The sequence below is a fragment of the Bradyrhizobium sp. 76 genome (assembly GCF_023073025.1).
Lineage (GTDB): Bacteria > Pseudomonadota > Alphaproteobacteria > Rhizobiales > Xanthobacteraceae > Bradyrhizobium.
The window spans coordinates 277282-973851 of the sequence record NZ_JADPIS010000015.1; the positions used below are offsets into that span (position 1 = coordinate 277282).

The window sequence follows — 696570 nt, forward strand, 5'->3', positions numbered from 1 at the left end:
GAGGGCGACGGCAGCGATCTCGCCGTGCACGCGCGGTCCGACATCGGCCGCATCGGCGCATTGTGCTGCTGGGAGCATCTCCAGCCGCTGTCGAAATACGCGATGTATGCCCAGAACGAGCAGGTCCATGTCGCGGCCTGGCCGAGCTTTTCGCTCTACGATCCCTTCGCGCCGGCGCTCGGCGCCGAGGTGAATAACGCCGCCTCGCGCGTCTATGCCGTGGAGGGCTCCTGCTTCGTGCTCGCCCCTTGCGCGACGGTCTCGCAAGCGATGATCGACGAGCTCTGTGATCGGCCGGACAAGCACGCGCTGCTGCATGCCGGCGGTGGCTTCGCTGCGATCTACGGCCCCGATGGCAGCCAGATCGGCGACAAGCTCGCGCCGGACCAGGAGGGCCTCTTGATTGCCGAGATCGATCTTGGCGCCATCGGTGTCGCCAAGAACGCCGCTGATCCAGCCGGGCACTATTCGCGCCCTGATGTGACGCGGCTCCTGCTCAACAAGAAGCGATACCAGCGCGTCGAGCAGTTTGCGCTGCCGGTCGACACCGTCGAGCCCACGGACATTGCCGCGGCGGCGAGCTGATCGCCGGAATCAAGGGGAGGCACGATCATGGAATCCGCAATTCCTCTGCATCTCGAGACCCCACGCACGCGCCACAAGCGCGTGCCGGACGATTACCAGCCGCCATACCCGTCCTTCGTGGCGCGCTATAAGCCTGGAGTGAACCGGGTCGTGATGGCCTATTTCGGCCTTCAGTATCGCGGCACGGCGTCGGCGGCTGCAACGGACGCGCTCGCCGACATCGCGGCGCGGTTTGCCGCGAAAGGCGGTCCTTCGCATTGGGACCGCGCGCAATATGTTGATCAGGCCGGCTACGAGAACGTCGTCTCGGTGGCCTATTGGGACGACATTGCGCGGTTCGACAAATGGTTTGCACCGGCGCGCGAGGCCTGGACCGGAACGCAGCGCGGGGGCATCGGCACTTTCATCGAGGTGCTGCGCCCCACGGTGGCGCGGCACGAGACGCTATTTTCCTCGCTCGGCCGGCCGGAGGGCGTCGCCGCTATTGCCGGCGGCATGAGCGGCGAGGTGCAGGAGCACGCCTATTGGGGCGGCATGCGCGACCGCATCCCGCTGTCGCAGACCGATCCAATGTTGCCGGGCGGCAATCCCGAATTGATCCGCGACGGCGCGCGGCTGCGCGTGCAGGCGCACGACAATCTGTGCCTGATCCGATCAGGCCAGGATTGGAGCGATACCGAGACCTCGGAGCGAAAGCTCTATCTCGACGACGTCGAACCGGTGTTGCGCGAGGGCATGGATTTCCTGCGCGATGACGGCCTCGGCATCGGCTGCTACGCCAATGGTTTACATGCGCGTGCTTGCAGCCGGCGGGGACGCGAGTGAAAAGTCCTATGGTCAAAGCTGGTGGAAGAGCCTGGCTGCGCTGGAGCGGTGGGCGGAATCGCATCCGACCCACGTCAGGATATTCGGCGCAGCGATGAAGTACCTCTCGACGCTCGGCCCCTCGGCAAAACTGCGGCTCTACCACGAGGTCACCGTGGCGGCTGCCGACGAGCAGTTCTTCGAATATCTGAACTGTCACCCCAGGACCGGCATGCTGGCGGCGGTGGAGACCGTCAGCGCTTGATCGATTAGATCACGCAGTGACCGAGCAGCTCGGGATGCGCGGCGCAGATGTGATGCGCGCCAGCGTCCCGCAGCTCAGCCTCGCTGCCGTAGCCATAGAGCACGCCGATCGCAGTCATGCCGTTGGTGCGGGCGCCGACCACGTCATGGCTGCGGTCGCCGATCATGATCGCGCTGGCGGGATCGACCTTCGCTTCGTCGAGCGCGTAGCGCAGCAGGTCACGTTTGTCGACGCGCGTGCCGTCGAGCTCGGAGCCGAACACGCGCTCGAAATACGGTTTCAGGCCAAAATGCTCGACGATACGGGTGGCGTAGACCGCGGGCTTGCTGGTCGCCACGAACATGCGCGGTGCCGTCGCGGCAAGCGTTGTCAGCGTGTCCACGATGCCGGCATAGGCTTCGTTCTCGAACAGGCCGACATCGCTGAAGCGCTCGCGATAGAGCAGCAGCGCCCGGTCCGCGAGTTCCGCGCTTCCCGTGAGCTTTTGCAGGCTGGCATGCAGCGGCGGGCCGATGCACCAGGTCAGCTCGTCCTCGCTCGGCACCGCGACGTTCAGTCGCTCCAGGGCGTACTGGATCGAGCGCGTGATCCCGGGCTTCGGGTCGGTCAGCGTGCCGTCGAGATCGAAATAGATTGTCACCATGTTGCCGCGCCTGTGTTGATACCGCCGTCCATGCCAGACCTAAACGAGGCCGCGGACCAAGGCAAACGCCCAACCATTGTCACGCCGAAATTCGCCTTCCCGATACCGCGTATCCCTTAAAGCTCGCTATTCACGGGAGGGAAGCGTAGAGTCGTGCCATCACCGCTCTTCCTTGGCATCAACCGGTGACTGAGGGTCACCAGCGCTCCCGCCGACTAAGCAGGAGCGTGCATGACTCGTATTCGTCTGGTTTACCGGATCCGCCGGAGAGCGCTTCTTGTCGCGTCGATGCTTGGCACATTGATACTTGGGACACTGCCGCAAGGCGCTGTCGCGGCAGGACCGGACTGCCGCGCGATCGAAAGCACGAGCGGACGTCTCGCCTGCTACGATGCTGCGTTTCCTCCGAAGGAAAAAAAGCCCGCTGCTGCGGAGAACGATGGATCGCGTGCTGCCTACAAGGACCCGTTCGTGGCGGAAGAGGCCAGAACCGCAGCGAAGCTGAAGAACATCTGTCGCGGCTGTTGAGAGGTGCTCGTTCGCCGCGTTCTCGTTGATCGGCGAACCCGGACGAGAGATCGAGACAATTTTCCAGGAGAGGCCGGATGAGCGAGCGACTTGAAACCCTGAAGAAGGCCCGTGATCGCATGATCGAGGACAGGGACGCGCATGCGAAAGTGCTGGCCGCTCCCTTTGTGCGCGACACGGCCGAGCGCGCGCGCAACAAGTTCATCGAGATCCAGGCGCTGATCGATGCCCTCGACCGCGCCATCCGGGGCGAAATCCCGGTTCCGGTCAAAAACTAAGGCAGTAGGCAGCGACACCAGCGGAGCGTTCATTGCTGATGCCGCTAGCGCTCCCTCATTGCTGTCTCGCCCATTCGACGATGGCGGTCGCCTCCGCGCCTGCCCGGGTTTCCCAGGCGCCGATGGCGTTCGTTGCTGCCTTCCGAAGCTCCGTGACAAGGAACGCAGGCGCCGGCTCGGCGATATGGACGCCATTGTCGCGCATGCGCGCATAGTTCTCGATGGTGCGGTGGGTCAGTAGCGCGAGCTGGCTCTGTTCTGTCTCGGCCGCCGCGGCCAGCACCTCGCGCTGCATCGGCTCGGAGAGTTCGGCAAAGGCGTCGCTGCGGACGAAGGCAATCGAGATTGGCATCGCGTAGTTGATGGCCGTGAAATGCGGCAGGAAATCCCACAATTTGCGCCCCGCGCCGCCGTCGCCGGAGGTGAGGAAGGCATTCAGCCGGTGTTCCCTCAGTCCGGCAAGCGCCGCGTCCATCGGCAGGAATTGCGCGTTCGCGCCGGCCGCGCGCATGACCTCGGTGGAGTTGGCATCGTAGGTTCGCAAGTTCAGTTTCGGCAAATCGTCGGCGCCTTCGAGCGGCCGCTCCGACCAGAGGCCCGTGGCCGGCCAAATCGTCACATACAGCAGCTTGAGGCCGCGCGCCGCGAGCGCCTTCTCATAGAGCGGGCGCGCCTGCAGATTGGTGGCGCGGGCAAGATCCACCGATTGCACCAGGAAGGGCAGGGTGGACAATCCGAGCACGGGATCGAGGCCCGAGAGCGCGCCCGCGAAGGCATCGCCGCCCGCGATCCGGCCGTCCAGCGCCGCGCGCGGCATCTCGCCCGAGTTGATCTTGAGCTGGTTGTCGAAGGCGTTGGTCACGGTCACGAAACCGTGGGTACGGTCGGAGACGCGGCTGGCGAAAGTCGAGAGTCCAATCCCGGAGATGTTATTCTCGGGGTATTCCGTGGTCATCCGCCAATTGACTTGAGACGCGTCCTGAGACGCCACCTGCGCGGCGGCTGGCGCGACGCTCAGGATGAGCGCGGCGAGGACAAGGATCGCGCGGATCCGTTTGGCGGGGTAACGCATTGGGAGAAGCAGGTCAGGCAGCATATATTGGCAACTCGTCGAACCATGGCACGATGCCACAACATGGCAGATCATACTGTCGCATGCCGCGCCGAGGTGCGCCACCGCCATGCCTGCACAGGATGGGTGCAGATGGCGATGTGCATCATCCCCGCGCTGCTCGTCTCGGCGACCCAGGCCGCGGCATGGGACAGTTCGCCCGCCAAGACCGATGTCGCCGTCCCCAGCGTCGAAGAGCTCGCGACGCCGCCGGCGAAGCCCGCGGATGCGCGCGAGAGCGACACGCGGGAATCGATCTGCCTGATCGTCGAGGCCGCAGCGCGCGATGCCAATCTGCCGCTGGAGTTCTTCGCCCGCGTGATCTGGCAGGAGAGCCGCTTCCAGGCCGATGCGGTGGGGCCCATGACGCGCAGCGGGGAACACGCGCAGGGGATCGCGCAGTTCATGCCGGGCACCGCGAGCGAGCGCGGGCTGCTCAATCCCTTCAATCCGGTGCAGGCGCTGCCGAAGTCGGCCGAATTCCTGAACGAGCTGCGCAACCAGTTCGGCAATCTCGGCCTGGCGGCGGCCGCCTACAATGCCGGGCCGCGCCGGGTGCAGGAATGGCTCGCCGGCACCGGCGGCATGCCGGAGCAGACCCGCAATTACGTTCTTGCCATCACTGGCACGAGCGTCGATGCCTGGGCCAAGGCAGGCGCGACCGGCAAGGGGCCGCCGAGCGCGCCGCCGACAAGCTGCCGCGATCTGATGGCGCTGTTGAAGCGCGCGCCGAATGCTTTCGTCGCCGAGCTCGAGCAGCATGTGGAGCTTGCGGCTGCAAAGATCTGGGGTGTGCAGCTCGCCGCGGGCTTCGACCGCAACCGGGCGTTGGCGATGTATTCCCGCGCGGTCACGCGGCTGGGCGCCGTGATCGGCGAACGTGATCCGAGCCTGCTGAGCTCAGTGATGCGCAGCCGTGGCACGCGCGCCTTCTACCAGGTGCGCATCGGCGCCGATACGCGGAGCGAGGCGGATGAACTCTGCGGCCGCATCCGCAAGGCTGGCGGGGCATGCTTCGTTCTGAAGAATCGCGGTGTGAGCGGATAGGGCATCTGTCCCAGCGTGCATGCCAGCCCCGCCGCGCGCTTCCTTGACGCGAGGCGCCGCATTGCCCGTTATGCAGGCACGATTCCTCACCCGGCCAAGACTCCCGTGGCGCTTCCTCCGCTCGATTCACCTCAATGGCAAAGTCCCTGGCGCGCCTTTGCGTGGGGACTGCGCTCGATCACGCAGACGATCCTCACCCTCGTCCTGTTCGCGACCTATCTCGGCATTGGCGCGCTCGCCCACGACACCCATTTTAGCCTGCTATGGGCGCTCTGCTCGACACTGTTCGTCTGGGCGGGGCCGGCGCAGATCATCCTGATCACCACGCTCGGCTCAGGCGCGACGATCATCCAGTCGGCGATCGCAGTCACGGTCAGCGCCGTCCGCCTGTTTCCGATGGTGGTCTCGGTGCTGCCGCTGATGCGCACGCCGACGACGAAGCGGCGCGAGCTGTTTTTCGCGGCGCATCTCACCGCGGTGACACTGTGGGTCGAATGCCATCGCTTCCTGCCGCAGGTGCCGCGTGAACGCCGGATCGCATTCGTCAACGGACTTGGCTTCGGACTTGTCTCGGTGTGTCTCACCGCCAACACGGTCGGCTATTTCCTTGCCGCGAATCTGACCCAGACGCTTGGGGCGGCGATCCTTTTGCTGACGCCGCTGTCCTTCCTGTTCTCGACCGCGCGCAACAGCCGCGAGGTCGCCGACGTCGTCGCGCTCGCGATGGGGGTTCTGCTCTATCCATTGGCCGCGAAGATGAATTCCGGCCTCGACATCCTCGTCAGCGGCCTCGTGGCGGGCACCATCGCCTATGGCGTGCATTGGTGGCGGGAGGTGCGCGCATGAGCTTTGCGCAGCTCATTGGCGACTGGCACGCGCTGGCGGTGCTGTTCGTGGCCGGCGTCGTTCCCAACCAGATATGGCGCATGCTGGGCCTGTGGTTCGGCGGCGGCATCGACGAGGGCTCCGAGCTTCTGGTCTGGGTACGGGCGGTCGCCACCGCGATCCTGGCCGGCGTCATCGCCCAGATCGTGGTCGAGCCGCCCGGGGCGCTTGCGAGCGTGCCGGATGCCTTGCGCTACGGTGCGGTCGGCGCCGGCCTCGTCGTCTTCCTATTGACCCGCCGCTCGATCTTCGCGGGCGTAGTCGCGGGCGAAGTCTTCATGCTGGCCGGCAAGTGGTGGTTGGGCTAAAACCGCCGGCGAACAGCAGGGAATTGGAAATATGGTTCGCGAAAACGAGCTGCGCGAGGGTGAAGTCTCCATCGAGCTGCCGCCGACGCAGGATGCCGGCCTCGTCTTCATCGGCCGCATCCGCACGCCCTGGAGCTCGCGGCTGGAGACCCCGCGACAGGGCCGGCATGACGGCCCGATATGCCGCCTCGAGATCTTCGAGCCGTTCGTGCCGGCGATCAAGGGCGTCGATTTCTACGGCAATCTCGAAGTGCTCTACTGGCTCGACAAGTCGCGCCGCGACATTGTCCTGCAAAGCCCGAAGAACAACGAGAAGACCCGCGGCACGTTTTCGCTGCGCTCGCCGGTGCGCCCCAATCCGATCGGCACCTCGATAGTGAAGCTCGTCGGTATCGAGGGCAACGCGATTCTGGTGCGCGGGCTCGATTGCCTCGACAACACGCCACTGATCGACATCAAGCCGGATCGTTGCGAGTTCACGCCGCTGGCCGCGCCGCAGCCGGGGGATTTCCAGACGGAGTGAAGTCTCTCCTCCGTCATTGCGAGGAGCTCTTGCGACGAAGCAATCCAGACCGCCACCACGGACACAGTCTGGATTGCTTCGCTGCGCTCGCAATGACGCGTGGAGAGCGTCAGCCCGCTTTCAACGCCGCGATCAACTTGGTCGCGTTCTCTTCCAGCACCTTGACGTCTTCCTTGCGGCTGGCGGGCGGAAGCATCGCCACGCCGTCGTGGCGCGGCATCACGTGCATGTGGAGATGAAACACCACCTGTCCGCCGGCCGCCTCGTTGAACTGCTGCACGGTGATGCCGTCGGCCTTGAATGCCGTCATCGCCGCGGCTGCGATCTTGTGCGCGCCGCGGGCGACATGCGCGTAGTCGTCCGGCTTGATGTCGAGGATGTTGCGGGCAGGGGCTTTTGGAATCACCAGGGTGTGGCCAGGTACCCGCGGCATGATATCGAGGAAGGCGAGCACGTGCTCATCCTCGTAGACCTTGTGGCAGGAGAATTCACCGCGCAGGATCTTTGCGAAGATATTGTTGGGGTCGTAGGCGGTCATGGCGGCGGCTCCCTGGAATTTTGCGATTACTGTCACCAGCCGCAGCGAACCGTCAAGGCACCTCGTCGGCGCCTTTGCGGAACGGGCCGAGCTCGGCCAGCTCACGTCCGGCTTCCGCGACATAGGCGCGCTCGCGCTTGAGGTAATCGTCGATGGCGCGGCGCAAGCCCGGATCGGCGATGAAGTGAGCGGAGTGGGTGGTCCGTGGCAGGTAGCCGCGTGCGATCTTGTGCTCGCCCTGCGCGCCCGCCTCGACATTCGCCAGGCTGCGTTTGATGGCGAAGTCGATCGCCTGATAGTAGCAGACCTCGAAATGCAGGAAGGGATGATGCTCTACCGCACCCCAGTTGCGGCCGAACAGCGTGTCCGATCCGATGAAGTTGATCGCGCCCGCGATCCAGCGATCGTTGCGGCGCGCCATCACCAGCAGCACGTCATCGCTCATGGTCTCGCCGATCAGCGAAAAGAATTCCCGCGTCAGATAAGGCCGGCCCCATTTGCGTGAGCCGGTCTCCATGTAGAATTGAAAGAAGGCGTCCCAGGCATCTTCGGTGATGTCCTTGCCCGTGAGGCAGTGGATGGTGATCCCGGCAGCCAGTGCATCGCGCCGCTCGCGCTTGATCGATTTGCGGTGACGGGAGTTCAGCGTCGCAAGGAAATCGTCGAAACTCGCAAAACCCTCGTTGTGCCAATGGAACTGCTGGTCGGTGCGCTGGAGGAAGCCGTGCTCGGCCAGCAGCTTCCACTCCGCCTCGCGGGCGAAGGTGACGTGGACCGAGGAAGCCTTGCTGACGCCGCACAGCGCCACCAGCCCGCTCGCCAGTGCCTCCGTGATACGCGCGTGGTCGACGCCGTCGCGGACCAGCAGCCGCGGTCCCGTGGCCGGCGTGAAGGGAACCGAAACCTGCAGCTTCGGATAGTAGCGCCCGCCGGCGCGCTCATAGGCATCGGCCCAGCCGCGGTCGAAGACATATTCGCCTTGCGAGTGCGATTTCAGGTAGCAGGGCACGACACCGGCGACGCGGCCGTCGATCTTAGCCACGAGATGCCGCGGTCCCCAGCCGGTGCGGATCGTGGCCGAACCCGATTTCTCAACGGCCGATAAAAACGCGTGGGAGACGAAGGGGTTATAAGCAGGCTTTGAGAGGCCGAGAGAATCGCCTGGAAGCCCGGATGAGGTTCCCTTGTCATGCCCGTTGCAAGACTTGCCGGGATTGGCGCAGGCATCCCAGTCGTCCGGCGATACTTCGCCAATGGAAGGTACGGCCTCAAGGGTGATTTCGGATGGTGCCATCGTGCCCAAGATCGTGCATTGCAGCAGCGACTTCAAGAGTGGGAAACATCAAGCCTACGGCACGAAGCCCTCGAAGATCATCTGGTCCGCATGTTGCGCGACCCGCGTCCGCTGCTCGGTCGTACGCACGGTCCACCCGAGCAGAGCGCAGCCGAACAAATTGCGGGCCATCCAGGGGGCCGGGGCGGGCAGGTCGTCGACCCTGAAGGCGACGAAGTGCGGCTGGGTCTGGAAGCCGTGGCGCAGGTACAGCATGCTATCGCGCTGCTCCTGGTTCAGGTAGGCCCAGTAGTCGTCCTGATAGCTCCGCTGCGCGACGATGCCGCGGGGACGGGAGGGCAGCAGCTCGCGCAGCGCCAGCACCTGGTCCGGGTCGAAGGACATTCCGACGGCGGGGCCGTCATAGGACGCCAGCACCTCGGCCATCCGCGTCACCAGCTTGCGGTCGCCGTCAAAATGGCTCTTGATCTCGATCACCAACGGCACGCGGCCGGCGACCAAGCCGCAGAGGTCGCTGAGCGACATCATCCGCTCGGCCGTGTCCTTGAACGTGAGCGCCTTCAGTTCAGTGGCGGTTTTCTCGACCAGCGGGCCGGTGGCCTCGGTAAGGCGGCCGAGCGCATGGTCGTGATGCACCATGGCCTCGCCGTCGGCGGAGAGCTGGATGTCGACCTCGATCGAGAAATTGCCCGCAATCGCAGCCTGCACCGCGCCCGGCATGTTCTCGACGATGCCGCGGGAAATGTCGTGCAGGCCGCGATGGGCGACCGGGCGGGCTTTCAGCCAATCAGGAGCGCGCATTCGCCTCAGGCGACCTCGAACACGCCTTCGACCTCGACCGCCGCATCCGCGGGCAGGGAGGCGACGCCGACGGTGGTGCGGGCATGACGGCCCTTGTCACCGAAGGCGGCGACCATCAGGTCGGAGGCGCCATTGAGGACCTTCGGCCCGTCCAGAAAGTCCGGCGCCGAGTTGATGAAGCCGCCGAGGCGCACCACGCGCACGACCTTGTCGAGGTCGCCGAGCGCCGCCTTGACCTGGGAAAGCAGGTTGACGGCGCAGCCGCGGGCGGCGGCGGCGCCGTCTTCGATGGTCACGCCGGCGCCGAGCTTGCCCTTGGCGATCAGCTTGCCGGCGGGATCGAAGCAGACCTGGCCCGAGACGAACAGCAGATTACCGGTGCGCACGAACGGCACGTAATTGGCCACGGGGGTGGGGGCCTCGTGCAGCTTGATGCCTTGTTCCGCCAGCTTCTGCTCGACCGTTCCCGCCATGTCCGACCTCGTTGTCCAAAAATCCATCAGCCCCGGCGCATCCGATGCAGCCCGGGGCGGGACCTGTTTCGCCCATCGTGCCGCCACATGCAAGCAACCCTCGGGGCGGGATTTTGTTGAGGCAGGGCAGGAGGTTCAACGCAAAGGCCGCAACTTTACGTGAAACGGCCTCAGTTGCGACGCAATGGAACGTTCATTAAAATGTCGAATCTGCGCTTTCCCCAAGGGACCAGACATGCTGCACCTTTTCCGGACTTCGCTCGGTGTGACGGCGCTCGCGGCGGCCGCTCTCGGCCCCGGAGGCGGGGCGCTGGCCGCGAACGGTCCGTTCCTCGCGCATCAGGCGCTCTATGATTTGAGCCTGGTGAAATCGCGCTCCAACTCGATCAACAGTGCGCGCGGCCGCATCCTCTACAATTTCACGGGAAGTTCGTGCGAGGGCTACACCTCCGAATTCCGCCAGGTCTCCGAGCTCGACAGCGGCGAGGGTAAGGTCACGCTCAGCGACCTCCGCTCCAATTCCTGGGAGGACGCTGGCGGTAAAAGCTACCGCTTCAAAATCGAGACGCGGATGAACGAGGCTGACGCCGGCCGGGTCGACGGTTCGGCGGAGCGCGACGGCGACCACATCAATGTCAAGCTGAAGCTGCCGGCACCGAAGAGCTTTACGCTCGACGGCAAGATCGTATTCCCGACCGAACAGATCCAGCGCATCATTGCCGCCGCGAAAGACGGCAAGTCGCTGCTCGAGCTCTCGGTCTATGACGGCTCCGACGATGGCCAGAAGGTCTACAACACGCTGACCGTGATCGGCCAGCCGATCCCGGCCGAACGCGAAGGTTCGCCCGATCCGTCGACGTCAGACGAGCACATGAAGTCGCTCAAGCGCTGGCCCGTCACCGTCAGCTATTTCGACCGCGAGGCCCAGCAGAAGGAAGGCGAGCAGACGCCGGTCTACGCGATGGCGTTCGAGCTCTACGAGAACGGCGTCTCGCGCCAGCTTGTGCTCGATTACAACGATTTTGTGATTTCGGGCGCGATGGGAAAGTTCGACGCGAAGGACAGCAAGCCCTGCAATTGAGGGCTGGCCTGCAACGCGGTCTCTGGCTACGCTCCTCCCAACCACAAACATCCGGGAGGCTCACCATGCCCAAGCTCGATCATCTCCGCCCCAGCGGCCTGCATCACAATCCCGCCTATTCGCATGTCGTCACCGCCACGGGGGTGCGGACGATCTACATCTCCGGCCAGGTGTCGGTGGACGAGGAGGGACGGATCGTCGGCGAGGGCGACATCGCCGCGCAGACCACACAGGTGATGCAGAATCTCGGGCACGCGCTGAAAGCAGCCGGCGCGAGCTACGCCAACATCGTGAAGATCACGACCTTCGTCGTGAACTACAAGCCGGAGCTGCGCCCGATCATCGGCAAGGCCCGCTCGGCCTTTTTCGAAGGCATGGAGCCGCCGGCGAGCACGCTGGTCGGCGTCTCGGCGCTCGCCGCGCCGGAATGGATGATCGAGATCGAGGCGGTGGCGGTCGCGGATTGAGATCTTTCCCGTAGCCCGGATGGAGCGAAGCGTAGTCCGGGCTACGAGCGCGTAGCCTTGGACATCTTTTGCAGAAGAACCATCGCGTCGTCCGCCCTGTCAGCCGGCACAAACAGATGATCGTGGTGGAACGCCGAAACGGCGTTCACGCTGATGCCGGCTGTGGCGAGGCGTGCTGTGATTGCGGCCAGAAAGCCCACCGCATCGAGTGCGGAGTGAACCGTCAGGGTGATCAGGCACGATGCAAACGCGTAGCGTAGTCCCGCCGCTTCGGCCTGTTCGCGAGTGATCACGAGCGTCGTTCCTTCCTGCTCGCGGAACGTCAGCAAAGGGCTGAGCGCCGCGGGGATCGACTGGTCTGTCGGGATCGTGCAGAACACGAAAATGCCCGGCCGCATCTCCGGCTTCATGTGTTTCAGCAGCGCGTCGAGATCGCGTTCGCCTGTCATCACTCCTGCGCCTTTTCCGGCCCCTCGTAGGCGATGCCGCGGATCACTGCGGCGCTGCCGAATTTCTTGCGCAAGCTGTCCACCGCGCGCTCGGCGTGGGCGGCACGGCGGTCGAGCATGTCGGTGTCGTCGGCAACCGAGCCGTCGCGCAGGGCGCTGACGCCGGCGCCCATCAGGCGAAAGGCGGTGCCGTCGATCTCTTTCGCCAGCATCTCGCGGCAGATCGAAAAGATCTTTGCGGCAAGCTGCGTCGGGGCCATGATCGACTGCGAGCGCGTGCGCTGGCGGAAATCGGCGGTCTTCAGCTTCAGCGTGACGGTCAAGCCGGCGAGCTCGCTGCTCTTGAGGCGAGACGACGTCTTCTCGCACAGCCGCCACAGGATCTTCTCCAGCGTCGCGAAGTCGCGGATGTCGGTCTCGAACGTCGTTTCGCTCGAAATCGTCTTGGCGTCCCGATCAGGCTCGACGCGGCGGTCGTCGATGCCGCGCGCGAGCCGCCACAGCCTGCGGCCGTCGCTCGGAAACTGCCGCATCATCTCGATCTCGTCGGCCTTCTGCAGGTCGGCGATGATGCGGAAGCCGCGCTGCACTAGACGCTCCTGCGTTGCGGGTCCAACGCCGAAAATGAAACCGACCGGCTTGTCGGCCAGCATCTCGCGCGCTTCCTCCTGGTCGAGCGCGGCAAACCCGCGCGGCTTGTCGAGGTCGGAGGCGATCTTCGCCAGGAACTTGTTGCAGGAGAGGCCGACCGAGACGCTGATGCCGATGTCGCGCTCGATGTTGCGTGCGAACCGCGCCAGCACCTTGGCCGGGATCATGCCGTGTACACGCTCGGTGCCGGAGAGGTCGAGGAAAGCCTCGTCGATCGAGAGCGGCTCGACCAGCGGCGTCAGCGCCTGCATGGCCTGGCGCACCTCGCGCCCAACCCGGACATATTTCGCCATGTCCGGCGGGATCACGGCGGCATGCGGGCAGGCTTCCAGCGCCTTGTACATCGGCATGGCCGAGCGCACGCCATAGGTGCGCGCGATGTAGCAGGCGGCCGACACCACGCCGCGCTTGCCCCCGCCGATGATGACGGGCTTGTCGGCGATGTCGGGATTGTCGCGCTTCTCGACGGTCGCGTAGAAGGCGTCGCAGTCGATATGGGCGATGGTCAGGCTTGCGAGCGCACGGTGGCGGGCGAGGCGGGGGGAACCGCACGCGGAACAGCGCCGCACCCCCATATCCAGATCGGCCGAACAATCCCGGCAGAAGCAGCGGGGTCCGGCCGTCTCCAGGGAGGTCACGGCACGTCGCGCTCCCAATTGAAGTCGCCGAGCGCATCGCCGAGAACCTGCCGCGCTGCGGCAACGTTGGTCGGATGCAGTTCCGCAGTGCTGGCAAAGGCCTTCACGGTGGCGTCGTCGCGCATCACGAAATCGAGCACGCTGAGCAGGAAATTGGGGTCCGAGGCGGCATTGCGCAGCATCTCCGGCCCGACCCCTGTCTCGGCCAGGAACAGGCCCAGCCGCTCCGGCTCGCCCGCGACGAAAGACAGCGCCTGAAGCGCAACGATTTCAGCGACTTCGCGCGGGTTGTGAACAGGCTTTTTCACGTGGCCGGTTTGCCTTTCCGTTAACTTTCGGTGTCTACTTTGGGGTCACCATGCCCGAGTCTCGTTCCCAAGTCTCTTGCCCAAGTCTTGCGACCCCCGACAAGCAACTGGAAACCACATCGCAGAAAGTCGGCCCTCGGGTTTAACGAAACTCAAGCGAATTCGAGGCTAGTTTGAATCCAGTTTTCGAAGCGCCGGCGACCGGCGCCTGAGGCGTCACATGCATCGGTCTGCGGACCAATCAGGAGGGCGGGATGGCTAAGACCGTCCTGATCGTGGAAGACAACGAGCTCAACATGAAGCTCTTCCGCGACCTGTTGGAGGCGCACGGCTACCAGACCACCGGCACCAGCAACGGCTACGAGGCGCTCGACCTCGTTCGCAAGATGCGGCCCGACCTCGTGCTGATGGATATCCAATTGCCGCAGGTCTCCGGCCTGGAGGTGACGCGCTGGATCAAGGACGATCCGGAGCTGCGCAGCATTCCCGTCGTCGCCGTCACGGCGTTCGCGATGAAGGGCGACGAAGAGCGCATCCGCGAGGGCGGCTGCGAGGCCTATTTGTCCAAGCCGATCTCGGTCGGCAAATTCATTGAGACGGTCCGACGTTTCATCGGATAGGAAGTGAGTTCACAGTGTCCGCGCGTATTCTCGTCGTCGACGACGTCCCTGCCAACGTCAAGCTGCTTGAAGCCCGCCTGTCCGCCGAATATTTCGACGTGATGACCGCCGCCAACGGCACCGAGGCGCTGGCGATCTGCGCCCGCGCCGAATGCGACATCATCCTGCTCGACGTCATGATGCCGGACATCGACGGTTTCGAGGTCTGCCGCCGCCTCAAGACCGATCCGGCCACGCATCACATTCCCGTCGTGATGGTCACCGCGCTCGACAGCCCGGCCGACCGCAACCGCGGGCTGGAGGCCGGCGCCGACGATTTCCTGACAAAACCCGTCTCCGATGTCGTGCTGATCGCGCGCGTGCGCTCGCTGACGCGGCTGAAGATGATGACGGACGAGCTGCGCATGCGCGCCATCACCTCGCTCGAGATCGGCATGCAGGCACCCGAGCGCAGTGCAATCTCCGACACCGGCAAGGGCGGCCGCATTCTGCTGGTCGACGACCGCCAGTCTTCCTATGAGCGGCTGGCGACGATCCTCGCCGCCGAGCACACCATCGATGTCGAGCCGAACCCGACGGAGGCGCTGTTCCACGCCGCCGAGGGCAATTACGATCTGCTGATCGTCTCGCTCGACCTCAACAATTTCGACGGGCTTCGGCTGTGCAGCCAGGCGCGCTCGCTGGAGCGCACGCGGCATGTGCCGATCCTGGCGATCGCCGACCCCGAGAACTCGACGCGGCTGCTGCGTGGGCTCGAGATCGGCGTCAACGACTACCTGCTGCGTCCCATCGACAAGATCGAGCTGCTGGCGCGGGCCCGCACCCAGATCCGGCGCCGCCGCTACACCGACCATCTGCGCGACAACGTGCAGAACTCGATCGAGATGGCGATCACGGACGCGCTCACCGGGCTGCACAATCGCCGCTACATGGAGAGCCATCTCGCGACGCTGGCCGAGCAGGCCGCAACCCGCGGCAAGCCGCTGGCGCTGATGATCCTGGACATCGACTACTTCAAGTCGATCAACGACAATTACGGCCACGACGCCGGCGACGACGTGCTGCGCGAATTTGCCGTGCGGGTCCGCAAGTCGATCCGCGGCATCGACCTTGCCTGTCGCTACGGCGGCGAGGAATTCGTCATCGTGATGCCGGAGACCGATCTCCACGTCGCCGGCATGGTCGCCGAGCGGCTGCGCCGCTCGATCGCCGGCGAGCCCTTTGCGATCCACAAGGGCACCAAGCGCATCGAGGTCACGATCTCGATCGGCCTGACCACGCTGGAGCAGAAGGGCGAGGCGGTTGGCGACGTCCTCAAACGCGCCGACACCGCGCTCTATCGCGCCAAGCACGACGGCCGCAATCGCGTGGTCTCGCACGCGGCGTGAGGCCGCTCGCACAGGCGGCGTAAAAAAAACGCGAAAACAACCCCATGCACAGTAGCCGACGCCAGTCGGATCAATGGCTTACGTCAGCTGCAAAACGGGTTGTTGCAGCCGCCAACGCCGTTTGACTCGTCGGGCAAAACAGGAGCATGCTGCTAACATCCCGAACGCCCCACGAACTCAGCCGTCATTCCCCGCCACCGGGTCTCGCCTTCGGCGAGCCCGATGACAGGCTCCGGCGGTGAATTCGGCACGCCGCGTCCGGACAAGCGGGCGTCCACCCTTCAAGTCAGGGAGGATACGGCTCCGACCATTCTGCCTTGGCCAGAGCCGCGCCCGTGCTGGACTTTGCGATGATCTCGTAAGTGTACAGGCCGGAATTGCAGGGGCCCCAGGTTCGTAAGCTCTCCGGCTTCACGATGTTATCTGAGGGGAATGGGATCTCCTGGCCGCCCATCTCGTAGTTCTTCTCTCTGCGAAACCTGACGACGATCGTGCGCGTTCCGGGGGGAACACTTTTCATCTTGATTTCGGGATTTGGAAAGACGGTGGTGCAGGGCCGGGGAGGTGCAAACGCGAATTGGATCTTCATCTCGTCAGCCGCGGCCGGACTACAGATGATCAGAAGTGAAAATGGCAGCAACGACGAAAATCTAATCATGGGCGCGCCCCAAAAAGAAACCAGTGTATCGGCAGGGGTGCTTGATGCCAAGTTTACCCCATGTCTCGCTCCCGCAGCCCTAGGCCTTCCACTCCCTTCGGGACGTCACAGAAAAGGCCCGCCGTAGCGGGCCCTGTGGAGATGGAGAAAGTCCGGGTTACTTCTGATCGACGTTGCTGGTCCCCGACCCGGGCGTGCCGATCGGCAAGCCGTTCGCCGCATGACCGACACCAACGCCCGGCGCACTGACGGCTCCTGGAGTTTGATCCTGTGGAAGCGTCTTGATCCCCGTCCTTGCTTGCTCCGCGGGGCTGATCTGAGCCTTGTTGTCGCTATTGGCACCGTTGGTTGCCGTGATGCCGGACCTGTCGGTCCCGTTTGGCGTGCCCGTCTGTGTCGACCCGGACGCGGTGCCACTCGTGCCCGAGCTGGCCGGTGCGGCCGGTGTGCTCGCGGTATTCCCGTTCGGCGTGGGGGGCTGAACGTTCGGGTTGGTTGGAGAGTTGTTGGTGTGAGCGCCGGTGGAAGTTCCGTTTGTGCCCATGCCGGATGGCGCCGAGGGGCCTCCGTTGGCGGCCCCAGACGTGCCAGTACCTGCGCCTGAGCTCGCGGATGATCCGGAGGCGCCGCCGCTCGCGGCCGCGCCACCCGCGCCACCCGCGCCTCCGCCACCACCACCTCCGCCGCCGCCTTGGGCGAAGACGGGAGCGGCAACAGCGAAGGACAGCGCGGCTGTAAGAAGAAGCGATTTTCGGTTCATGACCTTCTCCGGTGTAAAGAAGGTCAACGACGCCGAAATGACGATGGTTCCTTTCAGTCCACTCGCTTCAAGGGATCGAAGGTGAAGCACGGCAAACGGATGTTGCGGTGCGTGCTTTCCGATCCGGACTTCTTGCGACGGGCGGATCGGGTTCTGATCTTTCAGCTGCGTCAGGGATGCCGGGCCGGCCTCCTGCCTGGCTTCACAGCAGCCTCATCTCCCACATCCACCCCGGCATTCCGCAGCAACACTGTCGCCGCTTCCTTCGCGGCACGCGCCATTGCGGGGTCGTCGCGGACGAGGTCCTGCGCGATGGAGCCGTCGACCAGCAGCACGAGCTGGGTTGCGAGCGCCTCCGCGTTCGCAACCCCGAGCTCGTTGAGGCGGTCGCGAAACCAGACGCGACGGCTTTCCTTGAAGGCGATGGCGATCTTCTTCACGGCGCGATCCGCTGGGCCAAGTTCGGCGACCGCATTCACGAACGGGCAGCCGCGAAAGTCTTTTGCGGCGAAGCGGCGCTCCAGCGAATCGAAGGTGGCGAGGATCTGCTCGGCCGCGGGCTTGTCCGAGGGGCGGGGCTGCACGAAGCGGCGCTCCAGATAGGCCGCGATCAGCGCGTCCTTGGAGGGGAAGTGGTTGTAGAGCGTGCGTTTGGAGATGCCGATCTCGGCCGCGATGGTGTCGACGCCGATGGCGCGAATGCCCTGCAGATAGAACAGCTTGTCGGCGGTCGCGAGGATCCGCTCTTTCATCGTCTGTGGGGCCGGCGGGGGAGCCATGCGGCGGTGAATGTCCTGTTGGCTTGACAGCGCACGCTATCCATAGCCTAAGTACACAGGTCTGTGTAACCAAAATCAACCGATATTGCAGACGACGGCGCTCGCGCCGCGCCGGTGAGGGAGACGAAAATGCCCCTGTTGCAGGTCCTGCGCCCGACATTGCCCATCCTGATCGGCGCCTCGATCATGCTGACGCTGAGCATGGGGCTGCGGCAGAGCCTCGGCATCTTCATGCAGCCGCTGACCCACGACATCCATCTGTCGATCTCCGACTTCACGCTGGCGCTGGCCGTGCAAAACCTCGCCTGGGGCTTTCTCCAGCCGCTCGCCGGCGCGATGACCACGCGCTACGGCTTCCGTCCGATCATGATTGCAGGCTCGTTCATGTACATCGCGGGCCTGGTGCTGATGGCAACCGCGAACGGTCTCGTCGCCATCATGATCGGCGCCGGCGTGCTGATCGGCACTTCGCTCGCCTGCACCGCGGCGGCGATCGCGATGTCGGTGGCGGCGCGCGCGGTACCCGCGATGGTGCGTTCCACCGTGCTCGGCATCGTCTCCGGCGCGGGCTCGCTCGGCGCGTTGTTATCGGCGCCGCTCGGGCAGATGCTCAACGAGGGCTTTGGCTGGCGCGTCGGGCTCGCCGGCTTCGTCGTGATGTCGGTGCTGATGATCCCGGCGGCCTGGTATGCCGGGCGCGTTGACGCGGTCCCGCTGCCGAAGCCTGCGACTGACGAGATCGTCGATGCCACGGCCATGATCGCGGCGAAGACCGCCTTCGGCAATGCGTCCTTCGTGGTGATGACCTGCGCCTATCTCGTCTGCGGCATGCAGCTCGTGTTCCTCACCACGCACCTGCCGTCCTATCTCGCGATCTGCGGCCTCGATCCGATGCTGAGCGCGCAGACGCTCGGCATGATCGGCGGCTTCAACGTGCTCGGCTCGCTGTTCTTCGGCTGGGCTGGCCAGCGCTGGAACAAGCTCGCGCTTCTCGGCGGCATCTACGTCCTGCGCTCGCTGGCGCTGGCCTGGTATTTCATGCTGCCGGCAACGCCTGCCTCGACGCTGCTGTTCGGCGCGATCATGGGCTTCTTGTGGATGGGCGTGGGACCGCTGGTCGCGGGCGCGGTGGCCGAGATGTTCGGCCTGCGCTGGCAGGCGATGATCCAAGGCCTCGCCTTCATGAGCCACCAGATCGGCAGCTTCCTCGGCGCCTACGGAGGCGGGGTGCTCTACGACGCGCTCGGCTCCTACACCATGGCCTGGCGCATCGGCGTCGCGCTGGGGTTGGCCGGCGGCATCGTGCAGGTGGCGTTCGCGCTGATCCGGCCGTCGCAGCCGCCGGCGACGGTGTTGCGGACGGCGTAGGCTGGGCGTGTCCTCATGGGCGTCCGCTTTGAAGTTTACAGCGGACGCCGCGCTGCTTGGCCGCGATCGCCGGGCGGCTGCGTGCATCGATGGGCGCGCGTCTCTCAGGGACGAATGTGGATAATCGTGTTCCCCTTGCGTCGCTTGGTCGGATTTAATGCGGCGACGGCATCGTCGAGGGTCGAGACGTTGCCGATATTCGTCCGCAGTCGTCCGTCCCGCACCCGCTGGACGATCTCACTCAGTTGGGCACGATCGGACTCGACGACGAAGTCGACCGCCAGGCCATCGGAGGGCCGCGTCTCGGCCGGTCCCACGATCGTCACCAGTGTTCCTCCGGCTCGGATCAGTGCTGCGGATCGCTTCTGGATGTCACCGCCGATGACATCGAACACCAGATCGACTTTGCCCACGTCCTTCAGGGTGTCGTTGTCGAGGTCGACGAACTCCTTCGCGCCGAAGTCGAGCACTGTCTGACGGTCGGCGGCGCGTCCAGAGCCGATGACGTAGGCGCCGGCCTCTCGTGCGAGTTGCGTCACCATCGACCCGACTGCGCCGGCCGCGCCGTGTGCGAGGACGCTTTGCCCCGCCTGAAGACGGCCGTGTTGGAACAGCCCTTGCCAGGCCGTCAGGCCCGAGATCGGCAGACTCGCACCCACGGTAAAGTCGACGTCGCCCGGCAGCGGTGCAAGGTTGCGTGCCTCGATCGCCACATACTCGGCCAGTGTGCCGTCTCGATACCAGTCCGCGAGGCCGAACACCCGCTGTCCGACTGACAGCCCCGTCGTGCCATATCCGAGGGCGGAGACCACTCCGGCCAGCTCGTGCCCAAGGATCGACGGTGTTCGGTCACGTTCGAGGCGATCGGTCCAGGTCGACGGCCACGCCAGCTCAGTCGGTACGAATCCCGACGCATGAACCTGAACGACGACGTCGTTTATCGCTGCCTGCGGCTCGGGTCTGTCCATGAGCTTCATCCCGGCCGTTCCTGCGGCCTGGTCCGTTACGACGATCGCCTTCATGGGAATTATCTCCTCTGTCATTTGTCTCTTGGTCGAATAATGCAGAGAGCGTGGACGCACCGGCTATCCACAGAATGCCAGGCCGTGTGGAACTCCTGTCTCCGTGTCCGCAATCTCCGCTGTCCGCATTGACCGGGGCTCCCACTCATCCTGATGGATCGGGATCGCTCCGATCGCTGGTGTCAGCGAATAGATGCGTTGCGCCCGGCTATAAAACAGTACCAAGAATGTCGATTTTGGCTGTACCAAGCGCGACGGCCGCCTCCCGATGCAACTCGATTGTGCCAAACGGGCTCGATTGGCTGCCGAGATTTGCTCGGTAATCGAGAGCGCCTTGAGAGGGCGAGCAGGAATCCAGGTTGCGGACGGTTCAGTCTTTCGCGCGCAGCCCCGCTTCGATGCGCTGGATCAGTTGCTCCCGCAGCGCAGGCACCACGTTTCCGAGGACGACGAAGGTGCGGACGATAGGCAAATACGGCTCCATTGCCGCCGTCAGCTCCCCCAGAGACATGCCGGCCAGCCGCGCATATTCGGATTGCGCCGCCGCATTGGTCGCGCGCGGCCGCTCCGGATTGTCGGCTAGTTCCGGTGCGAGCTCGGACAGGATGACATGCAAGAACCCAAGATCGAGGGCGGCGGGCCCGCGCATCGCGAAGGTCCAGTCGACGAGCTTTGGGCCTTCCGCCGTCATGATCACGTTGCCGGGGCTAAGGTCGCAATGGCAAAGCCCGTCGCCGGTCGGCAGGCGATCGATCAGGGCGAGGATATCGGCGGCGATGTGCTTCGGGACCTTGCCGTCGTCGTGCCGCAACTCGCTCTCCATATACGCGCGCATGGAGAGGAGCTCCGGCGGCGCGGACGTCTTGTGAAGAGTCATGGCCAGAGCCGCGACGATCGCGCCCGCCTGTTCGAAAGTCACCGCGCCGGTCCGCGAGAGATGCCACAGGGTCGGTCCGTCGAGGCGCTCCAGCACGATGCCGAAGCGCCCGTCCAGCGTCACCTCGCCGAACACCGCCGGCACCGGGACGCCGGCGGCCCGCACGGCGCGGATCATGCGTACCTCATGCCGGCCGAGCAGATGAGAGACGCCGGCCTTGAATAGCTTCACGACCTGACCGGGCGCCCAGGCGTAGGCTTCGGAGAAGGCGCCTTCACCGATCTTTTCCCCCAGCGATCCCTGCATGCCCGTTCTCCACCGTGCAGATGAAACACCGGCGGCGAGAAAAAAGGAACCATCCTGTCGCGAGGGCAGCCGGACATTATGATCGCGTTTCGACCTGTAGATACCGTCGATCGCGTTCGCGCTGATCCGGCCGTTGCAGCCGCCGGCGCCAATGTTGCGGACGGCGTAGGGAAGCGGGTGCTCACGAGCGTCCGCGGCGCTTCAGACCCATAGCGGTCAGACGAAGTCGGGGATAAAACAGCGTTCAGGAAACGGGACATAAACCCATGGCGTTTTGGACAGCGGGCGCGGTTGGGTTGTTGATCGCCTATCTGCTCGGCTCGATCCCCACGGGGTATCTGGCGGGGAAACTGCTCAGGGGTATCGACATCCGAAGGCATGGCTCCAAGTCCACCGGGGCAACGAATGTCTTGCGCACTCTCGGCAAATGGCCTGCCTTGTTCGTGCTCGTCGGCGATGTGCTGAAGGGCGTGGGTGCCATCATTGTTGCGCGCTCGTTCTGTCCCTGGCTCTATGCAGAATTATCCTCGTCGCCGACAGCTTCTGATCTGCAGCTGTGGGTGCCATGGGCTGTTTGTCTGGCTGGAATTGCCGTGCTGTTGGGACATAGCCGATCGATCTGGCTGAACTTCACGGGCGGCAAGTCGGCTGCCGCCGGACTCGGTGTGTTGCTGGCGATGTCCTGGCCCGTTGGATTGGGGGCTGCAGCCGCCTTTGGCTTCGTGCTGGCTATCACCCGGATCGTTTCCTTGAGCTCGATGCTCGCGGCGTTGACGGCAATCGTTCTTGTCTGCGCGGTCGAGCACCCATTGCCGTACCGGTTGCTGGTGATCGGAGGCGGCCTCTACGTGATCATCCGCCATCGTGCGAACATCCAAAGACTTTTGGCGGGAACGGAGCCGCGCCTGATTCGAAATAGCCAGAGTGCGAAAGCGGAGGCGCAAGTTTAGCACGGGACTGGGCCACCTATTGAGGTGCCGCAACACTCGGTTGTCGAATAGACCTGAGCGATTTCAATTCACAATAGTGAACCCAACGGAGGGAACATGGCCTTCAGATCAGCGAGTTTTATCCTCTGCCTGCTGTTCGCCATTCCGCGCATGACGATTGCGGGAGAGACGCTTGACGCTGCCGCCATGGACGAGATGCACAAGCATTTTTCAGAAGCGTATAATCGCGGTGACCTCAACAGTATGGCCGCAACATTTACGGAGAACGCTGTGCGGGTGACACCCAGCGGTATCTTTCAGGGCAGGGATGACATTCGCCGGAGTTTCAGCGACGCCCTCAAGCTCGGACTGCATGACTATTCGGTTCAACGAACCGTCTCTCGCCCCGAGGGCGCCTTCGTCTTCAACGCCGGGACATGGGAGGCCAAGATGGGAGACCGTCCGTTTCACGGTTATTACTCATCCATACTCACCAGCGAAAATGGACAACTGAGGATCATCGAAGAAACGGTGGCGGTCGCAGCGCCCTGATCGCGGGTCGTGCTGTGTTGCTGTCTGCGTCCCAACTCTGCGCAGCAGCGTTTCACGCTGCAGCGCGTCCGTGATACGAGAGGGAACGTGCGGGACGCAGGCGCAGCCCTCGAGCGAATACCGGGCGCCTCGACGTCGGCTGTCTTTCCGGCAGCTTTCCGAAATGGGAAAGGGTTTGCATCAGCGCGGATCTGACGGCGGGCTCGATCTTCGCGCAAATGAGCCAGCAGACCAGAACAAGCAGGCCCAGTGCGATCCAAACGGCCGAGGTGGCATCCCAGCCGGCATCGACCAGGGCACGAATGATCGCGGTGCCGATGACGTTATGCGTGAGATAGAGCGGATAGGTGATCAGTCCGAGCGTTCTCAAATAGGCTGGTGTTTCGGGAGAAGCTTTGCCCGCAGAGCGCCTGCTCCGCTTCGCGGCGATGGCAATGAGGAGCACTGCAGCAGCCCAGACCATGATCGGCACGAGAGCCGATTGATCCGAGATGGCGGGGATGGACGTCAAGAAGAACGAGGCGAAGAAGTAGATTTCCGCCGCGCCTGATAGACACGTGATGGCAATTGCGACCTGTTCGAGCGCCGTCAATTGTCTGTTCGCGGAGATGAACAGCCAGATCCCCAGCGCAAAGAAGCAGCCATGCGTCAGCAGGAATGCCGCGCACGGCACCCGAAACATCAGAATGACGAGATAAGGCAAGTCGGATGGCGTCGTGCATGACAGCACGAGTAGCGCGACGGCATTGAAGATTGCGCTGTAGATGGTGAGACCCCAGGCGAGGTGCCGCAGGGTGACCTTCTTGGTGAGCATCGCGCAGAACACGAGACCATAAAATGCCGTCTCGGCTGCCAGGGTCCAGTAGACCTCGTCAAGCCACTGACCTGTGACTCCCTTGTGGACCATCAGCATGGCGTGGATGTAGGGCAGAATGAGTTCGGATGCCGGTCCGCTCCCGAAGAGGAGCAGAATGAGGAAGGTCGCGGTGGCACAAACCCAGACCGCCGGATAAATCCTGAGGGCGCGACCAAGAAGAAATCCGCCTGGCGACGACGTGCTCGCGGAATTCGCGATGACGAAACCGGAAATGACAAAGAAGATTTCGACCCCGACCCAGCCGAACCACGTGTAGGGCGCGGCGGACGGGTAGAGAACATCGGCGGCGACAGTGCGCTCGAAACCGGGGACGCCGATCGAGGTCCAGGCCCAGGACCAGAACATCTGGTGAAACATGGCGACGCCGAGGGCGGCGGCGAAGCGCAGCGGATCTAGCAACGGCAAATGGCTCTTCACGGGAATGGACCAGGTTCATGCAACGATCCCGCTGGAGATATCGGAGGTGGTGAAGGCGCTCTGCGAGGTGCGTCACACTTGGTCCGTCGTGGGCGAAATGAGCAGGATCTTTGGGTTAGTCACGTAACCCTGCTCTCATGCCCGGACGCAACGCCACGCGCTGCGTCCGGGTCTGGACACGAGTGAGCTGAAGCTCGATCGCAACAGAAGGCCTGCGGAGAGGATGGACTAACGCGTGCGTGCTGATCGCTTGAGATCGGCGACCTTAAACCTGTTGCCGGCGGCCAGGCTGCTGCACAACCAGTGGGCCTTGTTTCGGTTGTCGCCCAGGAACGTCCTGGTGTCGACGCAATCCAGGTAGGATTTGTGGGTAATGGTGTCGCGGCAGGTTGGCGAGAAAGGACCGTAGTCTATGTTGCCGCCTGACTCGCTGCATCCAACCCACGGATCCTTGCCGCTTGGGAAGCTTGATGCACAGCCTCCGTTGCAGCTGCTGGCGACTTTCTCCAGGCCGGCAATCCTCCCCATCACAGAACCCGGCGCATACATAGGCGTGCGCGCGGCTGACGTTTGAGCTGTTGAGGTAGTCCGACGAGGGGCAACTGTGTTTGCTCCTCGCTCCGACACGTGTGGCCTTGCCACCTGTTTCGGCGCGTCGACCGTGACGGGGGGAATCGTGGCGGCGGAGCCGGTTGGGATTTGCGACGCTGCCGGCGCGCACAGTAAGATTGTTGACAAGGCAGCGATGGTTGAAGGCACGACAAGGCTTGATGAGAATCTCATGACCATGTCCTTCCAAAGCCGGGATGGACATTCCGCCCGGTAAGTGCACGATAACATACATTTGTGGTTGAGCAACCGGAGGTTGAGGAAATATCCACCGGGACTCGCGGACATCACAAAGAGGTCTCACTCCGCGCCAAATGGCTGCGCTGGTGCTGGGTTTTAGACCAAGCCCTGTTTCTAGTCATTCACCCCGCCGATATTCCGGGGCTGCTGACGCGCAACCTTGCCGGGCTTCTGCCCGGTCTTGTTGGCGAGATTTGGCACGTCAAGCAATTCGGTGTCGAGCTGGCGTTGCGTGTAGGTGGCTTCGATGATCACGAGCACTGTGGCCGCAATGACGAGACCGAATCCGCCGAACGCCGTTCCCGCGCCGAACCACGCGAGCACCGGAATGTGAGGAATGATGACATCCAGCCCGCCCGCGATCATCGTCACCAGAAACAAAATGGCCGAGGCAAGACCGCTGAAGCAAGCATAGCCCATCAGCTCGCAGCGCCGCTTGTAGACAAGGATCTGCTCTTGCACGTTGTCACGCCTGTCCGGCGCATGTGTGGAACTGCGATAGTCGCTGATGGCGCCGCGATATCGCGAGATCGCAGCATCATAACGCTGCTGGAGAAAACCCATGAAGATCCAGGCCGCGAAGATGATGGACGCACTTGGGCCTATCGCTTTGAGGATGTCGGAGAGTTCGAAGGTCACCCGACCTGAACCGAAAGATCGGCAGGTTGTTCCTGGAGGGGCAATGCTCGATGCTCCATGGCGTTCGCGACAACACACCGGACTGCTTCCATCGTTGCCCGTCTTCGAGCCGAACGTGCTTGATCCAAATCGTGCTTGATCAAGTTCTTGTCCGATCCAGATTCCGGCTTGATCCAGGTTAATGCAAGTCAGAGTCGTAGGAACGGAGGGTTGCTGGGCGCTTTGACTGCGCGTGTTCTTCTCGCTCGGAGGTCAATAATGCGCGCAGTCAACATCATCTCTCTGCTTCTGGTTATCGTCGGCGGCTTGAATTGGGGTCTGGTCGGACTTTTCGACTTTGATCTCGTGAGTGCCATCTTTGGAAACGGCGCGGCAGAGACCGCGACCTCGTCGTCAGTATCCCGCGTCATCTATGTGGTCGTGGCACTCTCAGCGATCTGGCAAATTGGAACGCTGGCACGCACGGCCTCAGCGGATCGACAAGTCAGCTATCGCTAGACACTGGTCAATGGACCAGTTCGCAATTCTTGAGGGCAGGGTCCGGACAGGGCCGATCTACTTCCTGCCCTGGCGAACAGGGTCCGGGCTGGCGCAGATGGTCGGGCTGATTCCGAACTCCGCGTTCGCCGCGTGTTACCGGCTGCCCGACGATGTGGTCTGCCCGAATCCCCTGACTTGTGCGGCTCGCATCAGCGACATGGTGGACATCGCGGTTCGGCGTGCACGTTCGCACGACATGCCGCGTGCCGTCGTCGGCTACAGCATGGTGACAGTCCCCGCGACGCTTGTCGCCGCAGCGCTCGGTACACCGCTTTGGAGCTTCGCGTCGGCTGACAGGGGGGACCTCATGATATGGTCGAGCCCAGCCGCGCGTACGGTCCAGCGCGATGCGGAGCGCATGGGATTCTCGCGCAACGATTTCACCCTCGCGCTCAGGAATCTCAACCCGATCGATTCGATAGAGCGTGTTCACCGGGACAGCCGAATTGTGGTTGGGCGTTTTGATCGTCTCATCCCGCGAGCCCGTAGCCAGGCGTTAGCGGAGCGGGCGCGGCGATACCTGCCCACGGAACACGTCCTCGAACTGCCGCTCGGTCATCTCGGCGTGCTTGCGCTGAGTCCTTGGATGCAGCGCGGATGGATGGCCGGGTAACGCTCGATGAGTAGTAGGGTTGCACGCTGCCGCGCGTCCGGGACACGTCAGGTTCAGATGCAAAATAAAACGGGGCCCGCAAGGGCCCCGCAAAAGTCTTCAGCGTCCCGCGATCTTACTTGATCTTGGCTTCGCGGAATTCGACGTGCTTGCGCGCCACGGGATCGTACTTCTTCTTGACCAGCTTGTCGGTCATGGTGCGCGAATTCTTCTTGGCGACGTAGTAGAAGCCGGTGTCGGCCGAGGACACGAGCTTGACCTTGATGGTGACCGCTTTGGCCATGTTCAGAACCTCAGGAATGAAGGGAATCTGGAGCCGGCCAAATGGCCCGCGTTGGCCGGCAACCTAGCCAGAAACAGCCTGATGTCAAGATTTTAGGGGTCGAAAACCGCCCAAATCGGCCCGATTACGCCTCGAAGAACCGGTTTTTGGGCCGCGGCAGGCCCAGATTCTCTCTCAAAGTGGGCCCTTCATACTCTTTCCGGAAAATCCCGCGGCGCTGCAGCTCCGGCACCACCTTGTCGACGAAATCGTCAAGGCCGGCGGGCAAGAACGGGAACATGATGTTGAAGCCGTCGGAGCCGCGCCCGACCAGCCATTCCTCCATCTGATCGGCAATGGTTTTGGCCGTGCCGACGAAGGATAGCCCGCCATAGCCGCCAACGCGTTGAGCGAGCTGGCGCACCGTGAGCTTGTCGCGGGCGGCGAGGTCGACCATGCGCTGGCGACCGCTCTTGCTGGCATTGGTCTCGGGGATTTCGGGAAGCGGTCCATCCGGATCGAAACCGGAGGCATCCGTGCCGAGCACGACCGAGAGCGAGGCGATGGCGCTGTCGTAATGCACGCGGCTGTCGAGCAGCGCGCGCTTCTCCCTGGCTTCATCGACGCTGTCGCCGACCACGACAAAGGCGCCGGGGAGGATCTTGAGGTGTTCGGGATCGCGGCCGACCTTCTCCATGCGGCCCTTGATGTCGGCATAGAGTTTCTGGCTGTCGGCAAGGCTGCCGCCGCCGGTGAAGACGGCTTCGGCGGTCTCTGCCGCAAGCTGCCTGCCGTCGTCGGAGGCGCCGGCCTGTACGATCACCGGCCAGCCCTGGACCGGGCGGGCGATGTTGAGGGGACCGCGCACCTTCAGATATTTGCCCTGATGGTCGAGCACATGCATCTTGGCGGGATCGACGAACACGCCGCTTTCGACATCGCGCACGAAGGCGTCATCGGCAAAGGAATCCCACAGGCCCGTGACGACGTCGTAGAACTCGCGGGCGCGCTTGTAGCGCTCGGCGTGCTCCATGTGGTCGTCGAGGCCGAAATTCAGCGCTGCATCCGGGTTCGAGGTCGTGACGATGTTCCAGCCCGCACGGCCGCCGCTGAGATGGTCGAGCGAGGCGAAGCGCCGCGCGACGTGATAGGGCTCGTCGAACGTGGTCGAGCCCGTCGCGATCAGGCCGATCCGCTCGGTGACGGCCGACAGCGCCGACAACAGCGTGAACGGCTCGAACGAGGTGACCGTGTGGCTGCGCTTGAGCGCATTGACCGGCATGTTCAGCACGGCGAGGTGATCGGCCATGAAGAAGGCGTCGAACTTGCCGGCCTCGAGCTTCTGGATCAGCGTCTTGATGTGGCCGAAGTTGAAATTGGCGTCGGGCCAGGCCCCGGGATAGCGCCAGGCGCCGGTGTGGATGCTGATCGGGCGCATGAACGCGCCAAGCTTGAGTTGCCGTTGTGCCATCGCCCGGTATCCGTTTTTGGTGTCGTTCCGAAAGACATAGGCATGCCGCGGAACTCCGCCATCGGGGGAGGCGGGAAGATTATTTTGTTTTTCGATGTCAGCTCAGCACATTCGCGTCATCCCGGGCCACGCCCGGAACGACGGAGGAGTCCCATCGAACCGATCCACGGCTCACTCCGACCAAGCCATGACTTTCGCTCCCGAGGAGACTTTCGATGGCAGGTGCAATGACCGTGGACGGGCGCATCGTCCGCATCGACCGGCCCATGCCCTGGGTCGGACGGCTGCTGTCATTGCCGCTGCTGGCGGCGAGCTTCTATCTGCTGTGGAATGTCGCGCTCGGCCTGCGGCAGGATTTCTCCGGTTTTGGCCGGCTCGCCGATGATCTCATGCCGGTGCTGGTGTTCACGGGACTCGGGTTGCTCGTCGGCATCCCCGGAATCATCCTGCTCACCTTCCGCACCTTCGTCGTGCTGAACGAGACGCTGCGCCAGATCGTCATCACCAGGCAGTTCGGCCCGCTGAATCTTCGCAACCATCGCGATCTCGCCGATTATCATTTCATCAGCATTACCGACGAGGACGATCCGGCACTGACGACATACGATGTCAATCTCTGCGGCAACAAAGGGACCGAGCCGATCACGCTGATGAGCTTCACCAAGCGCGAGGAAGCCAGTCGGTTCGCCAGCGAGCTCGGGCGAGTGCTGAACGTTCCCGCGCGACTATGTCGGCACCGAGCCTGATGCGGACGATGCGGACGTCACAAACTGATCAGCTCAAAATGTCCTTCTGCATCTTGCCGCCGTAGAAATGGAAGAACGGCACCGGTGCATCATGGCGGAGCGGGCCGGTGGCGAGGCGCGCGTCGAGCTCGTTGAGCACGTTGCGCGTCATCGGATGCAGATCGGCGAGCGGCCTTGAGCCGAGCTCGACCCAGACCAGCTCGACAAGCTCGGCATCGGCATGGATCACGCCGTCGACGCGATGGGTGATCGCGGAGGCGTCCGCCGTGAAGAAGCGCGTGTCGAACCGCTTGACGCGGCCGGGCGGGGTAATCGCGCGCGCGATCAGGAACAGGCTGGAGGGGTCGGGCAACAGGCCCGCATCGGCGAACGGTTTCCAGGCGCCTTCGAGTTTGGCCTTGCCTTCGGCCTTGCGCCCGAGGCAGAGACCCGTTTCCTCGCAGGCCTCGCGGATCGCGGCAATCGCCAGCGACTTCGCGCGAGAGGCCGGCGTCTTCGGACTGCCCTTGGCGAGATTGGCTTCCAGCTCGGCCGTTACAGGCGCCGCGCACGGCACGCGATAATCGTCCTTGTCGACGCGGCCGCCGGGGAAGACGAACTTTCCGGGCATGAACACCACGTTGTCGTGGCGCTTGCCGACCAGGACTTTTGGAATGGCGCCGCTGCGATCGACCAGGATCAGTGTCGCCGCATCCCGCGGGCGGAAATAGGGATGATGGTCGGCTTCCTTGCCCTCGTGGATCTTGGCCTTGTCTGCTGCCTGCGACGTATCCGTCATGTCCTCACCCAAACTGCTTCTTGTTTATTTTGCCTACACCGGCGGAATACCATCCGTCGGGTTCTCGTCAAACCCGTGCATGCGCAGAGCCCATTGCAATCCGACCACGGCTCCCTTCACCGGCTGCAGCAGTGCGAGCGAGGCGACGAAGGTGAAGGGCAGATAGGCCGCGAAGCTGATCCAGACCGGCGTGGTGTAGTTGGTCTCGATCCAGAGGATGCTGGGCACCACGATATGGCCGACGATGACGATGACGAGATAGGCGGGCAGATCGTCGGCCCGATGCGGGGTGAAATCGAGGCCGCAGACCGCGCAATTGTCCGCGGTCTTCAGGAACGCGCGGAACAGTCTTCCGTCGCCGCAGCGGGGGCAGCGGCCGCGAAAGCCGCGCTTCATGGCAGCAAAGACGTCGCGCTTCTCGACGAGACCGGTCTCGCGGGTCCAGATCTTCGGGGTTGTGCTCACCATGCCTTACCCTTCTGACCCTTGCCTTTGCTTTTTCCCTTCGCCTTTTTGCCCTTGCCGGGCTTCGGCTTGTCCGGCTTGCGCTTCTTGTCGGGACTGCGCCCGGGATGCGCCTTGAACGAGGGGCGGCGTTGCGGACCAGATCCCCTGCGGCTCCGCGGCGCGGACTCACCGGACGATGACAGCAGCTCGAATCGTAGCGCGCCCGCGATCGGAGCTGCCTCGATCAGGCGGACGTCGACGACATCACCGAGCTGATGCATGGTGCCGCTGCGCGTGCCGACCAGGGCGTGCCGGCCCTCGTCATAGTTGAAATATTCCGTGCCGAGGGATCGGATCGGGATCAAGCCGTCGGCGCCGGTCTCAGCGAGCTTGACGAACAGGCCGGCGCGCGTGACGCCGGAGACGCGGCCCTGGAAGCTCGAACCGATGCGGTCGGCGAGGTGATGGGCGATCAGGCGGTCGACGGTCTCGCGCTCCGCCTTCATCGCCCGCCGCTCGGTCACCGAGATGTGGGCTGCGACCTCGCTCAACGTTTCCGGCGTCTCGGTGTCGGGCAGCGCGCCTTCGCCAAGCCCGAGCGCGCGAACCAGCGCGCGGTGCACGACGAGGTCGGCATAGCGGCGGATCGGCGAGGTGAAATGCGCATAGCGGCGCAGGTTCAGGCCGAAATGACCGTAATTCTCCGAGGAATATTCGGCCTGCGCCTGGGCGCGCAACACGACCTCGCTCACCAGCGGAAAGTGGTCGTGGCCTTCGAGCTGCGCCAGCACGCGGTTGAACAGAGCGGGGCGCAGCGCGCCGCCTTTCGCGAACGGAACGTCCAGCGTCACCAGGAATTCCGCGAGCGCGTGGACCTTTTCCAGGGTCGGCTCGTCATGCACGCGGTAGATCAGCGGCAGCGACTTCTTCTCGAGCATTTCGGCTGCCGCGACATTGGCGAGGATCATGAACTCCTCGATCAGCTTGTGCGCGTCGAGCCTGTCGGGCACGACGACGCGGTCGACCGTGCCGTCGCTCTTCAACAGGATCTTGCGCTCGGGCAGATCGAGATTGAGCGGATCGCGCTCGTCCCGCGCGCGCTTGACGCAAGCATAGGCCGCATAGAGCGGCCGCAGGATCGGATCGAGCAGGGGGCCGGTAGTGTCGTCCGGTCGGCCGTCGATCGCGGCCTGCGCCTGGGCGTAGTTCAGCTTGGCTGCGGAGCGCATCAGGATGCGATGGAAGCTGTGCGAGCGTTTGCGCCCGTCCGGGGCGATGATCATCCGCACCGCGAGCGCGCCACGCGGCTCGCCCGGCACCAGCGAGCACAGATTGTTGGAGATGCGCTCGGGCAGCATCGGCACGACGCGGTCGGGGAAATAGACCGAGTTGCCGCGATCGAGCGCGTCGCGGTCGAGCGCGGTGCCCGGCCGCACGTAGAAGCTCACGTCGGCGATGGCGACATCGACGATGAAGCCGCCTCTGTTGTTGGGATCAGGATCCGGCTGCGCGTGCACCGCGTCGTCGTGATCCTTGGCATCCGGCGGATCGATGGTGACCAGCGGGACGTCGCGCCAGTCCTCGCGCCCCTTCAGATTGGCCGGCTCCGCCGCTTCGGCTTCGCGCTCTGCCGCGGGACGGAATTGCAGCGGGATGTCGTGCGCGTAGATCGCGATCAGGCTGATCGCCTTCTCCGACTTGACCGAGTCGAGCTTCTCCTTGACGCGGCCTGACGCCAGCCCAAAGCCGCGCGAGCGGATAATGTCGACGCTGACGAGATCGCCGTCCTGCGCGCCGTGTGTCTCGGTCGGCGCGATGTTCAGCTCGCGGTCGGCGGACTTCTTGTCGACGGGGATGATCCGTCCGCCGCCCTCGGGCAGGCTGCGGAAGACGCCGAGGATGCGGCTCTTGGTCTTGTCGAAGACCTTGATGATGTGGCCGCGATAGGCCGGGCCTTCGGTCTCGTCGGAGCGCTCGACCCGCAGCAGCGCGCGATCGCCAACGCCGGCCGCGGTGCCGGGTTTTGGCCGGCGCGGCATCGTGATCAGGATCTTTGGCGGTTCGCCGCTTTCGACCTCGTCCCATTCGGTGGGGGAGGCGACCAGCTCGCCGTCGGCGTCGCGGCCGGTGATGTCGGCGACCAGCGTCGGCGGCAGGCTGTCCGGCTCTGAAATCGTATGGCGCTTTTTCTTGACGAGCCCGTCGTCGGCGAGCTCGCGCAGCATGCGCTTGAGCTCGATGCGGTCGGCGTTCTTCAGGCCGAACTCGCGCGCAATTTCGCGGGTTCCGACCTTTCCGGGATTTGCCTTGATGAAGGCGACGATGGCTGCCCTGTCGGGAAAGCCACGGTCATTCTTGCGTTTCACTTAGCCTCTATTTGGTGCCGGCACTTTTCTTGGCCGGAGCTTTGGCGCCAGCTGCCTTGGTCGGCGACGTCTTGATGGCCGAAGTCTTGGCCGTCGACGACACGGCGGCGCGCGCCTTGCTGGTGGATTCGGATTTGGGTTTGGCCGCCTTCTTCGCGGCCGGCTTTTTGGTTTTTGGCGCGGCGTCATCGCCGTCGGCGGCCTTGGCCGCAGCCTTCTTGGCCTTGGCGGGCTTCGCCGCCTTCTTCGGCTTCTTGCCGCCGCCCTTGGCCGCGCGCTCGTCGATCAGCGCGATCGCCTGCGGCAGCGTGATGGCGTCTTTCTCGATGTCGCTCGGGATCGTCGCGTTGACGCCGCCGGCGGTGACATAGGCGCCGTAGCGGCCGCCCTTCACCGTGACGGTGCCGAGGGTAGGATGGTCGCCGATCGCCTTGCCGGGATCGGCGCCGAAGCGGCGGCTCGGGCCCTTGGCGATTTTCTCCGCGATCAGCGTCACGGCCCGGTTGATGCCGATGTCGAACACTTCGTCGCCGGCCTCGAGGCTGGCATAGGTCTTCTCGTGCTTCACGAACGGCCCGAAGCGGCCGAGACCTGCGGTGATCGGTTCACCGGTTTCCGGGTGCTTGCCGATCTCGCGCGGCAGCGACAGCAGCTTGAGCGCAAGCTCGAGCTCGACATCTCCAGGAGAAGTCCCCTTCGGAATGCCTGCGCGCTTCGGCTTCTCGCCCTCCGCATAATCCTTCTGCTCGCCAAGCTGGATGTAGGGGCCGAACCGGCCGGCCTTGACCCAGACATCGCGACCCGTATCGGGGTCCTGGCCGAGCGAACGATCGGCGGTGGCCTCGCCGTCGGCGGCGAGCTGACGGGTGTAGCGGCATTCCGGATAGTTCGAGCAGCCGACGAAGGCGCCGAACTTGCCGGCCTTCAGATTGAGCCGGCCGTTGCCGCAGCTCGGGCATTGCCGGATGTCGCCGCCGTCGGTGCGGGGAGGATAGATGTGCTGCCCCAGCATGTCGTCGAGCACGTCGAGCACTTGGGCTACGCGCAGATCCTTGATCTCGTCGACCGCGCCGATGAAGCCGGTCCAGAAATCCTTCAGCACCTGCTGCCAGGAGATCTCGTTGTTGGAGATGCGGTCGAGCTGCTCTTCCAGATTGGCGGTGAAATCGTATTCGACGTATCGGGCAAAGAAGCTTTCGAGGAACGCGACCACGACCCGGCCCTTGTCCTCGCCGTGCAGGCGCTTCTTTTCGAGCTTGACGTAGCCGCGGTCTTTGAGGACCTGGAGGATCGAGGCATAGGTCGAGGGCCGGCCGATCCCAAGCTCTTCCATGCGCTTGACCAGCGAGGCTTCGGAGAAGCGCGGCGGCGGCTCGGTGAAATGCTGAGTGACGGCGAGCGACTGCCGCTTCAGCGCGTCATTCGGGCTCATCGCGGGCAGGCGGCGGGAGTCCTCGTCCTCCTCGTCGTCGCGGCCTTCCTGATAAAGTGCGAGGAAGCCGTCGAACTTGACGACCTGGCCGGTGGCGCGCAGGTCCAGCGTGCGGCCGCCAACCTTCGCCGTGATGTCGACCGTGGTGCGTTCCAGTTCGGCCGATTCCATCTGGCTTGCGATGGTGCGCTTCCAGATCAGTTCATAGAGCCTCGCCTGGTCCGACTCGAGCTTGCGGCTCATGCTGTCGGGACGGCGCGACATGTCGGTCGGCCGGATCGCCTCGTGGGCTTCCTGGGCGTTCTTGGCCTTGGCCTGGTACTGGCGCGGCGCGTCCGGAACGTAAGCGTTGCCGTAATCCTCGCCGATCACTTTGCGGGCCTGGGTGATCGCGGACGAATCGATCTGCACGCCGTCGGTACGCATATAAGTAATGAGTCCGGTGGTCTCGCCGCCGATGTCGATGCCCTCATAGAGCCGCTGCGCGATGCGCATGGTGTGCGCCGGCGCAAAGCCGTATTTGCGGCTGGCTTCCTGCTGCAGCGTCGAGGTGGTGAAGGGCGCCTGCGGATTGCGCCGGGCCGGCTTGGCGTCGACCGTGGTCACCGCGTAGGCGGCTGCTTCCAGCGCCTTCTTGAAGTCTTCGGCTTCCGCGCCGGTGCCGATGTCGAGGCGCTGGATCTTCTTGCCGTCGGCGCCGACCAGACGTGCCTCGAAGGCGTCGCCGCGCGGCGTCAGCAGGGTCGCGATCAGCGACCAGTATTCGCGGGCAACGAACTTTTCGATCTCGAGCTCGCGGTCGCAGACCAGCCGCAGCGCCACCGACTGCACGCGGCCCGCCGAGCGGGCGCCCGGCAGCTTGCGCCACAGCACGGGGGAGAGGGTGAAGCCGACCAGATAGTCCAGCGCGCGGCGCGCCATATAGGCGTCGACCAGCGCACCGTCGATCTGGCGGGGATGCTTCATGGCGTCCGTGACCGCCTGCTTGGTGATGGCGTTGAACACCACGCGCTCGATCTTGTGGTCCTTGATCGCGCGCTTCTCTTTCAAGACCTCCAGCACGTGCCAGGAGATGGCCTCGCCCTCGCGATCAGGGTCGGTGGCGAGAATCAGGCGGTCAGCGTTCTTGAGGGACTTGGCAATGTCGTTGAGCCGGCCGGCCGCCTTGGGGTCGATCTCCCAGATCATCTTGAAATTGGCGTCGGGATCGACGGAGCCGTTCTTCGCCGGCAAGTCGCGGACATGGCCAAACGAGGCCAGAACCTCGTAGGACGAGCCCAAATACTTGTTGATCGTCTTGGCTTTCGCCGGCGACTCCACAATGACGATATTCATGTAGTTCCAGTAACTTATGGGGAAATTTGGGGCCGAATTCGATGAGATTCGGGTCGGCCCTTTCGTCCCGAACATGGGTGGTGAGGCCGTCGCTGTCAAATCGAGGGGTGTTGAAAGCCATCCCGATGGGAAAAGTTTCATATCGAGAAAGTTGCAAAATACCACCTTTGAGTTGCGGCCGATGTCGGCGTAATGTTTCCGCGGGGCATGGATTCGGGTGGGGGCTGGTGACTAAGCCAGGAAAGAAACGGGCGGGCGCCGCATCGCGCGCGGCGGGAGGCTCGCGTCACGAGGAACCGGGGGAGGGCGGCGTCGAGGAGGCGGTTGCCTTTATCGCCGAGCAGGTCGGGGCACTGCGCAAGCTCGCCGAGCGGCACAAGCTCGACGTGCTGCATTATCTCCTGGGAATGACCAAGCTCGAGGCCGACGAGCATCTGCGGCTGCGGAGCAAGCGCAGGCTGTCGTGAGGGCACCCGGCGAGTATCAGACCCGTCATCCCCGCGCGAGCGCGTAGCGCTCGTCGCTGGAGGCGCGAGTGGCGCGATGCAAAGCATCGCGCCGGGAGCCTCGAAGGATGAGCGGCCGGGATGCAGCCGGGCTGTCGTCCTTCGAGGCTCGCCCTGCTTTGCAGGACGAGCACCTCAGGATGACGGCGAGAGATTGGAGCACGCTGCACCAAAGTCGTCATTGCGAGCGCAGCGAAGCAATCCAGAATCCCAACGCGGAAAGACTCTGGATTGCTTCGCTTCGCTCGCAATGACGGGTGAGGTTAGCCGTTGCGGCTTGCCATTCTGGCCAATCGCTGGCCGAGATATTCGGCCGTGCCGAGGTCGCTCTGAGGCAACGAGCCGTCAATCAAGTGTGTTGCCAAGCCAAGCTGGCTGCCTAAACGATTCCGACCGCTCGGGTCCTCGCCACCCGGAATATCCAGTCCGCACCAGAGCATGCCGTGTTGCGCGGCCAGAATGGAAAAGTAGGACAGTGTGTGGAGTTGGTCGCCGCCAGCGCAGGCGCCCGTCGTGAATCCTGCTGCGATCTTGTTGGCCCAGGCTTGCTTGCTCCATCTGTCGCTCGAAGCGTCTGCAAAAGCTTTGAATTGGGCGGCGGGTCCGCCCATGTAGGTGGGGCTGCCAAACGCAACGGCGCTAGCGCCGTCAATCGTCTCCAGTAAGCTCTCATTCTTAAACCGGCCTGATACGATGTCGCCGCCGGTGATGCGACAGAGCGTGACATCCGCCATGCCATCCGCACCGCGCGCGACCGCGTGCGCCAGCTTCTCGGTGGTGCCTGAGATGGAAAAATAGACGATGGCGAGGAGGGGCATCGTGGTGCCACTTGCTGTGTCTAGCCATCTTTGACGCCGTCGATGTTTTGTACAAGTCCCCCACGCAGTCATTGCGAGCGCGGCGAAGCAATCCAGAGTCTTTCCACGGTGGCAGTCTGCATTGCTTCGCTGCGCTCGCAATGACGGGGTGGTGGCAGTTCGACGTTACTAGGCCGACCGCCGTCGCGGCGCTGGCCGCGGCTTCAGCATGGTATCGGCTTGCGTCAGCAGCCGCCCGTCTTCGGCGCGTAGCTCGAGCTTCTTCACCGGGCGGCCTTTCTCGCGATCGACCAGGATGGTCGAGATCTCCGACGGCCGATCGTCGAATTCCTCGCTCCATTGCCGCAGGGCTACCAGGATCGGGAAAGTGCCGCGGCCCTTTTCCGTCAACACATATTCCTGGTAGGCGCTGCCGTCGGAGGCGGGGGCCGTGGTCAGGATGCCGTGGTCGACCAGCGTGCGCAGCCGGGCCGACAAGATGTTCTTGGCCATGCCGAGCTTGTTCTGAAACTCGCCGAAGCGGCGCAGGCCGAACAGCGCCTCACGGATGATCAGCAGCGACCACCAGTCGCCGATCGCCTCCAGCGAGCGTGCGATCGGGCAGGCATCCCCGTCGAAGCTCGTTCGTTTCACCATGGTCCGGTCCTTTCGCGATCGCACGGTCCAGTCGCTGTTCACGCGCTCGTGTGGTTGCATCTTAAAACCAGATAGCCTAGATGGCAATCATAGTTTTATGATGCAACCACTGGAGGCGAGCGTGAGACTGAAGAACAAGACGGCCCTGATCACCGGCGGCAATAGCGGCATTGGGCTGGCAACGGCAAAGCTGTTCGTGGCCGAGGGCGCCAAGGTGGTGATCACCGGGCGCAACAAGGAGACGCTCGAGGCGGCCGCGAAGGAGCTCGGGCCGAACGCGCTCGCGCTCGCTGCGGACGCCACCGACATTGCGGCGACCGAAGCTGCGATCAAGAAGGGCGCCGAAAAGTTCGGCAAGTTCGACATCGTGTTCGCCAATGCCGGCATCGCCGGCGGCACGCCGCTGGGATCGGCCCCGCTGGAGGTATTCGCGAAGGTCATCAGCACCAATCTGACCGGCGTGTTCTTCACCGTGCAGTCCGCGCTGCCTTATCTCAACGACAACGCTTCGATCATCCTCAGCGGCTCGGTGATCTCCGTGCTCGGCATTCCCGGCTATTCGGCGTATGGCGCCGCCAAGGCCGGCGTGCGCGCGATGGCGCGGATCATGGCATCAGAACTGTCGCCGCGCGGCATTCGCGTCAACGTGGTCGCGCCCGGTGCGATCCGCACGCCGATCTGGGGACCTGCGACCGCGACGCCCGAAGCCGAGAAGGCGTTCGAGAAGCGGATCGCGCTGACGACGCCGCTGGGGCGCATTGGTGAAACAGATCACGTCGCGAAGACGGTGCTGTTCCTCGCCTCCGACGATTCCGCGCATGTGCAGGGCCAGGAAATCTTCGTCGACGGCGGCGCAGTCGCCTCTCCGAGCGGCGCGCCGATCTATCGCGGCTGATCAATTGAAGTGAAAATTGAATCGGTCGGCGCACGCAAAACCGGTTGCGCCGACCGGTTCCCACGCCTCACGAGCTGTATTTTCTGAACCTTGCGTGAGGCGTTGAACCTTCGCTTGCGCTGCCAAGACACTTTTACGGGCGGGGGGTCACGAAGACTCATTTCAAGGGAGCCCGATATGCCAAAGGCAGCTCGTATTATTTCCCCGATTTCAGCACCGCGTATTTACACCGAAAACTCCACCATTCCCGCCAAGCGTTCCGACACCTCCGAATTCATCGGGGTCGCTCTTTTCTCCGGCATCGGCCTGTTCGTTTCGCTCGTCGCCGTCATCCTCGGCATTCAGGGCGCCTGGTTTTAGCTTCGCCGACCACGCACCGGTCGATCGGCCGCCGCAAGCGATGTTGCGGCGGCTGACGATGTGCGGGTTGCGTCAGGCCGCGCGGAGGCTGGTTGCCGCCTCAAGCGCGCTTGCGAGCGACTTCTCGCGATGCTCCGGCCCGACCTGGATGCCATCGGCGCTGATGAATTCGGGATGATGGATGCCCATGAAGCCGAACACGCCACGCAGATAGCTTTCGAGGTGCTCCAGCGACGCGGCGGGCGTGCCCGCGCCGTAATAGCCCCCGCGCGAGATCGCGAAGATCACGCGCTTGCCGCCGGCAAGGCCCTGCGGTCCGTTCGCGCCGTAGCTGAACGTCTTCCCCGCCACGAGGACCCGGTCGATCCAGGCCTTGAGCTGGCTCGGAATGGTGAAATTGTACATGGGCGCGCCGATCACGACGATGTCAGCGGCAAGGAACTCGTCCAGCGCGGCCTTGCTGGCGGCGAGGTCGGGGCCGAGATCCGCCGGCGCAGGCGCGCCTTGCGCGGCCGCCAGATGCGAACCGGAGAGATGGGCGAGCGGGCTCTGCGTCAGGTCGCGGTAGACGATGTCGAGCGACGGTGTCGCCTGCCTGAGACGGTCGACGATGGCGGCGGAGACCTGCCGGGAAACGGAGTGGGGGCCGAGCACGCTGGAGTCGATGTGGAGGAGTTTCATTCGGGATCACCCTGGTATATGTTTGTAACCAGAGCTACATGAGTGACTATCGAAATCCCCGCAAGAACGCACCTTTTTGAGCCATGGGCACATCCTTGAAACCTGCGCACATCGATTTGACCGCCCCGCCGATGCCGGATCGCGACCACGCGGACTGCCGCGGCGTCGCCTCGATCCTCGCGCGCGTCGGCGACAAATGGAGCGTGTTCGTGATCATGATGCTGAGCGACGGGCCCAAGCGCTTCAACGAGCTCAAGCGCATGATCAACGGCATTTCGCAGCGGATGCTGACCTTGACGCTGCGCGGGCTCGAGCGTGACGGCCTGGTCACCCGCACGATCTTCCCGACCATTCCGCCGCGCGTGGATTACGAGCTGACCGATCTCGGCCGCGGACTGCAGCAGCCGGTGAGGGCCCTCGGCGAATGGGCGATCACGCATCAGGAGCAGATCGCCTCGGCGCGCACGCGCTTCGACGAGCGGAACACTCCTTAAAGCAGCGAGACCAAGCCACCGCCGTGGCGTTCGAGCCGGCCGGCGAGCTCGAGCTCCAAGAGCACGGTGCGCACGATGGCCGGGGAGGCGCCGGACATCCGCACGAGATCGTCGATCGTGACAGGGGCGGGGCCGAGCAGGCTGGTGATCTGATCGCGGTCGTGTCCTTGCGGATCGCTTTCGAACGGCTCGCTGTCGGGCTCGTTCGCGGTGCGCATCAGCGGCCGCTCCATGATCGGTGCGACCGCGTTGACCACGTCGGCGGCTTCGGTGACGAGTGTCGCGCCCTGCTTGATCAGATCATTGGTGCCGGCAGCGCGCGGGTCGAGCGGCGAGCCCGGCACCGCGAACACTTCGCGGCCCTGTTCGGCGGCCATGCGCGCGGTGATCAGCGAGCCCGAACGGTGCGCCGCCTCCACCACGACGACGCCGAGCGCAGCGCCCGAGATCAGCCGGTTGCGGCGGGGAAAGTCGCGGGCGCGCGGCTCATGGCCGAGCGGCATCTCGGAGATCGCAGCACCCTTGCGATCGAGGATCGAGGCCAGCAGATCGCCATGCTCCGGCGGATAGATGCAATCATGGCCGCCGGCGAGCACGGCGATGGTGCCGCTCTCGACACTGGCGCGATGCGCGGCCTGATCGACGCCGCGGGCGAGGCCGGAGATGACGACAAAGCCGGCTTCGCCGAGCTCGCGGGCGAGCTGACCGGCGAATTTCAAGCCCGCACCGGAGGCGTTGCGCGAGCCGACGATCGCGATCATCGGCCGCATCAGCGTTGCATTGTCGCCGCGCACGGCGAGCAGCGGCGGCACATCGTCGAGCGTTGCCAGCCGCGCCGGATAACCGTCCTCGCCGGGCGCGAGCCAGGCAATTCCGAACTTGCGGCTCGCGGCAAGCTCGGCTTTCGCATCGTCAGCGCTGCAGATGCGCGCCGATCGCTGCGCACCGCCGCGACGTGCCAGATCCGGCAGCCGCTCCAGCGCCGCGCGCGCCGTGCCGAAATGATCGACCAGCGACCGGAACGTACGTGGCCCGACATTGTCGGACCGGATCAGCCGCAGGCGGTCAATCCTGTCGGCCTCGGTCAGCTCTACACTTGGATTGATGGCGTCCACGGCAGCTCCTTGCAGGCACAGCATGGAACAACCTGAGGGCGTGGGCAACAGCGGCGTGCGCTTGCGCGGCTTCGTCGCGATGCTAAAAGCGATCCCAATAAGAAGGGTATTGCCATGATCTCACTCGCCGACCTCCAGCGCCGCATCGAAGCGGGCGAGCTTTCGCCCGAGTCCGCCATAGCGCAATCGCATGCGGCGATCGAGGCGCGGGAGAAGGAGGTCCACGCCTTCGTCCGTCACGACACCTCCGCGAAGGCGCAAGGCGCCGGGCCGCTCCGCGGCATCGCGGTCGGGATCAAGGACATCATCGACACTGCCAATATGCCGACCGAGATGGGCTCGGAGATCTATCGCGGCTGGCAGCCGCGCGCGGACGCGCCTGTCGTGATGATGCTGAAGCGGGCGGGCGCCACCATCATCGGCAAGACCACGACCACGGCGTTCGCCTCACGCGATCCAACCCCGACGCTCAATCCGCATAACCTTGGCCATACGCCGGGCGGCTCGTCCTCGGGCTCGGCCGCGGCCGTCGGTGCCGGCATGATCCCGCTGGCTCTGGGCACCCAGACCGGCGGCTCGGTGATCCGCCCCGCTGCCTATTGCGGCACCGCCGCGATCAAGCCGTCGTTCCGGATGCTGCCGACGGTCGGCGTCAAATGCTATTCGTGGGCGCTCGACACGGTCGGCCTGTTCGGCGCGCGCGCGGAAGATCTCGCGCGCGGATTGCTGGCGATGACCGGCCGCACCGAATTCGCCGGCATCGTCCCGGCGAAGGCGCCGCGCATCGGCGTGGTCAGGCAGGAGTTTGCCGGTGCCGTGGAGCCGGCCGCCGAAGAGGGGCTGCAAGCCGCGATCAAGGCCGCCGAGAAGGCTGGCGCCAGCGTGAAGACTATCGATCTGCCGGAGGCGGTGCAGGAGGCTTGGCGCATCCATCCTGTGATCCAGGACTTCGAGGCGCATCGCGCGCTCGCCTGGGAATTTTCCGAACGCCACGACGAGATCGCGCCGATGCTGCGCGCCAGTCTCGATGCGACGGTCGGTCTCACACCCAAGGACTATGACGACGCACGCCGGATCAGCCGCCGCGGACGCCGCGAGATCGGCGAATTGTTCGAGGGGTTCGACGTGCTGCTGACCTATTCGGCGCCGGGCACTCCGCCGGCCAAGGAGCTCGCGAGCACCGGCGACCCCCGCTACAACAGGCTCTGGACACTGATGGGCAATCCTTGCGTCAACGTGCCCGTGCTCAAGGCCAATGGCCTGCCGATCGGCGTGCAGGTGATCGCACGCTTCGGCAACGACGCGCATGCGCTGGCGACGGCGTGGTTCCTGGAGCAGGCGCTGGCGAAATCAGGCTAGCGCAGGCTCGCGGGGAACGATGCGCTGGCCGGATGCGGCCGGCGCTGGACCGTGATCGGCACCTTGCTTGAGCCAGCGTCCGGCGGCCTCGCGGCCGCTCCGGTGCAGCGCACGAATGAAGCCGCGGCCGAGGTCGGTGGACGAGCGCTGCGCCAGGCCGTCGACGAAATCTTCCGCGGCGATCCTGGAGAGCCGCAGCGACGATGCGGCCTGCGATTGCGCCCATTCCATCGCTGCGATCTCGGCATTGAGGGCGGCGTTGGCCGCGATCTGATCCAGCCTGCGGTCGATCGCGGCGAGCGTGATCGGCACGTAGCTGTCGCGCGCCGGCGTGACCTGGACCAGCAGGATTTCGGTGCTCGTCGTGTCCTGCACGAGCCGCAGCAGGGGCGGGTTGCCGCCGAGGCCGCCGTCCCAATAAGCCTCGCCGTCGATCTCCACCGCGCAATGAACCAGCGGTGGACAGGTCGAGGCCAGCGCGACGTCGGCCGTGATCACGTCGTTGCGGAAGATCTGCTGCTGCCCGTCGCGGATCCGGGTCGCTGCGATCTGCAGCTTCGGGCAGCGCGGGTCGCGCAAGGCGGAAAAGTTGATGTCGCGCGACAGCGCCTGCCGCAGCGGATCGAGATCGAACGGATCGAACTGGCCGGAGCGCAGCGTCGGACCGAACGCGACCGAGCTTCCCGCCGGCGAGAAGCCGCCGATCAGCATCAGCGATCGGAACGAGGCTTCGTGCATCAGCCGGATCCAGAACCGGTTCAGCCGCGCACGCGCGCCTTCGCGGCCACCCTCGGCGAAACCGGAGGCGAGCAGCAGCGCGTTGATGGCGCCGGCGCTGGCGCCGCTGATGGTGTCGATTGCGATGGATGGCTCTTCCAGCAGCCGCTCCAGCACGCCCCAGGTGAACGCGGCGAAGGTGCCGCCGCCCTGAAGCGCCAGCGATAGCTTTTGCGGCGGCCATTGGTTGGCTAGGGGTTGCGCGGGTGCAACTGGTCCCGCGGCGATCACTGCCTCAACTGTTAGAGGAGCTTGCGCGATGCGAGCAGGCTGCGGCGCTGGTGGCGAAACGGGCACAGGCTTGGGAGCAGGAACCGGCGAGGGCGCACCGGACCAGATATCCGTGGTCGAGAGCATCCGGCTTGCCGCAGTGCCCTGCAAGCCACCTTCAACATGCGCGCTGACAATCTTCTCGCTCATTCTGAGCAACCGCGTAGAGCCATGTCCATGATCAGGGCCAAGGCCTGGAACCCGTTCGTCCATACAGCCGTGATTCGGCTGCAAGTTGCGAACACCATTTGCGATATAATGCAGAAGGGGTGCCGCGGTATCCGTGGATTCCCGGCTTATGCCTTCTCGCCGATCCGGCTTTCCTTGCCCGATTGCAGCCGCTTGATGTTCTCGCGATGAGCGTAGAACAACAGCAGCGTCAGCACCGCCGCCAGCGTCGCGAGTGCGGGCTGGCCGAACCACAACAGGAACAGCGGGGTGATGAACGAGGCGACCAGGGCCGAGAGCGAGGAATAGCGGGCGGTGAAGGCGGTCGCCAACCAGAGCAGGCAGAACACCACCGCAGCCGGCCAGAACAGCCCGAGCATAATGCCGATATAGACGGCGACACCCTTGCCGCCTTTGAACTTGAGCCAGACCGGGAAGAGATGGCCGAGGAAGGCGCCGAGCCCGGCCAGCATCGCGGCATTGGGACCGGCGATGTAGCCCGCGATCACCACCGCCACGGTGCCCTTGAGCGCGTCGAACAGCAGGGTTGCGGCGGCAAGGCCCTTGCGCCCCGTGCGCAGCACGTTGGTGGCGCCGATGCTGCCGGAGCCGATCGAGCGGATGTCCTGCGTGCCGCCGAGTTTCGTCAGGATCAGTCCGAACGGAATCGAGCCGAGCAGGTATCCGATGACAAAAGCCACCGGCAGGAACAATTCAAGCGCCATGTCTGCAAATTCCCTGGCTGCAGCTCCGCACGTCAGACATGCTCGTATACCGTCCGTCCGCCGACAATGGTGCGCACCACGCGACCTGTAAAGCGGGCCTCGTCGAATGGCGTGTTCTTGCAGGGCGATTTGAGGTCGGCGGGATCGACCACCCAGGGGACATCGGGGTCGATCACGATGACGTCGGCCGGGGCGCCCGTGCGCAGGGTTCCGCCAGGCAATCCCAAAATCTCGGCCGGCCGGGTCGACATCGCGCGGATCAGCGTCTTGAGGTCCAGCTCGTCATTGTGCACGAGGCGAAGGCCCGCCGGGAGCATGGTCTCCAGCCCAATGGCGCCGGGGGCTGCTTCCGCGAACGGCAGGCGCTTGACCTCGACGTCCTGCGGATTGTGGTCGGACATGATGACGTCGATCAGGCCGGAGGCCACGGCTGCGACCAGCGCGCGGCGGTCGTCCTCGGTGCGCAGCGGCGGCGACAGCTTCAGGAACGAACGGTAAGGGCCGATGTCGTTCTCGTTCAGCGCAAGGTGGTTGATCGAGGCCGAGGCGGTCACGGCAAGGCCGGCGTCGCGGGCGCGCTTGAGCACGTCGAGCGACTCGATGCAGGTCAGCGAGGCCGCGTGATAGCGCCCGCCGGTCAGCGCGACCAGGCGCATGTCGCGTTCCAGCATCACGGCCTCCGCCGCGTTCGGGATGCCCATCAGTCCGAGTCGCGAGGCGAATTCGCCCTCGTTCATAACGCCTTCGCCGACGAGATCGCGATCCTCGGTGTAGTGCACGATCAGGGCGTCGAAATCGCGCGCGTAGGTCAAGGCGCGGCGCATCACCTGCGCGTTGATCACGCTCTTGTCGCAGTCGCTGAAGGCGATCGCGCCGGCCGCCTTGAGCAGGCCGAACTCGGTCATCTCCTCGCCGTGCATGCCCTTGGTCAGCGCCGCCATCGGCTGGATGTTGACGATCGCGGTGTCGCGGGCGCGACGCATCACGAAGTCGACGGTCGCCGAGTTGTCGATCACCGGCAAGGTATCGGGCTGGCAGATGATGGTGGTGATGCCGCCGGTCGCAGCCGCCTGGCTCGCAGACGCAAAGGTCTCGCGATGGCTGAAGCCGGGCTCGCCGACGAAGGCGCGCATGTCGATCAGGCCGGGTGCGACGATCTTGCCCGCGCAGTTGACGACGTCGGTGCCCTCGGGGACGCCGGCAGCGCCAATGCCGCGGCGGGTCTCCCGGATGATGCCGTCGGCAATCAGGACATCGCCGGGACCATCGAAATCCCGGGAGGGGTCGACGACGCGGGCGTTGGCAAGCAGAATGGGTCGGCGGTCGGTCAACATGAGCATCACGCGTTCGGCAGGTTGCGGGCGAGCGCTTCCAGCACCGCCATGCGCACGGCCACGCCCATTTCCACCTGTTCGCGGATCAGGGACTGCGCGCCGTCAGCGACGGCCGTGTCGATCTCGACGCCGCGGTTCATGGGGCCGGGATGCATGACAAGGGCGTCTGGCTTGGCGTAGGCGAGCTTCTTCTGATCCAGCCCGAAATAATGGAAATACTCGGAGGTCGACGGCACGAAGGAGCCGTTCATGCGCTCGCGCTGGAGCCGCAACATCATGACGATATCGGCGCCGTTGAGCCCCTCGCGCATGTCGCGCGCGACCTCGACGCCCATCCGCTCGATGCCGGGCGGCAGCAGCGTGGAGGGGCCCACGACGCGGACGCGGGCGCCCATCGCGTTGAGCAGGATGATGTTGGAGCGGGCGACGCGCGAATGCAGCACGTCGCCACAGATCGCGACCACGAGGCCTTCGAGCCGGCCCTTGTTGCGGCGGATGGTCAGCGCGTCGAGCAGGGCTTGTGTCGGATGCTCATGCGCGCCGTCGCCGGCATTGATCACGGAACCGTCGACCTTGCGGGCCAGCAGTTCCACCGCGCCGGAGGCGTGATGGCGCACCACCAGGATATCCGGGTGCATGGCGTTGAGCGTCATGGCGGTGTCGACCAGCGTCTCGCCCTTTTTGATGGACGAGGAGGACACCGACATGTTCATGACGTCGGCGCCCAGCCGTTTGCCGGCGAGCTCGAACGAGGATTGGGTCCGGGTGGAAGCCTCGAAGAAGAGGTTTACCTGCGTCCGTCCACGCAGGACGGTGCGCTTCTTGTCAACCTGGCGGTTGAGCTCGACATATTCTTCGGACAGGTCGAGGAGGCCGTTGATGTCGGCCGCGGAAAGGCCCTCGATGCCCAGCAAATGCCGGTGGCCGAGGACGAAGGTCGATTTCGATGTCATTAAAGCGAGAGCTATAGGCGGGGATGGCCGGGGGGGCAAGGGCCAAAGCCCGGGCGGGGAGTTATCCCCCGATCTGTCGGTCTTATCGCTGTGGCGTGAGCTGTCTCCGTCTTCTTCGTCATGCCCGGGCTTGTCCCGGGCATCCACTTTCTTAAGGTGCTGTCGCAGAAAAGGCGTGGGTGGCCGGGACAAGCCCGGCCATGACGACTGGGATGCATTTCGTGAAATCAATTCTGGCAGCGCTCCTGGCGCTCATGACGATCAGCACCGCCCACGCCCAATCGCTTCCCGGCGGTTTCGTCTATTTGCGCGACATCGACCCCAGCATCATCCAGGACATCCGCTACGCCACCTCGAACAATTTCGTCGGCCGTCCGCTCGCCGGCTACGGCGTCGGCGAATGCGTGGTGAAGCGGGAGATTGGGCTGCGGTTGAAGGCGGTGCAGCAGGAACTGGTGGCGCAAAATCTCTCGCTGAAAATGTTCGACTGCTACCGGCCGGCGCGGGCCTCGCTCGACATGGTCAGGTGGTCGCAGAACGGCCAGGAGACGGTTGCCGAGCGGCGGTACAATCCCAAAATTCCCAAGACCGAGCTGTTCCGCCTCGGCTACATCGCAAGCCGCTCGCAGCATTCGACGGGCGCTGCGCTCGATCTCACGCTGGTCGATCTCAAAGCCGACAATTCAGGCAAATACGACCCGTCAAAGGCCTACGCCGACTGTACTGCGCCGGTCGAGGCGCGCCCGCCCGAGGGCAGTGTCGACATGGGCACAGGTTACGACTGTACCGACGTGAAAGGGCACACCGCCGCGCCAACGGTCAGTCCGGACCAGCGCGCCTGGCGCAAGCGGCTCGTGGCTGCGATTGCGAGGCAAGGCTTTGTGAACTATGCGAAGGAGTGGTGGCACTTTTCACTGCCGGGGGCGGGCGGGGCGGCCTATGATTTCCCGATTCCGCCGCGGATGAAGTAGATCGCAACCGACCCGCCCGGAATGCCTCCCAATGAAAGCGCTTTGATGGATTCGCTCAATCCCGATCGTCCGCCGCCGACCGTGACACCTGCGCACGAGGCGCCGCGCGTCTGGAAATTCTGGGGCACGGCGCTGTGGGGGATCGTTATCTTCGCTGCAATGTTCGTCGGGCAGATCGGCGCCATCGTTCTGCTGGCGGTGCAGCGTGGCCTGCCGATGGACCTCGCCTCGCTTCAGCTCGTCGGCGGCGAGCCGCAGGCGCTCGCGCTGTCGGTGATACTGGGCTTGCCGGCGACACTGGCTGCTGTGTGGCTTGCCATCCGCATCAAGAAGGCCTCCTTCGTCGACTATCTCGCGCTACGCTGGCCGTCCTGGAAGCAACTCCTGTTCGGCGCGGTCGGGCTTGTCCTGATCGTCGTGGCCTGGGAGACGATGTCGCGGAGCCTCGGCCGCGAGGCCACGCCGGGCTTCATGACCGATCTGTTGAAATCTGGTCGCGACAAGGGCGCAGCCTTCTTCCTGCTGTTCGCCTTCAGCGTGGCAGCGCCGATGTCGGAAGAGGTTTTGGCGCGCGGCTTCCTCTATCGCGGCTGGTCGGCGAGCTTCCTGCGCGTGCCCGGCGCGATCATCCTGTCGTCGCTGCTGTGGACGGTCGTGCACCTGCAATACGACCTGTACTTCCTCGCCGAGGTCTTCTCCATCGGCCTCTGGTTCGGCTATATGCGCTATCGCAGCAGCTCGCTCTGGCTCACGATCGTGCTGCACGCGCTGAACAATCTGACGGCGGTGGTGCTGACGATGTGGCTGGGGAGCTAGCCCGACGGTCGCCCACGTTCCGTCATTGCGAGCGAAGCGAAGCAATCCAGAATCTGTCCGCGGAGAGACTCTGGATTGCTTTAAGGGCTCCTCGCAATGATGAGAAGGAGAGCTGCGCTCGCAATGACGAGTTCTAGGCCACCAGCGCGATCACGATCGGCATCGTGATCGCCGCCAAAATCGTCTGCAGCGTGATGATCTGCGCCAGCAGCGGGGCATCGCCGCCCATCTGGCGGGCCAGCACATAGGCGCTGGTGGAAGTCGGCACCGCGGCGCAGATCGCGACGATGGCGAGGCTGTCGCCGGACAGTCCGAACCAGACGGCGAGCACCAGGGCGACCACGGGCATCAGCACCAGCTTGAACACCACGCCGATAGCGGCGCCTGCGCTGGGGCGGAGCAGGCCTTCAAGATGCAGGCCGGCGCCGGTGACGAGCAGGCCGATTGCGAGGGAGGAGCGGCCGAGTGCGTCTGCCACCTCATGCCAGATCCTGGGCAGCGGCAGGTGGATGACATTGATGACGAGACCGATCACGCAGGCCCAGATCAGGGGATTGCGGACAACCGTCATGACGATCGCGCGCGCGGATTGCTTCTCCGGAGCGGCGTAGTGCGCGAGCACCGCCACGCTGAGGACGTTGACCAGCGGAATGATCGCCACCATCGCGACGGAGGCGAGCGCCAGCCCGACCTCGCCGAACATATTGGCGGAGACGGACAGCGCCACATAGGTCTGCCAGCGGATCGCGCCCTGGAAGATCGAGGTGAAGGCGGGGCCGTCGATATCGAGACGCGACAGGGCCGGGCGGAGCGCGAGGCAGAGCAGCGACATCGCGAGCGCGGAGAGCAGCAGCGCGCCGCCGACGCCGGCGACCGGCACCCTGGACAGGTCGGCCTTCACCAGCGTCTGGATCAGCAGCATCGGAAACAGCACGAAATAGGTCAGCCGCTCCAGCCCGTTCCATTGCGTGTCGAGCCGCATCAGGGTGCGCTTCAGCACCACGCCGAGCACGATGAGGATAAAGACGGGAAGGAGCGCCGCGATCACGACGGCCATGGATCAGCCGGGCCCCGGGGCTGCGCGCAGATTGGCGAGGCGGTCGAGCGCGCCTTGCAGGATGAAGATCGCGGCGTGCTCGTCGATCACTTCGGCGCGCTTGGCGCGGCTGACGTCCATGCCGATCAGCTCGCGCTCGACCGCGGCGGTCGACAGACGCTCGTCCCAGAGGCCGATAGGCAGCGCGGTCAGGCCGGCGAGGTTGCGGGCAAACGCCCGGGTCGATTGCGCGCGCGGGCCTTCGCTGCCGTCCATGTTGATGGGCAGGCCGAGCACGAAGCCGACGGCCTTACGTTCACTGGCAATCGCGAGCAGCCGGGCGGCATCCTGCTTGAACGCCTTGCGCTGGATGGTCTCGACGCCGGTCGCTAACCGACGGTCCGGATTGGAGACGGCAACGCCGATGGTCTTGGTACCGAGATCAAGGCCGACCAACCCGCCGCGTTCGGGCCAGTGGGTTGCAGCATCGACGAGAGGCAGGATAAGAGCCGGCATGGGATCAGCGCATATCACGCGTCAGGCTGCGGAGTGAACCTGTAACTATGGATGTGCTGACATTATTCGGCTTGGTCGCCGTGACAGCGATGCTGGTCACTTACGCCCTGGAAGACCGCAGCCACTGGTTCGTGCTGCTGTTCGCGATGTCCTGCGTGCTCGGTTCGGCCTACGGCTTCCTGCAAGGGGCCTGGCCGTTCGGCGTGGTCGAGGCGATCTGGGCTTTGGTTGCGTTGCGGCGCTGGCATCTCAGGCCGCGATGACATCGTCGTCTTGCTTCAGGCAAGCGGCAAATCCGTTCAGCGCACTGGTTTGATGTCCGGCACGACGCTGGATGAAGAGCGTCTCGACGTGCGCGTGCGAATGGCTCAGCGCGTGGATCGATACGCTGCCGTTGATCGCACTGCGTTCGACCACGGCGCGCGGCAGCAGCGTCACGCCCATGTCGGCGGCGACACAGCCGATCATGCCGTCGAGCGTGCCGAGCTCGAAGCGTGCGGCCGACGGCCAGCCGAACTCGACAAAGATCTGTTCCAGCCGCTGCCGGTAGGTGCAGCCGGTGCGGAACGTCAGCGCGGTCGGGCCGGATTCCGGCGTCCCGGCGCGCAGCTCGGCGAGCGTGGCCCAGCGCCGCGCGCTCACCAGCACCAGCTCTTCGCGGAACGCGCTTGTCGTGGTGAGATCTGCATGCGCGATCGGACCTGCGACGAAGGCGCCGTCGAGCGTGCCTTCGAGCACGCAAGCGACGAGGTCGGCTGTGGGCGCGGTGCGCAGGCTCAGCCGCACGGCGGGAAAGCGGCGATGAAAATCAGCCAGCAGCGGCGGCAACCGCACGGCCGCGGTCGTTTCCATCGAGCCGATCGCGAGCGGTCCCTTGGGCTCGCCGTCGTCGCAGGCAGCGAGCACGGCCTCGCGCGCTAATGCGGACATCCGTTGCGCGTAGGGCAAAAGGCGCTTGCCCGCGCCGGTCAGGGTCATGCCGCGGCTATGCCGTTCGAACAGCGGCGTACCGATCTCCGCCTCCAGCGCCTTCACGCGCTGGGTGACGTTCGACTGCACCGTGTTGAGCTCTTCGGCCGCCCGGGTGATGCCCCCGGTGCGGGCGACGGCGGCGAAGGTCTGGATGTCGCTGAGTTCCATGGCATCGTTTCGCTTTTGAGATGGTAGCGTTCGTTAGAATTCAATTTTAGAGAATGGTATTCTGGACTAATGTTCGTGTCGAGAGCGGAGGAGCCATGCCGATCACCACGCCGCTGACCCAGCTCCTGGGGATCAAGCATCCGATCCTGCTGGCTCCGATGGACACGATCGCCGGCAGCCGGCTGACGCGGGCTGTCAGCGAGGCCGGCGGCTTCGGGATCCTGGGTGGTGGCTACGGCGATCAGGAGCGGCTCGAGGCCGAGACCAGGCAGCTGAGCGGCTTTGCGTCGTTCGGTATCGGCTTCATCACCTGGAGCCTGGCAAAACAACCAAAACTTCTCGACATCGCGCTCGCTGCCAATCCGCAAGCGATCATGCTGTCATTCGGCGATCCCGCACCATTTGCAGCGCGCATCAAGGCGTGCGGGGCGCGCTTGATCTGCCAGGTGCAGAGCGAGGACATGGCGAAGCAGGCGCTCGACGCCGGTGCGGACATCCTGATCGCGCAGGGGACCGAAGCCGGCGGCCATGGCGCATCGCGCACCACCGTCGATATCGTGCCTTCGATCGTCGATTTCGCGGCCGGCCGCGTGCCGGTGGTTGCCGCCGGCGGAATTGCCGATGGTCGCGGGCTCGCGGCGATGATGATGCTGGGCGCCTCCGGGGTGCTGATCGGCACGCGCTTCTATGCGAGCGTGGAGGCCAATGGTGCGGAGGAGGCGAAGCAGCGCATTCGCGACGCCGATCCCAATGACACGGCGCGCGGCGTCATCGTCGACTGGTCGCGCAGCCTGTTCTGGCCGGCGCCGTTCACCGCGCGAACGCTGGTCAACGATCATATCAGGCGTTGGACCGGCCGCGAGGTCGAGCTGCTGCAGCGCGCCGCCGAGGTGACCGTCGACTATGCCGCGGCAAGGGCAGCGGGCAATTTTGAGGTCGCCGCGGTCTTTGCCGGTGAGGCTGTCGGCCTGATCCATGATATTCCGTCGGCCGCCGAAATCGTCGAACGGATCGCGACCGAGGCCGAGCAACTACTAGCCGGCCGGCGTAATTCCAGCGTGTCCGCCTAAACTGCGAGAGAACAACCATGTGGCCGAACCGTCGACTGATTGACCTCTTCAAGACCGAATTCCCGATCGTGCTGGCGCCGATGGCTGGCGTGATGGACGCGGAGCTGGTGATCGCCGTTGCGCAAGGCGGGGGGCTCGGCTCGCTGCCGAGCGCGATGCTGTCGCCGGACAAGGCGCGCGAGCAGGTCAACATCATCCGGCAGCGCGTCTCCGCGCCGCTGAACATGAATTTCTTCTGCCACACACCGGTCGAGCTCACGGCCGAGGCGGAGGCGCGGTGGAAGCAGCGCCTCGCCGGCTACTACAGTGAGCATGGCCTCGATCCCGCCGCACCCATCAATGCCGCGAACCGCGCGCCGTTCGACGCCGGCTTCTGCGAGGTGGTGGAGGAGCTGAAGCCCGAGATAGTCAGCTTCCATTTCGGCCTGCCAGAGGCCGCGCTGCTCAAGCGGGTCAAGGCGGCAGGATGTCTCGTCATCTCCTCGGCGACCACTGTGAGGGAAGCGATCTGGCTCGAGCAGCACGGCGCTGACGCGGTGATCGCACAAGGTGCGGAGGCCGGCGGCCATCGCGGCATGTTCCTGACCGACAAGATCTCGGAACAGCCCGGCACCTTTGCGCTGGTGCCGCAGGTGGTCGATGCGGTGAAGGTCCCGGTGATTGCGGCTGGCGGCGTTGCGGATGGCCGCGGCATCGCGGCGGCGTTCGCGCTCGGCGCGGCAGGCGTGCAGATCGGAAGTGCCTATCTGCGCTGTCCGGAATCCAAGGTCAGTGCGGCGGCCCGCGCGGCGCTCGCCGAAGGGCGGGATGATTCCACCGTCATCACCAATGTCATGACGGGGCGCCCGGCGCGCGGCGTCCAGAACCGCCTGATGCGCGAGGCCGGCCCGATTTCGCCGGACGCACCGCCATTTCCTCATGCCGCAACGGCGCTGGGACCGCTGAAGGCGGCTGCCGAAAAGCAGGGCAGGGTGGATTTCACCAATCTCTGGGCCGGGCAGGCCATCGCCCTGGGCCGCGAGGTCCCGGCGGCTGAACTGACCCGCGATCTCGCCAAATCGGCCCTGGCCCGCCTGAAAGCTCTCGCCGGATAGATCCCGCCGCCGGTTGCGGCGCAAAAGCGGCCTCTGCTATACGGCACATAGGTTTTGCCGTGAGAGGCCTTATATAATGTCCGTCGACGCCGCTACCGTCCGCCGCATCGCGCATCTGGCGCGCATTGCGGTTTCCGAGGGCGAGGTTCCGCATCTGCAGGGCGAGCTCAACGCCATGCTCGCCTTTGTCGAGCAGCTCTCGGAGGTCAATGTCGAGGGTGTGGAGCCCATGACCTCGGTTACCCCGATGCAGATGAAGAAGCGGCAGGATTTGGTCAATGACGGCGAGATCGCCGACGATATCGTTGCCAACGCGCCCGCGACCGAAGGTCACTTCTTCCTGGTGCCGAAGGTTGTTGAGTAATTTACGTAGCGTTTTCGAGCGAAGTGGAAGCCGGTTCGCGTAAAGAAAACGCGTCAAAAGAGTCTCAGGACGAAGTCCGATGTGCATGCTTTGCGACGACGAGAAGGCCTATCAGGCCTACATGAACTATCTCGACAAAATGGAGCGGCAGGGCAAGGCTGCCGACCCCAACGTCGCCGTGAATGCCGTGCTCGACGAGATCGAAGCGGCTGCGAAAGCGGCCGCCAAGAAAGACGACCCGGCCAACGACAAGTCCCTGTCTCCGTTCTTCTGCAGCCCGATCAATAAATGACCGATTTGACATCGCTGACGCTCGCCGAGGCCCGCAAAGGCCTCGCGGCCAAAACTTTCACGTCCCTCGAGCTGACCGACGCGCATCTGAACGCGATTGAAGCCGCGCGCGTGCTCAATGCTTTCGTCACGGAGACCCCGGACCAGGCGCGGTCCATGGCGCGCGAAGCGGACGCCAGGATCGGGAAGGGCGATGCGGGGCCGCTCGCCGGCATTCCGCTCGGCATCAAGGACCTGTTCGCGACCAAGGGCGTGCGCACCACGGCGTGCTCGAAAATCCTCGGCAATTTCGTGCCGACATACGAGTCCACCATCACCTCGCAGCTCTGGCGCGACGGCGCGGTGATGCTGGGCAAGCTCAACAATGACGAGTTCGCGATGGGCTCGTCGAACGAGACCTCGTGCTTCGGCCCGGTCGGCAATCCCTGGCGGCGCGACGGGAGCAACACGACGCTGGTGCCGGGCGGCTCGTCCGGCGGCTCGGCCTCCGCCGTGGCGGCGCAGCTCTGCATGGGCGCGACCGCGACCGACACCGGTGGCTCGATCCGCCAGCCGGCGGCGTTCACCGCAACCGTCGGCATCAAGCCGACCTATGGCCGCTGCTCGCGTTGGGGCATCGTCGCCTTTGCGTCCTCGCTCGACCAGGCCGGTCCGATCGCGCGCAGCACGCGCGATGCCGCGATGCTGCTGCGCTCGATGGCCGGCCACGATCCGAAGGACACGACCTCGGTCGACATGGCCGTGCCGGACTACGAGGCTGCGATCGGCAAGTCCGTGAAGGGCATGAAGATCGGCATTCCCAGGGAATACCGTCTCGACGGCATGCCGGCCGAGATCGAAAAGCTTTGGGAAGCGGGTGCGGCCTGGCTGAAAGCGGCCGGCGCCGAACTCGTTGAAGTGTCACTGCCGCACACCAAATACGCCTTGCCGGCCTATTACATCGTTGCGCCGGCGGAGGCGTCCTCCAACCTCGCGCGCTACGACGGCGTGCGCTACGGCCTGCGCGAGCAGGGCCGGAACATCAACGAACTCTACGAGAACACCCGCGCCGAAGGGTTTGGCGCGGAGGTGAAGCGCCGCGTCATGATCGGCACCTACGTGCTCTCGGCCGGCTATTACGACGCCTATTATTTGCGCGCCCAGAAGGTGCGTACGCTGATCAAGAAGGACTTTGAGGACTGCTTCGCCAAGGGCGTCGACGCGATCCTGACGCCGGCGACGCCGTCGGCGGCCTTCGGCATCGGCGAAAAGGGTGGGGCGGACCCCGTCGAGATGTACCTCAACGACATCTTCACGGTGACCGTGAACATGGCGGGCCTGCCGGGCATCGCCGTGCCGGCCGGCAAGGACGCGCAGGGCCTGCCGCTCGGCTTGCAGTTGATCGGCCGACCTTTCGACGAGGAGACGCTGTTCTCGCTCGGCGAGGTGATCGAGCAGGCCGCCGGCCGCTTCACGCCGGCGAAATGGTGGTGAACATGGCGGCGTATATCGGCAGCCTCGACGGCGCCGCGCCGCCCCCGGATCTCAGCGCGCCGCTCGCCGCACTGTGGTGGGCCGCCAAGGGCGACTGGGATCAGGCGCACAGAATCGTTCAGGACGAGAGCAGCCGCGAGGCCGCCTGGGTGCACGCCTATCTGCACCGGGTCGAGGGCGACCTCGGCAATGCCGGCTATTGGTACCGCCAGGCTGGCCGGCCCGTGGCAACGGATTCGCTTGAAGCAGAATGGCAGCGCATCGTCGATGCGCTGGGTGGGAGTGCATCCACATGAGCGAGCCTGGTTTCACGAGTCCGAAAGCGAAGCCGGAGGATTTATTCGGCCGCTTTCGCGAGATCGTTTCCGATCCGCTCAACCTCCTGATCGAACGCGTCCCGATGGCAGGCCTCGTCGAAGGCGACCAAGTCTATCTGCATAACGGCCTGAAGGTTCCGGGCATCGGGCCCGGAGGCTATTATGGCCCCTTCAGCAGTGTGCTCATCATCAATCGTGGCGTCCACGAGCCGCTCGAAGAATATGTCTTCCAGGAATTGCTGAAGCGGCTCGGCGAGACTCCCTCGATGATCGAGCTCGGCGCCTATTGGGGCCACTATTCGATGTGGCTCAAGAAGGCGCGGCCCAAGGCGGAGGTCATCCTGGTCGAGCCGGATCCCGCATGTCTGAAGACCGGTCAGGATAATTTCGAGCGCAATGGTTTGCGAGCCGAGTTCGTCAAGGCCTTCGTCGGCAAGGGCAAATTCGAGGTCGATGCCTTCTTCAGGGACAGGAAGATCAAGCATCTCGACATATTGCATGCCGATATACAGGCGTTCGAGGTCGAGATGCTGCAGGACGCGGAGAGCGTGCTTGCCAAGCGCCGCGTCGATTATCTCTTCATCGCAACCCATTCGCAGGCCCTCCATTACGAAGTCGTCGATCGTCTCAAGGCGCACGGCTACCGCGTCGAGATCTCCAGCGATTTCGAGGAGCAGAGCACGTCGTTCGACGGCTTCGTGTTCGCCTCCTCGCCGGAAGTCGACGCGCTGTTCGGAGCGATCGAGGTGATGGGCCGCCGCGAGATCGCGCTGCGCCAGCCGGCCGAGGTGCTTCGGTCGCTCAACGGACTTCTCGAAGCCGGTGAAGCGCGCGCGGCCAAGGGACCAATGAAGGAACCAGTGAAGCCATGAACGCACCTGCCGCACCCCACAAGCTTCTCAAGGGCTCAACCGGTGACTGGGAGATGGTCATCGGCCTGGAGGTCCATGCTCAGGTGACGTCGAACGCGAAGCTGTTCTCCGGCGCCTCCACCGCGTTCGGCGGCGAACCGAATTCGCATGTGTCGCTGGTCGACGCGGCGATGCCGGGCATGCTGCCGGTCATCAACGAGGAATGCGTCAGACAGGCTGTCCGGACCGGGCTCGGGCTGAACGCGCAGATCAATCTGCGCTCGGTGTTCGACCGCAAGAACTATTTCTATCCGGACTCGCCGCAGGGCTACCAGATCAGCCAGTACAAGTCGCCGATCGTCGGCGAAGGCGAGGTCGTGGTCGAACTCGATGGCGGCAAGACCGCCACGATCGGCATCGAGCGGCTGCATCTGGAACAGGATGCCGGCAAATTGCTGCACGATCAGTCGCCGACCATGTCCTATGTCGACCTCAACCGCTGTGGCGTGGCGCTGATGGAGATCGTCTCCAAACCCGACATCCGCGATGCCGAGCAGGCCAAGGCCTATGTGACCAAGCTGCGCTCGATCCTGCGCTATCTCGGCACCTGCGACGGCGACATGGAGAAGGGATCCCTGCGCGCCGACGTCAACGTCTCCGTGCGCAAGCCGGGCGCGCCGCTCGGCACCCGCTGCGAGATCAAGAACATGAACTCGATCAATTTCATCGGCCAGGCGATCGAGTACGAGGCCAGGCGCCAGATCGAAATCCTCGAGGACGGCGGCGCGATCGACCAGGAGACCCGGCTCTATGACCCCAACAAGGGCGAGACGCGGTCGATGCGGTCCAAGGAGGAGGCGCACGACTATCGCTACTTCCCCGATCCCGACCTGCTGCCGCTGGAGTTCTCGCAAAGCTTCGTCGACGAGCTGAAGGCTGAGCTGCCCGAGTTGCCGGACCAGAAGAAGACGCGCTTCGTCGCGGATCTCGGCCTGTCGTCCTACGACGCCAGCGTGCTGGTCGCCGAGCGCGAGAGCGCGGTGTTCTACGAGACCGTGCTGGAAAAGCTCGCCAACCGCGCGCGCGACGGCAAGGTCGCCGCCAACTGGGTGATCAACGAGCTGTTCGGTCGTCTCAACAAGGAAGGCCGGGATATTACGGACTCTCCGGTCGATGCCGCACAGCTCTCAGGGATCATCGACCTGATCGGCGAGGGTACGATCTCCGGCAAGATCGCCAAGGATCTGTTCGAGATCGTCTGGCAGGAGGGCGGCGATCCCCGCGCGCTGGTCGAAAGCCGCGGCATGAAGCAGGTCACGGATCTTTCGGCGATCGAAAAGGTTGTCGACGACATCATCGCGGCCAATCCCGACAAGGCGGCGCAGGTCAAGGACAAGCCGCAGTCGCTCGGCTGGTTCGTCGGCCAGGTGATGAAGGCATCCGGCGGCAAGGCCAACCCGCAGAGCGTCAACGAGCTGCTCAAGTCCAAGCTCGGCATCTGACCTCGCACGTTCGAACGAGGTGACGGACAGGCGTCGTCACCTCGCTTTCGGTTCGCGATGCGACGCTCGCGCGCATCCTCGGCGACGAACTTCATCCCGATCGAACGCGATACGCCGACCGAATCGCCGTCACGCGATTCGCGCAAAACGGCGACTTGCACACGCTCCGACGAGCGCTCGCGCCGTTAATCATGAAAATATTTTCGTTGCCAAAAGTCGCGACTCAGAGTCCGCGAAGCGCCCTCGCGAGGCGCTCGCGCGATTGGCGCGATAGGTCATTACATCGATCGTGCGCGATGCGCGCGTGCAGAAAAATACTTGCTGCATAGTGTTTTTCTGCAGTCGCATCTTTTGCGAACGTCGATGCCGCGGGGACTCTCTGCGCTCGCATGCACACATCGTGCAGTCCGTTTGCATCGTGTTCGCCAGCGCAGGCGCGTTTCGCCGTCAACACTTCTTTAAGCGAGACGCTGTTTTTTTCGTTGTGTTGGTGTATTCGGGATGAGTGTGCACTCGATCCCCGACTGCATGCAGCGATTAAGCCATCTCACACATCGGAGGGCAACATGGCCAAGAAAGCTAAGAAGGCAAAGAAGGCGAAGAAGGCGAAGAGCGCAGTGAAGAAGACTGCGAAGAAGACCCGCAAGGTCGCCAAGAAGAAGTAACTTCGCTTTTTGAAGTTGCCGGCTCCTAGAGAGCCGGCACGTCATCAGCGCCTTCTCGAAGGTTCTGGTCGACGATAGAGGGTGTCGGCGAGACATCAGGTCAACGGTCGGATCGTTCTCTTTCGCGGGTTCGCTCGCCAAAGGCCGGTCCGGCAGAAGAAACAAGTTTTCTTCGTTCGTGCGGTTCTCCGTAAGGGGCTCCGCAATTTCACAAGTGGCCTTCGGGCCAACGTGGAAGCTGGTCCTGACGTGTTCGCCGACGCCCTCGTTCTCACGAGGCCGGGGTATTGCCGGCATTCCCATATCCCCACATTGTTGATCTGATCGCGGCGTGGCTGTGCTGCCCTTGAGCAGGCAGGGCTATCGCATATGAAGTCTCAGCGATGCCTGAGCGAGCGCCTCGTCCTTCGAGACGACTGGTTCGCGGACTCCTCGGGATGAGGCTCAGCTGCATCCATCTGCGTTGATGTTCCGCATACTCGTCCCTCATCCTGAGGGCCGCCGCAGGCGGGCGTCTCGAAAGATGGCCGCAGTCGAGCTTCCCGCCATATGTTTCTTCATAGGCGCGCCCTGCTTGAACAGGGATGCTGCGGCGCAATTGCACGCTGTTCGCGCGCCGCTTCTCATTCGCGGTGTCATCGCCCGGCTCCGACCGGGATCCAGTACGCCGCAGCTTCTCGTGGGACCATTGCTGTCTCTGGAATACCGGTGACGAGAGCGGAGGGGACACCACTGCACGCCCGTCACCGTGCGCGATGGTTATCGTTCTCCCAAAATCCCAAGGTAAACCGAATCTGACGAATTGCAGAAGTGCCTGCAAAACCGGGACTTCTTGCATTTGTCGTGCGCGCCTGGGGCGGGCGCGTTTACGTCTGCTTCATCGCGATACTTAAACTGCCATTCAAATTTGCCCGCCATCATTACCTCCAACAAGCCGGCAAACGGCACGGGCAACAAGCCTCGGGGATGAGTTGAACAGTTGATTGGACGGGAGCCGCGCTCGGGGGACGAGGCGGCATAAGAAAAAAGGGGATGCGTTATGTTTCAGGGTACTTTCGATCTGGAGACCGCGACGCCGATCGACGCAGGCGCGCTGTCGGACGTGCTGTTCGAGCGCGGCCTGTATTGGGCGAGCGGTCGCTCCGGTCTCGTCGATCTCGTCGCCGCACATAAATGGTTCAACCTCGCCGCGCTCAAGGGCCGCAAGGACGCCGTGACGCTGCGCCAGGAAGTCGCCGGGCAGATGTCGGACGCCGACATCTCGGCCGCGCAGCGCGAGGCGAGGGCGTGGGTCTCCGCCCACTGAGCGGAGAATCTCGTTCTTGGTTTCACAGGTGAAGCTGATTTGTGCTGAATCAGGTTCCCTCGTAGTCTGCCAACCGGATTCGGAGCGGCATGAGGGCACCGTCGCGTGTCAGGTGAGGGAACGCACAGATCTCGGATTCCGCCGCGGGGTGGCGGAGAGGGAGGGATTCGAACCCTCGATACAGCTTGAGACCGTATGACGCTTTAGCAAAGCGTTGCCTTCAGCCACTCGGCCACCTCTCCGGTGCGAGCCTTATGCATCTAATTACTTGGGCTGGTCAATTTGGAAGCGTGTGTTTTTGCTCGAATATTCCCAGCGAATTCCGAAACCAAGCGGTTTGCTCTCCGCGCGAGAACGTAACGCCGCGATAACGGACACAAAGCTGGAGGTTCTGGCGCCCGTATTTAGAGCGGTTCTGGCGCGGACAAAGGCTCCCTTCATCCACATAAACGATTGATTTTGCTTTTAAATTGGATCGGATGGCCCGCGCGTGGGACGATTGCCTTCGTCGCCGACCGCCTCTATCAAGTGATTCATTTGCAAGTGATTGATTTGATTGTCTCTCTCCGCCATTCGCCACAAGCTATGGAGCGACTGCGGGAAGGGCGCTCTTACTATTAGTCGGGATAACTCGCTCGCCGGCTGAGGAGCTACCCCGTCGCGCCGGAGGTCGCCGCAATCAAGGAGAGCCTGTCCTGGCGCGATTGCTCTTTCGGTTGGAACCGCGCCCTCGAGACCAAAGCGGGGAAGGGCTGCCGGGCTACGCCGCTACGTTCTCATGCCGCTACGGTCTCATCTTGCAATGTCGGGACCGATGGTATGATTGACCGACGTCCCGAGGGAGGAATGGACTTGGCGGGTGAACTGCAGACCAAATTTCGACGTGCTGTCGAAGCCTTTCACGCCCATGATTTGGTCAAAGCGGAAAGAATACTGCAGCAGATCGCAAAATCCGCCAGGAACATCTTCGAAGTCGAACATCTCCTGGGTGTGGTGAAGCTCGTGCAAGGCCGATTTGCGGACGCCGAGCAGGGCGGCCGTGGCCCTGAACGGAAGCAGCGACGAGGCCCTCAGCGCGCTCAAAGCGCTGAATCGGCCTCAGGAAGCCCTGGCCTATTTCACGCGCGCATTGGCGGTGAATCCGCGCAATCCCCTTTCATATCACGACAGAGGTACGATCCTTGCCGAGTTCGCGAGAAGCTATGGCGAAGCGATTGAGCAATTCGACAAGGCGACATTCTACAATCCGAACTTTGCCGATGCCTACGCAAGCAAGGGCGGCTGCCTTGAAAAGCTCAGACGTTTCGGGGACGCCCTCGTTGCCTACGACAAGGCGTTGTCGATCAGGCCTGACCTGGAGACTGCATGGCTTGGTCGAGGCAACGCACTCCGGAATCTCAGGCGGTACGACGACGCATTTGCCACGTATGACCAGGCGCTGTTGGCCAGGTCGGATGTCCCGAGTGCATGGGTTGGCCGAGGTGAAGTTCTCACCGATCTCAAGCGCCACGACGAGGCGCTGGCTGCGTACGACAAGGCGATCTCGATCAAGCCCGACCTCGAGAGCGCGTGGGTTGCCCGGGGGCATGTTTTCTGGAGCCTGAAGCGCTACGACGAAGCCTCGACAGCCTATGACAGGGCGCTCTCGATCAAGTCCGACCTGGAGAACGCGTGGCTTGGTCGGGGCAACGTGTCCTTCGATCTCAAGCGCCTTGACGAGGCGTTGGCTGCCTATGACAGGGCGTTGTCGATCCGCCCTGATCTGGCGGAAGCCTGGCTTGGCCGCGGCAATGTTCTCACCGAGCTCAAGCGCCGTGACGATGCACTCGCTGCGTACGACCGGGCGCTGTCGATCAAGCCTGATCTCGCCGAGGCGTGGCTTGGTCGCGGCAACGTGGGGTGGGGGCTGAAGCGCTACGAGGAGGCTCTTGCCGCGTATGACAGGGCGCTCGCGATCAAGGCCGACATCGAGGGGGCCTGGATTGGCCGTGGCAATGTCTTTACCGAGCTCGGGCGCTATGACGAAGCCTTCGTCGCCTTCGACAAGGCGGTGTCGATCAGGCCTGACCTCGAGGGTATCGAGGGTTTGCGTCTTCTTGCGAAGATGAACCTGTGCAATTGGGACAATCTGGACGAAGAGATCGGCCAGTTGACGGCAGCAATACGACTCGGAAGGCCAATAGTTCTCCTTTTGCTTTGCTGTCCCTGACGGATTCTCCCGATGATCAGCTCAGCTGCGCCAGGACTTGGGTGAGGGCAAAGCTCCCGCATGTCTCCAGAACGAGGTCAGGTGGTGAATCCGTCGCCACGACAAGATCCGGGTCGGATATGTTTCACCTGATTTTCGCAAGCATCCCGGTCGGGTACCTCACCGCCGAGATCTTCGAGAGTCACGATCCCGACCGCTTCGAGACGTACGCGTTTTCTATGGTCCTGACGACAACCGCGATCTGCGCAAGCGGCTCGAAAAGTCATTTTCATCGCTTTGTCGATTGCGAGCACAAGCTCGACGGTGAAGTCCTGAAAGCGATCGACGATGCGCAGATCGATATTCTTGTCGATCTTGCTGGCCACACGCACAATGCCAGGCTGTCGTTGTTCGCGGCCAGTCCGGCTCCGATCGTCGTCAACTATCTTGGGTTCGCGGGGACGTTGGGGAGCGGGGAGCTAGCCGACTACATCATTGCCGATCCGATCGTGCTGCCAGATCAAAACAGCGAATTCTTCGACGAGAAGGTCGTTCGTTTGCCCGGCAGCTTCATGCCGCGTGATAATCGCGTCGGGACAATCGACGATGCTGCGCCCGATCGGGCCGACCACGATTTGCGGCAGGAATGGACTGTGTTTTGCTGCTTCAACAACGCCTACAAGATCAATCCGGCTGTCTTTGGCTCCTGGATGAATATCTTGAAGAGCGTGGACCAGTCGGTCTTGTGGCTGTCCGACGTCGGCGAGATCGCAAAATCGAATCTGCGGAAGGAAGCCAAGGGCAGGGCGTCGACCCGGATCGCCTGGTGTTTGCAAGGCGCGTTGCGTCTTCATCCGAACATTTGGGGCGCCATCGCCTCGCCGACCTCTTCCTGGATACGCTGCCCTACAACGCACATACGACGGCCAGCGACGCGCTGTGGGCTGGTCTGCCGGTGGTGACCCACATCGGGAATAGTTTCGCCGGCCGCGTGGCGGCAAGCTTGCTGAGCGCTGTCGGCCTGCCTGAGCTGATCACGCGAACGCGTGCGGATTATGAAGCACTCGCGATCGAGCTGGCGCTTGATAAACAGAAGCTGGCGGATATTCGCGGACGGCTGCAAGGGAACCACCTGACCGCATCACTGTTTGATGCGGCGCTCTACGCAAGGCGGCTGGAGACAGCTTACGAGGCTATGTATCAACGACATCAGGCAGGCTTGCCGCCGGATCATATCGATGTTCAAGCGCGGGGATGATGAGGACGACGGTCGCAGCCACTTGATGGTTAGGCGAGCCAATTCCTAAGGAGTGGCGCGCTCCGAGTCCCTGGTTGATTCCACGATTCGGACGCCTCAGACCGACAGCAGAGCGTCTCCCCGGGTGTGAGGGGCCGGTGCCGGAACTTTTGACGGCAAATGAAACCCGCCGAAAAAATTCAACAAATTCAAAGTGTTACAAAGTCGCTCTGATCACATCTGCGTGTTATTTGTGCAACACCCGCCGGAAAACACGCTCCACCGGCTCGTTCTGAAGCGTTCTGTTGTTGTGTGTGCAAGGGCGTTCGGTAATTGTGACTGAGCGACGGAGGGGGGCATCCCGAGGTCGTCCCGTCTTAGGTGGTTCGCTTAAGTCCCTCGCGTTCAGCGGGTGTGTCCGAAGGCGCGAAGCGACTAAGCGGTGAATTTAAGGGACAAGGGAACCAACCTTAGGGTGTCTTCACCCAGCGGATCCGGAACCTTCCCTATGGCAAACTTGGAGGTTTAACATGAAGTTGGTTAAGAGCCTTTTGCTCGGTTCCGCAGCGGGTCTGATCGCTGTCGGCGGAGCGCAGGCAGCCGATCTCCCCGTGAAGGCCAAAGCGGTCGAATACGTGAAGATCTGCTCCCTGTACGGTGCGGGTTTCTACTACATCCCCGGCACGGACACCTGCATCAAGCTGGGTGGTTATCTGCGCGCTGAAGTCGCGCTGAACACCAACTCGGACTACAGCGGTCAGTTCACCGGCAATAACGGTTCCCGCAACCGTCTGACGAACTACTACACCATGCGCGCTCGTGAAGATCTCAACATCGACACGCGCACCGCGACCGAGTACGGCGTTGTCCGTACCTTCTTCGACGGCGTGTTCTCCTGGACGACCGGCAACTACAACGGCACCGGCAGCGCGACCGGCACGACCGCCTACAGCAGCACGCTGGCCCTCAACACCTCGGGTGCGGCCCCGGCTCTCGTCGGTTCCTCGATCAACGGAAACGACGGCGGCACCTCGGGCGGCTCGCTCGGCGTGTACTACGCCTTCATCCAGTTCGCTGGTTTCACGATGGGTAAGGCCGTGTCGCAGTTCGACGCGCCCTGGACCAACTACCCGGGCAACAACTACGACGGTCTCGTCGGCGGCAGCGGCACGGTCACTGGTGTCAACCAGTTCTCCTACACCGCTGACTTCGGTCAGGGCGTGACGGCAGCGTTCTCGGCTGAAGATAGGGCGGCCTACTATGACGCCGGCAACCTGAACATGACCGGCGCGTCTGCGGCTGGCATTCTTGGTGGCTCGTATGGCTCCAACGCCATCGGCGGCACGCGTTCGCCGAACCTCGTTGGTATGGTCCGCGTCGACCAGGCTTGGGGTCTCTTCCAGGCGTCGGTGGCTGCACATGACAACCACGTTGCCTACTACGGCGCGACCGAACCCACCGGTCATCCCGATGACAAGTGGGGTTGGGCGGTTCAGCTCGCTCTGTCGATCAAGAACATCCCGACCGGTGCGGGTGACGTGATCAACATCCAGGGCGTCTACACCGACGGTGCGACCCGCTACAACTTCCAGAACCTCGCGGGCAGCAGCTACTCGATGTTTGGCAGCTCCGGCGTTGCCTACCAGAGCGTCGGCTTCGCCAATGCTCCGGACACCGTGTTCGTCACGGGCAGCCAGCAGGAAACGGTCAAGACCTGGGGCTTCCGCGGTGCGTACACCCACAACTGGGACCCCTACTGGAACACCGCGATCTACGGTGCTTACGCCCAGGCCCAGTTCGGTTCCTTGGCCAAGACCACGATCTGCGGCGCCGGTGGTGCTGGTGGCGTGTTCGGCGGCATTGCCGGTGTGACGGGTTGTAACCCGGACTTCGCCGTCGGCTCGGTGGGTCTCATCACCCGCTGGACCCCGGTCAAGAACTTGACGTTCTCGGCTGACGTTGCCTGGACCCGTATCGACCAGAAGTATTCTGGTGTCATTGGCACCGTTACTCCGTCCGGTACGACGGGCAAGCCGCTTGCAGCCTACGAGCTGAAGGATCAGGACACCGTTACCCTGCTCCTCCGCGCTCAGCGCAACTGGTAAGTTCGGTCTAACGACCTGATAGAAAGCCCCGGCGGGAAACCGCCGGGGCTTTTCGTTTGCACAAGGCGAACTACCGATCTCCAATAGGTTCTGAAGAACGTCTGGATCGATGCGTCGCTTGGGCTTGGTTGGATGCGTAGCTTGGACTAGGTTGAAAGCTTGGCTCGGATAGCGCCATCGCGTCCGATTCAGCGGCGACGCGGCGAGAGGCGCGTCGCTGGCACTCCGACGAGGTCTGTGGCCGCTGCGGCGCTCGCCGTGATCTGCCCGATCTCGATTGCAACCGGCATGCCCCGACTTAAAACCCCATCATTCGCGAACTTTTCAACCCCGCCGTGCGCGTCGAGCAGCACGCGGCGAATCTCGCCGCGCTGCTCTCCGCGGAGTTCAGGCGTGGTTCGATAAGCGGAGAAGTGTGGGCCGGTAAGGCGGACAGGGATCGTCGTCCGCGTCATCCGGAATCACACAGGGGCCGAATTCCTGCCTGATCCGCTCGATCTCGGCGATGCGCTCATGCAGCCGCTGCAGATGCTCTGCCGATGTCGCCCGCCAGAACCGGAAGGTGTCGGCGGCGAGCGGCAGGAACGCCGTGCCGAACGGCGTCGGATCGGGAACGACGGTGCGTCCGAGCAGCAGGAACCTGTCGGCGCCGGAGACGACGAGGGTCGCATAGCCGCGGTTTCCGATTCGCCTGATACCGTTCAGCGACCATTCGGCGAGCTTGCTGAAATACGGCTCCTCGCGCCAGCGATCGGGGCAATGGTCATCGACGGTGACGTTGACCGCGTCCTGGCTGAAATGCACGATGATGCCCAACTTCGCCGGGAACCAGTCGTCGTCGAGATGGCCTTGCAGCCAGGCGCAGACAAACGAGCGGCACATCTGCGGACGGCGGTCGTAGATGCTGCATCCCGTGCCCGTCTGCCAGTGCGTGCAGAGCTGGTTCACCGGCTTGTCGACGGCGGCGACCTCCATGATATCGCAGCAGGCGTTGCACGATCCGCATTGCCGGGTCAGCGGCGCTGTCTTCGGCAAGCCGATCGCGCGAAAGCATTGGCCGTCGCGGACCAATAGCTTCTGCTTCTCCAGTGTGTTCAACGCGCGCTCGATCTTGAGGCGGGATAGTCCGGTGGCATCGATCACGCCCTTCATCGTCGTCGCGCCTGCCTCTACGGCACGGGCGACGCTTAACATTGCCTGACCCATTTTTTGTTGCTCTTATTCCTCTCTTATTACTGTGCGCCCGATCCGCCCTATACGATCTTCCCATTCAGCTTATCGTCGAGGTCGACCGTGCGGTTGCGAGCACTTCGGCCGGATGTCGATGGCCATGGCCCCAAACGCCAGGAGCTGATCGCGTCATGCCCTCGCGGGGATGCTTTGTCATCATCGCCGCAAGCGAATCATTAGACTAGAGGCACGCCTCTATTCCACGCTACCGGCGCCGCGGCGCAAATCGGCTTCGATCTGCAACCGCGTGCCACCGCCGAAGCGGGCGCGGTAGACCTGAAGGTTCTCCATGATCCGCTGCACGTAGTTGCGTGTCTCGGAGAACGGAATCAGCTCGACCCAGTCGACCGCGTCGACCTTGGGATCGCGCGGATCGCCGTAACGATCGACCCACTTCTTCACACTGCCGCGGCCGGCATTGTAGGCGGCGAAGGTCATGATGTAGGAGCCGCGATAGTCCTCGAGCAGCCCACCGAGCTCGGCCGAGCCGAGCGTGGCGTTGTAGGCCGAATCGTTCTTCAGGCGCCCCAGATCGTAGGTCCCGCCGTGGCGCTTGCAGACATAGCGCGCGGCGTCCGGCGTCACTTGCATTAGCCCATAGGCCTGCGCCGGCGAGACGACCGAGGGATTGAAGGCGCTCTCCTGCCGCGCGATGGCGTAGATGATGCTGCGCTCGACCTCGGGGCCGATCGGCGTGAATGGCGGAATGCCGTTGACGGGATAGGCAAAGAAATCGAATGGCAGCCCGCGATTGAGCGCGGCCTTGCCGAGCAGCAGCATGCCGCGCGCGTCGCTGTGGCGCTGGGTGAGCTCGCCAAGGCCGGCCAGCGCTTCGGGATCGCCGTTCTCGCCCATGTCGGCGAGCAACGGTATCGCCATCTCGCGCTCGTCGAGCTCGTAGAGCAGCTGCGCGGCGCGCACGATCTCCAGCCGTTCGGCACCGCGGCTGCGCGGCTGAGCGTTGAGCTCGATCTGCGGCAGGCCGAGCTTGGCGCGCGCGAGCTGGCCGTAATAGCTGGTGGATTGCTCGGCGGCCCGCGCATAGGCGTTGCGCGCCTCCTGCTGACGGCCTGCAGCTTCCGCGGCGCGACCTTGCCAATAGCCGGCGCGCGCCAGCGTGGTCGGATTGACGCTGCCGATCCCGATGCGAGCAAAATGCTGGGTGGCGGCCGCAGGATCGTTGAGGAAGCGCAGCGCGATCCAGCCGGCGGTGAACTCCTGCTCGGTCTTGTAGATGTCGCGCGAGGGCAGGGCGGCATCGCGCGCGATCAGATAGGCGCTGCGGAATTCCTCGGTGTCGATCATCTTGCGCGCCAGGAGGCGCCGCTCGATCCACCATTCGTCGAGATTGTAGAGCCGGCCCGGATCCTTCGGTGCCGACAGCATGAGCTGGGCGGCTTCCGCAAATTTCTCCTCGCGGCGCAGCAGCTGGATCTTGCTGAAGATGAAGCCGGGATCGCCGTGCAGCTCGCGCGGCACGGCTTCGAGCAGCGCACGCGCGTTCGGCGCCTTCTTGAGGGAGGCGATGCGGGCCTTAGCGAGCGCGACATAGCCGGCCCCGAGGCGCTTTGCAGCACGCAGTGCGGCCTCGTTCTCGCTGCCGTAGAGCAGCGTGTCCATCCGCGCCTTCTGATCGCCGGGCGTCAACAGCGCGCCGAACTGATCGAGTGCGTTGTTCTCGGTCTCTTCTGACATCGGGTCGCTGCGCCAGGCATCGCGCACCAGACGTTCGGCATTGGCGCGGTCGCCGCGCGCCAGCATCGCCTTGGCGAGCGTGAAGCGGCCCTTGGCGGACACGGGGGACTCGTTCTCGAACCACGACCACGCGACCTGGTCGTCGCGCCGGTCGTCCCACATCGCGGCCTCCAGGCGCCGGCGCAGGAAGGTCTGTGACGGCCAGCTCGGATTGGCGGAGAGGAAGGCGCGGTAGCGCTCCACAGTCGCGCCATTGTCCTCGCTGCGCAGGATGATCCATTCCGCAAGCTTTCGCGCGACGGGATCCGAGATCGCGGCCGCGGCATTGGTCGCGTCGCCCGACTTGCGCTTGCGCACGAGCTCGATCACGGTTTCCAGCGTGTCCTTGTCGGCTTGCGAGGTCGAGGAGGTCGCGGCAACCGCAGCCGGTGTGACCGGCTTGCGCGGGGCGGCATGTTGGCGGGTCGCAGGAGCCAGGACCGGAGCGGCGACGGGTTTGGCGGGGGCCGGGGCGGTCGGTCTGACGGTGGCTGTCGCAGCCGGCGCAGGTGCGGTCTTCGGGACCGAGCCGCCAGCGGTCGGCGTTGACTTTGGCGCGGCAGCGGTAGGCTTCAGCTTGTCCTTCGCAGGTTCCTTGCCTGCGTTCTTGCCAGCATCCTTGCCAGCATCCTTGGCAGGCTTCTTCGCGGCATCCTTGGCGGGGGCACTGGTCGCGCCCTTGCTTGCCCCCTTGGCGGCGTCCTTCGGAGTTTCCTTGCCGGTTCCCTTGGACGCATCCTTCGCAGTGCCCTTGGCGGCTGGCTTGGCTGCGGGTTTCGCGGTTTCCTTCGCGGTTTCCTTGGCCGTTTCCGCGGTTGTCTCATTGGATTTGGCCCAGGCGGCGCAGCCGGCCGACAGCCCTGCCATCAGGCACACGATCAGGCCGGTGGATCGCCATGCGGCGCGCGGAAATGAGATCACGGCGTTTCGTCGCCCCGAATCAGTCAATTGGCTCAAGACCTAGCTGTACAAGATCTGGCTGTATTTGATTGAATATGCGGACAAATTACCAACAGCCGCTTACCTTCGCCCGGTTTGCACCACCACCGCGGCAAAATCGCGGCCTAAACGGTGCGTCAGACGGGAGCGGGTCTTTTACCGGCGGGATAGACCCGATATGAATGCGGCCTGCGCTCAAGATTGCCGCGTACGGAGGAAGTCCATGGCAGCCAAGACAAAATTCCGGGGATCGTTCACCGCCTTGGTCACGCCGTTCAAGAACGGCTCGCTGGACGAGGCGGCGTTTCGCTCCCTGGTCAACTGGCAGATTTCAGAGGGTACCAACGGCCTGGTTCCCGTCGGCACCACAGGAGAGAGTCCGACGCTGAGCCATGACGAGCACAAGAAGGTCGTCGAATGGTGCATCGAGGAAGCGAAAGGCCGCGTGCCTGTCGTCGCCGGCGCCGGCTCCAACTCGACTAAGGAGGCGGTCGAGCTCGCCCAGCACGCCGAAAAGGCGGGCGCCAATGCGGTTCTGGTCGTGACGCCCTACTACAACAAGCCGACCCAGGAAGGCATGTACCAGCACTTCAAGGCGATCAACGACGCGATCGGGATTCCGATCATCATCTACAACATCCCGCCGCGCTCGGTGATCGACATGTCGGTCGACACCATGACGCGGCTGTGGGAGCTCAGGAACATCGCCGGCGTCAAGGACGCCACGGCCAGCATGGTCCGCGTCTCGCAGCAGCGCGCGGCAATGGGCGAGGACTTCAACCAGCTCTCGGGCGAGGATGCGACCATCCTCGGTTACATGGCGCACGGCGGCCATGGTTGTATCTCGGTGACCTCGAACGTCGCGCCGCGGCTGTGCTCCGAGTTCCAGGCCGCCTGGGCGAAGGGCGACCATGCCACCGCGTTGAAGCTGCATGACAAGCTGATGCCGCTGCACAACAACCTCTTCATCGAGAGCAATCCGGCGCCGATCAAGTACGCGCTGTCGCTGCTCGGCAAGCTCGACGAGACGCTGCGGCTGCCGATGGTGCCGGTCACCGAACCGACCCGCGTTGCCGTGCGCAGCGCGATGGTTCATGCTGGCCTCATCAACTGACGCTAGCCGAACGGGGAGCTTTTCATGGCGATCGAGGAAAGAGGCACGCGGATGCTCACGGAGTTCCGCGAGTTCGCCATGAAGGGCAACGTCGTCGACCTCGCGGTCGGCGTCATCATCGGCGCGGCCTTCGGCGCCATCGTCACGTCGCTGGTCGGCGACGTGATCATGCCGATCATCGGTGCGGCCACCGGCGGTCTCGACTTCTCGAACTACTTCACGCCGCTTTCGGGCAAGGTCACCGCCGCAAATCTGGCGGACGCGAAAAAGCAGGGTGCCGTCTTGGCTTGGGGCAACTTCCTCACGCTGACGATCAACTTCATCATCATTGCCTTCGTGCTGTTCCTGGTGATCCGTGCCATGAACAAGTTGAAGCGCAAGGACGAGGCGGAGCCTGCCGCTCCGCCGAAGCCGTCGGCCGAGGTCGAGCTGCTGACCGAGATCCGCGATCTCCTCAAGAAGTCTTGACGCGCGCGCTTCATCCAAACTGTTAGCGTCCTCGCGCATCTCGATCAGGTTTGTCTTCCATGGCCGACAAGAACGAACGTCCGATCAAGGTCATGGCGGAAAATCGCAAGGCCCGCTTCAACTATGCGATCGAGGATACGATCGAGGTCGGCATTGCGTTGACCGGCACCGAGGTCAAGTCGATCCGCAGCGGCAAAAGCACGATCGCGGAATCCTACGCCGATTCCAAGAACGGCGAGATCTGGCTGATCAACGCCACCATTCCGGAATATCTCCAGGGCAACCGCTTCAATCACGAGCCCAAGCGGCCGCGAAAACTGCTGCTGCATCGCAAGCAGATCAACAAGCTGATGGGGGCGGTCGACCGCGAAGGCATGACGCTGATCCCGCTCAAGCTTTACTTCAACGAGCGTGGTCGCGCGAAATTGCAGCTCGCGGTTGCAAAGGGCAAGAAGCTGCACGACAAGCGCGAGTCCGAGAAGAAGCGCGACTGGAGCCGGGAGAAGGGCCGCCTGATGCGTGCGAGGGGATAGCGGGATGACTCAGAGAAACCTGCTCGAGGTCGATTGGAGCCGGATTCCCGCACCCGCGGACGACGGTGGTGCCGCGCACCTGAAAGGCATGACATTGCCGCCGGTCAGCCTGCTCGCGACTGACGACACGTCGGTCGCGCTGTCGGCGCTGCGTGGCCGGACTGTGGTGTTCGCCTATCCGCGCACCGGCGAGCCCGGCAAGATCGCGCTGGTCGACGATTGGGACATGATCCCGGGCGCGCGCGGTTGCACGCCGCAGACCTGCGCATTTCGCGATCTGTTCGCCGAGCTGAAGGCCGCCGGTGCCGCGCAGGTGTTCGGCCTCTCGACCCAGAGCAACGCGTACCAGACCGAGATGGCCTCGCGGCTGCATCTGCCGTTCCCGGTGCTCTCGGACGACAAGCTGGCGCTTACGCGCGCCCTGAACTTGCCGACCATGGAGGTCGCGGGCCTCACACTGATCAAGCGCCTCGCGCTGATCGTTGACGACGCCAGGATCACGCATGTGTTCTATCCGGTGTTTCCGCCCGACCGAAACGCCGGCGATGTCCTGGACTGGCTGAAGGGCAATGCCGCCACGGGCTCGTCTAAGGACTAGTCGAGGTCGGCCTTCACCTTCGCGAACACGGAGCGGAACATGTCCGGCGTCAGCACGCGGGTGTTCGTGTTGTAGCGGGAGCAGTGATAGCTGTCGTAGAGCCTGAATGCGCCGGCCTGATGCACGGCGCCGTGGCCGAAGGGGGCCTGTGATCCCTTCAGGTTCAGCGGCTTGAGCACAGTGTCGTGCGCAATACGCCCGAGGGCGACGATCGCGCGCAGGTTCGGCATCGTTGCGAGATTCGCCGCGAGGAACTGCCGGCAGGTGTTGATCTCGACCGGCAGCGGCTTGTTCTGCGGCGGCACGCAATGCACCGCATTGGCGATCCGACAGTCGACCAGCTTCAGGCCGTCGTCGGGACGCGCCTGATATTTGCCCTTGGCGAAGCCGTATTCGAGCAGCGTCGCGTAGAGCAGGTCGCCGGCATAATCGCCGGTGAAGGGACGGCCGGTACGGTTGGCGCCCTGCATCCCCGGCGCGAGGCCGACGATCAGCAGGCGCGCCTTGATGTCGCCGAAAGGCGCAACCGGTGCATTGTGCCACAATGGCTCGCGCGCGCGGTTCGCCTCGCGAAAGGCGACCAGGCGCGGACAGAGCGGACAGTCACGGTCGGGGACGAGGCTGAGAGGCTGGCGGCTTGACCGGGCCGCCTCACTCCTCGAAGTCGTCATCGCCCCTCGCCGGCGCCATCGTGGTCGCGCGCTGGAGGAACTGCGGAGCGTGGTGGCGCGCCTCGCGGTCGCCGCGGTCACGCGGGGCGGGGCGCTCGGACGGGTCGCGACCGAGCTTGGACTGCAGCTCGACGAGGTCGGTGAAGACGTCGGCCTGCCGGCGCAGCTCGTCGGCGATCATCGGCGGCTGGCTCGCGATCGTGGAAATCACGGTGACCCGCACGCCACGGCGCTGAACGGCCTCGACCAGGGAGCGGAAGTCGCCGTCACCCGAGAATAGCACCATCTGGTCGATGTGCTCGGCGAGCTCCATCGCGTTCACGGCGAGCTCGATGTCCATGTTGCCCTTGACCTTGCGGCGGCCGGAGGCGTCGATGAACTCCTTGGTCGCCTTGGTGACGACGGTGTAGCCGTTGTAGTCGAGCCAGTCGATCAGCGGGCGGATCGAGGAGTACTCCTGATCCTCGATGATGGCGGTGTAGTAGAACGCCCTCAGCAGCGTCCCGCGACTCTGAAACTCCTTCAGCAGGCGCTTGTAATCGATGTCGAAGCCCAGAGTTTTCGCCGTCGCGTAGAGATTGGCTCCATCGATGAAGAGCGCGATCTTGTCGGAAGAGGAAGGTGACATTCAGTTTGCTCGCGTAGAGTTCGTGATTGATCGTTTATTGTTGGCGCGGCGACAGCAAGCCGCGCACTTCTAAAGTCCCGCCGAAACCCGTCGAAACCGCAAATCCGGAGAAGTCGGGGCAATCAAGGTATAGTTATGGCCAACTTGCACACTCCCGGCGCCGCCGTCGCCGGCAGCCCGGGAAACCACCCATCTCAGCCCCAATGTGGGGGTAGCAGAGCCGTTTGGCGAGGCCAAATCACAAATTGGCCTTGCGAAACCCTGCCGGCCCCTATAACTACCGCCATTCATCCACATATTTCGTCCCACCCACAACGGAGCGACAGTCGATGGCTCGCGTCACCGTAGAAGATTGTATCGACAAGGTCGACAACCGGTTTGACCTGGTCCTGCTGGCCGCCCACCGCGCCCGCATGATTTCGTCTGGTTCACAACTAACGGTTGATCGCGATAACGACAAGAACCCTGTTGTGTCTTTGCGCGAAATTGCTGAGACCACCATTTCGCCGGAGGACCTCCGCGAGGAGCTGGTGCACTCGCTGCAGAAGTTCGTCGAGGTCGACGAGCCCGAGCCGGACACCGTGCCGCTGATCGGTTCCGCCGGTGCAAGCGTGGATGCAGACGATACCGAAGTCGCCGTTGAGCGCATGACGGAAGAAGAGCTCCTGAAGGGTCTCGAAGGCCTGGCGCCGCCCGAGGAGCAGCCCGAGGAGGACGAGTAAATCGTCCCATCGCGCTCATCGACTTCTTTGTGATCTTATCAAAGGCCCGAACCATTGTTCGGGCCTTTGCTTTTGTTGGCGTTTTCGTGGTTACCATAGCGTGGTCGGTTCGCGCCTGTTCCTGTCACTGAATTGATCGGACACGCGCGCGATCGGAGCTAAGATGTATACAACGGGCTGTGTCGTGGTCCGTTTGAAGGCAGGACGGCATGGTATATCGACGCCGCACACCAACGCAGATGCAGGCCGCAACCGAATCGGTTGCCGTGGCCCCGACTGCGCCGGTGGCGCGCCCTGCGAAGCCTCGCGCGCGCATGATGCGTCAATATGACCTCGTCGAGCGCGTCAGGTCCTACAATCCCAACACCGACGAAGATTTGCTGAACCGCGCCTATGTCTACGCCATGAAGGCGCACGGCTCGCAGACCCGCGCCTCGGGTGACCCGTACTTCTCCCATCCGCTCGAAGTGGCGGCGATTCTGACCGACCTGAAGCTCGACGACGCCACCATCGTGGCTGCGCTGCTCCACGACACGATCGAGGACACCGAAGCGACGCGGGCCGAGATCGACCAGATCTTCGGGCCCGAGATCGGCGCGCTGGTCGAGGGCCTGACCAAGCTGAAGCGGCTGGAGCTGGTGTCGCGGGAGGCCAAGCAGGCCGAGAATCTGCGCAAATTGTTGCTGGCCATTGCCGACGACGTCCGCGTGCTCCTGGTGAAGCTCGCCGACCGCCTGCACAACATGCGCACGCTGGACTTCGTGCCGACGGAATCGCGACGGCGCATTGCCGAGGAGACGCTCGACATCTATGCGCCGCTGGCAGGGCGCATGGGCATGCAGGAAATGCGCGAGGAGCTGGAGGACCTGTCGTTCCGGACCCTCGACCCGGAAGCCTATTCGGTGGTGATGCAGCGGCTCGATGCGCTGGCCGAGCGCAACCGCAATCTGATCGGCGAAATCGAGGACCAGCTCTCCAACAATCTGCGGCACCGGGGCTTGGGGGCGCGGGTCTATGGCCGCCGCAAGAAGCCATTCTCGATCTGGACCAAGATGGAGCGCAAGTCGGTCGGCTTCGAGCAATTGTCCGACATCTTCGGTTTCCGCGTCGTCGTCAACGACATCGAGGCCTGCTACCGCGCGCTCGGCATCGTCCACACGAACTGGCCGGTCGTGCCCGGGCGGTTCAAGGACTACATCTCGACGCCGAAGCAGAACGACTACCGCTCGATCCACACCACCGTGATCGGCCCCGGCAATCAGCGCGTCGAGTTGCAGATCCGCACCGAGGCGATGGACCAGATCGCCGAGCGCGGCATCGCCGCGCACGTGTTCTACAAGGAAGGCGTGGGCTCGCCGACCGAATTTCTCAAGCGCGAGTCCAATGCGTTCGCCTGGTTGCGCCACACCATCGGCATCCTCTCGGAGAGCGCCAACCCCGAGGAATTCCTCGAGCACACCAAGCTCGAGCTGTTCCACGACCAGGTGTTCTGCTTCACTCCGAAGGGCAAGCTGATCGCGCTGCCGCGCCATGCCAACGTGATCGATTTCGCCTATGCCGTGCATACCGACGTCGGCAACAGCGCGGTGGGCTGCAAGATCAACGGCCAGTTTGCGCCGCTGTCCTCGGAGCTTCAGAACGGCGACGAAGTCGAGGTGTTGACCTCGGAAGCGCAAGCTGCGCCGCCGTCGGCCTGGGAAACGCTCGCGGTCACCGGCAAGGCGCGTGCCGCGATCCGCCGCGCGACCAGGACTGCAGTGCGCGATCAATATGTCGGTCTCGGCCGGCGCATCGTCGAGCGCCTGTTCGAGCGCGCCAAGATCGAATACGCCGACGACAAGCTCAAGGGCGCGCTGCCGCGACTGGCGCGGACCTCGATCGAGGACGTCATGGCGGCTGTGGGACGCGGCGAGATCAAGGCCTCCCACGTCGCGCGTGCGATGTATCCCGACTACAAGGAGGAGCGCATCGCGCGCTACGGCGTCAAGAAGGGGCTTGCCGGCAAGCTCAAGGAGAAGTCGTCCGAACCGCCGCGCAGCCCGGTCGCGATCCCGATCCGCGGCATCAATTCCGACCTGCCAGTGAAGTTCGCGCCGAACGGCGGCGCGGTGCCCGGTGACCGCATCATCGGTATCGTCACGCCGGGCGAGGGCATCACCATCTACCCGATCCAGGCCCCGGCCCTGAAGGATTTCGAGGAGGAGCCGGAGCGCTGGCTCGACGTGCGCTGGGACATCGAGGACTCCACGCCACAGCGCTTCCCGGCCCGCATCAAGGTCGAGAATGTCAATGAGCCCGGCGCGCTGGCGCAGATCGCGACCGTGATCGCCGAGCACGACGGCAACATCGACAACATCAGCATGCAGCGCCGCTCACCGGATTTCACGGAGACGACGATCGATCTCGAAGTCTACGATCTCAAGCATTTGAGCGCGATCCTGGCCCAGCTGCGCGCGAAGGCGGTCGTCGCCCGCGCCGAACGTGTTAATGGATAGACGCCTTCCGTCCTGGTCTATCCCTGTGATTCCGTGAGTCCTGAAATGCCTGCACCTCCGCTCCGCCTCGGCGTTAATGTCGACCATGTCGCGACCCTGCGTAACGCGCGCGGCGGCCGCAATCCGGATCCGGTGCGCGCGGCGCTGCTGGCGATCGAGGCCGGTGCCGACGGCATCACCGCCCATTTGCGCGAGGATCGCCGGCACATCCGCGACGAGGACATGGCGCGGCTGAAAGCCGAGATCTCCAAGCCGCTCAATTTCGAGATGGCGGCGACCGACGACATGATGCGCATTTCGCTCGCCACCAGGCCGCACGCGGTGTGCCTCGTGCCGGAGCGGCGCCAGGAGGTGACGACCGAAGGCGGGCTCGACGTCGTCGGCCAGCACAATGCGCTGGCGGCCTATATCGCGCGGCTGAACGATGCCGGCATCCGGGTGTCGCTGTTCATCGCGGCAGATCCCGCCCAGATCGAGATGGCGGCGCGGCTGCGCGCCCCCGTGATCGAGATCCACACCGGCGCCTGGTGCGACGCCGTCGTCGACGGTCACACTGATAAGGCCGAGGCCGAATGGCGGCGGATCGTGGCGGGGGCGAAGCTGGCGAAGGAAGCGGGGCTGGAGGTTCACGCCGGACACGGGCTGGACTACGCGACGGCGGAGACGATCGCAGGCTTGCCGGACATCATGGAGCTCAACATCGGTTACTACATGATCGGCGAAGCCCTGTTCGTGGGTCTCGCCGAGACGGTTCGCAGCATGCGCGCAGCGATGGACCGCGGCCGGAGCCGGGTATGATCATCGGCATCGGCTCCGATCTGATCGACATCACCCGTGTCGGCAAGGTGATCGACCGCCATGGCGAGCGCTTCCTCGACCGCATCTTCACCGCGGCCGAGCGGGCCAAGGCGGAGCGGCGCGCCAAGAACGAGAAGATGGTGGTCGCGACCTACGCCAAGCGCTTCGCCGCCAAGGAGGCTTGCTCCAAGGCCCTTGGCACCGGCATCAGGCGCGGCGTGTGGTGGCGCGACATGGGTGTGGTCAACCTGCCGGGAGGGCGGCCAACCATGCAATTGACGGGCGGGGCGCTGGCCCGGCTCCAGGCCCTGACGCCGGAGGGGTTCGCGGCGCAGATCGACCTGTCGATCACCGATGACTGGCCGTTGGCACAGGCCTTCGTCATCATTTCCGCCGTGCCGCTGGCCAAACCCTGACGGTACTCCGATCATTTTATAATTCGCATTCAAAATCAAACGCTTATGCAGTTTTGATGCGATCCTTGATTGCGTGGCCTCCGACAACCGTCTAAAAGTCCGCGGACGCAAATCAGGCTGGGCGAATTCGGCTTTACGCCGGAATTGGCCCTCATTATCAGAATCAGGACAATCTCCTTGGCCGCGAGCGATGGGCTGCTCGCGCGAGGAGGGCGCTCTGTGACCGCCGGCCGAATTGAGAGAGCAATGAGCGTGACTTCAGGAACGAAAACTGAGAGCGGCGTAGGCGAAACGATCCGGGTCGTGATCCACGCTCTCCTGATCGCGCTGGTGATCCGCACCTTCCTGTTCCAGCCGTTCAACATCCCATCCGGCTCGATGAAGGCGACACTGCTGGTCGGCGACTATCTGTTCGTCTCGAAATATTCCTACGGCTACAGTCACTATTCGATCCCGTTCTCGCCGCCGCTGTTCTCGGGGCGGATCTGGGGCTCGGACCCGAACCGCGGCGACATCGTCGTATTCCGCCTGCCGAAGGATGATTCCACCGACTACATCAAGCGCGTGATCGGCCTGCCCGGCGACCGCATCCAGATGCGGGACGGGCTGCTCTACATCAACGACACGCCGGTCGAGCGGCAGCGCATGAGCGAATTTGTCGGCGAGGACCCCTGCGGCGCCGAAGGCAGCGGCGTCTCCCGGGTGAAGCGCTGGAAGGAGACGCTGCCGAATGGCGTGTCCTACGAGACGCTGGACTGCGCCGACAACGGCTACGTCGACAACACAAACGTCTACACCGTGCCGACCGGCCACTTCTTCATGATGGGCGACAACCGCGACAACTCCACCGACAGCCGCTTCCTCGGCCAGGTCGGCTACGTCCCACAGGAGAATTTGATCGGGCGCGCCCAGATGATCTTCTTCTCGATCGCCGAGGGCGAGCATGCCTGGATGTTCTGGCGCTGGCCGTGGGCGGTGCGCTGGAATCGCTTCTTCAAAATCGTCCGATGAAAGACGAAGCCAAGGACATCGCGACCCTACCGACCGAGGCGCAAGCGGGCCCCGACGGCGAAGCTGCGACCAAGGCGCTTGAGAGCAAGACTCTTGAGAGCAAGGCGCTTGAGATCAAGGCGCCTGCAAAGAAGAAGCGGGTGCGGAGCAGCAAGGCCAGGAGCTCGGATGCGAATGCGGGGCTCGAGGCACGCATCGGCTACAGCTTTGCCGATCCGAATCTCTTGATGCAAGGCATCACGCATGTCTCCGCGCTGAAGTCCGGGCGCAAGCGCGGCGACAGCTATCAGCGGCTGGAATTCCTCGGCGACCACGTGCTCGGGCTCGTCGTCTCCGATATGCTCTATCATGCCTTCCCGAACGCCGATGAAGGCGAGATGTCCAAGCGACTTGCCGAACTGGTGCGCAAGGAGAGCTGCGCCGATGTCGCCAAGTCGCTCGGTCTGCTCGACGACATCAAGCTCGGCTCGGTCGGCCCCAGCGCCGACGCGCGCCTGCGCAAGAGCGTGCTCGGCGACATCTGCGAGGCCGTGATCGGCGCCGTCTTCCTCGACGGCGGCTACGCGGCGGCGGCCGAGTTCGTCAAGCGCAATTGGACCGAGCGCATGCACAAGCCGCGGCGTCCGTTGCGCGATCCCAAGACAGTTCTTCAGGAATGGGCGCAGGGCAAGGGATTGCCGACGCCCGTTTATCGCGAGGTCGAGCGCACCGGCCCGCATCATGATCCGCAATTCCGCGTGGCGGTCGATCTTCCGGGACTCGCTCCAGCGGAAGGCATCGGCGGCAGCAAGCGCGCGGCAGAGAAGGTAGCAGCTTCAGTGATGATCGAACGTGAAGGCGTTGGCGGCGGCAATGACGGTTGAAGCAAGCGGCGAGGCGCCCACTGCCACGCGCTGCGGCTTCGTCGCGCTGATCGGCGCGCCGAACGTCGGCAAATCCACGCTGGTCAATGCGCTGGTCGGGGCCAAGGTCACGATCGTCTCGCGCAAGGTGCAGACCACGCGCGCGCTGATCCGCGGCATCGTGATCGAGAACAACGCGCAGATCATCCTGGTCGATACGCCGGGCATCTTCCTGCCCAAGCGCCGGCTCGACCGCGCCATGGTCTCGACCGCCTGGAGCGGCGCGCATGATGCCGACCTCGTCTGCGTGCTGCTGGATGCCAAGGCCGGCATCGACGAGGAAGCCGAGGCGATCCTCACCAAGGTCGCCAGCGTCAAGCACGAGAAGATTTTGGTCATCAACAAGGTCGACCTGGTCCAGCGCGAGAAGCTGCTGGCGCTGGCGCAGGCCGCCAACGAGCGCATGGCCTTCGCAAAGACCTTCATGATCGCGGCGATCTCCGGCGACGGCGTCGACGACCTCAGGCATACACTGGCCGAGATTGTGCCGCCGGGGCCGTTCCTCTATCCCGAAGACCAGATGTCGGACGCGCCGATGCGGCAGCTTGCGGCCGAGATCACGCGCGAGAAGATCTTTCGCAAGCTGCACCAGGAATTGCCCTACCAGTCCACGGTCGAGACCGACAAGTGGGAGGAGCGCAAGGACAAATCGGTGCGCATTGAGCAGACGATTTTCGTCGAGCGCGAAAGCCAGCGCAAGATCGTGCTCGGCGCGGGCGGCGCCACCATCAAGTCGATCGGCGCGGACTCGCGCAAGGAGATCGGCGAGATCCTGGGCGTGCCGGTGCACCTGTTCCTGTTCGTCAAGGTGCGCGAGAACTGGAGCGACGATCCCGATCGCTACCGCGAGATGGGCCTGGAATTTCCCAAAGAATAACCAAGAAAATGATCGGTCAGCGATGAGCGTACCCAGCAACGTACGGCGCTTCGAAGCGTTGCTCTATGCATCGTTGATGCTGGATGCCTTGTCGGTGGCGGTGCAGGACCGCACGCCCAATGCCGAGATGACCGAGCAGATGATCACGACGTCGACGCTGCTTGCCGGCGGCATGATCCTGCTGCTGGTGTACTTCGTCAGGCTGGCCGCGCACGGGCGCAAGAACTGGCCGCGCTGGGTGCTGGCGGCGGCGCTCGTACTGTCGGTCATCTCGCTCGGCCAGATCATCGGCGAGAAAGGCATGGAACTCGACAGTGCCATCGAGATCGTCTCCTGCGTGCTGACGGCGATGGGATTGTATTTCTCGTTCCGCGGCGACGCGCAGGGCTGGTTCAATGCGTAAGGTGTCGGGCGGATTGGCGGCGCGCAATCCCGCCAATCCGCCCTACGATTGAAGACCGGAATCCGCTAGACTTCACCCATGGAATGGACCGACGAAGGCATCGTCCTGGGGGTGCGGCGGCATGGCGAGAGCAGCGCCATCGTCGAGCTGCTGACCCGTGCGCACGGCCGCCATCTCGGTCTCGTCCGCGGCGGCGCCGGCTCGCGGATGCGGCCCTTGCTGCAGCCCGGCAACAGCCTCGGCGTGGTATGGCGGGCGCGGCTCGACGAGCATCTCGGCACCTATGCCATCGAGGGCCTCAAGCTGCGGGCGGCGACGCTGCTGGGATCATCCCACGGCGTCTACGGCATCACCCATCTCGCCTCGATCGCGCGGTTGCTGCCGGAGCGCGATTCGCACGAAAACCTCATGGCGCTGCTCGAACATTCGCTGGATGATTTCGACGACATCGGCAGTGCCGCCGTACACGTGATCCATTTCGAGCTGGCGATGCTCACCGAGCTCGGCTTCGGGCTGGCGCTGGAAAACTGCGCGGTGACCGGAGAAACCAACGACCTGATCTATGTCTCGCCCAAATCCGGCGGCGCGGTGTCACGCGGAGCGGGCGAACCGTGGCGCGACCGCCTGTTGCGACTGCCGCCGTTCCTGCGCCAAGGCGAGGTGCAGGGCGACCTCACCGACGAGGATCTCCAGGATGGCTTTCGACTGACCGGCCTGTTCCTGTTGCGGCACGTGCTGGAGCCGCGCGGGCAGGGCCATTCCGACGCGCGGGCGGGCTTCATCAACGCGCTGACGCGACAGCAGGCAAAGGGCGCGATTCCCGCGCCATGAACCTGGCGCGGCTCTGCATTGCCCTGGTGGGACAACGCTTGCTGGAACAAAACGGGGTTCCCCGGACTTGCCGTTTTGGGTTCCAACCGGGGATAGCCTCATGCTGATCAAGGGACTTGTGATATCGGCAGCGCTGATCGCGCTGGCGCCGGACGCCCTCGCGGGTGAGCAGCCGGGCGTGTTTCGCCGTGCCTCCTGTACCGTCGTCAGATTCTATGTAGCCAAATATTCCGCTGCGGCCGCAGAGGCATGGGCAAGGTCCAAGGGCGCGACGGAGGCCGAGATCGAGACGGCGCGGCGGTGCCTGCCCAATGCCCCGGCCACCACGCAGGCCAAAAACGCCCAACCCACCCAGACCTTCACCGCAGGCTGGGCCGGCCAGTAGGCCGCGCACAGGAACCAATCGATCCTTGCCCGATTCGCTTCCACGGTTTAACCGGGCGGCATGGGAAAACGATTGATTCCGCCGGAGGAACCGGCCGAAATTCACGAGGTGCCGCTGCGTGAGGCGCTGGAAGAGCGCTATCTCGCGTACGCGCTCTCCACCATCATGCATCGCGCGCTGCCCGATGCGCGCGACGGCCTGAAGCCGGTGCACCGCCGGATCCTCTACGGCATGCGCCTGCTCCGGCTCGATCCGGGCACGGCATTCAAGAAGTCCGCCAAAATCGTCGGCGACGTGATGGGCTCGTTCCATCCGCATGGCGACCAGGCGATCTACGACGCCATGGTGCGTCTGGCGCAGGATTTCTCCTCGCGGTACCCGCTGGTCGACGGCCAGGGCAATTTCGGCAATATCGACGGCGATAATCCGGCCGCCTATCGCTACACCGAAGCGCGCATGACCGACGTCGCGCGGCTTCTGCTCGACGGCATCGACGAGGACGGGGTCGAATTCCGCCCCAATTACGATGGCCAGTCGAAAGAGCCGATCGTGCTGCCCGGCGGCTTCCCAAACCTGCTCGCCAACGGTGCGCAGGGTATCGCGGTCGGCATGGCGACCTCGATCCCGCCGCACAACGCGGCCGAGCTCTGCGACGCCGCGCTGCATCTGATCGAGAAGCCCGACGCGAAATCCAGGGCGCTGCTGAAATGGGTCAAGGGTCCGGATTTCCCCACCGGCGGCATCTGCGTCGATTCCAAGCAGGCGATCGCTGAAGCCTACACCACCGGCCGCGGCTCGTTTCGCGTCCGCTCCCGATGGGAGCAGGAAGAGGGCGCGCGCGGCACCTGGGTCGTCGTCGTCACCGAGATTCCCTTTCTGGTGCAGAAGTCGCGGCTGATCGAGAAGATCGCCGAGCTGCTGGACCAGAAGAAGCTGCCGCTGGTCGGCGATATCAGGGACGAATCGGCCGAAGACGTTCGCATCGTGATCGAGCCGAAGTCGAAGAACGTCGATCCCGCGCTGATGATGGAATCGCTGTTCCGGCTGACCGAGCTCGAAAACAAGATTCCGCTGAACCTCAACGTGCTGATCAAGGGCCGCGTCCCCAAAGTCGTGGGGCTCGCGGAATGCTTGCGCGAATGGCTCGACCATCTGCGTGACGTGCTGATCCGTCGCACCAACCATCGCAAGGCCGAGATCGAGCGCCGGCTGGAGATTCTCGGCGGCTTGCTGATTGCTTATCTGAACATCGACGAGGTGATCAGGATCATCCGCAATGAGGACGAGCCGAAGCCGGCGTTGATCAAGGCGTTCAAGCTCACCGAAGTGCAGGCCGAAGCCATCCTCAACATGCGGCTGCGAAGCCTGCGCAAGCTCGAGGAGATGGAGATCCGCAGCGAGGACAAGGATCTTCGCAAGGAGCTGAAGGGTATCGAGGGATTGCTGGCGTCCGAACCCGAGCAGTGGAAGAAGGTCGCCGAGCAGGTCGGCAAGGTCCGCGACATGTTCGGACCCAAGACCCCGCTCGGCAAGCGCCGTACCACCTTTGCGGACGCGCCCGAGCACGATCTGGCCGCGATCGAGGAGGCCCTGGTCGAGCGCGAGCCGGTGACGGTGGTCGTCTCCGACAAGGGCTGGATCCGCACCCTGAAGGGCCATGTCGAGGATCTCTCGGGGCTGGCTTTCAAGCAGGACGACAAGCTCGGGTTCGCGTTCTTCGCGGAAACGACCTCGAAGCTGCTGCTGTTCGCCACCAACGGAAAATTCTACTCGCTCGATGTCGCAAAACTTCCGGGCGGCCGCGGTCATGGCGAGCCGATCCGCCAGTTCATCGATCTCGAGCCGGAGGCCGCGCCGGTCACGCTGTTCGTCAACAAGGGCGGACGCAAATTCCTGGTCGCGAGCCACGAGGGCCAGGGCTTCGTCGTCAACGAAGACGACTGCGTCGGCACCACGAAGAAGGGCAAGCAGGTCCTCAATGTCGACATGCCGAACGAGGCGCGCACGGTCACCGAGGTGCTCGGCGATACCGTCGCGGTCATCGGCGAGAACCGCAAGATGCTGCTTTTCCCGCTCGACCAGGTGCAGGAGATGCCGCGTGGCCGCGGTGCGCGCCTGCAGAAATACAAGGATGGCGGTCTTTCCGACGTCGCCGTGTTCGACGCCAAGGCGGGCCTGACCTGGAAGGACTCCGCGGGGCGCGAATTCTCTGCGACCATGAAGGAACTCGCCGAGTGGCGCGGCAACCGCGGTGACGCCGGCCGCCTCGCGCCGAAGGGATTCCCGAAGTCGAACAAGTTCGGCAGGGTGATCGGGTAGTCCGCGGGCCGTCGCCATATCGACAGTGTCATGCCCCGCGTAGGCGGGGCATCCAGTACTCCGCGACCTCTCGGCTCAATCGTAGCTTTCTCTGGAATACTGGATCGCCCGGTCAAGCCGGGCGATGACAGCGAGGGTGTGGCGCGCAAACGCGCGGCAGATAGCCGTGAGCGCATACGTGTTTCGGCCCTCCGGGCATGAACATTGCTTTTTGTCTGGCGACTTTAACGTCTCCGTCAAAAGGCAAATCCATTCCATGTTCAAACTGAAGGCTTTCATTCCGGCGCTGTTCGCCTTGGCGCTGACCGCGCCGCCCGCGCATGCCGCAGGCAATCTCGTCGCGGTGCTCGAGGCGGAGATCGTCACGCTCGATCCGCATTTCTCGACGGCCTATATTTCGCGCACGTTTGGCTACATGGTGTTCGACACGCTGTTTGCGAAGGATTCCAAAGGCGAGATCAAGCCGCAGATGGTGCAGGACTGGAAAGTCTCGGCCGATGGCCTGACCTACAGTTTCACGCTGCGCGACGGTTTGAAGTGGCATGACGGCCAACCGGTCACGGCCGCCGATTGCGTCGCCTCGCTGCGCCGCTGGGGCACCCGCAGCGCGCTCGGCCGCCGCATCTTTGCGATCACGGCCTCGCTCGAACCGACCGACGCAAAAACCTTCGTGCTGACGCTGAAGGAGCCGTCCGGTCTCGTCATCGACGCGCTCGGCAATCCCGTCAGTCCGGTGGCCTTCATGATGCCCGAGCGCATCGCCAAAACGCCCGGCGACCAGCGCATCACCGAGATCGTCGGCTCCGGCCCGTTCGTCTACAGCAAGGCCGATCACCGCACCGGCGACCGCATGGTCCTGAAGAAATTCGCCGACTACGTGCCGCGGCCCGAGCCTGCCGACTTCCTCGCCGGCGGCAAGCGCGTCAACATCGACACGCTCGAGATCCGTGTCATCCCGGACGGCGCGACCGCAGCCTCCGCGCTGCAGGCCGGCGAAGTCGATTTCATGCAATACGCGCCGTTCGATCTGCTGCCGACCATGGAGAAGAACTCACGGGTCAAATTGGTCAATTTCACCGGCGGCAACATGTTCGCGGGCGCCTATCGCCTCAATGCCGCATCCAAGCCGTTCGACGATCCAGAAATTCGCCGCGTGCTGTGGAAGCTGGTCGATCAGCGCGAGGTGCTGGACGCACTCGGCCTGGACGCCAAATACGCCACGCCTTGCGCGACATACTTCACCTGCGGCACCACCTATGACAGCAAGGCCGGGACCGAAGCCGCCGCCAAGCCGTCGATCGAAGCGGCGAAGGCCGCACTGAAGGCGACGAAATACGCCGGCGAGCCTGTTGTCGTGATGGAGGCCAACGATCTCGAAGCCCCGCGTATTTCGGCGCAGGTGCTGGCCGAGCGGCTGAAGCAAGCCGGCTTCAATGTCGACCTCCAGGTGATGGACTGGGCGAGCGTGTTGGCGCGCCGCGCCAAGAAGGAGGGCTGGAGCGTCTATGGCGTTCACGCCGGCGGCTTCGACCTCGGTTCGCCGCTGACCAACGTCATGGTCGCCTTCAACTGCGCCGATTTCACCGGCTGGCAATGCGATGCGCGCATTACGCCGCTGATGGAAGCCTTTGCCAAGGCGCCCGCCGAGGAGGATCGCAAGAAGATCGCAGGCGAGATCCAGACCGTCATGTACGATCAGGCACCCGCAATACCGTGGGGCCAATTCGCCCAGCCCGCCGCCTCTCGCGCGACCTTGCGCGGTCTGATACCGTCCGCCATCCCGGTGTTCTGGAACGTTGAGAAGTAGCGCGATGTACGATGTCATTGTTGTCGGCGGCGGCTCCGCCGGCGCCGCTGTTGCGGCACGGCTCTCGGAAGATCCCGCACGGCGCGTCCTGCTGCTTGAGGCGGGCCTGGACTGGCGCGCCGAGGAGGCGCCGTGGGAGGTGATGACGCCGAATCCCATCCCGATCATCCACAAGCGCGAGTACCAGGAGAAATGGCAATGGCCGGATCTTCTGACGCGCCGCGTGGCCGGCCAGGAGCCGCGCTTCTACTGGCGCGGCAAGGGGCTCGGCGGCTCCTCGATGATGAACGGTCAGATCGCGATCCGGGGCGTTGCGGACGCGTTCGACGAATGGGCCGCCAATGGCTGCACCGGCTGGTCGGCCAAGGACGTGATGCCGTTGTTCTCGGTGATCGAGGATGATCTGGAATTCGGCGACGAGGCCTCCCACGGACTCGGCGGACCGCTGCCGGTCTATCGCGCGCCGCCGGAAAAGTGGGGACCGATCGATCGCGGCTTGCGCGACGCGGCGCTGGCGAGCGGCTATCCCTGGTGCGCCGACGTCAACGGCCCGGACGGCGAGGGGGTCGCCTGCTATCCCATCAACAGCCGCAACAGCCGCCGCATCACCACCAACGAGGGTTATCTGGAGCCCGCGCGGGGCCGCGCCAATCTGGAAATTCGCGGGCATGCGCTGGTCGACCGCGTGCTGATCAGTAATGGACGGGCGACCGGCCTTCGCGTTCACATCGAGGGGCAGGGCACCAGCGAGATCAGCGCGCGCCAGATCGTGCTGTGTGCCGGCGCCATCCACAGTCCGGCAATCCTGCTGCGCTCGGGCATTGGACCTGCGGATGAGCTGAAGGCGATGGGGATCGCGGTCGAGCGCGACCTGCCGGTCGGCAAGCACTTCTTCGATCACCCGCTGTTTCGCGCCACGATCCAGCTCCAAGAAATTCTGCGGCCCACAGATCCCGACACCCGCCACACCAATTGCTGCGTGACCTATTCGTCAGGCCTCGCCGACGGCGGCAAGCGCGACATGATCCTGATCGCCTTCAACCACCGCGGCATCGGCGTGCCGGGCGCGATCGGCGCCGGGCTGTTCAACGCGTATTCGCGTGGCACGCTCAAGCTGGCCTCGACCGACCCCGCGATCGATCCTGTTGTCGAGGAGAACATGCTGGCCGATCCCCGCGACATGCTACGCATGATGGATGCGGTGAGGCGGCTGGCCGTGATCACCGCCCAGCCGGCGCTATCGGGCATCACGGATTGGATCCGGCTCGCCGACACGGATTTGACGCTGCCGCAAGCTGCTGCTTTGCCCGATCACGAGCTCGAAGCGCTGCTGCGCCGTGAGACCGGCGACATCCAACACGCCGCCGGCAGTTGCCGCATGACCGGAGTTAACGACACCCAGGGCGTGGTCAACCCTGACGGCACGGTGAAGGGTATCGCGGGCCTGCGCGTCGCCGACGCCTCGATCATGCCGTCGGATTGCCGGGCCAACACCCACTTTACGACGGTGGTGATCGGCGAGGCGATCGCGCGGTTGATGATGCGTTAGAGGGCAGCATCGAGCGCCGGCGTGCGGACGAAGACCTACCGCTCGACGGCCAGGCCGAACAGCGGTCGGAGCTGTGTTCCCAGAATGTTGCCAACGAAAGCCGCGACCAGCCAGCACCAGCCATGCAGGCTGCCCGATGCGATCCCGCTGAAATAAGCGCCGATATTGCAGCCATAGGCGAGCCGGGCGCCATAGCCGAGAAGCAGGCCGCCGATGATGGCGGCGAGGAGCGAGGATGCGGAGATGCGCCATGTCGGATGGAATTTGCCGGCGAGGCCTGCCGCCAGCAAGGCTCCCAGGATGATGCCGAAATCCATGACGGAGGTGATGTCGGCGAAGATGCTTTGGTGCAGCGAGGCGGCGCGAGCACCCTGCCAATAGGGCCAAGACGCGACGTCGACGCCGAGGCTCATCAGGATCTTCGATCCCCAGAGCGCGAAAGCGGAGGTGATGCCCCAGGGACGTCCCGCGAGATACAGCGTGGCGAAATTTCCGATCGCGAGCAGGACCGCGCCCCACAGGAGCGGCCACGGCCCCTGCATGAAGCGGCGCGCGCCGCGCAGCTTCGTGCGCGCTCCCGGCTCAAGTTGGCCGTGGCGGCCGATCTCGGCCCTGACGGTGATGAGGTAGATCGCAGCCATGACGGCCCAGCAGAGCACGAGCGCCGGCAGCCAGCCGAGCCGTTCGATCAACGAGACCGCGCCGCTGTTCGGCAGCGCGCTCCACCACGGCAGGTGCAATGCACCGAGCGTCGATCCGGCGATGAAGGCCGCCAGTGTCACCAGCATGCGGGTGTTGCCGCCGCCGGCGGTATAAAGCGTTCCCGACGCGCAGCCGCCGCCAAGCTGCATTCCAAGGCCGAACAGAAACGCCCCGGTCAGCATGCCCACGCCCACCGCGCCGAGCTCGCCATGCACGGCAACGCCGAACAGCGTGCCTTGCGCCAAGGCCGGAAAGAAGAGGGCGGTTGCCAGCGCCAGCATGACCATTTGCGCACGGAGGCCGGCGCCTCGTCGCGCGACAATGAAGACGCGCCAGGCCGAGGTGAACCCGAACAGCGCATGGTAAAGCGTCAGGCCAAGTGCACCTCCGAGAAGAAACAACAATCCCTGCTGCCAGGAAATCGTGCCCGACAAGGCCGCGGCGCCCGCCAGAAGAATCGCCGCCGCGACAGCAACGACCGTGAGATTGGCGCCGTGCCGGTCATTGTCAGGGGCAAGCAGCCGCGCATCGATAGATAGATCGGTCATGGCTCATCCAAAAAAGCGGATTTCCTCGCAGTGAGAGCTAACCGGGGCGAATTCTCCCCGTTCCAATCTTTCCACCTTGGAACTGATGCGATAGCGCTAGGAAACGGCTGTCATGCCCCGGCTCGACCGGGGCATCCAGTACGCCGCGGCTTCTCTTCTCAATCACGATCGTCTCGGAGTACTGGGTCGCCCGGTCAAGCCGGGCGAGGACATCGAGGGTGAGGTTCACCCAGCCACCGCTCGGTTATACGTGTCGAACAGCGGACACGCCTTCGCGATCTCGCGGCGCGTTCTGCCCGAGTTTTGCGTCGTCGCATTGCCCTCGTTGAGACAAGGGCGCAGGGAAGGCCGGGCGCCGGCTGGCACCGCAGATCCGTGGGCGATAGAAATGCACACGGGGTGGATCACAGGTTCGCCGGATCGCCCGGCCTTCCCGGCGCAATGGTTTTAACGTGTCCTTCGTGCTCCCCCGGGGAGCGATGCACTATTGCCCCCGTCGCCTTGCAGATGACTGATGCGCGCGCCCGGTCGGGCCGCCACATCACCGCAGGACTTGACGCACAGACCCCGGGCGTCAGGACCACACGACTTGTTCGTCCGCGCACGTCCTCGCTGGGACTTCGAGTGCTGGCGTGTGCTCACACCCGAAGCATGCCAAGGCGCTGGCGGCATCGTGTCGTAGGCACGAAGGCATTGCTCACAGCCGAAGCGCCCTGCAATGCCTGTCATGCCCGACGCCGTCGCGTCCATCGCTGCCCAGCCCGCGGTCGTGACGATCGCGATCCGCCCCTTGTCTCGGGTCGGGGTGTGTCGTTGGTACGTCGAATCCGAATTTCGGTAAAGCAGAATGTTTTGCGAGGGCTTGAGAGGCGGTGTGGCATAGGCTTTTCAGCGCAACTTCGGCGACCCGGCACCTGATAGGACAAAGTTATGACCGAAAGCGAAAAGAAGCTCCTGATCCACTCGGCATGGATCGCGCGGCTCGTCTGGCGTCGGCTTACGCCAGTTGACGCACTAGCTTCAACCGAACTGGAACAATCTCGAAGCGATCTGATTGAAGTTTGTTACGGCTTAGCTGGGATAGACACGGAGTATTCCTGGAGAAGCGTGTTGTTTATCAGGGAAGGTGCTTCACATGGATGACAAACGAAAATCATCAAAAGCTGGGGAACGGGCCGCTGAAGGCTTGCGCGAGGCGACTGCTAAGGAAGAAGCGAAAAACGAGAGCAAGACGGGACACGTTAGCTAAGGGCGCTGATCGCTTCGAAGAACGTTCTGAAAGCTCCGATGGAAGAAGCGCAAAAGAGAAGCAAAAAGGGTGAATGTATGCGGCAGATCCGGCGCTGCGTTTCCGTGGATGACCTCAAGCGGGCGAACCGGGACCCCATAGCTAGCTGAGATGACCAACTGGCCCACTGGCTCGGGCGAGGATGTCTGAGGTTCGCCATGCAACCCTGACGGCTTAGTGACGCCTTCCATTGGCAAACCGGACGTGACGAACCAATTAGTCCATGTTCTAAATCACCCCCGCCAACCTTAGCGCCACGCCCGCCGCGCAACTGCCCGCGAGCACCGTGAGCATGCCGAGCTTGAACCGGAAGATCGCGGTTGCTGCCGCGATCGACAGCATGAGCGCGGGGATATCGACGCTCGTCAGGACCGGCATGTCGAAGTTCAGCGGAAACGCGTGCACCGGCACGGTGTCGCGGAACAGCGTGTGCAGCGCGAACCAGATCGAGAGGTTGAGGATCACGCCGACGACGGCAGCCGTGATCGCACTGAGCGCACCGCCGAGACCCTTGTTGCCGCGCAGCCGTTCGACGTAGGGGGCGCCGACGAAGATCCAGAGGAAGCAGGGTGTGAAGGTGACCCAGGTCGCGAGCAGTCCGCCGAGCGTGGCCGCGAGCATCGGCGACAGGCCGCTGGCGTCGCGGTAGGCGCCCATGAAGCCCACGAACTGGAGCACCATGATCAAAGGGCCGGGCGTGGTCTCGGCCATGCCAAGACCGTCGAGCATCTCGTGCGGCTTGAGCCAGTGATAGTGCTCGACCGCCTGCTGGGCGACATAGGCCAGCACAGCATAGGCGCCGCCGAAGGTGACCATCGCCATTTTCGAGAAGAACAGCGCGATGTGACTGAAGACATTGTCTTGTCCAACAGCGAGCAACAGCGCGATCACCGGCACCAGCCACAGCGCAAGCCACAACACGCCCACGCGAATCGTGCGGACGGTGTTGGGGCGGACATGCTCGGGCACGGCGTCGCCGAGCATGCTGTCGATCACGGCGCTGCTGCCGGCAGGGCCGTGACCGGCCGGCGCGAATTCCGGACGGCCCTGTTTGGCGCCGATATATCCGATGATTCCGCCGGCGATGATGATGACCGGGAAGGGGATCGCGAAGAAGAAAATCGCGACGAAGGCGATCGCGGCAAGCGCGATCATGATGCGGTTCTTCAATGCGCGCTTGCCGACGCGCACCACGGCCTCGACGACGATGGCGAGCACGGCGGCCTTCAAGCCGAAGAACAGAGCCTCGACGAAGCTGACATTGCCGTAGGCGGCGTAGACGTAACTCAGGCCCATGATGGCAATGATGCCGGGCAGAATGAACAGCCCGCCCGCCATCAGCCCGCCGGCGGTGCGATGCATCAGCCAGCCGACATAGGTCGCGAGCTGCTGCGCCTCCGGGCCCGGCAGCAGCATGCAGTAATTGAGCGCGTGGAGGAAACGGGCTTCCGAGATCCAGTTCTTCTCCTCGACCAGGATGCGGTGCATGACCGCGATCTGGCCCGCGGGCCCGCCAAAACTCAGGCAGGCGACGCGGAGCCAAACGCGAAAGGCTTCGCTGAAGCTGACGCCGTGACCGGCATCAGCTCCTGCTTCGATCGTACGGGTATCCATCAAGCCTTCGCCTTGTTGGTCGGCCAGTTGTGGGTCTCGGACGTGGCGTCACGGCACCAGCGATAGAAGGCGTCGTAGAGCAGCATGCCGGCCTCGAGCTGTTCGAGGTCGTCATCATACATCCGCGACAGCCCGAGCGAAGCTGCGAGCAGGCCGGGGGCCTCCGGCGCAAGGTCGGGCCGCCCGGTGTCGGCGCCGCGCACCAGCGTTGCGAGCCGGAGCAGCGCCGGCGCGGCAATCCCAAACTCCTCGATCATCACGTCGAAGGTGCAGAGCTCACCACGGTGGCTCCAGAACACGTTCTCGATGTCGAAGGGGGCTGCGTTGAAGCGTTGCCCCACGGCCACCACTTCCGAAGGTGCCACGAACAGAAACACCGCATTGGGATCGACGAAGCGTCGGATCAGCCAGGGGCAGGCAATGCGGTCGACCTTGGGCCGCGCCCGCGTCACCCAGACGGTGCGTCCCTTGGCGTCGCGCGGCGGCAGCTTGCGGGTATCGAGCAGCGGCAGCTTTGCGTCCTTCCAGCCCTCGAATCCGCCTTCCAGCGTCTCGGCCTGGACCCCAAGCTGCCTGAGCCAGGCCGCCGTGCCCTGAGCCAGCTTTGCGCCGCGCAGGCAGGAGACGATGGCGGTGCGGCCGGCGAATTCGGCACCCCATTCCGGAACATTGTCGTGGCTGAGCTTGATCGAGCCTGGGATCAGCCGCCGGTCGGCGGCAAAATCCTCGTCGGTGCGCACGTCGATCAGGGCAGGGGCGTTTGCCGTGCCGATCAACCGTGCCAGTTTGTCAGATGATATCGTCGTGTAGGAAGACATGATGCGCCCTCGTGAAAAACAACGGGACGCGATACTTGGGCATGTCGCCTCGTGGGGAGATCGCTCAAATCTCCATGACCTTCATTACACCGAAACGGCACCTACCTGTCAATCGGCTCATTCCGGGGATTTTGCCCAGAGGACTCGCAGGTCTATATTAGGGGTTAACGGCCCGGGCCTTTCGGAGACTTCGCGATGCATTCCCATTCCATCGAACAATGGACCCATGACCACGCCTTTCTGGGCGACAAGCACGACGAGAACGAGCGGCGTACCTGGCTCGTCGTCATCCTGACGCTGGTCATGATGGTCGGCGAGATCGTCGCGGGCACGCTGTTCGGCTCGATGGCGCTGCTCGCCGACGGCTGGCACATGGGAACGCATGCGGCGGCGCTGGGGATTGCCGCGTTCGCGTATCGCTTTGCGCGACGACATCTGGGGAGCTCGCATTTCAGCTTCGGGACCGGCAAGTTCGGCGATCTTGCCGCCTTCGCCAGCGCGATCATCCTCGGCCTGATCGCGGTCGAGATCGCCTATGAGAGCGTGCTGCGGCTGATCAATCCGGTGCCGATCGTCTATGGCGAGGCCATCGTAGTCGCTGCCCTCGGCCTGTGCGTCAATCTCGCCAGTGCCTGGCTGCTCCGCGATAACCATGGTCATCACCATCACGGCCATGCGCATGATGATCACGACGATCATGACCATGATCACCACCACCATCATCACGACAACAATCTCCGCGCGGCTTATGTCCACGTCATGGCGGACGCGGCGACCTCGGTGCTGGCGATCGCCGCGCTCGTGGTCGCCATGTATTCGGGATGGGCCTGGGCCGATCCGGCGGTCGGCCTGATCGGCAGTGCCGTGATCGCAAGCTGGGCGTTCGGCCTGATAAAGACATCAGGCGCGGTGCTGCTCGACGTCCGCGCCGACGAGAAGCTGGAGCGCGTGATCCGGGCGCGCATGGAGATCGGCGATGACCGCGTCACCGATCTGCATCTGTGGCAGGTCGGCCCCGGCCATTGCGCCGTGCTGGTCTCGGTGGTGTCGGACAAGCCGAAGCAGCCGGCGGTCTACAAAAAGCGGCTCGCCGGGTTGAAGGGGCTGAGCCACGTCACGGTCGAGGTCGAGACTTGCCCGCATTAAAGTGGTCTGCGGGAATTCTGCGAATTGGCCGGGGTTGACCCTCGGTCACAGCCGACAATGGCTGCAAGGGAGGAACGAATGACGTCAAGGATCACGCTCGCTCTCGCCGTCGCTGCGCTTGCCCTGTCCGGCCATGCGGCGCTGGCGCAATCGGAAAAGACCGGTGTCGAAAAGCTCTACGTGCTCAATTGCGGGGAGGGCACCGCCGGCGACATCTCGCGCTGGACGCCCGGCCTTAACGAGGGCAAGACGATGGACTTCGTCGACAGCTGCTATCTCGTCAAGCACGCCAAGGGCTGGTTCCTGTGGGACACCGGCATCGCCGACGCAGTCGCCGCGATGCCGAACGGCCTTACGCCCGCCGATCCCAAGGCCGTGACCTGGCGCCGGCCGAAGACGCTTGCCGCCCAGCTCGAACAGCTCGGCCTCAAGCCCGGTGACGTCAAGATGATGGCCGTCTCGCACACGCATCCCGACCACACCGGCAATGTCGAGCTATTCCCGCAGGCCACGCTCTACGTGCAGAAGGCCGAGTATGACTGGCCCGGCGCCAACAACGAGCCGCGATTCAAGCCCTCGCATCCGGTCGAGCTGCTTGCGGGCGACAAGGACGTGTTCGGCGACGGCAGCGTGACCATCCTGTCGACGCCCGGCCATACGCCGGGACATCAATCGCTGCTGGTGAAGCTGCCGAAGACCGGCGCCGTCGTACTGTCGGGCGACGCCGTGCATTTCAAGGACAATTGGGACAACCGCCGCGTGCCCAGCATGAACGCCAACAAGGACCAGAGCGCGGCCTCGATGCAGAAGATCGCCGACACGCTCAGTAAGGAGAAGGCGCAGCTCTGGATCAACCACGACAAGGTCCAGCGCGACAGCCAGAAGATGGCGCCTGAGTTTTACGACTAGCTTCCCGCGACGCCCCTGTTGCCACTACGGTGGCAGCAGGGGCGTGCTAGCGCCCTCAACAAGCTCCGCAACGGGAGACGATTGTGGGTGAGTGGGCCGGGGTTGCGATCGCGCTGGCGTCGAGCAGCCTTGGCGGCACGGCCGCGGCGATCACCCGCTATCTGGTCGGCGGCGCCGATCCGATCCTGCTCGCGATCCTGCGCTGGGGGATCGGCTTTCTCTGCCTCCTGCCGTGCGCGGTTCTGTTCGGCGTGCGCTGGCCGCAGCGGTCCGACTGGCCGGCCGTGGCGCTGCTCGGCATCTGCTTTTTCGGCCTGTTCTTCATCCTCTACAACATCGCGGTCTCCTACACGACCGCCGCGCGCGCCAGTCTCGCGCTTGCGACGCTGCCGCTCCACACCATGGTGGTCGGCGCCATGCTCGGCGTCGAGCGGCTGACGGCGCGCAAGATCATTGGTGTCGGCATCGCCGTGCTCGGCGTGGCGGCGGCGCTGGCGGCGGGCTTGGCGCAAAGCCCGCCGGGCGCCTGGCGCGGCGAGCTGATCATGAGCGGTGCCGTGTTCTGCATGGCGTTCTACAACGTGCTGTCGCGGCCGCTGATGCAGCGCTCCAGCCCGCTTGGTTTTCTCACGGTCGGCATGGGTGCGGGCGCCGCCGTGCTGGTGCTCGCGGGTTCCGTGAAGGGCAGCTTTGCAGCGCTTGATCATTTCACGATGGGGCAGTGGATTGCCGGCGTCTATCTCGGCATCGGCGGCGGTGCGCTCGCCTTCATCCTCTGGGTCATGGCGCTGGCGCGGGCAACGCCGACCCGGGTCGCCAATACGATGACGGTCAACCCGATCGCCGCCACCTTGCTGGCCGCGCTGCTGATCGGCGAGCCGATCACGCCCAACCTTCTGATCGGGCTGGTCGCTGTGTTCGCCGGCATCTGGATCGCGACCGGCGAAACGAAGCCGGCCTAGTTGCGCGGTGCGGTCACGGCGGGCGGGCTCGCTTCCGGCGCCTTCTTCGGCTTCAGCGAGCCGGCGTAGAAGGAGATCAGCCAGACCAGGATGATGGCGAGGAGATAGACACCCCAGGCCTGCGGCGGCGTGGTCGCCCAGCGCAGGAGGCCTTTGAATGTGCGGGGCGGGCGCGTGTCTTCGGTCATGCTTCGCTTGTGCGCGAAAGCTCCGGCCCGGTCAATCCGGCCGCGGTTGCGCGCGGATCATGAACAGCGCGGCCAGCGCCGAGAGGCTGAGCGCGGATGAGACGATCAGCACCTTGGCGCCCATGACGTCGATGAGCAGGCCAAAGGCCAGCGGCGCCACGGCTTGCGCCATCCGTGCCGGCGCGCCGATGATGCCGAGGCGATAGCCGAAATCCTTGGGGCCGAAGATCGACAGCGGCAGCGTGCCGCGCGCGATGGTCAGGATGCCGTTGCCGGAGCCGTGGAACAGCGCAAACGCACTGGCCGCGGCGCCGCCGAAGATCGCAACGACCACGGCGCCGATCGGGTGGGTGAGGCAGGCGAGCCGCGTCGACCACAGCGGATGAAAGCGGCTGAGGAAGCCTGCCTCCAGAACCCGCGCGGCCACTTGCGCCGGGCCGATCAGCGCACCGGCCGCGATCGCCTCGACCGGCGTCGCGCCGGTCGTCTCCAGGATGCGCGGGAAATGCGCGGCCATCGCGCCGGTGACGGTCCAGACTGCCGCAAAGATGAAGGCGAGCAGCACCATGGTGCGGTCGAGCGGCAGATGCGGCTTCTCTGCCGCCGCAGCCTGCCTGGCGCCCTTGATCGTCGGCAGCAAGAAGAAGTTGAGCGGCAGGCCGATCAGGATATTGGCAGTGGCCCAGGCGAAGCAGGTGTCGCGCCAGCCGATATGGGCGAGGCCCCAGGCGGTGAGCGGCCAGCCGACGGTCGATGCAAAGCCCGCCATCAGCGTGATGCCGGTGATCGGCCTGCGCGCCTCGGTGCCGTAGATGCGACCGAGCGCGGCGAAGGCGGCGTCGTAGAGCCCCATCGCCATGCCGATGCCGAGCACGAGCCAGGCCATTGCCATCACCGCCACCGATTGCGAGAGGCCGAGCAGAACGAGGCCGGCGGCGATCGTCAGGTTCGACACCGAGAGGACCTGCCGGCCGCCGACCAGATCGATCTGTCGCCCGATGCGCGGCCCGAGCAGCGCCGAGATCACCAGCGAGGCCGAGAACGCGCCAAAGACCCAGTTGGAGGAGATGCCGAGATCGCGCGCCATGGGATCGGCCAGCAGCGCCGGCAGATAGTAGCTCGAGGCCCAGGCCAGGGTCTGCGTGGTACCGAGCGCCAGAATGATCGGAAGCTGGCGCTGGCTCATATCCCCGTATTTCTGATCGGCGTCACCATTCGCATTTGCGGCCCGAGGCGGCAGCGCGTCAACAGCGTCCGCGACATATGCGACCTGCCGCGGGCGGGAGCCTGGCCGTGAGCGGGAGCCTTGGCGACGCAAGGTCCGCGCGCCGCCTTTCGCTCGTCACGAATGCACGGCATAATGGCGCATGCAATTGACCTCGCGCGTTGCGCTGATGAACTGGTTGGCCGGCCAGGGGCTCACCGGCCTGCCCGAACCCGAACTGCTGCGCGGCTTCTGCGAGCGCTGCCGCGCCGAGGGGCTGGAACTCTCGCGTGGGCTTGTCGTCATCGATACGCTGCACCCTATCTACGAGGGGCGCGCCTTCCGCTGGAGCGATACGCCGACCAACGAGAGCGACGTCGTCGAATACGGCTCGACGGCCGAGGGCGACGCGGCCAACAATTGGCGCCGGTCGGTGTTCTATCATTTGCTCGAGCATGGTCACGACGAGATGGTGATCGATCTCGCCGACGCGCCCACGCTCGATTTCTCGCAAATCGGCGAGCTCGCTGAAACGGGTCACCGCCATTTCCTGGCCTTTGTGCACCGCTTCGGGGAGACTGGAGCGCTCGGGCAGATGGACTGCCTCTACTCCTCCTGGACAACGCGACGTGACAGCGGCTTCGCCGAAGGCGAGCTCGCCGCGCTGCGCGACCTCGTGCCGGTGCTGGGGCTCGCGATCAAGTCGGCGCAGCAGGTCGACATCGCGCGCACGCTCGGCCGCGTCTATCTCGGACGCGATGCGTCAGAGCAGGTCTTGAGCGGACGTATCTCGCGCGGCGTCACCGAGCGCATCAACGCCGTGCTGTGGTATTCGGATCTGCGCGGCTCGACCGGAATCAGCGAGAGCATTGGCCCCGACGAGATCATCCCGTTCCTTAACGATTATGCGCAGGCCGTGATCGACGCGATCCACGATGCCGGTGGCGACGTCTTGAAGCTGATCGGCGACGGCGTGCTCGCGATGTTCACCGGCGAGGACATGGCGCATGCCCGGCGCGCGGCGCTGCGCGCCGAGCATTTATTCCGCAAGAACGTCGCTGCGCTGAACCTGAGGCGGGGGGCCGAGGGCCGTCCCACCACGTCCGCCTATATCGGCCTGCATGTCGGCGAGGTCTTCTACGGCAATATCGGCAGCGAGGACCGGCTCGACTTCACCGTGGTCGGTCCGACCGTGAACGAGGTCAGTCGCATCGCCTCGATGAGCCGTTCGGTCGATCGCGAGCTGCTGGCCTCGGCGGAATTCTACAAGGGCCTCGACGCCACCGGCCGCCGCTACCTCGTCTCCACCGGCCGCTATGCGCTGCGTGGCATTGGCCGCGCGCAGGATCTCTACACGCTCGATCCGGAGGTGGACGCGAGCGAGCCGGTGACGGGGAGCTACGAGCGGTATCTGGCGGGCTAGGCTGGCTGCTTCAACATACTCCGTCATTGCGAGGAGCTCTTGCGACGAAGCAATCCAGACTGTCTCCGCGGACGGATTCTGGATTGCTTCGCTTCGCTCGCAATGACGGTGCAGCTAACACCGCGCCGCCACCTCATCGCCCACCATGTCCGGCTGCCGGTCCAGCGCCACGGCGGGCGAGAGCCAGATCACCAGCGCCTGCACGCCGAATACGGCGGCGGCGAGATAGAGGCACGCTTCCGCGCTCCAGAGGCCGCCGACGACCGCACCCAGCGCCGAGCCGACCGGGCGGGCGCCGTAGCTCATGATGTTGATGGCGGAGACGCGGCCGAGCAGGCGCGGCGGCGTTACCGATTGACGCAACGTCGTGGTCGAGATCACCCACAGGATCGGCCCGACGCCGAGCAGGAAGAAGCTCAAGGCCGCAAGCCAGGGCGAGGGGACCAGCACCGTCAGCGCCATCACCACCGCCGCGACGAAGCCGGTGACGGGGCCGAGGCCGACGACCGTGCCGAACGCGATGCGCTTCATCACGCGCGTGGCGAACAGCGCGCCGATCACCATGCCGACACCGTACATCGTCAGCACGGTGCCGATGCCGGCAGCGGTCAGGCCGAGGTGACGTACGGCGTAGGGCACGAACACCGCGATCTGCAGAAACCATCCGGTGTTGAAGATGAACTGGGTGATGAACACCGGCCGGAGCAGCGGATGATGAAATACGAAGGCCGCGCCCTCGCGGATGTCCTGGAACGGATGCCGCCGTGGGGCCGGCGTGCGGTCGGGCTCGTAGATGCCGGAGAGCAGCACGACGGCGATCGCGGACAGCGCGGCCGCAAAGCCGAAGGCCGGGCTCGCGCCCCACCACCCGACCAGCACGCCGCCGAGCGCAGGGCCGCTGGCGAAGGCGATGGTGCGTGCGAGCTCAATCCGCGCATTGGCTGCCGGCAACAGGTCCGAACTCACCAGGGAGGGCACCAGCGCCGGCGCGGCCACGCTGTAGACGACGGTGCCGCACACGGCGGCAAAGCCGAGCAGCGCCAGCAGCGGCACATTGAGCGCGCCGAGTGCCAGCAGCAGCACGATCGCTGCAAGGGCCGCGGCCCGCAGCGCCTCGGCGCCCGCCATCAGCGAACGGCGGGAGATGCGGTCGGCCAGCAGGCCGGCCGGTATCGCGAACAGGACGAAGGGCAGGGTCAGCGCGGTCTGGAGCAGGCCGGTCTGGCCCTCGGCGACGCCGAGCGTCAGCACCGCGACGATGGGGGCCGCGGCCAGCGCGATCTGTTCGGCCGACTGTGCCGCCAGGTTCGACCAGGCGAGGCGGTTGAATGTCTCGGGGAGGCGCGGGGGATTTGACATGGCTCATTTCCTGCAAAGTCGGGTTGGCGCCAGTATCCGCCTCTGATGACGGCCAAACCCACCCGCTTCCCGACAGGGGCGACACATAGCGACCGCCACCGGAACGCACCCGCCTAGATGCAGTTGCAAATGAGTTGCAATAAGGCTCGACTTCGGTATTCTCGCCGCATGGATGCTCGCTCTCCCGATCTGACCCGAGATGCCGCCGGCTGGCGCAATGACGCGCCTGCGACCAAGAGCCTGGCCGAGGTGAATGCCTCGGTCGCCCTCCCCATCGCGGGGGTGTGGTGGCGGCGCCTGCTCGCCTTTGTCGGCCCGGGCTATCTGGTGTCGGTCGGCTACATGGACCCCGGCAATTGGGCGACCGACCTCGCCGGTGGATCGAAGTTCGGCTACACGCTGCTCTCGGTCATCCTGCTCTCGAATTTGATGGCGATCCTGCTGCAATCACTGGCGGCACGGCTCGGCATCGTCACCGACCGCGACCTCGCGCAGGCCTGCCGCGGGACCTATTCGCCGGCCGTGAATTTTCTGCTCTGGCTTGCCTGCGAGGCGGCGATCATCGCCTGCGATCTCGCCGAGGTCATCGGCACGGCGATCGCCCTGAAGCTGCTGTTCGGCATTCCCCTGATCGGCGGCGCGCTGATCGCCGCACTGGATGCCTTCTTGCTGCTCATCCTGATGAACCGTGGCTTCCGTTTCCTCGAAGCTTTCGTCATCGCACTGCTCGTTGTGATCGCGGTCTGCTTCACGGTCCAGCTTGCCGCGGCCGCACCACCGGTGGCCGAGATGCTGAGGGGATTTGTGCCGAAGACCGAGATCTTCACCAACCCGGAGATGCTCTACATCGCGATCGGCATCATCGGCGCCACCGTGATGCCGCATAATCTCTATCTGCATTCCTCGATCGTGCAGACGCGCGCCTATGAGCGCAACGACGAAGGCCGGCGCGAGGCGATCAAATGGGCGACGACGGATTCCACCATCGCCCTGATGCTGGCGCTGTTCATCAACGCCGCGATCCTCGTCGTCGCCGCGGCAACGTTCCACAAGAGCGGCCATTCGGATGTCGCCGAGATCGGCCAGGCGTTCGAGCTGCTGTCGCCGCTGCTCGGGCTCGGCATCGCCTCGACGCTGTTCGCGGTGGCGCTGCTCGCCTCGGGCCTGAATTCAACGGTGACGGCGACGCTTGCCGGCCAAATCGTGATGGAAGGCTTTCTCGATTTGCGCCTGCCGAGCTGGGCGCGCCGGTTGCTGACGCGCGGCATCGCGATCATTCCCGTGATCGTCGTCACCGCGATCTATGGCGAACGCGGCACGGCTGATCTGCTGGTATTCAGCCAGGTCGTGTTGTCGATGCAGCTGCCTTTCGCCGTGATCCCGCTGGTGCGGTTCGTCTCGGACCGCCGCAAGATGGGCAAGTTCGTAATCCCGGCGTGGGTCGCGGCGATCGCTTGGATCGTTGCCGGCATCATCGTGGTTTTGAACCTGAAGCTGCTCGCGGATACGCTGTTCGGGTGATCAATCAGGGCCGTGACGGCGTTTCGGCTTGTATGGGCTGAGCGGATTGACGTCGAGGTCGACCTCTTTCACGCATTGCTGACTTTCGCGATGACTCGAGCCGGCGTGCCACTTGCCTGAACGAAGCTCGACCTTCCTCATCTCGGCGATCTTTAGGCACTTCCAGTCGCCTGCGCGAGGAAGTCCTTTGCTGGAGCCGCCAGAGAATTGGAAGGCAAGTGTGTATTCCTCGCCGTTCGTATGGCCAAGCAACGCGGGACAAATGGCACGCGGGTGACCCTGATACGAGCAGTGCACCTGAAGTCGTTCGATAATGGCCTGTGCGATTAGATCGTAAGTCCGGGACAAGGATGCCTCCGTAGTCTCTTCTGCTTACGGCCCTTGCATATTGGTCGCCCGCAGGCGAACGGGTATGCCGATCAATCCTGCGGCTCGGACGTCGCATCGCCTTGCGCGTCAATGCGCAGCCAGCCTGACGGCGCGAGGCGCTGCTGGGGCAGGAAGCGGGCCTTGTAGTCCATCTTCTTGGAGCCCTCGATCCAGTAGCCGAGATAGACGTAAGGCAATCCCTGCCGGCGCGCCCGAGCGATGTGGTCGAGGATCATGAAGGTGCCCATCGAGCGGCTGACTTCGCCCGGCTCGAAGAACGAATAGACCATCGACAGGCCGTCGCTGAGCACGTCGGTCAGCGCGACCGCAATCAGCTCTTCGCCCCGGCCGGTGATGCCGCTGTCGGGACCGCGCTTGCGGTACTCGATGATACGGGTCTCGACGTGGCTGTCCTCGACCATCATGGCGTAGTCGAGCACGGTCATGTCGGCCATGCCGCCATGGCGGTGACGGGAATCGAGATAGGCGCGGAACACCGAATATTGCTCGGATGTCGGCACCGCGCTGCGCTGCTCGCCGATGATGTCGGCGTTGCGCGCGATCACCTTGCGGAAGTTGCGGGAGGGGCGGAACTCGTTGGCGATCACCCGGACCGAGACGCAGGCGCGACACTGGTCGCAGGCGGGACGGTAGGCGATCGACTGGCTGCGACGGAAGCCGCCGTGGGTCAGGAGGTCGTTGAGGTCACCGGCGCGCTCACCTACGAGGTGCGTAAACACCTTGCGCTCGTGCCGGCCCGGCAGATAGGGGCAGGGGGAGGGCGCCGTGAGGTAAAATTGTGGGGTGTCGCGCGAGTGCTGGGTCAAGGGACGTCGTGGGCCTCCAAAATGTGCATCAGCATCGCGCCACGAAAGCCCCCGGTCAATCGGTCTACTCGGCAGGTCAGATCGGACAGCATAGCGGGTCCAGGTTGATAGGTTCTTGATCCAGGTTGGTTGATCAGTAGGTCCTTGATCGAAAGGTCGCTGATCAGTAGGTCCTGGCGCCTTGAGGCACCGGCGCACGAACGGAATTGTTGATCACGACCGTTCCCAACACGAAATCCTGCAGCAAGCGCCTGCGGCCGTTGAAGAGGCCGACCAGGACGACGAAAGGCGACAGGAACGAGACGGTCACCCAGAACAGCACGGCGTGGGTGGCCCCGAGCACGAAATAGCCGGGCGCGCCGTACCAGGTGCGCAATTCAAGATCCATCACGCGCATGCCGATGGTCGCGGACGACGGACCGCCGATGCAGGCGCCGTAATAGACGATGGCCCAGATCACGGAGGCCGGCCAAGCCAGCCAGAAAAGCGCCCAGCCGATGCCGAGCGTGACCACGCCGAACACCGCAATGAAGAGGTAGCCGAGGATCACCGGCACCGAGATCACGACCATGTCGATCAGGAAGGCGAACACCCGCCGCGTCGCAACGCCGCGGAACAGTTCCGGGTGCAGATAGGGATCGTAGGCGTGCGGCTGCGCCCCACCGTCATTGCGCCAGGCATTGCCCGAGTCCGAATACGACATAACCGTTCTCCCGAGGGAAACTCCCGTGGCAGGACTCCCGTGGCAGGACATGGGAACAGGCCGTCCGCGTGCCAAGGGCGCCGGGATTAACAAGCCGAAATATTCCGGCGATTCGGGGGCGGCGGAAGTCGTGGTGGCACGCCCTCGGTGTCGTCCTGGCGAAAGCCAGGAGCCATTACCCCAAGGAGATGTTTGGCGAAGATTGATCGTCGGTACTGCGACCGATCGGAATCGAGAGATCACGCGGTGTGGGTCCTGGCTTTCGCCAGGACGACGATGAAGAGACACATGTGCCCGGCCTTCGCCGGGACGACCTTGGGGTCTACCCCTGTGCCCGCAGCTTCTCCGCCGCCTTCGGTGCGAAATAACTCAGCACACCGTCGGCGCCGGCGCGCTTGAAGGCGAGCAGGCTCTCCATCATGGCGCGGTCGCCGTCGAGCCAGCCGTTGTTGGCGGCGGCCGCGATCATCGCGTATTCGCCGGACACCTGGTAGGCGAAGGTCGGCATTGCGAACGTGTCCTTCACGCGGCGGACGACGTCGAGATAGGGCATGCCGGGCTTGACCATCACCATGTCGGCGCCCTCGGCGATGTCGAGCTCGACCTCGCGCAGCGCCTCGTCGGTGTTGGCGCTGTCCATCTGATAGGTGCGTTTGTCGCCAGTGAGCGTCTTGGCCGAGCCGATGGCGTCGCGGAACGGGCCGTAGAAGGCGGAGGCGTATTTTGCGGCATAGGCCATGATCTGCACGTCAAGCAGCCCGGTGCGATCCAGGCCCTCGCGGATCGCGGCGACGCGGCCGTCCATCATGTCGGAGGGCGCGATGATGTCGCAGCCGGCTTCGGCCTGCACCAGCGCCTGACGCACCAGCACGGCGACCGTCTCGTCGTTCAGGATCTTGCCGTCGGAGATCAGGCCGTCATGGCCGTGACTGGTGAAGGGATCGAGCGCGACGTCGCAGAGAATGCCGATCTCCGGAAACTCCTTCTTGATCGCGCGCACCGCCTGGCAGACCAGATTGTTCGGGTTGGTGGCTTCCGAGCCCTCCTCGTCGCGCAGGGACGGGTCGGTGTAGGGAAACAGCGCGAGACAGGGAATGGTGAGCTTCATCGCGCGTTCGGCGTCGCGCACGGCCTGGTCGACGCTGAGACGCTCGACGCCCGGCATCGAGGCGATCTGCTCGCGCTTGTTGTTGCCGTCGATCAGAAACAGCGGCCAGATCAGATCGTCCGTCGTGAGCACGTTCTCGCGCACCATGCGCCGTGCCCATTCGGCCTTGCGGTTGCGGCGCGGGCGCACGGTCAGATCGAGGGCAGGGGAGGCCCCAGTGCCATCCCGGCGCGAGACTTCGCGCAATTCGATCGGACGCCCGTATTTGATCGCCATCACTCTTCCTCCGGCTGGAATTATTCTTATACCAGCTCGCACGGTTCCCGTCACCGCGGGTTGACCTGTCGCAAAAGATGGCAGCCGATTGATTTTGCGGGGCAAAGCAGCCAGAAGGGGGCATGTCCGAGATCTCCACCCGCGATGTGGCCCGCGACAGTGCCAGGGACGCCGTCCGAGACAATGCCAGAGACAGCGCAATGTTGGTGGCGGCGATCTCGTCGGAGCGAGCTGAGTCCGACGACAATGTCTGGACGCGCCGGCTCGTGCTGTTCCTGCGGGTGATGGCGCTGCTCTCGATCCTCAAGGGCCTCTACCATTGGGCGCAGGTGACGGGCTTCGTCGGCGGTGAGGACGAGGCGTTCGAGAACCAGTCGATGGCCTGGCAGGCCTCGACCATCTACTTCGCCGTGATCGAACTCGTTGCCGCGGTCGGGCTGTGGCTGGCGACGCCCTGGGGCGCCGTGGTGTGGCTGACGACCGTGGTGTCGATGGCGGTGATCGAACTGATGTTCCCGGGCATCTACGGCGGCAGCCTGATTGTGGTCGGGGTCGAAGCCTTCATGCTGGCGGCCTATCTCGCACTCGCCTGGATGGCCGCCCGCGAACGGCCACCATAGCAAACTCTCGTGTCCCGGCTCTGCGCTCCGCTTCGCTGTGCTGGTCCGGGACAGGAGAATGTCGCGCTTGGTTGACGGTTGGTTGCGTAAAATTCGACGTAAGTTTTCGCTAACCAGCGTGTTCCGCCACAGCTCTTACGCGGCCGTTTCGAAACGGGGCGGGGCTGTTCTGGAATGCGACAATCGGGGCGGACGGAGGGTGAACAGGACCTTGCGAGAGTCAACAGAGAGTTGCGAAAAGTGCTTGTGGCACAGGCTTAATCCGCAATTCACTGTCTTAAATTCATGATCTCTTTATTCTCTTATTTAAGCCGATCTTCAAACGAGCCCCTTAAGTTGCACCTATCAGACGGGACACAAGTTTCGTCGAATGAGTGTCGATAAAAACGACAACAGGGGAAGTGTCATGATGAAAGCCGTCGCAACTGCGGCAGATACCGCAGAGCGCGTCTCCGGCCAGCAGGGTTCGGTGCAGACGCTCTATCTGGAAGCCTTGACTCTGGTGGAGCGGCTGCATCGCCGGCTGCTCGACGTGATCAAGGACGAGTTTGATCGCCGCGGCCGTGCGGACATCAACTCGGTGCAGGCGCTGCTGCTCTACAACATCGGCGACAAGGAGCTGACCGCGGGCGAACTGCGCACGCGCGGTTATTATCTCGGCTCCAACGTCTCCTACAATCTGAAGAAGCTCGTCGAGCTCGGCTTCCTCGATCATCAGCGCTCGCGCGTCGATCGCCGCTCGGTGCGCATCCGCCTGACGCCGCAGGGCCAGGAAGTCCGCCGCATCGTCGACTCGCTCTACCAGAAGCACGTCAAGACGGTGGAGCAGGTCGGTGGCATCTCGGGCGAGGAGTTCTCGACCCTCAACAAGTCGCTGCACCGCCTCGAACGGTTCTGGACCGACCAGATCCTGTATCGTCTCTGAGTTCTTTTCGACGGGACAAGGCCAGGCCGGCCCACAACAAGACCGGCAAGCCTCCCAACGTGCCTGAGCTTCCCCAAGCGCGCCGGCCCGGCTGTGTCCGGACCGGTGCGTTTTTCAATTTCGCGGTTGCGAAAAAAATCCCCGATTCCATGGAACGAGTTCCCGGTTCGGCACTTATCTCCTCCGGATCGGAGGCTGACGATGCTGGTCGAGCGTGGCGTGGGGGTGATGAACGTGGAACTCGTGAGCGAGGCCTATGCCATCGCCGCCAACTATCTTCGCCGCTCCGGCGCGATCCGCGACACCCTCGTCACCGACGAAAGCCTGCTCGAGATCGTCATCAAGCTGCTCCAGCACGGCGAATTCAACAAGATCAGGCTGGCCAACAAGGCCATCGTCAGCTTCGAGGCGCAGTCCGAGGCCAAAGCGGTTGCCTGATCTCAACCCCCAAACGCGGCAAGAACCAGAGGGTGCCATGGAAGCTGCCATCGACCGGATCATGCATACCTACGATTTGCTCGCCAACCGCACGTCTGCGGCGAGCGCGGAGGCGCGGGAAAAGGTGACTAACTACCTCAATACGTTGATGGAAGCCGGCGAGAAGGACACCCACAGGTTGACGGTTTGCGGCCTCACCTATCTGCGGCAGCTCGACGGCAGCGTGGATCCCGTGAAGGCGGGGTATACCGGGCTGTAGAGGCTGGCTCGCACCCGCGCGGCCTTTCAAGCCCAAAGCAGGCCTTTCAGGACACGGACGACCGGATACCGCCCCGTGGTCCAAATCCTCCAATCCCACCATATCTTGCATAAATCACCGGTCCGACCCGCAACTACTTGGCCTGTTGCGGGCGATGTGGTAGATCGCGCTCGCCGCTTCCGATCGCCACACCAGACCCGCCCGTAGCCCGCCAAAAGGCTGCGGCGGTGGAGATATTCGCAAGATGACCTTCGCCAAAACCGCCTCCGCGCCCGATTCGTTTTTCACCGCCTCGCTCGAGCAGGCTGACCCGGAAATCGCAGCCGCCATCAAGGGCGAGCTCGGCCGCCAGCGTCACGAGGTCGAGCTGATCGCCTCCGAGAACATCGTCAGCCGTGCCGTGCTGGAAGCGCAGGGTTCGGTGATGACCAACAAATATGCGGAAGGCTATCCGGGCGCGCGCTACTACGGCGGTTGTGAGTGGGTCGACGTCGCCGAGAACCTCGCGATCGATCGCGCCAAGAAGCTGTTCGGCGCCAACTTCGCCAACGTGCAGCCGAACTCCGGCAGCCAGATGAACCAGGCGGTGTTTCTGGCGCTGCTTCAGCCCGGCGACACCTTCATGGGCCTCGATCTTGCGGCCGGCGGCCATCTCACCCACGGCTCCCCCGTCAACATGAGCGGCAAGTGGTTCAAGGCCGCGCACTACACCGTGCGCCGCGAGGACCAGATCATCGACATGGACGCGGTCGCCAAGCAGGCCGAGGAGGTCAAGCCGAAGCTGATCGTGGCCGGCGGCTCGGCTTATTCGCGCGCCTGGGACTTCAAGCGCTTCCGCGAGATCGCGGACAGCGTCGGCGCGTATCTCCTGGTCGACATGGCGCACTTCGCCGGTCTCGTCGCCGGCGGCGTGCATGCCTCGCCGGTGCCGCATGCTCACATCACCACCACCACGACCCACAAATCGCTGCGCGGTCCGCGCGGCGGCCTGATGCTGTGGAATGACGAGGCGCTGACCAAGAAATTCAACTCGGCGATCTTCCCGGGCCTGCAGGGCGGCCCCCTGATGCATGTGATCGCGGCGAAGGCAGTCGCCTTTGCCGAGGCACTGCGGCCGGACTTCAAGGTCTATGCCAAGAACGTCGTCGAGAACGCCAAGGCGCTGGCCGAGGCGATGAAGGGCCACGGGTTCGATATTGTCTCCGGTGGCACCGATAACCATCTGATGCTGGTTGACCTCCGGCCGAAGGGCCTGAAGGGCAACGCCTCGGAGAAGGCGCTGGTTCGCGCTGCCATCACCTGCAACAAGAACGGTATTCCTTTCGACCCCGAGTCGCCGTTTGTCACCTCCGGTATTCGGCTGGGCACGCCTGCGGCATCCACCCGCGGCTTCGGAGTCGCTGAATTCCAGCAGGTCGCCGGTATGATCGCCGAAGTCCTCAACGCGATCGCGCAGTCCTCCGACGGCAAGGCGCCGCTGGTGGAAGCCGCGATCAAGGAGCGGGTCAAGGCGCTCACCGACCGTTTCCCGATCTATCAGTAAGGTCCAAGAAAACCGGTCAAGGTCAACGGATGCGCTGCCCGAACTGCAACAGTCTCGATACGCAGGTGAAGGACTCGCGTCCGACCGAGGACTCTTCCGTGATCCGCAGGCGACGCGTGTGCGTCGCCTGCAATTTCCGCTTCACCACCTTCGAGCGCGTGCAGCTGCGCGAGCTCACGGTGATCAAGCGCAACGGCCGCCGCGTGCCGTTCGACCGCGACAAGCTGATGCGCTCGGTGTCGATCAGCTTGCGCAAGCGGCAGGTCGAGCCGGAGCGGGTGGAGAAGATGGTCTCCACCATCGTGCGCGAGCTCGAGACCGGGGGCGAGGCTGAAATCTCCTCCGAAGTGATCGGCGAGACCGTGATGGAGCATCTGCGCACGCTCGACGATGTTGCCTATGTCCGCTTCGCCTCGGTCTACCGCAATTTCCGCGAGGCCAAGGATTTCGCCGACGTGCTCGGCGAGCTCTCCGGTGAGGAGGAAGCGCGGCTCGCCGCGATCCGCAAATGATCTTCCGCATCCTGGAGGATCAATTCGCGCAGAAGGCGCGCGAGTCCAGGGATGCCGACCGGCGCTTCATGGAGCTTGCGCTGGCGCTCGGCAGGCGCGGGCAGGGACGTACCTTGCCCAATCCCGCCGTCGGTGCCGTCATCGTCAAGGATGGCGTGATCGTCGGCCGCGGCTGGACCCAACCAGGCGGACGACCGCATGGCGAGCCTGAAGCGCTGCGGCGCGCAGGCGAGGCCGCGCGCGGCGCCACGCTCTACGTCACGCTGGAGCCGTGCTCGCATTTCGGCAAATCGCCACCGTGCGCCGACGCCGTGATTGCCGCCGGCATCAAGCGTGTGGTGGCCGCGATCGAAGATCCCAATCCGGAAGTCGCCGGTCAGGGTCATGCGCGCCTGCGCGCCGCCGGCATCGTGGTGGATGTGGGTCTGTGCGCGCGCGAAGCCGCCTTCGACCACGCCGGGCATTTCCGCCGCATCAGGGATCATCGCCCGCATGTGATCCTGAAGCTCGCGGTCTCGCCCGACGGCAAGATCGGCGCGGCCGGGGGCAAGCCGGTCGCGATTACCGGCGAGGCGGTGCGCGACCGGGTGCATCTCCTGCGCGCCTCGAGCGACGCCCTCCTGGTCGGCATCGGCACGGTGCTGGCGGACGATCCGCAGCTCGACTGCCGCTTGCCGGGCATGGCGGCGCGCTCGCCGGTGCGCGTGGTGCTCGATCAGAGCCTGCGCATTCCCGGCGCGAGCAGGCTCGTAGGCTCCGCGCGCGAGATTCCGCTGTGGGTGATGGGTTCTGAGCTCGCGGAGGCCGCGGCCGCCACGCGGCTCGGTGCTGCCGGCGCGCAGGTGATCCGCGTGCCGCCCGGCAACGCCTCGGGACTCGATCTTGCGGCAGTGCTGCATGCATTGGCCGGGAAGGGCATCACGCGGCTGATGGTCGAGGGCGGCAGCCGCGTTGCGGCGTCCTTCATCGCCGCTGACCTCGTTGACGAAATATGTCTGTTCCGCGGCGCGGATGCGGTGGGCGCTGACGGGGTGGATGCGCTCGCTGCATTGCCCCTGTCGAAAATCACGCAGTCGCAGGCCTATAAGGTTCATGCTAGCGAGACCTTCGACAAGGATACTCTCACCATCTACGAGCGCGCGTAATGTTCACCGGCATTGTCACCGATATCGGCGAGATCGTCGGCTTCACGCCGACAGCGCGGGGCCAGTTGCACCGGCTGCGCATCGCCTGCCGCTACGACCAGACCACCATTGCGGACGGCGCCTCGATCGCCTGCAATGGCGTCTGCCTGACGGTGGTTGCTTCTGGTGTCGAAGGCGGCAAGGACTCTGCTCAGAGGACCTGGTTCGACGTCGATGCCGCGGCCGAGACGCTGGCGCTAACGACCGCCAAGCACTGGAGGGTCGGCACCAGGCTCAATCTCGAGCGTGCGCTCAAGATCGGCGACGAGCTTGGCGGGCATATCGTCGCCGGCCATGCCGATGGCATCGCGACCCTCGTCGGCCGCGAGGACCTGCCCGAGATGGCGCGATTCGAGCTCTCCACGACGCGGGAGCTGGCGCGGTTCATCGCGACCAAGGGCTCGATCACGCTCGACGGCGTCTCGCTGACGGTTAATACGGTGAAGGACGTGACCTTTTCCGTGCTGATCATCCCGCACACCCTGACGGTCACGACGATCGGCGGCTGGAAAGCGGGGGATGAGGTCAATATCGAGGTTGATCTGATGGCCCGCTACGCGGCGCGGCTGACGGAAATGAAGTGACGGCGTCTTTGAACTTGGCTTACCCGCTGGTGGCGACTACATAGCGCCAACCCCTGTGGAACGGATTTGACGATGGCAGACGCGCGGCGCGCACCCCTGAAGGACCAGACCGACATTTCCGGCGCACGCGCGCTGATTGTCGAGGCACGGTTCTATGATGATCTCCAGGACGCGATGCTCGAAGGCGCGGTGGCCGAGCTGAAGGCGGCCGGTCTGACCCACGACGTCATCACGGTTCCCGGCGCACTGGAGATTCCTGCGGCGATCGCCATCGCGGTTGATGCCGCGGCCGCCAATGGCAAGCCCTACGACGCCGCGATCGCGCTCGGCTGCGTGATCCGTGGCGACACCATCCATTTCGAGATCGTTTCGCAGGAATCCTCCCGCGCACTGATGGACTTGGCGGTGGCGCGCAAGCTGCCGCTCGGCAACGGCATCCTCACCGTCAACACCGAGGCGCAGGCCTGGGCGCGGGCGCGTGCCAGCGAGTTGAACAAGGGCGGCGATGCCGCGCGGGCCGCGATTGCGATGCTGCGCATAAAGCGCCGGCTGGCGCGGGCTTGATCATGGCTGACAACAGCAAGAAGCCGCCGGCTGGCACGGAGAAGAAAGCGAACCGGCGCGGTGCGGCGCGGCTCGCAGCCGTGCAGGCGCTGTACCAGATGGATATCGGTGGTGCCGGCATCAACGACATTTTTGCGGAGTTCGAGAGCCACTGGCTCGGCAACGAGGTCGAGGGCGATACATATCTCCCGGCGGAAGCGGCGTTCTTCCGCGACGTCGTTTCCGGCGTCGTGCGCGACCAGAAGAAGCTCGATCCGCTGATCGACGAGGCGCTGTCGAAGGGCTGGCCGTTGAAGCGCATCGAAGCGATCCTGCGCGCGGTGCTGCGGGCAGGGGCCTACGAATTGGAACATCGCAAGGACGTGCCGGGCCGCGTCGTCGTGTCCGAATATGTCGACGTCGCCAACGCCTTCGTCGATCGCGAGGAGACCGGCATGGTCAACGCTGTGCTCGACCAGATCGGCCGCCAGTTTCGCGGTGACGAGTTCGGGCGGGGGTAGCCATGGGATCGTCATTGCGAGGAGCGTAGCGAGAAGCAATCCAGACTGTATCTCCGGAGGCAGTCTGGATTGCTTCGCTTGGCTCGCAATGACGGCGGGGAGATTACGGATCGAGCTAATGACCAGCCCGCACAATCCCTCCGCCGAAGACTCCCTCATTGCGCGCTATTTCAAGCCGCTGGCGACTGATCCCGGCGCGCTCGGGCTGGTGGACGATGCCGCCATCCTGCAGGCACTCGGCAGCGACATCGTCGTCACCACCGACGCGGTGGTCGAGGGTGTGCATTATCTTGCCAGCGATCCGCCCGATACCATCGCGCGCAAGGCGCTGCGGGTGAACCTGTCCGATCTCGCTGCCAAGGGCGCCGTGCCGGCCGGCTTCGTGCTGACACTGGCGCTGCGCAGCAGGGAAGACGCCTGGCTCAGGCCGTTTGCGGACGCGCTCGGCGAGGATGCGAAAACCTTCGCTTGTCCACTGCTCGGCGGCGATACGGTGTCGACGCCGGGGCCGCAGATGATCTCGATCACCGCCTTTGGCCGCGTGCCGCAGGGGCGGATGGTCGGCCGCGCCGGCGCCCAGCCGGGCGACCGTATTCTGGTGACGGGGACGATCGGCGACGCCGCGCTTGGCCTCGATGTGCTGAAGGGCGGCGCGGTGGCGAATGCGCTGGCCTCCGATCCGCACGCGCGCGAGACGCTGATCTCGCGCTATCGCGTGCCGCAGCCGCGCAATGCTCTCGCGCACGGCGTGCGTGACCATGCAACGGCTGCGATGGATGTCTCCGACGGGCTTGCAGGAGACCTGACCAAGCTCTGTGCGGCGTCAGGCGTCTCGGCCACGATCGAGGTGACCAGCGTGCCGCTCTCGGCCGCTGCCGCCGGCCTGATCGCAGGCAAGGTCGTTTCCGTTGAGACGCTGCTGGCCGGGGGGGACGATTACGAGGTGCTGTGCACCGTTCCGCCGGCGCAAGGCGACGCACTGATTGCCTTGGGGCGGGCGGCCGGCCTTGCCGTCACGGCCATCGGCACGATCGTCGCGGGCCATGAGCGGCCGCGCTTCCTGGACGGGCAGGGCCAGGAGCTGGTCTTGAAGCGACTGTCCTACAGCCACTTCTAGGAATTGCGCCAAACCGGCGTCCGGGCTGCCAAGACCGGCTAAATACCTGCCGAGATCGGCTTTTCGGGCTTATCTGGCGTTGCACCCTCAATTTGATTTTGGCAAGGTCGTGACCGACTAGGGCCGCGCCTTCGGGCAAGGAGCGGCCTTGTTCAAAATCAAGGCGCCGCACCGCACGACGGAAAAACAAAAGGCGCCGGGGGTACGTTCATCAAGGATCTGAGGCAAAAAATCACATGACAGCATTATGGTTGATTGTGCTCTGCGGAGTGCTTTCCGTCGTCTACGCGATCTGGGCGACGTCTTCGGTTTTGAGTGCGGATGCGGGGTCTCCGCGCATGCAGGAAATCGCGGCTGCGGTGGCCGAGGGCGCGCAGGCCTATCTCAAGCGACAGTACATGACGATCGGCATGGTTGGCGTCGTGATTTTCGCCCTGCTGGCCTACTTCCTCGGCATGCTGGTTGCGATCGGCTTCCTGATCGGTGCGGTGTTGTCGGGCGCGGCGGGCTTCATCGGTATGAACGTCTCGGTTCGCGCCAATGTGCGCACCGCGCAGGCGGCGACGACATCGCTTGCCGGCGGCCTCGAGCTCGCCTTCAAGGCGGGCGCCATCACCGGCATGCTAGTCGCGGGTCTCGCACTGCTCGGCGTTACCATCTATTTCGCCTATCTCACGCACGGCATGGGGCTGAAGGCCAACGACCGTGTCGTCGTCGATGCGCTGGTGGCGCTCGGCTTCGGCGCCTCGCTGATCTCGATCTTCGCCCGTCTCGGCGGCGGCATCTTCACCAAGGGTGCTGACGTCGGCGGCGATCTCGTCGGAAAGGTCGAGGCCGGCATTCCTGAGGACGATCCGCGCAACCCGGCGACCATCGCCGACAACGTCGGTGACAATGTCGGTGACTGCGCCGGCATGGCGGCCGACCTGTTTGAGACCTATGCGGTGACTGCGGTCGCCACCATGGTGCTCGCCGCGATCTTCTTCGCGACCTCGCCGCTGCTGGTGAACATGATGACCCTGCCGCTCGCCATTGGCGGCGTCTGCATCATCACCTCGATCATCGGCACCTTCTTCGTCAAGCTCGGCGCCAGCCAGTCGATCATGGGTGCGCTCTACAAGGGCCTGATCGCGACCGGCGTGCTGTCGATCGTGGGCGTTGCCGGCGTCATCTACTGGCTGATCGGTTTCGGCCCGCTGGAAGGCGTGAAGTATACCGGCATGGCGCTGTTCGAGTGCGGCGTCGTCGGCCTCGTCGTTACCGGGCTGATCATCGTGATCACCGAATACTATACCGGCACCGATTATCGCCCGGTCAAGTCGATCGCGGCGTCGTCGGTTACCGGTCACGGCACCAACGTGATCCAGGGCCTGGCGATCTCGATGGAATCCACCGCTGGTCCGGCGCTGGTGATCATCGCCGGCATTCTCGTCACTTACAGCCTTGCCGGCTTGTTCGGCATTGCGATTGCGACCGCCACCATGCTGGCGCTGGCTGGCATGGTCGTGGCGCTCGACGCTTTCGGCCCGGTCACCGACAATGCCGGCGGCATAGCCGAAATGGCCGGTCTTCCGAAGGAAGTCCGCAAGTCCACCGACGCGCTCGACGCGGTCGGCAACACCACCAAGGCGGTCACCAAGGGCTATGCGATCGGCTCCGCCGGTCTCGGCGCCCTGGTGCTGTTCGCGGCTTACAATGAAGACCTCAAATTCTTCATCGCCAACGCCGCGAAGTATCCGTACTTCCAGGGCGTACTGCCCGACTTCTCGCTCAACAATCCTTACGTCGTCGTCGGCCTCTTGTTCGGCGGCCTGCTGCCGTATCTGTTCGGCGCGATGGGCATGACCGCCGTGGGCCGTGCGGCCAGCGCGATCGTCGAGGAAGTGCGGCGCCAGTTCCGCGAGAAGCCCGGCATCATGCAGGGCACGGACAAGCCGGACTACGGCAGGGCCGTCGACCTGCTGACCAAGGCGGCGATCAAAGAAATGATCATTCCGTCGCTGCTGCCGGTGCTGTCGCCGATCTTCGTCTATTTCGTGATCTACGCGATCGCAGGTGGCGGTGCCGTCGGCAAGTCGGCCGCGTTCTCCGCCGTCGGCGCCATGCTGCTCGGCGTGATTGTGACGGGCCTTTTCGTCGCAATCTCCATGACCTCGGGCGGCGGTGCCTGGGACAACGCCAAGAAGTACATCGAGGACGGCCATTACGGCGGCAAGGGCAGTGATGCCCACAAGGCGGCCGTGACCGGTGACACCGTCGGCGATCCCTACAAGGACACGGCAGGTCCCGCGGTGAACCCGATGATCAAGATCACGAACATCGTGGCGCTGCTGCTGCTGGCGATCCTCGCGCACTGAACCAGAGGCAGCTTTCCTGCGACAAACCCGCGGTGCAAACCGCGGGTTTTGTTATCCGCTTTGCGGGAGCGTCGCCATGAAGTTCGAGACGACCAGATGTATCCGGTGCGGCTGCGACATGTTGGCGGCCGACAGTGTTTGTCCAACTTGCGGCAAGACGCAAAGGGGCTCCGGGCAATCCGGGCCTCGCACAATGTTGGCAGTCGCGCTGGCGGCGGCCGTCCTCTTAGCATTCAACTGGTTCAAATCCCCAGCGCCACAAGCGGGGCCTACTGCACGTCCATCTGCAGCCCTTCCTTCTGGATGATGCCGGCGAACTTCTTGGTCTCGGCGTCCACGAAGGCGGCAAACTGGTCGGGCGTGCCGTAGTCGGCGCGGGCGCCCATGGCCACGATGTTCTTCTTGATGTCGTCGCGCTCGAGCATCGCCTTCACTTGAAGGTTGAGCGCTTCGACAACGGCGGGCTGCACACCCTTCGGCAGGAACACCGAGAACCACGACGAGACGTCGAAAGCCGCAAGCTCCGGCGCGCTCTCGCGCATGGTCGGCAGGTTCGGCGCAAGGTCGCTACGCTCGGTCGTGGTGACGCAGAGGCCGGTCAGGGTGCCGTTCTGCACCTGCGGCAGGCTCGGATAGAGATTGTCGAACAGGATCTGGATGTCGCCGGCGAGCGCCGCCTGGAGCGCGGGACCGGCGCCGCGGAACGGGATGTGCGTCATCTTCAGGCCGGTGAGCTGCAGGAACCAGGCGCCGGTGAGGTGAGGGCTCTGGCCGACGCCGGAGGAGGCGTAGCTGAGTTTGTCCGGATTGGCCTTGAGATAGGCGACCAGCTCGGCGATCGACTTGATGCCGGTCTTGGGATGAGCCGAGACGATGTTCGGGATCCGGATCATGTTGGAGACCGGCTGGAGCTGGTCCGGCTTGTAGGTGAGATTCTTGAAGATGCTGTAGGCGATCGCGTTCGGGCCGGGATTGCCGATCAGGATGGTGTGGCCGTCCGGCTTGGCGCGGACCACCTCGGCCGTGCCGATCGTGCCGCCGCCGCCGGAGCGATTTTCCACCACGGCCGATTGGCCCCAGGCGGTTTGCAGGTGCGCGGCCAGAAGCCGCCCCATCACGTCGGTCGAACCGCCGGCGGCAGCCGGCACGACGAGGCGGACGTTCTCGGTGGGCTTCCAGTCCGCCAGGCTCGATCGCGGCAGGATCGCTGCGGCCGAGAGGGCGGCAGCACCGGTGAGCACGCGACGGCGGGACAACAATTGTTTGGGCACGAATCCACTCCCTGCATCTTGTTTTGCATGGAGCGTATGGAACAGGACGCGCAACGGCAAGCCGCACGAAGCCGCAGGCTGAAGGCTCAGTTAAAGCTGAGCAGCTTGAAGATCGGCGTGAGGTAGCTCATCTCCTGGCCCGACGTCGGCGTGGTGCGGCTGATGAAGTCGAAGATCTTGCCGTCCTGCAGGCCGTAATTCGCAAGCCGGCGCACGCGCCGGTTCTTGTCGAAATAGACCGCGATGACGCGCTGATCGACCACCTTCTGATTCATGAAGGCGACCATGCGCTCCGAGCGCTGCGAGATGTAATAGAACACCTCGCCGTCGAGGGTTGCGACGGTGGAGGGGGTGCCCATCACGATCAGCACCTGGTCCTGGCTCGCGCCAATCGGGATCTGCTCCAGCGCGTTGGGCGGCAGGATGTAACCCTTCTGGAACTGCTCGCCGGTGCAGCCCGCAAGCGCAGCCCCAACCAGGGCCGCGGCCGCGAACAGGCGCAAGCCGCGCCAACGTGCTTGAAGGCCGCGCCGCTTGTCTGCACGCAGGCTGGTCTGGTTCGTTATCGTCATAGCGGAACTGATTCCGTCCCCTTGCGTCGCGCGAGGCGCTGAAGTACCGGGCGGAGGCTCTGAATGCAACACGCGCGCGCCCGCTTGCGGAAACCACAATGCTTTGGCCGTTCAATCACTTCAGGAAACCCCGCCTAGCCTCGCCGGGCACCATTGAAGCCATCTATGGCATGATCGTGACGCAGGCGCGAGAACCCATATTTTACCGAGACTTGGGCGTGCCGGATACCGTTAACGGGCGTTTCGATCTGTTGCTGCTGCACCTCTGGCTGCTGCTGCGCCGTCTGCGCACGGTTCAGGGCGCCACCGAGCTGTCGCAGGCGCTGTTCGACCGCTTCTGCGAGGATATGGACGACAATCTGCGCGAGATGGGGATAGGCGACCAGACCGTGCCGAAGCGGATGCGGGCCTTCGGCGAGGCGTTTTACGGCCGGGTCCAGGCCTACGATCAGGCCATGGAAAGCGGCGGCGAGGCGCTGGCGTCGGCGATCTGCAAGAATATCTTGAATGGGGCCGGCATGGACCAGGCGCAGCGGCTCGCGGCCTATGCCAGGGCTGCCGAGGCCGACCTCGCCCGGACCGGCGAGGCCGCATTGTTGGCCGCGTCTTTCAAGTTTCCCCCAGCGCTCCCTGAGGATGTCACGCCATGAGCCGACCGATTACCGCATCCGGGCCCGATCCCTGGCAGGTGCCCGTCATCGTTGCACAGATCCCGGACACCGGCCTGCATCGCAAGCTCGAGGCCTCGGCCGCCGAGCGGCAGGCCATGGCTGAGACGGCAGGCTTGCGCGAGGTTGTTTCGGTCCGGGCGGATTTCGATGTCGTGCCGAAAAGCGGCAACCAGATCCAGGTCACGGGGCACGTCCGCGCCCGGATCGGCCAGACCTGTGTGGTCACGCTTGACCCGATGGAGAGCGAGATCGACGAGGAGGTGGACCTGATATTTGCCCCCGAGGCCGAAGTCCGCCGCCTGGCCGAGCTGATGGAGGAGGTGCACGACGATCGGGAGCAGGTCGCCGACCCCCCGGAGGCGATCGTCAATGGCATCATCGACCTCGGCCGGCTCGCCACCGACGCCCTATTCCTGGCGGTGGATCCCTATCCGCGGAAGCCGGGGGTGGTGTTTGAGCCCGAGGTCACCGCCCCCGATCCGGCGGATCATCCCTTTGCGGTGCTGAAGGCGCTCCAGGACAAGAAGAAAGACCAATAGGCGCCGTCTTTCCCAGAGGACCGCTTTGCTACGGGGTGCGAGGTGTTTGCGATCGTGGTTTGAAAGGTCGAATTATCTGTTTGATTTTGATGTACTTCTTGTGAATTAGGCCGTCTGCGGCCGGATCGTCCCGAATGCAAAAGGCTGGGGGCAAGAGGTTGTTTCGGGATAACAAAACGCTATTGTCGCGCCCCGGTCCGGGTGCAGCGTGGCGCTTGACCGACCGCCATGTTCGTGGCGAACCCATTTGCGGCCCCGCTCGTTCAAGACCGCACCAGACCAGGTTTCCAGGACTTTTATGCCAAGCAAGGTTCGCATCGCGCTTGACGCCATGGGGGGCGACGCCGGCGCCGCGGTGGTCATCCCAGGCGCCGCCATCTCGCTTCACAGGCATCGCGAGATCGAATTCCTGCTGATCGGGGACCGCGCCAAGATCGAGCCCGAGCTCGATCGCCACCCCGCGCTGAAGGCCGCCTCGAAGATCATCCATACCGATGTCGCGGTCAGCGGCGAGGAAAAGCCGAGCCAGGCGCTCCGGCGCGGCCGCAGGACCTCCTCGATGTGGCTTGCCATCGATGCTGTGAAAAAGGGCGAGGCGGATGTCGCGGTCTCCGCCGGGAATACCGGCGCGCTGATGGCGATGTCGCGCTTCCACCTGCGCACGCTGCCGGGCGTCGATCGTCCGGCCATCGCCGGCATGTGGCCGACCAGGCGCGGCGATTCCGTGGTCCTCGACCTCGGCGCCAGCATCGGCGGCGATACCCACCATCTGGTGTCGCTCGCCATCATGGGCGCGGCGATGGCCAGCGTGTTGTTCAACAAGAAGCGTCCCACGGTCGGCCTGCTCAATATCGGGGTCGAGGAGATCAAGGGGCACGAGGAGATTCGCGAGGCCGGCGAAATCCTGCGCGCCAGGAACCTGCCCGAGCTCGACTATCTCGGCTTCGTCGAGGGCGACGGCATCGGCAAGGGAGTGGCGGACGTCATCGTCACCGAAGGCTACAGCGGCAACATCGCGCTGAAGGCCGCGGAGGGAACCGCACGGCAGATGGCGGAATTGCTCCGGGACGAGATGAAACGGGGCTGGCTGTCAAAGCTCGGCTATCTCTTTGCGCGCAACGCCTTCCAGGCCCTGCGGAACAAGATGGACCCGAACAAATCCAACGGCGGGGTGTTGCTGGGGTTGAACGGGATCGTGGTCAAGAGCCATGGCGGAATCGCTGCCGAAGGCTTTGCCTATGCGATTGATGTTGGCTATGAGATGGTCAAATTCGATCTCCTCAACAAGATCAATCAGATGCTCAACCGCGAAGGTGGTGCACTCAATTCCGTGCAAGCCGCGCAGGAGGCTGTTTCGTGACTCAAATTCGTTCGGTCGTGCTGGGCTGCGGCTCTTATTTGCCGGAGCAGGTGGTGACCAACGCCCAATTGGCGGCGCGCATTGACACGTCCGACGAGTGGATCGTGCAGCGCACCGGCATTCGCGAGCGGCACATCGCGGCCGAGGGCGAGTTCACCTCGCATCTGGCGCTCAAGGCGGCGCAGGCCGCGCTCGCCGATGCCGGCGTGGACGCGCAGTCGATCGACCTGATCGTGCTCGCGACCTCGACCCCTGACAACACTTTCCCCGCCAGCGCGGTCGCCGTGCAGCATGGGCTCGGCATCAACCATGGCGCGGCCTTCGACCTTCAGGCGGTGTGCTCGGGCTTCGTGTTCGGGCTCGCCACCGCCGATAATTTCCTGCGCACGGGCGCCTTCAAGCGCGCGCTGGTGATCGGCGCGGAAACCTTCTCGCGCATTCTCGACTGGACCGATCGCGGCACCTGCGTGCTGTTCGGCGACGGCGCCGGCGCGGTGGTGCTGGAGGCGCAGGAGCAGCCGGGCAATGCCGCGACCGACCGGGGGATCGTGACCACGCATTTGCGCTCCGACGGCCGCCACAAGGCGAAGCTGTTCGTCGACGGCGGCCCGTCCTCGACCCAGACTGTCGGCCATCTGCGCATGGAGGGCCGCGAGGTCTTCAAGCACGCGGTCGGCATGATCACCGACGTGATCGTCGACGCCTTCAAGGCGACCGGGCTCAATGCCGACAGCATCGACTGGTTCGTGCCGCACCAGGCCAACAAGCGAATCATCGACGCGTCCGCGCACAAGCTCCACATCGCGCCGGAGAAGGTGGTGCTGACGGTGGACCTTCACGGCAACACCTCGGCTGCCTCGATCCCGCTGGCGCTGTCGGTGGCGCGCAAGGACGGCCGCATCAAGCGCGGCGACCTGGTTCTGCTCGAAGCCATGGGCGGCGGCTTCACCTGGGGCTCCGCGCTGGTGCGCTGGTAAGCCACAGTCGATAAAATTTGCCCGAATCAGATCGGATTATCGATGCGCCTGCATTGATGAGCGCTGTTGACCGCCGTATCGTAAGCTCATAATTTCAGACAACAATTGTTCGCCGTGATGTGGGGCAGGGCGATGACCGATCAAAGTAAAACCGTAACGCGTGTCGATCTGTGCGAAGCCGTCTACCAGAAGGTGGGGCTGTCGCGCACGGAATCGTCTGCCTTCGTGGAACTCGTGCTGAAGGAGATCACCGATTGCCTTGAGAAAGGCGAGACGGTGAAGCTGTCCTCGTTCGGCTCCTTCATGGTCCGCAAGAAGGGTCAGCGCATCGGTCGCAACCCGAAGACCGGCACCGAGGTGCCGATCTCGCCGCGCCGGGTCATGGTGTTCAAGCCGTCCGCAATCCTGAAGCAGCGGATCAACGCCCAGCACCGCACCAATGGCGACGCCAGCAAGGCGCAACCCGAGGCGTAATCCGCCTTCCGGATAAGGATTTGGCATTTGGACAAGGCGCCGGATGCGTTCCGAACCATCAGCGAAGTAGCGCAGGAACTCGACATTCCGCAGCACGTGCTGCGGTTCTGGGAGACGCGTTTCTCCCAGATCAAGCCGATGAAGCGCAGCGGCGGCCGCCGCTATTACCGCCCCGACGACGTCGACCTGCTCAAGGGTATCCGCCGTCTCCTCTACGGCGAGGGCTACACCATCCGCGGCGTGCAGCGGATCCTCAAGGAGCACGGCGTCAAATCGGTGCAGGGCCTCGCCGACAGCGCGGCCGCGGTCTCGTTCGGGGCTATCGAGGACGCCGTCGGCGCCAGCCTGATGGAGCCCGAGGAGGAGACCGGCGTCCGCGGCGCCCGCGATAGTGACGACGACGATTACCAGGGCGAGGAGGAGGAGGGCATCGACTTCCGCTTCTCCGAGACCGACGACGAGGAAATCCTCACCACCTTCCGCAAGGGCGGCACCCCCGCCGCGCCCGCAGGCCCCAGCGCCATCGACCGGGAGCGCCTCGGACGGGTGCTCGCCGAACTCATCGCCTGCCGCGAAATGCTGGATCAGGCGCTCAAGGACGCCTGACGCCGGATCTCCTCGGCTTTGGGGGCAGTTCCGGTGCCTTTCGGCAGAGGCACCAAAATCCAAAATGGTGTGACCTCGCCTTGCGCAAACCGGCGATCCTAGCTAATGGAACGACGTTCGGAGCGTGGCGCAGCCCGGTTAGCGCACTAGTCTGGGAGACTAGGGGTCGGAGGTTCAAATCCTCTCGCTCCGACCATTTTTCTAAATTGCATCAAGGTCAGTTCGGCGCCGTCGACCTACGGCGCATCGCCTGTTTACAGCCGGTTTACAAATTCCGTTCAGCAAGCGTTCTGGGCACTCGGCAGGGAATATTGCACCTACCGTACCCAGCCACGATCTGTTAAGGCGAGTCAGCGCCACACCGCAATTGCTGATGGTGGAAGCGCTGGGGGGCTACGGCTGCAATGGCAGCGCACAAGTTCGATCACCCGCCGCTACTGGCGCCGGGGCGTCACTTTATGACGCTCCGTGAAATCGAGTCCCTTGCGTTCATCGATTTCATGGCCAAGCAAGGCAGAGAAGAGAAAAGCTCTTCTATGCCTTGGAAGAGCTTGCCCAGGAGCTGCTTCGCGTAAAGCTTTCCTGCATAGCGTTCGTTGACGGCAGTTTTCTTTCAGAAAAACCAGATCCCGGAGACGTGGATGTTCTTGTAAATATTGACGACGATGTGATGCAGAACTTGCTCCCAGAGAAAAGAATACTTATCGATGCTTTGAATTTAGAACACCATATTGCATTCGTAGACGATCGCAAAACAGGTGCCGGCAAGGACTCCCTAGATCAAATAGCTTCTTGGGACGAGCGTCGGCGTAAGTGCCGCCGCGAAGAACAATGATCCCAACGCCAATCCGACGCCTGATAGAGATACCGCGTACCGCCAGACAATCTGCGCGAGACTTTTGACGATGTTCATTCCGCCACTCTCTCCGATGCTGGCTTTTCGGGAAGCCCACGGCGGCAATGAACCTGCGCAGACGTGAATTGCGTGCGAGCAAGACCGGCAGCGCGCGAAGCATCCCGCCCAGGGATCATTTCGGACGAATGTCCTTGTAGATGATGCCGTCCTTCATGATCACGACGAATTTGTTCTCCGGGTCGGCGATGAGGCGAATGTCCTCCAAGGGATTGCCGTCGACAAGCAGGAGATCCGCCAACGCGCCTTCTTCGACCACTCCGAGCTTGCCGGGATAGGGATTGCGCGCACCGGAGAGGGCAAGCAACTCTCCGTTTGCTGAAGTCGCCATTGCCAATGCTTCCGCCGGGGTGAACCAACGCGTGAGATCCACGATACCCTGACCCTGATGCTCGGCCAACGCCTTGGAGAAGAGAATATCAGTCCCGAACGCCGTCTTGATCTTGTATTTTTTGACAAACCCGTACGTGGTGTCGGTGCCCGCAACCACCTGGCGCATCTGCGCTTGTTGCACGGGAGGAAGCATGGCTGCGCCGCCAAGGTCTACGAATGGCTGTGTGCTCAGCCAGATCTTCTCCTCCGCGAGGAGACGTGCGGTCGGCTCATCCATCAAATGACCATGCTCAATCACCTTGACGCCTGCAGCAACAGAGCGTCGGATGGCGTTTGGCGTATAGGCGTGGGTCGCCACATAGGTTCCCCAATCGGTAGCTGCTTCGACCGCCGCCCGCAATTCAGCCTCACTGAAGGTGGTCACATCCAGTGGGCTGAAAGGCGAAGCGACGCCGCCGCCTGCGGTCAGCTTGATTTGCGATGCGCCCTGCATGAGCTGTTCGCGCGTTCGCTTGCGAACCTCGTCGGGGCTGTCGGCGATCATGCTTCCACCGAGCTGCTCGACGCGGCTCGTTCCGCCAAGACTTTGCGGCAGCTCCCAGAGCTCACGGAAGTCGCCATGCCCTCCCGTGACTGTGATGACGGCACCCGACGGATAGATGCGAGGGCCTACCACGATCCCCTCATCGATGGCGCGCTTCAGCGCGAAGGCAGGGCCGCCCATGTCCCTTACGGTGGTGAACCCGCGCATCAGCGTAGCAGTGGCTTCCGCGCCCGCGAGCAGCATCGTGTAACCCAAGTCGCTCGAAAGCATTTGAGCAGGGGTCGGACGAACCATCGTCGCATGCCAATGCATGTCGCTGAGCCCGGGCATCAGCACGCGTCCACCGCTTGCTATAGTGCGGGTGTCCGGGGATCGATCGACCGGATTGGAAGCGATCGCAATACGCTCGATGGTGTTGCCCCGGATGAGGACATTCGACGGAGCGGAGAGCGCCTGACTCTTCCCATCGAAAATGCGCACATTCTCGAAAACTGTCAGGGCAGAGCGCTCCTGCGCCAGCCCAGGACTGAGAGCGGCGCATGACCAAAGAATGGTCGCCGCACACGCGGCTTTTTGCATCCGCACAACGACTTCGGAGAGCATGTCGTTACCTCCTGCTTTGTGGGCCTAACGGTCACTCTGGCCTCGAATTCAGCCTTATTGATCGCTCAACGGACAGCGGCTGGGAGCGAGCTATCCGCCAGTCGCGATTACAAGCGGCACGTGGCCTAGGATGAAGGCAACCGAGGTCATCATCACCGCGCGGAAACGCAAATGTGCGCCGTGGATGGCCGCCTGCTCGAGTGTGGCCTCAAGCTGGGCCACCTATGCCTGTTTCGACGCGAGATCCGCTTCGAAGGGACCACGCTCAAGCCGATAGAGCTCATCGCCTTTGCTGATTTCGGCGCCTTCCTCGATCAGGCGCCGTTCTAGTAATGCATGACGCGGGCAACAAGGTTGACCCGATTGATCGCCTCGATCCGCCCGAGAAATTCACTGCTCTCGGTGATCGGCCGCTTGACCGCCTCCACGATGCCGACCTCGGGTGGCGTGGCCGGAGTCGACTCGGCTTGGGCCGCTCCGCCGGCGACGACCATCAGGAGAGTTGCCCCAGGAGCCTGATCGAGACGCCAGCAAGGATCATCATCCGCTCCTTGCACCGGACGTGGGGCCGGGTCAGTGCTTCCCCGGTGCCTCGCTACTCCCGCCGCATGCGATTGCTGTGTGCGGGTTCGTCGTAGCCCTTGCGGCGGCTGTAGAACATGAGCGCGATCAGGCCGCAGCCGGTCACCAGCATCAGGATTGCAGCGCCTCCCAGGATGACGTTGCGGTAAAGCGGCATGGATGGCGTTGCCTGCCATACGGCCACGCAGTACCAGATTGCCGCGACGAGAAGAGCTGCCAGAAGGGTCCCAACGACCCATCGATTCGTGATGCGCAAAGCTGCCTCCTTCGTCTGATTAGGACTGGCGCGGGCTTCGTGACAAATCTGCTGTCGGCGGATTGCGCGCGTTGCGATCCTAGTGCCATCGCCATCCGCAGCGGCGACGACCGCGATGCCACCAGCAAACCCAGCGGCGCCGGCGCGGCCGGCCCCATCCCCGACGACGAGACGGTGGTCCCCATTGTGTTTGCGTCGGGAGGTCTGGTTGCTCGCTCGGCCGGCCGAGATCGTGAGCGATCGGCATCGCTTCCGCGGCCTCAATGAAACGAACCCCGACGGCGCCGATCGCCACGGCAGCAACGGCATTCTTAGCAAAGCCAAGAAAAGCCCGACGGCTCGGTGTGTCCATCATCTTTCGTCTCCTTTGTCAGGCGGTTCGCCGCGCTGTCTGAAGGGCGTAGAGCAGCCAAGCCACTCCGTGCGAAATCAAATCGACTCCCAGCAGGAATCCGAGCGCCCAGACGCTGATGGCCGGGAAGCCGAACACGATTAGGAAGCCGGCGACCAGCCCGATGACGCCGGAAACCAGCATCAGCCAGCCACCCTGTTGCCAATGTGCAAAGCTGAGCACGCACCGGATGATCCCCGATGCCAGCAGAACCGCCCCAAGCAGCGAGGTCAGGATGAGGGCACCGGCCGCCGGCTGCATAAGCAGCAGCAACCCGAACGCAAGATAAAGTATGCCGAGCAGGATCTGCCAAAGGAATCCGCCCCATCCCTTTGTCCAAAACGCGTGGATGATCTCGAACGCGCCGACAAGAATTGCGGCAAGCCCGATCAGCTTGACGCTGATGATCGTCGCGAACACGATGTCGCCCAGCGCCAAGACGCCGGCCGCGATCATCACGACACCAAGGAGCGCGCATGTCCACCGGGAGCGAGGACCAAAGGTTCTAACGTGGGGGCTGCTGTCGTATGTGGCCACGCCATCCTCCCGCATTCCGGCGACTAATCCAGTTAGCGCCACGGAACGCTAGTCGCGGTCGCGCAATGCTAACATCCGATGAAACCCTGAATGTGTCAGGAGGAATATTCGCGGTGTCCCGAAGCCTGCCAGAAGTGCTTCCCTGTCGCCGCAGATACGGGTCCAGGTGGTTCGCGCCGGAACAGATCGTGTGGGAAGGGAGCGCTCGAGGCGGAGGTCGGATGGGCGACTCTGCGAGCAAGCGCTGCGTCGCTCGGCTCTGAGTAGAGAGAGCCCGTTGCATGAATGACCACGAAGGTAATCCACAAAAACCCTCAGATTTGAATGGCAATGTGCGGATTTATCCGTTGACCGCCCGGTGATATGCCATGCGCTGCGATCAGCAAATAAAGCGCACACTTGCACCGGCGCTTGATAAATGAAAGGGCCTGCGAGATGCGGAAGCTTTCGCTATTGGTGATTCTCCTTTCACTTGCAGGAATGCTCCCTTCGAGTGAATCCTTTGGCCAGAGCGCAATTCGGGGTGCCGTTATTGGCGGTGCCGTCGGCGGTCGTCGCGGCGCTGCCATAGGAGCTACGGCCGGAGCGATAGCCGGTGCCCACCGGCGACATCAACATTGGCATCGCTATTATTGGCGAAACGGCAGCTGCTGGTATCGCTCGCATAGTGGAAGGTCGCACCGCGTGTCGAGTCGATACTGCCGCTAGGTGAAGCGGCTCCGCATTATGCTTTCGGCCCGTCGAGCCGCTCGAACAACAGGGAGGATAATCATGATCATTTCGAAAATGGCGCCCGTTCTGGCCTTCACCTTCATTTTGTGTAGCGTCGGCTCTGCGAACGCCAAAACCTGTTGTGCTCACTGCATCGGCGGCGCGGAGCGCCTTGCCGCTGACGGGCGCTCGCAGAGATCAATGTCTTGAATCGCGCCGAGCCTGAGAGGCTTTCGTTGCCTGTGAGATACTGCCAATTCGCTTTCCGGACATCCTAGTCATGCGGCGTCGGCTGGGCTGAGGATTCATCCCATGATTCGCCGCGTCGCCTGCCGCCGGGTAAAATGTAAAGTTGGCGTTGCGCCGCATCGCGAGAGCGCGACGAGCGGCATCAATATTCGCCGAACGCGCTTCCAGTTTCCGGACGCGACTTATCTCCTTGTTCAGGCGTTTGAGCGCGCCCGCGAAGACCTGCATCCGCTGCAGTCGGAGCTCGGTGGTTTCCGGAAAGCTTGAGCCGCGTGGTCCGGCCTTGCCTCTCCGTTCACGTTGCTTCTGTCTCACCAGAGTCTGCTCCTTGTCGCGCATCTGCCGCAGGCGGATACGGAGCTTCTCCAGACCTGGCGGATCGAGAGCGTAGATATCCGGATGATGGGAAGCCCGGATCGCACCGTACTCTTCGTGGCTCACCAAACTTCGCTCGAATTTGCATGATATAGCCATGGAGGTCTCCTTCGTCGGCTGCGATCTATCGGCGCCCGCGCGGGCCGAGTGTCAGATTGGTGATCCCCGCTGCAAGGTTCAATCCGATCGACCGCTCGATGGACAGGGGCTGCAGCATGATTGAGCGGCGAGAGCCTCCGATGAGCACATTTGCTCCGAGGCCGGGACCCATCGCGACGTTGCCGCTCGCGCCGATATAATTTCCCCGCAAGGTGCCCGGTCCGACCCGCGAATTTCGTGCTAGGACGGTCCAGGACAGAGATCCTGCGCTGGTAACGCCCAGGTCGAGACCGACGCGCCTGATCCGGCCCTCATAGATGTACTGCTGGCGTGGCCGCGTCGCGGTGAACACGCAACGAAGCTCCTGCGTCGAGCCCAGGACGAGCCCCACACGCGGTGAACTGACGCAGATGAGTCTGCCCACCCTGAACGGCTCAGCTACGGCGGGCGTGGCAAGCACGTACATGACAGCGGATCCGCAGATGGCCGCGGCAAGCGAGCTAATTCGCATTCAACCCTCCGTTGCCGTGTTCGTGTTGATGGGGGACCCGCTTGTGTCTTGATCCTGGCGGCGAAGCCAAAAGGTGATGCCGAGGCCGATTAGCAAAACGGCGCCCAGCAGGAAGAAGATCACGGATTGCTGAAGCCAGGAGATTGCTGGGACCGTGATGCCCATGGCGACGCCGAGAAAGGCTATTTGCATCGACATCAGACTGACGCCCGCGAGGAATGTCCCGAGGGCAAGCAATGTGAGGAGAACGAGGCTTGTCGCGGGCGTTGGCAGCAACTGCTGAACACCGGACACTAGCATGATGTTCATCGCGACGAGAACGGCGACCCAGTGCAGGGCCTGAGTCCAGATTAGCCGCCAGCGCTCCTCCCTGCCACCGAGGTCGGGCCATTTGTCGATGACACACACCACGCCGATCGCAAGCGCGAGGAACTCCCAATAGCCGACCAGGGGCTGGTGCGACGCATTGGTGTAGGCGACACCCGCAACAGCCAGAACTAGTGCGACGACGTAAGGAAGCTGCTGCCATAAAAAGCGCGTCATCCCCGACGGTGTTGACGGCGTGATCGTTCCGGCGATACGTTCAGCCTCAAGCTTGATCATGCGTCACCTCGAGATTGCGCTGGTCGACCATCCGCCGGGGGGCGTCCCCGAGGTAATCCTCGACGTAGAACCTGATGATCGCCACCCGGCCGACAGCGACTAGCGGCATGGCGAGCGCGATGCCCATCACGCCAAACATGGCACCCAGCAGCACGATTGCCACCAATGTCCAAGCGGGAGGGATTTCGACGGCCTGGCGCTGGATCAGCGGGCCGACTACGTAGCCCTCGATTGACTGGATGATGGTATAGACGGCGACGGCCCAGATCAGCAGCGATGCGCCGAGCGGCATCGCGACGAGCGCGATCGGAATTGCGGCAAGGATCGGTCCGAGATACGGAACGAAGTTCGAGAAGCCCGCCTGCAAGCCAAGCACGAAAGGGCCAGGCAGGCCGATTAAATAGAGCGCTGCCCAGACGCACAGGGTCATTAGGACAACGCGGATCAGTTGCCCCACGAACCACAGTCGCAGGACACTACCCATCTGGTCCATCACTTCGCGCGTCCGAGCGCGACACGATGGCTTCGCGAGCAGAACGATGCTCTCGCGGTGGCTGGTAGGATCGAAAGCAAAGAGAATGCCGAGGAACAGGATCACGAGTGCGCCAGCCAGAAAGCTGGATGCTCCGCCAAGGACGCGCTGGGCGTGGCTGAAGAAGCGGCCTTGATCAGAGACCAACCATTGCGCAAAATCGCGGCCCCACTCCGGACCGAGCAGATCGACGCCGTAGGTCAAGAGATGCTGCTGCAGCACGTCTAACTGGGTGTCCATGACCTTCAGCAGAATGCGCGTTTGTTCCGGAAGTTTTCCTGCCCCCCAGACCAGCGCGAGTCCGACCGCTGCCGTGAGCAGCAGCAGCACGACGGTCAGCCGCCAAATGCGATTGAGTCGAACGACAGGAGCCGTGGCCCTCGCGGCCGCATCCAGGAGAGCCGCGAAGAGGACGCCTGCGAAAATGACGAGGAGGCTGGAGACGGTTTTCCAGGTCAGGAAGAGAGCCACGCAGGTCCCGAGCAGGGCCAGGCCGGTAGCGAGAAGACTGCGCTGCCCGTGTGCCACGACTGCAGCCTCGCGCGGTGCGTTGTCGCGTAGTTGGTCCGGTTCAATCCTCAGCTCGCTCATGGGGTAACTCGCGGGTCGCGAAGCGGTCGGTGTGCAGAGCCTAAGTACGGATACGGCGACTGCCATAATGGGGATGAGAGCCGCCGCGATGCCGCCAGTAGCGATGCTTTGTCGGGTTGGTGTTGGTGTTTGGGGTCGCCGCGCCGGGCCCAGGTGTCGCAGCGGCAGGCTTGGGCGCGGATATGGCGGGGGCGGTCGTTTCTGCCCGGGCGAGGGTCAGCTGCGCGGTAGCAACCGACGCGGCCAGGGCCAAAGCGCCGTAGACGGCTCGGACATTCATGTTCGCCTCCACTTGACCAAGACTTCAGATCGAGATGGCTCCGGTCGCCAGTGCATAGACGCCGGTACAAGCGGCGAGCGCGAGCGCAGTAAAGATGATCGCCTCGAAAGGCTTGAAGACGGCCTCCTTGCGTTCGCGCCTGGCCAGAAAAAACAAAAGCGTTCCCGGGACGTACAATATCGAGGACAGCAGGAGGAACGTGGCGCCGCCCGCGTATATCATGCCCATGGCGTAGACCGTTGCGACGGCCGAGCGGATCCCGTCGACGGCACGGGCGCGCTCCCCTGCATGGTAGGACTGGCCAAGACACGATAGCTTGAGGCCGTATGCTGCGACCAAGAAATACGGGATCAGCGTCATCGCGCTGGTCATCTTCAAGGCGAGGGTGAATGCATATTCGGCGAACCAGGTGACCAGAACGAAGGTCTGGATGACGCAATTGGTGAGCCACAGCGCGCCGGCAGGAACCTCGTGCTCGTTCACGCGCGCCAGAAACAGGGGCATCGTACGATTGATGGCCGCGGAATGCAGCACCTCCGCCGCGAGCAGCGACCAGGATAAATAGTTGCCAAGGATCGAGATGAGTAGGGCCACGCTGATGAAGATCGCACCCCAGCGCCCGACCATCGCTTCCATCACGCCGGCCATCGACGGTGTCGACAGGTCCGCGAGTTCCTGCCGCGGAAGCACCCCGTAGGACAGCAGCGTCACCATTACGAGAAGGCAGAGAACGGAAAGAAAGCCAGTGACCGTCGCAAACCCGATATCGGAGCGATCACGGGCGTAGCGCGAGTACACGCTGGCGCCCTCAATTCCCACGAAGGCGAACACAGTGAGCAGCATCGTGCTTCGAACCTGTGAGGAAATCGCGGCCACGCCCGGCTGTTCGGTCCCCCAAAAATTCCGGGAAATCAGATCGGGATCGAGAACGATGAACGCCACGCCGATGAAAAGCAGGATCGGGATGATCTTGGCATAGGTCGCAACCGTATTCAGTGTGGCCGCTTCCCTGATGCCTCGCAGCACCAGGAAATGGACGCACCACAGCAGGAGGGATGCTGATGCGATGGCCACCGGCGTCGTTCCGTCGCCGAAGATCGGGAAGAATTGTCCGATTGTCGCCTTGATCAGAATGAGACAGGCGACGTCCGCGATGCAGCATCCGATCCAGTAGCCGGCCGCCGAAGCGAAGCCAATATACTCTCCGAATCCCGCCTTGGCGTATGCATAGATGCCTGCGTCCAGGTCCGGCCTTCGGCGAGACAGCGCCTGAAAAACAAAAGCGAGCATCAGCATGCCAGTGCCCGCGATGCCCCAGGCGATTAACGTTCCGAGGACGCCCGTGGCATGTCCGAATGATGCGGGCAGCGCGAATATCCCGGAGCCAACCATCGATCCGACCACAAGTGCGACGAGCGCACTTCGCGAAAGCTTGGTGTCGACTTGTTTCGATGAAGGAGCCATGACGAGAATGGCTTTCCGCCGGAGATGGAGTGACGCGCCGTCGGAATCGAGCGGGATAGGCGGCCACCCTTTGTCCGGACCTTAGAGCCGACGCTCGCCTCCGGACATCCGGGATTCTCTGTAGAAGAGAAAGCATGGAATCTGCGGACGAGCGTACCGCCGCGTTGAGGTCACTTTGGAATTACCGCGTCCGCTGCCCCCGGAGCGGCAGCGACCAGTATCAGGCCTTCACGGAAAAACTCGCCAGCCTTAGCGAGTTCTGCCGCAATACACCTGGCATGCAGAACGGCTGCGTCCTGGTCCGAGTGCTCATGTCCTGTCCCGTCCGGAGAGAGGCCGTATTTGTCGACGATGTGAAAGAAGTAGCGCATTCCAGACCGAGTAGGCTGGCGCAGCGCCTGCTTCCAGTGACAAACGTGTAAGAATCTAGACAAAAGGGATGAGGAACGCCGGATGGGCGCTTCCCGTTTCGACAAAGCTGCGGGCCGGCGGCCCGCGAGATAGGTAGTGTATCCCCCGGCAGTAGGGTGATCATCCGATGTTCCCGACAGTGCCGGACCAGTAGCTTGGCTTGTTCCTGCGATCAGACGCGAGGAGGAAGCCATGTCAAACTATGATCCTAATGCGACCATATCGGAAGCCGTTGGCAGCTCGCTCGCGATGGACGCTGGATTGCGCACATACATGCTGCGCATCTACAACTATATGGCCGCAGGTGTAGGTCTCACGGCCCTTGCGGCATGGTTGACCTATCAGCTCACGAGCCCGGCATTGCTTCAGAGCCCGCTGATGTGGGTTTTCATCCTGGCGCCGCTCGGGTTGGTGTTTTTCATCGGAGCCCGCATCAATACACTGTCGGCGGAAACGGCACGGCTGCTGTTCTTCGTGTATGCCGCTTTGGTTGGCGTCTCGCTCTCAACGCTCCTGCACGTTTACACCAGCGCTTCGATCACGCGCGTCTTCTTCATCGCAGCCGCAATGTTTGCGGCACTTAGCGTCTTCGGCTATACCACCAGGCGCGATCTGTCCGGGATGGGCAGCTTCCTGTTCATGGGCCTGATCGGCGTCGTCATCGCCAGCGTCGTCAACCTCTTCATGAGATCGACAGGCCTCGAATGGTTGATTTCGATCGTCGGCGTCGGAGTGTTTGCGGGACTGACGGCCTACGATACTCAACGGATCAAGGCGATGTACGACAATAGGGACGACGAGACAGCGACAGGCCGCAAGTCGGTGGTCGCGGCGCTGTCGCTCTATCTGAACTTCATTAATCTATTCATGATGCTCTTGCGGCTGATGGGCGGGCGACGCTAGGCGGCTCAGGCCGCCGGTCGCTCCGCTGTGCTGGCGAGCGCGTCTCGCAGGATCTTCTCCTTGGTCTCGTCCAGAGACGTTTTCAGCACGACCCCGCCAGCGTCCTTGATCTCGTTGAGCACCTTGTCGGCTGTCATGTTCTTGATCAGGACGAAGAGGGCGGCGTTGCCGGGAGAGAGCGAAGCCGAGAGCTCCTTCACGAACGAGTCGTTGATGCCGAAATCCGACAAAGCACCTCCCAGCGCGCCTGAGGCTGCACCCAGTGCCACGCCGATGATCGGATTGAGAAAAAGTACTCCGATCAGGAGCCCCCAAAAACTTCCGGAGATCGCGCCAGTCGCGGTTGTGTTGACGAGCTGGTTGAGCTTCACGGTCCCGGAATCGGTCTTCACGGCAATGACAGCGTCGCTGATGCTGATCAGATACTCTTTTTGCAATTTGAGCAGCCGTTGCCGGACGTCTTCAGCCTTTGCTTCGTTCGGGTACACGATGGCGACCAGATCAGACATGGAGACCTCCTGAGAGTTTCAACCGGGACAGCCTCCGGCGGGAAGGCCGATGCCCACCGCACGGTGCGGGGTCGAGAATAAGCGGCGAGCTGCCGCCGCGGCATCCGAGAAAACCCTCAGGCGCGGGGAGAATGTCCCGGACCTGCCTCGGCTTAATCATGCCGCTTGACCCGGCCTTGGTCTAATTGGCGCCAAACATCAACGCGGCGAGCAGCAATGTGGAAAGCAGGAGGGATATGCCGGCGCTCGACCATTGACGGAGAACGTCGTCGCCCCATTCAACGAGACTGCCAAATCCAAGACAGACGCGCCGGAACGGACCGATGATGCTCATCAGCGTCTTCCAGCCCGCCGAAAGGCCGCCGGGACGGGGCCATGGACTGAGCAGGATGACGAGCGCCCCACCTCCCAGCATCGTTACGCCCAGTTTGACGAGCCCGCCGAATCCGGACAGTTTCGATGCCGCACCAGCTGGGATCGGCAGAAAGGTATCCCAAGGCACGAGTCCAAGCAGAAGCGAACAGAGCGCCAAGGCAAGCGCCGCCAGACCGCTGCTGCGGTGTGGAGTGCGGACAAGGACGATGGATTGATCTGGACGCGCAAGCGCATGCGAGAGGACGACCAGAACATACGCGGTCGTAAACATTCCGCCAGTGTGGAGCACGACGGCCCACCACCACTGTCCCGTCCTCGCCGTTTCCTCAAGCAAGAGCTCCTTCGCAAGCGACGCTCCGCTCGGCTGAATGCCCATCAGTGCGATGCCGCCTAATCCGAAGGCCGTGACGCTCAAGGGCAGGGCTCGGGCGACGCCCCGTATCCCGGTGATGCGGTCATGACCCAGCCCGACATAGATCGAACCGACTGCCAGGAACATGGCCGCCTTGGCTGTGGCGTGGGAGGCCGCCTGAAGCACCCCGCCTGCTAGGGCCTGTCCGCTCTCGAGCCGGCCCGAGCTGTCGAGGGCGAGCGGAAACATCAGGAAGAGATATCCGATTTGAGCCAGTGTCGAATATGCCACGAGGAGCTTGAGGCGCTCCTGCCGCAAGGCCACGATGCTTCCGACCAGAATCGCGCCGGCTCCCAACGCTGCGAGAAATTGTGCGGCGGCAAACCCGGGCAGGCCCGGCAGAACGTTGAACCAAAGCCGGAGGAGGATGAAGAACGAACCCTTCACGACCAGGCCGGACAGGATCGCGCTCGCTGCGGCCGGCGCGCCAGCGTGAGCGGGTGGTAGCCAGAGATGCAGCGGAAAGAGCGCGGTCTTGGCGAGAAGGCCGGTCGTCATCAATGCCGCCGCGAGGAGCGTGACGACCCCTCCAGAAAGGCGCCGAGACAGCAGTTCGATATCCAGCGTGCCGTACACGCCATAGAGCAGGGCCGTACCCATCAGGTAGAGGATCGAACCGAGCAATGCGAAGAGAAGATAGCGCAACGCAGCCTGAAGCGTTTCTGCCCCGCCCCTGAGGGAGACCAGCGGCACGGCGGCGAATGTTAGCAATTCCAGCGCCACATAGAGCGTAAAGAGATCACCGCCCACGAAGATCGTGTTCAGCGCCGCCCAGATCGCCAGCAACAGAACCCAGAATGCGAAGGGCGCGCGCGCGTCCGCTGCCGAAGGACGAAATTCTGTCGCAGCAAAGAGGGCAACTGCGCAGATCACGATTGCCGTCGTGGCGAGCATCACGACCGAGAAACCGTCCGCGCGCAGCGCCACGCCCAGGGGGGGTGGCCATGCGCCGAGCAGATAGACGAGGACGCCGTCGCCTGCCGGCAAGGCCAGGCCGACTGCTACGACGATTGCCGACCCGATCGGTACGACGGCAAAGGCGACTTGCCGGACGCGGCGGTCGCCGAGAGCGAACGCAAGCAGCACGGCCGCGACGGGTACGACGATTGACAGCACCAGCAAGAAGCCAGACGCGGTCGTTGCCGGTGCGGGGGCAGAGGGCAGCATCAGTCACCGGGTGAATCGGAGTGCAGGCTCGTCGGTGCGGGATTGCCGAGCGTGGTGGAGCCCGCGGTGTCGAACAACCGGAGCAACAAGGCGATCGCCAGGGCAGTTGCGGAAAAGGCGACCACGACGCCCGTGATCACCAGTGCCTGTGGCACCGGGTCGTTGCCAACGCTCGCCCCAGCGCCCCTGCGTCCGACGATGCCGAACAGAAGAAACACGCCGCTGCCGATCAGGTTGAATGCGAGGATCTTGCGGAGCGGTTGCGGGTTCGTAATCAGGCCGTACAGCCCAAGCCCAACCAACGCGGCGGCACACATTCCAAACACTGTTGCGCTGCTCATCATCGTGGACTCCTTTCCGGTGGGCCTGCGAGCAACAGGGCGAGAGTCGCCGCGATTGTCGAAATCATCGCGATCTCGATGCCGAGTATCAGGGGCTTTGCGAACTCATCCGGAAAGGCCAGGAACGCCGACGCGAAAAACAATCCCCCAAGGCCGACGAGAAGAAACAGGCCGGGCCCGGCCGTCAGGACAACCCGCAGCCCTCGGCTGCTCACTGGTGGTGTGTCCGTCAATCCGGCTATGATCGCCAGCAGCCACATCGACGCGAGAACAGCGCCGCCCTGGAATGCTCCGCCGGGGTGATCGGCCCCTGTCCACAACATGTAGACGCCAACGACAATGCCCGCGGGGGGCAGCAGTCGGGCGAGGAAGGCGAGCACGCCATCTGGATCGGCTTCGTGCCGGGGTCCCGGACGGCCACCCCAAGCCCCGTCCGACGCAAGCGACCAGACGCCAACGATGGCCAGCAGGAGCACGACCTTCTCGAGCATGGTGTCCATCCCGCGGAACGCCATGAGCACGTTGGTGACAGGGTTAGCCAGTCCGGTTGCGCCGGCATTCGAGACGACGGCCGGCGCAAGGGAGGGGGCCGGATCAGGCAGAAGCAGGATTGCGATGCCTAGCGCCGCCGCTGTCAAGGAACACAATATGGCCGCGCTCAGACGAACGACCTGGCCGGGTCGTTCAGACGCAACCGCCTCGGCATCCCGCAATCGGGCAGCCGCCCCCAACAGAACGACTCCGCCCAGACCTCCGCCGATCGCGGCCTCGGTCAGTGCGACATCGACCGCGTCGAGGCGAACCCAGATCAGCGCAACCAGGAGTCCGTAGGCGACAAATCCCACCGTTGCAGGATAGGTCTCGCGGACAGCGATGGTCCATGTGGCGAGACCCAGCACCACGGCGGCGAGGACGATCTCGAAGGCCGTTGCGATGCTCATCTGGCACCGCTCCGGCGTACCGTACGTGCGATCAATTGCGACACCGTGGCGCCAGCAAGAAGCGCGAACACCCAGATGCTGATCAACTTCAACCCTTCCCGCAGGTTTCCTGCTTGGGGAAGCAGCCCGAGCACGACGAAGCCCAGGCCGAGATTGTCGGCCTTGGTCAGGGCGTGCAGCCGGGTCAGAGTGTCGGGAAACCGAAGGAGGCCGACCGTGCCAGCCAAGAAAAAGAACGCGCCCGCCGACACGCACGCAATCGTCACGATGTCTCGTACGAGGTTCAATTGTCCTCCGTTGAAACGGCCCCGTCGCTGTTGAGGCGGGACAGCCCCTTCTTGACGAATGCGATGGACGCGAAAGTGGCGAGCAGCGCCAGAATCAATGCCACGTCGACCGACGCGGGAACGCCCGTCACAGTGCCGAGCAGCAGCAGCACGGCAATGCCCCCGGTGCCGATCAATTGCGCGGCCATCATGCGTTCCGCGTCCGTGGGGCCGCGCAAGATCGACACCAGGCCGAGCGCCAGCAGCGCCAGGATCAGGCCGACTGCTGCGGTCAGGAACTCAGTCATTGTAGAGCGCCCGGACCAGCGCCGCTTCCTCGGCGGCGAGATCGGCGAGGACCGGCTGAGTGATGTCGAGACAGTGATAGATGATATGGCCGCTCTCCTCTCCGGCTGGCACCGTCCCGGGCAACAGGCTCGTGAGCGTCGTGAACACGTTCTGCCGTACGCCACGGGATAGCTGGGTCGGATAGGCTAGAAAGCCCGGATGAAGCGGCAAACGCGGATTCAGCGCGCGGCCGGCAACGTCCAGCCCGGCTACGACCGAGCGATACAGGAAAAGCAGAACCAGGCGGGCAACGGCGGGAAGAGAACGCCTCGCGCTGCTCGGCTCCAGAAAGTGAAGACTTGTCCAGGTCGCTGCGATAACTGCGGCTGCTGCCGCGGGAATGTCTCCGACCTGAGCGCCCGCGAGCACCAGCCAGAGGCAGCCGAACCCGGCCGCTCGCAAAGCCGCGCTCGACCATCGGCCCCTGGAGGCGTTTCGCGCCGGCTCGTCTGGTCTTCCCGAGTATTCGCTCATGCTCGAAGGCCTCGATCGGCGTCGCATGGCATTGCCGAGCTTCGGGGCGTCCGGAGGGACCGGCTCGGCCTGTTTGATGAGGACGGACCCAGACGGCAGCGTCGCATTGGGGATCTGCAGTTTGAGATCCATCTTCGGCCTTCGGCGTGACCGCGAGTAGCGGTACATCGTCATCCAGAATGGTTCAGAAGGTGCCGCCGAGTCGTTCGTCCGGCGCCACCTTCTTGGATGAGATTTCGCAATCGTGCCGCTCAGCCCGCGCAAGACTAGCGTGACGCCTGGCGCCGGAAGCAGCTTCCGCCTCGTCCGCTCCTGGATGCCCGGCATTGCTCCTCAGTTGAGTAACCACAGTGCGTCATGCCCTGTTTCTTCGAACACCATGATCCAGCCGCGTTGGCCGGAGTAGCCGTTGGCAGAATCGCCAACGTTCCCAGAATTGCGGCTGTGGCTAGGATAAACATTCGCATTTGAATTCTCCTGATCCGGCGGTTTGAGGCACGTTCAAGCGTCATCGTTCAAGTCGGTTTCGCGTCAGCCCGGCTACTTGCCGGTCATGCGAAGTACGAGTAGCGGACGGCTCTATTGCAGGGGGCTACTGCTTCACCTGACAATCCCATCATGTGTCGCCAGTCGAACAGGCGATATCGGGTGATTGCCTGACCGGGTTGTCGGGAATCTCCCAAGGCACGAATGTTCGCGCACATGATTACATCCGGATGAACAGGTAGATTTCCCGATGTTTGCGGCGGACCCCTTAGCCGAAAATGCCGGCGGCGAGACCGTGATACCGCGACCTCGGGAAGGCCGATCTACTTGGCGACACTCACTTCCGGAACGAAGAGCTCATGTCCACGCGTGGCAGCCATTCCACACCTCGACACGTCATTACTTTCGCGTTCGTGGCGGCGCTCTCGCCTGTGCTGGCAGGCTGCGGAAGAGAGACCGCAGCGGATGACCCGCCGGCGCCACGAATTGTGCGCACAGCGACCGTTGAAAAGCGCAAGATCACCACACCCCTGACCTTCTCCGGGCGGATCGAAGCAGAAGATGAAGTGAATGTTGCGTTCCGGATATCCGGGCGGCTTTTGAGCAATGACAGCAAGGTCGGCGACCGGGTCAAGGCCGGCCAGGTTCTAGCGCGATTGGAGTCCCAGAACGAGCTGAATGCGCTGCGCCAGGCGCAGGCGGCTCTCGCCGCGGCCCAGGGACAAATGACGCAGGCGCGCAATCACTTTGATCGTCAGGAGACGTTGCTGGCGCAGGGTTGGACCACACGTGTCAATTACGATGCCGCGACCCAAGCGCAGCAAACGGCCCGATCGCAGGTCGATGCCGCCGAAGCGGCACTCAGTTCCGCGCATGACTTGGTCGGGTTCACGGAACTGAAGGCCGACGCGCCCGGGGTGATTACTGCGACCGGCCCGGGAGCTGGCGAAGTGGTGCAGGCGGGACAGATGATCGCGAGAATCGCGCGCCAAGATGGTCGCGATGCTGTCTTCGACGTGCCTTCCCAGTTGGTCCGGTCAGCTTCAGCCGAGCCGGAGGTCGATGTCAGCCTTGCGGATGATCCGGCGATTAACGCCAAGGGGCGCGTGCGCGAGGTTGCGGCGCAAGCCAGTGCCGTGACTCGGACCTTCGAGGTCAAGGTCGGCCTGACCGATCCTCCGGCGGCGATGCGCCTTGGGGCGACGGTCGTGGGGCGGGTGAGCACGAGCGCAGGGCCGATGATCGATATACCGGCCTCCGCCCTGACGAGGATGAACCAACGTCCCGCGGTGTGGATCGTCGACCCCACCCTCGGTACGGTCTCGGTGCGCAATGTGGACGTTCTGCGGTTCGATGAAGCCCAAGCGGTGATTGCGCAAGGACTGGATACCGGCGAGGTCATTGTCACCGCCGGGGTGCAGGCACTTCATCCTGGCCAGAAGGTCCGGGTTCTCGGATCAGAGCAATGAGTGGGGTCAATCTCTCCGATTGGGCGCTGAAACACCGCTCGCTCGTCGTCTACATGATGATCATTGCGGTGGTCGCGGGCGGTCTGTTCTATTTCCGCCTGGGTCGGAACGAAGATCCGGCCTTCATCATCAAGACGATGGTCGTTCAAGCCGCTTGGCCGGGGGCCTCCGTAGAGGAGACGATGAAGCAGGTGACGGAGCGCCTCGAACGTCGCCTGCAGGAAACACCGCATCTCGACTTCCTTCGCAGCTTCACGAGGGCAGGTGTCTCGACCGTATTCGTAAATCTAAAAGGTAGTGCCAGCGCGAGAGAGGTCACGGACACTTGGTACCACGTGCGCAAGTCGATCGGTGACATGCGCCATACGCTGCCCGCCGGAGTCATCGGTCCGGGGTTCAACGACGAATTCGGCGATACTTTCGGGATCATCTACGGCTTCACGAGCGACGGTTTTACCCAGCGCGAGCTGCGTGACCAAGTCGAGGAGATCCGCTCAAAGTTGCTGATGGTTCCCGACGTGTCGAAAATCGAGCTCCTTGGCGAGCAGGACGAAGCGATCTTCGTCGAGTTCTCCACTAAGGAGCTCGCGGCACTCGGGGTCGATCGGTCCGCCCTTATTGCGGCCCTTCAGTCGCAAAACATCGTCCGCCCGGCCGGAACGGTACAGACGAGCGCCGAGAGTATCTCGCTACGAGTGTCCGGCGGCTTTCAGTCCGAGCAGGACATCGCCGGCATCAATTTTTCCGCGGGCGGGCACATGCTCCGCCTGAGCGACATCGCGCGGGTGCGTCGCGGTTACACAGACCCGCCCCACCCGATGTTTCGAGTCAATGGAAAGCCGGCCATAGGACTCGCAATCGCCATGAGAGATGGCGGGGATATTCTTGCGCTGGGTGCGAACATCACCAAGGCGATGGCGCAGATTACCGCGGGACTCCCGATAGGCATCGAGCCCAGCCTGGTCGCGGACCAGCCCGTCGTGGTCAACCACGCAATTCGAGAATTCATGGTTTCGCTGCTGCAGGCCGTCGCCATCATCATGGTCGTCAGTTTCATCAGCCTGGGCGTGCGTCCGGGCCTGATCATCGCGCTGGCGATACCGTTGACGCTGGCTATCGTTATGCCGATCATGGGACTGCTCAGCATCGATATGCAGCGTATATCGCTCGGTGCCCTGATCATAGCGCTCGCGCTGCTGGTCGACGATGCCATGACCACGACGGACGCGACCCTGACCAAATTGGCGGAAGGTGCGAGCAAGATCGAGGCGGCTACTTTCGCCTACCGGACCCATGCGATGGCGATGCTCGCTGGCACGCTGGTGACCATCGCGGGCTTCATTCCTGTCGGCTTTGCGGCGAGCTCCGCTGGAGAATACACGTTCTCGCTCTTCGCGGTCGTCACCATCGCGCTGCTGGTGTCCTGGATGGTCGCGGTCATTTTCACGCCGCTATTGGGCGCCGCCATCCTTGTCCCGCCCAAGCGGGGCAAGTCGGCGGACCCGGGCAGGATTTTCCGGATATACCGGCATTTTCTGACCTTGGCGATGCGCGCGAAATGGCTCACGATCGCAATTTCCCTGGCACTCTTCGTCGCGTCGGTCCTTGCAATGCCGCTGATCCCGCGGCAGTTTTTTCCGTCATCGGATCGTCCGGAGCTGCTGGTCGATATCAGCCTGCCGCAGAACGCTTCGATCTACGCGAGCGAAGCAGCGGCGAAGCGCCTGGATGCGGCGCTTGCGACCGACCCCGACGTGGCTCGGTGGAGCACTTATGTCGGACGGGGCGCCATCCGCTTCTACTTGCCCCTCAACGTCCAGCTCCCGAACGATTTCTTCACGCAGATCGTGGTGATCGCGAAGGACGTCGCCGCTCGGGATCGCCTGCATGTGAAGCTAGAAAAAACGCTGGCCGAAGAATTCCCCAAGGCGGTCGCGTTCGTCTCGCCGCTCGAGCTCGGGCCGCCGGTCGGTTGGCCGATTCAGTACCGGGTCAGCGGGCCAGACGTCGAACGGGTGCGCGAGATCGCGCTTCAGGTCGGGCAGATCGTCGCGTCCAGTCCGGACACTAAGCAAACGAATTTCGATTGGATGGAGCCCGACCGGCAGGTCCGTATTCGCGTGGACCAGAACGAGGCGCGGCAACTCGGTCTGAGCTCACAGGCGATTGCGACCGTTTTGAACGCCGTCATCACGGGCACGCCTGTCACTCAGGTTCGCGATGATATCTATCTCGTCAACGTGGTGGCGCGCGCGACTGACGAGCAGAGGGTCTCGCTGGACAGTCTGCGCAACCTGCAAGTAGCGCTGGGCGGCGGACAGACCGTTCCTCTCAGTCAATTTGCTTCCTTCGAATATGACCAGGAATTCCCGCTCGTCTGGCGTCGGGACCGCGTTCCGACTTTGACGGTCCAGGCTGCCATCGACGGTGACAAATTGCCGGAAGGCGTTGTCGCCTCGCTGTTGCCGGCCATCGAGAAGTTCCAGAAGACCCTTCCGCCATCGTACAGAGTGGTCGTCGGCGGCACGGTAGAGGAGAGCCAAAAGTCGCAGGCATCCGTGCTGGCGGTCGTTCCAGTGATGCTGTTCGTCATGTTTACGGTCCTCATGGTCCAGCTCCAGAGCTTCCCGAGGCTGTTCATGGTCCTCAGCGTGGCGCCGCTCGGACTGATCGGGGTCGTCGCCGCGTTGATGCTTTCCGGGAGGCCGCTCGGCTTCGTTGCCATCCTGGGTGTCCTTGCGCTCTTGGGTATGATCAGCAAGAACGCGGTCATTCTGATCGGTCAGATCGACGCGGAGCGCGCGATCGGCAAGTCGCCTTGGGAAGCCGCGGTAGACGCTAGCAGCTCCCGGTTCCGGCCGATCATGTTGACAGCGATATCGACTGTCCTTGGGATGATTCCGATTGCGCCGACAGTGTTTTGGGGACCGATGGCATTCGCCATCATGGGTGGCTTGCTGGTTGCGACGGTTCTCACCCTCGTCTTCTTGCCGACGATTTATGTTGCCTGGTTCGGCGCGACCGACTCGGCAATCGACCCGGCGCTGAGCAAGACTCCGGAATCGGGAAAGCAAAGCCGGATAGGGGAATCCTCACCTTCGGCTAGGTAGTCAACCTGATGTGCCGGCCGTCGTGCGTCTGTGATGATCGGAGAAGCTATTCCAGTCGCCGTTCGCACCGACCGCCTGGTGGTTGCCATGTGCGACGCAGAAATCGTGTCCCGTCGGGCGTCGCGCGTCGTTCGTCGTGGATAAATGCATAGGATTGGGACGCCTCCATGAGCACAAAAACGGACGTCCAGAGGCTGCCGCTGCGGACCCTGACCGCCATGGTGGTGGGCGGCATGGTCGGCGCCGGCGTGTTCTCGATACCGCGCAACTTCGCGCAGGCGACCGGCATCTACGGGGCGCTCATCGCTTGGGCCATCGCCGGAGCGGGGATGCTCATGCTGTGTTTCGTCTTCCAGACCTTGGCCAACCGCAAGCCCGATCTGGATGCCGGTGTCTACGCATACGCGCGGGCGGGGTTTGGGCCCTACGTCGGCTTCTTTTCCGCGTTCGGCTATTGGGCCAGCGCCTGCGTCGGCAACGTCTCGTATTGGATCCTGATCAAGTCGACGCTCGGCGCGTTCTTTCCGGTTCTGGGGCAGGGCAATACGTTGCCCGCAGTGCTCATCTCCTCGGTCGGTATATGGGCGTTCCATTTTCTGGTGCTGCGCGGCGTGAAGGAAGCAGCCGGAATCAACGCGATCGTCACGGTGGCCAAGATCATCCCGCTGTTGTTGTTCGTGGTGTTATCAATCTTCTTCCTCAAGCCATCGGTGTTCGCAGACAACCTGTGGGGCGGCACCGCGGGTGACTACGGCAACCTGTTCGAGCAGGTCAAGGCGACGATGCTGGTGACCGTCTTCGTATTCTTAGGGATCGAGGGGGCCAGCAACTATTCGCGGTTCGCGGAGAAGCGCGAAGACGTGGGTGTCGCCACCGTCACGGGATTCCTTGGAGTGCTGGCGCTGTTCGCATCGGTGTCGATACTCGCTTACGGCGTCCTGCCACGCGCGGAGATCGCGCAGCTTCGCCAGCCCTCCGTCGGTGGCGTGCTCGAGGCTGCGGTCGGGCAATGGGGTGCGGTTTTCATTGGTGCCGGCGTAATTGTCTCGGTTCTTGGAGCCTATCTGGCGTGGACGATGATGGCTGCCGAGGTGCTTTCCGTTGCAGCGAAGAAGCGGGATATGCCCACCTTCCTGGCGCGAGAGAACGTCAATCAAGTGCCATCGGCGGCCCTGCTGATGACCACGCTGCTGATTCAGGCGGTGCTCGTCGCGACGCTGTTCTCCGACGACGCCTTCACGTTCGCGCTGTCGCTATGTAGTCATCTTTCGTTGATTCCCTATTTCTTGTCCGCTGCGTTCGCGTTGATGCTGGTCTATCGCAGGGAAACCTACGAGAAGGATTCACGCGACCTCCGCAAGGATACCATCATCGCGGTTTTGGCGACGATCTACACGATATTCCTGTTGTTCGCCGGCGGGACCAAATTCCTGCTGCTCGGCTTCATCATCTACGCACCCGGCACCATCCTGTACTACATCACGCGGAATGAGCAGGGCAAACAACTGTTCACGCCGGCCGAGTGGGTCTTGTTCGCGGTAGCGGTGATCGGATGCGTCGTCGGTATCCATGGCCTCGCCACCGGCTACATCAGCATCTAGCCCCGGTACGAAAGGATCCAGCAATGGCGAATTCCCCAGCTTTCGGCGTTCATTCGGAAGTCGGTCAGCTCCGCAAGGTGATGGTCTGCGCGCCCGGTCGCGCGCATCAGCGGCTCACACCGTCGAACTGCGATCAGCTGCTGTTCGACGATGTTCTCTGGGTGGAGAACGCCAAGCGTGACCATTTCGACTTCGTCACCAAGATGCGCGACCGAGGCGTCGATGTGGTTGAAATGCACAACTTGCTGGCCGAAACGATGTCGGTACCCGAAGGCAAGAAGTGGATTCTCGACAACCAGGTTGTGCCGGATCAGGTCGGGCTCGGCTTCATCGACGAACTGAGAAGCTACCTTGCAGGCTTGGACAATCGCAAGCTGGCGGAAACGTTGATCGGTGGCTTGTCCATCCATGACTTTCCCGAGGAGCATGGCGGCCAGGCGATCAAGATGGTCAAGGAGGCGGCTGGCGCGACCGAGTACCTGCTGCCGCCACTGCCGAATACGCTCTACACGCGCGACACCACCTGCTGGATCTACGGCGGCGTGACGCTCAATTCGCTTTTTTGGCCGGCAAGGCACGAGGAAACGATCCTCGCGACGGCGATCTACAAGTTCCACCCCGACTTTGCTGGCAAGGTCAATGTGTGGTGGGGCGACCCCACGCACGATCATGGGCTAGCTACGCTGGAGGGTGGTGACGTGATGCCGATCGGCAAAGGAGTTGTGCTGATCGGGATGAGCGAACGCACGTCTCGCCAGGCGATCAGCCAACTCGCGGCGACGCTGTTTCAGAAGAAGGCGGCGGAACGCGTGATCGTCGCGGCGATGCCCAAGATCCGCGCCGCCATGCATCTCGACACCGTATTCACGTTCGCGGACCGCGATTGCGTCCTGACCGCGCCCGACTTCATCAACCAGACGCGCACCTATTCCTATCGCCCGAGCGATCACCCGAGCGGGCTTGAGTTGCACGCCGAGAACAAGCCATTTGTCAGCGTCGTCGAGGAAGCGCTCGGCCTCAAGAAACTTCGCGTAGTCGAGGCTGGTGGAAGCGACTATCAGCGCGAGCGCACACAATGGGACAGCGGCGCCAACCTTGTCTGTGCGTCGCCGGGCGTGGTGTATGCCTACGACCGCAACACCTACACAAACACCCTGCTGCGCAAGGAAGGTATCGAAGTTATCACCATCGTGGGGGCGGAGCTGGGCCGGGGTCGAGGCGGTGGTCACTGCATGACCTGCCCGATAATCCGCGACGCCGTGGACTACTAGCAAGGCAGGGGTAGGGGACTGCTCTGGTGCGACGACAAGCTTCGCGGACCTAGAACTCCGGGGCAGCCGCCTCCTCGGCGACTGCCGGAAGTGACACACATGCAAGTGCACGCTTTGAGCAACGCAGGTCTCGGCAGGATCGTCATCAAACTTTCCAATCCGCTGCAACTGTTCAACACACTTGATCCGGCGCCATTTCGCGAGAAGGAGCTCGCAACCGAGGCAGAGCGATACATCGCCGACCAGGCTGAAGATATCGCGAAAGCCGCTCCCATCCAAATCGTGATTCATCTAGCCTGGGCGGGCTCCTTGGATGCGATCGTGCCGGATTTGGCTCCGGCCGTGGCGCAGCATTTCCTGCTGCGCGCTCACGAAAAATCGAGAGAGCTGCAAGTTCTATTCAAGTCAGGGCGCCGCTCGCTGATCGTAGGCGTTGCGATCCTCTCCAGCTGTCTTGCGGTTGGATGGCTGGCGGGCCTGGTCCTTGGAGATGGACCTCTCCCGGACATTCTGAGAGAAAGCTTCTTGATTCTGGGCTGGGTGGCGATCTGGAAGCCGTCAGAAATTTTTCTCTACGGTTGGCCCGCGATCGTGGAGCAGCGGCGGCTTTTCGAACGGCTCTCGGCTGCCGTAGTTGTCGTGGCTGCCGTTTCGGAGCCCGCTTAGTGACGCGGCACGCCGATCAAGGAAGCACCGCTATGAGGACTGCCTGTCGATCTTTTCTGCGTGCCCTTGAGCAATTGCGCACCCATTCGCGTGCTCTCTCTGTCACAGGCGGCCGCAATCTCTGCGAGCATTGTTTGTGCGGATTGACAATCGATAGGCCAAGCCTATCGTGCTCGCTTGTTGGGGCAGGGCCGACAATCTCGAGGATTCGGATGCGTGTATCTGGATTTCTTTTGCAGATGATTGGACTCTTGGGTTCGACTGCCGCGCTTGCAGCTGACGTGGATCTGAGGGACTTCAAGGCGGATCCGCCGCCGCTCGCTCCGCCTTCTTGGAGTATCGTTGGCTCGGTCTCGCCAACCTTTACTGACAACGCCCAGTTCAGCCGCAACAATCGCAGATCAGATGCCTATTATGAGCCCGATATCAGCGCCAGGCTGGACGGCTATTTGACAGCAGACCTGTCGTATAGACTCTATGCGCGTGCGCAATACGAAGCTTACGCGACGGAGAAGGACAGCAATTTTGGGATCGCGCGCTTGGGTGGGCGGTTGACCGAAAATTGGAACGGCTGGAGATTCTCCGCGATCTACGAGAACCGCTACGACTTCGACGGCGTCTATCGCGACCTCGCGTTCACCTCGCATGACGTGATGGGTTCCGTGGCTCGTGACTTCCAGGTTGCGAATGTAACGCTGTCGCCATTGTGGCTGCTGACTTACCGCTTTTCTGATTTGGCCGAGGCCCGCCGCTGGCGCTTTGATGCCGTTCTTGGCATTGAGGTCAAACTCGATCCGAAATGGTCGATTGTGAGCGCGCCTTTGTTCGAAGCCTACTGGTTCACCGATGGATTGAATTCCGGGCGGCGGGACCAGCTCTATTCGGCCGACATAGGGTTGAAGTATAATTTTGCCAGCAATCTGTCGCTCACCACCACCGTGCTCTACGAATCGCGGACGTCCAACGTTCTGCTGCGGAACTACAGAGATCTGCGGGTCGGGCCGCGGCTCGATTTTGCCTTTTGAGAGGGTATCTGAGAATGCTTGCGAGACGCCTGTCCGTCCTGCTGGGAATGAGTTTCGGGATCATGGCGGCGAGCGCCGCAGCGGCGGATCCTCGTGACTCCGTCGACCGAAGCCAGCGTATGGACACCGACGCACTGAGGGATGACCTTGGGGAAAACCGACTTCGGGTGCCAGCGCATCCCCTGGTGATTGCGCCGCCGCCACAGAATCCTCCGATCTCTCGGCCGAAGAAGAAGTCCGGTCCTGCCGCCGGTAGTGGTGGATAATCCTTGTTGCGCTGCAGGTCGGCAGCTGTGCGACCTGATGCCGGCTGCCTTTCCTCATCTCTCGTCCCGTCGTTTGCAGCTTGAGCCAGTATGCGACGTTGTTCGCATGTCCGAACGACGAATGATCTCGTCATCATTGTCTCTTCTTTTAACAATAACTCGAAAACAAGCGGGACAAACTGGTACGCCGTTAGCTCATGCCAGTCATGCGCAGGTTTCGAAGTATTCGGAATTAACCCCTTGGTTGTATGAAAAACGAGGAGCATGATGCAGATCATCCCTTAGGGATGTTGTGTAGGTCGCGTCGTCTTGGGAGCGCTGAGTTGGTGATTAGCTAGGTCGATCATCACTCGCCCAAAGTTGGCTTTCAAGGCAGGCCAAAAAAGGGTGCCTGGAATGAAGCCGTACAGCCCGCGTGCGAGCTTGTTGAATTCACATGGCGCTCCGCAGCGCCTGCCTTTTGGGGAAGCCCGCAATCGCCCTGATCGGGGCCCTTGGAAAGATCTTCTTTTTGTAGTGCGCCCCGTGCGGGGGGGTAAATTCGCATACGATGGGATGGATCGTGCCTGCGCGTCGCTTCTGCGACTGCCGTCGGGCAAAGTGTTTGGGCTCGCTATCTCTCAATGTTGGTCGAGCGAAGATTCTGAAAGCATTTGCGAGGTGTTGCGGACGTGCCTGGAAGAGAAGGTTGAGGTTCGAACTCATCACCGCCTTGCGCTTGGCGGGCTTCGACGCCAGGTCGAAACGACCGTGTTCCCCGTTGTTGAATCCGAGGGAGTGATCGCTCTGCTCGTTGGTCGACATCGCATTCTTCCTGAGGAATCCGATGAATGCGATTCAGATGAACCGGCCGGGCTGGGTGACGATTTGGCTGCCATTCGGGAGGATATACAGCAGCGGATAGCCTCCGAGCTTCACGATTCGACATGCCAGCATCTTGTCGCCGCGAGTCTTGGGCTGGTGCGTATTCGCACCTGCGTCGGCCCGGCAAATGGTGTGGACAGACTTTGCGAGCTTGTCGATGCATCGATTGACCGTGCTCTGAGAGAGATCCGCTCCCTGACGTATTTAATGCATCCCCAGGACGTGGTGGCAGAGGGATTGAAGGCGACCATCGAGTGCTACACCTGCGGCTTTGCGGCGCGGACGGCGTTGCGTGTCCAGACTGACGTCGACGCCGGCGTGGATCGGTTGTCATACGAGATACAAAGGTCGTTGCTGCGGGTCATTCAAGAAGGGCTCTCGAACATATTCAGGCACGCAAAGGCGACAGAGGTCAAACTGCTCGCCAAAGTGACAGGCGAGCAGTTTCAGCTGACAATAAGCGACAATGGAAGCGGCTTTCCGGCTCACCGTGCCAATCGGTTCGGAACGACCATGATGGGTGTCGGCATTCCCGCCATGAGATCAAGGCTTGCGCATCTTGGCGGCAGTCTCGAGATCCGATCCAATCCTGAAAGCTCCGGGACGATGTTGTACGCGGTATTCCCGCTGCCGAGTGAGGCAAAGCGGCGCAGGCGGCGCTTGCCCTTGCAATGATATAAACCAAGGCAAGCGCTCGAACAGGTTTATGGACGATCGTCGCCCTCAGATGCGACCTTCGGGTCTGGCACTCGATACGGCGGCGTTCGAAGCAGGAGCGCGTGCTATGAAGCGAATCTTGATCGCGGATGATCATGAGGCCGTCCGTTCCGGTATCCGCGCGGTGCTTGCGCAACGTGCTGATTGGGAGGTTGTGGCGGAGGCGAGCGACGGCAAAAAGGCGATTGCTGCCGCGATCGAGAGCAAGCCGCACGTCGCTATCCTCGATTTCTCCATGCCGCGCATGACCGGAGTGGAGGTAACCCGGCGGATCAAGGAATTCTCGCTTCCCATCGAGGTTCTGATATTTACCGTTCACAACTCTGGCCTGTTGGCGCAGCAGGCCTATCTGGCCGGCGCCCGCGCGTTCTTGTCGAAGTCGGATGCGAGCAAGCTGCTGGTTGCTGCTGTCGATTCTCTCCTGGTCCACAAATCATTCGGTATCGGGAGCGGGTTGGACGTTCTCGATAGCGTACCAGTTGGCGGAACTAGGCTGACCCCCCGCGAGCGGCTGGTCGTCAAGCTGGTTGCGGATGGTTATAGCAACAAGGGCATCAGCGCTATCCTGAACCTCAGCGTGAAGACAACAGAGGCTCACCGCGCCGCCGCGATGCGTAAGCTCGGCGTGAATTCGACCGCCGGCCTTGTTCGCTACGCGGTTCGCGCCAAGCTGGTTGCCGACTGATCGACCATCAGGCGGTAGAAACATCCGCGACCCAGTTTCAGGGTTTTGTCGGATAACTTTCCGAAAGATGGCCGATACAGTCGACCGACTTGGCTGCCGGTCATCTCCGTTGATTGCCCGATAGGATCTGGGTCAACATGCGGGAGCGCCGCCGTGAAGCGCATCGTAATTGCGGATGATCATGAGGTTGTACGGTCGGGCCTGCGCGCGATCGTCCAACTGCGCTCTGATTGGATCGTTTGCGGCGAGGCGTGTGACGGGGAGCAGGCACTAGCTATGGCGGTTGAGACGCGTCCGGACATCCTGATCGCCGACTACTCTATGCCCGTCATGAATGGGCTAGAAGTCAGCCGCCGCCTGGGTGCAATGCACATGCGCGTCGAAGTGTTAATTCTGACGATGCATGAGAGCGAGGAGCTGTTGACGGAGGCTATTCTGGCTGGCGTGCGTGGCTTTCTGTTCAAATCCGACGCGAAGGAGCACCTGTTGTCCGCCATCGACGCTTTGCTCGAACGCAGGCCTTACTTCACGGGCGTGTTGCTTGAGAAACTTCTACGCAACTATCAGATCAACAAGCAAAATAGATCGAGCGTACTGCTCACATCGCGGGAACAGAGTGTGGTCCAGCTCATCGCGGAGGGACATACGAACAAATCGATCGGTTGCATCTTGAAGCTGAGCGTAAAGACCGTCGAGACGCACCGTGCTGCGGCGATGCGCAAGCTTGGGATGTCCTCTACGGCGGAACTTGTTCGCTACGCGATCCGCAAGAAACTAGTCGAGCCATGAGTGTCGAGGGAGTCGTCTTGTTCGTCATCGACAACCGACGCGCATCTCGTCGTTTGAAACTAGCTTTCAGGCGCGACGTCCGAACAGTGAAGCAGGACCTGACGCGGGGGGATAAATTGGCAGGGCTGTATTCGATACGACAGGCTTGCCCCGAGTGCGGCAGGCCGATGAGGGTTTTGCCCGACGAACCGGCGAGGGGGCCGCTGCGCTACACCTGCGCAAAATGCGACGACGACCCGTTGCGCGACCCTACGGCGCGCAACTGGGCGGACGGGCCGCTGCGCCCACCGGAGAAGTGAGCACGGCCAGCATTTCGATCTGACGTACGAGGTTATCCAGGCCTGATTGACCGCGCAGGCGCCGAGCCGCGAGACCATCTCGTCGGAACGGTTCATCCTCGGCGGCAGACACCATCGGGGGCAAAGTTTGTTTGATCGCAACCTCAGAATCGGATTCAGAACGTCGATCAGCGCGATCTTCGTTGGAACCGTACTGTTCGTCGGACTGTCATTGGTCTACCTCAGTTTCGACCGGATCGATGCCATCACCCGGGCGGCTGCCGCATCCTTCTTGGACACCGTCGCGCAGTTATCGGCCGACAGGATCGATGCTCAGTTCATGGCGGTCCGCAACGGCCTGGACATCCTGCATGATCTGCCTTCGGTCCGATCGGCCGCTGTCCGCGACAACCCCAGGCTCTACGCGCTGCTCGCTTCGATGCTCCGGAATAACCTTCACCTTTACAGTCTGTACGCCGGCTACGACGACGGCAGATTTGTGCAGATGGACTACCTCGAGCGGGGAGGAGAGGCCGCGCGCCTGCGGAGCGAGGCGCCAGAAGGGGCAAAATTCCGCCTGGTCGTGATCTCGGGTCCGGACGGCGCAGACTCGACCATCGATTTCCTGCGGGAGGATTTGACGACGATGTCACAGCGGCCAGGCCCTACCGACTACGATCCCCGCCAGCGGCCCTGGTACGCCGGAGCGTTCGAGAAGGACCTGCGGCCGCTGACGGAGCCCTACATCTTTTTCGCTATCGGCCAGCCTGGCTACACGCTTCGGATGCCGATTGCGGGCTCGCCGCGCGGCGTAGTCGCCGGCGACGTCCTGACAGGCGAGGCCGAAGCGCTGCTCCGGAGACAGCAACTGGGGCAATCCGGCACGGTCATCCTGTTCGATGACGAGAACCGCGTGCTGGCCCACCCGCAGATCTCGGAACTCATAGGGCGCACTGGCGGGACGGCCGGTGCGCTCTTGCTGCCGCATCTCGCGGACATCGATGGGATCGGGATCGCGAAAGCGGTAGATGTTTGGAGGATGACGGGCAGCACCCAACAGATATTCCAGGATTCAGGTGGGCGGGCTCATGCCGCCGCATTCCGCACCATCGCTTCGGCCGGGGCGGCCAATCTTCGACTTGCGGTGTCCGCGCCGATCGACGAATTCTACTCGGAGATCGAAGGCGAACGGCGGCGCCTGTTCGTGGCGGCGCTCGGCTTCGTCTTGGCGGTTTTGCCGATGGTGCTCTGGATGGGCGCGATGATGTCGAAGCGGATGAGGGCGCTTGCCATCGAAACCGATCGCATTCGGCACTTTGACGTCGCAGAGAGTCCGCGCATCCGATCGGTGGTGCGCGAGATCGACGATCTCGGCCACTCTGTTGCCGCCATGAAGAATTTGGTCCGCACATTCTCGAGTTTCATTCCGAAGCGCCTGGTCCGCCAACTGGTCGAAAGCGAAGTTCCCATCGAGCTCGGCGGCGAACGCCGGGAACTGACCGTAATGTTCACGGACGTCGAGAACTTCACGGGTCTCACGGAAACGGCCGAGCCCACCAGCGTGATGCGGACGACCTCGCGCTACTTCTCCGTGCTCTCCGAGGAAATCATGGCAAGACAAGGCACCGTCGACAAGTTCATCGGCGATGCCGTCATGGCCTTCTGGAACGCGCCGACTGACGACGAGCGGCACGTCTCCAACGCATGTCACGCGGCGCTTGCCTGCGTCAAAGCTAACGGCCGGCTGAATGCCGAATTCGCGGCCGAAGGTCTGCCTCCGTTTCGGACCCGGTTCGGTCTGCACGTCGGCGACGTTGTAGTCGGCAACATCGGCTCGCGCGACCGCATGAACTACACAGCTGTAGGTGCTTCCGTGAACCTCGCTGCGCGCCTGGAAGGGTTGAACAGGGACTACGGGACCACGATACTGGTTAGCGAGACCATCAAAGCGCGGGTAGAGGAAGAGTTTCTCTTCCGCAGCATCGATCGGATCAGCCCCAAGGGATTTTCCGCGAATTTTCAGGTGTACGAGCTCTTATGTGCAAGAACGGACGTGACGGACCAGCAACTGGCGTTGGTCGCGGATTGGGAGCGCGCATACGCGTCATCGGCTGGTATGAGGAAGCGAAACGATAAAGAGTGGCTGGAAGCCTTCTCGATAGCTCAGTCGACAACGCCCCGCTCGACATCATTCCAGCTGAATGGTTGGCAAAATGATTGTCGAGAGACTGAAAGACACGAATGAACATCCACGCTGTGATAACTGCACGCTCTACGATGCCGAGCAGACCGCGTATCAAGCCGATGATGTGCGCTCGTGTCCCATCTAGCGGAGAAGTCTTGCGGATCAATGGATCGAGCCGCTCGCGCAATTCGCGCGCCGTCGTCTCGGTGTAACCGGTACGCACCTTGCCGGCGTAGAGCAGCTTGCCGTTCTGGCGCCGGCCGACGTAGAGGGAGGCGACCTTGCGCGGGCGGGCCCCAAGCTTCTCCACGAAGGCGACGATTGAGAAGGTCTCGCTCTTCTTGCACTTGAGCTTGATCCAGCTCTCCTGCCGACCCGAGCGGTACCGTTCGCCCAGCCGTTTGGCGACCAGACCTTCGAGACCCAGTTTGCACCTCTTGTCGAAGATCACGTTGCCATTGGCCGCAAGGGCTTCGACATACGTGAATGTCTCAGGAGCGTTCTTCAGGAGCCGGTGCAGCAACTGCTTGCGATCTTCATAGGCAGCGCCGCGCAAATCGTAGCCATCGAGGTAAAGGAGATCGAACGCGTGCGCGAGAATAGACTGTGACCTCGCCATCTTCCAGGTGCAGCTGCGCGCGGTAGCTGTCCGCCTTGATCTCGTATACCCAACCGTCGCCTCGGGGCGGACTGTTGCGTAGCGTGGGGTCACAGGGTTCGATGTAACCTGGAAGCGCAGCTCTGCGGGCGCCGACGACGCGCGATACTTCAAAACGAGACTAACGCAACGCCACCGCACACATGCCGATTCAACGCGAAGCCGTTGAAGCGTTCCGTCGAGGACGCAGTAACGGGCGCTCCTGTCGTGGATTGAACGAACGCTTTGGAGCACGGGTCCTTGAACCCCCCGCCTTCCGTGCGCTTCCTAGAGCTCCACACGATGCAAGCGGGCTGGGCTACCCGCTTTATCACGATCCTAGGGGGAGGGGACGCCGAACGAAATGACGCTCCAGTATATCATTCAAAGATCTCGATGACTCGAGCGCTAGTTCTCTGGGGCAAGGCGGTCGATCATGCTTGGCGAAGCTGGAACCTAATTTCTACCTGCGCCCCGAGTTCGAGTGGAACCTAATCGTCTAACGTGCATCAGATAGTCGCAGCTGACTTCCGCAGTGTGCGGTTTCGCTACAGCAAGGTTCGAGAAAGTTCGAGAGAGGAGGGCTAGGTTTCGCGCGGCAGGTGGGTTCCGACGCTCACGGGCCAGGGCGAACAGCGCGCACCGGGCGAAATGGCCGATCCAGACAAATAATCTCAGCGCCCGGGGCGAAGAGCAAGCGGGTCCTAGACATCGATACCCTAGCGCACAGGCGAGGCGAAATCGCGAAGCGGGCCGTCAAGAAACCCTGCTGCAGTTCGCTAACCGGGTCGTGAAGACAGCCGCGAGATCAGCCAAAGAGGAACCAAGCTGCGGCAGCGATCACCGGAACCACTGCGACAGCGATGAGAAGAACAGGAGCTGGTTCATTCCCCTCGCGCGAATCGTTTGACATGCGTGCACCTGCTACTCGAGACGGTCAGGCCTGAAGACCCTTGCCGGCAAGAGCGCTCGTCCGGCTGGAAAGAAACGGAGGGTGGGGCAACGACGGTCTCGAAGGTTCACATCGGCAACCCGGCACGGCCAGGAACGATCGGTCGGCGTACTGCTTTTCTGTTTGCGGACGGCCCAGAATTCGAAGCCACCGGGCAGTCGCAACGCGCCGCAGAAGGTTTGGCGCCGTCGGAACTGCGGAGTCATGAGGCGGGCAAAGCCCAGCACGAGCGGATGAACGGGCGCGGGCATGTCGCCACTCTCTTTCTTAGCCGTGCTGTTGTGCCTCGCGTCAGTGTTCGGGCTTCTGAACCGGCGTTTTCTACGCTTGCCCGGCACGATCGGATTGACGGTCGTTGCGCTTGTTGCCTCGCTTTTCGCGATCGGCTTAGGTGATCTATTTCCTTGGTTGAACCTACGCCTCGCCCTGCAGGACATTCTGGGGATTCGAGAGCTACCGGACACGCTTTTGAACGGCGTGCTGTGCTTCCTGCTTTTTGCGGGCACTTTGCAGGTCGACGTTTCCGCGCTGTGGTCCCGCAAGATCACCGTGTTCCTTCTAGCGACCGCCGCCGTAGTGATTGCGACGGTGCTGTTCGGATTAGGAATCTACGCCGCTTTCGCCCTGGCCGGGGTGGGGATGCCATTCTCCTGGGCACTGGTGCTCGGGGCCATCCTTGCGCCAACCGATCCTGTTGCCGTCAGTGCCATCCTCGCACGCGTCGGATTGTCCAAGCAGTTGCAGGCCATCATGGCGGGAGAGAGCCTCTTCAACGACGGTGTGGCGGTGGTCCTGTTTCAGGCCGCACTGGCCTACGCGACTGGGAAGCAACCCACATTCGGCTCTATTGGCCTCGATTTCCTGCGTGAGATGGGCGGCGGCGTCATCGTCGGCGCCGCGAGCGGCTGGATCGCTTATCTGGCAATGAAGCGGATCGATGAATACCCGCTCGAAATCACGATCTCCCTGGCTCTGGCGAGTGGTTCTTATGCGCTTGCCAATGCGCTCGGCGCCTCGGGGCCGATCGCCGTGGTCCTTGCCGGCCTTCTGATCGGCAGTCGCGGACGGCGCAAAGCCATGAGCGAAGAAACGCGCCGCAACCTTGCCCTGTTCTGGTCGGTTATCGACGAGATCCTGAACTCTCTGCTGTTCCTGCTGATCGGTTTCGAAATGCTCGGGCTGGCCCGTCTTGGAAGCTCGACCTTGTTGGTCATGGCATTCGCTATTCCCCTCAGCCTTGCCGTTCGCGCTGCAAGCATCGTCGGCACTGCGCTTTGGCTTCATGCCCGGAATCCGAACCGCTGGCCCGCAATTGCCATCCTGACCTGGGGCGGGCTGCGGGGAGGCGTGTCGGTGGCGTTGGCCCTGAGTACTGGCTCGAGCGAATGGAAGAGCGAGCTTCTGGCGATCTGCTACGCGGTTGTCGTGTTCTCGATTGTTGTACAGGGCCTGACGTTGCAGCGGGTGGTCGGGCTGACGCATTTCAAGGACCAGGTTCGGTGAAGCTTCCCGCTCGATGGCGATTGGGTCGAGCTCCCGCCGAGCCGAGCCATTGCAGGGACGCCGCCGCCCCTGCGCGTCGCGCAAATAGCAACCTTGTTTTCGGAGCGTCGTTGGGTTGGCACACACCACCAAGGAGGTTTGAATGAGGAAGACGGCTTTTGCTTTGGCCACGATTGGCGCTTTGGCTCTCGGATCACTGGCGGCGCCAAGTCCGGCAGAGGCGCGGGGCGGCTTCGGTCCGGCGATCGGAGGTTTTGCAGCCGGTGCAGTCATCGGGGGACTTGCAACCGCCGCATATGGCGCGGGTCCCTATGGTTACTACGGCGGTTATGGGCCGTACGCCGCAGTCGGTTACGCGCCGGCGTATGGCGGCTGGGGCTACGATGACGGCTTTGCCCCTGGCTATGGATACACGACCGTCGGCTACGGCTACGGACCTGCCTACTATGGGTACCGTCGTGCGTTCCGTCCTGGCTATGCCTACTACGGCCGGCCGTGGGGTCATCGACACTGGCATCACCATTGGTGAGCGCGTTAAGTGCCCTGGCTTCGACGAGGCCAGGGCACGGCGCTAAAGATGAAGTGCGTTATTTCCGTTCATTCCAACTCGGAGGACGTCATGAAAGCCAAGTTAGCCATCGCTTTTCTGTTGTTCGCGTTTGTCCAGGTCCCGCCGGCCAATGCCAAGGGATGCATCAAGGGCGCCATCGCGGGCGGTGTTGCGGGCCATATGGCGGGGCACGGCAAACTCGGCGCCGCCGCGGGATGCGCGATCGGACACCATGAAGCGAACAAACAGAACTCCAACAACACGAATCCCAACAACTCGAACGCTCAAGCCCCGTCGGGCCAGAAGTAGCAAGCGTGGGCAATCAAGGCGGTGCAGGTCGAGCCGCGGTCGGCTTGGCCTAGCGTCGCAGGAAGCGGCCCCGACTGAGCGCCAGCGCCACGTTCCTGTATCGCTCCGGCAAGTCGCGACAGCGTTTTCCGATCCGGTGTATTCGATCATACGATCGGGAAAACGTCTGGGGTGCAGCCCGGCAAGATGATCTCGACAACGCAAGCCGGAGTATACGCAATGCGCTTCCTTCCGACGGTAATGCACGGTGTTGCCGACTACGTGGTCGCGCTCGTCGTGCTCGGGTTGCCATACATCTATGGCATGCATGGCACGTCCAAGGCGTTCCTTCTGGTACTTGGGGCGGCGGCGCTGTTTTACAGTCTGCTGACCGAGTACGAGCTCGGCCTCCTGCCTGTCATTCCGTTTCGAATCCACCTCGCTCTCGACAAGCTGTTCGCGGCCCTCATGCTTGTTGGCAGTGTGCTCATCCCTTTTCCACAGAATAGTCGGCTTGTGGTCGGCGGCCTCGGTGTGCTCTCCTTCCTGGTCGTCGTCTCGACCAGACGAGATCGAACCGAACCAGCCCCGACAAACTCGACCTGATGCAGGAGGACGGAGGGCATCCCGCCCGAGAAGGCTCCCGGATCTTTGCCTCGGCAATATCCAGCCGCTAAAAGACCTGCCGAATCCGACCTGCTCAGCGAAGCCGCCAATAACATCCGCGCCGCCCAAGCTGTTGTTTTGGGTGCCAGGAGTGATTGTCGTCGGCGAGCGGCCGGTTAGGCGCACCGTAACGGCCGCTAGGGCTTGCTATTCTGCTCCAGATTGGAGGGCTTCGGTTCATCTGCTCTGGCATTCCCGGTTGCGCGATCGTTTGTGCTTCCGCCTCCCGTTCCGATAGCGCCTTGGGTGACACCGGGTCCGATTGGCGGGCGCCGTACCTCCCGGCTGCAGCACGAGCTAATGCCCGACGAGCCTGTAGGCTCGGTTCCCGTGTTTTTCATGCTGCGGCTCCGTTGGAATCCATTGAGTGGGTGTGCTCGCCAGTGCCCTTGCGCACGCGACCGGCGCGATTAACAAAAATCTTCGCGGCGCATGGTCGTTCCTTTCGGACATCACGTGCATGGCACGCTGACAGCGGTCTTCAACTTAAGTTAGGGTTTTGCTTTGGAGCGGTTAGCGGTCGGAGCTTCTGTCGGTCCGGACGTGTTCGCGAATTGAACCTTCGTGACTAATTCGCGTTGGCACGGGAACCGCGCTCCTTAGAAGAAGCTCACGAGAATATCTGCAGGGCGATCGCGGATTGGTTCGCCCCGGCTGATCAAGTCTGACAGCTGCCAACCGTTGAGGACCACATGTTGGTTCAACCCGAGTTCAGAGCGTGGGCCCTCGGCTTCGCAATCGCTGTTCTTGCTCCGCCTGCATGTGCACAGAGCCCGGCGCCCGGTCCCGTTGCGGTCGGCGTCGTCCAAGCCACGCGACGCCCGATGACGGAGACTGAACAATTTCTGGGCAGGGTCGAAGCGGTTCGCCACGTTGACGTCGTCGCCCGCGTAACAGCCTTCCTCCAAAAGCGGCTGTTTACGGAGGGCGACGAGGTCAAGAGCGGTGACAAGCTGTATGAACTGGAGAAAGGGCCGTTTCAGGCAGACCTTGCTTCGAAGCAAGCGGCAGTCGCGCAGCTGCAAGCGACATTGGAGAATGCGAAGCTCACCACCGAACGGGCCCGCACCTTGCTCAGCGGCCCCGCTGGCTTGCAGTCCAACTATGACGCAGCGATTGCAAACCAGCGCAGCCTGGAAGCCCAGGTGCAAGCGGCACAGGCACAAGTGGAGGCGTCCCAGATCAATCTCGGCTATACGGATATCAGCTCGCCGATCGAGGGAAAGATCGGGCGCAGCGCGGTGACTGAAGGAAATGTGGTGAGCCCTTCGTCCGGCGTGCTCACGACCATCGTCAGCCAAGACCCCATGTACGTCACCTTTCCGGTGTCGGTGCGGGAAGCGCTGATCCTCCGAGACCGCTATGCGCCGCGAGGCGGCTTCAATGCCGTCGTCATTCGCTTGCAATTGCCGAACGGGCGGATGTACGGCGCCACCGGTCAGCTCAATTTCGCCAACAACACAGTCACAGCCAATACCGACACGATTGTCCTGCGGGGTGAGATCGCCAATCCGCCGAACCAGGAGGTCAAGGGCAGCGGAACGCCCATCCGCGAGCTGTTCGATGGCGAGTTCGTCACGGTTCTGCTCGAAGGCGTGCAGCCGATCGAGGTGCTCGCGGTGCCGCGCGCAGCTGTGCTATCCGACCAACAAGGCAGCTACGTTTTTGTTGTCGGCAAAGACGACGCGGCAGAGCAGCGCCGAATCCAGCTCGGCCAGTCCACCCCGACGCTGGCCGGCGTCATCACCGGTCTGCAGCAAGGCGACAGCGTCATCGTCGAAGGCTTGCAGCGCGTTCGGGCGGGAGCGAAAGTGGCGCCAGGAGCGCCCAGCGCGCAGCTTCAGGCTCTGATGAAAGGAACTGAACCGGCGGCAGTCGAGGGCAGTAGCGCAGCTAGCGGGAACTCGCCGGGAGCCGGACCTGCTGTAGGAAGTTCGACGACGGTCGGCACTGCGGCCAACCCGGCGCAAAAGGACAGCGCCGGTCCATCGCGCAATCCGGATGGCGGACGCTGACATGATCTCCGCCGTCTTCATCGACCGCCCGCGACTTGCCATCGTGATTGCGTTCGGCATCACGATTGCCGGGGCGTTGGCCCTCTCGCGCATTCCGGTTGCACAATTCCCCGACATCGTGCCGCCGCAGGTGACCGTATCCGGCGTCTTTCCCGGTGCTTCCGCCGCGGTAGTCGAGTCGAGCGTTGCTCAGCCGCTCGAAGCCCAGATCGTCGGGGTCGACCAGATGCTCTATATGAGGTCGACCAGCGGCAGCGACGGCAGCTACAGCCTTACGGTATCGTTCGCACTGGGAACCGACCCGAACATCGACACCGTAAATGTCAACAATCGCGTGCAGACGGCGCTGTCCCAGCTGCCCTCCGAGGTGCAGGCGCAGGGATTGACGGTTCAGAAGCGCTCATCCGCGGTTCTGCAGTTCATGGTCCTTTACAGCGAGAACGGCCAGCAGGACCCGCTGTTCATCACCAATTACGCGATCATCAACCTGCTCGATGCCATTTCAAGAACGCCGGGCGTCGGCCAGGCCAATCTGTTCGCTCGCATGAATTATTCGATGCGGATCTGGTTCGACACCCAACGGCTGACCAGCCTGAACCTCGCGCCGAGCGATGTGATCAGTGCCATACGCGCACAAAGCGTGCAAGCGCCGGTGGGGCGTATCGGCGCACGTCCCATCAGCGACCAGCAGCAATTCCAGTTCAACGTTCAAACGCAGGGACGTCTCGCTTCCGCCGAGCAATTCGGCGATATCGTGCTGCGGGCCAATCCAGACGGTTCGGTGCTGCGGATACGGGACGTCGCGCGCGTCGAGATAGGTGCGCAGAATCTCGACAGCGAGGCCAGGATCGATGGCAAGCCCGGTGTGCCGATCGGGATTTATCTGGCGCCTGGAGCCAACGCTGTTACGACTGCGAATGCGGTGCAGGCTACCCTGGACCGGCTGTCAGCCCGGTTCCCTGAAGGGCTGAGATATCAGGTGGTGCACGATTCGACGACCTTCGTTCGCGACACGATTGGTGAAGTGCTGCGGACGTTGGCGGAGGCTTTCGTTCTGGTCGTCATTGTTGTCTTCCTGTTTCTCGGCAATCTCCGTGCGACCATCATTCCGGCCGTCGCGGTACCCGTCAGTCTGATCGGTGCTTTTGCCGTTCTTCTCGTTCTCGGTTACTCGGCAAACACAGTGTCGCTGCTTGCACTTGTGCTAGCGATCGGGATCGTCGTCGATGATGCGATCGTCGTCGTCGAAAACGTCGAGCGCGTGATGGCGGACGAGCCGGAGCTTTCGCCGGCCGAGGCAACGAAGAAAGCTATGGACCAGATCACCGCGCCCATCATCGCGATCAGTCTGGTACTCCTTTCGGTCTTCGTGCCCATCGCATTCATTCCCGGTATTTCAGGGACGCTATTCCGCCAATTCGCGGTGACGATCAGCGCTGCGATGACCATCTCCGCGATCAATGCCCTGACGTTGTCTCCGGCACTCTGCGCGCTGTTTCTGCGCCATACCGGGCCACGCCGCGGGATTATGGGGCGCGTGCTCAGCAGAATTGATTGGGTGAGGGACCGATACGCGGGTGGAGTGCGGTGGCTCCTGCGTATGGCCATTGTCTCTGTCCTCCTTGTCGCACTCGGCGGCGCGGGCGTATTCGGTCTCTCGCTGGTCACGCCGACAGGCTTTCTGCCCGAGGAGGACCAGGGAGCGTTCTTCGTGATGGTGCAGCTGCCGGATGGCGCCTCAGTGCCCCGGACCAGCGAGGTCACGGGCGAAGTCGAGAACAAGCTGCGCCAGCTCGAAGGAGTCGATCATGTCCTGTCGATCATCGGCTTCTCCCTGCTTGATGGCGGCGCGGAGCCGAACGCTGCGCTGCTCGTGGTGCGCCTGAAGCCGTTTGCGGAGAGGGAAGGCGTCGCCCAATCTGCACAAGCGCTGATCGCGAAGACCTTTGCGGCAGGCAGCCAGATACGGCAGGCCAACGTGCTCGCCTTCAATCTGCCGCCGATCATCGGACTATCGACCAGTGGCGGCTTCGAATACCAGCTGCAAGCGCTGGAGGGCCAGGATCCCACGGCCATGAACGGCGTCATGAACGGTCTGATTGCCGCAGCGAACCAGGACCCGCGCCTGACCCATGTGTTCTCGACCTTTTCGGCGAATAATCCCTCGATCTATCTCGAGATCGACCGCGCCAAGGCCGAGGTCCTCGGGCTTAGCATGAGCGACATATTTACCGCTCTGCAGGCGACGCTCGGAGGGGTCTATGTGAATAACTTCAACCTGTTCGGCCGGACTTGGCAGGTGAACGTGCAAGGCGAGGCGAAGGACCGGGCCGACATTTCCGCGCTCTGGCAGATCTACATCCGCAATGCACGCAACGAGATGGTCCCGCTGCGCTCGATCGCGAGTGCCAAGATCGTACAGGGGCCGCAGGTTATCAGCCGCTACAACAACTATCGTTCGATCACGATCAACGGTTCTCCCGCGGGAGGCGTCTCGACCGGCACAGCGATTACGGCGATGCAGGATATATCGAGCAGGACCTTGCCCGCGGGCTATTCTTACGAATGGACCGGCACGGCGTTCCAGGAGCAGCAGGCGTCTGGGCAGACCGGCGTTGTCCTGAGCTTGGCCGTCCTGTTCGCTTATCTCTTCCTGGTGGCGCTTTACGAAAGTTGGACGATCCCGGTGCCAGTGCTGCTGTCGGTCGTGGTGGGCGTGCTCGGATCCTATGTGGCCCTCATCGTGGCACGGCTCAATGTCGACCTTTATGCCCAAATCGGCCTTGTGGTCCTGATTGCGCTGGCAGCCAAGAACGGCATCCTGATTGTCGAATTCGCCAAGGAGCAACGCGAGGCTGGCGTATCGGTCGTGGACGCGGCTGTTCTCGGCGCGCGCATGCGCTTCCGCGCAGTCATGATGACTTCGATCGCCTTCATTCTCGGGCTGGTTCCACTTGTCTTTGCGACGGGGGCTGCCGAGCTAAGCCGCCGCGCCGTGGGAACGGCGGTGTTCGGTGGGATGCTGGCCGCGAGTTCGATTGGCATCTTCCTGATCCCAATGCTTTACGTGTCCTTTCAGCACATGCGGGAGTGGGCAAAGGCCCGGCTGAGCGGGAACCGGAGTAGGCCGCAGGCAGCCGAATAGGCGGAGATCCGCGTGACCACCTTGTTGGTCGCGCAGTTTCATCATGCACCAGGTGCAACAGCGAGAGTGCAGCGAGCCAGGAAGATCGTCAGTCTGGAACTCGGCTCCCGACCCGGCGCGGTGAGCGGCCCCCAGCAGAGATTGCCCCCCGAGGCCTCCAAGTGCTGGGGCCGTTTCTTTTCAGGAGAGCACCCCGCCGCTGGCTGATAGAGGCGGCGTTCTCGTCTGAACTGGTGCTTCATTCGGCCACCCGCAGACCTTGCTGAGTGGGCTCGTAGCGCTGGCCATGCTGTTCGAGCCAGCCGCCTTCGACCATCTTCCGCGCCAGCGACATCGTGCATACCGGCTGACTGCCGCCTGGGTGATACAGGCCGTCGCTGCGCTGGATCAGATAGCCGTAGACCCGCGCTAAACGCAGCGGCTTGATCATGCCAGGAAAGAGAATGATGGAGCTGTCCGACATCGCTTTGCCCCAAGCGGCGGCACGCATTATCGTTCCGAGTTCTTGGCTACCAACCAGTCCAGGACGCGATCAAGGATCGTCGGACCTCATATGTGAATGTGCGACTCGACGGAGTGTAACAGGCTGGCAACCGGTTGGAGGCCGCTGGGGCAATGGATCAGTCGCGTTACCCGCTTGTGAGACGGTGGACGCCGCAAGAGCACGCACGCCTCCTGGAACTGGCGGCAGCGGGGAGCCGACCGGACGAAATCGCCCGCGCGCTGGGCAGGACCCGAGTCCGCGCACATCTGCATAACATTCCACTGCGGCTAGTGACCCAGAAGCGGCGCAGCTAAGGCGAGCAGTCGGCGGTGTCCTGGCGCAGCAGTCAGGCTGGGCTTACTCTTGCGCTCGCCTCTCCGACCGCCTGCGATCCAGTGCCGCGTGGGTCTCGAACAGGGCGATAATCGATCCGAACATCGTCAGGCCGATGGCCGCCATGAGGATCATCCCAAGCACGACTCGCTCCGCGGACAATCGATCTAGAGGCCGAATGGGCCGATCGTATGCTCCGCGAGGTGGAGGCGGCTCCCTGCAACGGCCTCACTCCACGGGTGAGAGAAACGCTACACGGCGGGCGCGATCCCACAGTTCAACCGCCACGCCGTCCACGTATCGTTGCGCCTCGGCAATGGCGGCTTGGTCATCGTCGCCCAGGATTACCTCGGGCGGTCCCAGAACGTGTCCCTCTTTGTCCACCCGATAAAGGCGATATTCAGCCATAGCCCCCGTATCCGACCTGTCACTCGGGGTCGCTTATCACCTTACCGTTTCTGACCCCGCAATCTCATTTGAGACTCCAGACGAAATAAATATCTCAGATGCAACCAGCACCAATTGAGCTGGCCTTACTATTGATCCTCCGGGTGCAGTTCGAGCTTTTGCGCTTGGTGCTCCTGCACCAATTGGGTGATCGCCTCCATGGTCGCCTGGTCGGTGACCCATTCCGAGAGCGCCTGGAGGTGTTCGATCTTGCCGTCCAGCTCAATGCACTTGTCGCACATGGCTGCCCCTCCTGCTGCACCATCAAGTGACACAGGTTCATTTCGGTTCCGGCGTAGGGAACAACCCTGCGATGCGCGAGAACGGCACCCCGCATCTTCATGCGGGCAGGACGACAGCCACTATGGTGGGCTCGCTGCCTGGCCTGACGTCGGCACCACGCTTTCCACACGCCTTGCAGACGAAGCGGGGTTCGAGATCGGAGAACCTGACCTCATCTGCCCACTGGTCGACGACGTCGCGGCCGAGGATCACGTTGTGGCTGGCGTTGTGCAGGCAGAAGGCGATGAGACCACGAACGCCGGCCGCGCGCATCTCGCCCAGCGCGATCTTGACGGGGCGGCCGTCAGGCAAGTTGCGGTACCGGCATCTGACGAGAAGGGCCGCACACGACCGCGACTCGGATAAGTAACTTGGTGATGGTGCCCGCCGACCGCCAATAACATCAGTTACGAACTCCCGCCGGCTCCCAGGTCGGCGGGCCTATTTTTGAGCGCTTTATGCAAGGCAGGAAACAATAGCCAGCACGACATCCGCGCCGAGGTCGCCAGAATACATTGAGAACAGAAATCCTGCACCGAGAGCGACTGCAACCAATTTAAGTATGATCATTTTGAAATCCACATCTTCAAACACGAGGCAATGTACGCTCGGTCTGTTTCTGGCGTGCTTCGCGCAATCAACAGATGGTTTCGTTCACCGGCCCGTTTCCAAGCGGCGGCGTAGAGGCTCCGCTGGTCCAAGAGGGCGCAAACTTTAGTCGCAGTCCCAGTGATCCTGAAGGTCTGATTGGTCGTTTCAGTTCTGGCGGGTCCGTGGCGTGACACCTAAGAGCCTCCTCCTTAGCCTCATGCCATCCATCCGCACGGCCCCTGTCTGAACCGACAGGGGCCGTTTAGTTTCCCAAGAACTTAGCCCCAGGACGTCTGGCCGCTGTCTCTCGATAACGGGCGAGCTCCGCTCTTGCGAACGCGCGCGCCTGCTCAAGTGCTTCAGCGCAGGTCAGCCGGTCAGGCCCGAGCCGCCGTCCGGCGACGTCGTCCCAGTAAAAATAAACGCTCGGCCGGCCCTCGTCGAAATAGACTTCGTAGCTGCCGGTTTGGGGCACAGCTTCGTGTTTGCGGATGCGGACCGAGACCATGCCGGCATCAAAGCGCCGCGAGGCACCGCTGGCAAATGACCGATTGGTAGGAGGTCGGAACGGTGTCGAGCTACTGCGTGTGGTGGGTGTGGATAAGGGCCGTGAACGGAGGCGGTCTCAATCGAGAGCGACAACATCGACCCGCCGACATGGGAAACACCTGTAGGCATAGACGGCGGGTAGGTTCACAATCTCTGGCAGCAAGGCAAGGTAATCCATCGGTCGTCTGCACTTCATGCAGATCAAGATGGGGTGGCTGTCCTTGTCGGGTCCGCGTCTCATTCCCAAGCCGGTTGGATCGCAGCGACATAGCTTTGGCGGTTCCGGGGCGCATCTCCGGCGGACTACCGAGAACTATCGGAATTTGACGCCGGTTGGTGAACTGAGAGAGGCCGCCGACTGAGGCGGCGTTACACGGGAGCGCCAGCATTGAAAAAAGCTTCGATCAATTGGTCGTCTGCCTCTTGGGAGCAATTCTTCCGTCAGAAGGCAGCTTTGCCCAGCCAGCGTGCGGTCCGGGTTTCGTTATCCGCGTGGTTCGGTCTCCGGACGGCAGAGCATCCACGACATCGTGCGTTAAGCTGCCAAACTCACACCCCGGCGCTGGCGGGCCTCGGGATACAAAACAAACTAGGTCACTCCCAAAATCAAACTAAGCCACCGAGGATGGAAACAGGCCAGCCCCCGACTTATGAGAACAGAACCCCACTTGGGCACGAAGGGTTGCGAGAGGCCGGCGTGGTGGGCAGTGACGGGCTCGAACCCGGCGACATCTCAACTGCTCCAGAGACCCCGGTAGACGTCCGAGTTGTTCGGGTGGCCGCGATTGGAGCCTAAGGCAGGTGTAAGGGGCAGCACCGGGCCGCATGCACATTTCCACAAGTACCGGTCGGCCGGATTGCGGAACAGCAGTTGCCAAAGGATATGAAAAACACTGCGATCTCAACGGGGGGTAAATCAGGCCGTTTGCAAAAATAGCTTGTGAAATCAATTTTCTACCTTAGTCTGGGAGACTAGGGGTCGGAGGTTCAAATCCTCTCGCTCCGACCATTTGTTCGTAGACTTGGCTGAGCACACGCGCGAAAAGCAGCGCGATGCGCGCTTTGTCTGTCCGCGACAAGGCTCCCGCCGCGCGCCCGGCGACAATGAGAGCATCAGAAGTGCCCGAAGAGCCGATGACCCTCAAGTTCCGCTGTCCGCCGGGTCTTGAAGACAAATTGCCACCACCGGTCCCTGCGAGTTTAGGCCTGCCTGCCTGGCTGAAGGCGATGCCGACGCAGGCCTTCAACGCGATCAATCAGCGCGAGGAGGATACGGTCAAGCGGTGTCCTCCGGTCGTCGATGCCATGACGAGCGGCTTCCTGATCCCATTAATGTGCGATGTCAGGTTTGAGAACGGGGAAATTTCTTGGGACAATGACCTGCCAGCCGGTGGTGAGCTCGATTTCCCGCGCTCTCCCGTGGGATTTCACGACTCGAGTCAGGTCACGGGATCGCCGTTGTTCGAGCCGGACCGGCTTCTCATCAAGTTTCGTAACCCATGGCTGATCGAAGCGCCGGAAGGCTATTCGGTTCTGTTCATGCATCCGATCAATCGGTTCGATCTGCCCTTCACGACGCTGACCGGCCTCGTCGATTGCGATCGATATCGTGACAGTTGGATCCATTTCCCGGTGCACTGGCACGACGTGAATTTCAACGGCGTGCTGCAGAAGGGGACACCGATTGCGCAATGCATGGCGGTGAAGCGGGAAACCTGGGTCGCTCAGACTGCACCACTGACTGCAGAGGAGATGCGGCGGGTGTTCGAGGTGACGAAGTCGGTTGCGCAGGAGCCTGGCGCCTATCGACGGCAGTTCCGTGCGTGAGCCGCATCACGGCACCTCGCCTTGCAGAAACTTCTTGAGCGCGCTTGGGCGGAAGAAGAAGCGGCCGTGCGATGAATGGGCAAGCGTGTAGGCGGCTTGTGCCAGCATTCGCGGGCGGCCTTGTAAGGCCGAACGAAGGCTCGCCTCGCCCGCTTCGCGCTCACCCAACTCGAACAGGCAAGCCGCGAGGTTGGCCCGTGCCATGGCATCGTCAGGGCGCAGCGCCAGCGCGAGCCGGTACATCTCTGCGGCTGCGGCATAATCACCGTCCTGGCGCAGCACGCGTGCAAGTAGGGTCGAGATATCAGGACGCCCAGGCGCGGCCTCGTGGGCCTTCACGAGAATCGCGCGCGCCTCACCGCGCGTATTGCGCTCGAGATACAGGCGCGCAAGATCCAGTTGTAAGTCGATGCTTTCCGGCGCGAGCGCGAGAGCGTTGCCGATCACCGCGATAGACTCATCAAGGCGCCGATCCTTGGCAAGCTGGCCGGCGAGTTCCTGGAACGCCGGCAGGAAAGGCGGGCGACGCGCCGCGGTCCGGCGCAATTGTTCCACGGCTTCCGTGCGACGTCCGGCTTCGCCCAAGGCCGCGCCAAGCAGAGTTTCAATACCCGGATCGCTCGTGCGGCGCGCCGCCTTGTCCAAGGGCAGGATGGCCTCCGCTGCGCGGTTCTGAGCGAGCAAGGCGCGGCCAAGAACCCATGCCGCGACGATATCGTTCCGGCTCGTCTTCAAGACTTCGGCTGCAAGCCGCTCCGCCTCGGCGAAATTCTGCATCCGCAGCGCGAGCGTGGCGCGCTCGCGCAAATCGGCTTGATGAGGTCCGCGGCTGAGGGGAAGAACAGGGCGCTTCAACACCGGGCTCGCAATCAACGACAATCGAGGCGCCAAGTATGGCGTCGGCTCCGGCCTCGGGCAACCGCTATTCGCCTTCGGTTTGGCGCGTTCTTGGCGAAGGCCTCATTGCTTTTTTGTTCGGCCCTAATCTCAATATGCCACACCATCTGCATCTGCATCTGCATCTTGCTCCGCGACCAGCCGCACAATTATGCGCTGATGCCGACGCCGGAAGGGCGGCGCGCGCGTGCGATCATTCTGCGTCCGGTGGCTTAAAACGAAGGTGTGATCGTTGTCACAAAGCGCGCCGCCGCAATGGGGTCTGGCGCTGCCGATGCCCGGACGGAAAGACCAGTCGGCCTCCGGGGCGTTTCCTCGTTTTAGTCTTGGTCCGTCGTCTTGGTATCAGTAGTTTTGCGGGACCCTAGGCGTGGCCCTTGATCTCGTAGTGACCCGGAACGCATTTGTAGCGATCGAGCCGCCAGTTGGCGTGGTAGATCGGATGCTCGCCCATCCATTTCGCCAGGGGGGCCTGTGCGCCGATCGCACACTGCATCATCGACATCTCGGGCGTCATGTTGCTGTCGGTCACGATTTCCTCGATGCAACTGCCTGAGCTGGCTGCACTCAGCCGGCAGAGCACGGCAACGACGGTCACGAACATTCCAGTCACCTCATCGGTAGTTTCTGACCACGAAGAGGATGCAAGCGGAGTGCCAGAGCCTGTGACGCAAACAACACGCTGGCCTGGCCGACTCGACCCAGCGTCCGGACTCCATTTAGCGATTCGGATTGTAAAAAAATTGCCCCTAAACCGAAGCCGGGCAAATACGGGGAACCGGCAGGGCTGAGTCGCAGGGATGATCGATTGTGGGGGCAGCGCCGCGCCGGTGGCGCTTCACAGGCCGCGCGCAGCCGGTAGGCTCGGAGGGACCGTGGCCACCCGCCAAAAGAGCGGGGCCGCCACAAGGGATATGGAAACGCGAGGCAGACCATGAAGGCACGACCGACCGGCGTGATTCCGCCGATGACGACGCCGTTCCGGAAGGATGGCGAGATCGACTACACTCTTGTGGCGCCCCAGGTCGACTGGATGATCGGCGCCGGCGCGCACGGCGTCGCAGCCGGCGGCTCGACCGGCGAGGGGCACACGCTCGATCACGAGGAATATCGCGACCTGATGGAAGCGACGGTCGCTGCGGTGAAGGGACGCATTCCCGTGATCGCCGGCATCATCGTCGATTCCACGCGCGATGCGATCCGCCGCGGCAAGCTGGTGCGTGACATGAATGTCGCCGCGCTCCAGGTCACGCCGGTGCATTACCTGTTCAAGCCGGACGACGAGGCGATGGTGGCGCATTTCCGCGCCATGGCTGATGAGACCGGCATGCCCATCATCATTTACAACGTGGTGCCGTGGTCGTATCTGTCGCCGGCGCTGCTGACGCGGATCATGACCGAGGTGCCGCTGGTGGTCGGCGTCAAGCAGAGCGCGGGCGACCTGAAGCTGTTCGCGGACCTCATGATGATGGCACCGGACAAGCTGATCTACAGCGCGGTCGATGCGCTGATGTATCCATCCTACATATTGGGGGCGCATGGTTCGATCGCCGCGATCCTGACCGCGGCGCCGCATGCCTCCGTCGCGCTGTGGGATGCGGTGAAGGCGGGTGACCATCCGCGCGCGCTCGACCTGCACAAGAAGCTGCTGACGCTGTGGAACGCTGTGATCGCCGACAATCTGCCGGCCTGCACGCGCTATGCGCAGACGCTGCAGGGCCTGCCCAAGACTCATCCGCGCGCGCCGATGCCGGAGGCATCGCCCGTGCAGCAGGCGGCGATCCGCAAGGCGCTGGACGGGCTCGGCGCGTTGAACGGGCGGCGCGTCGAGGCGGCCGAATAGTCCGCGCGCCGAAATTCCTGATGAACATGGCAGCGCCGATCCGCTTTTACCTGCGGATGCGGCGCTGCTACATTTGGTGCGCGCTCCGATACGCGCGGCACTAGCTGTGAAGAAACATACCGACAAGGGGAGGGGCCGAAAGTCCCATGAAGGATTTTGCAGGAAAGATCGCCGTCATCACCGGCGGTGGCACGGGAATGGGACGCGAGCTCGCGCGGCAGCTCCTCGCCGAGGGCTGCAATGTCGCGATGTGCGACGTCTCGGAAGCCGCGATGGCCGAGACCAAGCGGCTGTGCGAGGTCGAGAAGCTGCCGCAGGGCCTGCGCGTCACGACCCATGTCGCCGACGTCTCGATCGAGAATCATCTCAAGCGATTCCGCGACGAGCTTGCCGAGCAGCAGAAGACCGACCGGATCCATCTTCTGTTCAACAACGCCGGCATCGGTGGCGGCGGCGGCCTGTTCACCAACACCCGCGAGCAGTGGGAGCGCACCTTCAACATCTGCTGGGGCGGGGTCTATCTCGGCGTCCGCACCTTCCTGCCGATGCTGGTCGCAGCGGACGAGGCCCACATCGTCAACACCGCGAGCGTCAACGGCTTCTGGGCCTCGATCGGCATGAACCAGTCGCACACCGCCTACAGCTCGGCGAAGTTCGCCGTGAAGGGGTTTACCGAAGCGCTGATCAACGACCTCCGCCTGCACGCGCCGCATGTCAAATGCTCGGTGGTGATGCCCGGCCATATCGGCACATCGATCGTCTCCAATTCGCGCAAGGTGCAGAGCGCCGACGGTTCGGAGCGGCTCAATGCAGACGAGGTCGCGCTGACCCGCAAGCGCATGGTCGCGGCCGGTGTGCCGGATGCCGACAAGATGTCGGATGAGGACATCCAGGCGGTGTTCACCGAGCGCGCCCGCAGCTTCCTCGAGGATGCGCCGACGACGGCGGCGCAGGCCGCCGGGATCATCCTCGACGGGGTCAAGGCGGAGCAATGGCGCATTCTCGTGGGCGAGGATGCAAGGCGCCTTGACGAGCGCGTGCGCGCCACACCGGAGCAGGCCTACGACCGCGGCTTCTACGAAAGTTTTACGCAGGAGGTCGGTTGGCGGCTCGGCTGAAGCGGGCGCCGAGCGCGCGCGGATATAGGTATGATGCTCATCATGGCAAGAGGCGCGCAGGCAATTTCGCGTGCCACCTCTTGCCAGCCTTCTTGCAGGTGTTCGGTCGCTCATGACGAACAGGAATGTCACGCATGCGACACGTCCCTGCGTTCAAGCGATGGTGATCTCCAACGGCTCTCATTCGGCGCACGGCAGCTTGGTCAGGGAACCAAAATAGTTTAGTCAGTCATGTGTAAGGCGATGACCAGAGCGTAGCTCCCGATGATACCCGCATGCCTCTCCGACGACTGGACCCTTTGCCCGGAGCGAGAGGATATCTCCGCTGAGTTCACGCGGCTCCTCACCGCGGCCCAGGAGGGCGGCGCCACGATCGCCGAATGCCTGATGATCGCGCGGCAGCTGAAGCGGGGCGAAGACCAGTCCTGGCATCGCGAGTGGAAGAATCTGGCGCAGGCCAATCGGCTTCGTGCCGAGGCCGCGTTCGCGGAAGGTCACAGGGCGACCGCGCAGCGCAACTGGCTCCGCGCCATGAATTACTACAGCGCGGCCGCGATGCCGCTCGATCAAGCGGACGAGCGCCGCTGGGTCGCGGTCCTCGCGATGCAGGATTGCGCCCGCCGCTTCCTTGCCGCGCGCGATCCGGCCGGCGAAGTCATGACGATACCCTGGCTCGACGGCCATTCGTTGCAGGGCTATTTCCTGCCCGCGCCGTCGGGACGCGTGCGAGCTCCGACCGTGATCTGCATCGGCGAACCCGGCCACCGCAAGGAGGAATTTCTGTTCAAACTCGCGCCCCATGCGCGCGAGCGCGGCTTCTCGCTGCTGGCGCTGGACCTGTTCGGCGACCAGCGCGACGATCATCTCGACGCGCTGTTGCGGCGCCGCGATCTCGAGAGCGCGATTCCGTGCGTGATGGACTATCTGGAGACGTGCAGCGAGGTCGATTTCGCGCGTGTCGCGATCGTCGCCGATGGCTGGGGCTCTTCCTTCGTGGCGCGCGCGGTGTTGCAGGAGCCGCGGCTTGCCGCCGCCGTCTGCGATGGCGGCCTGTGGGACCTGCACGAGCGGGCGTTCTTTGCCAGCCGATTCGCGATGAGCGACGTCAGCATCGTTCCGGTGCCGCATGCGCCGCTGATGGCCTCCAGCGCCGACTGTCCCGTGCTGATCACGCTCGGCGAGGACGGCTGGCTCAAGGCCGATCGGGCGCGTCAGATCGTCCAGACGTCCCGGCTCGGCAGTTCGGATGTCATGTTGAAGGTATTCACCGCGGCCGAAACCGGCGCGGCGCAGGCCCATGCGGACAATCCGAGCCTTGCCAATGAATACATCTTCGATTGGCTCGAATCGCGGCTCGGCGCCGCGGGGCGCATCTGAGGAGGTCGCCTCAGAAGTCGAGGGTCAGGCGGACGCAGGCCTTTTCGAGACGGGTCTTCAGCATTGCGAGTTTGGTGGTGAATTCCGTCAGCTCTTTCTCGTCGAACTCCTGGAAGACGAATTCCTTGATCGTCTTGTACTGCTCGTTGAGGCTCGCCAGGTGCTTCTGCGTCTTCTCGGTCAGGGACAGCCGGACCACCCTTGCGTCGGTCGGCGACGGGCGACGGCGCAACAGGCCCTTCTTCTCGAGCAGCTTGGACTGGGTGGTGACGAACGACGGATCGACGTGGAGGAGTTTCGAGACGACGTTGACCGGAATGCCGTCGTCCTTGTCGAGGTCGGAGATCGCCATCAGGATCAGCCATTGCGGGCCGCTGATGCCGAGCGTTCTCGCCCAGAACTGACGCAGCTCCTCCAGATACATGTTGATCGACGATATCTCCCAGGTGAAGCGCCTGATGATATCCAGATTGCCGATGGAGCGGAGGCGCGCCCCTTCTTTCCTCGTCGCTGACACAGCGTCACTCCCGTGATCTGATTTGTATGCGGCCGGTGTCGTGCAAGCCATAGTCCACGCAAGCCTGCTCTGACGCAAGTGCAGAGCAGGGTAATTTTGTCAGTAAAACTACAAAGATGATCAGCTCACGGAATCGCTCAGCAATGGTGTTGCGAACGGGGCACAGGTTTAGCGAAACCACAAAGCTTACCAAATAAGGTATTTTGATTAGTGAACGGCGCAGGCATATTGCTTGTGACGGTGGGGGTACTCGATCGTCCCGTTGCAGGTGGTTTGCTCACGTCCCTCGCATCGAAAGAGGGTGTGTCCGAAGCGCAAAGCGGCCGAGCGGATTTGAAAGACGGGGATCTGGGGGGCCTCACGGTCCGGTCTTCGTAACATGAGCAACTTGGAGGTTTTAATATGAAAGTGGTGAAGAGCCTTTTGCTCGGCACGGCGGCGGGTCTGATCGCCGTCGGTGGAGCTCAGGCGGCTGATCTTCCGGTCAAGGCCAAGGCGGTCGAGTACGTGAAGGTCTGCTCGCTCTACGGTGCGGGTTTCTATTACATCCCGGGCAGCGACACCTGCATCAAGCTGGGCGGCTATCTGCGTGCCGAAGTGGCGCTCAATGCCGGCGGCAATTACAGCGCCCAGTACAACAACGTTTTCGCGGCCAACAACCGCCTGACGAACTATTATTCGATGCGCGCTCGTGAAGATCTCAACATCGACACGCGCACCGCAACCGAGTACGGCGTTGTCCGCACCTATTTCGATGCGGTCTTCACCTGGACGACCGGCAATTATGTCGGTGCCGGCTCAGGAACGGGTGCCACCCAGTACAGCAGCACGCTCGGCCTCAATGCCGCGGGCACTGGCCTGATCGGGTCCAGCGGCGGCGCCATCAACGGCACCGACGGCGGCATTTCGGGCGGCGCGCTCGGCGTCTACTACGCATTCATCCAGTTCGCTGGCTTCACCATGGGTAAGGCCGTGTCGCAGTTCGACGCGCCCTGGATCAATTATCCCGGCAACAACTTCGACCAGCTCGTGGGCGGCAGCGGCACCACCAACGGTGTTGCCCAGTTCACCTACACCGCCGATCTCGGCCAGGGCGTGACGGCGATCGTCTCGGCCCAGGACCAGACGCAGGTGTTCCAGACCGCGCTCTGGAATACGGCCGGCATGTCCACCACCGGCGTCCTCGGCGGTGCCTACGGCTCCAACGATCTCGGCGGCACCCGCGCCCCCGATCTCGTCGGCACGCTCCGCGTTGACCAGGCCTGGGGCCTGTTCCAGGCCTCGGTCGCCGCGCACGACAACCACGTCGGCTATTACGGCGCCAGCGAAACTACCGGTCATCCTGAAGACAAGTGGGGCTGGGCGGTCCAGCTGGCTCTGTCAATCAAGAACATCCCGACCGGTGCCGGCGACCTGATCAACATCTCGGGCGTCTACACCGACGGCGCAAGCCGGTACAACTTCCAGGAGCTGGCGGCGACGAACTACTCAATGTTCGGCGGGTCGGGCGGCGCGTATCAGAGCATCGGCTTCGCCGGCGTGTCTGACGCGGTGTTCGCACCCGGCAGCGGCCTCGAGCTGACCAAGACCTACGGCTTCCGCGGTGCCTACACCCACAACTGGAGCCCGTACTGGAACTCGGCGCTCTATGGTGCGTGGGCTGCCGTTAATTACAGCGGCACGGCCAAGGGCATGATCTGCGGCAGCGCCGCGTTCGCGACCCTGACCGGCACCTGCAACCCGGACTTCAACATCGGCCAGATCGGTGTCATCACCCGCTGGACTCCGGTCAAGAACCTGACCTTCTCGGCTGACTTCACCTACAGCCACCTTGACCAGAAGTACTCGGGCGTGATCACGACGCCGGCGCTCACGAGCGTTGCCAAGCCTGCCGCAACCTATGAGCTGAAGGACCAGGACACCTACAGCCTGCTCGTTCGCGCCCAGCGCAACTGGTAAGCCTTGATCTTCGGACTTGGTCTTCGGACTGGGTCTTCGGATATGACGCAGCCCCGGCGGGACACCGCCGGGGCTTTTTACGAGCGCGGCCTTTTGCGAGATGGGCTTTCGGAAAATCCGGCGGCCCGTGCGGGCGACGAAGACGAGCCATGCGATTCGGTCGGCCCAAATTTTATTTACTTACCTGAGTTACTAAGCTATATAGTTCTCAGCCGATGACGAAAGTTGCGGCTCTGACTTGATGCTAAACCTCCAGAAACCTCCGGCAATGCCCTGCCGGAGGTTTTTCGTTTTGGTCCATGGCTCCAGGACTTGGCTCCAGGACTTGGCTCTAAGACTTGGCTCTAGCCGCGCATGACGCGCGCGCGGGAATTCGGCCGGTAGGCGAGGCGGCTGTGGCCGGCGCAATAGGACTGGCCGTCGGGTGCGGAGTTGCCGCAGAAGCAGAAATCGTCGGCGCCGGGCGTCGAGATCGGCCAGCGGCAGCGGTTCTCGGCAAGCTCCAGCAGCGAGCAGCGATTGGCGTCGTCGATCGGACCGGCGACCATCGGCACACCGGTTTCCCCATAGATCGTGGCGAGCATCTCGTATTGCAGCCGCGGGACGGTCCGCGGCGCGCGCGCCGGCGCCAGGCCCCTGTCGTGAACCTTGCGATCGTCGACGGTCCGGCCGCGCGTCAGATTGAGGCGGGACAGCTTGCCGATCACGGCATTGCGACTGACGCCGATGTCGGCGGCGATCTCGCGGCAGGAGAGGCCAGCCTCGAAATGCTGCTTCAAAAGTTCAATTCGTTCGTCGGTCCAGGTGGGTGAGAGAACAGGCATTGATGCGGTCCCAGGTTGCAGATGTCGGCCATCCGCCTCTCGAGATCCGTCCGCCTCACGTTCGGCGCGCGCTCACGTTCTGCCATTGTCGCGAATCGACAAAAGCCCGTCCTTGATGGCGAGACGGATGCCTTCCTCGATCAAGGTACGTGCGACGCCGGGAACGCTGGTGCCGTGGGTGCCCTGTCTCACCAGCTTCTCCAGATAGGTGATGGTCGAGAGCGCCAAGGTTACGGGAATGCGGTCAGTCTCGGCTTTTTCGGTGGCCATGCCTAAACGCTAGCCTCATACGCGGGTACATAAAAGTTACGATTAAGACTCTATTTAGGTTTGCCAGCGGAAGTCAAATGCAGGCTGCGACGCTCGGTCAGCTCGTTGGAATCGCGAGGGAAATCAGGCATGGCAGGACACGCCGCGCGAGAAGGCAGGCGGCGAGAGGTCAGGAGAGGGCGGGTCGGCTCAGCCGTGCACGATCGCCTTTTCGATCATGCAATGGATGCCCTTGGAGCCGTTGACGGTCTGGGTCACCCGCAGATCGGCCGCCAGGCTGCACAGCGTATAGGCGTCCTCGCGGGACAAATTGCGCCTCTCGCCCAGCAGCACGATCATGTCGCGCAACGCCCGCACCACGCACTGGTGGAGGTCGGGGTCCATCGCCATGGTCATGTAATGCGTCGCCGTCTCGCCACGGGGATAATCGAGCCTGAGGTCCTTGCGCAGCGTCAGACGGAAGCGGCCCTGGAGTGCGGTCTCGATCGCGGTGACGCAGACCTCGCCGTCGCCCTGCACGCCGTGGCCGTCACCGCAGGAGAACAGCGCGCCCGGGACGAACACGGGCAGGTACAGCGTCGCACCAGCGCCAAGCTCCTTGTTGTCGAGATTGCCGCCCATGGCGCGAGGAACGAGCGAGGAGATGCGGCCCCAGGCCGGAGGCGGCGAAACGCCCATCACGCCGAAGAACGGCTTGAGCGGCAGGTCGAGCCCCCACGGCATGCGGGCGACCATCCGCGACCGGTCGAGCGGGATGTTCAGGATGCGCGTCTCGTGGAAATCGTCGGGCAGGGTGCCGGACAGCGGCTTGATCATGTTCCAGCCCCAATCCTGCCGGAGCTGGACGTCGAGGATCTCGACCGCGAGCACGTCGCCGGGCTCGGCCCCCTCGACCGCGATCGGGCCGGTGAGGATGTGGCCAGGCAGCATGCGCTCGTTTTCGGCGTGAACCTTGTGCATCTCGGGTGGAATGTGAAACTTGCTGGGGTCGGGCAGCATGTCCGGACCGCCGCTGATGGTGTCGACCGTGACCTCGTCGCCGCTCGCGATGGTGAGGACGGGCTTGAGCGTGGCTTCGAAGAAGCCCCAATGACAGGTCTCGGGGCTGGAATGCAGGTGGTGATGCGTCATGTGGTATCCGTCCATTTCACAGGCCCGGGCTTGACCAGGCAATCGATCCTCTTCCAAGAAGCTTTCTGAAGATCGACGGGCGGGTCAAGCCCGCGCGCACCAGGCACGATCATTCCAGCGAGGCTCCCCCTGCTTTTTGTCCTGTCCAAGACCCTCGGCGCCGCGGTGCTGCCGATCAACTTCATGATCGAGCTTGGGATCGTCTCGGTCGTGCTAATGGCGACGCGCTTTGCCGCATTCGGCCGCAAGCTCGCCGCGGCCACGCTGATCCTACTGGCGCTCGCCGCGTTTTCGCCGCTCGGCAACCTTTTGCTCTATCCGCTGGAGTCGCGTTTGCCGCCGTGGGATCCGTCGCGCGGCGCGCCCGACGGCATCATCGTGCTCGGCGGCTCGATCGACACCGATCTTTCGGCGGCGCACCGCACGCCGGTCGTCGCGCACGCGGCCGATCGCCTGTTTGCGCCGGCCGAGCTCGCGCGCCGCTATCCGAACACGCGCGTTATTTTCACCGGGGGCACCGCGAACCTGGTTTCGACGGACGCCCGGGAGGCCGACTACTCCGCGCCGATCCTGGAGAATTTGGGCATCGCGAAGCAGCGCCTGATGCTCGAGCGGGACTCTCGCAACACCTACGAGAATGCCATCTTCACCAAACAATTGGTGGCGCCCAAGCCGGGCGAGCGCTGGCTCCTGGTCACGTCGGCCTTTCACATGCCGCGTTCGATGGGGATCTTTCGCAAGGCGGGATTTGACGTCGAAGCCTATCCCGTGGACTGGCGAATGGGCGGGCGTGACGATCTCTTCTCTTTCACCAATGTCGGCACGGACGGGCTCGGCCGAACCGAGGTCGCCGTGCGGGAATGGATCGGGCTCGTCGCCTACCGCCTGATGGGCCGGACTGACGAGTTGCTCCCGGGACCGGCGAAGGACTAGAACCGTTCGAGAAGCAATAACAGCGCCGGTGCGCGAACGCCCGGCCGGGAGGACATCATGCAACAGCAGAGTGCAGACAGCATCGATCTTGCCGGCCTCGTCGCCGATCTCAACAGCCTGCTGCGGCTGAAGACCACGGTGATCGGCATGAAGCTGTTCGCGCGGACCGCGGACATGGAGGCAATCCCGAAAATCCGGCGGCCAAACGCGGTCCACACCACCGACCAGATCGTCAGCATGGCGGCGCGTCTGGGCTGGACCGTCGGCATCACCGCCGACGATCTCGTCGGCGCACAGTGCCGCGCGGTGATCGGCCTTGCACCGCAGGACGAGAAATGGCTCGCCGGCGAAAACTATGTCGGGGTCTGGCACGGCACGGCCGAGGACGCACGCAAGCGCCAGGAGGCGCTGGATGTGGTTCCGTTCGGGCAATATCAGGCGCTCGCAGTCAGCCCGCTGTCGAGCGGCCGGCTCGATCCGCCGGACATCTGTCTCGTCTATGCGACGCCGGGGCAGATGATCATCCTGATCAACGGGCTGCAATATACCGGCTACAAGAAGTTCGAATGGGGCGTGGTCGGCGAGACCGCTTGCGCCGATTCCTGGGGCAGGGCGCTCAAGAGCGGTGAGCCCAGCCTGTCCTTGCCATGCTATGCCGAACGGCGCTATGGCGGCGTGCCGGACGAGGAGATGCTGATGGCCCTGAAGCCGGAACATCTCGCCAAGGCGGTTGTGGGCATGAAGGCGCTGGCGAAGAACGGCCTGCGTTATCCGATCCCGCCCTATGGTATTCAAAGCGATGTCCGTGCCGGCATGGGCGTGAGCTACGCGAAGAAGTAAAGTAAAGGCCGACCATGAGCTCTGCGAAGTTTGACATCGTCGTCTATGGCGCGACCGGTTTTACCGGCCAGCTCGTCGCCGAATACCTGACCCAGCGTTACAAGAGCGACCATTCGCTCAAATGGGCGATGGCAGGCCGCAGCCTCGGCAAGCTGAAATCGGTGCGCGATGCGATCGGCGCACCCGGGAATACGGAGCTTATTGTCGCGGATGCGTCGGACCCGGCCTCGCTGAAGGCGATGGCGGAACGGACGATGTCGGTGATCACCACCGTCGGTCCGTATCAGCTCTATGGTGAGGAACTGCTCGCCGCCTGCGTCGCCACCGGCACGGATTATTTCGATCTCTGCGGCGAGCCGATCTGGATGCGCCAGATGATCGACAAGTACGAGGCGGCCGCGAAAGAGAGCGGCGCGCGGATCGTGTTTTCGTGCGGCTACGATTCCGTGCCGTTCGAGCTGGGCACGTTCTTCGTCCAGGAAGAGGCCAAACGTGTCTTCGGCGCGCCGGCCCCGCGGGTGAAAGGGCGTGTGCGCGACATGCGGGGCACGCTCTCGGGCGGCACTGCCGCGAGCGCGAAGGCGACCTTCGATGCGGTGGCCAAGGATCTCAGCCTTGTCGCCATTCTCAACGATCATTTTGCGCTGACGCCCGGCTTCACCGGCCCGAAGCAGCCGAAAGGCAACAGGCTGGCCTTCGAGGAGGATCTGCAATCTTGGGCGGCGCCGTTCACGATGGCGCTGATCAACACGCGCAACGTTCACCGCTCCAACATGCTGATGGGATTCCCCTACGGCCAGGACTTCGTCTACGACGAGATGGTCCTGACCGGTCCCGGCGAAAAGGGCGAGGCCAACGCCAAGCTCGTGATGGCTGCCAATGCGGGCAAGACCGGCCCCGACGCACCGAAGCCGGGCGAGGGGCCGTCGAAGGAAGAGCGCGAAAACGGTCTGTTCGATCTGCTCTATATCGCGATCGCACCCGATGGCCGCATGGTTCGCGCCGGTGTCACCGGCGACCGCGATCCCGGCTACGGCTCGACCTCGAAGATGATCTCCGAATGCGCCATCTGCATGCTGCGTGACACGACCGACGTCGCAGCCGGCTTCTGGACGCCGGGCGCGGCGATGCAGCACAAGCTGATCAAGCGGCTGGTCGAGAACGCGGGGCTGACGTTCGAGGTCGAAGCCCCGGCCTAGCTTCCGTAGGGTGGGCAAAGCGAAGCGTGCCCACCACGTCTATCGCGATTGCGGAGAGATGGTGGGTACGGCGCTTTGTGCCTTTGCCCATCCTACGGCCCTTCGCGCGCATGACAGCGTTCGCCACTACACGGCCCGCGCGTCGTAGGCGTACATGAAATCCATGCCTTTCGCGCCCAGTGGCAGCAGCCATTTCATCATCTGATTGCGGATCCACGCGCCGGTGGCGCTGAACTCGCGCTTGCTGTTGCCGTTGCGGCGGGCCATGGCGACAATTTTTTCCGTGCGCGGGCGCCGTTCGGCCTCGAAGGCCTGGAAGGTGGCGCCGAGCTCCTGGCCTTGCTGCATCAACCGGGCGAGGCGCATCGCATCCTCCAGCGCAAGCGAGGCGCCCTGGCCGGCATGGGGGCTGGTCGCATGGGCGGCATCGCCGATCAGCAGCGAGCGCTTGCGCGACCAGGTCGGCAGGGTGGCGACGTCGAGCGTGTCGGTGACCACGATGTTCTCGGCTGCCTCGATGATGCCAGGAATCGGATGGTGCCAGCCGCGGTGGAAGCCGCGCAGGTGCTGCTTCAGCGTTGCACGGTCGAGCGCGCGAAACATCGCCGCGTCCATGCCGTGCGCCGGCTGCGTGCTCCACCACATCACGCCGTCGTTCGGGTCGGGACTGCAATAGCCGTAGCCGAAGAAGCCGCTTTGCCCGAACGTGGTCTCGACGTGCCGGCCGATCGGCCGGCCGTCGAGGACGGCGTGCGGCACGAAGCCGCCGAAGCCGATCAGTCCGGTGTCGAACGGTTGCGGCCCGTCCGGCACCACCTGGCGCCGCGTCACCGAGTGCACGCCGTCGGCGCCAATCAGGAAATCGCCTTCGGCCGTGGTGCCGTCGGCGAAGTAGGCGATGATCGGCTGGTCGCCGCGATCCTCGATCTTGATCAGGCGCTTCTCGAAAAAGAGTGAAACGCACGCGCACCAGGCCTTGTCGATCAGCATTTCGTTCAGCGTGGCGCGGCAGACATTGACCGCGGGCTGGCCGAAACGCCGCGCCATGTCGCGATTGATCGAGCCGAGCCTCTTCCCGCCTTGCGAATAGAAGTCGAACGATTCCGCGACCGAGCCGCGGCTGATCAGCTCGTTCGAAAGGCCGATCTCGTCCATGACCTGCATGCCGTTCGGTGCGATCTGAAGGCCGCCGCCGATGCCTTTCGAATAGGGCCAGGCCTCGTAGATCGCGGACTCGATGCCGGCGCGGCGCAGCAGGATCGCCGTCACGGGGCCGGCGATGCCGGCGCCGATGATGAGGGCCTTTCGGGGACGATAGGACATGGCTTGCTCCCGACGTTTCGGCGGTGCTATGAGAATTACGGTTGCTAAATCTCTTAGTTACTAAGATATCTACCCACTAAGATACGAGGTCTGCCTTGTCAAGGACGAAGGCGCGCGCCGCGCTGCTGCAGGAGCTCGAGGAGGCGATGCGCAGGTCGTCCGCGCAGGGCGTGCTTTATGGCCAGACCGTTGCGAACGTTGCCGGAATTGCCAATTCCGACCTCGAATGCATGGACCTCCTGTATCTCGAAGGCCGTGTCACCGCCGGCCGGCTCGCCGAAGTCACGGGGCTCACGACCGGCGCCATCACCGGCGTGGTCGACCGGCTCGAAAAGGCGGGCCTGGTGCGTCGTGAGCGCGACGATGCCGATCGTCGCAAGGTCTTCATTGTCGTCGTGCCGGAGGCGATAGAAAGGCTCGGCCAGTTCTACGTGCCGATGCAGCAGGCGATGGAGAAGGTTTTTGGCGGCTATTCCGACCAGGAATTGCGCCTGCTGCTGCGCTTCGCCAATGAGGGCTACAAGGGCGTGCTCGCGGCGACCGCGGCGCTGAAGGGCCCGCTCGACACGCCGCCGGAGAAACGCCCCGATCTCAAGCTGAAGAAGCTTCGTCGCCAGCCCTAGCCTTGTAGATCTGCGCAGCCGCGATCATGCCCCACATCGCGCCCAGCATCATCCAGAAGTGCCGCCAGTGGTCGGTGTCGATCACGAAGCTTTCGCCGACGGTGCCGACGAAGGCGGAGAACACCGCCAGATAAGCGCGCTGCCACGGCACCGGCACGAAGATGTGCCTGATACCCATGATGACGGTCGTGAAGACCAGCGCGGGATAGCAGATGCCGGACAGCCAGCCGCCGGACATGAAGGCGTTGAGATAGGAGTTGTGGGTGTCCTCGGGGAAGAAGCGGTGGAATTGCAGAGGGCCGATGCCGAACGGCAGGTCGAGCGCCATCTCCGCTCCCAGAATGTGCCGGCCGAACCGGCCGAACCTGCCTTCGTCATAGCTCTGGTCGAAGCTCGCGCGCTGCTTGAACATCTCGGCGGTGGAATCGAACGACATCAACACCGCGATCAGTGCAAGGCCCAGCACCGCGGCCAGGATCGCCATGACGATGATACGCGAGCGTTGCGCGTTGGTGCGGCTGGTCAGCACCATCAGCGCCAGCATGAAGGCGGATGTCAGCACCAGCCCACCCCAGGCGGCGCGGGAGAACGCGAGCAGGATCGCCAGCGACATGATGCCGAAGGCGATGACGTTGCGAAACGCCTTGCCGAACTTGTCGGAGACGACGCTCTGCAGGGAGAACAGTGCCGGCAGGATCAGGAAGGCGCCGAGCACGTTCGGGTCCTTGAAGGTGCCGCGCGCGCGTCCGTACAGTGTGAGGAGGTCGTCGCCGCCGGGAACCAGGTGGAAGTAGCCGGCGACCGCCAATAGCGAGGCGACCATCGCGCCGACCACGAGCCCGCGGCGGAGCATGTCGAGCCGGGCCGCGGTGTCCTCCGACGTGACCATGGCGAAGAACACGACTGTCACCGCCATGTACCAGGAGGTCGCAATCCAGCTGACCACCTCCGACTGTTCGAACAGCGGGATTGCGCTGATCGTGTAGCCGATATTGAGCAGGACCAGCATCAGCACCAGTGGCATCAAAGCGAGCCGCAGACGCAGGCCGGTAGCGAAGAAGGTGACGGTGGCCAGCAGCGTCACGATCTCGTAGGGGCTCGGCTCGATGAAGACGATCGCGCCGGAGGCGCCGACCAGCCATACCAGCGCGCGCTGGAGGGCCAGCACGCCGGGCGCAGCGCGAGCCGCTGCATTCATCTCCCCGGCTGTTGCCGCATACGCCATCACACGCTCATACGTTTACGCAACTCATACGCCGACAAACACCGCTAGGTGCCCGCCTTCGCGGTGCACGACGGAAGACCACAACTCAATACGCGTTTTCGTTCTTGGTCAGCAGCGAGATCGGCGTCTTCAGCAGAATCACGAGATCGAACAGCACCGACCAGTTCTCGATGTAATAGAGGTCAAATTCGACGCGTTTCTGGATCTTCTCTTCGTTGTCGATCTCGCCGCGCCAGCCGTTGATCTGGGCCCAGCCGGTGATGCCGGGCTTGACCCGGTGGCGGGCGAAATAGCCGTCGACGGCTTCGTCGAACAGGCGGCTCTGCAGCTTGCCCTGCACCGCATGCGGACGCGGGCCGACCAAAGAGAGATCGCCGGAGAAGACCACGTTGAAGAGCTGCGGCAGCTCGTCGAGGCTGGTCTTGCGGATGAAGCGGCCGACCCGGGTGACGCGCGAGTCGTTCTTGGTCACGACCTTCGAGGCCGTCGGATCAGCCTGATGATGATACATCGAGCGGAACTTGTAGACGTCGATGCGCTCGTTGTTGAAGCCGAAGCGCTTTTGGCGGAATAGCACGGGGCCGGGGCTGTCGAGCTTCACTGCCAGCGCCACCAATCCCATCACCGGCAAGGCCACGAGCAGCGCGAGGGTGCCGACGACGCGGTCGAACAGCCATTTCATCACCAGGTCCCAGTCGGTGATCGGCGCCTCGAACACGTCCAGCGTGGGCACCTCGCCGATATAGGAATAGGAGCGGGGGCGGAAGCGCAGCTTGTTGGTGTGCGCGGAGAGGCGGATGTCCACCGGCAGCACCCAAAGCTTCTTCAGCATCTCCAGGATGCGCGTCTCGGCGGAGATCGGCAGAGCAAACAGCACGAGATCGACGCGGGTGCGGCGGGCGAACTCGACGATGTCGTCGACCTTGCCGAGCTTGCGCGCGCCGGCACAGGTGTCGAGCGCGCGGCTGTCGTTGCGGTCGTCGAACACGCCGAGCACGTGGATGTCGGAATCCTCCTGCGCTTTCAGCGCCTCGACCAATTGTTCGCCGTTGCGGTCGGAGCCGACGATGATGGTGCGGCGGTCGAGCCGGCCCTCGCGCCCCCAGGCGCGCACCAGCGAGCGCAGCACCAGACGCTCGCAGAGCAGCGCGGCGAGCCCGAGGACGTAAAAGGCGGCAAGCCACAGCCGCGATATTTCGCTGCCGAACTTGGCGAAAAAGGAGATGCCGATGAACAGCAGGAAGACGAACGACCAGGACGAGATCATCCGCGTCATCTGCCGGAGCTGGCCGCGGAACAGCTGCACCTGATAGATGTCGGCAGCCTGGAAGCAGACCACGGCGGAAACCGCGACGGCGATGACCTGCGCGGGATAGATCCAGCTGAAGGAGCCGGCGTGCGGCATGACATAGCCGAGATAGAGGACGATGCCGACGAGGCTCAGCAGCGCGAAATCGGCGAGGCGTACGAAGCCGGTGATCACGATCGGTGAATAGGCGCGGGCGACTTTCTGGTTAACGACGTCGAGCGCGGCGGGCGAGAGCCGTTGACGCCGCTCCACAAAGGGCCGGTCAGCCGGCTTCGCCGCGGCGCTGGTCGCGGCATCGAGCATCGAGCGTGCGTTGAGCGGTTCCACGGGCGTCCACGTCCATTCCAAAAACCCGCGGGGCCGCGTCCTTGCGCCCCGGGCGAGCATCCCCTGGCGCTTGGATTATCGGACAAATCGGAAGATTCTCTAAAGCGGTCTTAAGGATGGTTAATGATTGGCAAATGCGTTGCGATAGCCCGCGAGCACGCCGTCGACCATCGCCTGCTGGGAGAAATGCGCGGAGATGCGCTCGCGAAGAGACGAGGCGCGCTGCGCTGTTCCCTGCGGATTGTCGAGCGCGGCCGCAATCGCTTCCGCCATGGCCTCCGCGTTGCTCGGCGCAAACAGCGCCGGGTTCTCCGCGCCGAAAATCTCGGGGATGCCGCCGATCTTGGACGCGATCATCGGAATGCCGGCGGCGCCGGCCTCGATCACGACATAGGGCATGGAATCGCCACGCGACGGGACGACCAGCAGCCGCCCCTTGGAGAAGCCGTAGCGTGCCTTGACGTGACCGATGAAGCGGATGGCACCGGAGAGGCCAAGCCTCTCGACTTGCGCTTTCAGCGCCGCGGTCTCCTCGCCGTCGCCGCCGAGCGTCAGTGTGACCTTCTTGCCGCCCTCGTGCAGGCGCGCCACCGCGTCGACCAGCAGATCGGCGCCCTTGATGTGCCTGAACTCACCGACATAAGCGAGGTCGGTGGCGTCGTCGGCCATGACGACAGGTTCGAATTCCTCCGGCGTCACGCCGTTGAAGACGCAATGCACGACGCCCTTCGGCTTGCCGACGATGCGCTGATAGGTGTCGCGGGCAAACGCGCTTTCGAACAGGAACAGGTCGGTCGCGTCCATCAGCGCACGCTCGAGCCGCGCGTAAAATTCGCCCTTGAGGGTGTTGAGGGGATAATGCAACGAGCCACCATGCGGGGTGTAGATGCGGATGGTGTCGTCGGATCGCCGCCGCATGCGGATGAAAGCGCCGGCCTTGGCGCCGTGGCCGTGCATCACGTCGGGCTTGAGCGTGGCGATCAGGCGCCGCAAGCGGAACCAGACCAGGACATCGTCGGGCGAGGGTTCGCGGCGGATCGCCATCCGGTGCACGCCAAGCTTCAGCCGCGGTGCTAGCTCGGCAAGGGCCTTGTCGGCGCGCTCACCGCCGGTGAGGCTGTCGGCGAGGAGGCCGACATGATGGCCACGATCGACCTGGCCGTTGGCCACGTCGAGGATGTGGCGGAAGATGCCGCCGACCGGAGCGCGCACGGCGTGCAGGATGCGAAGCGGCTGGTCGGGAGAGGGGGGCATGATCAAAACCAGCGCTCGACGGCGAATGCTCGAACAATCTCACGAAATTCGAGACGGATTAAGAGCCCTCGTGGTTAACAAACGGTGACGGACGTGTACGCGCGAGCTGCCGCACGCCACGATTAACCCAGCGGCAACCTTAATGGAGTGTAATCGCCCCGGTTGAGGTAGGTTCGTGGCGTTGCGCCTGCGGGAGTGTTCGATGCGTTTAGCGTTCTGGCGTGCCGGCAAGGACAAGGCGGTGGTCGAGCGGGCTGTCTCGAAGGTCGCAGCCAAGCGGGCCGAACTCGAGCCCAGCATTGAAGCGAAGCCTGCGTCCGTTGCTCCTCGGCCGGCGCCAGTCGAATCCGGCGACATCGACCTGCACGCGCTCGGTGCGGCATTGGCGCGCAAGCGCGGCTGGATCATCGTGCCGACGGTGCTGGCGCTGGTCGCATCAGTCGCGATCGTCAATCTCATCACGCCGCGCTACAAGTCCGAATCCCGCATCCTGATCGACGGCCGCGAGAACGTGTTTCTGCGCCCCAACAGTGATCGCGCCGAGGAACGGCAGGCGCTCGACGCCGAAGCCGTCACCAGCCAGGTGCAGCTCGTGCTGTCGCGCGATCTCGCGCGCGAGATCATCAAGAAGAACAAGCTTGCGGAACGGCCCGAGTTCGATCCGGTGCTGCAAGGCATCTCGCCGCTGAAGTCGCTCGCGGCGCTGATCGGCATCGGCCGCGATCCGTTCTCGATGACGCCGGAAGAACGCGTGCTGGACGCTTATTACGAGCGCCTCCAGGCCTACGCCGTCGATAAGTCACGCGTGATCGTGATCGAATTCCAGTCTGCCGATCCCGATCTCGCCGTGCGCGTCGCCAATTCGATCGCCGACGGCTATCTCGTGCTCCAGCAGGATGCGCGCCAGGATCAGGCCCGAAACGCCAGTCAGTGGTATGCCGGCAGGATCGACGAGCTGCGACGGAATGTCTCCGAGGCCGAAGCGAAGGCCGAGGACTTCCGCTCCAAGTCGAGCCTGTTCGTCGGCACCAACAACACGACGCTGTCGAACCAGCAGATGGGCGAGGTCAACACCCAGCTCAACAATGCGCGCGCACTCAAGGCCGACGCCGAGTCCAAGGCGCGCCTGATCCGCGAGATGATCCAGAGCGGCAAACCGATCGAATCGTCCGAAGTGCTGAACTCGGAATCGATGCGCACGCCCTCCCAGCAGCGAGTGGCGTTGCGGGCGCAGCTAGCCGAGCAATCGTCGACGTTGCTCGGCAACCATCCACGCATCAAGGAATTGAAGGCACAGCTCGCCGACCTCGACACCCAGATCCGCGACGAGGCCGCCAAGCTCGCCCGCACGCTCGAAAACGATGCGCGCGCCGCCAGCGGCCGCGTTCAGGAATTGTCCGCAAGCCTCGAGCAGCTCAAGAAGCAGGCGACGGCCACCAACGGCCAGGACGTGCAGCTCCGCGCCCTCGAGCGTGAGGCCAAGGCCCAGCGCGACCTGCTCGAAACCTATCTCGCGAAGTACCGTGAAGCCAACACCCGCGAGACCATCGACACCGCGCCGACGGATGGCCGCATCATCTCGCGCGCCGTCGTCTCGAACACGCCGGCCTATCCGAAGAAGCTGCCGATCGTGCTGATCGCGACGGTCGCGACACTGCTGCTCTCGTCCGGCGTCGTCGTCACCGGAGAATTGTTGCGCCAGACCGCGCCCCGGGCGGTAGCGGTGTTCGCGCCGGCGCTCGCGCGGGCGTCGGCTCGCCAGGAACAGATCGTCCAACCGGTGGTGGTCGAGCCCTTCGTCGATCCAGTCATGGCAGAACCCGCGCCGCTTCAGCCGGAGATGACGGCCGACGCCGATGTCACCGAATTCGCGGAGATCGAACAGCTGGCCGACAGCCTGCGCGCCGCCGGGGCCATGGCGAAGAAAGTCACGGTGCTCGGCACCGCGAGCGGCGAAGCCATCACGCTGTCGGCGCTGACATTGGCCCGGCACCTGGCGCGCGACGCGCGGGTCGTCGTGGTCGATCTCGCCGCGTCCTCGCCGACCATGGCCGCCGTGTCCGTCGATGCCTCGGCCCCCGGCCTTGCCGAGCTCATGCAGGGCGAGGCATCGTTCGCGCAGATCATCACCCGGGACAAGGTCTCGCGGCTGCATCTGGTCATGGCCGGCCGCCCCGGCTTCGATCGCAGCCTGTTGCAGTCGCCGCGCGTGACGCTCGCGATCGACGCGCTGCTGCGCGCCTACGACCACGTGCTGCTCGATGCCGGCAGTGCCTCCGACCTTCCGGCCGAGCTCCTGACGGCGAATGCCCGCGCCGTCGTGGTGCCTGAGGTGTCGATGACGCCGGATGCGCGCGCGCTGATGTGCGAGCAGCTCGGCGCCGTCGGCTTCAGCGAAGTGACGATGCTGAGCAGGTCGGTGCAGCCGTCGGATGCGAGGGACGCGCCACGCGTCGTGGCGGCGTAGGCGTTTCTTACCCTCTCCCCCTGTGGGAGAGGGTGGCTCGCCGCGATAGCGGCGAGACGGGTGAGGGGTCTCTCTCCGCGCGTGCCTCTCGCATTTTGATTTGCTGATACAACCCCTCATCCGGCGCTTCGCGCCACCTTCTCCCACAAGGGGAGAAGGAGGGCAGTCGTGCAATGCGAGAGCTACCCGAACGCTCGCCGTAGCCGCTGCGCCAGGTCGAACAACATCTGGTTCTGTTTCACCAGCCGCTTGCCGTGGCTCAGCGAGGACATCGCCATGGCCGCGAGTTTTCCGCGTGACGTCAGCGGAACAAAACTGTCGAAGATGTCCTGATCGTCCTTGCAGAACATCCGCTTGTACTCGTCCGAGCCGATGCCGAGGTCGAGCGAGCGATAGCCGCGCTCGGCGCAGCGGTCGATGATGTAACGCATCAGGATCAGCCCGGGGCTGTAGCGGGCGTGCTCGGACATCGTGTAGGTGTTGAACATCATCGAGAAGCGCTGGCCGTCGGCGACGCCGGCGAAGATCGCGATCACCTCGTCGTCGCATTCGAGCGCATGGATGTCGATGGCGCGACCTTCACCGCGTGGCGCAAGGCAGGCGCTGCGGACGAATGGCTCGACGCCGGGCTCGGCGAAGACGTTGGGAAGCTTCTGTTCGGCCATCCGCGCCGGCTTGACGCGGAAGAACCAGTCGAGCAGGCGGGTGATGTCCGCATCGGTGGTCGCCAAATGATAGCGATAGCCGGCGAGCGCCTGGAGCTTCTTCTCCTTGCTCTTGAGGCGGCGGCGGAAGGAGTTGGTGATCCGCGATGCCGGCGGACCGCCCGGTTCCATCGTGAGCAGCGGGCAGCCGTTGATCGCGCTCTGGCGCGGCAAATGCGCGAACGGGTTCTGCTGGTCGTTCCAGTGCAGCGGCTGCTGCGTCAGTGCGAGAACGTCGGCATGCTCGCCGAGCGGCGCAAGCAGCGCGTCGAGATCGCCGATGGTGACCTGCGCTGCAAATTCGGCGTTCCACAGGCCCATGTTGAAGGTCGTATGCTTGCCGCCCATGAAGCAGGCCGTGCGGACGCCGTGGTTTTGGCGCAGCGAGAGCGGCAGCAGCAGCAGTGGCTGATGCTCGGCGTCGCGGGCCACGACGATGAAAGGGCGGGCGCGTTCGTGCTCCCCGACCAGACGCTGCCAGGGACTGAGCAGATCAAATCGCTGATAGGGCGTGAAGAGCTGGCCGGGCTGCTCGAAGGCGCGCCAGGCGGCCTCGGCCGCGCCGAGATCGGTGACGATATCGACATGCGCGATGCGGCCCGCTTTCGACCGCGCTGGCAATTCTGCCGTCCGGCTTTGCATCGCCGCAGCCATGGTCATTCGCGAACCTGTCGAGAAGTCAAGAATATGCGTAATTCGGCCTGTGGCCGACCTTTGCAAAGAAGTGTCAACAAAGAGTAATGACTATAAGAGGGGGAACGGCCGCCGACAGGCGCGAGGTGGGACATTGGCATCCGACGACAGATGGCTGGAACGGCTGCGCCTTGAGCTGACCTGGTTCACAGGCCACGCTGCGCTGCGCAGTCGTGGTGCCGGCGCCATCCTGCGCTTTATGCATGTACGGCCGCGGCGGCGCGGCGGGTTTCAGCCGCTGCGCGAGAACGAGATCACGCCGCATTTCCTCGATCGCGCCATTCGCGCCCTGAAGCGGTGGAAGTATGATTTTCTCGGCATGGACGAGGTCTGCCGGCGCGCGGTGACGCTGTCGGAACAGCGGCGCTTCGTGGCACTCACCTTCGACGGCGCCGGCAAGGACCTTATCGACTTTGCCTATCCGGTGCTGGCGCGCCACGCCGTGCCCTTCACGATCTATGTGCCCACGGCATTTCCCGACGGCGTCGGTGAGGCCTGGTGGCTCGGACTCGAACAGGTGATCGCGCGCGAGAGCCGTGTCAGCCTGATGATGGGCGAGAAGGAGCAGCGCTTTACTGTGACTGACAACGCCGAGAAGCAGGCGCTGTTTTCGTTCGTCGAGGCCTGGCTGCGCTCGCTGCCGCCGGCGGATGTGTCGGTCGCGATCGCAGACCTCTGCGCGCGCTACCGGGTCGACCTTGCCGCGCTCTCACGCAAGGCATCGATGAATTGGGAGGATCTGGCGAGGCTTGCGGCCGACCCGCTGGTGACGATCGGCAGTGCGACCGTGAACTATCCCGTTCTCGCCAACATGAAGGATGCCGCCGCGCTGCGCGAGATGACGATGGGCAAGGCGGTGGCGGAAGTGGCCTTCGATCGCGACATCCGCCATCTCGCCTTTCCGGTCGGCGATCGCGCCTCGTTCCGGCGCAGCCATGTCATCATGGCGGAGGAGGCCGGCTTTGTCAGCGCGGTGACGACGATCCCGGGCGTCGTGGACGCGGAGGGACGCACCAATCTGCGCGCGTTGCCGCGCATTTCCTGGGATGGCCGGGTGCGCTCGCTGCGCATCATGCGGGTGCTGGTGTCGGGGGTTGCTTTTGCGCCGGTGAAGCCAACCGGCACTGCTGCGACCTAAAAGCGCTACGAACTCGACTTGACCCGGTCGGGCCGCTGCATCCAGCTCACGATCGGCATCGCCGGCAGCACCCAGCCCATGCCGACCACCACATAATAGATTGCCTGCCGCCAGCCGGATTCGGCGATCCAGGGCATCTGCGCCAGCGCCATGCCGAGCAGGGCCCAGACGGTTGCGAGCACCAGGAGCAGGATGGTGCCGAGGAACTTGCGGGTGCGGATCGTCATGACGGAATATCGCGGCTTTCGCGTAACTTGCGCTGCGGAAGCGGGGGACTATAAGGGGCACGCAGTCCGGTTCAAGCTCTGGTTTTGCCTCGAATGACGACGATTTCCGCCCCCACCGAGCCGCATCGCGCCGTGCGCTGGTGGCTGATCTCAGTCGCTGCGCTGATCGCGCTGATGGTGTTGGTCGGGGGCGCGACGCGGCTGACGGAATCCGGACTCTCGATCGTCGAATGGAAGCCGGTCACGGGCAGCGTTCCGCCACTCTCGGAAGCGCAGTGGACGGCGGCCTTCGAGGCCTACAAGACGATCCCGCAATATCGCGAGCTCAACGCCGGCATGAGCCTGTCCGAGTTCAAGGAGATCTTCTGGTGGGAATGGAGCCACCGGCTGCTCGGCCGTTTCATCGGCGTCGCCTATCTGCTGCCGTTCCTGTTTTTCCTCTGGCGCGGCGGCCTGTCCGGCGAGTTGAAGCGGTGGTTGTGGCTGTTGTTCGGGCTCGGCGGGCTCCAGGGCGCGGTAGGGTGGTGGATGGTGGCCTCGGGGCTGTCTGAACGCGTCGAGGTGTCGCAATATCGGCTGGCAACGCATCTTGTGCTCGCGCTCGTGATCTTCGCCGGCATCGTCTGGACGGTGCGGCGGCTTGCCGAGCGTCCGCCGATCGCAGCACCCTCGCGGCTGCGCTTCACGAGCGCCTTGCTCCTGGTCGTGACCTTCATCCAGATCTATTTCGGTGCGCTGGTTGCGGGCTTGCGCGCCGGCCGCGCCTACAACACCTGGCCGCAGATCGACGGCGCGTTCATTCCGTCAGGGGAGCGGCTGTGGTTCGAGACGCCGTGGTGGCGCAATATGTTCGACAATGTGCTGACGGTGCAGTTCGAGCACCGCATGACGGCCTATGCGCTGTTCGCGCTGGCGGCGTTGCACGCGTTCGATGCGGTGCGTTCACGCGCGGGGTCTGCGGCGAGCGGCGCGCTTTTGCTGCTGGGCGCGGTCAGCCTGCAAGGCGTGCTCGGCATCCTCACGCTGCTCAACCAGGTGCCGATTGATCTCGCGCTCGCGCATCAGGCGGTCGCGATCCTGGTGCTGACGCTTGCGGTGATGCAGACCGAACGGCTCGCGACGCGTGGCGCAACCGACGCGCAGCCGCGCGCCGTTCCCGTCGGTCAGGCCAGCTGATCGGATCTGCTCTTCAGCAATAGCCGTAGATGCCGCACGAATAGGGCAGGCGCCAGAAATAATCGACCTGCTTCCCGCCGTAATACGCGCCCTGGTAATCGTAGTCCCAGGGGCGGCCGTAATAGCCCGGCAGCGTATGCGAGCCCGGCAGTAGTGGCGTACCCGGCAAATTGCGAATGTAGCTGCCGATGCCATAGGCCGGCGAGATCAGCGCATCCGGATCGGTTTCGACATAGACCTGCGGCGGCTCCTGTGGCGGAGCGGCCGCCCGCCGCCTCGGCGTGGCCGGCAAATCGGCCGCAACCGCAGCTGAGACCGTCAGCATCGCCGCAAGGGCAGGCACCATCCAGCGCAGCATCGTCGGCTCCGAATCAAAAGGGGTGATCCAGGGACGATGTATGCGGCAGATATGGTTAATGACTGTTAACTGGAGCCATATTCCGGGGCGCACTCAAGCGCCCCGGAATGACCAGGACAGCTACGCGCCCAGCGCCTGCTCCAGATCGGCGATCAAATCTTCCTTGTCCTCGATGCCGATCGAGAGCCGCACCACGTCGGGGCCGGCGCCGGACTTGACCTTGGCGGCGTCGTCGAGCTGGCTGTGCGTGGTCGAGGCTGGATGGATGACGAGCGAGCGGGTGTCGCCGACATTGGCCAGATGCGAGAACAGCTGCAACTTCGACACCAGGCTGACGCCAGCATCGTAGCCGCCCTTCAGGCTGAAAGTGAACACGGCGCCGGCACCCTTCGGCGCGTATTTGCGCGCGAGCTGGTTGTACTTGTCGCTTGCAAGGCCCGCATAGTTCACCGCGGCCACCGCCGGATGGCCGGCGAGGAATTCGGCGACCGCTTTCGCATTGTCGCAGTGCTTCTGCATGCGCAGCGGCAATGTCTCGATGCCGGTGAGGATCATGAAGGCGTTGAACGGCGACAGCGCGGGTCCGAGGTCGCGCAGGCCGAGTACGCGGCAGGCGATCGCGAAGGCGAAATTGCCGAACGTCTCCTGCAGCCGGATGCCGTGATATTCGGGCCGTGGCTCGGAGAGCATCGGATATTTGCCGCCGGTCGACCAGTCGAAGGTGCCGGCATCGACGATGATGCCGCCGATCGAGTTGCCGTGGCCGCCGAGAAACTTCGTCAGCGAGTGCACGACGATGTCGGCACCGTGGTCGATAGGACGGATCAGATAGGGCGAGGCCAGCGTGTTGTCGACGATCAGCGGGACGCCCGCCTTGCGCGCCACCGTCGAGATCGCCTCGATGTCGGTGATGCTGCCGGCGGGATTGGCGATGGACTCGATGAAGATCGCTTTCGTGCGCGGCGTGACCGCGCGTTCGAAGCTCGCGATGTCGTCGGGATCGGCCCACACCACGTTCCAGCCGAAGCTCTTGAACGCGTGCGTGAACTGGTTGATCGAGCCGCCATAGAGCTTTCGCGCGGCGATGAACTCGTCGCCGGGCTGGAGCAATTGCTGCAGCACCACGACCTGCGCGGCATGGCCCGAGGCCACCGCAAGCGCGGCCGTGCCGCCTTCGAGCGCCGCGACGCGCTCTTCCAGCACCGCATTGGTGGGATTGCCGATGCGGGTATAGATGTTACCGAACGCCTGCAGGCCGAACAGCGAGGCGGCGTGGTCGGCGTCGTTGAAGACGAACGATGTCGTTTGATAGATCGGAGTCGCGCGCGCACCGGTGGTGGGATCGGGCTGTGCACCGGCATGCACGGCGAGGGTCGAAAATCCCGGAAGGCGATCGCTCATTGAGGGCGTCCTGTTCTCGTGGTCTGAAATCGCGCGGCATGCTGATTGGCGCCGCGGCTGCCGTCAAGGCGCGGCTTCACATCGGAACGATCGTGCTACGCATTGTCGCGTTCGCGAAATGAAACCTTCGCAATTGCGTCAGCTTTGCTCGCTCTTGTTCTTGGCGGCGCGGTCCGATGCCGCGGTGTCGCCGCCGCCGACACTCATCCGATTGAGGGATAAGCGCATGCCCTGCGTCGGCACCGGGGCGCGTTTGGAGCTCAGCGTGCGTGAATTGACGCCCATCCAGGAGATCTCCGACGACAGGCGGCCATATTCGATCTTGGGACAGCGGTTCATCACCACCTTGATACCGACCGATTCCGCCTTCAGCGCCGCCGCATCGTCCCGCGCCCCCAGCTGCATCCAGATCACCATCGGCAGCGGATCGAGGGTGAGGGCTTCCTCGACCACCGGCATGATGTGGCTGGAGTTGCGGAAAATGTCGATCATGTCGACGGGACGACCGATGTCGGACAGCGAGGCGACGAAGGGTTTTCCGAGCAGCTCCTTGCCGACATGGCCGGGGTTGACCGGAATCATGTCGTAGCCGCGCTGGGCCAGATATTTGAACGCGAAATAGCTTGGCCGCACGTTGACAGGCGAAGCGCCGACCATCGCGATCGACTTCACGTTGTTGAGGATGCCCCGGATGTAATTGTCGGGATAGGCGTCGTGGTTCATTGGCTTATCTTTTCGGGCTCATCTTTTCGCCGTCATTGCGAGGAGCGAAGCGACGAAGCAATCCAGTCTGTCTCCGCGGAGGGATTCTGGATTGCTTCGCTCCGCTCGCAATGACGAATTACTCATCCCGCCATATCGGAGTGCGCTTCTCGATGAAAGCGCCGATGCCTTCCTCGGCGTCTCGCGCCATCATGTTGTCGGTCATCACCTCTGCCGCATAGCGATAGGCGTCTGCAAGGCTCATCTCGGCCTGGCGATAGAACGCCTCCTTGCCGAGCTTGACGGTGTGGGCGGATTTCAGCGCGACCTGTTCGGCGAGCGCAATGGCGGCAGCGCGCTCAGTGCCGGCGGCGACGACACGATTGACGAGGCCGATCTCGCGGGCGCGCGCGGCCGGGATCGGCTCGCCCGTCAGCAGCATCTCCATCGCCTGCTTGCGCGGCACGTTGCGCGACAGCGCCACCATCGGCGTCGAGCAGAACAGGCCGATGTCGACGCCGGGCGTGGCGAAGTGTGCTGCTTCCGAGGCGATGGCGAGATCGCAGCTTGCCACGAGCTGGCAGCCCGCCGCGGTCGCAATGCCCTGGACCGATGCGACCACAGGCTTGGGCAGGTGCACGATCGCCTGCATCATCGCGCTGCAGGCGGTCATCATCTCGGCGAAGAAGGCACGGCCACGGTCCGGGTCGGTGCGGCGCGCGGTCAGCTCCTTCATGTCGTGGCCGGCGGAGAAGGCGGGACCGTTGGCCGCGATCACGACCCCGCGGACGGACTTGTCGTCCCGGATCTCGTTGAGCTCGGCATGCAGGCTTGCGATCAGCGTCGCCGACAGGCTGTTGCGGGCGGCCGGGCGGTTGAGGGTCAGGACCGCGATGGGGCCCACGGTCTCGCGCAGCAGGATCGGTGGTTGCGGGGAGGGGACGCGGGCGGCCTGGACGGACATCAAAGCGTTTCCGGTTGGATTATTGCGATTGGATGACGCAGATAACTTAATGTAACAGGGGACGTGAAGCGAGGGTGAGGGGTAGCATGGCGTTAGCGAAAATGAGCGTGGCGGAGCTCGAGCAGTTCCTCCGCAACGAGTTTCCCCAGGCCTTCAGCGGCGACGACATCACGATCGAGAGCGCGGACGGTCAGGCCTGCCTTTTGCGTCAGCGCTATAGCGAAAAGATGCTGCGGCCGGGCGGAACCGTGTCCGGCCCGACCCTGATGGCACTCGCCGATTTCGCGATGTACGTGGTGCTGTTGTCCGCGATCGGGCCGATCGGGCTCGCCGTCACCACCAATCTCAACATCAACTTCCTGCGCAAGGGGCAACCCGGGCAGGACGTGCTGGCGGAGGCGCGGCTGCTCAAGCTCGGCAAGCGCCTCGCGGTCGGTGAGGTGAAGCTGTTGTCCGGTACCTCGCCCGACCCGATTGCGCATGTCACCTCGACCTATTCCATTCCAAACATTTGAGCTTTTTGCGGGTATTTTAATACCATATTTCTAAGCAATTGATATTGCACATGTAAATTACGCCTTTGGGCATTGACCGCGGCGCCCCCGTTCTCTAGAAAACCGCCCAGTCCGGTGCGGTGTTCGCACCGATGCTCCCCGTCCACGGAAACTCTGACATGAAAACCTTTTCGGCAAAGCCGGCTGAGGTGACGAAGAAGTGGGTATTGATCGACGCCAAGGGTCTGGTCGTCGGCCGTCTCGCCACCATCGTCGCCATGCGCCTGCGCGGCAAGCACCTCCCGACCTACACCCCGCACGTTGATTGCGGCGACAACATCATCATCATCAACGCGCAGTATGCGGTTCTCACCGGCCGCAAGCGCGAGCAGAAGACCTATTACAAGCACACTGGTTACGTCGGCCACATCAAGGAGCGCACCGCGCGCCAGATCCTCGAGGGCAAGCATCCCGAGCGCGTGCTCGAGAAGGCCGTCGAGCGCATGATCCCGCGTGGTCCGCTCGGTCGCGTCCAGATGGGCAATCTCCGCGTCTATGGCGGCGCCGATCATCCGCACGAGGCCCAGACGCCCGAGAAGATCGACATCGCCAAGTTGAACCGCAAGAACACGAGGGCCGCATAACATGGCCGAATCCATCCAGTCGCTCGACCAGCTCTCGCAGCTCAAGACGGCGGCCGCGCCCGACGCGCCCAAGCACGAGAAGAAGGTCGACAAGTTCAACCGCGCCTATGCCACCGGCAAGCGCAAGGACGCGGTCGCTCGCGTCTGGATCAAGCCGGGCGCCGGCAAGGTCACGGTCAACGCGCGCGAGGTCGAGGTCTATTTCGCCCGTCCGGTGCTGCGTATGATGATCGAGCAGCCGTTCTCCGTGGCCGCGCGCTCGGGCCAGTATGACGTGATCTGCACCGTTGCCGGCGGCGGTCTGTCCGGCCAGGCCGGTGCCGTCCGTCACGGCATCTCGAAGGCGCTGACCTATTTCGAGCCGGAGCTGCGCACCGTGCTCAAGAAGGGCGGCTTCCTCACCCGCGACTCCCGCGTGGTCGAGCGCAAGAAGTACGGCAAGGCCAAGGCCCGCCGGTCCTTCCAGTTCTCGAAGCGTTAATCGCTTCGGTCGCATTCGCCGCGAAAGCGGCTTCAATGAGATGCAAAAGGGCGCTGATTTCAGCGCCCTTTTTGCTGTTCGTTTGTATGCAAATTGATGGCGTGTTTCCTGAAAACTTGGGCTCGCATGAAAACCTGAATGGAACCCGCGAGACATAGCGTCGCATTTGGAAGGGCGCGCAAATCGGTGGAGCCGATCGCGTAACTGCTATGTCTAGAAGGGGGCCGACATGATGTCGCTCGATAGCATCACGCTCTATTTGGTCGCCACCATGGTCGCCGCACTGCTCGGCGCCATGATGGTATTTTTCGGAAGGCAGGAGAACAGCCCTGCGTTGAAATGGTGGGGCACCGCCTATCTCCTCGGCGCCGCATCGGTCGCGCTCTGGACGGCGGCCGGCGACAAGCTGGGCCCGCATCTTTACCTTGCGCTGAACGCAGTCGGCTTCGTCGCCTGCGGCATGGTGTGGAATGCGGCGCGCGTCTTTCATGGCCGCAAGCCGAACTGGCCGGGTCTCCTGGTCGGCGCGCTCGCCTGGACCGCTGCCGCCACGCTGCTCGATCCCGCGGCGTCCATGCTGCGCATGATCGTCGGCGCCGGCATCGTCTCGGTCTATGCGGCGCTGACGGCGAGCGAGCTCTGGGTCGAGCGGCGCAAGAGCCTGCAACGGCGCTGGCCGGCCTTCGTGGTCCCGGTGATGCACGGCTGCGTCCTGATGCTGCCGATCCTGCTCGGCAGTTTCCTGCGCCCGAACGATGCCGGCTTCTCCAACAGCATCTGGGTCACCGTGTTCGCGGTCGAGCTCGTGCTCTATGCCGTCGGCACCGTGTTCGTGATCTTCATGCTGGTGTCCGAGCGCACGGTCACTGCGCACCGGACCGCCGCGTCCACCGATCCGCTGACCGGCATGCTCAACCGCCGCGGCTTCTCGGAAGCCTGCGGACGCGTGATCGAGCGCGAGGCCAAGGCCGGCCGTCCCGTGACCGTGATGATCTTCGACATCGATCATTTCAAGTCGATCAACGACCGCTTCGGCCATCCCGCCGGCGACGAGATGCTGAAACTGTTCTCGACCGTCGTCGTCAGCAACCTGCGCATCAGCGACATGTCGGGTCGCATCGGCGGCGAGGAGTTCGCCGCCCTCCTGCCGTGTTCGCTGGAGGAGGGCGTGCTGGTGGCCGAGCGCGTGCGCGAAGCCTTCGAGACCTCCGGGGTCGTCGTCGATGAGGGCCCGGTCGACACCACCGTCAGCATCGGCGTCGCGGGCGGTCCGGCCGGCACCGAGCTCGAAGTGCTGCTGGCCTCGGCTGACACCGCGCTTTACCAGGCCAAGCGCGGCGGCCGTAACCGCGTCGAGGCGGCGGAGGAGCTGCCATTGTCGCTGGAGAACTGGCGCCGCCAGAGCGCCGCACGGATAGGCGTCTCCAACACGCAGTCCAAGGCGCAGACGGCGACAGCTTAGGCCGGAGGCCTTGCGGTAATCCCCTGTTTACCATTCGATCCCTACCATTGCGGTCATGGAATCGATCCGTCGACAGAACCCGCAGACCGCCCTGATGTCGCTCGAAGCCGCGGCGACTTCGGCACGCGGCGGCTTCGCCTGCCTGTTCTCGACCGCGGACGAATATGAGAGCGCGCTGATCACCGAGCGCCGCGCCCAGGGGCATTACACGCAAGGCCGCAATTACTGGCCGCTTGCGCTGTTCGCCGGTTGTGCGCTGATCGTGGCGGGCACCGCTCTGCTGCTCGCCTGAGTGATCTGCATTTTCGGACCGGGCAGGGCGCCGTTTCGGCGCCTTTTTCTTTGTCGCGGGCTGCGGTAGACACTCCCATCGAACAAAAATGGGTGGAAACAGATGATCACCGAGATCGCGCAAATCGACGTCAAGCCGGGCAGCGAGAAGGACTTTGAGGCCGCCGTCGCCAAGGCCAAGGCCGCTTTCGGCCGCTCCAAGGGTTTCCATGGTTTCGAGCTGCACAAGTCGATCGAGAAGCCGCAGCGCTATCGTCTGATGGTGAAGTGGGAAACGCTCGAGAACCATACCGTCGATTTCCGCGGCTCCGAGAATTTCACCGAATGGCGCGGCCTCGTCGGCCAGTATTTTGCGGCACCCCCCGAGGTCGAGCATACCGAAACCGTGCTCACCACCTGAGGCGGCTCAGGCCGCCTCCGCCAGAGGCGGCGCTTCATACGTCTTGAAGTGGTCGATCACGACCTTGGCGATGGCGACCAGAGGCAGCGCCAGCGCCAGGCCCCAGATTCCGAACACGACGCCGAGCAGGATCTGGAACGCGAACAACGTAGCCGGCGGGATGTCCAGTGCCTGCCGCTGCAGCAGGGGCGTCAGCACGTAGCTCTCCATGGCGTGGACGCCCATGAAGAGGAGAAAGGCCGACAGCGCCGGAATCCATCCTGAGGCGAGGCTCGCCAGCACGACCACAACGCCGGCAATGATGGCGCCGACGGTCGGAATGAAGCCGAGCAGTCCCGCCTGAATCCCGAGGATGAAGGAGCCCGGGATGCCGATGATGAGAAGCCCGATCCAGGTTACCGCGCCGACCGCGAGCATGACGATCATCTGTGCGATCAGCCATCGTTCAAGTGTCTCGCTGACGCGGTCGATGATGACGGCCGCGCGCGCGCGATGTTTTGCAGGCGCGATGAACAGCAATCCCTCGCGATAGAGGCTGGGTTGGGCGGCGAAGGCGACTCCCAGAAACAGTACGATGAAGATGTTTCCCACGCCGTGGATGGTGCCAAGCAGCAGCTTGAACGTCTGGCTCACGATCGCCCCGCCGCTGGAGGCAAGGGCGCCTGCGCCGGGTATTGCCCCGCGCGACGTCGTGCCGGCCGACGGCGTCGGCTCCGGTTGCGCGTCGGGAGACGAATCGGGTCCGGAGCTCCCGAAATCGAAGAAGCTGGTGTCGATGCCGTGATTGTCCAGGAATGATTTGACGTTGCCGATCTGGGATTTGATGGTTTTGCTGAGTCCCGCTGCCTGATCGGCGATGGTGGCGCCGCCGAGATATGCGATGCCCGCGAGCATGAGCGCGAGGGCCAAGCAGACGATTGCGAGCCGCAGCGCATGCGGCAGACGCGCATGCCGGCCAAGCGCGTTGGTCAGCGCGTTGAGCCCAAGGCCCAGCAGCACCCCGGCGAAGATCAGGAGCAGGGTGGTCGCGAAGTACCAGGAGAACGCGAGCAGCACGGCGAACAGCACCACGCCGATGCCGCCGACCGAAATGCCCCAAGCCAGATCAAAGCGGGTCGGGGGTCGTTCATCCGGGAATGTGATCACGCAATGTCCTTTAGGTGGACCGGGGGGCAGTCTTTCGACAAACACGCTTTTGATCAAGACCGCGTCAACGCGCTGGTTTGACGCTGCCGTATGAACGGTGCAGACCGACGAGGAGAGAACAGGTGGGGCGCGCTTGAGTTTCATCAGCAAATGGGTGGGTCTGCTCGGGCTTTTGGCCGTGCTCGTGATTGGCGACCAGATCCGGATCAACCGGCCCGGCCACAAATATCGCCTCACGGTCGAGGTGACGACGCCCGAAGGCGTCAAGTCCGGCTCCGGTATTCTGGCCGTCGTGCCCGATCGCGGCTATAGCCGGGGCGGCCGCACCACGATGCGCGGCGAGGCTGTGTTCGTCGACCTCGGCCGGGGAAAGAATGTGGTGGCATTGCTGGCGCATCAGCAGGGCGCGAAGCTCGATCTCGACGACATCAACTATGTCGCGCTCCGCGCTTATGGCGCCGCGCGAGGCAACCGTGTCTCGTTCAACGAGCTCAACCGGCAGACCGGCGTCGTCGCGGTGCAGGGGGACCTACTGCCCGTGCTGGTGAGCTTTGGCGATCCCATGGACCCTGCGACGGCGCGCCTTGTCGCCGGCGACCATGCGGAGGCGGTCCTGGGCGACGGCTATGCACTCCGTGGCCTTACCGCCGAAATGGTGCCCAACGGGCTTTGGCCGATCGATTTCGGTGGCGCGCTCGGGGAGTCCGTGACGCGCGGAATCGAAACGAAACTGCCCTGGTTGGCTGCGCCGGGCGACCCGGCGGCGACCGCACTGAAGACCGCCGGCCTGCCCCTTGGCGGCGCGATCGTGGCCCGGGAGGCATTTGCGCGAAAATAGCATTGCCGTCCCGCGTACCCTTCTGTTGAATTTGTTCCACCCCGGGGGCATGTTTGGAGAATCTTCTTCGGCGGGGAGGTCTGAGCGGGAGATGAGAAAGCCGGTCGTCGGCGTGATCGGGAATGCCCATCGCGTTGAAAATCGATTTCAGGTCCAGATGGTCGGCGAGCGTAATCTGCGCGCCGTGGCCGAGGTTTCAGGCGGCCTGCCGGTGATGTTCGCGGGCTCGCCTGACATCACCGATATCGGCGCGCTGCTCGATACGGTCGACGGCATCGTGCTGACTGGCGCCCGGGCCAACGTCCACCCGACCCGTTTCAACGTCGATCCGTGTGAGGCGCACGAGCCCTACGACATCCACCGCGACGAGGTGGCGCTGGCGCTTTCGGTCGCCTGCGTTGCCCGCGGTATCCCGCTGTTCGGCATCTGCCGGGGGCTCCAGGAGATGAATGTCGCCTTCGGCGGCTCGCTGCATCCCGAGATCCGCGAGATCCCGGGCCGCATGAACCATCGCATGCCGAGGCTCGAGAACGGTGAGATCCATCCCGATCCGACAGTGGTGTTCGCCGATCGCCACGACGTCGATCTGACGCCGGGCGGCGCGTTCGCAGAATTGCTCGGCTGTGACAAGATCAGGGTCAATTCGCTGCACGGCCAGGGCATCCTCGATCCCGGCAAGCGCGTGCTGATCGAGGGCATTGCCGAGGACGGCACCATCGAGGCAATCCGCATCGCGGAAGCCAGGGCTTTTGCGCTCGGGGTGCAATGGCACGCCGAATACGACCCGCAGCACAATCCGATCAACCGAAAACTGTTCGAGGCGTTCGGTCAGGCCATGGTGGCGAAGCAGCGCGCGGCGGCGTAGCTGCGGGGTTGCGCCGAGGCCGATAAGGCTCTCGATCGTTGCGACCGGCGGCGGAGGATTGGCGATTTTCGCAAACAGGCACGAGAACTAGTCTCCAGGATGGATTTCGCGGCGCTGAACGCATCCTGCGATTACCAACAGCGCTCGCGATCTCGGGCGCAATAAACCAGATATCAAGAATTGATGCGTGCCAGTTTTCTCGATTCCGATTCGTTCTTTGAGAACGAAGTGGAGTCAGACGCAGAACAAAACTCGAGGACCACAAAAAAAGGCGCCCCGAGGGGCGCCTTTCGTGCGTCGTAGTCGTTCCGGCGGCTTAGCCCGAATAGTACATCTCGAACTCGACCGGGTGCGGGGTCATTTCGAAGCGGGCGACTTCGGTCATCTTCAGCTCGATATAAGCGTCGATGAAGTCGTCGTCGAACACGCCGCCGTTCTTCAGGAAGCCGCGATCCTTGTCGAGGTTTTCCAGCGCCTCGCGCAAGCTGCCGCACACCGTCGGGATCTGCTTCAGCTCTTCCTTCGGCAGATCGTAGAGGTCCTTGTCCATCGCCGGACCCGGATCGATCTTGTTCTTGATGCCGTCGAGGCCCGCCATCAGCATCGCGGCGAAGCCGAGATAGGGATTGGCGAGCGGATCGGGGAAGCGCACCTCGACGCGCTTCGCCTTCGGCGAAGCGGTGTAGGGGATGCGGCAGGACGCCGAGCGGTTGCGGGCGGAATAGGCGAGCAGCACGGGAGCCTCATAGCCCGGGACCAGACGCTTGTAGGAGTTGGTCGACGGGTTGGTGAAGGCGTTGATCGCCTTGGCGTGCTTGATGATGCCGCCGATGTAGTGGAGGCAGGTCTCCGACAGGTCGGCGTATTTGTTGCCGGCGAACACCGGCTTGCCGTCCTTCCAGATCGACTGGTGCACGTGCATGCCCGAGCCGTTGTCGCCGAAGACCGGCTTCGGCATGAAGGTGGCGGTCTTGCCGTAGATGTGCGCGACCTGGTGGATGCAGTATTTGTAGATCTGCATGTGGTCGGCCATCAAGGTCAGCGTGTCGAACTTCATGCCGAGCTCGTGCTGGGCGGAAGCGACCTCGTGATGGTGCTTCTCGACCTTCACGCCCATCTTGGCCATGGCGCCGAGCATCTCCGAGCGCATGTCCTGCACGGAGTCCTGCGGCGGCACCGGGAAGTAGCCGCCCTTGGTACGGACACGATGGCCGAGATTGCCGCCTTCATATTCGGTGTCGGAGTTGGTCGGCAGCTCGGAAGAGTCGAGGCGGAAGCCGGTGCTGTAGGGGTTGGCGGAGAAGCGCACGTCGTCGAACACGAAGAACTCGGCTTCGGGGCCGACGAACACGGTGTCGCCAACGCCCATCGACTTGACCATCGCCTCGGCCTTCTTGGCGATGCCGCGGGGATCGCGGTTGTAGGGCTCGCCGGTGGTCGGCTCGAGCACGTCGCAGGTGATGACCATGGTGGTCTCGGCGAAGAACGGATCGATCGTCGCGGTCACCGGATCGGGCATCAGGCACATGTCGGACTCGTTGATCGCCTTCCAGCCGGCGATCGAGGAGCCGTCAAACATCGTCCCTTCGGCGAAAATGTCCTCATCGATCATGCTGATGTCGAAGGTGACGTGCTGCCACTTGCCGCGCGGATCGGTGAAGCGCAGGTCGACGTATTTGACGTCGTTGTCCTTGATCGATTTCAGGACGTCTTTGGCGGTCTTCATGCATACCCCTTATGGCTCTGCGGGTCGGTTTCCAAGCTTCAAGCGACCGTGTTCACGCTTCTTGAGGCGCGCGAGGCACAAACAAAATGAGGCCGCCGAAGCAGCCTATTTCTTGTCAGAATGTCGCAAAATGCGGGATAGCACCCGGCTCAGATAGCGTCCAGCCCGGATTCGCCGGTTCGGATGCGGATCGCCTCTTCGATATTGGAGACGAAGATCTTGCCGTCGCCGATGCGCCCGGTTTGCGCGGCGCGGCGGATTGCGTCGATGGCGCGCTCGACCAGATCGTCGCCGATCACGATCTCGATCTTCACCTTGGGCAGGAAGTCGACGATGTATTCAGCGCCGCGGTACAGCTCGGCGTGACCCTTCTGCCGGCCGAAGCCCTTGGCTTCAGTGACGGTGATGCCCTGAAGGCCGACTTCCTGAAGCGCTTCCTTCACCTCGTCGAGCTTGAATGGCTTGATGATGGCTTCGATTTTCTTCACTGCGCGCCTCCCGGCCTTTCGAACAAATAGCAACGTCTTCGTCAGGATGCGCTTTTCTTAACGCACGATCTTGTCTTCGCTATGCCGGGATCCCTGACCAGTCCGGCAACAACGGCCGGCCACACCCTGATAAATGCCAGTGAGCACGACGAACCGAAGCGACTTCCGCGAAAGCAGGGTCTATGCCAAGTTGTAAATGCCCTGATTATTGGAGCGTTATCAGCCTTTTAACGTGCAGCTCTGATAGGTGGCGCCGACCCGCACAAAATACCGCAGACTACGAAATAGGCAAACGGTTCAATATCTGTGCAGATCGGCATTCCGTTGGATGGCCTGGTGCGGAACGTGCCTCTTGAAACGGCTTTTGGACAGGGAAGTGGCATGGAAGTTCTGACCAACGCCGAAATGCAGCGCGCCGACCAGCTCAGCATTGCGGCAGGCACCCCCGGCTTCAAGCTGATGCTCAGCGCCGGTCAGGCGGTCGCCGAGGCCGCCCACGCGCTGGTGGAGGAGGGGCCGATCCTGATCGTGGCCGGCCCGGGCAACAACGGCGGGGACGGTTTTGTCGCAGCCGCCGAGCTCGCCGCGCAAGGCCGCGAGGTCTCGGTGATCCTGATGTGCGAGCGGGACCAGCTCCAGGGCGATGCGGCCTCGGCCGCGCGGGGCTGGAAGCACCCGGTGCTCCCGTTCAACCCGCAGGCGATCGGGCGACCGGCGCTGATCATCGATGCGCTGTTCGGCGCGGGCCTCAGCCGTCCCGCCGAGGGCGAGGCGCGTGCGATGATCGAGGCGATCAACGCCAACGGTGCGCCGGTGCTCGCGGTCGACCTGCCGAGCGGCATCAACGGCACCAGCGCAGCCGTGCTGGGCGTGGCGGTGAACGCCACCGAGACCCTTACCTTCTTCCGGAAGAAGCCGGCGCATCTGCTGCTGCCGGGGCGGATGCATTGCGGCCACGTGCGTGTCGCCGACATCGGTATCGACGCGCAGGTGCTGGACGAGATCGCGCCGCAAATATTCGAAAACGATCCGGACTTCTGGGGCGCGGCCTTTCCGGTGCCGCGCATCGACGGCCACAAATACGCGCGCGGCCATGTGCTGGCGGTCTCGGGCGATGCGGCGGCGACCGGTGCCGCGCGGCTCGCCGCGCGCGGGGCGCTGCGGGCAGGTGCGGGCCTGGTGACTCTGGCCACGCCGCGTGATGCGCTCGCGATCAATGCGGCTGCGCTCACCGCGGTCATGGTTCGCCCCGTCGATACCGCCATCGAGTTCGGCGAGCTGCTCGGCGACAAGCGTTACAACACCTGCATCATCGGCCCCGGCGCGGGTGTCGGCGAGCGCACCTGCGATCTCGTCCACACGGCGCTTACCGCCCAGCGGCATCTGGTGCTCGACGCGGATGCGCTGACGAGCTTTGCCGCCAATCCCGAGCGCCTGTTCGAATCGATCAAGACGTCGCAGGACAAGGCGGTGGTGCTGACGCCGCACGAGGGCGAGTTCCCACGGCTGTTCTCCGACCTCAGCAATAAATATCCGGGCCGCTCGAAGATCGAGCGCGTGCGCGCTGCCGCCGAGCGCTCCGGCGCGGTCGTGCTGCTGAAGGGCGCGGACACCACGATTGCCGCGCCCGACGGCCGGGCCACCATCGCCGCCAACGCACCACCCTGGCTCGCCACCGCGGGCGCCGGCGACGTTCTCACCGGCATCATCGCAGGCCTGCTGGCGCAAGGCGTGCCGGCATTCGAAGCCGCCAGCATCGCCGTCTGGATGCATGGCGAAGCGGGGAGCGAGGCGGGCCCCGGCCTGATCGCGGAGGATCTCACCGAGACGCTGCCGGCCGTGCATCGGCGGATCTATGGTGCGCTGGGGGTGGAATACTGAGCGCTCACTCCACCGCGTACCAGCGCACCAGCCGCGGTGCGGCCCAGTCGGTTGCGACGGATTCGATCAGCCACCGCCCGGGGGAGGCCGCAGCGAATGCGATGCGCTGGGTCTGGCCGGGTTCGATCGCGAGCGTGTCGAGCCAATAGGGCTTCCAGCCGTCGTCGAGCTTGTCGAGCAGGCGGAACGGGTGGCCATGGAGATGGAAGACGGTGGCGACGGGGGCGGGGTTCTTGAGAGCCAGCACGACGGTGCGGCCGGCCTTGGTGCGAAAGGTAGGGGCGGAGGACGTCGAGAAATTTGCGGGCCGTACCCACCCGACGTCGGCTGCCCCGAGCGTGACATCGAATCGCAGGGCGCCTCTCAGATCGAGGCGGTCGGGCAGGTCATTTGGAGGGAGCGGCTGCGGCGGCAACAGCGGCACGCGCCGGTCAAGCTTGCCGGAGACCGTCAGGCGGCCGACCTGGCGCGCCTCCTTGCCGTCATGCAGCAGGAATGGGGCCGATGTGGCCGCATCCACGAAGGCGTCGGCGCGTGCGCCGGGAGCCAGCACCAGCGCGCCGTTGCGAGCCGGGAACGGCTCGGCCGGCTGTCCGTCCAGGGCCAGCACCTGGACTTCGTGACTTTCCAATTTGATCGCCAGAACAGAACGTTGCGAGCCGTTGATAAAGCGCAGCCGCAGCCGCTCATTCGCCGCAGCTGAGAGTTCGAATGAAGTCGTTCCGTTGATTGTATAGAGCGGGGATGTGTCCGTCGGGTCCCGGCCCGGGGGAAGTGCGGTTCCATCTGGCCGTAGCCGCCATTCCTCGATCAAGAGAACCACGTCGCGATCGGCGGCGACCGGGTTTGTCTCGGCGGCAATGATCGGAAGCGGGCGCGCGGGCTGCTTCAGGCCGTCCTCGGACAGCCGGAAGTTGGCCAACAGGGTTCCCGCGTTTAGCACTGAAATAACTGATGTTTCCGTCGCGTCCGGGGCCGTTGGGGCGCGTCCTCGAAGCGGGTCGGCCGCGGCCGGGCCGCCAAGGCCGTACCAGACTGGTGCAAGCGGCACAGGCAGGTCGTTGCGGAAGACCACCTCGCAGCGGTCGCCACGTTTGAGACGGACATCCCCGAGGTGGCTGACGGCGGCCAGCTCCCAGATGGGTGTAGGCGCCTGATCCCGCCTCAGAGCCAGCGTCGCCGGCCTTGCCTGAAGCGCGAGCTGGGCGGTCACGGCCGGGACTGCGCCGCCCGCCATCAGCCCGGCCACAGAGGCGCCAAGTCCGGTTCCAAGTCCGGCCAAAACCTCGCGCCTCGTCGGGTCGAAGATCCGCGTTTTCATGGCCGATCCGGACCACGCCGTGCTGGATAAGTCCAGCCGTCGTGCCTAGGTGAAGCCTGCCTCGATCGGGCCATTTTTTTGCTGCGAACAGGCGGGCACATGCTATAAGCCCGCCGCCCGCGGCATCGCGGCCGGTCTTGATGCAAATTTACGCGGGCGTGGCGGAACTGGTAGACGCGCTGGATTTAGGTTCCAGTGACGAAAGTTGTGGGGGTTCGAGTCCCTCCGCCCGCACCAAGCGCTTCCAGCGTTTGCACGGATTACGCGATCTGCTCCCGCGCGGATGTTTGTCCGCCGGAAGCCGGTCCGATGAACCACCGGCGTTGAGGCGTTCGCCTCGCGCCGGATCGATTAATGACAGCGTCCCGACGCATGCGCGCCGGGACCGAACGAGAAGAAGATTGGACACCATGCAGGTCACAGAAACCCTCTCGGAAGGTTTGAAGCGCGAGTTCAAGATCAGCGTTCCCGCGTCTGATCTCGACGCCAAGGCCGGTGCCAAGCTCGTCGATCTCAAGGACAAGGTCCGCATCAACGGCTTCCGTCCCGGCAAGGTGCCGGTCACGCACCTCAAGAAGGTTTATGGCCGCTCGGTGATGGCCGAGACCATCGACCAGACCATCCGCGACACCAACACGCAGCTGTTCTCCGAGCGCGGCTTCCGCCTGGCGACCGAACCGAAGATCACCATGCCGACCGAGCAGGCCGAGGTCGAGGAGCTGCTCAATGGCAAAACCGATCTGACCTACACGGTTGCGATCGAGGTGGTGCCGTCGATCGCGCTCGCCGACTTCAAGACCTTCGAGGTCGAGAAGCCCGTCGCCGAAGTCACCGACGCCGACGTCGACGAGGCGATCAAGCGCATCGCCGATTCGAACCGCGGCTATGCCGCGAAGGGCGAGGGCGCCAAGGCCGAGTCGGGTGATCGCGTCACCGTCGCCTTCAAGGGCACCATCAACGGCGAGGCCTTCGAGGGCGGCGCCGGCGAGGGCATCCAGGTCGTGATCGGATCCAACACCTTCATCCCCGGCTTCGAAGAGCAGCTCACCGGCATCGCCACCGACGAGACCCGCACGCTAAAGGTGGCGTTCCCCAAGAACTACATGAACGACAAGCTCGCTGGCCAGCCGGCCGAATTCGAGACCACCGCGACGCTGATTGAGGCGCCGCAGGATCTCGCGATCGACGACGAGTTCGCCAAGACCCTCGGCCTCGAATCGCTGGACAAGCTGAAGGAAGCGGCGCGCGAACGGCTGGTCGCCGAGTTCGCGACCGCGACGCGCCAGCGCGTCAAGCGCGCGCTGCTCGACCGCCTCGACGAGGCCCATCGCTTCGAGGCTCCGCCCTCGCTGGTCGACGAGGAGTTCAATCTGATGTGGAACTCGGTGAAGGCCGAGATGGACTCCGCCGGCAAGACCTTCGCCGACGAGGACACCACTGAAGAGGCCGCCAAGGAAGAGTACCGCAAGATCGCCGATCGCCGCGTGCGGCTCGGCCTCGTGCTTTCCGAGATCGGCGAGAAGAACAAGATCTCCGTGACCGACGACGAGGTCGGCCGCGCCGTGATCGAGCGGGCGCGCTCGATGCCGGGCCGCGAGAAGGAGGTCTGGGACTATTACCGCAGCAACGCCCAAGCGTTGGCCCAGCTTCGTGCACCGATCTATGAGGACAAGGTCGTCGACTTCATCCTCGAGCTCGCCAACGTGACCGAAAAGAAGGTTTCGCGTGACGATCTCTACAAGGACGACGAGGCGGAAAAGACCGCCGCCTGAGGGCTCCAGAAGAGCCTTTAGGATAGCCTTGCATTAAGGATGATCAGCAAAGAGGTCGAGCTAGCCAGGTGGCCGGCTGGGCCTCTTTGTACGAATCAGCTTCAACTGCCTCACGGATTAAGCCTTAATTCGCTCCGCACTTGTCAGGCGCGAATTGGGCTATATCTGTCGCTACGCCTTCCGCTTCTACCAAGTTCGTATCAAGTTCCTGCATCACGGGACGTCCATCGGCCCTCCGGCAGATCCAGCCCCGACTGGCAGCCGGGCCTGGCGATGTCCGCCTCTTCAAAACCCTAGGTGACTCATGCGCGATCCGGTTGAAACCTACATGAACCTCGTGCCCATGGTGGTCGAGCAGACCAACCGTGGCGAGCGCGCCTACGACATTTTCTCGCGCCTTCTGAAAGAGCGCATCATCTTCCTGACCGGGCCGGTCGAGGACGGCATGTCGACGCTGATTGTCGCGCAGCTGTTGTTCCTTGAGGCGGAAAATCCGAAGAAGGAAATCTCGATGTACATCAACTCGCCGGGCGGCGTGGTGACGTCGGGCCTCGCGATCTACGACACCATGCAGTTCATTCGCCCGCCGGTCTCGACGCTGTGCACGGGCCAGGCCGCCTCGATGGGCTCGCTGCTGCTCTGCGCCGGCGAGAAGGACATGCGCTTCTCGCTGCCGAACGCTCGCATCATGGTGCATCAGCCCTCCGGCGGCTTCCAGGGCCAGGCCACCGACATCATGCTGCACGCCCAGGAAATCCTGAACCTGAAGAAGCGGCTGAACGAGATCTACGTGAAGCACACCGGTCAGACCTACAAGGCGATCGAGGACGCGCTGGAACGCGACAAGTTCCTGACCGCGAGCGACGCCAAGGAGTTCGGCCTGGTCGACAGGGTCATCGACAAGCGCGCCGAGGAAACCGCGGCGCCGAAGACCCCGTAGCACTACTGCGGCGGCGAACCCTGCGGGCTCGCCGGCGCCATTAGGGAACGTTCACGTTAAGGACACGTGCGCGCGTCGCAAAACGCAGTTTTGCGCCCTGCGACAGGCAGAAAGTTCCGCTTCGTGCTTGTTTTTCGTGGCAATCCAGCAACGCCGGGGTGATTTCGATCACTTCGCCCGTGCCAAGACCGGAAATCACGGTATTGTCACGGGTAGCCGGCGACCCCCGATTAGCGAATTCTTGATAGTCGGGTGACAGCATGGTTCGCTACGACTGATCGGCTATGATCGCGGGGAATCGAGTGACCGTGATTCGCACGGCATGTAACGCGTAGGGTCTTTTTTGGTACGGAATTTGCTCTATTTGAAGGACTGTACCGGCTGTCGTGCCGGAATAGGGCGATCGAGCGGACGGGATCGAACCGCGGACGGAGACATGAATGAGTAAGGTCGGCACGAGCGACTCCAAGAACACGCTGTATTGCTCGTTCTGCGGCAAGAGCCAGCACGAAGTTCGCAAACTGATCGCGGGTCCCACGGTCTTCATTTGCGACGAGTGCGTCGAGCTCTGCATGGACATCATTCGCGAGGAGAACAAATCCTCGCTGGTGAAGTCGCGCGACGGGATTCCGACGCCGAAGGAAATCTGCAAGGTGCTGGACGATTACGTGATCGGCCAGAACCATGCGAAGAAGGTCCTCTCGGTCGCGGTGCACAATCACTACAAGCGCCTCAACCACCAGACCAAGCACAACGACGTCGAGCTTGCGAAGTCGAACATCCTGCTGATCGGTCCGACTGGCTCGGGCAAGACGCTGCTCGCGCAGACGCTCGCCCGCATCCTGGACGTGCCGTTCACGATGGCGGATGCGACGACGCTGACGGAAGCCGGCTACGTCGGCGAGGACGTCGAGAACATCATCCTGAAGCTGCTCCAGGCCGCCGACTACAATGTCGAGCGTGCCCAGCGCGGCATCGTCTATATCGACGAAATCGACAAGATCAGCCGCAAGTCCGACAATCCTTCGATCACGCGCGACGTGTCGGGTGAGGGCGTGCAGCAGGCACTGCTCAAGATCATGGAAGGCACGGTGGCTTCGGTCCCGCCGCAGGGCGGCCGCAAGCATCCGCAGCAGGAATTCCTGCAGGTGGACACCACCAACATCCTGTTCATCTGCGGTGGTGCGTTCTCGGGCCTTGAGAAGATCATTTCGGCACGCGGACGTTCGACCTCGATCGGTTTCGCCGCCCAGGTGCTCGCGCCGGAAGACCGCCGCACCGGCGAAATCTTCCGTCACGTCGAGCCGGAGGATCTTCTGAAGTACGGCCTGATCCCGGAATTCGTCGGCCGTCTGCCCGTCGTTGCGACGCTGGAGGATCTGGACGAGGCTTCGCTCAAGAAGATCCTGGTCGAGCCGAAGAACGCTCTGGTGAAGCAGTACCAGCGGCTGTTCGAGATGGAGAACATCGAGCTGACCTTCGCCGACGAGGCGCTTGGCGCGGTTGCCCGCAGGGCGATCGAGCGCAAGACAGGTGCGCGCGGACTGCGCTCGATCCTCGAGGCGATCCTGCTCGAGACCATGTTCGACCTGCCGGGCCTCGAAGGTGTGGAAGAAGTCGTGATTTCCCGCGAAGTCGTGGAAGGAACGGCGCGTCCGCTCTACATTTACGCCGATCGGTCCGATCGCGCCGTCGAGAACGCCAGCGCCTGATTTGCGGCGCTGGAACGCTCCAATCGTCTCCTCAAGCAAGGGCTGCGGAAAGTATCTCCGCAGCCGGTGTTGCGTCGCTTATTTGCGTGCGTAAGCGCCTGATGGCGCGCGTCTTCAATGACTTGACACCCCCCGGGTCGATAGCCACCTAATGTCGGCGGCGAGCAAAAATTCTCTTTAAGATTCGCCTCAGTTCCGATCCGGCAGGCCGGTCCAATCTCAAAAGGACCGACCGGTTTTGTGGATCACCTCGGCACCTTGTGGCGGTTGCGCATGAGCATGGCGGGCTGCGTGCAAGGGGGCAAAGCAAAAGGAAAAGGCCATGACCAATCCAAAACCCAGGCCAACCATCGTCCATGGCGAAACGCACGCCTATCCCGTGTTGCCCCTGCGCGACATCGTCGTCTTCCCGCACATGATCGTTCCGCTCTTCGTCGGCCGCGAGAAGTCGATCCGCGCGCTCGAAGAGGTGATGAAGAACGACGCGCTGATCATGCTCGCGACCCAGAAGAACGCGTCCGACGATGATCCGGCACCCGATTCCATTTACGAGACCGGTACGCTTGCCAGCGTGCTCCAGCTCTTGAAGCTTCCCGACGGCACCGTGAAGGTGCTGGTCGAAGGGCTCGAGCGTGCGCGCGTGCAGAAGTACACCGATCGCGCCGACTATTACGAAGCGACTGCGATTGCGCTCGCCGACACCGATGCGAAGTCGGTCGAGGCCGAGGCCATGGCGCGCTCGGTCGTGTCCGACTTCGAGAGCTACGTGAAGCTCAACAAGAAGATCTCGGCCGAGGTCGTCGGCGTCGTGCAGGCGATCACCGATTTCGCCAAGCTCGCCGACACCGTCGCCTCGCATCTCGCCGTCAAGATCGCGGATCGCCAGGGCATCCTGGAGACGCTGTCGGTCACGCAGCGCCTGGAGAAGGTGCTGGGCCTGATGGAGAGCGAGATCTCGGTGCTTCAGGTCGAGAAGCGCATCCGCTCGCGCGTCAAGCGCCAGATGGAGAAGACCCAGCGCGAGTACTATCTCAACGAGCAGATGAAGGCGATCCAGAAGGAGCTCGGCGACGACGACGGTCGCGACGAACTCGCCGATCTCGAAGAGAAGATCTCCAAGACCAAGCTCTCCAAGGAAGCGCGCGAGAAGGCGCAGCATGAATTGAAGAAGCTGCGCCAGATGTCGCCGATGTCCGCGGAAGCGACCGTCGTGCGCAACTATCTGGATTGGCTGCTGTCGATCCCGTGGAACAAGAAGTCCAAGGTGAAGAAGGATCTGGAGGCCGCGCAGGCGGTTCTGGATGCCGATCACTACGGGCTGGAGAAGGTCAAGGACCGCATCGTCGAGTATCTCGCCGTGCAGTCGCGCGCCAACAAGCTGACCGGCCCGATCCTGTGCCTCGTCGGCCCTCCCGGTGTCGGCAAGACCTCGCTCGGCAAGTCGATCGCGAAGGCGACCGGCCGTGAGTTCGTGCGCGTGTCGCTCGGCGGCGTGCGTGACGAGGCCGAGATCCGAGGTCACCGCCGCACCTATATCGGCTCGATGCCCGGCAAGATCATCCAGTCGATGCGGAAGGCGAAGTCGTCCAATCCGCTGTTCCTGCTGGACGAGATCGACAAGATGGGCGCCGATTTCCGCGGCGATCCGTCCTCGGCTTTGCTCGAGGTTCTCGACCCCGAGCAGAACGCGACCTTCAACGACCACTATCTCGAGGTCGACTACGATCTCTCCAACGTGATGTTCATCACGACCGCGAATACGCTCAATATTCCCGGCCCCCTGATGGACCGCATGGAGATCATCCGGATCGCGGGCTACACCGAGAACGAGAAGGTCGAGATCGCGCGCAAGCACCTGATCCCGAATGCGGTGTCCAAGCACGGCCTGGACTCCAAGGAGTTCTCGATCGACGACGACGCGCTGCTGCTTCTGATCCGCCGCTATACCCGCGAAGCGGGCGTGCGCAATTTGGAGCGTGAGCTCTCCACACTCGCCCGCAAGGCGGTGAAGGAGCTGATGATCTCCAAGAAGAAGTCGGTCAAGGTCACCGAGAAGACTCTGGAAGAGCTGCTCGGCGTGCCGAAGTACCGCTACGGCGAGATCGAGAGCGAGCCGCAGGTCGGCATCGTCACCGGCCTTGCCTGGACCGATGTCGGCGGCGAGTTGCTGACGATCGAAGGCGTCATGATGCCCGGCAAGGGCAAGATGACGGTCACAGGCAATCTGCGCGACGTGATGAAGGAGTCGATCTCGGCGGCGGCGTCCTACGTCCGCTCGCGGGCGATCGTCTACGGCATCGAGCCGCCGCTGTTCGACCGGCGCGACATCCACGTGCACGTGCCGGAAGGCGCGACGCCGAAGGACGGTCCGTCGGCGGGCGTTGCGATGGCCACCGCGATCATCTCGGTGATGACCGGCATCCCGGTCCGCCACGATGTCGCGATGACCGGCGAGATCACGCTGCGCGGCCGCGTGCTGCCGATCGGCGGCCTGAAGGAGAAGCTGCTGGCTGCTGCCCGCGGCGGCATCAAGACGGTGCTGATCCCCGAGGACAACGCCAAGGATCTCACGGAGATTTCCGATGCGATCAAGGGCGGCATGGAGATCATCCCGGTCTCCCGCCTCGACGACGTCGTCGCCAAGGCGCTGGTCAAGAAGCCGGTGCCGATCGTCTGGGAAGAGGACACCAAGGTGACGGTGAAGCCGGACGGCGACGAAGCCGCCGGTGGCCTGACCGCTCACTGAGATCGCAGCTCGAAAAGATGATAAAACGGCGCCTTCGGGCGCCGTTTTTGTTGTGGGGGCATTTTGTTTTTGGGCAGTGGATGACGACAATGCACATCGACGGGCAATGCCATTGCGGCGCGATCACCTTTGAAGCCGAGATCGATCCCGAGACGGTGTCGGTCTGCCACTGCCGGGACTGCCAGACCCTAACGGGATCGCCGTTCCGGGTGACGGCGATCTGCACCAAGGCCGACGTTAAGCTGACCAGCGGAACGCCCAGGATCTACGGCAAGCGCGGCGACAACGGTCGGATGCGCTTCCAGCACTTCTGCGCCGAGTGCGGTTCCCCGCTGTTCACCAGCGGCGAGGGCGACCAGGAGGACGATTGGGGCATCCGCTGGGGCAGCATCCGCCAGCGCGACAAATTGCGGCCCGTCAGGCAGATCTGGTGCCAGTCGGCGGCGGTGTGGATCGACGCGGTGCCACTGCTGCCGGGCCGGCCACAGGATTGAGGACCAGGAATTGGCGTTCCGCGCTTGCCCGTTCGGGGCAGGTGGGGATAAAGAAGCGGGCGAGGGGCGGTTAGCTCAGCTGGTTAGAGCATCTCGTTTACACCGAGAGGGTCGGGAGTTCGAATCTCTCACCGCCCACCAGCCTTTGCTCGCTTCGCGAGCTTCGGCTCGGCGAGCCAGCCTCTGAGCATCATTGCCCCAAAGGGTGGCTCGGTGGTGCGGCAGGCGCCGGCATCCAGTCGCCTTCGGCTGGAACTACCGGACCGGCGAATTCTGGCGAGAGACCTCTGCACTGCGATCGGTGGTCTGATAGCGAACCCCCTCCGTCTGCCATCGACGGAACCAGTCGAGCGGATTGGCCAGAAAGGCTGTCAGCGGCTTGATCGTTGGCTTCTCGACAAGGACGTAGACCAACCAAGCGATACAGGCGAGGAAGGTCGGCAGGACGAAAGCTCGAATGAGCAGGTCGGTCGTGGACTCACTGCCCACATGCGCCCATTGCAGGATCATCATCCCGACGTCCTGATGGATCAGGTAGAGCGGATAGCTGATGACGCCGATGAAAGCGAACGCTCGGAAGGCGCGCGGCAGAAGAAAGTCGTACCGCGCGGTGACATAGACCAGCGCCGTGCCCGTCCACAGCAGTAGCGATCGATACATCTCGATCGGAACCGACGGCTGTTTGACGTGGAATTTCAGATGATAGAGCTCAACCGAAAACGCTACCACGATCCCCGCGATGCCTTCGCCCGTGCGCCCTCTGATGAGCGCCGCCACGCTCATCCCGGCAATGAAGAAAGGGAAAAAATCGTTGGTGGTGTAGTAGTCCGTGCTGGTGGTGACGGTGCGAAAGACGACGAACGCGCAGAGCAGCGCGATCAAGCGCTGCCGCAGGCCCAGCGCCATCATCAGGAAGCAGAAGACGTAAAATTGAAACTCCACCACCAGCGACCAATAGGCGCCGTCCGGCAGCACGTAGTTTTTCTGGAAAACATTAAGCGTGGCAAGCCCGAATGGCATGTAGAAATAAGACAGCCAGTTCATTCCGCGTCCGGCCTCGACGAGGTCAGGTGCGAAATATTTGAACAGCGTCGTCAGCAATCCGCAGACGACCAGGCCTGGCACCAGGCGCCCGAGCCGCTTTGCGTAGAAGTGCCAGGCCGTTTGCGACGTCTCGACGCTGAACGCGATGCAATAGCCACTGATGATGAAGAACAGCAGGACGCCGAAAGTGCCGCGGTTGAAGACCTGCAACGGGACAAAATGATAAAGCAGGACCCAAATGATGGCGATTGCACGGAGGCAATCGATTCCAACTGATCTTTCGGATTTCAAATGGTTTTCCCCCCGCTTGCCGCGAGTTAAAACAGCGCCCTTGGTTGTGTCAACCGTGCCCCGTATTTCGGGATAGCCACACCGTCGTTCTTCACCCGGAGGGCTGCTGTCGCGCGCCGTGCCCTGCGTTGTGAGAAACGGGCTCGTCCGCGTCTGCCGTGGACGAACACGGGAGGCGACCAGGACCTTGGTGATCGCAGCGCACAGGCCATCGCGATCGCGAATGCGGACCAGCCTGTCGACGGTCGCCGTTGCATCGCTCACATGCGTGAGGCCGCCGGCGCAGACGCGCCGGTAGAGTTCGGTGCCGTCGATGTCAAAGTGCTCGCTATACGCGATCTGCTTTGTGGCGATCGCCGCTTCAGGACGGCCTCGAGCAGCGGCGCGCGGCGCAGATCGCGGCTGTCGAGGTAGAGCGCCGGATAGATGTGCCGTGTCATCAGGTGCGGTTTGTCAGAGTGGCGACGGGTGCGGCGGGCATGCGAACTCATTTAGGTTGAACGGTCTGTCGCACTCTCCCTCACCGGCAAACCAATCGCAGGTCCCGTTTCGTTCCGGTTCCGCTTCGGCTGCTTTCGGAAAGTTGAGCGGAAATCGTTGCCTTCCAAGGGGCCAGCGGCGCGGGCGATCGTTTACACCGAGAGGTCCGCGTTCGAATCCGTGGAGGAGAGCGAAGGCCGGGCAGAACAGCGCGGCGTTCGGTCCGCCGGCCGACAATCAGCCCGATTTGGACGGCATCTTGTCCTTGCGGCCGGTCTCCGCGTCGGGCATATCGGCCTGAATCGGGAGGCGTAGAGCGGCTGCCCCACCAAGCATCATCATCTGGATCCGACGCCGGCCACATGCCGTCCAAGCTGCCTTACCGACCGGAGATCGATGGCCTGCGAGCCATTGCCGTCCTGCCGGTGATTCTGTATCACGCCGGCATTCCCGGATTTTCGGGCGGCTTCGTCGGGGTCGACGTCTTCTTCGTGATCAGCGGCTACCTGATCACGTCGATCATTCTCGACGAGTATGAAAACGGCGGCTTCAGCTTCGTCGGATTCTACGAGCGGCGCGCCCGGCGCATTCTGCCGCCCTTGTTCCTGGTCTCCTTGGCCTGCATCCCGTTCGCCATCTATTGGCTGAGCCCGCACGATCTCGACGAGTTCGCCAAGAGCCTGCTCTCGGTCTGCGGCTTCGTTTCGAACGTTTTCTTCTGGTCGCAGAGCGGATATTTCGACGGGCCAACGGAGCTCAAGCCGCTCGTTCATACCTGGAGCCTGGCAGTCGAGGAGCAGTTCTATCTGATCTTTCCGATCGCGCTGTTCTGGTTGCTCAAGCTTGGTCGACGCCGCGCCATCGCGTTGTTCGTTGCAACCGCCGTGCTCAGCTTCGCGCTCGCTGTTTGGGGATCGCGCCACGCGACGGGCGCGACCTTCTACCTTCTGCCGGCAAGATATTGGGAGCTCTTAATCGGTGCGCTGCTGCCGCTGTGCCGCATCGAGGCCGAGGCGCGGCGCTTGCCACGTCCGCTCGCGGAGGCGCTTGCGCTGCTCGGTCTTGCATTGATCGCGATCCCGATTTTCACCTACCACAACATTCCCTATCCCGGCGTCTACACGCTGCCACCGACGCTCGGCACCGCGCTGGCCATCGTATTCCTGCGACCCGATACGGCGTCGGGCCGGATCGTTGCCACGCGCGGTCTGGTCGGTGTCGGCCTGATCAGCTACAGCGCCTATCTCTGGCATCAGCCCCTGTTCGCGTTTGCGAGGCTCGGCGCGATCTACGAAGCCAATATCCCGGTCTTTATCGGCCTCTCGGCGGTTGCACTGCTACTGGCCTACCTGACCTATGTGCTGGTCGAACGCCCGGCGCGTGATCGCAAGCGGTTCACGCGGAATGAGGTGTTCGCCTGGTGCGGGGTCGCGTCAGCCGGACTGGCTGCGCTCGGTCTGGTCGGCATCTTCACCGGCGGTCTCGAAAGCAGTTATCTCGCCCGCAATGACATGGCAACCCAGCGAGCCTATGCGCTGATCAAGCAGTACGGGTTGCGCGACCTCAAGGCCCGACTTGTCGACCGTGGCTGCCAATTCTGGTCCTCCCGTCCGGACGAGGCATTCGAAGCGCGGTTCAAATCCTGTGCCGAAAAGCATGGACCGGCCACCATGGTTGTCGGCGACTCCCATGGCGAGAACGTCTACAACGCGGTGGCCAAGGCCAAGCCCGGCGAGTTCGTCGCCGGCCTCGTCAACGAAGGCTGCCGGGCGTGGAACGATAGCGACGCTTGCCCATATTCCAAGCTCAAGGGCTTCCTGGAGCGCAACGGCGCTTCGGTGCGCGGCATCGTTTTCAACGTGTCCGGAGCCCATCTTCTGACCGACTTGAATGGCGACTCGGAAAACCACCATCTGTTCGAGTGGAAGACCGGATACCTCATCAACTTCGAGAAGGTCGCTTTCACGATCAGCTATCTCAGGACGATCGCGCCGCTGGCGAAGATCGTGTGGCTCGGTCCTTTTGTCGAAGCGCGGGTTAATTTCCGCGATCCGCCGTCGATCGCCAGGGACGCGTTCAGGATGAACCCCGTGTCGCTCCACCTTTTCAAGGCGTTGGACGCCGAGATTGCCAAGGAAGTCGCCGAGGGGCCGCAGACCTTCAAATATCTGCCGTTCACCGACGTGCTCAAGGTCGATCAATATTTTCTGCTGACCGGCGATTGTCTGACCTTCAGCGATCCCGACCACCTGAGCTCATGCGGCGAGGAGTTGCTCGGCGAGAAACTCAAGGCCCATCTGCCCTGGCCGAATTCCTAGCGCTTGGAGGCCCGGCAGGCACGATGGTCCGGCCGCCTTCGGTTTGAAGTAACGGATCGGCGAAAGCACACAATCGTTGCTATAGCGAAAGAGGTCATATGGAACAGCCTGGCGAACACGAATCCAACGCCGATCAGATCGCCTACTGGAACGGTCCCAGCGGGCAGCGCTGGGCCGATCGCCATGCGGCGCAGGAGAGCCTGCTCGGACCCATTGCCGATGTGCTGATCGACCGCGCCAAGCCGAAGCCGGGGGAGCGCGTCCTCGACGTCGGCTGCGGCTCCGGCGCGACGACGTTCGCGTTCGCGAAGGTTGTCGCGCCTGATGGCTTCGCGCTCGGGCTCGACGTCTCCGAGCCGATGCTGTCGCAGGCGCGCGCGTTTGCGCCAAAGGGCCTGCCGCTCGATTTCGTGCTGGCGGATGCGACGGTGCATCGGTTCGAGCCGGCCGGTTTTGACCTGCTGGCCTCGCGGTTCGGCGTGATGTTCTTCGCTGACCCGATCGTGTCTTTCACCAACCTCCGCCGCGCATTGAAGCCGACGGGGCGGCTGGCGTTTGCCTGCTGGCGCGAGCCGAAGGAAAATCCCTGGATGATGGCGCCGCTGATGGCGGTCTACAAACACGTGCCCAAGATGCCGCCGGTCGGGCCGGACGAGCCGGGCCCGTTCGCCTTTGCCTCCGAAGAGCGCGTGACGCGCATCCTGAAAGGCGCGGGCTTCGTCGACGTCGCGATGGAACCGCACAATCTCGCGATGGATGTCGCGATCGGCGGCGGGCTCGATGCCGCGGTCGAGGGCTCGCTCCAGATCGGCCCCGCCAGCCGCGCGCTGCAAGGCCATCCGCCCGAGACGTATGCCGCGGCAAAAGCCTCGATCCGCGAGATGCTGGCGCCGTTTCTCAAAGGACAGTCGGTGGCGTTGCAGGGCGCGATCTGGATCGTGACGGCGAAGGTGGCGTAGGCGCGCCTCCTCTTCGCACCGTCATTGCGAGGAGCTCTTGCGACGAAGCAATCCAGACTGTGGCCGCGGAGGCAGTCTGGATTGCTTCGCTGCGCTCGCAATGACGGGTGTGGAAACAGAATGCCCTCACACCACGTCATCCGGCGCCAGCGCGCAGCCGTTGTCCGGATGGGTCTCGACCTGAAGGGTGGTGTGACCGATGCGGTGGGAGCGCTTCAGCATCTGCGCCGTCTCCATCAGGAATGCATCGCCGGCGCCGGTGGGCATGACGAGATGGCAAGTCAGCGCCGTCTCAGTGGTCGAGATCGGCCAGACGTGGAGATCGTGGATCGCAGTGACGCCGGGCCGCTCCAGCAGTAGGATCTTGATTGCGGCAATGTCGGTGCCCCTGGGCGCGGCCGCCATCGACATGTCGATGGAGCCGCGGAGCAGGCTGGTGGTGCTCCAGAGAATGGTGGCGCAGATGACGAGGCTGGTGACGGGATCGAGCCAGAGCCAGCCGGTCCAGATGATCAGCGCCGCCGAGACCACGACGCCGAGCGAGACCGCGGCGTCGGCCGCCATGTGCAGATAGGCGCCTTCGATGTTGATGTCGTCCTTGCGCCCGCGCGCGAACAGCATGGCCGTAAAACCGTTGATGAGGATGCCGATGCCGGCGACCACCATTACGGTGATGCCAGCGACGGGCTCCGGTTCACGCAGGCGCAAATACGCTTCCCAGCCTATCGCACCGGTCGCGACCAGCAGGAACACCGCGTTCGCCAGCGCCGCCAGGATGGTGGAGGCGCGCAGGCCATAGGTGAAGCGGCCGCTGGGCGCGCGCCGCGCCGCGATCGACGCGCACCAGGCCACGACCAGGCCGAGCACGTCGCTAAGGTTATGGCCGGCGTCCGCAAGCAGGGCGGTGGAGTTGCCGATATAGCCGTAGACGGCCTCGGCCAGGACCAGCGCGGTATTGAGCGTGATGCCGATCGCGAACGCCGCGCCGAAGCTGGCGGGCGCATGGGCATGGGCGTGGCCACCATGATCGTGATCATGGCCGTGGCTATGATCGTCGTGATGATGGCCGTGATGGTCGTGGCTGCCCACCTCTAGCGCTCCCTGGACGCTGCCAAATCAGGCGCCATTGTAGGCGTTTCGGCAGCCCCGTCACGGCGGAACAGCACGTAGAGCGCCGGCAGCACCAGCAGCGTCAGCACGGTTGAGGAGATGATGCCGCCGATCACCACGGTCGCGAGCGGCCGCTGCACCTCAGCGCCGGCCCCGGTGGCAAGGGCCATCGGCACGAAGCCGAGGGACGCGACCAGCGCCGTCATCAGCACCGGACGCAGGCGTGTCAGCGCGCCCTCGCGCACCGCGTCGGCAACGGGGTGGCCCTCGCTGCGCAGCCGCTCGATGAAGGCGATGATGACGAGCCCATTGAGGACGGCGACGCCCGACAGCGCGATGAAGCCGACGCCGGCGCTGATGGACAGCGGGATGCCGCGCAGCAGCAGCGCCATGACGCCGCCGGTCAGCGCCAGCGGCACGCCGGAGAACACGAGGGCCGCGTCCGCCGCCGATCCCATGCCCATGAACAGCAGCAGGAACACCAGCAGCAGCGCCACCGGCACCACGAGCGTCAGCCGCTTGGTGGCGGACACCAGTTGCTCGAACTGTCCGCCCCAGCCGATCCAGTATCCCGGTGGCAGCTTGACCTTCTCCGCGACGGCGTTCTGGGCCTCGGCGACAAAGGAGCGCAGATCGCGCCCGCGAACGTTGGCCATAACCACCACGCGACGCTTGCCGTTCTCGCGGCTGATCTGGTTGGGTCCCGGTGCGATCTCGATCGCCGCGACGGAGGACAGCGGGACGTAGCGCAACGCCGCGTTTCCGCCCGGCCATGCGGTTTTGGTGACGGCCGGTACATCCTCGCCCGGCGGCAGCGGGATCGGCAGCGACTTGATCGTGTCAGGGTCGGCACGCAGGCTTTCCGGCAGCCGCACCACGATGTCGAAGCGGCGATCGCCCTCGAACAGCTTTCCGACCGGCTTGCCGCCGATCGCGATCTCGACCACGTTCTGCACCTCGCTGAGGCTGAGGCCGTAGCGTGACAGCGCCTGGCGGTCGAGCCTGACGGTGAGGATCGGCAGGCCCGCAATCTGCTCGGTCTTGACGTCGGCCGCGCCCTCGATGGCGTGGACGACGCCGTTGACCTGCTGGGCGATGCCGGCAAGCACGTCGAGATCGTCGCCGAAGATCTTCACGCCGACGTCGCTGCGGATGCCGGCAATGAGCTCGTTGAAGCGCATCTGGATCGGCTGGGTCATGCCATAGGCCGTGCCGGGCAGGGTGTTGGCGGTGCGTTCGAGCTCGGCGATCACCTCGTCCTTGGGCTTGTCCGGGTCGGGCCATTCGTCGCGTGGCTTGAGCGTGACATAGGTGTCGGTCATATTCGGCGGCATCGGATCGTTGGCGATCTCGGCGGTACCGATCTTGGAGAAGATGGTCGCGACCTCCGGTACCTGCTTGATCGCCATTTCCAGCCGCAGCTGCATGCCGACGCTCTGGGTCAGGCTGGTGCCGGGAATCCGGATGGTTTCGATGGTAATGTCGCCTTCGTCGAGGCTCGGGATGAATTCGCCTCCCATGCGCGTCGCGGCGAAGACGCTGCCGGCAACGATCAGCATGGCGCCAAACGCGACCATGCCGCGGTAGCGGATGGCGCGGTCGAGCAGCGGCACATAGAACCGCTTGGCCGCTCTCATGAAGATGTTCTCCTTCTCCGAGACCTTGCCGGTGACGAAGATCGCAACCGCGGCCGGGACGAAGGTGATCGACAACAGGGCCGCGCCGGCGAGGGCCATCAGCACGGTCAGCGCCATCGGCGTGAACATCTTGCCCTCGGTCCCCGTCAGGGTCAGGACCGGCAGGTAGACCACGGCGATGATCAGCGTGCCGAACAGGCTCGGCTTGATGACCTCGCTGCTGCCGGCGCGGATTGTCTCCATCCTCTCCTCGAGCGACAGCAGCCGGCCGCGCCTGTGCTGCTCGGCAGCGAGCAACCGCAGACAGTTCTCCACGATGATGACCGCGCCGTCGACGATGATGCCGAAGTCGATCGCGCCGAGGCTCATCAGATTCGCGCTGACCTTGCTCTCGACCATGCCTGTGATCGTGAACAGCATGGAAAGGGGAATGACACAGGCGGTGATCAGCGCGGCGCGGATGTTGCCGAGGATCAGGAAAAGCACAGCGATCACCAGCGCCGCGCCCTCGACGAGATTCTTCTCGACGGTCTGGATGGTGGCTTCCACCAGATGCGTGCGGTCATAGACGGCGCGCGCGATCACGCCGTCAGGGAGCGATTTCGCGATCTCCGTGAGCCGGGCCTTCACGCGCTGGGCCACCGTGCGGCTGTTCTCGCCGATCAGCAGCATGGCGGTGCCGAGCACGGTTTCGCTGCCGTTTGCGGTTGCTGCGCCCGAACGCAGGTCCTGGCCTTCCTGGACGTCGGCGACGTCGCGGATACGCACCGGGACGCCGCCGCGCGAACCGATCACGATGTCGCGGATCTCCGCGATATTGGCGACTTGGCCCGGGGCGCGGACGAGATATTGCTCGCCGTTGCGCTCGATATAGCCGGCACCGACGTTGGCGTTATTGGCGGCCAGCGCCGTCATGATGTCGCGAAAGCCGAGTTTGTAGGCCATCAGCCGGCCGGGGATCGGCAGCACGTGGAACTGCCGCTCATAACCGCCGATCGAGTTGACCTCGATCACGCCGGGAATGGTGCGCAGTTGCGGCTTGATGATCCAGTCCTGGATGGTGCGCAGCTCCGTCGGCGTGAACTCGGCACCGGTCTGTGACTTCGCGCCGGCCTTGGCTTCGACGGAGTAGACATAGATCTCGCCAAGGCCGGTCGAGATCGGGCCCATCGCGACCTCGGTTCCGGCCGGAAGCTGGTCCTTCGCCTGCTGGATACGCTCGTTGACGAGCTGCCGCGCGAAGTAGATGTCGGTGCCGTCCTGGAATACGACGGTGACCTGACTCAGGCCATAGCGTGAGATCGACCGGGTGTATTCGAGCTTGGGCAGCCCGCCCATCACGGTCTCGATCGGGAAGGTGATGCGCTGCTCGGATTCGAGCGGCGAGAGGCCCGGGGCACGGGTGTTGATCTGGACCTGCACGTTGGTGACGTCGGGGACCGCGTCGATCGGCAGGCGGGTGAAGTTCCAGGCGCCGAAGCCGCCGGCCGCGAGCGCGAACAGCAGGACCAGCCAGCGCTGCTGCAGCGAGACCGCGATGAGACGCTCAATCATGTTCGGCCTCGCCCTTGCCCATCTCCGCTTTCACGGCGAAGCTGTTTTCCGCGACGTAATGCTCGCCGGCCGATAGACCGGCCTTGATCTCGACATGGCGGGGATCGGAATCGCCAAGCTCCACCGGACGCGCCTCGATCTTGTCGCCATCCTCGCGGACGAACACGATGGTCCGGTTCTCCAGGGTCTGGATCGCGCTTCGGCGCACGGCGACCGCGACGTTGCGTGCGGCGAGGATCAGCCGTGCCGTGACGAACAGGCCGGGACGCAAGCGTCCGTCCGGATTTGCCAGCACCACGCGCGCCAGCGCGGTCTGGGTCTCGCTCGAGCCGATCGGGGCCATGTAGGAGATGGTGCCCTTGATCTCGCCGCGGCCGTCGTCGGGATCGATCAGCACCTCGTCGCTGAGCCGGACACGCCGCAGGTCCTGGCGGTAGATCGACAGGTCGACCCAGATGGTGGAGAGATCGGCGACCACGAAGGCCGGCTTCTGCTCGGAGGCGTATTCGCCGAGCGAGATCTGCCGCTCGATGATGGTGCCGGCAATCGGCGCCTTGAGCTCGTAGACGGTGAGGCTCTGGTTGCTCTCGATCGCGGCGAGCAGATCGTCCTTGCCGACCTTGTCGCCGATGCGCTTCTGGATCGATTTGGCGACGCCGGGAAAACGCGGCGTCACCTGCACCACGGCTTCCTGGTTGGCGCGCAGGATGCCGTTGAAGGCGAGCGTGTCGGTCAGCGTGACGCTCGCGGCTTCCGCCAGCGTCACGCCTGCGGCTGCAAGCTTGACGTCGGAGATGCGGATCCGGTCGGCGCCGTGCTCGTCCTGTTCGACATGGTCGTTCGGCTTCTCCGGCCTCTTGTCCGCGGCGTGTTCGGCATGCTCGACCCTTGTTGGGGCCAGCAGGGAATAGCAGTAAGCGCCAAGTGCGGCGGCAAACAATGCGACGAGGATGGTGGAGGACGTCTTCATCGTGCGCTCTCCCGCGCCAGCGTGAAGGGATTGCCGACGAGGCCTTCGATGGTCGCCACCCCCGCGTGGAAATTCTGCAGCGCCTCCTGCTCGCGCAGCCGCGCCTGGGTGACGCTGGCCTGCGCATCGAGCACTTCGAGCAGGCTGAAGCGGCCCTGGCCGTAGCCTTGCGCGATGGCGTCCGACGCTTCGGTAGCCTTGGGAATGGCGCTCTCGCGCAGCACCGCGAGCTCGCGCAGCGAGCCCTGCAGCGAGTCGTAGGCGCGGCCCGCGACCACAATCAGCGTGTTGCGGTTGGCCTCGCGCTCGGCCTTGGTCTTGGCAAGGCTTTCCTGCGCCGAGAGGATATTGCCCTGGTTCTGGTCGAACACGGGGATCGGCACCGAGACGGTGAGGCGCGCCGCGTCGTCATTGGTCTCGTTGAAATGGCGCCAGCCGGCGGCGATCCGCACGTCAGGATAGGGCCGCAGCCGCGCCAGCAACAGCTCGGCGTTGCGCTGGGCATAGATCGCGGTCCAGCGCACCAGCTGCGGATTGGCATCGATCGCGGCGACGACCGACTGGAATGTCGGCGGCCGTCCCATGGTGTCGAGCCGTCCGGAGACCTCGCCGAATTTCGGTGCCGCGTCGCCCATCAGGACCGCAAGCTCGCGCCGGGCGCTGGCCAGCGTCGCCTTGAAGCGCTCGCGGTCGGCCTTCACCAGGGCGGATGCCACTTCCGCACGGCCGGTCTCGGCCGGCGAGGAGGCGCCGGCCTCGACGCGTCGGCGCAAAAGCGGCGTCAGCCGGTCAATGGCGGTGATCTGCTCGTCGAGGATCTGGATGCGCCGCTGTGCGCCGAGCACGCTGAGGAAGGCGATCGCGGTCTCCGACAGCACCTCCAGCCTGACGGCCTTGCGCTGAATCGCGGCGACCTCGATGCCGGCGACACCCGCGGCGATCCGCGCGTCGCGCTTGCCGAACAGCTCGAAGGCCTGGCTGATCTGCAGCGTGGTCTCGGCCGATCGCGTGCCGCGATAGATGCCGGACCCGAACGAATTGTCCTGTTCGTAGGTCAGTTCCGGATTGAGAAGCGCACCTGCCTGGATGCGCTGGCCCGTGGCGATTCCGACATCGCGCTCCGCCGCGGTCAGCCGCGGGCTCGTGGCCAGCGCGCGCGAGAGCGCGCTCCGCATCGTCAGAGTCTGGGCGTGAGACGGCGCAAGCGCCAATCCGACAATCAGACACGCTGCCGCGCACGCCAGGCGCGCGGCCATTCCCCTGTAAAACATGAAACCGACCTGTGAAGGATGAACCTCATGGGCGCGGAGCGCCCGACCAATCCGTTCAGGCCATCTGTTTGGGAGGCGGGGAGTCGGTATCGGGAATAATGCCGGCGAGCCGGGGTGCGCGTTGCGGGCGCGATGCGGACACGAGCCCGATCGATGCGGCCGGTGGCGCCGGCTGCGCCACCGTCACCGAGAAGCAGCCATGGCAATGATGACCGCCGATGGCCTTGTGGTCGTTGTGATCTCCCGGGCCGTCAAGGACGGCGCTGATCTCCGAGCCGCCACCGGGCGTGGTGACGTCGATGTCGTGCAGGCCATGCAGCGCTCCCGCGAGCAGGTAGACAACCGCGATCAGCACAGACAGCAGCCCGCGCCAGTGGCGCGGCGGGCATGATCCTGAGGGCTGGCGGTTTGCGAGCACGATTTCACTCTGGTTGCGGTCGGTGTCCGGCCTAGCATGGGGGCGGGAACAGTGTCGACCCGCAACATTGTTACGTCCCCTGGAACAATTGCCGCAGCGATTGCGAAGTCGACAGCGCTTCTTATTGGCGCGTGATCAAGCTCAACTGAGCATCGGCTGACGTTCCGCTTGCTGCGTTCGGCACATCGCCGGCTTCGACCGTCACGACGGCGCGACAGCCGGCTTCCATGGCCCGTTCCAGCCATTTGATGGCTTCATCAATCCACTGGTCGTGGTGCTCGGGATCGGCGATCGCCTTTTCCCGGAATGCATCTGCCTGATGAAGGCACGCGGTTCTGCGATCCACGCCGCTCTCCCGATCCGGAGGTTCCGCCCCGATCGCATCCTTGATGATCGGAGAGCCGACGTCGTTAACATAGGACAGGAACCGCCGCCCAAAAAGAAAGCCCCAGGCGGGACTGACCGGCTGGGGCTTTCGTGCTCACAAACTTCATCCTCGGGACTTGGACAGCTAATCCGCATCGCGCCGGTTCGTTCCCGCGGCTCGGTCCAGTTTGGAACGTTCTTTCTTCGTCGTGATTAGCGACGAGGAGAAATCGAGGAGGACGGACCATGGACGGATTGATTTATCTCATCGGCTTGATCGTCGTCGTCATGGCGATCTTGTCGTTCTTCGGCCTGCGCTGAGAGAGCGGCGATGACGATGGAAACTCTCATACGGGAAGACATCATGGAAGGCGGCGGCGTCGCTGCCGATGACCGGAGCACCATTCAGTGGAGCTCGGTGATCGCAGGCGCGTTGGCCGCTGGCGCAATGTCGTTCATCCTGGTCGGCTTTGGTGTCGCCGTCGGACTGGGCGTCAGTTCAGCCTCGCCGACATGGCGCGATGCATCGGCGGCGCTGGCTTTGCTGTCGGGGCTGTATCTGATCATCCAGGCGATTATCAGCTTCGGCTTCGGCGGCTATGTCGCCGGCCGGACAACGCGACCAGCCCCGACGATCACAACGATCGAAGACGACGGCGAACGGCGGGACGGGCTGCATGGCCTGATGTCCTGGGCGCTTGCCGTGCTGCTTGGTGCCGCTCTGCTCGCGATACTCGGCGCAGCTGCGATTGATCGTTCGCCGATGCGCAGTTCGGCGAGCAATACCTCCGCCGCCGAGCCTCTGTTGAGCTACGAGCTGGACAAGCTGTTTCGCGCGCCGCGGCGGCCCCCTAACACCGACCTCAGGGAAGCCCGCGCCGAAGCAGGACGCATCTTGATGACGTCATCGAGCCACAGCGGCATCAGCACCGATGATCGGACCTATCTGGTGCAGCAGGTGGCCGCGCTGACGGGACTCGCCGCTCCCGACTCGGAACGACGGGTCGACGCGCTGATCGCGGATTCAAGGACGGCGATCAATCGGGCGCGGCGTAATTCCATCATCGTCGCCTTCTCCGTTGCCGCAGCAACCCTGATCGGCGCTGCCGTGGCCTGGGCTGCGGCGGTGGCCGGCGGGCGGCACCGCGATGGAGAGCCGTTGCCGAACTGGATGGCAAGCTCGAACCGCCTCCATCGCTCTCCGCGCGCGATGCCGGTGCCCTGACGTGCAGGACGATGGCCGGGAGCGATCCCGGCCATCGTCTTTTGACGAGAGGCGCTAGGCCTTCTCCTCCCAGATCATGGCGAGGTGCACGATCGTCTGCACCGCCTTCTCCATGTCCTGCCGGCTGACCCATTCGAGCCGGGAGTGAAATGCGTGCTCGCCGGCGAAGATGTTGGGGCAGGGCAGGCCCATGAAGGAGAGGCGCGAGCCATCGGTGCCGCCGCGGATCGCGGTGCGCATCGGGCGCAGGCCGGCGCGGCGGATCGCTTCGATGGCGTATTCGAGAATGTGCGGGTGACGATCGATTACCTGCTTCATGTTGCGGTACTGCTCCCGCACCTCGAATGTGTAGGTCGAGCGCGGAAAATCCTTCATCACGTCCTTGACGATGTTCGCGAGCAGGATCTCCTTCTCCTTCAGCCCTTCCTCGGTGAAGTCGCGCACGATGAAGGAGAGCGTCGCCTGCTCCAGCGCGCCCTCGATGCCGATCGGATGCAGAAAGCCCTGCTTGCCTGATGTCGTCTCGGGCGAGCAGCCTTCGCGGGGCAGGCGCTCGACGATGGCGGCGGCGATCTTGATCGCATGCTCCATCTTGCCCTTGGCATAGCCGGGATGGGCGCTGACGCCGTTGATGGTGATGGTGGCGCCGTCCGCCGAGAAGGTCTCGTCCTCCACGCTGCCCGCGCTCTCGCCGTCCATGGTGTAGCCGAACTCGGCGCCGAGCTTCTTGATGTCGACATTGTCGACACCGCGGCCGATCTCCTCGTCGGGCGTGAACAGGATCTTGATGGTGCCGTGCTTCACGTCCGGGTTGTTGATGAAGAAATGCGCGGCATCCATGATCTCGGCCACGCCCGCCTTGTTGTCGGCGCCGAGCAGGGTGGTGCCGTCGGTGGTGATGATGTCGTTGCCGATCTGGTCCTTCAGCGCCGGATGCTCGGCGAAGCGGATCACCTGGCTGGTGTCGCCCGGCAGCGTGATGTCGCCGCCGCGATAGTTCTTCACGACCTGCGGCTTGACGTTCTTGCCGGTAACGTCGGGCGAAGTGTCCATGTGCGAGCAGAAGCAGATCACCGGCACCTTCTTCGTCGTGTTCACCGGGATCGTTCCATAGACGTAGCCGTAATCGTCGAGATGCGCGTCCTCGACGCCCATCTGCCTGAGCTCGGCGGCGAGCACACGGCCGAGATCTTTCTGCTTCTCGGTCGAGGGCGAGCTCGGGGATTCCGGATCGGACTGGGTGTCGATGGTGACGTAGCGCAGGAAGCGCTCGGTTACGGTATGCGAAAAGGTGAGGGAGGACATTTCTGGTCAAACCGCCGGGTCAGGGGAGAGGGGCGGTATACCAGAAAAGCAGGGCGCGGTGAGGCCGGAGGACGCTGATCAGGCTTAACGAAACGTGAGGGGTCAGATCGCCTCTTTCAGTTCCTTGACCGGGCGGAAGGCGACCTTCTTGCTGGCCTTGATGTGGATGGGCTCGCCGGTGGCGGGATTGCGGCCGGTGCGGGCGGCGCGCTTGCGAACCTGGAGGATTCCAAGCCCGACGATCCGGACACGGTCGCCCTTCTTCAGGTGCTTGGTGATCAGGTCGACCATGTCGGTCAGAACGGCCTCAGCGCGCTTCTTCGACAGGTCCTGGCTCTCCGCAATGTCGGCAGCGAGGTGCTTGAGCGTGATGGTGGCGGGAGCGGCAGCCTTCTTCGCCATATCTGGCCTCCTCGATGCTTGCCGGTGGTCGGGTGACGATCCCTGAACCGCCAAGTTCCGGAGGCGTAGACGATTCGGGACCGGACTGACTACGCCGCGGCATGAGCGCGGGTCACGTCCGTGCGCGCCCTCGACGGAAATCCGCCCCGTTCAGGCTGTGGACGCAACATCCTTGACTTCAACAGGTCCGGCCTTTAAGTCCCCCCTCGTTCCGCAGACATTTGCGTGTCACGCGGGAGTAGCTCAGTTGGTTAGAGCGCCGGCCTGTCACGCCGGAGGTCGCGGGTTCGAGCCCCGTCTCTCGCGCCATTTTTGGCAATCCTTTCATACCCTTACCTTCAAATCCTCATCCCGCTTCGATCCCGGGTCGTGCGCGCCCCCGACTTCCGCATGCTTTGTTGTCTTCGACCCGCGCAAAATTCCCTCGCCCGCGCGCGACGGTCGCCAGACGCTCGAGTTGATCGCGCCGTTGATCACATGGTACCGCTCAATCCGGGATTGTTCGGATCGAGTTGATGCAGGCAGCCGATTTCAGCGCGACGTTGCAAAATTTGTTCGCGAAGGGCGTGCGCTACGGGACCGTGATTGATCTGGGCTGCGCCGACGGGCACTTCGTGCTCAACCATCAGTCGTGCCTCAGCGGCGCGGTGCCACTGAACGTCGACGCTAACAGGATCTACGAGGACTCCCTCAAGGCGATCAAGGAGGTGCTTGGCGGGCACTATCGCATTTGCGCCATCACCGACCACGAGGGCGAGATCGAGATCACGGAATCCGTGCATCCTTACTGGTCATCGCTGCGTCCCGCGGGCGACGTCTACTGGTCGCGGGTCAACGACCTCACCACCAGCAAGGTGAAAGTACCGGCGACGACGCTTGATGCGCTGGTCGAAGAGCTGTCGCTCAAGCCGCCGTTCCTGCTCAAACTCGATGTGCAGGGCGCGGAACAGGCCGCGCTGAAGGGCGCGCGTGACGTGCTCGAGAATTGCAGCGTCGTCGTCTGCGAGACCGACGTTGACGACTTCCAGCACATCAACGCGATGCTGCTGGCCGCAGGTTTCTTCCTCTACGATTTGACGACGCTGCAGCGCCTGCGCGACGGAACGCTCGGCTGGTTCTACCCGGTCTTTGTCAGCGGCAAGCTCGCCCATCTGAAGCCGCAGGCGTTCTGGGACGCCGGCGACAATGCTGCCGTGATCGGCGTGCAGGAGACGCGTCGCAAGATGATCCTGGAGCAGAACAGGAAGGCCCTGAACCGGCTGCGTTATGGGCAGAGCGGTGTCGGCCGCAATGATCCTTGTCCCTGCGGTTCAGGCGAGAAATTCAAGCACTGCTGCGGCAGCTATTGACCCGCTTCATGTTGGCTCACTCGCTCGTCGCCTGAATCAGAAAGGCCGCCCGAAGGCGGCCATTTGGTATCAAACCGGACCTTTTTCGTCCTCAGCGGATCTCTGACGTCCCGGCGCTGGTCACGACGACCGGCTTGCCGGCCTTGATCACGTGGGCGGACTGGGCGGTCTGGCTGTAATCGGCATTGGTGCGAGCTGCGATCCCGAAGCCGGCCACCGTGATTCCGGCTACCAGCGCCACCACCACGATCTTGAGGTGGGTCGCACGATCAGCAGAGTGAATGGAGTGGTTCATCTGAGCCTCCCGACGGGCTTTGCCGCCGTCTATGGCTCTTCTTGTAAGGACCGTCTGTTTCCGGATGGTTTCGCGGGTTCCGCAAAATGGTTTCATCTCCCCGCGAGCGGGTTTCGCCCGGGAGGCGTCCGGGGCCGGCGTCAGGCTGCGGCCCGGCCGATATCGTTCCGGATCGTGCGGGCCGCCCAGACGAACAGGAGCGCCCCCAGCGTGGTCGTGACCGCCGCCGAGAGCAGGGAATAGCGCACGGCGTCGGCGCCGGAAGTGCCCTTCAGGGCGTCGTTGACCATGCCCACGGCGAGCGGGCCGACGCCCTGGCCGAAGCAGGTGGCGGTGAGCGCGATCAGGGCAGAGGCCAGCGCCCGCATGCTCGGCTTCGCCACCGTCTGCGCGATCGCGAAGATCGGCCCGAGATGGAAGCCGACCAGGAACGAGGTCAGCGCCAGCATGGCCACCATCATCGCAAAGTCCTGCGTCAGCATGCACAGCGCGAACACCGGGCCGGCAAGGCCCGAGGTGATGGCGGGCGCCCACAGCTTCCAACGGTCGTCGCGGCGGCTGATCTGCGCCACCACGAAGCCGCCGAGCAGGGTGCCGGCCATGCCGGCGAGCCCCTTGAAGGTGCCGGCGTAGGTGCCGATCTCGGCGCTCGACAGATGGTGCACGCGCGCCAGGAACGGCGGGATCCAGGCCGCGGTCGCGTAGTTCGTGTAAGTGGTGAGACAGAAGCCGATCAGCACGATGATGAAGCTCTGCTGCGAGGCCAGGAAGCGCAGCGTCGGCCCGAGCGGCTCGGGCACGAAATTCTCCTGCATGGCGCCGCGCTTCGGCTCGGAGATCGTCAGCCACAGGATAATAGCGAGCAGGATGCCGGGCAGGCCCGCGACGTAGAACGCCATCCGCCAGCCATAGTGCTGGTTGACGTAGCCGCCGACGAAATAACCAAGGAAGACGCCGAGATAGGTACCGACGGCGTAGATGCCGAGCGCGCGCGGACGCTCGTTCTTGGCGAAAAGATCGGCGACGATCGATTGCGAGGCGGGCGAGCCTGCGGATTCGCCGATGCCGACGCCGATCCTTGCCACCGCCAGCGACGTGACGCTCGAAGCAGCGCCGCACAACGCCGTCATCGCGCTCCAGAACGCAAAGGCGACGGCGACGATGTTGCGCCGGTTGAGCCGGTCGGCGACGCGCGCGATGGGAATGCCGAGCAGGGAATAGAACAGGGCGAAGCCGAAGCCCGCGAGCAGGCCCATCATGGTGTCGCTGAGCTGGAACTCCTTCTTGATCGGCTCGATCAGCACGTTGAAGATCGTGCGGTCGAGGAAGTTCAGCGCGTAGATGATCGTGAGCAGGCCCAGCACGTAATAGCGCCGCGCCGAGGGTTTTGCCGTGGCGGCCGTTTGCACCGACATTTGTGACGTCACATCGACCATCGCTTCCCCCAATTAGTCTTTGTTATCGTTGTCGGTCCAGCTTTGATTGGAGCTGGCTGCTTCACGCGTCGCGGATGTAATTCCCCGCTTCGAATTCGACCCGAGGCGCGCTCACATCGAACGAGATTCCGATCGGATCGCGGCCTGCTTCCATCGCCTCGAGCTGCTCGCTCAGCATGCGCCGGATCAAGAGGATGCCGCGGTCGCTCTGGCCGAAATGCTCCTCGGAATGGATGGTCTGCGGGCCCTGGCCGACCTGGGCTTCATAGTCGCCGGGAAATTGCTGGTGCTCTTCCTCGGTCATGTCCCACCAGAATTTGCCGTTGAATTTCGAGCGCATGCGCCCGATGTCGCCGGGGTTCTTGACGCGGCCGGCGACGTAGATGCGGAACGAGGTGTCGTCGATCGGCAGCGTCCAGCCGATCGACTCGACACGGGCGAACTGCGCCACGCGCGGGTTTGGCACGACGCGCAAGGTGGGGAGCGCCGCCTCGGTGACGCGGTAAAACACCTTGCCGTCATCCTGCTTGCGGATCGAGCGCACGGCGATCCCGCGCGGCGTCTTGTCGAACGTCACCTCCGGCATCGACGCCATCATGTTGGTGAATTGCGGACCCGAGAAGGAGCCGTGCAGCACCGGCACGTGGTAGGGATCGACCACGTTCTCGAAATGCTGGAGCCAGTTGCAGGGGATGATCGCCGGACCACCGCCGCCGATCGAGGAATCGTCCGCCTCCACGAACTCGCCGTCGTCCATGGTCTCCAGGCAATCATAGGCCGGCAGCACCGGGCGTTTCTCGGCCGGGCCCATATAGGCGAAGATCAGCCCGTAGCGCTCCTCGACCGGATACCAGGGCTGGCGCACCTTGTCCTTGAACTGGCCGCCGTCGGGCTCGCAGGGCTGCTCCAGACAGTGACCTTCGGCGTCGAACTTCCAGCCGTGATAGCAGCAGCGGATGCCGTCCTCCTCGACCTTGCCGTAATAGAGCGTGGTGCCGCGGTGGCAGCAGCGGGCGTGGAGCAGTCCGGCGCGGCCGTGCTTGTCGCGGAACAGCACCAGATCCTCGCCGAGCGCGCGAACCTTTTTCGGGGTGTCGGTGGCATCGCTGATGAGCCCGACCGGATGCCAGTAGCGTCGCAGCAGTTCGCCCATCGGCGTGCCGCGCACGACCGAGGTGAGCTCGGTGCGCGTGTGCGCCGGCTTCATCGCATAGGCCGTGCCGAGATCGCGATCTCGCTGGGTGATGGTCATGCTGATCCTCCCGCTGTCGGCCTTGCTGGCTCGGCTTGTGACGCCCTGAACACCAGTGAAGGGCTGATCGATGACAATGTCAACGATTTTCCAAATGCCTCTTAGTCGCATTCGGATCAGGCTGGGGAGGTTGCGCTACCAAGACTTGGCACGCCGCGGCTTTCTTGGCAGAGGTGGATCATGAGCCAGACATCAAGCAGGGCCGGGCGCGCATCGTCCGATGCGGACGAAAGTCAGTCGCCGGCGCCGATCACTGTGATGCTGTCGTCGCGGCTGATGGTGCTGGCCAATTTGCTCAAGCGCGGCGCCATCCTGCGCTACAAGCGTCTCGCCGGATTGTCCTCGGTCGAGTTTGGCCTGGTCGCCTCGCTCGGACGGCGGCCGCCGATGAGCGTGGCGCGGCTTGCGGAAGCTGTCGGCCAGGACAAGGGGCAGATCAGCCGCGCGCTTGCGGAACTCGTCTCGCGCAAGCTGATCGCGAAATCAGCGAACCCGAAAGACAGCCGCGAGGTTCTGGTCTCGCTGACCGCAACCGGCCTTGCGGCGCATGATGCGATCGTCGCCGGTGCGCAGGAGCGCAATCGGCGCTTGCGCAAACATCTGAGCGAAGCCGAGTTCGAGGCGCTGCTGCAGCAGGTCGATCAATTGACGACGATCGCTGCCGAGATGCTCGAGAGCGAGAAGACTTCGCGCTGACGTTTCGGCAATCCGGGACATGTTGGATCGCTTCCAAGAATCTTTCCAAGAACCCTTCCAAGACTCTTTCTAAGAGGCTTTCAATTAGGGAATTCGCGCGCGCTCCCCTAAGCGTCACCGCAAGCGCATGCCGTCATGGGACTGACGGCATGGGCAAATCAAAACATGCAGTTTTGGGGTTGCGCGTTGAACAGTCTTGGAATGCTGCGGTCGGCCGTATTGGCGACCGCATCCGCTTGGGTTTTGGTGCCGCAGGCATCGCTTGCACAATCTCCTGCGCAGAGTGGCGCGCAGAACATTCCGTCGGTCACCGTCACCGCGCCGGAAGCGCGCCGCCGGGCGGCGCCCTCCGTCCAGCGCCGCGCGCCGCGATCATCCCAGCAGACCGCCAACCGAAGCAAGCCGCAGCCGCAGGGCAATGTCGGTTCCGTGGAGACCCCGCTCGGCCCGGTGCACGGCTACGTCGCCGGCCGCAGCTCGTCCGGCACCAAGACCAACACGCCGATCATGGAGACGCCGCAGGCGGTGTCGGTGATTGGCGCGGAGCAGATCCGCGACCAGAAGGCAAACAAGCTCGACGAAGTCCTGCGCTATACCGCCGGCGTCCGCGCCGGGACGTTCGGCGCGGACACGCGCAACGACTGGTGGCTGATCCGCGGCTTCAAGTCCGACGACCTCGGACTGTTTCTCGACGGCATGCAGCTGTTCTACACGTCCTATGCGAGCTGGAAGCTAGAGACGCCCAACATGGAGCGCGTCGAGGTGCTGCGCGGTCCGTCGGCCGTGCTCTATGGCGGATCGAGCCCGAGCGGCATCGTCAACGTCATCAGCAAGATGCCGCCCGCGGACCCCGTCCGCTTCATCGAGACCGGCGTCAACAATTTCGGCAACGCTTATGTCGGCTTTGATGTCGGCGGTCCGGTCGCGACCCAGCCCGAAAACGGCAAGTTGTTCTACCGCGTCGTCGGCCAGGTCCAGAACGGCCCTACGCAGGTCAATTTCACCCCGGACAACAACTACTTTATCGCGCCGTCGGTGACCTGGAAGCCGGACGCCGACACGACGTTCACGGTGCTGGCTTCAGCTTCCCGGCAGGAAACCCGTGGCATCAACTTCCTGCCCTATGAGGGCACGGTGACCAACGCTCGGTTCGGCAAGATCCCGACCAGCTTTTTCGCCGGCGATCCCAGCGTCGACAAGTTCACGCGCGAGCAGGAGATGCTGGGCTATCAGTTCGAGCGCAATCTCACCGACGATTTGACGTTCCGGCAGAATGCGCGGTTTGCCCACGTCGATGTGACCTATCGCGGCTACGTCGGCAATAATTGGGCTGACATCAACACGGGCAGTCTCGGTCGCTATAATTGGTATGCAAAGAACACCGCCAACCAGGCCAATCTCGACAACCAGCTGGAGTACCGCTTCAACACCGGCGCGGTGCGGCATACGCTGCTGTTCGGGGTCGATTTGAAGGGCTACCAGATCGACGATTATCAGGCTTTCAACTTCGGTACCGTTCCTTCGATCAATGTCTTCAATCCCTCCTATGGATTTGACATTCCGTTGACGGGCGCACCGTTCCGCAACTTCCAGATCACGCAGAAGCAGGCCGGCACCTATCTTCAGGACCAGATGAAGCTCGGCAACTTCACGCTGGTGCTGAGCGGCCGCAACGATTGGGTCGAGACGACGCAGGCTGGCCGTGATACCGGCGCCACGCTCGCCAGCCGCGACGACAGCAAGTTCAGCGGGCGCGCCGGGCTGATCTATAATTTCGACAATGGCATCGCGCCCTATGTGTCTTACGCCACGAGCTACAATCCGATCATCGGCCTCAACGCGCAAAACCAGCTGTTCCTGCCGGAGACCGGCCAGCAGGCGGAAATCGGCGTGAAGGTCGCGCCGCGGGGATTTGACGGCTACTTCACCGCTTCGCTGTTCGACCTGAAGCGCCAGAACGTGGCAACAACTGATCCTGTCGTCACGACCTTGCAGAACCAGACCGGCGAGGTGACATCGCGCGGCATCGAGCTCGAAGCGGTGGCGAACGCCACGCGCGAGCTGAAGCTGATCGGCTCGTTCACGGCCTACCATTTGTTCAACAGCAGGGATCTGGACCCGGCGCTAGTCGGGAAGACCCCGACCAACACGCCTGAGCTCCTGGTGTCGGGCTGGGCGGACTACACCTTCAAGGACGGGCCGCTCGCGGGGTTCGGCTTCGGCGGCGGTGTCCGCTATGTCGGTTCGTCGTGGGCGGATACCGCCAATACCCTCGAGGTTCCCGCGGTCGTGCTCGGCGATCTCGCGCTCCACTACGAATGGCAGAACTGGCGCACCGCGCTGAACGTGGTCAATCTGACCGACAAGATCTACGTCGCGAGCTGCGCGGCGGCGTCCTCCTGCTTCTACGGCGACCGCCGGCGCGTCACCGCCAGCGTTTCCTACAAATGGTGAGGCAAATGACGAGAACAGGCGAGGGAAGTCCATCGTGAGAGCCTGACCGGCTCGTCAGCGGCTTCCGCAACGAGATCGATGAGCTCGCGGGCCATGCCCCCCGGCCCGAAGCTCATGCGAGCGCGGCGCGCGACGACCCAGCCACGTCGCCGCCGCGCTCGCCATTGATTTTCCGCGGCGGCGGAAGCGGGCGCCGCCCGCCCGACGCATTCGCCAGACGAGCCCGGGTCCGATCGTGATGCATGGCTCCCGGATCGCTCGCCCGATGGTGGGCGCGCCTGTCCTCGTTGTAATCTGGACATTGCTGCGTCGCGGCCTAGATAAAGTGAGCCTTCTCAACAACGGACGTCACGGCCCAGCGGGTGTGGACTGATCGGGGCGCTCTTGCTGGGGCTGTCGATCTGCTCCATACCAGCCGCGGGGTGATTCCGGGATTTCCACCGTTCTGAGGGCGACGAAGGGCCTAAAAAGAGCGTGTCTTGCGCCCATTGGTGCACTGCGCTAAGGCTCAGAACAATTCCAAACTGGACGAATCCGTGGCTGTCCCGAGGCTGCGGGAAAAAGGGCTCGTCAATGAGCGGCATTCTGCAGAACTATCTTCCACTCGTCGTCTTCATAGGGGTAGCGGGCCTCATTGGCCTGGTGTTGCTGATCGCGCCGTTCATCGTGGCGTTCCAGCAGCCGGACCCGGAAAAGCTGTCGGCGTATGAGTGCGGTTTCAACGCCTTCGACGATGCCCGCATGAAGTTCGACGTCCGCTTCTATCTCGTCGCCATCCTCTTCATCATCTTCGACCTCGAGGTGGCGTTCCTGTTTCCCTGGGCGGTGGCGTTCGGCAAGCTTGGCGCGACCGGCTTCTGGTCCATGGTGGTGTTCCTTGGCGTGCTGACGGTCGGGTTCGCCTATGAATGGAAGAAAGGCGCACTGGAATGGGATTGAACCCTGTGTCATCCGCCGGTCCGCTTCTCGCGCCGGCCCCCAAGGGCATCCTGGACCCGTCGACTGGCAAGCCGGTCGGGGCCAATGATCCGTTCTTCCTCGAGGTCAATTCGGAACTGTCCGACAAGGGCTTCTTCGTGGCCGCGACCGACGACCTCATCACCTGGGCGCGCACCGGCTCGCTGATGTGGATGACCTTCGGTCTCGCCTGCTGCGCGGTCGAGATGATGCAGGTGTCGATGCCGCGCTACGACGTCGAGCGCTTCGGCTTCGCGCCGCGCGCCTCGCCGCGTCAGTCGGACGTGATGATCGTCGCGGGGACCCTGACCAACAAGATGGCGCCCGCGCTGCGCAAGGTCTACGACCAGATGCCCGAGCCGCGTTACGTCATCTCGATGGGCTCCTGCGCCAACGGCGGCGGCTATTATCACTATTCCTACTCGGTCGTGCGCGGTTGCGACCGCATCGTGCCGATCGACATCTACGTGCCGGGCTGCCCGCCCACGGCGGAAGCGCTGCTCTACGGCGTGCTGCTGCTGCAGAAGAAGATCCGCCGCACCGGCACCATCGAACGCTAAGGTTTTACGTCATGGACGACGCCAAGCTCGACGCCCTGGGGCAGACGATCGTTAGCGCGCTTCCGGGCGCCGCCATCGGTCATTCGGTGGCCTTCAACCAGCTCACGGTGGATGTCGAGGTCAGCAAGATCGTCGAGGTGGTCAAGTACCTCCGCGACGACCCGAACTGCCGCTTCATCAACTTCACCGACATCACGGCCGCGGATTATCCGTCGCGCGAAAAACGCTTCGACGTGATCTATCATTTCCTGTCACCGACCTTGAACGCGCGGGTCCGGCTCAAGGCCCAGGCCGACGAGACCACGCAGGTGCCGTCGCTGATCGAGGTGTTTCCCGGCGCCGACTGGTTCGAGCGCGAAGCCTACGACCTCTATGGCGTGATCTTCGTCGGTCATCCCGACATGCGCCGCCTCCTGACCGATTACGGCTTCGAGGGTCATCCGCTGCGCAAGGATTTCCCGACCACCGGCTTCCTCGAGGTCCGCTATGACGACCAGGAGAAGCGGGTGGTGTACGAGCCGGTCAAGCTCAACCAGGAATTCCGCAAGTTCGACTTTTTGTCCCCGTGGGAGGGCGCCGACTATCCGGTCCTTCCGGGCGATGAAAAAGCGGGGCCGAAGGTCTGATCATGAACGAGCAACCCGAACAGCTTCGCAACTTTACGATCAACTTCGGACCGCAGCATCCGGCTGCGCACGGTGTTCTTCGTCTTGTGCTTGAATTGGATGGTGAGGTCGTCGCCCGCGTCGATCCCCATATCGGCCTGCTCCACCGCGGCACCGAAAAGCTGATCGAGCAGAAGACCTATCTGCAGGCGATCCCGTATTTCGACCGCCTCGACTACGTCGCGCCGATGAACCAGGAGCACGCCTTCTGCATGGCTGCAGAAAAGCTGCTCGGCATCGAGGTGCCACGCCGCGCGCAGCTGATCCGCGTGCTCTATTGCGAGATCGGCCGCATCCTGTCGCATTTGCTCAACGTCACCACGCAGGCGATGGACGTCGGCGCGCTGACCCCGCCGCTGTGGGGTTTCGAAGAGCGCGAAAAGCTGATGGTGTTCTACGAGCGCGCCTCCGGCAGCCGCATGCACGCAGCCTACTTCCGCGTCGGCGGCGTGCATCAGGACCTGCCGCAGAAGCTGGTCGACGACATCGACGCCTGGTGCGATCCGTTCCTGAAAGTGGTCGAAGATCTCGACCGGCTGCTCACCGCGAACCGCATCTTCAAGCAGCGCAACGTCGACATCGGCGTCGTATCGCTGAAGGAAGCCTGGGAGTGGGGCTTCTCCGGCGTTATGGTGCGCGGTTCGGGCGCGGCCTGGGATCTGCGCAAGTCGCAGCCCTATGAATGCTACGCCGAGTTGGATTTCGACATCCCGATCGGCAAGAACGGCGACTGCTACGACCGCTATCTGATCCGCATGGAAGAAATGCGCCAGTCCGTGCGCATCATGAAGCAGTGCATCCAGAAGCTGAACGCAGCCGAAGGGAAGGGCCCCGTCGTCGTCGAAGACAACAAGGTCGCGCCGCCGCGCCGTGGCGAGATGAAGCGCTCGATGGAAGCGCTGATCCATCACTTCAAGCTCTATACCGAAGGGGTCCACGTGCCGGCCGGCGAGGTCTACGCCGCGGTCGAGGCGCCGAAGGGCGAGTTCGGCGTCTTTCTGATCTCGGACGGCACCAACAAGCCTTATAAATGCAAGATCCGCGCGCCCGGCTTTGCGCATCTGCAGGCCATGGACCACATCTGCCGCGGTCATCTGCTCGCCGACGTGTCGGCGATCCTCGGCTCGCTCGACATCGTGTTCGGAGAGGTCGATCGGTGATGGCGCAGGCGCCGATCCAGTTTGACCGCGCCTCGGGGGCCCTTGAAGGGGCCAACCTGTGGGAGCGGACGGCTGCCTTGGCGCTGGTGACGGGATCGAAGATCTCCTCGCACTTCTCGCATATGGGCTACATCGCCTGCGCCAATCTGCTGCGGAAGACGCTGCCCGAGCGCAACATCGCGATCAAGCTCAACCCCGACGCCGTGTTCGAATTTCCCTACGGCGACGGCTATTGGAGCAAGCTGCTCAACCGCTCCTACAATTACGAGGACGAGTTGGAGCTGTTGTTCGCCGACTCCATCGACGTCGACTACACCCTGCTCGATTGCGGCGCCAATTACGGCTATTGGTCGGTGCTGGTGTCGAGCAAGCCGTTCGGTTCGCACAAGGCGATCGCGATCGAGCCGTCGGGGCAGAACCATCCGAAGCTCGCCAACAACGCCCGCATCAACGGCAGCCGCTTCGAGACCATGAAATGCGCGATCGGCGCGGCCCGTGGCACCGCGCGTCTGTCAGGCACCAAGCACGAGGCCTTCAGCATCGCCGGCGATGCGTCGGCGGGCGGCGAGGACGTGCCGGTCATCGCGCTCGACAATCTGATCGACGACGGCAAGGTCGCTAGCACCGGCAAGTACCTGATCAAGCTCGACGTCGAGGGCGTCGAGATCGAGGCGATCAAGGGCGGCGCCCGGCTGCTCCAGGCCGACAGCGTCATCATGTGCGAGGAGCACGGCAGCGACCGCTCGCATGCGGTCTCGCGCTACATCCTCGAACACACCCCGCTGAAGCTGATCGTCTACGATCCCAGCACAAGGCGTATGGAGACGGTGACCGAGCTGTCGATCCTCGACCGCATCAAGGTCTCGACCCATGTCGGCTACAATGTTTTCGGCACCGCAAGCGCATTCTGGCAGGACAGGATCAATGCCCTGAATGCGAAAACCGCGCGCCGCATGCAGTGAGAGATTGAAGAGATGTCCGTTCGCCGATTAGCACCGAAGGAAGTCCAGCCCGCGAGCTTTGCGTTCACGGAGGAGAACCTCGCGTTCGCCAAACAGCAGATCGCGAAATATCCGGCCGGGCGCCAGGCTTCGGCCGTCATCGCCATTCTCTGGCGCGTACAGGAACAGCACGACGGCTGGGTCTCGGAGGCCGCGATCCGCGCTGTCGCCGACATGCTCGACATGCCCTATATCCGCGTGCTCGAGGTCGCGACCTTCTACACGATGTTCCAGCTGGCCCCGGTCGGCAGGAAAGCCCACGTTCAGGTCTGCGGCACCACGCCGTGCCGCCTGCGCGGCGCCGAGGATCTGATCCACGTCTGCGAGCACCGTATCCATCACGAGCCCTTCCATCTCTCCAAGGACGGCAATTTCAGCTGGGAAGAGGTGGAGTGCCTCGGTGCCTGCGTGAACGCGCCGATGGTGCTGATCGGCAAGGATACCTATGAGGATCTGACCAAGGAAAGCTTCGGCAAGGTGCTCGATGGCTTTGCCTCGGGCAATCCGCCCAAGCCCGGTCCGCAGAACGGCCGCCAGTTCTCGGCGCCGACCGGTGGGCCGACCACGCTGAAGGAGATCACCTGATGCGTGATCTCTCGCCGCCAGTTGAAGGGAGCAGTGTTGTGAAGAAGTGGGGCTTCGTCGCAATGCATTCCGCCGTGGCGGCCACGTTCATTTTCCTGCTTCAGCGCTTCGCCCTGAACGCGTCGCTGGAATCCAGTCTGCTCTGGGCGCTGACCTTCGCCGTCTGCGCCGCCGGGCTTGCCTACAAGCAAGCCAACCGTTGATCGGAAAGCACTGACATGCTCGAGGACAAGGACCGCATCTTCAAGAACCTCTACGGCCTCCACGATTGGGGGCTCGAGGGCGCGCGGCGCCGCGGCGCCTGGGATGGCACGAAGAACATCATCGACAAGGGCCGTGACTGGATCATCAACGAGATGAAGGCGTCGGGGCTGCGCGGCCGCGGTGGCGCCGGCTTCCCGACCGGCCTGAAATGGTCGTTCATGCCGAAGGAATCGACCGACGGCCGGCCGAGCTATCTCGTCGTCAACGCCGACGAATCCGAGCCCGGGACCTGCAAGGATCGCGAGATCATGCGGCACGATCCGCATCTCCTGATCGAGGGCTGCCTGATCGCGAGCTGCGCGATGAACGCGCATGCCTGCTACATCTATGTCCGCGGTGAGTTCATCCGCGAGCGCGAGCATCTCCAGGCGGCGATCGACCAGGCCTATGAGGCCAAGCTGGTCGGCAAGGACAATGTCAACGGCTGGCCGTTCGACATCTACGTCGCCCACGGCGCCGGCGCCTATATCTGCGGCGAGGAAACCGCGCTGCTCGAGAGCCTCGAAGGCAAGAAGGGCCAGCCGCGGCTGAAGCCGCCGTTCCCGGCCAATGTCGGCCTGTACGGCTGCCCGACCACCGTCAACAATGTCGAGTCGATCGCGGTTGCGCCGGACATTCTGCGCCGTGGCGCGGCGTGGTTTGCCGGCATTGGCCGTCCCAACAATGTCGGCACCAAGCTGTTCTGCATCTCCGGCCATGTCGAGCGGCCCTGCAACGTCGAAGAAGCCATGGGCATTCCGTTCCGTGAGCTGATCGAGAAGCATTGCGGCGGCATCCGCGGCGGCTGGGACAACCTCAAGGCCGTGATCCCCGGCGGCTCCTCGGTGCGCATGGTGCCGGCCGAGCAGATCATCGACACGCCCATGGATTTCGACTCGTTGAGCAAGCTGCGCTCGGGCCTCGGCACCGCGGCCGTAATCGTGATGGACAAGTCGACCGACTTGATCCGCGCCATCGCCCGCATCTCCTATTTCTACAAGCACGAGAGCTGCGGCCAGTGCACGCCGTGCCGCGAGGGCACGGGCTGGATGTGGCGCGTCTTGACCCGCATGGCCGACGGTCGCGCCCACAAGCGCGAAATCGACATGCTGCTGGAAGTCACCAAACAGGTCGAAGGCCATACCATCTGCGCGCTCGGCGACGCGGCGGCGTGGCCGATCCAGGGCCTGATCGCGCATTTCCGTCATGAGATCGAAGCGCGCATCGACCAATATTCGCACAAGGCCGACATCGACGATGCCGGCGTCCGCGATCCCGTGAACATGGTCGCGGCGGAGTAGAGACAATGACCAAGCTCATCATCGACGGTAAAGAGATCGACGTCCCCGCCGAATACACGCTGCTTCAGGCGTGCGAGGCGGCTGGCGCCGAGATTCCGCGCTTCTGCTATCACGAGCGGCTGTCGATCGCCGGCAATTGCCGGATGTGCCTCGTCGAGGTGAAGGGCGGCCCGAAGCCGGTCGCGAGCTGCGCCTGGGGCGTGCGCGATTGCCGCCCGGGTCCCAAGGGCGAGCCGCCGGAAATCTCCACCCGTTCGCCGATGGTGAAGAAGGCGCGCGAAGGCGTGATGGAATTCCTTCTCATCAACCATCCGCTGGATTGCCCGATCTGCGATCAGGGCGGCGAGTGCGACCTTCAGGACCAGGCGATGGGCTACGGTGTCGACACCAGCCGCTTCGCTGAGAACAAGCGCGCGGTCGAGGACAAATATCTCGGCGCGCTGGTCAAGACCTCGATGAACCGTTGCATCCAGTGCACCCGTTGCGTCCGCTTCTCGGCGGAAGTCGCCGGCGCCCCCGAAATGGGCGCGACCGGCCGCGGCGAGGACATGGAGATCACGACCTATCTCGAGCACGCGCTGACGTCTGAGCTTCAGGGCAATCTCGTCGATATCTGCCCGGTCGGCGCGCTGACCTCGAAGCCTTATGCCTTCGCCGCGCGCCCGTGGGAGCTCGGCAAGACCCAGTCGATCGACGTGATGGACGGCGTGGGCTCTGCGATCCGCGTCGACACCCGCGGCCGCGAAGTGATGCGTATCCTGCCGCGCATCAACGAGGCCGTGAACGAGGAGTGGATCTCCGACAAGACCCGTCACGTCGTCGACGGCCTGCGCACCCAGCGCCTCGACCGGCCCTATATCCGCGAAGCCGGCAAGCTGCGCGCGGCGAGCTGGCCCGAGGCCTTTGCCGCGATCGCCTCCAAGGCGGCGCGCACCGACGGCAAGCGGATCGGCGCGATCGCGGGCGACCTCGCCGGCGTCGAAGAGATGTTCGCGCTGAAGGATCTGCTGGCCAAATACGGCTCGGCCAATCTGGCGGTGCAGGGCGGCGACGCCTTCGATCCCGCGCTTGGCCGCGGCTCCTACATCTTCAATCCGACGCTCGCCGGCGTCGAGCAGGCCGATGCGCTGCTCATCATCGGCGCCAATCCGCGCAAGGAAGCGGCGGTGTTCAACGCCCGCATCCGCAAGCGCTGGCGCGCCGGCGGCTTCAAGGTCGGCGTGATCGGCGCCAAGCCCGACCTCACGTACGACTATGATCACCTCGGCGCGGGCACCGACACGCTCGGTGAGCTCGCGGCCGGCAAGCACTCCTTCATGGACGTGCTGAAGAACGCCAAGAACCCCATCATCCTGGTCGGCGCGGGCGCGGCCTCGCGTCACGACGGCGCCGCCATTCTCGCAGCCGCGGCCAAGCTCGCGCTCGACGTCGGCGCGCTCAAGGACGGCTGGAACGGCTTCGGCGTCCTGCACGAGAGCGCCTCGCGCGTCGGCGCGCTCGATATCGGCTTTGTCGCCGGTCAGGGCGGGCTGAATGCGGCGCAGATGACGACGTTCGGGACGCTCGATCTGCTGTTCCTGCTCGGCGCCGACGAGATCAAGCCGTCGGACGGCACTTTCGTCGTCTATATCGGCACCCACGGCGACCGCGGCGCCCATCGCGCCGACGTGATCCTGCCGGCAGCCGCCTATACCGAGAAGTCCGCGATCTACGTTAACACCGAAGGCCGCGTGCAAATGACCGGACGGGCCGCATTCCCGCCGGGTGAAGCCCGCGAGGACTGGGCGATTGTCCGCGCGCTGTCGGAGGCGCTCGGCAAGAAGCTCGGCTATGACTCGCTCTCGGCCCTGCGCCAGGCGATCTTCAAGGCTGTGCCGCATCTGATCCGTCTCGACCAGATCGAGGCCGGCGCGGCCGACCAGATCAAGAAGCTCGCGGGGAAGGGCGGCACGACGGAGAAGGCTCCGTTCAAGCCGCTCGTCGAGGACTTCTATTTGACCAACCCAATCGCGCGTGCGTCCGCCGTGATGGCGGAGTGTTCGCGGCTTGCCTCCGGGCAGATGCTGACCGCAGCGGAGTGAGCTGATGGAATTCTTCGAAAGCGCCTTCTGGACCGGGTTCCTCTGGCCGCTGATCATCATGATCGCGGAGAGCGTCCTGGTGCTGGTCGTCCTGCTGGTGGCGATCGCCTACATCCTGCTCGCCGACCGCAAGATCTGGGCGGCGGTGCAGATCCGCCGCGGCCCGAACGTGGTTGGTCCCTGGGGCCTGCTGCAATCCTTCGCCGACCTCCTGAAGTTCGTGCTGAAGGAGCCGATCATCCCGTCCGGCGCCAACAAGGGCGTGTTTCTCCTTGCTCCCTTGGTCTCATGCGTGCTCGCGCTCGCCGCCTGGGCGGTGATCCCGACCAATCTCGGCTGGGTGATCTCCGACATCAATGTCGGCGTTCTCTTCATCTTCGCGATTTCGTCGCTGTCGATCTACGGCATCATCATGGCCGGCTGGTCGTCAAACTCGAAATATCCGTTCCTGGCGGCACTGCGCTCCGCGGCGCAGATGGTGTCCTACGAGGTCTCGATCGGCTTCGTCATCATCACGGTGCTGCTCTGCGCCGGCACGCTGAACCTCTCGGCCGTGGTCGAGGCGCAGCATGTCCGCGGCCTCGCCAGCCTGATCGGGTTGCCGCAGCTCACGATCCTGAACTGGTACGTCTGGCCGCTGTTCCCGATGTTCGTGATCTTCTACGTCTCGGCGCTGGCGGAAACCAATCGCCCGCCGTTCGACCTCGTCGAAGCGGAATCCGAGCTCGTCGCCGGCTTCATGGTCGAGTACGGCTCGACGCCGTATCTTCTGTTCATGCTCGGCGAGTATGTCGCGATCGCCACGATGTGCGCGATGGCGACGATCCTGTTCCTCGGAGGTTGGCTGCCGCCGGTGGACCTGCCGCCCTTCAACTGGGTGCCGGGCATCATCTGGTTCTCGCTAAAGCTGTTCTTCATGTTCTTCCTGTTCGCGATGGCCAAGGCGATCGTGCCGCGCTACCGCTACGATCAACTGATGCGTCTCGGCTGGAAGGTGTTCCTGCCGTTGTCGCTGGCGATGGTGATCGTGGTGGCCGGTGTGCTGCACTTTGCCGGCATCGCGCCGAAGTGAGGGCCGTCATGGGTATCAACATCAACGCCACTGCACGCTCGCTCCTGTTGTCGGAATTCGTCTCGGCGTTCTTCCTCGCGATGCGCTATTTCTTCCAGCCGAAGCCGACGCTGAACTATCCGTTCGAGAAGGGCCCGATCTCGCCGCGCTTCCGCGGCGAGCATGCGCTGCGCCGCTATCCGAACGGCGAGGAACGCTGTATCGCCTGCAAGCTGTGCGAAGCGGTTTGCCCGGCGCAGGCCATCACCATCGAGGCCGGCCCGCGCCGCAACGACGGCACCCGCCGCACCGTGCGCTACGACATCGACATGGTGAAGTGCATCTATTGCGGCCTCTGCCAGGAAGCCTGTCCGGTCGATGCCATCGTCGAAGGTCCGAACTTCGAGTTCGCGACCGAGACCCGCGAGGAACTGTTCTATGACAAGGCCAAGCTGCTCGCCAACGGCGACCGCTGGGAACGCGAAATCGCGAAAGCGATCGAACTCGACGCGCCGTACCGGTGAGATGAGAGCATGATCCTTCCCGCGCTGTTCTTCTATCTGTTCGCCGGCGTCTGTGTCGCCTCGGCGGTGATGGTGATTGTCTCGCGCAATCCCGTGCACTCCGTGCTGTACCTGATCCTGGCCTTCGTCAACGCCTCCGGCCTGTTCGTGCTGATGGGCGCCGAGTTCCTGGCGATGATCCTGATCGTCGTCTATGTCGGCGCGGTCGCGGTGCTGTTCCTGTTCGTGATCATGATGCTCGACGTCGACTTCCTCGAGCTGCGCGAGGGCTTCATCGAGTACCTCCCGGTCGGCCTCGTGATCGGCGGCATCTTCCTGTTCGAGCTGCTGCTTACGGTCGGCTTCTGGGTCATCAACCCCGGCGTCGCCAAGACGATCACGGCGGCGATCCCGGCCAACGTCTCCAATACCGAGGCGCTGGGCCTGGTGCTCTATACCAAGTACATCCACTACTTCCAGCTCTCGGGCATGGTGCTGCTGGTCGCGATGATCGGCGCCATCGTGCTGACGCTGCGGCACAAGGCCAGTGTCAAGCGGCAGGACATCAACGTTCAGAACGCGCGCACGCCCGAAATAGCGATGGCGATCCGCAAGGTGGCGCCGGGGCAGGGGCTCCAGGATTCGGACGCGGCGGAGTGGGTGAAATGACGATCGGGCTCGGACACTATCTGGCGGTCGGCGCGATCCTGTTCACGCTCGGGATCCTCGGCATCTTCCTGAACCGCAAGAACATCATCGTCATCCTGATGTCGATCGAGCTGATCCTGCTCGCGGTCAACGTCAACCTCGTGGCGTTCTCGACCTTCCTCGGCGACATCGTCGGGCAGGTCTTCGCGCTCCTGGTGCTCACCGTCGCGGCCGCTGAAGCCGCAATCGGTCTCGCCATCCTGGTGGTCTATTTCCGCAACCGCGGCTCGATCGCGGTTGAGGACGTCAATCTGATGAAGGGCTGATCGCATGATCCGGAAAAGTGGACACCGGTTTTCCGACCAGATCATGCGGAAAGATTAAATCATGGTCCAGGCAATCGTCTTTCTGCCTCTGCTGGGCGCCATTCTGGCCGGCCTCATCGCGCTGTTCGGCGCGCATGCCCGCAACCCCTCGGGCGACACGGTCGAGCATCACGATGATCACGGTCATGGCGCGCACGCCCATGCGTCCGATACGATCAACGAGGATGCGTCGGTCATCCACGAAACTCACCACGAACCCAGCGACGGCCACGACGACCACCACGTCTCCGAGCCGCCCGCGGCGGGCTCGCGCGGCGCCGAGCTGATCACCACGGCATTGCTGTTCGTGTCGGCTGCGCTGTCCTGGATGACGCTGGTCGATGTCGGCTTCATGCACCACGACATCCGCATTCCGCTGCTGCCGTGGATCCTCTCCGGCGATCTCCAGGTCTACTGGACGCTGCGGGTCGACACGCTCACCGCCGTGATGCTGGTGGTCGTGACCACCGTGTCCTCGCTCGTGCACCTCTATTCCATCGGCTACATGGACGAGGATCCGAACCGGCCGCGCTTTTTCGGCTATCTCTCGCTGTTCACCTTCGCCATGCTGATGCTGGTGACCGCCGACAACCTCGTGCAGCTGTTCTTCGGCTGGGAAGGCGTGGGTCTGGCGAGCTACCTCCTGATCGGCTTCTGGTACCAGAAGCCCTCGGCGAACGCCGCCGCCATCAAGGCCTTCGTGGTCAACCGCGTCGGCGATTTCGGCTTCGCGCTCGGCATCTTCGCGATCTTCCTGCTGGCCGGCTCGACCGATTTCGAGACCATCTTCCACGCTGCGCCCGGCTTGACCGGCAAGACCATCGACTTCCTCGGCTGGCACGCCGACGCGCTGACCCTGACCTGCCTGCTGCTGTTCATGGGCGCGATGGGCAAATCGGCGCAGTTCCTGCTGCACACCTGGTTGCCGGACGCGATGGAAGGCCCGACCCCGGTGTCGGCCCTGATCCATGCCGCGACCATGGTCACCGCCGGCGTGTTCATGGTGGCGCGTCTGTCGCCGCTGTTCGAGCTCGCGCCGAACGCGCAGGCCGTCGTGATGTTCTTCGGCGCCACCACGGCGTTCTTCGCGGCGACCATTGGCCTCGTCCAGAACGACATCAAGCGCATCGTCGCTTACTCGACCTGTTCGCAGCTCGGCTACATGTTCGTGGCGATGGGGGCGGGGGCCTATTCGGTCGGCATGTTCCATTTGTTCACGCACGCCTTCTTCAAGGCGCTGTTGTTCTTGGGCTCCGGCTCGGTGATCTACGCGATGCACCACGAGCAGGACATCCGCAACATGGGCGGCCTGTGGCGCAAGATCCCCTACACCTACGCAGTGATGGTGGTCGGCACGCTCGCGCTCACCGGCTTCCCGCTCACCGCCGGCTATTTCTCCAAGGACGCGATCATCGAGTCGGCCTACGCCTCGCACAATCCGTTCGCGATGTACGGCTTCCTGATGACGGTCGTCGCGGCCGGCCTGACCTCGTTCTACTCGTGGCGCCTGATCTTCAAGACCTTCCACGGCGAGCCGCATGACGATCATCACTACGAGGCTGCGCATGAAGCGCCGATCTGGATGCTGATCCCGATCGGTGTGCTCGCGGTCGGCTCCATCCTGGCCGGATTCCCGTTCAAGGAGCTGTTCGCCGGGCACGGCATCGAGGAGTTCTTCCGCGAATCCGTGAAGATGAACCCGCACATCATCGAGGAGATGCACCACATCCCCGAGACCATCGCTTTCCTGCCGACGGTGATGATGGTGCTGGGCTTCCTGGTGTCGTACCTGTTCTACATCCGCCGGCCCTATCTGCCGGTCGAGCTCGCGAACACGCAGCCGATGCTGTACAAGTTCCTGCTCAACAAATGGTACTTCGACGAGCTCTACGACATCATCTTCGTCCGTCCGGCGAAGTGGATTGGCTACCAGCTCTGGAAGAAGGGCGACGGCTTCATCATCGACGGCCTCGGTCCCGACGGCGTCTCTGCCCGGGTGTTGGATGTCACCCGCAACGTCGTGAAAATCCAGACCGGCTATCTCTACCACTACGCGTTCGCCATGCTGATCGGTGCCGCCGGCCTGATCACCTGGTTCATGTTCGGCTTTGGGGGCCAGTAAAATGACGACCTGGCCAATTCTATCCGTCACGACGTTCCTGCCGCTGGTCGGCGCGCTGATCGTCTATCTCAGCCGCGGCGATGACGAGGCGGCCCGGCGCAACTCGCGCTGGATCGCGCTGTGGACCACGCTGATCACCTTCGCGGTGTCGGTGATCCTGGTCATGCGGTTCGATGCGTCGAGCGCCGACTTCCAGTTCGTCGAGAAGGCGAACTGGCTCGCCACCGGCATCACCTATCACATGGGTGTGGACGGCATTTCGTTGCCGCTGGTGATCCTGACCACCGCCATCATGCCGTTCTGCATCATCGCGAGCTGGAAGGCGATCACCAACCGCGTCCGCGAATACATGATGGCGTTCCTGATTCTGGAAACGCTGATGATCGGCACCTTCTCGGCGCTGGATCTCGTGCTGTTCTACCTGTTCTTCGAAGGCGGCCTGATCCCGATGTTCCTGATCATCGGCGTCTGGGGCGGTCCGCGCCGGGTCTATGCGTCTTTCAAGTTCTTCCTCTACACGCTGCTCGGCTCGGTGCTGATGCTGCTTGCCATCATGGCGCTGTACTGGAACGGCGGCACCACCGACATCCCGACCCTGATGCACACCGCCGTGCCGCGCTCGCTGCAGACCTGGGCGTGGCTTGCCTTCTTCGCCTCGTTCGCGGTGAAGATGCCGATGTGGCCGGTGCACACCTGGCTTCCCGACGCCCACGTCGAGGCGCCGACCGCAGGCTCGGTGGTCCTGGCTGCGATCATGCTGAAGATGGGCGGCTACGGCTTCCTGCGTTTCTCGCTGCCGATGTTCCCGCTCGCTTCGCATGACTTCGCGCCGCTGATGTTCACGCTCTCGGCCATCGCCATCATCTACACCTCGCTGGTGGCGCTGATGCAGGAGGACATGAAGAAGCTGATCGCGTACTCCTCGGTGGCGCATATGGGCTTCGTCACCATGGGCATCTTTGCCGGCACCATGCAGGGCGTCGCTGGCGGCGTGTTCCAGATGATCTCGCACGGCATCGTCTCCGGCGCGCTGTTCCTCTGCGTCGGCATCGTCTATGACCGCATGCACACCCGCGAGATCGCGGCCTATGGCGGCCTCGTCAACCGGATGCCGCTCTACGCGCTGACCTTCATGGTCTTCACCATGGCCAATGTCGGCCTGCCCGGCACCTCCGGCTTCGTCGGCGAGTTCATGACGCTGCTCGGCACCTTCAAGGTCTCGATCCCGACCGCGTTCTTCGCCACCTTCGGCGTGATCCTCTCGGCCTGCTATGCGCTGTGGCTCTACCGCAAGGTCGTGTTCGGGGCGCTGGTCAAGCCGTCGCTGGCGAGCATGAAGGATCTCACCTTCCGGGAGGGCCTGACGCTCTTCCCGCTGATCGCGCTGACGATCCTGTTCGGCATCTATCCGAAGCCGGTGCTCGACATGTCGGCGGCCTCGGTCCAGCAACTCGTCAACAATTACAACACCGCTGTGACGGCCGTGAAGGCCGCCGCACTGCTCCAGTGAGCGGGCAGGTCAGGATATCGCCATGAGCTTTGAGACTGCAGGTTATCAACTGGCGCCGGTGCTGCCCGAGCTCGTGCTCGCGGTCGGGGCGATGGCACTCCTGATGCTCGGCGCCTATCGCGGGCAGGAGACCACCAAGACGGTCACAACGCTCGCGGTGCTGCTCCTGATCGTGGTCGGCGCGCTCGAATACATGTTGCCCGCGGGCAAGCACGTGACCTTCGGCGGCAGCTTCATCGTCGATGATTTTGCCCGCTTCATGAAGATCCTGGCCCTGATCGGCTCGGCGGTGACGCTGGTGCTGTCGACCGAGTTCCTGTCGGATCCGTCGCGCCGCATCTTCGAATACGCGATCCTGGTGCTGCTCTCGACGCTCGGCATGATGGTGCTGATCTCGGCCGGCGATCTGATCTCGCTCTATCTCGGCCTCGAATTGATGTCGCTGGCACTCTACGTCGTGGCGGCCTCCAACCGCGACAACGCCAAGTCGACCGAAGCCGGCCTGAAGTACTTCGTGCTCGGCGCGTTGTCCTCGGGCATGCTGCTCTACGGCTCCTCGCTGATCTACGGCTTCACCGGCACGGTGGCCTTCACCGGCATCGCGGCGGCCGCGACGATCTCGAATGTCGGCCTGGTGTTTGGGCTCGTTTTCCTGCTCGCCGGCCTCTGCTTCAAGGTTTCGGCGGTGCCGTTCCACATGTGGACGCCCGACGTCTACGAGGGCGCGCCGACGCCCGTGACAGCCTTCTTCGCCTCGGCGCCGAAGGTGGCCGCGCTCGCGGTCTTCACCCGGGTTACGCTGACCGCATTCCCGGGCATCGTCTCGCAGTGGCAGCAGATCCTGGTGTTCGTGGCGATCGCCTCGATGGCGCTGGGCTCGTTCGCCGCGATCGGGCAGAGCAACATCAAGCGCCTGATGGCCTATTCCTCGATCGGCCACATGGGCTTTGCCCTGGTCGGCCTCGCCGCAGGCACGGTCGAGGGCGCGCAGGGCGTTCTGATGTACATCGTGATCTATGTCGCGATGACGCTGGGCTCCTTCGCCATCATCCTGGCCATGAAGCGCAACGGCCAGCCGGTCGAGCAGATCAGCGATTTCGCGGGTCTCTCGCGAACCAATCCGCTGCTCGCCTTCATGTTCGCGATGCTGCTGTTCTCGCTCGCCGGCATTCCGCCGCTCGCCGGCTTCTTCGCCAAATGGTACGTCTTCGTCGCCGCCATCAAGGCGAATTTGTTCACGCTCGCCGTCATCGGCGTGCTGACCAGCGTGGTCGGCGCCTACTACTATCTCAGCATCGTCAAGACGATGTATTTCGACGAGCCGGCCGGACAGGTCGATCCGGTGCGCGTCGAAGTCAAGACGGTGCTGGCGGTCGCGGGCCTGTTCAACATTCTGTTCGCCCTGTTCGCAGGTCCCGTGGTGAGCGTGGCCTCCGCCGCGGCAAAGTCGCTGTTCTAGGATGGCATTCGCGCTAGGTCCTCGTGCGGCGTCGGCGGGCTACAAGCTCGCAGCTTTCGAACGGACCGGCTCGACCAATACCGAGGCGATCGAGCACGCAAGGGGCGGCGAACGCGGCCCGATGTGGTTCGTGACGTCGGAGCAGACCGCCGGCCGTGGCCGCCGTCAGCGCCCCTGGATCGCACCCAAAGGCAACCTTGCCGCCAGCGTCCTCGAAGTCCTCGATGTCGCCCCTTCCGTCGCCGCGACGATCGGCTTTGCGGCCGGGCTGGCCGAGGAGGCCGCCCTGGAGAAGGTCAGCCTGGAGGCGGCACTGCGCCTCGGCGAGGGCCGTCCCCGCTACACCCTGAAATGGCCTAACGACGTGCTGGCCGGCGGCAAGAAGCTGGTCGGCATCGGCCTGGAGGCCGAAGCCATCGGCGAGCGTCTCGCCATCGTTGTCGGCATAGGCACCAACGTCGTCGCCGCGCCCGAGGGCACGCCCACACCGGCGGTGTCACTGGCCGCGCTCGGCGTCCAGATCAGCGCGGAGGAGTTGTTCTCGGCGCTCTCGGACGCGTGGGTGGAATTCCGTGGTATCTGGGACGATGGTCGCGGCTTTGCCGAAATTCGCAAATTGTGGCTGGAGCGCGCCGCCGGCCTCGGCGAGCGGGTCGCGATCCACACGGGAGTGATGACGCTGGAAGGCATTTTTGACACGATCGACGACACCGGCTGCCTGATCGTCCGCACCGCGGAGGGCCGGCGCGTGCCGGTGGCCGCGGGCGAGGTGTTCTTCGGCACGGTCGCCTCCGTGGGAGCTGCGTGATGGCGAAGCCTGAAGAACTGGTATTTGCACCGCTCGGCGGGGTCGGCGAGATCGGCATGAATTTGTCGATCTACGGCCTCGGCAACCGCCAGCAGCGGGCCTGGCTGGCGATCGATCTCGGCGTCTCCTTCGGCGACGAGGAGCATCTGCCGGGCATCGACCTGATCATGCCGGACGTCAGCTTCCTGGAGAAGGAACGCAAGAACCTGATGGCGCTGGTGCTGACCCACGCCCATGAGGACCATTTCGGCGCCATCATCGACCTGTGGCCGAAGCTGAAATGCCCGATCTACGCGACCCAGTTCAGCGCCGCGCTGTTCGAGGCCAAATGCGCCGCCGAGCGCAATGCGCCGAAGATCCCGGTGACGGTGGTGCCGTCGGGCGGGCGCGTCGATATCGGCCCGTTCAACGTCGAGTTCATTCCGGTCGCGCATTCGATTCCGGAGTCGCATGCGCTGGCGATTCACACCGACGTTGGCACGGTGCTGCACACCGGCGACTGGAAGATCGATCCGACCCCGATCATCGGCCGCCCGACCGACGAAAAGCGGCTGCGGGAGCTCGGCGATGCGGGCCTGCTCGCCTTGATCGGCGATTCCACCAACGCCGTGCGCGACGGCCGCTCGCCCTCGGAAGCCGAGGTTGCCAAATCCATCACCGAGCTCGTCAAGGCCGCCAAGGGCCGCGTCGCAGTCACGACCTTTGCCTCCAACGTCGCGCGCCTCAAGGCCGTCGCCATCGCCGCGAAGGCCGCCGACCGTGAGGTCGTAGTGGTCGGCCGCGCCATGGAGCGTGTGGTGCAGGTCGCACGCGAGACCGGCTATCTCGACGGCGTGCAGAGTTTCCGCTCCGCCGAGGTCTACGGTCATCTGCCGCAGGACAAGGTGCTGGCGCTCTGCACCGGCAGCCAGGGCGAGCCCCGTGCCGCGCTGGCGCGCATCGCCAATGACGACCATCCCGAGATCACGCTCAATCGCGGCGACAGCGTCATCTTCTCCTCGCGCACCATTCCCGGCAACGAGAAGGCGGTCGGCGCGATCATCAATGGCCTGGTCTTGCAGGGCGTGGAGGTCATCACCGACCGCGACCAGCTGGTCCATGTCTCCGGTCATCCCCGCCGCGACGAATTGCGCGACATGATCTCCTGGACCAGGCCGCAGCTCCTGATCCCGGTCCATGGCGAGGCCCTGCACCTGAACGAGCACGCCAAGCTCGCGCGTGCCGCCGGCGTGCCGCGCGTACTGGTCTGCCGCAACGGCGATCTGGTCAAGCTCGGCCCCGGCGATCCCGGCATCATTGGGCAAGTGCCTGCGGGCCGTCTCTACAAGGACGGCACGATTCTGGAGGACTCCAAGTCCCGCGCGGTGGTCGAGCGGCGCCGCATGGCGTTCTCCGGCTGCGCCTTCGTTGCCATCGTCATGACGGAGCAGGGCGAGCTTGCCGACGATCCCGCGGTCGAACTGGTCGGCATCCCCGAGAAGAACAAAGCGGGCGAGCCCTTCGACGACATCGTGTTCGACGCCGTGGTCTCCACTGTCGAAGGCCTGCCGAAGGCGCGCCGTCGCGACGCGGATGCGCTGGCGGAGTCGGTGCGACGCGCTGTCCGCTCCGTGATCAACGAACATTGGGGTAAAAAGCCCCCCTGTCTGGTACACGTCCTGACAGTGTAACGGGAGAAGCACAATGCTGGGCCGGCTCAACCATGTCGCGATCGCGACCAAGGACGCCGTCAAGGCCGCCAAAATCTATGGCGCCGCGTTCGGGGCCCAGATCTCGGCGGCCGTCGCGCTGCCCGAGCATGGCGTCACCACGGTTTTCGCGACGCTGCCCAACACCAAGATCGAGTTCATCGAGCCGCTCGGCGAAGCCTCGCCGATCGCAAAGTTCCTCGACCGCAATGCCGACGGCGGCATCCACCACGTCTGCTACGAGGTGGTCGACATCATCGCCTCGCGCGACACGCTGGTGAAGGAGGGCGCCAGGGTGCTCGGCGACGGCGTGCCGAAGATTGGCGCCCACGGCAAGCCGGTGCTGTTCCTGCACCCGAAGGATTTTTCCGGCGCGCTGGTCGAAATCGAGCAGGCATAGGCCGAAACCATGGCCATCCAGATCTCAACTGCAATCGCGATCTACTTCGTCATCTGGTGGGTCGCGCTGTTCCTGACGCTGCCGTTCGGCGTGCGCAGCCAGCACGAGGACGGCGTCGGAGTGCCGGGCAGCGACCCCGGTGCGCCGATCCTGACGCGAATGAGGAGCAAGCTGATCTGGACCACGATCATCTCGGCGATCATCTACGGGATCGCCATGGTCGCCTATGACGCCGGCTATCTCTCGATCGAGCGCCTGTCGAAATTGATGGGCATGCCGTTCTAAGAATTTTTGGTTGGCTTTGTTGGGGGACCAATGACTTTTCAGCGGATCGTCGTCGCGCTTCTGGTGCTGATCGTCGCCGGCCTCGGTGCCATCGGCTATTTCGAGTGGAAGATGGCCGTGCAGGTGCGCACCCTCAAGGCGTTCGTCGAGGGCTACGTCTTCAACGAGGCTGTGGTCGCCTGCGAGCAGGCCAAGAGCTCGACGCCGTTCAAATGGAACGGAGGCAAGAGCACCGCGGTGATTGGTCTGAACTCGGTCAAAACAGACAAATACACTGTCAGCGCCAGCTACACGCTGGTGGCGGACAGCGTCTATTGTGATTACGATCCGATCAAAAGAAAGGCCGAGATCGGCTCGAGCTTCCTGGAGCGGGAGTAACGATCCGGCCCCTATATGGGATGGGATCGTCATGGCGCAGGGGCAGGGGGACTACCGGATTCTGCATGAGGCGGCCTTGCGGGATTATCTCGCAGGCGTTGCGGATATCGCTGCGACCCTCGGTGGCGAGCCGGCCTCCTGGTCGATCACCGAAGTCGGCGACGGCAATCTCAATCTCGTTTTCATCGTCAAGGGCGGCCGTGGCGGCGTCGCCGTCAAGCAGGCGCTGCCCTATGTCCGCCTGGTCGGCGAGAGCTGGCCGCTGCCGCTGTCCCGGGCTCATTACGAATATCTCGCTTTGTCGCGGCAGGCCGAGCTCGCGCCCGGCCTCGCGCCGGCGCTGCTGCATCACAACGAGGCCCTGGCGCTGACGGTGATGGAGCTGCTCGAGCCCCACATCATCATGCGCAAGGGGATGGTTGCGGGCTCGCAATATCCGCGCTTTGTCGATGACATCACCACCTTCATGGCGCGGACCTTGTTCTTCACCTCCGACCTCGCGCTGTCGGCGGCCGAGAAGAAGCAGGGCATCGCAGCCTTCGCCGGCAACCATGCGCTGTGCAAGATCACCGAGGATCTGATCTTCACCGATCCCTACCGCATCGCCGAGCAGAACCGCTGGACCGCGCCATATCTCGATGCGCTCGCCGCAGAGCTGCGCGAGGATATGGAATTGCATGTCGCGATCTCCCGGCTGAAGCTGAAGTTCATGGCGAGCCCCGAGGCGCTGCTCCACGGCGACCTTCACACCGGCTCGATCATGGTCACGGACGGCGAGACGCGGGTGATCGACCCCGAATTCGCATTCTACGGCCCGATGGGTTTCGATGTCGGCGCCGTGCTGGCCAACCTCCTGATGGCCTATTTTGCCTCCGCCGGCCACGAACGCTCCCCGGGCGAACGGCGTGCGTTCGAAGTCTGGGTGCTGGAGACGGTCGAGCAGGTCTGGAACGCGTTCGCGCGCAAGTTCCTCGAGCTCTGGCGCGCTGGCGCCGCAGGCGATGCCTATCCCGCCTCGCTCTTCGCCGGCGAGACAGGCGCGGCACGGCTGGAGGCCGAGCGGCAGGCCTACATGCAGCGGCTGTTCGCGGATACGGTCGGTTTCGCCGCGGCAAAAACCATCCGCCGCATCTTCGGCCTCGCCCACAATATCGATTTCGAGCTGATCGATGATCCGCGCCGGCGCGCCACCAGCGAAGCACGCGCGGTGCGGCTGGCGCGCGCGCTGATGCTGGAGGCGGGGGCGTTTCCGGCCATCGCGGACGTTACTTCTGCAGCGCGAAAATTGCGCGACTGGCAGCCGGAGTTTTAGCGGGCGTCTTCGCAAATCGGCGGGGCCCGCGCGACGTTCGCATACGTCAACCCCTTCAAGGCGCTTGCGCTCGACCCGCCGTGGATGGTCAACTCTGGGACCAGAGCACGGCTTGCGTTGTCGGAGGGACCATGATGTTCAGGATAGTGGCGATCGTCGCAGGTCTGGGGCTGGCACTGGCCGCCTCGGCGGAGGCCCAGACCCCGCGCAAGGGCGGAACCATCCGCATGACCGCGCCTTATGGCTCGAGCTTCACAAGCTTGGACATTCACACCACGCAGCGCGCCCAGGACGAGATCTACGCCAAGGCCCTGCACCGGTCGCTCTACATCTGGAATTCCACGGAAGGCAAGCCGGTTCTGGAGCTTGCCAAGGAGGACGTCGTCTCGGGCGGAGGTCTCGTCCACACTTTCAAGCTGCGCGACGACGCCTATTTCCACAACGGCCGCAAGATGACGGCCGACGACGTCATCTGGACCTACAACCGCATCATGGACGGCACCAAGGCTTATCCCGGCGCGCGCTATGTCCGCGTGATCGAGGGCGCGGCGGCGGTTGAGAAGGGCCAGGCCAAGGAGATCTCCGGCCTGAAGAAAATCGACGACTTCACCATCGAGATGAAGCTGACCGAGAAAGTCGATCCGGGTTTCTACTTCTGGAACGCGATCACGTCGATCTATCCCGCCGACGAAGCCGCCAAGGAGAGCTTTCTCCAGAAGCCGATCGGTCTAGGGCCCTTCAAATTCGTCGAGCACGTGCCGGGATCGCGCATCGTCCTGGAGCGATGGGACCGGTTCTACAAGCCCGGCAAGCCCTACGCTGACAAGGTCATCGTGTCGGTCATGGGCGAGGCCGCGGCCCGCGATGTCGCTTTCCGCAACAAGGAGATCGACACCTCCGTGCTGGGACCGGCGCAATATGTCGCCTATCAGAACGACGCCGACCTCAAGGGCACCGTCGTCGAGGTCGCCGAGGTCTTCACCCGCTACATGGGGATGAATCCCGCGTTCAAGCCGTTCGCCGACAAGCGGGTCCGGCAGGCGATCAACTATGCGATCGACACCGATTTGATCATCAACAAGCTGGTCAAGGGCAAGGCCTATCGGGCGACCAGCTGGCTGCCGCTCACCTCTCCCGCCTACGACAAGGCCTTGAAGCCCTACGCCTTCGATCCTGCCAAGGCCAAGCAGCTGCTCGCCGACGCCGGCTATCCCTCGGGCTTCGAATTCGAATGGACCACCAGCCAGAACGAGAGCTGGGGCCTGCCGATCGTCTCGGCCGTGATCCCGATGCTGGACCGGGTGGGCATCAAGGCCAAGGTCAAGCAGGTCGAGACCGCGGTGCTGGCGGAGGTGGTCCGCAGCGGCGACTACCAGGCCTTTGTCTATTCGCAGGCGACCGGACCCGATCCCCAGGCCGCCCTCAAATGCTTCCACTCATCGACACCGCAGTCGGCCTGCAACTACATGAACTTCAAGAATGCCGAGTTCGACAAGCTGATCGACGAGGCCGGGCAGTCCGATGACGCTGCAAAGCGTACCCAGCTGCTGCAAAAGGCCAATGCTGTTCTCTACGAGGAGGCGCCGGTCTGGTTCTTCAACTACAACAAGGCGGTCATGGCGGTGCAGCCGTGGCTCAAGGGGGTTCAGCTGAACGCAACCGAGCTGACCCATCAGAACGTCGAAGACCTCTGGGTCGGCGAGACCTCGCCCGCGAAGTGACACACGCTCTCGCGCTCCCTCCGTCGCCATGAACGACGGAGGGGGAGAGGAAAAGTGCCGATGCTCTCGTTCCTGTTCCGCCGCCTGCTGCAGACCATTCCGACCGTGCTCGCCGTGGTGGCTCTGGTGTTCGTGCTGTTCAGCGTCGTTCCCGGCAGCATCGTCTCGTCCATGAGCGACGATGCCGATCCGCAGGTCGAGCTGCGCATGAAGAAGCAGCTCGGCCTCGACGATCCCGTCTATGTCCGTTTCGGCGCCTACATGGCCAAGCTTGCGACCGGCGATTTCGGAACCTCGTTCCGGACGCGGGAGCCTGTGACGTTCATGATCGCCAAACGGATATGGCCGACGCTGCAGCTCATCTTCACCGCCATGGCGTTTTCCGTCGTGATCGGCGTACCCCTGGGTTTCATCGCCGCGCTCAAGCCAGGGGGCATCGTCGACACCTTGGCCATGGTCGTGGCGGTGTCAGGACTTTCGATCGCCAAATTCTGGCTCGGACTGGTGCTGATGTATCTGTTTGCATTGAAGCTCGGCTGGCTGCCGAGTTTCGGCTATGGCGATGGCGGACTGAAGTACCTGATCCTTCCGGCCGTGACACTCGGCGTCTCGCCCATGGCGCTGTTCGCCCGGACCACGCGCGCCGCGGTCCTCGAGATCATGACCGCGGATTTCGTCCGCACCGCGCGCTCCAAGGGCATGAGCGAGACGCGGGTCGTGAAGTGGCATGTGATGCGCAACGCGCTCGTCATCATTCTCACCACCGTCGGCCTCCAGTTCGGCGCGCTGATGGGGCAGGCGGTCGTGGTCGAGAAACTGTACTCTTGGCCGGGCATCGGCTCGCTGCTGGTCGACAGTGTCCTGCAGCGCGACATTCCGGCCGTCCAGGGCTCCATTCTTGTCGTGGTGCTGTCCTTTCTCGCGATCAATCTGCTGATCGACGTGCTCTATGGGGTGATCGATCCCAGGATCCGATACGCATGAAGCTGCGCGCCAATCTCATCATCGGTGGCGCGCTGTTCGCGCTCGCAATCCTGGTCGGTCTGCTCGCGCCCTGGCTGGCGCATACCGATCCCGTCCTGGATGCCAATCTGCTCAACGCGGAGGAGCCTCCGAGCTGGACCTGGTGGTTCGGCACCGACGATCAGGGCCGCGACATCTATTCCCGCGTCGTCTATGGCGCGCGCGTTTCGCTGACGGTCGGCATCGTCTCGCAGCTCATCAACAGCGTCATCGGCGTGGCGCTGGGCCTGAGCGCCGGGTATTGGGGCGGCTGGTGGGATGATGTCGTCAACGGCCTGACCAATCTCATGCTCGCGATCCCATCCCTGATCTTCGCGCTGGCCATCATGGCGGTGCTCGGTCCCGGCCTCACCAGCCTGCTGATCGCACTCGGTTTGACCAACTGGTCCTTCACGTGCCGGATCGCGCGGGCCTCCGCGCTGTCGCTGAGGAGCCAGGGCTATGTGCAGGCCGCGACCGTGCTCGGCTACGGCGATCTGCGCATCATGATCACGCAGCTGCTGCCCAACATGCTAGGGCCAATCGTCGTCATCGGCACGCTCGGCATGGGCAGCGCGGTCTTGTCAGAAGCCGCATTGTCGTTTCTCGGCCTCGGCGTCCGGCCGCCGTTTCCGAGCTGGGGCAGCATGCTGTCGGATGCCCGCGACCAGATCACGACGGCACCGTGGCTCTCGGTGTTTCCCGGCCTTGCCATTTTCCTGACGGTGCTCGGGCTCAATCTGCTCGGCGACGGACTGCGCGACATTCTCGATCCGCAATCGCGGAGCCGGCGCACATGACCGGCGCGCCGCTGATCGAGGTCGAGGATTTGCGCATCGATCTCGACGATGGATCGCGGCGCGTTGCGGCGGCCGAGGGCATTTCATTCCGCATCGATCGCGGCGAGACCTTCGGTCTCGTCGGCGAATCCGGCTGCGGCAAGAGCATCACCGCGCTCGCCTTGATCGGGCTGTTGCGGCAGCCGTTGTCGATCGGCGGCGGCGTCATCCGGTTTGAGGGGCGGGAGATCCAGCACCTTTCAGCGGCAAGGCAACGGGAGCTGCGCGGCAATCGCATCGCCATGATCTTCCAGGAGCCGATGACGGCGCTGAACCCGGTCTCGCCGGTGGGCCGGCAGATCGCCGAGATGTTCGTGCTGCACAAGGGCAAGAGCTGGCGGGAAGCCGACAGGCTGGCGGTCGAGGCGCTGGCGAGCGTCCGCGTTCCCGCGCCGGAGCGGCGCGTGAAGGACTACCCGCACCAGCTGTCGGGCGGCATGCGCCAGCGCGTGATGATCGCCATCGCGCTCGCCTGCGGTCCGGATCTCCTGATCGCCGACGAACCGACAACGGCCCTCGACGTCACCGTGCAAGCCGAAATCATCGAGCTGATGCGGAATTTATGCGCCGAGCGGGGAACCGCGATCCTGATGATCAGCCACGATCTCGGGCTGGTCGCCAATGTCTGTCGCCGCGTGGCCGTGATGTATGCCGGCCGCATTGTCGAGGAGCGCGGCTCGGCTGATATTTTCCGGGCACCCTCGCACCCCTATACGCGAGGCCTGGTCGCCTCGCTGCCGCGGCTCGGCAGTCGCGCCGCGCTTGGCCGGACACGGCTCACGGAGATCGCAGGTGTGGTCCCGGCCATCACGAATTTCCCCGACGGCTGCCGGTTCAATCCGCGTTGCGCCCAGGCGACCGATATTTGCCGGACAGTCGCGCCGGGAGCGGATTTTCTGGAGGCCGGCGGTCTGGTCAGGTGTCACCACCATGCATGAGCCGCAAGACAGGTTGGATGAGACACGGCCGGACGACGATGTCATTCTCAGCGTGAGGGATCTCGCGGTCCATTTTCCGCTCGGAGGCGGCCTGCTGGGGCGCGGCCAGCGGCTGCTCCGTGCCGTCGACGGGGTCGATCTCACCCTGAAGCGCGGCGAATGCCTCGGCCTCGTCGGCGAGTCCGGCTCCGGCAAGTCGACGGTCGCATTGTCGATCCTTGGCCTCGTGACCCCGACGCGCGGCCGCATCGTGCTGGACGGACAGGACGTGACCAACCGGCCATCCGGGGATCGCAAGGCGCTGGCCCGCATCGTGCAGATCGTGTTTCAGGATCCCTACGCCTCGCTCAATCCGCGCCAGACCGTTCGCCGCACGCTGGAAGATCCCCTGCGCGTGCATGGCGTCACGGCCAAGAGCGAGATCGAGGATCGCGTCGCGAAGATGCTGCGGCATGTGGGCCTGCGGCCGGAGCAGGCCGACCGCTACCCGCATGAATTCTCGGGCGGCCAGCGCCAGCGCATCGGCATTGCCCGCGCCCTGATCCTCAATCCCAGGATCGTCATCTGCGACGAGCCCGTCTCGGCGCTCGACGTCTCGATCCGCGCCCAGATCATCAATCTGCTGCTGGAATTGAAGGAAACCCTCGGTCTCTCCTACATCATGATCAGCCACGATCTCGGCGTCGTCGAACACATGAGCGACAAGGTCGCCGTGATGTATCTCGGCCGCATCGTCGAGAACGGCCATTGGCGCGAGATCTTCGAACGGCCCGCGCACCCCTACACCCAGGCCCTGATCGCCGCCATTCCCGATCCGCTGCGCCATGCACCGCTGGCAACGACAGGCGGCGATCTTCCCAACGCGCTCAATCCGCCGAACGGATGCGCCTTCAGCCCGCGCTGCCGTTATGCGGAAGCTGTGTGTCAGAGCGAGCCGGGGCCGGTGCTTGAGACGCGCCCCGACGGGCACGCGGTGAGGTGTTGGCGGGCGGGGGAGATTGCGGGGCAGGCGGCGTTGGCCTTGCCTGAGGGCCAGCCGCTCTAGGGTGGAAGGCGAGGTTCACTTCAGTCCAGCCAACACAACGTCACGGACCACCCGGATGGGCGGCATCCATTGCCTCTCATCGGCGTAATTTCCGCAGGTTATGGCCACCACGATATCGAGGTCGGGCATCGCGAACAACCGCTGACCACCGTAACCGAAGCCGCCGATCCAATGCGTGATGGGCCGGTTCGGCGGATGGCCGTACTGGAAGTTGCCGCTGTACCAAAAGTAACCGTATTGACGCTGCTCGTCGCACGGGACGTAGGGCTGGAACGCTTTCGCGAGCCATTCCGACGAAACGATCTGGCGTCCATCCCACTGGCCACGGTTGAGGACCAATTGCCCAACGCGCGCAAGGTCGCGCGGCGTCATGCGCAGGCCGGATGCGGGTGCGGGTTGGCCGTTGAATCCTTTGGACCATTCGGTCGGACCAACCCCGATGGGATCGAACAGTCGTGTGCGCGCAAAGTCGGGTAGCGACTGGCCGACGCCTTTTACCAGCAAATTGCCGATAAGCTCGGTTCCAGCCGCGCCATAGATCCAGCGCGCTCCGGGATCGGAAATGAACGGTCGGCTGAAGACGTAGCGCAAACGATCGGGCGAGCTCTCCATCTGGATTTCGCTGTTATTGGGATCCTGGTAGGGAATGTCCTCGTTCCAATCGAACCCCAGGGTCATGGTGAGCGCGTGCGCGACGGTCAGACGCTTGAGGCGGGCATCGGTTGCGACATCGGCATAGTCGGGAAATTGCGCGATCAGCGGTTGATCCGGCGCAGGCACCTTTCCGAGATCGAGGGCGATTCCGTAAAGCAGGCCGAGAACGCTCTTCGTGACGGAGCGCAGGTCGTGCAGGGTGTCGGGACCGAAGGCGACGCGGCCGAGAGAAGCGCCCCAGGCTTCGTCCTCGCCGGCGAAATAGCGTTCGAGCACGATCTTGCCCGCTCGCGTGACGAAGACACCATGCAGACCCCAAGCACGATTTTCGGCAATCAGTTTGTCGAGCCGCGCATCGAGATCCGGCACAAAGCCTGCCTCGGATGGCGTCATCGATTGCCAGTCGAACGGAGCCGAGGTAAGCGGACCTGCGCTCATGAGAAGCGCCCCCCCACCCATAAGCAGGGCCCGGCGACCAATTGCGGTCATGCGAATGTCTCCGATATGAGAAGTCTGCGCCCTCAGCGTGAGCCAAACGCTCACCGGATGCGCCATCCGCTGGCACCTACCAGACGAGGGCGACGATTTGCGAGCGCCTTCTCGACCGGCAGCGCCCGCAGCCACGCGCGAAAACTGACGATCTCGGGGCAATCCGCGGTGCCTTCAGGCGCAACCAGCCAATCGCCGAGGCCCGATCCCTCATCGATCCGGTCGCAGCGATAGCCCGGATGGTGGCCGAGGCCGCGGGCGATCAGCAGGTCGACCTTGCCCTCGACCAATTCGTGCAAGCCGGCGGGATGAAGCACCCGCAAGCCGATCTCCGTATGCGTGCTGCGAAATTCTGCCAGATCGAGGCGGCGGAGGTCGAAGCCGCCATGGACCCCCAATTGCAGCAGCACCGCACCTGCCGGCCTCAATTGCGAGGTCGCTTCCGCAATGTGGCGAAAGCCTTCGGAGACCCCGGGCAGATAGGCCTGACCGGCCGCGGTGAGGATGAGCTGCTTGTGCAGCCGCTCGAACAGCTGCACGCCGAGGCGCGCCTCCAGGGCCTTCACTTGCTGCCCCACGGCGGCCGGCGTCACGTGCAGCTCGTGTGCGGCCAGCTTGAAGCTGAGATGCCGCGCGGCGGCTTCGAAGGCGCGGAGCGCGTTGAGTGGGGGAAGGGCGTAGGTCATCGGGCTCCATTTTGACACCGGCGGACCTTGGCCTTGCAATAGATTTTCTTGCGCTGAGCCGCAGCAATGATGCTTTGCGAAGCGGCGGTGGCTCCGGATACGGTCGACCCGCAATCCGGAGAAGACCCTATGCCCCCAGCTCACATCGTCAGCCACAATCCCGCAACCGTCCACGCTCCCGCCGGTGGTTACTGCATGGGACTTGAGGTGACGCAGCATCGTCGCCTGTTGTTCATCAGCGGCCAGGTACCCCAGAGATCCGACGGCACCGTTCCTGACGGTTTTGAGGCGCAGTGCGAGCAGGCCTGGCGCAACGTGAAGGAGGTCCTCGCCGCCGCCGGCCTTGGCGTCGAACATCTGGTCAAGGTCAAGACGTTCCTGACCGACCGCGATCAGCTCGTGGCCAACCGCTCCATTCGTCGCGCGATGCTGGGCGACCACCAGCCCGCGCTGACGGTCGTGATCGTCGAGACCGTCGACAGCAAATGGCTGCTGGAGATCGAGGCGATCGCCGCCGAATGAAGCCAGCCGACATTGCAATGAACCAATCATATCAGGTGCTCCATGGCTGAAATCATCCATCCGTTTTACGAAGCGCATCGCGGTGCAATGGAGGCCGCCATGCGCGAGCGGCTCGACCTGGCCGAAGCGATGTTGCGAGAGCGCGCGCAACTTTTCGAGATCGACGGCATCAGGCGGGAGGTGATGGACGAATTCGAAATCGTGCTCACCCAGATGCCCTATGTCGGCGGCGCGGCAAGCCGCATGAGCGATTTCTTCATGCGTCTGATGGACTTCATGGCCATCAGCCGGGTGCTGCGGCGCCACGGCGTGCCGGTGCCTGTGATCGGCAAGATCGAGCGGGAAACCTACAAGGCGCAATTGCTCGCCGTATCGGAAGCCGAACGTCTCGCCTCGGGTCGTCAATTCATGTCGGCTGAGAACCAGGCCCTGCTACGCGAGCAGGCGGCAAGAAGCGCAACCGAAAGCCATCAAACCGAGTTTCCGGAAGATTTCGTCTACGATTTCGTCGAGCCCGATACGGGTGACAGTTTTGAGTTCGGCATCAACTACAAGGCTTGCGGCTTCTGCAAGCTCGCAGCGCGCCATGGAGACAAGGAAATCCTGCCGAATATTTGCGGGCTCGATTTCGCCGCCTACGCAGCGCGAGGCATCCACCTGGAGAGGACGCAGACGCTCGCGGGCGGTGCGAGCCACTGCAATTTCCGGTTCTCGCGGCTTGCGCCGGATGAGAACGCCGAGAGTTAGGCCGCGCTCCCTTATTCCAATGCAGGTGGCCCTGAATTGCTCGCCTGCTGACGGAGGCGTGGTTCTTGCGCGCGCTTATTCGAGCGGCACGTTGGCCTGCTTGACCACGGCCGACCATTTCCTGATCTCGGCATCCACGAAGCGGGTGAATTCAGCGCCCGATAATTTGCCGGGAGTGACCCCCTGTGTTGCGAACTTCTCGGCAATTGCCGGGGAGGCCAGAATCTCGCTCATGACCTCGACCAGCCTAGCATAGGCAGGATTGCCATTCGCTGCCGGCATGTACATGCCAAACCACGCCGTCGCTTCAAAATCTTTGACGCCGGCTTCATCGAGCGTCGGAACGTCGGGAAGCGACGCCGCGCGCGTCATGCTGGTGACGGCGAGGACGCGAATGTTGCCGGCCGAGGCGGCCGGAAGCACGGTTGGGAGCGTGTCGAACATGATCGGGATATGGCCGCCAAGCAGATCGTTCATCGCGGGCGCGGCTCCCTTGTAGGGGATGTGGACCATGTCGACGCCCGCCATTTGTTTGAAAAGTTCGCCGGACAGATGATTGGCGCCCCCGATTCCGGAGGAGCCGAACGAAAGCTTGCCCGGGTCCTTCTTCGCCAGCGCGATGAGCTCGGCGACGTTTTTCGCCGGAAAGTCCTTTGTGATCACGAGTGCGTTGGGCGCGCTCGCGACGACGGCCACGGGCGAGAAGGCTACCTGCGTGTCATAGGGCAGCTGGCGGAACAGGCTCGGATTGATGACGTGGTGGGTCGCGGCGATCAGCAACACGCTGCCGTCGGCCGGCGCTTTCGCAACCATCTCGGACCCAATGGTGCCTGACGCGCCGGCGCGATTTTCCACGATGGTCGAAACGCCGAGCCTGTCACCGAGGTATTGCGCGATGAAGCGCGCCAGAATGTCCGTGGTGCCGCCGGCCGGGAACGGCACGACGATCTTGATCTGGCTCGGAGGAAACTGCTGGGCTGACGCCAAGCCCAGCGGGATCGTCAACGATAGCAGCACCAGGCCGATAGCGAGCCAGAGCGTTCTCGCCCTTGCCATCCGGTTCATGAAGTCCTCCCGTCGAGCGGTCGAAATGCGCTCATCTCGTTATGGTCGTCGCAAAGGCTGGGCGAGATCGACGCCGGTGCCGGGCTTTTCACCCGGCTCGGGCCGCGATTGAACCGGATGTCGGAAATTCGACCATGGCTTCACCGGCTGCGACGTGCTCGCCCCTTTGATTGCGGACCAGTACGTCGATCAGCACCCAATTTGATTTCTGCGTCGACTGCTTCGACTTCACCACGCCTAGCGGCTGGATGGTGTCCCCTGGCTTGACCGGCTTGAGCCAGCGCGTCTCAAGCCGCCGCTGAATGGCACCGGCAGGATAGGCCCAATCCGTCAGCATCCGGGTGATCAGCCCGAAATTGTTCATGCCGTGCATGATGATGCCGCCGAAATTGGTCTTGCCGAAACTGTTCTTCATGTAATCGTCGTCGAGATGCAGGGGGTTGTAGTCGAGCGACCCGTCGCAAAACAGACGGATGGATTCGCGCGAGACGTCGAACTTTGGACCGTCGATCATGTCGCCGACGGTGAGGTTCTCGAAGCTGGTGCTCATGCCATGTTTCCTTGTCTGCCGTTGCGATCAAGCGGGGCGGATCGTCTGGCCGCGGCCGGAACAAATGACGTCGCCATGCTGGTTGAAGAAGACGTTGTCGTGGACGACGAAGAGGCGCTCGCGCTTGATGAATTTGTCCAGTGCGCGTGCCTGCAGCGTGATGGTGTCTCCGGGCCGTGCAGGCTTGTTGTAACTCCAGGATTGACCGGCATTAATGGTCCCCGGCGTTCGCATCCAGTCGTCGGTGGGGGTGCAGGCGAACATCAGCAGGATGTGGATCGACGGCGGTGCGATCAGCCCGCCATAAGGAGTGTTCTTCGCGTAGGTCTCGTCGAAATAGAGCGGGTGATCTTCGCCGACGGAGCGGCAGTAGAGCTGGATAGCTTCCAGCGTCAGCTTGTAGGGGATCGTCTTGCGCGGCTCACCCGGGACGATGTCGTCCCACACCTTGCGCAGATTGGCGTCCTTCCAGAAATCGGTCTCGAATGCCGGCGCTTGCGTCATCGCGTCTCCTCCCATAGTGTTCGCCAGGCGAACAGATTATTCGTTTTGTGAACCACTATGCGCGGAGCTTGTCCGTCTCCGCAAGGGGGCCGTGGCATTGCCAAAAGAGAGCGATGGATACGTTCGCGCGATTGAGCGAGGTTTCGCCCTGATCGAGGCGCTTGGCCGGTCCCCCGGGCGGCATACGCTGTCAGAGGCCGCCGTCCACGCCGGCCTCAACCGCGCAACGGCGCGACGCATGCTCGCCACCCTCGTTACGCTGAAATATTGCGAAGCCGACGGCCGCTATTTCCGCTTGCGGCCTCGAGCTCTCGGTCTGGGCTTGTCCTACCTGAACGCCTTGCCGTTCTGGGGCTATGCTCAGCGTGCGCTCGAAGATCTTCGCAACGACATCGGCGAATCCTGCGCGCTCGCGGTGCTCGATGAAACTGATATCGTCTATGCCCTGAGACTTCCGGCGCGGCGTATCCTCTCCGCCAATCTCGGGATCGGCAGCCGGCTACCCGCGCATCTCGTCTCGTTGGGACGTGTGCTTCTGGCCAACCTTACTCCGGAGCAGAAAGCCCAATATTTGGCAACCACGCCACTCAAGTCAGTGACGCCACGGACCATCATCGATCCCAAACGCCTGGCTCAGGAACTGCAACTGACGGAGGGGCGGGGATACGCCTGGGTCGATGGCGAGCTGGATCCGGCGATTTGCGGCATGGCCGTTCCAATTCGCGATCAGGGCGGCAGCGTCGTTGCGGCGATCAGCATCAATCTGATCTCCGGAACGCTGAACGAGGCGGCCGCAAAGAAACGATATCTCGTGCGGCTTCAGAAGACCGCCCAGGACATTCGGACTCAATCAGTGTCGTTGTCGTGATCAAGGATTGCGCGGCAGTAGTCGGAGCAGCGAACCGGGCGTAAAGCTCGCTTCGGAAAGCCGCGCGCCCTGTGGCAGATCTGACCAGACAATTGGCCAGCGCCATCGTGACATCCTGCTCCTGTTTTGCCCGACGAGTCAAACCGTCGCTGCGGTCGCATCATCGCAATTTCGGATTTTATAACTCGTTGAATTCCCACGCGGTCTCTACTGTGCATGGGGTTGTTTTCGCGCTTTTTGTTTTCGGGGGCCGCTATTCCACCGCTTTCTCCCTCAGCCGCTGCGCATAGACGTTGATGACCAGCGCTGCCAGCAGGATCAGGCCGCGGATCAGGATCTTAAGGAAGCTGTCGATGTTGACGTGGTCGAGGCCGTTATTGAGGACACCGAGCACGAAGAGCCCGACGATGGTGTTGCCGATGCCTCCGCGGCCGCCGAACAGGCTGGTGCCGCCGACCACGACGGCGGCGATGGAGTCGAGCAGGTAGGTGTCGAACTCGTTCTGCTGCGCACTGCCGAAATGAGCGACACCGAGCATGCCGCCGATCCCGGAGCACACCGCCGAGATCACCATGACGGCGCCGAGAATGAGCTTGACGTTGAGGCCGGAATATTCGGCCGCCTCGCGGTTGCCGCCGACCATGTAGACGTAGCGGCCAAAGCGCGTGTAGGTCAGCACCAGATGTCCCAAGAGCAGCATGATCGCGGCGACGATGACGATCCATGGGATGCCGCCGATCGATCCGGAGCCGAGCGTGGTGATCACGCCGGGCACCTTGTAGGCGATCTGGCCGCGCACCAGCAGCGCCGAGATGCCGGCCGCGATCTGCATCATCGCCAAGGTCATGATGAAGGAGGGGATGCCGATCACGGTCAGTCCCAGCGCATTGACGAGGCCGAGGAACGCGCACAGCAAAATGGCCAGCAGGATCGCCGCGGCGCCGGGCAGGGGAATGTTGGGAATGTTGACGTAGGATTCCTGGAGCGTGAAGTAGGCGACCGCGATGCCGGTGACGTTGGCGATGCTGGCAATCGAGAGGTCGATCTCCGCGCAGAGAATCACGAAGGTGAGGCCGACGGCGATGATTCCTGTCACCGACACCTGGGTCAGGATGTTGCCGAGATTGTCCAGCGTGGCGAAGGAGGGACTGGCCAGCGCAAAGAAGCCGGACAGGAAGATCAGCGTCAGGAACGGGGCGATGTTGCGCATCTGCGAGCGCAGGAACGGCGCAAGCCCTCGCGCCCGCTGCCCCGCCGCCAAAGCCGTCTCACTGCTCGCCATGGTGCTTCTCCGTCACGCCGCTTCCAGCAGGCGGTCCTTGCTGACCGGCTCGTTCTTGAATTCGCGCACCAATGCGCCGCGCTTGAGCACGAGGATGCGGTCGGCCAGCGACAGCACCGTTTCCGGCTCGGTCGACAGCACGATGATCGCGAGCCCTTTGGCGCGAAGATCGCGGACGATGTTGATGACGTCGTTCTTGGCACCGACATCCATGCCGCGGGTCGGTTCGCACAGCACCAGGAGTTTCGGCGGATAGGTCAGCCATTTCGCCAGCGCGACCTTCTGCTGATTGCCGCCGGAGAGCATGCCGAGATCGAGCCCGACCACCGGCGGCCTGATCTGGAGCTGCTCGACCTGGCGCTTTGCAATGTCGCGCTCCTGCGCCGGCTTGAGCAGCAACGCCGAGATGCGATCGAGAATGCTGATCGAGATGTTCTTGTAGACCGGCTCCTGGTGAAACAGCATCGCGCGCCGGCTCTCCGGCACCAGCGCCACGCCGGCCCGCCGCGCCGCCGCCGTGCTGGCGAAGGTCTTGGGCTTGCCCTCGACCGCGAGCGTGCCGCCGTCCGGCTTCAGCTTGCCGAACAAGATGCGCGACAGCTCCTGCTGGCCGCAGCCCATGAAGCCGTAGATGCCGAGCACTTCGCCGGCGCGGGCCTCGAAGGAGATGTCCTTCAGGCTGCGGGCCAGCGACAGCTGGTCGACCTTCAGGACCACCGCGCTGTCGCTCGGCTGCGGCAGCATCAGATCGTCGCTATAGCTGTGCTCGAGCGCTTCGCCGCCGCGGCCGATCATGGCCTCGATCAGCGCGCCCTTGCTGGTGGCAGCACTTGCCGTCTCCGCGACCTTCCGCCCGTTGCGGAACACGGTCACCGTGTCGGACACAAGCAAGATGTCCTCGATGAAATGCGAGATGAAGACGATCGCCGTGCCTTCCTCGCGCAGGCGCCGCAGCGTTGCGAACAATCGCTCGACCTCCGGCGGGGAGAGGGCGGAGGTCGGCTCGTCCAGGATGACGATGCGGGCGCCGGAGAACAGCACGCGCGCGATCTCGATCAGCTGCTGCAGCCCGATCGGGAGGTCGCCGAGCCGGCTCATCGGATCGACATCGATGCCGAAGCGGGCGAGCTGCTCGCCGGCCTCGCGCGCCATCCGCCGCCATTGCACCAGGCCGAGCCGGTTGGTCGGCTGGTTGCCCAGAAACACGTTCTCCGCGACCGTGAGGTCGGGCGCAACGGACAGCTCCTGGTGCACCATGGCGATGCCGGCGCTGTGGGCGTCGCGGGCCGAGCGGAAATGCGTCTCCTGTCCGTCGATCAAGAAGCGGCCGGAGAATTCGGTGTGCACGCCGGCGATGATCTTCATCAGCGTGCTTTTTCCCGCGCCGTTCTCGCCGACGAGACCATGGATCTCGCCGGGGAGAAGCGCAAAGTCGACACCACGAAGCGCCTCGACGCCGCCGAAGCTCTTCGTGATGCCCTGCAGTTCCAGGATAGGCGAACGATCCTCTCGCATGGAGGCTCAGATCAGGAAGTGATCCTGCATCCACTGCATCCCGGCGGCGTTGGCCTTGGTCACGACAGGACCGTCGGTGACGACGTTCTTGGGAATGCCCTGTCCGCTCTTTTCGCCGCCGACCACGGCGGAAACGCCCGCGATGACGGCGCCGCCATGGATGCGGCAGGACGGATTGCGAACGGTGGCGAACATGCGGCCTTCGCTGACCGCCTGGATCGCCGGCGGCATCGCGTCCACGCCGCCGATCAGGATGTTGGTGCGGCCCCGCGCCTTCATGATATTGGCCGCCGCAAGCGCCATGTCGTCATTGTGGAAGAACGCCGCGTCGATCTGCGGATACTTGGTCAGGTAGGTTTCCCAGAGGCGCGCGGTCTTCGACACATCCCAGTCGGCCGGCTGGGTGTCGAGCACCTCGACCCCGGGGAATTGCTTCACGACATTGTTGAAGCCCTTGGCGCGGCCCTGCGCGCCGGTGTGGCCGAGGGCTCCTTGCGTCATGATGATCTTGCCCTTGCCACCCATGGCGTTGCACAGCGCCTGCGTCACTGAGGCGCCCATGAACTCGTTGTCGGGGGCGAGGAAGGAGTGGACGTTGATCTGGTCCAGCGGCGCGATCAGCGTGTCCATGTCGATCACGGGCGTGCCGGCGTCGATCATCTTCTGCACCGGCTGGGTGAGGGTGCCGATGCCAAAGGCCTGGATCGCGACGAAGTCCCATTTCTGCGAGGCCATGTTGTCGATCGCCGCGCGCTGCTTCACCGCATCGAGCTGGCCGTCGAACCAAGTGACCTCGACATTGAACAGCTTGCCCCAGAATTCCGCGGCCTGCTTGCCCTGCGCGCACCAGGTGGCCTGGAGGCCTGCGTTGGAGAACGCGGCCTTCAGTGGCTTCTCGCTTCGTCCGACTTCGGCTGCAAGGGCGGGGTTAATGCCCATGCTGCCGAGGATGGCAGTCGCGGCGCCGGCGGTTGCTGCCGCCTGAAGAAGATCGCGCCTCGTCGTCGAGAAATCTTTCGTCCCGGACATCGCTCGCTCCCATACAATTTTATCTCGGCGCGTCATTGATTGCGCGACCGATGTCCGAAAGTGTCTCACAAGAGTGGGTGCCACTCAATCCGCAATCAACGGCGGGTCGCCGCGAGCCCGTGTTGGTGCAGCGCAAAGCGTCAGGCCGGGACACCCGCGAACGCGTCGATCTCGATGAGCAGTCGGTCCCAGGCCTGCGCGATGTCCGGCGACCATTCATCGCGGAGAAGATCGCGCAGCGTATCCCTGATGACGGCGAAGAAGGCGATGAACAGCTCGCGCGGCGTGCCGTAGCCATCGTGCGAGGCGACCTCGCACGCGATCAACCGGAATTGCCCGCGGCGATCACCGGCGAAGTCGAAAATCGCCTCGATCGTGAGAGCCAGCATCGATCCCATCACGAGTTCGCTGCCTTGCGTGCGGAACATCGCCCGTGTTTCGGGATGCTGTTCGAACAGCCGCTGATAGACGTGTGGCGTGAGATCGGTGCAGCGCGAGGCTGCAAGTTCAAAGCTCTGTTCGATCGGATTGGGAGAAGCATTCATCGGTGCTTTAGCTCCGCAGACAAAAAAAGAGCGGGGCCCTAGCCCCGCTCGAAAATTGTGTCGACCCTATTATCCCCGATTCTAAGATTTGATCTTGATTGGCGGGGCGACGCTGCATTTTGCGCGTCAGGGGCTCCTCCCGAGACTTGGACCACCAGACTTCGACCTCGCGGCCAGCCTGAGCAAGAGGATGCTAGATCAACTTTTCTCACTTGTCATCATTTTCGGCAACGAATGTTCAAAATTCGAGCAATTGACGAAATGATCGGGCTTTTGGCTCTGTAAGCATATGGCAAATATAAGAAATCCGTAGATGGGGCCGGGTGCTCGACTGCCTCAAATGCCGGAGGTTCCCTCCCGCGCGCGGCCGGACCACAGTTTTCCGGGAAATTTGCGCTGGATTAAGGAGGCGGCGGAACCGGGCTCGACTTGGCCATCAGCCGGTGTTTAGTTAGTAGACGAACGAATGGTTCGGCTGATGCGCGCACGGCAGCAAAAATTCCTACCTCTGGTCCTGCTCGCCCTGGTGATGCAGGTACTGGCGCCGATTGCCGCCTGTCTGGCGGCCGGCCAAGCCGTGGCCGATCCGTTGTCCGCCGCCGTCATCTGCCACAGCGCAGGCGAGCAAGGCGGCCTGAACGATCCGGCGGGTACGCCGGTCGCACATGCCGGTGCATGCGCCCTCTGTTGTTTGGCGCAGGTGGGCGCGTCGCTCGATTCGCCGCCGCACGCCGCGCTTTCCGTTCCCCTCCGCCACGCGGAGCGCGTGGTGTGGCACGCGGCGGAGGCATTCGCCGGCGCGGCCCATAAAGGCACAAACGCGCAGGCGCGCGCACCGCCTCAATTTTCCTGACGACTCTCGTGATCGCCGCGGTCCGCCGCAGGCGATTGATGCTGTCGAATGGCCGGAGATAAAGCCCGGCGTCAGGAATGCCCATGTTACGCTGTCATGCCCGCCGTGGTGTGAGTGTCGTTGCCATTCAGGCCGCGCTGCTTGCATCGTCGAGCGGCGCCTTTGCCCAAAGCAGCAGCGCAGTGTTGCCGCCAATCACCGTCGAGGCGCCTCAGCAGAAGCGCGCGTCGGCGGTCCGACCGCCACGCAATACGGCGCGATCGGCGCGCGTCACGCGAAGCCCGCGAACTACCCCATCGCCGCAGCAAACCGCGAGCGAACAGAGTGCCGGGGCTCCGGGTGCCCTGACGGTTCTGACGGCGCAACAAGCGCTGGCGGAGATTAACCAGACTCCGGGCGGCGTGGCGCTCGTGTCGGCCGAGGTGTACAGGAACTCGACGCCGTCCAACACGATCAAGGATGTTCTGGATTACGTGCCCGGCGTGTACGCCCAGCCCAAATGGGGCGACGACACCCGCCTTTCGATTCGCGGGTCCGGCCTGTCGCGCAATTTTCATCTGCGCGGTGTGCAGCTCTATATGGACGGCATTCCGATCAACACTGCGGATGGCTATGGCGATTTCCAGGAGATCGATCCGAGCGCCTACAAATATGTTGAAGTCTTCAAGGGCGGCAACGCGCTTCAGTTCGGCGCCAATTCGCTGGGAGGCGCGATCAACTTCGTGACCCCGACCGGCCGCGACTCGTTTCCGAATGGTGTGTCCTTCGATGTCGGAGGATTCGGCTACAAACGACTTCAGGCGAACGCAGGCGGCGTCAACGGGCGGTGGGACGGGTTCGTGACCGCTTCCACGCAGGCCGCAGACGGATTTCGCGATCACAGCTTCGGCTCGAGCAACCGCTTGAGCGGTAATGTGGGCTATCAGTTCTCCCCGGATGTCGAGACACGGTTCTACCTCAATGCCAACGAAGTGCGGCAGCGAATTCCGGGTACCGTGACCAAAACGTCCGCTTTGACCGATCCGGAAGCTGCTGCACCGGCGAATGTTGCGATGGATCAGCAGCGCAACATCGATACTGTCAGGCTCGCCAACAAAACCACCGTTCGTTTCGATGACACCAAAGTCGAATTCGGCGCCTTTGGCGTCGATCGCCATTTGATGCATCCGATTTTCCAGTGGCTGGACTACCGGTACAAGGACTACGGCGGATTCGCGAAGATCACGGATGACCGCACCATTGGCGGCTTCCGCAACAAGTTGGTCGCAGGCGTAAATGTGCTGAACGGCAGCATCGACAACCAGCAGTTCGCCAACATTGGCGGGCAGAAGGGTGCACTGCTTTCTTCCTCGATCGATCGGTCGGAGAATACCTCCGCCTATGTCGAAGACAGCTTCTACGTCCTTCCAAATCTTGCAGTGATCGGCGGCACGCAGTTTCTGTACGCGACCCGCAATCGGCAGGATCGTTTCCTCAGCGACGGGGATCAATCGGGGGCAACGCGCTTTAATCTCTGGTCGCCGAAAGGCGGTCTGTTGTGGCAAATCGATCCGGCCTGGCAAGCCTTCGCCAATGTCTCGCGGAGTGCCGAGGTGCCGAGCTTTGGCGAAAGCGCGATCGGTCTCGGCATTCCGACGATCCCGTTCACCAGCATCCGCCCGCAGATTGCCACCACGTACGAAATCGGGACTCGCATGAAGCGATCTGATTATGCCTGGGAACTGACGGCCTACCGGGCCAACATTCGCGACGAATTGCAATGCCTCTATAGTACTTTCGGCAATTGCAATGTGACCAACGCCGACCGCACCATCCATCAAGGCATCGAGGCCGGCGCGGGCGCAGCAATCTTTCGTGACATTTTCGTCAATGGCCCGGCGCCGGACAAGCTCTGGCTGAATGTCGCCTATTCGTTCAACGACTTCCGCTTCGACAAAGATCCGACCTTCGGAAACAATCGATTGCCGGGAGCCCCAACTCACTACCTGCGTGCGGAGCTTCTCTACAAGCACCCTACCGGGGTCTATGTTGGACCCAACGTCGAATGGGTGCCACAGGCCTACTTCGTCGATAGCATGAACACGCTGACGACAGAGCCTTACGCCCTGTTTGGATTGAAAGCCGGCTTCGACAATGGTGGCCCGATGTCTGCCTACGTCGAGGGGCGCAATCTCACCAACAAGACCTACATAGCCAGCGCGAGCATCATCGATCGAGCGACGGCGACGTCAGCATTGTTTGAGCCGGGCACGGGACGGGCAGTGTATGCTGGAATGAGGTATCGATGGTGACGTGCAAATGGCACTTGGGTCTATGTTCGCTCCGCCGCAGGCCGGCATTCCGAATGCCGATGCGGGTGGCGGTGGAAAATCGTCGTGGAAGAATGCAGGGCCATTCTCGGCCCGATCAATCGCGAAAGAGGCAATCAACATGAAGACTATTGGACGAACTCTCCTTGCAATTTCACTGTTGCTGACCGCCTGTGCCGTCGCGCAGGCCGAGGACATCAAGGCCGGCGATCTCATCATCTCGCAGGCGTGGAGCCGGGCGACACCAGGCGGAGCCAAGGTGGCCGGCGGCTATCTGACCATCGAGAACAAGGGCACAGTGGCAGACAAGCTGGTCAGCGTTTCCGCCGATATCGCGGGGAAGGCTGAGGTCCACGAGATGGCGATGGACAATGGCGTGATGAAGATGCGCCTGCTCGACAAGGGGCTCGTGATCGATCCCGGCAAGACGGTGAAGTTCGCCCCCGGCGGCTACCACCTGATGCTCCAGGAGCTGAAGGGCCCCTTCAAGCAGGGCGACAAGGTGCCGGTGACGCTTCAGTTCGAGAAGGCCGGCAAGGTCGCCGTCTCCCTCGACGTCCAAGGCGTCGGCGCGCAGGCGCCCGGCGACAGTGGGCACATGATGAAGAAAATGCCTGATCATTCGGGAATGAAGATGTGACGAGCGTGATCTGGACATTCGGGAGACCCAATATGTCGAAGCGAACCTGGCTGATTGTTCTGGGCGTATTTGCGGCAACGCCGGCAACTGCGCACGTCTTCCTCGAAGGCAAGCAGGCGACAGTGGGGGGATCGTACAAGGCCGTCTTCGCCGTCCCGCACGGTTGCGCGGGCTCGCCCACGGTGAAAATCCGGGTGCAGATCCCGGAAGGCGTGATCGCGGTGAAACCGATGCCGAAGGCGGGCTGGAGTGTTGACGTGGTCGAGGGCAAATACGCCGGCGAATACGACTATCACGGCAACAAGCTCTCCTCCGGCGTCAAGGAGGTGACTTGGTCTGGCGGCAAGCTGCCGGACAAGAACTATGACGAGTTCGTCATGCACACGGCCCTGACCGACACGCTCAAGCCGAACACGATCCTGTACTTCCCCGTCGTCCAGGAATGCGAGACCGGCGTCAGTCGCTGGATCGAGATCCCCGCGGAGGGCGCAGGGCATTCGCATGAGAGCAAATCGCCGGCTCCGGGCGTGAAACTCCTGCCGAAACCCTGATGCGCCTGCTCGCCGCGCTCGCGACGCTGCTCCTCGTTGTCGGCTTCGCGACCGGCGCCGCGGCGCACGCGGCGCTCGTCGCGGTCGAGCCGGCGAGCGGCAGCATGCTCGCGAGCGCGCCGAAGATGGTGGAGTTGCGCTTCAACGAGACGGTGACGCCGGGCGCGATCCGGCTGATCGACGGCGCGGGCACGGCGCGGGATGACGTGCGCGTCGACGCATCGGGCGCGACCATCTCGGTCGCGATGCCGGCGGACCTGCCGCAAGGCACGGCCGTCGTCAGCTATCGCGTGATCTCGCAGGATGGCCATCCCATCGCTGGATCGGTGGTCTTCTCGATCGGCACGCCGACGGGGACGCAACCTCCCGCAAACGCCGATGGCGGATTGAACGTGCTGATCTGGCTGGCGCGAGTCGGTCTCTATCTTGGCCTGTTCGTCGGCGTCGGCGGCGTTTTCTTCGCACGCTGGGTTGCGTGGTCGATGACCGGCATAACCATTCCGTGCGTGGCGCTCGCCATCGGCGTCCCGAGCGCGGTGGTGTCCCTTGGTGTGCTGGGGCTGGATCTCCTCGGCCTACCGCTATCCGCTCTCGCGACGATGGCTCCCTGGAAAGTCGCATCCGGGACCAGCGCGAGCCCGGCCTTGCTCGTGGCCGTCGCTGCAATGCTGTTCGCATTGCTGGCGCTAGGCAGCGCGTGGTGCGCGCGCGCTCTGGCGATCATTGCCTTCGTCGGCGTCGGCTTGTCGCTGGCCATGACCGGGCACGCTGCTACGGCACCGCCCGAACTGTTGACCCGGCCCGCAATCTTTCTCCATGGCCTCGGTGTCGCCTTTTGGATTGGGGCCCTCGCGCCGCTGGGCGCCCTGTTGTCAAAGCGACCCGTCGCGACATTGCCCGTCGTGAACCGCTTTTCTCGTATCGCGGCGCCGGCCGTTGGCGTTCTCGCATTGACCGGCCTCGCGCTCGCCATCGTCCAGCTCGAAAAGCCGTCTGCATTGGTCGAGACCCGCTATGGATTGATCCTCTCGATCAAGCTTGCACTGGTCCTCGTGCTGCTGGCGCTTGCCGCGCTCAATCGCTTCCGCCTGACTCCAGCTCTGGCGGGGGATCACAAGGCCGCGCCGGCACTGAAGCGCTCGATCGTACTCGAATGCGCGATCGCGCTAGGCATCTTCGCCGTCGTGGCCGGTTGGCGCTTCACGCCGCCGCCGCGAACGATCGCTCCGGAGACGCCGCTGGCGATCCACATCCACACCGACAGGGCGATGTTTCAGGTCCTGGTCTCGCCGGGCAAGGCGGGTATCGACGATTTCGTCCTGCAGCTCATGACCGGCGAGGGGGCGGTTCTCGAGGCCAAGGAGGTGACGCTGACGCTGAGCCTGCCCGAACGCGGCATTGAGCCGATGGAGCGGAACGCCTTGCTGGGGCCGGACCGCTACTGGCACGTGCGCAAGGTCGAGCTGCCCTTTGCCGGCCGTTGGCATGTGCGGATCGACGCGCTCGTGACCGATTTCGAGAAGATCACGCTGGAGGACGAACTCGAGGTGGCGGCGCCCTGAACCCGGCTCTTCGGCACCTCGCGTCGAACCTGAAGTCGACGGAAAAATGACAGGAATTCCGCTGTGTTAGCGGGTTTTCCTCATTCCCGGTCTTGTGTTTTGGCTCCCAATCCGGTTTCACTGCAAGCCATCACTGATTCCTCGAGTATTGCCATGCGGTTGTCGCGGTTCTTTCTGCCCATCCTGAAGGAAAATCCGAAAGAGGCGGAGATCGTCTCGCATCGGCTGATGCTGCGTGCCGGCATGATCCGGCAGGAGGCCGCCGGCATCTATGCCTGGCTGCCGCTCGGCTTCCGCGTCCTGAAGAAGATCGAGCAGATCGTGCGCGAGGAGCAGGACCGCTCCGGTGCGCTGGAACTGTTGATGCCGACGCTCCAGCTTGCCGACCTCTGGCGCGAGAGCGGCCGCTACGATGCCTATGGCCCCGAGATGCTGCGCATCGCCGACCGGCACAAGCGCGAGCTGCTGTACGGTCCGACCAACGAGGAAATGATCACCGAGATCTTCCGCGCCTATGTGAAGTCCTACAAGAGCCTGCCGCTGAATCTCTATCATATTCAATGGAAATTCCGCGACGAGCAGCGCCCGCGCTTCGGCGTGATGCGCGGCCGCGAGTTCCTGATGAAGGACGCCTATTCGTTCGACCTCAACGAGACCGCGGCGCGCGTCGCCTACAACAAGATGTTCGTCGCCTATTTGCGCACCTTCGCGCGGATGGGGCTGAAGGCGATCCCGATGCGCGCCGAGACCGGCCCGATCGGCGGCGATCTCAGCCACGAGTTCGTTGTGCTCGCCGAGACCGGCGAGTCCGGCGTTTTCATCAATCGCGACGTGCTCGACCTGCCGGTGCCGGGCGAGGACGTCGACTACGAGAGCGATTTGACGGCGATCATCAAGCAATGGACCTCGGTCTATGCGGCGACGGAAGACGTTCACGACGCTGCGCGCTTCGAGCAGGAAGTGCCCGCGGATAAGCGGGTGAACACCCGCGGTATCGAGGTCGGGCAGATTTTCTATTTCGGCACGAAGTATTCCGACGCGATGAAGGCGCTGGTGGCGGGCCCCGACGGTGTCGACGTGCCGATCCACGGCGGCTCCTACGGCGTCGGCGTCTCGCGCCTGCTCGGCGCCATCATCGAGGCCTGCCATGACGATGCCGGCATCAAATGGCCGGAGGCGGTTGCCCCGTTCCGCGTGTCGATTCTCAACCTCAAGCAGGGCGATGCCGCGGTCGATGCGGCCTGCGAGAAGCTCTATGCGGAGCTGTCCGCCAAGGGCGTCGACGTGCTCTACGACGACACCGACCAGCGCGCCGGAGCCAAATTCGCCGCCGCCGACCTGATCGGCATCCCCTGGCAGATCATGATCGGGCCGAAAGGGCTTGCCGACGGCAAGGTTGAGCTCAAGCGGCGAAGTGACGGCGCCCGCGAGACCATGTCGCCTGCGGACGCGGTCGCAAGACTTGTGGGCTGATAAGGCTGGTCGGCTGAATATTGTTCATCGCCCGAGATCGCGGCCGCCAATCCGGCCACATTTGACCCCGAATCATGGGACTATCGAGCGATGGATGAGACCATGACCGAAACCGTTCAAACCGCGCCTTTTGCGCCATTCGAGTGGATGCTGTCGGCGCGTTACTTACGGGCGCGCCGCAAGGAGGGATTCATCTCGGTCATCGCCGGGTTCTCCTTCCTCGGCATCATGCTGGGCGTGGCGACACTGATCATCGTCATGGCCGTCATGAACGGCTTCCGCAAGGAGTTGCTCGACAAGATACTCGGGCTCAACGGCCACATCCTGGTCCAGCCGCTGGAATCGCCGCTGACGGACTGGAAGGACGTCGCCGACCGCCTCAGCCAGGTCCAGGGTATCCGGCTCGCAGCGCCCGTGGTGGATGGCCAGGCGCTGGCGTCATCGCCCTGGAACGCCTCCGGCGTCCTGGTGCGCGGCATCCGCTCCGACGACCTCAACAACCTCACCTCGATCGCCAAGAACATCAAGCAGGGCTCGCTCGAGGGCTTTGACGACGGGCAGGGGGTCGCGATCGGCCGGCGCCTCGCTGACCAGCTGTCGCTGCACGCCGGCGACAGCATCACCCTGGTGGCGCCGAAGGGCGCGGTCACCCCGATGGGCACGACACCGCGCATAAAACCGTACAAGATCGCCGCGGTGTTCGAGATCGGCATGTCGGAGTATGATCTCGGCTTCGTGTTCATGCCGCTCGCGGAGGCGCAGGCCTATTTCAACCGCAGCAACGACGTCACCTCGATCGAGGTTTTCACCACCAATCCGGATCAGATCGTCGCGTTCCGTCAGGCCGTGACGGAGGCAGCGGGCCGGCCGGTGTTCCTGGTGGACTGGCGTCAGCGCAACTCGACCTTCTTCAACGCGCTGCAGGTCGAGCGCAACGTGATGTTTCTGATCCTCACCATGATCGTGCTGGTCGCGGCGCTCAACATCGTTTCCGGCCTGATCATGCTGGTGAAGGACAAGGGCAGCGACATCGCGATCCTGCGGACGATGGGGGCCTCGCAAGGCTCGATCATGCGCATCTTCCTGATCACGGGCGCCTCGATCGGCGTGGTGGGTACGATGGTCGGCTTCATCGTCGGGCTGGTGATCTGCCTCAACATCGAATCGATCCGGCAATTCCTGTCCTGGCTGACCAGCACCGAGCTGTTTTCGCCAGAGCTGTATTTCCTGTCGAAGCTGCCCGCCGAGATCGACATCGGCGAGACCTCGGCCGTCGTCATCATGGCGCTGACGCTGTCGTTCCTGGCGACGCTGTATCCGTCCTGGCGCGCCGCGCGCCTCGATCCCGTCGAAGCGCTGCGGTACGAGTGAGGGGCTGATGGAGCAGCAGGGGGCGGAAGATGTGCCGGTCATTTATCTCCACGAGATAAAGCGGCAGTACTTGCAGGGCGAGGTGCCGCTGACGATCCTCGACGGCGCCAAGCTCGCGCTGTGGGCGGGCCAGTCCGTCGCGCTGGTGGCGCCGTCCGGCTCGGGCAAGTCGACGCTGCTGCACATTGCGGGTCTGTTGGAAGCGCCCGATTCCGGCGAGGTCTACGTCAACGGCGCGCCGACCTCGCAACTGCCCGACATCGAGCGCACCCAGCTTCGCCGCACCGATATCGGCTTCGTCTACCAGTCGCACCGGCTGCTGCCGGAGTTCTCGGCGCTGGAGAACGTCATGCTGCCGCAGATGATCCGCGGCCTCAAGAAATCCGAGAGCGTCAAGCGCGCCAAGGAGATCCTTGGCTATCTCGGCCTCGGCGAGCGCATCACGCACCGTCCGTCCGAGCTGTCGGGCGGCGAGCAGCAGCGCGTTGCGATCGCGCGCGCTGTGGCCAATGCTCCGCGGGTGCTGTTTGCGGACGAGCCGACCGGCAATCTCGATCCGCACACTGCGGACCACGTCTTCCAGGCCCTGATGCAGCTCGTCAAGGCGACCAAGGTCTCCATGCTGATCGCGACCCACAACATGGAGCTCGCCGGCCGCATGGACCGCCGCGTGTCGCTGTCGAACGGCCAGGTGGTCGAGCTCGAGTAAAAACCCTCGAAAACAACCCCATGCACAGTAGCCAAGTGCTTGGGCGGACTAACGAAAAAATGGCGCTCCCAGGGGCGCTCAAGGCCGGATCACCGTCAACTTGAACGGTCCGCCATTGGCGGCCGCATGTTCCACGGCCTCGTTGGCATGGTCGAGGTCGAACGCGGTGGCCTCGTATTCCTCCAGCCTGAGCAGTCCCGCGCGCACCAGCGCGATCAGGCGGCCTGCCGCATCCGGCGGGTACATCCAGACGCCGTGGATGCTGATGCAGTTGCGCATGATCCAAGGGTAAGGCAGCTCGAGGCCAGTGCCGCCGGCCATGCCGACGCCGCCCATCAGCACGACGCGGCCGTAGGCGCGCACCGTCATGATCGCCGCGCGCACGACATTCGTGCTCACCGAGGGCGGCATGATGTCGAGCACGCAGTCGATCGGTCCGGGCGCCGTTCGCTTCATGCGCTCACGGTCGTCGTCTTCGTTGCCGGTGAGTTTGACCGGCTTCACGCGGTCACCAAAACGCCGGACGAGATCGGCCAAAATTTCGTCGTTGCGGCCGGGTGCGACCACACAGGCCGCGCCCATCGCGAGCGCGACCGAGACGGCGGCGCTGCCGAAATTGCCGGTGGCGCCGCTCACCAGCACGGTCTCGCCGGGCTGAAGGTTGGCGGCGAGAAAGCCGCCATAGGGCACCAGCAGCGTCCCCAGCGCGCACCATCGCGTGGCGTCCTCCGGCGTGATCGTGCCGAGCCGCTTGACGTTCTCCGTCGGCACCCGCATCTGCTCGGCAAACGAGCCGTGGCGAAAATGCTGTTGCAGGCGCATGCCGCCCGCACCGGCGGCGGTGAGGCCTTGCAGGGCGATGTCGGGCGAAACGATATCATCGCGCGAACGCACCGTCGGGTCGCAGAACACCCAGTCGCCGACGCTGAGCTTCGTCGCGTCCGGGCCGATGGCGCGCATCCGGCCGATGCCGCCAGGTCCCGGGATGATCGGCAGCTCGAGCGCATAGTTCCGCTCACCGCTGAAGACCTCGTTCATGTAGGACAGCACCCGCGTTGCGATGACGTCCACGATGACCTCGCCCGTGCCGAGCACCGGTTCGGGTGCATTCTCGATGACGAGCGGAGATCCCAGGGATTTGAGTACGGCGGCTTTCATGGTGGTCACCTCATGTTCGGGTGATGCCCATATGCACCGCCTTCCCAGGTCCAGGAAGGCCTGGTATTATCCTAGTATTGCCCAGGCCCTCCATCGAGGCACGTCACCATGGCCGACCCACGCCGCGTCGAATTCGGCGACTTTCTCAGGTCCCGCCGCGAAAAGCTGTCGCCGAAGACGGTCGGGCTTCCTGCCGGCCGGCGGCGCCGCACCGCGGGCCTGCGCCGCGAGGAGGTGGCGCAGCTCGCCGGCATCGGCGTCGACTGGTACATCCGCCTCGAGCAGGGGCGCACCGTCAGCCCCTCGGTCACCACCATCGACGCGCTGGCGCGTGCGCTACGCCTCAGCAAGACCGAGCACGCCCATCTCAAGGCACTGGCCCGCGACGGCGACAGGCGCGCGTTCACGCGCGAGATCGTGCCGCCGCCAATTCGGCGGATGATCGAAAGCCTGAAGCAGCCGGCCTACATCACGGGGCGGCGCTGGGACGTGCTGGCCTGGAACGCGGCGGCCGAGGAGATCTTCGGGTTCGGACAATTGCCCGAGCAGGACCGCAACACGCTGCTGCTGGTGCTGACGAACAAGCAGACGCGAAAGTTCTACGGTGCCGGCTGGGCGGATGTCGCGAAGAGCATGGTCGCGATGTTTCGCGCCACCCACGACGTCTGGGCCGGCGATCCCGCCTTTACGGAATTGCTGACGCGGCTGCGCCAGGGCAGTCCGGAATTCGTCAAATGGTGGGAAGCGCACGAGATCCGCAGCACTGCCGCGGGCCTCAAGACCATGAACCATCCGACCAAGGGCGTGCTCCGGTTCGAGCACACGAGCTTTCAGGCCAACGACGATCCGGCGCTGAAGCTCGTGATCTACACGCCGGTGTAGGGTGGGCGTGGGGCTTGGAGCCGCCTAGCGGCAGTTGGACCGACCTGGTGGAAGTCCGGGTCGATGGCCAGGCTTCCAGGGGACGGTGATGACGGGAACCTAAATGCCATCATGCGGTTATCGCGCAGACATTTGTGCCACCTGCCTGCATCACTCACAGGGTCAGGCGGGCTCACGGTCGAAGCGAGCAGCAGCGGGACGATCAAACACTGGCTCATCGTGGAGCCAGGAAAGTGGCAGGGGAAGACCAATGACGACAGCGACCGGGGTCCGCTCGGCCGATCGCAATTCCGTCTTAGCCACGCTCGGCGACTACATCCGAGAGATCAACAATCCGGACGATCTCGCCTATGCCGCAGCAGAGCTGCTTGGCCGCAGCCTGAACGTCAGCAGGGCAGGCTACGGCACGGTCGACACCTCAGCCGAGACCATCACCATTGTCCGCGACTGGAACGCACCGGGCATCCTGAGCCTCGCAGGCGTGCTGCGCTTCCGCGACTATGGCAGCTACATCGAAGACCTCAAGCGGGGCGAGACCGTCATCTGTGCCGATGCGGAAAAAGACCCTCGCGTCGGCGATCGTGCCGAGGCTCTCGCGGCGATCTCTGCGCGCGCGCTCGTCAACATGCCGATCTCCGAACCCGACGGGGTGGTGGCGCTGCTGTATCTGAACAATGCCAGGCCGCGCGAATGGAGCCCCGAAGAGCTGGAGCTTATCCGCGATGTTGCCGAGCGCACGCGCACGGCCGTAGAGCGCCGACGTGCGGAGACGGCCGTCCGGGAGAACGAAGCCCGGCTACTTTTCCTGGACGCACTCAACAAGGAGACGGCCAGGACTCGCGATGCCGACAGCGTGATGGCGGTCACGACCAAAATGGTCGGCGAGCATCTCGACGTATCGAGCTGCGCCTATGCCGATATGGATCCCGACCAGGACGGCTTCACCATCCGCGGGGATTGGGCGGCGCCGGGCGCGGTGCATATCCTCGGGCACTACAGTCTGGCTGACTTCGGCAAGAAGGCGGTGCGAGAGCTCGGCGCCGGCAGGCCCCTTATCATCAACGATAATTTGAAGGAGCTTGCGCCTGAGGAAGCCGCCACTTTCCAGAACATCGGGATAGGCTCGACGATTTGCATGCCCTTGGTGAAAGAAGGGCGCCTGACCGCCCTGATGGCGATTCATCACCGGGGCCCGCACCAGTGGACGCCGCGGGAGCTCGCCTTGCTCACCGAGGTGACCGAGCGGTCGTGGGCTCACATCGAGCGCGTCCGATCGGAGCAGGCCGCGCGGGAGGCTGCCGAACGACTGACGCTTGCGAACAACGCCGCTGGTATCGGCACCTGGGACTACGACCCGGTCAACAACGTTCTTCGATGGGACAGCCGCTGCAAGGAGGTGTTCGGTTTACCGCCGGACGCCGAAGTCAGCTATGAAGGGTCATTCCTGAAGGGCCTTCATCCCGAAGACAGGCAGCGCGCCCACGAGGCCGTGTCCGCAGCGCTGACGCCGCACGTGCCGGCACATTACAATATGGAATACCGAACCATCGGCATCGAGGACGGCGTCGAACGCTGGATCGCCGCGACCGGTCAAGCCATCTTTGCCAACGGCCAGGCTGTTCGGTTCATCGGGACGGTTCTGGATATCACCGCGCAAAAGAAAACCGAGCGTCATCTCAGAATACTGAATGATACCGGGGCTTCGGTCTCTCGCGAACGCGGCATCGAGACAATCGTCCAGATCGTGACGGATGCCGGCGTCGGCCTCACGGGTGCTCAATTCGGCGCCTTTTTCTACAACGTTCTGGCGCCGGATGGCGGCAGCTACGTGCTGTATTCGCTGTCGGGTGCGCCGCGATCTGCGTTTGAAAACTTTCCGATGCCCCGCAACACTGCGGTCTTTGGCCCGACCTTTGAGGGCTCTGGCGTGGTGAGGTCCGACGACATCCTGCAGGACCCTCGCTATGGCAAGAACGTGCCGCGGAAAGGCATGCCCGAGGGCCATCTTCCGGTCCGATCCTACCTGGCGGTCCCCGTGATCTCGCGAACCGGCGAAGTCCTCGGCGGACTTTTCTTCGGCCACGCCGAGACGGGTAAATTCCAGGCCGAGCATGAGGCCGCCTTGCTTGGTATTGCGGGGCATGCCGCCACCGCTATCGACAACGCCCAGCTCTTGACCCGGCTCGAGGCGCTCAATGCCGGATTGGAGCAACGTGTTGCCGACGAAATCGCCGAGCGCATGAAAGCCGAAGAGCAGTTGCGGCAATCCCAGAAGATGGAAGCCGTCGGGCAATTGACCGGAGGTATTGCCCACGACTTCAACAATATGCTGGCCGTGATCCTCGGCAGCTTGAACCTTGCCAAGCGGCGGCTCGGCAGGGGAGAGGTCAGCATAGACCGCTTCATCGAGGGCGCGATCGACGGTGCAAATCGCGCAGCCACGTTGACGCAGAGGCTGCTCGCGTTCTCGCGCCAACAGCCTCTCGCGCCTGAGGTCGTGGACATCAACAAGATGGTCGGCGGGATGAGCGAGCTGCTCGAGCGGTCACTCGGCGAGCTTATCCGCCTCGAGACGGTGCTGGCGGCTGGCCTCTGGCGGGTCAAGGTAGACCCGGCCCAGCTGGAAAGCGTCGTGATCAATCTCGCGGTCAATGCGCGCGATGCCATGCCAAAGGGGGGCAGGCTGACGATAGAAACCAGCAACGCCTCGATCGATCGAAAGTATGCGCGCGAGTATGCACTCGCACCCGGGCAGTACGTTCTGGTGGCCGTGACGGACAACGGCACGGGAATTCCGGCCGATGTGCTCGGCAAGGTGTTCGATCCGTTTTTCACGACCAAGGTCGTGGGCAAGGGCACCGGCCTCGGCCTCAGTCAGGTCTACGGTTTCGTGCGGCAGTCGGGCGGCCATGTCAAAATTGACTCGGAAGTCGACGTTGGCACGACCGTGAAGATCTATCTTCCACGCTTCGCCGGCGAGGAGGCGGGCTCGGACCTGTCGCAGCAAGAGATACCCGCCGGTGCGAGCCATCAGAACGAAACCATTCTCGTCGTGGAAGACGACGAGCGCGTCCGCAGCATGTCTTCCGAAAGCCTGCGCGAACTCGGCTACGTCGTCATCGAGGCAGCCAGTGCCAGAGAGGCGATCAGGACGATCGAAAATGGTTTCGTTCCAGATCTGCTGTTCACGGATGTCGTCATGCCCGACATGACCGGCGCCGAGCTTGCGGCCGAGCTGTCGAGACGATACCCGACGCTGAAAGTGCTGTTCACCACCGGCTACACGCGCAATGCAATCGTTCACAATGGCGTGCTCGATGCCGGCAAGCATCTGCTTCCAAAGCCCTTCGCTATCGAAGACCTGGCTGCCAAAGTCCGCATCTTGCTCGACGAAATCTGAACGCGTTTTGGAAACGATCTCTTTCGTTTGCAAGCCGCCTTCCCAAGGGCTATGTCCCGGCTTTCGGAAGAGCATGACATGACAATCTCGGATGACGAGGACCTCGCGCGCCTGAAAGAGATCGGGCGCATCGTCGCCAATATCCTGGAGGCAATGGGGAAGGCGCTCGAGCCGGGCATGACCACCTCCGAGCTCGACCGGATCGGGCGAACACTGCTGGAGGCTGCCGGCGCACGTTCGGCTCCGGAGCTGGCCTACGACTTTCCCGGGGCGACGTGCATCAGCGTGAACGAGGAGATCGCTCATGGCATCCCGGGCGATCGGCGGATCGCGCGCGGGGACCTCGTGAACATTGACGTGTCAGCCGAGAAGAACGGCTTCTTTGCGGACACGGGAGCGTCGTTCGCCGTTCCGCCCGCAACCCGCGCCGTCGAACGTCTTTGCAGGGATGGCCGGCGCGCGATGTGGACGGGCCTGCAGCAGGTCGGAGCCGGCAAACCGATTGCCGGTATCGGTCAGGCCATCGGTACCTTTGCGCGGAAGAACGGTTACAGCCTGGTCAGGAACCTTGCCAGTCACGGCGTCGGCCTGTCGCTCCATGAGGAGCCGACGGAGATCGCAACATGGCCCGACCGCTCCGAACGCCGCATCATGAGCGAAGGCCTGGTGTTCACCGTCGAGCCGTTCCTGTCCCTTGGCGCCGAATGGGCACAGGATGGCGATGATCCGTGGACGCTCTATAGCAGCCCCGAGGCGCCGACCGTTCAATACGAGCACACCGTGATCGCCACGCGAAGTGGACCGTTAATCGTGACGCTGGCTGGTTAAGGAGGCGTCCTCAAGCCACCGGCTCTCGGGCAGCATCCGAACGGCTTCGATGATGCGGCGCCAGCGGCGGCGCCGGTCTCGCCGGGGGATTCTCCGGTGGGGCTGCGCTTTTTCCTGAGCTGACATCGCCCGGAGCAGACCTGGCTTCAACAGACCTGGCGTCGCGATAGGCGACGATCCAGATCAGGAAACCCAGCACCGCCAGCGCGGCACCGACGGGACCTGTGGAGGTCCACCCCAGCCCCTCGCGGATGGCGAGGCCGCCGAGGAACGGGCCGAGCGCATTGGCGGTGTTGAACGCCGAATGGTTGAGTGCGGCGGCGAGCGCCTGCGCGTCTCCGGCGACGTCCATCAGCCGCGTCTGGAGGATGGCTCCGAGCGAGACGCCGGCGCCGATGGCGAAGACGTCTGCCGCCAGCGCCCAGGGATTGCCGGCGGCAAGCGGAAACACCAGCAGCGCAACCGCCGAGAACAGAAGGATGCCGCCCGCCGTCGGCATCAGCGCACGATCGGCAAAGCGCGGTATGACCAGATTGCCGAGCGTGGCGCCGATGCCGAACACGGCCAGAAAAAGTGGTATGAGCGCGGGGCTGACCTTGGTCACCTCGATCAGCGTCGTCGCCAGATAGGTATAGACGGCGAACATGCCGCCGAAGCCGATGGCGCCGATCGCCAGCGTGATCCAGACGCGGCCGCTTCGCAGCGCTCCGAGCTCCCGCAGCGGATCGGACCGGCCGGCCTGGTCGCGCGGCGCGAACAGGGCGCAGAGCAGCACCGTAAGCAACGCCAGCACCGACACGAGGCCGAAGCTCGCGCGCCAGCCGATGGCCTGCCCAATCAGATTGGCCAGAGGCACACCGATGATGGTGGCGCCGGTCAAGCCGAGCATCACCTGGCCGATCGCCTGCGAGCGACGATGTTGGGGAACCAGCGAGGCTGCGACCAGCGCGGCGATGCCGAAATAGGCGCCATGCGGCAAGCCCGAGAGAAATCGCGCCGCGATCATTGAGCCAAAGCCCGGTGCCAGCGCGGTGAGGGCATTGCCGAGCGCGAACACGGCCATCAGAACCAAGAGCTGTGCGCGCCGCGCCAATCGTGCGCCGAGCACGGCGATCAGCGGCGCGCCCAGCACGACGCCGAGTGCATAGGCGCTGATCGCGTGTCCCGCGGTCGGCTCGTCGATCCCAAGGTCGGCGGCGAAAAACGGCAACAGGCTCATCGATGCGAATTCGGTGGTTCCGATCGCAAAGCCGCCCATCGCGAGCGAGAACAGGACGATGGCGAGATGAGGGGGCCTGGAGGCCGCGGTCGCGCGGGGCGAGGTCGCTTGCTGCGATGTCGCTTGCTTCGATGTCGTCATATGTCCTGCAATGGTGGCGTCAACGGGAACCAGCCCAGCGAACGTCGCCACCCCTGCAAGATTTCTCTGTCGTACTTAAACCCGGATCAGCCCGCGTCAACACTGGACGCTCAATGCAAGGCAGGCCGCATATCAGCGTCCCGATTTAGTTGACGCGACTCGGGCGGCGAGGGGGCTTCTTCTGCGCAAAATACGGGTTCGCCACGCACGTCGCCGACCGACCGACGGCCAAGAATCTGCACTGCTCGAGCGACCTGTAGCGGCAATCGAAATAGCCGACGGGACCGTAGATCTGCGTGCAGACCGGATAGCTCGGATCGTAGGTCTGCGCGTGCGCAGGCGCGCCCGCGAGGAATAGGCCGATCGCGAACAGCGCGAGGCGAGCGCGACGCATCTCAGCGCGGCACGTAGTAACCGGGTGAATAACCCGGCACCTGGGGCCGCGGCCTGTTCTGATACGCATAGGGATCGTCGCTCTGGCCTGCGAAATACGGGTTCGCGATACAGGTGAGGGCGCGGCCCGACGAACTCGCCTGGCACTGCGCGTAAGTATCGAACGTGCAATTGCTCAGCCCCGGCCATTCATCGCCGGTGAGACAAAAGGCATGGTGAGTACCGAACGCGCGCGCCGGCGTGCTTGCGTCGAGCGTGAGCGCAAATGTGGCGAGAGCGAGCGAAAATGTGGCGACAATGGGGAGAGCACTTCGTCTGCGCATTCAATTCTCCAATCACGCGAACGTGCGCGCGACGTTGTCACCCGCACGTGCTGCAGATGTCGTGTAGCCGACGATGGAACTCATGAACACACTTGTTTCAAAGGGTTTCCCGCGCGCGCTGGTAAATCTTCATTAATGAAGCGCGATCCTTTGGCGCGGACTGTGGCGTCGAGGTTACAGCAATTCCGTCGAGCGCTGGTATGACGACGCCACGGCCCGGGGGCCTAACGACGAAACTGGAACGGGAATCAAATGAACAAGAATCTGTTGCTTGCTGCTGTGAGCCTTGTCGCGCTCGGCGCGGCTGCACCGGCGGTGGCTGCTGACCTCGCTGCGCGGCCTTACACCAAGGCGCCGGCGATGGTTGCCGCAATCTACGACTGGAGCGGCTTCTACATCGGTGTCAACGGCGGCGGCGGTTCCGCGCATTCGACCTGGGATCTCGTCGGCGGTGGCCGCGAGGGTTCGCACGATGCGACCGGCGGCACGGTCGGCGGTCAGATCGGCTACCGCATGCAGTCGGGCCAGTGGGTATTCGGCATCGAAGGTCAGGGCAACTGGGCTGACTTCTCGGGCGACAACGTCAGCGCGCTGTTCGCCACTCGCAACCGCTCCAAGATCGATTCGTTCGGTCTGATCACCGGTCAGATCGGCTACGCCTGGAACAACGTCCTCATTTACGCCAAGGGCGGTGCGGCTGTCGCCGGCGGCAAGTACGAAGTCTCGACCATTGGCGGCGCACTGCTGTCCTCGAACGATCAGACCCGTTGGGGTGGCACGGTCGGTGCCGGCCTCGAGTACGGCTTCGCGCCGAACTGGTCGGTCGGCGTCGAGTACAACCACATCTTCCTGCAGGACAAGAACGTCACCTTCGCGCTGGTGCCTTCGACCGACCGCATCCGTCAGGACGTCGACATGGGCCTCGTCCGCCTGAACTACAAGTTCGGCGGCCCGAGCCTCGGCCGTTACTGAGCAGAAGCCTGACCTCGATCGCTCGACTTCGAGCGGTCGGCGGAAGCCCCGGCCATCGGCCGGGGCTTTTTTGTTGTTCAGGTTCAGCGGGTTAACCATTCGGTTTCGAGGTGGCGAAGATGGCTTGACTCCTGAGAACGAAATGAGAACAATGTTCTTCATACGTTCTCGCCATGGAGCAAGCCATGTTCAGGATTTTCGTCGAAGAAGCCGCCGCGCTGGCCTCAATCGCGCTGTTTGTCGGGATGATCGCGATCTGGGCCCAGGTGCTCCCGCAGCTCTAGGCGCGGGCCTAGGTTGGGGAAAAGCAGGACGAGGCGGCTGATCGGCCGCTCCGGCGTGGACTCTGGCAGCGTGGCGCCCCACCATCGTGGGGCGAGTCGGCCAGGCGAGTGCAGGATGCCTCCGGTGCCGGCGACCGCTCCATCTCATCTGCAAGAGGCCGTCACGCGACCATGCCGAGCGCCGGATTTGTCCACCTTCACGTTCACTCGGCCTATTCGCTGCTCAAGGGCTCGATCAAGATCGCCAAGCTCGCCGAGCTAGCCAAGAAAGACCATCAGCCGGCGCTGGCGCTGACCGACACCGACAACATGTTCGGTGCGCTGGAGTTCTCCGACAAGATGGCGGGCTCCGGAATCCAGCCGATCGTGGGCTGCGAACTCGCGATCGAATTCGGCGACCAGGATCCCACTGCCCGCAACGCGCTTCTGCCCTCGCGCGTGGTGCTGCTGGCCGCGCAGGAGCGCGGCTACCGCAGTCTGATGCGGCTGAACTCGCGCGCGTTCCTGGAGACGCCCGACACTCATGCCCCCCACATCAAGTTCGACTGGCTCGAAGGCGAGACCGAAGGCCTGATCGCGCTGACGGGCGGTCCGGACGGGCCGATCTCGCTGGCGCTTGCCGGCGGTTATAACGAGCTCGCGGCGGCGCGCTGCGAGCGTCTCGCCAGCCTGTTCGGAGACCGCCTCTACATCGAATTGCAGCGCCACAACACCGAGAAGGAGCGGCGGGTCGAAAGCAGCCTGATCGACATCGCCTACACCAAGGGCCTGCCGCTGGTTGCGACCAACGAGCCGTATTTCGCCGCGACCGACGATTACGAAGCCCATGACGCGCTGCTCTGCATCGCCGGCGGGCGGCTGATCGCGGAGACCGAGCGCGAGCAGCTCACGCCCGATCACCGCTTCAAGACCCGCGCCGAGATGGCGGTGCTGTTCGCCGACATTCCGGAGGCGCTGGCCTCGACCGTGGAGATCGCCGAGCGCTGCTCGTTCCGGCCGATGACGCGCAAGCCGATCCTGCCGTTCTTCACGGTCGGCGCTGCCGCAAGCTCCGATGCCGCCTCCGTCGAGGCGGCCGAATTGAAGCGGCAGGCAGAGGAGGGGCTCGCCAACCGTCTGCGCGTGCACGGGCTGTCGCAAGGCACGACGGAAGAAGATTACAACGCGCGGCTTGCGTTCGAGCTCGACGTCATCATGCGCATGAAATACGCGGGCTACTTCCTGATCGTCTCCGACTTCATCAAATGGGCAAAGGGACAGGGCATCCCGGTCGGGCCGGGCCGCGGCTCCGGCGCAGGCTCGCTGGTTGCGTGGGCGCTCACCATCACCGACCTCGACCCGATCAAGTTCGGCCTGCTGTTCGAGCGCTTCCTCAATCCGGAACGCGTCTCGATGCCCGACTTCGACATCGACTTCTGCCAGGACCGCCGCGGCGAGGTGATCAGGTACGTCCAGGAGCGCTACGGTCGCGACCAGGTCGCGCAGATCATCACCTTCGGTACGCTGCAGGCCCGCGGCGTGCTCCGCGACGTCGGCCGCGTGCTGCAGATGCCCTATGGGCAGGTCGACAAGCTCACAAAACTCGTGCCGCAGAATCCGGCCGCGCCGGTGACGCTGGCGGCTGCGATCGAGAGCGAGCCGAAGCTGCAGGCGTTCCGCGACGAGGACCCGGTGGTGGCGCGCGCCTTCGACATCGCGCAGCGCCTCGAAGGCCTGACCCGCCACGCCTCGACGCATGCGGCCGGCATCGTGATCGGCGATCGGCCGCTGAGCGAACTCGTGCCGATGTATCGCGATCCCAAATCCGACATGCCGGTGACCCAGTTCAACATGAAATGGGTCGAGCCAGCTGGCCTCGTGAAGTTCGACTTCCTCGGCCTGAAAACGCTGACCGTGCTCGACGTCGCGTGCAAACTGCTCAAGCCGCGCGACATCCACGTCGATCTCGCGACGCTGCCGATCGACGATGCCGAAAGCTACCAGATGCTGGCGCGCGGCGAGGTGGTCGGCGTGTTCCAGGTTGAAAGCCAGGGCATGCGGCGCGCGCTGGTCGACATGCGCCCCGACCGTTTCGAGGACATCATCGCGCTGGTCGCGCTCTATCGGCCGGGTCCGATGGCGAACATCCCGACCTATTGCGCGCGCAAGCACGGCGACGAGGAGCCGGAATATCTCCACCCCGTGCTGGAGCCGATTCTCAAGGAGACCTTCGGCGTCATCATCTACCAGGAACAGGTGATGCAGATCGCGCAGGTGATGTCGGGCTATTCGCTCGGCGACGCCGACCTGCTGCGCCGCGCCATGGGCAAGAAGATCCGCGCCGAGATGGAGAAGCAGCGCGAGATCTTTGTCGCCGGTGCGGTGAAGAACGGTGTGCCGAAGGGGCAGGCGGACACCATCTTCGAGCTGCTGGCGAAATTCGCCGACTACGGCTTCAACAAGAGCCACGCGGCGGCCTATGCGCTGGTGTCCTACCACACCGCCTACATGAAGGCGCATTACCCGGTGGAGTTCATCGCGGCGTCGATGACGCTCGATCTCAACAATACCGACAAGCTCTCCGAATTCCGCGCCGAGGCGCAGCGCCTCGGCATCAAGGTCGAGCCGCCCAACGTCAACCGTTCCGGCGCGACTTTCGAGGTCGGCGACAAAACCATCTACTACGCGCTCGCGGCGCTGAAGGGCGTCGGCATCGCGGCCGTCGAGCAGATCATCGCGGAGCGGACCAAGAACGGCTTGTTCACCTCGCTCGCCGACTTTGCCGCGCGGGTGTCGCCGCGCGCGATCAACAAGCGCATCATCGAAAGCCTGGCCGCCGCCGGCGCATTCGAAACGCTGGAGCCGAACCGGGCGCGGGTCTTCGCCGGCGCCGACTCGATTCTCGCCGCGTGCCAGCGGGCGAACGAAGCCGCAACCATCGGCCAGAACGACATGTTCGGCAGCTCGGCCGACGCGCCGACCATCATGCTGCCGCAGATCGAGCCATGGTTGCCGGCCGAGCGGCTGCGCCGTGAATATGACGCAATCGGCTTCTTCCTGTCGGGACATCCGCTCGACGATTACGCCACCGTGCTGAAGCGGCTGCGCGTACAGTCCTGGGCCGAGTTCTCGCGCGCGGTGAAGACCGGCGCCACGGCAGGCAAGGTCGCGGCCACCGTGGTGTCGCGCATGGAGCGGCGGACCAAGACCGGCAACAAGATGGGCATCATGGGGCTCTCTGATCCCACGGGTCACTTCGAGGCGGTGCTGTTCTCCGAAGGCCTCGCGCAATATCGCGACGTCCTGGAACCGGGCGCCGCGGTGCTGCTCCAGCTCGGCGCCGAGCTTCAGGGCGAGGACGTCCGCGCGCGCGTGCTCCACGCCGAGCCGCTGGACGAGGCCGCGGCCAAGACGCAGAAGGGCCTGCGCATCTTCGTGCGCGATACCAAGCCGTTGGAATCGATCGCCAAGCGTCTCGCCGGCCCCGACATGGCCGCTTCGAACGGCGCCGCGCCGAAGGTCGGCAGTCCCGGCACCGCGCCCCGCTCCAACGGCGACGGCGAGGTCTCGCTGGTCATGATGCTCGACCTCGAGACCGAGGTCGAGATGAAGCTGCCCGGCCGCTTCAAGGTCTCGCCGCAGATCGCCGGCGCCATCAAGGCGGTCGCTGGCGTCGTCGACGTGCAGCAGCTCTAGCCACACGCACGCTGTTGCAGGCGGTTGCATGTTTTGCGTGGGGGATGCCGCCGCCCTGTTGCAACCTGTCGCTGTTTTCCGTTAGCATGCGCTCGGGGAAAATCTGGGGGCGTTATGCTATTGCGTGGGCTGGTATTGCTCATGGCTGCGGCACTGCTGTGCGGCTGTGAGACGGCGAGGAGCGGGCTGGGATATTCGGAAACGGTACGAAAGCTGGGTCCGCCGAAAGCCGGGCAGGCCCGCGTCGTCGTGTTTCGCGAGAAGGGCTTCGGCGGCATCGGCGATCCGGACTGGGAATTTTCCCTCGACGGTACGCCGATCAAGGGCCTGAAGACCGGGACATATGTCTATGTCGACCGTCCGGCAGGCCAGCACCAGTTCGTAGCAGAGGAAGCGGCGCTCGGTGTCACGCGCGTGGACTTCTCGGCTCAGTCAGGCCAGACCGTGTTCTTCGTAGCGCGCTTCAGTCAGCGCAAGAGCGCTATGATCGCGAACGCGAGCACTGGGGTGCTGGGCTGGGGTCTCACGCTTGCGATGACGTCCGGCTATAAAAACCAGGGGCCGCTGGATTTCCTGCCTTTGGATGAACCGGCCGCCCGGACGACGATCGCAGAGCTTCGGCTGGCGGAATAGCCCCGCGCTAATTCGGTCCCGCCCGCACCGTCATTTGTGGTGTCGTCACAGCGTTGCGGCTATGATCACCGTGAGGCCGTTGGCCCATCGCGCCGGGAGGGATCGTGACATGTGCGCCAAGTGCAATGAATCCCCACATGAGAGGATCGCGCCGTCGCGGCGGTCCGCGATGTTGTTGGGCGCCTCGGCGCTCGGCCTCGCCCTGACCGGCAGAGCCTTCGCCAAGGAGACCAAGACGCCGCCAAAGCCGCAGAACGTGCTGTCGCCCGACGCATCATTGAAGCGCCTGACGGAAGGCAATGCGCGCTATGTCGACGGCGTTTCGCGGCGGCACGATTTCAAGCACGAGCGCGAGGCGCTGGCCGGCGGACAGAATCCGTTCGCGGCCGTGCTGAGCTGTGCCGATTCGCGCATCGCGCCGGAATATGCCTTCGACACCGGCCGCGGCGATCTGTTCGTCTGCCGCGTTGCCGGAAATTTCGCCGGCACCGAGACCATCGCCAGCATGGAATACGCGGTCGCCGTGCTGAATACGCCGCTGATCCTCGTGCTCGGCCATGACGCTTGCGGTGCGGTCGATGCCACGCTGAAGGTGATCAAGGACAACAAGCCGCCGCCGGGCCATATTCCCTCGCTGGTCGATGCGATCGCGCCCGCCGCCAAGGCTGCGATGCAGCAGGGTGGGGACGTCCTCGACAAGGCGATCCGGCAGAACGTCATCGACAACGTCGCGAAGCTGAAGTCGGCAGCGCCGATCCTCAATGCGGCCGTGGAGCAGGGCAAGCTGAAGGTCGTCGGCGGCATCTATCGGCTCACGACGGGAACGGTCGACCTGATCGCGCAGATCTGACGAGACGGACCGGCTCGCGCCGGCTCGTTGTCGCGAGGCTGACGCAGGCGCCTGGCGTTGGTGCCGGGCGCCATGCCGCCGCCTCAATCCAAGCCTTCGCTATTTGGAAGCCTTTCGTTCAATTGGAAGCCTTTCGTTCAAGTGCCATTCAGCTGGCCACGCGTCTGATGCGTGGCGGCACCTCAACAACAAAAACGGGCAAGCAAGCCATGCGTGGGACGCTCAGAGCCTTCATTTGCCTTCTCCTGCCGATCGCGGTCCTTGCCGCGGGCGCGCCGGATCCGGCGCGTGCGCAGCAGCAGGAAAAGCGTATCGCGCTCGTGGTCGGCAACGGCGCCTACGCCAAGTCGCCGCTGGCGACGACGGCAAACGATGCCGGCCTGATCGCGCAGACGCTGCAGGCGGCGGGCTTCGACGTCGTCGGCGCGCGCGATCTCGACGGCGACACGCTGCGCAAGAGCTTTCGCGATTTCATCCAGAAGGCGCAGGCCTCAGGCCCGGGCACCGTTGCGATGGTCTATCTCGCCGGCTATGGCGTGCAGCTTGCGGGTGAGAACTACTTCATCCCGGTCGATTCCAACATCACCCGCGACACCGACATTCCGACCGAAGGCCTGCGCATCGGCGACTATCTTCGCCAGCTGGCTTCCGTTCCGCTCAAGGCCAACATCGTCGTGCTCGACGCTGCGCGGGCGCAGCCCTTCGTGGAGGGCGGCCAGCAGATCGCGAGCGGACTTGCGCTGGTCGAGCCCGACGCCAACATGCTGATCGCTTTCAACGCCGCGCCCGGCACGGTGGCGCCCGAGGAGCCCGGACCTTACGGCATCTATGCGCAGTCGCTGGCGGAGATGATCCGCACCGGCGGCCTGCCGCTGCCCGAGGTGTTCGACCGCGTTCGCCTGCGCGTCAACGAGGCCAGCAAGGGCGCGCAAGTGCCCTGGAACGAGCAGAAGATTTCCGCCCAATTCTCGTTCTTCGAGCGCGGGCCCGACGCACCGCCGCCTGAGGCCGCACCCGACCAGGTCGCCGCGATCCGCAACAAGCCGATCCGCGATCTCGGCGTGCAGGATGCCTATGCCGCCGCGCTCACGCGCGACACGCTGCCGGCCTACGAAGAATTTCTCACCGCCTATCCCGGCGATCCGCTGTCGAAGCGCGTGATGGCGATCGTCGCGGCGCGCCGTGAGGCCATCACCTGGCGGCGAACCTATCGTACCGACACGCCGGAAGCCTATTGGTCGTACCTGCGTCGCTATTCGCGCGGTCCGCATGCGGCAGATGCGCGCCGGCGCCTGGCGATTCTCACCGCGCCGGCCGAGCCTCCGCCGAGCTTCGCGATGATCGACTACGACGTGCCGCCACCGTCGCCGGAGGAGGTGGTCTATGTCGACCGTCCCGTGCTGTATTTCAGCGATCCGGATTTTGGCTTCGCGCCGCCACCGCCGCCGCCGGTCTACTATCTGCCGCCGCCGCCGCCGGATTTCGTCGTGCTGTCGCCGCCGATGCCGGTGATCGGCCTGTTCGTGCTGCCGCAGCCCATGTTCGTGCCGATTCCTGTGTTCGTCAGGCCGCCGCTCTATGTTGCACCGCCGCCGAACAACATCATCTATCAGAACATCCATAATCGGACGGTCATCAACACGGTGATCAACCAGCCGCCGGCACCGCCGGCGGGCGCGGGTGCCGGTGTCGGAGCGAGCAATCTCACGCCGGCCATTGCCGGGCGCACCAATCCGGCTGGTCCCGCCATGCCGCAGGCGGCCGTGCAGCGCGCCGCCCTGATTCAGCAGGGCAAGGCGCCGATGCCAGCGAGCGCAACGATGCAGCCGACGGCGAGGCCAGGAACGCCCCCGGCGACGCCCGCCAATGCCGCGCCGACCGGGACGCCACCGACCGCTTCACCTGCCAGTCCACTTGTCAGTCCACTTGCCACGCCACCGGCCAAGCTGCCCCAAGCCAACACGCTGCCGGTTCCCGGCACCCATGGCGGTCCGCCCGTACCGCCAGCGGGAGCCGGGCCTCTGCCGGGCGGCAGACCCGGGCTGCCCACGGCCACTGCACCCGGCGCGCCGCTGCCGAACCATCCGGGGGCGCCGACCACTGCTGCTCCCGGCACCACGCCGCCAGCCCATCCCGGTGCGCCGACCGGCGCATCGGCGACGGCGCCCACGGCGACAAACCCGGCCGCTGTCCCCGGCCAACTGCCGAAGCCGCCGGTGGCCCAGACCCCGCCCGGGACCGGGCCTGGGGACCATGGCAAGTCCGCGATCCGCGAGCCGGCTGGTTCGCCGTCTGCTGCCCGCACGCCTGCGCCTCCTGGCCCAGTTGGACGACCGGTCACGCCGCCGCCCTCGGCGGCGCGGGAGCCGATCCGGCCGCAGCATCAGCCGACCGCTGCTCCCGCCCAGGCTGCCCGGCCGTCGGCTCCACCACCGCGGCCTCAGGCCGTGGCCCGGCCAGCGCCTCCGCCTCCGCCGCGTATCGCGCCGCCGCCACCGCCACGGGCAGCTCCGCCCGTGGCGGTAGCTCGGCCGGCGCCGCCGCCAATGGCGCGACCCGCGCCGCCGCCGCCGGTCGCCCGGCCGGCGCCACCTCCGCCGCCCCGGATGGCCGTCGCGCCACCGCCGCCGCCGCGCCCGGCAGCCCCCCCACCGCGTCCTCCGGCTCCGCCGCCGGCGGCAAAGAAGTGCCCGCCGAACCAGCCCAGATGCTAGGCAGGGGCTAGGCCGCAGCGTGGTCTTTACGGAAGGGGCCTCTCGCGGGCGAAAGCCGCCCCGAAAGGCCCTTATTTCCTTGCTTCTGGTCGAAATCGCGCTATACACCGCGCTATCTCACACGGAAGCATGGCTCACAAGGCCGTCCGGTGGCAGCCGGGGCGACAACGCTCTGTCCTGCTCACACGCTTCCGGAGGAACCAACCGGAGAATTAGAACGATGGCACTACCCGATTTCACTATGCGTCAGCTCCTCGAAGCCGGCGTGCACTTTGGTCACCAGTCTCACCGCTGGAATCCGAAAATGGCGCCGTTCATTTTCGGCGCTCGCAACAACATCCACATCGTCGACCTCGCGCAGACCGTGCCGTTGCTGCACAACGCCTTGCAGGCGGTCAGCGACACCGTCGCCAAGGGCGGCCGCATCCTGTTCGTCGGCACCAAGCGCCAGGCACAGGACGGCGTTGCCGACGCAGCCAAGCGCTGCGCTCAGTACTTCGTCAATTCGCGCTGGCTCGGCGGCACGCTGACCAACTGGAAGACGATCTCGGGCTCGATCAAGCGCCTGCGTCATCTCGACGACGTGCTCGCCGGCGGCGATGCCTCCTCCTACACCAAGAAGGAGCGCCTGACGCTTCAGCGTGAGCGCGACAAGCTCGACCGCTCGCTCGGCGGCATCAAGGACATGGGCGGTCTGCCCGACCTGATCTTCGTGATCGACACCAACAAGGAAGACATCGCGATCCAGGAAGCCCAGCGGCTCAACATCCCGGTCGCGGCGATCGTCGACACCAATTCGGATCCGAAGGGCATCACCTATGTGGTGCCGGGAAATGACGACGCCGGCCGCGCGATTGCGCTCTATTGCGATCTGATCGCGCGTGCAGCGATTGACGGCATTTCGCGCGCCCAGGGCGATTCCGGCATCGACGTCGGCGCTTCGGTTCGGCCGGCCGCAGAAGAGCTGCCGGCCGCCACGAGCGGCTTCCAGGGCCTCGCCGGTCCGCGCGGCACCTCCGACGACCTCAAGAAGCTCCCTGGCGTGTCGGGCGCGATCGAGAAGAAGTTCAACGACCTCGGCATCTTCCACTTCTGGCAGCTGGCCGAGCTCGATCACGACACCGCGCACAAGATCGGCGAAGAAGTCGGCCTGCCGAGCCGCGCGGACGCCTGGGTGGCCAAGGCCAAGGCGCTGACCGCGGAAGCGGAATAGTCAAAAAGAGCGATGGGTTGGCCGGACAAGCTCCGGCCACCATTTCAGTTGACGCGAATTCCTGAGATGGACCGCTGCGAGGCGATCTGGCCGCGCCGCGGCAAACCGGCAGGCAAAAAGGATTTTGAACGATGGCAACGATCACAGCTGCGATGGTCAAGGACCTGCGCGAGTCGACCGGCGCAGGCATGATGGACTGCAAGGCCGCGCTGACCGAAAACGAAGGCAACATGGAAGCGGCGCAGGATTGGCTGCGCAAGAAGGGCCTGTCGAAGGCCGCCAAGAAGTCGGGCCGCGTCGCCGCCGAGGGTCTGATCGGTGCGCTCGTCAAGGGCAACAAGGGCGTCGTGGTCGAGGTCAATTCCGAGACCGATTTCGTCGCGCGCAACGGCCAGTTTCAGGGCCTCGTCAAGATGATCGCCCAGGTCGCATTCAACGTCGGCGCCGATGTCGAGAACATCAAGGCCGCCAAGGTCGGCGACGTCACGATCGAAACTGCAATCAATGACGCGATCGCCACCATCGGCGAGAACATGACGCTGCGCCGCGCAGCTTCGCTCGAAGTCAGCCAGGGCGTGGTGTCGAGCTACGTCCACGGCGCCGTCGTCGAGGGCGCCGGCAAGATGGGCGTAATCGTGGCGCTGGAATCGCCGGGCAAGGCCGACGAGCTCGCAACGCTTGGCCGCCAGATCGCGATGCATGTCGCGGCCGCCAACCCGCTGGCGCTCGATCCGTCCGGTCTCGATCCGGCGGTCGTCAAGCGCGAGAAGGACGTGCTCGCCGACAAATATCGCCAGCAGGGCAAGCCCGAGAACGTGATCGAGAAGATCGTCGAGTCCGGCCTGAAGACCTATTACAAGGAAGTCTGCCTGCTCGAGCAGGCCTTCATCCACGATACCGGCAAGTCGGTGGCGCAGGCGGTGAAGGAAGCCGAAGGCAAGGTCGGCGGCGCGGTGAAGATCGCGGGCTTTGTGCGCTATGCTCTCGGTGAGGGAATCGAGAAGCAGGAAAGCGACTTCGCGGCCGAGGTCGCGGCCGCCAGCGGCAAGAAGTAAGCGCCGGAACGTTCCTTCCGGCGTGCCGCCGGAAGCGGCGCTCGGACAAGGAAAGTGCTCATGACTGATCCGGTCTATCGTCGCGTCGTGATCAAGCTGTCCGGCGAATATCTCGCGGGACCGCAGGGTTTTGGCATTGATCAGCCGACCATCGACCGGGTCGCCGACGATCTGATCGCAGCCCGCCATCTCGGCACCGAAGTCGCCGTCGTGATCGGCGGCGGCAACCTCTTTCGCGGCGTCGAAGTCTCCTCGCGTGGCGTGTCGCGCCCGACCGGCGACACCATGGGCATGCTCGCCACGATGATGAACTGCCTCGCGCTCGAAGCCACGATCGAGCGCAAGGGTACGCCTGCGCGCACGCTGTCGGCCTTCGTCATGCCCGAGATTTCCGAGCTGTTCACCCGCACCGCGGCACACAAATACCTCGCCGAGGGTCGGATCGTACTGCTCGGCGGCGGAACCGGTAATCCGTTCTTCACCACCGACACGACCGCGGTGCTGCGCGCAGCCGAGATCGGCGCCCAGGCGGTGCTGAAGGCGACCAATGTCGACGGTGTCTACTCGGCCGACCCGAAGACAGACCCGACGGCGACGCGATTCGACCGTCTGACCCATTCGCAGGCGATCGAGGGCGGCTACAAGGTGATGGATGCGACCGCCTTCGCGCTTGCCCGCGAGACGTCGCTGCCTATCATTGTGTTCTCGATCGCGGAGCCGGGTTCGATCGGCGCTGTACTGCGTGGCGGCGGCCACGGAACCATTGTCGCCGGCTGACGGCTTGTCGTTGCGCCCTCGAGGGAAGGGTGCGGAGAGGTCGTCGGGATTTTGAAGGAGAAACGTGATGGCCACGGATAATTTCGATCTCAACGAAGTCAAACGCCGCATGCAGGGCGCGATCCAGTCGCTCAAGCACGAACTTGGCGGCCTGCGTACCGGTCGCGCCTCAGCCTCGATGCTCGATCCGGTGCAGGTCGACGCCTATGGCAGCCACATGCCGCTGAACCAGCTCGCCACCGTCAGCGTGCCGGAGCCGCGCCTGATCTCGGTGCAGGTCTGGGACAAGTCGATGGTCAAGGCGGTGGAGAAGGCGATCGTCGATTCTAATCTCGGCCTGTCGCCGGCGACCGAAGGCCAGGTGCTGCGCCTGCGCATCCCCGAGCTCAACGAGGAGCGCCGCAAGGAGCTCGTCAAGGTCGCGCACAAATACGCGGAAGCCGCCAAGGTCGCCGCGCGCCATGTCCGCCGCGACGGTCTCGACGTCCTCAAGAAGCTCGAGAAGAATCACGAGATGTCCGAGGATGATCAGAAGCGCCACGCCGACGACGTGCAGAAGGCGACCGACGGCACGATCTCCGAGATCGATCAGTTGCTGGCCGCCAAGGAAAAAGAAATCCTCACCGTTTAAAGCGCGCTGGATCGCGCTTTAGGTTATTGTTCGCGCATGATCTTTTCGGAAAGCCGCTTTGCACTCTTCCGGATCATGCTTTAAGGCAGCCTCATGTCCAACGCCGCCGCGCCCGCAACGGAAGGACCCGATCGGTCCGATGCGCCTGCGCATGTCGCCATCATCATGGATGGCAACGGACGTTGGGCGGCCGCGCGCGGCTTGCCCCGGGCGGAAGGCCATCGCCGCGGCGTGGAGGCCCTGCGCCGCGTGGTTCGCGCGTCGCATGAACTTGGCATCCGCTATCTCACCATCTTCTCCTTCAGCTCGGAAAACTGGTCGCGTCCGGCAAGCGAGATCGGCGATCTGTTCGGCCTCTTGCGCCGCTTCATCCGCAACGATCTGGCGAGCCTGCATCGCGACGGCGTCAAGGTACGCATCATCGGCGAGCGGGACGGGCTGGAGGGCGACATCTGCGCGCTCCTCAACGAGGCGGAGGAACTGACGCGCGACAACACGCGGCTCACGCTCGTCGTCGCCTTCAATTACGGCTCCCGGCAGGAGATCGCGAAGGCGGCGCAGAAGCTCGCGCGCGAAGTCGCCGAGGGCAGGCGCGATCCTGATACGATCGATGCCGAGACACTGGGGGCGCATCTCGACGCGCCCGACATTCCCGATCCCGATCTCATCATCCGCACCAGTGGCGAGCAGCGCCTGTCCAACTTCCTGATGTGGCAGGCCGCCTATAGCGAGCTTGTCTTCGTGCCGATTCACTGGCCCGATTTCGACAAGGCAGCGCTGGAAGGCGCAATCGCCGAATTTGCCAGGCGCGAGCGCCGTTTCGGCGGCCTGGTCGCGAAAACCGCCTCGTGAGCGACCCCGACTCCGCACCGGCCGGCTCTCAGCCTGCCCCGAGCAATCTCGTGATGCGAATCCTCGCGGCGCTGGTGCTGGCGCCGCTCGCCATTGCGCTCGCTTATGCCGGCGGCTGGCTGTGGGCGCTGCTCGTTACCCTGGTGTCGATCGGACTGTTCGCGGAATGGCTGATGGTGGTGGGCGCAGGCTCGACCGCGCTGACCGGGGCAGGGACGATCGTCATCGCCACGATGGGCTTGTGCGTTGCCTTCGGCGCGCTCAAGACCGCCATCATCACCGGCCTCATTGGCGGCGCGATCGTGACGGTGATCGCGCGGGGCAAGTTCGTCTGGGCTGCCTCCGGATTCGCCTATGCGTCGGCGGCGCTACTCGCCTCGATCCTGCTGCGGAAGGATCTCGTGAACGGCTGCGCCGCGCTGATGTTCGTGCTGCTCGTGGTGTGGGCGACCGATATCGGCGGCTATTTCGCCGGCCGCGGCATCGGCGGACCGAAGCTGTGGCCGCGCGTCAGCCCGAAGAAGACCTGGGCAGGGGCGCTCGGCGGCTTTTCCGCGAGCCTTTTGGTCGCGGCCGGCTTTGCCGCTTGCGGGATCGGAAAGATGGCTCCATTGCTGCTCGTCGCCGCGGTCCTCTCGGTCGTGTCGGCCTGCGGCGATCTGCTCGAATCCGCGGTCAAGCGGCGCTTCGATGTCAAGGATTCCAGTCACTTAATTCCCGGCCACGGCGGGCTATTGGACCGTCTGGACGGTTTTGTCGCCGCCATCCTGGTGGCATGGATTATCGGCTTCCTCCGCCATGGTGTGCATAGCGCCGGAAGCGGTCTTATGGTTTGGTGAAGATATGAGCGCGGTTCCATTGCGTAACAACAAGGCTGCGGCATCGACCGTCCGCAGCGTCACGGTTCTCGGCGCCACCGGCTCGATCGGCGACAGCACGATGGATCTGCTGCGCGCCTCTCCCGAGCGCTACCGTGTCGAGGCGCTGACGGCGAACAGCAATGTCGAGGCGCTGGCAAAGCTCGCGAAGGAGTTTTCCGCGCGCTTCGTCGCGATCGCCGACACCTCAAAATTTGCCGAGCTCAAGGCTGCGCTCGCGGGCACCGGCACCGAATGCGGCGCCGGCGAAAGCGCGGTGATCGAGGCCGGCGCGCGTCCGGCCGATTGGGTGATGGCCGCCGTGAGTGGCGCGGCCGGGCTGAAGCCGGCACTGGCGGCGGTCGATCGCGGCGCGCATGTCGCGCTCGCCAACAAGGAATGTCTCGTCTGCGCCGGCGATTTCTTCATGCAGCGCGCGGCGAAAGCGGGCGCCTGTATCCTGCCCGCGGATTCCGAGCATAACGCGCTGTTCCAGGCGCTCGCCTCGGGCAATCGTGACGAGCTCGTCCGTGTCATCATCACGGCCTCCGGCGGTCCGTTCCGGACCTGGAAGCCTGCCGACATCGAGCAGGCGACACTCGCGCAAGCCCTGAAGCATCCGAACTGGAGCATGGGCCAGAAGATCACGATCGATTCCGCCTCGATGATGAACAAGGGGCTCGAGGTGATCGAGGCCTCCTATCTGTTCGCGCTCTCGCCGGACGAGATCGACGTCCTCGTTCATCCGCAGTCGATCATCCACGGCATGGTCGAGTTCTCCGACCGCTCGGTCGTGGCCCAGCTCGGCTCACCCGACATGCGCACGCCGATCGCGCATTGCCTCGGCTGGCCCGACCGCATCAAGGGTCCGGCCGCCAAGCTCGATCTGGCCAAGATCGGCCAATTGACCTTCGAGGCGCCGGATTTCGAGCGCTTCCCCGGGCTGCGCCTGGCCTTCGATTCGCTCCGGACCGGGAAGGGGGCGACCACGGTCTACAACGCCGCCAACGAGGTCGCGGTCGCCGCCTTCATCGCGGGCAAGATCCGGTTCGGCGCGATTGCCCGGCTGGTTGAGGCGACGCTGGACGACTGGGTTCGTGGCGGGAACCAGGCCCCGCTGACATCAGCGGACGATGCAATTGCTGTTGACCATGTTGCGCGAAATAGGGCTGCCGCCCTATTGCCTCAAATTGCCTTAAAGGCATCCTAGATGGTTCGGGGCCAGGGCCTTGCGGCGCTGGATGAGGGAATTCGATGATCGACTTTTTCGTCCATAGTTTCAACACGTTGAGCCATGGGCTCCTCGGCTACGCGGTTCCCTTCCTGTTCGTCCTGACCATCGTCGTGTTCTTCCATGAGCTCGGCCATTTCCTGGTCGCGCGCTGGGCGGGCGTTCGCGTGTTAACTTTTTCGCTCGGTTTCGGACCTGAGCTGGTCGGCTTCAACGATCGCCATGGCACCCGCTGGAAGATCTCGGCGATCCCGCTCGGCGGCTACGTCAAGTTCTTCGGCGACGAGAGCGAGGCTTCGACCCCGTCATCCGAGAAGCTTGCGGCCATGACGGCCGAGGAGCGCGCCGGCAGCTTCCATCACAAGAAGGTCGGCCCGCGCGCCGCCATCGTTGCCGCCGGACCGATCGCCAATTTCATCCTGGGCGCGCTGATCTTCGCCGGCATGGCGCTGTATTACGGCAAGCCGAGCACGATCGCGCGCGTCGACGGTGTCGTCGCCGACGGCGCTGCGGCGGCAGCCGGCTTCAAGATCGGCGACGTCGTCGTCCAGATCGACGGCAAGCCGATTGAAAGCTTTGCCGACATGCAGCGCATGGTTGCAATGAATGCTGGTTCGCCGCTTGCCTTCCAGATCAAGCGCGACGGTGCCATCGTGTCGCTGACCGCGACGCCGGCGCTGCTCGAGCGCAAGGATCCCTTCGGCAACAGCCACCGTCTCGGCGTGCTCGGCGTCGAACACAAGTCCCAGGCCGGTGAAGCCTCGACGTCGCCGGTCGGCGTCGGCGAAGCGCTCAAGATCGGCGTGGAGCAGGTCTGGTTCATCATCACCAGCACCTTCAAGTTCCTGGGCTCGTTGTTCGTCGGGAACGGCAATCCGAACGAGGTCAGCGGCGTGCTCGGCATTGCCAAGATGTCGGGGCAGGCGGCCAGCGCCGGGTTCCAGTTCGTGATCAACCTCTGCGCGGTGCTATCGGTGTCGATCGGTCTGCTGAATCTGTTCCCGATCCCGCTGCTCGATGGCGGTCACCTTATGTTCTATGCGGCGGAGGTTGCCCGTGGTCGGCCCCTGTCCGAGCGGACTCAGGAGATGGGGTTCCGAATCGGGCTGGGCTTGGTGCTGATGTTGATGGTGTTTGCGACCTATAATGACATCCTGCGGATGGCCGCATCCTGATAGGGGCTTTTTTGTGGCGTTGCCCGGGCGTTGCTCTTGGGCAACGTCTTGGAATGAAAATGAAATTACGGCGCGCTCGACCGTTTGCGGCGTCGGTGAAATTGTCTACAAGCGGCTTGAACTTGGGGAATCTCCAGACCGGCGTTGGGGTTGGGTCTGGTACGGAATGATAAGGGCGCGTTGCGCAATGAAGTTTGGACTGCGACTCCGGGGGGGCTTGCTCGCAACCCTGATCATGTTCGGCGCGCCGGTGCTTGCCCCGGTTGGGGCTGCCTTTGTGTCTTCGTCTGCGCTTGCTCAGACCGTGCAGTCGATTTCCGTTGAAGGAAATCGCCGGGTCGAGGTGGAGACGATCCGCTCCTACTTCAAGCCGGGTCCCGGCGGTCGCCTGGATCAGGGTGCCATCGACGACGGCCTCAAGGCGCTGATCGAGACCGGCCTGTTCCAGGACGTCAGGATCAACCGCGGTGCCGGTGGCCAGATCGTCGTCTCCGTGGTGGAAAACCCGGTGATCGGCCGCATTGCCTTCGAGGGCAACAAGAAGATCAAGGACGAGCAGCTCACCGGTGAAGTCCAGTCCAAGGCGCGCGGCACCTTCTCCCGCGCCATGGTGCAGTCCGACACGCTGCGAATCGCCGAAATCTATCGCCGTTCCGGCCGCTACGACGTCCGCGTCACGCCTGAAGTCATCGAGCAGCCGAACAACCGCGTCGATCTCATCTTCACGGTCGAGGAGGGCGCCAAGACCGGCGTCAAGTCGATCGAGTTCGTCGGCAACAACGCGTACTCGTCCTACCGCCTGCGCGACGTCATCAAGACGCACGAATCGAACCTGCTGAGCTTCCTCGCCAGCAGCGACATCTACGATCCCGATCGGGTCGAGGCCGACCGCGACCTGATCCGCCGCTTCTATCTCAAGAACGGTTTCGCCGACGTCCAGGTCGTGGCCGCGCTCACCGAATACGATCCGGAGAAGAAGGGCTTCAACGTTACCTTCAAGATCGAGGAAGGCTCGCAATACCGGGTCGGCTCGATCGACTTCCGCTCCAGCATTCCGAACTTCGATCCCACCCCGATGCGCAACTATTCGCGCGTCAATGTCGGTTCGCTCTACAACGTCGAATCGGTCGAGAAATCGGTCGAGGAGATGCAGATCGAAGCCTCGCGGCGCGGTTATGCCTTCGCCGTGGTCCGTCCCGGCGGCGACCGCAACTTCGAGGCGCACACCGTGTCGGTCGTGTTCAACATCGACGAGGGTCCGCGCACCTATATCGAACGCATCAACCTGCGCGGCAACACCCGCACGCGCGACTACGTGATCCGTCGCGAGTTCGACGTCTCCGAGGGCGATGCCTACAACCGCGCGCTGGTCGACCGTGCCGAGCGCCGCTTGAAGAACCTCGACTATTTCAAGAGCGTGAAGATCACGACGGAGCCCGGTTCGTCGAGCGACCGCGTGATCCTGCTCGTGGACATGGAAGAGAAATCGACCGGCGACTTCTCGGTCTCGGGTGGTTATTCCACCACCGACGGCGCGCTGGCCGAAGTCTCGGTCTCCGAACGCAATTTGCTCGGCCGCGGCCTGTTCGCCAAGGCGGCGGTGACTTACGGCCAGTATGCCCGCGGTTATTCGCTGTCGTTCGTCGAACCCTATCTGCTCGACTACCGGGTCGCGTTGGGTCTCGACCTCTATCAGCGCGAGCAGAGGTCCAACAGCTACATCTCCTACGGCACCAAGACGCTCGGCTTCTCGCCGCGCCTCGGCTTCTCCCTGCGTGAAGATCTGTCGCTGCAGGTGCGCTACTCGATCTACAGGCAGGAAATCACGCTGCCGTCCTACCTGGCGAACTGTAATAACGTAGTTGGGTCGGCGGCATTCAATCCAAGCCCGGCTTTCTCGGCGGCGAGCGGCATTCCTCTGGATGCCTCGACCAACGGCCTCGGCTGCTACAGCGACGGCGAGGCTTCGCTGCCGGTCCGCAAGGAGCTTGCCAACGGCAAGACGCTGACCTCGGCGCTCGGCTACACGCTGACCTACAACACGCTCGACAACAACAAGAACCCCACCGACGGTCTCCTGGTCGATTTCCGGCAGGACTTCGCCGGTGTCGGCGGCGACGTCTCCTACCTGAAGACTGTGGTGGACGCGAAGTACTACACTCCGCTGGTGTCCGATATCGTCGGCCTCGCTCGCATCCAGGGCGGCATGCTGAACAAGATCGGCAACCAGGATCTGCGCATGCTGGATCATTTCCAGATGGGTCCGAATCTGGTCCGCGGCTTTGCTCCGAACGGCATCGGCCCGCGCGATTTGAACCCCTTCGGCACGCAGGATGCGCTTGGCGGCACCAAGTATTGGGGCGCTTCGCTCGAATTGCAGATGCCGTTCTGGTTCTTGCCGAAGGAAGTGGGTCTGAAGGGCGCCGTCTACGCCGACGCCGGCGGTCTGTTCGACTATCAGGGCCCGACGACGTGGTCTGTGACCAACGAACTGACCACGACCAAGAATTCGAGCTGCACGCCGTCGACCGTCAATCCAGCCTCGGCTGGAACCTGCACCGGCTTGGTGTATGACAACGGCAATGCCGTCCGGTCGTCGGTCGGTGTCGGCTTGATCTGGGCCTCGCCGTTCGGTCCGCTGCGCTTCGACTACGCCGTGCCGCTGACCAAGGGCAAGAACGACCGTACGCAGGAGTTCCGGTTCGGCGGCGGCACCTCGTTCTAATTCGAACAGCACGGCACGATCCGGACTACGGAGCCGGTTTCCGAAAGGGATCGTGCCAATCCAGGAGATCAGGCATGATGCGGCTTGGCCGCTTCATGCCGAAGCCGGACCGCGACGGGGTGGAATGGCGCAGCCGACCTTCTTCATACAGCCGCCCGCCTCAGCGCTGGCTGACATAGCCACGCTGACCAAGGCGGAGCTGGTCGATCCCGCAAGGGGCGGCCAAATCATCAGGGGTCTTGCTTCGCTCGACGAAGCCGGCCCGATGCACCTGACGTTCTTCGACAATCTCAAATATGCCGATGAGCTCAAGGCGACCAAGGCCGGTGCTTGCCTGGTGAGCCCTCGCGTCGAGGCTCGGGTGCCCGCGCACGTAGCCGTGCTGCGGGCGCCACAGCCGTTCCGCGCGTTCGTCAGGATCGCGCGGGAGTGGCATGGCGACGCGCTCCGGCCGCAATCCTGGACCGGCAACGACGGCATCGCGCCGTCGGCGATCATCGACCCCACGGCCAGGCTCGAGGACGGCGTGATCGTCGATGCCCTGGCCGTGATCGGCCCTGACGTGGAGATCGGCAGCGGCACGGTGGTCGGCGTGGGGGCCGTGATCGGCCCGGGCGTCAAGATCGGCCGGGACTGCAATGTCGGGGCACGCACCGCCATCCAGTGCGCGCTGATCGGCAACGACGTGCTGATCCACCCAGGCTGCTCGATCGGCCAAGACGGCTACGGCTTCATCTTCTTCGGCCCCGAGGGCCATCTGAAGGTGCCCCAGACCGGCCGCGTGCTGATCCAGAACAATGTGGAGATCGGCGCCGGCACCACTATTGATCGAGGGTCCTTGCGCGACACCGTGATCGGGGAAGGGACCAAAATCGACAATCAGGTCCAGATCGGCCACAATGTGACCATTGGCCGGCACTGCCTGCTGGCAGCCCAGATCGGCCTTGCCGGCAGCCTGACCCTCGGCGACAACGTGGCGCTGGGAGCGAAGGTGGGGATCAACAATCACGTCAAGATCGGGGATGGAGCTCAGGTGACTGCCATGAGCGGCGTCAAGGACGACGTCCCTCCCAACGGACGCTGGGGTGGTTTTTTTGCCAAGCCGACCAGGCAATGGTTCAAGGAAATATTGGCGGTCGAGCGCTTGGCGCGCGACAGCAAGGCCGATCCGAAGCAGGAGGAACGGGAGTGACGGACGAAGCACCGGTCAGGTTCGAGCTTGTGGACATCAACATGATCCTGCAAACGCTCCCGCACCGTTTTCCGATGCTGCTGATCGATCGCGTGATTAACATCCGCACCGATTACAGCGGCATCGGCATCAAGAACGTCACCTTCAACGAGCCGCCGTTCCAGGGCCACTTTCCCGATCGCCCGGTCTATCCGGGCGTCATGATGATCGAAGCGATGGCGCAGACTGCCGGTGTGATCGGCATCAAATCGGTCGAGGGCACCGACAAGCCGCGCGCGGTGTATTTCCTGACCATCGACAAGTGCAAGTTCCGCAAGCCGGTGCTGCCCGGCGATACCATCGAATACCACATGCGCTCGATCGGCCGCCGCAAGGCCATGTGGTGGTTTCACGGCGACGCCAAGGTTAACGGCCAGGTGGTTGCGGAGGCCGATGTCGGCGCCATGCTGACCGACTGAGCGGGATCAACTTCTCTCGATGCGCTCGCGTGCAGGACACGCGTACCGGCTGCCGCTGACCCCGCGCTTGATGTTCTGCTTGAAGAACTGGCCCATGGATGGTGCGCCCAGCAGGCGCTCGACCGTCTCAACCGGCACGCCGCAGTAGCGGTCGTAAGCGCCGTCCATAGCCACGACGAGAGCCTGCTGCGCACGGTCGTAACAGACCCGCTGGAGCACCGTGCTGCGGGTGATGTCGCGGCATTCGAGTGTCTTGAGATCGACGAGGCGGTGTTCGCCGGTCTCGATCGTCTCGGATACGATCGGCGCGGCGGCGAGCTGCGCGAGGAGAAGTGCCAAGGCCCTGACCACCACGATACCTGAAGCTCCGCGTGAACTTGTTGATGCGCCGGGAAGGCTGCCTCATCCGGCACTTGAAACAGGGAGAGATCATACGTCACTGGACAGATCGGGCATAGTCGCGCTAACCAGCGGAAAACCGAGCGACTTCAACACCTAATCAGATCTTCTTGATGAGTCAGATTGCTTGATGAGTAAGATTGATCCCACCGCACGGATCGCGGACGGCGCAGTAATCGGCGAGGGCACCGAGATCGGCCCCTTCTGCATCATCGGCCCGCATGTCGTGATTGGCAGAAACTGCAAGCTGATCGGACATGTGCATATCACCGCGCAGACCACGATCGGTGACGATTGCACCATCTATCCGTTCGCTTCGCTCGGTACGCCGCCGCAATCACTCAGCTATCGTGGCGAATTGACGAAGCTCAAGATCGGTTCGGGCTGCACGATCCGCGAGTCCGTGACCATGAACGCCGGCACGGTCGCAGGCGGCGGCATCACAGAGGTCGGCGACCGCAACTATTTCATGAATTGCAGCCATGTCGGCCACGACTGCCATGTCGGCAACGACGTGATCTTCGCGACCTCGGCCACGCTCGGCGGTCACTGCGAGATCGGCGATTTCGTCTTCATCGGCGGTCTGTCCGCGGTGCACCAGTTCACCCGCATCGGCCCGCAGGTTATGGTCGGCGGGGTGTGCGGCGTGCGCGACGATGTCATTCCGTTCGGCCTCGTCAACGGCCAGTATGCCGTGCTCGAAGGCCTCAACCTGATCGGCATGAAGCGGCGCAAGTTCACCAAGCAGCGGCTTGCGACCGTGCGCGCGTTCTACCAGAAGCTCTTCCATGGCCCCGCTACCTTTGCCGAACGCCTGGAGGCGGCGCGGCCGCTCGCCGGTGACGATCCGGCGATCGGCGAAATCCTCGACTTCATCGGCAAGGGCAAGCGCCCGCTCTGTCTTCCCGCCATCGCGAAGTGATGATGCGATGGCCCCGGGCATGACATCGGCGGCTTCGGAGATTTCATCGCCGGTCGGCGTGATCGCTGGCGGCGGCGCGATGCCGTTCGCGGTTGCCGACTCGCTCGCTGCCCGCGGCATCACACCAGTGCTGTTTCCCCTTCGGGGGGCCTGCGATCCGGCACGGGTGGAAAAATTCCGTCATCGATGGATCTCGGTCGGCCAGCTCGGCCGCGCCATGCGGCTGTTTCGCGAGGAGGGCTGCCGCGACCTGATCTTCATCGGCACGCTGGTACGGCCTTCGCTCTCGGAGGTCCGGGTCGACTTCACGACGCTCCGGCTGCTTGGCAATGTCATCCGCGCCTTCCGCGGCGGCGACGATCATTTGTTGTCCGGCGTCGGGCGCATTCTCGAGCAGGGCGGCTTTAGGATGGTGGGCATCAAGGATGTCGCGCCCGACCTCTTGATGCCCGAGGGCTGCATCAGCCGCGCCTGGCCGAGCGACACCGGCAAGACCGACATCGAGCGCGGACGCGCGGTGCTGACCGCGCTCGGTCCGTTCGACATCGGCCAGGGCGCAGTCGTGATCGATGGTCATGTGGTAGCGGTCGAGGATATCGAGGGCACCGATGCGCTGCTCGCGCGCGTGGCACGGCTGCGCGAAGAGGGCCGCATCCGCGCCGCCTCCGGGCGGGGCGTGCTGGTGAAGGTCCCAAAGAGCGGGCAGGATTTGCGCTTCGACCTGCCGACGATCGGGCCGCGCACCCTCGAGGGCGTCGCCGCCGCGGGGCTCGCAGGCATTGCCGTCGTCGCCGGCAACACCATCGCGGCCGAGCCGCAGGCGATGATCGCACTCGCCGACGCCAAATATCTCTTCGTCATCGGCCTGCCGGCGTGATGCAAGGTCGCGATCCCAAGCGCAAGATATTCCTGATCGCCACGGAGGAATCCGGCGACCGGCTCGGCAGCGCCTTGATGAAGGTGCTGCGCCAGCGGCTCGGCGACGGCGTGCAGTTCGTGGGCGTCGGCGGCCACACCATGGCCCGCCAGGGGCTCGAGACGCTGTTTCCGATCGAGCAGCTCTCGATCGTCGGCTTTGCCGCGGTCGTGCAGCAATTGCCGAAGATCCTGCGGCTGATCCGCGAGACCGCAGAGGCCGCGACCGAAGCCGCGCCGGACGCGCTCGTCATCATCGACAGTCCCGACTTCACCCACCGTGTCGCCCGCCGCGTGCGGGCGCGCAATCCGGCGATCCCGATCGTCGACTACGTCTCGCCGCAGCTCTGGGCCTGGCGGCCGGGACGGGCGCGGACCATGCTCGGCTATGTCGACCATGTGCTCGGCCTGTTGCCGTTCGAGCCGGAGGAATATCGCAAGCTCGGCGGACCGCCATGCAGCTATGTCGGCCATCCCCTGATCGAGCAATTGCCCTCGCTGCGGCCGAACGCGGAGGAGCAGGCGCGTCGCGACGGCGAGCCGCCGGTCTTGCTGGTGTTGCCCGGCAGCCGTCGCAGTGAGATCAGGCACCATCTCGACGTGTTCGGGGCGACGCTCGGCCGATTGCGGACGGACGGCCGCGCGTTCGAACTGATGCTGCCAACCATGCCGCATCTCGAAGCCACCATTCGTGAAGGCATCGCGAACTGGCCGGTCAAGCCTCAAATTGTGGTCGGCGAGAACGAGAAGCGCGCCGCCTTCCGCATCGCGCGCGCGGCATTGGCAAAATCCGGCACTGTGACGCTGGAGCTCGCGCTATCGGGCATTCCGATGGTGACGGCCTATCGCGTCGGCGCGATCGAAGCCTTCATCCTGCGCCGCGCGATCCGCGTCTCCTCGGTGATCCTCGCCAATCTCGTGATCGGCAAGGATGTCATCCCGGAGTTCCTGCAGGAAGACTGCACGCCAGAGAAGCTGGCGCCCGCGCTCACGGAGCTTCTGGCCGATTCACCGCTGCGCCGGCAGCAGGTGGAAGCGTTCGCCCAGCTCGATACGATCATGTCGACCGGCAACAAGTCGCCGAGCGTGCTCGCAGCCGACATCGTGCTGGCGACGATGCGCGAGGGCAGGCAGGCTAGCTAGGACGCGTACTCACAAACGTCGGCTTGCCAGCGCAAAGTGGAAGTCTCCCACCTAGAGCGCGATCGGCGGCTTGTGACTCAAAGCAGTCATTGAGTAGGAGCCGTCCGCGACTGTGGAAGACCCGCGTAGCACTCGATCCCTAGAGGCAGCGACTCGCTTGACGTCCAGCGACAAGGAAGGTCACCTAGGCCTTATGCGGCACCGCTTCGGCCTCGATAGCCGCGACAAGCTCGGGCGCAAGGTGCGCAGACAAACGTTGAATGATATTGAGTAGCTGTAAGATTTCCTGCTCACGCAAGGCGTCAATCTTGTTGTGCAGCAATTCGATTTCGAGTTCAGCCTTCACATTTATTCGGTAGTCGTGTTCTGCGTGCCTGCGATCAATCTCGGATTGACGGTTCTGGCTCATCATGATGATGGGCGCTGCGTAGGCTGCTTGGAAGGAAAGAACTAAGTTCAGCAAGATGAAGGGATAGGGGTCCCAATGATTGATGAATGCCATCATGTTCAGAACGATCCAGATGCCAAGTAGTACGCTCTGGATGATAATGAAACGCCAGGAGCCAACCGTTTCGGCCACCCGGTCAGCCAGGATCGCTCCCGGAGCTAGGGCAGGTTTGGCTGTGTTGCGTGCCGGCTTTTGCGCCCGAAGTTCTTGCAATCGCTGCTGATCCTCGAGACTTAGGTGTATTTTGTGGCTTTGCTCGCTGTTCATTTGCGTCCCCAGTAAACATCTGGGCGAGTAAGCGCTTTTTATTGCTCGCCGCTCCACGGTCATACTAGGGCCATTCCGTGCCGATGTCGCTTATTGGCCCAACTCGGACCCAAGGTGAGGTGCGCTCACGCGGCTGCTGTCGGAGACGGAGCGGACCTCTACGACAGCGGCTCGGTTCACGGGCTAGCCGAGACCAGCGTCGACCTGAAAACATTGGCGCGTGATGCGCCGGCTCTCATCGGAGGCGAGGAACAGCGCCATGTTCGCGATGTCGTCGGGCGTCACCGCGTCGGGAATGGCCTGACGCGTGCGCAACTCGGCGATCGTCTGGTCGTCCGGGTACCACAGCCGGCGCTGACGCTCCGTGATCACCATCCCTGGCGCTATCGCGTTGACGCGGATGCGGTCGGGCCCGAGCGACCGGGCCAGGGAGTTGGTGAAGCCGACGATCGCGGCCTTCGCCGCGGCGTAGACCGGCAGCCCCGGCGCGCCGCGCATCCAGGCAATCGACGACATGTTGATGATCGAACCGCCGCCGCGCGCCTGCATCTGCGGCACCACCGCTTGCGCGGCAAAGAAGACGTGCTTGAGGTTGACACCGATCATCCAGTCGAACTCGGCCGGGGTTACCTCGGCCAGCACCTGACGCTGATCATTGGCGGCGTTGTTGACGAGAACCGCGGCGTCGCCCAGCGATCCGTGCACCTGCGCCATGGCGTTGCGCAAGGCGTCGATGTCGAGGAGGTCGCACGGCACGAACAAGGGTCCGGTCCCGGACGCAGCTTTCACTTCCGCGACCAGCGCCCGGCCGGCTGCTTCATCGAGATCCAGGAACGCGACGCGAGCCTCTTGGGCCGCGAACGCCCGCACGAAGGCGGCACCGATGCCGCTGGCACCACCGGTGATCAACACCACGCGATCCCTAAGACCGGCATAGCTCGTTTGTGTCATGCGATCAGTCGCTCCGTCTCGGGGTCGAACAGGCAGATGCGGCGCGTGTCGAGCGCGAACGGGGCGGCGGCTCCCGGTGTGGGGCGGATGTCCGGCGTGATGCGCGCCAGCGCAGGCTCGCCGCCAAGCCGCAGCAGCACGATCGTTTCGGCTCCCGTCGGCTCGACCATCTCCACCGGCGCGTGGACGACGACGGGTGGATCGGCGGAAAACACGCGGCTCCCCTCGGCGATGCATTCCGGCCTGATCCCGACCACCACGTCACGGCCGACAAAGGGGGCCGCCGCGTCGTATTGGCCAAGGCGGAGGCGGACCTCGTCCGGCCGTCCCGCGCCGATCACGACCACCGGGCCGCCGGAATCGGCGTCGAGCCGTGCCGGCATCGTGTTCATCGGCGGCGAGCCCATGAAACGAGCCACGAACAGATTGGCGGGATAGCGATACACGGTGTCAGGGTCGGCAAACTGCTGCACCACGCCTCGATGCATCACGGCGATGCGCGTCGCCATCGTCATCGCCTCGATCTGGTCGTGGGTGACATAGACGATGGTAGCGCCGATGCGCTGGTGCAGCCGCTTGATTTCCATCCGCATCTCGACGCGCAGCTTGGCATCGAGATTGGAGAGCGGCTCGTCGAACAGGAAGAGCAGGGGATCGCGTACCAGCGCCCGGCCCATCGCCACACGCTGGCGCTGGCCGCCGGAGAGCTGCGACGGCTTGCGGCCGAGCAGCGGCTCGATCTGGAGCAGCCGGGCCACGTTTGCCAGCGCCTTCTCCTGCTCCGCCTTCGGTACGTGGCGGCATTCCATGCCGAAGGTGATGTTCTGGCGCACTGTCATCGACGGATAGAGCGCGTAGGACTGGAACACCATGGCGATGTCGCGGTCCTTCGGCGGAATGTCGTTGACGATACGTCCGCCGATTTCCACGGTGCCTGCGCTCGGGAGGTCGAGCCCGGCGATGATGTTGAGCAGTGTGGACTTCCCGCAGCCGGATGGACCGACGAGCACGGTGAATTCACCGCTCTCGATGTCGAGATCGATGCCCTTCAGCACCTCCAGATTGGCGTAGCGCTTGGACAGGGAGCGAATGCTTAGGGCTGCCATGACAATCCGATCATTTCACGGCCCCGGCGGTGAGGCCGCGCACGAAATACTTGCCGCCGATCAGATAGATCAGCAGGGTCGGCAGGGCGGCGATCATCACCGCCGCGCTTTGCACGCCATGTTGCGGGATGTCGGCGACCGCGGCGGATAGCGCGATCAGCGCGGCGGTGACCGGCTGCTGCTGACCGGTCGTGAATGTCACGCCGTAGAGAAACTCGTTCCAGATATGCGTGAACTGCCAGATCACGGTGACGACCAGAATAGGCGGCGAGAGTGGCAGGATGATGCGCCAGAAAATACGAAAGAACCCGGCACCATCGATGCGCGCAGCTCTTATCAAATCCTGCGGGATGGCAGTGTAGTAGTTTCGGCAGAACAAGACGGTAAAGGAGAGCCCCTGGATCGTATGGATCACGACCAGGCCAGTCAGCGTATTCATCAGGCCCGTATCGCGCAACACGATGGTCCAGGGAAGCAAGCGCATCTGCTGGGGAAGGAAGAGCCCAAGAGTCACGATGCCGTAGATCCAGCTATCGCCGCGAAAGCGCCAGAGCGATATGGCGTAACCGGCGACAGCACCAAGCAGGGTCGAGAAAATCGTCGCGGGGATCGTGACCAGCGCGGAGTTCAGCATGTACGGCCGGATGCCGGCGCAGGTCTCGGCGACGCAGAAACCGCTCCAGGCCGCGGCGTAGTTGCTCCATGCCCATTGCTTCGGCCAGCCGATCATAGAGGCCTGCGCGATCTCCTCGTTGGTACGGAGCGAATTCAGGACGACAACAGCCAATGGCGCGAGCCACGCTGCAGCGACCAGCGAGACGACGAGATAGATCAGAATCCGGCCTGGCGCGATGGTTCGCTCACGCATGGATCGCCCGCCGCCGCTGGACATAGCGCCACGCTGCATAGGGCAGTAAAACCGCGAGAAGAATGAGCAACATGAGCACTGCCGCCGCCGCTCCCCGTCCGAGCAGGCTGCGCTGGAACATCAGGTCGTAGACGACGAGGGCCGGCAGCTGGGTGGCGATCCCGGGTCCGCCGTTGGTGAGCGCGCGGACGAGGTCGAAGGTCGAAATCGCGAACTGCAGCTGGATGACGATGACGGTGATGGTGATCGGCCAAAGGGTCGGCAGGATGACCCGCCGGTACATTCGGATCGGTCCGGCGCCGTCGATCTGCGCGGCCTTGATCAGGTCGGCGTCGACGGAGCGGAGGCCGGCCAGGAACAGCGCCATGGCGAAACCGGAGGATTGCCAGATCGCAGCGATAACGATGGTCCAAATAGCCATATCGCGATCGATCAGCCAGTCGAACCGGAAGGAGGTCCAGCCGAGGTCGCGGACCAGCTTCTGGATCCCGAGGCCAGGATTGAGCAGCCAACTCCAGACCGTGCCGGTGACCACGAATGACACCGCCAGAGGATAGAGGAAGATAGACCGCAGCAGGTTCTCGCCGCGAATGCGCTGATCGAGCAGGATCGCAAGGATGAGGCCGGTCGCCAGGCTCAGCAACACGAAGGCGCTGCCAAACAGCAGCAGATTGTCCAAGGCAATCTGCCAGTTCCGCGATGCTGCAACCGAAGAATAGTTGCGCAAACCGACCCAGCCCGAGACCGGGACCAGAGTGGACGGCGTGAACGATATCCAGATCGTCCACAGCGTAAACGCAATGAGATGCGCGGCGGACAACAGCAGCGGCACCCAGATCGTCAAATATTCGGGCAGCCGGCGTACCCAGTCAGCGGCCGCCGGCCGGCCCGGTGTTGTCGAGACGGCGATCGTCAACGTGAGCTCTCGACGGCGTCGGCGAGGCGTATGGCCGCTTGCTCCGGTTTGATTGTCTTGTTCTTCACGTACTCCGTGATCACGTCGATGATCGCTGCGGTCATGCCGTTTTCCTGCGCCATGTTGTGCGCAAGGCTGAGGACGGCCTGATTGCTGGCGATCGCGTCTTTCAGGGCTGCTGCGGTCCGCCGTTGACCGTCCGACCAGCCTTCGCCCGACAGATCGACATCGGTGCGCACGGGTATCGATCCCGTGATCTGCGAATACATGGTCTGGATCGCTGGATCCATGACGAGCTGGGCCATCAGCGTCTGGCCGGCTTGCAAATCGGGCTCCTTGCGCTGCCAGAATATGAAGGCATCGGCATTCAACAGGAAGACCGGCTTGCTATTGTCGCTCGGGCCCGGGGCGATGATGAAGTCCTCGAACTTGAAGCCGGCGTTGCGCAAGACGCCCTGCGCCCACCCGCCCATGATCATCATCCCCATGTCGCCGTCGACAAAGCGCTTTAGGTTTGTCGAAAAGTGCTGGGCGCCGACGTTGGGGTCCATCCAGTCGGCAATCTTGCGCACCTGTACGAAGGCCGCCTTTATCTCGGGGCCTTCCAGGGCCTTCTTGTCGAGGTTCATGATGGCTGCGCGGTATGCGGTGGGACTGATGCCTGCCAAAGCGGCCTCGAATTTTTGGCCGTCGTCCGCGCGGGTGCCACCGTTGGCGATGGGATAGGGGACGCCGCCTGCTTTCATCTTCTCGGCGAGGTCGTTGAACTCAGCCCATGTGACGGGGATCTTGTCGGCCTTGGCCTTGTCCATCGCGCGTTTGGAGAGAAACAGCATGTTGGTGCTGTAGATCTGCAACGGCAGTGCAATCCACTTGCCCCCCGGCTTGTGCAATTTTGCAAGGTCTGGAGCGACAACCTTTTCGTATCCGGCGGCAGCGACGACGGCGTCGAGATCGACGGTTGGGGCAATCTTGGACCAGGCGGCGATCTCGGGACCTTTGAGCTGCGAGCAGGCCGGTGGATCGCCGGCCATGATCTGGGCACGCAGCTTGTTCATCATCTCGGTGGTGAAGCCGGGGACGGGCGAGTGCTGCCAAACTCCGCCTTTCTCCTCGAACTTCTTGCCGAGCGCCGTGATGGCCGCCCCGTCGCTGCCTGCGGACCATTGCGAGATCGCAGTCAGACGCGGCTTGATCGCGCCTTGCGCGCGGGCAAATGCCGGCAGCGCGAGCGCGGCCGCAGATCCGGCGAGCAGTTGGCGCCTTGTTGTCGTGATCGGCATGGCAAGTTCCTCCCGGTGTGAACTCTTTCGCGCGAGCGCCGCGCGGCATCAGGTATCTCAGGCGGCCTCGCTCGATGCGGCCGGCATGCCGCCGCGGCAAGCGAGGCAGAAAGCCGCGAACGCCAGCGCCGCCCGCGGATCGTTGCCATTCGACGGCGGCACGAAAGCGAGCGACACTTGCGCGTGCTTGCGGCCGCCCAACAGACAGGCGTCGATCCCCTCGACGAGCGCGTTGCGATCGTCCTCGGCGAGAAGCGACGGCCAGCCGCTGATCGCGACGCCCTTGCAGGGCTTCACGTTCAGCGTGTTGCCGATCGCAAGGCCAAGCCGGAATAGCCGCCGGCGCAATTCCTGCCGCACGCGCGACGAGAGCGGTATCGCGGTCACCCATTCGCTGCCGAGTTCAAGCAACTCCGCTTCCGCGACGCCAAGAAGCTCGGCCAGGGCCGGAAGCGACGTATAGGCCTCGACGCAGCCATGATGACCACAGCGGCAAATTGGTCCGTCGGCTTCGAACACCATGTGGCCGAGCTCGACCGGCTGGAGGGCATCGTCCTCGATCGGATCATCCATCCAGGTGCCCGCGACGCCCTGGCCGACGAAGACGAAGAGATGCGCGCCGCTGAAGGGATAGTTCTCCGTGCGGCAACGGTGAAAGATGGCGTGCGCGACCACCGAATTGGTGAACTCGACCGGCACGCCGGCAAAATTCTCGCCGAACATCTCACCGATCCGCCCGACGTCGCAGGGGATGATCGGATTGCCTGACGCGCCCAGCCGGCCGAGACCCGGAATGGAGACGCCGATCTGCGCGAGGGGGATGCGTCGGCCCCGCGTCCACTCGTGCAGCAATGTCATCGCCTCGCGAAACGCCCGGCTGACGGTCGCGACGGTCGGCGTCTTCGGTAGCGGCACATGCCCGCTGTAGTGCAGTTCGCCCGACAGGTCCCCAACGCCGACGCTGAGCCGCTGAGTGGTCAGCTCAAACGCCGCGAGCGCCACCGCCTTATCGAGCGACACGAGGCCCGTCGGGCCACCGACATAAGGGGCAGGGCGCCGCACTTCCTCGATCAGGCCTTCGGCCTTCAGGTCGAACAGGATGCGCGACAGGCTCGCTTCCGACAGGCGCACGGCCTTAGCCAGCGGCGGCCGAAACGACCCGCCTGACTGAAGCAGATGAGTCAAAATGGCAGCACGCGTCTGCCGCCGACTTCTCGGCTGCTCCGGCATTTCCATCCCTGTCGTCATTCTTACTTAGTGTAAGAATTTGCGCGCCGAGCGCTTCGCCTGTCAAGGCGTTTGCCGCCCGATGCATGGACTTGTTGTTGTGCGCGGCAGCAAGATTGCGTCATCAAACAAAAACGGCGCCATCCGGAGATGGCGCCGCTTCGAAAGCCGTGATGGCTCGACTTACTTCCGGTCCGTGATCGCGACGTAGTCGCGGCGGGTGACGCCGGTGTAAAGCTGGCGCGGACGGCCGATCTTCTGCTGCGGATCCTCGATCATCTCGCTCCACTGGCTGATCCAGCCGACGGTGCGGGCGACCGCGAACAGCACGGTGAACATCGAGACCGGGAAGCCCATCGCCTTCAGCGTGATGCCCGAATAGAAGTCGACGTTCGGGTAGAGCTTGCGGTCGATGAAGTACTGGTCGCTGAGCGCGATCTTCTCGAGCTCGAGCGCTACCTTCAGCATCGGATCGTCGCCATGGCCGGTCTCCTTGAGCACGGCGTGACACATCTTCTGCATGATCTTGGCGCGCGGATCGTAGTTCTTGTAGACGCGGTGACCGAAGCCCATCAGGCGGACTTCAGAGTTCTTGTCCTTCACCTTGGCGATGAACTCGGGGATCTTGTCGACCGAGCCGATCTCGGCGAGCATCGCCAGCGCTGCTTCGTTGGCGCCGCCATGCGCCGGGCCCCACAGGCAGGCGATGCCGGCGGCGATGCAGGCGAACGGGTTGGCGCCGGAGGAGCCGGCGATACGCACCGTCGAGGTCGAGGCGTTCTGCTCGTGGTCGGCGTGCAGGATGAAGATCTTGTCCAGTGCATCCGCAAGCACCGGGTTGATCTTGTAGTCCTCGCACGGCACGGCGAAGCACATATGCAGGAAGTTCTCGGCGAACTTCAGCGAGTTCTTCGGATACACGAAGGGCTGGCCGACCGTGTACTTGTAGGCCATTGCAGCCAGCGTCGGGATCTTGGCGATCATGCGCATGGAGGCGATCATGCGCTGCTTCGGATCGTTGATATCGGTTGAGTCGTGATAGAACGCGGCGAGCGCGCCGACAGCCGCCACCATGATCGCCATCGGATGGGCGTCGCGGCGGAAGCCCTGGAAGAAGCGGGCCATCTGCTCGTGCACCATCGTGTGATGGATCACGCGGTCGTCGAAATCCTTCTTCTGCGCGGCGGTCGGAAGCTCCCCGAACAGCAGCAGATAGCAGGTCTCGAGGAAGTCGCCATTCTCGGCGAGCTGCTCGATCGGATAGCCGCGGTATTCCAGCACGCCCGCGTCACCGTCGATATAGGTGATCTTGGACTGGCAACTCGCGGTCGAGGTGAAGCCCGGGTCGTAGGTGAACAGGCCGGACTGGCCGTAGAGCTTGCCGATATCGATGACGTCGGGCCCGACGCTGCCGCTGTGGATCGGAAGATCGAAATTCTTGTTTCCGACCGTCAGTGTGGCGGTCTTATTGCTTGGTTTTGCGTCCATCAGAGGTCCCCGATGTATGGTGAAACGGGCCGGACCCGGAGGCCCCGATGAGATATCGCGGGGCAGGCCGGATGTTCCAGAAGGTACGGCTGAGATGGGTATATTATTGCTGTGTGCGCTGCAAGATGGCGCCACGCATGGTCGACTTACGTCGTAGCCTAGTCCTTGGGCCCGGGTCCTTAGCGCGGTCCTAGGCCTATTCCGTGGCCTGATCTTTAAGCCGGCCCAGGCTTTCCTGGCGTCCCAGGACGTCCAAAACCTCGAATATGCCGGGCGACGTCGTCCGTCCCGTCAGCGCCGCCCGCAGCGGCTGGGCGACCGCGCCGAGCTTGAGATTATTTTCCTCGGCAAAGGCGCGCAGCGCGGCTTCCGCATTGGCCGCGCTCCACATCTCGACTTTCTCCAGCGCGGAATGAAGCTGGCCGATCAGCTTGCGGTTCTCAGGCGTCAGCAGCGCTGCCGCCTTCGGATCAAGCTCCAGCGGCCGGTCGGCGAAGATGAAATCGGCGCCGTCGATCAGTTCGATCAGCGTCTTGGCGCGCTCCTTCAGGGCCGGCATGGCCTTCAGCAGCTGCGCGCGCGTGGTGTCGTTTAACTTGGCCTTAAGCTCGTCGCGGCTGGGCACGACGTGGTCCAGCACGTCCTCGAACATCTTCACGAGTGATTGATCGTCGGCATTGCGGATGTAGTGGCCGTTGAGGTTTTCCAGCTTGGCGAAATCGAAGCGCGCTGCTGCGCGGCCGACGCTGGCGAGGTCGAACGCCGCGATCATCTCCTCGGTCGAGAAGATTTCCTGGTCGCCATGGCTCCAGCCGAGCCGGACGAGATAGTTGCGGAGCGCGGACGGGAGGTACCCCATGGCGCGGTAGGCGTCGACGCCAAGCGCGCCGTGCCTCTTGGAGAGCTTCGAGCCGTCCGGGCCGTGGATCAGGGGGATGTGGGACATGCTCGGCAGCGTCCAGCCCATCGCGTCGTAGATCTGCTTTTGGCGGGCCGCGTTGATCAAATGGTCATCGCCGCGGATGACATGGGTGACACCCATATCGTGGTCGTCGACCACCACCGCGAGCATGTAGGTCGGGTTGCCATCGCCGCGCAGCAGGACGAGGTCGTCGAGATTCTCGTTCTGCCAGACCACGCGGCCCTGGACCTGATCTTCGATCACGGTCTCGCCGGTCTGGGGCGAGCGGAGCCGGATGGTGGGCTTCACGTCGGTTGGGGCCGTCGCCGGATCGCGGTCGCGCCACAGGCCGTCATAGAGGCGGGTGCGCCCCTCGGCGCGCGCCTTCTCGCGCATCGCGGTGAGCTCCTCGGCGGTGGCGTAGCAGCGATAGGCCTTGCCCTCGGCGAGCAGCTGCTCGGCGACGTCGCGGTGGCGGGCGGCGCGGCTGAACTGATAGATGACGTCGCCGTCCCAGCCGAGCTCCAGCCATTTCAGGCCGTCTAGGATGGCGCCGATCGCCGCCTCGGTGGAGCGCTCCCGGTCGGTATCCTCGATCCGTAGCAGCATCTTGCCGCCGTGCTTCTTCGCATAGAGCCAGTTGAACAGCGCCGTGCGCGCGCCCCCGATATGGAGGAAGCCGGTCGGAGAGGGAGCGAAGCGAGTGACGACGGGAGAGGTCATTCTTGGCAAGGCCTATGCATTGGAGGCGGTGGTATATAACAGGACCGGAGCATAACTAAAGCCCGGCAGCGGTCCGCGAAGGGTTGCTTGAGACCTTGCTTAAGCCCTTGGCTCAGCCTCCCGAATTTGGCAGAAGGGCCGCTGATTTCCCTACAGGATTTTCGTAATGACAGAACCGGTGGCGAACGAGGTTGGGCGCGATTTCATTCGTGACATCATCCAGGCCGACCTCGACCAGGCCAAATACAAGGAGATCGTGACCCGGTTCCCGCCGGAGCCGAACGGCTATCTCCATATCGGCCACGCCAAGTCGATCGCGCTTAATTTCGGCATTGCCCAGGAATTTCCGGGCCGCTGCCATCTGCGCTTCGACGACACCAATCCGGTCAAGGAAGAGCAGGAATATATCGATTCCATCCAGGCCGACGTGCGCTGGCTCGGCTTCGACTGGGGCAAGAACCTGTTCTTCGCTTCGGACTATTTCGATCGCCTCTATGAATGGGCGGAGCAGCTGATCCGAGACGGGCTCGCCTATGTCGACGACCAGACCCAGGAGGAGATCCGTCTTGCGCGCGGCACGCTGACCGAGCCCGGCAAGAACTCGCCGTTCCGCGATCGCACCGTGGATGAAAACCTCGACCTGTTCCGTCGCATGAAGGCGGGCGAATTCCCGAACGGCGCGCGCGTGGTGCGGGCCAAGATCGACATGGCTGCGGGCAACATCAATCTGCGCGACCCCGTGCTGTACCGCATCCTGCATGCGCACCATCCGCGCACCGGGACCAAGTGGAGCATCTATCCGAGCTACGACTATGCCCACGGCCAGTCGGACGCGATCGAAGGCATCACGCACTCGATCTGCACGCTGGAGTTCGAGGACCATCGGCCGCTCTATGACTGGTTCATCGAGAAGCTGCCGGTGCCCTCGAAGCCGCACCAGTACGAATTCGCGCGGCTGAACCTGACCTACACGCTGCTGTCCAAGCGCGTGCTGACCCAGCTCGTCCGCGAGGGCCATGTCGCGGGCTGGGACGATCCACGAATGCCGACCATGGCGGGGATGCGCCGCCGCGGCGTGCCGCCGGCCGCCCTTCGCGAATTCGTCAAGCGCATCGGCGTGGCGAAGGCCAACAGCGTTGTCGACGTCGGCATGCTCGAATTCTGCATCCGCGAGGAGCTCAACCGCACCTCGCAGCGGCGCATGGCGGTGCTGAAGCCGCTCAAGGTCGTGATCGAGAACTACCCGGAGGGGCAGACCGAGGAGCTCGAGGCGATCAACCATCCGGACGATCCCTCCGCCGGCACGCGCAAGATCACGTTCGGCCGCGAGCTCTATATCGAGCAGGACGACTTCATGGAGAACCCGCCGAAAAAATTCTTCCGTCTGTCGCCGGGCAACGAGGTGCGGCTGCGCTACGCCTATTTCGTCAAGTGCACCGGCGTGATCAAGAACGAGGCCGGCGAGGTGGTGGAGCTGCGCTGCACCTACGATCCCGCGACCAAGGGCGGTAACGCGCCCGATGGCCGCAAGGTCAAGGCCACCATGCACTGGCTGTCGGCGGCAACATCCGTGCCCGCGGAAATCCGCGTCTACAACCAGCTGTTTGCCAATCCGAGCCCGGACGCCTCGAATTTTGCGGCCGACCTCAATCCGCAGTCGCGGGAAATTCTCGCTGATGCCCGCGTCGAAGCATCGGTCGCCGAGAGCAATTCGACCGAGCCGATGCAGTTCGAGCGCCAGGGCTATTTCGTGCGCGACAAGGACTCGACGCACGGCAGACCGGTGTTTTCCAGGACCATCGGTCTGCGCGACACGTTCGCGAAGGAAGTTGCCAAAGGCTGAGGGACCACAATGAGAGACGAAGCCGACGCCATCGTTTCCGCCATCATCGCGAAATGGCGCGCCGGCTTCGCCACGCTCGACGCCGCGGCACTCTCGTCTCTGTATTCGAAGAATGCGTTCTTCTTCGGCTCCAACCCAAAGCTCTACCGGGGCAGGGACGGCGTCGCAGACTATTTCAACGGCCTGCCACGCTGGCGCAAGCCGAGCGCGTTATTTTCCGAGGTGAAGGCGGCGCAGGCAGGTCCTGATCTGATCAATATGGCCGCGAGCATCTCGTTCGATCTCGCCGGCGAACGCCCCGATTTCTCGGTCAAGATGAGCTGGGTCATCATGCGCGAGGACGGCGACTGGAAGATCGTCAATCACCATGCTTCGTCGCAGGCGCCGCTGATCTGACCGGTGGAGCACACGACTTCGTCATCCTCGTGAGAGAACGAACATGCACCTCGCGCGTTGGGGTGGGCCCAATAAGGAACCCACCATGCAGAACATCGCAGAGCATATGGAAGTCATCGGCGCCGACGGCGTCCACATCGGCACCGTCGACAAGGTCGAAGGCAATCGCATCAAGCTGACCAAGAAGGACAGCGGCGAGGGCAGCCACAAGGGGCATCATCACTTCATCGACAAGGGCCTCGTCGCCGATATCGAGGGCAACAAGGTCCGGCTGTCGGCCAAGGCCGATGTCGCTGTGACGATGGAAGAGGAAAAGTAGCGATCGCAACCTTTCGTTCCTGATCCGTACCGCTATCCGCCCGCCTGCACGTTCCGGTAGCTTCTGACTTCGTTGCGTATCATCGAGTGCACGAAATGGCGGAGCCGGGCCGGCCGGTACGGTCGCAGGGGATCGCAGGGACGTGGCCCGCGGGCCGCACCGCGTCCGCGGGCGGCCTCGCGCCTGCAGGCCTCGACCTCTGGACATCGCTGGCCGAGACCCTCCGCGCATGGCTACGCGCCGAGGCTGGCGCCGGGCGGCTGTTGCCGTGGGTGCCCGTAGCGTTTGGCTGCGGCATCGCGCTTTATTTCTCTGCCGATCACGAGCCAGTACTGTGGGTCGTTGCCACGACCGCCATCGCACTCCTGCTTGGCGCGGCTCTGTTGCGGCGGAGCCGGCTGTTCGCCCCAGCCATCATGATCGCGGCGGTCGCGGCCGGCTTTGCCGTCGCGACCTGGAAGACGGCGCGCATCGCCCACCCGGTGCTGGCAAAGGCGCTCTATTCGGTGTCGTTGTCGGGCTTTGTCGAGGCTCGCGACATCCGCGAGCGTACCGATCGTTTCGTGCTGCGCGTCACTGCGATGGAGGCGCAACGCAGCGACGTCAGGCTTGAGCGCGTGCGCCTGTCGGTCCGCAAAGGCACCGCGCCGGAGGTCGGTAGCTTCGTTCAGCTGAAGGCACGGTTGATGCCGCCGCTCGCGCCGGTGCGGCCCGGCAGCTACGACTTTTCGCGTGACATGTTCTTCCAGGGCATCGGCGCCTCCGGCTTCGCGATGGGCGCAATCACGGTGGCGCCGCCGCCTGAGACCGCCGGCTTGCGGCTGCGTTATGCGGCCTTCATGCAAGGCCTGCGCGATGCGATCGATGCCCGCATCCGGGCGACGCTCGACGGCGACAACCGGGCGATCGCGACCGCGCTGCTTACCGGGCGGCGCGATGCGATCACCACGCCCGTCAACGATGCGATGTTCATCTCCGGTCTCGGCCACGTGCTCTCGATTTCCGGTTATCACATGGCCGTCGTTGCCGGTGTCGTGTTCTTCGCGGTGCGGGCGCTGCTCGCTCTGATCCCGGGACTTGCGGCCGGCTTCGCCATCAAGAAATGGTCGGCGGCCGCCGCGCTGGTCGCTGCTGCGTTCTACCTGCTGCTGTCGGGCGCGGAGGTCGCAACGCAAAGATCGTTCTTCATGACGGCGGTAGTGCTGATCGCGGTGATGGTCGATCGCCGCGCCATCACCTTTCGCACGCTTGCTGTCGCCGCGCTGATCGTGCTGGCGGTCGCGCCGGAAGCACTGGTGCATCCGAGTTTTCAGATGTCGTTTGCGGCAACGCTCGGGCTCGTCGCCTTGGTGCAGATCGGCATGCCCAATTTGTTTGCCTCGCCGGACCATTCGGCGACCGCGCGCATTGCGATGTGGGGTGGCCGCGAGATCGCGATGCTGTTCATGGCCTCGCTGATTGCGGGACTTGCGACCACGCCCTACGCCGCTTTCCATTTCCACCGTGTCACGCCGTTTGGCGTGCTTGCCAATCTCGGCGCGATGCCGGTGGTCTCGGCGCTGGTGATGCCGGCGGGATTGTTGGGGCTGCTTGCTGCGCCGTTCGGGCTGGACAGCGTGTTCTGGTGGCTGATGGGGATCGGCATCGAGTGGATGGTCGCGGTCTCGCGCTGGGTCGCGGCCTTACCGGGCGCGGTCGGCCGCATCCCGGCGTTCGGGATCACGCCGCTGATCGCGGCGAGCCTGGGAATCATTGTGCTAGGCTTGTTGCGCACGCCGCTACGCTGGTCCGGCGCCCTGGTCCTGCTGGCAGCGATCCTCTGGGGACTGTCGGCGCGGCAGCCCGACATCCTGATTGCCGGGGATGGCGCCAGCGTCGCGGTGCGGGGCAGGGACGGACATCTGCACCTGATCAGGACGAGCAAGGACAGCTTTCTGCTCAAGGAGTGGCTCGCTGCCGACGCAGATCCGCGCGATGCCGGCAGAGCCTCGCTGGCCGATGGCGTGTCCTGTGACGAATCGGGCTGCGTGACGCCACTGGCCGACGGGAGGTTGGTCGCGCTGGCACTGCGCGTCGACGCTCTCGCGGACGATTGTAGTCGGGCCGCGCTGGTGGTGACGACACGCCCCGCGCCGCCCGATTGCGCGGCGATGGTGGTCGATCGGCAACGGCTCGCCAGCCAGAGTGCGCTGGCGCTAACGCAGCGTGGTGACGGCTTTGTGGTTCAGGCGGTGAGGGCGAGAGGCGCGAGCCGCCCCTCGTTGCCAGCCGGCGCAGGCGAGGGTGATTTCGACGGCAGCCTTGCGCCCAAGGCGATCGCACCCCGCATCAAGGACGCAACGCCGGCGGAGACCGACTTGCAGGCCGACGATTGATCTGACGGTGCGGAGCAATGCAGTGGATTGGTGCATCTGCTCGGATTCACTGGGCGCAAACCGCGCCATCTCGCCGGCCACGGCCGGCGACGGCGATTCAATCTTGACCTCCGACCTCGTAGCCGGCTGCGTCAGCCGATCGGCAGGCGCGTGACGGTCGGCTGCCTGTCGACGATGACCTGCGCCTTGTGCTCGCGCTCCGTCACCGGCTGGGTCACAGGCAGTTGCAGCACGGTCGCGCGCTGGCCTTCGACGAGCTGCGTCACCAGCACATATTTGCCGTCGGGGAATTCGATCGCGTCGTGATGGCGGTCGGGAACGTGCGGATCGATCTTGCCGAACTTGCCCACGCGGGAATTGATGGTGCGCGTCCAGATCCAGCGATTGTCGTAGCGAACGTCGTCGGCGAAGGCGAGCTCCGTTCCCGGCAGCAGGCAGACGGCAACAGACGGATCGGCTGCCGAGGCGAAGCCGCGCGTCGAGGTGCCGCGGAAGCTTGTCGTGACGATCGTCTCGCCGACTTCGGCGGGGCGCGACGCGACGGCATGCAGGCTGTAGTCACACATCGGGTGCTCCTCATGCTGGGATAGCAACCCGCGTCTCTTAATCGAGGCGCAGGCCTCTATCAGAGTTGAAGCATGAAGCTCTGCTTGGTTGTGGGCAAATCTGCGGCTGGTTTCCGCGAGCCGCGATCACATTATCTTTCCCGAATTCAATAGGAACAAAGCGAGTTGCGATGCATTCGGGAGGCGCGTGCGCGAATATCGCCGGCTTGACTGCCACGGTCGAGCTTGATCGCTGGCCGCTGTTTCCTCGAACACTTGCGCCGCGAACCAGTTCCGCTTCGTGGGCGTCGCGAGGAGCCAGCGCCGAAGGAGGGGCCGGATAGTCTGTGCAGAACCAGAAAGACTACCCAGCCGGAGCGGACGATGATCCGCTCCAATCCCTGACCGGCGATGCCGATCGGAAGCGCACGCGGCGCCAAGCACCTCCGGTATGAAGTACTCCCGGTATCAAGGACGCCCGGTATCAGTACTTCCGGTAAAGCCCGATCAGCTTGCCCTGAATCTTCACCCGGTTGGGCGGCAGGATGCGGACCTCATAGGCCGCGTTGGCGGGCTCGAGCGCGATCGAGGCGCCGCGACGGCGGAAGCGCTTCAGCGTCGCTTCCTCGTCGTCGATCAGCGCCACCACGATGTCCCCTGTATCGGCGCTCTCGTTGCGCTGAATCAGCGCCATGTCGCCGTCAAGGATGCCGGCCTCGACCATGGAATCACCGCGCACTTCGAGCGCGTAATGCTCGCCCGAGCCGAGCATGTCAGGCGGTACGCTGATAGTATGGCTGCGGGTCTGCAACGCCTCGATCGGCGTGCCGGCCGCGATGCGACCCATCACCGGCACCGCGACGGGACGTTCGCCCTCGTCCGCGGGCAGGCTGGAGCTCGCGCGCACCTTGCCGAGATTGCCCTCGATGACGCTCGGCGTGAAGCCGCGGCGGCTGCCTGCGGCTGCCTGGAGCTCCGGCAGCTTGATGACTTCAATCGCACGGGCGCGGTTGGGCAGGCGTCGGATAAAGCCACGCTCCTCGAGCGCCGTGATCAGGCGATGGATGCCCGACTTCGAGCGCAGGTCGAGCGCATCCTTCATCTCGTCGAAGGAGGGCGGTACGCCGCTTTCCTTCAGACGTTCACTGATGAACCGCAGAAGCTCGTATTGTTTGCGCGTTAACATCTCGACCAAAGTCCCCCGGTTGATGTCGTCCGATTCCGAGACGCTGAATTCGGCAATATGCCGCTACATGCTCGAAACAAATCATGAACGGACACTATATGTTCGATACATGTTCCGCAACTGCTTAATTTACCGTGAACAGAGCAAAGTTGGCGGAACGCGCATTGCCGGGGCGCTCAGACAGGGAGCCGCAACACTTCGCAAGCCGTGCCGGCTTCGGCCTTCGGCGCGAACGGTGCGCGCACGAGAAGTACCTGCGCTGCAGCGAGATTCGCAAGCAGCGAAGAGTCCTGATGATTGACGGGAAGAACGACGCGTGTGCCATCGTCGCGCTCCTCCAGATGCGCGCGCAGATAGTCCTCGCGCTGGTCGTTGGCGCTGACGTCGCGGCCGAGCACGGCGCGCTCACGGCGATGGTGAATCACTGAACGGCCCGACAGGGCACGAATCAGCGGCACCATGAACAGGAAAGCGCACACGTAGGACGACACGGGATTGCCCGGCAGACCGATCACGCCCATTGCGCCGAGCCGCCCGTGCATCATCGGCTTGCCTGGCCGCATCGCGATCTTCCAGAACGCCATCGCGATGCCTTCGTCCCGCAGTGCCTGCTGGACCAGATCGTGGTCGCCGACCGATGCGCCTCCGGTCGTGATCAGGATGTCGGCGCCGCTCTCACGGGCGCGGCGGATGCCGGCGGTGGTGGCCTCCAGCGTGTCGGCGGCAATACCGAGGTCGATGGTCTCGGCGCCTTCGCTGCGGGCGAGCGCGTGCAGGGCGTAGCCGTTGGAATAGACGATCTGGCCGTGGCCGGGCGTGCTGCCCGGCATCACCAGTTCGTCGCCGGTGGCGAGAATCGCGACCTTCGGACGCCCGCAAACGGCAAGGTGCGGATGATTCATCCCGGCGGCGAGCGCGAGGTCGCGCTCGGTGAGACGGCTTCCCTTGCGCAGGAGCACGTCGTCCTCGCGGAAATCGACGCCGGCGGGGCGAATGTGCCGACCGGCGATCGCGGCTTCCTTGATCGTGATACGCTTGCCGGCGGCGACGGTGTCCTCCTGGATCACGACGGCGTCCGCGCCACCGGGAACGACGCCGCCGGTGAAGATCCGCACGGCCTCGCCGGCGCCGACCATCCCCGCGAACGGTCGGCCCGCCGCGACTTCGCCGATGATGGTGAGCTCCGAATCGATCGTCGCGGCATCGGCCGCTCGCACCGCGTAGCCGTCCATCGCCGACATCGCCTGCGGCGGCTGCGTGCGCCGCGCCGCGACGTCACGCGCGAGCACGCGATGGTAGGCCTGGTCGAGGGAGATCATTTCTTCCGGCAGCGGCTCTGCACCCGCCAGCACCGCGGCAAGCGCGTCGGAAACCGGCATCAAGGCCACGGCGAAAACTCCTGCTCGGCACGTTCGGGCGAATGTTCCGCACGTCTTCTAGCCGAGCGCGGGCGCAGAGGCAAAACAGCCGAGCGGGTGCAGTCATCCCACCGCATTGTTCCGGAAGGCAGGATCAAGCGCGTTGCGGCACGATCCGAAGAACGTGCCAGATCGGCAGGACAATGGTCATGGCAAGACGAGAACGACGAGCGCCCCGGCCTGCATCGATCAGCTCCCTGGCTGCCCGTGAGTTACGTCGGGCGCCTTGGGTCCCTGATCCTTGTCGGGCAGCGGATCGGCCTGGGATTTCAGGTCGGCGGCCTTGCTCACAAGCTTGGCGGAAAGATCCGAATCTGAAGTTGTCCTGGCGAATTCAAGAAGAAGAGAGGCCTGCTTGGTGAGGTAGGTTTTGCCCAACACGATGATGCATCCGTCTGTAGAAGTCCCAACGGACTCTAGAGTCCGGAAGACGGCATTCCGTTCCGGGAACTCTGTATAAAAATGCACAAAGTGATCGGGTTCCTAAACTTCTTCACAATTAGTCGCGTTGGCCGCATCTCCGGGGGTCTCGCGGCGGCAGATCGTCGTCAGATGCCCAATGCTTTCAATGCGTTCCCCACATCACGCGGCGAGGTCACATGCACGGCCGTCAAGCCGCGCGCCCGCGCTCCCTCGATGTTTTCGGCAAGATCGTCGAAGAACACGATACGCCCGGCGGGCACGCCGATCGCCGCGACGACGTGGTCGAAGGCCTCGGCATCCGGTTTGCGCAGGCCGATGCTGGACGACAAATACAGCTCGCGGAAATGGCCGAGGAGGTCGGCATATTCCCTTGAGAAATGGTCCACGTGTGGCCGGTTGGTGTTGGAGAAAGCGTACAGCGGCATCTGCTTCGCTGCCCGCGGCAGCAGCTCGGCGATGTCAGGCATTTCACCGGCGAAGATCGCGTTCCAGCCTTCCAGGAACTGCGCATCTGAAATGCCGATTCCGAGCGAGGCTCGCAATGAGGCGAAATAATCCTCATCGCTGATCTTCCCCATCTCGTGCAACCGATAGGCTTCGCTGTCGCGCACATAGCGCGCGACGATGGATTCGGGCTTGCAGCCGGCGTGTCCCGCCCAGCAGGCGATCGCCTTGGAGAAATCGATATCGAGCACCACGCGGCCGAGATCGAACAGAAGCGCATCCGCGCTGCCGGGAGAGAGCGATGTCACCTGCATCCTTTCACTCAGTATCGATATGGCTCGTGGTCGAACAGTGGAAACGCGCTGAACACGCTCGGCGCGTTGGTTGCGGTCGCGTGGTGCAGGCAGGATTTGTTGACCTCGGCGAACGAGGTCGCACCCAAGAGGCCGAGGCAGCGCAGCACTTCGTCCTCGAGCAGCTCCAGCATGCGCGCCACGCCGGCTTCGCCGGCCGCCGCCAGCGCCCAGCATTGCAGCCGGCCGATGCCGACGAGGTCGGCGCCCGCTGCGATCGCCTTGACGATGTCGGTGCCGCGACAGACACCGCCATCGACCATGATCTTTGCGCGGCCGTTCACGGCGTCAACGATCTCGGGCAGCACGTGCATGGCGCCGCGACCGTGATCGAGCTGACGGCCGCCATGGTTGGAGACGTAGATCCATTCGACGCCGTGATCGATCGCGATCAGCGCGTCCTCTGCCGTCGCGATGCCCTTGAGGATCAGCGGGATCTTGAACTTGTCCTTGATCATCTTCACGGTCCGCCACTCCAGACCTTTCTGGTAATCGCCGCCGGTGGCGCGCAGCCGACTCTCGCGAACGTAGCGCTTGGCGATGTCACGTTCGCGACGGCTGTAATGAGCGGTATCGACGGTCAGGCAGAAGGCGGCATAGGCGTTCTTCTCAGCCCGGCTGACGACGTCGGCGACGAAGGCGTCGTCGCCGCGCACATAGAGCTGGTAGAGCCGCAGCGCGTCGGGCGCACCTTCGGCGGTCTTCTCGAGGCCGGGCTCGGACACTGAACTGAGCATGTGCGCCGCACCGAAAGTGCCGCAGGCGCGTGCCACGCTCGCGGCGCCATCCGGATCGAAGATCTCGAGCGCGCCGACGGGGGCGAGCACCACCGGCAGGCGCATCTTGCGGCCGAACTGCTCGACCGAGCCGGTGACCTTGCGGACATCGCGCAGCACACGCGGGCGGAAGGCGATCTCGTCCAGCGCCATGCGGTTGCGACGCATCGTGGTCTCGGTTTCGGCCGCGCCGACGATATAATCCCAGGCATTCTGGTTGAGGTTGGAACGCGCTTTCCGGATGAATTCGTGCAGATTCTGGAACGGCTCGGTGCTGGCGCCGAGCTCGACGTTCCTGTCCGGCTGGATGCGGGGTGCTTCGTTCATTGTTATCCTCCCGAGAATTTGAAGCCTTACCTCATCGCCTAACCCGTCCAGGTCGCCAAAACCATCCTAAAATGGCATGGCTGCAAGGCGTGGGCCGGCCGGCCGTCCCCGCTGCGCACGAACCGGGTCCTGCAACGTTGCCAAAAGTTTAGGCCCCGACGAAGGGATTTTTACGGTGTATCCGCCGGCGTGGCATCCCGGCCTTGAAGAAACCAGAATGGTATTGTGAGAAGCAGGCTGGATCGCCATTTGCATGGCGGCTCTCCAGCCCCACCGAACCGCGAAGCAAAAAGGCCAGTCTATCCATGCGGAAAACCCTGCTGTTTCCAATGGGCGCGCTCACCGGAGCGTGTCTGACCCTTCTGGTAGCCAGTCCGCACGGCGGCGTGTGGGCGGCACGGGCGGCAGCGAGCGCGGACGACGCCTATTCCAAGCTCAATTTGTTCGGCGAAGTGTTCGAGCGGGTGAAGGCGAGCTATGTCGAGAAGCCTGACAATGCCAAGCTGATCGAAGGCGCGATCACCGGCATGGTGACCTCGCTCGATCCGCACTCGCGCTACATGAACGACAAGGCCTGGACCGAGATGCAGGAGACCACCTCCGGCGAGTTCGGCGGGCTCGGCATCGAGGTCACGATGGAGGAGGGGCTGGTCAAGGTCGTCTCGCCGATCGACGACACGCCGGCGTCCAAGGCCGGCATCATGTCGGGCGACCTCATCAGCAAGATCGACGGCGATGCCGTGCAGGGCATGACGCTCGAGCAGGCCGTCAACAAGATGAAGGGGCCGGTCGAGACCCAGACCAAGCTCACGATCGTGCGCAAGGGGGCCGACGCCCCGCTCGACGTCGCGATCAAGCGCGAGATCATCCATGTGCGCCCCGTGCGCTTCCACGTCGAGAACGGCGATATCGGCTATATCCGCGTCACCTCGTTCAACGAGCAGACCACCGACGGCCTGAAGAAGGCGATTTCATCGATCTCGAAGGACGTTCCGCCGGAGAAGCTGGTCGGCTACGTGATGGACCTGCGCAACAATCCGGGCGGACTGCTCGACCAGGCCGTGTCAGTGTCGAGCGCGTTCCTGCAGCGTGGCGAAGTCGTCTCGACCCGCGGCCGCAACGCCGAGGAGACCCAGCGCTTCACCGCGCATGGCGGCGACCTCACCAAGGGCAAACCGCTGGTGGTTCTGGTCAACGGCGGATCGGCTTCGGCCTCCGAGATCGTGGCCGGCGCATTGCACGATCACAAGCGCGCGACCATCATCGGCACGCGCTCGTTCGGCAAGGGCTCGGTGCAGACCATCATCCCGCTCGGCGCCGGCAACGGCGCGCTGGCGCTGACCACGGCGCGCTACTACACGCCCTCGGGCCGCTCGATCCAGGCCCAGGGCATCGCGCCCGACATCGAGATCCTCCAGGACGTGCCGCCCGAGCTGAAGGGCCGGATGGACACCATGGCGGAGTCCCAGATGCGCGGCCATCTCCAGGCGGCCGATGGCACCGAGCAGACCGGATCGCAGTCCTATGTCCCGCCGGAGGCGAAAGACGACAAGGCCCTGCATACGGCCTACGACTTCCTGCACGGCCAAACCGCGAATGCGGTCGCCGCCAAGCCCGGGCCGAAGGCTGCGGTGCCGAACTAGGCTCTCGCCAGTTCCAGACATCGATCGCCCGGGAGTGGATGGCCGCTCCCGGGCGAATTCGTCTTGGACGCGTCTCAGCTGGGGTTCAAGGCGCTCGGTCTCAACTGTGTCAAGGCGACACCGGAGATCGCGAGCAGCCCGCCGATCATCAATTTTGAAGTCATGTGTTCGCCCAGGAACAACACACTCGACATCAAGGCGAACACCGGAAGCAGCAGACCGAAAGGTGCGACGCGGCCCATCGAGCAACGCCCGATCAGCCAAAACCATAGGCCAAACCCAACAATTCCTCCGATGAAAATCGTGTAGGCGAGCGCCAGCCAACCACGTCCATCTGCCGTGACGAGGCTCGCGAGTTGTCCATGTTCAAGGAGCAGCGACATCAACATGACCTGCGGCACGGTGAGCAGCGAGGACCATCCCATCAACATCAGGGGATCAAAAGGGCCGTAGCGCTTCGTCAACACGTTGGACACCGCGAAAGCGAAGGCCGCCCCGACCACGAGCAGCAGTGGAAGCGCGTTTGCGGAGAGGCCGGGCCCTGCTGCCAACACGACCACGCCGACGAATGCAAGCGCCACTCCGGCGGACGTGGTGAGAGACGGCTTCTCCGCGAGCAGTGGCCACGCCAACAGTACGGTGAAGGGCGTGGCGAGTTGATAGGCGACGGCCGACATGCTTCCCGAGCCGAGCCCAAGGCCAACATAGAACAGCCCGAAGTTCAGCCCACCGAGGAAAAGCGAAATAGCCGCGATCGGGCCGAACTGTGGACGCGTGGGACGTTTGACGAGCGGAACGAGCAGCATTGCGATGGCCAGGAAGCGCAGCGCGAGGAAGAACAGAGGCGGGAATTCCGTAACGCCGACTTTGATGGCCACGAACTGATAACCCCAGAGCAGGGGGACGGCCACAGCGCAGACGATCTGGATGGCGGACATGGCATTCTTTCTTTAAAGACCGATCAGTCCATATATTGGAGTGCCAGCAGCAGGGGCGTCCAAACGTGTCTACCTGATGAAACGGTTGAGAAGCGCGTCAACGGTGGCTTGCGACGTGATCCGCGTCGGTGCCGTTTTGCCGACCACGCGCAGCCCCTCGACGAAACAGAGGAGAATTTTGGCGGCACTGGAGGGCTCGACGCCATCGGCCAATTTGCCCGCCGCCTTGGCACGGGACAGGGCACCAGCCACCCTGGCCTCCATGGCTTTGAAAAAGCTCGCGATGCGGCGATCGACTTCAGCGTCACGGCCAGCCAGTTCCATGGCTGTGGCCACCAGCAGGCATCCGCGCCGACCATTGGCCCCGCTCGTTCGGTCGACATAGCCGGCGAGGTAGGCCCGCAGTCCATCGACCGGCTCTTTGTCGAATTCGACGTCCATCCGTGTCAGGGCCTCGGCGACGTAGCGATCAAGCGCACGCAGGAACAGCGAGTGCTTGTCTCCGAAAGCGGCGTAAAGGCTGCCACGCGAGAGCTGCGTCGCACGAAGCAGGTCCGGTAGCGCCGTGGCGTGATAGCCGCGTGACCAGAACACCCCCATCGCGCGTTCGACAGCGGCGTCCGTGTCGAAACTTCGGGGACGGCCACGGGGCGAGGGCACTGGGTTTTGGCGGCGCATTGCCGATATATAGACCAAACGGTCTTCAATTCAAGCGGTCGCTCGCGCCGTTTGGCTGTACGTCGATGTTTCTAGCCCGCTTCGCGGCGGCGGCCTTCGTTGCCGCCGCGCTGGGCGAGACGACTGCGATGAACTGCGAACAGCTCCAGCACCTTGTCGGCGGGTTTTGCGGCGCTGAACAGATAGCCCTGCATCTCGGAGCAGCCGAGTGCACGCAGCAGACGCTGCTGCTCCTCGGTCTCGACGCCCTCGGCCGTGGTGGTCATGCGGCGGGCGGCCGCGAGATTGACGACCGCCTGCACGATGCTGGCGGAGCCGTCGGGGCCGGCGATGTCGCTGACGAAGCAGCGGTCGATCTTGATCTTGTCGAACGGGAAGCGGTGCAGATAGCTCAGCGAGGAGTAGCCGGTGCCGAAATCGTCGAGCGCGATGCGGACGCCGATGGCGCGGAGTTGATGCAGGATTGCAAGCGCCGTGTCGTCGTCGCGGATCAGCACCGCCTCGGTGATTTCGAGCTCGAGCCGGCTCGCCGGCAAATCGGAGGCGGCAAGCGCCGCCATGATCTTCAGCGCCAGCGTGCCGCTCTTGAACTGCACCGGCGAGACGTTGACGGCGAGGCGGATGTCGTCAGGCCAGTTCGCCGCGTCCCGGCAGGCGGTCGCCAGCACCCATTCGCCGATCTCGTTGATCAGGCCGGTGTCCTCGGCGATCGGAATGAACTCGGCCGGCGAGACCATGCCGCGCTCGGGATGGCGCCAGCGCACCAGCGCCTCGCAGCCGGTGATGCGGTCGTCCTTCAGGCTGAGGCAGGGCTGGTAATACACCTCGAGGCCGCCTTCGCGCCCGCCTTGGGCGATGGCGTGGCGCAGGTCGATCTCGAGCTGCCGCCGCTCGTGGATCTTGGCGTCCATCTCCGGCTCGAAAAAGCGGTAGGTGCGGCGCCCTGCGGCTTTGGCGGCGTACATCGCCATATCCGCGTTCTTCAGGATCTGGTCCAGCGCCGTTCCATGTTGCGGCGCCAGCGCGATGCCGAAGCTGGCGTCGGTGGCAAGATGATGTCCCATGCAGTCGAACGGCGCGCGGATGGCCTCAAACACCCGCGCGACGAGTTCGTTGACCTGATCCAGCGATGTCACCGCGCTCTGGACGATGGCAAATTCGTCGCCGCCGAGGCGCGCCACGAAGTCCGCCGGCCCCGCACAGCGGTGGAGGCTCTGCGCGACCGACTTCAGGAGCTCGTCGCCGACGAGGTGCCCGAGCGCGTCGTTGACGCCCTTGAACTCGTCGATGTCGATGTAGTGCACCGCGAGTTGTTCGCCCCCGGCGACGAGATCGAGTTCCTGACGCAGATGCTCGTGGAACATGGTGCGGTTGGGCAGGTCGGTCAGCGCGTCGTAATGAGCGAGATGGGTGATGCGCTCCTCGATACGCCGGCGCTCCGTGATGTCCTCATGCGTCGCCACCCAGCCGCCGTCCGTGAGCGGTTCGTTGACGATCTGGATCGAGCGACCGTCGGAGGTCTCGACCACCATGGAATTGCGCACGTGGACGTCGCGCAGGACCCGTGCGACATACTGGTCCGCATCGCCGGTGAACGAGCCGGTGGCTTTGCGGTGTGCGATGATATCGTGAAAGCTGCAGCCGGGTCTCACGATTTCGGCCGACAGCCCGTACATCTCGATGTAGCGCTGATTGCAGATCACGAGCTGCTGCGAGGCGTCGAACAGCAGCAGGCCCTGGGTCATGTTGTTGACGGCGCGGTCGAGACGCTGCTTTTCCAGCGTCAGCCGTTCCCGCGAAAGACGATGCTGCTCCAGGAGCTTGCGAACGATCGCGATCAACACGCCCGCAATGGCCAGCGCGGAAGAGGCCGCGACCGAGATCAGGATGCCGATCTGCTCGCGCCAGTCCGTCAGGGCCGTCGCGCGCGTCGTGGTGGCCATCATCAGGATCGGGAAGTGAGGCAGGGCGTGTGAGGAAATCAGCCGGTCTTCGCCGTCGACGGGGCTCATGAAGCGGCCGGTAAAATGGTCGAGCCCGAAAACCCTTTGATGCGCGAACGGACCGTTCTTGAAATTCCGTCCCATCAATTCATTGGAATGGGGATAACGGGCGAGCATCGTGCCGTCCCGGTGCAGCATCGAGATCGTCGTGCTTTCGCCGAGCACGGCTGACTCGAAGAATTTTTCGAAATTTGCCGGCTCGATGCCGCGTCCGACCGCACCCATGAATTCGCCGTTCGGTCCGACGATCTTGCGCACGATCAGGATGGTCCAGGCGCCGGAGATGCGACTGTAAAGTGGCTCGATCAGGACGTCGGGAGCGTCGGGATCGTACCGGAAGGTCTGGAAATAGGCGCGATCGGCAACGTTCACGTTCGGAGCCGGCCATGCCGTCGACGAATTGATCAAATTGCCTTCGGCATCGATGATATTGAGGCCGCCTATGTAGGGCAGTGCGTCGATCTTCGAACGCAGCATCCGATGGAGGTCCTGGCCGGCGAGGCGCTTGCGATAGTCCGCCGCACTGGTAATGCCGCTCGCGCGGACGTAGTCGACGAAATCCTTCTGGATGACCGCGAAATCCTGCAATTGCTGGTCGAAATGATGGGCCAGCATCAGCACGGTGTTTTCCAGCTCGCGGCCGGAGCTGCGCAGCGCACGTTCGCGGAAATTCTGCGCCATCAGCGTCGCGCCGACGGCGATCGCAGCGATCAGCAGCGTGCCGCCCACCACCAGCCAGCGGATCGGTCCGCTGCGCACGAAGGCCTGGTCAAAAAGGCGACTGCCGAATCCCGTCATCATGATCGATCGTTGTCGTGCGCACGTCAGGGTCAATTCTTGGCCCCGGAAACATCCGTTGGTTTACGGGAACGGAGTGGAGGCGAAGTTAGCAAGCTGGGTTAATGCGCCGTGAACGGACGCTCACAAAAGCAATCAATATGCGGGACGCGCGGCCTGCAGGAATTGCCGGAAGCTTCCGCGGCCGAACAATTTCTGCCGATCATCGCGATGATCAATCGAAGCTTAACCATCTAAGGTGCTGGCGATCCTCAAGTTCGTATTGGCACACGAATTGCGAACGTCTTCGCAACGACGAACGTCTTCGCAATGACGCAGAGGGATACGATCATGAAGAATGCTTTGAAGGATTTTCTCGCCGACGAAACCGGCGCAACCGCGATCGAGTATGGCCTGATCGCCGCCGGCATCGCGCTTGCGATCATCGCCGTGGTGAACGGCCCGGGCAGCAAGCTCAATTCAAAATTCGGGTCGATCAGCGCATCGCTGAAGTAGCAGCGGCAATCAGACGCGGTAATGGCCGGACTTGCCGCCGAGCTTCTCGACCAGGTGGATGCCTTCGATGCGCACGCCGCGTTCCACCGCCTTGATCATGTCGTAGATGGTGAGACAGGCGACCGAGACGGCGGTGAGCGCTTCCATCTCGACGCCGGTCGGGCCCGTGACCTTCACGCTGGCGCGGACGAGGCAGCCCGGCAGCGTCGCGTCGGGCTCGATCTCGACCGTCACCTTCGACAGCGCGAGGGGATGGCAGAGCGGAATCAGCTCCGCGGTGCGCTTGGCGGCCATGATGCCGGCGATGCGGGCGGTGCCGAGCACGTCGCCCTTCTTGGCGTTGCCGGACACGATCAGGTCAAGCGTCGCCCTGGTCATGACAACGCGTCCTTCCGCGACCGCGAGCCGCTCGCTCGCGGGCTTATCCGACACGTCAACCATCCGCGCCTCGCCGGAGGCGCCGATATGGGTGAGGGCAGGGCCGGTCTTGGTCTTGGACTTGGACTTGGCTGGTTTCGTCGCGGTCGGCTTACGGGCCATGTCAGCGCGTGCCCGTCGCACGCGCCGTCGTCTCGCGCGCCAGCAGCGTACGGGTCGCAGCGGTTACGTCGGCTTGCCGCATCAGGCTCTCGCCGACCAGGAAGGTCGACATGCCGACGCGCTCGAGCCGGGCGAGATCGGCGGGCGTAAAGATGCCGCTCTCGCCGACCATCAGCCGGTCCTGCGGAATCAGCGGCGCCAATGTTTCGCTGGTCGCAAGCGTGGTTTCGAAGGTGCGTAAATTTCGATTGTTGACGCCGATCATCGGCGAACGCAGCTTCAGTGCGCGATCAAGCTCGGCGCGGTCGTGGATCTCGATCAGCACGTCCATGCCATGGGTGATGGCGGCGTCCTCGAGCTCTTTTGCCGTGGCATCATCGAGCGCCGCCATGATGATCAGGATGCAGTCGGCGCCGTGCGCGCGGGCCTCCGCCACCTGGTAAGTGTCGAACATGAAATCCTTGCGCAGCACCGGCAGTGACGTTGCCGCGCGTGCCGCTACCATGAAGTCGAGATGGCCCTGGAACGAGGGCGTGTCCGTCAGCACCGACAGGCAGGCAGCACCGCCGGCCTCATAGGCCCTTGCGAGCAGCGGCGGATCGAAATCGGCGCGGATCAGGCCCTTTGACGGCGAGGCCTTCTTGACCTCCGCGATCAGCGCGTAGTCGCCATTGGTGTGCTTGGCCTTGATGGCGCGCAGGAAGCCGCGCGGTGCTGCTTGCGCCTTGGCCTTCGCTTCCACAGCCGACAGCGGCTGCGCGCGCTTGGCCGCCGCGATTTCCTCGCGCTTGTAGGCTTCGATCTTGGTCAAGATATCCGACATGTCAGGCTCAGCCGTTCGAGACCGCGATCAAATGTTTCAGCCGCGCGCTCGCCGCGCCGCTGTCGAGTGATTTTGCGCCGATCACGACGCCTTCCTTGAGGTCCTTGGCTCGCCCCGCCACGACCAATGCGGCAGCGGCGTTGATCAGCGCGACGTCACGGTAGGGGCTCGGCTTGCCGTCGAGCACGCTCTGCAAGGCGATAGCGTTCGCGTCGGCGTCGCCGCCTTTGAGTGCACCGGCCTCGCAGCGCGGCAGGCCCGCGTCCTCCGGCTTCACCTCGAAATTCCGGATCTCGCCGTTGTGGAGCGCGGAGACGAAGGTCGGGCCGGTGAGGGTTATTTCGTCGAGGCCATCGGAACCGTGCACGACCCAGGCGGATTCAGAGCCGAGGTTCTTGAGTACTTGCGCCAGCGGCTGCACCCATTGCCGGGAGAACACGCCGACCATCTGCCGCTTCACGCCCGCCGGATTGGACAAGGGGCCGAGCAGGTTGAAGATCGTGCGTGTCGCAAGCTCCACCCGGGTCGGGCCGACGTTCTTCATGGCGGGATGATGGGCGGGGGCGAACATGAAGCCGATGCCGCATTCGCGTATGCAGCGGCCGACCTGCTCCGGCCTCAGATCGATCTTCACCCCGAGCGAAGCCAGCACGTCGGCGGCGCCGGAGCGCGACGACAGTGCGCGGTTGCCGTGCTTGGCCACCGGCAGACCGGCGCCCGAAACGATGAAGGAGGCGCAGGTCGAGACATTGACCGAGCCGGAGCCGTCGCCGCCGGTGCCGACAATGTCGACGGCGTCCGCGGGCGCATCGACCGTGAGCATTTTGGAGCGCATTGCCGCGACCGCGCCGGTGATCTCGTCCACGGTCTCGCCGCGCACCCGCAGCGCCATCAGCAGGCCGCCCATTTGCGAGGGCGTAGCCTCGCCGGACATCACGGCGTCGAAGGCGGAAGCCGCTTCGTCACGCGACAGGCTGGCGCCGGTCGCCACTTTTCCAATGATCGATTTCAGGTCGTCCATCGCGTGCTTTCAACTCACTGGTTCGCGCCGGTCACCTGCGCGAAGGCGGCCTGATTAATTGTGGTCCCGATGTCGGTTTCGAGCTTGTTGACGTAGGAAGCGACCTGCTCCTCGGTCTGCGCACGGTCGAGACTGTCCTTCAGCTTCTTGACCGCCTCGGAAGCGGCATCGACCGTGGGATCGACGATCTCGGTGACGCGGAACACGATCACCTCGGTGCCGCCGGTCACTGCCGTCTGCCCGACGCCGTCCTTGGCGACACGGAAGGCGGCCGACACGACGGTTGCGGGCACGCTGGCGGGCGAGTCGTCGCGCTTGAAGCCGGTGGCGGTCTCGACCTTGGCGCCGATCGCGGCTGCTTCGTCGGCGAGCTTGCCGCCAGATTCGAGCTTCTGCACCATCTCGGTCGCCTTGGCCTTCAGCTTGGTCGCGATCTGGTCCTGGCGCCAGCGCGCCTCGACCTGGTCGCGGACCTCGTCGAGATTGCGGTCGCGCGAGGGCGTGATGGCAAGCACGTCGTACCAGACATAGCCGCCCTTGAAAGAGATCGAGTCGTTGTCGACGCCCACATCGGTGTTGAAGGCCTGCGACACCACGTCGAGGCCCTGCGGAATGCCGGAGACCGGCTGGCCGCTCGGGGCGCGGCCGGAACGGTCGACGGCGTCGATGGTGACGGCGGTGAGGCCGAGCTTCTGCGCCGCGTCGATCACGCTGGCACCGCCGCCGCGCTCGTCTTCCATCTTGTCGCGGAGATCGGCGACCTTGACCCGCGCACGCTCGGTGGCGATCTCGCGCTTGATGTCGGGGGCAACGCTTGCATAGTTCGCCTCAGTGCCCGGCTCGATCTTGTCGACCTTGACGATCGACGTGCCGAGACGGCCCTGGATCGGCTGGCTGATTTCACCGGCGGGAAGCGCGAAGACGGCGTCTCCAACTGCGGGATCGAGCGAGGATTTGGTCACGAGTCCGAGATCGACGTCGGACGCGCTCAGTCCGCGCTCCTTGCCGAGGTCCTCGAACGACGTCCCGCTGGTGAGCCGCTCGCGTGCGGCCTGCGCCTCGGCGGCGTTGGGAAATACGATCTGCTGGATCTGGCGCTTCTCCGGCGTGCCGAGCCGGTCCTTGCGCTGGTCGAACGCTTTGTTGGCATCCTCGTCCGACACCTCGCTCCACTTGCCGATCTCCTCCGGCGAGACCACGACGAACGCGATCTTGCGATATTCGGGCGCGCGGAACTGGACCTTGTGATCCTCGAAATAGGCGGCGAGCGCCTCGGGCGATGGCGCGTCGATGGTGCCGGCCTGGGCCGCGTCGAGCCTGACGAATTCAATGGCGCGCTGCTCGTTCTGGAAGCGCGTCAGCACGTCGAGCATCGCCTTCGGCGGCTCGAGGCCAGCACCGATCGTGCCGGTGATCTGCCGACGCAACGAGACCTTGCGCTGCTCCGAAACGTAGCGCTGCTCGGTATAGCCGAAATTGCGGATCACGGACTGGAAGCGGTTCGAATCGAAGTTGCCGCCGACGCCCTTGAAGTTCGGGTCGTTCATGATGAGCTGGCGGATCTGGTCGTCAGACTGGCCGAGCCCGAGCCGGCGCGCCTCTTCGTCGAGGGCGGCTTCCGCGATCGTCTGCTGCAGCACCTGACGGTCGAGACCGAAGGCGCGCGCCTGTTCAGGCGACAGCGGCCGGCCGAACTGGCGGCTGATCTGCTGGAGGCGATCGGTGTAAATCTGACGGAACTCGTTCAACGAAATCTCGGTGCCGCCGACCTTGGCCACGGTGGATTGCCCGAAGCCCTTGAAGATGTCGGCAATGCCCCAAACGCCGAAGCTGATGATCAGCACGCCCATCACAACGGCCATAATGGTCTTGCCGAGCCAGTTTGATGAGGCCTTGCGCATTCCTCGAAGCATTTGGTCCAACTTGTTTGGCAGGAGGGGAACGGGAGCGCGTCTTAATGCAGATTCCGCAAAAGCGCGTCACCAAATTGATCAATCATCATAAAGTGGTGGCTTTCCCCCCGCAACCTCGGGTCCGACAGGCTTTCGATGCCTGCGGTTAAAAGCCCCTGGTCACTGGAACTGCCACGGGACCTCTGCTAGCGCATGCACAAACCAAATTTTGCTGGAATTTGACATGACCGATGCCATCCGCCCCCTGATCGCCGGCAACTGGAAAATGAACGGCCTGAAGGCCTCGACTGCCGAATTCGACGCCATGCTCAATGGTGCGGCAGAGGTGGCTGGCAAAGCCGATTTGCTGGTTTGCCCGCCGGCGACCTTGATCGCAGCCTTTGCCGAGAAGGCGCGCGGCAAGAAGGTCGCGGTGGGGGCTCAGGATTGCCACCCCAAGGCCTCCGGCGCCCACACCGGCGATATTGCCGCCGAAATGCTGGCGGATTCGGGGGCGACCGCGATCATCGTCGGCCATTCCGAGCGCCGCGCCGACCATGGCGAGGGCGATGCTCTGATCCGGCAGAAGGCCGAGGCCGCCTGGCGCGCCGGGGTGACGGCGATCGTCTGCATCGGCGAGACGCAAGCTCAGCGCGATGCGAGCCAGACCCTGGACATCCTGCGCGGCCAGCTCAACGGCTCGCTGCCGGACGGCTCCACTGCCGCAAATCTGGTCGTGGCCTATGAGCCGGTCTGGGCGATCGGCACCGGCCTGACCCCGACGTCTGGGGATGTCGAGCAGATTCATGGCTTTATCCGAGAATTCCTGACCTCCAGGTTCAAGGCGGACGGCGCCGGGATGCGCATCCTCTATGGCGGCTCGGTCAAGCCCTCGAACGCGGCCGAGCTGATGGCCGTGAAGAACGTCAACGGCGCGCTGGTCGGCGGGGCCAGCCTGAAGGCGGCGGATTTCCTTGCGATTGCGCAGGGCTGTCCCTAGCTAACTCCAAACGTTAGGACCCGGCCGATCGGGGGTGGCAATGACCCGTCTGATCGTGTAACACCGCGCAACTTCAGGAAAACCCCGCGAAGCACGATTGGCCGCCGTCTCGGCGCTGTCGGCTTGTGACGGAAGGACACTATGCAGACCGTTGTCATCGTCATTCACCTCATGATCGTCACCGTCATGATCGGCGCCGTCCTGCTCCAAAAGTCGGAAGGCGGCGGCCTGGGCATGGGAGGTGGCGCAGGTTTCATGTCGAGCCGCGGCACGGCGAACCTTCTGACGCGGACCACCGCGATCCTGGCCGTCGGCTTCTTCCTCACCAGCCTGTTCCTGTCCTGGTATGCCGGCTACGACCGCAAGCCGTCGTCGATTATCGGCGCACCGGCGTCGCAGACCCAGCCGGCCGGTGGCGGGCCGATCGCGCCGCCGACCTCGGGCGGCATCCTGGATTCGCTGAAGAAGGCCGACGAGCAGCAGCAGGCGCCGGCACCGAGCGGCCCGCAGGTACCTCGTTCGCAATAAAGCAGGGGGGCCATGCAGGGCGGCTTCTACCGTCCTGCATCAACAATCCCCATCAAGGCTCTGTCACCACTCTTAGTTCTGGCTCACCCACAGCCCCGCAAAATGTTTGGGGCGGAATACGAATCGCTTTGGCGAATCGAATTCGAGGGATTAGAGGTTAAGCCCCATGGCGCGGTACATATTCATCACCGGCGGCGTGGTTTCTTCGCTCGGCAAGGGTCTGGCTTCAGCGGCACTCGGTGCCCTGTTGCAAGCCCGGGGCTACAAGGTCCGCCTCCGCAAGCTCGACCCCTATCTCAATCTCGATCCCGGAACGATGTCGCCGTATCAGCACGGCGAAGTGTTCGTGACCGATGACGGCGCGGAGACCGACCTCGATCTCGGCCACTATGAGCGCTTCACGGGGCGGCCGGCGACCAAGGCCGACAACATCACGACCGGGCGCATCTACCAGGACATCATCTCCAAGGAGCGGCGCGGCGATTATCTCGGCGCCACCATCCAGGTGGTTCCGCATGTCACCAACGCCATCAAGGATTTCGTCCTCGACGGCAACGACGATTACGACTTCGTGCTGGTCGAGATCGGCGGCACCGTCGGCGACATCGAGGGCCTGCCGTTCTTCGAGGCGATCCGCCAGCTCAAGAACGAGCTGCCGCGCGATCACGCCATCTACATTCATCTGACGCTGCTGCCGTACATCCCGAGCGCCGGTGAGCTGAAGACAAAGCCGACGCAGCACTCCGTCAAGGAGCTGCGCTCGATCGGCATCCAGCCGGACATCCTGCTCTGCCGTACCGATCGCGAAATCCCCAAGGAGGAACGGCGCAAGCTCGGGCTGTTCTGTAACGTGCGCGAGAGCGCCGTCATCGAGGCGCGCGACGCCGACAGCATCTACGCTGTCCCTCAGGCTTACCATGCCGCAGGCCTCGACGACGAAGTGCTTGCCGCCTTCGGCATCGGCTCGCGGATTCCGCCGGAGCTGCGGAGCTGGCAGCAGATCAACGAGCGCATCCGCAATCCCGAGGGCAACGTCACCATCGCCATCGTCGGCAAATATACCGGCATGAAGGATGCGTATAAGTCGCTGATCGAGGCGCTCTCGCATGGCGGCATCGCCAACAAGGTGAAGGTCAATCTCGACTGGATCGAAAGCGAGATCTTCGAGAAGGAAGATCCCGCGCCATTCCTCGAGCACGTCAACGGCATTCTGGTGCCCGGTGGCTTCGGCCAGCGCGGCGCCGAGGGCAAGATCCGCGCGGCGCAGTTCGCGCGCGAGCGCGACGTGCCGTATTTCGGCATCTGCTTCGGCATGCAGATGGCGGTGATCGAGGCTGCTCGGAATCTCGTCGGGATCGAGGAGGCCAACTCCACCGAGTTCGGCCCGACCAAGGAGCCCCTGGTGGGCTTGATGACGGAATGGCTGCGCGGCAACGAGCTCGAGAAGCGCACCAACGCCGGCGATCTCGGCGGCACGATGCGCCTGGGTGCCTATCCCGCGGCGCTCAATCGCGGCAGCCGCGTCTCGGAGGTTTATGGCGGCGCGACCGAGATTTCCGAGCGCCACCGCCATCGCTACGAGGTCAACACCGCCTACAAGGATCGCCTCGAGCAGCACGGGCTGAAATTCTCGGGCCTGTCGCCCGACGGCGTGCTGCCGGAGATCGTCGAGTACGAGGATCACCCCTGGTTCATCGGCGTCCAGTTCCATCCCGAACTGAAGTCGCGCCCCTTCGAGCCGCATCCGCTGTTCGCGTCGTTTATTCGCGCGGCGATGGTGCAGAGCCGCCTGGTGTAATCGGCTCAGGGCGTGGCGGTGCAGTCACGTGCGAGATGCATCGGCTCCGGCGAGACCGGCGTTGACGTAGCAGGCGCAAGCGATCCCGTGACGAGCTTCATCTGCGGCCGTCGCGTCAGCTTGTAGACGGCGGCCGGCGGCACGTTGAGCAGGGCACGATCCACCAGCTTTGCGCGCAAGCCCAGCCGGTCGAGCACGGGCCGCGCGATCGGGCAACTCATGCCGTAGGTGAACTGGTAGAAGGCGCCGCCGGGTCGGACATGACTGAACGCGCCACCGACGATCGAGACGACCTTGCGCGTCGACATGTTGAGCAGGGGCAGACCGCTCACGACGGCGCCGACGGGCGCGCCGTCATAGAGGCGCTCCGTTGCCAGCCGCCCCGCATCCATCCACAAGACGCGCGCGTTGGGAAAACGCATCTGGAGCACCTTCATGAAGTCGGAGCCGTATTCGATCAGCGTGAGGTCCTGCTGGCGCACGCCGCGTTTGAGCAGCTTGTAGGTGAACGCGCCGGTGCCGGGGCCGAGTTCGAGAACAGGGCCGGTCGATGCGGTGATCTCGCGGGTGATGAGATCGGCCAGCGCCGCGCCTGACGGCGCGATCGCGCCGACGCGGCGCGGGGCTGACATCCATGACAGGAAGAACGAGAGGAAATCGTTGGGCATGCGCACTCCGGCATCTTGGTTGCACCTCGCAGGTCAGAGGTGAGGCGGCCGAACAATCGCTTGAGTGCATTGCGACAGCATTGCGGGCTGTATGCCGATTGCGTCAATTCTCCCGGACGGGCGGCAGTGAAATCCTGAAGCACGCGCCGCCGATCGCTGCGTCCGCGACCGAGATGTGGCCACCATGCAGGAGCACGATCTCGCGCACCATGTTGAGGCCGAGACCGGCACCGCGATCGAGCGGTGTCAGCCGGTAGAACGGCTCGAATATTTGTTCGCGCTGATCGGCCGGAATGCCGGCGCCTTCGTCCGTGACCTCGATGCTCGCGGGCCTGCTGATACGAATGCCGATGGTGCCGCGGCGAGGGCCGTGCTGGATCGCATTCTGCACGAGGTTGGTCAGCGCGCGCTCCAGCGCCGCCGCATCGCCGATCGTTTCGACCGGCGTGGAGGGGGCGTCGAGCGCCAGCTCGTAGCCGGCGGCAATGGCCAGCGGCGCGAGATCTGCGGCCGCGCTTTGCGCGATTGCGACGAGGTCGACGCGCGTGAAGGGATGACCGCAGCGATCGAGCCGCTGAATGTCCAGCAATTGCTCGGCAAGTGTCGCCAGCCGCGCGGAATCCTCCAGCAGCCGGGTCTTGTCCGGCCCCGCTGGAAGCGACTCCAGCCGCGTGTTCAGGATTGCGATCGGCGTGCGCAACTCGTGTGCGGCATCTGCGACGAAGCGCTTGTGGCGGGCATAGCCCTGGTCTAGCCGCGCCAGCGCGTCGTTGACCGCAGTCACGAGCGGCACGACCTCCAGCGGAATCCGGTCCAGCGACAGCCGCGCGCCGCGTTGATGGATGTCGATGCGCCGCGCCTGGTCCGCCGTCGCATCGAGCGCCTCGAAGGCGCGCCGCACGATCATCGGCGTCGCAATGAACGTCGCCGTTCCCATGAGGAGCAGGCCGGGCAGGGCGATTCCCAGCAATGCAAGCGAGGTCATGAACAACGCCTTGGCGCCGGTGAGCTTGCCTTGCGTCGCCGTGATGATTTGCACATTGCCGGCGTCGGTATCGACCCGCTTCAGCCGCGCCGGGGCCTTGCGCGGATCGTCCTCGAACAGCTGCCAGCCGAGCCGGGCCTGGCTGATCTGGTCGAGGCCGCTGCCGATGGCGGCGAATTCGGCCGGCACGGCGCCTTCGCTGAGCGAATGTCCCTGCCTGTCGCGGACCAGGAACCAGAGATCGGATGTCTCGCTGCGCAATTGTTTCAGCTCGGTCGTCGATCGCAGGGCAAGGTCGCCTTGCGCGTCGCGTGCGAGCGCGCGCTGGACGATTTCGATCACACGATCTTCGTCGCGACCGGCGAGCACGAACCCCGACACGCTCAACGCGCTGACGATGACGGCAACGAGCGCCGTGAGCAGCACCGCCTGGAGCGACAGCAGGCGCCAGCTCAGCCGCGAGCGCAGACAATAGGGATCGTGGTGCTTGCTCATGGTAGCTTCTTCAAGAGATATCCGACGCCGCGGATGCCATGGATCTCCACGTGCGCATCGGCTTCCGAGAGTTTGCGGCGCAGGCGCGACACGTGCGTATCGAGTGCGTTCGACTGGATTTCGTCGTCGAAACTGTAGACGGCTTCTTCCAGCGCGGAGCGCAGCACGGTCCGGCCCATGCGGCGGACCAGCGCCTCCAGCACGAGGAGCTCGCGCCGCGGCAGCTCGAGCGGAGCCCCGTCGATGCTTGCCTCGCGATGGCCGAAATCGAAGGCGAGGCGGCCGGCGTGCATGATGTCGGGATGCAGCCCGGCGGGCCGGCGCAGCACGGCGCGCAGCCGCGCCAGCAATTCCTCCACCGCGAACGGCTTTGACAGATAATCATCCGCTCCGCAGTCGAGCCCGGCGACCCGGTCGGCGAGTTCGCCGCGCGCCGTCAACACGATGATCGGTACGCCGTCGGCGCGTGCCCTGAGTTTCGGGATCAGGGTGAGACCGTCGCCATCGGGAAGCTGGCGATCGAGCAGGACGGCGGCGTGGACGTCGGCAGAAATGGCCTCTTCCGCCTCGGCGAGCGTGGGGGCGTGGTCCACGACCATGTCGTAGCGCTTCAGCGCCGACGCCAGCGCGTCGGCCATTTCGGCCTCGTCCTCGACGAGCAAAATCCGCATGATCCGCACCTCAATCTCAATCGCGCCAATCTAGCGGGCGTATCATTGCGGCAGCATTGCGGGAACCGGCTCTCCATGAAGCGGCTTTGAGCGGACCTTAGCCATGCGCGGAACGCCACAGGGGGCGGCCGAGCGGGCCTCAAGACACCGTCAGGGCCAGCCGATATAACCGCCGGACCTGATCAGGGAGGAACAAGAATGATCTACGAAATGCGCATCTATCGCTGCGTGCCCGGCCGCCTGCCGGCACTGCTCAAGCGGTTCGAGACCGTCACGCTGAAGGTGTGGGAAAAGCACGGCATCAAGCAGGCCGGGTTTTTTACGACGCTGATCGGTGAATCCAACCAGGAGCTGACCTATTTTCTGGCCTGGGAGTCGCTCGCCGAGCGCGAGAAGAAGTGGGCCGCCTTCATGACCGATCCGGACTGGATGAAAGGGCGCGCCGAGAGCGAGGCGGACGGCCAGATCGTCGGCAACATCGTCAGCCAAATTCTGGCGCCGACCGCCTTCTCGGCGGTGAAGTAGAGGCTGCCGGCGCGAGGCCGTCGCGGGGGGCCTGGGCGCAACCCTGATATTCTGGGAGCCCAGGCCGAATGGGGTTGATCCGCCCTTCATCGCGGCTATGGTCGCGCCGCAACGAGGGATTTGCCTTGAGCTCTTCGACGTCAGCGGCGCCGGTCGTCACCATTGGTAAGGTCAAATTCGGCAATGATCTGCCGATCTCGATCATTGCCGGGCCGTGTCAGCTCGAAAGCCGCCAGCATGCGCTGGAGGTGGCCTCCGCGCTGCAGGAGATCGCCGCGCGGCTGCAGATCGGCCTCGTCTACAAGACTTCGTTCGACAAGGCCAATCGCACCAGCGCGTCGGCTGCGCGTGGCCTCGGGCTTGCCCAGTCGCTGCCGATCTTCGCCGAAATCCGATCGTCGCTCGGCCTGCCGGTTCTGACCGACGTGCATGACGCCGCGCAGTGCGCCGATGTGGCGCAGGCGGTGGACATCCTGCAGATCCCGGCCTTCCTGTGTCGCCAGACCGATCTGCTGCTGGCGGCCGCCGCGACCGGCAAGGTCGTCAACGTCAAGAAGGGTCAGTTTCTCGCGCCCTGGGACATGGCCAACGTCGTCTCCAAGATCACGAGCGCGAACAATCCTAATGTGCTCGTCACCGAGCGTGGTGCGTCCTTCGGCTACAACACGCTGGTCTCCGACATGCGCGCCTTGCCGATCCTGGCGCGGACCACCGGCGCCCCCGTGATCTTCGACGCCACTCACTCGGTGCAACAGCCGGGCGGGAAGGGGACGTCTTCCGGGGGCGAGCGCGAATTCGTGCCGGTGCTCGCACGCGCAGCCGTTGCCGTCGGTGTTGCCGGTGTCTTCATCGAGACCCATCCCGATCCTGACAGCGCGCCGTCCGACGGACCCAACATGGTGCCGCTGCGCGAGTTCGAGGCGCTGATCCGAAAGCTGATGGCATTCGACGCGCTCGCCAAAGATTCTACCAAAGCCGATCCGCGCTGATGCAGGAAGGCGCAGCGCGGCCGCACGATCACGGCCTGCCGGCCGCGCTCTACGTCATCTCCGGTGCAAGCTTTGCCGCAGCGCTCTCCGCGCGCGCGCTCGATCCGGTGCTGCCGCACGTCGCCGAGGACTTTGGCGTCAGCATCGCGACCGCTGCCGGTTTTGCCGCGGTGTTCGCCTTCACCTTCTCGATCATCCAGCCGATCGTCGGCGCCGCCGCCGATCTGTTCGGCAAGACGCGGCTGATGATCGGCTGCCTCGCGCTGCTCGGCCTTGCCAACATCCTGGGCTCGCTCTCGACCTCGTTCTCGGTCCTGTTCGCGACCCGTATCCTCGCCGGCATCGGCTCCGGCGGCGTGTTTCCGGTGGCGCTCAGCCTGACCAGCGATCTCGTCGGTCCGGAGAAACGCCAGGTCGCGATCAGCCGCACGCTTGCCGGCGCGATGACAGGCAATCTCCTCGGAGCCTCGGCCTCCGGCCTGATCGGCGATTTCCTCGGCTGGCGCGGCGTGCTGGCGGTGCTCGGCGTGCTCGTGATCGTTGCATCGATCGCGGTCGCCGCCGGTTTTCGTGGCGCCAAGGTCAAGCATCCGCCGAAGACGAGCCTGTCGGCGCTGAAGGCGGGCTATCGCACCATCTTCACCAACCCGAACGCCTATGTCTGTTATGCGGCGGTGTTCATCGAAGGCTGCTGCGTGCTCGGCCTGTTTCCCTACATCGCCTCGTTCCTGTTCGAGCTCGGGCAGACCTCGCTCTCGATCGCGGGTCTCGTCATCGCGGGCTTTGCGGTCGGCGGCTTGTTCTACACCCTGACGGTGTCGCGCCTGCTGCCATGGCTGGGCATGAAGGGAATGATGATCGCGGGCATGACACTGGTGGCCTCACAGCTCGTTGTCGTCGCCTTCGGCCTACGCTGGGAAGTGCAGGCGCTCAATCTCATCGTGATGGGATGGGGCTTCTACATCGCTCATGGCTGCCTTCAGATGTTTGCCAGCGAGCTCTCGGTCGAGGCGCGCGCGACCGCGCTGTCGCTGCATTCGTTCTTCTTCTTCATGGGGCAGACGGTCGGGCCGCTCGCCTATGGCCTTGGCCTGCAGCATGGCGGCAAGATGCCGACCCTGTTCGCGAGCGCCGCGATCATGGTCGTGCTCGGTTTCGTGTGTGCGCGGCTGCTCAAGCAGCGCGCGCCATCCGACGCGCGCTGAGGCCTGGACAGGAGAGAGCTCAGCCCCGCCCGCGATAGGGCGCGACGCCCTGTTCCGGCACCCACAATCCCTTCGGCGCGCGGCCGGTCTGCCAGAACACGTCGATCGGGATGCCGCCGCGCGGATACCAGTAGCCGCCGATGCGCAGGAACTTCGGCTTGATCTCGCTCGCGATGCGCTTGCCGATCATCACGGTGCAGTCCTCGTGGAAGGCGCCGTGGTTGCGGAAGCTCGCGATGTAGAGCTTGAGCGACTTCGACTCCAGCAACCATTGGCCGGGGGCGTAGTCGATCATCAGATGTGCGAAATCCGGCTGTCCCGTGACCGGGCAGAGCGAGGTGAATTCCGGCACGGTGAAGCGCACCAGATAGTCGGTGCCGCCTTGCGGATTCGGCACGCGGTCGAGCTTGGCTTTCTCGGGCGCATCCGGCCATTCCACGGCGCGGCCAAGCTGCAGGGCAGCTGAATCCGAGCTTGAGTTCTTCGATTTGCTGGGCTTTTTCGACATCAGGCCGCCTCCGTGGCGCCCTCTTAGCCAATCATCGTGCGGCCGTCACCCGGCCTTTTCCGCTTCGATGCATTGCGGTAGAAGCACCCCAACTGACTGCTTAGTCCCCCGAAAAGAGGCCCTCATGACCGCCATCATCGACATCATCGGACGCGAAATCCTGGATAGCCGGGGCAATCCCACCGTCGAGGTCGACGTCGTGCTGGAAGATGGCGCGCTTGGCCGTGCTGCCGTGCCGTCCGGCGCCTCCACCGGCGCCCACGAGGCGGTGGAACTGCGCGACGGCGACAAGGCCCGCTATCTCGGCAAGGGCGTCACCAAGGCGGTGGGCGCCGTCAACGGCGAGATCTTCGAGGCGCTGAACGGCCTCGATGTCGAGCAGCAGGCCCAGCTCGACCAGATCATGATCGACCTCGACGGCACGCCGAACAAGAGCCGGCTGGGAGCCAACGCCATTCTCGGCGTCTCGCTCGCCTGCGCCAAGGCGGCTGCGAACTCGCTCGACATGCCGCTGTACCGTTACGTCGGCGGCACCTCGGCGCGTCTCTTGCCGGTGCCGATGATGAACATCATCAATGGCGGCATGCACGCCGACAACCCGATCGACTTCCAGGAATTCATGATCCTGCCGGTTGGCGCGTCTTCCTTTGCCGAGGGCCTGCGCTACGGCGCCGAGGTCTTCCACACCCTGAAGTCGGAGCTGAAGAAGGCCGGCCACAACACCAATGTCGGCGACGAGGGCGGCTTTGCCCCGAACCTGCCGTCGGCCGACGCCGCGCTCGAATTCGTCATGAACGCGATCGGCAAGGCCGGCTACAAGGCGGGCTCCGACATCGTCATCGGGCTCGACTGCGCCTCGACCGAGTTCTTCAAGGACGGCAAGTACGTCTACGAAGGCGAGGGCAAGACCCGCTCGATCTCCGAGCAGGCCAAGTACCTTGCTGATCTCGTCGCGCGCTATCCGATCGTGACCATCGAGGACGGCATGTCGGAAGACGACATGGACGGCTGGAAAGAGCTGACCGACCTCGTCGGCAAGAAGTGCCAGCTGGTCGGCGACGATCTCTTCGTCACCAACGTCAAGCGCCTCGCCGAAGGCATCAAGGCCGGACGGGCCAACTCGATCCTGATCAAGGTCAACCAGATCGGCACGCTGACCGAGACGCTCGCCGCCGTCGAGATGGCGCACAAGGCCGGCTACACCTCGGTGATGTCGCACCGCTCCGGCGAGACCGAGGATTCCACCATCGCCGACCTCGCGGTCGCCACCAATTGCGGACAGATCAAGACCGGCTCCCTTGCGCGCTCCGATCGCACCGCCAAATACAACCAGCTCCTGCGCATCGAGCAGCAGCTCGGCAAGCAGGCGCTCTACGGCGGCAAGGCGGCGTTGAAGGCGCTGGCATAAGCCAGGGTCTCGATAGAAACAGGGAGGATCGACATGAGCGACGGCAAGAACGGCCTGCAACTGCGTTCGCTGATCAAAAAGAGCGGCGAGCTCGAGATCTCGCTGCTCGACGTGCCGACCCCCGAACCCGCCGCGGACGAGGTCGTCGTCCGCGTCGAGGCAGCGCCGATCAATCCGTCCGACCTCGGGCTCCTGATCGGCGCGGCCGATATGAGCACGGCAAAGGCTTCCGGCGACAAGGGCACTCCCCTCATCACCGCGAAGGTGCCGGAAGGCGCGATGCGGGCGATGGCAGGCCGGCTCGACGAGTCCATGCCGGTCGGTAACGAAGGCGCGGGAGTCGTGATCAGGACCGGCTCGTCGGATGTCGCCAAGGCACTGATGGGCAAGACGGTCGCGATGATCGGCGGCGCGATGTATACGCAGTATCGCACGCTGAAAGTACGCGAGTGCCTGCCGCTGCCCGAGGGCACCACGCCGGCCGAAGGGGCCTCCTGCTTCGTCAATCCGCTCACGGCGCTCGGCATGACCGAGACCATGCGGCGCGAGGGTCACAAGGCGCTGGTGCACACTGCGGCCGCATCCAATCTCGGCCAGATGCTGAACAAGATCTGCATCAAGGACGGCATCCCGCTGGTCAACATCGTGCGCAGCAAGGAGCAGGCCGACATACTGCACAAGATCGGCGCCAAATATGTCGTCGATTCCACCGCGCCGAGCTTCCTCGGCGATCTCACCAATGCGCTGGTCGAGACCGGCGCCACCATCGCCTTCGATGCCATCGGCGGCGGCAAGCTCGCCGGCGACATCCTCAACTGCATGGAGGTCGCGATCAACAAGACCGCGAAGGAATACAGCCGCTATGGCTCCAACGTGCACAAGCAGGTCTACGTCTATGGCGCGCTCGATGTTCGCCCGATCGAGCTGCCGCGCGGCTTCGGCATGGCCTGGGGCGTCGGCGGCTGGCTGCTGTTTCCGTTTCTGATGAAGATCGGGCAGGCGGACGGGGCCAGGCTGCGCCAGCGCGTCGTCGACGAACTGAAGACCACGTTTGCCAGCCACTACACCAAGGTGGTGTCGCTTTCGGAGGCGCTCGATCCCGCCAACATCGCGGTCTACGCCAAACGCGCCACCGGCGAAAAATTCCTCATCAACCCAAATAAATAATCGTGATGTGCGACGGCACGTCAGCAAAATAAGGTCTTGTCTAAAGAAGGACTTGTCTAAAGAAGGTCTTGCCTTCTGAGCGAAGCGGGAGATTATTCCGCCGCCACAGAAAGCGGAAAACCGCAAGGCGCGCTCAGAAGGGGACCTCTCCATGACCGATCTCAATCGCCGCCATCTGCTCGCAGGCGCCGCCGTCCTCGGTGCGGCGGCCGTGACCAAGCTTGGATCGACCACCGCCAATGCCGCGGTGCCGCAAGCCGGCACGCAGGCGCCGGGCTTCTATCGCTACAAGGTCGGCAGCTACGAGTGCACCTCTATCAACGACGGTGCGCGCACTTTCCCGATGCCGGACAAGTTCGTCGTCAACGCGCCGAAGGAGGAAGCGCTGGCCGCGGGCGAGGCGGCCTACATGCCGAAGGGCATGGTCACGTTGCCGTTCAATCCGCAGCTCATCAACACCGGCTCCAAGCTGGTGCTGATCGATGCCGGCAACGGCATTGCGAATTTCGAGGCGAGCAAGGGCGCCGTCGGCCGCACGCTGCAAAACCTCCAAGCCGCCGGCGTCGACCCCAAGAGCATCGACGTGGTGCTGCTCTCGCATCTGCATCCGGATCACACCAACGGCATTCGTCTCGCCGACGGCGCGCTTGCCTTCCCCAATGCGGAGATCATGGTGCCGGGCAAGGACTGGGAGTTCTGGACCAGCGAGGACAACGCCGCCAAGGCCGAGTCCAACGCGATGATGAAGAACTACTTCGCCAACGTGAAGAAGACCTTTGCCGGCCTCGAATCCAAGGTGACGAAATACGAGTGGGGCAAGGAGGTCGCGCCGGGCATCACGTCGATCGCGACGCCCGGCCACACCCCCGGGCACACCTCGTTCGCGGTCGCCTCGGGCGATGCCAAGGTGCTGATCCAGTCCGACGTCACCAACATCCCAGAGTTCTTCCTGCGCAATCCGGACTGGCATGTGATGTTCGACACCGATGCTGCGCTGGCGCAGGAGACCCGCCACAAATTCTACGACATGGCGGCAGCCGAAAAGGCGACCGTGATCGGCTTCCACTTCACCTTCCCCTCGGTCGGCCATGTCGAGAAGGACGGCGCCAAATATCGCCTGATCCCGTCGGCGTGGAATCCGACGATCTGAGCCGGTTTGCAGATTTGTGCCGAGGAGTCAGGCCGCCACTTGGCGGCCTGATTGTTTGGGCAACCGTTCAGAAACCCAGCGTTTCCAAATCCGACCGGTCCATGCACTTGCATCCATCACTCGGGACCGCTTAAGTGCCGCCCCGGCACTCCCGCTGAAGATTTCGAAGGACACTCCATGGCCTACAATATCGTCACGATCGCCGGCAGCCTGCGCAAGGACAGCTTCTCGCTGAAGATCGCTCATGCGCTCGCCAAGCTCGCGCCGGCTTCGCTCAAGCTCGAGGTCATCACGCCGGCCGGCATCTCGTTCTTCAACCAGGACCTCGAGGGCGCGCCGCCGGCCGATTGGCTGTCTTTTCGCGAAAAGATCCAGAAGTCGGACGGCGTCATCTTCGTCACGCCGGAATACAATCGCGCGATCCCGGGCGTGCTGAAGAACGCCATCGACGTCGCCTCGCGGCCCTATGGCAAGAGCTCGTTCAACGGCAAGCCGGTCGGCATCGTCGCGAACTCGCCGGGTCCGCTCGGCGGCGTCAGCGCCGCCAAGACGCTGCAGAACATCCTGCCGGGCATTTCCGGTCCGATCCTGCAGCAGCCGGAGGCTTATCTGAACGGGGTGGGCGACGCCTTCGACGCCGACGGCAATCTGACGAAGGAGTCCCTGAAGCCCGTGCTCCAGGCCTATATCGACGCGTTTGCGGTGCACGTGGCGAAGCACCACGGCTGAGGCGCGATTCCCAGGACTTCGTCATGGCCGGGCAAAAGCGCGAAGCGCGTCTTCGCGCTAGATGTCCCGGCCATCCACGTGCTCGCTAAATTGACGAAGAACGTGGATGCCCGGCACAAGGCCGGGCATGACGGCTAAGTCAGGCACGGGAACGCGATGCGGGCGGGGCAATTAGCACGCCCTTAACCAACCTGTCCCATCTTCCCAGGATGGTCTCCCGCGCGCGCCTGAAATCGATCCTGACCGGTCTTGCCCTCTATGCGATGGCGGCCGCCATCGTCGGCTATTTCGGCGTCAACGCCTATACCGGCAAATACGGCCTCAACGCCCGCCAGGAGCTCGACCAGGAGATCGTGGCGCTGACGAGCGAGCTTGCCCAGCTCAAGCGGGAGCGTGCCAGGAGCGAGCAGCGCGTTTCGCTGCTGCGCTCCGCGAAGATCGACCCCGACATGCTGGACGAGCGGGCGCGCTTCCAGCTCGACTACGTCAATCCGCGCGATCTCGTCCGGACGATCCCGGCGAACTGACAGCTCTTCCGAAAGTTGAAGGCCTCCAAGTTGAAGGCCTGGAACCGGACTGCCGTCTTGACGGCAGCGCCGCAACCGGCTCATGGCTTCCATCATCATGGCCAGGGTTGACGCAGATCAACCGGGCCGTGCCGGCACCGTCTAGATTGCCACCCGGAGGAAACAGTGATGAATGGGCAATCCCCCCGGCATCACGCTGCCCGTGTCGAGGCCGCCATTACGTCAGGCCAGGCGGCACGCTCGTCGCTCGTGGCCTCGTGGCGCCGTTCATCCAGATTGCATCGTCTTGATCCCGCCGGCCGTAGCTCGCCGAACCGGCTGAGCGAAGCCGAGCTGCACCGCGCGCGGGAGCGCGTCGCGCCGCTGCTCGCCGCCGCGCGGGGTGCGATGGACCGGCTCCATCAGGCGGTCGGCGCCAGCGGCTGCTGCGTGCTGCTTGCGGACGGCGAGGGCGTGCCAGTCGATCGCCGCGGCAGCCCGGCGGACGATGCGACATTTCAGTCCTGGGGCCTCTGGACCGGCGCGCTCTGGAGCGAGGAGCATGAGGGCACCAACGGCATCGGCACCTGCCTCGTCGAGCAGCGTCCGCTGACGATCGACCGCGATCAGCATTTCTTCACCCGCAACACGCTTCTGAGCTGCACCGCCGTTCCGATCTACGACCATGAGGCTGCGTTCGCGGGCGTGCTCGACGTCTCCTCCTGCCGCGCCGACCGCACCGACGTGTTTTCCAGTCTGATCGCGCTCGCGGCCGGTGAGGCGGCCAGGCGTATCGAGGCCGATCTGTTTCGCAGGGCCTTCGCCCATGCCCGCATCGTGCTGACGCAAGCTGCGGACGGCCAGTGCGGCGGCCTCGTTGCGGTCGATGCGGACGATCTCGTGATCGGCGCCACCCGGTCCGCCCGAGCGGGACTCGGGATTGCGCCCGGCCGGGCGTTGCAGCCGATGCCTGCCGCCGATCTCCTCGGCGGCGACACCGCGCGCGACCATCTTGCCGGCGGTCAGCGCGCAGTGTTGCAGCGGGCGCTCCTGCGTGCGGGCGGCAATGTCTCGGCGGCCGCCAAGGCCCTCGGCGTCAGCCGCGCCACGCTGCACAGAAAACTCAAGCGGTTCGAGCTGAACGCGCATTGAGCTGCTGGTAGATCCTCATGGTGAGGAGACCGCGAAGCGGTCGTCTCGAACCACAAGATGCCCTGCTGTCACCCCAGCCATCCTTCGAGACGCGCGCAAGAGCGCGCTCCTCAGGATGAGGTCAGTATGTGCGGCGGCGTCATTACGTGCGGCGGCACGACGTGCAGCCTCGTCACCTGTCGCAGAACTGCGACAGGTCGGCTCCGTCATCGCTCCTATCAGGGCTGACAGAAGACGCCTCCCGCGACATCGTCGGCGCAAGTCGCGACCACGCGACGAATTGCGCAAACAGCAAACATCGGGAGTGATCAATGAACAAGGTAGAATTCCTCAGCGTCACCAAAATTCCCTTCGCCGAACGCTACGACAATTTCATCGGCGGCAAATTCGTCGCGCCGATCTCCGGCAAGTATTTCGACAACGCCTCGCCGGTGACAGGCCAGATCGTCTGCAAGATCGCGCGCTCCGACGCGCAGGACGTCGAGGCAGCGCTCGACGCAGCGCATGCCGCGAAGGCCGCTTGGGGCCGCACCAGCGTCGCCGAGCGCGCCGCGATGCTGAACCGGATCGCCGACCGCATGGAAGACAATCTCGAGCGTCTCGCCATCGCCGAGACCTGGGACAACGGCAAGCCGATCCGCGAGACCCGCGCAGCGGACATCCCGCTGGCCATCGACCACTTCCGCTATTTCGCCGGCGCCATCCGTGCCCAGGAAGGCTCGATCGGCGAGATCGATCACGACACCGTTGCCTACCATTTCCACGAACCGCTCGGCGTGGTCGGCCAGATCATCCCCTGGAACTTCCCGCTGCTGATGGCCTGCTGGAAGCTCGCGCCCGCGCTCGCCGCCGGCAATTGCGTCGTGCTCAAGCCGGCCGAGCAGACCCCGGCCTCGATCATGGTCTGGGCCGAGATCATCGGCGACATTCTGCCGCCCGGCGTCCTCAACATCGTCAACGGCTTTGGTCTGGAAGCCGGCAAGCCGCTCGCGTCCAGCCCGCGCATCGCCAAGATCGCCTTCACCGGCGAGACCACGACGGGCCGGCTGATCATGCAATATGCCAGCCAGAACCTCATTCCCGTCACGCTCGAGCTCGGCGGCAAGTCGCCCAACATCTTCTTCAGCGACGTCAGCGCCGAAGACGACGATTTCTTCGACAAGGCGATCGAAGGTTTCGTCATGTTCGCGCTGAATCAGGGTGAGGTCTGCACCTGTCCGAGCCGAGCGCTGGTCCATGCCGACATCTATGACCGCTTCATGGAGCGGGCGCTGAAGCGCGTCGCCGCGATCAAGCAGGGCGATCCGCGCGCGGCCGACACCATGATCGGCGCGCAGGCTTCCGGCGAGCAACTCGCAAAAATCCTCTCCTACATCGACATCGGCAAGCAGGAGGGAGCCAAGGTGCTGGCCGGCGGTGGACGCGCCGAGCTCGGCGGCGATCTCGCCGGCGGCTTCTACGTCCAGCCGACCGTGTTCGAGGGCCACAACAAGATGCGCGTCTTCCAGGAGGAGATCTTCGGCCCCGTCGTTTCTGTCACGACCTTCAAGAACGACGAGGAGGCGCTCGAGATCGCCAACGACACGCCCTACGGCCTGGGGGCCGGCGTCTGGAGCCGCGACGCCAACCGCTGCTATCGCTTCGGCCGGGCAATCCAGGCCGGCCGGGTCTGGACCAACTGCTACCATGCCTATCCCGCGCATGCGGCCTTCGGCGGCTATAAGCAGTCGGGCGTCGGGCGCGAGACCCACAAGATGATGCTCGATCACTACCAGCAGACCAAGAACCTGCTGGTCAGCTACAGCCCCAAGAAGCTGGGCTTCTTCTGATCGGACGGAAGTGGGCGGCGCCGCTTCGGTGTCGCCCACTCCAAACGGCGGGACTTTATCGGCTCGACGCTTTTTGATGAGGTCACGAATCTGCGCGTGCGGCGACCGTGTCGATTTGTTGCCCGATCCGCGTCAAAGATTTTGCAATATTACGATCACGTTGCAGTGCGGCATAATGAAAGTCGTGCCATGCCGCCGCGGTGCTTTCCAAGGGCATTTGACTTGGGTTAGAGAGGGCTGAAGTTTTCTCTGACCCGGAATTCCCATGGCCGCACCCAAGAAAGCCGCCGCAAGCACTGCACAGGACAAGACCGACGGCGGTTCGCCCCCGGAATTCACCAGAGAGCAGGAGCTCAAGGCGCTCCGCGACATGCTCCTGATCCGGCGGTTCGAGGAAAAGGCCGGCCAGCTCTACGGCATGGGCGCGATTGGCGGCTTCTGCCACCTTTATATCGGCCAGGAGGCTGTGGTGGTCGGGATGCAGATGGCCCTGAAGCCGGGCGACCAGGTTATCACCGGCTATCGCGATCACGGTCATATGCTCGCCACCGGCATGGAGGCCAACGGCGTCATGGCCGAGCTCACCGGCCGTCGCGGCGGCTATTCCAGGGGCAAGGGCGGCTCCATGCACATGTTCAGCAAGGAGAAGCACTTTTACGGCGGCCACGGCATCGTCGGCGCCCAGGTCTCGCTCGGCACGGGGCTCGCTTTCGCCAATCACTATCGCGACAACGACAATGTCAGCGTCACCTATTTCGGCGACGGTGCGGCCAACCAGGGCCAGGTCTATGAGAGCTTCAATATGGCGGAGCTCTGGAAGCTGCCGGTGATCTACGTCATCGAGAACAACCGCTACGCCATGGGCACTTCGGTCTCGCGCGCCTCGGCGCAGCAGGATTTCTCCAAGCGCGGCGCCTCCTTCAACATTCCCGGCCAGCAGGTCGACGGCATGGACGTGCGTGCCGTCAAGGCCGCCGGCGACGAGGCGGCGGCCTGGTGCCGCGCCGGCAAGGGCCCCTTCATCCTGGAGATGCAGACCTACCGCTACCGCGGCCACTCGATGTCCGATCCCGCAAAGTACAGAACGCGCGAGGAGGTCGAAAAAGTCCGCCACGACCAGGATCCGATCGAGCAGGTGCGCAACCGCCTGTTGGCCGCCAAGGTCAGCGAGCAGGATCTGAAGGCGATCGACGCCGAGGTGCGCGACATCGTCAACGCGTCCGCCGATTTCGCCCAGCATGATCCCGAGCCGGATGCCGCCGAGCTCTGGACCGATATTTACCGCTGAACGCGCGCAAGCTTTCTTTTGGAGTCGATATGCCAATTCAAGTGCTGATGCCCGCGTTGTCGCCCACGATGGAGAAGGGCAACCTCTCCAAATGGCTGAAAAAAGAGGGTGAGACGATCAAGTCCGGCGACGTCATCGCCGAGATCGAGACCGACAAGGCGACCATGGAGGTCGAGGCGACCGATGAAGGTACGCTCGGCAAGATCCTGATCCCCGAGGGCACCGCCGACGTGGCCGTGAACACGCCGATCGCAACGATTCTCGCCGATGGTGAGAGTGCCGCCGATCTCGCCAAGGCGCCCGCGCCTGCCCAGCAGCAGAAGGCTGCCGAATCCGCAGCTCCTGCCGCCGCGAAGGCCGAGGCTCCAGCTCCCAAAGCTGCGCCGGCGCCGCAGGCCGTCGCAGAACCCGACCCGGAAGTGCCCGCCGGCACCGAGATGGTGACGCAGACCATCCGCGAAGCCCTGCGCGATGCCATGGCAGAAGAAATGCGCCGCGACGCCGACGTCTTCGTGATGGGCGAAGAGGTCGCCGAGTACCAAGGCGCCTACAAGGTGACCCAAGGGCTGCTTCAGGAGTTCGGCGCCAAGCGCGTCATCGACACGCCGATCACCGAGCACGGCTTTGCCGGCATCGGCGTCGGCGCTGCGATGACCGGTTTGAAGCCGATCGTCGAGTTCATGACCTTCAACTTCGCCATGCAGGCGATCGACCAGATCATCAACTCCGCGGCCAAGACGCTCTACATGTCCGGCGGCCAGATGGGCTGCTCGATCGTGTTCCGCGGGCCCAACGGCGCTGCTTCCCGCGTGGCCGCTCAGCACAGCCAGGATTATTCGTCCTGGTATTCGAACGTCCCGGGCCTCAAGGTCGTCGCGCCGTTCTCGGCCGCTGATTACAAGGGCCTGCTCAAGGCTGCGATCCGCGATCCCAATCCGGTGATCTTCCTCGAGAACGAGATGCTCTACGGTCACACCGGCGAGGTGCCGAAGCTCGATGACTTCGTGATTCCGATCGGCAAGGCGCGCATCGTGCGTTCCGGCAGCCATGTCACGATCATCTCGTGGTCGAACGGCATGAGCTACGCGCTGAAAGCCGCCGACGAACTTGCCAAGGACGGCATCGAGGCCGAGGTGATCGACCTGCGCACGCTGCGTCCGATGGACACCGAGACCATCATCAACTCCGTCAAGAAGACGGGACGTGCCGTCACGGTGGAAGAGGGCTGGGCCCAGAGCGGCGTCGGCGCCGAGATCGCCGCGCGGATCATGGAGCATGCCTTCGACTATCTGGATGCGCCTGTAACCCGCGTCTCCGGCAAGGACGTGCCGATGCCCTATGCCGCGAACCTGGAAAAGCTCGCGCTGCCTTCGGCTGCCGAAGTGGTCGAGGCCGCCAAAGCCGTCTGCTACAGGTAGACCATGGCGGGCCCGAAGGAGCAGCCATTGCCACCCGACGTCCTCGTCCGCGATGATGCGGTCGAGATCCTGCGCGTGTTCGTGCTGGACGGCGGGCTGTCGATGGCGTTCCAGCGAGCCTTCGACGAGCCCGACATGTGGGGCCTGCTGCTCGTCGATCTCGCCCGTCACGCCGCGCGCGCCTATGCGCGCGAGAGCGAATACACCGAGGAGGACGCGCTGAACCGGATCATCGAGATGTTCCAGGCCGAGATCGAGCGTCCCACCGACACCGGCACCACGACGCCGCGCGGGAAGGGGCACTGACCGTGGCGATCGAATCCTATCATTTCGATTTCATGCTGGAGGCGATCCGCGAGGCGGAAGCCTCAATCGCGCAAGGCGGCCTGCCGATCGGCGCCGTGCTGACCCGCCATAACAAGGTGATCGCCCGCGGCCACAACAACCGCGTGCAGGAGAACAACCCGATCCTGCACGGCGAGATGAGTTGCCTGCGCGAGGCGGGTGCGATTTCGTTCCACGATACCGTCATGTACACCACGCTGTCGCCATGCGCGATGTGTGCCGGTGCGCTCGCGCTGTTCAAGGTCAAGCTCGTGGTGATCGGAGAGTCCGTCACCTTCGAGGGCTCCAAGGACATTCTCGACAAGTTTGGCATCCCGTGGATCGACCTTGCCGACGACCGCTCCATCACCATGATGAAAAATTGGCGTTCTATTCCTGCCAATGAGCGCCTGTGGCAGGGCGACATCGGCAACTAACCTGGTCTGTCCGTCTTCGGTCCGGAGACGGATTTTTGCAAAGTTCTTCTTGAGGTCAGCATGCCCATCAACATCCTGATGCCCGCTCTTTCGCCGACGATGGAGAAGGGCAACCTCGCCAAGTGGCTGAAGAAGGAAGGCGACAAGGTCAAATCCGGCGATGTCATCGCCGAGATCGAGACCGACAAGGCGACCATGGAGGTCGAGGCCATCGACGAGGGGACGATCGCCAGGATCCTCGTGCCCGAGGGCACGCAGGACGTCCCGGTCAATGACGTGATCGCGGTGCTGGCCGGCGAGGGCGAGGACGTGAAGGCGGCAGGTGCCGCCAAGCCCAGTGCTTCCGCCGCACCTCCGAAAGCTGCGGAAGCTCCCGCCGCCGCAGCGGCTCCTGCGCCTGCTGCGCCCAAGGCCGCGCCGGCGCCCGCCGCAGCACCTGCACTGCAGGCCGCAGCACCGGCCGTGCAGAGCAACGGCCATGGCGGCCGCGTGTTCTCTTCGCCGCTGGCGCGTCGTCTCGCCAAGGAATCCGGCCTCGACGTGTCGATGGTGACTGGCACCGGCCCGCATGGCCGCGTGGTGGCCCGCGACGTCGAGCAGGCCAGGTCCGGCAAGGGCCTCAAGGCTCCCGCGGCGACGCCGTCAGGCGCACCCTCGACCGCGCCGACCATGTCGGACAAGCAGATCCTGTCGCTGTTCGAGCCGGGCTCCTACGAGGTCGTCCCGCATGACGGCATGCGGCGCACGATTGCGCAGCGTCTGACCGCGTCGATCCAGAACGTCCCGCACTTCTACCTCACCATCGACTGCGACATCGGCAAGCTGCTTACCGCGCGCGAGGAGATCAATGCGGCTGCTCCCAAGGACAAGGAGAAGAAGCCGCTCTACAAGATCTCGGTCAACGACTTCGTCATCAAGGCGATGGCGGTGGCGCTGCAGAAGATCCCGAATTGCAATGTGAGCTGGACCGAAAGCGGTATGGTCAAACACCACCATTCCGACGTCGGCGTTGCGGTGGCGATGCCCGGCGGCCTGATCACGCCGATCATCCGCAAGGCCGAGACCAAGACGCTGTCGACCATCTCCAACGAGATGAAGGATTTTGCGACGCGCGCCCGCTCGCGCAAGCTGAAGCCGGAAGAATACCAGGGCGGCACCACGGCCGTTTCCAACCTCGGCATGTTCGGCATCAGCCACTTCACCGCCGTGATCAATCCGCCGCACGCGACGATCCTCGCAGTCGGCACCAGCGAGGAGCGGCCGGTCGTCCGCGGCGGCAAGATCGAGATCGCGAACATGATGAGCGTGACCCTGTCCTGCGATCACCGTGCCATCGACGGCGCGCTCGGCGCGGAGCTGATCGGCGCCTTCAAGCAGCTGATCGAAAATCCCGTCATGATGATGGTGTAGCCCGGGGGGGCGCGGGGTGAATGCGAACGCGCTGGCCCTGGATCTCCTTGTTGCTCTCGGCTGTGGTTGCACTCAATCCGGTCGGGCTCGATATTCTGCATTCCGCGTTCTTTGCCGGCGAGCAGCTGGCACGGAGCATCGGCCAGGCGGTCGTTCTGATCGCGCTGGCTATCATGGCCGGCGCGATCCCGCTCGAATGGCTGGTCCGGGTTATCATTTCCAGGCGCCGCGTCCGCGGCGCCTCTTGAGTTGAATGGGGAGCCGCCATGGCCGACACATCCTTCGACATCATCATCATTGGCTCCGGTCCCGGCGGCTATGTCACCGCGATTCGCGCCGCCCAGCTCGGCTTCAAGGTCGCGATCGTCGAGAAATCCTATCTCGGCGGCATCTGCCTGAACTGGGGCTGCATCCCGACCAAAGCGCTGCTGCGCTCGGCCGAGATCTACCACTACATGCAGCACGCCAAGGATTACGGCCTGTCGGCGGACAACGTCTCGTTCGATCCGAAGGCGGTGGTGCAGCGCTCGCGCGGCGTCTCGAAGCGGCTGAACGACGGCGTCGGCTTCCTGATGAAGAAGAACAAGGTCAGCGTGATCTGGGGCGCGGCCTCGATCGATGCGCCCGGCAAAGTCACCGTGAAGAAGTCCGACGTCGAGGGGCCAAAGGGCACGCTGGGCGAGGGGACATATCAGGCCAAACACATCATCGTCGCGACCGGCGCGCGGCCGCGCGTGCTGCCGGGCCTCGAGCCTGACAAGAAGCTGATCTGGACTTATTTCGAAGCGATGGTGCCGGAGCGGATGCCGAAATCGCTGCTGGTGGTCGGCTCCGGCGCGATCGGCATCGAGTTCGCGTCTTTCTTCCACACCATGGGTTCTGACGTTACCGTGGTCGAAGTGCTGCCGCAGATCCTGCCGGTTGAGGACGCCGAGATCGCAGGCCTGGCCCGCAAGCGTTTTGAGAAGCAGGGCATCAAGATCCTGTCCTCGACCAAGGTGACCAAGCTCGAGAAGAAGGCCGATAGCGTCGTCGCTACCATCGACGACGGCAAGGGCAAGCCTGTGACGACCGAGTTCGAGCGCGTGATCTCGGCCGTCGGCGTCGTCGGCAACATCGAGAATCTCGGTCTCGAAAAGCTCGGCGTCAAAACCGATCGCGGCGTCATCGTGATCGACGGCTACGGCAAGACCAACATCCCCGGCATCTACGCCATCGGCGACGTCGCCGGCCCGCCGATGTTGGCTCACAAGGCCGAGCACGAAGGCGTAATCTGCGTCGAGGCGATCAAGGGCCTGCATCCGCACGCCATGGACAAGAACCTGATCCCGGGCTGCACCTATTGCAATCCGCAGGTCGCCTCCGTCGGCCTCACCGAAGCCAAGGCCAAGGAGAACGGCCGTGAGATCCGCGTCGGCCGCTTCCCCTTCGTCGGCAACGGCAAGGCCATCGCCCTCGGCGAGGACCAGGGGTTGGTCAAGGTGATCTTTGACAAAAAGACAGGCCAGCTGCTCGGCGCCCACATGATCGGCGCAGAGGTCACCGAGTTGATCCAGGGCTACGTCGTCGCCATGAACCTGGAGACGACGGAAGAGGAGCTGATGCACACGGTATTCCCGCATCCGACGCTGTCGGAGATGATGAAGGAAGCCGTGCTGGATGCGTATGGACGGGTGCTGAATATTTGACGAGCGCGCATCGCCGCCCGCCACCGTCATTGCGAGCGAAGCTAAGCCATCCAGACTGCCTCCGCGGAAAGATTCTGGATTGCTTCGCTGCGCTCGCAATTGACGAGCGGAGGGATCTGTTTGCAAAACAAGAAGGAAACCACCCCATGCACGACAACGACAACCTCACCATCGAACGCCCGACCTTCGTCACCCATCTCGAATGCGCGATGGAGGGCGACCATTACGCCGCCGACCAGGTCCATAACCTCTCCAAGGCCGGCAAGCCTTTGCTGGTGCGCTACGACCTTGCCGGCGTGAAGAAAGCGCTGACCAAGGATGCGCTTAGCCAGCGCCCCGCCGACATGTGGCGCTATCGCGAGCTCTTGCCGGTGCGAAAATGCAAGGATATCGTCTCGCTCGGCGAGGTCACGACGCCGCTGATCCGGCTGCCCAAGCTCGGCGCAAAGCTCGGCGGCGGCGAGATCATCGTCAAGGACGAGGGGCGCTTGCCGACCGGCTCGTTCAAGGCGCGCGGCCTCGTCATGGCGGTGTCGATGGGCAAGGCGCTCGGCATCAAGCACATGGCGATGCCCACCAACGGCAATGCCGGCGCGGCGCTCGCGGCATATGCCACCTCCTGCGGCATCAAGACCACGATCTTCTGTCCGGCCGATACGCCCGAGGTGAACGTCAGCGAGATCGAGCTTCAGGGCGCGACCGTCTACCGCGTCAACGGCTATATCGACGATTGCGGCAAGATCGTCGGCGAGGGCAAGGCGAAAGTCGGCTGGTTCGACACCTCCACCTTGAAGGAGCCGTACCGCATCGAGGGCAAGAAGACGATGGGGCTCGAACTCGCCGAGCAGCTCGGCTGGGACGTGCCCGACGTGATCTTCTATCCCACCGGCGGCGGCACCGGCCTGATCGGCATGTGGAAGGCCTTCGACGAGCTGGAGAAGATCGGCTTCATTGGCTCGAAGCGCCCGCGCATGGTTGCGGTGCAGGCCTCCGGCTGCGCGCCCATGGTGCGTGCGTACGAAGCCGGCACCGAGCATGCCACGCGGTGGGAGGACGCTCACACCATCGCTTCGGGCATTCGCGTGCCGCAGGCGATCGGCGACTTCCTGATCCTGCGCGCGGTGCGCGAGAGCAAGGGTTTTGCCATCGCTGTCGACGACGACAAGATCTCGTCGGCGCTGAACGAGGTCGCGCGCGAGGAGGGGCTGCTGCTGTGCCCCGAAGGCGCTGCGACCTACGCCGCCTACAAGGACAGCCTCGCCGACGGACGCGTCTCGAAGGGTGACCGCGTGATGCTGTTCAATTGCGCCACCGGCCTGAAATACCCGCTGCCGCCGGTCAACCGCACGCTCGATCGCCACAAGCCGATCGACTATTCGCAGTTCTAGCGCGGCATTTCGTCTCTTCACGAACGATCCCTCTTCCCGTACGCGGGAAGAGACAAAAACAACAATGACATCGTTGGGAGAAGACAATGAAGGCCGCCTGGGCTACGCTAATTGCTATTCTCGCTGTTGCAGGCGCCGCGCGCGCCGACGACTATCCTTCACGTCCCATCACCATCATCGTCCCCTTCGCGGCGGGCGGGCCGTCGGATGCGATGGCGCGTGTGCTCGCCGAGCAGATGCGGACATCGCTTGGGCAACCGCTGGTGATCGAGAACGTCACTGGCGCGGGCGGCTCGATCGGCGTCGGCCGTGCCGTGCATTCGGCCCCCGACGGCTACACGATCTCATTCGGCCATCTGGGCACCCACGTTGCCAACGGCGCCGTCTACAAGCTCAATTACGATCTGGTCGCGGACCTGGAGCCGGTGGTGCTGCTGCCGAGCAATCCGATGATCGTCGTCAGCAAGAACGCGGTGCCCGCGACCTCGCTGAAGGAGCTGCTGGACTGGCTGAAGTCGCGGCCGTCGCCGCCGACCGCCGGCACCGCGGGCGCGGGCTCGGGCAGCCACATCGCCGGCGTCTATTTCGAGAGCGTCTCCGGCATCAAGCTGCAATACGTGCCGTATCGCGGCACCGCGCCCGCCCTGAACGATCTGATCGCCGGCCAGATCGACGTCATCGTCGACCAGACCTCGAACTCCATCAACCAGGTCCGCGCCGGCACCATTCGCGCCTACGCCATCACCGACGACAAGCGCCTGTCCTCGGCGCCCGACATCCCGACGGCGGAGGAGGCGGGCCTGAAGGGCTTCAACATGACGCTCTGGTCCGGCATGTGGGTGCCGAAGGGCACGCCGAAGGCGATCGTCGCCAAACTCAATGCCGCGGCCGTGGAAGCGTTGAACGATCCCGGCGTGAAGAAGCAGCTCGAAAGCCAGGGGCTGGAGATGACGCCGCAGGATCAGCTCACGCCCGAAGCGCTTGGCTCGCGCCAGAAGGCGGAGATCGCGAAGTGGTGGCCGATGATCAAGGCGGCGAACATCAAGGTGGATTGAGGCGGCGCGGCGCTTGTGCGCCACACCCTCCGACCTCATCCTGAGGAGGCCGCAAAGCGGCCGTCTCGAAGGATACCCGCGGGCGCAGCTGGGCCCTTCATCCTTCGAGACGCCTGCTTCGCAGGCTCCTCAGGATGAGGGGATAGAGCCGGTGTTGGCGGATATCACTCCGTCCCCGTAAACCCCACCGGCGTCGCTACGGCCGCCGCATCCTTCGTCACCACGCGCTGATCGCTCTTGCCGGCGATCATGCCGCTGCCCTCGAACCGGGCGCGGTAGACCAGCACGTTCTCGATCACGCGCTGGACGTAGTTGCGCGTCTCCGACAGCGGGATGCGCTCGACCCAGTCGACCGGATCGACCTTGGGATCCCTGGGGTCGCCGCGCGCCTGCACCCATTCGCGCACGCGGCCCCGGCCGGCATTGTAGCCGGCGAAGGTCATGATCTGGTTGCCGCGGTATTCCGACATCAGCGCGCTGAGCTCGGCCGCGCCCATCTGCGTGTTGTAGACGGGATCGGAGACCATCTTATCCCAGTCGTAGGTCAGGCCGAAGCGCTTTGCGGTGTCGCGGCCCGCTTCCGGCGTCACCTGCATCAGCCCGACTGCGTTGGCGGCCGATTTGTCGCGCTGGTCGAACGAGCTTTCGGTGCGTGCCACCGAATAGATCACGCTGGGTTCGATCGCGGGCGCGACCTGCTTATGTTCAGGGATGCCGATGGTCGGGAAGGCGTAGTGATCGAGCGCGAGCCCGCGCGCCAGGGCCGACTTGCCGACCTCCAGCATCACGCGCGCATCGTTGCGCCGGCCGGCGAGCTCGCCGAGCGCTTCGAGTGCCGCCACGTCGGTGCTCTCCTTGGCGAAATCCTCGGCGTAGTAAAACACCATGTCGCGCTCACCGACGCCGTAGAGCATGTCGGCGGCGCGCACGCGCTCGTCCGCAGGCGGCGCGTCGACTGCCGCCAGCACGAGCGCGGGCGCGCGCAGCTCGATGCGGTCGAGGCCGAGCCTGGCGCGGGCGAGCTGGCCGTAATAGGCGGTCGGATAGCGCGCCGCTGCCTGATAGCTCAGGCGCGCATCGGCGGTTGCGTTCATCGCCTCGGCCGCGCGGCCGCGCCAATAATGCGCGCGCGACAGCGCGATCGGGTTGGCGGAGCCTTCGTCAATCGCGGCGAAGTGCGTCATCGCCGCCTTGGGATCGTCGAGATAGCGCAGCGCGATCCAGCCGCACATGAAGTGATAGTCGACGCGATAGACTTCCATCGCGGGCACGGCCGCCGAGCGCACTACGTCATAGGCGGTTTTGAACTTGCCCTGGTCGAGCAGCTTTCGCGCGAGCAGGCGGCGCTCGCGCCACCAGGCGTCGGTGTCTTGCGCCGCCATCGTATCGGGCGCGGCGGCCAGGATCACCTCGGCCGCGTCGTCGATGCGGTCATTCTGGAGATGCCATTGCGCGCGGCACAGCACATAGCCGAGGTCACGGCGCGCCTCGGCTGAGACGTCATCGAGGTAATCCTTGGCCTTGCTGGCCTTGACGGTGACCGCGGCGCAGGCCTTGACGATCGCGAGCGCATCCTCGCCGAGCCGCTTGGCTGCGCGCCGCGCCCCCGCATAGTCCTTGGCACCGAGGCGCTTGTCCATGCGGGCACGATGATCCTCACTGGTCAGGAGATCGCGAAACGCTTCGTAGGAATCTTCCTCGCTGCGTTCGGACAATTCGTCCATGCGCCAGGCATTGCGCACCAGACGCGCGGCCCTGTCGCTGTCGCCCTCGGTCATCAGCACGCGGGCGAGTGCGAACTTGCCCTTGGGGCTGGTCGGCCGGTCCATCGTGAATTTGTGCACGGTCGCCGCGTCGGCCTTCTCCTGCCACAGCCGCGCCTCGGCACGGCGGCGGAGCAGCGCGCTGCTCGGCCAGTCCGGATTGGCGGCGAGGAAGGCGGCGTAGCGCTTGAAATTCGCCGTGCTTTCGGAATGGCGCAGCATGAACCAGTCGGCGAGCTTCTGCCCCGCCGGGTCGGCAATGCGGTCGCGCGCCGCGCCCGCGTCCTCGGTCTTGCCCTTCCGTGCGAGATCGATGGCATCCTTCAACGCGGCGAGATCGCCGGTCAGCGGCGGGGCTGCCGGCTTGTCTGAAGGGGCGTCCTCCTGCTTCTTCGACTTGCGCTTGGCCTCGGCATGCTTGCCGTGCCGCGCCTTGCCGGCGGAGGCGTGGCGCTGCTTGCCGGCTTTCGCCTCATGCGTCTTCTTCGGCGCGGACGATTTGTGACTGCTCTTCGCTGCCAGCTCTGTAGGGATGAAGGCCAAAGCGGCCACGGCAACGACACACGCGAGCGAGCGTAGGCACTGGTTCATTCCGTGGTCCCCCTGCGAAACCAGTACAAACCAAAGTCCGCGACGAGATGCGGCTCGAGAATCAAAACGGCGTCAAAAATGGTGACACGACGTTGTTTCGCATCCTCAAGCTGTTCCAACAATGCGGCGAAATACGGATGGAGCGAGGGAACCTGTACAACGCCGGGTCGAGATTGCGGCGGTTCAGGACGCCACAAGCGGCCAAATTGCGCGTATTCCCGGCGGCAAATCCGATGTATTGGGTTCCAAGGCCTTTTCCCTTCAGCCCATTGTCCCGCGCCCATGCCGATTTTCAACCAGTCGATCCGGCGCAAGATCGTCGGGATTGCGCTCGGCCTCATCATCCTGATGGTCGTCACCGCGATCCTGTCGATGGTGATGTCGAGCCGCGTCGGCCATCTCCTGGATGAGCTGACCGCGCGGTATATTCCGGCTTACGGCCACCTGGCGCGGTCCAATGTGCGTTCGCTGGAGCGGGCGCTGGCGATGCGGCGCATGGTGATCGCCAAAATGCAAACGCCGCCGGACGAGGAGGGCTTTGCGGCGCGGCTGAAGATCTTCAGGGAAACGGACGCCCAGGTCGAGCAGGAGGCCGAAGCCGCGCGAAAGCTGATCAACGCGATCATCGACGATGAGAGCACACCGTCGGACAACGCGGCACTCGCCCGGATCGAGACGCGCATCGAGAATGCAGTCAGGGAGCTTCGCCGCGAACTCGACGAGGAGGACGCCAAGCTGCTCCGGCTGCTCGATGCCAAGGACTTTGCGGCCACGCGCGACGTGCTCGTCCATGTGGACGCGCTCCGCGATCTCTTCACCCAGCGGATCGATGCGATCCGCGCCGAGATGCTCTCGCAGGTGTTCGTGAGCACCGCGCAGGTCATCCGCCATCAGCGCCAGGCGATCATCGTCTCGGGCATCGTGACCATCCTCGCGGCGATCGTCGGACTTGCCTTTGCAATCATGGTCTCCACCGGGATCACGCGACCGGTCCGGCTGCTGCTGGCAGGCACCCGCGAGGTCGAGGCAGGCCATTTCGACAAGACCATCACCGTCTCGACCCAGGACGAGATCGGAGAGCTCGCTGCCGCCTTCAACCGCATGGTCGAGCAGTTGCGCCAGAACGAGCGCATCCGCGAGACTTTCGGCCGCTATATCGATCCCAAGGTGGTTCAGGGCTTGATAGACCGGCCGGAGGTCGCCATCGACGGCCAGCGCCGGGTGATGACCATCATGTTCTGCGATATGAGCGGCTTCACCTCGATGAGCGAGGGCATGACCCCGCGCGGTCTCGTCAGGGTGATGAACCACTATTTCACCGTCATGTCCGGTCCGATCAGGAGCAACCGCGGCATCATCGACAAATATATCGGCGATGCCATCATGTCCTATTGGGGCCCGCCCTTCATCGAGGAGGAGGAGCAGGCTCAGCTTGCCTGCTTCGCCGCGCTCGACATGGCCGACCAGGTGCCCGCGCTCCAGAAGCAGCTCCCGGATCTCCTCGGCATCCGCGCCATGCCGGTGCCGTGCGACTTGCGGATCGGCATCGCCACCGGCGAGGTCCTGACCGGCAGCATCGGCTCCGAGCTGATGATGAGCTTCACGGTGATGGGCGACGCCGTGAACCTTGCCTCGCGGCTCGAAGCCGTCAACAAGACCTATGGTACCCGTATTCTGATCTCGCAGGCGACGGCGGATGCGATCGGCTCGCACCTCGAATTGCGCGAAGTCGATCGTCTTGCGGTCGCCGGCCAGAGCGTGCCGCAAACTATTTTCGAGGTGATGGGCCGGGGAGGCGCGCTCACTGCCGCGCATGAGAGCCTGCGTTCGCACTACGCCGGTGGCCTCGCCGCCTATCGCGTCCGCCGCTTCGACGAGGCCCGTACCGCCTTCAACGCGGCACTTGAAGCCGTTCCCGGCGACGGCCCGTCGCGGGCAATGCTTACCCGTATCACGCGGTTCGAGGCCAATCCGCCGGACGAGGGCTGGGACGGCGCATGGCGGTTGGAGCAGAAATAGCCGGCCGCGCGGAAAAATTGATTCTACTCGATAACGATGTTCGCCGTGACCTATTTCCCGGGCTTAGGTTTGGTGTCCTTGAGGCGTTTGACGGGGACACGCCGATGACAGAACTTGAGAACAGGCTCGAACGCTTCGAGACGCTCACCGCCGAATGCGAGCTGATTGCCCGGCTCGCCACCGACAGCACCAAACGCGAGTTTTATCTGAAGCTTTCGGAGCAGTACCGCCAATTGGCTGTGGACATGCGGCAGGCAATCGCGAGCAAGGCTGCGGCCTGACGCCGGCAATCCGTTCTTAACACTTGGCGCGCATCCTCAGTGCAGATGCGGGGACGCCTGCGGCGATTTTCCGCTGTGGAAATCGCCGGGGCTCGCTGCGGTGCAGCGCGCCTCGCGAGATTGTTTTGTCGTGCCTCACAGGGCGATCCCATGCGCCTCCTTGCAGTCATCATGTTTGGACTCATGACGGCCGCCTGCAACCAGGAGCAGGACATCACCGGCTCGACCCCGGTCTGCGCGATGCGGAACTACACCTCCTTCAATCCCCGCGACATGGCCCAGTGCGTTGCCGCCTGCAAGGCGTGCGACCACGGCAACACGGTCACCTGCAGCACGTCATGCACGCTCAAGGGCGCCCACTGAGCCGATCAGCCTCCTGGTTTGGGGCCGCGAGGGTGTCTTGACGGTGTCTTGACGGTGTTTTGGCACCGGAACGATTCACATAGGTTAATCATTGAAGGGATGGCAGGACGCGGAGTCCTTTGGAATGGGTATGCTCGATCCCGGTCGGTTCCTGGTGTCATGCTCGCATTGCGCGGCCTGGCCGATGGCGGCCAATGTGAAACGTTCGAGCTGGTCGGCTTCGCCAAATGAGGTCCGCTTCGTGTGCCCGCGCTGCCGCCGCGAGGAGACTGCGATCATCTCAGCCTCCGGCGAGTTGACGCCGATCCGGCGCGTCGACGTCCCGCCGCGCGACGTCACCGCGGCCTGGGCTCAGGCCCAGCGCGCAAGAGGGCGAGCGTAGCCCGCCCGTTTAAGGAACAAGAAGGTGAGGCGCTGAGGTCTAGTCATGGCGATGACGGACCCAGCGCCGCAAGGCGACCGCCGTCCAGACCGTCTCGACAAAGCCGAACGGCCAGGCGCCGCGAAGCTGTCGCGGTTGTCCGTCGGGCAAAACATCTGACCAATTCTCGACACGTCCGTGTCAAGCCGGCGCGTCCAAAATATTCTACTTTACCGAAATTCGGTTTTGGCGTATGTGTCGCCCATCCCGGCTCATCCTTGAGGGGCGATCTTGTGATCGTCATGTTCGCGAGCCGGGCTTGCGGTGGACGCGGCAGCGTTTGGGTACGAGAGGCCAAGGGCAGGGCGGATTGCTCTCCGTGAGCCCGAGGCTTCGTTCCGACGAGCGGCGCTGCTAGGCTTCGTCTCGTCTGTAAGTTTCCGGCTCCGTCGACAAGGCTGGAAAAACTGCGGCGAAATGGCGAGCCGTGCGTGCGGCAAAACCGTGTTGTCCTGGCCGTCGTTGCTACGGTCAAGCTCTTGCGGATGCGGCATTCGCGTCAACCGGCTCGGTGTCGGCACTTCTGTGAGAGCGAGGTATGCTGCTGTGCGGTTTTCTGCGTGTGCTTTTCGCGCAGCGGACCGCGGGTGCCAGCCGCACCCGGCCTTCCCTGCGCCCTCTTGGACAAGAGGGTGGAGTGACCAAGCAAAGCTCGGGCGAAACGCGCCGCGAGAACGCGAAGCTGCATCTGCTAGTCGAGCCTGCATTTGGAGGATGAGGATGCTGGCCCCTTGCTCCGTCATTGCGAGCGCAGCGAAGCAATCCAGTCTGCCGCCGCGGAGGGATTCTGGATTGCTTCCGCCTTCGCTAAAGCTTCGGCGGACAAGTCGCTGCGCTCGCAATGACGATGTGGAGAGAGTGTGGGCCTCACTCTCCTCCACATACCCCGGACGCTGCGCAGCGCCTTTGCAGCGTGTCTCGGACACGCGGTGGGAATGTGAGAGTGCGACTCATCCTGGCTGCGCCTTGGCGTCGGGCCGAAACTGGGCATAGCTGCGAGCCGCTAAATCTCAAGTTGTGGATCGTCCTCCCAGCGGGAGTATCTTGGTACGCCCGCCCGTGTCCTCCAGGCCACGATTGTGCCGTCCATGCAACACCCGCCACCGATTTAACCATCATCTCTGTCCGTTCGCATCGACGCCGCTTTTTGGCCACACCTGAACATGAATAAAATCACTCGAATGTTTTAGCGGCAGCGGTGGTCCTGGAAGGCGACGGGAAATCCCCAAGGTCGATTCAAAAGGTCGATTAAAATCTTGGCTCTGATTTTTCGGGTCTGAAAGGGTTGGCCGGGGAAACTGGTTGGCGATGGACGCGAAGAGCAACATCAAGCAGAGGCTGCCGAGCCGTCACGTGACGGAAGGCCCTGCGCGCGCGCCCCATCGGTCCTACCTCTACGCCATGGGTCTGACCACCGATCAAATCCATCAGCCCTTCGTCGGCGTCGCCTCGTGCTGGAACGAGGCCGCGCCCTGCAACATCTCCCTGATGCGCCAGGCGCAGGCGGTGAAGAAGGGCGTCGCATCCGCCGGCGGCACGCCGCGCGAATTCTGCACCATCACCGTAACCGACGGCATCGCGATGGGGCATGACGGCATGCGCTCCTCGCTGCCGTCGCGCGAATGCATCGCCGATTCCGTCGAATTGACGATCCGTGGCCACGCCTATGACGCCCTCGTTGGCTTGGCCGGCTGCGACAAGTCACTGCCGGGCATGATGATGGCGATGGTCCGCCTCAACGTGCCCTCGATCTTCATTTATGGCGGCTCGATCCTGCCCGGCAATTTCCGGGGCCAGCAGGTCACGGTGCAGGACATGTTCGAAGCCGTCGGCAAGCACTCGGTCGGCGCGATGTCGGACGAGGACCTGGACGAGATCGAGCGCGTGGCGTGCCCTTCGGCGGGTGCCTGCGGCGCCCAGTTCACAGCCAACACGATGGCGACGGTCTCCGAGGCGATCGGGCTGGCGCTGCCGTACTCGGCCGGTGCTCCGGCTCCCTATGAAATTCGCGACGCCTTCTGCATGACCGCGGGCGAGCAGGTCATGGAGCTGATCGCCCAAAACATCCGGCCGCGCGACATCGTCACCCTCAAGGCGCTGGAGAATGCCGCCGCCGTGGTCGCCGCGTCCGGCGGGTCGACCAATGCTGCACTGCACCTGCCGGCAATCGCGCACGAGTGCGGCATCAAGTTTGATCTGTTCGACGTCGCCGAAATCTTCAAAAAGACACCGTACGTCGCGGATTTGAAGCCGGGCGGCCGTTATGTCGCCAAAGACATGTTTGAAGTAGGTGGCATACCGCTTCTGATGAAGACGCTGCTCGACAACGGATTTCTCCACGGTGACTGCATGACCGTCACCGGTCGAACGATCGCCGAAAACCTCAAAAGCGTGAAGTGGAATCCGCACCAGGACGTGGTGCACCCGGCAGACAAGCCCATCACCGTCACCGGCGGTGTGGTCGGTCTGAAGGGCAATCTGGCGCCAGAAGGTGCGATCGTGAAAGTCGCGGGAATGTCCAACCTCAGGTTCACCGGTCCGGCCAGGTGCTTCGACCGTGAGGAGGATGCTTTCGAGGCCGTGCAGAAGCGCACCTACCGCGAAGGCGAAGTCATCGTGATCCGCTACGAGGGGCCCAAGGGCGGTCCCGGGATGCGGGAAATGCTCCAGACCACCGCGGCGCTGACCGGCCAGGGCATGGGTGGCAAGATCGCGCTCATCACGGACGGCCGCTTCTCCGGCGCCACCCGCGGCTTCTGCATCGGCCATGTCGGGCCGGAAGCCGCCATCGGCGGCCCGATTGGGCTGCTCGAGGACGGCGATATCATCGAGATCGACGCGGTCGCCGGTACCCTTAACGTAAAATTGAGCGACCAGGAGCTTGCCCAACGCAAGACCAAATGGACCGCTCGCGCGACTAACCACACGACGGGCGCGCTCTGGAAATATGCTCAGCAGGTTGGACCAGCGCTCGGTGGGGCAGTGACCCACCCGGGCGGCGCGCACGAGAAACAGTGCTATGCGGACATCTAGGCGTACCATCGTTGCGTTTGTGTTGGGGGCTACTGCGCTGGCCGCGCCCGCGCTCGCCTTTGACGGCGCCCCCGTCAGCCCGAAGGATGCGACCATCCCGGTGGTCACGAGCTTGCCGGGTGCAGCAGGCAAGGTGCGTAATGTGCCGCCAGCGGTCGTGACCCAAGAAACGTCGCTCAGCGCCTTGCAATATGCCGCGGAGGGTGGCCACCCCATCGCGCAGTGGAAGCTCGGCCGCATGTATGCCAATGGCGACGGCGTCGCCCAGGACGATGTGCGTGCGTTCGAGTATTTCACCCGCATCGCCAACGCGCATGCCGAGGACAGCCCGTCGGCGCCGCAGGCGCAGATCGTCGCCAACGCCTTTGTAGCGCTCGGCCGCTATTATCTCAGCGGCATCCCGAATTCGAAGGTCAAGCCGGACCAGGAGCGGGCGCGGGAGATGTTCTCCTATGCCGCGTCCTATTTCGGCAATGCGGATGCGCAATACGATCTCGCCCGCCTGTACCTGAAGACGCCGGACGCTTCGCGCGAGGATTTCCGCTACGGCGCGCGCTGGCTTGGGCTCGCCGCGCAGAAGGGCCAGCACGAGGCCCAGGCGCTGCTCGGCCAGATGCTGTTCAACGGCGACCGCCTGCCGCGGCAGGCTGCGCGCGGCCTGATGTGGCTGACGCTGGCGCGCGACAGCGCAGGCAGCGACGAGATCTGGATCAAGGAAAACTACAACCGCGCCTTCGCAAAGGCCTCCGACGACGATCGCGCCATGTGCCTGCAGATGCTGGAGCAATGGGTGCAGGGCCGCCGGGAGTGATGGGCTGAGGCGGCCTCACGCCGCCTCGAGATCGAGGTCCGCCCACACCGGCACGTGGTCCGACGGCTTCTCCCAGCTGCGCACATAGCTGTCGATGCCGACATTGGCGAGCCGGTCGCTGGCCTGTGGCGACAACAGCAGATGGTCGATGCGCAGGCCATGGTTTTTCTGCCAGGCGCCGGCCTGGTAATCCCAGAACGTGTAGAGCCCGGGCTCGTCGGTGACGGCCCGAAGCGCATCGGTCAGGCCGAGGCCGAGCAGGGACTGAAAACTCTCCCGCGTCTCGGGCTTGAACAGGGCGTCCTCGGTCCAGGCGGCGGGATTATGGACGTCCCGGGCATGCGGGATGACGTTGAAGTCGCCTGCGAGGATCAGCGGCTCCTCGGTCTTGAGGCGCTCCTTCGAATACTCAAGAAGCCGCGACATCCATTTGAGCTTGTAGGGATATTTCTCCGTCCCGACCGGGTTGCCGTTGGGCAGATAGAGGCAGGCGATGCGCAGCACGCCGGACTTGAGCGTCACCACGCCTTCGAGGAAGCGGGCATGGGCGTCGTCGTCGTCGCCGGCCAGCCCCGACTTGGTCTCGTCGAACCGGAGCTTCGAGAGCAGGGCGACACCGTTGAACGTCTTCTGCCCGTGGGTGACCACGTTGTAGCCGAGCGCCTCGATCTCCAGCCGCGGGAAGGCCTCGTCGACGCATTTGATCTCCTGGAGGCAGACGATGTCCGGCTGGCACTCCTTCAGCCAGGTCAGGAGGAGATCGATCCGCTGCCGGACCGAGTTCACGTTCCAGGTGGCTATTCTGATGGGCATCTTGGCGGCTCCGGGCAGGGGCCATGGTTAGAACAAAATGCAAACGCGCCCGTCAAGGATGCTGCGAAATCTCCCACAAAATTAACCCGGCTTAAGTCGAGCCTGGGCCATTGATCGTGAAAAGGTTTTTCGATAAGACGGCCGGACAAATCCATGATGCGAACCGAGCCCCGCGACGGCTTGATCGGCGCGTTCCTGTACTGGCTCGGCGGCTACGAGATCGAGGACGGCCTGACCGCCGGTCTCAGCGAGCGCGAACTGAGCCGCATCCGCGCCAAACAGATCGACGCAGTGATACGGCTGATCCCGGTGACGATGGCCGTCACCATGCTCAACGTCGCGGTCGTGCTGGTCCTGTTCTGGGGCCGTGGTTGGAACGACTTTCTCGCGATATGGGGCATGACCCTCGCCACCGCCGCCTCGCTCGCGGTGCGCGCGTGGCGGCGCTCCCACCAAAGCCCGCCGCAGGAAGCCTCGCCCCGCGCCGCGCGGCAGATGTTGCGGCAGGCGTTTTTCCTCGCCGCAATCTGGGGCACGCTGCCGGTCGCGCTTTTCAGCCGCATCGAGCCGACCAGCCAGCTCATTCTCGCCTGCCTGATGGTCGGTATGATGTCCGGCGGTGCCTTCACGCTCTCGACCTTCCCGCGCGCGGGCCTTGTCTATCTCGCGACGACGACGATCGCCTGCGTCGCGGCGCTGCTGTTGTGCGGCACCGGGCCGTATCTCGTGACCGCGGTGTTCCTGCTGCTGTTCGCGTTCTTCATGGCGCGCAACATCGTCTCGCAAGGCAATCTGTTCCTCGGCAATCTCAAGGCCCAGCTCGAGCTCGAGCGGCAGACAGAGATCATTTCGCTGTTGCTGAAGGATTTTCAGGAGAATGCCAGCGACTGGCTGTGGCAGACCGACGCCGAGGGGCATCTGGTCGACGTGCCCGAGCGCTTCGCCGCCGTCGCACAGCTGCCGCTGCCGCTGCTGAAGGGCGCGCATTTCGCCGACGTGCTCGACATGCTGTGCCCCGAAGACAAGAGCGCGGCCTACAACGTCGTCGGCCTGATGAAGCACGCCGAACCGCTGCACGAGATGAACCTCAAGGTGGTCGCAGGCGGCGAGGCGCGGCTGTGGTCGCTCACTGCGAAGCCGGCCTACGACCGCGACGGTCAATTCCTCGGCTACCGCGGCTTCGGCCGTGACGTGACCGAGCGCTGGCGCGCGGAAAAGGCTGAGGCCGAGAGCCGCGCCAAATCGGATTTCCTCGCAGTGATGAGCCACGAGATCCGCACGCCGATGAACGGCGTGCTGGGGCTTGCCAGCATGCTGCTGGAGACAAAACTCGATCCGGAGCAGCACGAAGCCGTCACCACGATCCGCGAGTCCGGCGACAATCTCCAGCGCATCCTCAACGACATCCTGGACCTCTCCAAGCTCGAGGCCGGACGCTTCGCGTTCGAGGTGATCGACTTCGCGCCGCAGGCGCTGGTCGAAGCGGTGGCGACCGTCGTGCGCGCGAGCGCCAAGAGCAAGGGGCTCGCGGTCAGGGTCGAGCTCGATCCCAACCTGCCGCCGACGCTGCGCGGCGATGTCGCGCGTATCCGCCAGGTGCTGCTCAATCTCGCTTCCAACGCGGTGAAGTTCACCGACGAGGGCGAAGTCACGATCACGGCCGTCTGTCAGGCCCGCCGCGATCTGCTCGCCACCGTCGAATGGAGCGTGACCGACAGCGGCATCGGCATCGCCCCCGAGAAGCTCGGCCAGCTCTTCTCCGACTTCGCCCAGGCTGACGCCTCGATCAGCCGCCGCTTCGGCGGCACCGGGCTTGGGCTTGCAATCTCCCGACGCATCATCGAGCAGATGGGCGGCACCATCGGCGTCACCTCGACGCCGGACGAAGGCTCGACCTTCCGCTTCACGTTGGTGCTGCCGTGGAGCCAGGTGCAAACGTCCGATCACGACGCAGGCCGCGAGGAAGCCGACGATCTCAAGGCGCGCATCGCGGGCTTCGATCGACCGCTGAAGGTGCTGGTCGCCGAGGACGACGCCGTCAACCGCATGGTCGTGAGCAAGATGCTCGGTGCCTTCGATGTCGAGTTGCGCGTCGTGGCCGACGGTGTCGAGGCCGTCGCGGCCGTGTCCGAAGGCGATTACGATATCGTGCTGATGGACGTGCGCATGCCCGAGATGGACGGCCTTGCCGCGACCCGGGCGATCCGTGCGCTAGGCGGACGCTTCGCGGCCTTGCCGATCATCGCGCTGACCGCCAACGCCTTCCCCGAGGACGTCAAGGTCTGCCGGGAGGCGGGGATGTCCGACTTCCTCGCCAAACCGCTGCGCAAGCCTGCGTTGGTCACGGCGCTGCTGCGTGCGCTGGACGGCCAATGGGTGTCGGAGGACGCACCGCTTCAGCCCGAGCAGATGCCGGTCGAGGCGGACTGGACGGACGAGGAAAGGCAGATCACCGGCGCTTAGCCGGCGTCGTCAGATCGAGAAGCTGGTCCCGCAGCCGCACGACGCCGTAGCGTTCGGATTGTTGACGCGGAACGAGGCGCCGATCAGGTCATCGACGAAATCGACCTGCGACCCCGCCAGGAATGGCTGCGAGGCGGAATCGACCAGCACCACCGCATTGTCCTGCTCGATCACGAGGTCGTCGTCGGTGCGGGCACGGTCAATGTCGAACTTGTACTGGAAGCCGGAGCAGCCGCCGCCCTCGACCGAGATCCGCAGCATCGCGCCAGACCCTTCGCCCTTGAGGATCTCCCCAATCCGGCGTGCGGCCTTGTCACTGATGGTCACGTCAGTCGTCATCGTTCGTCTCCGATAGTCCCCGCGGTCATACCAAGTCACCTGAAGGTCGCTTGCCCAATTCAGTTGGTATCCCGCGTCCGGCATAGTTAAGTGCCACCATACGCAGAATCAAATGGATAGGGACTAAATTCGCCGTGTCCGTCGGAATGGCTGCCCCCAACGCGCCCTATGCCTGCGATCCCAATCGCAGCCGCGGCCGGTTGGTCGCGGAACCGCCGAGCCGGACCCGCAGCCCGTTCCGGCGGGATTGCGACCGGGTCATCCATTCCACCGCATTCCGCCGCTTAAAGTACAAGACCCAGGTGTTCGTGTTCCACGAGGGCGACCATTACCGCACCCGGCTGACCCATTCGCTGGAGGTGGCGCAGATCGCCCGGGCACTGGCGCGGCAACTCGGGCTGGACGAGGACCTCACGGAAACCCTCGCGCTCGCCCACGACCTCGGCCATCCGCCGTTCGGGCACGCGGGCGAGCGGGCGCTGGACGCCTGCCTGAAGGATTTTGGCGGCTTTGACCACAACGCCCAGACGCTCCGCGTCGTTGCGGCGCTGGAACACCGCTATCCCGAATTCGACGGGCTCAACCTGACGTGGGAAGCGCTGGAGGGCATCGTCAAGCACAACGGCCCGCTGACCGATCGCAGCGGTGCGCCGGTCGGGCGTTATCGCGAGCATGGCATTCCCGTCGGCATCGCCGACTACATCAAGACCTACGATCTCGAATTGTGGAGTTTCGCCTCGCTGGAGGCACAGGTCGCCGCGATCGCCGACGACATCGCCTATGATGCCCACGATATCGACGATGGCCTGCGCGCGGGTCTGTTTCACCTCGACGACCTCAAGGTGATGCCGCTGACCGCGGAGATCATCGCCGAGACTTCTGCGCATTACCCCGCTCTCGAAGACGTCAGGCGCGGCGCCGAGCTGGTGCGCGAGCTGATCTCACACTTGATCGGTGCCGTGTTCGCCGAGGCGCAGACAAACCTTGCGGCCGTGAAACCGCAATCCGCCCAAAACGTACGCCAGCAGAGCCGGGCATTGATCGCGTTCCCCGCCGCCGTCGCCGAGGAGGAGACCGCCATCAAGCGCTTTCTCTATCAGCACATGTACCGCCACAAGCGGGTCATGCGGGTGATGGGCGAGGCGGAACAGATCCTGTTCGACCTGTTCGCAAAATACCTCACATCGCCCGGCGAGCTGCCGCCGGAATGGCTGGTGGGGGCGGAGGTGGACAATGAGGACGACCGGGCCCGCCGGATCGGGAATTTCATTGCCGGAATGACCGATCGTTTCGCCCTGACCGAGCACCAGCGGCTCTTTGACTCGACCCCGGATTTGCGTTAGGCGGCGCCCATGCCCGACACATCCTCAGCACTGCACCTGTTCGCCGACGTGCTCGCGCGCGTGCACGCCGTCTGCCGCGCGCTCGCGGCGGAATCCAACTGGCCTGAGGGCATCGATTTCTCGCGCGTGGTGGTCGAGCCGCCGCGCGATGCCTCCCATGGCGACATGGCGACCAACGCGGCCATGGTGCTTGCGAAAGAGGCAAAGGCGAAGCCGCGCGACCTCGCCGAGCAGATCGCCGAACGGCTGCGCGCGGACCCGCTGATCACGAAGGTCGACGTCGCCGGTCCCGGCTTCATCAACCTGACGCTGAAGCCGGCCGCATGGGCCGAGGCACTGCGGACCGTGCTGCGCGAGGGCGCCGATTACGGCCGCGTCCGCGGCGGCTCCACGGTCAACGTCGAATATGTCTCCGCCAACCCGACCGGACCGATGCATGTCGGCCATTGCCGCGGCGCCGTGTTCGGCGACGCGCTGGCGAGCCTGCTCGAGTTCGCAGGCCGTGACGTCACGCGCGAATATTACATTAACGATGCCGGCGCCCAGGTCGACGTGCTCGCACGCTCCGCGTTCCTCAGGTATCGCGAGGCGCTCGGCGAGGACATCGGCGCGATCCCGGAAGGTCTTTATCCCGGCGACTATCTGAAGCCCGTCGGGCAGGCGCTGGCCAAAGAGCACGGCGACAAGCTCCTCGGCATGAGCGAGGGCGCGTGGCTGCCGGCGGTACGCGCCAAGGCGATCGCGATGATGATGGACGAGATCAAGGACGATCTCGCCGCGCTCAACATCCGCCACGACGTGTTCTTCTCGGAGCGCTCGCTGCAGGACGCCGGCAACAACAAGGTCGCCGAGACCATCGATTTCCTGCGCGCCAAGGGCGACATCTACCAAGGCCGTCTGCCGCCGCCAAAGGGGGCCCCGGCCGAGGATTGGGAAGATCGCGAGCAGTTGCTGTTCAAGGCGACCGCCTATGGCGACGACGTCGATCGCCCGCTGATCAAGTCCGACAATTCCTACACCTACTTCGCCGCCGACATCGCCTACCACAAGAACAAGTTCGACCGCGGCTTTGCGGAGATGATCGACGTCTGGGGCGCCGACCATGGTGGCTACATCAAGCGCATGCAGGCGGCGGTGAAGGCGACGACCTCCGGCAAGGGGGCGCTCGACGTCAAGATCGTCCAGCTCGTGAAGTTGCTGCGTAACGGCGAGCCGGTGAAAATGTCCAAGCGGAGCGGGGACTTCGTCACCTTGCGTGAGGTGGTGGATGAAGTCGGTCAGGACGCCGTCCGCTTCATGATGCTCTACCGCAAGAACGACGCGGTGCTCGACTTCGACCTCGCCAAGGTCATGGAACAGTCGCGCGACAACCCGGTGTTCTATGTGCAGTACGGCCACGCCCGCGGCCATTCGATCTTCCGCAATGCTCGGGCCGACGTGTTCTCGGAACTCCCGGAGGAAACGGAAAAGCGCGTCGCCTGGCTCGGTGAGTCGGCGGTGGAACGGCTCTCGGATCCGGCTGAGCTCGACCTTCTTAAGCGGCTCGCAATTTTTCCGCGCATGCTGGAAGCGGCTGCAAGCGCCCACGAGCCGCACCGAATTGCCTTCTATCTCTATGACTTAGCGAGTGAATTTCACGCACTTTGGACGAAGGGGCGCGACTTGCCCTATTTACGCTTCATTATCAATAATGATGCAGATCTAACGAAGGCGCGGCTGGCCATGGTCCAGGGCGTCGTCTCTGTCCTGGCATCGGGCCTCGCCATCCTCGGCGTCCATGCTCCGGACGAGATGCGGTAGTTTGGGGCGAACTACTTAAGGGATTTCGGGGGTAACCGGCAGAAGCCGGATCGCTTAGACTTGGTTGAAAGCCTTGTGGGTCGAAAGCCGTGCCTTGGTCGAGGGGCGCGCGGCTTTCCCGAAGGGACGCATCATCACGATGGCCGAACGATATCAGGACAGACCGTTTCCTTCCGATGACTATCGCGGTGGCGATCAGCATGGGAGCGGCGATCCCTTGGCCGAACTTGCCCGCCTGATCGGGCAGACCGATCCGTTCGCAGCGCAAGGGCGGCCGGGTGCGCACCCGCCAGCAGCGCCTGCGCCTGCTCGGAGCTATCAGGACGACGACTATCGCCAGGACGATGACCAGCAGGGCTATGCCGAGCAGGCCCCGCCGCCGCCCGGACCGCCCTCATGGATGCGGCGCGCCAATGTGCAGCCGCAGACGGCGCCAGCTGAGCCTGCCTATCCCGCTTCCGTAAACCCGGTTCATCCACTGCATCGTTATTCAGCCCAGCCGACTGCGCCCGAGCCCGAACCTGATTTTCGTCAGCCGCAGGCCGATCCGGATCCGGCCTATCAAGCTCCTGCCTATCAGGATCAGGCCTACCAGCAGCACGATCAGGCTTACCAAGAGCAAGCCTATCAGCAGCCCGATCCGGCGCGCTACGACGATGCGCTCTACGGACGACTGGAGGCGGGCGAGCAGGACTACCAGCGCGATCCCGCCTATCCCGACGATCCTTACGCGTTCCAGAGCGACTATCCCGAGGCCGATCTCGACGAGCCGAAGAAGCAGCGCGGCGGCATGATGACGGTCGCGGCGATCCTGGCTCTTGCCGTGGTCGGGACCGGCGCTGCGTTCGCCTACAAGACCTATGTGGGCTCGCCCCGCAGCGGCGAGCCGCCGATCATCAAGGCCGACAACACGCCGACCAAAATCGTGCCGGCGCCGTCGGACTCCTCGGCCAAGGTGCCGGACCGCATGGTCACCGGAGATGGCGCCGAGAAGATCGTGCCGCGCGAGGAGGCGCCTGTCGACGTCAACGCCAAGGCGGGAGGTCCCCGCGTCGTGTTCCCGCCGCTGAACCAGAACGCGAACCCGCCGCCGGTCGCAAGCGTCTCGCCGTCCAGCATTCCGTTGTCGAGTGCGGGACCGAATCCGAGCAACGGCACGCTGCCGAACAATTCGCCGCGCGCGATCAGGACCGTGGCTGTGAAGGGCGATCAGACCGACGCCACGGCGTCGCAAGCCGCCACCGTCGCGAAGCCGGCAGCTCAACCGAAGCCCGTTGCGGCACCCGCTGCACCGCGCACGCCGCCGACCTCGGCCAATGCCAGTGCCAATCAGCCGCTCTCGCTGGCGCCGCAATCGGCGCCGGCTGCGGAGCCGCCGCAGCGGATGGCTGCGACCAATCCGACGCAAATTGCGCCCGCGAGCAGCGGTGGCGGCGGTTACGTCGTGCAGGTCTCCTCGCAGCAGACCGAGGATAGCGCTCATGCCTCCTACCGGGTGCTTCAGGGCAAGTACGGCAGCGTGCTCGGCTCCCGCGCACCGGTGGTCAAGCGGGTCGACCTGACCGACAAGGGCAAGGGAATCGTCTACCGCGCCTTCGCTGGGCCCTACGGCTCGCTCGAAGAGGCGAACCAGGCCTGCAACAGTTTGAAATCCGCGGGCCTGTCTGCCTGCTTCGTCCAGAGGAATTAACGGCCGTTTCCTTGACCCTCTCGCGGGTCGGGGTTAATCGGCCGTATGAGCACGCGGGCCTTCATTACCGGCGTTTCCGGAACGGAACTAACCGCCGCTGAGCGGGAGTTTATCCGCAGCGAACGCCCATGGGGTTTCATCCTCTTCAAGCGCAACGTCGAGACGCCGGCTCAAGTTACTGCACTCGTTGCGGAATTGCGGGCGGCGGCGGGCTCTCCTGATGCGGCTGTCCTGATCGACCAGGAGGGCGGCCGGGTGCAGCGGCTGGGCCCGCCGCATTGGCCGGTCTATCCGCCGGGTGCTATTTTCGCAGGCCTCTACGATACTGATTCGGCGCTCGGGCTGAAGGCGGCGCGCCTCAGCGCCCGGCTGATCGCGGCCGATCTCGCGGATCTCGGCATTACCGTGGATTGCTTGCCGCTGGCCGACGTGCCGGTGGCTGGCGCCAACGCCGTCATCGGGAACAGGGCTTACGGCACCGAACCGGGCAAGGTCGCCGCGATCGCCCGCGCGGTCACCGAGGGCCTGGAAGAGGGCGGCGTGTTGCCGGTGCTCAAGCACATCCCCGGCCATGGCCGAGCTACGGCCGATACCCATTTCAATCTGCCGACGGTCGACACGTCGCGAGACGAACTGGATCGCACCGACTTCGCGGCGTTCAAGCCTTTGGCGGATTTGCCGATGGCCATGACTGCACATGTTGTGTTTAGCGCGGTCGACCCCGCCCATCCGGCGACGACATCTGCGACAATGATCGCTGAGGTGATTCGCGGCACAATCGGGTTCCAGGGTTTGTTAATGAGTGATGACGTGTCGATGAATGCGCTGTCGGGCAATATCGCCGAGCGGACCCGCGCGATTTTTGCGGCCGGTTGCGACATGGCCCTGCATTGCAACGGCAACATCGAGGAGATGCGTGAGGTCGCCGGCCAGACACCCGAACTGGCGGGCAGGGCGCTGGAGAGGGCGAACGCCGCGCTCGCGGCGCGCAAGGGACCGCAGCCGTTCGATCGCGCGGCCGCACGCGCCGAACTGGACGCATTGATCGCACGGGCAAACACGGCATCGGCATGACCGCAGAAATCCTATCGTTTGAAACCGGGCAGCCCGCAGAGTTCGCCGAGGGTGAGCCGGCGTTGGTGGTGGACGTCGAGGGTTACGAGGGTCCGCTCGACCTGTTGCTCGCGCTGGCGCGGCAGCAGAAGGTCGATCTCGCCAAGATTTCGATCCTGGCACTCGCGGACCAGTATCTCCACTTCATCGAAGCCGCGCGAAAGATCCGCCTTGAGCTTGCCGCCGATTATCTCGTGATGGCGGCTTGGCTCGCCTTCCTGAAATCGCGCCTGCTGCTGCCGGAGCCGCCGAGTGCGGAAGGCCCTAGCGCGGAGCAGATGGCGACGGCGCTCGCCAACCGCCTGCGCAGGCTGGAGGCCATTCGTGAAGCCGCCAACCGGCTGATGAACCGGCAGCAATTGCTGCGCGACATCTTCCCGCGCGGCGAGCCCGAGCAGATCGCCGAGATCAAGCATCCGAAATACACCGCAACGCTCTATGACCTGCTCACCGCCTATGCCGCGCAGCGCCAGTCGCGCGTTCTGGCGAGCGTGCATCTGGCCAAGCGCACGGTGTGGTCGCTCGCCGAGGCGCGCGCCACGCTGGAGCGGCTGGTCGGCAGCATCAGCGAGCAGGACGATTGGGGCGTTCTCGACGATTTTCTGCTGCAGCACGTCGCCGATCCGACGCAGCGCGCGACGGTGCTCGCCTCGAGTTTCGCGGCTGCGCTCGAGCTGGTGCGCGAAGGTCAGCTCGAGCTGAATCAGAAAGAGGCGTTTGCGCCCATCTATTTCCGGAAGGGGCGCCCCAAGCCGGTCATGGACGCAGCTCCTGCGCCCGATGCGCCGGTCGCTTAAGTGCAACAAGGAGAATCTGCCATGGCAAGCCTGGCTGAAGTGCGGGTAGAAGAGGCCGAGCCGATGGAGAACGAGTCCCAGGCACGTCCCGAAGAATTGCGGCTGCTGGAAGCGCTGCTGTTCGCTTCGAATGAACCGCTGGACACCGCGACGCTGGCCAAGCGCATGCCCGAGGGTGTGGACGTGAAGGCTGCGCTCGAGCAGTTGCAGGCCGACTATTCCCTGCGCGGCGTGAATCTCGTGCGGGTCGCCAACAAATGGACCTTCCGCACGGCGGGCGATCTCGCCTGGCTGATGACCCGCGAGAGCACCGAGACCCGCCGCCTGTCGCGCGCCGCGATCGAAGTGCTGGCGATCATCGCCTATCACCAGCCGGTGACGCGCGCCGAGATCGAGGAGATCCGTGGCGTCGTCACTTCGAAGGGCACGCTGGACGTGCTGCTGGAAACCGGCTGGATCAAGCCGCGTGGTCGTCGCAAGACGCCGGGCCGTCCCTTGACCTTCGGAACCACCGAGGACTTCCTGTCGCAGTTCACTCTGGAACAGCTCGGCGATCTGCCGGGTCTAGAGGAGCTGAAGGGCACGGGCCTGCTGGATTCGCGCCTGCCGACCGGATTCAGCGTGCCGACGCCGTCGGATGACCCGACTTTGCGGGAGGACGAGGATCCGCTGGAGCCGGGCGAGGACCTTGATCTCGCGCTGGCGCCTGCTGTCGAGCCCGAGACGCCGCCGGAAGGCGGCCATGAGGGTGGCGAGGGCGGCAGCGAGGACTGACGTCTGGGCCTTTTAGTGGCCCCCTGCGACCAGTTAACACTAGCAAAATTACGTAGCGCCAACAGCGAATTGGCGTTGCCTTGGTCCTTGTTTTTGACACCTGCCAAGCCTAGGTTTCGGTGAAGATCGGCCGGTCCCCGGCCATGCGCGTTTGGAGGGTTGCAGGATGGGTTCACTCAGCATTTGGCACTGGGTCCTGGTGATCGCAGTGGTCCTGCTGCTGTTCGGTCGCGGCAAGATTTCGGATCTGATGGGCGACGTGGCGCAGGGCATCAAGGCGTTCAAGAAGGGCATGCAGGACGACGACAAGGTCGCCGACAAGCCCGAGCCGGCCAAGTCCATCGAGCACAACAATGCCGCGCCGACCGCGGCACGGTCCGACGTCGGCAGCAAGGCCGTCTAAGCCAGAGAGCACGCGAGACGCGGGTAGCGGACCCGATCCTGCGCGCGAGGGATTGGGCCGGCTGCGGCTGGCGTGAACGGAAGACCTCATGTTCGATATCGGGTGGAGTGAACTGGTCCTGATCGGGGTCGTGGCCCTGATCGCCATCGGCCCGAAAGAGCTGCCGGGCGTGCTGCGCATGGTCGGGCAGTGGATGGGCAAGGCGCGGAAGATGGCCGCCGAATTCCAGGGCCAATTCCAGGAAGCGATGCGCGAGGCCGAAATGGCCGACCTCAAGAAGAGCTTCGACGAGGTCAAGGAAGCAGCTTCCGGTTTCGCCGGCAACAATCTGATGACCTCGCTTCAGAAAGACGTCAGCGACGCGCTCCGCGTTGATGCGCTGGACAAGCCGGCCGAGACCTCGGCCTCGACCGGCGCCGAACCGCCGGCGACTTCAAGCGAAGCGGTGACGACGCCCACCACGCCGGAAGCGCCGACGCCCGAGACCTTCGTGGAAGCCGAAGCACATGCGGCCGTGAACGAGCCGCTCGCCATCACCCGTGAGGTCGAGCAGGCGCAGGTCGCTCAAGATTCGGTCACGCAAGGCTCGATCACGCAAGATTCGGTCACGCAGGACACTGCGCCGGCCGAGGCGATCAAGGACGCCAAAGCGTCATGAGCGCCGCTGATATCGAGGCCAGCAAAGCTCCCCTGATGGACCATTTGATCGAGCTGCGTTCGCGGCTGATCAAAGCGCTGCTCGGCTTCGGCATTGCCTTCATCTTCTGCTTCTTCTTCGCCAAGCAGATCTACAATGTGCTGGTCTGGCCATTCGTGTGGGTCGCGGGTCCCGAGAACTCGAAATTCATCTACACCGCGCTGCTGGAATATTTCATCACCCAGCTCAAGCTTGCGCTGTTCGGCGCCGGCTTCATCTCGTTCCCGATCGTCGCGACGCAGATCTACAAGTTCGTCGCTCCGGGCCTCTACAAGCACGAGAAGCAGGCCTTTCTGCCGTATCTGGTCGCGACCCCGTTCTTCTTCGTGTTGGGTGCCGCACTGGTCTATTTCGTCGTGCTGCCGATGCTGGTCCGCTTCTCGCTCGGCATGCAGCAGGCCGGCAGCGACGAGACCGCGCAGATCCAGCTCCTGCCCAAGGTCGGCGAATATCTGTCGCTGATGATGTCGCTGATCTTCGCCTTCGGCATCGCCTTCCAGCTTCCGGTGATCCTGACGCTGCTCGGGCGCATCGGTATCGTCACGTCAAAGATGCTGCGCGAGAAGCGCCGCTATTTCATCGTCGTTGCCTTCGTCATCGCGGCCGTTCTGACCCCGCCCGACGTGCTCAGCCAGTGCTCGCTCGCGATCCCCTTGCTCGCGCTCTACGAGGGCTCGATCATCGCGGTGGGAATTGTGGAGAAGAAGGCGGCCGCTTCAAAGGCCACCACCGGCACTGACGTATCGACGCCGGCCAACCCGGCGGAGTAAGGCGCCCCGATCTCCGCTGTCATTCCCCGCCTTGTGCGCAATTGCGCACTGGAGCGGGGAATCCAGTACGCCGCCGCCCATCGGGGGAATCACGGACGTCTCTGGAATACTGGATCACCCGCTTTCGCGGGCGATGACAGCCGTGCTAGGGGAAGCAGCCATTTGCATAAATGCAAATCCAGGATTTGCAGGATTGCAACAAGCCCCAGGACCTCGGCCATGCACGACATCAAATCGATCCGCGACAACCCGCAAGCCTTCGACGCCGGCCTTGCACGACGCGGCCTGAAGCCACTGTCGGCGTCGCTGCTCGCGATCGACGAGACCCGGCGTGCGGCGATCCTGGCTTCCGAGCAGGCGCAGGCGCGGCGCAATGCGGCCTCCAAGGAAATCGGCGATGCCAAGAAGGCGAAGGACGAGGCGCGCGCGGCGAAGTTGATGGCGGAAGTTACCGAGCTCAAGACCACGATGCCGGAGCTCGAGGCGACCGCGAAGGCTGCCGACGAGGAGCTCGCCAAGGAGCTCGCGGCGGTCCCGAATCTGCCGCTCGGCGAGGTGCCCGATGGTGTCGACGAGCGCGGCAATGTGCAGCGCCATATCTTCGGCAACAAGCGCAACTATGCGTTCGTGCCAAAACCCCATGACGATCTCGGCGCCGCGCTCGGTGACATGGATTTCGAGATCGCGGCGAAGCTCTCCGGCGCGCGCTTCGTCGTGCTGAAGAAGGGACTGGCGCGGCTCGAGCGCGCGCTCGGTCAGTTCATGCTGAATCTACACGTCGACGAGCACGGCTATACCGAGATCAATCCGCCGCTGCTCGTGCGTAACGAGATTATGTTCGGCACCGGACAATTGCCGAAATTCGAGGACGACCAGTTCTGGGCGATCAAGGGCGAATTGCTCGCCGAGCCCGACCATGAGCGGCTCCGCACCGAGCGTCTCGGGATCATTCCGACCGCGGAGGTGGCGCTCACCAATCTCGTCCGCGAATCCATCCTTGACGAAAAACAGCTGCCGATGCGACTGACCGCGCTGACGCCGTGCTTTCGCGCGGAGGCGGGCGCCGCTGGGCGCGACACCCGTGGCATGATCCGGCAGCACCAGTTCACCAAGGTCGAACTGGTCTCGATCACGACGCCGGAGACGAGCCAGGACGAGCACGAGCGCATGCTCGCCTGTGCCGAGGAAGTGCTGCGGCGGCTCGACCTGCATTACCGTGTGATGACGCTGTGCACCGGGGATATGGGTTTCTCGTCGCAAAAAACCTATGACATCGAGGTCTGGATGCCGGGCCAGGGCGACGGCGGGGCATTCCGCGAGATCTCGAGCTGCTCGGTGTGCGGCGATTTCCAGGCCCGCCGGATGGACGCGCGCTCGCGCGGCCCCGATGGCAAGCCGCGGTTCGTGCACACGCTCAACGGCTCCGGCACAGCGCTCGGCCGCGCGCTGATCGCCGTGATGGAGACCTATCAGCAGGAGGACGGCTCTATCGCGGTCCCCAGCGTGCTCCAGCCCTATATGGGCGGGCTGAAGGTGGTCGCACGCGACTAGGCGTGCTGCCCATCTGAAACGGAGAAACGTTTGGTTGCGAAGATCGGGCGGCCGGTTATCCTGCCGGCCACCCGACAACGCGAACCCATCGTTCATGGCCTTGCACCGCGATATCTTCTGGGTCGGCAGACAATGGGCGGTGACGGGTGCCGGCATCCAGGCTGTCGATCAGCGGCTGCGTGGCGTGCTCGACATCGAGATCACGCGGCTCTGGGACGATCATCTGGTCCAGAGCCGGCGGGCGAAGCCCGGTGTGAATGCCGCGGATTTCGACCAGGCACTGACGCTGGCGCGCGAACGCTTTCCGCAGACGCCGGTAGCGGACCCGTTCGTTGCACAGCTGGAGGCGCTCGGCGTGATCGAGGTGCCGATCGTGACCCGGGTCGTGCCGGCGATGAAATTGCATGCCGAGGGCCGGCTGGCGCGCTTCCTGCCGCAATGGCGCGTTCGTCGCTAACAGGACCAGGCCGGAAACCTGCCGCCGCCCCGACCGTCCGGTTTGCCTGATCGGCCCCGGCCGGATAAGACGGCTCAGACCCGCTTCAGGAATCGACCTTTTCCATGCGCATTCTCTGCACCAATGACGACGGCATCCACGCCCCCGGCCTCAAGGTCCTGGAGGAGATCGCGCGCGCATTGTCCGATGACGTCTGGGTGGTCGCGCCTGAGCTCGACCAGTCCGGCGTGTCGCATTCGCTGTCGCTGAACGATCCGCTGCGCCTGCGCGAGGTGGGTCCGCGGCATTTCGCGGTGCGCGGCACGCCGACCGACTGCGTCATCATGGGCGCGCGCCACATCCTCGGCGCCAAGCTGCCCGATGTCGTGCTGTCCGGCGTCAACAAGGGCCGCAACGTCGCCGAAGACGTGGTCTATTCCGGCACGATCGCCGGCGCGCTGGAGGGAACCATTTTGGGGCTGCCGTCCTTCGCCCTGTCGCAGGAGTTCAGCGTCGAGACCCGCGACCGGCCGCTATGGGACACTGCGCGCAAATTCGGGCCCGACATCCTGCGCAAGGTGATCGCGGCCGGCATCCCGAAGGACACGGTGATCAACGTCAACTTCCCGGCCTGCGCGCCGGAGGATGTGCTGGGCATTCAGGTGACGCGGCAGGGCAAGCGCAATCTCGGGTTCCTCAACATCGACGAGCGCAGGGACGGCCGTGGCAATCCCTATTTCTGGATCGGCTTCGAGCGCACCGCGATGATGGATACGCCGGCCGACGGCACCGATCTCGCGGCGCTGCGCGAGCGCTACGTCTCCGTCACGCCGCTCAGGCTCGACCGGACCAACGAGGGGTTTTCGGAGGCGCTGAGTGCGACGCTGAAGTAAGTCCGACGCTGAAGTAATCCGACCTCGAACGCGGCCTAGCCGCCGCGAAGCGCGGCTTCGATGGTCTTGCCGAGGGCGTCGAGCTGAAACGGCTTCTGAAGCGCCGGCCGATCGCGGTACTGCTCGGGCAGGCCGGAGGAGCCGTATCCGGTGGCGAAGATGAACGGGCAGCCCTTCGCCTTGATGACATCGGCGACCGGCGAGATGACCTTGCCGTTGACGTTGACGTCGAGAATGGCGATGTCGAACTCGGTTGCCTGGGCGAGCCGCATGGCTTCGGTGATGTCGCCAGCCTCGGCTGCGATCTTGTAGCCAAGCTCTTCGAGCATGTCCGCGACCATCATCCTGATCATCACCTCGTCTTCGACGAGGAATACAGAGCGGCCGGTAAGCCCCGTCGCAGTCATGGTCGAGTCCTTGCCCATCGCCAAAAACGTTCGCAGATAACATGAATCGACGCAATGCGCGTTTCGACGAACGGATGCCTGAAAATGGCCATCGCGGCTCGCCCGTTGCAAGCCAAATTGTGGTCAACTACGCCATCCTAAGCCTATCATGGGTTCCCTGAGCCGGAACAAGAATCTCGCGCCCCAGGTTGGCATCCCGGACCGCAAAGACAGCACAAGCAGGCAATGACCTCCCATCAGCACCCGCCGGAAAAGATGATGTTTCAGCTCACGCTGAGGCGTCGGGGCATCAGCGACCAGGCGGTCCTGCGGACCATGGAGGAGGTGCCGCGCGATCAATTCGTCGACGACGCCGATCGCGACGGCGCCTATCGCGACAGCGCGCTGCCGATCGCCTGCGGGCAGACCATCAGCCAGCCCTTCGTCGTCGCCTACATGACCGAGCAGCTCCAGCTTCAGAAGAAGCACCGCGTGCTCGAGATCGGCGCCGGCTCGGGCTACCAGGCGGCGGTGTTGTCGCGGCTCGCCGGTCAGGTGCTGACGGTCGAGCGTTACCGCAAGCTGGCGGATGCCGCACGTATCAGGCTTGAAAAGCTCAACTATCACAACGTCGAGGTGATGCTGGGCGACGGACTCAATCTGCCCCCCAATATCGGCCCGTTCGACCGCATCATCGTCACGGCCGCGATGGAGCAGCTCCCGGACAACCTGGTCGAGCGGCTGGAGGTGGGCGGCATCCTGATCGCGCCCGTCGGCCCGCATCAGGGGGTGCAGACGCTAATCCGCCTGAGCCGGACCGAAGCCGGGATCGAGCGCAAGGAACTTGTCGAGGTCCGGTTCGTGCCGGCGCTGCCCGGTGTGGCGCGGGAGCTGTAGATTTCCGGATTGGCTGTGCTGCCAACATCGTATTGGGAGGGTTAAGCCGTTATTTACTCGGCGCGTGTCTACTTAAAACACCAGTTCTGTTGCGTACGAGTGAGTAACCATGTCCGTTGCCGCCGAGTTGCTTTACTCGCGCCGTGTGCCGCAGGTCGCGGTGCTGGCGCTGATCTCCTTCAGCTTCGCAGGGTGCAGCGCCGACATGTCGTCGCGCATGTCCCAGTCGAACTTCTCCAATCCCTTTGCGCAGGAATCGACCGGTTCGGTGCAGCAGACACCGCCGCCGCAGCGTGAGTTGCCGCAATATTCGCGGCCGCAGACGCAGCCCGGTTATTATCAGTCGCAGCCTTTGCCGCCGGCGGTGTCCGCGCCGCAATCCTACCCCGTTGCGGCAGGCGGCGTGTCCGGAGGCGGCCGGGGTGTCGGGTCCTACGCACCCCCGGCGCAGCCGCATCTGGAGACCACGGCCACCGTGCCGCCGCGCTCGGTTGCAGCCGCCCAGCCGGTCGGTGGAACCAAGATCATCGTAGGCACCAGCGATACGCTCGACCTGCTTGCCAAACGCTATCGCGTCACGCCACAGGCGATTCTTGCCGCCAACGGCTATAAGGGGCCGCGCGCGCTCTCGCCCGGCCAGCAACTGATCATTCCGCACCAGGCTACGGCCGCTGCGCCCGCGCCGCTCATGGCTCCCGTTGCCGCTGCCCCCGCGCTGGCGCCTGCTGCGAGGCCGGTTGCGGCCGTTGCCGCGCCGTCGAGCACGCACTTCGTGAACCACGGCGACACGCTCGCCAGCATTGCCCGCAAGAACCATATCTCGGCGGCCGAACTGGCCCGCGCCAACGGCCTCGATCCCTCTGCAAAACTCAAGCTCGGCGCCAGGCTGGCCGTGCCCGGCGCCAAGACCGCAGCTGTCGCGGCACCGCTTGCCGCGGCTCCGGTCGGAGCCGCTCCGGTTGTGGGGACGCTGCAGCCCATTGCGGCCGCCCCTGCGCCCGCCACCAAGATGGCGGCCGTCGCCGCGCCGGTGCAGAGCGCGCGCCTGGCCCAGGCCACGGCGAATGTCGAAGACAAGGCCGCGGAGGCTCCGGCGAAAGCTGCGGAGACCACCAGCGCGCTGCCGACTTTCCGCTGGCCGGTGCGCGGCAAGGTGGTCACGAGCTACGGCGCCAAGACCAATGGCAAGTCCAACGATGGCATCAATCTCGCGGTGCCCGAGGGTACGCCGGTCAAGGCGGCTGAAGACGGTGTCGTTGCCTATTCCGGCAACGAGCTGAAAGGTTACGGCAATCTCGTCCTGGTTCGGCACTCCAACGGCTACGTCACCGCATATGCCCATGCGAGTGAGCTGATGGTGAAGCGCGGCGATACCATCAAGCGCGGCCAGGTCATTGCCAAGTCGGGTCAATCCGGGGAGGTGGCGTCGCCGCAGCTCCACTTCGAGATCCGTAAGGGATCGAGCCCGGTTGACCCGCTTCAATTCCTGAACGGGGCGTGAGCTTGAAATAGGGCGCGCCATCGCCATAAACGCGGTGTTGTCGCCCGGCTCGACCGGGCGACCCAGTACGCCGCAGCGTCTCGATCGATCAAAACCGTCTCCGGAATACTGGATTCCCCGCCTGCGCGGGGAATGACAGGTCAGGGAAGTGGCGGCAGCTTGCTACGTCGCCGTCAGCTTCACGCCAAGCCGTCCCGCAAGCTCCTGCACGAATTGCCAGGCGACGCGGCCCGAGCGCGAGCCGCGCGTCGTCGACCATTCAAGTGCCTCGCGCTCCAGCGCGTCGTCGTCGACCTTGACGCCGAAATGGCTGCAATAGCCCCGCACCATGGCGAGATATTCGTCCTGGCTGCAGCGGTGGAAGCCGAGCCAGAGACCAAAGCGATCCGACAGCGAGACCTTCTCCTCGACGGCTTCGCCGGGATTGATCGCGGTCGAGCGCTCGTTCTCGATCATCTCGCGCGCCAGCAGATGGCGGCGGTTGGAGGTGGCGTAGAGGATGACGTTCTCCGGCCGACCCTCGATGCCACCTTCGAGCACCGCCTTGAGCGATTTGTAGGACGCATCATTGCCGTCGAAGGAGAGGTCGTCGCAGAACACGATGAAGCGGAAGGACGCGGCGCGAAGCTGCTCCATCAGCGCCGGCAGGCTCTCGATGTCCTCGCGATGAATCTCGATCAGCTTCAGTCTGTCGGCCGGTTTGCGCTCCGCGTTGATGCTGGCATGCGCCGCCTTCACGAGCGACGACTTGCCCATGCCGCGCGCGCCCCAGAGCAATGCGTTGTTGGCGGGCAATCCGTTGGCGAAGCGCTCGGTGTTCTCCATCAGGATGTCGCGCATCCGGTCGACGCCCTTGAGCAGGAACAGTTCGACGCGGCTGACCCGCGGCACCGCCGCAAGGCGGCCGTCCGGATGCCAGACGAAAGCATCCGCCTGCTTGAACGACTCGCGTTCGACGGCGGGCTTGCCTTGAGCGGAGAGGTGCGCCGCGATCGTCTCCAGCGCGCGAACCATGCGCTCCTGGGAGACGCTTTGGCCGGCCTTCGAAGTTGTCTTGGAAGTCGCCTTGGAAGCCGCTTTGAGGGCGGCCTTGGGACGTTTTGCCGCGACGCGGGCTGGCTTCGTGGCAGGGGTACGGGGGCCTTTGCCGGCCGGGCTTTTGCTTGGTTTTTGGGGCATGTCCGAAGTTCCTGAGAATGCAGCCTTATCGGGCCTGAGCGCGCGCCGCAAGGTGGCTAAAAAGGGCGGTCTGGCGGCGTTGCAATTGGGGCAATGGCCGCTATAGTCCGCGCGAATTTGACCGAACCGGTCGCCATTTGGGCCTGACCGGTTTTCCCCCGTTCTCACGAGGATCGTCCGAATGCTGATTACCCCTGCGTATGCCCAGGCTGCGGGCGCCGGCGACACCAGCGGCATGTTGATGTCGCTGCTGCCGTTCGCCCTGATCTTCGTGATCATGTACTTCCTGATTCTGCGTCCGCAGCAGAAGAAGGTCCGTGACCACGCCGACCTCGTGAAGAACATCCGCCGCGGCGACACCGTCGTGACCTCGGGCGGCCTCGTCGGCAAGGTCACCAAGGTCGTCGACGACGACCAGATCGAGTTCGAGATCGCCGATGGTGTGCGCGTGCGGCAGATGCGCTCGATGGTCTCCGGCGTGCGCGCCAAGGGCGAGCCGGCCAAGGAAAGCGCCAAGGATAGCGCCAAGGACGACGCCGCGGCGAAGTGAGCGCTTCCGCGAGTCTCTGAAATCCCCTGATCTGACAGGTCCAGTCGATGTTGTATTTCACGCGGTGGAAGGCGCTCGGGATTATCCTGACGGCGCTGATCGTGTGCCTCTGCGCGGTCCCGAACTTCTTTCCGGAAGCGCAGGTCAAGACCTGGCCCGCCTGGGCGCAGCGGCGGCTCGTGTTGGGTCTCGACTTGCAGGGCGGCTCCTCTCTGCAGCTCGAGGTCGATTCCAACTATGTGAAGAAGGAAAAGCTCGACCAGATCCGCGACGACGTCCGTCGCGTGCTGCGCGAGGCCAAGATCGGCTTCACCGGCGGCGTCACCGTGCGCAACGACGCGGTCGAGGTTCGCATCACCAAGGACACCGACGCACAGCCGGCGCTCGCCAAGTTGCGCGAGCTTGCGCAGCCGATTGGCGGCCTGATGGGGTCCAGCGGTCAGCGCGACCTTGAGGTCGCCGATGCTGGTGGCGGATTGATCCGCCTCAGTATTCCGGAGGCCGCGATGCTCGACCGCATGCGCAAGACCATCGAGCAGTCGATTCAGATCGTTGAGAAGCGCGTCAACGAGCTCGGCACCGTCGAGCCGATCATCCAGCGTCAGGGTAACGACCGCATTCTGGTGCAGGTGCCGGGCTTGCAGGATCCCACCCACTTGAAGGAACTGTTGGGCAAGACCGCGAAAATGGAATTTCGCATGGTCGATCCCTCGGTGCCGCCGGACCAGGCGCAGCCGGGCCGGATTCCACCGGAGTCAGAACTGCTGCCGGCCGCCACACCGCCGCCGTCCAACTATGTGGTCAAAAAGCAGGTGCTGGTTGCGGGCGGCGACCTGACCAACGCCCAGGCGACCTTTGACCAGCGTACCAACGAGCCGGTCGTCAGCTTCACGTTCAATACCTCGGGGGCGCGCAAGTTCTCACAGGCCACACAGGAGAATGTCGGGCTGCCCTTCGCGATCATCCTCGACGGCAAGGTGATCTCGGCGCCGGTCATTCGCGAGCCGATCACCGGCGGTCAGGGCCAGATCTCCGGCAGTTTCACCGTGCAGTCGGCCAACGACCTCGCGATCCTGCTGCGCGCCGGCGCCCTGCCTGCGCCGCTCACGGTGGTCGAGGAACGCACCGTCGGTCCGGGCCTCGGCCAGGACTCGATCGAGAAGGGCGAGCTTGCGGCTTACGTCGGCTCGATCCTGGTCGTCATCTTCATGCTGTTGACCTACCGGCTGTTCGGGGTGTTCGCCAACATCGCGGTGGCCATCAACGTCGCAATGATCTTCGGCCTGTTGTCGCTGCTCAGTGCCACGCTGACCCTGCCAGGCATCGCCGGCATCGTGCTCACTGTCGGCATCGCGGTGGACTCAAACGTGCTGATCTATGAGCGCATCCGCGAGGAGTTGCGCGGCGGGAGAAGCCCGATCTCGGCGATCGATGCAGGCTTCAAGCGGGCGCTTGCGACCATTCTCGATTCCAACATCACGACCTTCATCGCCGCTGCCGTGCTGTTTATGATCGGCACGGGTCCTGTGCGCGGCTTCGCAGTGACGCTGGGCATCGGCATCATCACCACGGTCTTCACCGCCTTCACCATGACCCGCCTGATCGTCGCATGGTGGGTGCAGTGGACGCGGCCGAAGACTGTGCCGATTTGATCATTCGAGGCCGGCTGTGACCACTACTCAACTCGTTCTCATTTCTCTCGGCGTCCTGATTGCCGTGCTGACCGTGGTCAGCGTGCTCGGCCTCCTGCCGTCGCTGCGCATCGTGCCAGACGAGACGCATTTCGACTTCACGCGCTTCCGCCGTATCAGCTTCCCGATCTCGGCGGCGCTGTCGATCGTCGCTATCACGCTGTTCTTTACCCATGGCCTGAACTTCGGCATCGACTTCAAGGGCGGCACCTTGATGGAGGTGAGAGCCAAGTCGGGCTCCGCCGATCTTGCGCAGATGCGCTCGACCCTTGGCACCCTGGGACTCGGCGAAGTCCAGCTGCAGCAATTCGGTGGCCCCGCTGACGTGCTGCTTCGCGTTGCTGAGCAGCCGGGCGGCGACAAGGCGCAGCAGGCAGCTGTGGACAAGGTTCGCGGCGCGCTCGGCGAGTCCGTGGAGTATCGCCGCGTCGAGGTGGTGGGCCCGCGTGTCTCCGGCGAGCTGCTGAGTTGGGGCATGCTCGGCCTGATGCTCGCGATCGTCTCGATCCTGATCTATCTCTGGTTCCGCTTCGAATGGCAGTTCGCGCTCGGGGCCATGATCGCCAACGTGCACGACATCGTGCTGACGATCGGCTTCATGTCGATCAGTCAGGTCGATTTCGACCTGACCAGCATCGCCGCGCTTCTGACCATTTTGGGCTATTCGCTCAACGACACCGTCGTCATCTACGACCGCATCCGTGAAATGCTGCGGCGCTATAAGAAGATGCCGATGCCGCAGCTTCTCAACGAATCGATCAACTCGACGCTGTCGCGCTCGATCATCACCCATTTCACCGTGACGCTGGCGCTGCTGGCGCTGCTGCTGTTCGGCGGTCATGCCATCCACAGCTTCACCGCGGTCATGATGTTCGGCGTGGTGCTGGTCGGCACCTATACCTCGATCTTCATTGCAGCCCCGATCCTGATCTATCTCGGCGTCGGCGAGCATCGCGAAGATGCGGTCGATAAGGCTACGCCGGCGAAGAAAAGCAAGGCATGATCCGAACCGCATGCCCTCGCAGGGGTTTGCGAGGGCAGTAAGCTCATTCGGACGAAGCTCATGGCCGGCGATCCCAACGCACCGCATTTCCCCCGCTCGGCGCCGATCGAAGCCTATGGCAAGGGCGGCTTTGCCTTTGCCGGCATGTCGCATCGGGGATCGCTGCTTTGCCTGCCCGACGCGATCTGGGCCTGGGACGTTACCGACCCCGCGAAGATCGACCGCTATTCGCTTGATCGAGTCTTCAAGTCCGCCAACAGCATCGACACGCTCCTGATCGGCACCGGAACCGAAGTCTGGCTGCCGCCGGCGGAACTGCGCCAGGCGCTCAAAGCGGCGCGGGTGGTTCTGGACACGATGCAGACCGGTCCCGCCGTGCGCACCTACAACATCATGATCGGCGAACGGCGGCGCGTCGCGGCCGCGCTGATCGCCGTGCCATGAGTGGCTCCGCGCCGCCGCCGGATTCTGCCGCGTTCTGCGCTGACCTCGTACGCAGCCACGACTTTCCGCGCTATGCCGCGACCCTTTTCGCGCCCGCTGCCGAGCGTCGCGCGCTGCTGGCGCTCTATGCCTTCAATGTCGAGATCGTCCGCGTCCGCGACCAGGTGAGCCAGCCCTTGCCCGGTGAAATCCGCCTGCAATGGTGGACCGACATGCTGTCGGGCCAGGTCCATGGCAGCGCCGAGGGCAATCCGGTAGCGGCGGAGCTGCTCCGCGCAATCCGTGCTTTCGACCTGCCGGTCGAGCCGCTGTCGCTGCTCGCCGACGAGCATCAATTCGATCTCTACAACGACCCAATGCCAACAATGGCGGCGCTGGAAGGCTACCTCGCGGCGACCTCATCGGCGCTGTTCGATTTCGCCGCCCGGATCATGGGACCACCGTCGGAGGCGGCCGAGCATCTCGCCCGCCATGCCGGGCTGGCGCAGGGCATCGTACAGGTCATCGCCAATCTGCCGCGCGATGCGGCGCGCCGGCAATTGTTCCTGCCGCAGCAGGTGCTGGCGAGCCACGATTGCAACGTGGAAGACGTGTTCGCCGGCAAGGAGACGCCAAACTTGCGCGCCGCGCTGGACCAACTCTCGGGCGAGGCGCGGCAACATTTGACGACGGCCTTGTCGCTGCTGGTGGAGGTGCCGGCATCCGTGCGTCCAGCGTTCCTTCCGCTGAGCCAGGTACGGGCCGACCTCAAGCGCTTGTCGCAGCCCGGGCGTAATCCGTTCACGCCGGAGCAATCGCCGCGGCTGCGCACGCTGTGGACGCTGTGGCGGGCCTCGCGTTCCCGGGAATTTACCAAATAGCGGTTGGCTTATCGCCTCAAACTGCCAAATGCCCTATGCTGTCCCATGGCTGAGTTGTCCCAAAGCATCGCCACTGATCTCAGCGGCCTTCCGATCTCGCTGAGCGAAATCCATGCCGCTGCCGAGACGATCCGCGGCGCCGTCGTCGAGACGCCCTGTAGCTACAGCCGCACGCTGAGCAATATCTGCGGCTGCGACATCTGGCTGAAATTCGAGAACCTCCAGTTCACCTCCTCGTTCAAGGAGCGCGGCGCGCTCAACCGCCTCACGGCGCTGACGCCGGAGGAGCGCGCGCGAGGCGTCGTCGCGATGTCGGCGGGTAATCACGCGCAAGGCGTCGCCTATCACGCCAAGCGGCTCGGCATTCCCGCCACCATCGTCATGCCGGTCGGCACGCCCATGGTGAAGGTCGAGAACACCAGGCATCACGGTGCTGAGGTGGTGGTGACGGGCGCCACGCTGGAGGAGGCGGCCGCGTATGCGCGCAGCCACGGCGAAGCCCGCGGCATGATCTTCGTCCATCCCTATGACGATCCACTTGTCATCGCGGGGCAGGGCACGGTCGGGCTGGAAATACTCAAGGCCGTGCCGGAGCTCGATACGCTGGTCGTCCCGATCGGCGGCGGTGGCCTGATCAGCGGGATCGCCATTGCCGCGAAATCGATCAAGCCGTCGCTGCGGATCCTCGGCGTCGAGGCCTGGCTCTACCCCTCGATGTACAATGCCATCCATAACGGCAATCTGCCGGCGCGTGGCGACACACTCGCCGAAGGCATCGCGGTGAAGTCGCCCGGCAAGCTCACGACCGAAATCGTCCGCCGCCTTGTCGACGACATTGCGCTCGTCAACGAAGCCGAGCTCGAGCGCGCGGTGGCAACCCTGATCTCGATCGAGAAGACGGTTGTCGAAGGCGCCGGCGCCGCTGGTCTCGCCGCACTGATGTCCGACCCGTCCCGTTTCGCCGGCCAGAAGGTCGGGCTGGTGCTGAGCGGCGGCAATATCGACACGCGGCTGATTGCATCAGTCCTGACCCGCGAGTTGGCGCGTGAGGGGCGGCTCACCCAGCTGTCGCTCGACATCCCCGACAGGCCTGGCCAACTGGCTGCGGTCGCGGCACTGCTGGCCGAGGCCGGCGCCAACATCATCGAGGTCTCGCACCAGCGCACCTTCTCGGATCTTCCGGCCAAGGCAACGTTGCTGCAATTGGTGATCGAGACCCGCGACAGCGCCCATCTCGACGAGGTCATGGCGAAGCTTGGGGCATCCGGATTGAGTGCGCGCTGTACCTGAGCTGTGCGCGCGCCCGCCGCTATCGCGGCGTCAAACCGCCAGATGGACGATCAACCGATCGATCTCGGCTTCCGTATTGTAGTAATGCGGGGAGGCGCGCACCACCGGCGGCAGCGAGCGAATTTCGGCATCGATGCGCGTGCTCGACGGATCTGAGGCACCGATCGTGATGCCGGCTGCGGCCGCGTTGCTGACGACCGCTTCAGCCTCGTACCCGTCCACCGTGAAGCTGACGATGGCTCCCGGAGCGCGTCCGAGGTCACGAATTCTGATACCGCGAATGGACGCAAGGCCGCCCCGGAGGCGGTCCGCCAGCATGCGGCAACGCTGCTCGATGGGGCCTATCCCGATATCGAGGGCATAATCGACAGCCGCGCCCAGCCCAAGCCGGGCTGCGTAGTTGTTCTCCCAGGTCTCGAAACGGCGCGCATCGTCACGCAGCCGGTAAGCGTCCCGGGACACCCAGGGTGCGGCGAAGTGGTCGATCATTGGCGGTTCGAGCCGCTGCAGCATCGCCCGGCGGACGTAGAGAAAACCGGTGCCGCGCGGGCCGCGGAGGAATTTGCGACCGGTCGCCGACAACATGTCACAGCCGATGGCCTCGACGTCGACCGCCATTTGTCCGACCGCCTGGCAGGCGTCGAGCAGATAAGGAATGCCTCGCGCTCGCGCGATCTTGCCGACGGCCGCAGCCGGATTGACCAGCCCGCCATTGGTCGGAACCCATGTGATCGCAATCAGTTTCACGCGCTCATCGATCATGCTTTCGAGCGCGTCAACGTCGAGCTCGCCGCTAGCATCGCTCGGCACGATGTCGATCGCGACGCCTGTTCGCTTGGCGACCTGGAGAAAGGCGACATAGTTGGCAGCGTACTCCGCCTCGGCGGTCAGGATCCGGTCGCCCTGACGAAATGGAAGCGCGTAGAACGCCATCTGCCAAGCAACCGTCGCATTCTCCATGAGGGCGATCTCATCGGGTGCGGCATCCAGCAGGCGCGCCACTGAGCCGTAGACGGATTCGAGCCGGGGCGCCTCACGGTCGGCGGCGGCATAGCCTCCGACCTCGCTCTCCAGATCGATATGCTGCTTCATGGCTTCGGCGACAGCGACAGGCATGAGAGCCGCCCCCGCGTTGTGCAGATACGCAAGTCTGGAAGTGGCTGGCGTGTCGGCACGTACTCGCTCGATGTTGATCAAGTCAATCTCCGGCTCGGACTATCGTCGCGTCAGTGCGGCATTTCCTCGAACTGCGGCAGGTTGAGCGGCGTGTTCCACGACATGCGACGCTTGGTGAACATCTCGAGCTTCGGTGCGACGAGGTCGGGCCGGTCGAGGCTGCCCAACTGGACGAAGAACGTCTTGGGGAAGCTATCGAGGTTAGTGGTAAAGACCCGCGAACCGCATTCCGGGCAGAAATTGCGATCCAGGCCTTTGCCGGAATTGGCGATGTAGTGAAACGCCTTCGGCTTGCCGCAGAGAAGCGTGAAATCGTCCTCGGGCACCGCGAAGAAGGTCGCCATCTCGCCGCCGGAAGCGCGCTTGCAATCGTTGCAATGACAATTGGCGATGAAGGACGGATCGGTGCTGAATTCGAACTTGATTGCGCCACAGGCGCATTGAGCGGTGTATTTTTTGGCCATTGATCGCCTCAGGTTGGTTGAGGATAGCGGCGCGGTCATATTGGCCGGTCGGAGAAGCGCGCGCAACAATGCTTCCGGCGTGGCGTCTCGCCTCAGATGCAGAGGCCGAGCAGCTTGATGTGGCAGCCGCCGGATTTGGGCTTGCTCGCAGGAGCGGCTTCGCGTTTCACGGCAACGAGGGGCTCCTTGTCCTTCTTGCCTTTGCCCTTCGGCTCGTAGTCGCCGGCGATCACCATCGCCCAATAGGTGCGTTTGCCGCTGGCGTTTTTCGCGCTCGCGATCCCGACGCGGGAAGCGTTGTGCAGCAGCAAATTTTTGCGGTGTCCCGACGAGTCGATCCACTGTCCCAGGGTCTTCTCGAAATTGTCGTAGCCGTAGGCGATGTTCTCGGCGGCGCGGCCTGCGCCGGCCGGTGCGACCCGGCGGTTGAACGGGCCGAGGGCGTCGTGACTGAGGTCGTCCTTCGTCGCCATCGCGCGCGCCTGGTCCATTGCGATGCGGTCGAGGGTCGAATCGCGGACGACGCGGACCTCTCCATGTTTGAGGCGGAAGCTGGAGATCAGCTCGGCCGGGGACTCGGCCATTGCGGGCGCGGCGGCGAGCAGCAGAAGGCCGGCGATCAGGCCGCCAACCACACGATGCATCATCGTCCCCCGAGTGCCCATGACCCCGCCAAGCCCCGCCGCCAAGTTCGAATTATCGGATCGCTTCTCTATCGCCAATGTGGACGCTTCAAGGCGTGATCCACACTAGCCGGCAGGCAGGTCGGCCTCGAAATTGAAGCGGTCGCGCAGGTTCTTGCGCTGCTCCAAGATGTCCTTGAGGAAAGCGCGGTCCTGGTCGTTCTTCATCATCGGCTCGATCAGGTCGAGCTGGTTCATGGCGACCAGTTGCAGAATCTCCGTGCGCGGCTTGCCGTCGGCGTTGCGTGGCAGCGCGTGCACGACCTGGATGTGTTCCGGGGGCTTCGGCCCTTTGGCGGCGCTGAGCTCGTTCCGCAATTGGCCTTCGAGCGCGGCCTGATCGGCTTCGACGAAGGCATAGAGCCCGACGCCGGAGCGGCGGTCGGCAAAGGCCACGATGGCGGTGTCGCGCACGGCGGGGTTCTTGCGGATCAATTCCGCCAACACCGGCGCGTCGTTGACGAGCCTTCGGCCGCCGCCTTCACGGTCGGTGAAGTTGAACAGGCCGCGCGTGATTGCCCGATAAACCTTCTTGCCGGTAGCCAGCCAGAGGCTGGCGGCGAACGACTTCTTCGCCAGGATTTTCCGCTCGCGCGGCGTCAGCGCCTCGGGCGCGTAGGAGCGCTTGTGCTTGAGCAGATGCCGGAGATCTTCATAGGCCAAGATGCGGTAAAGCCGGCCGCGCCGGTCGAAGCAGGCCGCGAGCTGGAAGTCGGTCACATAGGCGCGACCGTCGCGGCCGACCAGCCAGTTCTGTTCCTTGGCAAGATCGTTGTGGCAGATGCCGGCGCGGCGCAGCCGTCGCAGCGCGGCCTTGGCCGAGCGAAAATAGGCGAGGTCGCCATGCGGTTTCGCCAGATGCAGCGCGACGCCATCGACGAAGCTGCGCACCAGCGCGCGGCGTCCGGCCCACAGCAGCTCAGGGCCGACATCGAGTCCCTTGGCGAGTGCGAGCGCATGCGTCTCGCGGGCGAACAGATGGCGCGCCAAAAGGAATGACCACCACGGCACCTCGTCGAGGCGGCGCAGCACCGCGTCGACCTCGCCGTCATCGTCGCGGAAGCGGCCGCGCTCGACCGTCGAGAACACGTCGCGCTTGAGCAGCACGCCCTCGGTCCAGCGCGCCGAGAGTGTTGCGGCGTCGTCTTTGGGAAGGTTCATCGAAAACTCACGCCGCGGCGGCAATGCGCAGGTGATCGGCGATCCAGCGATCGAGATCGGCGAGCGCGAGCGCGCTCATCGCCTGCTTTTTGGCCACCGTCTTCTCGTTGCCGCGCAGTCGGCTTCCGTCGGGCTTCTTCGTCGGTGCGCTGGCGAGCGGCGGGAACAGGCCGAAATTGATGTTCATTGGCTGGAACGAGCGCGTGCCGGGCTCGACGGTCTCGATATGGCCGCCGGTGATGTGGCCGAGCAGGGATCCGAGCGCCGTCGTGACCGGCGGACTCGCAAGCGTCTCGCCGCGCACGTCCGCTGCCGCGTAGAGGCCAGCAATCAGGCCGACGCTGGCGGATTCCACATAGCCCTCGCAGCCCGTCATCTGGCCGGCAAAACGCAGCCGCGGCTGCGCGCGCAGGCGCAATTGGCCGTCGAGCAGCTTTGGCGAGTTGAGAAAGGTGTTGCGATGCAGGCCGCCGAGGCGAGCAAATTCGGCGTTCTCCAGCCCCGGAATGGTGCGGAAGATGCGTTGCTGCTCGCCGTATTTCAGCTTCGTCTGGAAGCCGACGATGTTGTAGAGCGTGCCGAGCTTGTTGTCCTGGCGCAGCTGCACGATCGCGTAGGCCTTAGTGGTGGGATCGTGCGGATTGGTGAGGCCGACCGGCTTCATCGGCCCGTGGCGAAGAGTCTCGGGGCCGCGTTCCGCCATGACCTCGATCGGCAGACAGCCGTCGAAATAGGGCGTGTTGGTCTCCCATTCCTTGAATTCGGTCTTCTCGCCGGCGACCAGCGCTGCGACGAAGCCGTCGTACTGCTCCTTTGTCATCGGGCAGTTGATGTAGTCGGCGCCGGTGCCGCCGGGGCCGACCTTGTCGTAGCGCGACTGGAACCATGCCACCGACATGTCGATGGATTCGCGGTGCACGATCGGCGCGATCGCGTCGAAGAAGGCGAGGGCGTTCTCGTCGGTCAGCTCGCGGATCGCGTCGGCCAGCGGCGACGAAGTGAGGGGGCCGGTCGCAACGATGACGTTACTCCATTCGGCGGGCGGCAGGCCTGCGACCTCGCCGCGCGCGATCTCGATCAGGGGATGGTCGTTCAGCGTTTTGGTGACGGCCGCGGAGAAGCCGTCGCGGTCCACCGCCAGCGCGCCGCCGGCGGGCACCTGGTTGGCGTCGGCTGCGCGCATGATCAGCGAGTCGAGGCGGCGCATCTCGGCATGCAGCAGGCCGACGGCGTTGTTGGCGGCATCATCCGAGCGGAACGAATTGGAGCAGACGAGCTCGGCAAGCCCGTCGGTGCGGTGTGCCTCGGTCGTGCGGGTCGGCCGCATCTCGTGCAGCACTACGGGCACGCCGGATTTGGCCACCTGCCAGGCGGCTTCGGAGCCGGCAAGGCCTGCGCCGATCACGTGCACGGTATTTGATTGGGGTCCTGTCATGGGGCGGACAGGTAGCGCTTTTCGGCGGTCAGTGGAATCGCCGAGATCGAGTTTTCTGCCTCCGGATGCGACAACGCCCGCACGAGGGCGGGCGCTATCGGTTCGTCCGGTTTAGGGCTGATAGATATCAGCCCTGATACTGACCGGCGGCAACGCGCGGAATGTCCGAGCGATCGAGGCCGATGTCGGCCAATTCGCGATCGCTGAGCTGGGACAGCTCGGCAACATTGCGCTGATAGTCCCGGAAAGCCTGGATCATACGGATGAGCGAGAGCAGCATTGGTAGTCTCCTGTAGTTCGATTCAGCTCTTGCCCGAGCCTCATCGTTGAAATGAATATAGGTGAGAGTGGTGCAGTGCGAAAGTTCCGATGTTGCGATGCAGCTAAGCGCTCAATGCATGGCGCTGGTAACGGACGATTAACCCGAAAGCACTCCCGCCCAAAGCGTAGACCGAACAGGGGGCATGTTGTTAAAAATGCCCGTTAATTTACGGATTTAATCTTAGCCCAGCCGGTTCCATTCAAAAGTCAAATAGGCTGCTTTCCGGTCGTCGCAAGGTGATTGATAGCTCCTATACCCAAGTCTTGCATGCGCCAATCGCATGCTCGGTGAACCATAAAAGTGAATTTAAGTTCATTCGACAGCCTGCGCGGACACCTTTCCACTGTGGCCGGCGATTCACCCGACGCCGGCGGATCAACGGGACGAACGGCGGCCAGGCAGGGACGAGTTCATTCCGCTTGGTCAGCCCCAACCGCCGCCCCGGGCGCGGTGCACGCAAGCCGAACGTGTGCCGTTGATTACAAACGTGTAACGAAAATCAGAAATTTTGCATGTGGCTCTGCGTGGCGCGCAACATCACGCAATTCTCGCGGGGATTCATTGCGTCAAGTTGTCGCGCGCGGAGGAAGCTGATGTCGCAGAATCCGGCAATGTCGCTGGCTCTGGCCCAAGAACAAGAGAAGGAAGGTAACGTCATGACGAAGTTACTCGGGGTTATCGCAATTGCCGCTGTCGCGTTCGCCGTCGCGCCGGCCCAAGCCGCCAAGCACGCCGCTGGCGGCTGCAGTTCGGCCAATCTGGAGAAGACCGAGACCGCGATCGAGAACATGGCCGATGGTGACGGCAAATTCGTAGCGCAGAGGGAGATCGCGGCCGCGCAGGACTCGCTGCTCAACGGCAAAATGGGCGCGTGCGGCGCGCATCTGAACAAGGCGATGCACGCCACCATGGGCAAATAGGGGTAAAAAACGCACAGAGAGGGCCGGTCGTCAGGCGATCGGCCCTACGCGTTTTGACGAGAGGCTGCTAAGGGGCGCGCGCGAGCTGGGTGGCGAAATAAGCGATGGTCTTCGAGTAGACCTCGCTTTTGTTCCACTGCTGCAGCACCGCGAAGTTCGGGCTGCCCGGCTGCCAATCCTTGCCCTTCTGCCAGCCATAACCGGCAAGATAGTTCGCGGTGGAAGCGAGCACGTCGGGGGCGTTGTGCAGGAGATCGCGCTTGCCATTGCCGTCGAAATCGACGGCGTATTTCATCCATGACGACGGCATGAACTGCGTCTGGCCAAGCTCGCCGGCCCAGGCACCCTTCATGTCGGCCGGTGCAAGGTCGCCGCGCTGGACGATGCGGAGCGCATCCAACAGCTCGGCGCGAAATTGTTCGGCGCGGCGGCAGTCATAGGCCAGCGTCGCCAGCGAGCGGATGGTCGCGAACTTGCCGGTATTGACGCCGAAATCGGTCTCGAGACCCCAGATCGCGACCAGCACCTCGCCGGGCACGCCGTAGGTCTGCTCGATGCGCGACAGCACCGAGCCGTATTGCTTCATCATGTTGGAGCCGCGCGTCAGGCGCGGCGGCACCATGCGGCCGGAAAACTCCTCGAAGGTCTGGCTGAAGACCTTCTGCGAGCGGTCGCGGTTGAGCACGCTCTGATCGAGCGTCACACCGGCGAGCCCGGCGGAAATGGCCTGTTGCGAGACGCCTTTGGTCGCGGCGTCGGTTTTGAAGTCTGCAAGCCACGCGTCGAAATTGCCCGAACCGCAGGCAACCGCGGCGAGCGCTGGCTGAGCGGATAGGATGGATGCGGTGATGGCTAAGGCTGCGAGGGCGAGACGAGAAATCGTCGGGGTCATTCGAGCAAATAAATTCCGTGAAGTGATCTGACCGGCGGGCGCAATCTCGATGGAAACCGCGGCCAAAGCAAGGCGTAACAGTGTGCGATCCTGCCCGCTCCGGGGCAGGATCGCACGTCACGATATCGTCAGGCGTCGGTCCGATTGCGCCAGGGGAAGAGGTTGGCGGGGAAGTCGGCGGCCGGCTTGCGTGGACGATGCGGCGGAGGCGGCACCGGACGCGCGCCCGGATCGGCGGCGATTACCTTGCGGTAGAGATGCCAGGTGGCATGGCCGAGCACGGGGACGACCACGGCAAGGCCGAGGAAGGCGGGAATCGTGCCCAGCGCGAGCAGGACCGCCACGATCAGGCCCCAGGCCGCCATCGGCACCGGGTTCTTCGCGACGACGCGCAGCGACGTCACCATGGCCTCGAACGCGCCGGCATGGCGGTCGAGCATCAGCGGGAACGACACGGCGCTGATGCAGAGCGCGGCAAGGGCGAACAGGAAGCCGGTGCCGCAGCCGACCACGATCAGCCACCAGCCTTGCCGGCTCGTGAGAACGCGCGTCAGAAAATCCGAGATCCCGGACGCGCCCTCATAGCCGAAAGCGGCGACGTAGATCGCCTGCGCGGTCGCAACCCAGGTCACGAACAGGGCCAGCAGCAGCGCGCCGAGACCGAGCATGGCGCCGAAGGAGGGCGAACGCAGCACCTCCATGGCATCCCAGGCGCTGGCCTCCTCATAGCGCTCGCGCCGGCTGGAGAGCTCGTAGAGACCGAGCGCCGCGAACGGGCCGATCAGCGCGAAGCCCGCGGCCAACGGAAACAACAACGGCAGCACTGAATAGCCCATCACCACGCGGGCGAGCACGAGGCCCAGCACAGGATAGATCACGCAGAGAATGATGGCGTGGCTCGGCACCGCCTTGAAATCGTCCCAGCCGCGCTTGAGCGCATCGTGCAGATCGGAGAGTTGGATGGTTCGGATCACCGGTCCAGCCGCTTCTGCGGTCTGGGCCACGGTGGGGACATTGCCCTGGTAGAGTGTGGCCATGGTCGCTAGCTCCCTTGCCATGCGGCCGCATCTGGCGCCAGCAAACGGCGCAAGCGGCCGCTATTCTGAGTTTCGCGATTCCCAACCAGAAGCTCGAATTCCGGATGGCACGCGAACTGAATGTCAAGCGTACGCCCATTTGCGAGTCCTGTCCCTCACGCTTGGGTGAGATTCGATGCCGCAGCGCAACCTCGATGATGTCATTCGGTCGTCATTTCGCCGTAGATAAGCTGATGCTGCTTGCTGGTCCGCGGAACTTTGCGGGTGCAACGACGCAACTTGGTCTATAAGTGCCACTCAAGGCCCTCCAGCGGGTCCTTTTCGGGGAGCAGACATGAGCATTTTCGGGAAAATTATGGGCGCGATCTTCGGTAGCCAGCCAGCTTCCGCCGCGCCCGCAGGCAGCGCACCGTCGGGCAGCGCGCCCGCAGGGGCCGCGCCGAGCGGATCGGCGCCCGCGGCGACGGTGGACGTTGCCTCGATCGTCGACGCGGCGGCCGCCGCGCACAAGGGCGAGAAGCTGGAATGGCGCACCTCGATCGTCGACCTGATGAAGGCGCTCGACATCGATTCCAGCCTCGCTGCGCGCAAGGACCTGGCCAAGGAGCTCGGCTACAGCGGCGACACCAACGATTCCGCGACCATGAACGTCTGGCTGCACAAGCAGGTGATGTCCAAGCTCGCCGCGAATGGCGGCAAGCTGCCGCCGGAGATCAAGCACTGACCGATCGCCCGGTCGCAATCCAAGGGCCCGCGATCGCGCGGGCCCTTTTTGCATTCAGGCGACGAGATCCGCATCTTCCGGATGCCTGTCGAGATAGTCGACGACGAAGCCGCAACCGGCGATCACCTTCCTGCCGTCGCGGCGGATCAATTCCAGCGCGCCCTTGACCAGTTCGGAGCCGATGCCCCGGCCGCGCAGCGCACGCGGCGTCTCGGTGTGGGTGATGATCACCGCCGACGGCGTCAGCCGGTAATTGGCGAAGGCGATCTCGCTGCCGACATCGAGCTCGAAGCGGCTTCTGTCCTTGTTGTCCCGTACCGATGGCGCCATGGAAAATCCTTCCGACCTGCTGCTTGCCTTTGATCTAGGCGTCTGAACCGGCCCTTGCCAAGGTGCGACCAAGAGTGGTTGCCGCAGGGGAGATATCCGGAAAATGCGTGTCCCGCTCAGCCTCATCGCGCTGCTCGCCGCGCTCATCTCGCCGGCTCCGGCTCCGGCGTTGGCGGCCGGCGGTCCGGCCTGGGAGGCCTGCGTCGGATTGGCCAGCACGCCGGACGAACGGATCAAGGCTTGCTCGACCGTGATCGAAACGAAGAGCGAGAGCGGATCCCGGCTCGCCGGCGCTTATTGCAATCGCGGTCATGGCCTCACCGAGAAGCGTGAGCTCGACGCGGCGCTGTCCGATCTCGACGAGGCGATCAGGCTCGACCCCGGCTATGCCTGCGCCTACAATAATCGGGGCCGTGTCTACAGTTTCAAGCGCGACTACGATCGCGCCATCGCCGATTACGACCAGGCGATCAAGCTCGATCCCTCGCTGGCGCTGGCCTACGGCAATCGCGGCGAGTCGCGTTTCAACAAGAGCGATCTCGACGGTGCGTTCGCCGACTTTGACGCCGCGATCAAGCGCGATCCCAAATACGCCATGGCCTATGCCAATCGCGCACTGGTGTATTACCGCAGGCGCGACATGGCGCACGCCATCGCCGACTACACCATGCGCATCAAGCTTGCGCCCGATCTGCTCGCCTATATCGACCGCGGCAACGTCTACCGCGACAGCGAGCAGCTCGATCGCGCCGCCGCCGATTATGGAGAGGCGATCCGTGTTGCGCCGACCGACGCGCGCGGCTGGCGCAATCGTGGCATGATCCGGCTCTATCAGGGCGACAGCAAGGGCGGCGTTTCCGATTACGACAAGGCGCTGCAATACGATCCCTCCGACGTGTTTTCGTGGAACAACCGCGGACAGGCCAAGCTGCGGCTCGGCGACAAACAGGGCGCGATCGCCGATTTCAGGAAGGCGCTGGAATTGAAGCCGGGCTTGGCGACGGCGCAGGAGTCGTTACGGAAGCTCGGGGCGTTGTAGCTCTCGGCCGCTTCTCGCGACGACGGGGCTGCACCTCCATCAGGTCCTGAGAGTCCGGATGCTTCAATCGGTCGTCTTGGCGAGCCTGGAATCTTCCGGCTGCGCCTGCGGGCGCAGGCATCCCTGGCAGATGACGAGGGAACGGTTGACCCTGGCGTCCTGTTCCGCCTCGATTCCGTCCTGCGCCTGCCACCATTCCTTCGAATAGGGCTGAAGCCCGGCTTGCGACCTGTTGCGCTCGGATCGGGTGATCCGTGTTGGCTCTGAGGCAGCGCGCGAATGATTTGGATTTTCGCCGGCGCCGTCCCAGGCGTAACGCGCAGGCTTGAAAGCGGGATCGGAGGCGAGGTGCGCTTGTGGGCCCACGGCACATCCGGCAAGCGCCAGCGATAACAGGAGGAGGGCGGGCGCTTTGACCATGATGCGGCACTCTGTACGCGAGAACTGACGAAGGTTGCGCCGATCATGTTTAAAATTCCCTGAACGATCGCGGCTGCGCTGACGACCCATGCCAATGCGATATCTGATCCTCCTGCTCGTACTATTCGCAACCGCTGCGCGCGCCGACAACGCAAAGCCGTTCAATCCCGCCGACTATCCGCCCGGCGTGCAGAAGGCAGTGGGCTACGCCTACGAGGAATGCGAGAGCCAGGGCGGCGACGCGGTGACTTTTGCGTCGATACGGTGCGCAGGATCGACCTGACCGGTGACGGCCGCGAGGACTACATCGTCGATTTCCGCGACACCAAATGCGGCGATCGCGAGACGACCTATTGCGGAACCGGCGGCTGCGTCATGAACATCCTGGTCACGTTGCCGGACGGCAAACCCGTCTTCGATGGCCATGTCCGCAGCTACGAGATCAAGCCGAAGCCAACGAAGCGGGGTGCGGGGCGCACCATCCGCTTCGATCTGCATGGCAACTATTGCGGCGGCTTTGGTGCGCAGGCCTGCGTCAAGGAGAAGGCCATCACGGCTACGCCGTTCGCGTTCAAGCAGCCGTAGGGCAGGCGTGCGGCCGACGGCCTTGCGAGGTCGTGGGCGATGGCGATAAATGGGCTGCAATGAGCGGGCGGCTCGCGTGCCGTCCGCCGCCGAAGAGGAAGCCCGATGCAGCCCCTGCGCATGTCCCGCCGCGTCATGAATCTCGCTCACATGCTGACCCAGAATGCGCGGCGGCATGGGGCGCGTCCCGGTTTCGTTTGGGGTGACAAATCCTGGACATGGCGCGAGATCGATGCGCAGGTCTCGGCGCTGGCGGCAGCCCTCGCGGCGCGCGGCATCGCGAAGGGCGACCGTATCCTCGTCCATTCCAAGAACGGCGACGAGATGTTTTTCTCGATGTTCGCGGCGTTCCGGCTCGGTGCCGTCTGGGTACCCACCAATTTCCGACTGATGCCGGACGAAGTGACTTATCTTGCGCAGGCCTCCGGCGCGAAGGCGTTTCTGTGCCACGTCGATTTTCCCGAGCACGCCGCGGCCGTGAGCGGTGGCGCGCTCGAATTCACCTGGAGCATCGACGGTCGAGCGCCATTTGCCGAAACGTCGGTTGCGGATGCCGTTGCGTCGCGCGCCGGCACGATGGTCGAGAACGTCGCGGTCGAGCACGACGATCCCTGCTGGTTCTTCTTCACGTCGGGAACCACCGGCCGCTCCAAGGCTGCGGTGCTCACCCACGGCCAGATGGGTTTTGTCGTCACCAACCATCTCGCCGATCTCACGCCCGGCGTCACCGAAGCGGATGCCTCGCTGGTGGTGGCGCCGCTGTCGCATGGCGCCGGCGTGCATCAGCTGGTGCAGACCGCGCGCGGTGTGTGCACAGTGCTGCTGCCGACCGAGAAATTCGACATCGACCAGGCGTTCCGCCTGATCGAGGCGCATCGGGTCAGCAATCTCTTTGTGGTGCCGACCATTCTGAAGATGATGGTCGAGCATCCCGCCGCCGACAAATACGACCACTCCTCGCTGCGCCAGGTGATTTATGCGGGTGCGCCGATGTATCGCGAGGACCAGAAGGCTGCGCTGAGGAAGCTCGGCAAAGTCATCGTGCAGTATTTCGGTCTCGGCGAGGTGACCGGCAACATCACGGTGCTGCCGGCGGCGCTGCATGATCCCGAGGACGGGCCGCACGCGAAGATCGGTACCTGTGGCTTCGAGCGTACCGGCATGCAGGTCTCGATCCAGGACGACGAGGGCCGTGAACTCGGCGCCAACCAGAGCGGCGAGATATGCGTGATCGGCCCCGCGGTGCTGGCCGGCTACTACGACAATCCCGAGGCCAACGCGAAGGCGTTCCGCAACGGCTGGTTCCGCACCGGCGATCTCGGCCACATGGACGAGGAGGGGTTCGTCTACATCACGGGACGAGCCTCCGACATGTACATCTCCGGCGGCTCCAACATCTATCCGCGCGAGATCGAGGAGAAAATCCTGACCCATCCTTGCGTCGGCGAGGTTGCGGTGCTCGGCGTGCCCGATGCGACCTGGGGCGAGGTCGGCGTTGCCGTCTGCGTCGCGCGCGAGGGCGCCAAGCCGGTGAGTGAAGCGGAGATGGCGGCCTTCCTCGGCCCCAAGGTGCCGCGCTACAAGATGCCGAAGCGGTTCTTCTTCTGGGAGGCATTGCCGAAATCCGGCTACGGTAAGATTCCGAAACGGATGGTTCGCGACGAGCTCGAGGCGCGCGGGCTGCTCGATCTCGACAAGACAAGGACGGGCTGAGCGAAGGTCATGCGCAGCATCAAGCAGCCCGGCGTGCCGGTCGCCGAACGCATCCAATGGGTGGAGGCGAGAGGACGCGCTTTCTCCTTCACGCTTCAAGCAGGTCTGCCGCTGGTGGAGGCGGCGCGCCGCGGTTTTGCCGCGGAGGGATTTGCCGGTGGTGTGCTCAACTTCGGGCACGGCGCGCTCGGGCCGTTCGGCTATGTCATGCCGGCGCTGTCGAAAACCAATGAGAACGCCGCGTTCTATAGCGACACATTCCGGCCGAGCGGCGTGACGCGCACCAGGCTCGGTAGCATGACGCTGGGCATGCGCGATGGCGCGCCGTTCTTTCATTGCCATGGGCTGTGGACAGAGGCCGATGGCCGCGCCAGTGGCGGCCACATGCTGCCGGACGAGACTGATGTCGCGGAGCCGTTCGAGGTCAAGGCCTTCGGTATCGATGGTGCGATGTTCGGCGCAGAGCCCGATCCCGAAACCAACTTCAAGCTGTTCGGGCCGGTGGCGGCTGCGAGCACCGGCGCACGCACGACCAGCCGCGCTTTCGCGCTGCGGCTGCGCCCCAACCAGGATTTCGCCGGTTGTCTCGAAGACTTCTGCCGCGCGCACGGCATCGCGCGCGCCAGGATCCATGGCGGTGTTGGTTCGACCATCGGCGCTCGCTTCAGCCATGGCGGCGTGACCGAACCCTTCGCGACCGAGCTTGCGGTGACCGGCGGCACGATTGCGGTGGGCTCCTCCGGCGCGCTCGAAGCCGCACTCGACGTTGCCCTGATCGACTACACCGGCGGTTTGGCGGAGGGCCGTCTGATCCGTGGCGACAATCCCGTGCTGATGACCATGGAGCTGGTGCTCGAGGTGTTGGGCTAGTCCCGGCGAGCGATCATCAGTGGGTGCGTAGCTTGGCAATGGCCAAGTACGTGGAGTCACTGATCCCCGAACCGGATCCCTGAAAGAGGTTGAGCAGAGGGGATTGACCCTGGCCGGTGCTCTGGCTGTTTCTGATGTCATACATGGCGGAGAAACGGTTCAGCAGCTTCGTAACCTTCGCGGGATCGGACAGATCCTTGATCTCCATGAACCTGTCCACGAACTTGGCCTGCTGATCGATCGGCATCGCCGCCATCGAGTCAGGCAAATCGAAGGTGGTCCTGAACACCTCTGAAAGAGCCTTGTCCGCAAGGATGTCGTACGCGGACGTGATGTCCCCCGCCTTTCGTTGGAAATAGAGCGCCAGGCGCACGCCGGGATTCGCATCGCCTTGCTGCTGCTCCAGGCTTTGCTCGACATAGTTCGCTTGTGTTTCCCGAAATTGATCCCGCTTCTGTGGACCCATCATCGGAAGACGCGCGACGTTGCCCTTGCTGTCGAAATTGAACGACGCGACGATTTCGGCAAAGCGAGGATCGCTCTCGGTGTTCGCGAAGCTCTTTGGATCGTTCAGATCGGAGCTGAAGACCTTCCCGAGAAATTCGGTGCTGACCTTCTTGGGATCCAGACCCTTGGCCAGGAGAATGAAATCGACCATCGGCCTGTTTGCGAGAAGATCGGACACACTGTCGATGCCGGCGATGGCTTGCTGATAGGCCGACGCATCCTTCGTGGCCTGTGCCCGAACCGCGGCCTGCTGCTGGGGAGTTGCCGTGCTTGCGCTCTTCGCCGCTCCAATGACGTAGTCCTTGGCGATCTGGAGGACTTCAGCCGAGTCCTGAGCCACCAGGGGAGTCGTCAGATTGCCTTTTGCGTCGAAGTTGAAGGCGCGGGCCAGCTCCAGATACCGATTGTCCTTGAGGGTATAGACGTAGCTCTCGGGGTCGTTGAGGTCGCTTTCGAGCACGGCCTTGACAGTCGCCGGTGGGACGTTTGCGGGATCGAGCCCGACGGCTCCCAGCGCAAAATCATACACGCCTGGTGTCGATACGAACGTCTGGGCTGAATTGATCTTGAGGATGGCAGTTCTGAATTGCCTGATTGCGAAAGCTTCGTTCAACGGGCTTGCCGCCGAATAGACGGCGGACTTGCTGTCGTCGAACTTCTGTTTCGTGATCGTGACATTTGCAGCAGTCTGCGCCGACACACCTGACGGAAGCGAGCCGTCGGGCGAAAACTCGAACGCGCCGGCCAGGTCGACGAACCCGCCAATCGTCCCTATCTGGTCGCTGAGGCTGGAAATGCTGCTCGCATATGACTCCAGGTGATATTTTTCGACCAGGATCTGGACGTTCAACTGGGTCACGTTCGCGCCCGGTTGCGATAATTGGGCGGTGTAGTCTGCGATCCTTGAAGTGGCCGCGGTGACATCCGATCGGGCCTGAGCAAGATCGGCGTTGAGGCCACTCAGCTGAGAAGCGAAAGTGGTGTTGACGTAGCTGTTTGGATCGGACGGATCGCTGCGCAAGACCTGACTTATCGTGTCACGCGACCACTTGCTTTGATCGATGCCGTACGCCGAATAGACATAATTGCGAAGTCGGTCGTTGTTCAGGAGCTGGTCTGCACTGCTGATGTTGCCGATTTCGGCGCTGTAGTAATTCGAGTCGCTGGCAAGTGCATCGACCTGGCTCTTCCTGGTCGCCGTGTACAGACCGATCATCTCATCGGTCTGGTTCTCCGATTGCGCAACCGGCGTGGCGCTGCCATTGAAGGAAAATGCCGCGGCGAACTCGCGGTAACGCTTGTCGACCAGCTTGTTGACGAAGCTGTTTGCGTCGGAGAGGTCGCTCTCCAGCACCTTTTTCATGAAGGCCTTGGCGTAGGCCATGTCTTCCAGGCCATACGCCTTCGTTGCATAGTGATAAAGGCGATAGTCTTTCATGAAGTCGTCGACGGACTTCACCTTGCCGATGTGGGCTTTGTAGTAGGCGGCCTCTCGCGCCACGTCCTGTTGCTGTTCGACCCGCGTCAAGGACTGCTTGAGATTGCGCGTGATGTAGCTGTAACTGAAATACGTTGATACCATCGCGCACTCCTCGCGGCTCTTACGGTCCCGGACGTCCCTCAATCATTGCGGGGTCGCGAGGTGGGGGCGGGTCTCATGCCTGCCGACTGCCTCAGAGCTGCGTTCTCTAAGGCGATTTCGGACCGCAATTCCAGATTCCAGTTTGCCCTCGCCACGCGTGTCGGGTTTGTCGCTGTATGTTTCTCAAATGCAGCTTTCGCGAGGGTTGCGTTCCGGATATGTTCTAGCGTCCCGACGGGACGGAATGGATCGGAAACCGGACATGAGCCGAACGGACATGAGCCGAAGAAGCAGCCGAACGATCAACCTGCCGGCGCCTTACCTGAAGCGGGTCTGGCTCGACCCGTCGCAAGTTCGCGATCGCGAGGCTTATCCGTTTTGCCTGCCCATCTTTCCGGATGATTTCGATCTCAACTTCGACGCCGCCATCACGATCATCGTCGGAGAGAATGGCACCGGGAGGTCGACGATCCTCGAAGGGATCGCAGCGCTCACCGGCTACGACGACGCCGGTGGCGGCAAGGGTTACATGCCGGTCGATCACTCCGAAGCGCGGGAGAAGATGGGTGGCCAACTCTCCAGGGCGCTGCGCGCAAGCTGGCTGCCGAAAATCACGAATGGCTGGTTTTTTCGCGCCGAGAGCTTTTTCTCGGTGGCGCGATATCTCGACAAGGCCGCACGTGATGCCGGGCAGGTCGGCCCCGATTTCCTGTCGCATTCCCACGGCGAAGGATTCCTGCGCTTCTTCGAGGAGCGCTGCCAGCGCCAGGGCATTTTCATCTTCGACGAGCCTGAATCGGCGTTGTCGCCGGCGCGCCAGATCGAATTTCTGAAGCTGCTGCGACGCATGGAGGATTCCCGCATCTGCCAGGTCATCATGGCGACCCATTCGCCGATGCTGATGGCCTATCCCAACGCACAACTGCTTCGGCTCGGGAAATACGGCCTGGAGCCGACGACGGTGGAGCAGACCGATCATTACCGGGTGATGCGGGAGTTCTGTGACGACCCGCGCGGGTTCGTAGAGACGACGCTGGCGGAGTGATCGAGCGGCGTGACCGGCACTCACTGTCTCGGTCGTCATTGCGAGGAGCCCTTGCGACGAAGCAATCCAGAGTCTCTCCGCGGAGGTACTCTGGATCGCTTCGCTGTGCTCGCAATGACGGAGCGAGCAGCATTCGTTGTTCTCCACCAACTCGCTTCTGAATCGTAGACACATCTTCGCCTCCTCGCGGCACATCGCGCCCGAGCTTTGCCGTATTCTTTGCCCTTAAAAATGCCGAGGGCGCAGGGAAGGCCGGGTGCCGGCTGGCACCCACGGTCCACTGTGCGAAGGTTGCGCTACAAGAGGCTGCACAGCGGCATACAGGTGAAGCCCAACACACGGCCTTCCCTGCGCAGTGGTTTTACGGCTTATGTCGCGCTCTCCCCGGGGAGCGATGCACTATTGCCCCCGTCGCCTTGCGGATGGCTGATGCTGCGGACCCGGTCGGGCCGCCACATCACCGCAACACTTGGCACACAGACCCCGGGCGCCAGGACCACACGATTTTGCCGTACGCAGGCTGCACCGGTCGTGTGCGCGACGCCTTCGCTCACGGTTTCCCGCCCTGCAAAGCCCTTCGCGCCGGCGCCGCCTGCGTCCACCACGTCCCATCCCGCGTTCGTGACGATCGCGATCCGCCCCTCGGCCGGGTTGGGATGGCTTTCTATATGATAATCCGAAATGCGGATAAAGAGAAATATTTTTACCTGACGTGATTGACCTGCCATTGGGTGTTTTGCCCACAGGGCGGCGCAAGGAGTTGTGGGCCTGCGAGGCATCCGCCGTAACGCCGCCATGAACCGGTCTCCCCTCGGCCCCAAAATGCGCTAGGATGATCGGAGCGCGCCTGAAGCCGCGCATGATCAACGAGACGCATGAGGAAACGAGATGAGGGTGACGATTGGACGGCGCACGGTCCTGGCTGCGGTGCTGACTTCCGTGGGCGCGGCGGCTTTGACGGCGGCGTTTGGCCCGGCTTCGACACCGGCCTGGGCCCATGGGCCGACCCGGCAGAAGGTGCGCGAATCCATCGAGATCAATGCTGCCCCGGCCAAGGTGTGGGCCGCGGTCGGCAATTTCCAGGACATGAGCTGGCTGCCGCCGGTCACCAAGACCGAGGGCGAGAAGGGCAACGAGATCGGCGCGACGCGGAAGCTGACGCTGACGGGAGGCGCGACCGTCGAGGAGGAGCTCTACAAGTTCGACTCCGCCGCGATGAGCTATTCCTACCGGATCACCAATGTGGACGTGAAGGTGCTGCCGGTGACCAACTACTCCTCGACGTTGACGGTGACGCCGAGCGCCGACGGCAAGGCCTCGACGCTGGAATGGGCCGGCGCGTTCTACCGCGGCTTTCCCAACAACGATCCGCCGCCGGAGCTGAGCGACGAGGCCGCGGTCAAGGCGGTCAAGGGGCTGTACCAGGCCGGCCTCGAAGCGCTGAAGAAGAAGGTCGAGGGCGGAAGCTGACGGTGCGGGCGCTGGTCCTGGCGGCGCTCGCCGCCAGCCTTTGCCTGGACGGCATCGTGCACGCCTCCGCCGAAGAGGCGTTTGTCACCAACCAGCTCAGCGACGATCTGATGGTCGTGGACCTCGCCACGGCACGCAGCGTCGCGACCATCCCGATCGGCGGCAAGCCCGCTGGCGTCGCCGTCAGCGCGGACGGGCGCTTTGCCTATGTGACGAGCCCGGATGCCAAGGCCGTGACCGTGGTGGACGCAGCAACGCGGCAGGTTGCGGGGCGGATCGAGGTCGGCGGCGGGCCGCTCGGCATTGCGGTCGCGCCTGATGGCCGCACCGTCTATGTCGCGGACTGGTATGCGGCGGCCGTGCGGGTGATCGACGCGGCGAGCCGCAGCGTCACGGCCAGCATCGCGGTCGGCGCCTCGCCGTCGGGCCTGGCGGTGACGCCGGATGGCAAGCTGCTGCTCTCGGCCGACCGCGACGACGACAGCGTCTCGGTGGTCGACACCGCGACGCGCCTGCGCAGGGCGACCATCAAGGTCGGAACGCGTCCGTTCGGCGTCACCATCGATGCCGACGGCAGGCGCGCGTACACCGCCAATGTCGGCTCCAACGACGTCTCCGTGATCGACATAGCCGAAGCGCGCGAGATCGGCCGCGTGCCGGTCGGGATGCGGGCCTATGCGGTGGCGCTGGCGCAGGGCCGCGGCTTCGTCACCGACCAGTATGGCGGCACCGTGAGCGTGTTCGACCTGGCGACACTGAAGCCGATCAAGCGCATCACTGTCGGCGACTATCCCGAAGGCATCAATGCAACCGCCGACGGCAAGCGGATCATCGTCGCCTGCTGGGAGAGCAACACGCTCGATATTATCGATGCGGTCGAGCTGAAGGTGATCGGCGAGGTCAAGACCGGCGACGGTCCGCGCGCGTTCGGGGCGTTTTTGCGGAGGACGGAGTAGGGGGCGTGTAGCCCGCATGAGCGGAGCGACATGCGGGACAGGGCTCTCCTCATCCACCGGCGTTCCCGGATGTCGCTTCGCTCATCCGGGCTACTCCACCGGGGCACAGCGTCCAGACAATCTCATCCATCTGCTCAAACATGTGATCCGGCGCCAGCGCCCGCAGCGCCGCCGGCGCCGCATAACCCCAGCCCACCGCGCCGCAGGCAATCCCCACGGCGCGCGCCGCCTCCATGTCGCGCACCTCGTCGCCGATCGCGATGACCTTGCCCGGCGCCACGCCGGCGCGCCGCATGACCCGTCGGAATTTCGCGGGCTTGCCGAACAGCGAGGCCGCGCAATCGAAATGCGCGAACAGGGCCGCGCAATCACCGAGCTTCTCGCGCGCATTGGCTTCGCTATCCGACGTCACCAGCGCCAGTTGCACGCCGTTACCGGCCAGCCTTTTCAACATCGCCTCGACGCCCGAAAACAACGCAATCTCCGCCGCCGCCTCTCCCTTCAGCCGCCGCGCGTGACGCGCGATCGCCGGCAGCTTCCACAAGGGCACCTCGAGCCGGCTGAGAATCTCGCGCGACGAAGCATTCCGCAGCCCCTCGATATCCTCATCCGCGACGCGGCGGAAGCCGAAGCGATCGGCGACGTCGTTGATGGTGCGCAGGAACCACGGAAAGCTGTCGGCCAGCGTGCCGTCGAGATCGAAGATGGCGAGGGAGTAAGGCATGGAGACGAAGCTACACCGCTAGGCTTTCCACACCGTTTCCTCCGTCCATCCGAGTTGGTCGAATTCGGTGGCCCTGAGCGGCGCCTCTCCCTCGGCGAAGAACTCGTCCAGCTGGGGCGGGGGAACGTGCGTTTCAGACAGCATCGCGTGCGCCTGTCCGCGATGATGAATTTGATGCTGGAACAGATGCATGAGCAGCCGGTCACGACGTTCGGTCTGCACGCGGGTGTCGCGATTGATCCGCACGAGACCGTCGAGAAGCTCGGGCGTCAGTCCATCGCAGGCGGCAATCAAGCGCTTGTCGATCGCGGACTGCGCGGGTTTTAGCGCGGCAAGCGAAATGTGGGGCACTTCGTTCTTCCAAGCCGCCGGTCCCAGCCACCCGCCCTCCAGCGCATCGACATAGAAGAGGTCGATGACATGGATGTGGTTCAGCGTACGCTGCAGGCTCGGAAAGAAGCCGGTTCGTGCGGCTTCGAAGTCGGCCTGAGACAGCGTCGCGCAAGCGGTGAGCAGCCGGTGATTTGCCCAGGCATTATTGTGGGCGAACGCACGATAGGTTTGCACAAGTCCTGCAGGCAAGCTCAGTCTCCCTCAGACAATGTGTCGGCATGCTCTCGCTGCGTAACCTACTCCGCCGCCTCGCTCGCCGCGCGCCGCCGCTTCGGCTTCCGTGCCTTCGCCAGCACCGGCGCCAGGAATTTGCCCGTATAGCTTCTTGGCGCTTTCGCGATGTCTTCCGGAGGGCCCCAGGCGACGATCTCGCCGCCGCCGTCGCCGCCTTCGGGGCCGAGGTCGATGACCCAGTCGGCGGTCTTGATGACTTCGAGATTGTGCTCGATGACGACGACCGTGTTGCCCTGCGCGACCAGCTCGTGCAGCACCTCCAGGAGTTTCTTGACGTCGTGGAAATGCAGGCCGGTGGTCGGCTCGTCCAGGATATAGAGCGTGCGGCCGGTGGCGCGCTTCGACAGCTCCTTGGCCAGCTTGACGCGCTGGGCTTCGCCGCCCGAGAGCGTCGTGGCCTGCTGGCCGACATGGATGTAATCCAGACCGACGCGGTGCAGGGTCTGGAAGGTCTCACGCACGCGCGGGACCGCCTTGAAGAACTCGGCCGCTTCCTCGACCGTCATGTCGAGCACGTCGGCGATGCTCTTGCCCTTGAACAGGACCTCCAGCGTCTCGCGGTTGTAGCGCTTGCCCTTGCAGACGTCGCAGGTGACGTAGACGTCAGGCAAAAAGTGCATCTCGATCTTGATGACGCCGTCGCCCTGGCAGGCCTCGCAGCGGCCGCCCTTGACGTTGAAGGAGAAGCGGCCGGGTTCGTAGCCGCGCGCTTTCGACTCGGGAAGGCCGGCAAACCATTCGCGGATCGGCGTGAAGGCACCGGTATAGGTCGCGGGGTTGGAGCGTGGCGTGCGACCGATCGGCGACTGGTCGATGTCGATGATCTTGTCGATGTGCTCGAGGCCCTCGATGCGGTCGTGCGGTGCGGCGCCTTCGCTGGCATTGTTCAGCTTGCGGGCGATCGCCTTGTACAGCGTGTCGATCAGCAACGTCGACTTGCCGCCGCCGGAGACGCCGGTGACGCAGGTGAACAGGCCGAGCGGAATTTCGGCCGTGACGTTCTTGAGGTTGTTGCCGCGCGCGTTGACCACCTTGATGGTGCGGCGATGGTTCGGCGGACGCCGTTCCGGCACCTCGACCTCGAGCTCGCCCGTGAGATATTTGCCGGTCAGCGAGTTGGGGTTGCGCATGATTTCGGCGGGCGTGCCTTCGGCGATGATGTTGCCGCCATGCATGCCGGCGCCGGGGCCGATGTCGAGCACGTGGTCGGCGAGCAGGATCGCGTCCTCGTCGTGCTCGACCACGATTACGGTGTTGCCGAGGTCACGAAGTCGCTTCAGCGTGTCGAGCAGGCGCGCGTTGTCGCGCTGATGCAGGCCGATCGAGGGCTCGTCGAGCACGTAGAGCACGCCTGTTAGCCCCGAGCCGATCTGCGAGGCCAGACGGATGCGCTGGCTCTCGCCGCCGGACAGCGTGCCGGAGGAGCGGGACAGCGTGAGGTAGTTGAGGCCGACGTCGAGCAGGAAGGTGAGGCGCTCGCGGATCTCCTTGAGGATGCGGCCGGCGATCTCGTTCTGCTGGGTGTTCAGCGCCTCCGGAACGGTCTCGAACCACGCGCCGGCGCCCTTCACCGACATCTCGGAGATGTCGCCGATATGCTTGCCGCCGATCTTGACGCAGAGCGCCTCGGGCTTGAGCCGAAAACCCTTGCAGCCCTCGCAGGGCACGTCGTGGAAATACTTCGCCAGCTCCTCGCGCGCCCACTCGCTCTCGGTCTCGCGATAGCGGCGGTTGATGTTGGTGATGACGCCTTCGAACGGCTTCTTGGTGTCGTAGGAACGGACGCCGTCCTCGTAGGAGAACTTGATCTCGTCCTCGCCGGAGCCATGGAGGATCGCGTTCTGCGTCTTCTTGGGCAGATCCTTCCATTTGGTGGTCAGGGTGAACTTGTAGTGCTTGCCGAGCGCAGTCAGCGTCTGAATGTAATAGGGCGACGAGGACTTGGCCCAGGGCGCGATCGCGCCCTTGCCGATGGCGAGTTCCTTGTCGGGGATGACGAGGTCTTCGTCGACATGCTGCTCGACGCCGAGGCCGCCGCAGGCGGGGCAGGCCCCATAGGGATTGTTGAATGAGAACAGCCGGGGCTCGATCTCGGGGATGGTGAAGCCGGAGACCGGGCAGGCGAATTTTTCCGAGAACAGCATGCGCTCGGGTCCGCTCTTGTCGTGGATCTTCGCGGTCTTCTTTTTCTCTTTCTCTTCCGCCGGTGCTGCCGCCGCCGGCGCGTCCGCGAATTCGATGACGGCGAGGCCCTCGGCGAGCTTCAGTGCGGTCTCGAAGCTTTCGGCGAGGCGCTGGCCGATGTCGGCGCGCACCACGATGCGGTCGACGACGACGTCGATGTCGTGCGGGAATTTCTTGTCGAGCACAGGGGCTTCCGCGAGCTCGTGGAAGGCGCCGTCGATCTTGACGCGCTGAAAGCCCTTCTTGAGCCATTCGGCGAGTTCTTTGCGGTACTCGCCCTTGCGGCCACGCACGACCGGCGCGAGCAGATAGAGGCGCGAGCCCTCGGGCAGCGCCAGCACGCGGTCGACCATCTGCGAGACGGTCTGGCTCTCGATCGGTAGGCCGGTGGCGGGCGAATAGGGCACGCCGACGCGCGCCCACAGCAGGCGCATGTAGTCGTAGATTTCGGTCACCGTGCCGACGGTGGAGCGCGGGTTCTTCGACGTCGTCTTCTGCTCGATCGAGATCGCCGGCGACAGGCCGTCGATCTGGTCGACGTCGGGCTTCTGCATCATCTCCAGGAACTGGCGGGCATAGGCCGACAGCGATTCGACGTAACGGCGCTGGCCCTCGGCATAGATGGTGTCGAACGCGAGCGAGGATTTGCCGGAGCCTGACAGCCCCGTGAACACCACCAGCTTGTCGCGGGGAATCTCGACGTCGACGTTCTTGAGGTTGTGCTCGCGCGCGCCACGGATCGTAATTGCGCGCAGGTTTGATCCCGCGTTCTGTTGTTGGCGCTTCGCCTTGATCACTTCATCCATCCTGGTGGTCCTCAGGGAATCCAAAAGCGCGCGATCGCGCCAACTGAATAGGCGCGCTTCGCCCGGAACCGGGATCGGCGCCGATGGGTATGTGAGCGAACGTAGGAAGAACGGGGACGGATTTCCAGTGGCGTTTGCGAATCGTCAACGGATTGTTGGCGCGCTGGCGGCATCTGGCAGGAGCAGGGCGGGTGGAACTGCGCAGTAACGTGCCCGGCAAACAAAAAGGCCGGCGCGAGGCCGGCCTTTCGTAACACGATGGCGTCGATAGCGAAGATCAGTACTTCGCGACGATCGGGCCCCCAAAGTGATAGTTCACGCCGACCTGCACGGTGTGAAACTCGAGCGTGCCGGTGGGCAGGGCGCCCGAGAAGTAGGTCTCGCCGCCGAGGCTGCGAAAGAGGTACTCGCCCTTGACCGACCACTGCGGAGCGAAGAACGCTTCGACGCCCGCACCGACGGTCCAGCCGGAGTGCCACTTGCTGTCGGAAACGGTCACGCCGAGCGCGCTGATGCTGAGCTTGTTGTCGATCCAGGCGTAACCACCGGTGCCGTAGAACAGGACGTTGTTGACGGCGTAGCCGATGCGGCCGCGCACGGTGCCCATCGCATCGGTCTTCGAGCTGAGGGTGGTGCTGACGAGGCCGAAGCCGGGGACGGCAACGGGGCCGGTGACCGACGCGCTGACGTCAGCCCAGGCACCATCGGCCTCGATGCCGAACACGACATTGCCGGTCTGCCAGTTGTAGCCGGCGGTACCGCCGACGAAGCCGCCCTTCATCTTCGGGTCGGTCGAGGAATTTTCCCAGGCGCCGCCACCGACAACACCGAGGTAGAAGCCGGTCCAGTTGTAGACCGAAGCCATGGCCACCGGAGCCTTGGTGTAGGGGCGCGCCGCGAGATCAGCGGCCGAAGCCGGGGCAGCGAGAGCGAACAAACAGGCCGAAGCCAACAAAACCTTTTTCATTTTCAACTAATCCCAGTCCCAGTTTCTGATTGTGCCTTCCACGATAAGGAAGGGCATCGGACTCACTTGCCCAACTGAGGCCGTACTTACACCATTGAAGCCGCAAGTTGTGTCACTGGAAAGCCACAGCGGCCTGAAAATGGTGCAATTACTGACCTTTGGTTCCCCCATGGGAACAGCAACGAAAAAGGCCGGCGCGAGGCCGGCCTTGCTTTGATGGATGTCAGTTCGATCAGTACCTCGCGATCACCGGACCGCCCCAGCGATAGTTCAGGCGGACGAGGCCCATGTCGACGTCCTGCCGAATCCGGTCGCTGCCGAAGACCCCACCCGGGGGCGTTGTGAAGCCGATCGTGCGATCGCCAAGGAAGATGTGGTCGTACTCAAAGCCCAACGACCAGTTCGGGGCGAAGCCGAACTCCAGACCGGCCCCGACCGTACCACCCCAGCGAGTCTCCCGCGCCGAAGCCAGGAGCGCGCCCGCGCCGGGCGTACCTGTAGCAGCGTAGATGTCGTACTTGTCGCCGACGACGGCGGCGCCGCCCTTCACGTAGAACAGCACGTTGTTCCAGGCGTAACCGACCTGACCGGTGATGAGGCCGAAAGCGTCGATGCGGGAACGGTTGCGATCACCCGTCACCAAAGCGGTACCCGGGAAGAGGGTGCTCACATTGTCGCCCCGGAAGTCGGCCCAGTTGCCTTGGCCTTCGAGACCGAACACCCAATTGGCGGACTGCCAGCGATAGCCGATCTGGCCACCGACGGTGCCCCCCGTCGCATTGTGACAGCCTTCGCCGACCAAAACGCCGGTCGCGGGCGTGACGAAGTCCCAGCACGTGTGGCTTGAGCCACCGCCGCCGTTGATGCCGATATAGAAGCCGCTCCAATCGTAGATGGTGGCAATCGCCGGCGCGGGGGCCTTGGTGTAGGGACGCGCGGCCATATCCGCCGCGCTCGCGGGAGCCGACAGGCCCATCGCCGCTGCACCGATTGCACCAATCAGAAGCTTATTCATTGCCAGTCTCCCCAGGTTCGTCCGCTTCTTTCTTCCCCGAAGCGGCTGATCAGGCGCGAGGGCCCATATGAACTAAGTCCGGGGAAACCCGTAGCTCTACGGGGCGGCAAAGTCCGTCTCCGAATGCAACAAGAACGGGGCACTGCGAGTACCCATAACTTACTGAATGTTAAGCTCTTTCCCTCGTTTTCGGGAACCTACAAAGGTTCCAACCGCTGCGCGCATTCCAGCACTACATTGGCCGATTGACGCCACACATCGATGCGGTCGTTTCGCCAAGAACAAATCTGGAACGAACAGGAGGTCGATGCTATATGTGGGGATAACCGGAGGGGCGACGGACTGATCGTCGTCCGCAAGCGTTCGGCGAGCGTATAGGGTCGTCTCAACAGGCACGGCGGAACGCGGGGAGCGGACCGGCCTTCTTGAATTCAGTGGCATTCGGAGCGGAGAGCGGAGATGGCGGGAAGCGTCAACAAGGTCATTCTGGTTGGAAATCTCGGCAAGGATCCTGAAATCCGCCGCACCCAGGACGGGCGGCCGATCGCCAATCTGAGCGTCGCCACCTCGGAGACGTGGCGCGACAAGGCCACCGGCGAGCGCAAGGAAAAGACCGAGTGGCACCGCGTCGTGATCTTCAATGAAGGGCTCTGCAAGGTCGCCGAACAGTATCTGAAGAAGGGCGCCAAGATTTACGTCGAGGGTGCGCTCCAGACCCGCAAATGGACCGACCAGAGCGGCGTCGAGAAGTACTCGACCGAAGTCGTGCTGCAGGGCTTCAACTCGACCCTGACGATGCTGGACGGTCGTAGCGGCGGTGGGGGAGGCGGCAGCTTCGGCGACGAGCCGGGCGGCGATTTCGGCTCCTCCGGTCCGGTCAGCAGCGCACCGCGCCGTCCCGTTGCCGCTGGCGGCGGTGGCCGCAACAGCGACATGGACGACGATATCCCGTTCTGAGCGATCCCGCTCTGAGAACGCGGAGTCTCAATGCGACGCGCCGGCCGGATGGGCGGCGCTTCTCATCTCGTGTCAGAAAATCCCACTAATCGGCAGGACGGGCTCGGGATTTCCGGGCCCGCTTCATGTTTCGGGTGAGCTCGGATTGCGGCTTGGCAAGCGCGCTGACGGGGCAAGCTCGCCGCGCGATTTTCGACGCGTGATCGGCGATTTTGCAAGGTCGATACGGGGGCTGTCCAAGACACCGATCGCAAGGGCTTAAGTTGTTGGAAAAATAGGCGGAAAAAGCGCTTCCCAGATCGCCGCGAGGGTGGTTATCAGAGGCTCGATGCGCTATATGATTCCCAGATAAAACCTCACCGGATTTCCCCTTGGCTGACGACGACGACAAGCCCGGCGACCAGCCGGCGCAACCCTCGGATATTCGCCCCGTCTCCATCTTCGAGGAGATGAAGAAGTCCTATCTCGACTACGCCATGAGCGTGATCGTAGCGCGGGCGCTGCCTGACGCCCGCGACGGTCTGAAGCCGGTGCATCGCCGCATCCTGTACTCGATGAACGAGCAGGGGCACACGCCGGACAAGAAGTACGTCAAGTCCGCCCGCGTGGTCGGTGACGTCATCGGTAAATATCATCCGCATGGCGACCAGTCGATCTACGACGCCATGGTCCGGATGGCGCAGGACTTCTCCATGCGCGTGCCGCTGATCGACGGCCAAGGCAATTTCGGATCGGTCGACGGCGATCCCCCGGCTGCCTATCGTTATACCGAAGCCCGATTGACGAAGGTGGCGCTGGCTCTGCTGGCCGACATCGACAAGGACACGGTCGACTTCCAGCCGAACTACGACAACAACGAGACCGAACCGTCGGTCTTGCCGGCCAAGTTCCCCAACCTTCTCGTCAATGGCGCCGGCGGCATCGCGGTCGGCATGGCGACCAACATCCCGCCGCACAATCTCGGCGAGGTCATCGACGCCTGCGTCGCGCTGATCGACAACCCTGCGCTTACCATCGACGAGCTCATCAACATCGTGCCGGGACCGGATTTCCCGACCGGCGGCGTCATCCTCGGACGGCAAGGCATCCGCGCCGCCTATCACCTCGGCCGCGGCTCGGTCATGATGCGCGGCAAGGTCGCGATCGAGACCATCCGCAAGGAGCGCGAGGCGATCATCATCACCGAAATTCCCTACCAGGTGAACAAGGCGACGATGGTCGAGCGCATCGCCGAGCTGGTCAAGGAAAAGAAGATCGAGGGCATCGGCGACCTGCGCGATGAATCCGATCGCGACGGCTACCGCGTCGTCATCGAATTGAAGCGCGACGCCGTGCCGGATGTGGTGCTGAACCAGCTCTACAGGTTCACGCCGCTGCAGACGAGCTTCGGCGTCAACATGGTGGCACTCGACAGCGGCCGTCCGCGGATCATGCATCTGAAGGACCTGCTGGCGATCTTCGTCGACTTCCGCGAGCGGGTCGTCACGCGGCGCACCAAGTTCCTGCTGGCCAAGGCCCGCGATCGCGCCCATATCCTGGTCGGTCTCGCCATCGCGGTCGCCAACATCGACGAGATGATCCGCGTCATCCGGACCTCGCCCGACCCGACGACCGCGCGCGACACCCTGATGTCGCGCGACTGGCCCGCTCGCGATGTCGAGGACATGCTGACGCTGATCGACGATCCGCGCCACCGCATCAGCGAGAACGGCACGATCCGACTGTCGATGGAGCAGGCGAGGGCCATTCTCGATTTGCGCCTGCAACGCCTCACCGCACTCGGCCGCGACGAAATCCGCGAGGAGCTCGACAAGCTCGCCGGCGAGATCGCCGACTATCTCGACATCCTGCGCTCGCGCGACCGCGTGCTTGAAATCATCAAGTCCGAGCTCGCCGAAGTGAAGGCCGAGTTCGCCACCCCGCGCCGCACCGTCATCATCGAGCAGGAAGGCGAGGTCGAGGACGAGGACCTGATCCAGCGCGAGGACATGGTCGTCACCGTCTCGCACGCCGGCTACGTCAAGCGCGTGCCGCTGTCGGCCTACCGGGCGCAGCGCCGCGGCGGCAAGGGCCGCGCCGGCATGCAGACCCGCGACGAGGATTTTGTCAGTCGGCTGTTCGTGGCGTCCACGCATACGCCGATGCTGTTCTTCTCCTCGCGCGGCCAGGTCTACAAGATCAAGGTCTGGCGCCTGCCGATGGCCGCGCCGAATGCGCGCGGCAAGGCGCTGATCAACATCCTGCCGCTGGAGCAGGGCGAGCGCATCACCACCATCATGCCGCTGCCGGAGGACGAGTCCACCTGGGGCAATCTCGACGTGATGTTCGCCACGACAGGCGGCAACGTCCGGCGCAACAAGCTGTCCGACTTCGTCGATGTCCGCCGCTCCGGCATCATCGCGATGAAGCTCGACGACAACGAAGCTATCGTCGACGTGCAGATATGCACCGAGCACGACGACGTGCTTTTGACCGGCGCCGGCGGCCAGTGCATCCGCTTCCCCGTCACCGACGTGCGCGTGTTCACCGGGCGCACCTCGATGGGCGTGCGCGGCATTGCGCTTGCCGAGGGCGACAAGGTGATCTCGCTGGCGATCCTGCGCCACGTCGAGACGACGTCCGACGAGCGCTCGGCGTATTTGAAGATGCGTCGTGCGGTCGCCGGCGAAGCTGCGGCCGAGGAGCCGGCGGCGGACGCCGAGGCCGAAGAGACCTCCGGCAGCTACCAGCTCGCCCAGGAGCGCTACATCGAGATGTCGGCGGCCGAGCAGGTCGTGCTGACCGTCTCCGTCAACGGCTATGGCAAGCGGACCTCGTCCTACGAGTACCGCACCACGGGCCGCGGCGGCAAAGGCATCGTGGCCATGAGCGTCAACAACCGCAACGGCAATCTGGTGGCCTCCTTCCCGGTGGAAGACGCTGATCAAATCATGCTGGTCACCGACAAGGGCCAGCTGATCCGTTGCCCGGTCGAAGGCATCCGCGTCGCCGGCCGCTCGACCCAGGGCGTGATCGTGTTCGACACCGCCGAGGACGAGCACGTCGTCTCGGTCGAGCACATCACGGAAGAGGCCGAGAGCGGGAACGGAGCGAACGGAGACGCAAACGGGGAGTGATGCGCCCTGCCGCGCGCCTGCGTCCATGCGTTTGACCTTGTGACGCGATTGATTAAACCTGTTTCATGCAGGAACTGCATCAGGACGCGCTTGTTGGCTCCGCGTTGATGAAATGACGGAGTTTACCATGCGACAATCCCGAACTCTGCTTGCTGCCGCTCTCGCTGGTGCGACCGCTCTGGTCACTATGCAATCTGCCTCGGCTGCGCCGCTTCAAGTAGATCAAACGCTCGGTGTGAATGGAGCGAATGTCGAGACCGTCCAGTATCGCCCCGGTTGGCGTCATGGCCATCGCGGATATCACCATGGCTACGGACATCGGGGCTACGGAACCGGTGCAGCTGTGATCGGCGGACTGGCGGCTGGAGCGATTATCGGCGGCGCGATCGCAAACAGCCAGGCGCGCCAGGATGCTGTGAGCTCTTGTGCCCAACGCTACAAGTCCTACGATCCGGCCTCGGGAACGTATCTGGCCTACGACGGGCAGCGTTACGCCTGTCCATAACGGACAAGCGAGGGAGCCGCGCTATCAACGTGGCTCCCGAGCTACTCGCTCCAGCTCTGTGCCGGCTGACAGTGCATCGATATCGAAGTGGTCATATCCCACTCGCGAGCTTCCGGCGGAGGGGAACGCATTGTCGGAACGTTGATACCTCAGTTTAATTCACTGTCATCGTGGGCCAGCATCAGCTCGCCGCCGCGAGCGTAATTTGCGGTCCAGCTGCGGCTCGACGTCGATGCTTGCTTTAGCCGGGCCGGGGCCTGCTAAATCTCCAGCTCCGTGCCGAACTCCACCACCTGCTTGGTCGGCACGCCGAAGAACGCGGCTGAGCGCTCGGCGTTGCGTTGCAGAAAGGCGAACACGGTTTCGCGCCAGACCCACATGCCCGGCACGTCCTCGCGCGGGATGATGGTCTCGCGGCCGACGTAATAGGTGATGTCGGAGAGGTCGATGCCGGGCAACTTACCGTGGCGGCAGGCGAGGGTCAGTCCTTCGTAGATCGTCGGGTTCTGCATGAAGCCGTAGTGCAGGATGACGCGGGTAATGCCGGGAATGATCTCGATCACCTCGGTGCGGTCTTCGTCGGCAATGTGAGGAAGCTCCTCGATCAGCACGGTGACCAGGACGATGCGCTCGTGCAGCACGTGGTTGTGCTTGACGAACTGGGTCAGCGCCAGCGGCACGCCGCGCGGCGCCGACGCCAGGAACACGGCGGTGCCGGGGAGTCTGGCGCTGCACTTGTTGACCGCGGTCTGGATCAGATCCTCCTCGGGCTGGCGCAGCTTCGCGCGTGCCGCTTCGACGAGCTTCACGCCGCTGCGCCAGGTCAGCATCAGGAAGGCGACGAAGGCCGCGAGCATCAACGGAAACCAGCCGCCCTCGAACAGCTTGATCGAATTGGCCGAGAAGAAGATCACGTCGATTACGAAGAAGAAGCCGTTCACGGCCACCACGAGCCATGGCGAATAGCCCCACTGGATCGCGACGAGGGCCGCGAGCAGCGTGGTGATAGCCATCAACAGCGACACTGCGATGCCGTAGGCGCCGGCCAGCGCCTCCGAGCTGCCGAAGCTCAGGACGGCACCGAGCGTTGCGGCGGCGAGCAGCCAGTTCACCAACGGCACGTAGATCTGGCCGATCGCTGCGCTCGTGGTGTGACGGATCTGCATGCGCGGCAGGAAGCCGAGCTGGATCGACTGCTGCGTCAGCGAGAACACGCCCGAGATGATGGCCTGCGAGGCGATCACGGTCGCGACCGCCGAGAACGCGACCAGCGGATAGTGCAGTGCGTCGGGGCAGAGCTGGAAGAACGGATTTTCGATCATGGTGGGGTCGGTGATCAGCAGCGCGGCCTGGCCGAAATAGTTCAGCACCAGCGCGGGCAGGCAGATCGCGAACCAGGCCAGGCGGATCGGCAGGCGGCCGAAATGCCCCATGTCGGCATACATGGCTTCGCCGCCGGTCACCGCGAGGAATGCCGCCCCCAGGATCGCGAAGGAGACATGAAAATCCTGGTGGATCAGGAAGTCGAACGCATAGAGCGGGCTCAGCGCCGCCAGCACCGCCGGCGCCTTGACGATGCCGTGGATGCCGAGCGCTGCCAGCACGAAGAACCAGGCCAGCATCACCGGTCCGAAGATACGGCCGATGAAGCCGGTGCCCTGCTTCTGCATCATGAACAGTCCGATCAGGATGACGACGGTCACGGGCACCACCGCCGGCGCGAGCGAGGGGGCGTCGACCTTCAGACCTTCGATGGCTGACAGCACCGAGATCGCCGGCGTGATCGCGCCGTCGCCGTACAGTAGCGCGGCGCCGACGAGGCCGACGACCAGCAGATGCGCGCGCCAGGTGCCGGGTTGGGCGTTGCGCGCGTGCAGCAGCGCCAGCAGGGCGACGATGCCGCCTTCGCCGCGGTTGTCCGCGCGCAGGATCAGCAGCGCATACTTTAGCGAGATGATCAGCAACAGCGCCCAGAGGATCAGCGAGGCAACGCCCAGAACGGCATCGTTCGTCAATGTGCCGCCGTGGGCAGCGGCCTTGGCGGCTTCCTTCAGGGCATAGAGGGGGCTAGTGCCGATATCGCCATAGACCACCCCGAGGGCGCCCATGGTCATGGCAAGCGGCAGTGGATCAGGTTGATGGCCGGAGGCGACTGCGGGCGTGCTGGACAATGGCGACCCCTCGATGGGATCGCGCCCGACGGGTCATTCCGGCGGGCGCGAGCATCGGGCAGTCTGCGACGGGACGTCGCAAATATCCATGGGCTATCTTCGGGGGTTTATCGTTGGGACTTATCGCGAGGATTCCTGACGCGAAACTGACACACCCCGCTACGGAGTACGGTTGGCGGTCACGAGACGAGCCTCGCGGATGTTGGCTTTGGTGCCGGCCTGACGAAGGCAGGACGCCTCGAAATTCGGCCAGGCCTGCTGCGAGCAGTCCTTGCCGATGGTGCGGATATCGAGCCGGTCGCTCTTGGCGAGCGGCTGCGGCACGCTCGCCTCGACGGTCGGGGCGAAGCCGGGCAGGAGGGTGAGAGCGGCAGCAACACACGCAGAGATGGCGATCGCCGAAAGAGCTTTGATCATGACAGTCCCCTGTGATGCGGCCGCTACGCCCAGTTGTGCGGCCCGTCGTTCGTTGGCCGGATTAGTAACCATGGCCAGTTTCCGGACGTCTTCGCGAACGTGGGAAATGGTTTCGTTCGCGCCCCGTTTTGTTTCGTGGCCCCCTCAGGACGAAACAATTCGGCGCATTCCGACATGGTTTTGCGGAAAAACCGCCAGGGAACCGGACCGGCTTGCCGGGCCGGGCCGGGCGCGGTAGGACGTGGCCATGCCGCGCATTGCCTTCTATCCAGGTTCCTTCGACCCCATCACCAACGGCCATCTGGACGTGGTCCGGCACAGCGTGTCGCTGTGCGACAGGCTCGTTGTCGCGATCGGGGTCCATCCCGGCAAGAAGCCGCTGTTCTCGACCGAGGAGCGGCTCAAGATGCTCCACGACGTCTGCGGGCCGGTGGCGGCCCAGGCCGGCTGCGTGCTCGAAGCTGCGACGTTTGACGACCTGTCGGTGACCTCGGCGCGCAAGCACGGGGCGACGATCATGATTCGGGGCCTGCGCGACGGCACCGACCTCGACTACGAGATGCAGCTCGCCGGCATGAACGAGGCGATGGCGCCCGAGGTGCATACGGTCTTCCTGCCGGCTTCTCCCATGGTCCGCCCGATCACCGCCACTTTGGTGCGCCAGATCGCAGCCATGGGCGGGGATGTCTCGGCCTTCGTCCCGCCGCTGGTTGCGGCCCAGCTCAAGGCAAAATTCGCCTGATAACGGCGCGTTTCCTTTCTCATCTCTGATCCGGAGTTGTCATGATCCGAATTCTCGCAGTTCTTGCCGCGGTTCTGTTCGCAGTGCCGGCGTTCGCGCAAACTTTGCCGGCCGGCCTCGACAAGGCCAACGCCATCGTCATCGACTCCACCAAGGGCCGCATCGTCATCAAGCTGAGGCCGGACCTTGCGCCCCAGCACGCCGAGCGCCTCAAGCAGCTCGCGCGCGAGGGTTATTACAACAACGTGCCGTTCCACCGCGTCATGGACGGCTTCATGGCGCAGACCGGCGATGGTCAGAACTTCAACGGCACCGGCGGCTCGAAATATCCGAACCTGAAGCAGGAATTCTCCAAGGTGCATTTTGCGCGCGGCATCGTCGGCATGGCCCGGCGCGGCGACAGCGTCGACACCGCCAATTCGCAGTTCTTCATCATGTTCGCCGACGGCGGCAGCCTCGACAACCAGTACACCGTGATCGGCGAGGTCGTGCAGGGCATGGACGTCGTCGACAAGCTGAAGAAGGCACCTCCCGGATCAAGCGGCGGCACCGTCACCGACCCCGACAAGATGGTGAAGGTGCAGGTCGCTTCCGACATCAAGTAGGAGAGGCGATGGCGCGCTGCGGTGGCAAGCTCCTGTTGGTTGCCGCGGTGCTGCTGCTCGGCGTCCCCGGCGCGGTCGCCGAGGACGCACAGGTCAACACCATCCAGGACATCTTCCGGCATCTGCGCACCTGCTGGAAGCCGCCGCCCGCCGCCAAGGCCCGCCCGATCGACATCACCGTCGTCGTGAGCTTTAACCGGGCTGGAAACATTCTGGGCCATCCGAGGATTACCTATGAATCCGCGGAGGCCTCCGACGATGACCGGCTGCAATACCGGATCGCGGTGATGGAGGCATTGCAACGCTGCACGCCGATGCCATTTACCGATGCGATGGCTGGCGCCGCTGCGGGGCGTCCATTCGCGATCCAGTTTCGCAACCGCAAATCTTCACCTGACAGGACTTCACCCCCAACCCAAGAGAGACGAGCATGAGCGCCACCGAAAACACACTGATCCTCGAAACCACGCAGGGCCCCGTCACCATCGAGATGCGGCCTGATCTGGCGCCGGGCCACGTCGCGCGCATCAAGGAACTCGTGCGTGAAGGCTTCTACGACGGCATCGTGTTCCATCGCGTGATCGACGGCTTCATGGCGCAGACCGGCTGCCCGCAGGGCACCGGCACCGGGGGCTCCGGCAAGAAGCTGAAGGCCGAGTTCAACAAGGAGCCGCACGTGCGCGGCACCACCTCGATGGCGCGCGCCGCCAGCCCGGATTCCGGCGACAGCCAGTTCTTTATCGTGTTCGACGACGCCCGCTTCCTCGACAACCAGTACACGGTGTGGGGCAAGGTCACCGAGGGCATGGAGAACGTCGACAAGATCAAGCGCGGCGAGCCCGTGCAGAACCCCGACAAGATCGTCAAGGCGCGAATGGCGGCTGACGCGGAGTAGGCGTTCAACCCTCATCCTGAGGCGCGCGGAACGCGCGCCTCGAAGGATGAAGGCCCCGCTGCTGCAGCCCGGCCTTCATGGTTCGAGACGGCGCTCCGCGCCTCCTCACCATGAGGGTCTGACTGTACGGCCGTGAGCACGCGATGCGCACCGACCTCTTCGATTTCGACCTGCCCGCCGAGCACATCGCATTGCGCCCGGCGAGCCCGCGCGACTCCGCGAAGATGCTGGTTGTCGACCACGGCACGCTGCGCGACCATATCATCGCCGATCTGTCGCAATGGTTGAAGCCGGGCGACCAGCTCGTCGTCAACGACACCAAGGTGATCGCGGCGCAATTGAAAGGCCGTCGCATTGGCCGCGAGACCGAGCCGAAGATCGAGGCAACGCTGATCAAGCGCCTCGACGGTTCGCGCTGGCAGGCACTGGTGAAGCCGGCCAAGAAACTCGCAGCCGGCGACCGCATCCGCTTCGGCAATGAGGGAAAGGTCTGCTTGCTTGGCCATCTCGACGCCGAGGTCGAGGCCAAGGGCGTGGAGGGCGAGGTGACGCTGTCATTTTCGTTCCACGGCCCGACACTGGATCAAGCCATCGCCGATCTCGGCAGCCCGCCGCTGCCGCCCTACATCGCCTCGAAACGTACCCCTGACGATCAGGATCTCGCCGACTACCAGACCATGTTCGCGGCGAATGAGGGCGCCGTTGCCGCGCCGACAGCCGGCCTGCATTTCACGCCGGAGCTGGAGCAGGCGCTGCACACGCGCGGTGTCGGCATCAATCGCGTTACGCTGCATGTCGGGGCAGGGACCTTCCTGCCGGTGAAAGTGGACGACACCGAAGGCCACAAGATGCATGCCGAGTGGGGCTCGCTCTCGGCCGAGACGGCGGAACGACTCAACACCGCGCGCAAGAACGGCGGCCGTATCATCGCGGTTGGCACCACGTCGTTGCGCCTGCTCGAAAGCGCAGCCAGCGAGGACGGCACCATTGAGCCGTTCGCCGCGGAGACGTCGATCTTCATCACTCCCGGCTACCGCTTCCGCGCCGTCGACGTTCTGCTGACCAATTTCCATTTGCCGAAGTCGACACTGTTCATGCTGGTGTCGGCGTTCTCCGGGCTGGAGACGATGCAGCAGGCGTATGCACACGCGATCGCGACCGGCTATCGGTTCTATTCGTATGGCGATGCGTGTCTGTTGTTTCGGGCGCACGACTAATTTTGGCGGAGTAGGGTGGGCAGAGCGAAGCGTGCCCACCATCTTTCGTGGATGCGCGAGGGAAATGGTGGGCACGGCGCTTGCGCGCCTTTGCCCACCCTACGGCACCGTCCGTTACGCCATCACCCGCTGTGGCAACAGCTCCGCGATCTGCACCGCGTTGAGCGCCGCGCCCTTGAGCAGCTGGTCCGCCGCCACGAACATCGAGATCGAATGCCCGGAGGGGTCGCTGAGATCCTTGCGGATGCGGCCGACCAGGACGTCGTCCTGGCCCGAGGCGTCGATCGGCATCGGAAAGTAGTTCTTGGCGCGGTCGTCGACGATCCTGACGCCGGGCGCTCGCGCCATGATGGCGCGGACCTGATCCTCGCTGATTGGCTTCTCGCATTCGAAGGTGATGGCCTCGCAATGAGCCCGCAGCACCGGCACGCGCACGCAGGTGACGCCGATCGCGATCTTGTCGTCCTCGAAGATCTTGCGGGTTTCGTTGATGACCTTGGTCTCTTCGTCGTTGTAGCCGGTGTCAGGGTCGATCGCCGTGTTGTGGTTGAAGAGGTTGAACGCGTAGGGATGCGGCATCACCTTCGGCGTATAAACCTGCCCGTTGAGGTTGGCGCGGGTGGACTCGACCAGCTCGTCCATCGCGGCAGCGCCGGCGCCGGAGGCCGCCTGGTAGGTCGAGATGATCACGCGCTTGATGCGGTTGCTCTGGTGGATCGGCCACAGCGGCACCAGCGCCGTGATGGCGGCGCAGTTCGGGTTGGCGATGATACCCTTGTGGTCGCGGATGCGGTTCGGGTTGATCTCGGGGATCACCAGCGGCACGTTCGGGTCCATGCGGAAGGCGGAGGAGTTGTCGACGACGACGGCTCCGGCCGTGACCGCGATCGGCGCGAACTTCTTCGAAATGCTGCCGCCGGCGGAGAACAGGGCGATGTCGACGCCTTCGAAAGCGCGTTCGGTCAGCTCCTCAATGACCACGTTCTGTCCACGGAACGACACCGTCTTGCCGGCCGAGCGGGCGCTGGCCAACGCCTTGAGCTTGCCGACGCCAAAGCCGCGCTTGTCCATGGTGGCGATGAATTCGGCGCCCACCGCACCGGTGACGCCGACAATCGCGACGACGGGATCGTTACTCACGGTGTCCTCCATTGATTTGAGAATCCAGACAACAAAAAAGCCCCGGACCAACGAGGGCGGGGCTTCGGTAGAGTGATTGCGTTCTAGTCGACGACTACACGCGCACGCCTCCCCGGGCCCCGAAGGCCGTGGTGGTTTTAGTCGCGCGTTTGGTGGTCGTGAACATGGCGGGAGCTTATGCGGGAGAGTCTTGCGCCCGTCAATGGCTTTTCGGCGGGATTGGGGCTACCGCTATTTGGTCCGGGCGCCCGGCGGTTCGAGGATGACCTCCTTGAGGTTGTCGCCACTGATGACGACGATCGCGAAATTCAGCCGGCCGCTTTCGCGCACCAGCCCGCCGCTGATCGCTTTGCCGGAGGCCGCGCGTTCGGCGACGTGCACGGCATCCGCAAGTCGGTGCTTGATGGCACCGAGCGCTGCGAGGTTGCTGCGATCGTCGAGGTCGAGCTCGGCCAGAGGGAGGGCGGCTTCCCCGCCGACGAGCTCGCCGGTCGCGGCATTGATGGTGTGGCGCCAGATCCGGTCATTGTGCAGGGTCTTCACCCGGTAGACCGGCACGCCGGAGGCTCCGTCGAAACTCACATCCGCCGTGGTGGCACCGGCGTGGCGGGCTTCCGCAATCGCCATGGCCTGGTTGATCGAGATCGACGAACTGCGGAAGCGCTCGATCTCGCGACTGACCGCTTGGCGATCGGCCTCGGCGTCACCATCTGTGTCGCTGTGAAGCGTGGTCGGCGTGCCCGAGCTCACGATCGCCCGCGCCGGCGCGGCGAGGAGGAGTGCGGATAGGGCGAGTGCGAGCAATCCCGAGATCCGTCGTTTGGCCGTCGTCATGCTCGAACCCCTCGGCCAGCGAGTGTGCCGGATGATCGTAAAGAATTTGCGGCCGACCTTGGGCATCGGTCGGCCGCTGAGCGTCGTGACGGGCTGTCCGCCGCGGCGATCGAGGCGGTGCGGACCTCTTTGGGGCTGGTGAAAAAGCGATCCGCATCGCCCTATAATTAAACCATACCGTATCGTTTTGTTTTGGTAAACGGCGTGTGCGCAGGATCCCCCTGGAAGATCGCAACCTCACGGAATTGTCAGCGCGACGAGCGCTGCCGCTGCGTGCCCTTGGCTGCACTCTGGCTGCCGTCCGCAGACCCCAGCGCGCCTGCCAGGAACAGCTTGATCGCAGCGCGCATGCGCTTTTCCGCGACCTTCATCTCCGGCGGCGTTCCAAACGTCGCCAGGCGATGGTTGTGACCGACGACGACGTCGAGAAACACTTCCGCCGCGATGGTGGTGTCGTCGACATCGAGCGCGCCTTGCGCCACCAGATGATCGAAGAAGCGCGCCGTGGTGGCGACGGCCTTGAGCCAGCCTTCCTCCTTGCCGAGCTTGGCGATGTCGGGGAAGTTGATGGCCTGCGACGTCATCATGCGGCTGAAGGCGACGGCATCGGGACCGCAGGTGAATGTCAGCATCTCGCGCCCGATCTCGACCAGCCGCTGCTCGACCGAGATGTCCGAGGCGCTGCTGAGCTTCGTCTCGGCGGCCGCGGACAGCGGTGCAAGCCATCGCGCGATCTCACGCCGCAGCACGGCGGCGAACAGGCCGCGCTTGTCGCCGTAACGGGCATAGACGGTGGGCTTGCTCACTCGCGCGGCTTCCGCGACCGCATCGAGCGAGGTGGCGTCAAAGCCGCGATCCAGGAACAGGCGGGTGGCGACCTCGATCAGCCGCTGATCGCGCTCGATCGCGGCGCTTTTCGTCGGCCGGCCGCCGCGCGATTTCGGCACCTCGCGCCGCTGAGCTGCCGGTCTGGTCCTGCTCGCAGTCAATCCCATGCCCAATGATTCCTGCGCAGTCGTGACATCAGTGATGCTCTATAACGCGCAGCAACGGGTGCGTCATGGCCAATCTGGCCGAATGGGCCGCATCGTCAACCGTCTCGGCACGGCCCCGTTCCTCAGCGAGCGCTCACGGAAGCGTCGAAGTCCAGGCCTGGCCCGAAGCCGCCTTCTCATATCCGTACTGATACAGCGCCCGCATATAGGCGGTGTCGAACCCTTCCGAGGGTGCCGCCGGATAATCGCGCGCGATGTAGGAGAGATGGAAGCCCAGGCGGTTGCGCCTGGCAAAATCATAGGTCGAGAAGATGATCGAGCGGGTTTGCGACTGGGTGATCGACGACAGGCTGCGTGAGGCGACGTCGATGGTGCTGTTGGAGACGAGCTCGAAATTGCGTTCGATCTTTTTGTTGACGAGGATGTAGATGTCCAGCTTCGCAGGGCCGGGCAGGCGACTGCCCTGGAAAAGCAGGGCTTCCGGCAGCGTCAGCACCGGGGCCGTCACGCCGCCGTCGACATGCATCTCCTGAAACCTGCGGCCCTCGCCTTCGGCGTCGATCATGATCGGCGGAAACACCAGCGGGATGCTGGCGGAGGCCGCCATCACGTCGCGAAACAGCTTGAGCGCCTCGGGCGTGCCGATCGTGGCGATCTTGCCCATGTCCCAGATCGCGGTGCGCTGGGTGTCGAGATCTGTCGTCACCACCAGCAACTTGCGCCCTTTGGCGTTTTCACGCGCGACCTGCGCCATGATCTCGGGCCCGACATAACGGGCGACGAGCTCGCGCAGCCGCGTGTTGCCGAACAGGCCGGATCCGAACAGCACGCGCATGATGCTGGGATCGCTCAACAGGCTCTCCGCGACACCGCTGGTGTAGACCTCCTTCAGCGTGTCGTCATATCGCGAGCCGAGAAACGCAAAGGGTGCAATCAGGCCGCCGGTGCTCACGCCCGAGACGACCGAGAAGGTGGGACGGGTTCTGGCCGCGGTCCAGCCGTTGAGCACGCCGACGCCGTAGGCGCCATCGGCGCCGCCGCCTGACAGCGCCAGGTAGGACTTGGTCGCGGTGCTGGTGTCCTTCTCGAAGCTGAATCTCGTGATGGGTTCGTCGGCGTAGCGCCGCAGGCCGTCGATATCGAGCACGCGCGATGTGCTGGCTTCAGCGGCCGTATAGGGCGTGCGGGGCAGGGAGGTGCAGGCGCCGAGCGCCAGGCTACACGTCAGGACCAGCCATCCGAACAGGCGGGCGCAGGTCTGCCTTGCCCAGCCATGCGAACTGCCGGACGTGTCAGTCGAATTAAAGGGAAGGGCATTGTCGGTGGCTGGCGATCACGCATCTACCGCCGCCGGCAACATCGCCGCGGCAGCTCATCCAGCCCCGGGGATAAAACTACACTGTATCGTTTTGTTCAACAAGCGTGGCAGGCGCAAATTTCCGTGTTCCAAATATTGGTGGCCCTGTCCCAATCCGATGCATAAGCCGGCCGATGCAGCGCCTGGGCGGGTTGATCGGCCCGCTCCGACACGCAATAAGCACCGTCATGAATCGTCCTGACACCGGTCTGCCCAATCATTTCGAACTGCTCGCCATGGATGGCGCCGCGCGCACCGGGCGCCTGACCACGCCGCACGGCGTGGTGCGCACGCCCGCCTTCATGCCGGTCGGTACCGCCGGCGCGATGAAGGGCATGCACTGGCGCGAGGTGCGTGAGGCCGGTGCCGACATCGTGCTCGGCAACACCTATCATCTGATGCTGCGTCCCGGCGCCGAGCGGATCGCAGCACTTGGCGGCTTGCAGACATTCACCGGCTGGAACGGGCCGATGCTGACGGATTCCGGCGGCTTCCAGGTGATGTCGCTGGCGGATTTGCGCAAGGTCAGCGAGCACGCCGTGACGTTCCGTTCGCATATCGACGGTGCCAAGGTCGAGCTGTCGCCGGAGCGCTCGATCGAGGTGCAGCGTTTGCTAGGCTCCGATATCGCGATGCAGATGGACGAATGCGTGCGGCTGCCCGCCGAGCGCGCCGACATCGACCGCGCAATGCAATTGTCGCTGCGCTGGGCCGAGCGAAGCAAGCGCGCCTTCGAGAGCGCGCCCGACGGCTACATGCTGTTTGGCATCGTGCAGGGCGGCGACATACCCCAGCTTCGCCATGCCAGCGCGCAAGGCCTCGTCGAGATCGGTTTCCATGGTTATGCGATTGGCGGCCTTGCCGTCGGTGAGCCGCAAGCCGTGATGCTCGCGATGATCGACGAGACAGCGCCGCTGCTGCCGAGAGAGCGGCCGCGCTATCTGATGGGCGTCGGCACGCCCGACGACATCCTCGAGGCTGTCAAGCGCGGCATCGACATGTTCGACTGCGTGATGCCGACGCGCAATGGCCGGCATGGCGTAGCCTTCACACGCTTCGGCCAGGTGAATTTGCGCAACGCGCGCCACGCCGACGATCCCCGGCCGCTCGACGAAGAGAGTACCTGGCCGTCGGCGCGCACCTACGCGCGCGCCTATTTGCATCATCTCGTCAAGGCGGGCGAGACGCTGGGTGCGATGCTGCTGTCCGAGATCAATATCGCTTACTACCAGTTTCTGATGCAGGGCATCAGGGACGCGGTCGCACAGGGCATGTTCGAAGAGTTCTATCGGCGTACGCGCGAGAACTGGGCGAGGGGCGACATCGCCCCGCGCTAGGTCAGTTGCAGAGGAAACGCTGCTTGACGGAGTGCTTGGTCACGAAGCCGTAGCCGCAATTGTCGCAGGTCCAGAGATAGCTGATCACGTGTTCCGACAGATACGCAGAACCTTCGGCGGCGATCATGGAGTCGGCGCAGACGGGACAGGTCGGCAACTCACTGCAACGCGGAGCGCGGTTCGTTGCGACGGTCGACAACACTTCAGCGACTGCTGACATCGTGGTGACCTCCCAGCTTTGAGACCTAAGTCTAACATAAGCAGAATCAGTTGACGAGGTCGCAACACAAATGCGTTGGTTTTCTGATAATTATTGCTCACGCGATTTTGCGATGCAGCGTATTTAACATGTGCCGCAATCTCGCTTGCGTGTCGCCGCAGGCTGTCTCTAACTGCGCAAGAGCTGCAACAGAAGCACAATCGTCGCCACAGGGAGTTCATCATGGACGCATCGTCCACCACGGGTGCAGCGCACCAACCCGGCCGCGGCCGGATCTATGACTCGATCGTCGATGCTTTTGGCGACACGCCGATCGTGCGCTTGCGCCGGCTGCCGGGCATGCACGGCGTGAACGCGACCATTTTGGCAAAGCTTGAATATTTCAATCCCGCCGCAAGCGTGAAGGATCGCATCGGCGCGGCCATGATCATCGCCATGGAGAAGGCCGGCATCGTCAAGCCCGACACCGTGCTGATCGAACCGACCTCCGGCAATACCGGCATCGCGCTGGCCTTCGTCGCCGCGTCGCGCGGCTATAGGCTCAAGCTTGTCATGCCGGAGTCGATGTCGATCGAACGACGCAAGATGCTGGCCTTTCTCGGCGCGGAGCTGGTGCTGACACCGGCCGCACAAGGCATGAAGGGCGCCATCGCTACGGCCGAAGAGCTGTTGAAGACGACGCCGAATTCGGTGATGCCGCAGCAGTTCAAGAATCTCGCCAATCCCGAGGTGCACCGCCGCACCACCGCGGAGGAGATCTGGAATGACACCGGCGGCAACGTCGACTTCTTCGTCGCCGGCGTCGGCACCGGCGGCACCATCACCGGCGTCGGCCAGGTGCTGAAGCCGCGCAAGCCTTCGCTGCGCGTGGTCGCGGTCGAGCCGGAGGAGAGCCCGGTGCTGTCGGGTGGCCAGCATACGCCGCACAAGATCCAGGGCATCGGTGCGGGCTTCGTCCCTGACATCCTCGATCGCTCGGTGATCGACGAGATCGTGAAGATCAACTCCACGACGGCGATTGAGACCTCGCGGGCGCTGGCGCGGCACGAGGGCATTCCGGGCGGCATCTCCTCGGGCGCAGCGATCGCCGCGGCCCTCGAGATCGGCAAGCGGCCGGAAGCTGCGGGAAAAACCATCCTGGCTATAGTGCCGTCCTTCTCCGAGCGGTATCTTTCGACGGCTCTGTTTGAGGGAATCTAGGACATGGCGGATCAACCACCGAGGCGGCCGCGGACGTTGGGCGACGCCAGGACGGAGGCCGAGGCGGCGTTCAAGAAGGTGACGGCGAAGGTCGCCGCGGCGCCGCCAAAGCAGAACGTGGCGCCGGGGGTCAAGGAGCAGGTCACGCTGCGCATTGACCAGGACGTGCTGGAGCATTTCCAGGCCGGCGGCCCCGGCTGGCAGGATCGCATCAACGAGGCGCTGCGAAAGGCCGCGGGGAAGTAGGCGCCAAAGGTTTGGCTAGTCGCAACGAAAAAGCCCGGCGCGAGCCGGGCTTTTGTATTTGCGGTTGGCCTCGCCTCAGCGGCGGAACATGCCGCCCATCATGCCGCCGACGACGCCGCCGACGAAGGCTGCGCCGGCGTCGCCGCCGCCGCCGCGATGCTGGGCGGGTGCGCTCTGCGCCTGGGCCGGGGCACGTCGGGCCGGCTTCGCGCTGTCGTCGCTCGCAGTGGTCGGCGCGGAGGCCACGATCTCCGACAGCAGGGCCTTGTGCTGCAGCTTGTTGAGATAGCCGCTCGATGGATAGCCACGTGCCGCCTGCCAGCGCTTGAGCACCGTACGGGTGTCCTCGCTGAACGCCCCGGTGACCTTGGTGTCGAATCCGAGTCCGGTCAGGCGGCGCTGCACGTCGCGGCGCTGCCCCTTGTCGAGGCCGATCTGGTCCTCGGTGAGCTGGCTGGCGTCGTCGGTGAAGGTGGCAGGATCGACACCGGCGTTGAGGTTGCGGGTCGTCGTCGACGGGCCGCTCTTGATTGCCGCGAGCCGCGCCAGCGCCAGTGCCTTGAACTGGCCGTTCGGGTAGGTGGAGAGGTAGGCGTTGAGCTCTTCGGGCTTGTTGCTCTCCTTGACCGACCGCCAGTATTCGAGCTCGACACCGTCCGAATTGCCGCCTGTTGCCGCGGGCACGACGCCAGCAGCCGTCGGTGCCGCATTGGCGACCTGGGTCGTCGGAGCCTGGTTGAGATAGACCGCACCGATCAAATTGGTGTGGCCCCAGGGCAGCTGACCCTTGTGGGTCTCCTCGTTGACCTGGGCGCGGACCGACGTCATCGCCTGCTGGATCTCGATGCCAGGCTTGGTGATGTTGTCGATCAGCGCACGGGTGAACGGGCTGTTGTTGCCCTCCTGGCCGTCGAGCGCGGTCTGGCCCGGACCGGTGGCGAACGCGATCAGCGTGCCTTCGCCGGATTTCATCTCGGCAAGACCGCTCTGCACGTTGACGCTGCGGGTCGCGGAGTTCGACTTGATCTTGGCGGCGAACGGATTGTCGCGGCAGGCGTCAAGGAAGACCAGCTTGACCTTGGCGTCGCCCATGGTCTGCTCGAGCGTCAGATCGATGTTGATGGCGGCACCGAGCTTGACGTCCATCTCCGACTTGATGTCGGCATCGACAGGCAGAAGATAGTTGGAGCCGCCGACCGCGATGCCGTGACCGGCATAATAGAACACTGCGACATCCGAGCCCTGCGCCTTGCGGCCGAAGTCCAGCAGCTTCTCCGTCATCTGGTCGCGCGAGAGGTTCGAACCTTCGATCACCTCGAAGCCGACATTGCGCAGCGTTGCCGCCATCGCTTTGGCGTCGATCGGCGGGTTCGGCAATTGTGCGACGTTCTTGTAGGTGCCGTTGCCGACGACGAAAGCAACACGGCGGTCGGCCTTCGCGGCACTGACCGACAGTACCATGCACATCAGCGACGCGAGGAGGGTGAGAGTGCGCATCTGGAATCCCCAACAGAATCGAAATTGCAGGCAGCAACAGATTGGCAACGAACTTACACGAAGTGGCCGATTTGGCGCCACCAAAACGGCAGTTCGTCGCGTTCAACCCGCTGCAGTGTGGCAGAATGTGCACGATGGAATACCCTTCCAACGTGATCTAAATCACACGGACACTTGGTTTTGTCGCACGAAGCGGCGCAAGGTTCAGCGTGCGCGGGCGGGAACCGGCGAAGCCGGCTTCAAGTTCAGGAGATTGCCGCAGAGGATCAGCGCCGCGCCGAGCACGGTCCAGGAGTCGAGCCGCTCGGAATAGAGCAGCCAGCCGACGGTGGCCGTGAGCGGAACCCGCAGAAAGTCCATCGGCACCACGATGGTCGCATCCGCGTACCGGAGCGCGCTGGCGAGGCAATAGTGCGAGAATGTGCCGCAGACCCCGATAACGAACAGCCAACCCCACAGGGAGGCCGACGGCCAGGTCCAGACATAGAGCGTCGGGAGCAGACCCACGACCATCTGCACGACGATCATCCAGAATAGGATCGACAATGCGCTCTCGGTCCGGGTCAGTGATTTCGCCAATATCATGGAGATGCTGAAGCCGATCGCGGCTCCCAGCGCGATCAGCTGGCCCGGATTAATCTCGCCGGTGGCGGGCCGCACGATCATGACCACGCCGACGATACCGAGCACGATCGCGGCGATCTTCCAGACGGTCATGCGTTCGGACAGGAATGTTGCGGCCAGCAGTGCCGTCCAGATCGGCATGGTGAATTCGATCGCGACGACCTGGCCGATCCCGATCAGCGTCAGTGCGTAGAACCAGCCGAGCTGTGCGAAATAATGCACCCCATTGCGCGCGAGATGCTGGGGCAGGCGCTTGGTCGCGACCGCCTTGAAGCCACCGGACCGGTAGATGATCGGCAGCAGAAGCGTGAACCCGATCACCGAACGCACTTCCATGATCTGAAATACATTCAGCTCGCGCGTGGTCTCGCGCCCGGCGACCGCCATGACCAGCATCAGCGACAGCCAGCCCGCCATCCAGAGGGCAGCCATCGTTTTGGACGGTGTGGTGTTCATCGGCGCAGGTTTGGGAGGCGAGGGTTCTGAGGGAGGGCCGGTATCGGCGACATCGTCGCCGTTTGCAACGGCCAAATCTGCCGGTGCAGCGATGCATGGCGGCGTGCTAAGGCATCACTGAACAACGAGAAAAATCGGGAGATCTTCGCTCATGCACATCTTGCAGCCGGCCGAGTGGAAAAAACCGCGCGGCTTTTCCCATGGCGTCGCGGTCGAGGGGCCGGGCCGCTGGGTGGTGCTGGCCGGGCAGACCGGCGGCGACGAGACCGGCAATTACGCGCCTGACATGGCAGCGCAGGTCGGGACCGCGCTGAAGCGGGTCATCAAGCTCCTGGGCGAGGCCGACGCCGGCCCCGAGCATATCGTCCGCCTGACCTGGTATCTGACCAGCCGCAGCGAATATGAGGCAGCCGGGTCCGGCATCGGCGCGGCTTGGAAGGAAACGCTGGGGCGCAATTTCCCGCCCTCGACCTTGCTCTACATCGGCGGCCTCGTGGACGACCGGGCCAAGGTCGAGATCGAGGTCACGGCGTTCGTGCCGGGCACATAAAAAATCGACCCGGCGAGATCGCCGGGTCGATTGTCAATCTACTTGTATCGGCTTAGCGCGACAGCGAGATGTTGGCGCCGCGGAACTGGCTATCGGCACGCATCGTGACGTTCTGCTTGTTGCCGGACGTCTTCAGCGAGATGTTGGCGTTGAAGCCGGCGGTGGAGGCGAGCAGCTCATAGTTTCCACCCGCGCCGCGGCCCGAAAGGGAGCCGCTGATATTGCGGCTGGCCTCGGACCAGCTGCCCGCGATGGCGCTGCCTTCAGCCTTGACGTTGGCGCCGAGGTTGAACTTGTAGGCGTCGCTGGCGCAGGTCAGCGACAACTCCATCGTCGGTCCGACCGGAGCGTATTTGGCCCGGCAGCGGATCCGCTCGGTCGAGCCGTCATCCAACGTGACCGTTCCCGAGCCGCTCCAGCTGCCTGCCAGCGGCGCAAACGGGCCCGACTGGGCCTTGCTCTCGGAATTGGCAATTCCGGCCGCAAACATGACGGCAGCCGCAATCAGGAGCCGCTGGCCCAGACCGCTGGTCACGATTCTTCTATTGGCGCGATGCTTCCCACCGCCCGCTGCACGGTATGCCTGCAGATGCTCCATTCCACTTCCCCGATCCGGCGTTGCCGCTGAGTTGACCGTTGGCATATGCACCATTGATCGAAACTTTCACAAGTCCCCCGCTGCCGATGGTGCCGGAAACGTTAGCGCCCGGCGCGGTGATCTTGCCGTCGGCAACCGTCAGCAAGGAGCTTGCGGTCGGCTCGCAGGAACCGCTCTTGGTGACGATGGTGACCTGCCAGTTGCCGTCATAGGGAGTCTGGGCGAAAGCGGGCGCGGCGAGGGTGAAAACTGAAGCGGCACAGAACGCCGCAATGCGAGCAAAACGCATAAAATCCGTCCTTGAATTTGTCTGATATGCTGACCCTTATTCGGGCCAAATGTGACGGAAATTTGGTGCGGTGCCAAATCGAAAATTGTTCCTGCAGGAACAATGGTTTATTTGGATTTCCGGCTGCAATTTTCGAAGCAGAATCAACGCCCCTTCACGTTAAGGGTAAACGTCGGGACAGCGACTCAGGAAAGGGCCTTAGGAAAGGCTTGGCGCCGAGGTCGCGAACTGCTCGTCCTGAGTCTTGGACGGCAGCGCCTTGTGGACCTTGGCATAATCGATCACGTCGGCCAGCAATTTGAGCCCGAGCGGGGCGAGCGCGCGCTCCCACAGCTCCCGCGCCGTCTCGCCCTTCTTGACGAAGCACCACTCCTGGGCCGCGATGGCGCCGGCGTCCATGCGATCGGCGAGGTGGTAGATCGTGCCGCCGGCGATCGGGTCGCCTTCCTTGATGGTCCATTCCACGGCCGCCTTGCCGCGGTGACGCGGCAGCAGCGAGGGATGATAGCCGATCCCGCCCAGCTTCGCGGCCTCGAGCGCGTCCTTGCCGATCCGGGCGTGGCTGTGCGCGGTGACGATCAGATCGGTGTCGGGGGCGATCTCGGAGGCCACCACCAGCTTGGGATTGGCCTGGACCACGACCTCGATGCCCGCCGCCTTGGCCGTCGCGGCGAGACGATCCTCGGCGTCGGCCACCACAACCCGCACGATCGAGACACCGTGCTCCCGGAGCATGTTCAGGGTGGTCACGCCGAAATGGCGGGAGCCGACGAGGGTAATGCGCATGGGTGTCCGATCCGTCTCGCAACTGCGTCACCTCCCGATAACACGTCCGGACGTCCTGTCACCACCCGCACTGCGTTTGCGCCGGTTATCAACAATGCACCGAGCGAGGCTGCGCGATGAATTCCGCGATTGCGGCGTCGGCCGGTCCGGTGCTTCCATACGCGGATGACATCGGCTCGGAGCGAACGCATGCGAAGCGCGTGGTTGTCCTTCTCGCGGCCCTAGTCGCAACCCCTCCGGCGCGCGCCGGCGGACAGCCCTATCCGGTGGTTCCGCCTGAGGTTGGTGTGGCGCCCTTCATCGGTCCGACCTGGGACACCTATCGCTGCGCGGAAGGGCCGGTCATCAATTTCTATCACGGCGCCTATTACGGCCAGGAGCCGCCGGCACTCTATCGCGGCTACGCGTACCGGCCGCATTACCGCTACAGCGCCTACCGCAGGCTGCCGCGCAAATATTTCTGCGTCACAGACTAGCCGTGCCACGCCGCCACGGTCGGGCGGCGATTAGAGATAGGCCTGTTCCTGTGTTTCGTTTTTAACACAGAGATCCAGGATTTGCCGGTAGAACGTGGACCAACCGGGGCTGGCGACATTTCAACCCGTATCCGTTTTCGAACCCGGATTTGGCCGCTGGCATGATCGCCAGCGGCTTTTTCATGCGCGGCCATCACGAAATCATCTGACGGTAACATGATCTCAACCAGCTTGGCGTATCGACGAATCCGTCGCGGATTTGTATTGCGTACCGCGACACCGAGATCGTCCCGCCGGCGTGGGTGCGCCGTGCGGGCTTTTCGCCGGGACCGATTTCATGCCGAGCGCGATTGAGCAGATCGTCGACGTCTATGTCCGGCTGAAGAACCGGCGCGGCCTTGACGAGCTGATGATGCACAGACAGCGGCTTGCGGTCGATCTGAAGAGCAGGTCCGGCTACGACTTCAGCCTGCCGATCGGTCAGATCGACGAGGAGATCGCGATCATCGAAGCCGGCCTCAGCCGGCTCAAGTCAGGCGATATCGCTGCGACGGACAACGGTCAGTCAATTTGACGCTCAGTCGCGCCGGCCGCCGTCGATGACGGTGAACAACGGCCGTGCCTGGGTCGGCTCGACCAGCAATTCCTCCACCAGCGCGGTCGCCGCATCGACATATTTGCGCGTCGGCTTGTCGAGGGGGCGGCTGGCCTCATCGTCGAGCGCGACCTTTGCGGCCTCGACCAGCTTGCGCATTCGCGCCGCGTGGTCATCGCCCGCCGTCAGCGTCGCGCGGGCCAGCGAGCGCAGCACGAACAACTCGCCCTCGAGGCGGAGCAGACGGTCGTTGAGCCTGGTGAGGACGGCGTTGAGGTCGGCCATGGCGCGCGTTCGTTTTCGGAAGATCCATCCTGCTCTAGCGGCGATCGGTGAACGGAGTCCAAACGGCATCGGCACAATTGGGGCGATCTCCCCTCAGGTCTCCCTCCGCGCCAGATAGTCGCGTGCAAAGGCAAGATACCAGTCGAGGCAGGCGGGATTGGCCATCGCCTCCCGGTTGATGACCTTCTCGACGGGCTGGCCGAGCAGCAGCTTCTTGATCGGCAGCTCCTGCTTCTTGCCCGAGAGCGTGCGCGGGATCTCGGCGACCGCAAAAATCTCGTTGGGCAGGAAGCGGCGGGAGAGGCCGGCCTCGATCGCCTTGTTGATCCTCGCCTGCATTGCGCCGTCGAAGGCGACGCCTTCGCGCAGCACCACGAACAGCGGCATGTAGCTGTCACGGCCGAGATATTCGAGATCGACGACGAGGGAATCCAGCACCTCCGGCAACGCCTCGATCGCGGAGTAGAGTTCGCTCGTGCCCATGCGCAGACCATGCCGGTTGATGGTGGCATCGCTGCGGCCATAGATGATGCAGGAGCCGTCCGGGTCGACCTTGAGCCAGTCGCCATGCCGCCACACCGGCCCGCGGCCGCTGCCGTCGAAATTGTCCGGATAGGTCTCGAAATAGCTCGCGCGATAGCGCGCATCGCCCTTGTCGTTCCAGAAATAGAGCGGCATCGACGGCATCGGCTCGGTGCAGACGAGCTCGCCGACCTCGCCGATGACGGCGCGGCCCTGTTCGTCGAAGGCTTCCACGGCGGCACCCAGCAGACGGCACTGCATCGCGCCCGGCGTCTGCGGCAGTTCGCGATTTCCGCCAATGAAGGCGCCGGCGAAATCGGTGCCGCCGGAGATGTTGGCCCACCAGATATCGGCCTGCGCCTTGCTGCCGTTGATCTTCGCGAGCGCCGCGAAGCGGTCGTTGAACCAGGCTTGCGTGTCGGCGCTCAGCGGAGAGCCGGTCGAGCCGAGACATCGAAGCTGTGAGAGATCACCGGCGGCGGTGAGGTCGATCTCGGCCTTGGCGCAGTTGGCGAAGAACGCGGCGCCCGCACCGAAGAAGGTCGCTTTGGATTGCGCGACGAAGCGCCACAACGTGGTCCAGTCCGGCTTGTCCCTGGCGCCGCCGGGGCTGCCGTCGAAGATGCAGCAGGTGGTGCCGCCGAGCAGGCCGCCGATCTGGCTGTTCCACATGATCCAGCCCGTCGAAGAGTACCAGTGATAGCGCTCGCCGAACGAGTTCTCGTGGTAGGAGCAGCCGAGATCGTTGTGCAATCCCAGCAGCGCCAGCACCACGATGACGATGCCGCCATGGCCGTGCACGATCGGCTTCGGCAGGCCCGTGGTGCCGCTCGAATAGACGATCCAGAGCGGATGATCGAACGGCAGCCACGTTGGCTCGAACGCGTCGATCTCCGCGCCTGTTGCTGCGACAATCTCGGAGAGCAGGGCGTCCGCCGCTGCGGGCGCGGCGGCCTCGCTGTGCAGGATGACGTGCTCGACCGTCGGCAGCGATCGCCGCAGCTCGGCGAGAACGTCTTTGCGATCGTGTCGGCGTCCGGCATAGGTGACTGCGTCGCAGGCAATCAGCACTTTCGGTTCGATCTGCTTGAAGCGGTCGATCACGGCGGGTGCGGCCATGTCGGGCGCGCACACGCTCCAGATCGCGCCGATACTGGCGCTCGCCAGGAATGCGATGATGGTCTCGGGGATGTTGGGCAGATAGGCGGCGACCCGGTCGCCGGGATTGATGCCTTTTTCTTTCAGATGCAGCGCGAGGGCAGCCGCCTTGCGCCGCAGCTCCGGCCAGCTCGTCTCGCAAAGCCTGCCGTCCTCGCCGGAACTGACGATCGCTGGCAGGCCGGCGGCGTCAGCCGCCTCCACATGGCGGAACACCTGCCGGGCATAGTTGACCTGGGCGCCGGGAAACCAGACCGCGCCGGGCACCTTGCGCTCGGTGATCACGGCCGCAAATGGCGTTGGCGATTGCAGATCGTAATAGTCCCAGATGCTGCGCCAGAACCCGTCGAGGTCGCGCACCGACCATTGCCGCATCTCCTCGTAGCTTGCGAAGGTAAGGCCGCGCTGTTCGGCGAGCCAGGTGCGGTAAAGGGCGATCTGGGGAACGAAGGGTGAGGTCATTGCGTGTCGGCTTCAGTTGCGGGGCGCGGATGTTAACCGGTGCCGCAGAGTAGCAGAAGCCGCAGTTCGGGCAGGCAGCGTTGACGGGAGTAGCGGGTCTGGGTCCGCTGGAAGCAGTCTACCAGCCCGCGCCGGCCCAGCGTCTTCCGAACACGGGTGGCTTGGCCTTCACCGCTTCCCAGCCGAAGAAATGATGCTTGCCGGACCAGGTGTGCACGACGCCGCTGCAGATGCTGCACTTGAAGCTGCCGGAATGCGCTTCGGCGTGCTCCTCCCTTGTCGCGGTGTAGTTCATGCTGCAACCCGGGCAGGTGAATTCTTCGATCGTCCAGATGCTATTGGCCATTGCACCGAAAGTGGTTTGGGGGACCTCGACGGAAGCCTAGGTGCGCGCCTTTGCAACGGCGTAAACCGGTCGGCTGAAATCCGGTTAATCGTCGTTAGCCAAGCCGACATCCGGTTGCCGGCCTTGCCGGCGCGCTCGCCGCGCGCGGCGCTGTCGCAAGATCAATCGCCGGTCCGGTTGCTCCGCATGTCCCGGTCGATGCGCATCTGTACGCGCCTGATGGCGAGCAACGGCAGCCTGCCTTGCACGCGCCCGCAGCGGGCCCTGTCGCCGACGGCATAGGCGTAGCGCCAATAGCCCGGTGCCGCGTTTGGCTTCAGCGAAATGTGCACGCCGCGGTGAATGCCTGCGTGTGCGACGGGCTCTCTGGGGGGCGTGCCATCGTCTCGAATGCCGAATGGCCCGATGCGTTCCTAATCACCGGCTCGGGCCGGCCCCGTCGCCTTGACGCCGGGTGCGCGGCTGGCAATAACGCTGGGCCGCGCAAGTGGCGGAACCCGCGTCAATGCCGCAAGGAAAGCCGTGCCCGTGAAAAGTCTGCGTCAGCTCCTGACGGGCGAGGACATCATCCAGCTCGTGATCCGCGTCGGCCTGCTCGGCCTGCTGATCATCTGGACCTTCCTGATCATCCGCCCCTTCGTGCCGATCCTTGCCTGGAGCGGCGTGCTCGCGGTCGCGTTCTACCCGGCCTTCAGCTGGGTCGCGAAGATCCTGGGCGGCCGGCCCAAGACCGCAGCGGCGATCCTGACCCTGATCACGCTCGGCATCGTCATCGGTCCTGCGACCTGGCTCGGCATCAGCGCAGTGGACGGCGTGCGCGAGCTGGCGCACCAGCTCGGCACCGGCGACCTCGCGCTTCAGTCGGCGCCGGAGCAGCTCAAATCGTGGCCGCTCGTTGGCCCCTGGCTATTCGATTTGTGGGAGCAGGCCTACAACAACATCCGCGCGGTGCTACGCGAGGTGGCGCCGTATCTCCAGCCGCTGGCGGGACCGTTGCTTGGGCTCGCGGGTGACGCCGGCGTCGGCACGCTCCAGTTCCTGGTCTCGGTGTTCGTGGCCGGCTTCCTGTTTCCGCACGGGCCAAGGCTGGTTGCGGCCGGCCGCGGCTTCCTGTTTCGCATCGTGCCCGAACAGAGCGAGCATTTCCTGGGGCTCGCAGGCGCAACCATCCGTGCCGTGGCGCAAGGCGTGATCGGCGTCGCGATCGTGCAGGCATTGCTCGCCGGCATCGGCTTCAAGCTTGCCGCGGTGCCGAGCGCAGGCCTGCTCGCCTTTATCGTGCTGCTGCTCTCGATCGTGCAGATCGGCGCCTTCCTGGTGCTGCTGCCGGTGATCATCTGGATCTGGACCGCCAAGGACGTCACCACCGCGCTGCTGCTCACCGTGTTTCTCGTCGTCGTCGGCTTCCTCGACACCATGTTGAAGCCGCTGGTGATGGGGCGCGGCCTGACCACGCCGACCATCGTCATCTTCGTCGGCGTGATCGGCGGCACGCTTGCCCACGGCATCGTCGGCCTGTTCATCGGCCCGATCATCCTGTCGGTGGCCTGGGAGATGATGATGGCCTGGATCAGGACGGAGGACCGGGCAGAGGCGGGGTCGAGGGCGGGGACAGCGACGGGCGAGGGCTGATCCGGCCCCCTCGCACGGCGGATCGGCCTGCCTGCCGGAGTCAATCAGACCTGGCGGCCTTAGCCCCGTGTGATCAAGGTCCACGGAACTTGTCTATCCGACTAGACAAGTTACCATGGGCTCGATTCTGTTCTCGATTACGGCGGACATGGCGAAGTCTTCCAAGCTGGTCGCCGCCAAGCGCGGCAAGGTATTGTTGGTCAGGCGCCGGTCGGACGGCCTGTGGATGTTCCCGGGCGGCCGCAAGCGCGCGCGCGAGTCCGACAAGGACTGCCTGCGGCGGGAGATCAAGGAAGAGCTGCCCAAGCTGAAGCTCGGCCGGATCAGCCTCTGGAAGGAAGTGACGGCCAGGAACAAGCGCTCCGGCCGCAAGATGAGCGACGCGATATTCATCGCCAAGGGCGCCAAGGGCAGGCTCGCGATCGGCGACAAGAACGAGATCGACCGCGCCGTCTGGCAGAAGCCGCGCGGCATCCGCCTGACGCCGACCTCGCGCTATATCCGCGACCGCCTGTTTCCGCGGAAGCGCGGGTGAGCTAGTCCCCGTCGTCCTCCGACGAGAGCTGTATCCGTCCGGTGTGGGCCCGCGAAAAATTGGCGCGCGGTTGCGGCGCGGACACCCTGGCCATTTCGGTTTCGCGCTGCTCCTTGCGAACCTTGCGCGCGCGCTTCATGGCCTGCTTGACCTGAGGGTTCGGTGAATCCTCCGCGAAGAACAGCACCACCTCGCAGCTCGGACATTGCCTGGAATAGCCGTCCTGCAACCGTCCCGCGCGGTCGCGGAACACGGTCTTGCAGCGCGTGCACTGAATCTGGACGAAACTCATGCGCGGTCGATCGACAATGACTGATGGAAATGGATCGTCAGATGATCCCAAATGTCTGAAGAAAGCTTGAACGCGTCCGGCACTTCAAGCCGCTTGAAACAGCCGCCTATTGCTTGGCCGCCATCGTGTCCAGGCAATGGTTGAGGTAGACGGTGCGATCCCTGGGCAGCACCTTCTCGAGATCTGCCTTTAGCGCGCATTCGCGCTGCCGCATCTGCTCGGCACGCCGTTTCTCGGCCGCCTCGCGATATTCGGGAGCAACCTTGTTGGGATCGACGAGGGCCTGCGAGCGGGCGGGAGCCGTCACGGCGAGCGCAAGGGCGGTGATGACAATGAACTGTTTCAAATGAGCCTCCATTAAAAGGCTCATTCTAGCGCTCGGGCGGCGAGGGCTCAAACGGCAAATTCGCCGAGACACCCGGCAGCGAAGTTGATTTCAACTACCTGAAGTTGGGACGAGGGGAGGCCGTCACTTCGGGACGTGGTCGATCTTGTGGCCGAGATGCCCGGTGTCGTGATCGCGACGCAACTGGCTTAGCGATGTCTCGTTCAGCTGGTGCAAGACCTCGCTGAGTTCAGTCGTATCCGGATAGCCGGCGGCAAAACCCTTGCCGTAGATCTTGCGCAACGTACCGACCAGCGTGTTGCCGTGCTTCTTGCTGATCGCGCCATCCTTGTCGCGGTGGCGATGATCCAGGCCCGTGTCCTTCATGGCTTTCTCCCTGAGCGGCGTCTGCGCGCCTGGAGAGAGCGTGCTCCCAAACGAGTTGATTGGCAACGGCACGGCGCGCGGCAGTTGAGCCTCGGCAAGGTGTGGAAAGATCGAAGGACGTGTGAAGCAGTTCACAAGCGATGGTCGGGATCGCTGCTACGAAGGCCTCATTGCTTCACCAATTGATATTTTGAAAACGCCCCAGCGCTCCACCCAGGCGCTGGGGTTTTCACGTCGATCACCGCAACGGCCAGAGCGCGCGGCGCGCGATCGGTCGGGTGCTTTCCGAATGATGCCGAAGATTGATGCCGAAGGCGGGCGGCTACGCGGCTTGCTCCTCGAACGAGGTGTAGACCTGGCCACCTGGACCAATCACCTGAACGCCCCAGCACCCGTCAGCAATAAGCTCCTTGGCCTTCTTGAGGGCGGCGGTGAGTGACAGCCGCTTGAGGCTGACGATTCCTGCCGTGTCGAAACCGCTGATTTCAAACATGCCGTTCCTCCCTGTTTTGTCGAATCCTACACTTTTTGAGCGGGTTGTCTCGCGGCTTTTGGGACAGGGGCCCGGCGCACGAACAGGCGGTGGCCAAAATCGCGAAAACAACCCCATGCACAGTAGCTAAGTCCTGCTGGCGCAACGCTTTCTTTTTGGCACACGGCGGTCTTGCCTCCGGCGGAGACGTCGTTGACTCGTCGGGCAAAATAGGGGTAGTTTGCCAACTTCGGAAAATCCTTCGGGACGCGGCGGCTTCCCGGGATCGGGAGGAGCTCTCGCACCGGCCTGCGTGTCATGTCTGTCGTACGCCCCCGTAGTCGGCCGGGGTGGTGGGGTCTGCAGCAGGCCGCGGCCGCTAACGTGGAATTAAGCTGAAAAGCCCACAATTTTAGACAGTTGTAGATGGGTGCTGCGTAAGGGAGCCGTCGCGAGGACGTTCCGGCGACGGCTTCCTGTTGCTCGCTCATTTGGGGTCAATGCCATGACCACGACTTTCGAAACGCAAGGCCTTGTCGAACAGCTCGACCCTGCAGCACTGGCTGCGGCCATCGCGGCCGACGAACCCGCAAGCTTGGATGCTCCAGAACCGATCAAGCGGTCGAGCCGCACGTCGGTCATGGTGCTGTCGGTGTGTGCCCTGGCCATCAACGGCGCGGCGGCGATCTACACATGGCCGTCGGGCCTGCCATCGCTGAACCTGAGCAGCCTGGCTGATCTGCTACCGCGGCAAGAGGCTTCAGTGGCAAAGCCGGATCCGGTTGTCGCTGCCTTGAAGGATATTCAGTCGACCCAGCAGCAACACACGGCTTCGCTGCAGGAGAGCAACCAGGCACTGCAGCAAAACGCGGCTGTGTTGCAGGCCGATTCCATGGTGCTGCTTTCGCTGCGACAGAGCATCACGGACGAACGCGTCGATGTGAAGAAGGTATCTTCGCAGCTGTCCACGCTGATTGCGAAAATCGACTCGCTGCAAAATGCCATGATGTCGGACGTCACGTCCTCCGTTCGAAGAGCGCATGCGCGCTACGGACTGTCCGCAGCGATCCGCAAGCGGCTCGCCCGGCAGTCGAAATCTGTAGGTCCCGTTTCAGTTGGAGGTGCGCCGCTGAGCGTGCCTGCTACAGTTTCGGCCCCGGAGAGCTGAAGATAGGGTCAGGCAAGTCACCTGGGACCAAGTGATCTGGGACCATGTCCGCGCTCACTTGGCGGGCTCACGCGAGCGAGGCTTTTGCCCGACTTGGAATTGAAAGAATGCAGGTGACAGTGCAGTCCGGCACCGTCACCACGGATCCGAAGAAGCGATTATTAGGGGCCCGCGGGCTTACCCCGAGGGGCCGTTCAATAGTAACGGCGCCGTGGACGGCGCTCGTAATAATCATCGCCGTAATAGCCTTGCCGGCCCTGTTGAAACTGCGGCGGAACCGTTCCGTTCGGGTAGCACTGGCCGTCGCGGGTATCGATATCGGCACCGTGTCCGCAAGGAACGGGATAGTGGCCAGAGCCTCTGCCGCCACCATAGTATTGCCGAGCGGCCTGTTCTTGCGGCGGCAAGTAGCCGTTGGGGTAGCACATGCCGTCGCGGGCGCCGACGTCCCAGCCGTTGCCGCACGGCGGTGGGTGTACAGGGACACGGTATTGAACCTGATGAACCTCACCGAGCTGTAGAGCCAGCAAGGTTGCGACGACTGCACCGATCATCGGATCTTCTCCCAATCGCAATATGCCTACGACTGAGCGGCTGAACGATCGCTGAACGGGTTCACGCCGGCGATCTTAACCTCACTCTAAGAAATCGTTGTCCGGAGGCGTCCCGTTGGATATAAAGGGAACCTTCCGCCAGCGTCAGTTGCGTCCGTGAGTCATGATTACGTACAAGCAGTACCATATCGAGCAAGTTGAGCACGGCCCCAAGCGCTGGGTTGCTCGCATCACGCGGACAGACGGCCAGAACATTCGCACCATTCTGCCGGCGACTGAGCGTCCCTACCTCGAGACGAAGCCGACAGCGTCCGCCGAGGAAGCCGAGGCGCTCGCCAAGGAAGGCATCGACTTCGGCGGCGTGGTGTAGTCCGCCGTCGCGGTCTTCTGACTTTCGTCGCGAAATTCGCCGGCGCTTCATCGGCAGCGGTGGTGCGGTGCGTGCAGCTTTGTCCGTTACCGGTGATCTGCTCGACATGGTCGTTGATTGCTACGATCAGTGGCCGCTGACATTCACGCGTACTCAGTTATGGGTACAGGCCCAAGCGCGAGATCAAGAGACCGTTCATCGAACTGTTAGAACTACGGTGGATAGCGCAACAGAAGGTGCTTTAGTTCGTCGGCCTCGCTCGCCAGCCGTTTTCCTGATGGGGAATGGTGGCAGTGATATCGACGTCTCTCACAGCGGATTGGCGCCACGCCGCCACCCCGAAGCACAGGGTCAGAGTCATAGCGGTCGCCAACAGCAGCACGGATAAAAACTGGCTCACGCGCCCCCCACAAGCAGAACATACTGAGGCAGCGAGCACGCACAGGCGATTCGGAAAATGCAGGCGCGCTGACCTGCAGGGAGTTTTCCCCAGGTTGTAAAACGGTGGATTAGCACCTTCGACCTTGCACCCGCCGCGGCTCCGGAGCCGCTATTGCAGGCCGGCTTTTCACCCGAAAACTATTGTGGCTCGGTTGGCTTGTCGCGCTCGTGGCTCTCGGCTTCGGCGGCCGCGCACGCATCCATGCCATGGCATTTGCTTAGATAGTATCGAGCGCCTGCGAAGATCGAGCAAACAATCACCACGGAAACCAACAGGAAGATCATCCACCGACGATTCAACATTCCATGACCTTCTGCACCCTCCATCCGACGCGGCTCGTTCGCCTGACCGGCCCCACCAGGCGAGGCGAGGCGAAAGCTGGATCAGCCCAAATCAGACCTTGCGCTTCGGATTCAGTCGAGCCTCACGCTCCAGCCGCTCGGACTTCAGGCGTTTCAGGTTTTCCTGAAACTCCGGCGTGGCTTGACTGTCGGCTATCGTCTGTCTCGATCCTATCGGATTGAGGGTCCTTCGTTCGGCTTCGTCCGCCAGTTGTTGCGCGGCGGACCGTTTGGGTTTGATCATTTGCTTTCTGCTTTCGGGCGAGATTGACCAAGCGGGCGCCGGTCAATTCATTTTCGATTTGGCCGGTCGCGTCGAACGTTCTGGAATTCCTCGGGTCCCTTGACGAGCCGCCGCTTGCGGCTGGCCTGGTCATCCGGGCTCGCTTTGTTGTCTTTGAGCTTGTCGATCGCGCTGCCCGCCATTTCCCGAGCCCGCTCGGACGAGGCCTTGGCGGCAGACGTAACCGCGAGGGCAGGGGCGGGTTTGCCCAAGCCAATCTCGACCAGCCGACGGATGGATTCAGAACGAGCGGGAGTGTCTTGCTGTCCCGACGCCCATGCGTCGATCTGAGCGACAGTCGATTCCGGCCAGCGCGTGCCGATCTGGACGCCCTGACCAGTCGCGGGGCGGCCGCGATGTTTTTTGGCACGAATCTTTTTTGCTCGTTTCATTTATTTTGGTACCAAAAAATAAAGCCAAAGGGAAGCGCGAACCTTCGATAACTGTGCCTGTTTAGCGCACTGTCATCGCATCAATCCCACGCAACATCGTGATCGCAGATTTGCTGTCAGGCGGCTCCCCGTAGAGGGAGCGCCAGTTGTACAGCAAAAGGTCGGGAAGCATTTGCTTGGACGAAGGCCCGCAAGGCCGGCGTGATCTCGCTACCCCTGACACGCACCGCAAGCTCATCTGCGATCTCGCTGGTGGCATCGCGAGACCAGCCCTCGATCGCGTTGAAGGCGACAATACGGACGGGATAGGCGTACTGCCCGGAGAGTAGGTCGCGGATGATGGTCTCGACATCGGTATTCTGCTCGTCGGTCTCGCGCCACGAGCAGCCGGCGCGCGCGCCGAAGTCTTCCAGCACCAGGTAAATCTCACGGTCGAGCCGATCCAGCGGCACAATCGACGGCGCATGACGCATGACGCAACTCCTACTGAAAAGAGGCAATCGCCCGGCCGTTGGATCGTTCCGGCCAAACCCCTCCAACAGAGTGAGGCTATCGGCCGTTCTGCGCGCTGATGTAAATGCTGAAGATCGACGTTCCGGCCTCGTCGGTGACCTCCAGGTGCCATTCGTGGCCCGGTTCAAGTCGACCCTGCATGTTCTTCAGAAGGTCGGCGGCAAAAACCGTGGCCTCTCGCCAGGTCGCTTCAGCGTCCGGCAGGTCTTCGCCTTCAGTGTCGGTGCTCGGTTCAACACCCCGGACGTGGAAAAAATAGCGCGGCATGCCTGAAATCCGGACGAAAGGCTCCGTGCAAAACTTGGCTCGGCAGCGAGTGCACTGTTACTTCTCCTCTGGTTCGGGATGAAGTGCAGCTTTCTCCGTCTTCATTTCCTCGATCAAGCCGGCGATGCCGTCTCTCGCGATCTTGTCAGTGATAAGAGACAACAACCGGCTATGGTGCGCGATCTTCTCGTCGATTTCATCGCATTTGCCGCACATGAAGATATCCTGCGTCATTGCAGGCAAAGCCTGAGCGGCCACCTGAGATAAAAAACTTTCATTGCCGAGCTTGGTTCCCGCCGCCACGCTTGGGATGGTGGCCGGCTACGAGAGCCAGTGAATGAAGCAATTTGACCGCGGATCGATCTTACTGAAACAATTTGGACTCATCGTCGAAAGTAAAAAGAAATATAGTCTGCGACGGTCTTGATAGGCAGGCTTTCTCGACTTTGACGCCTTATGATCAGCCACAGCTCGCGGGTCAGCGGTTCACGCTCAAGATTGCATGTGAAGAGGCCGTCTTTCGATTTGCCAACGAAAGAAGTGCAATGCCTGCGCCCGCACGAGCGGCGACCGCCTGGGCGGACTGACTGTCGGTCCGAAAAGATATTCGACAGCGCGGAAAGTGCTTGGACAGCCAGCGTGCTTCCGGCAAATGCGCGTTTACTTCATCGAACCCGACAAAGACCGGCTCGGCTCCGGCTTGAGCCCGGCGCCGCCATTCGGCATTAGCGTAAAAGCCCAACCCGATTGGCAGCAGCCGCCTGGCAATAACGTCACCATCCTGCGGACGTCCGAAACGAAGGGCAATATCCGCCTCATGTCGTTCTAAACTCACCGACCGAAAGTCGGTCGCCAAGTCGACATCGAGCCCTGGATGCTGCCTGCACAGTTTGGCGAGCCGAGAAACGAGAAAGTGTTGCGAGAGACTTGGCGGCGCGTTTACCCGAACAAGCCCAATAGGCTTGTCCTCGCCTCCGCCACGGCTGAGGTTTGCCGCCGCTGTTTCCATTTCAGTGGCTGGACCGAGAAGACGGGTGCCCGCAGGTGTCAGTAAATAACCGTCGAGACGCCGCTCGACCAGCCGCTCACCAAGAGATTGCTCTAGCGACCTTCACGCGGCGGGCGACCGTCGCGTGATTTACGGAGAGGGCACGCGCGGCAGCCGACAAACTCCCGTGGCGAGCGACCGCGAGAAAGACCCGAACATTCTCACAATCAAGCGCTGTGCGATTTTTAACAGCCATTGGGAGAAGATAGTGGATTTTTATCCGATGGCCAGTGGATTAGCTAAGCTCGGACAACATTGAAGAGAGCTCCATGTCCGGTTCAATCACCCTCACCTTGATCGGTGGTACAACAGTGCTCATTGAGCACAATGGCTTTCGCCTACTGACTGATCCTACCTTTGATCCACCTGGGCAATATCAGGGGCCGCACAGCCCCGTGAAACACGTCAAAATCGAAGGTCCGAGCATCTCGGCGGAGAATGTCGGAAGGCTGGATGCAGTCCTGTTGAGCCACGACCACCATTTTGACAATCTCGATAATTTGGGCCGGGCTTTGTTACCGAAGGTCGGCGCGGTCTATACGACCATGTCGGGAGCTCAACGTTTAGGTGGAAATGCCGTCGGCATTGACCCATTTGAAGCTCGTTTTCTCGAAGGAAAGGACAGTCAGCGTTTAATCGTGACTGCCACGCCGGCACGCCATGGCCCTGTTGGCGTCGAGGCTGGTGACGTGGTCGGCTTTGCGCTTGGAGCAGAGCAGCCCGGCGACCTGATCTATATCACTGGCGATACGCTTTGGTTCGACGGCACGGCTGACGTAGCGCGGAAGTTTTCGCCCGGGATTGTCATCCTGCACACAGGCGCGGCCGAGCCCCGCGGGCGGTTTCACATGACGATGGGTAGCGAGGACGCGCTGGAGGCTGCGCGCGCCTTCCCGGATGCAGCTTTAGTCGCTGTGCACAATGAGGGATGGGGGCATCTGAGAGAGAGCCAAGATCAACTTGCCGAAGTCATTGCTTCGTTTAACTTGTCAAAACGTCTGACAAGGTTTGAGAAGGGCGAAGCGTTGACTATCTCTTGGTAGCAGATGGTTGGCACGATGGCACGTGTCGGCTGTCAGCCCTTCTTGGAAGTCCGACAACGTCCGCTTTCGCGCCGCTGTTGGAGGACAAGCGGACATCACGCGCGCCTACTCCTAGCAGCAGATTTTATGAGTATGCACCCTGGCGCCCCATGTCGCAAATCCCTCAGTGCAGAGGGAATTCAAACAAATGCGGCGATGATTTGCCTCAAAACGCGAAGTCGGCTTGTCGCACCCACCTCGCGTTGTGGTGGTATTTCGCTGCTGCGTGCCGCAGAATTGTCGCGCTTCAGTAACAGGGTACAGCCATGGGGCAATTCCTTCTGGTTGATTCGCGCAAGCTGGACGGTTTCGAAGGACTTCAGCAGGCCGTCCACGGCTCGCATGTCGACGTGATGCAACTCGGCCGCGGTCGGTTGCGCGGAACGTTGTCCCATGTCGGCATCGGCCACTTCTCGCTCAGCATTGGTGCTTTCAACGTCGGCATACGCACGCAGCGGGTTTCCAGCGACGACAAGCTGATCATCGGGATGCTGCTCGTGGCTGAAGAGCGCGTCGCCCACTGGTCGTTCGACATGCAGATCAACGATGTGCTCGTCATTCCGCCGCGGCTCGAACATGACGGTGTTTTTCACGGCGGCTCCGCCTACGCCGCCATGCGGTTCGACCTCAACGAGGTCGCGACGCTGTTCGGCGGAGAAGCGCGCCTGAGCGACCCCGACACATGGCGAAGTCGCGGGCATTTCCGCGCGGACCTCGCGACCGGCGCGGTCGCCTCGCGCCGCCTGGTTCGGGTCATGTCGCACCTGCGCGACAACAAATATGGGCTGACGCCGTCAACTGCCGATTTCTGGAAACGATCGATCGCCGAATGCATGGTTGCCAACGTCGCGTCGTCGCTGCCACCTGACGGCAACGGCTGGCTCCCTTCTGCCCGACGGCTGATCCGCAAGGTCGAGGAGTATCTCGACGACGCCGGCACGCGTCCGGTGCACGTGTCGGAAATTTGCGCGGCGCTGGGCGTATCGCGGCGCACCCTCCACCGCGCCTTTCAGGAGGTATTCGGCCTCGGCCCGGTCAGCTTCCTAAGGCACAAGCGTCTATGCGCTGTTCATTCCATCCTGCACCAGAGCGCACCCGGTTCGACCACCGTGACAGCCGTCGCCATGCAACAGGGCTTTTACGAGCTCGGCCGGTTCTCGCAATATTACCTTGCAATGTTCGGGGAGCGTCCGTCGCAAACGCTTGGAATTACGACGCTGCAGCCAGTCGAAGACGACATCGCCAGAGCCTAGCGCTCTGGGTCCGGACCGCGAACGGTGCCATGATCGCATGCATGCCGGCGTTTGCCCGCGTCAAACGGCGAAAAAAACCGTCATGAAAACAACCAGATGGCTACTGTGCATGGGGTTGTTTTCACGGTTTTGAGTTGGAGAGGCAGGCCGCCTCCCGCTTCACGCCCCGCAGACGATCACGCCGTACCAGCCGAGCCCCCGATAGGTCTCGTAGCCGGGCGTCGCATGGAACGCGACCAGCGTGCCGGAGCGGTCCTGATAGAAGCCGGAGCGCCGACCGTCCAGCGACAGCGAGATGCGTTCGCTGAGAATGCCTTGTCCGTCGGAAGCGGCGATCACGCGAAGATTGGAGTCGACCAGCAGCACGCGCGCCTTGTCGCTGTCGCCGACGCGCACGCCTTGCACGATGGCGCGGGCCTGTGCCTCCCAGTCGAAATGGATGGCGAGCACCCCGATCGGCGCGCCGTTGGCCTGGCCGCCGGCGCGGACGCTGGCGCAATAGGTCGCGACCTGGGCATTGCCGAGCAGCGGCTGGTTCTCGACGTCGCCCGCGACATAGTCGTCGCCGGAGCGCAGGGTCTTGGCCTCGCGAAACCATTTGGTATGGGCGACGTTCTGGCCCACGGCGCGAAAGCGGTCGGCACGGCCGTTGGCGATGACGTTGCCCTCGAGATCGCAGAGCCAGAGGTCGAGATAGACGGTGTAGGCCCCCAAGATCACGCCGAGACGCTGCGAGGCATGGGACACGGCCGCGGCGTCGGGCGAAGCCGCGCAATCGACCAACGCTGAATCGGTCGCCCACCAGCGCACGTCGCAGGTCCGTTCATAGAGGTTGCGGTCGATCAGCTCGATGGCGTTGAGCGACAGGTCGACCATGCGCTCGCCGCGCGAGCGCTGGCTCATCCGGTCGATCGAGGAGACGAGATCGCCGGTCCGTTTCGTCAGTTGGCTTTCGAGCTCGCGGGCGATGGTCTCGACCTGCTGGCCGACGCCGCGGACCTCCTGCGCCACCACGGCGAAGCCCGCGCCCTGCGCGCCGGCGCGCGAGCTTTCGATCAGTGCGTTCAGCGCCAGCATCTTCATCTGGTTGGTGATCTGCTGGATCGCCTTGGTCTTGTCGACCGCGATCTGGTTGACCTCCGCCGTGAGCCGGTTGATCAGCGCGGAGATATCGGAATCATCATCAGCGGGTTCATTTGCGATCGGCTTGGCTTTGAGACCCAGCGCAGCAGACATCGGGGGCTTCCCTTGGCAATGAGGTCTGATCTGCAACGAACCCGGAACAATCACTGACAGATCGAATACGATTCTTTTTCGGAGATTCCGCCTAACGCCTGCTTAATTTGCTGTTTTGCGGAATGCTCAAATGATAGTCAGTCCGCGTAGCAAAACGGCAATCCACCGCTTTGTGCCGCGCAGACGTTGCAAATCCCGGGGGATTGCGGGCCAATCGTCCCGTCGGCCGGACGATGCAATACTTCCGGCTCCCAGGTTCCTCAAACCGACCGTTGTTCATGACGCCGCCCGCCACCGCCTTGCCCGTCGAAGCGCCCCAGGCATTCCTGGGGGTGGCGCGCTCGCTCACTGACAAGCTTTGGCGCGACCGGCTGGATGCGCGCGGGGCGGCCAAAGCGCTTGCCATCGTGCAGCGCCACCAACTGCCCGAGCTGCTGGCGCGGGTGCTGGCAGGCCGCGGTGTCGACAGTGATGCCGTTGTCGATTTCCTCGATCCAACCATCCGCAAGCTTCTGCCGGACCCGTTCACGGTCACGGAGATGGAAGCCGCCGCGAAGCGGATCGCGGATGCCGCGGCGAACGGTGAGAAGGTCGCGATCTTCGGCGACTACGATGTCGACGGCGCGACCTCGGCGGCGCTGCTGACCTGGCATCTGCGCCATTGCGGGCTTGACCCGCTGATCCACATTCCCGACCGCATCTTCGAGGGCTACGGGCCCAACACGGAAGCCGTGCGTGCGCTGGCCGCAAAGGGCGCCACGCTGCTCGTCACCGTCGATTGCGGCACCACCAGCATCGAGCCGCTCGCCGAAGCGAAACGTCTCGGCATGTCCGTCGTCGTGATCGACCATCATCAGGCCGGCACGGAGCTGCCGGAGGTCGACGCGCTGGTCAATCCGAACCGGCTCGATGATCTCTCCGGCCTCGGCCATCTCGCCGCCGTCGGTCTGGTGCTGGTGACGCTGGTCGCGGTCAATCGCGAATTACGCCAGCGCGGCTTCTGGAATGCGGAGATGCCCGAGCCTGACCTGCTCGGCATGCTGCATCACGTTGCGCTCGGCACGGTTGCCGATGTCGCGCCGCTGATCGGTCTCAACCGCGCTTTCGTCGCCAAAGGCCTGATCGCGATGCGGCGGCGCGACCATGTCGGCCACACCGCGCTGATGGACGTGGCGCGGCTCAACGGCCCGCCGGAGGCCTGGCATCTCGGCTTCATGCTGGGGCCGCGCATCAATGCCGGCGGCCGCATCGGCCGCGCCGATCTCGGCGTGCGGCTGCTTTTGGAGGGTGACAGCGTCGAGGCCGCGCGGATCGCCGCCGAACTCGACCGCCTCAACAGCGAGCGCCGTATCATCGAGCAGGCGGCCGAAGCGCAGGCCGAAGCCGAGGCGCTCGCCTCGATCGGACTCGAGGACAAGATCGGCGTGATCGTGACGGCCTCCGAAGGCTGGCATCCCGGCGTCGTTGGTCTCGTTGCGTCCCGGCTGAAGGAGAAGTTCTCGCGGCCCGCCTTCGCGATCGCGCTGGAGCCTGGCGGCATCGGCACCGGTTCCGGCCGCTCGATTGCCGGCGTCGATCTCGGCAAGGCCGTGCGGCAGGCGGTCGCCGACGGCATTCTGCTCAAGGGCGGCGGCCACGCGATGGCTGCGGGCGTCACGCTGCGGAAGGAAAAGCTCGCCGAATTTCGTGCCTATCTCGAGCATGCGCTGGCGCGCGACGTTGCCGAGGCGCGCCACGTCAACGAGCTCTACATCGACGGCGCGGTTTCCGCGCGCGCGGTGACGACCGAGCTTGCAACGACGCTCAACCGCGCCGGTCCCTTCGGCAGCGGCAATCCGGAAGTCGTGTTGGCGCTGCCGGCGCACCAGCTCGTCTATGCCGACGAGGTGGGACAGGCGCATTTGAGGCTACGCTTCAAGTCGGGCGACGGCGCCATCGTCAACGGCATCGCGTTCCGTTCGATCGGACAGAAGCTTGGCAACGCGCTTGTTGCCAATCGCGGCCAGCAACTGCATGTCGCGGGATCATTGTCGGTCGATCGCTACCAGGGCGCCGAGCGTGTGCAATTCCGGATCATGGATGTCGCGCTACCCGACCAGGGACCATCCATGATTAGATAGGCCCGGCAAACAACAAAAAAACGTATAGAAAAAAGGGAGTGAGCATGGCAGGGCAGGTTGAGGGTAAAGTGGCGCTGGTGACGGGCGGCGCCTCCGGCATCGGCGAAGCCGTCGTCGAGCTGTTCGCGCGCGAGGGCGCCACCGTCATCGCCACCGACATTGACAAGCTGCGAGGTCCAGAACTCGCCGATCGCATCACCAAGGCTGGCGGCAAGGCGATTTTCCTGGAGCAGGACGTCACCAGCGAAGAGCGATGGATCGAGATCGCAGCCGAGATCGCGAAGCGCTTTGGCCGGCTCGATATTCTCGTCTCCAACGCCGGCATCGGCATTGCCGTGCCCTCGATCGTCGACATGACGCTCAGCGACTGGCGCAAGCAGAACGCGATCAACCTCGACGGCGTCTTTCTCTCGGTCAAGCATTGCCTACCGTTGATGCGCAAGACCGGCGGCGGCTCGATCGTCATGATGTCCTCGCTCGCGGGCCTGCGCGGCGCGCCCGGGCTGTCGGCCTATTCGGCGAGCAAGGGCGGCGTGCGGCTGTTCGCAAAGTCGATCGCGATGGAGTGCGCGGCGGCCTGTGACGGCATCCGCGTCAACTCCGTCCATCCCGGCATCATCGACACGCCGATCTGGGGCAAGATCCCGACCGGCGCGACCGGCAACCAGGGCAACGCGCCGATCGACCCAGACGAGCGTGCGCGCGTCGTCACGCCGCTCGGCCGCGCCGGCCAGGCTGGTGAGATCGCCTCCGGCGTGCTGTATCTGGCCTCCGATGCCTCGCGCTACGTCACCGGCAGCGAGCTCGTCATCGACGGCGGCATGAATGCCGGCGGCGTGCCGCGGCGGCAATAGCCCGCCGCGCGGGCTGCGAAGGGCAGGGTGGCGCCCGCGGGGGCTGACGTGCAGGCGTTGGACCTGTACAACGCGGGCGTCTTCCGGCCGACAGAGGTGTCCTTCCGCCATGGCGCACAGCCTTCACTCTTCGTCATCTACGCCAGCAACGTTCCGCTCGAACCGTTCGGACCTCGTGACCGACGCGATCCGCGGCGCGCGCGAGGATCTTGCCGCCTGCTTCCGCATGGCTGCGCGCAACGGCTTTGAGGAGGGCATCTGCAACCATTTCTCGGCCGTGGTGCCGGGCCATGACGATCTCTTCCTGGTCAACCCTTACGGCTACGCCTTCCGCGAGCTGACCGCGTCAAAACTGCTGATCTGCGACTTCCACGGCAACGTGCTTGACGGCGAGGGCGTGCCCGAGGTGACCGCGTTCTACATCCATGCCGAGATGCACAAGCGCCTGCCGCGCGCCAAGGTCGCCTTCCACACCCACATGCCCTACGCCACGGCGCTGTCGATGACCGAGGGTGATCCGCTGATCTGGGCCGGCCAGACCGCGCTGAAATTCTACGGTCGCACGGCCGTGGACCGCGACTACAACGGCCTCGCGCTCGACAACCGCGAAGGCGCGCGCATCGCGTCCAGCGTTGGGAATGCCGATATCATCTTCATGAAGCATCACGGCGTGATGGTGCTGGCACCGACCATCGCGGAGGCCTGGGACGATCTCTATTATCTCGAACGCGCCGCCGAGGTGCAGGTGCTGGCGATGTCGACGGGCCGGAAAGTGCTGCCGGTCGATCCCGCGATTGCGGCCGAGACCTACAAGCAGATGCGCGAGGGCGATTCCGAATCTGCGCAACTGCATCTTGCTGCGATCCGCCGCCAGCTCGATGCGGAAGAGCCGCAGTACCGACATTGAGGCGCGTTACGACCCCTGGCGCAGCTTCGCCAGCACCTTCAGCCCGCCATAGCCATCGGCCGGTGTGATCCCCGCGCGCTGCTGAAAATCCTTGATTGCCTTCATGGTGTCGTTCCCGACACGGCCATCGGTGCCGCCGGTGTCGAAGCCGGCCTTGGTCAGCCGCGTCTGCATTTCCTGCACCTCGGCGAGCGTCAGCGCGCGCTCGGAGCCGGGGAACGGCTGGATGAAAGGCGGGGCGCCGAGGCAGCGGTCGCCGAGATGGCAGATCGCCAGCGCGTAGTTCATCGAGGGGTTGTAGCTCTTCACCGCGTTGAAATTCGGCCCCAGCAGAAACGTCGGCCCGCCCGCAACCGGAGTCCATATCTGCGCCGATGCGGAGGGTTGCGGGAATGGCTGGCCGTCGGCGCGGGTGACGCCGGCCGCCTGCCAAGCCGCATAGGTCCGGCTGCCGCTCATCTCGCCGGGCGCGCGCACCTCGTAGCCCCAATGCTCGCCGCGGTGCCATTTGCCGCGATTGACGAGATATTTTGCGGTCGAGCCCAGCGCGTCGTCGGGCTTGCCGAACGGCGACACCTTGCCGTCGCCGTCATAGTCGATGCCGACATTGAGCCAGACCTCCGGCATCCATTGCGAATGCCCCATCGCGCCGGCCCAGGATCCCTGCATCTGCTCCGGCGTGCTCCAGCCCTTGTCGACGATGCGCAGCGCGTTGATCAGCTCAGTCTCCCAATAGGCCTTGCGACGCGGCTCGTTCCAGGCGAGCGCGGCAAGCGAGGGAAACACCGGCGTCATGTGGTTTTGCTGCACCAGTGGATCGCCGTAGGCGGACTCGACGCCCCACAGCGCCAGCAGCGTACCGCGCTCGACGCCGAAATCGCGCTCGATGCGTGCGAGCAGCGCCTCGTTGTTCTTCAGCGCGATCTTGCCGTTGATGATGCGCCAGTCGGAGACGCGACGGTTGATGTATTGCCAGACCTGCTCATGGAATTCGGGCTGGTTGCGCATCTGCTTGAACACGCCCATGTCGGGCTCGACCCGCGCCATCGCGCGCTGCCAGGTCGCGGCCGAAATGCCTTTCGCCATGGCACGTGCGCGAAAACCCTCACGCCATTCCTCGAAGCCTGGAGGCGCGGCCAGGATGCGCGTTGGGATTGCGACGAGTGCGGCTGCGCCGAGCGTGGATCGAAGCAGAGCGCGGCGGCTGCGAGAGGCCATGGAATCAGCATGTTTCATGGACCCATTCTAGCGGGAAACATGGTGGCTGTGACCAGTTCCTGGAACTGCAGGAACAGACGCGGGCCCGCGTTCCCCGGAACAAACTGTCGCACTCCCGCATTCCCCCAGCATCACGTTTGAGGAGGAGAAGATGAGGAAATATCTGTTTGCCGCCGCCATGGTCACCGCCATCGCTGCGCCTGCGTTGGCCGACGAAGTCGGCGTTCACGTCGGTCCGGTCGGTGCCGGTGTGACCGTCGGACAGTCTCACGAATATCGTGAGCGGGACCGCGATCGCGACCGCACCACCGTCATCAGGGAGCGCGAGCCCGCCGACCGCACCACGGTGATCAAGAAGGAAGGTGAATTCGGCAATCGCAGCAAGACCGTGATTCATCACGACAACGACTGATGGAGTGGGGCCCCGGCCGATCGCCGGGCCCTCCGTCGGTCGCAGTCCGTTCATCGAGAATTCGGGGTGGAATGAAGATACGCGCGCACGCGGAGAGCCATGTCGTCGAACTGGACGACGGATCGCAATGGCAGATCTTTCCCGGCGATCTCGCGACCACGCTGAGCTGGGAGCCCGAAACCGATCTGCACCTGGAGCGAAGCGGCGAGCGGGTGAGTTCGCATGAGCTGGTGAATGACGCCGATCAAAGCCGCGTCCGGGTGATCGCAGCGGGCGAGACCTGGCCTGATGGCGAGGTTAAGAAAGTGTTGAAGGGCGGGTAGGGCGCGCCTGCAACAGGTCGGATATCCCCAATTTTGAGCCTGTCACTTTACGGTCGGTTTGCCTCCGTCTGCGCACAATGCGTGAATGCAGGAGCTGTTCGACATTATCCGCGCCAATCCCTGGCCGTTCGGGGCCGGGTTATTCGTCGTCATCCTGATGATCCTCGCGGAGAACTTTGGGCGCGGTATTCAAGGCGACGGCGCAGTCAGTGACTTTTCGGATTCGGACGGTGGCGGCTGCGGCGACGGAGGAGGCGACTAGGGCTGGTCAGCGGCGAACGCGCTTCGCCTAGTCCTCCTGCAAATCGGCTGCGATGCCTGCGAGCCAGCGGCGAATGCTTGCTTCGGCCTTGGCGTCGAGCCCGGCGGCAAGGCGCTTCTCCAACGCAATCACCCGTTCCCGGCACGCCTTCAAAAGCGTCGTGCCGCGCGGCGTCAGCTTCCATTGCTGGATGCGGCCGTGGACGGGATGGGGCGTCATCACAATCGCATCGTCACGTTCAAGATTGCGGATGATGACGCCGACGGTCTGGGGCGTCAGAAAGGTGAGGCGGGCAACGTCGGCCCCTGACAGTCCCGGATAAGCATTGAGCATGGTCAGCACCGCGAATTGCGGAGAGGTGACACCGAGATCGGCCAGCGACCGCTCCATCGTCAGACGAACTGCGGCGTGGGCCTGGCGCAGCAGATAGCCGAGATAGCCTTGCTCGCCGCGCTTGCCTTCCCCTGGGGCTGGGACGCGCACCGCCGGGGCGGCCGTGGCTGCCTGCCGCCGCGGTTGCGATCTCGTGATATCAGGCGGCTTGCGCGTCATGTAAGTGCTCTTATAATGTGTCAGCACTCTTACAATACCACGAGGTGAACGGCAATGTCATACGCCCGCAGCGAATACGAGGATTTCAAGAGGATCGCGCCCGACGCGTATGAGCTGGTGCTGGCGCTCGGCCAGGTCGCGGCCAAGGCCGGCCTCGACAAGCAGCTTCTCGAACTGGTCAAGCTGCGCGCATCGCAGATCAACGGCTGCGCCTTCTGCCTGCAGCATCACATCCTGCTTTCGGAGCGGATCGGCGTCCCTGTGGACAAGCTCAATTTGGTCGTGGTCTGGCGCGAGGCGCCGATCTTTTCCGCGCGGGAACGTGCCGCGCTGGCGTGGACCGAGGCGCTGACCTGCCTGCCCGACGGGGTCGGCGAAGACGTGTACGCCGAGGCGAGCCGTGAATTCTCGGAGACCGCGCTGACATACCTGACCTCAGCGGTCGCCTCGATCAACGTCTGGAACCGTTTTGGTGCGGCGTTTCGCTGGACGCCGGCGAAGCGGCCGGTCGCAGCGAATGCGGCGGCATCCTGATTGCAACGAAGGGAGATCATGATGACAACGATGAGTCTGCCCACCACACCGCGCCCGTTGCCATCCCGCTCGATGGCGATCGCCGTTATCGGCGGGCTCGCCTGCGCGCTTGGGATTGGCAAGGCGCTGCCGGTAACGATGGACACCATATCCGGCGCACTCTCGCCGCTCTGCGCCACAGCTGCCGAAAGCTCGCCGCTCGACAAGGTCGAACCGATTGGCTCCTACGCGCTGCCGAACGTACCGGGCAAACGCGTCACCATCGTGCGCGTGTTCTACGGTCCCGGCGGGTTCTCGCGGCCGCATCGTCACGCGGGATCCGTCACCGCCTACATCACCAAGGGCGAGATCCGCTCCCAGCTCGGCGGCGGCCCGGTCGAAACGTTCGGCGTCGGCCAGTCCTTCTTCGAGCCGCCCGGCTCGACCCATCTGGTCTCGGCCAATGCAAGCACCACGGAGCCGGCGGAATTGATCGCGGTGTTCGTGGCGGACGAGGGCGCGCAACTCACGACGCTGTTGGAGTAGCTGGCACTCACATTCCGAAGCCGCTTTTGTTCAGGTCGGCTGCGATCGCTTAAGACGCTTCCATAGTGGTGAAAGACCGTATGTGACGGCCGGTATCGCAACCGCGCCGACAAGGAGGCCAACGACGCCCGAGATGGCTGCCTCGACCGACCATTCGACGATGCCGGCAATGGAGGGAAGGAAATGCGCGGCGGCCTCGGCGGCGGCATGGACCGTATGACCGATCACTGGTGGGCCGTATTGTTCGATGCCGTGCAGGATGATGCCGCCGCCGACCCAGATCATGGCGGCGGTGCCGATGGTGCTCAGCACCGCAAGGAAGGCCGGCATGCCGCGGACGAGCGCACGTCCAAGCAAGCGGATTGCGCCGCCAATGACTGAGGCGCCGCTATAACGCGCAAGGGCCAGGCCGACATCGTCCGCCTTCACGATCAGGGCGACCACGCCGTAGACACCAACTGTGATGAAAATGGCGACGAGGGCCAGCACGAGCGCCTGCGTCCAGATGCTGCCCGCCGGGACGGCTGCCAACGTGATTGCCATGATCTCCGCTGACAGGATGAAATCCGTCTTGATGGCGCTCGCGACCTTCTCGTCCTCGACCGACCTGGCATTCAACGCAATCGGCTGGGGCTGAGCTTCGTGGTCGTGCGCATGATGCGGCATCACGGCCTCGAGCACCTTCTCGGCACCCTCGTAGCAGAGAAAGGCGCCGCCCAGCATGAGCAGCGGCGTGACTGCGGCGGGAAGGAAATAACCAAGCAACAAAGCGATGGGCAGCAGGATCAGCAATTTGTTGCGGAGCGACCCAACCGCAATCTTGCCTACGATCGGCAGTTCGCGTTTCGAGGCAAAGCCGATCACGTAGTTGGGCGTGACGGCTGCGTCATCGATGACCACGCCAGCCGCCTTTGCTCCCGCCTTGGCCGTTTGGCCCGCGACATCGTCGAGCGAGGCTGCCGCCACCTTTGCGATCGCTGCGATATCGTCGAGAAGACCAATCAGTCCGACACTCATCAACCCAGTTCCTTCGGCCTTCCAGCGGGCGGTGTGTGCGACAAACATTCTGTTGCACTGCCTGGCAATGGAAGGAGCAAGCCGTCAGTTCTCGTCGCCGCCCGATCCCTCGCGCAGGTCCGGCTTGAGCACGTCCTCCGGCAGCGCATGCGCCACGGGCTGCGGCGTGCCGGCGATCTCCGGGCCGACCTCGCGGCCGCGGGCGCGGATCAGGCGCTCATAGGCGGAGACCAGCGTGACGTAGGGACTGACCCAGATCCAGCCGTCCCGAGTGAACACCTGCACGTCGAAATGCAGGTGCATCGAGGTGCCGGCGGGATGGTCGAGATAATTCGAGACCACGCCGATCTTCTCGCCCTCCGATACGACGCGGCCATTGAGCAGGCCATCGGCGTTCAGTGCCTGCGGGTTCATATGCATGTAGCGGAAACGGATGTGCTCGCTCCGGCTGTTGATTTGCAGCGTCACTGCCTGGTCCTTGGAAGCGCGTATGACCCTCGCATCGCGCACGGCGACGACGGCGCGCTGCTTGGGATCACAGGCTTGGCGGCCTTCACCGGGCGGTGGGCACTCGGCCGCGCGGATGTCCTCGCCTTGATGGCCATAACCGCCGCCGCATTGCCAGACCTCGAAACTGCGGGACTCGCAGAAATTGTCCCGCCAGGGATAGGCGGTCGTGCTCTCCATCTTGTCGCGCTTGGCATAGGATTGCGAGTGTACGAAGGCGGGCGCCTTCTCAAGAGGAAAGCGGATCTGTGCGTAGGCCATTACGTCGGGATGGCCGCCCTGCTTGCGATAACCGGTGTTCGGGATGATGTCGCCGCTCGGCCGGTAGGTGAAGTCCGGGGAACGTACCGCAGGACGGTCGAGAATGTTGGAAGCGATGTCCGTCAGCGGCCGCATGCGCTGGCCGCCGGCCACGCGCAGCGCCTTCAGGAAGCGTTCGGCGACCGGATAGGCCTCCTTGCAGGCAAGCCGCCGCGGCTTTGCGACGCTGTCGAGGCATTGTATCGACACCACATAGGTGACGCCGAAACGGGTGAAAGCGTAGCGTACATAGCCTTCCCGGATGAACTTGCGCAGGTCCGGGTAGAGCGCCGCGAGCGGTTTGACCGGCTCGCTCTTGCCGCCCGAGGGATCGGCAATGTCATAGACGAGCGCCGAACCCGTAATCTGCACCTCGACCGGCCTTGCGAAGACTCGGCTCGGCATGCCGTCTCCGGTACCAGGCTCGAACGAAAAGGTCGCGCTGTAGCCGGCGGGCCCGGCATCGAACATGTCGACGGAATTGAAGTCGGCCTGGTTGCGCGACAGCGCGAGGGTCGCCGGCGCGCCATTGCGCCGTGCTTCGAAATACGCGGCAGCGTCGAACGGCAGCAGCACGGGCACGGAGCTCCGGGCGATGCCGGTGAAGAATTGCGAGGAGATCGCATTGAGCTGCACCAGCGCCGGCATTGCGCGGGAATCATAGCGCGGCACCGAACGACGGGGGGTGAAGATGAAGTCGTCCGCGGCCCGGGGATGGGCGTTGATTTCGGTGCGGAGCTGGTCGAGCGCCGCGCGCCAATCGACGCGCAGCGCCGTGAGCGAGGGGCTGCGGAACTCATCCGCGGCCAGCGGAGAGGCAATGAAGAGCGAAAGCGACGCCAGAAGTTGCGAGACGAAGCGGAAACTTTTCCCAACCACTGTCTCGCCCCCCGGCGGCACCTGTTGCGCTCGCTTTGGCCCCGTCAGTCCTTGGCGCGCTCGGAGTAGGAGCCGTCTTCGGTCATCACGACGATTCGGGTGCCGACGGCGATGTGCGGCGGCACGGTGGTGCGCACGCCGTTGGACAAAATCGCGGGCTTGTAGGACGAGGAGGCGGTCTGGCCCTTGGTCACGGGCTCGGTCTCGACCACTTCGAGCGTCACGCGCTGCGGCAACGCGATCGACACCACATTGACGTCGTGCGTCGACAATTTGACGGTCATGCTCTCCTGAAGATAGGCCGCAGCGTCGCCGATGACGTCCTTCGACACCTGGACCTGGTCATAGGTTTCAGGGTTCATGAAGTGGAAACCGTCACCGTCTTCATAGAGATAGGTGAAGTTGCGTTCTTCGATCGTGGCCTTCTCGACCTGGTCGGTGGTCTTGTAGCGCTCGGAGATCTTTACCCCGTCCGAGATTCGGCGCATTTCGATCTGGCTGACCGGGGTGCCCTTGCCGGGATGGATGTTCTCGGCGGTCACGACGACATATAGCTTGCCGTCTTGCTCGATCACGTTGCCCTTGCGAATAGAACTGGCGATGACTCTCAAAGCTGTATTTCCTGCTTGCTTGGCCCGGCTCGGGCCAGGAGGTGGTCAAATTGATGGGGGACCTGGGGCCCCAAATCAGACCGCGGCACCCGTTTCGGGCCGCAACATACTGGTTTTGCCGTTGGATGCCAGCATTTTGCTGGCCAGCGGAGCAGTCGGCTAATGGCTGGGGACAAGCCGATGTCGCCGTTCTGGTCCCCCTCGCGGCATCTCGACCGCCGGCCGTTCCTTCAGGCCAGGGGGGCCATCACCGGGGCTCTACGGGGATTTTTCGCCGAGCAGGGCTTCATCGAGGTCGAAACCTCCGTTCTCCAGATCTCCCCGGGCAACGAGACCCACCTGCATGCCCCCCGGACCGAGATCATGCGACCCGACGGCAGTCGTGTGAGCCGATATTTGCGGACTTCGCCGGAATTCGCCTGCAAGAAGCTGCTGGCGGCCGGAGAGACCCGGATTTTCGAGTTCGCCCGGGTGTTCCGGGACCGCGAGCGCGGCGACCTGCATTTGCCCGAATTCACCATGCTCGAATGGTACCGGGCAGACGCCCCCTATGACGCCATCATGGCCGACTGCGTCGTCCTCATCGCCCGCGCGGCCCAGGCGACCGGTATCGGCACATTCGCCTTCCGCGGCCGGACCGCCGATCCCTTCGCCGAGCCGGAGCTCGTAACGGTGGCCGGCGCCTTCGAGCAGCTTGCGGGGATCGACCTGCTTGCGACCATTTCCGGCGGCGAGGGCGACCGCACCTCGCTCGCCCGGGCCGCTGCCGGCAAGGTCCGCGTCGCCGAGGATGACACCTGGTCCGACATCTTCAGCAAGGTCCTGGTCGAGCATGTCGAGCCGCATCTGGGGCACGGGCGTTTGACCATTCTGTTCGAATACCCATCTCCAGAGGCGGCACTGGCGCGCGTGAAGGCGAGCGATCCTCGCGTTGCCGAACGGTTCGAGGTCTATGCCTGCGGTGTCGAGCTCGCCAACGGCTTTGGCGAACTGACGGACGCCGAGGAGCAGCGCAAGCGCTTCACGCAATCCATGGCGGAGAAGCAACGCCGCTACGGCGAAGCCTATCCGCTGGACGAGGACTTTCTGGACGCGGTCGCGGCCATGCCGGAGGCAAGCGGCGTCGCGCTCGGCTTCGACCGGCTGGTGATGCTGGCGAGCGGCGCATCGCGAATTGATCAGGTGGTCTGGACGCCGCCTGCAAATGAAACGTTAAGCGAGACATGATGAAGAGCAATCTTGCGCGCACATTGCGCGAGCCGGCCGAACTTGTGGCCGAGCAGCTGGTATCAGCCGAAGCGCTGCCGGCGCTCGAACGTGTTGCCGCGCGCTACGCAGTTGCGATCACCCCCGCGCTGGTCGATCTGATCGACAGGTCCGATCCCGACGATCCCATCGCGCGGCAATTCGTTCCGACGGCCGCGGAGCTGGAGATGCAACCGGGCGAGAACGCAGATCCAATCGGCGATCATCCGCACTCGCCGGTTCCCGGAATCGTGCATCGCTATCCCGACCGCGTGCTGTTCAAGCTCGTTCACGTCTGTGCAGTCTACTGCCGCTTCTGCTTCCGCCGCGAGATGGTCGGACCCGGCAAGGAGAACGCGCTCTCGGACGCCGCCTATCGCGCGGCGATCGACTACATCCGCTCGCACGGCGAGATCTGGGAGGTGATCCTGACCGGGGGCGATCCCCTGATGTTGTCGCCGCGGCGGGTGAGCGAGATCATGGCGGACCTTGCCGGCATCGATCACGTCAAGATCATCCGCCTTCATACCCGCGTGCCGGTGGCCGATCCCGCGCGCATCAGTGACGAGATGGTCGCGGCGCTCAAGGCCGAAGGCGCCACCACCTGGGTGGCGCTGCATGCCAACCATGCGCGCGAACTGACAGGGCCGGCGCGTGCCGCCTGCGCGCGGCTGGTCGATGCCGGAATCCCCATGGTCAGCCAGTCCGTGCTTTTGCGCGGCGTCAATGACAATTTGGCCGCTCTGTCGGATTTGATGCGAGCTTTCGTCGAATGCCGGATCAAGCCCTATTATCTGCATCACGGTGATCTCGCGCCCGGCACGGCGCATCTGCGAACGACGCTCGCCGAGGGGCAGGATTTGATGCGGCAGCTGCGCGGAAGGGTGTCCGGACTGTGTCAGCCCGACTATGTCATCGACATTCCCGGCGGCGCCGGCAAGTCGCCGGTGGGACCGAATTACGTGTTGCCGATGCAAAATACCGCACCTGATGCGGGTGATGCGGCATCGGAAACGCGCTATCGTATCGTGGATTATTGCGGCGACATTCATGTCTATCCGCCCGAGACCTGAAGATGCCGGCTTGAGAAATGGAGAGGTAAAATGAGAAGCATCATTTTGGCACTGTCGCTTCTGACGGTGTTCGGCAGCGCCGGCTTCGCGCAGACGGGAAGCAAGGGATCGACGACCTCGGGACAATCGGCGGGTTCTTTGCCGCCTGCGCCCGTGGGCCATCGGCAGCCGCGCGTCGGCGACGTGCCAAACGAGAAGAACCTGAGCGACCCGAACGATCCTCTCAGCAAGGAAAATCAGGCGCTCGACAAGAAGATCAAGAGCATCTGCCGCGGCTGCTAGGCGCCGTGGAAAGCGGGCAGGGTGCGACAGCCTCACCCCGCCCGCGATCGTTCGCTCAGGCGGAGCGCTCGTGCAGCCCTGCGCGCTTGGTGTTGCGCCGGACCTCGACCGCGTCAGCAAGCTGCTTGAGCACGGTTGCCGTGGTCGCCCAGTCGATGCATCCGTCCGTGATGCTCTGGCCATAGGTGAGCGGCTTGCCTGGCACCACGTCCTGCCGCCCGGCGACCAGATTGCTTTCGACCATCACCCCCATGATGCGGTTCTCGCCGCCGGAAATCTGCCGGGCGATGTCGGCCGTCACGAGCGGCTGGTTTTCCGGCTTCTTGCTCGAATTGGCGTGGCTCGCATCGACCATCACGAGCGGTGCGACGCTCGCTTTCGCCAGATCGTTGCAGGCCGCTGCGACGCTCGCCGCATCGTAATTCGGCGTGCTGCCGCCGCGCAGGATGATGTGACAATCCTCGTTGCCCGCGGTTGAGGCGATCGCCGAGCGGCCGAGCTTGGTCACCGCCATGAAATGATGCGGATTCGAGGCCGACTTCACCGCGTCCGCCGCGATGCGCACATTGCCGTCGGTGCCGTTCTTGAACCCGACCGGGCAGGACAGCCCCGAGGCCAGCTCGCGATGTATCTGGCTTTCGGTCGTGCGCGCGCCGATCGCGGCCCAGGACACGAGGTCCGCAATGTATTGCGGCGTGGTCATGTCGAGGAATTCGGTGCCGGCGGGCAGGCCGAGATTATTCACCGCCGAGAGCACGTTGCGCGCCAGCCGCAGGCCCTTGTTGATGTCGAAGCTGCCGTCCAGATCAGGATCGTTGATCAGGCCCTTCCAGCCGACCGTGGTCCGCGGCTTCTCGAAATAGACCCGCATCACGATCTCGAGCTGGTCGGCAAGCTCTTCGCGCAAGCTCGCGAGGCGCTCGGCGTAGTCGAGCGCGGCCTTGGGATCATGCACCGAGCAGGGGCCGACCACGACCAGAAGCCGGTCGTCCTGGCCATTGAGGATCGCATGGATGGCGTTGCGTGCCGCCATCACCACGCGCGTCGCCGTGAGCGTGCGCGGGACTTCCCGCATCACCTCTTCGGGCGTGCTCAGCTCTTTCAGTTCGCGGATACGAAGATCGTCGGTCGTGCTCAGCACGGCGGGCTCCTGTCATTTTGAGAACCTGCCGGCCAATAAAAAAGCCGCCAGGTCTGGCGGCTGTTCGGACTAGATGCTGCAATTTGTCAGATTGAGCGTGATCCTCCCACCGCCAGCGAGCTGTCGTAGCTAAAATACCAATAAAAGCTGGTGGTGGCGGTGATCATGGCCAGTCATATAGCGCGGGGTCGGCGGCTTGTCACCCCCCGAATGGACGTGACGGCCACGGGGCGCCTCAACTGTTGCTTTTGCGTGCCGCCAGCGCCATGCCGATCAGCGTGGCGCCGCCGAACAGCAGGTTGATGCCGACGAGGATGCCGATCGCCCATTCCGCCGAGCTCGGCAATCCCGTGATCACCATGAACGAGATCGCGATGTCGACGAGGCCCGAGATCAGGAGCCACGACCAGCGGCCGCCCGGCTCGCGACGATGCTCCAGTGCGTACATGATGGTGGCGACGCCCTCGGCGAGGAAATAGGCGCCGAGCACGATGGTCAGCGTCAGCACGGCCTGCATCGGCCGCGCCAGCAGCAGCATGCCTGCGAGCACGGCGAGCGAGGCCGAGATCAGCGACCACCAGAAGCCCGGCGTGCTGCGCGCCCAATAGGTCGCGATCAATCCGCCGATGCCGCTGATCAGGAACATCCAGCCGAGGAAGATCGCAATCGCAAGGCTTGCGAGCGGCGGCAGGATCAGCGCGGCTACGCCGAGCACGGAAAGCAGGATGCCTTCGAACAGGAAGGCCTTCCAATGCGCCTTGACCCTCCGGCTCAAGGCGGATTGCAGCCGGGAAAGATCCTCAGGCGATGTCATGGGCAGGCTCCGGATCGAGACGTGTGTGCTCGATCTAGTCTAGTACGCGCACACCGCGCTTGCCATCCCGCGGTTCAGCCGCCGCCGTGCGCCGACGAAAAACCTTCGCCGCTGGTGCGGATGCGGTTGCGGCCGAGAACATAGATCGCGGTCGTGACGATCAGAAGTGCGAGGCCGAGCAGGATCGAGACCAGGCCGATCGGGATCAGGGCCAGCGTCAGATTGCGCTCGGGGTTGATGAGCCAGTGATGGATCGAGGTCAGCACGAAGGCGAGCCCGAGAAACCCGACGCCGCCACCGGCCAGCAGCAGCGCCCACATCCGGCGGAGCTGGCTGAGGCGCTCCCGCGCGACGTCGGTTCGGGGTGCGTGATGGCGCGCGACGCGCCGTACCAGTCGGATGGCGAAGGCGATCGAGCTGAAGCCGATCAGCAGGCTCGCGCCGCCCAACCACATCCGCAGCGTCGGATCCAGATCCGGCATGCGCTGGAGTGTGAGCAGCGGGAAGTCGAAGGCCGAATGCAGGGCGAGCGGGCCTGCGAAGATCAGCAGGCGGCTGGAGAGACGGGCCCAGTCGCGATGATGGCGGTTCGCACCCAGCGCCGTGCCGGCGCGCGCGATAGTCAGATAAGCGCCGGCGATAATGCCGAGCGCGCCGTGGAACGGCACCGTCAGCACGCTGCGCAAGGCGGCCAGCGAGCGCCACATCTCGGCGTGCTGGACCAGATAGGCGAGGTTCTCGTAGGCGGCGAAGCCCAGGCCGACCGCAGCGCCATACACTACGGTGTCCATCGGATTGGCGAAGGTCCGCCGCTTGGTCGAGGCGACCAGCACGATGGCGATCACCTTGACCGCTTCCTCCGGCAGCGCGACGCCGAAGATCGAATGCATGGCCAGCGCCGCCCACGGGTTGTCCGGGGCCGCGACCATCTTGGCGAAAGGGGCTCGGGCCAGGCCCAGCAGCGAAATGCTGGCCGCGCCGAGCAGGAACGCGGTCCAGACCTGGGCCGGCGGCCCCGGGCGTTCCTCGGCGGCGATGACAAGCCACAGCATCAGGAGCGCCGGGGCAATGGCGGCCGTTCCGATGACGGTGGGTAACGCTTCAATCAGGTACATCGGCGCCGAAAATAGGTTCCCTTGATCCGCTTATCCACATCGTCCGATGCGACCTTGTGTCATGCGCTTGCTGTCGCGTCTCTTAACAAGCGCGACAGCCTGCGTTCATCAAGACGGTCGCCGAGGTGTAGAATATGGAGTGCAATCAATCGCATGACAGAACCACCTCGTGATCCCCGACAACGGTCGCGCGCCTGTCGTCGGATCGCGATTGGTAAGTTAGATCAAGGCAATGTGCAGGTTTCTTCGATTCACGATGAACGTGTCGCCGCGGCAAGTCCAGAGCCGGGATAGCCCCTCCGGGCGAGGCATGGCTTGGCAAGCCGGCCTAGTCACGCTTCGTCGCACGAGAGGGTGACGAGATCCGGTGTGTCCGGATCTGCTCCAGTTCCCAAAAGACGCGTATGAGGCACGTGCCGAGACAGAGCACGATGAGCAACAGCAGAAAGGCCTGGTCGACAGCAGGGATGTGAGTGGGAATGGGAGTCATGGCAATGATAAAGCAACGCCCGTGCCACGCGTTCCCGCCGCGGCCTGTGCTATCTGCAAGGGCCGCCGCTCCCAAGCCCGCTTTGACTCAATGCGTGGTGAACGGCGGCGGTGCGTCGGGCGCGACGTCGAAGGCGCCGAGATGGAATTCCTCGCCGATGGACGCGTCCGGCTCGGAATGCTGCGCCATCAGCGTGAACGCGGCCTGCGGGTATTGCTTCCAGATGTCGAGATCGCCGGCGGTGATGGTGAGCCAGCCGAAGGTGTACATGTAGCGTCCGGGCTCGGTGACCCGGCCGACCCTGTCCCAGGTGATCTTTTCGACCGTGATCTTTTCGACTGCCATTCGGTCCCCCGATCGCAAGTCTGCAGATGATGCCCGGCAAGAGCCACGGACCTTCAAAAGCTGACCCCGGAATGGGGCTGCGATAGGGCGGCGCGGCGCGAGGATCAGGCCGATTGCAGCATGGGCGTGCGGACGATCAGCCGGACGACGTCATCCCGCGACTGCTTTTCCGCGAATTTGACCGCGAACCCGTTTTCGAATTTGCGGATCACGCGCCCGACGCAAGCGCCGACCGCAAGCGGAGTTCCCACTGGCGGATCGTACTCGCAGGATATCGCGACACCGGCCGTGGAGACGTCGATGATGAAGCAGGCATGGGTACTGCCGTCGGCGAGCGTCAGGAAGGTGTGCGCGACCTGCGGAACGAAGCGCGCGTCATTCCGCAGCTCCTGGACGCTGGCGTCCTTCTGCTTCTTCTCGAGCCAGGTCAGCTTTTCCGACATCCAGGCGCGCCGGGCCCGCGTCATGTCGAGCTCCATCAGGAAGCCCGATTTCAGCGTCGCGCTGATGGTGCACTGGAATTCGCCAAAATCTTGGAAGTATGAGGTCACGCGCTCGCCGACCTTTCCGACCACGGGAACGTCGACCATCATGCGGAACGGTGAGACGCGGCTGGTGCGGCACGCGAAGGTGCGCAGCTTGCCCTCGCAATCGTACCAGCGCGGCAGAGAGTAGCTGCCGCTCACGGTGACTTGCACGGCACGCTGTCTGAGGAACTCTGCGACGGACATGGGCGCCAATCGTGTTGCGGAGGTTTTCCGTAATTCCACGGTAGCAATCAAATTCTAAGCAAATGATACCGGCGCTCACGAGCAGGGGTAAATTTTTGGTAAACGCACGGATCGGGATGGGCGGCATAGCGCCGCGATTAGCAGGCCCGCGATCTCACGATTGCGTCATCCGAGCAGCACCAGCAGAGCCAGCACGCCAATGGCCATGACGAGCTTGATCGTCGCGCAGGTCTGGCTGCCGGGTCCGCGCTCAAATCCGAACCACGGCAATGCATGCCGCATCGCGCGCGTTGCGAATGCTTCGACGATGACGAACAAGAGAGCGATGCCGGCGAGGAAGGACCATGATGCATCCGGCAGCATCCATGCCGCGAGCCACGCGGGAACGGACGCCTTCAGCGATGCCAGCAGCGCGAACCATCCGAACAGCGATACGAAGCCCTTGATGATGTCGGGCCCGATCGTGCCGGGCTCGAGACGGATGCCGATCTTTCCAAGAGCGAGTTCGATGCGCTCGCCATCGGTGAAGAAGAGGAAGGCGCCGAGGTAGAGCGGGACGCGCGACTGAAACAGGAGCGCGACCATGCCGAACAGGACGGCGTAGCCGAAAGCGTCACTGACGATGGTCGTGCCGGCCGCCTGCGACGGCTCCGGTGCAGCCGTGGCCCGAGGCAGCGACCTGGCGCGCGCCATGTGCTCGAGCATTCTAGCGCGGCGCTCCGGCGCGTAGGCTGCCGAGCGGTGGATCCATGGCGGCGGCGCCGGCGAGGCAATTCCGGCCTGGTCGTCCGAGGGAGATTTATGCTGCGCCATGGGCCTGCATCCGGTTCCATCTGGACATTGGTCGGAGCCGAGGGGCAGGGAGGTTCATGCGGGGGCCGCAGATATCGCCGCGTCATCCAAAACGCCCGGATAATGGCGCTCCCTAGCGGAATCGAACCGCTCTCTCCACCGTGAAAGGGTGGCGTCCTAACCGATAGACGAAGGGAGCAAACCCAGGGCCCCGCCGCTTTTCGCGGCACGGCCGCTGGCCGCCCGAGTCATGCCCGGCGGCTGCAGCGGGCGAACCTATAATGGCCTTTGGCGCCCTGGGCAAGCCGTTCGGGAACGGTCTTTTGGCACCGTGGTAGCCTCCGCCCCCGGATCATTCGGGGGCGAATTCAACGGTTTCTTAGGTTCCCTGAGTTAGCGCTGGACTGGGAGAATTTGAGCCGATGCCACCGCCCAAGAAGCGCGCAGCCCGCAAGTCGCTGTCGCAGCATGCCTGGATCACGCTCGAGGGCGGATTCGCGGCGCGGCAATGCCTGGTCCAGGACATCTCCGCCACGGGCGCCAAGATTACGCTGGACGAGGATGCGGGCCAGCTCCCGGGCGTGATCCGGATGGCGTTCGCGCGCGATGCGCGGACCGGGCGGAGCTGCCAGGTGGTGTGGCGCCGCGGCAAATCGGCCGGCATCAAGTTCATCTGACCCCGGGCAAAGTGACCTCGATGGCGCAAGGCACCGGTTCGGGTTAGAACGGCCCGCATGCGTGCGCCGCTCCTCATCCTGATCTCGTTGCTGACCATGTCCGCGGCCGCGGCGGAAGCCTTGCGTCTGCCGCCTCCGGAGCGCCCGCAGACCGGCAAGGCCTTGCCGCTCAAGGGTGCCGGCGGGAGCGCGAAAGCGGGCTCCTGCGCCGCCTATGGCCGCGGCTTCCATCTGGTCGAGAGCACCGGCACCTGCGTCAAGATCGGCGGCTCGATCAGCGTCGAGACCACGATCAGGCGCTGACCTCGATGCCACCTGATATCATGCGGCCCGAAATCATCGTCCCGTTCGTGATGTATTGCGCGCTGCTATGGTGGATCGGCCGCGGCCTGAGCTGGACTGCGCGGCTCGCCACCGCGGCCGTGACGCTCGTGCTGATCGTCTGCGTGCTGCTGTTCGAGCGCGGTTGGCCCTAAACAAAAAAACGCGAAAACAACCCCATGCACAGTAGCCGCCACCTCCTGGCGGCACGCGGCGAAGTGCCGATTCATCGTGCTCTCAACGAGGGTTAAGCCGCATCACCGCTCACGACATCGGCGGTGCCACAAATTGCGCAAAACCGGGCCGTTTGCCGAGATCGGCGAGCCAGCGCGTCAGATGCGGCTGCGCGGGCCGGGTGATGCCCTCGACGCCGAGCCAGCGCCGCGCATAGGCGCCGATCGCGATATCGGCGAGGGTGAACGCATCGCCGTCCATGTACGGACGCGTGGAGAGCAGACGGTCGGCGATGGCCCAGATCTCGGCGGCGGCATCCGCATCCTTCTGCAGCTGGATCATGTCGCGTTCGGCGGGCGGCGTGCGCACGAGGCCCCAGAACACCGGGCGGTCGACCGGCTGCACCATCGACAGCGTCCAGTCGAGCCAGCGGTCGACGCTGGCGCGCAGCTTCGGCGCCTCGGGATAGATCGGCGTGCCGCGCCCGTGCGCGAGGCAGAGATAGCGCATGATCGAATTGGACTCCCACAGCGTGAAGTCGCCCTCGACCAGCGTCGGGATCCGCGCATTGGGGTTCATCGCGAGATAGTCGGACTCGCGGGTCTTGCCGAACGCCATGCCGGCGTCGATGCGCTCGTAAGCCAGGCTGAGCTCGGCGAGGCACCACAGCACCTTCTGCACGTTGACCGAATTGGCGCGGCCCCAGATCGTCAGCTTTTGGTCCGGCACGTCATCCTCCCCAGGCGTTTCTTTCGGCGCGGGTAATAGCGGAATTCACTGCGGCGAGCGACGCGCGATTGCGCCGATCCTCTCATGCAAAAGGTCCGCATGCAAAAAGCTCCGCCCGAGGCGGAGCTTTCATTGCAAGGTCAAGCTGGTCAGGCGATCAGCGGCCGAAGAACAGCCACAGCAAGATGATCACCGGGATCGGCACACCCAGCATCCACAACAAAATTCCGCGTCCCATCGTGTCCTCCTCCAATTGCATTGTCGAAGAGAGAACGCTTAGGGCAGGGGCTGGTTCCCGCGGAAAGGCTCTACCAATGGCCGATGTTGGGCATCGACGACCACGGCTCCTGCGGCGGCTTCGGGTCGCCCTTCTGCAAGATCTCGATCGAGTGCAGATCCGGCGAGCGGACGAAGGCCATGTTGCCGTCGCGCGGCGGCCGGTTGATCGTGACGCCGGCCTTCATCAGCTTCTCGCAGGTGGCGTAGATATCGTCGACCTCATAGGCGAGATGGCCGAAGAAGCGGTCCTCGCCGTATTTTTCCTCGTCCCAATTCCAGGTGAGCTCGACCAGCGGCGCGCCGCGCGTCTGCGGCTGCTTCTTCAGCGCCTCGAGATCGTCCGACGAGCACAGGAACACCAGCGTGAAACGCCCCTTGTCGTTCTCGATCCGCCGCACCTCCTTCAGCCCCAGCGCATCCTGGTAAAACTTCAGCGCGACATCGAGATTGCGCACGCGCAGCATGGTGTGGAGGTATCGCATGGTTGTTGCTCCCTGGGTGGATGGAGGGTTTTTGGTTCGGCCGAGCCGAAGGGAGTAGGAGATAGCAGGAAAATCCGAGGAGGGGCAGGGGGCGGATGCACATGTGCATGAGGGCGAAGCCGGCCGATGAAGTAAATCAGCCGGCGAAATTTCAATGCACTTTCACCGCAAATCCAGTGGCGCACACGCGCCATTGGCAGTGTGTGCGGGGCGGTCTGCTGCCGCGGCCTATTGCGTCGCGAGGCGCTTTCCGGCCTGCTCGGCCGGGGGCGTGAAGAGCGATACTGCGGTGCCTTCGGGGTCACGAAACTGGAACGTCCTGTTGCCCCATGGCATCGTTTTCAGCTCGTGCACCAGCGTGACCTTGTCTTTCAGGCGCTCATAATCCGCATCGATGTCCTCAACCTGAAACTCGATCACGGCGGTCCGATTGGCGCCGGGCTCGGCACTGTTTTCTTTCCAGAGCGCGACCGTCTCGGCTGCGCCGATTGCCAGGTTGGCGCCCGGCGTCACGATCTTGGCGAACACCGGCGCGAGCCATTCGGCGGAAACTCCGGTGATCATTTCGTAGAACGAAACCATGCTTTTGATGTCGGTGGCGATCAGGCGAGTGGAGGCGAACTTCATGGCATGTCCTTTGGTTGACCGCAGATTTGAGCGGCATCGCGGGGCTCGTCGCACACCGCTGCTGCCACCCTGATGTCAGCAGTCACGACGCCGCGCCGAGCGTGCGAACTAAGGGCATGAATTGCGATGGCAGTGCTCAAGCGCTAGACCACGAGCCCCTTCACGCGAAGCGCCCCACAGCGCGAACCGGGCCGTCAGAACGGTGACGCAAACCGCAGAATTAGCCACCTCACTCACGGGTGGACAGGCTTGTGTAGCCGCTCGCAGATGAACTCCTCGCGGCAATGACGCGACTAACGGCCATGGCCAATATCCTAGGTGAGCTTCTGTTTGCACTGATCCGCTCGATTGTTGCTGGATGGGCGTATGCGCTCTGGGTCAAACTGGCGACATGGCTCGACCCGAAAATCCAACGGCGTTGGGTGAAGCTTGCCGTAGGAGGCCTCCTCGGCTTGGCAGCTTATTTTATGATTCCGATCTTGATGGGGCTGTTGGGCCTTTGAACACAATGAAATCCGTTCTCATCGTCGCACTGGCAATCGGGGCGCTCGTCTCGACGGTGCTGCTCGTCATGGAGCAGCTCACCGACTACTCCATCGCTGTGAAGGCATGGGAGATGCCGGGCATATCCGCAGCCTACCTTTTCTGGGGAGCGGTTGGCAGTTCCGTTTTCCTGGGCGTCGCCATCACTTGGGCCGTGAATGCAATCGTTTACGGCGCGCCCGCCTTCGTTGTCCTTACAGTCGTCAAGCTGGCAATTCGCGGTCTGCCGAAGTGATCTGGCAATGACCGTGGGGTCAGATATTGGCCTATCCGTCGGGAATTACGCATTACGGTGACACGCAGTTAACTGCGTGATTGCGGTGCTGTTCGCGAGCACCGACGGCTACCTTACGGGATAGTGCACTGACGCCGCAGGTGCCAACGAAACGCATCACGCTTAACGTTTGTGAATGCCGCGTTGGCCGAACGCCTGCAATTCTCCAGTATTGGCGGCACTTCAGATCATCGGTGGAGTCAGGCTCTCCCGTCTCGCGGGACGGAGCGTGCATGCCTCGATCGGCGTCCGCCCGCCAACACGACTAGCCGTATTCATTATGAGATTGAGGACAGGTGATGTTGCTTCTGGAGGAGTTCAACGAACGAACGCTGTCGCACATGGACAGGGCGCTGGAGCGCGTCAGCGAGATGATGCCTGAGGTGATGGAAGCCTACACCGCGCGCCGGTATGTCGCCGAACGGATCATCCACTGCGCCAAGCACGAGACACGCGAGATCGACGGCCTCGTCGCGGCCGGCCGGCGTGCGGTCGCTGAGCTGGCTGTGAGGGTCGTCGAAAGCGATTAGCTGTCTGGCCGCGAACCTGCCGCAGAGGACCGCGCTCGCCGGCGATGATTGGTACTTGGCGCTTGGCGACGGGCGGCCTCCCTGTCAGCCGCCGCCCATCTCTCGTGTTTCGAAATGCAGCGCCGTCTACTTCTCGAGCCCGGCCTTCTGCCGCATCGTCTCGATCAGCTCTGACGCCTCTGCCTTGGTCAGATCCTCCTTGGGGAGGGGCTTGTGGGCCTGCTCGGCGAGGGTCTTGAGGTAGGATTCCTGGGCGCCGGTCATCGGGTCGTCCCCGGAGACCCAATCCTTCGGGTCCTTTTGGGTGTTGCCTGCGGTGTTGCCAGCCATCTTGTTGTCGGTCACGGCGATCTCTCCTTTTCAGGCTCAATGCCGACTGATGCTTGTTGTTCCTTATTTGTTCGTGGCTGGCCCATGACGCAGCCAGGGCCGCACTTGCCCGGATTCAGGGTCGGGAGATGATCACGGAACGGCCGGCAGCGATCGGCGTCTGCGCATCAGACTTAGCTTGCGCCCCCAATCGAGGATCGGTGCCTCAACGGCGACGTGCAAGGCGGCGGCGAGACCGATGGAGAGCAGGATGCCCGCGATGATTGTCCCGACGGTCGACAGAAGCCACAGTCCGTCGAAGCTGGCGATCCATTTCACCACCAGATAATGGACGATATACAACGCGTACGAGATCTTGCCGAGCCATTGCAGGACCGGTGAGAAGGATCGCCCCTCGATCTCGACAGCGACCACAGCATGGATCAGCAATCCCGCGCCGAGGCCATAGGTCAGGACGCGCGCGAATTGCGGGTCGGCCGCGCCGCGCACGAAAATCCAGTACCACCCGGCCACGAACAGGCCCGCGGAAACGGCGGGGAAGTGGCGCGAAAAGCGCAATCGTCCGCTTCTCTGGAGATAGGCGATGACAACGCCGGCACCGAATTCCAGCACCAGCGGATGAAAGTAGATCCCGGCCTCCAGGCCGAAGACGAGAGCAAGAATGACCAGGGCGAATCCAGCGAACAAGATCTCGAACAGCCGGTCCGGCTTGATCGCCAGGACGATGGCGACGGCGACGTAGAAGTGCAGTTCGAAAGCCAGCGACCAGGCTGGGCCAAGGTACCAGTTCGGATAGGTCCATGCGAAGATGGTTCCGAGATCGAGAGCGGGGCGGTCGCCCGGCGCCAGCGCGATCCAGGAGGAGCTGACAAACGCCGCCAGCAACACCAGCCAATAGAGCGGGAAAATTCTGAGGGCCCGTCTGAAAGCGAAATCCAGCGGGTTATCTTGTGCCGTCGCGGTGGTCGCGATGATGAAGCCGGAGATCACGAAAAAGATGTCGACGCCGCTCGCAAGTATCGTCAGCGCACCCTCGGCAAGCTCCGGCCCGACCATGTCGGGTCGCGCACTGATCGCGTGTCCGCAGACCACCGACAGCGCAGCGACGCCGCGCATCGCCTGTACACCCGCGAAGATTCGCACCAAGCCTCGCCACGTTCATTCCAGAATAGTGCAATTTAGGCGAGAAACCCATTAAGGAACAGTTGCGCGCATGCGATAGAATGGGTGGCGGATGCGTTAGGGTGAGGCATGCATCTGAGGCGGATTGATTGCTGTGCCCTTCCTCCAAGGCACGACCACAGGAGCACTCCCTAGCGCTTTGCTTCCTGCTTGCCCCGCCTGATTTCCTCTGCCTCGTCCACCAGCTTCAAGGCGGCGCCGTCGTAGCTCAGCTTCAGCCCACGACCGACGGTCCATATCCATCCCTCCAGGGCATCCCCGGTTGGCTGGGCGTTGAACTGGTCGGATATCGATTTGACGGCAGCGTCTTGGGGGCCCGGATTGCTCAACTCCGCGTTGACGCGCCAGATGGGATGTTTGGGGTCCGGATTCTTGGGGTCGACGTCGTCGGCAAAGATCGTGACCTTGGCGCCGTCGACTGCGCATTCGAGGACGTAGGAATCGCGAAGCTGACGGCAGCGGTAGCGACGTTGCGTGATGAGCTTGTTGGTCTCGTCGAATGTCATGCCGGGCGAAAAGCCGAGGATGTCGGACTTCTGCACGAGTGCCAGTGACGCAGGCTTCAGAAAGCTCGGCTGGACCGCCACGAGAACGGCCGCGGCAACAACGATCACGCCGGCGACAACAATGGCAATCTTCATCAGCCCCTCGTAAGAAACGTCCGACCATACAACAGCCGGAGCGTTCTACCAGCATCGCCGCTGCATGGTTCGAGACGTCCGCTATCGTTGGAGGATCGCACCACCGAAAGATCGCATGGTCACATATCGCTTGGTCATGAACGTGAAAACCGCCCCTGACATGACCAGGGGCGGTTTTAGCAAACGGGGTTTTCGAAACGCGGTCTAGTGACCGGTGCCGGGCTTCGTCGTCTTCGGCGGCTTGCCATCTTCGATCCGGCCTTCGTTGCGCAAGTCGCGACCTTCCTGGGCTTTCTTCTGGCTCTCAGGGGACTTGCCGTGTTCGTTCATCTCTTCCTTGATGAACCCGGCGCCTTCCTTCACTTTACCTTCAACGCTCATGACGATCTCCTTGTCCTAGTAATAGGTCAACTCGCGCGAGACCTGACCGTTCCGGTGCGCGCACCTATGTGAGGAGTGCAGTATTGAGGGTGCACTTTGTAAGGGTGCACTTTGTAAGAGTGCACTTGCCGGGAACAGGTTAGTTGTCAGCGCGTACCGATGCGTTGATGTCGCGGGCAGAAACCGGAAAAATGCGCCGCGTCCAACATCCCCATTGCGTCCGGTTGTCACCCGGCAGTGCGTTGGACAACGCGGCTTCGGGCGACAGGTTTCCATCGGGACCCGTTATGAAATGGCCGCGCCGCCTTTTGGAAAGCGACGCGGCCAAGAGGCAAGCGATATAGGAAACCGGCTTACTTCATGTTGCTGCGGGTCTTGGTGCCGCCCTGGTCGCTGCCGGGGCCGGAGCCGCCCTGGCCGGAGGCGTCGGGCCTCACCATTCCGCCCTTGCTCGTGCCGTCATGGCTCATGCCCGTCGTGCCCCTCGTCATCGTGCCCTTGTCCGTGTTGTTCATGCCGGGCTTCTGCATGTTGTCCGACTGCGCGGCGGGGCCGGTCTGGGTCTGGGCAAAGGCAGAGCCGCACATGAGGCCGAGGGCGGCGGTCGCAATGATGAACTTCTTCATCTCAAACTCCTGGTTGGTTGAGTAGGCCAACGGGAGCGCAGAAGCCCTGTTCCTAAAACAGGGCGTTCCAGAGTGCAAAAGTTCTCGTCTGCGCGCGAACCGCTATCGACTTCGCTTGAAAGCGCTCTAAGCCGCAATCCGCTGGTCGGCCGGACCCGTCAACTGCTTGAGCACTTCCGCATGCTCCAGGTCGGGAACCGCGATGGCGGTGTGGCTGTAGCTCGCATGGGTTCGTGATTTTGCAATCTGGTCCAGGATCTCGCCGCCCTTGATGACGTGGAGGCCCATGCCCTCTCCGGACGGGAAGATCGCGAGCACCACGTCATAGGCCGTGATGACGGCGCGCAGCGCTTCGGCCTTGTCTTCGGCAATTTCGACGAACACGCGAACATCGGCCGCGAGTTCACGCAGCTCGTTAAAATCCAGCACTGTGGGTACTCCAACGCAACGATACTGAGAGGAGATTGGAGGCGTTAGGTTACCGAAGTCTCAACGGCGCATGCCCGGCAACAGGTTTCTCGACCGGGCGCCCCCCGCGAGGCGATAGACAAGCGGGCATTGCCGCCTGCTCGGCAATGCGCCGGCACGGAAAGAACATCTGGAACGGGGAGGGACGAAGCGCGCCTCATACCCCTAAGGGCGTCACACGATGCGCGCGTGACTTTATGCGCGCTTTACTTGGCGTATCCCTGGGAGCGGAGCCACGCGATCTTGCGGTCGCCGTTGATCCAGTCGTCGGCATCTGCCTTGCTGGTGAAGCCCTTGATTTCGCGCTGTTCGCTGTCCGGGTAATCCGCCAGGATTTTCCAGTCGTTGTCTGCAATGCGGACGGTTTTGAAGGTCACTTTTGTTTTTGCCATGCCGCATTATGCAGGAGATGACCGGAAAAGAGAACCTGCCTTGTGACGGTCACCCGCGCGGCCCTAGGCGCAGACCTGGGGGCCAGCCTGATCGGCATTGCGCGGCCGGGTCCCCCGGAAAAGGCGAAAGCCCCGCCTGGGGGAAGCGGGGCTCTCTGATGGGGGTGAAGCTTGGGGACTTCAAAGAGTTAGACGCCTCAGGAAGAAAATGGTTCAACGTGGAAACGGCGCAAGCTGCGGCATCTTTGCCGGGGCGTCCGGGCTCCCCCAGAACCCCCTGCTTGCGTTTTGGGCGTCGATGGGTTCTAAGCCCCGTCACTTCATGAAAGTTGGCATGAATCAGAAGCGCGTTGCGCGGTTGGACCGCGTCCTGAGCAAAGCCTGCTCGCGCGCACAGAAGGAAATTCAGACATGGCGAAGATGACCAAGACTCAGTTGATCGATGCAATTGCCGAGGGTACGCAGCTGTCGAAGAACGACGTGAAGTCGGTCATCGAGTACATGGCAACCGTCGGCTACAAGGAGCTCAACGAGTCCGGCGAGTTCGTCATTCCGGGCTTCGTCAAGATGTCGGTTGTGAACAAGCCGGCGACCGAAGCCCGCATGGGCGTCAATCCCTTCACCAAGGAGCCGATGCAGTTCGCCGCGAAGCCGGCGAGCAAGTCGGTGAAGGCCTCGCCGCTGAAGGTGGCCAAGGACTCCGTCTAAGGGCTCGCCAAGGGCTCGCCAAGGGCTCGCGTTTTCGTTGTGGACCCTCTTTTTCGCGGAGTGCTGCCGCGGAGTGCTGCAATGACCGCTTGCTTGTGCTGAACCAATAAGGAACTCTGTTAGGGAACTCTCGGGCGTCGTCAGGCTTTGCTTCCGAAAGGGAGAAATCACATGACTGGTCTCAGTGAAGTAGAGATTCGAAACCGCGCCTATCACCTCTGGAAGGAGGCCGGCGAGCCCGCGGGCACGATGGACACCTTCTGGTACGAGGCCGAAAAGGAGCTTCTCGCCGAGCGGACCAAGCAAAGCGAAGTCCCGCCCGGGATGACCGACAATCTGCCGGTCTGACTTTGCTGGTCTAAGAGGCGGACAGAGGCGAGCGTCGACAGTTCTCAAAGCAGCCACCCGGCGTAACGCCCGGGTGGCTGCTTTGCTGTTCGGGCCATCGCTTGGATGGCGGCCGCCTCAAAGAAAAACCCCGGGCTTAGGGACCGGGGCTCTTCAAGCTGGTCGGCCGCGTCGCGACATGCCGCCAGCACCACTGAATTCGGTTTGACAACGCGAGACGAAAAAATTCGTTCCGGCTGCTACTCCGCCGACACGGACACGTCGACGATCGCCGGCGTATCGACCTGGCGCTCGCGCCAGACGACGAGATCGCATTTGGGATTGAGCCACTGATACTCGGAGCCGCGCGCCTTCAGGTGCGCGAGCGCTGCATCATGTGCGGCGGTCTGATCCGGCGCCTCGACCATGATTTCCACGGTCTCCTCGATCTGACGCACCACCTCGACGGCGTAGTATTTTCTGGTCACGGTCCCTCGCTCCGGAATGACTAACGGGGAGGGCCATGGCGCGTTCCCCAAAAGAAAAACCCCGCGCTTTCGCACGGGGCCTTCCTGGCTGGCTGCGATGGGATTTCAGCGCCGCGCCGCCGGCCGCGTTCTCGAACTTAAGGTTGAAAACCCAAAAAGCAACCGCGCCGACGCGCGGAAGGCTCAAGGCGATGTGCCCGGCGAATTTCGCGGGAGGGGCTGGACTTTTTGTTCTTAGTTTGTTCTAGTGAAGCATCTCTTTGGCGGCGACCATTTGGTTGGAGGTCCCCATGACTGTCGAGAAACAACGCGAAGTGATCAGGCTCTGGAATCAGCTCAGGAAGCTCGAAGGTCCGGCCGCGGAAGAACTCCGCATCCAGATCCTCGAATGCTTTTCGGAGAAGGATCTGTCGGGGAAGGAGACGGTGAAGCGCGCAGCGTGATGAGCGTCGCACTACGTCGACGATAACAGGCAATCGCGCCTGCCTTCACCGATCGTTAGGAATCGTTTTGCGCTGATTCCTCGACTCCGATTCGTTCCTTGCGAACGAAGTGGAGTCGGATGCAGAACAAGCCGTGGCTTCTGTGTCGATGCGGGACATGCCCTCTCTGACCCAGCCGGCGTGATGCTTCGCACAGTGCCGTTCGCCTGTCCTCGCTACGAGATCAGGCGAGGGAGACGCGACATGGATGCGTGCTGGTTTATCGAGATGTTTGCCGAGATCGCAAAAGTGTTTTTGTACGACCGGCATCCGCGCTTGCGCAAAGGCAGGCCGTCGGTGCCGCAGGTGCCACCGCGATCGAAATCCGATGACGCGATGTGAGCGCGCGACCGTTGGCGATGATGCGATCGTTTGCGCACAAACGAAGAGTTAAGACTTGCTTCGCGCCGATTTCTGCGATTCCGATTCGTTCTTCGAGAACGAAAGGCAGGTGAAGCTGGAACAAAGCCGGACGGCGGATCGCCACAAACTCCGCAGCCTCGGCTTCGCGCGAGGTTGAGACGGCTCGCCGAGTTCTGAAGGCGCTTGGCGAACTCCTAACGGAAGCTTGCCGCGAAGCCGATAACCCTATTCGGTTAGGTTAAAAGCCCAATCGCGTTGCGCTTGCCGCTGCTTGGGATAGGTGTGTCTGGCGACGTCTGGAAACGACTTTGCCAACAAGCGACTTTGGCCAACAAGCAATTTTGCCAAGAACGAATTCATGACACCTTTTTCACAACCGAGCTTTTATCAAGGCGACCGCCACACCTACCGGCGCGTCGCCATCGTCGGCACGCTCTTTTGTCTGGCGTTCGTGGTGATCAGCGTCTCGCTGCGGCCACAGCTCGAGGACACGCGTGTCGCGGTCAAGGCCGACAGGCTGATGCGCACGGCGGGCCAGCCACCTCACACGAATTAACGGTCCTCGCCGGAGATCTGATGGTCGGCGCAATTCCCTGGGCACGCGGTGCCATGTGAGGCGAGCGCCACGAAACCGGCATAACCGGACAGGTTGAGCAGGACTTCGAGCCAAACGGGCATGTCGGCCTCTTTTCTCCTTGAAGGCTACGCCAACGTGCGCGCGAAGCGCATGTTCCCGGACAAGACGGACCGGCGCCTCAAAGCGGGGTGGTGGGGTCGAGCCGCCGGCCGAGGGCGCCTACGGACTCGCTCGACGGGTGTTCCTTAAGGAACTCGGCAATGGCCCGCGCCAACTCGCCGTCGCTCATCGGCGTCGGCGGCGGGCGCAGCGTGCCGACACCGAAACTGCGGACGATCTCGTCGTAATGCTGATCGCCCGATCTCGGAACCAGCCTGCGGATACGGGCCAGCAATCTGGATATCGGCACTTTATCCTCCTGGACGCTCCCCGCTGGCAGCAATTGTGCTGCGTTGCCAATTTGCTGTCCGTGAAACTGAAAACCCCGCCAGCATTGGTGATGCTAACGGGGTCTTCGTGCTGTTGCCTCAACCGGATGGCGGAGGCGTCCGCACTTGAACAAGCAATTCGCGGAACGCGCGCCTGTTCCATGCGTGGCGGATTTAATCCGAGCTCGGTTCCACAGCCGTGCGCGCAACCATCTCACCGCGCCGGCGTTGTCTATGCGAGATACGAAGGAGGAGATTCATGATGAGGAAGACACTGGCAGTTCTGGCTACCGTTGCGGCCGTCGGCGTGACCGCGGTCGCGGCGCCTGCGCCTGCCGAGGCGCGCGGCCGCGGCATCGGTCCGGGCCTCGCATTCGGCCTGGCCGCCGGCGCCATCACTGCGGGCGCCGTCGCCGCGTCCCATCCTTATGGCTACGGCTACGGCCCGGGGTATGGCTACTATGGCGGCCCCGCTTATGCTTACGGCCCCGGTCCGTACGCCTATTACGGCGATGGACCGTACTACCGCCGCCACCATTATTACCGTCACTGGTAACGGCTGACCAAATGAAAAGCCCGGAGCAACGCTCCGGGCTTTTTTCATGCTCGGTGATCTGGTGTCGTTACGGCCAGAGCGAGGGCCGCTCCACCTTGCGCGCGTTGTCGAGCGTCGACACGAAATACTCGTCACGCTCCCGCTTGAATTTTTCCTGGGTGGCACGGAACGCGGCGACACGGGCGGCGATCTCTTCGCGTTCGCGGATTTTACGTTGTTCGTCCTCGGTCATTTCAAATCCCCTCTGCACGTGAGTATGTGTCCTACTGAACTCAAGCACTGCCGCCGCAATCACGTTGAGTCGCGTCAACACATGCATTGGCGCTTCTGATTGGGGCGTCAATGGGGAGGAGGCATTGCAGGATTGTGATAAGCGAGGGTCGGAAAAAATTGCCGACCACGTCGTGTGCCGCGGTGGATAACCGCGTCAACAATCTTGTCGCTTGCGCATGCTGCAGCTAGCGCAAAAACAAATCGGCAAAGCAAAACGGGAGGCCGCGTTGATTGCATCGGATCTTCGCAGCGGCGTCGAGCGTCTCGGCGACATGATCGCCGAAGCCAAACGGATCGTGCCGTTCACCGGCGCCGGCATCTCGACCGAGTGCGGCATCCCCGACTTCCGCTCGCCGGGCGGAATTTGGACGCGCAACCGCCCGATCCCATTCGACGAGTTCGTCGCCAGCCAGGAGGCGCGCGACGAATCCTGGCGCCGGCGCTTCGCGATGGAGGAGGTCTTTGCGGCGGCCAGGCCCGGCCGCGGCCATCGCGCACTCGCCTCGCTCTACCGTGCCGGCAAGGTTCCCGCGATCATCACCCAGAACATCGACAATCTGCACCAGGCCTCAGGCGTCGCGAGCGACCACGTGGTCGAACTTCACGGCAACACCACGTATGCGCGCTGCATCGGATGCGGTCAGGCCTATCCGCTTGATTGGGTCAAGCGCCGCTTCGACGGGGAGGGCGCCGCGCCCAACTGTACCGTGTGCGACGAGCCGGTGAAGACCGCCACGATCTCCTTCGGCCAAATGATGCCCGAGGACGAAATGCAGCGCGCGACCGCGCTGTCGCAAGCCTGCGACCTCTTCATCGCGATCGGTTCCTCGCTGGTGGTATGGCCGGCCGCGGGCTTTCCGATGATGGCGAAGAGATCAGGCGCACGTCTGGTGATCGTCAATCGCGAGCCCACCGAGCAGGACGACATCGCCGACCTCGTGATCCGCCACGATATCGGCGAAACGCTCGGGCCCTTTGTCGGTAATTGAGGCAGCAATTTGATTCGCGCCTGTGCAAGCTGTTCATAGGTTCCGCCGAATCTCTTTTTTGTCTATGCGTCGCAACCGGGAGTGTTATCTTTTGAGTCGAAAGATTCGCGTCGCGTCGAGTTGAGAAGATTCTCTAAAGACGCGTGATTCGGCGCCGCCATTCAGGCGGGTTGCATGGCATGTGTGGGGTCCGGGGTTATGGGGTCGTCGGACGGATTTGAGTCCAAGAAGGTCGGAGTTCCCGCGGTGGGCGAACACGGCGGTGGCGGTCGCGACAGCGCACTCAGTCCGTTCACGGGACTTGGTGAGAGCAGCGCCAACCTCGTCGAGGTTCACGGCGTCATCAAATGGTTCGACGCCTCAAAGGGCTACGGCTTCATCGTTCCCGACAATGGCTGGCCCGACGTGCTCCTGCACGTTACCGTGCTTAGGCGCGACGGCTTCCAGACCGCCTACGAGGGTGCCCGCATCGTCGTCGAGTGCATCCAGCGCGCCAAGGGCTACCAGGCGTTTCGCGTCGTCTCGATGGACGAATCCACGGCGATCCATCCGGCGCAGATGCTGCCGCCGCGCACCCATGTCACGGTGACCGCGACCAGCGGGCTGGAGCGGGCTCAGGTGAAGTGGTTCAACCGGCTCCGCGGTTTCGGCTTCCTGACCTGCGGCGAGGGCACGCCCGACATCTTCGTGCACATGGAGACGCTGCGCCGCTTCGGCATGACCGAGTTGCGGCCCGGCCAGTATGTCCTGGTCCGCTTCGGACCCGGCTCCAAGGGCATGATGGCGGCCGAGATCCATCCCGAGACGGGATCGCCGGTTTCGTCCCACTAATTCCATTCCCGCGATCGTGAGCAGAGGCGCGCTGGCTGGCCGGCGCGCCTCTGGCTTTTCCGGCGACCGCCACGTAAGGACTGGTCCAGTCCCACGCCTCGAGAGCCATCCATGAATTTCGATCGAAAGGCCGTCTTCGCCGTTGCGAAGGGCTGGCTTGCCGCCATCCTCGTCATCGCCGGCTGTGCCGTCGCGAGCGCACCCGTCCGCGCCGCCAGCTTCCAGCCGCTCGAGATCGTCACCAGGAACGGCGTGCAGGTGTTCTCGGTCGAGATCGCGACCACCGAGGAGGAGAAGCAGACCGGCCTGATGTACCGCAAGGAACTGGCGGACGGCAAAGGCATGCTGTTCGACTTCAATCCCGAGCAGGAGGTGTCGATGTGGATGAAGAACACCTACGTCTCGCTCGACATGATCTTCATTCGCGCCGACGGCCGCATCCTGCGCATCGCCGAAAATACCGAGCCGATGTCGACAAAGATCATCTCATCCAGGGGGCCCGCGCGGGCCGTTCTGGAGGTGGTGGCGGGGACGGCGCAAAAATATGGTATCCGCGCCGGCGACCGCGTCGGCCACCCGCTGTTCGGCAGCAAGTAGGCGGGCAAGGGGCTATTGGCAGGGCCATCGCGCCCCCGTCCTGACGGTCTTTGGGAAGCTTGCTGGCGCCTTTGGAAGGCTTGCTGGCGCTTTGGGAAGCGTGTATCGACGGGGCTCGCCGGACATTCGGGGTATAGCGCAGCCTGGTAGCGCGGCAGTTTTGGGTACTGCAGGTCGTTGGTTCGAATCCAGCTGCCCCGACCAGTCCGGAGGTGGGTCGGAACGGCACCAGAGAACAACAGCCATTCGGCGAGGCGCCAGGCGATCCAGGCGAGCGCGGTTTCCAGCCGAGCGCGGCGATCCAGGCCAAGCCGACCAGCCGCGTTCGATGCAGATGCCGGAGCTGCCAAAGCCTTCCTAACCCTCGGCGCTCATTCCCTGCGCAACGCGACTTCCGCGCGATTTTTCAAGGCATTGGGCGGGTCGGCCGGTGCGGAAATCGTAAAACTTTGTCGAACCTTTAGGCGTCGCCCTAGACATATAGGTGTTGGGGGATTTCAGCGCCCAATGCCTAACGGACGCCGCCAAGCGATGATATTCCGCTTGCGCGGCGTTACGCTTTTCCAACCATCAGTTCGTCGCGTACCAGCCGAACGGAAACGGCATGAACGGCCAGGCCAGCTGATTGTCGTTGGCGACCTTCCGCGGCTCTTGCTCCGGCGTCTTGGCGGGCAGAGCAGGCGGCGTCGAATGCAGCGCCAAGCGCAGACATGCACATTGCAAATTCATCGTAGTGGCCCCGCCCATCAATCGTTTTCAAAAATTCGCGTCAGCCTGGAAATCACCGCGCGTCCTCAAAACGACGCGCTCATTCTCAAATCGCACACAGTCTAGGAAAATCGGCGAGCGCTTTCAACCGGTCTTGCCACGCGCTCACAGGAAGTAAGGTTGACCGGTTAGGTTAAGGGCGAGCGGTTGTTGCGGCCGCCTTCGTGACTGTTATCAGATCGGTCCGGCTCGCGATGGGTTGCCTGAATTCGTGCTCACACGACATCACAGTTCGTCGCAGTGCTCGTATCCTGTGAGTTCTGCATCATGTCTTTCGATCGCAACGTCCGAACCACCGGTCCGCAGGCGAGCTGGACCGAGATCTGGCACCTCTGGACTGTGCTCGTGCCGCGCCGCTCGATCAACGGGCAGCTCGTTTACGGCAAGGTCTGGCGCCGCCACGACGGCCGCGACTGGATCTACAAGAAATTCACCGAGTACGATAGCGAAGCGGCGGCCTGAAGCGGCGTCGCTGTCGTCCGGCGCGGTATCGCTGCTGCCCTTCAAGCGGCCTTTGCGGCCGCAGGCTTGGGCGGCGGCGGCTTCAGCGGCTTGTCCTGCTTCTTCGACCAGGAGATGTAATACGCCACCGTGGTCATGATCGCGATGCCGGCGACGCTGACGAAGATCTGCGCAAACAGCGAGCCCGAGCTCATCGACAGCTCGAAATGACCGACGAAGGACAGGAACACGCCGACGCAGAACACGGCGAGCGACTGCTGGCCGCACACGATGATGGGGTCGAACCCTTTCCATTCCAGGCCCGGCCAGTCCTTCGGCACGAAGCGGATCACCAGGATCACGATCACGACGAAGTGGATGAAGCGGTAGGGCGCGAGGTTGGTCTTGTCGTTCGGGTTGAATGCCGAGAACAGCCATTCCGGGAACATGCCGCCGAGGGTCGGGAAACGACCAGCCATGGTCATGACCAGCGCGAACAGCATGTAACCGAGACAGAGCCACAGCGTGACCGGCGCGTTGATCAGCGTCATCGAGCGCCGCGCGCCACCCATGGCGCACCAGGCGCCGAATACGAACAGCACCTGCCAGGCATACGGGTTGAAGTACCACTGGCCGGCCGGATAGGCGGTCAGGTTCAGGCCGAAATGCCGGGCGGCGAGCCACAGCACGATTGAGAGCGCCATGGTGAGGTCTGGCTTGCGCAGCATGAACCAGAGCACCGGCGGAAACAGTCCCATCAGCACGATGTAGAGTGGCAGCACGTCGAGATTGAGTGGCTTGAAGCGCAGGAACAGGCCCTGGCGCAGCGTCTCGGTGGCGTTGTCGACCAGGCCGGCGACGTTGAACTCGTTGATCATCTCTGAATCGCCGAAGCGCAGCGCCAGATAACTGATCGAGGCGATGTAGATCACGAACAGGATGATGTGAGCGACGTAGAGCTGCCAGACCCGCTTGGTTAGCCTGGTGGCGCCGACCAGGAAGCCGCGCTCGAGCATCATCCGCGCATACACGAAGGATGCGGTGTAGCCGGAGATGAAGACGAACAGATCGGCGGCGTCGGAAAAGCCGTAATTGCGGGTGGTGATCCAGTTCACCACGTTGTCGGGGATATGGTCGAGGAAGATCGCCCAGTTCGCAATGCCGCGAAACAGGTCGAGCCTGAGGTCACGGCCCTTCTCGGGGAGCGTGGCGTTGATGTTCAGGAAGGACATGCGACGGGAGCTTTCGGAGGGGACGGACAGGGAGATGTCAACGAAGCAGGGCCGCCGGGCGAGACCCCGGCGCGGAAGGCGGGTACGCAATTGTCACGATGCAGCATAATGATTATACCCATCGGCGAGCCATCCCGGGGGCCGGAATCACCGATCAGTTCCCAAAAGGTGTCTCTATACTATGCCCGCGGTTTCCACCAACTGCTACCGTGACGCATCGAAATCGGACGAAAAGACGAACAAGAGGCCCGGACCATCCATGACCGCACGCATTTTCAAGCCCGCCAAGAACGCGATGCAATCCGGCCGGTCGAAGACCAAGGAATGGCAGCTCGACTACGAGCCCGAGCAGCCGCGCGCGGTCGAGCCGCTGATGGGCTGGACCTCGTCCGGCGACATGAAGCAGCAGATCACGCTGCACTTCCACAGCAAGGAAGAGGCGGTCGCCTATTGCGAGCGCAAGGGCATCGCCTACCAGGTGATCGAGCCGAAGGAATCGGTGCGCCGTCCGGTCGCCTATGCGGACAATTTCTCGTTCCGCCGCGGCGAGCCCTGGACGCATTGAAGGCGGGCCACGCGTCGAGACTCTCGTCGCGCCCGGGCTTGCCGTCTTCGCTGAAGCTTCGCCGGCCCAACACCGAATGCCCGGCAAGGCGGAGCCGGGTCCCGGGCATCTACGTTTTAGCCTCCGCGTGAAAAGGCGCGGACGGCCGGGACAAGCTCGGTCAATCACGCCGGTTCTTCCCATGGTCCTGCCCTTGGCAGCCATTCCGCCCCGTGCTTCGCTGCCGCGCAAGACAGGCTCATGGCGAGGTGGGGTATGGCGGGGCGTGACCAGCTCGACGGCGTCGATCTGAAAATACTCTCCGAATTGCAGCAGGACGGGCGGGTTCGCAACAACGAGCTGGCGCTGCGCGTCGGGGTGTCCGGGCCCAACTGCGTGAGGCGGCTGAAATCGCTGTTCAGTCGCGGCGTGATCCGGGCGGTGCGCGCCGTCATCGACGAGCGGCTGCTCGGCTACGAGGTGGTGTCGTTCGTCTCGATCCAGCTCGGCAGCCAGGCCCAGCCGGTGCTGGCGGCGTTCGAGAGCTCGGTCGCCGCGATCCCGCGCATCCAGCAGTGCTGGCGGATTTCGGGCGACACCGACTATCTTCTCAAATGCGTGGCGCCGAGCGTCGAGAGCATGCGCCAGCAGCTCCTGCATTTCGCCGCGATGCCGAACGTGAAGAACGTCCGGAGCTTCCCGGTGCTGGGTGTGGCGAAGGACGTGCCGCTGCCGTTGCAGGAGATCGCGGCGGCAGGATAGTTCGGCGGGGACGGGTGCCAAAGCGTGGCGGGCACAACGACATCCAAAACTCCGAAGGCGCGGGAGTGATCCCCTTGCCGAGATACAGGTTCGGATAAGACGGATAAAACATAAGTAACTCACCTAACTGTGACATGTGATTTGGGAAGTTCTGCAATGCGCCGAGCCGTGATTGCCGGTTCCTGGCGCCGGCCTACATGCGAGCTGTGAACCTCAGCCTGCGTCGCATGCCGAGGCCTCTTTTGTGGGACACTGAAGCAGGAAAAGACAACATGACCCCGACCTCGAAGACGTTCGTCGCATCCGCGGCGACCTTGTTTGCATCTGCGTTTCTCATGATGACCGCGCCGGCGGCCCAGGCAGAAGACTACTGCATCACCAATGGCGCCCAGGCCGCACACGGCTGCGGCTATCCGACGATGGAGGCCTGCCGGGCCGCGGCCGGCGGCATCGGCGGCTCGTGCTCGCAGAGCGGCGGCGCGAAGACTTCGACCGACGCGCTTGCCTTCCAGCCGAAGCAGACGCAGTCGCGCACCAAGCTTCGCCCGGGTGGGCAGACCAACTCGAACTGATCGAGACCGGTTTCGAAATGTTGCGGCCTCCGAGTTGGATCTCGGAGGCCGCAACAGCATGACAGCCCGCGCGTCAGCGATACCGTCAGCGATACCTGCCGCGAAACTCGCGCGGTGAGGCGCCGGCCCAGGTGCGGAAGGCGCGGGAAAAGCTCTTCTCGTTGCGGAAGCCCGCGATCTCCGCGATCCGCTTGATCGGGTTACGACCGCGCATCAGCTCCTGCTTGGCGAGCTCGAATTTTGCCTCTTCCTTGAGATCGCGCAGCGAGGTCGCTTCATCGCGCAGGCGCCGATGCATGGTGCGGGTGGAGAGCGCCAGCTCGCTCGCGACATCCTCGGCTCCGAGGCTGCGTCCGCGCGCATTGCGGAGCACGCGGCGAACGCGCTCGACCAGGAGCCGGTCGCGCCGATAGGGTAGTACGGTCAGCCGCAGCGCGCCCTTGAGCATGTTGTCGAGGTCCGCCGCGCTACGGGTGAGCGGCAGCGACAGATAATGCTTGTCGAAGGTGATGGAAGCTCGGTCCGCATCGAAGCGGATGTTTCGGCAAAAGATGGTCGGATAGACCGAGACGTGGCCGGGCTCGGGGTGCGGAAATTCCGCGGCGCGGAGCGCGATCCTGGAATCCACGGCCCAGCAGGAAAAGCCGAGAACATAGCGGAGCAGGGTGACCAGGCAGAATTCGCGCAAAGGCCCGAGGTCGCGTAGCTCGCGGATGGACACGACGGCGGTCTCCTCGCCGACGGCGAGATCGAGCAGCACGTCCTCGGTCAGCAGGCGGTGGTGCCGGCACCAGCGCTTGAGCGCGACTTCCAGCGTCGGGGCGGTGATCGAGGCGCGGCACAGCATGCCGTAGGTGCCGAAGGGCAGCCGCCGCGAGAACCAGCCGAGCGCCTCGTCATCGAGTTCGCGCATGGCATGACCCGCCAGCGCCTCGAACTGGCCGGCCGTGACCCGCCCATCCGGAGAATTGACAAGGTCTGGCGTTACCTGACCCCGGCTCAGCGCCTCGGTCGGATCGCGGCCGTAGCGTTCGTAAGTGGCAACGACGCCGCGGACGAAGGCGGCAGGGGTCACGGCACGGCGCGGGATCGCGGTTGCGACTTGAAAAGGCATCGGACATCCTCTGGAAAAATCCTCGCCAAGTTTGGCGGAAAATGCAACCTTTTCGACCGCAGAAGGGCCCCGATGCCGCTAGGTTTGGTCCCCAAAATACGGAGGAATCGCCTTGAATATCCCGAGCATCGATTTCGATCTGGGCGAAGACATCAGCATGCTGCGCGACACGCTGCGCGCCTTCGTGGAGGCGGAGATCGCCCCGCGTGCCGCCGATATCGAGAAAGCCAATCTGTTCCCGGCGGACCTCTGGAAGCGCTTCGGCGACCTCGGCCTGCTCGGCATGACCGCGCCGGAGCAATATGGCGGCTCCAACATGGGCTATCTCGCCCATATCGTCGCGATGGAGGAGATTTCGCGCGGCTCGGCCGCGGTCGGGCTCTCCTACGGCGCGCACTCCAATCTCTGCGTCAACCAGATCCGCCGCAACGGCAATGATGCGCAGCGCGAGCGCTATCTGCCAAAGCTGATCTCCGGCGAGTTTGTCGGCGCGCTCGCGATGTCCGAGCCCGGCGCCGGCTCAGACGTCGTCTCGATGAAGCTGCGCGCCGACAAGCGCGGCGACCGCTACGTACTCAACGGCTCGAAGATGTGGATCACCAATGGCGGCGATGCCGACGTGCTGGTGGTCTACGCCAAGACCGATCCGGAAGCGGGCCCGCGCGGCATGACCGCCTTCCTGGTCGAGAAGGGGGCCAAGGGCTTCACCCACGGCCAGCATCTCGACAAGCTCGGCATGCGCGGCTCCAACACCTATCCGCTGTTTTTCGACGAATGCGAGGTGCCGGAGGAGAGCGTGCTCGGCAAGGTCGGCGAGGGCGTCAGGGTGCTGATGTCCGGCCTCGACTATGAGCGTACCGTCCTCTCTGGCGGGCCACTCGGGATCATGGCGGCCTGCATGGACGCGGTGGTGCCCTACATGCACGAGCGCAAGCAGTTCGGCCAGCCGATCGGCGACTTCCAGCTCATGCAGGGCAAGCTTGCCGACATGTATGCGACCTGGCAGGCCACGCGCGCCTATGTCTATGCGGTGGGGCGTGCCTGCGACCGCGCCGATCACGCGCGCAGCTTGCGCAAGGACGCCGCCGCTGCGATCCTCTATTCCGCCGAGAAGGCGACGTGGATGGCGGGTGAGGCGATCCAGGCGCTGGGCGGGGTCGGCTACACCACCGAATTTCCGGTCGGACGTCTGTGGCGCGATGCAAAGCTCTACGAGATCGGCGCCGGCACCTCGGAGGTCCGGCGCATGCTGATCGGTCGCGAATTGATGGCTGAGACGGCTTAAAACCTTCACGCAATTGGAATAAACATGCCGCTCCATTCCAGCATCGATACGTCTTCATCGGACTTTGCGCGCAATTCCGAGGCCATGCGCACCCTCGTCGCGGATCTGCGCGAAAAGCTGAGCCAGGTCGCCGGCGGCGGCGGCGAGGTCTCGCGCAACCGCCACACCTCGCGCGGCAAGATGCTGGCGCGCGAGCGCGTCGACCTGCTGGTCGATCCCGGCACTGCGTTCATGGAGCTGTCGCCGCTCGCGGCCTATGGCCTCTATGGCGGCGACGTGCATTCGGCGAGCGTCGTCACCGGGGTCGGGCGCATCGCGGGCCGCGAATGCGTGATCGTCGCCAATGACGCCACCATCAAGGGCGGCACCTATTATCCCATGACCGTGAAGAAGCATCTGCGCGCGCAGGACGTGGCGCGGCAGAACAATCTTCCCTGCGTCTACATGGTCGATTCCGGCGGCGCCTTCCTGCCGCTGCAGGACGAGATCTTTCCGGACGAGCGTCACTTTGGCCGCATCTTCTACAACCAGGCCCAGATGTCCTCGCAAGGCATCCCGCAGATCGCGATCGTGATGGGCTCCTGCACCGCCGGCGGCGCCTATGTCCCCGCGATGTCGGACGAGAGCATCATCGTGCGCAACCAGGGCACGATCTTCCTCGGCGGGCCGCCGCTGGTGAAGGCGGCGACGGGCGAAGTGGTGACCGCGGAGGAGCTTGGTGGCGCCGACGTGCATTCGCGGCAATCGGGCGTGACCGATCATTATGCCCAGAACGACGCGCACGCGATCGGCATTGCCCGCCGCATCGTCGGCACGCTGAAGCCATCGGTACGACCGAACCTCAACATGCATCCGCCACGTGATCCCTTGTTCGCGGCGGAGGAGATTTACGGCGTGGTGCCCGTCGACGGGCGCAAGCCGTTCGACGTGCGCGACATCATTGCGCGCGTCGTTGATGGTTCCGAGTTCGACGAGTTCAAGAAGCTCTACGGCACGACGCTGGTCTGCGGCTTCGCCCACGTCTGGGGTTTTCCGGTCGGTATCATCGCCAACAACGGCATCCTGTTCAGCGAGAGCTCGCTGAAGGGGGCGCATTTCATCGAGCTGTGCTGCCAGCGCGGCATTCCGCTGGTGTTCCTGCAGAACATCACGGGTTTCATGGTCGGCAAGAAATACGAAGCCGGCGGCATCGCGCGCGACGGCGCCAAGCTGGTGACGGCGGTCGCGACGGCGTCGGTGCCGAAGCTCACTGTGGTGATCGGCGGCTCCTACGGCGCCGGCAATTACGGCATGTGCGGCCGCGCCTACTCACCGCGCTTCCTCTGGATGTGGCCGAACGCCCGCATCTCGGTGATGGGCGGCGAGCAGGCCTCGATGGTGCTGAGCCAGGTCCGCCGCGACAATATCGAGGCGAAGGGCGACAGTTGGTCGAAAGAAGACGAAGATAAATTCCGCGAGCCGATCCGCGCTCAATATGAGAGCCAGGGGCACCCGTATTACGCGACCGCGCGTCTCTGGGACGACGGCGTGATCGACCCGGCCGATACAAGGCTGGTGCTCGGCCTCGGCCTCTCGGCGGCGTCGAATGCGCCGATCGAGCCGACGAAATTCGGCCTGTTCAGGATGTGATGCGATGGACCGCTCAAAGCTCTACCGCCGTTTTCGCACGCTCCTGATCGCCAACCGCGGCGAGATCGCCTGCCGCGTGATCCGCACCGCGCGCGCCATGGGCCTGCGCACCGTGGCCGTCTATTCCGAGGCCGACCGCGACGCGATGCATGTCGCGCTCGCCGACGAGGCCGTGCTGCTCGGTCCCGCACGTGCCCGTGACAGCTATCTCAACGTCGAGCGGCTGATCGAGGCCGCGCGCAAGACCGGCGCGGAGGCGATCCATCCCGGCTACGGCTTCCTGTCGGAGAATGCCGAGTTTGCGCAGGCGTGTTTCGACGCCGGCCTGGTCTTCGTCGGCCCCACCGCCGCGATGATGACCGCAATGGGCTCGAAATCCGGCTCCAAGGCGCTGATGGAGAAGGCCGGCGTACCGCTGGTGCCCGGCTATCACGGCGAGGCCCAGGACGATGCCACGCTGGCGAAGGCGGCCGAGAAGGTCGGTTTCCCCATTCTGGTGAAGGCGTCCGCCGGTGGCGGCGGCCGTGGCATGCGCATCGTTCGCTCGGCGGATGAACTCGCGCCTGCGATCGTCAGTGCGAAGCGCGAGGCCAAGGCCGCGTTCGGCGACGACCGCATGCTGATCGAAAAATATGTCGACAATCCGCGCCACATCGAGGTGCAGGTGATCGGCGACAGCCACGGCAATCTGCTGTCGCTGTTCGAGCGCGAATGCACACTGCAGCGCCGCCACCAGAAGGTGATCGAGGAGGCGCCGTCGCCGACGCTCAATCCCGCCCAACGTGAGACGGTCTGCGCCGCCGCGCGAAAAGCGGCCGGGGCCGTCAACTATGTCGGCGCCGGCACTATCGAGTTCGTCTCCGACGGCAAGGACGTGTTCTTCATCGAGATGAACACCCGTCTCCAGGTCGAACATCCCGTGACCGAGCTGATCACCGGCATCGACCTGGTCGAGTGGCAGTTGCGCGTCGCCTTCGGCGAAGCGCTGCCGCTCAAACAAGATCAGATCAAGCTCAACGGACATGCCGTCGAGGCTCGGGTCTACGCGGAGAACCCGACCAAGAACTTCATGCCCTCGGTCGGCAAGATCTCGACCTGGCGGTTGCCGGCGGAAACCGGCGGCCTGCGCATCGACTCGGGCTATCGCGAGGGCGATGCCGTCTCGCCGTACTATGATGCGATGCTAGCGAAGATGATCGCCTGGGCGCCGACGCGTGATGTCGCGATCGAGCGGCTGAACCGCGGGCTTGAGGACTCAGACGTTCGCGGCATCGTCACCAATATCCCGTTTCTCTCCGCCCTGATCACGCATCCGAAGGTGAGGGCGAATGCGATCGACACTGGCTTCATCGAGCGCGAGCTGGCGGTGCTGACGCAGGCCACGCCGGCGCCGGGAGAGCTCGAGCTGTGTGCCGCGGTGGCCGCCGTGATCAACGACGAGCGGCAGGCCGCGCTAGGCGAGGCGAGCTCGCCCTGGCAAACCTTTGGCTGGCAACCGGTCGGCCGCCGCCAGCGCGGCTTTGCGTTCCGCGTCGGCCACGGGCCGGAGCAGAAGGTTAGGCTGAACTACGGCAGCGGCCCGTCCACACTGGTGATCGGCGAGCGCGAGCTGGCGTTCACGATCGTGGTGAAGGACGGCGGCTTCGATCTGACGCTTGACGGCGTCAAAACGTCGGTCGCGGCCGTGATCGATGGCCATGAGCTGTATTTGCGCACGCGCAACGGGCGATTCGACCTGCATTGGGTCGATCCGTTCGGCGGCGAGATGGAGGAGCAGGCCGGCGCGGACAAGATCGCGGCGCCCTTGCCGGGTACCGTCGTCGCTGTGCTGGCGGAGGAGGGTGCCAAGCTCGAGAAGGGCGCGCCGATCCTGACGCTGGAAGTGATGAAGATGGAGCAGACGCTGCGCGCGCCCTATGCCGGCGTGCTGAAGTCCATCAAATGCAAGGTCGGCGACATCGTCCAGGAGGGCGTCGAGCTCGCCGTGGTCGAGCCTTCCGGAGAATGAGATGAGCGATCCCGTCCGCATCATCGAAATGGGGCCGCGCGACGGCCTGCAGAACGAGAAGACGGCGGTCAGCGTCGAGGCCCGCATCGCCTTCATCGAGGCGCTGGTCGCAGCCGGCCTCAATACAGTCGAGGTCGGCGCCTTCGTCTCGCGCAAGGCGATCCCGCAGATGGCGAGCTCGGACGCTGTGCTGCGCGGCGTCAGCCACCTGACCGGCGCCGAGTTCCACGTGCTGGTGCCGAACGAGAAGGGCTATGACGCGGCGCGCGCGGCCGGCGCCAAGATCGTCTCGGTGTTCGCGGCGGCCTCCGAGGGCTTTTCGCGGGCCAACATCAATTGCACGGTCGCGGAGTCCATCGAACGGTTCAAGCCGGTGCTGGCGCGCGCCAAGGCCGATGGTGTGCCGGTTCGCGGCTATATCTCATGCGTGCTCGGTTGTCCGTTCGACGGCGAGATCAAGCCGAAAGCCGTCACCGATCTCGCCACCACGCTGTGGGAGCTCGGCTGCTACGAAATCTCGCTCGGCGACACCATCGGGGTCGGCACGCCCGAAAAGGCAAAGGAGATGCTGCGCGCGGTCAGCGCCAACATCCCTCCCGCCAACCTCGCGATGCATTTCCACGACACCTACGGCCAGGCACTCGCCAATCTCTATGCCGGGCTGGAGCAGGGCGTCCGCGTCATCGACGCCGCCGCCGGCGGCCTCGGCGGCTGTCCCTACGCGCCTGGCGCGACCGGCAATGTCGCGACCGAGGACGTCGTCTATATGCTCGAGGGCATGGGGGTCAGGACGGGCGTCGACATGGATCGGTTGCTGGCGGCGACGAACGAGATGAGCGGCGTGCTGGGCAAACCGCCCGTGAGCCGCGTGGCGTCCGCGCTGAACGCTAGGAGGAAGCGCGCGACTTCCTAATTCCCGTCATTGCGAGCGCAGCGAAGCAATGACGGTGGACGCAGCAGCTACCTGCTCCCGTCCGGCCCCATCACCAGGTCCGGCAGCCCGGTCGAGATCTCCGGCACGAAGCACAGCAGCAGCACCGCGACCATCATCAGCAGCACGAACGGCAACGTGCCCCAGATCACTTCGCGCAAGGGGATGTCGGGCGCGACGTTGCGGATGACGAAGATGTTGAGGCCGACGGGTGGATGGATCAGCCCCATCTCCATCACGATGGTCATGACGACGCCGAACCAGATGATGTCGAAATTGGCGGCGCGGAGCGGCGGCAGGATGATCGGCGCGGTCATGAGAATGATCGAGACCGGCGGCAGGAAGAAGCCGAGTACGACTACCATGACGAGGATCGCGAACAAGAGGCCCCAGCGCGGCAGGTGCATCGCGACGACGGATTCAGCGGCCGATTGCGAGATGTGGAGATAGCTCATCACGTAGGAGTAGAGCAGCGACATGCCGATGATCATCATCAGCATGGTCGATTCCCGGATCGTTGATTTCAGGATTGGGGCGAGGTCGCTCGGACGCCAAACGCTATAGATCGCCGCGATCAATGCCAGCGCCAAGAGGCCGCCGAGGCCAGCGGTCTCCGACGGCGTCGCATAGCCGCCATAGAGCGCGATCATGACGCCGGTGAGTAGCAGCACGAAGGGGATCACGCGCGGCAGCACACTGAAGCGTTCCGCGAGCGTGTATTCGTCACGGGCAAGGATCGCAGCTTCTGGGCCGCCGTTCTTGTAGATCGCTTCGGCCGCGGCATATTCCTGGCGGAAGCGGATCACGGCGTAGACGCCGAACAGCGAGACCAGCAGCAGGCCGGGCCCGATGCCGGCGAGGAACAGCCGTCCCAGCGATTTTTCGGCGGCGACCGCAAACAGGATCATGGTGATCGACGGCGGCAACAGAATGCCGAGCGTGCCGCCGGCGGCGATGATCCCGGCGGCAAAACCACCGGAATAGCCGCGCTTGCGCATCTCGGGGATGCCGGCCGAGCCGATTGCCGAGCAGGTCGCGGGCGAGGAGCCCGCCATCGCCGCAAACAACGCGCAGGCGAACACATTGGCGACGCCGAGGCCGCCGGGGACGCGGTGCAGCCAGGCGTGCAGGGCCGAGTAGAGATCCTGGCCCGCGCGCGACTTGCCGATCGCGGCGCCCTTCAGGATGAAGAGCGGGATCGACAGCAGCGTGATCGAGGCCATTTCCTCGTAGACGTTCTGCGTCACCGTATCGAGAGAGGCGGTGGGCATGTAGATGCCCATGAACACGACCGCGACCGCGCCGAGCGCGAACGCAATCGGCATGCCCGAAAACATCACGACCAACGTCGCGATCCCGTACGCGAGGCCGATACCGAAAACGCTCATGAACGCCTGGCTCCAGCGAAAGGCAGCGCAAGCTGCACGAGGATCTGGACGCAGAGCAGGCTCATGCCGAACGCCATCAGCGAATAGGGGATGGCCAGCGGCGGCGACCACATCGAGTTCGAGACCTGGCCGTCGACATAGGCTTCATGCGCCAGTGTCCACGACTTCCAGGCGAAGAAAGCGCAGAACAGAAGCGTCACGGCATCGACCAGCCAGAGCCTGATCCGGTTCGCCAGCGGTGAGAGCAGGCCGACGAACGCCTCGATGCCAATGTGACCGCGGTTCTGCTGCACGTAGGCGGCCGTCATGAAGGTGGCGCCGACCAGCAGGAACACCGCGGCCTCGTCCTGCCAGTAATTGGCGGCCTTGAACAAGGCGCGGCTGAGCACGCTGTAGCTCAGGATGGCGCAGGCCGCGATCAGCGCAATCGCTGCGAACACGACGATGATGTTGTTGAGGATGGCGAGACCGCGATCGATCGCCGCCGCAAGGCCGGTCCTTGCGGCAGCGTTTGCCTGGTCGTCACGATCCGGAAGCGGATCGTGGCTCATGCGGCGACGTCGGTCGCGAGCTTGAGCAGGTTGGCCGAGGTCGCGGTCTTGGCACCGTAGTCCTTCCACGCGGTGTCGCGGGCGATGTCACGCCACTTGCCGACGGTCGCGGCATCGAGCACCGAGACCTTGGCGCCGGCCTTCTCGTAGACCTTGGCGACCTCGACGTCGTCGTCCTGCGCGCCCTTGCGGCCGAAGGCTTCGAGCTCGGTGCCGACTGCGAGCAGGACGTCCTGCTGGTTCTTCGGCAGCTTGTCGAAGATCGCCTTCGACATCATCAGCGGCTCGAGCATGAACCAGTAGGACGCACCTGCGCCCGAGGTCAGCGATTTCGCGACCTCTTCGAGGCGGAACGAGATCAGGCTGGTCGAGGAGGTGATGCCGGCATCGCAGGCACCCGTCTGCATCGCTGCGTAGATTTCGTTCGAGGGCACCGACAGCACGGATGCGCCGGCGGTCTGCAGCACCATATCCATCTCGCGAGAGCCGCCGCGCACCTTGAGACCCTTAGCATCTTCGGGGGCCACGATCGGCTTGGAACGGCTGGCAACGCCGCCGGCCTGCCACACCCAGCTGAGCAGGATGATGCCCTTGTCGGCGAGGAAGTCGGTCAAGGCCTTGCCGACCGGCTCCTTCTTCCAGCGCATGCCCTGGTCGTAGGTGGTGACGAGGCCCGGCATCAGGCCGATATTGGTTTCCGGCAATTCGCCGCCGGCATAGGGCATCGGATAGAGGCTGATGTCGAGCGCGCCCTTGCGCATCGCGGAGAACTGCGCGTTGGTCTTGATCAGGGAGGAGTTCGGATAGATCTCGGCGGCGATGTCGCCATTGCTGCGCTTGGTGACTTCGGCGGCGAACATGCGGCAGAGCCGGTCGCGGAAATCGCCCTTATCGACGGTGCCGCCGGGGAATTGATGCGAGATCTTCAGCGTGGTCGCGGCATGCGCGGTGCCGGTGCCGAAACGGAGAATGGCGGGTGCGGCGACGGCGGTCGCAATCAGGTGGCGGCGCGTAAGCATGGCGTGATTCCCTTGGACGGTTTCTTGGACGATTTTTTGGACGGTTCTTTGGACGGCCTTGTTTGCCTTGATTTTGGGTTGGTCTTTGAGACCGTGCTGAAGCCCATCCTAGCCGGTCTTTCGGACAATGTTCTCTCATCTGATAGTTCGAGACCGAATGCCGCGGCAAGTGCCGGCCATGCTGCGTTGCACACTTCTGATTTACTGCATCAGCGGCAATTGCCGCGGAAATTTATCAGCGGCCGAGTAACAACGCCCCGTGGCAATCCGTCGAGATCAGATAGCGGCGTCCGTCGCTGACAAACCTCATCTCGAAGGGAAGACCAGTCATGACCATTCGTACCCGCATCGCGCTCGGCGTTTCAGCGGCCATTCTCTCGCTCGGCCTCGCGCTGTCGCCGGCTGCCTTTGCCCAGGACAAGATGGGCAAGGATGAAGGCATGATGAAAAAGGACACGATGTCCAAGGACGGCATGAAGAAGGACACCATGTCCAAGGACGACGGCATGAAGAAGGACACGATGTCGAAGGACGGGATGAAGAAAGACGACGGGATGATGAAGAAGCACTGATCTTCCATCGTCGAGGAGGCGCTTGCGACAGGCAGACGCGCGCCAAAAATCCGGGGGCGGTCACGTAGACCGCCCCCGGAGTATTGTTTCAGTCCAAATTCAATTGAACGTGACTTGCGAGCGTTAGACTTGCGAACGTTACTTGCGCTTCGCCTTACGGGCGGCGTAGCGGGCGTCTCGCTTGGCCTTTTGATCGGCCTCGGCTTCGGCCGCCTTCGCGACGGCTTCTTCGGCTTCGCGGGCGATCCGCGCGGCCTCGAGCGCGGCAACCTCTTCTTGAAGGCGCTTCTGCTCGGCCTTTTCCGTCTCGCGCGCAGTCTTTGCCTCGGCGCGCTTGGCCGCAAGGGCCTCGCGCTCCGCACGCTTCGCCACAACCGCGGGATCATCCGGCCCCGGCTGCGACTTGAATTTGTTCAAAAGGTTTTTGCGTGCTTCCTGTGCCGCCTTTTGCCGGTCGGAGAAGCCTGGTTCCCTAAATCCACTCATCGGCGAACCTTGTCATCCTCGCTTTCGATCCTACATCACTGCCTGTTGGTACGTCGGCTGGGCATAGCGGGCGCCGCGCGACGCAGATGCGTGTACATCGGCGCGCGCCGTGATGCCACCTATAATCGCAGCCGATCAGGTAGACGAAAATCGCCGCCCCCGACGATCTCTCGTAGCCCCGAAAAACTGCCGAATTGTGATGTCCCTCATAAGGGGGCACCAGGGCGGTGCCTAGCGTCCGCCCTGGTATGAGACGCGGAGCACGGGTATGACGATCTCAAGACTGAGCCTGAAGGCGCTCGCAATCGCCGTCGCGGTGGCAGCCCTGGCCGGTGCGGCGCTGCTCCTCGCTGGCCCGCAGCCGATCGAAAGTGCCGTCTTGGGTGCAGATTGGGAATGCACCCAGACCGCGTTTGTACTTACGACCTGCGCACCGCGGGTCCAGCAGGCGATCCCGGCGGTCGAAACCTCGCGCAAGGAAGCGATCCGGCCCACTCGAGGCTAACCGGGAGAAGCTTGGGCGGGATGTGACGCCACCCCGCAGAGGTGATAAAGCCCGCTCGCCCCGTAATCGGTCAGCCATGTCCAAGTCCGAAGCCAATTCCGAGCCTAATTCCGAAGCTAAGCCCGAACCGGGCGCTAAGCTCAAATCCCCTCCAAAACCTCAGGCCGGTGACAACCGCCGCGGCGCCATCGCCGGCTTGATCATCGCGATCGTGATCCTCGGCGTCGGCTGGTGGCTCGCCCGCGATCTCACCTCCGCGAGCAAGATGCAGGACTGCCTGATGTCCGGGCGAAGCAACTGCAATGTGATCGAGCCGGCCCGCTAGAGGCACTCCAGAGCGGCCCGGGCGGACGGAAAAATGTCGTGATCTTAATCATTTGTAACGGGACTTGGGCGACCAAAGCAGGTCAGTCATGTCAGCCGGCATCAGCTCAGCGCGAGCCGAATCGTCTATCGCGCGAGGCATCACGGCCATTGACGGCAATCGAGAGAGTAGGGGGCAAGCACGCATGAGTGCGTCCAGTCGCATCAAGATCATCATTCCCTTGGTTTCGGCCATGGCATTGCTCGCCGTCCCGGCGCAGGCTCAGGACGCCAGACCGCCGAGAGACGCCGCCCAGCCATCGGCCGGGCCAGGCGGCGGCGCGCCGCCTCAGAACATGCGCAAGGGTCCGCCGCCGCAGCAGGCTGTCCGGCCCGCGCCACAGCCCGGCGGCCAGCCCCACGCTGGCGGTCCTGGTCATGCAGGTCCAGGTGCAGGTCCTGCGCCGCGCAATGCCGGCGGTCCGCCGCCCGGACGCAATTACGCCAGGGGTCCCGCGCCGGCGCGCGATTGGGGCGGACATGCCTATCGCGGCCATCTCGCCTGGGATGGCGGACGCTGGCGCCACGAGGTCCACAACGGCCGCTCCGGCTGGTGGTGGGATGTGGGCGGCGCGCGGTATTATTATCCGCAGCGGATGGAGGGGCCCCCGGCCTACATTTCGGAGGATTATTACGACGACGTGCCGGTAGCCTACGCCCCGCCCGTCGCCTACGAACCGCCGCCGCCTCCGCCGCCAGCCGACCCCGGCGCGAGCGCCCTTGGCGGCGCCATCGTCGGCGGTGTGCTGGGCGGCCTGATCTCGGGCAACGCCTCGGGTGCGGCCGCAGGCGCCGTGATCGGCGGTGCCACCGGCGCGATCGCCGGCGCGACGGCTGCTTCGCGCCCCGGCTACTATCTGGCCCAAGGCAACTGCTACTACCGCTATCCGAGCGGCCAGTATGTGCAGGCCGATCCCCGGGCCTGTTACTGAGCACTCCAGGCGAGAGCTGAAGCGAAGGGGCGGGCCAAGATCCCGCCTCTTTTCGTTTGGCGCTGGCCGCCAGCTGGCCGGGAATTAAAGAGGATCGGCCCGCGCCTCAGGAAACCAGCCAGCCGAAGAACGCGATCGCGGCCCAGACCAGGCCTGCGATCCAGGCCAGCATCACGATGCCGATGGTCGCAAGATATGCGATGCCGAGCGGGTCGGATCGTTCGCGCCGCGTCGGGACGGCAATTTCGGCTGCGGCTTCTTGTGTCATGACGGGAATATCTCCCAAGCCTTCTCGCTCTCTGGGAGCGCTGAGGACTGTTTAGCGGAGACGCCGGGCGCCGGCTGTGACGCACTTCACAGATCGGTGCGCGTCAAGCCTGCAATGGTTGCCGGTCGTTCGACAGATGCGTGAGTTGGATCGCGTCGCAAATCCGTGTGGGGAGGCTTAACCCCGCAATCATACGGACGAAATTGCCACGCGCTTGTCCAGATCGTCCGGCTAGAATTGGCTTCATGTGTACCAAGTACGATCCACAGCATGAAGCCGAGGCGGCGATGAAGCGCGCCGTGGCGGCCGAAGGTCCCGACCGGCAACGTCTCATCGAGCTGGCCCTGGCCTGGCATCAACTCGCCCGCGACCGGCGCGAAGAGCGGACGGACTGAGCTCACGCTCTTACGACAATACCCGTATTCACAGAAAAACCCCGTGCTCGGGGGACAAGCACGGGGTTCTCGAGAGCCGATCGGGGCTGGCAAATCGGCACCACTGGATTTCGAACGCGTCGATCGCAGGTTCGTTCCGCGCCCCCTCAATTCTTTTCGCGTGAGATCAAGGACGACCGAGCGGGAGGCGCGTGCAGGTGGAACGTCGGTTTCCCGGCGACGTTGAGCCGCTATGACCGATCCCGAGTTGCGCGCACAATCCTTTCGAGATTGCCTGGAAGTATCTCGACCAATCCGGCCTGCTGACTGGCGAGCGCAGGGACGCGGCCCGATTAATCCTGCACAGGATCGACCGCATGATGCTGGCTGGCGAAAGGCGACGATTGCTACTGTCCAACGCCGCGATCGATGCCTACCGCTTCCGGCCCGTGCTCGTGACGCTCGACGCCTGACGCAAGTCGCCGAAACGCGACGTTAAGACTCGTTCGGATGACGATTTTCCGATCGCGATTCGTTTCGCGGAACGAAGCGGAGCAGGATCGTGAACAAACAAAAAGCCTGCAAAGGGCTGCAGTGTGTCAGGCAGCTTCCGACTTTGGCACCGCGTCGGCATTCACCGAGAGCTTGACGACATCGCCTTCGACAGCACCCACATATTTCGTGTCGATGTAATGATGATGGTCCTTGTGACCTTCCGGGCTGTCCTTCCGCGTCAGCTTGATGCGGTTGCCCTCAACGCGGTCGACGGTGCCGACAGGTGCGCCGTCCTTTCCGATGATCTTCATGTGCTCTCTGATCTCGCTCATGATGTTCTCCCTATGAAGTGTCAACGGCGAGGGCCGGTCTTTGTTGCAAGGATGAGCGGGCCCGGCTGTTGGAGCCAATGCGTTCGCCGAACGTTGAAAGGCAGTCGCAATTGCCAAGACCACCATCATCAAGATCCGCATGGAGACCTCCGAGGCCTATCTCGAACGAAAGCACAGGGAAATCGGGCTGCTGAACGATTGCCTGAGGAGCCCGCTGCATTTGGCTCGGCCGCAATCGGTCGAGGAGGTTGTAGACTCCAAATTTCAGCTCGCCGCCGCGCTGCGCGCGGAGCATGCGCTGCAGGACTGGAAGGCGACGGAGACGGCTTGGTCGCACGCGGCGTCTCCCTCCAGCGGTCCGTTCGTGTTCAGCTACGATTATCAGCGCGCGGACCTCAAGGTGTGCGGTCCCTCGTTTTATGAACTCGAGCGGGGCTGCAGGAGCGAGGCGATCTATACCGCCTCCGGCATGGCCGCGACCTCCGCACTGCTGCTCGCGTCCGCACGAACTATCGGCAAGGCAGACGTCGTAGTGCTGCCGGGCACCTACGGCGAGACAGTGGAGCTGATCGAGAGCCTCGTCGCCCATTTGCGGCTTGTGACCGCCAGGCTGCCGCTGGGCGAAGCGTTTGATGCGGCGGCCGCGCCACAGCTTCTGCTGCTGGATTCATGCGCCCCTGCCGGGGCGTTCGAGGCGGCTCTGCGCTGCGACGGTTCGGGGCTCGACCTGTTGATTTTCGACACGACATGTTTCGCCGGCAGGTCAGGGCGCATCCGGCGCGTCCTGAGATGGGCCGCGCGATGGGACATCCCCGTCGTGTTGGTGCGAAGTCACAACAAGCTGGATTCGCTCGGCGTGGAATATGGCCGGCTGGGCTCTGCCGTCTTCGTGCATTGGAGCCGCAAGGACCTCAAGGCAGGCCAGCTGCTGTCCGAAAGCCTGGCGGCGGAAACCCGCAATGCCGTCCGGCTTCTCGGTGGCGCGGCGTTGCCGGCGCACTTCCCGCCATTCGTGGGCTCGGCGGCCTATTGGGCCCTGACGAAAAGGCGCGTCGCGGCAATCCTGCGCAACGGTCGCCACACGGCGCGATATTTCGCCTCCGAGCTCGCTTCGCTCTCGGCCGAGCTGCATTTCACCCACGGCCTCTATGTCACGCTTCGCGGCAGGCGCGCCCTCGACGAGGCGACCGCGCGGCAGGCGGCCGACGACATGAGCCGCGACCTGAGCGGCAAAGGCTTCCCCATTCGCCACGCCGGCAGTTTTGGCTTCGATTTCGCGGCGACCGAGTGGTTTCACGACGCGACTACGGATCGGTACAGCGTCCGGGTCGCCGTGCCGGATCTGCCGACCGAGTCGTGGAAGGATCTCGCGGCGGCGATTGCCGGGTGGTGGGCGCAACATCAGGGGGACGCTGAAGGGTGAGTACGGTGCAAGGCCATGACAGAGCGACCGAAAGCGTTTCCTTACAGGGAATGCACATGGCATGTTTCAGACGAACAGTCCCAGAATGGCTTGCGGTGCTTGAAAAGACGGGTGCAGCCAACGTCCGAGCGCGCCTCGCCCAGACCGAGGCGGCATCCGCAGGAGCGATCGCGATCGGAACCGCGCCCGTCATGACGATCGGGTTCGCCCAGGAATGGCTGAACTGGAAAGATAATCAAAAATCCGAGGCGGATATCGAACGGCACGAGCGGCAGATCTGGTGGACTCGGACCGCGGCAATCGCCGCATCGGTCGCCGCCTTGAGCGCACTGTTCGGCTGGATTTGGACGATCTTCATCCGGGGGAATAACGGCCTATAACAAACATGATTGTTACGTTGCGCATACATCCGCGAGACGAGAGCGGCTACAAACTGCGCTGTTTCAATCGATCGCCAGGCATTCTTCCACGGCCGGCTTCTGGTGGTCGCGACGCGCCCACGCCTGAACGGCGAACGCGAGTTGATGCTGACTCGCTGCCGCGTCCGCGATAGTGGCCCGGGCCGTCGCGATGGGCTTTGTGACCACACCGGAGTTCACGACTCCCGCGTCAACTGCCAGAAACGATATTGCCACAACCGCCACCGCAGATGCGATAGCCATTCTCGTCAAGTCGGATAGTGGCATCGAAGTCCTTATCGGGCGCACGTCGCTCGGCGGATAGATAGGGCTCGTTTGCCCGGATCAAAGCCCGGAGCGAGGCGACCCACGCGTTCGTGAAGGACAGCGGACCCCGCGGGCGCGCGTCGTAGACCGGGCTCACCATGAGCGCTTGAACCTGAAAATGGCGATCCCGGCAGGAATCGAACCTGCAACCCTCAGAGTAGAAATCTGATGCTCTATCCAGTTGAGCTACGGGACCGTCTTGAGCCCCCCTGGTTGGGGCCGGCAGTTCATCTACCATGCCATTATGAAAAATATCGTCTTTCGCCAAGCCTGAACCGAACCGTTTTCCGCGAAGCCGCGACAAAGCGGAACGGTGGGGTGTCAGGGTGCCGGGTTGAGCGGCAGCGGACTGGACGATGGATCACATCGCCGGGAACGCTGGCCAGCTTCCGGGACACGGCCGCCGGACGACTGGTCGGGTATTGCTGCGCCATCAGGACGGCGTGCGCGGCGGTAGCTTGATCGGTCTCCTCTGGGCCTGCCTTATCATGGCGAATGCGACGATCTGCACCTTTGGTTCCATCGCCTTGAGTCCGTCACCTTTCCGCGCATTTCATGCGACAAGCGGCGTTCGTCCGCGATCTCCGGGAGTCCATCCATGATCGGTCTTGTTCGCGCCGTCACACTCTGCGCCACGCTGGCGTTCGGCCTTAGCGTAGCGCAGGCCGCCGACAAAGCCTTCAGGCGGGACGACCTCGCCGATTCCGCGATCAAGCTGGAGGCGCAGATCAAGGGCGAGGCGGGGCCGGTCGCCAAGACTGGCGCGAGCTTACGCACCGACGCCGATGCTGCCTTCCGGCGCAACGACTATCGCACCGGCCTGTCGGTGCTCGGCCAGATCGCGGCGACCACGCCGGAGGATGCCGGCAACTGGCTGCGGCTGGCGAAAGTCATCTTCCAGATATCGCCGAAGAATTCGAGCGAGCAGACGTTCCTGCTGGAGCGCGCCTCGACTGCCGCCTACATCGCCTACCAGCGTGCCGCTAATGCGGGCGAGGAGGCCGACGCGCTCGCGGTGCTCGGCAAGTCGCTGTCCGAACGCAAGCTGTGGCGGCCGGCGCTGGATGCGCTGCGGCTGTCGCTCGACATGCGCGAGGTCGCCGATGTCCGCGGCCAATATGAGAAGATGCGTGACGAGCACGGTTTTCGGCTGCTCGACTACACCGTGGACTCGGACTCCGCCAGTCCGCGCGCCTGCTTCCAGTTCTCGGAGGAACTGGCGAAACGCACCGATTTCGCGCCGTACCTCGCGCTGGCGGGCCAGGACAAGCCGGCCCTGTCGGCCGAGGGCAAGCAGCTCTGCGTCGACGGGCTGAAGCATGGCGAGCGCTACAACATCAATCTGCGCGCCGGCCTGCCGTCCACCGTGAAGGAGGGCCTGCCGAAATCGGCCGAGTTCAACGTCTATGTGCGCGACCGCAAGCCGTTCGTGCGCTTCACCAGGCGCGCCTATGTGCTGCCGAGGACCGGCCAGCGCGGCATTCCCGTGGTCAGCGTCAACACGCCAGCCGTCAACATCAACGTGTTCCGGATCGGCGACCGCAATTTGATCAACACGGTGGTCGACAGCGATTTCCAGAAGACTCTGTCGAAATACCAGCTCAGCGATCTCGGCGGCGAGCGCGGCGTGAAAGTCTGGACCGGCGAGCTCGCGACCGCGATGACGCTGAACCAGGACGTCACCACCGCATTCCCGGTCGACCAGGCGCTCGGCGAACTGCAGCCCGGCGTTTATGTGATGACGGCCGCGGCCAAGGGGCCGGGCTCGGACGACGACTACCAGCTCGCCACCCAATGGTTCATCGTGTCCGATCTCGGCGTTACGGCCTATTCCGGCAATGACGGCATCCATGTCTTCGTGAATTCGCTGGCCTCGACCGATCCGGTCGGCAAGGCCGAGGTGCGGCTGGTCGCGCGCAACAACGAGATCCTGGCCACCCGCAAGACCGATGAGAGCGGCCATTTGCTGTTCGAGGCGGGGCTTGCGCGCGGCGAGGGCGGTCTGTCGCCGGCGATGCTCACCGTGACCGGTGAGAAGGCCGACTATGCCTTCCTCAGCCTCAAGTCCTCCGCCTTCGACCTGTCGGACCGTGGCGTTTCGGGCAGGGCCGTGCCTGCGGGCGCCGACGCCTTCGTCTATGCCGAGCGCGGCGTCTACCGCTCCAGCGAGACCGTCTATCTGACCGCGCTGTTGCGCGACGGGCAGGGCAACGCGGTCACCGGCGGGCCGATGACCCTGGTGATCGAGCGCCCCGACGGCGTCGAATACCGCCGCGCCGTGCTGGCCGACCAGGGCGCCGGCGGGCGCACCCTGTCCGTGCCGCTCAACTCGGCCGTCCCGACCGGGACCTGGCGGGTGCGCGCCTTCACCGATCCGAAGGGCTCTTCGGTCGGCGAAACTACCTTCATGGTCGAGGACTACGTCCCTGATCGGATCGAATTCGACTTGTCTGCCAAGGACAAGCTGATCAAAGCTAACGCTCCAGTGGAGCTTAAGGCGGACGGTCATTTCCTCTATGGCGCGCCGGCCTCCGGGCTGGCGCTCGAAGGCGACATGCTGGTCGCGCCCGCGTCGGAGCGGCCGGGCTTTGCCGGCTACCAGTTCGGCGTTGCCGACGAGGAGACCACCTCGAACGAGCGCACGCCGCTGGAGAACCTGCCGGAAGCTGACGCCAACGGCGTTGCCACCTTCCCGGTCACGCTCGACAAGCAGCCGGCCTCGACGCGACCGCAGGAGGCGCAGATCTTCGTCCGCATGGTCGAGACCGGCGGCCGCGCCGTCGAACGCAAGATCGTGCTGCCGGTCGCGCCTGCTGCTGCCATGATCGGCATCAAGCCGCTGTTCGGCGACAAGAACGTCGCCGAGGGCGACAAGGCCGAGTTCGATGTCGTGTTCGTCTCGCCCGAGGGTGAGAGGCTTCGCCGCGACGGCCTGCGCTACGAGCTCCTGAAGATAGAGTCGCGCTACCAGTGGTATCGCCAGAGCAATTACTGGGAGTACGAGCCGGTCAAATCGACCTCGCGCGTCTCCGACGGCGACGTGACCGTTGCCGCGGACAAGCCGTCGCGGATTGCGCTGACCCCACGGCCCGGCCGCTACCGGTTGGATGTGAAGTCGAACGACGCCGACGGCCCGGTGACCTCGGTGCAGTTCGACGTCGGCTGGTATTCCGACGGCAGCGCCGACACACCGGACCTCCTGGAGACCTCGATCGACAAGCCGCAATACGCCTCGGGCGACACGATGACCGTGTCGGTCAACGTCCGCAGCGCCGGCAAGCTGACGGTCAACGTGCTCGGCGATCGCCTGCTGACGACGCAGACCATCGACGTCAAGGAAGGCACCGCCCAGGTGAAGCTCCCGGTCGGCAAGGACTGGGGCACCGGCGCCTATGTGGTGGCGACGCTGCGCCGTCCGCTCGATGCGGCCGCGCAACGCATGCCGGGCCGTGCCATCGGCCTCAAATGGTTCGGCATCGACAAGCAGACCCGCACGCTCCAGGTGAAGCTGACGCCGCCGGCTCTGATCCGGCCGAATGCGATGTTGAAGATCCCGGTCAAGCTCGACGGGCTCAATCCGGGCGAGGACGCCAAGATCGTCATCGCCGCGGTCGACGTCGGCATCCTCAATCTCACCAATTACAAGCCGCCCGCGCCGGACGACTATTATCTCGGTCAGCGCCGCCTGAGCGCGGAGATCCGCGATCTCTATGGGCAACTCATCGACGGCATGTCGGGCACGCGCGGGCAGATCAAGTCCGGCGGCGACGCTGGTGCCGCCGAGCTCCAGGGCTCGCCGCCCGCGCAAAAGCCGCTCGCGCTCTATTCGGGCATCGTCACCGTTGCCGCCGACGGCACGGCAGAAGTGAGCTTCGATATTCCGGAGTTCGCCGGCACCGCGCGCGTGATGGCGGTGGCGTGGACCGCGACCAAGCTCGGTCGCGCCAACATCGACGTCGTGATCCGCGATCCCGTGGTGCTGACCACGACCCTGCCGCGCTTCCTGCTCAACGGCGACCACGGCACGGTCAATCTCGAGATCGACAATGTCGAAGGGCAGGCCGGCGATTACGTCATCAACGTGAAGACGGGCGGGCCGGTGAAGATGACCGGCAATCCCGCAACCACGGTCAAGCTCGCCGCCAAGCAGCGCAACTCCTTCTCGCTCGCTATCGACGCGACGGCGGCGGGGCAGGCGACGCTCGACGTCGACATCAAGGGGCCGAATGGCCTGGCGCTGGCGCGCCATTATGCGCTCGACGTCAAGGCGGCGACGCAAGTCCTGGCGCGGCGCTCGATCCGGACGCTCGCGAAGGGCGAGAGCCTGACGTTGACCTCGGATATGTTCGCCGATCTCGTGCCGGGAACCGGCAGCGTCTCGGTCTCAGCCAGCCTGTCGACTGCGCTCGATGCAGCGACGATCCTCAAAGCGCTCGACCGCTATCCCTATGGCTGCTCGGAGCAGATCACCAGCCGGGCGATGCCGTTGCTCTATGTCAACGAGCTCGCTGTCGGCGCGCATCTGGCCATGGACACCGAGGTCGACCAGCGCATCCGCGACGCCATCGAGCGGCTGCTGGCTCGCCAGGGCTCGAACGGCTCGTTTGGGCTGTGGTCGCCCGGTGGTGACGATGCCTGGCTCGATGCGTATGTGACGGACTTCCTGACCCGCGCCCGCGAAAAGGGTTTTGTGGTGCCGGATGTGCTGTTCAAGACTGCGCTGGATCGTGTCCGCAACTCCGTCGTCAACGGCAACGAGCCGGAGAAGGACGGCGGCCGCGATCTCGCCTACGGCCTCTATGTGCTTGCGCGAAACGGCGCGGCGCCAATCGGCGACCTCCGCTATCTCGCCGACACCAAGCTGAGCAACCTCGCCACTCCTATCGCGAAATCGCAGCTCGCCGCGGCGCTCGCGCTGGTCGGCGACCGCAACCGTGCGGAGCGGGTCTATGGCGCAGCCCTCGACAGTCTCGCCCCAAAGCCGGTGCTGGAGTTCGGCCGCACCGACTATGGCTCGCAGCTCCGCGATGCCGCAGCGCTGGTGTCGCTTGCCAGTGAAGGCAATGCCCCGAAGGCGACGCTGACGCAGGCGGTGTCGCGGGTCGAGACCGCGCGCGGGCTGACGCCCTACACCTCCACGCAGGAGAATGCGTGGCTGGTGCTGGCGGCGCGCGCGCTCGCCAAGGAGAACCTGTCGATGGAGGTGGACGGCCAGCCGGTCAAGACCGCGCTGTACCGCAGCTACAAGGCTGCGACCTTGGAAGGCAAGTCGCTGAAGATCACCAACACCGGTGATGCGCCGGTGCAGGCGGTGGTCTCGGTGTCGGGCTCGCCGGTGACGCCGGAGCCCGCGGCATCGAACGGCTTCAAGATCGAGCGCAGTTTCTTCACGCTCGACGGCAAGCCCGCCGATATCAGCAAGGTCAAGCAGAACGACCGCTTCGCCGTGGTGCTCAAGATCACCGAGGCCAAGCCCGAGTACGGCCATATCATGGTGTCCGACTATCTGCCGGCCGGCCTCGAGATCGACAATCCAAAACTGGTGTCGTCGGGTGACAGCGGCACGCTGGGCTGGATCGAGGATGGCGAAGAGCCCGAGGATACCGAGTTCCGCGACGACCGTTTCACGGCTGCCGTCGACCGGGCCTCGGATTCCAAGGCGGTGTTCACGGTGGCCTATGTCGTGCGTGTGGTCTCGCCCGGCAAATACGTGCTGCCGCAAGCCTATGTCGAAGACATGTACAATCCCTCGCGCTACGGCCGCACCGGGACCGGCACGGTCGAGGTGCGGGCGGCGAAGTGAGTGATGGCAAGATGAGCGGGAGAGAAAATCTGGATGGCCGGGATGAGCCCAGCCATGATGGAGCAAGGGGCAGGGGCCATCGCCTCCTCTCCAGCCTCGCGCTCACGCTCATCCTCACCATCGTCGGCTTCGTCGCGTGGGTTTACTCCCTCGGCCCGCTGCCTTTCGACGAAGCCCGCCAGGTTTCCACCACCATCGTCGACCGCAACGGCAAGCTGCTGCGCGCCTATGCGATGGCGGACGGGCGCTGGCGGCTACCGGTCGAGACAAAGGCGAATGTCGATCCGACCTACCTCAAGCTGCTGCTCGCTTATGAAGACCAGCGCTTTTACGCACATGACGGCATCGACCCGCTGGCGCTGGGGCGCGCTGCGTTTCAGCTTGGGACGCGCGGCCACATCGTCTCGGGCGGCTCGACCATCTCGATGCAACTCGCGCGGCTGATGGAGCCGCGGCGGCAGCGCTCGCTTTATGCAAAGCTGCGGCAGATGGTGCGTGCGATCGAGATCGAGCGCAGCTTGAGCAAGGAGCAGATCCTCGACCTATATCTGGCGCTCGCGCCTTACGGCGGCAACCTCGAGGGCATTCGCGCCGCCTCGATCGCCTATCTCGGCAAGGAGCCGAAGCGGTTGTCGCTGGCTGAAGCCGCGTTGCTGGTCGCGCTGCCGCAATCCCCGGAGACCCGCAGGCTCGATCGCTATCCCGATGCGGCGCGCAAAGCGCGCGACCGCGTGCTCGACCGCATGGTCGAGGAGCAACAGATCAGCCGCGACGATGCCAAGCAGGCCAAAGCCGTTCCCGTGCCGAAACTGCGCAAGCCGATGCCGATCCTGGCGCCGCATGCCTCCGATGCGGCGCTCGCGACGGTCAAGGACGCCCTCGTCATCAAGCTGACGCTGGATGCCAACCTGCAGAAGGTGCTGGAGCCGCTGGCGCGCGATCGTGCCATTGCGTTGGGGCCGAACATCTCGGTCGGCATCATCGTCCTCGACAATGAGAGCGGCGACGTGCTCGCGCGCGTAGGCTCGGCGGATTATTTCGACGAGCGCCGGGCAGGGCAGGTCGACATGACCCGCGCGGTCCGCTCGCCGGGCTCGACGCTGAAGCCTTTCATCTACGGGCTCGCTTTCGAGGACGGCTTCGTTCATCCCGACAGTCTGATCGACGATCGGCCCGTGCGCTTCGGCTCCTACGCGCCGGAGAATTTCGACATGACGTTCCAAGGCACGGTGCCGGTAAAGAAGGCGCTGCAGCTGTCACTGAACGTGCCCGCGATCGTCCTGCTCGACCGCGTCGGCGCGAGCCGGCTGGCCTCGCGGCTGCGCCAGGCCGGTGGCAATCTGGTTCTGCCCAAGGACGAGGCGCCGGGACTTGCCATGGGCCTTGGCGGCGTCGGCGTGACGCTGCAGGACCTCGCCCAGCTCTATGCGGGCTTCGCCCGGCTCGGCACCACCAGGCCGCTGCGCGAGATCATAACTGACAGGGACGACCGCGAGCCGCTGCGGCTGCTCGATCAGGTCGCGGCCTGGCAGGTCGGCAATGTGCTGCTCGGCACCCCGCCGCCGGAGAACGCAGCTCACAACCGCATCGCCTTCAAGACCGGCACCTCCTACGGCTACCGCGACGCCTGGTCGATGGGCTTTGACGGGCGCATGACCATCGGCGTCTGGGTCGGCCGGCCCGATGGTGCGCCGGTTCCAGGCCTGATCGGTCGGGTTGCCGCCGCACCGATCCTGTTCGACGCCTTCGCCCGGACCGGCAAGACGGTCCTGCCGTTGCCGAAGCCACCGAAGGGGACCCTGGTTGCCAGCAACGCCAAGCTGCCGTTGCCCTTGAGGCGGTTCCGCCCGGTCGGGGATCTGGTGCGGACTGGGGGCGAACAGGCCCTGCACATCCAGTTTCCGCTGAACGGCTCGCGGATCGACGTCGATCGCTCAGGTGGCGATGCGGGCGCAGCCATGCCAGTCAAAGTCGCCGGCGGCGTCCTGCCCATGACCGTCATGGTTAACGGAACGGCGCAGGGCGAGATAGACGGACGGCGCCAGCGGCTGATCGATCCGCCCGGTCCCGGCTTTGCGCGGCTGACCGTCATCGACGCCACGGGCGCCGCGGACACAGTTGTCATTCGAATTCAATGACCCTGCCTCAAGCGGTTGTGGCGATGGCGGTTTCAGCGTAAGCGGAACCGATGGCCGAGACCTACCCAGCACCCCGTTTTGGAGCTCCGCGCGAGCCGAAATCCCCGGTGAATCCGGGCAGCCGGCTCGTGTCCATGTTCGATATCGCCACGGCCAGCCACGTCCGCGCGGTGAGCTTCCTGCTGCTGTGCGCGCTGCTGCTATTCCTGCCGGGCTTCTTTACGATTCCGCCGGTTGACCGCGACGAGGCGCGCTTTGCGCAGGCCACCAAGCAGATGGTCGAGAGCGGCGATTATGTCGACATCCGCTTTCAGGAGGACGTCCGCTACAAGAAGCCGGTCGGGATCTACTGGCTGCAAGCGGCCGCGGTCGAGACGGCATCGGCGCTCGGTCTGCCGAAGGCCGAGTTGCGAATCTGGGTCTACCGGCTGCCCTCGCTGATCGGCGCCATCGGTGCCGTGCTCATGACTTATTGGACGGCGCTCGGCTTCGTCACGCGGCGCGCCGCGGTGCTTGCAGCGCTTCTGATGTGCGCCTCCGTGCTGCTCGGCGTCGAGGCGCGGCTTGCGAAGACCGACGCGATGCTGCTGTTCTGCGTGGTCGCCGCGATGGGCGCGATGGCGCGGGCCTATCTGTCGTGGCAGCGCGCCGAGGATGAGACGCATCCGCCCTGGAGCTGGCCCGCGATCTTCTGGACCGCGCTCGCTGTCGGCATCCTGATCAAGGGCCCGTTGATCCTGATGTTCGCAGGCCTGACCATTGTCGCGCTCGCGATCCAGGACCGCGATGCCTCCTGGCTATGGAGGCTGCGCCCGCTCTGGGGCCTGATGTGGATGCTGGTGCTGGTGCTGCCCTGGTTCGTCGCGATCTTCTGGCGCGCGGGCGATGCCTTCTTCGCTGATTCCGTCGGCGGCGACATGCTGAGCAAGCTGGGCGCGCAGGAATCCCACGGCGCGCCGCCCGGACTGTACCTGGTGCTGTTCTGGATCACGTTCTGGCCCGGCGCGCCGCTCGCGGCGATGGCGGCGCCGGCGGTCTGGCGTGCGCGGCGCGAGCCCGGCGCGCAATTCCTGCTGGCCTGGCTGGTTCCGTCGTGGATCGTGTTCGAGGTGGTGCTGACCAAGCTGCCGCATTACGTGCTGCCGCTGTACCCTGCGATCGCGATCCTCACCGCGGGCGCGCTCGAGCGGCGCGTGCTGTCGTGGTCCTGGCTGATGCGCGGTTCGGCCTGGTGGTTCGCGATCCCCGTTGGCGGCTCGATCATCGCCGTCGTCGGCGCGGTGATGCTGACGCGGCAACCTGCTTTCGTGGCCTGGCCGTTCATCGCGGCCTCGCTGATCTTCGGCCTGTTCGCCTGGTGGCTTCACGACAATAACCACGCCGAGCGCTCGCTGCTCAACGCCTTGGTCGCAGCCCTGATGCTCGCGGTGACCGTCTACGGCATCGTGCTGCCGTCGCTGGCTCCGGTGTTTCCGAGCATCGAGATCGCACGCGCGCTTCGTAACGTCACCTGCGTCGGCCCGAAGGCTGCCGCGGCCGGCTATCACGAGCCGAGCCTCGTCTTCCTGACCGGCACGCAGACGCTGCTCACCGACGGTTCGGGCGCGGCGGATTTCCTGCGGCAGGGGAGCTGCCGGTTCGCGCTGATCGAGCAGCGTTCGGAGCGCGGCTTCGTGCAGCGCGCCGAGGCGATTGGGCTGCGCTACAAGGTCGGCACGCGCATTGACGGTTATAATTTCTCGCAAGGGCGTGCGATCTCGATCTCGATCTTCCGCTCGGAAGGCACCGAGTAGGATGTCGGCACCAACCGACATCGCGCCGCGCGCGAGCTATCCCGCGCAATTGCTCGCCCTGTCGAGGCGCGCCCTGGCACAGCTTGTGCGCACGCCCTCGCATTCGCGCCGCGCCGAGGCCGCGCGGAAGCTGGCGCGGCATTCGCTGTGGCTCAGTGCGGCAGGTGCAACCCTCGTCATCGCGCTGATGGTCGTGTTCGACCTGACCGAGATCCAGCTGATGCCGGCGCGTGGCACGCCCGGGCTGTGGCCGATCCGCATCCTTACCGATTTCGGCAAGGACGAGTATGTGCTCTCGGTGCTCGGGGGCGTGCTGGTGGTGCTGGCGCTGGTTGCGGCGGGATTGCACGGCACGAGCCGCGCATTGCTGCTAGGCCTCGGCACGCGACTGCAGTTCATGTTTCTGTCTGTTGCCGTGTCCGTATTCGTCGCCGAGATCCTGAAATATCTCATCGGTCGCGGACGTCCGTTCGTCGGCGGCAAGGCCAATCCTTTCAACTTCATCCCGTTCGAGGGGACGGGGGCCTATGCCAGCCTGCCGTCGGGGCATGCGGTGACGGCGTTCGCGCTGGCGTTTGCGGTCTCGGCACTGTGGCCGCGCCTGCGCGTATTCATGTTCACTTACGCGATCGTGATCCTGCTGACGCGACTGGTGCTGCTCGCGCACCACCCGAGTGACGTGGTGGCCGGCGCCCTGGTCGGCATAGTCGGCGCCATGGCGGTGCGCTACTGGTTCGCGGCCCGCAGGCTCGGCTTTGCCATCCGCGCCGACGGCAGCATTGTGCCTCTTGCAGGGGCGGTCTCGGGCCGCCTCAAAAGGGTTGCCCACGGGGCATCCGCCCCATAAAAGCGGCTGCCTGCCGGGACCGCCGGCTCCCGAGCCAAGCCAATTCCAACCACGAGCTTCGATTTGTCGTCCCAGCCCTCGGTTTCCATCGTCGTTCCCGTGCGCAACGAAGCCGACAACATCGTGCCGTTGATCGAGGAGATCGGCGCGGCGCTCGATGGCCGCTGGGCCTATGAGATCATCTACGTCAATGACGGTTCGACGGACGCGACCGGCGAACGGCTCGGCGCGGTCATGAAGCAGCGGGACAATCTGCGCCAGCTGCGCCATGCCAAATCAGGCGGCCAATCCGCGGCCGTGCGCAGCGGCGTGCGTGCGGCACGCGGCGCGATCGTGGCGACGCTCGACGGCGACGGCCAGAACAATCCCGCCTTCCTGCCGGACTTGATCGCGGCCGTCGAGAACGGAAGCAAGGTTGGACTTGCCGCCGGACAACGCGTCGGCCGCAAGGATACCGGATTCAAGAAATTTCAGTCGCGCGTCGCCAACGGCGTCCGCAACGCGATCCTGAAGGACGGCACGCGCGACACCGGCTGCGGCCTGAAGGCGTTCCGACGCGAGGTGTTCCTGATGATGCCCTATTTCGACGGGCTGCATCGCTTCCTGCCGGCGCTGGTGCGCCGCGAGGGCTACGAGATCGCCTATGTCGACGTGATCGACCGGCCGCGCCGCTCCGGCGTGTCAAACTACGGTTTCTTCGACCGGCTGTGGATCGGCATCATGGATCTCGTGGGCGTGTGGTGGCTGATCCGCCGCAAGAAGCCGACGCCAGATGTGACTGAGGTGAAGGCATGATCATCCAATACGGTCAGGCGCTGAGCAACTATTTCTACGACGTCTTCGTGGCCAAGTTCGACTTCTGGCTCGCGTTCGGCCTCGTCGCGCAACTGTTCTTCACGGCACGCTTCCTGGTGCAGTGGATCGCGAGCGAGCGCGCCGGCAACAGCGTGGTGCCGATGGCGTTCTGGTTCTGCTCCATGGGCGGCGGGCTGATGACGCTGGTCTACGGCGTCGTCAAGCGCGAGCCTGTCATCATCCTCGGACAGGCGCTCGCGACCATCATCTATATCCGCAACATCATGCTGATCGTGAAGAACCGCAGCCGCACCTCGAAGACGCTGGAGCGCTGATCCAAGGCGACTAGCGCGGCAGCGCTGACGCCGCGCCTGTCGCAGGCAGGGCAGCGGTCTCCGTCTCGGTTCTGCGATGGGGCTCGCCGGCCGCGTCGAGCACGGGATAGGCGACCGAGCAGATATGCGAGTGGATGCGGCGCAGGTCCCGCAGTACGTCGAGATGCAGCGACGTGGTTTCGATGGTCTCGGGACGGCCCTCGCGCAGGCGGTCGAGGTGGCGCTCGACGGCGGCAAGCTCGGTATTGCGCAGTGCCGTTTTCTCCACCAGCAGCTTGCGTGCCTCGTTGGCGTCGCCCGACATGAAGACGCCGAAGGCGATGCGCAGCGAATCCATCGTGCGCTTGTGGAAGGCGGCGAGTTCCTCGGCGCCCTCGGGCGAGAACTGGAAGCGGCGCTTGATCTTCTTGGTCGCGAGCTCGCTCAGGCTCTTGTCGATGATATCGCCGATATGCTCCAGATTGATGGCGAAGGAAATGATCTCCATCGCGCGCCGGCCCTCGCTCTCGTCGAGGCTGCCCCGCATGAGTTTCGTCACGTAGAGCTTGATGGCTTCGTCGAGGCCGTCGACGATGTTGTCCATCTTCGAGACCTGGTCGACCAGCGCGCGGTCGCCGCTCATCATCGCCGCCATCACCTTGCGCAGCATGATCTCGACGAGATCGCCCATGCGCAGGGTTTCGCGGCCGGCATCGGCCAGCGCCAGCGACGGCGATTCTAGCGCGGTCTCGTCGAGATAGCGCGGCCGGGCCGGATCGGCCTCCTGCACACGATCGGGCAGGAGCCGGGTCAACAGGCGCGACATGGTGTCGAGCAGGCCGATGAAGATAATGGCGGTGCCGACGTTGAAGGCGATATGGAACGCCGCAGTCATCCTGGCGAGATCCGGCTGCCAGGCGTGCATGTGCTCGGCGATCGGGCCCAGGAAGGGTAGGACCAGGGCGATCCCGATCACGCGATTGACGAGATTGCCCACCGGCAGGCGATAGCTGGCGGGATCGTCACGCTTGGCGCCTTCGAACACGGGATTGATGGCGCTGCCGAGATTGGCGCCAAGCACCAGTGCGAGCGCCGCGTAAGGCGAGATGAACTGCGAATAGGCGAGTGACATGATCAGCAGCACGCTGGCGACGCTCGAATGCACCGCCCAAGTGACGAGCGCCGCGATCACGATGCACAGAACGGGATCGCCCGTGATGGAGGACATCACGACGCGGACGCCCGGTGCGTTCTCGGCCGGCGCCAGCGTGTCGAGCAGGATGTGCAGCGACAGCAGCATCAGTCCGAGACCGATCAAGACGCGGCCGACGTCCTTGATCCGCGAGCGCGGACCCACGCGGAAGGCGACCAGTCCGAGCACGAACAAGACCGGCGCGACGGCGGCGATGTTGAACGACAGCACCTGCACGATCAACGTCGTGCCGACATTGGCGCCGAGCATGATGGCGAGCGCGGTGACCAGGCTGAGCAGGCCCTCGGCTGCGAACGAGCTCGTGAGCAGCGCGGTCGCCGTGCTGCTCTGGAGCAGCGCCGTCAGCCCGAGACCGGCGGCAAACGCGTTGAAGCGATTGCCAAGCGCCTTGCCGAGCAGCCGTCGCAGGTCCGGGCCAAAGGCGCGCAGAATCCCGCTGTGGACCATGTGCAGGCCCCACAGCAACAGCGCCACGCCGCCCATCAGATCGAGCAGTACCAACGTTCCCATGCTCCGAGTCCGGATTGGAGTCGATTGGTGAGGCTAGCGCCAAATGCTTGAGGTTCAAACCATTTGTTGGCGCGTCGGCGTTAACGTTTGCGGGTTCTGCACGTTCCCCCGGCGCGCGTTAGCGCGTCCGGCGGCGCGCGTTGGCGCGTCCCGCGGCGCGATGCCTTGTGAGCAGGCTCACATTGCTGCCTTGAGGGCAGCGAAGCCGCGATCGAGGTCGGCCTTGAGGTCGTCGACGCTTTCGAGCCCGATATGCAGACGCAGCGTCGGGCCGCCCGGCGCCCACTTGGTCGCGGTGCGATAGGCGTCGCAATCGAAGGGAATCACCAGGCTCTCGAAGCCGCCCCAGGAGAAGCCCATGCCGAACAGTTTGAGCGTATCGAGCATGGTGTCGACCGCCTTCTGCGGCGCCGGCTTCAGGACGATGCTGAACAGGCCCGACGCGCCCGTGAAGTCGCGCTTCCAGATCGCATGGCCCGGATCGGTCCCGAGCGCCGGATGCAGCACGCGCGCGACCTCGGGACGGCTCGCAAGCCAGTGCGCCATGTCGAGTCCGGAGCGATGATGCTGCGCCAGCCGCACCGATAGCGTACGCAGGCCTCGCAGTGCCAGGAACACGTCATCGGGACCGGCGCAAACGCCGAGCAGGCGGATGCCTTCGGCGATCTGCGGCCAGGCCTTGGCATTAGCCGAGATGGTGCCGAACATGATGTCGGAATGGCCGCCGATATATTTGGTGGCGGCCTGCATGCTGATGTCGACGCCCTGTTCGAGCGAGCGGTGATAGAGCGGCGTGGCCCAGGTGTTGTCGTCGATGACGAGCGCGCCGCGCCCATGCGCGACCTCGGCGATGGCGCGGATGTCCGGCATCTCGAACGACTGCGAGCCGGGCGCCTCGACCAGAACGGCGCATGTGTTGGGCCTGAACAGCTTGTCGATGCCGGCGCCGATCATCGGATCGAAGTAGGTGGTCTCGACGCCGTAGCGGGTGAGCATGCCGTTGCAGAAATTGCGCGAGGGCCGATAGACGTTGTCGCAGACCAGGATGTGGTCGCCGGCCTTCAGCACCGAGAGCAGGGTGGTCGAGATCGCCGACAGCCCCGACGGCACGATGCCGACGCCGGCGCATTGCGGCCCCTCCAGCGCCATCAGGGTCTCCTGGAACGCACGGGTCGTCGGCGTGCCGTGCCGGCCGTACTGGAACTCGCCGCGATGGGCGTGCAGGTCCTCGGCGGTCGGATAGAGCACGGTCGAGCCGTGGAAGACGGGCGGGTTGACGAACCCCTTCTGCGCCTTGGTGTCGCGGCCGGAGGTGACCAGGCGGGTCTCGGCGTGCTGCTCGGACGGGTGTGAGGAATCCATGCGTCTGCTTTCAAAAGCGCGTTTCCACGAGGCGCGCTGCGCCGGCGGGCTGGCCGAAAGGCCGCTGTCGTTAATAACAGAACACAGAAGAGTCCCGTCAACCCCTTGACCCGGCACGCCAGTCGTTCTGTTATCGCAGGTGCTATTCAGTCGCCGCATGTTGAGGGGCCTGCCGCGACCTTCGATCCATCGCCTGACCGGACCTAGCGCCACAGCCATAACGGCGGGCGCCTTTCGGCGAGGATTAAGGCAAGGCCTCCCGGGATCGGCGGGTGATCGGCAAGGTTTTCCAGCATGACTCTTGCAGGGCTGGTCTTGATACGGCTAGCCCTGGCAGAGACGATCGCAAAGACAACGTTCCTGACCTTGAGACGACTTTGAAAGGCCCAAAGCCCATGAAACGCGTAACCCTGGCTCTCACTCTCGCTCTCGCCGCCGGCCTGACTGCCCAAGCCGCCCATGCGCAAACGCTCAAGACCGTCAAGGACCGCGGCATGCTGTCCTGCGGTGTCAGTCAGGGTCTGCCCGGCTTCTCCTCGCCGGACGACAAGGGCAACTGGACCGGGCTTGACGTCGATGTTTGCCGCGCGATCGCCGGGGCGATCTTCAACGATCCGACTAAGGTCAAATACGTGCCGCTCTCCGCCAAGGACCGCTTCACGGCGCTGCAATCCGGCGAAGTCGACGTGCTGTCGCGCAACACCACCTGGACCATCTCGCGCGACACCTCGCTCGGCGCCAACTTCACCGGCGTGACCTATTATGACGGGCAAGGTTTCATGGTGAAGAAGTCGCTCAAGGTGAACTCGGCGCTCGAGCTCAACAGCGCCTCGGTCTGCGTCCAGACCGGCACCACCACCGAGCAGAATCTCGCCGACTACTTCAAGGCCAACAACATGAAGTACGAGGTGATCGCGTTCGGCACCAACGACGAAACGGTCAAGGCCTACGAGGCAGGGCGCTGCGACGTCTTCACCACCGACCAGTCGGGCCTGTACGCCAACCGCCTGAAGCTTGCCAATCCCGGCGATCACATGGTGCTGCCGGAAATCATCTCGAAGGAGCCGCTCGGACCAATGGTGCGCCACGGCGACGACCAATGGTTCGACATCGTGAAATGGACGCTGTTTGCCATGATCACCGCCGAAGAGCTCGGCGTGACCGCGAAGAACGTCGACGAGAAGACGAAACAGGAAAATCCGGAGTTGAAGCGCGTCCTCGGTACCGACGGCAATTTCGGTGAACAGCTCGGCCTGAGCAAGGACTGGGTGGTGCGCATCGTGAAGGCCGTCGGCAATTACGGCGAGGTGTTCGACCGCAACGTCGGCGCAGGCTCGCCGCTTGGTATCAGTCGGGGTCTCAACAATCTCTGGAACAAGGGCGGTCTCCAGTACGCGCCGCCGATCCGCTGACCCCGCCTGATCCGCGCTCGCGGCGATGAGCATCGAGGCTCGCAAACCCCCGCCCCAGATCGCGCTGAAGATCAGGCGCGTGCTGGGAGGCAAGACAGGCTGGAACGGCATCGCCGTCCAGTTTGCCTTCGCTGCGGTCCTGGGCTGGATTGCCTATGAAATCGTCTCCAACGCCCGCGCCAACCTCGAGAACCAGCACATTGCGGCCGGCTTCGGCTTCCTCGCGAACAACGCCGGTTTCGACGTCAATCAGACGCTGATCTCGTATACCGGCTCAGACACGTTCCTGCGCGTATTCCTGGTCGGGCTCCTCAACACGCTCGTGGTCTCGGTGGTGGGCATCGTGTTCGCCACCGTGATCGGCTTCATTGTCGCGCTGTGCCGGCTGTCGCCCAACTGGCTGCTCGCGCGCATTGGCGAAATCTATGTCGAGATCATCCGCAACCTGCCGGTGCTGTTTCAGATCCTGTTCTGGTACCTGGCGGTGCTCGCGGCCTTGCCCAATCCACGACAAAGCATTTCGCTGCTCGGCATCGCCTTCGTCAGCAATCGCGGTCTCGTCATTCCCCGCCCGATCGGCGAGAGCGGCTTCGAGGCGTTTCTTGCGGTGCTGGCGTTCGGCATCGTGGCTTCGCTGGCGCTGCGCATCCATGCGCGCCGGGCGCTATTCCAGCGGGGGCAAATGATCCGGATCTGGCCCTATGTGCTGGGGCTGCTGTTCGGACTGCCGCTCGTCACCATGCTGGTAGCGGGTCTGCCCTTCACCTTCGAGCTGCCGCAGCTCAAGGGCTTCAATTTCGCCGGCGGCTCGCGCATCATCCCGGAGTTCGTCGCGCTCACGTTGGCCTTGTCGACCTATACGGCCGCCTTCATCGCCGAGATCGTGCGCGCGGGCATCCTCTCCGTCCACAGCGGACAGATGGAGGCGGGATCGTCGCTGGGCCTGAGCCGCGGCACTACGCTGCGCTTGGTCGTCGTGCCGCAGGCGATGCGCGTCATCGTTCCGCCGCTGACCAACCAGTACCTCAACCTCACCAAGAATTCGTCGCTGGCCGTCGCGATCGGCTATCCCGACCTCGTCTCCGTGTTCGCCGGCACGTCGCTGAGTCAGACCGGGCAGGCCATCGAGATCATCGCCATGACGATGGGCGTCTATCTCCTGATCTCGCTGATCACCAGCGCCGTCATGAGCGTTTACGGTTGGCGCATCAGCCGGAGTCTCGGCGCATGAGCGATATCAGCTCGTCCAGTTTCGTCCGCCAGGATCTTCTCGACGAGCGTCCCGCGCCGGTGAAGACCACGGGCTTCGTCGGCCTGGTGCGGACGCGCCTGTTCAACTCGCCGACCAACATCCTGCTCACGATCGTCGGCGCTTTGCTGCTGTGGTTCACCGTCATTCCTTCCGTCAAATTCCTGATGGTCGACGCAGTCTGGACCGGCAAGGATCGCACCGCCTGCCTCGCCGAGAACGCCGGCTTTGCGGTCGGTGCCTGCTGGCCCTACATCCAGGCCAAGCTGCCGCAACTGATCTACGGCTTCTACCCCGAAGCCGAACGCTGGCGGGTCGACCTCACGCTCGTCCTGTCAGTGGTTCTGTTGGTGCCGTTGCTCATTCCGCGGCTGCCCTCGAAAGGATTGAACGCAGGCCTGTTCTTTTTTGCGTTTCCAGTGGTTGCATTCTTTCTGCTGCATGGCGGCGGCATCAAGGGATTTGGCCTGAGCTGGACCGCTGACCTGCTGCAATTATTCGACGACAGCATCATCGGCGCCGGGCAGGCTCTGCTCAGTCTCGGCAAGACGTCCTCTGCCGCACCGCTGTTGCGGGTCGTCGGCAATGTCATCGTGCTCGTGGGTAACCTGATCTACTGGCTGATCTTTCCGCTGACCTGGCTGCGAGATCAGCTGCACGGGACAGGCCAGTCGGTCTGGGCCGATTTCGCCATCACCGCCGCGATCGTCTCCCTGATCGCCTTCGTTCTCGGCGGCGGCCTCCGCACCGGGGGGCGGGCCCTGACGTCCAGCATCGCCACCTTCGTCGCCATCGCAATCGTGATCAAGCTGATGGGGCTCGATCACGGCGGACTGCCGATCGTGCAGACCAACCTGTGGGGCGGGCTTCTGGTGACGCTGGTGGTCTCCGTGACCGGCATTGTCACCTCGCTGCCGATCGGCATTGCGCTGGCGCTTGGCCGCCGCTCGACCATTCCGCTGATCCGGATCTTCTCGATCGCCTTCATCGAGTTCTGGCGCGGCGTGCCGCTGATCACCGTGCTGTTCTTCGCAACCTACATGTTGCCGCTGTTTCTCCCGGGCAATTTCACGGTCGACGGGTTGGTGCGTGCGCTGATTGGAATTTCGCTGTTCACCGGCGCCTATCAGGCCGAGAACGTCCGCGGCGGGCTGGCCGCCATCCCGCGCGGGCAGGGCGAGGCGGCCGCGGCATTGGGGCTGTCCTGGTGGAAGACGACCTCGCTGATCGTTCTGCCGCAGGCGCTGCGCCACGTCATTCCGAACCTCGTCAACAGCTTCATCTCGCTGTTCAAGGACACGTCGCTGGTCTCGATCGTGGCGCTGTTTGATCTCTTGGGCTCGCTGCGGGCGTCGTTCTCGGATCCTAAATGGTCGTCGCCGTCGACCGCGTTCACCGGGTTTGCCTTCGCCGGGATCATCTACTTCATCTTCTGCTTTGGAATGTCGCGCTACTCGCTCTTCGTCGAGCACCGCCTCAACGCTCACCGCCGCAACTGATCGAGGTCACCATGTCCGACCCAATCGTCAAGATATCCGGCCTGAACAAATGGTACGGCGAGTTTCACGTGCTGCGCGACATCGACCTTGCGGTCGAGAAGGGCGAGCGCATCGTGATCTGCGGCCCCTCCGGCTCCGGCAAGTCGACGCTGATCCGCTGTATCAACGCGCTCGAGGAGTTTCAGGAAGGCGAGATCGTCGTTGACGGCATTGAGCTCGGGCCGAACCTGAAGCACGTCGACGCGGTGCGGCGCGAAGTTGGCATGGTGTTCCAGAGCTTCAACCTGTTTCCGCACCTGTCCGTGCTGGACAATTGCACGTTGGCGCCGATCTGGGTGCGCAACATCCCCAAGAAGGACGCCGAGGCAGCGGCGATGAAGTTTCTGGAGCGGGTCAAGATCCCGCACCAGGCCAACAAGTTTCCGGGACAGATGTCCGGCGGTCAGCAGCAGCGCGTCGCCATCGCCCGCGCGCTGACGATGAACCCGAAGGTGATGCTGTTCGACGAGCCGACCTCGGCACTCGACCCCGAAATGGTCAAGGAGGTGCTGGACACCATGGTGGACCTTGCCGAGGAGGGCATGACCATGCTGGTCGTTACCCACGAGATGGGCTTTGCCCGCGAGGTCGCCAACCGCGTGGTGTTCATGGACGCGGGCCAGATCATCGAAGCCAACACGCCCAAAGAGTTCTTCGCGGCCCCGCAGCACGCCCGCACAAAACTGTTCCTGAGCCAGATCCTGCGCTGAGCGCCTGCAATCCGGTGGCGTCGCGGGTCTAACCGGCCCGCCAGCTTGGCACCATGCGAATCGGCCAGCCTCTTTTCGGGCCATCCTCCGGAGAGAGACTTTGCAGAGCAGCGCCGGCGCGCGCGCATTCCAGAACGCGCGATTACAAAAGAAATTGAAGAAGCAGGCGGACGCGCTTATGTCCGCCGCGGTTCAGGCACTCGGGCAGGGCCGATACGCGGAGGTCGAGACACTCTGCCGCCGGATTTTGACGGAGGTTCCGGATCATTTCGACGCCGCTCACCTGCTCGGCCTGCGCGCGTATGATGGCGGGCGGCTCGACGAGGCGCAACAACTGCTCGAGCGCGCGACGGCGCTCGATCCGCGTTCGCCCGATGCCCATGGTAATCTCGGAGCAGTGTATTTCACCCTCCAGAAGTTTCAGGACGCTCGCGCATGCCAGGAGAAGGCGATTGCGCTGAAGCCGAATTCTCCGATCGCCTTGACCAATCTCGGCAATACGCTGCTGCACATGGGCCTCGCCGAGCAGGCTATCGAGCTGCACGAACGCGCTATCAGGCTGAAGCCGGACTATGCCGATGCATTTTGCAATCGTGGCATGGCGGAGCTGATCGAAGGCCAGTTCCAGCGCGCCAAGGCGAGCTTCGATCGTGCCCTCGCGTTTCAGCCGCGTCACGCGGAAGCGATCGCGGGCAAGGGCATGGTATGCATCGAACTCCGGCACTACGAAGAGGCGGCCGCAGCCATCGCGGCAGGGCTCGCGATCAAGCCGGATTCACCGACAATTCTGGCGCAGCGCGGACGGCTCAATCTCGATCTGTCGCGGCTGGAGCAGGCGCTCGCGGACTTCGATACTGCGCTGGCGCTTTCGCCGAGGCTCGAAGTGGCCTTGCAGGGAAAGGTGCAAGTCAACATTCTCAAGGGCAACACGGCCGAGGCGATTGCGGCGGTCGAAACCTTGCTAGAGGAAAATCCGCGGTCCGACATCGGAATTGCGCTACTGGCTTCCTGCTATGCGAGCCAGGGAGACATCGCGACTGCGCTCGAACATCTCGACGCGGGGCTGGCAATCGCACCTGATTATGCGGACTTGATCGGGCGCAAGATCTTCTTTCTGGACTATCTCCCCGACGCCGATTTTGCGGTTCAGCAGGCCGCACGAAAGCAATGGTGGAAAGCGATCGGCGCCAAACTGCCGCGAACGGCGTTGGCGCCCCGCACGCTCGATCGGGACAAGCGGATATTGATCGGATACGTCGCTTCCGAATTCAGGAACCACTCCGCAGCATTCGCTCTGTTGCCAGTACTGCGCCATCATGATCATGCCGGGTTCGAGATCGTCTGCTATTCGTGCTCGCCGTTACGAGATGAGATAACCGACGAATTCAGGTCCATGGCGGACGTCTGGGTCGATGCCTGGCAGCTTTCGGACGACGAGCTGGCCGATCGCATTCAGGCCGACGGGATCGATATCCTGATCGACGTGTCCGGGCATTCGACCGGCAACAGGCTCCATGTCTTCGCCCGCAAGCCGGCCCCGATCCAGGTCTCGGGGTTTGGTCACGCCACGGGCACGGGCCTTCAGACCATGGACTACGTGCTCGCGGACCCGGTCTTCATTCCGCAATCGGCGCGCCATCTGCTGGCTGAAAAGGTCTACGACCTGCCGTGCCTGATCACGATCGATCCCATTTTGGATCTACCTGCATCGGAGCCGCCCATGCTCCGCAATGGTTATGTCACCTTCGGCGTGTTCAACCGCATCTACAAGATCTCGGACGAGGCCATCCGGGTGTGGTCGAAAGTGATGCGCGAGGTGACGGGTTCGAAGATCATCATCAAGCATACCCTGCTTGACGATCCCATGCTGCGCGACAATTTGGTCGCGCGGTTCGTGGCACAGGGCGTTGCCGAGGAGAATGTCACCTGCCTGGGCTCGTCGCCGCGCCACGAGCACCTGCGGGCGTTTGCGAACACCGACATATCGCTCGACACGTTCCCGCAAAACGGCGGCGTCAGCACCTGGGAATCGCTCTATGCGGGCGTGCCGGTCGTAGCCAAGCTCGGCAACGGTGCATCGTCGCGCGCCGGCGGGTCGATCGTGGCTGCGGTCGGTCTCAATGACTGGGTCGCCGATAATGACGAGGGCTATGCCGCGATCGCATCCAAATATGCGGCACAGCCGGCGCATCTGGCGAAGCTGCGCGCGGACTTGCCGGCTCGGATCGCGGCTTCGCCCGCCGGCAACGTCGAAATCTACACGCGCGAGGTCGAAGCGGCTTATCGCCAGTTCTGGCGCGACTATTGCGCCGCGGCTTCGAAGGGCGGCGACGTGCGTAGGAGGCCAGCGGCGCCGGGCCGCTGAGCCCCGGGAAATCTCGGGGTATCACCGCGCCGGCTGACCGGCCGGCCAGGCCTGCGAATCAGTTAGACTCTCGCCGGGCTATCCCTCGGAGAGACACCTTGCAGACCAGCGGCGGCGGCGCGCGCGCATTCCAGAACGCGCGATTGCAGAAGAAATTGATGAAGCAGGCGGACGCCATCCTCTCCGCCGCGGCTGCCGCTTATGGCCAGGGCCGATATGCCGAGACCGAAGCACTCTGCCGGGATATCTTGAAAGGGCTGCCGGATCATGTCGACGCGATGCATCTGCTCGGCATGTGCGCGCATGACGGCCGGCACCTGGAGGAGGCGCAACAGCTGCTCGAGCGCGTGATTGCGCTCGATCCGCGCTTGCACGATGCCCATAACAACCTCGCGACCGTGCATTTTGACCTCGGCCAGTACGAAGAGGCGCGGCGGTGCCAGGAGAGGGCCATCGCGCTGAAGCCGAATTTCGCGGTGGCGCTGACCAACCTCGGCAATACGCTGATGCATCTGGGGCAGTACCAACAGGCGCTCGAGCTGCACGAGCGCGCCATCAAGATCAAGCCGGACTATGCCGATGCATTCTGTAATCGCGGCATGGTCGAGATTGTGCTTGGACAGATCATGCGCGCCAAGGAAAGCTTCGACCGCGCCCTGCTGTTTCAGCCCCGTCACGCCGAGGCCATCGTCGGCACCGGCATGGTCAGCAGGGAGCTGCGGCACTACGACGATGCGGCGGCCAAGCTCGCCATGGCGCTGGCGATCAAGCCGGGCTCGCCGCGGATCCTGGCCCAGCGCGGGCGGCTCAGTTACGAGCTGCAGCGCCTGGAGCCCGCGCTTGCGGATTTCGAGGCGGCGCTTGCGATCTCGCCCAAGCTCGAGCTGGCGCTCCAGGGCAAGGCTCAGACCTGTCTCGTCATGGGAAGGACGGCGCAGGGAATGGCAGCCGCAGCGGCTTTGATCGAGCACAATCCGCGCTCCGAGACGGGGCTGGCGCTGATGGGCTTCTCTTATTCGAACCAGGGGGACATGGACGCAGCGATCGAGTATCTCGATCGCGCGCTGGCAGTCCGGCCGGACTATGGGGATGCGATCAGAGGAAAGATCTTCCTGGAGGACTACCGCGCCGAGGCCGATTTCGTAGTCCAGCAGGCGGTGCGAAAATCCTGGTGGAACCAGATCGGCTCGAAGCAGCCGCGAAGGGAGCTGCCAAAGCGGCCGCTGGATCCGGAGAAGCGGATCGTGGTCGGCTATGTCGCTGCCGAATTCCGGCAGCACTCCGCGGGGCTCACGCTGCTGCCGGTGCTGCGCCATCACGACCACACCAAATTTGAAATCATCTGCTACTATTCTTGGCCGGGCGGGGACGAGTACACCGCCATGTTCAAATCGTTGGCGGACGTCTGGGTCGAAGCCTGGGGGCTTTCGGATGACGAGCTCGCCGATCGTATCCAGGCGGACAATGTCGACATCCTGATCGACGTTTCGGGCCACACGACCGGTAACAGGCTGCAGTGTTTCGCGCGTAAGCCGGCCCCGATCCAGGCCACTGGCTTCGGACACGCGACAGGCACGGGCATGCCGACCATGGACTACGTGCTCGCGGATCCCATTTTCATTCCGCCGTCGGTTCGGCATTTGTTTGCCGAGAAAATCCACGATCTGCCGTGCCTGATCACGATTGAACCAGTCTCGGATCTGCAGGCGTCAGATCTGCCGATGCTCCGCAACGGCTACGTCACCTTCGGCGTGTTCAACCGCATCTACAAAATATCGGATGATGCGATCCGTGTGTGGTCGCGCATCATGCGGGAGCTGCCGGGATCGAAGATCGTCCTCAAGCATGGTCTGCTCGATGATCCCCTGCTACGCGATAGTCTGGTCGCGCGTTTCCTCGCGCAGGGCGTTGTCGAGGAGAACATCACTTGCCTCGGCACCACCTCGCGTGACGACCATCTGGCGGCTTTCGCCCAGGTCGATATTTCCTTCGACACGTTCCCGCAAAATGGCGGCATCAGCACCTGGGAATCTCTCTACAAGGGCGTTCCCGTCGTTGCCAAGCTCGGCAACGGTGCCTCCTCGCGTGCTGGCGCCTCCATCGTGACCGCCGTCGGCCTCGGCGACTGGGTCGCGGAAGATGACGATGGCTATGTCGAGATCGCCCGCAAATTTGCGTCACAGCCCGAGTATCTGGCGAGATTGCGCGCGGATTTGCCGGCTCGGATCGCGGTTTCGCCCGCGGGCAATGTCGAGACCTACACGCGCGAGCTCGAGGTGGGTTACCGAAAGTTCTGGCGCGACTATTGTGCCGCAGCCTCGAGTGACGGCGGCGTTGCGTAGGCGAGGCCTGCGTTGAGCACCGGCATCTTCCGGAGATTGCCGGGCCGCCTAAACCGGACGGCCTTGGCCGCGAATCAGCTAGAATCCTCCCGGGCATCCTCCGGAGAGAATCCTTGCAGAGCAGCGGCGCCGGCGCACGCGCGTTCCAGAACGCGCGGTTGCAGAAGAAATTGAAGAAGCAGGCGGACGCGATCATTTCGACCGCGAATACGGCCTATGGCCAGGGCCGGTATGCGGAGACCGAGGCGCTCTGCCGCCAGATCCTGAATGAACTTCCGGAGCATTTCGGCGCCTTGCACCTGCTTGGCTTGGGCGCATTCGCGAGCCGACACTTCGAGGCAGCGAAACAGGCGCTCAAATATGCCGTGACGGTCGACCCACGCTCGGCACAGGCATTTTCCGATTTGGGAGCCACGCATTTCGCGCTTGGGGAGTATGAGGAAGCGCGTACGTCCTTGGAGAGGGCCATCGCGTTGAAGCCGAGCTTCCCCATGGCCTTGGCCAACCTCGGCAATACCTTGTTGCATCTCAACCGCGTCGAGCAGGCTATCGAATCGTACGATCGCGCGATCGGGCTGAAGCCCGATCATGCCGATGCGCTCTGCAATCGCGGCCTGGCAGAGCTTGCGCTGCGCCAGCTTGATCGCGCCAAACAGAGCTTCGAGCGCGCACTGTTGTTTCAGCCGCGAAACGTGGAGGCGCTCGTCGGCAAAGGTTTGGTCAATATCGAGCTCAAAAACTTCGACGAGGCCAAGGGCGCGCTGGAGGCGGCGCTCGCGATCAGGCCGGGTTCGGCGAAGATCTTGGCGAATCGTGGACGGCTCAATCTTGAGACGTCGAGCCTGGAACAGGCGGCGGCGGACTTTGATGCGGCCCTTGCGCTTGCGCCCAAGCTCGAGGTGGCCCTGCAGGGGAAGGCACAAGTCGCGCTTGCCATGGGAAACACGGCGCAAGCGATTCTGGCGTGCACCACGTTGCTGGAGGAATATCCACGCTCCGCGATCGCGATGGCGCTGCTGAGCGCTTGTTTTGCCAACCAGGGCGAGATCGCATCGGCGATCGAGCTACTCGATGCGGCGCTGGCCATTGTACCGGATGCGTCCTTGATCGGCCGGAAGATCTTCTTTCTCGACTATCTTTCCGACGCCGATTTCGCGGTTCAGCAGGCCGCACGAAAGCAGTGGTGGGACGCGATCGGCTCGAAGTTGCCGCGAAGGATTCTTGCCCCCCGGCAGCTTGATCCCGACAAGCGGATCGTGGTCGGCTATGTTGCTGCCGAATTTTGGCATCACTCGGCAGCGTTCGCTCTGTTGCCAGTGCTGCGCCACCATGACCACGCCAGGTTCGAGATCGTCTGCTATTCGTGCTCGCCGGTAAGAGATGAGATCACCGCCGCATTCAGATCCTCGGCGGACGTCTGGGTCGACGCCTGGCAGATGTCGGACGACGAACTGGCCGATCGCATTCAGGCTGACAAGGTCGATATCCTGATCGACGTGTCCGGGCACACGACCGGCAACAGGCTCCATGTCTTCGCCCGCAAGCCGGCCCCGATCCAGGTCTCGGGGTTTGGTCACGCCACGGGCACGGGCCTTCAGACCATGGACTACGTGCTCGCGGATCCGGTCTTCATTCCGCAATCGGCGCGCCATCTGCTGGCTGAAAAGGTCTACGACCTGCCGTGCCTGATCACGATCGATCCCATTTTGGATCTACCTGCATCGGAGCCGCCCATGCTCCGCAATGGTTATGTCACCTTCGGCGTGTTCAACCGCATCTACAAGATCTCGGACGAGGCCATCCGGGTGTGGTCGAAAGTGATGCGCGAGGTGACGGGTTCGAAGATCATCATCAAGCATACCCTGCTTGACGATCCCATGCTGCGCGACAATTTGGTCGCGCGGTTCGTGGCACAGGGCGTTGCCGAGGAGAATGTCATCTGCCTGGGCTCGTCGCCGCGCGACGAGCACCTGCGGGCGTTTGCGAACGTCGACATATCGCTCGACACGTTCCCGCAAAACGGCGGCGTCAGCACCTGGGAATCGCTCTATGCGGGCGTTCCCGTCGTGGCCAAGCTCGGCATTGGAGCCTCCTCGCGTGCGGGCGCCTCCATCGTGACCGCCATCGGTCTCGGCGACTGGATCGCCGAGGATGACGATGGCTATGTCGAGATCGCCCAGAGATTTGCGAAGCAGCCCGAGTATCTGGCGAAGTTGCGCGCGGAGTTGCCGGCCCGGATCGCAGCGTCCCCCGCCGGCAATGTCGAAATCTACACGGCCAGGGTCGAGGCGGGTTACCGCCAGTTCTGGCGCAACTATTGTGCTGCGGCCTCGGAAGGCGGCGAGGGCGCCTGACCGTGCCGGGTGGAGCGAAGCCTCGAATCGCGCCGGCCACCTTAGTCCTCCGGAAACCATGCGGCGCTGCGCGACCGTGCAGGTTCATGGCTCCGAAAGCTATCTCTGGGCATGTGGCGCCAAAAAGGGTGCGCTAATGCTCGGTTTCGTCTTCGGCTTGAACGCCCGGCTCGGGCGATTGCATTTCTTCCTCGCGACGGTCGCGCTTGCGATCGTGATGACGGCGATCTGCTTTGCAATCGCAATGGCCGTGCTGAACAACACCTCGCCCGGCGCGATCCGACCCGAAGACCTCACCAAGAGCTGGGCGATGATGGTCGCAATCGTGTTCTTCGGAGTTGCGACCGTCACGCTGCAATCGATGCGCATCCGCGACATCGGCTGGGATCCGGTCTGCGTGGTGCCTGCCTGGTTCGCGCTCATGATCGTCGACCATGTCGTCGCGGGCCGGTTTCCGGCCTGGGCAATTGGGCAGGAGCACCAGGCAACGGCGATCGGCGCGCTCGTCAACCTCGCGCTGATGCTCGCGCTCATGTTCTGGCCGAGCGGCGACAGCGAAGGCTCCTACGGCGCTCCCCTCCCGCCGCGCACGCGCGCGAACAAGCCTTCGCTATCGAACGAGCGCCTCGCGCGGGTGTCGCAGGGATCGTCGCGGCCGACTTGGGGCTAGACGAACGGCAGCTTGATGTTGCTGCGCTTCTCCAGCCATTCAGGCACCGGAAGGCTCTTGGCGCGCATGAAGTCGGCGTTGAACAGCTTCGACTGGTAACGGCTGCCAGAATCGCAGAGCACGGTGACGATCGTCTTGCCGGGCCCGAGCTGTTTTGCGAGACGCATCGCGCCGGCAACGTTGATGCCGGTCGAGCCGCCGAGGCACAAGCCTTCGTGCTGGAGCAGTTCGTAGATCACCGTAACTGCTTCCGCATCGGGAATGAGATAAGCGTCATCGACCTTTGCGCTCTCGACGATTGCGGTCGCGCGGTTGAGGCCGATGCCCTCGGTGATCGAGCCGCCCGGCGTCGCCTTGGCATCGCCCGTTCTGAAATATTCATACATGCCGGCGCCATGGGGATCGGCGCAGGCGATCCTGACGTCCTTGCTCTTCTCTTTCAGGAAGCGGCTGGTGCCGGCGAGCGTGCCGCCGCTGCCGACCGAGCAGACGAAACCGTCGATCTTGCCGCCGGTCTGCTCCCAGATCTCGGGACCTGTGGACTCGTAATGCGCCTTCGCATTGTCGAGGTTGTTCCACTGGTCGGCGAACAGCACGCCGTTCGGCTCCGTCTTGCGCAACTCGTCGGCGAGGCGGCGGCCGACATGCTGATAGTTGTTCGGATTGGAATAGGGCAGTGCCGGTGATTCCAGCAGCTCGGCGCCGCACAGCTTCAGAAAACCCTTCTTCTCCTGGCTCTGCGTTTCCGGGATCACGATCAGCGTGCGGTAGCCGCGGGCGCTGGCCACGACCGCAAGGCCGATGCCGGTATTGCCGGCGGTCGATTCCACCACGAGACCGCCGGGCTTGAGCTCGCCGCGCTTCTCGGCCTCAAGGATCATCCATTTGCCGGCGCGATCCTTCACCGACTGGCCGGGATTCATGAACTCGGCCTTGCCCAGGATGGTGCAGCCGGTCAGTTCGGAAGCGCGCTTGAGCTTGATCAGCGGGGTGTTGCCGATGGCTTCGACAACGTCGTTGTTGATGGTCATGTCTGGGCAAATCACTGGCAAAGGGGTTGATCAGGTTGGCCAGAACCTAGTGCTTGGGAGGCCAAAGGGGAAGGCTTTTGCGCTGCGGCGAAACCGGCGGAAGTGCCCGTCGAAGCAGTGAAATTCTTGCGAGGGACGATGGCCGATGATGCTGGGCTACGCGGCGCCGACAACAGTAGGAAGATCGGGTCGGACTCTGCCAAAACATGGAAGATTACGGCCGTCGTCAGCGCACTCGCGACAATTCATCGCCTTTGGGCGGGACGCGTCGATAACGACGCGCGTGGATAGCCTGCAGAAGCCGGCAGACATATCGGCACGACGAATGCCTGTTTATTTTCGACGGTAAACAACCTCGTGGACCGGCTCGGCCGGCTTCGCGACCAGCTCTGAAGCCGGATTGCGAGCGCTACGGACGAATTAAAGGCACTGAAGTTGGTGTGGCGGCAATATCACATGAAATGTTGGTAAGCTTGAATGCGCTCCGGAACGGCTTCGAGATGCAAGAAAGTACTGCAGGACAGAGACTTTTTTCAATTTGTTCGCCGCGGGATCGTCGCACTTTGGCGACCATCTCGCAACTGCGGGACTGTCCCGCTGTTCCGCACCCGGCTAGTATGGGTGTCCGGTTCCGTAGAAAGCCTCACCTTGTGAACGAGTTATCCAAAGCCCCCCGACTGTGCCGCCGCGAATCGGTTACTCCAGCTGCGCGGTGGCGGCTTGATCTGCCCGGCGGGGGGTATGTGTGACACAGGATGTTCCTGCGATCGCTGTGCGGCGGTCTCCAGGCGCCACGTCCCGGACGCGACATGCGGCGCGCTGGCTTGCGGTCGTTTGCCTTGCCGCCGGCTCGGGCGCTTGCGTGTTGACGCAGGATCTACCTGATCCCGCGCTCGACGTTCCCACGCAGTACAAATACGCGGGCAAGGCGGATGCCCCGCCGTCGCTGGATTGGTGGCGCAGCTTTCGCTCGGCGGAGCTGACACAGCTGATGGAAGAGGCGCAGACCGTCAACCTCGACATCGCCGCCGCCGTTTCCCGCATCGTCGAGGCTGACGCGCAGGCGCGGCAGGCGGGTGCGGCGCTGCTGCCGAGCCTTTCCGGCACCGGGCAGGAGGCCTATTCGCGCACCTCCGGCTCCTCCGCCTCGGGGCTCACCAATGGCGGCCGTGAGGTCGTCAACTACCAGGCTTCGCTGAGCGCAAGCTACCAGCTCGATTTCTGGGGCCAGAACCGGGACGCCCTGCAAACGGCGGAAGAGACGGCAAATGCCAACCGCTTCGATCGCGACGTCGTTGCGCTGACCACGCTCGCAGGCGTCGCTAACGCTTACTTCCAGGTGCTGGCCTCGCAGGATCGCATCCGGACGTCACAGCGCAACATCGCGAGCGCGCAGCGCATCCTCGATGCCGTCAGGGAACGGCGCAAGGCCGGCACCGGCACCGATCTCGACGTCGCCCAGCAGGAGAGCGTGCTCGCAAACCAGAAGGCACTGGTGCCGCCGCTGCGCCAGACGCTCGACCAGAACGTCAATGCGCTTGCAGTCCTGGTGTCGCGGCCGCCGGAGAGCGTGCGCGTGCTCGGGGGCTCGCTGAACCGGATCGCGATTCCCCGCGTGACGCCCGGCCTGCCGTCGGACCTCTTGACGCAGCGCCCCGACATTCGCCGGCAGGAGGCCCAGCTCGCCTCCGCCACCGCGAACGTCGGCAATGCCCGCGCGCAGTTCTTTCCGACCATCCAGCTCACCGGCAATGGCGGCTATCAGAGCTCAGCCCTGGTCTCGCTATTCCAGCCGCATGCGGCCTTCTTCCAGCTCGTCGGCAGCGCGACGCAGCCGATCTTCGACGGTGGCAAGATCCTCGGCAATTTCGAGTTTGCCAAGGCGCGGCAGGACGAACTGCTCCAGACCTACCGCAAGACCATCATCCAATCGTTCGCCGATGTCGACAATGCGCTGTTCTCGATCAAGCAGACCACGATCAGGCTGCAATTGCAGCGCGATGTCCTCAACGCCTCCCGCCGCGCATTCGATCTCTCCGAACAGCAATTGCGCGCCGGCACCGCCGACATCGTCACCGTGCTCAACACGCAACTGACCCTGTTCCAGGCGGAAGACGCGCTGTCGCAGGCGCAACTTGCCCGCCTTCTTGCTATCGTCAGCCTGTATCAGGCGCTCGGCGGCGGCTGGGAGCCGAGGATGGAGAAACCGGTCAATGCTCTTTAAGCCGGATACGAAGCAAGGCGCGAAGGAGGGAACGGCGAAGAAGTCGCGCGGGCGCGGCTTCATCATGACCCTGATCACGCTGGCGATCCTCGGCGGGCTCGGCTACTACGGCTGGACCACTTGGCATCAGCAGCCGCAGCAGGCGAACGGTCGCAATCAACGACCCGATCTCCCGGTCCCGGTGCTGGCGGCGACGCCGCGCATTCAGGACGTTCCCGTTTATCTCGACGGCGTCGGTGCGATCCGCGCACTCAACACCGTGACCGTTCGCTCACAGGTCGACGGCAAGCTGATCGCGGTGAATTTCACCGAGGGACAGGACGTCAAGAAAGGCGATGTGGTCGGCGAGATCGACCCGGCGCTCTATCAGGCGACGTACGATCAGGCCGTCGCGAAGAAGGCCCAGGACCAGGCCCAGCTCGCCAACCAGCGTATCGACCTCACGCGCTACGAGCAGTTAGCTGCCTCCAATGCCGGATCCAAGCAGCAGGCCGACACCCAGCGCGCGCTGGTCGCGCAGACGGAGGCGCTGGTGAAGGCCGATCAGGCCGCGATCGACAATGCGGCGGCGACGCTGAGCTACACCAAGATCGTGGCGCCGATCTCGGGCCGCGCCGGCCTGCGCCAGGTCGACCAAGGCAACATCATCCACGCCTCCGACACCACCGGCCTCGTGGTGATCACGCAATTGCAGCCGATCGCGGTGTGGTTCAGCCTGCCGCAGCAGCAGATCATGCGGGTCAACGCCGCGGCGGCGAAGGGCGCGCTCGCGGTCGACGTGTTCGGCAATGACGGCCTCACCGTGATCGACACCGGCAAGCTCACCGGCATCGACAACCAGGTCGACCAGACCACGGGAACGCTCAGGCTCAAGGCCGAATTCCCCAACGCCAATTACCAGCTCTGGCCCGGCCAGTTCGTCAATGTCCGCCTCAAGGTCGAGACCTTGACGCAGGCGCTGGTGGTGCCGACCTCGGCCGTGCAGCGCGGACCGATCGGCACCTTCAGCTATGTCATCGGCGAGGACAACGTGGTTGCGGCCAAGCCGGTGACGGTGACGCAGCAGAACGAGCATGACGCCGTGATCGCCAGCGGCCTCTCGGCGACCGACAAGGTCGTCACCACCGGCTTTGCCAATTTGTCCGATGGCTCCAAGGTGGTCATCGGGCGCGACGACCAGACCCCGTCGGCCGATCTGGCGCCGCGCAAGCGCTCGCGCGGGCCGGATGGTCAGAAGAAGGACGGCGCAAAAGACGGCCAGAAGGACGGACAAGACAAGGACGGCGAGTTCCGCGCCAAGCGCAAGAGCAGCGAAGGCGACCAGAAGGGCCAGACCGGACCGGCACCAGGGCCTCCGTCAAGTCCGGGTGCATCGGGAAGTGGAGCCAAGCAGCCATGATCCCGACAACAGCCGCCTGAGCGGCAGGCGCATCCCATGGGCGTCTCCGAACCCTTCATCCGACGGCCGATCGCGACCTCGTTGCTCGGCATCGCGCTTCTGATTGGCGGGCTGCTCGGCTATTTCGCGCTGCCGGTGTCCGCGCTGCCGCAGGTCGATTTCCCGACCGTGCAGGTGACGACGCAATTGCCCGGCGCGAGCCCCGACGTGATCGCCTCGCTGATCACCGCGCCGCTGGAGCGGCAACTCGGCCAGATCCCGTCGCTGTCGGCGATGAACTCGACGAGCTCGTTCGGCGTCAGCCAGATCTCGCTCCAGTTTGATCTCAACCGCGACATCGACGGCGCGACCCAGGACGTCCAGGCCGCGATCAACGCTGCGGCCGGCGTGCTGCCCAAGACGCTGCCTTATCCGCCGACCTACGCCAAGGTGAACCCGGCCGATGCGCCGGTGATGACGTTGGCGCTGCGCTCCGACACGATCTCGTTGCGGGCGATGAGCGACATCGCCGACACGCTTCTGGCGCAGCGGCTGAGCCAGATTTCCGGCGTCGGGCGCGTCTCTGTGCTCGGCGGACTGAAGCCAGCCGTCCGCATCCAGGCGGATCTCGCGCGGCTGGCCGCCTATGGCATCGCCATGGAAGACCTGCGCACTGCGATCGCCAATGCCAACGTCTCCGGGCCGAAAGGCTCGCTCGACGGCGCGCAGCAATCCTACATCATCGCCGCCAACGACCAGATCGCCGCCGCCGACGCCTACAAGCCCGTCATCATCGCCTACCGCAACGGCTCCCCCGTCACCATCGCCGACGTGGCGCAGATCGTCGATGGCCTCGAGAACGACCGCACCGGCGGCTGGTATCAAGGCTCGCCCGCCGTCATCATCGACATCCAGCGTCAGCCCGGCGCCAATGTGATCGACGTCGTCAGCCAGATCCGCGCGGAAATCCCAAAGGTTCAGCGCGCTATTCCGGCCGGCGTGAACCTCACCATCGTCTCCGACCGCACCGTCACCATCCGTGCCTCGGTCCGCGACGTGCAGTTCACGCTGATCCTGAGCGTCGTGCTGGTGACGCTGGTGGTGCTGCTGTTCCTGCGTTCGCTGCGGGCCACGCTGATCGCCGGCGTGGCGCTACCGCTGTCGCTGATCACCAGCTTCGGCATCATGTATTTCGCCGGCTTCAGCCTCGACAATCTGTCGCTGATGGCGCTCACCATCGGCACCGGCTTCGTCGTCGACGACGCCATCGTCATGATCGAGAACATCGTCCGCCACATGGAAAACGGCGATAGCGCGATGGAGGCTTCGCTAAAGGGCGCCAGCGAGATCGGCTTCACCGTGATCTCGCTGACGGTGTCGCTGATCGCGGTGTTCATCCCGCTGCTGTTCATGTCGGGCCTTGTCGGCCGCATGTTCCGCGAATTCGCGCTGACGCTGACGATCGCGGTCGTGACTTCGGCCGTCGTCTCGCTGACGCTGACGCCGATGATGTGCTCGCGCCTGCTGAAGCATGCCCATGAAGAGCTGGCAGTGCCGGGTCTTGCCGCGGTCAGCCGTTTCATCGACCGCACCGTCGAGTTCTATCACCGCACGCTGCTCTGGGTGCTGGAGCGCCAGCGCGCGACGCTGGTCGTGACCTTCGCCACGCTGATTGCGACCCTGGCGCTCTATGTCGTCGCGCCAAAGGGCTTCCTGCCGCTGCAGGACACCGCCTCGATCACGGCGGTGACGGAAGCCGGTCCGGACGTGTCCTTCGCGGAGATGCAGAAGCGGCAGGCCGCGGCGGCCGACGCCATCAAGGCCGACCCCGATGTGACAGGCGTGGTCTCGGTGATCGGTGCTGGTTCGGTCAATCCGACCACCAATGTCGGCCGTCTTGTCATGACGCTGAAACCTCGCGGCGAGCGGCGCGATGATGTCAGCGTGGTCATCACCCGGCTGAAGGAGCGAGTGGCCGCCATCCCCGGCATGACCGTCTATTTCCAGCCGGTGCAGGACGTGCAGATCTCGACCCAGTCGAGCCGCTCGCAATACCAGTACACGCTGACCGGCACCGACGCTGCCCTGGTGTCGGAATGGGCGCGCAAGCTGGTTGCCGAGATGCGGCGCGATCCGCTGTTCCGCGACGTCTCCTCGGAGGCGCAGGAAGGCGGTCTGCGGGCGCAGCTCACGGTCGATCGCACCCGCGCCGGCCAGCTCGGCGTCAGCCTCCAGGGCATCACCGACACGCTCAACGACGCCTTCGCGCAGCGGCAGATCTCGACCATCTACGGCCAGGCCAACCAGTACCGCGTGGTGCTGGAAGCGCTGCCGATGTACCAGCGCGATCCCTCGATTCTGTCGAAGCTCTATCTGCCGGGCGCGGCCAGCGCGACTGCCGGCGCGCCCAACGCACAGGTGCCGCTCTCCGCCGTGGCGACGCTGACCCGCACCACCGCGCCGCTCGCGATTTCGCACCAGGCGCAATTCCCGTCGATCTCACTCAGCTTCAATCTCGCCCCGGGCGCGGCGCTCGGCGACGCTGTCGAGGCCGTTAAGACCATCGAGACCCGGATCGAGATGCCCAACAGCATCGTCGGCGTCTATGCCGGCGACGCCGCCGAATTCGCCAAGGCGTTGGCGGGCCAGCCCTGGCTGCTGCTCGCCGCCGTCATCACGATCTACATCGTGCTCGGCGTGCTCTATGAGAGCTACATCCACCCGATCACGATCCTCTCGACGCTGCCCTCGGCCGGCGTCGGCGCGATCCTCGCGCTGATGCTGTGCGGGCAGGATCTCTCGGTGATCGGGTTGATCGGCATCATCCTGTTGATGGGCATCGTCAAGAAGAACGCGATCATGATGATCGATTTCGCGCTCGAGGCCGAGCGCGGGCAGGGGATGCCGGCGCATGAGGCGATCGTGCAGGCCTGCCTCTTGCGCTTCCGCCCGATCATGATGACGACGCTGGCCGCGCTGTTCGGAGCGCTGCCGCTGGCGATCGAGAGCGGCACCGGCGCCGAGCTGCGCTTTCCGCTCGGCATCTCCATCATCGGCGGCCTGCTGCTCAGCCAATTGCTCACGCTCTACACCACGCCGGTGATCTATCTCGCACTCGACCGCATCAACCGCCGCCTCGAGCAGGCGCTGCCGCCGGCGGAGTCCGGCGGGCCGCCCGTCGCGGGCGCGACCGAGGGGATGCAGTGATGGCATCGATCTCGGAGCCCTTCATCCGCCGCCCGGTCGCGACCACGCTGCTGTCGATCGGGTTGTTCCTGCTGGGTATTGTGGCCTACGAGTTCCTCCCGGTCGCCTCGGTTCCGAACGTCGATTTCCCCGCCATCTTCGTTTCCGCCAGCCGTCCCGGCGCCGACCCGTCCGTGATGGCCGCGACGGTCGCCTCGCCATTGGAGCGGCGGCTCGGCGAGATCGCGGGCATCAACCAGATCACCTCCACCTCGTCGCTCGGCACGACCAACATCCAGCTCCAGTTCGACATCGGCCGCAACATCGACAAGGCCGCACGCGACGTGCAGGCGGCGATCAACGCGTCGCTGGTCGACCTGCCCAGCGATTTGCCGACGCTGCCGCGCTTCCGCAAGGCCAACACTGCCGGCGCTCCCGTGTTCGTGCTGGCGCTGACCTCGAAGACGCTGTCCGCAAGCGCGATCTACGACGTCGCCGATACGGTTTTGGCGCAGCGCATCTCGCAGGTGCCGGGCGTCGGCGACGTCACGGTGTCCGGCGCCGATCAGCCGGCGGTGCGGGTGCAGCTCAATCCCGTTGCGCTGTCGAACGCCGGCATCGCCACCGACGACGTGCGGACTGCGATCATCAACGCCAACCCGCTCGGTCCGGTCGGCATCTTCAACGGCGAGCGCCAGAGTGAAACGCTGTCGCTCAACAGGCAGATGCGGACCGCGAAAGAGTTCCGCGACATCGTCATCAAGAGCTCGAACGGCAATTTCGTCCGGCTGGCCGACGTCGCCGACATCGAGGACTCCGTCCGCAACGCCCGTTCCATCGCCTGGTTCAACAAGCAGCCGGCGGTGCTGATCCAGATCACCAAACAGGGCGATGCCAATGTCATCGACACCGTCGACCGGGTGAAGGCGTTGATCCCCGCGCTGAAGCAGTGGATTCCGGCCGGCGTCGATATCTCCACTTTGGTCGACCGCACCAGCACGATCCGCGCCAGCGTGCTCGACATGCAGTGGACCTTGTTCGCGACGGCCATTCTCGTGATGGTCGTCGTGTTCGTATTCCTGCGGCGGCTCACGCCGACGATCGCGGCCGGAATCTCCGTGCCGCTGGCGCTGGCCGGGACCTGCGCCGGCATGTGGGTCGCCGGCTTCTCGATCGACAATCTGTCGCTGATGGCGCTGGCGATCTCCGTCGGCTTCGTGGTCGATGACGCCATCGTCATGATCGAGAACATGTACCGCAACCTCGAGCACGGCATGCGGCCGCTCCAGGCGGCATTGGACGGCGCCCGGCAGATCGGCTTCACCGTGGTGTCGATCAGCCTGTCGCTGATCGCGGCGTTCACGCCGCTGATCTTCATGGACGGCATCGTCGGCCGGCTGCTGCGCGAGTTCTCGCTGACGCTGACCTTCGCGATCCTGGTCTCGACCCTGGTGTCGCTCACGGTGACGCCGATGATCTGCGCGCACTACATCCGGCAGACCACGTCCGGCACGGCGACCCTGTTCGACCGGATCATCGAGGGCTCGCTGTCGCGCATCGTCGCTTTCTACACCCGCACCTTGCGCACCGTGCTGGAATATCCGCTGCTGACGCTGCTGGTGTTCTTCGCCACCATCGCGTTGACGGTGACGCTCTACATCAAGATTCCCAAGGGCTATTTCCCGACCGACGATTCCGGCTTCGTTATCGGGGCGACGCGCGCCTCGGCCGACATCTCGTTTCAGTCGATGTTGAGCCTGCAGCAGCGGCTCGCCGACATCGTAATGCAGGATCCTGCCGTGGCCGGCATCGGCTCCACCGTCGGCAGCGGCGGCGGACCGGGCGGCGCGACCTCCAATCGCGGCACCATGTTCATCAGCCTGAAGCCGCCGGAGGAGCGCGACCACGTCTCGACCCAGGTGGTGATCGACCGTCTCAGGCGAGCGTTATACCCGGTGCCCGGCATCCGCCTGTTCATGTTCGCCGCCCAGGACGTGCGCGCCGGCGGACGGCAGAGCGATTCCGACTACCAGTACACGCTGACCAGCACCGATCTCGGGTTGCTCCAAAAGTGGGCGCCGATCGTGGCCAAGCGCATGGAGAGCGTCGAGGGCATCACCGACATCTCCAGCGACCGCGATCCCGGCGGGCTTCAACTGACCTTGTCGATCGACCGCCAGAAGGCCTCGGCGCTCGGCGTCCGCGTCCAGGATATCGACAACGCGCTCAACAACGCGTTCTCGCAGCGGCAGATCGGGATCATTTACACCCAGCGCAACCAGTACATGACCGTGCTGGAGATCGACCCGAAATTCCAGGTCGACCCGTCCAACCTCGAACGCATCTACGTCGCCGGCGCGGGCGACGCGCAGGTGCCGCTGTCGGCCGTGGTGCATGCGACGCGCGGGCTGGCCGCGCTCGCGGTCTATCATTCGCAATCGTTCCCATCGACCACCGTGTCGTTCAATCTGTTGCCGGACGTGCAGATCCAGGCCGCAACGCAGAACATCCAGCGCGCGGTCGAGGAGCTGCACATGCCGGAAGGCATCCGCGGCAGCTTTGACGGCAATGCCGGGGATTTCGCCAAGACCAGCGGCCGCCAGCCGCTCCTGATCCTCGGCGCGCTGGTGGCGATGTATATCGTGCTCGGCGTGCTCTATGAGAGCCTCGCCCATCCGCTCACGATCATCTCGACGCTGCCCTCGGCGGGTCTGGGCGCGCTGCTGGCCTTGCAGCTCACCAACACGCCACTGACGGTGATCGCCTTCGTCGGCATCATCCTGTTGATCGGCATCGTCAAGAAGAACGGCATCATGATGGTGGATTTCGCGCTCGATGCCGAGCGCCAGCGCGGCCTGTCTTCGGCGGAGGCGATCTTCGAGGCCTGCCAGGCGCGCTTCCGGCCGATCCTGATGACGACGATGGCGGCGCTGTTCGCCGGCATTCCACTGGTGGTCGCGACCGGGCCCGGCACGGAGCTCCGCCGACCTCTTGGCATCACCATCATCGGTGGGCTGTTCGTGTCGCAGATCCTGACGCTCTACACCACGCCCGTGATCTACCTGCTGATCGACCGCCTGCGCCGACGGCGCGAGCCGCGCCCGCTGGCCGCGCAGGCGGAATAGGCGGGTTGTTGAACCGCCCTGCAAAGCGTATAGCGGCGACCATGTCGCACCCCACCGCCGCCGCGCCGGCCGATCCGATCCCCGAATGCCCGCACTGCCAAAAGCCGATGCCGCTGTGCATCTGCGACAGCGTCACGCCGCTCAAAAACCGCCTTGGACTCCTGATCCTTCAGCATCCGCAGGAGCAGGACAGGGCGCTCGGCACCGCCCGGCTGCTTGCGAAGCATTTCGCCGGTGCCACGCTGCGGGTCGGCTTGTCCTGGCCGAGCCTGTCCAAGGCGCTGGGGCAGCCGATCGAGAACGCCTCGCACTGGGCCGTGCTCTATCTCGGCTCCGCGCACGCCGCCGATCTCGAGGCCGAGGGCGAAATCCTGGCCCTCAACCGCAAGGGCGAGGTCGCGGACAACCAGCGCGCGCGCCTCGGCAAGCTCGAAGGTGTGGTGCTGCTCGACGGCACCTGGAGCCAAGCCAAGGCCCTGTGGTGGCGCAATCCCTGGATGCTGAAATGCCAGCGCGTCATCCTCAATCCGGCCGCGCCATCGCGCTACGGGCGCCTGCGCAAGGAGCCTCGGAAGGACGGACTGTCGACCATCGAGGCCGCAGCGACGATCCTCTCCGTTCTGGAGAAGCGCCCGGACATCGCCGAGACGCTGAATGCCTGTTTCGAACGGATGTTAACCCGCTACCGCGAGGTTCAGACCGAGATGCCCGAATTGGCGCCAAAGCCGCCGGTCAAGGACCGCCGGCGCGGTGTGCGGCGGGGCAAGCGAGCCTGAGTCCGGTCCGGATCATCCGTACGGCCGATTGTCCCGCGAGAGGCGGGCGAATAGAGACCATCGGCCAACAGGCCGCGATCTGCTATCCTGTGGCACCATCGGAACGCCGGAAGCGGAAAGGGCCGTCGCATTCAGCTTGCAGCCAAGGAGATCCTTGCCCAGGCGGCGCGGTTCGATCGTTGGGGCACGCTTGCCCTGATGGACATTTCGCTGCGCTACCGGCGCACTGTGATCGGCCCGCTCTGGATTACGCTGACGCTCGCTGCGACCATTGCCAGCGTCGGCACGGTCTATGCGGCACTGTTCAGGCAGGACATCGCGAGCTTTCTGCCGACCTTCGCTGTCGGCCTGATTGTCTGGACGCTGATCGCGACGACGCTGCAGGAAGGTTCCAACATCTTCGTGGCTTCAGGCCATTTGATCAAGGCCGTGCCGGCGCCGCTGATCGTGCATGTGCTCCAGATGATGGCGCGCAACGTCCTCATCTTTGCGCATCATCTGGTGATCGTCGTCCTGCTCTATCTCGTGATGCCGTGGCCGCTGCATGCGAGCATGCTGCTCGCGGTGCCGGGCATTGCGATCCTGCTCGTCGTGCTGCTCGGCGGCTCGGTTGCGCTCGGCATGCTCTGCGCGCGGTTTCGTGACATCGGCTCGGCAATCGTCAGCGGCCTGCAATTCGTATTCTTCCTGACGCCGATCATCTGGACCGAGGACACCGTGCGCGGCACCGCGTTTTATTGGCTGATCCGCGCCAATCCGTTTGCAACGCTGCTCGATCTAGTCCGCAGGCCGCTGCTGTCGCAGCCGACCGATGCGGAGCAGTGGCTGCTCGGGATCATCTATGCGGCCGTCGTGGCCGTCATCGGCCTCGGCTGCTACGCGAAATACCGCCATCGCGTGGCGTATTGGCTGTGAGGCGCGAGATATGACCCCCGCAGCTCATATCGCGCTTCGCAACGTCTCGGTGAGGTTTCCGGTGCTGTCGTTCCGCGACCGCTCGCTGCGCAGCCGGTTCGTCAGCGCCGTGACGCTGCGGCGGAACACAGCGGTCCCGCACATCGTCTCGGCGTTGAACGACGTCAGCCTCGATATCCGTGCCGGCGACCGCGTCGCCATCATCGGCGCCAATGGCGCCGGCAAGACCACGCTGCTTCGGGTGCTCGCCGGCATCTACCATCCGACGTCCGGCAGCGTGGACGTGCTGGGCCGCTGCCAGCCGCTGTTCGATCTCTCGGCCGGGTTCGACGAGGAAGCGACCGGCTACGAGAACATCATGCGGCGCGGGCTCGTGATCGGCGCACGGCGCTCCGAGATCGATGCCCGGCGCGCGGAGATCGCCGAATTCACCGAGCTCGGCGACCGGCTCGACCTGCCGCTGCGCACCTATTCCAGCGGCATGATGCTGCGCCTGATCTTTGCGGTCGCAACCGCCGTCGAGGGCGAGATCGTGTTGCTCGACGAATGGATCGGCGTCGGCGACCAGCAGTTCCGCAAGAAGGCGCGGCAGAGGCTCGACGAGATCGTCGTGCGCGCCGGCATTCTGGTGCTCGCCTCGCACGACGTCGCGCTGATCAAGAGCACCTGCAACCGCGCGATCCTGCTGGAGGAGGGGCGGATCGTGGCGGCCGGCGCGACCGATGAGATTCTCGGCCAATATCTCGGCGGCGCGAAGGCGTAGCTGCCCGGTCGGGGTTGCCTAAACCCGTGATCCCCTATATTGCTCCGCCCTCGTTGGGGCCACGTGGCGGAGTGGTTACGCGCCGGTCTGCAAAACCGTTTACTCGGGTTCGAGTCCCGACGTGGCCTCCATCACAACCTCCTGATATCTCAGCAATATTCGATCGGGTCGCGCCTGCTATGGGCCCGCGCGAGCGATGCATGCTGGCCGCGCACACCGGGTTTGCCCGGGGCCCGGTGGAAACCCGTCATTCAGCCTGCTGGCATAGTCTTCGCATCTGCGAAGTGATGCATCCCAACGATCGAGCGCTGGAGAGCACGTGAGCGAAATCGTCCGATTTGTCCCGAAATGCGAGCTGGAGCGGGCTCGCCTCATTCGCGAGGCCCGCGCGATCTATGACAGCATCTTTCCGCCGGCCGCACCCGACCAGGCGCCGCAGGACGGCGGAGAGCGCGTCAAGACCTGATCGCGGGCATGCCGAATCTCGCGGCGTAGGGCCCATAGCAAAACGCCCGCAGAGCGCGGGCGCATCGGCTCACGGTGAAATTGGCCTTAGCAGGCCGCGTACCAGCCGTCGGGAAACGGCAGCAGGGGCCATGCGCCCTCGTTGTCATTGGCGGCTTTGGGCTTCGCGTAATAGGTCCACGAGCGCGGCACGAAATCCTCCCCCGGCACGACCGCCAGATCGTCATGGACTATGGCGTCCTGGACGGCATCCAGCAGCAAGTTGAATTCGGCTTCGCTCATCACACCCTCCGGACCGGATGGCGCAATGTCGCAAAGCCGGCTTGTTTCCCGATTGAGCCGATCGTTCGCATTTTAACGATCGGCGAATCGGGTCCCGATTGGTTAGCGATTGATGAAATCCCGTTGGGAAACTTAGGTTCCTGCCGGATGCCCGCAGTGTGAAGGAGGTCACATCTTCGGCTGTTTATTTCTCCTACCCGTTCGCACACCGGCCAACACAGGCCGGCGGGCAGGGCAGAACGGGAGACTGGTCATGAAGGCGAGGTTCTTGCGGTTTGCGGGTGTGAAAAGCCGGGCGCGTCGCGCCTCGACGGTCGGGCTGTTCCTGACGCTGTTTGCCTCCGCCGCCCATGCGCAGCAGGGAACGCCCGAGCAGCGCCGGGCCTGTACCCCCGACGTCTACCGGCTCTGCGCCGGCGAAATCCCCAACGTTCGCGCCATCACGGCCTGCCTGCGCCGCAACAGGCCAAGCTTGAGTGAGGCTTGCCGCACCGTGTTCGATCAGGCCGGCGGCTAACATACCGGCCCTGTGGGTTTGTCCGCAGCAAGTGGCTCGCGCGGGCTCGCGAATCCGGCATAGTCGGCCTGTGGATATACCTGTGGGTATGCTGCGGACAGGCTGTGGAACAGCGATGATGTGCTTCGGATGCCGCCCGCAGATGCGTCCTTCGATTGTCATATCTCTTCTCTGCAAATGACTTCACCGCATGATTCCCTGATCGTGCAGATCGCGGCGTCGCGCACGATCATGTGGTTTCCCCGAATTCGGAATTGCGCGCTGCGGCGTCCGCATTCACGAACAGTTTTTGTGCAGCCGCCTGCCCAAATGGCGGGCTCCCTCCATCCAATTTTTTGTACGCCCGCGGACAAGCTTTCCAGTCCGCTCTCCTCCTAGGCTCGCTTCCGAGATCTGGAACATGGCCATTGCCATGACAATTCGAAGGAGCTGGAGATGGAGAGACCGGTATTGCCCCAGGCGCGGGGGAACGCGCGTGCATCGCTGTCTTGGCGCAAGGCCGCGGTCGGCGCCGCGGTCACTTTCGGCGCGCTGGCAGCCGCGCCCCTAAGCGCGCAGGCTGCGGCGCCTGCGGCCTGCGCCGCGCTCCAGGACAAATATCCGGACTGGAAGGGCAAGACCCTCGTCAACGCCATCAACCCGCACACGCCGGGCTATGAGACCATCGACCCGAAGGATCCGAGCAAATATATCGGCTTCGACATCGATCTCGGCGAAGCCATCGGTGAATGCCTCGGCTTCAAGCTGACCTACAAGCCGGTGACGTTCGCGGCGCTCCTGACCACGCTGGCCGCGGGACAAGCCGACATCGTCATTTCCGATATCTACGCCACCAAGGAGCGCGCCAAGGCCGCCGACTTCATCACCTATTCGAAAGTGTTCGACGGCGTGCTGGTGGCCAAGGGCAATCCGAAGGGCATCAACGGCATCAACATGTCGATGTGCGGCGCCGCTGCCGCAGAAAACACCGGTTATGTCGAGGTGCCCCTGATCCAGGCACTGATGCCCGAGTGCAAGAAGGCCGGCAAGTCCGAGCCGACCGTCCAGCTCTACGACAACAACGCCAACTGCATCCAGGCGATCCTCGCCGGTCGTGCCGACACCTATGTCAACGACGTCAACACCGTCGACAGCGCGGTCAAGGCCTATCCGGACAAGCTGGAGAAGGCGACCGCGGTGACGATCCCGTATTCCGTCGGCATCGCCGTTCCGAAGGATAAGCCGAAATTCCGCGACGCCGTGCTCGCAGCCCTGATCGAGGTCCAGAAGGCCGGAACGCATATGGAGCTTCTGAAGAAGCATGGGCTCGACGTGAACAACTTCAAGGAGCCTGACATTCTGACGGCCGACTGATGTCGCTGTTCCTCCATTACCTGAGCATGCCGTATCTGCTCGAGGGCATTGAGCTCACCCTCGAGGTGACTGCCCTCGGGCTCGGCGGAGGATTGATCCTCGGATTGATCCTCGCCGGCATGCAGCTCTCCCGCTTCTGGCTGCTGGCGGCGATCGCCAGGGCCTACACTGTGATCTTCCGCGGCACGCCGCTGATCCTGCAAATGGTGTTCGCCTACGACGCGTTGCCGCATATCGGCATCAAACTGCCGGCGGTGCTGGCCGCCGGCCTTGCGCTGGCCTGCAACGAGGCGCCGTTCATCGCCGAGATGCTGCGTGCCGGCGTGCTCGGCGTCGATCGCGGGCAGGTGACGGCCGGCCAGGCGCTCGGCATGACGCCACGGATCCTGATGTGGCGGGTGATCGCGCCCCAGGCGATCCGCACCATGATCCCGGCCTTCGGCAACGAGGCCGTGAGTGCACTGAAGAATTCCTCGCTCGCCTCCGTGGTCGCGGTCCAGGAGCTGACCTTGCGCTCGACCCAGCTTGCGTCCTCGACCTTCGACTTCTTCTCGATCTTCTTCGCCTCGGGCTTGCTGTATCTCGTGCTGACCTTTGCCATCAGCATCATCCAGCTTTTTGTCGAATGGCTGCTCGATCTCGACCGCGCCAAAGGTCGCCAGCGCAAGCTCGCCGATTATCTGCCCTGGCGCCGCGTCGATCTCGCCACCAAGCTCGAACTTGCCGCAGCGACCGTCGACGTCCCGGTGTCCGCACAGGCAGAGCTCACCGACACGCCGCCGCGGGCGCTGACCCGCGAGGAGCGCACCCGGCGTGCGGCAACGATCTCTCGAAACAACATCGCGGTCGAGACCAGGGACCTCACCAAGAGCTACGGCGCGCAAAAGGTGCTTGGAGGCCTCGATTTTACGGTGCGCGTCGGCGAGGTCGTCGCACTGCTCGGGCCCAGCGGCTCCGGCAAGAGCACGCTGCTCCGCTGCATCAATCATCTCGAAAGCTGGGACGGTGGCACGGTGCGCGTCGGGGGACGCCGTCTCGGTTTCGACGACAACGGCAAGCTGCTGCCGCCCCGCGCGATCGCCAATGAGCGGGCAAGCGTGGGCGTCGGGATGGTGTTCCAGCAATTCAACCTGTTCGCCCATCTCTCGGCGAAGGAGAACATTGCCGGTCCCTTGCGCTGGGTGCACGGCATGACCCGCATCGATGCCGATCGCCGCGCCGCCGAGCTGCTCGACCGGGTCGGGCTGTCGCACCGCGCCGACGCGCTGCCGCGGCATCTCTCCGGCGGTCAGCAGCAGCGCGTCGCGATCGCCCGAGCGCTCGCACCGAACCCCAGCGTGCTGCTCCTGGACGAGCCGACCTCGGCGCTCGATCCCGAGCTCATCAGCGAGGTCCTGGAGGTGATCCGGCGGCTCGCCATCGATGATGGCCTCACCATGATCATCTCGACGCACCAGATCCGCTTCGCGGACGAGGTCGCCGACCGTGTCGCTTTCCTGAGCGGCGGCACGATCATCGAGGAGGGGCCCGCGCATGAGGTTCTCTCCAGCCCCCGCAATCCGCTGACTGCGCGTTTCCTCAGCGTGATGGAAACCGACAAGACTCCGGAGGCGGTACGATGAGAGCCGCACACGCAACGTTCAAGACCGCGTTTTCAGAAGAGGCCACCTCATGAAGCATTTCACGCTGCCGGTTTCGCCGAAAACCGTCCACTGGGGCTATTTCTCCAAGAAGGTCGCGCCGGCCCTGACGCTGCGTTCGGGCGATCGCGCCACCATCGAGACGCTGACCCACCACGCCAACGACGATTACGAGCGCATGATCCAGGGCGATCCCGGCGCCGAGAGCGTGTTCCAGTGGACGCGCGAGCACAAGGCAGTCGCGCGGCGCGGCTCGGGTCCTGTCGAAGGCCCATTCATTCGTGGCGCAGGCGAGGGGATCGGCGTGCATCTCCTCACCGGTCCCGTCGCGATCGATGGCGCCGAGCCCGGCGATATTCTCGAAGTGCGCATCCTCGATATCAGGCCGCGGCCGAGCTGCAGCGCCTGTCATGCCGGGCGCTGCTTCGGCTCCAACGTCGCCGCGAATTGGGGGTTTCACTATCACGATCTGATCGAGGAGCCGAAGCCGCGCGAGGTCGTCACCATCTTCGAGCTCGACACCTCCGGCGAGCCCTGCGCCAAGGCGGTCTACAACTACGTCTGGACGCCGCAGACCGATCCTGACGGCATCGTGCATCCGACCATCGATTATCCCGGCGTGCGCGTCGATCACGCCACCATCACGAAGCGGGAGAACATTCTCGCGAGCGTCAAGGTGCCGGCACGGCTGCATTTCGGCACCATGGGGCTCGCACCGTCGGAGGCCGATTTCGTCAGCTCGATCCCGCCGAGCTATACCGGCGGCAACATCGACGACTGGCGCATCGGCAAGGGGGCGCGGATGTTCTATCCGATCGCGGTCCCCGGCGCCTATTTCTCGGTCGGGGATCCCCATGCAGCCCAAGGTGACAGCGAGCTTGGCGGCACCGCGATTGAGACCTCGCTGACCGGCGATTTCGAGTTCGTTCTGCACAAGAAAGCCGATCTCGCCGGCACCAGCCTCGAAGGTCTCGACCATCCGATGCTGGAGACTGATCAGGCCTGGTCATTCTACGGCTTCACCTATCCGAACTACCTTGCCGCGCTCGGCGTCGACGCACAAACCGAAATTGCCAATCACTCGAGTCTCGACCGTGCGATGCGCGACGCGTTCAGAAAACTGCGCCGTTTCCTGATGACCGTGCACGGCCTCAGCGAGGACGAGGCGATTTCGCTGCTATCGGTCGGCGCCGATTTCGGCGTCACCCAGGTGGTCGACGCCAATTGGGGCGTTCACGGCACGATCCGTAAGAACATCTTCCGTTGTGACTGACGTGCCGTAGCCCGGATGGAGCGAAGCGCAATCCGGGTTTCTCACAGCGAACTCTGAAGGTCCCGGATTACGCTTCGCTCCATCCAGGCCACGCATCGCGCTTATCGGCGATACCTAGCTCTAACGCTTTGAAGTGCAGTCTGTTTCCGGGATGTGGGAATGACCAAAGACGGTTATTTGCGGCCCGTCGCTGCGACGGATGACCAATTGCGTCTGGCACAGAGGTTGCTTCGATCCACTGCAATCTGGGTCGATCCGATGAGCTTCCGTCCCTTCACAAGCGAGTCCTACGCGCAAGACGACCGGCCCGAAGCCTGGCGGGACGTGCTCGCCGCGGTCGGCCTGCAGCCGGCGGCAGGCCATTCCTTCCTGGATGGGCACGCAACGGCGTCACATCGCCACGCCGCAGGCGTTGCGCTGACGCGTATGGCGGCCGGCGCCCAGACCATTGGTCCGCGTTCGCAGGCCAACGAAGACCTGCCGATTGCGCTGATGCCGGTCGAAGACGGCATGGTGCTCAACAGTGCCGGCGGCCATCGCATCGTTCCTGTGGGCCATCTCGTGCTGCTGCCGCGGAGCGGGGACTGGAGTATCGTGTTCCAGCGCGACATGCGCGCCATCGTGCTGTCGGTAACGTCGGACGCGCTGCACGGCCGCCTCTCGGGCAGGCCGCGGCTCGGCGAACCCAGGGTCGTTCCGCCCAGCGGCTTTGCCGACGTCTTCGCGCGCTTGATGGACGCGACCGCGCGCACGCTCGACACCCTGAGCGATGCCGAATGGAATGCGGTCACGCAGTCGCTCGTCGATCTCCTGCTGACACTCGCCCATCAATTGGCGGCTTCGACGTCCGACGCCGGATCGAGCGCGACGCAGTCGGCACTCCTGCACCGGCTCTGCCAGAGCATCGAACGCCGCCTCGACGATCCCGAGCTGGTGCCCGCGCGCGTCGCGCAGGCCGAAGGAATCTCCGAGCGCTATCTGCAAAAGCTGTTCGAGACGGTCGGCGACAACTTTACTCACTACGTGCGCGAGCGGCGGCTGCAGCGCGCCTGGGCCGATTTGTCCAATCCGTCCGAGGCGCATCGTTCGATCTCGGAGATCGCCTACGCCTATGGCTTCGGCGATTCCGCGCATTTCAGCCGCGCCTTCCGCCATCGCTTCGGACTGCCGCCGCGCGAGTTTCGCCAGCAGGAGGCGGAGCGGGCGACGACGCAGCATGGGATAACCGGTCAGCGCGGCTGGCCGCAGGATGCGCTGGCGCAGCTTCGCGTGCATCAGGCGAGTGCCGAGGCGCGCGGCAATCTCGCCCGTACCGACATCGATGAGCCGAGGACGGCCGAGCGCAAGCATCATCATCTTCCGGTCGAAGCCGACCGTGTTCATTGGGGATATTTCAGTCGCTCGTTACAGCCGCAGCTCGAGATCGCCTCGGGCGATACCATCACCATCGAAACCCTGACGCAGCACGCCTCCGACGATCCTGAGCTGATGATCGCGGGCGATGCCGCCGCCGAAGACGTATTCGGCTGGACCAAGGCGAGGAAGAACGTGGATCGCCGCGGCGCGGGTCCGATGGATGCCAGCATATTCGGGCGCGGCGCCGGCGAAGGCTTTGGCGTACACATCTGCACCGGGCCCGTGTCGGTGAAGGACGCCCAGCCCGGCGACGTGCTGGAAGTGCGGATCCTCGACATCGTGGCGCGCACAAGTCGCCATCCGAAACATTCAGGCCGCGTGTTCGGCTCCTCGGTCGCGGCCTGGTGGGGCTATCATTACGACGAATTTCTGTCAGGGCCGAAGCCGCGCGAGGTCGTGACGATCTACGAAATCTTCGACGACACCGATGCGCCGCACGCCCGCGCGCTGTATTCCTATCGCTGGGAGCCGCAGACCGACCCGTTTGGCGTGGTGCACTCCACTTACGACTATCCCGGCGTTCCCGTCCTGCCCGGCACGGTAAAGCGCCGCCACGCCGTGCTCGACGGCATCCGCATTCCCTTGCGCCCGCATTTCGGCGTGATCGCGGTGGCGCCGCGTGAGGTTGATTTCATCGACTCCGTGCCGCCGTCCTATTTCGGCGGCAATCTCGACAATTGGCGCTTGGGGAAGGGGGCGACCGTCTATCTTCCGGTCTCCGTTCCCGGCGCATTGCTGTCAGTCGGCGATCCCCATGCCACGCAAGGTGACGGCGAATTGAGCGGCACCGCGATCGAATGCTCGATGACCGGAACGTTCGAGGTGATCCTGCACAAGAAGGCCGATCTCGCCGGCCAGCCCTTCGCCGATCTCTCTTATCCCCTGATCGAGACCGAGACCGACTGGGTCCTGACCGGATTCAGCCATCCCAACTACCTCGCCGAGTTCGGCGCTCAGGGCCAAAGCGAGGTCTACGCAAAATCCTCGCTCGACCTCGCCATGAAAGATGCGTTCCGCAAGATGCGGCGCTTCCTGATGAACGTGAAGGGCCTCAGCGAGGACGAGGCGATCGCGCTGATGTCGGCCGCCGTCGACTTCGGCGTCACGCAGGTGGTCGACGGCAATTGGGGCGTGCACGCGATCATCAGCAAGCGCCTGTTTCAAACCTTCCCCTAGACAAGCCTTCCCTTGAAAGAAGCGCCGTAACAAGGAACCCCAGTGAAATTCCACATGATCAGCGGCGGACCGAAGCCGGTCGCGCCCTTCAGCCACGCGGTGGAGACCGACGGTTTTGTCTTCGTCACCGGCCAGATGCCGGACACGCCGCAAACACCGGGCGTGTTGCCCGACGGCATCGTCGCGCAGACGAGGGCGGTGATGGAGAATTTGAAGGTCGTATTGGCGGGCGTCGATCTCGGTCTCGAACACGTCGTGATGACACGCATTTATCTCACACGTTTCAAGGAAGACTACACCGCAATGAACGAGACTTATCGCGGGTTCTTTCCGCCCGACCGCCTGCCGGCCCGCACCTGCGTCGGTGTCACCGGGCTTGCCTACGACGCGCTGATCGAGATTGACCTGGTCTGCCGCCGGCCGTGAGGCGACAGCCCGTAGCCCGGATGGAGCGAAGCGCAATCCGGAATTCGTTCCGCGGATACAGGGCCCCGGATTACGCTTAGCTCCATCCGGGCTACAAGACCTTGCGTTGCCCGTCAGCATGCGGCGCCCGCGCCGGAGACTGCAACCGCGCCGATCTATGAATGCCGGTTCATTGCTGCGGAGAATTCGAATCGGTAAGAATTAGCTCGTTGCGCGTCTCGCGTCGTGCAACGCGCCGGAGGCGGATCGATCGCGTCTTGAACCTTTCGATTGCGCCTCCGACGAATCCTTCGAGGCAACGCCATTGGTTGCCGCGGCGCCTGCGCCGATCGACGTCAGGCACCGAAAGCCCGTTTCGATCGGGGGAATTTCATATGAAGTATTTTCTATCTGCACTGATTGCGATCGGTCTATCGATTGCCGCCGCGCCGTCTTTCGCGGCTGACGCGCGCAACGTCACTGTCGTCAACGAGACCGGCTATGCGATCAAATTCCTGGGCTTCAACGCCCCGGATGACGGCATGGACGAATGGGACAACGAGCTGGACAAGGTTTTGTAGAACCAGGCGAGCACTTATGTCGAGTTCGACGATGACGACGAAGGATGCGTCTGGAACGTCCGCGTCGACTGGCAGAACTATGACGAGACCGTGCTCTGGAAGAACGTCAACCTCTGCAAGTTCACCGCGCTTCGGCTGCGCTACGATTCCGGCACCAAGACCACTTCGTTCGTCGCCGAGTAACTTGACCTGAGGCCAGGCGGAGGAGGGGCCAAGCGCCCTTCCTCGCCGCAATGTGCGAGATGGCGAATTCGTCCTTTGCAAGCGCAAGCGGCTTTGTTATACGCAGCCGCGCGCGAACGACGGGTTCGCCCTTTTCCTCGGTAGCTCAGCGGTAGAGCATCCGACTGTTAATCGGATGGTCGCTGGTTCGAATCCAGCCCGGGGAGCCAAATTCCGTTTCATTTTCAATAACTTGCGTCAAGACTCTGATCTGGCGTGCGATCTCGTTGCGGCAAATTCTCAATTAGATGTGTACCGTGGCGAGCCCGTGTTCTCCGCGGCGACGCCAAAACGACTCAATTGAAATCGAGCTTCCAGAGGCCGGTCCTTTACGGAGCTGATTCCCATGCGAGACATCCAGGTCGACCGTTCCCCGCTGGCTCCCTCCACTTTGCCGGCGGACATCCCCGAACTCAGCGACGACGAATGCCTCGCCTGTCTGGCGCGCGCGGTCGAGACCCACGATTCGGCACGGCTGGATGAAGTCGCCGCACTGATCGGCCGCCTCGCCGTCACCATCGAATAGGCCGGCTCACCCTGGACGTTGCGAGTTGCGGAAAGGCCCGGTTCGCTGGGCCAAAGCCATGTTGCGTTTTTGCAGGGCCTGCTCCAAAGATGCCGCCAACTTTCGTCCGCGGCATCGTCCGCCTTGCAGGGTCCGCAAATGTCCGTTTTCTCGACGGCGCGCCTAAAAATGGTCGATGGCCAGGTGCGCACCAGTGACGTCACCGACCGTCGTGTTCTCGACGCCATGCTCACGGTTCCGCGCGAGGCCTTCGTGCCGGCCAGCCGGCAGGCAGTGGCGTATCTCGACCTCGATCTCGACGTCAGCGAGGGCGGCGTCAAGCGGTTCCTGATCAAGCCGCAGCTGACCGGCAAGCTGCTCCAGGCCGCCGAGATCGGCGAGGACGACAACGTGCTGGTCGTCGGCTGCGCCACGGGCTATCTCGCTGCGCTGGCCGCCAAGCTCGCACGCCAGGTCACCGCGACGGAATGCGATTCGGCGCTGGCCAAGAAGGCCAATGACGCCTTCGCCGCCCTCGGGCTTGCCAACGTGGCCTGCAAGGCCGCGGCCTGCACCGAGGGTGATACTGCTGCTGGTCCCTATGATGTGATCGTCCTCAACGGCGCCATCGAGGTGACGCCGGCAGGGCTGCTCGGGCAGCTCAAGGAGGGTGGGCGCCTGTTGGGGGTTTCGGCCGAATCCAGGCCGCCGCGCGCCATGATCGTGACCCATACCCACGGCGAATTCGGCCATCGGGCGCTGTTCGATGCCGCGGCCCCGGTCCTTCCCGGGCTGGAACGGGCCGCCGCCTTCGTATTCTGACGGCCCGATAGCGGCTTTAGCCCGTTAAAATCCCGTTCTGAATCAGAAGTGTGGCCGGGATGCTGCACGTGAAGAGTTTCCACTGAGAACCACCCTCAGGTAGTTCCGTCGCGCTTGACCGCGTCCTATGTTGCGGCGGGGCAACGACTCCACTCGTAGACGGTAACCCAGCTCGCGGGCACGAGCCGGGCGTTAGAATGAACGGAATTTTTGGATGCATGGGGTGAAGCTCTTCACCGGAGCAGCGGTTTCGGTCCTGCTGCTGGCGCTTGTCGCGCCGACGCCTGCCTTGGCGGATACGATCGAGGCTGCGCTGGTGCGCGCCTATCAGAACAATCCGCAGCTTAACGCGCAGCGCGCCCAGGTGCGCTCGACTGACGAAAACGTGCCACAGGCGCTGTCGGGCTATCGCCCCAAGGTCGGAGTCAACCTCAGCACCGGCTATCAATATCAGGACATTCAGCAGCAGCAGAAGGGTCTGCCGATCCATAGCGACCCGCCCCTTCAGCCCAATAGCGCCAGCCTGACCATCAACCAGACGCTCTACAACGGCAATCAGACCGCCAACAGGACGCGCGCGGCGGAGAGCCAGGTCTCGGGATCCCGCGAGGCGTTGCGCGTGCTCGAGCAGACGGTCCTGTTGCAGGCTGCCACCAGCTACATGGATTATCTTCGTGACTCCGCCACCCTCGAAGTTCAGCGCAGCAACGTGCGCGTGCTCGAACAGACGCTCAAGCAGACCCGCGATCGCTTCAATGTCGGCGAGGTGACGCGCACGGACGTGGCGCAATCCGAAGCGCAGCTCGCGGCCGGCAGGACCCAAGCACTGACTGCCGAATCGAATCTCACGACGACGCGCGCGAATTTCCGCCGCATCATCGGCAATGAGCCGACGAACCTTGCGCCGGGCTCGCCCGTCGATCGTTTCCTGCCCGGGACGCTCGCCTCCGCCGTCGGTCTCAGCCTGGTGGAGAACCCCAACGTCACGGCCTCGATGTTCGGCATCGATGTCAATTATCTTCAGGTCAAGATCAACGAAGGCGCGCTGCTGCCGACCCTCACGGTTCAGGCTGGCATCACCCAGTCGTACCAGCAGACCCTGACGGTCTTCCGAACGACGACCGCTTCCGCCATCGCGACCGCCTCCGTGCCGATCTATCAGGGCGGCGCTGAATATGCGCTCATCCGCCAATCGAAAGAGAACCTGGCGCAGCAGCGCCTGAATCTCGAAACCACCCGCGACCAGACCCGTGCCAACGTCGTGCAGGCCTGGGGGCAGTTGGAAGCCGGCAAGGCGCAGGTACAATCTGCGCAGGCGCAGGTCACGGCTTCCGAGATCGCGCTGAACGGCGTGCGCGAAGAAGCCAAGGCCGGCCAGCGTACCACGCTGGACGTGCTCAACGCGCAGCAGGCGCTGGTGAACGCACGCGTTGCGCTCGTCACTGCCCAGCATGACCGCGTGGTGGCGTCCTATTCGGTGCTCAATGCGGTCGGCCGTCTCGCGCCGCAAGTCCTCGGCCTCAACACCACGGTCTACGATCCCAGCGTTCACTACCAACAGGTTCGCGACAGCTGGGCCGGCGTGCGCACGCCTGACGGACGCTAGAGTCCCGTAATCGTCCGGTCGGCCTCGCGAATAGTCGAAGCCGACCGGTGCTTTGCTTGCAATCAGCAAAATCCCTGACATAGCCTTGCCAAGAAGATGCGGGCCGATTCGCTCTGCATCCGATGCCGTGTGCGTAAAGCATGAGTGCCGAGGGCAGGGGCGCACCGCTGCACGTTGAGCCGTCATCTGGGGACAAGTCGGGCTGCCGTGACGAAAATGTCGGGCCACCCATCCGGAACCGGCCAATCCTGTCGTGCTTGGTGTAAAACAACGCATGCGAGGGCGTTGATGATGTGGAGTCGGAGATGACGCAGCCTGCAAAGGTCACAGAACCCTCGATGGAGGAGATTCTGGCCTCGATCCGGCGCATCATTGCCGACGATGAGGCCAAGCCGCCGCCGGCGGATGCTGCCAAGCCCGAGAAAGCTGCCGCCCCCGCCGCGCCACCGAAGCCGCAGGCGATCAACGATATTCCGCCATCCAAGGTCGCGCCGCCCAAAGCGGCCGCCGAGAAGCCCGCACCGGCTCCGGCTGCAAAGCCGGCAGCGCCGCCAGCCCCGGCACCCGAGGCGGATGCATCCAACAATCAGGACGATATCGACGCACTGCTAGCTGGCCTCGACACGGCCACCGCTGCGCCGGAAATCCGTGCTCCCGAGCCGGAGCCCGAACCTGAGCCCGACGTGCTGGAATTGACCGACGATATGGCGCTGGCGATGGAGCCAACGCCATCTCCGCCGCCGCCGAGCTTCCGCAAGGTCGAGCCGCGCGACGATCTCGAATTCGCCGAATCGCCGCCGCCGCGTCCGACGCCGGCATCCTATGCGCCGGTGGACTTCGATGCGCCGCCACTGCCGCCCCAACAGCCGATCTTGGCGCAATCGACGGTCTCCGCGGTCGAATCCGCCTTCAATTCCCTGGCCCACACTGTGCTTAGCAGCAATGCGCGAACGCTGGAGGATCTGGTCAAGGAGATGCTGCGTCCGATGCTGAAATCGTGGCTGGACGACAATTTGCCGGGCCTGGTCGAACGCATCGTGAAGGCGGAAATCGAGCGGGTATCGCGCGGCGGCAGGTAAATCGGGCCGCAGAGCCCTCAGAAAGCCCTGCTTGTCGTGATTCAGCCTCCCGACCGGACCCGGAAAGCTTTGTTGCCGCCTGGCTTCCCGTTGAGCTTTCCGTTGACTTGTCCGTTGACTTGGACCCCGTGCGCGGCTTTCTAACAGCGCCATGATCGAGAAAAATTACCAGCCCGCCGATATCGAAGCCCGCATGTCCGTGGTGTGGGAGGACAGCCTTGCCTTCAGGGCCGGCCGCCCGGACCGTCGCGACGCAGTGCCCTTTACCATCGTGATCCCGCCGCCGAACGTGACGGGCTCGCTCCACATGGGCCACGCCCTCAACAACACGCTCCAGGACATCCTGTGCCGGTTCGAGCGCATGCGCGGCCGCGACGTGCTGTGGCAGCCCGGCACCGACCATGCCGGCATCGCCACCCAGATGGTGGTGGAGCGGCAGCTGATGGAGCGCCAGCAGCCCAGCCGTCGCGAGATGGGCCGCGAGAAGTTTCTGGAGCGGGTCTGGCAGTGGAAGGCCGAGAGCGGCGACACCATCATCAACCAGCTCAAGCGGCTCGGCGCCTCCTGCGACTGGTCGCGCGAACGCTTCACCATGGACGAGGGCCTCTCCAAGGCCGTGGTCAAGGTCTTCGTCGAGCTGCACCGCGACGGCCTGATCTACAAGGACAAGCGGCTGGTGAACTGGGACACCAAGCTGCTCACCGCGATCTCCGATCTCGAAGTGCAGCAGACCGAGGTCAAGGGCAGCCTCTGGTACCTGCGCTATCCGATCGAGGGTAAGACTTTCAGCCCCGAGGATCCCTCGAGCTTCATCGTCGTTGCCACCACGCGCCCGGAGACCATGCTCGGCGATACCGGCGTCGCCGTGCATCCCGATGACGAGCGCTATCAGAAGCTGGTCGGCAAGAACGTGATCCTGCCGCTGGTCGGCCGCAAGATCCGGATCGTCGCCGACGATTATTCCGATCCGGAGAAGGGCTCGGGCGCGGTCAAGGTGACACCGGCGCACGACTTCAACGACTTCGAGGTCGGCAATCGCCATGGCCTCGCCCGGATCAGCGTCATCGACAAGGAGGGTTGCCTCGATCTCCTCGACAACGAAGATTATCTGCGCGACCTGCCGGCAGGTGCCGCGCAGTTCGCCGAGGAGTTCAACAAGCTCGATCGCTTTGCAGCGCGCAAGCGCATCGTCGAGCGGCTAGAATCGTTCGGCTTCGTCGAGCGGATCGAGCCCCACACCCACATGGTGCCGCATGGCGACCGCTCCGGCACGGTGATCGAGCCCTATCTCACCGACCAATGGTATGTCGACGCCAAGACGCTGGCGAAGCCGGCGATGGCCGCCGTGCGTTCGGGCGAAACCACCTTCGTGCCGAAGAACTGGGAAAAGACCTATTTCGAGTGGATGGAGAACATCCAGCCATGGTGCATCTCGCGCCAGCTCTGGTGGGGCCACCAGATTCCGGCCTGGTACGGTCCCGACGGCAAGGTGTTCGTCGCCGAGACCGAGGAGGAGGCCGTCAGCCACGCCCTCGGCTATTACGTCGAGCAGGAAGTCATCACGGTCGAGCAGGGCCGCGAGATGGCGCTCGACCGCAACAAGCGTGACGGCTTCATCACGCGCGACGAGGACGTGCTCGACACCTGGTTCTCCTCGGCGCTGTGGCCGTTCTCGACCCTCGGCTGGCCCGCGGACGCGCCGGAAGTGCAGCGCTACTATCCCACCGACGCGCTGGTGACCGGCTTCGACATCATCTTCTTCTGGGTCGCCCGCATGATGATGATGGGGCTGCACTTCATGAAGGAGGTGCCGTTCTCGACGATCTACATCCACGCCCTCGTCCGAGACGAGAAGGGCGCCAAGATGTCGAAGTCGAAGGGCAATGTCATCGATCCGCTCAGCCTGATCGACCAGTATGGCGCGGACGCGCTGCGCTTCACGCTGGCCGCGATGGCCGCGCAGGGCCGCGACATCAAGCTCGCCACCAGCCGTGTCGAGGGCTATCGCAATTTCGCGACCAAGCTCTGGAATGCGTCGCGCTTTGCGGAGATGAACCACTGCGCCGTGCCCGAGGGTTTCGAGCCGGCGAAGGTCAAGGAGACGCTGAACCGCTGGATCGCGCATGAGAGCGCGCACACCACGCGCGAGGTGACCGAGGCGATCGAGGCCTATCGCTTCAACGACGCCGCCGGCAGCATCTACCGCTTCGTCTGGAACGTCTATTGCGACTGGTATCTCGAGCTCGCAAAACCCGTGCTGCTCGGCCCCGACAGCCCTGCCAAGGCCGAGACCCGCGCCATGGTGGCATGGGCGCGCGACGAGATCCTGAAACTGCTGCACCCCTTCATGCCCTTCATCACCGAGGAGCTGTGGGAGGTCACGGCCAAGCGCGACGGTCTGCTCGCGCTGGCGCCGTGGCCGCTGAAGCCGGCCGGGCCGACGCCGGAGCAGCTTGCGATGCTCGCGGCGACGACGGGGCCGACCGACGCGCTCGTCTCGCCGGTTTGGGTGCTGCCGATCTTCGACCATGCCGACTTCACCGATCCCGCGGCCGAGGCCGAGATCGGCTGGGTGATCGACCTCGTCACGCAGATCCGTTCGGTGCGCGCCGAGATGAACATTCCACCGGCGACCCTGACGGCGCTGGTGCTCGCAGGCGCCTCGGCCGAGACGAAGGAGCGCGCGCCGCGCTGGAGCGACGTCATCAAGCGCATGGCGCGGCTGTCGGACATCTCCTTCGCCGACCGTGCGCCCGACGGCGCGGTCCAGCTCCTGGTGCGCGGCGAGGTGGCTGCGCTGCCGCTGAAGGGCGTGATCGACGTCGCCGCCGAGCGCACGCGTCTCGACAAGGAGATCGGGAAGGCCGATTCCGACATCAAGCGCGCCGAGTCCAAGCTGGCGAACGAGAAATTCGTGGCCAACGCGGCCGAGGAGGTCGTCGAGGAGGAGCGCGAAAAGCGTGAGGCTGCGCTCGCCCGCAAGGCCAAGCTCCTCGAGGCGCTGGAGCGGCTGAAGCAGGCCTCGTAGGCTTATTTCGGAAACGGCTTGCTGAGGAATTTCGAGCCCCTGACGCCATAGCGCCAGGGCAGCTCGACGGCCTTGGTGATGCCGATCCGGATTCCGGCCACGACCTCCAGATCCTCCGTCCGCGCATGCAGCGCGATCGGCGGGCGGTCCAGCGGCAAGGCATTGTGCGCGATGGTGATGCCGAGCGCTTCGGTCAGCTTGCCCGGGCCCGAGCACAACGCGTGCAAATCCTGGAGATGGCGCCGCCGACGCATCGCGGCGATGCCGTGGGTCGGCTCCAGCGCGCGGATCAGCACGGCGCTCGCCGAGCCTTCTTCCTCGCAGACGAAGTTCACGCACCAATGGATGCCGTAGGAGCGGTAGACATAGGCAAAGCCGGGCGGGCCGAACATCACCTGGCTCCGCGGCGTGGGGCCATTGTAGGAGTGCGCCGCCGGCTCGGTATGATGATAGGCTTCGACCTCGACGATGATCCCGCCGACGCCGTCGACAAGCATGGTCGCGCCGATCAAGTCGGGCGCGACCTCGTGGACGCTGCGCGCGAAAAAGGCACGCTTCAGGGCTTTGCCGAGCCGGGGTGTGGAAGGTTTCGAGACTGGAGCCATTCGAGGTGAGAATCGCCAGAGAACAGAGCAGGATATTGCCCATATCTGCCATGGACACACCAACCTCAATGATTTCAATGACTTCCCACAGTTTTTTGAGAGTTTTCCGCTCATAAAGCGCGAGGTGGTAGTATGTATAAATTACAATCGAAAAGTGTTTCCCAATTCGGTTGACTGCACATGACGCCACATGACGGTGTTGTGGGAAAAGCAACTGTGGGAAGTCATTGATTTTGCTCAACTGCCCCCATATCTGCCATGTTCCCTGAAGCGGGGCGAGCCGGGTTGCGATGCCCGGCCAGACCGATTAGGTAGGACTTGGTCAGCCCGGACACCCCATGGTCGTTATTGTCGATACCATCTCGAACCCGCTGCGCCCACGTCACCCCGAAAAGGTGAACCGGCCCGATTCCGCTTCGCCGCCGAAGCCGGACTGGATCCGCGTACGCGCGCCCAACACCCGCGGCTATGCCGACACCCGCAACATCGTGCGCGCCAACGGCCTGCATACGGTGTGCGAGGAGGCGGGCTGCCCGAATATCGGCGAATGCTGGGACAAGAAGCACGCGACCTTCATGATCATGGGCGACACCTGCACCCGCGCCTGTGCCTTCTGCAACGTCAAGACCGGCATGCCCAACGCGCTCGACGCGGCCGAGCCGCAGAACGTCGGCGAGGCCGTGGCCAAGCTCGGGCTTGCTCATGTCGTCATCACGTCTGTTGACCGCGACGATCTCGCTGACGGCGGCGCCGAGCATTTCGCCCAGACCATCCGCGCGATCCGCGCTGCGTGCCCCTCGACCACGATCGAGATCCTGACGCCCGATTTCCTGCGCAAGGAGGGGGCGCTGGAGGTCATCGTCGCGGCGAAGCCCGACGTGTTCAACCACAATCTCGAGACCGTGCCGTCGTGCTATCTCACGGTGCGGCCGGGCGCGCGCTATTTCCATTCGATCCGGCTGCTGCAGCGGGTCAAGGAGCTCGATCCCACCATCTTCACCAAGTCCGGCATCATGGTCGGCCTCGGGGAAGAGCGCCACGAGGTGCAGCAGGTGATGGACGATCTGCGTTCCGCCGACGTCGATTTCCTGACCATCGGGCAATATCTCCAGCCGACCCGCAAGCATCACGCCGTGATGCGTTACGTGCCGCCGGACGAGTTTTCGTCCTACGAGAAGGTCGCCTACACCAAGGGCTTCCTGATGGTGTCGGCGAGCCCGCTCACCCGTTCGTCGCATCATGCCGGCGAGGATTTTGCGAAACTGAAGGCCGCGCGGGCAGCAAGCGCCCGCTGAATCGCCATGCCCAATTTTTCGAGCAAGCGCCGTGTCGATCACAGCGCGTCCGAGATGTTTGATCTGGTGGCTGACGTCGAGCGCTACCCGGAATTCGTGCCGCTGTGCAGCGCGCTGAAGGTCCGTCAGCGCATGGCGAAACCCGACGGCACCGAGGTGCTGGTCGCAGACATGACGGTGTCGTTCAAGCTGGTCAGGGAATCCTTCACCAGCCGCGTGACGCTTGACCGCGCCAATTTGAAGATCCTGGTCGAATATCTGCAAGGTCCCTTCAGCAATCTGGAAAACCGCTGGACGTTCGAGCCCAAAGGCGAGAGTGTTTGCGACGTTGGTTTCTTCCTCGCTTACGAGTTCAAGAGCCGCATGCTGGCGCTCCTGATGGGCTCGATGTTCGACGCCGCGTTCGCGCGATTTTCCATCGCGTTCGAGAAGCGGGCGGATGCGATCTACGGACGGCGGAAGCTGGCGTCGTCATAGTGGTTGCGGACGGGCACGCTCTCTCCTCCGTCATTACGAGGAGCCCTTGCGACGAAGCAATCCAGATCCCTCCGCGGAGTGACTCTGGATTGCTTCGCTGCGCTCGCAATGACGATGGGGAAGGCAGGCGTGCCAAGATTTCAATCCACCGCCTTCACCACATCCGGCGGCTGCGAGGCATAATACGCTGCGGCCTGCTCGATTTCCTGCGGGGTCATCGCACGCGCGATGTTGCGCATCTGCTGGCTGATGTCATTGCGGCGCTCGCCGGAGGCAAAGGCCTGCAGCTGCGCCTTCATGTAGGCCTCGGACTGGCCTTCGAGCCACGGGCTGCCGGTTTTGTTGTCGAGGCTACCGTGGCAGGCGCCGCAGGGCGCGATGCCGCGCATCGGTGCGCCGTAGATCACGATGCTTGGCTTCGGCAGTTGCGGCGTCGGGTGATAGGCCGGCAGCCGCGGCAGGTAAGCGTAATAGTTCGAGAGATCTGCGATCTCCTGGTCCGTCAAATTCACGGCGAACGGCGACATCACGGCGTTGGCGCGCGCGCCGGTGCGGAAATCATGCAGCTCCTTGTAGATCACGGCCGCGTACTGGCCGGCGAGATTGGGCGAGTCCGCGCGGCTGACACCGGTCGGGCCATGACAGATCGCGCAACGCTGCGCCAGCGTGGCGCCGCGTCCGATCGCCTCCTGGTTCGGGCGTGCCAGCGTGTTCGACGTCAGCACGACCCCCGAGAGGCGCCTGGTCTGCTCCGGCGTAGTCACGCTCGCTGCGCGTTGCGGCACACCGGCAGCGCTGCAGATCGCGTCCCAGACGTCGGCGAACTGAACCCAGGGCTGTGCGAAGGGCAGCACGAGGAAGCCCGCAATCGCCGTGACGATCAGGATCGCGGCGGTGATGATCACACTCGCCTTGAAATGACGATTGGTGAAGGTGAAGAGGTCGCGCGTGCTCATCACTGCGCTCCCACATAAACGGCTGGCACAGAGGTGCCCTCGGTCAGCGCCAGATTCAGGATCGGATAGCCGTAATTGGTGAGGGTGAGCGCGATCATCAGCGCCACCCACAGCGCATGAGTGTTGAACGCGACGGGGACCGTTGTGGGCTGGTGCACCGCCAGCGCGAAGCGATAGGGGCCGGCGTCGACCTGCGGCGCGCGCATGCCGCGAGCAAGGATAACGATGAACATGATGCCCGACACCAACAGGATGAAGCCGCCGATGGCCGAGAGGGTGACCGAGAGGGCCTGCGGCGCGATCGCGGGGTCTCCGAAGTCGAAATAGGCCATGCGGCGCGGCATGCCGAGAATGCCGACCCAGTGCCAGGGAAAGGTCGTGACGATCATGCCGATGAACCACAGCCAGAGCTGGCTGCGGATCAGGCGGACGTCGATCAGCTCGCGCGCGGTCAGATGCGGCCACAGATCATAGGCGATCGCAAAATACATGATCACGATGGCGCCGCCGAAGATCAGGTGGAAATGGCCGGTGATCCACTGCGTGTTGTGGATCGACGCATCGAGCTGATAGCTCATGTTGATGAGGCCGCCGGCGCCACCGAAGCCGAGCATGACGAATGAAAAGGCGAGGGCCAGCATCATCGGATTGTCCCAGGGCAGGGCCCTGATCCAGCCGAACATGCCGCGGCCGCCGCGCAGGCGCGCCGCGATCTCGACGGAGGCGCAGATCGTGAACACGGTCAGCAGCGTCGGCAGCGCGACCAGCGCCGTGAAAGCCGAATGGATGAACTTGAAGCCGGCGCCGACCTGCGGATCCGCGAAGGTGTGGTGCATGCCGATCGGCATCGCCACCACCAGGAACAGGATGAAGGAAATGCGCGCCATGCTGTCGGAATAGACGCGGCCGCCGATCGCACGCGGCACGATGGTGTAATAGGCGATGTAGGTCGGCATCAGCCAGAAATAGACGATGGCGTGCAGCGTCCAGGAGAAGAACACGCGCGCAAGGCCGGCGTCGATGGTGGCCTTCAGCCCCGCCGCGACCGGAATGATCTGCAGCAGCAGCTCGAGCGCGGCACCGACCGCAGTCCAGGCCCACAGATACGAGCCCGCGACATTCGCGAACATCGCCAGCGGCACCGGCGCGCCGGGATGGGCCTTGCGCCAGACGCGCAGATTGATCGACATCAGCGCGACCCAGATCCAGGAGCCGACCACGACCAGCACGACGCCAAGATAGTAGAACACGTTGCCGATCAGCGGCGGGTAGAACGTGTAGAGCACCGAAGCGCGGCCGAGCCCGACCGGGACCATCGCCATGATCGCGCCGACCACAATCAGCCAGAATCCGGCCCAAGCCCAGCGCACACCGACCAGCCGCTGCTCCAGCGCGGACTCGCTAATGGCATAGCCAAACCCCATCGCGACCAGCGTCGGGAAGACATAGCCCATCACCGTGCCGTGCGCGGTCAGCGAGCGGTAATAGAGTTCGGGATTGGACAGCCAAGTGCCGATCGGGCTGCGGATGAACATCTGCCAGGCGCCGAGCGTGAGCGCGATGCCGAACACGGCGAAGGCCAGCCAGAAATGGGCGAGGATGAGCTTTCTATTGACCAACACAGCTCAGCCTCCCGCCACCCTTCGCGCGGTTCGCGAAGTCCGTCTTGTCGATCACTTTGACCTTGCCCCACATGCCCTCATGGCCGAAGGAGCAAAACTCCTGGCAGGGCATCAGATAGTCGCCGCTCTTCGTAAAGCGCATGAGCTGCTCGGAGATGTAGCCCGGCACCAGCATGGTGTTGACGTTGGTGCCCTGGATCAGGATGCCGTGGACGACATCGGCGCTGGTGGCGCGCAGCGTGATCGGCGTGTCGACGGGCACCACGATGCAGGCCGGCGTGAAGGAATATTGCTGGCCAATCGCGCGCACGGTGACATTGCCGTTGGCCTCCAGCACGCTGCCGAGATTGCTTTCGACGAATTCACCGCTCAGATGCAGCCGCGAGGGATCGGTGGTTTCGACGCGCGGCTGCGGCATGGTCGCGCGATGGATACCGGCGAATGCCGCCAGCAGCGCCATCATCACGACGATGATCACGGCGATGGTGGCCCAGCGCCGCTCGACGCGGGCTGCGACCTCGGCGCTGGCGCTACCGTTGCTGTGGGCTCCCTCGACGCTCATTGCAGCGAGCCGCGCGGCAGGAACACGAACAGATAGAAGGCGAACCACATCGCGACCACGCAGGCCGTGGCGATGCCGGCGACCACTATCGCGCCGGATGGGCCCTGCGCCACGACTTCCTCGATGGCCTGGTCGGCGACGGCTGGGCTGGTTGGCGGGTCGGAATTGAACATGGGGCCCTCAGTTCAGCGGTGCCGAGCGCAGCTCGTTGGCCTCGCGCGCCGAGACCGGCGTGCCGCGATTGCCCCAGGCGGTGCGGATGTAGGAGACGACGGCGGCGACCTCGTTGTCGGAGAGGAGGCCGGCGAAGGGCGGCATGCCGTAGGGCATCGGATTGCCCTTGGTGCCCGGCGGATAGCCGCCATTGAGCACCATGCGGATCGGGTTGACCGCCGACTGCATCTCGATGGACTGGTTGTTGGCGAGCGGCGGCCAGTGCGGCGGCTTGCCCTCGCCCTGGGTGCCATGACAGCTCGCGCAGTTCTTGTCGTAGACGGTCTTGCCGAGGCTGATCAGAAGGCTGCTCTCGCTGGTCGGCAGCGCCGAGCTCGCGGCCGGCGGAGGCGAGGGCTCCGCGATGCCCTTGAGGTAGACCGCCATCGCCCTGGTGTCCGCGTCATCGAGATATTGCAGACTGTTGTGCACGACCTCGGCCATCGGGCCGTAAACCACGCCGCGCATGGAAACGCCGGTCTGGAGCATATCCGTGATGTCTTTGATGCTCCAGTCACCGAGCCCGGCCTCACGGTTCGACGTCAGCGAGGGCGCGTACCAGTTCTGCATCGGGATCAGGCCGCCTTTGAACGCGTCCGATTGCGAGGTGCCCCCGAGCGCGTTGATCGGCGAATGGCACATGCCACAATGGCCGAGGCCCTCGACCAGATAGGCGCCGCGATTCCATTCCGCCGATTTTTTCGGATCCGGCTTGAACTCGCCCTCGCTGAAGAACAGCGTGCGCCAGCCGAGGATGAGCTGGCGGTTGTCGTAAGGGAAACGCAATTCGTGCGGCTTGTTCTTCTGGTTCACCGGCGCAATCGAGCGCAGATAGGCGAAGATGGCGTCGCTGTCGGCGCGCGTGACCTTGGTGTAGGACGCAAACGGCATCGCCGGGTAGATCAGCCCGCCGTCGGGAAAGCGGCCGCTGTGCATGGTCTTGTAGAAGTCGTCGGCTCTCCACTTGCCGATGCCTGTCTCCGGATCGGGCGTGATGTTGGAGGTGTACAGCGTGCCGAACGGTGTCGGCATGGCACGGCCGCCGGCAAACAGACGTCCTTCCGGCGCGGTGTGGCAGGCAGTGCAGTCGCCGGCACGGGCCAGATATTCCCCGCGCGCGATGATGTCGCCGGTCTTGTCTTTCTCCTGCGCGGCTGCTGCCGTGGTGAACGCGGCGATGGCGAGCAACTTGATGGACAGGAGCTTGATCGACAATTTGAAGCCCATCATCCGCCTCGTCAGTTGGGCTGGCTACCGCAGCCGAATGGCAGCGCATAGGTGTCTTTCGGCACGGGGGCTGGGTTCGCGGGGGCAGGCCGCGTCGCAAGCCAGGCTGCGATGGCGGTGACGTCCGCCTCGGTCAAGTGACCGGCGACGAGCTGCATGCAATCAGGGGATTTCGCGGTGCGAGTGCCATAACGCCAGCCGCCGAGCTGGGCGCTGATGTAATTGGCGCGCAAGCCGAGCAGGCCGGGGATGCCGGGCTGCATACCCGTCAGTCCAGGGCCATGACAGCTCACGCAAGCCGGAATGTTGCGGCCGGCATCGCCGCTGGTGGCGAGCAGCTCACCGTGCGCGAGGACGTCCTTGCTGACTTCGCTCGGCGCCGGCGGTGGCAGCGGCGGGTGCTCGCTGGCAAAATATTCCGCCATCGCCTCCAGGTAGGGATCGGGCAGGAATTCCAGCAGATAGTTCATCGGTGGGTATTTGCGCCGGCCGCTACGGAAAGCGAGGAGCTGGTTGTAGAGATAACCGGCCGGCTTGCCTGCGAGACGCGGGAAGTAGACGTCGCGGGTGCCTTCGCCCTTGTTGCCATGACAGGGCGTGCAGGCCTCCACCCGCGCCGCCATCGTATCCGGCGGCTGGTTAGCGGTTTGTGCGGCCGCACCATCAAAGGCGCTCAGGATGGCAATGGCGATTGCCGGAGCAGTGAAGCGAGCGAACACGCCGTCGCCCTCCAGAAAACAGGACCGGGTTGATTCCCGGCCGCAACGTAGCGAATCATTATTGCGCCAATAATTTTCCCACGCCAAGTTCAGACAGAAGCCATGACGTTTGGCCGCGGTCGATATCTGCGATCCCGATCGGATTCGACAAAGTTTCCGTGCTTTTTGAAAACTGGACATAACGCGGCGACCTCGCGACAGTTCCTGCCCGAGTCGGCGTGTGCGTACGCCCTCTGTCAGAGGGCGCAGGAAGGCCGGGTGCCGGCTGGCACCCACGGTCTACTGTGCGAAGGTTGCGCTACAAGAGGCTGCACAGCGGCATACAGGTGAAGCCCAACACACGGCCTTCCCTGCGCAGTGGTTTGACGGCTTATGCCGAGCTCTCCCCGGGGAGCGATGCACTATTGCCCCCGTCGCCTTGCGGATGGCTGATGCAAATGCCCGGTCGGGCCGCCACATCACCACAAGACTTGACGCACAGACCCCGGGCGTCAGGACGACACGGTTTTGCCGTACGCTAATAGCATCGGTCGTGTGCGCGATGCCTTCGCTCACGGTTTCCCGCCCGGCGAAGCCCTTCGCGCCAATGTGACTAGCGTCCACCGCAGCTCATCCCACGTTTCGTGACGATCGCGATACGCCCCTCTGACCGGGATGAGGTGGCGAAGGAATACGCAAAAGCCGAATTTCGGTAAAGTGGAATATCTTTGCGCGAGCGACCCGTTGTTTGTGTGTTTTGCCCGTCGGGGAACGCAAGGTCTTGTGGCCCGGATGCGCTTCGCGCCATCCGGGCTGCGGGACCGTTCGCGTGGAATGCTGCTCGGCCGCGTGACGGGCTTGGTTTCCCGATCTGGGATAACGTACAAGCGACAGCAACGGGAGACGGCAACATGATGGGCGACACGAACGTTCGGGCCGGCCAGTGCCATTGCGGCACGGTGCGTTTCGAGGCGACGCTCAGCGACGGCTTCAATTCTATCCGCCGCTGCACCTGCTCCTACTGCCGCATGCGCGGCGCCCTCGTCGTCATGGCGGCAATGGGCGGGATCAAGTTCCTCCAGGGCGAGGATGCGCTCACAAGCTACCGCTTCCATACCGGATCAGCGCAGCACTTCTTCTGTTCCCGTTGCGGAATCTACACGCACCATCAGCGACGATCCGACCAATCTCTCTATGCCGTCAACGTCGCCTGCCTGGATGGGGTAAGCCCGTTCGATTTCACTGAGGTGCCGGTCATGGACGGCATCAACCACACCAACGACACCGGCCAGCCGACGCGGCGGGCCGGCACGCTCCGCTTCATTTCGGCCGACTGACGGTGGTGGTTGCCTGGCTCAGCCGCGCGGCGACCGCGGCGGCCTGCGCTTCGCCACATGTCGGCGCGGCGAGCGTGTCACGCGGGGGCGAAGGCGGGTTACCGCGGCTTCACGACGAGGCTTGGTCTGGGCTGGACCGCGGGCAAGATCCATCAGCATGCGCAGCGCCTCGACCACCGAGCGCTGGCGCACGGCGGTGCGGCCGATAGCACCAAAACGATGCTCGCGGTGAACGATGCGTCCATCGCGCGCGGCGGCGGCGAAATGCACGAGGCCAACCGGCTTGCCGGGCGTGGCGCCGCCGGGGCCGGCAATGCCGGTGATAGCGACTGCAAGATCGACGCCGGCACGCTCCAGCGCGCCGACCGCCATGGCCGTTGCGGTCTCCTTGCTGACGGCGCCGAAATTCGCAAGCGTGCCGGCCTCGACGCCGAGCATCGCGCGCTTGGCGTCGTTGGAATAGGTGACGAAGCCCCGATCGATCACGTCGGAGGAGCCGGGAATGTCGGTCAGCGCACCCGCGACGAGGCCGCCGGTGCAAGATTCAGCGGTCGCGATCGTCAGCTTGCGCATCCGGCACAGATCGAGCAGCGAGCGGGAGAGGGCGCGTGCGTCGCTGCCGGCCATGGCCTAGACACTCCAGGGCAGGCGGATGGTAGCGCTCGCGGTGGCCGCGATGCCTTCCTCGCGGCCGGTGAAGCCGAGCCGCTCGCTAGTGGTCGCCTTGACCGCGACCCGGGAGATGTCGACGCCGGAGATCTCGGCGATGCGCGCGCGCATGGTGTCACGCAAGGGACCGATCTTCGGCCGTTCGCAGATCATCGTGACCTCGAGATTAGCGATGCGGCCACCGCGCTGGGTGACGCGCTCGATGGCGTATTGCAAAAACTGGTCGGAGGAGGCGCCCTTCCACTTCGCGTCGCTGGGCGGAAAGTGCGATCCGATGTCGCCGTCGGCGAGCGCGCCGAGGATGGCGTCGACCAGCGCATGCAAGCCGACATCGCCGTCAGAATGGGCCAGGAATCCCTTGGTGTGCGGTACGCGCACGCCGCAGATCATGAGATGGTCGCCCTCGCCGAAGGCGTGGACGTCGTAGCCCGTGCCGGTCCTGATGTCGCCGAGCAGGCTGGCCAGCCGCGCTTCCTCGCGCACGAAATCCTCGGGAGTGGTGAGCTTCATGTTGGCAACATCGCCTTCAAAGGTTGCAACCGTCAATCCCGCCCATTCGGCAATCGCGGCATCGTCGGTGAAATCGCTGCGGCCGTCCTTGGCCGCGCGACGATGCGCTTCGAGGATGACGTCGAAGCGAAAGGATTGCGGCGTCTGTGCGATCCGCAATCGCGCCCGATCCGGCGTGTCCTCGACATTACCGTTCTCGCCGGTGACCTTGATGGTGTCGGTGACGGGAACGGCGGGGATCGCGGCGCCGGTGCGGCTGGCCGCATCGATCGCGCGGGTGATCACGCCTTCCGAAACGAAGGGGCGCGCGGCGTCGTGGATCAGGACGATGTCGGGCTTGTGCCTGGCGAGCGCTTCGAGACCGGCGAGCACCGAGGCCTGCCGGGTTGCGCCGCCATTGACCGGAGCCTCGTGGCTGAGCCCTGCGACCGCCGCCGTGAATATGGCACTGTCATCGGGGTTCACGACCGGCTGAACCGCGAACACGTCCGCATGACGGCTGAAGGCCTCCATGGCGCGATAGATCACCGGCACGCCGCCGATCTCGCGATATTGCTTGGGGCCACCGGCGCCTGCGCGCAGGCCGCGTCCGGCCGCGACGAGGACGACTGCGGTGCGCTGTGATTTCGCCATAGGACTCAAATACTCATTTGGTGATGAAGAGAGTCGGGGGTGGGGTGATTGCCGCATGCCTCTAGCACGGCAGGCCCGCAAAAAAAGGGGGTTTCCCCGGATTGTGGGAAACAGCATTTTGCTGCACCGCACTTGAAAGATTGTCAGAACTGTCTAAACTGTAGGCATGACGCTTGACTGCACAAGAATTGTGCGCAAGATAGGTCATGGCAGGCGCGATGAGGCGCTGCCAACGCAACGAGACCCCTGTGACCGGCTCGGCAGTATCAGGCTCTAAGCCATTGAAGATAGGCGATATTGATGTCGCCACCCCGGTCTTCCTGGCGCCGATGTCGGGGGTGACTGACTCGCCCGTCCGCCGGCTGGCCGCGGAGTTGGGGGCGGGTCTGGTGGTGTCCGAAATGACGGCCAGCGACGAACTCGCCAATGGCCATCGGATGTCCCGGTTGCGCTGCGAAGCCACCGGGATCGGTCCGCACGTGGTCCAGCTCGCCGGTTGCGAGACGCACTGGATGGCAGAGGGCGCCCGGATTGCCGAAGCCAACGGCGCCGACATTATCGACATCAACATGGGCTGTCCGGCCCGTCACGTCACCGGCGGCCAGTCCGGTTCCGCCTTGATGCGCGACCTCGACCACGCCGTCAGCCTGATCGAAGCGACGATCGCGGCGGTGAAGGTACCGGTGACGCTGAAGATGCGGCTCGGCTGGGACGACCGCACCCGCAACGCGCCGGAACTGGCGCGTCGCGCGCAGGCGTCAGGCATCAAGCTCGTCACCGTGCACGGCCGCACCCGCTGCCAGTTCTACAAGGGCGAGGCCGATTGGGACGCGATCCGCGCCGTACGCGAGGCCATCTCCATTCCGCTCGTCGTCAATGGCGACATCACCACTTTCGAGAAGGCGCTCGCGGCGTTAGAGGCCTCCGGCGCCGATGCCGTGATGATCGGCCGCGGTGCGCAGGGCCAGCCTTGGCTGCCCGGCCAGATCGGCCGGCGCTTGAGGGGCGGGGCGGCGGAAGCCACGCCGTCGCTCGAGACGCAGCTGCATTACGTCCGCACGCTATATGAAGGCGTCTGCGCGCTCTACGGCCTGCGCATCGGCCTGCGGCATGCGCGAAAACATCTGGGCTGGGCGCTCGACGTCGCGGCCGATGTGAGCCGCGCGCCGGCCGAGAAGCTGAAATCCTGGCGCCAGAAAGTCCTCACCTCGGAGGATCCGCGCCTCGTCCACCGGTCACTGCAAGATGCCTTCGACGACTTCGCATGGAGCGCCGCTGCATGAGTTCAGCCGCTGAACATCGTCGGCCGTTTCCATCCGACAGCGATGCCATCCTGGATGCACTGCCCAATCCCGTGCTCATGATCGGACCGGACGGCAAGATCGTCGCCGCCAACATCGCAACCGAAGCCTTCTTCGATATCTCGACGCAGTTTTTGAAGCGGCAGTCGCTGAAAGAGCTGGTGCCGTTCGGCAGCCCCTTGCTGGCGCTGATCGACCAGGTGCGTTCGTCGAACGCGCCGGTCAACGAATACAAGGTCGATCTGGGCACGCCACGCATGGGCGGAGACCGCCAGGTCGACCTGCATGTTGCCCCCGTCACGGAACGGCCCGGCCATATCGTGGTGATGCTCCAGGAGCGCTCCATCGCCGACAAGATGGACCGCCAGCTCACCCATCGCAGCGCCGCGCGCTCGGTGATCGCGCTCGCCGCGATGCTGGCGCATGAAATCAAGAACCCGCTCTCCGGCATCCGCGGCGCGGCGCAGCTCCTGGAGCAGCAGGCCTCCTCGGAAGACCGCATGCTGACGCGGCTGATCTGCGATGAGGCCGACCGCATCGTGACGCTGGTCGACCGCATGGAGGTGTTCGGCGACGAGCGCCCCGTGGTGCGCGGCCCCGTCAACATCCATTCGGTGCTCGATCACGTCAAACGGCTGGCGCAGTCCGGCTTTGCCCGCAACATCCGCTTCGTCGAGGACTACGATCCCTCGCTGCCGCCGGTGCTGGCGAACCAGGACCAGCTCATCCAGGTGTTCCTCAACCTGGTGAAGAACGCCGCCGAAGCGCTGATCGACGTTCCCGACGGCGAAATCCAGCTCACCACCGCGTTTCGCCCCGGCGTGCGGCTGTCAGTCCCCGGTCAAAAATCCCGTGTATCCCTGCCGCTCGAATTCTGCGTGAAGGACAACGGACCAGGCGTGCCTGACGATCTTCTGCCAAACCTGTTCGATCCCTTCGTCACTACCAAGCAGACCGGCTCGGGTCTGGGCCTCGCGCTGGTCGCAAAGATCATCGGGGATCACGGGGGCATCATCGAATGCGAATCTCAGCCGCGGAAGACCACCTTCCGCGTGCTGATGCCGATGTATTCCACATCGGTGAAACATGCCGATCAAAGCAGTCGCGACGGCTCTGCCGGGAAGTCGTCGTCTGCGTCACAGGGGGCAAAATGAGGATTAACGATGCCCGCAGGTAGCATTCTCGTTGCTGATGACGACACCGCCATCCGCACGGTTCTCAACCAGGCACTATCGCGCGCCGGCTACGAAGTGCGGCTGACCGGCAATGCCGCGACGCTGTGGCGATGGGTCAGCCAGGGGGAGGGCGATCTCGTCATCACCGACGTGGTGATGCCCGACGAGAACGCGTTCGACCTGTTGCCGCGGATCAAGAAGATGCGGCCGAATTTGCCGGTCATCGTCATGAGCGCGCAAAACACCTTCATGACGGCGATCCGGGCTTCCGAGCGCGGCGCCTATGAATATCTGCCGAAGCCCTTCGACCTGAAGGAGCTGATCGCCATCGTCGGCCGCGCGCTGGCCGAGCCGAAGGAGCGGGTCTCGACGCCGAACGAGGACGCCGAGATGGAGGCGATCCCGCTGGTCGGCCGCTCGCCGGCGATGCAGGAAATCTATCGTGTGCTGGCGCGCCTGATGCAGACCGACCTCACCGTGATGATCACGGGCGAGTCAGGTACCGGCAAGGAGCTGGTGGCGCGCGCGCTGCACGACTACGGCAAGCGCCGCAACGGCCCGTTCGTCGCGGTCAACATGGCGGCAATCCCGCGCGACCTGATCGAGTCCGAACTGTTCGGCCACGAGCGCGGCGCCTTCACCGGCGCCAATACCCGCGCCTCCGGCCGCTTCGAGCAGGCCGAGGGCGGCACGCTGTTCCTGGACGAGATCGGCGATATGCCGATGGAGGCGCAGACCCGCCTGCTGCGCGTGCTTCAGCAGGGCGAATACACCACGGTCGGCGGCCGCACCCCGATCAAGACCGACGTGCGCATCGTCGCGGCCTCCAACAAGGATCTGCGCGTCCTGATCCAGCAGGGCCTGTTCCGTGAAGATCTGTTCTTCCGTCTCAACGTCGTGCCGCTGCGGCTGCCGCCGTTGCGCGAGCGCATCGAGGATCTGCCCGATCTCATCCGTCATTTCTTCGCGCTGGCCGAGAAGGACGGACTGCCGCCGAAGAAGCTCGACGCGCTGGCGCTGGAGCGGATGAAGCAGCACCGCTGGCCGGGCAACGTGCGCGAGCTCGAGAACCTCGCCCGTCGCCTCGCGGCGCTCTATCCGCAGGACGTGATCACGGGCTCCGTCATCGACGGCGAGTTGGCGCCACCTACGGTCAGCCCGGGTGCCGCAGTCCAGCATGGCGTCGACAATCTCGGCGGCGCCGTGGAAGCGTATCTCTCTTCGCACTTTCAGGGCTTCCCGAACGGCGTGCCGCCGCCGGGCCTCTATCACCGCATCTTGAAAGAGATCGAGGTGCCGCTACTCACGGCCGCGCTCGCCGCCACCCGCGGCAACCAGATCCGCGCGGCCGATCTGCTCGGCCTCAACCGCAACACGCTGCGGAAGAAGATCCGGGATCTCGATATCCAGGTGTATCGGAGCGGAGGCTAGCCTTCCCGTAACGGACGGTGGCTCAGCTCCCCCTACCAAGCGGAGCTGAGCCTGTCCGGATCGCGCTGGCCGTTGTGGCTGACGCGGTGAGCAGAAGTCCGGACCGGACTGAAATGTTCCGCAGGAACATTCAAATGATGATTTCAGCCGCGGGACGCGGCCTCACACCTATCTGACAAACCGGCCTGCTACCTTTATCGCGCTAGCGACGTTCGCATTTGGCTCCTGCACCCCGAGCCCATTGACCAGCAGGTCCGCCGCCACGATCAGCAGCAGCACGGCCGACACCATCATTGCGAGAAAGAACCTGTGCATGCTGGTCAAGCCGTGAGGGCCGGAATGCGTTCCCGCCCTCCGGCATGTCGCTGTGGATGCGCGGGTCGGTCGCGGCGAGGGCGCCGCGGAATTGTCGCAATTCGGCAACAATGTGGTACGAATACATCAGTATCCGCCCGCCGCGGACCCCGTTTTTCAGCACCCATTGCCGGAATGACCAGCGCAGACACCTCGGCCGCATCCTTTGACACGGCCCCAGCTGAAGAGCCCCGGCGTTGGTCGGCGCGACGCTGGCTGGCGCCGTTCGCCGTGGCGCTGGCCCTGCTGTCGGCCTGCCTGACATTCCTGGTCCTGACCGGCCTCACGTCAATCGAGCCGACCCCTGCGGTTGTCCGCTCGTTCTATCTGATCAATGCGGGCACGATCCTGCTGCTGGTCGGCATCATCATCCGCGAGCTCTGGCAGCTGATCCTGGCGCGACGGCGGGGCAGGGCGGCCGCGCGCCTCCATGTCCAGATCGTCAGCCTGTTCTCGATCGTGGCGGTGCTGCCGGCGGTGCTGGTCGCCGTCGTCGCCAACGTCACCATCGAGCGCGGCCTCGACCGCCTGTTCTCCGGCCCGACCAAGGAGGTGATCCAGAATTCGCTGACGATCGCGCGCGCCTACATGCAGGACCACGCGCAGCTGATCCGGGGCGACATTCTCGGGATGGCCAACGACATCGCCCACGCCCGGCCGCTCTACGACCAGGATCGCCGCTCTTTTCGCGAATTGCTGACGTCCAGCGCCGCCTCGCGCAATTTGCCGGGCGCGATGATCATCGACAAGAACACCAACATTCTCGAATCCGCCGATACCGGCATGCGGCTGGCCTATTCGCCGCCGGCGCCGGACTTCCTCAGCAACGTCAACGAATCCGAGCCCGAGATCGCGGTGCTGCCCGATGCGAGCTTCGTCGCCGCGGTGGTCCGCTTGCGCGCCTTCAGCGACACTTTCCTCTACGTCGCGAGGCCGCTCGATCCGAACGTCGTCAACCAACTCAAGCAGACCGAGGTCAGCGTCGCCGAATACGCCCAGATCGAGTCGCGCCGGCTCGGCATCCAGGTCGCGTTCGCGCTGATGTTCGCGGTGATCGCGCTGACCATCCTGATGGCCTCGGTGCTGATCGGCCTCAACTTCGCCAACTCGCTGGTCTCGCCGATCCGGCGACTGATGAACGCGGCCCAGACGGTCTCGACAGGCGATCTCCATGTGAAAGTGCCGGTGCACCAGTCGGAAGGCGACCTCGCCCAGCTGGGTGAGACCTTCAACAAGATGACGGAGGAGTTGCGCAGCCAGCGCGACGAGCTCGTCAACGCCAGTGACCTCATCGACAGCCGCCGCCGCTTCATCGAGGCGGTGCTGTCGTCCGCGAGCGCCGGCATCATCGGCGTGGATAATTCAGGCAGCGTCGGCATTCTCAACCGTTCCGCCGAAAAGCTGATCGGGCACTCCGAAGCCGAGACGCTCGGCCATCCGCTCTCCGACGTGCTGCCCGAGCTCGAGGAGATGATGAAGACGGCGCGGGAAGGGACCCAGCGCCTGGTGCAGGGGCAGATCACGATCACGCGGGACGGGCAGGAACGCAATCTGTCGGTCCGCGTCAGCGCGGAGAAGACCAGCCAGCCGCACGACAGCTACATCATCACGCTCGACGACATCACCGAACTGGTCTCGGCGCAGCGCACCTCGGCCTGGGGCGACGTCGCGCGCCGCATCGCGCATGAGATCAAGAACCCGCTGACCCCGATCCAGCTCTCCGCCGAGCGCATTCGCCGCAAATTCGGCAAGGACATCACCGAGGGCAAGGACAAGCAGATCTTCGAACAGTGCACCGACACCATCGTGCGTCAGGTCGACGATATCCGCCGCATGGTCGACGAGTTCTCGCGCTTCGCGCGGATGCCGAAGCCGGTGATGGAGGGTGAGGACGTCGCCGACGCAGTGCGGCAGGCGGTGTTCCTGATGAAGGTCGCCCATCCCGAGATCGATATCGAGGCCGAATTCAAGGAAGACCCGCTGCGCGCCCAGTTCGACCGGCGGCTGATCTCGCAGGCCGTCACCAACATCGTCAAGAACGCCACCGAGGCGATCGAGCAGGTTCCCCTGGAGGAGCTCGGCAAAGGCCGGATCGACGTCGTGGTCTCGCGCGAGGGCGAGGACGTGCTGATCGACGTCGTCGACAACGGCATCGGCCTGCCCAAGGTGGCGCGCTCGCGCCTGCTCGAGCCCTATGTGACGACACGCGCCAAGGGCACCGGCCTTGGGCTCGCGATCGTCGGTCGCGTGCTGGAAGACCATGGCGGGCGTATCGAACTGAAGGATGCCTCGGACTTCCGCGAGGGCCAACGCGGGGCCTGGATGCGGATGCGTTTTGCGATCTCCGGCGCTCCCGCGAAAACCGAGGGGGCCGAACCGGCGGGCGGGGCAACGACCAAGCCGGAAAGCGGCGAAACCGCCACGCAATCCGTCAAGGATCCGGAAACAAAGCAGGCGGCCGTCGAAACCAAAGAGCCGGCTGAAAAGACCAATGATTCAACGAAGATCGAAGCCTCAACAGGCAGCTGAGAAAACAGGCGACCCATGGCAAGTGAAATTCTGATTGTCGATGATGAGGCCGATATTCGGGATCTCGTTGCGGGCATCCTCGAAGACGAGGGCTTCGTGACCCGGACCGCGCGTGACAGCGATACGGCGCTCGCCGAGATCGCCAACCGCAGGCCGCATCTGGTGTTCCTCGACATCTGGCTGCAGGGCTCCAAGCTCGACGGCTTGCAGCTGCTGGAGCAGGTCAAAAAAGACAATCCCGATCTCCCGGTCGTGATGATCTCCGGCCACGGCAACATCGAGACCGCGGTCGCCGCGATCAAGCGTGGCGCCTACGATTTCATCGAGAAGCCGTTCAAGACCGACCGGCTGATTCTGGTCGCGAACCGTGCACTGGAGAACTCGCGGCTCAAGCGCGAGGTCAAGGAGCTGAAGCAGCTCGCGCCGAGCGCAAGCTCGCTGGTCGGCCGCTCGCCCAGCATGAACCAGCTGCGCCAGACCATTGAGCGTGCGGCCAAGGCCAACAGCCGCATCCTGATCGTCGGTCCCGCCGGTGCCGGCAAGGAACTGACCGCCCGCACGTTGCACACGGCCTCGGGCCGCGCCGACGGCCCCTTCGTCGTCATCAACGCCGCTGCGATCACGCCCGAGCGGATGGAGCACGAGCTGTTCGGCATCGAGCAGTCCAACGGCGAGCACGCGCGCAAGCCCGGCGCGCTCGAAGAGGCCCATGGCGGCACGCTGTTCATCGACGAAATCGCGGACATGCCGCGCGAGACCCAGAACAAGATCTTGCGCGTGCTGGTCGAGCAGTCGTTCCAGCGCGTCGGCGGCAACGGCAAGGTCCAGGTCGACGTCCGCATCATCTCCTCCACCGCGCGCAATCTGGAAGAGGAGATCGCGGCCGGCCATTTCCGCGAGGATCTCTATCATCGGCTCTCGGTGGTGCCGATCCGCGTGCCCGCATTGTCGGAGCGGCGTGAGGACATTCCGGAATTGATCGACTATTTCATGGAGCAGATCTCCGCGGGCAGCGGCCTGCCCAAGCGGCAGATCGGCCAGGACGCGATGGCGGTGCTGCAGTCGCATGTCTGGCCGGGCAATGTGCGCCAGCTCCGCAACAACGTTGAGAGAGTCATGATTCTGGCCGCGGGCGGGCCTGAGGTCATCATCACTGCCGACATGCTGCCGCAGGATGTCGGCTCCATGGTGCCGGCGATGCCGACCAGCAACAATGGCGAGCACATCATGGGCCTGCCGCTGCGCGAAGCGCGCGAAGTGTTCGAGCGCGACTATTTGATTGCACAGATCAGCCGTTTCTCAGGAAATATTTCTCGCACGGCCGAGTTTGTTGGCATGGAACGCTCGGCACTGCACCGGAAGTTGAAGGCGCTCGGCGTCGGCTGACGCTGCGACGTCGTTGGAATAGGCGAGGAAAATCATCGATTTCCGTAGTTTTTCGGGGCAATACGGCGTGGGCTGCCGCGTGAAGCGGCTTGCCTAATAAGCCTACCTGTCCTCTAATCGAACCGCTGTCCCTCCGAGGGGGATCTCATGAAGGACGGCACCGGACGAGGACCCCGAATTTTCAAAAGAGGGCCGCAACCGGCGCAATAAAAAGAAACTCAAAGCGAGAAAAAAACAATGGCGGCAGACCGCGCACAAAACCTGCAGGACACCTTCCTTAATCACGTTCGCAAAACCAAAACGCCACTGACGATCTTTCTGGTCAACGGAGTGAAGCTCCAGGGCATCGTGACCTGGTTCGACAATTTCTGTTTGCTGCTTCGGCGCGACGGTCACTCGCAGCTCGTCTACAAGCATGCGATCTCGACCATCATGCCGGGCGCTCCGATCCAGTTGTTCGAAGGCGGCGAGGACCAGCCGGCTTGAGAGTGATCTGATTGGAACCCCGGAATTTCGACGGGGATGCCGACCGTCCGCGGTCGGCAGGGGGTACGCAGACGGGGCGGGTGCTTGTCATCGGTCCCTATTTGCGGGTGCGCGCAGGCAATGCCGACGCGCAATCGGAAGCTCATGTCCTGCGTGACGCGGAAGCCCGGCTCGACGAAGCTGCCGGCCTCGCGCGCGCGATCGATCTCGTCGTTGCCGATGCCATCATCGCGCCGATCAACCAGATCCGCCCTGCGACCTATATCGGCAAGGGCAAGGTCGAGGAGATCGCTGCGCTCGCCAAGAGCCTCGACGTCGAGCTCGTGGTGATGGATTGCGCGCTTGCGCCGATCCAGCAGCGCAATCTCGAGAAGGAGCTGCAGGCAAAGGTGCTCGATCGCACCGGGCTCATTTTGGAAATCTTCGGCCGCCGCGCCAAGACCAAGGAAGGCTCGCTCCAGGTCGAGCTCGCGCATCTCAACTATCAACGTTCGCGCCTGGTGCGCTCATGGACCCATCTCGAACGCCAGCGCGGCGGCTTTGGATTCATGGGCGGTCCCGGCGAGACCCAGATCGAAGCCGACCGCCGCCTGATCCAGGAGCGCATCTCCAAGCTCGAGGGCGAGCTGAAGAAGGTGCAGGCCACACGCCGCCTGCATCGCGCAGGCCGCCAGCGCGTGCCGTACCGCGTCGTGGCGCTGGTCGGCTACACCAATGCCGGCAAGTCGACGCTGTTCAACCGCCTGACCCGCGCCGACGTGCAGGCCGCCGACATGCTGTTCGCCACGCTGGATCCGACCCTGCGTGCGCTCACCCTGCCGCATGGCGGCAAGGCGATGCTGTCGGACACCGTCGGTTTCATCTCCAATTTGCCGACGCAGCTCGTCGCCGCCTTCCGCGCCACGCTGGAGGAGGTGCTGGAAGCCGACGTCATCCTGCATGTGCGCGACATCTCGCACGACGACGCCGAGGCGCAGCAGAGCGACGTCGACGCCGTGCTGCGCCAGCTCGGCATCAATCCCGATGATTCAGGCCGCATCATCGAGGTCTGGAACAAGATCGACCGTTATGGTCCCGAACAGCGCGAAGAGCTTTTGAACATCGCGGCGCGCAGGCCGGAGGATCATCCGGCGATGCTGGTGTCGGCCGTGTCGGGCGAGGGGGTCGACGCACTGCTCGCCGCGATCGAGGAGCGCTTGGCTGCCAAGCGCATCACGCTCGACCTCTCCATCGATGCCTCCGACGGCGCCGGCATCAGCTGGCTGCATCGGAATTCCGAAGTGCTGGCGAAAGAGCTGCACGACGGCCGCTTCGACATGACGGTGCGGGTGGACGAGACCAAGCGGGACATCGTGGTGAACCGGTTTGACGCCGTGCCGCGACTGTCGGCATAACAGGTGTCGTCCCGGCGAAGGCCGGGACCATACCGCGTGATCCATCGAGGCAGGGCGGTCTTCATACCGACGAACATTTTCACTCCAAGCCTTCGCCCAACCCCTCCCTGTGGTCATGGGTCCCGGCCTTCGCCGGGACGACGACGGAGTTAGCCGCGCGCCTGGTTGCTTTTCTCGGCCGGTGCGGCGCTTTTCTCCTCGCTTTTCGCCGCGTTCCACAACGCGTCCATCTCGGCGAGCGACGCCTGCTCCAGCGTGCGGCCCTGCGCCTCCAGCGCCCGCTCGATGAACCCAAACCGGCGCTCGAACTTCGCGTTGGTCGCGCGAAGCGCGGCTTCCGGATCGGCATCGACATGGCGGGCGAGATTGACCAGCGCGAACATCAGGTCGCCGGTCTCTTCCGCCAGGCCCTCGCTGTCGTCGCGGTCGAGCGCGGCCTCGATCTCGTCGGCTTCCTCGCGGATTTTTGCCAGCACCGCGCGTGGATCGTTCCAGTCGAAGCCGACAGTGGAGGCCTTGCGCTGCAGCTCCATGGCGCGCGTCAGCGCGGGCTGGCCGGCCTTCACGCCTGACAGCAGCGATTTGTGCGACGACGCTTCCTGCGGCGGCCGGCGCGCAGCGCGCTCGGCTTTCTCCTCCGCCTTGATGCGGTCCCAGACCTCCTTGACGTGGGAGGAGGCGAGGTTGCCCTCCTTGTCGGCGAAAACGTGAGGATGGCGCCGGATCATTTTTCGCGTGATGGCCTCGACGACATCTCCAAACGCGAACGCGTTCTGCTCCGATGCCATCTGGGCGTGGAAGACGACCTGGAGCAGCAGGTCGCCGAGCTCCTCGCAGAGATCGTCGAGGTCGCCGCGGCTGATGGCCTCGACCACCTCATAGGCTTCCTCGATCGTATAGGGCGCGATGGTCGCAAAATTCTGCTCGAGGTCCCAGGGGCAGCCTGTCACCGGTGTGCGCAGCGCCGCCATGATCTCGATCAGGCGGGAAATGTCGCGGGAAGGGGTCATTGCGGGGCAGTCTCCTGGCTCCCAAGCCTTATGCCAAAAGCGAGCTCCCGTTCCCAGCGCAGCGCGGCGGAACAGGGTGATTTCCACCGGTTGGCGGGCCGGATTGGCGAGCAGCGTGCGCAATGCTAAAGCGCGGGCCATGAGCGACGTATTTTCATCCGGAACCGCATTGGTGCTGTTCTCCGGCGGCCAGGATTCCACCACCTGCCTTGCCTGGGCGCTGAACCGGTTTGCGCGCGTGGAGACGCTGGGGTTCGATTACGGCCAGCGCCACGCCATCGAGCTTGCCTGCCGTGACCGACTGTTCGACGGCATCAAGGATCTGCGCGCGGATTGGGCTTCCAGGCTTGGCGAGAGCCACACGCTGTCGATCCCAACGCTCGCGGCCGTATCCGAGACGGCGCTGACGCGCGACGTCGCGATCGCGATGGGCGCCGACGGCCTGCCGAACACGTTCGTGCCCGGCCGCAATCTGGTGTTCTTGACATTCGCCGCGGCACTGGCCTACCGGCGCGGCATCAGTCACATCGTCGGCGGCATGTGCGAGACCGACTATTCCGGTTATCCCGATTGCCGCGACGACACCATTCGCGCGATGCAGGCCGCGCTGTCGCTCGGCATGGCCCGCAAGTTCGAGTTGCACACACCGCTGATGTGGATCGACAAGGCCGCGACGTGGAAGCTCGCCCATGAGCTCGGCGGCGACGGGCTGGTCGATCTCATCCGCGAGCAGTCGCACACCTGCTATCTCGGCGAACGCGGCGCGCAGCATGATTGGGGATACGGCTGCGGCGAGTGCCCTGCGTGCAGCCTGCGGGCAAAGGGGTGGCGGGAGTACGTGGCGGGCCGGTGAGGTGCCTCACTCCGCCGTCATTGAGAGGAGCTCTTGCGACGAAGCAATCCAGACTGCCTCTGCTGAGGGATTCTGGATTCGCTACGTTCGCAATGATGGGTGTGCGCGATCTTACCGAAAATCCTCCGCCTTCAGCTCGATCGGCTTGCCGTGCGGGGTGCGATCTGCCGCGTGATCCCAGGCGTCGCGGTAGCGATGCAGCGTCTCCGCAGACGCAACGCCCTTGCGCGCGACGAGACCTTCCAGCGTGGCGAGCCAATGGAGATAGTAGGTCTCGCCAGTATCGGGATCGCCGGCCGCCTGCGCGCGCTTGATCTCGGAGGCCAGGGCTGCCGCCCATTCGGGCCAGGTGAACACGCCGCGCTCGTGCAGCGTCAGCGCCATCGCGAAGGCGTGCGCTTCCCAGGGCGCGCGGAACACGGGGCCGTCATCGTCGCGCGGAATGCTCGGGATGGCTGCCGTCGCGGCAGCAGCAGCCGTGCTGCTCATCACGCCGGGTCCAGATACGGCTCGAACGCATCGATCGAGACTTTCGAGGTCGGATCGCCGTCCGCGCCCCAGAGATCGCGGCCCTCGAATACCACCGTGTAGAGCCATTGCGGATTCTCGCCGAGCTCCATCGCCGCCGAGTCCGGAAATACGTGGCAGCCATGGTTGAGCTCGACGACGCCGACATGGCCGCGCACGTAGCGCGGCAGCCGCGTGTGGGTCGCCGGATGAATGTTCTTCGCGCGGACCTTGTCACCGATCTTGTATTTCGCCAGTGCCGGGGCAGGGCGGGCGAACTTGCCGCGCACCATGATGCGCTCGACCTGGCCGAGATCGAACTTGCCGTGCTTGAGCGCCTTGGACGGCTGCATCGCATGGCCGGCGGCGACTTCCTCCCGGGTGAGGTAGCCTTTCTCGATCAGCATCTCCTCGAGCCCGAGAAACCATTTCTTGTAATAGGAGCTCGACAGGTACACGTGCGGCGGAATCGTCTCGCGATAGAAGCGCGAGGTGTCGATGTTGAAGGCGCCGGCCGCGCCCATCGCGCGCACCATGGCGAGAACACGCGACTCCCATTCCTCGTGGAACACCGGCTCGTTGGGCTCGGGCTCGACCTTGCCGAAGCCGTCCATGCCACCCATGTCGTGCACGCCGTTCATGACGGCGCTCCGGGCACCTTGGGAAAGCCGGTGCCGATCATGGAATCGCGCGTGACCAGCTCGGCGAGCTGCTCCTCGCTCCAGCCGTCGGTCCCCGCGGGGCGCATCGGCAGCACAAGAAAGCGCGTTTCGGCGGTCGAATCCCATACCCGGATTTCAACGTCCTTGGCGACCTGCACGCCGAAATCGGCGAGCACGCCGCGCGGGTCCTTCACCGCGCGGGAGCGATAGGGCGCGGCCTTGTACCAGACCGGCGGCAGCCCCAGCATTTCCCAGGGATAGCAGGAGCACAGCGTGCACACGACCATGTTGTGACGCTGCGGCGTGTTCTCGACCACGACGAGGTGGTCGCCGACGCGGCTGACATGGCCGAGCGTGCCGATCGCCTTCGAGCCGTCCTCCAGCAGTGCCGTCTTGAAAGCCGGATCATTCCATGCCTTGGCGACGACGCGCGCGCCGTTATGGGGACCGATCCGGGTCTCATAGGCCTGGATGATGGCGTCGAGCGCGGCCGGCTCGACATAGCCTTTTTCGGTCAGGATCGTCTCGAGCGCGCGCACGCGCAGCTCGGTCTCCGACAGCTCGGAATGGTCGTGATCGTGGTGATGATGATGGTCGCTCATAGGGCGAAGATAGTCCCAGAATCCGGGCGTTGTCGAGGCGAAGACTCTGCTAACATCGCACCATGGCCTGGGCTGCAAGAACTGGGATAACCGCCGCAATCGCGGCTCTTGGCGCATTCGCGGCGCAGGATGCGCGCGCCGCGAATGGCGCCTATGCGGTCGATGCCGCCGACATTTCCGAGGTCGGCTCCTGCAAGGTGGAGAGCTGGCTGTCGATGGCTTCCAACACCGATTTTTCGGCGGTCGCCAATCCCTCCTGTGTCGTCGATCCCTTCAGGCCGATCGAGCTGAGCCTGCAGACCATCCGGGCCCGGAGCGATGGCGACTGGAGCACGACGGTCGCTCCAAAAGCCAAGACGAATTTCGTCCCGACCGGAATAGGCCGGTGGGGATTGTCGGCCTATGGCGGCGGATCGTTCGACGCGGCGACCGGCGAGGCGCTATCCGCCTTTGCCGTCATCCCCGCGACCTTCCGCCTGTCCGAGACCATGCGCATCAACGTCAATGGCGGCTGGCTCTGGGATCGCGCGGTGGATCGCCATTACCTGACCTACGGCATCGGCTTCGATTGGAAATTCACCGACACCCTGCAATGGACGATCGAGGCGTATGGGCAGGCCGGCGCGTCCGAGGTCGCAAGCGTCGTGCAACCGCGTTTCCAGACCGGCGTCCGCTACCGGCCGAACGAGATCTTCTCCGTCGATGTGATCTACGGCCGCAACATCACCGGGGAAAATGCCAACTGGATCACCATCGGGACCACGGTCCGGTTTCCGGTCCATGGAAGCGAACCCGAACATCGGCGTACCGGGCATCTGTGAGCACCAGGAAGACCCAAGAACAAGGGAGATTGCGTTGCCTGACTATGTCAAGGTCGAGAAGGGCCTCGGATCGGAGGGGCGGATTGCGGTGGTGCGGTTCGACCGCGGCGACGGCATCAATGCGCTGTCGCCAGAGGCGTTACGCCAGCTCACCGCGGCCGCGCGCAGTTTCGAGGATGACGCCGCAACCTCTGTCGTGGTGCTGACAGGCAGCGCGGCTGCGTTCAGCGCCGGCTTCGACCTCAAGGATGCCGAAGGCCGCGCGCGCAAGGACATGGACCTCGGCACGCTGCGGCGGCATCTCAAGCTCGGACCGCGCCTGACCCACGCCTGGCAGGAGATGGAGCAGATCACGATCGCCGCCATCGAGGGCTTTTGCGTCGGCGGTGGCGTGGCGCTCGCCGTCGCGCTCGACTTCCGCGTCATGGGACGCGATGCCCATCTGCGCGTGCCCGAGATTGGGCTCGGCATGAACATGAGCTGGCAAAGCATTCCGCGCATGCTGCATCTGATCGGCCCGGCTCGCACCAAGCAGGCGGTGATCCTGGCCGATCAGCGCATCAGCGCGGATGAAGCCTATGAGTGGGGCCTGGTCGAGCAGGTGGTCGATCCCGGCCATGCGTTCGATGCCGCGATGGAGCTTGCGCGCAAGGTGGCAGCGCAGCCGCCGCTCTCCGTTGCCATGACGAAACTCACTGTCAACCGGCTGGCGCATGCGCTGGATAATCTCGCCAGCCACATGGACGTCGACCAGTTCGCCCTGGCAAGCCTTAGCGAGGACCACAAGGAGGGCGTCGATGCGTTCCTGACGCGACGCAAACCGAAGTTCAGAGGGCGGTAGAAGCAGGCTCGGGCCATTGATTGCGCCGCGGACTATCCGTATACGCGGCGCTGGGACAAAATAGGCCCGATCAACGGGCCGGCAGACGACAACGACGATCGAGGGGGAGGGCCCATGGCCACTAGCTCGCAGGCGCCTGAGGCGAAAGGGTTTCGCTGGAAGCTGATCGCGCCGCTCGCGGTGTGGCTGGTGATCTATCTGTGGCCGGTGCCGGCAGGGCTCAACGTCAATCAGTGGCACTATTTTGCCGTCTTCGCGGCCGTCATCACCGGGCTCATCCTGGAATCGATGCCGGTCGGCGCGGTCGGCCTGATCGGGCTGACGGTTGCCGGCGTCGGCGGTTATATCGATCCCGATCCGACCAAGTCGCTGCGCTGGATGCTGGCGGGCTTTGCCGAGAGCACGGTCTGGCTGATCGTCGGCGCCTTCGTGTTCTCGATCGGGTACCGCAAGAGCCACCTGGGCCGGCGTATTGCGCTCGTGCTGGTGCAAAAGCTCGGCACCAACACGCTCGGTCTCGGCTATGCGGTGGCGATGTCGGACTTTTTGCTGGCGCCGGCGACACCGTCCAACACCGCGCGCAGCGGCGGCATCGTCTATCCCATCATCAGCAACATCCCGCGCATCTACGGCTCCGAGCCGGGACCGACCGCCGGCAAGATCGGCACCTACGTGATGTGGACCGCGTTCGCGTCGACCGCCGTCACCAGCTCATTGTTTTTCACCGCGCTCGCGCCCAATGCAGCGGCGCTTGCCATCGCCAAGAAGACCGTCGGAATCGAGGTCAGCTGGGCGCAGTGGTTCATCGGCTTTGCGCCGCTCGGCCTCCTCCTGATGGTGCTGGTCCCGCTGCTCAGCTACGCGGTCTGCCGCCCCGAGGTGAAGAGCAGCCCGGAAATTTCCGAATGGGCATCGAAGGAGCTCGCGGAGATGGGCCCGATGTCGCGCAACGAATGGATCATGCTGGCGCTGATCCTGCTCGCGATGTTCCTGTGGATCGCGGGCTCGAGCCCGGACATCCGCGTGCCGCTTCTGGGCTCGAATTTCGTCAACGCCACCACCGTCGTGTTCATCGTGATCTCGCTGATGCTGGTGACGGGCGTGATCGAGTTTGCCGACATCGTCGCTGAGAAGGGCGCCTGGGAGGTGTTCTTCTATTTCACCTCGCTGCTGACGCTGGCTTCGGGCCTCAACGAGATCGGCTTCATCAAATGGTTCGCGACCGAATATGCAAAGCCGCTCGCCGGGCTGTCGCCGTCGACCGCAATGCTCCTGCTGGTCGCACTGTTCTTCTGGATCCACTATTTCTTCTCGAGCATCACCTCGCATGCAGCCGCCGTGCTGCCCGTGGTGCTCGCGGTCGGATCCGGCATCCCCGACCTGCCGGTTACGACGCTCGCCATGCTCTGCATGTATTCGCTCGGCCTGATGGGCGTGATCTCGCCTTACGCGACCGGGCCGGCTCCGATGTATTTCGGCAGTGGCTATATCGGCAAGGGTCAGTTCTGGGGTTTTGGGCTGATTTTCGGGGTGCTCTATTTCGCAGGGCTCCTGCTGATCGTATGGCCCTGGTTGCGGGTCACCTGAGCCGGGGCGAGGGCCAAGACGGCGGCAGATGAATCTTCTTCAGTGGGGAGAAATTCGGAAAACTTCGTCCAATTCCCCACAAATATCTGACATTGCCAGAGAGACCTGAAAGGGCGATGGTGCCTGCTGCGGTGCAGCGCGCTCCAGCTGAGTCCTCATCGCGGTTTCACTCTCCGTCGTTTGATGCGACCAGTTCCCGGATGCCCCAGAGGCAAGCGGAACTATTGTGCATGAAGGCCGCCTCCATGAACGTCCACCCGTCGCTCGCGATCGGACAGCCGATCGAAAAACCTGACGCGATCTCAGGTCACGCGATCTCGCCTGCCGCGACTGCGCCTGACGCGATGGTCCGCTTCGAAGGCATCTCGAAAACCTATCCGGCCTATCGCGGCAAGCCCGGCGTCAATGCCCTGCAAAACATCGACTTCGCAATCCCGCGCGGTTCGATCACCGGCGTCATCGGCCGCTCCGGCGCCGGCAAATCGAGCCTGGTCCGGCTCATTAACGGCCTGGAGAGGCCGACCACGGGCCGCGTCATCGTCGATAACAGAGATATCTCGACGCTCGCGGGCCGAGACTTGCGGCTGGCGCAGCGCTCGATCGGCATGATCTTCCAGCACTTCAACCTGCTGTCCTCGCGCACCGCGGCCGCTAATATCGCGCTGCCGCTCGAGATTGCCGGCTGGGCCAAGGCCGACATCAAAGCCCGCGTCGCCGAGCTGCTAGCGCTCGTGGGCATCGCCGACAAGCACGACCGCTACCCGTCCGAACTCTCCGGCGGCCAGAAACAGCGCGTCGGCATCGCGCGAGCCTTGGCGACGCGGCCGAGCGTGCTGCTGTCGGACGAGGCGACCTCGGCGCTCGATCCGCAGACCACGCGGGCGATCCTCGATCTGCTCGCGAACATCAACCGCGAGTTGGGCGTGACCATCGTGCTGATCACCCACGAGATGTCCGTGGTGCGCCAGCTCGCCAAGGACATCGTGGTGCTCGATGCCGGCCACGTCGTCGAGAGCGGCCAAGTCGCCGACATCTTCACTCACCCCGAGCATCTGATCACGCAATCCTTCCTGGCCGAAGTGATCGGAGACAGCCTGCCGGTGTCGCTGGCGAGCCGGATCGTTTCGGAGCCGCCTGCGGGCGGACAGGCGGTGATCCGCGTCCAGGTGCGCGGGGCAGGGGCCGGCGACACGCTGGTGGCGCGGCTCGCACGCGGACTCGGCCTCGACGTGTCGCTGCTGTCGGCCCGCATCGACGAGATCGGCGGCCAGCATGTGGGCTCGCTGACGCTTGGTATCCCTCTCGGCATGTCCAGCGGCCAGGACGCGACGACGCGCACGCTGGCCTGGCTTTCAGAATATCAATTCCCCGCGGAGCGTCTCGGCTATGTCGCCTGAACTCATCAACCTGATCGTCCAGGCGACCGGCGAGAGCCTGTACATGGTCGGGCTCGCGGCGCTGATCGGCACCGCGTTTGGACTGCCGCTCGGCGTCTTTCTCGCGACCAGCCGGAAAGGCGAGCTGTTCGCCGCGCCCATCGTCAATCGCGTGCTCGGTGCCGTCGTCAACGCGACGCGGTCCACGCCCTTCATCATCCTGGTCGTCGCCATCATCCCGTTCACGCGGCTGGTGGCCGGCACCTCGATCGGATCGACGGCCGCGATCGTGCCGTTGACGATCGCATCGGCGCCGTTCATCGCGCGCCTGGTTGAGGCCGCAATCCGCGAGGTCGATGGCGGCCTGATCGAGACCGCATCCTCGTTCGGGGCATCGCCGATGCAGATCGTGCTCAAGGTGCTGATCCCCGAAGCGTTGCCGGGTCTTCTGCTGGCGCTGACGCTCGCGGTGGTCAGCCTGCTCGGCTACTCCGCCATGGTCGGTGCCGTCGGAGGCGGGGGCCTGGGCGATCTCGGTATCCGCTACGGCTATCAGCGCTTCATGCCGGAGATGATGCTCGCCGTCGTCGTGGTGCTGATCGCGCTGGTGCAGCTGGTGCAGAGCGCTGGCGATTATCTCGCGCGTCGGGTCAACCGCCGGCTGCGACATCGCTGACGCCGTTTCAGACATTTCGAACAAGCAGGTTCTTGTCGGTCTGGAAACATTCCAAACTTCCAAACACGACTGAGCGCATTCGTCGCACGCGTTGCGCACGCGTCTGGAGAAATTCTAACGCAGTTCCTATCGCACTCCGAAATCGCCTGCGTTAGGGCGAGGCATCAAAAACGATACCGGCGAAGCCGGCAGTGCGTGGGGCCTCGACGTGACCAACTTCCAACTTGCTTCGCGTTCCGACACGCGTCGTCGACAGATACAGACTCTCTTCCTCGGAGCGGCCAGCACATTTGCTCTCGTCGTACCCTTCGGTGCCGTGGAGGCGCAGACGCAGATTCCCGCCGTCACCGTCGAAGCCCCGGCCCAGCGCGCCCGGCCTGCGGCGGTCGCATCAACGCGACGCTCAGGGGCGACACGCACCGCACGCGCCAATCGTCGCTCTCCGGCGCAGCAAGTCGCGCCGACCCAATCGGCATCCTCGAACGGTGCCACGGGTGAACGCGCCAATGGTCCGGTGCGCGGTTTCGTTGCGACGCGCAGCGGCACCGCGACCAAGACGGATACGCCGCTGATCGAAACCCCGCAGTCCGTCTCGGTCGTCACGACCGACCAGGTCAGGAACCAGGGTGCGGTCTCGATCGGCGAGGCGTTGCGCTACACCGCGGGTGTCAGCGGCGACGTCAACGGCGGCTCGGATACCCGTTTCGGCGCCCTCCAGATCCGCGGCTTCGACACCACCATGTCGGGCCTCTACGTCGACGGATTGCGGATTCCCTCCAGCAATTACGTGCACTTCAACGGCCTCGATCCCTACGGCGCAGAGCGCCTCGAGGTCCTGAAGGGCCCATCCTCGGCGATGTATGGCGGCAGCGGCACCGGCGGCATCCTCAACTACGTGACCAAGCTGCCGACGGCGCAGCAATTCGGCGAGGTCTCGATCTCCGGCGGCAGCTTCAACCGTTATCAGGGCCAGTTCGACATGGGCGGTCGCGCCAACAAGGGCGGCACCGTGCTGTGGCGCCTGACTGGCGTCGTTCGTGACGGCGAGACCCAAGTCGACTTCACCAAGGACAACCGCGTCTTCATCGCGCCCGCCGTCACGTTCAAGCCGAACGAGGACACCACCATCACGATCCTCGCGAACTACCAGCGCGACCGGGCAGGGTGGGGCCTTCAGTTCCTGCCGGCCTCGGGCACGGTGTGGCCGAACAACGGCCGCACCGTCCCGGTCTCGTTCTTCGCGGGCGTGCCGAGCTTCAACGCGTTCAACACCGAAATCGCGACCGCCGGCTACCAGCTCTCCCACAATTTCACCGACAACATCACGTTCCGGCAGAATTTGCGCTATGCCTATCAGCACAACGAGGAGAAGGTGTTTTTCGGCGGGGGCTATACCGACGAGGCCGCGGGACAGCTCGCGCGGTTCGGCAGCTACAGCAACTCCTACGTCAACTCCTTCGCGGTGGACAATCAGCTCCAGGGCAAGTTCACCACGGGTTTCCTGAGCCACACCACGCTGGTCGGGATCGACTATCGCAACACCAGATTCCGCGACACCGCCTTTGGCGTCACGACGTCCGCGCCCGAGATCAACGTCTTCAACCCGGTCTACAGTTACGACTGGACCATGGGCGCCATGAGCGACGACACCGGCGTCAAGCAGTCGCAAGTCGGCCTTTACGCGCAGGACCAGATCAAGCTCGGCCGGCTCTCGTTCCAGCTCGGTGGCCGCCAGGATTTCGTGACGACGCAGGTAGACAGCGGAATCTTCAATACGACCGTCGCGAAGGATGCATCGGCCTTCACCGGCCGCGCCGCATTGATGTACAATTTCGACAACGGCATCGCTCCTTATTTCAGCTATTCGGAATCGTTCCTGCCGGTGCTCGCCACCAGTCCGAGCGGACAGCTGCTCAATCCCGAGACCGGCGTGCAGTACGAGGTGGGCGTCAAGTATCAGCCGATCGGCTGGAACGCGCTGTTCACCTTCGCCGCCTTCGACCTGACGCGTGACAACGTCGTCACCTTTGCGCCTCCACTCAACATTGCCGAACAGACCGGGCAAGTAAAATCGCGCGGCCTTGAGCTCGAAGGCACGATGTCGCTCGCCAACGGCTGGAACCTGCGCGCGGCCTACGCCTATGTCGATGCAACGGTCACGCAGGACCCGGTCAATGTCGGCAAGGCGCCTGTCACCGTGCCGCTCAACCGCGCCTCGCTCTGGAACGACTACACGCTTCAGACCGGGCCGCTCGCGGGGCTGCAGTTCGGTGGCGGCCTCCGCTATGTCGGCGCGACCTGGGGCGATGACGCCAACACATTCAAGGTCGGATCCGCGACCGTGCTGGACGCGCTGCTCGCCTACACAAGGGACAATTGGCGGCTGTCGCTGAACGTCACCAACCTCGCCGACACCCGCTATGTCGCCGCCTGCTACAGCCTGTCGGGCTGCTTCTACGCGGAGGGCCGCAAGGCCATCGGCAAGCTGACGTATCGGTGGTGAGTTCGAATGAAAACAGGCCGTGATGGCGGCCGGGCCCGCTTGATGAGAGAAGACGATGAGAGCGATATTCGGCAAGCTGCATCGCTGGGCGGGACTGCTGACGGCCGGTTTCCTGTTCTTCTCCGGCATCACCGGGGCGATCATCTCCTGGGATCACGAGATCGACGAGGTCCTGAACAGCCATCTGTTCGACGTCAGCAGCAAAGGCCCGGCCATTCCCTCGATCGATCTCGCCAAGATGATCGAGCAGCGCGATCCCCGCGCGCGCGTGGTCTACCTGTTCATGACGCCGGAGGCGGGCCACTCGCTGTGGTTCTTCGTCATGCCCAGGATCGATCCCGCGACCGGCAAGCGTTACGCGCTCGACTACAATCAGATCTTCCTCGATCCCAACACCGGCGCGGAGCTCGGCCGGCGCTATTGGGGCGCGGTGTGGCCGGTGACGCGAGAGAACTTCGTCTCGTTTCTCTACAAGCTGCACTACACCATGCACATCCCGGAATTCTGGGGCAGCGACCGCTGGGGCATGCGCCTGCTCGGAATCATCGCCATCATCTGGACCATCGATTGCTTCGTCGGCTTCTACCTGACGCTGCCCTCGCGCCGGCGCGCCAAGGCTGCACGGGCGCCCCAGGTCAAGCGCCAGCTCGAACGCGGCTTCTGGGCGCGCTGGGCGCCGGCGTGGACCATCAAAACCTCGGGCAGCGCCTACCGGATCAATTTCGACCTCCATCGCGCTTTCAGCCTGTGGACCTGGGGCCTCCTGTTCATCATCGCCTTCACGGCGTTCTCGCTGAACCTCTATTTCGAGGTGTTCTCGCCGCTGATGAAGATGGTGTCGAATTACACGCCGACACCCTATGAGCAGCGGCCATATCGCGATCTCGACGATCCCATCGAGCCCAAGGTCGGCTTCGCCGACATCGCCGCGCGCGCGGCGGCCGACGGCAAGGGGCGAGGGTGGACCGTCCCGGTCGGCTCGGTCAATTACGGCCCGGCCCATGGTGTCTATGCCGCCGCCTTCTTCCATCCGGGCGACGATCACGGCGCCGGCGGCGTCGGCCCGGCGCAGCTCTATTACGACAGCGAGGACGGTCGTCCGATCGGCGAACGGCTGCCCTGGGTCGGCACCGCCGCCGACATCTTCGTGCAGGCGCAATTCCCATTGCATTCGGGCCGCATCGTGGGACTGTTCGGCCGCATCCTGATCTCGATCATGGGGCTGGTGGCGGCGGCACTCTCGGTTACCGGAATCGTGATCTGGTGGCGCAAACGCCGCGCCCGTATCCGCGTCCGCGAGACGGCGGCGATGCGCCCGAGCCGGCAGCAACTGACGCCGGCGGAGTAGGGCTCCTGGCCGCTCGCGGATGAACCTTCCCGCACGGCACCGGCACAAAGACTGGAGATCAGACCCAGCCCTGTCGGAAATCACATGAGATCGCTCGCCTTGCTCTGCCTGCTCGCTTTCGCCACGCCCGCACATGCGGCTGGCCCGGAGCAGCATTATCTCGATTTGCGCGATCGCTACATCGCAAAGTTCTCGAAAGCCACGGAGAACGACGAGACCTATAAGCAGCACGATGCGGCGCTCAAGGAATTGACGGGCGTCCTGCGCGGCATGGTGGGCGCCGTCGCGATCAAGGGACTGCCGGCCGACGGCAAGACGAACGCGGACACGCTTTTCAAGGGCGATTCCGGCTTCGGTCATCTCGACGGGCTCGGCTTCGCCTCCGAGGGCGACAAGATGCAGGCGGTGGTGACCACGACTGGCCTGCTCAAGCACTGGCTGCGCGAGCACCGCGACGACGGCATGCCGCAGGAGATCGGCGCGGCATTCAAGTCGGACCGCTTCTACTATCAAGCCATCCAGGACTCCGCCTTCGCCAAATATGCCGAGCTGCCGATCACGAAGCCCGCGGGAGCAAGCGCTGCGGTCGCCGTACTGGGCGTGCGCGGCAATGGCGATTTGAAGGGACCGCCGCATGAAATCGACGTCGTGGCGATCCAGGGCGACAAGGTCTTCTTTCTCGCCGCAAGCGACGCCGTGAAGCCGGCTGAGATCCCGGCCTGCGAAAAGGTCTGGAAGCAGATGATGGCCAAACCCATCGACAAGAAAGACCCCCGCGGCGACATCACGCGCGAAGACAACGCGATGACCGCGTACACGGCGTGCTTCGCCAGGGAAGCGCCAAGCCAGAGCTGGTATGCGACGGCGGTCAAGAAAGCGCAGAGCCAGCTGGAGTTGCTGCCGCTGCGCTAAGGCGATCATCCAGTTGCCTGCGGGGGCTGCAGCGTTGTGCGGCGCCATGGCTCGAGAATGCTCAATCGGAAATTGCAGCTCGTTCTGCAGGCGCAACCGAGGCGGATCAGCGCGATGTTGCCAAGTCCGCATCGACGAGCTCGTCGGCAACAGGGTGCTCGGATTCGGCCGCGCTCATGGAACTCGTTCGCGACGAGGGGGTTGCACTGCGGTTGGAACCGAACGGGTAGCACAGTTGAATCGCCGACAATTCCTGGAAGCCTCGGCATTGACGCCCTTGGCAACACTACTGCCCGGCGCACTCTCTGCGGCATCGGCGGCGGAGTTGCCGTTTGGCCCCTCTTATGTCCGCGAGCTTGCCCGCAATTTGGCGAGTAAGCCCTTTGAGCCACCAGACGAAAAGGTTCCGGACGCGCTCAAGGATCTCACCTACGATCAGTACCGGTCAATTCGCTTTCTGCCGGAGCGCGCGGTTTGGCGCAGCGAGAAGCTGCCTTTCGAGGTCCAGTTTTTCCACCGCGGCTTTTTCTACAGGAACAAGGTCGACATTTACGAGGTCTCCGGCGGACGAGCCGTACCGATCAAGTACCGGCGCGACGATTTTGCATTCGGCGACAATATCGGCCAGGTAGCGGACGCCGATCTCGGATTTGCCGGGTTTCGCATTCACACTCCGATCAATCGCCCCGACTATTACGACGAGGTTTGCGCGTTTCTCGGCGCCAGCTACTTCCGTGCCGTTGCCAAAGGCGAGACCTACGGCCTTTCCGCGCGCGGTCTGTCGATCGATACCGGCGAGAGCAAGGGGGAGGAATTTCCCTTCTTCAAGGCCTTCTGGCTGGAGAAGCCCGCGCCGGGTGCCACATCTGTCGTGGTACACGCGCTGCTTGACAGCAAGAGCGCTACGGCAAGCTATCGTTTCACGATCAGGCCCGGCGCTCCGACGGTCTTCGACGTGGAGATGTCGCTCTATCCGCGAATCGAGCTGCAGCATGCCGGCCTGGCGCCCATGACGAGCATGTTCTTTTTCGGTCCGAACGACCGACACGATGTCGACGATTTCCGCCCTGCGGTGCACGACTCCGATGGGCTCGCCGTGTTCAACGGAAAGGGCGAGCAACTCTGGCGTCCTCTCAACAATCCGCGCGATCTGCAGGCCAGCACATTCAATGACCTCAATCCTCGCGGCTTCGGCCTGATGCAGCGGGAGAGAAACTTCTTTGCCTACGAGGACATCGAATCGCGCTTTGAGCGTCGCCCGAGCCTCTGGGTCGAACCGATCGGAGATTGGGGAGAGGGCAGTGTGGTCCTCTTTGAGATCCCGACCAAGGAGGAAGTTCACGACAACATCGCCGCCTTCTGGCGCCCGAAAACAGCTCTCCAGGCCAAGAGCGAAAACAACTACACCTATCGTCTGCACTGGGGTCCGGACGCGCCGAAGCCCAATTCACTGGCCCGGTTCACCCGCACAGGCGTTGGCGCCCGGGGCGACGACAGCAAATTGTTCGTGCTCGAGCTGCTCGGTGACAAGCTGAAGGAGGTCGATCCTGACAAGGTGAGGGGCGCCGTCAGCGCCGACAAATCCGAGATCAAGAACGTCGTCACACAGCCAAACCCGGAAACCGGCGGCTGGCGCCTGAGTTTTCAATGCGCCGTGAAGGACGCGCCTATTGAGTTGAGGGCGGTCTTGATGCAGGGCGACCAACCGATCTCCGAAGTCTGGGTTTACCGATGGGCGCCCTGACGCCGTCGCCCGCGCTTTCGCCTGAGCTTGGCATTCGGTATCTTCCCGACGAAACGCCTCTCCCGATGCTGCCCTGCCGATTGGACGGGACAAATCGTGCCTATCCGGCGCGACTGCGGACCGCCCCTGCCGTTGCAGCGCGGCGCCTGTTCATTCTTGGCGGAACGGTCGCGATTACCGCTGCGGGCGCTGTTGAGATGTACGACGTTCTCAAGGTTGGTGGCGTCACGGTCCTCGAAGGCATGGTGTTCGGGCTATTTCTCGTGCTGCTCGCCTGGATCGCGTTTTCGTTCGTGTCTTCAGTCGCCGGTTTTTTTGTGCTCCTGCGGGGCCGACCGGATGTGCTGCCAATTAACAGCCACGGTCCGCTGCCCGGGATCACCGGCCGAACGGCGATGCTGTTGCCGACCTATAACGAGGACCAGCACCATCTCATGGCGCGACTCCGCGCCATGTACGAGTCGGTCGGCGAAACCGGACAGGCCCCGTTGTTCGATTGGTTTCTGCTCAGTGACACCACAGATCCGGACATCTGGATTGCCGAGGAGCTTGCGTTTCTGGAACTGCAGCGCAACTGCGGTTCGGGCCATCTCTACTATCGTCACCGATCCGACAACACCGCCCGAAAGTCCGGCAACATCGCCGAATGGGTGAGGCGGTTCGGTGGTGCCTACGACTACATGATCATTCTCGACGCGGACAGCCTGATGAGCGGAGAGACCATCGTTCGGCTGGTGGGCGCGATGGAAGCAAACCCGCAGGCCGCGCTGATTCAAACGCTTCCGATCGTCGTCAATGCGCGAACCCTGATTAGCCGGCTTCAGCAGTTCTCGGGTCGTTTGTACGGTCCGCTGATCGCGGCCGGGAACGCCTGGTGGCACGCCTCAGAAGGCAACTACTGGGGACATAATGCCGTCATCCGGGTGCAGGCTTTTGCGCAAGAGGCGGGTTTGCCAGAATTGCGCGGGAGGAAACCTTTCGGCGGCCACATCCTCAGCCACGATTTTGTCGAAGCCGCGCTGATGCGGCGGGCGGGGTGGGGGATTTTCATGGCTCCAGGCCTCGGTGGAAGTTTCGAGGAGGTGCCACCGTCGCTGCTGGATTTCGCGGCGCGGGACCGCCGCTGGTGTCAGGGCAATCTCCAGCATCTTGCCGTTCTGCCTGCTCGAGGCCTGCACTGGGTCTCCAGGCTTCACCTGTTGACCGGCATCGGCTCCTATCTCACCGCGCCCCTATGGCTGCTGTTTCTATTGCTCGGAATCCTGATCTCCCTGCAGGCCTATTTCGTCAAGCCGGAGTACTTTCCCAAGGGCTTTTCGTTGTTTCCAACCTGGCCCGCACAGGATCCCGTGCTTGCCGCCTGGGTCTTTGCCGCGACAATGGGGCTGCTCATCCTGCCCAAATTGCTGGCCTACCTCGTTTTGCTCACCAGGCGTGCGGAACGGCAGGCATTCGGCGGCGGATTTCGCGTGCTGCTGGCGGTAGTCGCCGAGAGCCTGCTTGCCGCCTTGATCGCCCCATCCATGATGATCTTTCAATCCACCGCCGTTGCGGAGATCCTGCTGGGCCGTGACGCGGGCTGGCAAGTTCAACGGCGAAGCGATGGCAGGATCACGCGCGATGAAGTCTATCGCAAGTTCACGGTGCCGACCCTATGCGGTCTGGCAATGGCGGCAAGCGCCTACGCCGTGTCGCTTCCGCTGCTGCTCTGGATGTCGCCAGTGATCATCGGCCTCGTTTGCGCCATTCCGATCGGTCTCGTCACGTCGACGGCGCCGCGAATGGCGCACCTGTTTGCGACCCCCGAGGACAATCGCGCGCCGGCGCTGTTGCAGAGGGCGAGAGAGCTTGCCAGCCAGGCTCGGATCCAGGCACATGGAGCTCTGATCGAACTTCGACAGAACCCCGCGTTGCTAGGACCGCACATGCAGTCCCTCGAAACGCCGCCTCGCAAATCGGGCCAAATCGACATAGACCTCGCGATCGGCCGGGCCAAGATCGAGCAGAGCGACGACTTCGAGGAAGTCGTCAGCAGCCTCAGCGCACGCGAGACCCTTGCCGTGCTGAAGCACCGAAATGCCCTCGAGCAAGTCATGCGAATGCCGAGAGCTACCGCTTCCGTCTAGGTCATGGCAGTGTAGGTGAGGGCGCTGACCACCCAGTGGTGCTCGGGCAGAGGGCGAATGTCTGCCGTAAGCGCCGTGTGTGGTGCCGGCCTAGAGCGCACTGCCCCCCAGATTCCAGCCGCGGCCACCCTCGCCAAAGATCTCGTAGCCCGTCGCCGTCACCGCAACCGTGTCCTCGAGCTTGATGAACCCGCGCTTCGGATGCTTCATCGTGGTCTCGATCGACACCACCATGCCTGCTTCGAGCGGCAGCCGGGCGTCGGTGTCATCGTAGGGGATTGGGCCTTTGGCGGTCAGGCGAGGGGCCTCATGGCTGACGAGGCCCATGCCGTGGGCCAAAAACTCCGTGCAGTCACTCTGGCTGATCTTCGCGAGCTGCCGCTCGGCCGCGACGTAGATGTCACCGCCCACGGCGCCGGGCCGGACCGCCGCGAAGGCCGCGCGCTGGACGGCTTCAATCTCGGCCAGGCACTCCTTCAGCTCGGTATCGGGATCGCCGAGCACCGCCATGCGCGCGAGATCGCCGATATAGCCGTGATAATTGCCGCCGGAGTCGAGCGACAGCACGTCACCTCGCTCCCAGCGCTGCGGCGACGGCGCCCGGTTGTGGCTGTTGCCGCAGGCGAGCAGGCAGTATTCGAAGGTCAGCCCGCGATTGGCTTCGGCGATCCGCAAAGCGTCCGACAATTGCTGCTTGGTCGTTCCAGGCCCGTGCCCGGCGATCACCTCCAGCATCGAGGCGATGACGAGCTCGGAGGCCGTCTTGAGTTTCGCCAGCTCGTCGGCCGACTTCACCGCGCGCAGCCGCTCCAGCACCAGCAGCGCGTCCTTGAGCTCGGCGCCGGGCAGGGCGTCGGCGAGCGCCCGGCCCGCATCCATCGGCAGGAACGCCATCTCGACCCCGACCCGCTTCAAGGGCACGCCGGCATCCCGGATCAGGCTTACGGCCCGCGTGATCGCATCGACCGAGCCGTTGGACTCGGTCCGGACCTGCGCAATCCATGGCGGCGCGACAGCGCGCTGATGGGTCTCCAGCCGGTGCCCGACATAGACCGCGTGCTCCGGCGCGCCCTTGGGATAGATCAGGACCGGCAGATAGCGGCTGACGCCCAGCGCATCCATGTAGTCGAAGAAGATCGCGCGCTCGGCACCGAGCATGTACTGCACATTGTGCTTGGAGGTCGCGACCAGGACGTCGAGGCCGGCGGCCTCCATCAGACGATCGAGCTTGGCCGCATCGAATGGAATGGCGCGCGACCGATCTGCGCGGGCGACGTTCTCCTGCATGACGAACCTCCAATGCTGCCGTGGGCATCAACCGCTGCGTCGGTTTGCCCGGGGCTTGTTTGGCGGCAAGTGTGAGCCGAGAGAGGGCTTCTGAGTAGGTGCGGAATGATCTGGCTGATCTGCACGGCTATATCCATGATTCGCATAAGGTATATTATGGAATATATTTATATACAATCAGATCAGTTATTTAGCCAGAACTCCTCTCATCGGACCTTCGTTCCTCGTTCTCTTCCGGGCCGGCCGTCGCACGTCGTCCCGACTTTCGACGGCTACTGTGCATGGGGTTGTTTTTCAGTTTTTTAATCCGGCCCATGCCTCCGAAAGCCGATATTGCCGTGAGGATGTCCGGCTGCAATAAGCGAGGCTTCGCGAGATCGCAGATGACCTTCTGACCTTCCGTCCGTATAGATTTGCATCTCAGAACAACAACAAACTTTCCGAGGAAGCAGATCCATGAGCTTTTCCCGCCGCACGCTTCTCAAGGCCTCCGCCGCCACCGCGGTCCTGGGCGGCCTCAGTGCGCCCCATGTGGCCCGCGCCCAGAGCGCCGAATTCACCTACAAATACGCCAACAACCTGCCGGACACCCATCCGCTGAACGTGCGCGCCAAGGAGATGGCGGCGGCGATCAAGGCCGAGACAGGCGGCAAGTTCGACCTCCAGATCTTCCCGAACAACCAGCTCGGGTCCGACACCGACATGCTGAGCCAGATCCGGTCCGGCGGCGTCGAGTTTTTCACGCTGTCGGGGCTGATCCTGTCGACCCTGGTACCGCCGGCCTCCATCAATGGCATCGGATTCGCGTTCCCGGACTACGGCACGGTCTGGAAGGCCATGGACGGCGATCTCGGCGCTTTCGTCCGCGGCGAGATCAAGAAGGCCGGTCTCGAGGTCATGGACAAGATCTGGGACAACGGCTTCCGCCAGACCACGTCGTCGAGCAAGCCGATCACCGGTCCGGACGATCTCAAGGGCTTCAAGATCCGCGTGCCGGTGTCGCCGTTGTGGACCTCGATGTTCAAGGCGTTCGATGCCGCGCCCGCCTCGATCAATTTCGCCGAGGTCTATTCCGCGCTGCAGACCAGAATCGTCGAGGGCCAGGAGAACCCGCTGGCGATCATCTCGACCGCCAAGCTCTACGAAGTGCAGAAATACTGCTCGCTGACCAACCACATGTGGGACGGCTTCTGGTTCCTGGCCAACCGCAAGGCCTGGAGCAGCCTGCCCGAGGATGTGCGCACCATCGTCGCCAAAAACATCAATGCCGCAGCGCTCAAGGAGCGTGAGGATACCGCCAAGCTCAATGCCAATCTGCAGCAGGAGCTCGCGGGCAAGGGCCTGACCTTCAACCAGCCCGCGGTCGCGCCGTTCCGCGACAAGCTGCGGTCCGCCGGCTTCTATGCCGAGTGGAAAGGTAAATACGGCGATCAGGCCTGGGACCTGCTGGAAAAGGCGGTCGGCAAGCTGTCGTAACGCGTTGGAGCCGTCATGGCTCATATTGAGGTCGAAGTGAACGGAGTGGCGGGCGAGGCGACTGTTCGGTCCCCTCGCCGACCTTCGTTGCTGGCCTCGACGGAGCGCGCACTCGGGCTCCTCGTCGAAATCCCGGCGGCCATTTTGGTGGTCGCCGAGATCGCAATCCTGTTTGCCGGCGTGGTCGCGCGCTACGGGCTGCACAGGCCGCTGATCTGGTCGGACGAGCTTGCCTCGATCCTGTTCCTGTGGCTCGCCATGCTGGGCGCGGCGGTCGCGTTCCGCCGCTCCGAGCACATGCGCATGACCGCGGTTGTCGCCAGCACCAGGCCGGCCACGCGGGCCTGGCTCGATCTGGTCGCGACCTGCGCGGCGCTGGCCTTCCTGGCGCTGATCGTCTGGCCGTCCTGGGACTACGCCTACGAGGAAAGCTTCATCACCACGCCGGCGCTGCAGATCTCCAATATGTGGCGCGCCGCGGCGCTGCCGGCCGGAATCTGCCTGATGGCGGTGTTCGCGCTGTTGCGGCTGCTGCGCGCAGCCGATTACCGCATGGTGCTGACGGCCGCGGTCGCCGTTGCCGTCGTCGTCGGCTTGTTCTGGCTGGCGCAGCCTTATCTGCGGCCGCTCGGCAATCTCAACCTCGTCATCTTCTTCGTCGGCGTCGCCGGCTTCTGCGTCTTTGCCGGTGTTCCCATCGCGTTCGGCTTCGGGCTCGCGATCTTCGGCTATCTGGCACTGACCACGCGCACGCCGGTGATGGTGCTGGTCGGGCGGATGGACGAGGGCATGAGCCACCTCATCTTGCTCTCGGTGCCGCTGTTCGTATTTTTGGGGCTCCTGATCGAAATGACCGGCATGGCACGGGCCATGGTGGCGTTCCTGGCGAGCCTGCTTGGCCATGTCCGCGGCGGGCTGCATTACGTCCTGGTCGGCGCGATGTATCTGGTCTCCGGCATCTCCGGCGCCAAGGCGGCCGACATGGCGGCGGTCGCGCCCGTGCTGTTCCCGGAGATGAAGCAGCGCGGCGCCAAGCCCGGCGACCTCGTCGCGCTTCTTGCCGCCACCGGCGCGCAGACCGAAACCATTCCGCCGAGTCTCGTGCTGATCACGATCGGATCGGTCACGGGCGTCTCGATCGCCGCTTTGTTCACCGGCGGCCTGCTGCCCGGGGTGGTGCTGGCGATCACGCTCTGCATGCTGGTGTGGTGGCGCTACCGCCACGAGGACATGAGCCATGTCCGTCGCGCCACAGGCGGCGAGATCGGCAAGACCTTTATCATCGCCCTGCCCGCGCTCGCGCTGCCATTCGTGATCCGCTACGCCGTGGTCGAAGGCATCGCGACGGCCACCGAAGTCTCCACCATCGGCATCGTCTATGGCGCCCTGGTCGGCCTCCTGGTCTACCGCCGCTTCGACTGGCGGCGGCTGTTTCCCATGCTGGTCGAAACCGCCGCGCTGTCGGGCGCGATCCTGCTGATCATCGGCACGGCCACCGGCATGGCCTGGGGCCTGACGCAATCAGGCTTCTCGCGCGCGCTGGCGTCGGCCATGACCGGACTGCCGGGCGGCGCGGCGACCTTCATCGCCGTCTCGATCCTGGCCTTCACCATCCTTGGCAGCGTGCTGGAGGGCATCCCGGCGATCGTGCTGTTCGGGCCGCTGTTGTTTCCGATTGCGCGTGCGGTCGGCGTGCACGAGGTGCACTATGCCATGGTGATCATTCTCGCCATGGGTATCGGGCTATTCGCCCCGCCCTTCGGGGTCGGCTATTATGCCGCCTGCGCCATCGGACGCGTCGATCCGGCCGAAGGCATCAGGCCGATCTGGGGTTATCTGCTGGCGCTGCTGGTAGGATTGATCGTCGTCGCCGTGTTTCCGTGGATCTCGATCGGATTCCTGTAAGCGGCGTAAGGGAGGTGTCGATGAGCGAGCGGCAGAACCAGTACAATATCGGTCTCGACAAGACGCCCGCCAACTACGTGCCGCTGACCCCGTTGAGCTTCCTTGCTCGCAGCGCCGCGGTCTATCCCGATCACGTTAGCACAGTCTACGAGGGGCGCAGCTTCACCTGGCGCGAGACCCATGAGCGCTGCAAGCGCTCTGCTTCGTATCTTGCCGGCAAGGGCATCGGCGTCGGCGACACCGTCGCGGCGATGCTGCCGAACATTCCGGCGATGAACGAGGTGCATTTCGCCGTACCCATGACGGGTGCCGTGCTCAACGCCCTGAACATCCGGCTCGATGCGCCTTCGATCGCATTTCAGCTCGACCATGGCGGCGCAAGGATCATTCTGGTCGACCCGGAGTTTTCCGGCGTGATCACCGATGCGCTCACGCAGATGAGTGGTCCAAAACCGTTCGTGATCGACGTCGACGACGCCGCCTTCAAGGGCGGCAAGCGCATCGGCGAGATCGAGTACGAGACCGCCGTCGCGCAAGGCGATCCTGGCTTCACCGCCATCCCGCCGAAGGACGAATGGGACGCGATCGCGCTGAGCTACACTTCTGGCACCACGGGAAATCCCAAGGGCGTCGTGACCCATCATCGCGGCGCCTATCTGAATGCCGTCAGCAACATCCTCGCGGGCCAACTCGGCCAGCATCCGGTCTATCTCTGGACGCTGCCGATGTTCCACTGCAACGGCTGGTGCTTCCCCTGGACCATTGCGGCGGCCGCCGGCATCAATGTCTGCCTGCGCAAGGTCGAGCCGACCAAGATTTTCGAGCTGATCAAGCAGCACGGCGTCACCCACATGTGCGGCGCGCCGATCGTCTACAACACGCTGATCAACGCGCCCGATGCACCGAAGGGCGGCGCCGCCCGCCGCGTTGTCGGGCTGATCGCCGGTGCCGCGCCGCCGGTCGCGGTGCTCGAAGGCGCCGAGAGCATCGGGATCAAGCTGACGCACGTCTACGGCCTGACCGAGGTCTACGGCCCCGCCTCCGTCTGCGCCGAGCAGCCAGGCTGGGATGATCTGCCCGCAGCCGAGCGCGCCAGCTTGAAGCGACGGCAGGGCGTGCCCTACCCGCTCGAGGAGGGCGTCACCGTCATCGATCCGCAGACCATGAGGCAGGTGCCGCGCGACGGCGAGACCATCGGCGAAGTCATGTTCCGCGGCAACATCGTGATGAAGGGCTACCTCAAGAACGACAAGGCGACGAAGGAAGCCTTCGAAGGAGGCTGGTTTCACACCGGAGATCTCGGCGTGCTCGACGCGCACGGCTACGTCATCATCAAGGATCGCTCCAAGGACATCATCATCTCTGGCGGCGAGAACATCTCCTCTGTCGAGGTCGAGGACATCCTTTACAAGCACCCCGCTGTGCTGTTCGCCGCCGTGGTCGCAAAGCCCGATCCGAAATGGGGCGAAGTGCCCTGCGCCTTCGTCGAGCTGAAGGACGGCGCCAGCGCGAGCGAAGCCGACATCATCGCCTTCTGCCGCTCGCATATGAGCGGCTTCAAGACGCCAAAGGCCGTCGTGTTCGGGCCGATCCCGAAAACGTCGACGGGCAAGATCCAGAAATTCCTGCTGCGCAACGAAGCGGGATCGGCGAAGGCGATCTCGGCCTGAGCTTGTCTCGACCTCCGCGGCGGCTGCGTGTCGCCGCGAAGTCATTGTGCAGTTTCGACGCGGTCGGGTTTGCCGAGCCCCTTGGCCCTCACATCTTCTTATAGGCGTCAACCAGGGCCTGGCCGTCGGCTCCCGCCTTCTTGAGCCAGTCGGCGGTGAGCTGTTCGCCGATCTTCTGGAAGCCGGCCTTCAGGGCCGGGCTCGGCGGCTCGACCGTCATGCCCTTGGCCTTGAGCTGATCGATGTACCAGGTGCTCTTGTCCTGCCAGGCTTTCCAGCCGCGAGTTTCCGCGGTCGCGGCGGCCTTGACGATGGCCTCCTGGGTTGGCTTGTCGAGCGCCTCGAACGCGGCCTTGTTGACGAAGGTGTAGTCCTTCGGGATCCACGCTTGCACGTCATAGAAGTATTTCAGCGACTCCCATGCCTTCGCATCGTAGCCCGTGCCGCCGGACGACATGAAGGAGTTCACGACGCCGGTGGCAAGCGCCTGCGGCAACTCGGCGGCCTGGATGGTGACCGACTGCGCGCCGACCAGCTCGCCAATCCGCGCGGTCCCAACGTTGTAAGCCCGCCATTTCAGGCCCTTCATGTCTTCGATGGTCGCAAGCGGCTTGCTGACATAGACGCCCTGCGGCGCCCACGGCACGACGAACAGCAGCTTGAGCCCCTGCGCATCGAGCTTCTTCGTAATCAGCGGCTTCGACGCCTGATAGAGCTTCATGGCGTCCGGAAAGCTGGTCGCCAGAAACGGCACCACATCGACGCCGTACACCGGATCCTCGTTCTCGTGGATCGACAGCAAGACTTCGCCCATCTGCGCCTGCCCGGTCATCACCGCGCGCTTGATATCGGGCGCCTTGAACAGCGAGGCGCCGGGATGAACCGTGATCTGGAGCTTGCCGGAAGTGGCAGCTTCGACGTCCTTGGCGAAAGCAACGAGGTTCTCGGAGTGCGGATTGTCGGCCGGATACGCTGCCGGCAGATTCCATTTGGTCTGAGCCAAAGCGGGTGTCGCGGCCAGCACGGCGCCGGCGATCAGGGATGCGCGGAATAAACGAGACATCATCGGGCTTCTCCTCACAGTCAATTTCAAAACGGTACGCTCAGTCTGGGAAGGCGAGCTTGGGCAAGAACATCACGATCTGCGGATATTCCGTGATGATGAACACGGCCGCGAGCAGCAGGACAAAGAACGGGAACGCCGCCCGCGCAACGGTGAAAGTGTCGCGCCCGCTCATGTTCTGGAGCACGAACAGATTGAAACCGACCGGCGGCGTGATCTGCGCCATCTCGACGTGGATGATGAGATAGACCCCGAACCAGACCAGGTCGAGACCGGCCTGCCTGACCATCGGCAGCACGATCACGGCGGTCAGGACGATCATTGAGATGCCGTCGATCAGGCATCCCAGGATGATGTACATGATACTCAGATACAGCGCGAGCATGCCCGGCGTGAGCTGCTGGCCCTGGACCCAGGTGGCAAGCGCCGCCGGAATGCCCGTATAGGCCATCGCTGCGGTCGTGTAGGCTGCGCCCGCCAGGATCAGCATGATCATGCAGGTCAGGCGCGTCGCGCTCATGATGCTTTCGAGGAAGTTCTTGCGCGTGAGTGTGCGGCTCCACCACGCCAGCAGCAGCGCGCCCGAAACGCCCCAGGCGGCGCATTCCGTCGCCGTCGCAAAGCCGAGCACGAGCGAGAGGAAGACCGCCAGGATCAGCAACAGGCAGGGGGCAAGCCTGGCCGACTCCCGCAGCTTCTGGCGGAACGGCATCGGGGGATCGCGCGGCGGAATCTTCTTCGGGTTCAGCAGCGACCAGATGATGATGTAGCCGGAATAGAGCACCATCACGAGCACGCCGGGCAGGAAGCCGCCGAGGAACACCTGAAGGACGGAGACATTCGCCGTGACCGCATAGACCACCATCGGGATCGACGGCGGGATCAGCAGGCCGAGCGTACCGGAGCCCGCGAGCGAGCCGAGGCTAAGGCTCTTGTCGTAACCACGCTTGTCCAGTTCGGGCAGCGCGATCTTCCCGATGGTCGCACAGGTCGCCGCCGACGAGCCCGACACCGCCGCGAAGATGCCGCAGCCGATCACGTTGACATGCGTCAGGCGCCCCGGCAGCCACTGAACCCAGGGCGACAGGCCTCGAAACATTTCCTCGGATAATTTGGTGCGGAAGAGGATCTCGCCCATCCAGATGAACAGCGGCAGCGCGGCCAGCGTCCATGACGAGCTTGCGCTCCATGTCGTGGTCGCAAGCACCGAGCCGAGCGGCAGGCTCGTGGTCAGCGCCATCGCCACGAAGCCGACGAGCCCGAGCGATACCGCGATCCAGATGCCGCTTCCCAGCAGCACGATCATAACGCCGAGCAGAATGAACGACAGTTCGATCATGCCGAGATTGGCCATCGTCAACCTCCGCCGCCCTGTGATATCCGCTCGATGAATTCGTCCGGGGTCTCGTCCGGCGAGCCCTTTTCGTAGCTCGGCCGGTTGCCGCTGACGACACTGATCATTTCATCTATGAGCGCGATCGAGAGGATCACGAGTCCGCCGGAAAACCCGAGCTGCGGAATCCAGAGCGGAAGCGCGACGACGCCCTGCGCCACGTCGTTGAAGCGCCAGGAATCGTAGGTCATCTGCACGGCATGCCGGGTGAAATAGAGGATGAAAGCGGCGGCAATACCGAGGGCCACGACCTCCGCTACCTGCTTGGAGCGCCCATGCAGACGCTCCAGCAGCAGGCCGACCCGGATCATCTCTCCGCGCTTGAAGGTGTGAGCGAGGCCGAGGAATGCCATCGCGGCCATGCACCATGAGGCGAAATCATCGCCGGCGGGAATGTTGACCGCAAACTGGCGCCCGATCGACATGATCATCATGATTGCAAAGATCGCAACCATGAAGGCGCCGGCGGCATAGCCCGCACCGAGATAAAGGAGATCCAGCGCGCGTCGCACCGGTCCCCGGCTCGTGACATCGTCCCCTGCCAACGCGATCCCCATCCTCACACGAGGCGATTCAGACAGTCCCGGCGATCGTACGTCACACGCCGGTCCTGCATGAATATCGCCTCTGCCAGCGCCCTGTCTTTCAGACGTTAGATCAACATGATGGGGCTAGCGCAAGCAAGCAGTATGCCGGCTCTCGCCGGAATTTCCACCGCAGGTTCAGCGGGTCTCCAGCCGCAGCCCATCATACGCGGGCACCACGCCCGCCGGCAGCGACTGCCGGATCACCTCATAATCGACGTCGGCCGTCATATTGGTGATGACGGCGCGCTTCGGCTTGAAGCGCTCGATCCAGGACAACGCGTCGTTGATGCTGAAATGACTGACATGGCTGGTGTAGCGGAGGCCATCGACGATCCAGAGATCCAGATTTTCCAGAGCGCCCCAGCTCTCGCGCGGGATGTCGTTGAGGTCGGGTGTGTAGGCGGCATCGCCGATGCGATAGCCCAGCGCGGGAATGTTGCCGTGCTGCACCAGGAAGGCGGTCATCGTCACTGCGCCGCCCTTCCCCTGGATGGTCTGGCTTTCACCGGCCTCGATCGAATGTCCCGTCAGGATCGGCGGATAGTCGCTGCCCGCCGGCGAGACGAAGCAATAGGAAAACCGCGACATGATGTCGTTCGCGGTCGTCTGATTGAGATAGGTCGGAATCCGCCGGCGCATGTGCATCACGACCGAACGCAGATCGTCCATGCCGTGGGTCTGATCGGCGTGCTCGTGGGTCAGGAACACTGCATCGATGTGGTCGACATTGGTCGAGAGCAATTGCTCGCGCAGGTCCGGCGAGGTGTCGATCACGATACGCGTGGTGCCCTCGTCCGATGTCTGCTCGACCAGCAGCGAACAGCGGCGACGGCGGTTCTTGGGATTGGTGGGATCGCAGGCACCCCAGCCGAGCGCCGGGCGCGGCACGCCGGCGGAGGAGCCGCAGCCCAGGATCGTCAGCGTCAGCGTCATGCGGCTCCCAGTTCTAAGCTTTCACCCTGGAGAACAGGCGAAAGAAGTTTTCGCTTGTCTGGCGCGAGATCTCGTCAAACGACACGCCGCGTGTTTCGGCGAGCACTTTTGCGACCTCGACCACATAGGCCGGTTCGTTGCGCTTGCCCCGGAACTTGCCGGGCGCAAGGTAGGGCGAGTCTGTTTCAACCAAAATGCGGTCGGACGGCAGTTCGGCCGCAAGCGCGCGCAGGGCCTCGGACTTCTTGAAGGTCAGGATGCCCGTGAAGCCGATATAGAGCCCGAGCGAGACCGCCTTCAGCGCCAGCTCGCGCCCGCCGGTGTAACAATGCAACACAGCGCGAAACGATCCTTTTGCCGTCTCCTCTTCTAGGATACGGCCGCAATCCTGGTCCGCCTCGCGGGTGTGGATTACCAGCGGCAAGCCGGTGGCGCGGGCGGCAGCGATGTGGGCACGAAAGCCCCTCGCCTGCGCCTCCGGCGAGCCGTTGTCGTAGAAATAGTCGAGCCCGGCTTCGCCGAGCGCGACGACCTTGGGGTGCTGCGTCAGCGCAATCAGCTCGTCCGGCGCGATGCCGTCTTCCTCATCGGCGTTATGCGGATGGGTGCCGACCGAGCAATAGACGTCGTCATAGCGCTCGGCGATAGACAAAAGCTGGTTCAGCTTTTTCACCCGAGTCGAAATGGTGACCATGCGGCCGATGCCGGCCGCTCGCGCCCGCGACACGATCCCGTCGAGATCCTCCGCAAAATCCGCAAAATCCAGGTGGCAGTGGCTGTCGACCAGCATGGTGCGAACGCCTTTAGGCTGCCGGCTCGATGTAGCGCGGGAAGGCCGGCGTCGGCGGGGGCAGCGTCGTACCGGGTGCGATGCGCGTTGCACCGCCGAGCGCGGCGAAGTTGCGCTCCCCTTCGGGGATACCGAGGCTGTTCAGCAGCAATCCCGAGGCCGTCGGCATCGCCGGCTGGGTCAGGATCGCGATCTGGCGCACGACTTCGGCGGTGACGTAGAGCACCGTCTTCTGCCTGACAGGATCGGTCTTGGCGAGCGCCCACGGCGCTTCGCCCGCGAAATAGCGGTTGGCTTCCGCGACCACGGCCCATACGGCGTTGAGCCAGTGATGGATTTGCTGCGTCGCCATCGCTTCGCGGGACGCCGCGAGCATGCCGTCAGCCTGTGACAGGATCGCTTTGTCGTTGTCGCTGAATTCGCCGGGCTCCGGGAGCACGCCGCCGAGCTGCTTTGCGATCATCGACAGCGAGCGCTGCGCGAGGTTGCCGAGATCGTTGGCGAGATCGGCATTGATGCGCGCCACGATGGCCTCGTGATTGTAGTTGCCGTCCTGGCCGAACGGCACCTCGCGCAGAAAGAAATAGCGCATCTGGTCGATGCCGTACTGGTCGGCGAGGTTGAAGGGATCGACCACGTTGCCGACCGACTTCGACATCTTCTCGCCCCTGCTGAACAGGAAGCCGTGGGCATAGACCCGCTTCGGTAGTGGGATCCCGGCCGACAGCAGGAACGCCGGCCAGTACACCGCATGGAAGCGGATGATGTCCTTGCCGATGATGTGCACGTCGGCAGGCCAATAACGCCAGTTTTTGTCGCTCTCGTCGGGGAAGCCGACGCCGGTAATGTAGTTGGTGAGCGCGTCGACCCAGACATACATCACGTGCTCTTCGTCACCGGGCACCTTGACGCCCCAATCGAACGTCGTGCGCGAGATCGAGAGATCGCGCAGGCCGCCCTTGACGAAGCTCACCACCTCGTTCTTGCGGGAGTCGGGGCCGATGAAATTGGGCTGCGTCTCGTAGAGCTTGAGCAGCCTGTCCTGATAGGCCGACAGGCGGAAGAAATAGCTCTTCTCCTCGACCCATTCGACCGGCGTTCCCTGCGGCCCGAGCCGCACCCCGTCGTCGTTCAGGCGCGTCTCGTCCTCGGCGTAATAGGCTTCGTCACGCACGGAGTACCAGCCGGCATAAATGTCGGCATAGATGTCCCCGTTCGCTTCCATGCGTCGCCAGATCTCTTGGCTGGAGCGATGATGCTGCTCCTCGGTGGTGCGGATGAAACGGTCGAACGACACGTTGAGGCGCTCGTCCATCTGCTTGAAACGGCCGGCATTGCGGGCCGCGAGCTCCGAGACGGACATTTTTTCGCTGGCCGCGGTCTGAACCATCTTCTGGCCGTGCTCGTCGGTGCCGGTCAGGAAGAACACGTCCTTGCCGTCGAGTCGTGCGAACCGCGCCAACGTATCGGTCGCGATTGCCTCATAGGCGTGGCCGATGTGAGGACTGCCATTGGGATAGGCGATCGCAGTCGTGATGTAGAAGACGTTGTCGCGCGCGGGGACGGTCACCGGCGTGGTGGCCTGCGGCGTGGCGACGGACTTCGGTGCGCGCGGAGCCTTGGGCTTCGATACATCGGGCTTCACAACTTTCGGCGGCGTGGGGACTGGAGCGGGTCCGGCGGCCACGGCGGGCGCAGCCACCCTCGCCGTCTTGGCTATCATCTTCGCCGGGGCCTTGTTTTTCGCCGAAGCCTTATTTTTTGCCGAAGTCTCGTTCTTCGCCGAAGCCTTGGCTGGCTTTTTGGTCGCTGTCTTCACCGTCTTCTTGGCAACGACCTGCTTCTTCGCTGCCTTCTTTGCCGTCTTCGCGGCGCTCTTCTTCCCGGCTTTTTTGGCAGCCGTCTTTTTGGTCTTCGTGGCTTTCTTGACCTTCTTGGCAGCTTTGCGCGCGAGCGCCTTCACGGCCTTCTTCGCGGATTTCTTGACGGCCTTCGTGGCGGCCTTCTTGCTGCTCTTGCCCTTAGCGGTTTTCTTAGCTCGCGCTGCCACGACGAATTCCTTTACCGGCTTCTCGAAATTTGGAAACGAACCTGCGTTAGTTTATTGTCTTGAGCATGATCCCATTGGAAAACCGCTGCACACTTTTCCGGATCATGCTCTAGCGCGTTGCGTCCGCCAGCCAGCCGAACACCGAGAAAACCAAGGGCTTTCGCTCCAGATTGTAGGTTTCGGTGTCGCGCGCGGCGCGGACGATCTTTTCCCATACCTCAGCTAGGCGCGCAAGGCGCGGCAGGTTCTGGTTGGCATTGGCCTCGTCGGCGTGCAGGCGTTCCGCGATCCAGCGATCGATGCCGTCGATGAAGGCGGCAAGCGCAACACGGTCGCTGGTACCGAGCGATTCGCCGAGCGTGTGCAATTCGCGCGGATCGACCTGCGGCAGTCGCGCGAGCAGCGCGGCCGTACGTTGCTGGAGCTTCAGGGCGTCACCGCCGAGCAGCGTCAGCGCCCGCGCGACGCTGCCCTCGGACGCCTCCGCCGCCTCGCGCAACGCCGGATCATTCGGGTCGAGATCGGCCGCGGTGGCGGCTGCAGCAATCACGTCGTCGGTTGCGAGCGCGCGCAGTCGCAGTTTGCGGCAGCGCGACTGAATTGTGGCGAGCACGCGCGCCGGCGCGTGGCTCACCAGCAGGAACAGCGATTGCTGCGGCGGCTCCTCGAGAATTTTCAGCAGCGCGTTGGCGGCATTTGGATTGAGCTCGTCGACAGTATCGACGATGCAGACGCGCCAGCCTTCGGCCGCCGCGGTCGAGCCGAAGAAACCGATCGTCTCGCGCGTCTCGTCCACGGTGATTACCGTGCGCATCACGCCGCGATCGTTGGCGGTGCGCTCCAGCGTCAGCAGGCCCCCATGCGAGCTCGCTGCAACCTGCCGCGCCACGGCGTTATCAGGATTGATAGCTAGATCTTCGGCGCGCTGCACCGAAAGCGCCAGCGGCTGGCCGTGAGCGAGCACGAAGCGCGCCATCCGATAGGCCAGCGTCGCCTTGCCGATGCCTTGCGGCCCGCCAATTAGCCAGGCATGCGGGATGCGCCCGCTGCGATAGGCGGCGAGCAGCGCGGTCTCGGCATCGCGATGGCCGAACAGAACGCTGGTCTCGCGCGGATGAGAAATGGCGGTTTCGCGCTCGGTCTGACGCGGGCTCATATGGACACCACCGATGCCGGCGTCGGAAGCAGGCGATCACGCAACGCGGTCCAGATGCGTCCGGCAACCGTATCAGGGTCGGAATTGGCGTCGATCAGCACGCAGCGCGCAGGATCGTCCGCTGCGATCTTGCGATAGGCCTCGCTCAGACCCTGATGGAAACCGAGCTTCTCGGCCTCGAACCTGTCCGGCGTGCCGCTGCCGCGGCGTGCGGCCGCGCGCTGCAAGCCGATCTCGACCGGCAGATCGAGGATGATGGTGAGGTCCGGCTTGAGATCGCCGATCGTGACCCGCTCCATCGCGTTGATCAGCGCCGCCGGTACCCGGCCGAGGCTGCCCTGATAGGCCCGCGTCGAGTCGGCGAAGCGGTCGCACAGCACCCAGGTGCCCTGGTTGAGCGCGGGCTGGATCACGGTGCGGACATGGTCGTCGCGCGCGGCCGCGAACAGCAACGTCTCGGCCTCGGGTCCGAGCAGCTTGCCCATGCCTGACAGCACCAGATGGCGCATGATCTCGGCACCCGGCGAGCCGCCCGGTTCGCGCGTGACGAGGATGCGCATCCTGGCTGCCTTGAGACGATCGGCGAGCTTCTTGATCTGGGTCGACTTGCCAGTGCCCTCGCCGCCTTCAAAGGTGACGAAACGCCCGCGTCCGGACGGCCACTTTACCGCGCTTTCACTCATGATCAGAGCTTCTCGGCGCCCGCACGGAACATGCCGATCACGAGCTCGCTGGCGCCGTCGATCGCGCGGCGCACGGTCGAGCCAGTGCCGATCGCGTCTGCGGCATAGACCGGCGTCTCCACCGCGATGTTGCCGCTGCGCCAGACCCTGACCAGCCCGACCTTCTGCCCGGCCTCGACCGGCGCGCGCACCGGGCCGCTATAGACGACGCGCGCGATCAGCTTGTCGCTGCCGTTCTTGTGCACCATCACTTTCACGGGCGTCTTGGCGACCAGTTTCACCGAACGGCTCTCGCCGCCGAACACCTTGGCGTAGCCGACGGGCTGATCGGCCGCGATCAGGGCGCGGGTCTCGAAATTGCGAAAACCCCATTCCAGCATCTTCTTGGCTTCGGTGGCGCGATCTTCGGGGTCTTCCAGCCCGTTGACGACGACGATCAGCCGCGTGCCGTTCTGCACGGCCGAGCCGACCATGCCGTAGCCCCCTTCCTTGGTGTAGCCGGTCTTCAGACCGTCGGCGCCTTCCATGGAATTGAGCAACGGATTGCGGTTGGGCTGGCGGATCTTGTTCCAGGTGTATTCCTTCTCGCCGAACAGTTTATAGAATTCGGGCAAATCGAGAATGATGTGCCGGGCGAGGATGCCAAGCTCGCGCACCGTCATCTTGTTGGCGGGGTCGGGCAAGCCGTTGGAATTGCCGAAGGTCGACTTCGTCAGGCCAAGCTCGCGGGCGCGCTTGGTCATGAAGTCGGCGGCGAAAATCCGCTCGTTGCCCGCCATGGCTTCGGCGAGCGCAATGCAGGCGTCGTTGCCGCTCTGGATGATCGCCCCGTGCAGGAGATCGTCGACGGTGACCTTGCTGTTGATCGCGGCGAACATGGTCGAGCCGCCGGAGGGGGCGCCGCCTCGGCGCCAGGCGTTCTCGCTGATCCGGTATTCGTCGGTCAGCTTGATGTCGCCCTTCTTGATGGCGTTGAAGACGACCTCGGCGGTCATCAGCTTCATCATGCTGGAGGGCGCGCGCAGTTCGTCGGCGTTCTTCTCGAACAGCACGCTGCCACTGGAAGCTTCGATCAGGATCGCGGTCGGGGCGTCGCCGTCGAAGCCGGCATCATCTGCTTTCTTGGCGCCCTGGACGCTCTGGTTGGCGGCGTAGAGCGCCCCGCCCCAGCCGATGGCCGCGACCAGAGCCGTCGCGATCAGCCCACGCGCCAGCGCTCCGGCGGTGAACCGGCTGCGCCCCAACGAGGAAAGATGAAATTCCATGGCCAAGCCCTGAGAGCGGCGTTCTAACAGTTGGAGCCAGTGCGAACAACACGGGGTGGCCGCTTGTCCCGAGATTGCACGATTCTCGTCCCGCCCCTATCGTGGCACCTCAGATTTTCTGACCAAACCCCTGAAACAAGGCGGAAAAGCGATGTCCTCCACCCGCGCGATCAAGGCCAATGGCATCGACCTGTTTATCCGCGAAGCCGGTCAGGGGCCGCTGGTGGTGCTGTGCCACGGCTGGCCGGAACTCTCCTACTCCTGGCGCCACCAGATCCCGGCGTTGGCGCAGGCCGGATTTCGCGTCGTCGCCCCTGACATGCGCGGCTACGGCCAAAGCTCAGCGCCGCCTGAGGCGACGGCCTATTCGATCTTCGACACGGTCGGTGACGTCGTCGGCCTCGTGCAGGCACTTGGCGAGACCAAGGCGATGGTGGTCGGCCACGATTGGGGTGCTCCGGTGGCCTGGCACGCGGCGCTGTTCCGGCCCGACATCTTCACGGCTGTCGCTGGCCTGAGCGTGCCGCCGCCCTTCCGCGGCCGCGGCAAGCCGCTCGACCTCCTGCGCCAGAGCGGCATCAGCAATTTCTATTGGCAGTATTTCCAGGCGCCCGGCATTGCCGAGGCCGAGTTCGAGCACGACGTCGCGCGCACCATGCGCATCGTGCTCGGCGGGCGGGGCCTTGCCGATCCCTCCGCGGCAATGTTCGTGCAGGAGGGCAAGGGCTTCCTCGGCCACGGCAACCCGGAGGAGCCTCTGCCGGCCTGGCTCAGCGAGACTGACCTTGCCTATTTCACTGAAGCCTTCCGCAAATCCGGTTTTCGTGGCGGGCTGAACTGGTATCGCAACCTCGACCGCAATTGGGAGCTGACGGCGCCCTGGCAGGATGCGCAGATCCACCAGCCCTCGCTCTTCATTGCCGGCTCGAAAGACGCCGTCATCACCGGCCTGATCGGAGCCAAGCGCGTCAACGAGCTCGAGCGCGTGCTGCCCAATCTGAAGCGAAAGCTGATCATCGAGGGCGCCGGCCATTGGGTCCAGCAGGAGCGGCCCGACGAGGTGAATGCGGCGCTGGTGAGGTTCTTGAAGGAAAGCGCGGCTCAGTAGAGGCCGCGGCCGCTCAGGATGCCGCGGGCCTCAGCAGCCCCGTCCGAGGCGTAGGCGCCGGACGGCGCGCTCTCGGTCGCATAGCGTCCGTCCCCATCATAGGACACGGCGCGGGCGTTCTGGAGCGCCCGGCCCCGGTTACGGCTCGAGGCTGACATTTCTGAGGTCGCACTGAGTGAAGCCATGTCGGCGGAGGTGTTGCCGAGATTGTAGGGCCGTCCCTCCGGCGTCGGAACTTCGCCGCGCATGGCACCGCGGTTCGACGACGGCAGCTCCGGCACGAAGGGTCTCGCGGAGGCGACCCGGACCATCGAAGGTGACGGCGCCGGGGTCCCGGTGCGCAAGGTCGCCATCAGCTGGCGGTCGTCGGAGCCTTCCAGCGGCGCCCGCCCGACATATTCGACACGGACCTTGGCGATGCCATTGCCTTTGAATTCAAGCAGTTCGGCGGCCTTGTTCGAGACGTCGATGAGCCGGTTGCCGTGGTAGGGCCCGCGGTCATTGACGCGGACGATCAGCGACTTGCCGTTCGAGACGTTGGTCACTCGCGCATAGGACGGCATCGGCAGGGTCGGATGCGCCGCGGTCAGCGAGCCCATGTCGAACACTTCGCCATTGGCGGTCAGGCGGCCGTGGAAATCGTCGCCGTACCAGGACGCCATGCCTTCGGCGCGGTAGTTGACGTCCTCTTCGGGCACATAGGTCCGGCCACCCACCACATAGGGCTTGCCGACGCGGTAGGCGCCGCCGCCCTTCGGCACCGGATCGCCCAAAGCCACCACCCGGGGGCTCGAGGACACGCCGTATTTCGGATCGACGCGGCTGGCGAATTTGTTGGAGGAGGCGCAATTGGCGAGCGCAAGGCAGGTCGCGGCCATCGCAGCAGCGCGCGCGACCCGCAAAACCGAATCTGACCGACGGATCCCCATTCGCCCCAAATACCATTTCGCCGGAGGCGTACCTAACCCGCTTTGGCTACGGGCAGCGCTATCCGGTCCTTTGCTCCGAGGCGGCCCACCACCGCGTCGGAAGTGGTAACGATAACGCAACCCGAACACGGCGGAAATGGGGAGCCCACAGCGTTCACGCCGGGATGGTAAACGGGGCGTATGCGTTCGCCCCGTTGAACTACGGGGCGCGGGCGCCCTGCTCTGTGCCGTGGCCGGACATTCTGTTGCGCCAAATCCTCACTCCACCCCCATTGTCGTGCCGCTCACTGGAATTCTTTTGACTGTGCAAGGCCGCCCGCGTTTTCTCGCGTGCAGGGCGGAATGGAATAAGACGATGATCGAGACGGTTTCGGCACTGATGGGTTTGGTAAGCGCGGGGATCTTCCTGGCCCATGCGTTTGAAGGTTACCGCACGAGGGCCTGAGGCACTCGCGCGGGCGGCAAGCATCACCCTTTCAAGACGGCGCGTTCGGACATTTTTAAGCGATCCGATCGAGCATCGAAGACGAGAGCGGCAGGTGTCCCATGCGCAACCATGACCTCGTATCCGATGGCTTCCTGGCATTGACCGCCGGTGGTTTGGTCCTGCTGTGCTCCAGCCTCGTGGCCTTGGCCTTCGCCTGAGCACCCGGCACTTCCCGAAAAATACGCTTACCGCAGTCCAAGCAGCGAACGCCGGTAGAGGCTGTCACGGGCTTCGCTCAGGCAGACGAAGCTGCCGTCAAATCCCTGGGCGTACCGCTTCTGGCCTTTGCCGTAGTAGACGCCTTTGCTGAAATCGAGCCAGACGACCCGGTCGTGCGGGCAATGACGCTGCGCCTGCGCCTCGTAGCGAAATGGCGTCAGCGGCGTGGCCGATACTTCAGCGCCGCTGCAGCCGACCAGGATCGCAGCAGCGAGCGCGACCGCGCCGGGCGACGTGCCGAAGCTGCTCCAAAACACTCCTCCGCAAGACACCACCCGCCTCCCGATCCCAGCCGTCGAGGGCCGGCTTGCTTCACTTGTCCGCTTCGAGTTGCTGCAACGCCTGGTGCAAGCATTCCTGAAGCTTGGCTGCGACCTGGTCGCGCGCGACGCCTTTGGCGGCGAGATCGCCTGCCACCTTGTCGAGGATCTCGCCCATCGACTGGTTCTCCAGATGGTCCGTCACCAAGGCCGTCGCGTAGCTGGCCACGGCATCGCCGCTGAGGCCGAGTTGGGTTGCAGCCCAGAGCCCGAGCAGCTTGTTGGACCGGGCCGTGGCCTTGAACATGAGCTCCTCGTCGTGGACGAATTTGGCCTCGAAGCCCTGCTCGCGCTTGTCGAACGTGGTCATGGTCAGCTCCAATGTCGTTTTCGCTGATCGGGATCGGACTGGCTGGAAGCGAATGTCTCCGTGGTTCACGTCAGGGTCATCTGAAGCTTCCGGCGGAAGCCAAGCGTCGTCAAGCCCGCTCGGCTGCGCCCACCGGGCGTCTGCAGGGCACCGAACAGCTCTACGCCAGCCAGCTCAGCTAGGGAGGGATGTTTACTATTTGTTAAGCAGACTCAGCGCCGCATGGCCCGGGGACATCGAGAGCTGACGCATGAACAAAGAACTGCGGGAGTTTCGACGGCTTGAACGGGTCTGTCTGGAGCAGGCAGCCCTCTCCACCATGGACCTCGCGCGAGGCGGGTTGCTCAAGGTCGCTGATGATTGTCGCGTCGCAGCCGAAGCGATCGAGGCACAATCGCCTCGCAGACCTTTCGCAAGTGCCGTCCAGGCGCTGAAGCAGGCGTTGAGCGTGACGCGCGTCCCTCACCGGCACTGAGGTCGGCGCTCGCGGGCAAGGACATCGTTGACGGAGCGACCGCGTGCGGTCAGCCCTTCGCCTCGGTCTGCTCACGTGCCAACCGTTCGGCTCTCAGCCGTTCCTTGTTGGCATAAAACGCCTTCTGCGCCGCTTCGTGCTCGCGCATGGCTTTTTCGGCTTCGATACGGCGTGTCGCATCGCGCGCCTGCCGCTGCTCGGGGGTCAAGGGCTTGCGCCGGTAGGAAACATCTTCCGTCATGGCGAAATAACGCGGACGTCAGGAAAGAGTTCCGCATGGTCCCGCTGGGCGGCACGGCGGGCCGACTGCATAATCTGCGAAAACAACCCCATGCACAGTAGCCAAGTCCTTCTGCGGAAAGAACTTTTTTTTATCGCGCTGACGGTGCGTTTGACCCGGCCGGGATCTCGATGTCTGCAATAACAGGCAAATGGTCCGAATACGCCCTCGCCCCTTCGTCGGTCCAAACTTTCCCGATCCGGCTGTCGGACGTTGCATAGATCCGGTCAAGCCGCAGAAGGGGCAGATGCGACGGGAAAGTTCGCAGCCGCGTCCGGTTTGGGCAGACCTGCGCGAGCACGCGCCGCACCGATTTGATCCAGAACCAGTCGTTGAAATCCCCGAGGACGACGGTCCTTCCAGGTTTCACCAGGCTCACCAGCGCCTGAGCCTGCGCATGGCGCTCGTAGATACTCAAGCCGAGATGCGTGGCCACCACGCGGACATCGCCAACCGGCGTCAGCAGTCCCGCTGCAATCGCCCTGCGCGGCTCGCGCTCACGATACGACACGTCGACGATCTCGGGCGGGCCGGAGAATGGAAACCGGCTCAGGAGCGTTTGGCCGTATTCGCCATCCGCCGTGACGATCGACTTGGCGTGAACACCGTGATCGCCGACGACACTCGCCAGCTTCGCAAACGGATCGTCTGATCGCGATCGCGAATCCACCTCCTGAAGCGCGACGACATCGGGAGCCCATTTGCGAATGATCGAACAGATTCCCTCGAGATCGAACTTCGGATTGAGATTGAAAGTGCCATGCACATTCCACGTCATGAAGCGCATCGGCGCCATCATCGCCTCCCGGCGAGCCACGTCGCGACGAATTGCGCGCCTGCGCAGATCGCGAGCCAGCCCAGGAACGCCAGTGCGAGCAGCACTATGTTGAGCCAGGACGCATTCCTGGCGAGATCAGCGATCTGGGCACCCAGAACTGCCATGGCGAGAATGCCGGGCGTCATGCCGAGCAGCGTTCCGACCAGGAAGTCACGCAGAGGCAGCGTGCTCGCGCCAGCCACGACATTCACCACCGAGAACGGCGCGATCGGAATCATCCGGATGACGACGACAGCCAGAATGCCCTTGCCGACCACACGTTCCTGGATGCGCGCGGTACGTCGTCCGAGCAAACGCTGCAGGCGTTCGCGGCCGAGTGCCCGTCCGATCGCAAACAGGATAAAGGCGCTGAGCACGACGCCCGTCATCGCGGTGACGAAGCCTAGCCAGGGTCCAAGTGCGGCGGCAGTTGCCGCAATGAGCACGAGAACCGGAAACACGACCAACCCGCCGACGACGAAAGCCGCTATCGCGAATGGCGGCCCCCAGACGGACTGCGAATAGGCAGACAGAAGCGTCGACATCCGGCCCGCGTCGGCGAAATCGCTCAAGGACGTGTACGACCAGGCCATCGCCAGTCCAAGAAGCGCCACGGCTATCGAGACCATCCCGATGATCGTCTTCGTGCTCCACATGCGCGATGCCGCGCGCTCCAGATGTAGAGGCCGCTCGGGGTCCGCCACGGGCTGAACCATCGTGGCCAGAGCGCTGGTCAGCACGGAAGATTCCACGTCCCGCAGCGCCTTCGTCGCACCTGCCCTAGAGACGTCGTCCAGGAGCGCAAAAAGACGATCGTCGTTTTGCGCAACCGTCTGTTCATCGAGACCGCAGAAATGGGCGATCAGGCGACGGCGGACCGAGGCGATGAAATTCCGATGCTCGTCTGAGGCGGCTTCAAAGATTAGGTCGCATTCGCTGTCGGCGCCCATCGATCGATTGTTCAAATTGGCCGAACCGATCCTCAGGATCCGGTCGTCGACGATCATGAGCTTGCTGTGCACCATCACGGCCGCTTCCGTGTCCCCATTCCCCGACACCGGATAGACGAAGCGGATGCGATCGGCGACGCCGGCCGAACTGAAGCAGTCGATGAAGGCGCCCCGGCCGTTCTGCATGGCCTGGGATTCCAACCATGAGGAATGCAATTTTGGCGTGACGACCACAACCCGAAGCGAAGGCACGCGCAGCATCTGCTCCGCCAATTCGCGCGCGATCCTGGTGGCGCTGGTGAACTGGTTCTCGATGTACACGAAGCTCGTCGCGGACCGGATCGCTGCGATCAACGACCGTTCCACCTCCCTGATTGTCGAACCTGCCGGACAAACCACCTCGGTCCTGGCGATACCCACCGGCATATGCCGGGCCTCGACCGGCACATTCGTTGGCCAGCGCAAGCTTGTCAGCGGGCGCCGATCATCAATCTGTTGGCCCGCCGCGCGCCAGCGTTGCTCCACGAGGTCGAACAGCCACGCCGCCGCATCCCTGTCGACCACGCATTGAACATCATGAAACGGCAAATATGGCTTGCCCTGGGGATCGCAGCGCAAGGCGTGATCGGCGCTATGATCACTTGTGTCCCAGCGCCTGATCGTCAGATCGAGCCCGCCGACGAACGCCAGTGAACCATCGACACAGACGATCTTCTGGTGTTGGGCCGAACCAAATGGAAGTGTGGAATCCAGGTGAAACCGGACGCGGCTGTCGGTGTCGGCGCTGAATTTGGCCGCGGAATTCCATTCCCTCTCGGAAGCGTAGAACGAGACGAAGTCCCAGACGAGAATGTTGATCCGCAAGGTGGGACACCGTTGGACCAGCGCGCGCAGCAATGGGCCGAGCTGTTCCGGCAAACCATCATCCGCTCGCCCGGACTCTCCGACCAGCCTGGTTTCACTATGGATATCCCAACCGACGATATAGACGAGATCCTGCGCCTGCAGCAGGGCCTCGCGCAGGGCCGCGAAATACGCGGCAGCATCGTTCAGAACCGCCACACGCTGCGCCTCGCACCGCCGCCAGACGGTGTCGCCGGGGATCAGGGTCGATGAGCTCTGAAGCAGGTCAACCTCGCCATTCGCATTCGCGTCTAAACGCACCGAACGCGCGAGGGGTTCCTTGTCGTCATGGCCACGATTCGCGTGCGGCCTGCCCGCATGCTGAGCCACGGCGCTGACCCGCACGATTGCCGCTACTTGGTTCGGACCGCCTTTGCACCTGCGCCCTTCAAGGCGTCCGCGATCTTCTCGGGCGCATCGCCGTGAAAATCCACGGAAACCTCGATCCGGCCTTCCAGTTTCTGATGCCCCTCCGGCGCGGGCGCGGCCTTGGCGTCAGGACCGGCCGGGCGTGTCCCCGACGTGTTCGCGCCACCGACTGCCTGGACGAAGACGTCCGTTCGCGGCACGCCGCATTCCTGCACGACATGCTCAACCGCAAGCTCGGCGCCGCGGCGCGTGTCGAATTCTCCGATGATCGTACTTTCCAAGGGCGCCCTCCGTGGCTGGACCAGCGTGCGAACAACTGGTCAGCGAGGGCCAGGTTCCTGAACGCGCGGGCGTTTAGAACCGAACGATCCCAAACATGAACAGCAGCGCGAGAGTGATCAACCCGGAGACCAGCAGCGAGCCGAGACATCCCAGCCGGTTCGAGAAAAAGAAGAACATGCCTCGCCCGTCCCATAGCTTCGTGCTTGGCTAAGTTCTCCCATTCGACAGCGTTCCTGGAGACGTTTTTGGACGCGCGAGCAAGAACAGATCCAAGAACCAATCATCGAGCGGAACGTTATGTCCGCGATGTCAGACGCTTTTGATTATTTCCGGGCGCATGCGGTCCGAGCCCTTTGCAAGGCCCGGGCGATGCCGCGCGGACGCATGAAACATCTGCAAACCGTCGTGGCCCGGATCTACCACCTGCTGACCAAGGAGGCCGCGTACGGGCCGAACCTGCAGCATATGGACGACTTCCGCGCAGCCCAGAAGCTCGAGAAGTCGATCGACTGAACTGCAATGACGGCGATGCTGCACGCCCTCCCCGACGCGTTCAGCGTCCTTTGGGAGTGGTCCCCGACTGCGACTTGCCAAGCCCGGGATTGATGGCGAGCGACGCGCCGGCGGCGCCACCGGCTTCATAGGCCGTCATCGACACCATCCGGCTGGCGCTACGCTGGGTCCGCATCTTCAGGTCGAGCTTGTCGAACTCCGCATCGACCACCGACGTCTCGAGAACCAGCAGCCCGCGGCCGGTGCTTTCGTTGACCTGATCGCGACCGGCCTTGATCGCGACCAGCTTGTCCGCGATCGACGCCACCATCCCGAGCGCGAAGGAGGCATTGGCCAGATGCCGCTCCTGGTGCCGGAACCTGCCGTAGTCGACCGAGGTCTTGAAGCGGCCAAGGTCAGCGCGCACGGCACCGTCGATCAATTCGGCCAGATAATGCGCGACCTCGACATCCGCGCCGAGACCGAAGAACACATAGCGGTTGTCGCCGGCCGCGTTCTTCTCGCGCCAGACCCGACAATCGCAGAAATGAGCGATCGCGCCGACGCAGTCGTCCAGCGGAATGCGCTTCTTGCGAAAAGTCTCGTACACCCTCCGCTCGCACGAGGACGCGCGCAGTTCGACGTCGGAGAGCGACAGATCATGTCGATCCAGCAGCTCGGCGACCTTGGCGGCCGCAGACAGTGCCTCGTCCTCGGTGCAGCCATTGGCAATGGTCTTGGAACGCAACGCCTGAATGCGGAGCTTCAGCTTGTCGAGGGAGGCCGGAGTGGAGGTCTGATGCACTGATTACCTGCCGGGTAAACGCGACGGATAGAACCGGTCGGATAGACCGGCGGGAGGGGTCTCTTGTCAACTGTATTGATCTTCGACTTTTTTCGAACGGACCTCACTCCTTCTACGTGCGGTGCACGACTCGCCGCACTGACTATAAAATGCAGAGACGAGGATTCACTACAATCGACGTTCTCGCTCTATTTCCACCGCAGCTGACAAATCATTGTCGGGAGCAGACCACCACAAGCCCAACGAGGTTGCGTTGGCGCCTTGGCGTTGGCGGCTGCGTCTTGTTCACAGTATCGCGAGCTTGCAGTCAGCCGGCTTTGATCCCTGCGCTTGCTGAGTAGTCGGCAGCAGACTGGTGGATTGAAAGACACACTGATCAAGGCCGTCGATCGGTTTTGTGCCGCGACACATTCCTGAAGGGACTGGAACACTGTTAAGGTTTAGCGGTCAGGTTAACCCCAGCGAACGTTTTGCTGAGAGCGTCGAATTCGATATGACCTCGAAATAGAGGAATATTCGAATGTCCAATAGAACCGCATTTCAAACTGCAGATGCAGACGAGCCCCACAACTTTTTTGATCTCGTCATCCCCTCACCTTCAGCGCTGTAGCCCTCCTGGCCACAGCTGTTTCGCTGGAGGCGATTGGGTTCATCGCTTGGCAGCCAGCCACCTTTTTGGTTGCCTATATCTTTGGCTGACGCGCGATTGGCTGGCATGAGCGAATTCGAAGGCCTATCTGACCAGTTCATTCTGCGGATGCACGAGTTCATTCGCCAAGAGGTGCAAGCAGATAGGCTAGCCGGCACGCGTTTTATCGGATTGCCAGCGAGGCTGCGCGCGGAAGCTCTTGCAGGGGAAATCAAGCGACGCGGCTTGTTCTGCACGGCAATTGAATGGCCTCAGCATCTTGAGCCTGGAGCGGACAAATACGCACCGACCATTGGACACCGGAAGACGATCTAAAACTCATCGTGCTCACGGCGCGACGCGTCCCGGCTGACCGGATTGCTCGCCTGCCAGACCGCAGATCGCAAATATCGATCCGCGATCGATTGCAACTCCCGCGAACCTGCATCGTGAACAAGAGAATGCCAAAGCTCCCGCGTCGCGGCCTCGGTCTAACCAGTCCCCGGCCCCTCCGACCCGGGGCCGCCTCTCCATGAGCCTACCGCCTGGTTGGCGCCTCGCGCAGCTAACTCCCGGTCCAGATCTTTCAGTCGCCCGAGCAGGTTCTCGACGATCTCCATGCAATCGGAATGTCCCAACGATTGCACGCCGCGCGCTGTGAGCTCGCGCTCCAGCATGGCGGCTATAATAATTTGAATGCTCACGAACTCTCCGCCGACTTCGCCTCAGAGACGGTACGGCTCAACTTAGAAATGGGTTTCGCTAAAGCGAAAGGCCGCAGGGTGGTTCCAGCCCCCACTGCGGCCATCCCGGTCAAATTACAAACTGGTACTTAAATCTCGCCGGTGTTCTCACAGTAGAACACCGTGTTCCGAAAAAGGATTCCGTAAGACTACCGGAATCCCAAGCGGCCCGGATAGTCACTCGGATGTAGAAATGGCACCGCTTCCTTACCAGCCCCCATGCTCCCGGCTGCCGATCAATTGCGGATCAGAGCGCCGGGAGCGACGCTAGGACTTCCCAGATTCCGGGGGGCGCTATCGCCACAGCCGGCGCGTGATGTTGAACAACGCCGCAAGCGGGACGCCCGCCAAGACACCCAGCATGCCGTACGACGTGACCAGCAGCGCAGCGCTAAGCGGCCCCGCGCTTGTCGCAAATCCATAGGCTGCGCCTAAGCCTCCCAGCGTTCCGGCAAAGACGACCATGTTGCGGTCGTTGCGCGCCTCGACGTTATAGATCGGGGGCCTTTTGCGGTGAAGAATGGGAGGACCGAACGGCACCTTCGAGCCGCAATTTGGGCAGGCCGACGCACTCGGTGAAACCGGGTGGTCGCAGTCGTGGCAATCGATCAGCTTTTTGGTCCGTCCCATGCCGCAAATCGTAGCGGCGGGGCGGCCAGTCCACAAGTTCGGCAGCTACTCCCAGCACACCGTCGCATGACCACAGCAGGGCCGCTCTGATCCCCGCATTCCCCGCGTTTGACTGGCGTTGAAAACCTGCGCGCCGTGCGGAAAGTTGACCAGCTCGGGACCTTTCTCGCCGACCATGGAGAGTCCACCCGGCGCCGAACGGGTGCCGCTTGCGAACATGGGAATGGAGAGGCCGTTCGTTCCGGCGCCGAGCGGCACCAGACCACGTGGGCACGCTGCCGGACCGCGCGCTGCCACCAAGCCCAACCAACGAACCCGGCCGATTTAGATCAAGCGCCTCTTCGATAGAGAAAGACGGATTAGGACGCCATCGGACTAGAAGATGGCGGAAGGGGTGTCTGGTCAACCCCGTTGTTCTAACATCGATTTATGTGAGCTGAGCGGCACTAGCTACGGTCCTTACAACGGTCATTTTCATAGCATCAGAACCGTAGTTTTTAGCGCAAAGCGCGGCTCGGGTGGCGCCGCCTTTTTACTTGGAAGCGGCCGCTGGGGGTGAATACCGGCAAAGCCGACCGGGGCGGCCTCGATTTGAACGTCAAAGGACCAAGGTCCGAGCCCCAGCGCGCTTACCAACTAGTCCGCCGCAATCACCGGTACCGGCCATTGGACACCGGAAGACGATCTAAAACTCATCGTGCTCACGGCGAAACGTTCTGACGACCGCAGACCGCACATGTCGACCCGCGACCAATTGCGACGCCTGCGAAACATGCTTCATGAACGAGAGAATCCCAAGTCCCAGGTCCATCGAGCCGGGCTCTCTCGAAGAGACCAATCAATTGGTTCGCAAATGATATTTGTTGTTCAGCTCAGGCGGGTGCCGGGCATCATGGCGCCTGTGAACGCTGCTTTTCGCTCGAAGTATCGGAAACTGCGGGATTGGCGGGGCCTTGGCCCACGTCGTTGCGTTTGTGCAGGTCTCCAAGCCAAAGGATGGGTCCTCGCAGCTTTTCGCTGCGTGGGCCGTGCCGAATGCCGAACTGTTCGACAAAGCCCCTGAACGCATTCGTGAGGGCCACGAGCTTCACCCCCATGATCCGGATATTTCCGGGTAGCCATCGGCTCGCTGGTGTCCTGGGTGAAGAGCGGCTCATTGCGCGTTCCTGGCGTCATAGAATCAAGAAACCACGAGCGCCGGATTATTCCGCGGTCGAAGAAATTCTGGGCGGCAGTTCCAGGTGCAGTTTAGTTTTCACAGCGTTTCAAGCTACCGTTCGCCCTCGCTTCGGATCAGGATTGATCGCGCGGCCGATGAGATCGTCTTCCCACCCGAGACCATTTCGACTTGCAGTCCATACTCCCCTGCTCGTTGCGCGGGCTTCCCTCCGGCATAGGCGATGTAGTTCGCCTTCCGCCTTTCGAGCGGTTTGGTTTCGATTTGCATCAGCGTTTTTCCGTCGGGGTCGACGATGCGCATTCTGAAAACGCTGTCGCCCTCGACGTTGATCCCCCAGACCCAAGCGATGACCGGTTGCGACGTATTGGGCACGGCTGGTTCACCTTCGCGAACGAGCCTCGGAAGCTCGGGCGGAGCGTTGGCGAGCCCGACCAGCAGGATCGCCGAAGCCGAACGGGAAAGTGCATCCCGGGCGGCCGGTTCGAACAGGCTTCCGCCGGTTGCGCCGCAGGTTTCTCGACCGATTCCAAGTGGCCGGCCCGTCAGGGGCTCGATCGTCCTGCCATCCTTTCGGACCGACAAGTGCAGATGGGGAAATTCGGCCAAGCCCGATGCCCCGATCGACCCCAGGCGGTCGGCTTTCTTCACGTGCGCTCCGGGCCGGACGACGATGCTGCCTTCCTTGAGGTGGCAGTATTGCGAGGCCAGCCCCCCGGAATGCTCTACAAGGACGCCGTTACCGCACTCCTTTCCCCCGGTATCTTTATCTTGTGCCCGATCGTAGATGCGGTCTGGAATGCCGTCCCTCACGCGCGCGACGGTTCCTTCGGCGATTGCGATCACGGGCGTTTGACGATCGATATCCTTGAGCGTGCGGATGCGAATGTCCCAACCGTCGTGCCCCTGGTACGTGGCGTTGCCGCAGAGCGGATCCAACGCCTGGTCGCCTGGATCGACGTCCGGCATCTGCTGCACGAAGCAGTCCACGCCCAGGCGGCAGTCGACAGGCAGTCCCAGGTTGGGAGACAACTGGTCGTCCGCGCGTGCCGGCTGGATTGCCGCCGATAGAATCATGATCAACGCCGGCGCCAGCCGGTATCGGCTGTGCGTCGCGCAATGGGACTTGAGCTTGAACATTTTCGCAGCAGGGAACAGAACTCTACTCCTCCCGGAAGGATTTCATCATCTGATCGGTGAACGGCTTTATCAGATAGGAAAGCGCGGTCCTATCGCCGGTGGTGAGGAAAACCTCGACCGGCATGCCGGGCACGATCGGCTTGCCCGCCACTTGCTTTTGGCCACCCGCGATCGCGATGGTGCTGAGATAGTACGTCTGGCCGCTGGCCTGGTCCAAGCTGGCCGCCGCCCCGATCGTTTCGACCGTACCGGCGACCTCCGGGGTGTTCCGCTGGTTGAAGGAGGAGAACCTTAGGCGTGCCGGCTGTCCGGTCGCGGCCTGGTCGATGTCGGTCGGAGACAGTTTCGCTTCGACGACCAGGTCGGCGCTTTCGGGGACGATGGACATAAGCGTTTCCTTGGGGGAGATCACGCCGTTGACGGAATTGACCGCGAGCTCGTTGACGGTGCCGGAGATCGGCGAGCGGATCACCATGCGCGACAGGCGGTCCAGCGACGCCACGATCCGTTCCTGAAGCTCCGCAAGTTTGCCATCCACCTCGCGCAAGTCCCGCTGACCGTCGGTGCGCGCCTGCTGATCGAATTCGATGATCTTGATCCGCGACTCGCTGATCTGACCTTTCACGCGCGCGATGTTGGCGTCGATCTCGCCCTTGAGCCCGTCGATCTTGACCAGATCGCGCTCCATGGTGCGGATCTTGCCAATTTCTATGAAGCCCTTGTTGTAGAGCGGCGTCAGACGTTCGAGATCCTCCCTGACCATCTTGCGCTCGCTGGCGTTGGCCTCTTGTTGTGCCGACAGCCCGCGGACCTGCTCCTCGAACTGCGCGATCTGCAGCGACAACTGATCGCGCCTGGCCTCACGTACTGCCAAGTTCTCGTTGAAGAGCCGGATCTCGCCCCGCGCGATCTCCGCCGTGAACGGGTCGTGCTCGAACCGGGAATCGAACCTGATGGCCGTGGCCCCGTCGCGCTCGGCCACATGCCGCGCCCTGCGACCTTCGAGCTCCGCGCGCTGCCCCTTGAGCACGCCGAGTTCCGCCTTGGTCTGGGTCTCGTCGAGCCTGACGAGGACGTCGCCCGCCTTTACGGCGTCGCCGTTGGCGACCAGGATCTCGCCGACGATGCCACCGTCGCGGTGCTGGATCAGCTTGACCTGTTTCCTGACCGTGACCTTGCCTTGCGCGATCACGGCGCCGGTCAGCTCGGCGTGCACCGCCCAGCCGCCGCATCCACCGATCAGCACAATGGCCAGAAAGCCCGCCATCGCCACGCGCGAGCGGATGCCGAACGACTGGTCCACACCGCGCGCGGCCTGTTCCGGGGACTTTAGGTTCATCGCTCAATCTCCATGTAAGAACCGGCACGTCCGCCGTTTCGCGTTCAGTGGTGCGCGTTCGTTTGCTGGGAAGCCGTGAAGACAAAATTGCTCTCGTCAAGATCGAGATTGCCATCCAGCACGATCTCGAAGTCGTGCTCCGCGTCAGCGTCGAGGTGGCCGGAGAGGATCGTGATCTCCTGGTCGGAAACGATTTCATGGCGGTAGCCGACGGCGCCCACCTCGTCGAACGTCGCCTGGTCGGCGCCGGCGAAGAACAGCTTTTTGCCGGAGAAATCGTCGAGTTCCTGTCCGACTCTGGACAGGTCGAGCCTGTCGCCGACGCTGAAGTCCAGGATGTGATCGCGCGGCCCGCCGTCGTTCTTCAGAGAAGCCAGGTCCTGGAAGACGAACGTGTCATTGCCGTCGCCGCCCTCCATGATGTTCACATGGGCGTCGGCAACCAGGCGGTCGCGACCGTGGCCGCCCTGGACATTCTCGATCTCAAAAATCTGCGCGGTCTGCCCGTCGCAGATTTCGACGATGCCGTCGGGCAGGTCTACGTTCTCGTCGAACACGATCTGGGACAGATCCAGAGTGTCTTCGCCGTCCCCACCGTGAATGACGTCGTGGCCAGCCTCGACGCCGAGAACGATCACGTCGTCCCCACAGCCGGCGTCGATAAAGTCGTTGCCCGCGCCACCCGCCAGCACGTCGTTGCCGGCGCCCCCGTCGAGATGGTCGTCGCCGGCGCCGCCATGCAGGGTGTCTTCGCCTGCGCCGCCCGTGAGGACGTCGTCGCCGGTCCCGCCGTCCAGGTCATCATTGCCTAGCCCGCCCGTGATGTGGTCGTCGCCGGCGTCTCCGCGTAGGGTGTCATTCCCGGCACCGCCGTCGATACGGTCGTTCCCTTCCCCGCCGTGGAGGGTGTCGTTGCCGGCACCGCCGGCGATGCAATCGTTGCCCGCGCCGCCGAGCAGCACGTCGTTGCCGCCGCCGCCGTCGATATGGTCGTCGCCTTGCTCGCCGTCGATCCTGTCGTTCCCCACGTCACCCTGGAGGGTGTCGTTGCCGGCGCCGCCTAGGATCGTGTCGTCGCCCTGCCCGCCGGAGGCAAAGTCGTCGCCTTCGCCGCCCAGAATGAGATCATTCCCGTCCTCGCCGTAGAGCGTATCGTTGCCGGCTTCGCCGAACAGCGTGTCGTTGCCTGTCCCCCCGAAGATGACGTCGTTGCCCGGGCCTCCGAACAGGGTGTCGTCGCCGTCGCCGCCCACCAGACGGTCGTCGCCCTCGCCGCCGTAGATCGTGTCGGCGCTTTCGCGACCGTAGACGATGTCATTGCCGGCGCCGCCATCGATCACGTCGACCAGGGGCGTTCCGATCAGGAAGTCGTCGCCCTCGGTGCCGTGGATCTCTTCGTCGGGAGCGCTATGCAGATCCGCGTGCGCCGTCTGGACGATCGAGGCGGTGCCGTCGGAGATGCGGTAGCTGAATTGGACCGGACCCACTTCGTCGTGCTCGGGCGTGTAGAGCCAACGGTCCGCTCCCAAGGCCTGTAGCGATCCGTGGTCGACCTGAAGGGCCTGCACCGAAAGCCGGTCGCCGTCCGGATCGCTGGCGCCGTTCAGCAATTGGGCGAGCGAGATGATGAAGGCTTCATTGACGAGCCCACTGCCGAGATCGACCGCCCCTGCGCTCACCGGGGCATGGTTGACCCGCTTCTGCGGATCGGGGTCCTTGCTCGTCGGCGGCGGCTTTTTGGGCTCGTCGACGTGGGGCCTGGTGTGGTCGTCGGAAGACCCTCCTCCTCCGCCGCCACCACCGCCTCCGCCCCCAGCGGCCGGTGTGGCCTCCGTCGCCCTCGGCAGCGGATGCGCGGGAGCGGGCGCGTTTTGGTTGGCCGGGACCAGCGACAGACGCGGCTCCTCGGTCCTTGCAAATCTGAGCCTGTCCGGATCGACGGCCGGCTCGAACGCCTCGTTCATCGACACCGCCTGCAGTCCGGAGGCGCGGACGAGCTCGGACGATCCTGCGTTCCGCTCCGCGGCGATCGAAGGCGTAGACGACGTATCCGTTTCCGACTGTGTTGCCGGGTCCCCGGAGTCCGGCTTCGGCTGATGGGGCGCCTCCTCCTTGCCGCTGCCGAACACCTGTTTCAGCAGAAGTCCCCACGATGCGAGCAGTATCGCGGGTACGATGGAACTGACGCGAGACCGTTCGTCGATGAGCGCGAACCGACGCGCCGGCGCGTCGAGCGCGCTGCGGTCCGGAATTCCCAGCGACAGCCGTTCGTCCATAGCCACCTCCCGCTGATCAGGCCGTCGCTGCGGTCGGGAACGGGATCGGCGCCGCCGGCGCGCCGACCACCTTGTCCTTCGGTCCGAACGCAACCAGCTTGCCGCCCTGGACAACACCGACATAGTCGACCGCCGCCAGCGCCTTCGGACGGTGCGCGATCACGATGACGATCCCGCCGCGCGCCTTGACGCCTTCGATGGCCTCGCCCAGCGCCGCTTCGCCTGGCGCGTCCAGGTTCGAGTTCGGCTCGTCGAGCACGACGAGGAAGGGATCGCCGTAGAGAGCGCGCGCCAAACCGATGCGCTGCCGCTGGCCGGCGGAGAGCGCCGTGCCGGAGGGCCCGAGTTCGGTCTGGTAGCCGTCCGGCATGCGCGTGACCATCTCGTGGATTCCGGCTGCCTTGGCCGCGGCGATGATCTTGCGGGCGTCGGGCTCCGTCTCGAAGCGCGAGATGTTCTCGGCGATGCTGCCGTCGAGCAGCGAGACATCCTGCGGCAGGTAGCCGATATGCTCGCCGATGGCATCGGCGCGCCACTGGTCGAGATCCGCCTCGTCCAGCCGGACTTTGCCCCTCAGGAGTGGCCAGACGCCGACGAGACCTTTGGCCAGCGAGGTCTTGCCGCCGCCACTGGGCCCGATCAGGCCGAGCGCCTCGCCCGCCTTGAGCTCGAAGCCGACTTCGCCGACCAGCACCGTGCCGCTGCCCGGCGCGACCACGGTGATGCCTTCGACCTTCAGGCTCGCGCAGGGTTTGGGAAGCGGCAGGATCTGGCTGCCATCTTCTGCCGCAGCGAGCGTCTGCTTCAGACGATTGAAGCTGCGCCGCGCCGCAGCGATCACCTTCCAGTTGCCGATGGCAGAATCGATCGGCGCCAGCGCCCGCGCCGAAGCCACCGAGCAGGCGATGATCGCGCCCGCCGAAAGCTCGCCCTTGATGGTGAGGAACGCGCCTAGCCCCAGCAGCGCCGATTGCAGCATCATGCGCATCACCTTGGCCATCCCGCCGAAGCTGCCGCTGATGTCGCTGGTTCGGGTCTGCAGCGCCAGATGGCGGGCGTTGGCGGCTTCGAAGCGGGCCACGGCGCGGCCGCCGAAGCCCATCGCCCGCAGGATGTCGGCGTTGCGCGCGTGCGAATCCGCCAGCGTGGAGCGCAGCACCGCCGCCTGGTGGGTCTCCTTGCCGGCCCGCCGGGTCAGCAGTTCGGTCGCCACCGTTAGCGACATCAGAACCACCGCGCCCGCCAGCGTGACCAGCCCCAGGACAGGGTGGAGCAGGTAGACGAAGCCGAGGAACAGCGGCATCCACGGCAGGTCGAAGAAGGCGATGGGAGCCTGGCTGCCGAGGAAGCCGCGCACGACATCGACGTCGCGGCCGCGCTCGAGCGCCTCGGAGGTCGAGTAGCCGTAGCGGGCCATCTCGATGACGACGTGGTGCGCCAAGGGCGCCAGCTTGGCGTCGAGACGGGCCCCGAGGCGAACCAGGATCTGCGAACGCAGGATGTCGAACATGCCCTGGAACAGATAGAGCCCGATCGCGAGCGCGGAGAGCGCCGCCAGGGTCGGGATGCTGTGGCTCGTCAGCGCCCGGTCGTAGATCTGCAGCATGTAGAACGAGCCGGTCAGCGCCAGCAGGTTGATGATTCCGGACACCCCCAGCAGGACAAAACCGATGCCGCGGTAGCTGCCGATCGGATTCTCCGTCGAATTCTTTCGCTTCGAGTTCTTGCTCATCTTGTCCTGCCCTGCCCTTGGCCTCGATGACATCGTTCACCCGGGCGACGGTTCGCCCGGGTGATGGTCGGTTGCACCTAGTGCACGCCGTTGAAGTCGGCGGTCGTCAGCGCATGATTGCCGGCGCCGAGATCGATCTTGAAGTCGGCCGCGGTATCGCCGTTGGTGTTGCCGGAGACGAAGGTGTGCTCCGCGCCGTCCTTCACCTCCTGCGTGACAATGACCTGTCCGGCCGAGGTGAAGACGTTGCCGGCGAACAGCACGAAGGACTGGTTGCCGGCCGCCCCCGTATTGGCGTCGATGGCCGACAGGTCGATCTTGTCACCCGGCTGGAAACCCTTGATGGTATCGCCGTTGGCGTCTGCCGCGGAGCCGAATACGTAGGTGTCGTTGCCTGCACCGCCGTCCATGACGTTCGCCACCGAACTCGCCACGATGGTGTCGTTGCCGGAGCCGCCGATGAAGTCCTCGAACCCGAAGATCTGGTCGGTCCCGCTCTGCGCGCTCGCGACGCTGCCGTGCTGACCGATGCCGTTGCCGAGATCGGCCGTGATGTTGGCCGAGATCGCCGAGTAGTCCAGCGTGTCTTCCTCGGTGTCGCCGAAGTAGGTGTCGTTGCCGTCGCCGACGGTCGCTATGATCCGGTCGTTGCCGGCCCCTCCGTAGACGGTATCGTTGCCGGCGCCGCCTTCCAGGGCATCGTCGCCCGCGTCGCCGAACAGGCGGTCGTCACCGCCGTCGCCGGTGATCAGGTCGCGTCCGGCGCCGCCGAAGAGGTCGTCGTTGCCGTCGTTGCCGAACACCACGTCGTCGCCTGCGCCGGCCTTCACCAGGTCGTCTCCGGCGCCGGCCTTCAGCGTGTCGGCACCGTCGTTGCCGAGGATCACGTCGTCGCCGTCGAGACCACTGAGGACGTCGTCGCCGGTCGTCCCGACCATCACGTCGGCGGCTGCGGTTCCGATCTGGCCTTCAGCCATGCCCGGGTTGACCGCCGGAGGTTGCGGCGTATCCGGGTCGCCCTGCCCGTCGTGCTGATGGTCGCCCGACGAACAATGCTGATCGTCGCCGCCGGAGTTGCCGTCCTGGCCGTCGCCGCCGGAGCCACCTTGGCCGCCGCCTTGGTCGCCCGGAGGCTGAGCGGTCTGGGTGTCGACCACGTCCTGCGGCCGCAGCGTCCCGACCACCTGATCGTCACCTCCCCCGCCGTGGAACACGATGCGGTGGTCCGACGTCAGTCCGGAGATGTCGACCGTGTCGGCGGCCGCGCCGCCGTTCACCGTGATCGTGCTGTAGTTCAAACTGGTGCCGGTGAAATTGCCGACAACCTGGACGGTGTCGCCACCGATGGTGCCGGTGCCGCCCGGGGGGACGCCGCCTGGCGACGTGACGGTCGCCGCATTGATGACAATCTCCTCGATGTTGTCGAGTTCGGCGATCACCACGCCGTTGCGGGCGACGACGATCTCCGTGTTCGCATTCAGGCCGGTGAAGCCGAAATGCGCTGCGCTGCTGGCCGTCCCTGACCCGGCACCGTCCCAGTCGTCGGTGTTGGAATAGATACTGAAGGTCTCGGCACCGGCTACTCCGTTCAGCACGTAGGTATCCGGCGTGGTGTCGCGGCCGTTGATGTCGAGCGCCGTCGTGCCGCCATCGACGAAATCATGCCCGCCGGTCGATCCGGTCTGGGTCACGGTGTCTGCGCCGGAGCCGCCGTTGATATAGTCGTCGCCAGCGCCGCCGTTCATAGTGTCGTTGCCGTCGAGGCCGAAGATGGCCTGCGATCCGGTCGTGCCCGCCGCTCCGTTGAGGTTGGCGTTGTTGGCGTTGGTACCCGTGACGACGCCGTAGTTCACGCCGTTGAACCGGAGTTGCTCGGTGCCGCTGACGGTATCGGTGCCCTCCGCCCCGGTGTTGTCCGTCACGGTGATGGCCGCGGTCGTGGCCGCAAGGGTGAAGTTGGCGACCGGACCGGCGTAGACGGCCGTATCGGTCTGGGCACCGCCGTTGATGGTGTCATTGCCTGCCCCGCCGTTGATGGTGTCATTGCCGCCATTGCCGTTGAGGATGTCGTCGCCGGCGTTGCCGTTCAGCGTGTCGGCGCCGCCGAAGCCGAAAATGGTGTTGGAACCGTTGGCAATGTCGTTGCCGGCGGTGCCGTTGAAGGTCGCCTGGATCGGCGAGGACCAGTTCGCGCCGACGGGGCCGGTCGGATTCGAGATCACGGTTTCCGGGTGACCTCCCGCATCCGTGAAGGTCGCGACGACGCGGAGTTGCAGGCCGGCCTGCGCGTCGAGCCCGTTGAAACCGAGGATCGAAACGTCCTGCGGGGTAAAGGCTGCGTTGGTGGCGCCCGCAATGTCGTTCCATGCCGTGCCGTTCGGCGAAGACTGCCATTGATAGTGCAGAGCCGCCGGATTGAAGCCGTTCCCGTCCTGGATGCTGCTGATGTCGAGCGTCAGCTGCTGTCCTTCGGTCGGGGTCGCGTCAGAGATGACCGGCGCACCGGTGGCGGGAATGTTGACCAGTTGGTCGACGTCGACAGTGCCGTCGGCGAACTGCAGCTTGTGAATTCCGATCAACAGATCGGTGCCGTCGCTCGGCGCCCGGGCTGAGCCGTCCGGATTGAGCCCACCATGGTCGGTGATCTTGTAGGCGACCACGGCGCCTTCGTGGGCGCTGGCGTAGTTGATAGCGGCGATGGAGTAGTCGAGCCGGTTACCGCTGAGGATGACGGTGTCCGAGGTACCGTCCGCCCCGCTATCTTTGCCCAGAACGAGGTCCTTGTTGCGCTCGCTCATCAACAGGTCGGTGTAGTGCTTGGCGAACAGTTCCGTGTGGATGCCGGCGCCGCTGTTGGCTAAGAGCCCGCCAGTGAGGGTCCCCGTCACGCTGTGAGTGGCATTGCCGTTTGCATCAAAGCCGTCCGTATAGCCGCCGTAGGTGCCGATCAACGTGTCGAGGCGGATGTGCCCGCCGATAATGACGTCGTTGCCGCCGCTACCGACGAGGCCGTCGGTGTTCGCTAACGTTGTGCCGAAGGTATCGTTGCCGCCGCCGCCGATCAGCCAGTTGTCGCCGTCGTCGCCGATGATCCTGTCGGCGAATTTCGATCCCACCACGCCCTCGAGGTCAGCCCAGAGCTGGCTGAACGGATTGTAGGGCGCGGCCCCGCCGGCCGCTACCAGGTTCTGGTTGCGCAGGTCCGCGGCCGCATCGAGCACGATGTTGGTGTCGGAGAACACCGACATGTCGAAGCCGACGTCGCCGAGCAGCTCGTCGCTGTCGCCGTTGAGTGCATTCTGGCCGATGCCGCCGAACAGGAGGTCGTCGCCACCCTCGCCCTTGAGTACGTCCGCACCCGAGCCACCGCTCAGCATGTCGTCGCCGAGGCCGCCGCGCAGTTCGTCCGGCCCGTCGCCGCCGAACATGATGTCGTTGCCGCTATCGCCGAATGCCAGGTCGGTGTCGCCGCCGGCGTCGATGTAGTCATCGCCCGACCCGCCGTAGATCTCGTCGATGCCGGCTTCGCCGTAGAGCTTGTCGTTGCCGCCGCCGCCGATCACGACGTCGAGCGCGCCGGCGCTGGTGCCTGCATAGATGATGTCGTCGCCCTCGCCGCCGTCGAGGAAGTCCTCGATGTCGCCGCCGTAAAGCACGTCCTGACCGTCGCCGCCATAGAGATGGTCGGCGCCGGCTTTGCCGTCCAGAACGTCGTCGCCCTTGTCGCCGTAGACCGTGTCGTCGCCGTTGCCGGCGTCGATCCAGTCGTTGTAGTCGGTGCCCGCGAGCGTCTCATGGGAGTTGTAGCCGGAGGCCGGCGTGCCGTCGGGATTCTCGCCCAAGTCGGGCCGGAAGTCGGCAATGTAGGCCTGGTTGACGAAGCCGAGATCCGTGTTGCTCTTGTGCAGGACCGTGCCGTTGCCGGCGGTTCCGCCGCCAACCCCGGAGTAGATGCCCATGTGGATGCCGTTGGCATCGTTCGCCGCCAGGACATCGCCATAGGCGTGGGCGGTCTTGTAGTCCTGCATGATGAGGTTGTGGCCGAGGTCGTACTGCAGATCGCCCTGGTTGGCCATCACATGGTTGCCCGTGATGTCCAAGATGTCCTGCCCGCGCACGGCGGTCAGCGCCGTCCCGGGCATCACCTTCCGCGCCAGTTCGAGCGTGCTGTCCGAATAGCCCATGACGTCGCCGTTGAGGTGCATGACGCCGGTGGTGCGCTCGATGATGTCCTTGAACTGCTCGGTCACGATCGCGTGGCCGAGGTCGGTGTCGATGTTGAGGGAGTCCTGCAGGCGGTAGATGTAGTAGAACCTGTCGCCGTCCATCAGCCGTTCCATCTGGTCTTCGAAGATGGCGTTGAAGGTGGTGCCGAGTTGACCGGTGAAGACGTGGAGCTCAGCCAGGCCGCCGATCCAGAAGTCGATGTTGTTGAACGCGCCCTCGCCGGTCGCCAGTTCTGCGTTCGGACCGGTGTAGTTGTTGTTGAGGAATCCGATCGCATCGTCGATGGTGTATCCGTGCGCTCCCGACCCGGAAACGATCACGCCGCTCTCGATGTCGATGAGTTCTTGCGCCTTGGTCAAGTCGCCGTCGAAGGCGTAGGCAGCGATGAAATCGACCAGCGATTCCGGGTGCTGCATCTGGGAGCCGTATTCGGCCCAGCTAGTGTACGGGTTGAGAGCGTCGACGATCAGGTTGGAGTGGTGAGGCGTGTTCGGATCGGCGGCGCGCTCCGCGACCAGCGCGTCGTGCAGCTGCTTGCGCACCTCGTTGAGCGTCGGCATGCCGACGTCGCGGCCGCGCGCGATGTTGATGGCGCCGAGGTCCAGCGCCTGGCCCAGCAGGGTCTGCTGCATCGCTGGCGTGACGAACTCGTCGACCTCGTTGGAGACCTGCTGGGACATGCCGCGCAGGATGTTGGAGGCGCCAACGGCGGCGAACTGCTCCGGATTGAGGAACGCGCCTTCCAGCGCGAACTTGGTGACCATTCCGCTGGGATCGATGGAGTCGATGGTCTCGCGCAGCTGGGAGTGGCCGAACCTGAAGGCGGCCTGCGAATATTCCAGCGAAATGTCCGCGTTGATGTCGCTATCATAGGTGACGAACTCGGGAAGGTCAGGGGTCACCAGACGCGCGTACTGGTCGATCGCGGTGTGCTGGTATTCCATTTCATTGATCAGCTTCACGGTCTCGAACATCTTGTCCGGGTCCCAGGAGACCTTGTCGATCGAGGCGACCGCGACTCCACTCTGGTCGGTCAGGGTATAGTTACCCGCCTGATCGTGGAAGAATCCGCCATGGCCGTCGTCGACGCCCAGCTGATAACCGTGGCGCGCCGTGGCGTCCGGCGAGGTCAGGATCATGTTCTCCAGGTTGACGAGCTGCACGTTGTGGTTTTCGTGGAACACGTGGTGCAGCGCAGTCAGGCCGAAGTTCTCGTTGGCACGTCCGTCGCCGGCGATGTAGTGGTCGCCAACAGAGGCCATCATGATCTCGCCGACCGCGCCGTAGAAGCCCTGATCCGTAACGGTGATGCTGAAATTAGAGAAGTTGACCCAGGGCGCCAGCGCGAAGGCGCCGTGGAGCACTGTGCCTGCCGGTAGCGTGCTTCCCGGCCCCATGTTGAGGGAGGAGCCCAGGGTAAGCTGCAGCGCGTTGAGTCCAGTCTGCGGGTCGATGGCGAAACCCAGCACGTCGCCGGAGCGGCCGACGTCCGCCATATGAGAGTTCATGTACGCGATCGCCGTCGTGACCTTTGCGGCTTCGTTGGTATCCCAGACCGTGGCGGCGTTTCCGTCGTTCGGCTGGAGGCGCGCTGTATCGAATCGCGGGTTCATGTCCAGCAGCAGCGCCTCGCCGGTGTAGACGAAGCCGCCTACCGCAGCGCCGTTGGTGTCGACCACTTGGCCATGGTCGTCGCGGGCCCGCAGATTGTTTATGTCATCCCACGTCAAGTCGGCGCGGCCGGTCTCCCGGATGTGCTCGCGCATCTCGTTGAGGGTGGGCACTGTGCGTGTGGTGGTGCCGACGCCTAGTCCGGTGGGACTCGCGTCGTCAAAGACTTGGCTGTTATAGGCTTGGGTGCGGTGGCCATCGAGCAGTTCGGCCCCCGGACGGTACACGCCCGTATTGGGATCCTGTACCCATTCGCGCAGCAGGTTGGTCGTCTGGGTGTTCGAGCCGTAGCTCTGCGACTGGTCGATGTAGGGCGAGGTATGGTTGGTGTAGCTTGTGGTCGTCGGCTTGACCATGGCACCATGCACGTCATCGGCGGTGCCGTAGACGCCGTCGCCGCCTGGCGCCTTGACGTCGTCGGACGTGCCCCAGAGGCCGTCGGGACCGGCGATTGAGACGGGTCGACCGTGCTGGTCTGTCACCGTGTAGCCGTCCGGAGTGGCCCGCGAGATAGTGATCGTGGTGTTGCCCGGGTCCTGCCCGCTGGGCGCGCGATAGAGCGGGTCGTCCGGCGCCAGCGGAATCACGATCTTGGAGCCCTGGCCGCCCTTGTCGATGAAGTCCAGGCCGTGATCGAAGAACTGGCCGAACAGGGTGAAGATGCCACTCGTGGACGGATCGCCGGGCAGCGTGTTGACGTTGCGAACGATCGTCTCGGTCTGAGTGGAAGTGGTTCCGTCCCTTGCCGTGACGACCTCCGTGATCGTGTCGGTTGCCACATCCATGCGAGTCAGCGCGCTCTCCGCCACGCCAGTGGCGTGGTCCCCGTAGGACGAACTGATCGTCTGGGTGATCATGCGGGGCGTGTAGTCCACGACCGTCTTGTTCAGATCGGCGTAGTTGGTGCTGTTGTCGGCGACAGGCACAAACGATGGGTGCGCGGCCCCGTACGTCGCGAGTGCGGGATTAGTTAGCGACTGCTCGACGTAATGGTTGTAGTCGGCGGCCGTAAGGCGGGGGAACGGGTCGTTGGTTGCCCCCCAGGTCCATGACGTGACGCTTACCAAGTTGTTGAAGAAGCCCGTGGGAAGGCGGAACCCACTGGCCTCACGCGCGCCGTCGTAAATCGAAAGCCCAGTTACCGCATCCGTTACGGCGAGCGGATCGAAGGTGCCGAACAAACCGAGATCGTGAGAGACGCCGGCTGAGTCCACGTAACCATAGATCGGCTGACCGTTCGCGTCGAAGCGCACGATTTTTATCGCATCGCGCAACTGGTCGAGCAGATAGTTAACGTCGCCCATGGTGATGACGAAAGGCTTCGAAGAGGGCATGTTCGGTCTCCCTTACGTTGCACGATGCTCCGACGCGGGCCTGTCGACTGTTGCTGCCCGATCGGCGGATTCTCTCGAGGCCATCATGACCGCCCGGGGCGGCCCGGGTAGGTGCGGAAGTCGAGCGAATTTTGGGGCCGAACGGGGTAGTCGGCAGGCAGGAAAGTCCGATATGGCCATCCGACCAAAGTCCGACGCGGTGAGGCCTTTGGTCCGCCAGATCCGGGTTTATGAGAGTCGCCATTCCGGCACTTGCGCGGCGTTTTCCCTAGTGATGACATTCAATCGCTGGGGTGGGCGTGTGGGTGTGTGCTGCTGCAACAGCTGCGCACTGTCTTGCAGGAGGCGCTCAAGGAGCTAGAGCGGTGTCGGCCGGCTTTCCCCGATGTTGGGAACGTCGCCGAGGCGGGCGGAGCGCTGCCGCTAGAGGATTGTGCGTTGCGGCCCGCGCCGCATGACCTAGGAGGCATTAACCGATACCTAAAAAATCCCTCGGCGATGGTTGAACGTGCCGCAGCGGGACCAATGCCCCCGCCTTCGGACTTAAGTCCGAGCCAGCTGGGCCTTTCGGCAGACCGGCCCATCGGCGGTGGAAAGCAATCGACGAGTGACTTCCCAATGGCTGGCGATGGATTCGCGTGCGATCTCCACCATGTTCATACGGAACGTTGAAAGCCGATCCGATTGGAGCATATAATGCTGCTATTTGAGCATCAGTTCATCGATGGCATTGCTAGAGAATGATCGCCAAGAATCCACCAAGTGAGGAAGCCTCTGGCGCTGGTGTAGATGATCGGCGCATTCGGCGCATCGAAGTTGCTTCCTTGAGAATCAACGAACGCGAGCCGGCCGCTGAAGACGTCCCATCGAGGGCAACCGGAAGAACCACCGGCATTCGCCGACCTCGATTGCGTTGCTGGTGGAGTCGAAGGTCGCTCTTCGAGCAGTTCGCACTGCTGTCTTCGCTGGTGCTGTCGCTTTCTGTGGCGACAGTCGGAGGATGGGTCGGCAATCGTATCGCCGATGGCGTTCTGCGCGGAACGAGTGGCGCCGCCGCGCTGTACATGACGAATTTCGTGGAGCCGTACGTTCAGTCGATGGACGGTGGAGGCACACTTAGTGCGGAAGACCTCCGCCGCCTCGATGGCGTCGCCGAGTTGCTCAAATCCAGACGGCATGTCGCCTCCGTCAAGATATGGGCGCGCGACGGTACCATCGTGTACAGCACGCAAAAGGCGCTAATCGGAAGAAGATTTACGGCGACGGACCTCACGCCTTCGCTGCAAGGAGAAATTCGTGCGGGCATGGCCGACCTTCAGGATGATGACAGCGAATTCGAACGCTCTCTGTCGAAGCCGCTCTACGAGATGTTCCTGCCTCTCTACAAGAACGAGACGGAAAGGATCGTCGCGGTCGCCGAAATCTACGAAGACGCCGGCGCGCTTCTCCGCGACCAGGCCAGCGCCATCCGCGGCGCCTGGCTGGTGGTCGGGTCCGTGGGTCTCGTCACCCTTTTGGCCCTCTTCGTCGTCGTCCACCGGGGAAGCACGACGATCAAAAGGCAGCGCTCGGCCATCAAGCAGCGATTCCGGGAGAAAGTATTGCTGCATCGCAAGAACGACATTCTGAAATCCGAAACGGAAGATGCTCTTCGCACGGCCGCCCGCATCGACGATCTTGTCCATACCCGCCTTGGAACCGAGCTCCACGACGGCCCCGCGCAGCTGATATCCTTCGCGCTGCTGCGGATCGAAGGTCTCGAGCAGGAGCTGGGCGGCCGGACACCCAAAGCGCGAGCGCTCCTGACGGAATTCCGGAGCGCCCTCCAGGACGCGCTCAAGGAGCTGCGCGCGATCGCCGCCGATCTGTTTCTTCCCGATCTTGGTGACAGCGGCGACCTCGCTCAGATGCTCCGGAAAATCATACGTGCACATGAAGGCCGCGCCGCCTCCATCGTCGATTTCGAGATGACCGGGGTGCCTGAGAGACTGCCTCGCGACGCCGTACGCTGCGTCGTTCGGGTGACGCAGGAGGCGTTAAACAATGCCTTCAAGCATTCGGGGAGCGATCGCCAGACCGTAATGGTTAATTACTGCGCCGGGACGCTGCGGCTCTCGGTGCGCGATCGCGGATGCGGCTTTTCCGGCACGACCGCCAAGCCCCTATCAGGTCTTGGGATTATGGGTATGGCCTCCAGAGTGAGAGCACTGGGCGGGACGTTCTCCGTGATCTCCAATCTGGGCCAAGGCACGGAGATTTCTTGCGAGCTGCATCTCCGAAGTTCCATCGCCGGAATTGACGACGAACACCTGAGAGATGCCCGACCCATCAAAAGTGATTGAAACTTTATCCTTACGAGGCCTATGCTCGCAACATTCTAGACTGCCATTTTTCTGCAGCGTTTTTATTTGTGAGAGTACGCATATGGAAAACTCCAGTGGGCAGGCTACTATTGCAATCGTCGACGATCATCCGATCTATCGCCAAGGACTGGCCGCCGTTTTTCGGGCGGAGGCTCGCTTCAAGGTCGTAGCCGAAGGCGCCTCAACGGCAGACGCGCTGGAAATCGCAAAAACGCATCGCCCGAGCATCCTCGTTCTCGATCTCGGAATACCAGGTGACAGCCTGGAAACTCTCAAGCAGCTGTGCGTCGAATTTCCCGGAACGCACTGCGTCATACTCACTGCCTGCGACGATCCGCAGACTGGCATCGCCGCCCTGAACGCGGGCGCGCATGGCTACATCCTGAAGGGTGTCAGCGCGAGCGAATTGAAAGCGGCGATCTGGGCGGTGTTCAAGAACGAGACATCGTTCGTCTCGCCGGAGTTCGCGGCGCGGCTACTTTCGGCGGTTCAACAGAAGGAGGCGGCATCGATCGAGGTCGGCCTCAGCCATCGCGAACTCCAGATCATCGCAGAGGTCGAGAGCGGCGCCACCAACAGGATGGTCGCCGACAAGCTCAAGATCAGCGAAAAGACCGTCAAGCACTACATGAGCAGCATCATGCAGAAGTGCGGCGCGACCAACCGCGTGTCCGCGGTCATGGCGTATCAGAGGATGCGCCAGTCCGGCCAACACGCTTGAAGGATGACAATCCATATCACGCTGCGAACCGCGCTGCGCTGGCGTTAGATCACCTGGGCAGCGCCTCATGCTAAGGCCCACGCGGGTAGTGGACCAAATGTCTTACGGAGACCAACACCGCAGCCAGTTGGAGTCACCTTACTCGCTGGCCCAAGCAAGTGGGACTTCTGCGCCTTCGGCCCCAGATCAGAAAATTGGTCGCTGTTGTTCTGAAAGCATGTCTGCTTGGTGCGGTCCCAATTGAAGTCTCGACCGCCGCAAGGCGGACGGGACCGAGTGGTCGCCGGGCATTGATTCCACCTTGGCTCCCTTATCCCAGCCATTAACGACACACGCGCCACCGCTTGTCCTATGACATCCAGCAACAGGCCACCATCATCAGCTACATACACGATTTCAAGATGATTATGCTTCTGACGTTAGCTGCCATCCCCTGCTGCTCCCGCTTCGGAGCGTGTCGGCATCGGCACCCGGCGACCATGCCATGGTGATGGGCTAGCAGCCGTGGCGCGGCGTCCGCGCTGCCGATCCCGGGAATTTTTCAAGTTGAGGTCGACCGATCGCTCTCCGATGGTATGAGCCGTTTGGTGATGCGTAGGTTTGCACCGTAGCTTGTCGAAGCGAACCTCTCCGCTGGTCAGGATTCGATCGAGACTTCAATACTATCGCCCATAGGATGTGGAGGAGTGGATATCCTCGCCCAGGCAAGAGAGCCCGAGTAACTCGCCTCTCCATGGAGCCGGTAGCGTATAGCTACGTCTCGATCACAGCTTTCCACAATTCCAGCCGCGCCGTTCGCCGCCCCTACTCCGCTCGCCAGATCTTGACCCAGCTACTCCGTGCTCGCGAGCTCGTCGATAGCTCCAGAGCCGCCGAGTCTGTTGCATAGAGCTTTATCGTCTTCGTCAACTCGGCGGCGCACTCCATTAACGAGGACCATTGTTATCGCTTGCAACAGTGCAGAAAGAAACGCGCAACTTGCCGCTATAGCGTTTAACTTGGCGATTTTGTTCATGGCTGAATGAAACCGCCCTAAGTTATCAATATCCCGTATGACACCGCTCAGATCCGGGAGATTGACCAACGGGGCAATACTCCCCAAAAGGCTGCCGCCGGCGCTGCGAACAACACGCTGGCCGAGCATATAAATCATTGCTTGCGCCGTATCCACAGCGGGCATCTTGCCTGATCAACAACCTATGAGACAAGGGTCGGATAATCCTGTAAGACGCTCGCAAAGGGAGCTTTCTGCATGCGGCCGGTTCGTGAATGGAATGAGAGTGATCTCGATGAGCTGCATCGGGGGCAAATCATGGAAAGCCTTACGCTCGAATATAAAGACTCGCGGGCGCTCGGGAACACCGATCACCAAAAGAGCGAGCTGTTCAAGGATGTCTCGGCAATGGCTAACTCGTCGGGCGGCATCATCATCTATGGCATGAAGGAGCGAGGGCATCTTCCAGAGGGGACCGATGATGGCGTGGACGCAGCCCAGCTCAAAAGGGAATGGCTCGAAAATATTCTGACCGCGAACATAGATCCTAAGATTGAGGACCTCTACATTAAACCGGTGATCCTGGAGAGCAAGAACGCCGGGCGCGTGGCATACGTCATCGAGATTCCCCAGGCGAAGTCTCGCAGTCCGCACCAAGGGCCAGAGCACAAATACTACAAACGGTACAACTTCAAAGCCGAGTCGATGGAAGACTATGAGGTTCGCGACCTCATGCGGCGCGGCATAGAGTACGGCCGCAAGTACGGTGCGGCATTTGATCTTTACATCGAGATCTCCCGGCTCGGGACCGCTGCTAGTGCGAGAGCAGGCGCGGGAATGGCGCATATAGATGCCAATAAGGCTGTGATCGGCGTATCGCCCGATCTACGGTCGGCCGGTGCGGTACTCGTGCTGATGACCCGATACATGAGAAACGCGGTCGGCGAGATCATACAGAACGTCGATAGCTACAACTCGAAGGTGGAGGCCAGAGGCGGCGTTGCCGTTATCATCGATGCAAGTTTGAGGGGAGACTTAGTTGCTATCCGAGAGCTGTCGGATGAAATCCGTGCGCATCTCAGCAACATTCTCGACCAAGAGCCGTAAATTTTCGCGTGCGTCGCTTCGATCAAAAACTGCCTTCTTTTTGTTCCCTTTAAGCATGCTCTAGCTTTGAAATTCAGGAAAGTCATGGCAGTCGATCGCACGCTTTGGCACGCATCTTTTCTACCCACCGAGATTCCCCATTTTCCGTGCCCGAGGTGCAGCAAGCCCTTTCTTGGCATTGTCAAAGACACGCTACACATCGAGGAAACCCGTTCCTCCAAAAACAATAAGAAGTCTCCGGAATGGGAGCCTGAGTGGTCAGATGAGAAATTCGTCTGCCTACTTTCATGCTCGAAGTGTGGGGACATCGTAGCTGTCTCCGGAAGGATTTCCGTAGAACCAAACTATGACGATGATGGCGACTGGCAGTTCGCCGGCTTTCTTGAACCGATGAGCATGTACCCGGCTCCGCACATTATAACGTTGCCACAGAAACTACCGTCCGAGGTACGATCGGAAATGGAGCTCGCATTCCAGTTGTTCTGGAGCGACTTCGGAGCCTGTGCGACAAAGATCAGAACCAGTGTCGAAAGGCTGATGGATCACTTCAAGGTAGCCAGGTTCAGGCGTGCCAAAGATCCGAAGAAGCCTGCTGCCCCAGGTAAACTAAAGCCCCTAGATTTGTCGTCGCGGATCGACAAATTCATTTCAACAACTGGCGCGATTGTCCACAAGGAACATCTTCATGCTTTGCGCATCGCTGGTAACCTCGGTACCCACAACAACACCCTTACTAGAACCGAGATGCTTTGACGCATTCGAGATCTACGAACACGCGCTCGGCGAGCTGATCGATAAAAAGTCCGACCAAATCAACAAGCTGGCAAAGAAAATGACTTCGACGCTCAGCAAGACGTCAAAAAAGTCAGCCAAGCTCCCCTGACCTCTATCGAGGCCGTGTTCCATGCTAGATCTCAGAGCTAAGGGCGACCTTCAACGGCTTGTCGATGAGGGCTTAGAAGAGAGCCTCACTCTTGATTATAAGGCATCGCCTGCACTTACCCGCGACGGCAAAGGCCCGGACGAACTCTGCAAGGACGTCACCGCTCTAGCCAATTCCGCCGGCGGTCAACTCGTGTATGGCGTGGAAGAAGACAAGGTCACTAAGAAGCCCAGCCGCGTAGATGACGGCGTGATCGATCCAAAGGTTACCCGAGAGTGGATCGACCAAGTGCTCAATTCTCGTGTCCAGCCGAGAATGAATGGCGTCCAGACCGCCCGAATCGATATGGGCACCGGCCAGTTCGGGTATGTGATCTCAGTACCGCAGACCCAGACTGGCCCGCACCAGGCCCCAGACGGGAAGTACTACAAACGCTTCGATTTGCAATCGGTCCCGATGCATGACTACGAGATCCGCGACATCATGCGCCGGTCAACGACACCAGACCTCTACACTGAGCTATGGTTCGATGGACGACTAAAGACCCACACTCCCCGCGTCGATCAAGGTACGCAGAACTCCGAGACAGTCATGCTGCATTGTGTCGTCCTAAACAAATCCCCGACGCCCGCTCATCATGTCGTGGTCGATTTCTTCGTTGACTACGACTTGCCGATACCCTTCCAAGTCGGTCCGTTCAAATCGATCGGCGAGCGGGACGAGGCTCCCCGCCCCAAGATGAGAATCTTCCGGCGTGTCATCAATTCTCCACCCGACCTCCCGATCTTTAAGGATGGCGAAGTCGAGCAGCACTCCGGCGTCGTGCCCGTTCAGATCCCGATCGAAGTTCTGGAAGGCGGAAACATCTACCTCGAAACCAGCATCCAAGCACCTGGCTTCACGACCACAGAGGAATGGTTGATTGTCGCGAGGACAGGGCAACTCAAGCTGGTGTCACCCAAAGAGAGGCGCACGCCGCGCACCCATCCATATGGATGGAGTGATGATTAGTTGCCAGAGCCAACCGCACTGAACGGAACGACCTCATACAAGCACCCTTCCATCATCCAGCAGGAGGAAGGCGTGCCCCTCTCCGCTCCAGGTTGCAGCCAAACATGATGCAGTGGATGCGGGCTTTGGCAAGTTCCGCCTTTTTGGTGAAGGCAATATCGGTGCAGTTAGGCAAACAAGTTCGTAGCTTGTGACCGTGGCTACTCACGTTGTTCGAAACTTTTCATCTGGTAATCGCTGTTAGCGCAACGTGTTGGCTATTTTGGTGCGGAGGAGCGGTGATCCACCGCGAGTAGCGTGAAGGCTCAATTCCCACCGCTGACGCTGCTGACGCAGGGCAAGGAACTGCCAACGAGCTAGGGCCACCTTAAGGCGATTTACTCGTAGCGGTTGAAGATGCCCCCGGCAGCAGCTGCGCTCTCGGCCAACTTGTCCCATTCGGCCGCGAGACGCAGCCAGCCTTCCTTGTCCCCGTCGCCCTCGGCTTCCGCTGCCAGACGGCGGCATTCCTCAGCCTTGCTCTTGAACCGGTCGGCGTTTGATTGGGACACAGCATCTCCTACGATCCCGTAACTTCCCATCACCCTTACCGTTCCGCTCGTCAGTAAGCGGAACGACAAAGCCCCCGATCGCAGTTTCCGTCCGAATACCTGTAATCCAGTGCGGCGCCCCGTCGGATGCTCCATGATGCAAGCGTTTTACACTTGCCGGCTCTCAGGCCATGAACTCTCGAAAGTCCGTTTACAACGCACTGCATGTACGGCTGTTGAGCGAGCCCGGACCGATCGTCCGGCTGACGTTCGCCGAGATCGAAGAAGTCCTAGGACGCAAGCTCCCGGCGTCCGCTCGCAATGGGACACGCGACCCCGCGCAGCAATCGGGCTTGTCTCGGGCGTAATGCTAATATCCTTTATTTGCCGCGCTCTCCCAAGCTACCCGAGCAGCCCCTTCAAGCCGGCGTAGATCGAGCCGACAGCCGTCGCCGCGACGCCGACCAGCGGTCCGACCGTCTGCATCAGATCCTGGATCAGCCGCGCCCGGCGGCGCAGCTGTTCCTCACCAACATGCTGGCCGAGCAGGCGCGCCACCCCGAAGGCGAACGCATTCGGCTTGCCGCCTGGCTCAGCAATGCGGGCCGACGTTCGCGGCTGACGAAGCGCGCTACATACGCCGAATGAGCTCATCAAGACACGCGGAGAAGCCGCACTCCTAATGACTTGGGTCGCCGGCCGCGCGGCGAGCTCCTGCACCACTTTTCGCGGCCGGCTGTGGGCGTCGTCACTAGTATCCGTAGCTTCACACCGCAGTTAAGTGCGAGCCTTTCTAGTCGGTCCCTTGAATTTGGTCCAGATTTCATCCACTTGGGACTCTGAATTTGGAGGAGCCCCGTTCCGCCGACGCCTTCTTGACTAGTCCCCTACCCTCATTGACGAGCCTACAATCCGTATGCGGGCCGACGCTCCGCCGCCGCCGAAGGCGCGATTTCTCAAGATATCTGTACAAGCTCGGGCCAAGTCGATGTCAGATCAGGAGAAACGCCAACGGAAGGCTGCAATCGGTTACACGAGAACGAGTTCGGCCTCTAATGTCGGCGAGGACAAGGACAGCTTGGTTCGCCAGCGGAAGGCTATCCAAGCGCACGCCAACCGGGCTGGGTACAAGATCGCCGCCTGGTTTGACGATCCCGCCGTGGCGGGAAGCGACATGATCGATGTGCGGCCGGGCTTCATGGCCGCCCTTCAAAAAATCGCAAGTAACGGCGTTCGCACGATCATCGTGGAGACTGCCAATCGCTTCGCCCGCGATCTGATCGTGCAAGAGACGGGATGGAAGCGACTACAGGCGGATGGCATCACCTTGATCGCCGCGGACTCGCCTGATCAGTTTGTCGATGACACCCCCACCGCTGTGCTGATCCGGCAAATCCTCGGCGCGGTTGCTCAGTTCGACAAGGCCATGACTGTTGCCAAGTTGCGAGGCGCGCGAGAACGCAAGCGACGCAAGAAAGGCGGCAAGGTTGAAGGTCGCAAAAGCTGGGTGGAGAGAAGCAGCGAGGACTCGGACGAGGGTAGGAAGATCGCAGCGATGATCGCCTCGGCGACGCGGTTAGCGGACGATGGCCTATCGCTTCGCGAAATCGCGGCCGAACTTGACAAGCTCGGCTATCGCAACGAGCGCGGCTCGACCTTCTCGCCTTCGTCCGTGCGATCGATTCTGGCGTGACACGCAACATCGAGGACAGCGTCCTGTAAACCACTTCACAATACCTGTCGCCACGACCATCTCGTGGTTGAGACCAGCCTAGATCGAGGAACCAACGCAGGGCAACAAAAACCCGCAAGCGTGAACCGGCGGGCATATGATCCCTAGCCTCTCAAATTCCGGTAAGTTGTTTGACGAAGTCTTACTGAAACAGGAGGCTGCTAAAGCACGAAGCAACGGTCAAACAGCTATTGCGCCGGGCAGTCAAGCGCACCCGACCAAGCCAAGTCTCTTCTGTAGTTCCTCACACCCGCGAGACAGATCCGAACCGGGAGTTTGCGCAAGATCGCGAAAGGGCACGCCATTATATGGTTTCTGATTGCTTCCGGTATTCATGTTCGCCCATGCACTCTGCCTGAAGATTGGCGCGATTGACGCCCCGCAGAGAGGTAGTGGGCGGCGGATTCACATCGTCGATGGTGGGCAATCAGGATTGCAACGCTGGCCGCGACTGATCATCACGTCGTTGCTGGTGTCGGTCGCGCGCAGCTGCGCCTTGGCCTCGGCCAGGGTTACCGGATAGCTCGCCGGCAGCCTGACGATGCGGAGCATGTTCGATTTTACCTTGGCGCGATCAGCGGCTCGCGCGGGCCGATTGTTTGGAAGGGTCGGCACTTCCGCGCTGACCCTGAGAGATGGCCATTGACCACCCTCGCCGCCGCGGAATCATGCGGCGTTAATAGTTGTCAAGAAGGTTTTTTCGCGACGCGCCAATGCTCGGAGTTGTCCAAACTGGAGGTTGAATCTACGTTCGAACAGCGCTTGATGAAGGGATCGTGATGTTCGGCCCAGCAAAACTCGCCATAAAAAATGTAATCCGCCCTCTGATCTATCGATATCCACCTATCATGATCCGGCCAGAGCGGCTTCTTCTTTGGAAACAGACTGTGATCGATACGGCGGATGTGCCTGGCGAAGTTATCGAAGTTGGGTGCTATTTGGGCGGAACGTCGGCCGTTACCGCCAAGATGATGGCGAACCTCGGCATCAAAAAGAAATACAGCGCGTACGACACCTTTTCAGGATTTGTGGAAAATCAGGTAAAGACCGACAACGCTGCATCTGTGCAGCATCATTTTTCGGCAAATTCACCCAAGTTAACACGATGGGTGCTGAACAGACATGGAGGCGAGAACGTAGCCATCATTCAGGGCGACATCGCATCTTTACCAGATACAGATTTGCCCGACGCCCTCTCTGCATGCCTGCTTGATGTCGATCTGTCTGAGCCGATTTATCTGGGACTCAAGCGGATCTTGCCGCGGCTGAGTGCTGGCGGAATAATTTTGGTGGACGACTGCGAAGATGGCGGGTGGTACAAGGCCCGCGTCGGTTATGAGCAGTACATGCTCGAACTCGGCCAGCCGCCTTTGTACAAATACGGGATGGGCATTTTGAAGAAATCGAATTAACGCACGCCGCGAGCGTCTGCTGCGTCTGGCCGACCCAATCGACATACCAAATTGCTAACGTCCTCCGCCCCGGAGGGATGTCTTATGTTCGGCCCGAAACTCGTGATTTGGGCTGGGGTGATCATCACCCTTGCTCGCGAGCACGCTTCTATCTCACGTCTCATATCTCGTCGGCATCCGGCCATTCTTCGATGACGCAGCAAATCCATTCGGATTGGCGCTTGGAGCGTGCCTCATCGAGCCTAAAAGGGCGCGGCCGGACCGCGAGTCACGACCGCAGTCCCTTGAAGAGAGCGAGCCGACATCCCTGAGGGAGTGAGCCAGACACCTGCACCCGCTACTTTGAAGGTGATTGGAACGCTCCCGGGTCAATAGGTTTTGCTGGCCTATACATATTTTATACAATTGACTCAACCCTTGCGGGCGCCCTTCAATTAGAATGATCGGGGGCCACATGAAACGTCTAATAATTTTGTTCTTGTCTCTTTTTTGCGTGCACTCCGCACACGCTTCGTCGTTTTTTTCGTTTTCTGGATATGTATCCGCAGATACCACGTTCTTTCCGCCGCTCTTCCCAGGCTATACTTTTACAGAGCAAACGATTTTTGGGGCTCATTCGTTGGTCGGCACACCGTTTCAGATAACCGAGACGTTCTATTCTGTGCCTCCGCCCACCCCCTATGATGTTGGATTTGCCGACATCACAATCGGAGGAGTCACGGGGAGACTTACGGGCAATTTTGGAAGCATCATCCCTGTTGCAGGAGGCTTCTCAACGGGAATGATAACAAAAGGCGATTTTACATTCTCTAGTGAGACGTTCGCGGAGCTGTATTACTCGTCAACTTTCGGAGCAAACGGCCTAACGTCGACAGGACAGTTTACTGTTACAAATGGAGCGTTCGGCCGGACGTTCGATTTCGCAATAACATCCCAGTCCCAGACAGTTTCGGCTGTCCCACTGCCGTCTGCTTTGCCGCTCTTCGGCGCCGCGATTCTTGCCCTGGGCGCGGTTGGTTTTTGTCACCGCAAAAAATCGATTCACAATCTGGTTATTTCAGAATAGCGAAAAGCCCCTGCGGCTAGCGCGCTCGCGCCGATCAAAGGGACTGCACGGTGGCAGCGAATACTCGCTTGAGTTCATCAAATGCCACGAAACAGAACTAGATTTTGTGTTGACGTAAGAGGGGAGCCACGGGAGCTCTTTTCGATCAGCGAGGAACCCTGCGGACGACTAACTCTGGTGATGAAGTCGGCTGAACACATCGGCCATGGTCCCGAGCTAATCCCGACCTTGGCTCATAAAATGTCGATCCATACCACTTCGAACAGCGATACCTATAATCTAATCCACCTGACCCAAACGGTCGCCAACGGAGCCCCCGTTCCGAGGCACCTTCTAACCGATGCCATAAAGAAGAAAACGGGTTTCTGTCTGACTTATATTAGGAGATGCACCAACCTAGAAGGAAATCGGTACATCCCCAAAGACGCGAGCCGCACATCGACAAAGATTGTCACTGTGAACCAATACAATCCCGATCTTCAAATGTTCATTCACAGTGTGCTGGTCGGCAGCCCCGACATGAACTTCAATGTGCCGCGAAGCCCCTCATTTAATTGGGTTGAGTACACATTCGCCAAGTTCAAAGTTGTTATTCTGAGCACCTCTTTCCAAGGAGTGCCGTCTCACGTCACTGGAACGTTCATCTATCCATTCAGTGTCGATAGCCAAAAGGAGAGGTTTAATCCCGACACGAAAGCGATAGTCGACGAACTGGTAAAGGGCCAGTCGGCAGCAACCTGCGTTCAAGAATTTTGGTATGGTGCAAATTGTCTAATGGAGGCATTTACGTTGGACCGACTTGAAGAGCACCAGGTGATGCCGCCAGATTTTAAACTACACCTAGAAAACTGTTTGAAATTGTTCAGCACCGCCGCAGACTCATATGAGAGAAAACTTCGCCCAGCCTTAATATTAGCGTACCGGGATCGGCGTCGCTGGCACCCCATTCTTCAACAGGCGCTATCGCCGCCTGGCAATTCGAGGAAGTAGCTTCAGGGTGCTCATCAACTTTCGAAGGAAACGGCCTGACTTCAACCGGACATTTTACTATTGCGAATGGATCGCTTTACGATCAGGTCATCCAATGCGAAGCCTTGATCGGCGCCCTGAAAGTGCACGCCGATTATCTTCACACCCGGCATTCCCCGAGCTTCCGTGTCGGCCAGCATTGCCAAGAGATGATAGGCACCGAGCTCGCCCTCGATGTAGACTCCAGCGCCACCGCGGGAGGCGGGGCTGGATCCCCTCCCCTTATCCTTTTCTTCTGGTATGGCTCGAATGTGAGAACCGACCGACCGTCTGTCAATGGATCGGCACCTTTGGCTCGCGCGGCCTGAACAAGGAATGCGCGCAGCGCTTTGATCGGTGTCGTTACCTAGCCGCCGACTCGCCCGATCAGTTTGTCGATGACACGCCCACCGCTGTGCTCAATTCGGCAAATCCTCGGCGCCGTTGCGCAGTTCGACAAGGCCATGACGGTTGCCAAGCTGCGAGGCGCGCGCGAGCGCAAGCGGCGTAAAACAGGCTGCAAGGTGGAGAGTCGTAAGAGCTGGCTCGAGAGAAGCGGTGAGGACTCGGACGAGGGCAGGAAGATCGCGGCAATGATCGCCGCAGCGAAACGGCTGGAGAACGACGGCCTTTCCCTTCGTGATATCGCGGCCGAACTTGTCAAACTCGGCCATCGCAACGAGCGCGGCGCGACGTTCTCGCCTTCGTCGGTGCGATCGATGCTGGCGTGACGGGCCAAATCGACGCCACTAGCCGAAAGGAGACCCTCCTCCGGGCATCGCTGGCCGCCAGGTTCCGCAACCACGATCAGCACCTCCATCGCTGATTGCCAATCCGGCGCGAAGTGCTCTTTTCTTCGGCAAAGGCATGTAGCGGCGAGGACATGGTCGAGCTTCCCAGTGAGCCATTGATTTAAGCAGCCAAACGTTCAATCTTCTTTTCGTAGCGCTTCCACCTCTGTTCGACTACGGCGGCGCCGGGCTTCTTAATAGCAAATTTGTAGAACCAATCCGGGTGCCATTTCATATCGCGGGATCCAAAGTACGTCCGGTTTAAAGGATCAACCACGTCGTGCTCGCGGGTAACAGCGGTCGCCCTAATAAAATTATGATGAAGGCTGTGAAACCTAAGAACGAAAGGATCAATATCCTTCGGAGTTGCTGAGGCGTTGTACGCCTTGAAAATAGTTCTCGAGATTGCCAATGGTCCGGCCAACTCGTAAGCGCTTGTCGCCATAAGCAGAACATGGTGCCCAACTTCAAAGTCAAACGCCCAAAAGAGACACTCCGGATCGAGCCCAAGTTTTTGCATAGCACTCAGAAATTCAGCGCCTGCTTTTTTCTGCTGCTCCGATAACCTCAACGGATCTGTGTCTTCAACCATTTTGATACTCCGTCTTGGCCGAAGGCCGCTTCCAGGAAGGATTTTGCGACAGATCGTGGCATTGGATCTGGATCATAGCCCTGATTTCTATCCCACTGTAGCACAACCGACCATTCGGCAGCGCAGGGCGAGGTAGGCAGCAACGCTATTTTGGCAACAGCCGAAAGGGATCTCAAGTTGTGAGTGTAGACTTCTGGCCGAGCAGATCGTGATGGCCATGCATTCAGGCGCTCAACCCTAATTATTAAGGCCTTGATTAAGCATTCAACGGCCAACCCAGCATGGAACACAGCCTGTTGCGATGTATGTCGGCTTTTACTGAGACGTTCTGCAGCCAGACGATGGGTTCGGCCCAACGCAATCCAGTCTTCAATTGATACTGGATCAGTCACACATGATCCTCACGCTTAGGTAACTCTATCCGTAATATTTCAACCACTACGCAGGATGTCAACGCGGCACCAGATTGTCGCCTGAACCGCCACGGGGCTGCGCCCGAAGGGAGTGGATGCATGAAGAAGTCAAGGGACAAAATTCAGTCAGAAACAACTTGATACGATTGACTCAACCCATGCTTGAAGTGTGAAACTTCAGCCTTCGCACTGGAGGGGCTGAAGTGAAGAGAATTGAGGCAGTGGTAGCTGCGGCATTTTTGCTACCGAGTTGCGCATCCGCATCGTCTTTAATGAGCGGACCTTTCGACTACTCGCTAGATCTAATCGTTGGTTTCGCCAAGGTCACATCCTCGAATGGCGGGCCTATTCCGTCTAATTTTTTCCTTATCACGTCCTTTTATCAACCCGTCGGTCCGATAACGAGCAGCACGTTTAATGGACCACTCAGTCCAGCGCAGAGCGTTGGCGTCCAAGCAGACCAGCTAGATGTCACGTACACTTTGGTGGGGTTTGGACCGGGTGGGGCAGACGATCCGATTTTTACCACGACGATAACCCCTGGTGCCGCTGTTTTCGGTTTCAGTGCGACTTCCACAACGCTCGGTCTATCACCAGGCCATATTTCTGTTTTTGAACAGGGGGCGGCTTTTGGTGCTCCCGCGACTTTCAGTCTCGCGCAAACCAGTTCGGGATATGACGGCAGGTTCACGTTCGGCGAGGCCGGCTTCGCTAACTTCTCAAGTTCGGCAACCTTTTCGGTGGTCTCCGTTTCGCCAGTTCCACTCCCGTCCACTTTCTATTTGTTCGCTGTTGGGCTGGGGCTTGGGCTACTCGGCTTGATGAAGCGCAAGCTTAATGGCGGCGTCCGCAAATACCTGTCGAAAGCGGCATTGAAAATTCCGCTATTCTCCACCGCAAGATTGTCTGCATAATTTCCGTGAAGCGTTCATCTTAGCGCCAAACGTCTGGGATTATCGACACCGCGTAAAAGCTGAGCGGCGCTGAGCGAGCGAAAGAGGACGAGGAAGACAGGCGGGAGATGAGCGCTTAGTGAGCTACGCATCAAATGTAGAGTGGCCTGACGGCACCGCATTAAGTAATTCCGATGTTGGAACCGGCTAAGCACGACAACCGACTACCCGATTGCGCGATACGGGATGATGCGGTTCGTTGCTCCGGTGCCAAGATAGGCACCCGAAATATCTATGCCGCCGATTTAGCAACTGGATCAGCCGACCCGTTGCGGGGCTGTCGAACGGCTGCTTGCCAGTGCTCGCGTGGAGATCGTCGGCTCAGAGGTGAAACTGAAAACACCCCGCCGATAACGCGGCTCAACCGAGCTCGGAACGATGGGCCGCCAGCTCCATTGCTATCGTCGTAGTGCCCCAAGGCTGTCGCAAGCAGGATTGGCTGATCGATCGGGTGTCGATCGGTCTTGAGTGAGCGGACTTGAGCTTGGGACTCGCAACGCGACCATAGTGACGTCCGCCAGGTCGGCTAAGCCCTAGGCGTGAGCTTTCAGGAAATCTTCCCTGAAGGGACCAGGCGGCCTCGAAGATCGAAGGGAAGCTGACTACCTGCCATCTTGGCCTGAACTGGACAAACGATAAGCACGATCTGAGCCGCCCTGATCAGGATCACCCACTGTGCTCGCGGGGGTTTTTGGTGGTTAGAAAATTTGAGCCCGAGTATTACATCCGGCTATGCGCGGATAGGTATGCTCAGATTACGGAGAACATTGCGGCAAGCTCATCAGCTGACGAGATCACCCAGTTGAAATGTAAGCTCGCGATTATCAGGGACGGCGCCCTGGAAGAGGCCGACGCTGAACGTCGATGCCGAATGTGGAAACTCCCAGACGTCTGGAAGGTCATCCTTGATCGAGGGGGCGCGCCGGAGAACCCTATACCGAGGGCGGACGCACTTCGCCTGATTGATTTCTTCGCTGTACCTCCGACAGGTACACTAGGCTTGCTGTCGAGCTCGCAGATGCAACATCTTGCCGACCAATGCGAAGGATGGGCGTGCACACCGAATTTGCACGATTATGAAGCGGCCCGCCTGAATGGCAAGGCGATAGGATTGCGCCTGCTGGCAGAGTACCTAGGACCGTTTCACCGACCTCATGAGCCACCTGAGTCACTTCATGGGCTTTTGGCAGGAAAAGACTGATTAGCCGTGCTTCTCGCGGGCGCTTGACGAACGCTGACGCTCATAAATTCCGCCGCAGACGGAAGCTTGCGGCGAGCTCACCACAGCCGCAACGGACAGTGGCTCATCCTGGTGGAGTCCAGGATAGATTCGCGCAGGGGTAGTTGGAGTCATTACAATGACGGAAGGGCTCAGTTCCGGGCCTCGCTCACTGTGACCGCTTGGTTGGTCACCCACCGCAAAGAGGCGCAGCGATTGGCCGGAACGATCGGCCAGCCCGGCCATTGCTCCTCTATTAGTTGGAGTTGCGTCATGCGTCATTCGCCGTCGATCGTGCCGCTGGATCGTCTCGACCGGGAAATCTACTTGGTCCTGGAGGACTTCGGCGCACGCGCCGGCTGCTCTTGGCGCGAGACTGACGAGCAGGACACCGATTTGGAGACCATTATCAGCGACCTGATCTCGGGTCAGTATGCCTATCCGGTCCGGATCGTTGCGTTGAACCCGATCGAGGGTTGGTCTCGTGATGCGACCAGCGAGATCGCGGACGAGCTCGCCGAGCGCGCCCTCGACCGGAACGTCGAGATCAGCCCCGCGCTGCGGGCCTTCATCGAGGCGAACGCGATCCGTCCCTTTGCCGTCCAACTGGCGCTGCCTCTCAGAGAAGCTGCTCGACCTGGAACTCTGAGTTCGTGATCTGGCGTGGAGTGTGTCAGTGGCGTCCCCGCGCAAGAAAATCGTGTCGATCGGGGTCAAGACGCCCTACCCCGGCTTCATCGAGCCTCTCCTGGCCGAGCAGGTCGACCGGGTGCCACAAGGCGACCGTTGGCTCCACGAGATCAAGTATGACGGCTACCGAGCCCAGCTTCACATCACTGGCGAGAGCATCAAGGTCTTCATGCGACGCGGGTACGATTGGACCAGGCAGTTTCGGAAGGTCGCGCAGGATGCCGTCCTGATTAGGGCCAACTCCGCCATCATCGACGGTGAGATCGTCGTGCCCGGCGAAGGCGGCAAGACGGACTTCTCGCAGCTTCAGAACAGTCTCAGAGGCAGCGCCCAGAACATCGTCATGATTGCATATGACCTGCTGTACCTCAAAGGCCGGGAGCTTCGCCAAGAGCCGCTGGAGGCGCGTAAGAAGGCTCTTCAGGCGCTGATCGAGGATACGCCCATCCAATACAGCGAGCATTTCGCGATCGGTGGCGCCGAGCTGTACCGGCGCGCCCGCCAAGCGGGGCTGGAGGGCATCGTTTCCAAGATCGCGGACTCGCCCTATGTCGGCGGGCGTGGAAACTACTGGGTGAAAACCACGTGCGCTCACCGAGAGACCCTCGCCATCGCCGGCTTCGCGCTCGACGGCAACAAGTGGGACGGCATCTTCCTCGGACGGCGGAAGGGCGACGACCTGATCTTTGCCGGCAAGGTCGACCACGGCTTCGACAAGTCGATGGAGGCCGAGCTGCGGAAGCGGCTGAAGCCGCTGATCAGGAAGACGCAGCCCTATGCCAAGCGCGTCGCGCACAAGGGTATCTGGGTGGAGCCGACGCTGCTTGCCGAGCTCGAGTATCGGGGCAAGTCGGCCGAGGGGCATTCTTCAGGGGCCTGCGGGAGGACTTGTGATGGCCCGCCTGAAGCCCGCTGAGCAGATCGAGCAGAGCTACGATCTCGCCATGATGGCATTGGCCGACTACCTCACGCGCGAGCGAGACGCGGCGGAGACCATCGACCGGCTCATCCGCATTCTCGATCGGGACAGCCTGCGCGAGGCGATCACCGAGGTTTTGGTCGACGCGCGGGTGCACCCGAGGCCGAGAACGGATGCCCCGAAGGCTGGCCGATGAACTGCGGCGCTTGCGAAGACACCGGCTGGGTATGCGAAGACCACCGACCGCCCCTGGAATGGTCCGCACGCCTGCGGCTGCGGCGCGGCGGGTGACCCTTGTTCCAGGTGCAATATTTCGTCCGAAGAGAACCCGCCGCGCCCACCTGCGCGCTTTCAGTTCAGGTTTGGGTGGTTGGCGGATTTGGCCCGGTTCTTCCGCAAGACGAGATAGGCAGCGCATCCGGCCGGGCGGCCTTGCTCGAGTCAAACTACCCTCGGTACGACGGGGACCATGTGAGACACCTGCAACGACTGTCTCAGCCCGCTGATTCACGGCCTGTCCGCCCGCGCATAGAGGCTTGGGTTGCGGTGCCACTTTGTACAAGAGCTCAGTGTCTCGCTTTCTTGCTTCAGTGTCTCAGGCTAAGCAATTCTGATAACGATGCTTTTTCGCAAGGTGCGTGAGACACCCGACGCTGTGTCAGCTCGCTGACTCACTGTCCCGCTCCTGCGGTGAGGAGCTGGCACGGGCCATCGGCCAGCTGTTGAGGTCGTCGGGGTGCTGTCGCCGTGGATGCCCCCGCCTCACGGGCGAGGCATCGCGGATGTCAGAGATTAGTTCTTCCCGCGGGTAGTAGCTGCCGGCCATTTTGCCGATGCCGCCGCCTCTCCTATGCCCGATGTCGTCTCCTCCTGATGCGGTGCCATTGGCAGACGCATGCGCGTGCTAATGCGCTTGCTATGCGGCTGCCATATCTCGCCGCGGTCTCATCGGTCGGGTCTCTCATAACGGCCCTGTCTCAGCTCGATCATGTAACGGGCGAGATCGCCAGCGCTACGGCCATAGCCGGTCTGGGTGCCAGCCTCGCCGCGCGCCGCATACTTCATTGCTTGCATGTCTCACCTCCTGTCTCACAGGCGTGAACTGCGACTAAGTTGCCGAAATGAGAGCTGGATGGCTCGTCGCCCTTGCGCCAACTGTCTCATGAGACAGGGTTGAGTCAGCGTGGTGGCTCACTGTCTCACGCATCGTTAACCCATGAAGCCATTCCGCAGCTCGGCGAAGTGTCCCTGAAACAATCCGTCTTTACCGTCATTGCTAATCCACAAGGGATGGCGATCATGTTGAACGTGCTTCTGGACGCGATTTACGGGCACGTGATTTCGGCCTCGATTCCGGGCATGAAGAGCCAGGGTGCGGGCAGAAGCGCACACTCCAGCACCGTCGCCACGAGCGCTGCTTGGCTGCCGGAACTGATCAAAGCACTGGATCTCGTCGCTGAGCTTCCCGCGCCCAATCAATCCCAAATCGACGCATGCCACGCTCGGCTGCTACTTCCAACCGCACCAGCTCAGCCGACGCTGCATTGAGTTGCATCTGATGCCGCCCCAATGCGGCCGATCAGACTCCCGATCGCCTACCCGCCGTCAAGAATAGACGTTTTCCACAGCCAAGCCCGGCAGGGGCTAACCGCACCATTCAGCACCGGAACCGGCTCGGCCGGAACGGAACAGCGGGTCTTCTCTGCTCACCCTCGGTCCCCGGCAGATCCGCCTTTAGGCGGTCTTTTTGCTAGCGCGAGGACACCTACGGCATTGACCCGGCCATTAGCTGAGAAAGGCTAGTGTCTTTCCAGATCAAGGGTTGTTGCGTCATGGGCATTGAAACCTTGAACGGCGAGAGCGTCCTCCGCTTTTATGAAAACATCCGGATCCAAGTAGCCGCCGATCGCGCCTCGGGAGGCCGGTACCACCTCCTTGGCAACACCGCCAAACAGCACGCCGATATCCTGCGCGAGGAGATCGATCGGCGGCGCCTCAGAGCGGATCGGATCGATTGGCCGTAAAGGTGCGGGCGTTCATGGTACGTCGATCGACAAGGCGCGGCCGCGCTTGTTGACGGGCACCCAGCGATCCGCCGTGCGTCCCGAGCAGCCTCACAGGCTTGCCAGAAGCGTGCCGGACTGCGCCCCGATCAGCTCGCCGGGCGCCGCTACCTGCCGAGTGCGACGTTGTGCTTCAGAGCTATCGTCCAGCAGCATCCAAGTCTTGGATAGAAAATGGTGTGGCTTCTGGTCGGGGATCGCTCCGTCTGAGGATCGATCACGCTTGGCGCCCTTACGCCGAACTATCCGCCCCGTTCCTGATGTCTTCGGCGTCGGTAGTCTAAGGGGCCGACATGCGACCGGCGAGACCGATACTTGGGCAAGGTCCTAGGCGGCGCTCCTCCCTGGCCCCAGATGGATGCTCGGGAGTGGAGTGAGGGCGAAACACATGAGCGCAGCGTCAGCGCAGCGGTGTTTCGACTGGAGCGCCGCGCTGAGGAGATTTCCCGCGAGGGGCGAAACTAGATCGCCCTCTCCCTTAGGGAGTGATTTCGGTTGTTTCGGTCGGCTTTTCGACAGGAGAGAAGCGAAACCAAACTGGTGAGTTTCGGTTGGTTTCGGTTGGTTTCGCTCGATTAGGCTCGTCATGTCAGCCAAATCCATTCCTTGTCAAAGCCGATCAGGTTGGCGGCGCGCAGGGTGTTGAGCGTTTTGTTGAGCATCGCTCGAAAGGAATCGGGTTTACCCCTTGGATCCTGCCAATCCATGGAGGCGCAATACCTTTTCAGGTTCTCGCGGCCGACGGCTGGAACGTTATTTGGCACTGCGAGGCTATGTACATTGCGCTCGCCGGCCTCCTCGATCGCGCGTCGAATGACCTTCAGCAGATCGCCTTTTACGCCCTTGGGCGGCTTCTTCGATTTGGTTTCGCTCGGTTTCGAAGTGGTCGGTTCTGACACAATTTCGACCACGCACGTCGAAACCTCCGGCATGGTTTCGACGGGGTCGGAAAGGTTTTGCTCCAACACGTGCGAAAGCAGGCGAAACTGCCACGTCTGGCCCTCGCGGCCGTCCTTCATTTCCTCGATGGTGACGGTACTGTGGGCCTCGCCTTTCTCGACCAGCATGGTCACGTCTACGGCGCCGTTGAGCGCATTGGAGCCGCGGCCGCCCCGGGACGGATCCTTCCCGACGTGGTGGACGACTACGACGACACAGCCAAAATGACTCTCGATGACGCCACATCGGTTCACGAAGCGGCCCATGTCGCGGGCGCTATTCTCGTCGCCGTCGCCCATGCACCGTGCCAGCGTGTCCAAGACGATCGCCCGCGGGCCGTCCAAACATCGCTGGGCGATGAAAGTGTCGAGCTCCGCGAGCAGCTGCGCGAGGTCGGTGGCCTGGCTGCCGAGGTCCGGCACGTCCTCGATCAGGTAGAAAGGCACGCCCTGCCCCTCGATGCCGCGGTGCTGGCGTATCGCGACCAAGCGCCGCTTGAAGCCACTGACGCCCTCGCCTGTGAGATAAATCACCGGCCCTTTAAGCGTCGCCCGGCCGGCATACGGCGCGCCCTGCGCCACCGTGCAGAGCATGTCCGAGGTCATGAAGCTTTTGCCGCACTTCGGTTCGCCAATGATACAGGCGAGCCCGCGGGCCGGTATTAGTCCCTCGATCAGCCACGGCGGCTCCGCCGTGATCGTCACCTCGTCCAGCGCTATGGGCGTGAATCGCGGTGCGACCGACGAGCCTAGTTGCCGTCCGGGCGAGTGGTCAGGAATGCCATCCGCGCGCTCCGGATAGCTTCCATGCGAGGGACCGAACTGGCCTTCCAGCGTCGAGTCGCCCGGCGAGCTCGCCTCCACGAGGTCCGCGGAGTTGCGGGCGTCCAATCGATCGTGCAGCATTCGGAAGGCTCGCGCCATGGCTTCTTGGACGCGGGCTTGTGCTTTGTCGCCGTCAGAAATCCCCCATTGCTCAGCGAGAGCCTGAAGTTGGTCCACGGCCAGCTGCTTCTCTTTCCAGCCCGCCCGGACGAATCCAGCTTCGATCAGGCAAATGCCGGCGAAATCATCAAGGTCGCCCTCGGAGGCGCGCTCTGCAAACTGAGCCGGTGCGTTCACGAGAGAGCGCCAGCATTGGGGGCGTCTTGAGAAGACACCCCTTTGAGCGCGGAAGGCAAAGCCGAGACGGTCGCCTTTACAGCGGTTTCCCTCTGCTTAAGAGATTGCACCGCGCACTCTCCGGTTCCGTCGCTCTGCTTCCCCCTCAAGCCTACGTTTCACGTATGCGTCGATGCTGCGCCAGGTCACCTTGCGCGACGCCCCTTCTAGATACGACTCGAGTTCCCCCGAGTTGAGGAGCTCATACGTCTTGGCGCGGGCGATTTTGAGAGCAAGCATCGTTTCCTTGACGCTTGCAACCAGAGCGAGCCGGTCTCGACTGCCAATGCCAAGCTCTTCGTCGTCCCCTTTCATTCTTCCCGCGCCTCACGTTGCTCTTGACCTGCTTCTTTTGAGCGCGCGGTCTGCCCTTCGTTCAGCAGCCGGTCCCACCTTGCAGCGGGTACTCGCATCTTCGATCCGAGGCGAATGATAGGAATCTCGCCGCGACGCGCGGCAGCATACGCAGCGTTTCTACCCAGCCCCGCGCGCTTACCTGCTTCAGGGATGCTGTACGTCAAAGATTGGTTCGTCAGACTGTCATTGCTCATGTCGGACCATACCCATTTAGCCCGACTTAGCCCTTTCGCAGCCGTTCAGTAACGGCTAAACTTCGTATCCATTACGTAGCCGATGCAACAATGACTGCCCTCAAAATTGAACTTGAATGGTGCCGGGATTCAGCGGGCTACAAGCTCATTGACGTTCCCAAGCGAGGTAAATGGATCATTGGTAGGGGCGGGTCTCCTCGCCGGTATAAACCGTTCGAATTGAAGGACGTCCTCCTACTGAACTTCGCAAATGCCCGCTCGGAAGAGAAGCTCCGCGACTTTGTGGTTCAATACGGCTACCTGACCAAGCGCGGCTATTCGGCCAAAGGGGAAGTACGGCCACCGATAAGAAGCGTCCGGAGCTTTCTCTGGGATCGTGAAGGCACACCAAGGCTCGATCCGGACAGTAGTGTTGAGTACTTGGAGGGTGAGAGCGTTGATGAATTTGTCGCAGTGGCCAAACTGTTCAAACGAGTCCTAGCCTCCACGTCTGAGGGACTGTCTCGCTCACTATCAACGGAAGTCGAAGATCTTCTCTCTGGTTATGGGGCGGCCGGCGATGTTTCTTTTAGCTTCAGCATAGACCCGATGCGCCATTTGCGCCCGGTACTATCGCCCGGAAGTTTGATCTCGGGCCTGGTAGTTCAGCTGGCTCAATCGGCAGGTGGGAGCTCTTTCAAAACTTGTCAGCTAGCCCGGTGCGGAGTTTTGTTTGCCGCGGGAGGCCGGGGCGGGCTGCGAGCAGACGCGATATACTGCTCGAAAGCACATCGTATGGAGCACAACAGCAGAAATCGCGCAAAGACCGGTCCGAGTCGGTCGAGGTAAAGTGTTGCGGCCCAAGACAGACCTGCGCGGCGAATCCAAAGCGGTGACGGATACTCCCTCCCCCAAATCGCCTTGATAGCGTTCGTTCTTTTGCGGCTCAGCTTGAAAGCTACGGTTGAAATCTACGACCTGGGTCGCCAACCAGCGTCCCGCGTCGAGGGGCGCCGGAATGTCGGCTGTCCAGCGGGGAGCGGACTAAGGTCTCAAAACGCCCGGATCCCCGCTTGTGACCCGTAGCTGATGTGCAGACCACGGTCGCTGCAATTTCGCTTCCCAATGAAGACCGGACATCGCGGGCGTTGCCAGACCAACCCTTCTGACCCCGAGCCGTCATTCATCGCCGTGCGATTCAGGAGGGCCCGGTCCGCTAACGCTTGCGCACCAGCAAAGTCCAAACAGGCGACGCACCGTCCCAGCCGCGAAGGCGCCCCGACAGCCGCACCTTCAGCCCGGCTTCCGTGATCCGCTCGACAACAAGATGCAGCGCGATCACGTCGCCCTCTGACAGCTCCACACAGCCACGCTTCCGCGACCACACCGCGCCCGGGAAGCGAAACAAGTTCGCTTTCAGCCATCGGCCGCTGCGCTCCGACAGCGGTTGTAAGTCGACCTGAGCACCGGCCCTGGGCCGCAGCGTGACATCTGCCCGTCGCAGCCAATTCGGAAACCAACCCATGCGAATGACTAGCCGTTACATTTCACGTTTGTCTAGGCGTCGTCCGTCTGAATGGATTCGCCGCCCGAAGCCGAAGGACGTCCGCTCTTTCAAAGTAGACTGGAAGTTTGCATCCCTGCCGAACCAGCGCCTATTGGCCCGAATGCGAAATCTAGGCGGTCTCCCCCCCGGTGGTCGGCTCATAGGCGTGGACCGGAAGCAACCGGCCGGCCCTCCGAAGCGGCGCTCATGACCCCGTAGCGGACGTTCGCGACTGGCGATGAGCGCGTCTGCTTTGGCCGATGTCAGCTGCAATGTCGCTGAACGACGCTACGGCTCGCCCGCATAAGCTTTTCTTCGTCCTGAAGGCCAAAATGCCGAACTTAGCGGGTCCAAAGCTGGACCGCATTGACGCAAGTTGTGGCAGCTATCATCCCAAGGAATGCGTTACAGGTTGGGCAGTCGTCCACGCGCAGGCCGCAGCTTCAGATAGCAGGTACTTTAATACGCCGCGGAGCGCCGTTCAGTTGAATTATAACAGCCTCTCGTATGTCACGGTTTGGTATATAAAGGAATCTTAACAACTTCAGCGCGTAATATGTTTGATTTGACGTGACGATATTAAATGAATTTGGGCCAGCCAATGAGGGCAATTTCTGCGGCCGATCTCATTACTGAGTTGGATGCCACCATCGCGAGGAGCTCATCCGAACGTTGTGCGCGCATGCTCTGGCGCACCACCGAGCTCCTCGTCGACCCTAATAACCGATTGCAAGAGCCGCAGGTCGGCCTGCTTGACGACGTTCTAATTCGCTTAGCCCGGCGGATCGCGCCCGGGACGCTCGCTGAGCTCAGCACGACGCTCGCCGAGCTGCGTGCTGCTCCGATGAATACCCTGCGACGTCTCGCCTCAAGCGGCGATCCCGCGATTGCAGTCCCGATCCTTACGAAATCTCCCGCCCTATCGCCGGCTGATCTCGTGGCGATCGCGACGTCCGGCAGCGAGGATCACCTTCTCGCCATTGCTGGCCGGCGCAGGATAGAAAGCCCAGTGACTGAGGCAATATTGCAGCGCGGCAGCAGCAAGACTTGTCTGGCCCTCATCGGCAATCCGGGCGCTGAATTCTCAGGCACGGCCTATGCCCACTTAATCGGTAGGGCTGTGGAGGACGACGAGATCACGAAGGCGCTGACGTTGAGGCCAGACACCCCGGACATGGTGGTTCGCGAGCTGCTGTCGGCATCGCCGAGGCCGGCGATTAAGGCTTCCACCGCAAGCGCGGCTTCGCAAGTATTAGCGACGGCAAAGCCACCTTGCGACGCTGAGTACGCCGCCGCGAGGCCGGAGATCATATCGCTTAATCGGAGCGGAAAGCTGAGCGACTCGACTGTCAATCGGTTCGCGATCCGGCGTGAGACAGCCAACCTGTTCACGGCGTTGTCGGTGCTGTCGGGAGCACCGATTGAGGCCATCGAGCAAGTTATGGCAGAGTCCAGTTACGAAGGCTCGGTTATGGCGTGCCGGGCATCGCGCTTGAACTGGCAAACCACGCTGGCGGTCCTCAACACTCGCGGCGCGGGGCTTTCACTAGGCGAACGCGCACGAGCACAGGTGCTGTTCGAAACGCTTCACCTCTCGACCAGCCAATGGTCCGTTCGTTGGGGAGAAATCTCCGCGGGCGCCCACGGTCGCACTGCAAGATCGGCAGGAAACCAATGAAATTCGATGGTCGCAAGGCGTCTCGAGTGCGCATGGACAACAGACAGCCCGTGAACCTGATGGGCTCCGACGGCACCTGGCGGCGAAGCTGCGTCTTGCTAGATATCTCGAACACCGGCGCCAAGATTGAAGTTGAAGGGTCGCTCGATGTTCTCTCGGCCAAGGAGTTCTTCATGCTGCTGTCGTCGACGGGACTGGCCTATCGACGCTGCGAGCTGGTCTGGATCGACGGAACCACGGCTGGCGTCCACTTTATCCAAGCAAATGGCAAGAAGGCCCAAACCACAGCGAGCGACAGAGGCGCGCGCAAAGCAACTTGAGCCGAGCAGTGTCATCGCAGTGAGCCAATGACATTGCACCACCGACGAGGCCCATTCAGACCGGCACCGGACGATCGAAGGCAGTCATGCTCGTGCACGTATTGGCAGACACTTCTGAGAAGCTCTTCGGGCTCTGCTCGCTTTTCGGAGGGCAGTTCACGGTTGCCGGCGAGCGGCTCGATGTAGAAGCAAAGCTTCCGCACGCTGCTGCTGCGGTCGTCGTTCGTGCCGACCTGCGGGCGGTAGAAAACATTGCTGCACTGAAAAAAAGAGCTGCGCGGTTCGCCAAAGCAAAGAAGCGCATCTTCCTCGTCGAGCAAACCTCCCACTTTTGCATCTCGCAAGCTTATGCGCTGGGCGCAACGTTGGTGCTGGCTGGCAAGATCGAGGCAGCCAAGCTCCTGGCCGCTTTGGTCGATCCAGCCGCCCACGGAACTGGGTCGACGAGCGGCATCTCGAAGTCTGACAATGCGGTTGAGGCCGCAGCAACCGCCATTGCGTCGATGTTCACTTCGATCACCCTCGGGGAGCGGGTCGACGTCGCCGGTCCCAAAGAGGCCGGTCGCAAGATCACCAACCGAATTTCCGAGCATGGGCTATCCGAATGGCTGGCCACTGTGCGGCGCCATCACGAGGGAACATTCCAGCGCTGTCTGCTCGTGACCGGCGTCGCCGTCGATTTCGGCCTCAGTCTCGGTTTTCGTAAAAGTGACCTTGAACGGCTCTCCACCGCTGCCATGTTCCACGACATAGGAAAAGCGAGGGTGCCCTTGGCGATCCTGGACAAGCCAGGACGCCTCGACGACGACGAGCGAGCGTTGATCGAAACCCACCCAGCGACCGGTTACGATGTGCTGAAGAGGCACGGGGACATCTCACCCGAAGTCCTCGATGCTGTGCGGCACCATCACGAATATCTCGATGGCAGCGGCTATCCTGACCGCCTCTGCGCCGAGAACATCACCGACATCGTTCGCATTCTCACCATTTCGGATATCTTCGGCGCTGATCGAACACCGGCCCTACAAGCTGACCATGCCGCGCGCGGCAGCGTACGAGATTCTCTGCGGCATGAGGGGAAAGCTGGACAGGGCGCTAGTCGTCTGTTTCAAGGATGTCGCGCTTACCAGATGAATTCTGCTCGAACCTATGCAGGAGTAATCCACGTCTCCACTCAAGGCGTGATCGGAGGCGGTCTCATTTTTGTGCACTTCGGCTTCTGGCCGATTTTGTTGCAAAAGTCGGCTGCAATGGATTTGGCCGCTGGGCCTTTCGTTGAGCCGCGCTCTGAAGCGCTGGCCCTGACGCATTTTACGCAAC

The 696570-nt window shown here is 63.7% G+C and carries 670 protein-coding genes, 11 tRNA genes and 6 pseudogenes (1 of these 687 only partly in view); 406 read left to right on the forward strand and 281 right to left on the reverse strand.

Annotation, left to right across the window (positions count from 1 at the left end):
- Positions 1-585, forward strand: partial view of a carbon-nitrogen hydrolase family protein gene (locus tag IVB48_RS02180; RefSeq protein ID WP_247286861.1) — the 3' portion only. The gene continues 432 nt to the left of window position 1, outside the view; only the last 585 of its 1017 coding nucleotides appear in the window; its start codon lies off the left edge, out of view; it ends in the stop codon at positions 583-585.
- Between the two features lie 27 nt (positions 586-612).
- A pseudogene (locus IVB48_RS02185) lies at positions 613-1654 on the forward strand (phenylacetaldoxime dehydratase family protein).
- 4 nt (positions 1655-1658) lie between these two features.
- Here the strand turns inward: IVB48_RS02185 and IVB48_RS02190 are convergent.
- The gene (locus tag IVB48_RS02190; RefSeq protein ID WP_247397064.1) at positions 1659-2297 is read right to left on the reverse strand and encodes an HAD family hydrolase; all 639 of its coding nucleotides are present in this window, start codon (positions 2295-2297) and stop codon (positions 1659-1661) included.
- Positions 2298-2528: 231 nt separating this feature from the next.
- On the opposite strand from IVB48_RS02190, the gene IVB48_RS02195 reads away from it, so the two are divergent.
- Together IVB48_RS02195 and IVB48_RS02200 are read left to right on the forward strand one after the other, a co-directional pair.
- Entirely contained in the window at positions 2529-2825 is a 297-nt protein-coding gene (locus IVB48_RS02195) for a type VI secretion protein (RefSeq protein ID WP_247397067.1), read from the forward strand.
- Between the two features lie 77 nt (positions 2826-2902).
- Entirely contained in the window at positions 2903-3103 is a 201-nt protein-coding gene (locus IVB48_RS02200) for a hypothetical protein (protein ID WP_106944186.1), read from the forward strand.
- A 55-nt stretch (positions 3104-3158) separates the two neighbouring features.
- Here the strand turns inward: IVB48_RS02200 and IVB48_RS02205 are convergent, their stop codons facing one another.
- Positions 3159-4199, reverse strand: coding sequence for a TRAP transporter substrate-binding protein (locus IVB48_RS02205; RefSeq protein WP_247397070.1), 1041 nt, complete (start codon positions 4197-4199; stop codon positions 3159-3161).
- A gap of 108 nt (positions 4200-4307) precedes the next feature.
- Between IVB48_RS02205 and IVB48_RS02210 the strand changes: the two genes are divergently transcribed.
- From IVB48_RS02210 to tsaA, 4 genes are all read left to right on the forward strand, one after another.
- Positions 4308-5261: a transglycosylase SLT domain-containing protein gene (locus IVB48_RS02210; protein WP_247287426.1), complete on the forward strand. Its 954-nt coding sequence runs from the start codon at positions 4308-4310 to the stop codon at positions 5259-5261.
- Positions 5262-5366: 105 nt separating this feature from the next.
- The gene (locus IVB48_RS02215; RefSeq protein ID WP_027567343.1) at positions 5367-6107 is read left to right on the forward strand and encodes an AzlC family ABC transporter permease; all 741 of its coding nucleotides are present in this window, start codon (positions 5367-5369) and stop codon (positions 6105-6107) included.
- Positions 6104-6454 (forward strand): AzlD domain-containing protein, encoded by a 351-nt coding sequence (locus IVB48_RS02220; RefSeq protein WP_007603256.1) that lies wholly within the window; start codon positions 6104-6106, stop codon positions 6452-6454. The genes IVB48_RS02215 and IVB48_RS02220 overlap by 4 nt, the downstream gene beginning before the upstream one ends.
- Before the next feature lie 31 nt (positions 6455-6485).
- Positions 6486-6977 (forward strand): tRNA (N6-threonylcarbamoyladenosine(37)-N6)-methyltransferase TrmO, encoded by a 492-nt coding sequence (gene tsaA, locus IVB48_RS02225; protein WP_247361675.1) that lies wholly within the window; start codon positions 6486-6488, stop codon positions 6975-6977.
- A gap of 109 nt (positions 6978-7086) precedes the next feature.
- On the opposite strand, the gene IVB48_RS02230 is transcribed toward tsaA, so the two are convergent.
- From IVB48_RS02230 to IVB48_RS02245, 4 genes are read right to left on the reverse strand one after another with little or no spacing between them, the layout of a single operon-like run.
- Positions 7087-7515 (reverse strand): HIT family protein, encoded by a 429-nt coding sequence (locus IVB48_RS02230; protein ID WP_027518417.1) that lies wholly within the window; start codon positions 7513-7515, stop codon positions 7087-7089.
- 52 nt (positions 7516-7567) lie between these two features.
- Positions 7568-8809, reverse strand: coding sequence for a GNAT family N-acetyltransferase (locus IVB48_RS02235; protein WP_247397073.1), 1242 nt, complete (start codon positions 8807-8809; stop codon positions 7568-7570).
- Between the two features lie 54 nt (positions 8810-8863).
- Positions 8864-9610 (reverse strand): glycerophosphodiester phosphodiesterase, encoded by a 747-nt coding sequence (locus tag IVB48_RS02240; protein WP_247397076.1) that lies wholly within the window; start codon positions 9608-9610, stop codon positions 8864-8866.
- A gap of 5 nt (positions 9611-9615) precedes the next feature.
- Positions 9616-10083, reverse strand: coding sequence for a RidA family protein (locus tag IVB48_RS02245; RefSeq protein ID WP_247397080.1), 468 nt, complete (start codon positions 10081-10083; stop codon positions 9616-9618).
- 235 nt (positions 10084-10318) lie between these two features.
- On the opposite strand from IVB48_RS02245, the gene IVB48_RS02250 reads away from it, so the two are divergent.
- Positions 10319-11164 carry a cell envelope integrity EipB family protein gene (locus IVB48_RS02250; RefSeq protein ID WP_007611285.1) on the forward strand — a complete coding sequence of 282 codons (846 nt, stop codon included), beginning with the start codon at positions 10319-10321 and terminating at the stop codon, positions 11162-11164.
- Between the two features lie 65 nt (positions 11165-11229).
- The gene (locus IVB48_RS02255; RefSeq protein ID WP_027567338.1) at positions 11230-11631 is read left to right on the forward strand and encodes a RidA family protein; all 402 of its coding nucleotides are present in this window, start codon (positions 11230-11232) and stop codon (positions 11629-11631) included.
- Between the two features lie 41 nt (positions 11632-11672).
- Here IVB48_RS02255 and IVB48_RS02260 read toward each other — a convergent pair whose 3' ends face one another.
- Genes IVB48_RS02260 through IVB48_RS02270 form a run of 3 tightly spaced genes read right to left on the reverse strand, consistent with a single transcriptional unit; the run spans position 11673 to position 13677 of the window.
- Entirely contained in the window at positions 11673-12080 is a 408-nt protein-coding gene (locus IVB48_RS02260) for an ACT domain-containing protein (RefSeq protein WP_027567337.1), read from the reverse strand.
- Complete coding sequence (locus tag IVB48_RS02265) at positions 12080-13369, reverse strand: DNA polymerase IV (protein ID WP_247397083.1); 1290 nt, start codon at positions 13367-13369, stop codon at positions 12080-12082. Before IVB48_RS02265 ends, IVB48_RS02260 begins: the two co-directional genes overlap by 1 nt.
- Positions 13366-13677 carry a DUF3572 domain-containing protein gene (locus IVB48_RS02270; protein ID WP_247286843.1) on the reverse strand — a complete coding sequence of 104 codons (312 nt, stop codon included), beginning with the start codon at positions 13675-13677 and terminating at the stop codon, positions 13366-13368. Before IVB48_RS02270 ends, IVB48_RS02265 begins: the two co-directional genes overlap by 4 nt.
- 254 nt (positions 13678-13931) lie before the next feature.
- Here IVB48_RS02270 and IVB48_RS02275 point away from each other — a divergent pair, with 254 nt between their 5' ends.
- Positions 13932-14297, forward strand: coding sequence for a response regulator (locus IVB48_RS02275; RefSeq protein WP_007603272.1), 366 nt, complete (start codon positions 13932-13934; stop codon positions 14295-14297).
- Between the two features lie 14 nt (positions 14298-14311).
- On the forward strand, positions 14312-15685 hold the full coding sequence (locus IVB48_RS02280) for a PleD family two-component system response regulator (protein WP_027567334.1): 1374 nt from the start codon (positions 14312-14314) through the stop codon (positions 15683-15685).
- A gap of 286 nt (positions 15686-15971) precedes the next feature.
- Here the strand turns inward: IVB48_RS02280 and IVB48_RS02285 are convergent, their stop codons facing one another.
- Positions 15972-16205 (reverse strand): hypothetical protein, encoded by a 234-nt coding sequence (locus IVB48_RS02285; RefSeq protein ID WP_245287767.1) that lies wholly within the window; start codon positions 16203-16205, stop codon positions 15972-15974.
- A 461-nt stretch (positions 16206-16666) separates the two neighbouring features.
- On the opposite strand from IVB48_RS02285, the gene IVB48_RS02290 reads away from it, so the two are divergent.
- Positions 16667-16825, forward strand: a complete 159-nt coding sequence (locus tag IVB48_RS02290) for a hypothetical protein (protein ID WP_247397086.1) — start codon at positions 16667-16669, stop codon at positions 16823-16825.
- A 448-nt stretch (positions 16826-17273) separates the two neighbouring features.
- Here IVB48_RS02290 and IVB48_RS02295 read toward each other — a convergent pair whose 3' ends face one another.
- A complete protein-coding gene (locus tag IVB48_RS02295; protein WP_346658961.1) occupies positions 17274-17882 on the reverse strand; it encodes a TetR/AcrR family transcriptional regulator in 609 nt (202 codons plus the stop codon).
- A gap of 129 nt (positions 17883-18011) precedes the next feature.
- Between IVB48_RS02295 and IVB48_RS02300 the strand changes: the two genes are divergently transcribed.
- A complete protein-coding gene (locus IVB48_RS02300) occupies positions 18012-19250 on the forward strand; it encodes an MFS transporter (protein WP_247397092.1) in 1239 nt (412 codons plus the stop codon).
- Between the two features lie 104 nt (positions 19251-19354).
- Here IVB48_RS02300 and IVB48_RS02305 read toward each other — a convergent pair whose 3' ends face one another.
- Positions 19355-20272: an NADP-dependent oxidoreductase gene (locus IVB48_RS02305; RefSeq protein WP_247286833.1), complete on the reverse strand. Its 918-nt coding sequence runs from the start codon at positions 20270-20272 to the stop codon at positions 19355-19357.
- A 370-nt stretch (positions 20273-20642) separates the two neighbouring features.
- On the reverse strand, positions 20643-21455 hold the full coding sequence (locus tag IVB48_RS02310; protein ID WP_247397095.1) for an aminoglycoside phosphotransferase family protein: 813 nt from the start codon (positions 21453-21455) through the stop codon (positions 20643-20645).
- 266 nt (positions 21456-21721) lie between these two features.
- Here IVB48_RS02310 and plsY (IVB48_RS02315) point away from each other — a divergent pair, with 266 nt between their 5' ends.
- Positions 21722-22405, forward strand: coding sequence for a glycerol-3-phosphate 1-O-acyltransferase PlsY (gene plsY, locus IVB48_RS02315; RefSeq protein ID WP_247397099.1), 684 nt, complete (start codon positions 21722-21724; stop codon positions 22403-22405).
- A 96-nt stretch (positions 22406-22501) separates the two neighbouring features.
- On the forward strand, positions 22502-22936 hold the full coding sequence (locus tag IVB48_RS02320; RefSeq protein ID WP_247397102.1) for a nuclear transport factor 2 family protein: 435 nt from the start codon (positions 22502-22504) through the stop codon (positions 22934-22936).
- A 52-nt stretch (positions 22937-22988) separates the two neighbouring features.
- Here IVB48_RS02320 and IVB48_RS02325 read toward each other — a convergent pair whose 3' ends face one another.
- Positions 22989-24230 (reverse strand): acyltransferase, encoded by a 1242-nt coding sequence (locus tag IVB48_RS02325; protein ID WP_247397105.1) that lies wholly within the window; start codon positions 24228-24230, stop codon positions 22989-22991.
- 963 nt (positions 24231-25193) lie between these two features.
- The gene (locus IVB48_RS02330) at positions 25194-25718 is read right to left on the reverse strand and encodes a DUF2721 domain-containing protein (RefSeq protein WP_247397108.1); all 525 of its coding nucleotides are present in this window, start codon (positions 25716-25718) and stop codon (positions 25194-25196) included.
- 258 nt (positions 25719-25976) lie between these two features.
- Between IVB48_RS02330 and IVB48_RS02335 the strand changes: the two genes are divergently transcribed.
- Both IVB48_RS02335 and IVB48_RS02340 read left to right on the forward strand, forming a co-directional pair.
- Positions 25977-26216 (forward strand): DUF378 domain-containing protein, encoded by a 240-nt coding sequence (locus IVB48_RS02335; RefSeq protein ID WP_247397110.1) that lies wholly within the window; start codon positions 25977-25979, stop codon positions 26214-26216.
- Between the two features lie 10 nt (positions 26217-26226).
- Positions 26227-26871, forward strand: a complete 645-nt coding sequence (locus IVB48_RS02340; RefSeq protein WP_247397113.1) for a hypothetical protein — start codon at positions 26227-26229, stop codon at positions 26869-26871.
- A gap of 115 nt (positions 26872-26986) precedes the next feature.
- On the opposite strand, the gene rpmG is transcribed toward IVB48_RS02340, so the two are convergent.
- Positions 26987-27154, reverse strand: coding sequence for a 50S ribosomal protein L33 (gene rpmG, locus IVB48_RS02345; RefSeq protein WP_007603295.1), 168 nt, complete (start codon positions 27152-27154; stop codon positions 26987-26989).
- Between the two features lie 124 nt (positions 27155-27278).
- A complete protein-coding gene (locus IVB48_RS02350) occupies positions 27279-28604 on the reverse strand; it encodes an LLM class flavin-dependent oxidoreductase (RefSeq protein WP_247397115.1) in 1326 nt (441 codons plus the stop codon).
- Positions 28605-28819: 215 nt separating this feature from the next.
- On the opposite strand from IVB48_RS02350, the gene IVB48_RS02355 reads away from it, so the two are divergent.
- Positions 28820-29350, forward strand: coding sequence for a hypothetical protein (locus tag IVB48_RS02355; protein ID WP_247397117.1), 531 nt, complete (start codon positions 28820-28822; stop codon positions 29348-29350).
- Positions 29351-29378: 28 nt separating this feature from the next.
- Here the strand turns inward: IVB48_RS02355 and IVB48_RS02360 are convergent, their stop codons facing one another.
- From IVB48_RS02360 to topA, 4 genes are read right to left on the reverse strand one after another with little or no spacing between them, the layout of a single operon-like run.
- Complete coding sequence (locus IVB48_RS02360) at positions 29379-30128, reverse strand: NUDIX domain-containing protein (protein ID WP_247397119.1); 750 nt, start codon at positions 30126-30128, stop codon at positions 29379-29381.
- Between the two features lie 33 nt (positions 30129-30161).
- Positions 30162-30596, reverse strand: coding sequence for a DUF983 domain-containing protein (locus IVB48_RS02365; RefSeq protein WP_247361636.1), 435 nt, complete (start codon positions 30594-30596; stop codon positions 30162-30164).
- On the reverse strand, positions 30590-32941 hold the full coding sequence (rnr, locus tag IVB48_RS02370) for a ribonuclease R (protein ID WP_247397121.1): 2352 nt from the start codon (positions 32939-32941) through the stop codon (positions 30590-30592). Before rnr ends, IVB48_RS02365 begins: the two co-directional genes overlap by 7 nt.
- Before the next feature lie 7 nt (positions 32942-32948).
- The gene (gene topA / locus IVB48_RS02375; protein ID WP_247397123.1) at positions 32949-35708 is read right to left on the reverse strand and encodes a type I DNA topoisomerase; all 2760 of its coding nucleotides are present in this window, start codon (positions 35706-35708) and stop codon (positions 32949-32951) included.
- A gap of 227 nt (positions 35709-35935) precedes the next feature.
- Here topA and IVB48_RS02380 point away from each other — a divergent pair, with 227 nt between their 5' ends.
- Positions 35936-36175 carry a hypothetical protein gene (locus IVB48_RS02380; RefSeq protein WP_247286819.1) on the forward strand — a complete coding sequence of 80 codons (240 nt, stop codon included), beginning with the start codon at positions 35936-35938 and terminating at the stop codon, positions 36173-36175.
- Between the two features lie 302 nt (positions 36176-36477).
- Here IVB48_RS02380 and IVB48_RS02385 read toward each other — a convergent pair whose 3' ends face one another.
- Both IVB48_RS02385 and IVB48_RS02390 read right to left on the reverse strand, forming a co-directional pair.
- Positions 36478-37032 carry a flavodoxin family protein gene (locus tag IVB48_RS02385; protein ID WP_247397125.1) on the reverse strand — a complete coding sequence of 185 codons (555 nt, stop codon included), beginning with the start codon at positions 37030-37032 and terminating at the stop codon, positions 36478-36480.
- Positions 37033-37200: 168 nt separating this feature from the next.
- A complete protein-coding gene (locus IVB48_RS02390) occupies positions 37201-37668 on the reverse strand; it encodes a helix-turn-helix domain-containing protein (RefSeq protein ID WP_247397128.1) in 468 nt (155 codons plus the stop codon).
- 121 nt (positions 37669-37789) lie between these two features.
- Between IVB48_RS02390 and IVB48_RS02395 the strand changes: the two genes are divergently transcribed.
- Positions 37790-38563, forward strand: a complete 774-nt coding sequence (locus IVB48_RS02395; RefSeq protein WP_247397131.1) for an SDR family oxidoreductase — start codon at positions 37790-37792, stop codon at positions 38561-38563.
- A 177-nt stretch (positions 38564-38740) separates the two neighbouring features.
- The gene (locus tag IVB48_RS02400) at positions 38741-38923 is read left to right on the forward strand and encodes a hypothetical protein (RefSeq protein WP_247286816.1); all 183 of its coding nucleotides are present in this window, start codon (positions 38741-38743) and stop codon (positions 38921-38923) included.
- Positions 38924-38995: 72 nt separating this feature from the next.
- Here IVB48_RS02400 and IVB48_RS02405 read toward each other — a convergent pair whose 3' ends face one another.
- Complete coding sequence (locus IVB48_RS02405; RefSeq protein ID WP_247397132.1) at positions 38996-39604, reverse strand: FMN-dependent NADH-azoreductase; 609 nt, start codon at positions 39602-39604, stop codon at positions 38996-38998.
- Positions 39605-39687: 83 nt separating this feature from the next.
- Between IVB48_RS02405 and IVB48_RS02410 the strand changes: the two genes are divergently transcribed.
- Positions 39688-40098, forward strand: a complete 411-nt coding sequence (locus tag IVB48_RS02410) for a helix-turn-helix domain-containing protein (protein WP_027567316.1) — start codon at positions 39688-39690, stop codon at positions 40096-40098.
- On the opposite strand, the gene dprA is transcribed toward IVB48_RS02410, so the two are convergent.
- On the reverse strand, positions 40095-41237 hold the full coding sequence (dprA, locus tag IVB48_RS02415) for a DNA-processing protein DprA (RefSeq protein WP_247397135.1): 1143 nt from the start codon (positions 41235-41237) through the stop codon (positions 40095-40097). The two genes, IVB48_RS02410 and dprA, sit on opposite strands and share 4 nt — an antisense overlap.
- 90 nt (positions 41238-41327) lie before the next feature.
- Between dprA and IVB48_RS02420 the strand changes: the two genes are divergently transcribed.
- Positions 41328-42572, forward strand: a complete 1245-nt coding sequence (locus IVB48_RS02420; RefSeq protein ID WP_247397138.1) for an amidase — start codon at positions 41328-41330, stop codon at positions 42570-42572.
- Here the strand turns inward: IVB48_RS02420 and IVB48_RS02425 are convergent.
- The 4 genes from IVB48_RS02425 to IVB48_RS02440 form a co-directional block, all read right to left on the reverse strand.
- Positions 42564-43769 (reverse strand): patatin-like phospholipase family protein, encoded by a 1206-nt coding sequence (locus tag IVB48_RS02425; protein ID WP_247397141.1) that lies wholly within the window; start codon positions 43767-43769, stop codon positions 42564-42566. The genes IVB48_RS02420 and IVB48_RS02425 overlap by 9 nt on opposite strands.
- Before the next feature lie 146 nt (positions 43770-43915).
- The gene (plsY, locus tag IVB48_RS02430) at positions 43916-44512 is read right to left on the reverse strand and encodes a glycerol-3-phosphate 1-O-acyltransferase PlsY (RefSeq protein ID WP_027567312.1); all 597 of its coding nucleotides are present in this window, start codon (positions 44510-44512) and stop codon (positions 43916-43918) included.
- Between the two features lie 32 nt (positions 44513-44544).
- Positions 44545-45846, reverse strand: coding sequence for a dihydroorotase (locus tag IVB48_RS02435; protein ID WP_247398126.1), 1302 nt, complete (start codon positions 45844-45846; stop codon positions 44545-44547).
- A 5-nt stretch (positions 45847-45851) separates the two neighbouring features.
- Positions 45852-46799: an aspartate carbamoyltransferase catalytic subunit gene (locus IVB48_RS02440; protein WP_247397143.1), complete on the reverse strand. Its 948-nt coding sequence runs from the start codon at positions 46797-46799 to the stop codon at positions 45852-45854.
- Positions 46800-47011: 212 nt separating this feature from the next.
- On the opposite strand from IVB48_RS02440, the gene IVB48_RS02445 reads away from it, so the two are divergent.
- Both IVB48_RS02445 and IVB48_RS02450 read left to right on the forward strand, forming a co-directional pair.
- The gene (locus IVB48_RS02445) at positions 47012-47770 is read left to right on the forward strand and encodes a M15 family metallopeptidase (RefSeq protein WP_247398130.1); all 759 of its coding nucleotides are present in this window, start codon (positions 47012-47014) and stop codon (positions 47768-47770) included.
- Between the two features lie 45 nt (positions 47771-47815).
- Complete coding sequence (locus tag IVB48_RS02450; RefSeq protein ID WP_247361606.1) at positions 47816-48586, forward strand: type II CAAX endopeptidase family protein; 771 nt, start codon at positions 47816-47818, stop codon at positions 48584-48586.
- 133 nt (positions 48587-48719) lie between these two features.
- Here IVB48_RS02450 and IVB48_RS02455 read toward each other — a convergent pair whose 3' ends face one another.
- Both IVB48_RS02455 and ruvX read right to left on the reverse strand, forming a co-directional pair.
- Positions 48720-49643, reverse strand: a complete 924-nt coding sequence (locus IVB48_RS02455; RefSeq protein ID WP_027567308.1) for an AEC family transporter — start codon at positions 49641-49643, stop codon at positions 48720-48722.
- Between the two features lie 3 nt (positions 49644-49646).
- The gene (ruvX, locus tag IVB48_RS02460) at positions 49647-50138 is read right to left on the reverse strand and encodes a Holliday junction resolvase RuvX (protein ID WP_027567307.1); all 492 of its coding nucleotides are present in this window, start codon (positions 50136-50138) and stop codon (positions 49647-49649) included.
- A 47-nt stretch (positions 50139-50185) separates the two neighbouring features.
- Between ruvX and IVB48_RS02465 the strand changes: the two genes are divergently transcribed.
- A complete protein-coding gene (locus tag IVB48_RS02465; protein WP_247397146.1) occupies positions 50186-50401 on the forward strand; it encodes a hypothetical protein in 216 nt (71 codons plus the stop codon).
- Here the strand turns inward: IVB48_RS02465 and IVB48_RS02470 are convergent.
- Entirely contained in the window at positions 50388-51278 is an 891-nt protein-coding gene (locus IVB48_RS02470) for a LysR family transcriptional regulator (RefSeq protein WP_027567305.1), read from the reverse strand. The genes IVB48_RS02465 and IVB48_RS02470 overlap by 14 nt on opposite strands.
- A gap of 95 nt (positions 51279-51373) precedes the next feature.
- Between IVB48_RS02470 and IVB48_RS02475 the strand changes: the two genes are divergently transcribed.
- The 9 genes from IVB48_RS02475 (at position 51374) to IVB48_RS02515 (ending at position 60211) form a co-directional block, all read left to right on the forward strand.
- Entirely contained in the window at positions 51374-52348 is a 975-nt protein-coding gene (locus IVB48_RS02475; protein ID WP_247397148.1) for a nitronate monooxygenase, read from the forward strand.
- A 17-nt stretch (positions 52349-52365) separates the two neighbouring features.
- Positions 52366-53442: a nitronate monooxygenase family protein gene (locus IVB48_RS02480; protein WP_247397151.1), complete on the forward strand. Its 1077-nt coding sequence runs from the start codon at positions 52366-52368 to the stop codon at positions 53440-53442.
- A gap of 76 nt (positions 53443-53518) precedes the next feature.
- The gene (gene gatC / locus IVB48_RS02485; RefSeq protein ID WP_007603335.1) at positions 53519-53806 is read left to right on the forward strand and encodes an Asp-tRNA(Asn)/Glu-tRNA(Gln) amidotransferase subunit GatC; all 288 of its coding nucleotides are present in this window, start codon (positions 53519-53521) and stop codon (positions 53804-53806) included.
- 79 nt (positions 53807-53885) lie between these two features.
- Positions 53886-54098, forward strand: coding sequence for a hypothetical protein (locus IVB48_RS02490; protein ID WP_007611210.1), 213 nt, complete (start codon positions 53886-53888; stop codon positions 54096-54098).
- Entirely contained in the window at positions 54095-55570 is a 1476-nt protein-coding gene (gene gatA / locus IVB48_RS02495; protein ID WP_247397154.1) for an Asp-tRNA(Asn)/Glu-tRNA(Gln) amidotransferase subunit GatA, read from the forward strand. The genes IVB48_RS02490 and gatA overlap by 4 nt, the downstream gene beginning before the upstream one ends.
- The gene (locus tag IVB48_RS02500) at positions 55561-55866 is read left to right on the forward strand and encodes a hypothetical protein (RefSeq protein ID WP_027567301.1); all 306 of its coding nucleotides are present in this window, start codon (positions 55561-55563) and stop codon (positions 55864-55866) included. The genes gatA and IVB48_RS02500 overlap by 10 nt, the downstream gene beginning before the upstream one ends.
- A complete protein-coding gene (locus tag IVB48_RS02505) occupies positions 55863-56759 on the forward strand; it encodes an FkbM family methyltransferase (RefSeq protein WP_247397157.1) in 897 nt (298 codons plus the stop codon). The genes IVB48_RS02500 and IVB48_RS02505 overlap by 4 nt, the downstream gene beginning before the upstream one ends.
- A complete protein-coding gene (gene gatB / locus IVB48_RS02510; protein WP_247397160.1) occupies positions 56756-58240 on the forward strand; it encodes an Asp-tRNA(Asn)/Glu-tRNA(Gln) amidotransferase subunit GatB in 1485 nt (494 codons plus the stop codon). The genes IVB48_RS02505 and gatB overlap by 4 nt, the downstream gene beginning before the upstream one ends.
- A gap of 1704 nt (positions 58241-59944) precedes the next feature.
- Positions 59945-60211, forward strand: a complete 267-nt coding sequence (locus tag IVB48_RS02515) for a hypothetical protein (RefSeq protein WP_007611206.1) — start codon at positions 59945-59947, stop codon at positions 60209-60211.
- A gap of 149 nt (positions 60212-60360) precedes the next feature.
- Here IVB48_RS02515 and IVB48_RS02520 read toward each other — a convergent pair.
- Both IVB48_RS02520 and IVB48_RS02525 read right to left on the reverse strand, forming a co-directional pair.
- Positions 60361-60453: transfer RNA gene (locus tag IVB48_RS02520), tRNA-Ser, on the reverse strand.
- A 550-nt stretch (positions 60454-61003) separates the two neighbouring features.
- Complete coding sequence (locus IVB48_RS02525; RefSeq protein WP_247397163.1) at positions 61004-61219, reverse strand: hypothetical protein; 216 nt, start codon at positions 61217-61219, stop codon at positions 61004-61006.
- 31 nt (positions 61220-61250) lie between these two features.
- Between IVB48_RS02525 and IVB48_RS02530 the strand changes: the two genes are divergently transcribed.
- The 3 genes and pseudogenes from IVB48_RS02530 (at position 61251) to IVB48_RS02540 (ending at position 65741) form a co-directional block, all read left to right on the forward strand.
- Positions 61251-62420, forward strand: a complete 1170-nt coding sequence (locus IVB48_RS02530; RefSeq protein ID WP_247397166.1) for a tetratricopeptide repeat protein — start codon at positions 61251-61253, stop codon at positions 62418-62420.
- A 119-nt stretch (positions 62421-62539) separates the two neighbouring features.
- Positions 62540-63657, forward strand: a pseudogene (locus IVB48_RS02535) (UDP-N-acetylglucosamine-peptide N-acetylglucosaminyltransferase).
- A gap of 509 nt (positions 63658-64166) precedes the next feature.
- Entirely contained in the window at positions 64167-65741 is a 1575-nt protein-coding gene (locus tag IVB48_RS02540; RefSeq protein WP_247286780.1) for a porin, read from the forward strand.
- A 387-nt stretch (positions 65742-66128) separates the two neighbouring features.
- Here the strand turns inward: IVB48_RS02540 and IVB48_RS02545 are convergent, their stop codons facing one another.
- Together IVB48_RS02545 and IVB48_RS02550 are read right to left on the reverse strand one after the other, a co-directional pair.
- On the reverse strand, positions 66129-66947 hold the full coding sequence (locus tag IVB48_RS02545; protein ID WP_247397171.1) for a YkgJ family cysteine cluster protein: 819 nt from the start codon (positions 66945-66947) through the stop codon (positions 66129-66131).
- 219 nt (positions 66948-67166) lie between these two features.
- The gene (locus IVB48_RS02550) at positions 67167-69572 is read right to left on the reverse strand and encodes a lytic transglycosylase domain-containing protein (protein WP_247398131.1); all 2406 of its coding nucleotides are present in this window, start codon (positions 69570-69572) and stop codon (positions 67167-67169) included.
- Positions 69573-69867: 295 nt separating this feature from the next.
- On the opposite strand from IVB48_RS02550, the gene dapA reads away from it, so the two are divergent.
- From dapA to IVB48_RS02570, 4 genes are read left to right on the forward strand one after another with little or no spacing between them, the layout of a single operon-like run.
- The gene (gene dapA, locus IVB48_RS02555) at positions 69868-70758 is read left to right on the forward strand and encodes a 4-hydroxy-tetrahydrodipicolinate synthase (RefSeq protein WP_247397173.1); all 891 of its coding nucleotides are present in this window, start codon (positions 69868-69870) and stop codon (positions 70756-70758) included.
- Between the two features lie 24 nt (positions 70759-70782).
- Positions 70783-71226 carry a large conductance mechanosensitive channel protein MscL gene (gene mscL, locus IVB48_RS02560; RefSeq protein ID WP_155809647.1) on the forward strand — a complete coding sequence of 148 codons (444 nt, stop codon included), beginning with the start codon at positions 70783-70785 and terminating at the stop codon, positions 71224-71226.
- Between the two features lie 59 nt (positions 71227-71285).
- The gene (gene smpB, locus IVB48_RS02565) at positions 71286-71759 is read left to right on the forward strand and encodes an SsrA-binding protein SmpB (protein ID WP_247361581.1); all 474 of its coding nucleotides are present in this window, start codon (positions 71286-71288) and stop codon (positions 71757-71759) included.
- A gap of 4 nt (positions 71760-71763) precedes the next feature.
- Complete coding sequence (locus IVB48_RS02570) at positions 71764-72357, forward strand: peroxiredoxin (protein WP_247361579.1); 594 nt, start codon at positions 71764-71766, stop codon at positions 72355-72357.
- On the opposite strand, the gene IVB48_RS02575 is transcribed toward IVB48_RS02570, so the two are convergent.
- Both IVB48_RS02575 and IVB48_RS02580 read right to left on the reverse strand, forming a co-directional pair.
- Complete coding sequence (locus IVB48_RS02575; protein WP_027567290.1) at positions 72354-73028, reverse strand: uracil-DNA glycosylase; 675 nt, start codon at positions 73026-73028, stop codon at positions 72354-72356. The two genes, IVB48_RS02570 and IVB48_RS02575, sit on opposite strands and share 4 nt — an antisense overlap.
- Positions 73009-73656 carry an NYN domain-containing protein gene (locus tag IVB48_RS02580; protein WP_106944133.1) on the reverse strand — a complete coding sequence of 216 codons (648 nt, stop codon included), beginning with the start codon at positions 73654-73656 and terminating at the stop codon, positions 73009-73011. The genes IVB48_RS02575 and IVB48_RS02580 overlap by 20 nt, the downstream gene beginning before the upstream one ends.
- Positions 73657-73985: 329 nt before the next feature.
- Here IVB48_RS02580 and rpoZ point away from each other — a divergent pair, with 329 nt between their 5' ends.
- From rpoZ to IVB48_RS02645, 13 genes are all read left to right on the forward strand, one after another.
- On the forward strand, positions 73986-74378 hold the full coding sequence (gene rpoZ, locus IVB48_RS02585) for a DNA-directed RNA polymerase subunit omega (RefSeq protein ID WP_007603391.1): 393 nt from the start codon (positions 73986-73988) through the stop codon (positions 74376-74378).
- Positions 74379-74587: 209 nt separating this feature from the next.
- The gene (locus IVB48_RS02590) at positions 74588-76873 is read left to right on the forward strand and encodes a bifunctional (p)ppGpp synthetase/guanosine-3',5'-bis(diphosphate) 3'-pyrophosphohydrolase (protein ID WP_027567287.1); all 2286 of its coding nucleotides are present in this window, start codon (positions 74588-74590) and stop codon (positions 76871-76873) included.
- Between the two features lie 45 nt (positions 76874-76918).
- On the forward strand, positions 76919-77671 hold the full coding sequence (locus IVB48_RS02595) for a pyridoxine 5'-phosphate synthase (protein WP_247397176.1): 753 nt from the start codon (positions 76919-76921) through the stop codon (positions 77669-77671).
- Positions 77668-78087, forward strand: a complete 420-nt coding sequence (gene acpS / locus IVB48_RS02600) for a holo-ACP synthase (protein WP_007611179.1) — start codon at positions 77668-77670, stop codon at positions 78085-78087. The genes IVB48_RS02595 and acpS overlap by 4 nt, the downstream gene beginning before the upstream one ends.
- A 246-nt stretch (positions 78088-78333) precedes the next feature.
- Positions 78334-79098, forward strand: coding sequence for a signal peptidase I (gene lepB / locus IVB48_RS02605; RefSeq protein ID WP_007603395.1), 765 nt, complete (start codon positions 78334-78336; stop codon positions 79096-79098).
- A complete protein-coding gene (gene rnc / locus IVB48_RS02610; RefSeq protein WP_247397179.1) occupies positions 79095-79961 on the forward strand; it encodes a ribonuclease III in 867 nt (288 codons plus the stop codon). The genes lepB and rnc overlap by 4 nt, the downstream gene beginning before the upstream one ends.
- Complete coding sequence (era, locus tag IVB48_RS02615; protein WP_007611165.1) at positions 79951-80877, forward strand: GTPase Era; 927 nt, start codon at positions 79951-79953, stop codon at positions 80875-80877. The genes rnc and era overlap by 11 nt, the downstream gene beginning before the upstream one ends.
- A 22-nt stretch (positions 80878-80899) precedes the next feature.
- Positions 80900-81280, forward strand: coding sequence for a hypothetical protein (locus IVB48_RS02620; protein WP_027567284.1), 381 nt, complete (start codon positions 80900-80902; stop codon positions 81278-81280).
- A 78-nt stretch (positions 81281-81358) separates the two neighbouring features.
- Positions 81359-82111 carry a DNA repair protein RecO gene (gene recO, locus IVB48_RS02625; protein ID WP_247397181.1) on the forward strand — a complete coding sequence of 251 codons (753 nt, stop codon included), beginning with the start codon at positions 81359-81361 and terminating at the stop codon, positions 82109-82111.
- Positions 82112-82211: 100 nt separating this feature from the next.
- A complete protein-coding gene (locus tag IVB48_RS02630; protein WP_027567282.1) occupies positions 82212-82496 on the forward strand; it encodes a hypothetical protein in 285 nt (94 codons plus the stop codon).
- Between the two features lie 60 nt (positions 82497-82556).
- Positions 82557-84815 (forward strand): DNA topoisomerase IV subunit A, encoded by a 2259-nt coding sequence (gene parC, locus IVB48_RS02635; protein WP_247397183.1) that lies wholly within the window; start codon positions 82557-82559, stop codon positions 84813-84815.
- A 256-nt stretch (positions 84816-85071) separates the two neighbouring features.
- A complete protein-coding gene (locus IVB48_RS02640; RefSeq protein WP_247397185.1) occupies positions 85072-86622 on the forward strand; it encodes an ABC transporter substrate-binding protein in 1551 nt (516 codons plus the stop codon).
- A gap of 4 nt (positions 86623-86626) precedes the next feature.
- The gene (locus tag IVB48_RS02645; protein WP_247397188.1) at positions 86627-88171 is read left to right on the forward strand and encodes a GMC family oxidoreductase N-terminal domain-containing protein; all 1545 of its coding nucleotides are present in this window, start codon (positions 86627-86629) and stop codon (positions 88169-88171) included.
- 35 nt (positions 88172-88206) lie between these two features.
- Here the strand turns inward: IVB48_RS02645 and IVB48_RS02650 are convergent, their stop codons facing one another.
- Positions 88207-89421 (reverse strand): YeeE/YedE family protein, encoded by a 1215-nt coding sequence (locus IVB48_RS02650; protein WP_247397191.1) that lies wholly within the window; start codon positions 89419-89421, stop codon positions 88207-88209.
- A gap of 1135 nt (positions 89422-90556) precedes the next feature.
- Here IVB48_RS02650 and IVB48_RS02655 point away from each other — a divergent pair.
- A pseudogene (locus tag IVB48_RS02655) lies at positions 90557-90743 on the forward strand (hypothetical protein).
- Between the two features lie 194 nt (positions 90744-90937).
- Here the strand turns inward: IVB48_RS02655 and chrA are convergent.
- Positions 90938-92323: a chromate efflux transporter gene (gene chrA / locus IVB48_RS02660; RefSeq protein WP_247397193.1), complete on the reverse strand. Its 1386-nt coding sequence runs from the start codon at positions 92321-92323 to the stop codon at positions 90938-90940.
- Positions 92323-93141: a chromate resistance protein ChrB domain-containing protein gene (locus IVB48_RS02665; RefSeq protein ID WP_027567276.1), complete on the reverse strand. Its 819-nt coding sequence runs from the start codon at positions 93139-93141 to the stop codon at positions 92323-92325. The genes chrA and IVB48_RS02665 overlap by 1 nt, the downstream gene beginning before the upstream one ends.
- 195 nt (positions 93142-93336) lie before the next feature.
- Here IVB48_RS02665 and dmeF point away from each other — a divergent pair, with 195 nt between their 5' ends.
- The 3 genes from dmeF to IVB48_RS02680 all read left to right on the forward strand — a co-directional run bounded on the left by dmeF (position 93337) and on the right by IVB48_RS02680 (position 96158).
- The gene (gene dmeF, locus IVB48_RS02670) at positions 93337-94287 is read left to right on the forward strand and encodes a CDF family Co(II)/Ni(II) efflux transporter DmeF (RefSeq protein WP_247361561.1); all 951 of its coding nucleotides are present in this window, start codon (positions 93337-93339) and stop codon (positions 94285-94287) included.
- 78 nt (positions 94288-94365) lie between these two features.
- Entirely contained in the window at positions 94366-95196 is an 831-nt protein-coding gene (locus IVB48_RS02675) for an N-acyl homoserine lactonase family protein (RefSeq protein WP_247397196.1), read from the forward strand.
- Between the two features lie 83 nt (positions 95197-95279).
- The gene (locus IVB48_RS02680) at positions 95280-96158 is read left to right on the forward strand and encodes a DMT family transporter (protein WP_247397199.1); all 879 of its coding nucleotides are present in this window, start codon (positions 95280-95282) and stop codon (positions 96156-96158) included.
- Here the strand turns inward: IVB48_RS02680 and IVB48_RS02685 are convergent.
- Both IVB48_RS02685 and IVB48_RS02690 read right to left on the reverse strand, forming a co-directional pair.
- On the reverse strand, positions 96155-96346 hold the full coding sequence (locus IVB48_RS02685; RefSeq protein ID WP_027567272.1) for a hypothetical protein: 192 nt from the start codon (positions 96344-96346) through the stop codon (positions 96155-96157). The two genes, IVB48_RS02680 and IVB48_RS02685, sit on opposite strands and share 4 nt — an antisense overlap.
- Before the next feature lie 31 nt (positions 96347-96377).
- Positions 96378-97532, reverse strand: a complete 1155-nt coding sequence (locus IVB48_RS02690; RefSeq protein ID WP_247397202.1) for an MFS transporter — start codon at positions 97530-97532, stop codon at positions 96378-96380.
- Between the two features lie 181 nt (positions 97533-97713).
- Here IVB48_RS02690 and IVB48_RS02695 point away from each other — a divergent pair, with 181 nt between their 5' ends.
- Positions 97714-98973: an adenylate/guanylate cyclase domain-containing protein gene (locus IVB48_RS02695; RefSeq protein ID WP_027567270.1), complete on the forward strand. Its 1260-nt coding sequence runs from the start codon at positions 97714-97716 to the stop codon at positions 98971-98973.
- A 114-nt stretch (positions 98974-99087) separates the two neighbouring features.
- On the opposite strand, the gene IVB48_RS02700 is transcribed toward IVB48_RS02695, so the two are convergent.
- Complete coding sequence (locus IVB48_RS02700) at positions 99088-100332, reverse strand: MFS transporter (protein ID WP_247397204.1); 1245 nt, start codon at positions 100330-100332, stop codon at positions 99088-99090.
- Between the two features lie 168 nt (positions 100333-100500).
- Here IVB48_RS02700 and IVB48_RS02705 point away from each other — a divergent pair, with 168 nt between their 5' ends.
- Positions 100501-101853 (forward strand): Nramp family divalent metal transporter, encoded by a 1353-nt coding sequence (locus IVB48_RS02705; RefSeq protein WP_247289349.1) that lies wholly within the window; start codon positions 100501-100503, stop codon positions 101851-101853.
- On the opposite strand, the gene IVB48_RS02710 is transcribed toward IVB48_RS02705, so the two are convergent.
- The 4 genes from IVB48_RS02710 to hemB form a co-directional block, all read right to left on the reverse strand.
- Positions 101854-102201, reverse strand: coding sequence for a hypothetical protein (locus IVB48_RS02710; RefSeq protein WP_247397206.1), 348 nt, complete (start codon positions 102199-102201; stop codon positions 101854-101856).
- 71 nt (positions 102202-102272) lie between these two features.
- Positions 102273-103049: an arginyltransferase gene (locus IVB48_RS02715; protein WP_018458387.1), complete on the reverse strand. Its 777-nt coding sequence runs from the start codon at positions 103047-103049 to the stop codon at positions 102273-102275.
- A gap of 163 nt (positions 103050-103212) precedes the next feature.
- Positions 103213-103752: an RDD family protein gene (locus tag IVB48_RS02720; RefSeq protein WP_007611123.1), complete on the reverse strand. Its 540-nt coding sequence runs from the start codon at positions 103750-103752 to the stop codon at positions 103213-103215.
- A 322-nt stretch (positions 103753-104074) separates the two neighbouring features.
- The gene (hemB, locus tag IVB48_RS02725; protein ID WP_247289350.1) at positions 104075-105136 is read right to left on the reverse strand and encodes a porphobilinogen synthase; all 1062 of its coding nucleotides are present in this window, start codon (positions 105134-105136) and stop codon (positions 104075-104077) included.
- 122 nt (positions 105137-105258) lie between these two features.
- On the opposite strand from hemB, the gene IVB48_RS02730 reads away from it, so the two are divergent.
- The 12 genes from IVB48_RS02730 (at position 105259) to IVB48_RS02785 (ending at position 115739) form a co-directional block, all read left to right on the forward strand.
- Positions 105259-105756 carry a DUF6163 family protein gene (locus IVB48_RS02730; protein WP_247397208.1) on the forward strand — a complete coding sequence of 166 codons (498 nt, stop codon included), beginning with the start codon at positions 105259-105261 and terminating at the stop codon, positions 105754-105756.
- Positions 105757-106162: 406 nt separating this feature from the next.
- Positions 106163-106681 carry a MarR family winged helix-turn-helix transcriptional regulator gene (locus IVB48_RS02735; protein ID WP_007603420.1) on the forward strand — a complete coding sequence of 173 codons (519 nt, stop codon included), beginning with the start codon at positions 106163-106165 and terminating at the stop codon, positions 106679-106681.
- Between the two features lie 201 nt (positions 106682-106882).
- Positions 106883-107119 (forward strand): hypothetical protein, encoded by a 237-nt coding sequence (locus tag IVB48_RS02740; protein WP_027567265.1) that lies wholly within the window; start codon positions 106883-106885, stop codon positions 107117-107119.
- 37 nt (positions 107120-107156) lie between these two features.
- A complete protein-coding gene (locus IVB48_RS02745) occupies positions 107157-107378 on the forward strand; it encodes a hypothetical protein (protein WP_007603423.1) in 222 nt (73 codons plus the stop codon).
- A gap of 244 nt (positions 107379-107622) precedes the next feature.
- Positions 107623-108921, forward strand: coding sequence for a serine hydroxymethyltransferase (glyA, locus tag IVB48_RS02750; RefSeq protein WP_247397210.1), 1299 nt, complete (start codon positions 107623-107625; stop codon positions 108919-108921).
- 29 nt (positions 108922-108950) lie between these two features.
- Positions 108951-109433, forward strand: coding sequence for a transcriptional regulator NrdR (gene nrdR, locus IVB48_RS02755; protein WP_007603426.1), 483 nt, complete (start codon positions 108951-108953; stop codon positions 109431-109433).
- A complete protein-coding gene (gene ribD, locus IVB48_RS02760) occupies positions 109430-110578 on the forward strand; it encodes a bifunctional diaminohydroxyphosphoribosylaminopyrimidine deaminase/5-amino-6-(5-phosphoribosylamino)uracil reductase RibD (RefSeq protein WP_247397212.1) in 1149 nt (382 codons plus the stop codon). The genes nrdR and ribD overlap by 4 nt, the downstream gene beginning before the upstream one ends.
- Complete coding sequence (locus IVB48_RS02765; protein WP_247397214.1) at positions 110578-111201, forward strand: riboflavin synthase; 624 nt, start codon at positions 110578-110580, stop codon at positions 111199-111201. Before ribD ends, IVB48_RS02765 begins: the two co-directional genes overlap by 1 nt.
- Before the next feature lie 72 nt (positions 111202-111273).
- On the forward strand, positions 111274-111765 hold the full coding sequence (ribH, locus tag IVB48_RS02770; protein WP_007611095.1) for a 6,7-dimethyl-8-ribityllumazine synthase: 492 nt from the start codon (positions 111274-111276) through the stop codon (positions 111763-111765).
- A gap of 2 nt (positions 111766-111767) precedes the next feature.
- Positions 111768-112265, forward strand: coding sequence for a transcription antitermination factor NusB (gene nusB, locus IVB48_RS02775; protein WP_027567260.1), 498 nt, complete (start codon positions 111768-111770; stop codon positions 112263-112265).
- 118 nt (positions 112266-112383) lie between these two features.
- Positions 112384-113382 carry a thiamine-phosphate kinase gene (gene thiL / locus IVB48_RS02780; protein WP_247397216.1) on the forward strand — a complete coding sequence of 333 codons (999 nt, stop codon included), beginning with the start codon at positions 112384-112386 and terminating at the stop codon, positions 113380-113382.
- 236 nt (positions 113383-113618) lie between these two features.
- Entirely contained in the window at positions 113619-115739 is a 2121-nt protein-coding gene (locus tag IVB48_RS02785; RefSeq protein ID WP_027567258.1) for a sodium-translocating pyrophosphatase, read from the forward strand.
- A gap of 269 nt (positions 115740-116008) precedes the next feature.
- On the opposite strand, the gene IVB48_RS02790 is transcribed toward IVB48_RS02785, so the two are convergent.
- Entirely contained in the window at positions 116009-117010 is a 1002-nt protein-coding gene (locus tag IVB48_RS02790; RefSeq protein WP_027567257.1) for a tripartite tricarboxylate transporter substrate binding protein, read from the reverse strand.
- A gap of 86 nt (positions 117011-117096) precedes the next feature.
- Entirely contained in the window at positions 117097-117582 is a 486-nt protein-coding gene (locus IVB48_RS02795) for an outer membrane protein assembly factor BamE (RefSeq protein ID WP_027567256.1), read from the reverse strand.
- Positions 117583-117680: 98 nt separating this feature from the next.
- Between IVB48_RS02795 and IVB48_RS02800 the strand changes: the two genes are divergently transcribed.
- The 8 genes from IVB48_RS02800 to IVB48_RS02835 all read left to right on the forward strand — a co-directional run bounded on the left by IVB48_RS02800 (position 117681) and on the right by IVB48_RS02835 (position 123044).
- The gene (locus IVB48_RS02800) at positions 117681-118232 is read left to right on the forward strand and encodes a ubiquinol-cytochrome C chaperone family protein (RefSeq protein ID WP_247397217.1); all 552 of its coding nucleotides are present in this window, start codon (positions 117681-117683) and stop codon (positions 118230-118232) included.
- The gene (locus IVB48_RS02805; RefSeq protein WP_247397220.1) at positions 118229-118792 is read left to right on the forward strand and encodes a DUF177 domain-containing protein; all 564 of its coding nucleotides are present in this window, start codon (positions 118229-118231) and stop codon (positions 118790-118792) included. Before IVB48_RS02800 ends, IVB48_RS02805 begins: the two co-directional genes overlap by 4 nt.
- 298 nt (positions 118793-119090) lie before the next feature.
- Positions 119091-120152 (forward strand): phosphate acyltransferase PlsX, encoded by a 1062-nt coding sequence (plsX, locus tag IVB48_RS02810; protein ID WP_247397223.1) that lies wholly within the window; start codon positions 119091-119093, stop codon positions 120150-120152.
- Positions 120149-121129, forward strand: a complete 981-nt coding sequence (locus IVB48_RS02815; RefSeq protein WP_026233249.1) for a beta-ketoacyl-ACP synthase III — start codon at positions 120149-120151, stop codon at positions 121127-121129. Before plsX ends, IVB48_RS02815 begins: the two co-directional genes overlap by 4 nt.
- A gap of 132 nt (positions 121130-121261) precedes the next feature.
- Positions 121262-121603, forward strand: coding sequence for an integration host factor subunit alpha (locus IVB48_RS02820; RefSeq protein ID WP_018456841.1), 342 nt, complete (start codon positions 121262-121264; stop codon positions 121601-121603).
- A gap of 27 nt (positions 121604-121630) precedes the next feature.
- Positions 121631-122209, forward strand: coding sequence for a MerR family transcriptional regulator (locus tag IVB48_RS02825; protein WP_007611070.1), 579 nt, complete (start codon positions 121631-121633; stop codon positions 122207-122209).
- Positions 122210-122327: 118 nt separating this feature from the next.
- Positions 122328-122405: transfer RNA gene (locus IVB48_RS02830), tRNA-Pro, on the forward strand.
- Between the two features lie 345 nt (positions 122406-122750).
- Positions 122751-123044 carry a hypothetical protein gene (locus IVB48_RS02835; RefSeq protein WP_247398208.1) on the forward strand — a complete coding sequence of 98 codons (294 nt, stop codon included), beginning with the start codon at positions 122751-122753 and terminating at the stop codon, positions 123042-123044.
- Positions 123045-123237: 193 nt separating this feature from the next.
- Here IVB48_RS02835 and IVB48_RS02840 read toward each other — a convergent pair whose 3' ends face one another.
- Positions 123238-124602 carry an amidohydrolase family protein gene (locus IVB48_RS02840; protein ID WP_247397225.1) on the reverse strand — a complete coding sequence of 455 codons (1365 nt, stop codon included), beginning with the start codon at positions 124600-124602 and terminating at the stop codon, positions 123238-123240.
- Positions 124603-124773: 171 nt separating this feature from the next.
- Here IVB48_RS02840 and IVB48_RS02845 point away from each other — a divergent pair, with 171 nt between their 5' ends.
- Positions 124774-124932, forward strand: coding sequence for a hypothetical protein (locus IVB48_RS02845; RefSeq protein ID WP_247356180.1), 159 nt, complete (start codon positions 124774-124776; stop codon positions 124930-124932).
- Here IVB48_RS02845 and IVB48_RS02850 read toward each other — a convergent pair.
- From IVB48_RS02850 to IVB48_RS02885, 8 genes are all read right to left on the reverse strand, one after another.
- Entirely contained in the window at positions 124929-125096 is a 168-nt protein-coding gene (locus IVB48_RS02850; RefSeq protein WP_247356181.1) for a hypothetical protein, read from the reverse strand. The genes IVB48_RS02845 and IVB48_RS02850 overlap by 4 nt on opposite strands.
- A gap of 101 nt (positions 125097-125197) precedes the next feature.
- Positions 125198-125440, reverse strand: a complete 243-nt coding sequence (locus tag IVB48_RS02855) for a hypothetical protein (protein WP_247397228.1) — start codon at positions 125438-125440, stop codon at positions 125198-125200.
- A 370-nt stretch (positions 125441-125810) separates the two neighbouring features.
- On the reverse strand, positions 125811-126383 hold the full coding sequence (locus tag IVB48_RS02860; RefSeq protein ID WP_256468852.1) for an HdeD family acid-resistance protein: 573 nt from the start codon (positions 126381-126383) through the stop codon (positions 125811-125813).
- Between the two features lie 894 nt (positions 126384-127277).
- Entirely contained in the window at positions 127278-127769 is a 492-nt protein-coding gene (locus IVB48_RS02865; RefSeq protein ID WP_247397229.1) for a hypothetical protein, read from the reverse strand.
- Between the two features lie 58 nt (positions 127770-127827).
- Positions 127828-128313: a DUF992 domain-containing protein gene (locus IVB48_RS02870; protein ID WP_346283293.1), complete on the reverse strand. Its 486-nt coding sequence runs from the start codon at positions 128311-128313 to the stop codon at positions 127828-127830.
- Entirely contained in the window at positions 128314-128916 is a 603-nt protein-coding gene (locus tag IVB48_RS02875; protein WP_247397236.1) for a hypothetical protein, read from the reverse strand. It abuts the gene before it with no gap.
- Positions 128903-130039: an AI-2E family transporter gene (locus tag IVB48_RS02880; RefSeq protein WP_247397241.1), complete on the reverse strand. Its 1137-nt coding sequence runs from the start codon at positions 130037-130039 to the stop codon at positions 128903-128905. Before IVB48_RS02880 ends, IVB48_RS02875 begins: the two co-directional genes overlap by 14 nt.
- A 304-nt stretch (positions 130040-130343) precedes the next feature.
- Entirely contained in the window at positions 130344-131783 is a 1440-nt protein-coding gene (locus IVB48_RS02885) for a basic amino acid/polyamine antiporter (RefSeq protein ID WP_247397244.1), read from the reverse strand.
- 603 nt (positions 131784-132386) lie between these two features.
- Between IVB48_RS02885 and IVB48_RS02890 the strand changes: the two genes are divergently transcribed.
- Positions 132387-133097, forward strand: a complete 711-nt coding sequence (locus tag IVB48_RS02890) for a Bax inhibitor-1/YccA family protein (RefSeq protein ID WP_247397247.1) — start codon at positions 132387-132389, stop codon at positions 133095-133097.
- Between the two features lie 5 nt (positions 133098-133102).
- Here the strand turns inward: IVB48_RS02890 and IVB48_RS02895 are convergent, their stop codons facing one another.
- From IVB48_RS02895 to IVB48_RS02930, 8 genes are all read right to left on the reverse strand, one after another.
- The gene (locus IVB48_RS02895; protein WP_247397250.1) at positions 133103-133606 is read right to left on the reverse strand and encodes a DUF1269 domain-containing protein; all 504 of its coding nucleotides are present in this window, start codon (positions 133604-133606) and stop codon (positions 133103-133105) included.
- A 181-nt stretch (positions 133607-133787) separates the two neighbouring features.
- Positions 133788-135479, reverse strand: a complete 1692-nt coding sequence (locus tag IVB48_RS02900) for a proton-conducting transporter membrane subunit (protein ID WP_247397253.1) — start codon at positions 135477-135479, stop codon at positions 133788-133790.
- 80 nt (positions 135480-135559) lie between these two features.
- Positions 135560-135901: an NADH-quinone oxidoreductase subunit K gene (locus IVB48_RS02905; protein WP_247398132.1), complete on the reverse strand. Its 342-nt coding sequence runs from the start codon at positions 135899-135901 to the stop codon at positions 135560-135562.
- On the reverse strand, positions 135901-136842 hold the full coding sequence (locus IVB48_RS02910) for a hydrogenase subunit MbhD domain-containing protein (protein WP_247397256.1): 942 nt from the start codon (positions 136840-136842) through the stop codon (positions 135901-135903). Before IVB48_RS02910 ends, IVB48_RS02905 begins: the two co-directional genes overlap by 1 nt.
- On the reverse strand, positions 136839-137129 hold the full coding sequence (locus IVB48_RS02915; RefSeq protein ID WP_247397259.1) for a monovalent cation/H(+) antiporter subunit G: 291 nt from the start codon (positions 137127-137129) through the stop codon (positions 136839-136841). Before IVB48_RS02915 ends, IVB48_RS02910 begins: the two co-directional genes overlap by 4 nt.
- The gene (locus IVB48_RS02920) at positions 137126-137416 is read right to left on the reverse strand and encodes a monovalent cation/H+ antiporter complex subunit F (RefSeq protein WP_247397263.1); all 291 of its coding nucleotides are present in this window, start codon (positions 137414-137416) and stop codon (positions 137126-137128) included. Before IVB48_RS02920 ends, IVB48_RS02915 begins: the two co-directional genes overlap by 4 nt.
- Complete coding sequence (locus tag IVB48_RS02925; RefSeq protein ID WP_247397266.1) at positions 137409-138062, reverse strand: Na+/H+ antiporter subunit E; 654 nt, start codon at positions 138060-138062, stop codon at positions 137409-137411. The genes IVB48_RS02920 and IVB48_RS02925 overlap by 8 nt, the downstream gene beginning before the upstream one ends.
- 134 nt (positions 138063-138196) lie before the next feature.
- Positions 138197-138442, reverse strand: a complete 246-nt coding sequence (locus IVB48_RS02930; protein ID WP_346015280.1) for a DUF3551 domain-containing protein — start codon at positions 138440-138442, stop codon at positions 138197-138199.
- A 333-nt stretch (positions 138443-138775) separates the two neighbouring features.
- Between IVB48_RS02930 and IVB48_RS02935 the strand changes: the two genes are divergently transcribed.
- The 6 genes from IVB48_RS02935 (at position 138776) to IVB48_RS02960 (ending at position 147558) form a co-directional block, all read left to right on the forward strand.
- Entirely contained in the window at positions 138776-139885 is a 1110-nt protein-coding gene (locus IVB48_RS02935; protein WP_247397269.1) for an efflux RND transporter periplasmic adaptor subunit, read from the forward strand.
- Positions 139882-142995: an efflux RND transporter permease subunit gene (locus tag IVB48_RS02940; RefSeq protein ID WP_247397271.1), complete on the forward strand. Its 3114-nt coding sequence runs from the start codon at positions 139882-139884 to the stop codon at positions 142993-142995. Before IVB48_RS02935 ends, IVB48_RS02940 begins: the two co-directional genes overlap by 4 nt.
- Before the next feature lie 167 nt (positions 142996-143162).
- Positions 143163-144596: a basic amino acid/polyamine antiporter gene (locus IVB48_RS02945; protein WP_247356200.1), complete on the forward strand. Its 1434-nt coding sequence runs from the start codon at positions 143163-143165 to the stop codon at positions 144594-144596.
- A 23-nt stretch (positions 144597-144619) separates the two neighbouring features.
- Entirely contained in the window at positions 144620-145867 is a 1248-nt protein-coding gene (gene arcA / locus IVB48_RS02950) for an arginine deiminase (RefSeq protein ID WP_247397273.1), read from the forward strand.
- 99 nt (positions 145868-145966) lie between these two features.
- Complete coding sequence (locus IVB48_RS02955; protein ID WP_247397274.1) at positions 145967-146533, forward strand: hypothetical protein; 567 nt, start codon at positions 145967-145969, stop codon at positions 146531-146533.
- Positions 146534-146784: 251 nt separating this feature from the next.
- Entirely contained in the window at positions 146785-147558 is a 774-nt protein-coding gene (locus IVB48_RS02960; RefSeq protein WP_247397276.1) for an outer membrane beta-barrel protein, read from the forward strand.
- A 698-nt stretch (positions 147559-148256) separates the two neighbouring features.
- Here the strand turns inward: IVB48_RS02960 and IVB48_RS02965 are convergent.
- Complete coding sequence (locus IVB48_RS02965) at positions 148257-148628, reverse strand: hypothetical protein (RefSeq protein WP_247397280.1); 372 nt, start codon at positions 148626-148628, stop codon at positions 148257-148259.
- On the opposite strand from IVB48_RS02965, the gene IVB48_RS02970 reads away from it, so the two are divergent.
- From IVB48_RS02970 to IVB48_RS02985, 4 genes are all read left to right on the forward strand, one after another.
- Entirely contained in the window at positions 148602-149363 is a 762-nt protein-coding gene (locus tag IVB48_RS02970; RefSeq protein WP_247397283.1) for an ATP-binding protein, read from the forward strand. The genes IVB48_RS02965 and IVB48_RS02970 overlap by 27 nt on opposite strands.
- Before the next feature lie 109 nt (positions 149364-149472).
- Entirely contained in the window at positions 149473-150090 is a 618-nt protein-coding gene (locus IVB48_RS02975; protein ID WP_247398134.1) for a response regulator transcription factor, read from the forward strand.
- Between the two features lie 153 nt (positions 150091-150243).
- Positions 150244-150879 (forward strand): response regulator transcription factor, encoded by a 636-nt coding sequence (locus tag IVB48_RS02980; RefSeq protein WP_247356206.1) that lies wholly within the window; start codon positions 150244-150246, stop codon positions 150877-150879.
- Between the two features lie 345 nt (positions 150880-151224).
- Complete coding sequence (locus IVB48_RS02985; RefSeq protein ID WP_247397286.1) at positions 151225-153402, forward strand: adenylate/guanylate cyclase domain-containing protein; 2178 nt, start codon at positions 151225-151227, stop codon at positions 153400-153402.
- Positions 153403-153538: 136 nt separating this feature from the next.
- On the opposite strand, the pseudogene IVB48_RS02990 reads toward IVB48_RS02985, so the two are convergent.
- Positions 153539-153961, reverse strand: a pseudogene (locus IVB48_RS02990) (DNA ligase D); the annotation flags it as partial.
- A gap of 1219 nt (positions 153962-155180) precedes the next feature.
- Between IVB48_RS02990 and IVB48_RS02995 the strand changes: the two are divergent.
- From IVB48_RS02995 to IVB48_RS03020, 6 genes are all read left to right on the forward strand, one after another.
- Positions 155181-156434 carry a sodium:proton antiporter gene (locus tag IVB48_RS02995; RefSeq protein WP_247397289.1) on the forward strand — a complete coding sequence of 418 codons (1254 nt, stop codon included), beginning with the start codon at positions 155181-155183 and terminating at the stop codon, positions 156432-156434.
- A gap of 142 nt (positions 156435-156576) precedes the next feature.
- Positions 156577-156963, forward strand: a complete 387-nt coding sequence (locus IVB48_RS03000) for a hypothetical protein (protein ID WP_247397292.1) — start codon at positions 156577-156579, stop codon at positions 156961-156963.
- Positions 156964-157053: 90 nt separating this feature from the next.
- The gene (locus IVB48_RS03005; RefSeq protein WP_247398136.1) at positions 157054-157293 is read left to right on the forward strand and encodes a hypothetical protein; all 240 of its coding nucleotides are present in this window, start codon (positions 157054-157056) and stop codon (positions 157291-157293) included.
- 219 nt (positions 157294-157512) lie between these two features.
- Positions 157513-157878, forward strand: a complete 366-nt coding sequence (locus IVB48_RS03010) for a hypothetical protein (RefSeq protein ID WP_247397294.1) — start codon at positions 157513-157515, stop codon at positions 157876-157878.
- 797 nt (positions 157879-158675) lie between these two features.
- Positions 158676-159953, forward strand: a complete 1278-nt coding sequence (locus tag IVB48_RS03015) for an efflux RND transporter periplasmic adaptor subunit (RefSeq protein ID WP_247398138.1) — start codon at positions 158676-158678, stop codon at positions 159951-159953.
- A gap of 1 nt (position 159954) precedes the next feature.
- Positions 159955-163098, forward strand: a complete 3144-nt coding sequence (locus tag IVB48_RS03020) for a multidrug efflux RND transporter permease subunit (RefSeq protein WP_247397297.1) — start codon at positions 159955-159957, stop codon at positions 163096-163098.
- Positions 163099-163336: 238 nt separating this feature from the next.
- On the opposite strand, the gene IVB48_RS03025 is transcribed toward IVB48_RS03020, so the two are convergent.
- The 4 genes from IVB48_RS03025 to IVB48_RS03040 all read right to left on the reverse strand — a co-directional run bounded on the left by IVB48_RS03025 (position 163337) and on the right by IVB48_RS03040 (position 164956).
- Complete coding sequence (locus tag IVB48_RS03025; RefSeq protein ID WP_247397300.1) at positions 163337-163588, reverse strand: hypothetical protein; 252 nt, start codon at positions 163586-163588, stop codon at positions 163337-163339.
- A gap of 555 nt (positions 163589-164143) precedes the next feature.
- On the reverse strand, positions 164144-164323 hold the full coding sequence (locus IVB48_RS03030) for a hypothetical protein (protein ID WP_247397303.1): 180 nt from the start codon (positions 164321-164323) through the stop codon (positions 164144-164146).
- A 128-nt stretch (positions 164324-164451) separates the two neighbouring features.
- Positions 164452-164604 (reverse strand): hypothetical protein, encoded by a 153-nt coding sequence (locus IVB48_RS03035; RefSeq protein WP_247397315.1) that lies wholly within the window; start codon positions 164602-164604, stop codon positions 164452-164454.
- Between the two features lie 97 nt (positions 164605-164701).
- Entirely contained in the window at positions 164702-164956 is a 255-nt protein-coding gene (locus IVB48_RS03040; protein ID WP_247397317.1) for a hypothetical protein, read from the reverse strand.
- A gap of 1733 nt (positions 164957-166689) precedes the next feature.
- Between IVB48_RS03040 and IVB48_RS03045 the strand changes: the two genes are divergently transcribed.
- Both IVB48_RS03045 and IVB48_RS03050 read left to right on the forward strand, forming a co-directional pair.
- Positions 166690-166793 (forward strand) — tRNA-Leu (locus tag IVB48_RS03045).
- A gap of 125 nt (positions 166794-166918) precedes the next feature.
- The gene (locus tag IVB48_RS03050) at positions 166919-167611 is read left to right on the forward strand and encodes a hypothetical protein (RefSeq protein ID WP_027567252.1); all 693 of its coding nucleotides are present in this window, start codon (positions 166919-166921) and stop codon (positions 167609-167611) included.
- 6 nt (positions 167612-167617) lie between these two features.
- On the opposite strand, the gene IVB48_RS03055 is transcribed toward IVB48_RS03050, so the two are convergent.
- On the reverse strand, positions 167618-168484 hold the full coding sequence (locus IVB48_RS03055; RefSeq protein WP_256468865.1) for a tetratricopeptide repeat protein: 867 nt from the start codon (positions 168482-168484) through the stop codon (positions 167618-167620).
- Between the two features lie 388 nt (positions 168485-168872).
- Positions 168873-169112, reverse strand: a complete 240-nt coding sequence (locus IVB48_RS03060) for a hypothetical protein (RefSeq protein ID WP_007611067.1) — start codon at positions 169110-169112, stop codon at positions 168873-168875.
- 330 nt (positions 169113-169442) lie between these two features.
- Here IVB48_RS03060 and IVB48_RS03065 point away from each other — a divergent pair, with 330 nt between their 5' ends.
- The 3 genes from IVB48_RS03065 to IVB48_RS03075 all read left to right on the forward strand — a co-directional run bounded on the left by IVB48_RS03065 (position 169443) and on the right by IVB48_RS03075 (position 172846).
- On the forward strand, positions 169443-170351 hold the full coding sequence (locus tag IVB48_RS03065) for a dihydrodipicolinate synthase family protein (protein WP_247397320.1): 909 nt from the start codon (positions 169443-169445) through the stop codon (positions 170349-170351).
- Between the two features lie 146 nt (positions 170352-170497).
- The gene (locus tag IVB48_RS03070; RefSeq protein WP_247397332.1) at positions 170498-171469 is read left to right on the forward strand and encodes an SDR family NAD(P)-dependent oxidoreductase; all 972 of its coding nucleotides are present in this window, start codon (positions 170498-170500) and stop codon (positions 171467-171469) included.
- A gap of 264 nt (positions 171470-171733) precedes the next feature.
- The gene (locus IVB48_RS03075) at positions 171734-172846 is read left to right on the forward strand and encodes an alpha/beta hydrolase (protein WP_247356228.1); all 1113 of its coding nucleotides are present in this window, start codon (positions 171734-171736) and stop codon (positions 172844-172846) included.
- 10 nt (positions 172847-172856) lie between these two features.
- On the opposite strand, the gene IVB48_RS03080 is transcribed toward IVB48_RS03075, so the two are convergent.
- Positions 172857-173363 (reverse strand): MarR family transcriptional regulator, encoded by a 507-nt coding sequence (locus tag IVB48_RS03080; protein ID WP_007603453.1) that lies wholly within the window; start codon positions 173361-173363, stop codon positions 172857-172859.
- 402 nt (positions 173364-173765) lie between these two features.
- On the opposite strand from IVB48_RS03080, the gene IVB48_RS03085 reads away from it, so the two are divergent.
- On the forward strand, positions 173766-175322 hold the full coding sequence (locus IVB48_RS03085) for a porin (protein WP_247289410.1): 1557 nt from the start codon (positions 173766-173768) through the stop codon (positions 175320-175322).
- Positions 175323-175666: 344 nt separating this feature from the next.
- Here IVB48_RS03085 and IVB48_RS03090 read toward each other — a convergent pair whose 3' ends face one another.
- The 3 genes from IVB48_RS03090 to IVB48_RS03100 form a co-directional block, all read right to left on the reverse strand.
- Entirely contained in the window at positions 175667-176146 is a 480-nt protein-coding gene (locus tag IVB48_RS03090) for a GcrA family cell cycle regulator (protein ID WP_027567245.1), read from the reverse strand.
- A gap of 72 nt (positions 176147-176218) precedes the next feature.
- Positions 176219-176416, reverse strand: coding sequence for a hypothetical protein (locus IVB48_RS03095; protein ID WP_007603456.1), 198 nt, complete (start codon positions 176414-176416; stop codon positions 176219-176221).
- A gap of 189 nt (positions 176417-176605) precedes the next feature.
- Positions 176606-177547 carry an acetamidase/formamidase family protein gene (locus IVB48_RS03100; protein WP_247397335.1) on the reverse strand — a complete coding sequence of 314 codons (942 nt, stop codon included), beginning with the start codon at positions 177545-177547 and terminating at the stop codon, positions 176606-176608.
- Positions 177548-177730: 183 nt separating this feature from the next.
- Here IVB48_RS03100 and IVB48_RS03105 point away from each other — a divergent pair, with 183 nt between their 5' ends.
- Genes IVB48_RS03105 through IVB48_RS03115 form a run of 3 tightly spaced genes read left to right on the forward strand, consistent with a single transcriptional unit; the run spans position 177731 to position 180519 of the window.
- Positions 177731-178480 (forward strand): YdcF family protein, encoded by a 750-nt coding sequence (locus tag IVB48_RS03105; RefSeq protein ID WP_247397338.1) that lies wholly within the window; start codon positions 177731-177733, stop codon positions 178478-178480.
- 57 nt (positions 178481-178537) lie between these two features.
- A complete protein-coding gene (locus IVB48_RS03110) occupies positions 178538-179320 on the forward strand; it encodes a DUF169 domain-containing protein (RefSeq protein WP_027567242.1) in 783 nt (260 codons plus the stop codon).
- 14 nt (positions 179321-179334) lie between these two features.
- Positions 179335-180519, forward strand: a complete 1185-nt coding sequence (locus IVB48_RS03115) for a saccharopine dehydrogenase NADP-binding domain-containing protein (RefSeq protein WP_247397341.1) — start codon at positions 179335-179337, stop codon at positions 180517-180519.
- Between the two features lie 126 nt (positions 180520-180645).
- Here the strand turns inward: IVB48_RS03115 and IVB48_RS03120 are convergent, their stop codons facing one another.
- Positions 180646-181842, reverse strand: coding sequence for an FAD-dependent monooxygenase (locus tag IVB48_RS03120; protein WP_247397343.1), 1197 nt, complete (start codon positions 181840-181842; stop codon positions 180646-180648).
- A gap of 146 nt (positions 181843-181988) precedes the next feature.
- Between IVB48_RS03120 and IVB48_RS03125 the strand changes: the two genes are divergently transcribed.
- Positions 181989-182465 carry a MarR family transcriptional regulator gene (locus tag IVB48_RS03125; RefSeq protein WP_247398142.1) on the forward strand — a complete coding sequence of 159 codons (477 nt, stop codon included), beginning with the start codon at positions 181989-181991 and terminating at the stop codon, positions 182463-182465.
- Here IVB48_RS03125 and IVB48_RS03130 read toward each other — a convergent pair.
- The 3 genes from IVB48_RS03130 to IVB48_RS03140 form a co-directional block, all read right to left on the reverse strand.
- Positions 182434-183690 carry an O-antigen ligase family protein gene (locus tag IVB48_RS03130; protein ID WP_247397354.1) on the reverse strand — a complete coding sequence of 419 codons (1257 nt, stop codon included), beginning with the start codon at positions 183688-183690 and terminating at the stop codon, positions 182434-182436. The genes IVB48_RS03125 and IVB48_RS03130 overlap by 32 nt on opposite strands.
- Positions 183691-183775: 85 nt before the next feature.
- The gene (locus IVB48_RS03135) at positions 183776-185326 is read right to left on the reverse strand and encodes an undecaprenyl-phosphate glucose phosphotransferase (protein WP_247356233.1); all 1551 of its coding nucleotides are present in this window, start codon (positions 185324-185326) and stop codon (positions 183776-183778) included.
- Positions 185327-185446: 120 nt separating this feature from the next.
- Positions 185447-186580, reverse strand: a complete 1134-nt coding sequence (locus tag IVB48_RS03140) for a glycosyltransferase family 4 protein (RefSeq protein ID WP_247397357.1) — start codon at positions 186578-186580, stop codon at positions 185447-185449.
- Between the two features lie 202 nt (positions 186581-186782).
- On the opposite strand from IVB48_RS03140, the gene IVB48_RS03145 reads away from it, so the two are divergent.
- Positions 186783-189047, forward strand: a complete 2265-nt coding sequence (locus IVB48_RS03145) for an exopolysaccharide transport family protein (RefSeq protein ID WP_247397362.1) — start codon at positions 186783-186785, stop codon at positions 189045-189047.
- Positions 189048-189229: 182 nt separating this feature from the next.
- On the opposite strand, the gene IVB48_RS03150 is transcribed toward IVB48_RS03145, so the two are convergent.
- Positions 189230-190411, reverse strand: a complete 1182-nt coding sequence (locus IVB48_RS03150) for a GNAT family N-acetyltransferase (RefSeq protein WP_247397366.1) — start codon at positions 190409-190411, stop codon at positions 189230-189232.
- Between the two features lie 127 nt (positions 190412-190538).
- Between IVB48_RS03150 and IVB48_RS03155 the strand changes: the two genes are divergently transcribed.
- Positions 190539-191582 carry a polysaccharide deacetylase gene (locus IVB48_RS03155; RefSeq protein WP_247397368.1) on the forward strand — a complete coding sequence of 348 codons (1044 nt, stop codon included), beginning with the start codon at positions 190539-190541 and terminating at the stop codon, positions 191580-191582.
- Positions 191583-191587: 5 nt separating this feature from the next.
- Here the strand turns inward: IVB48_RS03155 and IVB48_RS03160 are convergent, their stop codons facing one another.
- Complete coding sequence (locus tag IVB48_RS03160) at positions 191588-191809, reverse strand: DUF2842 domain-containing protein (RefSeq protein WP_247289430.1); 222 nt, start codon at positions 191807-191809, stop codon at positions 191588-191590.
- Between the two features lie 93 nt (positions 191810-191902).
- On the opposite strand from IVB48_RS03160, the gene IVB48_RS03165 reads away from it, so the two are divergent.
- Positions 191903-192985, forward strand: a complete 1083-nt coding sequence (locus IVB48_RS03165; RefSeq protein ID WP_247397371.1) for a COX15/CtaA family protein — start codon at positions 191903-191905, stop codon at positions 192983-192985.
- A 13-nt stretch (positions 192986-192998) separates the two neighbouring features.
- Here IVB48_RS03165 and IVB48_RS03170 read toward each other — a convergent pair whose 3' ends face one another.
- From IVB48_RS03170 to IVB48_RS03185, 4 genes are all read right to left on the reverse strand, one after another.
- Positions 192999-193343, reverse strand: coding sequence for a hypothetical protein (locus IVB48_RS03170; protein WP_247397375.1), 345 nt, complete (start codon positions 193341-193343; stop codon positions 192999-193001).
- A 120-nt stretch (positions 193344-193463) separates the two neighbouring features.
- Positions 193464-194744: an O-acetylhomoserine aminocarboxypropyltransferase gene (locus IVB48_RS03175; RefSeq protein ID WP_027567230.1), complete on the reverse strand. Its 1281-nt coding sequence runs from the start codon at positions 194742-194744 to the stop codon at positions 193464-193466.
- Between the two features lie 138 nt (positions 194745-194882).
- A complete protein-coding gene (locus IVB48_RS03180) occupies positions 194883-195467 on the reverse strand; it encodes a CoA-binding protein (protein WP_027567229.1) in 585 nt (194 codons plus the stop codon).
- 118 nt (positions 195468-195585) lie between these two features.
- Positions 195586-196410, reverse strand: coding sequence for an enoyl-CoA hydratase (locus IVB48_RS03185; protein ID WP_247397390.1), 825 nt, complete (start codon positions 196408-196410; stop codon positions 195586-195588).
- An 86-nt stretch (positions 196411-196496) separates the two neighbouring features.
- Here IVB48_RS03185 and IVB48_RS03190 point away from each other — a divergent pair, with 86 nt between their 5' ends.
- From IVB48_RS03190 to IVB48_RS03215, 6 genes are all read left to right on the forward strand, one after another.
- Positions 196497-196925: a PaaI family thioesterase gene (locus IVB48_RS03190; protein ID WP_247397392.1), complete on the forward strand. Its 429-nt coding sequence runs from the start codon at positions 196497-196499 to the stop codon at positions 196923-196925.
- A 158-nt stretch (positions 196926-197083) separates the two neighbouring features.
- Positions 197084-197548: a 50S ribosomal protein L13 gene (gene rplM / locus IVB48_RS03195; RefSeq protein WP_007603484.1), complete on the forward strand. Its 465-nt coding sequence runs from the start codon at positions 197084-197086 to the stop codon at positions 197546-197548.
- Position 197549: 1 nt separating this feature from the next.
- Positions 197550-198029 carry a 30S ribosomal protein S9 gene (rpsI, locus tag IVB48_RS03200; protein ID WP_007603485.1) on the forward strand — a complete coding sequence of 160 codons (480 nt, stop codon included), beginning with the start codon at positions 197550-197552 and terminating at the stop codon, positions 198027-198029.
- A 229-nt stretch (positions 198030-198258) separates the two neighbouring features.
- Positions 198259-199491 (forward strand): GGDEF domain-containing protein, encoded by a 1233-nt coding sequence (locus IVB48_RS03205; RefSeq protein WP_247397395.1) that lies wholly within the window; start codon positions 198259-198261, stop codon positions 199489-199491.
- A gap of 55 nt (positions 199492-199546) precedes the next feature.
- Positions 199547-199783 carry a hypothetical protein gene (locus IVB48_RS03210; RefSeq protein ID WP_027567226.1) on the forward strand — a complete coding sequence of 79 codons (237 nt, stop codon included), beginning with the start codon at positions 199547-199549 and terminating at the stop codon, positions 199781-199783.
- A gap of 102 nt (positions 199784-199885) precedes the next feature.
- Entirely contained in the window at positions 199886-200182 is a 297-nt protein-coding gene (locus IVB48_RS03215; RefSeq protein WP_027518288.1) for an antibiotic biosynthesis monooxygenase family protein, read from the forward strand.
- A 6-nt stretch (positions 200183-200188) separates the two neighbouring features.
- On the opposite strand, the gene IVB48_RS03220 is transcribed toward IVB48_RS03215, so the two are convergent.
- On the reverse strand, positions 200189-201325 hold the full coding sequence (locus IVB48_RS03220; RefSeq protein WP_247398144.1) for an AI-2E family transporter: 1137 nt from the start codon (positions 201323-201325) through the stop codon (positions 200189-200191).
- A 136-nt stretch (positions 201326-201461) separates the two neighbouring features.
- Between IVB48_RS03220 and IVB48_RS03225 the strand changes: the two genes are divergently transcribed.
- Positions 201462-202166: a hypothetical protein gene (locus IVB48_RS03225; RefSeq protein WP_247397399.1), complete on the forward strand. Its 705-nt coding sequence runs from the start codon at positions 201462-201464 to the stop codon at positions 202164-202166.
- Positions 202167-202257: 91 nt separating this feature from the next.
- Complete coding sequence (locus tag IVB48_RS03230; protein ID WP_027567222.1) at positions 202258-203031, forward strand: gamma-glutamyl-gamma-aminobutyrate hydrolase family protein; 774 nt, start codon at positions 202258-202260, stop codon at positions 203029-203031.
- A gap of 316 nt (positions 203032-203347) precedes the next feature.
- Here the strand turns inward: IVB48_RS03230 and glnA are convergent, their stop codons facing one another.
- Positions 203348-204757, reverse strand: a complete 1410-nt coding sequence (gene glnA / locus IVB48_RS03235) for a type I glutamate--ammonia ligase (RefSeq protein WP_007603494.1) — start codon at positions 204755-204757, stop codon at positions 203348-203350.
- A 149-nt stretch (positions 204758-204906) separates the two neighbouring features.
- Positions 204907-205245 carry a P-II family nitrogen regulator gene (locus IVB48_RS03240; protein ID WP_007603495.1) on the reverse strand — a complete coding sequence of 113 codons (339 nt, stop codon included), beginning with the start codon at positions 205243-205245 and terminating at the stop codon, positions 204907-204909.
- 381 nt (positions 205246-205626) lie between these two features.
- On the opposite strand from IVB48_RS03240, the gene IVB48_RS03245 reads away from it, so the two are divergent.
- Complete coding sequence (locus IVB48_RS03245; RefSeq protein WP_247397401.1) at positions 205627-207126, forward strand: NAD(P)H-hydrate dehydratase; 1500 nt, start codon at positions 205627-205629, stop codon at positions 207124-207126.
- Between the two features lie 4 nt (positions 207127-207130).
- Here IVB48_RS03245 and IVB48_RS03250 read toward each other — a convergent pair whose 3' ends face one another.
- On the reverse strand, positions 207131-208447 hold the full coding sequence (locus tag IVB48_RS03250; RefSeq protein ID WP_247397404.1) for a multicopper oxidase domain-containing protein: 1317 nt from the start codon (positions 208445-208447) through the stop codon (positions 207131-207133).
- Positions 208448-208599: 152 nt separating this feature from the next.
- Between IVB48_RS03250 and IVB48_RS03255 the strand changes: the two genes are divergently transcribed.
- From IVB48_RS03255 to IVB48_RS03265, 3 genes are all read left to right on the forward strand, one after another.
- A tRNA-Leu gene (locus tag IVB48_RS03255) sits at positions 208600-208684 on the forward strand.
- 173 nt (positions 208685-208857) lie between these two features.
- Entirely contained in the window at positions 208858-210219 is a 1362-nt protein-coding gene (tig, locus tag IVB48_RS03260; RefSeq protein ID WP_247397407.1) for a trigger factor, read from the forward strand.
- A 304-nt stretch (positions 210220-210523) separates the two neighbouring features.
- The gene (locus IVB48_RS03265) at positions 210524-211159 is read left to right on the forward strand and encodes an ATP-dependent Clp protease proteolytic subunit (RefSeq protein WP_007603501.1); all 636 of its coding nucleotides are present in this window, start codon (positions 210524-210526) and stop codon (positions 211157-211159) included.
- A gap of 40 nt (positions 211160-211199) precedes the next feature.
- Here the strand turns inward: IVB48_RS03265 and IVB48_RS03270 are convergent, their stop codons facing one another.
- On the reverse strand, positions 211200-211421 hold the full coding sequence (locus tag IVB48_RS03270; RefSeq protein ID WP_247397411.1) for a hypothetical protein: 222 nt from the start codon (positions 211419-211421) through the stop codon (positions 211200-211202).
- Positions 211422-211599: 178 nt separating this feature from the next.
- Between IVB48_RS03270 and clpX the strand changes: the two genes are divergently transcribed.
- From clpX to IVB48_RS03290, 4 genes are all read left to right on the forward strand, one after another.
- Positions 211600-212871, forward strand: a complete 1272-nt coding sequence (clpX, locus tag IVB48_RS03275) for an ATP-dependent Clp protease ATP-binding subunit ClpX (RefSeq protein ID WP_007603503.1) — start codon at positions 211600-211602, stop codon at positions 212869-212871.
- Between the two features lie 322 nt (positions 212872-213193).
- The gene (gene lon / locus IVB48_RS03280) at positions 213194-215617 is read left to right on the forward strand and encodes an endopeptidase La (protein WP_007603504.1); all 2424 of its coding nucleotides are present in this window, start codon (positions 213194-213196) and stop codon (positions 215615-215617) included.
- Between the two features lie 89 nt (positions 215618-215706).
- Positions 215707-216111 (forward strand): GFA family protein, encoded by a 405-nt coding sequence (locus IVB48_RS03285; RefSeq protein WP_247397414.1) that lies wholly within the window; start codon positions 215707-215709, stop codon positions 216109-216111.
- 64 nt (positions 216112-216175) lie between these two features.
- Positions 216176-216252, forward strand: a tRNA-Val gene (locus IVB48_RS03290).
- A gap of 114 nt (positions 216253-216366) precedes the next feature.
- Here IVB48_RS03290 and IVB48_RS03295 read toward each other — a convergent pair.
- The gene (locus tag IVB48_RS03295) at positions 216367-217710 is read right to left on the reverse strand and encodes an acyltransferase (RefSeq protein ID WP_247397417.1); all 1344 of its coding nucleotides are present in this window, start codon (positions 217708-217710) and stop codon (positions 216367-216369) included.
- A gap of 578 nt (positions 217711-218288) precedes the next feature.
- On the opposite strand from IVB48_RS03295, the gene IVB48_RS03300 reads away from it, so the two are divergent.
- Positions 218289-220244: an acyltransferase family protein gene (locus IVB48_RS03300; protein WP_247397419.1), complete on the forward strand. Its 1956-nt coding sequence runs from the start codon at positions 218289-218291 to the stop codon at positions 220242-220244.
- A 98-nt stretch (positions 220245-220342) separates the two neighbouring features.
- The gene (locus IVB48_RS03305) at positions 220343-221203 is read left to right on the forward strand and encodes a methyltransferase domain-containing protein (protein WP_247397421.1); all 861 of its coding nucleotides are present in this window, start codon (positions 220343-220345) and stop codon (positions 221201-221203) included.
- 126 nt (positions 221204-221329) lie between these two features.
- On the opposite strand, the gene IVB48_RS03310 is transcribed toward IVB48_RS03305, so the two are convergent.
- The 6 genes from IVB48_RS03310 to IVB48_RS03335 form a co-directional block, all read right to left on the reverse strand.
- Positions 221330-222292 (reverse strand): cation diffusion facilitator family transporter, encoded by a 963-nt coding sequence (locus tag IVB48_RS03310; protein ID WP_247397423.1) that lies wholly within the window; start codon positions 222290-222292, stop codon positions 221330-221332.
- 2 nt (positions 222293-222294) lie between these two features.
- Positions 222295-225504: a divalent metal ion exporter subunit IhpC gene (gene ihpC / locus IVB48_RS03315; RefSeq protein WP_247397426.1), complete on the reverse strand. Its 3210-nt coding sequence runs from the start codon at positions 225502-225504 to the stop codon at positions 222295-222297.
- Positions 225497-226474, reverse strand: a complete 978-nt coding sequence (ihpB, locus tag IVB48_RS03320; protein ID WP_247397429.1) for a divalent metal ion exporter adaptor subunit IhpB — start codon at positions 226472-226474, stop codon at positions 225497-225499. Before ihpB ends, ihpC begins: the two co-directional genes overlap by 8 nt.
- Positions 226471-227745, reverse strand: a complete 1275-nt coding sequence (ihpA, locus tag IVB48_RS03325; RefSeq protein ID WP_247356266.1) for a divalent metal ion exporter subunit IhpA — start codon at positions 227743-227745, stop codon at positions 226471-226473. Before ihpA ends, ihpB begins: the two co-directional genes overlap by 4 nt.
- Before the next feature lie 55 nt (positions 227746-227800).
- Positions 227801-228163 carry a hypothetical protein gene (locus IVB48_RS03330; protein ID WP_247397432.1) on the reverse strand — a complete coding sequence of 121 codons (363 nt, stop codon included), beginning with the start codon at positions 228161-228163 and terminating at the stop codon, positions 227801-227803.
- Positions 228164-228284: 121 nt separating this feature from the next.
- A complete protein-coding gene (locus IVB48_RS03335) occupies positions 228285-228509 on the reverse strand; it encodes a hypothetical protein (RefSeq protein ID WP_027567210.1) in 225 nt (74 codons plus the stop codon).
- A gap of 351 nt (positions 228510-228860) precedes the next feature.
- Here IVB48_RS03335 and IVB48_RS03340 point away from each other — a divergent pair, with 351 nt between their 5' ends.
- Positions 228861-229754, forward strand: a complete 894-nt coding sequence (locus IVB48_RS03340; RefSeq protein ID WP_247397434.1) for a hypothetical protein — start codon at positions 228861-228863, stop codon at positions 229752-229754.
- A 54-nt stretch (positions 229755-229808) separates the two neighbouring features.
- On the opposite strand, the gene pepT is transcribed toward IVB48_RS03340, so the two are convergent.
- Positions 229809-231059, reverse strand: coding sequence for a peptidase T (gene pepT, locus IVB48_RS03345; protein ID WP_247397437.1), 1251 nt, complete (start codon positions 231057-231059; stop codon positions 229809-229811).
- A gap of 102 nt (positions 231060-231161) precedes the next feature.
- On the reverse strand, positions 231162-231515 hold the full coding sequence (locus IVB48_RS03350; protein ID WP_256468853.1) for an HU family DNA-binding protein: 354 nt from the start codon (positions 231513-231515) through the stop codon (positions 231162-231164).
- A gap of 178 nt (positions 231516-231693) precedes the next feature.
- Between IVB48_RS03350 and IVB48_RS03355 the strand changes: the two genes are divergently transcribed.
- Both IVB48_RS03355 and IVB48_RS03360 read left to right on the forward strand, forming a co-directional pair.
- Positions 231694-231770 (forward strand) — tRNA-Asp (locus IVB48_RS03355).
- Between the two features lie 206 nt (positions 231771-231976).
- The gene (locus tag IVB48_RS03360) at positions 231977-232810 is read left to right on the forward strand and encodes an FkbM family methyltransferase (protein ID WP_247397440.1); all 834 of its coding nucleotides are present in this window, start codon (positions 231977-231979) and stop codon (positions 232808-232810) included.
- Between the two features lie 91 nt (positions 232811-232901).
- Here the strand turns inward: IVB48_RS03360 and IVB48_RS03365 are convergent, their stop codons facing one another.
- The 3 genes from IVB48_RS03365 to IVB48_RS03375 all read right to left on the reverse strand — a co-directional run bounded on the left by IVB48_RS03365 (position 232902) and on the right by IVB48_RS03375 (position 235793).
- A complete protein-coding gene (locus IVB48_RS03365) occupies positions 232902-233105 on the reverse strand; it encodes a hypothetical protein (RefSeq protein ID WP_026232877.1) in 204 nt (67 codons plus the stop codon).
- Positions 233106-233245: 140 nt separating this feature from the next.
- Positions 233246-234541: an MFS transporter gene (locus tag IVB48_RS03370; protein ID WP_346658963.1), complete on the reverse strand. Its 1296-nt coding sequence runs from the start codon at positions 234539-234541 to the stop codon at positions 233246-233248.
- 61 nt (positions 234542-234602) lie between these two features.
- Positions 234603-235793, reverse strand: a complete 1191-nt coding sequence (locus IVB48_RS03375; RefSeq protein ID WP_247397445.1) for an aromatic ring-hydroxylating dioxygenase subunit alpha — start codon at positions 235791-235793, stop codon at positions 234603-234605.
- Positions 235794-235973: 180 nt separating this feature from the next.
- Between IVB48_RS03375 and IVB48_RS03380 the strand changes: the two genes are divergently transcribed.
- The 29 genes from IVB48_RS03380 to IVB48_RS03520 all read left to right on the forward strand — a co-directional run bounded on the left by IVB48_RS03380 (position 235974) and on the right by IVB48_RS03520 (position 265570).
- The gene (locus IVB48_RS03380) at positions 235974-236489 is read left to right on the forward strand and encodes a MarR family transcriptional regulator (RefSeq protein ID WP_027567203.1); all 516 of its coding nucleotides are present in this window, start codon (positions 235974-235976) and stop codon (positions 236487-236489) included.
- A 201-nt stretch (positions 236490-236690) separates the two neighbouring features.
- Complete coding sequence (locus IVB48_RS03385; RefSeq protein ID WP_247397448.1) at positions 236691-238943, forward strand: TonB-dependent siderophore receptor; 2253 nt, start codon at positions 236691-236693, stop codon at positions 238941-238943.
- 573 nt (positions 238944-239516) lie between these two features.
- On the forward strand, positions 239517-239882 hold the full coding sequence (locus IVB48_RS03390; RefSeq protein ID WP_007603535.1) for an NADH-quinone oxidoreductase subunit A: 366 nt from the start codon (positions 239517-239519) through the stop codon (positions 239880-239882).
- Positions 239873-240460, forward strand: a complete 588-nt coding sequence (locus IVB48_RS03395; RefSeq protein WP_247397450.1) for an NADH-quinone oxidoreductase subunit B — start codon at positions 239873-239875, stop codon at positions 240458-240460. Before IVB48_RS03390 ends, IVB48_RS03395 begins: the two co-directional genes overlap by 10 nt.
- A gap of 11 nt (positions 240461-240471) precedes the next feature.
- Positions 240472-241086 carry an NADH-quinone oxidoreductase subunit C gene (locus tag IVB48_RS03400; protein ID WP_247397453.1) on the forward strand — a complete coding sequence of 205 codons (615 nt, stop codon included), beginning with the start codon at positions 240472-240474 and terminating at the stop codon, positions 241084-241086.
- A gap of 2 nt (positions 241087-241088) precedes the next feature.
- Complete coding sequence (locus IVB48_RS03405; protein ID WP_027567199.1) at positions 241089-242285, forward strand: NADH-quinone oxidoreductase subunit D; 1197 nt, start codon at positions 241089-241091, stop codon at positions 242283-242285.
- Positions 242285-243247, forward strand: coding sequence for an FkbM family methyltransferase (locus IVB48_RS03410; RefSeq protein ID WP_247397456.1), 963 nt, complete (start codon positions 242285-242287; stop codon positions 243245-243247). Before IVB48_RS03405 ends, IVB48_RS03410 begins: the two co-directional genes overlap by 1 nt.
- Positions 243248-243259: 12 nt before the next feature.
- Positions 243260-243871: an NADH-quinone oxidoreductase subunit NuoE gene (gene nuoE / locus IVB48_RS03415; RefSeq protein WP_247397459.1), complete on the forward strand. Its 612-nt coding sequence runs from the start codon at positions 243260-243262 to the stop codon at positions 243869-243871.
- Positions 243871-244074 (forward strand): hypothetical protein, encoded by a 204-nt coding sequence (locus IVB48_RS03420; RefSeq protein ID WP_026232874.1) that lies wholly within the window; start codon positions 243871-243873, stop codon positions 244072-244074. The genes nuoE and IVB48_RS03420 overlap by 1 nt, the downstream gene beginning before the upstream one ends.
- Positions 244075-244089: 15 nt before the next feature.
- Positions 244090-245415, forward strand: a complete 1326-nt coding sequence (gene nuoF / locus IVB48_RS03425; RefSeq protein WP_027518249.1) for an NADH-quinone oxidoreductase subunit NuoF — start codon at positions 244090-244092, stop codon at positions 245413-245415.
- 5 nt (positions 245416-245420) lie between these two features.
- Entirely contained in the window at positions 245421-247496 is a 2076-nt protein-coding gene (gene nuoG / locus IVB48_RS03430; RefSeq protein ID WP_247397462.1) for an NADH-quinone oxidoreductase subunit NuoG, read from the forward strand.
- Positions 247497-247500: 4 nt separating this feature from the next.
- Positions 247501-248568 (forward strand): NADH-quinone oxidoreductase subunit NuoH, encoded by a 1068-nt coding sequence (gene nuoH, locus IVB48_RS03435; RefSeq protein WP_007603555.1) that lies wholly within the window; start codon positions 247501-247503, stop codon positions 248566-248568.
- 14 nt (positions 248569-248582) lie between these two features.
- Positions 248583-249071: an NADH-quinone oxidoreductase subunit NuoI gene (gene nuoI / locus IVB48_RS03440; protein WP_026232873.1), complete on the forward strand. Its 489-nt coding sequence runs from the start codon at positions 248583-248585 to the stop codon at positions 249069-249071.
- Between the two features lie 9 nt (positions 249072-249080).
- Entirely contained in the window at positions 249081-249719 is a 639-nt protein-coding gene (locus IVB48_RS03445) for an NADH-quinone oxidoreductase subunit J (RefSeq protein WP_027518246.1), read from the forward strand.
- The gene (gene nuoK, locus IVB48_RS03450) at positions 249716-250024 is read left to right on the forward strand and encodes an NADH-quinone oxidoreductase subunit NuoK (RefSeq protein WP_007603558.1); all 309 of its coding nucleotides are present in this window, start codon (positions 249716-249718) and stop codon (positions 250022-250024) included. Before IVB48_RS03445 ends, nuoK begins: the two co-directional genes overlap by 4 nt.
- 61 nt (positions 250025-250085) lie before the next feature.
- Complete coding sequence (gene nuoL, locus IVB48_RS03455) at positions 250086-252185, forward strand: NADH-quinone oxidoreductase subunit L (protein WP_247397466.1); 2100 nt, start codon at positions 250086-250088, stop codon at positions 252183-252185.
- 1 nt (position 252186) lies between these two features.
- The gene (locus tag IVB48_RS03460) at positions 252187-253695 is read left to right on the forward strand and encodes an NADH-quinone oxidoreductase subunit M (protein WP_027567194.1); all 1509 of its coding nucleotides are present in this window, start codon (positions 252187-252189) and stop codon (positions 253693-253695) included.
- A gap of 22 nt (positions 253696-253717) precedes the next feature.
- On the forward strand, positions 253718-255154 hold the full coding sequence (nuoN, locus tag IVB48_RS03465) for an NADH-quinone oxidoreductase subunit NuoN (RefSeq protein WP_247397470.1): 1437 nt from the start codon (positions 253718-253720) through the stop codon (positions 255152-255154).
- Between the two features lies 1 nt (position 255155).
- Positions 255156-255962 carry a biotin--[acetyl-CoA-carboxylase] ligase gene (locus IVB48_RS03470; protein ID WP_247397474.1) on the forward strand — a complete coding sequence of 269 codons (807 nt, stop codon included), beginning with the start codon at positions 255156-255158 and terminating at the stop codon, positions 255960-255962.
- On the forward strand, positions 255962-257632 hold the full coding sequence (locus IVB48_RS03475) for a ribonuclease J (protein WP_247397477.1): 1671 nt from the start codon (positions 255962-255964) through the stop codon (positions 257630-257632). Before IVB48_RS03470 ends, IVB48_RS03475 begins: the two co-directional genes overlap by 1 nt.
- Positions 257633-257645: 13 nt before the next feature.
- Positions 257646-258050, forward strand: a complete 405-nt coding sequence (gene mce, locus IVB48_RS03480) for a methylmalonyl-CoA epimerase (protein ID WP_247397480.1) — start codon at positions 257646-257648, stop codon at positions 258048-258050.
- Between the two features lie 9 nt (positions 258051-258059).
- The gene (locus tag IVB48_RS03485; RefSeq protein WP_247397483.1) at positions 258060-258335 is read left to right on the forward strand and encodes a DUF1467 family protein; all 276 of its coding nucleotides are present in this window, start codon (positions 258060-258062) and stop codon (positions 258333-258335) included.
- 30 nt (positions 258336-258365) lie between these two features.
- On the forward strand, positions 258366-258713 hold the full coding sequence (locus IVB48_RS03490; RefSeq protein WP_027518238.1) for a hypothetical protein: 348 nt from the start codon (positions 258366-258368) through the stop codon (positions 258711-258713).
- A 31-nt stretch (positions 258714-258744) separates the two neighbouring features.
- On the forward strand, positions 258745-260025 hold the full coding sequence (gene mtnK, locus IVB48_RS03495) for an S-methyl-5-thioribose kinase (protein ID WP_247397485.1): 1281 nt from the start codon (positions 258745-258747) through the stop codon (positions 260023-260025).
- Positions 260026-260156: 131 nt separating this feature from the next.
- Positions 260157-261746 carry an ABC transporter substrate-binding protein gene (locus IVB48_RS03500; protein WP_247397488.1) on the forward strand — a complete coding sequence of 530 codons (1590 nt, stop codon included), beginning with the start codon at positions 260157-260159 and terminating at the stop codon, positions 261744-261746.
- A gap of 60 nt (positions 261747-261806) precedes the next feature.
- The gene (locus tag IVB48_RS03505) at positions 261807-262730 is read left to right on the forward strand and encodes an ABC transporter permease (protein ID WP_247289997.1); all 924 of its coding nucleotides are present in this window, start codon (positions 261807-261809) and stop codon (positions 262728-262730) included.
- Positions 262727-263548 carry an ABC transporter permease gene (locus IVB48_RS03510; protein WP_007603580.1) on the forward strand — a complete coding sequence of 274 codons (822 nt, stop codon included), beginning with the start codon at positions 262727-262729 and terminating at the stop codon, positions 263546-263548. The genes IVB48_RS03505 and IVB48_RS03510 overlap by 4 nt, the downstream gene beginning before the upstream one ends.
- Positions 263545-264525, forward strand: a complete 981-nt coding sequence (locus tag IVB48_RS03515) for an ABC transporter ATP-binding protein (protein ID WP_247356286.1) — start codon at positions 263545-263547, stop codon at positions 264523-264525. The genes IVB48_RS03510 and IVB48_RS03515 overlap by 4 nt, the downstream gene beginning before the upstream one ends.
- On the forward strand, positions 264518-265570 hold the full coding sequence (locus IVB48_RS03520; protein WP_247397491.1) for an oligopeptide/dipeptide ABC transporter ATP-binding protein: 1053 nt from the start codon (positions 264518-264520) through the stop codon (positions 265568-265570). Before IVB48_RS03515 ends, IVB48_RS03520 begins: the two co-directional genes overlap by 8 nt.
- A gap of 15 nt (positions 265571-265585) precedes the next feature.
- Here the strand turns inward: IVB48_RS03520 and IVB48_RS03525 are convergent, their stop codons facing one another.
- Positions 265586-266779: a serine hydrolase gene (locus tag IVB48_RS03525; RefSeq protein ID WP_247397493.1), complete on the reverse strand. Its 1194-nt coding sequence runs from the start codon at positions 266777-266779 to the stop codon at positions 265586-265588.
- On the reverse strand, positions 266764-267399 hold the full coding sequence (locus tag IVB48_RS03530) for a LysR family transcriptional regulator (protein WP_247397496.1): 636 nt from the start codon (positions 267397-267399) through the stop codon (positions 266764-266766). Before IVB48_RS03530 ends, IVB48_RS03525 begins: the two co-directional genes overlap by 16 nt.
- A gap of 129 nt (positions 267400-267528) precedes the next feature.
- Between IVB48_RS03530 and IVB48_RS03535 the strand changes: the two genes are divergently transcribed.
- Positions 267529-267921: a RidA family protein gene (locus tag IVB48_RS03535; protein ID WP_247397498.1), complete on the forward strand. Its 393-nt coding sequence runs from the start codon at positions 267529-267531 to the stop codon at positions 267919-267921.
- Between the two features lie 42 nt (positions 267922-267963).
- The gene (locus IVB48_RS03540) at positions 267964-268668 is read left to right on the forward strand and encodes an L-2-amino-thiazoline-4-carboxylic acid hydrolase (RefSeq protein WP_247397502.1); all 705 of its coding nucleotides are present in this window, start codon (positions 267964-267966) and stop codon (positions 268666-268668) included.
- A 75-nt stretch (positions 268669-268743) separates the two neighbouring features.
- On the opposite strand, the gene IVB48_RS03545 is transcribed toward IVB48_RS03540, so the two are convergent.
- From IVB48_RS03545 to IVB48_RS03555, 3 genes are all read right to left on the reverse strand, one after another.
- The gene (locus IVB48_RS03545; protein WP_247397505.1) at positions 268744-269733 is read right to left on the reverse strand and encodes a tripartite tricarboxylate transporter substrate binding protein; all 990 of its coding nucleotides are present in this window, start codon (positions 269731-269733) and stop codon (positions 268744-268746) included.
- Between the two features lie 88 nt (positions 269734-269821).
- Positions 269822-270283, reverse strand: coding sequence for a MaoC family dehydratase (locus tag IVB48_RS03550; RefSeq protein WP_027567182.1), 462 nt, complete (start codon positions 270281-270283; stop codon positions 269822-269824).
- A gap of 27 nt (positions 270284-270310) precedes the next feature.
- On the reverse strand, positions 270311-270787 hold the full coding sequence (locus IVB48_RS03555) for a MaoC family dehydratase (RefSeq protein ID WP_247397508.1): 477 nt from the start codon (positions 270785-270787) through the stop codon (positions 270311-270313).
- Positions 270788-270884: 97 nt separating this feature from the next.
- On the opposite strand from IVB48_RS03555, the gene IVB48_RS03560 reads away from it, so the two are divergent.
- A complete protein-coding gene (locus tag IVB48_RS03560) occupies positions 270885-271655 on the forward strand; it encodes an IclR family transcriptional regulator C-terminal domain-containing protein (RefSeq protein WP_247398147.1) in 771 nt (256 codons plus the stop codon).
- A gap of 253 nt (positions 271656-271908) precedes the next feature.
- Here IVB48_RS03560 and IVB48_RS03565 read toward each other — a convergent pair whose 3' ends face one another.
- The 4 genes from IVB48_RS03565 to IVB48_RS03580 form a co-directional block, all read right to left on the reverse strand.
- Positions 271909-272937: an ABC transporter permease gene (locus IVB48_RS03565; protein ID WP_027567179.1), complete on the reverse strand. Its 1029-nt coding sequence runs from the start codon at positions 272935-272937 to the stop codon at positions 271909-271911.
- Between the two features lie 12 nt (positions 272938-272949).
- Positions 272950-274452: a sugar ABC transporter ATP-binding protein gene (locus IVB48_RS03570; RefSeq protein WP_247397510.1), complete on the reverse strand. Its 1503-nt coding sequence runs from the start codon at positions 274450-274452 to the stop codon at positions 272950-272952.
- A 6-nt stretch (positions 274453-274458) separates the two neighbouring features.
- A complete protein-coding gene (locus IVB48_RS03575) occupies positions 274459-275481 on the reverse strand; it encodes a sugar ABC transporter substrate-binding protein (protein WP_247289500.1) in 1023 nt (340 codons plus the stop codon).
- Positions 275482-275621: 140 nt separating this feature from the next.
- Positions 275622-276026 (reverse strand): globin, encoded by a 405-nt coding sequence (locus IVB48_RS03580; protein ID WP_247397514.1) that lies wholly within the window; start codon positions 276024-276026, stop codon positions 275622-275624.
- A gap of 466 nt (positions 276027-276492) precedes the next feature.
- Here IVB48_RS03580 and IVB48_RS03585 point away from each other — a divergent pair, with 466 nt between their 5' ends.
- The 8 genes from IVB48_RS03585 to IVB48_RS03620 all read left to right on the forward strand — a co-directional run bounded on the left by IVB48_RS03585 (position 276493) and on the right by IVB48_RS03620 (position 285494).
- Positions 276493-276879 carry a DUF2946 family protein gene (locus tag IVB48_RS03585; protein WP_247397517.1) on the forward strand — a complete coding sequence of 129 codons (387 nt, stop codon included), beginning with the start codon at positions 276493-276495 and terminating at the stop codon, positions 276877-276879.
- Between the two features lie 83 nt (positions 276880-276962).
- Positions 276963-279170, forward strand: a complete 2208-nt coding sequence (locus IVB48_RS03590) for a TonB-dependent receptor (RefSeq protein WP_247398150.1) — start codon at positions 276963-276965, stop codon at positions 279168-279170.
- 139 nt (positions 279171-279309) lie between these two features.
- Positions 279310-279828, forward strand: coding sequence for a copper chaperone PCu(A)C (locus IVB48_RS03595; RefSeq protein ID WP_247356300.1), 519 nt, complete (start codon positions 279310-279312; stop codon positions 279826-279828).
- 32 nt (positions 279829-279860) lie between these two features.
- On the forward strand, positions 279861-280379 hold the full coding sequence (locus IVB48_RS03600; RefSeq protein ID WP_247397519.1) for a YcnI family protein: 519 nt from the start codon (positions 279861-279863) through the stop codon (positions 280377-280379).
- Complete coding sequence (locus IVB48_RS03605) at positions 280379-281941, forward strand: CopD family protein (protein ID WP_247397522.1); 1563 nt, start codon at positions 280379-280381, stop codon at positions 281939-281941. Before IVB48_RS03600 ends, IVB48_RS03605 begins: the two co-directional genes overlap by 1 nt.
- 153 nt (positions 281942-282094) lie before the next feature.
- Positions 282095-283414: a proline--tRNA ligase gene (gene proS / locus IVB48_RS03610; protein WP_247397525.1), complete on the forward strand. Its 1320-nt coding sequence runs from the start codon at positions 282095-282097 to the stop codon at positions 283412-283414.
- Positions 283415-283504: 90 nt separating this feature from the next.
- Positions 283505-284785 carry a lipoprotein-releasing ABC transporter permease subunit gene (locus IVB48_RS03615; RefSeq protein WP_007603606.1) on the forward strand — a complete coding sequence of 427 codons (1281 nt, stop codon included), beginning with the start codon at positions 283505-283507 and terminating at the stop codon, positions 284783-284785.
- Between the two features lie 7 nt (positions 284786-284792).
- A complete protein-coding gene (locus IVB48_RS03620) occupies positions 284793-285494 on the forward strand; it encodes an ABC transporter ATP-binding protein (RefSeq protein WP_018455056.1) in 702 nt (233 codons plus the stop codon).
- Between the two features lie 78 nt (positions 285495-285572).
- Here IVB48_RS03620 and IVB48_RS03625 read toward each other — a convergent pair whose 3' ends face one another.
- A complete protein-coding gene (locus IVB48_RS03625) occupies positions 285573-286652 on the reverse strand; it encodes a zinc-binding alcohol dehydrogenase family protein (protein ID WP_247397528.1) in 1080 nt (359 codons plus the stop codon).
- Between the two features lie 108 nt (positions 286653-286760).
- Between IVB48_RS03625 and IVB48_RS03630 the strand changes: the two genes are divergently transcribed.
- The 3 genes from IVB48_RS03630 to map all read left to right on the forward strand — a co-directional run bounded on the left by IVB48_RS03630 (position 286761) and on the right by map (position 291762).
- The gene (locus IVB48_RS03630) at positions 286761-287534 is read left to right on the forward strand and encodes a helix-turn-helix transcriptional regulator (protein ID WP_027567168.1); all 774 of its coding nucleotides are present in this window, start codon (positions 286761-286763) and stop codon (positions 287532-287534) included.
- 250 nt (positions 287535-287784) lie between these two features.
- Entirely contained in the window at positions 287785-290934 is a 3150-nt protein-coding gene (locus tag IVB48_RS03635; protein ID WP_247397531.1) for a GAF domain-containing protein, read from the forward strand.
- Between the two features lie 78 nt (positions 290935-291012).
- Positions 291013-291762 (forward strand): type I methionyl aminopeptidase, encoded by a 750-nt coding sequence (gene map, locus IVB48_RS03640; RefSeq protein ID WP_247397534.1) that lies wholly within the window; start codon positions 291013-291015, stop codon positions 291760-291762.
- A 10-nt stretch (positions 291763-291772) separates the two neighbouring features.
- Here the strand turns inward: map and IVB48_RS03645 are convergent, their stop codons facing one another.
- From IVB48_RS03645 to IVB48_RS03655, 3 genes are all read right to left on the reverse strand, one after another.
- Positions 291773-293122 (reverse strand): MFS transporter, encoded by a 1350-nt coding sequence (locus IVB48_RS03645; protein ID WP_247397537.1) that lies wholly within the window; start codon positions 293120-293122, stop codon positions 291773-291775.
- 145 nt (positions 293123-293267) lie between these two features.
- Entirely contained in the window at positions 293268-293516 is a 249-nt protein-coding gene (locus IVB48_RS03650; RefSeq protein WP_247397540.1) for a DUF3551 domain-containing protein, read from the reverse strand.
- Position 293517: 1 nt separating this feature from the next.
- Entirely contained in the window at positions 293518-293838 is a 321-nt protein-coding gene (locus tag IVB48_RS03655) for a DUF3551 domain-containing protein (protein ID WP_247397544.1), read from the reverse strand.
- 252 nt (positions 293839-294090) lie between these two features.
- Between IVB48_RS03655 and IVB48_RS03660 the strand changes: the two genes are divergently transcribed.
- The 16 genes from IVB48_RS03660 to fabZ all read left to right on the forward strand — a co-directional run bounded on the left by IVB48_RS03660 (position 294091) and on the right by fabZ (position 315132).
- Complete coding sequence (locus tag IVB48_RS03660) at positions 294091-294810, forward strand: outer membrane beta-barrel protein (RefSeq protein ID WP_247397546.1); 720 nt, start codon at positions 294091-294093, stop codon at positions 294808-294810.
- Between the two features lie 455 nt (positions 294811-295265).
- Positions 295266-298769 carry a DNA polymerase III subunit alpha gene (gene dnaE / locus IVB48_RS03665; RefSeq protein WP_247397548.1) on the forward strand — a complete coding sequence of 1168 codons (3504 nt, stop codon included), beginning with the start codon at positions 295266-295268 and terminating at the stop codon, positions 298767-298769.
- A 141-nt stretch (positions 298770-298910) separates the two neighbouring features.
- On the forward strand, positions 298911-299402 hold the full coding sequence (locus tag IVB48_RS03670) for a DUF2846 domain-containing protein (RefSeq protein WP_247397549.1): 492 nt from the start codon (positions 298911-298913) through the stop codon (positions 299400-299402).
- A gap of 169 nt (positions 299403-299571) precedes the next feature.
- Positions 299572-300252 (forward strand): carbonic anhydrase, encoded by a 681-nt coding sequence (locus IVB48_RS03675; protein WP_247397551.1) that lies wholly within the window; start codon positions 299572-299574, stop codon positions 300250-300252.
- A gap of 209 nt (positions 300253-300461) precedes the next feature.
- A complete protein-coding gene (locus IVB48_RS03680; protein ID WP_247397553.1) occupies positions 300462-302966 on the forward strand; it encodes a caspase family protein in 2505 nt (834 codons plus the stop codon).
- Positions 302967-303186: 220 nt separating this feature from the next.
- A complete protein-coding gene (locus IVB48_RS03685) occupies positions 303187-304179 on the forward strand; it encodes a 30S ribosomal protein S2 (protein WP_027567157.1) in 993 nt (330 codons plus the stop codon).
- 131 nt (positions 304180-304310) lie between these two features.
- Complete coding sequence (gene tsf / locus IVB48_RS03690; protein ID WP_247397555.1) at positions 304311-305234, forward strand: translation elongation factor Ts; 924 nt, start codon at positions 304311-304313, stop codon at positions 305232-305234.
- A 60-nt stretch (positions 305235-305294) separates the two neighbouring features.
- Positions 305295-306011: a UMP kinase gene (gene pyrH / locus IVB48_RS03695; protein ID WP_247289564.1), complete on the forward strand. Its 717-nt coding sequence runs from the start codon at positions 305295-305297 to the stop codon at positions 306009-306011.
- 67 nt (positions 306012-306078) lie between these two features.
- Positions 306079-306642: a ribosome recycling factor gene (gene frr / locus IVB48_RS03700; RefSeq protein ID WP_027518196.1), complete on the forward strand. Its 564-nt coding sequence runs from the start codon at positions 306079-306081 to the stop codon at positions 306640-306642.
- A gap of 93 nt (positions 306643-306735) precedes the next feature.
- On the forward strand, positions 306736-307494 hold the full coding sequence (locus IVB48_RS03705) for an isoprenyl transferase (RefSeq protein WP_027567154.1): 759 nt from the start codon (positions 306736-306738) through the stop codon (positions 307492-307494).
- Positions 307491-308333 carry a phosphatidate cytidylyltransferase gene (locus IVB48_RS03710; RefSeq protein WP_247397557.1) on the forward strand — a complete coding sequence of 281 codons (843 nt, stop codon included), beginning with the start codon at positions 307491-307493 and terminating at the stop codon, positions 308331-308333. The genes IVB48_RS03705 and IVB48_RS03710 overlap by 4 nt, the downstream gene beginning before the upstream one ends.
- A gap of 4 nt (positions 308334-308337) precedes the next feature.
- A complete protein-coding gene (gene dxr / locus IVB48_RS03715) occupies positions 308338-309561 on the forward strand; it encodes a 1-deoxy-D-xylulose-5-phosphate reductoisomerase (RefSeq protein ID WP_247289578.1) in 1224 nt (407 codons plus the stop codon).
- A 44-nt stretch (positions 309562-309605) separates the two neighbouring features.
- Positions 309606-310757 carry an RIP metalloprotease RseP gene (rseP, locus tag IVB48_RS03720; protein WP_247397560.1) on the forward strand — a complete coding sequence of 384 codons (1152 nt, stop codon included), beginning with the start codon at positions 309606-309608 and terminating at the stop codon, positions 310755-310757.
- A 187-nt stretch (positions 310758-310944) separates the two neighbouring features.
- Complete coding sequence (bamA, locus tag IVB48_RS03725; protein WP_027567150.1) at positions 310945-313482, forward strand: outer membrane protein assembly factor BamA; 2538 nt, start codon at positions 310945-310947, stop codon at positions 313480-313482.
- A 124-nt stretch (positions 313483-313606) separates the two neighbouring features.
- Positions 313607-314674: a UDP-3-O-(3-hydroxymyristoyl)glucosamine N-acyltransferase gene (lpxD, locus tag IVB48_RS03730; protein ID WP_247397562.1), complete on the forward strand. Its 1068-nt coding sequence runs from the start codon at positions 313607-313609 to the stop codon at positions 314672-314674.
- Positions 314671-315132, forward strand: coding sequence for a 3-hydroxyacyl-ACP dehydratase FabZ (gene fabZ / locus IVB48_RS03735; protein WP_007603637.1), 462 nt, complete (start codon positions 314671-314673; stop codon positions 315130-315132). Before lpxD ends, fabZ begins: the two co-directional genes overlap by 4 nt.
- A 6-nt stretch (positions 315133-315138) precedes the next feature.
- On the opposite strand, the gene IVB48_RS03740 is transcribed toward fabZ, so the two are convergent.
- Positions 315139-315483, reverse strand: coding sequence for a KTSC domain-containing protein (locus IVB48_RS03740; protein WP_247398153.1), 345 nt, complete (start codon positions 315481-315483; stop codon positions 315139-315141).
- Between the two features lie 178 nt (positions 315484-315661).
- Here IVB48_RS03740 and lpxA point away from each other — a divergent pair, with 178 nt between their 5' ends.
- From lpxA to lpxB, 3 genes are read left to right on the forward strand one after another with little or no spacing between them, the layout of a single operon-like run.
- Entirely contained in the window at positions 315662-316453 is a 792-nt protein-coding gene (gene lpxA, locus IVB48_RS03745) for an acyl-ACP--UDP-N-acetylglucosamine O-acyltransferase (RefSeq protein WP_247397564.1), read from the forward strand.
- Between the two features lie 19 nt (positions 316454-316472).
- Positions 316473-317330 carry a UDP-2,3-diacylglucosamine diphosphatase LpxI gene (gene lpxI, locus IVB48_RS03750; RefSeq protein ID WP_247398156.1) on the forward strand — a complete coding sequence of 286 codons (858 nt, stop codon included), beginning with the start codon at positions 316473-316475 and terminating at the stop codon, positions 317328-317330.
- Complete coding sequence (gene lpxB / locus IVB48_RS03755; RefSeq protein ID WP_247397566.1) at positions 317327-318511, forward strand: lipid-A-disaccharide synthase; 1185 nt, start codon at positions 317327-317329, stop codon at positions 318509-318511. The genes lpxI and lpxB overlap by 4 nt, the downstream gene beginning before the upstream one ends.
- A gap of 184 nt (positions 318512-318695) precedes the next feature.
- Here lpxB and IVB48_RS03760 read toward each other — a convergent pair whose 3' ends face one another.
- The 9 genes from IVB48_RS03760 to gltX form a co-directional block, all read right to left on the reverse strand.
- Positions 318696-319226: a DUF1003 domain-containing protein gene (locus IVB48_RS03760; RefSeq protein WP_247397568.1), complete on the reverse strand. Its 531-nt coding sequence runs from the start codon at positions 319224-319226 to the stop codon at positions 318696-318698.
- Positions 319227-319409: 183 nt separating this feature from the next.
- Complete coding sequence (locus tag IVB48_RS03765) at positions 319410-320177, reverse strand: SDR family oxidoreductase (RefSeq protein ID WP_027567143.1); 768 nt, start codon at positions 320175-320177, stop codon at positions 319410-319412.
- Positions 320174-321283: an ATP-binding cassette domain-containing protein gene (locus IVB48_RS03770; protein WP_027567142.1), complete on the reverse strand. Its 1110-nt coding sequence runs from the start codon at positions 321281-321283 to the stop codon at positions 320174-320176. The genes IVB48_RS03765 and IVB48_RS03770 overlap by 4 nt, the downstream gene beginning before the upstream one ends.
- A 10-nt stretch (positions 321284-321293) precedes the next feature.
- Complete coding sequence (locus IVB48_RS03775) at positions 321294-322151, reverse strand: carbohydrate ABC transporter permease (RefSeq protein ID WP_027567141.1); 858 nt, start codon at positions 322149-322151, stop codon at positions 321294-321296.
- On the reverse strand, positions 322144-323067 hold the full coding sequence (locus IVB48_RS03780; protein ID WP_027567140.1) for a sugar ABC transporter permease: 924 nt from the start codon (positions 323065-323067) through the stop codon (positions 322144-322146). Before IVB48_RS03780 ends, IVB48_RS03775 begins: the two co-directional genes overlap by 8 nt.
- Positions 323064-324350 (reverse strand): ABC transporter substrate-binding protein, encoded by a 1287-nt coding sequence (locus IVB48_RS03785; RefSeq protein ID WP_247397570.1) that lies wholly within the window; start codon positions 324348-324350, stop codon positions 323064-323066. Before IVB48_RS03785 ends, IVB48_RS03780 begins: the two co-directional genes overlap by 4 nt.
- Before the next feature lie 57 nt (positions 324351-324407).
- Positions 324408-325586 carry an ROK family transcriptional regulator gene (locus tag IVB48_RS03790; RefSeq protein WP_247398159.1) on the reverse strand — a complete coding sequence of 393 codons (1179 nt, stop codon included), beginning with the start codon at positions 325584-325586 and terminating at the stop codon, positions 324408-324410.
- 174 nt (positions 325587-325760) lie between these two features.
- A complete protein-coding gene (gene gltA, locus IVB48_RS03795; protein WP_247397572.1) occupies positions 325761-327065 on the reverse strand; it encodes a citrate synthase in 1305 nt (434 codons plus the stop codon).
- 196 nt (positions 327066-327261) lie between these two features.
- Positions 327262-328689, reverse strand: coding sequence for a glutamate--tRNA ligase (gene gltX, locus IVB48_RS03800; protein ID WP_247397575.1), 1428 nt, complete (start codon positions 328687-328689; stop codon positions 327262-327264).
- Between the two features lie 166 nt (positions 328690-328855).
- On the opposite strand from gltX, the gene IVB48_RS03805 reads away from it, so the two are divergent.
- The 4 genes from IVB48_RS03805 to IVB48_RS03820 all read left to right on the forward strand — a co-directional run bounded on the left by IVB48_RS03805 (position 328856) and on the right by IVB48_RS03820 (position 333622).
- Positions 328856-330532, forward strand: coding sequence for a glutamine--tRNA ligase/YqeY domain fusion protein (locus IVB48_RS03805; protein WP_247397589.1), 1677 nt, complete (start codon positions 328856-328858; stop codon positions 330530-330532).
- 9 nt (positions 330533-330541) lie between these two features.
- Positions 330542-330928 carry a nuclear transport factor 2 family protein gene (locus IVB48_RS03810; protein WP_247397593.1) on the forward strand — a complete coding sequence of 129 codons (387 nt, stop codon included), beginning with the start codon at positions 330542-330544 and terminating at the stop codon, positions 330926-330928.
- An 85-nt stretch (positions 330929-331013) separates the two neighbouring features.
- The gene (locus tag IVB48_RS03815; RefSeq protein WP_007610829.1) at positions 331014-331247 is read left to right on the forward strand and encodes a DUF2171 domain-containing protein; all 234 of its coding nucleotides are present in this window, start codon (positions 331014-331016) and stop codon (positions 331245-331247) included.
- 95 nt (positions 331248-331342) lie between these two features.
- Complete coding sequence (locus IVB48_RS03820) at positions 331343-333622, forward strand: ComEC/Rec2 family competence protein (RefSeq protein ID WP_247397595.1); 2280 nt, start codon at positions 331343-331345, stop codon at positions 333620-333622.
- Positions 333623-333753: 131 nt separating this feature from the next.
- On the opposite strand, the gene IVB48_RS03825 is transcribed toward IVB48_RS03820, so the two are convergent.
- From IVB48_RS03825 to IVB48_RS03850, 6 genes are all read right to left on the reverse strand, one after another.
- The gene (locus IVB48_RS03825) at positions 333754-334188 is read right to left on the reverse strand and encodes a hypothetical protein (RefSeq protein ID WP_027567132.1); all 435 of its coding nucleotides are present in this window, start codon (positions 334186-334188) and stop codon (positions 333754-333756) included.
- 463 nt (positions 334189-334651) lie between these two features.
- Positions 334652-335353, reverse strand: coding sequence for a transcriptional repressor LexA (gene lexA, locus IVB48_RS03830; protein WP_106945054.1), 702 nt, complete (start codon positions 335351-335353; stop codon positions 334652-334654).
- 176 nt (positions 335354-335529) lie between these two features.
- Positions 335530-336741, reverse strand: a complete 1212-nt coding sequence (gene glp, locus IVB48_RS03835; RefSeq protein ID WP_247397598.1) for a gephyrin-like molybdotransferase Glp — start codon at positions 336739-336741, stop codon at positions 335530-335532.
- 219 nt (positions 336742-336960) lie between these two features.
- The gene (locus tag IVB48_RS03840) at positions 336961-337152 is read right to left on the reverse strand and encodes a hypothetical protein (RefSeq protein ID WP_027567129.1); all 192 of its coding nucleotides are present in this window, start codon (positions 337150-337152) and stop codon (positions 336961-336963) included.
- A 167-nt stretch (positions 337153-337319) separates the two neighbouring features.
- The gene (locus tag IVB48_RS03845; protein ID WP_247356345.1) at positions 337320-337952 is read right to left on the reverse strand and encodes an HAD family phosphatase; all 633 of its coding nucleotides are present in this window, start codon (positions 337950-337952) and stop codon (positions 337320-337322) included.
- An 8-nt stretch (positions 337953-337960) separates the two neighbouring features.
- Complete coding sequence (locus IVB48_RS03850) at positions 337961-339094, reverse strand: alpha-hydroxy acid oxidase (RefSeq protein WP_027567127.1); 1134 nt, start codon at positions 339092-339094, stop codon at positions 337961-337963.
- A 305-nt stretch (positions 339095-339399) separates the two neighbouring features.
- On the opposite strand from IVB48_RS03850, the gene IVB48_RS03855 reads away from it, so the two are divergent.
- Positions 339400-340737, forward strand: coding sequence for a S41 family peptidase (locus IVB48_RS03855; protein WP_247397601.1), 1338 nt, complete (start codon positions 339400-339402; stop codon positions 340735-340737).
- 74 nt (positions 340738-340811) lie between these two features.
- Here IVB48_RS03855 and IVB48_RS03860 read toward each other — a convergent pair whose 3' ends face one another.
- The 3 genes from IVB48_RS03860 to IVB48_RS03870 all read right to left on the reverse strand — a co-directional run bounded on the left by IVB48_RS03860 (position 340812) and on the right by IVB48_RS03870 (position 345157).
- Complete coding sequence (locus IVB48_RS03860) at positions 340812-341675, reverse strand: EamA family transporter (RefSeq protein WP_247356347.1); 864 nt, start codon at positions 341673-341675, stop codon at positions 340812-340814.
- Between the two features lie 69 nt (positions 341676-341744).
- Entirely contained in the window at positions 341745-342275 is a 531-nt protein-coding gene (locus IVB48_RS03865; protein ID WP_247397604.1) for a TetR/AcrR family transcriptional regulator, read from the reverse strand.
- A 149-nt stretch (positions 342276-342424) separates the two neighbouring features.
- Positions 342425-345157, reverse strand: coding sequence for an EAL domain-containing protein (locus IVB48_RS03870; protein WP_247397611.1), 2733 nt, complete (start codon positions 345155-345157; stop codon positions 342425-342427).
- Positions 345158-345484: 327 nt separating this feature from the next.
- On the opposite strand from IVB48_RS03870, the gene IVB48_RS03875 reads away from it, so the two are divergent.
- Positions 345485-345649 (forward strand): Flp family type IVb pilin, encoded by a 165-nt coding sequence (locus tag IVB48_RS03875; protein ID WP_247397612.1) that lies wholly within the window; start codon positions 345485-345487, stop codon positions 345647-345649.
- A 9-nt stretch (positions 345650-345658) separates the two neighbouring features.
- Here IVB48_RS03875 and moaC read toward each other — a convergent pair whose 3' ends face one another.
- Genes moaC through IVB48_RS03895 form a run of 4 tightly spaced genes read right to left on the reverse strand, consistent with a single transcriptional unit; the run spans position 345659 to position 349946 of the window.
- On the reverse strand, positions 345659-346189 hold the full coding sequence (gene moaC, locus IVB48_RS03880) for a cyclic pyranopterin monophosphate synthase MoaC (protein WP_247397615.1): 531 nt from the start codon (positions 346187-346189) through the stop codon (positions 345659-345661).
- Position 346190: 1 nt separating this feature from the next.
- The gene (trpC, locus tag IVB48_RS03885; protein WP_247289640.1) at positions 346191-347012 is read right to left on the reverse strand and encodes an indole-3-glycerol phosphate synthase TrpC; all 822 of its coding nucleotides are present in this window, start codon (positions 347010-347012) and stop codon (positions 346191-346193) included.
- A gap of 7 nt (positions 347013-347019) precedes the next feature.
- The gene (trpD, locus tag IVB48_RS03890) at positions 347020-348033 is read right to left on the reverse strand and encodes an anthranilate phosphoribosyltransferase (protein WP_247289643.1); all 1014 of its coding nucleotides are present in this window, start codon (positions 348031-348033) and stop codon (positions 347020-347022) included.
- Between the two features lie 14 nt (positions 348034-348047).
- Positions 348048-349946 carry a peptidylprolyl isomerase gene (locus IVB48_RS03895; protein WP_247397617.1) on the reverse strand — a complete coding sequence of 633 codons (1899 nt, stop codon included), beginning with the start codon at positions 349944-349946 and terminating at the stop codon, positions 348048-348050.
- 223 nt (positions 349947-350169) lie between these two features.
- Here IVB48_RS03895 and tpiA point away from each other — a divergent pair, with 223 nt between their 5' ends.
- The 3 genes from tpiA to IVB48_RS03910 all read left to right on the forward strand — a co-directional run bounded on the left by tpiA (position 350170) and on the right by IVB48_RS03910 (position 353251).
- Positions 350170-350925 (forward strand): triose-phosphate isomerase, encoded by a 756-nt coding sequence (gene tpiA, locus IVB48_RS03900; RefSeq protein ID WP_247397619.1) that lies wholly within the window; start codon positions 350170-350172, stop codon positions 350923-350925.
- 141 nt (positions 350926-351066) lie between these two features.
- Entirely contained in the window at positions 351067-351453 is a 387-nt protein-coding gene (secG, locus tag IVB48_RS03905) for a preprotein translocase subunit SecG (RefSeq protein WP_007590603.1), read from the forward strand.
- 166 nt (positions 351454-351619) lie between these two features.
- Entirely contained in the window at positions 351620-353251 is a 1632-nt protein-coding gene (locus IVB48_RS03910; protein ID WP_007590604.1) for a CTP synthase, read from the forward strand.
- A 5-nt stretch (positions 353252-353256) separates the two neighbouring features.
- Here the strand turns inward: IVB48_RS03910 and IVB48_RS03915 are convergent, their stop codons facing one another.
- The 3 genes from IVB48_RS03915 to IVB48_RS03925 form a co-directional block, all read right to left on the reverse strand.
- Positions 353257-353919 carry an rRNA adenine N-6-methyltransferase family protein gene (locus IVB48_RS03915; RefSeq protein ID WP_247356357.1) on the reverse strand — a complete coding sequence of 221 codons (663 nt, stop codon included), beginning with the start codon at positions 353917-353919 and terminating at the stop codon, positions 353257-353259.
- A 103-nt stretch (positions 353920-354022) separates the two neighbouring features.
- Entirely contained in the window at positions 354023-355399 is a 1377-nt protein-coding gene (locus tag IVB48_RS03920; RefSeq protein WP_247397621.1) for a HAMP domain-containing sensor histidine kinase, read from the reverse strand.
- Positions 355396-356070, reverse strand: coding sequence for a response regulator transcription factor (locus IVB48_RS03925; RefSeq protein ID WP_027567114.1), 675 nt, complete (start codon positions 356068-356070; stop codon positions 355396-355398). The genes IVB48_RS03920 and IVB48_RS03925 overlap by 4 nt, the downstream gene beginning before the upstream one ends.
- Before the next feature lie 198 nt (positions 356071-356268).
- Between IVB48_RS03925 and IVB48_RS03930 the strand changes: the two genes are divergently transcribed.
- The 3 genes from IVB48_RS03930 to IVB48_RS03940 all read left to right on the forward strand — a co-directional run bounded on the left by IVB48_RS03930 (position 356269) and on the right by IVB48_RS03940 (position 358789).
- Positions 356269-356595 (forward strand): NIPSNAP family protein, encoded by a 327-nt coding sequence (locus IVB48_RS03930; protein WP_007610789.1) that lies wholly within the window; start codon positions 356269-356271, stop codon positions 356593-356595.
- Positions 356596-356720: 125 nt separating this feature from the next.
- On the forward strand, positions 356721-357584 hold the full coding sequence (gene kdsA / locus IVB48_RS03935) for a 3-deoxy-8-phosphooctulonate synthase (RefSeq protein ID WP_247397624.1): 864 nt from the start codon (positions 356721-356723) through the stop codon (positions 357582-357584).
- Positions 357584-358789, forward strand: coding sequence for an MFS transporter (locus tag IVB48_RS03940; RefSeq protein ID WP_247397626.1), 1206 nt, complete (start codon positions 357584-357586; stop codon positions 358787-358789). The genes kdsA and IVB48_RS03940 overlap by 1 nt, the downstream gene beginning before the upstream one ends.
- Before the next feature lie 19 nt (positions 358790-358808).
- Here the strand turns inward: IVB48_RS03940 and queF are convergent, their stop codons facing one another.
- On the reverse strand, positions 358809-359297 hold the full coding sequence (queF, locus tag IVB48_RS03945; protein ID WP_007610784.1) for a preQ(1) synthase: 489 nt from the start codon (positions 359295-359297) through the stop codon (positions 358809-358811).
- 124 nt (positions 359298-359421) lie between these two features.
- On the opposite strand from queF, the gene eno reads away from it, so the two are divergent.
- The 16 genes from eno to IVB48_RS04025 all read left to right on the forward strand — a co-directional run bounded on the left by eno (position 359422) and on the right by IVB48_RS04025 (position 376246).
- Complete coding sequence (gene eno / locus IVB48_RS03950; protein ID WP_247397628.1) at positions 359422-360705, forward strand: phosphopyruvate hydratase; 1284 nt, start codon at positions 359422-359424, stop codon at positions 360703-360705.
- Positions 360706-360738: 33 nt separating this feature from the next.
- Positions 360739-361872, forward strand: coding sequence for a zinc-binding dehydrogenase (locus tag IVB48_RS03955; protein WP_247397629.1), 1134 nt, complete (start codon positions 360739-360741; stop codon positions 361870-361872).
- A gap of 151 nt (positions 361873-362023) precedes the next feature.
- Positions 362024-363022: an MBL fold metallo-hydrolase gene (locus IVB48_RS03960; RefSeq protein ID WP_247397631.1), complete on the forward strand. Its 999-nt coding sequence runs from the start codon at positions 362024-362026 to the stop codon at positions 363020-363022.
- A 177-nt stretch (positions 363023-363199) separates the two neighbouring features.
- Complete coding sequence (locus IVB48_RS03965) at positions 363200-363751, forward strand: NADPH-dependent FMN reductase (protein ID WP_027567108.1); 552 nt, start codon at positions 363200-363202, stop codon at positions 363749-363751.
- Between the two features lie 209 nt (positions 363752-363960).
- On the forward strand, positions 363961-364278 hold the full coding sequence (locus IVB48_RS03970; protein WP_007590617.1) for a septum formation initiator family protein: 318 nt from the start codon (positions 363961-363963) through the stop codon (positions 364276-364278).
- A gap of 168 nt (positions 364279-364446) precedes the next feature.
- Positions 364447-365409, forward strand: a complete 963-nt coding sequence (locus IVB48_RS03975) for a GAF domain-containing protein (RefSeq protein WP_027567107.1) — start codon at positions 364447-364449, stop codon at positions 365407-365409.
- Between the two features lie 311 nt (positions 365410-365720).
- A complete protein-coding gene (gene adh / locus IVB48_RS03980; protein WP_247397634.1) occupies positions 365721-367238 on the forward strand; it encodes an aldehyde dehydrogenase in 1518 nt (505 codons plus the stop codon).
- A 265-nt stretch (positions 367239-367503) separates the two neighbouring features.
- Positions 367504-368526: a pyruvate dehydrogenase (acetyl-transferring) E1 component subunit alpha gene (gene pdhA / locus IVB48_RS03985; protein ID WP_247397636.1), complete on the forward strand. Its 1023-nt coding sequence runs from the start codon at positions 367504-367506 to the stop codon at positions 368524-368526.
- Between the two features lie 29 nt (positions 368527-368555).
- Positions 368556-369944: a pyruvate dehydrogenase complex E1 component subunit beta gene (locus IVB48_RS03990; protein ID WP_027567105.1), complete on the forward strand. Its 1389-nt coding sequence runs from the start codon at positions 368556-368558 to the stop codon at positions 369942-369944.
- 3 nt (positions 369945-369947) lie between these two features.
- Positions 369948-370250 (forward strand): DUF5076 domain-containing protein, encoded by a 303-nt coding sequence (locus IVB48_RS03995; RefSeq protein ID WP_007590623.1) that lies wholly within the window; start codon positions 369948-369950, stop codon positions 370248-370250.
- 2 nt (positions 370251-370252) lie between these two features.
- Complete coding sequence (locus IVB48_RS04000; RefSeq protein WP_247397639.1) at positions 370253-370705, forward strand: nucleoside deaminase; 453 nt, start codon at positions 370253-370255, stop codon at positions 370703-370705.
- A gap of 60 nt (positions 370706-370765) precedes the next feature.
- Positions 370766-372115, forward strand: coding sequence for a pyruvate dehydrogenase complex dihydrolipoamide acetyltransferase (locus IVB48_RS04005; protein ID WP_247397641.1), 1350 nt, complete (start codon positions 370766-370768; stop codon positions 372113-372115).
- A gap of 20 nt (positions 372116-372135) precedes the next feature.
- A complete protein-coding gene (locus tag IVB48_RS04010) occupies positions 372136-372363 on the forward strand; it encodes a hypothetical protein (protein ID WP_247397644.1) in 228 nt (75 codons plus the stop codon).
- An 18-nt stretch (positions 372364-372381) separates the two neighbouring features.
- Positions 372382-373803 (forward strand): dihydrolipoyl dehydrogenase, encoded by a 1422-nt coding sequence (gene lpdA, locus IVB48_RS04015; RefSeq protein ID WP_027567102.1) that lies wholly within the window; start codon positions 372382-372384, stop codon positions 373801-373803.
- A 146-nt stretch (positions 373804-373949) separates the two neighbouring features.
- Positions 373950-375191, forward strand: coding sequence for a threonine synthase (locus tag IVB48_RS04020; protein WP_027567101.1), 1242 nt, complete (start codon positions 373950-373952; stop codon positions 375189-375191).
- An 86-nt stretch (positions 375192-375277) separates the two neighbouring features.
- Entirely contained in the window at positions 375278-376246 is a 969-nt protein-coding gene (locus IVB48_RS04025; RefSeq protein ID WP_247397645.1) for a tripartite tricarboxylate transporter substrate binding protein BugD, read from the forward strand.
- A 164-nt stretch (positions 376247-376410) separates the two neighbouring features.
- Here IVB48_RS04025 and IVB48_RS04030 read toward each other — a convergent pair whose 3' ends face one another.
- Together IVB48_RS04030 and IVB48_RS04035 are read right to left on the reverse strand one after the other, a co-directional pair.
- Positions 376411-378600 carry a lytic transglycosylase domain-containing protein gene (locus tag IVB48_RS04030; RefSeq protein ID WP_247397648.1) on the reverse strand — a complete coding sequence of 730 codons (2190 nt, stop codon included), beginning with the start codon at positions 378598-378600 and terminating at the stop codon, positions 376411-376413.
- The gene (locus IVB48_RS04035; RefSeq protein WP_247397651.1) at positions 378597-378896 is read right to left on the reverse strand and encodes a hypothetical protein; all 300 of its coding nucleotides are present in this window, start codon (positions 378894-378896) and stop codon (positions 378597-378599) included. The genes IVB48_RS04030 and IVB48_RS04035 overlap by 4 nt, the downstream gene beginning before the upstream one ends.
- On the opposite strand from IVB48_RS04035, the gene IVB48_RS04040 reads away from it, so the two are divergent.
- The 6 genes from IVB48_RS04040 to IVB48_RS04065 all read left to right on the forward strand — a co-directional run bounded on the left by IVB48_RS04040 (position 378883) and on the right by IVB48_RS04065 (position 385528).
- Positions 378883-380619, forward strand: a complete 1737-nt coding sequence (locus tag IVB48_RS04040; protein WP_247397656.1) for an adenylate/guanylate cyclase domain-containing protein — start codon at positions 378883-378885, stop codon at positions 380617-380619. The two genes, IVB48_RS04035 and IVB48_RS04040, sit on opposite strands and share 14 nt — an antisense overlap.
- Positions 380598-380900 (forward strand): hypothetical protein, encoded by a 303-nt coding sequence (locus tag IVB48_RS04045; protein WP_247356404.1) that lies wholly within the window; start codon positions 380598-380600, stop codon positions 380898-380900. Before IVB48_RS04040 ends, IVB48_RS04045 begins: the two co-directional genes overlap by 22 nt.
- A 150-nt stretch (positions 380901-381050) precedes the next feature.
- Positions 381051-381263: a hypothetical protein gene (locus IVB48_RS04050; protein WP_027567097.1), complete on the forward strand. Its 213-nt coding sequence runs from the start codon at positions 381051-381053 to the stop codon at positions 381261-381263.
- A gap of 124 nt (positions 381264-381387) precedes the next feature.
- On the forward strand, positions 381388-381645 hold the full coding sequence (locus tag IVB48_RS04055) for a hypothetical protein (RefSeq protein WP_007590640.1): 258 nt from the start codon (positions 381388-381390) through the stop codon (positions 381643-381645).
- Between the two features lie 1347 nt (positions 381646-382992).
- Complete coding sequence (gene ilvD, locus IVB48_RS04060) at positions 382993-384717, forward strand: dihydroxy-acid dehydratase (protein ID WP_247397658.1); 1725 nt, start codon at positions 382993-382995, stop codon at positions 384715-384717.
- Positions 384704-385528 (forward strand): tetratricopeptide repeat protein, encoded by an 825-nt coding sequence (locus IVB48_RS04065; protein WP_247397660.1) that lies wholly within the window; start codon positions 384704-384706, stop codon positions 385526-385528. Before ilvD ends, IVB48_RS04065 begins: the two co-directional genes overlap by 14 nt.
- A 15-nt stretch (positions 385529-385543) precedes the next feature.
- Here IVB48_RS04065 and xth read toward each other — a convergent pair whose 3' ends face one another.
- The gene (gene xth, locus IVB48_RS04070; protein ID WP_247397661.1) at positions 385544-386341 is read right to left on the reverse strand and encodes an exodeoxyribonuclease III; all 798 of its coding nucleotides are present in this window, start codon (positions 386339-386341) and stop codon (positions 385544-385546) included.
- A gap of 153 nt (positions 386342-386494) precedes the next feature.
- On the opposite strand from xth, the gene IVB48_RS04075 reads away from it, so the two are divergent.
- The gene (locus IVB48_RS04075; RefSeq protein WP_247397662.1) at positions 386495-388804 is read left to right on the forward strand and encodes an ATP-binding protein; all 2310 of its coding nucleotides are present in this window, start codon (positions 386495-386497) and stop codon (positions 388802-388804) included.
- Positions 388805-388813: 9 nt separating this feature from the next.
- On the opposite strand, the gene erpA is transcribed toward IVB48_RS04075, so the two are convergent.
- A complete protein-coding gene (gene erpA / locus IVB48_RS04080) occupies positions 388814-389143 on the reverse strand; it encodes an iron-sulfur cluster insertion protein ErpA (protein ID WP_007610737.1) in 330 nt (109 codons plus the stop codon).
- Between the two features lie 134 nt (positions 389144-389277).
- Here erpA and IVB48_RS04085 point away from each other — a divergent pair, with 134 nt between their 5' ends.
- The 12 genes from IVB48_RS04085 to surE all read left to right on the forward strand — a co-directional run bounded on the left by IVB48_RS04085 (position 389278) and on the right by surE (position 401410).
- Positions 389278-390486 carry a deoxyguanosinetriphosphate triphosphohydrolase gene (locus IVB48_RS04085; RefSeq protein ID WP_247397663.1) on the forward strand — a complete coding sequence of 403 codons (1209 nt, stop codon included), beginning with the start codon at positions 389278-389280 and terminating at the stop codon, positions 390484-390486.
- 9 nt (positions 390487-390495) lie between these two features.
- The gene (gene argS / locus IVB48_RS04090; RefSeq protein WP_247397664.1) at positions 390496-392286 is read left to right on the forward strand and encodes an arginine--tRNA ligase; all 1791 of its coding nucleotides are present in this window, start codon (positions 390496-390498) and stop codon (positions 392284-392286) included.
- A 139-nt stretch (positions 392287-392425) separates the two neighbouring features.
- On the forward strand, positions 392426-393976 hold the full coding sequence (locus IVB48_RS04095) for an SPOR domain-containing protein (protein WP_247398176.1): 1551 nt from the start codon (positions 392426-392428) through the stop codon (positions 393974-393976).
- Positions 393977-394021: 45 nt separating this feature from the next.
- Positions 394022-395050, forward strand: a complete 1029-nt coding sequence (nagZ, locus tag IVB48_RS04100; protein ID WP_247397665.1) for a beta-N-acetylhexosaminidase — start codon at positions 394022-394024, stop codon at positions 395048-395050.
- Positions 395047-395886, forward strand: coding sequence for a ScpA family protein (locus IVB48_RS04105; protein ID WP_247397666.1), 840 nt, complete (start codon positions 395047-395049; stop codon positions 395884-395886). Before nagZ ends, IVB48_RS04105 begins: the two co-directional genes overlap by 4 nt.
- A gap of 21 nt (positions 395887-395907) precedes the next feature.
- Positions 395908-396660 (forward strand): SMC-Scp complex subunit ScpB, encoded by a 753-nt coding sequence (scpB, locus tag IVB48_RS04110; RefSeq protein ID WP_027567087.1) that lies wholly within the window; start codon positions 395908-395910, stop codon positions 396658-396660.
- Positions 396661-396826: 166 nt separating this feature from the next.
- On the forward strand, positions 396827-397063 hold the full coding sequence (locus IVB48_RS04115) for a twin-arginine translocase TatA/TatE family subunit (protein WP_007610722.1): 237 nt from the start codon (positions 396827-396829) through the stop codon (positions 397061-397063).
- An 88-nt stretch (positions 397064-397151) separates the two neighbouring features.
- Positions 397152-397721 (forward strand): Sec-independent protein translocase protein TatB, encoded by a 570-nt coding sequence (tatB, locus tag IVB48_RS04120; protein WP_247397667.1) that lies wholly within the window; start codon positions 397152-397154, stop codon positions 397719-397721.
- Complete coding sequence (tatC, locus tag IVB48_RS04125) at positions 397718-398530, forward strand: twin-arginine translocase subunit TatC (protein WP_247397669.1); 813 nt, start codon at positions 397718-397720, stop codon at positions 398528-398530. The genes tatB and tatC overlap by 4 nt, the downstream gene beginning before the upstream one ends.
- A gap of 219 nt (positions 398531-398749) precedes the next feature.
- Complete coding sequence (serS, locus tag IVB48_RS04130; protein WP_247397670.1) at positions 398750-400081, forward strand: serine--tRNA ligase; 1332 nt, start codon at positions 398750-398752, stop codon at positions 400079-400081.
- Positions 400082-400175: 94 nt separating this feature from the next.
- Positions 400176-400538: a hypothetical protein gene (locus tag IVB48_RS04135; RefSeq protein ID WP_247397672.1), complete on the forward strand. Its 363-nt coding sequence runs from the start codon at positions 400176-400178 to the stop codon at positions 400536-400538.
- 104 nt (positions 400539-400642) lie between these two features.
- Positions 400643-401410 carry a 5'/3'-nucleotidase SurE gene (gene surE / locus IVB48_RS04140; RefSeq protein WP_247397674.1) on the forward strand — a complete coding sequence of 256 codons (768 nt, stop codon included), beginning with the start codon at positions 400643-400645 and terminating at the stop codon, positions 401408-401410.
- Between the two features lie 35 nt (positions 401411-401445).
- Here surE and IVB48_RS04145 read toward each other — a convergent pair whose 3' ends face one another.
- Positions 401446-401817: a response regulator gene (locus tag IVB48_RS04145; RefSeq protein WP_007590670.1), complete on the reverse strand. Its 372-nt coding sequence runs from the start codon at positions 401815-401817 to the stop codon at positions 401446-401448.
- Between the two features lie 225 nt (positions 401818-402042).
- On the opposite strand from IVB48_RS04145, the gene IVB48_RS04150 reads away from it, so the two are divergent.
- Both IVB48_RS04150 and IVB48_RS04155 read left to right on the forward strand, forming a co-directional pair.
- The gene (locus IVB48_RS04150) at positions 402043-402693 is read left to right on the forward strand and encodes a protein-L-isoaspartate(D-aspartate) O-methyltransferase (RefSeq protein ID WP_247359434.1); all 651 of its coding nucleotides are present in this window, start codon (positions 402043-402045) and stop codon (positions 402691-402693) included.
- A 109-nt stretch (positions 402694-402802) separates the two neighbouring features.
- Positions 402803-404194, forward strand: coding sequence for a LysM peptidoglycan-binding domain-containing M23 family metallopeptidase (locus IVB48_RS04155; RefSeq protein ID WP_247397676.1), 1392 nt, complete (start codon positions 402803-402805; stop codon positions 404192-404194).
- A 162-nt stretch (positions 404195-404356) separates the two neighbouring features.
- Here IVB48_RS04155 and IVB48_RS04160 read toward each other — a convergent pair whose 3' ends face one another.
- The gene (locus tag IVB48_RS04160; protein ID WP_247397678.1) at positions 404357-405373 is read right to left on the reverse strand and encodes an ATP-binding protein; all 1017 of its coding nucleotides are present in this window, start codon (positions 405371-405373) and stop codon (positions 404357-404359) included.
- A gap of 181 nt (positions 405374-405554) precedes the next feature.
- Here IVB48_RS04160 and yajC point away from each other — a divergent pair, with 181 nt between their 5' ends.
- Genes yajC through IVB48_RS04190 form a run of 6 tightly spaced genes read left to right on the forward strand, consistent with a single transcriptional unit; the run spans position 405555 to position 411211 of the window.
- Positions 405555-405923 (forward strand): preprotein translocase subunit YajC, encoded by a 369-nt coding sequence (yajC, locus tag IVB48_RS04165; RefSeq protein WP_106944718.1) that lies wholly within the window; start codon positions 405555-405557, stop codon positions 405921-405923.
- Between the two features lie 47 nt (positions 405924-405970).
- Positions 405971-407575 (forward strand): protein translocase subunit SecD, encoded by a 1605-nt coding sequence (gene secD / locus IVB48_RS04170; protein ID WP_247397679.1) that lies wholly within the window; start codon positions 405971-405973, stop codon positions 407573-407575.
- Between the two features lie 16 nt (positions 407576-407591).
- Positions 407592-408617 (forward strand): protein translocase subunit SecF, encoded by a 1026-nt coding sequence (gene secF, locus IVB48_RS04175; RefSeq protein ID WP_247397681.1) that lies wholly within the window; start codon positions 407592-407594, stop codon positions 408615-408617.
- 60 nt (positions 408618-408677) lie between these two features.
- A complete protein-coding gene (locus IVB48_RS04180) occupies positions 408678-409061 on the forward strand; it encodes an Mth938-like domain-containing protein (RefSeq protein WP_247397682.1) in 384 nt (127 codons plus the stop codon).
- Entirely contained in the window at positions 409058-409921 is an 864-nt protein-coding gene (locus IVB48_RS04185; RefSeq protein ID WP_247397683.1) for a phytoene/squalene synthase family protein, read from the forward strand. Before IVB48_RS04180 ends, IVB48_RS04185 begins: the two co-directional genes overlap by 4 nt.
- Before the next feature lie 45 nt (positions 409922-409966).
- Positions 409967-411211: a threonine ammonia-lyase gene (locus IVB48_RS04190; RefSeq protein WP_247397684.1), complete on the forward strand. Its 1245-nt coding sequence runs from the start codon at positions 409967-409969 to the stop codon at positions 411209-411211.
- Positions 411212-411241: 30 nt separating this feature from the next.
- Here the strand turns inward: IVB48_RS04190 and IVB48_RS04195 are convergent, their stop codons facing one another.
- The 6 genes from IVB48_RS04195 to IVB48_RS04220 all read right to left on the reverse strand — a co-directional run bounded on the left by IVB48_RS04195 (position 411242) and on the right by IVB48_RS04220 (position 416410).
- The gene (locus tag IVB48_RS04195) at positions 411242-412408 is read right to left on the reverse strand and encodes an aminotransferase class V-fold PLP-dependent enzyme (RefSeq protein WP_247397685.1); all 1167 of its coding nucleotides are present in this window, start codon (positions 412406-412408) and stop codon (positions 411242-411244) included.
- Between the two features lie 29 nt (positions 412409-412437).
- On the reverse strand, positions 412438-412851 hold the full coding sequence (locus IVB48_RS04200; protein ID WP_027567073.1) for a GFA family protein: 414 nt from the start codon (positions 412849-412851) through the stop codon (positions 412438-412440).
- 92 nt (positions 412852-412943) lie between these two features.
- Positions 412944-413495 carry a CAP domain-containing protein gene (locus IVB48_RS04205; protein WP_035961291.1) on the reverse strand — a complete coding sequence of 184 codons (552 nt, stop codon included), beginning with the start codon at positions 413493-413495 and terminating at the stop codon, positions 412944-412946.
- A 105-nt stretch (positions 413496-413600) separates the two neighbouring features.
- Positions 413601-414695 (reverse strand): serine/threonine protein kinase, encoded by a 1095-nt coding sequence (locus IVB48_RS04210; protein WP_219685499.1) that lies wholly within the window; start codon positions 414693-414695, stop codon positions 413601-413603.
- Between the two features lie 7 nt (positions 414696-414702).
- Positions 414703-416130, reverse strand: a complete 1428-nt coding sequence (gene trmFO / locus IVB48_RS04215; RefSeq protein WP_247397687.1) for a methylenetetrahydrofolate--tRNA-(uracil(54)-C(5))-methyltransferase (FADH(2)-oxidizing) TrmFO — start codon at positions 416128-416130, stop codon at positions 414703-414705.
- Between the two features lie 127 nt (positions 416131-416257).
- Positions 416258-416410, reverse strand: coding sequence for a DUF1127 domain-containing protein (locus tag IVB48_RS04220; RefSeq protein ID WP_007590701.1), 153 nt, complete (start codon positions 416408-416410; stop codon positions 416258-416260).
- 635 nt (positions 416411-417045) lie between these two features.
- Here IVB48_RS04220 and IVB48_RS04225 point away from each other — a divergent pair.
- Positions 417046-417372, forward strand: coding sequence for a hypothetical protein (locus IVB48_RS04225; RefSeq protein WP_247397689.1), 327 nt, complete (start codon positions 417046-417048; stop codon positions 417370-417372).
- A 67-nt stretch (positions 417373-417439) separates the two neighbouring features.
- On the opposite strand, the gene IVB48_RS04230 is transcribed toward IVB48_RS04225, so the two are convergent.
- Together IVB48_RS04230 and IVB48_RS04235 are read right to left on the reverse strand one after the other, a co-directional pair.
- The gene (locus IVB48_RS04230) at positions 417440-418264 is read right to left on the reverse strand and encodes a lytic murein transglycosylase (RefSeq protein ID WP_247397691.1); all 825 of its coding nucleotides are present in this window, start codon (positions 418262-418264) and stop codon (positions 417440-417442) included.
- A gap of 128 nt (positions 418265-418392) precedes the next feature.
- Positions 418393-419301 carry a DUF2189 domain-containing protein gene (locus IVB48_RS04235; protein WP_247397693.1) on the reverse strand — a complete coding sequence of 303 codons (909 nt, stop codon included), beginning with the start codon at positions 419299-419301 and terminating at the stop codon, positions 418393-418395.
- A 334-nt stretch (positions 419302-419635) separates the two neighbouring features.
- Between IVB48_RS04235 and IVB48_RS04240 the strand changes: the two genes are divergently transcribed.
- A complete protein-coding gene (locus tag IVB48_RS04240; protein ID WP_027518105.1) occupies positions 419636-420025 on the forward strand; it encodes a DUF3597 domain-containing protein in 390 nt (129 codons plus the stop codon).
- A 54-nt stretch (positions 420026-420079) separates the two neighbouring features.
- On the opposite strand, the gene IVB48_RS04245 is transcribed toward IVB48_RS04240, so the two are convergent.
- A complete protein-coding gene (locus IVB48_RS04245) occupies positions 420080-420355 on the reverse strand; it encodes a GNAT family N-acetyltransferase (protein WP_018458006.1) in 276 nt (91 codons plus the stop codon).
- A 103-nt stretch (positions 420356-420458) separates the two neighbouring features.
- Between IVB48_RS04245 and IVB48_RS04250 the strand changes: the two genes are divergently transcribed.
- Positions 420459-421394: a tetratricopeptide repeat protein gene (locus IVB48_RS04250; protein WP_247397696.1), complete on the forward strand. Its 936-nt coding sequence runs from the start codon at positions 420459-420461 to the stop codon at positions 421392-421394.
- Between the two features lie 63 nt (positions 421395-421457).
- Here the strand turns inward: IVB48_RS04250 and IVB48_RS04255 are convergent, their stop codons facing one another.
- On the reverse strand, positions 421458-421814 hold the full coding sequence (locus IVB48_RS04255) for a hypothetical protein (protein WP_247397698.1): 357 nt from the start codon (positions 421812-421814) through the stop codon (positions 421458-421460).
- A gap of 94 nt (positions 421815-421908) precedes the next feature.
- On the opposite strand from IVB48_RS04255, the gene IVB48_RS04260 reads away from it, so the two are divergent.
- The 4 genes from IVB48_RS04260 to IVB48_RS04275 all read left to right on the forward strand — a co-directional run bounded on the left by IVB48_RS04260 (position 421909) and on the right by IVB48_RS04275 (position 424982).
- Positions 421909-422097 (forward strand): hypothetical protein, encoded by a 189-nt coding sequence (locus IVB48_RS04260; RefSeq protein WP_247397700.1) that lies wholly within the window; start codon positions 421909-421911, stop codon positions 422095-422097.
- Positions 422079-422399 (forward strand): hypothetical protein, encoded by a 321-nt coding sequence (locus IVB48_RS04265; protein ID WP_247397702.1) that lies wholly within the window; start codon positions 422079-422081, stop codon positions 422397-422399. Before IVB48_RS04260 ends, IVB48_RS04265 begins: the two co-directional genes overlap by 19 nt.
- Positions 422400-422504: 105 nt before the next feature.
- Entirely contained in the window at positions 422505-424112 is a 1608-nt protein-coding gene (locus IVB48_RS04270; RefSeq protein ID WP_247397704.1) for an acyl-CoA synthetase, read from the forward strand.
- Positions 424113-424121: 9 nt separating this feature from the next.
- Positions 424122-424982 (forward strand): DUF296 domain-containing protein, encoded by an 861-nt coding sequence (locus IVB48_RS04275; protein ID WP_247397706.1) that lies wholly within the window; start codon positions 424122-424124, stop codon positions 424980-424982.
- Positions 424983-424998: 16 nt separating this feature from the next.
- Here the strand turns inward: IVB48_RS04275 and IVB48_RS04280 are convergent, their stop codons facing one another.
- Positions 424999-427071 (reverse strand): DUF1217 domain-containing protein, encoded by a 2073-nt coding sequence (locus IVB48_RS04280; RefSeq protein WP_247397708.1) that lies wholly within the window; start codon positions 427069-427071, stop codon positions 424999-425001.
- Between the two features lie 277 nt (positions 427072-427348).
- Here IVB48_RS04280 and IVB48_RS04285 point away from each other — a divergent pair, with 277 nt between their 5' ends.
- Entirely contained in the window at positions 427349-428116 is a 768-nt protein-coding gene (locus IVB48_RS04285) for an AAA family ATPase (protein ID WP_247398178.1), read from the forward strand.
- Positions 428117-428484: 368 nt separating this feature from the next.
- Here the strand turns inward: IVB48_RS04285 and IVB48_RS04290 are convergent, their stop codons facing one another.
- Complete coding sequence (locus IVB48_RS04290; protein WP_247397710.1) at positions 428485-428844, reverse strand: hypothetical protein; 360 nt, start codon at positions 428842-428844, stop codon at positions 428485-428487.
- A 160-nt stretch (positions 428845-429004) separates the two neighbouring features.
- Between IVB48_RS04290 and IVB48_RS04295 the strand changes: the two genes are divergently transcribed.
- Positions 429005-429586 carry an SRPBCC family protein gene (locus tag IVB48_RS04295; RefSeq protein WP_247289778.1) on the forward strand — a complete coding sequence of 194 codons (582 nt, stop codon included), beginning with the start codon at positions 429005-429007 and terminating at the stop codon, positions 429584-429586.
- Positions 429587-429588: 2 nt separating this feature from the next.
- The gene (locus IVB48_RS04300) at positions 429589-430542 is read left to right on the forward strand and encodes a cytochrome D1 domain-containing protein (RefSeq protein ID WP_247397714.1); all 954 of its coding nucleotides are present in this window, start codon (positions 429589-429591) and stop codon (positions 430540-430542) included.
- A 49-nt stretch (positions 430543-430591) separates the two neighbouring features.
- Here the strand turns inward: IVB48_RS04300 and IVB48_RS04305 are convergent, their stop codons facing one another.
- The 5 genes from IVB48_RS04305 to IVB48_RS04325 form a co-directional block, all read right to left on the reverse strand.
- Positions 430592-431266 carry an HAD-IA family hydrolase gene (locus IVB48_RS04305; RefSeq protein ID WP_247397719.1) on the reverse strand — a complete coding sequence of 225 codons (675 nt, stop codon included), beginning with the start codon at positions 431264-431266 and terminating at the stop codon, positions 430592-430594.
- 18 nt (positions 431267-431284) lie between these two features.
- Positions 431285-431848, reverse strand: a complete 564-nt coding sequence (locus tag IVB48_RS04310; protein ID WP_247289792.1) for a DinB family protein — start codon at positions 431846-431848, stop codon at positions 431285-431287.
- Between the two features lie 47 nt (positions 431849-431895).
- Entirely contained in the window at positions 431896-434883 is a 2988-nt protein-coding gene (gene uvrA, locus IVB48_RS04315) for an excinuclease ABC subunit UvrA (RefSeq protein ID WP_247397721.1), read from the reverse strand.
- 277 nt (positions 434884-435160) lie between these two features.
- Complete coding sequence (locus IVB48_RS04320) at positions 435161-435850, reverse strand: outer membrane protein (protein WP_027567055.1); 690 nt, start codon at positions 435848-435850, stop codon at positions 435161-435163.
- 232 nt (positions 435851-436082) lie between these two features.
- Complete coding sequence (locus tag IVB48_RS04325; RefSeq protein WP_247397724.1) at positions 436083-436865, reverse strand: outer membrane beta-barrel protein; 783 nt, start codon at positions 436863-436865, stop codon at positions 436083-436085.
- Positions 436866-437324: 459 nt separating this feature from the next.
- Between IVB48_RS04325 and IVB48_RS04330 the strand changes: the two genes are divergently transcribed.
- From IVB48_RS04330 to IVB48_RS04340, 3 genes are all read left to right on the forward strand, one after another.
- Positions 437325-437822, forward strand: a complete 498-nt coding sequence (locus IVB48_RS04330) for a single-stranded DNA-binding protein (RefSeq protein WP_007590726.1) — start codon at positions 437325-437327, stop codon at positions 437820-437822.
- A gap of 371 nt (positions 437823-438193) precedes the next feature.
- Positions 438194-440938 carry a DNA gyrase subunit A gene (gene gyrA / locus IVB48_RS04335; RefSeq protein WP_247397728.1) on the forward strand — a complete coding sequence of 915 codons (2745 nt, stop codon included), beginning with the start codon at positions 438194-438196 and terminating at the stop codon, positions 440936-440938.
- A gap of 127 nt (positions 440939-441065) precedes the next feature.
- Complete coding sequence (locus tag IVB48_RS04340; RefSeq protein ID WP_247397730.1) at positions 441066-441443, forward strand: BA14K family protein; 378 nt, start codon at positions 441066-441068, stop codon at positions 441441-441443.
- Between the two features lie 260 nt (positions 441444-441703).
- Here the strand turns inward: IVB48_RS04340 and IVB48_RS04345 are convergent, their stop codons facing one another.
- Both IVB48_RS04345 and IVB48_RS04350 read right to left on the reverse strand, forming a co-directional pair.
- A complete protein-coding gene (locus IVB48_RS04345) occupies positions 441704-443557 on the reverse strand; it encodes a KUP/HAK/KT family potassium transporter (RefSeq protein ID WP_247398181.1) in 1854 nt (617 codons plus the stop codon).
- Positions 443558-443773: 216 nt separating this feature from the next.
- Positions 443774-444031 (reverse strand): hypothetical protein, encoded by a 258-nt coding sequence (locus IVB48_RS04350; protein WP_247289802.1) that lies wholly within the window; start codon positions 444029-444031, stop codon positions 443774-443776.
- A gap of 247 nt (positions 444032-444278) precedes the next feature.
- Between IVB48_RS04350 and coaD the strand changes: the two genes are divergently transcribed.
- From coaD to queA, 5 genes are all read left to right on the forward strand, one after another.
- Positions 444279-444773, forward strand: a complete 495-nt coding sequence (gene coaD / locus IVB48_RS04355) for a pantetheine-phosphate adenylyltransferase (RefSeq protein ID WP_007610644.1) — start codon at positions 444279-444281, stop codon at positions 444771-444773.
- A gap of 41 nt (positions 444774-444814) precedes the next feature.
- On the forward strand, positions 444815-445378 hold the full coding sequence (locus IVB48_RS04360; protein WP_247397734.1) for a peptidylprolyl isomerase: 564 nt from the start codon (positions 444815-444817) through the stop codon (positions 445376-445378).
- Positions 445379-445386: 8 nt separating this feature from the next.
- Positions 445387-445812, forward strand: a complete 426-nt coding sequence (locus IVB48_RS04365; RefSeq protein WP_027567048.1) for a hypothetical protein — start codon at positions 445387-445389, stop codon at positions 445810-445812.
- Positions 445809-446273, forward strand: a complete 465-nt coding sequence (locus tag IVB48_RS04370) for a peptidylprolyl isomerase (protein WP_007590736.1) — start codon at positions 445809-445811, stop codon at positions 446271-446273. Before IVB48_RS04365 ends, IVB48_RS04370 begins: the two co-directional genes overlap by 4 nt.
- A gap of 143 nt (positions 446274-446416) precedes the next feature.
- Complete coding sequence (queA, locus tag IVB48_RS04375) at positions 446417-447490, forward strand: tRNA preQ1(34) S-adenosylmethionine ribosyltransferase-isomerase QueA (protein ID WP_247289806.1); 1074 nt, start codon at positions 446417-446419, stop codon at positions 447488-447490.
- A gap of 114 nt (positions 447491-447604) precedes the next feature.
- Here the strand turns inward: queA and IVB48_RS04380 are convergent, their stop codons facing one another.
- From IVB48_RS04380 to IVB48_RS04395, 4 genes are all read right to left on the reverse strand, one after another.
- Entirely contained in the window at positions 447605-448642 is a 1038-nt protein-coding gene (locus IVB48_RS04380; RefSeq protein WP_247397745.1) for an aspartate-semialdehyde dehydrogenase, read from the reverse strand.
- 219 nt (positions 448643-448861) lie between these two features.
- Positions 448862-449464 carry a PepSY domain-containing protein gene (locus tag IVB48_RS04385; protein ID WP_247397748.1) on the reverse strand — a complete coding sequence of 201 codons (603 nt, stop codon included), beginning with the start codon at positions 449462-449464 and terminating at the stop codon, positions 448862-448864.
- 248 nt (positions 449465-449712) lie between these two features.
- Positions 449713-450459: a TetR/AcrR family transcriptional regulator gene (locus IVB48_RS04390; protein ID WP_247397751.1), complete on the reverse strand. Its 747-nt coding sequence runs from the start codon at positions 450457-450459 to the stop codon at positions 449713-449715.
- Positions 450460-450592: 133 nt separating this feature from the next.
- The gene (locus IVB48_RS04395; RefSeq protein ID WP_247398183.1) at positions 450593-451687 is read right to left on the reverse strand and encodes a patatin-like phospholipase family protein; all 1095 of its coding nucleotides are present in this window, start codon (positions 451685-451687) and stop codon (positions 450593-450595) included.
- Between the two features lie 317 nt (positions 451688-452004).
- Here IVB48_RS04395 and tgt point away from each other — a divergent pair, with 317 nt between their 5' ends.
- On the forward strand, positions 452005-453153 hold the full coding sequence (tgt, locus tag IVB48_RS04400; RefSeq protein WP_247289832.1) for a tRNA guanosine(34) transglycosylase Tgt: 1149 nt from the start codon (positions 452005-452007) through the stop codon (positions 453151-453153).
- A gap of 1 nt (position 453154) precedes the next feature.
- On the opposite strand, the gene IVB48_RS04405 is transcribed toward tgt, so the two are convergent.
- The gene (locus IVB48_RS04405; protein WP_027567041.1) at positions 453155-453373 is read right to left on the reverse strand and encodes a hypothetical protein; all 219 of its coding nucleotides are present in this window, start codon (positions 453371-453373) and stop codon (positions 453155-453157) included.
- 222 nt (positions 453374-453595) lie between these two features.
- Here IVB48_RS04405 and cysK point away from each other — a divergent pair, with 222 nt between their 5' ends.
- Both cysK and IVB48_RS04415 read left to right on the forward strand, forming a co-directional pair.
- Entirely contained in the window at positions 453596-454573 is a 978-nt protein-coding gene (gene cysK / locus IVB48_RS04410; RefSeq protein ID WP_027567040.1) for a cysteine synthase A, read from the forward strand.
- A gap of 3 nt (positions 454574-454576) precedes the next feature.
- Positions 454577-454819 carry a BrnA antitoxin family protein gene (locus IVB48_RS04415; protein ID WP_027518078.1) on the forward strand — a complete coding sequence of 81 codons (243 nt, stop codon included), beginning with the start codon at positions 454577-454579 and terminating at the stop codon, positions 454817-454819.
- 75 nt (positions 454820-454894) lie between these two features.
- Here IVB48_RS04415 and IVB48_RS04420 read toward each other — a convergent pair whose 3' ends face one another.
- Together IVB48_RS04420 and IVB48_RS04425 are read right to left on the reverse strand one after the other, a co-directional pair.
- Positions 454895-456316, reverse strand: a complete 1422-nt coding sequence (locus tag IVB48_RS04420; protein ID WP_027567039.1) for a caspase family protein — start codon at positions 456314-456316, stop codon at positions 454895-454897.
- A gap of 204 nt (positions 456317-456520) precedes the next feature.
- A complete protein-coding gene (locus tag IVB48_RS04425) occupies positions 456521-457396 on the reverse strand; it encodes a DMT family transporter (protein ID WP_027567038.1) in 876 nt (291 codons plus the stop codon).
- 151 nt (positions 457397-457547) lie between these two features.
- Here IVB48_RS04425 and IVB48_RS04430 point away from each other — a divergent pair, with 151 nt between their 5' ends.
- A complete protein-coding gene (locus IVB48_RS04430) occupies positions 457548-457946 on the forward strand; it encodes a Rid family hydrolase (protein ID WP_247289857.1) in 399 nt (132 codons plus the stop codon).
- A gap of 52 nt (positions 457947-457998) precedes the next feature.
- On the opposite strand, the gene IVB48_RS04435 is transcribed toward IVB48_RS04430, so the two are convergent.
- The 3 genes from IVB48_RS04435 to IVB48_RS04445 form a co-directional block, all read right to left on the reverse strand.
- Positions 457999-458544, reverse strand: coding sequence for a hypothetical protein (locus IVB48_RS04435; RefSeq protein ID WP_027567036.1), 546 nt, complete (start codon positions 458542-458544; stop codon positions 457999-458001).
- Positions 458489-458833 carry a hypothetical protein gene (locus tag IVB48_RS04440; RefSeq protein ID WP_007590760.1) on the reverse strand — a complete coding sequence of 115 codons (345 nt, stop codon included), beginning with the start codon at positions 458831-458833 and terminating at the stop codon, positions 458489-458491. Before IVB48_RS04440 ends, IVB48_RS04435 begins: the two co-directional genes overlap by 56 nt.
- A 198-nt stretch (positions 458834-459031) precedes the next feature.
- Positions 459032-459619, reverse strand: coding sequence for a formyltransferase family protein (locus IVB48_RS04445; protein WP_027567035.1), 588 nt, complete (start codon positions 459617-459619; stop codon positions 459032-459034).
- 116 nt (positions 459620-459735) lie between these two features.
- Between IVB48_RS04445 and IVB48_RS04450 the strand changes: the two genes are divergently transcribed.
- On the forward strand, positions 459736-460095 hold the full coding sequence (locus tag IVB48_RS04450) for a hypothetical protein (RefSeq protein ID WP_247397754.1): 360 nt from the start codon (positions 459736-459738) through the stop codon (positions 460093-460095).
- Between the two features lie 337 nt (positions 460096-460432).
- Positions 460433-460669, forward strand: coding sequence for a hypothetical protein (locus IVB48_RS04455; RefSeq protein ID WP_247397757.1), 237 nt, complete (start codon positions 460433-460435; stop codon positions 460667-460669).
- Positions 460670-460672: 3 nt separating this feature from the next.
- On the opposite strand, the gene IVB48_RS04460 is transcribed toward IVB48_RS04455, so the two are convergent.
- The 3 genes from IVB48_RS04460 to IVB48_RS04470 all read right to left on the reverse strand — a co-directional run bounded on the left by IVB48_RS04460 (position 460673) and on the right by IVB48_RS04470 (position 463463).
- Positions 460673-460975, reverse strand: coding sequence for a hypothetical protein (locus IVB48_RS04460; protein WP_247397759.1), 303 nt, complete (start codon positions 460973-460975; stop codon positions 460673-460675).
- Positions 460976-461068: 93 nt separating this feature from the next.
- A complete protein-coding gene (locus IVB48_RS04465) occupies positions 461069-463117 on the reverse strand; it encodes an acetoacetate--CoA ligase (protein ID WP_247397762.1) in 2049 nt (682 codons plus the stop codon).
- 118 nt (positions 463118-463235) lie between these two features.
- The gene (locus IVB48_RS04470) at positions 463236-463463 is read right to left on the reverse strand and encodes a hypothetical protein (RefSeq protein ID WP_027567031.1); all 228 of its coding nucleotides are present in this window, start codon (positions 463461-463463) and stop codon (positions 463236-463238) included.
- Positions 463464-463985: 522 nt separating this feature from the next.
- On the opposite strand from IVB48_RS04470, the gene IVB48_RS04475 reads away from it, so the two are divergent.
- Together IVB48_RS04475 and IVB48_RS04480 are read left to right on the forward strand one after the other, a co-directional pair.
- Complete coding sequence (locus IVB48_RS04475) at positions 463986-465095, forward strand: AI-2E family transporter (RefSeq protein WP_027567029.1); 1110 nt, start codon at positions 463986-463988, stop codon at positions 465093-465095.
- A 115-nt stretch (positions 465096-465210) separates the two neighbouring features.
- Positions 465211-465630: an NUDIX hydrolase gene (locus tag IVB48_RS04480; RefSeq protein ID WP_035961255.1), complete on the forward strand. Its 420-nt coding sequence runs from the start codon at positions 465211-465213 to the stop codon at positions 465628-465630.
- 1 nt (position 465631) lies between these two features.
- On the opposite strand, the gene IVB48_RS04485 is transcribed toward IVB48_RS04480, so the two are convergent.
- The 4 genes from IVB48_RS04485 to IVB48_RS04500 all read right to left on the reverse strand — a co-directional run bounded on the left by IVB48_RS04485 (position 465632) and on the right by IVB48_RS04500 (position 467127).
- Complete coding sequence (locus IVB48_RS04485; protein WP_027567028.1) at positions 465632-465922, reverse strand: hypothetical protein; 291 nt, start codon at positions 465920-465922, stop codon at positions 465632-465634.
- Between the two features lie 106 nt (positions 465923-466028).
- Positions 466029-466280: a hypothetical protein gene (locus IVB48_RS04490; protein WP_247398185.1), complete on the reverse strand. Its 252-nt coding sequence runs from the start codon at positions 466278-466280 to the stop codon at positions 466029-466031.
- 111 nt (positions 466281-466391) lie between these two features.
- A complete protein-coding gene (locus IVB48_RS04495; RefSeq protein ID WP_007590794.1) occupies positions 466392-466634 on the reverse strand; it encodes a hypothetical protein in 243 nt (80 codons plus the stop codon).
- Between the two features lie 322 nt (positions 466635-466956).
- Positions 466957-467127: a hypothetical protein gene (locus IVB48_RS04500; protein WP_007590796.1), complete on the reverse strand. Its 171-nt coding sequence runs from the start codon at positions 467125-467127 to the stop codon at positions 466957-466959.
- Between the two features lie 484 nt (positions 467128-467611).
- Here IVB48_RS04500 and IVB48_RS04505 point away from each other — a divergent pair, with 484 nt between their 5' ends.
- Entirely contained in the window at positions 467612-468274 is a 663-nt protein-coding gene (locus IVB48_RS04505; protein WP_247397765.1) for a hypothetical protein, read from the forward strand.
- Between the two features lie 194 nt (positions 468275-468468).
- Here IVB48_RS04505 and IVB48_RS04510 read toward each other — a convergent pair whose 3' ends face one another.
- Positions 468469-468828 (reverse strand): hypothetical protein, encoded by a 360-nt coding sequence (locus IVB48_RS04510; RefSeq protein WP_155809614.1) that lies wholly within the window; start codon positions 468826-468828, stop codon positions 468469-468471.
- Positions 468829-468991: 163 nt separating this feature from the next.
- On the opposite strand from IVB48_RS04510, the gene IVB48_RS04515 reads away from it, so the two are divergent.
- Complete coding sequence (locus IVB48_RS04515) at positions 468992-469198, forward strand: hypothetical protein (RefSeq protein ID WP_027567024.1); 207 nt, start codon at positions 468992-468994, stop codon at positions 469196-469198.
- Positions 469199-470033: 835 nt separating this feature from the next.
- Here IVB48_RS04515 and IVB48_RS04520 read toward each other — a convergent pair.
- The 6 genes from IVB48_RS04520 to IVB48_RS04545 form a co-directional block, all read right to left on the reverse strand.
- Positions 470034-470225, reverse strand: a complete 192-nt coding sequence (locus tag IVB48_RS04520; protein ID WP_247397768.1) for a hypothetical protein — start codon at positions 470223-470225, stop codon at positions 470034-470036.
- Between the two features lie 47 nt (positions 470226-470272).
- Positions 470273-470656 carry a hypothetical protein gene (locus tag IVB48_RS04525; protein ID WP_247397772.1) on the reverse strand — a complete coding sequence of 128 codons (384 nt, stop codon included), beginning with the start codon at positions 470654-470656 and terminating at the stop codon, positions 470273-470275.
- Between the two features lie 116 nt (positions 470657-470772).
- A complete protein-coding gene (locus tag IVB48_RS04530; RefSeq protein WP_247397774.1) occupies positions 470773-471129 on the reverse strand; it encodes a hypothetical protein in 357 nt (118 codons plus the stop codon).
- A 76-nt stretch (positions 471130-471205) separates the two neighbouring features.
- The gene (locus tag IVB48_RS04535) at positions 471206-471436 is read right to left on the reverse strand and encodes a hypothetical protein (RefSeq protein ID WP_247397778.1); all 231 of its coding nucleotides are present in this window, start codon (positions 471434-471436) and stop codon (positions 471206-471208) included.
- 57 nt (positions 471437-471493) lie between these two features.
- Positions 471494-471739: a hypothetical protein gene (locus tag IVB48_RS04540; protein WP_247397781.1), complete on the reverse strand. Its 246-nt coding sequence runs from the start codon at positions 471737-471739 to the stop codon at positions 471494-471496.
- A 175-nt stretch (positions 471740-471914) separates the two neighbouring features.
- Entirely contained in the window at positions 471915-472445 is a 531-nt protein-coding gene (locus tag IVB48_RS04545; RefSeq protein WP_247397784.1) for a LysR substrate-binding domain-containing protein, read from the reverse strand.
- 308 nt (positions 472446-472753) lie between these two features.
- Here IVB48_RS04545 and IVB48_RS04555 point away from each other — a divergent pair, with 308 nt between their 5' ends.
- Positions 472754-473527: an MBL fold metallo-hydrolase gene (locus IVB48_RS04555; RefSeq protein ID WP_247397789.1), complete on the forward strand. Its 774-nt coding sequence runs from the start codon at positions 472754-472756 to the stop codon at positions 473525-473527.
- A gap of 305 nt (positions 473528-473832) precedes the next feature.
- Positions 473833-474819: a helix-turn-helix domain-containing protein gene (locus IVB48_RS04560; protein WP_247397791.1), complete on the forward strand. Its 987-nt coding sequence runs from the start codon at positions 473833-473835 to the stop codon at positions 474817-474819.
- 159 nt (positions 474820-474978) lie between these two features.
- Here the strand turns inward: IVB48_RS04560 and IVB48_RS04565 are convergent, their stop codons facing one another.
- The gene (locus IVB48_RS04565) at positions 474979-476055 is read right to left on the reverse strand and encodes a methyl-accepting chemotaxis protein (protein ID WP_247397793.1); all 1077 of its coding nucleotides are present in this window, start codon (positions 476053-476055) and stop codon (positions 474979-474981) included.
- Positions 476056-476333: 278 nt separating this feature from the next.
- On the opposite strand from IVB48_RS04565, the gene recJ reads away from it, so the two are divergent.
- The 3 genes from recJ to IVB48_RS04580 all read left to right on the forward strand — a co-directional run bounded on the left by recJ (position 476334) and on the right by IVB48_RS04580 (position 479936).
- Positions 476334-478175, forward strand: coding sequence for a single-stranded-DNA-specific exonuclease RecJ (recJ, locus tag IVB48_RS04570; RefSeq protein ID WP_247397795.1), 1842 nt, complete (start codon positions 476334-476336; stop codon positions 478173-478175).
- A 44-nt stretch (positions 478176-478219) separates the two neighbouring features.
- Positions 478220-479029, forward strand: coding sequence for a glucose 1-dehydrogenase (locus IVB48_RS04575; protein WP_247397798.1), 810 nt, complete (start codon positions 478220-478222; stop codon positions 479027-479029).
- A 109-nt stretch (positions 479030-479138) separates the two neighbouring features.
- Positions 479139-479936 (forward strand): aldolase, encoded by a 798-nt coding sequence (locus tag IVB48_RS04580; RefSeq protein ID WP_247397801.1) that lies wholly within the window; start codon positions 479139-479141, stop codon positions 479934-479936.
- Positions 479937-479942: 6 nt separating this feature from the next.
- On the opposite strand, the gene IVB48_RS04585 is transcribed toward IVB48_RS04580, so the two are convergent.
- Positions 479943-481172: a lytic murein transglycosylase gene (locus IVB48_RS04585; RefSeq protein WP_247397804.1), complete on the reverse strand. Its 1230-nt coding sequence runs from the start codon at positions 481170-481172 to the stop codon at positions 479943-479945.
- Between the two features lie 133 nt (positions 481173-481305).
- On the opposite strand from IVB48_RS04585, the gene IVB48_RS04590 reads away from it, so the two are divergent.
- The 3 genes from IVB48_RS04590 to IVB48_RS04600 all read left to right on the forward strand — a co-directional run bounded on the left by IVB48_RS04590 (position 481306) and on the right by IVB48_RS04600 (position 482151).
- Positions 481306-481566 carry a hypothetical protein gene (locus IVB48_RS04590; RefSeq protein ID WP_247397825.1) on the forward strand — a complete coding sequence of 87 codons (261 nt, stop codon included), beginning with the start codon at positions 481306-481308 and terminating at the stop codon, positions 481564-481566.
- A gap of 71 nt (positions 481567-481637) precedes the next feature.
- Positions 481638-481889, forward strand: a complete 252-nt coding sequence (locus IVB48_RS04595; RefSeq protein ID WP_247286162.1) for a hypothetical protein — start codon at positions 481638-481640, stop codon at positions 481887-481889.
- A gap of 85 nt (positions 481890-481974) precedes the next feature.
- Positions 481975-482151 carry a hypothetical protein gene (locus tag IVB48_RS04600; protein ID WP_247286161.1) on the forward strand — a complete coding sequence of 59 codons (177 nt, stop codon included), beginning with the start codon at positions 481975-481977 and terminating at the stop codon, positions 482149-482151.
- Between the two features lie 27 nt (positions 482152-482178).
- On the opposite strand, the gene IVB48_RS04605 is transcribed toward IVB48_RS04600, so the two are convergent.
- The gene (locus IVB48_RS04605; RefSeq protein ID WP_247397828.1) at positions 482179-482703 is read right to left on the reverse strand and encodes a MarR family winged helix-turn-helix transcriptional regulator; all 525 of its coding nucleotides are present in this window, start codon (positions 482701-482703) and stop codon (positions 482179-482181) included.
- Positions 482704-482757: 54 nt separating this feature from the next.
- On the opposite strand from IVB48_RS04605, the gene IVB48_RS04610 reads away from it, so the two are divergent.
- On the forward strand, positions 482758-483237 hold the full coding sequence (locus IVB48_RS04610) for a carboxymuconolactone decarboxylase family protein (protein WP_247397830.1): 480 nt from the start codon (positions 482758-482760) through the stop codon (positions 483235-483237).
- A gap of 21 nt (positions 483238-483258) precedes the next feature.
- Entirely contained in the window at positions 483259-483762 is a 504-nt protein-coding gene (locus tag IVB48_RS04615) for a cupin domain-containing protein (protein ID WP_027569906.1), read from the forward strand.
- Between the two features lie 30 nt (positions 483763-483792).
- On the opposite strand, the gene IVB48_RS04620 is transcribed toward IVB48_RS04615, so the two are convergent.
- From IVB48_RS04620 to efp, 3 genes are all read right to left on the reverse strand, one after another.
- Entirely contained in the window at positions 483793-484779 is a 987-nt protein-coding gene (locus IVB48_RS04620) for a DUF808 domain-containing protein (RefSeq protein WP_027569907.1), read from the reverse strand.
- Positions 484780-484863: 84 nt separating this feature from the next.
- A complete protein-coding gene (locus tag IVB48_RS04625; RefSeq protein WP_247397834.1) occupies positions 484864-486486 on the reverse strand; it encodes a M23 family metallopeptidase in 1623 nt (540 codons plus the stop codon).
- Between the two features lie 23 nt (positions 486487-486509).
- Positions 486510-487076 carry an elongation factor P gene (gene efp, locus IVB48_RS04630; protein ID WP_027569909.1) on the reverse strand — a complete coding sequence of 189 codons (567 nt, stop codon included), beginning with the start codon at positions 487074-487076 and terminating at the stop codon, positions 486510-486512.
- 162 nt (positions 487077-487238) lie between these two features.
- Between efp and epmA the strand changes: the two genes are divergently transcribed.
- From epmA to IVB48_RS04645, 3 genes are read left to right on the forward strand one after another with little or no spacing between them, the layout of a single operon-like run.
- Positions 487239-488303 (forward strand): EF-P lysine aminoacylase EpmA, encoded by a 1065-nt coding sequence (gene epmA, locus IVB48_RS04635; RefSeq protein ID WP_247397837.1) that lies wholly within the window; start codon positions 487239-487241, stop codon positions 488301-488303.
- Positions 488300-489394 (forward strand): lysine-2,3-aminomutase-like protein, encoded by a 1095-nt coding sequence (locus tag IVB48_RS04640; protein ID WP_247397840.1) that lies wholly within the window; start codon positions 488300-488302, stop codon positions 489392-489394. Before epmA ends, IVB48_RS04640 begins: the two co-directional genes overlap by 4 nt.
- Positions 489395-489424: 30 nt before the next feature.
- Positions 489425-489676: a hypothetical protein gene (locus IVB48_RS04645; protein ID WP_027569912.1), complete on the forward strand. Its 252-nt coding sequence runs from the start codon at positions 489425-489427 to the stop codon at positions 489674-489676.
- A gap of 55 nt (positions 489677-489731) precedes the next feature.
- Here the strand turns inward: IVB48_RS04645 and IVB48_RS04650 are convergent, their stop codons facing one another.
- From IVB48_RS04650 to IVB48_RS04680, 7 genes are all read right to left on the reverse strand, one after another.
- Positions 489732-490817 carry a 3-deoxy-7-phosphoheptulonate synthase gene (locus tag IVB48_RS04650; protein WP_346658964.1) on the reverse strand — a complete coding sequence of 362 codons (1086 nt, stop codon included), beginning with the start codon at positions 490815-490817 and terminating at the stop codon, positions 489732-489734.
- Between the two features lie 235 nt (positions 490818-491052).
- On the reverse strand, positions 491053-491631 hold the full coding sequence (locus IVB48_RS04655) for an HdeD family acid-resistance protein (protein ID WP_247397843.1): 579 nt from the start codon (positions 491629-491631) through the stop codon (positions 491053-491055).
- 74 nt (positions 491632-491705) lie between these two features.
- Entirely contained in the window at positions 491706-492746 is a 1041-nt protein-coding gene (locus tag IVB48_RS04660) for a PrsW family glutamic-type intramembrane protease (RefSeq protein WP_027569915.1), read from the reverse strand.
- 577 nt (positions 492747-493323) lie between these two features.
- Complete coding sequence (locus tag IVB48_RS04665) at positions 493324-493581, reverse strand: hypothetical protein (RefSeq protein WP_027569916.1); 258 nt, start codon at positions 493579-493581, stop codon at positions 493324-493326.
- 104 nt (positions 493582-493685) lie between these two features.
- Positions 493686-494312 (reverse strand): pilus assembly protein PilZ, encoded by a 627-nt coding sequence (locus IVB48_RS04670; protein WP_027569917.1) that lies wholly within the window; start codon positions 494310-494312, stop codon positions 493686-493688.
- A gap of 165 nt (positions 494313-494477) precedes the next feature.
- Positions 494478-495125, reverse strand: a complete 648-nt coding sequence (locus IVB48_RS04675) for a hypothetical protein (RefSeq protein WP_247361153.1) — start codon at positions 495123-495125, stop codon at positions 494478-494480.
- A 103-nt stretch (positions 495126-495228) separates the two neighbouring features.
- Positions 495229-495303 (reverse strand) — tRNA-Glu (locus tag IVB48_RS04680).
- A gap of 223 nt (positions 495304-495526) precedes the next feature.
- Here IVB48_RS04680 and IVB48_RS04685 point away from each other — a divergent pair.
- From IVB48_RS04685 to IVB48_RS04695, 3 genes are read left to right on the forward strand one after another with little or no spacing between them, the layout of a single operon-like run.
- The gene (locus IVB48_RS04685) at positions 495527-495781 is read left to right on the forward strand and encodes a PilZ domain-containing protein (RefSeq protein WP_027569919.1); all 255 of its coding nucleotides are present in this window, start codon (positions 495527-495529) and stop codon (positions 495779-495781) included.
- A gap of 57 nt (positions 495782-495838) precedes the next feature.
- Positions 495839-496084 (forward strand): hypothetical protein, encoded by a 246-nt coding sequence (locus IVB48_RS04690; RefSeq protein ID WP_247286153.1) that lies wholly within the window; start codon positions 495839-495841, stop codon positions 496082-496084.
- Positions 496085-496089: 5 nt separating this feature from the next.
- Entirely contained in the window at positions 496090-496257 is a 168-nt protein-coding gene (locus IVB48_RS04695; RefSeq protein ID WP_247397846.1) for a hypothetical protein, read from the forward strand.
- A 109-nt stretch (positions 496258-496366) separates the two neighbouring features.
- On the opposite strand, the gene IVB48_RS04700 is transcribed toward IVB48_RS04695, so the two are convergent.
- From IVB48_RS04700 to IVB48_RS04710, 3 genes are all read right to left on the reverse strand, one after another.
- Positions 496367-497005, reverse strand: a complete 639-nt coding sequence (locus IVB48_RS04700) for a glutathione S-transferase (protein ID WP_247397855.1) — start codon at positions 497003-497005, stop codon at positions 496367-496369.
- 308 nt (positions 497006-497313) lie between these two features.
- Positions 497314-497766 (reverse strand): VOC family protein, encoded by a 453-nt coding sequence (locus IVB48_RS04705; protein ID WP_027517781.1) that lies wholly within the window; start codon positions 497764-497766, stop codon positions 497314-497316.
- A gap of 228 nt (positions 497767-497994) precedes the next feature.
- Complete coding sequence (locus IVB48_RS04710) at positions 497995-498393, reverse strand: VOC family protein (protein WP_027569922.1); 399 nt, start codon at positions 498391-498393, stop codon at positions 497995-497997.
- A gap of 302 nt (positions 498394-498695) precedes the next feature.
- Between IVB48_RS04710 and IVB48_RS04715 the strand changes: the two genes are divergently transcribed.
- The 3 genes from IVB48_RS04715 (at position 498696) to IVB48_RS04725 (ending at position 499740) form a co-directional block, all read left to right on the forward strand.
- Positions 498696-498896, forward strand: coding sequence for a hypothetical protein (locus IVB48_RS04715; RefSeq protein ID WP_247397858.1), 201 nt, complete (start codon positions 498696-498698; stop codon positions 498894-498896).
- A 5-nt stretch (positions 498897-498901) separates the two neighbouring features.
- Entirely contained in the window at positions 498902-499171 is a 270-nt protein-coding gene (locus tag IVB48_RS04720; RefSeq protein ID WP_247397862.1) for a hypothetical protein, read from the forward strand.
- Positions 499172-499509: 338 nt separating this feature from the next.
- The gene (locus IVB48_RS04725) at positions 499510-499740 is read left to right on the forward strand and encodes a hypothetical protein (protein WP_027569924.1); all 231 of its coding nucleotides are present in this window, start codon (positions 499510-499512) and stop codon (positions 499738-499740) included.
- A gap of 126 nt (positions 499741-499866) precedes the next feature.
- Here the strand turns inward: IVB48_RS04725 and IVB48_RS04730 are convergent, their stop codons facing one another.
- The 7 genes from IVB48_RS04730 to IVB48_RS04760 all read right to left on the reverse strand — a co-directional run bounded on the left by IVB48_RS04730 (position 499867) and on the right by IVB48_RS04760 (position 503760).
- Positions 499867-500070 (reverse strand): DUF3072 domain-containing protein, encoded by a 204-nt coding sequence (locus tag IVB48_RS04730; protein WP_247398189.1) that lies wholly within the window; start codon positions 500068-500070, stop codon positions 499867-499869.
- A gap of 132 nt (positions 500071-500202) precedes the next feature.
- Positions 500203-501213 carry an acyltransferase gene (locus IVB48_RS04735; RefSeq protein ID WP_247397865.1) on the reverse strand — a complete coding sequence of 337 codons (1011 nt, stop codon included), beginning with the start codon at positions 501211-501213 and terminating at the stop codon, positions 500203-500205.
- Positions 501214-501383: 170 nt separating this feature from the next.
- The gene (locus tag IVB48_RS04740) at positions 501384-501893 is read right to left on the reverse strand and encodes a hypothetical protein (RefSeq protein ID WP_247397868.1); all 510 of its coding nucleotides are present in this window, start codon (positions 501891-501893) and stop codon (positions 501384-501386) included.
- Between the two features lie 204 nt (positions 501894-502097).
- Entirely contained in the window at positions 502098-502274 is a 177-nt protein-coding gene (locus IVB48_RS04745) for a hypothetical protein (RefSeq protein ID WP_007610124.1), read from the reverse strand.
- A gap of 353 nt (positions 502275-502627) precedes the next feature.
- Positions 502628-502900, reverse strand: a complete 273-nt coding sequence (locus IVB48_RS04750; RefSeq protein WP_027569928.1) for a hypothetical protein — start codon at positions 502898-502900, stop codon at positions 502628-502630.
- Between the two features lie 126 nt (positions 502901-503026).
- Positions 503027-503329 (reverse strand): hypothetical protein, encoded by a 303-nt coding sequence (locus tag IVB48_RS04755; protein ID WP_247397871.1) that lies wholly within the window; start codon positions 503327-503329, stop codon positions 503027-503029.
- Positions 503330-503574: 245 nt separating this feature from the next.
- Positions 503575-503760, reverse strand: a complete 186-nt coding sequence (locus tag IVB48_RS04760) for a hypothetical protein (RefSeq protein WP_007591378.1) — start codon at positions 503758-503760, stop codon at positions 503575-503577.
- Positions 503761-504171: 411 nt separating this feature from the next.
- Between IVB48_RS04760 and IVB48_RS04765 the strand changes: the two genes are divergently transcribed.
- Together IVB48_RS04765 and IVB48_RS04770 are read left to right on the forward strand one after the other, a co-directional pair.
- Entirely contained in the window at positions 504172-504468 is a 297-nt protein-coding gene (locus tag IVB48_RS04765; protein ID WP_007591377.1) for an HU family DNA-binding protein, read from the forward strand.
- A gap of 171 nt (positions 504469-504639) precedes the next feature.
- Complete coding sequence (locus IVB48_RS04770; RefSeq protein WP_084462276.1) at positions 504640-504816, forward strand: DUF2934 domain-containing protein; 177 nt, start codon at positions 504640-504642, stop codon at positions 504814-504816.
- Positions 504817-505055: 239 nt separating this feature from the next.
- Here IVB48_RS04770 and IVB48_RS04775 read toward each other — a convergent pair whose 3' ends face one another.
- On the reverse strand, positions 505056-505283 hold the full coding sequence (locus tag IVB48_RS04775) for a hypothetical protein (protein ID WP_247286144.1): 228 nt from the start codon (positions 505281-505283) through the stop codon (positions 505056-505058).
- 290 nt (positions 505284-505573) lie between these two features.
- On the opposite strand from IVB48_RS04775, the gene IVB48_RS04780 reads away from it, so the two are divergent.
- Together IVB48_RS04780 and IVB48_RS04785 are read left to right on the forward strand one after the other, a co-directional pair.
- Positions 505574-505726 carry a hypothetical protein gene (locus tag IVB48_RS04780; RefSeq protein WP_197031199.1) on the forward strand — a complete coding sequence of 51 codons (153 nt, stop codon included), beginning with the start codon at positions 505574-505576 and terminating at the stop codon, positions 505724-505726.
- A gap of 760 nt (positions 505727-506486) precedes the next feature.
- Positions 506487-506684 carry a hypothetical protein gene (locus IVB48_RS04785; protein WP_247286143.1) on the forward strand — a complete coding sequence of 66 codons (198 nt, stop codon included), beginning with the start codon at positions 506487-506489 and terminating at the stop codon, positions 506682-506684.
- Here IVB48_RS04785 and IVB48_RS41090 read toward each other — a convergent pair.
- Together IVB48_RS41090 and IVB48_RS04790 are read right to left on the reverse strand one after the other, a co-directional pair.
- The gene (locus IVB48_RS41090) at positions 506681-506806 is read right to left on the reverse strand and encodes a hypothetical protein (RefSeq protein WP_256468854.1); all 126 of its coding nucleotides are present in this window, start codon (positions 506804-506806) and stop codon (positions 506681-506683) included. The genes IVB48_RS04785 and IVB48_RS41090 overlap by 4 nt on opposite strands.
- 77 nt (positions 506807-506883) lie before the next feature.
- The gene (locus IVB48_RS04790; RefSeq protein WP_247397874.1) at positions 506884-507099 is read right to left on the reverse strand and encodes a hypothetical protein; all 216 of its coding nucleotides are present in this window, start codon (positions 507097-507099) and stop codon (positions 506884-506886) included.
- 296 nt (positions 507100-507395) lie between these two features.
- Between IVB48_RS04790 and IVB48_RS04795 the strand changes: the two genes are divergently transcribed.
- A complete protein-coding gene (locus tag IVB48_RS04795) occupies positions 507396-507689 on the forward strand; it encodes a hypothetical protein (protein ID WP_247398192.1) in 294 nt (97 codons plus the stop codon).
- Positions 507690-507756: 67 nt separating this feature from the next.
- Here IVB48_RS04795 and IVB48_RS04800 read toward each other — a convergent pair whose 3' ends face one another.
- Positions 507757-507921, reverse strand: coding sequence for a hypothetical protein (locus IVB48_RS04800; protein ID WP_007610153.1), 165 nt, complete (start codon positions 507919-507921; stop codon positions 507757-507759).
- Positions 507922-508189: 268 nt separating this feature from the next.
- On the opposite strand from IVB48_RS04800, the gene IVB48_RS04805 reads away from it, so the two are divergent.
- The 4 genes from IVB48_RS04805 (at position 508190) to IVB48_RS04820 (ending at position 510583) form a co-directional block, all read left to right on the forward strand.
- Positions 508190-508951 (forward strand): NAD-dependent protein deacetylase, encoded by a 762-nt coding sequence (locus tag IVB48_RS04805; RefSeq protein WP_247397876.1) that lies wholly within the window; start codon positions 508190-508192, stop codon positions 508949-508951.
- Positions 508952-509149: 198 nt separating this feature from the next.
- Entirely contained in the window at positions 509150-509782 is a 633-nt protein-coding gene (locus IVB48_RS04810) for a cold-shock protein (RefSeq protein WP_018457757.1), read from the forward strand.
- A gap of 111 nt (positions 509783-509893) precedes the next feature.
- Positions 509894-510379 carry a DUF192 domain-containing protein gene (locus IVB48_RS04815; protein WP_027517796.1) on the forward strand — a complete coding sequence of 162 codons (486 nt, stop codon included), beginning with the start codon at positions 509894-509896 and terminating at the stop codon, positions 510377-510379.
- 127 nt (positions 510380-510506) lie between these two features.
- Positions 510507-510583, forward strand: a tRNA-Pro gene (locus IVB48_RS04820).
- Positions 510584-510949: 366 nt separating this feature from the next.
- Here the strand turns inward: IVB48_RS04820 and IVB48_RS41095 are convergent.
- The gene (locus IVB48_RS41095) at positions 510950-511081 is read right to left on the reverse strand and encodes a hypothetical protein (RefSeq protein WP_256468855.1); all 132 of its coding nucleotides are present in this window, start codon (positions 511079-511081) and stop codon (positions 510950-510952) included.
- A 333-nt stretch (positions 511082-511414) separates the two neighbouring features.
- Between IVB48_RS41095 and IVB48_RS04825 the strand changes: the two genes are divergently transcribed.
- A complete protein-coding gene (locus IVB48_RS04825) occupies positions 511415-511609 on the forward strand; it encodes a hypothetical protein (RefSeq protein WP_027569933.1) in 195 nt (64 codons plus the stop codon).
- 41 nt (positions 511610-511650) lie between these two features.
- Here IVB48_RS04825 and IVB48_RS04830 read toward each other — a convergent pair whose 3' ends face one another.
- Positions 511651-512820 carry an OpgC domain-containing protein gene (locus tag IVB48_RS04830; protein WP_027569934.1) on the reverse strand — a complete coding sequence of 390 codons (1170 nt, stop codon included), beginning with the start codon at positions 512818-512820 and terminating at the stop codon, positions 511651-511653.
- Positions 512821-513079: 259 nt separating this feature from the next.
- Here IVB48_RS04830 and IVB48_RS04835 point away from each other — a divergent pair, with 259 nt between their 5' ends.
- From IVB48_RS04835 to IVB48_RS04845, 3 genes are all read left to right on the forward strand, one after another.
- The gene (locus IVB48_RS04835; protein WP_007591346.1) at positions 513080-513385 is read left to right on the forward strand and encodes an ETC complex I subunit; all 306 of its coding nucleotides are present in this window, start codon (positions 513080-513082) and stop codon (positions 513383-513385) included.
- Between the two features lie 255 nt (positions 513386-513640).
- A complete protein-coding gene (locus IVB48_RS04840; RefSeq protein ID WP_007610167.1) occupies positions 513641-514126 on the forward strand; it encodes an Lrp/AsnC family transcriptional regulator in 486 nt (161 codons plus the stop codon).
- A gap of 272 nt (positions 514127-514398) precedes the next feature.
- A complete protein-coding gene (locus IVB48_RS04845) occupies positions 514399-514698 on the forward strand; it encodes a DUF3551 domain-containing protein (RefSeq protein ID WP_027569935.1) in 300 nt (99 codons plus the stop codon).
- Positions 514699-514783: 85 nt separating this feature from the next.
- Here IVB48_RS04845 and IVB48_RS04850 read toward each other — a convergent pair whose 3' ends face one another.
- On the reverse strand, positions 514784-515812 hold the full coding sequence (locus IVB48_RS04850; RefSeq protein WP_247397878.1) for an AraC family transcriptional regulator: 1029 nt from the start codon (positions 515810-515812) through the stop codon (positions 514784-514786).
- A gap of 112 nt (positions 515813-515924) precedes the next feature.
- On the opposite strand from IVB48_RS04850, the gene IVB48_RS04855 reads away from it, so the two are divergent.
- From IVB48_RS04855 to IVB48_RS04870, 4 genes are read left to right on the forward strand one after another with little or no spacing between them, the layout of a single operon-like run.
- Positions 515925-517097, forward strand: a complete 1173-nt coding sequence (locus IVB48_RS04855; RefSeq protein WP_247397880.1) for an isovaleryl-CoA dehydrogenase — start codon at positions 515925-515927, stop codon at positions 517095-517097.
- A gap of 24 nt (positions 517098-517121) precedes the next feature.
- A complete protein-coding gene (locus IVB48_RS04860) occupies positions 517122-518726 on the forward strand; it encodes a carboxyl transferase domain-containing protein (RefSeq protein ID WP_247397881.1) in 1605 nt (534 codons plus the stop codon).
- Positions 518727-518730: 4 nt separating this feature from the next.
- Positions 518731-520734, forward strand: a complete 2004-nt coding sequence (locus tag IVB48_RS04865; protein WP_247397883.1) for an acetyl/propionyl/methylcrotonyl-CoA carboxylase subunit alpha — start codon at positions 518731-518733, stop codon at positions 520732-520734.
- A gap of 1 nt (position 520735) precedes the next feature.
- Complete coding sequence (locus tag IVB48_RS04870; RefSeq protein ID WP_247397885.1) at positions 520736-521647, forward strand: hydroxymethylglutaryl-CoA lyase; 912 nt, start codon at positions 520736-520738, stop codon at positions 521645-521647.
- 47 nt (positions 521648-521694) lie between these two features.
- On the opposite strand, the gene IVB48_RS04875 is transcribed toward IVB48_RS04870, so the two are convergent.
- Genes IVB48_RS04875 through dctP form a run of 3 tightly spaced genes read right to left on the reverse strand, consistent with a single transcriptional unit; the run spans position 521695 to position 524623 of the window.
- Positions 521695-523053, reverse strand: a complete 1359-nt coding sequence (locus IVB48_RS04875) for a TRAP transporter large permease (protein ID WP_247397887.1) — start codon at positions 523051-523053, stop codon at positions 521695-521697.
- The gene (locus tag IVB48_RS04880; RefSeq protein WP_247397889.1) at positions 523050-523604 is read right to left on the reverse strand and encodes a TRAP transporter small permease; all 555 of its coding nucleotides are present in this window, start codon (positions 523602-523604) and stop codon (positions 523050-523052) included. The genes IVB48_RS04875 and IVB48_RS04880 overlap by 4 nt, the downstream gene beginning before the upstream one ends.
- On the reverse strand, positions 523601-524623 hold the full coding sequence (gene dctP / locus IVB48_RS04885) for a TRAP transporter substrate-binding protein DctP (protein ID WP_247397891.1): 1023 nt from the start codon (positions 524621-524623) through the stop codon (positions 523601-523603). The genes IVB48_RS04880 and dctP overlap by 4 nt, the downstream gene beginning before the upstream one ends.
- Before the next feature lie 329 nt (positions 524624-524952).
- Here dctP and IVB48_RS04890 point away from each other — a divergent pair, with 329 nt between their 5' ends.
- Complete coding sequence (locus IVB48_RS04890) at positions 524953-525195, forward strand: pentapeptide MXKDX repeat protein (RefSeq protein WP_247397893.1); 243 nt, start codon at positions 524953-524955, stop codon at positions 525193-525195.
- A gap of 138 nt (positions 525196-525333) precedes the next feature.
- On the opposite strand, the gene IVB48_RS04895 is transcribed toward IVB48_RS04890, so the two are convergent.
- Positions 525334-525681 carry a DUF6481 family protein gene (locus tag IVB48_RS04895; protein ID WP_247397895.1) on the reverse strand — a complete coding sequence of 116 codons (348 nt, stop codon included), beginning with the start codon at positions 525679-525681 and terminating at the stop codon, positions 525334-525336.
- Between the two features lie 268 nt (positions 525682-525949).
- Here IVB48_RS04895 and IVB48_RS04900 point away from each other — a divergent pair, with 268 nt between their 5' ends.
- The 3 genes from IVB48_RS04900 to IVB48_RS04910 all read left to right on the forward strand — a co-directional run bounded on the left by IVB48_RS04900 (position 525950) and on the right by IVB48_RS04910 (position 527481).
- Positions 525950-526186 carry a hypothetical protein gene (locus IVB48_RS04900; RefSeq protein ID WP_247286132.1) on the forward strand — a complete coding sequence of 79 codons (237 nt, stop codon included), beginning with the start codon at positions 525950-525952 and terminating at the stop codon, positions 526184-526186.
- A 76-nt stretch (positions 526187-526262) separates the two neighbouring features.
- Positions 526263-526511: a hypothetical protein gene (locus tag IVB48_RS04905; RefSeq protein ID WP_247397897.1), complete on the forward strand. Its 249-nt coding sequence runs from the start codon at positions 526263-526265 to the stop codon at positions 526509-526511.
- A 184-nt stretch (positions 526512-526695) separates the two neighbouring features.
- A complete protein-coding gene (locus tag IVB48_RS04910; RefSeq protein WP_247397899.1) occupies positions 526696-527481 on the forward strand; it encodes a hypothetical protein in 786 nt (261 codons plus the stop codon).
- A 106-nt stretch (positions 527482-527587) separates the two neighbouring features.
- Here the strand turns inward: IVB48_RS04910 and IVB48_RS04915 are convergent, their stop codons facing one another.
- On the reverse strand, positions 527588-527749 hold the full coding sequence (locus tag IVB48_RS04915) for a hypothetical protein (protein ID WP_199198412.1): 162 nt from the start codon (positions 527747-527749) through the stop codon (positions 527588-527590).
- 245 nt (positions 527750-527994) lie between these two features.
- Here IVB48_RS04915 and IVB48_RS04920 point away from each other — a divergent pair, with 245 nt between their 5' ends.
- Positions 527995-528144, forward strand: a complete 150-nt coding sequence (locus tag IVB48_RS04920) for a hypothetical protein (protein ID WP_197031201.1) — start codon at positions 527995-527997, stop codon at positions 528142-528144.
- A gap of 578 nt (positions 528145-528722) precedes the next feature.
- Here IVB48_RS04920 and IVB48_RS04925 read toward each other — a convergent pair.
- Positions 528723-528950: a DUF2171 domain-containing protein gene (locus IVB48_RS04925; RefSeq protein ID WP_063994351.1), complete on the reverse strand. Its 228-nt coding sequence runs from the start codon at positions 528948-528950 to the stop codon at positions 528723-528725.
- 139 nt (positions 528951-529089) lie between these two features.
- Here IVB48_RS04925 and IVB48_RS04930 point away from each other — a divergent pair, with 139 nt between their 5' ends.
- Both IVB48_RS04930 and IVB48_RS04935 read left to right on the forward strand, forming a co-directional pair.
- Positions 529090-530373, forward strand: a complete 1284-nt coding sequence (locus tag IVB48_RS04930) for a hypothetical protein (RefSeq protein WP_247397901.1) — start codon at positions 529090-529092, stop codon at positions 530371-530373.
- A gap of 95 nt (positions 530374-530468) precedes the next feature.
- On the forward strand, positions 530469-530753 hold the full coding sequence (locus IVB48_RS04935) for a hypothetical protein (RefSeq protein WP_247397904.1): 285 nt from the start codon (positions 530469-530471) through the stop codon (positions 530751-530753).
- 464 nt (positions 530754-531217) lie between these two features.
- On the opposite strand, the gene IVB48_RS04940 is transcribed toward IVB48_RS04935, so the two are convergent.
- Positions 531218-531294, reverse strand: a tRNA-Arg gene (locus IVB48_RS04940).
- 402 nt (positions 531295-531696) lie between these two features.
- On the opposite strand from IVB48_RS04940, the gene IVB48_RS04945 reads away from it, so the two are divergent.
- The 6 genes from IVB48_RS04945 (at position 531697) to IVB48_RS04970 (ending at position 542809) form a co-directional block, all read left to right on the forward strand.
- A complete protein-coding gene (locus tag IVB48_RS04945; protein ID WP_247397906.1) occupies positions 531697-536901 on the forward strand; it encodes an alpha-2-macroglobulin in 5205 nt (1734 codons plus the stop codon).
- A gap of 11 nt (positions 536902-536912) precedes the next feature.
- The gene (gene pbpC / locus IVB48_RS04950) at positions 536913-539039 is read left to right on the forward strand and encodes a penicillin-binding protein 1C (protein ID WP_247397907.1); all 2127 of its coding nucleotides are present in this window, start codon (positions 536913-536915) and stop codon (positions 539037-539039) included.
- Between the two features lie 50 nt (positions 539040-539089).
- Positions 539090-540832: a glycosyltransferase family 39 protein gene (locus IVB48_RS04955; protein ID WP_247397909.1), complete on the forward strand. Its 1743-nt coding sequence runs from the start codon at positions 539090-539092 to the stop codon at positions 540830-540832.
- Position 540833: 1 nt separating this feature from the next.
- Complete coding sequence (locus IVB48_RS04960; RefSeq protein ID WP_247397910.1) at positions 540834-541679, forward strand: phosphatase PAP2 family protein; 846 nt, start codon at positions 540834-540836, stop codon at positions 541677-541679.
- A gap of 63 nt (positions 541680-541742) precedes the next feature.
- Positions 541743-542474 (forward strand): glycosyltransferase family 2 protein, encoded by a 732-nt coding sequence (locus IVB48_RS04965; RefSeq protein WP_106943540.1) that lies wholly within the window; start codon positions 541743-541745, stop codon positions 542472-542474.
- Complete coding sequence (locus tag IVB48_RS04970; RefSeq protein WP_247397913.1) at positions 542471-542809, forward strand: lipid-A-disaccharide synthase N-terminal domain-containing protein; 339 nt, start codon at positions 542471-542473, stop codon at positions 542807-542809. Before IVB48_RS04965 ends, IVB48_RS04970 begins: the two co-directional genes overlap by 4 nt.
- 10 nt (positions 542810-542819) lie before the next feature.
- On the opposite strand, the gene IVB48_RS04975 is transcribed toward IVB48_RS04970, so the two are convergent.
- Both IVB48_RS04975 and metC read right to left on the reverse strand, forming a co-directional pair.
- A complete protein-coding gene (locus IVB48_RS04975; protein WP_027569959.1) occupies positions 542820-544511 on the reverse strand; it encodes a Na/Pi cotransporter family protein in 1692 nt (563 codons plus the stop codon).
- Between the two features lie 177 nt (positions 544512-544688).
- Complete coding sequence (gene metC, locus IVB48_RS04980; RefSeq protein ID WP_247397914.1) at positions 544689-545873, reverse strand: cystathionine beta-lyase; 1185 nt, start codon at positions 545871-545873, stop codon at positions 544689-544691.
- Between the two features lie 395 nt (positions 545874-546268).
- Between metC and IVB48_RS04985 the strand changes: the two genes are divergently transcribed.
- The 8 genes from IVB48_RS04985 to IVB48_RS05020 all read left to right on the forward strand — a co-directional run bounded on the left by IVB48_RS04985 (position 546269) and on the right by IVB48_RS05020 (position 558513).
- Positions 546269-547285: an amino acid ABC transporter substrate-binding protein gene (locus tag IVB48_RS04985; protein ID WP_027569961.1), complete on the forward strand. Its 1017-nt coding sequence runs from the start codon at positions 546269-546271 to the stop codon at positions 547283-547285.
- Between the two features lie 25 nt (positions 547286-547310).
- Entirely contained in the window at positions 547311-548516 is a 1206-nt protein-coding gene (locus IVB48_RS04990; protein WP_247397916.1) for an ABC transporter permease subunit, read from the forward strand.
- Positions 548513-550033, forward strand: coding sequence for an amino acid ABC transporter permease (locus IVB48_RS04995; protein WP_247397918.1), 1521 nt, complete (start codon positions 548513-548515; stop codon positions 550031-550033). The genes IVB48_RS04990 and IVB48_RS04995 overlap by 4 nt, the downstream gene beginning before the upstream one ends.
- Before the next feature lie 11 nt (positions 550034-550044).
- Entirely contained in the window at positions 550045-550782 is a 738-nt protein-coding gene (locus tag IVB48_RS05000; protein ID WP_247286117.1) for an amino acid ABC transporter ATP-binding protein, read from the forward strand.
- Between the two features lie 100 nt (positions 550783-550882).
- Positions 550883-553147 carry a tetratricopeptide repeat protein gene (locus IVB48_RS05005; protein ID WP_247397920.1) on the forward strand — a complete coding sequence of 755 codons (2265 nt, stop codon included), beginning with the start codon at positions 550883-550885 and terminating at the stop codon, positions 553145-553147.
- A 98-nt stretch (positions 553148-553245) separates the two neighbouring features.
- On the forward strand, positions 553246-555489 hold the full coding sequence (locus IVB48_RS05010; protein ID WP_247397923.1) for a tetratricopeptide repeat protein: 2244 nt from the start codon (positions 553246-553248) through the stop codon (positions 555487-555489).
- Between the two features lie 113 nt (positions 555490-555602).
- A complete protein-coding gene (locus IVB48_RS05015) occupies positions 555603-557843 on the forward strand; it encodes a glycosyltransferase family 41 protein (protein ID WP_247397924.1) in 2241 nt (746 codons plus the stop codon).
- 136 nt (positions 557844-557979) lie between these two features.
- Positions 557980-558513, forward strand: a complete 534-nt coding sequence (locus IVB48_RS05020; RefSeq protein WP_247360921.1) for a DUF805 domain-containing protein — start codon at positions 557980-557982, stop codon at positions 558511-558513.
- On the opposite strand, the gene IVB48_RS05025 is transcribed toward IVB48_RS05020, so the two are convergent.
- Positions 558510-559544: a cysteine synthase A gene (locus IVB48_RS05025; RefSeq protein ID WP_247397926.1), complete on the reverse strand. Its 1035-nt coding sequence runs from the start codon at positions 559542-559544 to the stop codon at positions 558510-558512. The genes IVB48_RS05020 and IVB48_RS05025 overlap by 4 nt on opposite strands.
- 772 nt (positions 559545-560316) lie before the next feature.
- Here IVB48_RS05025 and IVB48_RS05030 point away from each other — a divergent pair.
- The 9 genes from IVB48_RS05030 (at position 560317) to IVB48_RS05070 (ending at position 572377) form a co-directional block, all read left to right on the forward strand.
- The gene (locus IVB48_RS05030; protein WP_247398195.1) at positions 560317-561768 is read left to right on the forward strand and encodes an efflux transporter outer membrane subunit; all 1452 of its coding nucleotides are present in this window, start codon (positions 560317-560319) and stop codon (positions 561766-561768) included.
- Positions 561758-563167 (forward strand): efflux RND transporter periplasmic adaptor subunit, encoded by a 1410-nt coding sequence (locus tag IVB48_RS05035; protein WP_247360918.1) that lies wholly within the window; start codon positions 561758-561760, stop codon positions 563165-563167. The genes IVB48_RS05030 and IVB48_RS05035 overlap by 11 nt, the downstream gene beginning before the upstream one ends.
- 36 nt (positions 563168-563203) lie before the next feature.
- Positions 563204-566353, forward strand: coding sequence for an efflux RND transporter permease subunit (locus IVB48_RS05040; RefSeq protein ID WP_027566892.1), 3150 nt, complete (start codon positions 563204-563206; stop codon positions 566351-566353).
- The gene (locus IVB48_RS05045; RefSeq protein ID WP_247397929.1) at positions 566353-569457 is read left to right on the forward strand and encodes an efflux RND transporter permease subunit; all 3105 of its coding nucleotides are present in this window, start codon (positions 566353-566355) and stop codon (positions 569455-569457) included. The genes IVB48_RS05040 and IVB48_RS05045 overlap by 1 nt, the downstream gene beginning before the upstream one ends.
- 41 nt (positions 569458-569498) lie before the next feature.
- Complete coding sequence (locus IVB48_RS05050) at positions 569499-570233, forward strand: tRNA-uridine aminocarboxypropyltransferase (RefSeq protein WP_027566894.1); 735 nt, start codon at positions 569499-569501, stop codon at positions 570231-570233.
- 198 nt (positions 570234-570431) lie between these two features.
- Positions 570432-571148: an ABC transporter permease gene (locus tag IVB48_RS05055; protein ID WP_027566895.1), complete on the forward strand. Its 717-nt coding sequence runs from the start codon at positions 570432-570434 to the stop codon at positions 571146-571148.
- A 10-nt stretch (positions 571149-571158) separates the two neighbouring features.
- Positions 571159-571911, forward strand: a complete 753-nt coding sequence (locus IVB48_RS05060; RefSeq protein ID WP_027566896.1) for an ABC transporter ATP-binding protein — start codon at positions 571159-571161, stop codon at positions 571909-571911.
- Positions 571912-571968: 57 nt separating this feature from the next.
- A tRNA-Cys gene (locus IVB48_RS05065) sits at positions 571969-572042 on the forward strand.
- 188 nt (positions 572043-572230) lie between these two features.
- A complete protein-coding gene (locus IVB48_RS05070; protein WP_197031124.1) occupies positions 572231-572377 on the forward strand; it encodes a hypothetical protein in 147 nt (48 codons plus the stop codon).
- 86 nt (positions 572378-572463) lie between these two features.
- Here the strand turns inward: IVB48_RS05070 and IVB48_RS05075 are convergent, their stop codons facing one another.
- Entirely contained in the window at positions 572464-572658 is a 195-nt protein-coding gene (locus tag IVB48_RS05075) for a hypothetical protein (protein WP_027566897.1), read from the reverse strand.
- Between the two features lie 253 nt (positions 572659-572911).
- Between IVB48_RS05075 and IVB48_RS05080 the strand changes: the two genes are divergently transcribed.
- The 13 genes from IVB48_RS05080 (at position 572912) to IVB48_RS05140 (ending at position 588281) form a co-directional block, all read left to right on the forward strand.
- On the forward strand, positions 572912-573175 hold the full coding sequence (locus tag IVB48_RS05080) for a hypothetical protein (protein ID WP_247286100.1): 264 nt from the start codon (positions 572912-572914) through the stop codon (positions 573173-573175).
- 435 nt (positions 573176-573610) lie between these two features.
- Complete coding sequence (locus IVB48_RS05085) at positions 573611-574528, forward strand: ABC transporter substrate-binding protein (protein WP_027566899.1); 918 nt, start codon at positions 573611-573613, stop codon at positions 574526-574528.
- A complete protein-coding gene (locus IVB48_RS05090) occupies positions 574528-576150 on the forward strand; it encodes an amino acid ABC transporter permease/ATP-binding protein (RefSeq protein WP_247397933.1) in 1623 nt (540 codons plus the stop codon). The genes IVB48_RS05085 and IVB48_RS05090 overlap by 1 nt, the downstream gene beginning before the upstream one ends.
- A 49-nt stretch (positions 576151-576199) precedes the next feature.
- Complete coding sequence (locus IVB48_RS05095) at positions 576200-577441, forward strand: acetamidase/formamidase family protein (RefSeq protein ID WP_247397935.1); 1242 nt, start codon at positions 576200-576202, stop codon at positions 577439-577441.
- A gap of 258 nt (positions 577442-577699) precedes the next feature.
- A complete protein-coding gene (locus tag IVB48_RS05100) occupies positions 577700-580033 on the forward strand; it encodes an acetamidase/formamidase family protein (protein WP_247398198.1) in 2334 nt (777 codons plus the stop codon).
- Between the two features lie 42 nt (positions 580034-580075).
- Positions 580076-580459 carry a RidA family protein gene (locus IVB48_RS05105; RefSeq protein WP_027566903.1) on the forward strand — a complete coding sequence of 128 codons (384 nt, stop codon included), beginning with the start codon at positions 580076-580078 and terminating at the stop codon, positions 580457-580459.
- 374 nt (positions 580460-580833) lie between these two features.
- Positions 580834-581019, forward strand: a complete 186-nt coding sequence (locus IVB48_RS05110; protein ID WP_247397938.1) for a hypothetical protein — start codon at positions 580834-580836, stop codon at positions 581017-581019.
- A gap of 317 nt (positions 581020-581336) precedes the next feature.
- A tRNA-Asn gene (locus IVB48_RS05115) sits at positions 581337-581411 on the forward strand.
- Positions 581412-581587: 176 nt separating this feature from the next.
- Positions 581588-581767 carry a hypothetical protein gene (locus tag IVB48_RS05120; protein ID WP_247397941.1) on the forward strand — a complete coding sequence of 60 codons (180 nt, stop codon included), beginning with the start codon at positions 581588-581590 and terminating at the stop codon, positions 581765-581767.
- A gap of 138 nt (positions 581768-581905) precedes the next feature.
- A complete protein-coding gene (locus tag IVB48_RS05125; protein ID WP_247397943.1) occupies positions 581906-582568 on the forward strand; it encodes a protein-L-isoaspartate O-methyltransferase in 663 nt (220 codons plus the stop codon).
- Positions 582569-582782: 214 nt separating this feature from the next.
- Positions 582783-584174 carry a TolC family outer membrane protein gene (locus IVB48_RS05130; protein ID WP_027566905.1) on the forward strand — a complete coding sequence of 464 codons (1392 nt, stop codon included), beginning with the start codon at positions 582783-582785 and terminating at the stop codon, positions 584172-584174.
- Positions 584175-584479: 305 nt separating this feature from the next.
- Positions 584480-585253, forward strand: a complete 774-nt coding sequence (locus tag IVB48_RS05135; RefSeq protein ID WP_247286094.1) for a DUF2497 domain-containing protein — start codon at positions 584480-584482, stop codon at positions 585251-585253.
- A 151-nt stretch (positions 585254-585404) separates the two neighbouring features.
- The gene (locus IVB48_RS05140) at positions 585405-588281 is read left to right on the forward strand and encodes a valine--tRNA ligase (protein ID WP_247397966.1); all 2877 of its coding nucleotides are present in this window, start codon (positions 585405-585407) and stop codon (positions 588279-588281) included.
- Positions 588282-588283: 2 nt separating this feature from the next.
- On the opposite strand, the gene IVB48_RS05145 is transcribed toward IVB48_RS05140, so the two are convergent.
- Positions 588284-588886 carry a DNA-3-methyladenine glycosylase gene (locus IVB48_RS05145; RefSeq protein ID WP_027566908.1) on the reverse strand — a complete coding sequence of 201 codons (603 nt, stop codon included), beginning with the start codon at positions 588884-588886 and terminating at the stop codon, positions 588284-588286.
- A gap of 338 nt (positions 588887-589224) precedes the next feature.
- Between IVB48_RS05145 and lipA the strand changes: the two genes are divergently transcribed.
- Both lipA and IVB48_RS05155 read left to right on the forward strand, forming a co-directional pair.
- Positions 589225-590181: a lipoyl synthase gene (gene lipA / locus IVB48_RS05150; protein WP_247397968.1), complete on the forward strand. Its 957-nt coding sequence runs from the start codon at positions 589225-589227 to the stop codon at positions 590179-590181.
- A 6-nt stretch (positions 590182-590187) separates the two neighbouring features.
- Entirely contained in the window at positions 590188-590658 is a 471-nt protein-coding gene (locus tag IVB48_RS05155) for a type II toxin-antitoxin system RatA family toxin (RefSeq protein WP_007591145.1), read from the forward strand.
- Between the two features lie 140 nt (positions 590659-590798).
- Here IVB48_RS05155 and IVB48_RS05160 read toward each other — a convergent pair whose 3' ends face one another.
- Genes IVB48_RS05160 through IVB48_RS05185 form a run of 6 tightly spaced genes read right to left on the reverse strand, consistent with a single transcriptional unit; the run spans position 590799 to position 595957 of the window.
- Positions 590799-591614, reverse strand: coding sequence for a c-type cytochrome (locus IVB48_RS05160; RefSeq protein WP_027566910.1), 816 nt, complete (start codon positions 591612-591614; stop codon positions 590799-590801).
- On the reverse strand, positions 591614-593236 hold the full coding sequence (locus IVB48_RS05165; RefSeq protein ID WP_247397970.1) for a b(o/a)3-type cytochrome-c oxidase subunit 1: 1623 nt from the start codon (positions 593234-593236) through the stop codon (positions 591614-591616). The genes IVB48_RS05160 and IVB48_RS05165 overlap by 1 nt, the downstream gene beginning before the upstream one ends.
- Positions 593223-593798 carry a cytochrome C oxidase subunit II gene (locus IVB48_RS05170; protein ID WP_247286087.1) on the reverse strand — a complete coding sequence of 192 codons (576 nt, stop codon included), beginning with the start codon at positions 593796-593798 and terminating at the stop codon, positions 593223-593225. The genes IVB48_RS05165 and IVB48_RS05170 overlap by 14 nt, the downstream gene beginning before the upstream one ends.
- A complete protein-coding gene (locus tag IVB48_RS05175; RefSeq protein ID WP_027566913.1) occupies positions 593795-593971 on the reverse strand; it encodes a hypothetical protein in 177 nt (58 codons plus the stop codon). The genes IVB48_RS05170 and IVB48_RS05175 overlap by 4 nt, the downstream gene beginning before the upstream one ends.
- Positions 593972-593978: 7 nt before the next feature.
- Complete coding sequence (locus tag IVB48_RS05180; RefSeq protein WP_247397972.1) at positions 593979-595241, reverse strand: cytochrome c; 1263 nt, start codon at positions 595239-595241, stop codon at positions 593979-593981.
- An 8-nt stretch (positions 595242-595249) separates the two neighbouring features.
- The gene (locus tag IVB48_RS05185; RefSeq protein ID WP_247398200.1) at positions 595250-595957 is read right to left on the reverse strand and encodes a c-type cytochrome; all 708 of its coding nucleotides are present in this window, start codon (positions 595955-595957) and stop codon (positions 595250-595252) included.
- Between the two features lie 890 nt (positions 595958-596847).
- Between IVB48_RS05185 and IVB48_RS05190 the strand changes: the two genes are divergently transcribed.
- Positions 596848-597273 carry a GFA family protein gene (locus IVB48_RS05190; RefSeq protein WP_247397974.1) on the forward strand — a complete coding sequence of 142 codons (426 nt, stop codon included), beginning with the start codon at positions 596848-596850 and terminating at the stop codon, positions 597271-597273.
- Positions 597274-597291: 18 nt separating this feature from the next.
- On the opposite strand, the gene IVB48_RS05195 is transcribed toward IVB48_RS05190, so the two are convergent.
- Both IVB48_RS05195 and IVB48_RS05200 read right to left on the reverse strand, forming a co-directional pair.
- Positions 597292-597900 (reverse strand): CinA family protein, encoded by a 609-nt coding sequence (locus IVB48_RS05195; RefSeq protein ID WP_247397975.1) that lies wholly within the window; start codon positions 597898-597900, stop codon positions 597292-597294.
- Between the two features lie 3 nt (positions 597901-597903).
- Positions 597904-599085, reverse strand: coding sequence for a bifunctional 2-C-methyl-D-erythritol 4-phosphate cytidylyltransferase/2-C-methyl-D-erythritol 2,4-cyclodiphosphate synthase (locus IVB48_RS05200; protein ID WP_247397976.1), 1182 nt, complete (start codon positions 599083-599085; stop codon positions 597904-597906).
- Positions 599086-599366: 281 nt separating this feature from the next.
- Here IVB48_RS05200 and dusB point away from each other — a divergent pair, with 281 nt between their 5' ends.
- The 7 genes from dusB to hflX all read left to right on the forward strand — a co-directional run bounded on the left by dusB (position 599367) and on the right by hflX (position 609141).
- Complete coding sequence (gene dusB, locus IVB48_RS05205; RefSeq protein ID WP_247398202.1) at positions 599367-600368, forward strand: tRNA dihydrouridine synthase DusB; 1002 nt, start codon at positions 599367-599369, stop codon at positions 600366-600368.
- Positions 600365-601540, forward strand: a complete 1176-nt coding sequence (locus IVB48_RS05210; RefSeq protein ID WP_027566920.1) for a nitrogen regulation protein NR(II) — start codon at positions 600365-600367, stop codon at positions 601538-601540. Before dusB ends, IVB48_RS05210 begins: the two co-directional genes overlap by 4 nt.
- Positions 601541-601549: 9 nt before the next feature.
- Positions 601550-602992, forward strand: coding sequence for a nitrogen regulation protein NR(I) (gene ntrC / locus IVB48_RS05215; protein ID WP_027566921.1), 1443 nt, complete (start codon positions 601550-601552; stop codon positions 602990-602992).
- A gap of 489 nt (positions 602993-603481) precedes the next feature.
- A complete protein-coding gene (locus IVB48_RS05220) occupies positions 603482-605875 on the forward strand; it encodes a PAS domain-containing sensor histidine kinase (protein ID WP_247397978.1) in 2394 nt (797 codons plus the stop codon).
- Between the two features lie 15 nt (positions 605876-605890).
- Complete coding sequence (locus IVB48_RS05225) at positions 605891-607261, forward strand: sigma-54 dependent transcriptional regulator (RefSeq protein ID WP_007591127.1); 1371 nt, start codon at positions 605891-605893, stop codon at positions 607259-607261.
- 237 nt (positions 607262-607498) lie between these two features.
- On the forward strand, positions 607499-607747 hold the full coding sequence (gene hfq, locus IVB48_RS05230) for an RNA chaperone Hfq (protein ID WP_007591126.1): 249 nt from the start codon (positions 607499-607501) through the stop codon (positions 607745-607747).
- A gap of 11 nt (positions 607748-607758) precedes the next feature.
- Positions 607759-609141, forward strand: a complete 1383-nt coding sequence (hflX, locus tag IVB48_RS05235) for a GTPase HflX (protein WP_247286079.1) — start codon at positions 607759-607761, stop codon at positions 609139-609141.
- Between the two features lie 149 nt (positions 609142-609290).
- Here hflX and mazG read toward each other — a convergent pair whose 3' ends face one another.
- Positions 609291-610151: a nucleoside triphosphate pyrophosphohydrolase gene (gene mazG / locus IVB48_RS05240; RefSeq protein ID WP_247397980.1), complete on the reverse strand. Its 861-nt coding sequence runs from the start codon at positions 610149-610151 to the stop codon at positions 609291-609293.
- A gap of 139 nt (positions 610152-610290) precedes the next feature.
- On the opposite strand from mazG, the gene queC reads away from it, so the two are divergent.
- Positions 610291-611004 (forward strand): 7-cyano-7-deazaguanine synthase QueC, encoded by a 714-nt coding sequence (gene queC, locus IVB48_RS05245; protein ID WP_247397982.1) that lies wholly within the window; start codon positions 610291-610293, stop codon positions 611002-611004.
- Positions 611005-611115: 111 nt separating this feature from the next.
- On the opposite strand, the gene IVB48_RS05250 is transcribed toward queC, so the two are convergent.
- From IVB48_RS05250 to nthA, 3 genes are read right to left on the reverse strand one after another with little or no spacing between them, the layout of a single operon-like run.
- Positions 611116-611493 carry a nitrile hydratase accessory protein gene (locus tag IVB48_RS05250; protein ID WP_027566926.1) on the reverse strand — a complete coding sequence of 126 codons (378 nt, stop codon included), beginning with the start codon at positions 611491-611493 and terminating at the stop codon, positions 611116-611118.
- Positions 611493-612152 (reverse strand): nitrile hydratase subunit beta, encoded by a 660-nt coding sequence (gene nthB, locus IVB48_RS05255; RefSeq protein WP_027566927.1) that lies wholly within the window; start codon positions 612150-612152, stop codon positions 611493-611495. The genes IVB48_RS05250 and nthB overlap by 1 nt, the downstream gene beginning before the upstream one ends.
- On the reverse strand, positions 612149-612775 hold the full coding sequence (gene nthA / locus IVB48_RS05260; RefSeq protein ID WP_247397984.1) for a nitrile hydratase subunit alpha: 627 nt from the start codon (positions 612773-612775) through the stop codon (positions 612149-612151). Before nthA ends, nthB begins: the two co-directional genes overlap by 4 nt.
- A 62-nt stretch (positions 612776-612837) precedes the next feature.
- Here nthA and IVB48_RS05265 point away from each other — a divergent pair, with 62 nt between their 5' ends.
- The 10 genes from IVB48_RS05265 (at position 612838) to mdoH (ending at position 626709) form a co-directional block, all read left to right on the forward strand.
- Positions 612838-613596, forward strand: a complete 759-nt coding sequence (locus IVB48_RS05265) for a hypothetical protein (protein ID WP_247397986.1) — start codon at positions 612838-612840, stop codon at positions 613594-613596.
- Between the two features lie 34 nt (positions 613597-613630).
- Positions 613631-614437: an enoyl-CoA hydratase/isomerase family protein gene (locus IVB48_RS05270; protein ID WP_247397989.1), complete on the forward strand. Its 807-nt coding sequence runs from the start codon at positions 613631-613633 to the stop codon at positions 614435-614437.
- A gap of 114 nt (positions 614438-614551) precedes the next feature.
- Entirely contained in the window at positions 614552-616024 is a 1473-nt protein-coding gene (locus tag IVB48_RS05275; RefSeq protein WP_027566931.1) for a DASS family sodium-coupled anion symporter, read from the forward strand.
- Between the two features lie 230 nt (positions 616025-616254).
- Positions 616255-617421 carry a methionine ABC transporter ATP-binding protein gene (locus IVB48_RS05280; RefSeq protein ID WP_247397991.1) on the forward strand — a complete coding sequence of 389 codons (1167 nt, stop codon included), beginning with the start codon at positions 616255-616257 and terminating at the stop codon, positions 617419-617421.
- Entirely contained in the window at positions 617411-618076 is a 666-nt protein-coding gene (locus tag IVB48_RS05285; protein WP_247371155.1) for a methionine ABC transporter permease, read from the forward strand. Before IVB48_RS05280 ends, IVB48_RS05285 begins: the two co-directional genes overlap by 11 nt.
- 514 nt (positions 618077-618590) lie before the next feature.
- On the forward strand, positions 618591-620579 hold the full coding sequence (locus IVB48_RS05290; protein ID WP_247398203.1) for a TonB-dependent siderophore receptor: 1989 nt from the start codon (positions 618591-618593) through the stop codon (positions 620577-620579).
- Positions 620580-620634: 55 nt separating this feature from the next.
- Positions 620635-621927 carry a siderophore utilization protein FsrB gene (gene fsrB, locus IVB48_RS05295; protein ID WP_247397994.1) on the forward strand — a complete coding sequence of 431 codons (1293 nt, stop codon included), beginning with the start codon at positions 620635-620637 and terminating at the stop codon, positions 621925-621927.
- Between the two features lie 84 nt (positions 621928-622011).
- Entirely contained in the window at positions 622012-622839 is an 828-nt protein-coding gene (locus IVB48_RS05300; RefSeq protein ID WP_247359298.1) for a hypothetical protein, read from the forward strand.
- A gap of 235 nt (positions 622840-623074) precedes the next feature.
- On the forward strand, positions 623075-624583 hold the full coding sequence (locus IVB48_RS05305; RefSeq protein ID WP_247398204.1) for a glucan biosynthesis protein G: 1509 nt from the start codon (positions 623075-623077) through the stop codon (positions 624581-624583).
- On the forward strand, positions 624571-626709 hold the full coding sequence (gene mdoH, locus IVB48_RS05310) for a glucans biosynthesis glucosyltransferase MdoH (protein ID WP_247397997.1): 2139 nt from the start codon (positions 624571-624573) through the stop codon (positions 626707-626709). Before IVB48_RS05305 ends, mdoH begins: the two co-directional genes overlap by 13 nt.
- Before the next feature lie 90 nt (positions 626710-626799).
- On the opposite strand, the gene IVB48_RS05315 is transcribed toward mdoH, so the two are convergent.
- Positions 626800-627996 carry a Xaa-Pro peptidase family protein gene (locus tag IVB48_RS05315; RefSeq protein ID WP_247398000.1) on the reverse strand — a complete coding sequence of 399 codons (1197 nt, stop codon included), beginning with the start codon at positions 627994-627996 and terminating at the stop codon, positions 626800-626802.
- Between the two features lie 456 nt (positions 627997-628452).
- Here IVB48_RS05315 and IVB48_RS05320 point away from each other — a divergent pair, with 456 nt between their 5' ends.
- Genes IVB48_RS05320 through IVB48_RS05330 form a run of 3 tightly spaced genes read left to right on the forward strand, consistent with a single transcriptional unit; the run spans position 628453 to position 633047 of the window.
- Entirely contained in the window at positions 628453-629472 is a 1020-nt protein-coding gene (locus tag IVB48_RS05320) for a TRAP transporter substrate-binding protein (protein WP_247398002.1), read from the forward strand.
- 15 nt (positions 629473-629487) lie between these two features.
- A complete protein-coding gene (locus IVB48_RS05325; protein ID WP_027566941.1) occupies positions 629488-631377 on the forward strand; it encodes a TRAP transporter large permease subunit in 1890 nt (629 codons plus the stop codon).
- A gap of 20 nt (positions 631378-631397) precedes the next feature.
- A complete protein-coding gene (locus IVB48_RS05330) occupies positions 631398-633047 on the forward strand; it encodes an acyl-CoA synthetase (RefSeq protein WP_247398004.1) in 1650 nt (549 codons plus the stop codon).
- Between the two features lie 88 nt (positions 633048-633135).
- On the opposite strand, the gene IVB48_RS05335 is transcribed toward IVB48_RS05330, so the two are convergent.
- From IVB48_RS05335 to IVB48_RS05375, 9 genes are all read right to left on the reverse strand, one after another.
- Positions 633136-634113 (reverse strand): TRAP transporter substrate-binding protein, encoded by a 978-nt coding sequence (locus tag IVB48_RS05335; RefSeq protein ID WP_247398008.1) that lies wholly within the window; start codon positions 634111-634113, stop codon positions 633136-633138.
- 37 nt (positions 634114-634150) lie between these two features.
- Positions 634151-635464 (reverse strand): TRAP transporter large permease subunit, encoded by a 1314-nt coding sequence (locus IVB48_RS05340; protein ID WP_247359304.1) that lies wholly within the window; start codon positions 635462-635464, stop codon positions 634151-634153.
- A gap of 2 nt (positions 635465-635466) precedes the next feature.
- Entirely contained in the window at positions 635467-636060 is a 594-nt protein-coding gene (locus IVB48_RS05345; RefSeq protein ID WP_247398012.1) for a TRAP transporter small permease, read from the reverse strand.
- A gap of 165 nt (positions 636061-636225) precedes the next feature.
- On the reverse strand, positions 636226-637023 hold the full coding sequence (locus IVB48_RS05350; RefSeq protein ID WP_247398016.1) for an MBL fold metallo-hydrolase: 798 nt from the start codon (positions 637021-637023) through the stop codon (positions 636226-636228).
- Between the two features lie 13 nt (positions 637024-637036).
- A complete protein-coding gene (locus IVB48_RS05355) occupies positions 637037-637813 on the reverse strand; it encodes a TatD family hydrolase (RefSeq protein ID WP_247398019.1) in 777 nt (258 codons plus the stop codon).
- Positions 637814-637826: 13 nt separating this feature from the next.
- Positions 637827-639863, reverse strand: coding sequence for a methionine--tRNA ligase (metG, locus tag IVB48_RS05360; RefSeq protein ID WP_247398023.1), 2037 nt, complete (start codon positions 639861-639863; stop codon positions 637827-637829).
- Positions 639864-639972: 109 nt separating this feature from the next.
- Positions 639973-641019, reverse strand: coding sequence for a DNA polymerase III subunit delta' (locus IVB48_RS05365; RefSeq protein ID WP_247398025.1), 1047 nt, complete (start codon positions 641017-641019; stop codon positions 639973-639975).
- Positions 641016-641702: a dTMP kinase gene (gene tmk / locus IVB48_RS05370; protein WP_247398027.1), complete on the reverse strand. Its 687-nt coding sequence runs from the start codon at positions 641700-641702 to the stop codon at positions 641016-641018. Before tmk ends, IVB48_RS05365 begins: the two co-directional genes overlap by 4 nt.
- 2 nt (positions 641703-641704) lie before the next feature.
- Positions 641705-642967 (reverse strand): D-alanyl-D-alanine carboxypeptidase family protein, encoded by a 1263-nt coding sequence (locus IVB48_RS05375; protein ID WP_247398029.1) that lies wholly within the window; start codon positions 642965-642967, stop codon positions 641705-641707.
- A gap of 151 nt (positions 642968-643118) precedes the next feature.
- On the opposite strand from IVB48_RS05375, the gene IVB48_RS05380 reads away from it, so the two are divergent.
- Entirely contained in the window at positions 643119-644075 is a 957-nt protein-coding gene (locus IVB48_RS05380; RefSeq protein ID WP_247398031.1) for an alpha/beta hydrolase, read from the forward strand.
- Here the strand turns inward: IVB48_RS05380 and IVB48_RS05385 are convergent.
- The 3 genes from IVB48_RS05385 to IVB48_RS05395 all read right to left on the reverse strand — a co-directional run bounded on the left by IVB48_RS05385 (position 644069) and on the right by IVB48_RS05395 (position 646340).
- Positions 644069-645004, reverse strand: a complete 936-nt coding sequence (locus IVB48_RS05385; RefSeq protein WP_081747816.1) for a septal ring lytic transglycosylase RlpA family protein — start codon at positions 645002-645004, stop codon at positions 644069-644071. The two genes, IVB48_RS05380 and IVB48_RS05385, sit on opposite strands and share 7 nt — an antisense overlap.
- Before the next feature lie 672 nt (positions 645005-645676).
- Positions 645677-645982 carry a hypothetical protein gene (locus IVB48_RS05390; RefSeq protein ID WP_247286044.1) on the reverse strand — a complete coding sequence of 102 codons (306 nt, stop codon included), beginning with the start codon at positions 645980-645982 and terminating at the stop codon, positions 645677-645679.
- Between the two features lie 40 nt (positions 645983-646022).
- Complete coding sequence (locus IVB48_RS05395) at positions 646023-646340, reverse strand: DUF1476 domain-containing protein (RefSeq protein WP_247398033.1); 318 nt, start codon at positions 646338-646340, stop codon at positions 646023-646025.
- A 250-nt stretch (positions 646341-646590) separates the two neighbouring features.
- Between IVB48_RS05395 and IVB48_RS05400 the strand changes: the two genes are divergently transcribed.
- The gene (locus IVB48_RS05400) at positions 646591-646815 is read left to right on the forward strand and encodes a hypothetical protein (RefSeq protein ID WP_027566955.1); all 225 of its coding nucleotides are present in this window, start codon (positions 646591-646593) and stop codon (positions 646813-646815) included.
- A gap of 49 nt (positions 646816-646864) precedes the next feature.
- On the opposite strand, the gene IVB48_RS05405 is transcribed toward IVB48_RS05400, so the two are convergent.
- The 4 genes from IVB48_RS05405 to IVB48_RS05420 form a co-directional block, all read right to left on the reverse strand.
- The gene (locus tag IVB48_RS05405; RefSeq protein ID WP_027566956.1) at positions 646865-647056 is read right to left on the reverse strand and encodes a hypothetical protein; all 192 of its coding nucleotides are present in this window, start codon (positions 647054-647056) and stop codon (positions 646865-646867) included.
- A gap of 130 nt (positions 647057-647186) precedes the next feature.
- Positions 647187-647891, reverse strand: coding sequence for an endonuclease/exonuclease/phosphatase family protein (locus tag IVB48_RS05410; RefSeq protein WP_247398035.1), 705 nt, complete (start codon positions 647889-647891; stop codon positions 647187-647189).
- Positions 647891-650110, reverse strand: coding sequence for a VTT domain-containing protein (locus IVB48_RS05415; protein WP_247398038.1), 2220 nt, complete (start codon positions 650108-650110; stop codon positions 647891-647893). The genes IVB48_RS05410 and IVB48_RS05415 overlap by 1 nt, the downstream gene beginning before the upstream one ends.
- Before the next feature lie 8 nt (positions 650111-650118).
- Positions 650119-650415: a hypothetical protein gene (locus IVB48_RS05420; RefSeq protein ID WP_247286036.1), complete on the reverse strand. Its 297-nt coding sequence runs from the start codon at positions 650413-650415 to the stop codon at positions 650119-650121.
- Between the two features lie 307 nt (positions 650416-650722).
- Between IVB48_RS05420 and IVB48_RS41285 the strand changes: the two genes are divergently transcribed.
- The gene (locus IVB48_RS41285; protein ID WP_007591053.1) at positions 650723-650929 is read left to right on the forward strand and encodes a hypothetical protein; all 207 of its coding nucleotides are present in this window, start codon (positions 650723-650725) and stop codon (positions 650927-650929) included.
- A gap of 40 nt (positions 650930-650969) precedes the next feature.
- Here IVB48_RS41285 and IVB48_RS05425 read toward each other — a convergent pair whose 3' ends face one another.
- Positions 650970-651713 carry a DUF2786 domain-containing protein gene (locus IVB48_RS05425; RefSeq protein ID WP_247398040.1) on the reverse strand — a complete coding sequence of 248 codons (744 nt, stop codon included), beginning with the start codon at positions 651711-651713 and terminating at the stop codon, positions 650970-650972.
- 715 nt (positions 651714-652428) lie between these two features.
- Here IVB48_RS05425 and IVB48_RS05430 point away from each other — a divergent pair.
- Positions 652429-652677, forward strand: a complete 249-nt coding sequence (locus tag IVB48_RS05430) for a hypothetical protein (RefSeq protein ID WP_247398043.1) — start codon at positions 652429-652431, stop codon at positions 652675-652677.
- Between the two features lie 701 nt (positions 652678-653378).
- Here IVB48_RS05430 and IVB48_RS05435 read toward each other — a convergent pair.
- The 6 genes from IVB48_RS05435 to IVB48_RS05460 all read right to left on the reverse strand — a co-directional run bounded on the left by IVB48_RS05435 (position 653379) and on the right by IVB48_RS05460 (position 668610).
- Complete coding sequence (locus IVB48_RS05435) at positions 653379-653714, reverse strand: zinc ribbon domain-containing protein (RefSeq protein ID WP_027566962.1); 336 nt, start codon at positions 653712-653714, stop codon at positions 653379-653381.
- A gap of 1270 nt (positions 653715-654984) precedes the next feature.
- Positions 654985-656031 (reverse strand): M23 family metallopeptidase, encoded by a 1047-nt coding sequence (locus IVB48_RS05440; protein WP_247398046.1) that lies wholly within the window; start codon positions 656029-656031, stop codon positions 654985-654987.
- A gap of 22 nt (positions 656032-656053) precedes the next feature.
- Entirely contained in the window at positions 656054-657370 is a 1317-nt protein-coding gene (locus tag IVB48_RS05445; RefSeq protein ID WP_247398049.1) for an HlyD family type I secretion periplasmic adaptor subunit, read from the reverse strand.
- A 44-nt stretch (positions 657371-657414) separates the two neighbouring features.
- Positions 657415-659646: a cadherin-like domain-containing protein gene (locus IVB48_RS05450; RefSeq protein ID WP_247398051.1), complete on the reverse strand. Its 2232-nt coding sequence runs from the start codon at positions 659644-659646 to the stop codon at positions 657415-657417.
- 16 nt (positions 659647-659662) lie between these two features.
- Complete coding sequence (locus IVB48_RS05455; RefSeq protein WP_247398054.1) at positions 659663-661378, reverse strand: type I secretion system permease/ATPase; 1716 nt, start codon at positions 661376-661378, stop codon at positions 659663-659665.
- 77 nt (positions 661379-661455) lie between these two features.
- A complete protein-coding gene (locus IVB48_RS05460; protein ID WP_247398057.1) occupies positions 661456-668610 on the reverse strand; it encodes a peroxidase family protein in 7155 nt (2384 codons plus the stop codon).
- A gap of 740 nt (positions 668611-669350) precedes the next feature.
- Here IVB48_RS05460 and IVB48_RS05465 point away from each other — a divergent pair.
- Together IVB48_RS05465 and IVB48_RS05470 are read left to right on the forward strand one after the other, a co-directional pair.
- The gene (locus tag IVB48_RS05465) at positions 669351-670952 is read left to right on the forward strand and encodes a sensor histidine kinase (RefSeq protein WP_247398059.1); all 1602 of its coding nucleotides are present in this window, start codon (positions 669351-669353) and stop codon (positions 670950-670952) included.
- Positions 670927-671694, forward strand: coding sequence for a response regulator transcription factor (locus IVB48_RS05470; protein WP_247398060.1), 768 nt, complete (start codon positions 670927-670929; stop codon positions 671692-671694). The genes IVB48_RS05465 and IVB48_RS05470 overlap by 26 nt, the downstream gene beginning before the upstream one ends.
- A gap of 832 nt (positions 671695-672526) precedes the next feature.
- Here IVB48_RS05470 and IVB48_RS05475 read toward each other — a convergent pair.
- Positions 672527-672865, reverse strand: coding sequence for a hypothetical protein (locus IVB48_RS05475; protein ID WP_247398063.1), 339 nt, complete (start codon positions 672863-672865; stop codon positions 672527-672529).
- Positions 672866-672946: 81 nt separating this feature from the next.
- Here IVB48_RS05475 and IVB48_RS05480 point away from each other — a divergent pair, with 81 nt between their 5' ends.
- The 3 genes from IVB48_RS05480 (at position 672947) to IVB48_RS05490 (ending at position 675689) form a co-directional block, all read left to right on the forward strand.
- Positions 672947-673795 (forward strand): ATP-binding protein, encoded by an 849-nt coding sequence (locus IVB48_RS05480; protein ID WP_247398065.1) that lies wholly within the window; start codon positions 672947-672949, stop codon positions 673793-673795.
- An 84-nt stretch (positions 673796-673879) separates the two neighbouring features.
- A complete protein-coding gene (locus tag IVB48_RS05485) occupies positions 673880-674548 on the forward strand; it encodes a DUF4145 domain-containing protein (protein WP_247398067.1) in 669 nt (222 codons plus the stop codon).
- A 151-nt stretch (positions 674549-674699) separates the two neighbouring features.
- A complete protein-coding gene (locus tag IVB48_RS05490; protein ID WP_247398069.1) occupies positions 674700-675689 on the forward strand; it encodes an ATP-binding protein in 990 nt (329 codons plus the stop codon).
- A gap of 377 nt (positions 675690-676066) precedes the next feature.
- On the opposite strand, the gene IVB48_RS05495 is transcribed toward IVB48_RS05490, so the two are convergent.
- Together IVB48_RS05495 and IVB48_RS05500 are read right to left on the reverse strand one after the other, a co-directional pair.
- On the reverse strand, positions 676067-676240 hold the full coding sequence (locus tag IVB48_RS05495) for a hypothetical protein (protein WP_247398070.1): 174 nt from the start codon (positions 676238-676240) through the stop codon (positions 676067-676069).
- Positions 676241-676621: 381 nt separating this feature from the next.
- Complete coding sequence (locus tag IVB48_RS05500) at positions 676622-676873, reverse strand: hypothetical protein (RefSeq protein ID WP_247398072.1); 252 nt, start codon at positions 676871-676873, stop codon at positions 676622-676624.
- 334 nt (positions 676874-677207) lie between these two features.
- Between IVB48_RS05500 and IVB48_RS05505 the strand changes: the two genes are divergently transcribed.
- Positions 677208-677912, forward strand: a complete 705-nt coding sequence (locus IVB48_RS05505; RefSeq protein ID WP_247398075.1) for a recombinase family protein — start codon at positions 677208-677210, stop codon at positions 677910-677912.
- A 444-nt stretch (positions 677913-678356) separates the two neighbouring features.
- Here the strand turns inward: IVB48_RS05505 and IVB48_RS05510 are convergent, their stop codons facing one another.
- A complete protein-coding gene (locus tag IVB48_RS05510; RefSeq protein WP_247398078.1) occupies positions 678357-678503 on the reverse strand; it encodes a hypothetical protein in 147 nt (48 codons plus the stop codon).
- A 227-nt stretch (positions 678504-678730) separates the two neighbouring features.
- Here IVB48_RS05510 and IVB48_RS05515 point away from each other — a divergent pair, with 227 nt between their 5' ends.
- The 4 genes from IVB48_RS05515 to IVB48_RS05530 all read left to right on the forward strand — a co-directional run bounded on the left by IVB48_RS05515 (position 678731) and on the right by IVB48_RS05530 (position 682168).
- On the forward strand, positions 678731-679363 hold the full coding sequence (locus IVB48_RS05515; RefSeq protein ID WP_247398080.1) for a class I SAM-dependent methyltransferase: 633 nt from the start codon (positions 678731-678733) through the stop codon (positions 679361-679363).
- A 454-nt stretch (positions 679364-679817) separates the two neighbouring features.
- Positions 679818-680429, forward strand: a complete 612-nt coding sequence (locus IVB48_RS05520) for a hypothetical protein (RefSeq protein WP_247398082.1) — start codon at positions 679818-679820, stop codon at positions 680427-680429.
- A gap of 456 nt (positions 680430-680885) precedes the next feature.
- On the forward strand, positions 680886-681419 hold the full coding sequence (locus IVB48_RS05525; RefSeq protein ID WP_247398086.1) for a hypothetical protein: 534 nt from the start codon (positions 680886-680888) through the stop codon (positions 681417-681419).
- A 482-nt stretch (positions 681420-681901) separates the two neighbouring features.
- Complete coding sequence (locus IVB48_RS05530) at positions 681902-682168, forward strand: recombinase family protein (RefSeq protein WP_247398088.1); 267 nt, start codon at positions 681902-681904, stop codon at positions 682166-682168.
- A 181-nt stretch (positions 682169-682349) separates the two neighbouring features.
- On the opposite strand, the gene IVB48_RS05535 is transcribed toward IVB48_RS05530, so the two are convergent.
- A complete protein-coding gene (locus tag IVB48_RS05535; RefSeq protein WP_247398090.1) occupies positions 682350-682820 on the reverse strand; it encodes a hypothetical protein in 471 nt (156 codons plus the stop codon).
- A 616-nt stretch (positions 682821-683436) separates the two neighbouring features.
- Here IVB48_RS05535 and IVB48_RS05540 point away from each other — a divergent pair.
- The 4 genes and pseudogenes from IVB48_RS05540 (at position 683437) to IVB48_RS05555 (ending at position 687210) form a co-directional block, all read left to right on the forward strand.
- Positions 683437-684147, forward strand: coding sequence for a hypothetical protein (locus IVB48_RS05540; protein ID WP_247398091.1), 711 nt, complete (start codon positions 683437-683439; stop codon positions 684145-684147).
- Between the two features lie 1531 nt (positions 684148-685678).
- Positions 685679-686062 carry a hypothetical protein gene (locus IVB48_RS05545; RefSeq protein ID WP_247398205.1) on the forward strand — a complete coding sequence of 128 codons (384 nt, stop codon included), beginning with the start codon at positions 685679-685681 and terminating at the stop codon, positions 686060-686062.
- Between the two features lie 19 nt (positions 686063-686081).
- A pseudogene (gene ligD / locus IVB48_RS05550) lies at positions 686082-686989 on the forward strand (non-homologous end-joining DNA ligase).
- Positions 686989-687210 (forward strand): hypothetical protein, encoded by a 222-nt coding sequence (locus IVB48_RS05555; RefSeq protein ID WP_247398093.1) that lies wholly within the window; start codon positions 686989-686991, stop codon positions 687208-687210. Before ligD ends, IVB48_RS05555 begins: the two are co-directional and overlap by 1 nt.
- Positions 687211-687959: 749 nt before the next feature.
- Here IVB48_RS05555 and IVB48_RS41105 read toward each other — a convergent pair.
- Positions 687960-688088 (reverse strand): hypothetical protein, encoded by a 129-nt coding sequence (locus IVB48_RS41105; protein WP_256468859.1) that lies wholly within the window; start codon positions 688086-688088, stop codon positions 687960-687962.
- A gap of 99 nt (positions 688089-688187) precedes the next feature.
- Between IVB48_RS41105 and IVB48_RS05560 the strand changes: the two genes are divergently transcribed.
- Positions 688188-688562, forward strand: a complete 375-nt coding sequence (locus tag IVB48_RS05560) for a hypothetical protein (RefSeq protein ID WP_247398095.1) — start codon at positions 688188-688190, stop codon at positions 688560-688562.
- Between the two features lie 254 nt (positions 688563-688816).
- Positions 688817-689038, forward strand: coding sequence for a hypothetical protein (locus tag IVB48_RS05565; RefSeq protein WP_247398097.1), 222 nt, complete (start codon positions 688817-688819; stop codon positions 689036-689038).
- 623 nt (positions 689039-689661) lie between these two features.
- On the opposite strand, the gene IVB48_RS05570 is transcribed toward IVB48_RS05565, so the two are convergent.
- Both IVB48_RS05570 and IVB48_RS05575 read right to left on the reverse strand, forming a co-directional pair.
- On the reverse strand, positions 689662-691137 hold the full coding sequence (locus IVB48_RS05570; protein WP_247398099.1) for an AAA family ATPase: 1476 nt from the start codon (positions 691135-691137) through the stop codon (positions 689662-689664).
- Positions 691138-692922: 1785 nt separating this feature from the next.
- Positions 692923-693231, reverse strand: a complete 309-nt coding sequence (locus tag IVB48_RS05575; protein WP_247398100.1) for a hypothetical protein — start codon at positions 693229-693231, stop codon at positions 692923-692925.
- Positions 693232-693853: 622 nt separating this feature from the next.
- Between IVB48_RS05575 and IVB48_RS05580 the strand changes: the two genes are divergently transcribed.
- The 4 genes and pseudogenes from IVB48_RS05580 to IVB48_RS05595 form a co-directional block, all read left to right on the forward strand.
- Entirely contained in the window at positions 693854-694930 is a 1077-nt protein-coding gene (locus IVB48_RS05580) for a DUF2336 domain-containing protein (protein ID WP_247398206.1), read from the forward strand.
- Positions 694927-695250: a PilZ domain-containing protein gene (locus IVB48_RS05585; RefSeq protein WP_247398101.1), complete on the forward strand. Its 324-nt coding sequence runs from the start codon at positions 694927-694929 to the stop codon at positions 695248-695250. Before IVB48_RS05580 ends, IVB48_RS05585 begins: the two co-directional genes overlap by 4 nt.
- Before the next feature lie 86 nt (positions 695251-695336).
- Positions 695337-696384, forward strand: a pseudogene (locus tag IVB48_RS05590) (HD domain-containing phosphohydrolase).
- Positions 696381-696570, forward strand: a 190-nt coding sequence (locus IVB48_RS05595; RefSeq protein ID WP_247398103.1) for a hypothetical protein, incomplete at its 3' end; no start/stop codon positions are given. The pseudogene IVB48_RS05590 and the gene IVB48_RS05595, both read left to right, overlap by 4 nt.

Coding starts and splice junctions, on each gene's coding strand:
- IVB48_RS02190 (WP_247397064.1), bottom strand. CDS start 2,297: ATGGTGACAATCTATTTCGATCTCGACGGCACGCTGACCGACCCGAAG.
- IVB48_RS02195 (WP_247397067.1), top strand. CDS start 2,529: ATGACTCGTATTCGTCTGGTTTACCGGATCCGCCGGAGAGCGCTTCTT.
- IVB48_RS02200 (WP_106944186.1), top strand. CDS start 2,903: ATGAGCGAGCGACTTGAAACCCTGAAGAAGGCCCGTGATCGCATGATC.
- IVB48_RS02205 (WP_247397070.1), bottom strand. CDS start 4,199: ATGCTGCCTGACCTGCTTCTCCCAATGCGTTACCCCGCCAAACGGATC.
- IVB48_RS02210 (WP_247287426.1), top strand. CDS start 4,308: ATGGCGATGTGCATCATCCCCGCGCTGCTCGTCTCGGCGACCCAGGCC.
- IVB48_RS02220 (WP_007603256.1), top strand. CDS start 6,104: ATGAGCTTTGCGCAGCTCATTGGCGACTGGCACGCGCTGGCGGTGCTG.
- tsaA (WP_247361675.1), top strand. CDS start 6,486: ATGGTTCGCGAAAACGAGCTGCGCGAGGGTGAAGTCTCCATCGAGCTG.
- IVB48_RS02230 (WP_027518417.1), bottom strand. CDS start 7,515: ATGACCGCCTACGACCCCAACAATATCTTCGCAAAGATCCTGCGCGGT.
- IVB48_RS02235 (WP_247397073.1), bottom strand. CDS start 8,809: ATGGCACCATCCGAAATCACCCTTGAGGCCGTACCTTCCATTGGCGAA.
- IVB48_RS02240 (WP_247397076.1), bottom strand. CDS start 9,610: ATGCGCGCTCCTGATTGGCTGAAAGCCCGCCCGGTCGCCCATCGCGGC.
- IVB48_RS02245 (WP_247397080.1), bottom strand. CDS start 10,083: ATGGCGGGAACGGTCGAGCAGAAGCTGGCGGAACAAGGCATCAAGCTG.
- IVB48_RS02250 (WP_007611285.1), top strand. CDS start 10,319: ATGCTGCACCTTTTCCGGACTTCGCTCGGTGTGACGGCGCTCGCGGCG.
- IVB48_RS02255 (WP_027567338.1), top strand. CDS start 11,230: ATGCCCAAGCTCGATCATCTCCGCCCCAGCGGCCTGCATCACAATCCC.
- IVB48_RS02260 (WP_027567337.1), bottom strand. CDS start 12,080: ATGACAGGCGAACGCGATCTCGACGCGCTGCTGAAACACATGAAGCCG.
- IVB48_RS02275 (WP_007603272.1), top strand. CDS start 13,932: ATGGCTAAGACCGTCCTGATCGTGGAAGACAACGAGCTCAACATGAAG.
- IVB48_RS02285 (WP_245287767.1), bottom strand. CDS start 16,205: ATGAAAAGTGTTCCCCCCGGAACGCGCACGATCGTCGTCAGGTTTCGC.
- IVB48_RS02295 (WP_346658961.1), bottom strand. CDS start 17,882: ATGGCTCCCCCGCCGGCCCCACAGACGATGAAAGAGCGGATCCTCGCG.
- IVB48_RS02300 (WP_247397092.1), top strand. CDS start 18,012: ATGCCCCTGTTGCAGGTCCTGCGCCCGACATTGCCCATCCTGATCGGC.
- IVB48_RS02305 (WP_247286833.1), bottom strand. CDS start 20,272: ATGAAGGCGATCGTCGTAACGGACCAGGCCGCAGGAACGGCCGGGATG.
- IVB48_RS02310 (WP_247397095.1), bottom strand. CDS start 21,455: ATGCAGGGATCGCTGGGGGAAAAGATCGGTGAAGGCGCCTTCTCCGAA.
- plsY (WP_247397099.1), top strand. CDS start 21,722: ATGGCGTTTTGGACAGCGGGCGCGGTTGGGTTGTTGATCGCCTATCTG.
- IVB48_RS02320 (WP_247397102.1), top strand. CDS start 22,502: ATGGCCTTCAGATCAGCGAGTTTTATCCTCTGCCTGCTGTTCGCCATT.
- IVB48_RS02335 (WP_247397110.1), top strand. CDS start 25,977: ATGCGCGCAGTCAACATCATCTCTCTGCTTCTGGTTATCGTCGGCGGC.
- IVB48_RS02340 (WP_247397113.1), top strand. CDS start 26,227: ATGGACCAGTTCGCAATTCTTGAGGGCAGGGTCCGGACAGGGCCGATC.
- rpmG (WP_007603295.1), bottom strand. CDS start 27,154: ATGGCCAAAGCGGTCACCATCAAGGTCAAGCTCGTGTCCTCGGCCGAC.
- IVB48_RS02350 (WP_247397115.1), bottom strand. CDS start 28,604: ATGGCACAACGGCAACTCAAGCTTGGCGCGTTCATGCGCCCGATCAGC.
- IVB48_RS02355 (WP_247397117.1), top strand. CDS start 28,820: ATGGCAGGTGCAATGACCGTGGACGGGCGCATCGTCCGCATCGACCGG.
- IVB48_RS02360 (WP_247397119.1), bottom strand. CDS start 30,128: ATGACGGATACGTCGCAGGCAGCAGACAAGGCCAAGATCCACGAGGGC.
- IVB48_RS02365 (WP_247361636.1), bottom strand. CDS start 30,596: ATGGTGAGCACAACCCCGAAGATCTGGACCCGCGAGACCGGTCTCGTC.
- topA (WP_247397123.1), bottom strand. CDS start 35,708: ATGAATATCGTCATTGTGGAGTCGCCGGCGAAAGCCAAGACGATCAAC.
- IVB48_RS02385 (WP_247397125.1), bottom strand. CDS start 37,032: ATGCCCCTCCTCGCCATCGTCTATTTTTCCATCTCAGGCACCACCGAG.
- IVB48_RS02390 (WP_247397128.1), bottom strand. CDS start 37,668: ATGGTGAAACGAACGAGCTTCGACGGGGATGCCTGCCCGATCGCACGC.
- IVB48_RS02400 (WP_247286816.1), top strand. CDS start 38,741: ATGCCAAAGGCAGCTCGTATTATTTCCCCGATTTCAGCACCGCGTATT.
- IVB48_RS02405 (WP_247397132.1), bottom strand. CDS start 39,604: ATGAAACTCCTCCACATCGACTCCAGCGTGCTCGGCCCCCACTCCGTT.
- IVB48_RS02410 (WP_027567316.1), top strand. CDS start 39,688: ATGGGCACATCCTTGAAACCTGCGCACATCGATTTGACCGCCCCGCCG.
- dprA (WP_247397135.1), bottom strand. CDS start 41,237: ATGCTGTGCCTGCAAGGAGCTGCCGTGGACGCCATCAATCCAAGTGTA.
- IVB48_RS02420 (WP_247397138.1), top strand. CDS start 41,328: ATGATCTCACTCGCCGACCTCCAGCGCCGCATCGAAGCGGGCGAGCTT.
- IVB48_RS02425 (WP_247397141.1), bottom strand. CDS start 43,769: ATGAGCGAGAAGATTGTCAGCGCGCATGTTGAAGGTGGCTTGCAGGGC.
- plsY (WP_027567312.1), bottom strand. CDS start 44,512: ATGGCGCTTGAATTGTTCCTGCCGGTGGCTTTTGTCATCGGATACCTG.
- IVB48_RS02435 (WP_247398126.1), bottom strand. CDS start 45,846: ATGTTGACCGACCGCCGACCCATTCTGCTTGCCAACGCCCGCGTCGTC.
- IVB48_RS02440 (WP_247397143.1), bottom strand. CDS start 46,799: ATGACATCGAAATCGACCTTCGTCCTCGGCCACCGGCATTTGCTGGGC.
- IVB48_RS02445 (WP_247398130.1), top strand. CDS start 47,012: ATGCATTTCGTGAAATCAATTCTGGCAGCGCTCCTGGCGCTCATGACG.
- IVB48_RS02450 (WP_247361606.1), top strand. CDS start 47,816: ATGGATTCGCTCAATCCCGATCGTCCGCCGCCGACCGTGACACCTGCG.
- IVB48_RS02455 (WP_027567308.1), bottom strand. CDS start 49,643: ATGGCCGTCGTGATCGCGGCGCTCCTTCCCGTCTTTATCCTCATCGTG.
- ruvX (WP_027567307.1), bottom strand. CDS start 50,138: ATGCCGGCTCTTATCCTGCCTCTCGTCGATGCTGCAACCCACTGGCCC.
- IVB48_RS02465 (WP_247397146.1), top strand. CDS start 50,186: ATGGATGTGCTGACATTATTCGGCTTGGTCGCCGTGACAGCGATGCTG.
- IVB48_RS02470 (WP_027567305.1), bottom strand. CDS start 51,278: ATGGAACTCAGCGACATCCAGACCTTCGCCGCCGTCGCCCGCACCGGG.
- IVB48_RS02475 (WP_247397148.1), top strand. CDS start 51,374: ATGCCGATCACCACGCCGCTGACCCAGCTCCTGGGGATCAAGCATCCG.
- IVB48_RS02480 (WP_247397151.1), top strand. CDS start 52,366: ATGTGGCCGAACCGTCGACTGATTGACCTCTTCAAGACCGAATTCCCG.
- gatC (WP_007603335.1), top strand. CDS start 53,519: ATGTCCGTCGACGCCGCTACCGTCCGCCGCATCGCGCATCTGGCGCGC.
- IVB48_RS02490 (WP_007611210.1), top strand. CDS start 53,886: ATGTGCATGCTTTGCGACGACGAGAAGGCCTATCAGGCCTACATGAAC.
- gatA (WP_247397154.1), top strand. CDS start 54,095: ATGACCGATTTGACATCGCTGACGCTCGCCGAGGCCCGCAAAGGCCTC.
- IVB48_RS02500 (WP_027567301.1), top strand. CDS start 55,561: ATGGTGGTGAACATGGCGGCGTATATCGGCAGCCTCGACGGCGCCGCG.
- IVB48_RS02505 (WP_247397157.1), top strand. CDS start 55,863: ATGAGCGAGCCTGGTTTCACGAGTCCGAAAGCGAAGCCGGAGGATTTA.
- gatB (WP_247397160.1), top strand. CDS start 56,756: ATGAACGCACCTGCCGCACCCCACAAGCTTCTCAAGGGCTCAACCGGT.
- IVB48_RS02515 (WP_007611206.1), top strand. CDS start 59,945: ATGTTTCAGGGTACTTTCGATCTGGAGACCGCGACGCCGATCGACGCA.
- IVB48_RS02540 (WP_247286780.1), top strand. CDS start 64,167: ATGAAGTTGGTTAAGAGCCTTTTGCTCGGTTCCGCAGCGGGTCTGATC.
- IVB48_RS02545 (WP_247397171.1), bottom strand. CDS start 66,947: ATGGGTCAGGCAATGTTAAGCGTCGCCCGTGCCGTAGAGGCAGGCGCG.
- IVB48_RS02550 (WP_247398131.1), bottom strand. CDS start 69,572: ATGGCAGGGCTGTCGGCCGGCTGCGCCGCCTGGGCCAAATCCAATGAG.
- dapA (WP_247397173.1), top strand. CDS start 69,868: ATGGCAGCCAAGACAAAATTCCGGGGATCGTTCACCGCCTTGGTCACG.
- mscL (WP_155809647.1), top strand. CDS start 70,783: ATGGCGATCGAGGAAAGAGGCACGCGGATGCTCACGGAGTTCCGCGAG.
- smpB (WP_247361581.1), top strand. CDS start 71,286: ATGGCCGACAAGAACGAACGTCCGATCAAGGTCATGGCGGAAAATCGC.
- IVB48_RS02570 (WP_247361579.1), top strand. CDS start 71,764: ATGACTCAGAGAAACCTGCTCGAGGTCGATTGGAGCCGGATTCCCGCA.
- IVB48_RS02575 (WP_027567290.1), bottom strand. CDS start 73,028: ATGACGACTTCGAGGAGTGAGGCGGCCCGGTCAAGCCGCCAGCCTCTC.
- IVB48_RS02580 (WP_106944133.1), bottom strand. CDS start 73,656: ATGTCACCTTCCTCTTCCGACAAGATCGCGCTCTTCATCGATGGAGCC.
- rpoZ (WP_007603391.1), top strand. CDS start 73,986: ATGGCTCGCGTCACCGTAGAAGATTGTATCGACAAGGTCGACAACCGG.
- IVB48_RS02590 (WP_027567287.1), top strand. CDS start 74,588: ATGGTATATCGACGCCGCACACCAACGCAGATGCAGGCCGCAACCGAA.
- IVB48_RS02595 (WP_247397176.1), top strand. CDS start 76,919: ATGCCTGCACCTCCGCTCCGCCTCGGCGTTAATGTCGACCATGTCGCG.
- acpS (WP_007611179.1), top strand. CDS start 77,668: ATGATCATCGGCATCGGCTCCGATCTGATCGACATCACCCGTGTCGGC.
- lepB (WP_007603395.1), top strand. CDS start 78,334: ATGAGCGTGACTTCAGGAACGAAAACTGAGAGCGGCGTAGGCGAAACG.
- rnc (WP_247397179.1), top strand. CDS start 79,095: ATGAAAGACGAAGCCAAGGACATCGCGACCCTACCGACCGAGGCGCAA.
- era (WP_007611165.1), top strand. CDS start 79,951: ATGACGGTTGAAGCAAGCGGCGAGGCGCCCACTGCCACGCGCTGCGGC.
- IVB48_RS02620 (WP_027567284.1), top strand. CDS start 80,900: ATGAGCGTACCCAGCAACGTACGGCGCTTCGAAGCGTTGCTCTATGCA.
- recO (WP_247397181.1), top strand. CDS start 81,359: ATGGAATGGACCGACGAAGGCATCGTCCTGGGGGTGCGGCGGCATGGC.
- IVB48_RS02630 (WP_027567282.1), top strand. CDS start 82,212: ATGCTGATCAAGGGACTTGTGATATCGGCAGCGCTGATCGCGCTGGCG.
- parC (WP_247397183.1), top strand. CDS start 82,557: ATGGGAAAACGATTGATTCCGCCGGAGGAACCGGCCGAAATTCACGAG.
- IVB48_RS02640 (WP_247397185.1), top strand. CDS start 85,072: ATGTTCAAACTGAAGGCTTTCATTCCGGCGCTGTTCGCCTTGGCGCTG.
- IVB48_RS02645 (WP_247397188.1), top strand. CDS start 86,627: ATGTACGATGTCATTGTTGTCGGCGGCGGCTCCGCCGGCGCCGCTGTT.
- IVB48_RS02650 (WP_247397191.1), bottom strand. CDS start 89,421: ATGACCGATCTATCTATCGATGCGCGGCTGCTTGCCCCTGACAATGAC.
- chrA (WP_247397193.1), bottom strand. CDS start 92,323: ATGGATACCCGTACGATCGAAGCAGGAGCTGATGCCGGTCACGGCGTC.
- IVB48_RS02665 (WP_027567276.1), bottom strand. CDS start 93,141: ATGTCTTCCTACACGACGATATCATCTGACAAACTGGCACGGTTGATC.
- dmeF (WP_247361561.1), top strand. CDS start 93,337: ATGCATTCCCATTCCATCGAACAATGGACCCATGACCACGCCTTTCTG.
- IVB48_RS02675 (WP_247397196.1), top strand. CDS start 94,366: ATGACGTCAAGGATCACGCTCGCTCTCGCCGTCGCTGCGCTTGCCCTG.
- IVB48_RS02685 (WP_027567272.1), bottom strand. CDS start 96,346: ATGACCGAAGACACGCGCCCGCCCCGCACATTCAAAGGCCTCCTGCGC.
- IVB48_RS02690 (WP_247397202.1), bottom strand. CDS start 97,532: ATGAGCCAGCGCCAGCTTCCGATCATTCTGGCGCTCGGTACCACGCAG.
- IVB48_RS02695 (WP_027567270.1), top strand. CDS start 97,714: ATGCAATTGACCTCGCGCGTTGCGCTGATGAACTGGTTGGCCGGCCAG.
- IVB48_RS02700 (WP_247397204.1), bottom strand. CDS start 100,332: ATGTCAAATCCCCCGCGCCTCCCCGAGACATTCAACCGCCTCGCCTGG.
- IVB48_RS02705 (WP_247289349.1), top strand. CDS start 100,501: ATGGATGCTCGCTCTCCCGATCTGACCCGAGATGCCGCCGGCTGGCGC.
- IVB48_RS02720 (WP_007611123.1), bottom strand. CDS start 103,752: ATGTCGTATTCGGACTCGGGCAATGCCTGGCGCAATGACGGTGGGGCG.
- hemB (WP_247289350.1), bottom strand. CDS start 105,136: ATGGCGATCAAATACGGGCGTCCGATCGAATTGCGCGAAGTCTCGCGC.
- IVB48_RS02730 (WP_247397208.1), top strand. CDS start 105,259: ATGTCCGAGATCTCCACCCGCGATGTGGCCCGCGACAGTGCCAGGGAC.
- IVB48_RS02735 (WP_007603420.1), top strand. CDS start 106,163: ATGATGAAAGCCGTCGCAACTGCGGCAGATACCGCAGAGCGCGTCTCC.
- IVB48_RS02740 (WP_027567265.1), top strand. CDS start 106,883: ATGCTGGTCGAGCGTGGCGTGGGGGTGATGAACGTGGAACTCGTGAGC.
- IVB48_RS02745 (WP_007603423.1), top strand. CDS start 107,157: ATGGAAGCTGCCATCGACCGGATCATGCATACCTACGATTTGCTCGCC.
- glyA (WP_247397210.1), top strand. CDS start 107,623: ATGACCTTCGCCAAAACCGCCTCCGCGCCCGATTCGTTTTTCACCGCC.
- nrdR (WP_007603426.1), top strand. CDS start 108,951: ATGCGCTGCCCGAACTGCAACAGTCTCGATACGCAGGTGAAGGACTCG.
- ribD (WP_247397212.1), top strand. CDS start 109,430: ATGATCTTCCGCATCCTGGAGGATCAATTCGCGCAGAAGGCGCGCGAG.
- IVB48_RS02765 (WP_247397214.1), top strand. CDS start 110,578: ATGTTCACCGGCATTGTCACCGATATCGGCGAGATCGTCGGCTTCACG.
- ribH (WP_007611095.1), top strand. CDS start 111,274: ATGGCAGACGCGCGGCGCGCACCCCTGAAGGACCAGACCGACATTTCC.
- nusB (WP_027567260.1), top strand. CDS start 111,768: ATGGCTGACAACAGCAAGAAGCCGCCGGCTGGCACGGAGAAGAAAGCG.
- thiL (WP_247397216.1), top strand. CDS start 112,384: ATGACCAGCCCGCACAATCCCTCCGCCGAAGACTCCCTCATTGCGCGC.
- IVB48_RS02785 (WP_027567258.1), top strand. CDS start 113,619: ATGACAGCATTATGGTTGATTGTGCTCTGCGGAGTGCTTTCCGTCGTC.
- IVB48_RS02795 (WP_027567256.1), bottom strand. CDS start 117,582: ATGACGATAACGAACCAGACCAGCCTGCGTGCAGACAAGCGGCGCGGC.
- IVB48_RS02800 (WP_247397217.1), top strand. CDS start 117,681: ATGCTTTGGCCGTTCAATCACTTCAGGAAACCCCGCCTAGCCTCGCCG.
- IVB48_RS02805 (WP_247397220.1), top strand. CDS start 118,229: ATGAGCCGACCGATTACCGCATCCGGGCCCGATCCCTGGCAGGTGCCC.
- plsX (WP_247397223.1), top strand. CDS start 119,091: ATGCCAAGCAAGGTTCGCATCGCGCTTGACGCCATGGGGGGCGACGCC.
- IVB48_RS02820 (WP_018456841.1), top strand. CDS start 121,262: ATGACCGATCAAAGTAAAACCGTAACGCGTGTCGATCTGTGCGAAGCC.
- IVB48_RS02840 (WP_247397225.1), bottom strand. CDS start 124,602: ATGCTCTCCGAAGTCGTTGTGCGGATGCAAAAAGCCGCGTGTGCGGCG.
- IVB48_RS02845 (WP_247356180.1), top strand. CDS start 124,774: ATGTGCGCCGTGGATGGCCGCCTGCTCGAGTGTGGCCTCAAGCTGGGC.
- IVB48_RS02850 (WP_247356181.1), bottom strand. CDS start 125,096: ATGGTCGTCGCCGGCGGAGCGGCCCAAGCCGAGTCGACTCCGGCCACG.
- IVB48_RS02860 (WP_256468852.1), bottom strand. CDS start 126,383: ATGCGGGAGGATGGCGTGGCCACATACGACAGCAGCCCCCACGTTAGA.
- IVB48_RS02870 (WP_346283293.1), bottom strand. CDS start 128,313: ATGCGAATTAGCTCGCTTGCCGCGGCCATCTGCGGATCCGCTGTCATG.
- IVB48_RS02875 (WP_247397236.1), bottom strand. CDS start 128,916: ATGATCAAGCTTGAGGCTGAACGTATCGCCGGAACGATCACGCCGTCA.
- IVB48_RS02880 (WP_247397241.1), bottom strand. CDS start 130,039: ATGAGCGAGCTGAGGATTGAACCGGACCAACTACGCGACAACGCACCG.
- IVB48_RS02885 (WP_247397244.1), bottom strand. CDS start 131,783: ATGGCTCCTTCATCGAAACAAGTCGACACCAAGCTTTCGCGAAGTGCG.
- IVB48_RS02890 (WP_247397247.1), top strand. CDS start 132,387: ATGTCAAACTATGATCCTAATGCGACCATATCGGAAGCCGTTGGCAGC.
- IVB48_RS02895 (WP_247397250.1), bottom strand. CDS start 133,606: ATGTCTGATCTGGTCGCCATCGTGTACCCGAACGAAGCAAAGGCTGAA.
- IVB48_RS02905 (WP_247398132.1), bottom strand. CDS start 135,901: ATGAGCAGCGCAACAGTGTTTGGAATGTGTGCCGCCGCGTTGGTTGGG.
- IVB48_RS02910 (WP_247397256.1), bottom strand. CDS start 136,842: ATGAGCATCGCAACGGCCTTCGAGATCGTCCTCGCCGCCGTGGTGCTG.
- IVB48_RS02920 (WP_247397263.1), bottom strand. CDS start 137,416: ATGACTGAGTTCCTGACCGCAGCAGTCGGCCTGATCCTGGCGCTGCTG.
- IVB48_RS02925 (WP_247397266.1), bottom strand. CDS start 138,062: ATGGATCTCAAACTGCAGATCCCCAATGCGACGCTGCCGTCTGGGTCC.
- IVB48_RS02930 (WP_346015280.1), bottom strand. CDS start 138,442: ATGACGCTTGAACGTGCCTCAAACCGCCGGATCAGGAGAATTCAAATG.
- IVB48_RS02935 (WP_247397269.1), top strand. CDS start 138,776: ATGTCCACGCGTGGCAGCCATTCCACACCTCGACACGTCATTACTTTC.
- IVB48_RS02940 (WP_247397271.1), top strand. CDS start 139,882: ATGAGTGGGGTCAATCTCTCCGATTGGGCGCTGAAACACCGCTCGCTC.
- IVB48_RS02945 (WP_247356200.1), top strand. CDS start 143,163: ATGAGCACAAAAACGGACGTCCAGAGGCTGCCGCTGCGGACCCTGACC.
- arcA (WP_247397273.1), top strand. CDS start 144,620: ATGGCGAATTCCCCAGCTTTCGGCGTTCATTCGGAAGTCGGTCAGCTC.
- IVB48_RS02955 (WP_247397274.1), top strand. CDS start 145,967: ATGCAAGTGCACGCTTTGAGCAACGCAGGTCTCGGCAGGATCGTCATC.
- IVB48_RS02965 (WP_247397280.1), bottom strand. CDS start 148,628: ATGTCGACCAACGAGCAGAGCGATCACTCCCTCGGATTCAACAACGGG.
- IVB48_RS02975 (WP_247398134.1), top strand. CDS start 149,473: ATGAAGCGAATCTTGATCGCGGATGATCATGAGGCCGTCCGTTCCGGT.
- IVB48_RS02995 (WP_247397289.1), top strand. CDS start 155,181: ATGTCGCCACTCTCTTTCTTAGCCGTGCTGTTGTGCCTCGCGTCAGTG.
- IVB48_RS03000 (WP_247397292.1), top strand. CDS start 156,577: ATGAGGAAGACGGCTTTTGCTTTGGCCACGATTGGCGCTTTGGCTCTC.
- IVB48_RS03005 (WP_247398136.1), top strand. CDS start 157,054: ATGAAAGCCAAGTTAGCCATCGCTTTTCTGTTGTTCGCGTTTGTCCAG.
- IVB48_RS03010 (WP_247397294.1), top strand. CDS start 157,513: ATGCGCTTCCTTCCGACGGTAATGCACGGTGTTGCCGACTACGTGGTC.
- IVB48_RS03020 (WP_247397297.1), top strand. CDS start 159,955: ATGATCTCCGCCGTCTTCATCGACCGCCCGCGACTTGCCATCGTGATT.
- IVB48_RS03025 (WP_247397300.1), bottom strand. CDS start 163,588: ATGCGTGCCGCCGCTTGGGGCAAAGCGATGTCGGACAGCTCCATCATT.
- IVB48_RS03030 (WP_247397303.1), bottom strand. CDS start 164,323: ATGGCTGAATATCGCCTTTATCGGGTGGACAAAGAGGGACACGTTCTG.
- IVB48_RS03035 (WP_247397315.1), bottom strand. CDS start 164,604: ATGTGCGACAAGTGCATTGAGCTGGACGGCAAGATCGAACACCTCCAG.
- IVB48_RS03050 (WP_027567252.1), top strand. CDS start 166,919: ATGACCCTCAAGTTCCGCTGTCCGCCGGGTCTTGAAGACAAATTGCCA.
- IVB48_RS03060 (WP_007611067.1), bottom strand. CDS start 169,112: ATGTTCGTGACCGTCGTTGCCGTGCTCTGCCGGCTGAGTGCAGCCAGC.
- IVB48_RS03065 (WP_247397320.1), top strand. CDS start 169,443: ATGAAGGCACGACCGACCGGCGTGATTCCGCCGATGACGACGCCGTTC.
- IVB48_RS03070 (WP_247397332.1), top strand. CDS start 170,498: ATGAAGGATTTTGCAGGAAAGATCGCCGTCATCACCGGCGGTGGCACG.
- IVB48_RS03075 (WP_247356228.1), top strand. CDS start 171,734: ATGATACCCGCATGCCTCTCCGACGACTGGACCCTTTGCCCGGAGCGA.
- IVB48_RS03085 (WP_247289410.1), top strand. CDS start 173,766: ATGAAAGTGGTGAAGAGCCTTTTGCTCGGCACGGCGGCGGGTCTGATC.
- IVB48_RS03090 (WP_027567245.1), bottom strand. CDS start 176,146: ATGCCTGTTCTCTCACCCACCTGGACCGACGAACGAATTGAACTTTTG.
- IVB48_RS03095 (WP_007603456.1), bottom strand. CDS start 176,416: ATGGCCACCGAAAAAGCCGAGACTGACCGCATTCCCGTAACCTTGGCG.
- IVB48_RS03100 (WP_247397335.1), bottom strand. CDS start 177,547: ATGACGCATCACCACCTGCATTCCAGCCCCGAGACCTGTCATTGGGGC.
- IVB48_RS03105 (WP_247397338.1), top strand. CDS start 177,731: ATGATCGAGCTTGGGATCGTCTCGGTCGTGCTAATGGCGACGCGCTTT.
- IVB48_RS03110 (WP_027567242.1), top strand. CDS start 178,538: ATGCAACAGCAGAGTGCAGACAGCATCGATCTTGCCGGCCTCGTCGCC.
- IVB48_RS03115 (WP_247397341.1), top strand. CDS start 179,335: ATGAGCTCTGCGAAGTTTGACATCGTCGTCTATGGCGCGACCGGTTTT.
- IVB48_RS03120 (WP_247397343.1), bottom strand. CDS start 181,842: ATGTCCTATCGTCCCCGAAAGGCCCTCATCATCGGCGCCGGCATCGCC.
- IVB48_RS03125 (WP_247398142.1), top strand. CDS start 181,989: ATGCGCAGGTCGTCCGCGCAGGGCGTGCTTTATGGCCAGACCGTTGCG.
- IVB48_RS03130 (WP_247397354.1), bottom strand. CDS start 183,690: ATGGCGTATGCGGCAACAGCCGGGGAGATGAATGCAGCGGCTCGCGCT.
- IVB48_RS03140 (WP_247397357.1), bottom strand. CDS start 186,580: ATGCCCCCCTCTCCCGACCAGCCGCTTCGCATCCTGCACGCCGTGCGC.
- IVB48_RS03145 (WP_247397362.1), top strand. CDS start 186,783: ATGCGTTTAGCGTTCTGGCGTGCCGGCAAGGACAAGGCGGTGGTCGAG.
- IVB48_RS03150 (WP_247397366.1), bottom strand. CDS start 190,411: ATGACCATGGCTGCGGCGATGCAAAGCCGGACGGCAGAATTGCCAGCG.
- IVB48_RS03160 (WP_247289430.1), bottom strand. CDS start 191,809: ATGACGATCCGCACCCGCAAGTTCCTCGGCACCATCCTGCTCCTGGTG.
- IVB48_RS03165 (WP_247397371.1), top strand. CDS start 191,903: ATGACGACGATTTCCGCCCCCACCGAGCCGCATCGCGCCGTGCGCTGG.
- IVB48_RS03170 (WP_247397375.1), bottom strand. CDS start 193,343: ATGCTGCGCTGGATGGTGCCTGCCCTTGCGGCGATGCTGACGGTCTCA.
- IVB48_RS03175 (WP_027567230.1), bottom strand. CDS start 194,744: ATGAGCGATCGCCTTCCGGGATTTTCGACCCTCGCCGTGCATGCCGGT.
- IVB48_RS03180 (WP_027567229.1), bottom strand. CDS start 195,467: ATGAACCACGACGCCTATCCCGACAATTACATCCGGGGCATCCTCAAC.
- IVB48_RS03185 (WP_247397390.1), bottom strand. CDS start 196,410: ATGTCCGTCCAGGCCGCCCGCGTCCCCTCCCCGCAACCACCGATCCTG.
- IVB48_RS03190 (WP_247397392.1), top strand. CDS start 196,497: ATGGCGTTAGCGAAAATGAGCGTGGCGGAGCTCGAGCAGTTCCTCCGC.
- rplM (WP_007603484.1), top strand. CDS start 197,084: ATGAAAACCTTTTCGGCAAAGCCGGCTGAGGTGACGAAGAAGTGGGTA.
- rpsI (WP_007603485.1), top strand. CDS start 197,550: ATGGCCGAATCCATCCAGTCGCTCGACCAGCTCTCGCAGCTCAAGACG.
- IVB48_RS03205 (WP_247397395.1), top strand. CDS start 198,259: ATGATGTCGCTCGATAGCATCACGCTCTATTTGGTCGCCACCATGGTC.
- IVB48_RS03210 (WP_027567226.1), top strand. CDS start 199,547: ATGGAATCGATCCGTCGACAGAACCCGCAGACCGCCCTGATGTCGCTC.
- IVB48_RS03215 (WP_027518288.1), top strand. CDS start 199,886: ATGATCACCGAGATCGCGCAAATCGACGTCAAGCCGGGCAGCGAGAAG.
- IVB48_RS03230 (WP_027567222.1), top strand. CDS start 202,258: ATGAGAAAGCCGGTCGTCGGCGTGATCGGGAATGCCCATCGCGTTGAA.
- glnA (WP_007603494.1), bottom strand. CDS start 204,757: ATGAAGACCGCCAAAGACGTCCTGAAATCGATCAAGGACAACGACGTC.
- IVB48_RS03245 (WP_247397401.1), top strand. CDS start 205,627: ATGGAAGTTCTGACCAACGCCGAAATGCAGCGCGCCGACCAGCTCAGC.
- IVB48_RS03250 (WP_247397404.1), bottom strand. CDS start 208,447: ATGAAAACGCGGATCTTCGACCCGACGAGGCGCGAGGTTTTGGCCGGA.
- tig (WP_247397407.1), top strand. CDS start 208,858: ATGCAGGTCACAGAAACCCTCTCGGAAGGTTTGAAGCGCGAGTTCAAG.
- IVB48_RS03265 (WP_007603501.1), top strand. CDS start 210,524: ATGCGCGATCCGGTTGAAACCTACATGAACCTCGTGCCCATGGTGGTC.
- IVB48_RS03270 (WP_247397411.1), bottom strand. CDS start 211,421: ATGCTGTCACCCGACTATCAAGAATTCGCTAATCGGGGGTCGCCGGCT.
- clpX (WP_007603503.1), top strand. CDS start 211,600: ATGAGTAAGGTCGGCACGAGCGACTCCAAGAACACGCTGTATTGCTCG.
- lon (WP_007603504.1), top strand. CDS start 213,194: ATGACCAATCCAAAACCCAGGCCAACCATCGTCCATGGCGAAACGCAC.
- IVB48_RS03285 (WP_247397414.1), top strand. CDS start 215,707: ATGCACATCGACGGGCAATGCCATTGCGGCGCGATCACCTTTGAAGCC.
- IVB48_RS03300 (WP_247397419.1), top strand. CDS start 218,289: ATGCCGTCCAAGCTGCCTTACCGACCGGAGATCGATGGCCTGCGAGCC.
- IVB48_RS03305 (WP_247397421.1), top strand. CDS start 220,343: ATGGAACAGCCTGGCGAACACGAATCCAACGCCGATCAGATCGCCTAC.
- ihpC (WP_247397426.1), bottom strand. CDS start 225,504: ATGATTGAGCGTCTCATCGCGGTCTCGCTGCAGCAGCGCTGGCTGGTC.
- ihpB (WP_247397429.1), bottom strand. CDS start 226,474: ATGAAGACGTCCTCCACCATCCTCGTCGCATTGTTTGCCGCCGCACTT.
- ihpA (WP_247356266.1), bottom strand. CDS start 227,745: ATGTTTTACAGGGGAATGGCCGCGCGCCTGGCGTGCGCGGCAGCGTGT.
- IVB48_RS03340 (WP_247397434.1), top strand. CDS start 228,861: ATGACGATGGAAACTCTCATACGGGAAGACATCATGGAAGGCGGCGGC.
- pepT (WP_247397437.1), bottom strand. CDS start 231,059: ATGTCCTCCCTCACCTTTTCGCATACCGTAACCGAGCGCTTCCTGCGC.
- IVB48_RS03360 (WP_247397440.1), top strand. CDS start 231,977: ATGCAGGCAGCCGATTTCAGCGCGACGTTGCAAAATTTGTTCGCGAAG.
- IVB48_RS03365 (WP_026232877.1), bottom strand. CDS start 233,105: ATGAACCACTCCATTCACTCTGCTGATCGTGCGACCCACCTCAAGATC.
- IVB48_RS03370 (WP_346658963.1), bottom strand. CDS start 234,541: ATGGTCGATGTGACGTCACAAATGTCGGTGCAAACGGCCGCCACGGCA.
- IVB48_RS03375 (WP_247397445.1), bottom strand. CDS start 235,793: ATGACCATCACCCAGCGAGATCGCGATCTCGGCACGGCCTATGCGATG.
- IVB48_RS03380 (WP_027567203.1), top strand. CDS start 235,974: ATGAGCCAGACATCAAGCAGGGCCGGGCGCGCATCGTCCGATGCGGAC.
- IVB48_RS03385 (WP_247397448.1), top strand. CDS start 236,691: ATGCTGCGGTCGGCCGTATTGGCGACCGCATCCGCTTGGGTTTTGGTG.
- IVB48_RS03390 (WP_007603535.1), top strand. CDS start 239,517: ATGAGCGGCATTCTGCAGAACTATCTTCCACTCGTCGTCTTCATAGGG.
- IVB48_RS03395 (WP_247397450.1), top strand. CDS start 239,873: ATGGGATTGAACCCTGTGTCATCCGCCGGTCCGCTTCTCGCGCCGGCC.
- IVB48_RS03400 (WP_247397453.1), top strand. CDS start 240,472: ATGGACGACGCCAAGCTCGACGCCCTGGGGCAGACGATCGTTAGCGCG.
- IVB48_RS03405 (WP_027567199.1), top strand. CDS start 241,089: ATGAACGAGCAACCCGAACAGCTTCGCAACTTTACGATCAACTTCGGA.
- IVB48_RS03410 (WP_247397456.1), top strand. CDS start 242,285: ATGGCGCAGGCGCCGATCCAGTTTGACCGCGCCTCGGGGGCCCTTGAA.
- nuoE (WP_247397459.1), top strand. CDS start 243,260: ATGTCCGTTCGCCGATTAGCACCGAAGGAAGTCCAGCCCGCGAGCTTT.
- IVB48_RS03420 (WP_026232874.1), top strand. CDS start 243,871: ATGCGTGATCTCTCGCCGCCAGTTGAAGGGAGCAGTGTTGTGAAGAAG.
- nuoF (WP_027518249.1), top strand. CDS start 244,090: ATGCTCGAGGACAAGGACCGCATCTTCAAGAACCTCTACGGCCTCCAC.
- nuoG (WP_247397462.1), top strand. CDS start 245,421: ATGACCAAGCTCATCATCGACGGTAAAGAGATCGACGTCCCCGCCGAA.
- nuoH (WP_007603555.1), top strand. CDS start 247,501: ATGGAATTCTTCGAAAGCGCCTTCTGGACCGGGTTCCTCTGGCCGCTG.
- IVB48_RS03445 (WP_027518246.1), top strand. CDS start 249,081: ATGATCCTTCCCGCGCTGTTCTTCTATCTGTTCGCCGGCGTCTGTGTC.
- nuoK (WP_007603558.1), top strand. CDS start 249,716: ATGACGATCGGGCTCGGACACTATCTGGCGGTCGGCGCGATCCTGTTC.
- nuoL (WP_247397466.1), top strand. CDS start 250,086: ATGGTCCAGGCAATCGTCTTTCTGCCTCTGCTGGGCGCCATTCTGGCC.
- IVB48_RS03460 (WP_027567194.1), top strand. CDS start 252,187: ATGACGACCTGGCCAATTCTATCCGTCACGACGTTCCTGCCGCTGGTC.
- nuoN (WP_247397470.1), top strand. CDS start 253,718: ATGAGCTTTGAGACTGCAGGTTATCAACTGGCGCCGGTGCTGCCCGAG.
- IVB48_RS03470 (WP_247397474.1), top strand. CDS start 255,156: ATGGCATTCGCGCTAGGTCCTCGTGCGGCGTCGGCGGGCTACAAGCTC.
- IVB48_RS03475 (WP_247397477.1), top strand. CDS start 255,962: ATGGCGAAGCCTGAAGAACTGGTATTTGCACCGCTCGGCGGGGTCGGC.
- mce (WP_247397480.1), top strand. CDS start 257,646: ATGCTGGGCCGGCTCAACCATGTCGCGATCGCGACCAAGGACGCCGTC.
- IVB48_RS03485 (WP_247397483.1), top strand. CDS start 258,060: ATGGCCATCCAGATCTCAACTGCAATCGCGATCTACTTCGTCATCTGG.
- IVB48_RS03490 (WP_027518238.1), top strand. CDS start 258,366: ATGACTTTTCAGCGGATCGTCGTCGCGCTTCTGGTGCTGATCGTCGCC.
- mtnK (WP_247397485.1), top strand. CDS start 258,745: ATGGCGCAGGGGCAGGGGGACTACCGGATTCTGCATGAGGCGGCCTTG.
- IVB48_RS03500 (WP_247397488.1), top strand. CDS start 260,157: ATGATGTTCAGGATAGTGGCGATCGTCGCAGGTCTGGGGCTGGCACTG.
- IVB48_RS03505 (WP_247289997.1), top strand. CDS start 261,807: ATGCTCTCGTTCCTGTTCCGCCGCCTGCTGCAGACCATTCCGACCGTG.
- IVB48_RS03510 (WP_007603580.1), top strand. CDS start 262,727: ATGAAGCTGCGCGCCAATCTCATCATCGGTGGCGCGCTGTTCGCGCTC.
- IVB48_RS03515 (WP_247356286.1), top strand. CDS start 263,545: ATGACCGGCGCGCCGCTGATCGAGGTCGAGGATTTGCGCATCGATCTC.
- IVB48_RS03520 (WP_247397491.1), top strand. CDS start 264,518: ATGCATGAGCCGCAAGACAGGTTGGATGAGACACGGCCGGACGACGAT.
- IVB48_RS03525 (WP_247397493.1), bottom strand. CDS start 266,779: ATGGCGCATCCGGTGAGCGTTTGGCTCACGCTGAGGGCGCAGACTTCT.
- IVB48_RS03530 (WP_247397496.1), bottom strand. CDS start 267,399: ATGACCTACGCCCTTCCCCCACTCAACGCGCTCCGCGCCTTCGAAGCC.
- IVB48_RS03535 (WP_247397498.1), top strand. CDS start 267,529: ATGCCCCCAGCTCACATCGTCAGCCACAATCCCGCAACCGTCCACGCT.
- IVB48_RS03540 (WP_247397502.1), top strand. CDS start 267,964: ATGGCTGAAATCATCCATCCGTTTTACGAAGCGCATCGCGGTGCAATG.
- IVB48_RS03545 (WP_247397505.1), bottom strand. CDS start 269,733: ATGAACCGGATGGCAAGGGCGAGAACGCTCTGGCTCGCTATCGGCCTG.
- IVB48_RS03550 (WP_027567182.1), bottom strand. CDS start 270,283: ATGAGCACCAGCTTCGAGAACCTCACCGTCGGCGACATGATCGACGGT.
- IVB48_RS03555 (WP_247397508.1), bottom strand. CDS start 270,787: ATGACGCAAGCGCCGGCATTCGAGACCGATTTCTGGAAGGACGCCAAT.
- IVB48_RS03565 (WP_027567179.1), bottom strand. CDS start 272,937: ATGGCGAGCAGTGAGACGGCTTTGGCGGCGGGGCAGCGGGCGCGAGGG.
- IVB48_RS03570 (WP_247397510.1), bottom strand. CDS start 274,452: ATGCGAGAGGATCGTTCGCCTATCCTGGAACTGCAGGGCATCACGAAG.
- IVB48_RS03575 (WP_247289500.1), bottom strand. CDS start 275,481: ATGTCCGGGACGAAAGATTTCTCGACGACGAGGCGCGATCTTCTTCAG.
- IVB48_RS03580 (WP_247397514.1), bottom strand. CDS start 276,026: ATGAATGCTTCTCCCAATCCGATCGAACAGAGCTTTGAACTTGCAGCC.
- IVB48_RS03585 (WP_247397517.1), top strand. CDS start 276,493: ATGGTTCGGCTGATGCGCGCACGGCAGCAAAAATTCCTACCTCTGGTC.
- IVB48_RS03590 (WP_247398150.1), top strand. CDS start 276,963: ATGTTACGCTGTCATGCCCGCCGTGGTGTGAGTGTCGTTGCCATTCAG.
- IVB48_RS03595 (WP_247356300.1), top strand. CDS start 279,310: ATGAAGACTATTGGACGAACTCTCCTTGCAATTTCACTGTTGCTGACC.
- IVB48_RS03600 (WP_247397519.1), top strand. CDS start 279,861: ATGTCGAAGCGAACCTGGCTGATTGTTCTGGGCGTATTTGCGGCAACG.
- IVB48_RS03605 (WP_247397522.1), top strand. CDS start 280,379: ATGCGCCTGCTCGCCGCGCTCGCGACGCTGCTCCTCGTTGTCGGCTTC.
- proS (WP_247397525.1), top strand. CDS start 282,095: ATGCGGTTGTCGCGGTTCTTTCTGCCCATCCTGAAGGAAAATCCGAAA.
- IVB48_RS03615 (WP_007603606.1), top strand. CDS start 283,505: ATGGATGAGACCATGACCGAAACCGTTCAAACCGCGCCTTTTGCGCCA.
- IVB48_RS03620 (WP_018455056.1), top strand. CDS start 284,793: ATGGAGCAGCAGGGGGCGGAAGATGTGCCGGTCATTTATCTCCACGAG.
- IVB48_RS03625 (WP_247397528.1), bottom strand. CDS start 286,652: ATGAAAGCCGCCGTACTCAAATCCCTGGGATCTCCGCTCGTCATCGAG.
- IVB48_RS03630 (WP_027567168.1), top strand. CDS start 286,761: ATGGCCGACCCACGCCGCGTCGAATTCGGCGACTTTCTCAGGTCCCGC.
- IVB48_RS03635 (WP_247397531.1), top strand. CDS start 287,785: ATGACGACAGCGACCGGGGTCCGCTCGGCCGATCGCAATTCCGTCTTA.
- map (WP_247397534.1), top strand. CDS start 291,013: ATGACAATCTCGGATGACGAGGACCTCGCGCGCCTGAAAGAGATCGGG.
- IVB48_RS03645 (WP_247397537.1), bottom strand. CDS start 293,122: ATGACGACATCGAAGCAAGCGACATCGCAGCAAGCGACCTCGCCCCGC.
- IVB48_RS03650 (WP_247397540.1), bottom strand. CDS start 293,516: ATGCGTCGCGCTCGCCTCGCGCTGTTCGCGATCGGCCTATTCCTCGCG.
- IVB48_RS03655 (WP_247397544.1), bottom strand. CDS start 293,838: ATGCGCAGACGAAGTGCTCTCCCCATTGTCGCCACATTTTCGCTCGCT.
- IVB48_RS03660 (WP_247397546.1), top strand. CDS start 294,091: ATGAACAAGAATCTGTTGCTTGCTGCTGTGAGCCTTGTCGCGCTCGGC.
- dnaE (WP_247397548.1), top strand. CDS start 295,266: ATGCCGAGCGCCGGATTTGTCCACCTTCACGTTCACTCGGCCTATTCG.
- IVB48_RS03670 (WP_247397549.1), top strand. CDS start 298,911: ATGGCTGCGGCACTGCTGTGCGGCTGTGAGACGGCGAGGAGCGGGCTG.
- IVB48_RS03675 (WP_247397551.1), top strand. CDS start 299,572: ATGTTGTTGGGCGCCTCGGCGCTCGGCCTCGCCCTGACCGGCAGAGCC.
- IVB48_RS03680 (WP_247397553.1), top strand. CDS start 300,462: ATGCGTGGGACGCTCAGAGCCTTCATTTGCCTTCTCCTGCCGATCGCG.
- IVB48_RS03685 (WP_027567157.1), top strand. CDS start 303,187: ATGGCACTACCCGATTTCACTATGCGTCAGCTCCTCGAAGCCGGCGTG.
- tsf (WP_247397555.1), top strand. CDS start 304,311: ATGGCAACGATCACAGCTGCGATGGTCAAGGACCTGCGCGAGTCGACC.
- pyrH (WP_247289564.1), top strand. CDS start 305,295: ATGACTGATCCGGTCTATCGTCGCGTCGTGATCAAGCTGTCCGGCGAA.
- frr (WP_027518196.1), top strand. CDS start 306,079: ATGGCCACGGATAATTTCGATCTCAACGAAGTCAAACGCCGCATGCAG.
- IVB48_RS03705 (WP_027567154.1), top strand. CDS start 306,736: ATGTCCAACGCCGCCGCGCCCGCAACGGAAGGACCCGATCGGTCCGAT.
- dxr (WP_247289578.1), top strand. CDS start 308,338: ATGAGCGCGGTTCCATTGCGTAACAACAAGGCTGCGGCATCGACCGTC.
- rseP (WP_247397560.1), top strand. CDS start 309,606: ATGATCGACTTTTTCGTCCATAGTTTCAACACGTTGAGCCATGGGCTC.
- bamA (WP_027567150.1), top strand. CDS start 310,945: ATGAAGTTTGGACTGCGACTCCGGGGGGGCTTGCTCGCAACCCTGATC.
- lpxD (WP_247397562.1), top strand. CDS start 313,607: ATGGCGCAGCCGACCTTCTTCATACAGCCGCCCGCCTCAGCGCTGGCT.
- lpxA (WP_247397564.1), top strand. CDS start 315,662: ATGAGTAAGATTGATCCCACCGCACGGATCGCGGACGGCGCAGTAATC.
- lpxI (WP_247398156.1), top strand. CDS start 316,473: ATGACATCGGCGGCTTCGGAGATTTCATCGCCGGTCGGCGTGATCGCT.
- IVB48_RS03760 (WP_247397568.1), bottom strand. CDS start 319,226: ATGAACAGCGAGCAAAGCCACAAAATACACCTAAGTCTCGAGGATCAG.
- IVB48_RS03765 (WP_027567143.1), bottom strand. CDS start 320,177: ATGACACAAACGAGCTATGCCGGTCTTAGGGATCGCGTGGTGTTGATC.
- IVB48_RS03770 (WP_027567142.1), bottom strand. CDS start 321,283: ATGGCAGCCCTAAGCATTCGCTCCCTGTCCAAGCGCTACGCCAATCTG.
- IVB48_RS03775 (WP_027567141.1), bottom strand. CDS start 322,151: ATGCGTGAGCGAACCATCGCGCCAGGCCGGATTCTGATCTATCTCGTC.
- IVB48_RS03785 (WP_247397570.1), bottom strand. CDS start 324,350: ATGCCGATCACGACAACAAGGCGCCAACTGCTCGCCGGATCTGCGGCC.
- IVB48_RS03790 (WP_247398159.1), bottom strand. CDS start 325,586: ATGGAAATGCCGGAGCAGCCGAGAAGTCGGCGGCAGACGCGTGCTGCC.
- gltA (WP_247397572.1), bottom strand. CDS start 327,065: ATGGACGCAAAACCAAGCAATAAGACCGCCACACTGACGGTCGGAAAC.
- gltX (WP_247397575.1), bottom strand. CDS start 328,689: ATGACCTCTCCCGTCGTCACTCGCTTCGCTCCCTCTCCGACCGGCTTC.
- IVB48_RS03805 (WP_247397589.1), top strand. CDS start 328,856: ATGACAGAACCGGTGGCGAACGAGGTTGGGCGCGATTTCATTCGTGAC.
- IVB48_RS03810 (WP_247397593.1), top strand. CDS start 330,542: ATGAGAGACGAAGCCGACGCCATCGTTTCCGCCATCATCGCGAAATGG.
- IVB48_RS03815 (WP_007610829.1), top strand. CDS start 331,014: ATGCAGAACATCGCAGAGCATATGGAAGTCATCGGCGCCGACGGCGTC.
- IVB48_RS03820 (WP_247397595.1), top strand. CDS start 331,343: ATGGCGGAGCCGGGCCGGCCGGTACGGTCGCAGGGGATCGCAGGGACG.
- IVB48_RS03825 (WP_027567132.1), bottom strand. CDS start 334,188: ATGTGTGACTACAGCCTGCATGCCGTCGCGTCGCGCCCCGCCGAAGTC.
- lexA (WP_106945054.1), bottom strand. CDS start 335,353: ATGTTAACGCGCAAACAATACGAGCTTCTGCGGTTCATCAGTGAACGT.
- IVB48_RS03845 (WP_247356345.1), bottom strand. CDS start 337,952: ATGCAGGTGACATCGCTCTCTCCCGGCAGCGCGGATGCGCTTCTGTTC.
- IVB48_RS03850 (WP_027567127.1), bottom strand. CDS start 339,094: ATGAACGAAGCACCCCGCATCCAGCCGGACAGGAACGTCGAGCTCGGC.
- IVB48_RS03855 (WP_247397601.1), top strand. CDS start 339,400: ATGCGGAAAACCCTGCTGTTTCCAATGGGCGCGCTCACCGGAGCGTGT.
- IVB48_RS03860 (WP_247356347.1), bottom strand. CDS start 341,675: ATGTCCGCCATCCAGATCGTCTGCGCTGTGGCCGTCCCCCTGCTCTGG.
- IVB48_RS03865 (WP_247397604.1), bottom strand. CDS start 342,275: ATGGGGGTGTTCTGGTCACGCGGCTATCACGCCACGGCGCTACCGGAC.
- IVB48_RS03870 (WP_247397611.1), bottom strand. CDS start 345,157: ATGATGACGGGATTCGGCAGTCGCCTTTTTGACCAGGCCTTCGTGCGC.
- IVB48_RS03875 (WP_247397612.1), top strand. CDS start 345,485: ATGAAGAATGCTTTGAAGGATTTTCTCGCCGACGAAACCGGCGCAACC.
- moaC (WP_247397615.1), bottom strand. CDS start 346,189: ATGGCCCGTAAGCCGACCGCGACGAAACCAGCCAAGTCCAAGTCCAAG.
- trpC (WP_247289640.1), bottom strand. CDS start 347,012: ATGTCGGATATCTTGACCAAGATCGAAGCCTACAAGCGCGAGGAAATC.
- trpD (WP_247289643.1), bottom strand. CDS start 348,033: ATGGACGACCTGAAATCGATCATTGGAAAAGTGGCGACCGGCGCCAGC.
- IVB48_RS03895 (WP_247397617.1), bottom strand. CDS start 349,946: ATGCTTCGAGGAATGCGCAAGGCCTCATCAAACTGGCTCGGCAAGACC.
- tpiA (WP_247397619.1), top strand. CDS start 350,170: ATGACCGATGCCATCCGCCCCCTGATCGCCGGCAACTGGAAAATGAAC.
- secG (WP_007590603.1), top strand. CDS start 351,067: ATGCAGACCGTTGTCATCGTCATTCACCTCATGATCGTCACCGTCATG.
- IVB48_RS03910 (WP_007590604.1), top strand. CDS start 351,620: ATGGCGCGGTACATATTCATCACCGGCGGCGTGGTTTCTTCGCTCGGC.
- IVB48_RS03915 (WP_247356357.1), bottom strand. CDS start 353,919: ATGCCCAACGATTTCCTCTCGTTCTTCCTGTCATGGATGTCAGCCCCG.
- IVB48_RS03920 (WP_247397621.1), bottom strand. CDS start 355,399: ATGAGCAAGCACCACGATCCCTATTGTCTGCGCTCGCGGCTGAGCTGG.
- IVB48_RS03925 (WP_027567114.1), bottom strand. CDS start 356,070: ATGCGGATTTTGCTCGTCGAGGACGAGGCCGAAATGGCCGACGCGCTG.
- IVB48_RS03930 (WP_007610789.1), top strand. CDS start 356,269: ATGATCTACGAAATGCGCATCTATCGCTGCGTGCCCGGCCGCCTGCCG.
- IVB48_RS03940 (WP_247397626.1), top strand. CDS start 357,584: ATGCAGGAAGGCGCAGCGCGGCCGCACGATCACGGCCTGCCGGCCGCG.
- queF (WP_007610784.1), bottom strand. CDS start 359,297: ATGTCGAAAAAGCCCAGCAAATCGAAGAACTCAAGCTCGGATTCAGCT.
- eno (WP_247397628.1), top strand. CDS start 359,422: ATGACCGCCATCATCGACATCATCGGACGCGAAATCCTGGATAGCCGG.
- IVB48_RS03955 (WP_247397629.1), top strand. CDS start 360,739: ATGAGCGACGGCAAGAACGGCCTGCAACTGCGTTCGCTGATCAAAAAG.
- IVB48_RS03960 (WP_247397631.1), top strand. CDS start 362,024: ATGACCGATCTCAATCGCCGCCATCTGCTCGCAGGCGCCGCCGTCCTC.
- IVB48_RS03965 (WP_027567108.1), top strand. CDS start 363,200: ATGGCCTACAATATCGTCACGATCGCCGGCAGCCTGCGCAAGGACAGC.
- IVB48_RS03970 (WP_007590617.1), top strand. CDS start 363,961: ATGGTCTCCCGCGCGCGCCTGAAATCGATCCTGACCGGTCTTGCCCTC.
- IVB48_RS03975 (WP_027567107.1), top strand. CDS start 364,447: ATGAATGGGCAATCCCCCCGGCATCACGCTGCCCGTGTCGAGGCCGCC.
- adh (WP_247397634.1), top strand. CDS start 365,721: ATGAACAAGGTAGAATTCCTCAGCGTCACCAAAATTCCCTTCGCCGAA.
- pdhA (WP_247397636.1), top strand. CDS start 367,504: ATGGCCGCACCCAAGAAAGCCGCCGCAAGCACTGCACAGGACAAGACC.
- IVB48_RS03990 (WP_027567105.1), top strand. CDS start 368,556: ATGCCAATTCAAGTGCTGATGCCCGCGTTGTCGCCCACGATGGAGAAG.
- IVB48_RS03995 (WP_007590623.1), top strand. CDS start 369,948: ATGGCGGGCCCGAAGGAGCAGCCATTGCCACCCGACGTCCTCGTCCGC.
- IVB48_RS04005 (WP_247397641.1), top strand. CDS start 370,766: ATGCCCATCAACATCCTGATGCCCGCTCTTTCGCCGACGATGGAGAAG.
- IVB48_RS04010 (WP_247397644.1), top strand. CDS start 372,136: ATGCGAACGCGCTGGCCCTGGATCTCCTTGTTGCTCTCGGCTGTGGTT.
- lpdA (WP_027567102.1), top strand. CDS start 372,382: ATGGCCGACACATCCTTCGACATCATCATCATTGGCTCCGGTCCCGGC.
- IVB48_RS04020 (WP_027567101.1), top strand. CDS start 373,950: ATGCACGACAACGACAACCTCACCATCGAACGCCCGACCTTCGTCACC.
- IVB48_RS04025 (WP_247397645.1), top strand. CDS start 375,278: ATGAAGGCCGCCTGGGCTACGCTAATTGCTATTCTCGCTGTTGCAGGC.
- IVB48_RS04030 (WP_247397648.1), bottom strand. CDS start 378,600: ATGAACCAGTGCCTACGCTCGCTCGCGTGTGTCGTTGCCGTGGCCGCT.
- IVB48_RS04040 (WP_247397656.1), top strand. CDS start 378,883: ATGCCGATTTTCAACCAGTCGATCCGGCGCAAGATCGTCGGGATTGCG.
- IVB48_RS04045 (WP_247356404.1), top strand. CDS start 380,598: ATGGCGGTTGGAGCAGAAATAGCCGGCCGCGCGGAAAAATTGATTCTA.
- IVB48_RS04050 (WP_027567097.1), top strand. CDS start 381,051: ATGCGCCTCCTTGCAGTCATCATGTTTGGACTCATGACGGCCGCCTGC.
- IVB48_RS04055 (WP_007590640.1), top strand. CDS start 381,388: ATGGGTATGCTCGATCCCGGTCGGTTCCTGGTGTCATGCTCGCATTGC.
- ilvD (WP_247397658.1), top strand. CDS start 382,993: ATGGACGCGAAGAGCAACATCAAGCAGAGGCTGCCGAGCCGTCACGTG.
- IVB48_RS04065 (WP_247397660.1), top strand. CDS start 384,704: ATGCGGACATCTAGGCGTACCATCGTTGCGTTTGTGTTGGGGGCTACT.
- xth (WP_247397661.1), bottom strand. CDS start 386,341: ATGCCCATCAGAATAGCCACCTGGAACGTGAACTCGGTCCGGCAGCGG.
- IVB48_RS04075 (WP_247397662.1), top strand. CDS start 386,495: ATGATGCGAACCGAGCCCCGCGACGGCTTGATCGGCGCGTTCCTGTAC.
- erpA (WP_007610737.1), bottom strand. CDS start 389,143: ATGACGACTGACGTGACCATCAGTGACAAGGCCGCACGCCGGATTGGG.
- argS (WP_247397664.1), top strand. CDS start 390,496: ATGCCCGACACATCCTCAGCACTGCACCTGTTCGCCGACGTGCTCGCG.
- IVB48_RS04095 (WP_247398176.1), top strand. CDS start 392,426: ATGGCCGAACGATATCAGGACAGACCGTTTCCTTCCGATGACTATCGC.
- nagZ (WP_247397665.1), top strand. CDS start 394,022: ATGAGCACGCGGGCCTTCATTACCGGCGTTTCCGGAACGGAACTAACC.
- IVB48_RS04105 (WP_247397666.1), top strand. CDS start 395,047: ATGACCGCAGAAATCCTATCGTTTGAAACCGGGCAGCCCGCAGAGTTC.
- scpB (WP_027567087.1), top strand. CDS start 395,908: ATGGCAAGCCTGGCTGAAGTGCGGGTAGAAGAGGCCGAGCCGATGGAG.
- IVB48_RS04115 (WP_007610722.1), top strand. CDS start 396,827: ATGGGTTCACTCAGCATTTGGCACTGGGTCCTGGTGATCGCAGTGGTC.
- tatB (WP_247397667.1), top strand. CDS start 397,152: ATGTTCGATATCGGGTGGAGTGAACTGGTCCTGATCGGGGTCGTGGCC.
- tatC (WP_247397669.1), top strand. CDS start 397,718: ATGAGCGCCGCTGATATCGAGGCCAGCAAAGCTCCCCTGATGGACCAT.
- serS (WP_247397670.1), top strand. CDS start 398,750: ATGCACGACATCAAATCGATCCGCGACAACCCGCAAGCCTTCGACGCC.
- IVB48_RS04135 (WP_247397672.1), top strand. CDS start 400,176: ATGGCCTTGCACCGCGATATCTTCTGGGTCGGCAGACAATGGGCGGTG.
- surE (WP_247397674.1), top strand. CDS start 400,643: ATGCGCATTCTCTGCACCAATGACGACGGCATCCACGCCCCCGGCCTC.
- IVB48_RS04145 (WP_007590670.1), bottom strand. CDS start 401,817: ATGACTGCGACGGGGCTTACCGGCCGCTCTGTATTCCTCGTCGAAGAC.
- IVB48_RS04150 (WP_247359434.1), top strand. CDS start 402,043: ATGACCTCCCATCAGCACCCGCCGGAAAAGATGATGTTTCAGCTCACG.
- IVB48_RS04155 (WP_247397676.1), top strand. CDS start 402,803: ATGTCCGTTGCCGCCGAGTTGCTTTACTCGCGCCGTGTGCCGCAGGTC.
- IVB48_RS04160 (WP_247397678.1), bottom strand. CDS start 405,373: ATGCCCCAAAAACCAAGCAAAAGCCCGGCCGGCAAAGGCCCCCGTACC.
- yajC (WP_106944718.1), top strand. CDS start 405,555: ATGCTGATTACCCCTGCGTATGCCCAGGCTGCGGGCGCCGGCGACACC.
- secD (WP_247397679.1), top strand. CDS start 405,971: ATGTTGTATTTCACGCGGTGGAAGGCGCTCGGGATTATCCTGACGGCG.
- IVB48_RS04180 (WP_247397682.1), top strand. CDS start 408,678: ATGGCCGGCGATCCCAACGCACCGCATTTCCCCCGCTCGGCGCCGATC.
- IVB48_RS04185 (WP_247397683.1), top strand. CDS start 409,058: ATGAGTGGCTCCGCGCCGCCGCCGGATTCTGCCGCGTTCTGCGCTGAC.
- IVB48_RS04190 (WP_247397684.1), top strand. CDS start 409,967: ATGGCTGAGTTGTCCCAAAGCATCGCCACTGATCTCAGCGGCCTTCCG.
- IVB48_RS04200 (WP_027567073.1), bottom strand. CDS start 412,851: ATGGCCAAAAAATACACCGCTCAATGCGCCTGTGGCGCAATCAAGTTC.
- IVB48_RS04205 (WP_035961291.1), bottom strand. CDS start 413,495: ATGCATCGTGTGGTTGGCGGCCTGATCGCCGGCCTTCTGCTGCTCGCC.
- IVB48_RS04210 (WP_219685499.1), bottom strand. CDS start 414,695: ATGAACCTTCCCAAAGACGACGCCGCAACACTCTCGGCGCGCTGGACC.
- trmFO (WP_247397687.1), bottom strand. CDS start 416,130: ATGACAGGACCCCAATCAAATACCGTGCACGTGATCGGCGCAGGCCTT.
- IVB48_RS04220 (WP_007590701.1), bottom strand. CDS start 416,410: ATGCTGCTCTCGCTCATCCGTATGATCCAGGCTTTCCGGGACTATCAG.
- IVB48_RS04225 (WP_247397689.1), top strand. CDS start 417,046: ATGTCGCAGAATCCGGCAATGTCGCTGGCTCTGGCCCAAGAACAAGAG.
- IVB48_RS04230 (WP_247397691.1), bottom strand. CDS start 418,264: ATGACCCCGACGATTTCTCGTCTCGCCCTCGCAGCCTTAGCCATCACC.
- IVB48_RS04235 (WP_247397693.1), bottom strand. CDS start 419,301: ATGGCCACACTCTACCAGGGCAATGTCCCCACCGTGGCCCAGACCGCA.
- IVB48_RS04240 (WP_027518105.1), top strand. CDS start 419,636: ATGAGCATTTTCGGGAAAATTATGGGCGCGATCTTCGGTAGCCAGCCA.
- IVB48_RS04245 (WP_018458006.1), bottom strand. CDS start 420,355: ATGGCGCCATCGGTACGGGACAACAAGGACAGAAGCCGCTTCGAGCTC.
- IVB48_RS04250 (WP_247397696.1), top strand. CDS start 420,459: ATGCGTGTCCCGCTCAGCCTCATCGCGCTGCTCGCCGCGCTCATCTCG.
- IVB48_RS04255 (WP_247397698.1), bottom strand. CDS start 421,814: ATGGTCAAAGCGCCCGCCCTCCTCCTGTTATCGCTGGCGCTTGCCGGA.
- IVB48_RS04260 (WP_247397700.1), top strand. CDS start 421,909: ATGCGATATCTGATCCTCCTGCTCGTACTATTCGCAACCGCTGCGCGC.
- IVB48_RS04270 (WP_247397704.1), top strand. CDS start 422,505: ATGCAGCCCCTGCGCATGTCCCGCCGCGTCATGAATCTCGCTCACATG.
- IVB48_RS04275 (WP_247397706.1), top strand. CDS start 424,122: ATGCGCAGCATCAAGCAGCCCGGCGTGCCGGTCGCCGAACGCATCCAA.
- IVB48_RS04280 (WP_247397708.1), bottom strand. CDS start 427,071: ATGGTATCAACGTATTTCAGTTACAGCTACATCACGCGCAATCTCAAG.
- IVB48_RS04285 (WP_247398178.1), top strand. CDS start 427,349: ATGAGCCGAAGAAGCAGCCGAACGATCAACCTGCCGGCGCCTTACCTG.
- IVB48_RS04290 (WP_247397710.1), bottom strand. CDS start 428,844: ATGGCAGGTCAATCACGTCAGGTAAAAATATTTCTCTTTATCCGCATT.
- IVB48_RS04295 (WP_247289778.1), top strand. CDS start 429,005: ATGAGGGTGACGATTGGACGGCGCACGGTCCTGGCTGCGGTGCTGACT.
- IVB48_RS04305 (WP_247397719.1), bottom strand. CDS start 431,266: ATGCCTTACTCCCTCGCCATCTTCGATCTCGACGGCACGCTGGCCGAC.
- uvrA (WP_247397721.1), bottom strand. CDS start 434,883: ATGGATGAAGTGATCAAGGCGAAGCGCCAACAACAGAACGCGGGATCA.
- IVB48_RS04320 (WP_027567055.1), bottom strand. CDS start 435,850: ATGAAAAAGGTTTTGTTGGCTTCGGCCTGTTTGTTCGCTCTCGCTGCC.
- IVB48_RS04325 (WP_247397724.1), bottom strand. CDS start 436,865: ATGAATAAGCTTCTGATTGGTGCAATCGGTGCAGCGGCGATGGGCCTG.
- IVB48_RS04330 (WP_007590726.1), top strand. CDS start 437,325: ATGGCGGGAAGCGTCAACAAGGTCATTCTGGTTGGAAATCTCGGCAAG.
- IVB48_RS04340 (WP_247397730.1), top strand. CDS start 441,066: ATGCGACAATCCCGAACTCTGCTTGCTGCCGCTCTCGCTGGTGCGACC.
- IVB48_RS04345 (WP_247398181.1), bottom strand. CDS start 443,557: ATGACCATGGGCGCCCTCGGGGTGGTCTATGGCGATATCGGCACTAGC.
- IVB48_RS04350 (WP_247289802.1), bottom strand. CDS start 444,031: ATGATCAAAGCTCTTTCGGCGATCGCCATCTCTGCGTGTGTTGCTGCC.
- coaD (WP_007610644.1), top strand. CDS start 444,279: ATGCCGCGCATTGCCTTCTATCCAGGTTCCTTCGACCCCATCACCAAC.
- IVB48_RS04360 (WP_247397734.1), top strand. CDS start 444,815: ATGATCCGAATTCTCGCAGTTCTTGCCGCGGTTCTGTTCGCAGTGCCG.
- IVB48_RS04365 (WP_027567048.1), top strand. CDS start 445,387: ATGGCGCGCTGCGGTGGCAAGCTCCTGTTGGTTGCCGCGGTGCTGCTG.
- IVB48_RS04370 (WP_007590736.1), top strand. CDS start 445,809: ATGAGCGCCACCGAAAACACACTGATCCTCGAAACCACGCAGGGCCCC.
- queA (WP_247289806.1), top strand. CDS start 446,417: ATGCGCACCGACCTCTTCGATTTCGACCTGCCCGCCGAGCACATCGCA.
- IVB48_RS04380 (WP_247397745.1), bottom strand. CDS start 448,642: ATGGAGGACACCGTGAGTAACGATCCCGTCGTCGCGATTGTCGGCGTC.
- IVB48_RS04385 (WP_247397748.1), bottom strand. CDS start 449,464: ATGACGACGGCCAAACGACGGATCTCGGGATTGCTCGCACTCGCCCTA.
- IVB48_RS04390 (WP_247397751.1), bottom strand. CDS start 450,459: ATGGGATTGACTGCGAGCAGGACCAGACCGGCAGCTCAGCGGCGCGAG.
- tgt (WP_247289832.1), top strand. CDS start 452,005: ATGAATCGTCCTGACACCGGTCTGCCCAATCATTTCGAACTGCTCGCC.
- IVB48_RS04405 (WP_027567041.1), bottom strand. CDS start 453,373: ATGTCAGCAGTCGCTGAAGTGTTGTCGACCGTCGCAACGAACCGCGCT.
- cysK (WP_027567040.1), top strand. CDS start 453,596: ATGGACGCATCGTCCACCACGGGTGCAGCGCACCAACCCGGCCGCGGC.
- IVB48_RS04415 (WP_027518078.1), top strand. CDS start 454,577: ATGGCGGATCAACCACCGAGGCGGCCGCGGACGTTGGGCGACGCCAGG.
- IVB48_RS04420 (WP_027567039.1), bottom strand. CDS start 456,316: ATGCGCACTCTCACCCTCCTCGCGTCGCTGATGTGCATGGTACTGTCG.
- IVB48_RS04425 (WP_027567038.1), bottom strand. CDS start 457,396: ATGAACACCACACCGTCCAAAACGATGGCTGCCCTCTGGATGGCGGGC.
- IVB48_RS04430 (WP_247289857.1), top strand. CDS start 457,548: ATGCACATCTTGCAGCCGGCCGAGTGGAAAAAACCGCGCGGCTTTTCC.
- IVB48_RS04435 (WP_027567036.1), bottom strand. CDS start 458,544: ATGGAGCATCTGCAGGCATACCGTGCAGCGGGCGGTGGGAAGCATCGC.
- IVB48_RS04440 (WP_007590760.1), bottom strand. CDS start 458,833: ATGCGTTTTGCTCGCATTGCGGCGTTCTGTGCCGCTTCAGTTTTCACC.
- IVB48_RS04445 (WP_027567035.1), bottom strand. CDS start 459,619: ATGCGCATTACCCTCGTCGGCTCCCGCCATTTCGGCGTGACCACCCTG.
- IVB48_RS04450 (WP_247397754.1), top strand. CDS start 459,736: ATGAATTCCGCGATTGCGGCGTCGGCCGGTCCGGTGCTTCCATACGCG.
- IVB48_RS04455 (WP_247397757.1), top strand. CDS start 460,433: ATGCCGAGCGCGATTGAGCAGATCGTCGACGTCTATGTCCGGCTGAAG.
- IVB48_RS04460 (WP_247397759.1), bottom strand. CDS start 460,975: ATGGCCGACCTCAACGCCGTCCTCACCAGGCTCAACGACCGTCTGCTC.
- IVB48_RS04465 (WP_247397762.1), bottom strand. CDS start 463,117: ATGACCTCACCCTTCGTTCCCCAGATCGCCCTTTACCGCACCTGGCTC.
- IVB48_RS04470 (WP_027567031.1), bottom strand. CDS start 463,463: ATGGCCAATAGCATCTGGACGATCGAAGAATTCACCTGCCCGGGTTGC.
- IVB48_RS04480 (WP_035961255.1), top strand. CDS start 465,211: ATGGGCTCGATTCTGTTCTCGATTACGGCGGACATGGCGAAGTCTTCC.
- IVB48_RS04485 (WP_027567028.1), bottom strand. CDS start 465,922: ATGAGTTTCGTCCAGATTCAGTGCACGCGCTGCAAGACCGTGTTCCGC.
- IVB48_RS04490 (WP_247398185.1), bottom strand. CDS start 466,280: ATGGAGGCTCATTTGAAACAGTTCATTGTCATCACCGCCCTTGCGCTC.
- IVB48_RS04495 (WP_007590794.1), bottom strand. CDS start 466,634: ATGAAGGACACGGGCCTGGATCATCGCCACCGCGACAAGGATGGCGCG.
- IVB48_RS04500 (WP_007590796.1), bottom strand. CDS start 467,127: ATGTTTGAAATCAGCGGTTTCGACACGGCAGGAATCGTCAGCCTCAAG.
- IVB48_RS04505 (WP_247397765.1), top strand. CDS start 467,612: ATGACCACGACTTTCGAAACGCAAGGCCTTGTCGAACAGCTCGACCCT.
- IVB48_RS04510 (WP_155809614.1), bottom strand. CDS start 468,828: ATGATCGGTGCAGTCGTCGCAACCTTGCTGGCTCTACAGCTCGGTGAG.
- IVB48_RS04515 (WP_027567024.1), top strand. CDS start 468,992: ATGATTACGTACAAGCAGTACCATATCGAGCAAGTTGAGCACGGCCCC.
- IVB48_RS04520 (WP_247397768.1), bottom strand. CDS start 470,225: ATGATCAAACCCAAACGGTCCGCCGCGCAACAACTGGCGGACGAAGCC.
- IVB48_RS04525 (WP_247397772.1), bottom strand. CDS start 470,656: ATGAAACGAGCAAAAAAGATTCGTGCCAAAAAACATCGCGGCCGCCCC.
- IVB48_RS04530 (WP_247397774.1), bottom strand. CDS start 471,129: ATGCGTCATGCGCCGTCGATTGTGCCGCTGGATCGGCTCGACCGTGAG.
- IVB48_RS04535 (WP_247397778.1), bottom strand. CDS start 471,436: ATGCCGCGCTATTTTTTCCACGTCCGGGGTGTTGAACCGAGCACCGAC.
- IVB48_RS04545 (WP_247397784.1), bottom strand. CDS start 472,445: ATGGAAACAGCGGCGGCAAACCTCAGCCGTGGCGGAGGCGAGGACAAG.
- IVB48_RS04555 (WP_247397789.1), top strand. CDS start 472,754: ATGTCCGGTTCAATCACCCTCACCTTGATCGGTGGTACAACAGTGCTC.
- IVB48_RS04560 (WP_247397791.1), top strand. CDS start 473,833: ATGGGGCAATTCCTTCTGGTTGATTCGCGCAAGCTGGACGGTTTCGAA.
- IVB48_RS04565 (WP_247397793.1), bottom strand. CDS start 476,055: ATGTCTGCTGCGCTGGGTCTCAAAGCCAAGCCGATCGCAAATGAACCC.
- recJ (WP_247397795.1), top strand. CDS start 476,334: ATGACGCCGCCCGCCACCGCCTTGCCCGTCGAAGCGCCCCAGGCATTC.
- IVB48_RS04575 (WP_247397798.1), top strand. CDS start 478,220: ATGGCAGGGCAGGTTGAGGGTAAAGTGGCGCTGGTGACGGGCGGCGCC.
- IVB48_RS04580 (WP_247397801.1), top strand. CDS start 479,139: ATGGCGCACAGCCTTCACTCTTCGTCATCTACGCCAGCAACGTTCCGC.
- IVB48_RS04585 (WP_247397804.1), bottom strand. CDS start 481,172: ATGAAACATGCTGATTCCATGGCCTCTCGCAGCCGCCGCGCTCTGCTT.
- IVB48_RS04590 (WP_247397825.1), top strand. CDS start 481,306: ATGAGGAAATATCTGTTTGCCGCCGCCATGGTCACCGCCATCGCTGCG.
- IVB48_RS04595 (WP_247286162.1), top strand. CDS start 481,638: ATGAAGATACGCGCGCACGCGGAGAGCCATGTCGTCGAACTGGACGAC.
- IVB48_RS04600 (WP_247286161.1), top strand. CDS start 481,975: ATGCAGGAGCTGTTCGACATTATCCGCGCCAATCCCTGGCCGTTCGGG.
- IVB48_RS04605 (WP_247397828.1), bottom strand. CDS start 482,703: ATGACGCGCAAGCCGCCTGATATCACGAGATCGCAACCGCGGCGGCAG.
- IVB48_RS04610 (WP_247397830.1), top strand. CDS start 482,758: ATGTCATACGCCCGCAGCGAATACGAGGATTTCAAGAGGATCGCGCCC.
- IVB48_RS04615 (WP_027569906.1), top strand. CDS start 483,259: ATGACAACGATGAGTCTGCCCACCACACCGCGCCCGTTGCCATCCCGC.
- IVB48_RS04620 (WP_027569907.1), bottom strand. CDS start 484,779: ATGAGTGTCGGACTGATTGGTCTTCTCGACGATATCGCAGCGATCGCA.
- epmA (WP_247397837.1), top strand. CDS start 487,239: ATGGCTGGGGACAAGCCGATGTCGCCGTTCTGGTCCCCCTCGCGGCAT.
- IVB48_RS04640 (WP_247397840.1), top strand. CDS start 488,300: ATGATGAAGAGCAATCTTGCGCGCACATTGCGCGAGCCGGCCGAACTT.
- IVB48_RS04645 (WP_027569912.1), top strand. CDS start 489,425: ATGAGAAGCATCATTTTGGCACTGTCGCTTCTGACGGTGTTCGGCAGC.
- IVB48_RS04655 (WP_247397843.1), bottom strand. CDS start 491,631: ATGACATCGCCTGAGGATCTTTCCCGGCTGCAATCCGCCTTGAGCCGG.
- IVB48_RS04660 (WP_027569915.1), bottom strand. CDS start 492,746: ATGTACCTGATTGAAGCGTTACCCACCGTCATCGGAACGGCCGCCATT.
- IVB48_RS04665 (WP_027569916.1), bottom strand. CDS start 493,581: ATGGCAGTCGAAAAGATCACGGTCGAAAAGATCACCTGGGACAGGGTC.
- IVB48_RS04670 (WP_027569917.1), bottom strand. CDS start 494,312: ATGTCCGTCGCAGAGTTCCTCAGACAGCGTGCCGTGCAAGTCACCGTG.
- IVB48_RS04675 (WP_247361153.1), bottom strand. CDS start 495,125: ATGGCGCAGCATAAATCTCCCTCGGACGACCAGGCCGGAATTGCCTCG.
- IVB48_RS04685 (WP_027569919.1), top strand. CDS start 495,527: ATGCCACCGCCCAAGAAGCGCGCAGCCCGCAAGTCGCTGTCGCAGCAT.
- IVB48_RS04690 (WP_247286153.1), top strand. CDS start 495,839: ATGCGTGCGCCGCTCCTCATCCTGATCTCGTTGCTGACCATGTCCGCG.
- IVB48_RS04695 (WP_247397846.1), top strand. CDS start 496,090: ATGCCACCTGATATCATGCGGCCCGAAATCATCGTCCCGTTCGTGATG.
- IVB48_RS04705 (WP_027517781.1), bottom strand. CDS start 497,766: ATGCGATACCTCCACACCATGCTGCGCGTGCGCAATCTCGATGTCGCG.
- IVB48_RS04710 (WP_027569922.1), bottom strand. CDS start 498,393: ATGAAGTTCGCCTCCACTCGCCTGATCGCCACCGACATCAAAAGCATG.
- IVB48_RS04715 (WP_247397858.1), top strand. CDS start 498,696: ATGGCCAATATCCTAGGTGAGCTTCTGTTTGCACTGATCCGCTCGATT.
- IVB48_RS04720 (WP_247397862.1), top strand. CDS start 498,902: ATGAAATCCGTTCTCATCGTCGCACTGGCAATCGGGGCGCTCGTCTCG.
- IVB48_RS04725 (WP_027569924.1), top strand. CDS start 499,510: ATGTTGCTTCTGGAGGAGTTCAACGAACGAACGCTGTCGCACATGGAC.
- IVB48_RS04730 (WP_247398189.1), bottom strand. CDS start 500,070: ATGGCTGGCAACACCGCAGGCAACACCCAAAAGGACCCGAAGGATTGG.
- IVB48_RS04740 (WP_247397868.1), bottom strand. CDS start 501,893: ATGAAGATTGCCATTGTTGTCGCCGGCGTGATCGTTGTTGCCGCGGCC.
- IVB48_RS04745 (WP_007610124.1), bottom strand. CDS start 502,274: ATGAGCGTTGAAGGTAAAGTGAAGGAAGGCGCCGGGTTCATCAAGGAA.
- IVB48_RS04750 (WP_027569928.1), bottom strand. CDS start 502,900: ATGAAGAAGTTCATCATTGCGACCGCCGCCCTCGGCCTCATGTGCGGC.
- IVB48_RS04760 (WP_007591378.1), bottom strand. CDS start 503,760: ATGGCAAAAACAAAAGTGACCTTCAAAACCGTCCGCATTGCAGACAAC.
- IVB48_RS04765 (WP_007591377.1), top strand. CDS start 504,172: ATGGCGAAGATGACCAAGACTCAGTTGATCGATGCAATTGCCGAGGGT.
- IVB48_RS04770 (WP_084462276.1), top strand. CDS start 504,640: ATGACTGGTCTCAGTGAAGTAGAGATTCGAAACCGCGCCTATCACCTC.
- IVB48_RS04780 (WP_197031199.1), top strand. CDS start 505,574: ATGACTGTCGAGAAACAACGCGAAGTGATCAGGCTCTGGAATCAGCTC.
- IVB48_RS04785 (WP_247286143.1), top strand. CDS start 506,487: ATGACACCTTTTTCACAACCGAGCTTTTATCAAGGCGACCGCCACACC.
- IVB48_RS41090 (WP_256468854.1), bottom strand. CDS start 506,806: ATGCCCGTTTGGCTCGAAGTCCTGCTCAACCTGTCCGGTTATGCCGGT.
- IVB48_RS04795 (WP_247398192.1), top strand. CDS start 507,396: ATGAGGAAGACACTGGCAGTTCTGGCTACCGTTGCGGCCGTCGGCGTG.
- IVB48_RS04800 (WP_007610153.1), bottom strand. CDS start 507,921: ATGACCGAGGACGAACAACGTAAAATCCGCGAACGCGAAGAGATCGCC.
- IVB48_RS04810 (WP_018457757.1), top strand. CDS start 509,150: ATGGGGTCGTCGGACGGATTTGAGTCCAAGAAGGTCGGAGTTCCCGCG.
- IVB48_RS04815 (WP_027517796.1), top strand. CDS start 509,894: ATGAATTTCGATCGAAAGGCCGTCTTCGCCGTTGCGAAGGGCTGGCTT.
- IVB48_RS04825 (WP_027569933.1), top strand. CDS start 511,415: ATGTCTTTCGATCGCAACGTCCGAACCACCGGTCCGCAGGCGAGCTGG.
- IVB48_RS04830 (WP_027569934.1), bottom strand. CDS start 512,820: ATGTCCTTCCTGAACATCAACGCCACGCTCCCCGAGAAGGGCCGTGAC.
- IVB48_RS04835 (WP_007591346.1), top strand. CDS start 513,080: ATGACCGCACGCATTTTCAAGCCCGCCAAGAACGCGATGCAATCCGGC.
- IVB48_RS04840 (WP_007610167.1), top strand. CDS start 513,641: ATGGCGGGGCGTGACCAGCTCGACGGCGTCGATCTGAAAATACTCTCC.
- IVB48_RS04845 (WP_027569935.1), top strand. CDS start 514,399: ATGACCCCGACCTCGAAGACGTTCGTCGCATCCGCGGCGACCTTGTTT.
- IVB48_RS04850 (WP_247397878.1), bottom strand. CDS start 515,812: ATGCCTTTTCAAGTCGCAACCGCGATCCCGCGCCGTGCCGTGACCCCT.
- IVB48_RS04860 (WP_247397881.1), top strand. CDS start 517,122: ATGCCGCTCCATTCCAGCATCGATACGTCTTCATCGGACTTTGCGCGC.
- IVB48_RS04865 (WP_247397883.1), top strand. CDS start 518,731: ATGGACCGCTCAAAGCTCTACCGCCGTTTTCGCACGCTCCTGATCGCC.
- IVB48_RS04870 (WP_247397885.1), top strand. CDS start 520,736: ATGAGCGATCCCGTCCGCATCATCGAAATGGGGCCGCGCGACGGCCTG.
- IVB48_RS04875 (WP_247397887.1), bottom strand. CDS start 523,053: ATGAGCGTTTTCGGTATCGGCCTCGCGTACGGGATCGCGACGTTGGTC.
- IVB48_RS04880 (WP_247397889.1), bottom strand. CDS start 523,604: ATGAGCCACGATCCGCTTCCGGATCGTGACGACCAGGCAAACGCTGCC.
- dctP (WP_247397891.1), bottom strand. CDS start 524,623: ATGCTTACGCGCCGCCACCTGATTGCGACCGCCGTCGCCGCACCCGCC.
- IVB48_RS04890 (WP_247397893.1), top strand. CDS start 524,953: ATGACCATTCGTACCCGCATCGCGCTCGGCGTTTCAGCGGCCATTCTC.
- IVB48_RS04895 (WP_247397895.1), bottom strand. CDS start 525,681: ATGAGTGGATTTAGGGAACCAGGCTTCTCCGACCGGCAAAAGGCGGCA.
- IVB48_RS04900 (WP_247286132.1), top strand. CDS start 525,950: ATGACGATCTCAAGACTGAGCCTGAAGGCGCTCGCAATCGCCGTCGCG.
- IVB48_RS04905 (WP_247397897.1), top strand. CDS start 526,263: ATGTCCAAGTCCGAAGCCAATTCCGAGCCTAATTCCGAAGCTAAGCCC.
- IVB48_RS04910 (WP_247397899.1), top strand. CDS start 526,696: ATGAGTGCGTCCAGTCGCATCAAGATCATCATTCCCTTGGTTTCGGCC.
- IVB48_RS04915 (WP_199198412.1), bottom strand. CDS start 527,749: ATGACACAAGAAGCCGCAGCCGAAATTGCCGTCCCGACGCGGCGCGAA.
- IVB48_RS04920 (WP_197031201.1), top strand. CDS start 527,995: ATGTGTACCAAGTACGATCCACAGCATGAAGCCGAGGCGGCGATGAAG.
- IVB48_RS04925 (WP_063994351.1), bottom strand. CDS start 528,950: ATGAGCGAGATCAGAGAGCACATGAAGATCATCGGAAAGGACGGCGCA.
- IVB48_RS04930 (WP_247397901.1), top strand. CDS start 529,090: ATGGAGACCTCCGAGGCCTATCTCGAACGAAAGCACAGGGAAATCGGG.
- IVB48_RS04945 (WP_247397906.1), top strand. CDS start 531,697: ATGATCGGTCTTGTTCGCGCCGTCACACTCTGCGCCACGCTGGCGTTC.
- pbpC (WP_247397907.1), top strand. CDS start 536,913: ATGAGCGGGAGAGAAAATCTGGATGGCCGGGATGAGCCCAGCCATGAT.
- IVB48_RS04955 (WP_247397909.1), top strand. CDS start 539,090: ATGGCCGAGACCTACCCAGCACCCCGTTTTGGAGCTCCGCGCGAGCCG.
- IVB48_RS04960 (WP_247397910.1), top strand. CDS start 540,834: ATGTCGGCACCAACCGACATCGCGCCGCGCGCGAGCTATCCCGCGCAA.
- IVB48_RS04970 (WP_247397913.1), top strand. CDS start 542,471: ATGATCATCCAATACGGTCAGGCGCTGAGCAACTATTTCTACGACGTC.
- IVB48_RS04975 (WP_027569959.1), bottom strand. CDS start 544,511: ATGGGAACGTTGGTACTGCTCGATCTGATGGGCGGCGTGGCGCTGTTG.
- metC (WP_247397914.1), bottom strand. CDS start 545,873: ATGGATTCCTCACACCCGTCCGAGCAGCACGCCGAGACCCGCCTGGTC.
- IVB48_RS04985 (WP_027569961.1), top strand. CDS start 546,269: ATGAAACGCGTAACCCTGGCTCTCACTCTCGCTCTCGCCGCCGGCCTG.
- IVB48_RS04990 (WP_247397916.1), top strand. CDS start 547,311: ATGAGCATCGAGGCTCGCAAACCCCCGCCCCAGATCGCGCTGAAGATC.
- IVB48_RS04995 (WP_247397918.1), top strand. CDS start 548,513: ATGAGCGATATCAGCTCGTCCAGTTTCGTCCGCCAGGATCTTCTCGAC.
- IVB48_RS05000 (WP_247286117.1), top strand. CDS start 550,045: ATGTCCGACCCAATCGTCAAGATATCCGGCCTGAACAAATGGTACGGC.
- IVB48_RS05020 (WP_247360921.1), top strand. CDS start 557,980: ATGCTCGGTTTCGTCTTCGGCTTGAACGCCCGGCTCGGGCGATTGCAT.
- IVB48_RS05025 (WP_247397926.1), bottom strand. CDS start 559,544: ATGACCATCAACAACGACGTTGTCGAAGCCATCGGCAACACCCCGCTG.
- IVB48_RS05035 (WP_247360918.1), top strand. CDS start 561,758: ATGCTCTTTAAGCCGGATACGAAGCAAGGCGCGAAGGAGGGAACGGCG.
- IVB48_RS05040 (WP_027566892.1), top strand. CDS start 563,204: ATGGGCGTCTCCGAACCCTTCATCCGACGGCCGATCGCGACCTCGTTG.
- IVB48_RS05045 (WP_247397929.1), top strand. CDS start 566,353: ATGGCATCGATCTCGGAGCCCTTCATCCGCCGCCCGGTCGCGACCACG.
- IVB48_RS05050 (WP_027566894.1), top strand. CDS start 569,499: ATGTCGCACCCCACCGCCGCCGCGCCGGCCGATCCGATCCCCGAATGC.
- IVB48_RS05055 (WP_027566895.1), top strand. CDS start 570,432: ATGGACATTTCGCTGCGCTACCGGCGCACTGTGATCGGCCCGCTCTGG.
- IVB48_RS05060 (WP_027566896.1), top strand. CDS start 571,159: ATGACCCCCGCAGCTCATATCGCGCTTCGCAACGTCTCGGTGAGGTTT.
- IVB48_RS05075 (WP_027566897.1), bottom strand. CDS start 572,658: ATGAGCGAAGCCGAATTCAACTTGCTGCTGGATGCCGTCCAGGACGCC.
- IVB48_RS05080 (WP_247286100.1), top strand. CDS start 572,912: ATGAAGGCGAGGTTCTTGCGGTTTGCGGGTGTGAAAAGCCGGGCGCGT.
- IVB48_RS05085 (WP_027566899.1), top strand. CDS start 573,611: ATGGAGAGACCGGTATTGCCCCAGGCGCGGGGGAACGCGCGTGCATCG.
- IVB48_RS05090 (WP_247397933.1), top strand. CDS start 574,528: ATGTCGCTGTTCCTCCATTACCTGAGCATGCCGTATCTGCTCGAGGGC.
- IVB48_RS05095 (WP_247397935.1), top strand. CDS start 576,200: ATGAAGCATTTCACGCTGCCGGTTTCGCCGAAAACCGTCCACTGGGGC.
- IVB48_RS05100 (WP_247398198.1), top strand. CDS start 577,700: ATGAGCTTCCGTCCCTTCACAAGCGAGTCCTACGCGCAAGACGACCGG.
- IVB48_RS05110 (WP_247397938.1), top strand. CDS start 580,834: ATGAAGTATTTTCTATCTGCACTGATTGCGATCGGTCTATCGATTGCC.
- IVB48_RS05120 (WP_247397941.1), top strand. CDS start 581,588: ATGCGAGACATCCAGGTCGACCGTTCCCCGCTGGCTCCCTCCACTTTG.
- IVB48_RS05125 (WP_247397943.1), top strand. CDS start 581,906: ATGTCCGTTTTCTCGACGGCGCGCCTAAAAATGGTCGATGGCCAGGTG.
- IVB48_RS05130 (WP_027566905.1), top strand. CDS start 582,783: ATGCATGGGGTGAAGCTCTTCACCGGAGCAGCGGTTTCGGTCCTGCTG.
- IVB48_RS05135 (WP_247286094.1), top strand. CDS start 584,480: ATGACGCAGCCTGCAAAGGTCACAGAACCCTCGATGGAGGAGATTCTG.
- IVB48_RS05140 (WP_247397966.1), top strand. CDS start 585,405: ATGATCGAGAAAAATTACCAGCCCGCCGATATCGAAGCCCGCATGTCC.
- IVB48_RS05145 (WP_027566908.1), bottom strand. CDS start 588,886: ATGGCTCCAGTCTCGAAACCTTCCACACCCCGGCTCGGCAAAGCCCTG.
- lipA (WP_247397968.1), top strand. CDS start 589,225: ATGGTCGTTATTGTCGATACCATCTCGAACCCGCTGCGCCCACGTCAC.
- IVB48_RS05155 (WP_007591145.1), top strand. CDS start 590,188: ATGCCCAATTTTTCGAGCAAGCGCCGTGTCGATCACAGCGCGTCCGAG.
- IVB48_RS05160 (WP_027566910.1), bottom strand. CDS start 591,614: ATGAGCACGCGCGACCTCTTCACCTTCACCAATCGTCATTTCAAGGCG.
- IVB48_RS05170 (WP_247286087.1), bottom strand. CDS start 593,798: ATGAGCGTCGAGGGAGCCCACAGCAACGGTAGCGCCAGCGCCGAGGTC.
- IVB48_RS05175 (WP_027566913.1), bottom strand. CDS start 593,971: ATGTTCAATTCCGACCCGCCAACCAGCCCAGCCGTCGCCGACCAGGCC.
- IVB48_RS05180 (WP_247397972.1), bottom strand. CDS start 595,241: ATGATGGGCTTCAAATTGTCGATCAAGCTCCTGTCCATCAAGTTGCTC.
- IVB48_RS05190 (WP_247397974.1), top strand. CDS start 596,848: ATGATGGGCGACACGAACGTTCGGGCCGGCCAGTGCCATTGCGGCACG.
- IVB48_RS05195 (WP_247397975.1), bottom strand. CDS start 597,900: ATGGCCGGCAGCGACGCACGCGCCCTCTCCCGCTCGCTGCTCGATCTG.
- IVB48_RS05200 (WP_247397976.1), bottom strand. CDS start 599,085: ATGGCGAAATCACAGCGCACCGCAGTCGTCCTCGTCGCGGCCGGACGC.
- IVB48_RS05210 (WP_027566920.1), top strand. CDS start 600,365: ATGAGTTCAGCCGCTGAACATCGTCGGCCGTTTCCATCCGACAGCGAT.
- ntrC (WP_027566921.1), top strand. CDS start 601,550: ATGCCCGCAGGTAGCATTCTCGTTGCTGATGACGACACCGCCATCCGC.
- IVB48_RS05220 (WP_247397978.1), top strand. CDS start 603,482: ATGACCAGCGCAGACACCTCGGCCGCATCCTTTGACACGGCCCCAGCT.
- IVB48_RS05225 (WP_007591127.1), top strand. CDS start 605,891: ATGGCAAGTGAAATTCTGATTGTCGATGATGAGGCCGATATTCGGGAT.
- hfq (WP_007591126.1), top strand. CDS start 607,499: ATGGCGGCAGACCGCGCACAAAACCTGCAGGACACCTTCCTTAATCAC.
- mazG (WP_247397980.1), bottom strand. CDS start 610,151: ATGACCCCTTCCCGCGACATTTCCCGCCTGATCGAGATCATGGCGGCG.
- queC (WP_247397982.1), top strand. CDS start 610,291: ATGAGCGACGTATTTTCATCCGGAACCGCATTGGTGCTGTTCTCCGGC.
- IVB48_RS05250 (WP_027566926.1), bottom strand. CDS start 611,493: ATGAGCAGCACGGCTGCTGCTGCCGCGACGGCAGCCATCCCGAGCATT.
- nthB (WP_027566927.1), bottom strand. CDS start 612,152: ATGAACGGCGTGCACGACATGGGTGGCATGGACGGCTTCGGCAAGGTC.
- nthA (WP_247397984.1), bottom strand. CDS start 612,775: ATGAGCGACCATCATCATCACCACGATCACGACCATTCCGAGCTGTCG.
- IVB48_RS05265 (WP_247397986.1), top strand. CDS start 612,838: ATGGCCTGGGCTGCAAGAACTGGGATAACCGCCGCAATCGCGGCTCTT.
- IVB48_RS05275 (WP_027566931.1), top strand. CDS start 614,552: ATGGCCACTAGCTCGCAGGCGCCTGAGGCGAAAGGGTTTCGCTGGAAG.
- IVB48_RS05280 (WP_247397991.1), top strand. CDS start 616,255: ATGAAGGCCGCCTCCATGAACGTCCACCCGTCGCTCGCGATCGGACAG.
- IVB48_RS05285 (WP_247371155.1), top strand. CDS start 617,411: ATGTCGCCTGAACTCATCAACCTGATCGTCCAGGCGACCGGCGAGAGC.
- fsrB (WP_247397994.1), top strand. CDS start 620,635: ATGAGAGCGATATTCGGCAAGCTGCATCGCTGGGCGGGACTGCTGACG.
- IVB48_RS05300 (WP_247359298.1), top strand. CDS start 622,012: ATGAGATCGCTCGCCTTGCTCTGCCTGCTCGCTTTCGCCACGCCCGCA.
- mdoH (WP_247397997.1), top strand. CDS start 624,571: ATGGGCGCCCTGACGCCGTCGCCCGCGCTTTCGCCTGAGCTTGGCATT.
- IVB48_RS05315 (WP_247398000.1), bottom strand. CDS start 627,996: ATGCAGGAGAACGTCGCCCGCGCAGATCGGTCGCGCGCCATTCCATTC.
- IVB48_RS05320 (WP_247398002.1), top strand. CDS start 628,453: ATGAGCTTTTCCCGCCGCACGCTTCTCAAGGCCTCCGCCGCCACCGCG.
- IVB48_RS05325 (WP_027566941.1), top strand. CDS start 629,488: ATGGCTCATATTGAGGTCGAAGTGAACGGAGTGGCGGGCGAGGCGACT.
- IVB48_RS05330 (WP_247398004.1), top strand. CDS start 631,398: ATGAGCGAGCGGCAGAACCAGTACAATATCGGTCTCGACAAGACGCCC.
- IVB48_RS05335 (WP_247398008.1), bottom strand. CDS start 634,113: ATGATGTCTCGTTTATTCCGCGCATCCCTGATCGCCGGCGCCGTGCTG.
- IVB48_RS05340 (WP_247359304.1), bottom strand. CDS start 635,464: ATGGCCAATCTCGGCATGATCGAACTGTCGTTCATTCTGCTCGGCGTT.
- IVB48_RS05345 (WP_247398012.1), bottom strand. CDS start 636,060: ATGGGGATCGCGTTGGCAGGGGACGATGTCACGAGCCGGGGACCGGTG.
- IVB48_RS05350 (WP_247398016.1), bottom strand. CDS start 637,023: ATGACGCTGACGCTGACGATCCTGGGCTGCGGCTCCTCCGCCGGCGTG.
- IVB48_RS05355 (WP_247398019.1), bottom strand. CDS start 637,813: ATGCTGGTCGACAGCCACTGCCACCTGGATTTTGCGGATTTTGCGGAG.
- IVB48_RS05365 (WP_247398025.1), bottom strand. CDS start 641,019: ATGAGCCCGCGTCAGACCGAGCGCGAAACCGCCATTTCTCATCCGCGC.
- tmk (WP_247398027.1), bottom strand. CDS start 641,702: ATGAGTGAAAGCGCGGTAAAGTGGCCGTCCGGACGCGGGCGTTTCGTC.
- IVB48_RS05375 (WP_247398029.1), bottom strand. CDS start 642,967: ATGGAATTTCATCTTTCCTCGTTGGGGCGCAGCCGGTTCACCGCCGGA.
- IVB48_RS05380 (WP_247398031.1), top strand. CDS start 643,119: ATGTCCTCCACCCGCGCGATCAAGGCCAATGGCATCGACCTGTTTATC.
- IVB48_RS05385 (WP_081747816.1), bottom strand. CDS start 645,004: ATGGGGATCCGTCGGTCAGATTCGGTTTTGCGGGTCGCGCGCGCTGCT.
- IVB48_RS05395 (WP_247398033.1), bottom strand. CDS start 646,340: ATGACCACGTTCGACAAGCGCGAGCAGGGCTTCGAGGCCAAATTCGTC.
- IVB48_RS05400 (WP_027566955.1), top strand. CDS start 646,591: ATGAACAAAGAACTGCGGGAGTTTCGACGGCTTGAACGGGTCTGTCTG.
- IVB48_RS05405 (WP_027566956.1), bottom strand. CDS start 647,056: ATGACGGAAGATGTTTCCTACCGGCGCAAGCCCTTGACCCCCGAGCAG.
- IVB48_RS05410 (WP_247398035.1), bottom strand. CDS start 647,891: ATGGCGCCGATGCGCTTCATGACGTGGAATGTGCATGGCACTTTCAAT.
- IVB48_RS41285 (WP_007591053.1), top strand. CDS start 650,723: ATGTCAGACGCTTTTGATTATTTCCGGGCGCATGCGGTCCGAGCCCTT.
- IVB48_RS05430 (WP_247398043.1), top strand. CDS start 652,429: ATGAGCGAATTCGAAGGCCTATCTGACCAGTTCATTCTGCGGATGCAC.
- IVB48_RS05435 (WP_027566962.1), bottom strand. CDS start 653,714: ATGGGACGGACCAAAAAGCTGATCGATTGCCACGACTGCGACCACCCG.
- IVB48_RS05440 (WP_247398046.1), bottom strand. CDS start 656,031: ATGTTCAAGCTCAAGTCCCATTGCGCGACGCACAGCCGATACCGGCTG.
- IVB48_RS05445 (WP_247398049.1), bottom strand. CDS start 657,370: ATGAACCTAAAGTCCCCGGAACAGGCCGCGCGCGGTGTGGACCAGTCG.
- IVB48_RS05450 (WP_247398051.1), bottom strand. CDS start 659,646: ATGGACGAACGGCTGTCGCTGGGAATTCCGGACCGCAGCGCGCTCGAC.
- IVB48_RS05455 (WP_247398054.1), bottom strand. CDS start 661,378: ATGAGCAAGAACTCGAAGCGAAAGAATTCGACGGAGAATCCGATCGGC.
- IVB48_RS05460 (WP_247398057.1), bottom strand. CDS start 668,610: ATGCCCTCTTCGAAGCCTTTCGTCATCACCATGGGCGACGTTAACTAT.
- IVB48_RS05465 (WP_247398059.1), top strand. CDS start 669,351: ATGATCGCCAAGAATCCACCAAGTGAGGAAGCCTCTGGCGCTGGTGTA.
- IVB48_RS05470 (WP_247398060.1), top strand. CDS start 670,927: ATGCCCGACCCATCAAAAGTGATTGAAACTTTATCCTTACGAGGCCTA.
- IVB48_RS05480 (WP_247398065.1), top strand. CDS start 672,947: ATGCGGCCGGTTCGTGAATGGAATGAGAGTGATCTCGATGAGCTGCAT.
- IVB48_RS05485 (WP_247398067.1), top strand. CDS start 673,880: ATGGCAGTCGATCGCACGCTTTGGCACGCATCTTTTCTACCCACCGAG.
- IVB48_RS05490 (WP_247398069.1), top strand. CDS start 674,700: ATGCTAGATCTCAGAGCTAAGGGCGACCTTCAACGGCTTGTCGATGAG.
- IVB48_RS05500 (WP_247398072.1), bottom strand. CDS start 676,873: ATGAGCTCATTCGGCGTATGTAGCGCGCTTCGTCAGCCGCGAACGTCG.
- IVB48_RS05505 (WP_247398075.1), top strand. CDS start 677,208: ATGTCAGATCAGGAGAAACGCCAACGGAAGGCTGCAATCGGTTACACG.
- IVB48_RS05510 (WP_247398078.1), bottom strand. CDS start 678,503: ATGCTCCGCATCGTCAGGCTGCCGGCGAGCTATCCGGTAACCCTGGCC.
- IVB48_RS05515 (WP_247398080.1), top strand. CDS start 678,731: ATGTTCGGCCCAGCAAAACTCGCCATAAAAAATGTAATCCGCCCTCTG.
- IVB48_RS05520 (WP_247398082.1), top strand. CDS start 679,818: ATGAAACGTCTAATAATTTTGTTCTTGTCTCTTTTTTGCGTGCACTCC.
- IVB48_RS05530 (WP_247398088.1), top strand. CDS start 681,902: ATGACGGTTGCCAAGCTGCGAGGCGCGCGCGAGCGCAAGCGGCGTAAA.
- IVB48_RS05535 (WP_247398090.1), bottom strand. CDS start 682,820: ATGGTTGAAGACACAGATCCGTTGAGGTTATCGGAGCAGCAGAAAAAA.
- IVB48_RS05545 (WP_247398205.1), top strand. CDS start 685,679: ATGCGTCATTCGCCGTCGATCGTGCCGCTGGATCGTCTCGACCGGGAA.
- IVB48_RS05555 (WP_247398093.1), top strand. CDS start 686,989: ATGGCCCGCCTGAAGCCCGCTGAGCAGATCGAGCAGAGCTACGATCTC.
- IVB48_RS41105 (WP_256468859.1), bottom strand. CDS start 688,088: ATGCAAGCAATGAAGTATGCGGCGCGCGGCGAGGCTGGCACCCAGACC.
- IVB48_RS05575 (WP_247398100.1), bottom strand. CDS start 693,231: ATGGGTTGGTTTCCGAATTGGCTGCGACGGGCAGATGTCACGCTGCGG.
- IVB48_RS05580 (WP_247398206.1), top strand. CDS start 693,854: ATGAGGGCAATTTCTGCGGCCGATCTCATTACTGAGTTGGATGCCACC.
- IVB48_RS05585 (WP_247398101.1), top strand. CDS start 694,927: ATGAAATTCGATGGTCGCAAGGCGTCTCGAGTGCGCATGGACAACAGA.